At 48.8% G+C, this 921815-nt stretch carries 801 protein-coding genes, 8 tRNA genes, 2 rRNA genes, 2 other RNA genes and 17 pseudogenes (2 of these 830 only partly in view); 451 read left to right on the forward strand and 379 right to left on the reverse strand.

The window, feature by feature from the left end; translation table 11 throughout:
- The 10 genes from ispE to QT397_21580 all read left to right on the forward strand — a co-directional run.
- On the forward strand, nucleotides 1–297 hold the 3' end of the coding sequence (gene ispE, locus QT397_21535) for a 4-(cytidine 5'-diphospho)-2-C-methyl-D-erythritol kinase (protein ID WNZ58575.1). Its footprint begins 609 nt before the window's first position; 297 of the gene's 906 nt are visible here — the last part of the coding sequence; its start codon lies off the left edge, out of view; its stop codon occupies nucleotides 295–297.
- A gap of 11 nt (nucleotides 298–308) precedes the next feature.
- Nucleotides 309–383, forward strand: a tRNA-Gln gene (locus QT397_21540).
- 355 nt (nucleotides 384–738) lie between these two features.
- The gene (locus QT397_21545; protein WNZ58576.1) at nucleotides 739–1668 is read left to right on the forward strand and encodes a ribose-phosphate pyrophosphokinase; all 930 of its coding nucleotides are present in this window, start codon (nucleotides 739–741) and stop codon (nucleotides 1666–1668) included.
- 189 nt (nucleotides 1669–1857) lie between these two features.
- Nucleotides 1858–2478 (forward strand): 50S ribosomal protein L25/general stress protein Ctc, encoded by a 621-nt coding sequence (locus tag QT397_21550; protein WNZ55416.1) that lies wholly within the window; start codon nucleotides 1858–1860, stop codon nucleotides 2476–2478.
- 5 nt (nucleotides 2479–2483) lie between these two features.
- Nucleotides 2484–3080, forward strand: coding sequence for an aminoacyl-tRNA hydrolase (pth, locus tag QT397_21555; protein ID WNZ55417.1), 597 nt, complete (start codon nucleotides 2484–2486; stop codon nucleotides 3078–3080).
- A 205-nt stretch (nucleotides 3081–3285) separates the two neighbouring features.
- Entirely contained in the window at nucleotides 3286–4377 is a 1092-nt protein-coding gene (gene ychF, locus QT397_21560; GenBank protein WNZ55418.1) for a redox-regulated ATPase YchF, read from the forward strand.
- A 57-nt stretch (nucleotides 4378–4434) separates the two neighbouring features.
- Nucleotides 4435–4983 carry a DMT family transporter gene (locus QT397_21565; GenBank protein WNZ55419.1) on the forward strand — a complete coding sequence of 183 codons (549 nt, stop codon included), beginning with the start codon at nucleotides 4435–4437 and terminating at the stop codon, nucleotides 4981–4983.
- Nucleotides 4980–5387: a DMT family transporter gene (locus QT397_21570; protein ID WNZ55420.1), complete on the forward strand. Its 408-nt coding sequence runs from the start codon at nucleotides 4980–4982 to the stop codon at nucleotides 5385–5387. The genes QT397_21565 and QT397_21570 overlap by 4 nt, the downstream gene beginning before the upstream one ends.
- A 92-nt stretch (nucleotides 5388–5479) precedes the next feature.
- Nucleotides 5480–5556 (forward strand) — tRNA-Met (locus tag QT397_21575).
- 39 nt (nucleotides 5557–5595) lie between these two features.
- Nucleotides 5596–5670: transfer RNA gene (locus QT397_21580), tRNA-Gln, on the forward strand.
- A 119-nt stretch (nucleotides 5671–5789) separates the two neighbouring features.
- Here the strand turns inward: QT397_21580 and QT397_21585 are convergent.
- Together QT397_21585 and QT397_21590 are read right to left on the reverse strand one after the other, a co-directional pair.
- A complete protein-coding gene (locus QT397_21585) occupies nucleotides 5790–6872 on the reverse strand; it encodes a sulfite exporter TauE/SafE family protein (GenBank protein WNZ55421.1) in 1083 nt (360 codons plus the stop codon).
- Nucleotides 6873–7011: 139 nt separating this feature from the next.
- On the reverse strand, nucleotides 7012–7719 hold the full coding sequence (locus QT397_21590; protein ID WNZ55422.1) for a SapC family protein: 708 nt from the start codon (nucleotides 7717–7719) through the stop codon (nucleotides 7012–7014).
- A 593-nt stretch (nucleotides 7720–8312) separates the two neighbouring features.
- Here QT397_21590 and QT397_21595 point away from each other — a divergent pair.
- The gene (locus QT397_21595) at nucleotides 8313–8873 is read left to right on the forward strand and encodes a disulfide bond formation protein B (protein ID WNZ55423.1); all 561 of its coding nucleotides are present in this window, start codon (nucleotides 8313–8315) and stop codon (nucleotides 8871–8873) included.
- An 81-nt stretch (nucleotides 8874–8954) separates the two neighbouring features.
- On the opposite strand, the gene QT397_21600 is transcribed toward QT397_21595, so the two are convergent.
- Together QT397_21600 and QT397_21605 are read right to left on the reverse strand one after the other, a co-directional pair.
- A tRNA-Cys gene (locus tag QT397_21600) sits at nucleotides 8955–9029 on the reverse strand.
- Nucleotides 9030–9226: 197 nt separating this feature from the next.
- Nucleotides 9227–10408 carry an MFS transporter gene (locus tag QT397_21605; GenBank protein WNZ55424.1) on the reverse strand — a complete coding sequence of 394 codons (1182 nt, stop codon included), beginning with the start codon at nucleotides 10406–10408 and terminating at the stop codon, nucleotides 9227–9229.
- Between the two features lie 408 nt (nucleotides 10409–10816).
- On the opposite strand from QT397_21605, the gene QT397_21610 reads away from it, so the two are divergent.
- From QT397_21610 to QT397_21620, 3 genes are all read left to right on the forward strand, one after another.
- Complete coding sequence (locus tag QT397_21610) at nucleotides 10817–11830, forward strand: lyase (protein WNZ55425.1); 1014 nt, start codon at nucleotides 10817–10819, stop codon at nucleotides 11828–11830.
- Nucleotides 11831–12194: 364 nt separating this feature from the next.
- Complete coding sequence (locus tag QT397_21615) at nucleotides 12195–12794, forward strand: class I SAM-dependent methyltransferase (protein ID WNZ55426.1); 600 nt, start codon at nucleotides 12195–12197, stop codon at nucleotides 12792–12794.
- Between the two features lie 37 nt (nucleotides 12795–12831).
- The gene (locus tag QT397_21620) at nucleotides 12832–13695 is read left to right on the forward strand and encodes a DUF4396 domain-containing protein (GenBank protein WNZ55427.1); all 864 of its coding nucleotides are present in this window, start codon (nucleotides 12832–12834) and stop codon (nucleotides 13693–13695) included.
- A gap of 77 nt (nucleotides 13696–13772) precedes the next feature.
- Here the strand turns inward: QT397_21620 and QT397_21625 are convergent, their stop codons facing one another.
- From QT397_21625 to QT397_21635, 3 genes are all read right to left on the reverse strand, one after another.
- A complete protein-coding gene (locus tag QT397_21625; protein WNZ55428.1) occupies nucleotides 13773–14174 on the reverse strand; it encodes a hypothetical protein in 402 nt (133 codons plus the stop codon).
- A 30-nt stretch (nucleotides 14175–14204) separates the two neighbouring features.
- Nucleotides 14205–15119, reverse strand: coding sequence for a zinc metalloprotease (locus QT397_21630; protein ID WNZ55429.1), 915 nt, complete (start codon nucleotides 15117–15119; stop codon nucleotides 14205–14207).
- Nucleotides 15120–15673: 554 nt separating this feature from the next.
- A complete protein-coding gene (locus QT397_21635; protein ID WNZ55430.1) occupies nucleotides 15674–16225 on the reverse strand; it encodes a hypothetical protein in 552 nt (183 codons plus the stop codon).
- 1545 nt (nucleotides 16226–17770) lie between these two features.
- On the opposite strand from QT397_21635, the gene QT397_21640 reads away from it, so the two are divergent.
- Nucleotides 17771–18343, forward strand: coding sequence for a hypothetical protein (locus tag QT397_21640; protein ID WNZ55431.1), 573 nt, complete (start codon nucleotides 17771–17773; stop codon nucleotides 18341–18343).
- Between the two features lie 315 nt (nucleotides 18344–18658).
- Here QT397_21640 and QT397_21645 read toward each other — a convergent pair whose 3' ends face one another.
- The 7 genes from QT397_21645 to edd form a co-directional block, all read right to left on the reverse strand.
- Nucleotides 18659–23716 carry an RHS repeat-associated core domain-containing protein gene (locus QT397_21645; protein WNZ55432.1) on the reverse strand — a complete coding sequence of 1686 codons (5058 nt, stop codon included), beginning with the start codon at nucleotides 23714–23716 and terminating at the stop codon, nucleotides 18659–18661.
- Between the two features lie 879 nt (nucleotides 23717–24595).
- Nucleotides 24596–26032: a pyruvate kinase gene (gene pyk, locus QT397_21650; GenBank protein ID WNZ55433.1), complete on the reverse strand. Its 1437-nt coding sequence runs from the start codon at nucleotides 26030–26032 to the stop codon at nucleotides 24596–24598.
- Nucleotides 26033–26149: 117 nt separating this feature from the next.
- Nucleotides 26150–27184: a type I glyceraldehyde-3-phosphate dehydrogenase gene (gene gap, locus QT397_21655; protein WNZ55434.1), complete on the reverse strand. Its 1035-nt coding sequence runs from the start codon at nucleotides 27182–27184 to the stop codon at nucleotides 26150–26152.
- Between the two features lie 75 nt (nucleotides 27185–27259).
- A complete protein-coding gene (locus tag QT397_21660; GenBank protein WNZ55435.1) occupies nucleotides 27260–27886 on the reverse strand; it encodes a bifunctional 4-hydroxy-2-oxoglutarate aldolase/2-dehydro-3-deoxy-phosphogluconate aldolase in 627 nt (208 codons plus the stop codon).
- 21 nt (nucleotides 27887–27907) lie between these two features.
- Nucleotides 27908–28618 (reverse strand): 6-phosphogluconolactonase, encoded by a 711-nt coding sequence (gene pgl, locus QT397_21665; protein WNZ55436.1) that lies wholly within the window; start codon nucleotides 28616–28618, stop codon nucleotides 27908–27910.
- 69 nt (nucleotides 28619–28687) lie between these two features.
- Nucleotides 28688–30148, reverse strand: coding sequence for a glucose-6-phosphate dehydrogenase (gene zwf, locus QT397_21670; protein WNZ55437.1), 1461 nt, complete (start codon nucleotides 30146–30148; stop codon nucleotides 28688–28690).
- 53 nt (nucleotides 30149–30201) lie between these two features.
- Nucleotides 30202–32022, reverse strand: coding sequence for a phosphogluconate dehydratase (gene edd, locus QT397_21675; protein WNZ55438.1), 1821 nt, complete (start codon nucleotides 32020–32022; stop codon nucleotides 30202–30204).
- A gap of 828 nt (nucleotides 32023–32850) precedes the next feature.
- Here edd and QT397_21680 point away from each other — a divergent pair.
- A pseudogene (locus QT397_21680) lies at nucleotides 32851–33896 on the forward strand (LacI family DNA-binding transcriptional regulator).
- 29 nt (nucleotides 33897–33925) lie between these two features.
- Here QT397_21680 and nagA read toward each other — a convergent pair.
- Together nagA and QT397_21690 are read right to left on the reverse strand one after the other, a co-directional pair.
- The gene (gene nagA, locus QT397_21685) at nucleotides 33926–35056 is read right to left on the reverse strand and encodes an N-acetylglucosamine-6-phosphate deacetylase (protein ID WNZ55439.1); all 1131 of its coding nucleotides are present in this window, start codon (nucleotides 35054–35056) and stop codon (nucleotides 33926–33928) included.
- 32 nt (nucleotides 35057–35088) lie between these two features.
- Nucleotides 35089–36087 (reverse strand): SIS domain-containing protein, encoded by a 999-nt coding sequence (locus QT397_21690; protein ID WNZ55440.1) that lies wholly within the window; start codon nucleotides 36085–36087, stop codon nucleotides 35089–35091.
- A 262-nt stretch (nucleotides 36088–36349) separates the two neighbouring features.
- On the opposite strand from QT397_21690, the gene QT397_21695 reads away from it, so the two are divergent.
- Both QT397_21695 and QT397_21700 read left to right on the forward strand, forming a co-directional pair.
- The gene (locus QT397_21695) at nucleotides 36350–37216 is read left to right on the forward strand and encodes a DUF6279 family lipoprotein (protein WNZ55441.1); all 867 of its coding nucleotides are present in this window, start codon (nucleotides 36350–36352) and stop codon (nucleotides 37214–37216) included.
- Between the two features lie 191 nt (nucleotides 37217–37407).
- Nucleotides 37408–38682 (forward strand): aminotransferase class I/II-fold pyridoxal phosphate-dependent enzyme, encoded by a 1275-nt coding sequence (locus QT397_21700; protein WNZ55442.1) that lies wholly within the window; start codon nucleotides 37408–37410, stop codon nucleotides 38680–38682.
- Nucleotides 38683–38766: 84 nt separating this feature from the next.
- Here the strand turns inward: QT397_21700 and QT397_21705 are convergent, their stop codons facing one another.
- From QT397_21705 to QT397_21715, 3 genes are all read right to left on the reverse strand, one after another.
- A complete protein-coding gene (locus QT397_21705) occupies nucleotides 38767–40440 on the reverse strand; it encodes a GNAT family N-acyltransferase (GenBank protein WNZ55443.1) in 1674 nt (557 codons plus the stop codon).
- Nucleotides 40437–41228: a UDP-2,3-diacylglucosamine diphosphatase gene (locus QT397_21710; GenBank protein WNZ55444.1), complete on the reverse strand. Its 792-nt coding sequence runs from the start codon at nucleotides 41226–41228 to the stop codon at nucleotides 40437–40439. Before QT397_21710 ends, QT397_21705 begins: the two co-directional genes overlap by 4 nt.
- Nucleotides 41229–41539: 311 nt before the next feature.
- Nucleotides 41540–41872: a DUF1820 family protein gene (locus QT397_21715; protein WNZ55445.1), complete on the reverse strand. Its 333-nt coding sequence runs from the start codon at nucleotides 41870–41872 to the stop codon at nucleotides 41540–41542.
- Between the two features lie 180 nt (nucleotides 41873–42052).
- Here QT397_21715 and miaB point away from each other — a divergent pair, with 180 nt between their 5' ends.
- The 8 genes from miaB to QT397_21755 all read left to right on the forward strand — a co-directional run bounded on the left by miaB (nucleotide 42053) and on the right by QT397_21755 (nucleotide 48780).
- Nucleotides 42053–43420, forward strand: a complete 1368-nt coding sequence (gene miaB, locus QT397_21720) for a tRNA (N6-isopentenyl adenosine(37)-C2)-methylthiotransferase MiaB (GenBank protein WNZ55446.1) — start codon at nucleotides 42053–42055, stop codon at nucleotides 43418–43420.
- Between the two features lie 209 nt (nucleotides 43421–43629).
- On the forward strand, nucleotides 43630–44670 hold the full coding sequence (locus QT397_21725; protein ID WNZ55447.1) for a PhoH family protein: 1041 nt from the start codon (nucleotides 43630–43632) through the stop codon (nucleotides 44668–44670).
- A 16-nt stretch (nucleotides 44671–44686) separates the two neighbouring features.
- The gene (gene ybeY / locus QT397_21730) at nucleotides 44687–45157 is read left to right on the forward strand and encodes an rRNA maturation RNase YbeY (protein WNZ55448.1); all 471 of its coding nucleotides are present in this window, start codon (nucleotides 44687–44689) and stop codon (nucleotides 45155–45157) included.
- Nucleotides 45158–45240: 83 nt separating this feature from the next.
- Entirely contained in the window at nucleotides 45241–46125 is an 885-nt protein-coding gene (locus tag QT397_21735) for a transporter associated domain-containing protein (protein ID WNZ58577.1), read from the forward strand.
- Nucleotides 46126–46185: 60 nt separating this feature from the next.
- Nucleotides 46186–46656 (forward strand): hypothetical protein, encoded by a 471-nt coding sequence (locus QT397_21740; GenBank protein WNZ55449.1) that lies wholly within the window; start codon nucleotides 46186–46188, stop codon nucleotides 46654–46656.
- Complete coding sequence (gene lnt, locus QT397_21745; protein ID WNZ55450.1) at nucleotides 46584–47750, forward strand: apolipoprotein N-acyltransferase; 1167 nt, start codon at nucleotides 46584–46586, stop codon at nucleotides 47748–47750. Before QT397_21740 ends, lnt begins: the two co-directional genes overlap by 73 nt.
- 114 nt (nucleotides 47751–47864) lie before the next feature.
- Entirely contained in the window at nucleotides 47865–48323 is a 459-nt protein-coding gene (locus QT397_21750; protein ID WNZ55451.1) for an NAD-dependent epimerase/dehydratase family protein, read from the forward strand.
- 58 nt (nucleotides 48324–48381) lie between these two features.
- Nucleotides 48382–48780 carry a DUF1731 domain-containing protein gene (locus tag QT397_21755; GenBank protein ID WNZ55452.1) on the forward strand — a complete coding sequence of 133 codons (399 nt, stop codon included), beginning with the start codon at nucleotides 48382–48384 and terminating at the stop codon, nucleotides 48778–48780.
- Nucleotides 48781–48790: 10 nt separating this feature from the next.
- Here QT397_21755 and QT397_21760 read toward each other — a convergent pair whose 3' ends face one another.
- From QT397_21760 to QT397_21770, 3 genes are all read right to left on the reverse strand, one after another.
- A complete protein-coding gene (locus QT397_21760; protein ID WNZ55453.1) occupies nucleotides 48791–49204 on the reverse strand; it encodes a hypothetical protein in 414 nt (137 codons plus the stop codon).
- Between the two features lie 172 nt (nucleotides 49205–49376).
- Nucleotides 49377–49958, reverse strand: a complete 582-nt coding sequence (locus QT397_21765) for a YdcF family protein (protein WNZ55454.1) — start codon at nucleotides 49956–49958, stop codon at nucleotides 49377–49379.
- A 197-nt stretch (nucleotides 49959–50155) separates the two neighbouring features.
- Nucleotides 50156–50605 carry a hypothetical protein gene (locus QT397_21770; GenBank protein ID WNZ55455.1) on the reverse strand — a complete coding sequence of 150 codons (450 nt, stop codon included), beginning with the start codon at nucleotides 50603–50605 and terminating at the stop codon, nucleotides 50156–50158.
- A 161-nt stretch (nucleotides 50606–50766) separates the two neighbouring features.
- Between QT397_21770 and leuS the strand changes: the two genes are divergently transcribed.
- The 3 genes from leuS (at nucleotide 50767) to holA (ending at nucleotide 54991) form a co-directional block, all read left to right on the forward strand.
- Nucleotides 50767–53364 (forward strand): leucine--tRNA ligase, encoded by a 2598-nt coding sequence (gene leuS, locus QT397_21775; protein ID WNZ55456.1) that lies wholly within the window; start codon nucleotides 50767–50769, stop codon nucleotides 53362–53364.
- A gap of 85 nt (nucleotides 53365–53449) precedes the next feature.
- Nucleotides 53450–53974, forward strand: coding sequence for an LPS assembly lipoprotein LptE (gene lptE / locus QT397_21780; protein WNZ55457.1), 525 nt, complete (start codon nucleotides 53450–53452; stop codon nucleotides 53972–53974).
- 252 nt (nucleotides 53975–54226) lie between these two features.
- The gene (gene holA / locus QT397_21785; protein ID WNZ58578.1) at nucleotides 54227–54991 is read left to right on the forward strand and encodes a DNA polymerase III subunit delta; all 765 of its coding nucleotides are present in this window, start codon (nucleotides 54227–54229) and stop codon (nucleotides 54989–54991) included.
- Between the two features lie 92 nt (nucleotides 54992–55083).
- Here holA and QT397_21790 read toward each other — a convergent pair whose 3' ends face one another.
- The 6 genes from QT397_21790 to QT397_21815 form a co-directional block, all read right to left on the reverse strand.
- Nucleotides 55084–56262, reverse strand: coding sequence for a hypothetical protein (locus tag QT397_21790; protein WNZ55458.1), 1179 nt, complete (start codon nucleotides 56260–56262; stop codon nucleotides 55084–55086).
- Nucleotides 56263–56316: 54 nt separating this feature from the next.
- Complete coding sequence (locus QT397_21795) at nucleotides 56317–56802, reverse strand: hypothetical protein (protein WNZ58579.1); 486 nt, start codon at nucleotides 56800–56802, stop codon at nucleotides 56317–56319.
- Nucleotides 56803–57107: 305 nt separating this feature from the next.
- Nucleotides 57108–57953 carry a CsgG/HfaB family protein gene (locus tag QT397_21800; GenBank protein WNZ55459.1) on the reverse strand — a complete coding sequence of 282 codons (846 nt, stop codon included), beginning with the start codon at nucleotides 57951–57953 and terminating at the stop codon, nucleotides 57108–57110.
- 41 nt (nucleotides 57954–57994) lie between these two features.
- Nucleotides 57995–58396, reverse strand: a complete 402-nt coding sequence (locus tag QT397_21805) for a curli assembly protein CsgF (protein WNZ55460.1) — start codon at nucleotides 58394–58396, stop codon at nucleotides 57995–57997.
- Complete coding sequence (locus QT397_21810) at nucleotides 58396–58824, reverse strand: CsgE family curli-type amyloid fiber assembly protein (GenBank protein ID WNZ55461.1); 429 nt, start codon at nucleotides 58822–58824, stop codon at nucleotides 58396–58398. The genes QT397_21805 and QT397_21810 overlap by 1 nt, the downstream gene beginning before the upstream one ends.
- A 4-nt stretch (nucleotides 58825–58828) precedes the next feature.
- Nucleotides 58829–59512, reverse strand: coding sequence for a response regulator transcription factor (locus QT397_21815; protein WNZ55462.1), 684 nt, complete (start codon nucleotides 59510–59512; stop codon nucleotides 58829–58831).
- 691 nt (nucleotides 59513–60203) lie between these two features.
- On the opposite strand from QT397_21815, the gene QT397_21820 reads away from it, so the two are divergent.
- Nucleotides 60204–61862 carry an acyl-CoA dehydrogenase family protein gene (locus QT397_21820; GenBank protein WNZ55463.1) on the forward strand — a complete coding sequence of 553 codons (1659 nt, stop codon included), beginning with the start codon at nucleotides 60204–60206 and terminating at the stop codon, nucleotides 61860–61862.
- 42 nt (nucleotides 61863–61904) lie between these two features.
- Here QT397_21820 and QT397_21825 read toward each other — a convergent pair whose 3' ends face one another.
- The 7 genes from QT397_21825 to QT397_21855 all read right to left on the reverse strand — a co-directional run bounded on the left by QT397_21825 (nucleotide 61905) and on the right by QT397_21855 (nucleotide 67527).
- A complete protein-coding gene (locus QT397_21825; protein ID WNZ55464.1) occupies nucleotides 61905–62645 on the reverse strand; it encodes an SDR family NAD(P)-dependent oxidoreductase in 741 nt (246 codons plus the stop codon).
- A 31-nt stretch (nucleotides 62646–62676) separates the two neighbouring features.
- The gene (locus QT397_21830; GenBank protein ID WNZ55465.1) at nucleotides 62677–64725 is read right to left on the reverse strand and encodes an aminotransferase class V-fold PLP-dependent enzyme; all 2049 of its coding nucleotides are present in this window, start codon (nucleotides 64723–64725) and stop codon (nucleotides 62677–62679) included.
- 247 nt (nucleotides 64726–64972) lie between these two features.
- Nucleotides 64973–65377 (reverse strand): NUDIX domain-containing protein, encoded by a 405-nt coding sequence (locus QT397_21835; GenBank protein WNZ55466.1) that lies wholly within the window; start codon nucleotides 65375–65377, stop codon nucleotides 64973–64975.
- Between the two features lie 80 nt (nucleotides 65378–65457).
- Entirely contained in the window at nucleotides 65458–66174 is a 717-nt protein-coding gene (locus QT397_21840; protein ID WNZ55467.1) for a phospholipase A, read from the reverse strand.
- 20 nt (nucleotides 66175–66194) lie between these two features.
- Complete coding sequence (locus QT397_21845) at nucleotides 66195–66569, reverse strand: hypothetical protein (GenBank protein ID WNZ55468.1); 375 nt, start codon at nucleotides 66567–66569, stop codon at nucleotides 66195–66197.
- A gap of 236 nt (nucleotides 66570–66805) precedes the next feature.
- Nucleotides 66806–67342, reverse strand: a complete 537-nt coding sequence (locus QT397_21850) for a hypothetical protein (protein ID WNZ55469.1) — start codon at nucleotides 67340–67342, stop codon at nucleotides 66806–66808.
- Complete coding sequence (locus QT397_21855) at nucleotides 67342–67527, reverse strand: hypothetical protein (GenBank protein ID WNZ55470.1); 186 nt, start codon at nucleotides 67525–67527, stop codon at nucleotides 67342–67344. The genes QT397_21850 and QT397_21855 overlap by 1 nt, the downstream gene beginning before the upstream one ends.
- Before the next feature lie 945 nt (nucleotides 67528–68472).
- Between QT397_21855 and QT397_21860 the strand changes: the two are divergent.
- Nucleotides 68473–69452: pseudogene (locus tag QT397_21860) on the forward strand (IS5 family transposase).
- A gap of 398 nt (nucleotides 69453–69850) precedes the next feature.
- Here the strand turns inward: QT397_21860 and QT397_21865 are convergent.
- Both QT397_21865 and QT397_21870 read right to left on the reverse strand, forming a co-directional pair.
- Nucleotides 69851–70360 (reverse strand): GNAT family N-acetyltransferase, encoded by a 510-nt coding sequence (locus QT397_21865; protein ID WNZ55471.1) that lies wholly within the window; start codon nucleotides 70358–70360, stop codon nucleotides 69851–69853.
- A gap of 136 nt (nucleotides 70361–70496) precedes the next feature.
- Nucleotides 70497–70700, reverse strand: a complete 204-nt coding sequence (locus QT397_21870; protein ID WNZ55472.1) for a hypothetical protein — start codon at nucleotides 70698–70700, stop codon at nucleotides 70497–70499.
- Nucleotides 70701–70836: 136 nt separating this feature from the next.
- On the opposite strand from QT397_21870, the gene can reads away from it, so the two are divergent.
- The 7 genes and pseudogenes from can to QT397_21905 all read left to right on the forward strand — a co-directional run bounded on the left by can (nucleotide 70837) and on the right by QT397_21905 (nucleotide 74710).
- Nucleotides 70837–71493, forward strand: coding sequence for a carbonate dehydratase (gene can / locus QT397_21875; GenBank protein ID WNZ55473.1), 657 nt, complete (start codon nucleotides 70837–70839; stop codon nucleotides 71491–71493).
- A gap of 94 nt (nucleotides 71494–71587) precedes the next feature.
- A pseudogene (locus QT397_21880) lies at nucleotides 71588–71758 on the forward strand (rubredoxin).
- A gap of 60 nt (nucleotides 71759–71818) precedes the next feature.
- Nucleotides 71819–71962 (forward strand): annotated as a pseudogene (locus QT397_21885) (rubredoxin).
- Entirely contained in the window at nucleotides 71951–72907 is a 957-nt protein-coding gene (locus QT397_21890) for an FAD-dependent oxidoreductase (protein ID WNZ58580.1), read from the forward strand. The pseudogene QT397_21885 and the gene QT397_21890 overlap by 12 nt, the downstream one beginning before the upstream one ends.
- Nucleotides 72908–72978: 71 nt before the next feature.
- Entirely contained in the window at nucleotides 72979–73203 is a 225-nt protein-coding gene (locus QT397_21895) for a hypothetical protein (protein WNZ55474.1), read from the forward strand.
- 103 nt (nucleotides 73204–73306) lie between these two features.
- A complete protein-coding gene (locus QT397_21900; GenBank protein WNZ55475.1) occupies nucleotides 73307–73819 on the forward strand; it encodes a flavin reductase family protein in 513 nt (170 codons plus the stop codon).
- 159 nt (nucleotides 73820–73978) lie between these two features.
- Complete coding sequence (locus tag QT397_21905; protein ID WNZ55476.1) at nucleotides 73979–74710, forward strand: glycerophosphodiester phosphodiesterase; 732 nt, start codon at nucleotides 73979–73981, stop codon at nucleotides 74708–74710.
- 126 nt (nucleotides 74711–74836) lie between these two features.
- Here QT397_21905 and QT397_21910 read toward each other — a convergent pair whose 3' ends face one another.
- The 4 genes from QT397_21910 to QT397_21925 form a co-directional block, all read right to left on the reverse strand.
- Nucleotides 74837–76996, reverse strand: a complete 2160-nt coding sequence (locus QT397_21910; protein ID WNZ55477.1) for a TonB-dependent receptor — start codon at nucleotides 76994–76996, stop codon at nucleotides 74837–74839.
- The gene (locus QT397_21915) at nucleotides 76987–77463 is read right to left on the reverse strand and encodes a TonB-dependent receptor plug domain-containing protein (GenBank protein ID WNZ55478.1); all 477 of its coding nucleotides are present in this window, start codon (nucleotides 77461–77463) and stop codon (nucleotides 76987–76989) included. Before QT397_21915 ends, QT397_21910 begins: the two co-directional genes overlap by 10 nt.
- Before the next feature lie 357 nt (nucleotides 77464–77820).
- Nucleotides 77821–79386, reverse strand: a complete 1566-nt coding sequence (locus tag QT397_21920; GenBank protein WNZ55479.1) for a M28 family peptidase — start codon at nucleotides 79384–79386, stop codon at nucleotides 77821–77823.
- 472 nt (nucleotides 79387–79858) lie between these two features.
- A complete protein-coding gene (locus tag QT397_21925; GenBank protein ID WNZ55480.1) occupies nucleotides 79859–81280 on the reverse strand; it encodes an amidase in 1422 nt (473 codons plus the stop codon).
- Nucleotides 81281–81706: 426 nt separating this feature from the next.
- Between QT397_21925 and QT397_21930 the strand changes: the two are divergent.
- Nucleotides 81707–82087 (forward strand): annotated as a pseudogene (locus QT397_21930) (hypothetical protein).
- 289 nt (nucleotides 82088–82376) lie between these two features.
- Here the strand turns inward: QT397_21930 and arfB are convergent.
- Entirely contained in the window at nucleotides 82377–82796 is a 420-nt protein-coding gene (arfB, locus tag QT397_21935; protein WNZ55481.1) for an alternative ribosome rescue aminoacyl-tRNA hydrolase ArfB, read from the reverse strand.
- 427 nt (nucleotides 82797–83223) lie between these two features.
- On the opposite strand from arfB, the gene QT397_21940 reads away from it, so the two are divergent.
- From QT397_21940 to QT397_21950, 3 genes are all read left to right on the forward strand, one after another.
- Nucleotides 83224–85602 carry an SGNH/GDSL hydrolase family protein gene (locus QT397_21940; GenBank protein WNZ55482.1) on the forward strand — a complete coding sequence of 793 codons (2379 nt, stop codon included), beginning with the start codon at nucleotides 83224–83226 and terminating at the stop codon, nucleotides 85600–85602.
- A 119-nt stretch (nucleotides 85603–85721) separates the two neighbouring features.
- Nucleotides 85722–86252, forward strand: a complete 531-nt coding sequence (locus QT397_21945) for a GNAT family N-acetyltransferase (protein WNZ55483.1) — start codon at nucleotides 85722–85724, stop codon at nucleotides 86250–86252.
- A gap of 147 nt (nucleotides 86253–86399) precedes the next feature.
- Complete coding sequence (locus tag QT397_21950; protein ID WNZ55484.1) at nucleotides 86400–86690, forward strand: DUF1540 domain-containing protein; 291 nt, start codon at nucleotides 86400–86402, stop codon at nucleotides 86688–86690.
- Between the two features lie 71 nt (nucleotides 86691–86761).
- Here the strand turns inward: QT397_21950 and QT397_21955 are convergent, their stop codons facing one another.
- The 14 genes from QT397_21955 to QT397_22020 all read right to left on the reverse strand — a co-directional run bounded on the left by QT397_21955 (nucleotide 86762) and on the right by QT397_22020 (nucleotide 101545).
- The gene (locus tag QT397_21955) at nucleotides 86762–88477 is read right to left on the reverse strand and encodes an AMP-binding protein (GenBank protein WNZ55485.1); all 1716 of its coding nucleotides are present in this window, start codon (nucleotides 88475–88477) and stop codon (nucleotides 86762–86764) included.
- Nucleotides 88478–89260: 783 nt separating this feature from the next.
- Nucleotides 89261–90244 carry a lipoyl synthase gene (lipA, locus tag QT397_21960; protein ID WNZ55486.1) on the reverse strand — a complete coding sequence of 328 codons (984 nt, stop codon included), beginning with the start codon at nucleotides 90242–90244 and terminating at the stop codon, nucleotides 89261–89263.
- Complete coding sequence (gene lipB / locus QT397_21965; GenBank protein ID WNZ55487.1) at nucleotides 90237–90938, reverse strand: lipoyl(octanoyl) transferase LipB; 702 nt, start codon at nucleotides 90936–90938, stop codon at nucleotides 90237–90239. The genes lipA and lipB overlap by 8 nt, the downstream gene beginning before the upstream one ends.
- Nucleotides 90938–91219, reverse strand: a complete 282-nt coding sequence (locus tag QT397_21970) for a DUF493 domain-containing protein (protein ID WNZ55488.1) — start codon at nucleotides 91217–91219, stop codon at nucleotides 90938–90940. The genes lipB and QT397_21970 overlap by 1 nt, the downstream gene beginning before the upstream one ends.
- A 167-nt stretch (nucleotides 91220–91386) precedes the next feature.
- Complete coding sequence (locus tag QT397_21975) at nucleotides 91387–92532, reverse strand: D-alanyl-D-alanine carboxypeptidase family protein (protein WNZ55489.1); 1146 nt, start codon at nucleotides 92530–92532, stop codon at nucleotides 91387–91389.
- A gap of 239 nt (nucleotides 92533–92771) precedes the next feature.
- Entirely contained in the window at nucleotides 92772–93647 is an 876-nt protein-coding gene (locus QT397_21980; protein WNZ55490.1) for a septal ring lytic transglycosylase RlpA family protein, read from the reverse strand.
- Between the two features lie 147 nt (nucleotides 93648–93794).
- Nucleotides 93795–94805 carry a lytic murein transglycosylase B gene (mltB, locus tag QT397_21985; protein WNZ55491.1) on the reverse strand — a complete coding sequence of 337 codons (1011 nt, stop codon included), beginning with the start codon at nucleotides 94803–94805 and terminating at the stop codon, nucleotides 93795–93797.
- 42 nt (nucleotides 94806–94847) lie between these two features.
- Nucleotides 94848–95993 carry a rod shape-determining protein RodA gene (rodA, locus tag QT397_21990; GenBank protein WNZ55492.1) on the reverse strand — a complete coding sequence of 382 codons (1146 nt, stop codon included), beginning with the start codon at nucleotides 95991–95993 and terminating at the stop codon, nucleotides 94848–94850.
- Nucleotides 95986–97881: a penicillin-binding protein 2 gene (gene mrdA, locus QT397_21995; protein ID WNZ55493.1), complete on the reverse strand. Its 1896-nt coding sequence runs from the start codon at nucleotides 97879–97881 to the stop codon at nucleotides 95986–95988. The genes rodA and mrdA overlap by 8 nt, the downstream gene beginning before the upstream one ends.
- 120 nt (nucleotides 97882–98001) lie before the next feature.
- Nucleotides 98002–98478: a 23S rRNA (pseudouridine(1915)-N(3))-methyltransferase RlmH gene (gene rlmH, locus QT397_22000; protein WNZ55494.1), complete on the reverse strand. Its 477-nt coding sequence runs from the start codon at nucleotides 98476–98478 to the stop codon at nucleotides 98002–98004.
- 5 nt (nucleotides 98479–98483) lie between these two features.
- Nucleotides 98484–98861 (reverse strand): ribosome silencing factor, encoded by a 378-nt coding sequence (gene rsfS / locus QT397_22005; GenBank protein WNZ55495.1) that lies wholly within the window; start codon nucleotides 98859–98861, stop codon nucleotides 98484–98486.
- Nucleotides 98858–99541: a nicotinate-nucleotide adenylyltransferase gene (nadD, locus tag QT397_22010; GenBank protein WNZ55496.1), complete on the reverse strand. Its 684-nt coding sequence runs from the start codon at nucleotides 99539–99541 to the stop codon at nucleotides 98858–98860. Before nadD ends, rsfS begins: the two co-directional genes overlap by 4 nt.
- A gap of 48 nt (nucleotides 99542–99589) precedes the next feature.
- Entirely contained in the window at nucleotides 99590–100873 is a 1284-nt protein-coding gene (locus QT397_22015; protein WNZ55497.1) for a glutamate-5-semialdehyde dehydrogenase, read from the reverse strand.
- A gap of 96 nt (nucleotides 100874–100969) precedes the next feature.
- Nucleotides 100970–101545: an LON peptidase substrate-binding domain-containing protein gene (locus tag QT397_22020; protein ID WNZ55498.1), complete on the reverse strand. Its 576-nt coding sequence runs from the start codon at nucleotides 101543–101545 to the stop codon at nucleotides 100970–100972.
- Nucleotides 101546–101739: 194 nt separating this feature from the next.
- Here QT397_22020 and QT397_22025 point away from each other — a divergent pair, with 194 nt between their 5' ends.
- A complete protein-coding gene (locus tag QT397_22025) occupies nucleotides 101740–102021 on the forward strand; it encodes a peptidylprolyl isomerase (protein WNZ55499.1) in 282 nt (93 codons plus the stop codon).
- Between the two features lie 72 nt (nucleotides 102022–102093).
- On the opposite strand, the gene QT397_22030 is transcribed toward QT397_22025, so the two are convergent.
- From QT397_22030 to mpl, 4 genes are all read right to left on the reverse strand, one after another.
- Nucleotides 102094–104676, reverse strand: coding sequence for an MMPL family transporter (locus tag QT397_22030; protein WNZ55500.1), 2583 nt, complete (start codon nucleotides 104674–104676; stop codon nucleotides 102094–102096).
- Between the two features lie 118 nt (nucleotides 104677–104794).
- On the reverse strand, nucleotides 104795–105082 hold the full coding sequence (locus tag QT397_22035) for a SelT/SelW/SelH family protein (GenBank protein ID WNZ55501.1): 288 nt from the start codon (nucleotides 105080–105082) through the stop codon (nucleotides 104795–104797).
- Nucleotides 105072–105704 carry a flavin prenyltransferase UbiX gene (locus QT397_22040; GenBank protein WNZ55502.1) on the reverse strand — a complete coding sequence of 211 codons (633 nt, stop codon included), beginning with the start codon at nucleotides 105702–105704 and terminating at the stop codon, nucleotides 105072–105074. The genes QT397_22035 and QT397_22040 overlap by 11 nt, the downstream gene beginning before the upstream one ends.
- Nucleotides 105705–105765: 61 nt before the next feature.
- Nucleotides 105766–107148, reverse strand: a complete 1383-nt coding sequence (gene mpl, locus QT397_22045; protein ID WNZ55503.1) for a UDP-N-acetylmuramate:L-alanyl-gamma-D-glutamyl-meso-diaminopimelate ligase — start codon at nucleotides 107146–107148, stop codon at nucleotides 105766–105768.
- A gap of 287 nt (nucleotides 107149–107435) precedes the next feature.
- Here mpl and QT397_22050 point away from each other — a divergent pair, with 287 nt between their 5' ends.
- Nucleotides 107436–108698, forward strand: a complete 1263-nt coding sequence (locus QT397_22050) for a 6-phosphofructokinase (protein ID WNZ55504.1) — start codon at nucleotides 107436–107438, stop codon at nucleotides 108696–108698.
- Nucleotides 108699–108763: 65 nt separating this feature from the next.
- On the opposite strand, the gene QT397_22055 is transcribed toward QT397_22050, so the two are convergent.
- The 3 genes from QT397_22055 to QT397_22065 all read right to left on the reverse strand — a co-directional run bounded on the left by QT397_22055 (nucleotide 108764) and on the right by QT397_22065 (nucleotide 112834).
- Entirely contained in the window at nucleotides 108764–109126 is a 363-nt protein-coding gene (locus QT397_22055) for a VOC family protein (protein WNZ55505.1), read from the reverse strand.
- A 30-nt stretch (nucleotides 109127–109156) separates the two neighbouring features.
- Nucleotides 109157–109525, reverse strand: a complete 369-nt coding sequence (locus tag QT397_22060) for a hypothetical protein (GenBank protein WNZ55506.1) — start codon at nucleotides 109523–109525, stop codon at nucleotides 109157–109159.
- A 456-nt stretch (nucleotides 109526–109981) separates the two neighbouring features.
- On the reverse strand, nucleotides 109982–112834 hold the full coding sequence (locus QT397_22065; protein WNZ55507.1) for an ExeM/NucH family extracellular endonuclease: 2853 nt from the start codon (nucleotides 112832–112834) through the stop codon (nucleotides 109982–109984).
- Nucleotides 112835–113098: 264 nt separating this feature from the next.
- Here QT397_22065 and QT397_22070 point away from each other — a divergent pair, with 264 nt between their 5' ends.
- The gene (locus tag QT397_22070) at nucleotides 113099–113569 is read left to right on the forward strand and encodes a MarR family transcriptional regulator (GenBank protein WNZ55508.1); all 471 of its coding nucleotides are present in this window, start codon (nucleotides 113099–113101) and stop codon (nucleotides 113567–113569) included.
- A gap of 2 nt (nucleotides 113570–113571) precedes the next feature.
- Nucleotides 113572–114546 carry a S41 family peptidase gene (locus QT397_22075; GenBank protein ID WNZ55509.1) on the forward strand — a complete coding sequence of 325 codons (975 nt, stop codon included), beginning with the start codon at nucleotides 113572–113574 and terminating at the stop codon, nucleotides 114544–114546.
- Nucleotides 114547–114574: 28 nt separating this feature from the next.
- On the opposite strand, the gene QT397_22080 is transcribed toward QT397_22075, so the two are convergent.
- Nucleotides 114575–115174, reverse strand: coding sequence for a pyridoxamine 5'-phosphate oxidase family protein (locus QT397_22080; protein WNZ55510.1), 600 nt, complete (start codon nucleotides 115172–115174; stop codon nucleotides 114575–114577).
- A 103-nt stretch (nucleotides 115175–115277) separates the two neighbouring features.
- Here QT397_22080 and QT397_22085 point away from each other — a divergent pair, with 103 nt between their 5' ends.
- From QT397_22085 to QT397_22100, 4 genes are all read left to right on the forward strand, one after another.
- Nucleotides 115278–116369 (forward strand): PLP-dependent aminotransferase family protein, encoded by a 1092-nt coding sequence (locus QT397_22085; protein ID WNZ55511.1) that lies wholly within the window; start codon nucleotides 115278–115280, stop codon nucleotides 116367–116369.
- A gap of 14 nt (nucleotides 116370–116383) precedes the next feature.
- Complete coding sequence (locus QT397_22090) at nucleotides 116384–116731, forward strand: hypothetical protein (GenBank protein ID WNZ55512.1); 348 nt, start codon at nucleotides 116384–116386, stop codon at nucleotides 116729–116731.
- Nucleotides 116732–116991: 260 nt separating this feature from the next.
- Nucleotides 116992–117801, forward strand: coding sequence for a right-handed parallel beta-helix repeat-containing protein (locus tag QT397_22095; GenBank protein WNZ55513.1), 810 nt, complete (start codon nucleotides 116992–116994; stop codon nucleotides 117799–117801).
- Nucleotides 117802–118008: 207 nt separating this feature from the next.
- A complete protein-coding gene (locus QT397_22100; protein WNZ55514.1) occupies nucleotides 118009–118935 on the forward strand; it encodes an ADP-ribosylglycohydrolase family protein in 927 nt (308 codons plus the stop codon).
- A 178-nt stretch (nucleotides 118936–119113) separates the two neighbouring features.
- Here the strand turns inward: QT397_22100 and QT397_22105 are convergent, their stop codons facing one another.
- The 6 genes from QT397_22105 to QT397_22130 form a co-directional block, all read right to left on the reverse strand.
- The gene (locus QT397_22105) at nucleotides 119114–120157 is read right to left on the reverse strand and encodes an alpha/beta fold hydrolase (GenBank protein ID WNZ55515.1); all 1044 of its coding nucleotides are present in this window, start codon (nucleotides 120155–120157) and stop codon (nucleotides 119114–119116) included.
- Nucleotides 120158–120182: 25 nt separating this feature from the next.
- On the reverse strand, nucleotides 120183–120776 hold the full coding sequence (msrA, locus tag QT397_22110; GenBank protein ID WNZ55516.1) for a peptide-methionine (S)-S-oxide reductase MsrA: 594 nt from the start codon (nucleotides 120774–120776) through the stop codon (nucleotides 120183–120185).
- Nucleotides 120777–120838: 62 nt separating this feature from the next.
- A complete protein-coding gene (locus QT397_22115) occupies nucleotides 120839–122023 on the reverse strand; it encodes an iron-containing alcohol dehydrogenase (protein WNZ55517.1) in 1185 nt (394 codons plus the stop codon).
- 105 nt (nucleotides 122024–122128) lie between these two features.
- Complete coding sequence (locus tag QT397_22120) at nucleotides 122129–123535, reverse strand: aldehyde dehydrogenase family protein (protein ID WNZ55518.1); 1407 nt, start codon at nucleotides 123533–123535, stop codon at nucleotides 122129–122131.
- An 18-nt stretch (nucleotides 123536–123553) separates the two neighbouring features.
- Nucleotides 123554–123937 carry a hypothetical protein gene (locus QT397_22125; GenBank protein ID WNZ55519.1) on the reverse strand — a complete coding sequence of 128 codons (384 nt, stop codon included), beginning with the start codon at nucleotides 123935–123937 and terminating at the stop codon, nucleotides 123554–123556.
- A complete protein-coding gene (locus QT397_22130; protein ID WNZ55520.1) occupies nucleotides 123838–124926 on the reverse strand; it encodes a glutamine synthetase in 1089 nt (362 codons plus the stop codon). Before QT397_22130 ends, QT397_22125 begins: the two co-directional genes overlap by 100 nt.
- Nucleotides 124927–125088: 162 nt before the next feature.
- Between QT397_22130 and ppa the strand changes: the two genes are divergently transcribed.
- Nucleotides 125089–125625, forward strand: a complete 537-nt coding sequence (gene ppa / locus QT397_22135; GenBank protein WNZ55521.1) for an inorganic diphosphatase — start codon at nucleotides 125089–125091, stop codon at nucleotides 125623–125625.
- Nucleotides 125626–125708: 83 nt separating this feature from the next.
- On the opposite strand, the gene QT397_22140 is transcribed toward ppa, so the two are convergent.
- The 3 genes from QT397_22140 to QT397_22150 all read right to left on the reverse strand — a co-directional run bounded on the left by QT397_22140 (nucleotide 125709) and on the right by QT397_22150 (nucleotide 127885).
- Entirely contained in the window at nucleotides 125709–126185 is a 477-nt protein-coding gene (locus QT397_22140; GenBank protein ID WNZ55522.1) for a hypothetical protein, read from the reverse strand.
- Between the two features lie 18 nt (nucleotides 126186–126203).
- Nucleotides 126204–127010 carry a serine O-acetyltransferase gene (gene cysE / locus QT397_22145; GenBank protein WNZ55523.1) on the reverse strand — a complete coding sequence of 269 codons (807 nt, stop codon included), beginning with the start codon at nucleotides 127008–127010 and terminating at the stop codon, nucleotides 126204–126206.
- A gap of 155 nt (nucleotides 127011–127165) precedes the next feature.
- Complete coding sequence (locus QT397_22150; GenBank protein WNZ55524.1) at nucleotides 127166–127885, reverse strand: M15 family metallopeptidase; 720 nt, start codon at nucleotides 127883–127885, stop codon at nucleotides 127166–127168.
- Nucleotides 127886–128131: 246 nt separating this feature from the next.
- Here QT397_22150 and QT397_22155 point away from each other — a divergent pair, with 246 nt between their 5' ends.
- The 6 genes from QT397_22155 to QT397_22180 all read left to right on the forward strand — a co-directional run bounded on the left by QT397_22155 (nucleotide 128132) and on the right by QT397_22180 (nucleotide 132215).
- Nucleotides 128132–128416, forward strand: coding sequence for a TfoX/Sxy family protein (locus QT397_22155; GenBank protein WNZ58581.1), 285 nt, complete (start codon nucleotides 128132–128134; stop codon nucleotides 128414–128416).
- Nucleotides 128417–128590: 174 nt separating this feature from the next.
- A complete protein-coding gene (gene htpX / locus QT397_22160; protein ID WNZ55525.1) occupies nucleotides 128591–129475 on the forward strand; it encodes a protease HtpX in 885 nt (294 codons plus the stop codon).
- 108 nt (nucleotides 129476–129583) lie between these two features.
- The gene (locus QT397_22165; protein ID WNZ55526.1) at nucleotides 129584–129943 is read left to right on the forward strand and encodes a hypothetical protein; all 360 of its coding nucleotides are present in this window, start codon (nucleotides 129584–129586) and stop codon (nucleotides 129941–129943) included.
- A 7-nt stretch (nucleotides 129944–129950) separates the two neighbouring features.
- Entirely contained in the window at nucleotides 129951–130481 is a 531-nt protein-coding gene (locus QT397_22170; GenBank protein WNZ55527.1) for a hypothetical protein, read from the forward strand.
- A 285-nt stretch (nucleotides 130482–130766) separates the two neighbouring features.
- Entirely contained in the window at nucleotides 130767–131822 is a 1056-nt protein-coding gene (locus QT397_22175; protein WNZ55528.1) for a trypsin-like peptidase domain-containing protein, read from the forward strand.
- Nucleotides 131823–131870: 48 nt separating this feature from the next.
- The gene (locus QT397_22180) at nucleotides 131871–132215 is read left to right on the forward strand and encodes a Rieske (2Fe-2S) protein (protein ID WNZ55529.1); all 345 of its coding nucleotides are present in this window, start codon (nucleotides 131871–131873) and stop codon (nucleotides 132213–132215) included.
- Nucleotides 132216–132233: 18 nt separating this feature from the next.
- On the opposite strand, the pseudogene sfsA reads toward QT397_22180, so the two are convergent.
- A pseudogene (sfsA, locus tag QT397_22185) lies at nucleotides 132234–132934 on the reverse strand (DNA/RNA nuclease SfsA).
- A 258-nt stretch (nucleotides 132935–133192) separates the two neighbouring features.
- Between sfsA and dksA the strand changes: the two are divergent.
- From dksA to QT397_22215, 6 genes are all read left to right on the forward strand, one after another.
- A complete protein-coding gene (dksA, locus tag QT397_22190) occupies nucleotides 133193–133630 on the forward strand; it encodes an RNA polymerase-binding protein DksA (protein ID WNZ55530.1) in 438 nt (145 codons plus the stop codon).
- A gap of 80 nt (nucleotides 133631–133710) precedes the next feature.
- Nucleotides 133711–134367 carry a tRNA glutamyl-Q(34) synthetase GluQRS gene (gene gluQRS / locus QT397_22195; protein ID WNZ55531.1) on the forward strand — a complete coding sequence of 219 codons (657 nt, stop codon included), beginning with the start codon at nucleotides 133711–133713 and terminating at the stop codon, nucleotides 134365–134367.
- Nucleotides 134367–134582, forward strand: a complete 216-nt coding sequence (locus QT397_22200; GenBank protein ID WNZ55532.1) for a hypothetical protein — start codon at nucleotides 134367–134369, stop codon at nucleotides 134580–134582. The genes gluQRS and QT397_22200 overlap by 1 nt, the downstream gene beginning before the upstream one ends.
- Nucleotides 134583–134724: 142 nt before the next feature.
- Nucleotides 134725–134901: a hypothetical protein gene (locus tag QT397_22205; GenBank protein ID WNZ55533.1), complete on the forward strand. Its 177-nt coding sequence runs from the start codon at nucleotides 134725–134727 to the stop codon at nucleotides 134899–134901.
- Complete coding sequence (locus tag QT397_22210) at nucleotides 134891–137854, forward strand: ATP-binding protein (GenBank protein ID WNZ55534.1); 2964 nt, start codon at nucleotides 134891–134893, stop codon at nucleotides 137852–137854. Before QT397_22205 ends, QT397_22210 begins: the two co-directional genes overlap by 11 nt.
- A 129-nt stretch (nucleotides 137855–137983) precedes the next feature.
- A complete protein-coding gene (locus QT397_22215) occupies nucleotides 137984–139375 on the forward strand; it encodes a sigma-54 dependent transcriptional regulator (protein WNZ55535.1) in 1392 nt (463 codons plus the stop codon).
- Between the two features lie 182 nt (nucleotides 139376–139557).
- Here the strand turns inward: QT397_22215 and QT397_22220 are convergent, their stop codons facing one another.
- Nucleotides 139558–140181 (reverse strand): hypothetical protein, encoded by a 624-nt coding sequence (locus QT397_22220; GenBank protein ID WNZ55536.1) that lies wholly within the window; start codon nucleotides 140179–140181, stop codon nucleotides 139558–139560.
- A 33-nt stretch (nucleotides 140182–140214) separates the two neighbouring features.
- Here QT397_22220 and pcnB point away from each other — a divergent pair, with 33 nt between their 5' ends.
- The 7 genes and pseudogenes from pcnB (at nucleotide 140215) to QT397_22255 (ending at nucleotide 147287) form a co-directional block, all read left to right on the forward strand.
- A complete protein-coding gene (pcnB, locus tag QT397_22225; GenBank protein WNZ58582.1) occupies nucleotides 140215–141564 on the forward strand; it encodes a polynucleotide adenylyltransferase PcnB in 1350 nt (449 codons plus the stop codon).
- Nucleotides 141564–142040, forward strand: a complete 477-nt coding sequence (gene folK / locus QT397_22230) for a 2-amino-4-hydroxy-6-hydroxymethyldihydropteridine diphosphokinase (protein WNZ55537.1) — start codon at nucleotides 141564–141566, stop codon at nucleotides 142038–142040. Before pcnB ends, folK begins: the two co-directional genes overlap by 1 nt.
- Before the next feature lie 101 nt (nucleotides 142041–142141).
- Nucleotides 142142–142828, forward strand: a complete 687-nt coding sequence (locus QT397_22235) for a deoxynucleoside kinase (protein ID WNZ55538.1) — start codon at nucleotides 142142–142144, stop codon at nucleotides 142826–142828.
- A gap of 5 nt (nucleotides 142829–142833) precedes the next feature.
- Nucleotides 142834–143645 (forward strand): annotated as a pseudogene (gene panB, locus QT397_22240) (3-methyl-2-oxobutanoate hydroxymethyltransferase).
- Nucleotides 143646–143723: 78 nt separating this feature from the next.
- On the forward strand, nucleotides 143724–144515 hold the full coding sequence (locus QT397_22245) for a thioesterase family protein (GenBank protein ID WNZ55539.1): 792 nt from the start codon (nucleotides 143724–143726) through the stop codon (nucleotides 144513–144515).
- Between the two features lie 397 nt (nucleotides 144516–144912).
- Complete coding sequence (locus QT397_22250) at nucleotides 144913–145950, forward strand: endonuclease/exonuclease/phosphatase family protein (protein ID WNZ55540.1); 1038 nt, start codon at nucleotides 144913–144915, stop codon at nucleotides 145948–145950.
- 164 nt (nucleotides 145951–146114) lie between these two features.
- Entirely contained in the window at nucleotides 146115–147287 is a 1173-nt protein-coding gene (locus QT397_22255; GenBank protein WNZ55541.1) for a hypothetical protein, read from the forward strand.
- A 442-nt stretch (nucleotides 147288–147729) separates the two neighbouring features.
- Here QT397_22255 and QT397_22260 read toward each other — a convergent pair whose 3' ends face one another.
- The 14 genes from QT397_22260 to ubiM all read right to left on the reverse strand — a co-directional run bounded on the left by QT397_22260 (nucleotide 147730) and on the right by ubiM (nucleotide 161016).
- A complete protein-coding gene (locus QT397_22260) occupies nucleotides 147730–148698 on the reverse strand; it encodes a zinc transporter ZntB (GenBank protein WNZ55542.1) in 969 nt (322 codons plus the stop codon).
- A gap of 51 nt (nucleotides 148699–148749) precedes the next feature.
- On the reverse strand, nucleotides 148750–149154 hold the full coding sequence (locus QT397_22265; GenBank protein ID WNZ55543.1) for a GFA family protein: 405 nt from the start codon (nucleotides 149152–149154) through the stop codon (nucleotides 148750–148752).
- Nucleotides 149147–149797, reverse strand: a complete 651-nt coding sequence (locus QT397_22270) for a hypothetical protein (GenBank protein WNZ55544.1) — start codon at nucleotides 149795–149797, stop codon at nucleotides 149147–149149. The genes QT397_22265 and QT397_22270 overlap by 8 nt, the downstream gene beginning before the upstream one ends.
- A gap of 114 nt (nucleotides 149798–149911) precedes the next feature.
- On the reverse strand, nucleotides 149912–152035 hold the full coding sequence (gene pnp / locus QT397_22275; protein ID WNZ55545.1) for a polyribonucleotide nucleotidyltransferase: 2124 nt from the start codon (nucleotides 152033–152035) through the stop codon (nucleotides 149912–149914).
- Nucleotides 152036–152298: 263 nt separating this feature from the next.
- A complete protein-coding gene (gene rpsO / locus QT397_22280) occupies nucleotides 152299–152568 on the reverse strand; it encodes a 30S ribosomal protein S15 (protein WNZ55546.1) in 270 nt (89 codons plus the stop codon).
- 146 nt (nucleotides 152569–152714) lie between these two features.
- Complete coding sequence (truB, locus tag QT397_22285; protein WNZ55547.1) at nucleotides 152715–153656, reverse strand: tRNA pseudouridine(55) synthase TruB; 942 nt, start codon at nucleotides 153654–153656, stop codon at nucleotides 152715–152717.
- Between the two features lie 3 nt (nucleotides 153657–153659).
- Nucleotides 153660–154058 (reverse strand): 30S ribosome-binding factor RbfA, encoded by a 399-nt coding sequence (gene rbfA, locus QT397_22290; GenBank protein WNZ55548.1) that lies wholly within the window; start codon nucleotides 154056–154058, stop codon nucleotides 153660–153662.
- A gap of 89 nt (nucleotides 154059–154147) precedes the next feature.
- Nucleotides 154148–157042 carry a translation initiation factor IF-2 gene (gene infB / locus QT397_22295; protein WNZ55549.1) on the reverse strand — a complete coding sequence of 965 codons (2895 nt, stop codon included), beginning with the start codon at nucleotides 157040–157042 and terminating at the stop codon, nucleotides 154148–154150.
- 64 nt (nucleotides 157043–157106) lie between these two features.
- Nucleotides 157107–158609 (reverse strand): transcription termination factor NusA, encoded by a 1503-nt coding sequence (gene nusA, locus QT397_22300; GenBank protein WNZ55550.1) that lies wholly within the window; start codon nucleotides 158607–158609, stop codon nucleotides 157107–157109.
- Between the two features lie 42 nt (nucleotides 158610–158651).
- Nucleotides 158652–159116: a ribosome maturation factor RimP gene (rimP, locus tag QT397_22305; protein ID WNZ55551.1), complete on the reverse strand. Its 465-nt coding sequence runs from the start codon at nucleotides 159114–159116 to the stop codon at nucleotides 158652–158654.
- A 136-nt stretch (nucleotides 159117–159252) separates the two neighbouring features.
- Nucleotides 159253–159329 (reverse strand) — tRNA-Met (locus QT397_22310).
- Between the two features lie 37 nt (nucleotides 159330–159366).
- Nucleotides 159367–159443 (reverse strand) — tRNA-Met (locus QT397_22315).
- A gap of 41 nt (nucleotides 159444–159484) precedes the next feature.
- Nucleotides 159485–159561: transfer RNA gene (locus QT397_22320), tRNA-Met, on the reverse strand.
- A gap of 288 nt (nucleotides 159562–159849) precedes the next feature.
- Nucleotides 159850–161016 carry a 5-demethoxyubiquinol-8 5-hydroxylase UbiM gene (ubiM, locus tag QT397_22325; protein WNZ55552.1) on the reverse strand — a complete coding sequence of 389 codons (1167 nt, stop codon included), beginning with the start codon at nucleotides 161014–161016 and terminating at the stop codon, nucleotides 159850–159852.
- Between the two features lie 194 nt (nucleotides 161017–161210).
- On the opposite strand from ubiM, the gene QT397_22330 reads away from it, so the two are divergent.
- Together QT397_22330 and QT397_22335 are read left to right on the forward strand one after the other, a co-directional pair.
- Nucleotides 161211–162002, forward strand: a complete 792-nt coding sequence (locus QT397_22330; GenBank protein ID WNZ55553.1) for a PhzF family phenazine biosynthesis protein — start codon at nucleotides 161211–161213, stop codon at nucleotides 162000–162002.
- Nucleotides 162003–162084: 82 nt separating this feature from the next.
- Complete coding sequence (locus QT397_22335; GenBank protein ID WNZ55554.1) at nucleotides 162085–162507, forward strand: GFA family protein; 423 nt, start codon at nucleotides 162085–162087, stop codon at nucleotides 162505–162507.
- An 82-nt stretch (nucleotides 162508–162589) separates the two neighbouring features.
- Here QT397_22335 and QT397_22340 read toward each other — a convergent pair whose 3' ends face one another.
- Nucleotides 162590–163750, reverse strand: a complete 1161-nt coding sequence (locus QT397_22340) for an NnrS family protein (GenBank protein ID WNZ55555.1) — start codon at nucleotides 163748–163750, stop codon at nucleotides 162590–162592.
- Nucleotides 163751–164559: 809 nt separating this feature from the next.
- Between QT397_22340 and QT397_22345 the strand changes: the two genes are divergently transcribed.
- Nucleotides 164560–165771: a hypothetical protein gene (locus QT397_22345; protein ID WNZ55556.1), complete on the forward strand. Its 1212-nt coding sequence runs from the start codon at nucleotides 164560–164562 to the stop codon at nucleotides 165769–165771.
- A gap of 35 nt (nucleotides 165772–165806) precedes the next feature.
- Here the strand turns inward: QT397_22345 and QT397_22350 are convergent, their stop codons facing one another.
- Nucleotides 165807–166646 (reverse strand): MFS transporter, encoded by an 840-nt coding sequence (locus QT397_22350; GenBank protein WNZ55557.1) that lies wholly within the window; start codon nucleotides 166644–166646, stop codon nucleotides 165807–165809.
- A complete protein-coding gene (locus QT397_22355; protein ID WNZ55558.1) occupies nucleotides 166631–167194 on the reverse strand; it encodes an MFS transporter in 564 nt (187 codons plus the stop codon). The genes QT397_22350 and QT397_22355 overlap by 16 nt, the downstream gene beginning before the upstream one ends.
- A gap of 1307 nt (nucleotides 167195–168501) precedes the next feature.
- Between QT397_22355 and QT397_22360 the strand changes: the two genes are divergently transcribed.
- From QT397_22360 to QT397_22385, 6 genes are all read left to right on the forward strand, one after another.
- On the forward strand, nucleotides 168502–169797 hold the full coding sequence (locus QT397_22360) for a hypothetical protein (GenBank protein WNZ55559.1): 1296 nt from the start codon (nucleotides 168502–168504) through the stop codon (nucleotides 169795–169797).
- Between the two features lie 554 nt (nucleotides 169798–170351).
- Nucleotides 170352–171776, forward strand: a complete 1425-nt coding sequence (locus tag QT397_22365) for a hypothetical protein (GenBank protein WNZ55560.1) — start codon at nucleotides 170352–170354, stop codon at nucleotides 171774–171776.
- A gap of 71 nt (nucleotides 171777–171847) precedes the next feature.
- Nucleotides 171848–173146 carry a hypothetical protein gene (locus QT397_22370; protein WNZ55561.1) on the forward strand — a complete coding sequence of 433 codons (1299 nt, stop codon included), beginning with the start codon at nucleotides 171848–171850 and terminating at the stop codon, nucleotides 173144–173146.
- Nucleotides 173147–173774: 628 nt separating this feature from the next.
- The gene (locus QT397_22375; GenBank protein ID WNZ55562.1) at nucleotides 173775–175079 is read left to right on the forward strand and encodes a hypothetical protein; all 1305 of its coding nucleotides are present in this window, start codon (nucleotides 173775–173777) and stop codon (nucleotides 175077–175079) included.
- An 869-nt stretch (nucleotides 175080–175948) separates the two neighbouring features.
- Nucleotides 175949–176755, forward strand: coding sequence for a hypothetical protein (locus QT397_22380; GenBank protein WNZ55563.1), 807 nt, complete (start codon nucleotides 175949–175951; stop codon nucleotides 176753–176755).
- 23 nt (nucleotides 176756–176778) lie between these two features.
- Nucleotides 176779–177264 (forward strand): hypothetical protein, encoded by a 486-nt coding sequence (locus QT397_22385; GenBank protein ID WNZ55564.1) that lies wholly within the window; start codon nucleotides 176779–176781, stop codon nucleotides 177262–177264.
- A gap of 840 nt (nucleotides 177265–178104) precedes the next feature.
- On the opposite strand, the gene QT397_22390 is transcribed toward QT397_22385, so the two are convergent.
- Nucleotides 178105–178944, reverse strand: a complete 840-nt coding sequence (locus QT397_22390; protein WNZ55565.1) for a right-handed parallel beta-helix repeat-containing protein — start codon at nucleotides 178942–178944, stop codon at nucleotides 178105–178107.
- A gap of 410 nt (nucleotides 178945–179354) precedes the next feature.
- Here QT397_22390 and QT397_22395 point away from each other — a divergent pair, with 410 nt between their 5' ends.
- The 3 genes from QT397_22395 to QT397_22405 all read left to right on the forward strand — a co-directional run bounded on the left by QT397_22395 (nucleotide 179355) and on the right by QT397_22405 (nucleotide 183375).
- Entirely contained in the window at nucleotides 179355–179597 is a 243-nt protein-coding gene (locus tag QT397_22395; protein WNZ55566.1) for a hypothetical protein, read from the forward strand.
- A gap of 1070 nt (nucleotides 179598–180667) precedes the next feature.
- Nucleotides 180668–182026, forward strand: a complete 1359-nt coding sequence (locus tag QT397_22400) for a hypothetical protein (GenBank protein ID WNZ55567.1) — start codon at nucleotides 180668–180670, stop codon at nucleotides 182024–182026.
- A gap of 125 nt (nucleotides 182027–182151) precedes the next feature.
- A complete protein-coding gene (locus tag QT397_22405) occupies nucleotides 182152–183375 on the forward strand; it encodes a hypothetical protein (protein WNZ55568.1) in 1224 nt (407 codons plus the stop codon).
- A gap of 127 nt (nucleotides 183376–183502) precedes the next feature.
- On the opposite strand, the gene QT397_22410 is transcribed toward QT397_22405, so the two are convergent.
- On the reverse strand, nucleotides 183503–185710 hold the full coding sequence (locus QT397_22410; GenBank protein ID WNZ55569.1) for a glycoside hydrolase family 19 protein: 2208 nt from the start codon (nucleotides 185708–185710) through the stop codon (nucleotides 183503–183505).
- A 1073-nt stretch (nucleotides 185711–186783) separates the two neighbouring features.
- Between QT397_22410 and QT397_22415 the strand changes: the two genes are divergently transcribed.
- Complete coding sequence (locus QT397_22415) at nucleotides 186784–187737, forward strand: hypothetical protein (GenBank protein ID WNZ55570.1); 954 nt, start codon at nucleotides 186784–186786, stop codon at nucleotides 187735–187737.
- 376 nt (nucleotides 187738–188113) lie between these two features.
- Here QT397_22415 and QT397_22420 read toward each other — a convergent pair whose 3' ends face one another.
- Both QT397_22420 and QT397_22425 read right to left on the reverse strand, forming a co-directional pair.
- Nucleotides 188114–188620 (reverse strand): hypothetical protein, encoded by a 507-nt coding sequence (locus QT397_22420; protein WNZ55571.1) that lies wholly within the window; start codon nucleotides 188618–188620, stop codon nucleotides 188114–188116.
- Nucleotides 188621–188902: 282 nt separating this feature from the next.
- Nucleotides 188903–190360 (reverse strand): MFS transporter, encoded by a 1458-nt coding sequence (locus QT397_22425; protein ID WNZ55572.1) that lies wholly within the window; start codon nucleotides 190358–190360, stop codon nucleotides 188903–188905.
- Nucleotides 190361–190436: 76 nt separating this feature from the next.
- On the opposite strand from QT397_22425, the gene QT397_22430 reads away from it, so the two are divergent.
- Complete coding sequence (locus QT397_22430; GenBank protein ID WNZ55573.1) at nucleotides 190437–190871, forward strand: helix-turn-helix domain-containing protein; 435 nt, start codon at nucleotides 190437–190439, stop codon at nucleotides 190869–190871.
- 20 nt (nucleotides 190872–190891) lie between these two features.
- On the opposite strand, the gene cueO is transcribed toward QT397_22430, so the two are convergent.
- Nucleotides 190892–192463 (reverse strand): multicopper oxidase CueO, encoded by a 1572-nt coding sequence (gene cueO, locus QT397_22435; protein WNZ55574.1) that lies wholly within the window; start codon nucleotides 192461–192463, stop codon nucleotides 190892–190894.
- 236 nt (nucleotides 192464–192699) lie between these two features.
- On the opposite strand from cueO, the gene QT397_22440 reads away from it, so the two are divergent.
- The 3 genes from QT397_22440 (at nucleotide 192700) to QT397_22450 (ending at nucleotide 195683) form a co-directional block, all read left to right on the forward strand.
- A complete protein-coding gene (locus QT397_22440) occupies nucleotides 192700–193434 on the forward strand; it encodes a tetratricopeptide repeat protein (GenBank protein ID WNZ55575.1) in 735 nt (244 codons plus the stop codon).
- Between the two features lie 22 nt (nucleotides 193435–193456).
- Nucleotides 193457–193981 carry an endonuclease V gene (locus tag QT397_22445; GenBank protein WNZ55576.1) on the forward strand — a complete coding sequence of 175 codons (525 nt, stop codon included), beginning with the start codon at nucleotides 193457–193459 and terminating at the stop codon, nucleotides 193979–193981.
- 343 nt (nucleotides 193982–194324) lie between these two features.
- On the forward strand, nucleotides 194325–195683 hold the full coding sequence (locus tag QT397_22450) for a hypothetical protein (protein WNZ55577.1): 1359 nt from the start codon (nucleotides 194325–194327) through the stop codon (nucleotides 195681–195683).
- Nucleotides 195684–196401: 718 nt separating this feature from the next.
- Here QT397_22450 and cas6e read toward each other — a convergent pair.
- The 22 genes from cas6e to rlmE all read right to left on the reverse strand — a co-directional run bounded on the left by cas6e (nucleotide 196402) and on the right by rlmE (nucleotide 225060).
- The gene (gene cas6e, locus QT397_22455) at nucleotides 196402–197172 is read right to left on the reverse strand and encodes a type I-E CRISPR-associated protein Cas6/Cse3/CasE (GenBank protein WNZ55578.1); all 771 of its coding nucleotides are present in this window, start codon (nucleotides 197170–197172) and stop codon (nucleotides 196402–196404) included.
- Nucleotides 197173–197182: 10 nt separating this feature from the next.
- Nucleotides 197183–197884 carry a type I-E CRISPR-associated protein Cas5/CasD gene (cas5e, locus tag QT397_22460; protein ID WNZ55579.1) on the reverse strand — a complete coding sequence of 234 codons (702 nt, stop codon included), beginning with the start codon at nucleotides 197882–197884 and terminating at the stop codon, nucleotides 197183–197185.
- Between the two features lie 64 nt (nucleotides 197885–197948).
- Nucleotides 197949–199025 carry a type I-E CRISPR-associated protein Cas7/Cse4/CasC gene (gene cas7e / locus QT397_22465; GenBank protein ID WNZ55580.1) on the reverse strand — a complete coding sequence of 359 codons (1077 nt, stop codon included), beginning with the start codon at nucleotides 199023–199025 and terminating at the stop codon, nucleotides 197949–197951.
- Between the two features lie 183 nt (nucleotides 199026–199208).
- The gene (casB, locus tag QT397_22470) at nucleotides 199209–199787 is read right to left on the reverse strand and encodes a type I-E CRISPR-associated protein Cse2/CasB (GenBank protein WNZ55581.1); all 579 of its coding nucleotides are present in this window, start codon (nucleotides 199785–199787) and stop codon (nucleotides 199209–199211) included.
- Nucleotides 199787–201388: a type I-E CRISPR-associated protein Cse1/CasA gene (casA, locus tag QT397_22475; protein WNZ55582.1), complete on the reverse strand. Its 1602-nt coding sequence runs from the start codon at nucleotides 201386–201388 to the stop codon at nucleotides 199787–199789. Before casA ends, casB begins: the two co-directional genes overlap by 1 nt.
- A gap of 765 nt (nucleotides 201389–202153) precedes the next feature.
- Complete coding sequence (gene brxL / locus QT397_22480; GenBank protein ID WNZ55583.1) at nucleotides 202154–204217, reverse strand: BREX system Lon protease-like protein BrxL; 2064 nt, start codon at nucleotides 204215–204217, stop codon at nucleotides 202154–202156.
- A gap of 66 nt (nucleotides 204218–204283) precedes the next feature.
- Nucleotides 204284–206851, reverse strand: a complete 2568-nt coding sequence (gene pglZ / locus QT397_22485; protein WNZ55584.1) for a BREX-1 system phosphatase PglZ type A — start codon at nucleotides 206849–206851, stop codon at nucleotides 204284–204286.
- Nucleotides 206848–207483, reverse strand: a complete 636-nt coding sequence (locus tag QT397_22490) for a retron system putative HNH endonuclease (GenBank protein ID WNZ55585.1) — start codon at nucleotides 207481–207483, stop codon at nucleotides 206848–206850. The genes pglZ and QT397_22490 overlap by 4 nt, the downstream gene beginning before the upstream one ends.
- The gene (locus tag QT397_22495; GenBank protein WNZ55586.1) at nucleotides 207480–208724 is read right to left on the reverse strand and encodes an AAA family ATPase; all 1245 of its coding nucleotides are present in this window, start codon (nucleotides 208722–208724) and stop codon (nucleotides 207480–207482) included. Before QT397_22495 ends, QT397_22490 begins: the two co-directional genes overlap by 4 nt.
- 8 nt (nucleotides 208725–208732) lie before the next feature.
- Complete coding sequence (locus tag QT397_22500) at nucleotides 208733–209767, reverse strand: hypothetical protein (protein ID WNZ55587.1); 1035 nt, start codon at nucleotides 209765–209767, stop codon at nucleotides 208733–208735.
- Nucleotides 209764–212232, reverse strand: a complete 2469-nt coding sequence (gene pglX / locus QT397_22505) for a BREX-1 system adenine-specific DNA-methyltransferase PglX (protein ID WNZ55588.1) — start codon at nucleotides 212230–212232, stop codon at nucleotides 209764–209766. The genes QT397_22500 and pglX overlap by 4 nt, the downstream gene beginning before the upstream one ends.
- 86 nt (nucleotides 212233–212318) lie before the next feature.
- Complete coding sequence (gene brxC, locus QT397_22510; protein WNZ55589.1) at nucleotides 212319–215903, reverse strand: BREX system P-loop protein BrxC; 3585 nt, start codon at nucleotides 215901–215903, stop codon at nucleotides 212319–212321.
- A 21-nt stretch (nucleotides 215904–215924) separates the two neighbouring features.
- Complete coding sequence (locus tag QT397_22515; protein WNZ55590.1) at nucleotides 215925–216545, reverse strand: DUF1788 domain-containing protein; 621 nt, start codon at nucleotides 216543–216545, stop codon at nucleotides 215925–215927.
- A complete protein-coding gene (locus QT397_22520) occupies nucleotides 216546–217154 on the reverse strand; it encodes a DUF1819 family protein (GenBank protein ID WNZ55591.1) in 609 nt (202 codons plus the stop codon).
- Nucleotides 217155–217346 (reverse strand): helix-turn-helix domain-containing protein, encoded by a 192-nt coding sequence (locus tag QT397_22525; protein WNZ55592.1) that lies wholly within the window; start codon nucleotides 217344–217346, stop codon nucleotides 217155–217157. It abuts the gene before it with no gap.
- A gap of 1148 nt (nucleotides 217347–218494) precedes the next feature.
- Nucleotides 218495–218580 (reverse strand) — tRNA-Leu (locus tag QT397_22530).
- 9 nt (nucleotides 218581–218589) lie between these two features.
- Nucleotides 218590–219024 carry a preprotein translocase subunit SecG gene (gene secG, locus QT397_22535; GenBank protein WNZ55593.1) on the reverse strand — a complete coding sequence of 145 codons (435 nt, stop codon included), beginning with the start codon at nucleotides 219022–219024 and terminating at the stop codon, nucleotides 218590–218592.
- Between the two features lie 70 nt (nucleotides 219025–219094).
- Nucleotides 219095–219829 carry a triose-phosphate isomerase gene (tpiA, locus tag QT397_22540; protein WNZ55594.1) on the reverse strand — a complete coding sequence of 245 codons (735 nt, stop codon included), beginning with the start codon at nucleotides 219827–219829 and terminating at the stop codon, nucleotides 219095–219097.
- A gap of 119 nt (nucleotides 219830–219948) precedes the next feature.
- On the reverse strand, nucleotides 219949–221301 hold the full coding sequence (glmM, locus tag QT397_22545; GenBank protein ID WNZ55595.1) for a phosphoglucosamine mutase: 1353 nt from the start codon (nucleotides 221299–221301) through the stop codon (nucleotides 219949–219951).
- 94 nt (nucleotides 221302–221395) lie between these two features.
- Nucleotides 221396–222190: a dihydropteroate synthase gene (gene folP / locus QT397_22550; GenBank protein ID WNZ55596.1), complete on the reverse strand. Its 795-nt coding sequence runs from the start codon at nucleotides 222188–222190 to the stop codon at nucleotides 221396–221398.
- Between the two features lie 142 nt (nucleotides 222191–222332).
- Entirely contained in the window at nucleotides 222333–224252 is a 1920-nt protein-coding gene (gene ftsH / locus QT397_22555; GenBank protein ID WNZ55597.1) for an ATP-dependent zinc metalloprotease FtsH, read from the reverse strand.
- 187 nt (nucleotides 224253–224439) lie between these two features.
- On the reverse strand, nucleotides 224440–225060 hold the full coding sequence (gene rlmE / locus QT397_22560) for a 23S rRNA (uridine(2552)-2'-O)-methyltransferase RlmE (protein ID WNZ55598.1): 621 nt from the start codon (nucleotides 225058–225060) through the stop codon (nucleotides 224440–224442).
- A 139-nt stretch (nucleotides 225061–225199) separates the two neighbouring features.
- Here rlmE and QT397_22565 point away from each other — a divergent pair, with 139 nt between their 5' ends.
- Nucleotides 225200–225505, forward strand: coding sequence for a YhbY family RNA-binding protein (locus QT397_22565; GenBank protein WNZ55599.1), 306 nt, complete (start codon nucleotides 225200–225202; stop codon nucleotides 225503–225505).
- A 34-nt stretch (nucleotides 225506–225539) separates the two neighbouring features.
- Here the strand turns inward: QT397_22565 and QT397_22570 are convergent, their stop codons facing one another.
- The 4 genes from QT397_22570 to QT397_22585 all read right to left on the reverse strand — a co-directional run bounded on the left by QT397_22570 (nucleotide 225540) and on the right by QT397_22585 (nucleotide 230691).
- Entirely contained in the window at nucleotides 225540–225914 is a 375-nt protein-coding gene (locus QT397_22570; GenBank protein ID WNZ55600.1) for a hypothetical protein, read from the reverse strand.
- Between the two features lies 1 nt (nucleotide 225915).
- Complete coding sequence (locus tag QT397_22575) at nucleotides 225916–227523, reverse strand: S41 family peptidase (protein ID WNZ55601.1); 1608 nt, start codon at nucleotides 227521–227523, stop codon at nucleotides 225916–225918.
- Between the two features lie 213 nt (nucleotides 227524–227736).
- Entirely contained in the window at nucleotides 227737–229128 is a 1392-nt protein-coding gene (gene pntB / locus QT397_22580; protein WNZ55602.1) for a Re/Si-specific NAD(P)(+) transhydrogenase subunit beta, read from the reverse strand.
- A gap of 15 nt (nucleotides 229129–229143) precedes the next feature.
- Nucleotides 229144–230691, reverse strand: a complete 1548-nt coding sequence (locus QT397_22585) for a Re/Si-specific NAD(P)(+) transhydrogenase subunit alpha (protein WNZ55603.1) — start codon at nucleotides 230689–230691, stop codon at nucleotides 229144–229146.
- Nucleotides 230692–231466: 775 nt separating this feature from the next.
- On the opposite strand from QT397_22585, the gene QT397_22590 reads away from it, so the two are divergent.
- From QT397_22590 to QT397_22620, 7 genes are all read left to right on the forward strand, one after another.
- On the forward strand, nucleotides 231467–232054 hold the full coding sequence (locus tag QT397_22590) for an ANTAR domain-containing protein (protein WNZ55604.1): 588 nt from the start codon (nucleotides 231467–231469) through the stop codon (nucleotides 232052–232054).
- A 7-nt stretch (nucleotides 232055–232061) separates the two neighbouring features.
- Nucleotides 232062–233126, forward strand: a complete 1065-nt coding sequence (locus tag QT397_22595; protein WNZ55605.1) for a CmpA/NrtA family ABC transporter substrate-binding protein — start codon at nucleotides 232062–232064, stop codon at nucleotides 233124–233126.
- 179 nt (nucleotides 233127–233305) lie between these two features.
- The gene (locus tag QT397_22600; protein ID WNZ55606.1) at nucleotides 233306–234769 is read left to right on the forward strand and encodes a NarK family nitrate/nitrite MFS transporter; all 1464 of its coding nucleotides are present in this window, start codon (nucleotides 233306–233308) and stop codon (nucleotides 234767–234769) included.
- Entirely contained in the window at nucleotides 234759–236540 is a 1782-nt protein-coding gene (locus QT397_22605; protein ID WNZ55607.1) for a bifunctional protein-serine/threonine kinase/phosphatase, read from the forward strand. The genes QT397_22600 and QT397_22605 overlap by 11 nt, the downstream gene beginning before the upstream one ends.
- A 270-nt stretch (nucleotides 236541–236810) precedes the next feature.
- The gene (nirB, locus tag QT397_22610; GenBank protein WNZ55608.1) at nucleotides 236811–239348 is read left to right on the forward strand and encodes a nitrite reductase large subunit NirB; all 2538 of its coding nucleotides are present in this window, start codon (nucleotides 236811–236813) and stop codon (nucleotides 239346–239348) included.
- Nucleotides 239349–239435: 87 nt separating this feature from the next.
- The gene (gene nirD, locus QT397_22615) at nucleotides 239436–239882 is read left to right on the forward strand and encodes a nitrite reductase small subunit NirD (protein ID WNZ55609.1); all 447 of its coding nucleotides are present in this window, start codon (nucleotides 239436–239438) and stop codon (nucleotides 239880–239882) included.
- Nucleotides 239882–242644 carry a nitrate reductase gene (locus tag QT397_22620; protein ID WNZ55610.1) on the forward strand — a complete coding sequence of 921 codons (2763 nt, stop codon included), beginning with the start codon at nucleotides 239882–239884 and terminating at the stop codon, nucleotides 242642–242644. Before nirD ends, QT397_22620 begins: the two co-directional genes overlap by 1 nt.
- A gap of 68 nt (nucleotides 242645–242712) precedes the next feature.
- Here QT397_22620 and QT397_22625 read toward each other — a convergent pair whose 3' ends face one another.
- Nucleotides 242713–243672: a LysR family transcriptional regulator gene (locus QT397_22625; GenBank protein ID WNZ55611.1), complete on the reverse strand. Its 960-nt coding sequence runs from the start codon at nucleotides 243670–243672 to the stop codon at nucleotides 242713–242715.
- Between the two features lie 375 nt (nucleotides 243673–244047).
- Between QT397_22625 and QT397_22630 the strand changes: the two genes are divergently transcribed.
- The 3 genes from QT397_22630 to QT397_22640 all read left to right on the forward strand — a co-directional run bounded on the left by QT397_22630 (nucleotide 244048) and on the right by QT397_22640 (nucleotide 245953).
- Nucleotides 244048–244650 (forward strand): LysE family translocator, encoded by a 603-nt coding sequence (locus QT397_22630; GenBank protein WNZ55612.1) that lies wholly within the window; start codon nucleotides 244048–244050, stop codon nucleotides 244648–244650.
- Between the two features lie 83 nt (nucleotides 244651–244733).
- Complete coding sequence (locus QT397_22635; protein WNZ55613.1) at nucleotides 244734–245147, forward strand: VOC family protein; 414 nt, start codon at nucleotides 244734–244736, stop codon at nucleotides 245145–245147.
- Between the two features lie 80 nt (nucleotides 245148–245227).
- Nucleotides 245228–245953: a dienelactone hydrolase family protein gene (locus QT397_22640; protein ID WNZ55614.1), complete on the forward strand. Its 726-nt coding sequence runs from the start codon at nucleotides 245228–245230 to the stop codon at nucleotides 245951–245953.
- 92 nt (nucleotides 245954–246045) lie between these two features.
- On the opposite strand, the gene soxR is transcribed toward QT397_22640, so the two are convergent.
- Nucleotides 246046–246534 carry a redox-sensitive transcriptional activator SoxR gene (gene soxR, locus QT397_22645; protein ID WNZ55615.1) on the reverse strand — a complete coding sequence of 163 codons (489 nt, stop codon included), beginning with the start codon at nucleotides 246532–246534 and terminating at the stop codon, nucleotides 246046–246048.
- 84 nt (nucleotides 246535–246618) lie between these two features.
- Between soxR and QT397_22650 the strand changes: the two genes are divergently transcribed.
- The 5 genes from QT397_22650 to QT397_22670 all read left to right on the forward strand — a co-directional run bounded on the left by QT397_22650 (nucleotide 246619) and on the right by QT397_22670 (nucleotide 250343).
- Entirely contained in the window at nucleotides 246619–246774 is a 156-nt protein-coding gene (locus QT397_22650) for a hypothetical protein (GenBank protein ID WNZ55616.1), read from the forward strand.
- 18 nt (nucleotides 246775–246792) lie between these two features.
- Nucleotides 246793–248052, forward strand: coding sequence for an MFS transporter (locus QT397_22655; protein ID WNZ55617.1), 1260 nt, complete (start codon nucleotides 246793–246795; stop codon nucleotides 248050–248052).
- 55 nt (nucleotides 248053–248107) lie between these two features.
- Nucleotides 248108–249073: an ABC transporter ATP-binding protein gene (locus QT397_22660; protein WNZ55618.1), complete on the forward strand. Its 966-nt coding sequence runs from the start codon at nucleotides 248108–248110 to the stop codon at nucleotides 249071–249073.
- On the forward strand, nucleotides 249070–249831 hold the full coding sequence (locus tag QT397_22665; protein WNZ55619.1) for an ABC transporter permease: 762 nt from the start codon (nucleotides 249070–249072) through the stop codon (nucleotides 249829–249831). Before QT397_22660 ends, QT397_22665 begins: the two co-directional genes overlap by 4 nt.
- 224 nt (nucleotides 249832–250055) lie before the next feature.
- The gene (locus tag QT397_22670; GenBank protein ID WNZ55620.1) at nucleotides 250056–250343 is read left to right on the forward strand and encodes a hypothetical protein; all 288 of its coding nucleotides are present in this window, start codon (nucleotides 250056–250058) and stop codon (nucleotides 250341–250343) included.
- On the opposite strand, the gene QT397_22675 is transcribed toward QT397_22670, so the two are convergent.
- A complete protein-coding gene (locus QT397_22675) occupies nucleotides 250324–250956 on the reverse strand; it encodes a TetR/AcrR family transcriptional regulator (GenBank protein ID WNZ55621.1) in 633 nt (210 codons plus the stop codon). The genes QT397_22670 and QT397_22675 overlap by 20 nt on opposite strands.
- A gap of 134 nt (nucleotides 250957–251090) precedes the next feature.
- Between QT397_22675 and QT397_22680 the strand changes: the two genes are divergently transcribed.
- The gene (locus tag QT397_22680; protein WNZ55622.1) at nucleotides 251091–252209 is read left to right on the forward strand and encodes an efflux RND transporter periplasmic adaptor subunit; all 1119 of its coding nucleotides are present in this window, start codon (nucleotides 251091–251093) and stop codon (nucleotides 252207–252209) included.
- 120 nt (nucleotides 252210–252329) lie between these two features.
- Nucleotides 252330–255449 carry an efflux RND transporter permease subunit gene (locus tag QT397_22685; GenBank protein ID WNZ55623.1) on the forward strand — a complete coding sequence of 1040 codons (3120 nt, stop codon included), beginning with the start codon at nucleotides 252330–252332 and terminating at the stop codon, nucleotides 255447–255449.
- 63 nt (nucleotides 255450–255512) lie between these two features.
- Here QT397_22685 and QT397_22690 read toward each other — a convergent pair whose 3' ends face one another.
- The 3 genes from QT397_22690 to QT397_22700 all read right to left on the reverse strand — a co-directional run bounded on the left by QT397_22690 (nucleotide 255513) and on the right by QT397_22700 (nucleotide 258863).
- Nucleotides 255513–256415: an MBL fold metallo-hydrolase gene (locus tag QT397_22690; GenBank protein ID WNZ55624.1), complete on the reverse strand. Its 903-nt coding sequence runs from the start codon at nucleotides 256413–256415 to the stop codon at nucleotides 255513–255515.
- 57 nt (nucleotides 256416–256472) lie between these two features.
- On the reverse strand, nucleotides 256473–257264 hold the full coding sequence (locus QT397_22695) for a glycerophosphodiester phosphodiesterase (protein WNZ55625.1): 792 nt from the start codon (nucleotides 257262–257264) through the stop codon (nucleotides 256473–256475).
- Between the two features lie 162 nt (nucleotides 257265–257426).
- On the reverse strand, nucleotides 257427–258863 hold the full coding sequence (locus QT397_22700) for a hypothetical protein (protein ID WNZ55626.1): 1437 nt from the start codon (nucleotides 258861–258863) through the stop codon (nucleotides 257427–257429).
- 868 nt (nucleotides 258864–259731) lie between these two features.
- Between QT397_22700 and QT397_22705 the strand changes: the two genes are divergently transcribed.
- The 11 genes from QT397_22705 to QT397_22755 all read left to right on the forward strand — a co-directional run bounded on the left by QT397_22705 (nucleotide 259732) and on the right by QT397_22755 (nucleotide 270680).
- Nucleotides 259732–260163 (forward strand): helix-turn-helix transcriptional regulator, encoded by a 432-nt coding sequence (locus tag QT397_22705; protein WNZ55627.1) that lies wholly within the window; start codon nucleotides 259732–259734, stop codon nucleotides 260161–260163.
- Nucleotides 260160–260588: a CsgE family curli-type amyloid fiber assembly protein gene (locus QT397_22710; protein ID WNZ55628.1), complete on the forward strand. Its 429-nt coding sequence runs from the start codon at nucleotides 260160–260162 to the stop codon at nucleotides 260586–260588. The genes QT397_22705 and QT397_22710 overlap by 4 nt, the downstream gene beginning before the upstream one ends.
- Nucleotides 260578–261006, forward strand: coding sequence for a curli assembly protein CsgF (locus QT397_22715; GenBank protein WNZ55629.1), 429 nt, complete (start codon nucleotides 260578–260580; stop codon nucleotides 261004–261006). Before QT397_22710 ends, QT397_22715 begins: the two co-directional genes overlap by 11 nt.
- A 32-nt stretch (nucleotides 261007–261038) precedes the next feature.
- The gene (locus QT397_22720; GenBank protein ID WNZ55630.1) at nucleotides 261039–261911 is read left to right on the forward strand and encodes a CsgG/HfaB family protein; all 873 of its coding nucleotides are present in this window, start codon (nucleotides 261039–261041) and stop codon (nucleotides 261909–261911) included.
- Nucleotides 261912–261970: 59 nt separating this feature from the next.
- Nucleotides 261971–262513 carry a hypothetical protein gene (locus tag QT397_22725; GenBank protein WNZ55631.1) on the forward strand — a complete coding sequence of 181 codons (543 nt, stop codon included), beginning with the start codon at nucleotides 261971–261973 and terminating at the stop codon, nucleotides 262511–262513.
- Between the two features lie 467 nt (nucleotides 262514–262980).
- Nucleotides 262981–264003: a hypothetical protein gene (locus tag QT397_22730; protein ID WNZ55632.1), complete on the forward strand. Its 1023-nt coding sequence runs from the start codon at nucleotides 262981–262983 to the stop codon at nucleotides 264001–264003.
- A 448-nt stretch (nucleotides 264004–264451) separates the two neighbouring features.
- Entirely contained in the window at nucleotides 264452–265471 is a 1020-nt protein-coding gene (locus QT397_22735) for a hypothetical protein (GenBank protein WNZ55633.1), read from the forward strand.
- Between the two features lie 652 nt (nucleotides 265472–266123).
- Nucleotides 266124–267008, forward strand: coding sequence for a hypothetical protein (locus QT397_22740; protein WNZ55634.1), 885 nt, complete (start codon nucleotides 266124–266126; stop codon nucleotides 267006–267008).
- A 306-nt stretch (nucleotides 267009–267314) separates the two neighbouring features.
- Nucleotides 267315–268205, forward strand: a complete 891-nt coding sequence (locus tag QT397_22745) for a hypothetical protein (protein WNZ55635.1) — start codon at nucleotides 267315–267317, stop codon at nucleotides 268203–268205.
- A 295-nt stretch (nucleotides 268206–268500) separates the two neighbouring features.
- Nucleotides 268501–269382, forward strand: a complete 882-nt coding sequence (locus QT397_22750) for a hypothetical protein (GenBank protein WNZ55636.1) — start codon at nucleotides 268501–268503, stop codon at nucleotides 269380–269382.
- Between the two features lie 422 nt (nucleotides 269383–269804).
- Nucleotides 269805–270680: a hypothetical protein gene (locus QT397_22755; GenBank protein ID WNZ55637.1), complete on the forward strand. Its 876-nt coding sequence runs from the start codon at nucleotides 269805–269807 to the stop codon at nucleotides 270678–270680.
- A 56-nt stretch (nucleotides 270681–270736) separates the two neighbouring features.
- Here QT397_22755 and greA read toward each other — a convergent pair whose 3' ends face one another.
- The 7 genes and pseudogenes from greA to dapB all read right to left on the reverse strand — a co-directional run bounded on the left by greA (nucleotide 270737) and on the right by dapB (nucleotide 279226).
- Nucleotides 270737–271213 (reverse strand): transcription elongation factor GreA, encoded by a 477-nt coding sequence (greA, locus tag QT397_22760; protein WNZ55638.1) that lies wholly within the window; start codon nucleotides 271211–271213, stop codon nucleotides 270737–270739.
- An 87-nt stretch (nucleotides 271214–271300) separates the two neighbouring features.
- On the reverse strand, nucleotides 271301–274528 hold the full coding sequence (carB, locus tag QT397_22765) for a carbamoyl-phosphate synthase large subunit (protein WNZ55639.1): 3228 nt from the start codon (nucleotides 274526–274528) through the stop codon (nucleotides 271301–271303).
- Nucleotides 274529–274640: 112 nt separating this feature from the next.
- Nucleotides 274641–275789: a glutamine-hydrolyzing carbamoyl-phosphate synthase small subunit gene (gene carA, locus QT397_22770; GenBank protein WNZ55640.1), complete on the reverse strand. Its 1149-nt coding sequence runs from the start codon at nucleotides 275787–275789 to the stop codon at nucleotides 274641–274643.
- Between the two features lie 330 nt (nucleotides 275790–276119).
- Complete coding sequence (locus QT397_22775; GenBank protein ID WNZ55641.1) at nucleotides 276120–276695, reverse strand: YfiR family protein; 576 nt, start codon at nucleotides 276693–276695, stop codon at nucleotides 276120–276122.
- Between the two features lie 168 nt (nucleotides 276696–276863).
- The gene (gene rimK, locus QT397_22780; protein ID WNZ58583.1) at nucleotides 276864–277772 is read right to left on the reverse strand and encodes a 30S ribosomal protein S6--L-glutamate ligase; all 909 of its coding nucleotides are present in this window, start codon (nucleotides 277770–277772) and stop codon (nucleotides 276864–276866) included.
- Nucleotides 277773–277853: 81 nt separating this feature from the next.
- A pseudogene (locus QT397_22785) lies at nucleotides 277854–278258 on the reverse strand (ATP-dependent zinc protease).
- Between the two features lie 152 nt (nucleotides 278259–278410).
- The gene (dapB, locus tag QT397_22790; GenBank protein ID WNZ55642.1) at nucleotides 278411–279226 is read right to left on the reverse strand and encodes a 4-hydroxy-tetrahydrodipicolinate reductase; all 816 of its coding nucleotides are present in this window, start codon (nucleotides 279224–279226) and stop codon (nucleotides 278411–278413) included.
- 232 nt (nucleotides 279227–279458) lie between these two features.
- Between dapB and QT397_22795 the strand changes: the two genes are divergently transcribed.
- Nucleotides 279459–279908: a hypothetical protein gene (locus QT397_22795; GenBank protein WNZ55643.1), complete on the forward strand. Its 450-nt coding sequence runs from the start codon at nucleotides 279459–279461 to the stop codon at nucleotides 279906–279908.
- 125 nt (nucleotides 279909–280033) lie between these two features.
- Here the strand turns inward: QT397_22795 and dnaJ are convergent, their stop codons facing one another.
- The 3 genes from dnaJ to grpE form a co-directional block, all read right to left on the reverse strand.
- Entirely contained in the window at nucleotides 280034–281158 is a 1125-nt protein-coding gene (dnaJ, locus tag QT397_22800; GenBank protein WNZ55644.1) for a molecular chaperone DnaJ, read from the reverse strand.
- Nucleotides 281159–281386: 228 nt separating this feature from the next.
- The gene (gene dnaK, locus QT397_22805) at nucleotides 281387–283333 is read right to left on the reverse strand and encodes a molecular chaperone DnaK (GenBank protein WNZ55645.1); all 1947 of its coding nucleotides are present in this window, start codon (nucleotides 283331–283333) and stop codon (nucleotides 281387–281389) included.
- A gap of 123 nt (nucleotides 283334–283456) precedes the next feature.
- On the reverse strand, nucleotides 283457–284077 hold the full coding sequence (grpE, locus tag QT397_22810; protein ID WNZ55646.1) for a nucleotide exchange factor GrpE: 621 nt from the start codon (nucleotides 284075–284077) through the stop codon (nucleotides 283457–283459).
- A gap of 228 nt (nucleotides 284078–284305) precedes the next feature.
- On the opposite strand from grpE, the gene recN reads away from it, so the two are divergent.
- Together recN and QT397_22820 are read left to right on the forward strand one after the other, a co-directional pair.
- Entirely contained in the window at nucleotides 284306–285973 is a 1668-nt protein-coding gene (gene recN / locus QT397_22815) for a DNA repair protein RecN (protein WNZ55647.1), read from the forward strand.
- Nucleotides 285974–286253: 280 nt separating this feature from the next.
- Nucleotides 286254–286853 carry a 1-acyl-sn-glycerol-3-phosphate acyltransferase gene (locus QT397_22820; GenBank protein ID WNZ55648.1) on the forward strand — a complete coding sequence of 200 codons (600 nt, stop codon included), beginning with the start codon at nucleotides 286254–286256 and terminating at the stop codon, nucleotides 286851–286853.
- Between the two features lie 50 nt (nucleotides 286854–286903).
- Here QT397_22820 and fur read toward each other — a convergent pair whose 3' ends face one another.
- Nucleotides 286904–287314: a ferric iron uptake transcriptional regulator gene (gene fur / locus QT397_22825; protein ID WNZ55649.1), complete on the reverse strand. Its 411-nt coding sequence runs from the start codon at nucleotides 287312–287314 to the stop codon at nucleotides 286904–286906.
- Between the two features lie 277 nt (nucleotides 287315–287591).
- Here fur and QT397_22830 point away from each other — a divergent pair, with 277 nt between their 5' ends.
- Nucleotides 287592–287936 carry an outer membrane protein assembly factor BamE gene (locus QT397_22830; GenBank protein ID WNZ55650.1) on the forward strand — a complete coding sequence of 115 codons (345 nt, stop codon included), beginning with the start codon at nucleotides 287592–287594 and terminating at the stop codon, nucleotides 287934–287936.
- On the opposite strand, the gene QT397_22835 is transcribed toward QT397_22830, so the two are convergent.
- Together QT397_22835 and QT397_22840 are read right to left on the reverse strand one after the other, a co-directional pair.
- Nucleotides 287933–288286: an RnfH family protein gene (locus QT397_22835; GenBank protein WNZ55651.1), complete on the reverse strand. Its 354-nt coding sequence runs from the start codon at nucleotides 288284–288286 to the stop codon at nucleotides 287933–287935. The genes QT397_22830 and QT397_22835 overlap by 4 nt on opposite strands.
- Nucleotides 288283–288723: a type II toxin-antitoxin system RatA family toxin gene (locus QT397_22840; protein ID WNZ55652.1), complete on the reverse strand. Its 441-nt coding sequence runs from the start codon at nucleotides 288721–288723 to the stop codon at nucleotides 288283–288285. Before QT397_22840 ends, QT397_22835 begins: the two co-directional genes overlap by 4 nt.
- A 193-nt stretch (nucleotides 288724–288916) precedes the next feature.
- Between QT397_22840 and QT397_22845 the strand changes: the two genes are divergently transcribed.
- The 9 genes from QT397_22845 (at nucleotide 288917) to QT397_22885 (ending at nucleotide 304798) form a co-directional block, all read left to right on the forward strand.
- Nucleotides 288917–290335: a sodium-dependent transporter gene (locus QT397_22845; GenBank protein WNZ55653.1), complete on the forward strand. Its 1419-nt coding sequence runs from the start codon at nucleotides 288917–288919 to the stop codon at nucleotides 290333–290335.
- Between the two features lie 15 nt (nucleotides 290336–290350).
- Nucleotides 290351–290830, forward strand: coding sequence for an SsrA-binding protein SmpB (gene smpB / locus QT397_22850; protein WNZ55654.1), 480 nt, complete (start codon nucleotides 290351–290353; stop codon nucleotides 290828–290830).
- A gap of 40 nt (nucleotides 290831–290870) precedes the next feature.
- Entirely contained in the window at nucleotides 290871–292217 is a 1347-nt protein-coding gene (locus QT397_22855; protein ID WNZ55655.1) for a sodium-dependent transporter, read from the forward strand.
- 173 nt (nucleotides 292218–292390) lie between these two features.
- Nucleotides 292391–292780: a transfer-messenger RNA gene (gene ssrA / locus QT397_22860) on the forward strand.
- A gap of 518 nt (nucleotides 292781–293298) precedes the next feature.
- Nucleotides 293299–293892, forward strand: a complete 594-nt coding sequence (locus tag QT397_22865) for a hypothetical protein (GenBank protein WNZ55656.1) — start codon at nucleotides 293299–293301, stop codon at nucleotides 293890–293892.
- 2417 nt (nucleotides 293893–296309) lie between these two features.
- Nucleotides 296310–299990: a S8 family serine peptidase gene (locus QT397_22870; GenBank protein WNZ55657.1), complete on the forward strand. Its 3681-nt coding sequence runs from the start codon at nucleotides 296310–296312 to the stop codon at nucleotides 299988–299990.
- Between the two features lie 14 nt (nucleotides 299991–300004).
- The gene (locus QT397_22875; GenBank protein WNZ55658.1) at nucleotides 300005–300271 is read left to right on the forward strand and encodes a hypothetical protein; all 267 of its coding nucleotides are present in this window, start codon (nucleotides 300005–300007) and stop codon (nucleotides 300269–300271) included.
- Between the two features lie 764 nt (nucleotides 300272–301035).
- Nucleotides 301036–301488 carry a nucleoside deaminase gene (locus QT397_22880; protein ID WNZ55659.1) on the forward strand — a complete coding sequence of 151 codons (453 nt, stop codon included), beginning with the start codon at nucleotides 301036–301038 and terminating at the stop codon, nucleotides 301486–301488.
- Between the two features lie 748 nt (nucleotides 301489–302236).
- Nucleotides 302237–304798 carry a hypothetical protein gene (locus QT397_22885; GenBank protein ID WNZ55660.1) on the forward strand — a complete coding sequence of 854 codons (2562 nt, stop codon included), beginning with the start codon at nucleotides 302237–302239 and terminating at the stop codon, nucleotides 304796–304798.
- 896 nt (nucleotides 304799–305694) lie between these two features.
- On the opposite strand, the gene QT397_22890 is transcribed toward QT397_22885, so the two are convergent.
- Nucleotides 305695–306162: a LysR family transcriptional regulator gene (locus tag QT397_22890; protein ID WNZ55661.1), complete on the reverse strand. Its 468-nt coding sequence runs from the start codon at nucleotides 306160–306162 to the stop codon at nucleotides 305695–305697.
- A 110-nt stretch (nucleotides 306163–306272) separates the two neighbouring features.
- Here QT397_22890 and QT397_22895 point away from each other — a divergent pair, with 110 nt between their 5' ends.
- The 7 genes from QT397_22895 (at nucleotide 306273) to QT397_22925 (ending at nucleotide 314663) form a co-directional block, all read left to right on the forward strand.
- Nucleotides 306273–307247 carry an MBL fold metallo-hydrolase gene (locus QT397_22895; GenBank protein ID WNZ55662.1) on the forward strand — a complete coding sequence of 325 codons (975 nt, stop codon included), beginning with the start codon at nucleotides 306273–306275 and terminating at the stop codon, nucleotides 307245–307247.
- Nucleotides 307248–307329: 82 nt separating this feature from the next.
- Nucleotides 307330–309162 carry an amidohydrolase gene (locus QT397_22900; protein ID WNZ55663.1) on the forward strand — a complete coding sequence of 611 codons (1833 nt, stop codon included), beginning with the start codon at nucleotides 307330–307332 and terminating at the stop codon, nucleotides 309160–309162.
- A 56-nt stretch (nucleotides 309163–309218) separates the two neighbouring features.
- Nucleotides 309219–310442, forward strand: coding sequence for an MFS transporter (locus tag QT397_22905; GenBank protein WNZ55664.1), 1224 nt, complete (start codon nucleotides 309219–309221; stop codon nucleotides 310440–310442).
- A 711-nt stretch (nucleotides 310443–311153) separates the two neighbouring features.
- Nucleotides 311154–311999, forward strand: a complete 846-nt coding sequence (locus QT397_22910) for a pirin family protein (protein WNZ55665.1) — start codon at nucleotides 311154–311156, stop codon at nucleotides 311997–311999.
- 860 nt (nucleotides 312000–312859) lie between these two features.
- Nucleotides 312860–313849: a restriction endonuclease gene (locus tag QT397_22915; GenBank protein ID WNZ55666.1), complete on the forward strand. Its 990-nt coding sequence runs from the start codon at nucleotides 312860–312862 to the stop codon at nucleotides 313847–313849.
- 18 nt (nucleotides 313850–313867) lie between these two features.
- Nucleotides 313868–314161 carry a hypothetical protein gene (locus tag QT397_22920; GenBank protein WNZ55667.1) on the forward strand — a complete coding sequence of 98 codons (294 nt, stop codon included), beginning with the start codon at nucleotides 313868–313870 and terminating at the stop codon, nucleotides 314159–314161.
- Nucleotides 314162–314342: 181 nt separating this feature from the next.
- Nucleotides 314343–314663, forward strand: coding sequence for a hypothetical protein (locus QT397_22925; GenBank protein ID WNZ55668.1), 321 nt, complete (start codon nucleotides 314343–314345; stop codon nucleotides 314661–314663).
- A gap of 69 nt (nucleotides 314664–314732) precedes the next feature.
- Here QT397_22925 and QT397_22930 read toward each other — a convergent pair whose 3' ends face one another.
- Nucleotides 314733–315197 (reverse strand): hypothetical protein, encoded by a 465-nt coding sequence (locus QT397_22930; GenBank protein ID WNZ55669.1) that lies wholly within the window; start codon nucleotides 315195–315197, stop codon nucleotides 314733–314735.
- A gap of 651 nt (nucleotides 315198–315848) precedes the next feature.
- Here QT397_22930 and csrA (QT397_22935) point away from each other — a divergent pair.
- Complete coding sequence (gene csrA / locus QT397_22935; protein ID WNZ55670.1) at nucleotides 315849–316037, forward strand: carbon storage regulator CsrA; 189 nt, start codon at nucleotides 315849–315851, stop codon at nucleotides 316035–316037.
- Between the two features lie 23 nt (nucleotides 316038–316060).
- Here csrA (QT397_22935) and QT397_22940 read toward each other — a convergent pair whose 3' ends face one another.
- From QT397_22940 to QT397_22950, 3 genes are all read right to left on the reverse strand, one after another.
- Nucleotides 316061–316816: a hypothetical protein gene (locus QT397_22940; GenBank protein ID WNZ55671.1), complete on the reverse strand. Its 756-nt coding sequence runs from the start codon at nucleotides 316814–316816 to the stop codon at nucleotides 316061–316063.
- A gap of 272 nt (nucleotides 316817–317088) precedes the next feature.
- Complete coding sequence (locus QT397_22945) at nucleotides 317089–318183, reverse strand: serine hydrolase (GenBank protein ID WNZ55672.1); 1095 nt, start codon at nucleotides 318181–318183, stop codon at nucleotides 317089–317091.
- Between the two features lie 148 nt (nucleotides 318184–318331).
- Nucleotides 318332–319183, reverse strand: a complete 852-nt coding sequence (locus QT397_22950) for an alpha/beta hydrolase-fold protein (protein ID WNZ55673.1) — start codon at nucleotides 319181–319183, stop codon at nucleotides 318332–318334.
- Nucleotides 319184–319403: 220 nt separating this feature from the next.
- On the opposite strand from QT397_22950, the gene QT397_22955 reads away from it, so the two are divergent.
- Together QT397_22955 and QT397_22960 are read left to right on the forward strand one after the other, a co-directional pair.
- Nucleotides 319404–321569: a winged helix-turn-helix domain-containing protein gene (locus tag QT397_22955; protein WNZ55674.1), complete on the forward strand. Its 2166-nt coding sequence runs from the start codon at nucleotides 319404–319406 to the stop codon at nucleotides 321567–321569.
- Nucleotides 321570–321862: 293 nt separating this feature from the next.
- Nucleotides 321863–322681: a hypothetical protein gene (locus QT397_22960; protein ID WNZ55675.1), complete on the forward strand. Its 819-nt coding sequence runs from the start codon at nucleotides 321863–321865 to the stop codon at nucleotides 322679–322681.
- A gap of 167 nt (nucleotides 322682–322848) precedes the next feature.
- Here QT397_22960 and QT397_22965 read toward each other — a convergent pair whose 3' ends face one another.
- A complete protein-coding gene (locus QT397_22965) occupies nucleotides 322849–323751 on the reverse strand; it encodes a LysR family transcriptional regulator (protein ID WNZ55676.1) in 903 nt (300 codons plus the stop codon).
- 179 nt (nucleotides 323752–323930) lie between these two features.
- Here QT397_22965 and QT397_22970 point away from each other — a divergent pair, with 179 nt between their 5' ends.
- Complete coding sequence (locus tag QT397_22970; protein WNZ55677.1) at nucleotides 323931–325055, forward strand: alkene reductase; 1125 nt, start codon at nucleotides 323931–323933, stop codon at nucleotides 325053–325055.
- 373 nt (nucleotides 325056–325428) lie between these two features.
- On the opposite strand, the gene QT397_22975 is transcribed toward QT397_22970, so the two are convergent.
- The gene (locus QT397_22975) at nucleotides 325429–326421 is read right to left on the reverse strand and encodes a hypothetical protein (GenBank protein ID WNZ55678.1); all 993 of its coding nucleotides are present in this window, start codon (nucleotides 326419–326421) and stop codon (nucleotides 325429–325431) included.
- 447 nt (nucleotides 326422–326868) lie between these two features.
- Here QT397_22975 and QT397_22980 point away from each other — a divergent pair, with 447 nt between their 5' ends.
- From QT397_22980 to QT397_23010, 7 genes are all read left to right on the forward strand, one after another.
- Complete coding sequence (locus QT397_22980) at nucleotides 326869–327177, forward strand: hypothetical protein (GenBank protein ID WNZ55679.1); 309 nt, start codon at nucleotides 326869–326871, stop codon at nucleotides 327175–327177.
- Nucleotides 327178–327293: 116 nt separating this feature from the next.
- Nucleotides 327294–327674 (forward strand): DUF5329 domain-containing protein, encoded by a 381-nt coding sequence (locus QT397_22985; protein WNZ55680.1) that lies wholly within the window; start codon nucleotides 327294–327296, stop codon nucleotides 327672–327674.
- A gap of 26 nt (nucleotides 327675–327700) precedes the next feature.
- Nucleotides 327701–328261, forward strand: a complete 561-nt coding sequence (locus QT397_22990; protein ID WNZ55681.1) for a DUF4166 domain-containing protein — start codon at nucleotides 327701–327703, stop codon at nucleotides 328259–328261.
- A gap of 107 nt (nucleotides 328262–328368) precedes the next feature.
- Complete coding sequence (locus QT397_22995; GenBank protein ID WNZ55682.1) at nucleotides 328369–331386, forward strand: DUF2339 domain-containing protein; 3018 nt, start codon at nucleotides 328369–328371, stop codon at nucleotides 331384–331386.
- A 1346-nt stretch (nucleotides 331387–332732) separates the two neighbouring features.
- A complete protein-coding gene (locus tag QT397_23000; protein WNZ55683.1) occupies nucleotides 332733–333038 on the forward strand; it encodes a hypothetical protein in 306 nt (101 codons plus the stop codon).
- 38 nt (nucleotides 333039–333076) lie between these two features.
- Nucleotides 333077–333616 carry a hypothetical protein gene (locus QT397_23005; GenBank protein ID WNZ55684.1) on the forward strand — a complete coding sequence of 180 codons (540 nt, stop codon included), beginning with the start codon at nucleotides 333077–333079 and terminating at the stop codon, nucleotides 333614–333616.
- Between the two features lie 36 nt (nucleotides 333617–333652).
- The gene (locus QT397_23010; protein ID WNZ55685.1) at nucleotides 333653–334915 is read left to right on the forward strand and encodes a hypothetical protein; all 1263 of its coding nucleotides are present in this window, start codon (nucleotides 333653–333655) and stop codon (nucleotides 334913–334915) included.
- Nucleotides 334916–335304: 389 nt separating this feature from the next.
- Here the strand turns inward: QT397_23010 and QT397_23015 are convergent, their stop codons facing one another.
- A complete protein-coding gene (locus QT397_23015; protein ID WNZ55686.1) occupies nucleotides 335305–336171 on the reverse strand; it encodes an alpha/beta fold hydrolase in 867 nt (288 codons plus the stop codon).
- Between the two features lie 396 nt (nucleotides 336172–336567).
- On the opposite strand from QT397_23015, the gene QT397_23020 reads away from it, so the two are divergent.
- From QT397_23020 to QT397_23040, 5 genes are all read left to right on the forward strand, one after another.
- Nucleotides 336568–337305, forward strand: coding sequence for an OmpW family outer membrane protein (locus QT397_23020; GenBank protein WNZ55687.1), 738 nt, complete (start codon nucleotides 336568–336570; stop codon nucleotides 337303–337305).
- Nucleotides 337306–337477: 172 nt separating this feature from the next.
- The gene (locus QT397_23025) at nucleotides 337478–337912 is read left to right on the forward strand and encodes a DoxX family protein (GenBank protein WNZ55688.1); all 435 of its coding nucleotides are present in this window, start codon (nucleotides 337478–337480) and stop codon (nucleotides 337910–337912) included.
- Between the two features lie 39 nt (nucleotides 337913–337951).
- Entirely contained in the window at nucleotides 337952–338923 is a 972-nt protein-coding gene (locus QT397_23030) for a glutathione S-transferase family protein (protein WNZ55689.1), read from the forward strand.
- 101 nt (nucleotides 338924–339024) lie between these two features.
- The gene (locus tag QT397_23035) at nucleotides 339025–339927 is read left to right on the forward strand and encodes a LysR family transcriptional regulator (GenBank protein ID WNZ55690.1); all 903 of its coding nucleotides are present in this window, start codon (nucleotides 339025–339027) and stop codon (nucleotides 339925–339927) included.
- Between the two features lie 109 nt (nucleotides 339928–340036).
- Nucleotides 340037–340732 carry a pirin family protein gene (locus tag QT397_23040; GenBank protein ID WNZ55691.1) on the forward strand — a complete coding sequence of 232 codons (696 nt, stop codon included), beginning with the start codon at nucleotides 340037–340039 and terminating at the stop codon, nucleotides 340730–340732.
- Nucleotides 340733–340787: 55 nt separating this feature from the next.
- Here QT397_23040 and QT397_23045 read toward each other — a convergent pair whose 3' ends face one another.
- The 4 genes from QT397_23045 to QT397_23060 form a co-directional block, all read right to left on the reverse strand.
- Complete coding sequence (locus QT397_23045) at nucleotides 340788–341267, reverse strand: right-handed parallel beta-helix repeat-containing protein (GenBank protein WNZ55692.1); 480 nt, start codon at nucleotides 341265–341267, stop codon at nucleotides 340788–340790.
- Nucleotides 341255–341611 (reverse strand): hypothetical protein, encoded by a 357-nt coding sequence (locus QT397_23050; protein ID WNZ55693.1) that lies wholly within the window; start codon nucleotides 341609–341611, stop codon nucleotides 341255–341257. Before QT397_23050 ends, QT397_23045 begins: the two co-directional genes overlap by 13 nt.
- Before the next feature lie 572 nt (nucleotides 341612–342183).
- On the reverse strand, nucleotides 342184–342702 hold the full coding sequence (locus QT397_23055; protein WNZ58584.1) for a right-handed parallel beta-helix repeat-containing protein: 519 nt from the start codon (nucleotides 342700–342702) through the stop codon (nucleotides 342184–342186).
- A complete protein-coding gene (locus tag QT397_23060) occupies nucleotides 342699–342971 on the reverse strand; it encodes a hypothetical protein (GenBank protein WNZ55694.1) in 273 nt (90 codons plus the stop codon). The genes QT397_23055 and QT397_23060 overlap by 4 nt, the downstream gene beginning before the upstream one ends.
- A 366-nt stretch (nucleotides 342972–343337) precedes the next feature.
- Here QT397_23060 and QT397_23065 point away from each other — a divergent pair.
- From QT397_23065 to mnhG, 9 genes and pseudogenes are all read left to right on the forward strand, one after another.
- Nucleotides 343338–344440: pseudogene (locus tag QT397_23065) on the forward strand (proton-conducting transporter membrane subunit).
- 582 nt (nucleotides 344441–345022) lie between these two features.
- Nucleotides 345023–345604 carry a DUF4040 domain-containing protein gene (locus QT397_23070; GenBank protein WNZ58585.1) on the forward strand — a complete coding sequence of 194 codons (582 nt, stop codon included), beginning with the start codon at nucleotides 345023–345025 and terminating at the stop codon, nucleotides 345602–345604.
- The gene (locus QT397_23075) at nucleotides 345601–346020 is read left to right on the forward strand and encodes a Na+/H+ antiporter subunit B (protein WNZ55695.1); all 420 of its coding nucleotides are present in this window, start codon (nucleotides 345601–345603) and stop codon (nucleotides 346018–346020) included. Before QT397_23070 ends, QT397_23075 begins: the two co-directional genes overlap by 4 nt.
- 1 nt (nucleotide 346021) lies before the next feature.
- On the forward strand, nucleotides 346022–346396 hold the full coding sequence (locus tag QT397_23080; protein ID WNZ55696.1) for a Na+/H+ antiporter subunit C: 375 nt from the start codon (nucleotides 346022–346024) through the stop codon (nucleotides 346394–346396).
- Nucleotides 346393–346953: a hypothetical protein gene (locus QT397_23085; protein WNZ55697.1), complete on the forward strand. Its 561-nt coding sequence runs from the start codon at nucleotides 346393–346395 to the stop codon at nucleotides 346951–346953. Before QT397_23080 ends, QT397_23085 begins: the two co-directional genes overlap by 4 nt.
- Complete coding sequence (locus tag QT397_23090; protein ID WNZ58586.1) at nucleotides 346868–347896, forward strand: proton-conducting transporter membrane subunit; 1029 nt, start codon at nucleotides 346868–346870, stop codon at nucleotides 347894–347896. The genes QT397_23085 and QT397_23090 overlap by 86 nt, the downstream gene beginning before the upstream one ends.
- 21 nt (nucleotides 347897–347917) lie before the next feature.
- Nucleotides 347918–348391: a Na+/H+ antiporter subunit E gene (locus tag QT397_23095; GenBank protein WNZ55698.1), complete on the forward strand. Its 474-nt coding sequence runs from the start codon at nucleotides 347918–347920 to the stop codon at nucleotides 348389–348391.
- Nucleotides 348391–348726 (forward strand): cation:proton antiporter, encoded by a 336-nt coding sequence (locus tag QT397_23100; GenBank protein WNZ55699.1) that lies wholly within the window; start codon nucleotides 348391–348393, stop codon nucleotides 348724–348726. The genes QT397_23095 and QT397_23100 overlap by 1 nt, the downstream gene beginning before the upstream one ends.
- Nucleotides 348713–349060: a monovalent cation/H(+) antiporter subunit G gene (gene mnhG, locus QT397_23105; GenBank protein ID WNZ55700.1), complete on the forward strand. Its 348-nt coding sequence runs from the start codon at nucleotides 348713–348715 to the stop codon at nucleotides 349058–349060. The genes QT397_23100 and mnhG overlap by 14 nt, the downstream gene beginning before the upstream one ends.
- 3 nt (nucleotides 349061–349063) lie before the next feature.
- Here the strand turns inward: mnhG and QT397_23110 are convergent, their stop codons facing one another.
- Genes QT397_23110 through QT397_23125 form a run of 4 tightly spaced genes read right to left on the reverse strand, consistent with a single transcriptional unit; the run spans nucleotide 349064 to nucleotide 351825 of the window.
- Nucleotides 349064–350164, reverse strand: a complete 1101-nt coding sequence (locus QT397_23110) for a 5-(carboxyamino)imidazole ribonucleotide synthase (protein WNZ55701.1) — start codon at nucleotides 350162–350164, stop codon at nucleotides 349064–349066.
- Nucleotides 350165–350176: 12 nt separating this feature from the next.
- The gene (purE, locus tag QT397_23115; protein WNZ55702.1) at nucleotides 350177–350668 is read right to left on the reverse strand and encodes a 5-(carboxyamino)imidazole ribonucleotide mutase; all 492 of its coding nucleotides are present in this window, start codon (nucleotides 350666–350668) and stop codon (nucleotides 350177–350179) included.
- Nucleotides 350669–350674: 6 nt separating this feature from the next.
- The gene (locus tag QT397_23120; GenBank protein ID WNZ55703.1) at nucleotides 350675–351604 is read right to left on the reverse strand and encodes a sodium-dependent bicarbonate transport family permease; all 930 of its coding nucleotides are present in this window, start codon (nucleotides 351602–351604) and stop codon (nucleotides 350675–350677) included.
- Between the two features lie 2 nt (nucleotides 351605–351606).
- The gene (locus QT397_23125) at nucleotides 351607–351825 is read right to left on the reverse strand and encodes a hypothetical protein (protein ID WNZ55704.1); all 219 of its coding nucleotides are present in this window, start codon (nucleotides 351823–351825) and stop codon (nucleotides 351607–351609) included.
- A 113-nt stretch (nucleotides 351826–351938) separates the two neighbouring features.
- Here QT397_23125 and QT397_23130 point away from each other — a divergent pair, with 113 nt between their 5' ends.
- The 3 genes from QT397_23130 to QT397_23140 all read left to right on the forward strand — a co-directional run bounded on the left by QT397_23130 (nucleotide 351939) and on the right by QT397_23140 (nucleotide 356468).
- Nucleotides 351939–352868, forward strand: a complete 930-nt coding sequence (locus QT397_23130) for a LysR family transcriptional regulator (GenBank protein WNZ55705.1) — start codon at nucleotides 351939–351941, stop codon at nucleotides 352866–352868.
- Nucleotides 352869–353179: 311 nt separating this feature from the next.
- A complete protein-coding gene (locus tag QT397_23135; protein ID WNZ55706.1) occupies nucleotides 353180–353956 on the forward strand; it encodes an OmpW family outer membrane protein in 777 nt (258 codons plus the stop codon).
- Between the two features lie 151 nt (nucleotides 353957–354107).
- A complete protein-coding gene (locus QT397_23140; GenBank protein WNZ55707.1) occupies nucleotides 354108–356468 on the forward strand; it encodes an autotransporter outer membrane beta-barrel domain-containing protein in 2361 nt (786 codons plus the stop codon).
- A gap of 80 nt (nucleotides 356469–356548) precedes the next feature.
- Here QT397_23140 and QT397_23145 read toward each other — a convergent pair whose 3' ends face one another.
- The gene (locus QT397_23145; protein WNZ55708.1) at nucleotides 356549–357466 is read right to left on the reverse strand and encodes a glycosyltransferase family 2 protein; all 918 of its coding nucleotides are present in this window, start codon (nucleotides 357464–357466) and stop codon (nucleotides 356549–356551) included.
- Between the two features lie 211 nt (nucleotides 357467–357677).
- Nucleotides 357678–358580 (reverse strand): bile acid:sodium symporter family protein, encoded by a 903-nt coding sequence (locus QT397_23150; protein ID WNZ55709.1) that lies wholly within the window; start codon nucleotides 358578–358580, stop codon nucleotides 357678–357680.
- A gap of 263 nt (nucleotides 358581–358843) precedes the next feature.
- Here QT397_23150 and QT397_23155 point away from each other — a divergent pair, with 263 nt between their 5' ends.
- The 12 genes from QT397_23155 (at nucleotide 358844) to katG (ending at nucleotide 372952) form a co-directional block, all read left to right on the forward strand.
- Nucleotides 358844–359797, forward strand: a complete 954-nt coding sequence (locus QT397_23155; protein WNZ55710.1) for a DUF1853 family protein — start codon at nucleotides 358844–358846, stop codon at nucleotides 359795–359797.
- A gap of 125 nt (nucleotides 359798–359922) precedes the next feature.
- Nucleotides 359923–360480, forward strand: coding sequence for a MarR family transcriptional regulator (locus QT397_23160; GenBank protein WNZ55711.1), 558 nt, complete (start codon nucleotides 359923–359925; stop codon nucleotides 360478–360480).
- Nucleotides 360481–360797: 317 nt separating this feature from the next.
- On the forward strand, nucleotides 360798–362186 hold the full coding sequence (locus tag QT397_23165; GenBank protein WNZ55712.1) for a cytochrome ubiquinol oxidase subunit I: 1389 nt from the start codon (nucleotides 360798–360800) through the stop codon (nucleotides 362184–362186).
- Entirely contained in the window at nucleotides 362183–363202 is a 1020-nt protein-coding gene (cydB, locus tag QT397_23170) for a cytochrome d ubiquinol oxidase subunit II (protein ID WNZ55713.1), read from the forward strand. Before QT397_23165 ends, cydB begins: the two co-directional genes overlap by 4 nt.
- A gap of 205 nt (nucleotides 363203–363407) precedes the next feature.
- Nucleotides 363408–364100 (forward strand): TetR/AcrR family transcriptional regulator, encoded by a 693-nt coding sequence (locus QT397_23175; GenBank protein WNZ55714.1) that lies wholly within the window; start codon nucleotides 363408–363410, stop codon nucleotides 364098–364100.
- Nucleotides 364101–364414: 314 nt separating this feature from the next.
- Nucleotides 364415–364666, forward strand: a complete 252-nt coding sequence (locus tag QT397_23180) for a DUF465 domain-containing protein (protein WNZ55715.1) — start codon at nucleotides 364415–364417, stop codon at nucleotides 364664–364666.
- A gap of 83 nt (nucleotides 364667–364749) precedes the next feature.
- Nucleotides 364750–365352, forward strand: a complete 603-nt coding sequence (locus QT397_23185; GenBank protein WNZ55716.1) for a glutathione S-transferase N-terminal domain-containing protein — start codon at nucleotides 364750–364752, stop codon at nucleotides 365350–365352.
- Nucleotides 365353–365643: 291 nt separating this feature from the next.
- A complete protein-coding gene (locus tag QT397_23190; protein WNZ55717.1) occupies nucleotides 365644–367227 on the forward strand; it encodes an ethylbenzene dehydrogenase-related protein in 1584 nt (527 codons plus the stop codon).
- Nucleotides 367227–367868, forward strand: coding sequence for a DUF1566 domain-containing protein (locus QT397_23195; GenBank protein ID WNZ55718.1), 642 nt, complete (start codon nucleotides 367227–367229; stop codon nucleotides 367866–367868). The genes QT397_23190 and QT397_23195 overlap by 1 nt, the downstream gene beginning before the upstream one ends.
- Before the next feature lie 87 nt (nucleotides 367869–367955).
- Nucleotides 367956–368684, forward strand: coding sequence for a fibronectin type III domain-containing protein (locus QT397_23200; protein WNZ55719.1), 729 nt, complete (start codon nucleotides 367956–367958; stop codon nucleotides 368682–368684).
- A 44-nt stretch (nucleotides 368685–368728) separates the two neighbouring features.
- Nucleotides 368729–370303 (forward strand): DNRLRE domain-containing protein, encoded by a 1575-nt coding sequence (locus tag QT397_23205; protein WNZ55720.1) that lies wholly within the window; start codon nucleotides 368729–368731, stop codon nucleotides 370301–370303.
- Between the two features lie 381 nt (nucleotides 370304–370684).
- Complete coding sequence (gene katG / locus QT397_23210) at nucleotides 370685–372952, forward strand: catalase/peroxidase HPI (protein ID WNZ55721.1); 2268 nt, start codon at nucleotides 370685–370687, stop codon at nucleotides 372950–372952.
- A gap of 71 nt (nucleotides 372953–373023) precedes the next feature.
- On the opposite strand, the gene QT397_23215 is transcribed toward katG, so the two are convergent.
- On the reverse strand, nucleotides 373024–375231 hold the full coding sequence (locus QT397_23215) for a DPP IV N-terminal domain-containing protein (GenBank protein WNZ55722.1): 2208 nt from the start codon (nucleotides 375229–375231) through the stop codon (nucleotides 373024–373026).
- A 411-nt stretch (nucleotides 375232–375642) separates the two neighbouring features.
- On the opposite strand from QT397_23215, the gene QT397_23220 reads away from it, so the two are divergent.
- Entirely contained in the window at nucleotides 375643–376065 is a 423-nt protein-coding gene (locus QT397_23220) for a hypothetical protein (GenBank protein ID WNZ55723.1), read from the forward strand.
- Between the two features lie 128 nt (nucleotides 376066–376193).
- Here QT397_23220 and fghA read toward each other — a convergent pair whose 3' ends face one another.
- The 7 genes and pseudogenes from fghA to QT397_23255 form a co-directional block, all read right to left on the reverse strand.
- The gene (fghA, locus tag QT397_23225) at nucleotides 376194–377051 is read right to left on the reverse strand and encodes an S-formylglutathione hydrolase (GenBank protein ID WNZ55724.1); all 858 of its coding nucleotides are present in this window, start codon (nucleotides 377049–377051) and stop codon (nucleotides 376194–376196) included.
- A gap of 14 nt (nucleotides 377052–377065) precedes the next feature.
- Nucleotides 377066–378198 (reverse strand): annotated as a pseudogene (locus QT397_23230) (S-(hydroxymethyl)glutathione dehydrogenase/class III alcohol dehydrogenase).
- A 174-nt stretch (nucleotides 378199–378372) separates the two neighbouring features.
- On the reverse strand, nucleotides 378373–379386 hold the full coding sequence (locus tag QT397_23235; protein ID WNZ55725.1) for an AraC family transcriptional regulator ligand-binding domain-containing protein: 1014 nt from the start codon (nucleotides 379384–379386) through the stop codon (nucleotides 378373–378375).
- Between the two features lie 621 nt (nucleotides 379387–380007).
- Nucleotides 380008–380583: a PhnA domain-containing protein gene (locus QT397_23240; GenBank protein WNZ55726.1), complete on the reverse strand. Its 576-nt coding sequence runs from the start codon at nucleotides 380581–380583 to the stop codon at nucleotides 380008–380010.
- 272 nt (nucleotides 380584–380855) lie between these two features.
- Nucleotides 380856–381059, reverse strand: a complete 204-nt coding sequence (locus tag QT397_23245) for a CBS domain-containing protein (protein WNZ55727.1) — start codon at nucleotides 381057–381059, stop codon at nucleotides 380856–380858.
- A complete protein-coding gene (locus tag QT397_23250; GenBank protein WNZ55728.1) occupies nucleotides 381056–381271 on the reverse strand; it encodes a CBS domain-containing protein in 216 nt (71 codons plus the stop codon). Before QT397_23250 ends, QT397_23245 begins: the two co-directional genes overlap by 4 nt.
- Before the next feature lie 74 nt (nucleotides 381272–381345).
- Complete coding sequence (locus tag QT397_23255; GenBank protein ID WNZ55729.1) at nucleotides 381346–381657, reverse strand: Hsp20 family protein; 312 nt, start codon at nucleotides 381655–381657, stop codon at nucleotides 381346–381348.
- Between the two features lie 431 nt (nucleotides 381658–382088).
- Between QT397_23255 and QT397_23260 the strand changes: the two genes are divergently transcribed.
- Nucleotides 382089–382526, forward strand: a complete 438-nt coding sequence (locus QT397_23260) for a host attachment protein (protein WNZ55730.1) — start codon at nucleotides 382089–382091, stop codon at nucleotides 382524–382526.
- A 52-nt stretch (nucleotides 382527–382578) separates the two neighbouring features.
- On the opposite strand, the gene QT397_23265 is transcribed toward QT397_23260, so the two are convergent.
- A complete protein-coding gene (locus tag QT397_23265; GenBank protein WNZ55731.1) occupies nucleotides 382579–383481 on the reverse strand; it encodes an acyltransferase in 903 nt (300 codons plus the stop codon).
- A gap of 574 nt (nucleotides 383482–384055) precedes the next feature.
- Here QT397_23265 and QT397_23270 point away from each other — a divergent pair.
- The 3 genes from QT397_23270 (at nucleotide 384056) to QT397_23280 (ending at nucleotide 386040) form a co-directional block, all read left to right on the forward strand.
- Nucleotides 384056–384724, forward strand: a complete 669-nt coding sequence (locus tag QT397_23270; GenBank protein ID WNZ55732.1) for a hypothetical protein — start codon at nucleotides 384056–384058, stop codon at nucleotides 384722–384724.
- Between the two features lie 134 nt (nucleotides 384725–384858).
- A complete protein-coding gene (locus tag QT397_23275; GenBank protein WNZ55733.1) occupies nucleotides 384859–385464 on the forward strand; it encodes a cytochrome b in 606 nt (201 codons plus the stop codon).
- 12 nt (nucleotides 385465–385476) lie between these two features.
- Nucleotides 385477–386040 (forward strand): YceI family protein, encoded by a 564-nt coding sequence (locus tag QT397_23280; protein ID WNZ55734.1) that lies wholly within the window; start codon nucleotides 385477–385479, stop codon nucleotides 386038–386040.
- 48 nt (nucleotides 386041–386088) lie between these two features.
- Here the strand turns inward: QT397_23280 and QT397_23285 are convergent, their stop codons facing one another.
- The gene (locus tag QT397_23285) at nucleotides 386089–387483 is read right to left on the reverse strand and encodes a cytosine permease (GenBank protein ID WNZ55735.1); all 1395 of its coding nucleotides are present in this window, start codon (nucleotides 387481–387483) and stop codon (nucleotides 386089–386091) included.
- 716 nt (nucleotides 387484–388199) lie between these two features.
- Here QT397_23285 and QT397_23290 point away from each other — a divergent pair.
- The 3 genes from QT397_23290 (at nucleotide 388200) to QT397_23300 (ending at nucleotide 394549) form a co-directional block, all read left to right on the forward strand.
- Complete coding sequence (locus tag QT397_23290; GenBank protein ID WNZ55736.1) at nucleotides 388200–389174, forward strand: FHA domain-containing protein; 975 nt, start codon at nucleotides 388200–388202, stop codon at nucleotides 389172–389174.
- 107 nt (nucleotides 389175–389281) lie between these two features.
- On the forward strand, nucleotides 389282–391897 hold the full coding sequence (locus QT397_23295; GenBank protein ID WNZ55737.1) for a protein kinase: 2616 nt from the start codon (nucleotides 389282–389284) through the stop codon (nucleotides 391895–391897).
- A 93-nt stretch (nucleotides 391898–391990) separates the two neighbouring features.
- Nucleotides 391991–394549, forward strand: a complete 2559-nt coding sequence (locus QT397_23300) for a protein kinase (protein WNZ55738.1) — start codon at nucleotides 391991–391993, stop codon at nucleotides 394547–394549.
- Here QT397_23300 and QT397_23305 read toward each other — a convergent pair.
- Nucleotides 394546–395043 carry a hypothetical protein gene (locus QT397_23305; protein ID WNZ55739.1) on the reverse strand — a complete coding sequence of 166 codons (498 nt, stop codon included), beginning with the start codon at nucleotides 395041–395043 and terminating at the stop codon, nucleotides 394546–394548. The genes QT397_23300 and QT397_23305 overlap by 4 nt on opposite strands.
- A gap of 1213 nt (nucleotides 395044–396256) precedes the next feature.
- Here QT397_23305 and QT397_23310 point away from each other — a divergent pair.
- The 6 genes from QT397_23310 (at nucleotide 396257) to QT397_23335 (ending at nucleotide 403581) form a co-directional block, all read left to right on the forward strand.
- On the forward strand, nucleotides 396257–398038 hold the full coding sequence (locus QT397_23310; GenBank protein WNZ55740.1) for an aminotransferase class I/II-fold pyridoxal phosphate-dependent enzyme: 1782 nt from the start codon (nucleotides 396257–396259) through the stop codon (nucleotides 398036–398038).
- A gap of 110 nt (nucleotides 398039–398148) precedes the next feature.
- Nucleotides 398149–399447, forward strand: coding sequence for a serine protease (locus tag QT397_23315; protein ID WNZ55741.1), 1299 nt, complete (start codon nucleotides 398149–398151; stop codon nucleotides 399445–399447).
- Complete coding sequence (locus QT397_23320) at nucleotides 399438–400478, forward strand: FHA domain-containing protein (protein ID WNZ55742.1); 1041 nt, start codon at nucleotides 399438–399440, stop codon at nucleotides 400476–400478. The genes QT397_23315 and QT397_23320 overlap by 10 nt, the downstream gene beginning before the upstream one ends.
- Nucleotides 400475–401548, forward strand: a complete 1074-nt coding sequence (gene hisC, locus QT397_23325) for a histidinol-phosphate transaminase (GenBank protein ID WNZ55743.1) — start codon at nucleotides 400475–400477, stop codon at nucleotides 401546–401548. Before QT397_23320 ends, hisC begins: the two co-directional genes overlap by 4 nt.
- 76 nt (nucleotides 401549–401624) lie before the next feature.
- Nucleotides 401625–402566: a penicillin-insensitive murein endopeptidase gene (mepA, locus tag QT397_23330; GenBank protein WNZ55744.1), complete on the forward strand. Its 942-nt coding sequence runs from the start codon at nucleotides 401625–401627 to the stop codon at nucleotides 402564–402566.
- Nucleotides 402567–402570: 4 nt separating this feature from the next.
- The gene (locus tag QT397_23335; protein WNZ55745.1) at nucleotides 402571–403581 is read left to right on the forward strand and encodes a D-alanine--D-alanine ligase; all 1011 of its coding nucleotides are present in this window, start codon (nucleotides 402571–402573) and stop codon (nucleotides 403579–403581) included.
- Nucleotides 403582–403634: 53 nt separating this feature from the next.
- Here QT397_23335 and QT397_23340 read toward each other — a convergent pair whose 3' ends face one another.
- Nucleotides 403635–404204, reverse strand: coding sequence for an HNH endonuclease (locus tag QT397_23340; GenBank protein ID WNZ55746.1), 570 nt, complete (start codon nucleotides 404202–404204; stop codon nucleotides 403635–403637).
- Between the two features lie 807 nt (nucleotides 404205–405011).
- Here QT397_23340 and QT397_23345 point away from each other — a divergent pair.
- The 7 genes from QT397_23345 to tcuB all read left to right on the forward strand — a co-directional run bounded on the left by QT397_23345 (nucleotide 405012) and on the right by tcuB (nucleotide 414314).
- Complete coding sequence (locus QT397_23345) at nucleotides 405012–406487, forward strand: PQQ-dependent sugar dehydrogenase (protein WNZ55747.1); 1476 nt, start codon at nucleotides 405012–405014, stop codon at nucleotides 406485–406487.
- Between the two features lie 110 nt (nucleotides 406488–406597).
- Complete coding sequence (locus QT397_23350) at nucleotides 406598–406852, forward strand: exodeoxyribonuclease VII small subunit (GenBank protein WNZ58587.1); 255 nt, start codon at nucleotides 406598–406600, stop codon at nucleotides 406850–406852.
- Nucleotides 406853–406867: 15 nt separating this feature from the next.
- Entirely contained in the window at nucleotides 406868–407761 is an 894-nt protein-coding gene (locus QT397_23355; GenBank protein WNZ58588.1) for a polyprenyl synthetase family protein, read from the forward strand.
- A gap of 95 nt (nucleotides 407762–407856) precedes the next feature.
- A complete protein-coding gene (gene dxs / locus QT397_23360; protein WNZ55748.1) occupies nucleotides 407857–409773 on the forward strand; it encodes a 1-deoxy-D-xylulose-5-phosphate synthase in 1917 nt (638 codons plus the stop codon).
- Nucleotides 409774–409913: 140 nt separating this feature from the next.
- A complete protein-coding gene (locus tag QT397_23365) occupies nucleotides 409914–411764 on the forward strand; it encodes a DUF885 domain-containing protein (GenBank protein ID WNZ55749.1) in 1851 nt (616 codons plus the stop codon).
- Nucleotides 411765–411844: 80 nt separating this feature from the next.
- The gene (tcuA, locus tag QT397_23370; protein ID WNZ55750.1) at nucleotides 411845–413254 is read left to right on the forward strand and encodes an FAD-dependent tricarballylate dehydrogenase TcuA; all 1410 of its coding nucleotides are present in this window, start codon (nucleotides 411845–411847) and stop codon (nucleotides 413252–413254) included.
- Entirely contained in the window at nucleotides 413241–414314 is a 1074-nt protein-coding gene (gene tcuB / locus QT397_23375) for a tricarballylate utilization 4Fe-4S protein TcuB (GenBank protein ID WNZ55751.1), read from the forward strand. Before tcuA ends, tcuB begins: the two co-directional genes overlap by 14 nt.
- 12 nt (nucleotides 414315–414326) lie before the next feature.
- Here the strand turns inward: tcuB and QT397_23380 are convergent, their stop codons facing one another.
- From QT397_23380 to QT397_23395, 4 genes are all read right to left on the reverse strand, one after another.
- Nucleotides 414327–416405, reverse strand: coding sequence for a TonB-dependent receptor (locus tag QT397_23380; GenBank protein WNZ55752.1), 2079 nt, complete (start codon nucleotides 416403–416405; stop codon nucleotides 414327–414329).
- Nucleotides 416406–416989: 584 nt separating this feature from the next.
- Nucleotides 416990–418924 carry a biosynthetic arginine decarboxylase gene (gene speA, locus QT397_23385; protein ID WNZ55753.1) on the reverse strand — a complete coding sequence of 645 codons (1935 nt, stop codon included), beginning with the start codon at nucleotides 418922–418924 and terminating at the stop codon, nucleotides 416990–416992.
- Nucleotides 418925–418934: 10 nt separating this feature from the next.
- Complete coding sequence (locus QT397_23390; protein ID WNZ55754.1) at nucleotides 418935–419264, reverse strand: DUF2218 domain-containing protein; 330 nt, start codon at nucleotides 419262–419264, stop codon at nucleotides 418935–418937.
- Nucleotides 419265–419595: 331 nt separating this feature from the next.
- Nucleotides 419596–420279, reverse strand: a complete 684-nt coding sequence (locus tag QT397_23395; GenBank protein ID WNZ55755.1) for a response regulator transcription factor — start codon at nucleotides 420277–420279, stop codon at nucleotides 419596–419598.
- Between the two features lie 367 nt (nucleotides 420280–420646).
- Here QT397_23395 and QT397_23400 point away from each other — a divergent pair, with 367 nt between their 5' ends.
- From QT397_23400 to QT397_23425, 6 genes are all read left to right on the forward strand, one after another.
- Entirely contained in the window at nucleotides 420647–422137 is a 1491-nt protein-coding gene (locus QT397_23400; protein WNZ55756.1) for an MATE family efflux transporter, read from the forward strand.
- A gap of 125 nt (nucleotides 422138–422262) precedes the next feature.
- Nucleotides 422263–424104, forward strand: coding sequence for an IucA/IucC family protein (locus QT397_23405; protein WNZ55757.1), 1842 nt, complete (start codon nucleotides 422263–422265; stop codon nucleotides 424102–424104).
- Complete coding sequence (locus tag QT397_23410; protein WNZ55758.1) at nucleotides 424091–426010, forward strand: IucA/IucC family protein; 1920 nt, start codon at nucleotides 424091–424093, stop codon at nucleotides 426008–426010. Before QT397_23405 ends, QT397_23410 begins: the two co-directional genes overlap by 14 nt.
- A complete protein-coding gene (locus QT397_23415; protein WNZ55759.1) occupies nucleotides 425994–427301 on the forward strand; it encodes an AMP-binding protein in 1308 nt (435 codons plus the stop codon). The genes QT397_23410 and QT397_23415 overlap by 17 nt, the downstream gene beginning before the upstream one ends.
- A 43-nt stretch (nucleotides 427302–427344) precedes the next feature.
- Nucleotides 427345–428721 (forward strand): DUF6005 family protein, encoded by a 1377-nt coding sequence (locus QT397_23420; protein WNZ55760.1) that lies wholly within the window; start codon nucleotides 427345–427347, stop codon nucleotides 428719–428721.
- On the forward strand, nucleotides 428718–429566 hold the full coding sequence (locus QT397_23425) for a sugar phosphate isomerase/epimerase (protein WNZ55761.1): 849 nt from the start codon (nucleotides 428718–428720) through the stop codon (nucleotides 429564–429566). Before QT397_23420 ends, QT397_23425 begins: the two co-directional genes overlap by 4 nt.
- Before the next feature lie 53 nt (nucleotides 429567–429619).
- Here the strand turns inward: QT397_23425 and QT397_23430 are convergent, their stop codons facing one another.
- Together QT397_23430 and QT397_23435 are read right to left on the reverse strand one after the other, a co-directional pair.
- On the reverse strand, nucleotides 429620–430507 hold the full coding sequence (locus QT397_23430; protein ID WNZ55762.1) for a carbon-nitrogen hydrolase: 888 nt from the start codon (nucleotides 430505–430507) through the stop codon (nucleotides 429620–429622).
- 57 nt (nucleotides 430508–430564) lie between these two features.
- On the reverse strand, nucleotides 430565–431599 hold the full coding sequence (locus tag QT397_23435) for an agmatine deiminase family protein (protein ID WNZ55763.1): 1035 nt from the start codon (nucleotides 431597–431599) through the stop codon (nucleotides 430565–430567).
- Nucleotides 431600–432074: 475 nt separating this feature from the next.
- Between QT397_23435 and QT397_23440 the strand changes: the two genes are divergently transcribed.
- Nucleotides 432075–432392, forward strand: a complete 318-nt coding sequence (locus QT397_23440; protein ID WNZ55764.1) for a multidrug efflux SMR transporter — start codon at nucleotides 432075–432077, stop codon at nucleotides 432390–432392.
- A 39-nt stretch (nucleotides 432393–432431) separates the two neighbouring features.
- Here the strand turns inward: QT397_23440 and rsgA are convergent, their stop codons facing one another.
- Entirely contained in the window at nucleotides 432432–433550 is a 1119-nt protein-coding gene (gene rsgA / locus QT397_23445) for a ribosome small subunit-dependent GTPase A (protein WNZ55765.1), read from the reverse strand.
- A 590-nt stretch (nucleotides 433551–434140) separates the two neighbouring features.
- Between rsgA and pulA the strand changes: the two genes are divergently transcribed.
- Both pulA and QT397_23455 read left to right on the forward strand, forming a co-directional pair.
- Nucleotides 434141–437467: a pullulanase-type alpha-1,6-glucosidase gene (gene pulA / locus QT397_23450; protein WNZ55766.1), complete on the forward strand. Its 3327-nt coding sequence runs from the start codon at nucleotides 434141–434143 to the stop codon at nucleotides 437465–437467.
- Between the two features lie 151 nt (nucleotides 437468–437618).
- Nucleotides 437619–438893 (forward strand): amidohydrolase family protein, encoded by a 1275-nt coding sequence (locus tag QT397_23455; protein ID WNZ55767.1) that lies wholly within the window; start codon nucleotides 437619–437621, stop codon nucleotides 438891–438893.
- Nucleotides 438894–439018: 125 nt separating this feature from the next.
- On the opposite strand, the gene ribA is transcribed toward QT397_23455, so the two are convergent.
- From ribA to QT397_23525, 14 genes are all read right to left on the reverse strand, one after another.
- On the reverse strand, nucleotides 439019–439636 hold the full coding sequence (gene ribA / locus QT397_23460; protein ID WNZ55768.1) for a GTP cyclohydrolase II: 618 nt from the start codon (nucleotides 439634–439636) through the stop codon (nucleotides 439019–439021).
- Nucleotides 439637–439653: 17 nt separating this feature from the next.
- Nucleotides 439654–440304 carry a TIGR02281 family clan AA aspartic protease gene (locus QT397_23465; GenBank protein ID WNZ55769.1) on the reverse strand — a complete coding sequence of 217 codons (651 nt, stop codon included), beginning with the start codon at nucleotides 440302–440304 and terminating at the stop codon, nucleotides 439654–439656.
- A gap of 1 nt (nucleotide 440305) precedes the next feature.
- Nucleotides 440306–440794, reverse strand: a complete 489-nt coding sequence (locus QT397_23470; protein ID WNZ55770.1) for a phosphatidylglycerophosphatase A — start codon at nucleotides 440792–440794, stop codon at nucleotides 440306–440308.
- Between the two features lie 42 nt (nucleotides 440795–440836).
- A complete protein-coding gene (locus tag QT397_23475) occupies nucleotides 440837–441043 on the reverse strand; it encodes a hypothetical protein (protein WNZ55771.1) in 207 nt (68 codons plus the stop codon).
- A gap of 8 nt (nucleotides 441044–441051) precedes the next feature.
- Nucleotides 441052–441777 (reverse strand): thiamine-phosphate kinase, encoded by a 726-nt coding sequence (gene thiL, locus QT397_23480; protein WNZ55772.1) that lies wholly within the window; start codon nucleotides 441775–441777, stop codon nucleotides 441052–441054.
- Between the two features lie 10 nt (nucleotides 441778–441787).
- A complete protein-coding gene (nusB, locus tag QT397_23485) occupies nucleotides 441788–442231 on the reverse strand; it encodes a transcription antitermination factor NusB (protein ID WNZ55773.1) in 444 nt (147 codons plus the stop codon).
- A 69-nt stretch (nucleotides 442232–442300) separates the two neighbouring features.
- Nucleotides 442301–442771, reverse strand: a complete 471-nt coding sequence (ribE, locus tag QT397_23490; protein WNZ55774.1) for a 6,7-dimethyl-8-ribityllumazine synthase — start codon at nucleotides 442769–442771, stop codon at nucleotides 442301–442303.
- A 77-nt stretch (nucleotides 442772–442848) separates the two neighbouring features.
- A complete protein-coding gene (ribBA, locus tag QT397_23495; protein WNZ55775.1) occupies nucleotides 442849–443970 on the reverse strand; it encodes a bifunctional 3,4-dihydroxy-2-butanone-4-phosphate synthase/GTP cyclohydrolase II in 1122 nt (373 codons plus the stop codon).
- Nucleotides 443971–444048: 78 nt separating this feature from the next.
- The gene (locus QT397_23500) at nucleotides 444049–444711 is read right to left on the reverse strand and encodes a riboflavin synthase (protein WNZ55776.1); all 663 of its coding nucleotides are present in this window, start codon (nucleotides 444709–444711) and stop codon (nucleotides 444049–444051) included.
- A complete protein-coding gene (ribD, locus tag QT397_23505) occupies nucleotides 444711–445856 on the reverse strand; it encodes a bifunctional diaminohydroxyphosphoribosylaminopyrimidine deaminase/5-amino-6-(5-phosphoribosylamino)uracil reductase RibD (GenBank protein ID WNZ55777.1) in 1146 nt (381 codons plus the stop codon). Before ribD ends, QT397_23500 begins: the two co-directional genes overlap by 1 nt.
- Entirely contained in the window at nucleotides 445853–446320 is a 468-nt protein-coding gene (nrdR, locus tag QT397_23510; GenBank protein WNZ55778.1) for a transcriptional regulator NrdR, read from the reverse strand. Before nrdR ends, ribD begins: the two co-directional genes overlap by 4 nt.
- Nucleotides 446321–446473: 153 nt before the next feature.
- Nucleotides 446474–447742: a serine hydroxymethyltransferase gene (gene glyA, locus QT397_23515; GenBank protein ID WNZ55779.1), complete on the reverse strand. Its 1269-nt coding sequence runs from the start codon at nucleotides 447740–447742 to the stop codon at nucleotides 446474–446476.
- 219 nt (nucleotides 447743–447961) lie between these two features.
- Complete coding sequence (locus QT397_23520) at nucleotides 447962–448459, reverse strand: porin family protein (GenBank protein WNZ55780.1); 498 nt, start codon at nucleotides 448457–448459, stop codon at nucleotides 447962–447964.
- A gap of 149 nt (nucleotides 448460–448608) precedes the next feature.
- On the reverse strand, nucleotides 448609–449097 hold the full coding sequence (locus tag QT397_23525) for an outer membrane beta-barrel protein (GenBank protein ID WNZ55781.1): 489 nt from the start codon (nucleotides 449095–449097) through the stop codon (nucleotides 448609–448611).
- 480 nt (nucleotides 449098–449577) lie between these two features.
- Between QT397_23525 and QT397_23530 the strand changes: the two genes are divergently transcribed.
- On the forward strand, nucleotides 449578–450153 hold the full coding sequence (locus QT397_23530) for a hemerythrin domain-containing protein (protein WNZ55782.1): 576 nt from the start codon (nucleotides 449578–449580) through the stop codon (nucleotides 450151–450153).
- Between the two features lie 29 nt (nucleotides 450154–450182).
- Nucleotides 450183–450350: an STAS/SEC14 domain-containing protein gene (locus QT397_23535; GenBank protein ID WNZ55783.1), complete on the forward strand. Its 168-nt coding sequence runs from the start codon at nucleotides 450183–450185 to the stop codon at nucleotides 450348–450350.
- Between the two features lie 343 nt (nucleotides 450351–450693).
- On the opposite strand, the gene QT397_23540 is transcribed toward QT397_23535, so the two are convergent.
- From QT397_23540 to QT397_23560, 5 genes are all read right to left on the reverse strand, one after another.
- A complete protein-coding gene (locus QT397_23540; protein WNZ55784.1) occupies nucleotides 450694–451395 on the reverse strand; it encodes a hypothetical protein in 702 nt (233 codons plus the stop codon).
- A 362-nt stretch (nucleotides 451396–451757) separates the two neighbouring features.
- On the reverse strand, nucleotides 451758–452420 hold the full coding sequence (locus tag QT397_23545) for a hypothetical protein (protein WNZ55785.1): 663 nt from the start codon (nucleotides 452418–452420) through the stop codon (nucleotides 451758–451760).
- Between the two features lie 397 nt (nucleotides 452421–452817).
- Nucleotides 452818–452979, reverse strand: a complete 162-nt coding sequence (locus QT397_23550) for a helix-turn-helix domain-containing protein (GenBank protein ID WNZ58589.1) — start codon at nucleotides 452977–452979, stop codon at nucleotides 452818–452820.
- Nucleotides 452952–453539 (reverse strand): cyclic nucleotide-binding domain-containing protein, encoded by a 588-nt coding sequence (locus QT397_23555; GenBank protein ID WNZ55786.1) that lies wholly within the window; start codon nucleotides 453537–453539, stop codon nucleotides 452952–452954. Before QT397_23555 ends, QT397_23550 begins: the two co-directional genes overlap by 28 nt.
- Before the next feature lie 169 nt (nucleotides 453540–453708).
- A complete protein-coding gene (locus QT397_23560; GenBank protein WNZ55787.1) occupies nucleotides 453709–454575 on the reverse strand; it encodes an SDR family oxidoreductase in 867 nt (288 codons plus the stop codon).
- A 302-nt stretch (nucleotides 454576–454877) separates the two neighbouring features.
- On the opposite strand from QT397_23560, the gene QT397_23565 reads away from it, so the two are divergent.
- A complete protein-coding gene (locus QT397_23565; GenBank protein WNZ55788.1) occupies nucleotides 454878–455900 on the forward strand; it encodes an adenosine deaminase in 1023 nt (340 codons plus the stop codon).
- A 52-nt stretch (nucleotides 455901–455952) separates the two neighbouring features.
- Here the strand turns inward: QT397_23565 and QT397_23570 are convergent, their stop codons facing one another.
- The 5 genes from QT397_23570 to QT397_23590 all read right to left on the reverse strand — a co-directional run bounded on the left by QT397_23570 (nucleotide 455953) and on the right by QT397_23590 (nucleotide 461437).
- Nucleotides 455953–456501 (reverse strand): helix-turn-helix domain-containing protein, encoded by a 549-nt coding sequence (locus QT397_23570; GenBank protein ID WNZ58590.1) that lies wholly within the window; start codon nucleotides 456499–456501, stop codon nucleotides 455953–455955.
- Nucleotides 456502–456750: 249 nt separating this feature from the next.
- Entirely contained in the window at nucleotides 456751–458133 is a 1383-nt protein-coding gene (hemN, locus tag QT397_23575) for an oxygen-independent coproporphyrinogen III oxidase (GenBank protein ID WNZ55789.1), read from the reverse strand.
- Nucleotides 458134–458256: 123 nt separating this feature from the next.
- Nucleotides 458257–458955 (reverse strand): OmpW family outer membrane protein, encoded by a 699-nt coding sequence (locus QT397_23580; GenBank protein ID WNZ55790.1) that lies wholly within the window; start codon nucleotides 458953–458955, stop codon nucleotides 458257–458259.
- Between the two features lie 397 nt (nucleotides 458956–459352).
- The gene (gene mmsB / locus QT397_23585; protein ID WNZ55791.1) at nucleotides 459353–460258 is read right to left on the reverse strand and encodes a 3-hydroxyisobutyrate dehydrogenase; all 906 of its coding nucleotides are present in this window, start codon (nucleotides 460256–460258) and stop codon (nucleotides 459353–459355) included.
- A 72-nt stretch (nucleotides 460259–460330) separates the two neighbouring features.
- Entirely contained in the window at nucleotides 460331–461437 is a 1107-nt protein-coding gene (locus tag QT397_23590; GenBank protein WNZ55792.1) for an enoyl-CoA hydratase/isomerase family protein, read from the reverse strand.
- Nucleotides 461438–461617: 180 nt separating this feature from the next.
- Between QT397_23590 and ettA the strand changes: the two genes are divergently transcribed.
- On the forward strand, nucleotides 461618–463282 hold the full coding sequence (ettA, locus tag QT397_23595) for an energy-dependent translational throttle protein EttA (GenBank protein WNZ55793.1): 1665 nt from the start codon (nucleotides 461618–461620) through the stop codon (nucleotides 463280–463282).
- A 112-nt stretch (nucleotides 463283–463394) separates the two neighbouring features.
- Here ettA and QT397_23600 read toward each other — a convergent pair whose 3' ends face one another.
- The 3 genes from QT397_23600 to QT397_23610 are packed head-to-tail and all read right to left on the reverse strand — an operon-like array spanning nucleotide 463395 to nucleotide 469421.
- Nucleotides 463395–465512, reverse strand: coding sequence for an ABC transporter ATP-binding protein (locus QT397_23600; GenBank protein ID WNZ55794.1), 2118 nt, complete (start codon nucleotides 465510–465512; stop codon nucleotides 463395–463397).
- On the reverse strand, nucleotides 465502–468234 hold the full coding sequence (locus QT397_23605) for a cysteine peptidase family C39 domain-containing protein (protein ID WNZ55795.1): 2733 nt from the start codon (nucleotides 468232–468234) through the stop codon (nucleotides 465502–465504). Before QT397_23605 ends, QT397_23600 begins: the two co-directional genes overlap by 11 nt.
- 2 nt (nucleotides 468235–468236) lie before the next feature.
- Nucleotides 468237–469421: an HlyD family efflux transporter periplasmic adaptor subunit gene (locus tag QT397_23610; GenBank protein ID WNZ55796.1), complete on the reverse strand. Its 1185-nt coding sequence runs from the start codon at nucleotides 469419–469421 to the stop codon at nucleotides 468237–468239.
- A gap of 3525 nt (nucleotides 469422–472946) precedes the next feature.
- Between QT397_23610 and QT397_23615 the strand changes: the two genes are divergently transcribed.
- Nucleotides 472947–473264, forward strand: a complete 318-nt coding sequence (locus QT397_23615) for a hypothetical protein (GenBank protein ID WNZ55797.1) — start codon at nucleotides 472947–472949, stop codon at nucleotides 473262–473264.
- A 143-nt stretch (nucleotides 473265–473407) separates the two neighbouring features.
- Here QT397_23615 and QT397_23620 read toward each other — a convergent pair whose 3' ends face one another.
- Both QT397_23620 and QT397_23625 read right to left on the reverse strand, forming a co-directional pair.
- The gene (locus tag QT397_23620) at nucleotides 473408–476422 is read right to left on the reverse strand and encodes a TonB-dependent receptor plug domain-containing protein (GenBank protein WNZ55798.1); all 3015 of its coding nucleotides are present in this window, start codon (nucleotides 476420–476422) and stop codon (nucleotides 473408–473410) included.
- A gap of 631 nt (nucleotides 476423–477053) precedes the next feature.
- Nucleotides 477054–477755 (reverse strand): GMP synthase, encoded by a 702-nt coding sequence (locus tag QT397_23625; protein ID WNZ55799.1) that lies wholly within the window; start codon nucleotides 477753–477755, stop codon nucleotides 477054–477056.
- A gap of 315 nt (nucleotides 477756–478070) precedes the next feature.
- On the opposite strand from QT397_23625, the gene QT397_23630 reads away from it, so the two are divergent.
- The 4 genes from QT397_23630 (at nucleotide 478071) to QT397_23645 (ending at nucleotide 483275) form a co-directional block, all read left to right on the forward strand.
- Nucleotides 478071–479672: an AbgT family transporter gene (locus QT397_23630; GenBank protein ID WNZ55800.1), complete on the forward strand. Its 1602-nt coding sequence runs from the start codon at nucleotides 478071–478073 to the stop codon at nucleotides 479670–479672.
- A 734-nt stretch (nucleotides 479673–480406) separates the two neighbouring features.
- Complete coding sequence (locus QT397_23635; protein ID WNZ55801.1) at nucleotides 480407–481465, forward strand: AraC family transcriptional regulator ligand-binding domain-containing protein; 1059 nt, start codon at nucleotides 480407–480409, stop codon at nucleotides 481463–481465.
- 396 nt (nucleotides 481466–481861) lie between these two features.
- The gene (locus tag QT397_23640; GenBank protein ID WNZ55802.1) at nucleotides 481862–482116 is read left to right on the forward strand and encodes a hypothetical protein; all 255 of its coding nucleotides are present in this window, start codon (nucleotides 481862–481864) and stop codon (nucleotides 482114–482116) included.
- A 52-nt stretch (nucleotides 482117–482168) separates the two neighbouring features.
- Nucleotides 482169–483275 (forward strand): YHYH protein, encoded by a 1107-nt coding sequence (locus QT397_23645; protein ID WNZ55803.1) that lies wholly within the window; start codon nucleotides 482169–482171, stop codon nucleotides 483273–483275.
- An 83-nt stretch (nucleotides 483276–483358) separates the two neighbouring features.
- Here the strand turns inward: QT397_23645 and radA are convergent, their stop codons facing one another.
- The gene (gene radA / locus QT397_23650; GenBank protein ID WNZ55804.1) at nucleotides 483359–484753 is read right to left on the reverse strand and encodes a DNA repair protein RadA; all 1395 of its coding nucleotides are present in this window, start codon (nucleotides 484751–484753) and stop codon (nucleotides 483359–483361) included.
- 261 nt (nucleotides 484754–485014) lie between these two features.
- Here radA and QT397_23655 point away from each other — a divergent pair, with 261 nt between their 5' ends.
- The 11 genes from QT397_23655 (at nucleotide 485015) to QT397_23705 (ending at nucleotide 493275) form a co-directional block, all read left to right on the forward strand.
- Nucleotides 485015–485458: a pseudoazurin gene (locus tag QT397_23655; protein ID WNZ55805.1), complete on the forward strand. Its 444-nt coding sequence runs from the start codon at nucleotides 485015–485017 to the stop codon at nucleotides 485456–485458.
- Nucleotides 485459–485471: 13 nt separating this feature from the next.
- Nucleotides 485472–486269 carry an MBL fold metallo-hydrolase gene (locus QT397_23660; protein ID WNZ55806.1) on the forward strand — a complete coding sequence of 266 codons (798 nt, stop codon included), beginning with the start codon at nucleotides 485472–485474 and terminating at the stop codon, nucleotides 486267–486269.
- An 81-nt stretch (nucleotides 486270–486350) separates the two neighbouring features.
- A complete protein-coding gene (locus QT397_23665) occupies nucleotides 486351–486698 on the forward strand; it encodes a hypothetical protein (protein WNZ55807.1) in 348 nt (115 codons plus the stop codon).
- Between the two features lie 108 nt (nucleotides 486699–486806).
- Entirely contained in the window at nucleotides 486807–487295 is a 489-nt protein-coding gene (locus QT397_23670) for a DUF411 domain-containing protein (GenBank protein WNZ55808.1), read from the forward strand.
- Nucleotides 487296–487306: 11 nt separating this feature from the next.
- Nucleotides 487307–489097 carry a copper resistance system multicopper oxidase gene (locus tag QT397_23675; protein WNZ55809.1) on the forward strand — a complete coding sequence of 597 codons (1791 nt, stop codon included), beginning with the start codon at nucleotides 487307–487309 and terminating at the stop codon, nucleotides 489095–489097.
- Entirely contained in the window at nucleotides 489090–489836 is a 747-nt protein-coding gene (locus tag QT397_23680) for a copper resistance protein B (GenBank protein WNZ55810.1), read from the forward strand. The genes QT397_23675 and QT397_23680 overlap by 8 nt, the downstream gene beginning before the upstream one ends.
- A 190-nt stretch (nucleotides 489837–490026) precedes the next feature.
- Complete coding sequence (locus QT397_23685) at nucleotides 490027–490734, forward strand: alpha/beta hydrolase-fold protein (protein ID WNZ55811.1); 708 nt, start codon at nucleotides 490027–490029, stop codon at nucleotides 490732–490734.
- Complete coding sequence (locus QT397_23690) at nucleotides 490709–491254, forward strand: tetratricopeptide repeat protein (protein ID WNZ55812.1); 546 nt, start codon at nucleotides 490709–490711, stop codon at nucleotides 491252–491254. Before QT397_23685 ends, QT397_23690 begins: the two co-directional genes overlap by 26 nt.
- A 51-nt stretch (nucleotides 491255–491305) precedes the next feature.
- Nucleotides 491306–491836: a DinB family protein gene (locus QT397_23695; protein ID WNZ55813.1), complete on the forward strand. Its 531-nt coding sequence runs from the start codon at nucleotides 491306–491308 to the stop codon at nucleotides 491834–491836.
- Between the two features lie 429 nt (nucleotides 491837–492265).
- Nucleotides 492266–493012: a hypothetical protein gene (locus QT397_23700; protein ID WNZ55814.1), complete on the forward strand. Its 747-nt coding sequence runs from the start codon at nucleotides 492266–492268 to the stop codon at nucleotides 493010–493012.
- 53 nt (nucleotides 493013–493065) lie between these two features.
- Nucleotides 493066–493275 carry a hypothetical protein gene (locus tag QT397_23705; protein ID WNZ55815.1) on the forward strand — a complete coding sequence of 70 codons (210 nt, stop codon included), beginning with the start codon at nucleotides 493066–493068 and terminating at the stop codon, nucleotides 493273–493275.
- Nucleotides 493276–493437: 162 nt separating this feature from the next.
- Here the strand turns inward: QT397_23705 and QT397_23710 are convergent, their stop codons facing one another.
- Nucleotides 493438–494514: an MBL fold metallo-hydrolase gene (locus tag QT397_23710; GenBank protein WNZ55816.1), complete on the reverse strand. Its 1077-nt coding sequence runs from the start codon at nucleotides 494512–494514 to the stop codon at nucleotides 493438–493440.
- A gap of 134 nt (nucleotides 494515–494648) precedes the next feature.
- On the opposite strand from QT397_23710, the gene QT397_23715 reads away from it, so the two are divergent.
- On the forward strand, nucleotides 494649–495260 hold the full coding sequence (locus QT397_23715; GenBank protein WNZ55817.1) for a TetR/AcrR family transcriptional regulator: 612 nt from the start codon (nucleotides 494649–494651) through the stop codon (nucleotides 495258–495260).
- 306 nt (nucleotides 495261–495566) lie between these two features.
- Nucleotides 495567–496292 carry a murein L,D-transpeptidase family protein gene (locus QT397_23720; GenBank protein WNZ55818.1) on the forward strand — a complete coding sequence of 242 codons (726 nt, stop codon included), beginning with the start codon at nucleotides 495567–495569 and terminating at the stop codon, nucleotides 496290–496292.
- Between the two features lie 297 nt (nucleotides 496293–496589).
- On the opposite strand, the gene gbpA is transcribed toward QT397_23720, so the two are convergent.
- The 5 genes from gbpA to QT397_23745 all read right to left on the reverse strand — a co-directional run bounded on the left by gbpA (nucleotide 496590) and on the right by QT397_23745 (nucleotide 502635).
- Nucleotides 496590–498260 (reverse strand): N-acetylglucosamine-binding protein GbpA, encoded by a 1671-nt coding sequence (gbpA, locus tag QT397_23725; GenBank protein ID WNZ55819.1) that lies wholly within the window; start codon nucleotides 498258–498260, stop codon nucleotides 496590–496592.
- A gap of 780 nt (nucleotides 498261–499040) precedes the next feature.
- Entirely contained in the window at nucleotides 499041–499868 is an 828-nt protein-coding gene (locus tag QT397_23730; GenBank protein WNZ55820.1) for a DUF417 family protein, read from the reverse strand.
- 155 nt (nucleotides 499869–500023) lie between these two features.
- Complete coding sequence (locus QT397_23735; protein WNZ55821.1) at nucleotides 500024–500392, reverse strand: cupredoxin domain-containing protein; 369 nt, start codon at nucleotides 500390–500392, stop codon at nucleotides 500024–500026.
- A complete protein-coding gene (locus QT397_23740) occupies nucleotides 500393–500755 on the reverse strand; it encodes an HAD-IC family P-type ATPase (GenBank protein ID WNZ55822.1) in 363 nt (120 codons plus the stop codon).
- Nucleotides 500692–502635: a heavy metal translocating P-type ATPase gene (locus tag QT397_23745; protein ID WNZ55823.1), complete on the reverse strand. Its 1944-nt coding sequence runs from the start codon at nucleotides 502633–502635 to the stop codon at nucleotides 500692–500694. Before QT397_23745 ends, QT397_23740 begins: the two co-directional genes overlap by 64 nt.
- A 200-nt stretch (nucleotides 502636–502835) precedes the next feature.
- Between QT397_23745 and QT397_23750 the strand changes: the two genes are divergently transcribed.
- The 6 genes from QT397_23750 to QT397_23775 all read left to right on the forward strand — a co-directional run bounded on the left by QT397_23750 (nucleotide 502836) and on the right by QT397_23775 (nucleotide 507531).
- Nucleotides 502836–504143, forward strand: coding sequence for a DnaT-like ssDNA-binding domain-containing protein (locus QT397_23750; GenBank protein ID WNZ55824.1), 1308 nt, complete (start codon nucleotides 502836–502838; stop codon nucleotides 504141–504143).
- On the forward strand, nucleotides 504055–504615 hold the full coding sequence (locus QT397_23755; protein WNZ55825.1) for a replication protein P: 561 nt from the start codon (nucleotides 504055–504057) through the stop codon (nucleotides 504613–504615). The genes QT397_23750 and QT397_23755 overlap by 89 nt, the downstream gene beginning before the upstream one ends.
- Before the next feature lie 246 nt (nucleotides 504616–504861).
- The gene (locus QT397_23760) at nucleotides 504862–505572 is read left to right on the forward strand and encodes an outer membrane beta-barrel protein (protein ID WNZ55826.1); all 711 of its coding nucleotides are present in this window, start codon (nucleotides 504862–504864) and stop codon (nucleotides 505570–505572) included.
- Nucleotides 505573–505790: 218 nt separating this feature from the next.
- On the forward strand, nucleotides 505791–506501 hold the full coding sequence (locus tag QT397_23765; protein WNZ55827.1) for an outer membrane beta-barrel protein: 711 nt from the start codon (nucleotides 505791–505793) through the stop codon (nucleotides 506499–506501).
- A 74-nt stretch (nucleotides 506502–506575) separates the two neighbouring features.
- Nucleotides 506576–506704: a hypothetical protein gene (locus tag QT397_23770; GenBank protein WNZ55828.1), complete on the forward strand. Its 129-nt coding sequence runs from the start codon at nucleotides 506576–506578 to the stop codon at nucleotides 506702–506704.
- Nucleotides 506705–507093: 389 nt separating this feature from the next.
- Entirely contained in the window at nucleotides 507094–507531 is a 438-nt protein-coding gene (locus QT397_23775) for a VanZ family protein (GenBank protein WNZ55829.1), read from the forward strand.
- Here the strand turns inward: QT397_23775 and QT397_23780 are convergent.
- Together QT397_23780 and QT397_23785 are read right to left on the reverse strand one after the other, a co-directional pair.
- Nucleotides 507509–509389 carry a phytase gene (locus tag QT397_23780; GenBank protein WNZ55830.1) on the reverse strand — a complete coding sequence of 627 codons (1881 nt, stop codon included), beginning with the start codon at nucleotides 509387–509389 and terminating at the stop codon, nucleotides 507509–507511. The two genes, QT397_23775 and QT397_23780, sit on opposite strands and share 23 nt — an antisense overlap.
- A 131-nt stretch (nucleotides 509390–509520) precedes the next feature.
- Nucleotides 509521–512124 (reverse strand): TonB-dependent receptor, encoded by a 2604-nt coding sequence (locus QT397_23785; protein WNZ55831.1) that lies wholly within the window; start codon nucleotides 512122–512124, stop codon nucleotides 509521–509523.
- A 229-nt stretch (nucleotides 512125–512353) separates the two neighbouring features.
- Here QT397_23785 and QT397_23790 point away from each other — a divergent pair, with 229 nt between their 5' ends.
- Together QT397_23790 and pstS are read left to right on the forward strand one after the other, a co-directional pair.
- The gene (locus tag QT397_23790; GenBank protein ID WNZ55832.1) at nucleotides 512354–514276 is read left to right on the forward strand and encodes a PhoX family phosphatase; all 1923 of its coding nucleotides are present in this window, start codon (nucleotides 512354–512356) and stop codon (nucleotides 514274–514276) included.
- Between the two features lie 111 nt (nucleotides 514277–514387).
- Complete coding sequence (gene pstS / locus QT397_23795; protein WNZ55833.1) at nucleotides 514388–515470, forward strand: phosphate ABC transporter substrate-binding protein PstS; 1083 nt, start codon at nucleotides 514388–514390, stop codon at nucleotides 515468–515470.
- A 1-nt stretch (nucleotide 515471) separates the two neighbouring features.
- On the opposite strand, the gene QT397_23800 is transcribed toward pstS, so the two are convergent.
- Both QT397_23800 and QT397_23805 read right to left on the reverse strand, forming a co-directional pair.
- A complete protein-coding gene (locus tag QT397_23800) occupies nucleotides 515472–516806 on the reverse strand; it encodes a diguanylate cyclase (GenBank protein WNZ55834.1) in 1335 nt (444 codons plus the stop codon).
- On the reverse strand, nucleotides 516803–517333 hold the full coding sequence (locus QT397_23805; GenBank protein ID WNZ55835.1) for a 7TM-DISM domain-containing protein: 531 nt from the start codon (nucleotides 517331–517333) through the stop codon (nucleotides 516803–516805). The genes QT397_23800 and QT397_23805 overlap by 4 nt, the downstream gene beginning before the upstream one ends.
- A gap of 911 nt (nucleotides 517334–518244) precedes the next feature.
- On the opposite strand from QT397_23805, the gene QT397_23810 reads away from it, so the two are divergent.
- A complete protein-coding gene (locus tag QT397_23810) occupies nucleotides 518245–518610 on the forward strand; it encodes an antibiotic biosynthesis monooxygenase (protein WNZ55836.1) in 366 nt (121 codons plus the stop codon).
- Between the two features lie 120 nt (nucleotides 518611–518730).
- Here QT397_23810 and QT397_23815 read toward each other — a convergent pair whose 3' ends face one another.
- Nucleotides 518731–519465, reverse strand: coding sequence for a sulfite exporter TauE/SafE family protein (locus QT397_23815; protein ID WNZ55837.1), 735 nt, complete (start codon nucleotides 519463–519465; stop codon nucleotides 518731–518733).
- A 150-nt stretch (nucleotides 519466–519615) separates the two neighbouring features.
- Nucleotides 519616–520224, reverse strand: a complete 609-nt coding sequence (locus tag QT397_23820; GenBank protein WNZ55838.1) for a MarC family protein — start codon at nucleotides 520222–520224, stop codon at nucleotides 519616–519618.
- A 156-nt stretch (nucleotides 520225–520380) separates the two neighbouring features.
- On the opposite strand from QT397_23820, the gene aceK reads away from it, so the two are divergent.
- Both aceK and QT397_23830 read left to right on the forward strand, forming a co-directional pair.
- On the forward strand, nucleotides 520381–522135 hold the full coding sequence (gene aceK, locus QT397_23825; GenBank protein WNZ55839.1) for a bifunctional isocitrate dehydrogenase kinase/phosphatase: 1755 nt from the start codon (nucleotides 520381–520383) through the stop codon (nucleotides 522133–522135).
- 56 nt (nucleotides 522136–522191) lie between these two features.
- Nucleotides 522192–522701 (forward strand): hypothetical protein, encoded by a 510-nt coding sequence (locus tag QT397_23830; GenBank protein ID WNZ55840.1) that lies wholly within the window; start codon nucleotides 522192–522194, stop codon nucleotides 522699–522701.
- Nucleotides 522702–522825: 124 nt separating this feature from the next.
- On the opposite strand, the gene ppk1 (QT397_23835) is transcribed toward QT397_23830, so the two are convergent.
- Both ppk1 (QT397_23835) and ppk1 (QT397_23840) read right to left on the reverse strand, forming a co-directional pair.
- A complete protein-coding gene (gene ppk1, locus QT397_23835; GenBank protein ID WNZ55841.1) occupies nucleotides 522826–524877 on the reverse strand; it encodes a polyphosphate kinase 1 in 2052 nt (683 codons plus the stop codon).
- A gap of 359 nt (nucleotides 524878–525236) precedes the next feature.
- The gene (gene ppk1 / locus QT397_23840; GenBank protein WNZ55842.1) at nucleotides 525237–527285 is read right to left on the reverse strand and encodes a polyphosphate kinase 1; all 2049 of its coding nucleotides are present in this window, start codon (nucleotides 527283–527285) and stop codon (nucleotides 525237–525239) included.
- A 385-nt stretch (nucleotides 527286–527670) separates the two neighbouring features.
- On the opposite strand from ppk1 (QT397_23840), the gene QT397_23845 reads away from it, so the two are divergent.
- The 4 genes from QT397_23845 (at nucleotide 527671) to QT397_23860 (ending at nucleotide 531284) form a co-directional block, all read left to right on the forward strand.
- Nucleotides 527671–528159, forward strand: a complete 489-nt coding sequence (locus tag QT397_23845) for a hypothetical protein (protein ID WNZ55843.1) — start codon at nucleotides 527671–527673, stop codon at nucleotides 528157–528159.
- Entirely contained in the window at nucleotides 528072–529142 is a 1071-nt protein-coding gene (locus tag QT397_23850) for a Ppx/GppA family phosphatase (GenBank protein ID WNZ55844.1), read from the forward strand. Before QT397_23845 ends, QT397_23850 begins: the two co-directional genes overlap by 88 nt.
- A gap of 15 nt (nucleotides 529143–529157) precedes the next feature.
- A complete protein-coding gene (locus tag QT397_23855; GenBank protein WNZ55845.1) occupies nucleotides 529158–530681 on the forward strand; it encodes a YdiU family protein in 1524 nt (507 codons plus the stop codon).
- Nucleotides 530682–530864: 183 nt separating this feature from the next.
- Complete coding sequence (locus QT397_23860) at nucleotides 530865–531284, forward strand: DUF2147 domain-containing protein (protein ID WNZ55846.1); 420 nt, start codon at nucleotides 530865–530867, stop codon at nucleotides 531282–531284.
- Between the two features lie 64 nt (nucleotides 531285–531348).
- On the opposite strand, the gene QT397_23865 is transcribed toward QT397_23860, so the two are convergent.
- The 4 genes and pseudogenes from QT397_23865 to QT397_23880 all read right to left on the reverse strand — a co-directional run bounded on the left by QT397_23865 (nucleotide 531349) and on the right by QT397_23880 (nucleotide 535953).
- Nucleotides 531349–532428, reverse strand: coding sequence for an HlyD family secretion protein (locus tag QT397_23865; protein WNZ55847.1), 1080 nt, complete (start codon nucleotides 532426–532428; stop codon nucleotides 531349–531351).
- Nucleotides 532421–532870: a MarR family transcriptional regulator gene (locus QT397_23870; GenBank protein WNZ55848.1), complete on the reverse strand. Its 450-nt coding sequence runs from the start codon at nucleotides 532868–532870 to the stop codon at nucleotides 532421–532423. Before QT397_23870 ends, QT397_23865 begins: the two co-directional genes overlap by 8 nt.
- Before the next feature lie 137 nt (nucleotides 532871–533007).
- A pseudogene (parC, locus tag QT397_23875) lies at nucleotides 533008–535255 on the reverse strand (DNA topoisomerase IV subunit A).
- Between the two features lie 236 nt (nucleotides 535256–535491).
- On the reverse strand, nucleotides 535492–535953 hold the full coding sequence (locus QT397_23880; GenBank protein WNZ55849.1) for a DUF2846 domain-containing protein: 462 nt from the start codon (nucleotides 535951–535953) through the stop codon (nucleotides 535492–535494).
- Between the two features lie 359 nt (nucleotides 535954–536312).
- Here QT397_23880 and QT397_23885 point away from each other — a divergent pair, with 359 nt between their 5' ends.
- The 3 genes from QT397_23885 to fetB all read left to right on the forward strand — a co-directional run bounded on the left by QT397_23885 (nucleotide 536313) and on the right by fetB (nucleotide 539089).
- On the forward strand, nucleotides 536313–536633 hold the full coding sequence (locus QT397_23885) for a hypothetical protein (protein WNZ55850.1): 321 nt from the start codon (nucleotides 536313–536315) through the stop codon (nucleotides 536631–536633).
- Nucleotides 536634–537686: 1053 nt separating this feature from the next.
- Nucleotides 537687–538292 carry an ATP-binding cassette domain-containing protein gene (locus QT397_23890; GenBank protein ID WNZ55851.1) on the forward strand — a complete coding sequence of 202 codons (606 nt, stop codon included), beginning with the start codon at nucleotides 537687–537689 and terminating at the stop codon, nucleotides 538290–538292.
- Nucleotides 538289–539089 (forward strand): iron export ABC transporter permease subunit FetB, encoded by an 801-nt coding sequence (gene fetB / locus QT397_23895; protein WNZ55852.1) that lies wholly within the window; start codon nucleotides 538289–538291, stop codon nucleotides 539087–539089. The genes QT397_23890 and fetB overlap by 4 nt, the downstream gene beginning before the upstream one ends.
- 72 nt (nucleotides 539090–539161) lie before the next feature.
- On the opposite strand, the gene QT397_23900 is transcribed toward fetB, so the two are convergent.
- The 5 genes from QT397_23900 to QT397_23920 all read right to left on the reverse strand — a co-directional run bounded on the left by QT397_23900 (nucleotide 539162) and on the right by QT397_23920 (nucleotide 546162).
- Nucleotides 539162–539467, reverse strand: a complete 306-nt coding sequence (locus tag QT397_23900) for a hypothetical protein (GenBank protein WNZ55853.1) — start codon at nucleotides 539465–539467, stop codon at nucleotides 539162–539164.
- A 292-nt stretch (nucleotides 539468–539759) separates the two neighbouring features.
- Complete coding sequence (locus tag QT397_23905) at nucleotides 539760–540167, reverse strand: GFA family protein (GenBank protein ID WNZ55854.1); 408 nt, start codon at nucleotides 540165–540167, stop codon at nucleotides 539760–539762.
- Nucleotides 540168–540965: 798 nt separating this feature from the next.
- Nucleotides 540966–541874, reverse strand: coding sequence for a hypothetical protein (locus QT397_23910; GenBank protein WNZ55855.1), 909 nt, complete (start codon nucleotides 541872–541874; stop codon nucleotides 540966–540968).
- On the reverse strand, nucleotides 541871–542794 hold the full coding sequence (locus tag QT397_23915; GenBank protein WNZ55856.1) for a hypothetical protein: 924 nt from the start codon (nucleotides 542792–542794) through the stop codon (nucleotides 541871–541873). Before QT397_23915 ends, QT397_23910 begins: the two co-directional genes overlap by 4 nt.
- Complete coding sequence (locus QT397_23920) at nucleotides 542773–546162, reverse strand: hypothetical protein (GenBank protein ID WNZ55857.1); 3390 nt, start codon at nucleotides 546160–546162, stop codon at nucleotides 542773–542775. The genes QT397_23915 and QT397_23920 overlap by 22 nt, the downstream gene beginning before the upstream one ends.
- 258 nt (nucleotides 546163–546420) lie before the next feature.
- Between QT397_23920 and QT397_23925 the strand changes: the two genes are divergently transcribed.
- The 6 genes and pseudogenes from QT397_23925 (at nucleotide 546421) to cobB (ending at nucleotide 551121) form a co-directional block, all read left to right on the forward strand.
- A complete protein-coding gene (locus tag QT397_23925; GenBank protein WNZ55858.1) occupies nucleotides 546421–547377 on the forward strand; it encodes an FAD-dependent oxidoreductase in 957 nt (318 codons plus the stop codon).
- Between the two features lie 245 nt (nucleotides 547378–547622).
- On the forward strand, nucleotides 547623–548561 hold the full coding sequence (selD, locus tag QT397_23930; protein WNZ58591.1) for a selenide, water dikinase SelD: 939 nt from the start codon (nucleotides 547623–547625) through the stop codon (nucleotides 548559–548561).
- The gene (locus QT397_23935) at nucleotides 548546–548701 is read left to right on the forward strand and encodes a hypothetical protein (protein ID WNZ55859.1); all 156 of its coding nucleotides are present in this window, start codon (nucleotides 548546–548548) and stop codon (nucleotides 548699–548701) included. Before selD ends, QT397_23935 begins: the two co-directional genes overlap by 16 nt.
- A gap of 207 nt (nucleotides 548702–548908) precedes the next feature.
- Nucleotides 548909–549864, forward strand: a pseudogene (locus tag QT397_23940) (NAD(P)/FAD-dependent oxidoreductase).
- A 177-nt stretch (nucleotides 549865–550041) separates the two neighbouring features.
- Nucleotides 550042–550215, forward strand: a complete 174-nt coding sequence (locus tag QT397_23945) for a hypothetical protein (GenBank protein WNZ58616.1) — start codon at nucleotides 550042–550044, stop codon at nucleotides 550213–550215.
- Between the two features lie 195 nt (nucleotides 550216–550410).
- Nucleotides 550411–551121 carry an NAD-dependent protein deacylase gene (gene cobB, locus QT397_23950; protein WNZ55860.1) on the forward strand — a complete coding sequence of 237 codons (711 nt, stop codon included), beginning with the start codon at nucleotides 550411–550413 and terminating at the stop codon, nucleotides 551119–551121.
- On the opposite strand, the gene QT397_23955 is transcribed toward cobB, so the two are convergent.
- Nucleotides 551118–551681: a phosphoglycerate mutase family protein gene (locus QT397_23955; GenBank protein ID WNZ55861.1), complete on the reverse strand. Its 564-nt coding sequence runs from the start codon at nucleotides 551679–551681 to the stop codon at nucleotides 551118–551120. The genes cobB and QT397_23955 overlap by 4 nt on opposite strands.
- Nucleotides 551682–551850: 169 nt before the next feature.
- Nucleotides 551851–552327: a DNA binding protein gene (locus QT397_23960; GenBank protein WNZ55862.1), complete on the reverse strand. Its 477-nt coding sequence runs from the start codon at nucleotides 552325–552327 to the stop codon at nucleotides 551851–551853.
- Nucleotides 552328–552877: 550 nt separating this feature from the next.
- Between QT397_23960 and QT397_23965 the strand changes: the two genes are divergently transcribed.
- Nucleotides 552878–553324: a CBS domain-containing protein gene (locus QT397_23965; protein ID WNZ55863.1), complete on the forward strand. Its 447-nt coding sequence runs from the start codon at nucleotides 552878–552880 to the stop codon at nucleotides 553322–553324.
- Between the two features lie 11 nt (nucleotides 553325–553335).
- Here QT397_23965 and QT397_23970 read toward each other — a convergent pair whose 3' ends face one another.
- Complete coding sequence (locus tag QT397_23970) at nucleotides 553336–555177, reverse strand: SLC13 family permease (protein ID WNZ55864.1); 1842 nt, start codon at nucleotides 555175–555177, stop codon at nucleotides 553336–553338.
- Nucleotides 555178–555305: 128 nt separating this feature from the next.
- A complete protein-coding gene (locus QT397_23975) occupies nucleotides 555306–555896 on the reverse strand; it encodes a hypothetical protein (GenBank protein WNZ55865.1) in 591 nt (196 codons plus the stop codon).
- 351 nt (nucleotides 555897–556247) lie between these two features.
- Between QT397_23975 and mnmH the strand changes: the two genes are divergently transcribed.
- A complete protein-coding gene (gene mnmH, locus QT397_23980; GenBank protein ID WNZ55866.1) occupies nucleotides 556248–557351 on the forward strand; it encodes a tRNA 2-selenouridine(34) synthase MnmH in 1104 nt (367 codons plus the stop codon).
- A 6-nt stretch (nucleotides 557352–557357) separates the two neighbouring features.
- Here mnmH and QT397_23985 read toward each other — a convergent pair whose 3' ends face one another.
- The 9 genes from QT397_23985 to QT397_24025 form a co-directional block, all read right to left on the reverse strand.
- A complete protein-coding gene (locus tag QT397_23985) occupies nucleotides 557358–558287 on the reverse strand; it encodes an SDR family oxidoreductase (protein ID WNZ55867.1) in 930 nt (309 codons plus the stop codon).
- Nucleotides 558288–558310: 23 nt separating this feature from the next.
- On the reverse strand, nucleotides 558311–558685 hold the full coding sequence (locus QT397_23990; GenBank protein WNZ55868.1) for a VOC family protein: 375 nt from the start codon (nucleotides 558683–558685) through the stop codon (nucleotides 558311–558313).
- Between the two features lie 55 nt (nucleotides 558686–558740).
- Nucleotides 558741–559109, reverse strand: a complete 369-nt coding sequence (locus tag QT397_23995; GenBank protein ID WNZ55869.1) for a DUF2750 domain-containing protein — start codon at nucleotides 559107–559109, stop codon at nucleotides 558741–558743.
- A 61-nt stretch (nucleotides 559110–559170) separates the two neighbouring features.
- Nucleotides 559171–560481: a 23S rRNA (uracil(1939)-C(5))-methyltransferase RlmD gene (rlmD, locus tag QT397_24000; protein WNZ55870.1), complete on the reverse strand. Its 1311-nt coding sequence runs from the start codon at nucleotides 560479–560481 to the stop codon at nucleotides 559171–559173.
- Nucleotides 560482–560574: 93 nt separating this feature from the next.
- On the reverse strand, nucleotides 560575–561282 hold the full coding sequence (locus QT397_24005; protein ID WNZ55871.1) for a SprT family zinc-dependent metalloprotease: 708 nt from the start codon (nucleotides 561280–561282) through the stop codon (nucleotides 560575–560577).
- Between the two features lie 33 nt (nucleotides 561283–561315).
- Nucleotides 561316–561744 (reverse strand): hotdog fold thioesterase, encoded by a 429-nt coding sequence (locus tag QT397_24010; protein WNZ55872.1) that lies wholly within the window; start codon nucleotides 561742–561744, stop codon nucleotides 561316–561318.
- A gap of 82 nt (nucleotides 561745–561826) precedes the next feature.
- Nucleotides 561827–562441, reverse strand: coding sequence for a DUF2799 domain-containing protein (locus tag QT397_24015; protein ID WNZ55873.1), 615 nt, complete (start codon nucleotides 562439–562441; stop codon nucleotides 561827–561829).
- A gap of 55 nt (nucleotides 562442–562496) precedes the next feature.
- Nucleotides 562497–563147: an MBL fold metallo-hydrolase gene (locus QT397_24020; GenBank protein ID WNZ55874.1), complete on the reverse strand. Its 651-nt coding sequence runs from the start codon at nucleotides 563145–563147 to the stop codon at nucleotides 562497–562499.
- Between the two features lie 50 nt (nucleotides 563148–563197).
- Nucleotides 563198–564091, reverse strand: coding sequence for a hypothetical protein (locus tag QT397_24025; GenBank protein WNZ55875.1), 894 nt, complete (start codon nucleotides 564089–564091; stop codon nucleotides 563198–563200).
- Nucleotides 564092–564525: 434 nt separating this feature from the next.
- On the opposite strand from QT397_24025, the pseudogene QT397_24030 reads away from it, so the two are divergent.
- The 24 genes and pseudogenes from QT397_24030 (at nucleotide 564526) to QT397_24145 (ending at nucleotide 583529) form a co-directional block, all read left to right on the forward strand.
- A pseudogene (locus QT397_24030) lies at nucleotides 564526–564888 on the forward strand (AAA family ATPase).
- Nucleotides 564889–565229: 341 nt separating this feature from the next.
- Nucleotides 565230–567239, forward strand: a complete 2010-nt coding sequence (gene malT, locus QT397_24035; protein ID WNZ55876.1) for an HTH-type transcriptional regulator MalT — start codon at nucleotides 565230–565232, stop codon at nucleotides 567237–567239.
- Between the two features lie 209 nt (nucleotides 567240–567448).
- Nucleotides 567449–569092, forward strand: a complete 1644-nt coding sequence (locus QT397_24040) for an alpha-amylase family glycosyl hydrolase (protein WNZ55877.1) — start codon at nucleotides 567449–567451, stop codon at nucleotides 569090–569092.
- A gap of 989 nt (nucleotides 569093–570081) precedes the next feature.
- On the forward strand, nucleotides 570082–570288 hold the full coding sequence (locus QT397_24045) for a hypothetical protein (protein ID WNZ55878.1): 207 nt from the start codon (nucleotides 570082–570084) through the stop codon (nucleotides 570286–570288).
- A 127-nt stretch (nucleotides 570289–570415) separates the two neighbouring features.
- On the forward strand, nucleotides 570416–570772 hold the full coding sequence (locus tag QT397_24050) for a hypothetical protein (GenBank protein WNZ55879.1): 357 nt from the start codon (nucleotides 570416–570418) through the stop codon (nucleotides 570770–570772).
- 2664 nt (nucleotides 570773–573436) lie between these two features.
- A complete protein-coding gene (locus tag QT397_24055) occupies nucleotides 573437–573826 on the forward strand; it encodes a hypothetical protein (protein WNZ55880.1) in 390 nt (129 codons plus the stop codon).
- A gap of 78 nt (nucleotides 573827–573904) precedes the next feature.
- Nucleotides 573905–574225 (forward strand): hypothetical protein, encoded by a 321-nt coding sequence (locus tag QT397_24060; protein WNZ55881.1) that lies wholly within the window; start codon nucleotides 573905–573907, stop codon nucleotides 574223–574225.
- Nucleotides 574226–574305: 80 nt separating this feature from the next.
- Nucleotides 574306–574605 carry a hypothetical protein gene (locus QT397_24065; protein ID WNZ55882.1) on the forward strand — a complete coding sequence of 100 codons (300 nt, stop codon included), beginning with the start codon at nucleotides 574306–574308 and terminating at the stop codon, nucleotides 574603–574605.
- A 118-nt stretch (nucleotides 574606–574723) separates the two neighbouring features.
- Nucleotides 574724–575206 carry a DUF1311 domain-containing protein gene (locus QT397_24070; protein ID WNZ55883.1) on the forward strand — a complete coding sequence of 161 codons (483 nt, stop codon included), beginning with the start codon at nucleotides 574724–574726 and terminating at the stop codon, nucleotides 575204–575206.
- Nucleotides 575207–575326: 120 nt separating this feature from the next.
- Nucleotides 575327–576010 (forward strand): tetratricopeptide repeat protein, encoded by a 684-nt coding sequence (locus tag QT397_24075; protein WNZ55884.1) that lies wholly within the window; start codon nucleotides 575327–575329, stop codon nucleotides 576008–576010.
- A gap of 46 nt (nucleotides 576011–576056) precedes the next feature.
- A complete protein-coding gene (locus QT397_24080) occupies nucleotides 576057–576470 on the forward strand; it encodes a hypothetical protein (GenBank protein ID WNZ55885.1) in 414 nt (137 codons plus the stop codon).
- A 109-nt stretch (nucleotides 576471–576579) separates the two neighbouring features.
- A complete protein-coding gene (locus tag QT397_24085) occupies nucleotides 576580–577035 on the forward strand; it encodes a hypothetical protein (protein ID WNZ55886.1) in 456 nt (151 codons plus the stop codon).
- A gap of 88 nt (nucleotides 577036–577123) precedes the next feature.
- The gene (locus QT397_24090; GenBank protein ID WNZ55887.1) at nucleotides 577124–577801 is read left to right on the forward strand and encodes a hypothetical protein; all 678 of its coding nucleotides are present in this window, start codon (nucleotides 577124–577126) and stop codon (nucleotides 577799–577801) included.
- 497 nt (nucleotides 577802–578298) lie between these two features.
- Nucleotides 578299–578724 carry a hypothetical protein gene (locus QT397_24095; protein WNZ55888.1) on the forward strand — a complete coding sequence of 142 codons (426 nt, stop codon included), beginning with the start codon at nucleotides 578299–578301 and terminating at the stop codon, nucleotides 578722–578724.
- A gap of 217 nt (nucleotides 578725–578941) precedes the next feature.
- Entirely contained in the window at nucleotides 578942–579397 is a 456-nt protein-coding gene (locus QT397_24100) for a hypothetical protein (GenBank protein WNZ55889.1), read from the forward strand.
- 36 nt (nucleotides 579398–579433) lie between these two features.
- Nucleotides 579434–579856 carry a hypothetical protein gene (locus QT397_24105; protein ID WNZ55890.1) on the forward strand — a complete coding sequence of 141 codons (423 nt, stop codon included), beginning with the start codon at nucleotides 579434–579436 and terminating at the stop codon, nucleotides 579854–579856.
- Between the two features lie 170 nt (nucleotides 579857–580026).
- On the forward strand, nucleotides 580027–580299 hold the full coding sequence (locus tag QT397_24110; GenBank protein ID WNZ55891.1) for a hypothetical protein: 273 nt from the start codon (nucleotides 580027–580029) through the stop codon (nucleotides 580297–580299).
- A gap of 57 nt (nucleotides 580300–580356) precedes the next feature.
- The gene (locus QT397_24115; protein WNZ55892.1) at nucleotides 580357–580716 is read left to right on the forward strand and encodes a hypothetical protein; all 360 of its coding nucleotides are present in this window, start codon (nucleotides 580357–580359) and stop codon (nucleotides 580714–580716) included.
- A gap of 90 nt (nucleotides 580717–580806) precedes the next feature.
- Nucleotides 580807–581208, forward strand: a complete 402-nt coding sequence (locus QT397_24120) for a hypothetical protein (GenBank protein WNZ55893.1) — start codon at nucleotides 580807–580809, stop codon at nucleotides 581206–581208.
- 84 nt (nucleotides 581209–581292) lie between these two features.
- A complete protein-coding gene (locus QT397_24125; protein ID WNZ55894.1) occupies nucleotides 581293–581676 on the forward strand; it encodes a hypothetical protein in 384 nt (127 codons plus the stop codon).
- A gap of 155 nt (nucleotides 581677–581831) precedes the next feature.
- Nucleotides 581832–582254, forward strand: a complete 423-nt coding sequence (locus tag QT397_24130; protein ID WNZ55895.1) for a hypothetical protein — start codon at nucleotides 581832–581834, stop codon at nucleotides 582252–582254.
- Between the two features lie 75 nt (nucleotides 582255–582329).
- Nucleotides 582330–582608: a hypothetical protein gene (locus QT397_24135; GenBank protein ID WNZ55896.1), complete on the forward strand. Its 279-nt coding sequence runs from the start codon at nucleotides 582330–582332 to the stop codon at nucleotides 582606–582608.
- Between the two features lie 81 nt (nucleotides 582609–582689).
- The gene (locus tag QT397_24140; protein WNZ55897.1) at nucleotides 582690–582908 is read left to right on the forward strand and encodes a hypothetical protein; all 219 of its coding nucleotides are present in this window, start codon (nucleotides 582690–582692) and stop codon (nucleotides 582906–582908) included.
- A gap of 144 nt (nucleotides 582909–583052) precedes the next feature.
- On the forward strand, nucleotides 583053–583529 hold the full coding sequence (locus tag QT397_24145; protein ID WNZ55898.1) for a hypothetical protein: 477 nt from the start codon (nucleotides 583053–583055) through the stop codon (nucleotides 583527–583529).
- A 251-nt stretch (nucleotides 583530–583780) separates the two neighbouring features.
- Here the strand turns inward: QT397_24145 and QT397_24150 are convergent, their stop codons facing one another.
- Entirely contained in the window at nucleotides 583781–583903 is a 123-nt protein-coding gene (locus QT397_24150; GenBank protein ID WNZ55899.1) for a hypothetical protein, read from the reverse strand.
- 105 nt (nucleotides 583904–584008) lie between these two features.
- Here QT397_24150 and QT397_24155 point away from each other — a divergent pair, with 105 nt between their 5' ends.
- The 3 genes from QT397_24155 to QT397_24165 all read left to right on the forward strand — a co-directional run bounded on the left by QT397_24155 (nucleotide 584009) and on the right by QT397_24165 (nucleotide 588881).
- A complete protein-coding gene (locus tag QT397_24155; protein WNZ55900.1) occupies nucleotides 584009–584773 on the forward strand; it encodes an outer membrane beta-barrel protein in 765 nt (254 codons plus the stop codon).
- A 712-nt stretch (nucleotides 584774–585485) separates the two neighbouring features.
- On the forward strand, nucleotides 585486–588011 hold the full coding sequence (locus tag QT397_24160) for a plasma-membrane proton-efflux P-type ATPase (GenBank protein WNZ55901.1): 2526 nt from the start codon (nucleotides 585486–585488) through the stop codon (nucleotides 588009–588011).
- A gap of 39 nt (nucleotides 588012–588050) precedes the next feature.
- Complete coding sequence (locus QT397_24165; protein ID WNZ55902.1) at nucleotides 588051–588881, forward strand: polyphosphate kinase 2 family protein; 831 nt, start codon at nucleotides 588051–588053, stop codon at nucleotides 588879–588881.
- Between the two features lie 764 nt (nucleotides 588882–589645).
- Here the strand turns inward: QT397_24165 and QT397_24170 are convergent.
- Nucleotides 589646–589960 carry a cupin domain-containing protein gene (locus QT397_24170; protein WNZ55903.1) on the reverse strand — a complete coding sequence of 105 codons (315 nt, stop codon included), beginning with the start codon at nucleotides 589958–589960 and terminating at the stop codon, nucleotides 589646–589648.
- Between the two features lie 298 nt (nucleotides 589961–590258).
- On the opposite strand from QT397_24170, the gene QT397_24175 reads away from it, so the two are divergent.
- Entirely contained in the window at nucleotides 590259–591317 is a 1059-nt protein-coding gene (locus QT397_24175; GenBank protein ID WNZ55904.1) for a hypothetical protein, read from the forward strand.
- A gap of 80 nt (nucleotides 591318–591397) precedes the next feature.
- On the opposite strand, the gene QT397_24180 is transcribed toward QT397_24175, so the two are convergent.
- On the reverse strand, nucleotides 591398–592798 hold the full coding sequence (locus QT397_24180) for an aryl-sulfate sulfotransferase (GenBank protein WNZ55905.1): 1401 nt from the start codon (nucleotides 592796–592798) through the stop codon (nucleotides 591398–591400).
- Between the two features lie 43 nt (nucleotides 592799–592841).
- Here QT397_24180 and QT397_24185 point away from each other — a divergent pair, with 43 nt between their 5' ends.
- The 3 genes from QT397_24185 to QT397_24195 all read left to right on the forward strand — a co-directional run bounded on the left by QT397_24185 (nucleotide 592842) and on the right by QT397_24195 (nucleotide 594406).
- Nucleotides 592842–593093: a hypothetical protein gene (locus QT397_24185; protein WNZ55906.1), complete on the forward strand. Its 252-nt coding sequence runs from the start codon at nucleotides 592842–592844 to the stop codon at nucleotides 593091–593093.
- 585 nt (nucleotides 593094–593678) lie between these two features.
- Complete coding sequence (locus QT397_24190; protein WNZ55907.1) at nucleotides 593679–594002, forward strand: hypothetical protein; 324 nt, start codon at nucleotides 593679–593681, stop codon at nucleotides 594000–594002.
- The gene (locus QT397_24195) at nucleotides 593960–594406 is read left to right on the forward strand and encodes a L,D-transpeptidase family protein (GenBank protein WNZ55908.1); all 447 of its coding nucleotides are present in this window, start codon (nucleotides 593960–593962) and stop codon (nucleotides 594404–594406) included. The genes QT397_24190 and QT397_24195 overlap by 43 nt, the downstream gene beginning before the upstream one ends.
- Nucleotides 594407–594473: 67 nt before the next feature.
- Here the strand turns inward: QT397_24195 and QT397_24200 are convergent, their stop codons facing one another.
- Together QT397_24200 and QT397_24205 are read right to left on the reverse strand one after the other, a co-directional pair.
- Entirely contained in the window at nucleotides 594474–595877 is a 1404-nt protein-coding gene (locus QT397_24200; protein ID WNZ55909.1) for an alanine/glycine:cation symporter family protein, read from the reverse strand.
- A gap of 177 nt (nucleotides 595878–596054) precedes the next feature.
- On the reverse strand, nucleotides 596055–597572 hold the full coding sequence (locus tag QT397_24205; GenBank protein WNZ55910.1) for an MFS transporter: 1518 nt from the start codon (nucleotides 597570–597572) through the stop codon (nucleotides 596055–596057).
- Nucleotides 597573–597758: 186 nt separating this feature from the next.
- On the opposite strand from QT397_24205, the gene QT397_24210 reads away from it, so the two are divergent.
- The 3 genes from QT397_24210 (at nucleotide 597759) to QT397_24220 (ending at nucleotide 603013) form a co-directional block, all read left to right on the forward strand.
- On the forward strand, nucleotides 597759–600200 hold the full coding sequence (locus QT397_24210; GenBank protein WNZ55911.1) for a glycoside hydrolase family 31 protein: 2442 nt from the start codon (nucleotides 597759–597761) through the stop codon (nucleotides 600198–600200).
- Between the two features lie 51 nt (nucleotides 600201–600251).
- The gene (locus tag QT397_24215; GenBank protein ID WNZ55912.1) at nucleotides 600252–602165 is read left to right on the forward strand and encodes an alpha-amylase family glycosyl hydrolase; all 1914 of its coding nucleotides are present in this window, start codon (nucleotides 600252–600254) and stop codon (nucleotides 602163–602165) included.
- Between the two features lie 215 nt (nucleotides 602166–602380).
- Nucleotides 602381–603013: a hypothetical protein gene (locus QT397_24220; GenBank protein WNZ55913.1), complete on the forward strand. Its 633-nt coding sequence runs from the start codon at nucleotides 602381–602383 to the stop codon at nucleotides 603011–603013.
- A 47-nt stretch (nucleotides 603014–603060) separates the two neighbouring features.
- On the opposite strand, the gene QT397_24225 is transcribed toward QT397_24220, so the two are convergent.
- Nucleotides 603061–605613, reverse strand: a complete 2553-nt coding sequence (locus QT397_24225) for an alpha-amylase family glycosyl hydrolase (protein WNZ55914.1) — start codon at nucleotides 605611–605613, stop codon at nucleotides 603061–603063.
- A gap of 898 nt (nucleotides 605614–606511) precedes the next feature.
- Nucleotides 606512–606670, reverse strand: a complete 159-nt coding sequence (locus QT397_24230) for an ADP-ribosylglycohydrolase family protein (protein ID WNZ55915.1) — start codon at nucleotides 606668–606670, stop codon at nucleotides 606512–606514.
- A 249-nt stretch (nucleotides 606671–606919) separates the two neighbouring features.
- On the opposite strand from QT397_24230, the gene QT397_24235 reads away from it, so the two are divergent.
- The 3 genes from QT397_24235 to QT397_24245 all read left to right on the forward strand — a co-directional run bounded on the left by QT397_24235 (nucleotide 606920) and on the right by QT397_24245 (nucleotide 609873).
- On the forward strand, nucleotides 606920–607249 hold the full coding sequence (locus QT397_24235; GenBank protein ID WNZ55916.1) for a hypothetical protein: 330 nt from the start codon (nucleotides 606920–606922) through the stop codon (nucleotides 607247–607249).
- A 761-nt stretch (nucleotides 607250–608010) separates the two neighbouring features.
- A complete protein-coding gene (locus QT397_24240; GenBank protein ID WNZ55917.1) occupies nucleotides 608011–608550 on the forward strand; it encodes a hypothetical protein in 540 nt (179 codons plus the stop codon).
- Between the two features lie 471 nt (nucleotides 608551–609021).
- The gene (locus QT397_24245; protein ID WNZ55918.1) at nucleotides 609022–609873 is read left to right on the forward strand and encodes a universal stress protein; all 852 of its coding nucleotides are present in this window, start codon (nucleotides 609022–609024) and stop codon (nucleotides 609871–609873) included.
- A 67-nt stretch (nucleotides 609874–609940) separates the two neighbouring features.
- On the opposite strand, the gene QT397_24250 is transcribed toward QT397_24245, so the two are convergent.
- Nucleotides 609941–611587, reverse strand: a complete 1647-nt coding sequence (locus QT397_24250) for an alpha-amylase family glycosyl hydrolase (protein WNZ55919.1) — start codon at nucleotides 611585–611587, stop codon at nucleotides 609941–609943.
- 270 nt (nucleotides 611588–611857) lie between these two features.
- On the opposite strand from QT397_24250, the gene QT397_24255 reads away from it, so the two are divergent.
- The 6 genes from QT397_24255 (at nucleotide 611858) to QT397_24280 (ending at nucleotide 619813) form a co-directional block, all read left to right on the forward strand.
- Nucleotides 611858–612133, forward strand: coding sequence for a hypothetical protein (locus tag QT397_24255; GenBank protein ID WNZ55920.1), 276 nt, complete (start codon nucleotides 611858–611860; stop codon nucleotides 612131–612133).
- On the forward strand, nucleotides 612072–612704 hold the full coding sequence (locus tag QT397_24260) for a DUF3014 domain-containing protein (protein ID WNZ55921.1): 633 nt from the start codon (nucleotides 612072–612074) through the stop codon (nucleotides 612702–612704). Before QT397_24255 ends, QT397_24260 begins: the two co-directional genes overlap by 62 nt.
- 398 nt (nucleotides 612705–613102) lie before the next feature.
- Nucleotides 613103–615100 carry a DUF3857 domain-containing protein gene (locus QT397_24265; GenBank protein ID WNZ55922.1) on the forward strand — a complete coding sequence of 666 codons (1998 nt, stop codon included), beginning with the start codon at nucleotides 613103–613105 and terminating at the stop codon, nucleotides 615098–615100.
- 3 nt (nucleotides 615101–615103) lie between these two features.
- Nucleotides 615104–617275: a hypothetical protein gene (locus QT397_24270; protein WNZ55923.1), complete on the forward strand. Its 2172-nt coding sequence runs from the start codon at nucleotides 615104–615106 to the stop codon at nucleotides 617273–617275.
- A 287-nt stretch (nucleotides 617276–617562) separates the two neighbouring features.
- Entirely contained in the window at nucleotides 617563–619482 is a 1920-nt protein-coding gene (locus QT397_24275; protein WNZ55924.1) for a VCBS domain-containing protein, read from the forward strand.
- A 31-nt stretch (nucleotides 619483–619513) separates the two neighbouring features.
- Nucleotides 619514–619813 carry a hypothetical protein gene (locus QT397_24280; GenBank protein WNZ55925.1) on the forward strand — a complete coding sequence of 100 codons (300 nt, stop codon included), beginning with the start codon at nucleotides 619514–619516 and terminating at the stop codon, nucleotides 619811–619813.
- A gap of 90 nt (nucleotides 619814–619903) precedes the next feature.
- Here QT397_24280 and QT397_24285 read toward each other — a convergent pair whose 3' ends face one another.
- From QT397_24285 to QT397_24300, 4 genes are all read right to left on the reverse strand, one after another.
- Complete coding sequence (locus tag QT397_24285) at nucleotides 619904–621415, reverse strand: tryptophan 7-halogenase (protein WNZ55926.1); 1512 nt, start codon at nucleotides 621413–621415, stop codon at nucleotides 619904–619906.
- A 132-nt stretch (nucleotides 621416–621547) separates the two neighbouring features.
- Entirely contained in the window at nucleotides 621548–624415 is a 2868-nt protein-coding gene (locus QT397_24290) for a TonB-dependent receptor (GenBank protein ID WNZ55927.1), read from the reverse strand.
- 166 nt (nucleotides 624416–624581) lie between these two features.
- Nucleotides 624582–625544: a glucokinase gene (gene glk, locus QT397_24295; protein WNZ55928.1), complete on the reverse strand. Its 963-nt coding sequence runs from the start codon at nucleotides 625542–625544 to the stop codon at nucleotides 624582–624584.
- Nucleotides 625545–625732: 188 nt separating this feature from the next.
- Nucleotides 625733–626041 (reverse strand): DUF1272 domain-containing protein, encoded by a 309-nt coding sequence (locus QT397_24300; protein ID WNZ55929.1) that lies wholly within the window; start codon nucleotides 626039–626041, stop codon nucleotides 625733–625735.
- Between the two features lie 240 nt (nucleotides 626042–626281).
- Between QT397_24300 and QT397_24305 the strand changes: the two genes are divergently transcribed.
- Together QT397_24305 and QT397_24310 are read left to right on the forward strand one after the other, a co-directional pair.
- Nucleotides 626282–628144 (forward strand): MFS transporter, encoded by a 1863-nt coding sequence (locus tag QT397_24305; protein WNZ55930.1) that lies wholly within the window; start codon nucleotides 626282–626284, stop codon nucleotides 628142–628144.
- A gap of 1098 nt (nucleotides 628145–629242) precedes the next feature.
- Nucleotides 629243–630526, forward strand: a complete 1284-nt coding sequence (locus QT397_24310) for an NAD(P)/FAD-dependent oxidoreductase (protein ID WNZ55931.1) — start codon at nucleotides 629243–629245, stop codon at nucleotides 630524–630526.
- Nucleotides 630527–632244: 1718 nt separating this feature from the next.
- Here QT397_24310 and QT397_24315 read toward each other — a convergent pair.
- From QT397_24315 to QT397_24330, 4 genes are all read right to left on the reverse strand, one after another.
- Nucleotides 632245–632958: an isochorismatase family cysteine hydrolase gene (locus QT397_24315; GenBank protein ID WNZ55932.1), complete on the reverse strand. Its 714-nt coding sequence runs from the start codon at nucleotides 632956–632958 to the stop codon at nucleotides 632245–632247.
- 858 nt (nucleotides 632959–633816) lie between these two features.
- The gene (locus tag QT397_24320; protein WNZ55933.1) at nucleotides 633817–634035 is read right to left on the reverse strand and encodes a hypothetical protein; all 219 of its coding nucleotides are present in this window, start codon (nucleotides 634033–634035) and stop codon (nucleotides 633817–633819) included.
- Between the two features lie 659 nt (nucleotides 634036–634694).
- On the reverse strand, nucleotides 634695–635006 hold the full coding sequence (locus QT397_24325; GenBank protein WNZ55934.1) for a cupin: 312 nt from the start codon (nucleotides 635004–635006) through the stop codon (nucleotides 634695–634697).
- 48 nt (nucleotides 635007–635054) lie between these two features.
- Nucleotides 635055–635354 carry a hypothetical protein gene (locus tag QT397_24330; protein ID WNZ55935.1) on the reverse strand — a complete coding sequence of 100 codons (300 nt, stop codon included), beginning with the start codon at nucleotides 635352–635354 and terminating at the stop codon, nucleotides 635055–635057.
- Between the two features lie 317 nt (nucleotides 635355–635671).
- Here QT397_24330 and QT397_24335 point away from each other — a divergent pair, with 317 nt between their 5' ends.
- Nucleotides 635672–636265, forward strand: a complete 594-nt coding sequence (locus tag QT397_24335; GenBank protein WNZ55936.1) for a TetR/AcrR family transcriptional regulator — start codon at nucleotides 635672–635674, stop codon at nucleotides 636263–636265.
- Nucleotides 636266–636333: 68 nt separating this feature from the next.
- On the opposite strand, the gene QT397_24340 is transcribed toward QT397_24335, so the two are convergent.
- Genes QT397_24340 through QT397_24350 form a run of 3 tightly spaced genes read right to left on the reverse strand, consistent with a single transcriptional unit; the run spans nucleotide 636334 to nucleotide 640683 of the window.
- A complete protein-coding gene (locus QT397_24340) occupies nucleotides 636334–637518 on the reverse strand; it encodes a hypothetical protein (protein ID WNZ55937.1) in 1185 nt (394 codons plus the stop codon).
- 11 nt (nucleotides 637519–637529) lie between these two features.
- Nucleotides 637530–638345, reverse strand: coding sequence for an outer membrane lipoprotein-sorting protein (locus QT397_24345; protein WNZ55938.1), 816 nt, complete (start codon nucleotides 638343–638345; stop codon nucleotides 637530–637532).
- On the reverse strand, nucleotides 638326–640683 hold the full coding sequence (locus tag QT397_24350) for an MMPL family transporter (protein WNZ55939.1): 2358 nt from the start codon (nucleotides 640681–640683) through the stop codon (nucleotides 638326–638328). The genes QT397_24345 and QT397_24350 overlap by 20 nt, the downstream gene beginning before the upstream one ends.
- 726 nt (nucleotides 640684–641409) lie before the next feature.
- Here QT397_24350 and QT397_24355 point away from each other — a divergent pair.
- Nucleotides 641410–642711, forward strand: a complete 1302-nt coding sequence (locus QT397_24355; protein ID WNZ55940.1) for a M20 family metallopeptidase — start codon at nucleotides 641410–641412, stop codon at nucleotides 642709–642711.
- A gap of 126 nt (nucleotides 642712–642837) precedes the next feature.
- Here the strand turns inward: QT397_24355 and QT397_24360 are convergent.
- A pseudogene (locus tag QT397_24360) lies at nucleotides 642838–644312 on the reverse strand (DEAD/DEAH box helicase).
- Nucleotides 644313–644773: 461 nt separating this feature from the next.
- On the opposite strand from QT397_24360, the gene QT397_24365 reads away from it, so the two are divergent.
- Nucleotides 644774–645376: a GNAT family N-acetyltransferase gene (locus QT397_24365; GenBank protein ID WNZ55941.1), complete on the forward strand. Its 603-nt coding sequence runs from the start codon at nucleotides 644774–644776 to the stop codon at nucleotides 645374–645376.
- Nucleotides 645377–645587: 211 nt separating this feature from the next.
- Here the strand turns inward: QT397_24365 and QT397_24370 are convergent, their stop codons facing one another.
- From QT397_24370 to QT397_24380, 3 genes are all read right to left on the reverse strand, one after another.
- Nucleotides 645588–645812: a hypothetical protein gene (locus tag QT397_24370; GenBank protein ID WNZ55942.1), complete on the reverse strand. Its 225-nt coding sequence runs from the start codon at nucleotides 645810–645812 to the stop codon at nucleotides 645588–645590.
- A gap of 54 nt (nucleotides 645813–645866) precedes the next feature.
- Nucleotides 645867–646382, reverse strand: a complete 516-nt coding sequence (locus QT397_24375; GenBank protein ID WNZ55943.1) for a hypothetical protein — start codon at nucleotides 646380–646382, stop codon at nucleotides 645867–645869.
- 346 nt (nucleotides 646383–646728) lie between these two features.
- A complete protein-coding gene (locus tag QT397_24380) occupies nucleotides 646729–647781 on the reverse strand; it encodes a hypothetical protein (GenBank protein ID WNZ55944.1) in 1053 nt (350 codons plus the stop codon).
- A 316-nt stretch (nucleotides 647782–648097) separates the two neighbouring features.
- Here QT397_24380 and QT397_24385 point away from each other — a divergent pair, with 316 nt between their 5' ends.
- Together QT397_24385 and mmsB (QT397_24390) are read left to right on the forward strand one after the other, a co-directional pair.
- Nucleotides 648098–649609, forward strand: coding sequence for a CoA-acylating methylmalonate-semialdehyde dehydrogenase (locus tag QT397_24385; GenBank protein ID WNZ55945.1), 1512 nt, complete (start codon nucleotides 648098–648100; stop codon nucleotides 649607–649609).
- 18 nt (nucleotides 649610–649627) lie between these two features.
- The gene (gene mmsB / locus QT397_24390; GenBank protein ID WNZ55946.1) at nucleotides 649628–650521 is read left to right on the forward strand and encodes a 3-hydroxyisobutyrate dehydrogenase; all 894 of its coding nucleotides are present in this window, start codon (nucleotides 649628–649630) and stop codon (nucleotides 650519–650521) included.
- Nucleotides 650522–650588: 67 nt separating this feature from the next.
- Here mmsB (QT397_24390) and QT397_24395 read toward each other — a convergent pair whose 3' ends face one another.
- Both QT397_24395 and QT397_24400 read right to left on the reverse strand, forming a co-directional pair.
- The gene (locus QT397_24395; GenBank protein ID WNZ55947.1) at nucleotides 650589–651119 is read right to left on the reverse strand and encodes a hypothetical protein; all 531 of its coding nucleotides are present in this window, start codon (nucleotides 651117–651119) and stop codon (nucleotides 650589–650591) included.
- Nucleotides 651120–651250: 131 nt separating this feature from the next.
- Nucleotides 651251–651973, reverse strand: coding sequence for an SDR family oxidoreductase (locus QT397_24400; protein WNZ55948.1), 723 nt, complete (start codon nucleotides 651971–651973; stop codon nucleotides 651251–651253).
- Between the two features lie 117 nt (nucleotides 651974–652090).
- Here QT397_24400 and QT397_24405 point away from each other — a divergent pair, with 117 nt between their 5' ends.
- On the forward strand, nucleotides 652091–653005 hold the full coding sequence (locus tag QT397_24405) for a LysR substrate-binding domain-containing protein (protein WNZ58592.1): 915 nt from the start codon (nucleotides 652091–652093) through the stop codon (nucleotides 653003–653005).
- Between the two features lie 57 nt (nucleotides 653006–653062).
- Here QT397_24405 and QT397_24410 read toward each other — a convergent pair whose 3' ends face one another.
- A complete protein-coding gene (locus QT397_24410; protein WNZ55949.1) occupies nucleotides 653063–653458 on the reverse strand; it encodes an FAD-binding oxidoreductase in 396 nt (131 codons plus the stop codon).
- Between the two features lie 169 nt (nucleotides 653459–653627).
- Here QT397_24410 and QT397_24415 point away from each other — a divergent pair, with 169 nt between their 5' ends.
- From QT397_24415 to QT397_24430, 4 genes are all read left to right on the forward strand, one after another.
- Nucleotides 653628–654710 (forward strand): bifunctional nicotinamide-nucleotide adenylyltransferase/Nudix hydroxylase, encoded by a 1083-nt coding sequence (locus tag QT397_24415; GenBank protein ID WNZ58593.1) that lies wholly within the window; start codon nucleotides 653628–653630, stop codon nucleotides 654708–654710.
- A 203-nt stretch (nucleotides 654711–654913) separates the two neighbouring features.
- Entirely contained in the window at nucleotides 654914–656329 is a 1416-nt protein-coding gene (locus QT397_24420; protein ID WNZ55950.1) for a nicotinate phosphoribosyltransferase, read from the forward strand.
- 34 nt (nucleotides 656330–656363) lie between these two features.
- The gene (locus tag QT397_24425) at nucleotides 656364–656822 is read left to right on the forward strand and encodes an ADP-ribosylglycohydrolase family protein (protein ID WNZ55951.1); all 459 of its coding nucleotides are present in this window, start codon (nucleotides 656364–656366) and stop codon (nucleotides 656820–656822) included.
- Between the two features lie 12 nt (nucleotides 656823–656834).
- Nucleotides 656835–657203 (forward strand): ADP-ribosylglycohydrolase family protein, encoded by a 369-nt coding sequence (locus QT397_24430; GenBank protein WNZ55952.1) that lies wholly within the window; start codon nucleotides 656835–656837, stop codon nucleotides 657201–657203.
- Between the two features lie 20 nt (nucleotides 657204–657223).
- Here the strand turns inward: QT397_24430 and QT397_24435 are convergent, their stop codons facing one another.
- Nucleotides 657224–657937 (reverse strand): NUDIX domain-containing protein, encoded by a 714-nt coding sequence (locus tag QT397_24435; protein ID WNZ55953.1) that lies wholly within the window; start codon nucleotides 657935–657937, stop codon nucleotides 657224–657226.
- A 60-nt stretch (nucleotides 657938–657997) separates the two neighbouring features.
- A complete protein-coding gene (locus tag QT397_24440; protein WNZ55954.1) occupies nucleotides 657998–658354 on the reverse strand; it encodes a helix-turn-helix domain-containing protein in 357 nt (118 codons plus the stop codon).
- 111 nt (nucleotides 658355–658465) lie between these two features.
- On the opposite strand from QT397_24440, the gene QT397_24445 reads away from it, so the two are divergent.
- A complete protein-coding gene (locus QT397_24445) occupies nucleotides 658466–659257 on the forward strand; it encodes an SDR family oxidoreductase (protein ID WNZ55955.1) in 792 nt (263 codons plus the stop codon).
- Between the two features lie 150 nt (nucleotides 659258–659407).
- On the opposite strand, the gene asnB is transcribed toward QT397_24445, so the two are convergent.
- The gene (asnB, locus tag QT397_24450; GenBank protein WNZ55956.1) at nucleotides 659408–661342 is read right to left on the reverse strand and encodes an asparagine synthase (glutamine-hydrolyzing); all 1935 of its coding nucleotides are present in this window, start codon (nucleotides 661340–661342) and stop codon (nucleotides 659408–659410) included.
- A gap of 436 nt (nucleotides 661343–661778) precedes the next feature.
- The gene (locus QT397_24455) at nucleotides 661779–663464 is read right to left on the reverse strand and encodes a histidine kinase (GenBank protein WNZ55957.1); all 1686 of its coding nucleotides are present in this window, start codon (nucleotides 663462–663464) and stop codon (nucleotides 661779–661781) included.
- A 1431-nt stretch (nucleotides 663465–664895) separates the two neighbouring features.
- Here QT397_24455 and QT397_24460 point away from each other — a divergent pair.
- Nucleotides 664896–665875, forward strand: a pseudogene (locus tag QT397_24460) (IS5 family transposase).
- 159 nt (nucleotides 665876–666034) lie between these two features.
- Here the strand turns inward: QT397_24460 and QT397_24465 are convergent.
- From QT397_24465 to QT397_24500, 8 genes are all read right to left on the reverse strand, one after another.
- Nucleotides 666035–666538, reverse strand: a complete 504-nt coding sequence (locus QT397_24465; GenBank protein ID WNZ55958.1) for a hypothetical protein — start codon at nucleotides 666536–666538, stop codon at nucleotides 666035–666037.
- A gap of 528 nt (nucleotides 666539–667066) precedes the next feature.
- A complete protein-coding gene (locus tag QT397_24470; protein WNZ55959.1) occupies nucleotides 667067–667837 on the reverse strand; it encodes a hypothetical protein in 771 nt (256 codons plus the stop codon).
- Between the two features lie 83 nt (nucleotides 667838–667920).
- Nucleotides 667921–669807 carry a DNA topoisomerase IV subunit B gene (gene parE / locus QT397_24475; GenBank protein ID WNZ55960.1) on the reverse strand — a complete coding sequence of 629 codons (1887 nt, stop codon included), beginning with the start codon at nucleotides 669805–669807 and terminating at the stop codon, nucleotides 667921–667923.
- 12 nt (nucleotides 669808–669819) lie between these two features.
- Entirely contained in the window at nucleotides 669820–670443 is a 624-nt protein-coding gene (locus QT397_24480; GenBank protein WNZ55961.1) for a YqiA/YcfP family alpha/beta fold hydrolase, read from the reverse strand.
- Between the two features lie 72 nt (nucleotides 670444–670515).
- A complete protein-coding gene (locus QT397_24485; GenBank protein ID WNZ55962.1) occupies nucleotides 670516–671190 on the reverse strand; it encodes a hypothetical protein in 675 nt (224 codons plus the stop codon).
- A 344-nt stretch (nucleotides 671191–671534) separates the two neighbouring features.
- A complete protein-coding gene (gene cpdA, locus QT397_24490) occupies nucleotides 671535–672359 on the reverse strand; it encodes a 3',5'-cyclic-AMP phosphodiesterase (protein ID WNZ55963.1) in 825 nt (274 codons plus the stop codon).
- Between the two features lie 41 nt (nucleotides 672360–672400).
- Complete coding sequence (locus tag QT397_24495) at nucleotides 672401–672922, reverse strand: DUF1249 domain-containing protein (GenBank protein WNZ55964.1); 522 nt, start codon at nucleotides 672920–672922, stop codon at nucleotides 672401–672403.
- 87 nt (nucleotides 672923–673009) lie between these two features.
- On the reverse strand, nucleotides 673010–673672 hold the full coding sequence (locus tag QT397_24500; GenBank protein ID WNZ55965.1) for an NUDIX domain-containing protein: 663 nt from the start codon (nucleotides 673670–673672) through the stop codon (nucleotides 673010–673012).
- A gap of 146 nt (nucleotides 673673–673818) precedes the next feature.
- Here QT397_24500 and QT397_24505 point away from each other — a divergent pair, with 146 nt between their 5' ends.
- Together QT397_24505 and QT397_24510 are read left to right on the forward strand one after the other, a co-directional pair.
- Nucleotides 673819–674859 carry a glycosyltransferase gene (locus QT397_24505; protein ID WNZ55966.1) on the forward strand — a complete coding sequence of 347 codons (1041 nt, stop codon included), beginning with the start codon at nucleotides 673819–673821 and terminating at the stop codon, nucleotides 674857–674859.
- A gap of 37 nt (nucleotides 674860–674896) precedes the next feature.
- Entirely contained in the window at nucleotides 674897–675949 is a 1053-nt protein-coding gene (locus QT397_24510) for a glycosyltransferase (GenBank protein ID WNZ55967.1), read from the forward strand.
- A 145-nt stretch (nucleotides 675950–676094) separates the two neighbouring features.
- Here the strand turns inward: QT397_24510 and QT397_24515 are convergent, their stop codons facing one another.
- The 6 genes from QT397_24515 to QT397_24540 all read right to left on the reverse strand — a co-directional run bounded on the left by QT397_24515 (nucleotide 676095) and on the right by QT397_24540 (nucleotide 680291).
- Nucleotides 676095–676568: a DUF4136 domain-containing protein gene (locus QT397_24515; protein WNZ55968.1), complete on the reverse strand. Its 474-nt coding sequence runs from the start codon at nucleotides 676566–676568 to the stop codon at nucleotides 676095–676097.
- Between the two features lie 54 nt (nucleotides 676569–676622).
- Nucleotides 676623–677306: an MlaD family protein gene (locus QT397_24520; protein ID WNZ58594.1), complete on the reverse strand. Its 684-nt coding sequence runs from the start codon at nucleotides 677304–677306 to the stop codon at nucleotides 676623–676625.
- Nucleotides 677307–677320: 14 nt separating this feature from the next.
- Entirely contained in the window at nucleotides 677321–677815 is a 495-nt protein-coding gene (locus tag QT397_24525; GenBank protein ID WNZ55969.1) for an MlaD family protein, read from the reverse strand.
- 35 nt (nucleotides 677816–677850) lie between these two features.
- Nucleotides 677851–678972, reverse strand: a complete 1122-nt coding sequence (locus QT397_24530) for an MlaD family protein (protein WNZ55970.1) — start codon at nucleotides 678970–678972, stop codon at nucleotides 677851–677853.
- A complete protein-coding gene (locus QT397_24535; protein ID WNZ55971.1) occupies nucleotides 678965–679501 on the reverse strand; it encodes a paraquat-inducible protein A in 537 nt (178 codons plus the stop codon). Before QT397_24535 ends, QT397_24530 begins: the two co-directional genes overlap by 8 nt.
- 136 nt (nucleotides 679502–679637) lie before the next feature.
- Nucleotides 679638–680291 (reverse strand): paraquat-inducible protein A, encoded by a 654-nt coding sequence (locus QT397_24540; GenBank protein ID WNZ55972.1) that lies wholly within the window; start codon nucleotides 680289–680291, stop codon nucleotides 679638–679640.
- 350 nt (nucleotides 680292–680641) lie between these two features.
- Between QT397_24540 and QT397_24545 the strand changes: the two genes are divergently transcribed.
- The gene (locus tag QT397_24545; GenBank protein WNZ55973.1) at nucleotides 680642–682165 is read left to right on the forward strand and encodes a TolC family outer membrane protein; all 1524 of its coding nucleotides are present in this window, start codon (nucleotides 680642–680644) and stop codon (nucleotides 682163–682165) included.
- Nucleotides 682166–682179: 14 nt separating this feature from the next.
- On the opposite strand, the gene waaA is transcribed toward QT397_24545, so the two are convergent.
- Both waaA and QT397_24555 read right to left on the reverse strand, forming a co-directional pair.
- Nucleotides 682180–683505 carry a lipid IV(A) 3-deoxy-D-manno-octulosonic acid transferase gene (waaA, locus tag QT397_24550; GenBank protein WNZ55974.1) on the reverse strand — a complete coding sequence of 442 codons (1326 nt, stop codon included), beginning with the start codon at nucleotides 683503–683505 and terminating at the stop codon, nucleotides 682180–682182.
- A gap of 103 nt (nucleotides 683506–683608) precedes the next feature.
- Nucleotides 683609–684529: a glycosyltransferase family 2 protein gene (locus tag QT397_24555; GenBank protein WNZ55975.1), complete on the reverse strand. Its 921-nt coding sequence runs from the start codon at nucleotides 684527–684529 to the stop codon at nucleotides 683609–683611.
- A 237-nt stretch (nucleotides 684530–684766) separates the two neighbouring features.
- Here QT397_24555 and QT397_24560 point away from each other — a divergent pair, with 237 nt between their 5' ends.
- Together QT397_24560 and QT397_24565 are read left to right on the forward strand one after the other, a co-directional pair.
- Entirely contained in the window at nucleotides 684767–685897 is a 1131-nt protein-coding gene (locus QT397_24560) for a glycosyltransferase family 4 protein (protein ID WNZ55976.1), read from the forward strand.
- Nucleotides 685890–686555 carry a YrbL family protein gene (locus QT397_24565; protein WNZ55977.1) on the forward strand — a complete coding sequence of 222 codons (666 nt, stop codon included), beginning with the start codon at nucleotides 685890–685892 and terminating at the stop codon, nucleotides 686553–686555. Before QT397_24560 ends, QT397_24565 begins: the two co-directional genes overlap by 8 nt.
- On the opposite strand, the gene QT397_24570 is transcribed toward QT397_24565, so the two are convergent.
- Nucleotides 686552–687439 carry an ELM1/GtrOC1 family putative glycosyltransferase gene (locus QT397_24570; protein WNZ55978.1) on the reverse strand — a complete coding sequence of 296 codons (888 nt, stop codon included), beginning with the start codon at nucleotides 687437–687439 and terminating at the stop codon, nucleotides 686552–686554. The genes QT397_24565 and QT397_24570 overlap by 4 nt on opposite strands.
- Nucleotides 687440–687791: 352 nt before the next feature.
- On the opposite strand from QT397_24570, the gene QT397_24575 reads away from it, so the two are divergent.
- Nucleotides 687792–689069 carry an O-antigen ligase family protein gene (locus QT397_24575; protein WNZ55979.1) on the forward strand — a complete coding sequence of 426 codons (1278 nt, stop codon included), beginning with the start codon at nucleotides 687792–687794 and terminating at the stop codon, nucleotides 689067–689069.
- A gap of 24 nt (nucleotides 689070–689093) precedes the next feature.
- Nucleotides 689094–690437: a UDP-glucose/GDP-mannose dehydrogenase family protein gene (locus tag QT397_24580; protein WNZ55980.1), complete on the forward strand. Its 1344-nt coding sequence runs from the start codon at nucleotides 689094–689096 to the stop codon at nucleotides 690435–690437.
- Between the two features lie 52 nt (nucleotides 690438–690489).
- On the opposite strand, the gene QT397_24585 is transcribed toward QT397_24580, so the two are convergent.
- From QT397_24585 to QT397_24595, 3 genes are all read right to left on the reverse strand, one after another.
- On the reverse strand, nucleotides 690490–691443 hold the full coding sequence (locus QT397_24585) for a branched-chain amino acid transaminase (protein ID WNZ55981.1): 954 nt from the start codon (nucleotides 691441–691443) through the stop codon (nucleotides 690490–690492).
- A 59-nt stretch (nucleotides 691444–691502) separates the two neighbouring features.
- The gene (gene glnE, locus QT397_24590; GenBank protein ID WNZ55982.1) at nucleotides 691503–694136 is read right to left on the reverse strand and encodes a bifunctional [glutamate--ammonia ligase]-adenylyl-L-tyrosine phosphorylase/[glutamate--ammonia-ligase] adenylyltransferase; all 2634 of its coding nucleotides are present in this window, start codon (nucleotides 694134–694136) and stop codon (nucleotides 691503–691505) included.
- Between the two features lie 378 nt (nucleotides 694137–694514).
- Nucleotides 694515–696290: a GspE/PulE family protein gene (locus QT397_24595; GenBank protein WNZ55983.1), complete on the reverse strand. Its 1776-nt coding sequence runs from the start codon at nucleotides 696288–696290 to the stop codon at nucleotides 694515–694517.
- A 146-nt stretch (nucleotides 696291–696436) separates the two neighbouring features.
- Here QT397_24595 and QT397_24600 point away from each other — a divergent pair, with 146 nt between their 5' ends.
- The 8 genes from QT397_24600 to ilvD all read left to right on the forward strand — a co-directional run bounded on the left by QT397_24600 (nucleotide 696437) and on the right by ilvD (nucleotide 705757).
- Complete coding sequence (locus QT397_24600; GenBank protein WNZ55984.1) at nucleotides 696437–697114, forward strand: TIGR00153 family protein; 678 nt, start codon at nucleotides 696437–696439, stop codon at nucleotides 697112–697114.
- 10 nt (nucleotides 697115–697124) lie between these two features.
- Nucleotides 697125–698399: an inorganic phosphate transporter gene (locus tag QT397_24605; protein WNZ55985.1), complete on the forward strand. Its 1275-nt coding sequence runs from the start codon at nucleotides 697125–697127 to the stop codon at nucleotides 698397–698399.
- Nucleotides 698400–698552: 153 nt separating this feature from the next.
- Nucleotides 698553–700244 (forward strand): thiamine pyrophosphate-binding protein, encoded by a 1692-nt coding sequence (locus QT397_24610; protein ID WNZ55986.1) that lies wholly within the window; start codon nucleotides 698553–698555, stop codon nucleotides 700242–700244.
- Between the two features lie 107 nt (nucleotides 700245–700351).
- On the forward strand, nucleotides 700352–700942 hold the full coding sequence (locus QT397_24615; GenBank protein WNZ55987.1) for an EamA family transporter: 591 nt from the start codon (nucleotides 700352–700354) through the stop codon (nucleotides 700940–700942).
- Entirely contained in the window at nucleotides 700939–701274 is a 336-nt protein-coding gene (locus QT397_24620; protein WNZ55988.1) for a hypothetical protein, read from the forward strand. Before QT397_24615 ends, QT397_24620 begins: the two co-directional genes overlap by 4 nt.
- A complete protein-coding gene (argE, locus tag QT397_24625) occupies nucleotides 701252–702415 on the forward strand; it encodes an acetylornithine deacetylase (GenBank protein ID WNZ55989.1) in 1164 nt (387 codons plus the stop codon). Before QT397_24620 ends, argE begins: the two co-directional genes overlap by 23 nt.
- 59 nt (nucleotides 702416–702474) lie before the next feature.
- On the forward strand, nucleotides 702475–703797 hold the full coding sequence (argA, locus tag QT397_24630) for an amino-acid N-acetyltransferase (protein ID WNZ55990.1): 1323 nt from the start codon (nucleotides 702475–702477) through the stop codon (nucleotides 703795–703797).
- Between the two features lie 127 nt (nucleotides 703798–703924).
- Complete coding sequence (ilvD, locus tag QT397_24635; GenBank protein ID WNZ55991.1) at nucleotides 703925–705757, forward strand: dihydroxy-acid dehydratase; 1833 nt, start codon at nucleotides 703925–703927, stop codon at nucleotides 705755–705757.
- Nucleotides 705758–705798: 41 nt separating this feature from the next.
- Here the strand turns inward: ilvD and QT397_24640 are convergent, their stop codons facing one another.
- The 10 genes from QT397_24640 to lgt form a co-directional block, all read right to left on the reverse strand.
- Nucleotides 705799–706443: a TonB family protein gene (locus tag QT397_24640; protein ID WNZ55992.1), complete on the reverse strand. Its 645-nt coding sequence runs from the start codon at nucleotides 706441–706443 to the stop codon at nucleotides 705799–705801.
- 224 nt (nucleotides 706444–706667) lie between these two features.
- Nucleotides 706668–708020, reverse strand: coding sequence for a tetratricopeptide repeat protein (locus tag QT397_24645; GenBank protein WNZ55993.1), 1353 nt, complete (start codon nucleotides 708018–708020; stop codon nucleotides 706668–706670).
- Between the two features lie 12 nt (nucleotides 708021–708032).
- Nucleotides 708033–708650: an energy transducer TonB gene (locus QT397_24650; GenBank protein ID WNZ55994.1), complete on the reverse strand. Its 618-nt coding sequence runs from the start codon at nucleotides 708648–708650 to the stop codon at nucleotides 708033–708035.
- A 5-nt stretch (nucleotides 708651–708655) separates the two neighbouring features.
- On the reverse strand, nucleotides 708656–709057 hold the full coding sequence (locus QT397_24655; GenBank protein WNZ55995.1) for a biopolymer transporter ExbD: 402 nt from the start codon (nucleotides 709055–709057) through the stop codon (nucleotides 708656–708658).
- A 112-nt stretch (nucleotides 709058–709169) separates the two neighbouring features.
- Nucleotides 709170–709697: a MotA/TolQ/ExbB proton channel family protein gene (locus tag QT397_24660; GenBank protein ID WNZ55996.1), complete on the reverse strand. Its 528-nt coding sequence runs from the start codon at nucleotides 709695–709697 to the stop codon at nucleotides 709170–709172.
- 14 nt (nucleotides 709698–709711) lie between these two features.
- Nucleotides 709712–711082 (reverse strand): MotA/TolQ/ExbB proton channel family protein, encoded by a 1371-nt coding sequence (locus QT397_24665; GenBank protein WNZ55997.1) that lies wholly within the window; start codon nucleotides 711080–711082, stop codon nucleotides 709712–709714.
- Nucleotides 711079–711861 (reverse strand): DUF3450 domain-containing protein, encoded by a 783-nt coding sequence (locus tag QT397_24670; protein WNZ55998.1) that lies wholly within the window; start codon nucleotides 711859–711861, stop codon nucleotides 711079–711081. The genes QT397_24665 and QT397_24670 overlap by 4 nt, the downstream gene beginning before the upstream one ends.
- Before the next feature lie 287 nt (nucleotides 711862–712148).
- Nucleotides 712149–712658 (reverse strand): dihydrofolate reductase, encoded by a 510-nt coding sequence (locus QT397_24675; GenBank protein WNZ55999.1) that lies wholly within the window; start codon nucleotides 712656–712658, stop codon nucleotides 712149–712151.
- Between the two features lie 9 nt (nucleotides 712659–712667).
- Nucleotides 712668–713501 carry a thymidylate synthase gene (locus tag QT397_24680; protein WNZ56000.1) on the reverse strand — a complete coding sequence of 278 codons (834 nt, stop codon included), beginning with the start codon at nucleotides 713499–713501 and terminating at the stop codon, nucleotides 712668–712670.
- Nucleotides 713502–713507: 6 nt separating this feature from the next.
- A complete protein-coding gene (gene lgt / locus QT397_24685; GenBank protein ID WNZ58595.1) occupies nucleotides 713508–714359 on the reverse strand; it encodes a prolipoprotein diacylglyceryl transferase in 852 nt (283 codons plus the stop codon).
- Nucleotides 714360–714447: 88 nt separating this feature from the next.
- Between lgt and QT397_24690 the strand changes: the two genes are divergently transcribed.
- From QT397_24690 to QT397_24710, 5 genes are all read left to right on the forward strand, one after another.
- The gene (locus QT397_24690) at nucleotides 714448–715269 is read left to right on the forward strand and encodes an NRDE family protein (protein WNZ56001.1); all 822 of its coding nucleotides are present in this window, start codon (nucleotides 714448–714450) and stop codon (nucleotides 715267–715269) included.
- Between the two features lie 414 nt (nucleotides 715270–715683).
- Nucleotides 715684–717636, forward strand: a complete 1953-nt coding sequence (locus QT397_24695; GenBank protein WNZ56002.1) for a L,D-transpeptidase family protein — start codon at nucleotides 715684–715686, stop codon at nucleotides 717634–717636.
- A 187-nt stretch (nucleotides 717637–717823) separates the two neighbouring features.
- Nucleotides 717824–719047 carry a L,D-transpeptidase family protein gene (locus tag QT397_24700; protein ID WNZ56003.1) on the forward strand — a complete coding sequence of 408 codons (1224 nt, stop codon included), beginning with the start codon at nucleotides 717824–717826 and terminating at the stop codon, nucleotides 719045–719047.
- Between the two features lie 56 nt (nucleotides 719048–719103).
- Entirely contained in the window at nucleotides 719104–720282 is a 1179-nt protein-coding gene (locus tag QT397_24705) for a L,D-transpeptidase family protein (protein WNZ56004.1), read from the forward strand.
- Nucleotides 720283–721143: 861 nt separating this feature from the next.
- A complete protein-coding gene (locus QT397_24710; GenBank protein WNZ56005.1) occupies nucleotides 721144–721677 on the forward strand; it encodes a DUF882 domain-containing protein in 534 nt (177 codons plus the stop codon).
- A gap of 68 nt (nucleotides 721678–721745) precedes the next feature.
- Here the strand turns inward: QT397_24710 and QT397_24715 are convergent, their stop codons facing one another.
- Both QT397_24715 and QT397_24720 read right to left on the reverse strand, forming a co-directional pair.
- A complete protein-coding gene (locus tag QT397_24715) occupies nucleotides 721746–722930 on the reverse strand; it encodes an imelysin family protein (GenBank protein ID WNZ56006.1) in 1185 nt (394 codons plus the stop codon).
- 42 nt (nucleotides 722931–722972) lie between these two features.
- Nucleotides 722973–723656, reverse strand: coding sequence for an HAD family hydrolase (locus tag QT397_24720; protein ID WNZ56007.1), 684 nt, complete (start codon nucleotides 723654–723656; stop codon nucleotides 722973–722975).
- Between the two features lie 323 nt (nucleotides 723657–723979).
- On the opposite strand from QT397_24720, the gene QT397_24725 reads away from it, so the two are divergent.
- The 19 genes from QT397_24725 (at nucleotide 723980) to QT397_24815 (ending at nucleotide 738900) form a co-directional block, all read left to right on the forward strand.
- Nucleotides 723980–724486 carry an RNA pyrophosphohydrolase gene (locus QT397_24725; GenBank protein ID WNZ58596.1) on the forward strand — a complete coding sequence of 169 codons (507 nt, stop codon included), beginning with the start codon at nucleotides 723980–723982 and terminating at the stop codon, nucleotides 724484–724486.
- Between the two features lie 108 nt (nucleotides 724487–724594).
- Nucleotides 724595–726847, forward strand: coding sequence for a phosphoenolpyruvate--protein phosphotransferase (ptsP, locus tag QT397_24730; GenBank protein ID WNZ56008.1), 2253 nt, complete (start codon nucleotides 724595–724597; stop codon nucleotides 726845–726847).
- Nucleotides 726848–727530: 683 nt separating this feature from the next.
- Complete coding sequence (locus QT397_24735; GenBank protein WNZ56009.1) at nucleotides 727531–727986, forward strand: hypothetical protein; 456 nt, start codon at nucleotides 727531–727533, stop codon at nucleotides 727984–727986.
- A 175-nt stretch (nucleotides 727987–728161) separates the two neighbouring features.
- Nucleotides 728162–728470, forward strand: a complete 309-nt coding sequence (locus QT397_24740) for a transposase (GenBank protein WNZ56010.1) — start codon at nucleotides 728162–728164, stop codon at nucleotides 728468–728470.
- A gap of 8 nt (nucleotides 728471–728478) precedes the next feature.
- Nucleotides 728479–729324 carry an IS3 family transposase gene (locus QT397_24745; GenBank protein WNZ56011.1) on the forward strand — a complete coding sequence of 282 codons (846 nt, stop codon included), beginning with the start codon at nucleotides 728479–728481 and terminating at the stop codon, nucleotides 729322–729324.
- 18 nt (nucleotides 729325–729342) lie between these two features.
- Nucleotides 729343–729672 (forward strand): hypothetical protein, encoded by a 330-nt coding sequence (locus QT397_24750; protein ID WNZ56012.1) that lies wholly within the window; start codon nucleotides 729343–729345, stop codon nucleotides 729670–729672.
- A 106-nt stretch (nucleotides 729673–729778) separates the two neighbouring features.
- Nucleotides 729779–730012 carry a hypothetical protein gene (locus tag QT397_24755; protein WNZ56013.1) on the forward strand — a complete coding sequence of 78 codons (234 nt, stop codon included), beginning with the start codon at nucleotides 729779–729781 and terminating at the stop codon, nucleotides 730010–730012.
- 520 nt (nucleotides 730013–730532) lie between these two features.
- Nucleotides 730533–731063: a hypothetical protein gene (locus tag QT397_24760; protein ID WNZ56014.1), complete on the forward strand. Its 531-nt coding sequence runs from the start codon at nucleotides 730533–730535 to the stop codon at nucleotides 731061–731063.
- A 109-nt stretch (nucleotides 731064–731172) separates the two neighbouring features.
- The gene (locus QT397_24765; GenBank protein WNZ56015.1) at nucleotides 731173–731775 is read left to right on the forward strand and encodes a hypothetical protein; all 603 of its coding nucleotides are present in this window, start codon (nucleotides 731173–731175) and stop codon (nucleotides 731773–731775) included.
- Between the two features lie 81 nt (nucleotides 731776–731856).
- Nucleotides 731857–732318, forward strand: coding sequence for a hypothetical protein (locus tag QT397_24770; GenBank protein ID WNZ56016.1), 462 nt, complete (start codon nucleotides 731857–731859; stop codon nucleotides 732316–732318).
- Nucleotides 732319–732374: 56 nt separating this feature from the next.
- Nucleotides 732375–732779: an SMI1/KNR4 family protein gene (locus tag QT397_24775; protein ID WNZ56017.1), complete on the forward strand. Its 405-nt coding sequence runs from the start codon at nucleotides 732375–732377 to the stop codon at nucleotides 732777–732779.
- Nucleotides 732780–733579: 800 nt separating this feature from the next.
- Entirely contained in the window at nucleotides 733580–734221 is a 642-nt protein-coding gene (locus QT397_24780) for a hypothetical protein (GenBank protein WNZ56018.1), read from the forward strand.
- A 98-nt stretch (nucleotides 734222–734319) separates the two neighbouring features.
- A complete protein-coding gene (locus QT397_24785) occupies nucleotides 734320–734634 on the forward strand; it encodes a hypothetical protein (GenBank protein ID WNZ56019.1) in 315 nt (104 codons plus the stop codon).
- Nucleotides 734635–734712: 78 nt separating this feature from the next.
- Complete coding sequence (locus tag QT397_24790; protein WNZ56020.1) at nucleotides 734713–735087, forward strand: hypothetical protein; 375 nt, start codon at nucleotides 734713–734715, stop codon at nucleotides 735085–735087.
- 114 nt (nucleotides 735088–735201) lie between these two features.
- Complete coding sequence (locus tag QT397_24795) at nucleotides 735202–735555, forward strand: hypothetical protein (protein ID WNZ56021.1); 354 nt, start codon at nucleotides 735202–735204, stop codon at nucleotides 735553–735555.
- Nucleotides 735556–736048: 493 nt separating this feature from the next.
- Entirely contained in the window at nucleotides 736049–736438 is a 390-nt protein-coding gene (locus QT397_24800; GenBank protein ID WNZ56022.1) for a hypothetical protein, read from the forward strand.
- Between the two features lie 502 nt (nucleotides 736439–736940).
- Nucleotides 736941–737384, forward strand: a complete 444-nt coding sequence (locus tag QT397_24805; GenBank protein WNZ56023.1) for a hypothetical protein — start codon at nucleotides 736941–736943, stop codon at nucleotides 737382–737384.
- Nucleotides 737385–737715: 331 nt separating this feature from the next.
- Nucleotides 737716–738441 (forward strand): MBL fold metallo-hydrolase, encoded by a 726-nt coding sequence (locus tag QT397_24810; protein WNZ56024.1) that lies wholly within the window; start codon nucleotides 737716–737718, stop codon nucleotides 738439–738441.
- Between the two features lie 93 nt (nucleotides 738442–738534).
- A complete protein-coding gene (locus QT397_24815) occupies nucleotides 738535–738900 on the forward strand; it encodes a hypothetical protein (GenBank protein WNZ56025.1) in 366 nt (121 codons plus the stop codon).
- A 93-nt stretch (nucleotides 738901–738993) separates the two neighbouring features.
- Here QT397_24815 and csrA (QT397_24820) read toward each other — a convergent pair whose 3' ends face one another.
- Nucleotides 738994–739182, reverse strand: a complete 189-nt coding sequence (gene csrA / locus QT397_24820; protein WNZ56026.1) for a carbon storage regulator CsrA — start codon at nucleotides 739180–739182, stop codon at nucleotides 738994–738996.
- 1543 nt (nucleotides 739183–740725) lie between these two features.
- Here csrA (QT397_24820) and QT397_24825 point away from each other — a divergent pair.
- The 7 genes from QT397_24825 (at nucleotide 740726) to QT397_24855 (ending at nucleotide 745298) form a co-directional block, all read left to right on the forward strand.
- Nucleotides 740726–740998 (forward strand): hypothetical protein, encoded by a 273-nt coding sequence (locus QT397_24825; GenBank protein WNZ56027.1) that lies wholly within the window; start codon nucleotides 740726–740728, stop codon nucleotides 740996–740998.
- Nucleotides 740999–741432: 434 nt separating this feature from the next.
- Nucleotides 741433–742395: an alpha/beta fold hydrolase gene (locus QT397_24830; GenBank protein WNZ56028.1), complete on the forward strand. Its 963-nt coding sequence runs from the start codon at nucleotides 741433–741435 to the stop codon at nucleotides 742393–742395.
- 60 nt (nucleotides 742396–742455) lie between these two features.
- The gene (locus QT397_24835) at nucleotides 742456–743193 is read left to right on the forward strand and encodes a DUF1963 domain-containing protein (GenBank protein ID WNZ56029.1); all 738 of its coding nucleotides are present in this window, start codon (nucleotides 742456–742458) and stop codon (nucleotides 743191–743193) included.
- Complete coding sequence (locus QT397_24840) at nucleotides 743178–743633, forward strand: hypothetical protein (protein ID WNZ56030.1); 456 nt, start codon at nucleotides 743178–743180, stop codon at nucleotides 743631–743633. The genes QT397_24835 and QT397_24840 overlap by 16 nt, the downstream gene beginning before the upstream one ends.
- Before the next feature lie 121 nt (nucleotides 743634–743754).
- Nucleotides 743755–743952 (forward strand): hypothetical protein, encoded by a 198-nt coding sequence (locus tag QT397_24845; GenBank protein ID WNZ56031.1) that lies wholly within the window; start codon nucleotides 743755–743757, stop codon nucleotides 743950–743952.
- Nucleotides 743953–744081: 129 nt separating this feature from the next.
- Nucleotides 744082–744465: a hypothetical protein gene (locus tag QT397_24850; protein ID WNZ56032.1), complete on the forward strand. Its 384-nt coding sequence runs from the start codon at nucleotides 744082–744084 to the stop codon at nucleotides 744463–744465.
- 173 nt (nucleotides 744466–744638) lie between these two features.
- Complete coding sequence (locus QT397_24855; GenBank protein ID WNZ56033.1) at nucleotides 744639–745298, forward strand: hypothetical protein; 660 nt, start codon at nucleotides 744639–744641, stop codon at nucleotides 745296–745298.
- Between the two features lie 92 nt (nucleotides 745299–745390).
- Here the strand turns inward: QT397_24855 and gcvH are convergent, their stop codons facing one another.
- The 11 genes from gcvH to QT397_24910 all read right to left on the reverse strand — a co-directional run bounded on the left by gcvH (nucleotide 745391) and on the right by QT397_24910 (nucleotide 753907).
- Nucleotides 745391–745777, reverse strand: coding sequence for a glycine cleavage system protein GcvH (gene gcvH / locus QT397_24860; GenBank protein WNZ56034.1), 387 nt, complete (start codon nucleotides 745775–745777; stop codon nucleotides 745391–745393).
- Between the two features lie 66 nt (nucleotides 745778–745843).
- On the reverse strand, nucleotides 745844–746932 hold the full coding sequence (gene gcvT / locus QT397_24865; protein ID WNZ56035.1) for a glycine cleavage system aminomethyltransferase GcvT: 1089 nt from the start codon (nucleotides 746930–746932) through the stop codon (nucleotides 745844–745846).
- 269 nt (nucleotides 746933–747201) lie between these two features.
- Nucleotides 747202–747978, reverse strand: a complete 777-nt coding sequence (locus tag QT397_24870) for a CBS domain-containing protein (protein ID WNZ56036.1) — start codon at nucleotides 747976–747978, stop codon at nucleotides 747202–747204.
- Nucleotides 747903–748316 (reverse strand): DUF21 domain-containing protein, encoded by a 414-nt coding sequence (locus QT397_24875; GenBank protein ID WNZ56037.1) that lies wholly within the window; start codon nucleotides 748314–748316, stop codon nucleotides 747903–747905. Before QT397_24875 ends, QT397_24870 begins: the two co-directional genes overlap by 76 nt.
- 5 nt (nucleotides 748317–748321) lie before the next feature.
- The gene (locus QT397_24880; protein ID WNZ56038.1) at nucleotides 748322–749263 is read right to left on the reverse strand and encodes a rhomboid family intramembrane serine protease; all 942 of its coding nucleotides are present in this window, start codon (nucleotides 749261–749263) and stop codon (nucleotides 748322–748324) included.
- 148 nt (nucleotides 749264–749411) lie between these two features.
- Nucleotides 749412–749732: an FAD-dependent monooxygenase gene (locus tag QT397_24885; protein WNZ56039.1), complete on the reverse strand. Its 321-nt coding sequence runs from the start codon at nucleotides 749730–749732 to the stop codon at nucleotides 749412–749414.
- On the reverse strand, nucleotides 749684–750649 hold the full coding sequence (locus QT397_24890) for an FAD-dependent monooxygenase (protein WNZ56040.1): 966 nt from the start codon (nucleotides 750647–750649) through the stop codon (nucleotides 749684–749686). The genes QT397_24885 and QT397_24890 overlap by 49 nt, the downstream gene beginning before the upstream one ends.
- 49 nt (nucleotides 750650–750698) lie before the next feature.
- On the reverse strand, nucleotides 750699–751256 hold the full coding sequence (locus tag QT397_24895) for an FAD-dependent monooxygenase (protein WNZ56041.1): 558 nt from the start codon (nucleotides 751254–751256) through the stop codon (nucleotides 750699–750701).
- A gap of 104 nt (nucleotides 751257–751360) precedes the next feature.
- Complete coding sequence (locus tag QT397_24900; protein WNZ56042.1) at nucleotides 751361–751936, reverse strand: FAD-dependent monooxygenase; 576 nt, start codon at nucleotides 751934–751936, stop codon at nucleotides 751361–751363.
- 64 nt (nucleotides 751937–752000) lie between these two features.
- Nucleotides 752001–753353, reverse strand: coding sequence for an aminopeptidase P N-terminal domain-containing protein (locus tag QT397_24905; GenBank protein WNZ56043.1), 1353 nt, complete (start codon nucleotides 753351–753353; stop codon nucleotides 752001–752003).
- Nucleotides 753353–753907 (reverse strand): UPF0149 family protein, encoded by a 555-nt coding sequence (locus QT397_24910; GenBank protein ID WNZ56044.1) that lies wholly within the window; start codon nucleotides 753905–753907, stop codon nucleotides 753353–753355. Before QT397_24910 ends, QT397_24905 begins: the two co-directional genes overlap by 1 nt.
- Nucleotides 753908–754115: 208 nt before the next feature.
- Here QT397_24910 and QT397_24915 point away from each other — a divergent pair, with 208 nt between their 5' ends.
- The 4 genes from QT397_24915 (at nucleotide 754116) to QT397_24930 (ending at nucleotide 755521) form a co-directional block, all read left to right on the forward strand.
- Nucleotides 754116–754319 carry a TIGR02449 family protein gene (locus QT397_24915; protein ID WNZ58597.1) on the forward strand — a complete coding sequence of 68 codons (204 nt, stop codon included), beginning with the start codon at nucleotides 754116–754118 and terminating at the stop codon, nucleotides 754317–754319.
- Nucleotides 754319–754642 carry a cell division protein ZapA gene (locus QT397_24920; GenBank protein ID WNZ56045.1) on the forward strand — a complete coding sequence of 108 codons (324 nt, stop codon included), beginning with the start codon at nucleotides 754319–754321 and terminating at the stop codon, nucleotides 754640–754642. Before QT397_24915 ends, QT397_24920 begins: the two co-directional genes overlap by 1 nt.
- A 91-nt stretch (nucleotides 754643–754733) precedes the next feature.
- A non-coding RNA gene (gene ssrS / locus QT397_24925) (6S RNA) lies at nucleotides 754734–754914 on the forward strand.
- Nucleotides 754915–754942: 28 nt separating this feature from the next.
- Nucleotides 754943–755521, forward strand: a complete 579-nt coding sequence (locus QT397_24930; GenBank protein WNZ56046.1) for a 5-formyltetrahydrofolate cyclo-ligase — start codon at nucleotides 754943–754945, stop codon at nucleotides 755519–755521.
- 92 nt (nucleotides 755522–755613) lie between these two features.
- Here QT397_24930 and QT397_24935 read toward each other — a convergent pair whose 3' ends face one another.
- The gene (locus QT397_24935) at nucleotides 755614–755751 is read right to left on the reverse strand and encodes a hypothetical protein (GenBank protein WNZ56047.1); all 138 of its coding nucleotides are present in this window, start codon (nucleotides 755749–755751) and stop codon (nucleotides 755614–755616) included.
- Nucleotides 755752–755995: 244 nt separating this feature from the next.
- A pseudogene (gene ilvA, locus QT397_24940) lies at nucleotides 755996–757513 on the reverse strand (threonine ammonia-lyase, biosynthetic).
- 206 nt (nucleotides 757514–757719) lie between these two features.
- On the opposite strand from ilvA, the gene rpiA reads away from it, so the two are divergent.
- From rpiA to QT397_24955, 3 genes are all read left to right on the forward strand, one after another.
- Nucleotides 757720–758391: a ribose-5-phosphate isomerase RpiA gene (rpiA, locus tag QT397_24945; GenBank protein ID WNZ56048.1), complete on the forward strand. Its 672-nt coding sequence runs from the start codon at nucleotides 757720–757722 to the stop codon at nucleotides 758389–758391.
- A 52-nt stretch (nucleotides 758392–758443) separates the two neighbouring features.
- Nucleotides 758444–759034 carry a hypothetical protein gene (locus QT397_24950; protein ID WNZ56049.1) on the forward strand — a complete coding sequence of 197 codons (591 nt, stop codon included), beginning with the start codon at nucleotides 758444–758446 and terminating at the stop codon, nucleotides 759032–759034.
- A gap of 313 nt (nucleotides 759035–759347) precedes the next feature.
- Nucleotides 759348–759725 (forward strand): DUF4168 domain-containing protein, encoded by a 378-nt coding sequence (locus QT397_24955; GenBank protein ID WNZ56050.1) that lies wholly within the window; start codon nucleotides 759348–759350, stop codon nucleotides 759723–759725.
- Nucleotides 759726–759750: 25 nt separating this feature from the next.
- Here QT397_24955 and QT397_24960 read toward each other — a convergent pair whose 3' ends face one another.
- Nucleotides 759751–760083 (reverse strand): helix-turn-helix domain-containing protein, encoded by a 333-nt coding sequence (locus tag QT397_24960; GenBank protein ID WNZ56051.1) that lies wholly within the window; start codon nucleotides 760081–760083, stop codon nucleotides 759751–759753.
- 364 nt (nucleotides 760084–760447) lie between these two features.
- On the opposite strand from QT397_24960, the gene QT397_24965 reads away from it, so the two are divergent.
- A complete protein-coding gene (locus QT397_24965) occupies nucleotides 760448–760906 on the forward strand; it encodes an AraC family transcriptional regulator ligand-binding domain-containing protein (protein ID WNZ56052.1) in 459 nt (152 codons plus the stop codon).
- On the forward strand, nucleotides 760870–761481 hold the full coding sequence (locus tag QT397_24970) for a helix-turn-helix domain-containing protein (GenBank protein ID WNZ56053.1): 612 nt from the start codon (nucleotides 760870–760872) through the stop codon (nucleotides 761479–761481). The genes QT397_24965 and QT397_24970 overlap by 37 nt, the downstream gene beginning before the upstream one ends.
- Before the next feature lie 93 nt (nucleotides 761482–761574).
- Here the strand turns inward: QT397_24970 and QT397_24975 are convergent, their stop codons facing one another.
- Both QT397_24975 and QT397_24980 read right to left on the reverse strand, forming a co-directional pair.
- On the reverse strand, nucleotides 761575–761919 hold the full coding sequence (locus tag QT397_24975) for an OmpA family protein (protein WNZ56054.1): 345 nt from the start codon (nucleotides 761917–761919) through the stop codon (nucleotides 761575–761577).
- Nucleotides 761910–762818, reverse strand: a complete 909-nt coding sequence (locus tag QT397_24980) for a DUF937 domain-containing protein (protein ID WNZ56055.1) — start codon at nucleotides 762816–762818, stop codon at nucleotides 761910–761912. Before QT397_24980 ends, QT397_24975 begins: the two co-directional genes overlap by 10 nt.
- A gap of 385 nt (nucleotides 762819–763203) precedes the next feature.
- Between QT397_24980 and QT397_24985 the strand changes: the two genes are divergently transcribed.
- The 4 genes from QT397_24985 to QT397_25000 all read left to right on the forward strand — a co-directional run bounded on the left by QT397_24985 (nucleotide 763204) and on the right by QT397_25000 (nucleotide 769083).
- Nucleotides 763204–764412, forward strand: a complete 1209-nt coding sequence (locus QT397_24985; protein ID WNZ56056.1) for an acetyl-CoA C-acetyltransferase — start codon at nucleotides 763204–763206, stop codon at nucleotides 764410–764412.
- A gap of 10 nt (nucleotides 764413–764422) precedes the next feature.
- Complete coding sequence (locus tag QT397_24990; GenBank protein ID WNZ56057.1) at nucleotides 764423–766579, forward strand: 3-hydroxyacyl-CoA dehydrogenase NAD-binding domain-containing protein; 2157 nt, start codon at nucleotides 764423–764425, stop codon at nucleotides 766577–766579.
- A 105-nt stretch (nucleotides 766580–766684) separates the two neighbouring features.
- A complete protein-coding gene (locus tag QT397_24995) occupies nucleotides 766685–767833 on the forward strand; it encodes an acyl-CoA dehydrogenase family protein (protein ID WNZ56058.1) in 1149 nt (382 codons plus the stop codon).
- A 53-nt stretch (nucleotides 767834–767886) separates the two neighbouring features.
- Entirely contained in the window at nucleotides 767887–769083 is a 1197-nt protein-coding gene (locus tag QT397_25000) for a CaiB/BaiF CoA-transferase family protein (protein ID WNZ56059.1), read from the forward strand.
- Nucleotides 769084–769122: 39 nt separating this feature from the next.
- Here the strand turns inward: QT397_25000 and QT397_25005 are convergent, their stop codons facing one another.
- A complete protein-coding gene (locus QT397_25005) occupies nucleotides 769123–769806 on the reverse strand; it encodes a hypothetical protein (protein WNZ56060.1) in 684 nt (227 codons plus the stop codon).
- Nucleotides 769807–770155: 349 nt separating this feature from the next.
- Here QT397_25005 and QT397_25010 point away from each other — a divergent pair, with 349 nt between their 5' ends.
- The 4 genes from QT397_25010 (at nucleotide 770156) to QT397_25025 (ending at nucleotide 774869) form a co-directional block, all read left to right on the forward strand.
- A complete protein-coding gene (locus QT397_25010; GenBank protein WNZ56061.1) occupies nucleotides 770156–771715 on the forward strand; it encodes an ATP-binding cassette domain-containing protein in 1560 nt (519 codons plus the stop codon).
- Nucleotides 771716–771747: 32 nt separating this feature from the next.
- Nucleotides 771748–773274, forward strand: a complete 1527-nt coding sequence (locus tag QT397_25015) for a cryptochrome/photolyase family protein (protein WNZ56062.1) — start codon at nucleotides 771748–771750, stop codon at nucleotides 773272–773274.
- An 87-nt stretch (nucleotides 773275–773361) separates the two neighbouring features.
- A complete protein-coding gene (locus QT397_25020) occupies nucleotides 773362–773949 on the forward strand; it encodes an isochorismatase family cysteine hydrolase (protein WNZ56063.1) in 588 nt (195 codons plus the stop codon).
- A complete protein-coding gene (locus QT397_25025; GenBank protein WNZ56064.1) occupies nucleotides 773949–774869 on the forward strand; it encodes a DMT family transporter in 921 nt (306 codons plus the stop codon). Before QT397_25020 ends, QT397_25025 begins: the two co-directional genes overlap by 1 nt.
- Before the next feature lie 75 nt (nucleotides 774870–774944).
- Here QT397_25025 and QT397_25030 read toward each other — a convergent pair whose 3' ends face one another.
- Nucleotides 774945–775361, reverse strand: a complete 417-nt coding sequence (locus tag QT397_25030; protein WNZ56065.1) for a VOC family protein — start codon at nucleotides 775359–775361, stop codon at nucleotides 774945–774947.
- Between the two features lie 501 nt (nucleotides 775362–775862).
- Between QT397_25030 and QT397_25035 the strand changes: the two genes are divergently transcribed.
- From QT397_25035 to QT397_25070, 8 genes are all read left to right on the forward strand, one after another.
- On the forward strand, nucleotides 775863–777470 hold the full coding sequence (locus QT397_25035; GenBank protein WNZ56066.1) for an ABC-F family ATPase: 1608 nt from the start codon (nucleotides 775863–775865) through the stop codon (nucleotides 777468–777470).
- Nucleotides 777471–778228: 758 nt separating this feature from the next.
- A complete protein-coding gene (locus tag QT397_25040; GenBank protein ID WNZ56067.1) occupies nucleotides 778229–779014 on the forward strand; it encodes an outer membrane protein OmpK in 786 nt (261 codons plus the stop codon).
- A 1-nt stretch (nucleotide 779015) separates the two neighbouring features.
- Nucleotides 779016–780377, forward strand: coding sequence for an NCS2 family permease (locus QT397_25045; GenBank protein ID WNZ56068.1), 1362 nt, complete (start codon nucleotides 779016–779018; stop codon nucleotides 780375–780377).
- A gap of 11 nt (nucleotides 780378–780388) precedes the next feature.
- The gene (locus QT397_25050; protein WNZ56069.1) at nucleotides 780389–780952 is read left to right on the forward strand and encodes a phosphoribosyltransferase family protein; all 564 of its coding nucleotides are present in this window, start codon (nucleotides 780389–780391) and stop codon (nucleotides 780950–780952) included.
- 233 nt (nucleotides 780953–781185) lie between these two features.
- Nucleotides 781186–782526, forward strand: coding sequence for an aspartate aminotransferase family protein (locus tag QT397_25055; protein WNZ56070.1), 1341 nt, complete (start codon nucleotides 781186–781188; stop codon nucleotides 782524–782526).
- A gap of 139 nt (nucleotides 782527–782665) precedes the next feature.
- Nucleotides 782666–785359 carry an aminopeptidase N gene (pepN, locus tag QT397_25060; protein ID WNZ56071.1) on the forward strand — a complete coding sequence of 898 codons (2694 nt, stop codon included), beginning with the start codon at nucleotides 782666–782668 and terminating at the stop codon, nucleotides 785357–785359.
- 266 nt (nucleotides 785360–785625) lie between these two features.
- Nucleotides 785626–786087, forward strand: a complete 462-nt coding sequence (locus tag QT397_25065) for a GNAT family N-acetyltransferase (GenBank protein WNZ56072.1) — start codon at nucleotides 785626–785628, stop codon at nucleotides 786085–786087.
- Between the two features lie 26 nt (nucleotides 786088–786113).
- Nucleotides 786114–787175 (forward strand): kelch repeat-containing protein, encoded by a 1062-nt coding sequence (locus QT397_25070; protein WNZ56073.1) that lies wholly within the window; start codon nucleotides 786114–786116, stop codon nucleotides 787173–787175.
- 76 nt (nucleotides 787176–787251) lie between these two features.
- Here QT397_25070 and QT397_25075 read toward each other — a convergent pair whose 3' ends face one another.
- Nucleotides 787252–789459 (reverse strand): transporter substrate-binding domain-containing protein, encoded by a 2208-nt coding sequence (locus QT397_25075; protein WNZ56074.1) that lies wholly within the window; start codon nucleotides 789457–789459, stop codon nucleotides 787252–787254.
- 226 nt (nucleotides 789460–789685) lie between these two features.
- Complete coding sequence (locus QT397_25080) at nucleotides 789686–791188, reverse strand: hypothetical protein (GenBank protein WNZ56075.1); 1503 nt, start codon at nucleotides 791186–791188, stop codon at nucleotides 789686–789688.
- 326 nt (nucleotides 791189–791514) lie between these two features.
- On the opposite strand from QT397_25080, the gene QT397_25085 reads away from it, so the two are divergent.
- Complete coding sequence (locus QT397_25085) at nucleotides 791515–793065, forward strand: CocE/NonD family hydrolase (GenBank protein WNZ56076.1); 1551 nt, start codon at nucleotides 791515–791517, stop codon at nucleotides 793063–793065.
- 129 nt (nucleotides 793066–793194) lie between these two features.
- Nucleotides 793195–795933, forward strand: coding sequence for a M1 family aminopeptidase (locus tag QT397_25090; protein ID WNZ56077.1), 2739 nt, complete (start codon nucleotides 793195–793197; stop codon nucleotides 795931–795933).
- A gap of 96 nt (nucleotides 795934–796029) precedes the next feature.
- Here QT397_25090 and QT397_25095 read toward each other — a convergent pair whose 3' ends face one another.
- The 3 genes from QT397_25095 to QT397_25105 form a co-directional block, all read right to left on the reverse strand.
- Complete coding sequence (locus QT397_25095) at nucleotides 796030–796614, reverse strand: HdeD family acid-resistance protein (GenBank protein WNZ56078.1); 585 nt, start codon at nucleotides 796612–796614, stop codon at nucleotides 796030–796032.
- A gap of 412 nt (nucleotides 796615–797026) precedes the next feature.
- Nucleotides 797027–798340: an aspartate aminotransferase family protein gene (locus QT397_25100; GenBank protein ID WNZ56079.1), complete on the reverse strand. Its 1314-nt coding sequence runs from the start codon at nucleotides 798338–798340 to the stop codon at nucleotides 797027–797029.
- Between the two features lie 126 nt (nucleotides 798341–798466).
- Nucleotides 798467–799912 carry an NAD-dependent succinate-semialdehyde dehydrogenase gene (locus tag QT397_25105; protein ID WNZ56080.1) on the reverse strand — a complete coding sequence of 482 codons (1446 nt, stop codon included), beginning with the start codon at nucleotides 799910–799912 and terminating at the stop codon, nucleotides 798467–798469.
- 161 nt (nucleotides 799913–800073) lie between these two features.
- Between QT397_25105 and QT397_25110 the strand changes: the two genes are divergently transcribed.
- The 9 genes from QT397_25110 to QT397_25150 all read left to right on the forward strand — a co-directional run bounded on the left by QT397_25110 (nucleotide 800074) and on the right by QT397_25150 (nucleotide 807116).
- On the forward strand, nucleotides 800074–801000 hold the full coding sequence (locus QT397_25110; protein WNZ56081.1) for a LysR family transcriptional regulator: 927 nt from the start codon (nucleotides 800074–800076) through the stop codon (nucleotides 800998–801000).
- 231 nt (nucleotides 801001–801231) lie between these two features.
- A complete protein-coding gene (locus QT397_25115) occupies nucleotides 801232–801609 on the forward strand; it encodes a PH domain-containing protein (GenBank protein WNZ56082.1) in 378 nt (125 codons plus the stop codon).
- Nucleotides 801610–801697: 88 nt separating this feature from the next.
- Nucleotides 801698–801928, forward strand: coding sequence for a hexameric tyrosine-coordinated heme protein (locus tag QT397_25120; GenBank protein WNZ56083.1), 231 nt, complete (start codon nucleotides 801698–801700; stop codon nucleotides 801926–801928).
- Nucleotides 801929–802487: 559 nt separating this feature from the next.
- Complete coding sequence (locus QT397_25125) at nucleotides 802488–803012, forward strand: nuclear transport factor 2 family protein (protein ID WNZ56084.1); 525 nt, start codon at nucleotides 802488–802490, stop codon at nucleotides 803010–803012.
- Nucleotides 803013–803226: 214 nt separating this feature from the next.
- Nucleotides 803227–803688, forward strand: a complete 462-nt coding sequence (locus tag QT397_25130; protein WNZ56085.1) for a YccF domain-containing protein — start codon at nucleotides 803227–803229, stop codon at nucleotides 803686–803688.
- Between the two features lie 261 nt (nucleotides 803689–803949).
- A complete protein-coding gene (locus QT397_25135) occupies nucleotides 803950–804768 on the forward strand; it encodes a DUF5694 domain-containing protein (protein WNZ56086.1) in 819 nt (272 codons plus the stop codon).
- Nucleotides 804769–804868: 100 nt separating this feature from the next.
- Nucleotides 804869–805798: an alpha/beta hydrolase-fold protein gene (locus QT397_25140; GenBank protein ID WNZ56087.1), complete on the forward strand. Its 930-nt coding sequence runs from the start codon at nucleotides 804869–804871 to the stop codon at nucleotides 805796–805798.
- A gap of 213 nt (nucleotides 805799–806011) precedes the next feature.
- Entirely contained in the window at nucleotides 806012–806608 is a 597-nt protein-coding gene (locus QT397_25145; protein WNZ56088.1) for a lipase, read from the forward strand.
- Nucleotides 806609–806663: 55 nt separating this feature from the next.
- Nucleotides 806664–807116, forward strand: a complete 453-nt coding sequence (locus QT397_25150; protein WNZ56089.1) for a phosphate-starvation-inducible PsiE family protein — start codon at nucleotides 806664–806666, stop codon at nucleotides 807114–807116.
- Between the two features lie 62 nt (nucleotides 807117–807178).
- Here the strand turns inward: QT397_25150 and QT397_25155 are convergent, their stop codons facing one another.
- The 7 genes from QT397_25155 to QT397_25185 all read right to left on the reverse strand — a co-directional run bounded on the left by QT397_25155 (nucleotide 807179) and on the right by QT397_25185 (nucleotide 812321).
- On the reverse strand, nucleotides 807179–807937 hold the full coding sequence (locus QT397_25155) for a TerC family protein (GenBank protein ID WNZ56090.1): 759 nt from the start codon (nucleotides 807935–807937) through the stop codon (nucleotides 807179–807181).
- An 89-nt stretch (nucleotides 807938–808026) separates the two neighbouring features.
- The gene (locus QT397_25160; GenBank protein ID WNZ56091.1) at nucleotides 808027–808413 is read right to left on the reverse strand and encodes an STAS/SEC14 domain-containing protein; all 387 of its coding nucleotides are present in this window, start codon (nucleotides 808411–808413) and stop codon (nucleotides 808027–808029) included.
- A gap of 141 nt (nucleotides 808414–808554) precedes the next feature.
- Nucleotides 808555–809046, reverse strand: a complete 492-nt coding sequence (locus tag QT397_25165; GenBank protein WNZ56092.1) for a VOC family protein — start codon at nucleotides 809044–809046, stop codon at nucleotides 808555–808557.
- Nucleotides 808988–809299 (reverse strand): DUF2007 domain-containing protein, encoded by a 312-nt coding sequence (locus QT397_25170; protein ID WNZ56093.1) that lies wholly within the window; start codon nucleotides 809297–809299, stop codon nucleotides 808988–808990. Before QT397_25170 ends, QT397_25165 begins: the two co-directional genes overlap by 59 nt.
- Nucleotides 809300–809395: 96 nt before the next feature.
- A complete protein-coding gene (locus QT397_25175) occupies nucleotides 809396–809794 on the reverse strand; it encodes a hypothetical protein (GenBank protein WNZ56094.1) in 399 nt (132 codons plus the stop codon).
- Nucleotides 809795–810063: 269 nt separating this feature from the next.
- A complete protein-coding gene (locus QT397_25180; GenBank protein ID WNZ56095.1) occupies nucleotides 810064–811572 on the reverse strand; it encodes an aldehyde dehydrogenase in 1509 nt (502 codons plus the stop codon).
- Between the two features lie 86 nt (nucleotides 811573–811658).
- Nucleotides 811659–812321, reverse strand: a complete 663-nt coding sequence (locus QT397_25185) for a fumarylacetoacetate hydrolase family protein (GenBank protein WNZ56096.1) — start codon at nucleotides 812319–812321, stop codon at nucleotides 811659–811661.
- Nucleotides 812322–812471: 150 nt separating this feature from the next.
- Between QT397_25185 and serA the strand changes: the two genes are divergently transcribed.
- The 8 genes from serA (at nucleotide 812472) to QT397_25225 (ending at nucleotide 820250) form a co-directional block, all read left to right on the forward strand.
- On the forward strand, nucleotides 812472–813719 hold the full coding sequence (gene serA, locus QT397_25190; GenBank protein WNZ56097.1) for a phosphoglycerate dehydrogenase: 1248 nt from the start codon (nucleotides 812472–812474) through the stop codon (nucleotides 813717–813719).
- Between the two features lie 199 nt (nucleotides 813720–813918).
- Complete coding sequence (rarD, locus tag QT397_25195) at nucleotides 813919–814827, forward strand: EamA family transporter RarD (GenBank protein ID WNZ56098.1); 909 nt, start codon at nucleotides 813919–813921, stop codon at nucleotides 814825–814827.
- Between the two features lie 51 nt (nucleotides 814828–814878).
- On the forward strand, nucleotides 814879–815955 hold the full coding sequence (locus QT397_25200) for a histidine kinase (protein ID WNZ56099.1): 1077 nt from the start codon (nucleotides 814879–814881) through the stop codon (nucleotides 815953–815955).
- Nucleotides 815952–816734 (forward strand): LytTR family DNA-binding domain-containing protein, encoded by a 783-nt coding sequence (locus tag QT397_25205; protein ID WNZ56100.1) that lies wholly within the window; start codon nucleotides 815952–815954, stop codon nucleotides 816732–816734. The genes QT397_25200 and QT397_25205 overlap by 4 nt, the downstream gene beginning before the upstream one ends.
- A 138-nt stretch (nucleotides 816735–816872) precedes the next feature.
- On the forward strand, nucleotides 816873–817322 hold the full coding sequence (locus QT397_25210; GenBank protein ID WNZ56101.1) for a cupin domain-containing protein: 450 nt from the start codon (nucleotides 816873–816875) through the stop codon (nucleotides 817320–817322).
- Between the two features lie 147 nt (nucleotides 817323–817469).
- Nucleotides 817470–818456: an MBL fold metallo-hydrolase gene (locus QT397_25215; protein ID WNZ56102.1), complete on the forward strand. Its 987-nt coding sequence runs from the start codon at nucleotides 817470–817472 to the stop codon at nucleotides 818454–818456.
- A gap of 625 nt (nucleotides 818457–819081) precedes the next feature.
- Nucleotides 819082–819813: a DUF4386 domain-containing protein gene (locus QT397_25220; GenBank protein WNZ56103.1), complete on the forward strand. Its 732-nt coding sequence runs from the start codon at nucleotides 819082–819084 to the stop codon at nucleotides 819811–819813.
- Nucleotides 819810–820250, forward strand: a complete 441-nt coding sequence (locus QT397_25225) for a DUF6326 family protein (GenBank protein WNZ56104.1) — start codon at nucleotides 819810–819812, stop codon at nucleotides 820248–820250. Before QT397_25220 ends, QT397_25225 begins: the two co-directional genes overlap by 4 nt.
- A 468-nt stretch (nucleotides 820251–820718) precedes the next feature.
- On the opposite strand, the gene QT397_25230 is transcribed toward QT397_25225, so the two are convergent.
- The 3 genes from QT397_25230 to QT397_25240 form a co-directional block, all read right to left on the reverse strand.
- A complete protein-coding gene (locus QT397_25230; protein WNZ56105.1) occupies nucleotides 820719–821702 on the reverse strand; it encodes an alpha/beta hydrolase in 984 nt (327 codons plus the stop codon).
- A gap of 114 nt (nucleotides 821703–821816) precedes the next feature.
- Nucleotides 821817–822881, reverse strand: a complete 1065-nt coding sequence (fba, locus tag QT397_25235; GenBank protein ID WNZ56106.1) for a fructose-bisphosphate aldolase class II — start codon at nucleotides 822879–822881, stop codon at nucleotides 821817–821819.
- Nucleotides 822882–822970: 89 nt separating this feature from the next.
- Entirely contained in the window at nucleotides 822971–824134 is a 1164-nt protein-coding gene (locus QT397_25240) for a phosphoglycerate kinase (protein ID WNZ56107.1), read from the reverse strand.
- A 580-nt stretch (nucleotides 824135–824714) separates the two neighbouring features.
- Here QT397_25240 and QT397_25245 point away from each other — a divergent pair.
- Both QT397_25245 and QT397_25250 read left to right on the forward strand, forming a co-directional pair.
- Nucleotides 824715–825113, forward strand: a complete 399-nt coding sequence (locus QT397_25245; GenBank protein ID WNZ56108.1) for a globin — start codon at nucleotides 824715–824717, stop codon at nucleotides 825111–825113.
- 244 nt (nucleotides 825114–825357) lie between these two features.
- Entirely contained in the window at nucleotides 825358–828186 is a 2829-nt protein-coding gene (locus tag QT397_25250; GenBank protein WNZ56109.1) for a pitrilysin family protein, read from the forward strand.
- A gap of 322 nt (nucleotides 828187–828508) precedes the next feature.
- Here the strand turns inward: QT397_25250 and QT397_25255 are convergent.
- Nucleotides 828509–829488: pseudogene (locus tag QT397_25255) on the reverse strand (IS5 family transposase).
- Nucleotides 829489–829871: 383 nt separating this feature from the next.
- Here QT397_25255 and QT397_25260 point away from each other — a divergent pair.
- Nucleotides 829872–831374: a S8 family serine peptidase gene (locus tag QT397_25260; protein ID WNZ56110.1), complete on the forward strand. Its 1503-nt coding sequence runs from the start codon at nucleotides 829872–829874 to the stop codon at nucleotides 831372–831374.
- A gap of 127 nt (nucleotides 831375–831501) precedes the next feature.
- Here the strand turns inward: QT397_25260 and QT397_25265 are convergent, their stop codons facing one another.
- Entirely contained in the window at nucleotides 831502–832455 is a 954-nt protein-coding gene (locus tag QT397_25265) for a LysR family transcriptional regulator (GenBank protein ID WNZ56111.1), read from the reverse strand.
- A gap of 201 nt (nucleotides 832456–832656) precedes the next feature.
- Here QT397_25265 and QT397_25270 point away from each other — a divergent pair, with 201 nt between their 5' ends.
- The 3 genes from QT397_25270 to QT397_25280 all read left to right on the forward strand — a co-directional run bounded on the left by QT397_25270 (nucleotide 832657) and on the right by QT397_25280 (nucleotide 834339).
- Nucleotides 832657–832950, forward strand: coding sequence for a putative quinol monooxygenase (locus QT397_25270; GenBank protein ID WNZ56112.1), 294 nt, complete (start codon nucleotides 832657–832659; stop codon nucleotides 832948–832950).
- 317 nt (nucleotides 832951–833267) lie between these two features.
- Nucleotides 833268–833498 carry a DUF350 domain-containing protein gene (locus QT397_25275; GenBank protein WNZ56113.1) on the forward strand — a complete coding sequence of 77 codons (231 nt, stop codon included), beginning with the start codon at nucleotides 833268–833270 and terminating at the stop codon, nucleotides 833496–833498.
- A gap of 4 nt (nucleotides 833499–833502) precedes the next feature.
- Nucleotides 833503–834339, forward strand: coding sequence for a transglutaminase domain-containing protein (locus tag QT397_25280; GenBank protein ID WNZ56114.1), 837 nt, complete (start codon nucleotides 833503–833505; stop codon nucleotides 834337–834339).
- A 50-nt stretch (nucleotides 834340–834389) separates the two neighbouring features.
- Here the strand turns inward: QT397_25280 and QT397_25285 are convergent, their stop codons facing one another.
- Nucleotides 834390–836783 carry a zinc-dependent metalloprotease gene (locus tag QT397_25285; protein WNZ56115.1) on the reverse strand — a complete coding sequence of 798 codons (2394 nt, stop codon included), beginning with the start codon at nucleotides 836781–836783 and terminating at the stop codon, nucleotides 834390–834392.
- Nucleotides 836784–836967: 184 nt separating this feature from the next.
- On the opposite strand from QT397_25285, the gene QT397_25290 reads away from it, so the two are divergent.
- Nucleotides 836968–837753: a DUF2884 family protein gene (locus QT397_25290; protein WNZ56116.1), complete on the forward strand. Its 786-nt coding sequence runs from the start codon at nucleotides 836968–836970 to the stop codon at nucleotides 837751–837753.
- A 69-nt stretch (nucleotides 837754–837822) separates the two neighbouring features.
- Here QT397_25290 and QT397_25295 read toward each other — a convergent pair whose 3' ends face one another.
- Both QT397_25295 and QT397_25300 read right to left on the reverse strand, forming a co-directional pair.
- On the reverse strand, nucleotides 837823–838611 hold the full coding sequence (locus tag QT397_25295) for an alpha/beta hydrolase (GenBank protein ID WNZ58598.1): 789 nt from the start codon (nucleotides 838609–838611) through the stop codon (nucleotides 837823–837825).
- A 431-nt stretch (nucleotides 838612–839042) separates the two neighbouring features.
- Nucleotides 839043–840431, reverse strand: coding sequence for a pyridoxal-dependent decarboxylase (locus QT397_25300; GenBank protein WNZ56117.1), 1389 nt, complete (start codon nucleotides 840429–840431; stop codon nucleotides 839043–839045).
- Between the two features lie 464 nt (nucleotides 840432–840895).
- Here QT397_25300 and QT397_25305 point away from each other — a divergent pair, with 464 nt between their 5' ends.
- Nucleotides 840896–841279 (forward strand): DUF998 domain-containing protein, encoded by a 384-nt coding sequence (locus tag QT397_25305; protein ID WNZ58599.1) that lies wholly within the window; start codon nucleotides 840896–840898, stop codon nucleotides 841277–841279.
- Nucleotides 841280–841287: 8 nt separating this feature from the next.
- On the opposite strand, the gene QT397_25310 is transcribed toward QT397_25305, so the two are convergent.
- Nucleotides 841288–841980, reverse strand: coding sequence for a helix-turn-helix domain-containing protein (locus QT397_25310; protein ID WNZ56118.1), 693 nt, complete (start codon nucleotides 841978–841980; stop codon nucleotides 841288–841290).
- Between the two features lie 89 nt (nucleotides 841981–842069).
- On the opposite strand from QT397_25310, the gene QT397_25315 reads away from it, so the two are divergent.
- Together QT397_25315 and QT397_25320 are read left to right on the forward strand one after the other, a co-directional pair.
- Complete coding sequence (locus QT397_25315; protein ID WNZ56119.1) at nucleotides 842070–842408, forward strand: NIPSNAP family protein; 339 nt, start codon at nucleotides 842070–842072, stop codon at nucleotides 842406–842408.
- Complete coding sequence (locus tag QT397_25320; protein ID WNZ56120.1) at nucleotides 842408–842710, forward strand: antibiotic biosynthesis monooxygenase; 303 nt, start codon at nucleotides 842408–842410, stop codon at nucleotides 842708–842710. Before QT397_25315 ends, QT397_25320 begins: the two co-directional genes overlap by 1 nt.
- An 83-nt stretch (nucleotides 842711–842793) precedes the next feature.
- Here the strand turns inward: QT397_25320 and QT397_25325 are convergent, their stop codons facing one another.
- The 6 genes from QT397_25325 to QT397_25350 all read right to left on the reverse strand — a co-directional run bounded on the left by QT397_25325 (nucleotide 842794) and on the right by QT397_25350 (nucleotide 848773).
- Nucleotides 842794–844005, reverse strand: coding sequence for a DUF3570 domain-containing protein (locus QT397_25325; protein ID WNZ56121.1), 1212 nt, complete (start codon nucleotides 844003–844005; stop codon nucleotides 842794–842796).
- Nucleotides 843941–844156 carry a DUF4266 domain-containing protein gene (locus tag QT397_25330; protein WNZ56122.1) on the reverse strand — a complete coding sequence of 72 codons (216 nt, stop codon included), beginning with the start codon at nucleotides 844154–844156 and terminating at the stop codon, nucleotides 843941–843943. The genes QT397_25325 and QT397_25330 overlap by 65 nt, the downstream gene beginning before the upstream one ends.
- A gap of 4 nt (nucleotides 844157–844160) precedes the next feature.
- The gene (locus QT397_25335; GenBank protein ID WNZ58600.1) at nucleotides 844161–844598 is read right to left on the reverse strand and encodes a TlpA disulfide reductase family protein; all 438 of its coding nucleotides are present in this window, start codon (nucleotides 844596–844598) and stop codon (nucleotides 844161–844163) included.
- A gap of 70 nt (nucleotides 844599–844668) precedes the next feature.
- Nucleotides 844669–845322, reverse strand: a complete 654-nt coding sequence (locus QT397_25340; protein WNZ56123.1) for an outer membrane beta-barrel domain-containing protein — start codon at nucleotides 845320–845322, stop codon at nucleotides 844669–844671.
- A complete protein-coding gene (locus tag QT397_25345) occupies nucleotides 845292–846155 on the reverse strand; it encodes a hypothetical protein (protein WNZ56124.1) in 864 nt (287 codons plus the stop codon). Before QT397_25345 ends, QT397_25340 begins: the two co-directional genes overlap by 31 nt.
- Before the next feature lie 89 nt (nucleotides 846156–846244).
- Nucleotides 846245–848773 (reverse strand): hypothetical protein, encoded by a 2529-nt coding sequence (locus QT397_25350; protein ID WNZ56125.1) that lies wholly within the window; start codon nucleotides 848771–848773, stop codon nucleotides 846245–846247.
- A gap of 225 nt (nucleotides 848774–848998) precedes the next feature.
- Between QT397_25350 and QT397_25355 the strand changes: the two genes are divergently transcribed.
- From QT397_25355 to QT397_25415, 13 genes are all read left to right on the forward strand, one after another.
- Complete coding sequence (locus QT397_25355; GenBank protein ID WNZ56126.1) at nucleotides 848999–850225, forward strand: hypothetical protein; 1227 nt, start codon at nucleotides 848999–849001, stop codon at nucleotides 850223–850225.
- 1022 nt (nucleotides 850226–851247) lie between these two features.
- Nucleotides 851248–852747, forward strand: coding sequence for a LamG domain-containing protein (locus QT397_25360; protein ID WNZ56127.1), 1500 nt, complete (start codon nucleotides 851248–851250; stop codon nucleotides 852745–852747).
- Between the two features lie 100 nt (nucleotides 852748–852847).
- Nucleotides 852848–854419 carry a general secretion pathway protein GspF gene (locus tag QT397_25365; protein ID WNZ56128.1) on the forward strand — a complete coding sequence of 524 codons (1572 nt, stop codon included), beginning with the start codon at nucleotides 852848–852850 and terminating at the stop codon, nucleotides 854417–854419.
- 12 nt (nucleotides 854420–854431) lie between these two features.
- A complete protein-coding gene (locus QT397_25370) occupies nucleotides 854432–855430 on the forward strand; it encodes an FAD:protein FMN transferase (protein WNZ56129.1) in 999 nt (332 codons plus the stop codon).
- A gap of 116 nt (nucleotides 855431–855546) precedes the next feature.
- Nucleotides 855547–856071 (forward strand): AraC family transcriptional regulator, encoded by a 525-nt coding sequence (locus QT397_25375; protein WNZ56130.1) that lies wholly within the window; start codon nucleotides 855547–855549, stop codon nucleotides 856069–856071.
- Between the two features lie 6 nt (nucleotides 856072–856077).
- Nucleotides 856078–858048 (forward strand): hypothetical protein, encoded by a 1971-nt coding sequence (locus tag QT397_25380; GenBank protein WNZ56131.1) that lies wholly within the window; start codon nucleotides 856078–856080, stop codon nucleotides 858046–858048.
- Nucleotides 858041–860905 (forward strand): tetratricopeptide repeat protein, encoded by a 2865-nt coding sequence (locus tag QT397_25385; GenBank protein WNZ56132.1) that lies wholly within the window; start codon nucleotides 858041–858043, stop codon nucleotides 860903–860905. The genes QT397_25380 and QT397_25385 overlap by 8 nt, the downstream gene beginning before the upstream one ends.
- A 143-nt stretch (nucleotides 860906–861048) precedes the next feature.
- Nucleotides 861049–861537 carry a tetratricopeptide repeat protein gene (locus tag QT397_25390; GenBank protein ID WNZ56133.1) on the forward strand — a complete coding sequence of 163 codons (489 nt, stop codon included), beginning with the start codon at nucleotides 861049–861051 and terminating at the stop codon, nucleotides 861535–861537.
- A gap of 2 nt (nucleotides 861538–861539) precedes the next feature.
- Entirely contained in the window at nucleotides 861540–861809 is a 270-nt protein-coding gene (locus tag QT397_25395; protein WNZ56134.1) for a hypothetical protein, read from the forward strand.
- 192 nt (nucleotides 861810–862001) lie between these two features.
- Nucleotides 862002–862667: a MotA/TolQ/ExbB proton channel family protein gene (locus tag QT397_25400; protein ID WNZ56135.1), complete on the forward strand. Its 666-nt coding sequence runs from the start codon at nucleotides 862002–862004 to the stop codon at nucleotides 862665–862667.
- A gap of 11 nt (nucleotides 862668–862678) precedes the next feature.
- Nucleotides 862679–863191: a biopolymer transporter ExbD gene (locus QT397_25405; GenBank protein ID WNZ56136.1), complete on the forward strand. Its 513-nt coding sequence runs from the start codon at nucleotides 862679–862681 to the stop codon at nucleotides 863189–863191.
- A 12-nt stretch (nucleotides 863192–863203) separates the two neighbouring features.
- Nucleotides 863204–863725, forward strand: a complete 522-nt coding sequence (locus tag QT397_25410; GenBank protein WNZ56137.1) for a biopolymer transporter ExbD — start codon at nucleotides 863204–863206, stop codon at nucleotides 863723–863725.
- Between the two features lies 1 nt (nucleotide 863726).
- The gene (locus tag QT397_25415; GenBank protein WNZ56138.1) at nucleotides 863727–864719 is read left to right on the forward strand and encodes an AgmX/PglI C-terminal domain-containing protein; all 993 of its coding nucleotides are present in this window, start codon (nucleotides 863727–863729) and stop codon (nucleotides 864717–864719) included.
- A 98-nt stretch (nucleotides 864720–864817) separates the two neighbouring features.
- Here the strand turns inward: QT397_25415 and QT397_25420 are convergent, their stop codons facing one another.
- Both QT397_25420 and QT397_25425 read right to left on the reverse strand, forming a co-directional pair.
- Entirely contained in the window at nucleotides 864818–865195 is a 378-nt protein-coding gene (locus QT397_25420) for a DUF2237 domain-containing protein (protein WNZ56139.1), read from the reverse strand.
- Nucleotides 865186–865809, reverse strand: coding sequence for a DUF2939 domain-containing protein (locus QT397_25425; GenBank protein ID WNZ56140.1), 624 nt, complete (start codon nucleotides 865807–865809; stop codon nucleotides 865186–865188). The genes QT397_25420 and QT397_25425 overlap by 10 nt, the downstream gene beginning before the upstream one ends.
- 171 nt (nucleotides 865810–865980) lie before the next feature.
- Here QT397_25425 and QT397_25430 point away from each other — a divergent pair, with 171 nt between their 5' ends.
- The 9 genes from QT397_25430 (at nucleotide 865981) to QT397_25470 (ending at nucleotide 876846) form a co-directional block, all read left to right on the forward strand.
- Nucleotides 865981–866727 carry a hypothetical protein gene (locus tag QT397_25430; GenBank protein WNZ56141.1) on the forward strand — a complete coding sequence of 249 codons (747 nt, stop codon included), beginning with the start codon at nucleotides 865981–865983 and terminating at the stop codon, nucleotides 866725–866727.
- 27 nt (nucleotides 866728–866754) lie between these two features.
- The gene (locus QT397_25435; GenBank protein WNZ56142.1) at nucleotides 866755–867438 is read left to right on the forward strand and encodes an RDD family protein; all 684 of its coding nucleotides are present in this window, start codon (nucleotides 866755–866757) and stop codon (nucleotides 867436–867438) included.
- Nucleotides 867439–867450: 12 nt separating this feature from the next.
- The gene (locus QT397_25440) at nucleotides 867451–868425 is read left to right on the forward strand and encodes a stage II sporulation protein M (protein ID WNZ56143.1); all 975 of its coding nucleotides are present in this window, start codon (nucleotides 867451–867453) and stop codon (nucleotides 868423–868425) included.
- The gene (locus QT397_25445; GenBank protein ID WNZ56144.1) at nucleotides 868415–869995 is read left to right on the forward strand and encodes a DUF4129 domain-containing protein; all 1581 of its coding nucleotides are present in this window, start codon (nucleotides 868415–868417) and stop codon (nucleotides 869993–869995) included. The genes QT397_25440 and QT397_25445 overlap by 11 nt, the downstream gene beginning before the upstream one ends.
- Nucleotides 869985–871295, forward strand: coding sequence for a DUF4350 domain-containing protein (locus tag QT397_25450; GenBank protein ID WNZ56145.1), 1311 nt, complete (start codon nucleotides 869985–869987; stop codon nucleotides 871293–871295). Before QT397_25445 ends, QT397_25450 begins: the two co-directional genes overlap by 11 nt.
- A complete protein-coding gene (locus QT397_25455) occupies nucleotides 871292–872296 on the forward strand; it encodes a MoxR family ATPase (GenBank protein ID WNZ56146.1) in 1005 nt (334 codons plus the stop codon). Before QT397_25450 ends, QT397_25455 begins: the two co-directional genes overlap by 4 nt.
- Complete coding sequence (locus QT397_25460; GenBank protein WNZ56147.1) at nucleotides 872293–873690, forward strand: DUF58 domain-containing protein; 1398 nt, start codon at nucleotides 872293–872295, stop codon at nucleotides 873688–873690. The genes QT397_25455 and QT397_25460 overlap by 4 nt, the downstream gene beginning before the upstream one ends.
- Nucleotides 873691–874022: 332 nt before the next feature.
- Nucleotides 874023–874490: a hypothetical protein gene (locus tag QT397_25465; protein ID WNZ56148.1), complete on the forward strand. Its 468-nt coding sequence runs from the start codon at nucleotides 874023–874025 to the stop codon at nucleotides 874488–874490.
- A 553-nt stretch (nucleotides 874491–875043) separates the two neighbouring features.
- On the forward strand, nucleotides 875044–876846 hold the full coding sequence (locus QT397_25470; protein ID WNZ56149.1) for a TonB-dependent copper receptor: 1803 nt from the start codon (nucleotides 875044–875046) through the stop codon (nucleotides 876844–876846).
- 112 nt (nucleotides 876847–876958) lie between these two features.
- Here QT397_25470 and QT397_25475 read toward each other — a convergent pair whose 3' ends face one another.
- The 5 genes from QT397_25475 to cysK form a co-directional block, all read right to left on the reverse strand.
- On the reverse strand, nucleotides 876959–877564 hold the full coding sequence (locus QT397_25475) for an outer membrane beta-barrel protein (protein WNZ56150.1): 606 nt from the start codon (nucleotides 877562–877564) through the stop codon (nucleotides 876959–876961).
- Between the two features lie 51 nt (nucleotides 877565–877615).
- Nucleotides 877616–877873, reverse strand: a complete 258-nt coding sequence (locus QT397_25480) for a type II toxin-antitoxin system HicB family antitoxin (GenBank protein WNZ56151.1) — start codon at nucleotides 877871–877873, stop codon at nucleotides 877616–877618.
- Between the two features lie 219 nt (nucleotides 877874–878092).
- Nucleotides 878093–878296: a hypothetical protein gene (locus QT397_25485; GenBank protein ID WNZ56152.1), complete on the reverse strand. Its 204-nt coding sequence runs from the start codon at nucleotides 878294–878296 to the stop codon at nucleotides 878093–878095.
- A 104-nt stretch (nucleotides 878297–878400) separates the two neighbouring features.
- Nucleotides 878401–879237 carry a 3'(2'),5'-bisphosphate nucleotidase CysQ gene (gene cysQ / locus QT397_25490; protein WNZ56153.1) on the reverse strand — a complete coding sequence of 279 codons (837 nt, stop codon included), beginning with the start codon at nucleotides 879235–879237 and terminating at the stop codon, nucleotides 878401–878403.
- Between the two features lie 38 nt (nucleotides 879238–879275).
- Nucleotides 879276–880193 (reverse strand): cysteine synthase A, encoded by a 918-nt coding sequence (gene cysK, locus QT397_25495; protein ID WNZ56154.1) that lies wholly within the window; start codon nucleotides 880191–880193, stop codon nucleotides 879276–879278.
- A gap of 202 nt (nucleotides 880194–880395) precedes the next feature.
- On the opposite strand from cysK, the gene QT397_25500 reads away from it, so the two are divergent.
- From QT397_25500 to QT397_25550, 11 genes are all read left to right on the forward strand, one after another.
- On the forward strand, nucleotides 880396–881061 hold the full coding sequence (locus tag QT397_25500) for a lysoplasmalogenase (protein WNZ56155.1): 666 nt from the start codon (nucleotides 880396–880398) through the stop codon (nucleotides 881059–881061).
- 78 nt (nucleotides 881062–881139) lie between these two features.
- Nucleotides 881140–881823: a GMP/IMP nucleotidase gene (yrfG, locus tag QT397_25505; GenBank protein ID WNZ56156.1), complete on the forward strand. Its 684-nt coding sequence runs from the start codon at nucleotides 881140–881142 to the stop codon at nucleotides 881821–881823.
- Nucleotides 881824–881838: 15 nt separating this feature from the next.
- Complete coding sequence (locus QT397_25510; GenBank protein ID WNZ56157.1) at nucleotides 881839–882216, forward strand: S4 domain-containing protein; 378 nt, start codon at nucleotides 881839–881841, stop codon at nucleotides 882214–882216.
- Nucleotides 882217–882301: 85 nt separating this feature from the next.
- Entirely contained in the window at nucleotides 882302–883795 is a 1494-nt protein-coding gene (locus QT397_25515; GenBank protein WNZ56158.1) for a serine protease, read from the forward strand.
- A gap of 19 nt (nucleotides 883796–883814) precedes the next feature.
- Nucleotides 883815–883979 (forward strand): DUF4124 domain-containing protein, encoded by a 165-nt coding sequence (locus tag QT397_25520; GenBank protein WNZ56159.1) that lies wholly within the window; start codon nucleotides 883815–883817, stop codon nucleotides 883977–883979.
- A 390-nt stretch (nucleotides 883980–884369) separates the two neighbouring features.
- Complete coding sequence (gene hslO, locus QT397_25525) at nucleotides 884370–885308, forward strand: Hsp33 family molecular chaperone HslO (protein WNZ56160.1); 939 nt, start codon at nucleotides 884370–884372, stop codon at nucleotides 885306–885308.
- Nucleotides 885309–885526: 218 nt separating this feature from the next.
- Nucleotides 885527–887074: a phosphoenolpyruvate carboxykinase gene (locus tag QT397_25530; protein ID WNZ56161.1), complete on the forward strand. Its 1548-nt coding sequence runs from the start codon at nucleotides 885527–885529 to the stop codon at nucleotides 887072–887074.
- Nucleotides 887075–887260: 186 nt separating this feature from the next.
- Nucleotides 887261–887725, forward strand: coding sequence for a hypothetical protein (locus QT397_25535; protein ID WNZ56162.1), 465 nt, complete (start codon nucleotides 887261–887263; stop codon nucleotides 887723–887725).
- Nucleotides 887703–887939 carry a hypothetical protein gene (locus QT397_25540; protein WNZ56163.1) on the forward strand — a complete coding sequence of 79 codons (237 nt, stop codon included), beginning with the start codon at nucleotides 887703–887705 and terminating at the stop codon, nucleotides 887937–887939. Before QT397_25535 ends, QT397_25540 begins: the two co-directional genes overlap by 23 nt.
- A 16-nt stretch (nucleotides 887940–887955) precedes the next feature.
- Nucleotides 887956–888666: a D-Ala-D-Ala carboxypeptidase family metallohydrolase gene (locus QT397_25545; GenBank protein ID WNZ56164.1), complete on the forward strand. Its 711-nt coding sequence runs from the start codon at nucleotides 887956–887958 to the stop codon at nucleotides 888664–888666.
- An 82-nt stretch (nucleotides 888667–888748) separates the two neighbouring features.
- Nucleotides 888749–889828 (forward strand): AI-2E family transporter, encoded by a 1080-nt coding sequence (locus QT397_25550; protein ID WNZ56165.1) that lies wholly within the window; start codon nucleotides 888749–888751, stop codon nucleotides 889826–889828.
- Nucleotides 889829–889901: 73 nt separating this feature from the next.
- Here QT397_25550 and QT397_25555 read toward each other — a convergent pair whose 3' ends face one another.
- Nucleotides 889902–890492: a hypothetical protein gene (locus QT397_25555; protein ID WNZ56166.1), complete on the reverse strand. Its 591-nt coding sequence runs from the start codon at nucleotides 890490–890492 to the stop codon at nucleotides 889902–889904.
- Nucleotides 890493–890985: 493 nt separating this feature from the next.
- Between QT397_25555 and QT397_25560 the strand changes: the two genes are divergently transcribed.
- Nucleotides 890986–891507: a redoxin domain-containing protein gene (locus tag QT397_25560; protein ID WNZ56167.1), complete on the forward strand. Its 522-nt coding sequence runs from the start codon at nucleotides 890986–890988 to the stop codon at nucleotides 891505–891507.
- Between the two features lie 57 nt (nucleotides 891508–891564).
- Here the strand turns inward: QT397_25560 and QT397_25565 are convergent, their stop codons facing one another.
- The 5 genes from QT397_25565 to glnA form a co-directional block, all read right to left on the reverse strand.
- The gene (locus QT397_25565; GenBank protein WNZ56168.1) at nucleotides 891565–891903 is read right to left on the reverse strand and encodes a PAS domain-containing protein; all 339 of its coding nucleotides are present in this window, start codon (nucleotides 891901–891903) and stop codon (nucleotides 891565–891567) included.
- A gap of 249 nt (nucleotides 891904–892152) precedes the next feature.
- Nucleotides 892153–893559 carry a nitrogen regulation protein NR(I) gene (ntrC, locus tag QT397_25570; protein ID WNZ56169.1) on the reverse strand — a complete coding sequence of 469 codons (1407 nt, stop codon included), beginning with the start codon at nucleotides 893557–893559 and terminating at the stop codon, nucleotides 892153–892155.
- A gap of 3 nt (nucleotides 893560–893562) precedes the next feature.
- The gene (gene glnL / locus QT397_25575) at nucleotides 893563–894645 is read right to left on the reverse strand and encodes a nitrogen regulation protein NR(II) (GenBank protein ID WNZ56170.1); all 1083 of its coding nucleotides are present in this window, start codon (nucleotides 894643–894645) and stop codon (nucleotides 893563–893565) included.
- A gap of 316 nt (nucleotides 894646–894961) precedes the next feature.
- A complete protein-coding gene (locus tag QT397_25580; protein ID WNZ56171.1) occupies nucleotides 894962–895516 on the reverse strand; it encodes a DUF4124 domain-containing protein in 555 nt (184 codons plus the stop codon).
- Nucleotides 895517–895704: 188 nt separating this feature from the next.
- Entirely contained in the window at nucleotides 895705–897111 is a 1407-nt protein-coding gene (glnA, locus tag QT397_25585) for a glutamate--ammonia ligase (protein ID WNZ56172.1), read from the reverse strand.
- 325 nt (nucleotides 897112–897436) lie between these two features.
- Between glnA and thiI the strand changes: the two genes are divergently transcribed.
- From thiI to QT397_25600, 3 genes are all read left to right on the forward strand, one after another.
- On the forward strand, nucleotides 897437–898918 hold the full coding sequence (gene thiI / locus QT397_25590; GenBank protein ID WNZ58601.1) for a tRNA uracil 4-sulfurtransferase ThiI: 1482 nt from the start codon (nucleotides 897437–897439) through the stop codon (nucleotides 898916–898918).
- A 200-nt stretch (nucleotides 898919–899118) separates the two neighbouring features.
- Nucleotides 899119–900927: a translational GTPase TypA gene (gene typA / locus QT397_25595; protein ID WNZ56173.1), complete on the forward strand. Its 1809-nt coding sequence runs from the start codon at nucleotides 899119–899121 to the stop codon at nucleotides 900925–900927.
- A gap of 533 nt (nucleotides 900928–901460) precedes the next feature.
- Nucleotides 901461–903548 (forward strand): glycosyl hydrolase family 18 protein, encoded by a 2088-nt coding sequence (locus QT397_25600; GenBank protein WNZ56174.1) that lies wholly within the window; start codon nucleotides 901461–901463, stop codon nucleotides 903546–903548.
- A 1389-nt stretch (nucleotides 903549–904937) separates the two neighbouring features.
- On the opposite strand, the gene QT397_25605 is transcribed toward QT397_25600, so the two are convergent.
- Nucleotides 904938–905459, reverse strand: a complete 522-nt coding sequence (locus QT397_25605; protein ID WNZ56175.1) for a macro domain-containing protein — start codon at nucleotides 905457–905459, stop codon at nucleotides 904938–904940.
- A 178-nt stretch (nucleotides 905460–905637) separates the two neighbouring features.
- Between QT397_25605 and QT397_25610 the strand changes: the two genes are divergently transcribed.
- Entirely contained in the window at nucleotides 905638–906720 is a 1083-nt protein-coding gene (locus QT397_25610) for a GGDEF domain-containing protein (GenBank protein ID WNZ56176.1), read from the forward strand.
- A 3-nt stretch (nucleotides 906721–906723) separates the two neighbouring features.
- On the opposite strand, the gene QT397_25615 is transcribed toward QT397_25610, so the two are convergent.
- From QT397_25615 to QT397_25655, 9 genes are all read right to left on the reverse strand, one after another.
- The gene (locus tag QT397_25615) at nucleotides 906724–907494 is read right to left on the reverse strand and encodes a VIT1/CCC1 transporter family protein (GenBank protein ID WNZ56177.1); all 771 of its coding nucleotides are present in this window, start codon (nucleotides 907492–907494) and stop codon (nucleotides 906724–906726) included.
- Between the two features lie 11 nt (nucleotides 907495–907505).
- Complete coding sequence (locus QT397_25620) at nucleotides 907506–907988, reverse strand: N-acetyltransferase (GenBank protein WNZ56178.1); 483 nt, start codon at nucleotides 907986–907988, stop codon at nucleotides 907506–907508.
- A 35-nt stretch (nucleotides 907989–908023) separates the two neighbouring features.
- The gene (locus QT397_25625) at nucleotides 908024–908791 is read right to left on the reverse strand and encodes a hypothetical protein (GenBank protein ID WNZ56179.1); all 768 of its coding nucleotides are present in this window, start codon (nucleotides 908789–908791) and stop codon (nucleotides 908024–908026) included.
- Between the two features lie 13 nt (nucleotides 908792–908804).
- Nucleotides 908805–909386, reverse strand: a complete 582-nt coding sequence (locus tag QT397_25630; GenBank protein ID WNZ56180.1) for a hypothetical protein — start codon at nucleotides 909384–909386, stop codon at nucleotides 908805–908807.
- A gap of 130 nt (nucleotides 909387–909516) precedes the next feature.
- Nucleotides 909517–911409, reverse strand: coding sequence for a DUF885 domain-containing protein (locus QT397_25635; GenBank protein WNZ56181.1), 1893 nt, complete (start codon nucleotides 911407–911409; stop codon nucleotides 909517–909519).
- Nucleotides 911410–911597: 188 nt separating this feature from the next.
- A complete protein-coding gene (locus tag QT397_25640; protein WNZ56182.1) occupies nucleotides 911598–912419 on the reverse strand; it encodes a mechanosensitive ion channel family protein in 822 nt (273 codons plus the stop codon).
- A 31-nt stretch (nucleotides 912420–912450) separates the two neighbouring features.
- A complete protein-coding gene (locus QT397_25645) occupies nucleotides 912451–913044 on the reverse strand; it encodes a DNA-3-methyladenine glycosylase I (GenBank protein WNZ58602.1) in 594 nt (197 codons plus the stop codon).
- A gap of 105 nt (nucleotides 913045–913149) precedes the next feature.
- Nucleotides 913150–914139: an SDR family oxidoreductase gene (locus QT397_25650; protein WNZ56183.1), complete on the reverse strand. Its 990-nt coding sequence runs from the start codon at nucleotides 914137–914139 to the stop codon at nucleotides 913150–913152.
- Between the two features lie 230 nt (nucleotides 914140–914369).
- Nucleotides 914370–916478, reverse strand: coding sequence for a prolyl oligopeptidase family serine peptidase (locus QT397_25655; GenBank protein WNZ56184.1), 2109 nt, complete (start codon nucleotides 916476–916478; stop codon nucleotides 914370–914372).
- An 87-nt stretch (nucleotides 916479–916565) separates the two neighbouring features.
- On the opposite strand from QT397_25655, the gene dtd reads away from it, so the two are divergent.
- Together dtd and QT397_25665 are read left to right on the forward strand one after the other, a co-directional pair.
- Nucleotides 916566–917003, forward strand: coding sequence for a D-aminoacyl-tRNA deacylase (gene dtd, locus QT397_25660; protein WNZ56185.1), 438 nt, complete (start codon nucleotides 916566–916568; stop codon nucleotides 917001–917003).
- Between the two features lie 109 nt (nucleotides 917004–917112).
- Nucleotides 917113–917643: a GNAT family protein gene (locus QT397_25665; protein WNZ56186.1), complete on the forward strand. Its 531-nt coding sequence runs from the start codon at nucleotides 917113–917115 to the stop codon at nucleotides 917641–917643.
- 32 nt (nucleotides 917644–917675) lie between these two features.
- Here the strand turns inward: QT397_25665 and QT397_25670 are convergent, their stop codons facing one another.
- The 3 genes from QT397_25670 to QT397_25680 form a co-directional block, all read right to left on the reverse strand.
- Nucleotides 917676–918668 carry a YncE family protein gene (locus QT397_25670; protein WNZ56187.1) on the reverse strand — a complete coding sequence of 331 codons (993 nt, stop codon included), beginning with the start codon at nucleotides 918666–918668 and terminating at the stop codon, nucleotides 917676–917678.
- Between the two features lie 815 nt (nucleotides 918669–919483).
- A 5S ribosomal RNA gene (gene rrf, locus QT397_25675) occupies nucleotides 919484–919599 on the reverse strand.
- A gap of 203 nt (nucleotides 919600–919802) precedes the next feature.
- A 23S ribosomal RNA gene (locus QT397_25680) occupies nucleotides 919803–921815 on the reverse strand (it continues 869 nt past the right edge of the window).

A 921815-nucleotide genomic window follows, 5' to 3' on the forward strand; every position in this document is an offset into this window, starting at 1 on the left:
CAGGCCAACGAGATACGACTCGGCAGCGAAAAACTGGAAACATTTTCCGGCAATGACTGCCAGCCATTAGTTGAAAAGCTCTACCCTGAAATACGCGATGCCAGAGAATGGCTCGAGCAATTTGCTCCAGCACAACTCACCGGCACCGGGGGCTGCATTTTTGCGGCATTCCCTACGGCAGAGGCAGCCATTGAGGCACACGCCAAACTGCCTGAAGCGTGGCAGGGTTTTACAGCAGCGGGTGTATTGGTTTCACCGACACATCAAGCGCTAGCGAAAATCTCCTCAGATTTTTGAGGAAACATTACTGGGGCGTAGCCAAGCGGTAAGGCAGCGGGTTTTGATCCCGTCATGCGAAGGTTCGAATCCTTCCGCCCCAGCCACTTTCTTTATATGCAATGGCACAGTCAAAAACCGGTTCCGACATGATTCAGTCTACGCTGATCCAGCCGGCCCAGGCCATTCGCACAGGGCTTTACAGAGCCACTCCCCAATTTTTAAAGAATCCTGAAGGCAGGCTTGAATGCAAGCGCCCGATGGTTGTGCGAGCACGCACCCAGAGCAACCCGTTGAGCAAGGAAAAAAACTGTGGCCAAAACCCTGTTTTTATCCGCGCAACAGTGCGCCGCTCAACACAAAAGTGTTGCAGCAAAAACCCTGACTGCTAGCAAATATGCAGGCATCTACACTTCAATTCACTTCAAGACAGAATTAAAGGAACTCGCAGTGGCTGACTTAATGGTCTTTACCGGCAACGCAAACCCGGAACTGGCACAGAAGGTTGTCGACCATATGGCGATCCCCCTGGGTGAAGCCACGGTCAAGCGCTTCTCCGACGGCGAGATTGCAGTAGAAATTACCGATAACGTACGCGGCCGCGACGTTTTCGTGGTGCAATCCACCTGCCAACCTACCAACCGCAACCTGATGGAATTGATCCTGCTGGTAGACGCCCTGCGCCGCGCCTCCGCCGGCCGCGTTACCGCTGTAGTCCCCTACTTTGGCTACGCCCGCCAGGATCGCCGCGTAAGATCCCAGCGCGTGCCGATTTCCGCAAAAGTGGTTGCCGATATGATGGTAAGCGTAGGTATCGACCGCGTATTAACCGTCGACCTGCACGCGGAACAGATCCAGGGCTTCTTCGACGTTCCTGTGGATAACGTTTACGGCTCCTCTGTCCTGCTCGACGATATCGAGCGCCAAAAGTACCAGAACCTGGTGGTGGTATCCCCGGATATCGGCGGTGTTGTGCGCGCCCGCGCCGTGGCCAAGAGCCTCGACTGCGACCTGGCCATTATCGACAAGCGCCGTCCGGCCGCCAATGTTGCCGAAGTCATGAATATTATCGGTGAAGTCAGCGGCCGCACCTGCCTGCTGGTAGACGACATGGTCGACACCGCCGGCACCCTGTGTAACGCCGCCAACGCCCTGAAAGAGCACGGCGCCGAGAAAGTTGTCGCCTACTGTACCCACCCGGTACTGTCCGGCAACGCCATCACCAACCTGAACAACTCCGTTCTGGATGAGCTGGTGGTTACCGACTCCATCCCCCTGGGTGACAAAATGGAGAAGGCACCAAAAATTCGCCAGCTGACCCTGTCTGCAATGCTGGCCGAGTCCATGCGCCGTATCAGCAATGAGGAATCCCTGTCCGCAATGTTCCGCTAGGAGCTTGCCGGTCAAGGTATCCCAGCGCCCCGTATACCGGGGCACTTTGCCTTTAGCGCTGATTCCCGTAGAATACGCGCCCGCCCGGCACTGCCGGGCAATTACTTTTGGGCCCAGTGCCCATTTAACATCCATGCCAGAGCGGTCCGGTCGCAGGTCACTCTGGACAGACAACCCGAGGTTTATCCCATGTCTGATATTAAATTGAACGCCATTGCCCGCAGCGATGAAGGGAAAGGTGCGAGCCGCCGCCTGCGTCGCCTGGAAGGCCGTGTACCCGGCATCATCTACGGCGGTGAAGCAGAGCCTGCTTCTATCTCCGTGCTGCACAAAGACCTGACCAAAGCTCTGGAAAACGAAGCTTTCTTCTCCTCCATGCTGACTGTTGACGTAGACGGCAAGGAAGAGAAAGTTATCCTGCGCGACCTGCAGCGTCACCCGGCTAAAGCCCTGTTGCTGCACATCGACTTCCAGCGTGTATCTGCCAACACCAAAGTACACGTTAAAGTACCTCTGCACTTCCTGAACGAAGAGAGCAGCAAAGGTGTTAAGGCTGGCGGTATCGTTTCCCACACCCTGACCGAGCTGGAAGTTAACGCTCCTGCCGGCAAGCTGCCTGAGTTCATCGAAGTGGACCTGGCCGACCTGGAAATGGACGGCGTACTGCACATCTCCGACCTGAAACTGCCGGAAGGTGTTGAGTCTGTGGCACTGAGCCACGGTGCAGACCACGACCTGGTTGTAGCTTCTATCCACAAGCCTCGCGGCGCTGTAGAAGCTGAAGCCGAAGCTGGCGAAGGCGAAGAGTAATCGCCTTGGCTGCGGCACCGGATACTCCGATCCAGTTGATTGTCGGCCTGGGAAACCCCGGACCGGAATACGATCGGACGCGACACAACGCCGGTGCCGACTTTGTTGTCGAGCTGGCCCGCCAACAAGGCACCCAGCTCAGCCTCGACAGCAAATATCACGGCCTCACTGGCCGTGTGCGGGTCGGCAGCCAGGATATCCGGCTGCTGATTCCCACCACCTACATGAATCGCAGTGGCCAATCTGTCGGCCCACTGGCGAACTTCTTCAAGATTCCCCCGGAAGCCATTCTGGTCGCTCACGATGAGCTGGACCTGGCCCCCGGTATCGCGCGCCTGAAAGCCGGCGGCGGTCACGGCGGACACAACGGCCTGCGGGATATCATTGCCGCACTGGGCAACAACCGAAACTTTATGCGCCTGCGACTCGGCATTGGCCACCCCGGCAGCTCGAGCGAAGTGGCCCGGTTTGTACTCCAGCGAGCCCCCAGGGCGGAACAGGAAACACTGGCTGATGCGATCGATCGCTCGATCGACGTTCTGCCCACCGCCGCTTCCGGCGACTGGGGCGCAGCCATGAAAACGCTGCACACCAACAAATAGATCCCACCCGCCGGCTTGCCTTTTGCCGCGGAAATCTCGATAGTGTGCTGCGCTAAATTGCCGGTATTTTCCCGGCTGGCCCGGACCCTGTGGTGGCCGAGACACCCCGCCCATCCAAAATCCCGCCAGCGCAATCACTACCGGACCTCAAACGCAATTAGCAGAGCGCGCTGTATGCGCCTCGGGCAAACGGAAAAATATCACCATGGGTTTTACTTGCGGTATTGTCGGCCTACCTAATGTGGGCAAATCCACCCTATTCAACGCATTAACCAAAGCGGGTATCGATGCGGAAAACTTCCCCTTCTGTACCATCGAGCCCAATGCCGGTGTCGTGCCGGTACCAGATCCCCGCATCGACAAGCTGGCTGAGATCGTCAAACCGGAAAAGGTAATTCCCACCACCATGGAATTTACCGATATCGCCGGCCTGGTTGCAGGCGCCTCCAAGGGGGAAGGGCTGGGTAACAAGTTCCTCGCCAATATCCGCGAGACCGACGCTATCGCCCACGTTGTTCGCTGCTTCGAAGACGATAACGTTATCCACGTCGCCAACCAGGTACACCCGGTAGCGGATATCGAGGTGATCAACACCGAGTTAGCCCTGGCCGACCTGGACACTGTGGAAAAGGCCCTACAGCGCTTTACCCGTGCCGCCAAGGGGCAGGACAAGCACGCGATCAAGATGAAAGCGTTGCTGGAAAAAATCCAGCCACACCTGGATGAAGCCAAGCCGCTGCGCTCTTTCGAGCTTTCAGAAGACGAACTGGCAGACCTGCGCGAACTGAGCCTGCTCACTATCAAGCCCACCATGTATATCGCCAACGTGGACGAAGATGGCTTCGAGAACAATCCGCATCTGGATGCTGTAGCCGCCATCGCCGCTGAAGAAAACGCGGTACTGGTACCTATCTGCAACAAGCTCGAAGCGGAAATTGCCGAGCTGGACGACGAAGAAAAGCAGGAGTTCCTGGAAGAACTGGGTATGGAAGAGCCCGGGCTGAACCGCGTGATTCGCGCCGGCTACCAACTGCTGGGCCTGCACACCTACTTCACCGCTGGCGTGAAGGAAGTTCGTGCCTGGACCATCCCACTGGGCGCCACCGCTCCCAACGCCGCCGGTAAAATCCACACCGATTTTGAAAAGGGTTTTATTCGCGCAGAAGTGATCAGCTACAGCGATTACATTGACAACAATGGTGAAGCCGGCGCTAAAGACGCTGGTAAATGGCGCCTGGAAGGCAAGGACTACATTGTCGCCGACGGCGACGTAATCCACTTCCGTTTTAACGTCTAACCGCCTCTCCTTTTTTGCCTCCCCACCCCGGGGAGGCGCGCCACCCGTGTAAATTCCATGGCTCAATCAAACTGGAAAGTCGGCCTGCCCCTGTCGCTGATCACCGTATTTATGTGGGCAACCCTGCCCATCGCTCTCAAAGGGCTTCTCGAATACATCAGTCCCGGTACCGCCACCTGGTATCGCTTTGCCGGTGCAGCACTGTTAGCGGGCGTCTACTACGGACAGGCGCGCAAATTACAGCTCAAGCCACTATTCAGTCGCGGCTTACTGCTTTTCACCTTCCTAGCCGTTGCCGGCCTCCTGGTGAACTACCTCGCCTACGCCAGTGGACTCAATTACATCACCCCTGGTGCCGCTCAGGTTGTAATCCAGCTGGCCCCCCTGCTTCTACTGATATCCAGCGTGCTTTGGCTGGGAGAGCGCTTCTCTCTGCGTCAGTGGAGCGGCGTGGTACTGGTGGTAATCGGGCTACTGCTATTTTTTAACCAGCGCCTGGGAGAGCTGACCAGTGGCGCCGGCGGCGAATACCTGCTGGGGCTCGGCTATATCCTGATCGCCGCTGTCACCTGGGCGATTTACGGCTTTTTTCAGAAAAAATATTGAGCCGCGCAACGCCCCAGGATCTACTGGTAGTAATTTATATCGCAGGGACCCTGCTCTTCCTGCCCATGGCGGAGCCAATGAAGGTTTCTCACCTGGGCTGGCTCGAGTGGGTGCTATTGGCATTTCTCACCGCCAACACGCTGATCGCCTATGGGGCTTTTAGCAAGGCACTAGCGCACTGGGAGGCATCCAGTGTCAGCGCAACCCTGTCATTAGTGCCAGTCATCACCCTATTGTTCAGTACGCTGATCAGCTCTATCTGGCCCGACTATATTGCAGTTGAGCCGCTCAACTGGATCAGCTGGGCCGGCGCCGGCGCCGTGGTACTCGGTTCCGCCCTCGCCGCAATCAGTTCCAGGCGCGGTTCTGAGCAGTCCCGGGCATCAGATGAAAAAAATCGCTAACTATCTGAAAAGAATACAAAAAAAGTGTTGACACCCCCGGCCCATCGTTTAATAATGCGCGCCCTCGGGACAGCCGAGACAACAAAAGAAATGGCAAGGTAGCTCAGCCGGTTAGAGCGCAGCACTCATAATGCTGAGGTCGGGAGTTCGAGTCTCCCCCTTGCTACCATTTCAAATCACAGAGACTATTCTTTGTGAATCTTGAAACTGGGGCGTAGCCAAGCGGTAAGGCAGCGGGTTTTGATCCCGTCATGCGAAGGTTCGAATCCTTCCGCCCCAGCCATATTCCTAAATTATCTAGCAGGCCCAAATCTGGGCAGCAACCAAAAACGCAACCGTTTTTTTATCTGATTCTGCGAATAGCTCGCCAGAACTCGTCCTCGAACGCTATCCAAAAATCAACTACTCCGGCAGCACCACACCATTAGCTTCCATAACGGTCACTCCGGCGCTATCGGGCTCCAGGTCAGCAGTTCCTGAAGTTGCGGTAGGCGTTCGCACTTGTTCCCTGCGCAAACCCAGGGCTCGCAGCCACTCGAACCCCGCCAGGCAGCACAGCAATGCCAGCAGCACTAGCGGACCGCCATATCCCTTCATAGCCTCACTCTCGGACATACAAGTCCACACAAGCTGCACAACGCACAGGAAGGCCACAATCAACAGGGTCGGCTTGCGTCCCAGCAAGCTAACGACAAAAACGCCCAGAGGCGCCCCCAGGGCTACTACCGGTGCTGCCGCCAGCCAATTCCCAAACACCCCAGGCTGCCAATCTCCCGCCAGCGACTTCACTATTACTCCGAGTACCGAACAAAATGCCATGATCACCACTGATGTAGGGATCGCCACCTTGAGGTCCACCCTGCTCAATAGCACAAGAGCCGCATACACCAGCATGTCCACACCCACACCGGTAACTGCCACCACGCAAAAGCCGGCAAAAGCGCCCAATAGCAAGCCGACACGAAAATCTGTTGGGCACTGAGGGTCCCCCGCGTGCTCACAATCAGTAATTTCGCTGAGGCGATACAAATGAAAAATGCCAAAACTGCCCCAGAGGACGGCAAAGGAAAGCTTCACCCAGAGTTCGGGTATCAGAGGGGCAAACAATAGGATACCGGCGGGAGTCGCCAGAAGAGAGCCCAGCAGCGCCCCCCGCAACATCGACCAGGCCAACTGCTGGCGCCGGCAGAGAATAAACAAGCTGGCACTGACCATACCTATCGACTGAACCGCAAAACTAAAGTCGCGACCCAGACTTGCCGGCATATCAAAAAACAGCACCAACACGGGAAACCCAACTGTCCCGCCGCCCATCGGCGTAGAACCTGCGGCATAGCTACCCAGCGCCATCGCCATCGCCATAGACCAATGCTCGAGCGCCAGGGCCAGGTTCTCGCCCTGTAAAATCAGGAATAACCAAACACCGTAAAACAGAACCAACCAAGCGAACCAATAGCGAAGAGAGAATCGCGCCACGTTTTTCATCTTATTATTTGTGAGCTAAAGCGTCAGAGGGAGACAATAGTGGTACGAGTGTGAGATGGGATCAAGACAAGATTTGGCGAGTTCGCCTATTCCGGTCAGGAGGGTCGCCCGACAGCCACAGCTGCCGGGCAAAGCGCGATTAGTTCAAGCGCTTCTTGCGAATCAGGTTTTGAACCTGCATAGAGGACATCATAGAGGCGTAGATTGCCGGCAGGGCGCCACGTTTACGCAGCTCCAGGAAGTCTTCATCAGACAGCTTGTTAAGCTTCTCTTCATCGATAACAAAGAAACCTGTCAGATCGTAAGGCTTGTCATCTTCGCTAACACGCAAAGTCAGCTTCTTCTGGGTCAGCAAGTCCTTGGAGACCAGGAACTCGATAAAAGACTCAGTCACTGCAACACGCTGTGCAGTTTCAACCACTGCCTGAGCACGATTCTTCAGGAAGTCAGTTTGCTCGCCTTCCCCATCGAACAGCGCTTCACCTTCAGAGTCGCTCAGCATCTTGGAGTCTTCGTCGATGCACAGAACAGCCTGATCAGCGTTGTCTGGATTCTTCACCAAAACAAACGGGTAAGTGCGCACTTGTACAGGAATGTAGCTGCCATTCCAGCCATCAGCGCCAGAGAACAGGTTTTCACCGGGGCGCAGACCGGTAAGCGCCACAACTTTAAACTGGTCAGTATTCTGGTCTTTAACGAACAGGATCGGGTAGCTCTGGGCTGCCTGTACGATTTCCTGAACCACCAGCGGCAGGACATGATTACTGCTTACATGGTCAAAAGTAATGTCTTGGGTGAGTTTCAGGTTGGCATGCGCCTTTTTGTCCAAAGCTTTGATCTGTGCCATAAGTACAACTCCTAGCTACTTTTATAGTTACTAAATTTTCAGAGATACCCTAACGTACCACTCTTCTACGCATCTACGATGACAAGTGCTTCCCGACAGTCGCCGGAAACCAAAGCCAGCATTAAACAGGGAAGAAGCCCAACTGGCAAACAAAGTCCGCCAACATTAACCTAAAGACAAATTTATTTGGTTAAGTTCACACTATTCAAGACTATCAAACCAATTAAATTCACTGCTCCCCCTTCAAACGACTCGGCAACCTTCAAAATCAACGAATCGAGTATTAGTTAGCCAACCCTGACAGGTAGCGCATTACCTGTATCACCCCTCCCCCACCTCTACAGCTATCGTAACAAGTGGTGCTTTTTTATACGATTGAAGAAGTGGTTGGAGTGAGTTCGATGCAAAAACCGAGGGGCGCCTCATTATGATGAGCCTACTATTTCTCTTCTATCTCCTTGCAATGGCTCTAGCCGTGAAGAATTACCACACCCTAGCAACCGCAACATTCATTTTTGCCTTGATATCAAGCATCGCCTGGCTGGGCTATCACACCGGTGACAATCTCAACTTAGCCTTATAGAGGAGGGTGAATGGGGCAAACATTTCGCGAGCTTAATGCACTGGGCATACTCGCCGTATGTGCCGTACTCGTCGCCGCAGAGTACTTTCAATTAGTGAATGGAGAAATGCCCTGCCCTCTCTGTTTACTTCAACGAATTGGGCTCACAGGAGTCTTATTTGGCCTGATGCTAAATGTACTCTATGGCAACCGCCCTCTACACTACAGCTTGGCAACATTCTCAGCGCTATTTGGTGCCGCTACCGCACTGCGCCAAGTCAGCCTACATGTTATTCCCGGAACACCAGGTTATGGCGATCCATTAATGGGATATCACTATTACACCTGGGCACTAATTATCTTCTATATGACAATTATTGGCATCGCGATTATCGGTGCATTTGATAAGCAATATGGAAAACCCATATTTATCAGTTTCCGCGATCAGGGAGCTCTCGGAAAAATGGCCATAGTAACTGCATTTTCAATTACCGCACTTAATATATTTATAACTTTCGCAGAGTGTGGACCTACTGTCTGCCCGGATAATCCAGACAACTATTGGCTCTTTGGCGCTATCGACGGAATTTAAAAGCAAGCTGAGAAAAGAAAAGGGGTATGGCTATACAAAAGACAGCTTGCCAAGCATATATCCATAGATCAACAGAATAGATGGAGGCCAGGACCGGATTCGAACCGGTGAAAAACGGTTTTGCAGACCGTCGCATTTCCTCTCTGCCACCTGGCCATAAAAAAACCCGGCGCTTCCGCTCCGGGTTCTTTGACTCTACGGAAGCAAAAAACGCTTCCGAATAAATTTACAGAAGCACGCAGGTTGCCTGGCAGCAACATATAGAAAGAAGTTCTTGCGCGTATTTCATAGTAAATTGTCTTGTTCAAGTTGCCGCCAAGGATAATGGAACAAAAACTCCATTTCAACTCTTTCTAGGTAGCCCCAGAATACTGCCCAACCCTAATCTCATTACCGGGCAACGGCTGCTCTGGAACCAGCTGTGCCAACCCAAGAGAAATTAAGGCCATTAAAGACCCGGCAAAGAATACCATTGGCGGAGAGACAAGCCACAGCAAGCCAAATACTACAGGGATAACCACAGCGGCAATATGATTGATTGTAAAGCTGACTCCAGCCGAAGCCGCGATATCCCGCTCGTCGACTATCTTCTGGAAGTAGGTTTTAATCGCAATTGCCATAGAAAAGAATAAATGGTCAACAATATATAATGCCGCTGCCAGCGCAGCACTTTCTACCAGCGCATAACCCGCAAATACCAGTATCAGGCCAATATATTCCAAAGTGAGGATACGGCGCTCGCCAAACCGAACGATAAACAGTCCGATCTTCGGTGCGATATACAAATTAAGTAAATGGTTTACCGTATAGAGAGCAGCAACCTCCCCCACGCTGTATCCAAATTTCTCCACCATCAAAAAACCAGCGAATACTATAAAGATTTGCCTGCGAGCCCCACTCATCATCGTGAGCGCATAATAGAGCCAATAGCGTTTTCGCAGAATAAGCTTCTTATGCTGACTGTGGGGCTGAGCAAACTGAGGGAAAAGGACCCAGGCACCTAAAGCAATGACAATGGTCGCGCCACCACCAATTAGATAAACCCAGGAATAATCCAAACCTGCGAAGTTCATTAAACCCCACACCAAACTATAAGCCAGAAGCGCAGCAAAGGAACCAGCGGCAGCCATGCGTCCCATCCAAACTGCTGCTGTTTGTTTAGGAAACCACTGGAGTGCCAGGGAAGTCTGCAAGGTCTCATAAAAATGAAATCCCGTAGACATTAAAAGTGTAGTGAGTAACAACCCGGTCAATGATGGATACAGTCCCGTTAGCATCACTCCAAGGCCAGTTGCTACCAGTGAGATTATCGCCAGCCGCTGCTCCCTGACAAAAAGCAAAACAAAGACCACTAGGAAGGCTAAAAAGCCAGGTATCTCGCGCACACTTTGCAACAAACCAATATCTGCACCGGTAAATGCTGCCTTTTCAATAACAAAGTTATTAAGTAGCGTATTCCAAACAGCAAATGAGAGCGGCATCGAAGCTGCCAGAATAAGCAAAAGAATTTCAGGCCGGCGAAGACGTTGTAGCATAAATGACCTCCTATAGCTAAGGTCCGCAATATACGCCCTCAATATCCAACTGTAAAATTATAAAAATAGTACTGAGGAATGAGTTTTCATTGAGAATATTGCAGTTCATAAAATTAAATACTAATTAAGCCATTAAATAGAGGTAACACCGACCAACAACTTGCTCAAATGCCCGAAAAAACGGTGAATAAGATGTACCAATTGGAAAAGTAGCAAGCCATCTAATTATGTATAAATTCCCGCTAATCATGTATTTTTAATGAGATGAGTAAACTTAGTTCACTACATATAATGACTAGAATCAGACAACTCCAACCTAAATTCACCTATGCTTTAACTGCTATATGTCTAGGCGCCTTACACCACAGCATGACTGATTACCAACATAGATAACTCTTGGAGAGAAAAATGCGCATTCATTCCTGGCGAATTCATCATCTCACCTTAGTCATGCTACTTACCACACTCCCTTTTCTACTGACGAACGCCGCTGCTCAAGAAGATAACTTACCTGACAAACTTAAATTAAACGAATGGAAGGTGCCCTGGGAGGGACTCCCCAGAGACCCGCATGTAGACAGTAAAGGTAATGTCTGGTTCTGTGGACAAGCGGGTAACTACATCGGAAAGTTTACACCGACCTCTGAAGAGTTTAAGCAGTATGAAATACCTGAAGGCACTCACCCTCATAACCTGATTGTGGATTCAAACGATATTGTTTGGTATGCAGGTAATCGCAATGCGCATATTGGGCAATTAGACACCAAGAATGGGCAAATTAAACAGTATCCAATGCCTGAAGGTATCAAAGACCCACATACGTTAATCTTCAATCGAGAGGGAAATATCTGGTTCACGGCCCAGCAAAGTAACCGCATAGGCCTGCTAAATATACAAAGTGGCAAAGTTCTAAGTGCCACCCCAACAACCGCTAATGCTCGCCCCTATGGTATTAAGATTGATGCTCAGGGAAACCCCTGGGTCGCTCTATTCGGTACCAACAAGTTAGCGCGAGTAGACGCAAAAACCATGGCCATAAGTGAGGTTAACCTGCCGCGCCCAAATGCTCGCCCTCGCAGACTGGAAATCGACCCTACCGGCAATATTTGGTACGTAGATTATCCAGAAGGCTATTTGGGGCGCTATACCCCGACGACCAAGGAGTTTAAAGAGTGGAAGCTACCCAGTAAGAATCCACGCCCCTACGGAACAGCACTGGACAACAATAACCAACTTTGGCTCGCTGATACTGGAGAGGTTCCAAATATCATTTTTGCCTTTAACACAGAAAAAGAGAAATTTACAAGCAAGACCCCAGTTCCAAGTGGTGGAAATATAAGATATATGTATTTTAACAATATGGATGGAAGCTTTTGGTTTGGTGTTGATTCTGGATTTATCGACCAGGGTATACCAAAATAGAAGCATATATAGCTCTATTGACATCAATCGATGTATGGCGTCACTGCAATAGTTCTATATATCCTGATACAGGACAAACTGTTCAAATACAGACTTCCATTTAGAATTCTAATTTTTTCAGCTCTATTAACAGCCATTCACGGCGCCCTTATGAGGCAACCATTGATGGATTACCTTATTGGCAACCCACTACAAGTTACACTAGCTTAAAATGGCATGAAGTGGCTCGCGTGGATACTCATGGCGACCGTTATAATTATAGGTGTTGAAGTATTCGCCTCAAATAAATCAAACTCTAACGAATCTAAAAAACAAAAAACGTGCAGCAATCATTATATAAAACTCATAAACAGAATTTACAATTATGGAACCGAAACAAACCGGGATAGCATACGATACCATCACACATCTATGGGAACGTAAAGAGTTCAACAGGAACAACGGTATTAGCCAGTATAAGCGGGCACTTGGCTTTGTAAAAAATAGAGGCTCCGCACTAGATGTAGGGTGTGGTTGTACAGGAAGGCATATCGAGCTTCTGCTAACTGAAGGATTTTCTCCCGAGGGAATTGATGTTTCTGATAAAATGATAGAGATCGCCAGGGATAAGCACCCTACTGTCAACTTCTATCTAGAGGATATATGTAAGTGGAAAGCCACAAGAAAATATGACTTTATAAGTGCGTGGGATAGCATCTGGCATATACCAATTGAAAAACAAGAGGAAACAATAAGGAATCTAGCGTCTTACTTAAACAAGGAAGGCGTTCTAATATTCTCCTTTGGTGGAACAGATAAAGAGGACTATCATACGAATAATGCGATGGGACCGGAATTATACTACTCTACGTTAGGCACAAATAAATTTATACAACTTCTTATTTCATCTGGTTGTATTTGTAGATATCTGGAGTACGATCAACCACCAGAATTACACGCCTACTTGATTGCTCAGAAGATATAATTGTTTTATATCGCCCCCTCAATCATGGGTAGCCTATATGTTAACCGGAGCAATGCTTGTTTGGTTTATTCTTACGAGTCTCAGCCTAGTTTTTATTATTTGGGACTCAATCACTAATGCGCCAACCAGCTGGGTTCAGCGCCTGGCTTGGGTATTAGTAATTCTTTATACCGGTGTTATCGGCTTAATCTTCTACCTACTCACCTGTCGCCGTCCTTTTCCTGGCGGCCACGATCAATTCACTCGGGCGACATGGAAGCAAAGTGTAAATAGCGAAATGCATTGTCTTGCAGGTGATGCAACAGGGATCCTTATCGCAGCATCTATTGTACCCACACTGGGCCTCGCCAATGGATGGGACTCCATAATTGAGTACTTGGCTGGCTTTGTTTGTGGTTTGTTTATTTTTCAGGCATTGATGATGCGAAATATGTATCAGGGAAACTACTTAAAAGCAGTGGGTAAAACTTTCTTTGCTGAAACTGTATCGATGAATATGGTTATGGCTGGAATGATACCCGCTATGGTGATACTGACTTCCATATGGCCACACTCTGAAGACCCAACAAATGCTACCTTTTGGTTTCGTATGAGCTTGGCAACCATTGTTGGGGGTATCATTGCTTACCCTATTAACTATTGGCTGGTAAAAAATCACTTAAAACATGGATGTATGACTCTTCCGGGAAAAGATGGAGCCGCGCCCAATTTTGGTCATTGCTCACATGAATGCGCCTCAAATTCAGCACCGCACATCCATGCTACCTCACAAGCAGAAACGCCTAAAATGGAAATGCATTCTTTATCTTTAATGGAATCGAGTATATGGATAATGGGCACTTTTATAGCTCTTTTTCTTGCAATTTATGTCACAGATAAAATCACACCAATATACTTTTGATCTCAGAACTTTATGCACTCAAAATAATCGCTTAAGCATAAGATTCAAAAATTTCTTTCTCCGCCTATAGTAAGATTTCACTCTGAGGCTGGTTGCCAATTGATTACCGGGTTTACTCCTTCAGTATTACATAACCAAACAATCGCTTTTATGCCAACCTTAAGCTTCCCCTTAGTATCAATGAGTTTCTCCCAATCGCTGGAATGAAAAGAACGGCCATGGATGCGGAACTGCCCGAGAACCTCCTTCCAATTTGGCATAGTCAGGTTTAGAAACTCATTTGTTCCATGGTCAGTAGCAACCCAAAGCTTAATTCCATCTTTCACCCGCACAAGTTTTGTAATCTCCCCCTGCCATGAAGTTAATTGGTTTCGATCACAAGTCACGTACTCTGGAACAGCTAGCCTTTGAGCCAAAAGATTCGGGCTAGCAAAAACAAATAAGCTCAGCACTAAAAATAAATAATGTTCTTTATTCATAATTAAAGAAGGGGCAAGCCCCCTTAACCATTAAAGACCACGATAAGTCGCGCTTTGTTCATCCGCGCGAGTGGCTTGACCTTCAGTGAACTCGTACATACAGCTATCGTCAGTATAATCCATAAAGTTAGTTACCGGATCTTCCCCTTCAGCATTTCTTCCCCTGGTACAGGTATCCCGACCAACAGGGCAGCCATAAGCAGCCGATCTCTCCGCAGGAGTATCTGAGACGTAGTCCCCCCGGCCAAAACATCCACCTTGGAACGTATGATAAAGACCCAACCAGTGGCCAACCTCGTGAGTTAAGGTGTCCCCCTCATTGTAGGGCGCAGCATCACCTCCAGGCACAGAACCAGTTAAAATTACTACACCATCATCAAGTGGATCAGAGGAGTAACTACTTGGGAATGTAGCCCACCCAAGTAGGCCGTCACTAATTTCAGCTACATAGATATTCAAATCCCCGGCATCGCCAACTCGTAAGGAAGATTTCATTGACTGCTCAGCCGATGAATTGTAACCAACGTTATACCAAGAATTATTTGCTGTAACAGTGGTTGAAACTAAATTAAAAGTAAATGGAGTATTTGCGTAAGCATCATTCAACACATCCATTTGCGCATTAATCTCACTATTAGAAAGCGCTCCATTATTAGCTGAGTCAGTAATTACATGAAAGTAAACATCAACTTCTACAGAACCTGCGGGCCGCAATGTGTGTGCCACACTTCTATCACTTGATATACCACGCAGAGTAGAAAAATGCTGCTCTTTTAATGCAGCTTCCTGAATTGATGGGTGGTCTGTACCGCAGCGCTTTAGCCCAACGCTATTGTTGGCAGCCTCAACCGAAGAAACACTCTGAGCAAAACCTATAGTTGATGAAGCAAGCATGCACAATGATAGAGCAGTTTTTATCGAGATATTAGAAACAGTCTTTCTCATAACCTAAGCCTTAATTTTATTATTTATTTACACTCCCATAAGAGCCCGCCAACTTTCCACGCTTCCATAAACTTTTGTCAATAGCACCAATTCTTAAATTGATGATAATGACATCAAACTCTTTAATAAGGCGTAACGTTCAACAAGAAAAATGTAAATATAAAAAAATAAAAACCCAAAAAAACAAAATTCAGATACATTTTTCTCTGAAATTAGTTACATATGAAATTTATTCACGGAAAACATAAGGTGCGACTCACTTAAAAATACGAACAAAAAATTGAGGAATCTGAAATTACTGACAGGTAAAATTCCAATAAAAAATACCGAATTTTGTTTCAACAAAGCGGACAGCTACATTTTTATGATACATCATCACAAAAACAGCTCGCGCTAACTGAGGTTAACAATAAAAAGATATTCCAACCACTAGAGCACCTAATTCAAAAGGCCAATCACAAATAACAAAGGCCACTTACCTTCTGTGGCCATGGAGGTAAGCGGCCTTTATAAATTCTACAGTTTTTAAACTAAAGTGAACACTCTACTCTAAATTAACCCCACTGTTTTTGAGAGCTAAGATCATTTCCACTGCTCGGCGAGCGACAGGCGGTAAAGTGAAGCTTGTTATAACCTAGCTTATTTTCAGTAATGACTTTTAGAACATCATCTAAATGAATATGGGCCCCCTCTTCAACCAAAATCAAATCATGATCATGAAGACCACTCTGCCAAGCCTTCTTAATATTATCCACATGACCAGGGCTTTTTTCATTATATGAGAGATTATAATTATAAACACTCGCACCACCACCAGCTATAGAGTGGACTTTTCCTGACCCCATATTTAGGAACTCTAAAGTTCCAAATTTTTCTTTACTATTTTCCTCATTGGCAGGCTTACCTGTTTTTGTCAAACTCTTGACTGCATGATCAGAAGACGCCGAACCATGAAATGAGTAGAAGTATAGAGCCAAATTCTCTGGCAATTCAGCCTTACCAAAAGAGCCGTTATCAAATGAACCATGTGCGTAAAGGATCGCCTCATTACCACTGGCTTGTTCTTTTTTATGAATTATTACTTTTCCAAACTGAACAGTTTTCATCACATTCCTTATCGATCAAAGGTTGGAGAATCTTTTTTTGACCACACCATCAAGATGCGGTCACAAATTTAAGATTATTCTTTTCAAACAAAACCCAACTGTTTTTAATGGTTACAGATAAATAAAACTAGATCAACGAAAATAAAATCTATGTAAGCGACTGAAATCCAATCTTTATTACCACCCTCTCATTCGAGCAAAACCGTAATCAAGACAAGCAAAAAAACTATGGACTGCGAAACAAGCGTCATACAAAACCCAAAAAAAACCACAAAATCTCAATTGAGGAATTTTTCATACACATTTCAAGCCAGGAGCAAATGGATTTAAAACCTGATGAACAATCTCACAAAAAATGATTATGTAACCTTCGAGAAACTGAGGCTCAATTTCGCGTGAAAAAAAGTTCTATTACAGATAAAAGACAACATTATTGGCTATTGCAACCATCATACAGTCAAGCACACCTAGCAAACTCTTTATTTAAATTTTTTTGGTTAAAATTTGAGATGAAAGGTATACCATCTCTCATCATTGCTCTAGGAAGAGAGACCAATAAGCTACAAAAGCCTAGATTGCTAACATAAGTAACACCATATGAAATACAGAGTTATTTTTTACAAATATACTAGAGAGAAATCTCTCACAGACGACTAAGACTTAAACAGCTTGACAACCCACCCTCTCAGTTGGATTACTATTTTAAGCTGAAAAGAATGAATTGATGAGCTGTGGACGAATGTCTACTCTGAAAAGAGTGGCATATGGCATGGATAAAAATTCCTCACCAAATTAACCTCCAAATATGAGAGATATAAATCGTATGCTGGTAGAAATTGGAGACTTTCTGGGGCTAAGAAGCGGTGGTGAGCCTGGTATCAAAACTGTTTGGCAGGGACACTTTAAACTGCTTTATTATTTGGAGGCAGCGGAGACTTTAAATCGAATTAAAGGGTGTGTATAAAATGTAGTAGTTCAGACTTGTTATCACAGTTATCAGCTTTAAAAAGGTGCCCCATCAGGTCAAATTCAGGTTACAATTTTTTCCTTCCTGATACTTTTCTACCTTTAAGTGTTGCCATCTGTGTGCTGCGTGCATTTCTTTGTATCAGAGATGCTGTATCCGGAAAAGATTACGAGCATCGGCACGAATGGATTGAAAGCCATATGCATAAGTTGGTCGAGGTGTTTGCGCTAGATATTGCTGCCTATGTGGTAATAAGTAATCATCACCATATAGCCCTATACATCGACACAGAATCTGCTGATAAGTGGTCGCAGAGATAATTACTCGCTGACAAAAGCTCTTCAAAGCCTCTAACTTGGCCCAGCGCTATCTTCGAGGCGATACCCTCGATCACGCTGAAGTAAACAGACTAAAAGAATTCTTCTCCCAATAGCGGGAACGCTTCACGGATATCAACTGGTTTATGCGCTGTTTAAACAAATCTATCGCCTGTCAGGCCAACGCTGAAGATAATTGTACAGGCGACTTTTGGTAGTAAGTCTCAGGCATTGCTGGATTAAAGAGCCCTCACCGCCTGTATGGCCTATGTAGACCTCAATCCGGTCCGTGCCAACATCGCCAAGACACCTGAAGAATCTAATTACACTTCGATTCAACAGCGTATTCGTGTCGCAGTCTTAGGCAAGCAGCCCAAAAAGCTACCTCCATTTATCGGCGATGAGCGTTTGAATACACCAAAAGGACTACCGTTTCACCTGGACCACTATTTGGAGCTAGTAGACCCGAGTGGCCGAGATTTAGACACCAGAAAACGAGGTTATATTGCTGAAAAAACGCCTCCCGTCCTGGAGCGGCTTGACATTTCACCCAAGCACTGGCTCTATCTCAACCGGAATTTTGAAAGTTACTTTAAAGGATTGGTAGGGTTTGTAGAGGCGGTACAACAAACTTGTGCGCAATTCAATAAACGCTGGGTACACGGCTCCTCTCAGCTACGCCCTGCTAACCTGCTCCTGCCTCAAGTACTCGATAGCGCGATTATCGCCCTTGTACCCAAAAGCAGCGCCCCCCAAAATCTAACTAGCCATTCCCAGCATTTAATCTCCTTTACCTGTAAACCATTGAGAAAGTGCCGCCAGAAAGGAGGTTAGCTCTATTGCTGGCGCCTCCCTCTAGTCTTTGGCTGTCCTAGATCTTGGCACACGGTAGTGTCCAGAATAATTCATTCCTGCCATTCATCTTTTTCGCCCAGGCACGACTGACGGGATAATCCTTCTGCCTTTATACAACTCTTTATTTTGCTGAAATTCCTGCGCTAATTTAGCAGTTTCTTCCTGGCTAACTGAGACTCTAGTAATTTCTCCTTCCGTTAGTTTCACACAAATATCAACTTCAAATGGCCCTCCAGAAAAAAAGTTAGGTACCAATCAGCGTCATCCTGAACCAATAAGTATGAATAAGGCTCTTTAAAAACTATTTTCATCTTTTTTCTTCGCGCTATCAGTTGCATCAGAGATACTCATTTCTTTATAAGATCCTATTGGTATCGCATCTGTTACGGCCTCATCATGCCCAGTCGGCAATTTTCCTCCTGGCAACCAAAGTTCATTGGCTCCACCCTCTCGACCTGTAGGTATTCTAAGATTATGGTTTGCAGGATTACTTATCTCAATAACTACCATTTCTTGACCTTGCCAAGCACCTGCAGGAATCCCCAACTCTTTTTCTACTAACGCCATATCTCCATTAGTTCTAATTAATAGATCATCTACTTGCGCTTTGGTCATAACAAACTGGCCATCTGCACGCCCAACTGGATCTCTCCCAAATTCATCTAACGCCCACTTAGGCGCAAAGTAAGCTGCACCGCCTGCAAACTTGCCTTCATGGGCATCAATATAGGACTGCGGCAAGTAAGTTGATGGATCTGGTCGTACGCCATTATCCATTGCTTGAACAGCTTTCATCTTTTGGTAAGAAGCAGCCGCTTCCGAGCTATTCGCAAAATGCCCTTTGGTATTTTTCTGAAATTCATTCCAAGAATTTACAGGCGGACAATCTTTACTCGTTAATCCATAAGGATCAACCCAAGTTACAGGGTTGGGTACATATTGGTAATTATTAACCCCACCCAACAACCCAATCGGGTCCTGCTGAGTAAACTCCCCTACTTGCGGATCATAGTACCTAAACCGGTTGTAATGCAGCCCAGTCTCTTCATCAAAATACTGTCCCTGAAAACGAATCGACTGCTCTATCTGATTCTCATGAGCTAACGCAATACTGCCATAACTCTTATAGGCAACACTCCATACGACTTCACCTTCCTGATTGGTAAGGGCATCTGGGGTTCCCAGATGATCCAGATGGTAGTGGTATACCTGCTCATCTTCTTTCAGTGCAACCGGTTTGAAAGTCCCCGGTTCAAAATAGTAAATCCGAGTATTCAGATCTTGTTGGGTGTGGATATCAGCTTTGTTTTCGCGAAGCAGAACATCCCCATCCCAGAGGAAGCTGGTTTGTTCACTGTTAGTTACCTTACCAATACGACGGCCCAGCGGGTCGTACTGGTAGTGAATCTCTTGTTGAAGCTGTTCGCTCCCCTCTTCCACCTTGAGCTTTTCAACCCGCACCAACTGCTGGCGACTGTTGTACTGATAGCGGGTTTGAAGCTTCTGCCCTTTACCGCGCAGCTCGGCGATACGGTTGCCGTGGATATCGTAGCGATAGTGAGTATCGCCACGGAAGGCTAAACGGTTACCTTTGACCTGGGTGGCGCTGGCCTGTTGCTTGGCTTCATCCTTTGAATTAGCGGCGGCCAGAATATTGTGTGCGGGATCGTGCACAAAATGCTCTGGGTTAGGGCCATCAACCTGGGTGAGGCGATCCAGGGCGTCGTAGTGGTAGCTGCGGGTGCCACGTAGACTGTCCTCGACTTTGGCAATCTGGCCAGCTTTATTGTACTGATAGCTTCGCTCTAGGATTGAGTGAGAGTTTTGAGTTGGGTCGGAGACTGGGCCACTAGCTTTGTTTAGACATAGCCTTTGCAGCCGCCCTTGAGGGTCATAATCTCGCTGGCTCTCCAGCCCATTGCCGTGCTGGCGCTGACTCTCCCTGCCCTGCTCATCGTGATTAATACTAGTAATCAGCTGATCGGTGTTACTGCCTACCGGGCGACGGTGCAGGCTCTGGAATTGGCCGGCGGGATTGAAGGCGAAGTTGAGCACTTCACCATCAGGCAAGGTGGTGGCAATGCGGTTGCCTGCGGCATCGTAGTTATGGGTGAGTTTATCTTTGCCCTGCCAATCCGCAGTTACACGGCCATTAGCATCGTATTCCCAGCGCAGTTTACGGTGGGTGTTTTCCGCTTCAATTAACTGCCCACTGCGGTTGTAGCGGAAGTTAGTAATGCCGTCTGGAGTGACTTCTTCTAACAGGCGGCCGAAGGGGTCGCGCTCAAAGATGGTATCCACACCTTTGCCGGTATCAGCATCAGTGACTGCCCTGGAACTGATCAGATGCCCGGCACGGTTATAGGCGTAGCGAGTCACGCGTCCATCGAAGCCCACTTCTTCAATCAGGCGTTCGTTCAGGTCGTATTTGAGCTGGTACCGCTCACCATTCTCGTTGGTGAGGCCCACAAGGTTGCGCTCGCCGTCGTAGTGGTACTCCAGGCGGCTGCCGTCCGGGTTAGTGCGCATCTTAACCTGGCTGAGGCCGTCGTAAGCGTAGCAGGTGCTGCGGCCTTCGGAGTCCATAACTTCCGCAAGCAGCCCCTGGGGGTTGTAACTGTACTGAGTCCTGGCTCCATCCGGGGTAATAACTGCATGGATTCGATCCTGGGCGTCGTATTCATAGCGAGTAATTTGGCCTGGGGCATGCTGCACTTCTTCCAGACGGCGGGCACCATCGTAGCGGTAGTGCTGAGTGCGGCCCATGGGGTCTTTGACCGCTGCCAACTTGCCTTCGGGGTTCCATAGATAGCGGGTGGCGTTGCCCAAGGGATCGGTAACACTGCCGATCAATCCTACCGGGTTATAGCTATATCGGGTGCTACTGCCAAGAGGGTCTTTGGTCGTGACGATCTGGCCTTTCTTGTTGTATTCACGTTGCCAGGTGTTACCACTGGGGTCAGTAACTTTGGCTGGCAGGCCTTCACTATTGTATTCGATGCGGTGGCTATTGCCGGCGGCATCGGTCTTTTGTATCAGGCGACCCTGGTCATCATATTTATAGAACTCCTCACGCCGACTGCCATCATCGCTGGGCAATTGTACTTTGGTAACTTGGCCCAGCTCGTTGTAGCTGTAGAGGGTCTCTGCACCTTCAGGGTCGCGGTGGTAAATCGGTAGGGCGCGATCATTAAAGCGGTAGCGTTCCTGTCCGCCACGGGTATCCGTAACGGTAACGCCGTGGCCATCCTCATCCCAGGCAAATTTGTAGTTGTAGGTAGCCTGCCCGTCGATAGCATCACCCCATTGGCGTACACAGCGGGCAGAAGGGCCCTCTCTATCCCATTCAAAGTAGAAGCGGTAACCGGTTTTTAAAGTACGCTTCGAAATAATATGCTGATGATATTCATATTGCTCACTGTAGCCATCCGCATCGGTGGCTTTTATCAGATCGCCTTCATCACTGTATTCGTACTTAGCCAGTATTTTAATGCGACCATCGCGAGTTTCTTTTTTCAGTTCGCCAATGCGCAGACTATTCGACTGCCCTTCGGGCGGGCTGATATGCAGAGCTTCACCAAGGCTGCTCTCGATACAAATCAGACGCTCATCGATATAGTGGAAGAGGTAATAGTTACCATAACCATCGCGAATCTCGGACAACTTTAAGGCACCATTATTACCCATAGCCTTAAAGTGTTTCTGAATACCATTTAAAGCACCGTAAGGAGTTACAACCCAGTGCTCATCATTGATGCGAGTCAGCGATAACTTTTCCACCACATTGTGGCTTCGACCACTATTACCTGGTGCCGGCAAACTAATTACCCGGCCTTCTGCATCGTAAAACTGTACCGCTTTGCCTGGACGCCAGACCAAGTGTTCATTTAATGTATGAGTCCAGCCATGGCCCAAGCCAAAGTCTTTACTGTTACTACTGCGATACGTGCGGGTTAAGGTCAACGGCAATGGGCCATCCAGTACCGCATCTACCAAGGAGAGGTTCTCTTCCCCGGTTTTTAAGTTGACTGGCTCACCGCCGAAACAGGTATTCGCTTCACATTGTGCCTCATCACCTTCCGGGGTCTGCCCTGTTGCTTCAGTAGTATTATCGGGTTCGTCAGTATTGTTCGCTTGGTTATTCTCTGCTCCATTTGAATCACTATTGGAGTTACTGTTGCTTTGGCTGGAGTTTGAAGCTGAACTATTGCCCGAGTTGCTTGTGCTAGAGCTGCTTGAAGATGTACCACTAGAACTGGTGGGTGCCGCCGCTTCTGAGGAACTCAAATCGGAGAAGTTAGCGCCTTCCCCTCCTTTAGCGTTGCCACCCTTTTTCTTGGAAACTAGCTGTTGCTGCTTCTTCAGTTTGGCCAAGTCCAACATCAGCTCGCCGACATTTTTAAAGGACTTCAGCAGGCGCGCATTTTTGGCCATAGCTACAGCGGCGCCGACGCCTCCAGTAATCGCCGCTAGGACGATAGTGAGGATAATTTCAAAGGCACCACCGCCGGCTATTTCAGTAATTTCCAGACTGTGTTGTGCTTTTACATAATCCTCGGCAAAACGGAAGATAACCCCGCGCAGGGCCGGATCATCGTAAATAATTTGAGCAACGTCGAATGCCAAATCCAATTGCTGCCGAGTAACCTTTGAAGGGTCAAAACCGAGTACATCCACCACTTCTTTTTGCAGATCCGAAACGTACTCCTGGCCAGATTCTGCGAAGCTCTTGTCATTCCAGAAGTAATTTGCTGTGGCAACACCCAACCTATGCGACTGACGGAGAGGATTCAGCATTTGCGCCACTTCAAGCACATCTTTTGTCCATACCGCCAAGCCCCAGGCGGCATTGCCAAAACCGGTCGCGCCACTTTCAATATAGGCACCTACTTTTTCCAGCGTTGAGCGCTTCTCATGCTGCTGCTGGATTTGGGCCGCCTCTGCTCTCTCCTGGGCAATAATTTGCTGTAGGCCGATACGAATCTTGGCAATCAACTCAGCCTGTTTCTCAGCAATTACGGTAGCTGCCGTTGGCGCTTCTTCAATAATCAGTCGATTCTGGATTAAAGCGCGATAAATCTCTCGTTCAGAAAAGGACAAGTGGCCGGGCGGCTCAGATAGGGGCCCCAGGAAGATTGTGCCCGAAGTACCCGCTTGAATACTGGTACTGAGCAAATTGCAGGAGCTACCTCCCAGGCTGAAAAAGTGTTGGTAAATTTTCTCAATAACCGCATCGTCGAACATCGAAAGCAAGTGGCCGACATCGACCTGCATAGGAATTCCCAGCGGGTACGTCCACCCTACTCTCACTTCGTACTGGATGCCTTGCTTATTTTCAACACGTAGCTGCATGATAATCCTTTAAACACTTACGCCTATCTGGACCTAGTGGGGACCTAATTCAGTTAACTCTCACCCGCGAACATTAGGGAACCCCCAAAGAACTCCGGTAAGCTTTCGATTCCGTCTATTTTTCGGACAAAATGCCCTTAAGCTGAAACCAGCGTGACTTCAACTGATAATTTCACCGGGCTTTGTCGGCGTCGATTAAAATCGAAATTGAAAGACCAGCCAATACCACGCCATTACACAACGAAGCCGCTGAGAAGAACATTCTCTATCCAAAAAAGGGAGCTTAGGGGCTACCGTGCTAGAAGAATACTAACGATTAGATTCTTATCTTCCTTGTCAATCTAAAGAGGTTAAGAATCCAGGTGGCGCCGAATAAAATATAGGGCTGAGATCTACTTCGCGAGGTTACCGCAAATTAGGTAAATACGGTAGATAGCAAGTGTTAAGCTGAGTCGCGAAGCTTTCGGGAACAGTGATCAAAACTTCAGTAATGAAGAATTAGACTAAAACTATCATCGATTAATTTTTAATAATCAAATAAATATAGTACCTGCGTATTAGAAAAATATCCCGCAATACAATTTCTATGAACAATTATTGTCCAGTTGATTACAGTAATTGGATAATTTCTCAACAGCGATTATCAATATTCCGTTATTGATAAAAGTATCTAATTAGATAGCGTTTGGCGGACCGCGAAATTGAATTTTTAGATTTGTGACATTCATCACAAAATAATTCAATTACAGACTGAGGGAAAGGGGAAAATCAGCAAACATGAATGGCTGGAAAATAGCGTTAACTGCAAATAAAGCGCTTATGGGTTGAAGTAGGCCCAGTAACCTCATGATCAGGTGCCTGAGCCTTTTTTCAGAGAGCCTATTCGATCTCTTTGATCCGCATGGAGTTGGTATGCCCACCCATATTGAGGCGTTCCCCCTGGGTAATCAGTACCCGCTGCCCTTTCTGCAAATCGATTCTAGAGCTTAATACCTCGATAACCGCCTCGGTCAAATGTCCAAGGGGAACTGAAGCCGGATCAAAGCTCACTGTCTCTACTCCCCGTAACAGCATCAGCTGGCGAGCGATCTTAGGGTGCCGGGTTAGTGCATAGATCGGCAAGCGAGTATTTGCACGGGACATCATTCTCGGTGTGCGGCCAGACTCGGTCAATGCGGCTACAGCACAGAGGTTCTCTACTCGCGTTGCAACATCAATCGCCGCCTGGGCAATCACAGTATCGATTAAAGCTGAAGAACCGTGGTCCTCTGCAGTATAGGGAACACTGCCCAAATACTGTTCAGCGCCGATAATCACTTCACTCATAGATTCCACGGCGGCAACCGGGTAATCACCCGCTGCTGTTTCCGCCGACAACATAACTGCATCAGTACCGTCCAGCACCGCATTGGCAACATCCATCACCTCGGCACGGGTGGGAGTCGGGCTGGTAATCATCGACTCCATCATTTGCGTTGCAGTGATTACGGCGCGATTGAGAGCATTTGCGCGGTTGATCAGTTTTTTCTGCACCCCGACCAGAGCGGGATCACCGATCTCTACCCCTAGGTCACCTCGAGCTACCATAATCGCATCGGAAGCCAGGATTAGGCTGTCCATTTGCTCATCATCGGCAACAGCTTCGGCCCTTTCAACTTTGGCGACGATCGCTGCTTGGCTACCAGCCTCTGCCATGGCTTTGCGAGCAGTATCCAGGTCTTCCGCACAACGCGGGAAACTGACTGCGAGGAAATCCACTTCGAGATCTGCTGCCAGCTTGATATCCCGGTAGTCTTTTTCTGTCAGTGCCGGTGCAGACAGGCCCCCGCCCAACAAGTTGATGCCCTTGTTATTCGACAGCTTACCGCCTTGTAATACCCGGCAATAGAGCTTGCTTGGGGTAGTGCCGGTTACTTCAAGGCGAATCTTGCCATCATCCAACAGCAGGATATTGCCGGACTGGCAGTCGCTGATCAGGCTTGGATAATCCACTCCAACGCGGTGCTCATCTCCCCCTTCAACCGGGCAATCCAGGTCGAGGGTAAATTCGTCATTGTTTTCCAGTTGTACACTGCCCTTGGCAAAACGGGCAATACGAATTTTGGGACCCTGCAAGTCCCCCAAAACCGCAACAATTTTTCCCTGCGCTTCGGCGGCGTTGCGCACCTCTGTAACGCGGCGTCGGTGATCCTCCGCCGATCCGTGAGAAAAGTTCAGACGTACAACGTTCACCCCTGCGCGAATCATTTCATCGATTACGCGAGGCTTGTCCGTACCCGGGCCTAAGGTTGCTACGATTTTTGTATGGCGAATCATAAGATCCCGTCATCTAATAATTTGAGAAGGAGGTTCAGAGGGCTAACAAACAGGAATTCTATGTCCATTTAATGGCCCTCAGTAATTGAATTACCAAAATATGCCAAATGAAGGGGATCAGGCGGATTCAGCAACAGGCTGGTTCAACTGAAGCGTTTCAGCCATCGCCAGACTGGTATCCAACATGCGGTGGGAGAAGCCCCACTCATTATCGTACCAGGCCATGACCTTCACCAAGTTACCATTCACACGGGTATGGTTGGCATCAAAGTGACTGGAGGCACTGGTGTGATTGAAGTCCACAGATACCAAAGGCTGATCGCAGTAGGTCAGTACACCGCCACTGGCCTTAGCAGCTTCCTGCATGATGCGGTTAACTTCTTCGGCGGTGGTGTCACGGCCGGCAATAAACTGGCAGTCCACCAGAGACACATTGCTTACCGGCACACGGACGGCCATACCATCGAGGCGACCTTTTAACTCAGGCAATACCAAACCTACCGCTGCAGCCGCACCTGTTTTGGTAGGGATCATATTATCCGCCGCCGCACGGGCACGATAAATATCTGCGTGCACCGCATCTTGGGTATTCTGGTCATTGGTATAAGCGTGCACGGTGGTCATAAAGCCGCGCTCAATACCCAATTCACGATGCAGTGCTTGAGCTACAGGTGCCAGACAGTTGGTGGTGCAGGATGCATTGGACACCACACGGTGATCCGCAGTGAGATTGCTGTCGTTTACACCGTAAACAACTGTGAGATCCGCATCTTTTGAGGGTGCAGAAATCAGCACTGCAGCGGCACCGGCTTCAATATGGGCAGAAGCGGAAGCGCGATCGGTAAAGCGGCCAGTACACTCCAGGACTAAATCCACACCCAATTGCTTCCAAGGCAATTTGGAAGGATCGCGCTCCTGGCAAACCTGAACTCGATCACCACCAATAACCAGAGCATCACCATCGACTTTGACGTCTGTACCAAAGCGACCGTGAATAGTATCGAAGCGAGTCAGGTGAGCATTAGAAGCTACCGGAGCGAGATCATTAATCGCGACCAATTGAACACGATCGCTGTAGCCTGATTCGTAGATAGCTCGGGTGACATTTCTACCGATACGACCGTAACCATTAATGGCAATTTTAATTTTCATCTCGCTTTACCCTCTTTATATGCTTCTGGTTTTTCAAGTGGCACCCGCTTGCGAGTGCACCATACCGAGTGTGTGTTATTTCAATTCCGCAGCTTGTTTTGCCAGACGAGTAATCTCTGCCCAGTTCTTTTCACGAACCAGAGTGCTGCTCGCCATCCAGGAACCACCGACACAAACCACATTGTTCAGAGCCAGAAAGTCCGGGGCATTTTGAGGCCCTATACCACCGGTGGGACAAAAGCGAACGTCCTGTAGCGGACCGCCAATGGATTTCAGCATTGGCACTCCCCCTGCCGCCTGGGCTGGGAAAAATTTCTGGTAGCGATAACCACGCTCGTAGAGGCGCATCACTTCTGAAACACTGGCAGCACCGGGCAGCAGCGGTACTTCACTGCCTTCAGCAGCATCCAGTAAGCGGTCGGTTGCGCCGGGGCTCACCATAAAGCTGGCGCCGGCTTCGATAGAGCGACGCAGATCATCACCATTGAGCACCGTGCCAGTTCCCACATGGGCTTCCGGCAGGTGTTTTGCAATTTGTTCAACAACTTCCAGGGCTGCCTCAGTGCGCAGGGTTACCTCAAGTACTTTCAGGCCACCTTCAATCAAAGCGCCGGCAAGAGGGAGGGCATCTTCAACTTTATCTACAACCAGTACTGGGACAACGCCAGCTACCTGCAAAATCTCGGCGATATTTTTCTGCATCAGATAATTCCAAATCTTTCGTTAAGGCGCCCAGTAAACAGTGACTGGTTTCAGCCCCTGCTTAAGAATACTGCGCACCGGCATTTCTAACTCATCACTGCCGAGCAACGCCTCGCGATAAACTTTTAGCTTCTCTTCGCCAGTGATCAATAACTTAATATTGCGCGCTTGCAAAATTGCACTCAGAGTCAAAGTCATACGCTCGGTATTGGAGCCGGTAACTTCACTTTGATTAGCAGTAATTGCCTTGCACAACTTTTGTGATTCAGGATTTAGTGCATCCTGTAAGCCCTGTGCATGGGGGAATAGTGATGCGGTGTGGCCGTCACTGCCCATACCCAGCAAACAAACATCAAACGGTTTCTGCAACTCGCTATATGCGCGCTCACAGGCCTCTTCACCTTCAGCGGCTGATGCATGTGAATTTTTCATACCCAGAAAATTGGCTTCATCGCCAAAATTCTGTAAAAGCGACTTCTCAATAAAAGCTGCGTTACTACCGCTTTCGGTTTTTTCTACCCAGCGTTCATCAACGAGAGCCGCTGTAATTTGCGACCACGGAAGTGGGCGTTTGGATAGCTCGCGATATACTGGTTCCGGCGTACTGCCGCCAGATACCAGGAAACTTGCGTGATTATTTTCTTTAATGCCTTTTTGCAGTTCGCAAGCACAATCGTGGGCTAGAGCCTGCACCAGGCGCTCGCGATCTTGGAAAAATTTTTCTTCAGCCATGGATTCTTCCATTTCTCTTAGTGGAAACCGGCGCGGTAAAATTAATAGCTGCGCCGGCTTTCCAGATTATTACTGCGCGTTAAACCAATGACGATCACTGCGTGACAGCAGTTTTTCTGCCTCTTCTGGCCCCCAGCTACCTGCAGGATAGGGCTGCGGCTGATTAGCCGTTTCGCGCCAATGCTCAATAATTGGATCCACCCACGCCCAGGCAGCGGCAACTTCGTCACGGTGGATAAAGAGCGCGGAATTATTTGCTGCAGCATCCAACATCAGGCGCTTATAAGCGTCGCTGCGGAAGCTGTCGTAAGTATCAGAAAGGGTTAAATTCAATTCGGCCGGTTGCAACTCGGTGGTGAGGCTGTCCATTTTCTTCGCCATCAAAACCAGTTTGATACTTTCTTCTGGCTGTAAGCGAATAACCAAACGGTTGGGAACAATCTTTCCGGCTGACTCATCGTATACATGATGAGAAACATTTTTGTATTGCACTACAATTTCGGCACAACGCTTTTCCATGCGTTTGCCAGTACGCAAGTAAAACGGCACCCCTGCCCAACGCCAACTATCGATATGCGCTCGAATGGCAACGAAGGTTTCGGTTGAACTGGTTCCTCCGTCGAGTTCATCGAGATAACCAGGAACATCACTGCCATTGATTTGCCCAGCTATATACTGGCCACGCACAACGTTTTTATCGACCAAATTACCGGTAAGCGGGCGCAAAGCCTCAAGCACCTTAATTTTTTCTGCACGGATATTCTTCGCCGACATACTGTTGGGAGATTCCATGGCGATAAGGCACAGCAGTTGCAGCAGATGGTTTTGCACCATATCCCGCATAGCACCAGTTTCATCATAAAAACCCGCACGCCCTTCCAGCCCTACGGTTTCTGAAATACTGATCTGGATATGATCAATGGTTTTTGCATCCCAAAGATGCTCAAACAATACATTGCTAAAACGCAGTGCAAGAAGGTTTTGGACAGTTTCTTTACCGAGATAGTGATCGATACGGAAGATGCTATCTTCCGGGAAGTAACTGGCAATTTTACTGTTAATTTCATCAGAGGTTTGGGCGTTATAGCCCAACGGTTTTTCCACCACAACTCTGGAATTTTCAGTAATCAGGCCTTTTAAGGAGAGGTTTTCACAGCAGGGACCAAATACTGCCGGCGGAATTGCCAGGTAGAAGATGCGAACCCGCTCCGGGTCGGAGCCGAGAGTTTCTGCCAAGTGGTCCCACTGGGCATCCGGTACGGCAATATCCAATGTGACGGGGCAAAGCAATTGGCTAAATTGGTCCCAGCTCGAAGCGCAGTACTCGCCTTCACGAAGATACTTTTGCAGTGCCTGGTGGGCTGTTTCGATATATTGATCAATATCTGACTGGCGGCGACACACCGGAAGGATGCGACAGCCCTCAATCAAGCTGCCCTCTCTAAATGCTCGGTAAAGCGCCGGTAGCAACTTGCGCAGTGCAAGGTCTCCGCCTCCACCAAATAACACCATATCAAAAGGGTTAATCATAAATTTTGCTCTGAGATCGTTCTTGTCTCGGAGCCTTACTGGCTCCGCAATAATCAATAAAGAATACTTGCACCGGTCTCTGCACCGCTGGCAAGCCCGCGCATATTAGCGAATAGTTCACGGCCGGTTCCACGGGCACTTGCCGACAGATCACACTGAGCCGGTTGGCGGGCATTAAATTCAGCTTCGTCTACCAGTACGCGCAGGACGCCAGCCTCTGAATCCAGCTCAATCATGTCACCCTCTTGCACCTTGGCAATCGCGCCGCCCTCTACGGCTTCCGGTGACATATGAATAGCAGCCGGTACTTTCCCGGATGCACCGGACATGCGCCCGTCTGTGACTAGCGCCACTTTAAAACCACGATCCTGCAGTACGCCCAGAGTCGGAGTCAGCTTGTGCAATTCCGGCATACCATTGGCTCGAGGACCTTGGAATCTCACTACAGCTACAAAGTCGCGCTCTAACTCACCAGCTTTGAATCGCTTGAGCAGGTCGTCCTGGTTATCCAGGACAATGGCCGGAGCCTTCACTTTGAGATGCTCAGATTTAACCGCAGAGACTTTGATTACACTGCGCCCAAGGTTTCCTTCGAGCAACTGCAAACCACCATGCTGGGAGAAAGGGTCTGTGGCTGGACGAATGACCGTCGTATCACCGCTCTCTTCTGGAGTAGGTTTCCAAACCACACCGCCACCAGCATCACTGTTGAGGAAGGGGTCTTCACAGTAGGGTTCAAGACCAGAATTACCGAGTACTGTGTGAACATCATCGTGTAAAAGGCCAGCGGAGCGGAGTTCGCGAATCAGGAACTGCATACCGCCGGCTGCGGCAAAGTGGTTAATATCCGCAGTGCCGTTTGGGTAGACATGACAAAGCAGCGGCACCACTTCAGAGAGGTCTGCCATATCCTGCCAAGTCAACTGAATACCTGCTGCACGCGCCATCGCAATAAGGTGCAATGTGTGGTTTGTGGATCCGCCGGTAGCGAGCAGCCCCACCACTCCGTTGACGAATGCTTTTTCGGTGAGAATTTTAGCTACCGAAGTGTGCTGGCTCGGTTCAGTAATTTTTACCAATTGCGCCACAGCAGCTTCATTTAATGCCGAGCGCAAATCAGTACCGGGGTTTACGAAAGAACTGCCGGGCAATTGCAGCCCCATAATTTCTACCAACATCTGGTTACTGTTGGCAGTGCCGTAAAAGGTGCAGGTGCCGGCACTGTGGTAGGAAGCACTCTCGGCTTCCAATAGTTCAGAGCGCCCTACTTTACCTTCAGCATACAGCTGGCGAACCCGGACTTTTTCCGCATTGGACAGGCCTGTGGGCATTGGACCCGCAGGTACAAAAATTGAAGGCAAGTGGCCAAAAGAAAGAGCACCAATAACCAGGCCGGGGACAATTTTGTCGCAGATACCCAGAAATATGGCTCCTTCGAAAACATCATGCGAAAGCGCGATTGCTGTGGACATGGCGATCACATCCCGCGAAAACAGGCTGAGTTCCATCCCTGCACGCCCTTGAGTCACCCCATCGCACATTGCCGGTACACCACCGGCAACCTGGGCCGTTGCGCCATTGCGCGCAGCTGCCTCTTTCAATTGAGCAGGGTAGGCACCATAGGGCTGGTGAGCGGACAACATATCGTTATAGGCGTTGACGATACCCAGGTTCGGCCCCCGCCCAGAGGCGATCAACTGCTTATCACCTTCTGGAGATGCGGCTATTGCGTGGGCCAAGTTTCCGCAAGACACATGTGCCGCTGCCCGCCCTTCAATATGCGCTTTCTCAACCTGCGCCAGATACTCTGCACGAGTTTCTTCGCTGCGCTTAATGATGCGTTCGGTAACGGTCTGAAGCTTGCTGTGAACCATGACTATTCCGTAATAACTCTGTTGAGGTGGTCTCTAGTTACAAAAACCACCAGGGTCACATTTCAGTGGCATCAGCCACCTGTGATTATCTTTCCGTGGAGCGCCTTTCGGCGGAATGGCTCCCACTGCAACCCTTTGGTTGTAGTGCCATCGATGTCCTATTACCCAATCGTAAACCTGAAGCAGAAGGAACAAAGTTGCTTTTATCAGATCGCTGGAAACCCAATCATTCCAGCGGACAACCTTTCAGCCCACGGCAAGACTGCTTATGGAGACTCATAGGAAATCCTGTTATCGGGTAGAAATCTCACTTCCGAGCCTCTTCCCGCTCTTAGAGCTGAATGTTAGTGATCCAACAATGCCGGAACCTCCTCCCCACTGAGGTGGTAGAGACTTTGGACGCCCGGCTTGAGTAATTCACCCAATCTGTAGCCACTCAATCTTATTGATGCGCATTATGTAGTAAAACTACAAAAATTTTCAAGAGGCTTCAAATAGTGATTGAAGATGTTGACCAGGGGAGACAGGCATATAGGAAGTATTTGGCGTAAAAGCCATCATTTTCTTTAATAATAGAAAACTAACTGCTTTTACTTGGTCACAAAGAGAAAGATTGGCCTTACTTAGGTGTAGGATTTTTACAGACAAATGATAAGGTCTGGGAATCTCAAAGAATTGGGATAAAAAACTACAAATTACCCACAAATTAAGAAAGGAGGCGCACCCCATAAGCTAATTGCAGACTCATAACTGTTAAAATCCCACCTTCCAGCAATACTTACTTGTCGATGCCAGCAAGGCCAAGGCTCAGATAGAACTAGTTGATGCATGAAAGTCACAATTAACGATGTTGCCGAGCGCGCCGGCGTATCTATCAAAACAGTGTCCAGGGTGATCAATAATGAGCCCTCTGTACGCGCAGCCACTCGGCAAAAAGTACTCGACGCAGTCAAAAGCCTGAACTACACACCCAGTCTGGCAGCGCGGAATCTGGCGGGGACACACTCCTATTCCATCGCATTTATTTATGACAACCCTAATGCCCACTACGTTATCGATATGCAAAACGGCATATTGGAAGCCTGCAGAGCAAAAGGGTATGAGCTACTTATCCATCCTTGCAATTCGAAATCTCCAGTTATCCACAGCGACCTAAATAAACTTGTCGAGCACGGCAAAGTAGCCGGATTGGTCCTGACCCCCCTTTTTCAGAGTCACCTTCTTTTATCGATACGCTCCAATCCATGAATGTGGAATTTGTGCGAATTATTTCCTCCACCAATACAGAGAAAGCAAAGGGAAAGTCTATACAGATTGACGACCGCCAGGCCGCCTACAATATTACCCAGCACCTACTTTCACTCGGGCACAAGCGTATCGCTTATTTAAGCGGAGGCGAGGAGCATCTTTCCACCTTGGGGCGCCAAAATGGATACCGCCAGGCACTCGAAGATGCAGGAATAGCAGTAGACCAACATTTGATTGTTGAAGGGAAATATTCATTTGAATCGGGCGAGATCAATGCGAGAAAGATCCTCGACAGCGACAAACCTCCCTCAGCAATATTTGCCGCTAATGACGAAATCGCAGCGGGCGCTATATTTGCCGCCCGTATGTTAAAGATTGATGTTCCCGGGCAAGTCTCTATCGCAGGATTTGAAGACAGCCCATTTTCTCGACAAACCTGGCCCAAACTTACAACCGCACACCAACCCAACCAGGAAATCGCCCGCTCGGCAGCCGAATTACTGCTTGAGAAAATTCAGTGTAAAAGTTCAAAAGAACTCAATGGTTCCGGGCAAGAGGGAGAAACGTACCGCAGCTTCACCCCCGAGTTAATTATTCGACAATCCACTGGCCCCGTGCCCAAATAACCCCTTCAGCTTAAGAGAGATCTGGAAGGTTAATTTCGTCGATAAATTTCACGCCCCAGGCTCCAGGTCCTATTCACTTGCAGATCCTCACCTAATAAAACCATATCCGCTCGGGCCCCTTCAGTGATTACACCTGCTCCCAGACCAAGGAACTGCGCCGGATACAAACTTGCCATGCGCAGCGCTTCCGGCAATTCAATCCCACACCAGTCGCGGATATTTTTAACCGCGCCGATCATATCCAAGTGAGAACCCGCTAACTCTCCGGTACTGGAGGTCAGTTTATCCCCTTCTCGTGTAACCACTCGATCAAATAGGGGAAAACTGGTGGCATCACTGCCCACTAGCGACATTGCATCGGTTACCAGTAACAACTTACCGCGAGGTTTTGCTTTCAAAGCTAACGCCATAGCGCCGGTACTGACATGGTGGCCATCGGCAATTAATCCACACCAGGCGTCATCCCGGATCAAGGCTGCCCCCACCATACCCGGCTCACGCGAATGAAGCGGGGACATTGCATTGTATAAGTGGGTAAATCCTGTCGCTCCAGCATCCAACGCAGCTTCAACAATTTCAGCACTCGCATTCGAATGGCCGAGACAAACATGAACCCCCAGGGAAACCAACTTTCGGATAGCGGATACCGATACACAATCTGGCGCCAGAGTGACCAAGCGGATTCCCAGGTCTTCCCGGGCGTAGAGGGAGAGCTCCTCATGACTCAAAGAGCGGATAAACCCTCCTTCATGGGTACCCTTTTTGGCCTCACTTAAATGCGGCCCCTCAAAATGTACTCCAATCACACCCGGAACACCGCTGGACAAGGCCCCACTTACCGCATCGGCTGCCCGCTGCATCACTGCAAAGCTATCCGTAATCAAGGTGGGCAGGAAAGCACTGGTACCAAACTGACTATGGGCTTCGCTTATTTGCTGAAGCGCATTAACTGAGGGCTCCTGATTAAACAGTACACCACCACCACCATTGACCTGGATATCAATAAAGCCCGGCACCAACAAACCCGGTAAGCGCTCAGCATCGGAACTCACTCCCCCACCCACTGCGGAAATCAGTCCGCTATCTCCAATGGTGATAGCAACATCTGCAAGTATGCGCTCGCCATCAAATAGCTTTTCAGCAATCAGGATAACCCCCACTTCCCCCTCCCAAATATTATTTTCTGTTTTATTCAGACTGTCTGAGTAACTTTCTTTAAACCCGCCGGCTCATCGGGATTAATCCCCCGACTTACCGCCACGTGGGCCACATCGATATAAAAACGCTGCAACAGCGCCAGTGGAGCCACTCTCGGGTGAACCCCCTTACTCGGCACATGCAAATTAATCAGAGCCGCCCCACGCCGTCGAATTTCATCAATCTGCTGGCTGTGTGTGGGGAATGACTCATCCTCGATTGGAACATTCACCACTGTCAATTTCCCTTCCACCAGCGTAACGGGGCCATGCAAGAATTCCGCACTGGAATAGGACTCCGCATGGATATTGCAGACTTCTTTTAACTTCAGCGCCAGTTCCCGAGTGATCCCATAACCGGGACCCCGCCCCAAAACTACCAGATTTTGTACCGAGGCCAGGTTTTCCGGACGCAATTGAATTTCTGCCCGCACCGCAGATCTCAAAGTTTCCGGCAACTTTTCCAGAGCACTGCAAAGAGCGGGATCCTGCGTCCAATTGGCGACCATCTGCAGTATCGCAGATAGGGTCGCCAGATAACTTTTCGTAGCTGCAACCGCTTTTTCCGGGCCAGCCTTTAAGGGAATTACCAGGTCAACCACATCTTTAATCGGCGCATCTTCATCGTTAAGCAAAGCGACGGTATAAGCCCCCTGCTCTCTCGCCATGCGGGCCTGGGTCAGAATATCTGGGCTTCTCCCAGACTGGGAAATGACGATAACCAGGGCCTCATCGAGCTTTAATTTGCGACCATAAACACTGGAGACCGACGGTGCGGCAGCAAAAGTAGGGGTACCAGTTTCAATCTCTATCAGATACTTGGCAAAGACGCCCGCATGATCAGAAGAACCCCTCCCCACAATCATCACAAAACGAGGAGGCTTCTGGCGCAGCCGCTCTCCCAGATGAGACATTATATTGGCATTGGAATGCAGCTGTTCAGCAATCCTATCCGGCGCCTCACGAGCCTCAGCCTCCATGACCGTGGTAACCATAATACTTCCTACCTGACTCACTCAAAATATGAACCCAGCTCTCACATTAATACCGAGTTCCATCAATCAGTCTATGCCCAGCTGTACTTCACCTCGGTTAATTGACGCCATTAATCGTCCTGCTTTGTTTTCAAACACCCACTAGCTCGCCAACCCGATACCCCATTACTGTCACAATAAAACTGGAATTGGGTATACCTTTTTAATCTATGCTTAAGGCACCCCTATCAGTCGCTGCCGATCATATCTACAGGAAGGATCAATGCCCCAAACCCCGGGCAGTTGCACCACACAAAAATGGCGTTTAATCATTCTCCTTGTTGTTGCGAGCTTACTGAGCAGCTGCTCCAGCATTCAATTCGCCTATAACAACATTGATTATTGGATACGCTGGAAGCTTCGTGACTATGTCGACTTAAATTCCCAGCAAGAGCTGGAGTTTCAAGGGGCTCTTAACAGCTTTTTTCACTGGCACCGCCAAACACAACTACCAAAATATGCCGATTTCCTGAGCCAACTGGCAGATAAAGTAGATCAAGGCCAACTTGAGAATCCTCAGCTGGCCCCAGTTGAAAACGAGGTGTACCACTTCATCGAAAGCGCCAGTAACAACGCCTTCAACTTAATGCTTCCTATTGTGGCGCAGTTAACACCACAACAGATTGATCACCTGCAACACAACCTGGCCAAAAAGCAGCAGAAAACACTGGAAAAATGGCAGCGCTCGCCGTGGAAAATACAACGACACCGCGATCGGCAAATTCGCCGGGAGAGCAGGCGATGGCTGGGAAGTTTAACCGAGCAGCAAAAGCAGCTGATCGCAGCCTGGGTAAAGCAGGTAGAGTACAACCCTGTATTACGTAACGAACAACATATGATTTGGCAGCAACATGCCATTGAGCTTCTCCGACAGAAGCCTGATGGATACCAACAACAGTTGCGCGGTCTGTTGGAAAACCCAGACCAACTTTGGTCCGACGAATATCGCAAGGCGCAAGAGCAGCGCAAAACCCAAGCTCGCGAACTGGGAGAACAAATTCTATCCAGTACCAGCCCCACACAACGTCGTCACCTAAGCAAAACTCTGCGCGACTATGCCCAAGACTTCCGCTCTCTAGCCAGCCAATAATCAGCCGCCCAGATCCCAACACCACCGCCAAGCTAATGAACGACATGAGAGCTCAAAAAGCTAGCGTATCCAGGATAAATTCCACCCAATAGATTCAAGAGAAACTAATAATCATGTGTGATTTCCTGCTGACGAAAGCGACCTAAGGCTGATAAGCTCGCCAACTCACATTACCAGCCAGGGGAATTCAAGTGCATATCGAATCCGCCACACAGGAACAATTGATTGAGTGGGAAAAAGAATTAAGCGCTCACTACAACAAGATCTGTCAACACGAGTTAAGCCTGGATATCACACGTGGAAAGCCCTCGGCGGAGCAATTAAAACTTTCCGATAAACTTGATGGAATTCTCTCCGGTGACTATCGAGCGGCAGACGGTACCGACACTCGCAACTACGGTGGCCTAATCGGTCTGACCTGCGCAAGGGAGCTGGGAGCCGAAATGCTTCAAGTGCCTGTCAGCGAAGTGATTGCCGGAGGCAACAGCTCTCTCACACTGATGTATCACGCCCTAGTCACCGGTTACCTGTTCGGCTTTGCGGGCACTACCCCCTGGCGCGAATTAAAAGCTCCCAAATTTCTCTGCCCTGTTCCCGGCTATGACCGCCATTTTACGATCTGTGAGCAGCTGGGTATCCAAATGATTAACGTGCCCATGGGAGAACAGGGGCCCGACATGGAGCTTGTGGAAAAGCTCGTGCGCGACGACGCAGAGATTGTTGGTATCTGGTGTGTGCCCAAGTTTTCAAATCCAACAGGAGCCACTTACAGCAAGGAAACTGTAGAAAGATTGGCGCAGCTGGGACAACTTGCCGGCGCCGGCTTCCGGATATTTTGGGACAATGCCTATTCGGTGCACGACATTGGCAACTATGTAAGTCTGCCAAATATTCGCACAGCAACCCTGGAAAATGATACTGCAGACTCCGTAATACAGTTTGCCTCAACTTCAAAAGTCACCCACGCTGGCGCAGGCGTTGCGTTTGTGAGCGCCAGCCAGGCAAATCTCGATTCCCTCAAAGGCCAAATGCAGGCAATGACCATTGGTCCTGACAAAGTCAACCAATTGCGTCACTCGAGATTTTTTACCGAATACACCAGCCTGACAGAACACATGCATAAACATGCAGATATTCTTCGCCCGAAGTTCGAGTGTGTTCTGGAGCATTTACATAATGCCCTCACCGATGCAGATATGGGTACTTGGGAAAAACCCGAAGGGGGTTATTTTGTTTCCTTTAATACCCTTCCCGGTTGCGCAAAAGCAGTGGTTAAAATGGCTGCGGATGCCGGAGTAAAATTAACACCTGCCGGCGCTACCTTCCCTTATGGTAAGGACCCTGAGGACAGCAATATTCGTATTGCACCCAGTTTCCCACCGCTGGAAGAACTGGATACCGCAATGTCTGTTTTCGTCCTCTGTGTCAAACTGGTGAGTCTACGTAAAAAGCTTGGCAAAATTTAACCATCCAAAATGCCAGGTGAGATTTCCTGAATCATCAAAAAAGGCAGCTTTACGCTGCCTTTTTCATAAAGAGTCGCTTCTAAGTCAGCTGGATAAATAACGTTTAGCAAACTTCTCGTCCACTTTTGATAAATCAACAACGACCAGCCCATCCACAGCATCGCAAAAATCCGGGTCAATATTAAAGGCGTGGAAACTGGTCCCTCCCGTTTTAGTAACAGAGGCATACTTTTTAAATAGGGGAGGTAGCATAACGCCCTCCTCACGCAAAATATGCTTCAATTGACGCATATCTGACACCGAATCCCCGAGTAATTCAGGCAGTTCAGATTGTGCTTCCGGAAATGGCAGTCGAGCATCCCCCAAGGAGTTTTCAGGAGCAAAATAATGGGAAAAATAGCGCACAATGACGGACTTCGCTCTCACGGAAAATGTACCGGGCATAGACACTGGGCCAAATAGGTAGCGTACCTTATTGCGCAATACCCACTGTCCAATAGCACACCAGAGCAGGTCTAACCCGCGTCCTCTCCAATATTCCGGCAGTAGGAAGCTACGCCCTAGCTCAGCAGAATCTGGCAGGCACTGCCGAGGAGGCTGCGGGTAATTAAATAGCGTACTGCTGTATATCTGATCATCCGAGAGCGCCTCGGTCGCTGCTATGCGGTAAGCTCCTGCAATCTGTCGATTTTCTGCATCCCACAACAATAGATGGTCGTAATGAGCATCAAACGCATCCCAATCCCGGCTCTGCCCGGTCCCTTCCCCCACTGAGCGAAAAGCAATCTCCCTCACTCTGGCCAATTCCCTCATGACGGGGCAATCTGCTTTCTGCCGATATAAACGCACAGAAAAATTACCCAGTTCAGAGAGTGATACACAGGACTCAACCACTCGCGCTACATCGGCTTTTGGCTCAGCTTCAACAATTAATTCCGGTCCCAGAGGGGCCGGTGAACGATGTAATTGGTAGACATGTTTACGCCACAGGGCAGCCTTGGCGCGGGGTGTTAGCGGCCAGCTACGAAAGTGTTCAGCTTCCAATGGACGACCTATACGAATATCGATACTGCGGCTGGCCTGTTTAAACATCTCCCTGATCAACCATAAAGTCGAGAGAGGCTTGTTCAACATTGAGAGGCCATAGAACCACCAAGAATTCCTCCCTAAAACCTGCACCGGCAATATCGGCGCATTGGTTTTTTCCGCAAAACGGGCAAAGCCTGAATTCCAGCGTCCATCCCGAACCCCATGGGGGGTGAGCCTGGATACTTCGCCCGCCGGGAAAATGATGATCGCTCCCCCGTCACCTAAATGGCTATAAATACCTTCAATATCGGCTCGACGGGTACGCCCATTAAAGTTATCTACGGGCAATAAACAGGGGCGCAGGGATTTTATGTTCCATAATAGTTGGCTCGCGACAGCTCGAACATCTTTCCGTACCCGCGCCACCATATCAATCAGAGCGAGACCATCCAGGCTTCCTAAGGGGTGATTAGACACAATCACCAGCGGCCCACTAGTGGGAACCCGAGCCAACTCTGATGGATTTAATTCGTAGCGAAAATTCAAGTCATCGAATACTTGGCGAATAAAATCCAGGCCGCCAAGATGGGGGTAACTGCTGGTAAATTCCTGTAGCTGCTCCTCACAACAGATTTTCTTTACTGTGGCAGAAACCAATTTTCGCGTGGTTTTTTGTGGTGCCGCGCTGTACCAGGCGTTTTTCTGCAAAAGAGTCTCAAGATGAATCATGCCGCAACCACCTCTGTCATTATGCTGGCAATTTTTGGAGTCCGATACCAATGTAAAAGATCTAAATTGCCATCCTGTTGTTCTACAACCGCACTCATAGAGTCGACCCAATCACCACAATTCGCATAGGTCACAGCATCCCCACACACTGTTTTATTTCTAAGGGCAGGCCTATGGATATGGCCACAAATAACACCATCGAACCCCCGCGATATCGCTTCACGGGTGGCGACATCCTCAAAATCACTCATCATTTGTCGAGCGGCACCCACACGATTTTTTATTTGGCTGGCCAGCGACCACCAAGGCTTGTTAAACCGATTGCGCCAATAATTGATCCAGCGATTAAAGCGCAGCATCAGGTAATAACTGCGATCGCCGATATGGTAACTGATTGGATTTATTTTAATTCGGTGTTCAAACTGATCGCCGTGGGTTACCCAAAAGCGGCGCCCATTAGAAGCAGTGTGGATATAGTCTTTTTCAATTCGGATATTGCCGAGCCGCTTTCCGGCCCAGCTGCGCATTGGCGCGTCGTGATTTCCAGGAATATAAATGACTTCAGGCGTCAGGCTACTTAATTCGGAAAGCATTTCCAGTAGCAGCGAAGAGGCCTGACACCATGTACCTCGTCCTTGAGCGAGTGCCTGCATATCAAAAATATCCCCAACCAGATAGACCGTATCGGCGCGATTCTGAGCCAGAAAATCTGCAAGTCGATGGGGCTCACTGTCTCTGCTGCCCAAATGGACATCGGAAATCCACAGTGCGCGATAGCGATTGCTCATAGCAAAGTTCCAGTCTGTACCAGTTATCAGCCCATAAAAATCAGGACAGATACGCGGCAAAAATATAGGTCGTCGCTTGAGCTAACTTGAGAAAAATCGATAAATCCGTATTTGCTCTCTTGCTAGCAAATTGAGATCAACTAAATACAGAACGGCGTTGATCGTCAGCGCAACCACTTTGCAGCGATTTGATGACAGTCAGGAGGATTTTTATTGAAGCTTATATTGCAGAGGAAAAAAAGGTGCAGCGGATGATTTTGGCGCTAAAAACCGGGCATAGAGCCCGGCCTGATTCAGAGTAAAAATAAAGCTCACTCTGTGTCCTGGGGATGACGGATAGGCGGGGCAAAAGGAAACTTGGCAACTTTGTCACCCTTTACTTCAACAATCTTGCCGGTGCCCTCTTTTTCCACTTCATCAATACGCACGATGCTGTGCATCGGAATATAGGAACGGGTTACCGAAGCAAATTCGGTTTTCAGCTTTTCCTCACTGGGATCGACCACAAGCTGAGCCTTTTCCCCAAATACAAACTCCTCCACCTCGATAAAGCCGTACATATCACTTTGATAGATGGCCCGAGCGTAGAGTTCGTACACTTGGTTTTGATTGTGGAAAATAACTTTATAAATCGGGTTGGCCATAAGTCTCTCAGGATGGGGATGACCCCGAAGCTCAAATTGATCAAAGAACGGGCAAAGCCCGAAAAAGCGCGCAAGAATAGCACAGGTTCGCAACAGCTAATATAGCCATCTATGCAGTGCCGGGTCGTATCGCTATAATGCCCCACCCTAATTGTTGACCAGTTTTTAACCAGGCGCGATATGTCCGAAACATCGGTGAAAAAGCTATATATTAAGACCCACGGCTGCCAAATGAATGAGTACGATTCCGCGAGGATGCGCGATCTGCTCGGCGAGTCCCACGACATGGTACCTACCGACGATCCCGACGAGGCGGATGTACTATTGGTCAACACCTGTTCTATCCGCGAGAAAGCCCAGGAAAAGCTGTTCCACCAGCTGGGCCGTTGGAAGCACCTGAAGGAAAAAAATCCCGACCTGGTGATTGGTGTTGGCGGCTGTGTAGCAAGTCAGGAAGGCGAGGCGATTGCCAAGCGCGCGCCCCATGTAGACTTGATCTTTGGCCCCCAGACCCTGCATCGCCTGCCGGAGATGATGGAGACCAAGGAGCAAAAAAGCGGCGCAGTTATCGTCGATGTGAGCTTCCCGGAGATCGAGAAGTTTGATCGCCTGCCCCAGCCAGAGGCCGACGGCGCCACCGCATTTGTCTCTATTATGGAAGGCTGCTCCAAGTACTGCACTTTCTGCGTGGTTCCCTACACCCGTGGCGAAGAAGTCAGCCGCCCTGTGGCCGATGTACTCGAAGAGATCGCCCACCTTGCAGACCAGGGTGTCCGCGAAGTGAACCTGCTTGGGCAAAACGTAAACGCCTACCGCGCTACGGGAGAAGATGGCCACGAAGTGGATTTCGCCGAGCTGATCACTTATGTGGCAGCGATTGATGGCATCGACCGTATCCGCTATACCACCTCTCACCCGGTAGAGTTCTCCGATGCGCTGATCGATGTCTACGGACAGGTACCAGAACTGGTTAGTCATCTTCATCTGCCCGTACAGAGTGGCTCCGACCGCATTCTGATGGCAATGAAACGCGGCCACACCGCCCTGGAGTACAAATCCAAGATCCGCCGCCTGAAGAAAATTCGCCCGGATATCTGCCTGTCTTCAGACTTTATTATCGGCTTCCCCGGCGAAACTGACAGGGACTTTGAAGCGACCATGAACCTGATCCAGGACGTGGGCTTCGATATCTCCTTCAGCTTTATATATTCCCCTCGCCCAGGCACCCCAGCTGCCGACCTGGCCGATGACACGCCGGAAGAAGTGAAAAAGCAGCGCCTACAGCTGCTTCAAGCGCGGATTAACCAGCAGGCGGCAGCTATTGCACGCCGCATGGTTGGCAACACCGAGCGTGTACTGGTAACCGGTGTTTCCAAAAAGGACCCCGGACAGCTGCAAGGCCGCACCGAGAACAACCGGGTAGTCAACTTCCGTGCGGACGATCTCGCCCTGATCGGCAAATTTGCCGATGTTGTGATTGAAGAGGCCCTGCCAAACTCCCTGCGCGGTACTTTAGTCACATCTGAGCTGGAAGAAGACCTGTTCTAAGACTTTGTGATTACCTCAAATAGCGGCAAGATGTACTTCGAAAGCACATCCTGCCGCCAAATTAGGCTCAACTTACCCCCCAAATTACGCCCCGTAATTAAAATCAGGTAAAGTTAGAACCTATTTGTAGGAATCACCTCTTTCCCCTTTAGGGAAAATGGGTATACCCTAGCAATATAACCCCTGGATTAAAGGTGCCGGAAACCAATTTGGAAACACAAACCCTCGCTCACAGCATCACTCTCGAGCCCAACGACGCACGCCGTCTCGCCAATCTCTGCGGTCAGTTCGACCAACACCTACGCCAAATAGAACAGCGCCTGGATATCGAAATTCGAAATCGCGGCAACCAGTTTTCATTTTTCGGCGATGCCAAATCGGCGCGTGCCGCTGGCGAACTACTCAGTAGGCTCTACAAGGAAACCGGTACCAAGGACTATCTCACTCCAGATGAGATTCACCTGGCTCTGCAGCAAGCGGGGGTCGAAGAACTCACCGGCCAAGATGGTAGCGGTGACTCCAGCGAAGCTGACCAAGTAGTACTGATTCGCACTAAGAAGTGCTCGGTACGCCCCAGAGGGCTCAATCAGCGTAAATACGTTCGCGCTGTGCAGACCAATGATATCAATTTCGGTATCGGACCCGCCGGTACCGGTAAAACCTACCTGGCGGTAGCCTGTGCTGTGGAGTCTCTGCTCAAGGATGAAGTTGAGCGAATCCTCCTGGTCCGCCCCGCCGTTGAAGCCGGCGAGAAATTGGGCTTCCTGCCCGGTGACTTAAGCCAAAAGGTAGATCCTTACCTCCGCCCACTCTACGACGCCCTCTACGAAATGCTCGGTTTTGAAACTGTTGGCAAGCTGATCGAGCGCAACGTTATCGAAGTGGCTCCCCTTGCCTATATGCGCGGGCGCACCCTGAATAACGCCTTTGTTATTCTCGATGAGAGTCAAAATACCACCCGCGAGCAGATGAAAATGTTCCTCACGCGGATTGGCTTTGGCTCAACCGCCGTAATTACCGGTGACCCCAGCCAGGTCGACCTGCCCCGTGGCCAAGCTTCCGGTTTGCGCCATGCTGTTGGAGTACTGGGACGGGTTAATGGAATCAGCTTTACCCACTTTGGAGCCAAGGATGTGGTTCGCCACCCCCTCGTGCAGCGCATTGTGGAGGCCTACGATATTCATGAAGCTGAGCTGGAAATGGCCTCGGCAGATCGAATTTCCAATAAAGCCGATGAGAATGCCGCTTAGAGTCCGCACCTGAGTTATGACTGATTTAACACTCGATGTGCAGCGGGTCAGCCGCTGCCACGACATCCCTTCCGATGAGGCTATCAGCAACTGGGTATCCAAGGCTTTGACCGGCCACCGCAACGAAGCGGAACTGTCGGTGCGAATCGTGGACGAAAGTGAGAGCCAGGAACTTAATCACCAGTATCGGGGTAAGGATAAACCCACTAACGTTTTATCCTTCCCTACCGATTTCCCTGCGGAGCTGGATCTCCCGATGCTTGGAGATCTTGTGATCTGTGCCCCAGTAGTTGAACTGGAAGCGGAGCAACAGAGCAAATCACTATCGGCGCACTGGGCACATATGGTGGTCCATGGCACACTGCACCTTCTAGGTTATGACCATATCGAAGATGCAGACGCTCAGGTTATGGAAAGCCTGGAAACGAAGTTGCTCGCCAACCTCGGCATTGCAGACCCCTACGCCCCACAGGATGAAGTGGGATGATAGCCGCTGTACCACCGAAGTGATGGCAAACTGCTACTGAATTTTATCTACAAACGAGAGAACCCCGGAGCATGGCCACTTCCATGACCACAGACGAGCCCCCAAGTAGTCACTCAGCGAGCAAATCCCGCGCGAGTGAAAAAAGTTGGCTGGAAAAGCTGTTCAGCGCCTTTTCAGCTGAACCCAAGTCTCGCGACGAATTATTGGACATCATTAAGGACGCCGCTGAAAATCAGCTGGTAGATGCTGAAGCGCTCTCTATTATCGAAGGCGCACTGGACGTTTCCAGCCAGCAAGTCCGCGAGATTATGATTCCACGCTCGCAAATGGTTGTGGTAGGCCTTCACGATAAGCCGGAAGAGTTCCTCCCCAAAATTATTGATTCGGGGCACTCCCGATTCCCTGTCGTCGGCGAAAGTGTCGATGATATACGCGGGATATTGCTCGCCAAAGACCTGCTCCCTCTCCTGTTGAAAGGTTTCGACGGATTTCAGCTCGAAGACCTGATCCGCCCAGCCAATATTATTCCCGAGAGCAAGCGCCTCAATATCCTGCTGCGCGAGTTCCGTGAGAACCGCTACCATATGGCGGTCGTGATAGACGAATACGGCGGTGTATCCGGTGTTGTGACTATTGAAGATATCCTCGAGGAAATTGTCGGTGAAATCGAAGACGAGACCGACGAGGAAGAAGCGGATAGTTATATCCGTAAAGTTGGGGAAAACGATTTTATCGTTAAAGCTCTGACTCCCATTGAAGAGTTCAATGAATTTTTCGAGAGCGCCTTTAGTGATGAAGAATTCGACACTGTCGGCGGTCTTATTATGCAATCATTCGGCCATTTGCCGGGCCGTGACGAAGTCACCCGACTGGGTGACTTTATGTTCCGGGTACTCTATGCAGACAGCCGCCAGATACACCTTTTGCGGGTTGCCCATATGCGCAAACCGCCAGAAGAAGACAGCTGAGCACTGCAAGCTTTAACACACTGATACCCTTAGAGAACGGGGTATCCTGACAACAACTTTATGCGCAGATTATTTTCTCCTCTCGCCAGCGTTGTAGCTGGCGGGTTGATGACACTTTCATTTGCCCCATTTAACTATTGGGTATGTGGCCTGCTGTCCCTGACACTATTCGCCTGGATTCTGCTCTCTGCAGCCAAAGGGCAGGTGCTACCGGGTCGCAAAAGCTTCTGGCTCGCCCTCTGCTATGGATTGGGCCTCTTCGCCAGCGGGGCTTCCTGGGTCTACGTTTCGATTACAAATTTTGGCAACTCATCGGTGCCATTAGGACTGGCCCTCACCGGAAGCTTCGTCGCTATTATGGCGCTGCTGTTAGCCGCGCCCTTCTACATTCTGGGCCGCTTCACAGATAATAAATTCAGCTTCGCTCTGGCTTTTGCCGCATTGTGGTTTATCAGTGAATGGCTGCGCAGCTGGGCCTTTACCGGTTTCCCTGGCTCTTCGCCGGCTATGGCCATACAGAAACCTGGCTAGCGGGCTGGGCGCCGATTTTGAGTGTCTACGGCATAGGCCTGCTATTGGCATTTACCGGCGCAGTGCTGGCCCTGGTTGTCAGTGGCCGCCTATCCCCGCTCAAGCGGCACAGCCATATCATTCTACTCACTGCGGCACTGGCCCCCTGGCCAATAGGAGCTGCCCTCTCCCAAGTAGAGTGGACCTCCGCAAAAGGTCCTCTTATCAGCGTTGGGCTGGTGCAGGCTAATATTCCTCAGGAAAAGAAGTGGTTGCCAGAATTTCGCGGGGAAACTATCAGTCGCTACCAGGAGGGTACTCGCGCCCTTAGCGATCAGGATGTAGATGTTATTATCTGGCCCGAAGCCGCTCTGCCCATGCTCTACGGGCAAGCCCCCAACCTTATGCAGGCGCTGCAACGCAATGCTGAGACTACCAACATCGATTTGATCACCGGTATTCTCTATGACACCCGGGGTTCGACACAGAAGGGGCTGAGTATTCACAACTCCGCCGCAGTTTTTGGCCAGAGCCCCAGCGTGTATCACAAGCGCCACCTGGTTCCCTTTGGTGAGTATGTACCTCTGGAGGATTTTATTCGGGGCACTATCGAGTTTTTTAATCTCCCCACTTCCTTTATCCGCTCAGGCCCGGACGAACAATCACCACTCAATGCTGCTGGTGCAAGCTGGGCGCCGCTTATCTGCTATGAGATTGTCTATCCCAGGCTGGTTGCCGACTCAGCACTGTCTTCCCAGGTTTTGCTGACCATTAGCAATGATGCATGGTTCGGGACCTCTATTGGCCCCCTACAACATATGCAAATGGCGCAGATGCGCGCTTTGGAAACTGGTCGCTACCTGGTGAGAGGGACAAATACTGGTGTGACGGCAATTGCGGACCCCAAGGGGAGGGTTATTAAAAAACTCCCCCAATTCGAACGCGCGAATATGACCGGAGATATCAGAGCGATGAGTGGCGCCACTCCGTTTATGCTAGCCGGCATCTCATTGGTATTTGCCTTGGCGCTCCCAATGCTGGCCCTGGCCCTGTTTTTACGCCGTAGGGTGGAACCCCAATCCAACTCCCCTCTCAGTGGCGAGCTACCCGATTAAAACAAGCCCTGTGGCCACTCCCTGCCGGGGTGGCCATCGGTAAGCTACCGCCACTGAATATCACTGCTATGCTCCATTCAATTTTCTAGCGAATATAAGGCAAGGTGATTCCCCATGCATTGCTTGATTAGCGGTGGCACCGGGCTTATAGGCAGACTCTTTTGTCGGCGCTGGCTGGAGCGAGGCAATACTATTACGGTATTAAGCCGACATCCGGACAGGGTTCGAAACTTATGTGGCGAATCAGCCAACGCCTGCCGCGATCCCGCAGAGGTAAACCAGCCCGTAGATGTTATTGTGAACCTTGCCGGGGCCCCCATCTCCCGTCGCTGGACAGAAAAATATCGCACTGAAATTCGCGGTTCACGCCTGGACACAACAGAGAAGCTGGTTCGCTGGACCCTGGGCCAAAGAGACAAGCCATCCTACTTCTTGTCCGGCTCCGCAATCGGCTATTACGGCAATCGCGGAGGGGAGTTACTGAAAGAAGACAGCGCTCCAGGGGGGCTTTGCCGCACAGCTGTGTCGGGACTGGGAGGCCGCCACGCTCCCGCTGCAGCACTCTGGCGTTAAGGTAGGCATTATCCGCACAGCTATCGTTCTCTCCATGCGCGGTGGCGCCCTTCCCCAAATGCTGCCACCATTTCGGCTCGGGCTTGGCGGCCCCATGGGCTCGGGCGAGCACTGGATGAGCTGGATTCACGAAGAAGACGAAGTCGGGCTGATATTACACGCCATCGACAATCAACTTTGCCGTCCATTTAACGGAAGTGCACCAGAACCTGTCACCAACAACAGCTTTGCCCGGATCCTGGCCAAAGAGCTGCATCGCCCGGCGTTTTTACGCTCACCGGCCTGGGCTTTAAAGATAGCTTTTGGAGAGATGGCTGATGAATTACTGCTAGCCAGTGATAGGGTCGAGCCCTGTACAGCATTGGAAACCGGCTATACCTTCCAATTTCCAACTCTGGAGCAGGCCCTCTCAGACCTGCTCAAGGGTGACGGCGCTGCCACTAAAGCCAGCGCCTGAACAAATGAATTTAAGCGGCGGCCATATCGCTTTCGAGTGCCTGGGCTAAGTAGCGTCGGCTAGATTCACTGGTCACCAGGTCGCCATGGCACTCCATTGGCGCAGAACCCACCCATTGGGCATGCCAGCGATACCAATGGGACTCCTCGGCTTTTGAACGCAGCTCGATAAACTCCACTTCGGCGGGAGCAAAACCGAACTCCCGAACAATCTGCCCAGCAAAGGTCTCAAAATTTTTACTGAGTTGGGCGCCGCTATCGCCACCAGCACACAGAAAAACCAGTGTGCGGCCATCTTGCTCAACCCGCTTGAAGCCAATCCAAACAGCCCGGTTTAACCGGTTATGTAACTGTATCGGAGAGAAAGAAAGTGGGATGCCCTTCATCATAAGGTTATCTCGATTATTGTTATGTTTCTTATCCACAGCCGCTACTCCATATAAAAAGATAATCAATGGGTATGTCCTGTGGCGCCAGTCATCCTAAGCCCGGTACAACTAGCAATCAAGAGCTCTCAAACATTTGGGCTCGACGCCTGATCCCTCAAACCCTGTAGGCCTCTGAGATTACATTTATCAAAAAGTTCCTTATCCATCCTCAACATTTTCTGATGGACGGTAGCGAACTCCACCGATACCAGATCCGTGCCAGTATTTCCCGCCAGTAGACCTGGGTCCTTAGCAGGGAGACAGCATTGGGCAGCCAGCGCCCCACACCTGTTTGAGCGCGGGGCATCAACTCTCCGGCACTCCCAACCGGCAGGGGCTGTACCTCTAAGCCAGCGCGGGAAAAAATTTCCGCTGCGCGAGGCATATGCCACCAGTGAGTGGCCAAAAAAACCGACCTCACGTTAGCACTGTGCAAAATATCAGCACTATTTACTGCATTCTCTGCAGTAGTACGACTGCAATCTTCACGCCAAGTGACCGGAGTGGAAAACTCCTCCTCCAACAACGCAGCCATTAAATCAGACTCTGCCAGCCGCTCTCCGCTGTGAACCCGACCGCCAGATACCAGAATCGGTAAGTCTTCTGGTGCTTGCTCGACAGCACCGGCAACTCTTTCGAGACTCGCCGCAGAGAGTCTCTCCCTATTCGAATACCTGTCGCGATAACGCCCTGCACCAAGGATCACAACGGCCTCAGGCCTTATATGGGGTTGATAAGGTACCTTGCCCAATCGATCCCCAAGCCAGGATGAGAATGCCGGGGTCGCCCCTAACCAAAGCACACAAAAGGAAATCACAGCCAAGGGTAGAGAGCATCTCTCAAGCAGGGACCCGGATGAAGAGAATCGCAAAAGGAATGCAACCAGCAGCCCCAACAATGGGGCTGCTGGAGGCATCAGAAGCGTGGCCGCCGCCGTATAGAGCCCATTCAATACTCGAGACCACCCTCAATCTGTCGAAAGCATCCATAACCACACCGGTGGCAGGGGGTAATCTGGGTATTTGCCGGCGGCATAGCTCGGTATCCACAGCCCAAACACTGCAACTCCTCATCCGGCCCTACAAACTCGCCGGCCAAAGCCCAGGGCTTGCCCTCTTTGATGCATCGCATTAAGTTTGGCCAGGCGGTTTCTGTGGGGTCCGCCGCATCCAGCAGCCAATCACCGCTGCGCTCCTCCAGGGTCTTCAATTCCCCACCTAGTCCCCGGATATAGTCAGCAGCCCGATGCAGGTCATCTTTCAGCCAAGCCCGCAAAAATGCCATCTTATTGGCGGTGAGATTCTCAACAGCCAGCTCACCTTCGACCAAATCTTCAAAGTCTTCGCGAAACTCATTAATCAGATCGTCCTTCGGCGGCAACTTTGGTTCCTTCGTCACGGTATCCCTCCTATAATCCCGCGTTTACGCATCGTAAAAGATGCACTGGGAGCGAAACTTGATCGCGATCAATCTTTACCGATTGACAAGCGTTCACATCCCCCAATAAACACTGAACAGTTTCCCGCAAATTTTGATCACAGAGTATAGGTCCCGAATCGATGGAAGAGCAGTACAACCCCTCCGCAGTCGAAGCTTCCGCCCAGGAATTCTGGGAGGCCGAGAAGAGCTTTGAAGTAAAGGAAGACGCCGGCAGGGAAAAGTTCTACTGCCTATCCATGTTCCCCTACCCCAGCGGCAAGCTACACATGGGGCATGTGCGCAATTACACCATTACCGATGTAATTACTCGCTATCAGCGCATGCAGGGCAGAAACGTGTTGCACCCGATGGGCTGGGATGCTTTCGGTCTGCCGGCAGAGAATGCGGCCATCCAGAACAAGACCGCTCCAGCCAAATGGACCTATGCCAATATCGAGTACATGAAAGGCCAGCTCAAGGCTCTGGGTTTTGGCTTTGACTGGTCCCGCGAACTGGCCACCTGCCAACCCTCCTACTATCGCTGGGAGCAGTGGTTCTTCACCCGCCTCTACGAAAAAGGCCTGGTCTACAAGAAAAACTCTGCAGTGAACTGGTGCCCCCACGACCAGACAGTACTGGCCAATGAGCAGGTAGAAGATGGCGCCTGCTGGCGCTGTGGCACTACCGTTGAGCGCCGCGAGCTGGCCCAGTGGTTTATCAAGATCACCGATTATGCCGAAGAGCTGCTCGAAGACCTGGACAAACTGCCCGAGTGGCCCGAGCAGGTGCGCACCATGCAGCGCAACTGGATCGGCAAGAGCCGGGGAGTAGAGCTGAGCTTTGCCCTGCCCAAGCCTATTGCGGGCATGGACCACTTCGATGTGTATACCACCCGTCCGGATACACTGATGGGCGTTACCTATGTTTCCCTCGCCGCCGAGCACCCCATCGCTCTGGAACTTGCCGAGTCCAACCCCGAACTCAAAACTTTTATCGCCGAGTGCAAAAAGCAGTCCCTATCCGAAGCCGATATGGCCACGATGGACAAGAAAGGCATGGATACCGGGCTCAAGGCGATTCACCCCATCAGTGGTGAAGAAGTCTCCGTATGGGTGGCTAACTATGTTCTGATGGATTACGGCTCAGGCGCGGTGATGGCAGTACCGGCACACGACCAGCGCGATTGGGAATTTGCGCAAAAATACCAGCTGCCCGTTATCCAGGTTATCGAGGCTGCCGACGGCGAGTCCATCAACTTGGAGAAAGAGGCCTATACGGAGAAAGGCAAACTGGTGAATTCCGGCAGTTTTGACGGCCTGGATTTTGATGGCGCCTTTACTGCGATCTCCGAAGCGCTGATTGCTGCAGGTAAGGGTCGGGTTAAGATCAACTATCGCCTGCGCGACTGGGGTGTCTCCCGCCAGCGCTACTGGGGTGCGCCCATCCCCATGTTCAACCTGGCCGACGGCGGAGAAATACCAGTACCCGCAGACAAGCTGCCGATCCTGTTGCCGGAAGATGTCGAGCTCGACGGCGTTCAATCACCTATTAAAGCCGACCCCGAATGGCGTAAAGACGAACTCAACGGCACTCCCGTAGAACGTGAAACCGATACCTTCGACACCTTTATGGAGTCCAGCTGGTACTACGCCCGTTATACCTGTCCCGATTTTGAAGAGGGCATGCTGGACCCGGACCGCGCCAACTACTGGCTGCCAGTGGACCAGTATGTCGGCGGTATTGAACATGCCATCTTGCACCTTCTCTACGCGCGCTTCTTCCACAAGCTGATGCGGGATGAGGGCCTGGTCAATAGCGATGAACCCTTCAAGAAGCTGCTGTGTCAGGGCATGGTGTTAGCCGAATCCTTCTACAAGGAAGAACACGGCCACAAGACCTGGATCAACCCCGCCGATGTGGACGTCGAGCGCGATGACAAGGGCAAGCCGACCAAAGCGATTGAGCGAGCCACCGGCGAAGAGATTATTGCCGGCGGCGTGGTAAAGATGTCCAAGTCCAAGAACAATGGCATAGACCCTCACGCTGCGGTTGAGGAGTACGGTGCCGATACCGTTCGCCTGTTCACCATGTTTGCCGCCCCTCCGGAGCAGACTCTGGAGTGGCACGATGCCGGTGTGGAAGGTGCCAGCCGCTTCCTGCGCAAACTCTGGAAGACCGTTCACGCCCATATTGCAGCGGGCTCCAGTGAAGCACAGATCGACCAGCAGTCCCTCAATGACAAGCAACAGCAGCTGCGCCGCAAAACCCACGAGACCATCCAAAAAGTGGGGGATGACTATGGCCGCCGCCAGACCTTTAATACCGCTATCGCAGCAGTAATGGAATTGCTCAATGAAGTCGGCAAGCTGGCAGATCGCAACAGTGATCAAGGACTGGCTGTAGAGAGAGAAGCCCTACAGACCGCCGTCTTGCTGTTGGCTCCGGTTACTCCTCATATCTGTCACCAACTGTGGCAGGTGCTAGGGAATACCAGTGCCCTAATCGATTCTCCTTGGCCAATGGCAGATGAAAAAGCACTGGTGCGCACCTCGATTACTTTGGTCGTCCAGGTCAATGGCAAGGTACGCGCAAAACTGGATGCGCCTGCTGATGCAGACAAAGAGAGCCTGGAAAAACTCGCCCTCGCCGATGAGAACGTTCAGAAATTTATCGGTGAAGCTACGGTGCGCAAAGTAATCGTCGTTCCTGGCAAGCTGGTTAATATTGTCGCCAAGTAGAGACCCGCAATATGATGCCGGGAGTTTCACTCCCGGCTCACTTAAGTCAGCTCGCTGTAGCCGACAAGACCAAGGCAAGTAGTTTATGAAAACAATCGCAATTCGAGCCTTTATTTTTCTTCTCGCTATCACTATTGCCGGTTGCGGCTGGCATCTAAGAGGCGCCCCTAAGAATTTTCCTCCCGGTAGTACACTCTATATATCCACAGTAGACCCTCGCAGTGATATCGCAGATCAATTAACTCGACTGCTCAATAATGCGGGGGTGCCTATGGCGGAATCACCTGCAGAAGCTGACTATACACTCATCATTCACCAGGAAACCGAGAGAAAACTAACCGTAGCTGTAGACTCTGAAGGGCGAGCATCTGAATACGAATTAATTACCAGTGCAATCTATAGCGTACGCACAGCTTCAGGCCAAGTCCTCCTAAATAAAGCACAGGCAGACGTTTACCGCACCTTGGAGTGGGATGTCGATGAAATTGTCAGTAAAAGTGAAGAGGAAAATACCTTACGCGCGGAGATGCAGCGGGAGCTTATTGGGCGCATTATCGACCGCTTACGGCGTATCGATGTGAATGCTTCATTAGAAGAAAAGAGCTACTAGGTTAGTTTTATTAATGCGCGTTAACCCCCATCAATTATCGCAAAATCTAAAAAAGGGCCTATCGCCAATTTTTATTATCACTGGTGATGAGCCCTTAATAGTACAAGAGTGCTGCGATTTAGTCCGCTCAACAGCGAAAAAGCACGGTTTCACCGAGAGAGAACTTATCCACGCAGAACATAATTTTGACTGGAGCACGCTGGTTGCTTCAGCCGGAAATATGTCTCTTTTCGCAGAAAAAAACTCGTCGAGCTGCGTTTACCCGGAGGTAAACCGGGGGATAAGGGCAGTAAAGCCCTGCAAGAGTTTGCTTCATTGGCGAGTGAAGATCTTTTGCTTTTACTGGTATTACCGAAACTTGATAAATCGCAACTCAACAGCAAATGGGTCAAAGTCCTAGAACAATCAGGAGTACTGGTTCAGGTATGGCCTGTGACGATTCAGGAAATGCCCCGCTGGATCAACCAGCGCCTTGCATCTGCAGGCCTCTCAGCCGAACCAGAAGCAATACAAATCCTGGCAGAAAGAGTAGAGGGCAACTTACTTGCCGCAAGCCAGGAGATAGAAAAACTTAAGCTTTCCAGCCCCGGGCAAGAAATCACCCGGGAAATGATGGAGTATAGTGTTACCAGCTCCGCCCGTTACAGTGTTTTTGACCTAATTGACACAGCACTCTCTGGCAACTCAGCCAAAGCAGTCAAAACACTCGACGGATTGAGGGTCGAAGGTATTGAACCACCCATTGTACTTTGGGCAATAGCAAGAGAAATTCGCACTCTTCTCGACATCATGGAAAAACTGGATCAAGGCCAACCTCTAGCGAGATTGGTTCGGCTGCAAAAGCGACAGCCATTGGTCCAAGGAGCCCTACACAGACTTAATAGGAAGCAACTGGAAAGCTTATTAATTCGCGCTCGGGCTATAGATGTCTCTATCAAAGGTGGTAGTGGGCAGCAATCTCCATGGACAGGGCTATTAGAGCTGACTCTCAATTTTTGCGGGCAGAGAACCATTTAATCAATCTAATCTTAGAGAAGTCTCTGCAGCTATTTTATACACAAAAAAACCGCCCAATAGGGCGGTTTCTTCATGCCTGAGTCTTTTCAGAATCAGTTCTGAGTGATGGTGGCAACGTTGCTCGCACCAACCTGCTCAATGCTCGCCATATTGTATGCACTGCTCTGGCTAACAGTAGCAACATTCTCATAGCCTCCCTGTCCAACATGAGCGGAATGCTCATAACCAGTTTGAGCCACAGTAATCAGGTTATCGCCACCAAAGTCTTGGTGAACATCTGCCAGGTTCAAATCTCCCGCCTGATCAATATCTACAGTATTTGCAACACCAGCACTGTAACCATAGGCATAGTTGCTGTTGCCTGTCTGATCAATATTTGCCAGGTTTGCATCGCCATACTGACCGAAGTCAGCACTATTCATGTCACCGGTTTGAACAAGATTAGCAGTGTTATCAAAGCCGGATTGAGCCATATAACCCAAGTTATTGGTCTCATTCTGGGTGATATTGGCAACGTTGTTAGCACCTGATTGGTAACCAAAAGCAGCGTTAGCATCACCTTGCTGCAGGATAGTAGCGGTGTTGCTAATGCCGGATTGAGACAGGTCGAGCAGGTTAATATCACCGCTCTGCATCAGATTCGCAGTGTTCTCGGCACCTGACTGATAAACAGTACCTACGTTGAAGTCACCTACCTGACCACCTACAAAACCGTCAAATGAGGAGTACCAGGTGCTGTTCCAAACACCATTGTTGTCTCCTACCTGGGTACTAACGAAGTAGTTGCCATCACCTTCCTGTTGCAGAACACCCATGTTGTCATTGCCGTCTTGATACATATCGGCATAGTTAAAGTTAGAATTAGTATATTGATCCAAGTGGATCATATTCTCACTACCAAACTGAGCGGCATAGGCGCTATTGTAGGAACCGGTCCACTGGTGGATAGTTCCATTGTTGCCTTCCCCATCCTGGTAGGTCAAAGCTTCACTGCCCATTTGATCTGTTTGACTAGTGTATGCTGCGTTGCGATCGCCAAGCTGGGTCTGGTCAATGTAGTTATCATCAGCAGATGCTTGATATGCACTAGCTACGTTATCGTTACCCTCTTGCCACTGATAAGCAGCATTATTATTAGCGGCAGATACCTGGGTAACATCAGCATAGTTATTGTCACCGACCTGTACCTGATCACCGTAGTTATTGTCGGCTACAGCCTGGCCTGCGCTAGCAATCAAAGCAATAGCAGCAGCAAGTGTAATCTTTTTCATTTATCAATCTCCCTCGGAATAAAATTATAAATACAAGTAAAATAGTGCAATGCCTTAATCGTACTGCACCAGTTGCACCGCATGGTCGTCACCGAACTGCGCGACATAACCAAACAATCCATCACCATTTTGAATAATGTTTGCAGAATTTCCGTAACCAACCTGGCTAATTAAAGCCACATTATCTACGCCATTCTGTATCGCTGTAGCTTGGTTGTAGGCTCCTGACTGCGATATCGCAGCATAATTAGAATCGCCTGTTTGTTGCACCAACGCTGCATTGGAGCCACCCTCCTGGATCAGGACAGCCTGGTTGTAAAGACCAGACTGGGTAACTTCAGCAAGGTTGTAATCACCTACTTGTGAAACCTGGGCCAAGTTACCCGTAATTGAATCTTTTCTTAACAAAAGAAGATCCAGAGCACCCTGCCCAGCAGACAATTCATTGTGGTCATCTAAATCAGAAGCCCAGCACACCGAAAGCGGTAAAACCAGAAACAGAAATAAAATTGCCGTTACTCGTTTAGCTGTAGCAATCACCAACCACCTCTCCAATAAGAACGGTTAACAACTATAAGAAACAACATGGACACTATAGGTAAAAAAAATATATCTTAAATCAGAAGAAAGATTACATTTAACCGGAAAGAGTAAGAAGAATGTAAAACTTTTGTATTAAGGTGGTGATTTAAATCAAAACACACAAAAAATAAAACAGTTCAATCCCACCAAATTACACACACAAACATGAAAACACATAGATATAATTTAATAAAATTCCATTTCACTAAATTACATATACCCCTAAATGAACATACCAATAAATTTAAATATCCGCTAAAGATTTATAATATTTTTACTGGTGTCGCAGAATATTCACTGAGGACAGACATAGGGTATTGGCTATTATCTTCCAATGCCCACAAATTAGCATTAACCCCCTGGGATATAAGATGAATTACCGCCGACTCTATCGCAGAAAGAACACATAATTGAGCTGGATCGTTAGTGGTCATCCCAGCCTCTATTTCAAGTAAGCGCTTATATTCCACAAAAGTGTAAACATCGCCTTGAACTTGCCTCGACAAGATTTTCTTGCTCGTTAAAACACTACTTAGAACTCGTCCACTTCGGACATCTACCGCACGCAGGTTTACAGTAACCTCATCTACACGATATTGTTCAGAAATACCGATACCGAAGTAACGTGCCCCCGCACCCCCTGTTTTGATGTTTGTATCGTAACCGACTATTCCACCCTCTAACATAATATTGGCTGACATAAGAGAAGGCAGATCGAATACAGGACTGGCAGGATTGTCCTGTTCTTTCAGTGCAGCTCTAATTATTTTCCTTTCGGTTAAGAGGTTTTGTAAACCCTCCCGCTCAAGAGTCACAAACCACCCAGATTCATTCAGAACCTGAACCAGCATAGCTGCAGCCCCTTGAGTCACTGCGGTCGAGAATGAGCTGGAGGGCGCGGGCCGATATTGTCCAGTTTGATCACTAAAACCGTACACTGCTGCAACTATTTTCCCTCTAGGGGCAGGCAAACTGACTAAGTCAGAATAAGTGCTCATTCTATCCGTTAAAGTTGCCTTTTGTTGTCCAGGGCCGAACAACGCCTCCTTAACAGAACTACACCCACTAATACTAAAAACAATAATTAGAATAAATATTCTCGATAACATCGCACCACCCCACAAAACCTAAGCTTGCAAATATAATTTTATTAGTTGCTTGGATTGAGACCTACAACTACAATTTCAGATATTTCACCCGTAACAGCGTCGGTGATGGTTATCGTCAATTCACCATCAATATCAACAATATTTACGATATAGTCATCAGTTACCAAAGTACCATCATTACCATTTCCCACATCTGTCAGCAGCTGTGAGAGCAGACGAGATTCTAGTGTGTCAGTAAATCTATCCAAGGAAGATGAATCAGAGTACGGCGAATCCTTAGCATCAGGATCTTTTTTACTGTTCTGTGCACTAGCATTATTCAGCAAATAATTACCATTAAGAGGATTACCTCCAAACGATGGATTCACAGGTGTGTACACCAGCTCTGTTGCAAACACCGAGCCAGAAAATAATAAAAAAGCCGTTGTAAATAAAAATCTCATTATATTTCATCCCCCGCCAAATCAACATTTTGAGACAAAAGATCCTGCAACCTCTGCTGCCTCACATTATTATTTATTTGCGAAGCAGCCTGCTCGACAATTGCACCAAACTTTCTCCGCCCAGGATAAATGACAGTCTTAAAGACTTGCTTGCTCTCAAAGGTTACCCAAACAACACTGCCCCACCTTGCCGAAGGCCTTTCATGCACGGTCAGGTTGTAGTCGAATCCTGTCAAATTAGTTGTTATATAAATTGATAGCGATCTAGCAAACTCATGACCTATACCGCTTACCGTATTATCAATTACCAATCCAGTAAGCAGGGATTCCTCAGAGCTTTGATCACTTGTTTCTTGAGCGTAACTTTTGTGAACGATACACGAAAGCGCAACTGTTAACACAGTTGCGCACAAAAATAGTGATTTCATAATATTACAAGTTTTGACTGGCCCAACTGCTTGCTTCTAACCGATTCTTACAGCCTATTTTTCTATAGATCTTATATAAATGACTTTTAACGGTGTGCTCACTAACACATAAGGTTTCGGCTATATTTGCATTGGTATTACAGTCACAGATCAACTGTAAAATTTGCCGTTCTCGCTGCGTGAGGTTTGAAGCCTTATCGCACCACTTTTTAGGCTTTCTGTGTTGCCTGAGAAAATTATGGAGAACATCTCTTGGAAACCAGTATTCTCCCGAGAATATCCTACCCAACCTCTCCATAATGACTTTTGCTTCGCACTCGGAGGGTATTAACCCCAGAACTTTTTCCCAATGCAGAACAAAATCAATATCGGCCTTCTGATCGACATTGATTAATACTAAGTTGGGAGGTGTGGGCAGGGAGTGTATCTCCCTCAAAAGATTCTCGAGATCTGAAGAGGATACATCGGCACAATCAAGAAGAAGGTATTCGGCCTTAATACCACTTAGGGATGAAAGTGTCGAGCGCTGAAGGATAGCGCAGGTAGTCTTAAACTCATCTTCAATTCGCCCTGCAAATATTGAGGATTGAAGATTGATGCATGCGGTTAAAAAGGCAACTGTAACCCCTGTTTTTTCTAACTTAGGGCTAACAACCTTTAGCGGTGCATAATCCTTATGCAAATTCATCTGGGTTCCCCCAATGTGCAGTCCTTTTATGTTTCAGCCTGTTACCAGCCTAACTATTTTTTATCAATTTTCCGCGCTCATCTTACGCTGTGAGCTAAATCTATTCGATCAACTCATTAACTGCAACCGGTAGTGATCTAGATATCAAAAATTCAATCTTAAGTGTGCCAACTTGGTTCTCTAATACCATTTTGTAATACAAAGGTATCATGGATCAGTAAACTAAAAAGAAAAATCAACATGCTTTGGTATAGATTTTCTATCGACAATAGAACTCTATAAATATCAATTTTTTTGTACTGGTCCACATTATTAATAAATTTATTTTGAATAATTTAAGGTAAAAAAAATTGCTACCAACAATAAGACGACAAACACAAGATGATTCGAGCCTCATCGGAGACAGACTGACAAAATGGTATTCGATAGCAATAAAATATAAATTTCACCTCATTACTTTTAAGCCATATTTGATCGAGTAAAATCACCTGAGAATTCATAGGATCAGGCCCTGCAAATAAAAACGGCAAAATCACGACTTAAAATTAAACAGCTTAAATAGTAATCAGGAAAAGCTTGTTTTATGCTCATATTCGGCTATGCCTGAATTATTCCCCCTAGGGGAATTGGCAAAACCGTACAAGTTAAATTACAGCATCAAATAGAAATCTACATCCTCCAGGGTGAAGTTATGAACAGTGAGATCCACACATCAGATTGCAAAACCAATTATCAGGTTGCCAACCAGCCCTGCCCGCTTTCTGGTCATAACCTCTATATTGCTGATCAGGCGTTAAAGGAAGCCGTACATATTAATGGGGCCCATTGGGCTGAAGATGACCTGGAGCGGTATGGGGAGGTGTGTGGTAGGCCAGAAATGATTGAGCGGGGCTATGCTGCCAATGAATTTAAACCTATCTTCGAAAGTCACGATCGTTCCGGCCACCGCATTGATTTGGTTCGATACCATCCCTCTTATCACCAGCTAATGCAGCTGGCACTTTCAGAAGGTTTACACAGCTCTCCCTGGACCGACCCACGGGCTGCTGCCCATGTGGCCAGAGCTGCAAAAAATTACTTGCACACTCAGCTTGAAGCCGGTCATGGGTGTCCTATCACTATGACCTTCGCCTCAGTACCCACTATCGAGCTAAACCCTGAAATCGCCACTGAATGGATACCCAAAATAACCAGCCGCACTTACGATGGAAGTAATCGCCCATATTTTGAGAAAAACTCATTGACGATCGGTATGGGCATGACCGAAAAACAAGGGGGCTCAGATGTCAGGGCAAATACCACCGCTGCAATTCCCCTCGTCGATGGAACCTATGAATTATTAGGGCACAAATGGTTTATGTCCGCCCCTATGTGCGATGCCTTTTTAATTCTTGCCCAGGCGCCCGGCGGCTTATCCTGCTTCTTGGTTCCAAGATGGAGGCCGGATGGATCGAAGAACCAGCTGGAGATTCAACGCCTGAAGACAAAGTGTGGCAATGTTTCCAATGCTTCTTCAGAAGTTGAAATACGCGGCGCATTGGGCTGGCTAATCGGTGCAGAAGGGCGTGGGGTCAGCGCCATCATCAAGATGGTAGCGATTACACGGTTTGATTGCATGATGGGCTCATCTGCAGGGCAGCGGCAAGCTGTTATCCAGGCAATATACAATGCTAGTGAGCGTAAAGCATTTGGCAAAAAGCTGATTGATCAACCACTGATGCAAAATGTGCTTGCCGACCTGCAATTGGAGGTGGAAGGCTCAATTGCCTTTACCATGCGCATAGCCAGAGCAATGGATCAAGAGGGCAACGAACACGAAAAGATGCTACTCAGACTCGGGGCCGCGGTGGGAAAATACTGGATATGCAAACGCAGTCCTCATCACGCCTATGAGGCTATGGAGTGCCTGGGAGGTAATGGAGCTATTGAAAATTTTATTACGGCACGGCTGTACCGAGATGCTCCGATAAATGCAATCTGGGAGGGCTCAGGGAATATTCAAGCGATGGACGTGTTACGTGCCATCACTAAAACCCCTGCAGTAATTAGCCACTGGTTTGATGAATTAAACATTAGTCGAGGCATAAACACACAATTTGATACGGCAGTCGACAAGTTAAGAAACGACCTTTCCGACCTAAATCAATTTGAATACCGTGCACGTCATATTATTGATCAAATGGCCCTGACCATGCAGGCGCACCTTCTGCTACAGGGGAGTAGCCCTTGTGTAACTGATGCCTTTATCAAATCAAGAATAGGGATTAACGGCACACACAATACTGGAAGCCTACCCACCGGGATTGACATCGCCACTATTCTGGAGCGGGGAAACCCTCTTATAACTTAAGATACGATAACAGCTACTATCGCGCCTATTTCACGCTGATCGCTACCAGGGTATAAGACTTCCATCCCATGATAGTAATTTTCCGGTATCTGACGATGCCAGTTGACTCAAGACATCTACAATACGATTCGCACTTAATTCAGGGGTGTAGAGTTTATCTGGGGGCAAATTAGACTGGAAAGGCTTGGATAGTGAAGTATCTGTCGTACCTGGATGAATCGCCACCACACAACTTTCCTCCAGTTTCCGCGCCCACTCAATAGACAGGTTCTTAACCAGCATATTTAATGCGGCCTTACTACACCGGTAGCTGTACCAGCCACCGAGCTGGTTATCCGTGATACTTCCCACCTTTGCCGAAAGCGACGCCCACAACAAAGGGCGTCTGCGCTTCAAGAATCCATCCAGTGCGCGCGCTAAATGTAAATGGGAAAGTACGTTGACCTGAATCGACTGCAACAACCAGTGATCATCACATTGCGATAGAGACTTCTCCGGTCCATGGAACTCATCATGTAAAATGCCACAGCAGTTGATTATCCAACCTGGAGGCTCAGAGTGTTCGGCCAAAAAATTTTCAACAATATCGATGGACTCGGCTTGCTCTAAACAAACGGATAAATGGTGTCGCTCACCGACATGGCCAGGAATCATATCAACTGTGATTCGACTCAAGGTCAATAATGTAACTTGAGGATAGCGCCGAATAATTTCGGCGCCAATGGCCTGCGCTATGCCACCGGAAGCACCGGCTATCAACACAGATTGTGGACTTTTGAGCATACCGGCCTCCATGCCGGATTATGGAGTTTTACTATTTTCCTTTCTTTTTCTCTCCAGAAGACTGCACTTTCTCAGCTTTGCCCTTGGAGGCTTCCTTAACGACCCTTAGCATCGGCTCATCAGAGCGGAAAATAAGACCGTGAATTTCTGTCGTATTCTGCCCCTGAAGTAGCTGCTGTAAAAACTGTACTATTTGGGCTGAAATTTCCTGTCCCGGCACAAGGACCGGAATACCTGGCGGATAAGGAACAATTTCATCTGCACTGGTCCGGCCAACCAGGTTCTCAATAGCTTCTGTGCCGTTGTCCATCAGCGGCAATTCTTCTGCTTCCGAAAAATAAGCATCTGCCGGTAAACATGTAAAACGGGTAAATTCTGGCAAACGCCTCGGCGACCCGATATGAATACGCTTGTGAGTATTTCCTGCCAATTGCTTAAGAGCATGAATCAAGCGAAGTAATTTGCTCTCTGTACTACCGAGGGTTACAAGCACAGTAATGGTATTGTAGGTGGTCTTTTCCACCTGGATGCCATACTGATCAAACAATTTAATCTGCATTTCATTGCCAGAGTAACCACTCTTGGAAATATCAATAGTCACCTTGGTGGGATCAAGGCGAATGTTATCACTGGCAAGTGGGTCAGCAATCAAGTCATCACGTGTTAGCGCGCGGAACACACCTGTCTCATTAACGGCATTACGTAAAATTTCCACCATCTTTAGACATTGCTTCAAACGACCATACCCCTCCATCGCCATTTGTTTCCGCGCCACATCTAGGCTCGCAATCATTGCGTACTGAGGACTGGTAGAGGCGTGCATATTCAGGTTTTCGCGAAAACGGAATTCATCAAAGTCCGGGTCTTGCACGTGGATCATACTGGCCTGGGAAAAGGCCGACAGCATTTTGTGGGTGCTTTGGGTCACATAATCTGCCCCACACTCCAGTGCTGTAGGCCGCAACTCGGGATGGAAGAAACCATGGGCAAACCAGGCTTCATCCACCAGCACTTTCACTCCACGCTCATGGGCGTAGTCGATAATTGGCTTAAGGTCGTAACGTAATCCATCATAGGTGCAGGAGGTAATTACCAATAGGCGCGCATCACTGTGCTCATCCAGGGCAGCTTCAATATCCGAACGCTTTACCGGCCCGTAAATTCCAAATTCTGGATGCAGTACAGACTTCAGGTAAACCGGCTCACAGCGATTCATCACAATCGCATGGTGAACTGATTTGTGACACGCTTGGTCAACGATAATTTTTCCGCCACCACCAAGAATTTGCTGAATAACCACTTTATTCGCGGTAGAGGTGCCGTTGGTCAGGAAAAAGGTATGGCGAGCTCCAAAAGCCTGAGCCGCTAGATCCTGCGCCTCCTGAATAACCGAGTGGGGCTCGAGTAAACTATCTAAAACTTGAACAGATACAGACAAGTCTGTATTGAAGATATGTTCACCCATAAAGCGATAAAAATCCCCCACCCAGGGACTATTGCGCAGACTGTCACCACCAGAATGGCCGGGTGTATGCCACGCATCCCGAGCTGAGAATACGTATTCTTTCAGAGTGTCGGCAAAAGGAGTCGAAGCTCTTCGAGCAATAAACGCCTGCACCAAGCGGAACATATGGTTGAAATTGCCCTCACGGCGGTCGAACAACTCATCGAAGCGGCGACGCAAATTTGACAGGGATTTTGAACCGGATTTGCCCGGCTTGGAAGTTGTTCCAGCAAAACCACTGTGGGCTACGAGGAAGATGTTAAGCTGGGAACGCAAAGCGTGAACTCGGTCAGCGAGTTCATCTGCAGCATCCAGCCTCTGCCCATCACTGCCACCATCGACAATGACCGCTTGCAGGGAATCCTCTTCTTTTGCCAACCTCTCAGCATCTGCGGGCATTACGGCTTCAAAATGAAGACCAAAAGGATTGTCGTGTACTGCTGCCGTATTATTGAGAGCGGTAATCCACTCATTGGCCAATTTGCTATCAGAACTGACCAGAGCGACCCGACACTCTAATTCAAGGCTATTTTCGTTTAGGTTGCCCAACTCAGGCATCTTCAATTCCAAACCCATAATTCTTATCCATCAGCATAGCTTGTAGGTGAGTACAACTTGCTGTATCAATTATTCAACTATTTGATTTTATTAACTTTTATAAGGCCCCCGCGAGTTGCGGTGGCTCTGGAATTCCAGGGCAATAAACACCAGGGGGCAAATACTAATGTAGGAGGGAGGGGAATTCTGCGACTACATTGCATTTGGCGATTTTCGCCAAATGTACCCAGGCATACCAGATCTATTGCCAAGGAAGATAATAAAGTTAGAACTTTGCGCTACGCACAATACCATTAAACGTGAGGCAATCCTCGACCCTGTGACGCTGTACCTGGGATAATTGGTGAAGCGGAAAGTAAGCCCATTGGGAATGTTCATCAGAGAGAATATAGTCACCCTCTTTAATGAAATGGGCTCGAAAAATAAAAACATGTGAATTGAATGCGTTGTGGTAGTAGATGCCACTGAGATACTCTATTCGAACTTCTCGTCCAAGTTCCTCATGGCACTCCCGCACCAATGCCTCATGGGCAGTTTCACCCGGGTCTAATGCTCCGCCAGGCAAGCCCCAGCTACGCTCAGCATAAGTCGCTTTCAGCTGCAGTACTTCTCCACCAGTATTCGTGATTACCGCATGGGCACTCAAGCGGTAACTATCATCAAAGGCCATGAACAAACCCTGATAACAAGTCAGGTTAAGAAGGGAAAAACGAGAGCCTATTCATTGCGAGTACGCCCTCGTCGTTAAGGTTAAAACCCCTGGGCTAATACAAATCCAAATCCTAAAGTTTGCACTGATTCATCATAATCAAGGAGGCTCTCTCCGTAACCATTGAAATAGCGGATATATCCATCAACGCGTTTCCCGAGAGGGAAGCCCCAGGTCAGCTCCACTGCACCACGATTATCTGAGCGCAAATTGTTACGTAACATCAGTGAAACCGTGTGATCTCCATCGCGGTATCGCCCACCTAGTTCAAAATGCCCCAGGTAGTGCTCAATATCCGGATTATCATCATCATCCTTATCTTCAGGAACCCTGTACCAGGGCTTTAGGCTGATTGAATAATTATCCCGCTCAAAAATGAAATTCGCATATATTCTATTCCAGCTACGGGAATAGGGTTCACTACGCCCATTTGACTGGTGGTTAATCGCTACCTGGTTAGCTACATTATTCCAACCAAATAGACTCCAGTCATTGAGCCAACTCAGAATCAATTCCGGCTCGTGGTTTGTTTCACGGAAGGGAGCGGAGTCATCGGAGTTGTACGCCTGCCAAAAGCTGCGATTTGTATAGGCGACACTCAGTACAGAAGCCTGCCCCAAAAAACCCCGCCAAATAGGCACCTGCACAGAAAGCTGGAATTGAACTTCGACGTTATCCAACTCTTCTGCCTCAGCAAGGCCTTCAATGTCTGCCAGCCCTCCCTCTTCCGGGGCTGGATTGTAGACCATTGGCAGCACGTAGTTAGTTTTATGGGAAGCTAAAGTAAAAGGGTTATTGGCAGCATCCCTGATAGCCTGAGCCCTCCCCCTAACAATACTTCATCTGTCGGAAGGTCTTCCTCATACTCGTCGACAATAAAGTCCGCTATCACCGGATCCTCTTCAAGAGTCAGTTCAGCTCTGACTCTTTCAGCGCAGATACGTCGAATTTCCCTTATCGTGACATCGGCATCCGAAACAAGAATTTGCTCGTTCAAGCAGCGCTTATGGTGGGTCTGCAGGTTTTCTCCCGCATCCATAGAAAAAGTTGATTCTGGCGCCTCTTCAGCTAAAGCTGTTGGCAACTGTGCAACTAACCCAACAGAAGAAAGTAATGTGAGCCCGGCAAAAACCCTTCTTCGATAGTAGGACAAAACGCTTTCCCCCAGTCATTTATTGCAATCGTGATGCAAGCTTACACTGGAGAGGATTACAAGTCCCACTACATAATTTTGCGATTATCGTGACAAGACAGCCAATCAGGCTAGATAAGCTCTAATTTCAGCTTAGATAGAACAGAAAACTAAATAGTGACAGGTATAGAAACAGGAATCTCCATTTGAGCCTATTTGTGTGACCAATAGTGGTTATAAAGTTTCCTCAAGCTGGGCTAAAGTAGTCCTTTTAAGCTCGACGACCACTCCAAGTCCCTCAGCCGAACCTGCCACAGGCGACCAGTACTAGATGGCCAATCGTACCCTACTAACAGGCTCCGACTATCAACATAGCAATGGGCATCTCTTTCAGCTTCATCACCCTGGTAAATGTAAGCAATAATATCGGAACCCAGTTCCTGAGCCTTCTGGCTCGAAACATCCCCCGCCATTGATCTTGCCGTGCGATGGCTCACCCTAGGAGAGAGCAACTTACCCCGCTGAGATGGATCGACGATATCAGGGGATACAACTTCCAGGCCATTTTCATGTTGTACCAACCTCGACAAGACAGGCCCCATAAAAACCCGCATCAGTGGAAACAATAGCCGCTCTTCCCCTTCGATGTTGAGTTGCTGAGGGCCATTGGGGCCTGTCCAGCTGGCTTGAATATCATCACCTATCGCAGGACTCTTTCCCTCTTCTGGAATTAACTTGTAGTGGGCGCTCACCTCATCAACTTCATCTCGCCAATGCACAACACACTCACTCACTAGCCCCCTTCCAAAAGAGCAAATACTTCGATACCAAACCCCTGGTCCCCGACTAAGCGCCGACTGACAAGCGAGCGTCGCCCCTGCTCATCATTCCCTAACTGCCAACTATCTTGCACAGGCATTTCCCTGCCATCACAACTATAGTGATAGCGACCCTGAGCCAAAGTTGAATTTAAACGCATCGCAGGTTCCCTCCTTGCTCGCTGTACATCAGACCGGCGGTCCAGTACCCAAAAAGTATTGCACATGGAGGGAGGCTAACCTCGTTTTTTACGCCTCCTTTAGCCAAACACTATGGAGACAGTGACCAACACAAGGATTTAAAAATAGGGGAAAACTATGAAACAGCTGAAATACCTCCAAAGTGAATGACTTAACCTGAAGTAGTTGAAGAATTTTCCAGCCGGATGCACCAATAGAGTGAACGTTTTATATAAAGCACTACTGAGGTTCATTTAAGGTATCCAGAAATTAGGCTCGCCAAAATTCCAGGTAACTCCTGACCTAGAACCAACTAGCAATCATTGGAAAACCTATATCTACAAAAGTACTTACAGCCTCTTCTTTTATTCTCATTCACCCAAAAGAAACTTAAGCTATTTAAGCGGAATAACGTCAAGCTGGCGCAATAAACATCAAATAACTTTTCCCACATCACATAAGCACAAAATTCCAGCTAGCAGCACAGGATTTCCGGGGGAATGATCCAAATATATTTGGTAGCCTTTAATTCTTGAGCATGACCAAAGAGAAAACTCTCGAATTTTATCATTATCCATATCACTCATCGAAACCAGTAACTTGCTGGTACAGCAAAGTGAATGGCTTTCATGGCGAGTAAAATTAGACGCAACAGCATGTCAGAAATTTGTTTGAATAGAGGATCGCTAATTCAACTACTAATTCTCTTAGAAGAGCTACGGAGACAATATCTTTAGGTATCCATGATGTTGCTGGAATACAACCATTAGATCCCTATAAATATCGCTTTCTCCTACCAGCTTTCACGTACTAGCGTCACCGAAGTCAAGAAATATGATATTGGTATTTAGGACTCTTAAGGAACCTCTGAATAATTCTGAGTCAATTTGGTAATATTCACCTACCCATCAAGACTACGATGAATCATGCACCAAGTCACCTTTGCCGAAGCAGAATATAAGCTAAAGCGTCGTATAACTCGCCGAGAGAAGTTTCTTTCTCAAATGGAAACCCTCGTCCCATGGCAGCGACTAGAAGCTCAGATCACTCCTTGTTACCCACAAGGTAAACGTGGCCGACAGCCATATCCATTGAGTGTCATGCTTCGTATTCATTGCATGCAGCTATTTTACAATCTCAGTGATCCCGCTATGGAAGATGCACTGTATGAAATTGAATCCATGCGTAGTTTTGCTGGATTGACTTTGAGTAGCCCAATTCCCGATGAAACAACGATTCTTAACTTTCGCCACTTACTGGAGCTCAATCAGCTAGGTGCAGCTCTTTTTGATGAAATCAACAAACACCTTGCTGAGAATGGGATGGTACTGCGTGAAGGCACGATTGTAGATGCCACTATTATCTCTGCGCCAACTTCAACTAAGAATGAAAAGAAAGAACGTGACCCGGAAATGCATCAAACAAAGAAAGGCAATCAGTGGCATTTTGGGATGAAAATGCATATCGGGGTTGATGATGTGCTCGGAGTAATACATAGCATAGATACAACAGCAGCGAATTCGCATGATGTCACAACCACAGAGCGAGTTCTCCACGGGGAGGAGAAAAGAATCTGGGGAGACTCTGGGTACATTGGTGCGGAGAAACGTGAAGAGTTGAAAGAGCGGGAGGCGGATTGGTATATAGCAATGAAGCCGAGCAAGCTAAAAACTCTTCCAGGGCGTGATGCACTCCGTAAAGCGGAAAAGATCAAGGCGCAGATAAGAGCGAAGGTCGAGCACCCCTTCCGCTACATCAAACGGGTATTTGGTTATGACAAGGTCCGCTATCGGGGACTGGTAAAAAATACTGAGAGGCTGTGCTTACTGGCAGGCTTTACCAACTTATTAATAGGGAGAAAATACTTGGCTGCCTAGGGGTGGTTCGCCTGAAACCCACCTATTGAGGGTTTCAGATGAAAAATTAGGGGACTATTACGCGAAAATTACGCGTTTGTGCGTAATAAAGTGAATTTTTCAAGCAGCTCAGCTTAATTCTGGAAAAATGCTTCGTTGATCAGAGGATCCTTAAAACACCCAAAACCCCAAGAAACATCCCCTTACAAAAAGCTTCTGCGTATCTACTGCTACCACCGTTTGTATGGACATTATTTTTAATATTATCAATCAGTAAAGTCTCAGGGCTACAGACCTAATCTATGGAACTAATAATTGGGGTACATCGCACTTCAGCAGCTACCAATAAAATATCTAACAGTATTGGTCAGCCGTAGCTTTCAGATCACAGCCACGGCTTATCGGAAGATAGCCCCATACAATGACTACAAATTTGAAAAGGTGAATATTAAAGATATCGCTGCCAAAATTCGGCCTGACCGAACTCCTCATCCATGGCGTACGGTTTAAACCCAGTCTTACGGTAAGCAGCCTGCGCAGTGTAATTTTTTTGTAGAACTTCCAAGGTTAACTTACAACAACCTCTGTCTTTTGCTTCTTTCTCAAGAAAACCCAGCATAGCCGTACAAACGCCCAAACCTCGTGCAGATTCACTAACAACAACATCGTGAATATTAATAAGAGGTTTACATAAAAAAGTGGAAAAACCAGTAAAGCAATTAATAAGACCAACAGCTCTACCATCTCGATATGCTAAAATACTAAAAGCTCCAGGAAATTCATTTAGTGCCGACACCAACCCTGTTCGACAATGATCAGAAAGAGCTTCACCACCACCAAATGGATGAAGTGCATACTCTTCCATTAAAGCAATTATGCTTTTTGCATCATGCAAGTCATCATAATTCGCCAAACTAATTTTTAAATCAATATCTACATTACAACCTGACAACACCATATGATTCTCTTTTTACTTTTCCATTAGCTCAACTGCTTTATTGAATGTAATTTATTAACCACTTATACAGCCAACTTATCCACCTCACTTATAGATCTCTGATGCAGCGTGGACAACAGAGGGTACAATATCGGATTTACTCCGTAACTTCAGCACCCTTCTTTTCCAGTACCGCCTCGATATTGGCTTTTTCATCCACTGGGAAATGCTGTAAATAGCTACGCAAACGCGTCCGTCTTGCAAGCAATTGACGCACTCTCAAGCGATGCCGCCCCACTGAATTCGAGTGCCTGGAAACCCTCTGCCGCCTTCTGGGAATGGCGCTTTTCTTTCTTCCCATGATCTTAGATTCCTTTTTAGACCAGGTTTTAGGCAATAGTCATCTTTTTAGATTAGACCAGATACACTTGGCGCGCACGAACAAAGTCGCTATCCTGCTGACTAATTGTCCAAACGGTCACATCAGGATAGATTCATTGCACCCGCTTAATCATTTAATAGAGAACAACCAACATTGGTCAGAGGCAACTCGCGAAGATAAGCCTGACTTTTTCCTTAAACTGTCTGAGCAGCAGAGCCCTGAATACCTCTGGATTGGCTGCGCTGATAGTCGCGTTCCCGCGAATGAAATTGTCGGCCTATTACCCGGGGAGCTTTTTGTCCACAGAAATGTTGCCAATGTAGTAGTCCACTCAGACCTGAACTGCCTTTCAGTACTGCAGTACGCTGTAGAAATCCTAAAAGTAAAACATATTATTGTCTGTGGTCATTACGGCTGCGGCGGTGTCCAGGCCGCACTTAATAACGAGCAACTTGGCCTGATCGATAACTGGCTGAGACACATTCAGGATGTCAGGGATAAGCATCACACCTTGATAGATCTTTTCCAGCAACAGCAACGCACAGACTTACTGTGCGAACTCAATGTTCTGGAACAGGTAATACACGTTTGCCAGACCACCATTGTCCGCGATGCCTGGCGTAGGGGCCAGGAACTGACCGTCAATGGGTGGGTATATGGACTCAAGGATGGCCTGGTGCACGATTTGGGTATTTCAATCAAGCACCCGGGGGAAATTGCTGATATTTATCAAAGTGCTCTCAGTAAAATCGCCCAGCGCAGCACGGAATAATACCGCCCAACCACAACTCCTTTCGTTTTTACCGCTATAAATGGGAAAGCCCCGGTATTTATTTATCGGGCTCGACCCTGCTTGGTGGAGAAACATGTCGGCATACAGAAAGTGGCAGTGCCAGAACTGCGGCTGGATATACGATGAGTCCAAAGGTTGGCCCGAGGATGGAATTCTTCCCGGTACTCGCTGGGAAGATATACCTGGAGACTGGTACTGCCCGGAGTGTGGTGCAGCCAAACAAGATTTCTCCATGCTGGAGATTGGCGCCGATACCACTCAAGCCAGCTTAGCTAGCAATGATGGCTTCCGGATCTGGGAGTGTATGGTATGTGGCTGGACATACAATGAGGCCGAGGGATGTCCACAAGATGGCATTGCTCCTGGTACTCGGTGGGAGGATATTCCCGACGAATGGAATTGCCCTCAATGCGGCGTTAGTAAACAAGAATTTGATATGGTTCTTGTAGGCCAAGCCCCCATCGCCCCGTCCCCTTCAGCCAACCAAAAAACAACCACTACAACCTCAGCACTTTTAGTTATTATTGGCACAGGGCTGGCCGGGTATAATCTGGCGCGAGAGTTTCGCAAGCTTACCCCCCAGTCTCCTCTCCTGTTAATCACTGCCGATGATGGAGCTTTTTACTCCAAGCCTTTGCTGTCAGCCTCTTTCTCTCACGGCAAGACTGCACAGCAACTCAGCACTTCCAGTGCCGAAGATATGGCTAGCGAACTCAATGCACAAATTCTGGTTCACACGCGGGTAATACATATAGATCGCCAAAACAAAACTCTGACGATTCAGCAGGATGGTGCAGAGCATGTATCCAAGATTCCCTATGGAAAGCTAGTTCTGGCAACCGGGGCCAAGTGCCGCAAACTTCCCCACTATGAGGGGGATGCCCAATCACATATCTTTCGCATAAATAATCTCAGAGACTACCACCGTTTTCGCACTGCCGTGGTGGGGCGCAAGCGCATACTACTCCTGGGCGCTGGTTTGATTGGCTGTGAATTTGCCAACGATCTGGTACAGACCGGCTTCGCAGTGGATCTGGTTGACATGGAGCAATGGCCACTGGCGACACTGCTGCCGGAAGTCGCCGGGCGCGATCTGCAGACGGCCCTGGAAGACTATGGCGTTCGCTTCCATGGGGGCTCATCATTAAAGGGTATCGAGAAATTGAGCACCGGTTTCCGGGCCCAGCTGAGTAGTGGAGAGCAAATAGAAGCGGATGTTGTTCTCGCCGCACTCGGACTTGAGGCTAACACCGGCTTAGCCTCCATGGCCGGTATAGCCGTGCAAAGAGGTATTGCTGTAGATCGATATCTGCAAACAAGCGATCCCGATATCTACGCCCTGGGGGATTGCGCAGAAATAGACGGCCATCAGCTACTCTTTGTCGCCCCCTAATCAGCTGTGCGAAGAGTCTGGCACAAACTTTGTCAGGAAATCTGACTCCCGTTTGCTTTGGCGTTATTCCTGTGGCCGTAAAGACAACCCTGCACCCAACTACCGTTTGCCCGCCAAGCCCTGACTCCAAGGGGACTTGGCAAATCAACATAGAAGATTCAGGGGTTTGCGCCGAATTTCGCGACGAAAAGGGCAATCTACTCGGTTTTGCCCTTACCGGTGGTGCGATCGCCCTCCGGGAACGGCTCAGCCAAGAGTGCCAGCCAATTATGAACGAACAGTCAAAAAATAACTGATAATCGTACTTATTTTAATAGCTATTCGAGGTAAAGCGCGCAAACCGTTAACTTTTGCCTTAAAATGGCGGCCCTTCAAAGTTTTGGTACAAGTAGCCTTAGTATGACGACAGAGAAAAGCCGTACGATTTCCCCGTCACCCGAGCAAAGCCGGCTACTGCGGGACACCCTCGGCCACTTTGCTACCGGTGTAACTGTCATTACCACTCAGGATACCAATGACCAACCTGCCGGCATGACGGCTAACAGCTTTAATTCCGTTTCCCTGGACCCCGCCCTGGTTCTATGGAGTATCGATAAGCAGTCCATGGGCTATAAAGCATTTACCACCCGGGAGCACTTTGCCGTGCATATCCTGCGAGCAGACCAACAACATGTCTCAAACCTATTTGCTGGTCGAGGGGCAGACAAGTTTGGACAGGTCAACTGGTATGAAGGCCCCAATGGTATACCCCGCCTAGAGGAGTGTGCAGCCTATTTCCATTGCCGCCGCGCGCAGTGCATTGATGGTGGAGATCACACAATATTGCTTGGAGAGGTGCTGGAATTTGCCGCTTTTGGTGGTGAACCCCTGGTCTTTCATCAAGGCTGTTATCGTGCATTGGCTGGAGAGTAGCAGCTCACTTTTTGGAGCCTAATCACTACCCAAAGGCTATAAAAATAATTTTTTAATGCCAATTAACCAGTATTTGGCAGAAACTTTGGTGTTGCATTAGTGACCTCGTAATAATTTAAGGGCAGTCTGAAGCAAACCATGAAAATGGACTGATAAGCCATGACTTCAACTACGCTCTTCTGTTTCGCCCACCGGGGCTATCAACAGCGAGCCAGTGAAAACACTCTCCAAGCAATCGGGCATGCGTTGGAACTCAACGTCGGGGGTATCGAAATTGATGTGTGGAATATTGGTGGGCAGCTTCTCGTCAAGCATGACCGGCGACTCGGACGCCTAATCGCGGGCTCTGAACTCATCACTGAAATGCATCCCGATGCCCTGAAAGAGAGACCTCTCCCTTGCGGGAATAAGGTCCCTACATTAAGGGAAGTCCTGGAACTTGTGGGAAATAGTGCCCAACTCAATATCGAGCTGAAAGGGCCTAACTGTGCAGCCCTTTTCGCGGATGAAATCCACACCTTTACGCAGGATACTGGTGCAAGCTACGAGCAATACATCGTCTCCTCTTTTGATCACCGCCAGTTGTACCAGTGCCTGCAATTAGCTCCTGAGGTTCGGCGGGGAGTTCTGGTTTCCGGTGTTCCCCTCGATCTTGCAGCCTGCTCTGCTCCATTAAAGGCCTATTCATTACATACGAACGTAGATTTTATAAATGCAGATTTAATAGCCGATGCAAAACAGCGCGGGCTTAAGAACTACGTATTTACCGTCAACGACCCCAACGATTTGATACTGTTGGCAGCTCAAGGTATTGATGGGGTTTTCACTGATGAACCTCAAATCGTATCCGATTTTAATGCCCGTGTTGAATTCACAAAAACTGGCACTTAGACGTTGGAGAAGATCCCCTTCACCAATTAAGAGAACAGACAGTAACCCGGGACAATTACCGGGCTACTGCTGTGAGTTAAAGCAGGAAAAGACTCGAGGCTAAATAGTCTCCCCTATTTATACAGCTTAAAACTCTGCGCTAGCACGTAAATACCAATAACCACCATTAAAGCCAAATGGTGATGTGAGGGCATGACGTACCCCGAGATATCGCAACGTGGGCTCCTGCTCATCATCAGGCATTACGTCAAAGATATTCTCGCCCCCCAACGACAATTTATAATTTTCATACAGCGTAAACGTCGCTTCGATATCAACGAGAATTTCACTGCCATAACTATAGGTATCACTGGCATCCCCAGCACCAAACAACCCGCCTGTTGATTCCCAACTGCCATAGCGATTAAAACGCAGGTACCCTGCAAATAAATCACCCGTATCGAGGTCAAAAGTTAAAGTCGTTCGATCACTGGGAACTTGGTTTTCCAGGTCAAATACCCGTGAGGCATTGATGGTATTTGGCGTAACACTGGTAACTTCCTGGCGATTGTGATTGTGGCGTAAATCCACCACCAATAAACTTTCAAAAATCTCGAAATCACTGGTAACTGCCAGATCTATACCAGACACTTCCGAGTCATAAGCATTGACGAAATAGTTTGCATTGCTGCCGTTGAGTAGTGCTGCATTTTCTATACCGGCATTTTGCAACAGAATCACTTCGTCATCTCCGATGGCATTGTTGCGCAGAGCCAGGCGATCCTCGATGTCGATGTTGTAGTAATCTATTGTCACACTGGTATTGTCCAGTGGGGCAAAAACCGCACCCAAGGTGAAACTGGTGGATTCCTCCGGCTCCAGCTCAACGGCTCCGAGCGCTGACGCTACCGGATGAGCCACAGGATAGGTTCCATTGGGTATCAGGTTGCCACTGGAGTCTGTCGTAGTAGTAACATTTAAGGTATTCACCTGTCCGGGTGTTGGCGCCCTGAAACCAGTATTTACCGTCGCTCGAAATGCCAGTTGTTCATTCACATCATACCGTGCTGACAATTTCCAATCCGATGTCGAGCCAAACTCATCATATTCCTCTAACCGTAAAGCCGCTCCCAAAGTCAGAGCCTCAGTCACATCGGCTTCAAGGTCAATATAAGCCGCAATACTCTCGCTACTGAAACTGCCCAGCGCTTCAATCGGGAAACCCTGAAAACCATCTGAACCCACACCAAAGTACGCAGCAGTTGGGCCTACCGCAGTGGACGCTGCATCCCCCCTACCAATTGAGTAAGTCTCTTCACGCCACTCAGCGCCGAATGCAAGGTTCAATGGCGAAGCAAAAGCCATGACATCAATGGGGTAGACAAAATCCGCATTGAGGCTGGACTCTTCCTGCGTGAGGGTTCCCGGCTTGAAGGAAGTAGGAGACAAAATACCCAAACTTGGATTGATTGAATTTTTCAGGACATAGTCCACTTCATTTTCAGCCAAACGTCCGCGTAGATCCCAGGAGAGACCATTGGCAAGCTCTCCACGCGCCCCGAATACAGCAGCGATATCATAAATATCTGCACCAAATTCAGGGTTGTAGCCGCCGGGGAACTGAGTATAAATTGGGTTTCGCAACACGTACCCACTGTCGCTGGAAGTATCTGCTACCAGGTAATCCGAGGGGTTTAGGCCCTGCGCCAAAATAGAATCCACTAAAGACTGGGGAGCTGGGTCGGGCATGTAATCGATACTATTCGGATCAAGGGGGTCATTGGGGCTGTCTACTTGCAGGGTACCTCTCGCAGTAAACTGGTGTTCTGGGTCGAGCACCGGTCCACGATAGAAAAAGTCAGAAATTGTTTCATTTTGTGAATAACCGAAGTTTCCATAGAGCTCTACCGAATCAGAGATATCCAGGCCGCTGTTAATAAAAAACTTCAGGGACTCAACATCGGGATCACCCCATCTCTGACCCAAGCCATCCAGTGGTACTAAATTATTTCCCACAACTGATCCTACCTGTTGCGCATCTGGCCGCGCTTCGCTGCGCCAGGTTTTATCTGCGCGGGAGAATTCAACGGTGCCATTAATAAATCCTGCATTACCCAGCGCAAATCCCGTATTTGCGGCAATACTCATCCGGGTTCCATCCCCTTCAAAATACTCCCCTGTCTGAGCTGATAAGCTAAATCCCTCTGCATCATCCTTCAGGATAATGTTAACGACACCGGCAATCGCATCGGAGCCATATTGTGCTGAAGCGCCATCACGTAAAACCTCAACTCGCTCTATAGCCATAGAGGGTAGCGCCGAAAAGTCGACGGCTTGGGCACCCTGGTTAACTGTACCCAGGGGGCAAGCTGCAAATTAACCAGCGCAGAGCGATGGCGGCGAGTTCCATTGACCAGTACCAAAGTTTGATCTGGGGATAAATTACGTAAAGTTACCGGGCGGATAAAAGCGGTACCATCAGCAATTGGAAATCTCTGCGTATTAAATGAAGGGGCAATTTTTGCCAGGGACTCAGTAAGATCAAAGCTCGCTTGATCCGCAATATCCTCTCCGCCAAGCACATCTACCGGAGAAAGAGTCTCGGTGGGAGATACACCCTCTTTGCGTGTACCTGTGGTTATCACTTCCTCCATTGCCCGATCAGCAGTATTAGAGGCACCCTCTTCCTTTTCCTCAGCAATCGCATACCCACCAGAGTTAAAAATCGCAACTGCCACCGCCAATGACAAAGGTCTCAACAAGTAACGCTTCATATTCACCACCCTCTCTTCTCATTATTAACATCAAACAGAACATCACCGGATAATTCATCAAAGCAATGCACATCAAATTAGATCCGTGCAGGGGTTAAACAAAAAAAGCGGCATACTGACGTTCCGTCTAATTGCATCCATGCCAGAAATTAGTGCACGCCTAGGGTAGATCTTTTACGCGATTAAATGTCAACTTCCAACAAATCAAAAAATTAATGTCGCGATATTTATTTTAAAAGGAGGGGGTACACGTTTAGCAAATGCCAAAAACTGCCAAACGTGACTTTTAGAAAGGCTGAAGCAAAAGTGACAGCAATGAGTTCACTTAAAAAAATAAATAGGTGAAATCAACACCGTCTATTGAGGTGTATAAGTAACATCAACCTCATAATCCGATCCCAGGCGACTGTAGCCCCGCACCATAAAATAGGCTTCACTCTCACCACTTGGCACGGTTAAGGAACAGTTCTCAGAGCTATCTCCCTCATAGGGACGGCAATCGTAATAGCGCCAAGTAGGTGCCGCACCAAAACGGACATATAGATCGGCATCATTAGTACCGGTCATATCCGCGATAAAATCTGTACCGGGCGTTACACTGAGAGGTCCATAGTGATCCTCCGAACCTCGCCCCACATCATCACTAAAGGTTTCTGTTTGTTCCTCACCGGGGTCTGGATCGGGATCGGGGTCCGGATCGGGGTCTGGGCCCGGATCATCCCCTATATAACCCTTGGCCAATTCAGCGACATAGGCAGCAGCAAGCTTTCCAAACTTCACCGCATGACTGGCATCTCCACCACTATTAGCGAGGGTATCACTTGAAGTGTGGATATAAGGGTTTGAGCCATTAAAAGTCGCCTCAAAAGGAAAGGAAACCGGATAACCCTGGTTATACCAAGATGCGTGATCAGAACACGCATAACCACAATAAGTTGTTCCAACAGTGAGGCCGCTCAGGTAGGTCTGGGCCAGATCCTCAAGAAAGCTATTCTGGGCACTATTGGTGTAATCTCCAATAATATAGATATCACTATTTGAGCCATAGTAATTAGTCATATCCAACTGCAAGGCACCTATCACATTTTTATTCTGTGATTTGTAATCGCTAGCAATATCATCTGACCCCCGCAGCCCCACTTCCTCAGCAGCGTACCCCATAAAAGCCAGCGTTTTATCCGGCTTATAGTCTGTAGCGACAATTGCATTAATGACATCAGTCAATGTTGCTATGCCAGACGCATCATCGTCAGCCCCCGGCGCTCTCGTACCTTCACCAGTGCCAAAACCGACCGTAGAATCCAGGTGCGCCCCCAGCACGATAATTTCATCCGGGTCAGTTTGCCCCTGAATCGTCAAAATTACAGAGGGTTGCGCCCAACTATGGCTATAAAGTTCGACAGAGGCATCACTTCGTGAATTCGTTAATGCCTGCCACTCATCCCTTATCCACTCAGCACCATCCACGCCGGTTGAAGTGGTGTAATAGCGATTAGTAAAATTCGACAAACTTTGAATAGTTGACCGTATATTAGACTCTGAGATCTCTGCTTGCAGGGCGTTAACCACATCTGCATTATCAATAGAGTAAGCGATCACGTTATTCACTGTTGTCGTCAGCGATGAAATCTGGGCAGCTTCTGCTTCCTCCAATGAGTCATGTACCATAAAGCCGCCACAACGGTTATGGTTGATATGCATCAGAGTCGATATTTCGGAAAGATTCTTTTCATTAACTTTTAGAATAGTAACTCCGTTACGTTCCTCACCTTGAATCGCGAGTGGTTGCTTGGCAACCAGGCTACTGTTTTGCTTTAAGGTTTTATAACCATCACTACCTATAGTTATCCACAGCTCTTCTGCCATAACAGCGCCGGGGAGTGCAAGAACCCCAACTAAAGACCTACTAATAATTTTTTTCATTATCTTCTCCACATTAAGTTAGCCCCCTGCGAATCCCTGATATTTCAAAAACACAGGCAGGCAATAAACACACATGCAAGAAGCCTGCACAAACAGCAGTTTTGAATCTCAATAATATTCAAATAATACAAAAATCAATGAGGATGGAACTACAGGCCATACCTATAAACAATCGCAGACAATCCAGAAATATTTTTATTATTCGAATTTCGAAAAGCGCAGAGAGAACAAACAAAACCGGATTGACCAATCCGGCAAGGAAAAGCTAGCACATTCAAATAAATACTAAAACAATTTGGCATCTTTCAGCGTAAGAGCCGCAATAAACTTTAAGTGGATCACAAATACACAAAAAACATAGAATATAAAAACACTATTAATAGCAAATAGAACTAGGAATAATTTCTGAACTAAAGGGTTTTTCAGCCCTTTATTTTAATTAGATCTACAAGAAGAATTTTAAGATTGCAACTCACACAGAATCTACCCAACCAGGAAGCCTCCTTTTTAATCCCTGCTGGTTTTGTAAAGCAGCGGCTGCACATAAAACTGTCTCATCAGCATATTTTCTGCCTACTATTTGCAGACCTACTGGCAGACCATTCCCTGAAAAACCGCAATTAATTGATATTGCCGGATGGCCTGATAAATTGAAGGGGTAGGTATAAGGTGTCCAGGAATACCATAGAGAGCCTGGATTATTATCCGGCACATTGGCCCCAGCACTAAATGCGGTAATGGGTAAAGTTGGGGTCACTAACAGATCATATTTCAGAAAAAATTCCTGTAATCGCTCGACAAAGTTATCTCGCCACTTCAGCGCGTCGAGATAATCAGGTAAGGATAACTTGTCCGCTTGTTCTGCGACCTCTAACAATTGGGGCTCCACCAGTTGGCGCCTGGTACTATCCATCGCCCTAAAGATACTCGCTATTCCCGCGCAAAATAGACAGCCAAAAGCTGCACTAGCATCATCAATACCTGGGTCAACCTCTACAACTTCAGCACCCAATTCCTGGAAGTGCATTACACTAGCAGAAACGTTGCTCACCACCATGGGATCAGGTTCTACGTAACCAAGACTGGGGCTGTAAGCAATACGCAACTTTCCTGTTCTTTCAATCAACCTTCCCTCTGTAGCTGCAAGGAAATCAATGTTCCGACGTGGTATTGCGCGGATATCCCGATGATCCGGTTCACTGATTACATTCATCATCAGTGCACAGTCTTCCACCGTCGATGCTAAGGGCCCCACATGCACCAGGGAGGAGAAGGTACCTAATGGCCAATGGGGAACCTGCCCAAAACTCGGTTTGAACCCAACCGTGCCACAAAAGCTGGCAGGAATCCGGATAGATCCACCGCCATCAGCCCCCACAGCCAGAGGGCTCAACCCCAGTGATACTGCAACCGCGGCCCCGCCACTCGAACCACCCGATGTCTTATCCCTATCCCAGGGGTTTCTCGTAATACCGTCTATGGCATTATCCGTCACCGCCTTCCAACCAAACTCCGGTGTCGTAGTTTTCCCTATTGGCGTGTACCCGTTGCGCTGTAATGCCGCAATGCAAGGGGCCGCACATCCCAGCGTCGTCTCTGGATCAATTATTTGGGAGCCGAAAACCGTTGGCCACATCGGTGTATAGAAGACATCCTTTATTGCCACTGGCACCCCATCAAGTAATCCCCGCGCATTACCAGACATATAGCGGTGTTCAGCTTCCCGCGCATAGGCGAGGCTCGTATCTCTGTCAATCAAACAAAAAGCCTTAACATGCCTATTAAGTCGCTCAATTTTGTTGAGTAACTCTGCAGCAACCTCAACCGGTGAGAAAGACTTCTTCCTGTATCCATGCAACAGCTCAAGAGCTGTCATCCCAACGAAATCGCCCATCGAGTAAGCCTTCCAATTACTGATCCGCTAACTTCATCAGACTAGTCGTCGGTAGCTAACTACTTGCTCCACCTTCTCTTAAAAAGATCCGATGGAATAATTTCACGCAATACAGAAAGTTCAGCTTCCAGTCAGGAAATTCACAGTAAGCTTTGGTGAAATCACCGACACGGATAACCGCTGTGAAATTTCCCTCTCAAATTGCACTCCTCTTTCTTTTAGTTTCATTGATCTCGGGATGTGCCACCATGAGCGAAGATGAATGCTATGTCGCAGACTGGCAGGCAATCGGGTATGAAGACGGTGCAGCAGGTCGAGACATTTCTTATTTAGGGGGCGTCGTGAGGCTTGTGCAAAGTACGGTGTGTCAGTCAATACAACGGCTTATCGCAATGGGCGAACTGAAGGGCTGGAGCTTTTTGCACCGAGCTGCGCGGCTTTGATCAGGGTCGCTCTGGCAACAGCTATAACGGGGTCTGCCCCGCAGACCTCGAAGGGTTATTCTTGCGGGGATACAATTCAGGCCAGGATATTTTTCTTGCCAAATCTGCTGTCGAGGAACTGGTATCGACAATTCATGACCTGGAACTGGCAAGAGAGCATATTCTCGATGATATGACAGAGATCGGTGCTTTATTGGTAGATGAGACAGTCGACAACTCTGAGCGGGTGACATTGCTCGCTGATATTGCTCGCCTAAAGGTCAGGCATTCAGAACTGGGGATGGAAATTACTGGCTTGCAGTTCGAACTAATGCAGCGAGAAGCCGAGTATCAGGAAGTATTGGCCCGTTCTCCCTACTTGTAACCCTGCTCTAAAATCCCATAAGAGCCAAGATTACCTCTGTGGGCCCTAATCTGCAGAGGTTAATTCCTGTCTCTATCTATGGTCGTGAATCAACCATTTCTAATCCCGGTCTCCATCACTACCAAACTGACACCATATGATAAATAGAAAAGTAGGCCTCCTACAAAAGGCAGGCTTGCAGCGGTTGCCCCCCCTTTGCAACTTATAGACCACTAGAAAATTTGCACCAAAGAACCAAGTAAAAAGACAGCTTCAAGAAAAATTATTCTCTATATTTCGGACAACCGGATCAGTGCTGGTCTTTTATCCTACCCCGCATTGATTTCACTTGAGAGCGACGACTTTTTGCTTGCAGGCGACGCTCCTTAGCACCACGACTGGGTTTTGTGGCCACGCGGAATTTTGGCTTAAATGCAGCTTTATCCACCAGTTCTTGCAGTCGCTCCAGGGCATCCAGGCGGTTTTTCTCCTGGGTTCGGAACCTCTGAGCCTTGATAACCACCACGCCATCAGAGGAGATTCGACGATCTTTTAACTTTAAAAGACCACCCTTAATCAACTGTGGAAGTGAAGAAGCCCGAATATCAAACCGCAGATGAATTGCACTGGAAACTTTATTTACATTTTGGCCACCGGCGCCTTGTGCGCGTATCGCACTCATTTCGATTTCTTCTTGAGGGACAGACACCTTCCCTTTTCCATAAACCATAAACACCCAATGCCCGAGTTACATCATTTTACTAAAAATACAAAATCTAATGACCATTCTGCCCAAATAGTGCAGCTATTAACCAGCCCCACCACACAGATACAATTCGCCATTGACAGAAATCAAATTATAAAAAAATGCTTCCTATAAAATGAGCGTATCTAGGGGTAAACCTCATTTACCGGGAAACCCTCATTAAGTAATATTGCGCCAGCCGAATAAAAGCTATTAAAGGGGCCTTAAAGGCCAACCAAGATTTGCGGAATGATTTGTGACTTATTTTCAAGTCATAGTCAAATCCGCTAAGATTGCCCGGCTTCCTAGAAGTACTGGAGCAAAGAACAATAAAGACTCGCGCCCTGTAGTTTCCTCTGGACTGCTCCCGATGTCTCCGCGGGTGTGAGATTACCGCGACAAGGAGAAAACCATGCATAACGCCAAGCGTAGCCTCGCAGCGGCCATAGCACTCGCAACAATGACAAGCTCTGCGGCTTTTGCCAAAGAGGCAGCCTTTTCCCAGGTTATCGCCTTTGGTGACAGCCTAACCGATGTCGGCAACTACGATGTATTCACTAATGGGGGCGACGATCGAGAAGTAGCCATTAGTCTTTTATCCCAGAATCTGGGCCTGGGTGCCGTAACTCCGTCTTGTGCAGGTATGGAATCTTCCTTTTGCCTACCCACCGTAGACCCCTCACTGAGTGCAGAGGAACTTGAAGCTTCCGTTACTGCTCAGATTGCTGCTGGCTTGAGCAATGCCGGTACAGGCTGGGCCGTAGGCGGGCATAAAGCAGCTGATGTTCTGATGAATATCATCGGTCCCGACAACTATGCGGCCTACCTGCAGGCATATGGCCTGGAGGCTGATCCGAGCCGTCATAACCTGTTAAGCGCCCTGATGCCAACCACTGGTGACGAAGGCTTAACTCCCAGCTACCCGGACTCCGAACTCCTGACCCAATTGCTGGTACAACAGGCCACTGCGGCCCAATTAGTAGCCCAAGCCGAAGCTGCTCTGGCAGAAGGTGATACCGCAACTTATGCTGACCTGATGACCCAAGCCTCTGCTATGGGCGACGCCATTGAGGGCACCTTTGCTGATCTTATAGCCACTACTGGAACTTCCGGTAACCCACACCCACTGGGAATGGGCTACCTGGAAAGTACTCTGGGAAGTGCTGATCACAACGCTCTCTATTGGGTAAACGGCGGTGGTAACGACTTGCTCAGCGGTTTCGAAGATGTCGTCGCTGGCACCTCAACCATCGAAGAAGTCACTGCGGACCTGGACGTTGCATCAACGATGCTGGCAAGCGCAGCTGGCGCCCTATCCGATGCAGGTGCCAATTACATCCTCGTATCCAATGTACCGGATGTCAGCAAAACTCCTGGCGTTTACGCTGCAGCATATGAAGCCGTTTATTCCAGCGATGATGCAGACGCACTGCAAGCCGCAGTTGAGGCTGGACTGATGAGCCAGGAGGATGCGGATGCTCAATTGGCCGCCGCCTTCGAAGAAGTACTTCTGGAAGCAAGTGCCACGTCTGAAACCTTCAACTCAGCACTGTTAGCTAAGGCCAAGGATATCGATGGCGTTCTGATGGTTGACCAGGCAGGTATCCTGAAAGTCGCCCTTAATAACCCGACCATCTTTGGTTTATCCTCCTCAGAGAACCAACTGTTCTGTTACGACGGCAGTGGCAACGACTGTATTGAGCACTCCGTTTACGGCATTAACGGCACCGACCCCGATGCAGACAAACTGATCTTCAACGACAGTGTTCACCCCACTCAAATTGGTCAGGAAATCCTCGGTGACTACTACACAGCAATCGTGAATGCTGCTCAGGTTGCCGGTCAGCTGCCGGATATCGCAATCCAGGCTACTCGCACCCACACCAACAGCCTTGACGAGAGCCTGGCCAGTGTTCGTTACCGTTCCGCTCAGACTGGCGTTTTCGCCGGCAGCTCCCTGGGTAACGTCGACTACGATACCGATTACACCGCCAATGTCAGGGGAGACGGCTACTCCAATATTCTCGGCATGACTTTCGCCGTGCGCGACAATGCGGAAATCGGTTTTGCAGTAAGCCGTTCCAATATTGATGTGGATAATTCACAGCTTGCTATTGATTCCACCTCGACCAACTACAGCGTTTTTGGCCGCATGCACTACGACATTTTCTTTGTCGAAAGTAACGCGACCCTGACCGATGTAGATTACGATGACGTCAGCCGCTCTATCTCTCTGGGCGACACTTATAACGGCAACCTGACCGGGAATACCTCTGGCGAGAACTTGTCCCTGGGTATTACTGCTGGTGCCAACCTGCTCAACAGCGAAACCTTCCAGTTCGGTCCATTTGTAAGCTTTACCAAGGTAACTACGGATGTAGATGGCTACACCGAAGATGCCATCGAAGGCTTTACCTACACCGACCTGAGTGGCAATGAGCTCGACCCGCTGGGTATGCACTACGGTGATCAAGAGCGCCGCCTGAGAAATATGCGTTTTGGTGCCTTCGCCAATAAGAGCTGGGACACCATTAATGCCTATGCAGAAATTTGGTACGAAGACACTAACGGTACCGAAGAAGACACTATTGAAGTGGGTATAAAATCCATGGAAGGAAATATGAATGCCATGCCTAGCTATGCCAGTGTCGACGAAGGTATCTTCAACGGTGGTATGGGTATGATTGCCGGTATCCGCTGGCAAGCAGCTGACGCTATCGCTGTTAGCGCAACTGTCGCTTCCCGCCCAACGACTGAATCTGCCTCTGTCAATTTGACTTACCGCTTCTAAGTGGTAACTGTGCCCCCTGCCAGGGGGCACAGCCTCCCCTTCTATTTAATTTAACTACGATTCTTCTCACCTCAGAGCCTTCCCTCATCAGTGAAACTGAAAAAATAGGGTCCGTCCAAATGCTCCGATTAGAAACTGACAATCTGGTTATTCAAGAGCTTAATGAAGACCGGGATAACGGTTTAATGCTGGCACTACTCAATGATGCCGATTTTCTAAAGAATATTGGCGATCGCGGAGTTCGCACAAAAAGTGAGGCTCGCAACTATATCCTAAATGGTCCCATTGCCATGTATCGTGAGCACGGCTTTGGTATGTACAAAGTGTCCTTGAACAATGGCACTGCAATAGGCATCTGCGGACTGGTTAAGCGAGAGGGGCTCAATGGAGCCGATATTGGTTTTGCCTTTTTACCTGATTATCGTGGCCAGGGTTTTGCTTTAGAAGCTGCCAAAGCTGTAATGATGTACGCCAGGGATATACTGGGATTAACGCGAATCCTTGCGATTGCACAACCAGAAAATAAACCCTCTATCCGATTACTGGAAAAACTCGGCCTAGCCCACGAGAAGCAAATTGTATTGCCAGGCGAGACTGAGAAACTGGCTTTAATGGCCTGGGACAAAGACGCAGCTGAAATAACAAACTAGAATAAAAACTATTTCTTAAGAAAGTAATTCTGATATACAGCGTCACTGCACCTTGATAATAAAAATACCACACAGACCCTGTGGTTTTTCATTGACATGCAACCATGCTGGTCTAGTCTCCAACTTACTATTAAGGAGAGGACTGCCATGATTATCGCAACCGATATGCCAGAAGTCAGTCGATGTGCCGCCAGCCAATGTGCTTATAACGCCAATGATGCTTGCCACGCCAGAGCAATTACCATTGGTGACGGTGCCGATCCCGACTGTGATACTTTCTTCACCAACTCCCGTCATACAAGCAGCTCCCGTACCGCCGGCGTTGGTGCCTGCAAAATGGAAGACTGTAAATTTAATGATGACTTCGAGTGCTCAGCAGAAAGTATTCAAATTGGGCTGACAGGAAAATCCCAGCACTGTCAGAGCTACACTCACTGACTAGGCAACCAACAACCCAATAAAAAAGCCCGGATCAATACTCACCGGGCTTTTCTATTAATCGGGGGCGATTAACTCACAGGTTCAAGTGAAGCCTCTTTTGAGCCCTCACTCACCGCAGTGCGAGGCTCCCATACAATCCCCTTGGTATCCACGTGTTGTTTAAATAAAGGCTGATAATGAGCTTCAAGTACCTTTCGCTTAATCTTTAGTGTCGGCGTTAGGAATTCATTGAGGGGAGTCCACTCTTCTTTGGTAATAAAGATGGTCTTAATCCGCTCATGTTGCGGTAACTTATCATTCACTGAAGTCAGTAGCTTCTGCAAATGCTCATTAACTTCTCCCCGTGGTAATTTCTCAGCGGACTCGGAGATAGTCACCAGCATTACCGGCTGATCCATACCGTGCCCCAGAACACAGAGCTGGGCCAGCATTGTCTCATTACCAAAAAATCCTTCGAGTCGGCTGGGCTGAATAAACTTGCCTTTACTGGTTTTGAAGGTTTCTGAAATACGCCCAGTGATATGTACCAGACCGTCCTTATCAATAAATCCAGAATCACCCGTGTGGTAATAACCGTCCCGTATTACCTCCGCAGTTTTTTCCGGTTCAAGATAGTATCCCTTCATCAAGGAACCGCTCTTAAAGAGTATCTCCCCTTCCTCAGAAATCTTAACTTCACAGCCGTGATAAGGCTTACCAACCGTCCCCGGCACAGGATCTTCCCCCGGCGGAGCAAAGCAACCATAAATAAAATTCTCGGTCATACCGTAGCCATCGGCCACCTTCATTCCCATACGGTGGTACCAGCGCAGTAGTTCAATGGAAATAGGGGACGCACCGCTAACCAATATTTCTGCATCATCCAACCCCAGACCATTGCGAACTTTCTTTCTTAACCAGGTATTGATTCCAGGAATACGTAGCAGTACTTCTTGCAGCGACGGCGGGATTTTTTCATCAATTCCCTCTTTAAACTTGGTCCAAAGGCGAGGAACCGAGAAGAACATCGTCGGACGCGTTCGCTTTAAATCTTCCAGGAAAGTATCCAGAGATTCGGGGAAATGAATTGGGGTACCAGAATACAAACAATGGAATTCAACCAATATCCGCTCTGCGGCATGAGCTAAGGGCAAATAAGAAAGAACACGGTCATTCTCATCCATTCCATAACCGCGAATCATATTTGGGGAGACAAAAACCACCGAAGACCAGCTATGCATAACCCCTTTTGGATTACCTGTAGTTCCAGAGGTGTACATGATCGTAAAGATATCATCCAGATCAAAGGTCGGCTTTTCCTCAAAACGCTCACTCTCTTTGATTAGGGTTTCCAGATCCTGGTCACAACGGATCTCACAGCGTTGGATAGCAACCGAGGGCAGCATATCAGCAACTTCCTGTAGAGCCGCATTATTGTCGGTGGCCCCACAGAAAAGCATCTTCGATTCAGAGTGCTGTAAAACATAAGTCATCGAGGAGACAGATTGACCTGGGTAAAGCGGCACGCTGATCATTCCCGCCAGCATGATACCCACATCCGCAATAATCCAGTCCGCACAATTTTTGCCGTGAATAGCGATGCGATCACCGGGCTCGTACTGAGCGCGCAAGTAGCCAGCAATCCTGCGAGCCCGATCCATTACCTCACCCCAGGTATAGTCTCTCCATTGCCGCTGCTGCATTTGGCGAAGAAAGACCGTATCAGCCTGCTGCGCCTCCCTCTGATAAAGAAGCTCTAAAGGTTGCAGGCCCTTCACCTTCTCGTACTTTTCTTCCGGGGTCATCGCTAGTCCTCTCTGATTATTGTGTTTTTTTTAATTATGAGCAGTATCATTTGTCCGGGCAGATTGCACCAATATGCAGCACACCCTGAGCGGAGTTACCAAGATAACTAAGCAGTAAAGCCATTAAATAACGACTTTTACCCGGCTTGGCTAGATCCGCCGAATGAATATGGCAGATGAAACACCTAAAAAGGCAGAATCTCTGACAGTTATTGTTTTACCTTAAGTTACTGAAGATCAGCTATTAGTGCAATTATTGTTATCAACCATAAAATGCGAATGGCTGGTCACAAAGGAGCAGGCTCTTTGCTGCTTAATTGGGACATCAGGTCTAACAAAAGTATCCCATTTATCAGGACGCTACTTACTAATAGAACTAAAAACTAGTGCATTGTGGTACACAGTGTCACATGAATGTAATTCGAAATGACTTTTGATTTCTTAAAAATTTAATCCGCACTAATTTCTAATTTGATATCAGGCTTACAGAAAAACGACAAAAATCCACGGAGACTTAAAATCTATTTAAGGCAATTAATACATTAACCTTAATTTAATTAAGAGCATTAACAGCTCTTAAACATTGAAAATAGCCGCCTCAATACTTCAGAGAAAATAACTTTAATTTCTCAATCAAGAATATACTTTCAGAGCTCGCAACAGCGAAAGCACTGTCAGTTTTGTTTAAAAATAGATGTGTTTAACTGGGCGTTAAAAGCGAGATTGAGGAGGGAGAAATGGGGAGAGGGATGTGAAAAACACCCCCCTCTCCTACAAATTGTATTAACCTACCTTTTCTCCGTGAGCCTGCTTATCAGCATGGTAAGAAGAACGTACCAAGGGACCACAGGCCGCGTGCTTAAAGCCGATTTGCTCGGCGTAGCGGCGATACTCTTCAAACTCATCCGGATGGACGTAGCGTTGTACCGGTAAATGTTCTTTACTCGGTTGCAGATACTGGCCGATCGTAAGCATATCGATATCATGCTCGCGCATATCGTCCATTACCTGGAAAATTTCCTCTTTCTCCTCACCCAGGCCAACCATCAACCCGGACTTGGTCAGTACGTCAGGGCGACGCTTTTTGTATTCCTGCAGCAGCTTTAAAGACCACTTGTAATTGGCACCGGGACGAGACTCTTTATACAGGCGTGGCACAGTTTCCAAATTGTGGTTAAACACATCCGGAGCTTCTTTCTCCAGAATGTCCAGCGCTACATCCATACGGCCGCGGAAATCCGGAGTGAGAATTTCCACTTGCAGGTTCGGGGATTGCGCTCTCGATTCACGAATACAATTGGCAAAATGCTCGGCGCCACCATCGCGCAAGTCATCCCGGTCAACAGAGGTGATTACCACATAGCGCAAACTCATTGCAGCAATGGCATCCGCCAGGTTCTTGGGCTCTTCCGGGTCCAGTGGATTGGGCTTACCGTGGCCTACGTCGCAGAAAGGACAGCGACGGGTACAGATTTCACCCATGATCATAAATGTCGCGGTACCGCCACTAAAGCACTCTCCCAAATTAGGGCAGCTCGCCTCTTCACAAACCGTTGACAGTTTTTGTGAGCGGAGAATATTTTTGATGCGATCCACTTCTTTTGAAGCGGGAACCTTTACGCGAATCCAGTCAGGCTTACGCAGCAGGTTATCGCTGGCAATTACCTTCACCGGGATACGCTCTACCTTATCGCCATCGCGAAGTTTCTCCCCCTGCTGGAGGCGGCGAGTGCGCTTAACGGGCACCAGGTTGGGTTTATCAGCCATTACTTAATTCCTGCTGTTCTGCGCTCAGCTGCGCAAATACTTTTTCATCAATGGGTTGCCACTGGGCGTCGGGCAACTGAAGAGTGTGGAGCAGCTCGCGTACAAAAATCTCGGCGACCTGGCTCCAACTCGGGGTTGGTTCCAATATTTCTGCCATCTGCACCATCTGCATCCCCGCATAGCCACAGGGGTTGATCCGCAGGAATGGAGCCAGATCCATATCGATATTGATGGCGATACCGTGGAAACTGCACCCCCGCCGAACTCGCAATCCGATAGAGGCAATTTTACTCCCCGCACCTGGGCCTTTAGTGAGGTAGACCCCAGGCGCATCGGCCCTGGGTGCCGCTGCAACACCAAAGGTTTCCAGCATTGCCACCGTGGCAGTTTCCAGGGCAGTGACCAGATCACGCACGCCGATTTTTGCTCTGCGCAGGTCCAGCAATGGGTACACCACCAACTGGCCGGGGCCGTGATAAGTCACCTGTCCCCCACGATCCACCTGAACCACGGGTATATCACCGGTATTCAGCAGGTGCTCGGCTTTGCCTGCCTGCCCCTGGGTGAAAACCGGCTCGTGCTCTACACACCAGATCTCGTCGACACTTTCGCCATCGCGACTATCGGTATAGCGCGACATCGCCTGCCAGACACTCTTGTAATCTCGCCGCGCAAGATCGCGAACAATGGTCATCAGAGCACCATATGCACAGCGGGGTGCTGTTTCAGTTCTTCAAATAATGCTTTGAGCTGCTCCTCACCAGTGGCGAGGATAAAGAAAGTCATTGAGGTGAATTTACCAGTACTACTGTCACGTAAGGTAACGCGCTCTTCGTCCAGGCCGGGGGCATGGCGACGCATCACATCCAGTACAAATTCGTGCGCCTCATCATTGGCATCACGCACGACCTTGACCATGTAGTCTTCGCAGGGAAATTCAATTTTCGGGGCTTTTTGATTGGGATCTTGACTCATACCACTCTCCGGGGCCGGGCTGTTAGATATTGAGAAAAGCTTAGGCACAGCCGGGCGGCGATTATACAGCGGCTAAACAGTAGTGGACAGTGAGCAAAAGGGGAAGTGGACAGAGACTGAGGAGGGATGGACAGGGATGGGAATCATTCCCATCCCTAAATCAGCAATTAGCTAAAAAAGCCCATTACAAAGCGCTTGATGGAGTCCCACATGCGCTTGAAGAAACCGGCACGCTCCACATCTTCGGCAGCAACTGCTTTAACATCGGCGACAGTCTCACCATCCAGGGTCACAACAACTTTACCCACTGGCTGGCCCTTCTGCACAGGCGCTTCCAGCTCACCATCCACAATCAGGTCGGCCTTAATGCCTTCCTCACCGCCACGGGGGATAGTAACGAATACATCTTTAGCTACGGCAATACCCACGCTGGGCTCTTTACCACCCCAGACACGCTCCGTCTGCAACTCTTCACCCTGACCATAGACCTTGTGGGTTTGGTAGTAGCGGAAGCCGTAGGCGAGCAGTTTTTGGGTCTCAGAGGCGCGCTTCTCATCACTGTCGGTGCCGACAACAATAGCAACCAGGCGCATGCCGCGCTTCATTGCAGAAGCTACCAGGCAGTACCCTGCTTCTTCCGTATGACCGGTCTTAATTCCATCTACAGAGGAATCGCGCCATAGCAAACGGTTGCGGTTAGGCTGGTTAATTCCGGAATAGCTGAAATACTTCTCGGAATAAATATCGTAATGCTCTGGGTGGTCCATTATCAGCGCGCGCGCCAGTACACCCAGGTCATGGGCAGTCGTTACATGCCCCTCTGCAGGCCAGCCAGTGGCGTTGACGAAGTTAGTATCTTCCATTCCCAGCAGCTCTGCCTGCTGGTTCATAACTTCGGCAAAGACCTCTTCGCTACCGGAGACGTGTTCTGCCAGAGCGATACTCGCATCGTTACCGGACTGAATAATCACACCGCGCATCAAGTCGATAACCGGCACCTGGTCACCCACTTTGACAAACATCTTGGAGCCACCCTTACGCCAGGCCTTTTCAGAGATACGAACCATATCGTTTTCTTTGATGCTCCCCTTAAGGATCTCCTCAGAAACGATATAGGCCGTCATCATCTTGGTAAGGCTTGCCGGCGGTACCGGAGTATCCGCCTCGTGCTCAACCAGGACCTGACCGGTATTGGCATCTAAGAGCAGGTAAGACTTCGCCGCCAATTGGGGCGGTGCAGGGATAAGAGATTGCGCCTGGGCCAGGCCCGCACATAACAACAGGAAAGAACAGGCGATAATCCGTGTGATCATAGGTATATGTCTCGTCATTCCTCGTTTTCGTTGGCTTAACCTGCAACGAAATCTACAAGGTTAATCAGCGGCACTAGAGCTTGTCACCAAACGCCGCCTATCATTACAAAATTACAAAATACAAGAAAAAACGCGTCAATGCGCACTATTTTGTGAACGGGTATTCAAATGACTGCCACCGATATCATCAGTCACAATCATTTAAGGCGGTTATCACCCATCCCTATTAGCCCACAACACTATTCGTAAACTACTTGTGGCTGTCCAAATTGCTTCTGCTCAACAGTTTCCCGCGCTGTTGCCAAAGCTCTCTGCTGGGTGAGTGGACCAATTCGAACTCGATAATAAGTCTTGCCGCCACTCTGAACAGAACTAACAGCAACAGGATAGTCAATGGCCGCTGCCAATTGGGTGCGAATTTCCTGGGCCTGCGCGGAACTGCTATAAGCACCAACTTGCAGATAGGTATTGTCGGGCAACTTGATAGTCGTATCTTCCGCCAAACCAGCGGTGCCATCACTATTGGCCAGCACTTCATTGGCCGCCGGCAACGCGGCCGGGTCCAGAGCCTCTACCTCAACCCGAGCAATGCCTTTATCAATGTATCCAAGCTTTTGCGCAGCAGTATAACTGAGGTCGATGATGCGCCCGTGCACAAAGGGCCCCCGATCGTTTACCCGCACGATAATACTGCGGCCATTGTCGAGATTGGTGACCTTGGCATAGCTGGGCAGTGGTAGCGTTTTATGGGCAGCAGACATGGCATACATATTGTAGACCTCGCCATTTGCAGTGCGTCGGCCGTGGAATTTTGTTCCATACCAGGAAGCCTGCCCCACCTCTTTATAGCCCTTGACGTCATTGCGTACACGATACGTGACACCGTTGACCTTATAAGGGGATTTATTGCCGGCGTCGCCGATCGGCTCGCGGACAGGGATCGGCTCAGGGGCTGCTTGCATATTTACCGGAGCAGCAGGGCCACTATCCTTGATGCTATTAAAGTCCGGTTGCTTGGTGTTTTCGGTTTTCTGTGGTTTTGGCTGCGGGCCACTACAGGCCGCTAATATCAGGACCGCCAGGGCCACTCCCCAACGCGCTTTGCACTGAAACATAATCCCCCCGGCGCGCGACAACTTATTGCTGCCGTCTCCAAGCCGCTATTATCTGGAACTGCTAAATAAAATAGAAAAATATGAACACTAAAAACCCAAATGGTTCCCTCCATTTGGGTTAAATTTAGCTGCGGGACTGAAGCCGCCTTAAGACTTGCCGCCTCTCGCTTTAACAATCTCTTGGGCCAGGTCATTGACGGCCATAGCGTAAAGGCGACTGCGGTTATAGCGGGTGATAGTCGCGAAATTATTCAAACCGAGCCAATACTGTTTTCCCTGCTCAGTTTGCAGGGAGAATACGTTGGCCGGCATTTCCGGAGCCACCTGGCTAGTAGCGTTAAAGCCTTTGTCCGCCAATTCTCCAACGGTCCACTGCGGCTGCAGAGTATCGTTGACGATTGTCATGTCCGCATTCGGGCGGGGGCTGGCCAGTACCGCGACCGGTTCACCGGGCTTCCATCCATGTTTAACGAAATAGTTAGCCACACTGCCGATCGCATCGGTAGGGTTGTTCCATATATCCGCCTTGCCATCGTCGCTGAAGTCCACCGCATAAGAGCGGTAGCTTGAAGGCATGAATTGACCGTAGCCCATAGCCCCAGCATAAGAGCCCTTGAGAGCCAAGGGGTCCATATCCTGCTCACGAGTCAGCAGAAGGTAGTTTTCTAACTCTTTGGTAAAAAACGCAGAGCGACGGGGGTAGTTAAATGCCAGCGTGGAAAGTGCATCCAAAACCCGGTAGCCGCCCATATTACCGCCGTATCGGGTTTCAATTCCGATGATGGCAACAATCATCTCTGCCGGTACACCGTATTTCTTTTCAGCCTCAGCCAGGGCCTCGGCATTTTGATCCCAAAAGTCTACCCCACCGGCAATGCTCTGCGGGGTAAGAAACATTTTGCGATATTCGTGCCAGGGCTTGGCTTTCTCAGCTGGCCGTTTGATCGCCTTTAGGATGGAATCTTTGCGCTTGGCCTCACGCATCAGAGTCTGCATTTCTTCGCGATTAAAATCGTGCTCTTCCACCATATAATCTACGAATTCTTGCGCTTGTTTATTATTTCCGTGACCCGGTTCCTGCGCACAGGCGGCGAGGGCCAGTCCCATCCCGATTAATAATCCCGAGGTCCACTTCAAAACGACCGCTCCTGTCTTCATCTCGCGTCTCTAAATCCGGTTATTGTCCCTATGCAGTGTTCCTCAAAAGTGAACTCTGCGCCGCTCAGTGCCAACAGCCATCAACAAGCCAAATCCGGCCATCAATGTAATCAAGGATGTCCCGCCGTAACTAATCACAGGCAAAGGCACCCCAACTACCGGCAACAATCCTGTAACCATACCAATGTTTACAAATACATAGACAAAAAAAGTGAGGGTAATACTCCCCGCCAACAATCGGCCAAATACGTGCTGGGCCATAAAGCTGATGTAAATGCCACGGGCGATAATCAATACATATAGCAAAAGCAGCAACAGGGCGCCGCGCATGCCCCACTCCTCCGACAGTACCGCGATAATAAAATCGGTATGGCTCTCCGGCAGGAAATCGAGCTGTGACTGGGTTCCCTGCAGGTAGCCTTTGCCGTAAACACCACCGGAGCCGATAGCCGCTTTGGAGTTAAATATATTCCAACCAGCACCAAAACGGTCATCATCTGGGTTGAGCAGGGTCAAAATTCGCTGCCGTTGGTAATCGTGGAGCCCCCAGTGCCAAATTGGATAGGCAGCAACCAACAGCGCCATTGCCGCCGCACTGATCATCTTCCAACTCAACCCAGCTAGATACAGGGCAAAAAGACCGGACGCCGCAATCAGGATCGAGGTCCCCAAATCCGGTTGCCGTACGATAAGAGCTGCGGGAATCGCCACAATTGCCAAAGCTCCAATCACCGTGGTCAGTGATGGCGGCAAGCGGCGTTGATGCAGGTAAGCTGCCACTGCCATGGGAACACCGAGCTTCATCACTTCCGACGGCTGGAAGCGAAATCCGCCTATCTCCAACCAGCGCTGCGCCCCCATCGCCTTGGTGCCAAAAAACAATACCCCAACCAATAGCGCACAACCGGCCAAATAGGCCCAGGGAGACCAGCGCCGATAAAAATCCAGGGGAATTTGCGCAACGATAAACATGCCCACGAAGGCCACGCACATAAAAATCGACTGGCGCCGCACATAGTTCATATCACCGCCAGAAGCGCTGTACAGCACTCCAAGTCCTACGGCTGCCAACACCAACAACAGCACCAGTAGCGGTATATCAATATGCAGGCGGCGGGAAAGACTGACCGGCTTGCGCAGACTGCCGTGGGCATCTGACAAACGGTGGGAGAAATCGCGACTAGCCATTGCCAGCCCCCTCGCTCAAATAAGTGGTATCCGCCGTCTTCTGCGGTTCCAACTGCGGGCGTGACATCCACTCCGCAAATAGCTCTCTTGCCACCGGGGCAGCGACCTTGCCGCCGCCCTCACCATTTTCGACTAATACCGAAACAGCGATACGGGGGTTATCCACAGGCGCGAAGGCCACAAACAGGGCGTGGTCTCGGTGGCGCTCTTGCAGGGCCTCTGAGTCATAGCGCTCCCCCTGGGCAATACCGACCACCTGAGCGGTACCGGACTTACCCGCCACGCGGAAGTCCAGATCTTTACCTGCCCGTTTCCCGGTACCGGTACGGTGGTTGACTACAGCCTCCATTCCCTCGAATACCAAATCCCAGTGATCAGGGCGGGCCTCGAGGTTGTGCAGTATCTCGGGAGGTTGTTCCACCCCGTTGATCGACTTGACCATCTGCGGGCGGTAGTGGGTACCGCGATTGGCAATCGTGGCAGTCATTACTGCAAGCTGCAGTGGCGTCGCCAACACAAAACCCTGCCCCAGCACCGCATTCAAACTGTCACCGGGAAACCAGGGCATACCGCGGGCACCGCGCTTCCAATCTCTAGAGGGAAACAACCCGGAGCGCTCCATGGGCAAGTCGACTCCGGTCTTTGTCCCCAGGCCAAAATGGGAGGCGATGCTGTGCATATCATCGATATCCCAGCGGTGCGCCATATCCCAAAAGTAGACGTCACAGCTCTGCGCCATGGCCTGTATCAGATCCACTTTCTCACCGTGCCCCCAGCGCACGTGGTCGCGGTAGATGCGCGGATCGTTGGGCAGCTTGTAAAAGCCGGGGTCCTTGACTGTACTCTCTCGAGTAATAATGCCCGCCTGGAGTCCACCCAGCCCCATCAACGGCTTTAAAGTGGAACCCGGTGGATACTGACCCTGCACCGCCCGATTAAACAGGGGCACATCGAGGGAATCGCTGAGGGCGCGATAGTCGGCAAAGCTGATGCCGGTCACAAACAAATTGGGGTCGAAGGACGGCTTGCTGACAAACGCCAACACGCCACCGCTATTTACATCGATCGCAACTACTGCACCGCGACGATCTCCCAGGGCATCAGAGGCGACTTGTTGCAGTTGAGCATCCAGGTTGAGCACCAGATCCGAGCCCGGTTTGGGGTCCTGGCGCTCCAGTACTCGTAAAACCCGGCCACGAGCATTAATTTCAACATTTTCATAACCGACCTCACCAAGCAGGAGGTCCTCGTAGGAGCGTTCCAACCCAACCTTACCGATGCTACGGGTACCGCGATAGCGGCGCACATCATCCTCGGTAAAGTTACTCAGGTCCCGGTCACTGATTCGCCCCACATAGCCCACACTGTGGGCAAATAAATCCCCGAGGGAGTAGTAACGCACCAACTCCGCCTCCACTGACACCCCAGGCATACGGAATTGATTAACACTGATCCGTGCGATTTCATCTTCGTTCAAACGAAACCGGAGAGGCACTGGCTCATAGGGGCGCCGGCGCTTGAGGCGTTTCTGGAATTTGGTGACATCGTTTTCATCGAGTCGCACCAGGTTACCGATCAGCTCTAGCGTGACATCCATATCGCGAACGCGCTCGCGAACAATCGACAAGTTATAACTGGCGCGGTTATCGGCTAGCAAAATGCCGTTGCGGTCGTAGATCAATCCGCGGGTCGGCGCGACCGGGCGCACCTGGATACGGTTCTCATCAGATTGAGTGCGGTAGTCTTCGTAATTAACCACCTGGAGGTTGTAGAAACGCGCTACGAGAACACCCAGTAAAAAGATAACCCCCACAAGCGCCACCAACATACGATTGCGAAACAATCGCTGCTCGGTATGGGGGTCCTTGAGATGGTAATCGTGCGGCATCAGAATTTATTCGATGGTTTTTGACTGGCGTGCAAAAAATCTAATTCCCTACATTAACACAGGGCGAGTCAGGAGAGAGAACCGAGTCGGCAAATCTCTTCGCGACTTATCGCAAATATTTTATTTGTGATAGGGATGGCCGGCCAATAATGTCCAGGCGCGATAAATTTGTTCAGCCAGAACCACCCTCACCAGCGGGTGCGGCAAGGTCAGTGGGGACAGAGACCAGCGCTGGCGAGCACGGGCGAGGCAGTCTTCGGATAAACCGTCGGGCCCGCCAATTAACAGGCTGATATTTTCCCCAAGCATTTGCCAATCACTTAATTGCGCCGACAACTGCTCGGTACTCCAGGGCTTGCCTTTCACATCGAGCGCTACCACGTGGTCCCGCGGTCCCAAAGCGGCGAGCATCGCCTCGCCCTCTTTTTTTCGCGCTTTTTCAATCAGGGCTGCAGAGCTCTTTTGGCCTCGTTGGCCGAGTGGAATTTCCACCATTTCCAGAGCAATTTCCCGGGGCAGGCGCTTAGCGTACTCGGCGTAGCCCTCCTGCACCCAAGCCGGCATTTTTCCACCGGCGGCAAGAATGCGGATTTTCACAGCAATTAACCCTGGTGCGGATCACTGCCATCGGCATCGTCACGGGTATTCGGAGTCATAGACCAGAGTTTTTCCAGATCGTAGAAACCGCGAACATCTGCGAGCATCACGTGAACAACCAAGTCACCGTAGTCGACTAATACCCACTCGCCCTGGTCAACACCTTCAACACCAATGGGGCGAATACCTTCTTTTTTCAGCTCGTCTACAACGTTCTCTGCCAGGGACTTAACCTGGCGGCTGGAAGTACCAGTACAGATCAGCAGATTGTCCATTACATCTGAAAGCCCGGAAACATCCAGGGAAACAATATCCTTACCTTTCAAATCTTCCAGCGCATTGAGAGCGATATCTTTAATATTTGTCATAACACCTTGATTCATTGCGGGTCGCCTGAAGCAACCTCTGTATAAAGTCGATGATCTTCTATGTACTGCAACACAGTTGCGGGCAGTAAATAGCGTGGCGACTGGCCACTTTTAATTAATTCGCGAATTTGCGTCGCGGAAATTGGCAACATGGTCTGCTCCCGCAACAGCAGGCAACCACATGCTCGTGTATGCAAGCCTGCAACCGTGCCCCGATGATTCTCCAGCAGTTCTGCCAGAGGGCCATGCTCTTCGCTATCGCGATCTGGCAGGTGCCAGCCCGGCCTTGTTACCACCACCAGATGTGCCAGCTCCAAGAGGCGCTCCCAGCGGTGCCAGCGGTGCAGACTCAATAGGGAGTCCAATCCCATGCAGAAACTGATGGAGGTTTCACCTCCCAGTTCACTGCGCAGCTCCTCCAGGGTATCTACCGTATAAGTAGCTCCGCCACGATGGAGTTCTCGCTCATCCAGGGTGAGCTCATCACACCCCTCAAGCGCCAGAGCCAGCATTTCGCTACGCTGGCGGGACGATACACCTGGCGTCTGCCGGTGGGCAGGCTGGTGGCTGGGTAGCAGGCGCATTTCATCAAATTCGAGCACCTGGCGCAGCTCCAGCGCCATGCGCAAATGACCGAGATGAATCGGATCAAAGGTTCCGCCAAACAGGGCCAACTTATGCCTTTTGCTCGCCACAATTATTTCTCGTACCCCCCGCACTCGCTGCCCCAAAGGGAAAAGTGCTTATTGCCGGATATGGCCATCTCCGAACACAATCCATTTTTGCGAAGTGAGCCCTTCCAGGCCAACCGGGCCGCGGGCGTGGATTTTATCAGTACTGATACCAATTTCCGCCCCCAAGCCGTACTCGAAACCGTCAGCAAAGCGGGTTGAGGCATTAATCATCACTGAGCTGGCATCCACAGCACTCATAAAACGGCGGCTGCGACTGTAATCCTGGGTGACAATTGCCTCGGTGTGGCCGGATCCGTAACAGGCAATATGGTCCATAGCCGCTTCCATATCCGCAACAACACGCACAGCCAGAACCGGGGCAAGGTATTCCTCACTCCAGTCATCTTCTGTCGCCGCTACACAGTGAGCAATGATTTCACGGGTCCGGTCACAACCGCGCAATTCAACCCCTTTGTCTTCGTAGGCACCAGCCAAGCGCGGCAGTATATCCGCCGCAACCATCTCGGCAACTAAAAGTGTTTCCATGGCGTTACAAACACCATAGCGATGGGTCTTGGCATTGAGGGCGATATCGAAAGCTTTGTCCAGGTCAGCCCGATCATCGATATACACATGACAAACACCGTGCAGGTGTTTGATTACCGGCACCCGGGCTTCGCGACTGACCCTTTCAATCAAGCCGGTTCCGCCCCTGGGTACAATCACATCCACATATTCCGGCATAGTGATCAGGGCACCCACCGCCGCTCGATCGGTGGTATCGACAACCTGCACCGCCGTTTCCGGCAAACCCGCTTCGCGCAAGCCGGCGGTAATACAGGTGGCAATTGCCTTGTTCGAGTGCAGCGCTTCACTGCCTCCACGCAAAATTGTGGCATTGCCGGATTTTAAGCACAGGCTCGCTGCATCAATGGTCACATTGGGCCTGGACTCATAAATAATGCCCACCACCCCTAGGGGCACACGCATTTTGCCCACTTGAATACCGCTGGGGCGATAGCGTAAATCTTCAACTTCTCCCACCGGGTCGGGCAGCTCTGCCACCTGCACCAAGCCCTCGATCATGCCATCGATGCGGGCATCGTTAAGCTCCAGACGATCCAGAAGAGCCGCATCCAGGCCGCGCTCGCGACCGGCCTGCATATCCAATGCATTGGCCTTCAGTAAAGATACTCGCTGTGTCTCCAGTTGGGCAGCGATGGCTTTAAGAGCATTATTTTTGGTGGAGGTATCCGCAGCAGCTATCTGTTTGGCGGCGGTACGGGCTGCGCGCCCCATTTGTTCGAGCTTGGCGCGAGTGGATTGCTGATCAGCGGTGTCTGTGGCGGTCACTTGGCTCTCCGTGCAAAATCCGGTCGGCCGCGCAGTATAACCCAGCGAGACCCGGTTGAAAGTGCCGATTACCGGGCCCCACAGCTTTATATCTAGCTATTCCCGCGCCCAACGGTCCAGGTTCTCGGCAATGGTTGCAAGCCGAATAAGAGGATCTTCTACCGCTAGCAAGTCGGTGCGAACCTTATCTTCCAATGGCAGAAGCTGAGCCAATTGCCAGGATAGTGAGTCCGCAGACTCCACCGGCTCAAATTTAAGTGATAGCGTCTGTGCCCGCTCCTTCAACTCCTCCAACACCGACAGAAGACCATCGCAATCCGCTGGAATCGGCTTTTCATCTTCATCTGGTATCCATTCCACGTCCCCCAGAAGCAAGTCATCTTCTGCGCGACGGGTGTGGACAATGCGAAAGCGACGCCGACCTTTCACCTCCACATTTAGCAGCCCTCCCTCGCCCTGCCCCCAATCCACGATGTCGACATAAACACCGAGAGGCCATACTGAAGCGCGCCCCACTTCGCCCCCGGAGCGAATCAAAACAATGCCGAAGCCACTATTGGTTTTCATGGACTCACTGACAAGGTGAATATAGCGCTGCTCAAAAATCCGCAGGGGCAAAGTCACGCCGGGGTATAGAGGGACACTCAGGGGAAAAAGGGGTATCTGTTGCAAAGTCATCACTCATTATTTTTTGTGTGCCCTAAAGATAACATCGCCCTAGGGAACTCTGCGGCAGGTTAAGAGACTTTTTACCGCCAACCGGTTGGATTGCAAGCAAGTTTTTCCACTTTGCGGTAATTGTCGCTGGCAAGCCCAACACCCAGCCTTTAAGCTGCTGCGGTAAATTGACCAAACGGAGATTTTTCATGCCTACAGCAACCGCTCGCCATATCCTGGTTGAAAATGAACAGCAGTGCCAGGACCTGAAACAGCAAATCGAGAACGGCGCTGACTTCGGTAAAATTGCCGAGCAGTACTCCCAGTGCCCCTCTAGCCGTTCCGGCGGTGACCTGGGCTCTTTCAGCAAGGGAATGATGGTTCCCGAATTTGACAAGGTCGTATTTTCCGAAGAGCTGCATAAGGTACATGGCCCAGTCAAAACCCAGTTTGGCTACCACTTGCTGGAAATTACCAGCCGCCAAGACTGAGTCCCGACTGTTAAGCAGACATAAAAAAGCCGGGGTTATCCCGGCTTTTTTTATATTTCAAATTCCTTCGCTTCAGGCGCTGGGCGCCTCCTGCATCGGTGCCTCGGGCTCAACTTTATCAGCTTGCCTCTGACGACCGAGGGGCTTGAACATCACCAGCAACAGGGGCAGAAGTGTCAGGGAACCCAACAGTGCGGCGGACATCGCCAGCGCGGTGAGGAGGCCGAAATAGATCGACGGAACAAACTTCGACAGCGCCAAAATTGAGAAACCGACAATAATCGTGATCGCTGTGTAGAACATGGCACGGCCAATCGTCGCATGGCTGCGATGCATGGTCGCCAGGTAATTGCCATCTTTGGCAAACTCCGCGCGGAAGCGATACAGGTAGTGAATCGCGTGGTCCACCCCGATACCCACGGTAATCGCGGCGATAGTGATGGTCATCATATCCAGCGGGATACCCGCCAGCCCCATACCACCAAGTACCACACAGGCCGCCAGCATATTTGGCACCAGTGCAATCAGAGCAATCCACAGAGAGCGGAATAGCACCAGGAACATCAGCAGGATTCCGACAAAAACAGCACCCAGGGTCAGGATCTGGGATTTAAACAGGCTCTGTAACATATTGTTGTACAGAACCAACAGGCCGGTCTGATGAACATTCTCTGGAGCTATGCCCATCTCATTGTGAGCGTAGTTGTAGATACGCTGGATCAGCTCATCGCGACGCAGGGTGGGGTCTGTCTCCATCACTCGCAGGGTGATACGAGCCTGGTTGTTCTCCACAGATAAATAGGGGTCTACCAGAACGGAGCGAATTTCGGCCGGCAGGCTGGTATTGGCCACCGCCAGCTCAAAGTCATTGAGGGGACCGCCATTCAGATCCACGGCAACTTTATACAGGGTCGCCAGAGATTGAACCTTACCTATCTCCGGCTGCTCCTCCAGGTAATCATGCAGCTGCTCCAGCTTTGCCAAACCGGCAACCGTAAACCAGTAGCTCTGCTCCACTGACTCATCTTCACCGCCAAATGGATCATCGGAGGCAAAGGGGTCCTCTTCTACAGCGAAGGGATCTTCCTCTGCTTCCATCGCAAAGGGATCTTCTTCTCCCTCGAAAGCTGCCTCCTGCTCCTCGGGCTGATCCAGAATAATATCCAAGGTCACAGTGCCACCCAGGCGGCGGTCAATCACCAGCATGCCCTGATAAATTTCCGTGGAATCATCGAAGTAATCGATAAAGCGGTTTTCCACTTTCAGCTGGGATATACCCACCACACTCACGACGGCTGCCAGCAGTGAAATACCTAGCACCACAAACTTGTGGCGCTCAGCAAAGCGGGAAAACTGCAGGGTAAATGCGTGGGAGTTATCTGCACTTACACTGCCCACACGCTTCGGCAGCACCATCAGGAAACTGGGAATAATCAGGAACGACAGCAGCAGAGCCACAGTCACACCCATCGTCATCATCCAGCCAAAATCGATAACCGGGCGAATGCCGCTCACCACCAGGGACACAAAAGCCACGATGGTGGTCAGTGCGGTATACAGGCAGGGCTTGGCCATAAAGCGCACTGTCTGCAATACCAGCTTTTCAAGATCCCAATCCGGGTTCTGGGCAATATATTCCCGGTAGCGCACCGCCAGGTGGATGGTAATTGCCAAGGTAATAATTAACAGCAGTGCGACAAAGTTGGCCGAGATCACTGTCAGTCGCCAGTCCAGCCAGCCGAGTAGCCCCAGCATCACCACCGCAGTGGTAACACAAGTCATCAGCGGCAACAGCACCCAGCGCGGCTGGCGGAAAATCAGCAACAGAGTAATCACGATAAAAGCGAGGATCCCCACACCGAATACCAGTAGGTCGCTTTTAATAAACGAAATCATATCGGCGGTGATCATAGTGACACCACCGAGGAACAGCTCCGCTTCGCCGTTGTAGCCAGCCAGAATTGCGCGCACGGTATCGACGCGCTGGTGGGCAATTTTCTCTTGCTCAGTACGGTGGGCCAGATAGACCGCGCTGATCTCCTCCAGGCGAACGGCCTCTTCCGGAGTCAGTCCCTCTGTATTGCGCTTGCTGCGCAAAGCATCCCGCTCGCGCACCATCTCGATGCCACGGCTATCCAGTTTCAGGTTCGCCAGTATGGCCGTCGTCTGCCCGTCCGGACTCAGGATCAACTCCCGATAAATCGGACTGGAAAGGAACTCTTGCCGGGCCATATCCCGGTCGACATCGGGCCTGGAGAGCGTGCGCACCTCATCGCTGATATCGGTGAGAACCAGCTTGGGGCTGTATAGCAGTGGGACATCGAGAATGCTCTGCACACTGGACACACCATCTACCTTGGCCAATTCATCCCGCAACTTGCCCAGGGTTTCCAGGGACTCATCACTGAACAGGTCCCCAGTCTTGGAGCGGTAAGTGACGACCAGGAAGTCGCCACTGGCATAGCGCTCGGAAATCTCGCGGAAATAATCCAGGGATTTATCAGCTTCCAGAGTGAGGGAATCGGCAGAGGCGTCGATCTTCAGGCGGGACAATCCGAGGGCTGCCAGCAGGGTTAACAGGCCGATAACCACCAACACCGCAGCGGGCCGCTTGGTCACCAAGTATTCATAAGACTTCTGTAAAGCTGACAGCATAAATTTCCGCTTCTTTCCAAACTAAAAACTGGCCGCATTGCGGCGCGCATATTGTTCGCCTATGCGATGAATTAGCAAACCTAAAATTTGCCACCGCACCGTTTTATTGGAACTTTTTTCAGGGATTGTCGATATGCCCCAGGTCGCGTTCGGGAAACAGGGTATCCCTGACGCGACGTTTGAGCTCCTTAGCACCGGGAAAGCCGCCGTCACGCTTGCGCTCCCAGATCAAAATTTCGCCAATCCGAATCTCGAATACTCCCCCAGTACCCGGTTGCAATGCAACCTGATTAAGGTCATCGGCGAAAGTGTGCAGCAATTCCTGGGCCATCCAGGTGGCTCGCAACATCCAGTTGCACTGCACACAGTAGTGAATCGTAATACTCGGTTTTATCTCATTGCCCATCCTGCTCTCCCCAGCTGGGCAACAGCTTCTGCTCGATGCCCAACTGGTCGAGCAACCGCGCCACCACGAAGTCCACAATATCTTCTACCGAACTGGGCCTCTGGTAAAAGCCAGGGCTGGCCGGCAGGATCATGGCCCCCATGCGGGTGAGTTTCAGCATATTTTCCAGGTGAATCTCTGAGTAAGGCGCCTCGCGGGGAACCAGAATGAGCTGGCGGCGCTCTTTCAGGGCTACATCCGCAGCCCGCTCAATCAGGTTGTTCGATGCTCCGCAGGCCACCGCGGACAGGGTGCCACCACTTGCCGGGCAGATCACCATACTGGCTGGCGCCCCGGTTCCAGAAGCCACCGGGGAAAACCAATCGCGCTTGCTGAACAGAGTTAGCTGACCTTCCTGCGCGGCAAAACGATCAGCGAGGAAATTCTGCAACTCGCGTTCATCGCCCTCCGGCAACTGCATATTAGTTTCGGTGTTGATGACCACCTGAGCCGCCTCGGACAGCAGCAGCCATACGCGCACATTCGAAGCCAGCAGGCACTGAAGCAGGCGCAAACCATACTGGGCACCGGAAGCCCCGGTCATAGCCAGGGTCACGGTCTTCTCGAAAGGGGATTGATGCAAAGTCGATACCTTATTCAGCCCTGCGAGCATAGGGCTGCGCAGGAAACATTAGTCTTCTGACTTAGAGATCGTATTTCTGTTCCAGGGCACCGATAAGGCGCTGGTGGATACCGCCAAAGCCGCCGTTGCTCATCACTACGATATGGCTACCGGAATCGGCTAGCTGCAACACAGATTCCACACCATCTTCAATCGAATCAAAAGTTTTGGCCGGCACCGATGAGTGGTGGGCGACGTCTTCCAGGGACCAGTTAACTCCCTCAGGCTGATACCAGAGCACCATATCGGCCCCGGAGCAGGAGTCGGCCAGCTTGCCCTGGTGCACTCCCATACGCATGGTATTGGAACGCGGTTCAATCAGGGCAATGATTTTATCCTCCCCAACCTTCGCCCGCAGGCCATTGAGGGTGGATTCAATCGCGGTGGGGTGATGGGCAAAATCATCGTAAACACGGATGCCGGCCACTTCTCCCAAGCACTCCATACGGCGTTTAACCCCCTGGAAGCGTGCCAGAGCTGCCGCACTCAAATCTGGGGTGACACCCACATGCCGCGCCGCAGCCATAGCCGCGAGGCCATTTTGCACATTGTGCTGCCCGGTCAGGTCCCACTCGACCCGCGCCACAGCTTCGCCTTTAAACTGAACCGTAAAGCTGCTGCCATCAGCGGCAATATCCACTGCGCACCAATCACCCACTCGCACACCATCGGCAGACTCGCTGCCAACCCGCTGTACTTCACTCCAGCAGCCTTTATCAAGCACCTGCTCTACATTCTCTTCGGCAGAGGCCACTATCAAGCCGCTAGCAGGCACAGTTCGTACCAGGTGATGGAATTGTTTCTGGATTGCCGCCAGGTCCTCAAAGATATCTGCGTGGTCAAATTCGAGATTGTTGATAATCACCGTGCGCGGGCGGTAGTGCACAAACTTGGAACGCTTGTCGAAAAAGGCAGTGTCATACTCATCCGCCTCAACAATAAAGAAGGGAGACTCTCCCAAACGAGCAGAGACACCAAAATTAGCCGGGACCCCACCAATCAGGAAGCCGGGCTGCATATCTGCCGCTTCCAAAATCCAGGCCAGCATACTGGCGGTGGTGGTTTTACCGTGAGTTCCGGAAACCGCCAATACCCAGCGGCCACCCAGGAAGTGATCGCACAACCACTGGGCGCCAGAGGTGTAAGCCAACCCTTTTTCCAACACCGCCTCTACTGCCGGATTTCCCCGGGACATAGCATTGCCAATAATCACCAGGTCCGGGGCGGGCTCCAGCTGTGCGGGATCATAGCCCTCGGTAATTTGGATACCCGCTTGTTGCAACTGGGTGCTCATAGGTGGATAAACATTGGCGTCACTGCCGGTTACGCGGTGCCCTTCCGCCACCGCCAGTTGGGCCAAACTGCCCATAAATGTGCCGCAAATACCTAGAATATGAATATGCATAGCGGAAAAATGTACTCCTACGGGTTGCGGCGCAAGCTTAACACGGCAAATCGGGCCAGTAATTGCCAAATACCCCAATTACCATGCAATTTACTCGCTATTCCATTAGACTCCGCCCCCGCATTGGTCGGCCTCATCCCCGGTACGGTGGTAGGAATTTTCCCGAAAGGGTCGACACCCGATACGAGCTCCCGGTTATCCCCACTGGCACAAATGTTTAAAACTAGATGCGAGGCGGATTACCGGATCGGGATACTTCTCTATATCTCTATAAGCACAGGATAACCATGTCGAAAAAGAACGCCTTTTATGCGCAGTCCGGTGGCGTTACCGCCGTGATCAACGCATCCGCCTGCGGCGTAATTGAAGCTGCGCGTGAAAACCCGGACCAGATTGGCAATGTCTACGCAGGGCTAAACGGTATTCTCGGCGCGCTGCGCGAGGAGCTGATCGACGTGAGCCAAGAGAGCGCAGAGGATATTGCTGCACTGCGCCACACCCCCTCCGGTGCCTTTGGTTCCTGCCGCTATAAACTGAAGAGCCTGGAAGAGAACCGCGCAGAATACGAGCGCCTGATCGAAGTCTTCAAAGCGCACAATATTGGCTACTTCTTTTACAACGGTGGTGGCGACTCCGCAGACACCTGCCTGAAAGTATCCCAACTGTCCGAGACCATGGGTTATCCAATCCAGGCCATCCATATTCCCAAAACTGTGGATAACGACCTGCCCCTGACCGACAACTGCCCGGGCTTTGGCTCCGTTGCCAAATATGTTGCCGTTTCCACCAAGGAAGCGGCCATGGACGTGGCCTCCATGTGCGCTACTTCCACCAAGGTATTTATTCTCGAGGTGATGGGCCGTCACGCGGGCTGGATTGCCGCTGCCGGCGCTCTGGCCCAAGAACAGGAAGGCGATGCACCCCACATTATCCTGTTCCCGGAAATCGCTTTCGATAAAGAGAAGTTTCTCGCCAAGGTACAAAAGACCGTAGACGAGAAAGGCTACTGCGTTATCGTCGCCTCCGAAGGCGCCCAGTACGGCGACGGCACCTTCCTTGCCGATGCCGGCACCACCGACGCCTTTGGTCACAAGCAGTTGGGCGGTGTTGCACCGACCCTGGCCAACATGGTCAAAAGCGAACTCGGCCTGAAGTACCACTGGGCCCTGGCAGATTACCTCCAGCGCGCCGCCCGCCATATCGCTTCTGCTACCGACGTTGAGCAAGCCTACGCCGTAGGTCGCGCCGCAGTGGAAATGGCTGTAGCAGGCAAAAATGCCATTATGCCAGCCATTATTCGCGCAGAAGGTGAAGAGTACAGCTGGTCCATCGCAGAGGCGCCGCTGTCTGAAGTCGCCAACGTAGAAAAATTTATGCCGCGCGAATATATCAGCGAAGATGGCTTTGGAATTACTGAAGAGGGACGCAAGTACCTGCTGCCATTAATTCAAGGCGAGGATTACCCTCCCTACAAAAATGGCATTCCCCAGTACGCCACCCTGAAAAAGCAGCTGGTGGAAAAGAAGCTGGGTACTGATTTCGAAGCTTAATAGAAACGGTTGCCAGTCTCCCAAAAGCCTCCGAGTAAAATCAGGGGCTTTTTCTGTAAACGCCTCTACGCAGACTCCACATCAGACCAAACCGCAAATTCATTGCCGCAAGGTTCCCTAAAATGGAAGCGCCTGCCACCGGGAAACGGGAAAATTGGCTTGGCTATTTCGGCTCCGCATTGCGTGACTTTTTCCAGGGTACCCTCCAGGTCGCGGCTGTATAACACCACTAATGCAGATCCATTTTCAGTAGTGCTCTGCAACTCTGCCTTGAAAAAGCCACCGTCCAATCCAGCATTTGAAAAAGCGGTGTACTCCGGACCGTAATCGGTAAAAGTCCAATTAAAAGCCTCGGTAAAGAATGCTTTTGTCTTACCCAAATCCCTGGAGGGCAACTCAATATAATTAATTTTCTCGCACTCTCTCATAAGCTCACCATTTTCCTTATTTTTCAATTTTCAGGCTGTAGGTCGCACAGGGGTATTCACCACCTGAAAACTGCCATTTGCCAGCGCTAGTGGCCGATCCTGATAGAGAATAATGGCGCGATCCATCATCTGTACAAAATCGAGCATCGCATAAAGGATCACACCTTTTCGCCCCTGATATATATCAGGCCGATAAATCAACGCCGCCATCCTATCGTCCATGGCTTCATAGGTATATGAAGCCTCCCCAACTAACTCTCCCGACGCCGTAACATAACAATGTGTCGCGGTTTCATAGGTTACCGTGTGGGTAGAAAGGTCGGGGAAATCACCTTGTTTTGAATAGTGTGTGCCGGTCCATTCCAGGCTTAAACCTTCCAATGTCTTAAATGCCTGCAAACTATGTCTCCCCCAGTGGTTTAATAGCTTCGCCGATCACTAGTAACTGATTTACCTGAAGCAATAAAACACACGCTGACTGAAAACGACACTCCTTGCATTAAATATTTATCTATTTTGATACGTCTCCGATAGTCCCCAATGATACCTCAATACTCCAGAAAGACATCTTAGGCACTTTGCTCAAGTCTTTTTCCAATTCAGGGATCGGGCACGCACAAACACTTTCCCCTCCAATGGTCCATATAAAAAAGATTTTAATGACTCGCAATGGAGCCTTGCCGGGCTACCAATATGAAAACGAGGAAGTGAAACACTCGGGCATATACCCACGAAGGTAAAGAAGAAAAATACGCAATTAACGCGGGGAGGAAAGAAAACGGCCGAATATCTCTTGCCTTAATATCCGACCGTTCAATATGTGGAGTTAATTATTTATTGTTGTTGATATCCATCTCAGTGCCAAAACGGCTTGCGAATCTCAATTTCACGGTAGGCTTTATCTTCATTACCGAAATCGTCTTTCACAGTCAGGGTAATTTCATAACTACCACCGGTGGCATAGCGATGCAGTGCCATGGGGCCGGAGCGGCTGGTGCCATCACCAAAGTCCCACTCATAGCTCAGGTTACCGTCACCATCGTAACTACTGCGCTCTTCAACCCACACCCAGCGCAGGAAACTGTGCACTTTAAAGTCAGCCTGAAGCTCAACAACTTCATCAACCTGTACAAGCTGCTCAACGGTGGAGATCGCTCCCCGGTCGTCCTCAACCTGGAGAATTACAGAATAAGTGCCTGCTGCATCGTAGCTATGACTGGGGTTTTGCTCAGTACTGGTAGTGCCATCACCAAAATCCCAGGCCCAGCTAACGATAGTGCCATCGGTATCGACGCTGCTGTCGAAGTAGTTCACTTCGAAGCCTTCAACACCCCACTCAAACCCGGCAACCGGCTCCTGGTTATCTGCCCCCAGGTCCAACTCAACCACAAGCGGATCGTGATCTGAAGCGCGGAATGCATCAGTCGAGTAGAAACTCTCCACCTGCTCATCGGTTTTATTCTCGATGTTGTAATCCAGCACCCGAGGCTCGTCGGCATTGATATGCCAATCGGCCGCACCTGTTACCAAAGGAGCCAGTGATTCACTGGCGAGGGCGTGATCCAAGTAGCCGGACTCACCGCTGTAGACATAGGAGTAAGCTTCTCCTTCACCGAAAACCTCCAACAAATCAGCGTAACCAGCGTCCTTTAGAGTGCTAATTGGGTTTTCACGGGCGTAGCTATTGAGGTCACCGAGCACCAGAACACGATCGGTGCCGCTACCTGTCGGGTCAGAATCAATCCATGAAACCAGGGCATCTGCGGCTTCGGTGCGCAGCGAGTTCCAGCAGCCCTGTCCATCACCCAGATCATCGTTCAAACTGCCATCGTCAGGACAACTTCCCTTTGATTTAAAGTGATTGACCACCACGGCCAGCTCTTCACCACTTGATAGTTCGGCAAAAGCCTGCAGCAGTGGTTGGCGGTTACCGTCATCAAAGGGATAGCTATCAGTTGTCGCAGCAGCGCCTATAGGCATTACCCGATCGCTGCGATAAATCAGCCCCACAGTAATTTCATCGGTGCCCAGTTGAGCCAGGTCTGGATTAATAAATTGATAGTTTTCACTGCCAGTAGCCGCGTTAAGACCATTAATTAAATCCTGAATAGCACTTTCCGAACCGTAGCCATCGTTCTCAATTTCCATTAAGCCAACTACATCGGCATCCAGGCCTAAAATAGCGGAGATAATTTTATTTCTCTGGCGCAGGAATTCTTCTTCAGTATCAGCCCCACGGGAGGTAGGGAAACCGCCGCCATAACCATCGCCATTAAAATAATTCAGAACATTAAAGCTGGCGATCTTTAAACTGCCCTTACCCGGTAATTGTGGAGCGCTATCACGCAGGTTGGCAGCAACAAATTCTGGCGCCTCCACGGGATGTACTCGGTAGGCGCTGTAGCTATACCCCATTACTCCGCGCAACCCCTCTACCGTATCGCCATTGCGTAAGGTATTGCTGGCACTGAGGCCGGAGACGGGATAAGGCACAGCTTCCGGGTTCTGCACACTGGAACCATCGTCCAGCACAATCCTATTCAGATCGTTTGCACTTTCCTGTGCTACGGCTGCAACCCCAGGCTCATTGTTGTGGGTGGGAATATAGAGACGGCCATTGGCCAGGGTGACTTCACCATAGCGCCCCAGGTTATAGTGGTCATTCACCATCAGGGCTTGCGGGAACTCAACCAACATCCCCTCGTATTGCTCCTGCTCTTCGGCAGAACTAAACGGCAGGGAGACTTCCTCGGCAGTCACACTGTAGCCGCTACCGCAAACCGTAACGCCATCTACCTCATCTAACTCGGTAAAGTCATAGTATTCAGTAACCACACCACCGACGCGAACCAAATCCCCGACTTGCACATCTACACCGAAGCCTTTGTCGTGTACAAACAACCCCTCAGAGGTATTTATCTGGCCATCCTGATCACTGTCTTCCTCTTGCAGGAAGAAGCCGGAAAGGCCGGTGCTGGTATCTTGGAAATCACCAACAACAACCGCTTCAATTTCGTGGCGCTCATTCTCCAGAGCGCTTTCAAACTCATCACCCTGAACCTGGCTGATTAACGTAGAAATATCTCCGCAATCGCCGAGAACAACATCGTCATCACCGCCGTCATCTCCACCACCAGTGCCGTCTTCGCTGTGCCAGCCGAGGTTGGAAAAGTCGTCCTGGCCCAAGCTGGACCACTCTGAAGCTGGGTTAAAATCCATGCTGCCATCAACACGGCCTTCGCTCACACTCCAGTTGCGAATTAAGGTTTGATTTTGGGTCCCCAGACTGTTATCGCCCCATTGGCTACCGGGATCAACACCGATCTGGCCGATAACATCCACATATCCATTGGGGCCACTCAGGGCAACCGCATCATCCCCGTTAAACAGGCCGCTGGTATAAATCTGATCGGCTACTGACAGGATTGAGGAATCAGCACTGGCGTGGGCGAATACGTAAACATCGCCGTCTGCCAAGCTGCCACTTAGGGCGATGGTTGAAGCCGCCGCAGAGGAGCCATTGAAGTAAAGTTCAATGCTGTAGCTACTGAGGTCAACCGCTGCACCCGTGCCATTGTAAATTTCAAGGGCCTTATTATTGCTACTGCCCTCGATATATTCAGAAATAATGAGGTCGCTGGCTTGGACCTCTTCAGCCAAAAATGGTAACCCCAGGGCTGCAAGGGCAGCCAAGCCAATCTCTTTCATAATGTTCTCTTCACTCGTACCTGACACAGATCACGCGGCGCAAAGATTGGCGGTTAATTCCTAAAGTTCGATGAATGAAATATGAAATTTAAATTTCAGCTCTTTGTTCAAAAATCCATTTCACACAAAACCCGCCAAACTCGCCACACAATGCAAAAAAAGCGCCAAAGAATTTGTGCGGGGTGATGAATAGCGGCAAAGAAGCTTGAAAAGTTCGCCAAAAATTATATAGTCACTTATATAAGTGCTTATGGAACAGCTTTTATGAAATACAGCCAACTGGGGACTCAGCTTCGTCACATTCTGGAATTACTGGATGGCGATGTAGCAGAGAGCTATAGGGCCTGTGGCCTGGAGAATTACAAACCCCGCTACACCCCGATAATGCGTGCACTTATCCACAAGAGAGATATAACCATTAGTGAGGTGGTAGCGAGCACCCATATTTCCCAGCCCGCAGTGAGTCAAACTGTAAAAGACATGATTAAACAAGGGCTGGTACAGACCTCTTTTGGAGAAGATGCTCGCCAGCGCAAAATACGCTTGACCCGCAAAGGCAGTGCGTTGATACCCAAGCTAAAACAGCAGTGGATAGCAACTCGGGAAGCTGAGCAGTCCCTCAATAGCGAATTACCGACAGAACTATCAGAGCTGCTCAATCAAACAATTCAAGCTTTAGAGAAACGTCCTTATTTAGAGCGGATACAAGAAAATCTATCAATAGAGGCTACATAAATATGAAACGCCAACTCAAGATGAGTTTAGCGGTATTAATCAGTTTTTTTTCCATGTCTCTCGCGGCAAGTTCCGGCGCAATGAGTTCCTGCCAGTTTGAGACAGGCCCGGTTATTAAAGCTGCTGCAGTAGCTATTCAGAAGCACTATATATTGGAGGAAAAAGGACAGGCGCTATCCGCTCAACTCAATAGACTGGCAGAATCCAAACACTTTAATCATCTTTGTAGTGACTACCAACAATTCGCCAGCGCACTTACCAAAGAAATTCGCACCCTTTCCGGTGATAAGCATTTCTATATAGAGCATATAGATAACCAAAAAGAAGCCCACAATTGGATTGAACAGTGGCAGGCTGAAGCGCCCATCAATAACTACGGCGTTAAGAAAATTGAGATTCTTCCCGGTAACATTGGCTACCTTTCCCTCTCTTCTTTCCACACCTATAAAAATGCCCGCCAAACCCTCGCTGCGGCTTTCACCCTGCTTCGCCACAGCGAGGGCCTAATACTCGATTTACGCAGTAATGGCGGCGGAGACGAAGAAACCGCCAATGCTGTTCTGCAGTCATTTATTGATCCCCATTCTCCCTTTCCCTTTGTTATTGAAAGCCGCAAGGGGAGAGAAATACCGAAACGTATTTCACCTCAACCCTGGCCCAGCTATGGGAGTGACAGACCAATGGTCATTCTGATTGATGGGAGATCCTTCTCTGCATCTGAGAGTACCGCCTTCGCACTACAACAGCTGGGCCGAGCCACGATTGTCGGTAATGCCAGCGCCGGTGGGGCACATATGATGGAGTCACCCCAAACCCTCCCCTATGGCTTTGAAATCGGTATCCCAGATAAACGCCCGGTTTCTACGATTGCCGGCAGCCGCCCCAACTGGGAAGGACAGGGTGTGATCCCCGATATCGAAGCCAGTGAACAGGAGGTCATTCAAATCGCATTAAAAGTGATGACAGAGGCCCTATAAGTGTTCCTTTACGCTGCTACATCAAGCATTAACGAAACGGACACACAGGCTTGACCCCACTCCATACAGGCAGAGCCAAGTCCTCTTTATTATCTGATGGTGCGCCAGTTCGGCTTTTGAAAGCCCCTTCCTCGATGGTCAGGCGCATCAAAGCTGTTCCCTTCCGCTCCTGTAGGCTGGGGAGACGCACCTGATCCCAGCGCCCCGGCTCTATATCGTCAATAATCGCTTTAAAAACTGCATCAAATTCCCGCTGCTCTTTGACTCTCTCACCTCGGCAAAACAATACCGCAGAGCGATAATTAGCACTGTGATGATAAGCTGACTTGGCCAGTACCCACTCATCGCAGCGGGCAAATGAAATACAGACCTGTTCTCCAGCCTCCAACAGTTTTTGTAGCCGGCTCTTGTTAGCCAGGTGAAAATACAAAAACTCCCCCAGGCGCCAAATGGTTAAGGGAATAATGATGACTTCACCGTCTTCAATAAAACCGACATGGCCCAGTTTTAGCTCGTCGACAAGCTTATAAACATCCTCTCGCCGATAACTGGCACGTTTCGGGGCACGACGTACACGACTCTTCGCTGAGGTTGGCAATTCATCAGAGATTGGCGAATGCAAATTCATAAAACCTCCTTTAATTCACTCTGGTATGAAATATATATCGCCAATGTAGGATCTTGCTGGTACGCTGATAAGCGCCAGTATTAACTATTTTATGGTGCCAGTTTTGAGTAGCGCCGAGCTTACAGACCTAACTCTCAAATCAGGCCAGCCGCTACAGGAACAATTGTATCGGCAATTAGTAGATTGGATCTGCAACGGCCGGCTGGTTGCTGGTACCAAGCTCCCCTCCTCGCGCCGGTTGGCAGAATCCCTCTCTATCAGCCGCAATACAGTGACATTAGTTCTGGACCAGCTGAAAGCGGAGGGCTTCCTTACCAGCCATCCAGGGAAAGGCGTATTTGTATCTCCCGAATTACCGGCCTACACAAAGAAAACACACAGGCAAGGTTGGCAAGCACAGAGGAATAGGTACCTGCCATCACTTTCTCACTATGGTGATTTTGCACAGACATTATCTTGGGGTGAGAAAAGTGAAGATCAATCTCTCCCCTTCACCCCCGGCCTACCGGATCTAAGCGCATTTCCATTCACTATTTGGAACAAATTATACCGCCGCCACCAATCCAGGTTAGCTCTCACAGGTTACGGGCAAAGCCAAGGTTATTTACCTTTGCGTATGGCACTTACTGAATACTTGCGCAACTCCCGGGGAGTTCGCTGTAACGCTGAACAAATTATTATTACCAATGGAGCTCAGGAGGCCCTGAATCTATGTGCACTAGTCGCGATTAACCAGGGAGACAAGGTTTATATAGAAAATCCGGGATATCGCCGTGCTCGAGCAGCTTTCCAATCTGTTGGAGCAAAGCTCGTACCAGCGAACCTGAAAGATAAGCACTTGGATGTTGATAAGCTGGTCAATAGTGCAACCCAAGCCAAGTTACTTTTTACCACTCCAACACATCAGTACCCGATGGGTGGTGTTATGCCTGCTGGTGAACGAATCAAATTATTGGATTGGGCGACAGAGGCAAGCTGCTGGATAATTGAAGATGATTACGACAGTGAATTTTCATTCCAACATAAACCCGTCGCGGCGCTCCAGGGGATGGGAGAAAATACACCTGTACTCTACATGAGGAGCTTTAGTAAGACCTTACTACCCAGCCTACGATTGGGCTATTTAGTGGTGCCTAGTTCCACAGTAGAGGCATTTACCCAAGCCAAAGAAATGTTATCTGGCCACTCCCCTTAGCCATACAAGCTGTCGTGGCAGACTTTCTCGATGAGGGGCATTTTGTGCGACATCTTCGCAAAATGCGTGCTAACTACATGAAGAAATGGGAACATTTCTGTCAGCTTATTCGAGAAGAAATACCACCTCCAGCCGGACTAATTGCCAGTAGCGCCGGTATGCACTTGGTAATATCTACACCGGGACACGACGACATCACCCTTTCAAAAAAAATACGCGAATACGGATTTGGCAGCACACCACTATCGCTCTTCTATTCCAATAAAACTGAAGATCCAGGATTGGTACTCGGGTTTGCCAACACAACTTTCGAACAGAGAGCAGGTTGCGCAAAGATTCTCGCAAAAATCCTGAAAAAGTAGCCACAACACACCCAAACAAAACTTATTTTTATAATGCAGGTTTCTTCATTTTTCGCATCAGCATTAAGCACCTCCACCTAAAATAAAAAAGTAAATATTTTAATAGAATAAAAACAATCTATTATCACCAAAATATCAAATAAAACCCAATAAATTAGGAAAAATTTCCTATGGCTCTTTCTCAAACCTAGGTCACAATCTCCATGGCTTTGGGTGTTCACTCTCTTTTTTAATTACTCAGATAATTAGGGAAATTTGATATGAAAAATAGAAATATGAATTCTATAAAAGCATCTTTGCTCGCTGTATCCGGTATTGCCGCACTATCGCTCTCCGCCGTCGCTTCAGCGGTCAGCTGTGGAGATACCATTACAACCGCAGAATCACTTACCGGCGATATTCTTGGCTGCGCAAGCCATCCTGCACTCGTGATAGATGCTGGCGGATCACTCGATATGGCGGGTTACCACCTCAGTTGCGATGGCAGCGGAATCGGCATTCAATTGAAAGACAGTGATAGAGTCCTTGAGGATACTGTTGGTGGAAGCACTATCACAAACTGTAACAATGGCGTATCTGCCGAAGGCGATGGCAGCCATCAAATCTTTGATATCACTGCTTCATCAAACTCTATTGCAGGAATCGCACTTTGGAGTTCAGGTAATACCGTGGAAGCCTCCGATGCTAGCGGCAATGGGGGTATGGGCATACGCGTTATGGGTGACGGTAATCGTGTGAGATACTCTTATGCATCAAGTAACGGTCTCCAAGGAATAAAAATCGTTGGTGACAATACTCTCATCAGATTCAATGAAACGATTCTCAATATGTCGAGTGGGATTGTAATTGATAGTGGAGATGGCGGCATTGTTGCCAATAATCTATCAGATAATAACGGCGTTAACGGCATTATGATGTTGGGACTGGGTCAAGTTGGATATCTAATTATAGGCAATAAAGCAGAAAATAATACCGGTGCAGATCTTGCTGACCACAACCACCCTGCTTGCACTGGCAATGTATGGATTAGAAACACTTTTGGCAGTGCTAACGATGCCTGTATTAATTAAATGATATAGCGACTTTAGTGGCGAGCCGATTAGTTTTAAATATCGGCTCGCTCTCACCTAAAACAAAACCCTTCCACTCGCGAGCCATTAACTACCAACAGATGTTTTTCTAGAATAAAATTATTACTTATAACAGCAATTAATAGTGGTCCTTATAGCTAGTAGCGACTTCCCCTGAGAATAAGGTATAGAAATTAAAAAATGATAATGCTCAGTAAATACAGAGGTTGCTTTAAAGGAATAGCCATCGGCGATTCATTTGGCGCCCCATACGAGGGTGGTGTTCTAGAAAGACAACTCTGGAAAATTATTGGGAAAACCGAACAGGGCAAAAAGCGCTACACCGATGACACGCAAATGTCTATTGATATTGCGACCTCCTTTCTTGAACATAATTACCTTGATCAAGACCACATAGCCAAAAAATTTTCCCAAAGTTATCGCTGGAGCAGAGGGTATGGTCCCAGTGCAGCGAAACTACTCAAAGGCGTCAGGGATGGTAAACGCTGGCAAGATTTAAACCGAAAAAAATTTAAGCACGGTTCTATCGGCAATGGGGCCGCCATGAGGGCACCTATTATTGCCCTCTGCCATCCCCAAAATGACTACCGCCTCAAGCAATATGTACAATCAGTGTCTGAAATCACCCACGCCCATCCAGTTGCTGTCGAGGGAGCATACTTGATCGCTATCGCCATCTGTGAATCCCTGCAAGATCGCTCAAACAGAGAGATTTTGAACAAACTGGAAGTAAGCTGTAAGTCCGAAATATATCGCTGCAAACTGGAAAAGTGTGCGACTCTACTGTTTAACCAGAAGATCCCACATCCGCAGCAAATCAAGCAATGGCTGGGTAATGGCATTACCGCGCCAGAGTCCTGTATCACCGCCATTTACTTTGGACTTAAGTATCGAAACTCTCCTTTAACGTCTGTATTAGCTAATATTTTTTCTCTAGGTGGTGACACAGATACCTTGGGTGCCATGGCTGCTAGCATCTGGGGGGCATTAAATGGAGAAGACCGAATGGAAAGTATGGCCGACAAGGTCGAAAACATCGATTTTATTACCGAGCTTTCTGAGAAACTCTATTTCACCCAATATCAGCATGAACAAGCCTTACAACCCGCATAGCCTACTAAAAAGGGAGAAGGGAAGAATACACCGTGCTTGGACCCTATGGTGATTCTTTTCTTCCACCCCAGTAGTAAGCCTTAAACAAGTAGAGCGGATCGTAAAATAACCAAAATGTTAATTTAAAAATCTCTGACAACTTAACCAGAGCACCATGAGGCTATTAAGAAGTGCTTTATTAGGACTGGATACTTCTCACCCTGGCCAAAAGCTTTTCGATACTTTTAACAGTAGTGCGCGCCCCAATAGCGCCAACAAAGAAGAAATGGTTACCTGTAACGGTCTGTGAAAAATAAGCGGAAGACGAGCGGATAATAAGCTGTACTAGCTCCCACCTTTCCCTTGGAATCTGCTCTGGAGATGCACCTCCTAAAAGTTTACTGGCAAGAACTCGATTGCGAATAAATGCCCAATCATCAATATTGCACAGCACGTTTTCCAAATCCCCCATTGAATCACTCTGAATAACAACGGGAATTGGATAGTCCAAGAAATCAAAGGTGTTTGCCGTTTTCAATGCCCTGGAAAGATCTTCCTTAAACCCTTGTCCATCATACATTAATCCAGTGCCAATAAGCGCGATGGGAATTGCTCCAAGGAACGCCTCCCGATAGATATCTTTGGGGATAATTGTGTGTTGGTTTAAGGCATTCTGCTCATCAAGCGCGGCCAAAAAGGCAGGATATATGCCCTTTCGACTGGCCATTCCATCAACTGTCATTTCGATGGCCTTGGCATTAGCCTCAGGAAGAAAACCCGGCAACGCGGGTTCTGCGGCCATAGCCACAAAGCATTCAATCGAAAAATTCAAGGTTTTCGCCGCCCTCGCTAGAGCCCCAGCGATTTTCCCTCCCATACTCCAGCCGCACACCACTACCGAATTTGGAAGGTTATATTCAGACAAAATCTTGGCAATAATTTCTGCAGCCTGATCTCCCCAATCTTGAATTGTAAACTCCGGGTGAGTACTGCAAAAAACCGCATTTTCCATAGGGTAAGAAATAGCAAGGAAGGGAAAACCCGCTCGATTGACCCAGTGACTTATAAAATCATCTGAGCGGCCACCGGGATAGCCGTAGAAAATACGCGCTAGATGTGCTGTGCCTGGAATAAATACCATTAGCGGATTGGTACTAACCGCCGAAATATAACGGTAAAGCACTGGAAAATCATTGATTGTTTCCAGGACTTCCCCGTCAAACAAAGTGGGACTCGGTGCCATATTCACCCTGCGGAGAGGCAATCCGTTAACTTGGCGCTTTCCCCCAGACCTCCTCTAAGCGCTTATCACGCCCACAGCGGTAGCGATAGTACTTGTAACGCAGGGGATTACGTTGGTAATAGTCCTGATGGTAGGCCTCTGCGGGATAAATGGTTGCAGCGGGTTTTATTTGTGTCACCACCTTTTTACCCAACTCCGCTTCTACCTTTTTCTTGCTCTCCTCTGCTAACACCTTTTCTTCTTGATTGCCGTAAAAAATCTCGGCTCGGTACTGGTCACCGCGATCGCAAAATTGACCACCGGAATCAAAAGGGTCAACGTTGTGCCAAAAAATATTCAGTAAGTCGGAATAGCTGACTTTATTCGCATCGTACTTTACCTGAACAACTTCCGCATGCCCCGTACCACCGGAAGATACCTGTTCATAGGTGGGGTTTTTGACATGGCCACCGCTGTATCCTGAGGTGGTTTCCAGGACGCCATCGACCTTGTCGAATGGCGGCTCCATGCACCAGAAACACCCTCCTGCAAAAATAGCCGTGCGAATATTCGATGAATCCTGAGCCAGGGAAATACTGGCCAATGAGAGGAACAAGAGAGCAATAATACTGCGCATCATTCAGTCCTTTACCGATTGTCGATGGAACACATTCTCTTCTGTCGTCTATTCGCAGGAATTTATTACAGGGAGACGGTACCTTCACAGGCGCGCAAGAAAATATCCCGATACTCTATCCCGTTAAAACGCATCGGGTTAGTACTAGCGGAAGGTTCCACCGATGCCATTTTCCCAACTCTGTCGGCATCAGTGTCATCAATTCCAATCTCCGACAGGCTGTGGGGAATCCCCAGCTGCTTGCGCAATCCGAGCAACCAGTTGAGTACCGCATCAAACCCACTGTCAAACATTTCATTACCGGCCAGTTGTAGATAAAGTGCCAGATGCCCCATGGGCACCTGGATGGCTGGACGGTTGGCGATCAGAACGTAGGGCATCAATATCGCATTTAACAAACCGTGGTGCTTGTCGTACAGGGCTCCCAGTGGATGTGCCAGGGCGTGGATAGCGCCTAAGCCCCGCTGGAAAGCTGTAGCCCCCATACAGGACGCTACCAACATTTGCTGGCGCGCCTCGAGTTCTGCGCCTATAGCATAAGCTCGAGGCAAATACTCCTTGATCAGGCGCATCCCCTCCAGGGCAATTCCCTCGGCCATAGGATGGTATTGAGGGGAGTAAAAAGATTCCAGATTGTGTGACAGCGCATCCATTCCCGTCGCTGCGGTGAGGTCTGGCGGCAACCCCATAGTCAATTGAGCATCGAGAATAACGATATCCGGCATCATGCGCGGATGGAAAATCAGCCTCTTAACCTGTGCTTTCTCATCGGTAATTACCGCAACCCGGCCAACTTCAGAACCTGTGCCAGCCGTCGTGGGAATGGCAATCAACGGTAAAATACCCTCTGGGTCCACACGCCTGTAGTTATCGCCTATATCCTCAAAATCCCAAATACTGTGCTGCTGTCCCGCCATAAGGGCAATGGCTTTGCCCGCATCCAGGGCCGAGCCCCCGCCCAAGGCAATGACCCCATCGCACTTCTGCTCACGCAGCCTGGCCACCCCATCGGCGATATTTATCTCATTGGGATTACCTTTGATTTTGGAAAAAACGCTAACTTCCAGACCCACCTGTTGGCATGGGTTAATCGCACTATCGACCAGTGGCAATGCGGCGACTGTAGGATCAGTAACTAATAGAGGCTTGTGAATATTCAGCTCCAGGCAAGCTTCAGCCAATTCAGTAATGCGACCGGGGCCAACCCAAACGGTCGTGGGATAATTCCAATTGACATGGTATTTATCCACAATTTCCTCTCTGACGTTCTGTCACTTTTGCATATTCAAAATAGGCTGTGACCTTTCGGAAAACAGACAGACAATTTCACTTTCTGCATCCGGCAACCGTTCCCGCTAACCATCATGTTTAAAATGAAATGACTTGGGGCGGGTTAAATTCTCAAATCCAATTTTAGAAAGCGTACATCCACGACCAGATTGCTTAACACCCGTCCAGGCCAATTCCGGATCCAGGTAATCACAACGATTTAAAAAAACAGTGCCGGCCTCTAAATACCCTCCCATCTCCATTGCTACATCTTCATCGCGGGTAAAAATAGCCGCAGTAAGACCAAATGGGCTGTTATTCATAAATTCTAGAGCTTCGCCATCATCGTGCACTTTCTGCACCCCCAGCACCGGCCCAAAAGTCTCCTCGCGCATCACTCGCATATGGTGTCGCACCCGGGTTAACAGTTGCGGTGCCATATATTGGGTGCCCCGCTTGTCCATTGGGAATTCACTCACATCCAAGTGGACCTTCGCGCCCTCCGCTATCGCTTCATCCACCTGCGCGCGAACCCGATCGGCAGCTTCCGCACGCACCAAAGGCCCCAAAGTGGTCTCCACTTGATCCGGGCGCCCCAGTCGATAGTCACGCAGTAAGTCGACCGTTTGGGAAATAAACTCAGAAAAAATATCTTCATGCACATAGGCCCGCTCAATACCGCAACAGGACTGCCCGGAATTAAAATAGGCGCCGTCGACTACCGCTGCCACAGCTTGGCTAATATCGGCGTCGGCGCGAACATAGGCTGGATCTTTTTCCCCCAGTTCAAGTCCCACTTGAATAAATCGACCGGCAACTGTGCGTTCTAGATTCGCGCCAGCGCCAACCGAGCCGGTGAAGGCAACATGCTGGATTTCCCCTGCACAGGCTAATCGCTGGGTATAAGCATGATTTAAATGAAGAAACTGAAAAACACCGTAGGGCAGTCCCGCCTCGCGAAAAATCTCCACCATTCGCTCAGCACAAAGCGGTGTCTGTGCCGAGTGTTTTAAAATAACTGCATTGCCCGATAGCAGTGCCGGTACCACTGCATTAACCGCCGTCAGGTAAGGGTAATTCCACGGGGCAATTACCAGGGAGACCCCTAAGGGCTCGCGGCGGATAAACCGGGTAAAACCCGGCTTCTCAGGTAACTGAATGTCAGCAAGGGCTTCAGTAGCAAGCTGTGCCATGGTCTGCGCACGATCCATAAACCCGCTAATTTCCCCTCCTGCATAACGGATTGGACGCCCCATCATCCAACACAGCTCCCGCCCCAAACGCTCTTTTTTAACGGCAAATATTTCCACAGCCCGCTCGACAATGGCGATGCGCTCATTGAGGGGAGTTCTCCTCCATGCTTTTTGTGCTTTACTGGCCCGATCCAGCACTACACGGATTTCCACCTCTCCCGCCAGAGCGCGCTCTACATAAACACTGTTATCAATAGGGGAAATACACTGAAGATGGTGCATGATTTTTGTAGTCTTCATCGGCGTCGATACTCCCAATTAAATAATTTCGAAGTACCGCTCCAACTCCCAGTCACTCACATGGCGGCGATATTCCCGCTCCTCCCACTCGCGACTGGCAGAAAAGTGTTCAACAAAGTCGCTGCCAAATAATTCCTGTGCCGCTTCTGACGCCTTAAATTGCTGCGTGGATTCCCACAGTGTGCCCGGCAGCACTTGTTCGTTTTCCAACTCCAGCGAGTAAGCATTACCGGCGACAGGCTCACTGGGCTGCCATTGCTGCATAACACCGTAAAGACCCGAGCCCAAAGCTGCTGCCAATGCTAAATAGGGGTTGGCATCGGCGGCCCCCAAGCGGTATTCGACGCGCTGGGAAGTATCGCCGCCGGGGATAGCACGCAGTGCCGTTGTGCGGTTTTCCACCCCCAATTGGCTCCCGTCGGCGCCCAAAAACCTGGTACCAGGCGGCGATAACTGTTAACGGTCGGTGCCATCAGGGCAAGGAATTGCGGCATCAGCCTTTGCTGCCCAGCTATGAACTGACGCATTATCTGGCTGATACCATCTGGCTGGCTCGAATCGAGAAAGGCGGAATCACCGCTGCCACTATTGCGCAGTGACAAATGAATATGCCCGCTTTGCCCCGGGTACTCACTGGACCAGCGGGACATAAAAGTAGCCATCAAACCCATCCGCTGTGCCAGCACTTTTATAAAGGTTTTAAACAGGGCAGCTTTGTCTCCAGCAGCCTCAGCACCATCCACTGCAATAGCCGCCTCTAAAACTCCCGGGCCTGTTTCCGTGTGTAAGCCCTCCAAGGGGAAATCCATGCGCTCGCTCAGCTCCAGGATTTCCCGATACAGCTCTCCGTGTACGGAATTTCGCAGTATGGAATAGCCAAACACATCGGGGGTAAAAGGCTTTAAATTACGGAAACCCTTGTTCCGCACTGAATCGGGCGTTTCGTCAAACAGGAAAAATTCGTATTCCAGGGCGGCACAGGGATCAAATCCCAATGAGCGACAGCGTTCAATCACCCTGCGCAGAACTGCGCGGGGGCACAGCGCCTGGGCTCGACCATCAAACTCCGCGAGAAACAACAACATATCGCCTTCAAAAGGCACATCACGGCAGCTATCGGGGAGTATACGTACCGGGGCGTCTGGATATCCGGTATGCCAACCGGTATAACGAGTGTTGTCGTAGAGCTGATCCTTAACATCCCAGCCCAGGACCACATCACAAAACGAGAAGCCCTTTTCCAGGGATGAGAGGAATTTGGCGCGGCTCATATATTTACCACGCATTACACCATCGGTATCGAATAAACCCACTTTGACATGACTGAGGCCTCGTTCTTCGACAATTGCGCGGGCCTCCTGAGCGGTTTTTACCTCCCGTGCCTTTACCATGACTGGTCCTGCCCCGTTGTTGTTATCTCCGAGTTACAGGATAGACCCGCCAGACGAGCTTCGACGCCATAAACCCGGCGCAGGCGTGACTTTCAGCCGAGCCCCTCAGCATATATAATCCGCGCTCCAGATTTTCAGTTATCTATTCATTCAGGACCAGCAATGAGCTTCGAAAAGATCCCGGCAGGTAAAGAACTGCCCAACGATATCAACGTAATCATCGAGATCCCTGCCAACCACGACCCGATCAAATACGAAGTGGACAAGGACTCTGACGCAGTATTTGTGGATCGTTTCGTTGCCACCCCGATGTTCTACCCAGCAAACTACGGCTACGTGCCCCAGACTCTGTCTGAAGACGGTGACCCCCTGGACGTGCTGGTTGTAGCGCCTTACCCGGTAATGGTTGGTTCTGTAATCCGCTCTCGTGTTGTTGGCGTTCTGAACATGACCGACGAATCCGGTGTTGATGCCAAACTGCTGGCCGTACCGCACACCAAGCTGACCAAGTTGTACGATCACGTTGAAGAAATCAGCGACCTGCCCGAGCTGCTGATCAAGCAGATCGAGCACTACTTCGAAAACTACAAAGCCCTGGAAGCGGGCAAGTGGGTTAAAGTAGAAGGCTGGGCTGACGCCGAAGCTGCACGCAAAGAAGTTATGGCTTCCCGCGAGCGCTACCTGAAAGAAGAAGGCTAAGCCTCACTTCTTTCAGAAGACTCTGAGCAATAAAAAAACCGGCCTAGTGCCGGTTTTTTTATTGCCTGTTAGGAGAGACCCTGTCAGTTAACTTCCCAATTGGGAACAGGGACAGGAGACGGCTCCTCCCCCTTGCGCTCACTCTCATCCAGAAGCTGGCCTTCCGCTGCACGCAAACTGAGGTGCTCTACCTCAACGCTGACCGGTTCCACCGACTTGCGTTCGTGCTCCTTTACGAGGTTTCCCTCCATGGGTGCCAAGGTCCATTGTGGGCTAGCCGCAGTTTCCGCCTTGGGCTTGGTTTGCTCGGCAACAGCTGCTCCGCTGCTCTCATCCTTAATACTGACCTGTGCGCCTATTTTGGCCAGGTTTGCACGAAACTGCTGTGCCTGGGGCAGAGATAACCCTTTCTTCAGTACCAGCGGGCGCCCACTGAACAATTTCTCTATCGCCTGGGGATTACTTTTAAACAGGCGCACCATACTGGCTTTTACATCACCAGCGGTAAAACCCGCCACCAAATCACCGCGAAAAACCAAGCTGTAGGTGGATTGCGACATCAATAATATTTCCCTGAGTTACTCTTCCGAATCCAGAGTCTGGTCCATGGTATAAGCCGGGGCCCCTTCAACACGCCCTCCTACCTGGCGGGCGGGAACACCTGCGACGGTTGTATGAGCGGGCACATCGTGCAAGACCAAGCTACCGGCGGCAATTTTGACGTCCTCTCCCACCTTAACCGGACCCAGTACTTTGGCCCCGGCGCCAATCATCACTCCGGGGCCAATTTTCGGATGGCGATCGCCACTGCCGCAGCCACTGCCACCCAATGTCACCGAGTGGAGAATCGATACATTGTCCTCTACCACACAGGTCTCCCCCACCACCAATCCAGTAGCGTGGTCAATCATAATGCCGCAGCCAAATCGCGCTGCTGGGTGAATATCCACCGAAAACTGCTCTGATACCTGGCTCTGGAAATAGAGCGCCAGGGTATGGCGACCTTGATTCCACAACCAGTGCGCTATCCGGTGGGATTGCAGGGCGTGAAAACCCTTAAAGTACAGGAAAGGCGTCAGGTACTGGTCACATGCCGGGTCACGGTCATACCAAGCGCAAATATCCTCGCCCATACAGCGGGAAATACTCGGGTCATTGGCCAGAGCCAGGGCAATCACTTCCTGAAGCGCGGTTGCCGTGAGGGCATTGTGCTCAAGCACCGAAGCCAGGTGATCAGCTATAGCATCATCCAAGGACTTGTGGCGCAAAATGGTATTGTGGAAATAACTTGCCAGGATAGGCTCACCGGCAGCTGCCTCTGAGGCTTCAGCCCGCATCGCCTGCCAGATATCCCGCTGGCCTTGAACGGCCGCTTCCTCACCCATAATTCATCTCCCTTATATTCCCCAGGGCACTCACTGCGGCGCAGCTTGGCAGGATCACTAGCCCCTTTCAAGAGGAAGCCTCCATCGCAAAGTAGCTTTCTTGCCACCCCCAATGAGGTGGTAATGAACTGTAACCAACCTATCTCAACAGGCCGCTATAGTTGCCCATTAAATGGGGGATAGCAGTGATCCGGAACCCAGATATAGCGCGTATAAATGTCCTGAAGGTGCTCGCAAACCGCAGTGCCCAGGGATAGTTCTGACTCTTGCAGCAGCTCGGACAGGCGTTCCACGCTGAGAAGTTCCTGAAGCTCTCGGGCCCTGGGGGCATAGCTCAGGTGCCAGCGTTCCGGTGCGACTCCGCCGCGATCCTCTGCATAGGGTCGGAACAGCCCATAACTATTACCCGTGCTGATTTGGTTATCCAGCCAACGGTGGAAGGCGCCAAAAGCTCCGTCGTCCGCCACCTCCTGGGGGGTAAGCTGGACTGCATAGTCAGCGGGGACCGCCGCCGCATCAATAATATCGAAATCGGTACCCCAGTGGTGACGGGATGCTCCCGGCAATGCGGACCAGCGCAGAATGGCGAAGATCAGCTCCCGCTCGCTTAACTGTTCAATATCCAGGGGAGTACCGTGACTATCGAGAACCGGGCGGTGACCCTGCGCTTTGGCATTCCAAATCAACAGTTGTCGATCAAAGGCGCGAAAACCGGAAACGATTTTAGGGGCAAACCCCTCTTCACGGGCATCCCGACTCAAGCGCTGGAAGGCGATCAGTGCTTCGGGATGTAAAAGCTGGTCAGAAGCTGGGTCGACAATGACATGCTCATCGCCGAGTCCAAATAACATACGCTTCAGCGGTGTCGATAACATTTGCATCTCATTATTAGGCGAACTCCAAAGGGCAGGCTAAATTATTCAACAGGCTATGCCTACTTTAACAGAGCGCAGACAGTCGCCCTTAACTATGGCACCAAAGCAGGGGCACCAAAAGCAGGCGCGCCGCACAATAATCTGGCGGTAATGTTTGTTAGCCACCTGTTAATTTATGTTAAGTTCAAAGCCGCAGTCGAGGGGTTGGCTGCGACAACGGACGCTCAAACTGGTAGGGAAAACCGAATGCACCCGAGTCAATCAGAACTATTAAAACTAAAAAACCTGGGCCTGGCCTCGGTCAATATTCTCCACTCTATTGGCATTCGTTCCCACGATGATCTGCGCAGGGTTGGGCCTGTCGAGGCCTTTATCAGCATTCGCAATCGGGGGATTAACGCCTCCAAAGTAATGCTCTACGCTCTTCAGGGCGCGCTGATGGACGTGCACTGGAACGACCTGGAGCCGGAGCTGAAACAACACCTTACCAGCGAGGTCGACCGCCTCCTTGCCACCCAAAACTCTGACTAGCAATTCCCCTCAAACACCCCGGAAAGAGTCGCAGACACACGCACTCGACGGACTCGGCACAGCAAGCCAAGCTGTGCCGATCTACAGTAAGGCAAGTTGCGCCAACCCTATCTAAACTTACCGGTGGAGCCGCGGAATAATTCCGTAAAGACACTCACTCAAAGGAGAGATCCGATGTTGCGCATTGGGCTATTCCTGCTGACCAACCTTGCTGTCCTTGTATTGGTTGGCATTATTTTCAATATTTTTGGAATTGGGGGAATTCTTCAGGCAAACGGTGTCGATCTCAACCTCGGCGCCTTGTTGCTGATGTGCGCAATTTTTGGTTTTGGCGGGTCTTTTATTTCCCTGCTCTTATCGAAAACCATCGCACGGGTCAGTACCCGCACACAAATTATCGAGCAGCCCCGCAGTGCCGATGAACAGTGGTTGGTAGAAACCGTACGGGAACTCTCCCGCAAAGCGGGCATCGGTATGCCAGATGTGGGGATATTCCCAATGCCCCAGGCGAATGCCTTCGCCACCGGTTGGAATCGCAACAGCGCCCTGATCTCTGTCAGTGCCGGTCTGCTGCAGCGCTTTAGCCGAGAGGAAGCCCGCGCCGTAATTGGCCATGAAATTGGTCACGTGGCCAATGGCGATATGGTGACGCTGGCACTGATCCAGGGCGTGGTAAATACCTTTGTGATGTTCCTCGCCCGCTTGGTTGGATTCTTCGTAGACCGGGTTATCTTGCGCAACGAAGAGGGATTGGGCATCGGCTATTTTGTCACATCCATTGTTATGGATATCATATTCGGCTTCTTCGCCATGATGATTGTCGCCTGGTTCAGTCGCCGCCGTGAATATCGGGCCGACCATGCCGGCGCCACACTGGCCAGCCCCCAATCCATGATTGCCGCGCTGCAACGGCTCAAGGTGGAGTCCGATCGCGGCCACGAGGAACCCCTACCCGGCAATATGAAAGCCTTCGGTATATTCGGTAGCATGGGAGCGCTTATGGCCACGCACCCACCACTGGATGATCGTATTCTCGCCCTGCAAAACTTCCGTAATTAGTGCCTAACTGGATAGATAAGTGATCAGAGCTGTAGTTTCAATTTCTCACAGAGCTGCCACTAAAACGTAATTATTTTCTATGTGGACAGATGCAAAGTAAAAGCATTTATGCAAAGAAGTGTCCTGAAGTACATCCCACTACTCGTCGCAATATTTTTAATTGGGTGTTCTCCTTCATGGAGTGACGGCCCTTACGAGATTTATTGGATAGATGGCGAAAAAGCCCTTGGTTTTAATTTGGGTGACGATGCCTACATCCGCCGTATCGATAAGCCACATCATATCAGTGCAAACGAGATGTTCGTCTCAGTCTACGCTTGCCCTGAGGGTGCCTGCGTTTACTATTACATAGATCGACTTAAAGACCACAAATTTGCAGATTCTTCCAAGTTTGTTTTTGGCCCCTACACAGAAAAAACCTTTGTTCAACTGGAACAAAAGCTAAAACTACCAACATTGGAGCAATAATAAAAACATGAGAAAAGCATCAAGATTTATGCCTAAATACAAGCCTAAAAGGGCAAGTAAATTTACACTATTTGCTTTTCTAACAGCAGTGTTAGCTCTCCTTATTTACCATCCAATATACCTTTTAGCTTTAGTTGGCTTAGTATTATTGGCCATAATTTGGGGCTATCTCGAACAACCCAAAATTGATAGGCATTTCCAACATCTACGTGACAACCGCAAAGGTTTATCCATTTGTGAATTTGCCCGGGAGTTTGATTGCAAAATTGTAGATACATGGATTATTAGAGCGGTGTATGAGCAACTACAAGCGACACTTCCCACCAAACAACTGGTCCCAATTCAAACATCAGATGATTTCTTTAATACCCTAAAACTGGATGAAGATGATCTCTATCTGGACTTATTTGAAGAGATCGCACAAAGAACCGGGCGAACCCTTGAGGACTATCAAAGCAATCCCTATTTTGGCAAGGTAACAACGGTCCGGAACCTGGTACTGTTTTTTAATCACCAGGCCCGTTGCGAGTCAACCTGACAGGCCGTAACAGGTTTTGTACTGTTCGACAAAACTAGCGCAGATGTCACCATTAATCCCACCGCAGAAATTTCATTGCTCCAGCAGCAGTCGGCGACGCTCAGCTAAAGTGAGTTCCGATCCATAGCCCCCAACTTTAAATCTCGCCAGCAGCCCCCAATAAACAGCCAACACCGCATAACGATTGCAAACAAGATACACTTTCAAAACAGCAACAAACAAAAAGGAAGACGACAGTTACAGACGTCTCTTCCAATCCGGTAGTTCAAAGGGAGGATTGTATTAATGACTCTACTTAAAACTCTACGCGCCAGCTTAATCTCAGTCTTTTTACTGCTTACCCCGGCAATATCTGCGCAGGCGGAAACCTTTGCCACCGACGACGAGCGCAACACCATGCAGGTGTTCAATTTTGCCAGTCCGTCAGTGGTCTATGTCACCAATGAAACCCTGGTGCGGGATCGCAGGACCCTGCGCCTCCACTCAGTGCCCAAAGGCGCCGGCAGCGGATTTATCTGGGACACTCAGGGCCATATTGTCACCAATTTTCACGTTATTGAGGGTGCGCGGCAAATCACTATTACTTTGCAGGATCGCAGCGAGTGGCCGGCCGAACTGGTGGGATCTGCGCCGGAAAAAGATCTGGCAGTTCTGAAAATTAACGCTCCCAGGGAGTTGCTAAAACCGCTGGTTGTGGGCACCTCCAGCAATCTCGCGGTAGGCCGTAAAGTACTGGCTATCGGCAACCCGTTCGGCCTGGATACCACTCTCACCACCGGGGTGGTCAGCGCCCTAGGGCGGGAAATTGAAGCCGCCAACAACCGCACCATTCGCAATGTTATCCAAACAGATGCGGCTATTAATCCAGGTAACTCCGGCGGCCCGTTGCTGGATTCCCAGGCGCGTTTAATCGGAGTCAATACCGCAATTTACAGCCCTAGTGGCGCCAGTGTCGGTATTGGCTTTGCAATTCCAGTGGATACGGTCAAAAAAATTGTGCCGGAACTGATCAATCATGGCCGCCTGGTGCGCCCGATTATTGGTATCGAATCCGCCCCGGACCAGTGGAGTAGCCGCTACGGCTTTGAGGGGGTGGCTGTATTGCGTACCGCTCCCGGGCTTCCCGCAGAGAAAGCCGGCTTGCGCGGTATCCACCGCACCCGGGGTGGAGGCTGGGAATTGGGCGATGTGATTGTAGAAATAGAACAGCAGCCGATTCGCAGCTACGACGATCTGCTCAATGCCCTGGAAAAGCACAGTGCCGGTGACGAAATCACTATCGGCATACTGCGTGACGGGACAATTCGCTACACGTCCATTAGACTCGCGGCACCCGAATAAGCAGGCGCTTGCGCCCTGAACAAGAATTAGGCCGGGAGCCGATAATCTATGCAGAAGTACTTCCTGTGTCGCTATGACGAAATAAGCGAAGGTCAATCCAAAGGGTTCTCCCTCGGAGACACTGCCGCCGGCACTGACAATGTGTTTGCTGTGATGAAAGATGGCGAGGTCTACGCCTACAAAAACACCTGCCCTCACCGGGGTATCAACCTGGACTGGCAGGAAGACCAGTTCCTCGATCCCGATGGCGCACTTATTCAGTGCGCCTCCCACGGCGCGCTATTCCTGATTGAATCTGGGGAGTGTATCGCCGGGCCCTGTACTGGTGATGCCCTGACCCCAGTACCGGTGGAATATGCACAGGACGGTCTCTACGCATTACTAGCCGACTGACAGCCCCCTGCCTTTCCCTTACGGGAGAAAAGGCAGGGCCTCCACCAGCTCGACGCCTTCAGCACCGAGCTTCGCGCGGTATGCAAGCACTTGCACACCAGCATCGACAGCGGAATCCAGGGCCTTAGCATAAGCGGGATCAATTTCCCGCGCCGCCTGCACAGTCTCGATACCGCTGTGTTGGACGCAGTAAAAAAGTACCGCCCGCACACCGCTCTCAGCCAGTTTTTGCAGCTCGCGCAGGTGCTTGGCGCCCCGGGCACTTACCGCATCGGGAAAGTAACCCTGCGCCCCATCTGCCAGGGTCACATTTTTCACTTCTACGTAGCAGTCCCCATCGGCACCGGACAACAACAGATCGATACGGCTATTTTCCTCGCCATAGCGCACTTCCCTGCGTAGGGATTCATAGCCCTGCAACTCGCTGACTACCCCGGACAGAATGGCCTCTTCAACCAGAGCATTGGCGCGGCCTGTATTAACCCCCGCCAGGGCTCCATCCGGGGTCGTACAGATTTCCAGAGTGTGGCGATACTTGCGCTTGGGGTTGCCAGAATCGGAGTACCAGCAGTCTCCCCCTCCACCCAACAATTCTTCATAGACCCCGTATTTGGGCAGTGGATGGTAAACACGTCGCCACTGGCAGATTCCACATCGGCGAGAAAGCGCTTGTATCGGCGCAAAAGTGTTGCCTTTTGCAACTGAGGGGTAAATTTCACGGGCTGGACCACTTGGCTGTAATTTCAGGCGCCACAAAATAGCAGACAACTATTTGTGGCGCGAATCGCGCAGATTTGATAGCTTCCTCGCTCTCGGTCGCCAGGGGTATCGGTACCGAGAACAGGATTAGCCTGACACCGCAGCGAATTTGATAGGTGAAAAAAGCATCACTTAGAAAGATTCCGGTCTAGGCTAGATTGAATTTGGTGGTATCGCCCCCATAAAGGGGGGCCCGTATAGAAAGAGAGGCAACGACTATGCCCAAAACTGCTGCGAGCACCGAATCTCTGCACGGCTTTGAGCCCTACAAGGAGACGCAGGGCGAAGAGTACATGAATGAGAAGCAGCAGGAGCATTTCCGCAACTTGCTGTTGGCCTGGAAGGCCGAGCTGATGGCGGAAGTGGACCGCACCGTTTCCCACATGAAAGACGAGGCCGCAAACTTCCCCGATCCCGCAGACCGCGCCAGCCAGGAAGAAGAATTTAGCCTGGAATTACGCACCCGCGATCGCGAGCGCAAGCTGATCAAGAAGATCGATGCCACCCTGGAGCTTATCGACCAGGATGACTACGGTTTCTGCGAAGCCTGTGGTGTTGATATCGGCATTCGCCGCCTGGAGGCCCGTCCAACCGCCACTCTGTGCGTGGACTGCAAAACCCTCGCGGAAATCAAGGAACGGCAGATCTCCGGCTGATCCACAACCGATAGCGGCACGGCGTTCGCTTGCGATCGCCCTGCTCGGAGGGGGCGATCAATGTATCGCCCCTATTCATTTTGAACAGCACAACTCCCTATATTGGTCGCTTCGCACCCTCCCCGAGTGGACCGCTCCACTTCGGCTCACTGGTGTGCGCCGTCGGCAGCTACCTTGACGCCCTCGCCCATGGCGGACACTGGCTCCTGCGCATGGAAGACCTCGACCCTCCCCGGGAAGAGCCCGGCGCGGCAACCCGCATTCTGAAATCCCTGGAAGCCCACGGACTGCACTGGCACGGCCCCGTCGAATGGCAGAGCAAGCGCTACGCACTCTACGAGGAAACCCTGTCCACACTGCGCCAACGGCAACTGATTTACCCCTGCGACTGCTCACGCAGCCAGATTAAGAAAAATGGTGGACATGCGAACGACTTCTGTCGCCTTAAATACGATGTGAGCGAACCCTCAGCGCTGCGATTGCAATGCGCAGGCGGCGAGGAAAGCTTTGTGGATATTTGGCACGGAGAGCAACGGCAGCTCATCCGCGAAGACACCATTCTCAAGCGCCGCGACGGCCTCTATGCCTACCAACTGGCAGTCGTTGTCGACGATATCGACCAACAAATCAACCAGGTGGTGCGCGGCTCAGATCTATTGGATACCACCGGTGCACAACAGCGCCTGTTTAAAATCCTCGGCGCTACTCCCCCCAGTTCGGCCATCTGCCGCTGGTGATGGGCCCTGACGACAGGCAAAAACTCAGCAAACAAAATCACGCGCCGGCTATCGACGACAACATGGCTTCCGATAACCTGTGTAAGGCCTTACAGTTCCTCGGCTTCAAACTGCCAAACACTGCCCTAACAGAATCCCCCGAGCATATTCTCAAGTGGGCTACCGCGCGCTGGCGCCGCCATCAGATAGATATGCGCAACCGCCAATTGCACTGATTCCAAGCTGCACTTACCATTTCCGCGCCAGCCGCCCTTAGGGCTCCGGCTGATAACCCGCGTTGACGATTACACAGGGATGACTTCTCACCGGTACAGTGCGCGGGCAACAAATTTCTCTAGCGGGTTTTCAAGGCGATCTATGAGTAACCGCACACTATTAATTCTGCTGGTGCTGGTGGGTTATGTATTCTCCCCCACCATCTTTACCTGGATGATCAATCCCGTCGGCGCCTGGTACCGGCCTTTTATCCTCTGGTTCGTGCTGATCCTACTGGCGATTTTTATCCAGTGGAGGCGCAAATCGAATGAGCTTTGATATTGCCCACATTGCCCTGGTGGGAGTGGCCTACATCGCCACCCTGTTTTTTGTCGCCTTCGCCACCTCCAAGGGCTGGCTGCCTTCCCGCTGGGTGCGCCACCCGCTGGTTTATGTGCTCTCCCTGGGCGTATCGTTATCGGCCTGGACTTTCTACGGTATCGTCGACCTGGCCTGGCAATATGGTTACGGGGTGCTCGCCTACTATCTGGGCACCGGCGCCATGTTCCTGTTTGCGCCAGTAGCCCTTGAGCCACTGGCGCGCCTGGCACAGCGCTACCAGCTGTACTCCCCGGCAGATCTTCTGGTGTTCCGCTATCACAGCCGCCAGGCGGGGACTCTCGCCACCCTGTTTATGCTGTTGGCGCTGCTCCCCCTGATCGCCCTGCAAATCCAGGCGGTATCTGAGACCCTGGCGCTGCTGTCGCGGGATAGTGTGGCAGCCCTGGCGCTGCCGGACAGCGGTGTATCGAGCAAAAATTTAATCGCATTTTTCTACTGCGTGCTGCTGGCGGTATTCACCAGTATGTACGGAGCTACCCGCGAGCGTGGCGAGGGCCTGGCCAGTGCCATGGCCCTGGAGTCCCTGGTAAAACTGGTGGCTCTCACCGCTGTGGGCGGCTATGCCATTTACGGCGTCTTCGGTGGGTTTTCCGGCCTGGATGAGTGGCTGCTGGAGAACCCCGATATGCACCAGCTGCTCTACACCCCCATCAAGCAGGGCTCATCCCACACCCTGCTGCTGGTGTTTATCGCCACTGCCGTGGCTATGCCACATATTTTTTACCTGAGTATTGCCGAGCGCCCCACCGGACAGGCAATGCGCACCGCCAGCTGGGGCTTCCCCCTGTTCCTGCTGCTGATGGCCCTGCCCATCTTCCCCATCATGTGGGCGGGCTTTGCCCTGGATGTGGCCGGCCCGGTGCAGTACTTCTCCCTGGCGGTTCCCCGCGCCAGTGGCTCGGCGCTGCTCACCACCCTTGCCTTTATCGGCGGCCTATCGGCAGCCACTGGCGCACTGATTATGATCACCCTGGCCCTCGCCACCATGGTGATGAACCACTGGCTGCTACCCGGCACCCGCTGGCACTCTGAGGACAATATGTACCGGCAGCTGGTGTGGCTGCGCCGCGCGCTGATCGCCGCTCTATTTATTGCCGGCTTTGCCTTTTACCTGTTGCTCAACAACCGACTCTCCCTGTCGGACCTGGCCCTGCTGGCATTTATCGGATCACTTCAGTTCTTGCCGGGGATTTTTGCTGTAATCCACTGGCCGCGAGGCAATCGACGCGGATTTGTCGGTGGTCTGCTGGCAGGCATGTTACTTTGGGGGGGCGGCCTGTTAATTCCGTCAATTTTTGGGATTACCGGCATCACCCTGCCCGGCACTTCCCTCCAAATTCCCCTGGGAATGTCTATCTGGACACAGATCACCACCCTGTCACTGGGGGTCAATGTCCTGTTATTTGTCGGCCTGTCTCTGTTCACCCGCACCAGCAGCCTGGAGCAGTACGCCGCTGACCTGTGTAGCGACGACACCATCGCCCAGGCTCTGCGCTTGGGACTGGATGTGGAATCCGCCGCAGATTTTCGCCTGCGCTTGGCTGAAAGCCTCGGAGCCGCTACTGCGAATAAAGAAGTTAAACGCGCTCTCGCCGCTCTCAATCTGCCGGACAACGAGCGCCGCCCCTACGCCCTGCGTCAACTGCGCAACAAGCTGGAGTCCAATCTCTCCGGCCTGCTGGGGCGTGTTCTGGCGGTGCAAATTATTGATCGACACTTCCCGTTCCAGAACAGCGATCAGCCGGCAAACAAGGACATTCACCTGATCGAGACCCGGTTGGGCCGTTACAAGCACCAGCTCACTGGCCTGGCCGCAGAACTCAATAACCTGCGTCTGTATCACCGCCAAATGCTGGAAGAGCTGCCGATGGCCGCTTGCTCCCTGGGGCGCGACGGAGAAGTCCTGCTGTGGAACTACGCCATGCAGGACCTCACCGGTATCAGTGCCAGCGAGGTAATCGGCTCGAAACTGGAATACTTGGCGGAACCCTGGCGCAGCCTGCTGGGCGAATTCGCCCTATCCACTGATGCCAGCCGCTTTAAGCAACAGGTGAGCCTCGACGGCAATAGCCACTGGCTCAACCTGCACAAGGCACGGCAAAAACGCAGCCGCAGCGACCGCTCCCGCGACGAGCGCGGCGATGCACAAATGTTGTTGCTGGAGGACATTACCGAAACACAGGTCTTGGAACAGGAACTTATCCACAGCGAGCGCCTGGCCTCTGTGGGTCGCCTGGCCGCCGGCGTAGCCCATGAAGTGGGTAACCCGGTAACGGGAATCGCCTGCCTGGCACAAAACCTCCAGTACGACTGTGACAACCCGGAGGTCCTGGAAACCGCCGACCAGATCTTGAGCCAGACCCAGCGCATCAGCCGTATCGTCCACTCCCTGGTCAACTTCTCTCACAGCGGCAACCAAGAAGACAGCGAGCGGGCCCCGGTAGATCTCTATGCCTGTGTGCAGGAGGCGGTCAACCTGCTGTCCCTGCAACGGGATAAGACCGAGGTCCAGTTTGAGAATCGGGTACCCGAAGACCTGATCGCCCCGGGAGACAACCAGCGCCTGATCCAGGTGTTTATCAACCTGCTCAGCAATGCCCGCGATGCCAGCCCCGATGGCGGCCAGATTCTAATTGAGGGCTATCGCAAGAGCGGCAGCGCCTGTGTCTCTGTCACCGACAGCGGACCGGGAATTTCAGCTCAGCATCGTGAACGGATTCTGGAGCCCTTCTTCACAACGAAAGAGCCCGGCGAGGGTACAGGACTGGGCCTGGCAATGGTTTACAGCATTGTCGAGGAGCACGGCGGCCAGCTGGAATTGGTCAGTCCCGCCAACCCGGAAACCGGGACTGGCGCCCGCTTTATTGTGCAACTCCCCCTGGGCGACTGAGATGGCTGGACACCCATATCGATCATTATTTGTGCAAAAATAACCCGATTAACCGTTTTTGAGTTGCATCGAAACGGCGCCCGGGTAAAACTAGGCGCTTACTGAGCATTTTGTAACCAGGCGTAACATATGAGCCACATCCTCATCGTCGAAGATGAAGCCATTATCCGAACGGCGCTGCGCAAGCTTTTAGAGCGGCACCGCTACAAAATCAGTGAAGCGGGTTCGGTAAAGGAGGCGCTCACCAAGTACCGCCTCAATGAAGTTGACCTGGTTATTTCCGATTTGCGCCTGCCCGGCGCACCGGGCACCGACCTGCTCAAGCACGCCGGTGATATTCCGGTACTGATTATGACCAGTTACGCCAGCCTCCGCTCTGCGGTGGACTCCATGCGTATGGGGGCCGCCGACTATATCGCCAAGCCCTTTGATCACGACGAAATGCTCGCAACCGTCCGCCGGGTCATAGGCAAAGCGGAGCAGAATCGCGCCCAGCCCATCAACGAGAAAGAGAATACCGGCACTATCGCCGGCATGATTGGCAGCAGCCCAGTGATGAGGGAGCTCTACGGTCGCATCCATAAAGTTGCCCCCACAGACGCCACCGTCCTGGTGCACGGTGAAACCGGCACCGGTAAGGAACTGGTCGCCCGGGCTATTCACGAGGAGAGCCGCCGGGCCAACAAACCGCTGATCTCCGTCAACTGTGCCGCGATTCCCGACACACTGATTGAATCTGAGCTGTTCGGCTACGAGAAAGGTGCATTTACCGGTGCCCAGAGTTCCCGCGAGGGACTGGTAGCGGCAGCCGATGGAGGAACCCTGTTCCTCGACGAAATCGGTGAGCTGCCCCTGGAGGCTCAGGCCCGCCTGCTGCGTGTATTGCAAGAGGGCGAAGTGCGGCCAATCGGCTCGATCGAATCCCGCAAAGTGGATGTGCGCCTGGTAACAGCCACCCACCGCAACCTGCGCCAGCTGTCAGCGGAGCGTAAATTCCGGGAAGACCTCTACTACCGCATCAATGTGGTGCAAATGACGCTTGCCCCCTTGCGCGAGCGAGGCAGAGACGTCCTAGCACTGGCAGAGCACCTGTTGGAAAAGTTCTGCACCAAGATCGAGCGCCCCTTATTGCGCCTGTCACCGGAGGCCATCCAGGCTGTTACCACCTACACCTGGCCCGGTAACGTGCGCGAATTGGAGAACGCCATCCAGCGCGCTGTAATCCTGACGGATAAGAACAGCCGCGAGATCGACCACAAAACCCTGGATATCGATCTGGACCTGGTGCCGATCGAAGAGGCCGACGGCATCCCGCGCCCCCGCAGCCTGCACACCGACCCCCGTGAGGACCTGTCCCTGGAAGACTACTTCGCCCGCTTCGTTATTGAGCACCAGGACACCATGAGTGAGACAGACCTGGCCAAGAAGCTCGGCGTCAGCCGCAAATGCCTGTGGGAACGACGCCAAAAGCTGGGCATCCCCCGCAAGAAGAGCCGCCGCAGCGCCGCCGCAGAAGCTTAAAACTAACGTTATCCCCAGGGGGCTTCGCCCCCTGCTCCCAATCCGTCCTCACCTGTCAAACTCCTTCGACCACTTTGTTACCCCACCCCCACAGGGGTTACCAACCAGAGTGTTACCCACACCCACCCAGAAGTAACAACTCTCGCACCTTCCGTAACGCAATGGCTCTCAGAAAAGTTCCGTCAAATTTCGTAAAGATCGTAAATTATTGATTTATAAGGATTTTTAAAAGTTGGCATACTAAGTGCTTTACTCTTAGTACAAAAATTGAAAACAGCCAACAATAAAAATAAATGACTGTTAAATGCCCTATAACAACTAACAATAAGCGGGGCGAAACATAATAAAAATAATGGGGCGGCCGACAATAAAAGCAATGAGTGGCCAAAACCGCAAGAACAACAATAAACAATAACAATAAAACTCAAGAAGAATAAGAATAACAACAAGCGCGTTGCAAACTGACTGAACTGTACCTGGGAGAGGGTGTTTGCTTGAAAGCAAATTGAGAGCGCAAGGAAGCCGCTGCCTTCATACTGGTAATAATAATTCCCATATTTCTTTTCCCCCGAACTTACAGGCACCCGCATATTGCGGGCGCATTCCTTTGCGTGTGTTAGAATCGCGCCCGCGAGTCCCGATCTCTGAGGATAAACAGCCACTGAGGCTCCTTTCCGGACTCGCTCCTGGGGTAGCCCAGGTATAGAGGCTCCAGCAGTGCCATCGTGAATCTCCCCAGAGGGACCACCACTTATACAGGCCGCCAACCAATGCGTGGCCAAGCACAGCGGGGCTTTCCCGGCCATCCCTAAATGGCAGCAGTCAACATAGACAGCCGTATGCTCAACAACCTGATTAGTAGTATCAAACGCTGGCGCAAGCCGGCCAGTAAAGGCCCCAGGGTTATCGCCCGCAACGACCACAGCATCTCGCGCCGAGAAATCAGCCGCGCGGCCTTAACAGTTATGAAGCGCCTTCAGGATGCCGGATACCAGGCGTATATCGTAGGTGGAGGTGTGCGCGACCTGATGCTCGGCGGCCACCCCAAGGATTTCGATGTGGCCACCGACGCCACTCCAGAGCAGGCCAAGGTGCTGTTTCGCGGCGCCCGCATTGTCGGCCGCCGCTTTCGCATCCTGCACGCCCGTATAGGCCGTGAAGTTATCGAAGTGACTACCTTCCGCGGTCACCACAGCGATGGCGAGACTCACGAAGCCAAGCAGTCCGAACACGGTATGCTGCTGCGTGACAATGTCTATGGCGACCTGGAAAGTGATGCCATGCGTCGGGATTTCACGGTCAATGCGCTCTACTACACCACCAAAGGGTTCGAAATCCACGACTACACCGGCGGTGTCGAGGATATTGAAAAGCGCCTGATTCGAATGATCGGCTCCCCGGAGGTCCGCTACAAGGAAGACCCGGTGCGCATGCTGCGCGCAGTGCGCTTCGCCGCCAAGTTGGATTTCACTATTGAAGGCAAGACGGAAGCTCCCCTGCACGAGCTGGCGCCACTGTTACGTAATATTGCCCCGGCTCGCCTGTTCGATGAGATTCTCAAGCTGCTGATGAGTGGCCACGGAGAGCGCACCTTTGAGCTGCTGCGCCAGTACCAGCTCTGGCAACACCTGTTCCCGGACAACGCCGCACAAATTGAGGCCAACAACGCGGCCCTGAAACTATCCCAGCAAGCCCTGCGCAACACGGACCAACGTATCCGCGCCGATATGCGTGTTACCCCAGCGTTCCTCTACGCCGCCCTACTCTGGCCTGCGGTGAGCACCGAGCAACAAAAGCTGATTGCCAAGGGCACCCCACCAGCGCCAGCGCTGGCCCAAGCAGCACAAAAAGTTACCAGTTCACAGCTAGCCCACACCGCTATTCCCAAGCGCTTCTCAATCCCCATGCGGGAAATCTGGGACCTGCAACAGCGCCTGCCCCAGCGCGGTGGCAGTCGGGCCCAGCGCTTACAGGAACACCCTCGTTTCCGCGCCGCCTACGACTTCCTGTTGCTGCGGGAAGAAAGTGGCGAGATTGAAGCGGGCCTGGGCAAATGGTGGACCGACTTCCAACAGGCTGACGATGAGCAGCGCCAGCAAATGGTGCGCAAGCTACAGCGCACAGGCAGCGGTGGGCGCCGCAACCGCAACTCTCGCGGCCGCCGTCGCAAGCCGAGAGCAGAACAGTAATGGAAACGGTATACATCGGCCTGGGCAGTAACCTGGCAGAGCCCGGCAAACAACTGCGCAGCGCCCTATCGGCCATGGAACGAATCCCCAGTACAGAATTATTGGAGTGTTCGAGCTTTTACCGAAGCGCCCCGGTCGGCCCCGGCGATCAACCCGATTACATCAATGCCGTCGCAGCATTGAAAACAGCACTGTCCCCGCTAGCACTACTGGACCAGCTCCAATCTATCGAGCTGTCCCACGGGCGCGAGCGCTCCATCCGCTGGGGCGCCCGCACCCTGGACCTGGATATCCTGTTGTTTGGGGAATCTCAAATCGATGAGCCCCGCCTACAGGTCCCACACCCGCGCATGGCCGAGCGCAACTTCGTACTGCTACCCCTTTCTGAACTGGCTCCCGCGATGGAACTGCCCGGATTGGGAGCCCTTCCAGCACTCTTACAGGGCTGCCCGGAAAACCGCCTGGAAAAGGTTTGATCGACTGAGGCTCCCCAACTACTCGACGGGCGGCCCTCTCAATAGTACTTTTGCGTTTGCAACTCATCAGGGAAGACCCCAGACAAAGAGGAGTCGCTCAAGTGGTTATCGAAAAACCCGAGACCAGCACAGCTGAACTCAACCTGTCCAATAAAACACCGCCTAAATTTATCGCGGTGGAAGGCAATATTGGTGTGGGAAAAACCACACTGGCAAAGAAGCTGGCCTCCACATTCAATTACGACACGCTGTTGGAATTACCCGAGGAGAACCCCTTTTTGGAGCGTTTCTACCGGGACCCCCAAAACGCCGCACTGCCCACCCAGCTGCACTTTCTCCTCCAGCGATCACAGCAAATCCAGGCACTGCGGCAGGACGATATCTTTGAGCCGGTGCGGGTGTCGGACTTTTTGATCGAAAAGGACCAGCTGTTTGCTGAAGTCACCCTGGATAAGGATGAGCTGCACCTATACCAACAGGTGTACAAACACCTCACCCTGGAAGCACCCAAGCCGGACCTGGTGATCTATTTGCAAGCCCCCCTCGATGTGCTGCAAGCCCGAATCCGCAATCGGGGAATCCCGGCTGAGCAGGCGATAAGCAATGAGTACCTCGCCACCCTCAACAACGCCTACACCCGCTTTTTCCATTTTTACGATGAGGCGCCTCTACTCATCGTCAATACCGAGGAGATCGACATTGTCGATAGCCCAGAGGACTACCAACAGCTGGTCGAATATCTGTTCACGATCACCAGTGGCCGGCACTATTACAACCCAGGAAGTTAATCGTTATGTATGCACCCTCTGAATTAGAAAAGCTCGTAACCGTTCAAACCCTGCGAAAAATGAAAGCGAATGGTGAGAAGTTTATTACCGTTGCTCTCTACGATGCCCCTATGGCTGCGATGGCACAAAAGTCCGGGGTTGAGACACTGCTCGTCGGAGATTCCCTGGGCATGACCGTGCTGGGTTACGACAGCACCGTGCCAGTGACGATGGAGCAAATGATTTACCACGTCGAGGCGGTCGCGCGCGGCAATAAGAAGTCCCTGATTATGGGGGATATGCCGTTTATGACCTACGCCACCCCAGAGCAGGCACTCCAGAATGCAACCCGGATCATGCAGGCCGGTGCACATATGGTGAAGATCGAGGGAGGCGCCTGGCTCGCCGACACCGTGAAGATTCTTACTGATCGCGGTATTCCCGTTTGCGCCCACCTGGGCCTCACCCTCAATCAGTACACAAACTGGGAGGCTATCGCGTTCAGGGGCGCGACGAAGAACACGCCAAGCAAATCCTCGAAGACGCCCTACAACTCGACGAAGCCGGAGCTGATCTGCTGGTGTTGGAATGTGTACCCGCCGACCTGGCAAAGCGTATTACCGAAGCCGTATCCATGCCCACCATCGGCATAGGCGCGGGCCGCGACTGCGATGCCCAGGTACTGGTAATCAATGACATCCTGGGCCTCACCCAACAGCCCCCCAAGTTTTCCAAAAACTTCCTGGTAGAGGCTGAGGATATTCCCGGGGCCCTGCGCAAATACGCCGAGGACGTCAAGCAAGGCGTTTTCCCCGGCGAGGAACACATATTTAAATAATACTCCCCTCATCCGGGTGCTTCTCACCCGGTATTTTTCTGCGGCAGGTCCCACCTGCCGCTCTCAAGCGGTAACACTATGACTTTCGACCAACTAATCCAGGATTGGCTCTCGACCAATGGCGCCACTTCTGTGCCCGAAGGCTGGACCCAGGGGCGGGCTACATTTGGCGGCCTTGTAGCCGCAATGTTGTATGAGCAGATGGCTTCAGAGCTGCCTTCTGACAGCAGCTTGCGCTCTTTTACCACCTCATTCGTAGGCCCGGTTGCCCCAGGGGCGATTAACACCCGCGCGGATGTCCTTCGCGCAGGCCGCTCTGTCACTCAGGTACAGGGGCACCTCGATCAGGATGATGCCGTTATGCTGGCGGGCCTCGCCAGTTTTGGCCGCGGCAGGGAGTCATCCGTTCTCGCCAAAGGTCCCTCAGCACCGGAGTACCCCACCCCGGATAAATGCCTGCCCCTGCCCTATATCGAAGGTGTAGTGCCGGAATTTACACAGAAGTTCGATTACCGTATCGCATGTGGGGGCCTGCCTTTCAGCGGCGCGAAAGAGAGAGTTTTAGGTGGCTGGGTACGATTTAAGGATGGCAGTGAGAGCCGTACTGGTATCAGCCACTTACTCGCACTGATCGATGCCTGGCCACCGGCGACACTCCCGATGATGAAAGAGCCGGCTCCCGCCAGCTCATTAACATGGACAGTGGAGTTTATGGAGCCACTCCCAGAGCGCACCGCTTCTGACTGGTGGCAATACGAGGCCGAAGTGGAACAGGCCGAGGATGGCTACGCAGTAATACAGGCCCGCTTGTGGGATGCCGATGGACGTTTAACCGCCCTCTCCCACCAAATGGTCACTATCTTTGGTTAACCAGCACTCGTCGATCAACTATCCCTTTACCGCCACTCATTGAGTGCCTTGGCTCCACGGATGGAACCATTTAAGTGGTCCTAAAGAATTTTGTAACTTTTCTACGGCCTTCAGACCACTCTAAATAATACTTCCCGATCCTGCTTAACCCGCCTAACGAATCAATTATTACCTGCATAAAAATATACAACTTTCGTGATTTTTATTATTTTCTTATGAAAAAAATAAATCGCGCCGCCCTTACAGAAAAATAAAATAAAAAAACCTCCTTTACTCCAATTTGTAATCTACGCTATCCATCATCCCCCCCATCGAAAACAAAGGGGCCGCCAGAGAAACGCCCCAATTTTCGACCCCACTACAAAACCGTCGGTAACAACAAAGTTGGAGAGCAATAATGATAAAAAGAATATTTTTTTCACTCACACTTCTATTCAGCCATTCCGCCGCAGCAGTAGATTTTGAAGACGTTTGGGATGCAATTACTTCTTGTAACTGGTTTGAATTTATTGATGATGTCGACGATACCGGCTCAAAAGACCTGGACGGCTATGAATACGGTGACACTGAATTTGCCGATGCCAATTCAGGCAGCTTTGACATGATCGTCTACAACATGGATGGATTTTTGGAGTGTATAGGCGGCAACAGCAAGTCTGACTTCAAACAAATTATTAACACTTTTGATAATAACCCCAAAGACCTCTGGTTGATGCAGGAGGCTTGGAGCAAAACCAAAGCCAATTATCTGGACGACGACGACAAGCTCGATAACGACACAGTCCCCTATCGCTCCAAACACTGGAAAGGCACTGGTACCAGCTTTGGCAATGGCCTGCTGACCTTTTCCAAGTTTCCGTTTGACCGAGATAATCGCGATGACGACGACTACACCTTCGCCACTTATGAGGAGGAAACTTTTGATAAGTGCGCAGGTAATGACTGTGATACCGAAAAAGGCTTTACCGTAGCAAAAGTTGAAGTGACCAAAAACTTCCATGTTCATGTGTACAACACCCATATGGATGCAGGACACCAAGACGATGATCTAAATGCCAAAGCCAAGCAACTCGACCAGATTGCCGATATGATCGTCGCCCACTCAAGTAATGCCACAGTCATTTTGGCTGGTGATTTCAATATGGCGTTTGATGAAAATGACGACGGCTGGCGCGGTACAAACTACCAAACTTGGAAAGCATTTTTTGCCAAAACCGGCGGCAAGCATGCCTGCCAATATATGCTATCTGGCAGCGACACCAGCTTGGAAGCCTGTGCTGATGAACTTCAGGACGATACCGATCATGTCGTCGTTATTAATAACAACCCCAATTACACGCTGGACGTAACCAATTACTACATTGGCTCCGCGGAGTACACCGGGCTGAGCGACCACGACCCAGTATTTGTAGACTTCTCATGGGTTAAACACTAAACGAGCGGCACACAGCCTCTTCCGCAGGGGATCGGTAGGGGCTTAACCAATTTACCGACAAAGTGAACGACACCGGACTGAAAACCCAATCCAGCTACAATTTTGCTTATTGAGGAGAACTTTAACCCACGCATAAACCGCATGCTTGGCGGGAAGGGCTTTCAGTGGACAGGATTAAGAACCTAGTTGTCGGGAGTGGTCCTGCGAGTATCGCTACAGTCAAGGCATTGCAAGATATTGGGCAAGAAGTTGAAGTCGTTGATGTTTCATATGACCTTGAAGACGATATCAAATACCAAGTTAATATCTTATCCAAAAAAAACATTGATGCATGGACTCAGGAGGACAAAGATAAACTGTTTCCAGCTCCAGTAGCCTCCCGAAAAGGCCTGGAAAGAAGATATCTATTTGGGTCTGACTTTCCATACAGAGTACCAAAACCTCTCAGCATTACGACAAAAAACTGTAATACAGAATTTTCCCATGGCTTTGGTGGGCTTGGGAACGTATGGGGTGCAGCTATCATGCCCTACAGTGAAAGTCAGCTAGCAAATTGGCCTATCTCCTTAAATGAACTAACGCCATCCTACAAAAATGTACTCCGCTATATGCCTATAAGTGCGGAGATAGACAATCTCAATAACAAGTATCCACTATTCCCTAACAACTTTACTGCCATCAAAAGAAATGCGCCGACAGATTTCTTATTGAAAAAATTGAAGGCTATTGAAAGTAATCTCCAGAGGAATGGCATTGAATTTGGTCGAGCCCGCTTAGCGGTAGATGCAAGCAAGGGGGAGCATGGATGTAGATATTGCGGCCACTGCTTTGACGGATGCCCATACCAATCTATTTTCAACCCTAAATACTTGTTTGAAAAACTACAAAAAGACAAACTCACCATACATAAAGGTCTTCTTGTCCTGGAGATTCATGAAACAAGTCAAGGCGTAAACGTGATTGCAGTTGATATAACCAATAGCAAAATAAAAAAAATTACCGCACAGAAAGTTTTTCTCGCAACCGGCCAGTTTGCCACCACTACAATACTGGCAAGATCCCTCAATCTATTAAATACTCCAATCAAAATCAAAAACAGCCAGTATTTTTTCTTCCCCCTCTTTCTCTACAAAGGGTATCGTTATGAGATTGAGTTTACCCTCGCAGAAATCTTTTTAGAGATTGACAATCCAAACATAAGCCCTGAACAAATACACCTTCAACTTTACGGTCGAAGCCAAATTATTGAAGAGCAATTAATATCTCTACTCCCCCCTTTTCCCAAAGCAAGTCGCCTTGGATCGCTTATACGTAATTCAGGGTTTTATGTCCTCTGAGGATTCTGACTCATTGGAACTAACTTTAACCGACAAACAAGCAGATAGCTCTTCAATAGAAATAAGAGGAATTGAAAATACGAGAGCCCGAGAAATCGCCCAAAGAACACAGTCTTTAATAAGGCGTTCACTGATAAGGCTTGGTATGGTCCCCCCTTCTTTCTCACCGTACTACCACCAGGCAAAAGCTTCCACCTTGGTGGCAGTTTCCCGATGGGAGGAAAACATGAGATATTCCGCTCAGACCTCTTAGGAAGGCCGGCACACTTTAAAAATGTCCATATTGTGGATTCTGCCAACTTTCCCAATATTGCAGGCTCAACCATCACCTTTACCATTATGGCGAATGCTGATCGAATCGTAAGGTCTATAGGGTTTCGTGGCTGATTGGCAGCCCAGATAACTGAAATAACCTATTTAGCTAGGATACTTCAAAAGATAACTACAACCACTTTTTCCAGTAAAACAAAGCGATCTGCCCAGCCAATGCCACCACCAGCAAGATGCAAAAAGCAATAAAGCCCAATGACGACTGCCCCCAGGGAATACCGCCGACATTAATCCCAAACAATCCAGTGAGAAAGCTCAGCGGCAGAAAAACTGCTGCCACCACTGATAGTACATACATACGACTATTCAACTGATCCGAAGTGCGACTCAACAATTCCTCCTGAGCGATTGCCGCGCGCTCCCTTACCGCATCGATATCGTCAACATGGCGCTGTAACCGATCATTTACCTCTCCCAAGAGGGCGTGGCTGTGCTCATCAAACCAGGATAGGGATTCCTGCTGCAAACGCCCGAGCACCTCCCGCTGCAGGCATAAGTAGCGTCGCAATACGATAGTTCTCTTGCGCAGCCGAACCAGTAGGGAAGAGAGCTCCGAACCTCCCTTATCTAATAACAGGTTTTCCAGGTCATCGATTTTTTCTTCGAAGTCTTCGGCCCGATCACACATACGCAAGACCAACAGATCTGCCAGGGACATCAAAAGAGCCGCAGTTCCACGGGGACCAAAGCCACTGCGCAAGCGAGAAAGCAAGTCATCCTCTGAAAGCAACTTCCGTCGGCCGGTACTGATAATACGGTTTTCCTCGGCCCAAATGCGAATGGCGATCATATCCTTTGCACGCGGTTTGGATTTTCGCTCAATGCCGTACATAGCCAACATCAGCCCCTGATCCACAGTCATTACACAGGGGCGCGTTGTCTTCGCAGACAGGGTCTCTATCGCCGTAGCTGTGAGTCCACTATCCTGTTGCAGCCACTCGACGGTGTTGGTGCTGTCGTAGTCAAAATGCAACCAGAGAATTCCCTGATCAGGTTGCCAGGATTTCACCTCTGCCCAGGAAAGCTCTCGGCCCGAGCCTTTGCGATCGAGTAAGACAGCGTAGACCAGACCAGTTTCCATAAGCTCTCATATCACCTGATATTGATTGGAGCATCACTTTCTTTGCGCGACTTATTTACTGAGATGGGCCAGCTCTGCGGCGTTCTGCTCCCAGTTTTGACCATCGAAAGGTTCGACCTCCAAGTCTCCGGGCCTCTCATCAAAACAGCGCGCATTAAGACTATAGCCATCCGGGTTGGAGCGCGGCACATAAAAAGACTTAACGCCGCAATGGCGACAAAACAGGTGCTTGGCCACTCCCGTATTAAACGTATAACAATCCAGGTCTTTTTCCCCAGACTCCAGCTTAAAGTTTTCAGCGGGAATAATGACGTGCAGAAAACCCACTTTTTCACACATCGAGCAATTGCACGCATGGGCTACCAGTTTCTCCTCTGAGTCGCGCTCGTGCCGCGCCCGATAGCGAATAGCGCCACAGTGGCAACCTCCGCGAAGTTCAGTAGTAACTTTACTCATTTGAATTATTGTCCTTTTCAAATAACGGGCGGGCAGCCAACAGTGAAAACAGCGAAAGGCCCAGCAGCAGGTGGAACCAGTTTGTACGCGCCAAACCCAGCACCCGAGGAGCGCCGGTACCCACAAACAATCCATCCATTGCAATGACTACTGCCCCTGCCCCCAGTAACAAAGGGCCTGGTGGCGATAATCGTCGCGGTGACATCAATTCCATCATTGCAACCCACAACCACAATAGAAGCCCCAGGGCGGAAAATACCTCTGTCACTTCCTGCGGCGATAACCTGCCACTTTCCGAGACGCCAATAGACGAGGCCAATACCAGCACCAGCACTACATAAGCGGGTCCCCGGGCACTCTGTCCAATACCTATCTCGAAACGTGCCCAAACCAACCCTATTCCAATTAGCAACAGCGAACTAAACCCGGATAGCTGCAGTAAAGCCCGGTGTAATTGGGTTGCCCCGGGATCAATACCGTAGCGATAGGCACCGACAATCGCGGAGACAGCGATAAATAGAAGACCCGCCATCACCAAGAGTGCAGCTGATTGGAAGCGAGCATTGGTAAGACGCCAGTACTGATTGGCAATCAGCAGTGCGGCGAGGGTGAGGAGAATGTCGATCAGCCAGAAGTTGTCCAATGTTTTGCCCTTTTTTTCCAGAATTCTAATAGAAAACCGGTAATAAGCGACAATTCCGCTTCGGCAGATACAAAAAAACCCGGCTTAAAAGCCGGGTTTTTTCAGTCCGTAGACTTAAGCTTCGTCGGAAGCTTGCTTGGCTTCTTCAGCGGCAGCTGCATCGGCCTTGGCTTCCTTGATAGAAAGCTTGATACGTCCACGCTGGTCAACGTCGAGTACCTTAACCTTAATCTTCTCACCTTCACTCAGGTAATCAGTTACGGCATTTACGCGCTCTTCAGCGATCTGGGAGATATGCACCAGACCGTCTTTGCCCGGCAGGAAGTTAACGAACGCACCGAAGTCTACGATACGTACCACGGTACCTTCGTAGATAGCGCCAATCTCAGCTTCCGCAGTGATCTCCTCGATGCGGGTTACCGCCGCTTCCAGGCTCTCACCGTCTTCACCGAAGACTTTGATAGTGCCGTCATCTTCGATATCGATGGAGGCGCCGGTCTCTTCAGTGATGGAGCGGATAGTCGCACCGCCTTTACCAATCACGTCGCGGATCTTGTCCGGATGGATCTTCAGGGTCGCGTAGCGCGGTGCGTTCTCATTCACGGTGGTACGGGAAGAGTCGATCACCTTGTTCATTTCCGCGAGGATGTGCAGACGCGCGTGCAGAGCCTGCTCCAGAGCGGTTTCCATGATCTCTTCGGTAATACCTTCGATCTTGATGTCCATCTGCAGCGCGGTTACACCAGAGGCGGTACCCGCTACTTTGAAGTCCATATCGCCGAGGTGGTCCTCGTCACCGAGGATATCGGTCAGAACCGCGTAGCCTTCGTCTTCCTTCACCAGACCCATAGCGATACCGGCTACCGGTGCCTTCAGCGGAACACCCGCATCCATCAGCGCCAGGCTGGAACCACATACGGAAGCCATGGAGCTGGAACCGTTGGATTCAGTGATCTCGGAAACTACACGCACGGTGTAGGGGAAGCTGTCCGGGCTCGGCAGAACTGCAGCGATACCGCGACGAGCGAGGCGGCCGTGGCCGATTTCGCGACGACCGGTAGCACCTACACGACCCGCTTCACCTACAGAGTAGGGAGGGAAGTTGTAGTGCAGCATAAAGTAGTCTTTGCGCTCACCTTCCAGGGCGTCGATGATCTGTGCATCGCCAGTGGAACCGAGGGTAGCCACTACCAGAGCCTGGGTCTCACCACGGGTGAACAGCGCAGAGCCGTGGGACTTGGGCAGAGCGCCAACTTCCACAGCGATCGAACGTACAGTTTTGCTGTCGCGACCGTCGATACGGGGCTCGCCGCGCACTACAGCGCCGCGCACCAGCTTCTTCTCCAGCTTGCCGAAGTAGCTTTTTACCAGATCGGCGCTAATTTCTTCAGTAGCCAGGGCTTCAGCGGCTTCGCTGCGCAGTTCCGCCAGGCGGGTGCTGCGCTCTTGCTTGTTGGTGATGCGGTAGGCTTCGGCAACCTTTTCGCCAAACTGAGCGTCCAGGGCAGCTTTCAGCTCGGTGTTTTCCGCCGGAGCCTGCCAGTCCCACTGGGGCTTGCCCGCTTCCGCTTTCAACTCTTCACAAACCTTGATAATGGCCTGCATTTCCTGGTGTGCGTAGAGTACCGCACCCAGCATGATGTCTTCCGGCAGCTCCTGGGCTTCGGACTCCACCATCAGTACGGCGTCTTTGGTACCGGCAACGACCATGTCCAGCTCGGAGGTCTTCAGAGCTTCGTAGCCCGGGTTCAGCAGGTAGCCGTCTTGCTGGGTGTAACCCACACGCGCAGCACCGATTGGGCCTGCGAAAGGAATACCGGAAACAGACAGCGCTGCGGAAGTGCCGATCATGGCAGCGATATCCGGGTCCATGTCCTTCTCAGCAGAGAGAACAGTACACATCACCTGAACTTCGTTCATAAAGCCGTTCGGGAACAGCGGGCGGATCGGGCGATCGATCAGACGGGAAGTCAGGGTTTCTTTTTCAGACGGGCGGCCTTCACGCTTGAAGAAACCACCGGGAATTTTGCCAGCCGCGTAGGCTTTTTCTTGATAGTGCACGGACAACGGGAAGAAGCCCTGATCTGGCTTGGCTTCTTTAGCGCCGACAACAGTACACAGGACAACAGTCTCTCCCATGCTAACCAGGGCAGCACCGGTAGCCTGGCGCGCGATACGGCCGGTCTCGATGGTGACTTGGTGTTGTCCGTATTGGAAAGTTTTGCTTACTGGATTCACTAGTTTTTTTCCTATTTCCTTACGGTTACTGGCCCATTCCAGTAACCCCTACAGTGGTTGCCTGGATAGAAGTTCCAAACCTTCAATCCAGAGCGATACGGGGATGTACCGCTACCGACCCGGGTGGCCGGTGCAAACGCAGCACATCCGCCGGGATATTTGTCCCTGGGGTTGTGTTGCGAAACTGCCGAAAAGTGACAACAGCGCCACTTTTCAGCAAGCATTAAAGAAGAAAGCCCGCCAGAGGCGGGCATTCCAGGGTCTTAGCGACGCAGGCCGAGCTTAGCGATCAGCTGTGCGTAACGGTTCAGATCCTTGCGCTTCAGGTAGTCCAGCAGCTTGCGACGCTGGTTTACCATGCGGATCAGACCACGGCGAGAGTGGTGATCCTGCTTGTGCGCAGAGAAGTGACCCTGCAGTTTGTTGATGTTGGCAGTCAGCAGGGCTACCTGGACTTCCGGAGAACCGGTGTCGCCTTCAGATTGGCCGTGCTCTTTCAGGATTGCTGCTTTTTCTACTGCAGACAGTGCCATAACGATTAACCTCGTCGTAATATGCTTTAAAAGATTCGGCTGGCCCGTGCATATTTACAGACCAGCTACTCACTGTTGTGGACTTAGTCCACTGCAATACTCTCACATCAACCGCTATCGGCTCTCACCAATATAGCGTTTTCTGCTTAAGTACTACTTACCAGACGCCGAGGCGCTACACACCCGTCGTCAGTAATTTCTCCTACGCCCAGAAAATCGCCATTTTCCAGGAAGAGGCGCACCATATCACCTTCTTCACCGATACGGTAGACCTGCAAATCCATTACCGGCTGCCCCTGACGCACATAGTAACCAGACTCGTCCGGAAGGGTGAGTTTGGGCAGCGAGGAGGCAGGAGAATCCACCGATAACAGGTGGTGATCCAACTCCTCCGCCATTCCCTCACCGCGCTCTGCGGTGAGCTCATCCAGAGTCACTGAATCGGCTTCGACGTAGGGACCGGCTGCGCTGCGGTGCAACTCTTCCACATAGGCACCGACACCCAGAGCCTGGCCCAGGTCTTCGGCAATACTGCGAATATAAGTGCCCTTGGAGCAGTGAACCTCAACTTCTGCACGGGGCTGGGCGCCCGGTGTAAAGCTCAGCAGTTCAAATTCAAAAATCTCTACTTCCCGCGCCTCGCGCTCCACTTCCAAGCCCTGGCGCGCCAACTTATACAGCGGCTGCCCCTTGTGCTTGAGGGCCGAGTACATGGACGGCACTTGCTTGATGGGACCGCGAAAGGCTTCCATCGCTTTCAGCACAGCTTCTTCGGTCAAACCGGAAGCATCTTTAGTTTCCAGTACATCGCCATCGGCATCGCCACTAGCAGTGGTCATGCCGAAAACAAAAGTACTGCGATAGCGCTTGTCCGCATCGAGCAGGTACTGGGAAAACTTGGTCGCTTCGCCGAAACAGATCGGCAATACGCCGGTTGCCAGGGGGTCCAGCGCTCCGGTGTGACCGGCGCGATTGGCGAAAAAGAGTCGTTTGGCTTTTTGCAGGGCGTCGTTGGCGGTAATCCCGGCGGGCTTATTCAATAACAGCACGCCGTGAACCGGCCGGCCCCATTTTGGTCTGCGGCCCATGGATTAATCTTCGTTGGAGTCGCTATCGTCGTCTTGGTGTTTGCGATCTTCTTTAACCGCCTTGTCGATCAGGGCAGACAGCGCCTGGCCGCGCACCGAGGTCTCGTCGTAGCGGAAGTGCAAACGGGGAATAGTGCGAATCTGGATCGCGCGCGCGAGCTGCGTGCGCAAAAAGCCGGCGGCTTTATTCAGCACTTCGATAGAGGTATTAATTTTGCTGCGATCATCCTCACCCACCAGGGTGACAAAAACTTTAGCAACGGTTAAGTCGCGGCTGACTTCAACATCATTGACGTTGATCATACCCAGGCGAGGATCGCGAATCTCGTGTTGGATCAGCTGGGCCAGCTCGCGGCGCATGGCGTCGGCGACGCGGTCTGCGCGATGAAATTCTCTTGCCATTGTTTACCTATTGAGAATGGCGGTTTAAAGACAGGAAAACCCGCACGGCTAGGCCGCGCGGGTTTATCCTCGATCCGCTGCGGAACTCCTTAGAGTTCGCGAGCAACCTTAACGATATCGTAAACTTCGATCTGGTCACCGGACTTAACGTCGTTGTAGTCCTTAACCCCGATACCACACTCCATGCCGTTGCGCACATCTTGCACATCGTCTTTGAAGCGACGCAGGGATTCCAGTTCGCCCTGGTAGATCACAACGTTGTCGCGCAGTACGCGGATCGGCTTGTTGCGGTAGACGGTACCTTCAGTAACCATACAACCGGCAATGGCGCCAAACTTCGGTGAGCGGAATACATCGCGAACCTGGGCAATACCCACGATTTCTTCGCGTATTTCCGGATCAAGCATACCGGACAGCGCCTGCTTCACTTCGTCCAGCAGGTTGTAGATCACGCTGTAGTAACGAATCTCTACGCCTTCTGTCTCAGCAACCTTTCGGGCAGCCACATCAGCACGGGTGTTGAAGCCCAGTACGATAGCGCCGGAGGTCAGGGCCAGGTTGATATCGTTCTCGGCGATACCACCTACACCGCTGGACACGACGTTGACAGAAACTTCTTCGTTGCCGATATCCGCCAGTGCGCCCAGGATAGCTTCCAGGGAGCCGCGAACGTCCGCTTTGATAACAACCGGCAGAACTTTGCGCTCGCCGGCTTCCATGTTCGCAAACATATTTTCCAGCTTGGCCGCCTGCTGGCGCTGCATGCGCTCACGACGCTCTTTATCACCGCGCTGTTCGGCTACTTCACGAGCTCTGCGCTCATCCGCAACCACCATGAACTCGTCACCGGCGTTGGGTGTGGTGTCCAGACCCAGCAGCTCAACCGGAGTTGAAGGGCCAGCTTCTTTAACCTGCTTGCCCAGCTCGTTGGTCATGGCGCGAACACGGCCGTAGCTCTGGCCTGCCAGTACGATATCGCCGCGCTTCAGCTCGCCGTTCTGTACCAGCAGGGTGGCCACAACACCGCGACCTTTTTCCAGGCGGGATTCGATCACAACACCTGTTGCCGGTACCTTGACCTTGGCCTTCAGCTCCAGCATCTCTGCTTGCAGGGAAATCGCTTCCAGCAGGTCGTCGATGCCTTCACCAGTGTGTGCAGACACATTGATAAACTGGGTATCACCGCCCCAGTCTTCAGGAATTACATCTTTCGCAGCCAGCTCGTTTTTAACACGATCGGGATCGGCAGCTTCTTTGTCGCACTTGTTGATTGCAACAACCAGCGGTACACCGGCAGCGCGGGCGTGGTTCACAGCTTCTTCAGTCTGCGGCATCACACCGTCGTCAGCAGCCACCACCAGGATAACCACGTCAGTCGCCTGGGCGCCACGGGCGCGCATCGCAGTAAAGGCGGCGTGTCCGGGGGTATCCAGGAAAGCGATCTCGCCCTGGCTGGTTTTCACACGGTAGGCACCGATGTGCTGGGTAATACCACCGGCCTCACCGGAAGCCACCTTGGTCTTACGGATGTAGTCCAGCAGGGAGGTTTTACCGTGGTCAACGTGACCCATAACGGTAACTACTGGTGCGCGGGACACCTCAGTGCCTTCACTGGCCTGGGTCTCGGCAACCAGCGCTTCCTCCAGCTCGCTCTCAGAGCGGAATACCACCTTGTGGCCCATCTCCTCGATGATCAGCTGTGCAGTTTCACGGTCCAGGCTCTGGTTGATAGTAACCATCTCGCCCATTTTCATCAGGCGCTTGATCAGGTCACCGGCTTTCACATTCATCTGTTTGGCCAGCTCGCCAACAGTGATGGTTTCGCCCAACTGTACTTCGTACACCTGTTTCTCCGTGGGCCTTTTAAAGCCGTGCGTAGGTTTAACCTTCAAGGTCGGACGAGACAGGGAGCGCGTGCTGCGCTTGGATGCTTCGTCTTCCTCAAATACTTCCAGCGCCTGTTCGTACAGAGCGGTTTTGCTGGATTTTTTCGGGCCGGACTTGGAGCGGCGACCGCGACGCTTACGCGGCTCGTCCTCAGAGCGATCAGCTTCAGCGGGGGCAGTGGATGCTGCCTCCAGCTTGCGACGCAGAGCTGGCTTGACCTCAGTGGTCTTCTCAGCACTTTTTGCCGGTGCTGGCTTAGCCTTGGCTGTCTGTGCAGCTTGTGCAGCTTTCTCTTTCTTTTCCTGGGCTGCGCGTCGGTCAGCTTCTACTTTAGCTTTCTTCTCTTCAAGTTCACGCTTTTCCTGCTCAGCCTGCTGCTTGCGACGCTCCATCGCGGCAATTCGCATTGCCTCGATATCGTCTGAGTAGCTTGAGCGGATTGGTGCGGCGGGCTCTGCCTTTTTCACTACGTTTTCCGCGGTCTTATCCTCTGATTTAGCCGCATCTTGATCGGCTTTTACTTCATTGCTTGCTTTCGCTTCGGCTTCAGCCTTGGCTTTTGCTTCTGCTTCGGCCTTGGCTTTCGCTTCGGCTTCAGCCTTGGCTTTCGCCTCGGCTTCGGCTTTGGCTAGCGCCTCTTCTTCCGCCGCTAGGCGTGCAGCTTCTGCCTCGGCTTCTACGCGAGCGCGTTCGGCTTCGGCCTCCAGTCTTTCCTGCTCATTTTGCAGGGCATCGACTGCCGCTTCCTGCTCGGGGCTGCTCGATTCTTCGCCTGCCGCTACGGTTTCAAGCTCAGCTTGAGGGCGCTTCACATAAGTGCGCTTCTTGCGCACTTCCACATTCACAGTCTTGCGGCCGGTGCCAGAGCCAGTCTTCAGCGTGCTTGTGGTTTTGCGCTTCAAGGTGATCTTGCGCGGCGCGGCGCCCTGCTCCCCGTGACTGCTTTTCAGGAAACTGAGCAAGACCTGCTTTTCCTCGTCTGACACCACTGCATCCACAGAGGTGTGAGGCAAACCCGCTTCTTTCATCTGCTTGAGCAGACGGTCTTCGGTGGCACCAACCGATTTGGCGAGTTCACTAACTGTTACTTCGGCCATTCTCTCTCCTAAAAGTCACTTGGTCGGAGGGGGTTACTTATACGTAAGTTATTTTTCGCTGCATTTAAGCTTCTTCGCCGCTGTCATCGGCAAACCAGGGCTCACGCGCCTTCATAATCAGCGCTGCAGCGCGCTCCTGGTCGAGACCTTCGATATCCAGCAGGTCATCGACAGCCTGCTCTGCCAGGTCTTCCATCGTGGAAATACCACAGCTGGCCAGTTGGAATGCCAGCTGGCGCTCCATACCGTCCATATTCAAAAGGTCTTCCTGGGGCTCAGATGCATCCAGCTTCTCTTCAGATGCCAGCGCTTGGGTCAACAGGGTGTCCTTGGCGCGGGCGCGCAGCTCCTCAGCGATATCCTCATCGAAGCCCTCAATTGCGAGCATCTCTTCGATGGGTACATAAGCTACTTCTTCAAGAGAGGCAAAGCCCTCTTCAACCAGCACACCAGCAACGTCTTCATCGATATCCAGGCGATCCATAAACACCTGCATGATGGAGCTGGACTCGGCTTCCTGCTTGCTCTGCCACTCGTCACTGCTCATGACATTGATCTGCCACTGGGTCAGCTCGGAGGCCAAGCGCACATTCTGGCCGCTGCGGCCGATAGCCATTGCGAGGTTTTCCTCTGCCACGGCTACGTCCATAGAACCGGTGTCTTCGTCGACCACGATGGATTCAATTTCTGCTGGCGCCATCGCATTGATAACGAACTGAGCGGGGTTTTCGTCCCACAGAACGATATCTACACGCTCACCAGACAGCTCGTTGGATACCGCCTGAACACGCGCGCCGCGCATGCCCACACAAGCACCCACCGGGTCGATGCGACCGTCGTTGGTATTTACAGCGATTTTTGCACGCAGCCCGGGATCGCGGGCCGCGCCTTTAATTTCGATTACCTGCTCGGAAATTTCCGGCACTTCAATGCGGAACAATTCGACAATCATTTCCGGGCAGGAGCGGCTCAGCATCAGCTGGGGGCCGCGGGCTTCCGGTTGGATTTCCAACAGGATTGCGCGCACGCGATCACCGAGTCGGAAAATTTCGCGACCAACCAGCTGATCGCGGGGCAAGCGCGCTTCGGCATTATTACCCAGGTCTACAGCGATAAAGTCGCGGGTCACCTTCTTCACAGTGCCGCTAACCATTTCGCCAACGCGATCGCGGTACTCGTCTACAACTTTGGCGCGCTCGGCTTCACGTACCTTTTGTACGATGACCTGCTTTGCGGTCTGTGCGGCGATGCGTCCAAATTCTACATTTTCCACCTGCTCGCGGAAAACGTCACCTGCTTTCAGGTCAGCATCTTTTTCGTGGGCTTCTTCCAGGGTGAACTGGGTACCCAACTCAGCCAAGACTTCATCACCGACCACTTCCCAGCTGCGGAAAGTCTCGTAATCGCCTGAACGACGATCAATGATAACCTCAATGGTTGAATCTTCGTCGTAGCGCTTCTTCGTGGCCGTTGCCAATGCCGCTTCGATGGCCTGGAAAATAATCTCCTGGTCAACGCCCTTCTCGTTGGATACCGCCTCGGCTACCAGCAAGATCTCTTTGTTCATGCAACTGTGCCTCAAAATCGCCTGAGCTCAGGCTCCTACAGGTTATTTGGTAAATTGGGGAATGATATTTGCTTTTTCGATACTGTCGATCGGCAAAAGGTATTCGTTTTCACTATCTACACGCAGAACCACTTCATCACCCTCTACACCGGCCAGCAGTCCGCGCCACTTACGCTGCCCATCCAGAGGCATACGCAGGCGAACTTCAATTTGGGCGCCGATAAAGCGCTCGTACTGGGCCAGCTTATAAAGAGGGCGGTCGAGCCCTGGGGAAGAGACTTCAAGTGTGTACTTACTACTGATGGGATCTTCCACATCCAGTACAGCACTGGATTGGCGGCTCACTTTCTCGCAATCCTCAACGGAAATACCGTTTTCGGAGTCGATATAAATGCGCAGCAGCGCGTTGCGACCGTGGGTTTGATACTCAATACCCCACAACTCACACCCCAGCGATGCCACCACCGGCGCCAGAAGCTCTTCCAGCAATTCGCGTTTGCTCGCCATTCTCGTCACCACATACAAAAAATGGGCCTACGGCCCACTTCGAAAAATATCTGCAACTTTTCTTGCAGATACGAAAAAGCCCCTGACGGGGCTTTGACCGCACATTCGTGCAGTCAGTGTGCACGAATGCAAAATTTGGTAGCGGGGGCAGGATTTGAACCTACGACCTTCGGGTTATGAGCCCGACGAGCTACCAGGCTGCTCCACCCCGCAACAACGAAAGCGCAATCAAAGTTTCCCTAAGGAAAGTTGGTAGCGGGGGCAGGATTTGAACCTACGACCTTCGGGTTATGAGCCCGACGAGCTACCAGGCTGCTCCACCCCGCAACAACAAATGCGCAATCAAATATTTTACCCGAAGGTAAAATTGGTAGCGGGGGCAGGATTTGAACCTACGACCTTCGGGTTATGAGCCCGACGAGCTACCAGGCTGCTCCACCCCGCAACAACTCCAAGAAACAAAGCCTGGTTGATCTTTGTTTCCCTGCGGTGGGACCTGCCCAACCACTCAAGAGGCTGCGCATTCTATTGGTGCTGACCCGGTGAGTCAAGCCGTAATTGGCATTTGTTTTCACCGGGGGGTTAAAGCCGTCTCTACCATCTCGCAAATCAGTATAGAAAAGGAAGAAAATCCCGCAAGCAGGCCACTTCCATATACCGTCTTCTTTCTTGCACATGTACTTTTTATAAAAAGAACGAAGAGTAAAACTCTCTTAACAAGTCTCTGAATAAGCTAGCGAGTTAACTGGTGCACTATTGCTTTTCGAATTGGGGGAAAGCGATCACTGACCCGCAACACCATTTTGCGCAGCAACTTGGCCGGCAGGCGATCGTCGGTAAACAAATCCACCACCCTATTAGTTCCAGAGTAAATCGGCTTGGATTCAACCCGGTGCAGCATCTGGTAACGGGCCAGGGCCCGAGTCAGCTTGGCCGGGTTATATAGACGGCTAACACTATCCAGTTGACGGGCCAAAGTATCCGCACCGGCCAAGCCCAAATTAAATCCATGTGCGGTCACTGGATGCATCCCCACAGCGGCATCTCCCACCAAGGCAAAGCGCTCAGTGAAAAAGTGATGTGCGTATACCGCAACCAATGGATAACAGTGGCGCTCACCAAAAGCTTCGACACCGCCGAGCTGGGACGCGCTTTCGCGGGATACGTGCCCGGCAAACTCTTCATTACCCATCGCCATAATCTGGGCAGAGAGACTGGCGGGAACAGTAACCACGGCCGATGAAATATTTGCCTTGGGCAAAGGCAACAGCGCCAGTGTCGAGCCGTAGCGGAAACACTCCCGGGCAATACCATCGTGGGGTAATTCGGTGCGTACAGGGCCGACAATTGCCACTCGGCCAAAGTCGCGCATATCGGCGCCAATTCCCGCCATGCGTCGCACTTCAGAAAAACGGCTGTCGGCTGCAACCACCAGGGAAGCGCGCACGCCCTCCCCCTCTGCCAACTCAAGATGACGCATGGCGCCACTCAATGTCATCCCGGTAACGGTCGAGTTATCGAGCAGCGTTATATTCTCAGTCTCCAAAACTGTCTCATATAAGATTCGCCGGATTGCAGAGTTGGAGACAATAAAACCCAGAGGCCCCCTCTCTCCCGGGCTAAAGTGGAGTGTCGAAGGGGAATTGCCGTCGACTACTTCGGCAGCATTTAGCGGGCTAATCTCTTCCGGGGATAATCTCTGCCAAGCCCCCAGTTCTTGCAGCAGCTTGTAGGATTTATGTGTCAGAGCAATCTCGCGGCCATCATCAACGGGAGCGGACAGCGCCGACTTATCCTGGCGCTCAATAATTGCCACCTGACACCCTTTGCGGGCGAGCATCACCGCCAAGGAAAGTCCCGCCGGTCCAGCACCTACGATAGCTACATCGGACTCCGTCATTTTCACACCCCTGATTTGCACGCAACAAATACAAGTCACTCTAGTGACTCACATCCGGGATAAACTGATCCAGATCAGGTTAAAGCCAATCCCAAGCCGCTCTACAGAGGTATAAATTGGTGAACTTTAGGGGTATAAAATATCACGCCCGCCACCAGCGCTTCTGAAAAACTGGAGCACCATGGAGTTCAAATATGGAACTTGAAATTCATTTCATTAACGCCTTTACCGACAAAGTCTTTCACGGAAATTCAGCCGGAGTTGTTGTTACTGAGGATTGGCTGGATGAAAATTTAATGCAGTCCATCGCTGCAGAAAATAATCTTTCCGAAACCGCGTTTCTGGTAAAACGCCCGGATACCAGTTATGGAATTCGCTGGTTTTCACCGTTAACGGAAATTGATTTTTGTGGTCATGCCACCCTGGCGTCAGCCCATGTTCTTTTTTCTCAAAACCCTCAATGTGAGCAACTCCAGCTCCATGCTGCCGCTGTGGGCAAAATGACAATAAGCCGAGGGGAAAATGGAATTATTTCCATGGACTTCCCACGAAGGGAGCCACAACCCGTAGATCGCATACCGCCAGAATTACTGGAGGGGCTTTCAATAACACCAAGTCAGGTGTTACTTAACAACCAAGCTTACTTTGCCATCTACAATAGTGAGCGAGAAGTATTGGATGTACAGCAGGATGCGAGCAGCCTGCGAAAGCTCGCCCCCTACGATGTGGTCGTCACGGCAAAATCCGATAAGTACGATTTTATCTCCCGATATTTCTGGCCATCCAATGGTGGTGCCGAAGATCCGGTGACCGGTTCTATTCACACAGGGCTCACCCCTTACTGGTCACAAATTCTGGATAAGAAAGAGCTGATCGCCTATCAAGCCTCCAAGCGCGGCGGCCTGCTGAATTGCACCATCGCCGGGGACAGGGTCATTATCTCAGGCAAAGCAGTACCCTATTTGAGCGGGACCATACGGGTTTGATACCCCAACGCCGGGATTTCCAAAATAAATCACAGTTTCCCCTAATTACGATAAGTACAGCTAAACAGAGGAGCATTAAGCAATGGAACAAAAAGGATCGTGCCTATGTGGCACTATTAACTTCGAAATTGAAGGTGACTTTGGCGGCTTCTTTCTCTGCCACTGTAGTTACTGCCGCAAAGATACCGGTTCAGCCCATGCAGCAAACCTATTCTTCGCATCAGCGAAACTTGAATGGCTATCCGGTGCAGAACAAGTCAAAACCTTTAAGCTGGCAGGGACGAGGCACAGCAAAAGCTTTTGCAATCAATGCGGTTCCGCAGTGCCACGAGAAGATCCTGAAATTGGCCTCTTAGCGGTTCCCGCTGGCAGTCTGGATCGCCCAATAGATGTAAGGCCTAATGCCCATATCTTTATGGCCAGTAAAGCCGAGTGGGACCGGGAACTGGAAACAGTACCTAAAGTAGACAAACTACCCCAGGTAGCTAGTGCGGACTCTGAATAGACCAGTTAATGATGGCTTTACTCGACCACAGTTGCTGCGATGATAAGGTTTCTCGCAGCAACTGAAGATCACATAGAGAGAATTAGCCGGGATGACCGTCAACGCGCGGCTGGAAAAGCACCGGGGTGTAATACAGTAAGAAAAGCGTGTAACCGACTACCCAGGCAATAATTGCTGCGAGCAAACCACTCGGGGCGGGTGCCCAAAACACACGTGCGAGAGCAGATAACGCCAGGGCCATAAAAGCCAGGGGCATCAAGCGCGGCGCCTTCAATATCCGACCTGTGTGGCCGAGACTGACGCGACTGGTCATAGACAAGATCAATCCGCCGATACCGCCAACGGCAAATGCGTGCAAGGCGGGACTCTGCCAGGAAGGGGCAATTTGGCTCCAGGCCAGAGCCGCGAGAAAACACCCCAAAATAACCAACCAGTAGCTCACATGCAGAGACCAAACCATCGGTTCTGCCCATATTTTTGTAGGGTGCCAGCGCACCACCCGGATCACCTGCAAAATACCCAGAGAGACCGCAAAAAAGGCCCAAACCATTTGCGGCAAACCAACAGCCACCGATAGCAACAAGCCCACCGCAGCAATATGGGTACCCCACTCTACAGCCGGTATCTTATCTCTTGGGCTCAAGTGAAAGCGGCGCGCCGTAAAGAAGGGTATAACCCGCCCGCCGATTATCAGAATAATCGCCGTCACCAACAGCAAAGCCAGCAAGGCGATTCGGCTCTGTGCCCCTGGCAGCAACCAGTGGCTAGCGGACAATGCAGCAAACATCAGCATCGCAGGCAATACAAACATATTTCGCCACTGCTTGGTTCGCAACACCCTGGCTCCGAGCAAAAACGCTGAGAACAGGAAAAAGGAGACTTCAGCAATCACCGGCATCCAAATAGGGACCGCCGCCAACAGGTAACCCAAACGGGCCAAGAGCCACAGGCCGACCAAAGCAATAAGTTGGGTTCCCTTTGGCGAGGGGATACCAGTCCAGGTTTGCATGGCCGTGCCGAGAAAACCCACAACAACGGTAGCCGCGAACCCAAACAGCATCTCATGGGAGTGCCAGACTACCCCCATTCGAAAAGCCGGCATCTGCCAACCGAATAACTGCCCCTGCCAGATAACCAGGGCAACCATACTCCACAGAGCAGCTCCCCAGAAAAAAGGGCGAAACGGCATACGCCAAATAGGTGCAATAGACTCCGCGCGCGCGCGGTCAACGATAGGTATCAAAATCCATTCTCCTTACCAACTACGGGAACACCAGGCTCCCTACACAAATAATTCGCAGTACAAGACCACCCCGACAGGCCTGCTTTGCTTGGAGAATCAAAGGCGTCCTAAAAAAGCAGGACACAGGGGTTTATCTGTCCGGCGGCGCCGCAACCTAGGCAAAAGCGCCGACTTTTCAGTCATCCGCATCAGTGCGGGATATCGCCCGAGATTCCATTTCCAGGGATTGGGAAAGAGCCCTATTCTCACTCAATTAACAAAAATAGTTAACAAAAAAATGAGTAGTCTGTGAATTATTCTAACTGGGGTGAAGAATCTTTTTCTGTGTAGATAACCTGAAAAAACCACACGTTTTATAGGGTTATTTCTATTTTCAGGAAAAACTGGGCAAAGGTGAAGTGGACTTGAAGTATCTCACAAGTTTACTCAAATTGGGAAGCACTTCCATTTACAGAAACATACACGGAGCCACCAATAAACAAACACTCAACCAGGAATAAAGCTTGAACCTATTTCCCTAGTAATTCAGTACTTATCTCTCATATACAAACCATTATATTTTCACCATAATTTTATATGGCAATCATTACACGGTGCCCAGTGCCGGCAAGATACAGCCTAAGTTAAAGATTTACGCCAGCCTGTGCAGTGGAGGAATTATGCTCATACCAGGCTATCTTATCGCGGCATCAACCTTACTATTCTGCTGCCAGGCCCTCGCAACCAACACTTATATCCTGTCACAACAGGGTATTGGCAATCGGGCTATAGGGGACCAAAGCGACCCAACCATCATTAACAATCTCATCATGCAAACACAAGATGGTGAATTTAATAATGTGGTGGCTCAGCAATCCAACGGCAATACTGAAGGATCTATTATCCAGTTGCAGAGAGGCGTATCAAACGAGCTAATGTCAGTCCAATCCAGCAGCCTGGGTAGCACGACATCAGTCTCCCAGCTTAATGTTCTCAACAAGGCCGAAACCTCACAGACAAGTACACTGTTTAGCACTATAAGCATCAGTCAGGAACAATCCCTAAATCAAATTACGAGCATACAAAACCTTTCCACTGGTACAACTGCTAACATCTCGCAGATAGGAACCCTAAATTTTTCGGAATCTATCCAAGATGATGTTGCTCTTAGTGATGTCTCTATTAGCCAGTTAGGTAATTTTAATAGAGCTGAGATTATCGATAAAGAAAGTGGCATAGCAAACTCTGCCAGTATTATCCAAAGTGGAAGCCAGAATATTGATACTAGAATTATCCTGATACAGTCTCTGGGAACCAATAATCAAATTCAACAATTTGGCAATAACAACACTGCCCGGATAACAAATACTAACGGCGCCTTTAATACCAACTCAATAGTACAACTTACAGATTCCAGTGCTACTAGCATCCAAACAAGCAACTCTATTCAGGGATTTAACAGTTCCATCCAGCAAGGACAGAGTAATCGCGCTTCTATAATTGTTAATCTTGCTCAAAACAACCAGGCCTTTACATCTCAAAGTGGAACAAACAACGGGTCCACAATCAACCAGATAAACATCAATAATTTTTCCGAGATAACACAAACAGGAACAAGTAATAGCGCCACGTCAATACAACTCGCTATTGAAGGGGCCAGTAGTGTTGTCACACAAAGTGGATCGGATAATAGTGCTGATATTAGTCAAAGTGGATCAGCCTCTGAGGCAGCTATAGACCAGGAATTTGATCAAAATACATTAATAGCCATTCAAGATGGCTTTAGTGCAAGACTACAGTTGCTGCAACAAGGCCTACAGAATCAAGTAAGTTCAACGCAGTCTGGTTATATTGATGATGCGGACATCATTCAACTGGGTGAGCTAAACACTATCAATCTCACTCAAACCGGCAGATTTAATAGTGCAGAGCTACTACAACTAGGTACAGACAACTTTCTCCAGGTAATTCAATTGAGTTTTGGTGCTACTATCTCCATTTCACAGATTGGCAGTAACAATTCTGCGATATACATACAGTAGAGAAAGAGGCTAAGAAAAACCATATTATTTATTGCTCAGATTTTTTCTTTCTGGGAAACATCCCCTTTCACAAACAGCAAACTTACAATCAGTGCTGCAGCAGCCAAACACGCATTAACAGTAAATGCCCGATCAATACCTTCAGATAATTCCGGAGCCATCGCAACAACCGTTGTATTCATCGCCAGACCAATAGCACCGCCGATAATTTGGAACATATAAATTAAGGCCGCCGCCAAGCTTGCCCTGGCAGGCCCCAATACCGTAACCGCAGTAGTCGTTATCGTAGGAAAATATAAGCCTAATCCTATACCGAGAGTGAGCATTCCCGGTACCAAGTGCAGATAGTGATCGCGAACCACTAGGCCAGAAAGTAAAAACATTCCCAAACCTAAAAAGAGTGCCGCTCCCGCTAAAATTAGGCGAGCCCCCAAAAATTCATATAACCACCCTGCTATATATGAGACTACCGCATAGGTAATCATCACCGGCAATAAACCCGCACCAGACCAAACTGCAGAATAGCTCAACTCCTTAATTAAAAATTGAGGAATATAAAGCAACATAGATACAAAAGTGACCGATAGAAGCAAAGTCACCAGACAGATAGAAAAAAAGCGCCAATTAGTAGCTACATCCGGGGGAATAAGTGGGTCAGAGCGAGTATGAGGCTCAACCCAGGCAAATACCAAAAAGAAAATCACCGATGTTACTAAAAGTCCAATCACTAAAGGACTTCTAAATCCTACATCGATAGCAAAATCCAGAGATAACATTAAAGCCAAAAGGCTAATTGATAATGAGGCCATCCCCCAATAGTCAACCTTTTCATTGCTCTCATCGGGCTTATCATCCTCAATTACTTTCCAGCCCACCAACATTGCCGCCAAAGCGATGGGTAAGTTAATAAAAAAATCCAGCGCCAGCTAAGAAAATCTGTAAAGAAACCACCCAACAGTGGCCCTACAGAGTTCGCAAAGCCACACACCGTCATTATCAAACCGCCTGCCTGACCGGCGCGGTCATCAGGCATGATCTGATAGGTCATGCCGAGCACAGCGGGCCACATCAGAGCACCACCAACACCCATTAATGCCCGGCTTCCCAGCAGCATCCATTCATTGACGGCCAGACCACCCAAAACTGAGAAAAAGACGAAGATTGAGGTTCCAACAAAAAATAGCCGGCGCCGACCAAACATATCCGCCAAGCGCCCGCCAGTAACTATAAAAATCCCGAACACCAATGCATAACCGTTAATCACCCACTGAAGGGTGGAGATATCTGCGTTAAAGTGTTTTTCCATTGCAGGGATAGCGACGGAGAAGGCCGTAAAATCATTGGCCACCAAAAAGACTGCCAACGACAATGCTGTTAAGCCAATAATCTGTGATCGCGATAGCGGGGTCTTTGAGGCTGCCATAAATGCCAAACTTCACACTTTGCAAGTTATGCAATGGATATATAAGCTTGGACCAATGAAGGACCAACTGCAGCGCAAATTATCAGGCAACACCAAGTAACAGCCTAGAACCAATGGGGTTCTCATAAACTTTATTACTAGAATCTCGGTGCTTTTCTCCTATATCCAGAATTACTTTCTTCCGCAATACTCTGATTAGGTCCCAGCTCAGGCATAGACAAGCATTAATGCCAACAACAATGGCTTGATGTCAGTGTAAGTCCGCAGTCTCACTAATCCTCATTCCATGTTAAGCAGATCGATCAACCCAAAAAGCAGTATCCGGTAGCAGAAGTATTTAAAGCTATCAGCCGATGATCAATCAGGATTGATCGACAGGCTTGAGCGGGGCCCCTTCTCCAATTCTTATAAATCAAAAATCAAAGACTGACAGGATTTTCCCATCAAGGTGCTATCTTTAGCCATTACCATTCTCTCGATCAATCATGGCCATCAGGCCCTGGCGAACAGTACTTACTCATCAACCAAGTAAGAACTGGCAACACTGCTACTGAATATCAAATTGAACAAACAACCACTAACAACTTAATAAATCAAGCTCAGATTGGTGATAATAATAACGTTGAAGCAACACAATTTAACGGCAACAACAATTAAATAATGCCCACGCAGGCAGGAATGAACGATAGCATCACCACTACTTAAATTGGTAATAATACCGCGATTTCTCTGCAGTAAAGCCATGTGCCTATCTCTAGAAATTTGTATGTTCAGACAGCTATCTCCCAGAATCTATCATCCAACCCTCCTCCCAGCAGCCACATCCTAACACACTGAAAATATCAGATATTTTCCGACTTTAGTCCCAGTATCTCAGTGTTTTTATCTCATTCCCCTGAGGAGTCTCATGGTCAATACTTTTTCCAAGGCTCCAATATCTGAAACGAGCTGGATTTCGACTTTTGGAGAGCCCAATCAAACGGATTACAGAGGAGAAATATCTATGACAAACGGTGAGCACTTATGCCCACCAGAATTTGGAATCATTGAGCCTTTTAGATAAAGCCGCCAATGATCACCGCCCCGGCATAGCCAGGTATTAATGCCGATGGCTTGGAGCCAGTGCAAGTCAGCAGTCTCACTACTTCTCTCACCATTTAGGGCCGATCAAATAACCTCCAATGCCCGACGGATGGTAGGTCGACGTTCGATTACACGGGATTGGATATGGATTTCACCTGTGTTGTACAGGAAGTACTGTGGACGCCATCAAAGCGCCATAGCGAGTTGAAGTAAAGGAGTTACTTGTGAAGATCTTACCTATAGCCGTTACCGCTCTATCCCTTGCCATAAGTGGCCTGGTTCATGCAGATGACAATGAATATATTCTCTATCAAGAAGGTACGGGAAATACAGCCTCAGGGGATCAAAGTGATCCCTCTATATTTAACAACCTCATCGAACAGACTCAAATTGGGGATAATAATGATGTTGAGGCCATCCAGTCTAATGGCAATACCAACGGCACTATTATTCAATTTCAAGAAGGGGATAATAACACTTCAGATGCCACTCAAGATGCCACCACTGACTCCATCATTGAGGTCATTATCTTTGGTGACGGCAATGATATGGATCCCACGCAAACATCAACCAGCAATTCCTTCATGCAATTGGATGTAACAGGGAATAATAATTCTGGAGGCGGCTCACAGGATGCCACTTCTGATACCTCATTAATATACATCATGGAAGGCAATGACAATCTTGGCTTTTCAGTTCAGAATAATGTTTCCAACAGTTCAATGAGCTTTACCTTTGTAGGTGACGATAATCTTGGCTCCTCTGTACAACAAGACTCCGATTCCGCAACTTTAGTAGCTGAAAGTTATGGTGACGATAATCTTGTTAGCACCACCCAGAATGTCAGCTCAAGCACTACGATAATGATCTTTCAAACCGGGGATAGTAATCTTGCGGCCGCTGGAGAGCAGATTGGCAGTGCGAATAATACAGCCACAATTACTCAAATTGGGAGCTCAAATATAGGTGGACTTGGTCGTTTTAATAGCTTTAGTCAAAGCACTACGTATGAGCAGTTTGGAGACGGTAACCTATTTGATAATGCAACCATTGACTCAAGCAATAGTATTGGAACGGTCCTACAGCAAGGAAATGGCAATACTAGTCTTGCCCTATTACAGACGGTATCTGATAACGCCTATTACATATCACAGATCGGTGATGGAAATATGGTATTTCTTACCCAGTCTGGATCAAGTCACACTGCTGAGATCATTCAGATGAGTGATTTAAATGAGATAAATGCAGATCAACAAAGCTTTGATAACGATCTGTACGCTCTACAAAACGGTGAGGACAACCTGATCAATTCACTGCAGGATGGGGACAGTGAAATGGCAACACTAAGTCAGGCAGGCACCCTGAATGAAATAGATCTCACCCAAAGTGGACAACAGGACACTGCCACTCTATCTCAGGACGGTAACAACAACTTTCTAAGTGTTACCCAAACCGGATTTAGCGATAGCATCAATGTTACCCAGTTGGGTGACAACAATAGTGCCACTTTTACACAATAACTAGTTAATGGAAGCCCATATACTCATATATGGGCTTCTTCTTACCATCCATATTCTATCCACTACCAAACATAAATATAAATCTGTAATGAAATTACTATATAAATCAGACTTTTTTACTAGTATCTCAGTGCTTTTATCTCATACCAATTATCTTATTTATTAACAATACTAAAAGCGATACCGTAAGTAGGGATCATTCATCACTTCACCATAGGTTGATCAACCGACAAACCAAACAGGAGCAAATTAAATGAATAGTAAAATCACCCAATACAGGTAAAAAAACAGGAATAAATATTTTACTTTAACCGAAGCAAAAATGAACATGGCCTCGGCATCTCCAAGCATTAATGCCAAAAAATGGCTTGGGATCAGTGCAAGCAAGCATTCTCACTACTTCCCTCACTATTTTGAGCCTTTAAACTTCTTACCTAGCGCTCATTAAAATTTAACTGGGCTACAGAAGTTTCATGCGTTAATTACCTTTATAGAAGCAAGAGATCTACCGCTCTTAACGCCATCCATAACTCATTAAATGAAAGGAATCATTTATGAAAACATCAGCCTTTGCAATCACTGCCTTAGCGTTAGCCATTTCCGGTATTGCATACGGTGACAATACTTATATTGTCAATCAAGAGGGAACCGGAAATATGGCCATGGGGGACCAAACTGGTGCCACTGACAGTCTAATCTCGCAGACACAGATTGGAGACAATAACGATGCCGAGGCAATACAATTCAATGCCACCAGCAATGGAACCATTATCCAAACCCAGCAGGGCAACAACAATTCCGCAGATAGTGAGCAAGATGGAAGCAGCAGTTCTTCAGCCGTCATTACTTTGATAGGTGACAATAACAACGCAGGGACGGACCAAATATCAACCAGCAACAGTGTAATGCAGAAAACCTTTATTGGTACTGATAATTTTGGCGGATCAAGACAAGAAGCTACTTCCAATACCACCATGATATATACCATGACGGGAACCAATAATGGTAGTGGCTCTATTCAGGAAAATACAACGAGTACCTTAATGAGTTTTACCATTACGGGAACAGACAATATAGGTAGTTCCTTACAGGAAAATACTTCTAATACTTCAATGATTTACACTATTAGCGGCACAAGTAGTGTTGGCAGTTCACTGCAAAGAGACTCTACCAATAGCTCGATGCAATTTACCATGATTGGCACCGATAATATTGGTTCATCGGGACAGACTAATATGGATTCGGCATTTCTGAATGTAGTTTCTATTGGCGATAGAAACGTCGGCACATCGGGTCAAACGGATAGCTTCAATAGCAGTATCAGTGTTTTTCAAATGGGTGACGATAATAGCGGTGGAGGAGGAGATGATGACGGCAGCTCAAACACTACAGTTCAAGTAACACAAGTGGGAAATTTTAATGTAGGATTTACCGTACGAAGCCAAAGTTCTGATCAATTTACTACAGTTGAGCAATATGGAAATGACAATTCCTTTAGCTCCTCAGATGACAATGCCAATAACAGTGTCGGCTCCAACCTACAGCAAGGTGATAACAATGACATTTTTGTTAACCTGCAATCTGTATCTGATAATAACTACTCCATCAGCCAAATTGGTAATGGCAATGATGCGGAATTGACACAGACCGGTTCCAACCACTCGGCTGAGATAATTCAAATGAGTGAATTAAACACTATAAATGCGGAGCAAACCAACTTAAACGCCGATCTTTACGCCTCACAAGATGGTGAGGACAACCTGATTAATTCCCTCCAAGATGGTGACAGTATTTCAGCCACGCTTAACCAGAGCGGCAATCTCAACGAAATAGATCTGACTCAAAGTGGATCGTCAGATATTGCTACATTATCCCAAGATGGCAATAGCAATTTCCTAATGGTAACGCAGACCGGCTTTAGCGATACCATTAGTGTCACCCAGCTGGGAGATAACAACAGTGCGACATATCTGCAGTAGTTATTCAAGTAGGCATACTTTTTACACGGCTACTTGATAGCAACCTAAATCGATCTAAATATGGAATTATCATGAAGAATATACTATTAATCCCAACCCTCTTCAGCATTTGTATTAGCGCCTATGCCAACAATACATATATCGTTAATCAGGTTGGTGCAGGCAATACCGCCATTGGCGACCAGAGCGATCCAACAATCAGCAACAATTTAATTTCCCAGACTCAAATTGGAGACAATAATACCGCTGAAGCAGAACAAATCAACAGCAATGCTAATGGGGTCATTATTCATAGTCAGCAAGGTAACTTAAACAATACACTCAGTACTCAAGATAATAGTACCAATGGTACTGTTAACGCCACGCAGGTAGGGGACAACAACGAAGTTGTCACAAGCCAAATTAATGACAACTTTAATGGCAATATTATCTCACAGTTTGGGATATTAAATTCCACTAATATAATCAATAACACTTCAAGCTTTAATACCAGCATTGTATTTCAGCAAGGAACCGATAATTTCAGCTCGGTCGTCCAAAATTCAGGAGGAGCAAATAATAGCATTACAGTGACCCAAAACGGCATTCAAAATTCGGCCAGCGTAGCCAGTTTTAATAGTGCAGCAAATACATCTATAGCTATTCAGCAAACAGGTAACTTCAATTCAGTCGGCGCCTCACAGACAGACTCATCACAATTTATGAGTAGCACAATCATTCAAACTGGTGACGATAATCTTGGAAATATCTTTAGTGGAGGAAGTACTTCTGGTAGCGTGACAATGATTCAGTCTGGCAACGCCAATTTATCCTCCCCAGTGCATACCGATAGCACACTTAGCCAAGGTATTAGTAATCAAATAGGCAATGATAATATTGTTGGTGCACTTATTCAGGACGCAACCACCAATGGCTTTATTAATATAACTCAGATGGGCAATCAAAACACTGGAAGTTTTGTGCAAGTTAATAGCGTCAATGATTCCGCCATGCTAGTTCAGCTTGGCGCTAGCAATGAGGCAACCGGTTTTCATTTTTTTAGTAACGACAGTGATGTAAATCTCCACCAGATTGGAGACCAAAATTTTATCTCTAGTTTCCAGACAGGATCAACCAATACTGTGGATGCAGAGCAAACTGGCAATCAAAATACAATAGATTTAGATCAGGACGGCGATTTATTGATAGCCGATATAAATCAAGATGGTATGTTAAACACGATTAACTCAATACAAATGGGACAGGATAACGACGCTTTTTTCTCCCAGAATGGCAATAGTAACTTGCTGGATTCGATGCAACTGAACACTTCATCAATTGCTACAGTTTCACAAACCGGTGACAATAATAGCAGCACTATTTTGCAGTAAAATTAGATTTTGGGCTGATCCAGCGATTAGCCCACTCTCTCGAAATATCTATACTTCTGCAAGCTAGAAATTCATCAAGGGCATTAACAGGAGCAGATCATTAACACAACAACTCATACTTCTACTCTATAAATTCTCTTGACAGCCTTTACATCTAGAAGATAAATACAACCTTCTTCATTGATACATATTGCTTGCAAAACTTATCACGGCCCAGAATCAAGATATCCAAAATTTATACGGATACACCTTTCACTATTAACATCTGCATTTTCAATATTTTCTTCCCAGAATTTCAGTGCTTTACTCCCATATTCGATAGCAGTGACATTGACAATACTATAATAGGCCCTCAACGAAGGCAGCTTCATAGGGCTTATTAATTTCCGTTCAAATCAGAAATTCTACATAGGGAGAGCTTCAATTAAGCATGGGAAATGATTACATCACTACAATTGTTAGTAACCGGACTCAACTGTAATGGCTGCACTCTGGCACTTCAAACTTTCATTGCCAATGAAAACGTACTGAAATCTGTAAAGTAAGCAGCCTCAACGATGATACTCACACCTAAGTCACTTACTAAACCAAATCTCAACCAGAACCTGACTTGAAAAGGAATTCAACAATGAAATTCAAAGCCACAATTGCCGGATTATCCACCCTTGCTGTGATACAGCTAGCACAAGCGAGCAACACCTACATAGTCAATCAAAATGGTAACAATAACACCGCCATGGGGGATCAAAGTGACCCCACCGTTACCAACAACCTAATTATGCAAACCCAAAATGGTGATAACAATACTGCTGAGGCGGAACAAATCATAAATAGCAATAATTCAGTGATCAGTCATACCCAGATTGGAGATGGAAACTTAGCCATAGCGAGCCAGGAAAATAGCACCAACACAACCTACTCAGTCATACAGATAGGTAACAATAACGAAGTTGATTCCTCTATGTTAAATGACACCGCGAGCACCAATTTCATTTTTCAAAGTGGTGAATTGAATTTCACCTCTACCAATAATTTTAATTCCATGTCTAATATTACCAATGTTATACAGATAGGAACAGACAATGAAACTTTTACTGCTCATGCCTTCAATTCAAGTAACAATTCCATATTGGTAAACCAAAGCGGATCTCAAAATACGAGTTCTCCAGGCGCAAGTTTCGATGCGGAGAACAACAGTATTGTCATCTTACAGGATGGATCGCTGAACAATGGGGGAGTTGGGCAAGTTAGTGGCTCTCAATTTATGACGAGCACGGTCATTCAAAGTGGCGATGATAATCTAGGGGGAGCCAGTAATTTAAATAGTAGCTTCGGCAGTACCTTTTCTAATCAAGTGGGAAGTTTAAATTTAGGAAGTTCAAGCCAAATTGATAGCACACAGAGCCATACATTTATCCAGCAAACCGGTACTGACAATTTAGGTAGCATATCGATAAACTCCAGCGATAATGTTAGCGCCTCCTTCACACAAATAGGCGACCAAAATATAGTTGGTGGCGCAGGCCATTCCTCTAGTAGTAATGGTACTGTAGAGGTCACTCAAATAGGTATTGCGAATGAAGCAATTGCCTTCCAAATTATGAGCGACTTGGGAGTATTAACTCTTTTTCAAAATGGTGAACAAAATATGGCCCTGGCGGGGCAAACAGGGATATCTAACATCCTTCTTGGCGTGCAAACAGGAATACAGAACGTACTTTCTATTATTCAGGATGGTGATTCAATTTCTGCCGATACCAATCAGAGTGGCACACTTAATGAAATTGACCTTGATCAGACCGGCATGAGTAGTGTTGCCACACTTACACAAAATGGTAACAATAATTTTCTACAGGCTATGCAGGCAAATCCATCTGCCTCATCCACTGTGACGCAGTTTGGCGAAAACAATAGTGGTAATATCATGCAGTAACTCACCCACTATTAGCTCAAAGTACACAAAGTAGCGGAATACATGACCATTCATAAAGGACATGCATTAGGAGAAATGCTCATATCATTTACTCCACTTAAGACGTGAATTTCTTTATATGTAGTCGATGATACCAAATGCTTCTGTTTGGTGTCATTTTTTCTGTTAAAAAAGGGTGTAAGTTTATCCCCGGATAATCTTCCTGGATAAATCAAGGCAACAGGGTTAGCCTAAAGCTTTCATAAGCTAGGACTGCAACCTCTATCTAGATTTAAAATTATTCACAACCAGATAAATTTTGATCCATTCTAGAAGAGAAAAATTATAGTGCAAAAAATATCAGTTGGCCTAACTCACTGGAAGTAAACTTTATTACTAGCAGTTACACACTTATCTCTCATTGAAAAGACTCATGCTTCATCAATACTTTTACCAAACTTTCAACATACTCAGGGAAACCAAAGGCAGTAATCATATATAGGTAGGGTAGAAGATTAAATAGCTCTACCCGGCATTAATAGATTTCAGGAGGTTTAAAGGAGAATTAGACAGTAAGCATGCATTTATTAATCGCAAAATTTTTAGTCCATACTTGATGAAATCTTAAGCATTTTCAGCTTTGATCAATAACAGGCATAGCTAAGTATTAATGCCGATTAGTCAGTTTCGGAAAATTTCTTTTGGCAGCTCTGAAACTTCCCCAAGCAAATATTGATCTCTATAGCGCCAACCTGCTATCAGCTCCAGATAGAAATGGACATTAATGATATTCATTTAAGCTTGTACCTACTCAATTTAAATATGTAACAAGCCTTTTTAAAATTTTGTTTTAGGAAAATGACTACACTAGAGAAGTCGAGGTTTTATCAATGAGAATGTCTTCGTATATTCCAGCAATCCCATGCATTTTAGCAATTAGTATCAGCGCTGCGGCACAGGCTAGTAATATATATATTGTAAACCAAACCGGCAATAACAATATGGCTATGGGAGACCAAAGCGATCCCACCGTTACCAATAATTTGATTGTACAAACCCAGAATGGGGATAATAATACAGCAGAGGCGGAACAGATCATTAATAGCAGTGATGGCGTGATTATTCAGACCCAGATTGGAGATGGAAACTTAGCCAACGCGAGCCAGGAGGATAGTACAGGCACAACGCTGACAACCTTACAGGTAGGTAATACTAACGAAGTTACATCCAGTATGCTTGGTGACTCCAATAACACCAACTTTGTCTCCCAAACCGGTGAAATCAATTTTGCTGAAACCGTAAACTTTAACTCCAGCTTAAACAGTACAAATATTGTTCAGGTTGGTACTGACAACCAAGCAGCAGCTTCTCATTTCAATAATTCAAATAACAACTCCATATTTATTAGCCAGGATGGATCTGAAAATATTGGTTCTGCATCTGCAAGCCTTAATACAGACAACACCACCTCCGTAGTTTTACAAACTGGATCACTTAACAACGGTGGAATTTCACAGTTCGACAATTCTGACTTTATGACAAGCACTGTTATTCAAAATGGCACTGATAACTTGGGGGGAGCAGTAATTCAAACAGTAGTTTTGGTAGTACTTTTACTAATCAGGTCGGGAACTCAAACCTTGGGGGCTCAAGCCAACTTGACAGTACACAAAGCCACTCGTTTTCCCAGCAAATAGGGAATGATAATTTAGTAGGTGGTGTGCAGGCACTTTCAAGTTCCAATGTAATCGCCTCTGCAACCCAAATCGGCGATCAAAATATCATTGGAGGTATGGGCCATTTTTCCAGTAGCAACGGTATTGTAGAAGTCACTCAGATAGGCATTGCCAATGATGCAATTGCTTTCCAAATTATGAGTGATTCATCAATATTAACCCTTTCACAAAATGGCGAACAAAATATGGCCTTGGCTAGCCAAACTGGATCATCAAATAGCCTTCTAAGTACGCAAACAGGTACACAAAATGTCCTCTCTATTTTTCAGGATGGTGATTTGATTTCTGCTGATACAGACCAAAATGGTACGCTCAACGAAATCGATCTTAACCAGACAGGTATGAGTAGCTGGGCCACACTCTCACAAAGTGGAAATAATAATTTTCTACAGGCCATGCAGGCGAACCCATCTGCCTCAACTACCGTGACACAGTTTGGAGACAACAATAGCGGAAACATAATGCAATAATATGCCTGGCTTCAAGCTCACTTTAATTTCATAGAAAAATATTTAGTGATCATAAATTGGGGATTCACTGAACTGATACAATTATTGAATATATATTATTCTGTTTTGTTATCATATCTATCGTCTCAGTGCATCCCCAAAACTACTATTTCTTATAGAACCAACCATCAGCACATTGAATATCGTGGTAATACCACAAAAAGAGGCAATTTAAAATTACACCCACACTTACTCACACTCTTCGGTTTGTTTGCGCCCCCCAAATTACCGAAACACTACAGCATCGCTGCACTCACATAGTACTCTCCAAAAAAAGTCCCCTCTTGAAAATTTCAAATACCTGGCTACATACACGCCATCAGACATCCATCGTATTTTAAGTGGTGAACTTAGGAATATATATTTAACATTTAGATCATGCTTACTAACCGCATACCTGCTGTCCAACTCAACATCCTATTAATGCCTAATATTTAAAATACTCAACTAATCTTCCACATCACAATCTTATACATGGAAACATATCAACATTTAGATGCAAATATTATTGAATTCATACAATAACATTTAATGTGAAAAATGCACGCCTGAGAGCCCTTTACAAGATACTCACCTTGGAGATATTTTTATTTTAATTAAACCCCTACCACATTCCACTATAATAGATATATTTATATTATGCTATATAAAGGAAGCTCATATATTTCACATACGAGCCCCTAATAGATTACTGATTGATAAATTTTATAAAAAATTAATTAAATCGGGCTATAAAATTCCACAAAACGTTACCACCAAATTTAACAGGCCATGGAAAAGAAATTGTCTAATAAAAACTTGTTAATCCAAACAATCTGGATCTTTAGTGAGATATTCATTGTTTACCCAAATATTAGTACCACTGCAATCAGGGTCAACTGTATCCCTCAGATCAAAAGGATCATTATCAAAAGAAGAGTTCGCAGAAATAATATTGAAGTTGGAATTAGTAAAAATAAGAACTATACCACCATCTTGGCTATCACCGTTGCCATTATCAGTAGTTGTGTTCTGTGATATCACATTATTTGACGATCCTTCTATTAGAATACCAGCCCCTCCATTTCTGCTTGAAGTGTTGTTAAAAACTCGTGAAAAACTATCATCCACCTGGATTCCATCGGCAACACTACCTGTTACGGTACAGCCAGAAAAAGTATTGTAGTCATCATCCATATCGACTCCGACTCTACCACTATCAGTAATAACACAGTCATTTATAGTATTGTAAATACTATCTATATCTATTCCATCATTAACGCTATTAACAACTTCGGTACCAAGTACTTTGTGATACCCCTCTCCCTCTAAGAAAATTCCATCAAAACAGCCATCAATAACGCCTCCAGTGAGGGTGGCGCCATTACCTTCCATTCGAATTCCTGCACCACCTAGGTCTCCTCCTGTAGTACAGGTCAGGGAATAGTCGCCCATATTTAAGCTGCCACTTGGGCCGACAATAGTAAGTGCATCAGGTTCATCGGTTGTTAGATCACAAGATAAGTCCTCAGTGAGCACTTCTGCAGTTGTAATCACATCGCCACAAGCCACTTCAGCCAAGGCAATTGATGAATATGAAGACGCCGATAAAGCCATTATCGCTAATAGTGCCACCTTATCTACAGACTGCTTAATTTTCACATCCAACTCCTATCAGTTCAGAATAAAGAATACATCTCAGCACAGAGATACTGAGTCCCCTAAGTTTGGATGCAATAATAGCTTCCACCATAAGAAAAATTGCCCAAAATAATTGACGTCCGAATGTATAAAAAACTACGTCATTCTTTTGAAGAAACTAGTGCAGCTATATCGATAGCAATGATTAAATACAGAAAATTAAGCTGGCGCAATTACTTTCTGATGATTACTAGCATTTAACCCTAAACACCATACTCTGATCCAACTTTGGAAAGTACGATTTTATTCGCCAGCTAATGTATGCAGCTTAATTATGAAAAACTTAGGTTGTTTATATAAAATTTACTCATGATAGAAGTACTAACTCCGGGAAACTGTTACTTAATGTTCGGTCATAAAAAGGAGTTATCATGTACACCAAGGCTGGTATTTACGTCGCTCTATCTTTATTTGTTGCCACAAATTCTTTGGCTGAAGCAAATAGTACATCACTGTATCAGCAGGGTAGCGCTAACAGTGCCACTACTGACCAAAGCGATATTACTAGTATTCACTACCAGATTGACGATAGCAACCAGGGAAGTTCACTACAAGACTCCATTACGAACAGCGATCTTAACTATATCCAGTTAGGCCATCAAAATAACGCCTAAAGTGTTCAAACCGACTCTGAAAATGCTTCTATTTCTGTCTATTAAAAAAGGACAGAAAATTCAGACACCAGTTCACAAGATAATATTATCAATGGAGAAATGCAAGTTCATCAGATAGAACTTAATAACAAACCAACAATAATAGATTTAAACAGTGGCTCTAATAATAATACAATTTCTGTCCAAAGCGGTGATATCAATCAAAATTATGTATTTATTAGCGCGACAAACTCTACAATAGACTATATCAAGTAAGTTGGTGCGGACAACCAGTTTTTCTAACTCACAATGATAATGACAAAGTAGAGATTATACAAGCTGGGGCCAGGCACACTATCGATATTAGTTTTTTCTCTACAGCTAATAATGAGGTCATTATTAATTAACTCGGCAGTAGTAATATTGGAACAGTGAATTTAGGCGGCACAAGTAGCGAACTGCAACTACTCAAGGAGGGATATATTAATAGTGTAAACGTCACTCAGAGTGGAGAAGAGACTCATCTCTACACTCACCAAATAGGTAACCTTAATGGGCTCAGTCCAACCCAGAGTAGAAGACAAAATACTGTCAAATTCTCTCCAGTTGTTAACAATAAATTTATACACATGATCCAAACTGGGGTTAGTAGCAGTGCCGACATACTACAAATAGGTGGTGACAATAGCACGAACTAGCAGCAATAATTTAGCCCTTTCAAGGTTGTCTCGATAGATGTGTTGACCGGTGAGCTGACGTGATCATCAGGGCGCAAACTCGACTTTATTCCTAACTTTGCCAAACTAAATTCTCATAGCCACATACCAATTCATCGACAAAAATTAAAGTAGCCTTTGATTGAGCTGACGCTATAAATCAAATGGCTAACAACCCAACCTATGGCTTTAAACCATATCATCGTGTAGTAGAGTGATATTTTTTATGTATTAGCCTCCACTTAAGATTTCCAATCATTATTGACCGCACATATTTTTTCGTAGAAACACGGAAAGTACTATGCCTTTATATGGATGTTAAAGGCAGAGTATATGCTTACCACCCAAAGTCCAAATTGGTAAAGGAGTTATCCAATGAAGACCTATTCGCTTATAGCCACGGCCTTATCCCTTATGATCAGCGGGATTTCCTATGCGGAAAATACTGTCATCCAGAACCAGATGGGTACAGATAATAACGCGACAGCAGATCAAAGTGATCCGACCGTATTTGATAACCTTATTGTGCAAACACAAATTGGTGATAACAACGACGCTGATGCCAGTCAAACTAATGGCAATGTCAGCGGCGCCATTTATCAAACACAGCAGGGGGATAATAATAGTGTCACCTCGACACAAGATGCCACAACCAGCACTACGGCATCAGCACTCCAGGTCGGGGATAACAATATCGTTTTAACCAGTCAGGAAACCGCTTCAAACGGTAACAGTGAAATCCTCCAGAATGGTGACACTAACTTTGCCAGCTCTGAACAAACCTCCTCAGATTCTGATTCTATTTCAATCAGCCAGTATGGCGATCAAAACCTGGCTACTAGTACTCAGGACACGAGTTCCAGCAATGTTGTAGTCATTACCCAATCCGGTGACTTAAATATTTCAACTACATTGCAAAACACAGCAAGCTCTGGTAACAGCGCTACCACAATTCAATTCGGGCAACAAAATGCTGCTGGGATATCTCACCTTAACTCCTTTACCAATTCGGACTTGATAAGTCAGGTTGGTGATTTCAACAATGCCTCAATTAACAGAAACACCTCAAGTTCCGATAGTGCTATCGTAGTACAGTCCGGAGACTCCAATTTTGCCAGTGCTACTAGTTTTGATACTGCAGACAATACATTATCCATCTACCAATATGGGGATAATCAATCAGCGGTTGCCACACAAAGTAGTGCTTTTGAAAGTAACATTTATATTAGCCAAAGTGATGACAATAATATGGCTTTGGCAACACAATCAGGAGCCAGTGACAACATTGAAATTTATCAGTCAGGCTCATCCAATATGGCTACAGCCTTACAGGCGTCGACTGACAATAGCTCCAATATTATTTCCCAGGACGGTACACAAAACGATGCTACTGTCACACAAAGTGGTTCATCGGATACATCCTCTGTTGAACAAATTGGAAATATGAATATGGTTTCAGCCAGCCAAACAGCCTTTAGTGGCTCCCTAGATATCATTCAAGATGGTGACGAGAACGATATTATTTCCACTCAAGATGGCGATATGGAAACTGCGTCAGTCCTACAGGCAGGCGATTTAAATACTGTTGAGCTAGCCCAGAGTGGTATGCAAAATAACGCCACCCTATCACAGGATGGCAGCAGTAATTTTCTTTCTGTTACTCAAACCGGCTTTAATGACACAATTAGTGTTACCCAACTAGGTGACGGGAATAGTGCGACCTTTATCCAATAGTTTCCTCCCAATGGATAAAGGCTACACCAAGCCTTTTCAAGTACCCTTATGTTTTTATGTAAGGAGCTACTTCAAATAACTTCCAGAAGTGCCTTCATTAGAGATTTTGCAGTTAAGGAGTATTTATGAAAATCTCAAGTTTAGCGCTAACTCACCTTGCATTAGCTATTAGCTGTACTGCAGTTGCTGACAATAATTTTGTAATCCAGGATCAGATTGGAATTGGCAATACTGCCACAGCCAATAATGCTCAAACAGATGTTAACAACAGCACAATTATTCAAACCCAAATCGGTTTCAATAATAGTGCAGACGCCTTACAAATTGACGGTACATTCCTTAGTACTATTATTCAACTCCAAATTGGGGATGCCAATGATAGTGAAACGGCCCAGGAGAATACGACCAGCAGCGAGATAAATTCTCGACAGCTAGGGGCCAGTAACAGCGTTAATGCCGGTCAAGGGACTGTTACCGACAGCATACTCGCCGTTAACCAGTTTGGCACATCGAACACTGCCAATTCACAGCAGGTGGTAGCTGACGCAATTTTTTCACTGGCTACACAGGTAGGTATGCAGAACTCTGCTGAGATCTACCAGGAAAACCTAAATTCAGGATCTGGTACTTTACAGCAATTCGGAAGCTTAAATACTGGGAATATACTCCAGCTTGCTAGTGGTAACCCCAACGCAGCCCTACTGCAAATAGGTCTTCAAAATACGGCCAGGGTTGACCAACTGAGTGTCACCGATTCTTTTACCTTCATTAGCCAGATTGGAGAAAATAATGATGCTCAAATCAATCAAATAGATGCCGCAGCAGATAACGCCCTGATAGTTCAGGCTGGCGCAGAAAACTCAGCAGAAGCGACACAAGATATCAGCAATTTTAATACTGTTTTTATCGCTCAGGTCGGCACACTGAATACAGCCACAACCAACCAGAATATTTCAGAGAATGGTACTTTAATTGTAACCCAGGCGGGTTCGGCAAATAGTGTCGAAGCAGATCAGAATACCGATCTTAGCAGCGCAATTATTATTCAAGCCGGAGACCAAAACTCAACAGCTACAGATCAGGTGGGGGCTGATGTAAATCTGACAGTTACCCAGTTCGGCTCTAGCAATTCAGTCACTCTCCAGCAGGACGGCGCTCTCCTTGATGCGACAACAGCACAATTTGGCACAACCAATGAAGCCGTAATTGCTCAGAGTGGTTTAGGTAACACACTAACATTGTTACAAATCGGCGATGGGCACTATAAGGAAATATCACAAACCGGAGTAGACCAGTCATCCTTTACTGTTCAAATAGGCAGCTCAAACTTTGTCAGTGTTATGCAATAGTTTTAACACTGAGAGGCTTCAAACAGGGGCAGTATTAACTCTGGTACTAATAAAAAAGTGACCTGGCTGCGGGGGAGAACCAGGTCACTGAAACGGTTTGGGTGGGGGCTATTCAGCCCCCTGGTTTTTAATCTTGGTAATCGATGGTCATATCAAAGTTGCCCTCAACACACTTGGCATAGTCGCCCTCATTCAGTGCTGAGTAGGCAGTCTGGTAATTCACCAACTGACATGCGTAGCTCTCATTATTTGGGGTATCCGCAGACCACCCCCAATCTTTATCCCAGTAAATATCCAGGGATGCTGCACCACCAGTCTGGAACTGCCCCATATTGGCACAACCGAGTTCTTCATCTGCCGGAATTTCTACACCGAAGTATTCCGCCGTACTCTGGTAGTACTCGATACGATACTGTGAGCGGTAGTCTTCAGTACCAGAACTGCATTCTATCGCCCCATTAATAATATTGGTGGTAACGCCGAATCCAGAAGTCAGGTTATTGGCCAGATCCACACTGTTCGGTTCCCAGGTGCCATCGATTACATGCAATATGCTTGGCTTGGGTGGCTGTGGATAGACGAAGAAGAAGATGGAGCTTGCCAGGTTCAACCAGGTATCCGCTACCAACTCCGGTGCTTCCAGCAGGGTGTAAATATCACCGTACATCGCCTGGGAGAAGGGTCCGTAGTTATAGTTCCAGCTCAGCTGTTTAGCGCCGCGGCCGAAGTAACTCTTGTAACCACCATCACTATTGATCGCACAGGGCCATGCTTCAGCTGCCCAGCTGCTGCTGGCATCACAGGCGCCGTAGCCACCGGAAGTATCTTCTGTCCAGCCAATTTCCCGCAACCAATACAGGCCCTGGCGCCATTCCGGCACTTCCCAGCCTGTTGCGTGGGCACCGGTTTCCTGGGCGTAGTGTGCAAACATGACAGCCATCGACTTGCGACAGATCGCCTCGGCATCACGGCCATCGGTATAGTCACCACAGAAAGCTGGGAACTTGGCTACGGCTCGGAGGAAATTGGTGTAGGTGTACTCTTCCGCTCTGAGGGCGAAAAGGTAATCCCAGTCTTCTTCAGACAGGATACTCTCAACGCGGAGGACATTTTCAGGGTTTGCACTGCGGCCAGGTTGTACTGCCTCAACCACGGCGTTGTCCCGGGTTTCGACTGTATCCTTTACTTCCTGAAGCAGGGAATCGCTACTGGTAATAGACTCTTCCGCAGCTTCCAGTTCGCTGATGCCCATCACATAGCCATCGGCTGCGGCACAGCCATCCTGGCTAATGGAGACCTCGTCCACATCACTGGCTTGAGTGGAGTCAGAGGCCGTCAGCTGGAAGGTGTAGGTTACATCGCTATATACCTCAGACAGGGTCACTGAGGTAGCGCTGCCGGTATAGTTGGTCATCTTTACAACAGGGCCACTGGTTTGGCTCCAAATGTAAGAGATATCGCTGCCGCCGGTACTGCCTGAGCCATCCAGATTAACCGTTCCACTACAGCCTACATTGATACTTGAGGCCGAGATATTTGCGGTTACTGAGCTTTCAGAACCATCGGTATTATCATCATCGTCGTCTTCATCGGTATCGTCCACCGCGAGGTTTTGCACGGTTATCTGTGCTTCTTCAGTAGTGTCACCATCACTGACGATTAGGCTAAAGACATAGCTCACATCAAAAGTGCTTGATGGTAGGGTAACAGTGGTGGATGCGCTGGTCGCAGAAGCAATATCTGCTTCAGGAGAGGCCGGGGATAATTGGGCCCAGCTGTAAGATAAGTTGCCGTCGCCACCGGAGGAACTGGCATCAAGTGTTACAGTGCCACCACCGGTAATTTGTGTCTGCGACACTGAGGCACTGATCGTAATGGGAGTGCTGTCAGAATTATCGTTGCCATCGTCACTGTTGTCGTTATTGTCGTTATCACTGCCGCCATCATTGCCACCGGTGCCGGTGTCATCATCGGAGCCGCCATCACTGGAGCAACCATCCGCTTCCTTAAGAAGCCAAGGGGAACCCCAGGTATTTTCAGCCGTTAATGCATCGGTGGGGTGGTCGTCACCATTAGCCCACCACTGGGCAACAAATAAGTCGCCGTCGTAACAAACTTCTTCGCCTTTGCGATAGTTTTGACCGGAAATATAAGTATCGGAATCATCGGAACCACCAGTGCCACCACCGCTGCCGGAATCTGTATCATCATTGTTACCAGAATCCGTATCTCCGTTATTTCCGGTATCAGTATCATCATCAGAATCGGTGTTATCACCATCACCAGAATTGGAGTCATCGCCACCACTGGTATCGCACGCACCTGACTCCTCCAAAATCCAGGGGAGTCCCAGCGGTTTTCTGCTGTCAGGGCATCCGAGGGGATTTGAGAAGCTGTTGCCCACCATTGAGCTTTATATAAGTTTCCCCCGTAGCAAACCTGGCTGCCACCGGAATAACTCTGCCCCGCAACGTAGTCGTCGGCGGGTTGTGCCGCACTCAAACCTTGAGTGCCCAGCATCAGCGCCGATGCTATGGCTGTGCGAATAAAAATATGGCTCATAGAATCTCCAATTGTCGTTTTTAGGGTTCTATTTAAAGTTTTACGCGATGAGGCAAATACCAAACTGCCAGGTATTATTTGCAAAAATAGAGATCGAGAGCTTGTGTGAATAACGTATAACGGAAGGCATTAATAAATAGAGCAGACATTCTTGGCATAAATATTTATACACTGCCAGGATGCTCTAAATTGAAAGGAGCCCACTTCCCTTCCCCGTCTTTATTTACTCAACTGGGTGCAACTGCCCCTGCACCTTTAATAATTATCACAAACACTTACTTTATTTCTGTACGCTGTTCAAAGAGCCCCATACGTACTCAGCAGTTTCGATAAATAGCAAACGGAATGGTTCCAGATTTAAACAGAATATTTCGTGACCACATCGACACAGGTCACGTGCGCCAGTGAGCAAATGTCTAATTTCAAGATCAAAGTCACGTAAAAAGCGGAAATTATAGGTTTTTAAATCTACATAAAACCATAAAAGAGAAAAATTTTACCAATAACAATACAGGATCAAAATGTAAGGATAATTACCTAGCCAACAGACACCGATAGACAAGTTCATGGCGCTTTACATCGTCTAAGTGAGAAAAAGTTCCCAATCTAACCAGGAACTACCACTGATGAATGCAGTTTTTCACAATTCCTATATCTTTCGTCAGTGACTTTTCTCTCAAAATAAAAGTACTTCTGGCCCATAGTATTTCCCTCACTCCATGGCGACACTTTAGATCGGCAATATCAGCAGTAATAAGCCGTAACTGACAGTCACTTATCCTTTGGCTAGCACCCCGTGCCCCAAGCAGGAAAGAACTCAAATTAGTTCAACAAAGGGAGATCTTTGTGAAGCCTTACGCTATCCTTTTTTCATCCACAATTCTGTTGTTAGGTACTCTTAGCCACGCGGACACAAGTACTGCCACTGTAGAGCAATACGGCGATAGCAATCTGGCAACAGCCGAGCAAGCCGACTCAACCATTGAAAATAACTTAATAGAACAAAGGCAAACGGGTAGCTCCAACTCTGCCGAAGCGATGCAATCTGTGAATTCATCCTTGGGCTACATACTTCAAATGCAAACTGGAGACAGTAACAGCGCCATCGCCAGCCAAGAAGAAAGCACTTCAACCACGGTGCAAATTGTGCAATTGGGTGATAATCAGACCGCACTCAGTACCCAGATACTTACCACTACGACTAATGGGGAAATCTATCAGGAGGGGCTATTGAATAACGGTAGACTCTTCCAAAGTGACTCCATTGGCAATACAGGCTACTTGTTCCAATCTGGACAAAGTAATATGGGGTTTGTTCGCGCCACAAGTGGTGACTTCCACTCAGGCTCACTTCTCCAAACAGGAACCTTGAATGATGGTGCCCTAATTCAACTACGCGGTACCTTCTATACCTCTACCGTGACACAAAACGGAATAGGAAATGAGGCGACCAGCTTGCAGAACTTTGGCGAGTCCCTTATTAGTGAGCTCACCCAATTAGGTGATGGTAACAACGCCATTCTCTGGCAAATATTCAATGAAAACAGCTACGCCCAAACAAGTCAGATCGGATCAGACAATATCTCTTCCTCTCGACAAGAAGGTGAACTCATGAGCATCACCACCACACAGGAAGGTATGTTTAATGAGGCTGTTGCATTTCAGGAGGGTACTTCGAGTTTCGCCTTATCTCAACAAAATGGGCTGGATAATTTTATTGATATTTCACAGAGTGAAGTCAATGGAAATATCTCAGCCAGTCAAGTGGGCAATGGTAATATCGGGATGATATCCCAATAATAGAGATTAAGATTTTTAATCGAGAGTTTTGATTGTACTGGGCTTAGGGAGCCTCTGAATAACTCCGTGTTACCTCTGGCTTGCAGAGCGGTTCACAATCAAGGCGCGGCTTTGCAAGAATGTCTAGACCTTTCAAGAAGTCGCAACGCGGAGTGTGAATCGCTCTGCAAGCCCCGAAGGGCGGGCCTTGAAGGCCACAGCTGCTGCGTTGCAGCTCTTACAAAGGACTAGAGCCATTCGCGGCGAGCTGCGCCTAACATCTGCAGCCTTCAAGACTCGCAGAGGCATTACGGAGTTATTCAGAGGCTCCTTAGGAACCGTCCAATCGATAATTGCCCGTTAGCAACTGGCCAGCGGGCAATTGTTAAACTCTTGCTTAAGATGAAAACACCCTAAGACGTCCCTCACGCTTCTCCTCGCTAAAGTCACAGCTGGTCAATCTAAACATCAACACATACTCGGAAAGGCAGCGAGTATCGTGAATATCCCCTGGTAAGAACGCACTACAGTCACCGGGCTTCATTTGATAACAGCCCCGGCTCACCAGTTGTTCACCATCGTCTTGATTGAGCAAACCATAGGTAGACATCTCCACTTCACCATGTTGCACTGCGTAAAATACCCAGCCATTGCCATGATTATGTGGTGGGCGATAGAGCCCACGCGGCTCCACATGAGCCAGTAAGATAAAACCCTTATCTTCATCCCGGTATAACTCTACACTGGGTTCTTGGCGACTATGTAGATCAGCCAACCATGCTTCATCAGAATTTGATACCGCCAATTTTCCCAGGGCTTCTCGACATCTCACAATTGATGAAGTATCAAGTCCCTGCCAATTCGCTTTAAGTGCTTCAACACACTGTCTCAAAGAATTCGTCACTGATTGGTCCTCCTAAAGCTCTCTCGATATCTTGTTGAAAATTACTGCGAATCCACAAATTCAAGATACAACTTGAAGCCAGCTTTAAGTCAACTAGATCTGTGCCTGAATTTTTAGCTATTGAGGTAGTGGCTGAAGTGTAAAAGCGTTGAACTGGAAAATAGGAATAAATCAGGAAATAACGATGGGTAATAACAGCTCCAGCAGTTATTAATACCCGCGAGTGCTCACTAAAACGAAGCACTCGCTAATGGGTTTACTTTATAGCTCTGGAGGTAATCTTTAATTTTGCGCTTTGGAAGCAAGCTTGCTGGCAAGAATAGACACCACCTGTATTGTTAATGCGGTTAACAAGAACACTGATGCCAGGCGATAAACGGCATTGAGACCATCCGCTATCTGTGACGGGCTCATGTCTTGCAGGGGCTGGCTGGGTACAAGCCCTACAAAAATCACACTCATCACTGAAGCTCCGGTCAATAAACCCAAACCTCGTGAAAGGCTGAGAAACCCGGAAATACGCCCACGAACTTCGGCCCGGGCGCTATTCATGGTCATAGTATTAACTGTCGAAAGGTAGGTTCCGTAACCCATTGCCATAGTGACGGAAAAAACCAGATAGCCTACCAAGCCCTGCTCCACCCTGAGCAGCCCCATTCCCAAGGCTCCACAAAGCAAAATTAATAGACCCAGTAATACGATACCTCGACTATTGAATCGATCCACGGCTCGACCGGCAAGATTTGAACAAGCAGCCACCATAAATGATCCGGTTGTCATCACCAGCCCTGCGATAAAAAGGTCCAGATCCAGTGCCAGAGTCAAATAAAAAGGCCCTACAATCAGGCTGCTCATTACCGATGAAGCCACCAAAAAGTTTCCAGCCACATTCGCCAGGAATGTCTGCTTTCCAGAAGATTCCGTAAATCCTTCACGCAGGGGTTGTACTTTCTGCCTGACATAAAATAACCCCACACCAAATATCACCGATAGAGCGATAGCAATTCCATTAACTGCGGAATATCCCTCTCCCAATGGCTTAATCGCCAGGGTATAAAAAACAATGCTAAAGAACAGGAATGCTGCGGCCAGGTAGCGTTTGAGTCGACTTCTGCCATCAACAACTTCGCCGACTATGTTTTCCGGTAGAGTTCGATATGCCAGAAAAAACACCCCCAATCCCACCGGCACTACCAACCAAAAGATAGCCTGCCAATTCAGGTTTTCGACAATCAAGCCGCCCACAATAGGACCCATACCAGTCCCAACCGCAGACAGGCTGCCCAGTAATCCAATTATCTTTCCCGTTTCACTTTTATCGAAAACGTCGCTGGCAATAGCCATAGACACAGCCACGAACATCGCCGCACCGACCCCTTGTATTGCGCGGAAAAAAACCAGAGTCCAAACATTAAAAGACAGCGCGCAAAGTAATGTCGATAAGGTGAATATCAATCCACCGCTTAGGAACAATTTTCTGCGACCCAGCTTGTCACTGAGGCTTCCTGCAATAGGCAGGGTCGCAGTCATACACATCATGTAAGCCACGGTAATCCATTGAGTATTACTGAAGGAAGCCCCTAAGCTTTCGATTAATACAGGCAGCGCCATATTAATTGCGCTGACTCCCAAGGCTGCGAGTAAGGTCGCCAAACACAAGGTGACCAGGACTCCCCTTTTGGAAACCTGAGCAGCCTCTTGGGAAATTGGGTTTTCGGAATAACTTTTCGCGGTGTGCATAAGCTGAACTTTGACTTGCCAGTAATGACGCGTGAAACTAGCATACAACTTCAAGTGAGCTTGAGGTCAATAAGCGATGAATAACAGGGAAGAACTGGATATACGCGAAGTCTCCAAACTGTCGGGACTCCCCTCTTCCACACTTCGGTATTATGAGGAAAAAGGCCTGATAAAGTCATGTGGTCGTCGGGGGATTACCCGGATTTTTAAAGCCACAGTGATAGAACAGTTGTCCCTTATCTCCCTTGGCCGCTACGCCGGTTTTTCCCTGGATGAAATTGGCGAGATGTTTTCCTCTAATGGCAACCCCGCTATCGACAGGGAGCAGCTTCTCGCCAGGGCCGACGATCTGGAAAAGAATATCCGCCGACTCGAAGCTATGCGCGATGGGCTACGCCATGTGGCCAACTGTCCCGAGGTCAATCAGCTGGAGTGCCCCAACTTCCAAAACCTGATTAGGAAAGCTACCAAGTTACAGCATAAGGAAGACAGGAAACAGAAGCGACGCTGACAGAATAGCAGCGAATAAAGTCAGGAGACACTAAACTCTGTCATCATTCCCGAGTCCTCATGTTCCAAAACATGGCAGTGCACCATATAGGGCATATCCGGCATCGCCGGCAGCGGGAAACGAACAAATATTTCCGCTTTGCCGCCATCGGATATGGGCATCGTATCTTTCCAGCCGCGCATATAGAGTGGCGGTTCTGCATTATTGTATTTCGTGACTCGAAACTGGCAGCCGTGGATATGTACCGGGTGTAGCATTCGGTCCTGTCCCTCTGAGATCTCCCAGCGCAGATCCTTATTCCTCGCAACCTTAAACCCGGGCTCGGTAAATGCAAAGGAAACCCCATTAATCGCATTCGCAGTTAGCTGCTCTTTTAACGGCAATGCCGGCCCCTCAGTAATTAGCTTCAATACCTTGGCCACCACATCGGGGTTGGTCGTACCGGCGGCAACCATCTGCGGTAGCCCCGTTGCAGCAATCACTGCTTGCGCCTGCTTCTGTCGGTTCATTTGCATCACCAGCTTCTGACTGATTGGTGGCAGGTTTTGGGGGATCTGCGGCAGGGATACCAGGCTCTCCGGCAACTGTCCTTTTCCCTCAGATGTTCCAGGCACCACACTGAGAAAACTGTGAGCCTGATCAAATGGCGGCAGGCGCATTATTGGCTGGGGCACTGGCAGTGCTTGGAAGTCGAAAGGCTTGCCATCGCGGGTGTCGATCATTACTTCGTAGCGCTCTCCCGCAGCAATAGGCAGTACATCCACTTTCACTGGTTCCGAGAGAAAACCGCCATCGCTGGCGATCACGTAGAGTGGTCGCTTGTCACTGGTGGCAAGCCGATAGTTGCGCCCGTTGGAGCCATCCAAAATACGAAAGCGCACCCAGCCTTTAGGTGGCCTGACCACCGGATTAATAACGCCATTAACCAGAAGTCGATCCCCACAATAGCCCGCCGCAACCGTCACTTCGTTAAAGCGATGGAAGAACTGACCATCATCGGTAAAGCGGCGATCCTGAATCACTAACGGAATGTCATCCACACCCCACCGCGAAGGTATCGGCAGTGCATCGCCTTCTTCATCGTCGATAATAATCAATCCCGCCAAGCCTTTGAGTACCAACTCGGCGGTTGTCGGGTAGAGGTGGGGATGAAACCACAGGGTGGCGGCGGGCTGGATTATGTTCCAATCTACGGTCCAGGTTTCTCCAGGCTTCAATGGCATATAGGGGCCACCATCGGCATTGCCGGGTACGATTAGTCCATGCCAATGCGCAGTTACATTTTGCGGCAGATGATTGACCACGCTGACGGTTACTTTCTCGCCCTTGCGCACCCGTATCGCCGGACCTAAAAACGGACCATTGAACCCATATGTACGTGTAGTCACCCCCGGTAGGAAAGACTGCTTGCCCGGGCGCGCTGCCAATTTAATCCGGCCTTGCCCATCTGCACGCAACTCCGGGGGAATCGGTAAAGCCTGACGGCGCCCCTTCTGTGCCTGGGCAGCTTTGGAAGTCGACACCCCTGTTAGCAAGGCTGCCCCCAATGCGCCAGTGGCAAAACAAAATTCCCGTCGCGACAATTGAGCCATGGGTCCACCTCCCTATGCGCCATAGCTCCAAGTGTCTAAGGCACTGGTCATTTTTATCCCCAGAAATCTTAGACGGCTTATTCCCATAGCCCAGTAGTATATTGCGACAACTGTGCACTCAATACAGAGTGGTACCCTGGTGCACAACTCCGTGATCCACAGCTCTTGTGTTCTAAGCGAACTCGGTTAACCTTGCCCACGAAAAGTTAGTAGCGAAAATAAGAAGAGTAATCCCTATGCCGTTTCTTATTCTATCCATCCTTATTCAGGCAGCTTTTGTAATTCACGTGCTCAAAACCGGGCGCAACACCACTTGGATTTGGGTTCTGGTGATGCTGCCCATGGCCGGAGTTATTGCTTACCTGGTCCTGGAAATCCTGCCGGAATTAAACCAGTCACGCAGTGCCAAAAATGCGCGCAGGACGGTGCGGGAAGCTCTAAATCCCAATCGGGATATCCATCAGGCTACACAAGAATTGTCCCGTTCCAATAATGTGGAAAACTCTATGCGCATGGCTGATGAATGCGTGAAACGCGGCCTTTATCACGAGGCAAAAACTCTCTATGAAAAGTGCCTCCAGGGGGTTCATCAAGATGACCCTGAGCTGATGTTTGGGTTGGCACGCTGTCAGTTTGCTCTCAATCTGTTTGAACCGACTAAAGAGACACTGGACCAATTAATCGAAAAGAACCCCGATTTTAAAAATCAGGATGCTCACTTACTTTACGCTCGTACACTAGCGGCATTGCAGCAAGTAAAAGAGGCCTACCACGAGTATGAAACGCTGTACCAATACTACAGCGGACCAGAAGCGACTTTTTACTTTGCCTTATTCTTGAAAGATCAATCCCAGGTGGAAAAGGCCAATGTCTTGTTTAATGAAATCCTTGATAAATCCAAAACACTGGGCAAGCACTACAAAGCGACCCATAAGCAGCTGTTAAAGCAGGCAAAACTGGAAGTATCCTGAACCAATCACAACATTCGGCTCAATGGAAAAAAAGGCTCCCAATATGATTTTGGCGGTAGATGTAGATTACCGGGACCCCGGAGCAATGGTAGCCGGGGTCGGCTTTGAGAATTGGTCAGCTCCTGAGCCCGAGCAACTCTATCTCAGTAAAATAGAGAGTACCTTGGCCTATGAGCCCGGTGCTTTCTACAAGCGAGAACTCCCCTGTATCCTCACCCTAATCGAAGAGCACGGGATAGAGACGGAACTGATTGTTATCGATGGTTATGTATTTCTCGGAGGGGAACAAAAACCGGGTCTGGGTGCCCACCTCTACTCTGCTCTCCAGCAGGAAGTTCCCATCATCGGTGTCGCCAAGAAACCGTTTAAGGACACGCCTTCAGAGGCGGAGCTGCTGCGGGGAAAAAGTGTAAAACCGCTGTATATCAGCAGCCTCGGTCTCCCTTTGCCAGAAGCCAAAAACTTGGTGAAAAAGATGCATGGAGACCACCGTATCCCCACTTTATTGAAACGCGTGGACCGCGAGTGTCGAAAGTCCCCACGATAATTCCCGAGAGAATGAAAGGCAGTTATCGCCGCCATTTCCCAGTCACATCCCTGGGACTTTCTTCCTACATTTTCAATACTTATTTCTCATATCCTACCCCTTCGATGCCAGCAATAATTTTTCTATTCGGCGGGAAATAGCTACTGAAAGTAAAAACTACCTGGCATCCGTTTATCCCATAGGGATAATTTGGCGCTTAGATAGACGGCTAGAAGTAGCTAAGATCCCATACTGATGTATTCGGCTCGTAGTTTTTGATGTCCACTTGTGAAGCGCGAGTGGACGATATTCATTAGCAGCCCCGAATGGGCTCCTTGGAAGTTTTGTAGTAAAGGAGTTACTCATGAAGTTATGCGCCAGTATTGCGACACTCGCACTGGTTGCCTTTAGCGGCAATGCGCTGGGCACCAACTCTACTGACTTGGAACAAATCGGTTCAGGTAACTCAGCAAATTCCGATCAAACTGAAGCAGGTTTCGGCAATACTATTATCAAACGCCAAATAGGTGATACTAATACCGCTACCGCCACTCAAAGTAGCGGTGTTATTAACAGTAGTATTCAGAGTTCCCAAATCGGCAGTCAAAATGAGACCACGATATCTCAATCCGGTGGAACTTCTCTAAGTGCAACCAATACACAAATCGGATCGCAAAATACTTCCGAGATCACCCAAGATCTCTCTCTCGACAGCCAGGTATCTATTCTGCAACTCGGTACCTCCAACGCTTCCACTATCGAACAGCGCTTTGGCAGCGGTAATACCATTACCAATATCCAGGATGGAGACAGTCACTTTTTTATTGGTCGCCAGGAAGCCAGTGCTAACGGCAGCATTTTTGTATTCCAGGACGGCGAAAGGCAAAGTGCCGTGGTAGAGGAAACCGCAGGCAATATAGGCAGTTCCGTTTTAATCTTCCAGTTTGATCGGGACGACTTCGCCACCGCCAGCCTGGTTGCCACAATCGATGGCACCTTGGACATATTGCAGGATGGCAGCGATATCTATGGCGGGCTCGCACAATTTGCCAGTGTCAGCAGCAGTATGACCTTACGGCAAACAAACAATCGCCACTTCGCGTTTGCAACCCAAGTAGACAGTCTGTTCAATGACCTTCTGATTATCCAAAGGCTCGGCGATGCCAATATCACCTCGATTACCCAAACCGGTGCCTTTAATACCCTTGAGTTGCGCCAAAATGGTGGGGGCAACAACGCGGCTTTAGAACAATCCGCACTGAGTAGCAGTATCGACATACGCCAGACCGGTACCACCAACCAGATTACGGGTTCCCAGCTGGGTGCCGAATTCAACTCCATGAACAGTGAACAGTTCCTGATTGATAATGTGGTTGTTATTAATCAAGGCGGCTTCCTGATCAGCGCGACCAATGAACAAACCGGGTTGCAGAATGTTGCCAATATCGAGCAGGCTGGAACAGAAGTAGATATATTCACCCGTCAATTGGGTTTTGATAATCGAGCAACGTTTGAACAGGCTGGTGAGTCTCTTTCAATAAGCTCCCGCCAGTTTGGCGATAGTAATAACATCACCATCACCCAGAGCGGTGACTCCAACTCAGCCTTTAGCCTGCAAATTGGTAACAATCACACCAAGGAAATTACTCAGACAGGTTCTAATGGCCGCGCTTTTAACTTCCAGATCGGCGGCGAGAGTAATACTGGCGTAATCTTCCAATAATTCCAGCCAAAATTCAGAAGCCCCCGGTAATACACTGCGGGGCTTTCGATTGCGATCGCTACAGGAAAAAGAAGAAGGGAAAAGTCGTTGTGCAGCCCCGCGAAAGCGGGGAACAACTAGGATGCACTCCGACAACTTCTCCATCGTCGGTTTATCCCCGAGTATTCAGGGAACACCTTGCGCAGAGCACAAAGGCCATGCCTTATCCGGTTTACCCCTGTACAAACAGGGAACAGTCGCGCAAAAGGAGCGCGATCATAGCACACCCTCATTACATCCCCGAGCCTTCGGGGAAACATTTTCAGAACTAATGTCCGTGCGCTATCGGCTACGGTCCAGCCCCGCCCAGCGGGGGAACAAACTCAGGTGTCGGCACAACCCAACCCCACACTCGGTTTACCCCCGCAGCAGCGGGGAACAGCCTCAGTTAAGATCGCCTTATTGCGCAATTACCGGTGCAACTCCGCTTATGCGGAGAACCTATTCGGAAAGGAGTGTATAACAGGATACCCTCCGGTTTAGCCCCGTATATACGGGGAACAGTATGAAGCTGGTTTGACCATCATCTCACCGGTCGATTTATCTCCGCTGATGCGGGGAACTCACTAAATCTGCCTATTTGCTATCCGCTAAAGTCTTAGTATCGTTGCAGATACTTTTGAATCCCAGCCCTCGCTCTCAAACACTTCCAGCTGTATAAAAACTCTATTTATCCCAATCAGATTCGGCGGATTAACATCAATCCACAACCAAATGCTTTGGCCGGCCCCATACCCGCAAAAATATTTTTTATAAATAATTCAGGTTCAGTAACCAAAAGCTCTCCCCGGTAATCCACAGAACTGAAACCAGCACCGCGCTGCTTTTTATGTAACAAATTCCAACGATACCCATTGCAGTGAAGCTTTGGTGGGTAAATATCAAATCCGAGGCGCGTTCCCCGGTGAATTAACCAGCTGCGGGCGGCAGTCTGGCTGACATCCTGTAACCGGGTTTCAATCTGCCCCTGGTCAAACTGCTCCGGCTTTTCCTGCACCAAGCTCTGCTTCAGCTGCCCTTTGCCACCTTCAACAGGTAAACCATGCAATTCGCACTGCTCCCGCAACCAATGGTATTGAGCATCCATCAGCACATCGTGCCGCTTGCCGCGCTTTTGCCCTTCAGTTTTACGAGCAATTGTAGGGTTCGCCCGCAGGCGGAAGGCCAGCCGATCGCCGGGGTTTAAGCGGGGCTCGAAGATTTTAGTCTCTACCAAAAATATCGGATTGTCCTGCGCAGGCCGGACTTTAGACAGCAGGTAATACACCGGTAGATTGCGTTTGCTAAGCAGCTGTTCCCGCGAAGATTCCTCACGAAATAAAAAGCGCTCATCACCCTCAAAAAGATCCCACAAGATTTGATGGATACCGTAGCTGTTCTCGCTGAGCAATCGGGCCAGCTGCTTCTGCACCGCTAGCGAGGGAGATAGTTGAACTCTGGATAAATACATAGCCGCTCCCTTATGACTGCCAGAGATTTTCAATACGCGGCTGGAACTGCCAGCGCTTGCGAGATAGGGGCTGATCGAGACGGCTGAGCCGCTGTACAGATCCTGCTGAAAACACTCCATCTTCCGCAGAGAAATCATCCAAGCTACCCTCCCAGTAGTAACGACAACTCTCTTCAGTGGGCAACCAGCGCTCCTGCCGGGCCCATTCCGGTTGGTAATCCAGCAACTCCGGGGATTCATAATGATCCAGGGCGCTGCGGAAATTATCCGCACCGATCACCCGTGCGGCAGTGGGGGCTGAAAGTGGAAATGCTTTTCGCCCTAGGTAGAGGTGATACTTTGGCCGGGCCAGGGCTTCACACAATTCCGCCAGAGTCCAGTTAGCCTCTTCACAGGATCTCAGGGCCACTATCGCCTGCGCATCCACCAGATACTCCCTGCGGGATAACAGGGTTCCCAGACGCGCTTTCCCTACAATCAGCTCATCCCGGCGCGTATGATAGCGGCGCTTGCCAGCGGAATCTGGGACCTGCACCGTGTGGAAATCCTTTAGCAAAGTGCCGACATTCAGCACCTTCACCGCCTGGCGATATTGCCGGGCCAGGCTCTGGTGTAAGTCCTCTCGCTCCCGGGGTATCCCCAGTGCCGCACCAAATAGTCCCGCGATAGCAGATTTACCCGGGTAGTGTGCGCTGTGGCGGGACTCTCCCACAGCTACTTCCCCCAGGAAGCCATGGCACCGTAAAGACGAAATACTAGGTATTCCATAGCGCCACCTATTCGCTGACAAAGGCTAAAAGTTCCTCGATATTACCTTCGCCAGTTACAGCATTGAGAACATAGCGGCTATCAGCACAATCCCCGTACACCTTATCGAAACTCTGCAATTGCTTTTGCAGTGCATCAATAGCGTCATGGGCGTAATCCTCGCTATAGCGATCAACCGGCTTCAGGTAGGCCGCAGAGAGAGAGCGCGGTTGCTGGTCACCGGCTTCGGCCACGACATAAGAGGCATAGGCACGGCTGGCATAGCTGTTTTGTTTACCGCTGGGAGAAACTTTAAGGATTGTCTCAGTCAGCGCAGCTACAGCTCGATCGGCCAGGGGTTTATCCCCGCCCAGGTTTTCAATGAGCAGCTCTTTGTTAATGCAGATATAGGAATAAAATAATCCCGCAGCAAAACCCGCCTCCCCCAAGTGAGCGGCACCGGCATCCTCGCTGCGATCATTCAGGTCATCTACCGCAGTAAAGTAATCATCTTCAATCACTACAGAGTGAGCCGAGAGCGCATGGGCTACCTGGCACGCAGCTTCAACGTTATAGGTAGGCTTGGAAGCGAGCATGCGGCCAAACAAGGCGATATCCACCGCCATATTTTCCTTGCGCAATAAATCCAACTCCGCCTTCTCCGGCTCACGCCCCTCTTCTGCCAAGGTTTTCAGTAGTGCAATGATCCCGTTTTGCTCGGCACTACTGAGGTGAACTAACTGCTCGATTTCCAAGTCAGCCAGAGGGTTATCTTTTTCCGGCTTTTTTAACTTACCGAATTGCTCGGCAATTTTCTGGGCCCACAATTTGGCCTTTTTTTCAGAGACGCCCAGCTCCAATAAAGTCTCATAGGCCAGTACCCCCTGACGCTTGGTTCTGGTACCAATGAGGCTATCCTTCTGCTCCGTTGCCAATACCTGCTGGAACAACTCTGACGTTCGCCAGTGACGCTTAAGGCTCTGGGAGGAAATTCGCAGGCGATCACAACCTCCCATCTTCGCTGTTTTTGGCCGCCCCAAATCATCCCGGTTCAGGTTCGCAGGGGGATAGGCGGTCAATACATGCAATTGAATAAAGCGGCTCATAAATCTCTCCTTGTTGCGACCGTCAGGCCATCACATTACTTCGATTCATTTCTCAGGTATCTGATCAACAGTCACTGTCAATCGGTCTGGCTTTGCTCTGTGCTTAGTGTTGTTATGGGAATAGCATTTAAAAATTCTTTAGGCCCCTAAGACCCCTTTAATTTGGAAACTTTTGAATTTTTCTCAATCTGGTAATACAGCGTAGTAATCAGTTGCCCAACGCACAGCCAGGCGTTCCTGTGGATGCCGTGCTGGAATCGTGCGCATCTCTCTTTGCCAGTGCAGCAAATCATTGGCAAGAGAAGCTATATTGGCCCTGCCATCCAGCAGGGCCAGGGCCCGTACTATGCGGCGATAAAACTCGGCCGTATCGCGACTTTTTTGTAACTGAAAAAAGCGCAGCTCACTTAAAGGGGGGCGCCCGCCCCTCTCCCGGGGCATAGCCAGGGATCGGGCAAAACTGACATCCATAGCCTCGCTGCTATCAATATCAATTGTTTTGCTCGTGTTATCAGCTTTTACGTGTGCAATTACTGTGGCTACCAGAGCCGCATCTTCGATACGAATTTGCTCATCTTTCTGCCAGCGCTCTGGCATATCCTTTAAAAAACGGATAAAGGCGGGAGTAGGCATTACATCCATGGGCTCTACCGCACGGCGCAAACGCGCTCGATCGGCCCTGCCAGCTTTGTCATTGAGCCAGCGGTGCCACTCGCGCAGTCGGCTCACATCTGTATCGCTAAGATATTGATATCCGGCCATCACAATTCCTCCTGTTGTTGCTCAACTTTGGCTGTATTATCCAGAGCATTTAAACTTGCCAGACTAGCGAGCTTATTTCTTAAAAAACGTCGCGCCCGAGTCACTCGCTGCAATTTCAGGTCTTCCGCAGAGCCCTCCATTGACCAATGATCAAACTGCGCCAAGGCCATTTTTTTCAATATGTGTGCCCAGGCAATAGCCACCGGTGCAGGTGTAAATTGGGATTTATTGCATTCGAGGGATAATTGCTTGAGCGAGTGATAAAACTGGCTTTCCGTCGCCTGCCAAAACGCCTGATCGACAAATGAAAAATCCCCTTTAGCCTCATTAGGGTTATTAAACCAGGCAGCCTTGACCCTAAAGCGCAGCTCTTTCAAAGTATCTTTTGCAGCCGTTAAAAGCTGCCCTGCCAGCTGAATAAATAGCGACTGATGCTCAGGGGAAATAGGCAGTACTGGCATTTCCTGTTCATACCAGCAACGCGCTTTCATATTGTCCATGTCATAGCCAAAACCCCATAGACGCACATCGACATTCGAATCCAGTTCTTCGAGAACTTCCGCATAATCCTCATGGAATAAGCGCACCGCCCGGCTCGCTTCATCGCCATTTGAATGGTCATTCCACATAAGCCCCAACCAATGCCGATAACCGAGACCACTCTGTTGACCTTTCAAACTCAAGGGTGGGGCTTTTTTCTTGGAATCACGTCGATAGGGCGTCAGGGGATGAATCCAGGGACCCTCGTAATTAATGCCATAATTCTTAGTGGTATATTCCCGAATTAATTGACTCGTCTGCTCTCCACAAAGATCGCAGTAACCCTTGCCTTCTCTTGGGCTATAGAGACGTATCCTGCGCGGCATACCCCAGTACATTTGCAGGGGATGGGTATCATTGGGAGACGTAGAGGAACCTTGTTTGTCAGAGAGGCGGGTGGGAGCGAGCCAGGGGAAGATACAACTATCAGAGCTTTCAGACCTCGCCCCAAACTCCTCTCGTGGCAAGATATTGAGCCACAATTTCTGCCAAAGGTTGGCATCTTCTGCCTCTGGCATTATCAATGTGGTCAAAGGGCCACCACCACGCAAACTGGTTCTATGCCCCACGCCTCCGGAGGGGGCGTTAATTTGCAACGTAAATAACGCACTAGCGGCACAGCTGGGACATACACCCTGCACCCTACCGCCCTTAATAAATAGATCCTGATTATCTCTACAGGTTTTACTGCCCGGCGCCTCAATCAGTAGGGCGGCAATCGACTTTGATTCCCCCACACTCAATTCCAAGTCCTGCATAAATGCAGGCCCGGACTCTTGAAATAATTCAAAATTGGGAGCGTAGCTTTGCAGCCGTGATTTTAGTGTTTCCTCAGTAGGCGCCTTTTTCCAGTAGACTCCCCAATCATCGACACTTTCAGGTGCAAAAGCTGTTTGCAACAGGCCAATTAAAAACTGGAACAGCGCCCCGCGAAAATCCGGTCGTACCGTGCAAATGTCTACGACAGGATTATCCACCTCGGCAATTTGCCAAGGAGCAATTCTTTCCTGCATACCGCATCGCCGGATAATTGGCAGCCAGGAATCTTCAACCAAATTCACCACGATCCTCCCTGATCTGGTCTCCACCCGTCTTTTGTTGTAGTAACGCCAACTGTCACCCCAGAGAGGAAACAACTCTAACCAATGCAGTGCAGGATTGTCATTTCAAATTCGTTTAACTTAACTATGCCACTACACGGGTACTAACCCCTTTACCATATTCCACTCTGAAGCTAGAAAACTGATCTGGCTCAAGTGCTGGGCATCTTTTCTATCATACAAACAGGAAACCATGGGTACAGACCCGGGCTGGGCGTTACACACCTGTTTGCGTATTGCCCCAGTCTGGGCAGGGGTATTTTGATGGATTTGGCCAATATGCGGCGCTAAGATTTTTATTCGTATTCAATAAAAGGAATAAGAATTAAAAGATTTACTTTGAACCCTAGCAAGCTCTCAAATGCTATTACGCATAAAAATTCCCAATGGTGGCTTTTTATTTTTGATGGTTCAGAGTGCCGTTTCCCCTTATACAAGGCTTTGATAGCAGTATTAATCCTGAGATTAGGCTTGACTATGGATCACATTTTCTGAAGATAAAGAAATAAAACTAAGATATAAACACTATCTTCTACACTAATTTTAAATCAGCATAATTATAACATATTAACATTAACTATAACTATTAACAAAGAGGCGCGTACCACTTATATTAACAATCTTTATCTAGCAAAAAATATCAGGAGATAATACCTAAGCACCTGCATCTAGCCAAATCAGATTAATATATACATCAATTCAGAGCACCCAGCATTGAACATCACCTTAACTTCTCTTGTAGCTTATTTTAAAAGCCCTACAAGCTCGATGCTGCTGTAGACGATTTGACAACTCGAAAGTATTGTTCATATCATATTTTTGGAAAATATCTAAACCGCGATCTAGCAAAACTTTCCAACCTGTATCTACAACGATACTCCTCTCAGACTGTAACCCAACACCTTCAAAAGAATAGTAAAACTTAACGCCTGCCGTACTTACCGTTTTTTGTATCTGGTTGAAATAATCACGTTGTTGATCTCCTTGAAATTCATCTTCCATGGTAACCAATCTGACCTCAACTTCATCCTCGTCGAGCTTATTCTTAACAATGGTTTCCATCAGTTCCATCAGATTCCTAGCTTGGGAAAGTAAGCGAATACATGGGTCAATAATGGTAATATATTTTGCCCTACTGATATAAGGACCTATCAGTTGATCGTAACTTACACCACGCTGATTCTCCATAAAGAGCAACTCCTGCTCTTTCAACTCTGACCGTAACGCAACCCCTACCGAACCAGTCGGCGTCACTTTTGAATCATTATCAGAGGTCGGTATATCTATATCTGGAGAGCGAATATCATCACCCTCAGCCACGCTTTTGTGAAAATAATTAGGGTATTCAATTTCTTCCAAAGTCACTACTTGATTTTCATTTCCCACCTTGTCGGCATAGGAAAAATTAACTGCTGCATAAGTGTTGTCAATTCTTAACAGCTGATCCTTAACTCTTTTTCGACCTTCCATCGCAAACGCCAGTACTTCTTCAATCTCTTTATCTGTGGCGCCGCCCTGCGGAAAAAGGATCTTCATCAAGCCTGAAAACGTTTTATTAATCGCATCTCTATCACGGGTAGAGATATCTGAGGATAAGGTAAAATGCTCTTTGTATTGATCTGAAAAATCCTGATTGCGAAGATGGCGAAGAATTTCAGCCAAGTAGTCCACCACAAAGCCATAACCGGCCGAGAACATCTCACCTCGAATAATATCTACTTCCCAACCAGGAATGTAACAGTGCAACCTATCCAAAAATGCAGAATCGTAGAACTTCTCAGGCAGCGCATCAAACAGATCACTGTGTTTGAGCATATAGGGCAGGCTGTGCTCGGTATTGCCAACAAACACCATCGAAGCATCAGCACCCAAGGTCTCAACACCACGGGAGAATGACTTGTTCGCCATGTAGTTCTTCATGATGTCGACTAGCGCTTTATCCACACGCTTTTGCTTACCGGCAAACTCATCAAAGGCGACAGTATCCCAATAACCCACCAGACCGATCTTTCCGGATGAGTTATTCACAAAAAGCTTAGGCACCGTGACCTCACCACCAGAGATTAAAATACCGTGAGGCGAGAATTCAGAATAGATATGGGACTTACCGGTGCCCTTAGGACCAAGCTCAATCAGGTTGTAGTTGCGCTCACAGAAAGGAATCAATCGCACCAGCTGGGTTAACTTACTCCTGTGGCCAAAATACTCAGGATTGAAGCCGATACTCTGCACCAAGACATCAATCCACTCCTCCAGAGTAAATTGCTTGCGCGCTTCTATGTAGCCCTCATAGTCGAAGTGTGACATTTGAATAGGCTTAATGCTATTCAATATCCAGGGGCTGGCATCCTTGTCTTCGATATGATCATACTCAAGACCTGCAATCACCCAGACACCACCAATCAATAACTTAGGGTGTTTTTTTACCGTACTAGCATCAATCAATACCTTTTTGATGCCAAGATTGGAGAACGCCATCTCATAGCAATCTTTCTTGTCATTCAGTTCAACGCTGACTTTATCAATGACCTTATGCCGGCCCTTCTCACGAATAGTAGAACGAATCAGCCCAGCTTCGTTACGATGAACATAATGCTTGGCCAGGATCTCCTTAACTGTTTGAATGCCACTTTCAATACTGTCTTCATCGCTGGTGGCACAATACTGGCCCAACAGGTACTCAAGTACATAAGAGGGAACGATGGCATTGCCCTTCACGGTTTTAACCAGGTCTTTACGCACTACAAGCCCAGCAAACACATCACAAATTTTGTTATTCAAATCAGTCATCACACCTCCTCGGAAACTCTATTTCCTTGATTGCGTAACATCCTGTTTTCGCCATGTTCAGTAGCCTTAAAAGTCGAAGTCACTGGTGAATGAGCGACGAATCTTATAAGGAAGTTGCTTATAGTCCTTATACTGATTGGTGCCTGAAACTGGCTCTTCCAGTTTCAGCAACACCTCCTGATTATTTGCCTCATCAGCATCCTGCGTTAAGACAAAGCGCAACTTCATTTCACGCTCACGGGGGTTCTCAGAGCTAAGATCCAACAACACCTCATGGCTATCAGAAATGAGCTTGCCGCCGTCAGTATAAAGGCCCACACGTAGCTTTCTGGGCTGAATCTTATCGGTCACCGCCTCGGTCTGATAAAGAGTGACGGACAGCTGCCCCGAGGTAATCACATTGGTTCCACCGCGTAGTACATCCACCTCAACAGCAGCAGTATCGCTCTGGCGCTTTTTGTTAATACTAATAACAGGGATCACCGTCTCTTGCAGTGTGGCTCCACCGTGCACAAAACGACTACCTGAACCACTCAGACGCAGGCGTTGAATGCCTTTAGGTATTACGGCTCCCACATCACCACTTAAATTCAGCTGTTCTGCACTAAAGCCCTTCAAGGCTTCACCGCCATTCAGTCCCTTGCCCAGTACAAAACGCCTGTCATTGTAGAGCACTTTACCTTTCACATCGTTAGCGAGGAAGTCGCTCTCTTCCAGGGGTTTGTTTTGATAGATAAAGCCGTGGTCAGCGGTAACCAAAATATTGCTAGCATTGGCATTGGCCAGCTTTTTGATCAACTTCATCAAGTCGTCAAAGGTTTTTTCGGCGGCCTCAAAAGCTTCACCCTCTGACTGCATTTTGTCGCCGGTATGGTCAATGCGGTTGTGGTAGATATACAGAACATCGTGGCCTTTCAGCAGCTCACGGTTCTCGGCAATGGTCCGCTCCAGCAGGTCTTTGGCCAGAACGGCGCCGGCCCGCTCACCCAGCAAGGCTTTGAGAACTTTATCTCGACCTTCACGCCCCTGCGTAGACTGAGCGCCCATGGAGACGGTCGCCGTCTTGTTCTCGGCAATCTGTAATGGCATTTCCGAAGACTGGGGAAGCAGGGAGGCCATACCCAATTGGGTGTAACTGGGCAGCGATGACAGTGCGTGCTCCAGCTTGGCCTGGTAGCGATCTTCCTGGCGAATACGGCTCACCATCTCGTGCCCAGCCTCATAGCGGAAGGCATCAGAGATGATCACGTAGATCTTCTTATCTTTATCCTGATAGGGCTTAACCCACTTGCGGTAGAACTGGGCCTGCGGGGCTACATCGGGCACTTGCCACGCAGCCATAGCGTCCACATGCTGTTGCCAAGCATTATTCAACGGCAGCAGGTAGCGGTTGGTGTATTGGTTTTCAATCTGCTCTGTCAGTGAGTTCAATAGGGTATTCTGGGCGGATACCTTCAGGGCATAAATATACTGCCGGTAAAGCTGATCCAGCTTGTACCAATGACTGGTATAGCCCTGCACAGCCTCGCTGCTATTAGCCATCGACAACTGAGCGGTATCCAGCAACGCCAAAAACTGACTAGCGACATCCACCGCACTGTAGAGGTGCTGGTACTTGCTATACCAGTGGCCCTGCCTGCGTTGACGGCAGTACAAGGCAATCTCACCTTGTGGGATAGTGCGCTTCTCTACCGCTGTCACCAGCTCATGGATTAATCGCTTATCAATCAGTTCAAAGTAATCCAGCTCGATCAGTTCTTTTAGATCTCGATGAGTCAGATCAGCCTCAAGGTTCAACAGCTCGGCACAATCTTCCGACAAGGCCTCAAAACTGGCCTCGTGGGTACGGCTATCCTTCCAGCGTTTGAAGAAGACCAGAGCATCGCTGCTGAGCTTGATCGGATCATTATTGAGTGGTGACTCAAGCCCCATTGAATAACAGGACTTAAACAATTCAATAGCAAAGTCCTTAATACTGGGGCTGTCAGTATGGTAGCCATAGTGACGCTCGACCTGCTGCCACAAGAAGCCATCCAAGCCACTCCGTTCTATCAGCTGATAGAGTGGAGTTTTTCCCTTATCGAAAAGCGACTTCTGCAATTCAGCGAGTAGCAACTCCAGTACATTGTCTATTCTGTCTTCGCCTTTCTTATTGGCTCCGGCGCAAACAGACAGCATCTTCATCCGCACCATCGGCAGAGAATCTTCTGGGGTGAGGAGCTTCTTCAACGCTTCTTTGCGTTTGGCGGCCTGAGTCGGTGCTCTGCCCGGTTCAAAGAAGGCACTGTGATTTTCAACCACCTCGGCGAACTCATTGGGTAATTCAAGCTCACTTAACCAAATAGCCACCTGATCGGTACGGAAAGTAGTAAAAGCCAGCTCTACATCCAGTAGCCAGTTTTGTAGCGGCTCCGGTTGCTTACCTTCTTTGTAAATCAGAAACTGCTGCTTAGGTGATTCCCGCAATACCCTGTGTTTTATGCCAAACTCATTATCGGCTATTTCCAACTTCTCAACATCAGTTAGCTCCAGTGCCTCAAATTCACTGCGCAGCTCTTGCTTACCGTCATACCAAAAGACAATGCGATGCTTGGCAAATAGCCGCGCTAATGCAGCATCAATACGTGAACTCATGCTGCCACCCATTCGCTAAATACACTTTCTACCGCAGAGACAAACTCCGACAAGGTTCCATCCTCTCCCCTAGCAAGATAACCAGACACAAAACCAGCCAAATCATCAGGTGAGAGATCTTCGTCTAAAAAGGGCTCTAAAGCCTTTTCTCTCAGAGCATTAAATTTAGGGATGCCCAGCCCTAACCGGGTAATCGTTTCGTTTGCTGCCCTATCTGACGGATTCGTAGGGTCTATCGAACCATTCGCCCCAAAAGAAAAGCGGCCTTCACAGTCAGGATTTAATGGCGATACAAACAGCTGATCATCATACCAATTGCCTTTCAAATCCCCACAATGACTCGGTGCGCCTTTCTTAATATTATTCAGGCAGGAACAAATCATATTCGAGAAATCAAGAGGATCTACATCATCAGACTCTTGTGGTTTGCAATGTTCAATATGGCTATCCGTTTCAACCAGGCGGCGCTCACAATAGCAACAGATACCACCTTGTTCCTTGATAAGCGCATCCTTTACCGCCTTCTTTTCGTTCCCGCTTAAATCCGAATAGGTGGGAATCCAATCATCATTCGCCAGCGCTTTCCAGTTGGTGAACAGCTTAGGTTCAACGCCTTTTTTGATAGCCCTCATTTGCCAATCAGCTCCTTGCGCTTGATTAACACACGAGCTTTTACTAATTCAGGGTCTTCACCAATTTCCTTAGCCAGCGCTTCAATTTTTTTACCGGCCTTCTCTAAATCACCTTGTGAAATCGCAGAAAAAACCGACAACAACTCCTCGTCAATTTTATCAGGGCGTGTCGTATTCAGCCCCATTAAATCTTCCAGTATACGATCGACATTTCTACCGTAAGATTCAGTGGGTTTAACAACGCTAATACCCTCAGGCGAGGACGACATCAGATAAATATTATCAGCAGACACATGGTTCAAGACATGCGGGGAATGGGTAGACAATAAGAATTGAATACCAGGGAATGTCTCACGCAAACGCGCAACCATCATGCGCTGCCACTTGGGGTGCAAGTGCAGATCCACCTCATCGATCATCACAATGCCATCCCCCAGCAGCGGGTCATCGCGATCCGGATTGGCTATTGCCAAGCGGCGAGCTAAATCACCCACCATAGCCATCAAACACTTTTCGCCATCAGAAAGCTGATCTACCGTCAGTACTTCACCGGACTTTTTTACCTCCATACGCAATGGATTACGCCGAACCCTTAAATCAGTAAAGTCTGGCATAAATTGGTTCAACGCCTCACGAACCGCATTCAATTGCGTATCGTCAGGCTGAAGGTTATCCGAGCGCTGCTCATTCTCCAGATCTTCACGTTCGCGAAACCACTCAAAAAAAGTGCGGAAGCTTGCGCCACTGGTTAGTGAATCATCAAAGGCCGATAACAAATCAAAGCTGTGGCGCTGGCGAATGCGTAGAGGGATATCCAATACGGCGCGATTAACTGGATAATACGCCAATAAAGACAAATTCCCTTGCTGCTCTTCCATATCCTGCTGCATTCGCTTAGCAAGCTCATTCAGCTGTTTAAAATCTGATTTTTCTGTATGACTTCGAGCACGCCTAGTTTTCACCTGGCTCCACATCACGTCATCACTATCCAGCTTTAGAGCTAAATCGACTTTAGAAAAATTTTCACCGTTACGAATATCCGCTTCAGTAATCGGCCTTCCAGACGAACCACTGTGTTTAATGCGATTAATTAACCAAGATAACATCACTGCCGAGGCATCCAGCAAGGTAGACTTACCACTGCCATTCATCCCCACAAACACATTGATATGTTCGTCCAACTCTATGGGCAGCTTTTTGATACCACGAAAGTTTTCTAAATCCAGCGTTGATATATACATGGTATCTCCTAACTTAAGCTGGTGACTTTTTTCAGCGCTTTACCAAATAGCGGATAGTTGTATTTAACGCCATCATCCAAATCGATTTCTGGCGGCTTACCAGCCAGCGGATACAGGGTTTCATGTTCGTAGTCGTTTATCTCATCCAGCACTTTATTGATCTTCTGGATGGCCTTAAGAGCCTGGGTCTTCTCTTTCTGACTGGCAGACGCACTGACCTGTATTTGTTCATGGCTTTCTTTGCGGGCCAGTAGCTTGGTACGGAATTCACGCAGGTAGTCATTCAACACCACACTCACCGTATCGGGGCGGTAGCGATGCATATAGATCAAGGCGTTGAAAGAGCCTTTCGGGCTGGAGAACATCCAATAGATGGGGCGTTTTTTATAACGCTTAACATGATCGGTGTAGAAGTCCTTCAGAAAGAACTTCTTGATATCTTTGCCGATAGCCTCTTCGATAAAAGCTAGGTTTTCGGCAAAGTGTTCCTCACCAAATGCAACTTTCAGGAATTGTTTAAAGCGCTCGGTGATATCATCTTCGAACCAGTCGCCATCAAAGTCGATTAAAGGAATGACATTGTCGTCATCTGGCATAAAAGAGGGGCTAGGGACGTGTTTCAGATAATTTTCTAGGGTGTCGCCTTGATTAGCAAGAACTAAACCTTCTTTATCGAGAGAGTATCGTCCCAATAAACAGCCAACAGAATATGAAAGGAACTCTATGATTGTATCAAAAAGAATCCTTCCATTTCTTTCTTCAGGGTTGATAGAGGAGTACCTATAATCAACATTACAGCTCAACGTAATGTCTTGTATAGGTACATCTGAAGTTAGCTCGTCCATCAAGCCATATGCATTGATGAATGCTTGGTTACTCTGCTCCTCAATGGACTTTAGTTCGGCTATTCTATCGGCATATATATTCCTTAGGCTCGAATAGACATCCTGCAAGCTACCATTACTATCCCGGCGAACCACTAACGGCGAAGCCTTAAAGTCCCAGGAAACCTCATATTCATCCCAGTCATCTTTGGCTATCACAACAGCTCGATCTGAAAGCCCCCCACAGAATACAATTTTTTATAATCGTTTATAACAGGAAGAACTTTCATGCTGCCAGGACCAAATCCCTTAGGAGCAACAACTCTCAATAATGGAACTACCACTTTTGAATGCAGGAAAGCCATTGTAAATGGGATGCTCTTATCATCCTCAGAGAAAAACATTGAATTTTTCTGATCAAAGACGAAGCCGCTATCTACATATCTAGTACTAAGTCTATTGGATATGTTGTTATATGCTATGCCCTTTCTAAAGTAGTACGACTGGTTGCGTACAGTAGAGCTCTTATGCTCTTTTATTTCAGCACCATCAAATTGCCAGTTAAGGATATACTCGTTATTGCCATACCACTTTCTATAGTCACTTCCCTTTACATAGGGAAACCACTTTATATCACCAGGAAAGTCCTCGCCGAGACAGTCGCGCTTAAAAAATATATCCTCACTAGAGACCTCAAACCATCTACGCATAAAGCGGTCGTTGTCACCAGTTTGAAGCCCAGTAAATGCCTCTGATATTTCCTTAAGCTGGAGACCATCACGAAATGCCGACAGAGAATGATCAGAGATAAAATATGCAAACACACTCCTGGGAAGCTCTGAGAAAAGCTTTGCAGAAACCCTGAACAAGCCGCGCCTAGCTAAAAATGCAGCCTCCTTTTCCTTCGAGTTGCCCTCCTTGGTTAAGTCAAAAAAATCACTTTTCTGATCAATTCTTCGCCCCTTACCCAAAGTGAAAGCGGCGACCTGAACAACCTCACCCTTAATTTCATCAAATGCATGCGCCCCCAAGTGCATCAAGCTTAGAATTTGAGATTCTTCTAATAATGATTCTCTAAACTCGGTATATTCATCACCAGACATCCAACTGTCCATTGTAACCATGGAAACAATGCCGCATTCGACAACAAGCTTAAAGCTGCGCTCAATAAACATGGCAAAGAAGTCAGCACATGTATCTGGATAGCAGCTAGCAACCCAGGCCTGAAGCTCCTTATTCATATTTTTCTTGCCCATATATGGAGGATTAGCAAGAACGACATTGTATTTTTTCTGCAGAAACTCGGCCTGATATAAAACCTTCAACACCGACTTATGGGTATCAGAGAGAAAAAGCTCCCCTGAAACATTTTTCCCCTCCAACGCCGCTAATGTACTAGATGGGGACTTAAAAGTTGGTCGAATCAAAGAGCCAAAATTATCTGCCCCCTCGAATTCCTTCAGTGTTTCTCTTAGATCTTGTGTAAACAGATCTTTACCGGCAAAATCGATGTAGCTATCTAACTCCTGCTCAGTAAAAGACACTTTCTCCAATCGACAAATGTTAGGTTCAACCGGACTTCTGAAGAAACGACGACGATTGTTACCCTCATCATTCGGACTACCTTTAACCGCCTTCATGGTTAGCGCAAAAGCTGCCAACTCAGCCGCACGCTCATCAATCTCGATGCCGTAAAGGTTGTTGGCTAGAATATTTCTGGGTATTTCTATGGCGTCATAGCCCGAATCCAGATAAATTGCATAAAGTAGGTCATAAGCATAGGTCAGCATATGACCGGAGCCGCACGCGGGGTCACAAACCTTAATCTCTTCCGGACTACTGATTTTGAGAAAGTCTTTCTCTTCTTCAACAGGCTTGATGTAGTAATCCATTTGCTCAATCACTTTCGAATTTGGATTATTCAACATCCACAAACGACCAATCGAATTCTCAACCAGATAACGCACAATCCAATGCGGCGTAAACAGCTGCGTCGCTGCGGGAATATTTTCGGGGGTGATTTTTTTGTTCTTCTTTAAGCCATCGAAGACTTCGTCTTTTTTCTCGGAAATATAAAACTGATACAACCAGCCAATCGACTCAACCGACTCACATGCCTCGGGCGTCATCGCCTCACGGGTATAGGCCAGGATGGAGTTCCCAGATAAGAGATCATCCGGCATTAGCAGCTCGGTGTAATCTTCAATACGCTCAAATAAATAAGGCATGATGCGGTGCAGATCGTTACAGACAGCCACAATCAATAAGCGAAATGCCTCTGACTGGCCATCACGACTGGCGATAGAACCACTGAGTAGGCCAAATACCTTCTCGCGGGTGGCTGCGTTGACGATACCATCATCAATATGCCCCGCTTTGGCTTCAGCTAGTATCTCTGGTTGAAACTGACCCGCCAATGGCGAGATCACCATAATGCGGTTGTATTGGTTCACATCCATAAAGCGCAGGGCGCAGAAGCGGTTAAACCAGATATAGGCCACCTGTTCAATCAACTGCTCTTCCGTTTGCTCTGCCAGCTTCTTTTCAAGTTCCGCTATAGCCTTGGGGTGTTCACGGCGGGCTTCGCTCTCTCTATCCATTACCAGCTTGAGCTTGCTTTCGACCTGCTCAATTAAGCTACGGCGAGCGTATTGGGCGAATTTTTTAAGTCTGGTTGTATCCATTATTTGCTCTCTTCAACTATACCGCTTAGACACGCCTAACTTCGACATTCTGGAAGAGCGTAAAATTTTTAATGCGATTTTATCGATCATAGCTGTATCTGCTTCCCATCGTTAATCGCTGCCAATAGCGCTTTTTTGTATTCTTCCAAGTACAGCTCAACATCCTGCTCACTGGCCAGCCAGGGCTTGTGGAAATCCACTTTGACGTTTCTGGCCGCTATGGCCTGTGGTGGCCAAGGAGTAACGGAGGGTTCTTCTACACCAAACGGATCAACTGTAGGCTCTTCGCCGTCATCACCAGCAGGTACTGGCTGCTTTGCCGTAGAGGGAGTTGCTTTGGCCAGTTCCGTTTTGGGCTGGAGTGTAGGCTGACTCCAGGTCATTAACTGCTGTACCAGTTTCGAGTAGTCCTGCTCTTCAAAATCGCTCACTTGAACTCTAAGCTTGTCGATCCGGTCCCGGTCATTGAGCTTGGCAATGGCACTGTCGAATCTGGATACCAGTTGGTTTTGCTTGTCTTGCTCCAACGCTTTGTATTCATTAAAGCCGGTGAGTTTGTCTTTTAACGATTCAATGCTGCCAATAGCGACTTCGCGCTCTTTGATCAACAAAACATTTAGAGCTCTATCTAGATTCTCGACATGGCCTTTAAGCTTTTGGATAGCAGCGCCTTTATAGATATCAGGACTGACTAAGGCATCGGCTATCTGCTGATGATCATCACCCTCTACATATTCCAGATTGTCCTTTTGCGCTGCCAATAGTTGCTTGGCCTCATCAAAGCTGACCTTTTGTGGGCCTCGCATAAACTTGAGAATGGGGTCTATGGTTTTCTCTTTGAAATCGAACCACTTGTCTTCATCGCTGGTCAGCTCTGACATAAACCAGGTATAGGGCTTGTCTTTAAGTCCTTCTAACTCAGCTAATATAGGAGACAGTGCGCGAACAAATGGATATTGCTCAGACTGAGCTAGGCACTTACCCAGAGTATTGGCCTGCGCGACAAAGCCTTCCTGTACCTCTTTGGCTAGGGCTTTCACTTCAGTAGCGTGGGCCACTTTGTCGAAGTAGTCATTGTAGAATTCTTTAACTTTACGGATCTGCGACTGGCTAAACTCCACTTGTGGGTCGAGTATCAAGCTGCCATGTGAGGCGGTATTCTTTAAGGCTCTGGCTAACTCGGCGTCATCCAACAGGTTGGTAGATTCACGTATCTCGACCTTGGCGCGACCACAGAGATGAGCTAATGTGCAAAGTACAGCTGCAAATGACCAGCCATAGGGCTTGCTCTCAAATTTCTCTAACAGTGATTTAACGGTAGTTCTGATACCGCCACGGTTATTGCTTTGAATAAAAGACAGCATTTCTTGCTGAGCTTCTGGTAGTTGGGTCTCATCACCAAACAGACCCTGCTCAGCTTGGGTGAGAATATCAGCGATGTTGTTTTCGCTATAGCTGTGATCCCGCAACATTTTTAGATTCGGGTAGGTGTGCTTGATCAGTTCACCAAAGGCTCTGATCATTTTGCCTTGGCCATCTTCACCACCTAGCTCAAGGTCGTGGCCTGCCACGTAATATTTTGCGGTGCCTATTAATTTACATATAAGGGTTCTTAAATTATCTAGCCGAACTGCATTGTAGCTACGCTTCTCGGCAATGATCCGTTTAATAGAGTCCTGCTGTGTGGTACGGGTAGCGTGTTCGGCATATTTTTCTGTTTGCTTGTAGAGAATCAGGTCCTTGACCAGGCGCTCGTTATCAGCCATGACGATTCTGACTTCGTGGGCATAAACGGTATCAGTTTTGTGTTTCTCTAGCTGATCAGACAGGTCGTGAAACGGCGAGATAACATTGATGGCTAACTCATGTTCGCGACCAGAGAGGTTGTCATCCAGTTTGCGACTGAAGTTATAGTCCTGATTGTTTTCATCCCAGCGAATTTTTCGGGTTTTGAGTACGCCATCGTAGATCAGCTTTTCCAGCTCGCTAGTGACAACACTGTTATCGACTTCGGTGTTTTTGATCTCTTGCTCGATGTCTTGCTCTTCGTCGGTGAGGTATTCGTAGAGCTCGCCGTTACGCTGAATGTAGGTTTCTTTCTCCAGCAGGTTTAAAGCTTCTTCGATCTCAAGCTTCAGCGAAGGAATATCCCGCTCAAAGCTGTCGTGCATCAACACACAGAGGTTGCGCACACTGGGTTTAAATTCCTTGACGTATTTCACCAAGAACAAGGCTTTCAGCAAGCGTACAGCGAACTGATTATCAAGGTGTTTCTCGGCCTTGATAATGGATTGCTGTATGGCTGTTTTCAGTGCGGTGCGGATGCCTTCAAACATCAGGTCGAAGGTGGCCAGCTCGCCAAGCTGATGGCCTTTAATCGCTATGGCGACCTGCTGGAATACGCCTAGCATGGAGCGCTCACCGACAGAACTGTGTTTACCTTCAAAGGCGCTATGAACGGACAGGTTCTGAATGGCCGACTGGAACAGAGTGAACTGGTAGGGAATAAATGGGTAACTCTGGATAAAGTGTTCCCTGTCCCGATAGTTTCTGTAAGTCTGGGAACCATCGGCAAAATCAAACAGGGTTTTAAAGTTATTCTCTTGGCTATGGAACAGCTCAGATAGATTGGGAACGAATTCTTCTTTTTTCTCCAGCAGGCGACGCTGAATCACTTCAGCGACATCCTGACTGGTGAGCTTCATGCGGTTTTTGAAACGGGCCTGAATTTTGGTGAAATCATTCTCGTTCTTCTGGCTGACTTCGCCCAGTACCGATGACATATCTTCCTGAGCCGTAACAATCACCCAGGCCTGACCTTTACATTTGGTAGCCAGGCTTTCAGCGACGGTTTGCAGGTTAGTCATCAACTTGGTGTTACCGGCGATGTATTGACCCACCTCATCAATAAAGAAGTTTAAGCGGAAACCTTCTTCCTGCTTTGAAATATAGGCTTGAACCTGCTCGGCAAAGTCTTCAATCGACAGGCGATAATCAGAACGGTATTTGTCCAGAATACCGCTTACCGCTTGCCCCGATACTTCGGTATAGGCTTTATCGACCGCATCGGCCATGCGCTTGGCACGGGCTCGGCCCTTCTCCCAAGTCATACCGCTAGTAGCTTCAAAAGCTTTTGAGAAAGCATCCAGCTGATCATCACCGGCTAACTCACGCTCGAACTGGGCGATGTAAGCCTGTTTGCCATAGTAGCCACAGTGCTCATCGAAGACTTTAACAAATACGGCAATCAAAGCATCCATTTCTGTTTTGCTGATGACATCGGCCTTTTGATCGATATTAAACAGGATGCTTTCAGAAGGGATGGCAACAGCACGCTTAAGATCACTGGCAAACATACCGCCTTCGTTGAGTGGGCGTTTCTCCAGGAATATTTCCAGCGGGGTAATGTCCTCGATGGGGCTGTTTTCTAATAACAGGGCGAGCATCTTCAGCAGGTGGGATTTGCCCGAGCCAAAAAAGCCTGAGACCCAGACACCGTTGGCCCCTTGGTAATTCAGGTAGGCATCCAGAAAGATATCGAGACGCTTGGCAACTTCATCGGTAACGACGTATTCATCTAACTCTAAATACAAGGCCACATCATCATCGGCCTTGATAACACCTTCTATCGGGCGATCTACTGGCTTGGTAAATAACTTTTCTAATTTCATACTCATCTCTTTCTACTTCCTTTAGATGGCCCGATCCAGAATATTAAATGCACGGTAGTATTTATCGTCTTGTAGCCTGCCGAATAGCACCAGCGATGCACCGCTCTCCAGCGAGTGCTGGTAGGACCCCGGGAAGAACATCAGAGTCGGTTTCTCCTTGGCTCGCTTTTGCAGGTTGTTCAAAATGTTGTGTGAACGGATGTAGGGGAAGACTTCGCCGACACCAGTGATTAACAGTACTTTGAAATCAGTCGCCTGCATTTTTTCGGCAATGGCCGGGGTGATGACGGTCTCAATATCCAAGACACCCTGTAGCTCTTCTTTTAATTCATCGCGACTCATGGTGGCTTCGTTTTCTAACAGCCACTCCCAATCGCCTTCCTGCTTTAATATTTCGACAACCAAGTCGTAGAGATTTATCTCTAGCACAGGCACAGACCGATCCAGCAGATCATTCTTAAGCTGCCTGAGCATCTGATTGATATCGACCTGAATAGCTGGGTCGTAGGGGCAGATATGAAAAGGCACCTCATTATTCAGGCCTTGATTGGCCAGGAAGCCACCATCAGAGACGACAGCAAGTAGCTTCTCGTAGGCTTGCTGCAAGTTCTTTTTATCGATGCTGTTAAAACTACTGGTCACTTAGCGTTCCACCCCAGGGAAGAGGCTTAGATCTTCCCTATTCTGATTTTGTGAAGAAGAGCTTTGAATCTGTCCCAGCAGCGCCGGACTTATCTGCTGGCGCACTATTTCATCGTGCTCGTTGATCAAGCCGCACTCTCTTAACATTTTAAACAGGACTTGCCTTGCCTTAGCCTTGGTCTGCCTCGATGCTGCATCCAGATTGTCATGCCACTCGGCTTTGGCATTGAAGAAAGCATCGTAATCCTCGTGACTGAGTGCATATCTTGCCGCATCGTACTGATGGCACAGCACTTCAACTGAAAAATCCTTAATCAACTGGTAGCGTCGACAGAGCGCCAACCACAGGACCTGCTTTTGTTCTGTATCAGTTCCATGGGCCAATAGTTCCAACTCTTTGTCACCGAGCTGCTGCAGGCGACGGGAGACTTCGCCATAGAGTTTTTTCAGGGTGCTAGCAGTGCGGGACTGGAATGTATTGTTTTCGAGCACATGCGCTTTTACGAAAGCCCAATCATCCAGCTCACACTTGAGTGCAGCTACATCAATAGCCTCTCTGATCAAAGCAGCTCCAGTGGTAAAACTGAGTGAGTAGTGGTCGTCCGCCATTTAGTGTGGGGTCTCATCCTGTTGATTGTGCTGTTCTTTAATCCAGAGCTCTATCTCAGTTTGCTTAAAACGCCAGGAAGCACCGACCTTAAAGGCCGGGATTTTACTTCCGCTGGCCATCCTATATACCGTACGCTCGTTTACCTTTAGGTAATCAGCTACCTGCTTCACTGTTAAAATTTGTTCTGTCATGTTCTATTCCCATCGAACCGCCTGACTGGTATTAATTACACTGGCGATACTCGGGCTATAGCCAGATAGTTATCACCGACAGAGGATTGTTTCTCAAAGGGGTGTATTTGATCGCCAAAGTACGACACGCTAACTAGGAAGAAGCCTAATTTGGATGAGCTATTTTATACGATACATTGGCTGGCCCCTCGCAGAGCTCTGCATTCTAATTGACGAACAGAGCAAGAAACTAGAAAGCCGTTGCCACTCCCAGGAATGGGTGCCACCAAGTAACAACTTAACGAGTATCACTTGCTATCGACCTTCAAGAGTGTCGAAATAGTACATTGAGGTACAGTTATCTACAAGAAAGTACTGTTAAGGCTGAGCACTCTCAACATGGCCAACTCCCTATCATACATACCTAATTTAACCCCAAATTTGCAGGGAATCTGCAATTCAATGGAATCAAAAGTCGGACTTCAGTAAGGTGCCAACAGAATTCATCGAGTGAAAATAGAAAGTAACTATGTGCTGCATAGCTTCCACGCTGGAATTTCGTGGGAGATCGAGTTACGCCGAAATGTAATCAATTTTAGATTACTTTTAATCACCCCTCACACTCGAAAGATAGAAATTATCGAGCAACAACCTCAATGGTCTAGCTACTATTTTTCTAAAAAGGACAAAGGACAAAGGACAAAGGACAAAGGACAAAGGACAAAGGACAAAGGACAAAGGACAAAGGACAAAGGACAAAGGACAGGCTTGATGATATATAGCTGAAGAGAAAAGATTTAAAGAGAGGTTAGAACCAGCCAATACCCTGCCAAACTCCAGCAACAGACTTTTGCAACTTTCTGCTTCACCCTACAAACACTTTGCAAGTGTGCCAACAAAGCAGTTACGAATTTAATACGCCCCTGCTTACAAGATTGCTTCCACTCCGAAATCAGGAAGCACAACCAACGACCACAAAAGGCTCAAATATTTGCTGCTCAACATTGTAAACTTATTAACTACTTCCGCAAGAAACACTAGTTAGCAAAGTCTATATAGAAGCAAAGAAGGCCAAACAACAAGAGAGAAAATCTTTGATACCCCAGATAGCAAAAAGCCCGGATTTACCGGGCTTTTTGGATGATTCCGAACTTCTTCGGATCTTGATGTGGTGCCCAGGGCGGGACTTGAACCCGCACGAGCATAGCTCACTACCCCCTCAAGATAGCGTGTCTACCAATTCCACCACCTGGGCAAAAATCTTTTACTGCTGTTCCTCACTTTCCTGGTTAGCAGCTGGCTCTTCTGAACCGGTGCTGTCTGCAGGAATCTGCGGGATATCGCCAGTTTCCAAATCTGTTTCGAGCTGCGGGATATCGCTATCGATAGCAGGCAGATCTTCGGCTGGGCCAATTTGCTGCTCCATTGCTGGAATTTGCGGAAGGTCCGCATCAACGTTGGCGCCTGCACCTTGCTTAGCCAGGATGGCCAGGCCGAAACTGGTGACGAAGAATACCGTCGCAAAAATTGCTGTCAAGCGGGAAAAGAAATTTCCGCTACCTTGACTGCCAAAAACTGTCTGGGACGCGCCCGCACCAAAGGATGCACCGGCTTCGGCACCTTTACCTTGCTGCAACAAAATCAGGCCAATAATGCCTAATGCGGTCAAAACGTGTACAACTAATACCAATTTTTCCATTTTCTGGAAACTCTCTACCGGGGTCTAAACAACCCGTTATTCAGTATTCGCCAACCCGCGTGCTGTGAATTTAAACAGCAGCGCGACAAATCTCAGCAAACTCGCCGGCATCCAGCGAGGCTCCACCCACCAGGGCGCCATCAATATCTGCCTGGGCAAAAAGCTCCCTGGCATTTGCGGATTTTACACTACCGCCATATAAAATCTGTACTTCAGCGCCCAAATCTCCCAACTGCGAGCGAATAAACGCATGTACAGCTTGGGCTTCATCAGGGGTCGCAGTTTTCCCCGTGCCAATGGCCCATACCGGCTCATAGGCAATCACGGACTGCTTCCAGCCAGCCGAATCAATGATATCGGCAACCGCTTGAAGTTGTTCTGCAACCACTTCGAGAGTGCTCTCCTGCTCGCGTTCTTCAAGGGTTTCCCCGACGCAAAGTATTGGAGTCAATCCCGCCTCTTGGGCCGCAACAAATTTTTTCGCCACTAACTCACTGGTTTCTCCGTAGAGACTACGGCGCTCAGAATGCCCGACAATAACGTAACGGGTATTCCAATCCAGTAACATGCTAGCGGAAACCTCACCAGTAAACGCCCCTTTGGGCTCCTGGCTAAGGTCCTGGGCACCCAAGCTGAAACCTCCGCTCTTTTCCGCCGCATCAGCCACCAAGCCGAGGTATGGAAAAGATGGGCAAACAACAACACCGGACTTCACACCTTCGAGGTTGAGTTCGGTGAAAAAACGTTCGGCAAACTCGCGGCTGCCGTTCATTTTCCAGTTTGCTGCTACTAGCGGTGTTCGCATGTGTGCTCCTTCAAGGGGCGCAAATCTTAGCGACATTGACGCCAACATACAACCAAAATTATACGAGTTTCTTCTACGCCCCAAGAGGACCGATTTACTACGGGTTAAATCGCAGCAGATCAGTTATTTCCAATTCGCTCCACCACGGAGGAAATATCTTTGGCCAGCTGTTCCACCAGGGCGCTGTCGCGACCTTCAACCATTACCCGAATCAGAGGCTCTGTGCCAGATGGCCGCAGCAGCACACGTCCGCTGTCTGCGAGCTGACGTTCTGCATCGACAACAATGGCCTTAACGTCTGTGTGATCGAGAACACCATCGCGATGAGCCAGTTGCACATTAATCATGTGCTGGGGGAACATTGTCATACGGGATTTAAGCTGATGCAAGGGCTCATCAAATTCACACAGGCCACGCAGTACCTGCAGTGCGGCAATGATACCGTCGCCGGTGGTAGAAGCATCGGCACAGATAATGTGGCCTGATGACTCGCCTCCCAGTTTCCACTGATTAGCTGACATTTTTTCAAGCACATGGCGGTCGCCCACTTTGGCTCTCTCAAACGGGATTTTGTTTTCGCGCAATGCAAGCTCAAAACCGTAATTGCTCATCAAGGTGCCGACAACACCACTGCAACCGCCCAAGAATTTATGCTGGTGCATGGCAATGATATACAACAGCTGATCGCCATCGACCAATTCCCCATTGGCATCGACGAACAACACCCTGTCCCCGTCACCATCAAAGGCTATGCCCAGGTCCGCACCGCGCTTAACCACGGCCCGTTGCAACTGCTGTGGTTTAGTGGAGCCGCAATCTAGATTGATATTGAGTCCATCAGGGCCCGCTCCAATTACGCTGACTTCTGCTCCCTGCTCACGAAACACCATCGGCGCTACGTGATAAGTGGCTCCATTGGCGCAGTCGAGAACAATCTTCAAACCCTCAAGGGAGAAACCCCAGGGCGTGGAAGCCTTGCAGAACTCGATGTAACGCGCGGCTGCATCATCAACTCGATAGGCGCGACCGAGATCGTCAGAAGTTTCCATCGGCAGCTCGAGAGCGGCTTCAATCTCCAATTCAACCTCATCCGGTAACTTGGAGCCTTCAGCGCTGAAAAACTTAATGCCATTGTCGTGGTAAGGATTATGGGAGGCGCTGATAACAATGCCTGCACCGGCATGGAAAGTCCGGGTCAGGTAGGCGATCGCCGGAGTCGGCATTGGCCCCAACAGGGCGACATCCACGCCAGCATTAATCAGGCCCGCCTGCAGCGCTGCCTCAAACATGTAGCCGGAGACCCGAGTGTCCTTACCGATAAGGATGCGGGGACGTCGGTGGTGTTTAGCTTTGGAAATTCTTCCCAGTACCTTGCCCGCTGCATATCCCAGGCGCAGCATAAAATCGGGAGTAATTGCTCCCTCGCCAACGCGACCACGAATACCATCAGTGCCAAAATACTTTCTTTCCATAACGCTTCTCAATTGTGTACTTCGCCGCTTTTCTGTTCTGTCGGAAAACCACAACAGGACCCTGCGGCTTAAGGTCTCTGTAAGACATCACTCATCAAATTTCGCTGCAAACCAATTGCTGCATGCGCAACACATCCACGGTTTCCGCAACATCGTGGACACGTAAAATTCTTGCGCCTTTTTGCGCAGCCAACATGGCCAGGGCCAAGCTACCGGGGAGTCGGCCATCTACATCTCGATCGAGCAGGCGGCCGATCATCGACTTACGCGACAAGCCTGCCAGTATGGGCATATCCGCCGGCGCCAGCTGCGACAAATTACGCAACAACGCTAAATTGTGCTCATCGGTTTTGCCAAAGCCAAAACCCGGGTCGAGAATGAGCCGGTCCCGTGTCACCCCCAGATCGATACAGAGATCGACCCGTTTCTGCAGATACCTGGCGACATCCTCTACAACATCAGTGTAAGACGGATCATCCTGCATAGTGCCGGGCTGACCCTGCATATGCATCAGGCAGATCGCCAAGCCACTCTCGACGGCTGCTTCCAGTGCACCCGGGCGCTCCAAGGCACGAACATCATTGATCAGTCCCGCCCCTACCGCAGCTGACTCACGCATCACTGCCGGAGTACTGGTATCGACAGAGATAATCGCGTCAAAGTTCGCTTTGATTGCCTCCACCACCGGCACTACCCGATCCAGCTCCTGCTGCTCGGTGACCGCCGATGCGCCGGGGCGTGTCGATTCTCCGCCAATATCCAGGATTGTCGCTCCCTCAGAGAGCATCTGTTCCGCTCTCTGCAGAGCCAGGGTCAAGTCCAGGCTACCGGAGGCATAGTAATTGCCACCGTCGGAAAAGGAGTCTGGCGTTGTATTCAGAACCCCCATAACCACCGGTTGGGAGAGGTCTAAGGTGTGGTTACCACAGATAATTTTCATTGGCTGAAATAAAAAAATGCCAGATCGGAACAGGCTATCGCCCTATCCCCAACCCGGCATTTGGTTTTGTCCAGTTAGTCGCTTCGGAGAATCAGTGGCCGTTTAATGGGCCGCCGACGGTATTGCTCTTATCCGCCTCAGTTGAGGCCTCTGTGGTTTCAGTATCCTGGGTCGGGCTGTTTCCACCAGAACCGAAGTTATTATCTTCCCAATCCCTAGGTGCGCGAACTTTGCGGCGAGCCATAAGATCGTCCACCTGCTCCGCATCCAGGGTTTCATATTCCATCAGCGCATCTTTCATAGCTTCAAGAATATCTCGATTGTCTTCCAGCAGTTTCTGCGCGCGGTCGTAACAGCCGTCAATAATACGGCGTACTTCGGCTTCGATTTCATAAGTGGTCTTGCCGGAAACCGGATTACCCTGGCCGGGCTGACCGCTTTCATCTTCGCCGTAATGCAATGGGCCGAGCTTTTCAGACAAGCCCCACTTGGTCACCATACTGCGCGCCAAGTCGGTGGCCCGCTCGATGTCATTGGAAGCGCCGGTAGTAACGCCGTCGATACCCAGGGTCATTTCCTCAGCAATACGGCCGCCAAACAGGGAGCACAATTGCGATTCAATCGCGCGCTTTGACAGGCTGTACTTGTCTTCCTCTGGCAGGAACTGGGTCACACCCAGAGCGCGGCCACGGGGGATAATAGTTACTTTGTGTACCGGGTCATGCTCCGGTACCAGTCGACCAATAATGGCGTGACCGGCCTCGTGATAGGCGGTATTCACCTTCTCCTTTTCATTCATCACCATGGACTTGCGCTCGGCGCCCATCATGATCTTGTCACGGGCGCGCTCAAACTCTTCCATGGTCACGGTGCGTCTATTGGCCCGCGCAGCAAACAGGGCGGCTTCGTTGACCAGGTTGGCCAGATCGGCACCGGAGAAACCAGGGGTTCCACGGGCAATCGTCTGTGGGTTCACCTTGTCGTCCATAGGCACCTTGCGCATATGAACTTTGAGGATCTGTTCGCGGCCACGAATATCCGGGAGTCCAACAAATACCTGGCGGTCAAAGCGACCTGGGCGCAGCAAGGCATGGTCCAGTACATCCGGGCGGTTAGTCGCGGCAATAACGATCACGCCCTCATTACCTTCGAACCCATCCATCTCAACCAGCAGCTGGTTCAGGGTCTGCTCGCGCTCATCGTGACCACCGCCAACACCGGCTCCACGGTGACGGCCAACAGCGTCAATCTCGTCGATAAAGATGATGCAGGGAGCCTGCTTCTTGGCCTGGTCAAACATATCCCGCACCCGGGAAGCGCCCACACCAACAAACATCTCAACAAAGTCAGAACCGGAGATGGAGAAGAAAGGTACTTTTGCTTCGCCGGCAATTGCTTTGGCAAGCAGGGTCTTACCGGTACCGGGAGGGCCACACATCAATACGCCACGGGGGATATTGCCACCCAGGCGCTGGAACTTGGTGGGATCGCGCAGGAACTCGACCAGCTCCTGTACCTCTTCCTTAGCTTCATCTACTCCGGCAACATCGGAAAAAGTTGTCTTGATCTGGTCTTCGCCCAGCAGGCGCGCCTTGCTCTTACCAAATGCCATAGGACCTGAGCGACCGCCGGCTCCGCCCTGCATTTGGCGCATAAAGAACATAAATACAGCGATAATAATCAGGATCGGGAAGCTGGCTACCAGAAGCTGCTGCCAGATACTCGGAGACTCAGGCTCGCGACCAACGAATTGCACATTGCTGCGAACCAGCTCATTGGTGAGTTCATCGTCAATAATCTGTGGCTGGATAGTCTTGAAGCGGCTGCCATCGGCTTTTTCGCCGGTGATTACCAGACCGTCTACGATCACGTTCTTAACTTGGCCCGACTGCACATCCTGAACAAAGTCGGAGTAACTGAGAGCCTCATCCCGTGACTGCGGTTTAAAGTTTTGAAAAACCATCAGCAGTACCGCTGCGATGATCAACCACAGTACTAGGTTCTTTGCCATATCATTCAAAGGGATAGCCCTCTCGCTTTCGCAATCAAAATCCGTTCATTCCGGCAATGCCGGCCACATCAATACCGGATAAAACCAGTATAGGTGCGGGGGGTCAACAGCCTTCGCCCCCGATACAGGTATCGCTTATACCATATGGGGAGTCAGACTAGAAATACGCCGATGTTCTCAGTCGCTCTCAGCCCTTAAATCCTCGCGCCACCACGTATACTTCACGTGAACGGGGGCGGGAAGCGCCAGGTTTGCGAGTTACGACACTGTTGTAGCTACCGCGCAAGTCGCGGATCAACTCGTCGAAACCCTCTCCCTGGAATACCTTTGCAACAAATGCACCACCGGGCTTAAGTACCTGCCGGGCCATATCGACCGCCAGTTCCACCAAATACATGGAGGCGGGCTGATCAACATCGCGTATCCCACTCATATTGGGGGCCATATCGGAAATCACAAGGTCTGCCAGTTCATCGCCCATGCGCTGTAGCAGTTCACTGAGCACAGACTCCTCGGTAAAGTCCCCCTGGACAAAGTCCACACCGGCCAGCGGGTCCATCGGCAATATATCTGACGCCAAAACCTTGCCTTTGTGCCCTACCAACTCCATCGCTACCTGGGACCAGCCCCCTGGAGCCGCACCCAGGTCGACAACAGTCATGCCCGGCTTGAATAAGCGGTCCTTATTTTGTAGCTCCTGCAGCTTATAGCTGGCACGGGAGCGGTAGCCCTCTTTTTGGGACTGTTTGACGTAATGGTCATTAAAATGTTCACGCAGCCAACGGTGGCTGCTCTTAGATCGGCCCATCGGGTACAATGCCTACAATCACTACAGCTTAATTGTAAGAGCGGCCACTGGCCGCGATCGGGTCCGCCGAACAAACGCTGGCGACGATCGCGGTCTGTGGCCGCTCCCACATCGAATTCCACAAAGTGGTAATGGAGTATTGTATGCCTTTAACCGCCGACCGCAAAAAGCTCTTCGCTCTCTGGGTCACAACCTGAAACCTGTCGTGACCGTAGCCGGCAATGGGCTGAGCGAGGGGGTGATGGAAGAACTGAACCGGGCACTCGAAGACCACGAGCTGATCAAGGTCAAACTGATGATCGCCGACCGGGAAGTACGCCACCAAATCGTTGGCGAGCTTTGTGAGAAATCCTCTTCAGAGCTAGTACAGGAAATTGGCAAGATTGCCCTGATTTTCCGTGCTGCGCAGAAGCCGGATATTCGCAAGTCCAACCTGCTGCGATAAACAAAAAGGGGAGCTAATGCTCCCCTTTCTTTTCTCAACCAGTGGAAACTGGCTTACACATCACAGGCAACTCCCAGGATTCCCCAGTGGACAGCCGTGTCAACCAACATTTCTCACCATTGCCGACTAATTGAAACTTGATCGGCCGCCCCATATCCCGGCCAATCAGAGCCATCTTTTTGGGATCATTCTCAATCACCAAAATAGTATCGTCCACAAACACCCTCGGGCCCAGGGTCACATTAACCCCACCCAGCGCTCGCGAAACTGCCGCCTGCAACTTGCCCTGAATCTCCGGGCTTGTCTCCTGTAACAGTGCCGGTTGTGCAGTCTCATTATTTTGCTGGGAGGAGCAGCCAAGACACATCAATGCAAAACTACAAAGTTTAGCCAAAGCTGCCATTTTCATTTTATTTCACCATTATGCGGTTACTGCGAGAGACTTCCTTGGTCACTCGTGCATTGAAAACGGGGGCACCCTCGCTTTCACCGGAAATGGAGAATGCGCTAACGGCAATATCTCCACATTCTCCAGTCTCAATGTAATTCAATGCAGTGGCAAACCGTGCTTCATCAGCATCACCCAGGAGATTGTCAAAGTCATCCCCGATCACACATCCGGGCAAATCAGCATCAGTTCCATAATTACCATTGGGTACAAAGCCATCGGAGTAATCGCCAAAGCCTTTTGCATTTACACCGGAGAACTGAATAGTGAAATAAGTGGTGCCGCAGTTATCCAGAGGATAAAAACCGTAAGGCTTACCGCAAGTAGTCTCACCGATCTGGATAACTTCTACATCAATTCCGCGCAAGCCATTGATTATGGCCTCACTGGCTGAGCAGGTATTTTCACTGGTTAAGACAAACAGCCGCGACAGGTTTAAAGTCGGCAATTCTTCCCCGTATAAAGACTCATCAACAAAGCCCAGGCCGGTCGAGTAGAATGGAGTCCCATCCAATGGCGCTCCGGTAATTGGGTTAGTTTCCGGATGCTGGTCGTTAAACTGGGCAATTTCAAATACCTGTCCCGCAGTATTATCACCTGCGATCATATAGGCTAACTCTGCAGCGATATCGAGATAACCACCACCGTTGTAGCGAAGATCTAGTACTAAGTCATCAACAGACTCAGACTCAAGCGCGCTAACAGCATCAATCAGTTCCGCTTCCGCTGTCGCAATATGATCATTGAACAGCATATATCCAACTTTGCGGCCCGAATTTGTGTCCACCGTTTTAACATATTGAACAGGGTCCGATTGCACTGGCGATGCAACCAAAGTGACAGTCTCAATCGTTGAAGAACCCAAAGGCCTTATTTCAAATACGTGGGACTCACCATCGTTTTCCGGCCACATACCGTAATTTAAGGTATCGACATCATTACCGTAAGCCAGGTCAACGCCATCCACACTGATAACTTCTGCACCGCGGGTGATAATATCCGGCAGATTACCACCGTTTTCCTCATCCAGATATGCGACTACCGCTTTACGTGGCGGCTCATCGGAAAGTAAAGCCCACTGAATACCATAGCCAACATAAACCCCAGATTCGGTTTGTGAATACCACTCATTTGATGGAACCGTATAATGGAAGCGATCCTTTTCCTGACCCGAGGGGGTTAAGGCGAAAGTTTTCAGCTCATCGAAATAAGCCAAGGAATCATCGAAGCTCGCTGGATCCTGGTCTTCAATCTCGTCGTACCATAGGTAGAGCTCATTACTCATTGAGCGCAACCAGTTATTTTCATCCTCGCGGGTGCCCGCTACATCAGCATAAGCTGAACCCGTTGCTGGGTCTGTGCCACTGCGGGGAGCAACACACCGGCTCGCATAAGTTGAGACAGGCAGGAAGTTACCCTTTTCCCAAGTGCCGCCAACGGCGGTTGGCGTCTCAGAACCATCTCCACTATCAGAGTCAGAGCCACCTCCGCCTCCCCCGCAGGCTGCCAAGCCTAAAGCTCCCAGAGTAACAACCCCTGCTAAAGCTAGCTTACGTAGACGGATTTCCATCCCCAAACTCCTATTAACCTTTTTATTAGTAAAGATATGTAAAGCGGTGGAGCCTACCACTATTTGAAAAAGGGTTCGATAACCAAGTTTTTCATCAAAAGAAATTGCTAAACCAAAATACAGAAAGGCCTGAAGAGGCACATCACAATTTGTACCCCACCAGGCCCTTCAGTACAAAATAGGTTAATTACTATTATTAACCCGAGTCAGCAACTAATTGCCGACTTTACCCAAAACCCCCTGCAAACTATCTTTTGCATCACCGAACAGCATACGTGAGTTTTCTTTGTAAAACAGCGGGTTAGCAACTCCCGCATACCCGGAAGCCATAGAGCGTTTGAGGATAACAACCTTACCGGCCTTCCAAACTTCCAACACCGGCATACCGGCGATAGGCGAGCCCGGTTTTTCCACTGCATCCGGGTTTACCGTGTCGTTCGCACCGATCACCAAAACCAAATCTGTAGCGGGAAAGTCTGGATTAATCTCATCCATTTCCAGAACGATATCGTAAGGCACGTTAGCCTCAGCCAAGAGCACATTCATATGTCCGGGAAGACGTCCAGCTACCGGGTGAATACCAAAGCGCACTGTTTTGCCTGCTTTTCTCAAACGATCAGTCAAGTCACTAACCGCCTGCTGGGCATGGGCTACCGCCATTCCGAATCCGGGAACAATAATGATACTGTCCGCCGCATCCAGTTCATCCGCAAGCTCCTGTTGATCAATGGCAATTACTTCACCATTGACTTCCTCATCGGACACTTCACCACCATCAGAGCCAAATCCACCGAGAATAACGCTGATAAAAGAGCGGTTCATTCCCCGGCACATGATGTAACTCAGGATGGCACCGGAAGAACCCACCAGGGCGCCCACTACAATTAACAGATCATTGCCCAGCATAAATCCGGTAGCGGCAGCGGCCCAACCGGAGTAGCTGTTCAGCATGGATATAACCACCGGCATATCAGCGCCGCCAATAGCCGCCACAAGGTGAATACCTAACAGCAATGCAATTGAGGTCATTAACAGCAAGTTAATAACCGTACCCGCATGCACATCTGCCGGTACAAACAACACACCCAGAACAATACAGGCCAAAATGGCAATCAAGTTAAGCCAGTGCCGGGCCGGTAGCATTAATGGTTTCCCGGAAACCAATCCCTGCAACTTACAAAAAGCAACCAAAGAACCGGTCAGGGTAATTGCCCCAATAAATACACCCAGGTATATCTCAGTGCTGTGGACAACATGAGCAGCCCCGTGTAACTCCACAACCGGATCGAGGAAACCGCCCCAACCAATTAATACCGCAGCCAAGCCGACGAAGCTGTGTAGCAAAGCCACCATTTGTGGCATTTGAGTCATAGCCACACGCTTGGCCAGTGCCAAACCAATCACCGCGCCGACGATCATGGCGATGGCGACCATCCAGTAAGCCCCGGCGGCCACTCCAGCAATAGTGGCGATAATGGCAACTGCCATTCCCACCATGCCGTAAATATTTCCCCTGCGCGCAGTTTCGTGACTGGATAAACCTCCCAGACTCAAGATAAACATCACTGCCGAGAAGAGATAAGCCATTGCAATCATACCGTTCATCACTCTCTCCTCCCCTTACCGGCGAAACATTTTCAACATACGGTAGGTCACAAAGAAACCACCGAATATATTAATACTGGCCACCAACACGCCGATGAAAGCAAGCAGGCTCACCAAACCCGAATTGGCAATCCCAAGCTGCACTAACGCACCAACAACCACTATGCCGGAAATTGCATTAGTAACACTCATTAGCGGAGTGTGTAGCGCATGAGTAACATTCCAAATCACTTGCCAGCCAACAAATATTGCCAGGACAAATACGGTAAAGTGCGAGACGAAATCAGGAGGTGCCACGCGCCCCAACCACAGCAATAAGATTGCCGCGATCGCCCAAAATGCAAAAATAGATACGGGAGATTTTCGTTTCTCAGCTTTCTCCTCAACAATTTTCACTTCCTCAGTAGCTTTCACCGATGGCTTGGGCTGAGCAGAAATTTTTGGTGCGGGTGGAGGCCAGGTAATCTCACCGGATTTAACCACTGTGGCACCACGAATCACTTCATCTTCAAAATTGAGATTAATCTCACCATCTTTCTCTGGAGTTAGCTCCCCAAGCAGGTGAGCGAGATTGGTTGAATACAGGCGCGAGGATTGTGCCGCTGCTCGACTGGGCAGATTGGTATAACCAAGAATAGTGACGCCGTTCTGCTCCACTTTTTCATGAGCCACCGTATAGTCACAGTTACCGCCCATTTCTGCTGCTAAATCCACGACGACAGAACCTTTAGGCATACTGTCGACCATATCTGCAAGCCATAATTTCGGAGCGGGTTTCCCCGGAATTAAGGCAGTGGTAATCACAATATCCACTTCTTTGGCCTGCTCGCGGAACAGTGCCATTTCAGCATCAATAAATTCCTTCGACATCACCTTGGCGTAACCACCGGAGCCCGAGCCTTCCTCCTCAATTTCTACGGTGAGGAATTCAGCCCCCATGGACTCCACTTGCTCACGTACTTCAGCGCGGGTATCGAAGGCCCGCACTATAGCTCCCATGCTTTTTGCCGTACCTATTGCAGAGAGCCCCGCTACACCAGCACCAATAACAAGTACTTTTGCCGGGGGAATTTTTCCTGCTGCCGTGATCTGCCCTGTAAAGAAGCGACCGAAATTGTGGGCAGCCTCCACAACCGCACGATAGCCGGCAATATTTGCCATGGAGCTGAGCGCATCCATTTTTTGCGCGCGGGAAATTCTTGGAATCGACTCGACCGCTAGCGCATTGATATCGCGCTCGGCAAGTTTCTGTAGGAACTCGGCATTTTGTGCCGGCTTCAGAAAGGCGATCAGCGTAGCCCCTTTGGGAATCAGGGCCAACTCTCGATCAGTTGGTGCTTGTACTTTTAATACTATGCCCGCATCAGCCAGGCACTGTTGCATATCCTCTCGGATTTCTGCACCGGCTTCAGCATAAGCTTCATCAGTAAAACTGGCCCTGTTACCAGCCCCCTTCTCCACCGCTACGGAAAAACCCAAATCGCGTAATCGTCTTACGCTATCGGGAGTCGCTGCAACACGTGCTTCTCCCTCTGCGGTCTCTCTAGGTATGGCTATAATCACCGCCGTGCCCCTCTTAGTTGGTTTTATGAACTTACAGCTACATCTACCTCAAAAAGTATTGGATTGCCCAATTTATAAACAGATCGAGTGTAAACGTCGTCACATAGGATGAAAAGGGGGATAACCTGATAGCCGTAATTGGTGAAATTAATAAGACTATATATCCTGAATTGGCTATATAGACCTGAGAGAAATAAGCAAAAATTAGTCTCGCTCGAAACCTTTTCCCTGAAGTTAGATTGCTATTTTTTTGTCCAAAATATAAGGAGTTTTACTTTTTAAATGGCCTTACCGTTCAATTCACTATGAATTTTCAATCCAAAAAAATCCCCACAGTGGAGCAAGCACCTACAAACAAACAAAAAACAACAAAAATTTAGGGGTAACTGACTATTTTTAACAGCTACAAATAGATCACCAAACACACCATGTTAGTTAAATATTATCGACAAAGACAACAATCACATTACATTTATAATAAAAAAATAACGCGCCATGTGACAGTCTGTTCACACAAACCACAAATGTGCAGATAATTTTGCCTCCATAGTACCAAGTCACACTTTTCTGCCTGAAAAATATGTACTAGCCCCCTACTTGTGCAAAAAAAACAATATCCGCAGAATGTCGCACCAGGAAAAAGCAGTAACACCAGATTTATCTCATGGAATTAGAGACACACATCCACTCCCCCACCCCTGCGTATTTGGCACAACTATTGATTAAAAGTTGGTAAAGCCCAATAAAAAATATTAGATGAGTGCCGCAGTAAATTGTGACTAATCCAAGCCCTGGAATCATGCTGGTTGATGACAATCCCGAGCGAGCCCACTTGGTTTGTGAGCGATTACGTGCTGCTGGATACAGTATTCTCGCCCAGATCAACAGTGCCGAGGGGCTCCTCTTCCAGGTGGAAAAATACCGTCCAGATATTGTGCTGATAGACATCGAATCCCCAGACAGGGATATCCTGGAAAGCCTTGCCATAGTCAATCGTGAGGCGCCAACCCCAGTGGCTATGTTTTCAGGTAGCGGAAACGCAGACTTTATTAGTCGCGCGGTCGACTCCGGGGTAAGCGCTTATATGGCCGAGGGAATGACTCCTGAGCGCGTGGCACCGGCGATAGAAATCGCTATGGCACAATTTAAACATTTCCAGCAATTGCGCCAGTCTCTCGAGCGCACCCAGCAGCAACTCACAGAGCGAAAAGCAATCGAGCGGGCCAAAGGGCTATTAATGGCCAAGAAGAACCTCAGTGAAGAGGATGCCCATAAGACCTTGCGCAATCTCGCGATGAACAGCAACTCGACCATCCATACAGTTGCCGAGCAAGTAATCCAATATTTTCAGAAAGAGCATTAGAGTACCGATGTCAGCCCTTCTGTGCCCGGAAAAAAAGACCATCAAACTTCTTTACCTGCGCCTGACCGACAGCGCACCGCTGATTGTCGCCAATGAACTAGGCTACTTCCAAGAATATGGATTAAAGGTACAGCTGCAAAAAGAAACAAGCTGGGCCACCCTGCGAGACAAGTTAATTGCGCGCAAAGCAGATGCTGCAGCAATGCTCGCTCCTATGCCCCTGACACTGGAACAAGCGTTACCCAATTGCCACGAACGCTTGTTAAGTGGATTAATTCTCAGCTGCAATGGTAATGCTATTACCCTTTCCGCAGAATTATTCGAACGCCTGCAAAATTACTGTGAAGGTGACTCACAAAGCGATATCGCCTTGGCGCTAAAGCGCTACCTGCACGACAATAAATACCCTCCTACTGTCAGGCTCGCCACGGTTTATCCATTCTCCAGTCATAGCTTGCAATTAAGATACTGGTTGCGCTCCGTCGATATCGACCCGGACCGGGATATAAAACTGGTGGTATTACCGCCTGAACAAATGCTGGAAAACCTCCACAGTGGCGTTATCGATGGCTATTGTGTAGGCGAACCCTGGAACTCCCTGGCCGCCCACAAAGGGTCCGGCGTAGTCATTGCAGCCTGTAATACACTGCTGCCAGCTATGCCGGAAAAAGTGCTGACAGTCACTGAAAGCTGGCACCAAGCCAACCCTGCGACCCACCTAGCCCTAAGGGCCGCTCTTCTCAAAGCCTGTACCTGGCTTGCCGCACGCGCAAACAGAGCCGAAGCTGCCAAGCTCTTATCCCTGGGGCAATACCTCAACTTGCCTGAGGAGCTGATTCAGCGCTCCCTCAATGACCAGATTCTCTACCACCGGGACCGGGAGATTCTCGCCAATCCCGGCTGGCACCTCTTTGCCCATATTGATAACGACTGCGGGCGCCCAACTCAGGAAAAAGCACGGCAACTGCTGGAGATGTATTCAGATCTGGGGAGCTCGACACTTCGTGCAGCAGAAGCCTATCGTCCAGACCTCTACCGGCAAACGGTGGATTTCCTGCTCGCAAAAAAATAGTGGCACATTAATTGAATGGAAATAATTCGATGATGCAATTGCCTTCCCTCAGGCGCATCAGCGCGGTGAAGCGGTTGTTCGCCGAATATAACGGGCAACGAAGTCCATCGTCTGCAGTCAAGCGGCTGCAGCTGTGGGCTTTTTTGTGCCTGCGGAATTAGCAAACAAAGGAAATGCGCATGTCCAGTGACTCACTTAATCTATTCTCGTTCCGCGGGAAGATAAAAGTGCTCCACCTAACTTGGGTGGCCTTCTTTATCACTTTCTTTGCCTGGTTTAACCACGCACCATTGCTAATGGCAATTGCGAAAAGCCTTTCATTAACTCCGGACCAGGTCAAAACCCTACTTATTTTAAACGTGGCCCTGACAATACCCGCACGCATTGTAATCGGGATGCTCACTGATAAATATGGCCCCAGACTCACCTATTCGCTATTACTGGCAATCGGCAGTGTGCCTTGCTTTATTTTTGCCCTGGCAGACAATTTTGTGCAGGCAGCCATTGGCCGATTCCTTTTGGGCTTTATTGGTGCAGGTTTTGTTGTAGGTATCCGCATGGTATCCGAATGGTTCCCGGCTCGACAGCTGGGTACCGCAGAGGGTATTTACGGGGGATGGGGAAATTTTGGCTCAGCCGCAGCGGCCATGTCCCTACCCACCATCGCCCTGTTTTTTGGCGGTGACGACGGCTGGCGCTATGCCATTGGCCTCACTGGCGCAATCGCACTGGTTTACAGCGTAGTTTATTACTTCTCTGTGACTGATACGCCCAAGGGGTCAACCTATTTCAAGCCCAAAAAAATTGGTGCTATGGAAGTCACCAGTCCCGGGGATTTTTTCCTGCTTCTGGTGATGAAAGTGCCCATGTATGCGGCACTGGCTCTGCTAACCTGGAAATTATCCAGCGGCGTTGCATTAATATCCAACCTTACCGCCAACCTGATCTATGCAGGCCTGGTATTACTGTATCTTCTGGACGCGTATAAAACCTACAGTATTAACCGTGAAGTACTCAGCAACCCACCAGCACCGGTACACCGCTATAAGTTTAAGCAAGTAGCAGTTTTGAATCTGCTCTACTTCGCGACTTTCGGTTCCGAATTGGCTGTGGTTTCCATGCTGCCCCTGTTCTTCTCCGAGACCTTTACACTGGACCCGGTAAAAGCTGGCTTGCTGGCCTCCGCCTATGCCTTTATGAACCTCATGTCACGCCCTGCCGGCGGATTGATTAGTGACCGCTGGGGGCGCAAACCTACCCTGCTGATCCTCACCGCTGGCCTGGCTCTGGGTTACTTCACTATGAGCATGATCGATGCCGAGTGGCCCCTGTACCTGGCGGTCGCCGCTGCCATGGCCTGTTCCTTCTTTGTGCAAGCTGGCGAGGGCGCTGTATTCGCAGTGGTGCCCTTGATCAAACGCCGCCTAACCGGGCAGATTGCCGGCATGACTGGCGCCTACGGCAATGTCGGAGCCGTTTTCTATCTCACCGTTCTCAGCATGGTGTCTTACCAGGCCTTTTTCCTGGTAATCTGCGCTACCGCATTGCTCGGCTTTGCCGCCCTGCTTCTACTGGAAGAACCGGAGGGACAAATGGCAGAAGTACACCCCGATGGCAGCGTATCCATGATCGATGTTGCCTAATAACGATCTACCCACTGCAGCGAGCACAGAAGAATCCGGGCTCGCTGCCAGTGACAGTTCGCAGGGCGATAAAGAAGATGCCCTGCAACTGTTCACTGCCTCCTGCGCCGGACTTCGCCAACACAATGACGACGCCTGCGCAGTGAGGCTTCCCGAAGGCGCTGAATTACAGCGCCACGGCAGCCTTGCCGCAGTAGCCGACGGTGTTGCCAATGCAGAAGCCGGCGGTGAAGCAGCCCGCGCTGCCATCAATGGATTCTTTTCCGATTATTACAGCACCCCGCAAACCTGGTCGACAAAGCACGCTGTTGCGCGGGTTTTGCACTCGCTCAATAGCTGGCTATTTCGACAGAGTGGCGGCAGTGCAGAAATTAAACGGGGTTGGTTGACCACTTTTTCTGCCGTTATTTTCAAAGGCACCAGCGCACATCTGGTTCACATCGGCGATTCCCGGATATACCGGCTCCGCGACAGGAAATTAGAGTGCCTGAGTAGCGATCACAGCCACAGCCTTGGACCTGGACGCACGTTTTTGAGTCGCGCCCTGGGAATGGATGCCCATATTGAGGTGGACTACCGCTGTGAGGAATTACAGTCCGGGGATATTTTCCTGGTGAGTAGCGATGGTATTCACGATTTTCTGCCTGAGACGGAGATGATTGAGCGATTGCTTAACTTTTCCAGCTCAACACCACAAGGGCTTATTGATGCTGCTCTGGAAGCGGGCTCTACCGATAACCTGACTGCTGTCACTTGCCGGATAAATTATGTAGGGCTGCCCCAGTGCGATGAATTGGCTATGCGCAATCGCGAACTCCCGTTCGCACCTGACCTGCGCCCAGGCCAAAAGCTCGACAACTTTCTTGTTTTACAGGAATTACATGCCAGCAGCCGCAGCCATCTCTATCTGGCCCGAGACCTCAATACCGAAGTATTGCGGGTGATAAAAACTCCCTCGGTTAATTTCTGCGATGACCCCCACTACATCGAACGATTTATTGCTGAGGAATGGACCGGGCGACGAATCTCCCACCCAGGAATTATTAAAGTTTTTGCTCCGACTTCTGAAAGGCACTGTCTCTATCATATTCTCGAATATATCGAAGGACAGACTTTGCGTCAGTGGATGCAATTACATCCACAACCTCAAATTCCCCAAGTGCGGGAGCTAATGGCACAACTGGTTAGTGCGTTGCGAAGTTTACAGCGGTTGGAGATCGTTCACGGCGATCTCAAGCCAGAGAATATTATGATGCGCAACGACGGGCGCCTGGTAATCATTGATCTCGGTGGTGCCGATGGCCCAGGGCTCAGAGAGCAATTACATCTATCTGGTGAAACAGCACCCGGCAGTAAGAATTATGCAGCTCCGGAATTCTTTTTTGGGGATAGCGCCAGCCATCGATCAGACATCTTTTCCCTGGGAATCATTGCTTATGAATTGCTCACGGGCAAATATCCCTATCCCGAGCGCTTTGGTAGCTACCACTACCGTTTAAAGAGCTATAACCAAATGCGCTTTACTCGCGCATCCGCACACCGCAAAGATATTCCCTACTGGATTGATAGCGCTCTACAAAAGGCTTGTGCTCCTGATCCTAAAAAGCGCTACAACGCATTGTCAGAATTTATCCAGGATCTGCAATCTCCCAGCCCGGAATTTAAAGCCCCCCAAAGCCGCCCCCTGCTAGAAAGAAATCCGGTTCTTGTCTGGCAGCTACTAACTTTAATTCTACTGCTCTCTCATCTGCTCTACTTCTTTTGGCGCTAATACATAAGATTTGAATAAGCACATATACAGCGCAGAAAATTAATTAAATGCACCACTTTGTCGCAAAAATTGTGGACAATCAGGCCAAAACCCCTTTATTACTAAAAATAAAATTGGCATAGAGATTGAATGTATTTAATTACCAACAAATTATTCCCCCATTACGAGGCAACGGCGCCTGTACTCTTCGGCAGAAGAGGAGACGCCCTTGCCATTTCAGACGGGCCCTCTTCCTGCCGGATAAAACGAATTGAGACGGCAGGATTGTAAATGAAGGCAAATGTTAAACCTCAAAAGCTGATTGTGATTGGCAACGGTATGGTCGGGCACCATTTCCTGGAACAGCTCGCCAACCATCAATACGCCAACCAGTTTGATATCACCATATTCTGTGCAGAGCCCCGTCCCGCTTATGACCGGGTCCACCTTTCCGAATACTTTGCCGGGCGCACAGCTGAAGACCTGTCCATGGGAGACCTGGAGCAGTATCAGCAGTGGGGTTTTAATATCCTGCTCAATGACAAGGTGGTGCAAATTGATCGGGACAATAAAACAATTACTGCGGCAAGTGGAGCCTGCCACTCTTACGATCAATTAATACTCGCCACTGGCTCCTACCCATTTGTCCCACCAATACCCGGACACCAACACCAGCACTGCTTTGTATATCGAACCCTGGAAGATCTCGATTCCATTCGCTCGATTGCCGCCAGTGCAAAAAGTGGTGTAGTTGTCGGCGGTGGCCTACTGGGCCTGGAAGCTGCCAATGCCCTTAAAGCCCTGGGACTTGAAGCCCACGTTGTCGAGTTCGCCCCAGGCCTTATGGCCACTCAGTTGGATGAAGGTGGTTCAGCCCTATTAAGATCAAAAATTGAAGCACTCGGGGTTCAGGTACACACCAGTACTGCCACTGAATTGATTGAAGAAGTAGACGGCCGCCTGCGTATGCAGTTCAAGGGAGATAAAGAACTGCTTACCGATATGATTGTTTTCTCCGCAGGCATTCGCCCCCAGGATGAACTGGCAAAATCCAGCGGGCTGGAAATTGGCGAACGCGGCGGGATCGTAATTGACAGCAACTGCCGTACTTCAGACCCGAATATTTTCGCTATCGGCGAATGCGCGCTTTACGATCAGAAAATTTTTGGCCTGGTCGCTCCCGGTTACAGCATGGCGCGTACTGCTGTCGCTCAACTGACCGGTGGAGAGGAAAGTTTTAACGGTGCTGACATGAGCACCAAGCTGAAACTCCTGGGCGTACAGGTCGGTTCTATTGGCGATGCCCATGGTCGCACCAACGGCGCTGCCGCTATTACTTTTGTAGACGAGCAGAGCGGTGTTTACAAACGTATGATCACCGATAGCGAGGGAAAAAAGCTCCTGGGCGCGGTAATGGTAGGAGATACGGATGACTACGATACCCTGCTGCAATATCACCTCAACGATATTGATCTGCCCGAACACCCGGAACAATTAATTTTACCGGCAACCGATGGCGCCACTCCCGGGCTGGGTGCTGCTACACTTCCCGCGTCGGCTACCGTGTGTTCCTGCCACAATGTAAGTAAAGGCCAGATTATCGACGCCGTTGCCGGTGGCTGCCACTCACTGGCTGATGTCAAGGATGCAACAAAAGCATCTACAGGCTGCGGTGGTTGTGCTGGGCTACTGAAAAATATTGTCGATGAAGAGCTAGCGGCGCTCGGCATGGAAGTGAACAATCACTTATGCGTGCACTTCCCCTTCTCCCGCCAGGAGTTATTCCACATTATCCAGGTGGAAGAAATAAAAACCTTTAGTGAATTATTAAGCAAACACGGTTCAGGGCGCGGCTGTGAAATTTGTAAACCTGCAGCCGCATCCATATTTGCCTCCCTGTGGAATGAACATATTCTGGAGCAGACTCATGTCGGCTTACAGGACACCAACGATACTTTTATGGCGAATATGCAGAAAAACGGCAGCTATTCTGTAGTTCCGCGTATTCCCGGCGGCGAGATCACACCGGAAAAATTAATAGTGATCGGCGAAGTGGCCAAACGCTACGACCTTTATACAAAAATTACTGGCGGCCAGCGTATCGACTTGTTTGGCGCGCGCCTGGAGCAGCTACCGGAAATTTGGCGAGAGCTGATTGATGCCGGATTTGAAACCGGCCATGCCTACGGCAAATCCCTGCGCACGGTTAAGTCCTGTGTTGGTAGCACCTGGTGTCGCTTTGGGGTTCAGGACAGCGTTTCAATGGCCCTTCAAGTAGAGAACCGCTACAAGGGATTGCGCTCTCCACACAAAATAAAAATGGCTGTCTCCGGCTGTACCCGTGAATGCGCTGAGGCTCAAAGCAAAGATGTCGGGGTTATCGCCACTGAAAAAGGTTGGAATCTATTTGTTTGTGGCAACGGCGGCATGCGCCCCCGCCATGCAGATTTGTTCGCCACTGACCTGGATGACGAAACCCTTATCCGCTATATCGACCGTTTCCTGATGTTCTATGTGCGCACCGCCGATAAATTACAGCGCACATCTGTGTGGCTGGAAAATCTTGACGGCGGCCTGGATTACCTGCGCGAAGTCATTATCGATGACAAGCTGGGGATTTGTGCCGAGCTGGAAGCCCAGATGGCCCGGGTAGTAGACACCTACCAATGCGAATGGAAAACAGCCATTAACGATCCGGAAAAACTCAAGCGCTTCCGTCAATTCGTTAATAGCAACGAAACCGACGAAAAGATTGTTTTCGTTAAAGAGCGCGGGCAACCGCGTCCGGCGACCACTGACGAGCTAGTGGAAACAGCCGAATCCGCCTAAAGCTTCTCCCGGCGGCGCAAGCCGCCAGTTATACCTTTATTAATAAATTGCTTTTGAATCCTTTCCATCCATTGTGAGGAAATTATTATGAGCCTGGCTGCCCTGCAAGAAACTCCCTCAAATTCAGTTGCCATAACCCACCCCCAATGGTCTCCAATCTGTCAGCGATCAGATTTGGTCACCAACTCTGGGGTATGTGCGCTTTGGGGCGATACCTCCGTATACCCAACGAAGGCTTTGAATACAGTGACTAAAACTGTCTATCAAAGAAGCATCGCCCTGTTTTTTTTACCCGACCAGGAACAACAGCTTTATGCCGTTGACAACTGGGACCCAATCGCACAAGCTGGTGTGATTGCAAGAGGAATTATTGCGGAATTGGAAGGGGAATTAACCATTGCTTCCCCAATGTATAAAAACCATTTCCGCCTTAGCGATGGAGTCTGCATGGAAGACAGCGATATCAAGCTTGCCACCTACCCGCTGGCATTTAGTGGGAACACGGTTTACATCGGCAACAATAAGCTACAGTAATGGCAGTACAGGAATTTCTGAGCGCGCACCGCTCCTGCACTACCTGCCCCTATTGTGGTGTCGGTTGTGGGGTTTCGGTTAACAGGGAAGAGCGCGCAAATACTACAGCGATTACTGTTAGTGGCGATTCCCAGCACCCTTCAAATTTCGGCAAATTGTGCGTTAAAGGTTCTGCGCTCGGCGAAACGCTGGGCGAACACGGCCGTCTCCTGCACCCTCGCCTGCGCGGAAAAGATTGTGACTGGGATACTGCGCTCTCTTATATGGCCGATGCCTTTAAGCAGACAATTCGCGACCATGGCCCTGACTCTGTAGCTTTTTATCTGTCCGGTCAGCTTCTCACCGAAGACTACTATGTGGCCAACAAGTTAATGAAGGGATTTATTGGCTCTGCCAATATTGATACCAATTCCCGACTTTGTATGGCCTCTGCGGTGGTGGGATATAAACGCGCATTTGGTGCCGATGCGGTACCCTGTTCCTATGAGGATCTGGAACAGGCTGAACTTATCGTGCTTATCGGTTCCAATGCAGCCTGGACACATCCGATCTTATTCCAGCGAATGCAGGCAGGTGCTGCAAAGCTTGTCGTTATCGACCCCCGTGGCAGCGCTACCAGTGAAATGGCAGATCTTCACCTGGCAATTAAACCCGGCACTGATGCGGCACTATTCAATGGACTACTGCGTTTTCTCAGCCGGCACTATTATCTAGATACCGGCTACATAAAAAATCATACACAGGGATTTGCCGATACCTTAGCTGCGGCTCAAGACTGGTCACCAGAATTAACTGCGGCCACCTGTGGCATATCTATCGAAAAACTATTGGAATTTTTTCAGGCATTTGCAGCAACAGAAAAGACCATTAGTTTTTATTCCATGGGAATCAATCAGTCCAGCAGCGGCACTGATAAAAACAACGCAATCATAAACTGCCATTTAGCCACCGGACGCGTGGGCAAAATTGGTGCAGGACCATTTTCTATTACCGGCCAACCCAACGCGATGGGTGGACGCGAGGTGGGCGGACTTGCCAATACCCTCGCCGCGCATATGGAGTTTAACGAGCAGGATATTGACCGGGTATCACGATTCTGGAATTCCGATCAAATTGCTACCAAGCCGGGAATGAAGGCTGTGGATATGTTCCGCGCGGTAGAAAGCGGAAAAATTAAAGCCATTTGGATTATGGCTACCAACCCCGCCGTCAGTATGCCCGAAGCCGATAGAGTCAAAGCCGCACTACAGAAATGCCCGTTGGTTATTGTCTCCGACTGCATTGCCAATACCGATACCGCTCGCTGTGCCGATTTGCTACTTCCCGCAACGGGCTGGGGAGAAAAAAACGGCACTGTCACCAATGCAGAACGACGTATCTCTCGGCAACGTGGATTTTTATCCCCAGCGGGAGAAGCTCGCCACGACTGGCAAGCCCTGTGCGGACTGGCCCAACATCTGGGTTATGGAGATCAGTTTAATTATTCACACCCCGCCGATATTTTTCGTGAGCACGCCCAGCTTTCCGGCTTCGAAAACCACGGCTCCAGGGCTTTTGATATCTCCGCACTCGCCAATATCAATCGCAGTGAATACGATGCACTGGCCCCGGTACAGTGGCCGGTCAACCAGGAGCATCCAGCCGGGTGCAAACGCTTATTCACCAGTGGACAGTTTTTTACCCCGGACAAACGTGCTCGCTTTATCCCCATAGCGCCGCAGCCTCCGGAACAGCAGATCAGTGGCGAGTATCCTATATGGCTCAATACCGGCCGTATGCGCGACCAGTGGCATACCATGACCCGAACCGGGCGGGTAAGAAAATTACTCGATCACAGCGAACTGCCGGAAATACAAATAAACCCCAAGGATGCCGCTCGCTTCCAGGTTAAAGATGGGGAATTAGTTCGGTTAAACAGCGCCTCATCTAAAATGGTCGGCCGCGCCGCTCTCAACGGCGGGCAAAAAAGAGGGGAGATCTTTGCCCCCATTCACTGGAGTGAAACCTTCTCACAGGATTCCAAGCCCAGTGCCCTGGCGGACTCCAGTATTGATCCCTATTCCGGTCAACCTGAATTCAAACAGGTTCCCGTCAATGTCAGTCCCCTGGCAGCTGAATACTTTGCCACAATGATCTGTGCCGAAGAGACTGCCGATAGAGTATGGGATTGGTTACAGCAGTCCAACGACAGCAGTATCCTGCACTGGTATCGAGTCCCCTTGGAAAATGGCTTTCGCTATGAAATTGCCGCGAACCAACTTATCCACGGGCGGGATCTGGCATCCAAGATAATGAACGACCAGCCCCAATTGTTCTGGCAGGAATTGGTTACCTCTAAAAGTCAGCGCTGGATCGCCTACGATAATAGCTTAAAGCTGCTGATTTTCTCTGGTAGAAACTGGCACCAATTACCCAGCCGACAGCACCTGGAAAACTACCTGGCCACTCCCCTGCCTGAATCACCAGGGCAACTGCTTCATCCCATAAAGCCCGGTGTGAAGATGATTTGTACCTGCCTCCAGGTTTCCCGGCCACAGATAGAGGAGGCCATCGCCCAAGGCATTAACACCGTCGAAGCACTGGGAGAAACCCTTGGCTGCGGTACCAGCTGCGGTTCCTGCAAACCAGAAATTTCCAGCATTATTCGCACAGTTAACGCCTCTGAAGACACATCCATGGAGTCAACTCCGGTAAAGCAAGATCCGGTAGAAATAAGCAGTAATGCCCGAATAAATATGGTTCAGGAATTTATTCCGCAGTAAGGTTTTAAATTCCCCCATGAATAAAAGAACCTCTGCCCGCAAGTGACCAACCTTGACGGCAGAGGCCTCTACCGAGCTATTGAGAACCTTCCGGGACAATCAACCGCTTCTGCAGCTAGCTTTTGCGTTAAATCGCGAGGATGGCAAGCAGCAAGCTGGGTATCACTATCGGCCAAATAATCAATCAGTTTCTGTATAGGACCTTCGGAGACTCCGTTTGAAGGCCTAACTGCATAGGCGGGTAAATTCGGAAGCGGCCAGTCTGGCAATAACTCTTGTACATCATCCTGTGCGCTTATTAAAAATCGAGGTGGTGCCGATAGTCCCAGGCCGCAGCTCGTCAGTCGATAAGCCGCTTCAACGCTGTCGACAGTCGCTACCGGGGTGTAGCTAACTTCATATTCGCCCTGCTGCCGATGTAGAAATTGCCTGTGATTGGGCCGCATTGTCAGCCCAATCCAGGGCCAGACTGCAAGGTCGCGAGGATGACCCGGAAAACCATAGCGATCCAGCATATCGCCACTGGCAATTAACACCCGCTCTAATTCAAATATCTTACGCGCTTTCAAATTGCTGTCAGGCATATTACCCAGGCGAATTGCCAAGTCAAAACCACCGCCAATTACATCCTCGTGCTGGTCGCTGCATTGAAGTTGTAAATGAATACCCAGATCCCGCCGGACAAAGCCCACTATTTTGCTCAGCAAGCGGCTGTGGATCAAAACGGCGGGGATTGCAATTTTAAGCCGACTGATACTGCATTCCTCTCGCGCTTTGTATTCTCCGAGACCATCGGCGTACAAATCCAATATATTCTGTGCCGTTTTATAAATCTTTTCCCCATCTTCGGTCAGGGACAACTTGCGGGTATTGCGATACAAGAGCGCAACGCCAAGACTTTCCTCCAACCTCGCCACATAGGAACTAACGCTGGCGACAGAAATATCCAGTTCCGAAGAAGCGCCTCTAAAAGAGCCGCTTTCCACAACCTTGGCAAACACCAGTAAATAGCGAATATCCTTTAGCACAATAGCAACTCCCTATGAATTCTCTAAAGATACTTCTGGGTCAGCAGGAAAGAATACACCGCTCTTGCGAAGATCTGTGAATATATTGCTGTTAGCACGTAATCGGCACCCAGTCTCATGCAGCACACTCTTCCATACTTACTACTGGGGTGGAAGGAAAGAATACACTGCACTCGAGACACGCAGTGAATACATCCCTGTAAGCTCCTAATCGGCATCCATGCCTCATAGGGTCCCAAGTGCAGTGTATTCTTTCCTTCTCCATTTTTAGTAAGTAAATTTTTATAAACAATATATTTCAGTTTTAAGTATCTAATCATTTTCCTACCAGGCCATTAAAGTCTCCAAACAATTGATAACTGCTAGGAGCAGCGAATGTCACTACTTCTTGCTATGTTTGGGTTTTCCCTGGCTATGTCCATTACACCGGGGCCGGTGAATATGGTTATCATTTCCTCTGGGGTGAATTATGGATTTATCCGCACCTTGCCCTTTGTATCAGGAGCCACAATAGGCTTTACACTGTTACTTGCAGCTATAGGCCTTGGGCTCTATCAGGCAATAGAAATTTATCCCCAGTTACTACGATATGTTGCGATATCAGGATCAATTTATGTGGCCTTTATCGGCTACCAAACAGCGGCTGCACCTACTAATCATGCGGATATTGAGCAGTTACAGAAACCACGCTTTTACCAGGGGTTTTTATTGCAATGGCTCAATCCGAAGGCCTGGATCGCCTGCCTTTCTGGAGTGGCTATTTTCTCCAGCAGCGATAACCACAGCAATTTACTCTCATTCACCCTGATTTACTTTCTGGTTTGCTACATCTCATTAAGTATTTGGGCTATTGCCGGAGATCGGGCTCGCCTATTATTAGAGAGTCAATACCGGCGCAAAATATTTAACAGATCCATGGGGAGCCTTCTGATTATTTGCGCTACCTACCTTCTCTATAGCCAGGCTTTTACAGATTAACTAAAAAATCTCTAACATTTAATTCACTCGACAACTACCTTGGGGTCCACCTAGTCTTAGTAAAAACTAAGCTTGGGCAGCCTATGATTAAGCTCCACCATATTGACCATATTGTATTGCGTGTCCAATCCCTAAAACCCATGCTCGACTTTTACCAAAATATTCTTGGATGCAGCATTGTGCGCCAACGGGACGATATTGGCCTCTACCAACTCCGCGCAGGCACTTGCATGATAGATTTAGTGCCAGTTGATAAAACTATAGGCCAGAGAGGGGGAGCAGCACCAGGAAAGGAAGGGCGGAACCTGGATCATTTTTGCTTCCGGGTTGAACCCTTTAATCCGGAGAGCATCCAGGCCTTTTTAGCGCAGGAACAGGTAAAGTTTTCGCCAGCAGAAGAGCGCTTTGGCGCCGATGGAATTGGCCTGTCAATTTACATCTCAGATCCCGAAGACAATGTGATTGAGCTGAAAGGGCCACCCACTGACAACAACTGAAGTTTGTGCCACGCTTGCGGAGTAGCCGGGCCCTTACCGGTTTCCCAACGACTCTTTCTCGATCAGCCAGGCGACTCACTATGGAAGCGGAAGTAATTGACTACACCGTAAACGGGGATACTTTTTGCGGATATCTCGCATGGGATGAAAATATCAGTGACAAACGGCCGGGGGTTTTACTGGTACACGAATGGTGGGGGCACAATGCCTTTGTTCGCGAGCAGGCGGAGAAACTGGCCAACTGCGGCTACCTCGCTTTTGCAGTGGATATGTTTGGCGCAGGCAAACAGACCGATGATCCACAAGAGGCACAACAGTTCAGGGATGAAGCCCTGAAGGACCCGGTGGTCCTTGAAGCGCGCTTCCGCACAGCATTATCACTGCTCCAGCAGCGGCCCCAGGCAGACTCGGACCAGGTCGCAGCACAGGGCTATTGTTTTGGCGGCGGAGTCGTACTCGCTATGGCTCGAGTCGGCGTGGACTTGCGCGGCGTAGTCAGTTACCACGGGGCACTGGCAAGAAGTACGCCCGCACAAAACAAACCTATTAATGCTGAAATACAGGTCTACACCGGCGGCGCCGATGTGATGGTTCCACCGGACCAGGTCGGCCAGTTTGTTACTGAGATGCAGGAATCCAAAGCCAAATTAACTCTGGTCAGTTACCCGGGGGTTCTACATGGATTTACCAACCCCTGTGCAACAGACCGGGGAGAAAAGTTCGGCCTGCCGCTGGCCTATAACCGTGAAGCCGCTGAGGACGCTTGGCGGGGAACACTGGCATTTTACGAGAAGATTTTCTCCTGAAGTGAACGCCGGAAAACTGCTAGCAACCTTTTAGCTCGATAAAAGTACGCCTTGGGAGTTGGTAGCAGTACTCGTGTATTGCTACTACTTTCCTACTCGGTCAAATCCAAATAGCGAGCTCCCCCTCCCTGCTCCGCAGCTTCATCCCCGGGATTCCGTAAAGGGCATTTCTGCATAGACAAACAACCACAGCCAATACATCCCTCAAGATCATCGCGCAACTTGGTTAACTGCTGGATACGCTGATCCAACTCTTCACGCCAGTGAGAAGAGAGTGATGACCAATCCCCCGCATTGGGCGTGCGTTTATTGGGAAGCTCCCCGAAAGCCTCGCGTATTTCCGACAGTGGAATCCCGGTGCTCTGGGCCACCTTGATAATGGCCACTCGGCGCAACACATCCCGCGAGTAACGCCTTTGATTTCCCGAGGTCCGCCAGCTGGCAATCAGGCCTTTGCTTTCATAGAAATGCAGGGCGCTGACTGCCACGCCGCTGCGCTCGGCCACCTCGCCAACAGTCAGCTCCCGCTTGATTTGCTTTGACTTTACCGCTCCTTTTTCGGCCGATTCTTCAGCTGCCATAAAAATGCCCACCAACCATTGACCTAAACATTAGTTGAGGTTTTACACTGCTGCGCAACCTAATGCAAGCGAGGGAGAAAAGTGATGGAAAAGCACCAAGCAAACGGCGTTGCGCAACCAGTCGGTCAAGCCAACCCAAACCTGTTCTTACTACTAGTGGCAGCTGCAAGCCTGAACCCCAAATTTGCTACTGAAATACGCGAGTCTGGAGATACCGCGAAGAGAAACCCAGGGACCTAGAAGCAGCGACTAATAATCATGAAGCACACGACCAGCGGGATACCGTCTCAGAGCCGTATCACATTACTGTGCTTGGCAGCACTCACTATCATGTCGGGGGCCACTGTAGCCCCGTCACTACCTGCACTGCAGCAGTATTTCTCAGGGACACCCAATAGTGATTTGTGGAGCCGACTGGTAGTGACCCTGCCCGCTTTGAGCATCGCCCTCTGCGCTCCATTAGCAGGCTGGATTGCTGATCGCCATGGCCGCCTGCAATTATTGAAAGCAGCCCTGGTACTCTATGGACTATCCGGTCTACTAGCCCTATTTCAGGATAGTCTCGCAGGTATCCTGACTAGCCGCTTACTATTGGGAGTTGCCGTGGCCGGAACAATGACCTCGGTAACAGCCCTGGTGGGGGATTATTTCAGCCGGGAGCAACGCCTAACTTATTTGAGCCAGCAGAGTACTTTTATCAGTATCGGTGGGGTCGTATTTCTAACCCTGGGCGGACTACTGGCCAGCTTACATTGGCGCGCCCCCTTCGCAATTTACTTGTTGGCCTTACTACTAGTTCCAGCAGTTAAAATTTTCCTTTGGGAGCCCATGCGAGTAAGGCCTTTCAAGCACAGAGACCCCAAAAAAGAAAAGCAGGATAACCCGCTTGCATTTTATGCACTACTGGCGGCGGCAACTTTAAATAGCCTGGCTTTTACCCTGATTCCAACTCAGATCCCTTTTTACTTGCGCGAGATAGAAATCTCCTCACCCAGCCTTATTGCTATGGCTATCGCCTCCAGTAATGTTATGGGAGCCATCGCCTCATTATTGATTTACCGGCGAGCCCGGAATCGACTGGGAGTGCTCGGCGTTTTTGTCGCAAGCTTTACTATTATGGCCGCCAGCTTTGGGCTGCTCGCCGGCGCTGAAAACCTGACGGAAATAGTTGCTTTTATTGCCCTCTACGGACTTGGAATGGGTACCCTGATACCACATATCTTTTCTACGGCTCTCGAATCTGCTCCGGAGTCAAAAAGAGGGAAAACTGCGGGATTTCTGACGACTGGAATTTTTCTTGGGCAATTTATTTCGCCTTTCATCAGCCAGCCCTGGATTGATAAAATGGGATATTCCAGTGCATTCTCATCCATGGCTTTAATTTTGATGTTCGCCGCCTCCAGCGCAGCTTTGATATACATCATTAAAATTAAAAAGAATTCTCATTGGCATATACTTCCGGGCTGGGATCGGGAAACTGATCCGACAGGAAAGGTATTCCTCCTTTCTGCCCGATAAATCCACCTGACAACACACAGCCAAAGCCGTACGGTAATTTTGGCAAGGAGAAAAAGTGGAATCGATTATTTCCATCAAAGGCTTGGGAAAAACCTATGCCGAGGGGTTTACCGCCCTGAAGAATATCGACCTGGAAATTCAGCGGGGAGAACTCTTTGCCTTGCTCGGCCCCAATGGCGCGGGCAAGACAACCATGATCAGTATTATCTGCGGCATCGTAAATCCAAGCTGCGGTGAGGTCACTGTCAATGGTTACAATATTCAGCGGGACTATCGCAATGCCCGCAATGAGATTGGTCTGGTGCCCCAGGAGATATCCACCGATGCCTTTGAAACCGTTTGGGCGGCAGTGAAATTCAGCCGCGGTCTATTCGGCAAGGCTCCCAATCCCGCCTATCTGGAGAAAATTCTACGGCAGCTATCCCTATGGGAGAAAAAAGATAACAAAATTATTACACTTTCAGGAGGAATGAAGCGCCGACTGATGATCGCCAAAGCGCTATCCCACGAGCCCAATGTGCTCTTCCTCGACGAACCCACCGCCGGGGTCGATGTGGAGCTACGCCAGGATATGTGGCAAATGGTGCGCGAACTGAAAGAGTCGGGAGTAACCGTTATCCTCACCACCCACTATATCGAAGAGGCCGAGGAAATGGCCGATCGTGTCGGTGTTATCAATCACGGCCAACTGGTTCTGGTTGAGGAGAAAAATGCACTGATGAAGAAAATGGGGGAGAAAGAACTCAGCCTGCAACTGCCCACACCACTGCAACAAATTCCAGAGAGTCTCGCTGACCTGCCACTCAGTCTCAGCAGCGATGGCAGCCAGCTGGTTTATCGCTTTGATATCAAAAGCGAAGACACTGGTCTTGCGGAATTTCTGCGCCGTTTAAATGCCGCCAATATTGAATTCCGCGATTTACACACCCGGGAAAGCTCCCTGGAGGAAATTTTCGTCAACTTGGTTCACGGTGCCCGCCTTGAACGGGAAGAGCAGCTCAGCAAGGAGGCACAGGCATGAATTGGTATGGAATTGGCGCCATCTATAAGTTTGAGATGGCCCGCACCTGGCGTACCCTGATGCAGAGCATCGCCTCACCGGTGCTCTCCACATCTCTCTATTTTATTGTGTTTGGTGCGGCGATTGGATCGCGTATGGGGGATATCGACGGAGTCAGTTATGGGGCCTTTATTATTCCAGGATTGGTAATGCTGGCGCTGCTCAGCGAGAGTATTTCCAACGCCTCTTTCGGAATATTTTTCCCTAAGTTTTCCGGCACCATTTATGAAGTACTGTCCGCTCCCATATCCTCCTTCGAAATCGTCACCGGATATGTGGGTGCCGCAGCGACAAAGTCCATTTTATTGGGGCTGTTGATATTGCTGACCGCTCGCTTTTTTGTGGATTACGAAATTGTCCACCCCTGGTGGATGCTGACATTCCTGGCGCTGACTGCCGTCACTTTTAGCCTGTTCGGATTTATTATCGGAGTTTGGGCCGATGACTTTCAGAAGCTGCAAGTTATTCCGCTGATGATTATTACGCCGCTCACTTTTCTCGGCGGTGCATTTTATTCGATCAGTATGCTGCCGGAAATGTGGCAAAAAATTACCTTGTTCAACCCAGTAGTTTATTTGATCAGCGGCTTCCGCTGGGCTTTTTACGGCGTAGCCGATGTTAACCTGGGGCTGAGTATCGGCATGACTTTGCTCTTTCTGGTGCTGTGCCTCACCACCGTCTGGTGGATTTTCCGCACCGGATACCGCATCAAAACCTGATTCCTCCCCCACGCCGCTGTGCCAACCTTAGTAAAGGCGGTACAGCGGTGGACTTGGCATGATGGAGGAATATCACGAAGGGGGCTGCGTTTGCGGGCAACTGCGCTTTCGCGCCCACGGCTCCCCTCGCCGGGTCAGCCTGTGCTCTTGTCAGTGGTGCAGAAAGCGCAGCGGTAGCCCCATCGGCTTATCGGTCTACTTCAATAGCCTTTCTTCAGGGCCATTTGCAAACCCACATTCTTTACTCCGATGCCTGTCGCTGGATAAAGAGCCAGTTCTGCCCCGATTGCGGCAGCACGCTCACCTGGACACTGGAATTCCTACCCGAATATCGGGGCTTCGGCGGCGGCGCCTTTGATGCACCGGAGTTTATTTATCCCGAGCGCTATGTTTACAGCCGCAACAAACCTGAGTGGCTCCAGGTAGCCACTGATATTGTCCTGTGCCCCGCGATGGCGGAGCAGCCCAAGAATACAGGCAATAATCCCGGCGCTAGTGGTGGGCACACATAAAGGTTCTCACCGCCTTTTGTACGCGTTCACGGCGCTCTTCCTGTGTCGACATTTGTCGGCAACCGATCAAGACCTGCATATGGTGGCAACCCAGCAACAAGCCGATAAAATCTTCCGCCGCTACGGCGGGATTATCCACCTTCAACATCTGTAACTGATTGGCTCTGCGCAGTAGCTGCTCTATCTCCCCCAAAATCCGCTGGGGACCTGCGTCAAAAAATAGCTGGGCCATTTCCGACTCCTGGGATGCCAGGGCACACAAAAGGCGTAACAGACGTACGCTATCCTCGCTCTCCACCATCCCCATAAAAGCGTCGCCAATACGCTCCAGGACCTGCTCTACCGATTCCCCCTCTTCTAAAGCAAAGATGGGCAGGGGCATCATCATTTCGCAGCGAGAGGCAATCGCGGCGCTAAAGAGCGTCTCCTTATCGGAGAAGTGGCTGTAGACCGTAAGTTTGGATACTCCCGCAGCCGAGGCCACCGCATCCACGCTGGTAGCGGCAAAACCGTGGGATAAAAACAGGTCCCGGGCGGCATCCAGAATGGCTTGGCGTTTCACCGGATCCTTGGGGCGACCGCGCTGGGCGGCCGTCTGGGTCTGCTCAGACATAGCTCTCCATATACTAGACTCGTTAGTTCATTAAATATACTATACTCGCCAGTATAACATTGATGGCCGCCCGGCCATGCTTGACCCAGTCACGGATCTGCCTCGACGCGCCAGCGCCGGGGAAGGAAGCCAATATGTACCGAATGCTAATCCTCGCTGCGCTCTCACTCAGCCTTTTGCTGAGCGCTTGTGCCCCCTCTGAATCTCAGGAACAAGAAACCAAACCGCGGCCCGCTGTTATGGTGCGCCCCACCCTGGCCAGCGCCCAAACCGATGTCTATCCCGGTGAGGTAAGAGCCCGCTTCGAGCCGGCACTGGCCTTCCGTATCGGCGGGAAAATCCAGCGGCGCCTGGTAAATGTCGGCGACCGTGTGGAGCAGGGCCAGCCCCTGGCAGAACTGGATACTGAAGACCTGCTGCTACAACTGGATTCAGCCCGCGCCAGCCATACTTCCGCCGAGGCAGACCAGCGCCTGGCTAGCAGTGAACTCTCGCGCCACCGCAAGCTATTGGAAAAGCAGCTGGTGAGCCTATCCCAGTTCGATACCGTAGAAACCCAATTCGAAGCCAGCGAAGCGCGACTACAGCAGGCCAAGGCACAGCTGGATGTTGCCCGCAACCAGGCTGCCTACGCCGTACTCAAGGCGCCGGAAAGTGGCGTGATCGCCCGCCGCATGGCCGAGGCCGGCCAGGTCGTTGCCGCAGGACAAGGCATTTTTGAGCTGGCAGCCGATGGTGAACGGGAAGTGCGTATCGACCTGCCGGAACAATCCATCAGCCGCTTTAAAGTGGGCCAACCGCTAACTGTCGAACTCTGGTCCCAACCGGGCCAATCTTTCCCCGCACGCATCCGCGAACTATCGCCGGCAGCCGATCCCATATCCCGCACCTTTGAAGCCAGGGTCGCTTTCGAAAATAAAGTGAGCGGTGTAGAAATCGGCCAGAGTGCACGGGCATTTGTCCCCAGGGCGGAAAAAACTGATGTACTGCAAGTTCCGATGTCAGCAGTCAGTGCTGACGATGGCGCCGCATTTGTATGGGTATTAAATCCAGAGACAAAAACGCTGCATAAAACCCCGGTCAGCCTGGGCCCCTACGGTGAGGAATTTGTCTCGGTATTTTCCGGGTTGGAACGCAATGACTGGGTCGTGGCCGCAGGTACCCATTTGTTGCAGGAAGGTATGGTGGTGCGCCCTGTGGACCGTATGAACCGCCCCATCGAACAGGGGCCGTCTCTCGCCCATCAGGAATAAATTAAAGACGCGGGAACAATAACGCCTGCCCGCGAAAATTAATTCCCAATAAAGCCTCGATAACAATTTCCAAAGTGCGGCCGCGAAAAGCAGAGCCGCCCTTGAAACAGAGAAACTGCCATGGGTTTTAACCTCTCCGAGTGGGCCTTAAAAAACCGCCCGCTGGTGCTTTACGCAATGATCGTCCTGGGACTGCTGGGAACCTTTTCCTATACCCAATTGGGGCAAAGTGAAGATCCACCCTTTACCTTTAAGGTGATGGTGATCAACACCGTCTGGCCCGGCGCCAGTGCCGAAGATGTGTCCCGCCAGATTACCGAACGGGTAGAAAAGAAATTACTGGAGACCGGCGATTACCAGCGTATCTCCTCTTTTTCGCGTCCGGGGCAATCCCAGGTATTGTTTGTTGCCCGGGACGATATGCACTCCCGTGACATTCCCGATCTCTGGTATGAAGTGCGCAAAAAGGTGGGGGATATTCGCCACACCCTGCCGCCGGATATCCAGGGCCCATTTTTTAACGACGAGTTTGGCACCACCTTCGGCAATATTTATGCCCTCACCGGCAGTGGCTTCGATTACGCACTGATGAAGGACTACGCTGAGCGACTGCAACTGGCCCTTCAGCGAGTTAAGGATGTAGGCAAGGTCGAGTTACTGGGATTGCAGGACGAAAAAATTTGGGTGGAGATATCCAATACCAAATTAGCTTCCATGGGCATTCCACTGTCTGCGGTTCAAAACGCCCTGCAAGCGCAAAACCAGGTCACCGATGGCGGCTTTGTGGATACCGTCAGCGACCGGGTGCGCATCCGTGTGAGCGGACAATTCACCTCCGTCAATGAAATACGCCAGTTTCCTATTACCGCAGATGGCCGCACCCAGCGCCTGGGAGATATCGCCCAGGTCCACCGCGGCTTTAGCGATCCGGCCCAGCCCCGCATGCGCTTTATGGGAGAGGATGCCATCGGCCTCGCCGTGTCCATGAAGGAAGGGGGAGATATTTTAAAGTTGGGTAAAGCCCTCGACGAAACCTTTGCCCGACTACAGGAAGATCTGCCCATAGGTATGGAACTGCGCAAGGTCTCCGACCAACCGGCGGCAGTAAAACGCGGCGTCGGCGAATTCCTGCAAGTGCTGGCCGAAGCCCTGGGTATCGTACTGCTGGTGAGTTTTTTCTCCCTCGGCAGCCGCCCGGGATTAATTGTGGCGCTGTCGATCCCATTGGTATTGGCGATGACCTTCGCGCTGATGCACTACTTCAATATCGGACTGCACAAGATCTCGCTGGGGGCACTGGTACTCGCCCTGGGCTTGATGGTGGACGATGCCATTATCGCGGTGGAGATGATGGCGATAAAAATGGAGCAGGGGCTCAGCCGGCTAAAAGCCGCCGGCTTCGCCTGGACCAGTACCGCTTTTCCCATGCTCACCGGTACACTGATTACCGCCGCCGGTTTTTTACCGATTGCCACCGCCCAATCCGGCACCGGTGAATACACCCGATCTATTTTCCAGGTGGTCACCCTGTCGCTAATCGTTTCCTGGATTGCCGCCGTGGTCTTTGTACCCTATCTGGGCCACTACCTGCTGCCAAACCTGGCGCGACACGGCCACGGCGGTGAAGTGGCAGACCCCTACCAGAAACCCTTTTACCAGCGCTTCCGCCGCTTTATTACCTGGTGCCTGCGCAATCGCAAAACAGTGATCGCAGCCACCCTGGCAATTTTTGTCGGCTCGCTCGCTCTGTTCAAACTGGTTCCGCAACAGTTCTTCCCCTCTTCCGGACGCCTCGAATTGATGGTGGACCTGAAGCTGGCCGAAGGTGCCTCGCTGAAATCCACCGAGCACCAGGCCAAAAGGTTGGAAACCCTGCTGGCGCAAAACGATCAGGTAGAAAATTACGTGGCCTATGTGGGCACCGGCTCCCCGCGCTTCTACCTGCCTTTGGACCAGCAGCTGCCCGCTGCCAGTTTCGCCCAGTTTGTTGTGATGACCCGCAGTGTCGAAGAACGCGAGCAAGTGCGCAGCTGGTTGATCAATACGATGAATGAGGAGTTCCCCACCCTGCGCAGCCGTGTGTCCCGCCTCGAGAACGGCCCGCCCGTGGGTTACCCGGTGCAATTCCGCTTGTCCGGCGAACATATTCGCGAAGTGCGCGGATTGGCCCGGGAAGTGGCCGAGCGCCTGCGGGACAATCCACAAGTGACCAACGTGCACCTGGATTGGGAAGAACCCAGTAAATCTATCAACCTCAATATCGACCAGGACCGCGCTCGCGCCATGGGCGTCAACAGTGCAACCTTGTCCCAGGCTCTGCAAAGCTCCTTAACGGGTATCACTGTGAGCCAATACCGGGAGGATAACGAGCTGATCGACGTGCGTGTGCGCGGTAATGAAGACGATCGCTATGCCCTGCGCCAGTTGGGTAACCTCGCGGTACAAACCGACAGCGGCCGCAGTGTACCGTTGAACCAGATTGCCACCCTGGAATACGGTTTTGAGGAAGGTATTATCTGGCACCGGGACCGCCTGCCCACCGTTACCGTGCGCGCTGATATTTATGGGGAAGAGTTACCGGCGACCGTCGTCAATGCCGTGTGGCCTCAGCTTCAATCCATTCGCGATAAATTACCGCCGGGCTACTTGCTGGAAGTGGGTGGTACCGTGGAAGAATCTGCACGGGGGCAAAAATCGGTCAATGCCGGTATGCCGCTATTTGTGCTGGTGGTCTTTACCCTACTAATGCTGCAATTGCGCAGTATGTCCCTATCCACCATGGTATTCCTCACGGCTCCCCTGGGCCTGATCGGCGTTACCCTGTTCCTGCTGTTGTTTGGCAAGCCCTTTGGTTTTGTCGCCATGCTGGGCACCATCGCCCTGGCGGGAATGATTATGCGTAACTCGGTGATTTTGGTGGACCAGATACAGCAGGATATCAGCCAGGGCCTCAGCCCCTGGGATGCAATTGTCGAGTCGACGGTAAGACGCTTCAGGCCGATTGTTTTGACAGCGCTGACTGCGGTATTGGCGATGATTCCACTGTCCCGCAGTGACTTCTTTGGCCCTATGGCGGTCGCCATTATGGGCGGATTGATTGTCGCAACCGGACTCACCCTACTGTTCCTGCCAGCACTCTATGCCGCTTGGTTCCGAGTGCGGGAAGAACACAATGAAGAGGCGGTGGAAAATAGCCCTGAATTTGGCGGGCCCATGACCCCAAATGCCACTACAGATTAAAATCACCGGGTAATCCAACAAAAAAGGCGGCGCAGGCTTTCACTGCGCCGCCTTTTTTATTTCCTAAGATTGTGTCAGGGAGTCGTAAACAATCCCGGTCCAAATATCCGGTGTCATAAAACCCTGGCCATACTGCGCATCAAATTCCGCTGTGGGCTTTGCAGAAATCACTTCCTGCCGGGTTTTACCCTCATCCACCATCGCTTTCACTTTGTCCCTAAGCCCTGCCAGTATATTGCGCTGCTGTTGCAGTTCTGCCCGATTACTGAGAGGACCGTGACCGGGAATAATTTTTGTATCTTCCCCCGCCATTGCCAGAGCGGTGTCCATAGCTGCGATCATGCCATCCACCGAGCCGCCGGAAGAGAGGTCTATAAAGGGATAGTTGCCGTTAAAATAAATATCCCCCATATGAATCACATCGGCTTCGGCAAAATGCACGATGGAGTCACCATCCGTGTGCGCCGGCCCCACATGTTGGACCTTTACCCTATCGCCATTCCAGTAAAAGGTAGTGGCATCGGTAAAGGTTATCACCGGTAATGCTTCTGGGGGAGACGGCTCAACCTTCCGCTTGAACGCCTCAATAAACTGCTCGGTACTTACCCGTTTGCGCACATTCTCGTGAGCCACAATCAGGGCGCCGCTTTTACCCAGGTTTTCATTGCCGCCGGTATGATCTCCATGCCAGTGGGTATTAATGACAAAACGCAAAGGTTGCTTGGCTAACTCAGCTACTGCCTGTTGAATTTTTGCGGTCAAAGGCGCGTATTGGTCATCCACCATAAAGGTGCCGTCCTCTCCCACCAGTACTGCAATATTGCCCCCAGCCCCTTTGAGCATATAAACATTGCCAGACACGGCTTCACTACTAATTTCCACATTGGCAAACCGATCCTGCGCAGAGGTAAAAGATGCAGCCAATACAGAAACCGCCAGGGCGACGAAACCTACTACGTTCTTCATAAGAACTCCCAGTTGTTATTATTTCTTTCCAATATCTTTGGCAACTGATTATTTAGCTCAGGCTGCCTGCTTCAATAAAGTTTCTCGCTGCTGCGCCAACATCTCCAACAGCAGATCCGGTCGGTCAGTCACAATGCCGTGTACGCCCAGATCAATATAGCGCCGGTAATTCTCCATACCATTCACTGTCCATACCGCCAAGTGGACGCTCTTCTTATCAGCGGCTCGCACCATACTTTCAGTAACTACGGGAATACCTTTTTGCTCCATCGGTAGCTGCATCGCGCTATAGCTTGGGCGCAGCAGTTTTTCTGCTCGGAGTAACTGTGCAATATAAAATACCACTGCCTCTACGGTAGGCGTGCCTGTTGCCACTTGCGGACAGAGTCGACGAAACTCATTAATCACCCCTTGGTGAAATGAGGAAACAACGACCTGCTCGCCTTTTCCACACTTTGCCAGCACATCCTTCAACACTTTTGCCGTGCGATACTGGCGGCTTTTAATCTCCAGTATCATTGGCATATCCCCCACCATTGCCAGCGCCTCTTGCAGAGTCTGCACTCGCAGGGGATTTTCTCTATAGGGGTAATGCTCTCCATCTCGGGTCCAGAGATAGGCAACATTTAACTGTCGCAACTGCTCTAGAGTCTTATCTTCTACAAACCCCGCACCATCAGAAAACATTTCCAGCTCCCTGTCGTGAACCAACACTAAATGACCGTCGGCAGTGAGCCACAGATCCACTTCAATAGCATCCACGCCCAGTTGCACCATTTTTTCAAGGTAAATCGCCGTGTTTCCTGGGTAGAGGCCGTTGCCGCAGTCATTACCATGTGCGATCACCATCGGCCCCTCCCCCTGAGGAAACCACAGGGGGCAAGGTTTGCCCGGTGCAGACAGGGCATAAAGAAAAAGGACGACTAGGGCAATTAAAAAGAACGACAACCAAAACATGCTCACCACACTTATTATTTTGTCAGTTTTCAAGCTGGATAGTGTTAGCTTCGATTACGCCTCTTCCACTAATTTGGCAACAGAATCAGTGTCAGCAAACACGGTATTCTTTTTGGACTCTTCTTTCTCCGCCGGTTCTTTAGCCTCACTGCCAGTTCCCTGTTTCTGACGGACATATAAAGCCTGTAACCAGAGGGGAACAAAAATAACGATGTCGTAAAAACGATTAACCAAAACACCTAAGTGCAGTGAAGCCATCGCCAAAAACCGCAGTATTATGGTCATTCCCCGCAGGGATAAGCCCACACCAATACCAATTACCGTTCGCGCTGAACGGATAAACTGCTCCAAAGGAATTGCCAGAAAAGCCAGAATCAAGGGAAGCACAAACCCAAGTCCCATCTGTGCCAGAGGAATTGGCCAAAGCTGCTCAGAACCTAATAACTGCTGTTGCAGAATCAACTCACGTGAGAAAGCCAGGTTTCCACCGACTACAGCCAAAACCAATAAGAGTGCCAAAGCCACTCCCAGCAATAACCTGCGCGTACTCTCACCGAGGGAACCTACCGCAGGAAACATTCGAGTAACCTGCAAGCATTCCATAATCAACAATCCGACAGTGATCTGCAAAAAGATAACCACTGCGGCTGAAATACTGGCGAGACTATAACTGCCAAGTGAAGCTTCAGCGCCCAGTACTGCCGCCATAGGCTGTGCCAGTAACTGAAAATTCACCATAGCGCCAGCTAAAGCAACCACTAATACCAGAGAAGCTGTCAGAAAGCGGCTGAAAGAGGATGAAGACAGCAAGTGAAGGCTTTTATCCGTTTCCTGTAAAATCTCTTCGTAGCGCTCCATATGGCCATCCAGCGCTTTGGCCCGCCGAATAACCGATTCTACATTTTTGTTAATACGTCCCAATGTCGAAAGCATTGCACGCCAACTGGGCAGCATACGTTTTAGTAATTGATGCCTCTCTCGGGTGGACTCACGATAGGACTCCAGAGCTTTGGACTCGGCCTTGCGCATAGACTGATTAATAGTATCGAGAACATCTGCTACCACAGGGTCCTCTTTGCCAGGAATTTCCGAAACAGCTCGAATAGCCCTGGCCCAGTTTGACGGTTCCGGTGCTATTTCAGCACTGCGTACATAGTCTTCATCCAAGCTGCTGAGTTGTTCACAGAGCTTTCTATGTAAGGTTGGATACAGTGCCAAATCCCGATGTACGGTTTGCTCAATACGTTCAAATTCTCTTTCAATCTGGCGCTCTGCCGTGTCCCTGCCTTCGGCAAAAAGTACTTCTCGATTGCGCTCTACCAGTCTTTGTTCTGCGGAATCAATATTACCCGCGATAAAGCGCAACGCCCGATGGCCCAGACGCGCTATTGCATATACGGCGCGATGCACAGGCTCACGGGCCAGGAACAAAACAATCAATCCCAGGATGCCCCAAAGCCAAAGTGGTAAACTTTGCATTAGTTGACTCATCTCTCCCCCCTTCATTATCAGCCCAATTGGCCTCTATCCTAACAGCTGCGGACAGCACATTCGCCCAAAAGTTCACAATTTGTACAGGAGTATGACGACAGCTTTGCCACTAGGATCAGGCCCTAATATTGGAAACACTGGGAAAGCTGATATAGACGCAGGGCCGTTAAGGCGACCCAACAATACGGAACCATACAGGTGACATCATTAAGTTACCTGAAAACAGTTGTTCTTTTACATCAATTTAAGTTTATCCCGTTAGAAATTAAAAAAATAAACGTCTACATCTAGTAGAGAAAATCAACAATAAAGCACAATAGTTGCCAAAGAAAAAAACAGCACCATATGCGAGACACAAAATGCCAAAAAAATAAATTGCACGCATACCTTTCAAAACTTTGACTGAGAAAAACAATACATTTCCAAACTTAAAAACCACATCCAAACCAAACCAAAAATATTCAACCTCCATAAATAAGGCACATTTTTTCCTAAGCCTTACCCCTCCTACGTCTACACTCCAAACTAAATTCTCATTGAGTGAGTGTTTTTCCCTAACACGGCAGAAACAATTTTACGCTGACTCCCACGTCGTCATGGCAGATAACGTGGGGTAATTTTGGGAACCTAAACGACAGGAGTCGATGGAAGGTCAAACTCTTATTTTAAGAGAGATCTATCTGTATCAAGGAGAGGTACGAGGTATATGCCGGTTCTTTTTTTTAGCAACTCCGGCCTTCAAGGCGATCTATTATTTTCACTGTTTTCGCAAGCTATTCCCATACCCTGGGAAAAATCTAGCATTGGAAAACAAAAAAACTGCCTGCAGCATTATCAGGCTATCGTGATAGATTGTTGGCAAATTGGTGTGAGTTCTGACTCAAAGCAGTTTCTTTCAGACCTAAAGAAGATTAGTCATGCAAAAGCTTTACTGATTAATCTCCCAGCCAACCTACCCATTCATATATCGGAAAAGTTACGCCAGAAAGGTTTTCACCTACTTTGTGATAGCAATACCAGTCAGGAAAACCTTATTCACAAATTGGATACCGCGATTCACAGTGCCGAGGGGCGACAACATATCAGCCCACAAAACTCCCTCCCTCTTACCCGCAGGGAACAGGAAATACTCGGACAACTCACTACCGGTGAACCCAACAGTGTGATCGCAACAAAATTGCACCTTAGCGAACACACTGTGAAAAATCACATGTATAACATTTTCCGAAAAATTGGAGTTAAAAACCGGCTGCAGGCCAGTAATTGGGCCAAGCTCAATCTCCAGGAAGAGAGGATATGAGACTAACCCTGTTGATGTTGACACTGTGTGCATCCTTGGCCTTTGGCCAGGATGACACAGAGGTCCCTCCAGCAGATACCGATTCTGGAAAACTCGAAGACGAAATCAGTGGATTCAATATTGATCGAACAATAACCCGTACCGGGCACGATTTTGCCCGCTATATGAGCGAATACAGAAACCTTAATTATCCAGATGCCACTTACAACTTAACTATTTACGAAAGACCCTCAGCACGTTGGGGAAATCTCATCTGGGTTACCTATAACGACAAAATTGTTTTCAGGCGTTTTATCAGTCCAAGCACCAATAATATTCATCGCTTGGCCGATGAGGCCGCGCAATATATTCACCAGGAAGTACTGCAAGCGCGTGTTCGCAGCTCACTCACAGACACCTTTGATTTGGGTAAGGATGAATTCTAATGAAGATCAAATCATTACTGGGTACCGCTTTTTTTCTCTGGCGGCGTTCTCATATCATCACGTCTCGGCCACCGAATTAATCTATGAACCGGTAAACCCCAATTTTGGTGGCAACCCACTCAATGGTACTTACCTTCTGCAAAATGCGCAGTCACAAGATACTCACGAAGATCCGGATAAACCAGACAGCCTCTATGAACAACCCAGTGCTCTGGATAGGTTCAGCGACTCGCTGGAAACCCGCCTGCTAAACCAACTTCTAACCGATGTTGGTGATGGTAATAGTGGAGAACTGATTACAGACGACTTTATCGTACAAATCGTTGATAACGATGGTGTCCTGACAGTACTTATCACCGACCGCAGTACCGGAGATAAAAGCGAAATCGTTGTAAGCGGGCTAAACCCGACAAACTAACGAACGTTTAAATTTCAAAGGATTCTTTGGCAATGCGTAATGCAATAAAAAAAGTGATAGCTTTGCCCATCGTAGCGACATTAATGACGCTAAGTAGTTGTTCCGCGGTCAAAGATGTGGGCGATGCACTTTTTGGTCCGGGCATCACAGATGCAATGCTCACCCCGAGGAAAAACACCTATCGGGACCTGATCAACCTTCCGCAACCGAAGGGTAAAATATTGGTGGCGGTATACGGTTTCCGCGATCAGACTGGCCAGTACAAACCCGCACCAAACAGCAGTTTCTCTACCGCAGTCACCCAAGGTGGCGCGGCCATGCTGATGGACGTACTCAATGAGTCCGGCTGGTTTATCCCGTTGGAACGTGAAGGGCTGCAAAATCTGCTGACAGAGCGGAAGATTATCCGTGCAGGATTAACCAAGCCGGATATTCCCGTCAATAACAGTGTGCCACTTCCCACACTTGTGGCTGCAAATGTCTTATTAGAAGGCGGTATCGTTGCCTACGATCAAAATATTCAAACCGGTGGCGCAGGTGCTCGCTATTTTGGTATTGGCGCAGACGAGCAGTATCGCGTGGATCAGGTAACAGTAAACTTGCGGGCCATAGATATTCGCTCTGGGCGGGTATTGCACTCCGTTTTAACTTCAAAAACGGTCTACTCCAAGGCAATCAGTGCCGATGTTTTTCGCTATGTAAAATATCGGCGCCTGTTGGAATTAGAAGCTGGTACTACTTATAACGAACCCGCACAGCTTGCTATGCTTTCAGCGATGGAATCTGCTGTGATTCATTTGATCAGTGAAGGCATCGTGCACAACTCTTGGGCACTTGCCAATCCGGATGAGATTGAAAATCCGATATTGCAGTACTACCTCAATGACAGCACTGTCATTATGTAGAATCAATGACTGACAAATTAGATTTTTAAGCCCGGCTTAAAATTGGGATACTTGGAAAGATGTACCATAAATTCAGAATTATTTTTTCTGCCACCCTAGCAATGGCTGTTGTTAACCTTCCGGGTTTAGGCCATTGCTCAGACTTGGATTCCAGTAGTGAATTGGCTGTTGCGAGCGAATTAAGCGCAGCCAACCTTTACTCCGTCACAAATTTAACCGTTATCAACCAGGAAGGTGGAAACAACAACATACATACCCGCCAATCAGGTAGTAACAACTACACTTCTGCTCACCAGGACGGCAATAGAAATAGTTTATCGGTCACCCAATCTGGTGAGGATAATATTGTCACATCGAGTCAGGTCGGGAATTACAACTATTCAATGTTGATACAAATAGGTTTTGAGAATTTTATAGATATCGACCAGTATGGAGTTGGCAATACTGCGGGCATATCCCAATTTGGAATACAAAATAGTGCCCATGTGGAAGAGATTGGCAGCTTTCATAACGTCAATATTTACCAAAGTGGGAATGGCCTTCACACCTCGGTCACTGTTACCGGAACCGCTACAACAACGTATATTAGCCAATATGACTAATAACTAATAATACTTCTCTGGTTTCCCTTCATCTGATTGGACTTCTTTACTTCAATTCATGTAAGCTTATTAAGTGACAATAATGATTACAGCAACTTAGAAAATTTATCAGAAATGTGATTATTTGAACCTCGCGCCGTATAAAAGAATTTTCTGACAAGCTTTATCACCCCACCTTAAAAAAAGAACTTTCTTCCTAAAGTTTCAAGACTTCTGCCCTATAGCCACAACCTCCAAAGACGACAAAACTCTATTCAGCATCAAGCTGCTGTTAAAAATGATATTGCTAGATGTTTCACAAGGAATGTGAAGGTTAGAAGCAGTCGGTTTCACTCCAGATAACTCACATACGCCTGACACAGCCGTATCGTGTCCTGAGACAAAACACTCCCAATATCTAATGGTGCTGAATTCTTTTATTTGTAAAAAGCTGTACAGCTATATTTGACATCCCTATGGAGTTACTGATGACTAAGTACACACCTATTGCCGCCAGTGTTCTTCTGGCGATCGCCAGTACCGGAGCCTTAGCTACCAACAATACCGCCATTCTCAACCAAAATGGCACTGGCAATATGGCCACGGCTGATCAGAGTGATGCCACTGTATCCAACAACCTGATCACACAAAACCAAACTGGTGACAACAACGTAGTTTATGCAGAGCAAACCAGCTTTAATGATTCCGGTGTAATTACCCAAACTCAAGTCGGAGATATGAATGACGCAGAGTCCTTCCAGAATGATTCCAGCACTGCGATTGTTACTATCACCCAAATCAACGACGGTCACTTTGCAACAACTACACAAAATTTTGTAGATACCAGCGTTGCTACTGTCACCCAAAGTGGTAGTCCGCAAGTAGCAGCAGTAACTCAAGTTTCCAGTACAAATGATAATGCTGTAGTGACTCAGTCTGGCGACGGCAATGTAGGTAATGTTATCCAAACTAACGGTTCATTTAACACCGCACTCTTAACCCAAACAGGAACCACCAATACTGCAACTTCTACTCAAACTTCCAGTACCTCGAGCACTGTTAACGCTACCCAGGCAGGTACCACAAACTCTGTAATACACATTCAAACTTTGGCCACCAACAGTACCTCTGTTTCCTTCCAGGATGGCACTTCCAACACATTCACTACATCACAGACAGCAGGTGATGGGAACTACAGCGAGGGCTTCCAAAATGGTACTACTCAGGGCTTGACTCACATTCAAGTTGGAGATGATCACTGGGCTTATACTGAGCAAGTGGGCACCACCAATATTGGCGTGATCTCCCAGACAGGCTTTGATAACTATTCTGAAGGCTACCAGGATGGAACGTTCAATAGCTTGACCGTTACCCAGCCAGGAGATTTCAATACCACTGTCGCCTCGCAGACCGGTAATAACAACGTTATTGCCGTAACTCAGGCAACCGATACCAACATGGCTACACCTACACAGGTAGGTGATTTCAACATGGCAATTATCATTCAATAGTAAAGGGGGTAGGCCGGCTTAATTGGCCGGCCTATTTTCAACTTGGTGGGCTAAGTGCAAGCTTCAATTATTATTACTAGCCCTAAATTCCCATGAAACAACCATTTCATGCATTTAATGCCACCCCCCAAATCAGCTGGCATTATTTGCCATAGCTAGTTCAAAAAAGAACTTTATTCCTAAGGTTTCGGCACTTCCGTCCTATGGCTGTAACTCCAGAAGACGACAAAACTCTAATCAGCATCAAGCTGCTGTTTAAATGGTATTGCTAGGTTTCACAAGGAATGTGAAGGTTATTAAGCAGTCGGGTTCATCCCAGTTTCCTCACATACTTCTGGCACGGTTGTAATATGCCTGAGGATGAGACTCTTCCAATATCAAATGATGCTGTTTTCTTTTTGTTTGTAAAAGCTGTACAGCGATATTTGACATCTATATGGAGTTACAGATGACCAAGTACACACCTATTGCCGCCAGTGTTCTTCTGGCGATCGCCAGCACCGGAGCCTTCGCATCGAACAATACCGCCATTCTCAATCAGAACGGTACTGGTAACATGGCAACCGCTGATCAGAGTGATCCGACGGTAACTAATAACCTGATCACCCAGACTCAAACTGGTGACAACAATGAGGTTTACGCAGAGCAAACCAGTAGTAATAACTTAGGAGTAATTACTCAAACTCAAGTAGGAGACTTGAACTTTGCGGAGTCTTTTCAAAATGATTCTAATGTTCCTGTCGCTACTATCACGCAAATAGATGATGGACAGATTGCTACAACGGTCCAGAGTTTTGTAGACACCAGTGTTGCAACTATTACCCAAAGTGGTGGATCACAACTTGCAACTACCGCTCAGACCACTAGTGCAAATGATACTCTAGTCATTAATCAGTCCGGTGATGGTAATGTTGCTGCAGGCATACAAACCGCTACATCATTAAACTCAGCGGTTATTAGTCAAACAGGTACTAATGGCACTGCTTCAGCGACACAAAGTGGCACCACATCAAGTAGCATGACGATGATTCAAGCGGGAGACACCAATGTAGTCGCCCATCAGCAAGTCTTGGCCAGTAACAGTACAACACTCTCCTTCCAGGATGGCTCTTTCAACACCATCTTCTTCAGCCAATCTGACGACGGCAATTATAGTGAAGGTTTCCAGAGCGGTACTGGCCAGACTTTGGTACACAATCAAAGTGGTGGTGATCACTGGGCTGTCACCGCACAGGTAGGGACGTCTAACGTAGCTGTTGTTACGCAGGTAGGTTTCGATAACTTTTCATCAGCAGCCCAGGACGGCACGTTCAATAACTTAACTGTGACGCAGCCTGGTGACTTTAACACCACTACGGCATCACAACTTGGCAACTTCAATACAATTACCGTTACTCAGTCTACGGATCTTAATGCAGCAGCGCCTGCTCAAGTAGGTGATTTCAACATGGCAATTATTATTCAGTAGCCAAAATTAAGGCCGACTTTTAAAGCCGGCCTTTTTATCTGAAAAAATTTATCGGTTTATATTGTGCTAAACAAGTATTAACCCCTATATACACGTAGAATCAGCCCCACAAAATCCAAACCTCTCCCGACTCAGCTTACCAAAAATGGCACGCTACAGTAGACCAGGGCGATCTCATTGCTGCGAAAAATCCAGCTGCCAAAATTAAAATTGGAGACCCCTACACATTTAATACTACCCAAAACAGTAATAATATGGGATTTATTTTTAAGCAACCCTGATTAGGGCTTTAAACAAGGGTCGCCCTATCGAGCCCCTAACTGAATTTCATTTAAGTCCACTTATCCAGCAACCTTAGTGCTCTAGCGTAAAAAACAACAACAAAGAAAATATTCCTATTTTTTAGGCACTAACTTCCCATAGCAATATTTGAGGCTTACGATAAAACTCATACCAGCATCAGGGTATTGTCAGGTACTCCAGAGATAATACCTATTAGGGATAGCAATAAAACAAGGTGTGCCAAACTCCTTGCGCAATAAATGCCATACCCTATCTATGGAGTCTTTTGTCCTTCCTAGGCTTGATGCTTCACCGCAACTGAAATCATGGGGATAAGAAAAATCCACCTTACCTTCAATCGGAGATATCGATGCGAATCCATACACCAATTTCCGTGGGCATCAGTCTATGCCTTGTCGGGTCAATTACTTATGCGGATGGAAATACAACTACCGTGGAACAAACGGGTAACAATCACCAGGTGACTGCAAACCAAGTAGACCCAACAACAACTAACAACCTTATTGAGGTTATTCAGGCAGATGAAGCACAGGTTAGCAAAAGCCGGCAAGACACTTCAACCAACTTGAGTATCATCAGGCATGAACAGGTAACGCTGGGGAATGAAGCTGACTCGACTCAAACTAATTTTTCAGATGATGCAGAGGTAAATATCTATCAGGAGGGCGCTGGAAATTTCGCCTCTACTTTACAGGACAGTACATCTTCTAGCTTTGTTGACATTTCTCAGTTCAATTCTGCAAATGACATCATTTTCTCCCAAACAGATAGTAGTTTCGATACAGTCAACCTCTATCAGTCTGGCTTTGATAACCAGATGTTAGTGACTCAAACTACCACCACGTTTAACAGCCTAAATGTGTCTCAAACGGGTGATCAAAATAGCGCAGATGCCGAACAAACAGGGTTTGATAATCTGTTGACCTCCTCGCAAACGGGCAATCTGAATACTTACTTTTCTATACAAACGGGTGACATCCTGGTAGCAACAAGTACCCAGATAGGAGATGGTAACATTAGTACCCAGACCCAGACGGGAGATATTTTGTTGGTTTCTACGCTACAAGATGGTACTGGCAATATGTCCATCGTGGATCAAGCTGGAGCAATGCAAACTGCAAGCAGTACCCAGATAGGAACAACTAACCTTCATACTATTACCCAAAGCGTCGACAATCAAACGGCTATTGGCATTCAGAATGGTATGTTAAACCAAGGATTTATCATGCAGTAGCGGCATATTCGTTCCGGCTGAAAGTTATTATATTTTCAATATACATAGAGGAAAGAATGCATTTTTTAATGCCAGCTTTAATTTATGAGTCACTTACAAAGCTACCCAAAGAATGGCATTCTTTCCTTACCTGATAAAAATACTGCATCAATATTTTCTTACGTAGCAGTGGTTTCAAAATTCTTCGTCTACAGTTTTCCATGTAAACGATTTCTCACATTTTGACGTTACTCACTTCACAGGTAACACAGGCAAAAGTTTTAACGACCGGATTTACCACTAGACGGTAATACACAGGAGTTAGCCGTGCAGAAGATTACCGTAATTCCACTGGTACTGGCGATATCTGCCACCAGCTTGGGTTATGCTGCAGAAAATACTACATTAATCACCCAAAGTGGCTCCAGTAACTCAGCTGTAGCGGATCAAACTGACCCAAGCGCTATCGATAATCACCTGGAGATCAGTCAGGACGGCTCTGCTCATATTGCAGAGGCCGTACAGCAAAACGAAATTGAAAGCTCAATTATCCAAATACAAGAAGGCAGTCTTAACGACGCCTATAGCCTGCAAATGGATGGGATCGCAAATAGCGTAGAAATATTCCAGTCGGGCTCTAATAATCGTGCCAGTAGCTATCAATTAGCCACACAGCATGGGCAATCGACAATACGCCAGGTGGGGTCCGGTAATGAGGCAGAGATCCAACAACACCTCGGTAGCGATAATGTCTCTGTTATTGAGCAAATGGGCGAACTCCACGGCGCATTAATTGGACAATATGCAAGCTTTAATTCCGATGCGATGATTTTCCAGCAAGGCTCAAGTCATGAAGCCATAATCAGCCAGGAAGGCACCGGGCACTACGCCAGTATCCAACAGATCGGCGCCGCCAACAGCGCAGATGTCGCCCAGTCCGATATGTACAACGAACTGGACCTCTATCAGGACGGCGAGGGCAACATGGCCACCATCGTGCAAGTGTCCTGGTATAACAGTGCCTATGTCACTCAGGACGGCTTCTTGAATTCCGCCAATATTATGCAGGCCGGCAATGGTGGATTAGGCGGTGGCCATATGGTGATCGTCAATCAGTCTGGCAGTATGAATGATGCAACTGTGATTCAAAATGGTTTCTCCCAATCTGCCAATATTACCCAAACCGGTACCGGTAATACGGCAGTGGTTTTACAGTAACGAAGTTATTACCAGTCGGAGTAAGGTCAACTTATTCCGACTGGATTCCTGAGGTAAAAGCATTCATTTCTTGATACTTATTTCTCATTAAATTGAGACTAAAGCCCTATAGAGACTTACTATACCGCCATCAACAATGAAAATAGCGGTAGTTGGTTCAGTTCGCTTTTGGCGCTCTTAATAATTACTGTCCGGAATTTAATATCCGGCAGTAATTTTCCTATGTTTACTTACCGACACCGCACTTCAAAGCCGTAATTTTCATGCTCCTTGTTATGTAGTCGTGGAGGTATTCGTGAAAAAATTTATTTACTCACCGGTAGTCACATTTATCGCTTTTCTGTCCGTCAATTCCGCCTTTGGAAATGACCAAACCATAGAGCAGATACAAATTGGTATTGGCAATAATGCCGTTGCCAACCAAAGGTTTCCGCTTAATGAGAGCAACTTGATCCTGCAAGAGCAAATTGGCTTTTTCAATGACGCCACTGGCATTCAATCCATAGAAATTAACAGCACGATTTCCCAATTCCAAACTGGCCGCAATCATTTTTCCAGAGTCTCTCAATCTACTGGGAGCGACAATGCGGGACAGAGCGTACAAATTGGCTCTAATAGCAGATCGCTCACCCGACAGGTTAACCAAATAAACGGTTTCTCCCTGCACACTCAGGATGGCCAGGGACAGGTTGCCACCACGGTACAAATTTCTGGGGCCAATAACAGCGTCAATATTGAGCAGACAGATAGAGCCAATGTCGCCGCCGTGGCACAAGTATTCAGTTTTACGGGTAATGCTTCAATCTCACAGGCGGGCTTGCTTAATTTAGGTGTCAGCGAGCAAACTGGCATCGCTCACGAATCTTCAATTACCCAGACAGGTGCACTTAACTTTTCCGAAATGGAGCAATTGGGCGCAGGAAATTTATCGTCAGCTTCACAGGAGGGTTTATTAAATTCAGCAAATTCTCTGCAAGCTGGTGTTGGCAATAGCAACCAATCAAACCAAATTGGGCTGGAAAATACCGTTTCATTTTCTCAACTAGGCCTGAATCAAATGGCCAGCAGTACCCAGATTGGCCTCTCTAACCAGGTCCAAGCCAGCCAGATGAGAGCGGGAGTATCGAGTAGTACCCTACAGATCGGCACTTCCAACAGCAGTCATGTTTCCCAATAGAATAAGTCCACCTAAATTCCTACGCTGTTCATAGCAACAGGCAAAAGCTATAGAGGGGGAAAAAGTAAATTCGGTACTGTGCAATAGCACTTTCTTCTCAAGGATTTACAACTTCTCTCCTATAGCGACTGCCTCAATTCCCAGCAAGAATATTGGGGACGGAACGAAATTTTGGACTCCTAAGCAGTATCAGGGAAGCCATCAAAATGTATCAGTCCTACCCTTCCGCTAACCTGTTTGACTGGCGGCAATGCCTTTGCGGCAACGCTGCTCCCCCTCTTTACAGTGATACCTGCCCCTCCGGCTAGGTGCACCTGCTGTAAAACCCTTGGCGCAGGATGACGTGCCACCCCCTTTTCAGCCATTTAGGCTGGTAATTCACCGTGTGATATTCATTGAAGTTTGTAGTAATGGAGACACTCATGAAGACTTTAACCCCTATCGCTGTAGCCCTAACCCTGGCCATCAGTGGAACCGCTTATGCGGGCGGTAACACAGCCACTCAGGACCAGAATGGCGGCCACAACAATGCCACCATCACTCAGACCGGGCCGCTGACCTGGGATAACAACGCTATGCAGGAGCAACACGGCCACAGCAATGATGCGGAGATCACTCACAGCATTGAACTCGGCAGCTATGGCTACCAGTATCAGGAAGGTGATCATCATTCGGCGGAGTTGCTGCAAAGCGGCGGTGCCGGCAATGAGTCGTTCAGCTTCCAGTCCGGCAACACCAACGTATCTGAGACCTACCAGATTGGACAGCTGGGCAGTTACTCCGCCCATCAGCAATCTGGTGACAACCACTACGCCCTCACCTATCAGTTTGCTGGTGCTGGCAACATGGTGATGATTAGCCAAATGGACAGCCACAACACGGCAACCGCCACCCAGGTTGTGAGCGTTGGTTCTGAGACCGTTATCCGTCAGAGAGGGGAATTGCACAACGCAGATACCTTCCAGAGCGGATTCGGTCACGATGCAGGCATGCGCCAGTCCGGTGAATCCAACGATGGTGATATCCGCCAGGTGGGTGGTGATCACTACGCCCGTATGCGTCAGCGCGGCCACAATCATGAAGCCGATATTTCCCAGGCTGGATATGACCACAGTGCGAGCGCCCGCCAGAGAGGCCACCACAATGACGTGTACCTGGGACAAATCGGTTCCGGACACACCGCTACAGCACGCCAATCAGGGCACAACAACAATAGCCTGGTGGGACAGTTTGGCCTCTACGAAACTGCGACGGTAATGCAGTCTGGCCACGCTAACCAAAGCCTCGTATTCCAGTAGAACTGGCAACAACAAAAAAGGGCGGCCCATGGCCGCCCTTTTTTATCACCTGTAATTTACAGGTGCTCAACCGCATCGATTTCGTACTCCACCGCACCGGAAGGTGTTTGGACTACCACCACATCACCCACTTCCTTGCCAATCAGCGCACGGGCAATCGGAGAGTTCACCGAAATCTTGTGCTTTTTAACATCGGCCTCGTCGTCACCCACAATTTTGTATGTGACTTCCTTATCGTCATCCAGGTGAATAATCGTTACCGTAGTACCGAAAATTACCTTGTCACTGGGCTCGATGCTTTTCACATCAATGACCAGCGAGTGGGATAGCTTGCTCTCGATTTCCTGGATACGGCCTTCGATAAAGCCCTGCTTTTCCCGCGCTGCGTGGTATTCGGCATTTTCCTTCAAATCACCGTGTTCGCGCGCTTCAGCAATCGCCTGTACAACAGTAGGGCGTTCAACTTTCTTCAGATTGTCCAGCTCTGAGCGCAGCGCCTCTGCGCCTTCAACGGTCATTGGTACCCGGTTCAATGTGGGACCTCCATTATTGTTACGACGAAACCGGGCCCAGTGAGATCACAGGGCCCGGTTGGATTTCACAAGTTGGTTTTAAAGCTATTAGGACAGCTTTACGACACGCTGGTGAAGGTCTTGCAGGCGGCGAACCTGCAGCGGCTGCTCCTGACGCATGGCCATCGCCATGGCCTGGGCCGCTGCCAGGGTGGTGGTGTAACACACCTGGTGGTTCTCGGCACTGCGACGGATATCCGCAGAGTCGCGAATCGCCTGGCGCCCTTCGGTAGTGTTCACTACCAATGCAATCTCGTCGTTCTTAATCATATCGACGATATGCGGGCGACCTTCACTCATCTTGTTGACGGTTGTAACGGGAATATTGTTTTCTTGCAAGACCTTGGCGGTGCCACGGCTGGCAATTACTTCGAAGCCAAGCTCCACCAGATCGCGAGCTACGCCCACTGCGTCGGCCTTGTCGAAGTCACGCACAGAGATAAATGCGCGTCCGGACTCCGGCAGGCGGTCGCCAGCGGCAACCAGGCCCTTGTCGAAGGCCTCTGCGAAGGTAGCGCCTACGCCCATTACTTCGCCGGTGGATTTCATCTCGGGGCCGAGAATCGGGTCCACTTTCGGGAACTTGTTGAACGGGAATACAGACTCTTTAACGGAGTAGTAGTCCGGCACGATTTCTTCGGTAAAGCCCTGCTCCTGCAGGCTGATACCCGCCTGACAGCGCGCAGCCACTTTCGCCAGTGAAGTGCCGATGCACTTGGAGACGAAAGGTACAGTACGGGAAGCGCGCGGGTTCACCTCGATCACGTAGATCTCGCCGTCCTGGTAGGCCAGCTGGGTATTCATCAAGCCAACTACGCCCAGCTCGCGAGCCATGGCTTTCACTTCTTCGCGCATACGGTCCTGCACATCCGCCGGCAGGCTATAAGGCGGCAGGGAGCAAGCGGAGTCACCGGAGTGAACACCACACTGTTCGATATGCTGCATGATGGCGCCGATCACAACGTCCTTGCCATCGGATACCGCATCGATATCCACCTCAATAGCGGCGTTGAGGAAGTGGTCCAGCAGTACCGGCGCTTCGTCGGAAACCTGTACCGCTTCTTTCATATAAGTGAGCAGCTCGTCTTCTTTGTAGACGATCTCCATGGCGCGGCCGCCCAGTACGTAAGATGGGCGCACAACCAGCGGGTAGCCCACGTCTTTCGCCGCCTGAATGGCTTCGGAGACAGAGCGCACGATAGCGTTCTTCGGCTGCTTGAGGCCGAGACGCATGATCATCTGCTGGAAGCGCTCGCGGTCTTCGGCGCGGTCGATCTGCTCTGGTGTGGTACCGATAATCGGCACACCTTCGTTGGCCAGGTAGCGCGCCAGGTTCAGCGGAGTCTGGCCGCCGAACTGTACGATCACGCCTTCCGGCTTCTCTTTGGCAACAATTTCCAGCACGTCTTCCAGGGTTACCGGCTCGAAGTAGAGGCGGTCAGAAGTGTCGTAGTCGGTGGAAACAGTCTCCGGGTTACAGTTGACCATGATGGTCTCGTAACCGTCTTCGCGCATCGCCAGAGCGGCGTGTACACAGCAGTAGTCGAACTCGATGCCCTGGCCGATACGGTTGGGGCCACCGCCGAGTACCATGATTTTCTTCTTGTCGGACGGCTGCGCTTCGCACTCCTCATCGTAGGTGGAGTACATGTACGCAGTAGAGGTGCTGAACTCAGCAGCACAGGTGTCCACGCGCTTGTAAGAAGGGAATACACCCAGCTTGTGGCGGAACTCGCGCACAGTCTTCTGGCTCACCCCCAGCAGGTCCGCCAAGCGGCGATCGGAGAAGCCTTTGCGCTTGAGGAAGCGCATTTGCTCAGTAGTCAGCGCCGAGGTAGGCAGTGACTTGAGCGGCTCTTCGATTTTGATCAGCTCTTCGATCTGAACCAGGAACCAGGGATCGATACCCGACAAGTCGTAAACTTCGCCGACGCTCATGCCCATACGGAAGGCGTCGCCCACGTACCAGATGCGCTCGGCACCCGGAACGGAGAGTTCGCTGCGCAGGCGGTTCTCGGCGCCGTCTTTGCTCGGGTCAATCTTGCTTTCCAGGCCGAAGCTGCCCACTTCCAGGCCGCGCAGAGCTTTCTGCATGGACTCCTGGAAGGTACGGCCGATTGCCATCACTTCACCCACAGACTTCATCTGGGTGGTCAGGCGTGCATCAGCTTCACCGAATTTCTCAAAGGTGAAGCGCGGGATCTTGGTGACAACATAATCGATAGACGGCTCGAAGGACGCCGGAGTAGCACCACCGGTGATATCGTTCTGCAACTCGTCCAGGGTGTAACCCACTGCCAGCTTGGCCGCGACCTTGGCGATCGGGAAGCCGGTGGCCTTGGAGGCCAGTGCGGAGGAGCGGGATACGCGGGGGTTCATCTCGATCACAACCACGCGACCAGTCTTCGGGCAGACGCCGAACTGTACGTTGGAGCCGCCAGTCTCAACGCCGATCTCGCGCAGTACCGCGATAGAGGCGTTGCGCATCAGCTGGTATTCCTTGTCGGTCAGCGTCTGCGCCGGGGCAACGGTGATGGAGTCACCGGTGTGTACGCCCATCGGGTCGAAGTTCTCGATGGAACATACGATGATGCAGTTGTCGTTCTTATCGCGAACCACTTCCATCTCGTACTCTTTCCAGCCGAGCAGGGATTCGTCGATCAACAGTTCGTTGGTGGGGGAGAGGTCGAGACCACGCTTACAGATCTCTTCAAACTCCGGCCAGTTGTAGGCCACACCGCCACCGGAACCACCCATGGTGAAGGACGGACGGATAATTACCGGGAAACCGAACTCTTCCGGTACTTTCTTCGCCTCTTCCATGGAGTGGACGATCTTGGCGCGCGGAGTTTCCAGGCCGATGGCCTTCATCGCCTTGTCGAACAGGTCGCGGTCTTCCGCTTTCTCGATAGCGTCTTTGTCCGCACCGATCAGCTCGACATTGAACTCCTTCAGGACACCGTGCTTGTCCAGGTCAAGGGCGCAGTTCAGTGCCGTCTGGCCGCCCATGGTGGGCAGGATGGCGTCGGGGCGCTCCTGCTCAATAATCTTGGCAACGGTGCGCCACTCCACCGGCTCGATGTAGGTGGCATCGGCCATGGCCGGGTCGGTCATGATGGTGGCCGGGTTGGAGTTCACCAGGATCACCCGGTAACCCTCTTCGCGCAGCGCCTTACAGGCCTGGGCGCCGGAGTAGTCAAATTCGCACGCCTGGCCGATCACGATGGGGCCTGCGCCGATAATCAGAATGCTTTGGATATCTGTGCGTTTTGGCATCTTTCTTCCGTTCTACTACCGGCAAAGGCCGGCTGCGCTAAATTTCATTCGTTTCTTGTTAAAACCGCCGCAAAAGCGGCGGTTAATTGCCCTACCCTGGGCGGCTACGCCCTTAGGCGCGCTCTTTCATCAAATTGATAAAGTGGTCGAACAACGGCGCCACATCGTGTGGGCCCGGGCTCGCTTCCGGGTGTCCCTGAAAGCTGAAGGCCGGCTTGTCCTTCAGGTGAATACCCTGCAAGGTACCGTCGAACAGGGACTTGTGGGTAACTTCCACATTGTCCGGCAGGCTATCGGCGTCCACTTCGAAACCGTGGTTCTGCGCGGTGATCATCACCTTGGTGCTGTTCAGGTCTTGTACCGGGTGGTTACCACCGTGGTGACCGAACTTCATCTTGGCAGTTTTACCGCCCACCGCCAGGCCCAACAACTGGTGGCCCAGGCAGATGCCGTAGGTGGGGATGCCAGCGTCCAGGATTTCGCGAATAGCGGTGATCGCGTATTCACAGGGCTCGGGGTCGCCGGGGCCATTGGACAGGAATACACCGTTGGGATTCATCGCCAGTACTTCGGAAGCCGGAGTCTCCGCCGGTACTACGGTGATGTCACAGCCGCGATCCACCAGCATACGCAGGATATTGCGCTTCACACCGAAGTCGTAAGCCACCACTTTGAAGGGCTGTTCCGGCGCGGCCTTGTGGCCTTCGCCCAGTTCCCAGGTACCTTCGCTAAAGGGGTAGGCTTCCTTGGTGCTCACTACCTTGGCCAGGTCCATCCCTTTCAGACCGGCAAATTCCTTGGCCTTGGCCAGGGCTTCTTCGCGGTCGATATTATCACCGGCAACGATGCAACCGCTCTGCGCACCTTTGTCGCGCAGCAGGCGCGTCAGGCGACGGGTGTCGATATCGGCGATACCAACGATATTGCGCTCGCGCAGGTAGTCCTCCAGGGACTGCTCGTTGCGGAAGCTGCTGGCCAGCAGCGGCAGGTCGCGGATTACCAGGCCGGCGGCCCAGATATCAGCGCACTCTTCGTCTTCCTGGTTGGTGCCAGTATTGCCGATGTGCGGGTAGGTCAGAGTCACAATCTGGCGGGCGTAGGAGGGATCGGTGAGGATCTCCTGGTAGCCGGTCATGGATGTGTTGAACACGACCTCGCCAACAGAACTGCCATGGGCACCGATTGCGCGTCCTTCAAAGACACTACCATCTGCGAGCACCAGCAGCGCGGGAGTTGTACTCTGCATAAAGTTGTGGGGCATGAAAGCCTCCGACGTAGGGACAGCTTTAGTCAAATTGAACTCCAATCTTCAGAACTGCTTCCGGGCGGGGTTTGCGGGCTTCGGAGCACGCGGGCTCCTGACTGGTGCGCGCATAAAAAAGCGAGATGAAACATCGCAGCTTCATCTCGCTTTAAAAATCTGTTCACGCGTGATTCTCACAAAGTGGCCGACGGTTGCCGCCAGCTTTTTAGTAGGCTCACGCTGCGCGATTCAGCTTCGCGGCACCGGCCCAAATCGGGCGCAGATTCTACGCGAATTCACCTCTGGACGCTAGTGCAAAAATACGCCAGGCTACTTTCCCTGAAAATCTCACTCCGGCTTGCGTCCCAACCGGAAAAGACTGCTGCCCATTTTCAGCTCCGCCTTCTCCAGCATGGTCTTATTCATACGCAGGGCCACCTCCCGGCCGCTGTCGGCAAACTCGATCATACCGCCAGTGGCGGCAAAGCGCTCGGCATCGCTAACCGTCAGTACCGGGAAAAACTCCAGTGCCACCAACGCCTTGAGCAGTGTGGGGCGATCCAGGGTACTCAGCACCACAATCTGGCACTTGCGCGCCCGCAGCATCTCCTTGACCTCAATTTTCTCAAGCTCCACATCCCGCCCATCAATACGCTGATTCTTGAATCGGGCCGCCAGTGGCTCACCGAGAGAATCCCCACCCATTAGGCACACCTTGAACGGGGCACTACTGTTGGCAAAGGCATTGACCGGCCACTGTAGGTGGTAGGCGAAGTGCACTATGTAATCCACCATTACCCGCCGCCCCAAAGGCGTATCGGAGAGCTGCACCGCAGCCTGGGCACCCACACCGGTGAAAAGTACTGTCAGGAAAAGTATCAGGGCGGGAATAGTGCGGAGTGAACCTGGGCTGGATATCGTCATAGAAGCTCAAACCCTGTGGTTTGCATCTCCCGAAAGGAAGCTGCGGTGGGCTGTTACCCGCAGCGGCCAAAGCTCGCTGCGGCTCTATTTGCGCGCCAGCGAAAAGCCCGGCCACCTACTCAGGTTAGCCCAACGCAAAGGCCCCCGCCGGGACCAGAGTTACAGCGCCTAAAGATCCTCCCCCGGCAAAATCGGGCGCCACTTCAACGCCTTTTCGATAGATATGATCATGGCCCCAGCAACATCCTTGCGCGTAGCGCTCTCGATGCCCTCAAGTCCCGGTGAGGAATTGACCTCCAATAGCAGCGGCCCCTTGCGGGAGCGAATAATATCCACACCCGCCACCTTCAGCCCCAACACCTTGGCAGCCTTGACCGCCAGGCGCTTCTCCTCTGCGGTGACCTTAACTACCGAAGCCGTACCGCCCTGGTGAATATTGGCACGAAACTCCCCCGGTGCCGCCTCGCGCTGAATCGAGGCCACCACACGACCATCGATAACAAACAAACGAAGATCCTTTCCCTCCGCTTCGCGAATAAACTCCTGCACCAGGAGATTGGCCTTGAGGGACTTAAACGCATTAATCACCGATTCCCCGGCCTTGCGGGTTTCTGCCAGGACCACACCGCGCCCCTGGGTTCCCTCTAGCAACTTCACCACCAGTGGCGCACCGCCCACCATTTCGATCAGCTCGTTGGTATCCACTGGGGAATTGGCAAACCCGGAGGTGGGGATATTTAATCCACTTTGTTGCAGCAACTGCAGGGAAAATAATTTATCCCGGGACTGACTGATAGCGGCAGAGCCATTCAGGGCAAAAATATCCAGGCTCTCAAAGTGCCGCGTCAGCGCACAACCGTAAAAGGTCTGGCTGGGGCGAATGCGGGGAATAACTGCATCCAGGCTATTGAGTATGCGGCCATCCCGGTAGTGCACTTCCGGCTCATCAGGGTCGAGCTTCATGTAGCACTGGCGGATATCGAGAAAACTCATGCGATGTCCGCGTTCGGCTCCCGCTTCCATAATGCGCCGGTTACTGTAGAGATCCGGGTTCGATGCCAGCAGCCCGATGCGCAGGCCGGTACCGGCAATATGGTGCTCATCCCGATAATATTCATCCAGCTGGCTTTTCGGGATATCGCCAATACAGAAGCTCTCAGCCGGATCTACCAGCATTCGCCCAATCATGGCTTCGCGCCCCAACAACATGCGATAGCCCATGCTGTCCCGATTGGTCAGGGTCAGTTCGATATCCCAGACACTGCCACCAATGGAAATAGAGGTACGAATTACCGGGCGCTTTTCACTTTCACCGGAGGAGCTGCGCACCAGCCTTTTATCCAAAAGCCTCGCCTCACAGCGCACTGAAGGGCGGCGCTGGTGCTGCAGTGGATGCGCCTCAAAACTCACCCAGGGTTCGCCATCGCGCTTGAAGGTATGGATGTTGTAAGCGTGCAAACAGGAAGTTTTAGCCCCGGAGTCCACACGCACCTTAATCGCCGGGACGCCGAGTGCGGGAAGCCCGCACCACTCTTCGCTGCCGACAATCAGCTTTCTTTCCAATCGAGGTTCCTCAAAGGAAGGTTACAGGGTGACCGGTCGAACGAATGTCGCCGGCCTTTTAGTTTTACCCGCAAAAATGGCGGGCAAATGAAAATCGAAAATTTCTTTCACAGCGCCCCTGCAGGCGCTGAATTTATTTACTCTTTGTAAGATTAGTTAAGGCCGAGCACATCGCGCATATCGTAATGCCCAGGCGCCCGCGCACTCCCTTCCTCTCCCATCATCCACAGTGCCGCGCGCACAGCACCGCGAGCAAAAGAGAGCCTGCTGCTGGCGCGGTGGCTAATTTCGACCCGCTCACCTTCCGCCAGAAACATCACCGAATGCTCACCTACCACATCACCACCGCGCACTGTGGCAAAACCGATAGTGTCCCTATCGCGGGCTCCGGTTTGACCTTCGCGGCCGTAAACTGCCACTTTATCCAGGTCGCGCCCCAGAGTTTCCGCAATCACTTCTCCCATACTCAGTGCCGTGCCGGAAGGTGCATCCACTTTATGGCGATGATGGGCTTCGACAATCTCGATATCGGCCTCTTCCGCCATTACCCGCGCAGCAGTTTCCAACAATTTAAAGCACAGGTTTACCCCGGTGGAAAAATTACTGGCAAGGCACAGCGGCACCTGATCCGCATAAGCCAATACTTTATTTTTTTGCTCGCTATCAAAGCCCGTGGTGCCGATTACAATGGGGAGATTCTTCTCCGCACAATAGGCAGTATTTTCCACGGTCGCTTTAGGGGCAGTGAAATCAATAAGTACGTCAAAGTCTGCCTTATCAAGGCTGTCCACAATAGCGAGGCCGCTGCGGCCCAGACCGGCAACTTCACCGGCATCAGCGCCGACCAAGCTGGAGCCAGGCCGCACTATAGCCGCTGACAGTTCGGCCTTATCAGACAGGGACAAAGCCTCCGCCAACGCTCGCCCCATTCGACCACCAAATCCCGTCACCGCCACTTTTACCGCCATCACAGTACTCCAGTCCAAATCTATAAGGTTCTGGATTCTACAACGCACCCGGTAGAGCGCATAGATACCAGTAAGCCAGTATTAGCGAGTCTAAAAATGGCTAGTCACTCCGCAAAAGTAAAACAAAAAGAAATATCCACATATTTTAAAATTGCCAAGAGGATACTTGCGCAAAACGCGATATCAGCGGCCACTGCTACGCTTTACTGTGAGGGGTAAATGGAGCGCCAATATGCGACTGATGATCCTGTCCAACCATCTACCACACATCATGGTGGTAGTGATCTCTCTGAGCCTGGCTTTTGGCAGCACGCCGGCATCTGCCCAGCAGCAAAATGCCAATCCAGACTTTTGGGAGAAGTATGATGATATTACCGATTGGGTGACGCTGCGTTTGCAGCTCACCCCGGGACAGGAAAAAACCGTATTACCCATTATGCAAAAGAGCTTCGCAGAGAAAAAAGCGGTGCTGGAAAAATACGGTTTACTCAGTGGTAAAAAGGTCGCCCTAACCCCCAAGCAACGCGGCGAAATTGGCGCTCAATTCGCAGCTATCAGCCTGGAAACACACAAAGAATTGGAAGGTATTTTAAATAAGGAGCAACTGCGCAAAGCGCAAAAAATCCAACAGGAATTCCTGAGTGAATTCGCAGCCCGTTTGAGAACCAAAACTTCCCAATAGAAGGCATTCCATTGGGGGGATAAAACTCACCCGGAAATAAAAAAGGCCCGAAAGCTAATGCTCTCGAGCCTTTTTAAATAGGCAACCCGAAAAACAATTTAAGGTTTTGCCGGTGCTAACAGCGATTAAAGCTTCATATCACCAAAGAAGTTTTTCACCCCTTCAAACCAACCGGTCTGACGCGGTGAATTTTTCTTTTCGCTGAGGGTATTAGAGAACTCTTGCAGCAAGTCTTTTTGCTTGCCGGACAGGTTCACTGGAGTTTCTACCACAACGCGACACAGCAGGTCGCCGGTTGCACCACCGCGAACCGGGGAAACACCTTTACCGCGCAGGCGGAACAGTTTGCCGGTCTGGCTTTCCGCAGGAATCTTCAGCTTCACTTTACCGTCGAGAGTCGGCACTTCCAGCTCGCCACCGAGGGCAGCGGAAACAAAGCTAATCGGCACTTCGCAGTAGAGGTTCTTGCCATCGCGCTGGAACAGATCGTGCTCTTTCACCACTACCTGTACATAGAGATCACCAGCGGGGCCGCCATCGGGCCCGGCTTCACCTTCACCGGACAGGCGAATGCGATCGCCAGTATCCACACCGGGCGGTACCTTAACAGACAGGGTTTTGGTTTCCTCTACGCGACCGCGACCGTGACAGCTGCCACAGGGATCGGAGATAGTGGTACCGCGACCGCGACAGTTGGGGCAGGTTTGCTGAACAGAGAAGAAACCCTGCTGCATACGCACCTGGCCAGCACCACCACAGGTACCACAGGTTTGCGGAGAGGAACCGGGCTTGGCCCCGGAACCGCTACAGGTACCACAGGCTGCCAGAGTTGGAACGCGAATCTTGACCGTGGTGCCACGCACCGCGTCTTCCAGGTCCAATTCCAGGTCATAGCGCAGATCGGAACCGCGAGCAGGGCCGCCGCGACGGCCACCGCCGCCACCACCGAAGATATCGCCGAACACATCGCCAAAAATATCGGAGAAGCCACCGAATCCACCAGCGCCGCCACCGCCCATCTGGCCTTCCACACCGGCGTGGCCAAACTGGTCATAAGCTGCGCGCTTCTCGGAATCCGACAAAACCTCGTAGGCCTCATTGGCCTCCTTGAATTTGTTCTCAGATTCCTTGTCATCGGGGTTACGGTCCGGGTGAAACTTCATTGCCACCCGGCGGTAGGCTTTTTTCAGCTCTGCATCCGAAGCGCCGCGCTCGACGCCGAGGACTTCGTAATAATCGCGTTTCGACATAAAACTATGTTCTCTGGTCCGGCATCAAGAACGGCCAAACTCTCTTTCTACTTCTCGGTTTCTAACTAAGCTCCGCGAACGGAGCACCACCAAAACTGCGAAAACTCGGCAAATATTGGCAGATACCTGAAACAACACAGGGCGCGGGCCTCTGAAAGTAAGGCGCCGCGCCCCTGAAGTTCTCCGGCGGCCACTTTAAAAGCTGCCACCGGAATTGCAAGCGAACGCTTACTTACCTTCTTTTTTGTCGTCCTTAACTTCTTCGAACTCTGCGTCTACCGCGTCGTCGCCAGCGGAGGACTGCTGCTCGCCCTGGGCACCAGCGCCAGCGGCACCTTCAGCACCAGCGGCTTGAGCCTGCTCGGCGTACATCTTCTGGGCAACCGGACCGGAAGCTTCAGTCAGCTTGGTAGTTGCAGCTTCCATAGCGGCCTTGTCATTGCCTTTAACGGCTTCTTCCGCTTCGGTAACAGCCGCTTCAATAGCTGCTTTCTCTTCAGCGGTGGCTTTGTCGCCAGCTTCTTCCAGAGTCTTCTTGGTCGCAGAAATCAGGCCATCGAGAGTGTTGCGAGTCTGCACCAGCTCTTCGAACTGCTTGTCCGCTTCGGCATTGGCCTCAGCGTCCTGAACCATCTTATCGATCTCGTCCTCGGACAGACCGGAGGAAGCCTGGATCACGATGGACTGCTCTTTACCAGTGGCCTTGTCCTTCGCGTGTACGTGCAGGATACCGTTGGCATCGATGTCGAAGGTTACTTCGATCTGCGGCATGCCGCGCGGTGCCGGTGGGATATCGGCCAGGTCGAAACGCCCCAGGGATTTGTTCTGTGCAGCCTGCTTGCGCTCACCCTGAACCACGTGAATGGTTACCGCAGTCTGGTTGTCATCCGCAGTGGAGAAAACCTGGGACTTCTTGGTGGGGATAGTGGTGTTCTTGTCGATCAGCGGAGTCGCAACGCCACCCATGGTTTCGATACCCAGGGTCAGCGGGGTTACGTCCAGCAGCAGTACGTCTTTAACGTCACCGGACAGTACGGCACCCTGGATAGCAGCACCCATGGCAACGGCTTCGTCGGGGTTAACGTCTTTGCGCGGCTCTTTGCCGAAGAACTCGGTTACTTTCTGCTGAACCATTGGCATACGGGTCTGACCGCCTACCAGGATCACTTCGTCTACACCGGAAGCGGACAGGTCGGCGTCTTGCAGAGCGATTTTTACCGGCTCCAGGGAACGGGTAACCAGCTCTTCTACCAGGCTTTCCAGCTTGGCGCGGGTCAGTTTAACCACCAAGTGCTTGGGACCAGTAGCGTCTGCAGTGATGTACGGCAGGTTGACTTCGGTCTGCTGGCTGGAGGACAGCTCGATCTTGGCTTTTTCTGCAGCTTCTTTCAGGCGCTGCATTGCCAGGGGGTCACCTTTCAGGTCGATGCCCTGGTCTTTCTTGAACTCGTCTGCGAGGTATTCGATCAGGCGCAGGTCGAAGTCTTCACCACCGAGGAAAGTGTCACCGTTGGTGGACAGTACTTCGAACTGCTTCTCGCCGTCTACGTCGGCAATTTCGATGATGGAGATATCGAAGGTACCACCACCCAGGTCGTATACCGCTACAGTGCGGTCACCGCCCTGCTTGTCCAGGCCGTATGCCAGTGCAGCGGCAGTCGGCTCGTTGATAATACGCTTAACGTCCAGGCCCGCAATGCGGCCGGCGTCTTTAGTAGCCTGACGCTGGGAGTCGTTGAAGTAAGCCGGTACGGTAATTACTGCAGCTTCTACTTTCTCGCCGAGGAAGTCTTCCGCAGTCTTTTTCATTTTCTTCAGGACTTCGGCAGAGATCTGCGGCGGAGCTTTTTTATCGCCTTTCACTTCTACCCAAGCGTCGCCGTTGTCAGCTTCAGTGATGGTGTAAGGAACCATCTTGATATCTTTCTGGACAACGTCGTCTTTGAATTTACGGCCGATCAAACGCTTAACCGCAAACAGAGTATTTTGGGGATTGGTCACCGCCTGACGCTTGGCAGACTGACCTACCAGAATTTCGTTGTCGTCAGTGAAGGCAACAATAGAAGGTGTAGTGCGATCGCCTTCGGCGTTTTCGATTACACGCGCTTTGTCACCATCCAGTACCGCTACACAGCTGTTAGTGGTACCCAGGTCGATGCCGATAATTTTTCCCATCTGTAAAATCCTCTTTTGATGCGCGCTGCCAGCTATGTTCTGTTTACACCGCGCGAATAATTCTTGATGTCAGCTATATTGGTGCCGGCCGCTAAATTTCAAGGCCGCTTTACACTTCTGCCGTTACGGCGCTTTGCTGACCACCACCATGGCCGGGCGAACCAGGCGGCCATTGAGGCGATAACCTTTTTGAAACACATCCAGAACCGTGTTCGGCTCCACCTCGCCGTTGGGCACCTGGGTCATAGCCTGGTGCAGTTCTGGGTCGAAGGGCTCACCGGCCGGATCGACAACTTCCACAGCATTTTTCGTCAGGGTTTCAACGAAAGATTTGTGGGTCAGCTCGATACCTTCTACCAAGGCCTTGTTGGCTTCGTCGGCCGTATCGATCGTCGCCAGTGCACGCTCGAGGTTGTCCACTACAGGTAGCAAATCCTGCAGCAACTTCTCTACCGCAAATTTGCGCGCGCGCTCGATATCCTGTTGCGCGCGGCGGCGGGCGTTCTGCTCTTCCGCCTGGGCGCGCAGGGCCATATCCTTGTGCGCTGCCAGCTGCTCCTGCAACTTGATAATTTCCTCGTGCAGGGCATCGGCACCTTCGGCCTCTTCCCGCAGGGCTTCCTCGGCAAGTTCGCTTTCTATAGAGGAAGGGTCTTCAATCTCTGCTGAAACGCCCTCGTCTGTAGCTGGTGCGTGCTCCGCCCCCTCTTTAATCTGATCTTCTTCGCTGCGCTCTCTGGCCACTGCTTTCTCCGTCGCGTCGACTCTGTCAGTAATGTGAGTTGAGCCCGTCTCTCGGGCACTGGAGCCTATATGGGGACATCCCCGCACAGTTCAAGTGGTTTTTCGCGCTAGCGCACATCCTCAGAGTAATGTGGCCCCGCCCCTATAGCTAACCGGGAACGAATACTGTATAAATAACCACTAATTGGGCCGGGCGCCCGCCGATTAGCAAGGACACAAGCGATCTCTATGCTGCTGCATCTGTCTATCAGCCAATTCACCCTGGTGGACCAACTGGAGTTGGAGTTTGGTCCTGGTACCAGCACCCTGACCGGCGAGACCGGCGCGGGTAAGTCAATCACCCTGGATGCCCTCGGCCTGGCGCTGGGCGGTCGCGGCAGCGCTGAACTTGTGCGCACCGGCGCCAATCGCGCCGATATCAGCGCCACCTTTGATATCGCCGAGCACTCCAGCGCCGCCAGCTGGCTCGAGTCCCAGGAGCTGGACGCCGGGCAGGAGGTCATTCTGCGCCGCACTATTGGCGCCGATGGCCGCTCACGCGCCTATATCAACGGCCAACCAGTCACGCTGTTGCAGCTACGCGCCCTAGGCGAGCAGCTAATCGATATCCACAGCCAGCACGAACACCAATCCCTGCTGAAGAAAGAAACGCACCTGCGCCTGCTGGATGAATACGCCCAGGCCCAGGATCTCGCCGCAGAGACCCGCAGCCGCTTCAAAACCTGGCGGGATCACTATCGCCGTTATCGCACCCTGGCCGACAGCGCCGAGGAAGCCGAAGCCCGCCGCCACTTGCTGGAATACCAGCTTAAGGAACTGGATCAACTTGGCTTGAGCGAAGGGGAAATAGAGTCCCTCGAGAGCGAACAGCAACAGCTGGCCAATGCCGGGGAAATCCTCAGTGGCAGCTACCAGTTGGCCGCTTTCCTTTCCGGCGGTGAAGGCGATATCGCCGAACAGCTGCACCGCGCCCTGCAACTGCTGTCCTCCATGCCCGGACAGGCTCCGGCCTTAGTAGAGGTGGCGCAGATGCTCGACAGCGCGCGCATCCAGGTGGATGAGGCCGCAGCCACCCTCTCCCGACACATCGATCGCTTCGAGATGGACCCTGAACGGCTCTCCGAAGTTGAAGACAGGCTCAGCGCCATCTACCAGGCGGCGCGCAAACACCGAGTCCAACCGCAGGAGCTGCCGGCACTACAGCAACAGTTACAGGCAGAGCTGGACGATATCGGCAGCCCAGATGCCCTGGAGCGCCTTGCCGCAGATTGTGAACAACTGGAAAAACAGTACAGAAAAGTGGCCGGCAAGCTCAGCAAACTGCGCAGTAAAGCGGCAGCTTCGCTGGCGGAGGCCGTGAACGGCCAGCTGGCCGATCTGGCCATGCCTCACGCTCGAGTAGAGCTATCACTACAAGAGCTGGATACGCCCAATAGCCAGGGACTGGAAGAAGCAGAAATTTTAATTTCCACCAACCCGGGCCAACCGCCTCGCCCCCTGGGCAAGATTGCCTCCGGCGGTGAACTCTCCAGGGTCAGCCTCGCAATCCAGGTGGTAACTGCGCAAACCTCCCGCACCCCCACCCTGGTATTCGACGAGGTGGATGTGGGTATCGGCGGTGCCACCGGTGATGTGGTGGGCCGCCTGCTGCGCCAACTGGGGGAAACCCGCAATGGCCGCAGCGGCCAGGTGATCTGTGTGACCCACCTGGCCCAGGTAGCGGCGCGAGCCCACCGCCAATACCTGGTGGAGAAGCACAGCGATGGCGAAAGTGTTTTTGTGGCACTGCGCGAACTCACCAACGGCGAGCGCCGCGAAGAAGTGGCGCGCATGCTCGGCGGCGCCCCCACCGCCCAATCCCTGGCTCATGCCGAGGAAATGCTGGAGAGAATTTAACTTTCCAACCCTTCTATCAGGCTGGCTATGGAGTCAGCCCTACCTCCTCCATACGATTCCGGCGCCAAATGTCACCAAAGGGCAAAAATGATGCATTTTGGTAAGCAATCTTATACCGTAGATCAATAAATGACCGCCACACAATCCGGTATACCACCCCTTTCGTCGGATATATATGCCGATTTAGGACAAACGCACAAATATGACTGGGAGCGGCGGCTAAAGTCACCATATACTTGGCGGCTTATTTTTCGATGTATGAGTAGTCCCGGCCGAGGTTATGCAGAGAACGATTTTCAACACCCCTATTGTCACCCCAATCCTCCGCTTGGTTGCACGGGTGCTACTGAAGTTGCACGGCTGGCGTGTCAAAGCTGACGAGCAGTCTCTCAAACTAAAGCAGTACGTATTGATCGGCGCCCCCCATACCACTAACTGGGACGGCTATTACTTTATTCTCGCCGCACTCAAACTGAAGATGACCCCGCAGTGGATGGGCAAAGACAAGCTGTTTACCTTCCCCCTGGGTGGCCCCATGCGCTGGTTCGGCGGTATCGCCGTAGACCGCAGCAAAGCCAACAACCTGGTGGATGCCACCGCCAGGCAGTTCAAACTGCGCAAAGAACTGGTTATCGCTATTCCCCCCGAGGGCACTCGCGGTTTGGCGGAACGCTGGAAGACCGGCTTTTACCATATCGCCCGCAACGCCAGGGTTCCGGTAGTACTCGGCTATATCAGCTTCCCCAAAAAAGAAGTGGGCATAGGCCCGATAGCGCAATTCAGTGAAAACCTGGAAGCCGAGCTGTTGAAGCTCAAGGAATTTTACGCGGATAAAATTGGCAAGTTCCCAGAGCTTTACACCCCACCCTGCCAGTCGTAACACTCAGCGTAAGCATTTGAAGGGTGCGGTGAATACCGCACCCGGAAGAATCACTTCTCTTTTTCTGTCACATACAGAACCAGGCTGTGGCCAGTCAGCTCATAGCCGTGCTCTTCAGCGATCTGGCGCTGTAGCTCCTCAATCTCTTCATTGTGGAACTCGATAACCTTACCGGTATCAGTGCACACCATGTGATCGTGGTGATCGCCACGGTCCAGCTCGAATACGGAGTGGCCGCCATCGAAGTTGTGGCGCACTACCAGGCCCGCGCTCTCAAACTGGGTCAATACCCGGTACACAGTAGCTAGGCCGACATCCTCTCCCGCCTCCAGCAACAGCTTATAGACATCCTCAGCACTCAAATGCTGCTCACTAGTGCTTTCGAGCAATTGCAGAATCTTCACCCGCGGCAGAGTGACCTTGAGGCCAGCCTTGCGCAATTCCTGGTTTTCGTTCGACATGTATCAATATTTCCCGGCAGGATTTTAAAAGTTATCCGAAGTTGCCCAAACCCACAGCGGCCATTTATAAAGGATTCCGACCCTGGAGTCCCGTCTGTCAGCGAGCCAACTCTTCAGGTATTATCCCATGCCCTACGGAGTCAGAGAAACCCCGTACTGCTCACTTAGGGCAGAACTGGTAAGTGGAGGAACTTTTTTCTCCACTTGAGACTAAACTGACTGTTTGTAAGAAATCAGCGTGAGCGCTGCCGTTTGAAACCGAATAATGGAGCAATGAATGCCGCCTAGTCTGAGATTTCTCACTATCGCCTTCCTGTGCAGCTTGCTGGGAGCTTGCACACTCGTAAAATTCCCCGGTGTACACCGTATTGAGGTGCAGCAGGGCAATATCATTACCCAGGAGATGGTGGATCAGCTAAAGCCAGGGATGACGCGACGCCAGGTACAGTTTGTTCTGGGCACTCCGCTGCTGGAAGATACGTACAACCCCAACCGCTGGGATTACGTCAATCGCCTTCGCGACAAGAAAGGCAATATCACCCAAAAGACCTTTAGCGTTTACTTTGATGAAGACTCCCTGGTAGCCACCAGCGGCGACTGGCAGCCCACAGGCTGGCCCTAAGCGGAAGTCCCCTCGGCGCCTTTCTTCTTCTCAGCCATACGCTTGGCTTTCTCGGCGCGCTGCTTGCGCGCCTCTTTGGGATCGGCGATCAAGGGACGATATACCTCAACCCGGTCCCCGGGTTGCAGGACATAACTCTCCGCCGGCGGTAGCCCCTTACTCCCCAGCACCTGGGCAAAAATACCCATCTTTGCCGTATCCGGATCAACTTCGGGATACTCCTTGGGAATTCCCGAGCGAATTAGCGCCTCCCGCGCAGTGGTACCCTCAGACACCAACAAACGCATTAATCGCTGTTCGTGGGGCAGTGCGTACACCACCTCCACCGAGATTGTTTTCTCTTCTGTCATTGGGGTTTCCCGTAAACTTCTTCCGCGCGCTCACACATAACCGCGACCATCTGGTTGGCCAGGTCACTGAAAATTTTTCCTGCAGCCGCCGCGATCAATCGATTTTTCATCGAAAACGAAAGGGTAAAACTCACTTTACAGGCATTTTCAGCCAGTGGAGTAAATTCCCACAGTCCCTCGAACTGCTCGAAAGGACCATCCACCAGCTTGAGCGTCATCGACTTGGGACGCACCAGCTGATTGCGGGTCACAAAGCTCTGCTTTATACCCGCGCGCGACAAATCCAGGCGCGCCTCTAAAGTGGTGTCATCGCTGTGGATAATCTCCGCAGCGCGACAGCCGGGTAAAAACTGTGGGTAACTGGCCACATCATTGACCAGATCAAACATTTGTTCCGCGCTGTACATGACCAGCGCACTGCGTTCTATTTCAGTCATTCCTACTGTCTAATCCAGTCCATCAGGCAAAATCACCTGGGATTACCGTTGAACGGCTAATTTTGCCAGCCGACGCTACTCAAGCAAGACAATTCCTGTAACAATCGCATTTTTTACCGGTGGGCCACATTTAGCCCCAACCGCAGTAACAAAAAACAACAAGCATTCATAAAAAATAATAGCGAGAGTACTTATGACCGCAGAGAGAGAGCATTTTGGGTCAAGGCTGGGCTTTATCCTGGCCGCCGCAGGTTCCGCCGTCGGTATTGGCAACCTGGTTGCATTCCCTGTAGCAGCCACCAAGAGCGGAGGCGGTGCCTTCTTACTGGTCTATGCTCTCTTCGTATTCGTGATCTGCCTGCCGGTGATGATGGCGGAACTCGCTATGGGACGCCGCTCGGATAAAGACCCTGTCGGCGCTTACCGAGAAATTTCCAAAGGTTCCAAGCTGTGGAGTATTCCCGGCTGGCTGGCCCTGATCACCCCATTTATGATCGCGGTTTTTTATCTGGTAGTCACCGTTTGGGTAATGGGATACCTGGTAGAAATCTTCTCCGGCAACCTGGATAAGCTCGCCACCCCAGATTTCTTTATCCACTTTATCAATACACCCACGGTATTTATTTACCTGGTAGTGCTGATGTTAATCATCAATGCCATTCTCGCTATGGGCGTTAAAGACGGTATCGAACGGGCCGCAAAAACCCTGATGCCCATGCTGTTTGTAATGTTATTAGGGCTGGTGTTCTTTGTACTGACCCTGGATAACGCCGCCCTGGGCTTGCAGTACTACCTGGTACCCGACTTCAGCAAAATTGACGGCAACGTAATCAGCAAAGCCATGGCCCAGGCCTTCTTCTCCCTGTCTCTGGGAATGGGCATCATGATTACCTACGGCTCCTATATGAAGAAGAAGGACTCCATCCCCGGTTCTTCCCGTGCCGTAGCGATTACTGACACCTTGGTAGCCTTTACAGCCGGTCTGCTGATTTTGCCGAGTATTTTCCACTTCAATCCACAAATCGATCCGGCAGAACTGAGCGACTCCTCCGCCGGTATGATCTTCCTGTTCCTGCCGAAGATATTCCTCGCTTTACAGGACGGAATCGGCTACATAGGCGCTAGCGCAGTAGCGGCCACCTTCTTCTTCCTGGTACTGGTTGCCGCAATCACCTCGCTGGTTTCCATTATCGAGGTGCCCATTGCCACCCTCCGCGACGAGCGCAACATGGAACGTAAGAAGGCCATCTACATCGTTGCGGCAGTTCAATTTGTGCTGGCCATCGCTTGCGCCGTATCATTCGGTATGGCCACTTGGTTTACAGAGTTTGTACAACTGGCCGGCGCAAACAAGTCGTTCTTCGATTTGGTGGAGATCATCTTCTACGACACCATCCTGCCTTTAAACGGCCTGCTGGTATGTCTGTTCGTGATCTACAAATGGAAGAAATCCAATTTTGATAAAGAGCTGCAAGAAGGTGACAGCGACTTTGCAGGCTCGTTTTCGCAAAAATACGTTAACTTCTCCCTGGGCACTTTTATCCCATTGATACTGCTGCTTATCTTTATCAATACCGTGGCCCTGAAGTTTTTTGGACACAGTTTTATATAGTCACTCGTAGTTTTCATGGCCAAGAAAAAGAAAGCACAAACATCCAATACCATCGCCCTCAACAAGAAGGCCCGCCACGACTATTTCATTGAAGAAAAGTTTGAAGCGGGCGTTGAGATGAAAGGCTGGGAAGTCAAAAGCTGTCGGGAGGGCAAAGCCCAACTGACCGACAGCTATGTCATTTTTAAAAACGGGGAAGCCTGGTTGCTGGGTGCCAACATCCAGCCCCTGCCCAGCGCCTCCACCCACTTTGTCACCGAGCCCGACCGCACCCGTCGCCTACTGCTCACCAAGCGCGAATTAGCCAAGCTGATCGTCGCCGTTGAGCAGAAAGGTCACACAGTGGTTGCCACCGCTATGTACTGGAAAGGGCATTTGGTGAAGTGCGAAGTCTGCCTGGCCAAGGGTAAGGCGAGCCATGACAAGCGCGAAACTGAGAAGAAACGCGATTGGAACCGCGAAAAGCAGCGCCTAATGCGCTCGACGCACAAATAGTGCACAGTGAACCATTAGAAGAATAATTACGGGATTTACCATGAGTGCACCGCGAGGACAGTTCAGCTCGAATATTGGCTTTTTGATGGCCGCGGCGGGTTCCGCCGTTGGTCTCGGCAATATTTGGGGCTTTCCAACCAAGGCCGCCAGTAACGGCGGCGCCGCCTTTGTAGTCGCCTACTTATTTCTAGCCTTTGCGCTCGCCTACCCAGCCCTGATGGCGGAACTCACCATCGGCCGCCACGCGCGCCGCAATATGGTGCAAGCGCTGCGCTCCATTTCCAACGGGCCCATCAGCCGCTTTTTCGGAGGCCTGACCGGCTTCGGCGGTATCCTGGTGGCCTCACTTATCCTGAGCTTCTACGCCATTGTGGCGGGCTGGATGGTCGCGCACCTGGCCGAACCTTTCGCCGGCCTGTTCGGCGCCCAAGAGGCAGCCCAGTGGTTGGCCGGCAACAGCACCGATCGCAATATGATCATGACCGCTATCTTCAGTGGTCTCACCATGCTGATTATCGCCAGTGGTGTTGAGAAGGGGATCGAGCGCTGGTCCACCCTGTTGATGCCATCGCTGATCATCCTGTTATTGCTATTGATCTGCTACGTACTCACCCAGCCCGGCGCCCTGACCGGCCTGGAAGTGTACCTGATGCCCAACTTCGACCACTTCACCCCGGATCTGCTGATCTCCGCCATGGGTCAGGCCTTTTTCTCCCTATCCCTGGGTGTAGGCACCATGCTGATCTACGGCTCCTACCTGAGCCAGCAGGAGAGCCTGCCGCGCCTTGGTGCCCTGGTAACCCTGATTGATGTGGGCATCGCATTTACTGCAGGCCTGTTGATCCTGCCCGCCATGTACGTAGCCCAGGAAGCCGGTACCCAGATCTTCTCTGCCGACGGTTCCCTGATCGCCGGCCCGAGCCTGATCCTGCAAGTGCTGCCCGCGCTATTCGACACCATGGGTGAAGCCGGGATATTCGTCGCCATCGCCTTTTTTGCACTGATGGTTATCGCCTCCCTCACCTCCTCCATTTCCATGCTGGAAGTGCCAGTGGCATTCTCTATCGAGAACCTGAATATCCCCCGCCGCATCGCCACCCCGATCGTTGGCCTGATCATCTTCGGCGTGAGCTGCGGCATCATCTACAACTTCGACGCCCTCTTCGGACTGGCAGTCAGCATCAGCACTGAATACGGCCAGCCCCTGCTCGGCATTGCCTTGTGTATCTTTGCCGGCTGGATTTGGCGCCGCGACCAGCTGCTGAGCGAACTCAAGAAAGGCCATGAAGATATCGAAAACACCCTGTTCTGGAAGATCTGGCCCTGGTATGTGCGCATCGTCTGCCCACTGCTAATCCTGACCGCTTTCGTACAGTCCATTCGCTAAACTGATCTCTCTCCCGGCGGTACCCCACCGCCGGGAACTCCCCGCCTTCCCAAGCACTCCCTCAAAGCGCCTGACTAAAGCGACTCTGATCGCACAAATGGCGAATACATAAAATTTATTGCTAACGTGAATTTTGAGGTATACTTAGATGACACACGAAAGTGTTTCTTATCGGGGATGACTTGGATTCGACGCCGGTGACGAAACCTTGGGTGCATGCCGAGATGGCAGCGAATCTCGTTAATCCAAAGCTGTATTTTATTAGTTGCCAACGACGACAACTACGGTGCCCAACTCGCTGCGTAAGCAGCTTGTGAAGCGCTAACTAAGGGTTCGTCCCTTAGCAGTCTTCAGCAAGGTTCCAGTATCGCGCTGTAGACTGTTATACAGAACTGGATCGCCGCAAGCCATACTCGTGGGTAAGCGGTTAAACAACTTACGGGATCGCCCTATACGTCCTGACCGCCGGGCTGTAATGGGTTAAATCAATAGACGGAGCTAAGCATGTAGAGCCTCTGGCAGAGTGCTGACGGACGCGGGTTCGACTCCCGCCATCTCCACCAAATTGCTGTCTCAGACAGCCCACGAAAGCCCCGCAAACCTAGTGTTTCCGGGGTTTTTGCTTATCTGGGCCATCCCAATTAATCTAACCCAAATCCAGCCATTGCAGACCCTACTGAAATCGGGCGCCTACTAACTGCCATAGACGACCCCAATAGTAAGAGCAGCCCTAAAACTACCCCCTCTCTTACTCTGCCCGCTAGAGAATTGCGAAACTTGAGTGGACGGAAATCAATTGGGATGCCAAGCACATAAAACTGCCCAGCGAAAAATGAAAATGGGCCAGCCACACATTAACCCTCTTGCTGAACAGGCTCTAGCCCTGGTCACTGGGCTATGACAATGAAACCATGACCGTCCCGGCTCCCGTGCAATGGCCCGTACTCTATTAGACCGCGATACCCGGCAGATTTAATTTAGAATTCGCGTTTTCATCAAGCAAAAACCTGAATGTGGCACATTCATCTCAAGTCAGAGAGGTGGAACACATTCTTCAATGGATTTACGAGGATAAAAGGATATGTCCATCAACGAACATGCAACCAAGATACAGGTGAGTCGACTGGTTAACACCGCTCTGACAGCGATTAAGGATAAAGATCCAAGGTTTGATCAGACTCTGGTTCGCACTCTGGATCAACTCAACTTAATCAGCCGGAACCTGAATACCGCCAAACATAACGTACAGCACTTTGGTGGAGTGATGACGGCCGGCGCTCATGGACAAAACGCCTACCGAGTCAATCAATCCATGAACTCGAAGCTTGGAACCCTTTCATCACTTGAAGACTTCCTCGCAGAAGAGTGGAAAAAGCTTGGTAAAGCAGTTGACGCATATAGGACACAGCTACCATGGGAAGGCAAGACCGAATTGGAACTCCTGGATATGCTTGCGGGAGAAATCGAGTCGTTCGATAAATTACTTAAGAAAAACGTCATTCAGGTTCCAAAGCACCAGACCAATCCACACCAAACGATGACCCTTCAAAGAGAAATCACGCAATTAAAGGCAATACCCGCTCATACAGCGCCAAGTATGCTTGTCTTAATTTCCATCGGCCTTCGTTTATTTGCAATGTACGTCGGCTCTATAAGAGTGAATAGCAATAGATAATCTCGATTTCTCTTTTCGCAGTTCGCTAGGCGCTGGACATTTTTAATCCGACAGGCTCAATGCTTGTCGGAGCCTTCTAAATAAGCGGGGCAAATCAAGATTGTGTTAGGAATACCCATATTTCTACCCATTAACCTGGTTAAAACAATACCTTAAAAAAACCACTTAGCCACTCACCTCATAAAGAACAAAGCCTCACCCATCGATCATGTGATGCACTCCTTACAATACTCACGAGCTGCACCTATACACGAGAGAAAGGTTTATCAACAATCAAGCAGGCCGCTCGCCTGTTGACATCGATAAAGGTTTTTTCCACATCAGTAAGAGCCCCCGGAATGCCTACTGAGTCATGACGCATAGAGAGAGCCTAGGACACAGTTGAGCTGGATAAATCATGCGCCAAATTGGAGCTACTTTGCTCTAGTGATTAGGTTATCTGAGCTACTTTGATTAATCCAAATAAAAACCGAGCAAATACGTTAGCTACAACCAACTATTCAACTCCCGTCATCTCCACCAAATTGTTGTCTCAGACAGCCCTATTCATTCAGAGGGACTAGAAAAATAAGAAAATCAGTATGGAACTCCAGCATTTATGAGTTACCCAGAGCCGTTAAACATGACTTCTTGATCAAATTTGCCCTAAACATCGGTGATGATCAGCTTATCGAGAACATCAAACAGTTTCTTACCGGTTATAGAAAGGAGCACCCCATCAAGCAACCTCTAGTAGGGAATAGGAGAGAAAAAATACTGAGAGGCGTTCGAGCGCAAAAGGAAATGCTCCATCAGACCTTAATATACTTTTCAACACAGAGGAAAACGTCGTGGCAATCTTGACTAAGAACGCCCCTAATTTCTATAGGGGCTCCAAATGATTAGAAAAGGGACTCGTGAATGCAAAAAGTTCCTTTCCTGACTTGCCATTACAACAAAGCTAACTAATCGCTCTCAAAAATGCCGCCAGGTATCATGGCACCAAGACTAGATAAAAATAGGATATAGCCATTTCGACTAATTTTTGCTATTTCTGGTCAAAGCACTCAGGAATAATCATGCTCACGGAAATTAACCGGTACTGGAAAACTAACTTTTTGGTGCTGAGCCTCTTGATCAACTTGTCCCATCAGACCCACTACTACGCTCAAAAGCGGCCCCGGATAGGCCTTAATCTCACTTTCTGAGACTATTATTCTGACAAAAAATGATACGTCAGCACCCCAATCGCCTTCTTATCAGTTTACTTATTCATAAACAAGTGGAAAGTGTGAGTTACGAGCATTTTATGCTTCAATGGAAACGCCCCACTACCAAGCCTTCTGTGATTTATAGTTTTTCCAGAGTAAAGCCCCCTACCACTCCATAGAATTGGTACATTTTCGCAGCCGCACTGGTAGTTTCAGTATTGAAAAAAACTTTCAAGATACCGGTGTAAACCCAAACCAACCCTATTGAAATTGAAATCGCAAATAGCGATACCACAGTACTAGATAATTTTATTTAAGACTTACCCATCTGATGATAAACTCGCGATCAATATTATTAAATACCTTTTATAAAAAGTTAAAAATAATGATTTTCAACAGCGCCGAACCTATGCATAGGAAAAATAACTTAAACTAAATTTATCTCCTCACATCAAGAAGCGCTGAAACCAGAAAAATTATAAAATGCCAGCATACTATAGTAGGCATTCTTTTGCGGATATTGAGAAGAAAATTTCTGGAGTCTTTTATATACCTGTCAGGGTGGTTTTCACCATCTAAACGTGTCTTGAAAAAGCAGAAAAATTATAAAAAAACCTATAGTTTACACACATCACAGGTGTACTGTATCACCTAGGGCAAGGGTCTTAAAGCATATAAATATGACAGCAAGCTTCTACTTTCTCTACCTTGAAAAATAGCATTACTCTAATTACTGTGAATCACCACGAAAACATTCAAGGCAGCAAGAACTTAAATTAAGTGATTAGCAACGTCAGAGAGTCCTAGGTTGAATAGGCCATATGTGATCAGGACTATCGAAAAAGGCGATGGCCCAGGTGCGGCAATAGTTTTGGCCAGACTTTTACTGAAAAAATAATCACTACCAGTGAGAAAAGAGGCGAAAAATGTTGGTATTGAGAAGCAACTGATCCGTTAATTGGGCTCTTAAAATCTGACTTTCTGCGACCAAGAAACTTCCTTAAAGGCGCCCTCGGTGATGTGTTCAATCTTTTCATGGCCTCATGCACCTGACATTTAAGAAAATGAATGATTAAGGTACTTTCACAGTTTTTTAAGCCTTAAACTCACGCTCGCTGACAATATGGCTCTTTTGCATACGCCTTGAAAGCTGAAAATCCATGCTCCCCCGTAATAGAGATGAGTGTTTGTTTCTTTAGGGTCGACTACTTAAAAAGGAGGTTAACTATGCATGTAAAACCGATTCTGCAGTATCTTACAGTGACCACTTTGGTTGCATTACTGCAGCCCGCGGCAGCCGACCCGGGGGAAAAAGCTTCAGAGCCTCACTCTCTGCAATTGAGCGTTTCCCCCGAAGGCCTGCCTAGGGCAGAGAGCAACAGGCAAACCAGGCCGGAGGTTATCAGATATCGTTCAGATGAAGAGGTGCGCATTATCATCGAACTGCACGGACCTTCCGCTGCGGAGCAAGCTGGCTTGCAAGCATCGGACGCTGTCGGCACACAGCGGGATATGCACGCTTTCGCCGCCCGGCAACAGGAGCTAGGTCTGCACCAGCAACAAATGGTCGCCAAACTTCAACAACACAAACTGATTTCAAGCCACCGCCACCGCTTCACTCGTGCAGTCAACGCTATCAGCGCAACCGCCAGGGTGGATCTGCTGCCCGCTATTGCCGCCATGCCTGAGGTGCGCGCCGTAACGCGAGACCGGCAGGTACGCGCTTTTCAGACCGAAAGTCCACAGCAGGTACGCGCCCCCGAGGTATGGGCTATGCGCGACGCGCAGGACAGGGCCATCAAAGGACATGGAACCAGCATTGCTATTATCGATACCGGTATCGATTACACCCACGAAGATCTGGGAGGCTGTTTCGGCAGCGGTTGCCGCGTGGCTGGTGGCTACGATTTCGTGAACGGTGATAGTGATCCGATGGATGACGACTTCCATGGCACCATGGTGGCCGGCGTGGCTGCGGCGGTGGCACCCGAAGCCAAGCTCTACGCCTACAAAGCGCTGAATAGCAATGGCTTTGGTAGCGAGAGCGACATTATCGCCGCCATTGAGGCTGCGCTGGACCCAGACGGAGATCCGCAAACGGACGACGCAGTGGACGTGATAAATCTGAGCCTGGGCGGCGCCGGTGGAAACAACTCGGCTGCGTCCGTCGCTGCCAACAATGCCATGCGCGCCGGTGTTGTAGTGGTCGCCGCCGCCGGCAACGACGGGCCTCGTCTCAACTCCATTGGCAGTCCCGGTTCCGCAGAGGAAATAATTACCGTGGGCGCGGTGGATGGGGCGGGCAACTTGGCGGACTTCAGTTCTCGAGGCATGTTCGGTACCAGCCTGGACCTGAGCAGCAATAGCATCAAGCCGGAGATGCTCGCACCGGGTGTAGACATCACCAGTGCCAACCTGGGCGGTGGCCTCCGCACCGAATCAGGTACTTCTTTTGCCGCGCCCCATGTGGCAGGAGCCGCAGCACTACTGCGCCAGCTGCATCCTGAACTAACCAGCGCCGAGATCAAGGCGCTACTGGTCAACCGCGCCTCGCAAGTGGCCGGCAAAATGGCCGAGGTGGGCAACGGGCAGCTAGATGCCTTCGCGGCTGCAAGCGCTCGTTTTCTAGTCAGCCCGCCAACTCTCTATGCAGGGCACTTTGGACAGGGCGCTCACAGCCAGAGATCCCTGCAGGTGACAATTAAAAACCTAAGCGCTCCTGTAGAATTCACAGTTGCCGACGGGGATACTTTTCCCGAGGGCGCCGACTTGGATCTTTCCACCGACCAGTTCGATTTGGAAGTGGGTTCGAGCAGAGCCGAGCTCGTCGACCTAATTGTCGATCACGGTCAGGTGCCCTACCATGAACCGCTGGAAGCCGCCTACGATTCAACGCTTGAATATTTATCTGGCGATGAGCAAGTGCGTCTGCCTGTGGCCTTTCATCGCGCAGGGGTGCTAGCCATGCGTGAATCTGAAGCGCCAGGGGACCTCTGGTACTATTCTGCACATTTGTTCAATGAGAGCTGGTCTGCTTGGGGACAGCTCTCCGATTTCGAAAGTGCTGAACCAGTCCTATATATGGCGGTGCGTGACGAGCCTATCAATATTCTATTCCGTACGTACGTTTTTGCTGATGAAGAGCAGTATGACGTCTGGCACGCATTTGAGAATCGACCCCCTTCGGATGGTGAATTGGTAGTGCCTGCAAGAGTTAAAGGGGCAGGTATTCCCCCTCTGCAAACAGAAAACGGTGAGACGCTCCTGTTTATGGATCAGGCACTTGAACTCACCTACCCCGAAATTCCCGAATTCGCTTTACACCTGAATTACAGTGGGGATGTGCCGATGGCAACCCTACGCAACCTATCCGACAACTTCCATGTTAACTATATGGGCCTGGCGGAAGAAGGGAGCGCCCCCCAGGACCGCAAGCTGTATACGGTTAAGCACGGACAACAGGGCATGTCCGAAGATCTGCACTTCGATCTCAGTAATCCCGGTAGTGTGCAGTTGCTAATTGGCAACCCACTCTGGAATCAGGAGGGCTATGCCATAGGTTACGGGCTCCCTATGTACAAAGCATTTATAAACTGGTGGACGACACCGAGCGAGCTGACCCATAAATCATCACTGCTTACTTTGCATGGACGCGAGGAGGATATTACCGCTTGGCCCACATTTTTGAATTTGCATGTACCTTTAGGGGAAAATTGGACTACGGAGACCCACAGCTACGATATTTCCATTGGCCGCACGGTCTACCGCAAGCTGCGGCGTAGCGATGAAGACTTCACTATCCCCGAAGTAATACTGGAGCGGTCCAGTGGAATCATGCTTATGGGCCAGGGGCCCATGTATTTTTCCGGCGGTCTGCGCAATAACGGCGGCAATCACCGCTTGCTCCCCAGCAACAATGGCAACCTTTTTTCAAGCTGGATAATGGACAGCTGGGGAAACGGCTATAGACCAGAGTCCAAATACCGCGCCCTTTGCCTGCCCGGTGAAAGTGAATTGAGTAGCGACGACTTTATTCCAGAGTACCTTTTCTTCGCCGACAGCCAATGCACCTCGGTGCAGATGGATGTCGAATACACCACGTCTCTCGGTGAAGATGAATACACTTCCAGCGCCCGGATACAACTCAACAACCTAGACAATGCCACCGCGCCGCGCATCGCCATGCTGGAACTGCTGGACGACGGCGTAATTTCGCACTATGCGCGCCATAACGCCAAGCTGTATTTGTCCTTCGAAAGCCAATTGCCGCTCGACTCTGTGACCACCGAGATGGCGCTGAACGGGGGTGATTGGTTACCGCTGGAAACCGCACCAGAAGACGGTCGCTACCTTACCCTGCTGCCCGAAGTGTCGGAATCCTCCGTCGTCGACCTGCGCATTGCCGCCACAGACAATGCCGGCAACAGTGTTCAGAACACGATTCGCGGCGCCTTTGTACTGGGCTTAGATGCGGCAACGGTAGTGGATACCGATAATGACGGCGCTGTAGACAGCGAAGATGCCCAACCCTTTAACCCCCGCTTCCAGCAGGGATCGAGTTCCGGTGTGAAGTTTAATTCGGGAACTGCGAGCGATCTCGAGGCAAGTCCCGGCGAGAAGGATGTGGTGGTACAGGCATTTAGCCTGGAGACGGACGTGCAATCGGAACTCAACAGCCTGACCTTACAAGCATCCGGCAGCGGAGATGACGGACTGGAGATCGCCCAAGCAAAACTCTACCTGGATAAAAACAGCGACGGAGTCCTGAATGAGAGTGACACCATGCTTGCCAGCAGCAAGTTTGAAGCAGATGACAGCGAGCTGACTTTCCAAGTCGACCTGCCGGGACCGCTGGCGCTGGAGTCTGGCGTGAGCCATTTCATCGTCACTTATGATTTTGTGCAATGAAGGAGCGCAAACTAATGAACGGGAAAAGCTTCATACTCAAATCTGCGGTCTCCGCTCTGCTGCTATTAGCCCTGAGTGCTTGTGGCGGCGGGGGCGGGGGCAGTTCCAGTAGTTCCAACAGCAGCGGCAGTTCCGGTGGTTCCGGTGGTTCCGGTGGTTCCGAATCCAAAACCTTCTCTAGCAGCATTACCGCCGTGAATATTAGCCGAAAAGATAGCGGTGATTCGCTGCCAGTATCTGAATTACCTGGTGAAGGTGCAGAAATTACGCTAAGCGAATGAATTGCTTTTGGGTATAGGGGGCTGAAAACCCTTTTTGACACCTATGAGCAAACGCCAGCTGTAGCATTCCACTTTGGATTCTGTCGCAAACTTTGCGACAGAATCCAACAATAGTCACTCTATAAGCCACCCTTATACTTTGCTCAAAGATATCTTTAGCTGTTTAGAGTTTCTTAGCCTTCTCACCACAGGTAGTTAGTACACCACAATCAAAGGCTTATTATTTCGTTAACCTGAGTAGAAACCTTATCAAAGAAGGGGCTTGGATACCCCAACTACTGGGCCAGGCCAGCTCTCAGGAGCATCAGCCAATCAGCACCCTATACAACTCGCACCTGCACAAAAATAGTCCCCAACTCCCGTAGTTTGCTCTATTGGGTAGACTCATTAACGGGCTATCAAATGCACGAAATTTTTAATTAATATTTACCAAAAAATAAAAAAATATTTTCAACCGTTAACATCTCCTCTAAAGCGAAAAAGGCCAGCCGCTAGGTTAGCCTTTTCTATCACTTGCCAGTGCTCGACTCCAAGCCCCCCACGTCCTCACGCAAAATCTTTTCGGGTAATTCTTTCACGTTTTAGGTACTACTTAGCGATAAATTCCAGAATTAAATTTACTACCTAGGGTAAGAGCCGCACTAGTGAAAAACCCAAATCTATTAATAATAGACTTTGCCATCACCTTGGCTGTCAGTGATATATCAATAAAGCTCTACACTCTATACTTCAAGCACCCTTAAAAACTTAAATAAAGGACTGCCATGAGCAAGTCTGAGCACGAAGCGTTTATGCAAGCAGCCATTGAGGAAGCGCGCAAGGGCTTGGCCGCAGGAGGTGTTCCCACCGGCTGTGTAGTAGTGCGTGATGGAGAAATTATCGGCAGAGGCCACAATCAGCGTATCCAACAGGATAGTGTTATCAAGCATGCTGAAATGGACGCATTGGAAAAGACTGGAAGGTTACGAGCGGTCGAGTATCAAAAGTGCACGCTTTATACGACCCTTTCGCCCTGCCCTATGTGCAGCGGAGCCATACGTCTATACGGCATTAGGAATATTGTTATCGGTGAAAACAAAACCTTTCAGGGAGATGAACTATTACTCAGATCTGAAGGCATAAGCCTAACCATCCTAAATAATTCTGACTGTATTAATCTTATGAATGAATTTATCCAGCAGCACCCTGATATCTGGCATGAAGATATTGGCGAGTAAAAAATATTAAAATATTGAATGAAAGTGGAATTAAATCAAAAACAATAAAAGAATTATTTCTGTACATAGAGAGTGAGCATTCAACCCCTCGATTTTATGAGTACCCCACTATCCAAAGCCTCGCTACAGAGCGAGCTAGAAATACGTGATTAAAAGATAACCCAGCTAACACAGAGCCGGCATGCATTAGCTCAGTTTATTGGCGAACTTCTACCAGATAGGGGTTAGCTTTTTTCTTTTATCATTTAGACCAGAGTCGTGCGGGTTTCCCGTCATGAATATCGTGCCACATCGCATTTTCATCCCCACCAAAAAGCCCAGTCTTATCCGGCTCTTCAAAATCTGATAACAGCTTTTGGCACGTTATTTAGCCCTCTCCTTCCTCCGCTTTTCATATCCAAGGGAACGTTTTTGATCTGTCACACAATACTCATCCAGTAGCAATAACCTCAAGAGCAATGGATAAAACCTTTGCTGCTGCAATAGTCCCGTAACTTTTCACCGAAAGGCTCCATTTAGAACATCCCAATAACGGCGCAAAAAATGTTATCAAAAAAAGACTTCAACATTTTCCCTGATAATGCCTTCGACTTTGTTGGCTGGTGCCTTTTTAAAGAGTAACTTAGGGCGGGTGGCAATTTTCTAGTAGGCCTGATGTTCGATTGCCGCATCAAAGAGGGCTCGTGGTGTTACCCGGCCACTCGCCTTTTCAAAAAAATCAAACTAATGAAGATTACGGAGCATCATCATGGAAGAGACTCTCACACTCTCTCCCGACAGCCTGCAGCGCCGCCTCAAAAAGCAAACCGCGTCCCTCACACTCTCTCCTGACGACCTGCAGCGCCTGCTAGGCAAGCAAGCCTCACAATTAGATAGTTCGACCTCTCTCTCTTTCGAATTCACGCCAACATCTCAAACAGACCCACTGCGACGTGACCCCGTCCTGAGCAACCTATTGCAACATGAAGCTCGCATGCTCAAGTGGCTCGGTGAATCTGAAGGCAATGCACGCCAATTTGCGCTCGACCCAATTTCGACCTTTCAGCGGGTATGCGACCCGAACCCCGAGCTGGTCGAGGAGCTGCGCGGCCTGTTTGACCGAGAAGAGCCAAGCGACTTAATTGAAGAAGAAATTGAACAGCAGCAAGGTCTGCAAGAAGTTGAATCCTCGCCAGACCCAGACCTTTCGCAAGGCTGGGACTTGATCAGTGCCTCGACCCAAGGAGCGGTCAACAATTGGATTGGCGAGCTCTTCGAAGGCGACTCAGGCCAATGGTCCTTCAGCGGAAGTGTCGGCAAGGGCCCCGCCAAGGTTCGCTACGAATTCGCATTTGATTTTCCCGCCTTCATTGATCCCGAAGACCAAAAGGCGACGCTCGACCTGCCCATCACAGGGTTCATCAAGTTCCCAGGTATCACAAGCAACATCGAAGATGCGCAGGGCCAAAGCCCCGGTCACGCCCGGCTCATTCTTGACCTCAACAAAATGCAAGCCAGCGCCAGCATCAACCACTATGGGCAAGTCACTGCGACCATCCAAAAGCCCAACTGGGACATGATGGAACTTGACCTCAGCGATATTCAACTCTCAAAGTCGATCAAGGGCCTCGACATTACCGACGCGGTGAAAGGAGCAGTCGACCAACTCATCTCAAGTTTTGATTGGCCCATCACATACACGGTTGCTCAACACACTCCCCTACCCGCCGGGAACCTGGACATCGGAGTGATGTATACAGCCTTTGATGGCGGCTCCGACCCAAACTTGTTCGGACTTGGGATATGCCGTGGGAATCGCCAGCCAATAGACGCGCTTCTACCACAGACTATCCCTAGCAACTGTACATCGGCACTCATCGTATCCAACGACATCATTTTGACTTCGGTGGCCGCGGCGATTGCTGAAGCAACGCCACTGACCTCTTCGCAGCTGACGGTGACCGATACCTACCCCGAAAAAATGTACCTCAACACCGACGTCGAGGATGTGATTGAGGGTGCGCATATCAAAATCAAGGAAAATAACCTCCAAACGGCGTTCAACAACGACGGCGATCTTGTTATCAGTGCCGACATCAGAGTGAAGCGTGGGGCCATGACCCTGTGGGTCTACCAGACCCTAAAGCTCTCTGCGACGATAAGCTTCAACGCCTACGACGATGTGCTCAACATTCAGGTGAAAACAAAAGCGAAGCTCCCCTTCTGGTGGGCGTTCGTACCGCTTGGCTGGGTCCTTCAATTGATCATCTCGATTCTGAGTTCGAAGAAAGGGAGTGTCGACATCGCGATTCCCGGCTTCCAGGTCAAGAAGACGAATTCGCCCGCTTATCTCCAGGTTGGTGGTGATTGGGCCTATATGCCAATCAAGCTTCATTCCACCCCAATCGCGCCTCCGAATATTCAGATGATGCAGATCAATCAGCAGCTGGATGAAAACGGCGGAAGGTTCCGGTTTGACTTCAGTAGATACGGCTCAGAAGTGACGAGCTTTATCGTTGCCGCCACCTACTGGTTCTTCAAGTACGAAGGAAGCACGGACCACCAGACGCAAACGCTGGGCCTGTCACTCACCCAGGTTCACAACAAGAATGCCGTCCTCACCGTCACTCCTGACGCCACTTTGTACGGCCAGAAGAAAGGTTTAAGCCCCTCAGCCTCCCAATTGACATTGTCCTGCATCGCAGTGGTCGACGGCCCCAAAGACGGTGTGATCTTACCGAGAACCATCACCGGTATCCCCGATGAATCAACCAGCCCATACATCCCCCTCGATGAGCCAGAGGCTTATGCTGCCCTTGGAGGCTGGGCGTGCGAGTACCACAAGGACAACGACCCGAGCGACCCCCCAAAGTCACACCATGTTCGCACCATTGAGCTCGATGCAACCACCGCGGTTCCTAATAACTACGAAGTGGGTATCCAATCGACTGCACAGATGCACGATGACTCGGGCAACAATGCCATCGCATCGATTGATGGCAATCTCATTGAGCTGAGCAAGAGCCCCCCTCTGATCGCAAAGTACGTGACAAACCTCCAAAAAACGAGTGATGACGCGTATGTTGAGATGGGCCAGCCTATAAGCGACGCAGCAGTGTTCCTGTCTGGCTATCGCGTCCACTACGACAGCAGTGACCACGACATCCGGCAAGTCGGCGGAGGTTCGGAAACCTACTCCACGTCAGGCTCGCAGGTCATACTGCACAATCCACACGCACTGATCGGCGACGGCGACTCGGGGAACAGCAAGCACACTCAAGAAAACAGCGAATCACACGTGTCGTTTCTAATTATCGCAGTACCGGAGTAAATCGCGCGGTTGCTCGGGTGGCCATTGCACGCCCGGGCAACCCATGCGATACCTGGCGACCGCTAGGCTGGTATTTGGTAGCACTCGACTGCTAGGGAGCCTCTGAATAACTCCGTAATGCCTCTGCGAGTCTTCAAGGCCAGCCCTTCGGAGCTTGCAGAGTTATTCAGAGGCTCCCTAGACATTCTCAAGAGGAAGGTTTACTCGTATCAGTAGCAGCTATCTATTCAGGTTGGAGTATCAGCCTAAATTTACACAATAATTTACCACTTTCTACCGGATAACTGATTAGGCTCCCCCGCATAATAAAGTTTTTGATCATCGCTATCCTCAGTGACATTGCGGAAGCAATCCACATTTATCTATAGCTTCTTTATTAATCATTCTAAATTTAAGGATGGTAAATAATTGATAATGCTTTTACATTTAAATGCGAACAACTAAAGGTCTTCTGGTCGACTATAAGATCGAATTAAAATCAGCAACTTTTAATTTGATACTTTTTTACGATGTCGAACAAAATTTTTGAAAATAGCTTGACTGAATTATTCTGTGCTTTATTACCTACAGTTAAATAAAGAGACACTGTATAGGAAAATCCATGAATCATATCAATTTTACATAGCTTATTTGACTGAACATCCTCGGCAACCATGTGCACCGGCAACCTGCCATAACCAAGCCCCCCTTTACAAGGCGATAGGCCTCGTTCAAGTTGGAAACGGAGCATTTCACATTTGGTGAAAGCCAACCGAAAGAAACATCCATCGACCCGGAGTCTGCTACTAGAACTTGAGTCTCTCTCTTCAGTTCATAATAAGAAACATTTTTTTGGTTAGATAAGCTATGTTCTGGGCTACACACTAAGATAAATTCAACATCTAGCAATTTATCGCTTAAGAAACCGGGGGTGGGGTCATACCGATACATAAATCCACCGCATTATTAAGAAGTAACGCATTAGTTCCAGACATCGCTTGCTCCTTTATAGACAAGCGGACATTTTTTTGCTGGCTGTGAAATAATTTTAAAGTAGCATCGAGAATACTCTTTGGAAATGAAGTATCTACTGCAATACTCAACGTAGCTGCCGCCCCCTGTTTTAGCTGGCCAGCTAGATTCTCAATGTCATAATGTTGTCTCAGTAACACCTCAACTTGCTCACTCAAAAGCAAACCGGCATGATTTAATTTGGTTTTCCTTCCATCTTTTTCAACCAGAGTTAAACCTAGGGTATCTTGAAGTTCTTGTAGCGTATAACTAATTGTGGATTGACTCTTGCCAAGTTGATCAGCAGCTTTTGATACTGAGCCTTCCTTCCTTAAAGCATCCAAAGCTTCTAACTGTTCGAGCGTGGTTTTCACGGAAGTACACCATATATCGATAGATTCGATCCATATTATCTTTGCCGTAACTACTAAGCAAACATGATGTAGGATTTCTCGCGTTTTAATAATTACCGGAAATGTCTACAATGCTTAAATCCATTACTACACTGCTGGCTGGTGTAGCTTTTACTGTGAATGCGATTGCCCAAGAGCCCGTGTGGGATGGCAATACAATCATCCTTGAATCTCAAAAGGTTTCAGATGGCATATATGCTGTAATACCTTCAGATGCCTCTGAAAAAGCTGGCAGTGGCTATCCTATTGCAACAAGTGGCGGATTTGTTATCGGCGAAAACTCTGTTCTGGTGATAGAGTCAATGATAAATGAGCGCCTTGCCGAACAAATGATATCGTTGGTCAAGGCTGAAACAGATAAACCCATCAAGTATTTAGTTAATACAAGTTATCACGGTGATCACTCATATGGAAACTATGTTTTTCCAAGCAGTGTATCTATTATCCAGCATGAAAGTGCAAAGGATTATGTAGATAACTACTTCGAGCAAGATACTGCGTTCATGATTAGTAACTTCGGTGAAGGCAGGGGAATTGAGGATGTAATACCCAAAACCGGCGATATCTTAGTCCCCAAAAACGGAAGTATTTCTATTGATTTAGGAGGCAAAACTGTAGACATAGATGATTTTGGTTTTGCTCAAACTGGCGGCGATCTATTCGTCTCCGTTAAAGGAGAGAACATACTTTGGACAGGTAATCCCGTAGTCTCTACCAAACCTGCCTTACCTTGGCTGCTTGATGGCCATCTATTAGAAACATTAGCGACCATGAAATATGTATATGGCGCAATAAATGAATCTACACTAGTTATCCCTGGTCATGGCCCAATTACAAACCGTTCAGCAATAAAATGGCATATTGATTACTTGACTGCACTTAAAAATAAAGTGGAAAAGGCAATTGCAAGAGGACTATCCCTTGAGGAGACAGTTGAGAAAGTTCAACTGCCAAAATACCAAGGGTATGCCCTTCACGGGTGGGTTCACTCTGGATTGAATGTCCCCGCAGCATATAAAGAGCTTTCCTCTTCTAAAGTTAAATAACCCTCTGATCTCATTCCTCCATAAGCGCTTACTATACCTCCTGAGTAGGTAGGTGAGCGCTTTCAAATCTAAGAAATCTAGTATGTCATATTCAAAATATGTATGGCGAAAACGCCTAATCTTAATGGGTGCCGCCACGGTTTTGGCTGCATGTAAAAACGCAACCATCGCAAATGAGGGGATGATAGAAAATTTCGACAGCGCCGTTTATGCGGATATGATCATTATTAATGCAAAGGTAACGACCCAAGATAAGAATAAGCCAGTTGCCCAGGCCATAGCGGTTAGAGATGGAAAAATTCTGGATGTAGACACCGATGAAATAATACATCAGTACAGAGGTGAAACGACTGAAGTTATTGATGCGAAGAATAGACGAGTTATACCGGGCTTGATCGACTCTCATTCACACTTCTTGCGTAGCGGATTAGCATATACAAGGGAGTTACGTTGGGACGGTGTGCCCGATCTAAAGACAGCTTTAAACATGTTGTCTGAGCAAGCAAGTAGAACACCAAAAGGTGAATGGGTAAGAATTATAGGTGGCTGGTCTCCATGGCAATTCAAGGAAAAACGGTTGCCAACTATTGTTGAAATTAATAAGGCAGCTCCCGACACCCCAGTATATATTCAATATTTCTATAGTGTTGGAATGCTTAACCAAGTGGGCATGGATAAACTTGGAATCAACAGAAATACGGAAGATCCAAAGGGCGGAAAATTCGTACGTGACTCACATGGAACACCCACAGGGTTAATGCTAGCACAGCCACATCCTGGAATTTTTTACGGCAAGATCGCAGCTCTGCCAGACACTTCAGAAGAAGTAAAAGTAAATTCAACAATTCACTTATTTCACGAACTGGCAAAATTTGGTTTAACGTCTGTTATTGACGCTGGAGGTGGCGGGTTCGGTTATCCCGATGGATATAGTGTCGCAGAAAAACTGGCCACAGAAGGAAAACTACCACTGAGAACATCCTTCTATTTATTTACACAGAATCCAGGGAAAGAGCTGGAAGACTACCACAATTGGACAAGGGGAAATAAAGCGGGGACAAACACCGACAGTACTAAAGAGCACGGCTTTGAAATTGATGGAGGAGGTGAGTATCTACTATGGAAAGCTGGAGACTTTGAAAATTTTAGATCCGACAGACCAGTGTTGGATGCCGATATGGAAAAAGATCTAACACCAATTATTGAGTTACTGGTAGAGCGTAGATGGCCATTTAGGATTCATGCAACCTATGATGAATCAATTACCAGGATTTTAGACGTTATTGAAGACGTAAATAGCTATAAACCGCTTCGCGGACTTCGATGGTCGATTGAACATGCCGAAACGATAGGCCTGAATAATATAGAGCGTATAAAGTCACTTGGTGGCGGCGTTGCCATTCAAAGTCGTATGGTATTCCTTGGTGATGACTTTTCTGAACGGTATGGAGCTGAAAAGGCAAAAGCTACACCTCCATTGAGAATGCTTGTCGATAAAGGTATCCCTATTGGTATGGGTACTGATGCCACACGGGGCTCAACCTTTAACCCTTGGCTAGGCCTACATTATTTAGTCACCGGTGAAACCGTCAGTGGCCGCAAGCTCTATGAGTCATCAAATCTTTTAACGCGAGAAGAAGCGCTCAGACTTTATACAGTTGGCAGTGCCTGGTTCTCAGGAGAAGAGCATATCAAAGGAAGGTTGTCTAAAGGTCAATTAGCAGATTTTGCAATTTTGTCGAAAGATTACATGGAAGTCCCCCTGGAAGAAATCAAGTCAATCAGATCTGTACTAACTGTTGTAGATGGAGAGGTTGTATATGGAGATGGGGATTATCAGTCTTTATCACCAAAACTAGAGCCCCTTCTGCCTAGTTGGTCACCTGTAAAATTCTATGGCAGCTACTGGCCATAAATAGCTTCCACAGAAAGGCCACCTTAAGTAGTGGCCTTTATAAAGAGAGTTAAGCCTTGACTTCCCTTGCCCCATTCAAAAATAAACTGTTTTTGATCATTTGGACTGCAACATTAATCTCAAATACAGGAACATGGATTCATGAGATTGGTGCAAATTGGCTAATGATTTCACTAACCTCATCACCATTTTGGATCGCTATGGTTCAATCTGCAGCATCCTTACCCACACTATTTCTTGCGATTCCAGCTGGTGCCTTCGCAGATATTGTCGACAAGAAAAGATATTTAATAATATTACAAATATGGATGTTCCTGCTTACCTCCATATTATGCCTTCTTACAGCAACCGGATCGACATCTATTTTATCGTTACTGACGTTAACCTTTTTAATTGGTATCGGAACTGCATTAATGGTCCCAGTCTGGTCTTCTATAACACCACTAATAGTAATCAAAGCAGACTTACCCCAATCCATAGCCCTAAATAGCATGGGAATTAATCTGGCAAGAGTGATTGGTCCAATACTCGGCGGAGTACTTTTGATCTATTTTAACCTGGAGGTACTTTTCGCTTTAAACGCTATTTCTTTCTTATTTGTAATAATGGCTCTTAGCTATTGGACACCGAATAGAAACGGCGCAACAAATCAACATAGTGAGAATTTCGTATCAGCAATAAAAAATAGCCTGAAATACATAAAGCGAGAATCAAAACTTCAACACGCACTGGTTCGAGCGTTGTCGTTTTTTATTTTTGCTAGTACTCTATGGGCGTTACTCCCCACTTTTTCATCTCAATTATATACAGACGATCCAAAAGCATACAGTTTATTAATGTCATTTTTAGGGCTCGGTGCGGTAAGTGCTGTGTTTTTCACCAATAAGCTCCGCACAATCTTTAAAGTAGATAATTTACTATGTATCGCATCTATTGGCTATGCTACATCCATGTTATTACTGTCATTTCTAACCAGCTATATCCATGTATTAGTAGCAATGTTCACTGCGGGATTTTGCTGGTTACTCTTTTTATCTCCGCTTATTCTGGCTACTCAGGAAATGCTACCAAATTGGATAAGGGCAAGAGGAATGTCATTTTTTATGGCAACATATATGGGCGCTATGGCTATAGGAGGTATGCTCTGGGGAAAAATAGCTTCCTACGCAGGAATATCAAATACGCTGCTAATTGCTTCATGTTTTTTGCTCGTCGCAACAGTATTTGTAAGAAATCAGCTTGTAGGCCCTGCAGACCAGGAGGCCTTGAATATCCCCTAGCAGAGTAGACCTAAAACTCTTATTTTAATAACTTATGATACCAATAAGGAGCTCCCACTATAGCCTTGAAAAATCAACTGTCATTAAGCTTGAAAAAAGTAAACCCATAATAGCTATTCTCAAAGGTACAGAAAGCACCCATGGAAGGGGTATAAGCTTTTAATCCCGATCGAGACAAAACACTTATAAACACCATTAAACTCTAATACACAACTGCAAAAAAACCTAAAGACAAGCAACTCGCTATAGTATTTTTCACAAGAATAGTTGAGTCCAATACATATTAGTTTCCTAACTGTTATCTAATTTAGCCCTCCCAGAAAGACAACTAAAAACTAATATAAGCCCACTTATTGGAACAATAAAACAGATACGACACTGTAACCCGGCACCTCATTTTAACACCACCTGAAAATATAATATTCCACTCTATTATTTTTGTATCAACATATCTAACAATGACTGGAATCCACTTAACCCAGCCAGCTTCCTCTGACAATTCTAACAAATCGAACGAATACATCTATATATTCATATTTTACTACTGCCGATATGGCTTTAAACTTCCCCACATGGGTCTTTATCTGAACTATGTTCGTCAATAGTCTCCCTTTGAAATTTAAAAGTGGAGCATGAATAGACACAATCAATCTGATGAAGCCTTTGATCCTACCCATCAACAACGAAACCGATTAATTCAAGGAATTTACTATGTTAAAAGGTATTAGAGAATTAAAGTTCTCAACATCTGGTGAACAGGGTTCTGATGGAGCCGGAGTAAAGTTAACTCGCTTGATTGGGACACAAAACCTGGAAATGCTGGACCCCTTTCTTCTATTGGATTCATTCGAAAGCGACAACCCCAATGAATATATTGGAGGCTTTCCCAACCATCCGCATAGAGGTTTTGAAACTGTAACTTACATGATAAATGGAAAAATTAGACATAAAGACAATATGGGAAATGAGGGCATTATAGAGCCAAATGGCGTGCAATGGATGACTGCAGGTAAAGGTGTCATACATTCGGAAATGCCTGAGCAAAAAGATGGATTGTTAAGGGGCCTTCAACTATGGGTTAATTTGCCTAAAGATAAGAAAATGATTGATCCTGACTACCAGGAGTTTGAAGAAAGTCAAATTTCGTCTGAAGCAACTACAAAAGGCCAAAACATCAAAGTCATTGCAGGGACAACTAATTTTGGCACAAAAGGTGTTGTGGAAAATAGATACGTTTACCCCACCTATATTGATGTAACCTTGGCGCAAGACCATAAATTTGTACAGAATCTAGAAGAAACACATAATGCATTTATTTATGTAATTGAAGGTTCTCTAAATACGGGATCAAAGAAGTCAAAGCTGGTTGAGCGTCAACTAGGCATTTTAACAAAAGGAAGTAAAGTTTTAATCGAAGCCGGTGGTAAAGGTAGCCGCTTCATACTGGTTGCGGGGAAACCTCTAAATGAGCCGGTAGTTAGGGGCGGCCCTTTCGTAATGAATACAAAGGAAGAGCTTTTTCAAGCATTTTATGATTTTAATAATAACACGTTTTAGAATTATCATGTGATTCTACTGACCAAGGGCACTATAACTTGGAAATATTGAAACCGATGGTACTTTTTCAAAGGTACTATAAAATCTAGAAATGGATTCCTAAAGGTAATCAGGATGTACTGAAATAGTTCGATCAGATTTGAGTATGGCATAAATGAGTATGGATAGAATTCGTAACCCAGTATTCGAGCCTTTCATACAATATTTCTTAAGACCACAAATTAGTCTGTCCCGTAGCGATTATGCGTGCCACTATTTTCTGAGTTCACAAAATAAAAACCGCAAGACCCACGTAGAAAATAATCACCTTTATTATAAGGGGCTCTAATGCCACAACATCAATATAACCTACAAGCCCCCCTGCCGGTATAGTAGGCCAAGAGCAAACCAGGGGGAGGTTATCAAATGTGTTATTGATGGAGCAGCAAGATGATCCACTTATCGTATACGGGAGTTTCAACCACTACTTAAAGCCAATTGTTATAAAATAGTTAGAGTTACAAGCTTTCTGTCTAGCGCCAAGTTTTCAAACCTTTAGCTTTCCTATAGGCTAGTGTCACTCATTAGAATGAAAGTAACTAAAAGAGAATATTGAATAAAGTTTAATTCAGGTAGCAGATTGCATTGACCTTCAAGTTACCTGGAGTTGGTTCTGGTAATAAGCCATTTAAAGGTCGGTAACTCATTAACTTAAGAGTTGCCTGGTTTGTGGCGACTTATTTTTGATCTCCGGTCTTGACACACCTACACCAAGTTTCATTGAATGCTACTCAGGACCACCACTCCTTGCGCAAACCATGTAAGGGTTACAATGTATCGACTAATTGATTAAATGAACTGGAAAATAGGGAAATCGAAGTATGACCAACGCATGGATGATCCGCGCCGGGCGCGGTGGTATTTACAGTGAAGACTTCGAGAAAGGCTTTGCCGCAGTGGGTTGGTCACAGCTGGGAGACCTAAGCCAGTATTCAAGCACCGAGCGCTTGCGGGATGAATACATCAAGATTTACGGTAATGATAAACCCTCGGCTACCGCCAACGCCCTAGCCATGATCCTGAAGTTTCGCGATCAGATTGCCGCTGGCGATTATATTGTGAGCTACAACCCGGAGACACGGAACTACCTGTTGGGCGTCGATAAAGGGGAGTATCTCTACCAACCGGATATTATCGGCGACTACGCCAACCTGCGTAAGGTGGAATGGCTCGGTAAAGTCAGCCGCGACCAGCTGCCACAAAAAGCCAAGAACTCCCTCGGCTCAACCCTCACCCTCTTCTCCCTAAGCCAGGAAACCATTGATGCCTTCCTAACCATATTCGAAGGCCGTACGCTAGCGCCGCAGGAAGACGAGGCCGCAGAAACTGATAGCGCACAGCTCAAAGACGAAACCGTGGCCCAGAGCCATGAGTTAATCAAAGACAAGATCGCCGCACTACTGCCCGAAGAAATGGAAGAGCTGGTTGCGGCGATACTGCGCGCGATGGGCTTTAAGGCCAAGGTATCCCCCAAGGGCCCTGATCGCGGTGTGGATGTGATCGCCTCACCGGACGGCCTGGGCCTTACCCAGCCTCGCATTAAAGCCGAAGTGAAACATCGCGATGGCTCCATGGGCGCCCCCGCCATACGCGGCTTTATCGGCGCCCTGCGGGAAGGGGATTCTGGCCTGTTCGTCAGCACCGGCGGCTTCACCCGCGAAGCCCGCTACGAAGCCGACCGCTCCACCTTCCCCCTCACCCTAGTGGATCTCGATGACCTGGCCGATCTTATCGTCAGCCATTATGAAAGCTTCGATTTGGAAGGCAGGGCACTAATGCCTCTGGTGCGTATTTACTGGCCGGTGGATTAAGACAGGCGGGCTAGTACCGTGATCGAATATCGCTATCCAGAAGAGAAAACCGTTGCCCTGTTTTTTGCTGAATTACTGCAAGATTCAGTGGCAATGGATATTTTAGAACGTGGATATGTAACCACTTCAGAAGAAGCCACTCATCTCAGTAAGTTCTTCTGGGCCATGGTTGAGAAATCCGCACAAGAGCCAGAGCTACCTTGCGAGGCCAGCTCTGAATCTTGGCTAGAAAAGCTGTACAACAGCTTTGGCGGATACCTTTTCGAAAAGGGTTATGAGCAGCAGTGGGATGATGAAATTGATAATGCCTAAACTTCAACATTAGAACCATATAATAATGAAAAGCTGCTTTTAAAACTTTTATGGTCTCTGAAAATACTAACATCACCCTACCTAAGCCTTCTGACATAATGCCTAGCGAAAATTCTCAACTTCCTCTACACCTCGAAAACTCTTTAAAAAGTAGAATATATATCGAGGCTTACACATAGTGATGAAATTTAACGAACATGAACTTGCCATCAAAGATATAGCAATTCACTACTCCCACAAGCTAAAAAACCAACTGGCCGAAGACATTCTACTTGGCAAGAGAGATATCACTTCAGCTGAAGAAACTAAACTACTGACTCAGTTTTTCTGGCAAATGGCAGATCAGGCAGCTAAAGATTATCAAAACGATGGACAACCAGATATTGATGTCGACCTTGAGGATTGCATGGAAAAGCTAATGAATATTTTCATCGGCTATACCAAAAGAGCAGGCTTTAACCAACAATGGGTTGAAGAATCCAATAAGACTAACAGCACTTAAAGTTGTTTTCACCATCGAGTCCAATGCCAGCTATTACCGGCCTTTCATCTATCCGTTTCTCTAGCGCTATTATTCTCGGCGGCTCAATAAAACTGGCCAACAGTTTCCCGCCATCAGTGAACTAAAATCATCAATAATTCTTCTATCTATTTTTTCTTCATAGACATAATAGACAATAAATCTCGGCTGCTTACCAGTGCCTAACTTTGACTCTTCATAAAAACAGAAGGAAAAGTGTTGAATAACCTCATCACCGTCTACATCTTCATAAGCCACAGTAAGAGAGTCCCATGAAGGCGAAGATATACCCTTAAGTAATTCTTTTTGGGCACGCACATTATGGTCCTTGTAAGCAACAGTCAAACCTGCAAGCTGGTTGCTGGACACATGGAAAGACAGTTTCGTATCACCAAATGTTTCCGGTAGAGAATACATAAAATCTGCTTTATCCGCTTTTAATACGTCAGGAACTCCTGCCTGCGCAATCATAGAAAAAGAGGCTAGCAGCAATATTAAAATTCCACTCTTCATCATCCACCTTTCAGCTCTTTTGATAAAACCGCCCCACCTCATCAAAGAGGCAAGAAATTCTAGCAAGTTAAAAATACAAATCACATCAACTAGAAAAAATCTACAGACCAATATACCAATCACCTGTGAGATATAGAACCAGACAACCAATAAAATATAGGCGCACAAATAATCTTATTGGATTTTATTAAGTTTTCTTCAGCGTCAAAGCTGCGTAGAATCGAAAGATATTTATCAATATTTTGGGCCGTGATCAAACCGGCTTCGACAAGCCAGCAGCCCAAGATAAAACAAGAACATCAAGAGTTATATAAAAGACCCATTCTCAAAGGAGAACGGTAGCGTGACGTAAGAGTAAGTAAAAGGCGCTGACCCAGGGTGCGGCAACACCCGGGGCCAGCTAACCAAATTGATACCATAGTTATCAAAGTGGCTCCATGAATGGTACGCTAGAAACCCGCTCGTCTTCAATAAAAGGTTGCAAATTCAGTAACCTGAGGCGATTCCCCAAGCACTGGGAGTCTAGCGCCCGCCTTTTCTTCTTTTACGCCTACCGTTCTCGCGCCCCTCCTAATACCTGCAACCGTTCTTACTTTCCTGGCCTTCCCGTTGCGGGAGGTTTGCCAATGCTTTGCGTCTCATTAGGAAACCAATATGTTGATTTTAAACCGCCGTACTGGCGAGAACCTCAGGATTGGGGAAAACGTCTCAATCACGATATTAGAAGTTAAAGGTAATCAGGTGCGGGTAGGTATAATCGCTCCCAAATCCTTACCGGTTCACCGTGAGGAAGTTTATAGGCGTATCCGAAAGGAACAGAAAGTGGACGATGGAAATGATTGAGCAACGGATACTTCTCATCATTTCTAAATAAGATAGCGGGCTTGGTACTCTTCAAACCAAGTATCAGCAACGCTGCTCCCGAGACGCATGGATGCTATTGCATATAATTCATACTCAGAGTCGGTGGGATGCTCCAAGGCGAGCGAAAGTAATACGGGCACCTGTACAACTTTGTGAAACCAAGTTTTCAAAGTCTTGGTGCCCTCTTCGCTCCAAAAGGGTGAGGGTGACTCACCCTGGGTCAGTACATCTACCTGGCTTGCTAAAAATTCGATGATGCATTGCCGGGAATCAGGAGAATCATCTTCCCACCACTCCCTAAGCTCCTTGGAAATATCGCATCCTGCACAGGCAAGTGTGGCCAAGCAGGTTTCTACATTACCGGCATCCCAGCGTTCCGACTGCCACCATGCGTTTAAAAATAGAGTCACGGCCCTTCGCTCAGGCTCTAGCCACATATTCCAGTCTGCATATACAAGTTTGCCGGCGATGATCTCGCTATAGCTCGTTAATGGCGTATCAGTGGCAATAAGCTCAAGAATCCTGGGTAGGAAATGCTTGAAATCTTCGACCCCACCCCAGGTGGTCATAGCTTTATTGGTATATCTCTCAAGATCACTGCTGGTAAGTTCGCCCAGAGGTGCACTATTTAGCGCTTTATGGTCTTCCTCTGAGATACAGCATGGACAACCACTGACATGTGCGGAACGCGGGTACCGAGCGAAGGTATCGTAGGCATTCTCAATAGCGGCCTGTAACGCTGGAGACAGTGACTTCATAAGTTAACCCAGTAAAACTAGAATGTGGCTTTAAAGGCAGTGGTTAGCAATATTACAAGGCCGTAGTTGAGGATTCTAGAAACTTATCTTGGCAATCTAAGAAGTACCTATATACCAACAAGCAGTCGCTTAGTGGTGTGTCCGTTGTCGCTGGGCAGGATCATCGATCTGAAATAAAGCCACCTCAAGGAAGTGGCTATAAAAACCAGGCAATGAGCCCACAACTGCTTTTCGACTATCCTCGGTAAATCATTTTCTTAAGCCGCTTGAGGTTAAATTGATAAAGCAAAAGCCGGCAAAATACGTTGCTCTATCAAGCCCAGGGTTTTGTCATCATCTCTGTGGCCGGTGACGGCAATTACCAAATCAAGGTCTTCAATAGCCATGACATACTGGCCACCACCGCCCCAGCCAAACTTTGCGATATATTTCTTGTTGCCAACCTTCAGAGGCGTTCGCCAGAAGAAGTAGCCGAACGAAAAATTGGTATAGTCAAACTCATCATCTGTGGGAACAGCCACTTTTCCAGTGGCCTTAGCAATAAACGCTTCAGGGATTAACTGATCGCCATTCCATCTGCCTTTATTGAGTACCAAGGTGCCCCACTTAACCATACTGCGAGATGTCATCATGGCCCTTGACCCTGCCTGGGGCACGCCACTGACGGCTTCCTTCCAGTGATAGTTGTCGATCCCCATCTTCTCTAGCAGCTCTTCTTTAATAAAGTCGCTCGCGGAACCGGGAACCACAGCATCCAGCACCAACATTACAATCATTGGGTCTGAGCCTTGGTATAAGTAGGTTTGCGATTCTGAGGTTATCGGTTTGCTATGGCTTAAATAGATTTGGGCCAGCTTTTTTCCTGTCAAATGCTCTGGATTTTCCAGTAAGGCATCCCGTTTTTTTTCATCAATACGAATTCCAGATTGCATACTCATGGCATGGCTCAATGTCACAAGATCTGCGCCTTTAACAAGCTTCGTCCTATCCAGCCCTTTCAGGAGGGAAGTGACGGGCTTGTCTAAGTCTTCCATGGTTAAATAGCCCAACTGTATCGCCCGCCCAATCGCCAGGGCTGTATAGGCCTTGCTGGCAGAGGCTTGTGGGTGCGGAAAATTAACACGACCAAGGGAGTAGTAGGATTCAAATACCAGTTTGTTATTTTGAGCAATTAGTAGGCTATCGTAGGGTGTATGTTGGTTGTCTGCTATTTCCTGTGCCAGTTTTTCCAAGCTCTCTTTGATGGTATCGATTTCACCAACAGGAATACCGTCTTTTCTATCCGCTGGGGCTGTATCAATAAATGCTTTTTTAAGCTTGGGAATTGATCTCTCCAGGCCTGTGAGGTCGCTACTATAGTCGGCCATATTGACTTCTGGTGCTTGTAGGTCTCCTGCGCTTACAGTAGTACATATCCCGTACGTTAACCCGATTGTGATTAGCTTCTTGATTAGCATTTTATATCCTGTATTTAATTTTTAACGATATTATTAATATGGATCGATATAATATTGATTAGTGTTTCACTTTATCCGCAAGCCAATAAATACTGCGTACTGAAGTCTTTGGAAACGCCGTTGTGTGATTAGCCGATTCAATAACCACTGGTTCTATGGATAAGTTAGCCAGCTTTTGGCTCTTTAACTCACTAACAAACCTTTCTACCGTCGCACCCAGCTCCTCTTCTAAAGCGCCGTAGGCAATAAATACATTGGTTTGTTTTGGTAGTTCTATCAATGGTTTGTTAGGCTCTAATTCAAGACGAGAATCCATATAAGTGCCTATCAATCTTGATGGACTGCCGATAATGTAGTTCTGAAAAGTATCCGGTTGACTTATTAAGGCATAGACTCCAAAGAGACCACCAAATGAGTAACCGAAATATGTCCGATTATCTGGATTCGCGCGGTAATTGCTTTCGATATACTTTATAACGTCATTTCTGATAAAGGCGAGATGCTGATGGGCCTCTCCTTTAAAGGATTCTTTATCGTTAGCTTTATCATCTAAGGGTAGTGCTGGTTTAAAGTCCCGATATCGACTCGACCATTCATTTTCATCAGCTGGCATACCTTTCCGCCAGCCAATGCCCACCAAAATTGCATCTTCCAGTGCATACTCTGTGGTGGCCGATAGTATTTCAACCGCCCACAAAGCATCTGTATAATAAATGACCGGATGCTTTTTGGTGTCACTCTCCTCATATTTCTCAGGCAGCTTGATATACAGCTCGTATTCCCTGTTATTGCCGGAGTCCTGAATGGGTATCACTTGGATTGTGGATAACTCCAGGGCTTTATGCTCACCTGCTTCAAGGGCAGCGATAGGTAGCAACAGGAGAAAGGCGACTAGTAAACGCTTTTTCATATCAGTATTTATACCGTTACATGTGATCGAAGAAGCGTTCAATCTAAACAAGGAGCCTATGAAACACCTGAAGTGCTCCTGACTTTTGAATGACTTTGTTCTGTTACTATAAAGTGCTTATTTATCAAAAGCTTACAAAGTCTGCTTTAGCTGTAATCAGGGTTTATGCTAGTATCCATTGCCAAAATTTAGCTCATATTTTGTTCAGGTAGATACATCAATGGCTTCACAATATTGGGTGGGTGACTTCTTTGTTGATTTATCCAGAAACCAGATCACCCGACATGAGCACTCGCAAACTGTCCCCCCTAAAGCCCTTGCTGTCTTAACCCACTTAGCAAGACATCAGCGAAAAGTCGTGAGCCAGGATGAGCTACTGTCTGAGGTCTGGCCGGATACAATAGTCACACCCAATACGCTGCAAAGAAGTATTGCGCAACTTAGAAAAGCCTTTGGGGAAGATCGGAAGCAGCAGTCTTATATTAGGACCCATGCGAAACAGGGTTATAGCCTGGAATGCGATATTGTTTGGCAAGATGGTGATTCTATTCCACAGGGTAAGACAGCACCGGAAGAGGAAGCTCCCTCCCCTACTCCCCCTGAGCATGAAAAAGATATAACACCGGTTAATCCAAACCACCAAACCCAGACGATCAAACCAAATCGATTTCCAATCTTTGCACTTGTCGGGTTGGTATTATTAGTATTTGTTATATTTAAACACTCTCCGCCCGAGCAAAGCTCTCAGCTTGTATTTGATCGATTACAGGCGGTAACTGCAACTGACCGTAAAGAGTTTAGCCCCTCTTATTCGCCTGACGGTGAATATATTATATTTAATCGTTACTTAGATAAGCTCTGCGTTAATAAAATCTGGGCCAGGAATATACATACCCAGAAGGAGACGGAATTAACTCCAGAATGGGGTACTTATGGCCGCCATACACTATCACCGGATGGCAAGAAACTGGTATTTATTTCTGAAGAAGACTGCACCATACCGCTAACCCAAAATACTTGTTACAACCTGGTAAGCCTGGATTTTCAAAAGGCATTAGCCAGCCCACAGCAGCCAAATGTATTAATGCGCTGTAGAAATTCCGCGATTAAGAACCCGGTATGGCTAAATAATAATGATCTCGCTATTTTGCACAAAGAGACTGACCGTTGGCGGTTGATCAACTATTCAGTCAGGGATAATGCCAGTCGGGTTCTTTATGACCTGGAGAATGGAAACCTGGCCTATTTTGATTACTCAATAAGTGAAGGGTTAATAGCCGTAACCAGCCATCATCAAGATGGCCAGCTTTATATAGATATACTGGATTCCAAGGGGGCGCTTTTATCCAGCCACCCGATAGACTATCCGGATGAAATCCCCCAGCGCAGGACCATATCCCCTAACTTTTCACCGCTTACAGATGAGTTAATCTTTAGCACAGGGCGGCGACTCTTCTCTCTCACTTATGATGGAAAGGTCAGTAAGCTTGATTTACCCCTGGATCAGTCTGCCAGCTCGCCGGAATTCCACCCAAATGGGCAGAGGGCACTTCTGATTAAGGGCCGATACGATAGTGACATTGCATCAATACCGCTTAACCAACCTGAGTCAATCGATACACCTTCGGACGAAGATGTCAGCGAACTCTACCCAAGCACAACACGGTCGATTTTGGGAGAAGATGATGGCATTTTCCAACCCAATGGCAACTTGATTGCATTTACATCCAGGCGCTCTGGTGAAGATCAGGTGTGGATAACTGATGGCAGCGATTTACGGCAAGTCAGCCAGTTTCCAATGGATACCAATATCTACGGCATTAGCTGGTCTACCGACGGCCAAAGCATACTAGCGAGTGCCAATCAGATACTTACTAAAATCTCCCTGGGCGGTAGCAGAGGAGACTTCTCACTAGCGCATCCAGTTGACCGACTATTCCAGTGGGATAGTGTGAGTAACCTCGCGCTGTTAACTTTAACGGTTAAAGGCGTTACAAAGTTTGCGGAAGTAAACTTGGATAATCTTGAAGTAAGCATTATCAACGATACCCAAGTTAACTGGGCCCAACGAAGCGAAGATGGCCAGCTGATCTATATGGATCATATGAACCGCTTCTGGCAGCCCGGCCCTGCAGAAGATCAGCTAATCGAAGAGCTGGTTCATCAAGGCAGTGAGAAAAGGTTTGTAATCAAAGGGAATGTGATTTACTCAATCAATCGAGATGATCAGTTATGGTCCTACGACCTCGACACCGGTAACTTTTCTATTTTGAGAGCAGTGCATAGAGATATCGATTATATAACTGATATTAATCAGGAAAACCTAATGATTACCTATGTTGTTGCCGCTAAAAAAGAAGTTGCTGAGCTTTTTTTAAGAGAATAGCTCTATTACTTATACGCTCTTGATATATAGATAAAAGCAGCCTCTTTTAGCATACTCAAGTGATTTATTACCGATTGAATCGTTTCAATTCAGTAAATTTAATGGGCCTTCTTAACCTTAACTTTTATTAATTTTGAGCACACTGAAATACAGATATAAAGCTTCTAACATTACTACATAGATAAATTAGGGCACTGACAGTACAATTACAACCCAACACAAAACCTTAAAGTCATTGCTTTTATTTACAAAATAATATGCACTAGATACTAGAAAATAGACTGGATTTAGATTTGAAACTACTTTTCAACTTATTAGCTTTCACAGCTCTAATTTTTACCACCGCAGCTAACGCTGACATTTCAGAAAATAGCCTGGCGCCTCAAAAAGAGGCAAATTTTGCCCAGAATTATCTGGACCGGTTTATGCAGAGAGATTTTGACTATGTAATGAGCCTTATAGATACTGAAGTTGCTGGTACTATTTCCCCAGAAAAACTTGAGGAGATGCACGGTTATCTTCCCTCTGGCAAGCTACTCTCCACTGAACTTATCGGTTCACAGGTGAAGGTTATCAATGATAATTGGGAGGGGAGCTTCACCTTCGAATATCACTTTGAAGATGGTTGGGCTCTGGCCAGTGCATACATGATACGCACCGAAGGAAAAATTTCTATTGCCGGATTCAGTGTTTACAACACACCTGACTCACAAAAAGAACTAAATCGTTTCTCGTTATCGAATAAACCGCTTGGTCATTATTTAGTACTAACGATGGCTATCATTTTCCCAGTTTTTATCCTTGTAACCCTGGTTACCTGCATTAGAACACCGGTTCAGAAGCGAAAATGGTTATGGATACTATTCATTCTATTTAGTGTCGGAGCTATCAAGCTTAACTGGACTACTGGGGCTTACCATATAAAGCTCTTCAGCTTTCAGCTTTTTGGTGGCGGAGCGGTATCTGCAAGTGAGCATGCTCCACTAACTCTTACCGCAGGATTCCCATTAGGTGCAATAATTTTCTGGTTCAAACGCCGCAGCTTGATTGGCCAAAAAAAGAAGACCCAAAAGAGTCAGACAGAGCTTAAGGAATCAGATAATTCTGTTTGAGAGTAGCTAGTCCTACGCATAGCTGTAGAAGACCTGCTGGAGCCAACTGAGAGTCAGGGCTTTGTCTACTATCACAGTGAGCAGCTCTCCACCCCGTAGGGCTGCTCACTGGGCCGAGAAATCGACACCTTTTTCTGGAGTCGAAGATTCCAGAATATCACCACTTATTAAAAGGTTTCACTCTTAAATAATCTCATCAGCTGTTCAACCATCCACATATGAAGCTGGCTATGGTTAGATCGGCTATGCCATGCTGCAATAACTTCAAATTTTGGTGTTTGCGTGTCCAACTTAAGGGGGACAACTTTTTTGTTGGGCAGTAATCTTGAAGGGTAGAATGCAATGGTGTCTGTCGCGGCAATAATATCTGGGGCGGCGGAAAAGCTGGGTATCGACATAACAATATTGCGTTTTAGCCCCTGCATCGCAAACCACTCATCGTGTGATCCTTTGAGGTTTGCCCGTGACGGTGAAATAATCAATTGCGGAATCTCGGCCACGTCTGCCAACGTTAATGACCTACCCTTCAGCGGAGACTTTTTTCCCGCTATACAGACATGCTGCTCCTCAAATAACAGTTTGTATGGCAGATCATCCGGAATAAAATCAGGAAAGGTGAGCGCTAAGTCGATCTCACCGGCCACCATTAATTGATTGAGATTATCTGTTTCAAAGTCCCTGACGATAACTTTAAGTTCCGGAGCAGATTTACGGACAACCTCTAATAGCTGGGGTAGTACCGATTGAATCGCGTAATCCGTGGCACTAATACTAAAAATCCCTTTATAAGTTGCCGGATCAAACGCTATTGGAGTTAGCAGTGACTCTACATCCTTCAAAATAATACTGATCCTGCCTCCCAGCTGCTCAGCAACAGGGGTGGGCACCATACCGTTGCCTTGCCGGATAAACAGCCGGTCATCAAACACTTCTCTCAGCTTACGCAACTGTTCGCTTATCGCTTGCTGGGTTAACCCCACCTTTTCAGCTACCCGGGATAGGTTTCTCTCTTGAAGCAGTGCTTCCAGTATACGTAGCTGTTTTAGGTCCAAGCGGCTTATACCATTCATATTTGTAACCAAGACAAAGAGTAGTTGTTTCAAATTGTATCCTTGCACCTCTAGTATTCCCACCATCACAAGGCACAGCCAAAACTGGCTGGGGCTATTCAGTTGCCCTTATCACCGCTGCTTTTTACCTGTGTCTTTTCAAACACTCACTGCAGTCAGTTTTTAACAGGAAGGTCATTATGAAAAACGAGTCACTATTCAGTGAGATCAACCTGGGCCCTTACACCCTGAAAAACCGTATTGTTCTGCCACCCCTGACCCGATCACGCAGTAGCCAGCCTGGAAATATTGCCAATGACTTGATGGCTAACTATTACTCACAGCGTGCTGGTGCTGGGTTTATGGTTACAGAGGGCACGCAAATCGAACCCAGGGGCCAGGGCTACGCTTGGACACCTGGAATCTATTCCAAGGAACAGATCGAAGGCTGGAAAAAAGTGACCAAAGCCGTGCACGATCAAGGCGGTATCATCTTTGCCCAGCTCTGGCATGTTGGGCGTGTATCCCACACTTCACTACAGCCTGGCAATGCAGCACCCATCGCGCCATCTGCTATCCGCGCAGACGCTGTTAAGGTCTTTATCGAGACAGGCCCAGGACAAGGCGCCCTGGCTGAACCCAGTGAGCCTCGTGCGCTGACAACAGAGGAAGTTAAAGAACTGGTTCAACTTTATGCCCAGGCCGCGCGCAACGCCATGGAAGCCGGCTTCGACGGTGTTGAGCTACACTGTGCAAACGGATACCTTGTGAACCAGTTTATTTCAGAACATACCAATCATCGCGATGATGAGTATGGTGGTAGTTTAAAAAATCGTCTGCGTTTCCTTAAAGAAATTGTTGCAGCGGTATCAGAAGAAGTCGGCAGCGAACGGCTCGGTGTTCGGTTTGCACCGCTTTTCGAAAGTACCGATGAGGACAGAGTCTACCTTGGGTTGGTAGAGAGTGATCCCCACAAGACTTATATCGAGGCTATCAAGCTGCTAAACGAAGCTGGTATTGCCTATCTGTCACTGGCCGAGGCGGATTGGGATAACGCACCGGATTTGCCTGAGAATTTCTATCGAGAAGTACGTGAAATCTTTGGCGGACGCATCATGTATGCAGGAAAGTATTCCCCCGAAAAAGCTTTGCGAGTACTTGACGCAGGTAATGGAGATATCTTTGGCTTTGGCCGACCTTTTATTGCCAACCCGGATCTTCCCACGCGTATTCGCAATGAATGGCCACTCAATCAGGTTGATCCAAGCACTATGTATGGCGGTACCGAAGTAGGATATACGGACTACCCTCTCTACCAGCCGTGATCTGGTGTAGGTTGGGCTCGTTCATTATGAATTGCTAGCTGTAAGTAGTATTTCTAAAGCCCTATGGGCGCTAGTCACAAGGCTAATGAACTTATTGATTAGGAATAGGTAACCTCAGAGAGCTCTATTCTCTGGGGTTCTTTTTCCTGGCTACTTATAAGGGGTAATATTTTTAAGCTTTAAAGCTATACCTTTATCTTATGCAAACACTCATCACCCTAAAAAAATAGATTTATATCATCAGGACGATGAGTAGACCGAACTACCCTTAGGTAAAAGGTAAAACCCGAGAATTTAATAAGCCTCAAGTTTACAAGTATCTTGAGGCACCGTGAAACCATCAATATTACTACTTATTTATATTAGTATAAGATCAAGCAGCCTTCTTTGATAAAGCTACCGCAATATTACTTATCGCAACCTCCATAGAAACTTTTCCATCCAAGTAAGGCTTCCAATACTTATCAAGAAGTACTTTGTAGTCCCAGTGCCCGCTATACAGGCCACGTATTTCGGCATAAGGTACATACTCAGAGTCATCCTCGAATATCACTTTCTTAACTATTTCTCCAACGGTATAGAACTGTATCGGATGCCAAATTCCTTTATGATTGTCCAGCCCCAACCGACTAAATTCTTTATTAATGACTCGCTGCAACTTACTATTTCGACCTACTCCATTAGCATGAGAAATTTCATGGAAAAACATCTCAAACGCATACCAGTCAGTATATTCTGAATAGGTACTATTAATAATCGTTTGAAAGCTTCTCCCAGAAGTGGTAGCGCCCTGGCGCATTCCAGGTTTGTAAACAATATTTACCGTATGCTCATCAAGAACCAGCTTTTCATCAAATAGCTTTTCCAAGCTACTAGAAACCCTATCTCCATAAACATCAAGTTTACTTTTCAAATTCTGGTACCAATTAAGATTTCTCGCTTCATGAACCGGCCACAACTTGGCTTTATAAATAGTTGTGAGGTTATTTATATATGTATATAGAATATTTTCCACAGAACCTTGCTTAACGGCGTGATGTGATAACAAGAGCGCAGTTAAATCTGAAATCTCAGAATTAGACCTGATGATATGTATGTTTTTGCCAGCGCCATATTTCCTATACTCGCCAATTACAAGGTCAAAAATCTCTTGCTCCTCAACAGAAAGAGTTCCCCCCTCTTTTAAATCATTATGTAAATCTTTATCTCTCGCTAATTCATATAAATAGAGGTGTAAATTTAGTAACAGCTCATTTTTAAATTTAACCGAATGCCAATTTTTCACTCCATTGACAACTGGCATCTCAGCAAGAACAGAACAAGACAGAGCGGAAATTACTAAAGCTAAGAATAAAAGTCGAAACATAACAATGGTGCCATTTATTTTTAGTATATTTATATTTCAGAGATCATCAGATACTAATAAAAACACATAGTTCAAAATATTAGCCCATATATCAACACGATATAACTTAACCTGTATTATTATTCAAAATCCAGCGTATGGAAAAAGTAGCTGATATCCTGCAGTTAACACTTTTGAAAACTATCAACCTCAATCAGAGAGGTATTTTCAGCGGCAATAATTCAATTGATAGACTGTTTTTCAACCAAAAAGACCATTAAACAGGCAGGCAACCACTTACTCTTATTGTTATAAAGGCCACTTGTAGGACTCGTTGTTATTCCTCATGTAAAATACCTTAACCAAGTACACTGTACTGTTTTAAAGAAAACTACAATTTCCAGAGCCCAAAAAGAAATGAAGAATCTCTTGAGCATTATTACACTAGCCCTTGCTACCACTTCTTGTATGAAACTCGAGGTTCAGCCCGGCAACGTTATCGGGGACACTGTAGATGCGGGTAAAGAGGCGTTCCAAAGCATCAAGAGAAGCCGTAATGGTGAAGAAGAGAGAGACTTTTCTCACAAAATCAGCTACGATCCGACTGCCTCTAATGCAATCAACATCACCAACTGCAAGAAGGAAATGATGGAGGTGATTTCTGCCTCTGAACTTACCGTCTCACAAATTTTGACTGAATCTTCTGAAATTACTGGAGAGGAAGCTAGCAAGAGCGTACAGTGCGCTGCAAAAGTGGTAGTCACTAAGAACGCTTAAAGCACCAGACTGCTGACTTTGATATATAGTTCTGGTATAGAGCCCCTCTTGACCCTATGCCAGTTCTTGGCCCGCAGATAAACTCCCCTGATACTCCATAGCCAAGGAGTGGAAAAGTGGTTAAAAGTCTCTCAACTTTACTTACTATTATCTCGCTAAGTATATCCTCCATCCTGGCTCAGGCAGATACCCCTATCAACGAAATAAACCACTTAATGGAGTTTGTCTCTGCTTCAGAGTGTACCTTTATCCGCAACGATAGTGAGCACACCAGCCAGGAAGCAGTGGAGCATATGGAGAAGAAATATAAGTATTTCTCCAACAAAATTGATAGCGCGGAGGATTTTATTAGGCTAAGTGCAACCAAAAGCACCTTTAGTGGCAAGCTCTACCATATTCAGTGTGCCGATAAGCCTAAAGAAGAATCCCAGAGGTGGCTTCTGAACGAATTAGCACGCTACCGTGAAACGACACAACTAAGACCCAATACTAATTGAGAAATTTGCAATGCAATCAAAATAGTATGGTAAATGCCGTCACCAACTGGTTTGGCCCCGACTTCAACAAGCTAAACCCGCTACTACAACGCCTACATACAAAAGGGGCAAAGCTCTCCGGGGAAGTTAAAGTTCAGTTCGGCTCTGGATTAGCTGGAATTATAGGCAAACGAATTGCTGGAAAGCTGGGTGTCCCACAAAATACAAGGGAATCTCCTTTTTCAGTAAATATTCAGCACACACAGCATAAATTAATCTGGTCTCGTACTTTCTCAAATAGCCATTCGATGACCTCAGAATTTGTACCTATAGGGACAAGAGAAAAAGCTGGTTATTGGATTGAAAAAACAGGGATAATTAATATCCGACTTGGCGTTTCCATAGAGGAAGGAAACTGGTTTTGGGCCCCACAGTCAGTTTCTATTCTTCATATCCCAATTCCCTCAGTCTTAAGGCCCAGGATCGTCGCAGGCAAATCAATCATTAACAATCAATATCACTTTGAGGTATCGATTTCGTTACCCATTATAGGGTTCTCATTTGGCTATTCGGGCATATTGCGTGAACAACTCCCTGAAACTAGATAGCTGTGCGATTAACCTCTGGCAAAAGGTCTTTCAAAAACCTTGATTACATATACTTGTAGCCGAGCGTAACGAGAGATAATCTCACTAAAAACAATAGTGAAAGATATATGGAAAGTGAACTGCAATCACTTCGCGCGGAACTAGCCCTGCTGGAGCGAGACAATCGCCGTCGCATTGAGATATTCGAACAGCGGTTATCGGCTCTAGAAGCGCAGATACAGCAAGATACTAGGGATCAGTTAGCAAGTCAGCTCCCGGCAGTGGATGAGCCTGAAGATGAGCTATCCCAATTAATGGGTACTCATCCCTCCAGATCCCCGTCGACAAAGCAACCTAATCCCTCTCTTCCTGAAACCCCAACCCAGCCAGCAAGTACTATTACCAATGCTCCTAACAGAACCGAGAAGCCTGGTAGACAGGCTAAATGGCTATCTGAGGAGCTACCGAGCCTATTGGAACCTGCTCTCGAACCCATGAGCCGAGTATGGGGCTCCCTAATGAGTTTCTACCGGCACTACCAAAGCCAAGGGAAGGCTCCTGTCTTCTTTATGACCGCTGCCGGCATCCTGGCGCTGGTGTTTGGCTTTGCTTACCTGTTGCAGTTTTCTTTCAATGCCTATTTGGGGCCTGTAGGTAAAGTGACTTTAGGCTTCCTGGTAGCAGCGGCGACTACTACTGGTGGAGTAATGTTCAGGCGGCGCATGCCCAACATGGCGGATTACGGCTCAGGACTGATCGCTCTCGGGGTCATACTGCTTTACTTATGTGGTTACTTTACTGGGCCTTACTATCAGCTGGTTCCGATTCCTATCGCTGTGGGGCTGCTTGTAGTAACTACCGGAGTTGCTTATTTACTCGCCCTACTATTCGAGACCCGGGTTGTTTCCATGGTGACTCTGCTGGGTGGAGCCACGATGCCCTTGGTGGCCAATCATTTTGATCCATCCGCAGTTATTTATCTCAGCTACTTGTTGGTGCTCGCGCTCGCAATGCTGCGTTTGTCCAAGTTGATTCAATGGCCTCAGCTGGCAGTGGTCACCATGGTGCTCAGCGCAGGGATGTTCGAGTTTTCAGTCGCAAACTTGGGCGAGTCTAGCTCAAACTGGGGTCTGTTACTGATACTGCATGGTTTCTTCTACGGGTTTGCCCATTACATACTGGGTGGGCTTAGTGGCAAGGAAATCGATAGGAGGCGCCTCGGTTTGCTGGTAGCAAACCTGGTGCTATTTATTCATATTAGCTGGTCTCTAGCACCCACTGCTAATGCACTAGGTGTGGTTTGGTTACTCAATCTAATACCCTGGGCCGCGCTCGCCATCTACTCACGCCACCTGTTCGGATACAGTGTTAATAGTTCCTCGGCCCGTAGTATCCTCGCAATAGCTTTACTCCATGGGGGCTTGTTAACAGGCCTGGCAATTCTGGCACTTTGCAGCCCTGACTTTTTGGGCATTGTGTGGTGCCTGGAAGGCCTCCTGCTGATTTACCTTGGAATACATTTTGGTTTTGTCAGCGTGCGAAGTGAGGGCTATATCGCTCTAGCCCTCGCCGGCGCAACCTTATTCTTGCAAGCTCTCGTATGGGTGGCTGAGAGCTTGGTTCCTGCTCCACTACTATTATCCTTAGAGGTGAGTGCAGGCTGGACTAACTGGCTAACCCTCACTGCTGGGGCCTTTGCTCTCACCCAGTTATTACGCCGTAATGTCGGTAAAATCACTCCCGCAGAACAACGTTTCACTTATATCGCAGAGAATGCCTTCGGACTGCTTTTATCTGCGAGCTTCCTGCTATCGGTGGGTATTATCTGGCCGCAAGGGATGTGGTTGCTGGCACCACTGCCAATGACTTTCCTGATCTGGCGTAGCCAGCGCATGAATTCAGCATTTAGCGAGTGGCTCGGTCTCTGGCATTACCTTCTGTTGTTTGTCCCACTGTTAGCCAGTGCATCGGTTGTAGGCAACCTTCATTTCTACGATCAAATCCCCTACGGAAAAATCGCCAGTATTGAAGCTTTCCTGGGACTTTGGTTGCTTGCGGAGCTTTATCACCAGCTGAAAATACAATCACCAGGGCAGAAGCTGGCATTGGCACTGCGTAAACTCTTTTACGCTTTACTACCCATTATTGCCTTACCCACCATACTGTATAAAGCCAGTGACTACTTCACTGTTGCTATATGGTTCTCGTGTGGTATTGCCTTATTCCTCTACACATGGCTGCGGATGGAACATCTAAAACAAGAAGTTCGCATTTTGATTTCTGCTGCAAGCCTTATCACTATCGGCGGTTGTCTCCTACAAGAGTTTGTCGGCTGGCAGGGCAAGGCGATGGAGGGGTTATTACTGGGAGTCGCCAGCTTCATAGGGCTCATATGGCTTGGCCAGGGCTTAAAGCGATACCCCGCAGGTAGGGAGTGGCAGCATGCTATTCACTGGGCGCTGAAGCCTGTATTCCCGATGGCCTTCTACTATTTTGCGGCAGTACTGATAGCTGTCAGTTACACTTTAACTCATGACTTTGTCCTGTCATTACTACTCACCCAGCTCTATTTTGGAAGCCTCTTTTTCAGCCAACCCAAGCTGGGACCAGTACGCAACCAGCTTACGCCCTTCTACATACTGACACTGGGTATTTTTGAATTAATAACACTGATTCAAGTCGGAGCTGTCATTGTGAAATCGCACAATGCAGAGTGGATTGGAGCCTATAACCTGGTCTCTCTTGGCATCGCTGTCCTGCTGGCTTACCACAAAACCCTGCCTACGAGAGCCGTTTGGTCTGGTCATCGAATGGCAAATATGTGGCTGGTGCATGTTACCGCGATTATTGTTTACGTAGCTCTATTAGCACAGCTATTTGATGCCATGTGGCTACCGGCAGTTTCTTTCGCTCTCGTTGTCCATGCAACCCTACTATTATTCCAGACATTAAAGCCCGAAACTCAGAAGTTACTTAAGTTGTCACTAATTATCTACGGCATAGCTGCACTGAAGATTGTGCTCTGGGATATGCAGGACTTCTCACTAATACAGAAGATAGTCGTTTGTATGTTAGTGGGATTATGTATGCTGGGGGCGGCATATCAATATCAGAGGTTTTTATCTAGACACAAGTTGCTCGAATAGCAGCTAGTTCATCAAAGCCACATCGGGAGTTTGGTATCGACAGACTCCCGATTATTTGTCTGTCCATTTATAAGCGGGGGCCATTTACACAAAGACATTCGTAGAGGCCCAGTGGCTAACCGGTTAGCACTAGGAATTTCCAAAATAGATGAATGTCCCCGTAATGTGAAAAGCATTTCTCAGATACTCCCTAATAATAGTCTTGTTACAGAAGAAGATTAGTTTCAAAGTGGCAAGGTTCTGATCTTTTTAGGCCAAACTCCTGCTCAGCGGCTCCAACAGCCGCAAATGTTTCTTCCCGGCCCAGCCCAACTCCCCCAGGGCTAACCTGGGCTATCTGGTCGTCGACAAAATTGAAGGCGGCGTCCCCCTAAAAGAACTGCGCCTGTTCCACACAGTCGACGCTCTTGGCTTAATTCTCCTGGATACAAAAAACTCGACGGAAATCCAAGCCCCGATCCCCACCCGCGAACGCGCAGCCATCGATTGGGATATCTCCAACCGCCTGACGGAAAAGAACGAAGACTTCCTCACCTATATCAAAAGTATCCGCCGCTTCTACCGAACCGGTGGCCTTCGCCCCTCGGATTGGCAAGCCACTGGCAGTGAGTAATCCGTCGTTAAGGCCATTATTACTGGATTTTAAAAAATTAATGTATCAATCTATCAATAAGCTGATGAGATCAATGCAGTAGAAATTTGTAAAACTATAATAAGCCAATTTTTCACCTCAAAGCCAGAGAGAGAAAACCTAGAAAATATTACTTAAACATTAGCTATATAACTATATTTTATGTATCTACCAACGGTATAACAAAGATGACATCCCAACTTATATATTATGAACGCCAACATCAACTTCGAAACCAGTTTCTTGTAATTCTTATTCAGTGTTTATTTTTTATCATGCAGGATGTCTACTGGCTAGCAAACCTTTCATATCAAAGTTGAAAAAAACATCTTGTCAAAATTAACTCAAAAATTAGGTATGCTAATTTATGTTGTTTTTCTATCAATTATAGATACCTATTTTATTAGTGACCAAAAGGGTCTAATATTTGGCTTGTTAACTCTTCTAACACATTTGTTACACTATAGAAACAATCAGTCAATAATGATTTTAAACAAGTATAAATGGCTCCCATCTACTTAACTCCATAGAAAAGATTCCCCAACAATAATACTTGGCTGATAACATACCCGCTTACTGCACGAGCGTACCTCAAATAAGACGCCCCTCACAATAAAAACGTGAAATAGTTTGCATTTCATTATGTGGCCAGCACTATAATGCGGCATCCAAAATCCTGTAAGCGCTAGCGTTGTGGATAGGAACCACCAAGTCTATGTTTGAACGCCTCTTTGCCTCCAGAAAAAAGCCATTTGTACCAAATCGGGACAAACTTGAAACACTGACTGCCAACTTGTCCGGTAGCCGCTTTAGCATCTCAATACCGCCCAACAGCGTGCCCGATATTGACGAGGAATATTATGGTCCCCGTCTTGATATCTATAACCGGGAGGCCTATGACGATCTAAGTCGTGGAAAATGGTACCAAGAGGGGAGAATGCCTGGGCAGTCCATTTTAAAACGTCATTGGGGCTTTTATGGCCCCCCTGGATTTCCATGGAATATGGATTCCTTTCACTGATAGTTAGGGTCTTCCGTGTAGATGATTTACCGGAGAGTATGAGCTGCTTTAATCCAAGTCATTTAGAGCAAATCATTTTAAGAGATTTGTATTTTCGCTACGGCCCTCCCAAACTGGATATGAATCCTAGAGCAGCCCCAGTGAAATGGCAGAAAAAGGATATTAACGGTACAGACTGGCTGTACTGTGAGGCGCACCCAAAATGTAGCGAACAGGAATTACGGAAAAATCCATTTAGTGAAGCCGTTTATCACTCTCAGCTCTATGCCCCGTTGGATGACCAATACTATATTAATGTTTATTTTAATGCTATGGGCTACGCACCTGCCATTTATAGTATTACCGCCATGGATAAATTAATGTCTGAAACTTACTCAACTCTTCAATTAGAGTTGAGCCCAGCCATGCAACAGCGAAAAGAGAAAGTTATCCAACGATTTCCAAATTCACACTTTAGCGAAACCCGTACCCCAGAACCCTGGATTTACCATAAAGTGCGTGAAGGTAATTGCGGAATTGGGGAAGACTTACTTGAAGTGGTTGAAAAGGGCTCGCCGCCGCCTAGCTTTACACCTTAATAGATTTTTTACCTGTATTTATTATAAGGAAATAATATGCCAGCATTTAGAGCCGGTTGGACCAAGATTATTGAAATGGCCCCAATGGGTACAAAACAGGGCCGCGATGTCTATGTTAACAATACTCACTACCCTATGTATGAAAAAGTGAAGCAAGAGGCACAGACTAATTACTACTCTGCCACTTTACTGCGCGCACTCATAAGCCTGAATGCCGATACTGGCAGCAGTCAGAGTGCCAATGGCGCCGGGACTATTCGCTATCTGGTACGCAATGGTATGGCCATTGAGTACTATATCGACAATGGCGATGTGTTGATCCATAAACTCCATTTCGACAACTCACTGCAAACAGATTCCGGAAGTCAAGGAACAGGAGTTTACAAAGTTCAATATGATGGAAGCACTTGGGGAACAGGTGACTCTCCCGGCAAGCAAATGAATCTGAAGCATAAATGGAATGGTGCTCATTATGCAGCAGTAAGCGGTAAGTTTCGCTCAAAGGACTCTGCTGGAAAACTGTTAGTTAGGCATATTGAGAAATCCTATGGAGGGACTGAAATACTGCCCAGAGACATTCCCCAGATGGACAACTTCTACTCACTTTATTGGATTAACAATAAAGAACATAGTGCACTTCCATCTGTAGATGGCCTGACCTCCTTGATTCAGCAGGCAGCAAGCGCCAAAGAATCCGTCAACTGGTTGGTACACGGTGAGGGTGCCAAGACTTTCCAACGCGCGCTGGAAATTTTGCAGAACACCCCTTCTTTGAGCCGTTTTGAAGCAAAAGATGAGGAAATAGTTCGCAATTTGCGCAATAAAATGTCCGGACAAAAAGTTTTCTTCTCTAATCCAGTAGGAGCAAGTCCCGACAAGTTGGAAAAGCTCTGCAATGTCGTTGGCCTCACCTATGTAGATAGCAATACTAACCCCCGCAATCTTAAAACCGCCGCAGGAAGAGAAAACTCCTGGGGTGAGATTAAAAGAATCGGCGCGGCAGCGTTCACTACCGGCGGAACAGCAGTTGCCTTAAAAGAGACAGGTGTCATTAGTATTCAAAAACAAGGTAGCATGTTATCGAACGTGTTTGAAGCTGCCATGAGCAACCCTACTGCAGCCGGAGTTGGGACTGCCATATTCGCTACTGGTGTCGCTTTTGTGGTTGGTAAAACTCAGGCAACTAAGTGGGCAAGCCAAGTCCGAGCGGTACAAGCAACCGCTAGCAGTACTTTTGGACGAGGTAACGAATATTGGTATGAAAGCGATGAAGATCTTATAGAGCAGCTATCCGCTTGAGTAAGATAAGAATATTAGATTTATAAAATCAAAAGGGGGTTATAAATTAATGACTACAGGATACTCCAAAATAATTTTATAACCACTGACCTTCTCAACAGTTTTTAATTAATGTGCGACTTAGTAGAAACACCTAGTGCTTTTACAAAGTCGCAATTAAGCATTATGTACCCATCTAAAAATTAGCAGGCCACCCCTAAAGGTCACCTCCAAATTTAATCACAAAATATACATTTAAAGCTAGAAACCCTTATATATTTACAGACATCTAAAAATCGAAAGCCTCCCCGAATTAATTTACTAATGTATCCCCTAAAATCACAAAGATTAAAAAGTTAACATTTAATATATTTACCAGACAAATAAAGATTGAGAGCTTATTACAGCAATCAAGCAATTTTATTTATATCAATGCCGTCTATTTTTTCATTACTAGCATTTGATAACAGAAACTCCACCACAAATTCTATCACTTCAGTATCCCAAACCATTTTCCGATGACCAACATCGTTGATTTTAATCATCTCCGCTGCGGACCAGGTTTTATGAATCCTCTCTCCATGAAAAATTGGCACTTCATCGTCTTCGGTATCGTAAATCATCAGAAGCGGGGTCTCTTCCGGTGTATACATTTTGCACTGCAACAACTCCTGCCAAGAGTACCCTATTTGATTGGCTATCTTGTCTTGGCATAGCTCTGCTGTTCCAGGGCTCACATTCAGCATATTTTTCATAATTTCTATAATGGGCAGGGGAGCACTCGGTGAGCCAAGTATTGCGTAGCACTGGGCTTTAAGCCCAAACTCTCGAGCACGCATTGTCATCATTCCGCCCATCGAGTGACCGACGATGGCAAATATTTCCGAAAACTGTCTGGCTAGAGAGCAGATATCTTTCGCCATAATATCGAAATTACAAACCTTGCCCTCAGAGTGGCCATGAGCGGTAGCATCGATGGCTACCGCTTGGAAACCCTGATCGGCAATTGCCATTGCTAGGGTTGCCATTTTTGCAGCTTTGGCCTCCCAGCCGTGGCATAGAATCACCACAGGGCCCTCACCCCAGGACCAGGCGGTGTTTTCTGTACCTAAAGCACCCCGGTAGGTAATCTTCTTGGCTTGGGCCAGCTGCGATCTCTCACGCTCGGAGTCAGCATAGCGTCTGGGTCGTGAAGACAGATACATTGCAATATTTGCCGATAACTTTGGGGATAGTCGCCCTGTGAGCTGCATTGCTCCCTGTATTATCTTAAGCATGTTATTAAATCTCTAGCCTGGTGTCTTATATGATCATTGATAGTGAGTTTTACTGCACATCAAGCAAAATACACTGATCAGGAATCGCTAAATACATATCAACGTAAAAACACAAAATAATACAGGGCAATTTCACTCAATAAATTAACCGATTCTACAATTATCCTCGCAATAGGAAACCAAACCCTTTTCTGGGCAATCTTTCTCAGAAAATAGGAATTTATTCCCAGCAGAAGCTTACAAAGTTATACCAATAAATTACTGCGCCTCAGCTCTTGCTATCTATAAACCCAGACCTCGAAGACATCTACACTAATAATCTAGCGATAGATTACAGTATTCCTGTAGCTATCAACCCTCCTACATATTTTCAGTCGTACTTCTGGAAAGTTGGGCATGAAAGGAATCAATCTGACAATAGTTTTTTGCATGGCACTATTGCTCACCGGCCATTCCGTGGCGGACTATAAAAAGGGAGATTTTATCGTTCGCGTTGGCGCTGCTGCGGTCGATCCAAACGACGACTCTGGCAGACTCCGCCTAAATGGCACCCCCTTGGACTACACCCGGGTCTACGTGGATACAGGATACTCCGCTAGCATCACTGGTACCTGGTTATTTGCAGACCATTGGGGACTGGAATTACTGGCAGCTGTACCTTTCCGGCACGATCTTGATGTTCGCGGTTTACCGGACCCGGATACCGGTGATCCACTGGGGCGGGTATCCTTGGGTGACATCAAGCACCTTCCACCAACCCTCAGCTTACAGTGGTATCCGGTATGCACCGAGTCCTGGGTACAGCCTTATATTGGTGTGGGAATTAACTACACCCATTTCTTCGATGAAGATATCAGCCGCACGGCACAAAACTACTTCGATACAGCCCTGGGTGCAGACTCAAGAGCATCCCTGAACCTGAGCAATTCCTGGGGCCTGGCAGGGGAAGTGGGCATAGATATTGCCTTTGGACGAGAGAGCAACTGGCTGTTTAATGCGGCCATCTGGTACTTGAGCATCGATACCAAGGCCAAAATTCGCTTCCGCACAGAAGATAACGACTACGACCGCATCAATGTCGATGTGGATATCGACCCTTGGGTTTACTCGGTGGGCATCGGTTACCATTTCTGAACTAAGGCCCTATTGCACCTAATGATAAGATAGGCTCAACAATCATTCTATTTTTTAGAATGGTTTGGTCGAATTTAACCAATTTTCATTCTATCGATCCTCTGTAAACTGCCTCTTACTCACAGCAGCGACTACTGAGTAGCGCAAAATTCACAGTTTTAGGAGCGATACCATGAGCACATCCACTTTATCCACAAGCGCCAATATCGACGGCAGCTCCCTGTTTTCCGCAAGTGCTGACTTGGCTGGCCGTATCAGCTTGGCGGCGATCTTCCTGTTGGCGGGAATGAACAAGATCCAAAATTATGAGGGCAGTGCTCAGTACCTAGCCTATGGCGGTCTGCCAGAATTTCTGCTGCCGCTTGTTATTCTATTTGAAATAGGTGGTGCGCTCGCACTAGTCGCCGGCTTCCAGGTTCGCCTGACCGCCTTGGCGTTTGCTGGCTTTAGCTTAGTTACTGCTGCCTTGTTCCATAACAATCTGGGCGATCAGATGCAGTTTTTGATGTTCTTCAAAAACCTGGCGATTGCCGGCGGCTTTTTGGTAGTGGCAGCCCATGGCGCCGGGCGTTTCAGCTTGGATCACCGCAAAAGCACCAAGCAATAAATTCCTCTGGACCAGAAAATACCGATTGTGGAGTAAAAAATGGGACTGTTAGTCAATGGCCAGTGGCACGACCAGTGGTACGACACCGAGAATTCCGGTGGGAGCTTTAAGCGCGAAGCGGCGCAACTGCGCAATTGGGTGACTGCTGATGGCAGTGCAGGTCCCAGTGGTGACAGCGGCTTTAAGGCGGAGTCTGGCCGCTATCACCTATATGTTTCACTGGCCTGCCCTTGGGCCCATCGCACCCTTATTTTCCGCAAGCTGAAGAAACTGGAAGAGCATATCGATGTTTCGGTAGTAAGCCCCGATATGCTCGATCAGGGATGGAGCTTTAACGTCGACGAAGGTAGCAGCGGGGACACTCTGTTTAGCTATCAGTTTATGCACCAAGTATACACTCGTAACAAGTCTGACTACTCGGGCCGGGTGACGGTACCAGTACTCTGGGATAAACAAAAAAACTGTATCGTTAGCAATGAGTCCTCTGAAATTATCCGCATGTTCAACAGCGCGTTTAATACCATTACCGGCGATACACAGGACTTTTTCCCCGAAGAGAAGCAGCAGGATATAGATACCATTAATCAACTGGTCTATGAGAATATAAACAACGGAGTTTATCGCTGCGGCTTTGCCACAACCCAGGAAGCCTACGAGAATGCTTACTATAATTTATTCTCTGCTTTAGACCAGGTTGAGAAAATTTTAGGGGAACAGCGCTATCTGGTCGGAACAGAAATTACCGAGGCAGATTGGCGACTGTTCACTACCCTTATTCGCTTTGATGCTGTCTATCATGGACACTTCAAGTGCAACCGCCAGAGACTGGAGGACTTTCCTAATCTGCGTAACTATGTACGCGAGCTATACCAGTGGCCGAAAGTTGCTGAAACAGTAAATTTCCACCATATTAAACGTCATTACTACTTTAGCCATACATCGATCAACCCAACCCAGGTTGTACCTGTAGGGCCGGAAATCGATTACAACAGCTCTCACAACCGCAGCTAAAAACCCTTGCCTATCCAGCCTGGGCCAGTCAGGATATTCAGGGCTGCCCCAGGCTCCTTAAACCTTGGAACAGCCCTTCGCAGCCTTCAAAGAGTACCCAGATGCAAAAAACCACTCTGGAACAGTGGCGAATGTTTAAAGCTGTCGCAGATGCCGGCGGCTTTAATCAGGCCTCTTCCCACGTTCACAAAAGCCAGTCCAGTATTCACAATGCAGTTAGCAATCTGGAAGCTGCTCTCGGTGTGAAATTGTTTGAAGTCTCGGGTAGAAAAGTAGTAATTACTGAAGCCGGTAATTTAATGCTACGCCGGGGCCAATACCTGCTGGATGAAGTCTCACGTATTGAGGATATTGCCGGCTCCCTTAACCGGGGAGTGGAATCCGAGCTGCGCATTGCCGTAGATGGCGCCTTTCCCCAAAGTGTCGTTTTTCAGGCTCTGGAGAGAGTTTCCGCAATTTATCCACAAGTGAATATTGATATCGTTGATACCGTACTATCCGGCACTAATGAGTTGATCCAGGAGGGGCTGGTAGATCTGGGACTTTCCGCCTTCCGCATGAAGAATGCCCTCAACGATGAGATTTGTCGCATCGAATTTGTGGCTGTAGCCCATAAGAACCATCCACTGCATCAGCTGGGATACGAGCTGAGCTATGAAGACTTGAAGTCCTATCGCCAGATTATTGTGCGGGACTCCGCACTACAGACCAATAGGGATTCCGGCTGGCTGGGGGCAGAGCAACGCTGGAAAGTGGGCAGTTTACGGGCATCCGTGGATTTAATTGTACAGGGGCTGGGGTTCGCCTGGCTGCCACTGCCAATGGTCTCAAAGCTACTCGAGAATGGCACTCTAAATCGACTCCCCTTGAAAAATGGCGGAGTGCGCTCCAGCAGTTTTTACCTGAACTTTAAAGACCAGGATAAATTAGGCCCCGTGGCGAGGGAGTTTATTGGCGAGCTTCGATTACTCACTTTAGATATGCCCACTTCTGAGGAAGGCTGAGTATTCTATTGATACGAATGGTAAGATTCTTTTTACCCAATATTCCCTTATACCGCAAAAGACTATCATAGCCCTAACATTCTATTTACTGCACTAATAGGAGCTGGCTATGTATTACTTCAGACCGTCACATGAACGCGGTCAAGCCCGATTTGGCTGGCTGGACAGCAAGCACACCTTTTCATTTGGGCACTATTACGACCCAAAACACATGGGTTTTTCTGCACTGCGCGTTATCAACGATGATACAGTAAAAGCAGGGGCCGGATTTGACACCCATGGACATCGGGATATGGAAATTATTTCCTATATTCTTGAAGGTGCTATCGAACATCGGGATAGTGAAGGCAATCACTTTGTCGTTCCCGCTGGCGAAGTTCAGATAATGAGCGCCGGAACCGGAATTACCCATTCCGAGTTCAATCACTCGAAAACAAAAAAATTGAAGTTTCTTCAAATCTGGATTCAGCCAAATCAGAGGGGTATTCAACCTGTCTATGAGCAAAGGACAATAAACCAAACGAGCATGCTGACTCCATTGGTAACACCCAGTGGTCGAGATAATTCGTTAAAAATCCATCAGGATACCAGCCTATATCGTCTTCAAATAGAGCCTGGAGAGATTCTACAATTGGATACATTGCAGCGCCCTGGCTACCTACATATCATAGATGGAGACATCATTATTAAAAATAATCGCCAGTTAAGTGCCGGGGATGGTCTAGGCATATTTAAAGAAATAATAAGGCTAAAAGCAGCAACAGATGGAGCAACGGCATTATGGTTTGATTTGCCTATAGTCTAATATTCATAACCTCACTAGGCTACTGGCCCACAGAGTAGCCCCCTGACAACACTAACTAATCAATACAAGAATTATTTGCTGTACCAAAATCATTATTTATCCACTGAAATCGCCCACAAGGAATAGTATTTTGATCACTCAAATCATCTCCAGAATTATCTCGCGCAGTACTATTAAAAATCAATCCACCTGACATAGAACTGGCTTCAGCTAGTATTCCATCAACACCATTATCATTGGCCGTAACACTATCTAAGGTAATATTATTAGCGGTTGTAATTACGAAACCCGATCCGGAGTTTGATAGAGCGCTACTTTGTTTAATATAATTATTATTTCCAGAAATCTCCACACCTGACTGTGTATTCTTTTCAAATGCAGAAAGTATAATCTGATTATTCGCGCCAGCCAGCCTAACCCCAACACCACCATTACCAATAGTAGAGGAACCAGAAATAACATTGTAAATAAAATTAGTATCAGAAATAACGGAAATACCAGAAAAATTATTAAGAACTACTGTTATAAATTCCAAATAGTGCCCCCCACTCCCTCTACAGAAATGCCAACATCACAAGATTCAACACTTCCCGCGCCGAGAGAACTATCTGAAAGCGTCCTTCCTGACCCTAGTATTTGCACCCCTATCCCAGCCCCATTGCAGCTAATAGTATAACCATTTAAATCCAAGGATCCTGCATCAGTGATAGTAACAGCGGGACTTGTAGCACATGCAACAATAGATGCATCCAGAGTCTCTGGAGTAGTAACCGTGTCACCGCAGCTTACCGCGAAGGCGGCACCCGCCAGTGAAAAAGCTGAAACACCAGATATCGTTAAAAGCGTAAATCTTGTGAGGTTAGCACATTCAGTTTTCATATCATTTCATCCAATCATAATTAATTACTACAAAGCCTGGAATTTTCGAGGCTATTGATAGTGTGACAGAGAGCTAGGATTTATCTATGGGATCTCCTTCCCAATTAAACGTGAATTAAATGTCTCGTAAAGTGAATGAAAAATATGCCCCGCACAAGATGGTCATTCCTAGTGGTAGTATTCAGAATTCTGAATACTACCACTAGGAGACCCGCCAATATTTGAAGAGTTGGTCTATTATGATGTGCCATTTCCAAGTCTCGGAATCGATTACTTTAAAAATGGCCAACTCATTATCCAATACCTAGATCCCCCCTAACTGCAACCTTTAACACCTACCCTTAAAAAGGCGGAGTTCGGACCTACAGCTTTTACCCGAACTTTAAAGATCTCGATAAACAGGAGTCTTTGAAATATAGATTTTGGCGAGTTAAGCTTGCCAACAAGTTATATAGATACTGCTGTCCCAATGTGACATAGAAATTAGCTTATTTTTATGTCTTGCAATAACACCTAAACTTGCGTCAACCAAACCAAATACATCTGCAAAGAATATCAACCCCATAACCCTCCTATTGGATGCACGAATCATTAGAGCTGCCAAAGGTATTTGAAATCCATACATTATTCACACAGGCAGGATTATTTTGGTCCCTAAGGTCCGTATTACCACTATCATTCACCTCATTCCCTGTAATAACATTACCATGCTGATCATCTGCCTCCAATAGAATTCCATTTGTTCCATTTTCATCCAATGAATTCCCAACAATTAGATTATTATCTGCATCTGAAATCACAATTCCGTTATCATCATTTAGTTGATATTCACTTGAACTTATTACATTGCTACTTCCAGAAACTTCCATACCGGAAGAATTATTAGCGCTTATTTCTGCATTTATTACTTGGTTAAAGTCACCCAAAACCCGGACACCCACACCGGAATTAAAACTTGAAAATAAATCCAAAACAACATTATTGTTACTTGTAATTGCAACACCAGAATTAGAATTACTCATGACACTTACATTTTGAATAAAATGCGCTCCAACCCCTTCAACGGAGACACCTGTTGCACAATTCTCTATAAACCCTCCCCCTCTGAGTTACTCAGAATCCTTCCAGCACCTTGCAGATTTACGCCCACCCCAGAACCATTACAGCTAATTGAGTAACCATTTAAATCCAATGTTCCAGCATCAGTAATAGTGACCGCAGGGCTTACGGCGCATGACTCTATCGCCCCTTCCAAAATTTCCGGTACAGTTACAACATCCCCACAGCTCACAGCAGAAACACCACTGGACAGAAAAACAGCAGAAGCTCCCACTGCAGCTAAGCATGCCAATTTCAACATATCTATTCTCCTATGTTATATTCCACACTTCTTCATTGTGCATAAATACTTGCGACTCAATAACAGGAACAGTGTGAGGGGAATGGGGTATTTATCTATAGGATATTTTTCTTAATTATTAATCCAAGTAATTGGATAAAATTATAAGAATACAAATCCGCTGCCGCCTTTAGCATTAATCATCATACTCTTTCGAGATCCCGGTTTGACCTCTCAGATTATTCACCTGATACGGACAATCAAGAGTAATTTGATCCTAAGCACTCTAGCTCAGGAATAACACCTAAACTATTACCCTGGCAGTGAATCACTACTGTATATAGGCATCGAGTCACCAGGGATAAAATAATGGAATCAGAAGGCGACATGGAAAGTCGCAATGGCGATAAAAAAACGCCGGGAAGATGGATCTCCCTACTTTCTTCGATCCCTCCGGCCATTATTGCCTTGTCATTGCTTTTTCATCTGCCCGATATTTCCGCTGGTAGAGAGTTTTCTTTTGGCATTAGCTGGGTTCCAGAACTTGGCGTATCCCTACGCTTCTATATTGATGGCCTCAGCTTTTTATTTGCCTTATTAATCAGCGGTATCGGCTTTTTCATCACCATTTACGCCGCTGAGTATTTACGCGGCAATCCACTATTGCGGCGCTTCTTTCTCTATCTCTATCTCTTTATGGTCGGAATGCTGGGGTTGGTATTGGCATCCGATCTCATTACTTTATTTGTGTTTTGGGAAGTGACGACGGTCGCAAGTTACCTCCTGATTGGCTTTAACCACTCCAGTGCTGTTGCACGACGCTCAGCTTTACAGGCTTTACTAGTGACCGCCTTAGGGGGCTTTGCTTACTAACTGCTTTCCTATTAATGGGAGAGATTGTCGATAGCTATGATCTTGAAGAATTGTTAATTAAAGGGGAACAGATTAAATCCAGTTCACTGTATCTTCCTATCTTGATACTGGTACTTATCGGAGCATTCTCAAAGTCGGCACAGCTGCCCTTCCATTTTTGGTTGCCCAATGCCATGGCGGCGCCAACACCGGTGAGCGCATATCTACATTCCGCCACTATGGTCAAAGCCGGTATTTACCTTCTTGCGCGCCTACATCCGGTACTGGCTCACACTGAATACTGGGAGTGGATTTTAACCTGCACCGGTATTGCCACTGCCGCAGTAGCGGCATTGGCCGCCCTGCGTCAAACAGACCTGAAACTGGCCCTCGCTTATACCACCGTGATCGCTCTGGGCACTATCACCATGTTTCTGGGTTCTGATGCTTCAGCTGCCGTCGCCGCTGCAATTACTTTCTTGCTGGTTCACTCTTTTTATAAAGCCGCACTGTTTATGGTGGTGGGCATTATCGATCGGCAGACAGGTACTCGAGATTTAACCAAGCTTCATGGCCTGGCGAAGTTATTGCCCTTTGCTTTTATAGCTGCACTGGCTTCAGCCCTATCCATGGCCGGATTCCCGCCGTTCCTTGGATTTATTGGTAAAGAACTTAAATATGAAGGTGCACTGGCGGTAGCTTCAGAGCCCGCACTGGTGGGCACAGCAGCAATTTTTGCCAATGCGGTAACGGTGACAGTAGCCGGCATGGTGGCCATCAAACCTTTCTTTGGCCCTCCCCCAAAAGATTCCAGCCGTATTCGCCGGGCAGCTCCCGGTTTGTGGATAAGCCCAATAGTTTTAAGCGCCTTCGGCCTCACATTTGGCTTAGCCCCGGACTTAGTAGGAGGCGGACTGGTGGAACCGGCACTAACGGCGATACTCGGACTTCCAGAAACCATCGACCTAAAACTCTGGCACGGTATTAACATTCCGCTCCTGATGAGCATTCTTACTTTTGTGCTCGGGGTGCTCATGTATGTCAATCTAAAACGTATGCGCGCCTGGCTAAACTGGGATTTTACCCATGCGCCAACTAGCGCCGATTTACTATGGGATAAATCCTTAGAACTATTAAAAGCTTTTGCCGCACTGCAAACACGCATATTGCAAAATGGAATTATGCGTCGTTATCTCACAGTCATTTTTGTTACGCTCTCGATGGCCCTTTTTTATGCCTTTGTTCATACAGGCCACTTCTCACTGGAATACACCGCACCACGACTCAATTTAAAAGAGTGGGCAGCCATACTGCTGACGGTAGGAGGTACGTTTACTGCGGGTTTTGCGCGTAAACCTCTCACCGCCATTTGCGCTCTCGGCGCTCTCGGTGTGGGTATCGCTCTAATTTATCTCTTCTTTGGTGCACCGGATGTGGCCATTACACAGATTCTGGTGGAAACACTCTACCTGGTATTAATTGCTGCGATTCTTCCACGTCTGCCCGTATTTACTCCCGGCAAGAAGGAAGGCTTTCGTCCCAGGGATGCACTGCTCGGTGCCACAGTTGGCCTTTTATTTACCATTAGTATTCTGGTGGTTCTGCAAACCCCATTCGAGAGCCCTGTGAGTGAATTCTACAAGGAAGCCGCAGTACCCGAGGCTCATGGGCGCAATATCGTTAATGTCATTCTGGTGGACTTCCGGGCCCTGGATACTTTCGGGGAGATTATTGTGGTGTTTACCGCAGCTGTCGCTGCGGTGACTTTACTCGGTCATCATTTAAGACGGGGCAAGCAGTGAATTCTATTATCCTACAGACAGCGACCCGTGTGTTGGTAGCCCTGATCTTGGTCTTCTCCATTTATATGCTGTTGCGTGGACACAATTATCCCGGAGGCGGATTTATTGCTGGATTAATTGCCGCTTCTGCTTTTGCCTTATTTGCCATGGCTTGGGGTATGGAGGCGGCACAAAGTGCTCTGCGCATACCTCCAGGGACCCTCGCCGCCTGGGGAGTTGTCATCGCCGGATTATCTGGATTGATGGCTCTATTTTGGGGAGACGGTCCCTTTTCCGGACAGTGGTTTGCCATAGTAGGCAGCAAGGAAGATGGCGGAATCATTATCAGCAATCTTTTGTTTTTTGATATTGGGGTTTACCTGACAGTACTTGGAGCCGTTCTCACACTCATTTTTTCTTTGGAAGAGGCCAGTTGATATGGAGTCTCCCCTCGCCGTTGTCGTCGGTATTCTGATTGCTACCGGCGTATATTTGATGCTTGCCCGCCATCTCTTGCACTATCTATTTGGCTTGGTACTAATTAGCAATGCCGCCAACCTGGCAATTTTTATCGCCGGGCGGTTGACTCGCGCCTCACCACCCCTGGTACCCGAGGGCCAGGAAGCCCCACAAATTATCGTTGCCAACCCCCTACCCCAGGCCCTGATCCTAACTGCGATCGTAATTGGCTTCGGCCTGCTGGCCTTTGCCCTGGCCCTGATCGCCCAGGCTTACCGTGAGCTGGGTACATTGGATGTGGATAGCATGCGTATTGCCGAGCCTGTCAAACCCAAGAGGAAGAAGACTACTTGAGTTGGTTATTGGCCCTGCCATTCCTGATCCCTATCGCCACGGCGTTAATCACATTTCCCGCTCGAGGCCGTAGATACCTTTGCTCTGGTATTTCGATATTGGGGTGCCTTACCGCCCTTTGCATTAACCTTTATATTCTTGTCCTGGTAGAAAGCCAGGGCCCTCAAGCTGGGCAAATGGGAGACTGGCAGGCTCCCTTCGGAATCACATTGGTCGCCGATCGGCTCAGTGCGGTAATGCTGTTGATCAGTGCCATCGTGGGTTTGTGTGTCTCTCTATTTGCCATTTCAGATATCAGTGAGAAACGGGTGAAACTTGGCTTTCACAGTTTCTTTCAACTGTTATTGGCCGGTGTTAGCGGTAGCTTTATCACCGGCGACCTATTTAATTTGTATGTGTGGTTTGAGGTGATGCTGATTGCCTCTTTCGCACTGCTGGTACTGGGGGGAAAAAATACAGCTGGACGGTGGCATCAAGTATGTAGCATTAAACCTTGTATCCACGCTGTTGATGCTGACCTCTATCGGGTTGCTTTATGGACTCACCGGCACCCTTAATATGGCGCAGCTGCATATTTCTTTGGCCGAGGTACAAAACCCCGTCGCGATTTCGACATTGGCAGTTATTTTTATCTGCGCTTTTGGAATTAAGGCGGCAATATTTCCACTATTTTTCTGGTTGCCCGCTTCATACCATGTTCCACCGGTCGCTGTAACCGCTGTATTTGCCGGTCTTCTGACTAAAGTCGGCGTCTATGCGCTAATTCGCACCTTTACTTTAATATTTCCCAATGATTTGGAGTTCACCCGGGATATTTTATTGGGAGCTGCATTACTCACCATGCTGACGGGTGTTTTGGGCGCAGCAGCACAGTACGAATTCCGCAAGATACTCGCATTCCATATCATCAGCCAGATTGGATTCCTGGTATTGGGATTAGCACTGAACAGCCCTTTAGCATTGGCCGGATCTGTGTTCTACATGGTCCACAATATTGTGGCAAAGACAAATTTATTCCTGATCAGCGGTACTGCCCAGCGCCTTACTGGCAGTTATGAGCTCAATGAAATTGGTGGTTTATATCGCGCCAGCCCACTTCTCTCTACTTTCTTTTTTATCGCCGCATTTAGCTTAGCGGGGTTCCCACCATTATCTGGATTCTGGGCGAAACTGCTATTAGTCAAAGCGAGCCTCGACCAGGCCGCCTATATCGTCGCTGCCGTCGCACTGATTACCGGGGCGCTTACCCTGTTTTCAATGAGTAAAATATGGGCAGAGGCATTCTGGAAGCCACACCCCCAGGAGCACTGCAAAAATTTATATAGCCTCAGCGGCGCAGAGCGCTTCCAGCGGCTGTTGCCAGTCGCGTTATTGGCATTAATCACTTTGGCTTTGGGATTGGTTCCCGAGCCTTTTATCGAATACTCCCTGGGGGCTGCCGGAGAGTTATTGGAGCCTGATGATTACCTGAACGCCGTGTTACCAGGTACCACTCATTAACTTTGGGATGGATAAATAGAAATGCGTATTTTTCTATTAAATTTATTGCTCGCGATCAGTTGGTCGGCCCTGACCGGTAATGCTTCCATGGCAAATTTTTTCTTTGGTTTTCTGATCGGATTTCTGGCACTGCGAGTCTCACCTATATTACCCGGGGCACAGACTTACTTTACCCGCTTGCCCCGTTTGGCTCATTTATTCTTTTTCTTTATCGAGGAGCTTGTTTTATCCAGCCTGCGTGCCGCCTACGAAGTCTTTTCGCCTCGCTTGCAAAGCCGGCCCCTGGTAGTACGACTACCCATGGAGAGGCTCGATAGAAACCAGATTTTTATTCTCACTAATTTAATTTCGCTGACACCGGGCACTATGGTATTGGATGTCACACCCAATAATGATGCCTTAATCGTACATACTATGTTTGTCAGTGATCCAGAAACCTTTCGCGAGGAGATTAGGGAGGGATTTGAGAAACGGGTTAAGGAGGCTGTTTCCTGATGTTTCTCACAATTATCGATATTCATTCGCCACTGGTCACAGTAGCAATCAATATTGCTTCCTTTCTATTGTTACTCGCCCTGGTGATGTGCTTCCTGCGTATCGCTTTGGGCCCCACCTTAGCAGACAGGGTTGTCGCCCTGGATGTTCTCAATATTTTGGCGGTAGCCTACTGTGCACTACTGGCAATCGCCTCGGGACACCCCGTGTATCTGGACGCTGCCATCGCCCTGGCCCTGGTCGCATTTTTAGTGAGTGTGGCCTTTGCCCGTTTTATTGAAAAAAGCGGCTCGCGCACAGTCACCCACAGCCATAGGGATCATGATGACATTTGATGAAATTTTTATCGCTTTGATAATTCTGGTGGGCAGTTTTTTTGGGTTCAGCGCCGCTTTGGGCTTGCTGCGAATGCCGGACTTTTACACTCGAATGAGTACATCGGGAAAAGGGGCTACGGTGTGTTGCGGATTATTGCTGGCGGGCGTAGCAATTCTTTTTAGTGACGCTCAGGTAACAGCCAGGGCCATAGCCGCTATTTTATTCTTATTACTTACAGTGCCAATTGGTGTCCATATGATTGCCCGGGCGGCTTATCGAGCCGGCACTCCCATGTGGCGGGGTACCGGCTACAAACTCAAGTTCAAGAACCCGATGCGCAATATTCAGTAAGCACTAAATCTTTTCGCCGTAAAGTTCTTCAATCATACTTTCGCTGCGCTGGCGCAGGTGCTCCATATCTGGGTCCTGTAAAATGACATGACCCATTTTGCGCCCAGGGCGAAGTGCTTTGCCGTACAGCCAAACACCATCGTTATCCTGCTTCGGAGCTACATCAACCCCCAACATATTGACCATCGCAACTGGCACCGGGCAGGCAGTATCGCCCAGGGGCATATCCAGTATCGCGCGGATATGATTGGCAAATTGGCTGGCCTCAGGGCCGACAAAGGTCCAGTGACCGCTGTTGTGAACTCGCGGTGCCACTTCGTTGACAATCAGGCCGCTCTCACTGACAAAACATTCAACGGCCAATACACCCACATAGTCCCAGTCCTTCAGCAGGGTCGCCAGGTAACCCTCTGCGGCCTTGAGCAGCTCCGGGTTGTCGTAGGGAGCGGTGGACAGCAGTAAGGTGCCGTTGCGGTGGCGGTTTTCCGTCAGCGGATAAGCTTTGATTTCACCGGATGCCGAGCGAGCACCGATAATGGAGACTTCACAGGCGAAATTCACCCCAGCCTCAACCACACACTCCTGATCACCAGCTTGGGGAATGGCAGCATCCAAGTCTGCAGCACTCTTCACACACCATTGGTTCTTGCCGTCGTAGCCATTTTCACAGCTCTTAATAAACGCCGGATATCCCAGTTGGTCGACCGCTTCCCGCAGCTCTTTTTCACCCTGTGCTGCTGCGAAAGGTGCAACAGGCAGTCCAGCGTCTGTGAGTGCTCGCTTCTCACGCAAGCGGTGCTGGGCCTTCTCTGTAATATGTGGGTCCGGATATACCGGACAGAAGGGCTGAAATGAGCGCAGCAAGTCCACACTCACTTGCTCTCTCTCACTGGTGATCACTTCCGGGCGTCCCAATGCCTGATACAAGGCCTCAGGGTCCTGTCCCGGTTCCATCTCCACGATAGTCCCCAGTCCCTTCACACAGTCGGTGTTTTCACCGGTCTCAGCCAGGAAACTGAACTCCACTCCGAGGGGCTGCCCCTCTTGAGCCATCATCTGTGCCAACTGCCCACAGCCAATAATGGCAACTCGTCTCTTACTCACAACGATCTCCTATCACTCAACCGTGATCGGGACTTGCTCGGTCTGGCGCTCACGCCAGGCGATCAGGCGCTTCTGCAATTCCGCATCAGCCAAAGACAACATCTGCGCAGCCATTAAACCTGCATTGTAGGCACCGGAAGCACCGACCGCCTGGGTTGCTACCGCCACACCGCGAGGCATCTGCACAATGGATAATAAGCTGTCCATACCCGTCATAAAGCGGCTCTCAACCGGCACTGCGATCACAGGCAGGGGAGTCAAAGCAGCGATCATACCCGGCAGGTGGGCGGAGCCGCCGGCGCCAGCAATAATCACTTCGGTACCGGATTCGTGGGCACGGCTGGCAAATTCAACCATGCGCTGGGGAGTTCTGTGGGCCGAAACCACAGCAGTAGCAAAGGGAACTTCGAGCTCTTCCAGAGGCTTAGTCGCGTTGCTCATGGTGGCCCAATCCGAGCGGGAACCCATTACGATAGTGACTTTTTCAAAAGGAATCGGCTTCACTTGCGATTAACTCCAATATTGAACGAGCGCCAGATAGACGGGAATCGCCACCAGCACATTGAAAGGAAAGGTAACTGCCAGGGACAAAGTGATGGACACACTAGCATTGGCCTGCGGCAGGGCAACGGACATAGCCGCAGGCACAGCGATATAAGAGGCACTGCTACCGAGCACCGCGAGCAGAAAGATACCACCAGGCGACAAACCCAACAAACTCCCCAAGATACCGCCAGCGGCACCGCCAATCAGCGGCATAAAAATGCCGAAGCTGAGCAGGAAAGCACCCTGCCCTCTAACATCGGCCAACCGCGCCGCAGCGACACGCCCCATTTCCAGCAGAAAGAGCGCCAATATGCCATGAAACAGGGTCCCAAACAAAGGCATTACTGAAGCGGTGCGCTCTCCAGCCCAGGCTCCGATAACGATTCCCCCCAGGAGCAACAGTACTCCCTGGTTGCAGGTGACCTCGTGAAACACCCGGCGCTTGCTCGAACTGCCCATCGATTGCCGTGCCAACAACATGCCGACAATGATTGCCGGGACTTCAAGAAGCGCTACAAACAGAGGGAAATACGCTTCGTATTCAATATTCTGTGACTGTAGCAGGGCTACAGCCACCGCGTAGGTGGCAACACTGACAGACCCATAGTGCGCCGCCGTTGCCGCCGCATCCACACGTGACCACTTGCCAATCCAGCGCAAGATAGGGAAAGCCACCAGGGGTAACAGGGCACCAAAAGCCACCACCGCCAGGGACTGGGGAACCAGGGTGGCAGCGGAATACGCACTTAAAGCAGCACCACCTTTCAGGCCGATGGCGATTAGCAGGAAGATAACGCAGCTCTGGTAAAGACCTTTGGGTAAACGCAGGTCACTGCGAACCAGCTGGGCAAAGGCGCCCAGCAGAAAGAAACCAACAACAATATCCAACTGCATCTCTATCGCTGTCCCCGGCGCTGTCTGGAGCGATTATTGGAGATACGTATACGTTTCGGGGTTTGCTGCGCCATCAGCCAGTAAGCAGCATTGGCCAGAACCACCACTAGGCCTACAGCCATCAAGGGAACCCCGTTCATACCGGCAAGATTTACTGATAAGCCTGTGCTTAAAACTAACAAGCCGACAACCACGCCAAAGAAGAGTTGTGATCTCTGCATTGATAATGCCCCCACTGGTTATTGAAATTGACGCATTATCGGAATTGCTATTGATAGATAAAAATAGATATTTATTATATAAACTATAAACCAAAACCTATATAGGTGATTTTGTGCCCTTAACTCGTGCCCATGCCCGCATTGGAACCGTTCGACAACTGGAGATCCTGCTTTGTGTCTATGAGTTGGGCAATATCAGCGCCGCAGCCAGAAAACTGCACCTAACCCAGCCGAGCGTATCGATGCAGCTGGCCAAACTCTCCGATGCGGTGGGTTTACCTCTGTATTACTCGGTGGGCAGGCAACTGCAATTTACGGAGGCCGGGCAAACCCTGGTAGAAAGTGCCCGGGAAATCCTGAAGAGTTACGAGTACCTGGACCTGAAACTGGCCCAATTGCGAGGGTTGGATACCGGCAGCTTACAACTGGCAGTAGTGACCACCGCCAAATACTTTATCCCCCACCTGATCGGGGAGTTTTATCAGCAGCATCCGCGACTGGATATCCACTTCAGGGTGGGCAACCGCCAACAGATCATTGATTACACCGGTGAGGATGAAGATGACTTCTACGTATTCAGCCATCCTCCAAAGAGCCAGGACCTGGAGCTGGTGGAGTTTCTACCCAACCGCTTACTGGCGATAGCGCCTGAGAAGCACCCACTGGCCTCCCGCAAGAAAATCTCCCTGCAAGAATTTGCAGGCTGTCAGTTCCTGCATCGGGAAGAGGGCTCCGGTACACGCCATGCCATTGAACAGTTCCTGCGCAAACGCAATGTAGACCTCAAGCTCCGTATGACCATAGAGAGCAATGAAGCCATTAAGCATGCAGTTATGTCCGGTCTGGGGGTCTCTATATTGTCGGAGCATACCCTGGCGTTTGGCGGACGCGCAGGCTTGTCAATTCTCGATGTCGAAGAGCTTCCTATTGTCACCCACTGGTATTTGGCTCGACGCAAATCACGTCCGCTATCACCAGCAGCACAGAAGTTCCTGGAGTACGCCCGCAATCTGGAAAAAGTGCCCCTGGGTAATCTCCCGTAGCCCAGCCTTATCATTGGAAAAGAGGGAAAGAATACACTCCACCCAAGACTCACAGTGGAAATTTCCCTGTAAACCCGAATAGACACCTATACCCCCAAAGGCACCAAGCGCATTATTCTTTCTCTCCTTATAAATTCCCTTCTCCCTGTAAACCGGGCTAGATAATTTAGGCCTCAAATTTTGAAAAATTCCCTGCGGCCTTTTTCAGTCCTGCTACTTTTTGGGGTACTTGGCCCATGCACTGCCAATAATTATCAACCAAAGCCACCTATGGCAGATAAGCTGTTTTGCCTGTGTCCGGATTTTCAGAGATGGATATCGAGATGACCGCAAAAGGAATTAATAAAGGAATTATTACTCTACTTTTCACTCTCTCAGCACTATCGACCCATGCCCAGGATGATTGGCGTGATATCGAATGGGGTGAATTTATTGTTCGTTTTGGCCTGACTTATGTCCAGCCAAACGATGAGGGCACAGCGCTTAAATACAGAGTTTTACAGCAATGGGATTTATACAACAGCAGTTGGCAAATCGACTCGACCCATGCATGGCAAATATCGGGAGTGTGGCGGCCCAGCGATCGCTGGGGCATAGAATTAATGCATATTAATGGCGCCAGCTATGGTACAAAACTGGATAATTTCACCGGCAACCCTGGGCGAAACCAAATCCAGCTCGGCGACTTTAGCACTACAACGACAATGGTCTTCGGCAACTGGTATTTCTTAGACCCATCCTATCGCGCTCGCCCCTATATCGGTGCAGGAATCAATTACACCAATTTCCACACCGTTGAAATCAGCCGCCAGTTTAACGAATACCTGATAGATTCAGAGCTCTCGGTCGCACCGGGATCATTTAATATGGGGCACTCGTGGGATTGGGGGCTGCAGGCCGGCCTGGATTATATCTTTGATTTCCGCGACTGGAGATATCCTCTACTACTTAACGCATCCGCGATTTATTACCTGGCAGACACCGATGCCACTATCGACTTCCCCACTGAATTGGGCAGGGATCGCCTCTATGCACATTTTGACTACAACCCCTGGATCTTAAATTTCGGGGTGGGTATTAAATTTTAGTTACCGGAGCAATTTCATACAGTTGGGCGACAGCGAATACTCTTAAAATTTGAAGTTATTTCATACACGAGCTGCGTTGTCCCCAACTATAACTTTACCGCTAAAAACCTAATCGGTATTACAACTATCTGGCACAATAAAAGGAATAACTGTGTCCCCCCAAAAAACTGGTTTCCAGCTTTCTTCTGTAGGATTCGTAAAAATATTCCTACTCATTATGACGCTTTCTGCACTGCTTGTTTTTAGCAGCAACTCTCTAGCACAATGTAACCCCGGCAATAGTGGCACCTCTGCCGCAGATGAAATCACCTGTGACGAAGACAATGACCCCGATGGTGCGGACATAGAAACTTATGCCGGCAACGATACCATCATTCTTAACGGTGGAACGGCGGAAAATGTACTTGCGGGAGAGGGAGATGACGAAATTACTATCACGGGAGGAATTGTTACCTTATTTGCCGACGGTGGCGCTGGCAACGATACGATAACTCTCGACGAGCGATCCAGTGATGTAGGGAATTATCTCGGGGGAGGAGGCATTCATGGAGGCGATGGAGATGACACCCTGATTCTACTCGATGGGCTGTCCTTTCACGTCTGGGGAGGAGAAGGAAACGATACCATCACCTTGGATGGAGGGTTCATTTTTAACTACCTGGATGGCGGAAACGGCGATGACTATATCTATTGGGATGAGGGCATCAGTAACGAAATTCGAGGCGGCTCCGGATCAGACACCCTACTGATAGATTCACACTCTTTCGATGGAGATGTCATACTGGATGGTGGTGATGATCTCAGTGCAAATGATGGTGAAGTCGACAATTTAATATTTAAATTGGATTACTCCGTTGATGGGACTCTTCTAAACAACTGGGAAAGAGTCGTTATCTGGGGTAGCTCCAAAATGACATTCACTGGGAGTTTAGCTGTCGGAGGAGGTCTCGATTCGGAAGGAAATTCCCTCGGCCTGGATATTCGCTGGGGTGGGCAGGCATTTTTTGATAGCGACAGTTATGTAATTTCAGGAGATGTATCCAATAGTGGAACCATTGATCTATCCAACAATAGGTTCAACACTCTCACCATAGCCAAAGACGATAATGGAAATTATGGGCAATACCGCTCTAATAATGGGCGCCTATGGGTAGACGCCGTCCTTGAAGATGATTTTTCACAGAGCGATCAACTAATTGTGGAAGGAGACAGCTCTGGCACCACCATTATCTCTGTCTTTAACCGCTCAGGTAAAGGAAAGCGGACTGAGGGCAATGGTATTAAGGTGGTTTCCGTCAAAGGCGAATCAAATGCACAATTCACTCTGGCAGGGGACTTTGTCAGTAAAGATGATCAGCAGGCAGTGATAGGTGGAGCCTATGCTTACACATTGCACCAGAACGGCGCAGGAGGAAGTGATGATGGCAGCTGGTATTTGCGTTCAACTGTGGATAACTCTTCAATATTTCCTGAAGGCGGAATGATCCGCTGGCAACCTACTGCAGTACTCTACGAAGCCCTCCCGCAAATTCTCAGAACACTCAATATTCCCTCTTCACTACGCAGCCGCCTGGGAAATCGCTATTGGGTAGGTACAAGCTATTTGGACTTGGCCAGTAGCGAGTATAGCGATGCCCAAGAGCAGGCAATTGATAATCGTGGACTTTGGATCAGGAACTCTGCCCGACATATTACCCTTGATCCCAATGAGTCCAGTACCCGTGCAAACTGGAAACAGACTTACTATCAAGTACAAGTGGGCTTTGATTTACCAATACAAGTCTCCGTGTTTGGAAGCCAACTTATTGGCAGCGCCGCTTTGCACTACGGCGATTCAAATAACGATGTGAGTTCATTTTTTGGTGATGGCTCAATCGATGCGAGTAACTACGGCGTCAGCGCATTTGTCACCTGGTATGGATTGGATGGCATTTTTATTGATAGTCAACTTAAGCTAAATTGGTTTGACTTTGAAATGGATGCCAAATCACTGCGCGAACTCAATAATAGCGATGAAGCATTTGGTTACGCCTTGTCTATCGAGGGCGGCAAGAGTTTTAAACTGCATGATTACTATTCCTGGACACCCCATGCGCAATTGATTTACACCTCGGAGGAAGCCAATAACTTGCAGGATATCTATGCAGTACAAGCTACAGATATCAATAACAATGGCTTCCTCTTACGCTTGGGAACCATCTTTGAAAAGCGCAAGAGCCAGCGTAAGAGCAGTCGCAATATGTATGGCTCAATTCCCCTGGAAAGGTTCTCTCTGTTCGCAACTCCGAGCCTTATTTACAATATCGACCAGAGGACTAATTTACTCGTATCGGAAACCCGACTCAGTCAAAAACCTGATACCTGGTACGGTGAATTGCGCCTGGGCGCGAGCTACGATGAGTGCGGTGATCACTGTTCTATCTATTCAGAAATTTATTACAGCAGCAGTTTGGAAAACCTGGGGAATAGTTTTTCCGGAGGCTTGGAATTAGGATTTCGTTATAAGTGGTAGCAGTTTGAGATTAAACTGAAAGCCAAATATCAACCTTAGAGTGCGACAACTACATTACCTCTAGATAAAGCAGTGCCTATTCACTCTAACAGTAACTGAGATAAATTATATTCGGAGAATACTCTGTGTATTTTCTTATCGTTACCACACTTTCCCTTTAAATTTTGTTTCTTCAAGCCGCTAGCCTGACACCCAGGGATTGTTAAAAACCTATCCCTCCAGAAACGAACATCTGGCACTCTTGCACAACGGACTCCTTGCCTCATACTCATGGCTTTAAGCCAGATATCATCCGCACTAGGACATAACTCCAAAAACTTATCTTTATTCAGAACATCGGGATGTAAAGAGCCGGGATAATATAAAACACCACCAACTCCAGTAGGAAAAACGCGATAAGAAGGTTTGATATTCATATTGCACTTCCAAGTTTCCCGCGTTGTCCTCCATTTATTGTAAGGCAATATATTGCCTTTTTTATCAACACCTATCCTGTGAGCTCGATGACAGAAAATATGTGACGGGAACTTTAAATATGACTGATACAGCATATCGATGGTATCCATCGGGTAGAGGATATCGTCATCCACCGTGACTATCAGGCTATCAGGAAATTTTTGAAGCGCGTAATAATACTTTGTGTAAGGTCCTAAATCTTCATCAACAAATTCAACTCTCAACCCACGATCCACCTGCCTCATTAAAATATTGGGCAACATATAATCTGGAAATTCTTTGGTCGACAGCCAAAGTACAATTAAATCCGCTTTTAGCGACTGCTGAAATAAACTCTCGATACACAAATGGATATCATGGATTCGCTTTCCATAGCTAGTCAGAGAAACAACAATACTGTGTTTAGCCGCATTACCTACCCCAGAATCATTACCACTGAGGGCCGACTGCTCCAATATTCTCTTCCAGACCAGAGCATCTAATTTTAGGTTGTTGTTGATTGTATTTTTCTTGCTGCGCTTCGCCGTAAAACCCTTGAACATATTGACTTTACAATCTGGGGTTGAGACAACTCAATGCCTGGTTTTAGACATATACCTAAAAAGGACATTCAGTAATCCGTGGCCGCACATTAGAATTATTGAAATTCATAGTGCAGTAACAGAAATTGGTATAGGCGAGCTCAATTTTCCAAGATCGACCACACCCTCAATAGTAAAGGTATGGTCTAGTTTTCGGTAAATGCAACATTTACTACCCTACTTCACCTGCTCCTTCCGTCTCAGAGGCCAGTTTTTTCGTTGCACCACGGCGACCATATAACGCCAAAAGAACGCCAGATGGGAACATCAATACACCGTAAACTGCTGAGGGCACGGACATCTCGCTCGAGTGTAAGAGCGTGAGGGTTACCATCATTCCGATGGTACTGTTCTTAATACCGAGTTCCGTTGCAACCGCAACCCCTTCCCGCTTTGGCAGGCCAGCAACCCGGCTGATAAGAAGTCCCAATAGCACACCACAGAGATTCAATAGAATGACCGAGGGTCCAGCTTGAACCATCAAGTCTGCAAGGCGATCGCGAATTCCCCAGATAAGGCCTGCTACCAGTGCAAGCAATACAACCCCGCCAAAAATACTGACTATTCCCTCTGCGCGGCGAGCCAGGTGCGGTCTCCAGGCACGAAATAGCATCCCTATCACAACAGGCAAGAGGACAATACTGGATAACATCACCACTGTACTGGCGAATGGCAGAGTTATAGTCTGGTCAGCGCCGAAATAAGTTCGAAGCGCATAATTTGCGAAAAGCGGTAAACTGGCAATAGTAATCAGGCTGGCAGAAACTGTTAATACAATAGAAAGCGCCACGTTGCCGCGAGCCATCAAGGTAAACAGGTTCGATGTTGTGCCTCCCGGACAGGCGGCAATAATGACTAGGCCAACAGCAATGGCCGGTGGTAGATTTAATCCCCAGCAGAGGCCAATTGCTATAGCTGGCATCAGGAGAATTTGGGTAAAAGTTCCGATAATAAGGCCAATGGGCTTTACCGTTACCTGATGGAAATCCCTGGCAGTTAGGGTCATCCCTATTCCCACCATGATGATAAACAGCGAGATAGGCAAGCCGATCGAAATAAGGGGACCTGATTCCATGATTTTCTCCAGTATCAGTCACTGTAAGAAAAATACCCGACCAAAATCAACTCCCAGAATAAAGCTGGCACTGGAGATGGATAACGAAATCAAGGCAGAAACTCCACTGCCAGGCGACTTATTTCGACATCGGTAATTCGCTGATTTTTTTGGTGCTCGGATCGATTCTTATAAGTGTAATTATTATTTTTAGTTCAGATGGTAAAGCAATCATAGATGACTTCACCAATCTGTCTTGTATTTTAGCAATATACAGAAGTTTAATGACTCAGGAAACGATACAGAAGGCCATGATTTCCTCCCTGAAAAGCGGACAGGTAGATAATTGGGACAACTTAATGTGGTCCGTGGGAAGTTCGGATATTCCCACTAGCGAGGACTCCGTTACAGCTTTTAGTGCAGCTAACCAACTCCCCTGGCTTCTACCCACGCGACGAAAGTCCCTATTGGAATACTTCTCCTGCCCGAAAGTAAAAAATGCACTTTCCCCTGAACTGGATAATTACCTGCACGAACTCAACCTCAACAAACCCAACAACCGCTTGGGCACTTACTTTGAAAGGCTCTGGTCATTTGCCTTTGACAAACATCCCGACTACCAGCTGCTCTACCAAAACCTCCCTCTAAGGTCCGGGGGCAAGACACTGGGGGAACTCGACTTCGTCGTGCAACACCTGCCCAGCAACCAGTGTGAACACTGGGAAATTGCCGTAAAAATTTATCTCCAGGTTACCGATATCCATTGGGTGGGGCCTGGAATCAAGGACCGACTGGATATCAAACTGGCAAGAATGGCAGATCATCAACTGCCACTGATTGAAATGCCGGCAGTTCAATCAATGCTGAAAGAGCACGGCCTAGAGATAGATCGCCAGTGGGCGCTAATGCCCGGGAGACTATTCAAACCGCTGGATACACTTCACCGGCCCTCCAGTCATGATCTTTGGTGGGTATCGTTATCTGAGTTTCGGTCATTCTCCTTGAGCCAGGCAAACCGCAGTGCTCTCGAGTGGCTGGCACTCCCCAAGCAAGCCTGGCTGGCGCCTCAGAGCAGCACCACCGGCATGACTGCCGATCAATTGCTAGAGGCACTGCTGCCCGAAAGTTTTACCCACCCCCTGTGCATCGCCGCCGTCGATAAAAATGGCGAAGCCTGCAGAGGCTTTATCGTGCCCGACAACTGGTACCAAAGAGCCAAAAGTAGCTTAAGCATATAACCAGCCTCTCTCCAGATCAGAATCAGGGAGCCTTTCGCTGGCCTCACATTATTTTCTAAATTGGTGATTGACATAGATCAATTTACATTTACAATTTTCAGAAATTTCTGAAACTTAAGAAGTAAATGAAACTATCGAGTCAAGCCCAGGCATTCGTACTGCACTTTGGTGAAATGGGTAGCCGCTGGGGATTCAATCGCACGGTCGGGCAAATGTTTGCCCTACTCACCATTCATCCCACGCCACTCAATGCCGAGCAATTGGCCCAGGCCCTGAAGATCAGTCGTGGCAATGTCAGTATGGGGCTCAAAGAGCTACAGGCCTGGCGCTTGGTTGAGCTGCATCATCAACCGGGCGATCGCAAAGATTATTTCACTGCAGCTGGGTCAATCTGGGACCTCGCTCGCACTGTCTTCGAGGAGCGCCGCAAGCGAGAGCTCGACCCTACATTAAGTCTGCTTCGCCAGCTGCTGCTCAATGAACCCCAAGATGAGCTGGATGCCCAGGCACAGGAAAAAATCCAGGAAGTTTACAGCTTGCTGGAGCTGCTCGAAGAATTTGCCAACACACTCAGCAAGCTAGAACACCAGGACCTGCTTAAATTGATGAAGCTAGGCTCCGGTATCGTCAAGCTACTGGAACTCAAAAGTAAGATGACAGGTGGACAGAACACCTCAAACTAGCGAAAAAAACGCTAGTACGAGGAATATACCGCTGCACTCAAAGCGAAATAACACCTTCATCTGAAGCACTTATTCCGGGGAGAAACCCATAGGGCCAAATCCATGGCTAAAAGCCCCGGCATATTTTTAATCCGGCAGCCCATAGTGTTGGATTAAAAACGGCACAAGGCCGTGCCGCTGCCGATCCAAAGTCGGCTCCTGCAGGATTGTATACGCGGGAACACACACCTGCCTCTATATTTTCTTGCAGTGCCGATTAGCACAGGAGGTGCTAATCGGCTCACTGGTTCAAAGATCTCAGACCAGCAGAGGCTCTCATGCTAGATACCCTGATCCTTTCCAGGATACAGTTTGCCGCAAATATCAGCTTTCATATTCTATTTCCAACAATCACCATCGCACTCGCGTGGATCGTTTTCTTTTTTAAATTACGCTACGACCAAACTAATAATCCGGTCTGGATGCGCGCATATCGTTTTTGGGTAAAAGTCTTTGCCCTGACATTTGCTCTCGGCGTAGTGAGTGGCATCACCATGTCATTCCAGTTCGGAACAAACTGGCCCGGCTTTATGGCCCAGGTCGGCAATATCGCCGGCCCGCTTCTCGGATACGAAGTACTTACTGCATTCTTTCTCGAAGCAACCTTTCTCGGCATTATGTTGTTTGGCATTAATAAGGTGCCAAGCAAAATACATACTTTATCTGCCTTTATTGTGGCAACAGGAACCACTCTATCCGCTTTTTGGATTATTGCTCTCAACTCCTGGATGCAAACACCTGCCGGATTCGATCTACGGGATGGGGTCGCCTACCCGGCAAGCTGGATGGAAATTATCTTTAACGCCTCTTTCCCCTACCGACTTACACATATGCTGCTGGCTTCGGGTTTGACGGCATCTTTCTTTGTTGCGGGGATTTCCGCTTATCGGATTCTTAAAGGAGACCCCAAACGCGCGCCCCGACTCGCCCTTAAAACAGGACTGATTCTCGCTGCCATCTTTATTCCGATTCAAATCTATGTGGGTGACTTACACGGACTCAACACTTTTGAGCACCAACCGCAAAAAGTCGCCGCAATGGAGGGAGTCTGGGAAACAGAGCGCGGTGCGCCCCTGCTGTTATTTGCGATACCCGACGGAGAAGAAAAAACCAACCATTTGGCGATCGGCATTCCCAAGATGGCCAGCCTTATCCTTACCCATGAGTGGGATGGTGAGATCAAGGGAATAAATGAATTCCCCGATAATCACCCACCGGTAGCCCCCGTATTTTTCGCCTTCCGCATTATGGTCGGCATAGGAATATTGATGCTGCTAACCGCTTGGGGAGGGGTCTACCTATTGCGCAAAGGTGAGCTGCCTCGCTGGATGCTTAAAACCCTGGTCGCGATGACATTCTCCGGCTGGATAGCCACCTTGGCCGGTTGGTATGTCACAGAAATTGGACGCCAACCCTGGCTCGTTACAGGAGTACTGAAAACCGCCGATGCTGTTACTCCAGTACCACCTTCCCATGTCGGTTTTTCCCTAACCCTTTATCTGGTTGTCTATGTGATATTGCTCTATGCGTACACAAGAACCCTGAAAGTGATGGCCCTGAAGTCTGTAAAAGTCGAGGAGTTTGAAACTCAGGAACTATTCGCCGGAACTAGCTTAACCAACCGCCCAAAAGATACTGAGAAAAATGACAAGGGGGAAGGCAAATGACCGGTAGCGCTTCTGCAGCGGCCTATTGGCTGCCTGTCGCCTTTGTCGCCCTTATGGGCCTGGCGGTAATAGTCTACGCAATTCTGGATGGCTACGATCTTGGCGTGGGCATTTTGCTCCCCATGGGAGAAGAGGAGGAATCCCAGCGGGATACCATGATCGCATCCATTGGCCCCTTTTGGGATGCCAACGAAACTTGGCTGGTGCTGGCAATCGGTTTGCTCCTGATTGCATTCCCAATCGCACACAACCTGGTGTTAATGCATCTATATATACCAGCTGCGATTATGCTGGTCGGGCTAATCATGCGAGGAGTGGCATTCGACTTTCGTGCCAAGGCTGCCATCGACAAAAAGCTAACCTGGGATCGAACCTTTAAAGCGGGGTCTATTATTACCAGCCTAGCGCAGGGGTACATGCTGGGGCAGTACGTGATTGGCTTTAAGCCCGACTGGTCTGCACAGCTTTTTTCAGCGCTCAGCGCTCTGGGAGTTACCGCCGCATACGCCTATATTGGCGGCGCCTGGCTGGTTCTTAAAACCGAGTCGGAGCTGCAAAAACGAGCGACCACATGGACCCGTTACGCAGGGCGGGCCACCCTGCTTGGGGTGGTTGCAGTATCGGCCATCAATCCACTGGTAAACCCAACCGTATTTGACCGATGGTTTACCTACCCTCTGGTTATGTTTGTACTACTCGTCCCCACCCTGTGCTTTATCGCCTTTGTCTCCAATGATGTTCTGCTGGCGAGAATGCCTAAGCCTGCGGACAGACATAAAGCGGTTCCTTTTTTTACCGTCGTTGTTATTTTTCTGATGTGCTTTGTCGGCCTGGCCTTCAGCTTTTTCCCTGATATTGTTCCCGGCCAACTAAATATTTGGCAGGCAGCCAGTGCCACCGCCTCATTAAAATTTATTCTTGTGGGTGCGGTAATAGTAGTTCCCGTCATCCTCGCCTATACCGTTTTCTCTTATTACGTCTTCCGAGGAAAGGCGACAGAGCTACATTATCACTAGCTGCATTTCCATTCGGCTGGCAGAAATACCCGCTAGCCGAATTTAATTAATTAATGTGGAACTACCCCACAAATCAAACAAGTTCTTCTTGCTCGCCTGAATTTGGTACGATTATAATAATCAATTCCAAAAGACAATTTTTTACATGGAAGTAAAGCGTATGCTAGCCCATGGCCAGTACCGCTTGTCTATAGGGGGAGGTAATTTGAACCAAATCGATCGACGAGCTATCAGCCGGCGCGACACTGCCAGTCCGCGCAAACCACAACGCAAAAATGGTCGGGAGAAGTATGAAAAGCTTCTTGACGCCCTTGAAGTATTAATTACTGAACAAGACTCTACGGATATTAGCCTCGCAAACCTTAGTCAGGTTGCAGGTGTTCCAGCAGCGTCTGTTTATCATTTCTTCCCAAGTGTAGATGCCAGCTTAACCGCCCTGGCCGAGCGTCACTATAAGTCTTTCGGTGACGTAGTATTGGGCCATTCGGATTTTTCTCCGTCAGAAAGCTGGCAGGATATGCTGAATCAGCTGTGCGACCTTGTGCGCGGCTACTATGAAGAGAATCTCGCAGCACTAAAAGTACATTTTGGACCTCAGTCCAGTTGGGCATTACGCCAACTACAAATGGAAAACAATTGGCGCCTGGCAGATACTCTGATCAAAAACCTGTCTCGGGAGTTTGAGTTGCCACCCTCTCAGGATTGGCGAGACCGGTTTATGTGTGCCATCAACATTAACGACTCTTTCTGCTCCCAGTCTTATTCCCGCTTTGGGAAAATAACAGAAGACTCTGCAGCAGAGGGGAAACGGGCCGCTGCAGCCTACTTAAAGCTCTATCTCGGTGAGCTTTTGCAGAGGCGCCAATTGCGCTTTGCACCACTGGAGGCTTCGGCCTAAGCCCAGTAGCAGAACCGCAACAAAAAAGCCCGACAAGTAATTGTCGGGCTTTTTTGTGCCCGTCACTTCCACCCAGCCCTCTGTTTAAGCCTCACCTGACTAACAATTACCGATAATCAAAAAAAAGAGGGTAAAAAATATTTGCTAATAAAATAGCTTCAACTTTTATATATATCAAATGGCTATATAAAGGCTTATATTAACTTCACTTTATAACTATGTTGATTAAGGGAAGCAGCGCTAGAATTGCATTTTTGTGACTGGCAAGACTGAACCTACACTTCATTAACTAATATCGATTGTGGAGGTCCCTTATGCCCATTGCTTCACACGAGCTCTCGGTGGATTTCCCAGAATATGCAGACACAATCAAGCAGCTCATCGAAGACGATATTCAATTCAAACTTGAAAACGACATCTACAGCAAACTGGATAAACAAATAAGAGGCCTTCAGGATAGTGGTATTGGCACCGACGACGATCACTATTCCAGCCTCAAAAAACAGAGAGCCTACTTAAAACAGCACCTCTATAACCGCATTACTTCAGTGATTACCCATCACTAAAGTACGCGTTAACAGTTGCTCGTAGCAGCACTGGCGGTCACTGCAGTTGCTGAAAGGGCACGCAGCCTAAAAGAGCTTGGCCTATGCAACTGTACTTGACCTTTTCCTCCCCCTTTGCGCGCAAGGCGCGCATTGTTGTGCAAGAACAGCGTCTGCACTCTGTGGTAACAGAGCATTTCTCTCACCCCTTTCACAATGACGACGAACTTATTTCCAGCAACCCCTTGGGAAAAGTCCCCTGCCTAACCCTGGATAATGGCTCCTCGATCATTGATAGCGAAGTCATCTGTGCGTTTCTGGATAAAAGCTTGGGGGATGGTCACTTATCTGCGCCACTGGATAACAATTGGGATCTGTATACTTTTCACAGTATCAGCTCTGGATTAATGGACGCAGCAGTGCATCTGCAAATGGAAAAGCTGCGCGCACGGGAAGAACTTAGGTCTGATTTTTGGTGGCAGCGCTATTTCAGTGCTATTGAGAGATCTCTAGATTACCTGGAAAAGCACCTGGATCGATTACCCGCCAGTCTTAGCTTGCCACATATTAACTTGTGCTCAGCACTATCCTATCTTGATTTTCGCCATGAAGATTTTGACTGGAGAAGTGACCACCCGAAACTTATGGCCATATCGGAAGATTTGGAGAAAAGTGAAAGCCTGAGTAAGTGTCAGCTGCATGAATAGTTACAAAATGCGGAATACCAACAAGAATAAGTTATCCCGCTATTTGTTCTGAACAGGTCAAAATACTGAGTAGTAAACTATTGTGTCAGGTGGAAAGGACACTCTACAACTGAGACTCGCTGTGATTACATCTCGGTAAGCTCGGAATCGGCATTCATTCTTAATGCGTTACTACAGCGCAGCGCATTCCTCATTTTAAGGCACCGTGACTCCATCAGCAGAATGTAGTCTATTTTAATTAATATAAATGCCACATTTTTTTACTAGCCTAATCCCTTTTGGAATACTCCCATGGCCAAACAACCGAAGAGTACTCTTTGGATAATTCTGCACAGTGTGGCCATTGTTGCAGTTTTATGTAACCTGCTAACGGGGCTCCGTATCTCCACCTTAACTAAGCCAAGTATTGGAAATATCGAAGAACTTTTACCTCAGGGACAGATTCATGATATTCACTTCTTTGTAGCAATTGTTACTTCAGCCATCCTTATCTGCTACTTATCCTATAAAGTAACAATTAAATTAAAAAATACAAACTCATACAGCGAACCTAATAAAACATCAATTAGCTACCATAGAGTAGTAACACGCATTGGTTCATTTTTTTTAATACTCATGATCTTAAGTGGATGGATTTTATTTATTGGTTCCGACAATGCTTCTATCTTTCGCCAGGCACACTTTTATAGTGCTTTTGCGATCCTACTCTATATATTCCTTCACGCTGGCGTTTACCTAACAACCTATGGCCTGAAGACTTTGAGTTATTTACTTCCCAATACTCGATCGGGCTATCGAACTTCAATTTTTACCTACTTATCTTTCGGCTGTGTCACTTTATTACTTTGGATTATTGTTACAAATAACAGTTACCACGATCTTACAGTTGAGAAAATAAGTCCGGAAACCTTTATAAACATAGATGGAATTTCCAAAGAATCCGCATGGTCATTAGCTACACCACTTAAAATCCATACTGACGGAGGTGCTAACTTTATTGATGGTAGCTCAACCGTCAACTTGAGAGCCTTGCATAACCAACAGGAAATATTTCTTCATATCACCTGGGAAGACCCTACTGAAAGCTTGAAACACCTACCACTGAAAAAAGTAGATTCTGGCTGGGAAGTACAACAGCAAGGTTTTCAAAATTTTAATGAAACCCGTCACTATGAAGATAAGTTTGCCATCCTGCTCTCCAATTCCTGTGATTTCGGTGCTTCGGGAACCTCTCACCTGGGCCGCAAACCATCAGCACAGTTGCCCGCAAATTGGCATGGCAAGGGCTACCACTACAGCTCATCCGATGAAATACACGATCTCTGGCACTGGAAAGCAGTAAGAACCAATAAAATGCACCTGGCAGATGACAATTATATTGGCAGGCCTGATATTGTAAGGCCAGGAGCACGCCGCTATACCGCAGGATATCTCCAGGATGGCAAAGAGTCCGGGGCATACTTAATGAACTGGAAGTGGTACTCCTCAAAAAACGTTACACCAAAAAGACTACCCAAAAGTCCCTCCAGCCTGACTCCATATCAAAACGAGGATACAAAGAGCGATTGGACTATTTCCTGGTTTGATTACCAACCATACGCGGCTGAAGATGACAATTATCCTATCAATACGATTATGCCTTCAGTCCTCTATACCTCAAATCGCTTTGAGGGAGATCGTGCCGATGTAAGGGCCTATGCTGTTTGGCAGGACGGCCAATGGTCTATGGAGATGGTGCGAAAATTAGATACTGGGTCAGCGTTAGATGTAGTAATAAAAGACGGCATTTGCCTCTGGGTTTCTGCCTTTGATCAGTCGCAAATTGCCCACACTCGCCACGCCCTCCCCGTCAAAATCAAGTTGGCAGATCAATAATGTTTGTGCGCATATTTTGGGTATTCATTTTTCCTGCAATCACGGTCTGTGCAGTCATACTGCACCAACCATCACAACCTCTGCCAAGTGAATACCACTTAGTTAAAATTGATAAAAATGGGGAGACTATCGAGGCTTGGGCAGGCCCCTGGTCCTGTATCTGCGACACCGATACAGGGCTTCTTTGGGAAGTAAAAACCGACGACGAAGGAATTCACGATGGAAGGTGGACCTATTCATGGTATCAATATGAAGAGGGTATAGAAAATAATGGAGATTGTTATTTTGAAGAAGAGCGGTGTGATACCGAGGACCTGATTCGCAATACCAATCAACAGAAATTGTGTGCAACGCAAAACTGGAGGCTCCCCGATATTACAGAGTTACGATCCATTATCCTGCAGGAGAGTAAATCTGGCAGACCTCTAATTGCGACTGAATATTTCCCGAAAACTCAAAGGGGAGATTACTGGACCCGTAATTTTGACAGGCCTTTATATGGCATCTACCAATATCTGGGAACAGGTGCTGGCGCAATCAATTTTATGAATGCAAAAACCATCACAATTCCCTATCGAAACGCCGCTTTCGTTCGTTTAGTCTCCAATCATTCAACGGCCTGTAATAAAGATCCACAATAATTCCGGCGCGCCGCACAAGTCTTTTGCAACTAATCTCTAAAGCTGCTGCGCCTGAAAAGAATAACCACTACTTACAGGAAACCCCCAATGAGACGGTTCTTAAGCACTGCTTTTGCTATCTCGGCTCTATGTTTGGCAATTGATGCCAGTTCAGCAACTAAACACCACAGATTGGCCTGGGATGGTGATGCATCCACCAGTGCCGTTATCGGTTTTTCGCCAGATGGCCACAGTAGTAACCCTTACATTAATTTTGGCTATTCAACCAATGAAAATAGCTGGAGCAGTCAAGGGGTTGATTCTACATCTACCTTCGATGGCAGCTTAGATAGCTACTTTGTCAGATTGGAAAACCTAACACCGGATTCAGCAGTTTACTATCGTGTGTGTGATCAGGACGGCTGTGGCGACCGGTTCTGGTTTAAAACGGCTCCTGCGGAGGAATCTCCCTTCGTCATAGTCGCTGGGGGAGATACCCGCACGGGGCATACAACACGGCGCGAGGGCAATGCTTTACTAGCCAAAATTCGCCCACTGGCCGTTATGCATGGCGGTGATTTTACCAACGCCAACAGTGCGTCGGAAATGGATGACTTTTTACAAGACTGGACGCTGACCTACTCCAACGACGAAATTGATGGCTATAGCTATCAACGTATTTACCCTCTAATACCTACCCATGGAAATCATGAGGATGACAACTATTCAACCACCTGCCAGGTCTTTGGTGTGGACTTCAATGCGGATGGTAGTTGTAGCCCCAGTGATACCTACGGCGCAGTACAAATTTCCCCCTATTGCGTGTCTACACACTAAACAGCCAGTTTCAAGAAAGCGGCTGGTCATCTTATGCTACCGCCATGAACAATTGGCTTGAGAGTGATTTAGCAGGGACTGGCGCCTACAGTCACTGGCGCTTTGCCCAGTACCACAAACCCATGTTCCCCCACTACAGCGGTAAATCTGACAACCCCACATTATTTAATTGGTGGGCACAACCCTTTTATGACTACGCCATGAATATGGTGGTCGAATCAGATACCCATCTCACCAAAGTCACCGAAGTCGTTGCCCCCAGTAATAGCGATTTTTCAACCAACGAAACCGGCGGCACCGTTTACGTTGGTGAGGGAAGCTGGGGAGCACCAGCTCGCTCAGCAAATGATGCCAAGTTTTGGACCATAGATATGGCCAGCATCCAGCAGTTCAAAGTTATCCAGGTCAGCTTTGACCAACTCACTGTACGCACAGCACAGTTCGATAACAGCGCAAGTACTCTAACACGAGAAGATCGAGCCAATAATCCTCTTGTATTACCGGAAAATATCAATTGGTGGAGCGCCAACCGAATTGGTGAAGCTATGGTTCTCGCACAAAATAACGTTGGCAGGAGCGTTATGCTTGAGGACGACACTGGTAATGGCGAACTGTCACTACCAGTGACTGATGACACATTTATTTCATCGCGCTACTCTTCCAGCAATTTTGACAATGACTCAGATGGACTTCTCGCAGATGGCAGTGATAGCACCTATGGAACGCTTTACTCACTGATTAAATTTGATCTCTCCAATTTATCTCACTGCTCGACGATAAATTCAGTTGAAATCGAATTTAATATCACCAACCGGTCCAGTAATAGTTACGGTATTTACTTGGCTGAATCCAACTGGAGTGAGGAATCAGCCACCTGGGATTCTGTCGGTGGATCAACGGTGCTTTCACAGTTGTTCGCCAGCTTTACCCCGTCGTCTACTGGTACCCAAGTGGTGAACTTGAGTTCATCAGGTCTTCTGGATAGTTGGCTGAACAATGAAAATACTGGCTTGGTCATTGCCTCACTGAGTGGCAGTGATGGGGTAGATATCTCTTCACAAGAAACCGGTATTGCCCCAGCCCTCAGGGTAACCGCCGATTGCAGCGATTCTATTAGTGAAGAGGTATCTCAAGTTGCTTCAGACGATGTGTTTATTTCATCCAGAAAAGAGGATGATAATTTCGATGGTGATAGCGATGGACTCCTCGCCGACGGCAGCGATCTAACCTATGGAACTCTCTATAGCCTCATTCGCTTTGACTTATCAGATTTAAGCTGTCGCCAGTATATTGATGCGACACTCGAATTGAATGTAACCAATACTTCCAGCAATAGCTACGGCATTTACATGGCAACACAAAGTTGGCGGGAAGAGTCGGCCACTTGGGATTCTGTCGGAGGTAGTTCTATTCTCGGACTTCAAGTGGGCAGCTTTATCCCCTCCTCTACCGGCCGACATCTCATTGACCTGGGAGCCTCAGGAATCGTCGACAGCTGGTTAAACGATAATAATAACGGCCTGGTCATCGCATCGGAACGGGGCATTAACGGTCTGGATTTAAGCTCCAAAGAGAGCGGGCAGAGCCCTCTTCTTACCTTACAGACACTCTGCAATTAATTGCCTTCAGGGCTCTCTGTCCGGAGAGCCTTATTTATCCCGTTCTGTGTATCTTATTTCTCCAACAGTGGTTTAGATTTACAATCCAAATTTTTTGGCACGAACTTCTTCAAAATATAAAAATATCAACGTCGCCCTACCCCAAAACCATAATTCCTTTAAATAAAAGAACCAGTAATTAAGTTTACCAATCTACCTTATTAATTCCTTTTAAACCTGACGCTATAAAATTTATATACTATTAACCCCATATCCAAGACTACGCTTCAGCCAAAGGGCAAAAGAAATCAGCGGTAAGGAATAGAGTCAGGTATTTCATCATCAAATAAATAATGAGCCAAAGGATGTACCAACGATCGTACGGAGATACTGTAAATGTTAATGAAATATAATCGTAGTTATGTCGCTTTATTAATCTCAATATTTATAGTCGCGCCATTTAGTGTCGCAGATACCCATGAGGAAGTCGTCACTGATCCAGTAATTCTTGAGGGTGCAGTAGAAGGACAGCCAAAGTCCAATCGGTTTTGGTGGCCTGATCAGCTGGATCTGCGTCCCCTCAGGCAGCACTCTCCAAGATCCAATCCAATGGGTGACAGCTTTGATTACGCTGCCGAATTCCAAACCCTGGATCTTAAAGCGGTAAAACAGGACATCGAAACTCAGCTCAAAACTTCACAGGACTGGTGGCCCGCAGACTACGGTCATTACGGCCCATTTATGATCCGAATGGCCTGGCACAGCGCTGGCACCTACCGGATCGGTGATGGTCGTGGTGGTGCCCGTGGCGGCCAACAGCGTTTCGATCCCCTCAACAGCTGGCCTGATAATGCCAACCTGGATAAAGCCCGCCGTCTACTCTGGCCCATCAAACAAAAATATGGGCGCAAATTGTCCTGGGCTGATCTTATGGTGCTAACCGGCAATGTAGCCCTGGAGTCCATGGGATTCCCCACTTACGGATTTGCCGGGGGGCGACAGGATGACTGGGAGCCCGACCTGGTTTATTGGGGGCCCGAAACCAAGATGCTCGCAGATGAGCGTTACACCGGCAACCGAGAGTTGGACAAGCCCCTGGGCGCTGTGCAAATGGGGCTTATTTATGTCAACCCGGAGGGCCCCAATGGCAATCCCGATCCGGTGGCTGCCGCCACAGATATCCGCGAAACCTTTGCCCGCATGGCGATGAATGACGAAGAGACAGTAGCCTTGATTGCTGGAGGGCATACTTTTGGTAAGGCTCACGGTGCAGTGAAAGCTGATTGCCTCGGCCCAGAGCCCGCCGCCGCCCCAATTGAGCAACAGGGGCTTGGCTGGAAAAATAAGTGTGGGAAAGGTAATGCCGACGACACAATGACATCCGGCCTGGAAGGGGCCTGGTCTGCCGCCCCGATCAATTGGAGCCAGCAGTATCTGGACAACCTTTTTAAATTCAATTGGGTCAAAACAAAAAGTCCAGCTGGTGCCGTTCAGTGGATACCCGATGATCAGAGCGCGGCAAATCTGGTGCCCGATGCATTCGACAAGAACAAGCGCCATGCCCCCATCATGTTTACCACGGATTTATCCCTTAAGTTCGATCCCAGCTACAAAGAAATTGCCAAGCGGTTTCAGGAAAATCCGGAAGAATTTCAACGCGCCTTTGCCAAAGCCTGGTTCAAGCTGACTCATCGGGATATGGGCCCTCGCGCGCGCTATTTGGGAGCGGAGGTGCCCGAAGAAGATTTAATTTGGCAAGACCCTATCCCCAAAGTTGATCACTCTCTGATTGACAGCCGGGATATAAATTCTCTCAAAGCAAAAATACTGGCGGCAGGCATTAGCGTTCCCGATCTGGTGAGGACTGCCTGGGCCTCTGCTTCTACCTTCCGTGGTTCAGATTTTCGCGGTGGCGCCAATGGTGGCCGTCTTCGCCTGGAACCCCAAAAGGACTGGTCGGTAAACGATCCCACTGAACTATCACAAGTCCTGGCATCGCTGGAAAAAGTCCAGCAGGAATTTAACAGCTCCCAATCCGGGGGCAAAAAAATCTCAATGGCAGATATCATTGTACTTGGGGGCGCAGCAGCCATTGAAAAAGCTGCAGAGCAGGGCGGGCATAAAATTCAGGTCCCCTTCAAGCCTGGACGCACCGATGCTTCCCAGGAACAAACAGATGTTAATTCTTTTGCGGTACTACAACCTCTGGCCGATGGCTTCCGCAACTACTTTGGCGATGGTTATGGGAGAACCCCTACAGAGTTATTAGTTGATAAAGCCAGCCTGTTAACCCTGAGTGTGCCTGAAATGACTGTTCTGGTTGGTGGAATGCGCGCACTTAATGCAAATACCGACTCCTCACAGAATGGTGTACTTACTCAGCGCCCCGGCACACTGACGAATGATTTCTTTGTGAACCTGCTCGATATGTCTACTGTCTGGTCCAAGTCGGCAAAATCAGAGGGTATCTATGAAGGAAAAGATCGCAAAAGTGGCCAGGCAAAGTGGACAGCCACACCTGTAGATCTGATTTTTGGTTCAAACTCTGAATTAAGGGCAGTCGCAGAGGTTTATGCTTCCAGTGATGGCGCTGACAAGTTTGTAAATGATTTTGTGCAGGCCTGGACCAAGGTAATGAATTTGGATCGGGTTGATCAGCCTCAGTCTTAAGAATCATATACCTCAATAAAGAAAAAACCGAGGCTAGCCTCGGTTTTTTCTTCTGGGAGATTATTTAAGTTTTAATCCTGCCCCTTTAAATGCCGATCAAAAAATCGCTTGATCATGCTGTATTGGTGGATGCGAGTCTGCTTACCGCGCAAGCTATGCTTCTTGCCTGGATAAGTCATCAGCTCAAATTGTTGGCCGTTGTCCTGCATCTGTTTTATGAGTTTAGTGGTATTGGTAAACAACACATTGTCATCCGCCATGCCATGATAAATCAGCAGATCACCTTGTAAGCCCTTCGCATAGGGAAACACAGAAGATGCCTCATAGGCATCCATATCCTTGGTTGGATTGCCCATATAACGCTCAGTGTAATGGGTATCATACAGCGTCCAGTCCGTAACCGGCGCACCCGATACCCCCGCCTTAAAGTAGTCTCCGGCTTTGAACATACTCATCAGTGCCATGTAACCACCGTAGCTGTGACCGAAGATACCTACTTTATTTTTATCAACGTAAGGCAAGGTACGCAGGAATTCAACGCCGGTAATTTGATCTTCCACTTCAGGAGATCCCATATTCTTAAAGATAGGATTCTCAAAAGTGGTACCGCGGTTTGCTGAACCACGATTATCTAGGGAAAAAACAATATAACCCTGTTGGGCCATATACTGGTTGAATAGCTTATCCCAGCTATTGGTAACCACCTGAGCGTGTGGACCACCATAGACAAACACCATTACCGGGTAACTTTTCTTCGCATCAAAATTAGCAGGTTTGTACAAGCGGTAGAAAAGCTCCTGGCCATGGGGCGCCTCAATACTGCCAAATTCCGGAGTGATCCATTGATCTTTATAAGGATAGAGAGGGTGAACACGATTTACAGCGTTCTGCTCAAGCCAGGTGATTCTGGCCCCTGAGCTGCTGTGCAGGCTCACTTGAGGCGGCGTGGTAACGCTGGAAAATTTATCAATATATCCAGAGGCATCCTCAGAAAATTCGATAGAGTGCATACCACTACGCTGTGAAATTCTCTTAATGTCGCTCTCCCCTTGCAGGGAGACTGCATAGAGATGCCTCTCGATTGGAGTATCTTTTCGTGCGGTAAAATACAGACGGTTAGCCTGCTCATCAACAGCCTCTAACTCGTCAACCACCCAATCTCCCTTAGTCAATTGTGCCTGTAATCTGCCGCCAAAATCATATTTATACAGGTGTTTGAAGCCATCCCTCTCCGATGACCAAATAAAAGCATCGCTATCTTCCAAAAAGTGGAGATCATGGCTCAGGTTAACCCAGGTATTGCTGGACTCGGTAAGGAGCGTTCGGGTTTTTCCCGTATTGAGATTGTAAGCACGAAGCTCTAACTTTTGCTGGTCTCGAGATTGCCACTGGAAAGTTAGCAGGTGATCACGGGCCCATTTTACTCGGGGAATATAAATATCCTGATTATCTCCCAGGTTGACCCAACGGATATCCCCCGAATCAATATCTATAAGGCCAAGTCGGATTTTTGCGTTCGCACGCCCAGCAGCGGGGTAACGTTGCTGTATCATTTCGATACGATCCGCATAGATTTCGCTACGGGTTACCTGATCAACTGGCGACTCATCAACTTGCAGGAAAGCAATATGCCGATCATCAGGAGACCACCAATAACCGGTCATCCGGTCCATTTCCTCCTGGGCAACAAACTCAGCCATTCCATTTTTAATATGATCTTTGCCGTCGCTGGTTAGCTGCTTTTCCCTACCGGTTTTCAGATCGACAATATAGATATTTTGGTCGCGAATAAACGAAACAAAGTGCCCCTCGGGAGAAACCTTTACATCGGTTTCAAAGGTTTCCGTTTCAGTCAGTCGACGCGAAGAACGGTCCTTGAGATCGTAATAGTAAATATCGCCGGCCAAAGGGAACAACAGAGACCGACCATCCTCTGACCAGCTGTACTCCATTATTCCACTACCATAAATTCGCTGGCGCTCCCGTCTTGCCTTTTCCTCATCCGAAAGAGTTTCACTACCGCTGTGCAGACTATCGGAATTGACCAAAATTCGGGACTGACCGTCTTTCAGGTTGTACTCCCAAAGATCGTAACGGTTGTAATCTTCAACTCTACCTTTGAGGAAAGTTACGCGCTGCCCATCAGGTGAATATTCCAGCGCTCGGGGAGCGGTACCACTCAGAGCCGGGTCGGAGAATAACCGTTCAATGCTGAGTGACTCTGCAGAACATATTCCTGCAAAAGTACATCCAAGTAATGCAAGCAGTGCTTGTTTCATAGGAAAACTCTTTATATTAAGTATTGTTGGCAATTCACGTACCACCTTGCTAGCAGGGGTATTATTTAGAAAATTCTGATTAATTCCATGTTATCTCCGGCATCCTTAGGAGCCGGCCTAAATGGCATCCAGGTAAGCCATAGCTTCTCTTTGGGACTTGTTCTGATCACCAGAAGTATCTCAAATTTATCGGAAACCCTCTAAAAAATGCAGCTATATTGTGGATAGAGCAAACCGGTGAAGGATTCTACAACGGAACCTTCCGGGACATGCAGTACCTTACAGTTTTGGGTTTGCGCACAAACAATCCTGCTGCAATAGCCCCCTTTACAAATGTTTACTCTGCTTAACCAACATTTGTGGTTAGCTAATGTCGGACTAAAGCTTTTATCAAAATACGGGGTAACAATAATGAAGGTTCATCTCTTTGCATCTGCAGCTGTGATTTTGATCGCTGCTGGCTGTAGCTCTACACCAGAGATCCCCACCACTGAATCGTTTGTCACTGACATCACCGAACTGGGCCATCGTCGCTTTACCTACAAGGCAACCATTGGGGCCGGCCCCAAGGGCCAAGGCGGTAAGCGTGGTGGTCCGGGTGGTGGAGGTCCAGGTGGTGGTGGTCCCGGCGGCGGTGGTAAGGGTAGTGGTGGCCCAGGAGGTGGCGGTCCCGGCGGCGCCAATTCTGGAGATGTGAAGAAAGTTGCCCGGCAGAGAATGGAACTCTTGCTAGCCGAAAGTGGCTTCTGTCCCAATGGCTGGTTCCTGATCGAACAAACTTTTGACCAGAACAGAGCTGAAATTATTGGCGAGTGTCGGGCGGTTGCACGATAAGCTTACGCCTCTCACTTTGGCTCTATGTATTCTGCTCGTATTGCTTTATACATAGCAAGCGCGAAACCCTTTACCCAAACAGCCCCTCAACTGAGGGGCTAACTTCACTAGTCCGTAATTTATCCAGCCTAATATATATGTCTGCTCAACAATGAGTCTGCATGGAACCTTAAGTGCTCCTCAATAAATGAAGCGATGAAATAGTAACTGTGATCGTAACCTGCATGGTGCTCTATCCGAAGAGGATAATCACTGGCTTCAGCAGCTGTTTGCAGGGAATGTGGTCTCAACTGTTCCTCAAGAAACTCATCCTGTTCCCCCTGAGAAACCAAAATCGGAGTTTTCTCTACAGCGCGCCCCATTAGCACTGTTGCGTCATATGGTTCCCAGCTCTTGGGATCAGCTCCCAAGTAAGTTCCCAGCGCCTTTTCTCCCCAAGGACAAGCAATAGGATTGCAAATTGGACTAAAAGCAGAAATTGATTGATATCGCTTGGGGTTTCGCAGGCCGATTACCAGGGCACCATGGCCGCCCATGGAGTGCCCGCAAATCCCGCGTCGACCATTGGTGGGGAAATGAAGTTCTACAAGGCTTGGAAGTTCATCCACGACATAGTCATACATTTGATAATGCTGTTTCCAGGGTTCTTGGGTCGCGTTCACATAAAAACCAGCCCCCTGCCCCAGATCATAACCCGGGTCATCCGCCACATCGTCTCCTCTGGGGCTGGTATCGGGTATCACTAAGATAATCCCTAACTCTGCAGCGACTCTCTGAGCACCAGCCTTTTGACTGAAGTTTTCATCCGTGCACGTCAAGCCCGAAAGCCAATAAACAACAGGATATTTCCTCTGTGTATTCCCCTCTGCATCCTGTGGTAAAAAAATGGAGAAGACCATAGAACAGTTGAGCGTGCTGGATTTATGTCGGTAACGCTGCTGAAAACCGTCAAAAGATTTAGTACTGCTAACCAATTCAATCGACATTTTAAGTGGTCCTATCAAGCCTGCTGGAAATGAATAACACTGCGAATACTTTTACCTTCATGCATTAAATCGAAGGCATCATTTATTTGCTCAAGGGGCATTGAGTGAGTAATAAAGTCATTCAATTTAAATTCTCCAGCCAGGTAACGCTCTACGAAAGAAGGCAATTCAGAGCGCCCCTTTACACCGCCGAATGCTGATCCCTTCCAAACCCGCCCTGTAACCAACTGGAATGGGCGGGTACTGATTTCCTGTCCGGCACCTGCCACTCCAATAATAATGGATTCCCCCATCCTTTGTGGCAAGACTCCAAGGCAGCTCTCATCAGGTTAACATTGCCCACACACTCAAAAGAATAATCCACTCCGCCATCGGTAAGCTCTACGATAACCTCTTGAATAGGCTTATCGTAAGCCTTGGGGTTAATACACTCAGTGGCTCCCAACTTCTTCGCCAGCGCAAATTTGTCCTCATTAATATCGACACCAATAATTCGTGAGGCGCCAGCCATCTTGGCTCCGATCACTGCGGATAAACCAATTCCGCCCAAACCAAAAATTGCCACACAGGAGCCCGGCTCAACCTTGGCGGTATTGGTAACGGCTCCCATTCCCGTAGTAACACCACAACCCAGCAGACAAACCTCATTTGAGGGGGCTTCGGGATTAATTTTGGCCACAGATATCTCAGGAAGGACTGTGTACTCAGAAAAAGTAGAGCATCCCATATAATGGAAAATGGGTTTCCCATTCACCGAAAAACGTGTCGATCCGTCAGGCATTAATCCTTTGCCCTGGGTGCTCCTGATTTTTTGGCACAAATTAGTCTTTCCAGAGAGACAAAACTTACATTCGCCACATTCAGGGGTATACAAAGGAATTACATGATCCCCGACAGAGACACTGGTCACCCCCTCACCAACGGATTCAACAACACCCGCACCTTCGTGACCGAGGATTGCCGGGAATACCCCTTCAGGATCATCTCCTGACAAAGTGAACGCATCTGTGTGACAAACGCCGGTGGCGTGTAATTTCACGCGAACTTCACCCCGTTGGGGAGGCATAACATCGACATCCTCAATAACCAAACGCTCCCCAGGCCCCCAAGCTACAGCTGCTTTACAACGGATTGTCTCTGCACTCATTTTCAATTCTGCCTTTCATCATTCGTTCCAGTGGCGCCCAGCATAGTCCCCTAAGATTATTGGTGCAAAGCCAAGCGCCGCTGCTGAAGTAAAATCAGGAAAAATCTAAAAGCTCACCCTTATAGTAATAATTGGTAGCGCCGAACAATTATTCAAAATAATTCCTTTAATTGATTAACAATTAATAGCTTGTCGCTTCCTCCACTGCAGTGGGGAGCTTCCATGAATGGCTCGAAATGCTTTTGAGAAAGCACTGATATCGGTGTAGCCCAAACTTGCTGATAGTAATCCCACATCAATACTTGAGGCCCGTAGATGCCAGCGAGCAGTCTTCATTCGCGCCCCCTGTACCAACTGCTTAAAGGAGGTTCCCGCTTCATTTAAACGGCGCTGAAGCGTTCTCATTGGCATACCGAGTAAGCGAGAAATTTGCTCCAGGGAGTGCTGCTGGGCCCCGAGAGTTTGAAGGATTAAGACTTGAACCTGTCGGCTGATATCACCCTTGTGCTCTGCCAATAAGCACTTGGAAAACTCCTCAAAATATCTCATAAGACCGCTGCTGGGTTTAGCGAGGGGATAGTTCATCAATGATCCATCAAAAACCAAGCGATCTCGATCTTGCTCAAAACTAGCCTCAATGCCAAAAAAATTTTGGTAACTACTCAGCGGAGATTGGGGCTTATGCCGAAATGAAACAGAGCGGGGAGATACTTTAGAGCCAACCATCTCCTGTATCAGGCGATAGGCAGCGCCTACTGAAAGTTCAGTATACTGTTGCGCGGGAATTGCGTCGGGGAAGTGATTAACTCTCTCTGCAATCAAGCAGTCATCGGTTTGGTAAATTTTCCAGTGGTCCGCCTGGTTGTGTAACACCATATACCGGTGAGTTACTGTCAAAGCACTGGATAGATTCTCACTTTCCAGTATCAGCTTACCAAGGACGCCCAGCATACGTAGCCCTTGCTTCCCCGCCAATCGCAAGCCAAAGTCACTACAGGACAAGTCCCGTGAACACAAATTAAGGAGGTCCACCAGCGTTGCAATGGGGATCAAGATATTTGGACGACGTGTACAATCCGCAGGAAGCCCCACTTGCGCTAAAAAATCTGATGACTGACCACCGAGCTGTGGCACCAATAGATTAAACCCAGCCAGCGCACCACTGCGAATTTCATAGATAGGCTTCATGTTTTATAGCTACCATATTGCCAACCTCTCATTTGCACTATCACACAGTGTCTAGGAATAATGAGCATCGGACAATAGCTATATCATATAACATAGCTCTTCAACTAACTGGGACTACCCCTATCCACAAACGCAACTTATTTGAAGGCTAGTGCCTGACTATTGTGGCACTTTCCACTATCTACTCATAAAACTATCGGTTTATACGAGAAAGAACTGCAAGGAAATTTCACATGGAAACTGAAAATCTAACACTATTTTTAGGCTGGGCTTCGATTATAAACATATTGATACTACTGCTATCAACTATTGGACTTGTCTGCCTGAGGAAGTCGATCACCAGGATTCACGCACGAATATTTGAGCTTAATGAACAAGATTTAGGCCGTGCATATTTTCAATATCTAGCACAATACAAAATTGCTATTATCGTCTTCAATATTACACCGTATTTTGCTCTAAAAATTATCAGTTAATTGATAAAAGCGGAAATATTTTGCAAAAAAATAAGAAAGGTAAACTATACCTTTCTTATTTTCATAATTAAGACGGACAGGGGAGTATTTCGGGTCCGCCGGCAGATACCCTTTTCAGAAAATGAAGTTATTTCTGAAATATTTATCAGCCACTCTTTTTCACAAACTTTGTCAGAATAACAATTCTCTGACCCTCGACCCGTCCTTCGATATGCTCAGGATTATCGCTTAAGCTGATACCGCGAACTGCCGTTCCCCGTTTTGCAACCAAACTGCTTCCTTTTACATCCAAGTCTTTGATAATAACTACATTATCTCCAGCTTGTAACTGGGCACCATTACTATCCCGATGAATCACCAACTCACCAGCCTCTGGTATTGCCCCGGCCTCTGCCCAGGCCAGCAAATCGCCATCCAAATACAACATGTCAAACAAGTCTTGGGCCCAGGTCTCGCCAGATAAGCGCTTTAGAATACGCCATGCCAACACTTGAATTGCCGGCTCGGTACTCCACATAGACTCCGACAGACACTGCCAGTGCGCACTTTCCAGCTGTGCAGGATTTTCCAGCTGGTCCCTACAGGTTTGACACAATAATACTGCCGCATCTGGATAGCCCTCTGACTGGGGTACGTCATAAACCGCCAAGCCATTTTCTGCTTTACAGAGCTCGCACTGATTTCCACTGCGTTGTGCCAACTGCTCCTGAGTCACAGCCATAAGTAACCTCAAAAAAAGTAGGGATTATACGACTGATTCTTCCTTCACGCCTCCCAAATAATCACATTTAACGGACATCGGGGTCGACCGTGAACATGATCAAGCTCAGACAGGAAGTAAATAAGACTATCAACAGCCCAGTAGTAGATGGAGCCATTAGGTTGCCGAGGGATTCACAGGCTTCGGACAAGACACTCTAGAGCACTCAAACTTCCAACAGCCGCCAATATAGATTGACGACTGTAAAGAGCATTATGCGTTAAGTCCCACACTCAGTGGTGCGAGGAGACCGCTGCTGCGAACTGCCCACCCTGCTTGCTGGCGATGGCACTGGTAATATCCCCTAAACTGAGAATACCGACCATACGCTTTTCACTATTGAGTACCGGCATTCGCCGTAACAACTGTTGCTCCATTTTGTGGACAGCAGACAGCAGATCATCCTCTTCCCAGCACCATTCAATCCCCTCTGTCATAACATCTCGGGCGGACAAAGAGCTGAGATTACCCCCTGAACCACACCGCGACATACAATATCTCTATCAGTCACTATTCCTACAAGCCTGTCATTTTCTCCGATCGGCACTGCACCAATATCTTCATCTCGTAAAATTTTTGCCAACTCCTGTAATGGAGTATCCGGGGTGCACCAGGTAGCCCCCTCATGCATTGCGTGTTTAACTTTCATAGGTACCTCAAAGCTCTTTAGACAAATGCCAAAGAGAGTGACGGGTAAAACCCATCACCCTTACCCCCTATAGATCAGTGCACTTCAATCCGCTTTCTTTGCGGGGGATGCCCCTCATGTTTTGGTACCGTGAGCGTGAGAATCCCATCTTTGAAATTTGCATCAATCTCACTTTCGCGAACATCTTCACCAAGATTGAAACTGCGCAAGAACTTGCCGTAACGCCGCTCCTGACGAAGCACGCGGCCATCCTTCTTCTCCTTAACCTCGCGGTGCACCTCAGCTTCAAGAGTCAAAACCCCATTTTCTAGGGTTACACTGATATCGTCCTTACCCACTCCCGGCAGCTCAGCGCTGATTTCATACATATTCTTGCGCTCACTCACATCAATACGCGGAGAAAAAATCCCTCGCGTTCAGAGCCGATTGCACGGGTCGGTGAGAGCATTTGTTCAAACATATTATCAAGGTCCAATAGGGACCCTCTGGGGATCAGACTCATATTTACAACCTCTTTTTACGCTAAGCCGCAAAAGGCGCCAGAAAACTCAAGAGTCCGTCTTGCGCCTGTTACATCTTGAGTACAGTCTAGGAAATACTGCGACAAACGAAGGGATTAAGTGCCGATAAAAGCCATTACAAATTGAATATGAGAGCTGTCGTATATTTCTTTTGTACATATAAATATTAAAAACTTCCTTTCCAAGTGCACCTAAAGAGAATTTCCACCTCCATATCCATCAATAAGAAACCAGGGCTCGTGGCCAATATGGCTATTTACTAGGATTAAATAAGGCAGTTAAACGAGGATATGTTCATGGCCTTAGCATGGGTCCTTGTGGCTAACCAGTCCCAAGCGCGAATTTTTGAAGCCAACAAACGCGCGGGAAATCTCAATGAAATCCAGGCACTACTCCATCCAGAATCACGGCTCTCTGGCAGAGATCAAGAGAGTGATGCACCCGGACGCACTTTCGACAGCTATGGTCAAGGAAGGCACTCAGTAGGTAATTCTGCAGGATTACATCGCCGTGAAGGTGAGAATTTTGCCAGAGAAATTGCACATACCCTGGAGAGGGGAAGACAGGAGGGCCAGTACGAAAAACTGTATATTGTTGCAGAACCCTACATGGTTGGCAGCTTGAGGGATGCCTTGAAAACTCCAACCCGCGCAACAATAGCGGGAGAAACAGGAAAAAATCTGGTGGCTTGTGAACCCGAGGAGATCCGGGCTCAACTTCCTATTTGGCTATAGTGACGTTCGGCCAGTAGAGAGGGTCACGAGTGAACCTCTCTACGGACCCCGCTCAAGCCCTGCTTTCCATTAAAAGCTTATCAATCAGGGCATCCTTTTCAGTCCATAACTCATTTACCCACTGATTAAACTCCACCCGAAACTCCTGATCGGTTGCGTAGTCTCTCTCAAAAAACCGGCTCGGCAACTGGACTTTCTCAATGCGAACAATCACTTTCTTTAACTTACCGGAAAGGAAATCTTTAAAGGTAGGTATACCATCCGGGTAAACAATAGTGACATTCAGTAGCTGGTTCAGCTGCTCACCCATACAGTGCATTGCAAAGGCAATCCCTCCGGACTTGGGCTTTAGAAGGTGTTTGAAGGGCGATTGCTGTCTTTGATGCTTCTCTTTACTAAACCTTGTTCCTTCAAGAAAGTTCATAATACTGGTGGGTATTAGCTTAAATTTTTCGCAAGATTTTTTCGTCGCTTCAAGATCCTTACCGCGCATCTCCGGATGTTTTTTCAAAAACTCTTTGCTGTAACGCTTCATAAATGGAAAGTCGAGTGCCCACCAGCACATTCCAATCACAGGAACTTTGATCAACTCTTGCTTCACAAAAAATTTCAGGAATGGAATTCTTCGATTAAAAATCGACTGCATCATAAAGATATCAACCCAGCTTTGATGGTTCGCTGTGACCAGATACCATCCATGTTTATCGAGATGCTCTATCCCCTGTACATCCACCTGGGTTCTTTGGGTCAGCTTCATCCATCCTTTATTTAGGGTTATCCACATTTCTGCCCAAGAAATAAAAAAACCCATGAAAATTTTTTGCAGAAAGGCAAAAGGGAGAATAAATCTAAAAACTGAAAACAAGAGTATGGGGGCTGCACAAACCAATGTGCTAACGGCCAGCAACACCGAAGATATGACCAACAGCAAAAACGAAGGGAGAAAGTTAAACATCTAAAGGCTCTTTTAATTTTCCGGGCTTACAGGTCAGGCTGTTACGCCATATTCACAGGTTACCCGTTTCTTTTTTAATATCTTGAAATCCACTTATCACAAACTAAGCGGACTCTGCTCTCATCAGTGTATTTACATAATCCGGGCTACAGGCTGCCTATCGCAATCAACATGGCTGTGTATATTTATGGCTCATGGGAAACTGCTCCACTGCAATAAATTCATGCGCCGAGCGCCTAGGCTTTAGCCGCCCGCGCCAGAGGCAATATCAAACCGCAGCAACTCTGGGAGAGTAACACGCATTTCAACCCCATATTTATTGACTGAATAGTCTGAATCTATCGGCGATACATCAGCGCAAACTGCACGGATAAAACCAGTGACAGCAGCCCAGTGAGCGGCCTCATTTTTTCAGCATGCCCTGGATATGAAAAGGCGCCATTGTACCCTTTCTATAATCATGGATTAGCAACTTTTATCTTCCCACGCCGCAAAGGCACGATAGTGACTGGAGCAGCGTTGCACCCTGCTAAACTTGAGGCTCCAGGTCGTAGAATTGCGCCGGGAGAATAGAATGGGAATTACAGGTAATAAGCAACACTTCCACCGCAAGCAATGGCTCAGCGTACAGCAGGCCGTTGACCACCTGAGTGCATTGTCTGAAGAGCCACTAACCAGTGCACATCTTGCAGACCTGGCCGATGAGCAGCTTCTTAACCTGTACTGGTACCGTCCAGGCCAAAAACTGTCCTTGGAAGATCACAAGGGGACCCGTGAACTAGTAGAGCCTGTCAGGCTCTGTTACGAAAATCCCAGTGACTGGCACGCCATCGTGGATATTTTGCGGAATAATCCAGCGCTGCCCGCCTACGAACATGACACTCCGCTTCTGGAAGATGCCGACGGAAACCGGCTGCGAATCACCTTCGACTACCACCAGCGACCAGAACCGTTTAGCAGCCGCTGGTACCCTACCTATGCGGAGTTAGTGCTCAAGCGCAACGACTTGGAACAACTGGAACCCCACCTGTTTACTAGCCAGGCGGTTGAGACCGGGTTTGAGCGTGAGACCCTACTGAATGTTATCTGGCAGCTGGAACAACTAGCCCTTGGGGATGAAGAGCACTCCACCAGCTGGCTGGCAGACCAACTGGCACAGCGCTCTTCCGCGCTGGATCGGCTATCTTGTGAGCGCATCCTTCAGGCGGCCGAGCGCGAAAGCTCTCCGGGGCGCTCGATATAGCACGGCATTTCCTACTAATACCTTTGACTCCTTCCCCATACTCAGGAACTCCCCATTGGTGGTAGAGCCCAAAGGCTGTACCCTAGTGGCACTTAGCAAATCTAAGTGTGACGTACTACCAATAGGAGAGAGAAGTGCAGGCCAAAAACAGCTCCTCCAGCTACGGCTGGGTAGCCATCGCCCTCCACTGGATAATGGCCCCTGCGATCATAGGGACTTTTATTCTCGGTTGGTGGATGCGCCAGCTATCCTACTACGATCCCTGGTATCAACGAGCCCCTGAAATTCACAAAGGGGTGGGCATCATCCTGCTTGGGTTTCTACTCTTCAGGCTGGCTTGGCGCTTTGCCAACCCATCTCCGGCGAGCAACCCCCAAACACCCAACTGGCAGAAATTTGCCGCCACCGCCACTCATGGACTGATTTACCTGTTACTACTGGCAATCATGGTTTCCGGCTATCTGATTTCTACCGCCGATGGCCGCCCTATCGATGTCTTCAGCATAGTGAGCATCCCTGCAACCTTACAAGGAATTCCCAATCAGGAAGACATTGCGGGATCTATCCACGAAATCCTTGCCTGGGGCCTGATTGGACTCGTAACAGCACATATCTTGGCAGCCCTCAAGCGTCACTTTATTGACCGTGACGGCACACTGCGCAGAATCCTTGGCATCCGTGTAAAGGGCTCTACAGACGATCACTCACACGTACAAACAACACTCTCAACCACCAAATAAGGAAAAAATGACATGAAGAAGCTCTCTGTATTTCTTATTGCAGCTCTGATGGGGACTGTAGCCCAAGCAGCGGAATACAAAATCGACACCAAAGGGGCTCACGCTTTTGTGCAGTTTCGTATCAAGCACCTTGGATACAGCTGGCTGTACGGCCGTTTCGATGACTTCAACGGCTCCTTCTTTTACGATGAAAAGCAGCCAGAAAAATCTTCTATCAATGTCGACATCGATGTAACCAGCCTCAACAGCAATCACGCTGAGCGAGACAAGCACCTGCGCAGTGATGACTTCCTCGATACCGCAAAATTCCCCACTGCTACTTTCAAGAGCACTAGCTTTGAACCTCTGGAAGACGGCAAAGCCCGTCTAAATGGCGAACTGACCCTGCGCGGTATCACTAAGCCAATCACAATTGACGTTACCAATATCGGTGGCGGTAAAGACCCTTGGGGCGGCTACCGCCAGGGCTTCAGTGGAACCACTGAGTTCGAGCTGAAAGAATTCGGTATCAAATCCCTAGGCCCAGCCTCACAGAAAGTTGAGATGATCCTGGATATTGAAGGTATCCGTATCTAACAACAAAAAAGTACACCCCCTGAGCCCGGAAATTCCTCCGGGCTCCCCCTAACTGCGCTTCGCAACACTCCAATAAACAACGCAAGCAGCAGCTGCAGCCAATAGCCAGTCGACGCCTGCCATCAACCCTCTCGGTAAGAAAAAAGCTAGCATTGTGATGACAATACATGTCCCCAATAAAGTCAGCAGTGCTCGCGGGTTCCAGCCACAGAAATAGTAATAACGCCCATCACTTTCGCTGTAATACAACTGCCCTACATCCATCTGGCGCTTCTCTACTAAGTAGTAGTGAGACAATATGACACCATAGGCAGGCGCCAGAAAAACCCCCATCCAGTTTACGAACGCCACTAAACCGATTTGTTTGATAACAGCGGGCCACAAAGCACTAATCAGAAAGGCCAGAAACAGCGTTATCAATGCCGCCCTGCGAAACCCCAGGTACTTTGGCAGAAGATTTGAAATATCGTTAACTGGAGCCACAAAGTTCGCCACCACATTGATGCCGGCCGTTGCTGTAAAAAAAACAACCGCGGCGATCAATGACAGTTCCAGATTCCCAAGCTTCTGCACAATATCAGTGGGATTTGCCAAGTTCTGGTGGAAAACTGACTGGGCGGCGATAGTGGTGAACAGAACAATTATCGCAAAGCCAGTCATATTTATAGTGATTCCCAGCCAATTTCCCCTTCGCATAACAGACACGTTCTTACAGAAGCGAGCAAAATCTCCATAACTTAGGATTATCGGCGCATAGAGAGCCAACATAGTACCTGTGACTTTGATGAGCTGGACCAAGCCATCGCCCCAGGATGCTATAGACCGATCAAAGAAAGTAGCAACAGCAAATGAAAACTGTCTGTCACTGCGAACCACTAGCATCCACAACAGCGCTAGCATCACTCCATAGACACAGGGTGCAGCCAGGTTGATAAACCAACGGATCGTATTGATACCTTTGAAAAATAGAAGAGCTTGAAATAATGAGACAAGTACGAGGGAAGCCCAATCGATCCGGTCCATTGCCAGCCACTGCCCTCCGACAGCTTGAGGCCACCACTCTCTCAGTAATAAAGACATGGCATGGGCAGCAAACCAGGTCTGCGCACCGTACCAAAATATTGCCACGCTCCCCCGAAGCAGCGCAGGGACGTTAGCACCTCGGATCCCCATACTCGCCCTGGCCAATACGGGAAACGGTATACCGCATTTAACACTCGGTTCACCGATTAAATTTAACAAGATGATAATTAAAATTGCTGCAATAGCGATCCCAGCGAGAACCAGCCAAGCATTCGTATTGGGACCGAGGAATAGGGTTGCCGCCAGGGTATAGCCAGCGAGACTTTGTGCAGCGTTGGCCCAAAGGTTAAATATCGTCAGAGTGCCCCAGCGTTTAGCTTCGGGCTTCACCACCGCTAAATTTTCATTCTTTAGCTGCAAAGTGTCACCTAAGTGCATCTGATAAATAGCGCGCCAAAGCAGCTACTTCAAATTAGCCTTTTCAACAATGACATACAAGCCGTCAAAAGTGCCAAATTTAACAGTTAATAATATATATTCTCTTTTACAATTGAGACTTGTTTTCATTAACAGCAAAAGTGGTATCCATTTACCAAATTAGCAGTAATGCCGCTAGCACTGGCGCACAACTGTGAAATATATTGTGTAGCCATCGATTAAAGAAGATCCGGTCGACAAAGATACAGGCAAGTATCCATTAAACTAGTGTGCAGCCGTGTATTTGGAGAACATTAACCAATGTCACAAGTAAAAGTATGAAAAGGTCTTTAAGATTTTTGACGGCGGCACAACTTTTCAGCGAAAATGGAAGCAATTACTGACAATTATTGCACTCCCTCTAGAGACAGTTATCAAGGGAGCGCAAAAATAGAACAATTTCCAAAAATCGTAGTGACTAAATCATTCAGAACTGGGGCAATCCTCTCCGAGACTATCAGTGAGGCAGCGGCGCAGAGCAGCGCCAATCACAACAAGTAGTGTCTCAGCTCAAGGGAAATAATCGCCGCAGATGGTAAGCCAAGACTCCGTACTGCTAAGGTATTCGCAGGACAAGCACAGCGGGCATCCACCAGTATGAATGAACTTTGTCGCAATCAGGCCACAACATGAGTTGGCCACGGCAGAAGGGTAGGAATATGGCTTGCTTACAGCATCCAGATAGGGAACAACCAGTTTACTTAATGGCACACCACACCATTGGGCGCCGGCAGGGTGCAGTAGACACAAGAATCACAAGTGCTGAAATATCAGGCATCCATGCAGCAGTGCAGTGGACCGGTACACATTGGAATATTCGCGACCTGAGTCGCAATGGCACCTGGCTAAATGGCCAGCAGTTGGTACCCGCTAAAAGCTACCCACTCCAGACCGGTGATAAGATCGCTTTTGGGCGGGCGAATAACCCAGCTTGGATCGTCGAAAACCTCGATGCTCCCGAGAATTTGCTGATCGATATTCACTCTGGCGAGGCACAACCGCTGGAACAATACCACCTGCTGCCCGATGAGAACGAGCCCCTCGCCAGCCTTCAGTACAGCCCCTTAACAGGGCAGTGGCTGTACGAGTTCACAGGTCCATCAGCTGAAGACGGCGATAAGACCCTGATAAATCATGGCGATCGTATCGATTGCGGCCTGCATAGCTGGCAGCTCTTTCTTGCGGACAACCAAGGGGCAACGAAAGAGTTATCTCTGCAGCAACTGTCTATTGTCGACTTTGAGCTGAAGTTCTCTGTGAGCTCCCACGAAGAGCATGTGCAGTTACAACTTCAGCGGGAAGGTATGAAGCAATCCTTACCAGCAAGAATCCACAACTATCTCTTGTTGTACCTTGCTCGTGCCCGCCACAAAGATATGCAGAGCGGCATGGACACTGACTCCCAGGGCTGGGTTTCTATTCAGGTAGCCACTCACGAGCTGGGTATCACTGTTAACCACTTAAACACCCAAATCTTCCGCGCCCGCAAACAAATCTCTGAATCACTACCTGATGCAGTGGATACTTCGAGTCTGGTAGAGCGTCGATCCTGGGAAATCCGTATTGGCTGTCCACAATTCGAAATTTATAAAGGCAACCAACTCGAGGCAAAAACAGAGCCGGAAGCGGTATAGCTTCATCTCTAGAAAGGGGGCTTAAGGCTAAGCCCCTTCATTACCTATTCAGTAATTATTTGCCAGGGTGGCGGAGCTGAATCTCTTATCCCTCGGCAAGAATTACAATGTCAGCGCAACCACCCTCTTATATCGGCCGGTACAAGATCATCAGGCAGCTTGGAGCCGGGGGAATGGGAGTTGTGTACCTCGCCAAAGATGAGCGACTTAACAGAGAGGTCGCTATAAAGCGATTGCTCAACAACCCTGAAGACGAATCTGCCTCACAACGAATTCGCCAGGAAGCATTACTGCTCGCACAACTAAACCACAACCACATCGTACAAATTTATGATGTTGTGGAGGAACAGAACGATGTAGCCCTGGTTATGGAGTATGTTGATGGCCGCCCACTCACCTATTGGGCACGGGAGTTTAACCCCAGCCTCTGCCAGAAAATCCAGCTACTCAAGCAAATCACTAGCGGTCTTGCGCGTGCCCATGCGGCTGGAATTATTCACCGCGACTTGAAAGCTGACAACATCCTTATTGACAGCAATAACATCGCAAAAATCGCTGATTTTGGAATTGCGCGGAGCTGGCAGGATACGAAAGAAATTACCCGCGAGCAGCATATCGCTGGCAGCTGGTACGCAATGTCTCCCGAGCAGGCCCTCGGCGAGAAACTGGATAACCGCTGTGACTTATTTGCCCTGGGGATGCTCGCCTATCACCTACTGTGTGATCAGCCTCCCTTCGGCAAGCATGGAAGCCCATACGTTATTATCGATCGGATCATCAACAACCCGCACCCACCCGCAGGAGCCATAAACCCCGGACTTCCTACGGCGCTTTGCAAGTTACTGGATAAGCTGCTGGCCAAAAACCCGGACAAACGCCCCGTCAGTGCTGCCGTTGTAGCCACCGATTTGGATGTGATACTGAGCCAATTAACATCGGATCATGAAACCGCCGATGACCATGACATCACGATCACCACGGAAGACTTTCATGTACAACATCGACGTACAAACAAAGGACACAAACTTCTAGCCGGCATACTCCTGGCATCCGGTGCGATGTTACTAGGCTTAACCGCCGCTGTTTTTCCTGAACTTTCTCTATGGGGAAGTAAAGAACCCTCGGCAAAGTACATTGCGATTATTGAGCCAGACTTATCAAACCTGCGCAGCCGAGAGGAAAAGCTACTGGCCAATAACCTTCTCAGCTCCATCAAACAGGGGCTTTCCGATCAACCAGCGCTACTACTGGTGCCCTATTCGGAATCCCAGCAACTAAAAGGCAAGCCTTTGCGGGAGCAGGCGCAAGCGCTCAACGCACAGCTGCTGCTCCAATTTGCCCTAAACTGTGAAGCCACCGCCTGTGAAGCTTCATTTGCCCTTATAGAAACCGAGGGGTTTGCTGAAGTCGCCAACCGTAGTGCCATGCTGAACCTGGATGCACCGCTGGAGAGCCGCGCACGTGTTTTGCAGCAACTGCACTATCTACTTCCCAACTACCCAACAGGAAGCCTAAGAGTTCAGTTCAGCCTTAGCCCTGAAGATTACCAGCAATACCTCGAGATATTCGAACAGCGCAATAATGAAGCTAATGTTACCGGGGCAATTACCAAAGTTGAGGCTCTGCTAAAAAGGAACCCCTACTTCCCCTCCTACTATGAACTGTTAGCGGATCTATTAGCCACCCACCTATATCACTCGCGGGATACCAAAATACGCAGCCGACTCACAGGGCTTCTCAACAACATACCAACAAAGATTTCTAACCACCCAACGGTGTTGATCACTAAGTTGCGTATTGCCATCTTCCTGGCAGATACAGAGCTTACAGAGTCCTTACTTGCAAAACTAAAGCTGCAACTACCTGATCAGGCTCTCTACTACTTCCTGCGCGCGAAAGCCCACCAGCGAAGGGGGAATTTCAACCGTGCGCTGGAAGTCATTAACCAAGCGCTCAACATTCGTACCAGCCCTCTTTATCTTCGCCAAAAGGCTCTGACCCTGACCCTGATGGGGCAAATGGAAAAAGCGAGACCTTACCTTTTACATGCGATCCGTCTCAACAATCAATATATTGATGCTATCTCCTTGCTTGCAGCCAATGAATTGGATTCAGGCCGCCCCAAAGAGTCTATCCGGCTCCTTAGTGAGGTGGGCTTAAAGCATTTAGGGGACCGGGATACCTTCAACCTTTGCTTGTCCTATTACATCGAACAGCAGCTGCAGGATACAAAAAACTGCCTGAGCCATGTTGCTGAACGAGCCCCTAACGATCCCCATGTATATCTGCTACTGGCAGAGATTGCCCGCCTGGAAAATAGACAGCTGCAATCACAAGAGTTTGCCCAGCGCGCTCTGACCTTGGCACAAGAGCAGGAGGACTGGCTTGGATTGTTACTGCGAGCAAGAGCCTATTCTGAACTGGGCCAGGGTGAGCAAGCCATTGAGACACTATTAAAGATGGATAACACCGCTCCAGACGGCCTATTTGTCAATTACAGCCGCGCCCAGGTTTACATGGCCAGCGGCGATATGCTTTCCGCCAAAGCCTATATACGAAAAACTTTGGAGTTAGGCATGGCTCCAGTGTGGTTCACAACAATTGGCTTTCAGCCTATTTGCACTTTGGCAAGCTTTGATGATATACGCGCCAATTACCCAACATTATGCTCTGGCATAACTGTCACTTTAACAGCCAAAAACAAATCAAACAGAATGGAATAACGTGAACCATTTCCCTTTAAGAGGGGACAGATGCCTTCACGAAATTGTACTATCAGGTAAAATCCCCTATCCATCCGAGAAGAATACAATACAATGGACGTAGTTGCGTTGGAGAAAACTGAGGAGTATCAAGGCCGTTACAGGGTTGAGCGCACCCTGGGTGCTGGTGGTATGGGGGTTGTTTACTTAGCCGAAGATATCAAACTTCGGCGAAAGGTAGCTATTAAGCGCCTCCGCTCTGACTTAAGTGGAAATTCTGCAGAGGCCCGTTTTCGCAGCGAAGCTGAACTTTTAGCCAGGCTGAACCATCCAAATATTGTGCGGCTTTATGACGTACTGGAAGAGAATAATGGCATAGCCCTTGTCATGGAGCTAGTTGAAGGCGTCACTCTTAAAGAATGGCTTCGCGAGAACAGCCCCACCCTGGCAATTAGGCTCGACTTATTGATGCAATTATGTCAGGGGCTCAGTAAAGCTCATTCCCTAGGTATTATTCATCGCGATCTAAAGCTGGAAAATATCCTTGTCACTAATGATGGTGTAGCAAAGATTACTGACTTTGGCATCGCCAAAGCGCTGGACTGTGACCAACAACTAACCAGAGAGGATCATATTGCTGGCAGCATACAGGCAATGTCCCCAGAGCAGGTTCAAGGCGCCCCTCTCGATGCTCGAAGCGACTTGTTTAGCCTGGGTAGTATTGCCTACGAACTACTTTGCAACAACAAGCCCTTTGAACGTGGAGACTTAAATGCGCTGGCATTTGCCCAACAAATCTGTAGCGCACCCCACATTCCTCCACAAACCCACTGGCCAGAAATACCTAAGCCACTTATAGCACTGCTCGATAGACTCTTAAGTAAGCGTCCCGAGCAACGTCCAGACTCTGCCCAGCAAGTTTTCGAGGCTCTCTCTTTAGTCCGCCATCATGGCATTGATGCTGACACCCAACAATATTCTGAAACAGTAACACAGTTGCTTATCAAACCGCGCAAGAAATATAGCCGTCTGAATAAGTGGCTAGCCGGCTTTGCCGTTCTAGCTACAGCCGTAACATGGGGCTGGAAAACTTACTCCAAGCTGCCCCCCAAGTATATCGCGGTACTTCCTGTCGAATTTAGCGGAGAAACAACCGACCAGAGCACTAACACTCTAATCACAGCTATGGTACGCCAAGCTCTTATGAATACACCAAGCCACCTAAAGTCAAGTGCTTTAGTAAGCTACACCCCGAGAAAGCAAACCAGCTTAGATGATCGATTACAGCAATTAAAGGATCAGGGGATTACGGATGCCTTAGTAGCACGCCTTGAGTGTATGCAATTACGTTGCAATATTGAAATACAGGTTATCAGTCCGTTAGATAAACAAGTCCAAAAACAAACTTCTTTTATTTTTCTTCCGGGCCAACAGAGACAAGAATCACAATATTCAATACGGAATAGTGCAATAGACCTATTTCCAAGTAAGTACCATAAAGAGTCAGTCATCGATGTCAAAATGACATCAGAAGACTACAATAAATATCTTTCTACAATTTCGAAACTTGCGAATACCGCTACTGAGCCTAAAGACTTAGAGATAACAAAAGAACTGATTGGAAAATATCCCAAAAACTCAAACCTTTACTCTCTATACGCAAATATAGCCACTAAATTGTATATGGCTAGCAACGATGCCAGCTTGCTTACCTCGGCCCTTGGAATATTAGCCAGCGCAGAATCTACTGGGGCCGACAAAACCGCTCTTCTTGAAGCCCAGCTTTACATAAAGTCCACAGGTATAGATAGAGAGGGTTTTGAATCGATATTGGATAAACTTCAAGCTAAAGGATACCCTTCTGCGCACCTGCTTGCACAGTATGCCCGATACCGTTACTCCCAAGGAGATTATAAGCAAGGTCTATATTATGCAAAGCAAGCTTCAGCCCTAAATCCTTCTGCACACAATCTATACATAGTCGCAATAAATCAGCTTCAGGCTGCCAACTACAATGAAGCACGAAAAACTTTATCCAATCTTTTAGAGGGATATCCAGATTTCTGGTCAGCTTATTCCGTTATCGGAGTTATTGAGTTGGAGCAAGGTAACTTAGAACTCGCTCAGAAGGCTATTACTACTATTCCAGAGCAGTTCCGAAGCTTAAGCGCTGAAGCCAACTTGGGAGTAATTTACTTCCTCCAACGGAAGTATCAGCAAGCTCTTAAGAAATATAGAAAAGTTATATCTATATCTCCCAACAATTTAACTGCGATCTACCAAATTGCAGAAACCCACCAAATGCTGGGGAACAATCAACTCGCAATTAATGAATATGAGAAAATTTTAAGATTAACCTCAGATATTGAAAACGAAGAGCTGAATACACAAAAGTATCGATTTAGAGCCATCGCTCTGGCAAACCTCAACCAACATGCCGACTCAATAGTTATACTAAATAAGCTACTAAAGATGAGCCAAAATGACACTGATATTAAGTATAGCGCAGCCCTTATCTACGCTCTTTCTGAGGAGTGGCGATCAGCAAACTACTATATTCTAGAGTTAATCGAGCAAGGCATGGGCGCAGAATGGTTTACCTTACCTGCGTTTCAAAAGCTCTGCACCCAGCCTCAGACTTCACAAAAAGTTATTGAGACTATTTGCTACTAGAGTGGATCGTTAACTGGAAATGGATCAACCTGCGCATCTGGATCTCCAGAGACAAAGTGCGCTCCAGTTTCCGCATCCACGCACATCCATAGGAAAGAGAAGTTATCGGGGATATCTTCTCTATCCTTGATTTTGATAATCAGTTTAGTGAATTCGCCATCCACCTCTTTAGCGCGAGCACGGAACTGGTGACGAAAATCCGGGCTCAGGGCAATAAGACCATCTAACTTATGGCTCTGGCGATAGCGAACAAATTCCAACTCGCGACCCGGCACTTGCGATAAATCCAAGGTCACCTCCAGAGTCAATACTGCACGCCTATGGATTTTGAAGTGCATATTGCCGAAGTGCTCTTCAGGGTTAGCCGCATTAAACAGCGGCCAGTACTGAGGCTTACCATCTTCTTGCTCTTTAGGCTGAAGAACCAAATCCAGTTTTAACCCTTCTTTAGGCACCTTTACGTCAAGCACAGGTAGGTCAGCACAATTGACCATATTTCCATCCCTCTCTAAAAATTTGTTATATGGTGTCACCAAAGGACGTTTTATCTTTTGTAAACTACGTCCGTGACCGCGTTATCATAACCGGTCTCAACTTTTAAAAAAGCCAGCAGAACTGAAGTTACTGACCCGAAGCATCGACAGTTACAACAACACTATCAAGAGCAAAATTCAGCATCCGTGCCCGGACAAGTATACTAAGTTGAATCGACCAAGACTCTGGATCTGTCAATTCCAACTTGACCACTCAGCTTGCGCTGAATCCCTTTTCTCCCTAACACGCAAAGGGGCGATAGGGGAATTAAATCCATCCAAAATTTTATTGTGGAAGCTGCCTTTCCATGGCTTGGTAACTGTTTCCACAATCACCGGTACTCTCTCACGTGGACCTCAATGTACAGACTTAAGGACTACAGGTCGATCACACCTCATTACAGGGAAGCACACACCAAATATTTAAAAGGGGCGCATAGAGTCATCATACGCCAAAAAAAATGTTTGGTAAGCGCTTAACTCAAGCAGAAGCTAGAGCGGAAGGATTATTCCTTTTCCACTATGGCGACACCGAGACCCCAAAAAATAAGGCCATATTTTTTAAAATAAATATAAAACTATTCTTGGAGCTTGTTGAAATTAATCGATGATCCCATTCGCCAATTTAATCTAATTTGAATTGCGTTACAGAACTTTATTGGGGTCTACACGGCAGGCTTGAAGACTGGAAAATACTGTATGGGTAATAGCTCTCAAAATGGAGTCCAAATTAAAAAAAAGCCGGCAGTAATAAAACTGCCGGCCCGAAATGATGGTCCCAACCATCGACGGTTACAACAACACTATCAAGAGCAAAATTTGGCATCCATGCCCGGACAAGCTCATCCAAGAGAATCGACTAAGACTCTACACCTGTCGATTCCAGCTTGACCGTTCAGCTTGCGCTGAATCCCTTTATTTCATCGCACCACCTAAGGCTACGAGGAAATTAAATCCTGTTTAAATGTTGTGGGGGCTGCCTTTCCATGGCCGGCAACCATTAACACAGCCACCTACCCCCTCAACTGGAAGCTACTGTACAGATTTCCAAATTACAGATCGATCACGCCAAAACACAGCAAATTACATACTAATTGCCCGCCAAGTGTTTTATGCGCCGCACAGGACTGTTAGAGTCGCCATATAACAAAAAGCATCACGTAGTGAGGACACAATGGAAGCGAACCTAGAAGATGTAAAAATTCTCTCTCCCCGCCGCAACAGCACCGAGGCAAAAAATATTGATGAGCTGGCAAAAGAGCAATTGCAGCACTTTTGCATTGATAGTGAATCAGAACATGGAAAACTGTTAGAACAGACCGCAACCCTGCTCTACCAGGCACAGGGAAATCTGAGCCAGCTGTGGAGCCAGGTAACGGACACACTCCAGCGCTTGGACAAGTCTGACAAGATTGCCTATTTCAATGCCAAACGCTTTATGAGTTTCCAGCTGGCGAAATTATTGGACACCTTACAAAACCCATTGCGAGCCAGCTTTCAAAGCCTACAGGGGGACGACTTTAATATCACCACACGGGGTGGTTACCCCCTGTTCGATAATATTCCTGCTATTTTTTCTGCAACCCCGGTAATTGCCCGCACGGCAACTTACATTTATGCCTGCACCGAGTGGGTGGACGATGCTTTCCGTGGGCGCGAACCGAGCCACGATATTTATTCACGTTTACTCAACCCCACTTCCATTTCCCTGGCCAATGCTATTGTGGATTTGGAATGCGGGCCTGAAGCCAGTGAGTATATGGCCTGGAATTTTAATTCCGGTATGGCTGCAATCGATGCACTCCTGTCAAATCAATTGCGCCACGGGGATATTTTAATTGTTTCCAGGAATATCTATGGCGGCACTCACCAGCTGTTACAGGATTTCTACGCCCGCAAAGATAAACTGTCTATCAATCTGGCCTGGTTTGATGGCACTACCGGTGAAGAGTTCGAAAAGCTACTGGCTGATACCCAGCATGCATACGCAGACGAAATCAGTGCCGGAGCAAAAATACACGTCTATATTGAGTCTCCATGCAATCCCCACGGGATCATGCTGGATGTACCGGCTATTTGTAAAACCGCTCACCGGGAAAATATCCTGGTAAGCCTGGATGCCACCCTGGCAACCCCTTTCCTATATCAGCCACTGCGCCGCAAAGATAGGGAAGAGAGACCGGATTTTGTTGTTCACTCCTACACCAAGGATATCGGTGGCACCGGTGCCGCCACTGCCGGTGTGGTTATCGGCGAAAACCACCGCATGTTTATCCCTAAAGGCGACAGCGCAAAAGGCCTTAATTGGGATCAGTGCATGTTCTGGGATGTTTATTACATCAAGGGGGCTTTCCTGGATGCAGACAAGGCCTGGGAAGTGCATTGCGGTATGCGCACCCTGGAAATGCGTATGCTCACCAAGTGTATTAATACTTTGAGCCTCAGCCATTTTTTCGCCAGTCACAGCAAGATTCGTGTCAACAGCCATGCAGTGGAAACCCACCCCAATTCCGGGCTGCGAGAATCGCTGATGCGCTACCAGTTCCCCACACCATTATTCAGCATCGACATGGAAGCTGCGCAAATTCCCACCGAAGCCTTTAAAAGTTTCTTTGACGCGCTGGAGCCCGCTTTCGGGCAGATGGTGAGCTTGGGCCAGACAAATACCATGGTGCTCTGCCCTGCCCTGACATCTCACTCAGAGCTATCACCTGAAGCGATGGAAGCGGCGGGTATATTCCCAACCACCATCCGAATTTCTGTTGGGGATGAAAATATGGCGCAGATGGCCGCTCATGTGATCAACTGCGCGCGCCTGCATCTCGATCCAGCTAGCCCAGGATTTAGCGAGGGCTTTATCGCTCCGGAAGAAGCCGACAAACTCTTCAGCCGCTTTTATCTCGAGTCGCACCAAAAAGTGATAGAGACACAGCCAAAAATTGTGGACTATCTCTAACCATCCAAAACAAACCCATCACTGGTAGATAGCGCCGGTGATGGGCGCTTGTTGCACTATCCTATATCCCGTAGTATCACGCTTCCTGTCCACAATTTAATCAATTCAAAATGCCGAAACTTTCCACGTGGCTCTTCGCCTGGATTCTGTGCTGCTTATCCACTGTTGCAATGGCGCAAGGCTATGAAAAGCTCTACAGTGATTATCGCGGCAGCCTCTATCAAATTCGACTTATCGAAAAATCCTCCAATTCAAAAGCCGGCCTGGGGTCAGGCTTTCAAATCTCCCCCGATGGATTGATCGCCACCAATTACCACGTAGTGGCTCAAGCGGTTAGCGAGCCGGACGAGTACTCCCTGGAATATCTTGCAGTTAATGGCACCCGGGGAAAATTAACTCTACTGGATATTGATGTGGTCAATGACCTGGCGCTGCTGCGCCAGGAGAAGCCGGGAGACGAATACCTGGAGTTGGCGACAGACACCCCCAAAAAAGGGGAAACCATTGTCTCCTTGGGTAACCCATTGGACCTCGGCATGACCTTGATTCCCGGGACCTATAACGGTATTGCCGGCGGTAGCTTCTACGATCGTATTCACTTTGCCGGATCTATTAATCCGGGAATGAGCGGCGGGCCAGCGATCAATACCCAGGGGCAGGTAGTGGGCATTAATGTGGCGACTGCAGGCAACCAGGTTAGCTTCCTGGTACCAGTGGATAAGCTGTCGTCACTTTTAAAACACTACCGCGCTGAAGGCGGCACTCTCAACCTGAAGCAAGTAACTTATCAACAGCTTTTGGATAACCAGCAAAAAATTATCGACTCAATACTTAGGGCCGACTGGCAGCGTCGCGCCCTCGGTGAGGCCCAGGTTGTCGGTGAAATAATTCCAGCCATTAAATGCTGGGGAAACACCCAAGAGAGCGAAACCAATCCGATCAAGCGAATTGATAAAGGCTGCACCGGACAAGATGTTATTTTCCTGTCCGACGACTTCAACACCGGGCGGGTAGAGTACGAATTTTTCTGGCTGCAAGCCGAGGATCTTCTGCCCGCGCGCTTTTATGCCGAGTACGAAGGGCAGATGGACTCCTTTTACCCAGGCAATAGCGCTGGAGAAGAAGATGTAACCAATTTCCGCTGCCAGCAAGGATTTACCTCTCAGGAGCGCGGCAATGAAACCTCGGTATCGAAGCCGGATCGCAATCGCGAGCCCCTGATCGCGCGCACCAGCTACTGTGTCAGGCGCTACAAGGACTTTCCTGACCTCTACGATATTTTCTTCCTGAGCCTAAGTGTGGATCAGAAAAATCGCGCACTGGTCAGCCACTTTACCTTGTCCGGCTTTACCCAGGAGTCCGCCGACGCCTTTACTCAGAAGTTTACGAGCGAGATCCAATGGCCCTGATTATTGAAGAACTCAATCGCGCCCATCGGGTGCAGCTGCGCTACCGAATGGACGGGGATAAATTTACCCTGGGCCGCGCTTACGACAACGATGCAATTCTGGAGGACATCCATTCCGATGCCCACCATGCCGAAATCAAGCGGGGAGAGGACGGCCAGTACGTCTTACACGACCTCAATTCGACCAACGGCTGCCAGCTTTTGGGAAACCTGAAAGATAAGTCCGTTAAACCCGATACCATCGCTCAACACAGGATTTCCTCCGGTGACTTGCTGCAGTGTGGGAAGTCACGCTTCCGGGTTTTCCATACGGATGACCCGGTACCTGAAGCTACCCCTCTCCATTCACTGGAAAACCTGTTTTCCAGCTTGTCCCACCCCCTGGGAGCAATACTGCTGCTGTTGTGTTTTGGCTTCGCCAGCGTACTGATGAGCTACCTCGGTTACGCCCGAAACTATCAATGGACTATTGCCGTCAACATTCTTGCCACGGCCATAATTGGCATGGTGATTTACGCCGGAGTCTGGGCGTTTATCGGCAGGGTTGTCAGGCATGAAACGCACTTTTTCACCCATCTATCCATCGCCGCCATAGGTGCACTTACTTACACTTTTTGGGAATGGCTGAGGGGGCTAATCAATTTCAATTTTGCCATCGGCACTACTATTCAGGTCTTGGACTTCCTGGTACTCGCCATCATATTACCGGCAATGCTCTGGTCCGCCTGCTATTTGGCCACCAACCTCGCCAGAGGCTGGCGCTGGACAGTGGCACTGACACTGCCACTGGCATTCCTCGGCCTAGGTTTAGCTGAAAGCGTTAACAACATGGACGAATTCAGCGAGGTTCCGCCGATATCCACAGAGCTGAAATACGATAATATGCTGTTCCGCAACCCTGTTCCCATGCAGGAATTTATTGGAAATTCGGCCGACCTGTTTGATATCTCCATTAAGAAAAAAGAAACTAAAGAAGGCGCTGAAGGCTCTTCCAGCGACAATCAAAGTAGTACCGCAGAGGTAGAATCATGAGCAAGATTTATTGGAGCCCAGGGCTCGACCAGCTGGAACCCTATACACCCGGGGAGCAGCCCAAGAGTGAAACCCTGATAAAGCTCAATACCAATGAGAACCCCTACCCTGCCTCTCCCGAAGCTTTAAAGCTCTTGGAGCAACACGACTTTGCCGATGCATTGCGCCGCTATCCCGACCCGGAGTCCTGTGAATTGCGCCGCGCTATTGCCGATAAGCACAATCTCTCTGCTGAGCAAGTATTTGTGGGCAATGGCTCCGATGAAGTGCTGGCTCTGAGTTTTTACAGTTTTTTCCGCCGCAGCGAGCCCCTGCTATTTCCGGATATCACCTACAGTTTCTACCCAGTTTATTGCCAGCTCTTCAATATCAAAAGCCGCACTGTTCCCCTGCACGGTGATTTCTCTATCCAGCTTGAGGACTATGCAGCCCCTGCAGCCGGTGTAATTATTCCCAACCCCAATGCACCCACGGGACGGTACCTGCCGCTAGAGCAAATTGAACAGCTCTTGCGCTCACAGCCTGAAAGAGTGGTGGTTATTGATGAGGCCTATATCGATTTTGGCGGACAGAGTGCAGCAACACTCATCGATCGCTACCCCAACCTGTTGGTGATACACACACTGTCAAAGTCCTATGCCCTCGCAGGGCTTCGCCTCGGCTTTGCCATGGGGCAGAAGCACCTGATTGAAGGATTGCTAAGAGCCAAGAACTCCTTTAACTCCTACCCCATTGATGCCATTGCCCAGCGTGTGGCCGCTGCAGCGATCCGCGATACCGCCTGGCACAGCGACAATTGCGGCAAGGTCATCGCCACCCGGGAGCGCTGTGAGCGGGCGCTTACAGACCTGGGGTTCGAAGTGATTCCCTCCCAAGCCAATTTCCTTCTGACCAAACCACCGGAGCCCGGCGCAGAAGCCCTATATCTGGCACTGCGGGAGCGTAATATTCTCGTGCGTTACTTCAACAAGCCCCGGATCAGTGAGTACTTGCGTATCTCTATTGGCACCGATGAGGAAATGGAGCAGCTGATAAGGAACTGCAAAGAGATACTTGCGTCACAGAGCTAGCACTCTGTCTGTCTATACTCGTCGGGCGCCACTTGAGGTGGCCCGACAACTGTGACTTATTGGTATCCAGGGACCTATGCACCCGAAAGCTCAAAATTCAGTATCCACTACCGAGGCCGTCAGCCCCTTTAAAGCGGGATTTTTACGGCAATTAACCCACACCCTGATTCTCACCTCGGCCCTAGCGAGCGGCGCCGCAAGTGCCAACGACTGGGATAAGGTCGAAGGGCCCAGTGCACAGACACCATCGAGTATTGGCACCTACACCAATGGCTGCCTGAGTGGCGGGGAGACCCTGCCATTGAGGGGAGAGGGCTATCAGTTGGTGAGGACTGGCCGCGATCGACATTTTGCCCACCCCCAGACCATTAACTTCCTAAAGGAGTTTTCCCAGAGCGTGGCGCAGAAAGATCTGGGCAGAATCCAGATCGGTGACATGTCTATGGCTCGAGGGGGCCCTTTCGGCAGTGGTGGGCACAACAGCCACCAAACCGGCCTGGACGTAGACATCTGGTATTCCCAGGATCGGCGAGCCGCAGAGCGTCCCCTCACCCCGTGGGAGCGTGATAATATTTCTGCTGTTGCCTTGGCTGATGAGCGCAAACACCGCCTAATCCCTGAAAACTGGGACGACCGGGTTCCCAAAATCCTGCGCTTGGCCTCAGAGGACCAGCGGGTCGAACGAATTTTTGTACACCCGACCATCAAGCGCCACCTGTGCGAAATATCCGGCGAAGATAACGAGTGGCTGCGCAAAGTGCGCCCCTGGTGGGGGCACAATTACCATTTTCATGTACGCCTGGCGTGCCCAGAGGGAAGCACCAACTGTAAGCCCCAGGCTCCGGTGACCACTGCAGCCTGTGGCAGTGACTTGGATTGGTGGTTTAGCGATGACTTCTATGCAATTCTCAATGGCACTAAACCCCAGCCGAAACAGAAAAAGCCGAAACCAAAGACCTTGCCCCAACAGTGCGAACAGGTATTAACCGCACCTTCGGCAGGCACTACGACGGAATAATTTTATGATTAACACCTTGCTTATCTGCGGCGGTGGCGGCAGCGAGCACGACGTATCCCTCAGAACTGCTGATTTTATCGAGGACAAGTTGTCAGCGGCAGAGGACATCGCCCTATTGCGGGTGGAAATGGATAGCAGTGGCTGCCTTACCGACAGCCAGGGCCGGGTTTACCATATCTTTTACGATCGCAAAATTCGCGATGAAGAAGGTAACTCCTGGGATGTGGACTACGTAATTCCTGCAATTCACGGCTACCCGGGAGAGACTGGCGATTTGCAGTCGCAACTGGATATGTTCGGCATCCCCTATTTCGGCTCTGCACCTGAGCCCAGCAAAATCTGCTTTAACAAAATTAAAACCAAGATGTGGCTCAGCGCTCTGGGTATTGAAAACACACCTTACGAGTTTTTGCACAGCACTGAAGTCGAGGAACTACAAAAAGCTCACGATGCCCTGGAGAACTGGGGCGAGGTATTTGTAAAAGCCTCCAATCAGGGATCTTCCGTAGGTTGCTTTAAGGTCCGTGACAAAGAGGGCTTAGAGGCCGCGATCGAAGACGCCTTTAAACTCTCCCCTTATGTGCTGATAGAAAAAGCATTGAAAGCCAGAGAGCTGGAAGTTGCGGTTTACCACTACAACGATGATGTCATCGCAACCCGCCCGGGAGAAGTACGCGCCCCAACAGATACTTTTTACACTTATAAGGAAAAGTATGCCGAGGGCAGCCGCGCGGTCACCTTTATCGAAGCTGCTGATCTTCACGAAGAACAGCTTCAATGGATAGCCGAAGTATCCCTGCGCACTTTCAAGGCCCTAAAGCTTAAGGATTTGTCCCGCATAGACTTTTTCCTGACAGAGACCGGCGAACTCTACCTCAATGAGGTCAATACTTTTCCCGGTATGACCCCAAACTCCATGTTCCCCAAAATGATGGAAAACCACGGGCACAATTTCACCGAATACCTGGCCGGTCTGATCCGCTCTGCGGTATCTTCACCTAACGACAAGACATAATTAAAAGGGGCCTGTTGGCCCCTTTTCTTTTTTGCTCATTTCGATCCGACGGGCTAGTGCAACAACCACCCCTGTTGACGTCGCCGTGAAAACTGGCCGCGCAGAAACTCCATCTGATCGCCGCGAATCCGCTCACTGTTAATCAGGGCAAGGTATTCAGCTGCATTGGGACAGAAGGGCAAGGCCAACAGCTCCATGTCGATATTTTCCAATAGTTGATTGCCCTTATGCTGGTTACAGCGCCTGCAGGCCGCGACCACATTTTCCCAGGAATCAACTCCGCCTTTGGAAACAGGAATAACATGGTCCCGTGTCAAATCCACACTTTTAAAGAAATTACCGCAATAAAGACAAGTATGGGAATCGCGAAAAAACAGTGCTCGATTTGTTAGGGGTGGGCGCCGGCGCGGACGGGCCATACGTGCACCGCCACAGGCGATAATAGCGGCCAGATCGAGGCTGGAACGATCGCCATTGCGATTAAAGCCTCCTCTCACCCGCTGGACAACACCTCCCAGCGACCATGTAACCAGCTCCCGCACGTACAAACAGGATGCCTCTTGCCAACTCAGCCACTCCAGCGGTTGACCCGCCAGATTTAAACGCAATATTCTCGCGTGCATAACCTCGCCTCCCCACAGTCGAATAGAACAAGGCAGCCCCGGAACTGTTTCCGTGTAATCACAACGGTTTTTATAAAGAAGAAAAAAGAAGTTTTGGAGTGACAGATCGAAGGGACTGGATGACGATGACAGAAGCTGGCGCGATTCGCAGCATTAGAAAAAACTGCCACCTTCGAAAGTAAAAGCTTGCTCCCAGACAAGATGGAGGAGTCTGAAAGCTTTTTTACCAACGAAAATACAGATGCCCACAGGCGTAGTTTTGCCTTGGGTAATACGGGCACTTCTGCTGGTAGATTACTGAATGCGCCACCCTCCGCCGGCCCATGGGTAATTTGGCCGGCCTATCAACATTAAAGCGGATAACTATTACAAATTCCAGGCAGCGACATGCCGCTGATGGAATAACAGCAAATTACAAAAGAAAGGTGTAAATTGTAGAAAGCGTTGCAGGCAGCAACAGGCAGGTTAAAGCAGAATGTAAAACACCGCCCAGGCAATCCGGCCCGGGCGGTGCGTCTCACAGGATGGTGCCCATATCCCTAGGGCGAGCGGCGCAATCCATTTATCCATTGCCGCAGTAGTGCAGTCCCTTTCGCGTCCTTGCAAGTTAATTATGGACATCAAGGGAGAAAAAGTAGGGGAAATCTGCTGAATTTTGTGTAAGAGATATCTCACAAACTGAGTTACCTGTTACAAAAGGGAGGGAAGACAGGAAATTAATCCCGTGTTAACTATAGGGGTAAATAGATAAGCGCGGCAACTATAAACATCTTTATTTCAAGTTCAATCGATACCATGAAGAAAACGTTGAAATATACGCTAATATTTTTTATCGCCCTCGGCGCGGTGCTTTCTACCGCCTTAGCCACCTTTAAATCCAGCGTCAGCGTGCCTTGGCGCCAGCTGGTCGGTGGTGTCAAAACAACAGAAAAAGAAGTGACAGGCCGGCTGACCGCAGCAAATGGATACTCGGTCCAGTTATTTGCAGGGGATGTTCCCGGCGCACGCTGGCTCACAGTGACCCGCAATGGAGACATCATCGTCTCTCAGCCTAAACATGGCAAAGTTTCACTTTTATTACAAGATAAAGACGGCGACGGCCGCAGTGACGGGCAAAAGACCCTTATTGATAATCTTCAACGGCCCCACGGATTATTGCTACACGACGGCTGGTTATATATTGCCGAAAGTGACGCAGTTGGACGGGTTCCCTTTGATCATTCTGATGGGCGACTCGCTGGGCGCTACCAGAGAATTATTGAAAATCTTGAGGACGATGGACACTGGACAAAAACTATTGATATGAGTCCCGATGGATGGCTTTTTCTCAGCAGTGGTTCCAGCTGCAACGTTTGTATTGAAAAAGATCCTCGCCGCGCAACCATCATGAGAATGAAACCAAACGGAGATAATTTTGAAATATACGCCACCGGCCTGCGTAATAGTGTGGGGTTCGATTGGTCTCCAAAAGATGGCGGACTTTACGCAACAGATAATGGCCGCGATTGGCTCGGCGACAACTTGCCGCCAGATGAGCTCAACCTGATTCGCAAAGACCAATTCTACGGATGGCCCTACGCTTACGGTGACCGGGTTCCCGATCCGGATCTTGGGGTGGATGCAAGCCCTGAAATCCAGCAAAAGATTGCTGACTCAATTCCTGCTGTGTACGAATTTCGCGCTCACAACGCGCCACTCGGGATTAAATTTTTGCGCAGTGTGGAACAGCCTAAGGATTATCGCCATGCAGCGCTGGTCGCCCTGCACGGCTCGTGGAACCGCAGCGTGAAAGATGGTTATAAAGTTGTCTCCCTGCACTGGAGTAACGACGGGGAAATTCAACAGAGGGATTTCCTGTGGGGATTTCTCAGTAATGACCGCCAAACGGTTTACGGCCGCCCTGTCGCCATCGCCGAGGATAAACTGGGCAACATCTATATTTCCGATGACTACGCCGGTGCAGTTTATCGTGTGAGCCAAGGGACCCCTCGCCAAGCTGTATTGACAACACAGCAGCCACAACTGCAAAAAACATCCACGGCCAACGCGCTTTCAATAGATGCCGAGGTGGTGCAACTGGGCGCGCAGCTCTATCGGTCTAACGATTGTGCCCACTGCCATCAGGCCCAGTTTCCCCTGCGCAACCTGTCCGCTAAATACACAGCGCAGACCCTGGCTGACTACTTCGATGCCCCAACACCACCAATGCCTAACTACAACTTTACGGCGGTGCAGAAAAAAGCCCTGGCGCACTATCTATTATCCCAAGAGTCGAGCCTCTAGGAATTGCACGCCTAAACGACACTGAGAAGAGGCTCCCGGATGAGGGGGCCATGGAATTGACCCCCGCAGCGCCAGCCGCTAAGGTTGCCCCGCAATTAAGAGGCGATGCTATGGCGGCAAAGAAAAAAACAGCAACTTTTGAAGAGAGTCTCGAGGCGTTAGAACAGCTGGTTGAGCGACTCGAAGGCGGAGATCTCCCATTGGAGGAGGCTCTCGCTGATTTCGAAAAGGGAGTGAAACTCACCCGGGAGTGCCAACAGAAGCTCGCCAAAGCCGAGCAGAAAGTGAAGCTGTTAATTGAAGAGAGCGGCAATATCCGCGAGCTCCCCTTTGATGCCGACGACAACTCCGGGGACCCAGTTTAAGTGAGTTCCGCAAACCTGCCAGAGGAGCTGAAAGCCTTTCTACAGGCCTCCTCCACACGCGTCGAAAGCCGAATCCAGCAGGCGCTCAACACCCCGATCGACGGCTCAGAAAAGCTGTTCGAAGCAATGCGCTATGCCGCACTGGGCCCCGGCAAACGCCTGCGCCCCGCTCTCGTCTACGCCTGTGCCCAGGTTTTTCGGGGTGTCGATTTTGACCTGGCCTATTGCGATAGCACAGCGGCGGCCCTGGAGTGCATTCACGCCTACTCCCTGGTCCACGACGACCTGCCGGCAATGGATGACGACGACCTTCGTCGAGGTCGCCCCACCTGTCATATCGCCTATGACGAAGCCACAGCCATTCTCGCCGGCGACGCACTGCAAACCCAGGCTTTCGAGTTGCTTCTCGCAGAACCGCTCGCGCCTCAATTGCAGTTACAACTTATGCGTGAGCTCGCCACTGCGGCGGGGGCCCGAGGTATGGTCGCCGGCCAGGCTATCGACCTGGACTCCGTTGACCAAACCCTGACCCTGGATCAGCTGGAGCCCATGCACCGCCTGAAGACCGGGGCTCTGATTTGTGCCAGCGCACGTATGGGCGCACTGCTGGGGGGTGCCAGCGAGAGGGAGCTGGAGATTATTACCGGCTACGCCCAAGCTATTGGACTGGCATTCCAAGTTCAGGACGATATTCTCGATATCACTGCTGAAACTGCGGTTCTGGGCAAAACCCAGGGCGCCGATGCCCTGCGCAACAAACCCACTTATGTCTCTCTGCTCGGCGTCGACGGCGCCCGGGACAAGCTGGCAAAACTGCACGCCCAGGCCTCCCAGGCACTGCAAAGTCTCGATGGCGATACCCTGCTACTGCAGCAGCTCGCAGACTATATCGTGCAGCGCGGACACTAAGTCACAGCCTTGCCTGTGGGGTTTGGGATGCAATATGCCCGCCACGGGCATACAATCCCCCTCAATATCACCATCTGTTGCAACTGATACATTTGATGCTCGAAGAAATTCCACGCACACGCCCGCAGACACCGCTACTCGACTCGATCGACGACCCGGCGCAGCTGCGCGCCCTCGATGAACGCCAATTGCCGGAACTCGCCAGCCAATTGCGCGAGTACCTGCTGTATTGTGTCGGCCAGACCGGCGGGCACTTTGGTGCCGGTCTCGGTGTGGTGGAACTGACCATCGCCCTGCATTACATATTCAATACCCCGGAGGACCGGCTGGTTTGGGATGTGGGCCACCAGACCTACCCCCATAAAATCCTCACCGGTCGCCGCGAACAGATGCTGTCCATGCGCCAGCAAGGGGGCCTGTCCGGCTTCCCCAAGCGCAGTGAGAGCCCCTACGATACCTTTGGAGTCGGCCACTCCAGCACTTCGATCAGCGCCGCCCTGGGTATGGCCCTGGGCTCCCCTGACGATCGCAAGGTAGTGGCGGTGATTGGTGATGGCGCCATGACGGCGGGAATGGCTTTCGAAGCCCTGAACCACGCCTCCCATACCGGCAAGGACATGTTGGTTGTTCTCAATGACAACAGTATGTCTATCTCAAAAAATGTCGGCGGCCTGGCTACCTATTTCGCCAAAATCCTGGCCAGTAAAACCTACCTGAATATGCGCGAGGGCAGCCGTAAGATACTGTCTGCCATCCCCAAAGCCTGGCAATTGGCGCGACGCACCGAAGAGCATGTCAAAGGTATGATCACGCCGGGTACCCTGTTCGAAGAACTGGGTTTTAACTACGTGGGCCCCCTGGATGGCCACAACATGCACGACCTGGTCCACACCCTGCGCAACTTGCGCAGCCAGCCGGGCCCGCAACTCCTGCATATTGCCACCATCAAGGGCAAAGGCTTCGGCCCCGCTGAAGAAGATCCGGTGGGCTACCACGCGCTGAACAAGCTGGAGCCGGAAGCCAAGGTGCAAGTAGCCATACCCGGCAAGAAGAAACTGCCCAAGTACCAGGATATTTTTGGCCAGTGGCTGTGCGATGCCGCAGAGCAGGACGAGCGCCTGGTCGCTATTACCCCGGCCATGTGTGAGGGCTCCGGTATGGTGGAGTTCTCCAAGCGCTTCCCGGACCGCTTCCACGACGTAGCCATTGCCGAACAGCACGCCGTCACTCTCGCTGCGGGCCTCGCCTGTGAAGACCAGAAGCCGGTAGTTGCTATTTATTCGACATTTTTACAGCGCGGCTACGACCAAATGGTGCACGATGTGGCAATCCAAAACCTGGATGTCACTTTCGCCATCGACCGCGCCGGCCTGGTTGGGGAAGACGGCCCCACGCACGCGGGTAGTTTTGACCTCACATTTATGCGCTGCCTGCCCTACCTGGCTATCGCCGCGCCCAGTGACGAAAACGAATGCCGCCAGCTGCTCTATACCGCCTACAAACACAGCGGCCCCACTGCTGTGCGCTATCCGCGCGGAACTGGTATGGGTACCGCCATCAACAAGGAAATGACAGAGCTACCGATCGGCAAGGGGCGCCTGTTGCGCCAGGGCAGTGGTGTAGCCATCCTCAGCTTCGGAACCTTACTCGGCCCCGCTATGGCCGCTGCAGAGCAGCTGGGGGCCTCCGTAGCCGATATGCGCTGGGTAAAACCCCTGGACGAGACACTGATCGATGAACTTGCCGAGAGTCACCAACTCTTAGTTACCATCGAAGAGAACACCATTGCTGGTGGTGCTGGCAGTGCCGTACTCGAATACCTTAATAGCACTGCGCGGTCGGTACCGGTGCTGCAACTGGGGCTTCCAGATCAAATTATTGAGCACGGCAAGCACAAAGACCTGCTGGCGGCCATCGGCCTCAATGCCTCCGGTATTGAGGAACAGATTCGCAGGCGCTTGCAACTGATCAATCACCAGGAGTTTGGCAGTCGCACAGCGGCAGCCAATTGACCCAGCCCGCCTTTGGCAGCCAGCTAATGCGGCTGGCTGCTCTTCGAATGCCCGGCAATAAATTGCCGGCAGTGGTAACAAACCACCCATTGACTAAATCCGGCCACTATTGGGGCCACACGTTTTCACTTGAGGGGATTATGTCGTTTATCAGAAAAGCCCTATTTACATCCCTGGGACTTGTTGTGAGCCTCAATGCCTCAGCGATGGACCAGGACACCTTCCGAAAAGCTTACAAATCCCTTCCTGAGCGCAGCGCCTCCGAGCGACTCACCGCCCTGCAGGATTTGCGCTATCGCTGGATCATGGAGAGTTATCCCAGCCAGGCAACCTACGAGGGCTATCCCGGGCAAAATCATCGCTGGGTGGATAACTCTCTTAAGTCTGTGGAACTGCGTCAAAAGCAGACCAGAATCCTTTTAGGGGCTGCACGTAATATCGATCAAAGCGATCTGCCAGCCGAACAACAATTGGATTACCAGCTGCTCTACCAGGACTTGTTGGGAGAAGTGAAAGGCTTCCAGTTCCCGGACCACCTGCAACCGCTTACCCATATGAGCGGCATCCAACGCAGTATACCGGAAGTAATCAACAGCATGCCCAAGCGCACTGCAACCGATTATGAGACGATAATCAGCCGTCTGGAAAGGTTGCCAATCCTGATTGAACAAACCCAGGGGCTGATGCGCCGGGGTCTGCGCAAAGGAGTCACGCCACCACAAATCACCCTGCGCGACCTACCGCGTCAAATACGCGCACTGGTACCTGCCGCGCCGGAGCACAGCCCATTGCTGACAGCATTTAATCAAATGCCTGAGGCCATTCCAGCAACTAAGCGGAAAAGCCTGCAGCAACGCGCCTATGCCATTTACAGCAAACAACTGGTACCGGCCTGGCAGGGTATGGCTGAATTTGTTGAGCGCAAATATATTCCCGAGGCCCAGATAGATACCGCTTTAACCAGCCGCCCTGATGGTCTGCGCTGGTACGCCCATAAAGTGGAAGAGAATACCACCACCGACCTCAGCCCCGAGGAGATCCACCGCATTGGGCTTGCGGAAGTGAAGCGAATTCGCGGGGAGATGGATAGAGTTATCCAGAAGACAGGCTTCCAGGGAGACTTCAAAGCATTCACCGAGTTTCTGCGTACCGACCCGCGCTTTTACCACACCAGCCGGGAGGGGTTACTGCGGGATTACCGCGATATTGCCAAGCGCATTGATGCAGAGCTGCCCGCTCTGTTCGGCACCTTGCCACGCCTGCCCTATGGCGTGAAACCTATACCCAGTTATTCAGAACAATCCCAAACCACAGCTTATTATCTGCCCGGCTCCAACGAAGCTGGCCGTGCAGGTATCTTCTTTGCCAATACCTACAACCTGCCCAGCCGCCCAAAATGGGAAATGGAGGCGCTCACAGTGCACGAGGCGATGCCGGGTCACCACCTGCAAATTGCCTTGGCACAAGAGCAAACTGATATTCACCCACTGCGCCGTATGGCTCTCTATACCGCATTTGTAGAGGGTTGGGGCCTTTACTCCGAAAGTCTCGGTTACGACCTGGGCCTGTATAAAAACCCCTACAGCGAATTCGGTGCACTCTCTTACGATATGTGGCGTGCAGTGCGTTTGGTTGTGGACACCGGTATGCATCAGCTGGGCTGGAGCCGCGAGGAAGCGATCGAATACTTTATGGAAAACAGCGCCAAACCGCTCCACGATGTGACCGTCGAGATAGACCGCTACTTAATTTGGCCCGGCCAGGCCCTGGCCTACAAGCTAGGGCAGCTCAAAATTAAAGAGCTGCGCAAAGAGGCGGAGGAAACCCTGGATAGCAATTTCGACATTCGCAGTTTCCATGACGCTCTGTTGGGATCTGGAGCACTGCCACTGAATATTCTTGAAGAGCGCATGGACAACTGGCTGGAAAGCCAGGCCTCTGTATCTGTTCACATCGACATGCAGCAAGCTGAACAACCCGCCACCAGCTAACGATTTTTTGCGGCAGGGATTGCCTGCCCGCCTATTTATTCTCAATTTTCACCTACCTTTTGCAATGGAACACTGATCCATTGCAAAAGGGTTTTCTATCGGTGAACACTCACTACGACCTCGCCGTAATTGGGGGTGGCAATGCCGCTCTGTGCGCAGCGATAACTGCTGCCGAACTTGGGGCCAAGGTGATTATCCTGGAAACTGCCCCCAAGCCCTATCGAGGCGGCAATTCCCGCCACACCAGGGATATACGCTGTATGCACCGAGGCCCCCTGGGTCCACTGGAAGGTGATTACAGTGAAGACGAGTACTATGAAGACCTGCTAAAAGTTACCGGGGGTAAAACCAATGAGCAGTTAGCTCGGCTGGTTATACGCTCATCAGAAAAAGCGCTTCCCTGGATGCAAAAGCACGGCGTTCATTTCCAGCCGCCTCTGTCCGGCACACTATCCCTCACGCGCACAAATGCTTTTTTCCTTGGCGGCGGTAAGTCCCTGGTTAACGCCTATTACCGAACTGCAGGCAAATTAGGTGTTGATGTGCTGTATCGGGCACACGTTAAGCACCTGCAGCTAGAGGGCAATCATATTACTCGTGTCGACTATGTTTACGAGGGACAGCAATACCAAATTGAACCCAGGTCAGTTGTAGCAGCCTCCGGCGGATTCGAAGCCAATCTTAAGTGGTTGGAAAAAGCCTGGGGCCCAGCTGCTGAAAATTTCCTGATACGCGGAACACCTTATAACCGGGGTGTGGTCTTGGAAGATTTACTGGAGCAAGGCGTGCAGTCCGTCGGAGATCCCACCCAGTGCCATGCAGTGGCAATTGATGGGCGAGCGCCGAAGTTTGATGGGGGCATAGTAACCCGCCTGGATTGTGTCCCCTTTTCCATCGTCGTTAACAAGGAGGCCCAGCGCTTTTATGACGAGGGAGAAGATATTTGGCCCAAACGCTATGCCATCTGGGGCCGCCTTGTCGCACAACAGCCAGACCAGGTGGCTTTTGCAATTATCGACTCCAAGTCTTTAAAAATGTTTATGCCATCAGCATTTCCTCCGACCGAAGCGAACACCTTGGAGGAACTCGCGGAAAAAACCAGTTTACCCTCTGAAAAACTGATCGATACCATAGCAACCTTTAATGCTGCTTGTGGCAGTAGTGACGCTTTTCACCCCACCGAGCTGGATAGTGTCGCCACTACCGGCCTGACACCAGAAAAAACTAATTGGGCCCGCCCCATCAGCGAGCCACCATTTTACTGCTATAGCTTACGCACCGGGGTTACCTTCACTTATCTGGCGCTCAAGATTGATGAGAATGCCCAGTGCAGCACTGCCACAGGGCCGGTAAAAAACTTGTGGGCTGCAGGAGAAACCATGGCCGGGTCAATCCTAAGTCAGGGATATCTGGCTGGGTTGGGTATGATGATCGGCACCGTTTTTGGGCGTATTGCTGGCAGGGAAGCCGCTAACTATGCAAATGGATAATTTGGAAGAGGCACGGCGGCAAGCAGAAATCTGTAATGCCTGTCGCTATTGCGAGGGCTACTGCGCCGTTTTTCCAGCACTTCAACTACACCGCTCTTTCTCAGAGGGAACCATCACCCAGTTGGCCAATCTCTGCCACAACTGCCGAGGTTGTTACTATGCCTGCCAGTATACCGATCCCCACGAATTCAATATTAATATTCCTCAAGTCATGGCCGAAGCGCGACAGAAAAGCTGGGAAACTTTTGCCTGGCCGGGAGGTATTGCTAGAATGTTCCAAAAACGCGGCAGTCTGATCGCCCTGGCTACTATCATCGGATTTGCCGTTATCTTTTATGTAATAAGAGTATTGAAACCCAGTGGTGGTGAGGGCTTCTACGCAATTGTTTCTCACGCCACTATGACCAGTATTTTTTTACCGGCCTTTCTTTATCCGCTGTTTAGCCTGGGGATAAGTTTACGTCGCTACTGGAGGAAAGTCGACGGGGAAAAAATTACCTGGGGTCAATTTAGAAGTGCATTAATTTCAGCAGGAAAACTTAAGAATCTATCCGGGGGCCACGGGGATGGATGTAACTTCGAAGAGGAAGACCGATTCAGCAACCAGCGACGATACGCACACCAAGCTGTTCTATACGGCTTCTTATTGTGCTTTGCAGCTACCTGTTCGGGCACAGTAATGTATTACTTTCTGAACATGCCAGGGCCATACTCGATTTTTTCTATACCCAAATTACTTGGTATACCCGGTGGATTACTCATATTAGTGGGGTGTAGCAAGCTTATTCAGCTAAAGCTCAAGGCTGATCCAGAACTTGGCTCAGCAAGGGTTTGGAGCGGGGAGATGGGGTTTGTTGGCCTACTGTTATTCATCGCACTCAGCGGTCTATTACTTTTTTCCCTCGGGGGGACAGCCGCACTCCCCCTACTATTGGATTTACACTTGGGTGCAGTTCTCGCATTTTTTTTACTCACGCCCTACACTAAAATGTCTCATGGTTTTTATCGCATGGCAGCGTTGATTCGGGACGCTCAAATGAAATCCGAAAGCAAAAAGTAAGGCCTTATTACACTACCAATCAAAATTGATTCCAAAGTAAATTGAACGAGGCTCTCCAGGGAAATAACGGCTACCACTAAAACTACTGTAATCCGCACGCTCAGCGTAGGCTTTATCGGTAATATTCAGTATTCGTGTAGAAATTTCATATTGTTTCCACTGCCAGGCCAAATGGAGGTTCAGTAAGTCATGTCCTGGATACCGATGAGCATTTTGAGGATCTGTAAAATAGCTACCCTGATGTAACCATTCAAGCTCCGCCGATACCAAAGAATTCGGGGACCAGTGAAGTCGATAACTACCAAAGGTCTTTGGTGCAGTATCTACAAGATTTCCATCCAGATCTACACCTTGCAACTCCCTTTGATCTGCATAACGATGTTCTGCATAGCTGGTACTCACCTCTAGCCGTAAGCTTTCAGTGAATTCATAATCTACAGCCAACTCAACTCCCCAGTGCCGGGTTTTGCCATTGGACTGGTTAAAATAGTCGACATCACGAAATATTACACTCTCCTTTTTCATCGTATAAGCCACCCACTCATATGACAATGAGTTGCCGATTTTCCTCAGCCCTATTTCAAAGCTATTAATTTCCTCTGGATCCAGCTCTGCTACCGTCTGCTCTCGCTGTAATCGATATAACTCTGTCGCTTGGGGTACACGATAACCCTGGGCCAATTGAGTAAAGAGTTGTAGTTCATTACTTAACCATAATAGCGCTCCCAACTTGGGGGATATATTGTTAAAGCTATCTTTTCGGTCATTTGGCCGGCTAAACCGACAGCCTCCAAAGTCACAGGGTAATCCATTTTCATCTGTGCGCCCGGGAAGCATTTGATTATCGTAGTCATAGTGTGCAGATTCAATCCTGACTCCACCAGTGATTTCCAATTGATCATTAACCTTCCAGGTTGCCGATGCATAGGGGGCGACATTCCAAGCTACGACTTCATAATCGTAGTGCTTTCCCATTGGTATGGTTGCTTGCAGAAATTCAGAGCCCTCGGTAACACTCTCTTGGGCTTCCAGGAGATATCCTTTACTTAATTCAGTATCAATACCAGTTAGCAGATTTAGCTGCTCATCCAGCTCCAGATAGTAACTGCTTCTTACCCCAACACTCTCCTGGCCATTTTCCTCCATTGGTTGCCCCGGTAAATAATGCTGCAGAAAACGCATGTCAGTTTTACGGAGGTAAGGAGCCAAATGTAATTGACTAGTTTGATTCACAGGTATATCAATCAGAGAGTAAAATCTGAGAGAATTGGCATCTCGAAACGCCTCTGGATTAGGGTTGGTACGACTCAATCGACGATTGCGGTAAACTCCGCCACCCTCGAGGTAACCAGCCGTCTCCTGATTTAAGCTTGTCGCTACTAGACGAGTTCGAACTCTGCTATCACCGACCTGGTGGGTATACTGGATGCTAGCCTTTTGCTGGTCCAATCCTGACTGATCCCTATATCCTCCATCAGTCATCAAATACAAATCTGCACTGATCACATCACCTTCAATACTGAGGCGACGATCTGCTGATACACCCAGTCGATAGTAATCGTGGGGCCCCGCTTCAGTGTTGAGAGATCCATTCTCTCCTTCTACAGGATCGCGGCTGATAACATTGATCAATCCATGCATTGCATTAGAGCCATAGAGGGTACCAGCAGGCCCTCTAACCACTTCGACATGCCGAGCTGTCTCGCTGAAGGATTCAAATAACTCATTGATATTACAAAATCCATTTGCTCTCAATGGAATCCCATCTTCTGCTGTCAACAAACCACCACAGGCTCCTGCACCAGTCAGTACTGGAGAACGTAGGGCTGGCAGGTATTCCTGTCCATTCCCTCTTGCTAGGTTTGCTCCAGGTACACTCACCAGGCTTTGTTGAATATGGGTATTACCACTTTTTCTGAGTACATCATTATCTACAACAGAAATACTCTCCATCCGCTGTGAAATATCCTGTTCATATCTACCCGCAGTCACAACGATAGTTTCAATCTGAGTTTCACTGCTATGTGAAAAACTGATCGGAAGCAGAGCCAGTGCAATATAACCCAAAGTGATCTTATTTATGATCCTCAAGTCCACATCCCTATTCTTTAAAAGATAGAATATCTTATGTTGTGTCCAGATAATATCAGAAAATCATATTCATAATCCTTATAAATATTAGCTAGCTCTAGCTTCCTTACTAAATGGCGTAGAATTTAATATTTTACTTCTCGTTACTCTTTACGCAATAAAAAATGCAAGTAACAATTAGACAAAGAAACAAAAAAGATCAAAACTCTTAACAATTTTTACAGAGAGATTATCTTTCGAGTACAAGCACACTAAAGTATAAAAGTAAGTATATTCAGAGTTCTGCACTAGTCATAAAGAAGAATAGATTCTGCATAATTGTATATACTATCACTATAGAAAATTATCTGGCGCTAAAGTAACCAATATAAACCTAAAACACTAAATCAGGATAGGTGCTAACAGCATAACTATATAAAAACAAAGAATTTATTAACGTGGTCAGGAGCTAGCTTCACAGAGTAGGGCTTAAATATTTTAGCCAGATCGAAGATCTGGCATCGTCGACATACTTAGATTTAAGCCTTCATATATACAGATAAAGATTTAAACAGGTCATGTCTCTCACTGTTTTCTACTCTATTCTAATCTCTTTCATAATAGGTATAACCTTGCATACTTGCATTGAAGGTCTTAATTATTTGCTGACGTTCACGAGCACTAATACGCCCACTGCGAACAGCCGCTTCAACCTTATTACGAAAACGCGTCTTTACTTCATGCGGCTGATACTCGACATAACTTAAAACATCCTCAATAGTATCCCCATGAACCTCTTTCACAAACTCAAAGCTGGCATCTGAATTCAGTCTCACACTGACAACATTCGTATCACCAAATAAATTATGCAGATCACCTAGAGTTTCCTGATAAGCGCCCACTAGGAAAACACCGAGATAATACTCCTCGCCGTGCTTTATTGAATGCAGAGGTAAGGTTTTTTCGACTTCCTGGTTGACTACGAATCGCTCAATTTTCCCATCACAATCACAGGTAATGTCGGCCAAGATAGCACGCCGACTTGGAGTCTCATTTAGTCGATGAATAGGCATAACAGGAAATAACTGATCAATAGCCCAGCTATCAGGTAAGGACTGAAATAAACTAAAATTACCATAATAGATATCAGCTAGTGAATCTGCCAAGCCTTCCAGATCTTCAGGTATTCGCTTCATTTCTGAAAGAGTCTCTTTTATACGATGCAAAACATTGTAATAAATTATCTCTGATACAGAACGAACACGAAGATCTATTTGGCCACGCTTGAATAATTCGCGAACTTCGTCCCGATAAAACTGCGCATCATTGAAGCACTCTTGTAATCTTTGAGGCTTCAAATAAGTCAGAATTTCACGCATATTTTGAAGCAATTGATGCTCATCTTCCTCAGCTTCTTTTAACTCTTCTGAGTCGAAACTTACAACATCAAGGATATTAAAGAGCAAAATTGATGTGTAGGCTACAGTAGCACGACCAGACTCCGTAACAATTATCGGGTGGGGTAAGTTATTACTATCTAATGTACTCTTAATTGTATCAATGATATCTTCGCAGTATTCCTCAAGTGAGTAATTTCGGCTTTGTCCAGTACTTGACTGTCTACCAGTGTAGTCAACTGCTAAACCACCACCTAAATCAATATACTTTAATGCCGCGCCCTCTTTACATAAATCGGAGTAATAGCGACAGGCTTCTAGTACACCACCGCGGATATCGCGGATGTTAGGAATCTGAGAGCCCAAATGGCAATGTAGTAACTCAAGGCAATTGAGCATTTGATGCTCGTTTAAGTAATCAACCACATGTATAAGTTGACTTGATGACAGTCCGAATACACTTCTCTCACCACTAGTAGCACTCCAATGCCCACTCACTTGAGTCGTCATTTTAACGCGCACGCCAATATGAGGGAAAATATCTAACGCTTGACTTCGCTCTACAATAATCGGCAGTTCGGTTAAGGTTTCAATAACAAAGATACATTTCAATCCAAGTTTTGTTGCCTCTAACCCCAATTCTATAAATTCTTGGTCCTTATAGCCATTACAAATAATTAGGCTATCTAGTTCTTCGATAGTGGATAAAGCTGCAATCATTTCGGCTTTACTACCAACTTCAAATCCATGTTGATAGCGAGAACCAAACTGAGCTACTTCATCGACAATTTGGGCCTGCTGGTTTACTTTAATTGGATAAACACCTTGGTATTTATTCTGGTAATCCAGTTTTTCGATTATCTGACGGAATGTTTCATTAAGTGAGCTAATACTTTTATCAAGAATATTCTCGACACGCAGTAAAATAGGCATGTGTAAACCGCGGTCCTGCATACCCTCTATGATTTTCATCAAGGGAACAGCGTCTGCCTCATCATCACTAGGATTTTTTACGACAACATTACCCTGTGAATCTATATCGAAATAACCATTGCCCCACTGGTTAACCCCATAAATATTCCCTGCCTCAGCCATATTCCACTGAGTATTAACTTCACTCTTGAGTTTATCTTTCTCTAACATCTTTTTACCATTAAGAATTCATTAGATTCCACTGAAGTGAACATTCCACACCTTGCGCAAATCGTAAGAAGTGGGAATCAATGCAATCTATGATCTCTTTTAACTCCGCGTCAGAGTTAGCACCACAACGCAAATCCAATTGATCACCACTTCCGTTCATATCACAGAAACCCATATCAAACTCAATATGGCCGCAATCGCTGCTCCAGTGGGCATTAACTTTGTGAGCGAAGTGCTTACATAAACGCCTAATCATCCTCTCGCTGTCAATATGAATTACCGTTGAAAAAGCTAAAAATTGGCTATCATGCTCAGCCTCAACTTTATTAATAGTGCTCATATCCCCACTTCTTAATTAAATCACTTTATGCCGAGCCAACTTTTAAACGAAAAGATGTATTCAGCAATTAACATCTCTGGTAATGATAATCATTATCAAAGATGTTAATTGCTTTCATGGCCGAAAAAAACCACTTTTACAATTGTTACGGCAGTATAATAGCTAATAAAAACCGTCGATAATTAAAACATTTTGAACTCAAAGACAGCTTTAAGCTTGCTAATGTTAAACAAGCCTGATTAGAATTTTAGAAAGGAGAAAATACTTGAATAATGCCTAAACCGATACTTAGTACACCTAAATTTACCGTTTAACTTAAGCTAGTCTTTTATTATGAAAATCTATAACCTTTGCCATGAATCGTAGCAAAGCGGTCAGCCGATATACCAACTTCAATAAACTTTTTCCTGATACGACTAAGATGCATCTCAAGGCTTCGATCATAACGGGAAAATTGCCTGTTGAGTACCGCACGATATAAAAATTGCTTACTAACTACCTTGAATCGGTTCTCAGCGAGTATCCAAAGTAATCGAAATTGAATAGGTGTAAACGCTAAATTATCTCCCCTATAAAAAACCTGCTGCCTTGATTTTAATAACCTTAAATGATCGATATCAATCTCACCCTCAATGTTACTTTCCCCCTTGTGAGTCCTACGCAGTATTGCGTTTACACGCAGCACTATCTCAGTGGAATCAATCGGTTTGGATATAAAGTCATCAGCCCCCTGCTGAAAGCTCTCTATCCTTTTTGCCGTTGTATTAATTGAAGAGAGAACAATTACAGGCGTTTGCCCCCAGCTACGTATAGCCTGTAAAGGTGATAAATCATCATTGGTGGGCAAAAACGCATTAACTAAAATAAGATCAAAATAGTCTGCGGGCATTACCATCAACCCTTCACTAACATCTTGACATTGAGTGACATTAAATCCTTGCTTTTGCAAAGTGCCGCTCAATTGTCTGCTTATTTTAGTATCACTTTCCAATATTAAAATATGCGCAGTTGCCACAACAGCCTCTTATCCACAACCAAATTAAAACTTGAATTTTTTGAATCCAAAATTATTCATAGCGCAAAAATACTCTCGCCCACCGACGACCTTAATATGGAGGAACCCGACTGGAACCTACACATAGCTCTTACTTTTGACGTCTGACAGTAATTTTAATAGTACATTTTCTAAACTATTTTCAATGGATACACATATGACTTACCAGGACATTTAGCACTGCAAAACATTAATACTGCTGCGCACTTCCTGTACAACCATTGCACGGGACACGCCACCAACACGCTTAGTGCCCAACACAATATTGCATTGGCTCAAACACAAATCTATTCACATTTAGAACACCAAAACTTCACAATGCAGCTTTATGTATCAACCTAAATTCACCGATATTAATGATAATCACTATCATTTGCAACAAGTGAAATATATAATACTCCCTCAGAACCTATTTTCTCATGATTTGAGACACTTTAATGTCAGCCCAAAATCCAGCGCTTTCCGGTCGTATCGTCAAGACTTTTTTTACTATGTGCTACCTTCAATAGTCGGCTTAGTTGCAATAACAAGCGCCAACCTGATTGATGGCTTTTTTGTCGGCAACACCATAGGTACAGACGCTCTCGCTGCAATCACTCTAATGATCCCGTACTTCACTTTGTTGATAGCTATTGCCATCATGCTGGCAATAGGCGGGGCTGTGAGCGTAGGTAAAGCCATAGGTGAGAAAGATCCGAAAACAGCAAACGCGATCTTCAGCCAATCCCTTATTGCCGCTGTGGTTATTAACACTCTGTTAGCGCTGGGCAGCTTAGCCTTCAATGATTTACTTTTTGAAATACTCAATATTTCAGCCCAGGTTGCTGTATTAGCAAGGGAATATTTCGACGTCATTCGCTGGGTGTTCATTTTACAGCTAACCACAATGGTGCTGTATTATTTTGTACGTGCTGATGGCCATCCGATATTAGCCACATGTGCATTAGTAATCGGCGCTGCTCTCAATATTATTCTCGATGCTTGGTTTATCGTGTACTTGGAATTCGGATTAGCTGGGGCTGCTTATGCAACTGCAATAGCACAAGTTATACAGTTTTTAGTATTGAGCCGTTATTTTTTTAGCAAGAAAAGAACACTTAAGTTCGAATTACAACAAAGAAACTGGAAACTACTTCTTAACTCAGCTTATAACGGTATATCAGAGTTTATAAACGAGATATCTGTTGGTATTATTTTTTTCATTCTAAATACTTTAATGATAATGCGGCTAGGCGTAGATGGTGTAGCGGCATTTACTCTGGTCAATTACTTCATTTTCTTAAGTGTCATGCTTAGTTATGGTTTAGCTGATGCACTTCATATCGTTGTCAGTCAAAATTTTGGCGCTCGGCACTTAAATAGAGTGAAATCTTTTTTGTCAATTGCAATATTAAGTACCATCTGCCTGGGTATCATAATCGTTGCGCTGCTCGTTTTTTGGCCAGAAACTGTTCTGAGTTGGTTTACCAATGAACAAGATCAGGAAATATCCCGAGTCAGCATGCAATTATTGCCATTGTTGCTTCCACTATTTTTAATTAATGGGACTAACATCGTCTTAACCTGTTACTTAACAGCAATACACAAACCAAAACCTTCAGCTTTAATTGCTATTAACCGCAGCTTATTATTCCCCGCCGTATTTTTAATTGCCTTTTATTATATGTTGCCCAGCTGGCACTTATTACCAGCAGCAATAAGTGATTTATCATTTATTGTTGCACTGCCATTAGCAGAATGGTGCACCTTTTTGTTGGCCGCCTATTTTTGCTACCAATACAGGCCTACGAAGCTGAAAGTGAATCAAACTTCAGTCTAAGTAACACCAAGTGAGATACAGCTCTAAAACAATAGTAACAATTGTAAACTTACTTGCTGGTGAGAATGTGTATCATTATCATCTGAGTAAGTTCTTTTACTTAGTATCTCCAGGAGAATATCGTCATGCCATTCACCGCAAAAGAGCTGGCGGAAAAGGCTTCTTTTCAAGCATTTGCTAATGCATATATAAGAGAAGTTGACCCCGGTGTTTGGCATACAAGCTCTGATTGGCAATTACAAACTGGTGTGGCCCTTGAAGAAGAAAATGGTTATGCACTAGAACTTTATTTGAACGGAACTGGAGTTACACTTGCTTTAGAGGCTTCTTATCGTTCAATTGTCGGCCGACATGTATTTACTAAAAGCTATCGCAAATTAGCGAATCAATGGAATTGGCAACCCATAGATTTTACTTCTGCGATTATGATGTTAATAGATAACATTTATGCAAAAGATAATAACCAAAACAATAAGCCAAATACTCCAGCCAACAAAATAGAACTATTAAATCGCACTTTAGAAAGTCTTCAAATCATGCAGGATTATCTTACTAAGCGACTAGATGATCCTACACTTAATAGCTCCGATTATATTTGTTCTGAACAGTCTCTGTTATTTGGACATTGGCTTCATCCAACACCTAAGTCACGCCAAGGCATTCACTCTTGGCAACATGAAAAGTATACGCCGGAATTGAAATCTAAATTTCAATTACACTTTTTTGCCGTGTCAAAAGATCTTCTGGAGCAAGATTCTTTACTCGATGAGAGCGTTGAGGAAATTATCAATAATATATTAGGGGCCGATATCGATATTGATATCGATAAACAACTAATACCTGCACACCCCCTACAAGCACAGTGGCTGTTACACCAGGACTATGTTCAGCATTTACAACGTGACGGATTAATTGTCGACTTAGGTCTTATGGGTAAGATGTTTACGCCCACTTCTTCTGTCCGCACTTTGTACTGCAGTGAGCTGAATTATATGATTAAGCTCTCGATCCCTGTAAAAATAACTAATTCGCTAAGAAAAAATATGGCTCACGAATTAGATCCGGGATTAAATGTTGGAAAGTTGTTCTCATTAAGCAACTTCAAGCAAAAATTTCCACAGTTTGTTTTAATTGAAGATCCTGCCTTTATTACTGTTAAATTACCTAATATGCAGGAAACAGGCTTTGAAACTATTATACGGCAAAATCCATTCAGTAAAGATTCAAACAGTCTAGAACTACCCACAGTTTCAATCGCTGCATTGGTACAAGACCCTATCTTATCCGGAACTCAGTCTAAATTAGCGCAGCAAGTTTTAAGCTTGGCTTCCAAGCAGGGCATTAGCGTAGAAGAAGCAGCGTTAAAATGGTTTAATTGTTATTGGCAATGTGCAATTGAACCAACAATTAGACTTTACGATAGTCAGGGTATTGGTTTAGAGGCTCACCAACAAAATTCTCTATTAACTATTTATGATGACTGTCCAATTAGATACTACTATCGAGACAATCAAGGTTTCTACTTGTCAGAAAAAATGCAGGATGAGTTGCTCGAAGCTGTACCTGAGTTGAGGAATAATCCTGACTTATTTTATCCTGACAATATGATTGCAGACCGGTTTGGATACTATCTTTTTGTCAATCAGTTATTCTCAATTATTGGCCGTATGGGACAAGATGGCCTTATTGATGAGAATAAACTATTACAATTAAGTTACAGCAAGCTTAATCTTCTAAATTCTAGGGTACTGACAAGCGTCGGCAAAAACTTTACAGATAGATTATTTAATAATTCTAGTATTCCCTGCAAGGGAAATCTTCTAACTCGCGTTGAAGATGTTGATGAGCTGGAAGCGGAAAAAGAATTAGCCGTTTACACTAATATACGAAATCCTTTCTTCGACCTGCATCAAGAAAGCTTGACTACCCATAAGCAAGTTAACGAGGTGACTCTTGCTCACAGTTAACCCACGGCAGTATTTATCTCAACAAGCCCCAGAAATCTCTCCTTATAAAAATTCTGACAGCTACTTAGCTGAAGAAAAAAGAGTGATTCGCCAGCTCCTGGAAGCATTATTGTTCGAGCATCTTTGTGATTACTCTTATCATGATGGTTTTTTCTATTTTACATTAGGAAGATCTTTTTATCGTGCCTCAGGAAGAATTTCTGGTTTTAGTCGAATTAGAATCAATGCAGAAGAAATGTTTTTTTCTCAAAGAGATGAAATGCATGTAGATACAAAATTTCAGGCACAATGGATAAAAGATAAATCTCAAAGTATTGATTGGCAACCAATAACACTAAATGCCCTCATTGAGGACTTGCCTGCTTCTGTAGCAGTAAAGAAAAAGCTAGCGATTGAGCTCGAACAAACTGTTAAACTTTGCCAGTGGAACAATAAGCATTTAAACCGCCATATAAGCCGTCGTGAATTAACATATACCCAGTTAGAGTCTGCAATTGATGAAGGGCACCCTTATCATCCATGCTTCAAGGCACGAACTGGGTTTAGTGAGCTTGATCATAAACTTTATGGTCCAGAGTTTGGCAATAATTTTCAACTACATTGGTTGGCGATTAGACGATGCTATTTGAAGCGTCGATTTAACTCTGTAACTGAAAAAATATTTTGGGAAACTGAGCTTGGTGAACAATGTTACCAGCAGTTAAATACACAAATTAAAAATCTAACTTCCGATAGTACTGCATTTTCATTGATGCCTATCCATCCATGGCAGTGGAAGTTTTTAAAAGATAAACTTGAGCCCGCTATTGCTGATGGACAAGTATTTTACCTTGGAGAGGCTGGCGATCAATATCAAGCCAGCATTTCTATTCGTACATTATTAAATATTAGCCATCCTGAAAAAGCTAATATAAAACTACCTCTGAATATAATTAATACTTCTTCACTACGCACTATAGAAAGTCACACCATTTGTACTGCACCTGCTATATCAAACTGGTTAATACAAATTCTGGAGTCGGATAACTACCTGAAGCAAAATATGATTTTGCTGGCGGAGTACGCCGGAATAAGGCCTACAAATGATGGCACTGAACATCAGGAATGGATTGAGAATCTCGATGGTCAATTGGGTGTAATTTTTCGACAGAGCCTGCACTCATACTGTGATGAGAAAACTGTAATACCTTTTGTAGCCCTAAGTATAATAGAACAAGATGGCAGCCCTTTTATCGAGCCCTGGATTGCCGAATATGGTTGTCATAGTTGGCTGGAGAACCTGCTCGAAAAGGTGATTATTCCCATATGGCACTTACTAGTTCATCACGGTATTGCAATTGAGGCGCACGGGCAAAATATCTTATTGCAACATAAAGATGGTTGGCCTGAAAAAGTTATAGTGCGCGATTTTCATGAAAGCATGGAGTACGTTCACAATTACTTAGCACAACCGGAATTAGCGCCTACTTTTACTGACTTCGAGGAAGAATATAGTTTTGGCGGGCCAAACCAATATTATTGGATGGAAAGTGTCGAAGCTTTGCGCGAACTTTTAGTAGATACCTTATTGGTTTTTAATTTATCTGACTTGGCCGTATTACTTGAAGATTACTACCAATTTCCAGAAAGTGAATTCTGGAAATCAGTTTATCACAGCTTTAGAAAATATCAGCAATCAAACTTAACTGATCAAAAGCGCATAGCCCAAATCGATTTATTCCAACCGGAAATTAAAACCGAATCACTATTGGATAAGAAATTTCGCGGGAATCGTGAAACAGAATTTCATCATCACATAAGAAATCCGTTAGCAGACGCTGCTTTACATGATACCCAAAAGGAAACCTCCAAGACATCAATATCAGTGCCAGCAGTACCAGGAAAATCCTATGCTTACAATAAATGATAAGTTTTATAGTAAAGAAGACTTTAACGAGCAACAGCAGTCCTATGTCTCAATAAATACTATTAATGAGAGTAACGCTGTTGCGGTATGTGTTGAAGATAATTTTATTTGGTTGACTCTATGTTATTACTTAAAGTCAAAGAAAATATCTGCCATGCCTATCCACCCCAGTGTTCCAAAGGATACTGCAAAGCGTATGGCAGAAAAAGCTGGCTGCGAATTGCTGATTTATGGTGACTTAGCAGGATTAATTGAGCTACCGGCAACTAATTTGAATAAATCTGAAGCAGGTATTATTCAAATGAGCTCCGGCACCACAGGTGAGCCAAAATGCATATTGCGAAGCTGGGCGGATATTGATATTGAGGTAAAGAGTTATTGCCAGGCTTTCAGCGACCCGGACAGCATGACTCCAGTTGTCGCTTGTCCCGTTACCCATTCATATGGATTAATTTGTGGCGTAATGGTTGCTCTGAATCGGGGTCAGTCACCACTGATAATTAGCAATATCAATCCTAAATACCTTATCAAGAAGCTGCAGAGTTGTCAGCGTCCGCTTTTGTATTCTTCTCCGGTAATGTTGCAGGGATTATTACGTTTATGGCCGGCCAATAGCAAACTATTTGCTGCTATGACTTCAGGTTCCACTATGCCACAACAGGTATTTGAGCAGATTCAGGCACGTGTAGAAAACTTATATCAACAGTATGGATGCTCTGAAGCGGGCTGTATTAGTATAGGACAGGATTTATCTGCTGCTAACGATCAAGGAAAGCCATTACCTCATGTCGAAATTACCTGTGGTAATCTCGACAATAAACAGCAAGAGATAGTTGCTTATGTAAAAACTGCATCAGGAATTAAAACTGTTAAAACACAGGATGTCGGCTATTTGAGTGAAAATGGTCGGCTGCATTTTCTTGCACGAATGGATGACACAATCATCGTATCAGGGCTAAATGTATATCCTGCAGAAGTAGAAGATATCATACTTGAACACCCGCAAGTTAATGATGTAGTGGTATTTAAGATAGATGATCAATTTGCGGGCCAACGAGTTTGCCTACAGTATGTCGCTTCCCCAGCAATAGACCCCTCCGAACTACGCCAATGGTGCAGTCAACACTTAGCACTATTTCAAGTACCGCAAATATTACAGCCGGTCGATGAGATAATGCGAATGGCTAACAGTAAAGTGAACCGTAAGCAGATTGCGCTGAACTATCAACAGAACATACTAACCAGAACAAATAAAAGTAGTGAAGGAAAACAAGCTGAAAGAGCCAACTAGTAAGTAGGGGCTATCTATTGAGCAAACAAACAATATATTAATTATGCAAAAGACTGAAATAGTAGATTCGATTCAGAGCATACTTACTAATGAGTTGAATCTAACACATATAGAAGATGTTCAGCTTCACTCCAAGCTAAATGAAGATTTATACCTTGATTCCGTACTGATCCTGCAAGTACTTATTAGCTTGGAATTAAAGCTGGGAATTGATATACCCGATGAAGCCTTGAACTTGAAGGATTTTGATACAGTCGATAGCTTTAGTGAGTTTATATTAGGCCGGGTTAACTATAAGAGCGAGAATGGCGCTTCTCCCAAACATACCGATCCTCAAGAGAAATCAGGAGTCGAAATAGCTCCAGCAGAACAAGCTGAAGAGCAGACAGAAGAGTTTGAGGATATTAAAGTACATTGTTTTGTGAGTTGTCTATGCGAGTGTATCAAAGCAAATGATCATGTTGACCATAGACCATTTTATTTTGGTGTATGGGACGCCGATGTTGTAGTTGATAATGATTATTGTATCAACTATCACGCTGAGAATTTGAACCATGACTTCTTTCGAAACTGGTTCGAGAAAATTTATGGTGTCGAGGTAAAGTCCTGGTACAACCAAGGCTTATCCAAAAGCGACAATATTAACACCTTACTAACATTACTAGACAATAAATCTGCCAGTCAGAACATAATGGTAATGCTAGATATGTATAGGTTGCCAGAACGCGAAAATAAGTTTAACCAGAATCCATTCCCTCACTACGTAATGCTGGAAAATAGCCAAAATCCAGAAATGTTATTTATGTGGGATCCTGATTTTCGCTGGGAAGGAGAGCAAAATAAAAAACAAGTATTACACGCAATTGAGTCGGATGCTGTTGCTGGCGGTTATATCTTTGATAGCAGCCAAATTAAACCAAGCTCCAATCAGGCAATCCATGACTATTTTACTACCTGTTTGAACTTAAACAATAATCCGATGACGGATGCTGTGCGAAAAATTGTCAAGGCACATTTGGCTCCTGAAAGTCAGCTAAGCCCCTCTAATTTAAGCCGTGCTCTCACTCAGCTTCCCGTATTGGCTATTCGAAAGTATGCCTACGAACATGGCTTAGCATATTTTATGTTGCAGCTAAATTTGGATTTTGATGAATTTGAAACATGGTGCGACATTATTGAAGAGTTAGTTTCCACTTATAAGCAGATTCAATTTCGTTCTATGAAAATCGCGAATTACGCTACTGAAGGAAACTATCCATCCGAATCATCGACAGATATTAAAACAGAAATCATGCAGCTACTGGATCAACAAGATCAGCGAGAATTTAAAATCAAAGGTCAGCTACATACATTATTTCAACAATGGCAAAACCATGTAGCTATTACTAACAAAGAACGTTCCAATGAGGTGTGCATATGATTTTATCTATCTGTACAATCTCTTTTCGCCATCAACTGGTTTCAATTGATCATTTGGCAAAGTGGGCGAAGCATAATCATTTTCAGGGTATTGAATTGTGGGGAACTCACGCAAAAAACCTCGCCTCTCAACCAGAATATAATAAAGATTGGTTGGCGGACTACGGCCTAAAAATCACGATGTTAAGTGATTATTTAGCACTATATGCCACTGAAGCTGAGTTACATAAACAAGTAGAACATTTATGTTACTTAGCAAAACATTGGGGTGCTAAGAAAATTAGGACTTTTGCCGGCTCCGAGGCAAGCGCAAACACATCTGAGCATGGCTTTGCACGATTAACAAAGACGTTGCGCAAGGTCTGTCAATGGATGTCCCGACATGATCTCAACTTGATTATTGAAACACATCCCAATACATATGCGGATTCCGTCCCAGCAACAAAGCATTTATTACAGAGCGTTGCTTGTGACAACCTTCAAATCAATTTTGACGTACTCCATGTCTGGGAATCAAAAACTGAAGTGATCCCAGCTTTTGAGGCTTTAAAAGATAATATTAATCATATCCACTTAAAAAATGTAAGTTCTGCAGAATTCCTGAATGTGTTCTCGCCTGCTAATGTATATTCTGCTTCTGGCTCGCGGGAAGGTATTGTCCCGCTGTTTGATGGCGCTGTTAACTATCAGGAATTCGTAAGTCATATTAGTCAACATCCAGACAAGAGAGTCCGCAACATTGAAGCTTCACTGGAATGGTTTGGTGATGACTGTAAAGAAACACTAGCTAGAGATAGATACCTAATTCAACAACTTCAGCAGTGTCGCGAACCACTAGCCATTTAGTAAATTGGGTCTGCTAATTTCTAGGAAATCTGGCAGACCCAAACTATCAACTCTTAATCACGGTAAATTTTCGTTAAGTCTTGGTAATGATCGACACGTCTATCTCGCAAGTATGGCCAAATACGACGTACTTGTTCACTTTTCTCCATATCTATATTCGCAATTAGTATCTCACCATCACTTTCACTTGCACAGGCAAGTAGCTCGCCCTGTGGACCACAGATAAAGCTATTACCCCAGAAATCAATGCCGGCAGAACTTCCACTGGAATCACTTTCATGGCCCACACGATTACAACTAATAACTGGTACGCCATTCGCTACCGCGTGGGACCTTTGTACAATTTTCCAGGCTTCAAGTTGCCGTTGCTGCTCAGCCGCATCATCGCGCGGGTCCCATCCAATTGCGGTTGGGTAAATCAGTAATTCTGCTCCAGCCATTGCCATCAGTCGGGCAGCTTCAGGAAACCATTGATCCCAACAAACCAATATGCCCAACTTGCCAATACTCGTATCTATAACTTCAAAGCCCAAATCACCAGGCGTGAAATAAAATTTTTCGTAAAATCCCGGATCGTCCGGAATATGCATTTTTCGATACTTTCCGGCAATAGAGCCATTTTTATCCAATACCACTGCAGTATTGTGATAAATACCTGCAGCACGCTTTTCAAATAAAGAGGTCACTATGACCACGCCGAGTTCTTTTGCAAGCCTTCCAAAATAATCCGTACTGGGTCCAGGGATCGTCTCAGCTAAATCGAATAAACTCACATCTTCTGACTGACAAAAATACAGACTACGATGCAACTCCTGCAGCACTACCAAATCAGCACCTTCACTCGCTGCGGCACGTATTCCCTGAGTTGACCTATCAATATTTTGTTGGCAATCAACAGTGTTATCTTGCTGAACAAGTGCCACTTTAACTATGTTACTCATTAATAAATTCGCTAGATTGTTTAATTTTAGATTAGATGCAAAAAATTTTTTTAACGCCTAATTAGCCAAGAGGTTTTTCGGCAGCTGCATAGTTAAACAATGCAAACTACCGAACTGTTCGATAATGGGCCGGCAATTAACCGCAACTATCTGATGCTCCGGAAATGCCATCTGGAGAGTTTGTAACGCCTCAGTATCTTCTTCAACATCATATACAGGAGCTAGTACCGCATCATTGATAATTAGAAAGTTGGCATAAGTGGCAGGTAAACGCTCGCCACTTGCATTTGCTTGTCCGCTAGGCCATGGTAATTCCAGCAAATTAAATGGTTTCCCATCAAGCGAGCGCATTTGTACTAAACTCTGCTTCATTTTCTCAAGTTCATCAAAAAAACGATAACCACTTTCATTACAGCCCTGATAGACAATAGTTTGGCCAGGTGCGAACCGTGCAAGAGTGTCGATATGACTATCTGTATCATCGCCCTCTAATGCGCCATGATCCAGCCATAGAATATTCTTTGCACCTAACTCAGTTTTTAGCAGTCCCTCGATATCCGCTCTTGTCATGCGGTGGTTACGATTTTTATTTAGCAGACAGCGCTCAGTCGTTAAAAGGTTGCCCTTTTCATCAATATCTATTGCTCCACCTTCAAGAACGACGTCAATTTTCCGCCAATTACAGATACCCAATTGCTTAAACATTTCCTGGTTAATCTGATTGTCTAAATCAGCCGGGTATTTGCTTCCCCATCCATTAAACGTAAAATCGAGAGCAACAACTTCTCCTTGGCTGTTCACTACTGAAATTGGGCCATGATCTCTCGCCCAACTATCATTTGTGGCAACAACAACAAACTGAATATTTTGAATTATTACATTAGCCACATGTAATAGCTGGCTAATATGTTTTTTTAAAACCTCATCATGACAAACGACTACCAGTTTTTGTCGAGCAGTTATAGCTTCGCAAATAGAAACATAAACCGCTTCTACTTCGCTTAGTATCGGTCTCCAATCAGTATCCGCATGAGGCCAAGTGAGCATTATTGCATCTTGCTTTGCCCATTCAGGTGGCAATCTATTTGACATAAGTTTTAATTACTTTATCTGATAGTTATTTTAAATTTACAGGGGTATTGAACCAGCACCAAATGATAATAATTATCATTACAATAATATAGAAAAATTCATTTCGCGCAAGTTTGGGCTCGGATTTAAATAGACTTTCGCACAGTTTTATCGTTTTCCTGATTTCATCTGGAAAACAATGCAAAGCCCTCTCAGTAAAGATTTTATTTATTTAGCATGGTCCAACTTCCTCCGAAACAATGCACTTGGCAATGTAACTAATAGATTGCGTTTTAAGAGCTCAAACAGGTCCGACTGCACTTTGAGATTAATTACTGGATGGGAGCGAGGCACAGCTATCCACCTGACTTTCAATAAAGCTATCTCAGCTATTCTCAACTATATCTGTTCTAATACGGGAAAGACTTGTTTACTGACATGTCAACATTGATTTCTCCGCTAGAAGCAAATCGCCGAGTCTCTTTAAAGGAATATCATGGCCTGGTTCTACTTAATACTCGCCGGACTATGCGAAATTGGTTGGGTGCTGGGACTGAAAATTTCACAGGGCAGTAACACCCGCCTTCTGGGTGTGGTTATGGCTGTGGTATTTATTGGGGTCAGTGGATTTCTTCTGTGGCTGGCGCAGCGAGAGATACCTATTGGTACTTCCTATGCGGTCTGGACAGGAATTGGTGCCGCCGGAGCCTTTGCGGTAGGAGTGCTGTTCTTTGGAGACTCCACCAGCCTTGGACGCTACCTGGGAGTTTTGCTCATTATCTTAGGCGTTGTCACGTTAAAACTCTCTCATTAATTGAGAAGCACCCGGGAAAATTCCCGGGCGCCAGTTCTATTAATCCTCTGAATATTTGTGTTTACGTGCCTGGTTTTGCACAGATCGATACATCTGGGATAGCGCTCTCTCCCCTGCCCGTTTCTGCGCGAGAGTTTGACCGTTACGGCTTAGTTCCTGTTGCAGTTTTTGCCAATTGCGCAAGCGCCGATCATCCAACGAACCGCCCGTTATTGCCTCTTGTACCGCACAGCCTGGCTCTGACTGGTGCTGGCAGTCAGAGAAGCGACACTCTCTGGACAAGGCCTCAATATCAGAAAAAGTCTCCGCCACGCCATCTTCAACATGCACCAACCCCAGCTCCCGCATTCCAGGGCTATCGAGTAACAGCGCTCCCCAACTCAGGGAGTGAAGAGAGCGTTTCCGTGTAGTGTGACGCCCTTTACTATCGGCTTCGCGAATGGTCCCAGTCTCAGCCAGGGGTTCGCCAGACAGCGCATTTAGCAAAGTGGATTTACCCACTCCAGAAGAACCTAACAGCGCGATAGTTTCCCCAGGTAAGCACCACTGGCGCAGCTGTGCCACGCTTTCTCGATCCAGGCTATTTACCATTGCAGCGGGTAATTCGCCGAATGGACGCAATGCCTGAAGAAAAGGGGCTGTATCTTCACACAGATCGGTCTTAGTCAGTATCAGGTGTGGGCTGCAACCAGACTCCCGAGCCAGAGCCAAATAGCGCTCAATACGTGAGAGGTTAAAGTCATCATTCAGGGAGGAAACAATAAAAACACTATCGACATTGGCGGCGATCATCTGCACCTGATGCCCCCCAGGTGCCATGCGCTCAAACTGGCTGCTGCGGCTCAACAAACGCACGAAATATCCACTTCTCTTCTCTAACAACAGCCAATCCCCCACCGCAGGCAAATTAGCCACAAGACTCCCGGTTAGCGGAAGGGACACAGCCCCCTGCTCGCCGGCCAACTCCAGGCGACTGCGGTGTACAGCCATAACCCGCAGCGGCAAACACTGCTCGAGTTCTTCGAGCGTCAGCTGCTGTTGGAAAAAAGGCTTCCAACCGAGTTTTTGCAGCGGAGAAGCTTCCCGCTCAATTTTGATAGATGGGGATTTAGTGCCGAATCTATTAACAGACCGGCGGGTAAAGCGAGATTTACTCAAGATTGAAACCCTCTGGGCGCAATAAAGCACCAAGCGACCGCACATGCGCGGCCAACAGAGCTTTCTCAGGGAAAGCCCGACGTCTAGGAATCTATCGCCGGGCGTGGGCAGCTGGAGGCTGCTACTGGACCCGACGGAGGGTTGCAACAATCATCAATCATCCTCCGCAGTCATTGAGTTCTGGATTCCGCCAAAGTACCTGGCGGGCTATGGGCAAATTAGCACTACCCGGGGATAGGAGCAAGGATAATCCCGGGAAGCCTCTTAGTAATTGCCCCGCCATAAAAAGCAAAGCCGGCAAAAGCCGGCCTTCGAATCCGATTACAGCGAGTGCATCACCTTTCTCGACTCACCATAACCCGATCAGCTGAGTATAGATCCGGCTTTTTCTTTCGCCATCGCGTTTACTCGAGAAGCATCTTCTCCTGCGGGTATTTCCACCAAGTGACGAATCTATAAAGGTTTTATGACACCCCCAACCACCTCCCCCAGACCTCCACCTCCTCGGGGTGGGAGGCCGTCAATGCGTGACTGCGATTCAATACCAACTGAGAGAACCGCAACAAGTACAACAAAAAATGGGAAGCGCTATGCCAACAACAAAATTTACAGGGCCCGGCACAAAGGCCGGGCTGATTCTGGGGGCAGTCTTCTGCTCCATCCAAATACCGGTGTGGGCATCTGACACACCAGACCCCACAGAGGTCAATATTCCCGGCAACCTACAAAGCCAACTGGGCTGCGATGGCGACTGGCAACCAGGTTGTGTCGCCACCCTGCTCAGCTATGACAGCGAAGACGACAAATGGCAAGGCAACTTTTGGATACCCGCCGGCAACTGGGAGTACAAAGCCGCTCTCAACAACAGCTGGGATGAAAATTATGGCTGGGGCGGCCAGCGGGACGGCGGTAATATTTCCCTTAGCCTGGATGAGGCCCGCGAAGTTAAATTTATCTACGACCACGAGAGTCACTGGATCGCCGACAACCACAATAGCGTGGTCGCTACTGTAGCCGGCAACTTCCAATCCCTGCTGGGGTGCCCGGGAGACTGGCAACCCGGTTGCCTGCGCAGCTGGATGCAGGATGCCGATGGAGATGGCACCTACACCTTTATCACCTCAGCACTGCCTGCCGGTTCCTATGAATTCAAGGTAGCCTTGCACGAAGGCTGGGAGGAGAGCTACGGAAACAATGGAGCTAACGTCAGCTTTACCGTGGCTGCCGATTACGACGAAATCTACTTTGCTTTTGACTCGAATAGTAAAGAAGTCACCGTCAGTAGTGATGGCTTCGCCAAGGGTGACCTGAGCAGCGATAAAGCTCACTGGGTGGATACCAGCAGCTTTGCCTGGGATATCCAGGTGCAGGAAGGTATCGAGGTTAAATTGCACTACAGCAACAGCGCCGAGCTAAAACTGGAGGACGGTGATATCCGTTCCGATGGCACCATCGATCTCACCCCTCTCGCCACCCTGCCCGACAGCGCCCAACAAAAATTCCCGCACCTGGCCAGTTTCAGTGCCTGGCAATTGCCGGGGCAGGCTTCCACTAGTGATCTGGTAACCCAGCAACTCGCCCTCGCCGCTTACGATGCGGAGGGCACGTTACTGGATGCGACTGGTGTGCAGATGGCAGGCGCGCTCGATGATCGCTTTTACTACGACGGTGAACTCGGTGCCCGTGTCGGCGAGGAGAATATCCAGCTCGATCTTTGGGCTCCCACCGCACGGGCAGTAAAACTGCACCTGTTTACAGACTCCAGCAGCGACAGCGCCGATCAGGTGGTATCCATGCTGCGCGATGAATCTACCGGGGTTTGGAGTGCCGATATCGACAAGCAGTGGGACCGCAGTTTTTATCTCTATGAGGTCGAGGTGTACTCCTACTTCAGCCGCCAGATTGAAACCAACCTGGTCACCGACCCCTATTCCCTGAGTCTCTCCATCAATAGTGGCAAAAGCCAGATCATTAACCTGAATGACCGGGACCTGAAGCCGCGCGGTTGGGATCGTCTGCGCAAGCCCAAGTTAACCCAGCCGGAAGACATCAGTATCTACGAGCTGCATGTGCGCGATTTCAGTATTGCGGATCAAACTGTCCCCGAAGCAGAGCGCGGCACCTTCAAGGCTTTCACCCGCAAGCACAGCGACGGCATGCGCCACCTCAATAAACTGGCCCACGCCGGCCTCACCCATATCCACTTGCTGCCGGCCTTTGACTTTGCCACAGTCAATGAGGATCGCACCCAGCAGCAGCAAACCCCGGACCTCTCAGACTACGCGCCGGACAGCAGCGAGCAGCAGGCCCAGGTAGATGCTATTCGCGATACCGATGGCTTTAACTGGGGCTACGATCCATTGCACTACACGGTCCCCGAAGGCAGCTATAGCAGCGCTCCCGATGGACCTGCGCGCATTCGCGAATTCCGTCAAATGGTGCAAGGGTTATCCCACTCCGGCCTGCGACTGGTGATGGACGTGGTTTACAACCACACCAGCTCCTATGGCCAATACGACAACTCCGTACTCGATAAAATCGTCCCCGGCTATTACCACCGCCGCAATCTGGAGGGCGGAGTGGAGATGAGCAGCTGCTGCGCAAATACCGCCAGTGAGCACGCCATGATGGAAAAGCTGATGATCGATTCCCTGGTCACCTGGGCCCGGGCCTATAAGGTGGACAGCTTCCGTTTCGATCTGATGGGACATCACAGCCTCGACAATATCCTCAAGGCGCAAGCGGCACTGCAATCACTGACCCCGGCAGCCGATGGTGTCGATGGCAACGCTATCTATTTGTACGGTGAAGGCTGGAATTTTGGCGAGGTGGCTGACGATGCTCGCTTTGTACAGGCCCGCCAGGGCAATATGGCCGGCAGCGGTGTCGGCACCTTTAACGATCGCCTGCGCGATTCCGTGCGTGGCGGCAACCCCTTCGGAGGCTTTGAGGAGCAGGGCTTTGGTACCGGTCTGTTCACCGACAGCAACGGTAAGTTTGAGGGAGAAGATGAGCGTGCCACACTGCTAACCCTGGCAGATAAAGTCCGCGTTTCCCTCGCCGGCAACCTGGCGGATTATCCTTTTGAAGATGCCAACGGCAATATCATTACCGGCAGCGAGCTGGTCTATAACGGCCAGCCCACCGGCTATACCGCCGACCCGCAGGAATCCATTAATTATATTGCCGCCCACGACAACGAGACGCTGTTCGACGGAGTACAGATCAAAGCCAGCGACAGCGCCGACTTGGCTGAACGAGTGCGTATCCAGGCATTCAGTAATTCCCTGGTTCTGTTCGCCCAGGGAGTGCCGTTTATCCACGCAGGCCAGGATTTCCTGCGCTCAAAGTCGATGGATCGGGACAGTTACAACTCCGGTGACTGGTTTAATGCACTGGACTTCAGCCTCGCCACCGATAATTGGGGTGCGGGTTTACCTATCGCAGATAAAAACGAAGATAACTGGTCCCTGATGCAACCTTTACTGGCAAACCCGGAACTGGCTCCCGAGCGCCGACACCGCTTGTGGAGTTCTGCTCTATTCCGCGAGCAACTGGCGATTCGCAACAGCTCTCCCCTGTTCCGCTTGTCTGATGCAGAGTCCGTAGAGGCACACCTTAATTTCCTCAACACCGGACCCGACCAGATTCCTGGGCTGATTGTGATGGAGTTATCCGAATCCAGTGGCAGCATCGATCGCCGCTTTGAACGTATTGTGGTGCTGTTTAATGGCGATGACGAATCATTGGAATTTACCAGCGAAAACTTTATTGGTGAGTACCTGTTCAAGCACCCACGTCAGCGCCGATCAGTAGACTCACGCCTGCACAAAGTAAAATTTGATAGGAGCAGCGGCACCTTTACTCTGCCTGGCCGAACTACCGCAGTATTTGTGCAGCCACGCCGTAGATATTAATTCTTCATAAATTTTAAAAGGCCGGATTTTCCGGCCTTTTTTTCATTTTTTAGAAACTATTTCCCGGCTCTAACCAAGTAATCAACTCGCAATTGTCATATTCCGCAGATTGATTTAGCGTGTACCTAAATAATAAATAGGTGTACAAATCATGAAGCGTCTCCTTCTCTGCGGCATCGCAACTCTTCTCTCATCCGCGACACTGGCAAAAACTACTGTTATCCATGCAGGCACACTCCTCGCCGTTCCCGGTGAGAAACCTTTGCAAGAGCAAAGTGTAATTATCGAGGACGGCAAGATCAGTGCTGTCAGATCCGGTTATGTAAGCCCGGATAACGCTGAAGTCATTGATCTTAAGAATAGTTTCGTAATGCCGGGCTTAATGGATATGCACGTGCATTTACAAGGTGAGCTGGGCCCTAAAAATGATACCGAGGCTCTCAAGATGTCCATGCCGCTGACCCAGATGCGCTCGCAAATGTTTGCCATGCGAACCCTGGAGTCTGGTTTTACCACTGTGCGCGATGCTGGTAACAGTGGTGAAGAAATGTATGCGATGCGCGATGCGATCAATAAAGGTTGGGTAGATGGCCCGCGAATTGTTGCAGCCGGCAGGGTGGGAATAACTGGTGGCCACGCAGATATCAGCGGAGTCAGTCCAGAGCTAATGGAGCTGCATGATGACAAGACCAAAACTGTATGCGACGGCCCCTACGAGTGCCGACGCGCGACCCGCCATGCGATCAAATATGGTGCTGACTTTATCAAGATTACCTCTACCGGTGGTGTGCTCACCGATCGCGCTACCGGAACTGGTCAGCAGATGGAAATGGATGAGTTAAAAGAGGTGGTCTTTGCAGCCAAACGTATGGGCCGCAAGGTGGCCAGTCATGCGCATCAGGAAGAAGGCATTATCGCCGCACTGGAGGCTGGTGTAGACAGTATTGAGCACGGCACCTACGCAGGTCCCCGCGCCCATAAGTTATTTAAAGAAACCGGCGCTTATCTGGTTCCGACACTTCTCGCCGGCGATACTGTGGTACAGCTGGCAAAAAATACCGATGTCTTATCTGAGGCTCAGAAGGAAAAAGCCATTCGTGTTGGCACAGACATGCGCGGCAATTTCCGTAAAGCGGTCAATGCCGGAGTAAAAATTGCTTTCGGTACCGACTCAGGTGTATCCAAGCACGGCATCAATGCCCGCGAGGCGGTACTGATGAGTGAAGCCGGTATGGACAATATGGCCATCCTGCAATCCGCTACCGTTAACGCCGCCGACCTGATCGATATGAGCGATTCACTGGGCACCATTGAGTCCGGTAAGTACGCCGATATTATCGCCACCGATGGCTCGCCACTGGATAATATCGATGAACTTTTAGATGTAGATTTTGTGATGAAAGGGGGCAAGGTCTTTAAGAATTAAAAGCCTCTGAATAGTTTAATAGCGAAATTAAAATATTCGAACCCAGTTTTAATTAATTTCTACAAAATAAAAAAGGCCGGATAACTCCGGCCTTTTTTATTGGGGTGCTTAAAGAAAAGTGAAAGTTAGTTTTCCTCTTTTCCTTCTTCATCCTCATTTTCGATCAGGTGACCAAGTTTGCCTTTTTTAGTGGACAAATACTTGGCATTGTGGGGATTGCGCCCAGACTGGTGCGGCAGGCGCTCAGTCACATTGATGCCCAAGTCCTCCAGCGCTTTTACCTTACGCGGGTTATTGGTCATCAAGCGAATGGCATGAATACCCAGGTGTTCGATCATTGCTTTCAGAATTGAGTAATCCCGCATATCGGCGCCAAAGCCCAACTGCTCATTGGCTTCCACCGTATCCGCACCACAATCCTGCAAGTGGTAAGCGCGAATCTTATTTAACAGACCGATACCGCGGCCCTCCTGGCGGAGATAGAAAATAGCTCCACGCCCCTCCATCGCTATGCGATGCATCGCATGTTGTAGCTGGGCACCACAATCACAGCGCAGGGAGAAAAGTGCATCCCCGGTCAGGCACTCAGAATGAATACGGGCCAACAGAGGCTCTTCGGTATCGAAGTCACCCATGGTGAGCACTACGTGCTCTTTTCCGGTTTCCACTTCCTCGAAACCGTGCATCTCAAACATACCCCAAGAGGTGGGCAGTTTTGAGGATTCCACAAAACGAATGGTCAACTTAATACCTCTTTAAATCAGTGTCGGGCGCGCAGTACCAGCACACCGCCCTGCTGTTCCATATCAACCTGGCTGAGAAAGCTGTTGCCAAGAAGTACCACCTGGGGGAAGTCATCTGCATGAACTGTCGCATCAACATTGTGAACTTTGATTCCACCTATGGTGACACTGCTAAGATTCACTCGATAAACACTAGTAATACCATTAGCAGTAGAGACTAGTACTTCCTCGGCATTATCCAGATTCAGCCTTAGGCGACGAGCGGTAGGATAATTAATAGCAATATTGGTAGCGCCGGTATCCACCATCATCGGCACTCTCAGGCCATTGACCCAGGCATTTGTTAAATAATGTCCACGGCTATCGGCGGGAAGCCGTACTTCTGCTTTCGCCGCCTTGGCAAAACTGGTTGCTATAGGTGCATCCAAGGTCAGCTTTTGCTCCCGTCCAGACACACTAATCCGTGCATAACGAGTAGTCGCTTCCAACAGGGTGACACCCTCTGGGGATTTTTGTCCCGCCTTAAGAATTTTCTGGCGGCCATCAATTTCCAGCATGGCGCTATCGCCAAATAATCCCTTTAATTGAACCTGCTGTGCATTAGCACTCAGAGCAATCAAGAGACTTAAAAAAATACAAAATAGCTGCGCATTGATCTTCCCTATCAATCTAAGCGCCCAGTACCCACGCCGTTAATTGCAGTACCAGGGACGCATAAACGGCGGCCAGTATATCGTCGAGCATAATCCCAACGCCACCTTGCACCTTGCGATCAGCCCAGCCAATGGGCGGGGGCTTGGCAATATCAAATATCCGGAAGAGGACAAAGCCGTATAGCGCCCAAGCCCAACCTGCAGGAGCCATAAACATGGTGAGCCAGTAGCCCACCATTTCATCCCAAACAATACCGCCGTGATCGTGAACTCCCATTTTCTTGGCAGCTGCACCACATAGATAGCAACCTACCACACCGGTAACAAACACAATGGCCAGATACCAGAATGGAGGCAAATCCTTCATCAACCACCAAAAAGGAATCGCTGCCAGGGTACCAAACGTACCCGGCGCTTTGGGTGCCAGCCCGGAGCCGAACCCAAATGCCAACAGTAAGGTGGGATCGCGCAACAGCTGGGAAAATGTCGGGTTGTTAATGCTCATATTATTGAATTCTCACAAAGGCACTATGGTCTACACAATGACTTAAAAGTGCCTATAGCCTGGCGATTGAGCAACCCAGGGATTGCCGTGATAGGAGCAACGTACCTGCGGCTCCCCCTCAACGAGTTTCCCTATGGGTGTAAAACCCAGTTGACGAACTTGCTCAACTGCGGCTGCCGGTGCGGTAAAACAAAGCTGGTAGTCATCCCCTCCACAGGCCGCCAGCTCTACGGCAGTATCAGCTGCCAATCGATTGGCTAGGGGGCTATGGGCAGAGACTCCAGGTTTATTTCTGCTGCCACACCGCTCGCTTTGCAGATATGGCCCAGATCCCCCAGTAATCCGTCGGAAATATCCAACGCACTGGTAGCAATGCCTGCAATCGCGTTGGCAGTTTCTAATTGCGGCTCGGGAAAATAGAAAGCCTGCTCCGCTTCCCGCCGCACTGACTCAGTCACATTCCGCTCTGCCAAAACAACGGGCAGGGCTGCTGCGGCAGCGCCCAGTGGGCCGCTCACATAAATATTGTCGCCGACAGAAGCGCCATCCCGCCGGAGGGGCTTTTCGGTATGGCCGATCACCTGAATCGTAATGGACAAGGGGCCAGCGGTAGTGTCACCACCCACAAGGGAAACCCCAAACTTGCCAGCAGTTTCCAGCAGGCCACTGGCGAATTTCTCCAGCCAAACGGAGTCGCTATCGGGTAAGGTCAGGGCAAGGGTAAACCAGAGGGGGCGGGCATTCATTGCCGCCAGGTCACTGATATTCACACGCAGTGCACGGCTCGCAACCATGAATGGGTCAGCACCTGCGGGGAAGTGACGGCCTGCTACCAGGGTGTCCATAGAAGTGGCCAACTGCCCGCTGACAGGTGCTTGCAAGAGCGCGCAGTCATCGCCAATCCCCAGGGCTACACCTTCGCCCTGGGGAGCGCGGGCGAAGTAATCGCGGATGATCTCAAACTCCCCCGGCGCTTTAGACATAATTGCTGGCTCAGCCCTTCTTGTCTGCGGCTACCTCTGCCGAGCGCAGGTCCGCAGCGGTCTTATCCAAAATGCCATTGATAAACTTGAAGGCATCGGTGGGACCAAATTTTTTCGCCAGGGCCACCGCCTCATTAATGACAACCTTGTAAGGCACATCGATACGGTTTTTCAGCTCGTAAGTGGCCATGCGCAACAGCGCGCGGGATACAGGGTCCAGGTCTTCCACTTTGCGATCCAGGTGCGACGTGTAAGCGCCCTCTACCTCATCGAGGTTTTTCGCTACGCCGTGGAAAATATCACGAAAATATTCCACGTCGGTTTTGCTCATATCATTATCGGCGTGAAACTCGGCCTCAATGGAATTAAGGCTGGCGCCGGCCATCTGCCACTGATAGAGCGCCTGCATGGCGTAGTGACGTGCCTTACGGCGGGCGGATGCAGTTACGGTCATTGTCTTTTCCGGTAGATACTTCACAGAATGGGCTGCACCGACACACCTTTTGTGCCGGCGCGCCGGCAATTAAATCTTGCCGAGTAGGGAAACCATTTCCAGGGCGGTTTCGGCAGCTTCACAACCTTTGTTGCCAGCCTTGGTGCCGGAGCGCTCGATAGCCTGCTCAATGGAGTCCACTGTCAGCACGCCAAAGGTGACGGGAATGCCAGTATTCATGGATACCTGAGCCAGGCCTTTGGTGCACTCGCCAGCCACATACTCAAAGTGCGGGGTGCCACCACGGATAACCGCACCCAGGGCAATAATGGCATCAAACTTTTTAGTCTCAGCCAGCTTCTGTGCCGCCAGGGGAAATTCGAATGCGCCCGGGGCGTAGTAGATAGTGATATCTTCATCCTTGATACCCTTGCGGCGCAGGGTGTCCAGTGCACCATCCTTTAGGCTTTCAACCACAAAGCTGTTCCAGCGGCTCACCAACAGTGCGTATTTGCCCGTACTGCCGACAAAGTCCCCTTCGATCACTTGAATATTGCTCATAATTTTCAATCCGTATTTCTTGTCCATCGCCGCCGCTATCAGGACAGTAGCGGCGCTTCAGTATTGTTACTCTTTTATTAGGGTTGCGGCGCCTCTACGTTCAGGTATTCCTCTACTTCGAGATCAAACCCGGAAATAGCACTGAACTTGAACGGTGCGCTCATCAGACGCATTTTGCGCACCTTGAGATCCCGCAGAATTTGCGAACCGGTACCTACCTGCTTGTACACCAGGTCCTGGCTAGGGCGCTGTTGCTTGCCGCTGATCAGCCAATCAATACTCTCTTCGATTTCTTCGGTGGTTTCGTTGTGGCAGATCAGTACCACAACACCCTTGCCCTCTTCTTCAATACGCTGCATCGCGCGACGGAAGGTCCACGGGGTGAATTTTTCATCGCCGCGCTGAATCGTAAGCACATCGCGCAGAGTATTTCCCACATGCACACGAACCAGGGTCGGCTCTTCTGGGGTGGGGTCGCCTTTAACAAAGGCAAAGTGGCGCTCGCGGCGGGCCTTATCGAGATAAGTGCGCAGCTTGAACTCACCGAACTCGGTGCGCACCTTGCGCTCATTAACGCACTCAACGGTTTTCTCATTCAGGGCGCGATAGGTAATCAGGTCGGCGATAGTGCCGATCTTCAGGTTGTGCTCTTTCGCGAACTTTTCCAGGTCCGGGCGGCGGGACATGGTGCCGTCTTCATTCATGATCTCAACAATCACCGCAGCCGCCTCAAAACCCGCCAGGCGGGCCAGGTCGCAACCAGCTTCGGTGTGGCCTGCGCGGCTTAATACACCGCCGGGCTGGGCCATAATGGGGAAAATATGGCCGGGCTGTACAATATCGCTGGGCTTGGCATTTCTGGCCACAGCGGCGCGAACCGTGCGCGCGCGATCGGCGGCGGAAATACCGGTGGTGACACCCTCTGCCGCCTCAATGGATACGGTGAAGTTGGTGCTGAACTGGGCTCCGTTGTCCCGCGACATCAGCGGCAGGTCCAACTGCTCACAGCGCTCTTTGGACATGGGCATACAAATCAGGCCACGGGCATGAGTGGCCATAAAGTTGATGTCTTCAGCGCGAATCTGCTCCGCAGCCATCACCAGGTCGCCCTCGTTCTCGCGATCTTCATCATCCATCAGGATTACCATTTTGCCCTGGCGGATATCGTCGATCAGTTCTTCAACCGTATTTAGTTCCATGGTTAACTCTGGATAAATTTATCAATTGCAAATAGAGCGGCTATCGCTGCTGTTTTCGCCGTGGTGCACGGCCCATCTTTAGCGCTTGTAAAACCCGTTCTGGGCCAAAAATTCGAGGGTCATGCCCCCACCACTAGGCTTGGCTGCCTCATCACCGAGGAGTAGCCGCTCCAAGTAGCGCGCAATCAGGTCCACTTCCAGGTTGACCCGAGTACCGGCGGTATAGCCGGCCATAATCGTTTCCTGCAACGTGTGTGGCACTATGGTGAGTTCAAACTCAGCCCCATCCACGGCATTGACCGTGAGGCTGGTGCCGTCGACGGTGATAGACCCTTTATGGGCAATATAGCGAGCCAGGTTTTCCGGTGCGCGCAGGCGGAACCGCTCGGCGCGAGCCTCGGACTTGCGCCATACCACCTCGCCAATACCATCCACATGGCCGCTGACAATGTGTCCACCCAGGCGGGTCTGGGGTGTCAGTGCTTTTTCCAGATTGACCCGGTCGCCTTTTTTCCAGCGGCCCACCGTTGTCACATCCAGGGTTTCCGCAGAGACATCCGCCCAGTAACCATCACCGGGCAGGTCCACAACCGTGAGACAAACACCATTGGTGGCAATGCTGTCCCCCAGTTGCACATCACCCAGATCCAGCTTACCGCTGCGCACACGCACACGCAGGTCGCCGCCCTGGGGTTTTAACTCTGCAATCTCGCCTAAGGCTTCAATAATTCCGGTAAACATCAGCGCTCGATATCGGTTGTTGCAGTAATGCGCCAGTCGTGACCAACTGCGCGCATATCGGTAATCGTAATCGGCAGCATCGAGCCCATACGCTCGATAGGCAGTTCAAACAGCGGCCGCCCGGTGCTACCCAGCAGTTTTGGCGCCATATAAACAATTATTTCGTCGACATGGCCACGATAGAGGAATTCACCAGAGAGGGTCGCACCGCTCTCTACCAAAACTTCATTGCACTGGCGTCGCGCCAACTCCTTGAGCAGGGCGAGCAGGTCTACGCGACCTTCTTTGTCATGGGGTAAAACCACGACTTCCGCACCCGTTTTCTCAATACGCTCGCGGCGCTCGGCCTCCGCGCGCTCTGTCGTGCACACCAATGTGGGGGCATCCCCCTGTAAAATAAAGGCTCTCGCTGGGGTGCGCAGCTGGCTGTCAACAATTACTCGCAGCGGCTGCACTTCGGCGGCTCGCTCTGCGGCCAGCATTTCCAGTGCCATTTCATCGGCGCGCACATTGAGATTGGGATTGTCGAAGCGCACCGTCTCAACCCCGGTGATCACTGCACAACTGCGAGCACGCAGGCGCTGTACATCGGCGCGAGCCGCAGGGCCCGATACCCACTTTGACTCCCCACTGGCCATAGCGGTGCGCCCATCCAGGCTCATGGCGGATTTGCTTCGCACCAGGGGCAGTCCCAGGGTCATACGCTTGATAAAGCCAGGGTTTAGAGCGCGACACCTCTCTTCCAGGATGGGGCCTTCCACTTCGATCCCAGCATCGCGCAATATTTGCAATCCGGCACCGCTGACATTCGGATTCGGGTCCTGCATTCCGTAAATAACCCGGGCCACGCCGGCCTTTACCAGCGCCTCGGCACAGGGACCTGTGCGGCCGGTATGGCTGCAGGGCTCAAGAGTGACATAAACCGTAGCCCCCTGAGCCAGGTCGCCGGCATCACTCAGGGCTTCGATCTCAGCGTGGGGTTCGCCGGCCCGCTTGTGCCAGCCTTCGCCGACAATATTGCCATCCCCGTCAGTAATCACACAGCCCACTCGCGGATTCGGCATAGTGGTGTAGAGACCGCGCTCTGCCAACTGAATAGCGCGGGCTATCAGTGCTTCCGCACTGTGTACAACCGTTTGACTCATTCTGTCTTCGATCCCTTACTGGTCAGGCGTTCAATCTCTTCTCTAAACTCGCTGACATCCTCAAAACGGCGATAGACAGAAGCAAAGCGCACATAGGCCACCTGGTCCAGCTCACGCAGTTGCTCCATCACCAATTCACCAATAGCACGCGCCGGCAACTCCCGTTCTCCGGTCGCCTGCAGGGCGTGTTTTATTTGAGATACCGCCGACTCCACCCGCTCAATACTCACCGGGCGCTTTTCCACAGCGCGCTGAATACCCGCGCGCAACTTGTCTTCATTAAACGGCTCGCGCTGGCCGTTTTGCTTGATCACTCGCGGCAGCAGCAGCTCCGCAGTTTCAAATGTGGTAAACCTCTCGTGGCACTCCAGGCACTCGCGCCGGCGGCGTACTTGGTCGCCCTCAGCCACCAATCGGGAATCGACTACTTTTGTTTCTTCTGCGCTGCAGAACGGACAGTGCATGTGGGATTATCCCCGGAATGGAAAATGGGCCGCAGTTTACCACAGCCGTTGCACTGTGTGACCGCAGCACGCACAGCCACAGTGCATCGCAAATTCAACAGGGACACATAAAAAAAGCGGCTCTATGAGCCGCTTTTTTGTCAGTAGTGCTGATCAGCCTTTTTTATACACAGGAAACTCTGCGCAAATACCCAGAACCTTCTGCTTCACATCGGCGATAGTTGCTTCAACATCACCTTTCTCCAGTGCATCCAGCACGTCGCAGATCCAGTGAGTGAGCTGTTGGGTTTCCTTTACACCAAAGCCGCGAGTAGTGATTGCCGGAGTGCCAACACGCAGGCCGCTGGTAATGAAAGGAGAGCGCGGATCGTTGGGTACCGCGTTCTTATTAACGGTGATGTTGGCGTTACCCAGGGCTTCATCCGCATCCTTACCGGTGTACTCTTTGCCAATCAGGTCAACCAGCATCAGGTGATCATCGGTCCCACCGGATACAATGTTGATACCGCGATCGAGGAAGGTCTCCGCCATTGCGCGGGCATTTTCCACAACCTTCTTCTGGTAGGCCTTGTATTCAGGGGTCATGGCCTCTTTGAAAGAAACCGCTTTCGCCGCGATCACATGCATCAGCGGGCCACCCTGACCACCGGGGAATACAGCGGAGTTGAGCTTCTTCTCAATTTCTTCGTTGGCGCGCGCCAGGATGATACCGCCGCGGGGGCCACGCAGGGTTTTGTGAGTAGTAGAAGTCACAACATCGGCGTGGGAGATTGGGGAGGGATACTCACCAGCGGCAACCAGGCCTGCAATGTGAGCCATATCCACAAACAGGTAAGCACCCACTTTGTCAGCGATCTCGCGGAAACGCGCCCAATCCATCACTCGGCTATAAGCAGAGAAACCAGCCACGATCATCTTCGGCTTGTGCTCAAGCGCCAGGCGTTCAACTTCCTCGTAATCCACTTCGCCAGTTTCCGGGTTCAGACCGTACTGCACTGCATTGTAGATCTTGCCGGAAAAGTTAACGCGGGCACCGTGGGTAAGGTGGCCACCGTGGGCCAGACTCATGCCCAGTACAGTGTCACCTGGGGCGCAGAGCGCCTGGTAAACAGCCGCATTAGCCTGTGACCCTGAGTGCGGTTGCACATTGGCGTAATCAGCACCAAACAGCTCCTTGGCCCGCTCAATGGCCAGGGCTTCCACTTTGTCCACGTACTCACAACCGCCGTAATAACGCTTGCCTGGATAGCCCTCGGCATACTTGTTAGTCAGGCTGCTGCCCTGAGCTTCCATTACCATTGGGCTGGTGTAGTTCTCAGAGGCGATTAACTCGATATGGTCTTCCTGACGAGAGTCTTCCTCCTGGATGGCTTCCCAAATTTCCGGGTCGTAAGAAGCTAAAGTGACAGATGAATCAAACATGGTGTTCCCTCGGTAAAGCGGGCTTGAGTAGAGGCTTGTAAAACTCGATACCACAGCGCCCAGACTTATGAGTAGGGCCAAAGGCTCCCAGCGTGGGATGGCCCTACTGCTCAATGCATTCTGGGCATTTTAGAAAGGCGCGCATTGTACACCAAGGGCAGCATGAATGCGCAAATGCAGAGACGTGGCGGGACCAACCCGTCCACCTTAAAAAGACGGTCAGAATTTGTACACCACAGAGCCAGACCAGTAATTCACGTCGGACTCAATGATGGTGTAATCCAGTTCCAGGGTCGCCTCGTCGGTCAGTTTGAAACCAGCCCCGAGCCCGGCAGATGCCCCGTTATCCGAGTACTCTTTCTCCCAATTATCTATCTCCAACTCCTCATGGAGGTAGCCGATACGACCTTTCAGATAAATGTTGCCCGGGCTGCGATAGGTGGCATAAACAGCTTGCGTTGCCAGGGAGTAGTTGTAATCGTACCAGTAGTAGTCGAACTCACCATCAATGACAGAGTCGGTGACTTCTGCCTCGAATCCCCAGCCAGAACCCCAGGTATAACCGGCTCGAATCCCCCCATTTAAAGGACTCTCCCCCCTGGCATCAACATCCAAAGCACCGAAAACGCCACCGATATACGCACCCTGCCCATAAGCGGTAGCGGAACACAACAGAGCGGTAACTGCAGCCATTGCCTTGAGATTAAAGCCCACCATCTTCCCCTTAAATCTCGAAGTCTGATCAAAGGGCAGGGATTATAGGGGCACAATCAACTGGCACAAGTGTTCACTTAGACAGGTCAGTATGTAACCTGGGAGCTTTTAAAAAGAGGTGTCACCATTAGTCAAACTTAGGAAAGGGGCAATTAAAATCTCAAGCTAAACCCGCCTGACCAATAACTGACATCCTTCTCTAATACGGTGTACTCAAGCTCCAGGTGATAAATTTCATTCAGGCTATAACCAATTCCAGCCCCTAAGCTGACACCCAGGTCATCACTACTTTCGCTGCCAACAGAAACGTCTTCATAGAGAAGGCCCAGGCGTCCTTTCAGGTACCAGTCCCCCTCTGTTCTGTAAGTCGCATAAGTAGCAAGAGTGCGTATGTCTACATCCACATTCCGACCATAAGCCTCAGTCTCACCACTTAATAGTGAACTGGTATATTCACCTTCCACCCCAAAACCCGAGGCCCGCACATAACCTGCTCGCAGTCCCAAATTCAGAGGATTATCGACCCCTTTGAAATCAAAATCTGTTATTCCGGCCACGCCCCCCCAGTAGGCGCCCTCGGCAATTGCGCCCGTTGAAACAACGAGTGCCAGCACACCTATACCAGCCTTAACTATTTTCATTAACACTCCCATCCTGTTGCATTAACTTTGTCGTGACACATAAATAGAGCGCTGCGGAATAATTCGATGACAACCTACGACTTCAGCACCAATAAATTTATTGAACAACGGGAAACATCGCAGCATGCTTAAATGTGCAACAACACGTCATTAGAAATTATTAAAATATGAAGGATCAGACACACCCTTATCTAGGTCCGACAGAAGAGCGTACTTGTGGAAAAAACTGAAGAAAGGGCTACTCGAAAATAGGTTTAATTTATCTTGTGGTCAAATACAACGAGGTACAGATAAGAGTTGACCCAAGGAATTCAGCGGCATGGTCAGCCTCATACCTATTGATAACCCCAGCCCTCCCCTGAGTAGGTAGCGGTAAATTCCACCTTGAGTCCCACTAAGTCCCCCTCACTTGATCCAAATCAACTTTGGATTGGTACATCTGGCAACAATAGACCCATCGACAAATCGCGGAGGTCTGGGATGAATGCCATCTACCGACAACTGTGCTGTGACCATAAACATATGCAAGAGTTGCTCAACGCCTTTGAGCAATTACTCCTGGATCTTTTTGGCTGCAGCAATCGCGATCCAAACACCTTGTCACTGATCCTTGATGCTTTGGATTATTTATCGGCATACCCGGATAGGTATCACCACCCAGTTGAGGACTTAATATTTTCCCGGCTGTTGACTAAGCCAGTACATGACAGGGAATCAATTTACGAAGCGCAAATGCAGCATGAAAATATAGCCGCAGCGACAAAACACATGTGCGCTTTATTTTACGCTATTGCCAATGATGCGACCGTTGAACGGAGAGTGCTGCAAGGAGCTTGCAACAGCTACCTGAAGCTGCAACGCAAGCATATGGACTTGGAAAATAAATCTATTTTCCCACAGATCGAACAGTACCTGGGGACTACCGACTGGATTTATATTCAGAAACAGGTCAGTGAATTAAGCTGCAGATATTTCGACAGGGCAACCAGAAAAATTTACGAGTCCCTGCACGAAGATCTGACACAACATCAAATGCCCGCGCAGGCATTAGCTTAGGTCACCAAAGCAGCAGGGAGGAAATGTTAATGCAGTTTAAACGCCACGGCATATCCATTGGCATGGAACGCATAAATGATGAATTTTTCCTTTACATAAAGGCAATTGGTGAATTAACCCATGAGGATTATGAGCATATAACACCACTATTAGAATATGCTCTGGAAGGGGTAAAAAAACTCAGGTTCAATTACTGATTGATCTCCGGGATTTCGAGGGCTGGGGGATTCACGCGATCTGGGATGAGTTCAAGCTGGCCTTAAAGCACGGCAATGAATTCTCGCATGTCGCTGTACTTGGGGATGAGGAGTGGCAGCAAATAGCCACAAAAGTCGGGAGCTGGTTTGTTAGCGGTGAAGTCCGCTATTTCAAACAGCAACAAGAGGCCATGGATTGGCTACAGGAAACAAGGAAGACGGGTATTGGTCACAAGGAATCTGAAAAGGAATTAGCTTTCTCCACACACTCCTGATAAGTAGTGGATTAAGGGGGCGTTTACGCCCCCCTTTTTTTGCCCGTAAATTACTCAGTTACTTATTTCTAAGTATTCACCTTCCTCTTTTTACTGTCCCAGGAAGGCGTTCCCAATATAAGATTACCTACGCTCAACTCGTTACGGCAAAAAGAACAGTAAATATTCTCATAGTGTAAGTTGTTCCGATGCAGAATATTGAGCACATCAGCCAGGGTTGGACTCTTTTGATTGTGCCTATTTCGAATCGTCAAGAAGTTAGCTTCCATCTTTGTGGTGTACAAAGAAGCACCAACTTTTGCGTCATACAGAGACTTTTGAAAGGGATCATTTAAGTCATATTGCTGCAGTCTTGCCTGATTCCGAATAGCTTTCACATTGTGTTTATGGGCTTCATCCACAACATTCTGAATCTGAGCGTAACTCTCACCATCATTAATAAATCGGCGCGATAGGCGACCAAAAATCTGTCCGGCTGTACTGCCGTGGTACCCCTGGAATTTTTTTAACATATAGTTACGGCATATCTTACCCTTGCCAATATGCTCATGAACTTTTGCTTTCCCATCTACAACATCTTGTAGGCCAGGATCTTCCAACGTGTAACCGTGAGGTGCAAAGAAAAGCAGGTTATCGCCACCGTGACCTTTATTATAAAAAACCTGCTTGGTTGCGGCGCCGTGGGCAGAAATCACCAGGGACGGCGCATCCCCAACATTGGTACCTTCCGGTGCAAAAATTTTGACCAAATCCAATTCACGAACAGGCATATGACACCTATCTAACGTCGAGTACAGAAATAAGAGGGTCACCCCTCCAAACAAAACAACCGTACTAACAACCTACTATGACCAACCATCCATACTCAAGTTTTATTGCATGATTTTTGACATTAGTCACGAAGAGGAAAATTTTTTGGACTAAGTATTAGTCAAATAAGTGAGGTATGAAATAAATATGACAGAAATAAGGAGGAATTGAGGAAAGCAGTACAGGCCTGGAAAGCTCAAAGAAGTGAGCCGTAACAAATTGGTAGATGGTGACCCATAATAAAAATGCATTCACATTTCTAGCTTAACGGACACCATCTTCTCTCTACTTAAGAATTGAATACGAAGTTAAAAAACACCGATTAGGTGGTTGGTCGCTGCATTTTGCAGTCCCAGGATGGGGTTCCAATAAGGATATTGCTAAAACTCACTTCGCTTCGACAAAAAGAACAGTAGATATTTTCATAGTGCAGATTATTTCTATGCAGAATATTTAGAACATCCACTAAGGTGGGGTTATCCATTTTTACTCTATTGCGAATAGTCAATAAATCCGCCGACATTACCGGCTTAACCCCTTTCTTAATATAAGGTTGATGCATGGGATTATTGGGATCCAGATTTCGCACCATCTCATTGTGCTCATGGGCATTATCCACAGCCTTTTGCACATCAGCATAGCTCTCACCTTTTATAAAAGGCCGGGTAATACGCCCTAAGATCTGGCCAGTAGTTGACCCGTGATACCCCTGATATTTACTCAGGGTATAGTTATGGCAAACCTTTCCCTTACCAATCCATTCATGATATTTCGCGTTGCCACTCAAGACACTACCAATACCTGGATCATTTAGAGAGTAACCATGGGGAGAAAAGAAAAAGAGGTTATCCCCTCCGTGTCCTTTGGGATAAAAAATTTGCTTAGTTGTTGCACCGTGAGCGGAAATTACCAGGTTGGGAGCATCTCCCACCTGCGTTCCTTCCGCTGCAAAAATCTTAACTAGATCAAATTCTCTGACAGGCATACTTCCCTTCCTCTCACTTCTTATTTTGTTGAGGCTTACTGACTAGCGCTCTGTGACAAAGGCTACTATGGCTTATTGGATATTTGCTAGAGGTGTGAAATACAAAAAATACCAGGCAAGGGAGCTACAAATATCCAAGCTATACAGCTAAACCCTCTTAAACAAAGGAGAAAAGAAAACGTTCCCAAAATAGCGGCATTTAATTAGAACCATCGTACCCTTTTTGAGCGGCAGTATTCGCAGTTATTTTGGCTGAAATGGCCCAAGTGCTGCCAAAATAGGCAGGTAAGAGAAACTAACCTCAGGAAGAATTATGCGCCAATACCCGCAAACCAGTCTGACTAAAAAGAACTAGCTTCAAGAAAATCAATTGGAAAAATGAAAGCCTTTACTACTGTCAATCGTAGCCGCAATGGGTTCCAGCCAATTCACTCAACGCCAACAAGTCAAGGATTTCAACCATTCGACCACTAACATTCACCAGGCCATCTCGCTGAAAACGCGAAAATAAACGGCTCACCGTCTCCGCTGTTAACCCCAAGTAATTGGCGATGTCCATCCTCGGCATAGAAAGTACAAATTCACGGGGGAGTAACCACGACATGCATAGCGACTGGAAATATTAATCAACAATGCCGCTAAGCGGGCATCAGCAGCACGCTTTCCCAGCAACATTAAGATTTCATTTTCCTGCCGCAACTCTTCGGAAAAAATGCTATAGATTTGCTGCTGCAGTGCTGGAACTTCCTGAGCTAAGGTTTCCAGTTGGTCAAATGGCAACAAGCACACACTGCTGTCTTCCAGCGCCTCCGCATAACTGGGGTGAACCCGACTACTATAAGCATCGAGCCCCAACAGCTCACCAGGAAGGGCGAAATGTGTTACCTGGATATTCCCATCTGCACCAATGACTACCGTTTTGACACTTCCAGAGCGAATCGCATAGAGATTTTGGAAAGGGTCACCTGCTCGATACAAGGTTTCACCCGCTTTAATTACCTTTTTCTTGCGGGTAACACGTTCAAGCCGATCAATATCCGCCTGCACCAGCCCTGCAGGCAAGCACAAACGCCTGACTGAACAGTTACTACAACTTACGGCCTGCGCTGACTTGGTCATAGCTAGGCAACCAAATTCTTTTACTGACAGTAATACTATTGCCGGCCATGAATCAGCTTTTTGACTCTTTCATAAACGGCTTGTCCTGGTAAATACACTCCATAATACTAAGCAACACACATGGTAGTTAGTAACTTGCCCTATGTGCTAAATTCGTAAAGTTAAAAGATTAAAATTCAGGTAAAAAGCTTTCGATTACCATTCGTTGCTGTTTTTTACCATCCTGATCCAAGCCGCTCTTAAAATTGCAAAGTTCATTGGCCCACTTGGATGTTCTGACCCGAATAGGTGGCTCCTCAGCCTGTACCACTTGTAAAACCACGTCGGCTACTTGGTCAGATGTCTGGTATATCTCAGCTGTCTGCTCTGGGCTTCGCGACCTCATACCACCAATATACTGATTGAAGACCCCCTGGTATTCATCTTCGGGATACCCCTGGCTCCGCTCCAACTGCGAAAGCACATTATTGGCAAACTCTGAGTGGATTCCACCGGGCTCGACAGCGGTAAAATTAATATTAAAGGCAGGGGTTATATAACTTGCCAGAGCCTCTGTATAACCCTCAACAGCAAACTTTGCCGCACAATACAGCTCATTGAACGGCTGCCCAACTAGCCCCCCCACTGACGAAATATTGATAACGTGTCCACTACGAGCTTCGCGCATATGGGGTAAAACTGCTTTAGTGCAGCGAACTACACCGAGGTAGTTCACATCCGTCACCCAACGTATCTCTTCTTCGCTGGCGTGTTCAGTGGTCTTTACAAAACCAGCGCCAGCATTGTTGATCAATAAATCGATACGCCCAGCATCCCGGATAATGGTATCGACGCAGTTCTGAATACTATCAGAATCTGTTACATCCAATTCCATCACTTCGAGAGCCGCCCCCTGAGGAGCGGCATTTATCAGCTGGTCGGCCTTGGAGAGATCTCTCATGGTGGCAAAGACCCTAAACCCCTGCTTGGCCATTTGCAGCGCCAGACTCTGCCCCAGCCCTGTAGAAGTCCCGGTAATCAAGGCAACCTTACTCATTGCTCTCTCCTCAGTATCTGTTAGTCAATCTCAAAATGTAAACTACTCAGTGCAGCATACACATGAATAGCAGAAAGTAAACCGATCAGTGTATTTTCTGGCAATATATCTGGCTGCAGCTAAACAATAGGGCTGGCGAGTCAGAATAAGCCGTAAAATAAGCTCCGCCAGCTTTATTCTCAGAGGGCGTAACCTGATACCATTAGCGCCCTTCTATAGCCCAGACAGTTTCTGTGAATCGGAATGTTGGATAGCCTCCGGCGCATTCACGTTCACAGGTAGTCCCGCAACAAGGTATTTCTATGTCCATTGCCGATTTGAACTTTTTGAAAGCACTGCCAAAAGCCGAGCTTCATCTCCATATCGAGGGTTCACTGGAACCGGAGCTAATGTTCGAGTTGAGCAAGCGCAACAATATTGAAATTCCCTTTTCCAGTATTGAGGAAATTAAAGCTGCTTATAAATTTCATAATTTACAGTCGTTCCTCGATATTTATTATCAAGGCGCTTCGGTCCTGATCCATGAGCAGGATTTTTATGATCTGACCATGGCTTATCTCAAGCGCTGTCGTGAAGACAATGTTGTCCACACAGAGATCTTCTTTGACCCCCAAACCCATACAGAGAGGGGCATTGATATCGGTGTGGTTATCAAGGGCATTAACAGCGCTCTTGATGATGCAAGAAATGAGTGGGGAATAAGTAGTCACCTTATTTTGTGCTTCTTACGCCACCTGAGTGAAGAGGAAGCAATTGCCACCTTGGAAGCGGCAAAACCATACCTCAACTTAATAAAAGGTGTAGGACTGGACTCTTCTGAGCTGGGTCATCCACCCAGCAAATTTGAAAACGTTTTTGCTATGGCCAAAGAGCTAGAGCTTGAGAGAGTTGCCCACGCTGGTGAAGAGGGGCCTGCCGATTATATCGTAGAGGCTCTCGATCTTCTGGACGTGAGCCGTATCGACCATGGGGTTCGCTGCGTTGAGGACGAAGCACTAATTGAGCGCCTGAAAGCGGAAAATATCCCCCTGACCGTTTGCCCGCTCTCCAATACCGCACTCTGTGTCTACGACAATATGGACCAACACCCGATTTTGTCACTCCTCGAGCGCGGCCTGTGTGTCACTGTTAATGCAGATGATCCCGCTTACTTTGGCGGTTACGTTAATAAAAATTATCTGGCCCTTAGCGAAAGTCTGGGCATGACTAAAGAGCAGGCGAAAAAACTGGCCCTGAATAGTTTTAAAGCGAGCTACATTTCAGAGGCAGATAAAGAAAAGTGGGCGGAGGCAATATCAGCAGTCGAAACGGTTGCTGAAGTTTAGTGGATTGGGTAGTGTCCTGACTGACTATAAAGCCAGGACACTATTTAAAAATTCAGTCTTCATCATAACCACAGTGAGTACCCGCTAGCTCACTGAGTTCAATTAAATTAATAATCTCAACTGATCGACCACTCACCTTAATTAATTTTTCTCGCTGAAAACGCGAGAAAAGCCGGCTGACAGTTTCCGCTGTCAAACCCAAATAATTGGCGATATCAGTGCGCGGCATCGATAAAACAAACGCACTGTGAGAGTATCCACGACGAGCGTAACGGCTGGAAATATTAATCAGAAGAGCCGCCAAACGAGTATCGGCAGAGCGCTTGCCCAACAACATTAAAATATCGTTTTCCTGGCGCAACTCTTCAGAAAAAATGCTGTAAATCTGCTGCTGCAGGGCTGTCACCTGCTGGGCCAAAATTTCCAGTTGAGTAAAAGGCAGCAGGCAAACACTGCTGTCTTCCAATGCTTCCGCATAACTCGGATGTACCCGAGTACTGTAGGCATCCAGACCGAGCAGTTCCCCAGGTAAAGCGAAGTGGGTGACCTGAGTGTCACCATCTGCAGCAATCACCACAGTTTTAAAACTGCCAGAGCGAATTGCATAGAGATTGGCAAATGGATCGCCAGCTCGGTAAAGGGTCTCCCCGCTTTAATTATTTTCTTTCGACGCGTGATCTGCTCTAGCCGATCAATATCAGACTGACACAAACCAGCTGGCAAGCACAAACGCCTGACTGAACAGTTGCCGCAACTAACAGCTGTAGAGGAATCCATCATACTAAACCGGTCGGTAAACTAATTTGCCGCAATTGTAACGGCTGTCGAGCCGTTAGTCTCCTGCCGGTAGCTATAGAACACGTGAATATTTCGCATCTGTTTCTTGACTGTGCAAATACATATCAAATGCAGCGGCAACATTTCTCACGAACCAGCGGCCTTCCTCGGTAACAATAATATTTTCGTTATCCTGATAAATTAGACCATCGTCAAACATAGGCTGTAAGCGCGCTAATTCCTCAGAGAAATACTCCTCAAAGGAAGCACCTATACGCTGTTCAACAAGGTTTTTATCCAGGCGCAAACGACACATTAATTCACTAATAATCCACTGGCGCAAACGATCTTCATCATCCATTAACCAGCCGCGGCAGGCTGCAGATTTCCCTTCTCCAATCGCCTGAGTATATTCTTTTAGGCGATGTAAATTTTGCCAGTAGCCATCGCGACTGTAGCTGATCGCCGATGCCCCCAGACCGACCAAAGCATCTGCCGGCATTAGGGTGTAACCCTGGAAATTGCGCTGCAGCATACCGGCATGGGCTGCCTTAGCCAGTTCATCCCCAGGACGGGCAAAGTGATCCATCCCCAAAAATTCATACCCCGCCTTACCCAGGTGCTCTACAGCCGCCAGCTGCATCACCACTTTTTCTGCGGCAGAAGGGATTAAATCCGTATCAATTAGGCGCTGGGCCTTAAATCGGTGTGGCAGGTGTGCATAGTGATAGAGAGCGATGCGATCCGGTTGCAGCTCCAGCACTTTATCCAAAGTACTGTGCAGGCTGCTCAGCCCCTGCTTGGGTAGTCCGTAAATCAGGTCGTAGGAAATGGACTCAAACCCGCGCTCACGCGCCGCTACGGTCAACTCCGTAACTTGGTCGGCACTGCAGATACGATTGATTGAACGCTGAACTTCGATATCGAAATCCTGCACCCCCAGGCTCAAGCGGTTAAAACCCAGTTCTCGCAGGGTATCCAGGGTCTCTAACTCAAGGGTACGTGGATCGGCCTCAATACTGTATTCAACCCCGTCGCCAGGGCGCAAATCAAAAACTTCAGCCAGCCCTCCCATTAAGCGACGCATATCACTATCACTCAAGAATGTCGGTGTACCACCGCCCAAGTGCAATTGGGTAACGGGGACATCAGCCACCTTATCCCGGTACCACTGGGCTTCCTGTAGCAAGTGATCCAGATAACTGGAAGCCAGTCCATACTGGTGAGTAATTACTTTATTACAAGCGCAGAAGTAACAGAGAGAACGGCAAAAAGGAATATGAACATAAAGGGACAAACTGCGAATATCCTGCAGCGCTGCCCAGGGCTCAATTCCATTTAATGTGTGAAAACGATCGGCGGTAGGATATGAGGTGTAGCGCGGGCAGGGTCCGCTATAACGGGATAAGAGTTCTTCAGACAACCCTCCCACGGGGCTTTTAATCTCTTGCTTCATATTAATTCACACCTCGTTCGGTAGTTTGCTTGGAAATCCGACACAAACAAAAAAGCAGCCACCGGGTCTTCGACCAGAAAACCACAGTGACTGCTCTACCCCAGACCTATTTATTGCTACCTTTTAGAAGCGGTAGCCCAGACCAGCCATGTAAACCAGCGGATCAATATCCACATTGGCAGTCACTTCACCCAGGCCAGGTACTTTGACTTTGGCGTCGGTCTCGATGTCCATCCAGAACACAGACATATTGAACAGCCAGCGTTGATCGGCACCGAAGGTAAAATCGATACCGGCTTCTGCTGCCAGGCCAAATGAATTGTCCAGGGACAGTTCTGCATCACCGGTGGCGCCAAGGCCTTCGAAAGCGCTATCGGCGGTGCTGCTGATTTCTTCATCAAAGAAAGCGGTGTAGTTCACACCCAGGCCAACATACGGCTGAATGTTGGACTGTGGCTCCATCGGATACCATTGAACCAACAGAGTCGGCGGCAAGTGCTTGGTTTCCCCCAGGTTGAAACTGCCCAGGCCCTCGCCAACAACTTCGATATCGTGGCTGAACGGCGTTGCGGCAACCAGTTCCAAACCCCAATGATCGCGGAACATGTAGACGCCGGTCAGGCCCAGTGCGGAACCGTTATCCACATCAACACCAGTTTGGTCGATGCCGGTTCCATTCAAGGAAAGTACGCTGGAATTAGCATCGGGTGCTACAGTGGCCATGCCACCGCGCAGAATTAAACTGCCTTGTTCATAGGCCAGTGCGGGTGCAGAAAGTACGGCGGTCAAAGCGGCTGTCGCACAAGCAGTTATACGATTCATTAACTTCTCCATAAAGCGATTAGGCATTTTTCCCGACTCAGGAAGGGCCCCCCTCCAGGCACAATCACAAGTCGCGGACAGGTTACTCGCTGACTGCTTGAGACTGCTTGATCCAAATCAAGCTGCCGAATTACCTGGAAAAAAATCCATTGGAATGTGCAGCAGCAAGATAGTTGCGCTGTTTAAGGGAGACCCGTTTCCGGGAAGGGGCGGGGAAGATAGCGGCTCAGAAAGTCCGAGGGAACCGAGCACTCAATGGTATTTGATACGATCTTGCCAAATTGAGAACTACCGCAAATTTTTTCTTTAGATGACAGAGTTGAGGACAAGCAAACCAGGCCAAAACTGCACCACTGCCGACATTGCCAGACTGTGGTGCAAGGCCTTTAAACAGACGCTAAGTAAGGCTGCCCGCCGGGCGCCGGAACATATTCTGAATACTGGAGAAATCCAGTTGCTGGTTTTCCTCACTGGCGCCATGCAGCTGGAAAAGATTTTTCGCCAGGGCTCCCATCGGAGTAGAGGATGCACTGGTTGAGGCGGCATCCATAGCCAGTCCCAGGTCCTTGAGCATCAATGCCACACTGAAACCGCCGGCATAGCCCTTTGCCGAAGGCACGCTCTCCATAGTGCCCGGGTAGGGATTGTAGTTAGCCAGGGACCAATTATTACCCGAACTTTCCTGCATAATATCGCTCAGTACCTTGGCATCCAGCCCCTTATCCACTCCCAGCTGTAAAGCTTCTGCGGTACCGGTCATATGGATCGCGAGCAACAGATTGTTGCAGATCTTTGCCACCTGCCCGGCACCGGCAGCACCGGCGAGGAATATCTTGCTGCCCATCACCTGCAGCGGGGCCCGCGCTGCATCAAATGCCGCTTCATCCCCGCCGCACATAAAGCAAAGCGTCCCCGCCTGTGCCGCAGCTGTACCACCGGATACCGGAGCATCTATCGCTCTCAACCCACGCTCCCCGGCAGCCAGGCTGACCAGGCAGGCGTCCTCTGCAGAGATAGTCGAACAGTCGATAACCAGGGTATCGGCCGGGAGTTGTTGCAACAGCCCAGCCTCTCCCAGGTAGAGCCCTTTCACCGCGTCGCCACTGGGCAACATGGAAATTACGATATCCGCGCCCTCAACAGCCTGTTGGGCACTGTCACAGGGCAGGCAGCCATCTCGCTGTGCCTGTTCCAGAGCAACAGGGCTCAAATCAAATGCCGCTACGGTATAGCCGGCCTTCGCCAAGTTGGCAGCCATGGGGCCACCCATATTACCCAAACCAAAAAAGGCTATCTTTTCCATAAAAGCCACTCCCTATTTTGTTGTTGGTATCCCTGGCGATTAACAGCCCGGGACGCTCGGTAAATACGATATCTACAGGTCGGCCAGTGGGTGCTCACCAGCCCAGGGTCCCTCAAAGCAGCTTTCCACCTGCGCAGGTGTAATCTGTTCCAAGCTGTCAGGTTGCCACTGGGGTTCGCGGTCTTTATCAATCAACAGCGCGCGCACCCCTTCCTTAAAGTGGCCACTGGCACAGAGGTTTACCGCGAGTGCCAACTCCATGCGGTAGATATCCGCCAGGGACAGGTGTCGAGCCCGCTGTAATTGCTCCCACACAATCCAGGGTGTCAGCGGAGAGCCACCTGCCAAAGTGGCAGCTGCCCGCTGCAACCACTTATCCACACCCTGGTATGCACTGATGGCAGCACAAACCTCTGGCAAGGTGGCAAAATCGGTAAGCTGCTGGATTTGGTCATAATGCTCTCGCAGAGCAGACTCAGGCCGCTCCAGAAGGGGCAGCTCCTGGGATTTAAGGCAATTGCTAATTAACTGGTGATTGGCTTCCAGGTTTTCACCGAAACTGAGCTCCGCTAACGCAGACAAGACTGATTCCCGCTGATCCTGGCCTATCATACGGTCCGCCATACCGGTAAACAGGGCATCGGCACCATTAAACTGCGCACCGGTCAGCCCCAGGAAAAGCCCGAGGCGCCCGGGCATACGATTCAGGAACCAGCTGCCCCCCACATCGGGAAACAAACCAATCGTAATCTCCGGCATTGCCATGCGAGTGGTTTCGGTCACAATCCGGTGGCTGGCTCCCGCCATAATGCCGATACCGCCCCCCATCACGAAGCCACCGCCCCACACCACGACGGGCTTGGCGTAAGAGTGAATCTGGTAGTCCAGGCGATATTCGCGGGAGAAGAAGTCGGTGGTGAATCCGTAGTCCGGTGTCTCACCATAGGCGGCGGACTCCCGATACAGCGCCACCACATCGCCGCCAGCGCACAGCGCCTTGTCGCCACTGCCATCGATCCAGACTGCTGCGACTTCAGAGTCTTCAGCCCAGCGGTCCAACTGGGCCGACAACAAGTCGATCATGGGTGAATTTAAGGCATTCAGAGCCTTGGGGAGGTTTAACGTCGCGATCGCCAGGGCGCCGCGTCGGGAAAACAACACCGGGGAATCCTGATCCATTTTTATTCGTCTTATAGCTCTTGTACTAGATAGTGTCGCAGTTAAACACAGATCACATTTGACGTCAGCCACACGCGAGTACAGCGGGCTACCTAAGAGATGCCCGGTTGCACTTTTTACGCAAACTGATAAGTTGCGCGCAAAATCTGACCGATTCCAACACCCATTACGGAACCCCAAATGGCCGAATACGTATACACCATGAACCGGGTGGGCAAAGTAGTGCCCCCCAAGCGCGAGATCCTCAAGGACATCTCCCTCTCCTTCTTCCCCGGCGCCAAGATCGGCGTACTCGGTCTAAACGGCGCAGGTAAATCCACCCTGCTGCGCATCATGGCCGGGGTCGACCAGGACTTTAACGGCGAAGCCCGCGCAATGCCCGGCATCAAGGTCGGCTACCTGCCCCAGGAACCGCAACTCGATGCCAGCAAGACCGTGCGCGGCAACGTAGAGGACGGTGTACGCGAAGCCATCGACGCCCTTGCCGGCCTGGAACAGGTCTACGCCGATTACGCCGAGCCCGACGCAGACTTCGATGCCCTGGCCAAGAAACAGCAACAATTCGAAGACATTATCCAGGCCTGGGACGCCCACAACCTGGAGCACCGCCTGGAAGTTGCCGCAGACGCCCTGCGCCTGCCGCCCTGGGATGCGGACGTAAACAATCTGTCCGGCGGTGAAAAACGCCGTGTGGCCCTTTGCCGCCTGCTGCTGTCCCGCCCGGATATGCTGCTTCTCGACGAACCCACCAACCACCTGGATGCGGAATCCGTATTCTGGCTGGAGCGCTTCCTGCACGATTTCACCGGCACTGTGGTTGCCATCACCCACGATCGCTACTTCCTCGACAATGTTGCCGGCTGGATTCTGGAACTGGACCGCGGCCACGGCATCCCCTGGGAAGGCAACTACACCACTTGGCTGGAACAGAAAGAAAAACGCCTGGAGCAAGAGCAGCGCGGCGAACAGGCCCGCGCCAAAGCCATGCAAAAGGAACTCGAGTGGGCCCGCCAAAACCCCAAGGGCCGTCAGTCCAAAAACAAGGCCCGTTTGTCCCGCCTGGAAGAAATGCAGTCCCAGGACTTCCAGGCCCGCAATGAGACCAACGAAATCTACATTCCGCCCGGCGAGCGTCTCGGCGACAATGTGATTGAGTTTAAAGGTGTGAGCAAAGGCTTCGGCGAGCGCCTGCTGATCGACAACCTGTCTTTCCGCGTGCCCAAGGGCGCAATTGTAGGTATCGTCGGCGGCAACGGTGCCGGTAAGTCCACCCTGTTCCGTATGATCAGCGGCACCGAACAGCCGGACTCCGGCGAGATCAAGATGGGTGAAACCGTTAAGGTCGCCTACGTTGAACAGGGCCGTGAAAATCTGGATGACAGCAAGACCGTATGGGAAGCCATCTCAGACGGCCACGATATGCTCAAGATCAACAACTACGAAGTGGGCTCGCGCAACTATGTTGGCCGCTTTAACTTCAAGGGCAGTGACCAGCAGAAGCGCGTAGGCGAACTCTCCGGCGGTGAACGCGGACGCCTGCACCTGGCCTATACCCTCAAGCAGGGCGCCAACGTACTGCTGCTGGATGAACCCTCCAACGATCTGGATATCGAAACCCTGCGCGCCCTGGAAGAAGCCCTGCTCAACTTCCCAGGCTGTGCCCTGGTAATCTCGCACGATCGCTGGTTCCTGGATCGCGTTGCCACCCATATCCTCGCCTATGAGGGTGAGAGTGAAGCGGTATTCTTCGAGGGTAACTACACCGAGTACCACGAGGACTTTGTGCAGCGCAAAGGTGAGGATGCAACGCCGCATCGGATGCATTATAAGAAGCTTAAGACTTGATCCTGATAATAAAAAAGCCCGCATAGGCGGGCTTTTTTATTAGATTCGAAGTACATAATACCTCTCCTTCCATAGGTTACTTAAGTAAAATCCCAAAAATAAACTTTGCGCTCTAGGGGTGGGCAATCACCATCAGGGTTTTTGCATTTTTTTGCACACAGGCTACCGCCATCTGCAGGTTCTCCGGATCGAGTGCCGCAAAACTCTCGTCCAGCACCACTAACTCGGCATTTTGCAAAAGCGCACGGGCGATAAATAAACGGCTCATCTCACCATGGGACAACCTCCAGCCCATCTCGCCAACCGTTTGTAAAATCCCTGCCGGCATTTTTTCCAATAGCGGGGTCAACCCCAACTCATCACAAATTGCATAAGCCTTGCGCAGGCTCTCCTGGCGAGGTGGCCACTGGTCTCCCATTAATAAATTAAAAAGAAATGAATCTCCCAACACATGATTTTCATGAAACTGGGGAGCTGATGCGACCATCCTGCGCCAAGGTTCAGCACCGATACTTGCGCGGTCGTAGCCATTGAGCAGCAACAGGCCATCATCCGGTTTCTGGATGCCGGTGAGAACATTCGCCAATGTGGATTTCCCTGAACCAGAAGTGCCCTGCAGTAAAAGCCGGTCGCCGGGATAAATGCTGAGGTTACACCCCGCCAACACTGCTTGATCTTTTCCCTCGTAGGTGAAACGGATATCGCGTAAATAACACAGCGGCTGCAAGGAATCCTGCTGGCCGGCCGACGCGGCCATTGCCAAACCTGCACTGCCCCTTAAGTGGCGATCTTCAAGGGAAAACAGTTCACGTACTTTTTCCCAGGAAATTGCCGCACTTAAGGCGCTGGTAAAACCATTCATACACTTTAAAACTGCGCGATACCCCAACAACATGCCTCCAAAGGCAATCGCGAGCTGGGTACTACTGACACTGTTAGCGATAAATATTGGAGCCAACCCCACTACCCCAAGAAGTAACCAGAGGCGCGGCAAAAAAGCCTGCAAACGCGCCATGGTGCTATCCATGTGAGAGGAAATTTCCAGGTAGTTATTTAACTCACTGTCTTCGCCCCGGTGCCAGTCGCCAGGTGCCTGCTGCGCGAGGCGGGTGCGGTGGCCGATCATTTTCTCAATCAAACGGTGGGTCATTGAAAGGCGCTGTAACGTCCACTCTTTGCGGCCGTAGTACTGTGCCCGCCCCAGGAAAAACGCAACCGCTAAAAATAGGGGCAAAATTGCTGCGTAGATAAGGCCACCAGCTCCCATCAGTAAAATTGAGGCTGCAATTAACAGTTCTACAGCGCCAAGCAACAATAAAAAGGCACCCTGCAATGCACTGGCTTCTATATTCTCCGCATCATAAACCCTGCCCAATACCTGACCCGACCCCATATGGCGAATACGACTGGGAATAACGCGCAGCGCGCTGGCAAGCAATCGCTGCTTCAGGAGTGCACCGGTCTCAACGGAGAGCACGCCTCGCAGCCGGGCTGTGAGCAGGGATAGGGGAACCTGAGTCACCAATAACAATACCCAGGCAGATAGCCAGCCCGTATCAATATGGCTCTCGAGCACAGCCCTACCTATCACCCACCAGCTACACAGAAAAATGGCCATCTGGGCACTGTGACAGGCAAGCATGGCGGCAAAGCGCCAATACAACCCGCGCTGGCGAAGCTGTAGGCGGAAAGACCGGTGAGAGGATTGACGCAACAACCAGAAATCATCCAGGCGTACGCCGGCAAGATTTTCCCGCAGCAGGGCAGTCATGGCTTTCTTGCGGCGGCGCCCTTGAATGTGTGCACTATCCAGCAACTGTTCAATACGCTCGCGCTGGGGCCCTTCAAGCTCGCGAGCCAGCTGCTGAATAACCAGCTCTAGGCAAACTTTCTCCAGGTGCAGTGCCGGTGTGAGCAGCTGTAACTTATGCCCCCTGCCACCACACAGTGCGATAAAATATTCCCCCTCGGGAAAGCGAACCCGCAACAGCGCCGGGGCGGCTCCCAACAGCATGGTTTCCAGCTCTGGGTAGCTACAACTCACCTGCTCCACTTGCAAGTCCAAAGCTTCAGCACCTGCCTGCAACCTGGCATTCAACTCCAGGGTGCTTCCAAGGGATTTGTGCTCCGCTACTTCAGGCTCCAAGCCGCTGTATTTTGCCAACGCTTGTAAGGCGGCCTCCAGCTGCGACACTGGCCAGCAATAGGACATTAATTCTTTACTGCTCACTGGCAACCTCCGTAAACCGGGAGGCCGGTGTCGCCCCAGGAACTCCTTGTACTTCTGTCAATTGACCGCTGGCCATGCGCAAGTGACGCCAACTGCTACTCTGCCAACACTCTTGCCAGAGACTGCTTTCAGCTGCCAGTAGCTGCGCATAGCGCGTGTCGCCCTCGGCTTGAAGCTCACTGGGCTTACCATCTTCAATAATGCAACCCTCGTCCACGACCAAAACACGAGGAAAGTCTCGGGTTTCACTGATATCGTGGGTAATACAGATCAGGGTGACCCCCTGCCAAACCTCCCGCACCCGGTTCATCAGGCGCTGCCGCTGTTGGCGATCAAGCCCCCGGAACGGTTCATCCAGAATCACACAAGCAGTTTCCTCGCGGCCAAGTGCGCGTCCCAGACGTACGCGCTGCCCTTCACCACCACTGACCAGGGCACCACTTTCGCCTAGCGGGCTTTGCAGCCCCTCCGGTAACGCTGCTACCAGCTTGAGCAAATCCGCTTGCTGTAAAATGGGGTAAAGGGGAGCTCCGGGCTTATTGCCGTAACTCAAGTTTTCCAGAAGGCTGCTATTCCACAGCTGAATTGCGGGATCAACCCAGGCACAGTGAAGGCGAAAACGATGCAGTAATTCTCCCTTCAACTCTCCACCATTGAGCATCACACGGCCACTGGCGGGTTTGTGCCACCCCAGCAATAATCCAGCAAGGCTCGACTTGCCAGCGCCGGATGCTCCGACCACAGCAATTTGCTCACCGGGGCTGATTTCCAGATTTACCCTGTCGAGAATAGTGCGACCGCTGGCATTAACGGTGACATTCTCAAACTTGATAGCCACCGGTTTTGCCGGGGAAAATTCCACACTATCAGCGGAGCTTTTATCTGTGTCTGTTTCAGTGACTGCTTGCAGTGGTTCGAGGGCTCTCAGTAAAAAATTCCGTTGCCGTGGATAACTTCGCATCAGTCCCGCAATTTCTTCACCCAGCGGCGGCAGTGCCAATACCCAATAAATCAATAAAAGCAGATCGGGACTTGCCCCTCGTGCATTAACACAATAAATCACCAATACACTACTGAGGGTACAATTAATCAACAACTGTACCGCCTGGCTATTGAGCTGAAAACTCAGTGATGAGTATCCAGCCCTTATCCATTCAGTGAGCAGGTTTTCATGCTCACGCCGTACAGACTCACCGGCGCCGTGCGTACGGATTGGAATAACTCCCAGCAGCGCATCCATATAGAAGCGAGCCAGGGCTCCCGCATGAGTTTGTACTCTCATACTGTAATCAGTGAGTACTGGATGGAACATCAAGGGTACAGCAACTTGCAATACCGACATGACTAGCACCAAAGGAGCGGCAGCTGGAGCAAGCCAGATTATTCCGAGTGCAGTAGCGAACAGGGAGAAAATTTTAAAAATGAGACTCGTTCCGAGAACAGGCAAACCTCTCAAGGCGGCAATGCGGTGTGAGCGTTCGGCTGTATCAGAGGTGGGACGGCTCTGAAAGAAATGATCAGGTATTTTGGGCAGCGCCGCTAAAAAACGCATGCGAAATCGATTTTCTAAACGCCGCCCTACCACCATTTGGATTTTTGCTGCAGGAAACTGCAATAGCAGTAATGTGATCATGAAGACCAGCAGTAGTGCAATCGTGCCTGCTCGCTGTATCTCTGTCGCTAACTCACTGTGAATATCAATCAGGCCACGGAAAAGCAAGGCCTCGAACATCAGCCCCAATACCGCTCCGAGCATAGCAATAAATATAGAGAGTGGCGCAATCATTCCATCTTCACGCATCAACCCCCATAGTTGCTTGAGAGGTTGAACCTGTGGCTCTCGCAAAGCCCTCGATAGCGCTTCCGATTTCGGTTTAACTTCACTGACATCGCGAACCCCTTTAACACTCACGATGACCGCACCACTAAATGCCAGCTGCTCTGGCGACAGTTCAATTGTCTCTGCCGGCTCACTTCCACTGGGACGGGACGGCCTAGCGCACCAGTAACTCTCTGGCACTAGAGAAAATGCTTGACTGGTATCTGTAGAAAACTCAACAAACAGCCGCTGCAACATACCACTGACTTCAGCTCCTCGCTTTATCGCCCCGGACGTAACTAATGAGGTGAGCATTCGAACGGATGCATCGAGAAATGCCAGCGACAGCCAACTCTTATCTTTTAGCCCTTTGTCACAGAGCGTGGTGGCCACAGTATCGCCAACCTTTAAGTATGCAATACGCTCTTTAAGCGGGGCAATAAAGTCATCACCACCTGCCCAGCTTCTCCAGCCCTGAGGAGGCACCCGTAGGATGTGGACATGCAACTCATCCAAAAAACGACGTGCGCTAGGCCAACGCCTGCCACTGGCAGGGTCCATCACTTGCACGATACCGCGATGATTTCTCCAAGCCACAACAAAATGAGTGTTGCCATTAGGTAGGCGCACCACAACCAATCCTGGTAAGTAATCAGTGGAACTCAGTAAAAGGTGATCCACAGGAACTACCATCTGGGCGGCATCCAGCCCTAACTCTATCGCAATCTTTTCCAGAGTATTTATTGAGGTGCCATCTACATCAGTCTGGCAAGCATCGCGTAAATGGCCGTAATGTGTGTTTACACCAAAGCCTTCAAGCAAGCACTTCAGGGAAGCCGGGCCACAGTCCATATTAGAGGTCTGAACAACCTCTGGAACTAACCAGCGTGTTTTGCATTTCACTATCACGCTCCCTCTTCTACTATTTCTGCGGAAGCTTTACCTGAAAGTATTTCGCCCGTCCTTTGTAGCAGCAGCTGATAAGGTGTTTTCTTACCTGTGGCAATTTCTACTCTGGCCGGTAAATCGTGTAATAAAGGGAGGTGGGGCGGTGTCTCACCTTGCAAGGATAGCTGTACAAGAACTTTACCTTGCTGGACGGCACTCGCCACCCGCTCTACACGAGCCTCCAATTGCCCGTAACGAGCCCAGGAAAATCCATCCAATTTTACTTGGGCTTGCTGCCCAGGCTGAATATGTCCCAGTGCTAATGCGGGCGGAAAAAATGCCTGTATAGAAATAACGCCTTCTGCCTGAATCGTTGCAACTTGTTGCCCGGCAACCAGTACTTCACCTTCCCGAATTTTCGCCAGCGAAGCCAATACCCCGGTAATTGGGGCACGTAAGTTCTGTTCACGTACTGCAAGATGGCTTTGCTGGATACGGGTATCAACTTCCGCAAGCCTTCCATCGATATCCTGATGTCGCTGTTTTAATGCGCTCACCTCAAGTTGATATTCACTAATCAGTTGCGCTCGACGATCCTCCAAAGCACGAATATCCGCTTGTACTTTCAAGGTTGCCATCGCCATTTGTTGGTACGTTCGCTTTGCGGCGAGGTAATCCAATTCTGAACTTTGTTGTTTTTGTAACAGTCGCTCATAACGATCAGTAACATCCGCTTGAATTTTCTGATTACTCACTTGAAGCTGGTACTGTTGTTCCAGTAATTTTAATTGATCGCTAAGAGCCTTCTCGTCTTCACCAAATTTTTTATCGAGTAGCTCTTGTTCTCTTTGAACTGATTCAAACTGATCTCGCAAGCTTCCGGATATCTTGTTATCTCCCTGCAAGCTCAAATCAAGTACGGACGTATCAAGACGAATTAATATATCGCCTTGCTCTAAGGCATCTCCCAGCTCTGCTTCAATATGCACAACACGCCCAACTCTCTGGGTACTTACATGGACGGTATTGTGATCTTGCTCCAACCTCGCATCTTCACTCACGCTATATGTTGTGATTTCCATTGTAAAAAACCATATAACCCAAGCCGATAAAAGCAGGACACCGAGAGCAGTAGCTAAAATCAGACCACGAATAGAATCTGAAACAATGGAACGTGAAGTGTGAAAAAAAGGAGTTGACAATATAAGAAACCTATCAATAGTTATCGCATTGAACAGGAGTAAAATTTGACTCTATTCATTCGATCTTTTGTATTTTTCTACTGAAAATACAGGAAATACAAATTTAGATTTCTCAGGTTATGGAGTCAATTGGAATCTGTATATTCCTCGCTCTAGCATAGTGATTTATAACTATCCCCGCCTAAGCTAAAGTGACGGTCCATGCAATGCTATTTGCTCCACAGCCAAAGTAGTCAAGGCGAAGCTTTTCAACCAAAAATAATTGAGGATAAAATGCAATATAGACCTGGAGTGCACCTAAACACCCTCAATTCATATTCATCTAACATGGAAAGTAAGTACAAACTAACAGCGGGCATAGTGGCCTGTTCACTTATAGTTATGCTCCATCACTAAAACCTTGATACTGATCAAAGTAGCTGTCGAAAAACAAGAATTTCACATTTTTCAGCTAAGTAGCCATAGTACTATATAGGCAAGAACCCATTTTCTGATAAAGTAAATCTAAAAGCAAAGCACAAGAGTTAAAATCAAAAGCATAAATTCGGCTTACCATCAATATAGATTCGAGACTTGCTTAATACTTTGCAGTATTTCCGAAATTGCAAAGCCAATACACATGCTAGAGCCCAATCACAAAAGGTGGCTCAAAGATTTTTATTAGAGATCTCTGTAGAAAAGTGGCAAATCGGGCCAATATAAAATCTACGAGACGGCGCTATCAAGAATCTGAAATAAACACCATTCAGAATTTTTATTGAACAAAAAACTTATTGACCCCACCTAAAAACACACAATTAAAATGAATTCAGGGTGTTATCTGATTGGATAAAGCTCTAACAAAGCCGCCACTTGTGAACCAAGCATTGTATCTGCACCGTCAAGATTCCACTAGCAACAGACCATCTTTTTCGGCCCTGCTTTTCGCAAGGATAGTTGTCGAGACAAATTCTCGCTAAATTATTGACAAAGTCAAAGCTGACAAAGATAGGCTTAAATTATGAGCTAAATAGCAATAATCATATTAGGATATAGGTTTTATAGTTAAAAAAATCATAGCTCACTTTCACCGTCAACTGAAGGCAAAAAGTAGAGGGGGAGCAAACTCATTTAGATTGATTCTAGTATTTAAAAATAAACAGCTAGAGCTATTCCTGTAGCAGAAATAAAGTGGCACCAATCGACATCATTTGACGATTGGCGCCTGCGAACCCATATTATCCCATCGAAAGTAGACCAAGTGATAAGAGTCATGTAAAAAAATTGCAAATTTACGAATGAACTCTTACAAAATAGGTGTGTCGAACGATCAGTGCGAGTTACAACCATTTACGTACATTGGAATAAACTCGACAGGTAAGTCAGGGCCGGCAATCCCCCCTCAGGAAAGCAAAGCCTGCAGTGCAAGCAGATATAACTACAAGGTTATTTGAAGTTTTCAATAAAGCAATACTGAAAATAGCCTCAAAACCTATCGAGATCAATCTGTAAAAAGCACTCCAAACAGCCTAACTTTGGGGGTCAAGGGAAAGATTACTTAATCTTCATCCCAAGGCAGTTCTACTTGTGCATCAGGCCCAGCTTTAATATCAGTTTCAGTGTACATAGCGCACCTTCCTTTCCGTTAGTTCATATAGTTTGCCGGATAGGAACCTCTACCCAGCAAGCTAAAGCTTAACTCGATTATGCCCCAATATGCCAATGTTGACTGGTAATTATGGGTGAATGATCACAACAAAAATTTTTGTCTACCGCTAGAAATACCCACTACATGCATTAAAGCTCTGAATTGAGCGAAAATTTTCTTAGCCCAACAGGCTCAACACTTCAGGACTATCTATCCTATCTACAACCTACTAATCCTCTTATAATGTAATATCCATCCTACATCAATCGACTTTTGTAAAATACTTATCAATATTTTTAACTGGATTGATGAAAGCCTCAACTAATTTAACGCCACCCATAATCTCCTAGTGAGAATTTCATTAAACCGGTCCTTAATACAATCAAATTAGTCTAAATTTTCACATTATTAATGAAGCTATCGTACCAATTCATGCAGGTAACCCGGACCTAAATACCCCCAAGAATATTCAGAGCTCCTACTAAACTGACTTAAATTCTATAGCTCTCCTTGAAAAGACTAAATATTAGGCTAAAAAATTAACGAATTTGGCAAAAAATAGTAAAAAATTTAAAAATTGGCCATTTTGCAACAATAAATATTGACACACCCTTGATCTAACCAAGCTCACTCTTAACACTGGAGTAATGAGATATTGCCAATCTCAATGCAGGAAATTCAATCCATTCAAATTATGGCTATTTATAAATTTCTGCGCCTCCAGCCTCAACTATATGCACTAACCACCCCCTCAGTTGATACCAATGTTTTGTTACATAAAATCAGCAGCCACCCGCAGTGCGGGCGAAATGGTGAAAATCCCCAAAGGGGGCTAGTTACAATCCAGTCAGCTGCCTCTGCTCTTGACGGTGCTATTCAGTCTCTTGATTCTTGATGTACTCTCGAATTATCTGCTCATCAAGCCCCACTTTACTAACAATCCCCGAGCCGAAAAGTGTCTTCCTATAAAATTTCTCTCTACATGCTTGTACTTCCGAAATATCTGGTTAGAAACACTGAATTTCGGAGGAACCACTAACAACATATGGATGTAATACCTCATTGCGTATCCCTCGACCGACTCAATACCCTTTTGACGGAATAAGTCTCGAAATATCGTTCCTATCTCCCGCTTCAATCTTCCAAATAATGCTTCACGTGAGCTTGGCACCGCCAATCTCGCATATGGCCTCCTTTATATAACTTGCTGGTTCATGGAGGCCATATTTTTCATTCTTCGCGCCTGAACGGCAGAGCCCTCTCATGTCTCACCGTCAGAGACGGTGGTTTACCTATGTATTTATTAACCCATGAGCGATTTGTCAGCCCTAAAACTACCTCTAAAGTAACATTATTTAAATTTTATTGACTTATGTCTCGAGACTAAACTCCTATAAAAACAATCGTTCTGCTATAATAAAGGTGAATTTATGGGTAAATAAATTGGTTCCCCCGGGAAAGAGCATTAGTACCTTCACATCGTATTTGACAATATTATTCCCACTATCAAGTCAATTTACCCGATAAAAATTCATGCATCCTGTTATCACCAAATAATCATTAAAACCCAAAAAATTACCCGCCAAGTTTATTTTGACCTAATTACCTATCCAACATAAAAATCCATCTACTCGAACAACTCCTATCTAACACATAAAACAGTTAATCAGTTTGACCCAAACCTTCAAACTCAAAAATTAGATACTATTAATTACAAAAAGTTATAACTAAGCAGGACAACCCTAAGAAAAAAACACAATCTTTTGCTATTATCTTTGGACGGTTCAGCATATGAAAACCTAAGGGATATTTAAAACCCACTCTCACACACTAGCCCCTTTAAAAGTAATCTAAAGACTATTGATATAGCTATTAACGTTTCCAATAGGAATTTCCCTATGGTAAGTTGCAAGATTTTTTTGAGTTCATTAAAGCTAGCTCCGGATGCAGCCTCTAAGCTATTCCAAGATCTAATCATTAAGGAGTTAGATACAGAAGAAGACCCTAATGTAGAAATCATTAACACCCTCCAAATAACACCAGGCGAGTGCCATATCGAAATAATCTGCTCGAAGAAACCCAGCCTAACACATCAAAAACTACAAACACTATCCATCCAACTTGATGAGCGGGCGCGAAGTTATTTTCAAATTGAAGACCCGATTCAAGTAAGAGTTCTAATATTTGCAGAAGACTTCATTACTGGAATAAACTAAATTGCAAATTAAATATAGAAAAAGGGTTATTATGCAATTGTTAATAGCCATCTTAAAATTAAGGAAAAACAGTAAAGTGGGCTAAAATACAAACCCCTGTAATAATCATATAAAGTGATTATTACAGGGAAAGTACTATAAATCTAGAATGTTGCTACCAAGCCAATTCGTGCAGATCTTGGAGCTGTCCAATCATATGCAGCGCCATACCAATCGTTAACTTCAGCTGAATTTAGCTCATAGTGCTCATTAACATTCGTAGCCTCTTGATTGTCGAAGACATTGTAGATGTCAAGTGATGCAGTCATGTCAACTCCATTCAATGAGAATCTATACCTCATAGAGGCATCTACATTGAATGTCCATGGGGTTCTGCCAACCTCTCCTCTTGGAATGTAAACATACTCGCCTGTTTCAGGATCCAAATGGTAGAAAGTATCACCATAGCTACCATAAATGTTTGGATCATCACTTGGGTAACTATGACCAAATGCAGATATTGGTCGCCCACTCGCCAAAGTAGCGTTTAAGCCGAATGTAAGGTCTTCAGTAAAGTCATAACTTCCAAACAGCTTGAAGACATGCCTGCGATCATTAGGCTGGTAACCTTCTGCGCCGTCCATAAGAGCGGGGAAATCGAAATCTTGAGTGACACCAGCATCAGCCTGGTCAATATCAGACTTTACTGCCCCCTCAAAATTACCAGTGCTACGAGACCAAGTATAAATAAACTTCCAGGTCATTTGATCTGTACTATAAGTCAGATCTGCTTGAAGAGCGCGATAGATATTTTTTGCTTCAGGTAGACCTATTGTTTCTGCAGAAAATTTCCTTAAGGAATCAGGATCTGGTGAGCCATCAAATAAATCCCCCTTCACTACAAGTTCGGAACCATCCCAATAATACCCATCGGCATACCAAGACATCGACTCACCCGGATTTACCATTACGCAATACGGCCATGCATAGCGCCCGCAGTAATCATCAAGGGCAGAAACAACTTCACGATAGACCCCGCGAACTCCCACACTTAGATCATCGTTAATCGCTGTTTCAAAGCCCAAAATATACTCGTCGCGAGCAAATGGTTCAGCTTCTTGAGCTTGGAATATATCCTTTTCTGGAATTACAGGAACGGAACTTACATAGGAAGAAGAAACAACATCACCATTTATAGGCGTAATTCCCGTAGGAGCATTAGTTACTGAGTCAATGCCAGTGTAAGTGTAGTAGGTTGTTACATCACTTACGCCTGATGCAGCTCTATAGATCGTATTATTTGCAATTGGTAAATAGTAGCGCCCCCAAGTACCATAAACCTTTGTCTCACCATCACCAAAGGGGTCCCAGGAAAATCCTAAGCGAGGGGCAATGTCTGTATCAAACTCGAACAGCTGTTTTCCTGTAGTACCATCTCCCTCATAGATATCTTTGCGGAGACCGATGCTTATCATCAAGTCATCCATTATTTGCCACTGATCTTCGATATAAAAAGCAGTTAAATCTGAACTAAAACCGCCCCCTCCTTCGAAGATACGATCACTTACGACTTGTAGCGGTTCTCCAGTTTCGTTTGTAAATAAAACTCCCTGATCACCTTGTACACTTCCACCAATGCCAATAGTTTCATAAGTCCAACTATGACCAGCAACTGGAGCCGTAGTACGAGTTGAAGAGCGTTCCTGAATATCAACTCCCGCTTTAAGGCTATGATCTCCCAGTGAGTAATTGATATCTAAACGATATTGAGTGTTTTCATCAAAATTAGAACCAATAGTTCCACCACCACAGGTACTTACTCCCAACCCAGCTTCATCTGCAATTGCTGGACACTCTAAGGCTAGTGGCTCGGTGGTGTACTCAGTTTCAATTTGGCCCGCCATAGCAGATATACTTAAATCATCTGTTATATATCCGGTATAATTAAAGGAGTGGGCATCAGATCCCCTTATTCTGGTGTTACCTGTAACAACCCCAGCTGAAGCACCGATATTTGGCCCAATTGACCCGGTATTTGCATCAAACTCATAGATAAGTTCCTCAGTTTCATTCCGATCAGAAAAACCGAAATAACTCAACCGATGATTATCAGTAATATCCCAATCTATTTTTGCCCCCCAAAACAGATTGTCAGTACCAGATGATTCCCGGGTACGAAACTGAGTATCTGGATTTCCTTGGTCAAATCCAGATCGATAAGCAAACTTATCAGTTTTATCCCTAGGGTTTATCAAGCCATAGAAAAAGAGCTTGTCCTGAACAATTGGACCCGAGGCAGAAAATGTGTAGGAAAATTCATCATATTCATTTTGGGATTCATTGCGGAATACATCTCCTGTTCCGCCATTGCCCCTAGAAACAGACCCTTCTGAGCGAAGGAAGTCTGGATCCCAGTAAACAGTGCTACCGAACTCCCAGGTATTTCCACCACTTTTAGTAACGGCGTTGACAACGCCGCCCGTTGTGCGACCAAATTCTGCTGAATAGCCGCCAGTTTTCACCTGAAACTCTTGATAAAACTCAAATGGAACAGAGCTACATCCTATCCCCTGCCTAGTATTTGTTACTTCCAATCCATTGATATAACAAGAGTTTTCTGCGATCGATGCTCCGCCAAAGGAAGCGGCGCCAAAACCATTACCAGTGCCAAAACCGGTATCCCCGGCAATAACACCTGGCGCCAACAATGAAACCGCTGTCAGGTTCCTTGCGATTGGCATTGCATCAAGCTCAGCCTCTCCCATAACCAAACCAGAATCCATTGTATAGGTGTCGACAGAGGTTAAAAGTCTCCCTTCGACAACAACCTCTTCATAAGTAATATTATCAATATCAAAATTGGCATTCGCATTAGTGCCAAGGGTGACCCTTACTGTACGCTCAGCCACCTGTTCTCCATCTTGGGTAACCACAACTTGATACATGCCAATAGGCAGCTTGGTAAACCTGAAATTCTCCCCCGATACTGTTTCAATTGAGCGCGTTAGCCCCGTACTCAAATTATTAACAGTTACTACGTACTCTTCTCCCACCTTTTGCTCAGAAGATTCGATAACACCAACAATATTAGAACTTGAGTTACCTGTCGCATACACTTGATTGCCAACAAACGACAACCCAATAGATGTCGCTAAAAGCGTCTTTTTAAACAAATTCATAAACCCGTCCTTTTGATTATTAAATATGTTTATTAATTATGCTAATCAAACCACCCTACTACTGCTTACTCACCCCATTAAATTATCCCCTCCACCAAACAACCATAAAAATGAAAAAACACCCAGAACAACGGCCCTCCCTTTTATTCTGATAGACTCATAAAAATTAAAAGTGGGACAATCATTTCAAATACTTAAAACTACCCCTCTTGGCACCCCACATATTAAGCAATCATACTTTTTTAAAACAACCAATAAAAATATTTTCTATCGATCTCAAATATACATCAAAGAGAAAAGGCAGAAATACCGCCAAAACCGGACATAATTAACAAATAGAAAATCTTTAAAGTCTATTTAATAGATTTATACCACACACAGCTGCCATCAAAAAAATGCGGGAGCAACTTCAACAAAAGATAATCAGAACCAAATAAAATAAATGGCACTCTATATTCAAGAATATCTAATTTATAGGTACTTCAAGTCACACTAATTTACTACGCATCCATACTGGATTAACGATAAACAAGGTAAATCTCAATATAAATAAATAGAGTGCGGCAGGTTAAACAAAGTCAGGAATGACTGATTAGCAAGGAAGCGAAGCCGTTCACTTCCTTGCAGGAATTTACTTACGTAAAAACTCCAGCATCCATCTGGCAACTGCATTTTCATGGATATCGTTCTTGAGCGACTCCTGCCCTTTATCAACCACAGCTTCACCAAAAGCCTGCCGTCGAAGCTCCATTAAGCTATTCGAGTAGGGCTTAGTAAATTCTGGATGCGCCTGGAAGCTAAGCATATGATCATCCACCTGCACCATTGCCATGGGGCAGAACTCACTGGAAGCCAGTACTCGCCCACCAAGCGGCAGCTGATCCACCTGATCCTGATGCGTTACTAAGAGACTAAAGTTGGGGGCGGGTTCAGACATCCAGCTAGGCGTCTCCTGCATTTCGTAGGTGTGCACTCCCAGCCCCCAGCCCTTATCTGACTTACGAGCCCGGCCTCCCAGTGCCTGGGCAATTAACTGGTGACCAAAGCAAATACCAATGGTCGGCTTTTTCTCACCATGTAACTTGCGTACAAAATCCATTAAGGGCGCAATCCAGGGTTTGTCGTCATAAACGCCTGTCTTGCTACCGGTAATCAGGTAAGCATCTACTTCATCTATATGGTCGGGATACTGGCCGTGCTGGACTTCGTAGGTGTTAAACTCCAAATTGGAGTCCTGGTCGCGCAACAAGTCGGCAAACATCTCCGGGTACTCCCCAAATTCGCCGACAAGCTCTTTGCGCACATCATCGGTTTTTAAAATTCCAATCTTCATTATTTTCACCGCTGAATTGACTACGTAGTATTGGGATTATGGCATATCCAGTCATCAGAGACCGCAATCAGAAAGATTTGCCCCACTGTAACAAGCGCCATAACAGCACATCTTTCATCATAGATCTTTTACCTATCCGGGTCGCCTGATAGCTCTTTGGCCCGCCGCCTAGGAGCAACATTTCTCTCTGGGCATTCTTAGCTGAAGTAGTTTTGTGTATGATCTCGGCTTTAGCACATTTTTCAGCCAACCCTTCGGCTACAAGGCGGCCCAGAGGCAATTAGGGTCGCTTGCAGTAACGACTGAGGACCAACAATGACCACAACAACCTCCCCGAGTGATCGGCAGGATAGTCCCCCAGGGCGCAAGACAGCCTTTATCCGCTTCTTAGATGCAGTGGAATGGCTCGGCAACCTTCTCCCCCACCCAATCACACTGTTCGCGCTATTCGCCGTTAGCGTGATAGTCATTAGTGGTATCGCTTCTTACTTTGGCCTGTCTGTCCCCGACCCCCGCCCGGTTGGCGCTGCTGGCCGAGCTCCAGATGGCGTCATTGAGGTCTTCAACCTTATGAGTGGCGATGGACTCAGGATGATCGTTACCAGTCTGGTTAAGAATTTCACCGGATTTGCTCCGCTGGGGACAGTTTTGGTGGCCCTATTGGGGGTTGCGATTGCCGAGCACTCCGGCCTGTTAAGTGCCGCTGTTCGCGGTCTGGTACTCCAGGCCTCCAAACGCACAGTCACTGTCATAGTGGTTTTTGCCGGCATCATCTCTAATACCGCCTCTGAATTGGGCTACGTGGTACTGATCCCATTAGCCGCAATGATTTTCCACTCTCTCGGTCGACACCCTATCGCTGGCCTGGCCGCCGCGTTTGCCGGTGTCTCTGGCGGCTACAGTGCTAACTTGCTGCTGGGAACGGTGGACCCGCTGCTATCGGGGATCACAGAATCAGCAGCCCATATGATCGACCCGACCTACTCCGTGGGCCCGGAAGTAAACTGGTTCTTTATGATTGTCAGTACCTTCCTGATTACCGGAGTTGGTAGCTGGGTGACCATGAAGATCGTAGAACCCAAGCTGGGTAAATATGATCCCAGTGAAGCATCTGTCGACCTGACTCAAGACAAAGTTGGCACCCTGACCGACGCCGAGAAGCGCGGCCTTAAGTACGCAGGTTTGGCTGTTTTGGGCGTATCTGCAGTACTAGCTTTGACGGTGGTGCCTGAGTGGGGTGTTTTACGTAATCCCGAGACAGGCTTGGTCGCGGGCTCTCCGTTCCTTAAAGGTATCGTCTCACTGATCCTGGTGTTCTTCGCTATCCCGGGATTTGTTTACGGTAAGGTTGTCGGCACCATGAAGAATGACCGAGATGTCATTGATGCCATGGCCAAGAGCATGAACAGTATGGGGATGTACATTGTCCTTGTGTTCTTTGCTGCACAATTTGTCGCCTTCTTTAAGATCACCAACCTGGGCACCATTTTTGCCGTTTTAGGTGCTGATGCGCTACAAAGCATCGGCCTCACTGGGCCACTACTGTTCCTGTTCTTCATCATGATGTGTGGCTTTGTGAACTTAATGCTGGGCAGTGCCTCTGCTCAGTGGGCAGTGACAGCTCCCATCTTTGTACCCATGCTGATGCTGCTGGGCTACGCCCCCGAAGTAATCCAGGCGGCCTACCGTATCGGTGACTCTGTGACCAACGTTATCACGCCGATGATGAGTTACTTTGGCCTGATCATTACTTTTGCTGCGCGCTATAAGAAAGACTTGGGCATGGGTACATTGATCGCCACCATGATTCCCTATTCCATCTTCTTCTTTATTGGATGGACAGCCCTGTTCTTCATCTGGGTTTTTGCCCTGGGACTGCCCGTCGGCCCCGGTGCAGCTACCTACTATGGTGGCTAATCCACTGATTAATCAGTAATCCTAGAGCCCGCTTATGCGGGCTTTTTTGTCTCCCAAAAATGACCGTACATTTGAACTGGTCATTTATATCCGCTGGTAACTACCCAAAAAGTGTTAAAGCGTTCCTGAAATCACCAGTCATTCAAGATAGCTTTAGGCAGGGGTAAAAAAGTGGATAAATTAAGAAAAAATTATTATTCCCAGATATGGAGTCACCATAAAACAAAAAAATTTTTTTACTGTCATAAGGGAATAAAGTTTCAATGTATTAACTTTAATTGGTATTTTTTTCATTAGGTGACATTTTGATTATGAGCAAAAGCCAAAAGCCCTTCGAATCCACAAAAAAAACAAGTAATATAGGCCTTGAAATAATACTTAGCGGAGACTGATTGGCGGATTACGCCAGTTTCGGCTGCCTTGTTTTAATCTCATATATTATTTTCTCAGGATGAGTCGTGTGCACTTTGTGGTAGTTAGTGCAGTAACAGTTATCCATAGCGCACAATACATATCAGGAATTCGAAATAAAACAGGCATTCGCCAATATGACGGTTTTGCAAATCCGTCAGACAATGCCCAGGAATGTGTAATCCTGGAATTTGCATTTATTTGTAGATTCCTAAAATTATCGGGCGCGCCTATCAGTTGAATATTTCCGCTCAAATAGAAGTTGCGACCCGGCACGCCTAATAATTAAATCAGGCTGGGTTCTTGGAAGGATTTGGAAGAAATTGACCCAACAAATAAGAGCTAAGCTGTTAACCGGCTTTTATGACCAAGTATCCCAGCTAAATGGCTGCCCGGAAACACTGCTTAATAGCGCCGGTATTAACCCCGAGCAAGTTGAAAAACTCGAGGGGTATCTCCCGTTGAGTAAAGTGACTGACCTTGTTGAAAAGGCCGCACGACAACTCAATTGCGCGGATTTCGGACTGAGACTGGCAAAAAGCCAGGGGGCTGCCGCCCTCAGTTCTCTTGGAGCAGCAGTATTGCAGTCGTTGACCCTCGGGGAATTCCTCAATGCTGCCGTAAAGCAATTTGCCGCCCCTCCTTATAACCTGCGAGTTGAATTGGAAGTTAAAGGGCTCCAAACGTTTATAACTTTTCATTGTTTAAATGATTTAGAAAGTTATATACCTTCGGACTCTCCATTGCCTCTCGAGCTATTCCGGGAATTTCTCCTTGGGGTTTCTGTTGTCGCACTACAAATATTATGTGGTGAAAAGTTCAATCTGGAGGCGGTTCATTTAAAGTCCAAACAGCCGCTCCACGACCAATATGAAAACTTTTTTGGTACAAATGTACAGTTTTCACAAAATAGCGACACCTTGATTCTAAGTAGCGGCCAGTTGGCCCAACCGACCGAGAAGTGCAACCCGGTTTTAAGGCCTCTATTAAAGTCTTATATCGACAAAGTACTGGAACAAGGTGAATCAAACCTGATTCACCAGGTAGAACAGCTGATCTATTGCCTGATGCCGCTAAAGCGCTGCAGTCTGCAGGAAGTCGCCAATCAGCTGGGCATGCACAAGCGCACACTGCAGCGCAGGTTGCGAGATCGGGAATTGGTGTTTGAGGATATTCTCGACCGTATTCGCCGCGAACGCGCAGAGCATTATCTCAGTAGAAAGTTGCCACCTATGGCCCAGATTTCCAATATGCTGGGGTATCGGGAGCAGAGCTCATTTAACCGGGCCTGCGACCGCTGGTTTGGTACCACTCCAATGAAAGTTCGCCGCAGGTTGTTGAGTGAAGCTGCGGCGAAAGCTGCACTGGAAACTGAAAGTTAAAGCCCCTTCAGAAAAATACAGAATCAGTCGTGACACAAGCCAGATTTTAGCTTGTGTCACGACTGATTAAATACCCAGCCTTTCCTACTTACTCATCCCCTAATTCCCACCTACACCACTGATCAATTAGAGCCTGTCAGATCTCTGGATCATTAGTCGTAAAGTGAGCTCTCCAGCCCCACACTTCTTTACAAGTTATCCACATTACTTACTCATTCCTCGACTATTTTCGATGGCAGTCCCAGGCCAATTCGAGAAGCCAGCCCTTCGCTGAGCGGTAATCGCCATTTCCCGAGTCTATAGTTTCGGGCGACAGCAATAACCTCTGTCAAAACCCAATGAGCAAAGTTGAGGCTCCAGGGACTCCCCTCAAAGTGCCTACGACAGGAGAACACGATGAAAAAAATATTTATCCCAGTAGCAGCCCTCTTACTGGCCACAAATGTATCTGCACAGCCGCGCCAGCCTCCGCAGGAAGCGATTGATGCCTGCAGCAGCTTGGCAGAAGGAGACGCCTGCACTGTCGAGACACCCAGAGGCACATTGGAGGGCACCTGCCGTATGCCCCCGCAGATTGAGCAGCTGGTCTGTGTACCTGCCGGCGGCAAGGGCAAAGGCGGCCCTCGCCCCATGGAAGATGAAGAACAGTAACTCCCAATTAATCGCAACCGGCCAGCGGTACTGTAAATCTTGAGATGTCATTATGAAGAAGTGGTTATTTGTGGGGCTTTGCAGTATTGCGCCTCTCTCGCTGGCTCACGTACCCGATAGCGCCCTGGAGGCTTGTCGAAACCTGTCCAGTGGCGCCAGCTGCTCAATGGAACTGCCCAATGGCCGAGTCAGTGGTCGCTGCCGCAACCACCCCCAATCACATGGCCTAGCTTGTGTTCCCGAGCGCAAACTGACTGCGCGCTCTACAGGAGGGGGCGCCACTGGTGGACGCCACACCGCTCGCAAACACACAGTGGTGCAATCCGATGGTCTGCAGCACACTGTTCCCGCTACCGAAGCACCGATTACCTTTAGTGAAGTGAGTATCAGTATCCAGGGACCCTGGCGCGTTATTGAGGCCAATGGTATTTCCGAGCATAAGACTGGTACCTTCCCCAATCGCGGCAATCCCCATGAAATCGAGGTGCAGCGCTACCGTTTCCGAGTTCCGGCTATTCCCCAAATTGCCGCTCAATCTACACCGGTTCCGTTGCAGAATTTTGGTATCGGACTGAACGGAGTGCCTTTCGACCCCAGTGCTGCGGAATGGTACCTGGGCAATCGGGGACGCTGGCGCTACGAAGCCCTATCCGGTGCGATTCAGCTGGGTGTAGACGATAACTACGCCCATGTTCAGCCCAATGGTGCCTATCACTATCACGGAATTCCCACCGGTTTATTACAGCGCCTGGGGGTATCTAAGGAAAGGCATTCGCCACTGATTGGCTGGGCTGCCGATGGATTCCCCATTTATGCCCTGTACGCCTATGCCGATGGTTGGGAACCGAAATCCGGAATTGCGGCAGTGACTTCAAGCTATCAGGTGAAACCCGGGAAACGCCCCAAGGGCAGTAAAGAACCCGGTGGCTACTACGATGGTACCTTTGTGGATGATTACCACTATGTAGCTGGCTCCGGCACATTGGATGAGTGCAACGGCAGAATGGTTCGCACCCCGGAATTCCCCAAAGGCACCTATGCCTATTTTCTAACAGAGGACTGGCCCATTATCCCGCGCTGTTACAAGGGCACCCCGTCAGAGGATTTTCGTCGGGGCCCCGGTAACAACCAGCGCAAGGGTGCAACTAGGCGCCCCTAGCGCAGGAGGCTCTGAAAGCTCACTTCCCCAGAGGAATACCGCAAGGTATTCCTCTGCCAAAACAGCCGTCCCCGGCTGGGCTGTCAGCTCATATCAATTACCGCCAGCGCTTCCGCCAAGGTCTTGACCGAGTGCATTTCCATTCCCTCGATATCGTTCTTCAAGCGGTTGGCTGCAGGCACAATGGCTTTGCGGAAACCGTGTTTGGCCGCCTCGCGCAAACGCTCCTGGCCCGAGGGCACCGGGCGAATCTCGCCTGACAGCCCCACTTCCCCGAATACCACCAGATCCCGAGGCAGGACACGGTTGCGGAAACTGGAGACTACCGCCAATAAGAGTGTCAGGTCGGCGCTGGTTTCCATCACCTTTACCCCGCCAACCACATTGATAAAGACATCCTGGTCCCCCACCAAGACCCCACCGTGGCGATGCAACACAGCGAGCAGCATGTTCAAGCGGTTCTGGTCGAGGCCCACCGCTACCCGGCGGGGGTTGCCAAGACTGCTATCGTCCACCAGGGCCTGCAACTCTACTAACAGCGGCCGGGTGCCCTCCCACACCGAAGTCACCACAGAACCGGCCGCGATCTCCTCGGCCCTTTGCAGGAAAATGGCTGAGGGATTGGATACCTCTTTCAGGCCCTGCTCTGTCATGGCAAACACGCCGAGTTCATTAACGGCCCCAAAGCGATTTTTATGGGCCCGCAATGTGCGGAAGCGGGAGTCGTGGGTGCCTTCGAGGAGAATGGAGCAGTCGATAATATGTTCCAGCACCTTGGGGCCCGCGAGACTGCCATCTTTGGTGACATGCCCCACCAGAATCAGCGCCGTGCCAGTCTGTTTGGCAAAGCGGGTCAGGTAGGCCGCACTCTCGCGCACCTGTGCCACAGAGCCGGGTGCCGATTGCACATCGCTCATGTGCATCACCTGGATCGAGTCCACTACCATTACCCGAGGATTCACTTCCTTGGCCGCCAGGCAAATACGCTCCACATCGGTTTCGCTGAGCAATTGCAGGGAATCCGTGGGCAGACCCAAGCGCTTAGCGCGCATAGCAACCTGCTGGAGAGATTCCTCGCCGGTGATATAAAGCGCCGGCATTGAAGTCGCGAGATGGCACAGGGTCTGGAGTAAAACAGTGGATTTACCCGCACCAGGATGGCCGCCGATCAATACGACGGAGCCAGGCACCAGCCCGCCGCCCAGCACTCGATCCAGTTCCGAGGCCGTAGTGGGAATACGCGGCAATTCACTGAGGTCGATTTCCGATAGTTTTTGTACTTTGCCAGCACCAGCGGAACCGGCGTAACCACTTTGTGTATCGGTAAAATTCGCGGCGCGACTGTCTTTGTGATCCGGTCCCAGGCGTACTTCCGATAGGCTATTCCAAGTGCCACAAGCACTACACTGCCCTGCCCATTTGGTGTAGTCAGCGCCGCATTCATTACACACGTAGGCAGTTTTACGTTTTGTGGCCAAAGCACTCTCCCGAAAAGTCACAGAATTGATCGGCGCACAGTTTACCCCTTATCCGGCCGAGGCGGGTGGTGCTCAGCAGTCTAAAATGACTCTCCTACACGGATCCCTTCTATTGGCATCTTCTCCTTCCAATTGGTCTATCTACGCGATTGATCTAGATCAATTCACCCAGCCCCCTCCGAGATAACATCCGCCGCTGCCTCTACCCACTAATGGGGAGGCGCAGAACAACACTGACTAACCATCGAACAGGAAGTAAGTATGTCGTCTATTACTCTTCGCGGCGCGATTCTGGCGCTCGCCATGGCCTCGACCTCCGCCCTGGCTGCGGATCACGAAGTTAAGATGCTGAACCAGGGCAAGGACGGCATGATGACTTTTGAACCGGCATTTCTCGCAGTAGCACCGGGCGATTCTGTCACCTTCCTGCCCACTGATGCGGCCCACAACACTCACTCAGTTTTGTCCCCTGCCGAGGGCGCTACCTGGAATGGCAGCATGGGAGAAAAGGTGACTGTCACTTTGAACCAGGAAGGTGTCTACGTATACCAGTGCGACCCACATCTGCCGCTGGGTATGGTTGGGGTAATTCAGGTAGGTAAGGCAACCAACTTGGAAGAAGCCAAGAAGCATGCCGAAGGCATGAATGCCACCATCGCCATGAACAAGGAGAGGCTCACTCAATACCTCGGCCAAGTCCAATAAGAGGAGTCGCGGCGTGGACATCCTATTTGAAAAAGGTCACCACCTGGTTGCGCGGTTCGGCGATTTGGTTAAAGAGCAGAATGGCAGCGATGGGGTACAGGCCAATCAATTTGTTATTCGCCGCGGCACCAAAGGGGCGCTTATCGATCCCGGCGGCGATCTGACTTACACACACCTCACCATTGAGCTCAGCCGCCATTTGAACCTGAGCGAACTGGACCTGATCTTGGCCTCTCACCAGGATCCGGATATTATCGCCTCGCTGCCGCGCTGGATGCTGCATTCGCGCTGTAAGGTGGCGGTGTCGAAGCTGTGGTCGCGGTTTTTGCCACACCTGGTTTCCGGCTTTGTCGCCTCGCGTGCCGGTGCTGAACGCTGGCAGGAACGTATCATGCCTCTGGATGATAAGGGAGAAATTATCCCCTTCAGCGACAGTGAGATCTGGGCGCTGCCGGCGCACTTTATGCACTCCTGTGGCAACTTCAGTTTTTATGATCCGGTCAGCCGCATATTGTTTTCCGGCGATATCGGTGCCTCACTCGGTGGTGAGGAGGGCGAAGTCAAAGATTTCGACGAGCACCTGCCGTCGATGGAAGGGTTCCACCGCCGCTATATGGGCGGGAACTGGACCTGTCGCCTCTGGGCCAAGATGATTCGGGAACTCAACCCCGCAATGATTGTGCCCCAGCACGGCGGTTACTTTGCCTCAGGCGATGTCAAAGAGCGCTTCCTGGGCTGGCTAGAGCGCCTCGAATGTGGGCCGGACCTATTGCGACACCAGGACTTCCGCCTGCCCCTGGGCCGCTCTTAATCCGCCATCCCGCAAGCGGGAAGTTGCACCGGCAGAGGCCAGCCCATACACTGCGGGCTGGCTTGTTTTCTGAATACCGCCATGCACACCGGGATCTTCCGCCTATTTTTGCTCATACTGCTACTGGCCTTCGGCGGCCAGGCAGTTGCGTCATCCTGTGCGGAAACACACGAACCCCCAGCGGCATCCATCGCTGCAGAAGAAAAAGGCCATTGCGACGAGGCAACCCTTGAGAACTGCAGCGACAGCCATCCCTCCAGTTGCACTGCTGAATGCAGCTGCTGTGCAGGGCCAGGCACCAGCTCTGCGGTAAACGCTCAATATAAAATCCTTGTATACAACCGCAATCTACTTGTAACTGCCTACCGGGAATTTAATTCCTCTCCAGATCCGGAAATGGCACTACGCCCACCCATATTCCGCATTTAACGGGCCCCGTATGCCTAGGCATACGCGTACTCCCCAGTTTTACTCCAAATATTTTTTATAAATACTCGCGCGCCTGTGTGCGCCCTTAATCTCATCATCGGAGTTCATATGAATCGTTCAATTTTGGTCGCTATTGCGGCGCTACTCACAACCCTAGCATTAAGTGCCTGTGCCGAATCTTCAGACCCCAAAAAGGAAACTGTGAGCCTGACCACTTACAAATCCGCCACCTGCGGCTGCTGCAAAATTTGGGTTGAGCATGCCCAACAAAGTGGCTTTGACGTCGTAGCAAAGGATGTCGAAGACCTTAACGGCGTGAAAAAGCAGCACCATATCTCTCCGCGCTACCAATCCTGCCACACCACAGTGTCAGAACAGGGCTATGTTTTTGAAGGGCATGTACCGGCAAAGCTGATACAACGTTTCTTGCAAAATCCACCGCAGAATGCCATTGGCCTCGCAGTACCAGGTATGCCCCTGGGCAGCCCCGGTATGGAAGTGGGCGACCGTTTTACGCCCTATCAGGTAATGCTGCTTAACAAAGATGGCAGCAGCGAAATTTACGCCGAAATCAATACGGCACAGGAGCAGTTTTAAAAGGGACATCGATGAAAGATAGCTTCCGCACCGACGCCGTATCAAGGCGTACTTTCGTCACAGGTCTCGGAGCGGGAGCCCTGCTGCTGGGGTTACCCCACAGTTCGCACCCAAACTCGCCAACAGCTTCGGCAACAACCCTGCGCGGTAACCACTTTGATTTATCCATCGGGTACCGCCAGGTAAATCTTACCGGTCGCGAACGACAAGCCCTTACCATTAATGGCAGTCTACCCGGCCCCATTTTGCGCTGGCGGGAAGGGGAAACTGTCACCCTGAATGTCCATAACCAATTACCCGACAAATCCTCCCTGCACTGGCACGGTGTTAGGGTACCCAGCGATATGGACGGCGAACCGGGATTGAGCTTTAGCGGCATTCAACCCGGGCAAACATTTCGCTACCGATTCCCTTTGCGCCAAAGTGGTACTTATTGGTATCACAGCCAATCCGGGTTTCAACAACAACTGGGGCTAATTGGGGCAATAGTCATTGATCCGATATCTCCAGAACCATTTTCTTACGAGCGGGATTATGTTGTTGTCCTATCCGATTGGAGCGATGAATCTCCCCAAACTATTTATACCCATCTAAAAAAAGACCCGGACTACTACAACCGGCAACAGCGCACGGCTACAGATTTATGGCGTGAAGTGCGTACAAAAGGTGTCGCACGAACCTGGCGGGACCGGCATCAATGGAACTGGAAACAGCTTTCCGACCGCAATATCTCCCAGGTCACAGGCGAGACTTACACCTACCTGATTAACGGGCATACACCCGATACCAATTGGACTGCATTATTTAAACCTGGTGAGAGGGTTCGCCTGCGATTAATTAACGCAGCTTCGATGACCTTATTCGACCTGCGTATCCCCGGCCTGAAAATGAAGGTGGTGGCGGCCGATGGACAAAATGTCGAGCCCGTTAGCGTCGATGAAATTCGCATTGGCAGCGGCGAAACCTATGACATAATTGTCGAGCCAGAGAGTGAACAAGCCTACAGTATATTTGCGCAGTCCATGGACCGCAGTGGCTATGCGCGAGGCACACTGACAGGTGATATACGTCTGAGCGCAGAGATTCCCGCGATGGATCACCGCCCAGTGCTCACTCGGCAAGATCTGGGACTAGGGAGAAAAACCGAAGAGACAGACACACACTTTAAAACAACCCAGACTGCTCACACCGAAAAACATTCCTATTTGCCCGATGCAACTGAGGGGGGATGGTTTTACGGAAACCTCGCTGCAGCGGGGCTCGGTAGTAATAGCCCTATCATTCACCAGCCAAGTGAATCCGGATTCAGGGTGGATCACCGCGCGCTGACGCCAGCAAACGGCATCTCTGACCCCGGTGTAGGACTCAGAAACCATAAACATCGCTATAACCGCCGTGTACTGACTTACAGCGACTTGCGCAGCAATAAGCCTACTCAGGATCAGCGAGAGCCACAGCGGGAATTACAGTTACACCTGACCGGCAATTATGAGCGCTATCTCTGGTCAATAAATGGTGAAAAGTTTCGCGATGCCAGCCCATTATTATTTCGGCACCAGGAGCGCCTGCGCATTACCCTGGTCAATGACACTACGCTTCCCCAGCCCATGCACTTACACGGTTTTTGGAGTGAGTTGGAAACCGGCGACGGAGAGTATTTACCTCGCAAGCACACGGTAATCGCACAACCCGGATCAAGCATCAGTTACTTGGTCAGCGCCGACACCTATGGCCGCTGGGCTCTACACAGCCAAATGCTTTACCAGAGGCCCGGTATGTATCGGGAGGTGCGCATTGTTTAAGAATATTTCAGGGATAGCAGCAACACTATGGCTACTTGCTGCCCAGGCCAGCTATGGGCAGTCAGAACCTCAGCATCAACACCACAGCTACCAGTCCTCTGGCGAGGATAACGAAGAAGAACCCATGGCTGAAGTCAGCCTCGACTATGTGGAACTGCGAGGTGATAACGGCGGGGAAATCGAGGGAGACTTCAGCTATGGAGGAGAGCAAAATAAGTTTGTTGCCGAAGTTGACTATGAACGAAGTAGTGGGGAAATTGAAAAAAATGAACTCTGGGCGCTCTATAGCCGGGCAATTTCAGCAAACTGGAATTTCCTAATTGGAATTCGCCACGATTTTAATCTGGAGACTACCAGCCGGAATTGGGCTGCTGTGGGTATTACTGGAGAGTCTCCCTACAAATTCGAAATGGATGCAGTATTTTTCTATGGAGAACATGGCAGTACTGCATTTCGCCTGGAAGGCGAGTATGAAATAAAGTTGGCACAGGACTGGAATCTGGTCCCACGTATCGAGCTGAACTTTTTTGGGCAGAACGATGAGGCCCGAGGTAGCGGTTCCGGCTTATCGGAAGCGGAAGTCGGCTTTCGGCTCATGTATGAAGTCACCAGGAAATTCTCACCCTATATTGGCGTCCACTATGAACGGGAAGTGGGCAATGCCGCTGATTTCGCCCGTGAAGAAGGTGAGGATGTGGACTCAACCGTATGGGTACTGGGGTTTAGAGCTTGGTTTTGACAAAATCCAACTTCTTATATCTATACAAGTTGTACCACTTCGCATCAGCTGTAACTAACTTTACCGCCTCTTCAATCTGTCATAGCATCTAATAGATCTTAATCGCCTTTTTAAAAATATTTAAATTCAGCAAGGATGCCGGTGATATGATTTCCCCCGAATACTGTTAATCGCAGTTTCCCTACTGTGTGTGGGCCTATCAGCAAAAGCTGAAAGCCCACAGAGCCACTCTTCTGTTAGCACGACCAATCACCTGAGTTATGGTGATGAAATTCTTTTCTCATCCAGAATCTTGAGTCGTGAAATACCAATCAACATATATTTACCGCAAACGTTCCATCAAGCATCAAAGCAGCATAGATACCCGGTTATCTTTATTAATGGCACTCACGGCAAAGAATTTTTCCACGCCTTAACCGGGGTAGTAAAGCATCTAAGTAGCGTAGAACGTATGCCGGAAAGTATTGTAATCAGCCTTAATGATGGCGGTGATGAACCGGAAACCTACCTACATGGAATGTGGAAGCATACCACTGAGGAGAAGTTTAGCGCCCTGGGAAACCCTGAGACCTATAGTAAATTTCTAACTGAAGAACTATTCCCATATTTAGAAAGCAATTACCGCGCACTCAACAATAGAATGATTATTGGTGTCTCAACTAGCAGTATCTTTCCTCTCTACGCCCTAACTAACAAACCTGGATTGTTTCAGTCTTACTTCTTTTTATCTGCAGCTGACATATTTGGTATGGGGCCCACTTCAGAGAGTACTTTTATTAATGAAATAACCACAAGTATGCAGACCTCATCAAACAAGATCAATGCTTTTTATTTCGCGATGGCTGACAGTGATATGCGTAAAGATAAGCGCTATGAAAAAAATCTTAAGTCAAATTAACACCAAACTTTCTCCTTACGCAAAAGAGAACCTCAAACTAAAAATAGAAATTATTAACAATGAAAACCATTACGGTGCCTTTATAAAAGCCGCGTTATCGGCTATCGAGCTTAATTATCCCCACGAAGAATGGTCCGCAAATTATCGAGAATTGATATCCCAGCCTGGTGACGCCTTACAAAATATCGATCATTTCTACCAATCACTCTCACAGAAATATGGCTTTCCTATTTTACCCTGGGCTACACGCTGGAGAAATGTTAACAAATTAAGCTATATCACCAGTTTGTTACTAAAGGATCGTCGCATCCAAGAAGCTATCAGTGTTGCAAGGCGATGGGTGGAATATCGGCCAAACTCTATTGATGCCCACCAAAGTTTGGCCCAGGCGTTACAACAGAATGATGAAATTTCAGAGGCTTCTGATGTTTTGAAAAAAGCACTAGAAATTTCTCGCAATCAGGATAAAAGTAAAACGGCGGTGATAAATCGACAAATAGCTAAACTCAAGCTCAATTAGCATACGATTAAAAATTGTATTTACTTAAAATAAAAGGAGATAAATATATATATGGATTTCACCAGTGCTTTTCAATATAAAAAATGGGCCAACTTAGAGCTATTATCAGCTGGCGAAAAGCAACTTCATCTTCTACCCAAGGAAGATGCGATCTTCTTTATCCGTATACTCAATCATACTGCGGTGGTCGACAGCCTGTTTATCAGCCGCATTACCGAAACACAGGAGCTGTTTTCTTCAGATAACACAATTGAGACACCTACGATTCCAGAACTAAGAGAGAGAATGAATAACAATGATTCCTGGCTAATCAATTTCTCTCAAACAGCAACTTTATCCGATCTTGAGAGAGTAATTAATTTTCAATTTACGGACGGGGATTCTGGGCAACTGTCACTTTACGAAATTTTTGTGCATTTATTGACCCATGGTAGCAATCATCGAGGAATGGCATCGCGAACGTTATCTTCGAAAGGCCTGGAAAGGCCAAAAGACACTTTCACCCGCTTTCTACATGAAGTTGAGCCTCAAAGAGGAAAAATAGTAAGCACTTACAATATCAAATCTAAGGGCAAATTATAGAAAGTTATTTTTAGGGATAAAAGCAACAAAACAATGAGGGTTGTGTTGAAATTTTTTTTGCAATCTTATGATTTCCTCAAAAAACTAATTTATAGATTTCCATTCAACAAACAAGAACAAATAAACTTAACATGTTAACATTAGCAATCTGCAATAAGACATAAAAGATAAATAGCTAGGTAAGCGGATTAAGCTACTTGCCATCTAGTTCAGTCGTACCAATATTGAAAATAGTATTAATAAGGAAAACCTAAAAAGATCAATAAGATAGAATTGATACAGCAAAGACTATAAACTGACAAGACACTATAATTTTACATGCCGCAATGCAGCGGTTAAGCACCAATTTCCAGGGGTAACAACTATTAAACGAAGCCCTAAATAAGACTTAGATAGAGCATCATATTGAGCAATAAAAGGAGTTTATCTTTGAAGCACCTTCAAATTTTATCTATTTGCACTGGCCTTTTGACTACAGCTTCCATTCCTCTGGTAGCAGAAGAAGTAGAACCCACCCCGGCAATGGATTTAAAAGAACCGCCAATGGTGATAATCCATGGGCCTGTATCTATCCCCCTCTATGCTGACCCAGGAAATGTTGTTCCTGATCATCTAGAAGCATTTGGTTTCTACCAGTCAGGATGGGAAAAGGACGACATTCCTGATGCTGCGACATTGTCAACTTTTGTCAATATTGACTATGGAAAAGTTGACACATATATGGATGTTGCAAAAAGCAGTGGCACCAAGGTCTGGATATCGCTTCAATCAATTTTCTTTAGTGGTTATGATGACGGCAATAAAAAGAACGATGATTATTATGAAAGTTGGTTAGAAGCCAAGGAAAAGCTAAAACCTTACGAAGACATGATCTATGCATTTGACCCTCTTGACGAACCATACCATCGCTCAGATATGAACAATGATGACTTAAAGGAGTACCTGGAGGAAATAGGACTTCTACTCAAGGCTGATTTCCCCAACGCACGTAGAGCGATAAACTTTACAAAAGAAACCGTTGGGAAGATGAAGGATGCATACAATACTCCCCCTGTTCGGGCTGCAGACTACCACCTAACAATTATGATATGTTTGGCGCAGATTACTACAAGCATAAGAATTTTCAGTCTGATGTTGTTAACGACCTTATGTATGCAACGCAAGACATGGATGTAAAATACCACATAGTACCCCGCGCATTTAAAACCGACAGCCCAAGCTATAGTGTCATGACAGAAGAGGAGTTAATTATCCGCGCTTGGGATGCTTATGATTTTGCTGCAAGCAATGAAAAAATTGTAACAATCTTTCCCTTTGTCTGGCGCATAGCTGGGAATAATGAACATGATAAGTACACTTATTATGGTGTAAAAACTCTGCCACTTGTAAGATCACAGTATGAGATTCTTGGAAAAGCAGTTGCAATGTTTAGAGACTAAAAGGAAATAATATTTTCCAGGACGTCCACTTCTGAATAAAAAGTTGGGGTTACCGGAGCTTCACTCTGGTAACCCTATGCTTAGCAATTTAAATTACACCCAACCTGAGCCACAAATCACAATACATTTGCCCCCCCTTCGAGTATAAACTTCAAATCCGAGCTATTTAGTCACTAGGTTTAAATTATCAGCTGCCCTCACCTCATCTTTCCACCAGGCCTTTGTTGTGGTGGGAGATCGCAGGCGAACAGCCTCTCCAATGATAGGCGTTACCAAAGTGACACCCTGGTCTTTGGCTGCCGCCTGTGCGCGCTCCAGGGGTTCATACCAATCGTGTAGGGCAAGATCAAAAGTACTGTTGTGGATAGGTAACATTGCTCGCCCTCTGAGATCGATATGTGCCTGTACACTCTCTTCGGGCATCATATGAACCGAACTCCAAAGCTTGTTGTAAGCACCCGTTTCCATCAGTGTCAGGTCGAACGGACCAAATCGCTCACCAATTTCACGAAAGCCACTAAAATAGCCACTGTCACCGCTAAAGAATATACGGCCCTCGCGCCCTTCAATTACCCAGCTGGCCCACAATGTTGAGTCTTTATCCGTTAGTCCACGCCCGGAAAAATGTTGAGCCGGGGTCGCGGTAAAGTGCAAACTGCCCAAGGCAAACGATTCCCACCAGGCCAACTCCTCAATTTTTTCGGCCGGAATTCCCCAGTTACGCAAACGACTTCCCACCCCGGCAGGAACGATAAATTGCTCTACTTTATCCTTGAGTGCGCGAATACTATTTTTGTCCAAATGATCGTAGTGGTCATGGCTGATAACGACCGCTTTAATCGAAGGCAAGTCTCGAATCTCTATGGGCAACGGATGAAAGCGCTTCGGGCCCATCCACTGAACCGGGGATGCCCGCTTGCTAAATACCGGATCTGTCAAAACATACTGATCATCCATTCGAATCAGTACTGTGGAGTGCCCGAGGCGATATACGGCACTCTCAGCGACTGGGGCAGCCAGCTCCGCAGCGGGAATCTGTCGCAATGGAATAGGCTTCACCGGTGCGGGGGCTGCACGATCCGCCTTAATGTAGGCGCCGATCATCTCAACTATACCGCCACTACTGACTTTGTAGTCCGTATCACTGTTGCGGAACTTCTCGGGTTGATTTGTACAGCTACCAAAGAGACCTACCGACATAACAATCACTCCTGCCAGAATCCACCAGCGCTTCTTCATTTCACTTACCATGTAAACTATACAGTGCAGTGTATAAACTAACTATATAAAAGTAAACTATATAGTGTAAAATTTGCGTAATAAGTAACTCGCCGGCAATGGAATCCCCCGGCCCAGATTTCACAGAGATACCCATGACTGAAAAGAAACCAACCAGAAGTGAGCTGAAACGCCAAGCTATTATTGATGCCGCCAAGCAGGCTTTTCAGGAGCTGGGAGTGCAGGGCACGAGTATGGACGAGCTGGCAGCCCGAGCACAGGTATCAAAACGCACCGTGTACAACCACTTCTCCAGTAAAGAAGCCCTGGTGATGTATTTGATCGGTGAACTCTGGCAGCAGGCCACCCAGCCCTCCGGTTGTGACTACAACCCGGATAGTGATATGCAATCACAACTCCGCACACTGTTAGAGCAGGAAATAAAAACGATCTGCAACCCGCAGTATATTGAGCTTAACCGCATGGCCTTCGACTACTTCTTCCACCAGCCGGAAGCACTACAGAAGGAAATGGAAAAATATAAGGCCCATGAGACCGGGGTGCAGCGCTGGATTAAATCTGCCGTAGCTGACGGCCGACTAAAGTCTCTCGACATAGAGGTCGCCAGTGGGCAGATTCATAACTTAATTAAAGGCGGTTGCTACTGGCCTCAGTTACTTCAACTCTCTGGCCCACCGAGCTCCGCCGAGCAAGAGGCACTGGCCGAGCGCACCGCTGCGATGTTTTTAAGTTATTACCAAGCCTAGACCTACTATAGTGGCCGAATCCTTCTTGGCCACTCTATCTACATTCATGGCTTCCGACAGATGACCTACTAAATCCCAACGAGAAAAACACCTCTCAGAAATTGAAGCCATAGTCCCATCTGGCTACTGGCTTTTATCACCACTAAATTAACATCCAGAAAACAAACGCAACCAGCTTTTCAAAATTTAATTATTAATATAAATTAATACCCATAACAATTGTTAACAAGAGAAAACCGCCAACATCCTATATGCCTAAATACCCTCGACTGCTTTAAGAGAAGGCCAACCCAAAAAAATACCAGCATGAGAAATCCTAAAGTAGCCTCTACATTTATATTCTTACTCTGTGTAGTAAGCTCTTGTTTACAAGCGGAAGTCATCCCCACAAGTGTTAGAGCAAAAACATCTATATCTAGTGTTGAAGAGGAGCTTAAACAGGAGCTTTCTGAAAAAGGGCTTAAGTATGGCGCCCCTATTTTTATTCGCATATTTAAAAACCCCGGTATCTTAGAGGTCTGGATAGAGTCGGATAATAATTTATATTCTAAGTTTAAAAGCTACGATATTTGCACTTTCTCAGGAGATCTGGGGCCAAAATTGAGAGAAGGTGATCTACAAAGCCCGGAAGGTTTTTACTTTGTAAATGCTAGCCGGTTAAACCCTTGGAGCCAATATCATCTTTCATTTAATCTAGGGTATCCCAATCAATATGATCGGCACCATGGCAGAACAGGTAGTGCTCTTATGATACATGGAGACTGTGTATCTATTGGCTGCTTTGCAATGACAAATCCATTTATCAATGAAATATATGCACTTACTGCTTCAGCAATAGAATCAGGACAAAGAATTGTCAGGGTTCACTCCTTCCCATTTCCACTTGAGAATGAGATCTTATCTCAATACAAAGATAATCAATGGCATTCTTTTTGGCTGAACCTAAAAGAAGGATACGATTACTTCAACAAATATAGGCGCCCTCCCAATGTAGAAGTTGTCGAAGGCCTGTATACCTTTAATGAAAGTTAACATTTAGAGTATCAAAGTTGCCATTTATGGCAATAAACCAACGAGCAGGCAGAAAGCTACTAGCAGCTAAAAAATCACTGCCTGATACTCATCAAATGATTTGATACATAGCGCCCCAAAAACCCCGCAATATAACTATGGGTCATAAAAGTGCATAGTTCTATTCCTATATAGTTAATCGATGTTTTTAAGTTATTACCAGGCTTGAATCGCTGCCCTAAGAGGCCATTTTTCACCTACTAATTTACTCATAAAAAAGGCCCCCAAAGGGGCCTCTTTTATTTTATCGGGAACAAATTACAGTCTTTCCCAGAGTATTTCCCAGTTCCCGCCAACACCCGGCTCGAACTGTTTTGCACCTCTTCTCACTTCCTTACAGTAGTGGGAGTAAGCAGAGTCCTTACACTCGTAGACATTACCATCACGGCCCAGGACTTTAGTGCCCGCAGCATAGTTTCTATGGCCTCTAGGGAAGACATAATCATAATCCTGATCACTCGAGGATTGGTCATCGTCATTGGAGCTATCATCGTCTCCGTTTGAAGTATCGTCGTCATCATTAGAGGTGTCGTCATCGCCGTTGGAGCTATCGTCGTCACCATTAGAAGCGTCGTCATCGCCGTTCGAGCTATCGTCGTCGCCGTTCGAGGAGTCATCATCCCCATTAGAGGAGTCATCATCTGAGGTATCTTCAACCAGATAGAAGTTCAGGGTATTTTGATCAACCATGTTGCCATCGCGATCTTTTACCACCACTACAACCATATGGTGCCCTGCTACAGTCTCTGAGAGAGTCAAGCTAGTACTGGCAGTATCACCATCATCAATGTTATTGCTATAGCTTGATAGAGTATCACCGCCATGATTTACCACTGTAACCTCAACGCTGACATCTCCCGTAGCACTGAGAGCCAAGTCTAGAGAAATAGCACCGCCTGTAATTGTGTATTCACTTTCAAGGCCACTTACCGTTACTTCATAGTTGGGCTCTTCTTCGCTCAACTCGTAACCGATCTCGACATTTTCCAGGCCACTGCCATCTTTTAGATAAATGCGGTTGATACCGTACAGAGGCTCAAAGCTGTTATCACCATCGAAATCACCGGCGCGGATATCGGTCTGCTCTGCATTAATCAACTCAGCCAAATCGTGTGACCAGTTTTCAGCGATGCCCTGCTCTTCGGAGGCAATTTCCAAAACAGTGCTGTAAGACGAGTTTTCACCTGAGCCATCAAATACGCGGGTATATACTTTATCGCCAACGTTCAAGTCCTGCGCCGGATTGATGGTACCCGCAGCGCTCCATTCGGTATTAGTGACATTATCGCCATCGAATTCTACATCGATAACATTGTAGAAAGCGTTAACCGTATCACCCACATCCCAAACAGCCAGAATTACATGATAGCCCTCGCGATCCGGCACCTGACACTCGTGAGTTGTATTTACATCTGGCTGTTCATAATTGCCATCTATCTCACAGAATGGGTCGAGATCAAATTGATCGCGAGTCAAGACTGAATTCGGATTCCAATCTTCTTTAGTAATATAGTATTTCCAATCACGAGTTACATGGTTGGCGGTGAAGTACCATTTGAAGGTTTGCCAACCGGAGCTAATATAATTTTTTACCCAGCGATCAGATGTCTGTTCATTAAGCTCAGACCAGGCACTGCTTCCTCCACTGGCAATTTGCCCATCGGCAGGGCCGCTATCGGGAAAGCCTTCAGGACCTTCAATACTCTGTGGCTCCCACTGAACTGCGCCACAATTCAAATTCATTTCACCGGTATCTAATGCGTATTTACACAGGGTACCACGCGCAGAAGCTACACCACCGTCAGCGGCCTCAACATAACCATGACTGAAAGCATTAGAACTGGCACCGGCTAATACCACTGCCATTAATGTGCGATTGACTATCGGTTGTTTAAATACGGATGCTAATTTTTTCTTACGTAGAATCATATCTCTGCCCATTTATTACTTTGCGCTCAACTTCCTTCCCCAGCTGAACACAAATTTTTACTTTTAGAGGATGTAAATCCTGCAACGCTAGCGACAGAGTTATGGACCGCCACTAATTGGCACGGTTCCTATTATTTTTATAATTTAAATAAACAACTTTCAGCATGTCACCGAAAGATAAGTCTAATTTTTAATAAATACCATCCCATTAAAAGCTCCATACAAACACAAAAATAAAAACATAAACAATGACAAAATAATCTCTTACAAAATAGAAAAATTACGATCTAAAAAAAAATAAGACCACAATTTCAGTTAATTAATGCAACATAACATCAATAAAATCGACATTTAGTGGTATTTTATTCCAGCAAGGGCAGTCAGGTATAAATCCGAATATACCGCTTATAAAAATATAAAAACAAAATATGGAAGAACTATGAATTTCACACTTAAATTCTCCCGGAACTCAATATGAAACCCTAACTAACTCCACCTATCGCTTATCGGCAAAAAAATGGTGCACCCACGACAAAATTGAAACAGAAAAAACCTAGAAAACAACGGCCAATACTTCTTCTATAACTAATCGGGCAGAGGGTTTTCCAATGGAAATTAAAAATATTAGTTTTTTAAAGCTTTCACTTCACTGAATTCATACCGGCCAGATATCCCTGAGCCCACAGAAAATGCCACCTTTCGATAGCTTACAAATAGTATCCCCAATGAATCAAAACCGATATTTTGGGGCCTCAGAACAACTCTTTGACCCCATCAGTTTTAAGATTTAATCATGGAGTTTCTAAAGCCCAAGATTAATATCAGATTTGCGATAAACCACAGGTCTTTAATAATAAAAATACCGCTGGAGCTAAGTTGCCAGGGAGCTACCCAACTGCCTGGGTAGGAGTAGAGGAAGGTCTGGGTTGTTATAAATACTGCGGCACAAAGCAATAGTCCCGGCCAAAACAGCTGCCGGATATAAATACCCAAGGCGAGGATAGCCAGCGCAATCAAGTCATATATACCGATAAGATTTGAGGCCACCTGCACGCTAAATACACTGTATAACCACGACATCAGTGGCGAAGTGCTTACCAGGCCTTCAATCCCCTCAGCCTCAAGCGCTGTGAATTTCATCCCACCAATCCAGAGTAATACCAAGCCGACAGGGAAATAATTGAGCCATATCAGCTTTAGTGGACTCAACGAATCCCGATACAACCAGGTAATACCCAAGGTTAACAGGGCAAAGTACTTAATTATCCCCTGTCCTGAGCCAATTGCCGGAAAGCCGCCCAGGGAGTCGATCCAATGGCCGCTGCCAAGAAGACTCAGTAGGGGCACTAGCGATATTAAAATCAGAAGGATTGCCAGGGGCTTAACAACCCGCTCAAAGCGAAGGGCGAGTGCCCCCAAAATAGCGGCGACTGAAAAAATAATAGCGGTCAGTAAACGTATAGAGGAAAGCACCTCCTCATTAGTGACACCGTAGAATTCAAATACGCGCTTGATACCACCCCATTGGCCGGAAAAAAGCGCCACCGTAATAAGCGCAAAGGCGATGGCCACCAGGGCGAAGGGAAGTTTTCGAAGAAGGAATGACATTTGTTGACGACCTCTTAACAAATTAGAGCTTAGTCACCAGCCTGACCAGAGCCCCTCTCTCCATACAGGTGAAAGGCGGCTCTGGGGTATTGGTTAAATCTATGTCGTCTTGGCCCGGGGAATTATTACACCCCCATAGAGAATCACATTTACTGTTACTCCAGTATCAATGTGCCCCGATACATTTGCATCTGGCAGTTGAACGGGTATTCACCCGGCTCGGCTTTTGGTATTTCCACCAAGGTGTCCTGGTTCAGGGCAAGCTGAGCGCTGACTTCCAAGTCTGGAAACAATACCCACTCGGAGCAGGGACTTGGGTCCTCCCGGTGAAAATGCAAAGTCGCTGTGCGACCGGCGGGCAGGCGGATAAGATCCGGTTCGTAAACTCCATCCTTAACCAGAATCTGTAAATTATCCGTGCTCGGCGTCGCCTTACTGGCACTTCTTTTTGGCCCCAACCAAAACCACCAGATAACAGCCAGAATCATCAGCACACCGACGATATTTACGAGAACTTCAGCCATTTAGCGAGCCTCCGATGGTTTAAAGAAGCGCAGGCGGTTGGCATTACTGACCACCGTCAGGGAGGAAAGCGCCATAGCACCACCGGCAACAATGGGGCTCAGTAACATACCCGTAATCGGGTAGAGGACACCGGCGGCGATGGGAATACCCAGAGTGTTATAAATAAAAGCTCCAAACAAGTTTTGCTTGATGTTGTGCAAAGTGGCCCGGGACAACTCCACGGCATTGGCGACCCCGTGCAGGGAGGAACGCATTAGGGTGACATCGGCGCTCTCAATAGCAACATCGGTACCGGCACCTATCGCAAAGCCCACATCGGCCCGCGCCAGGGCCGGGGCATCGTTAATCCCGTCACCCACCATACCCACTCGCTCGCCTTTTTTTGCAATTCAGCGACGATCCCCTCTTTATCTTCCGGCAATAGTTCTGCGTGAACTCGATCGATGCCCAGTTGCCGGGCAACCGCTTCGGCACTGCCGTGATTGTCCCCGGTAAGCATTTCAATGCGTAAACCCAGTTTGCTCAGTCGCTCGATTGCAGCTTGCGCATCAGCGCGAATCGGATCGGCTACGGCAATAATCCCCCGCAACTTGCCGTCCACGGCGGCGTACATCACCGTGCGCCCCGCCGCAGCCAACGTGGCTGCCCGCTCATTCCAGACATCCAGGGAAATGGCTTCCTTTTGCATTAACTTGGTATTCCCCAACAGCACGCGACTGCCACCGATGTCACCACTCACACCGTGAGCTGTGATGGCCTCAAAGTTAGCTGGAGACTGCAATTCAAGGTTTTTTTCGTGAGCAGCCGTCACTATGGCTTCGGCCAAGGGGTGCTCTGAGCCCTGCTCCAGGCTCGCCACCAAGCGCAGCAGTTCATCGCTGTCGCCATCACTATCGATATCTGTCAGACGCGGAGAACCCTCGGTGAGAGTCCCGGTTTTATCCACAACCAGGACATCCAGAGTGCAGGATTGTTGCAGGGCCTTGCCGTTGCGCACCAGTACACCATACTCGGCACCTTTGCCCACCCCCACCATAACCGACATGGGAGTCGCCAACCCCAAGGCACAGGGACAGGCGATAATCAGCACCGAAGTCAGTACTACTAACATATGGGCAACCCGAGGATCGGGGCCCAAGTTGAACCAAACCAGTGCGGCCACCAGGGCAATAATCATCACCACTGGCACAAAGATACCGGATATCTTGTCCGCCAAGCGCGCGATAGGTACCCGGGAGCTCTGGGCATTCTTTACCATCTCGATAATCTGCGCGAGGCGGGTGTCGGAACCCACTTTATCTGCGCGAAACAACAGGCTGCCATTTTTATTTAGGGTGCCGGCGGCGAGGCTGTCACCCTCCGCCTTTTTCACCGGCACTGGTTCCCCGGTGAGCATGGACTCATCCACCAGGCTGCGCCCTTCAAGCACAGTGCCATCCACCGGAATTTTCTCGCCGGGGCGGACGCGCAGCTGGTCTCCCTGCTGCACCTGCTCGATAGGCAGGTCCACCTCTCGGCCATCTCTCAATACCCGCGCGGATGTATCCTGGAGCTCTAACAGCTTCTCCACTGCGGCACTAGTGCGCCCGCGCGCCCGAATCTCCAGTGCCTGGCCGAGGCTGATCAGGCCAATAATCATGGCACTGGCCTCGAAGTACACATGTCGTGCCGCTTCCGGTAAGAGATGGGGAACCAATACCACGATCATAGAAAAGAGCCAGGCCGTTCCCGTGCCCAGGGCCACCAGCGTATCCATAGTGGCATTGTGGTGACGCAGTGCCTTCCAGGCACCACTGAAGAAGTTGCCGCCACAGAAGACCAGCACCGCCAGGGTAATCAGTCCCATAACACCCCAGGCCAGCTGCTCCACCGGGGTATTCACCGATACCTTGTCGGTGATCAGCCCCCAGGCCATCATTGGCACGCCCACGCCCAAAGCAAATGCCGAGCGCCACAACTGCTGTCGGTAGTGCCGCTGTGTCTGCTCCCGCTGTTCCGCGCGCTGCTCTCGTTCACTACTTCGCAGGAGTTCAGCGCCGTAGCCCGCGCCTCGGACGGCTTCGATACAGGATTCAGCCTCTGCCGGGCCGTATACCGACAGGATTTTATCGGACAGGTTTACCCGGGCATCAGTCACCCCGGCTACGGCCTTAACCGCAGTCTCAATTTTGTTGATACAACCGGCACAATTGACTCCACTCAAACGGAACACCGTTGGCGCAGATTGTTGCTCCTTCGTCATCTTGCTCTCCCGCAACACCAATTACAGCGACAAAGTTACAACCTTACCGCTAGGGGAAGGCAACAGTTGGCAGCGCACCGCCCGCCGAAATTTCGCAGTCAATTCATCCTTCAGCTTAGTGGCTGACACTAGGGGCGGGAAAAGGCTGAGGATTCGCCAATGATCGCGCATGCGATGCGCCGGAATGTTATTATCGCGCCATGACACATCCCCTGCTTCCCGAAAGACCCCTGAGTATCTCTCCTTCTCTGGCTGCCACTGTCGGCCTGGAGGAAGCTGTGCTGCTCACTGCACTTGGCGACCTGGCTCCATTCCTTCCCCTGGAGCCCTACGGAGGCCGGGATTGGTATACCGCCGAGGGGGAGCAGCTATATCTGCTGCTGCCCTTCTGGCAGGCAGCGGATATCCAGCGGGTAGCCACCAGCTTGCGCAACCAGGGTGCCCTTCTGCTGGGGGCGGCACCATTCGGCAGTAGTGAGATTCTGAAGTTCGCCCTGCCCGGTGAGTACAAGCGCCCGGTGGCAACACCCCCTACCCCGTCCAACCGCAATGCCAACACTATTGCCCCCAGTTGGCAGCCGGATAGTGAAACCATGGCACGTATCGCCCAACTGGGTATTCCCGAGCACTTTGTAAGGGAGCAATTGCCGGAGTTTGTCACTTACTGGCGCGAGCGCGCCGAGCCCCGTCACTCCTTTGGCTCCCTGTTCCTGCGCCAGGTTAAAAGCAAGTGGGAGGCTTTTCGCGCAACGGCTCAGCGCAAACAGCCACTGCCCAACGGCTGGCAACCCAGCGATGAGACCCTGCGCAAGCTGGCAGACGAGGGAGTCCCCAGCACTTTTGTCGGTCGCGGCCTACAGCGCTTTCTCGATTACCACCGCTCCAGTGGCAAGCAGTCCATTTCCTGGGATTTGGAATTCAATGACTGGATTATGGAAGACTGGGAAAAGCAGGACACGCCATTTATCGAAAAACGCAAGCCCACTGCTATGTCCCGCGACTGGCAGCCCAGCGAGCACACCTGGGAGCAGTTGCAGCGCCTGGCCATCAATCCGCGCTTTGCCGCCGAATTGCTACCGGAATTCATTTATAAATGGACCGAGCGTGGTGGCCACAGTGCCCGCTGGGGTGAACTGTTTATCGAGTATGCGCGGGAAGAGTGGGCCTATTACTGCCAGGGTATTGAGAAAAACCCGGTGGCCAAACCCATCTCCCGCAACTGGCAGCCCAGTGGTGACTGCCTGAGTCATTTGATGAACCAATGCGAGATAGATCGCGACTTCGCTCTATCCCTGGTTCCAGAATTTATTATTTACTGGCGCGGTCAAAATGCCGCACGTAAAAGCTGGGACGCCGTATTTGTGCGTCACGCGCGCCACCAGTGGGCGGAGCGCAACAAACTGGCAATAGGAAACTCTTATGGCAATCCACAAGACTCCCACAACAACACCAACCAGCGCACCCGCGACCGGTCAATCGGCGACATACTCACAGACACAAACTGGTAGTGAACAGGGCCAGGAACTGCTGAACGAAAAGAAGCGCGCAATCAATGAAGTATTTGCGCTGTTTAAACTGAATTATCACAATCAGTTCAGCGCAGCGTTTCCAGACACTGAAACCCTTCACCACGCTAAGCGCCTCTGGCTGGAGGCCCTGCTTGCTTTCGCTCCCCAGGATATTATGCAGGGTGCCAAGCGAGCGATCCTGCAAAGTGAGTACCTGCCCACCGTACATAAAATGCTGCAGCTGTGCGCCGCTGGGGAGAATGGTTTACCGGAAGCTCGCGCCGCCTATCGTGAGGCCTGCAATGCCCCAAGCCCCAAAACCAATTACAACTGGAGCCACTTAGCGATCTATCACGCGGGGCGGGAATCCAACTGGTTTTTTCTTGCCAATAACCCCGAGTCTATCGCCTACCCGGTCTTTGCCGAGCACTATCGAAAAATATGTGAACGAGTCCTGGGGGAGAAAAACTAACCGCTCCAGAGCAATTAAAGCTGGAGGAAAACCCCGGCTCACCACTTTCCAAGGAAGAAAATTCGAAAAGACTCTCGGAGATGCGAGCAAAGCTTGGCATTTAGAAATTAACAGCCAACTGCTTACTCTGACTTTGAATACAGGGCCTGATACCTAAAGGCCCTCACGCCAATGACTTGTGAAGTAAAAGCCCTGATCTAGCTTTACTGTGCTTGAAATAAAAATAAACAAAGCACAGGACAGATCATGAATAATTTTAAGACCACCGTAAAAACAAGTTTGTTTTCCAGCCTTATATTCACTTTCGCTACAAGTACCAGCGCTGACTTTGCCAACAGGAAATATATTGGGGCTACCCTCGGTGAAACCTCTTATCCTCAATTTTGCTCATCTGCAAACCCCCGGATAAAATCACAGATTCCTCAAGGATCTACAGACGGACGTTTTCATTGCAATAGTAGCGGCAGTACGATTAAGTTTTATGGCGGCTTGCGTTGGAACAGATACCTCGCCCTTGAAATCAGCTATCTAAAACCTTCAGCTGCGCAAAGCAGCTTTTATACCAATAATGAAAATGGAGAGTATGCAAAGGCTGCATACCAGGTTGAGACACATTTATTGACCGCCTTTTTATTGGGTTTTTATCCTGTTAACTCCAATATAAATATGTTTGCCAGAGTCGGGGGCGGAGCTTGGAGAGGAAAATTATCAGAGCAACAATCCGCTCAATTTTATATCCCCCAGCAATTATCCAATGGACAATTCACGGCACAACTTCAGACGTTCGATAAAGACAAGTCCCAAAACCACAAAGGCCCTCACTGGGGAGTTGGGGTCGGGATGAATTATATCTATAGGAATCACTGGATTTGGAGACTGGAGTGGGAGAAACTGGAGCCCACTGGAGTAGACTTCAATGCAGAAACACTATCACTGGGTTTAGGGCGGCTTTTTTGAATTTTGTTAATTGACACCTATAACTTTATACAAATTAAATAGAGTTCCCGCGAACTATTACTGGGAACTCTACCTTTAGGCGCCGAATCCAGTTAATAGAGTAGGTCCTACCTTCGATCAATCTAAAAGACGTTATTATTTTGGTGGTTGCCTTAATCAAATTTCACTCTAAAATCAGCTTCAGCGGTCCCCCCATATAAGCTAAACAAGGTCAAACCATGAACCGCTTTAGCCCCCTATTCATTATTTTTCTACTTTCCTTACCTGCCCTTGCTTGCGCCGATTTCTACTCACACAAATATGCTGGTATTTCTTTCGGTAACCAGCATGCCAATAACTTGTGTAGCGAAGCAGAAAAGCGAGTTCAACAAATTAGCGCCAGCTTAGATCAAGTGGATCTCAGTCGGTGTAATGATAAAAATAACGCCTGGAAACTATTTGCAGGAATTCGATGGACACCTTACCTGGCAATTGAAGCCAGCTATCAAAATTTCAATAAGTACCAGCTGGATACCCATATCTCATATGGGGATGGTGAATATTTAAACTATTTCTCTGATTTTGATAGCCAGCTTTTCAATATATTTTCCCTGGCATATCTTCCCCTGGGAGAGTCATTTAGCTTATTCGGGAAACTTGGCACCGGGATCTGGTACGCGGAAACCAATGAGATTCAGAAGGGTGAAGTTTTTATCCTATACCAGCTTGAAGATGGCAGTTTAATAGAACAATTAACTCCAGTCAGAGGTGAATTAACCGATAGCAGCAATGGATTCCACTGGGCATATGGTGCTGGTGTTAACTATAGCTATAGGGGCAAATGGAGCCTACGGATAGAGTGGGAACAGTTTTCAAAAATTGGGGGCGATACGTTTCTGGATGAAATAGATAGTGAAGCTATCACCATGGGGTGGAGTATTAACTTTTGATAAAGTAAGGAAGGTTCAACATTAATTATTCCTAGAAAAACAGCTATCAGATCACCGATTCAAACAATAAAAAAATGAAAAATAAGAAAAAAAACCTACAAGTAAAAGATCTAAAGGAATACAGTGAAGACTATGGAGCAAAAATAAAATTTGAAAACCGATTAAAAGATGAACATAAATTAATTAAAACATTTTCACTATAATTTTTCACTATAATACTTATTATTTCATTTTTTCTTTCGGGTTACGCTCAACGATATGACGAACTTTTAATGGCCATTACCTTTGGGACTATACTTACTTTATACGGTCTTAACTGGCAATTGGAACAGAAGAAAATTAACACCCCCTATCTGCAGTAATTGCAATAAAAAGATGCGGCGCTGTGAATATACCAGCGGATGCAGGTGGCAAGATCTGAGGGGAATCGTCTATCTATGTGAAGACTGCAAGTCAAAAATAATTGATACTGAGCCATCACAATCTGGTTAACTCACAGTTTTTTAAGGCCTCTCTTTCCCCTCTCATAAGATATAGATAAAATCAACATCTAGATTTCACAAGATTAAACAAAACTGTATCAATAAGTATTATGCCAAGATTTCTCAAGGCTTCAGCCCTACTGTTTTTTCTTTTTATTCTTTGGATTATCTATCTAGCCAATACCGGATCGAGTAGTATATTTTTTGACCTTGTCCGTGCTATGCCCTATGGCGATAAACTAGGCCATATCGCCTTGTTTGGTACTTTTGGTCTTATCCTGATAACTGCCACCCGCGCCACTTATTTTAAGCTCGGCTTTATTAGAATTTACTATGGTGCTATCGCAGTGCTTGGCTTTGCCCTGATTGAAGAGATAAGCCAGGCATTTGTTCGCTCAAGGACTTTTGACTTACTTGGTCTGGCCGCCGATATCGTTGGAGTGATACTTGCGAGTTCTCTGGTTTACCTGGTTCAAAGAGCCCGCAATATTAACAATTTAAGCCAGCCTGAAAACCCCGATACCGCTAGTGAGACAACAGACGATTGATATCCCTCCAATCAACCAATTTAAAATTCTGGGCTGCGCTGGGCATTCGGTTGCGCCCATCCTGAACAACTAACAAACCTTGCGGATATTCCGCACCCAAAGCTGAACTGGTAACGGCCAAACCATCGGTTTCCGAACTGCCATCCACACCTAGCTGGGGATTCATACCAACCCGAAAATGGGTAATAAATTCATTCCCACTACGGCTGAATAGTGAATAGCTATCATTACCTTGACTGGATATCACTAGATAGCCCTTGTCGCCATCCTGATAAAGTGCCAATCCCTCTATATCTGCCACCAGCTTTTCACCATCCACTTCTGCCACCAACTCTGGAGAGGCCTCTGATAAGGACTTTAGGTCCAGCCGCCAAATCCCCAGGTCCTCCTCAGCAAAAAACAGGGTTCCGAACTGGTCATCCACAACACAGCCTTCTACCTGTCCATAGTCATCAAACTGGATACCCTGCTCAATCTCAAACTCATTGGAGGACTCAGAGACATTGATTTTGAGCTGATGCAAGCTGGCCTCCTTGTCAGAAACCCAGGCATAAAGCCCACTATCGTCCTGTTGCAGGCACAAGCCATAGGGATCATGAAGCCCTATACCCCGGTATCCAAGATACCCCACCTCGCCCGTTGTACTGATAGAAAATAGATCCAAACCGGGGTTAGTACGATTAGAGGCAACGGCAATCGCATCAATATTAGGGTGGGAAATTTTACGGATATCAACATTATTAACCCTGCCTACCGGAAAGTGCTGTTTTAAGCTGCCTGAAAGATGATAGATATTGAGCCCCTTTTTTTTATCTGTAGCAAAAATCAGGCTGTTTGCCGGCGAATGAGAGTTCACCCAAATAGCGGGATCATCAGCAGCATCCCCATAAGAGTGAACGGGGTCAGTTTGTCCCCTGGCGGCAACAGTGGGAATAATCTCAAGCGGATTATCTGTAACGCTGGTCAGCTTGGTATTTATCGGGAAATAGGTTATTTCACTCTGCTTATCATTTAACACGGCCAACCTATCACCAAAAACTGCAATAGAGGCAGGACTTTCTGCAGGCAATGTCCAAGACTGGTCGGGCCTACCACTTCCTGACAAGTCGAAAGCCTGTACTCCCTGTTCCACAGCAATCCAGATTTGGTCCTGCTGATAACCCAATCGCAAGCTGCCGAAATCATCACCGAGCTGTTTCGCCGAAATTAAAAGCTCACGCTCCTCATCACGCTCTGCATCGGCATTCAATGCCAATATCCCTACAGGCGGCTGTGATACCAGTAATCGCCCCCGACGGTTATCCACGCTACAACTATTAACCTCCTCCCCCAAATATATTGGGCGGATCTCGGTAAAATCCCAGTGCTCATCACTGGGAGAAAGCAGGTACTCAACTCCCAACCCATCCTCTCCAATGACAAACAGGTGGTCTCTTCCTGCTTGCAATGAAAAACAGAGTGCGCTCACAGGCTTGGCACTCTCAAGCTTTCCTAAAAGTTGAAGCTGCAAATCATCGTTTAGATCAGTAAATAATTGATATAGCTGTAATTGCGCTTCCAGCTCTTCGTAAGCCGCCACCAGGTAGCTACCATCTTCCCTTGGCTGAATGGCAAGTGCCTCTACTCTGCCATCCTTTTGAACTTGTATTTCTGCGGACTCATCTACAAGCACTAGTCCCTTATCTTTACTGGATAGCAACAAGTATTGCTGCTTAGGGAAACTGACCAGCTGAATCTGTTCAGCTATCAGCCCCTTTAAAGAGATGATCTTTTGTGAAGATAATCTTTGACTATCCTTTTCAAGATCACATCCGAGTAATATAAGGCAGGACAAAACACCCACTATTGAAAAACGCATAATAAAACCTGCTTAGAACTTACCGGTAACTGACAGAAAATATTATTTTTACAAAAACAAAGCCCCCACAATATTGCAGGGGCTTTATCAGGGTAAAAAATTGCACTAATCCAAAAATTCCAGTGTAAATTCTAGAAAGTGCTATAGCTCAGCCCAATCGCATAGGTCGGACCGTATTCTTCGTACTGACCATTAAACCCAGACATGTGAACATAGTAAGGTTCATCCGTGAGGTTAACCCCAGTAAAAGTAAGTTGAAGGCCATTATCAAAGCGGTAGCGGGCCGACAAATCCAATTGCAAATGGTCTTCTTCGTAGCGATCATTAGCCTCATTTTCAAGGTCTACTTCCAGCAGGCGTTCACTGCGAAAAGCTGCTGACAGGCGCATACTAAAGGCATCGCGCTCATAGCCTACAATAAAGTTGCCGACAAAATCCGCCTGGGAAGGCATAGATATTTTGTCACTGCGATCACTGCTATTGAGACCCAGATCAGCTTCTGAATCGGTAAATGTTGCATTGGCCCTGAGTAAGAACCCATTTTCAAAACCTTGAGTCCAGGCCAGTTCGGCACCGCTGATACGGGCGTTGTCTCCGTTAATCGGTTGCCATACTTCAGCATCATCAACCGCTAAATTCCCTACAAAACGGGTAAAATCGGTATTACTGGAAACCTCAGACATAACAATAAAGTTATCGATACTCTTATGGAATAGTCCCACAGAGAACATACCCAAATCGTCCGCATAGTATTCGGCAGACAGGTCGATATTGCGGGATTCATAGGGGTCTAATTCTGGATTTCCAGCTTCAACCTCCAGTTCCCCATCATCGTATTCAATTTTGGCCGGAGAGGGGTTCAAATAGCCAAATGATGGACGCGATAAGGACTCCGAATAAGCTGCACGGAGAACAACATTATCGTTGTAATCAAACTTGTAATTAATACTGGGGAAGAAATTGTCGTAGTCCCTCTCGTAGTTAACCTCAGTGGCATAAACCCCTTCTGAAATTAAATCGGCACCCGGCAGGGGCTCTTCCGACTCTGCCACATTCACTCCTTCAGCAGTAAATTCGGTGCGCTCATAGCGAACCCCAAAAACCAGCTGGGAGCGATCCAACTCAATAGAATTCATCACATACAAGGCCGTGATGTCTTCATTCATTGCGTAGTCACGGGCGGATGCCAAAGCGGTCTCCGTCTCATCTATGTCAAAATCACTGAGGTTAGCATTGATAAAACTATTCAGGCTTCCAACATTGACGCCAGGTCCAAATGCATCCAAACCATAATCGATACTATTGCGAGAAAAGTCCGCCAGAGTGTAATCCCCACCAAACCCTTTATATACAGTCGCATTTAAGTCACCAGCCTTTTCTCGCTGACGCTCATGTAATCCGAATTTAACTACTGAAGGATTGCTAGCCCAATCCATTTCTCTACTGATATCAATACGGAAGCTGATTTCTTCATCTTCAGTAAAGTTATCTTCAATGACCAATTCATCGAGTTGATAGCTGGCCGGGTCCAATACTGCTTCAACATCCTCACTTCCCACCGCCATACGGGGAGTATCACCAGCTTCAACATACCCCACACGCAGGGAGTCCAAGACAAAATCGGTATCGCGGCGATTGGGTTCAGATTCCTCTGCATGGGAATATCCCAAGGCATAGGACAATCCCCATTGCTCAAAATTATGCTCTCCGCCAAATACCGCAGAAATAATTTCCTGTTCTTCCAGGCGGTCCTTCAGGGACTTCTCCAGTGCTGCCTCTTCCCACTCTGCCGAGTTGGCCGAAATAGTCTCCGGCTCATCGCGTTCATCATCGAGCTTCCAGGAATTGCGCTGGCGGATTTCCTGATCAGAAAAATCGGAGTACAAGCTGTGGAGATAGATACTGGAGTCACTGCCCAGGTCCAGGTCGAAGTTGGCAGCAAGACCTGTGCGCTCCCGGGTAATACTGTAATCGCGATGTTCTATTTCGGTCGCGCCCTTAGCTACAGAGCCATCTTCAGCGGTCAGTTCTTCCCAGCTACCGTCAGTCTCAATATTATCTGAGCCAAACTCCCGCTCCTGGTGACTTAGCGCCAATGCCACCCCGAGACGGCGCTCTCCATCAAGTTCAAAAATGTTGGTCATGGTCGCAGCCACTTTGGGGCTGTACTCTTCCTGAAGCTCGCTGTAGCTATTCTCTACGCTGAACTTGTAGCGATTGCTGTCATAATCCAGGGCATTCAGACTTTTGATCTCAATGGCACCACCAATAGAGTCTGCGCTCATATCAGGCGTAAGAGTTTTAAATACCTCCAAACTCGCCAATAAGTCCGATGGAATAACATCCAGGGCTACCGCCCGGGTGTTTGTTTCCGGTGCGGGCAGGCTCACACCATTAATTGTCGCCGCATTCAAATTTGGGTCTATACCCCGCACACCAACGAATCGCCCCTCACCCTGATCTCTCGCAATAAACACACCGGGCATCCGCTGTAACGCTTCTGTGACATTGGCATCGGGGAGTTCACCAATCGCATCAGAAGTTTGCACCGCTACGACCTTATTGGCGTCCCGCTGTCGATCCAAGTCACTGCGCGCATTACTTGCCTGGGCGGTAACCGTCACCGTTTCCATTAGCTGCTCATTTTCTGCGACAGCATTTGCACTAATGATGGCAGTCGCCAGAGCCGCCAATGGCATTCCCAGTAACCGCAAGCCTGAAGTTCTGTATTTCATTGCGTCCCACTCCCACATTACCGGTGGTTAATTGAATTGGACGCAGACTAGAAGGCCGCTATGAACTTTACGTGACATTTTTTTTAAGCTTGTCATCACATAGTCAATTAGTACTGCGACGATAGATGTAAGCCCTGCTATTTACACAGATATCAATCGCCTTAAAAAGAACCATCAAGGCAATTAACAGTAAAAAGCGTCATATACTGAAGCCAAATATGGAGCAGTCATGAACGAAAGCCCCAAAAACCCAGCACGCCGCTCTCTATTTAAAGTCCTGGGTGGTGTAACCGCCACCGGTACTGTAAGCAGCTTACTACCCGGCTGTAGTGAAAGTGAAAATCCCACACGCAACTCCCTCACCTTTAAAGAAATCCCCCATAGACTGGATTACCAACACCATCTACCAGAGGGTTATAAATCCACGGTTCTATTGAGGTGGGGAGATCCCTTACATAGAGAGGAAACATCTTTTCAGCCTGAAGAACTTAGCGCCAGTAGCCAGGAACAGCGATTCGGTTACAACAACGATTTTATTGCTTTTATGCCCTTGGCAGCGGGGATCAGTTCAACCCATGGATACCTGCATATACAAAGTAAAAATAGTGATCGCGGGCTTTTATGTGTCAATCACGAATACACCCAGCCCCATCTAATGTTTCCCGGTTATAACGACGAATACAGTGCCACCAGAGGAGTGAGTGCCGAGCATGTGGCCATTGAACAGGCCGCCTGCGGACACTCCATCGTGGAAATTCGAAGAAGTAAACAGGGCTGGAAAGTAGTGGCTGACAGTCCCTATAACCGGCGGATAACTTCTACGACGCCAATGGAAATCACTGGCCCCGCCGCAGGCGACGAACGTTTGAAGACCCGCCAAGATCCCAGCGGAACCCAGGTCCTCGGCACCATAGGTAACTGTGCAGGAGGGAAAACCCCATGGGGAACCGTATTAATTGCCGAAGAGGGGTTTGGCGGCGCTTTTCAGGGAGCCCCAAAAAAGCTCGAAGATTCCCGGGAGATCGAAAACCATCAACTTTTTGGTATAAAACCGGAAAATCGCAACTGGGGTGACCACGACCGCCGATTTGATATTCAGGTAGAACCCCATGAGCCCAATCGCTTCGGTTGGATGGTGGAGTTTGACCCCTATAACCCCCAATCAAAACCGCGCAAGCTGACCAGTTTGGGGCGCTTTGAGCACGAAGGCTTTACCCTGGTCTGTAAACCGGGACAACCGATCGTTGCTTACGGCGGCGATGATGATGAACATCAATTTGTCTATCGCTATGTATCCCAAGATAACTATCAGCCCGAAGATCCCGATACAAACCGAAAGCTACTCGTTAATGGCACGCTCTATGCCGCGCGATTTGCCGACGATGGCAGTGGCGAATGGCTGCCGCTGATATATGGCCAGGGCCCACTGACCGCAGAGAATGGTTTTCGCAATCAAGCAGATGTAATGATTGATGCGCGCCGCGCAGCCGCGCTATTGGGAGCCACGCCAATGGATCGGCCAGAGGACGTGGAGACTAACCCCCACAATGATTGCACCTATGTAATGCTGACCAAAAACAAGAAGCGCAGTGATACCGATGCCGCCAACCCCCGCGCACGCAATACTGCCGGCCATGTATTGGAAATAGCGCCCCCCGGGAAGAAGGGAAACCGCGACCACACAAGCGCACAATTTCAGTGGCAGCAATTTCTACTTGGCGGAAATCCCAATGCTGAAAACCCGGCTGAAAGGGGCGCCTATGGACAGCAGTCCCCTTACGATATCTCTGAGCACGGCTGGTTTGCCAATCCCGATAACGTCGCTTTCGATCCCAGGGGCAATATGTGGATTGCTACCGATGGCTGTGAGCGCTTTGGGTTCCACGATGGACTTTGGGCAATGGCTACTGAGGGGCCTTTGCGAGCGGCACCCAAGCATTTTTTTGGCTGCCCGCAAGGGGCTGAAGTGTGCGGGCCGGAATTTACTCCCGACGGAAAAACCCTGTTTATTGCCGTGCAACATCCGGCCGATTCACGCAACTCCACTTATGACCAACCCCTGCACCGCTGGCCAGATAATAATCCCCTGTTACCGCCTCGGCCATCGGTACTGGCCATTTACCGTGAGGACGACCAAATAGTCGGTAGCTAGGCAATTGATATGACAAACCAGGGACCCTGCTAAAATTTTAATCTAAAGCAGTTTTCGGCCTCTCACCCCGCCTATAGGCAGGTTGTCGGAGGCCTATAAGCCGAGGTCCCTATGATATCGAGGTGTGCAACCCTTTTACGCCGCCTTACCGCTGTGCTGGCAACCGCCAGTTTTATCCTTGCCGCCACACCGGGAACTGCCCAGGTACCAGAAAATCCTGTAAATCTCCGGGGCAGTGGCGCCAGTTTCCCCTATCCAATCTATGTGGAGTGGTTTCGGCAGTTCACCCACCGGGAAAACAATATATTTATTTTCTACGAGATGAGCAGTAGCGGTGACGGCATCAGGGACTTTCTCGGTCATACAGTTGATTTTGCCGCCTCAGATGCCGCTATTGAGATCGATGAGTTACGCAAGCTGAAAGGCGGTGGCGTGGTACTACCGGTTACTGCTGGGGAAGTCGTACTGGTATTTAACCTCCCTGGAATCGACAAGCTCAAACTGTCCAGGGAAGCTTATGTGGGGATTTTCCTGGGAGAGATCACCCACTGGGATGACCCCAAGATCGCAGCTGCAAATCCCGATATCAAGTTGCCCAGAGATGAGATTACCGTTGTCACCCGCTCTGAAAGCTCGGGTACCTCATATATCTTTTCTGGACATATGAGTAGCGTGAGCCAAGATTTTCGCGAAAAAATTGGTTTGGACAGAACACCCAGTTGGCCAAAGTTGCCCAGATTTAAAAGAGCACCGGGCAATCAAGGCGTAGCCGCTAAGGTTCGCAAGAAAGTTGGGGCCATTGGCTATGTCGAGCACGGGTTTGCCCAACTGGTAAACCTGCCTGTGGCTTTACTGGAAAACCGAGCGGGCAATTATATTGCTGCCGGGCCCAAGAGCGGAGCAGAGGCACTATTAGAGGTTGAATTTCCAAAAGCATCACTGCCAATTAGTGGTGCTCCCAACCTTATCGCCTGGATCTGGGACCCCAAGGGAGAAACCGCCTATCCCATTACCAGCTTTTCCTGGCTGTTGCTCTACGCAGACCAGGATGATCAAAAAGCACAAGCATTGCGGCAAATGCTGGTCTTTATGTTGAGCAACGCATCCCAAAGCCAGGCCGGAAGCTTGGGCCTGGTGCCCCTTCCGGAGAATATACGTCAAAAAGTACTCAATGCCGTTACCTACGTACGCTAATTTACGTAGCTTCAGCGCACTCCACAATACGATTACGTCCAGCGCGTTTGGCCTGATACAACGCAGAGTCTGCCCGTCGCATTAGCTCCAGGATATCTTCTCGCCCCTGAAGACGGGCGATACCAATACTTGCGGTAAACTGGGCTTGCCCAACTGCACTTTTAATCACGATTTTAGCGATATCCCGGTGTATACGATTGGCAACCTTCATAGCTCCTTCGACATTGGAGCTGAGTACTAGCGCGAATTCCTCCCCACCAATACGCCCGAAGATATCCACATCCCGCACGTGTTGAAAAATTACTCGGGCAGTCGCACAGAGTGCCTGATCGCCGATTAAGTGGCCATGAATATCATTAACAGATTTAAAATTGTCGATATCCAGCATTAATACACACAATGGCATTTGGTTATTAATTGCCACAGCCACCAGGTTACTGGCCTCTTCGAAAAAGCAGCGGCGATTAAAAATACCTGTTAGCGGGTCTGTGCGCGCCTCCTCTTCAGCCTTGGCTTTAGCGTACTCCAATTCCTGTGTGCGAAGTTTTACCTGTTGCTCCAGCTCGGTTCTCGAGGCTTCCAGGTGTAGTAGATACCTTTTTTCTGCAGTCTCTTTTTGTTGCCTTAAACGTTTTACCAGTAATCCGATAGCTATCATTATTGCCAACATCTCAACAAAAGAGGCAACCGGGGGCCAATAGTAATTAATTGGATTGTGCACCACATAACCGAGATCCCTCATCGCCTGCACCAAAAGCCCCAACACCAAAACGCTCCAGGCTAAAGCAAAAACGGCCGCAGAAGTATCCCCCTGTCGCCAACGCACCAATGCGACAACAACAACACCAGGATAGAAAAACAGAGCGAGCATCATAGAGATGTGCCCCAGAGCCTCCCACTGCAGTACAACGCAAATAACCAGGAATAAACCGTTGAGTAAAATTAATTTTAAAAAGTAATCCAGTCTTGGCGTGTACTTTGCCGTTTCAAGAAAGTATCGGGCAAAAAGAATTCCGGTCAGGATCGCCACAGCACTACTAATCGATTGATAGCGCCAATCAAATTGCTCTTGGAGCAAATATTGATGGGTATATCCCAGTAAAGACCCCCACACCCAAATTTTCGTTACAGAATATAAAGAGTATAAATACAGGATATTCTTACGCGCAGCAATAGCACCAATCAGCGCAAGAATGGCCATCAAAAAATAACCACCAAAAAGAAATGACGTTAAAATGGCCTCAGCCTTACTCCTCTCTTCAAGTTGTTCAGGTCTCCAAATACGCATACTGGGAAAGGCAACACCCAAAACTCCAACATCAAATTTAACCATCATTTCCTTTGATGCGAAGGGGGGATTTTAAGTGGGAACGCAAAACGATGATGCTTGATTTTTCGACTGGAAAAAGGCTGGTTCGCAGACAGACTTGCCAGTTCAGTGTAAGGCTGACTGCCGCCCTGAATCCTAGAAAAGGCCGTCAGCCCATCGAGCTGGTTATCCACATATTCAATTGAGACATAAACTGTTTCACTACTGGAGTTTTTTAATATGAAGTGAGACCAGAAGGCTCCGGATTTAAGTCCGGTAGATCCGGCAGTCCCCAGGGGAAGAAAAAGTTTATTTTTGTAAGCTTTTTCAGCTTCAATAATGTTTCCAAACCCCGATGGTTCATGCCAAATTGCATTTAGGCCACTCGGTTTACTTCCTCCCTCCAACGAGGTGACATCCACGACCGTATGGGGGTAGCTGGGCATAGAAAGAAGTATGACAAACATCAGCACTGCACAACAAACCAAACGGTAGTGCCATTTAGGGCCACCCTTTTGAGTCCACAGTTCAAATTCACCAATTGTTTTTTTCATTCTTACTATGTAGATGCGCAACAATTTCCGTCTTCATAAAGACCAAATCAGTCATAATGGATACTGACTTCCAAAGTAAATTGATGATGCTTTTTGTATTTCAGAGAAATAGCTTCCATACAAGAAAGTCATCAATTCATACTTACATAAAATAGCTATGTATGAATTCTACAAGTCCGCACCTGTACAAAAAACACACTAGCAAGGACTTTAAATTATCAGGTACAACTTTTTTCTGCTCCCCCTATTTGGCAGTTTCACTTTTCATTTATCAAGCGCTTAAGTAATGTGTTTTATGCCTTTTAGCTTGAAATAAGGGTACACAGGCTGTTACGCCGTCTTACACCTTGGGGCTAAGCCTTAAAGTCAGGTATTAATTAGGATACAAAATCTTAAATACGCCAAAGAGAAAATTCCTGTTAACGATTACATTTGACTACCCACATCAAATTTAAATATTGTCTCTAGAACGCTAAATTTAGAAATTGTTGCTGATCCGGGGATCTCATCATTGTTTACCAATCAGTACATATAGAAAATATGCCACTCTTAGATATTAAGGAGCCTCTAAAGAACAGCTCAATAGAATTGGGCTTATCTCACAACCCAAGCATTGACCCCCCCTTAGACCAAACAATGAACCAATAGTCATTCCTGAAGCAGGTTTCTTATACAAGTAGCCCGGTGAGGTTCAGTGCAACTGGAGAGCTATCAAATAGCTAGCCTTACCAAACTAGACGCCACGATGTCGTCTACAATATCTAGGACCATCACTTGATCTTCTTCCTGAGTAGAGCAGTTACTCCCCCTCTGGTATTTAGCGACAGGTTGCTTATCAGTCAGCATGCTTCCAGGACAGTTGTTGCTCTACCACTTATGTCAAAGCCTCTTAAACCGTATTGGAGATACTTATGTTTAATAATGTTGGCTGGCTTGTGGAGGCGAAAATAAAGAACGGACAGGAGCAGGCCTTTAGGTCAATTGTTGATGAAATGGTAGAGGTAGTCTCGCAGAAAGAAGCGGGGACATTGAATTACCAGTACTATATTTCTGATAGTGGAGAAATTATTGTATACGAGCATTTCAAAGATGTAAGTGCCGCACATAAACATGTGGATACCTGGGAGAATTATTCAGAGCGCTGGCTCAAGACGGCAGAACCCACTCGCGTCATCTATTTAGGCGATCTTCCCAAAGATCTTCAGGCACGCCATGCAGGCCTACCCCCAGCAGTATCACACCTATGCAGGATTCGAACGCAGCCATTAATAAACTGAATATAAAAAATTATACTAATTCTTATGATGATAGTATTGTAATTAGGAGAGCGAATTTTAATTCTTTGCTTTCCAAACGGTTAGTTCTGGCAATAAATTATAAACACTATCCCTATAAATCTAAACCATGTCATAAAGCGCTTTTATCACTAATACCAAGCCACACAAAAACATTACCAATAGAGTGTATTTCCTAAATTTTTTAAAGCTGACCTGATTCAATCTCCTTTTAGCGAGGGTTACACCAATAATCCCCCCAAGCCCAGCCGCCACACCATAGAATGCCAACTCTAGGGATACCGCCGAGAATGTAATATAAGTTCCCAGCTTTACAAGCTGCATTAACAGCCCATTAAAGGCCTTAGTGGCTATCAGGGATTCTTTCTCGAGACCATAATTCAGCAAGAAAGGGTTCTTAAGTGGACCCATTGCCCCAATAAGACCGGAAGCAAAAGCAGTCACCAATCCCAGAGGTAAAAAATAGGGAAGTGACATGGGAAAAGATCTTTCCCTATGGCCAAAGCGATACTGAAGTATCGTGGACATTAAAAAAAGCCCAACCACTATTTGTATCCACTCTGGGGACATCTGTGTATAGGAATATGCACCTAGCAATGCCCCGACTAAGCTTCCTGGAGTAAGCCAGCGTACTACCCGCCAATCAATATAGGACCAGAAAACCAGTGCCCGGTAGGGCGAAGCCAGGCACTTGGCAATGGTTACCGTTGGTGCAACCAGGTGTGGGCCAACGATAAAGCTAATCACTGGAACAAGGAGCAGTGCCCCGCCCCCGGCCGCAAGCGTGCTGATATACCAAATCAAGACGCCAAAAAACAGCAGCAATAGCTCTATCATTTTACCGCTTCAGAAGTCACCAAAATCACAGTGAATAAAGTAGAAATTCAGGCTTGGACGCAATTCCAACACCTAACCGGCAATCCAATACTCTCTTCACTAGAAGAAACGCAGCCTTAGCTCAACCAGTACAAAACCAAATGCCAGGAGCTAAATTGAAAAGAACTGCTGAATCCCGACAAGTACATTGGTTGTTGCCACTGAGGCCAGGATCAGCCCCATAACTCGACTCACGATACTGGCCCCGGCATCACCAATAAATCGATATATCCAGTTGGCAGTTAGCAGCAGCAATATCACTATCGCCAACACAGCTACCATGGCAGATGCTGTACTCAGCTGATGAACCACATCAAATCGATGGTTATCTGTGAGTACCACAGCCGCGAGCATGGCTCCGGGTGAGGCAATGGAGGGCACCGCAAGAGGGAAAATCGCTGTCTCATGCCCCTCACGGATGATTTCTATCTCCTGCTCTGGCTTGCTCTCACCAAATATCATGGTTAAGGCAAACAGGAACAGGACGACGCCTCCAGCTACCTGAAATGCAGAAAGGGGCACGCCAATCGCCTCAAGGAAGAATTGCCCTGCGACCAAAAAGAACAACAAGATCCCGGTTGCGACGAGTACTGCCAGCCAGGCTATCCTGCGCTTTTGCCACTCTGCATGTCGTGAAGTGACTGCGATAAACACTGGCAGAGTACCCACCGGGTCAATCACAGCAAAGAAAAAGACAAAGCTACTGATCCAATCGTTCAATTGGGACTCCGACGTGCCGTGCTACTATCCGCTTAATTAGAGCCCCAGGCAGTATGGGCAGGACCGGAGCGAGGTGTGCTTAGGGGGTCCAACGCCGTTATCTACGGTAACTGCTGGCGCAAGCGTAACTTGTAACTTAGAAAAAAAGTCTAGTGCATGACGAATCACTCACCGACCGCCCGACGCATCGCTAAAACCATCCTCAATGGTTTTGACGCCTATTTCGCAGACTATCAGAACATCACTTTGGGCGCCAAGGCCCGTTTTGAAACCGCCTCCTGGCAAGCGGCACATGAGGCCAATAAAGCCCGGATCGATCTTTACAAAACCAAGGTCACCCAAGTGGTGGACCTGGTCCATTCGGTAACCAGCAAGGACACCAGCCAGCTGGAGCTGTGGCGTGATGCCCGCGCCACTTATGCACAGCTGATTGCCAATCACAGCAATTATGAGATCGCCGAGACCTTTTTTAACTCGGTGTTTTGCAGCCAGTTTCACCACACCAACATTCACGACAGCAATATCTTCGTCAAGCCGTCCCGAGCACCGGAAGACAAACCGCTACGGGATTACAGCATCTATATCAGTTACAGCGGCCGCCACGGCCTCGAGTGTATGGTCGAAGATATTCTCAAGGATTTCAGCTTCTCCACGCCCTGGGAGAATATGGAGCGCGACATTGCCCATATCTGCGAATCCCTGCGCAGCGCCCCCCTGGCCAATGTGGACAACGAGAAACACTTGCGGGTGGACATGCTGGAGTCGGTTTTCTACCGTAACAAAGCGGCCTATCTGGTGGGGCGCATAATCCTGAACGGCGAAGTTATCCCCATGATCCTGCCCTGCCTAAACAACGGGCGCGGCGGTATTTTTGTGGACACCCTTATCTACAATAACGACTCCGCCAGTATTATTTTCAGTTTTACCCGTTCCTACTTTATGGTGGATGCGCCAATCCCCTCCCGCTTTGTGCGCTTCCTGTCCACCATTATGCCGCTCAAGGAGAAGTCTGAGCTTTACAACTCTATCGGCTTCCACAAACACGGTAAGACCGAGTTCTACCGCCATATCCTCGCCCATATGAAGGTCAGTAACGACAAGTTTGTTATTGCACCGGGCATTAAAGGGATGGTGATGAGTGTATTCACATTGCCCTCCTACCCGGTGGTATTTAAAGTCATTAAAGATGAGTTCGACCAGCCGAAAACTGTCACCGAGAAGATCGTAAAAGAAAAGTACAAGTTCGTATCCCGCTCTGACCGGGTCGGCCGTATGGCTGACACCCAGGAGTACTCTTACTTTATTTTCTACCGCAATCGCTTCAGTGAAGAGCTGATCAAAGAACTGCAGGAAGTGGCACCATCAAAACTGATCATTGATGAGAAGCGGGTCATCATCAAACATCTATATGTAGAGCGGCGTATGGAACCGCTTAACCTCTACCTGCAACACGCCAATGAAGAGCAAACTAGAGAAGCCATGGAAGAATATGGCAATGCCATCAAACAGCTGGCAGCCGCAAATATCTTCCCAGGCGACATGTTGCTGAAAAACTTTGGGGTTACCCGTCACGGGCGGGTAGTCTTCTACGATTACGATGAACTCTGCCCATTGACGGAATGTAACTTCCGCAAGATTCCCGAAGCTCATACCTCTGAGCAGGAGCTGGCCGACAAGCCCTGGTATACCGTCGCAGAAGCCGACGTCTTCCCGGAAGAATTCCGCCTGTTCTTCTCTGGCAATCCCACCGCGCGCGCTGCATTCGAAAAGCAGCACGGCGATTTATACAACTATCGCTTCTGGAAACTCTTACAAGATCGTATTCGCGCCGGACATGTGGAGAGTGCTTTCCCCTATCGACGCAAGTGGCGTTTCCCGCGCCGTTCCCATAACCGTGCACAACAAAAGTAGACGACCAATCTATGACTATATTGGTAGGAGGACTTTTCCAAGGGAGCGGATAATCCGTGCATATTTTTCGCTGGGCTCTAGTTGCCGCAACTGTTTCCCTGCTGACGACCAGCGGTTGCGGCTATTTCCCCAGCGAGATGTCCATCCCCGGTAAGCTTCCGCCGGCAAAGCGCCCACCACCTTACGCACGAATCACAGGAAAACCCCACGTAGTTAGCTGCGCAACCCCCGCTCGGGGGTTTCCAACCCTGTCCTTTGATGAAGTGTTTACTTTTACCGAAAATCCGCGACAACCATTCGTAGAGTCATACGGCCTCCCCCAACAGTTCGACGTGATTGCCTATGTCTGGGGCGCGGAAAGGTGTACGCCAGCAGCCTTCTGTAACTACGGAGATTATTACCAGCTGCTGGGACGAGGACCCAGAGGCGACTTTGCGACCTGGATCTCAACACCACAATATCCCCGTATTACGATTCAATCCCCCTGCGGCCAGCGGCTGAAGGTGGGCCAGGGCTATCGTTTTTCATTTAGTGATGGACAACTGGTGGGATTTAGCCCCAACTAAAGAAAAGAGTTGCCTCTAGCGTGATAGACAGTATTTGAGACATGCGGTGAAGACACCCAGTTAGGTCTGTAAAGCATCTATGCCCATACACCCTTGGGCACCGTACAATTCCCTTCTGCCTTTTTTAGTACCTCTGGGAATGCTTCTTCAAGTAGCGGTAAATAGCGTCCTGGGCCCGACAACCTCTACTCCCTTCATTAGCCAATCTGGTATTGGTTTGACCGGCATCAATTAAGCGGGCCTTCTGATTATCATGCCACTGTAATTCCATGATCTTCTTAATGGTTCGGAGGTGTCGAGAATTGGTCACCCGGTAAGTGACTTCGATCCGTTGATCCAGACAGCGGTTTTTCAGGTTTGCAGAGGACATCCACATCAGTTCATCGCCACCATTATGAAACACATAAATCCTTGCATGCTCCAGAAACTTATCCACCAAACTGATCACCTTAATATTGTCGGATAATCCAGGAGTGTCGCATACCAAAGAGCACTCACCGCGAACGAGTAATCGAATCTCTACTCCCGCAGCGCTCGCCCGATAAAGGTGGGCAATCAGCTTGCTGTCTATCAGGCTGTTGCACTTAAAGAATATGCCAGCTTTACGCCCAGCAAGGGCAGCCTCTATTTCCCGGTTTATGGCCTGCTCAAACGAACTTCTCAATGAGAAAGGAGAAACGATAATATGCTTGAAAACCTGTTTTGTATTGGGGAATCGCATAAATTCAAACAAGTTATAGATGTCGCGCCCCACTCCCTGATCATTAGTCAATACACTGAAATCACAGTAGACACGAGCAGTACTCTCGTTAAAATTCCCTGTTCCCAACTGGGTATAAAAGCGATTCTTTCCCTGTTCACGGCGAACTACAGAAATTAACTTCGCATGAACCTCCATTTCTGGAACACCGTAAACAACCAACACTCCTGCTTCTATTAATTTACGGGACCAATAAATATTGGCTTTTTCATCAAAACTCGCCCGCAATTCAACAACCGCAATTACTTTTTTATTATTTCTAGCCGCATTAATTAACGCCGCGATTACCCTTGAGTTTTTCGCCATTCGATACAAAGTAATACGTATCTCTTTTACCTGCGGGTCAATAGAGGCCGAAGCAAGGAAATTTGTTATTGCCCAAAAATCATGATACGGATAACAGAACAATCCATCATCGTCTTGCAATTGGTCAAAAATATTTTCACTGGTGGATAAAGCCAAGAGCGGTGCCGGCCTTCTATACCGACAACTTTTGGAGTCCGGGGCAAAGCCCATAAGATCTTTGGAGTTGTGATAACGCCCACCAGGGGTATAACTATCCCTGGATCCCATCTTCAGCTTTTTCTTAATCAGCTCCAACAGTGTATTAGGCATTTCCATGTCGTAAGCAAGACGTACCGGCTCTGCACGCTTACGCTGTTTGAGCGACCGTTCAACACGTTCGAGAATATCCCGGTTGACATACTCCCCCAGCTCAATATCTGCATCTCGACTTATCTTGAACATATATGCCTTGGCAGAAAGAATAGGCAGGACATTGCGGAAGACTTCTTCCAAGCACACTCGAATAATATTATCCAGAACGATGTAAACTTTCTCTTTCCTGCCTTGTCGCGATGGAATTTCCAGGAACCGGGGAAGAATAGCAGTAGGAATCTCCATAACTGCATATCTGCTTGGCTCCCCTTTTAAATTCAAAGTGATAGCGAAATAGATATTGTTGTCACTCAGCAATGGCATTGCTGATCTGCCATCGATAAAAAAAGGCTCTAACTCCGGCAAAACCAGACTATGAAAATAATTTTTTACAAATCCCAACTGATGGCTATTTAAACTATCTTCTCGAACAAGATAAATACTATGCTTTTTCAATCCCGATAACACTTTGACATAAGCTTCGGCATAGCGCTTTTCAAGCGTCAAAATACGATCATTAATAGTTTTCAATAGCTGGGAAAAGTGCTCCCTCTGCCCCACACCAGAATCAATACTCGCCAACCTCCGTACACCAGCAACCTTAATGCGGAAAAACTCATCCATATTCTGGGAGAAAATTCCGAGAAAGTGTACCCGTTCGATAGCCGGGACTGTTTCATCCTCGGCTTCCTGTAGTACTCGCTCATTAAAAGATAGCCAGCTTAATTCGCTGGGAAATAGAGGAATATCATTTAGCATAGATAGAGCACTTCACCAACGCTTCTACTATTGATCACCAAAATCCAAATACCAGCCTCCCCAAATCCGCCCTACTGGTACAGAGCTTAAAATCTGGCTAACTATAAAATAATAGAACAAGGTGACAGCGTATTTTTGGATTCACTCCTTGTGATATCGGCTATAAAACCAACAGTAGAGTTTCTATCTTGGTAGCGGGGTCCATAAATAAAGGAAAGATGCACACTGTCAATAGTGAAGCCTACACTGGGTAGAATAGTGATGTTAGCTGTGCAAATGGTATTTGTGACCCCACAGACAAACTGAAGGGTCACCATTTAATCTAAGGAAGGTCTGCAGCCCATTACTGGCGATCTATACTACTCCGCCTCGCGCTGCTTTAAAAAGCGATAGATGGCATCCTGGGATCGACAACCTTTTCGTCCCTCATTAGCTAACTTGGAATTTGTTTGCTTGGCATCAATCAGCCGCGCCTTCTGATTATCACTCCACTGCAATTCCATAATTTTGCGAACTGTAGCCTGGTGCTCCGAATTCATAAGCGGGAAAGTGACTTCAACTCGCTGATCCAGGTTTCGTTTCATCAGGTCCGCCGAAGACAACCACATCATCTCATCACCACCATTGTGAAAAATATAGATCCGGGCATGCTCCAGGTACTTATCTACCAAACTGATAATACGAATGTTGTCTGATACGCCCGGAGTTTCACAAACCAATGCACACATCCCACGAACGATAATACGAATTTTTACACCTGCGGCACTGGCACGATACAGCTGCTCAATAATCTGGCTATCCACAAGGTTATTACACTTGAAAAATAGAGCCGCTTCCTTCCCTGCCTGGGCGGCATCAATTTCGCGATCTATCGCTGCAGTTATCGCATCCCGATAGAAAAATGGTGAAGTGATAATACGTTTAAAAGAAGGGCGCTTACGCGGTGCCTGCATAAACTCAAATACATTGTACACGTCCCTACCCAGCTCCTGGTTATTGGTCAATAAACTAAAATCACAATAGACCTTCGCTGTATTCTCATTAAAGTTACCGGTGCCTAGATGGCTATAGAAACGGTCTTTGCCATCCTCGCGACGAAGCACAGAAATTAACTTGCAATGTACTTTGAGATTGGGCATGCCATACACTACATTCACCCCGGCATCGCTCAACTCATGGGACCAATGGATATTGGCCTTTTCATCAAAGCGCGCCCGCAACTCCACCACCGCAGTCACTTTTTTGTTATTGCGAACCGCATTTACCAGAGCCGCAACTACACGGGAGTTCTTTGCTACCCGGTAGAGATTAATCCGAATTTCTTTTACCTGAGGGTCTAGTGCGGCAGATGCCAGGAAATTGACAATCGCATGGAAGTCATAATAGGGATAATAATAAAGCCGATCCCCTGTGCACAGCTGTGAAAATACACTTTCATTTTTCGGTAAGGCTGGCAGTGGTGTGAGGCGCTTATAGCGAAGTCGGGCGGATTCCCCCGGGAATTTCATCAGATCTTTGGAATTGTGATAACGCCCACCGGGGGTATAGGTATCATAACGCCCCATTTTCAGTTTCTTCTTCACCAGCTCCAGTAGAGCCTCAGGCATATCACCATCGTATGCCATACGCACCGGATCTGCGCGCTTTCTCTTTTTTAGTGAGCGCTCCATTCGGTCGAGAATATTCTGGGTTACCTCTTCACTTAACTCCAACTCAGCATCGCGACTGATCTTAAAGGTATAGGCGCTGGCTTTAGCGATAGGCACCACATGGCGAAATATTTCTTTAAGGCATCCCCGGATAATATTATCGAGAACGATGTAGACTTTCTCCCGCTTCCCCTCCCGTGGAGGAATCTCCACAAAGCGGGGAAGTGTATCCGTAGGAATCTCCATTGCCACATAGCGCTCGGTACCATCATCCAACTCAAGTGCTATCGCAAAATAGATACTGGTTTCATTAATCAATGGCATGGGCTTGCGCCCATCGATAAAGAATGGCTCCAGCTCCGGCAGCACTTCCCGGTGAAAGTAACTTTCTACAAACTGGCGCTGGTTATCGCTAAGCGAAGTCTCCCTAACCACATGGATATCATGCTTTGCCAGATCCTTTAAAGCTTTGTTATAGGCCTTCGCATAGCGCAACTGTAACCTCAACACCCGATTATTAATCGATTGCAATAGATTACTGTAATATTCCTTCTTTTCTCCGCCAACGGAAAAGGCTGCTAAACGACGTACCGCTGCAACATGCACACGGAAAAACTCATCCAGGTTATTAGAGAAGATTCCCAAAAAATGTACGCGCTCAATAACAGGCACACTTTCATCTTCCACCTCCTGTAAAACACGCTCGTTAAATGAAAGCCAGCTCAACTCTTTGGGAAATAGAGGCACATCGTTAGACATTGCAAAACCATAAAACGCACCCAGTATCTAACGGCAGTTTAAAAATCCAGATTATTCTGGAAGCAGCCTTAACACGGGGCTGAGGGTCAAGATTAAGTAAAGAAATATGCCACTGAAATGTGGCTGTGAGCAAGCGCCTATAGCAATATAACGATCTAGTATGGCTTCACAGTTTTCTGCCACACTGTTTCAGTCCATAAATTGGCACAAATAAATAAAAAATATCTTTTATTTATAAAAGATATTTAATAATTTTGTAACACTTTTAGAGGTGGCGCCTTTTTGGTGCGCTGTAAATTGACTGCACTCACTATTGGACTGAAAAGTGGCAAAATGAATAATAGAGTGTCCGACTCCATACATTAGCGCTTTCAACGGGATATTGATGCAAGCTCCAAACGAACGCTATGCCGCCCTAGATTTGGGCTCAAACAGTTTTCATCTGCTCCTGGCAGAATTTCGTGATCAGCGCATGGTACGCCTGCACACAGACAGAGCCATGGTGCGCCTGGCCGAGGGGCTGGATATTAACCACCACTTGGACCCGGCGGTAACCGAACGGGCCCTGACCGCTCTGCAACGCTTTCAGCCAGTGATGGATAAACTGCCCCTCGACCATGTGCGTGTTGTGGGTACAAATACACTGCGCATGGCTGCGGCCAATGCCGATGGTTTTTTGGAAGAAGTGGAATCAATACTCGGAGTGCCGGTGGAAATTATCAGCGGTATCGAGGAGGCCCGCCTGATCTTCACCGGGGTTCTCGCCGCCGCCAATGGCCCCCTCGCTTGCGCTGCATTATTGATATTGGCGGTGGCTCCACGGAGCTGGTTCGCGGTGGTGATACTCCACAGCAACTGGAAAGCCTGGATATAGGCTGTGTTTCCTACAGTAAACGTTTCTTTGCTGATGGCCTGATCAGCCGCAATACCGTAAACCACTTCCAACGCGCGCGGCGAGCGGCGCGGGCCGAATTGCAGGAGCTACAGCATATTGCCGAAGGCGCGGAAGTTACCGGTTGCTCCGGGACTATCAAAGCGGTTGCCAGGATTTGCAATGATGGCGAAGTAAAGGCGATCAAGCGCGGGGATATCGATCAGCTTGCGCACCGGGTTTCCTCCGCCAAACATATCGCGGACCTGGATTTACCCTACCTGGATGAAGAGCGTCGCCCGGTATTCGCTGCCGGCCTGGCGATACTGCATGCAATATTCTGCGAACTCGACATTATGCGTATGGAAGTCTCCCCCTATGCAATCCGCGAGGGCATAGTGCACGACTTGGCCGGGCGCTTGCACGGCGGGGATCGACGTGCAGATACGATTGCCGCCATGGTAGAGCGCTGGCAGGTAGATACCAACCAGGCTAAACGTGTCAGTTCCACCTCACTCAACCTCCTGCAGCAGTTGCGCCCCCAGTACCCACCAGAAGGCAAGGTGCGACTGCACTGGGCTATCCAGTTGCACGAAACCGGCCTGGCCCTAACTCACAGCAGCTTCCGCAAGCTGGGGGCCTATATGGTTAAACACGCCGATATGGCCGGATTTGCCAAAAGTGAACAGGAGCACCTGGCCTATCTGGTGCACAACCAAAGGGGAAGAATCAAACCGCCACGGGAGCACTATGGCTTCCACCCCAGCCCAGACCTTCTGTTATGCCTGCGCCTCGGATGTATTATTCACCGGGACCGCACCGAACGCAGCCTGGACGGCTTAAAGCTATATGACCAGGGAGACGCCTATCACCTGGAAGCCGATCAACAGTGGCTGGAGGATAGCCCGGCAATTGCAGAATTGTTGGAGCAGGAAGAGCAACACTGGCGCTCACAGAATCGGCCCCTACAGATAACGGCGGTATAAGAGCCAGGGGCCCTTGTGAGCCACTCTGAACACTGGCGTTTTACGCAAATATTCACCCTACAATCAAAAGCTATGAAACTGAGCGAAGTCACTCTCGAACACCACTATGCGGATATGGGGGAAGCCTTTGGCATCCCCATAGCACCCACTCCTTTCCGCCACCCCAAGGTAATCGATACCAACCCTTCTGTGCTGCAACTGTTGGGAATAGACCCCAACGAGAAATCTGACCCCGCCTGGGCCGAGCTGGGCTGCGGCGCCCGCCTGTTTAAGGGAAGCCGCCCATTTGCGATGAAATACACCGGTCACCAGTTCGGGGTCTACAACCCAGACCTGGGGGATGGGCGAGCACTGCTATTGGGTGAAATCGAGAGTGAAGGCCGGCGCTGGGAACTGCATTTAAAGGGTGCAGGAAAAACGCCCTACTCCCGCTTTGGTGATGGCCGCGCAGTATTGCGCTCCACCATACGGGAGTACCTCGCCAGTGAGGCACTCTACGGCCTCGGTATTCCCAGCACCCGGGCACTGTGCATTGTCGCAAGCGACGAACCTGTCACCCGTGAGAAAATCGAAACCGGGGCCATGCTGATCCGAGTAGCGGAGAGCCACGTGCGTTTCGGTCACTTTGAATACCTGTTTTACACCAAGCAACTGGAGGCCCTACAGGAGTTGATCGGGGTTATTTGCCGACGCTTTATACCGGGTACAGAGGGTATGGCAGTGGGCGACCAAGCTGAAGCACTGCTGCGCTTTACCACCCGGCGCAGTGCAGAGCTAGTTGCAGCCTGGCAGTCCGTAGGCTTTGCCCACGGCGTGCTCAACACCGATAACATGTCGATTATTGGCGACACCTTTGACTACGGGCCCTACGCCTTCCTGGACGACTACGACCCCACTTTTATCTGCAATCACTCCGACCACACCGGCCGTTACGCCTTTGAGCAACAGCCTGGAGTCGTACTGTGGAACCTGAATGCTCTCGCCCATGCACTGTCGGCCTTTGTCGGTGTAGACGCCCTACGCGAATGCCTGGAGCAATTCCAGCCGGTGGTAAGCGAGGCCTATGCGCAACGTATGCGGGCCAAACTGGGCCTGGAAAAAGAAGAGGATGGCGACCAGGCCCTCTGCTCGGAACTGCTGAAGTTGCTTCAACACGGCCAGGCCGACTACAGCCTGTTTTTCCGCGCCCTGGCCCACTACCGGGGGGAGCGTCCGGCCAGCGCTTTGCACGAGTTACTCAAACCCTCTCACCACAGCGCCCTGGATCAATGGCTGGAGCACTACGATCGCCGCCTCACCCGGGAGACAAATAACTCCCGGGAGCGCAATTTGGCCATGCTGTCAGTCAACCCGAAATACATTCTGCGCAACTATTTGGCACAGAAGGTCATCGAGGCTGCTGAAGATGGCGACTATCATCCTTTGCGGACTCTGCGCCAGTTACTGCAATCCCCTTTCGCCGAGCACCCGGAGCGAGAAGTCTGGGCCAGTGCACCGCCAGAATCCGGCAAGCGTATCCCCTTGAGCTGTTCCTCTTAAAGGTGCCTTTGGGTAACACACAAAGGTCCCGAAATTGGGACAAATAGAGAGAAAAGGCAGGGATATGTGGCCAAATGCTACTTTTTGACTGTTAGATTTTACCTGATGACGACTAGCCCACTGCCCTCGCAGGTGACTTGATGTAATATCCGGGTCACCCTACTTTACATAGGAAAATAAGTGATGATTAGAAACCTGCTTCTGGCCACCTTTGGCCTGCTGTTCGCCCTGCAGGCCAGTGCTGCAGATATCCTGGGCAACTGGCGCACTATCGATGACGAGACTGGAGAGACAAAGTCCATCGTCAACATCTATGAAAAGGATGGGAAGTATTACGGCAAGGTAGTGGATCTTCTGATGAAGCCTAACGACACCGTTTGCGACAAGTGCCCAGGCGACCTGAAAGGTAAGCCCATTGTCGGCATGGATGTCATCAGCGGGCTGGAAAAGAAAGGGAAAAAATACGAGGACGGGGAAATTCTCGACCCGGTTAAAGGCAAGGTTTACGACCTGAAAGTCTGGCTGGAGGATGACAACACCCTTAAGCTGCGCGGCTACCTGGGCTTCCTCTACCGCACCCAAACTTGGCACCGAGTTCAATAAGCAACTAGGTGCAGCTCTCGGGCCCGAGTTCTTTCGGGCCCAGAAACCTCTCTCTCAAACCCAGTTAAAGCACCACCCTGCCGCTTTCACCGCTCGTTGCACGGGCCGACACCACTTTATCATCTTCACTGGTATCAATTCGTACCTTGGCGCTCATACCTGCGCGCAGAGGCGGAGAATCCTTGAGGGGGTATAGACGCAATCGCACCGGCACCCGCTGCACGACTTTCTCCCACTTGCCACTGGCATTCTGCGGCGGTGTGGAAGCAAACTCACTGCCACTGGCGGGGCTCATACTGTCCACCTGAGCCTGCCACTCAAAATCCGGGTAGGCATCCAGGGTCACTTCCGCCTGTTGGCCCGTGCGCACGCGACCCAGCTCGGTCTCTTTCAGGTTGGCCTCCACCCAAAGGCCAGTGGAGCCAATCATTTGCAGCAGGTTAATGCCCAGAGTGGCCATCTCCCCCACCTTGGGTACGGTATTGGCGATAGTGCCATCCACGGGAGCAATAATGCGCGTGCGCGATAACTGGTAGCGGGCGGTATCCAGCTGCGCTTGAGCCACTTTTAAATCTGCCTGCTCTTCCAGGGCAATACTGGGATCACCTCCCAGTTCAGCGCGCAAGCTGGAGAGCTTCTCAGCATTAATCGTGATCTGTGCACGGGCCCGCTCCAGCTGCTGGCGGGCGCTGTCCAGCTCCGCCTCGGAAAACGCCACCTTGCTCAGTTTTTCATTGCGCTCCAATTGGCGGCGGTAAAAGTCCGCATCTTTGCGTGCCTGCTGCAACGCTGCGTCTGCTTCAGCATATTCTGAACGGCGAGCGAGCAATTCGTTGCGCACCTGGGCCAGGCGCGCCTCCGCCTCAGTCACCGCCAGTTCGAAGGCCGTGCGGTCGATCTGAATCAATAATTGCCCCTTCTCCACGACCTGGTTGGCACTCACCAGTACCTGGGTGACAACACCACTAACCTCAGGCGCCAGGGAAATCTTGTCCGCTTTCACGTAAGCGTTCTCTGTCTCGACAATATCGCTGCCGCGCAACAGGTTCCATCCCCCTATCAGGACGGCCAATACCAGGAAAAAGGAGAGTGCGAACTCTCGTTGTCCGGCGCGGTCTAGCTTAATGGACAGCTTTTCAGTCACATTCAATCTCTTCACGTGTCAAATTCTTGCGCAACCGCAATAGCAGCGACTGCAATTGATCCACCTCTGCGGCGGAAAAGCCCACAAGTGCCTCACTGCGGGTCTGCTGGGCTACACCGCCCAGTAACTCAAGGGCCGGCATTGCCTGCTCCGTCAGATAAATACGGAAACAGCGCCGGTCCTCGGGATCGGGCCTCCGCTCCACCAGTCCCTCCTGCTGGAGGTTATCCAGCTGGCGCGCCAGACTGATCGGTGCTAGGTCCAGGCGCTCGGCCAACTCTGCCTGCTTGAGGCCCTCCTCGCGCAGTAGATGCCAAAGCACCTGCCAGCGGGATCCACTCAGCCCGTGGTCCTTGGCTCTGCGGTCGAAGTTTCGCCGCAGCAGCCGTGCTGCACTGTGTAGTTCAAAACTGATTTCAGTAACGGCATCTTCCCTGGACATATCTGCTCTCCCTGTCTAAGGCCGCTCATTATAAGCCTGCTTATTATTTCATCAATGTGTGAGTTATCAATATCCCAAAACCCCATTAAAAAAGGCGGTCACTAGGACCGCCCTTTCGACCTGCATCCGGGATGGATCTATTTCTCCAGAACCTCAATCTTATCGACCTTCTGGAAGCCCCGGGGCAGCTTGTTGCCGCGCCGGCCACGCTCGCCGCGATAGTGATCCATCTCCGAGATCTTGATCTTGGTATGGCGCTTACCGGCGTGAACGACCAGTTGATCCCTGCCCTTCAATACAGCAACACCGATGACCACCTCTTCGCGGGCCGCAGCTCGGGCCGAAGTGATATTGATAATCTTGTTACCCTTGCCTTTGGACAATTCCGGCAATTCAGTCACCGGGAACACCAACATGCGCCCCTCGGTAGTCACCGCTGCCAGCAGAACATCATCGAGGCTCTCCAGCAATTGAGGGGAAAGCACCTGGGCTCCCTTGGGCAGGGTCAGCATGGCTTTACCTGCCTTATTGCGCGACTGCAAATCAGAGAGCTTGGCGATAAAGCCATAGCCCGCATCGGAAGCCAGTAACACTCGCTGCTCATCAGGGCCCATCAACAAGCCCTCAAAGGTGGCACCGGAGGGGGTTGATACGCCCGCTGAGGGGTTCGCCCTGCCCCCGTGCCGAAGGCAAAGTATGGGAGGCAATGGAGTAACTGCGACCAGTGCTATCGAGTAATAACGCGGGCTGGTTACTCTTGCCCCGCGCGGCAAAACCGAGACTGTCCCCTGCCTTATAACTGAGCGCTGCCGCATCAATTTCATGGCCCTTGGCCGCGCGAATCCAACCTTTCTCAGAAACGATAACGGTGATGGGATCTGAAGACAGCAGCTCAGATTCACTAAACGCCTTGGCCTCTTCACGAGCCACAATCGGGGAACGGCGGTCGTCGCCAAACTCTTTGGCTGCGGCCAGAAGCTCTTTCTTGATCAAGGTCTTGAGGCGACGCTCGCTATTCAGGGTCTTGGTGAGGGTATCTCGCTCTTTTTCCAGCTCCGCCTGCTCGCCGCGAATCTTCATCTCTTCGAGGCGTGCCAACTGGCGCAGCTTGGTATCGAGAATGTAGTCCGCTTGGATATCCGTGAGCTCAAAGCGATCCATCAGCTCCTGCTTGGGCTCGTCACAGGTACGGATAATTTCGATCACTTCATCAATATTGAGGAAGGCAACCAGCAAACCTGCCAACAGGTGCAGGCGCTTCTCAACTTTATCCAGACGGAACTGCAGACGACGGCGGGTGGTAGTGGCGCGGAAAGTCAGCCACTCCCGCAGGATTTTATCGAGGGACTTCACCTGCGGGCGCCCGTCGATACCGATCATATTCATATTGACGCGGTAGTTGCGCTCAAGATCGGTAGTGGCAAACAGGTGATTCATCACCGATTCCATATCCACCCGATTGGATTTCGGCACAATTACCAGGCGAGTGGGGTTTTCGTGATCCGACTCATCGCGCAGGTCGCTCACCATGGGCAGCTTCTTCGCCTGCATCTGCTGGGCAATCTGCTCCAACACCTTGGCACCGCTCACCTGATGAGGCAGCGCAGTAATGACAATATCGCCGTCTTCCTTACTCCACAGGGCGCGCATCTTGATAGAACCGCGACCGGAGGTGTAAATCTTACGGATATCATCCCGTGGCGTAATAATCTCTGCCTCAGTGGGCATATCCGGGCCGAGAATATGCTCACACAGCTCTTCTACTGTGGCCTTAGGATTCTCCAGCAGCTCTACAGTCGCGTTGACCACTTCGCGCAAGTTATGCGGGGGAATATCCGTAGCCATACCCACGGCAATACCGGTGGTACCGTTCAATAGAATATTGGGCACCCGCGCAGGCAGTACGCAGGGCTCATCCATGGTGCCGTCAAAGTTGGGCTGCCAGTCCACAGTGCCCTGCCCCAACTCCGACAGCAGCACTTCCGAATATTTCCCCATGCGCGACTCGGTGTAACGCATCGCGGCAAAGGACTTGGGATCATCCGGCGAGCCCCAGTTGCCCTGGCCATCAATCAGGGGGTAGCGATAACTAAACGGTTGCGCCATCAGTACCATCGCCTCGTACACCGCGCTATCGCCGTGCGGGTGGTACTTACCGATCACATCACCAACGGTGCGCGCGGACTTCTTATACTTGGCAGTATTCTTCAGGCCCAGCTCACTCATGGCGTACACTATACGCCGCTGTACAGGCTTAAGGCCGTCACCGATATTCGGCAGGGCGCGGTCCAGGATCACATACATGGAGTAATCCAGGTACGCCTTTTCGGTGTACTCCTTTAACGGCAGGCGCTCTGTGGCCTCATAAACAGAGGTGTCGGTCATACAGCTCTCGTTATTCGATTCGGAAGGAGCGGATTATGGCGGACTGGAGCGGGAGGTTCAAAGGGAAGCTGAAAAAGGAAGGGGAGAAGCTCATTGTAAGTTCAATACAATCTCTAAAGCTTACCCAAAAAGTCCGGTGGGTATCGAACCAGCCTAATGCATTCTTAAGGGAATAAGACTCCCAGGTAAAATTTGGAGAAGCACACATACTAAGTGTGCCTCTCGCAGAGCCAACTTTATTTCTGGCTGCACTCGCCAGCTTTTGCAAGCTTTAATTTTGTAATATCAGCTTTACCTTCTTCAGACTCAACAAGTTTCAAGTCTGCACCACCAACGAACACTCCCATTTTAATGTATTGTTCGATAAAGTAATTTTCACCTGCTTTTACATCAACCAACAGGTCATTCGGGGAGAACTCCGACTCGGTTGAGACCTTATATTCTTTATCCCCAATAACCTCCTGGTAGAAAAAGACGTTGGGTGCAGATTGACCAACACATTCATCATTAACCCAGATATCTTTCTTCAGAGTAGTACCGGGACCAGAAGCTCTATAGATGTAGAGACCAGCATTCCCCTCAGTAGGTGAATTGAACTCTTTAGCTTTATTCGATAACTCATCACTCTCCATAGGAACCGACGCACAACCCGCAAAAAGAGATGTAGCTATAGAAAGCACCGCTAATTTTTTGTACATGTTTTATCCCCAATATAATTTAACACCTGCTAACGGCTGTTTTTTGTACAGCTTCTGCGTTAACAGACGCGCATCATATCAGCTTGACTACCAACTAGAACCTTTAATCAAATTGATCAGGGAGATAAAACTCGACTCTTCAGCCATATCCACAAAGCTTGAGTATTCCACCGACTTTAAGGTGAAGGAAATTGAAATAGATAGACACGATTATACCTGAGCTAAAGCTGGAATCACTGAGCATTGGCCCACATAAAAGAGTACAACTAAAAGTACTGGCAGGAAAAATCAATTGCCCTCAGGTCCCTATAGTTCGGGTAAAAGCCGTCTACTCAGAGCCATTACAGACATTGAACCCCATGACATTGATAACATTTGATGACGAAAGCCAGAAGGAAATGGCAAATCACAAGTGGCGGCAGCAAGTTATATTGGTACCACTGCAAAATGCCTGGTGGGACGAAACAATAGGCGAAAACTTTAATCAACCAATGGGGCATACATTAAACACTTTAAGATTTCCCGAGAATACGACAGACCGGCAGATAAGCCGGCTATCCTTCATAGAGAAACAACGCTTGACACTTATTCTCGAGCTTTCCTACACCGCACAAGCTTTTTTACAGGATGGGCTCAGTGTCAATGTGGAGACAGATACTACTAGTAAAATAGAAGCATGACTTATGGATGAAATCAGCAATCACCAATACCCCGCCACCTGGACGACCCATAAGAAAAGGCAGATCCAACGAGTGTAGAGCAGGCATTTTGAAATTAATGGGAGTAGCTTATTAAGTAACAATTAGTGTGATCATCTTTGATGGTGGCAATTATCGTTGGCTGCGACGTTGGTAGTCGTCCTGGCAATTTGCTCCAATATCACACGATCACAGCGCAGCAAGCCACTGATTGTCGCGGCAGTACGCACAGCGGTTCAATTGCCTCTTGTCGAGGTCATACTGGAAGTCCTTATCGCTATTGGTACCTTGTATAAGGCTCCACCATTTGGGCTGAAAATAAATTAGTGAATAGATCATCTCATACTGCAACGATACAACCGTATGCCTCTTTATGTAACTTGCCCTCTACTGGGAACCTATTTCTTTCCGAGTTGTGATGTCTATTTGTTGCTACTCACCAGCAGTCACTTTCTGTGCCTATCCTTGTCAGCATCCGCGCAAACCAGTACTACATCTCATTTCTTACCTGATCGACAAGGGGTGTCTTTCCAACAGCTTTTCTACTACTTTCTGTAAGTGCCAATTTTCTTAGGTTGTAAATTTGATACCGTTCTCACTCAACTATAATTATCTCATTAGTGCCTTCCTCATGATCAGGATAAGAACCAACTCTATCAGCTGACCCACCCTTTACCGACTGCACTTATTAAAAATCAAGCCCTTTAAAATAATAGCTTCCGGCATACAGATTAAAATATCGATACGACTAAAGTTTTCTCTTCCACTGATTCTTAGATAAAATTACAAACAATAACCACAACAATACCTACAAAATTTATATCACCAGATTTTCATTGTCACCTTCCTTAACAGAGTCTACAATTTTTACAGGTTATAGATTTAATCCATAACCCCAGAGTATCAAGACATTCCCCAACCCAAGAAAGATCAAAAATTCATATACAAAGAATAAGAAATTAAAAGATAAAACTTACTTTACACAAATGATCATTTGCTGATAATTTCTATTAAACACTAATCTCCACGAAGCTCATGTCGACTCTGGTGCTAAAAAATATTTTTGTAGGTTGTCTTCAAAATATAAATTTAACCATGGCATCTGGCCAAATTATTTGCTTATCTGGTCCATCTGGCTCAGGGAAAAGCCGCTTACTCAGAGCCATAGCTGACCTTGAACCCTACACAGGCGACATATGCTTTAAGAATAAATCCCAGAGTACGTATCCAGCACACCAGTGGAGAAAGCATGTGATGTTGGTTCCCGCGCAGACTGCCTGGTGGGAAGAAACTGTCGGCGATCACTTCGCAACACCCATGAATGATGCACTTAAACTTCTCGGCTTTCCTGAGGACGCGGTAAAGTGGCAAGTAAATCGACTCTCTTCGGGAGAAAAGCAGCGCCTGGCTCTGATTCGCGCAATATCCTACAAACCCAAAGCGCTCCTTCTAGATGAGCCTACGGCCAACCTAGACGCCAGATCTGCGCAGGAGGTAGAGCAATGGCTAACAGGGCTCATTGAGGAGCACAAGCTGCCTACGATTTGGGTAGCTCATAGCCAGGAGCAGATTCGAAGGGTAGCTCATCGCCACTTGGCCATTGTTGATAATCAACTGAAAGAACAGGAGATTCATCGATGAGTGTAATCGACCTGTCCTGGTGGCAGTTGTCTTTGGCTGCGGGGTTGGTATTGGCTCTAGCCGTATGCACTCATGTAGCGCGACTAAAACTAAGTAGATCGTTAATTGTTGCCGCTCTACGCACGGCTATTCAGCTCACCCTGGTAGGACTGGTACTGGAAACCCTTTTTGCAGTTGGCACCCTACTTTGGGTGGGACTTCTGGCCTTGGCAATGCTGCTATTTGCCGGACAGCAAGTGGCAGCCCGACAAAAGTATCGCCTACTCGGTGGCTGGAGCTTTGCCGTAGGCACTTTATCGATGATGGTGTCCGCTTTCAGTATCACCATATTAAGTTTGGCCGTACTGATTGGCCCTACTCCCTGGTACCAACCACAGTATTCCATTCCACTTTTAGGTATGCTGCTGGGTAATACAATGACTGGTGTTGCCCTAAGCCTGGACCGTCTAACAGAAAGTATGCACCGCTCTAGGGATATTATTGAGAACCGCTTGATGCTGGGGCATACCTGGCAACAAGCCAGCTTGGAGTTTCGGCAAGATGCGATGCGGGCAGGATTGATGCCGACAATTAATTCCATGGCTGCCGCTGGGATAGTATTTTTGCCGGGAATGATGACAGGGCAGATTCTCTCAGGCACCTCCCCTACAATTGCCGTCAAATATCAAATCCTGATTCTTTTTGCGATTGCATCAGGCACCGGTTTCGGCACTTTTCTCGCCGTTGCCCTGGCCTCAAGGCAGCTCTTTGATAAGCGGGAGCGCCTGCGCACTGATCGCCTGATTAAAAATGCCTAAAGTCTGTGGAGAGATGATTCGATCGAAGGAAGGAGAGCGCCGGACACCTGAGAACCAGCGCTCTATTAACCTTTAACGGCCAAAGAATAATATAGCCCCGGCGATAATCAGACCTACCAGCAAGGCCCATACACCCCGCAGCATCAGCGATCGGGCATATTCCGCCTCTTTGTAACGCAATGCATAGGGAATGCCGGTAATCGGCCCGAGGACGATCGTTACAATCCCCCAAACCCAGCGCTTGTTACCCAAAGCCGTCAACGCAGCCATCAGGCCACCAAACCAGCATAAAGTTACGCCAATTACAATTACCACCAACGCCAGGATGGACCACCATTGGTTGGCCAGGAAAATTTCTACAATTTGGGTTTCAGTCATGGAATTTAGCCAGTCCGTATTACCTTCCGATTACATCTTAATGCTCTCGGCACCTTAAAAGATTAGGTGCTTCCAGAACGAGACATCCGGATACCAACGCAAAGATGCTAAAAGAGCCGCCGCAGTGAGCAAAACCCATGCAGATGACCCTTTTGGTACCCATCTAAGCTGAAATCACCATTGAGGGAAGCGGCGATACAGCCCTAGGACGCTATAGTAACCCTAAAGTGAATCCCGGGCGCATATTCCGTCTTGACTAAAAGATACCCATAGAGATAGCGAGCACTCACTATCATGAGTACTCAGTAACTATCTCCAGCCCCGTGATCTTCTGGGTATCGTTGGCAAATTCGTAGTAATCCGGCTTTTCATCGATAAAGATTTGATGGGTCATTGTTGTCTCGGCCGGAAGATCAAAGATCCCCGCAGGTACTGAGTACTGGGAAGTTTCCTTTAAGCGATAAAAGAGGTGTGAACCGCACTTTGAACAAAAACCCCGTTCAGCCCAAATTGATGAATCAAATACACTGACATGTTCCTCACCGGTAATCTCAACACTGGTTTGACAATCCACTGCCAACAGAGGACCACCGCCCCATTTTTTGCACATACCGCAGTGGCAAACCCCCAGATTTGAAGAGGGCAAAGATGCGCTAATTGTCACTGAACCACAGAGGCAACTTCCGTGCACTTGAGTCATATTGTTTTACCTTGCTATTACTTATATCAGGAAACGAATAGAATCAAATATTTGTGAAACCTTTCACAAATAAAACTACAAACTAACTTTTATCAATATTCCTTGCAGCGTCGCTGAAACCAGCTGACCCGCTTCTCATAATTAACCGGGCAATTTTCCTGGCAAGCTTCACCTAGCTCATTTAGAGATTTAGCCTCGGGATAATAAGCCACAGTTTTTCCGTTGATAACATGAGAATACCCAGCATCCACAGAAGAAATTAAAAAGTGATTTTCTTTACTCCCTATAAGGACCTTATCTCGGGCAAGCGCATAAACATCATACTGCCATATACCCCAAGCACTCCAACCATTCATAATCAAACAAGTGGACATGGTTTTTAGGGGTTGCCGCTCTACCTTCGCCTGCTCTGCGGAGAGAAGGGGGCGAATAAAAAAACAAGCATAATTAGTATTTTTTTCATATGCAGCCCTAATGAGTATTCAGAACTTAAAAATACACACAATGTTAGGAGAAAATTTTCTGATATATTGAATGTCAGACTCACTATGCCGGAATTCTACGACCGCATCAAGGAAGCAACTTGCAAGCCATAATTCAAATTAATTTGAAAATTACGTTAATCTAAAGGCAGACCTGGAGACTACTTAACCCCACAACAACCTGTAAAAAGGTCCCAACTTTCACCCTACAAATAACAAACCTATAGCGATACGAAGCTACCACAAGCTGTAAGGCAGGAAGGGACGACGGAAATTTGTACCATTATTTATATAGATATTAATGTTACATGCTTACTTAATTCGAAAATTCCACCCTTGGATCACCAAAATCCTTACCAATATAGTCAGGTGCGCAAGGGATTAATTCTGAAGCCTCTATTCCCGCATCAATCAAATACTTTTCGACATTTCGGCTTCGCTCCATTGCCAAATTTTCAAGTTCTTCACGAAGTTCCAGAGATGGGTTTTGGTAAAAAGCAACCTGGGATCTTCCGCTTCTGCTCATACCTGCCATGGAATAGGGGTACAGGGCTTGCCAGTCCCGGGCATTAGAGATGCCGCATACTCCTGGCCGTGCGTCAGGGTTCTTAAGTAAAACAAAGACCATACGCTGTAGTTGTGTCAGTGCTAAATTAGTTAATTTTGCACTTCCAGGCTCAAAGTCAATAGACGCAAATGATTTCGCCCTGAAACGCCCCCAGGCATAACGTGCCAACAAATAAACGCCATAGGGAGTCAAATAGCTTATCAAGGCATCTATAATTGCCTTTTGTAGCAACTCACTAAATACAAAACTGAAGGAGAACTTGGGATCGCGAATATTGCCGCTAACAGGCATGCCAAACTTGATATCCCCCCGCCCGTCTTTTAGCAACCATAGAGCAATATTCAAGGGAATCAGCGTGGACTTCACCGGTAGCTGATCATCTTTCCGCACCCGGCGAACTTTTAGTTTTTCCAGTCGTATATCGGCAAAGCCATCGAGTTCATTTTCAAATACCCGAATATTAACTACCGCATCTCCCTGCCCTTGAAGGATTTTGTAACCTAACAACTTGGCCATATAAGGCGTAGCAGGTATCAAATTTACGCTGGTGAGATATCCGGTAAGATCAGCATTCCACTTTTTATCTCCCAAGTAATCTACAGTTCCCCCTATCTGAACCTCACCAAATCCGCCAGGCCTTCCATTAACAACAATCACCGCAGGGGGTGTTCGGCCAAGTTACTTAAATCACTGAGATTAAAGTTGATATCCCGGACCGGTAAGCGGGCCCTGAATTCATCTTGATAGTCTACCCAACTAAAAGTGCCGTGTTTTAGATATAGATCACCTAGATGATATAGTAGCGGTGGGCTGCCCTTCTCCCTGAAAACAAATGTGTCAATACCACCAAATCCTCGCAGTTCATTAATTTTTCGGGCTACCGGAAACTTCCCTGATAAATCCCTTAAGAGAATAAATCGAGGGCGCAGAAAGTCGATAAAACCTATAGTGAGTGTTTTCTTAGGACGGTAATAGCTCAAACCTTCAACCCACAGGGACTTAAAATCAGCCATCCATCTATGGCGATCAAAATCCAAACTGTCCGGGTTTCTCTCAAAAAAATGAAAGTGAGTTGCCTCACCACTGGCAAAGCGCCATTCGGTATCGGTAAAGAGCAAATGCGACAAGGTTATGCTCTCACCGTGCACTAACTCTTCCCCAGAAGGTGAAAGCAAAGTGATGCCATTGACCCTCACAACAGCAAGTTCTGCCCCCTGACCACGGCGGTAGTTTCCCTCCAACATTAAACTCGAGAAGCTGAAGCAATGATCTCCCTGATCCAGATAACCACTGGGAAAACATCCTGCAATTTCCTTAAACTGTAAATCCTTGAAGTCAACTCCCTGCCGACTGATATTTAAGTGCCCGGCCCCCATACCGGATACCGATAAAAGTTTAAGTGGCAATTCCTGTGGGAAATTTTGCTCATGCAACTGTACATTACTTATTTTTATCCCAGAAAGGATAAGCTGCCTACCGCCAGTGCCAGTAATACCTTCTGCCTTGCCAATACTAAAGGCCCCAAATTCATAACAGGGCGCAATCTTTTCATCTTTTAATAGCCCCCTGGCATACATCCCCTCGCACCAGAGGCTTTCGCCAAAGATTCCCCTTGCAAGGAGATATTATCAATTTCAAATTTTGGTATTTTCAGCGGGCCCAAATTTTTCCTGGGTATTGATAACCCAACCAATTCTACAGAACCTTGAACTGACCAGGGGTGTGACAATTTGATTTTCTGTAATCCCGACATGGATAATTTATCAACCCCAAAACAATGGTGGGAGTCACCTGCCCTGGCCCGACTCAGCTTATCCACAGTTACTGCAAGCCCCGTATCCCGCGTACACACCCGGATATTCTGCAAGCTTAGATTCGACACTGAGAACTCTGCACCGCTATCCCAGATAAATCGACTCCAACTCAAGCTCTGCACACCGGCTTCTAAATAGCCGCTACCCTTTTGCCAAAACGCGATAGGCTTACTCTTTAACGGTCCTAAATCCAAGCGGGGGGCGCCGGAATCTATACCCAATTTTGCCCAAGAATCACTAAAGCTTATTTGTGGGGTCTCAATGCAATCGGCAAGACCCATATCTTCATTATTTTCAGAAGAATAAGACCTCAACCCACAAAGCAGAACATCATCGATATTGAGTCCATAAAAATCGAGAGTATTGGGGGAAAATGACGTTCTCTTCGTGAATACTCGCCCCAGTTGCAACATGGGTACAGTTTCGAAGTCCTCCTTAAATTCCACTTCTTCGATCGACCAACCGCTTTGCCCTACCGAATGGATGTCTTGCCCAAATACACAGGTCGGTATCGATTTATTAGTCTTCGCTAGCCAGGGAATACACAAGGTTACTCTGTCAGCAACAACATCCTGCAATGCAATTTTTGACTGGGTAGGTTTTTCCCGGGACCATAGCAACTCTAGCTTTGGTATAAGTACACGCCCAAGGTCGAAGACATTCTCGCCAGACAGGTTTTTCAGCTGCACGGATTGAATTGCTGAGTCATCCATATTGGCAATTAGATTGCGTTGGCTGAAATAAACGAAGGAGTAATCTCCCAGTGAAAGGCGCTCAACATCTACACAGTGAATATTTAGTGAACTCACTTGCCTACCGCCGGGAAAGCAGCCACTCAACTGCTCAGCATTTGCACCGGGCAAAGCGATATAAGATTCAGAGTCTGGTGTACGTCTATGCCTTAGCCTGGCAAGGGGTAGATCTATCTTTTTTAAGTCAAATAATTTTCTGCCCCCTTTTGTCTTCGCTTCAGCACTAACCACGGAGATTTTTTTTACAAAGAGATCTATCCCCTGCTGCCAAGATATAAAGAGTGGCTCCCTTTGCTCTAATGAGCGGATATCAAAGCAAACTGGCAGATTTTCGTGGTTTTTATTGGCGCGATAAAATAACCTTTTCCAACCTTCAGTGAGACAGCCAGCCAGTTTCTTCAAAACAAGTTTTTTAATTTCCAGGTTTGGGTTTTCTATGGTGGCCAGCCCTAAGTCGTCAGGATTTTTATCCGCATCAATATTTTGTTGATCCAGTCTTCCTTTTTCGGTGCCGTAATTATCATCACCAACTTCTTGAGGAATACCCGGTAACTGACTGGTCGCCACCCAAGGATTATTTGTAACCTTTCTTTTAAATAAGCTATCGCCACTTTCAAACTGCTGTATCACTAAGCCATTTCCTGCACCAGCGGAATCATTTAGAAGTAATCGGTGAAGGCGCAGTTTTCCCAAAATGGCATAGCCATCTTCACCTCCCTGCCAGGCAAAATGTCCCTGCCCTGAAAAGCTGTTCAAACGTGCGCATAAAGGCTGCCAATCCGAGGGGAGAAAGTCCTGCGGCAAACACCCTGATAGTGACTGGATAAAAAAGTCCTGAGCAGATAGCGGGCCGTTACGACCTATTGTATCAATAACCCGCCAGCGTAGGTCCTGTAGTTTAGCTCTGGGACGACCTCTGGCACCTATTGAAAATTGAGCCAATTGCAGAGGACCGCTGGAAAGCCCCCAATCAATATTGTGTTCAGCAGAGCCGAACTGAAAGGCAAATTCCTCTGTACTTTTGAGACCAACCATAGAGACACAGTGATCGGGCTTCTTCCACAGACCGCCCGGTACACACCCATTGGCTGTTTCTATCGCAAGATGGGCAAAAGATAATATTCGCGTTTTGGCATGAAACTGAAGAGGACCAAATACACCATTATTAGCCCTGATGGGATGGCTGGTAGATCGAGCCATATCCAAGAGGTAGCCCCGATTAATTGAACTGGCCCCTGTATTTATTTTTAAGCGATCGTTCCAGTCGAAAACCGTTTTTTCCGGCAGGTCTAAATTAGCCGCTCGCAGACACAGGTGGGAATTGGCGTTACGCAGATGTCGTGGACACCAATCAAATGCCTGGGCAAAGCCTCGCCTCCATCCCAAACGCTTTTTCGGGCGCTCAAAATTAAACTCACTGATGCTAATAACCCCGGCCCGCCAATCCTGCCAAAGGCGATCACTGTGCCTCAGTACAACACTCTCACCATTGAGCTGCCGCCACTGGGCACGAGCCTTGCGGCCAAACCCGAATTTCATATCACCTGCTGCGGCAAGCCGGCGGGCGGAGGCGCAATGTCCAATCAGGCTTTGCAGCCCTGCTATTGCATCGGCCCAACGCTGTGGCGGGCATCCTATAAAGTATTTCGCAGTAAACTTGTTAAGATCTGTATTGAGGCTCGGCCAGGAAAAATTGACCTGAGTTCCTTCCAAACTGCCTATCACCGTGTTGTATCGTGATTTACCTCTCTCCCAGGCCAATAAATCACCGACCTGTAAATCCCCAATAGCAATATCTACGTTCAGGGGAACATCACCTTTACGCCATAATGCCAGCGTGAATTTATCGGTTTGGAGTTTGCCGATGGCTGCGCAGGTGGCTTGGCTCCAAATAGGCTTGTGCAGGTAGCAAAGTTCGCTGTCTCGTATCTGGGCGCGACCGATAAGCAGCCTGAAATCGCGATCCTGTCGCGCTCCGCCTCCAAGATTCCAGCCACCCACCTCCCACTCCCGGTACAGTTCACCCGGGTAAGACTGCAGGTCCATATAGGCACCGCTCACCGATGCCTTGGGTAAATGAGCTCGCCCCCATAACAATTGCCACCAGCTGTAATCGAGCATTACCTCATGAGCAGAGAATCCCCGCCCTTCGCGATTCTCAGCTTTTACATCAATCGCTATAACACTTAGATCCAGCAGCGATACGCGCAAATGATCCACATGGAATTCAAGGCCTCGCTCCTCCATCCAGTCGCCAGCTTTTACCCGCACCCAGTTTGCTGCCCACCAGTGAAGAACTTCCACCAGCAATAGCCCAGCTAGCAGCCACCAGATTAAGCGGCGGAAAAAGGCATTCTGAGAAGCGGGCTCTGGGGGCATTAGAATTAAGCGCCAGAAAATGAATTTTATGCAGATTACAACTGCAATTAGGCCCATACAGTAAAGACCAGCACCTGGGGATTTTTTTGCCTTGGCGCTGCTATTCGCGATAATAAGCAGCTGCGTCGTCCATTCGCTCGCAGTCAAATGCGAACTGTCTACTATTTATCCAGGGGTGTATTTGCGCGGCGCGGAAGTTTGGGAAGCCAGTATCCTTACCGCCTCTCATTTTTTCTGTTACCCAGCCAGTGAGTAGACATGCAGGAGCATCCAAACTACCAGGACATCCTTTTGGTCGGCGGCGGCCATAGCCATGCTATTGTGCTGCAAATGTGGGCCATGAACCCTCTGCCAGGCGCGCGTCTGACCCTGGTCTCTCCCCAAGTGCAAACCGCCTACTCCGGTATGTTGCCCGGAATGGTTGCAGGCCATTACTCCCTGGAAGACACTCATATAGATCTTGCCAGACTCTGCCGGGCCGCTGGTGCCCGCTTTATACAGGCCTGTGCACACGAAATTGACATCGATAATCGCACCGTATCCCTATTGGGTAGACCTCCCGTAGAGTACGACCTGCTCTCTTTGGATGTCGGTGCGACTCCCGCCCGCGAGTTACCGGGCTCCGAATTGGCAATCCCGGTAAAGCCTATCGGGCATTTCTACCGTTTCTGGCAAAAGCTGCAAAAACAGGTTGGTGAAAACACCTCGCCCTTCCGCTTGGGAGTTGTCGGCGGCGGTGCCGGAGGTTGCGAGCTGTCGATGGCAATGGCGCACGCTCTACAAGATGCCGTTAAGAAAAAGCAGGTAGAGGTTCACCTGATTCATGGTGCCGCCGCAATTCCCCAGGGCTATCCAATCAGAGCGCGCAAATTAATCTCAAAGGAGATGCAAGAGCTAGGGGTTCAGTTACACCATAACTGGACCGTTAATGAAATTACCGAACAGGGTGTCGTTAATGGGAGTGGTGACTGCCTGCCCCTCGATCAGGTAATACTCACCACCAATGCCTGTGCTCCCCCTGGCTGGCCAACTCGGGCCTGTCCCTCGATGACAAAGGCTTTGTGGTGGTGGATCAAACACTCCGCGCCCAGGGGCGGGAAGACGTTTTTGCAGCTGGTGATGTGGCCAGTTTCGCTCCAGAACCTCTACCCAAGGCTGGGGTTTACGCCGTTCGCCAGGGGCCTGTTCTATTTCACAATCTGCGCGCCTCCCTGACCGGACGCCGCTTAAAACAATACCGGCCACAAAAAGATTTTCTCAGCCTGCTCTCCTGTGGTGGCAAGCGGGCTGTGGCAGTTCGAAATGGCTTCGCCGCTGCAAGCGGTCTGATGTGGCGATGGAAAGACTCTATCGACCACACATTTATGCGACGCTTCAGTGAGCTGCCAATGGACATGGCTGATCACACTGCCAAAACCAAAGACATCGTCGACCAGCGCTCAGGCTCTTCACTATCTCCTATGCGCTGTAATGGCTGTGGCGCAAAAGTTGGAGCCGACATCCTGCGCCGCACGCTGGCGACCCTTCCGGATCAGCATTCGGAATACCTGTTAAAGGGCGTCGGTGATGATGCCGCAGTTATGGACCTGCCGGCTAATCATTTATTAGTGCAGAGCTCCGACCAACTGCGTGCACCTGTAGATGATCCGTGGATATTTGGTCGCCTGGCGGCTCTGCACGCCCTATCCGACCTATTTGCTATGAATGCTCGACCCGCCACCGCACAAATCCTTGCAACCCTACCTACGGCTGCAGAGGAAATTACCCGGCGAGACCTACAGCAGTTGCTTGCGGGAGCCATCCACGAGCTGAACCGGCACCACTGTGTCCTATCTGGCGGGCATACCGCCGAAGGTTCTGAAATGCTAATGGGCCTAACCGTCAATGGATTTTCCGAGCGGGAGCAACTTCTGGAAAAAACGGGGGCCCGCGGGGGAGACTGCTTGATCCTGAGCAAGCCATTGGGAGTAGGCACTATCCTGGCAGCAGAGGGCGCGGGAGAGGCTAAAGGCCTATGGTTGCAGCAGGCACTGGAAACCATGTTGCATAGCAATGCCGACGCCGCAGAGATATTTGCCCGCCATAACGCCAATGCGCTGACAGATGTCACGGGCTTTGGCCTGTTGGGCCACCTATTGGAAATGCTCGGCCCTGAAGGGTTAAGCGCGACACTGATCGCTGAGAATCTACCGCTAATCTCCGGCGCCGCCACTTGTATCGAGCGCGGATGGCTATCCAGCCTGCAACCGCAAAATGCCAATGCCTACGCCTTTGTAGAAAACCCCCAGGAGTGGCAGCCATTGCCACAGTGGTCATTGATTACCGATCCACAGACTTGCGGGGGCTCCTCGCTGCTGTTCCTATTGACCAAGCCGAAGCCTGCGTGGGCGCACTGCTAGAGCGCGGTTACACCCAGGCGTCAATTATCGGTGTAGTGACGGACTCACAGAATCCAGAAGTGAGCGTACACTTGCGCAGGTCAGCAGACTGGCGAGCGCTAATTTCACAGGACAACGAGACTGTACCAGGCCAGGTTTAAGGATTTTGCGAAACCGGAACAACAACCGGTTATGAGCTTTGTATGATTTCTATTGAGAGAGGCCTTCACCGACTCTGTTAACTTGTCATCTGTCTTTCAGCGCGACATACTGGCGCTAGAAAAAACCTCGGTGACATATTTCCCGATACCAAAAAAGGTCTTCACAGATTGGGGAGTCAGCTTTTAGCAATCGACAGGAAGACCCCTATGAAAAAGATCGTCATTATTGGCGGCGGTGCCAGCGGCCTGCATTTGGCTACACGGCTCGGTCAATATTTTTCTTTTACCCCTTTCTTTAAGCGCCGCCGCAAGTCCCCCGCTGCACAAGTTACTCTGGTTGATCGAAATCGCACCCACCTGTGGAAACCACTGCTACACCAGGTTGCCTCCGGCGCATTGGATGCCAATATGGATGCACTGAATTATCAGGTGCATGCCCGCATTCACGGCTATGAATTTCAGTTGGGTAGCCTGCAGTCTCTGGATCGTGAACGACAGGTAGTTGAGCTCGGACCCGTTAATGATGAGGACGGTAGCGAGTTAGTACCCGCGAGGGAATTGGAATACGATTATTTGGTGCTGTGTATCGGCGGGCATAGTAACGACTTTCATATTCCCGGCGTCAGGGAAAATTGTATTTTCCTGGATAGCAGTTATGAAGCACAAAAATTTCACCAAAACCTTCTCAACCGTTTCCTCCGTTTAGAAACCCGTGTTGACGATAAATTGCAAGTAGCGATCGTTGGTGGCGGGGCAACGGGTGTAGAACTCTCGGCAGAACTAGTAGATGCCGTAAAGTTGGTTGGCAACTATGGACGCATTCGTCCCAATGCGATGGAAATCACCTTGATAGAAGGGGTGAGCACCTACTCCCAGCACTACCAAAACGAATTGGAAATAATGCTGAACGCGAGCTGGCCAAGATGGGGGTTAATATTCTTACCGGCCATCATATTTCAGCTGCAACAGAGAGCGGACTCACCACGTCTTGTGGCAAGGAAATTCCAGCCGCAATCCGAGTGTGGGCTGCCGGCGTCAAGGCTCCGAAATTTCTCACTCAACTGGATGGCCTCAGTACCAACCGACTCAATCAAATCGAAGTGGAAACTACCTTGCAGACCCAAACTGACGCAAAGATTTTTGCCATGGGGGACTGCGCCAGTTGCATTGACGGCAATCACCAGCGAGTGCCTCCGCGCGCCCAGGCAGCACAGCAAATGGCTACCCTGGTTGGCGACAATATTATTGCCCTATTTGAAGATAGACCTTTGCACCATTTTTATTATCGCGATCGAGGCTCTCTGGTATCCCTCAGTCAATACACTGCCGTTGGCAACCTGATGGGGGCGTTGGTTAAAGGCAGTCTTACCGTAGAAGGACGCCTTGCTGGCCTTGCCTATCGCTCACTCTACCGTATGCACTTGGCGGCAATCCACGGCTGGCCGAGAGCTATGCTGCTCTACCTAATCGGGCAGGCGAACCGGTTTGTGAAGCCGAAGCTCAAGATGCACTAAAGTATCGATCCCATGGAGCTAAGGGGATATTAGACAGTTAGTGTAAAATTAACTAATAGTGCTACCAATAAACCCTGCACATGGAAGTGCCAGGGCGGTAACATTATGAGTCACACCAGCCCATTAATTAAGACCTCTGAACTGAATGCGAGTTCCTCTGTAGATCCAGGCAAAGCCCTTGTTTGAAAATATAAAATGAAAAAACAGTATCAAAAAATCGTTGTACTTACCGGCGCAGGAATTTCAGCTGAATCTGGCATAGGTACTTTTCGCGGTGCCGATGGCCTGTGGGAAAACCATCGCCTGGAAGATGTCGCAACGCCAGAGGCATTTGATCGCAATCCGGCACTGGTACATAGATTTTACAATGAACGCCGCCAGCAGCTGCTATCTGCAGACATCCATCCCAACCCTGCCGATCTCGCCCTGGCCGAACTGGAACAGAAATTCCAAGGGGATTACTTACTGGTTACACAAAATATTGACAACTTACATGAGCGCGCGGGCAGTGACCAGCTAATTCATATGCATGGAGAGCTACTAAAAGCACGATGCAGCCGGAGCGGGAAACTATATCCCCTCAATTCGGATCTTTCGATAGCTGATACCTGTAGTTGCTGTCAGCAGGCGGGAAACCTTCGCCCCCATGTGGTCTGGTTTGGAGAAATGCCTCTGGAAATGGAAACTATCTATCAGGCGTTGTCCGATTGCGACCTATTTATCAGCATTGGCACATCTGGAAACGTCTACCCAGCAGCGGGATTTGTCGAATGTGCCAATCAGGCTGGAGCTCACACCATAGAGTTGAACCTGGAGCGCAGTAGTGTCGGCGATGCCTTCAAGGAACACCGCCACCGACTGGCGTCACAGGTAGTCGATACTTTTATAAAAGAAATTATTAATTAAGATGACTCTGAAACTGCATTTTCTGTCTGCGAGGATTTCATCGGGCCATAGCGCTGTATCAAAGTGGTTACCCCCTCATTATCACGCACCAGGATATAGAGTCGGTCAAACTCACTGGCCTCTCGAATGGGTCGCCCTTTTTCACCGCCGAGCAATTCCGCCAGTTTTGGAGTGGTATTGCTGTGCCCAACCACTAAAATCCGATTTCCTGCCTGCTGCAAAGAGTTAGCAAATTCTTTTAAATCTCTGGGGTTATAAATTTCCACTTCAAGCCCCAGCTCTTTTGACAGAGGCTCAACCGTTTCCCGGGTGCGGTTGTAGTCAGTGCTATAGATAGCATCTATACCCACTCCCCCAAGAATATAGGCGAGTTGCCGAGCACGCTGCTGGCCCACCTCAGTCAAATGAGGGTCGCGACCCACCCCGGGCCCTTTCTCTTTTTCTGCATGGCGTATTAAGTAAATAACCTGAGACTCAGAAGAGTCGGCTAAAACCCAATTTGAAGCCCCAACCAGAACAAAAAGTGTACAGAAAATAAACGACTTAAGTCTTGAAAGCACAGTATAAACTCCCAGGTAAATAACGGGGCAGACATATGCTGAATATAATAAGGTAAGTAAAGAGAGGATGCGGCGAAAATGCCAAATAATGCGATGAATTAAAATCGAACGATTTTTGAAAAAATATTTGATGCCGGATATCCGGCATCAAATTAGTGGTCATCCAGAATTAGATTTTCCACTCTTTTACGGTATCCAGGCCGTACTCATCAATCCACTGGCTCAGGGCCTTAGGATTACGCTTTTTCTTTTCAACAGTAGCGCCGGTATACGGGTTGCGATAGTGACCAGTTTCCAGCTTGGGCTCTGCTGCCTTTGCTGCCGGTGCTGCACGACGGCCGCGACGGGGGCTGTCACCTTCCTTCTTGAGGTGACGGGCAACGCGAGCCTTCAGGGTTTGTACGTAGTCTGCAGGATCTTCATCACCCAGCTGTGCTACCAACCACTCAACGATTTGCTGGCCACGGGCAACGAAGAACTCCTCTTCATCCATGTGGTATTCAGCAGCAAGGTTTACCAGTGCTTTATCATAGGCAATTACGCCATCTTTCTTGCGTTCAGCCTGAGCCATTTGCTCTTGTAACTCTTCGATTCTTGCCTGATGTTCGGCGATTTGTTGTTCAAGTTGTTCGTATTCCTGAAACATTCAATAAACCTCAACGACGGTTATTAAAAAACACAGAGATATATCTGTGGCGCAGGGCGACACAGATTGTTATTTCGGATATACCGTGTAAAAAATCAACAAACACCATGGCTGGCCAATGGCAAGCAATTTAGTGATGTTTAGTCCGGCATATTATGAATTGCCCGATATACATGAGTAGATACCACTACACATCGTGTAGTTCTGGTGTTAGGTATATTCGGCAAATACATTATTAAAAACTAGCCGATTTCAGCTCGGTTCGGCAAACACTCCGAATCACTGATTATATTTTTCGACTGAGGTCGCGAATAATAATCTTTCACCGGCAAATATCAACCATTTGTGTCCCTACCTTTGAATATAATAGGAATAATTCAAAATAAGGGCTAAAAAGTGTAACAAAGGCGGCCATATCTGCAATCTTAAAAGGATATCCCTAGGGAGCGCAATTAGCTATATTGTAGCTGCAGTCGTCAATTGCAAATTAGTCGCTGTGTAACGGTAATCGAGCATATTGCCAAATACAATTGGATACCCAGATCATACTATGTCCACTCACAATAATATCCACCATATACCGACTTTGGCCGCTCTGATGACGCCATTTCCCTACCATATCGATATCAATGCCACGGTAGAGGATGCTCTGGCAATGATGGAGGAGCACAAAGTACGCCACCTGCCGGTAACACGTGCAGGCGACTTGGAGACGGTCATTTCCCGAGGGGATATCGAAAGAGCCAATGCACCGGGACACCGTTTAGAAGAGCAGCAACTTTATGTACATGACCTATGTGCCAGACGTCCCTTTATTGCAGATATCCACGACCCGTTAGATAAAATTCTCTTAGCTATGGCGGATACAGGCATTGGCTCGGTACTGGTTATGCGGGAAGGCGAGCTGGTTGGAATTGTAACTGTGACTGATATTTTGCGCTTTTGTAGCAGGTTTATGGCGGAGTTGGCCCAGCCGGTAGACGATTCTATTGCTTGAGCTCACTGCGATTACAGGGGCCAAACCCAAAGCAACATGGGGATACTCACAACCAGTACCAACAATTCTAGTGGCAGCCCCATTTTCCAGTAATCACCAAATTCAAACCCTCCCGGCCCCAAAATTAAGGTGTTATTTTGGTGCCCAACCGGTGTTAGAAATGCGCAAGAGGCTCCAATTGCGACAGCCATCAGGAAGCTATCTGGATTCACCGCCAGTTGTTCTGCAGTACTCATGGCAATTGAACACATCACTGCCGCAGTGGCGACATTATTCATAAAATCAGACAGCGTCATAGTAACCACCAGGATCAGCCCCAGGGCCAAAACAGCACTGCCCTGAGCCAGAACATCCAACAAAACCTGAGCGACCAAGTCTGCAGCTCCCGTTGACTCCATCACATCAGCAACAGCAATCAAAGTCCCCAATAGCACGACGACGGACCCGTCGATAGAGTCATAAACATTTCGCAACGGCACTATCTTCAACGCCATAAAAGCCAATACACAAGTGGCGAACGAGATTGCTGCCGGTAATAAGCCGAACGCTGCACCAGCGACACCAAGCACCATAGCCAATAGGGCAATGGCCGCCTTCTCCTTGTTGGGAATGCTAATATCCCTTGAGGCCAAAGGCACACAGCCCTTTTCCCTAGCAAAGCTGTTTAGGTTTTCATCGGCCCCCATCATTAACAGAGCATCACCGGCCAGTAATGGTGTCGAACGCAACCGGCGCACCGAGCGGCGCCCCTGGCGCGAGAGTGCTAGCAAGTGAATCTGGTATCTCGCTGCGAGGCGTGAAAACCTCATAGGGCGTCCCACTAAAGGGGAATCTGGCATGACAACCAACTCCCGCAGCTGCATTTCGGTACGATCCGCCAGTGCTTTTATTGGGGTCTTATTCTGAGAATCACTCTCGGTGTTATTGCTACCCGATTGTCGAGCCTTACCCGATGAATCTGCCCCAAGGGCTCCCACTGTTTTCAAACTGAGATTGGACAAGCAGGTGGCAAGGCTCTCCGGCTCCGCCTCAATGACCAAAATGTCACCGCTATTTACTTTATGCCAGGGAGTCGCGGGAGAGACCCTGGCATCATTGTGTACGACACCCACAACTTGGGCATCTTCTGTTCCCAGCATTTTGGAAATTTCACGTAGATTCTTACCGGCAGCTACACTTTTTTCCTCAACAAGTGCTTCTGTTAAATATGTGCCAGTTTCAAAGGAGGAGGCCCCCGTTCGATTGCGCGTAGGCACCAAGCGCCACCCAACAAATGCAATAAACAAAACTCCGGCTATCGCAACTGCCAGACCCACCGGGGTGAAATCAAACATACCGTAGCTACCGGCGCCAGAATCCGCCCGAAAACCGGAAACGACCAAGTTTGGCGGTGTACCTATCAGTGTGGTCATTCCCCCCAGAATCGTTGCAAAAGACAGGGGCATTAAAACCCTCCCCAGTGCCACTTTCTGTTTCTCGGCCATATCCACAGCCACGGGCATTAATAAAGCCAACGCGCCGACATTATTCATAAAGCTAGATAAAAACGCGCCGAGCCCAATGAGTAACAATATGGATACTGAGATACTCCCGCTTTTGCGGACAACTCGTTGTGCAAGTGCATCCATTGCGCCGGTATTTTGTAAGCCGCGACTCAGGATTAACACACAAGCTACAGTCACGACCGCTGGATGGCCAAAACCAATAAAAGCATTTTCCGGGGGAATCAGACCGGTAAAGACACAAGTCAATAAGGCTGCTATAGCAACCATATCGTGGCGCCACCGCCCCCATATAAACAGGGTTATAGTGACACTTAAAATAATCAGGATTAGTAACTGGTCAACAGTCATGGAGAAAGATATCCCTGAATATAAAAGCTGCTCAGATTTCTGTTCAGCTATCTATTCAGGGTATACCCGGGAAATTACATGGAGCGCACTTCTACGCCATAACCCCAGCTACATTAGGGGTACAAAATTCAGGAGAAAGTAACTGCCCGCTCTTCCAATGGATAAAACTGAGTACCTACTTTAATACAAACCCTGGCAGTACTGCAGGAGAACCAACCTCTATATCCAGTGACCTGAATATTTCTATAGGTGCCAACCATCGCCTGGCGCAAGCGTTGAGCCCAAGGTCTTAACTTTTCTCCATCGTAGCCGGAACCACAGGCACAAACATGTAAATTAACGAAATTAGCAGGAAGCCCCTCTTTAACCAAGGTATCTGCTAGCTGTCGAGGCGTGTAGGTTTTCCACTCTCCTCCTTGCCAGTTAGGCATGCCGTTTACATATACTTTTTTCTGCTTGTTGTTACTCGTGGAGCGCTCAGCACCAATAAATTGTCCATCCCCGGCACCCGTGCCATGGGTTACGATGTAAAGGGTATCGGCAGGGTTCAGCTTACTCAAACACTGGTTCACCCACCGATACATGGCTTTTCCAAAACCGGAGGTTACTTTATTGGCCAGGATTTGATTCACCGGTATGCCCCAGGCTTTCGCCAACCCCTCCGCATATTCCTGCATTTCATCACTATTTATCGGGATATAGATATATTTTTTAGCCACGTTTTTATCCTCTATACATGCAGGAGCAACCCGCCCCTAATGTAATCCAAATGCTTCCAGGATTTTTAAATCCGCTGCAATAATTCAGGGAAGCTAAGATTTACCTTCTGTGACCTGGAATCGCATTAGGTTCAAAAAGTAAATGTAAACACTGAGCTATCGAGCAATAAATTAAAAAAGTATTCTCTCATACTGAGCATTAATTTCCGGTGTAAATATCAAACTGTCATCTAACGCTAAGCACATCATATATTGCATATACAAGTAGCTTCTTCAGTTGCCATAGGCCTGGAAAGAAAATGGAGATACAATCAAATACCACCTATTTTCTAAATAAGCAGGAGTGCTACCTTGCGGACCGATACTGCGAATTACACGGACATCTTCCTGAATGATATTCCGCTGATGGACGTACGCGCCCCAGTTGAGTTTGTTCGCGGCGCTTTCCCTTCCGCAAGAAACCACCCCCTGCTTGACAATCACCAACGTGAACTGATCGGGACTGAGTACAAGAACAAAGGCCAGCAAGCAGCAATTGACCTTGGCTGGCGCTTAGCAACAGATGAAGTGCGAAGCTTATGTCTTTCACAATGGAGCGCATTTATACGTAAACAACCCCAAGGTTACCTCTATTGTTTCCGAGGCGGTTTACGCTCCCGAATGACACAAAAACTGCTACGCTCGAATAATATTGAATACCCGATAGTAGAGGGTGGCTATAAAGCCATGCGGCAGTTCCTGTTAAACAAGCTGGAAAAGCATTGTACCCAGCTGCCCTTTATCGTTGTTGCTGGTCACACCGGCAGTGGCAAAACAGAATTAATCCAGGCTGCGCGGCGGTATATCGACCTTGAGGGGATCGCAAAACATCGAGGTTCTAGCTTTGGACGCACCAGTAGTAGCCAACCTTCACAAATCGATTTTGAAAATCAGATCAGTATCGACCTGCTGAAGCTTTCCCTGCAGACAGGTGCTATTGCGATTGAAGATGAAAGCCGTCTAATTGGACGCTGCGCACTTCCTCCAGTATTGCAAACCGCCATGAAGGCCGCTCCCCGGGTTCTTGTCGAGGAGCCATTGGAAACACGGGCACAGCGCATTGTGCAAGATTATGTTCACGAGGGCTTAGAGCGCTTTAAAAGCAGTGAAAAATCAGCAGCTGAATCTTTGGGGGAAGAATTACATCTCAATCTCAATAAAATCAGTAAACGCCTGGGAGGGCTGCGCTACAAGCAGCTCAACGAAGCCTTAGCTTCAGCTAACCAAGAATTACTGAGAACGAATAATAGTGATGTGTACATCCCTATCGTGGTGTCACTGTTGCGGGAATACTATGACGGCAGCTACGACCATCTTATGAAGAAATCGGAACAGAAAATTCTGTATCGAGGCAACTACAACGAAGTACAACAGTGGTTGAAGGAGTCCAACCACTCACTGCAAAAACCAGAATAACAATCCTCAGCTTTTGTGAGCTAGGCGATTTAATTTAAATCTCCGCATTAAAAACCAGTCCCTAAAACTGCGCGGCAGCCAGCGGGCCATCCAGGGCAACAGGCTGCTGCGGTTGCCAATACGCACCAAAGGACGAGCGCGTTTTCGCAGCAGCTCACGCACCAATTTTTTAGCCAGTGTGCTTGCCAATGTAGCATTCTGTTGGGACTCCTGGGCTCGGGCCCTAACCGCCTCTTCCTGCCGTTTATACAGGGAGTCCGGCGGCAAAAGACCGCGCAGGGATGTCTCAGCGTGGCGACCAAATTCCGATGCGATCGCACCGGGTTGCACCGTCATTACCCGAATGCCAAAGGGTTTTAGTTCGAGTCGCAAAACATCAGAAATGGAGTGTAGGGCCGCTTTAGAAGCACAATAGGCACCGGAGAAAGGTGTAGGCATTACACCGGAAACCGAACCGATATTACACACAATTCCGCCCTGCTCCGAACGCATTAAAGGTACACAGGCCCTAATCAAAGCGAGAGGGGCAAATACATTGGTGCGGAACTGCTTTTCCAGTGCTCGCGTGTCCAGTTCCAGCAACGGCCCCATCTGACCGTAACCAGCGTTATTGATCAAAATATCGAGCCGCCCGTATGCCGCTTTTACTGCGTGAACCACTCGATTGATATCCGCCTGGGAATTCACATCCAAGGCCTCTGTAGCAATTCCCAGGTCCGCCAGCTCTTGTAAACTTTCCGGGCGGCGCGCCGTGGCAATCACTATGGTTCCCCGGCGATGTAGCGCCAAAGCCAGTTCCCGCCCAATACCGCTTGAGCAGCCGGTAATTAAAGCCACTCGATCCGGAACCACATAACCCCGCCCAATTTGCGCAAGGCTTTCCGCAGCAAAACTTCGATTGGGGGAACGAAATCTGGAAATGGGCGGCTTATCCACAGGAACTGCTCCGTTTAATGGTCCTATCTCTCAATGGGCGTTTGCAGGTACTCAATCAATCCGAAAACATTGCCATAGGGGTCGAGAAAGCTCGCCATCAGCACACGTCCAGAAACTTCCTCTACATCCGTGTGCTGCCGCACCCCCATAGTACCGAGTCGCTCAATCTGCGCGGCCAAATCCAAAACCTGCCAGTAAGCAACTACACCATCGGCCCGACTGATCGCGCTGCGCGCATCGGCATTTAATCCGAGCTCGCAATCACCAATACTAAATGCCGCATAGCTATCGCTTTCATAGCTGGGTTTCTGTTCGAGTACCTGCGTATACCAGGCCACAGCCTCGGTAATGTTGGCAACTCCGTAGACTGTTTTGCGCAAGCCAAGAATCTGCCCCATTTGAGACACCCCGTTGAGTAATTTTTATCCACTGGGTGGGGCACTCTGGCGCAGTTTATTGCAGCTCTTGCTCCAATTGCTCCAGTAGGTCCAGGGGCTCCACCTCAACCCCTTCCAGTTCGGCGTTCCAGTTTATCCCCACCAATAAGACATCTTCATGCATGCCGGTGAGCCAGTCATCCATAAATTCTTCCAGGTCAATTGCCACTGCCTCATAGTCAGCCCAGTCTCCTTCGCAGTGGTCTTGTGCAAATTCTCTTTGCGACCAAAAGGGCATAACCTCGGTATCGGCCCGCTTTTCAGACTCACAAAGTGCAAAGCCCTCCTCCCCCTGCAGGGCCCAGACGCAGCCCTGGCCTACAGCTTCAGGCAAAAAGCGCGCGCAATTATCTTCAAAATTATCGGTTAGGGTTTCGCTTTGCATAACAACTTCGCTTAAACGGTTTTACCGCAGTTTACGTTAGTTTTCCCGGCCTCAATAGGCCCTAAATTCTGTCGAATACTGCCATCGACTCAACATGATCGGTATGGGGAAACATATCCATGACACCCGCCTTACTCAACCGGTACCCCAACTTCACCAATTCACCGGCATCCCGAGCCAGGGTGGCCGGGTTACAGGAGACGTAGACGATCCTACTGGCAGAAAATCGCGCCAACCCGCGCACAGCCTCCAGAGCGCCGTCTCTCGGAGGGTCCAACAAGATTTTATCGAAACCTGCTTCTGCCCAAGGCGCACCTGCCATTTTTTCGTTTAGGTCGGCAGAATAAAATTGCACATTTTGTAATTGGTTCAAAGCGGCATTGTCCACACCCCGTTGAGTTAAAGCGCCGACACCTTCGACCCCGATCACTTCCGCTGCACGACGCGCCAATGGCAGGGTAAAATTCCCTAACCCGCAAAATAAATCCAATACGCGCTCGGAGGGTTGCGGATCGAGTAACTCAACGGCTCGACTCACCATCTGCCGATTTATCGCAAAATTTACCTGCACAAAATCCTGCGGTTTAAATCTCAGCGTCAGGTCAAATTCCGGCAACTGATAACTTAGATAAGCAGCTCCTTCTGTCGGCCAGATTCTCTCCAGTGAAGCATCACTTCCACCTTGTATATACAGGTGTATACCAGTGCTTTTAGCAAATGCTAACCAGAGCGCCAAGTCCTTATCTGACAGGGGCTTTAAATGGCGGAGCACCAGAGCTGTCACATCATCTCCAACCGCCACTTCCAGATGAGAAAAGTTTGCCCGGCCTTCACTTTCGCCAACAAGTTTTTTTAGCGACCCTAAATGTTCGGCAATTTTTGTATGTAGTACCGGGCACTCATCAATATCTACCAAATCATTGCTGTGCTTTTTTCGAAAGCCAAAAAGCAGCTCGCCACCCTGGGACTTTTTTAATTTGCGAATGCCGATACGGGCCTTGCGCCGATAACCATAGGGATCAGCAGTTAACGGCGGCAGTATTTCTTCGGGTTCAATTCCACCGAAGCGCGACAACTGATCCAAAAGAATTTTTTGCTTTTCAATAATTTGTGCCGATGGCTCCAGGTGCTGAACCGAACAGCCTCCACATGAATCCACATAGGCGCACTGCGGCGCGCACCGATCCGCTGAAGCCGATAGGATTCCCTCAACAATTCCCTCATCAAAACGGCCGCGCCGTGCGGTATAGCGGAATTTAACCTGCTCTCCCGGTAAGGCACTATCAATAAACACCGTTTTGCCACCCACCCGGGCAATACCGCGCATATCGTGACTAAATTTTTCTATTGTCGCTTCAGCGCGGCTCGGCAAGTTTTTTTAACCGGCTTGCGGCCAGTAATAAAACGGGGCTTCTTACTCATAATTAATTGGGAGAATTCAGTACAACTAAAGAATAGAAAAAAGTTACAGGGTCAAACGGTGACCGTTATCGCGCAACCAGCGGCGCAACTCTTTAAACCTGGGGCACACACTTTGGACTAAATCCCAGAAAGCGCGGCTGTGGTTATGGTGTTGCAAATGGCAGACTTCGTGAGCCACCAGGTAATCCACCACCGGCTCAGGAGCGAGACAAACAAGCCAGTTAAACTGCAGCTCACCGCGGATACTACAGTGACCCCACTTGCTTTTGGTGCGACGAACTTTTACTGATGAAATACTTAACCCCAGCTGCTCGGCCAACACATGGGATTTTTGCGTTAACAATGCCAATGCTTCCCGCTGGTAAAGGCGTTGTAAAGCGGTTTGCAGCTGTGTGTTATCGGGCTGGCGATAGCGGGTATAAAGCCTGATAGCACCATCGCCAATACCGGCACTTTTACTGCTCATTGCACGCTGTAAGGGAAGCTGCTGTCCCAGCCAGGGAAAACTCTCACCAAAAGCGTACTGATATTGCGGCACCTGCGCGGCGCGCCGGTCGGCTGCGAGTAACTGCGCTCTCACCCACTGGATATTTTCCTGCAGGAATTCATGCCCATAACGGGCTGCACAGCGCTGTGGAATTCGCACTTCCACACCACCGGAAGACAGTACCAGTCCCAGTCGCTTGCGCCGGCTCGAGCGCACCAAGCGATAGGGAATATCTTCAAAAATAAAATCCTGGGCCTGTTTCAAGCGGGATCTCCACTCGCAACCCAGGAGCTAATACTAGGCACCATGAGCTACAACAGCCATGGTAATGCGAGAAATACAACTGAGTTTACCATTGGGCGCATAGATCAGAATTTCCCACACCTGGCTGCTGCGCCCAATATGCACGGGTTTTGCACGACCTCGAACCTCTCCCTCGGGGACAGGGCGCAGATGATTGGCGTTAACTTCCTGACCGACACAATAAAATTTATCGGTATCCACTAATAAGTTGGCACCTATGGAACCCAGTGTCTCCGACAATACGACATTGGCACCACCATGCAAAATACCGAAGGGCTGGCGAGTGCGATGGTCTACGGGCAAGGTCCCTTCCAGGTAATCATCGCCAATTTCCGTAATTTCCATTCCCAGGTAGCCGGGCATGCATTGGGATATTCCCTGGTTCAGTTCTTCCAGTGAAGGATCTAAATGCCAAATTGCCATTACAATAAATCTCTTGTGCGTGTGATACCGGGGCATTAACCCGGACTTCTTTACTTCAATTTAGGACCAATAAATTTTTTACTTACCAATAAAATAATCTGGCAGAAAAAAATCCAGGGGGATAATAGCCGGGCGTTAAATGAGTGGGGCCAAACAAGCCATAACGAAACAACTCCATATCCAACATCCGCAGCTCCCAGCGAAGGCGGCTGCGCTGCAAGTACAATGCCTGGGCCTGGGCTTCACTATCGGTGTTCCGATAGGCGTAATGCAGGGAGAGCAACTCGCGCTCTAAATTATCCCGACGCCACAAAAGGCGCTGGTAATGCTGCTCTATACGGTATTCGGCGAGACCGCGCTCGTAATTCTGTAAAAACAAATCAGCAGTAGGGCCAGTGCAAACCCCTTGGTAATTCCGTCCCCTACGCCCCTGGTGATAGCCATTTTCTGCAGTGCAGTAAGTCTCTACACCCTCTTCATGGCCCTGCAGCCATGCATCGCTATCCACATGCATATCGTAGCTGTCACACTCTTGGGCAATATCGTACACCAGCGACTGTGAGCGACCGCGAGCGCCGTCTTGCAGGCCCCGCTCATACCAGAGCCCCGCGCGGCACTCCTCTTCGGAAATTACTGCGCAGCCGCTTAACCCCAGCACCAGCAAGGCGAGAAAAAGACGTATTTTTCCTGCAAACATAAAATGGGACTCCCGGCGCTGTACTTCCCGCCTGTTATTGGAATCCAGGTATCACTTAACCAAAGCGCTTGTCGGCGACAAAAGGATTGGTTTGGCGCTCCTGGCCAAAAGTGGACATGGGGCCATGCCCCGGTACAAATTGAACCTCATCACCCAGCGGCCATAGGCGCTCTTTGATAGAGCGAACCAGGGTATCGTGGTCTCCCTGGGGAAAATCTGTGCGCCCGATCGAACCGGCAAACAAAACATCTCCCACCAGAGCCAACTGGCTCGGGCGGTGGAAGAAAATCACATGGCCGGGGGTATGGCCCGGGCAGTGGTGCACCTCCAGTTCCTGATCCCCTACAGTAACCGTATCTCCCTGCTCCAACCAGCGGTCTGGAGTAAATACTTCGACAGCGGGGAAACCAAACATCTGCGCCTGCATGGGCAACTGCTGAATCCAGAAATCATCGCCTTTATGCGGCCCTTCTATCGGCAGCAGGAGCTGCTTGGACAACGCCGCAGTGCCGCCTACATGGTCCAGGTGGCCGTGGGTCAGCAAGATTTTCTCCAGCTTGAGACCGCGCTCCTCCACCGCCGCCAGAATCTTATCGAGATCGCCACCGGGGTCGACAACAGCCGCGCGCTTACTGTCTTCACACCACAGCAGCGAGCAGTTTTGCTGGAAAGGAGTAACCGGAACCAGGTGATATTGCAGCGACATAAGAAAGCGGCCCTTCATCTTTTACAGGAGACTGTTGAGGTAATTGGGGATTATACCGCGAGAGCCTGCTGAGAGGGTTGTGGATGCCGATGAGCGGGCTTATTCACCGTCTTGAGCAGGGAGCGCACATCCTCTATCAGCTGCTCAACAACTATCGGGTTCCGCCAGTAATCCTCAGGGGGCGAGGGAAAAGCCACTGAACCCAAAGCGCCGTGATCGCTCAGCGAACAAGTCTCATAGTCACGGCACACCGCCTGGTTATAGGAGGGGCTCAGGGGTTTAAGGGGCCAGCCAAACAGGTCATTGGGGTGATAAAAATTCTTCCAGCGAAAATTGTATCCTCGGGTATTGGAGGTGACCGCCTGAATTTGCTCCCTGGGTCGATCGGAACACCACAGGGGCATGGTCGACCCCAGGGTGTACCAATGGCTCAGGGTCTTGAGGCGCAAAAACCTCTCACGCGCCGACCCTTTGTGTACTCCTGCGGGACCGCCATCACGCCAAACACCGCAACTGACATTGGGGCGCTGGGCATCCCAGAGGTAATTAGATAGGTTGATACAACCCACCGAATGGCTGATCAATATCACTGGGGCCCGCTCATCAACCTGATCAGCGGCCTTGGCCAGCGCCGTATAAATCTCGCGCTGGGTCTTTTCGTAGTTGCTATCCCGGCGATCCACATTGCCGGACTGCGCCGCTGTCTGCGACATCCCCAAGAGTAAATATTTTCGTGCACGCAGGAAGTCCAGTTCGCGTTTCTGCATACTCTCAAAGGTGCGTTCGATATTGCTCTGGAAGTGCTCCAGACCGGGTAATTCAGCGCAGTAGAGACGCGACCACTCCTCCCCAAGCTCGGTTTCCAATGCCGAGAACAGTGGCTTTGCAAACGTGTTATCCACAGCCCCCATACCCGCAGCAGCAAGGATTACGATATCCGCCATGGCTTCCTCTTCTTATTATTCTATCGGCGCCTTCGCAGCGCTCGGCTTTTTTAATTGAATGAACATTGATGAAAACCCTCACAAGGGGCATTCTCACTGCCAAAGAAAAATCGAAAAAATACTGAAAATGGCGCGAGGGGAAGCTGCACAGTAATGCATCCCTTTACGAGCCAGTGTGGATACATCACAGTAAATATGAACTAACGTACCCACTAGTGAGCCGCAGAAACTGCATTGCGACGGGTTGAGATGACCGATTTAACCCGAATAGTAATATACTGCCCAAAGCTAAACCGGCGCCACTCCAATTTGCCACCCAGTAGGCGGAATCACCAGAAAGCTGGCCTATTACAGTGCTGTAACAATACCCGGGTCCTGGTGCATAATAGTGGCTGTACAAAAATCAAACATTTATAACAATCCCTCCCGCAGCGATGCTTTTAACTTCCAAATACAGCCTGCCGGATTGCCCCGAGCACGCCCTATCGCGCCCGCGCCTGCTGTCGGTTTTGAACCAATGCCACAGCGATCAACTACTGTTGGTGACGGCTCCTGCGGGATACGGCAAGACCACGCTGGTTACCTCCTGGGCCTCACAGCAGGACAACCCGGTCGCCTGGTATACGCTGGATGCCAGCGATAATGAACCGAGCCAATTCTGCCGCTACCTAGTGGAAAGTGTGCACAGGGCGACCGGCAATGGTGTCCCCCAGACTCACCAGTTGTTGTCCGCGCCCCAGCGCCCGGACCCCTCAACCCTGGTGAGCCACCTTCTGTCGGAACTGCGGGGCCTACCCAGCGAACTGCGCATCGTGCTGGATGACTACCACCAGATCGACAACCAGCAGGTGCACGACACTACCCGCTTTTTGTTACGCCACGCCCCCGCCGGTGTCGGTATTGTTCTCACCAGTCGCAGCCAACCGCCCCTGGGCCTAGCCACCTTGCGAGTTCAAGGGCGATTACTGGAATTGGGCAGTAATGAGCTGGCCCTCAACATTGAAGAAATTGCCACCCTGCTCAAGCAGCGCCTGCCGTTTAATCTCGACGGCGACCGCGCAGCCCAGCTGCATCATCTCAGTGAGGGCTGGCCCCCGCTGTACAGCTATTCACTTTATCGGTGCGCGACAGCAACGAAGTGGATCGCTATCTGGCAGAGCTGGAGCAGGGCCACAGCCATATTCTCGATTACCTGGCTGAGGAAGTGCTGGAGCGGCTGGAACCCCAACTGCGCCAGCTCCTCTCCTGCACATCTATCCTCACCCGGGTGAATGCCCAACTGGCGGAGCGCCTTACCGGTCGGCAAGATGGTCAGCAGTTGCTGGAAGAAGCCGCGCGCCGCGGGTTATTCCTGCAGGCGCAGGATTCAAGTCGCCAGTGGTTCCGCTTTCACCCGGTCTTCGCCCGCTTCCTGCAGCGGCAAATTAATGACCGCGAACACTTGCTGCAATTGCACAGCACTGCCTGTGATACCTGGCAAGAATTAGACCAGCCAGTGGAGGCCCTGCGCCACGCCCTGGCCGGCGGCGATCGCGAGCGGTTAAAACAACTGCTCAACGATCGAGGGGAGCAACTTCTGCGCGCGGGGCAGTCGCGCCTGCTGCGGGACTGCCTCGACTGGCTCGGTGACGAAGCCCTGCAACACAGCGCCCGCTTTACCCTCCTGTCCGCAAAAATGGCGCGGGAGAATTTTGAATACGACCTGTGCGAGAAAAACCTGGCGGCCTCGGAAAGCTGGCTGCAGCGGGAAGACCCGGCACAGTGGCGCGACTTTGAAGGCGCCTTTGCCACCATGCGCGCCCAGGTGGCCATTGCCCGAGGGCAGACACTGCAAGCCAAGGAGTATGCCGAAGAAGCTTTGGCCCTACTCCGCGCAGACCAGCTGGGCGAGAGAATCTCTGCTCTGCTGGTCACCGGTGAGACCAGCTTCTGCCTGGGTGCCCTGCAAGAGGCCAACCGCTATATGCAGGAAGTTGAAGCCCTGGCGATCGCCGAGCGGGATATTCCCAGTGCCGCCTGGGCCATTTGCCAACAGACAGAGATCGCCTTTGCTCAGGGCCTGCTGAAGAAAGCGTCCACGCTGCAGGAAAAGGTGCAGACCCTGGTGCAGAAAAATCACCTGTCCACACTGCCCATCTCGGAATTTGTGTGCCGGCTGCGCGGCCAGCTTCAATGGGAGTCCGGCGATCTGGAAGGTGCCGAGCAATCCGCTCGCCGAGGTATGCAAATCAACCGCCGGGTCGGCGAGCACTGGCTGCTACCTGAGTACACCCTGCTGTTAAAAATCGCCCAGGCCCGGGGGGAGAAAGAGGATGCCCTGGAGTGGTTGGAGCGTATCGAGCGGCTGCTCACTGACGGGCGCTACCACCGGGACTGGATCGCCAACGCCGATGCCACCCGCATCCGCACTTGGCGCGCCCTGGGCAATCAGCAGGCCATCGCAAGCTGGTTGGAACAAGCAACGCCTGTCGCCGACAGGCCCAGCAATCACTTTGAGCAGTGCCACGGGCGCAACCATGTGCGTGCGATGATTGAGCTGCACCACTGGTCCGATGCCAACCGCCTATTGAGCCGCCTAAAACAAGTCGCCAACGAGTGCGGCCTGGAAACAGATCGCCTGCGTAACCGGGTGCTGGAATCTCACCTGTTGTGGCTGCGCGAGCAATACCCCCAATCTGTGGAGGCTATTAGTGAAGCCCTGCTTCTCTCCCACGAACGGGATTTTCGCGCCAGCTTCCTGCAGATCGGCAAACCTTTAATCGTTATCCTGAAAGCCGCCCTGGAAAATGGCCTGGGAGAGGCGGAGTCCAGCAAAGCCCAACAACTGATCAAAGCGGCACAACAGCAGCCAGAGCTGGACGGTGGTATTCGCATCGAGCTGGATGACACCATTATCCGCGAGATACTGGCCAGCGATGCCGTGCCAGACTTCCTGCGCCACTCCCCACTCACCCCAAGGGAATGGCAGGTACTGAATGCGATTCACTCGGGGCTGTCGAACGAGAAAATCGCCCGTCACTTTAAGGTGGCACCGAGCACCATCAAGACCCATATTCGCAGCCTCTACCAAAAGCTGGACGTCAAGGATCGCCAGGAGGCCATCGCCCTGGCCGAGCAAATGCTTCGCTCGGTCCAGGACAAGCCCTAAACCGTCCTGCTCCAGCGGCACAGGGACGTGCCCACTATGCTCCTCATCCCCCGCCCGCCGATACCAAGCCACCCCAGGCCGGTCACCCTTTACCCCGCTCTCCCCCTCGCCGGGGAGGAGGAAGCCCGCCAATGACTACTCCATACTCACCCTATCCTTTAAAGGTGGACTATCTCCACATTTCAAATAATGAAACAAGGCAGTAATCCATGAGCGGCAACAGCTATGAGTGGTGGCGCAATAGCGTTATTTATCAGATTTACCCACGCAGCTTCTGCGACGCCAACGGAGATGGCATCGGTGATATTCCCGGAATTACGCAAAAACTGGATTATGTAAAATCCCTCGGCGTAGACGCCATCTGGATCTCACCCTTTTTTAAATCGCCGATGGTGGATTTTGGCTATGACGTTGCCGACTACCGCGATGTAGACCCTATTTTTGGCAACCTGGAAGATTTCGACCGGATGATCGAAGCGTCCCACGAGCGCGGCCTGAAAGTGATTATCGACCAAATCCTCAGCCACACTTCAGACCAGCACCCCTGGTTCCAGGAGAGCCGCGCCAACCGCGAGAACCCCAAAGCGGACTGGTATGTCTGGGTTGACCCCCAAGAAGATGGCACCCCTCCCAACAACTGGGTCTCCGTATTCGGAGGAGGCTCCTGGCGCTGGTGTACCCGCCGCCGCCAGTACTATTTGGCCAACTTCCTCAAAGAGCAGCCGGACCTGAATGTGCACAACCCGGAAGTCCAGGAGCAGCTGCTCGCCGATATGAAGTTCTGGCTCGATCGGGGTGTAGATGGTTTCCGACTGGATGCGGTCAACTTTATTTTCCATCAGCAGGCCCTGGGCAATAACCCGGCGCGCCCGCTCAAGCTCGATGAGAAAGGCCTGCCACCGGTCAATCACTACGATTACCAGTGGCACCAGAATGATAAATCCCAGCCAGAAAACCTGGTGTTTCTCCAGCGGGTACGACAGTTAATGGATCAATATCCCGGCACTGTGACCGTGGGCGAAGTTGGCGACGACAACACCCACAAGATCATGGCTGAGTACACCACGGAAAAACGCCTGCACATGGCTTATTCCTTCGATCTATTGACCGAGGATTGCAGTGCGGGCTTCCTGCGCGAAACCCTGGAAAAAAACCGCGACGTAATCGAGAAGGGCTGGCCCTGCTGGTCGATCAGCAATCACGATGTACCCCGCTCAATAACCCGCTGGAACAAAGGCTTTAGCGATGACCAAGCCGATGCCAGGGCCCCATTATTCCTGTTAATGCAATTGGCACTACGCGGCAGTGTCTGCCTCTACCAAGGGGAAGAACTGGGCCTGCCGGAAGCGGAAATTGCCTATGAAGACCTGGTAGACCCCTACGGCATTAATCTGTGGCCGGAATTCAAAGGCCGCGACGGCTGCCGCACACCGATGCCCTGGACCAATACCAGCGACGACAACGCGGGCTTTTCCACAGCAAAACCCTGGCTACCTGTCTCTGGGGAGCACCAGCAACGGGCGGTAGAGCTTCAGCAGGACGCCCAGCGCTCCATGCTCAACCGCTTCCGCGCACTGATCGAATGGCACCGGGAGCTACCCCAATCGTTGGCAACAGCAGAGCAGGAAGTGATCGACACCGGCAGTGATTTGTTTGCTTTTGTAAGGCGCAGCGACAGCGAAGAAATGCTGGTTGTTCTCAACCTTGGGCAAACCAGTAGCACCTTGGAATTACCTGCAGCATTCTCCGGTGCGCACAATATTACCCCGGCACTGTTTGCTGGCAATGCGGAAGGAAATAGCTTAGAGCTAGCTGCCACAGATGCCTGTGTGCTACTGCGTAAAAAAGCCTGATTGATTAGCAAGATTTAAAAGATGCCCAGCTCATATTCGAGCCTGGGCATCGAGTAAGAATTACAGTCTCTCTGCAACGTCTCTTCCTTTCGACGTCTGCTTTCCCGCCGGCACAATGCCGGCTTTTTTCTGTTTAACTCCAGCACTTCATCATCTATAGCCTGCAATATAAAAAAACCAGATAAAGATATCCGGTGTGGCTCCCCTCTCAAGGTCAGTCTTCGCTATTGGAAATAACCAAATGCAAGGCCAAAATCATCAACTAGTGAAAAATACCAGCCCATTGAGTTAAGAATCCTTCAATCTCAATTTTAAGCACTACCACTGGAGAGTCACGTCATATGATTTTTCAAATTAAAAATTGAAAAATTCAAGACGTTTATATAAAACCGATAATAGGACTTATGTTTTAGCTACTTCGAAATGGGACAGTCCTTCCTTGAAGTACAAGGTGAGAGAGGTTTCTCGCAACCTTCCCACCCTATCAGTGAGACTAGTTTCCTTAACAAAATATATGAATTCTTTCTCCCAGTGAGTATAAGTTTACCTCTTCTTTCTAAAACAACCGTACTTAATTTCAAATATGCTACCAGGAGACTCCCGTGAAGCATTCAGTCTTACTTGGTACTTTACCGCGAATATCTTCCATAACATTGCTATTCAAACTGTCTTATATACAGCATTTCATATCTTGTTCTACTTTCAATATAAGAATTCAAGAGAAGCTTCTCCTATTTCTGGAGAGAGCGGGCTAAGTCATTGACTTTAAAGGGGGTGGCACTATTGTCACGAGCAAGAAAAGCAGGTAGATATATATCCGCTGTTATATATCTACCTGTTGAGAATTGCGCCAAAGCCTCTAACCTACTGATATTGCTGTGTTTTTTGGGTAATCTTGGATGACTGCAGCAGAATTATATAGAAGGGTGATATAAAGACGCTTCTTTTGAATTAACTGTTAGAGCTACCAATAAAACCGAGTGTAATTAATGTTCACACAAATATGGAAAGGTTGGACTACGGGTGTTTCCGTTATCTTTACGCCGCTGTTCTTAATTGCTGCTTTGGTACAACCTGACGCCCCTGGTAATATGCTTTTAGCCGTACCATTAGTTCCGATCATAGCTGCTGGGCAAGGCGTGTTAATTGGAGCGCTGGTTTGTCTTGGTCTCAAAATATTGTCATTTAAAAATTAACATGAGTGCCACAAACTCTAACAAGCAGCAGCACGAACGCCCGGCAAAAAGCGCCAGGCTGGACGGCCTACACGCCGCTTCGCTCTGTTTCGGCCGCCCGTGTGCTGGGCGTTATGGGTCATAAAGTATGAGCAAAGTATGGAGAGAGATCGCAGACCCCAAAAAGCACATTGACTACATGAGCACTCGAAACGAAGGTGGTGTACCAGTTGAAGCTTCAAGAGATAATCTAATTGAAAAATGGGTTTACTTTGCAGACGTATGCAATTTCATTTTCCAGTTTGCGAGCATTGACCAAGTACTAGAGTGTAAGGATTACTTTTCAAAGTCTGTACACCCTTCTACTCGGGAAAAGGGTCACGAGTTAGAACATTATTGGCATCCCTGGTATTCAAAACTGCCTAAGAGTATAAATAAAGGCGCCAAGCGTGAGGAAGTTATCAAAGCGCTAGACAGTATTTTAAATATATGGGCCAACCCATAACAAGCCAAGGCTGTCGGACGCTTCGCGCCGCAGCTTGGGGCGTTATGCGTCATCCGGTTGGGACAGCTATGAGAAAAATTAGAATTTTATTCCTATTGCTTTTACTTCTATCATCTATTTCTGTGCAAGCTCTAGACGGGCAGGAGTGTAAGTCGAGCGTAGAAGCGTTCAGAGGTTTTAATGTAGCAGTTTCAAATGATGAGAATTGTACATCTATAAACTGCTCTGGGGTCAAAGCCCGAAACATAGAGTCCGCACTTGCTCTGTGTCATCAAACAGAAAAGGACCACAAGTTTTGCGGTTGGCATGGCAGTCAAATCGTAAATCATGCAAATATCCTGTTGGTTAATCCAGGTAATTACAATGTATCTATCAGCAAGTGCAGCACATAACAAGGCGCTGTTGTCGCAGCCTGTGGCTGCTGGGACGTCCCACTGCGTGGTCCGCCCCAAAGCTTGGCGTTAGGTGCCCAATTAAATGAATAGAGTGCTAACCGGCATAACATCACTTTTACTGGTTTTTAGTGGCTTAGTGCACCAGTATTTAGGCGGTCTTCGGATAATACTCAATGGGAAGCCTGGGTTTAGTAGTTCGCTAGTAAGCTCGGGAAGTGGAGACAGTTTCCTGGTTCAGCTCAGTATGTATGCCTTTGCGGTAAGTCTTTTGGCCGCAATGGTAAATAAAGCCATCAACAAATGTTTCATTATTAATGTATTCATTTTTTATGGTGTATTGATTCTCGTAAACCTTGATGTACCAATTACAGAATCTATAAAACTAGGTGACTACACGTTGGCTGCGGCAATGCTAATAGCTTCAGTTCCAGTGGTTTTTCACCTAACAATGCGGTCAACCTGATGCAGCATACTCCGCTTCTTTTTTGGGTGGCTACGCCACTTTACCCCAAAAAACAGCTCCATATGCTGCACAGGTTACCTTGGCGTTATGCGTAAAAATGAATCATAAACTTCGATATATTCTAGCATTCACTTTGGGCTCAGCTTTAGCTGTAATCCTTTGGTTTTCTATTGCTACTTCACATCCAATATTTATGCAGCTAAAAGTTTCTGGGTTAATTCCTCCGGTAATCGCTAGCCTGGTTGCTGGTGCTGTAACATCTGCAATACTTCCTAGCAAAAAAGTATCATTAACTTTCTTATTAGGTTGTTTGGTGGCTCTTCCAATGCTTCTATTTCTCTTATGGCATGGGTTTAGTCATCTTGGGCGCAACCCTCTGTTGTGGTATTGGCCAATTTATGTTCCTCCCGCGTTTCTTCTTGGGGGCCTTTTAACTAGAGGGGTATGGCGTGCCGCATAACCAAGCAATCTTGCGGAACTCCGTGAGCTGTCACCTTGTTTGCAAAAACACGCAAACAAGTCGCCATCCCACTCCGTCGCGCAAATTGCGGCGTTATTGTGGCGGTCAATTTTTAGATGGTTTGTAGTTGCTGCAAGTAACAATCTCTACCTGAACACGCTTCGCCAGAGAGTTTTCCTGCAAACTGGCACCGTAGTTTCGTTCAAATGCCTTCGTTTTAAGCCAACAAGTTCTGCAAGTTAGCTGCCGCATTGTGGAGTGCCAGGCGGATAGTTAATTGGTGGGGAAAGTATGGTACTTTTCCCTGTAAATTTATCGGGCAGTGGCCAGCCAAAGTTGGCTGGCAGAGAGCAAGTAGGTCGTTCAGTGTGCGCCAGCTATAACCAGGCCAGGCAAGATCGCCCAGCCGGAGGCTGGGCTGGACAGCCTACGCTCCGCTTCGGCTGCCCTTGCTGGCAACGTTATAACCAAATCAGACATAAGAGATAAATTTGAGAGCAGTCCATCTATTTTTTATCATTGCCTTTCCAGCTAATTCCTATGCGTGTTTTATTCAACCTGAAGGATTGGCCGAACAGCACGTGTCAGAATTTTTCCTTCTCTTAGGGATTTCTGCAACGATTCTAGTTCTTGCGCTTTTCATACGCTACTTAACAAGCAAGAAGCGTCTATGGGCACCAATAATTAGCGCGCTAGTTGTAGGCTACATTCCTGCGTGTATGTACTTTCTTTTTATGGAAGGTATCGCAGGTCCTGGAGGTGCTTGCGGTAGACCTGAACTCTTACAGGCAGGGCAAACCCTCTTAGTAGGTTTCGTAGCTATCCTAGTGTATGAAATTTTTAAGTATTGGAGAGCTAAGCGAACCAATGGGCTATAACAAGTTGCTGAAATACGTTTCGGTCGCAAAAATTGCGCCCTTCACCGGACAGCCTACACTCCGTTTCGGCTTCCGTTTAGCAAAGCGTTATTGTGGCGGTTAGTTTTTAGGTAGTTTGAAGTTGCTGCAAGCACCAATCTCTTCCTGAGCACATTTCTCCAGAGAGTTTTCCTGCAAGTTGGCACTGCAGTTTCGTTCAAGTGCCTTCGTTCTAAGCCAACAAGTTCTGCAAGCTAGCAGCAGCATTGTGGAGTGCCAGTCAGTTAGTTAACAGGTGGGGAAAGTATGGTATTTTTCCCAGTAAATTTATCGGGCAGTGGCCAGCCAAAGGTGGCTGGCAAAGAGCAAGTAGGTTGTTCAGAGCGCGCCAGCTATAACCAGGCAAGGCAAGCTCGCCCAGCCGGTGGCTGGGCTGGACAGCCAGCGCTTCGCTTCGGCTGCCCTTGCTGGCAACGTTATACGTAGGCAATGAACGAAGAAACACTAAAATTTATTGAAGAGCGGCGCCTTGTTTCGTATATGAACAAAACAAAGTGGCGAGAACTCGCTAATGCCATTACAAGTAACAGTGATTTCGAGCCTCAAGTAAGGCTTAAATATCTACGAGACTTAGAGGCAATGCCTGGGTTTTCGCTGCTTGATTGGGAATGGGTTCGCTATGGTCAATCTAACTGTATCGAGTGGATGGATATTGACCCATTCAAAAGAGAGCGAAGGGGCAATCTTTTGAGTGATAGAATTACTGACTTCAGTGGCTTTATAGCAACTGTTCTGAAAAATTACAATATCCCATACTCCGTAGAAAATGGGTGTTACAGGGTATGGGGATATGCAAACCAGCAACCAGTTTTCGTATAACAAACGCAAGCACGCGGTCCCGTTTTCCGCTGCGCTCCAAACGGCCCGGTGTTGCGGGCGTTATGCAATTGAGGCCTTATGAAAGACGAATACATATTTTTGGCCCTCGCTATAGGGGTTACAGCACCTTGGCTGCTGAGGCTTTTTCTTAAGCATTGGGCTTTCAACGCGGTGTTGTTCTTAAGCGCCTTTGTTTTGGCTATGAACTACGGGCTATGGGGTTACAGAGAATCGATGTTTAGAGAAATGGTTTCATCGGGCATGCTCACTGAAGATGATATCTGGCGGGTTTATCTATCGTGGTTTTTAAAAGGTTTTCTTACTGCTTCGGGCATTATCTTTGGTATGTCCATATTTGGTAATTATCGAAAAGAGAAAGATGAAAATTCAAATGCATAACAAAGCTAGGCAAGTTCGCGCTTCGCGCTGGACCTCGTCGCTTAGGCTCCTCGGCCCTTGCTAGCGACGTTAAGTGAAAAATGAATATCTGGGAACTATACAAAGAAGACCAAAAGTTGGCCGACTTAACACAAATAGACCTTGATCAGCCTTGGTTCATAGGTGTGTTGGTTCCAACTCCGCCTTTTGATGAATACCGTAATCTCTTTGAAAAAGCTCAGAAATTTATAGAAACCGAAGAATTCGATTCTGAAGAATCAGAAGATACCTTTGTTGCAATTGATAATTTAAAACTGCAATTGGTGCGTATGTCGGATAAACGTGTATTTAAAGACGTAATGCTATGTATATCTGGTGATGAGGTATGGTGGCGTATTTAGTAACTGTATGTGAGTCACTTAACAAACGCAGGCACAATCGCACACTTCGTGTGCTGGACCTCCGGTGCTTCGCACCTCCGGCCTGTGCTGCGGGGCGTTAAGGCATAGGGAGAGAGAATTGAGATTTATAATAGCCATACTACTATCTTTACCAACAATTGCGTATTGCCAACAAATAGGTGATGAATGTGAGCGGCACCAGATTGAAGGAAATTTAGTATGTATCGATGGTGTTCTTAAAAATCCGTGTGACTATGCAACAAGACATGAAACTTCGATGTGTCTGAAGATAAAAAGAGGTGAAGCTGAGAAACAGCTTCAAGAAGCATATGAAGCGGCTTTATCTTTGATTGAAGATGATAATGGAAAACATAAGCCAAAGAGCAGCTTTGTCGAAGCCCAAATAAAGTGGGAAGAGTTTAGAGAAGCCATGTGTAACTATGAAGGTAATTCACAGCATCTAAGGTTTGGCCAGGGTATAGGGATGAACTGCATCATATCAATGGCTAATTTTCGTACTGATGCGCTTAAAAAACATGCAATATATCTAAAATCATTACAGTGTGGCTCACCAGAATGTCACAAATTTCATAACTGGTAAGTAGCCTTAACAAGCAGCAGCACGGTCGCCCGCGAAAAACGCGGGCTGGACGGCCTACACTGCGCTTCGGCCGCCCGTGTACTGGGCGTTAGCTACTCCCACACCTAAAAGTACGAGTAAATGAAGAAGATAATTTCAGTAGTAGGATTAATCATTTCAATGAACACATATGCGGGTATTGATGAAGGAATTGAGCTTTATCATGCAGGAAAATACAAAGAAGCATTTGTAATGTTTAATGCTGAATCTGAAAAAGGTGACCCTGCTGGTCAGCATTTAACTGCAAGCTTGTATTACCAAGGGTTAGGAGTCGAAAAAGACCTAGAGATTGCAGTAAAGCTCTTCAAGCAAGCTGCTGAAGGAGGGTATCTACCTTCTATTGCTAATTTGGGTCTTATGTATATGCAGGGTGACGGTGTAGAGCAAGATCCAAATTCATCATTTAAGTACACTGAAAAAGCAGCAGAACTTGGTGATTTGCAAAGTATTTTCAACCTTGGCCAATTTTATCGTAAAGGCTTTGGTGTAGAACCGAACCAAGAAAAAGCGGCTCAATGGTATGGGAGTGCAGCTGAAAGTGGTGTTATTCAAGCACAGAATGAGTACGGGCTAATGTTTGCTCAAGGACATGGCGTTGAACTTGATTATGTTAAAGCTTATGCATGGATCAAAATGCCTGCCGAAGCTGGAGATGGTCAAGCGTTAAAAAACCTTGCCCAACTCAAAGAAATTTTAGGCTCTGATATCAGCAAAGCCGAAAAACTTGCTGAAGAGTACAAATTAAAATATGCAGCTAACAAGTAAATCCAGGCGACGCCTACGGCGCACCTGATTTAGGCGTTAAATTTCTATGAGTAAGAATCAATATCGAACACTAATTGTATTATCGCTAGCCATAGGCTTACTTTCTGGCGTATATGACTATATCTGGCCTGACCCAATAACTGATCAGGTTTTTGATTATGTTGTTGAGATTGAGCCAGAGATTGAAGGCACAAAACTTGTCGCGGCTGGCGTATTGGCTGTTGTTTCCATCATTATGGTGCTGGTTTCACTGGTCGGCCTGCTTTTATTCAAGTCATGGGCAAGGCATGTTTATGCTGCTGGATTTGTTGCTGCATTTGCACTGTATCCATTCATGGGTATCATGGTTTACAGCGGTTTTAGCCAAGTGCTCTATGACATATCTATGGTGCTGTCTGGCGTGCTGCTGGCATTAATGTATTACTCACCTGTAGCGCTGTACTATGAGCAAAAAATTTAACAAGTACAAGCAGGTTGCTGCGGGCCTTTGGCCCTTCGCGGGACAGCCTACGCTACGCTCCGGCCGCCCCTGTTGTAGTCGTTAAATTCAAAAGCTAGGGAGAACGTAAATGAATCTAAACGATGAAATCAACTATATCTTATATCAAATGGAAGATGGGCAAGTTGAAAGCTTTGATAATCCTGATTATCAAGCCAAGATCATACATATTGCAGAGGAAGCAATTAAGCAAGATCATTCCGATGGAGAGTATCTACTTTCAGTTGTCTATGCAGTCCAAGGAGATAAAGACAAAGCCCAACAAAAAAGATGGGAGTCTGCGATAAAGAGGGGAAAAGCAGTGGCTGTTGTAAACTATGCATATGCCCAAAATGACGGCATGGAGAATGCTAAAACCATCGCATTACTTAAAGCTTGCTATGAGGATTGTGGTGATGTCGCTAGTGCAGAAGATGACTTAATAAGCTATCTAGAAAGGCCTCCTAGTGAAGAATTTCAAAATGAAATGGAAGAGCACTATAAAAATATTAGAAATCAAATGACTGATGTTAAGTTTAGTTGGTAGAAAAATTTAACAAGTCAATGCATGGGACAGTCCCGCTGTACGGGTCTGCCCGTGATTGAAGCGTTATGCATCTTAGGTACTGATCACCATGAAGAAATCATCCGGTTATCTTAGACGCTTATCAGTTTCTGTATACCTTTTTGCTTTTGCTGGTTTCTTTGATCGAAGGTACATACCTTCAGAATTAGCCGTCAGTGTTGGGATGGGATTTTTGGCGGCGTTTGTTGTGCTTTCAGCCGTGCTTTTTATGCGTGAGAGCACCCTTGAAAATACTAATAAATTGAGCAAGAAAAAGAGAAAGGAATATCGTATAAAAGATACTATCGGAATGCTATACATATTCTTGACGCCATTTTTGGCATATGTCGCGATATTGAAAGTTGGTTCTCTTTACACATATCTTTCAGCAGAATCCAAGCTGTCTAAATATAGCGTTAGCCTCCATCTAGAAGAAAAATTACCTGGCAGGGGAGGTGCTCTGGGATTCTTGAAGTGTGAAAAGTATTTGAAAGCTGAGTCTAAGCATAGTGATGTAGTTTATGCTTACTATTGCCTTGATCAAGAAGAGGATATGGTGTGGGGAGAAGAGATGGAAGTTTGCCCTTATGTAAAAAAATCAATTTTTGGAACTTGGATATCAGATTGGAACTTAGATTCGGCTAAGGGCAAGCATAACAAGGCGTTTCAAAGCGACCCTCAAATTTTTTCAATTTTTTTGGACGCTACACTTATACCCAAAAAATTGAAAAAAATTGAGTGCACCTGAACGCGGCGTTAGCCATACATGAGAACGAATAAACTTATTGTCGCGTTTCTATTTATAAATACATCAGGGTGTGTTTATTATCCAAGCTTGGATTATGTTGAGTATTATGGAGTGGACTATGGGTATGCACATGGATCTCAAGAAAAGATCTACTACCGAGATCATAGCCGGGTCACTAAGAAAACCGATACTATCTTCCACTTTGCAATCGGGGCAAAAAAGCTAGATGAATATGGTGGGAATAGGGGGTGGCTTCAAGCACAATAACGCGCGAAGTCACACGGAAAGAAGGTTATTGCCCTAATGGCTATAAAATTGATTTTCACCCAACAATAACAACTGGGGACCATGGTTTTGCTTGGAAAGTATTCTGCCAATGAATGGCTAACAAGGCGCTCAACCGGACAGCAAAAGCTGCGCTTTTGTTCCCTCCGTTTCGCTCCGGCTGTCCAGTTAGCTTGGCGTTATATTTTTCGCAGTAATGTACTGTCAATATTATGAGAAAGAAAGTTAGGCCTCCAACCTACGATGCACTAAAAAAAGGTAGAACACATGGATTTGGTTTGCTGCTCGACGCAGTATTGAATGAGCCTCAGAAGGTAAGGGATATAATTTCAGAGAATCCCGAAGTGCTATACGAGACATGCTGGGTGGGTGAAAATGTACTGCACTGGTTGGCTGTAGAAAATAAGCATGAGGAAATTCGTCTACTGAGAAGCTTGGGGTCGCCCATACCAGTCTATGCTCTTGTTGAAGCTGTCGAGCATGGCCATGCAGAAACCATTATTGCACTATTGGAACTAGGAGCAGAGGTTATTCCTAGTGACATAACACGAGCATTGGAAAATACGTATTTTTCGCATAGCAAAAAGAAAAAGTCGTTAATTAGACGCTACTTTAGGCAGTTTGGGCATGAAATATAACAAGTTTATGAAACACCGTTCCGGTCAAAAGACGGCCTCTACTGGACACGCGAAAAACGCGCGCCGTTTATAAAATCGTTATGCTTCTGGAGGATTAATAGTTGCGCAAATTGAATGACATCGATTCGATTAGATGTTTTAAATGCGGTGAAGAATATTTTTTCCTCATGGCCCTGGGCGTGTTTACTACTATTCGTTGGTTGAGATTGAATCATCGATGGATAGGTTGGAATATAAAGATTTAATACCTGCAATAATTAAACCTGTCTGGTGTTTTGATTGTGAGGCTGCTTCCGTTGCGGAAGATATACCAACAATCAGAGAGTTTGAGCATACCTATAAGGCTGTTTCAGATGGCGTTGAAATAGAAGTTCCGTTCTGTAGTAGTAATATACCAGTAAAAGAATCACAAGAAATTCTAAAGAGTTATATTTCTTGGAAAATGAATCGGGTAGCAGGAGAAAAGTGCTTACATTGTGGGGGAGCAAACTTTCTAACAATTACTGAGGAAATGAATTTAATCCATGACAGTTGTGAGGATGGAGTTTTTTGTCATCGTCTTGCGGCGAGAGGGCCTTTCAATGGGCCAATATATGCAAGAGTATATAGTGCTGATGGTGAGCTTAAACTAGAGGGTAATGCAAATTATTCTCATGTCTCAGTTAACAAGTAAAGCATAATACACTGTTAGTTGCATGAGGGAATTCGAGTGAGGTTAATATTTGATGAGCAAGAAGACGATTGGTGGACTTGTACAGAGCATTTCATCAAGGAAAGGAATGAGACAATCAGGTTAACTTTTACATCTGAAGAGCAACCTTCTGAGTCGTACATCAATAAAGTCTTAGACAAATTAAAAGATATTGATCAATTAGCGTTACAAGCAGCCACAGAAATTCTAGGCAATTATTCTTATGAGCATTACAAAGGTCTCGGCGTACCAGAAGAGAAATTAGAAAAAGAAGAGACACCAGAGGCAATATTTAAGCGTGCAGAATTAATCTCTATTTGGTTTATGTCAGAAGAATGCGATGAATTTGAGCTTTCGTTCGAGTTGCCCTGGGATGAATATCACAGCTACGATGTTGAGTTTGAGAACAACAAACCACTATGTTGTGCGGTTAATGGTTAAGAAAAAGCAGCTAACAAGCAGCAGCAACCGACCGTCAAAAATGTCACTTAAATTGCTGTCGCAATTACGCGCCACGTTTGCCGGCGGCTGGGCTAGGCGTTAGGTGTCATATGAAATACAGGCTTATTACTACGATTCTATGCTCGGGCCTATCTTTTCTGGCTATAGGAGTGTCGATAAAAATAGCTTTCCCGTTTTTCATTCCCGCATGGATTTTATATTTTTTAATTTTGTTTTACTGGGTAAGAGATAATCGCGCACCTAAAGCACTTGTTGTTATAGGTACTGTCATTGGTGTTTTGTCCGTAGTATTTTCAGCATTCATAGCAATTTTTTGGGCATTTCCAGCAATAGCGTTAATGCTGCATGTAGCGAAGTGCTCCTTTTGGCCAAAAACACCTAACAAGTCAATTAACTACGCGCCTTTGGCGCCGGACAGCTAAAAGCGTGTCTTCGCCACAACGCTGCCGGTTATTGAGGCGTTATGAGCCTCTCAAAGTATGAATATTTTTAGAGTAATTTTTATAGCTTTATTAGTGGCGTCTTGTTCAAGTACCGAGAATTACCAAGAGGGTTTTGACTGGATTTTACACGCAAATCCAGAGAGCGAGGCTATCTCTGCGGCTGATAATGGTGATTTACGGCTGATTGGCCTTACAGGCATGCTTCTTAACGAAGTTCCTCTCATTGATAAGAATTGCGAATATGGCAGCAATGTCAAGTATTTAAAGATTGACGACGCAATAGATAGCTTCGCAGAAAGGAAGTACCAAGTAATTGCGCCAGTATATGCGGAAACATATAACTATCATCTCATCACCTATCTTAGGAAAAAGGGTATTGATATATGCAGCCCATAACAAGGTACTCAAACACCGTTCCGACCGAAAAACGGCCTCCACTGGACGCGCGAAAGGCGCGCGCCGTTTAGCACGGCTTATGCTCTATAAGTGATGGATAAAATTTCAATTAATGGCGATTGGCCAGAAATAGAAAACAAAGAACTTGAGAAGCTGATCGCTCAAGAATTTTGGTGTGAGAATAAAAGAGAAGATCAAGCCAACATCCTTTATATAAAAGTTTCAGGTGATTGGTTCAGAGTTTACTTCGATTATGAAATTTTATTTTGGCGCTCAGGTAACAATGGCCTAGAAGACCCTAAAGCCAGTAGAGAAACAGATTTTGGCTACCCGTTAATAGATTGGGGCAAAAAGTTAGGTATTGAAGGTACAGTTATAAAATCAGTTTCAGCAAACCGCATAACTGGTGGTGCGCAAATAGAGTTTAAGTTCTCAAATAACAAAGTTTTTAAAGTCCAAAGCATAGATGACTATACTACAATCAAAACATAACCAGTTGCCGCACAGTCACCCTCCGGGCTGGACCGCCCTGACGGTCAGCCTGTAGGCAAGACGTTTTATTTTTGGGTGCATCCGATGGACTTAGGAAGGTGGGATTCAGCAATTTTAAAGAGCGTGTTTTTCCCCGCGCTTCTTGTTCTCTTCTATACATTGTATGAAATTGGACTTCCTCAAGATTTATATAGTTGGGCGGGCTTTGGGTTGTTCTCATTAATTTTTCTGGGGGTTTACTTACTATTCTCAATCGTTGGCTGGCTATTATTTGGTTTTCCTGTTCATTGGTTAATTTGCAGGTATGGCAATGGAAGTTATTTTCTATATTTCGGTGCGGCAGTGGTTTTTACTGTCGTTATATATATTTTCTCAGGTGTAGCAGAGACGGCAATAATTTATGGTTCTTTTGCGTTAATTCAAGCAATGCTGTTCAAGTATTATGCATATAAACAAGTACAAACATAACTAAGCCCGCCAGAGGCGGCCAAAAAACCGCCGCTTCGCTCTGGTTTTTTGGCCCCAGCTGGTAACGTTAGCTCTCTATGAAGATTCGAGTATTTACATTTCTGATACCGATGATCTTGTCTTCTTGTACGTCACAAGAGAATAAAGAGGATGTATTGCAGTCCGCATACGGGGATGACCTTGATTACTTTGGCGGCATCACCTTCCTAACAGGGCCTTGGTATGCACCTGGATCTGAGTACGGTTACCACATAAATGATGATGTTCTCTATATTGCTTATACTCCGGAAGTTGGCCTCGACAAGCGCATTATCAAAGTTTCAGACTGCCCTCAAATAGAAATTGGCATCAAAGAAATTAAACGTGCCATATTTGAAACAACAGAGATATTTGTTGGCATTAAAAAGCCGGCTGAGTCAGAGATCATTATAATGGATGGCCCTAGCTACCGACTGGAGTATTACTCCGATAGCATAGGTGGTTCAATCATCCTTGAGGGTGGAGCAAATAACAGTTACGTCACCCCTTGGATTAACGCGGCACTAAAAATTGGAGATATAGCCGATGCTTGCGAATGAGCTTACAATCCATGCAAGCGGGACACAGAGCTACGCTCTCCCTCCTTCACTTAGCGTTATGTGTAAAGGGACTTTATGACACTTTTCATATTAGGCATTCTTTCGGTGACAGTATTTTTCCCATTAGTATTACCTTGGGGTGAAAAACTACTGATTTATTGTACTGCCGTATGGTTTTTGTTGTGGCTTATCTTTTTCTTGCAAACTGAGCGTGAAAGTAACCCAATTTATGATGTAGGTATAGTTGGCGATAGTGCTACTTTAGGTATTTCAATTTTGGCCTTTGCTATCGTAGTATTTGCACGTAGCTTTATTCATTTTGTCATGAATAAAGCTAATCATAATCAAGTATGATAAGCGTAGGTAGAATTGCAAATACCACATATTTGCTGGACCTCCGCCATTTGGTGAATGTTAACTATCTAAGGGCTTTCGATGCAAATTAAATCGGTACATCCAGTAGTAAAAGCCTTCCTGATTTATCTTTTAAGTGTTATAACAATTGCGATGCTCTTTGCCCTATTTGATGATTGGATAAAGGAAAAAACCAACTACTCGCTCATTTTGAAAGGATACATTGTTGGCCCCCTCGTTTGGCCGGTAGCTTATTTGGGGCTGATTTATGGTAAATCGAGAAGTTCAGACAGTAGTTAGTGATGACAACTCCAAATCTTACCAAGGTTACAAGCTGATAGAGAGGCAGCCACATAACAATCACAGGCACATCGACGGCTTTTCCATTTCGGCCTCGCCTTGATTTTAAAGCCCTGCATATTGCGGGGAGTATGAGGCATAAGAGTGTATACCTACGAACTTGAAAAGAACATTTGGTCTGAGAAAGACTTCTCCCTAATGGGGTGGCACGACTCCAAAATATGGGGTTTCCTGGCTGATACGGAGAATTTCGAGTTTATGATAGATCTCGATTACATTTTTCAATGGATTCATCCAAGGGAAGGGGAAACGTATTTTAAGTTCTGGGTTGCTCCAGTTACGATGGTATTTGAAAATGCTTGCAATATTTTACTTGACATTGAATCAAGGCAAGGTGAGCTAGAAATCGCCGATCTGCATATGGTGAATGAGAGAAAAACAAAGAATGGTCGCTTCGATGAGTACGATTTTCGTTTTGACTGCCAGGAAGGGGAATTTAAAATAAGCGCCACAGGTTTCAAAATGTACGTTCGTAAAGCACCAATTTTACAGAGTGGGAAAGCTTTGAATTACAAATTACGCGGAGGTATAGATTTTAGCCGAGAGTACAGTAGCTCATAATAAGTGACTATGGTCGCTCATCAAGTTTTTAAGCCATACTTTCATTCCAATAGGTGTTATTTTTTACCATCGTATTCAGGGTCGTAATCTGCTTTCTCATGCAGAAAATCAGAGCCACCTTTTTAGGTTTGCCAGAGTCCACTAATCGCTTATACATCGGCTTTGGCATGGGATCGTATTGTATGGCGAAGAGTTTGTAGTTGTTTAATGGTATCCTTAATACCATTTTTATCACTGGTAAAACTAAAGAATTAATCAGTAGGTCTCACATAAATATCCAGTTGTTTGCTACCGGTATCGATACTGACATTGATCTCTTGAGGTTCCATAAGATAAGCTATCTCCGCCTTGCTATCCAGGCTAGAGGCCCACATGACTATTCAAGTTATGCCTAGTGAGTGTCTGTCACGTTCCTACTTGTTTTATAAACCGGCGCAGCAACGAACTGTGACAAACAAGGCCTTCGGTGGCCGCAGAAGGTGGATCTCAATTTACCCGTTAGCGAAAAGGATTTTCAACATCAGAATCGATTAAGAACAACCATACAAGTCGCAGCAATCGCTCTCTTTGTGCGAAGCGTTACTTACGGAGAAACTCTTGAAAAAAACAACCTTTTTTTATTCGCTCTATTTGCCACAAGTAATACCATCGCTCAGGAAGACAATTACTACTTAAGAATATCTTATGGCAGCGTTGACACAGATATTGAAGCCCAAGAAGTTATAGATAGTTATGATTATTCACTGTCAGATTCAGAAGGCTGGAGCTTTTCAGCCGGTTACCGGATCAATAGGTTTCTCGCTTTAGAAGGTGGATTTAGCGATTTAGGAAAATCTAGTGGAATGTACCACTACTCAAGTACAGATACTAACTTTAGCATTACAGAAAACCTCAGCTCAGAGATTAAGTTAAAGACACTAGGCTTATCTATTTCTACTGATACGAAAAAAGCATTATATACAGGTCTTCGATTTGGATATCAACGCTGGGATGTTAAATATAAATTCAAAGGGGAGTATTTGGAGTACCTTACAGCTCCAACTGTTATTGGAGCTCCAGGTACTGGGGGACCTGTTGAATACTCAGAATCAAGCAAATGGCGCAACGATGGTTACGATTGGTACTATGGGATAGCAGCAGGTTGGAATTATCAGAATTGGGCCATAAGCCTGGAACACACAATCTATAGCGTCGATAATGAAACCCCATCTTTCTCTGCGTTAGCGCTTAGCTATAATTTCTGAATAATCAGTTTACAGATTCGAAGGCGGCCTCATCGAGGGCCGCGCTATTTTCAAAATAGTATCAGATCCTTGATGCATCTCGATCTAGAGCCAATACTCATGGATAGATCGAGTGGTATGATAACAGAGCAACCTAAATGTCCATCGTCATCGCTGTGAGTCCTCACTTAACGGCCAGTGGTTCAAGCAACCGAGATGGGTACGTGGCATCCTTGATTTAATGTCGCTCTTGAAAGGTAGATCCTTAACAAATTAGTGCTGTTCGCCTAAACACTATGGTTAGGACTTACCTACTAATAGTAGATACCCTATATAGTTGGGTTTTGGCCTATCATGAAATGCACTATAAGCTAAATAGAACTTAGGCATATACTGAAAGCACCTGCATATGGCCTATACCTTAGGCTTGTTGGCCAAGTACTACAGCACGGATTGCTATTCGAAACCCCGTAGAAAAACCGCGACGTTATCAAGATAGGCTGCCCCTGCGGCTTAATCAGTTGTCACGGATATATCCCTTTCAATAGCCCGCAGGAATAATGGTTTTTCACGCCAGCTTAATGCCGGCTATTTTATCTTTAACTCTACACCTTCAAATTTCTCTTACCACCGTCACCAATGTCCACATAGCGAGTGGCGCAAACTGCTAGATTGAGTTATCTAGTGCTGGAACAGACTCCACAGGTAAACCTTTGTCATTGGGAAACCCAAAGTGCAAGGTCAAGAATCATCGCCAAATAATCAAAACAACAGCGATCAGCAATCGCTGGATTTGCAGAACGCTGATATTGATGCAGTTTACACTGAACTAAACACATCACCCGCCGGCCTCACCAAAAATGAAGCCAGCACCCGCCTGCAAAAATATGGTCCCAATGCCATTCAGGAGAAGGAGCAAAGCGCACTCGCTAAGTTTTTGCGATTTTTCTGGGGCCCCATTCCCTGGATGATTGAAGCGGCCGCATTGCTCTCTGCATTAATTGGCCACTGGCCCGATTTCGCCATCATTATGGCCCTGCTGTTGTACAACGCGATTGCCGGGTTTTGGCAGGAACACAAAGCTGCCAATGCGCTGGCAGCACTGAAGGCCAGCATGGCCCCCAAAGCCAATGTATTAAGAGATGGGGAGTATCAATCTATCGATGCGGCGATGGTGGTCCCAGGCGATATAGTGCGAATCAAGCTAGGGCAAGTCGTGCCTGCTGATGTGCGCTTTACCGAAGGGAAATCCATCAGTATTGATCAGGCTGCCCTTACCGGGGAATCTCTACCCGTCAGTAAGAGCATCGGTGATATTGGCTATTCCAGCAGTATCGCCAAACGCGGGGAGATGACCGCTGTGGTCATTGGTACCGGGCACAATACATTCTTTGGGCGCACCGCCCAACTTGTTGCCGGCGCAGGGCAAAGTGCCTCACATTCGCAGAAAGCCGTCACCCATATCGGTGACTTCCTCATCGTGCTGTGTTTGGTGCTGGCCGTTATTCTGGTGGGCACAGAGTTATACCGCGATATCGTGGTCGCCGAAACATGGCACTGGTCAGATATCATCAATATTCTTCGCACTGTACTGGTGTTGCTGATCGCATCGATTCCCGTTGCCATGCCTTCGGTCATCACTGTGACCAATGCTCTCGGTGCCCTGGCGCTATCCCGTAAAAAAGCGATCGTCTCGCGGCTGGAGTCCATCGAAGAGTTGGCTGGTGTTGATATCCTCTGCTCAGATAAAACTGGCACCCTCACTAAGAACCAATTGTGCCTCGAAGAACCTACCTTATTCAGCGCGGAAAACAACGACCAGTTAATTCTTGCCGCCGCTATCGCATCTGAAGCAGGCGCCAGTGATCCAATTGATCAAGCAATTTTTGCCGGCCTGAAAAATAAGGGAGAACTGAAGAAATATAAGGTTGAGGAATTCACTCCCTTTGATCCGGTGAGCAAACGCACTGAAGTCAAAGTACAAGATCAGGATGGGCAAACCCTATATTTCAGCAAAGGGGCCCCCCAGGCTATTGTCGACTTATGCAACTTGAGTGGTGCGAAGGCCGACAAAGCCACTGCATGTGTGCAACAACAGGCCTCCAGGGGGTTGCGCTCCCTCGGCGTTGCGCAGAAGGCAAACGCCTCTTCGTGGCAATTCCTGGGTATTCTGTCTCTTGAAGACCCACCTCGGGATGACTCCAAAGACACTATTCAGCGCGCACGGGAACACGGGCTTCAAGTAAAAATGATTACTGGCGACGATGTGGCTATCGGCAAGGAAATCGCCACCCAAGTCGGTATTGGAACAAATATTTTCGCTGCCAGTAGTGTGTTTACAAAGTCCCAGGATATGGACCACCTGCCATCTACTATCGTCGATACCGTTGAGCGTGCAGATGGATTTGGGCGAGTGTTTCCCGAACATAAATATGCCATTGTGAAAGCATTGCAAGGTAGGGGTCACCAGGTTGCCATGACTGGCGATGGTGTGAACGATGCGCCGGCCCTTAAGCAAGCTGATTGCGGTATCGCCGTTAGCGGTGCAACCGACGCCGCACGCGCGGCAGCAGCCATTATCCTGACCTCTCCCGGGCTATCTACCATCGTCGATGCGATTGACGAAGCCCGAAAAATATTTGAACGCATTATTAATTACGTACTTTTCCGGGTATCCATGACTCTAGATATTATGGTGGTGGTTGTCTTTGCTACCATAATGTTCGGCTTCTCGCCCCTAACCCCGGTTATGATCGTACTAGTGGCTCTTCTTGATGACATCCCCATTATGACCATTGCCTACGATAATACTCTGCTTCCCAAGGAACCTGTGCATTGGCAAATGCGAGACCTATTACTGGGCTCCAGCATTATCGGCCTTTTTTCTATTGCTCAAACAATGGGTATTCTCTTTATTGGAATGGAATGGCTCAATAACACCAACTGGCAATCCTGGATCGCATTAAATAAAGAGCAAATTCAAACTATCGTATTTTTACAGATCGTAGCGGGTGGACATCTACTGTTATTCGTTGTTCGCTCTCGTACAGCTTTCTTTTCCAAACCACTACCCGCTTTCCCTCTGTTTATCGCAATTGTTGGCACCCAAGCATTTACCGTGCTGATGTGTGGATTCGGCTGGCTGGTGCCGGCAATACCCTGGACTATAATCGGTCTGGTATGGCTATACATGATTATCTGGATGTTTTTCCTGGACCTGGTCAAGAAACTTCTTTATCGAAGATTAAGTGATATCTGAGCCATCTACAAAAGCCTAACAAAGGTAGGCAGTCGAACTATGAATTGTTTCGAAGATTTCAGGGTAAAGCCTGGCAGCAAGATAAAGCTCTCCGAAATAGACCCGGGCTTCAAACATTGTTACGAAAATCGTGAAGAGGCACTCCCAGATACCCAGCGTATAGATGAGCAGATACGTTCATTCACTTACAAGCTTTACGCTGAGCGTAAAACATCTCTACTTATCTGCTTGCAGGGAATAGATGCCTCGGGGAAAGATGGCACCATCAAGCACGTATTAGGCGCAACAAATCCACAAATGTGTAGAGCGATTTCCTTTAAGGAACCTTCAAAAGAAGAGAGCGAGCATGATTTCTTATGGCGATATCACAAAGTAACCCCTGCCCGGGGGCATATATCAATCTTTAACCGCTCTCAGTATGAGGGCGTACTGATTGAACGAGTGCATAGCCTGGTTCCAATGGACATTTGGAGTGAACGCTATGAACAAATTAATAACTTTGAGAAATTACTCTCTGAAAGTAACACAATAATACTGAAATTTTTCCTATATATCAGTCAGGATGAGCAGTTGGAGAGATTCAAGCAACGTATTGATGATCCCGCCAAACAGTGGAAAATCAGCGAAAGTGATTATACTGAGGCAAAATATTGGGATGAGTATATATGTGCTTTTGAAGATATGCTAAATCAATGCAGCACCGAATACGCGCCCTGGTTTGTTATCCCCGCAAACCACAAATGGTTCCGGGACTTGGCCGTAGCTTCAATTATTTCTGAAGCATTAAAGAAATTAAACCCCCAGTTTCCTGCCCCCACCGTCAACCTGGAAGAGATAAAAACCAAGTATCATCAACTTAAGAATTCTTAACAAATTAAAAGCTAAAAAATTAAGGTTCTATTATTCCCTAAACCTATAATAAACAAGTTATCTTTTAATTATAGATTTCTATCAGAAGACTTAAAGTGGATGCGCTGGGCAGCTCGCCGTCATTCCCAATAGACTTTACAAAATCACTCTGCCTCAATACGAAATCAGCTGCAGTATCATTTTCCTCTGGCCACTGATCCCAAATAAGTATTCAATTGTTATCAGGGATAATGAAATTATCTTCTATCGCAGAATCTATCCACCCATAACTATTGAAGTCTTTCACCCTAGTACTAAATATACTGAAACATAGTTTTCTATAAAAAATCCACCCCAAGGCCTAGCCCATAAAAAAGACCTCTAGAATAGACATACATAGGGTATAACCGCTAGATACTCCAGCCGTCGATCTGATTATAGATAACCAAAAATAAAATTTTATAAAATCTATGCAGATATCACTGCTTGACGTAAGACTAAAATAAAAAACCAGGTAGCATAAACTACCTGGCAGAAAAGGATTTGACTTGGTATCAAACGATCAGACCAAATTAAAGCTATCCAATTTAAGCAAAGCCCCGAAAATTTTAACAGGCCTCTTCGGTATATGGAGATATGCACAGGCTGACCTGCTAGTCAGTAGACACACCTGTCTTAAAGCTAACAATACTAACTCGTCAGAGGACTTTAGATCCGATTTACATTGGTAGGTATAGAACTCTTGATAGGAGCTCATAAGATTTATATCTTAAAAGATAACTGCTTCACTGAAAGAAAACTGCCAACCATATAGTGGCCTCATCTGCAGCTGTCTCCACCACCCGGTGCCTTTGATTTGCCCCAATCAAGAAGTTATCCCCCTTCCCCAGGTGGTGCCTCTCACCATTTTCCATTTCAATAACACCATAACCGGAAAGTACTAACACCCACTCATGCTCATCTTGATCATACCACCCTGTTTCAGGCGAGGACTGCCCGTAAGATACAATCCGCTCAACCCTGCAGCTTTTCCCCTCTAGCAAACTCTCAAAATGCTCCCTAGAGTGATCACCTGGTAGCTGAGTGAAAAAATTACCCATAAGTCTCCCCTAACATTAAATCGGCATGAAAAAACAATTTACAAAAATACAACTATACTAAAACCAATAGACTCTACAATTGGGATTAATATAGAAAAACATACGCCAACCGAAATCAAAATGAGCCCGAGACCAGAAAATAGAATATCTTTTACTAAACCTTCAATATTGGCTCTTTGACGCCCCCAAAACACAACACTCACATAAAATATAAAATAGATCATTCGAAATAGATATGAGCACCTATTAAACAGCAGTAGATACCAGATCACGATCTATAAAACACAAAGAACATATAATGACTATTTATTTACATTCAGGGCTACATAAAACCGGCACCACAGCAATACAATGTTACGCCTATAAATATAGAAGGCTGTTAAGAAGTAAAGGTATTTTATATCCCATTATTCATCGAAATTTAATTAGCATAGATAAGGGTCACCATCTTTTTGCACACTCATTTTCCGATCACCCTGAAAGTCCACCTATCTCCAGAGGAAAGTTGCTAGCATATGACTGGAAGTCAAAGTCGCAGAAAAACAACCTTGATCTATTAATTAGTGCAGAGCCTATTTGTCGACATACTTATAAAACAAAAGATTGCTCCTGGATTGAGGCTCGGCACCATTATTTAGAACAACTCTCCAACACATTACCCCCAGAGCAAACTAAAATCATCTTAACCTTGCGCAGACAAGATAATTTTGCCCAGTCTCTATACAAAGAACATATTATGAAAGGAGTATCTCCACTAGCGAAACTGCCATTCAAGGAGTTCCTATCAAAGATAGAAGGTAGAAACCTGAACTTTTATAAAAATATAGCAGCATTCAAAAAGTTCTTTCCCAATATACAAATACTCATTTACGAGCAGCTATGTAATGGCGACCTACCAGTTAATTTCTTTCGTGCTCTAGGGATTTCCGGCCTACCAAACTCTAACAAAATCATAAGAGAGAGTCTATCAAATGAAGAGGCCGCTTTAAAGCAGATATTAAACCAGCAAATACACTCAAAATCTGAAAATACAAAACTATTGAAATGGATAAAATCTGGCAATACACAAAATATAATCAAGCGAACACTACCGAGATCACCACACCTATGGAACTCTGATGAAGATAGGGCTAATTTTTTAGATCGATATTCACAGGAAAATAAAAAAATAAATGATGAGTTCCTCGAAGGAGGTGAAGAACTGTTTCCATCAAATCATAAACTTCCCAAAAAAAAGCCTAACATTATCACGCTAAAGCCATATTTAATTAAAACACTTCAAGCCCTATCTAGTGATATTCAACAGTTACTGGGGGAATACCGCTTTAGAAACATAATCAATGCTATAGAGCACTGATTGCCAAATCTGGTTAGAAGTCCTTTAATAAGGATCGCCAGCAACAAAGTATGTTACTGGCGCCTAACTATTTAGAGGATCTAAAGCGATAAATCACTTACCACTGATATATCATTCCAAGTAAAACGCTCAGCACGATATACACTCGTATCATTGACTATCATCTCCCAAACCGTCTCTGCAGTCTGATCGCCGGCGATTTCAACAATATATGCATCTCTATTGTTGCCGGTACTAGCACTGGATGGGCCGCCCGCGCAAAGTAGAATATTCCCACCGGGAAGTTCATCTACATCCCCTAAAGAATTGGTGTACTTTGGTGCAACGTACTCCCAAGTTTGCACTGCCACCATTTCCTCTGTGTTTAAAGAGAATTTCACTGCGCGGCTATTATAGACCTCACCACTGTATTCGGACTCATTCCTATTATCGTAAATCAGAATGTCTCCGTCTGACGCAAGCATAGCTGCATGCTGAGAAGCCATCCAGGTGCCATCTTGCAATGAAAATAATTTCTCAAGAAATCCCTCGGAAGCATCCAAATCCCTACCCATAATCCAGTTTACTTCGCCACTATTATGATCAATATTGACCACCCAGCTTTGAGAGCGACTTGACAGTAAAATCGAATTATCGGCAGAAATATAGTGTAACGAGTTAGAGTGAGTCCAATCCAGCGCACCATTGCTCGCTTCTCGATTGGCTAACTCACCGGGGAAACGCTGAGTATCGAGATGATCGAATGCAGACCATTCCCATACAGTATTGCCCTGCCCATCCACTTCAAGAATCGCATCTCCTTTTATCAATTGACCATCAATTGTTTCATAGGCGTTTGTTAATACCAGTAGATTTCCATTTTCAAGAAGAATTGCATCGTGGTGATAGGCTGGCAGCTCAAATGATTGCAGCGTTTCACCAGCAAAGGAGATAATCCTTGCTTCCTGATCCAACAGCAACATTAAATTGCCATCCTGTAAATTGCGCACTACCGGAGCTCCGGTTAGAGGAACATCTCCGTGAAGGTACCAGACAACCTCACCCTCCTCATCGAATCCCCAAAAGGTATTATCCCTGTCACCTGAAGGTGCAAAAATAGTTACACCTCCTTCGCTTTGCTCTGTAAATGTAGTTACCTCAACTGGGGGAGCGCCTTCAGGTAACGAACCAGTCTTGAAAGAAATAGTCGAACTCTGCACAACGTCTCCACTTTCCAGCATTGCCAGTGCAGTAAAACGGTAAGTGGTATCGGCCCTTAAACCTACTAGGGTCATATCATGCTCTGTGCCCCAGTCGGTATAATTTGTTCGCCGACGGTCGGTTACCGCCGAGTTGATCCTGATCGCCACTCGCGACTCACTGCTAGTCGATACTTGCGCATTCACCATTAAACTATTTAGTGGATGCATCGAAAGGGTTAATTCTACTTCGTCATCCAAAGCAAGCAGAGCTTCATTCGCTTGCTCTACCTCAACACTCACGCCCGGATTGCTGTACAGCATTACAATACATACTAGAAAAAATATGGGTAACGTCGATCTTCCAGTCATAGCCAAATCCTATTTAATAAATATTAAAAGTAATCATCCCTACCCTGGTATTTCATTTTCAGGGGAGCTTCCAATTATCAGCTATCACATAACGCAAAAAGGGTGGATTCGTTTACTTGGTTTTCAAACCAGAAAGAAATATTTTAGCGATCCCGAAAAGGAAATTTCTTCATTCAATTTTCTAATGCGCAATGGCCCGCACAACAAGAATGAGAAATGGGGATAATTTTGGATAACGATATAGTCGCGACACTTACTAAGATGAAGTAAATAATAAAAACTTTTTGAACGCTATTTCTATTATTCTGGCGTGGTTCAAGAACGCTGGAAATTGACTCGCAAGTTACGGTAGATTACTCATAAAACCTTAGCAACTAAGACAAAATCCCTAAAAATCACTAACAAATAGAAGAGCATCCTCTAAGAGAACCTCAGTATATTCCTTTTTGTTGTCACCAGCCCTTAAGACCCACCTTACCATCCCTTGGACTTGTAGTGGTTCATGCCGCCGCAGTACCAACCCGCAGCCGAGGCCGAGTATACGGTTATCTGCTTTGGGGAAATCACCAGCTATGGACTTGTCCCTGTAGTAGGGCAGAAATACTTGCCCTAAGACAAACTGTAGCTGGATTCAAAATCCACGGTTGTTTACACGGCCCACTGGTAGTAGAGAGGTGTGTAATGCATAGCCGATCTTCGCTGCAAAATCATCAATCCATTTCCACGAAACAGAAGGGATCTCTACGCAAAAAATCATCATTCGCCGCTGCCGTAGTGATTGTGGGATCTGCAATTCTTGCCCCACTGACCTATGCCGTGGATTATTCCAATTCCCGCTATAATTCGCGATACAGCGCTCAACATGGACATGGAAACTACGGAGCACACTCCAGGTATAGCAGGGACTACCGAGCAAATTCACGGCATAGCAGGAATTACAGATCGCACTCAAGGCACAACCGGGACTACAGAGCACACCCCCGATACAACAGAAATTACAGGGCGCATTCCCGATACAACAGGAATTATCGGGCTCACTCCAGATACGGAACACATTCCAGATACGCGGCGAATCCACGGCATAGCCGCCATATGTGGTTTAAATCCAATATTCAGGGAACACCGCGTATTGTGATCGACCTCAGTGATCAAATGGCATACTTCTATAAGGGCGGGCGTCTGGCCGGTATGTCCCCGGTATCTACTGGCAAACCCGGACACCGCACACCTACCGGTAACTTCCGTATTTCACAGAAGAAATACAGCCATCGATCAAATCTGTACGGTCACTACATCAGCCCACGGGGCTATGTAATGCGCAGCAATGTGGATGTGCGCCGCCACCGCAAACCTGCGGGTTCTCGATTCCGCGGGGCATCTATGGATTACATGATGCGTATCAATGGCCCCGTTACCATGCATGCCGGCCACGTCCCGGGATATCCCGCCTCTCATGGCTGTATTCGTATCCCCTGGCATATGGCTAAGATTTTTTATGCCCACGCCAAGGTTGGTACCAAGGTGTCCGTGGTGCCTTAAGTTGGAAGTAACAGGTAAATTTTTACCAACCATAAAAAAGGCGGACTATTTAGTCCGCCTTTTTTAATTAGGAGGCCTCGGCCTCTTTTCTCTTTGTTAAATCCATACGGGTAAAATAATCGTGCGCCGCTCGATTAACATGCCTTGCCAGCAATAAAGTAGACACCATTGTTGGAATCGCCATTACCGCATACATCCCGATGATGATGCTGTTTACCGCACTTAAAGAAGCCACCGCACCCAATATAATCAGCACCATGTAGAGTCCGGTATAAAGACCCTGCCAGCGGCCACCGAAAAGAAAAACATAGCACTTCATACCGTAATACCAGCAGGTAACGATAGTGCTGAAAGCCAGCGGAAGGACCATTAGCAGTAGCAAAATTGGGCCGAACTGCCCAAACACCTGAGAAAATGCCTGTGCAGTCAAGGTAACGCCGGCAATATCCCCTTCCTGCTGCCAAGCGCCAGTCAGTAGTATCACCAGGGCAGTGCAAGTGCAGATAACCAGTGTGTCTACAATGGGGCCCAGCATGGCAACCACGCCTTCTCGAACGGGCTCACGGGTTTTCGCTGCACCATGGGCCAAAGATTCTGTGCCTATACCCGCCTCATTGGAAAATGCGCCCCGGCTTACCCCTACTGTGATTACCGAACCCAGAGTACCTCCAGCAATAGCTTGACCACTGAAAGCATCCGAGAAGATCAGCGCAAATGCTGCCGGTACCTGCTCCCAGAAGCTGGCAATCACCACAAGAGTCATGCCCAGATAAAACAGTACCATGCCCGGCACTACTCTTGCGGAGAATTTACCGATACGCTGGATACGACCGGCAATAACGTAGGCCGATGCAACAGCAATTAATAAGCCAATAACAAAATCAAAAGTGAGTGAACCTCCGGGTGCTACCCAACCCAAGGGCTCAGCAAAAGACTCTCGCAATAGCTGCGTGGTTTGATTGGACTGAAACACCGGCAACATACCGCAGAGTCCCGCCACGGCAAACAGTACCGCGAGCGGCATCCAGCGTCGGCCCAACCCCTCGCGAATAACATACATGGGGCCACCTTGCAGTTCCCCGGAGGCATCGCGACCGCGAAACATCACCGCCAGCGTCGCTGTATAAAACTTGGTAGCCACCCCCACCAGGGCGGTTACCCACATCCAGAAAATCGCCCCAGGCCCACCAATCGTAATTGCGATGGCAACCCCAGAAATATTGCCAAGTCCCAGGGTTCCCGAAAGCGCTGTGGATAGCGCTTGGCTGTGATTCACTTGTCCAGGGTCATTGGGGTCATCGTATCGGCCACTTAAAAGCCCAATACTGTGCCCAAGATGGCGGTAGGGACGGCCACGAGAATAGATTAATAGCGCGAGGCCTCCACCAACGAGTAGCACCAATAAGGGGGGACCCCAGACAAAACTGGCAAAAGCCTCTAATGCCTGATCAATAGCAGGGAATATCGACATAATTTAATTCATTTCCGGTGAGATTCGCCCAGTCTAGGTACGCTCACACCAGACTGTCAAAATGCCGCCATAAAACTCCGCAGCCTCATAAATGCGAAAAATTTGGGAAAACCTGGAATCCCGGCAATAAAAAAGCCCCAAATAGGGGCTTTTTTAACAATCTTTTACAACTTTTTATCAAGCTGTAGTAGTTGCCTTTAATGCGGGCTCGGGTTCTGAACTCTCCCTCACCAGCGCCACCGATATAGCGCCAAGCAACATACACACCCCCGCCAGAACAATGATGTAAATTGCCTGGTTTTCGAAAACTGTTTTCAATATCAAGCCAGCTACCAGGGCAGAAACAATTTGTGGTGCGGCGATAGTGAAATTAAAAATCCCCATATAAACACCGGTCTTATCCGCCGGCAGTGAGTCGGAGAGGATCGCATAGGGCATCGCCAGAATAGCGGCCCAGGCAATGCCCACACCCACCATCGGTAGCAATAATCCCAGGGCGCCACTGGGTACGGAAACTTCTGTAATCAACAGATTCACCTGTGTGGGATCGCCCCCCTGGAAGAACAGGAAGCTGATGTATCCCAAACCGCCCAGTGCCAGCGATAGGGAATAAGTGAGCTTACGCCCCAGCACCTGAGACAAACGGGCCAGGACAATAGAGAAGATCGCTGCAAACAGGGAGTAAGCAGCAAAAATAATTCCTACCCAGTCACCGGCAGCACCCTTAGCGGCAGCGATATGTGCGGGAATTTCTTTGACACTTTCCAGATAGGCGGGATCAAACCACTTGGCTTCCACTCCCCAAACGTGTTGAGTGATCGCGGGCGTGGTGTAAACCCACATAATAAACAGGGCAAACCAGGAGAAGAATTGCACCAGGGCCAGCTGGCGCATAGTGCGCGGCATTTTAATTAGCAGCTGGAAAAAACCGATCAAGCGCTTTGCAAGTGGGGGTTTTTGCTGTCTCTCCCACTCAAGTTGTGCGGAGTCGAGACCTTTATAGGCATTGTACTGCTCCGGCGGATACTCCTTGGTGCGCAGCACAGTCCACAACACACTGCCCAGCAGCACTGTGGCGCCGATATAGAAAGCCCATATAACGGAGGGCGCCACCTCTCCCGCACGAGCGGTATTTTCCAGACCAATCACATTAGTCAGGATGAATGGCAACATGGAGCCGAAGATGGCGCCAATGTTAATCAGCAAAGACTGTATCGAGTAACCCAGGGTGCGCTGCTCTGATGGCACCATGTCGGATACCAGGGCGCGGAAAGGCTGCATGGTAACGTTAAAGGCCGCGTCCATCAGGGCCAACATAACGCCGCCAAAGATAATTGGGGCCACTATCGCCACCACAATCCCGGCATTGGGCATAAACGCCATCCCCAGGGCTGCGGCGATGGCACCAAAAAGGATAAAGGGGTTGCGGCGACCGAAGCGACTCCAGGTCCGGTCCGAAGCTGAACCCACGATCGGCTGTACGATCAGTCCCATGAGCGGCGCCACTATCCAGAATAGAGACAGGGAGTGAAGGTCCGCCCCCAGATCAGACAAGATTCTACTGGCATTGGCATTTTGCAGAGAAAAGCCAAATTGCACCCCGAGAAAACCTAGACTGACATTCCACACCTGCCAAAAGGGCAAGCGCGGTTGCTGGGCTTGCGGCGCAATGGCGCTGCTTGCTGATTGGGTCATAGAGGTCACCGCATCACTAGTTATGCTTATTCTGCCATTCTCACACGCTCTCCCGGAGCATCCATCCTCCCCCATAGGGGAGGATGCGGGCCAGATCCTTCGCTTTAGGATAAACTCAGGCCCATGCGTATACGCCGGGCCAACACGAAACTGTGAATCCTAATCAAGCAACTGAAGTCCCGCGCGATGATCCTAAAACTCCCACTCCTGCGCCTGGTGTGTCTCGCAGCTACACTCTGCCTGAGCGCTCAATCCCTGGCCGCTGAACAGCGCAACTACCGCGATCACACCATGAGCGAAGACTCACTAACTGTACAGACGAGTGAGGGCGAGGTCACCCTCACCCCGGTTGGTCCGTCAGCGCTATCGGTGCACTATCGCCGCGAAGGCCTGAAGCAGTTGCCCTCATTTGCGTTGGCCAGCGATTCTGCCGGCCGACCCGAGGCTACGCTGAAGCAAAAAGGGGACAAGCTCGTTTACCGCACTGGCTCGCTTACTGCAGTCATCCACAAGTCTCCCTTCCGAATCGAGTACTTGCGCGGTAGCGAACAAATCCTGAGTGAAGAGAGTGGTTTCTTTGCCACCGAGACGATGCGCGGATTCCGTTTCGCACTGTCGCCAGAGGAAAAACTGCTGGGCGGCGGAGAGCGGGTTATGGGGATGGACCGTCGCGGTCAACGCCTCCCTCTGTATAACCGTGCCCATTACGGATACACCACCGAATCCAACCAGATGTATTTTTCCCTGCCAGCAGTACTGTCCAGCAACAAATACATTCTGCTGTTCGACAACTCTGCCACCGGCACCCTGGATCTGGGCGCAAACGAAGAAGATATCCTGCAATTTGAAGCCGTAGCCGGGCGCACCGCTTACATCGTGGTAGCCGGTGATACTTATCCACAGTTGCTGGAGAATTATGTATCCACAACTGGCAAACAGCCCCTGCCACCCCGTTGGGCCTTGGGTAACTTCGCCTCCCGCTTTGGCTATCACAGCGAAGCTGAAGTCCGCGCAACCGTGGATAAGTTTGCCGAAGAAGATTTCCCCCTGGACGCCCTGGTGTTGGACCTCTACTGGTTTGGCCCAGATATAAAGGGTCATATGGGCAATCTTGCCTGGGACAAGGAAGCCTTTCCCGAACCAGAAAAGATGATGGCTGACCTTAAAAAATGCGGCATCAATACCATCCTGGTGACCGAGCCTTTTGTCCTCTCCACCTCCGAACGCTGGCAGGAAGCCGTGGCGAATAATGCCCTGGCCAAAAACCTGACCGGAGAACCCAAGCGTTTTGATTTCTACTTCGGCAATACCGGCCTGATCGATGTCTTCTCTGAAGATGGCGGCGACTGGTTCTGGAATATTTACGACGGATTATTGGAACAGGGCGTAGCCGGCTGGTGGGGCGACCTGGGTGAGCCGGAAGTTCACCCCTCCGATACCGTTCACGCAATCGGTATGGCCGATGAAATCCACAACGCCTTCGGCCACGCCTGGGCGCAATTACTGCACGAACGCCAAACGGCAAAATACCCAGAGCGCCGCCCCTTTATTATGATGCGCGCCGGTTTTGCCGGCTCCCAGCGCTACGGCATGATCCCCTGGACCGGCGACGTCGCTCGGGAATGGGGTGGCTTACAGCCCCAGGTGGAATTGGCTCTGAGCATGGGCTTGCTGGGTTTTGGCTACACCCATTCAGACCTGGGTGGCTTTGCCGGCGGTGAGAAATTTGACCGCGAACTCTATATCCGCTGGTTACAGTACGGCGTATTCCAACCGGTTTACCGCCCGCACGCCCAGGATCATATTGCTTCCGAACCGGTTTTCCACGACCGCCGCACCCGCGATATCCTGCGCGAATATGTAAAACTGCGCTATCGCCTGCTGCCCTACAACTACACCCTCGCCTTCGAAAACAGCCAGACCGGCATGCCACTGATGCGCCCGCTGTTTTTCGAAAACGAAAGTGACCTATCTCTCCTGGACTACAAGGATGCCTACCTGTGGGGTCAAGATTTCCTCGTTGCCCCAGTCGTGGAAGAAGATGTGGATGAGGTCGCGGTAAAGCTGCCCGGCGGCACCTGGTTCGATTACTGGACTGATGAACAATATTCTGGCGATCAGGCCCTGGTAGAAGTGAACCTGAAAACGATTCCTGTACTGGTGCGGGCCGGCGCCATTATTCCCACCATTGACGATGTCCACAGCAGTCGTGATTACTCCAGTAAAAACCTGACCCTGGACTACTACGCGCACTCATCAGCAGCAAAGTCCGAGCGCTATGTTTATGAAGATGATGGCGCTACCGCACAGGCTTTTGAAAAAGGCAAATACGAGAAGCTGCATTTCTCAGCTGAAAACAAACAGCAGGGTTTAACCTTCGCCTTTAATCGAGAAGGAGACGGTTATACCGGTATGCCGGAATCCCGCAAGGTCAATTTAAAGATCCACAACTGGCAACAAGTGCCTGCGCAGCTTGATGTTACCGGCGAATCCCTGCCTATTTTCGACAGTGAAAAAGACTTTGCTCAGGCACCCCGTGGGGCCTGGTACAACAAGCGCAAGCAGCAACTGCTGGTTAAATTTGACTGGCACAAAGAACCGCTGGATTTAATGCTCAAAAATCAATAATTCAGCAAACCGCTGTTCACTGACAAAAAAATTTAAAGTCATCAGGAAACAATGAAGAAGTTACATTCCCTGTTTATTGCCAAACTCCTTTCGGCTTCCCTACTGGGTGCTGCTCTATTCGGCACTGCCGGCTGCAGCCAGGATAGCAGCCCGGAAGAATTACAACCCGCTGAAAAAGTTGCGGAGAAAAAAGCCGTTATCTACCAAGTGCTACCGCGCTTATTTGGCAACACTAACAGTACCAACAAACCCTGGGGCACACTCGAAGAGAATGGTGTGGGCAAGTTCTCCGACTTTACCCCAAAAGCACTGAATGAAATCCACGCGATGGGCGCCACCCATATCTGGTACACCGGCGCCCTGCACCACGCGCTCGTCGGCGACTACACCGAATACGGTATCAGTAACGATGATCCAGATGTGGTCAAAGGCCGCGCCGGCTCTCCCTATGCCATCAAGGATTACTACAGCGTAAACCCAGACCTGGCCAATAACCCAGCAGAGCGATTACAGGAATTCCGCGCACTGGTGGAACGCAGCCACGCGGCCGGCCTGAAAGTAATTATCGATATAGTGCCTAACCATGTAGCCCGCGCCTATCATTCTCTCGATAAGCCCCAAGGCGTGCAGGATTTTGGAGCTGGCGACAACACCCAGGTCACCTATGCCCGCAACAACAATTTCTACTATGTGGTGGGCGAAGACTTCCGCGTGCCCGTTGCAGAAGACAGTTATCAGCCTCTCAATGGCGAGGCAAATGACCTTGTCGATGGGCAATTTATAGAAAGTCCAGCCAAATGGACCGGTAACGGCGCGCGCAGTGCACAACCTGCCATGCACGACTGGTATGAAACCGTCAAAATTAATTTTGGCGTTCGCCCCGATAACAGCAAGAACTTTTCTGAGCTACCCCAGGAGTATGCCGAGCGCGACTACCGGGCCCACGCCCAGTTTTGGGCAGACAAGAAAGTCCCGGATACCTGGAAAAAATTCCGCGATATCGCCCACTACTGGCTGGACTTTGGCGTGGACGGATTCCGCTATGATATGGCCGGTATGGTGCCGGTAGAATTCTGGAGCTACCTGAATTCCTCCATCAAAATGCGCAACCCCAACACACTGCTACTTGCCGAAATCTATACTCCAGAGCGCTATCGGGATTATCTGCAGCTGGGCAAAATGGATTATCTCTACGATAAAGTCGGTACTTACGATGCTATTCGTGCGGTCATGGAGAACAAGGGCAGCGCAGATAAAATCGCAGAGGTACAGGCAAGCCTGGTAGATATTTCCTCTCATATGTTGCGCTTTATGGAGAACCACGACGAGCAGCGTATTGCCAGCGCACAATTTTCTGGCAACCCAGAGGCAGGCAAACCTGCAATGCTGGTGTCTGCCACGCTCTCTCCAGCCCCTACCTTGGTTTACTTTGGCCAGGAGTTAGGAGAACCCGCCAACAAAGATACCGGCTTCGGCAAAGCCAGCCGCACCACCATTTTCGACTACTGGTCAGTACCCAGTGTGCGCCGCTGGAACAATGAGGGCGCTTTTGACACTGCACTGCTGACAAAAGAAGAAAAAGAGCTGCGCAGCTTCTACCAACGCCTGCTTAATTTCTCCAAACAGAGCCCGGCCTTACTTGGCGATTACCTGGACTTGCACAGCTACAACCGCAAGCAAAACTCAGGCTATGGGGAAAAACAATTTTCCTTTGCCCGCTGGAACGAACATGAAAAATTGTTGGTAATCGCCAACTTCGATAACAGGGCAGTGGAGTTTGATTTTCAGTTGCCTACAGCACTTCTAGAGGCCTGGAAACTACAACCGGGCAGCTACCTGGCTGAAAGCCAGATATCCAATAAGGTGGCAAACCTTATCTTGGAAAAAGACCAAGCCTCCACAAAGATCCAGTTGGCCCCCTACGAAAGCCATATCTTTGCAATATCCACTGCCCCCCAGAAATAGCCACTCAGCCCTGGAGGGGATTACTCCCCTCCAAGAGCGCTTAAGCACAGCAATTTATACCCACCCTACCCCCTTTCTCACAACATAATCCCGACAATTCCTAACCATACTCATCAGGTAACTCGCTTGACATAAACACTACTCCATGTATATTGCTCACAATTATATTGTGCACAATTTAAATAAAAGCCGAAATTGATATGCAAGGGGACATTATGAACCGACAACATAGCCGCTATTTTTCACTACTAAACCTAATTTTGGCTGCACTTTTAGCATCAGTAGCACTTCCTGCAATGGCTGAAACTAACAAGGCTGAACAGAGCGAAGCACCTATCCAGGTGACAAACGAGACTTTTAACTGCATCCGAGATATGACCAAGGTGCGGGGGTTTTATGTGGATAATTTACTGGGAGATCTGGATGGGACTCTAGAGGTCGCAAACTCCAGCACTGGAGGTGTTTATCCTCCTGGATCAGTGGTCCAGTTAGTACCCGGGGAAGTGATGGTCAAACACCAAAAAGGCTTTAACCCCGCCACTAAAGATTGGGAGTTTTTTGAACTGGATGTTTCTGAGGAAGGCAGCAAAATCCGTAAGCGAGGTTTTGTTGATGTAGTTAACCGTTTTGGAGGTAACTGCTTTGCCTGTCATGTCCAGGCCAAACCGCAGTGGGATTTAATTTGCGAGACCGGACACGGCTGTGAACCCATACCACTGACAAAAGAAATACTGGCCTTACTGCAAAAAACCGATCCTCGTTGTGAATCGAACCCAGAGTTAAATCAAGAAGAGATTGCAAAATTGCAGGCGTTACAACAAGCACTGCTGGCTAAAGAAAATAAATAACTAAAGAAGCCTGCAGACCAACTTCCTGGCCTGCAGGCTCTTATCAATTACAGTGCAATCACACTATAAATCATGGTTTGATCATTCACCTGCACCTTGTAGCTTCCGCTTACAGAAGTGTAGATATCAGACCCACCCTGCTCCAAGTCGCCATCGGAGTCGCTATCGCCGTAGTTTTCACTCCAGTCAGCATTAACATCGAACTTGAAACGCTGCTGCGATTGACCATCAAAATTTACCTGGATTTCCCAGGTGTTGTCGGCCACTAATTCCATAGCATCAGCACCCCAACTATTTGGTGTGCCACGGAAATAAAGTGAGGAAAAGTTGGATGCGTAACTACCACAGTCTGCACAGGTCAGGCTGTAGCTCAGGGTTTCATCATTAACCTCAACAATATAGGTACCTGATACATCGGTGTAGATATCATCCCCACCCTGCTCCAGAGAGCCGTCCGCATTGTTATCCCCGTAGTTTTCAGCCCAGTCACTGCTGACATCAAACTTAAAGCGCTGGTTACTGCTGCCATCAAACACCACAGTGGCACGCCAGGTATTATCTGCAACGAGGGTCATCGCCTGAGTGCCCCAGCTATTGGGCGTACCGCGGAAATTTAATGCCGTAAAGTTTTGAGCATAACCAGCATTGGGATCAGTCACGGTAATGGTTGCCGTAGCACTATCGGTTAAGCCATCGTTGTCAGTAACAGTGACTGTCTCGGTATAAGTGCCCGCACTGGCGAAGCTCAAAGTTTTCGAGGAAGAACTACCACCACTGCTCCAGCTATAGGAAATCACACTACCGTCGCTATCAGTAGAGCTGCTGGCATCCAGGGTGACACTCTGATTGACTTCTATTGTGCTGGATACTGGAGTCACACTTGCAGTGGGTGCTTGCTGGGAAGAGACCTCGGTGATCGAATAGGCCAGAGTCTCATCATTTACTTCAATTAAGTAGTTACCGGTTACAGAGGTATAGATATCTTCTCCGGTTTGATCCAGCGTGCCATCAGCACCATCGTCACCGTAATTTTCGGCCCAGTCACCATAGATATCCAACTTAAAGCGTTGGTCCGCCTGGCCATCAAAATTAACCACCAATTGCCAGGTATTATCTGCTACCAATTCAAAAGCCGTCGCTTCCCAATTATTTGCTGTGCCACGGAAATAAAGGCTGGGGAAACCTGTACCAGAACATTCATCACCACAGGGACCAGATAGCTGCCCACCGTGAATGGCAGCAGCGGAATAAGCTGCAACATTGAAAGTTGCATAGCCATTGCTGCCTACGGAAATAACGTCGCCGCTGCACTCATCATCTCCCGCCAGGACATTGCAGTAGTCCCCAGCAGGAAGGCCTGTATACAGTGTCTGGCTGAGAGAGTTGCCCTCGTTATTGATAACGACATAGCCTTTATCACCGCGTCCAAAGGCAATCTGGTTATCTCCGTTATCCCACCAATTTTCCATACTGGTGCCGTCGGTGTAGTTACGGAAACCCACCATATTGGCAATATTGCCCCATCGGTGCTGACATACCCATTCGTTGTTTTCACAACTCTCCGGACCAGTATTGGGGGGACCAATATCCGTATCGGTAAAGTCATAACCTGACATTACCTTCGGATAGCCATAGGGGTGTGCCAACATAAAAACATTGGCCAGGTTATACTTGTAGCCATCGTGATAGGTCAGGTTACCGCCACCCCCGTGGCCACGTTCACGATCGTGGTTGTCAATAAAGTGAACTGCATCGCTGGAAGATAAAAGTCCCCAACTCTCGCCAATACTGGCGAGGTTTTTAATTTGTCCGTTAAAATTACTCGCTACATCAGTGCCGTACTTAAATTCAGTCACACGGCCCAGGAATGTATAATTTGATGGCTGGATTTCAGAGGCTTCGCCAGCTGCGCCGATAACTTCAGAAAAGATCCAGGGATTACCAGCTTTACTCATGATGCTGTACATATCGCTGGGAGACATATGCTTAACCGCATCTACACGGAAACCATCAACGCCCATACCCTGTAATTTATTTAGGTAATCGGCCAGGGTCTGCTGAACATAACTGGAACCAGTATCCAAATCTGGAAGTCCACTCAAGCGGCAATTCCAGACATTATTTGCATCGCTATAGTTATCAATAGTGCAATCGGAGTGATAATCCCAAGAGGAAAACTCACCGGGGTGATTCAACAGTGTCCACTCGGTGCCACCCCAACCCGTGCCTCCACCATTCCAGGCCGCCGTATGGTTGATGACTACATCTGCGTAGACTTTTACACCCGCCGCATTACAGCGGCTGATCATGCTCTGTAACTCAGCCTCAGTACCGCTGCGGCTGGTCAGGTTAGTGTAGGAAACCGGCTGGTAGCGCGCCCACCAGGTGGAGTGGCTGATATGTTCATGGGGCGGGGAGATCTGCACCGCATCAAAACCTTTCGGCCCCAGGAACTCCTCACATTCACTGGCGATATCATTCCAGCTCCATTCAAACAGGTGTACAAAGGCTGTACCTGCGCTGGCATGGGTACTGGAAATGGCTCCGAGTACGATACTCGCGCCTCCCAGAAGCCCTTTTAACGGAAATTGTTTTTTCATTTTAGCTTTCCTTTTTCTCTCATCTGTAGTCGTTATCTTTTTTGTATAAAGAGAACCCCGGAGGCAGTTGCCTACCAATGATTAATGGTTCTCCATTTCTACATAAGTAGGGTCAACTTATAAGCACACCTTTTCCCAGGCACTTGCAAATACTTGGATTGCATTCGCCCCACAGTAGGGGCTAGAAATATTCTCCTCAGGCGACACAACCAATAGGCATTCGCTCAAGAAAAGAATCTGTGGGAAGCACCGCAAGCGGCGAAGAAAAGTTCAGGCTTATCATCACAGGTGACCATTTATTATTTTTTGCAATTCAAGCCGGATATTTGGAAACCCCAACTACGCAGTATCTAAACCGCTGGATTTCAATACCCGACCAATTGATCACTCATCCTGAGATATCCACAGACCACCAAAGGCATCAATAAACCGGTAGTGTGTGAACAGATACCGAACAGCAGCGGTAATATGCACCTCCTGTGCTACTGCAAACCCGAAATTACAACTATTCGGGCATTTGGAAGGCTAATAATCAGTGCTTGAGAGCACATCCTCCCTATAGGGGGCGTAGTAGATATTTGTGCTACAGGTCTAAATAGCGAAGAGAATTTGGCTTTTAAGACCAAAATTTAAACAGACGGGAAAACAGAATCACTCACAACTCTAGCTTTAAATGCTTGAAGTAATGACGGTATGTGAGCACTTCTTAGCGATGACTCTAGATAGATAGAAATTAATACCCCAGATATTTCTTAGTTATTCCATGAGCATAATCGCAGTGTTCATCAAACTCACTTACAGGCCAATCTCGAAACTCCAGTAGATCCTGACCTATTTCTGATATCTCATCAGATAGCTCAAGTTGAGCCAACCAGTTTGCAAGAATTGCACCCACACCCTAATTGGCACCAATCAGGATTCCGCTAATAGAGCCTGTAGAATCTAAATCGCCATCGTGATTAACAGCCATCAGCAACGCTTCTTTGAAGCTTGGAGCTTTAAGGGCACAGTAAACTGAAATAACAAGAGCCTCTTCAGCCACCCAACCTTCCCCCACCTGTTCAATCGCCCGACCTCAAGGTCTATCTCCACGAGCAAGCTCTTCAGCCAACTCTATAGCTATAGCGTCTCCATATGATTTGGATGTTTACACAGCTCCGTTATAGCTGTAGTAATGCCTTGTTTACCGTAGTCTAGAGTAATATTGCATCCAGGATATCGAGAAAATCGACATAATCCTGCATTATGTGCGCTGGGCTTACAAGAAATTACTCGACTGTTCGACAAGTGTAAATGGAGGCAGTAATTGAAATTTAGCAAGCGGCAAGTAACTTTTCTTTCACTTGCCTTATTATCTGGATTTGTTGCATGGTACGCTCTCGGTGCTGCATCTTCTTGTGCTCATTTTGATATTAAAGATTTTTGCAAAGGCGTATTTACTGTTGCACAAGATGAAATGGTGCTAAGCGAAAAGTTAAACTGCTTCCGGCTAGCCGAGTTATCTAGTTCGCTATGCGACTACACTTTCAAACTGGGTATAGGTGCGCTAGCCCTGGGTATATCGACGTTAATAATTAGCATTAGAGAATTAATCTACTCAAATGTCGTAGACAACTGGAATATCGAAAATTCATAATAAATTAATGAAAGTCACTCCGACAGGGCTGGAGCTTCACTTCGCAGTTTCTCTGTAACGCTTAAACCTTTTATAGCGCGTTATGAGCCAAGTAGAATGAATAAAGAAATTGCTAATTGATAAATAGCATATAACTAGTCAATGAACTACTCCTCTTCGACATTTCAGGACTTACATTTCGTCTAACTACGTTTTAGGTACACAATGTGGTTACCTCAATACTCAGAGACTAGATTTGTGTCAGTTTAGTCAGTAGCTAAAAATACGTATAACAAGCGACGGTACAAATACACGTTTTGCGTTTTGGACTCTCTACAAGTCGCTAGCAAAAGGAGCGGGCGTTAAACATAGAAACTTTCTAAAAACACTTCAATTTGTCACTTAAACACCCAAATCACTTAGTTTATCTACCTACCTCCTACAGCAGATGTGGCAATCTGCCATACAAAACCTGCTATGCATCTAAGCTATTGCGGTAGATAATTTTGATTAGTTCCTCAGACTGCAGGCTCAAGTTTTGGCATAGTGTATCTGAAGGAAATTACCTTACAACTTGGCACCATAGCTTCATTCAAGTGTGATCTCACCTTATCAGTAGAGAAAGTAATGTATTTTCCTTGTAAACTTACCGGGCAGTGAACATGTAGTTCATTCCATCTGCACTAACTATAAAACCGCTCAGCCGGTAACTGAAATAGACAGCTAGGGCTCGATCCCTACTGTGAAGCTTCAGCTTTTATATTCAAATTAAGGGGAAAAGGATGAAATTTTTCAAAGGGATAAAGGTATTTTGCCTTGCAGTGACACTTTTAGCTTTATACGGATGTGGTGTCGCACACGTAAAAACAGACGTTCAAGCGCAAAGTTTTGAAGACTATAAAAATATATTAATACAAGACGTAAGGGTGTACTCAAATGAAAGTGCAGCCAAAAACAATAGTGCCCTACAGGAAAAAATGAAAAGTTGGGAGCTCCATACCCGCAGTGAACTCGAGGAATTTGCCAGAGAGAGCGATTATCAACTCGTCAATTCCTTAGATGAAGCTGAAGGCAAGACTTTGCTCGTTGATCTTGATGTGAAGGTTCAATACGGAAATCGCGCATTGCGCTGGGCTGTTGGCTTTGGCGCAGGAAAGGGAGGCGTTGACTCTGTCCTGACTGTTAAGGACTCCGAAACCGGTGATGTTAAATACAAGGCTCACGCCGATAGTGATCTGTCCGTGGGCGGTGCAGGTGGAGATATTGGCGCTGTACTTAAGAAAAATATCAAAGCGCTCATTGACCAGTATCGGGAAGTCTAAACCTTACGAATTGAGCACTAGGGACGCGCGTATAGTGCGCGCTCCCTCTTCACCGAGTAAGTTTCTTTGGGAAAGACTAAAAGAACCGATCACGGCTTAACTCAAAGAGCCTGTAGCCGATAGTTACTTATGGTGTTGTAGTTAGCCCCCCACTCTCTAAGTAATTCCAATCCCAACATACTCCAACCAGCTCTCAATAACGCTACCAGGCAAGAATACATTTTGAATTCTGGTCACCCGCATTTTGGTTGTGGTAGGGCTTGCACGCGCTACCTATAAACTTGATCTACCTCAATACCCCCACCCCCAACTTCGCCATTATGCGCAACAAAATTATTCGATGAGATAGGCGCCAAATTCGACAAATGGGACAGTCAGGTACTCGGGCTGACCACCCCATCATGATAGATTAGACCTCTTGGTCAACTGCAGGTCGCACTGGCCAGTAACACGCTTAGTTGAGGAGAAAAAATGGAGCAGCAAAGCACCGTATTCGTTGTAGTGGACCCTAACGATGAGAAGCATGTAGCTCTGGAGCGAGCCCTGATCACTTCACGTGGACGCAATCCTCAGCCGCGACTGGCTGTATTCGTCGCAGTTGATGGTGAAGCGGTGGATACCCGTGCAGTTAACGACCACCTATTTCGCGATGAGTCGTGGTTCCGTGAACAAATTCGTGAACCCATCTCAGAAGCTGGTCTTTCCTGTGAGATCACTGTTTGCTGGTCCAGTGATTGGCAGGCGGCCATCGTGCAGGAATCAAAGCGTTGCAACGCAGAAATGATCTACCTACCAGTACACGCGAAGAGCAGCCGTCGCTTTACCTTCGCCGAATCCAAATGGCGAGTCCTGAAAACAGCGCGCTGCCCAGTGGTATTGATTCGCCCCGGCGCCAAGGATGAGCGCAAAGTTGTATTGGCTACCGTTAACTACCAGGCAAAAACCCTCGAGCAGCGCGAGCTCAATCGCCAGATCAGCGAACGCGCGACCTATATCGCAGGTCATTACGGAGCAGAGCTACACCTCGTAAACGCCTTCCTGGATTCCATGCTCTACCCAGATCGCGGTGCTTTGGCCAAGCTTGCCGATAAAACCGGTGTCCCCACCCATCGCATTCACGTAAAGCGCGGCTATACCAGTGATGTTGTTGAGGATGTGGCCCGTGAGATCGATGCAGACCTGGTCGTGATGGGAACCATGAATCAGTATGGCGAGACCGGTTCATTCCTGCGTGGCAATACTGCCGAGCGTGTAATTGGCCAGTTAGACGTTGATGTGATGGTATGTAACCAGTTCACTACAACAACGATGGATAACGATTAAGTCATCCCATTTTCAAGGATGCTGAAAGCCCCAGCAGTGCTATCTGCAGGGGCTTTCTTTTTTGGATTTACTGCGATTTAGCAGATAGCAGTAGCAGAGTTCCCTCTGTATCGAAATTCACCCTGCCATCCTCAACTTTGGCTCGCTTACCCGAGTAGTAATCGGTCAGTTCGATACCATCGGCAAACACACCTTTAACTGATACGCTCTTCTCACCCCCGGACAGTTCCATCGCCACAACTACCGGCTGCTCACCAGATAAGGTGCGGGAGAATGTATAAGGCTTATCCTCCAGCTTCTGGTGTACACCAGCGCCTACTGCCGGGTGCGATCGCCGAAACTGCCCAAGCTTCTGCCAATGAGCCAGCAATGCACGGGTTTCCGGCTTTTCCAAGTCATCCCAGTTCATATTGGTGCGCATAGAGGCGTCGCCAAATGCGCGATCATCAATCATGGGGCGCGCCAGTTCATCACCGTAATATATCTGCACTGCACCGGGCGCCAACATCAGTTTACTTGCGGCACTCAGTGTGTGCTGACGCTCGCGGTCAAATGAGTGATGGTCATCGTGGGAGCCTAGATAATTCAGGACACCGAGCCCTTTTAGTTCACCACTGTTCAAGGAGGAGGAATAGCTGGAGAAAATATCCTCCGCTGGCTTGCCCGCAACCTGGGCAAAATCGAAGTTAATCAGACTGTCAAAACCGTACTGATAAAAGTCCACTTTCCGGTCGCTATAATCGTAAGAGCGACCAACACTGGGACCAAAGTTGTTAACGCCGAAATGGTAAACCTCACCCACCATAAAGAAATTGCGATCGTCCAATTTCTTCTTTGGATTCTCAGCCTTCCACTCCGCCAGGGCTATATCCGCTTCGTTTTTCAGTATTGCCCAGGCTTGTGGCTCTACGTGTTTGACGGTGTCCACACGAAAACCATCGACACCGTATTCACGCACCCAGTCGGTTAACCACTTGATCAGGTAATATTTGGGGGCGCGGGGATAGCCAGTGCGCTCGAAAAAGGCATCCAGTTCACGATGCTCTTGCTGCAGGCGGCCTTCTTTTTTCCACTTTGCCACCAGTTGTGGCGGCAACTCGACATCTTTCTCGCTCTCCGTGAGGATATCCGTCAGGTTCGCGTGAATTGCACACTCAACATTGCCGGCATAGTCAGACCAATCGCATTGCTGGCTATTACGCAGCCAACTCGAGGGCCATCTGGAATCCTGTTCAGTGACTGGCCCGGTGTGATTGAGAATTACATCCAGCAATACGCGAATCCCCTGGCTGTGAGCTACCTCAATCAATTCCGCCAGGTCTGCTTCAGTACCAAAGTTGGCATCTACGGCAGTCCAGTCCTTAGGCCAGTAGCCATGGAAAGCGTAGGTGCGTTTATCGGACTCATTGTAGCCATGGATGTTCTCAATCACCGGGGCCATCCAGACAGCATCGACTCCAAGATCATTAAAATACCCCGCTTCAATTTTCTCGATAACGCCGCGCAGATCCCCTCCCTCAAAGCCACGCAGGTATGCCGCATCGTCTTTGCGGCCGTAGGGGAAGTCATTGCTGCTATCGCCGTTATTAAAACGGTCCGGCAACATAAAATAGACTGTCGCATTGCGCCAAAAAGGATCTACCGGCTCTGCAGCCACGGCAGCTTGTACACCACCCAGCATCAGGCCAATCAATAAGCTGGTGAATTTTCCCATTGTTCTCTCTTTTATTCGCCGCTCAGAATTATTCAGAAGCTCCCCAGGCCACTCTAATAGGCCCAGTAAATCAAACATCCTCCCGCGCGGGGGCGTAGGTGCTGCGCAGGGTATAAGACCGGCGATAAGGTTGTGCAATTACCCCATAGTAAAACTATTTTGCGAGCGGCGCTTTTGCAGAGTAATGTAAAACCAGCAGATCGCGAGAAACCGCAGCGCTTTGTCGTGGTCCAAGCGTCACATTCTGTTAGCAGTCAAAGGAGGCAGGGAATGTCGGAACAACAATCTAGGCAAGGGTGGATCATCGGCATTATTGTGGTGGTCGTTGTCGCTGCAGCAGCCTATTGGCTCTGGACCGGCGAGGAAAAGAAAAAAGAAATTCCCACCATCGGTGTTGTCGAAGAACCCCAAACTGCTCCCGAGCCGGAAGCCCTGGCACAACCTGAGAGCCAGGAACCAGCCCAACCGCCCGAGGAGCCGGTCATTGAAGAGGAGCCCGGCAGAGAGCCGCCTCCCCCTGAACGAGAGCGACAAGGCCGCATATGACGAGTTAATGTCATTGGCACCCGACGGAGCCCTGTCCCGCTGGCTGGTACCCGACGAAGTAATACGTAAATGGGTGGCCGCTGCCAACGCAGCATCCCGTGGTGAGCTGATTCACAAGCATCGCCCGCTGAAAACCATTCGCGGCCCCATCATCGTTACCGGGTCATCCGCTGAAGGCTACCAGCTATCCCCGGAGAACTATCGCCGTTACGACCAACCAGTACGATTGTTCGCACTGGCTAACACTGATGCAATCATCACCTTGTATCAATACTGGTACCCCCGTTTAGCCCAGGCCTACGGCGAGCTGGGGATTCGCAACAAGTCATTCCACCAGGTGGTGATTGGAGCAATCGACAATGTACTGGCAGCGCCAGATGTTGAAGGCCCTATTCAATTGATACGCCCGTCGGTGTATTACAAATTTGCCGATCCAAAACTGGAAAAACTCCCTGGAATACAAAAGCTGATGATCCGCATGGGCCCCGACAATGCAGCCCGAGTTAAGGAAAAGCTGAAAGAGATAAAGGCTAAGCTCGAAGAAATGCCCGTTCAGGAGCAAACCCAATAAGCAGATCTCAGGTCACTCAGCTTACAAGCTGGGTGGCCTCCCACCTTCAAGATTCGGTTGTTTTTTAACCACTTTATCGCCTGGACACAACAAACCCTGCCTTCATCAATTTGAACCTCCGAAAAACTTATTCAAAACGCCAGCGGTCATACCCATCCGATACTCAGCCCATAGCCATTGGGGTATATTACCGGCTGTTCACTAAACGATCCCAACACCAAGCGGTAACGGAGCGCCGCTGCCAAACGGCAACAGGCACTGCCCTATAGGGAAAGATCCAGGGTTCAACAGGAGCGAATCAATCGTAGGGTGCCCTGCGTGCCCCTTCTGCTTACTCCCCACCCAAGATCTATTCTGTCTCCGCCGGTATAGGCTGTAGATAACAATCGAGGCTCATTTTGAAATATCGTTCCTTCGGCCAAATTCTGGCTGTGACTCTCTTATTTGCTGTGTCGCTGGCCCAGGCTACCCCTGAAATTAACATAGCCCCAACACCCACTTGGGTGGATGCCGTCGATCTCTCGAGTAGTGTCACTGCACCCGAAGGCAGTGTTAGGTATCACCTGAGTAACTCCCAGATATCCCATACGAACGAACAACACCAATACTATTTTCAGCTGGTGATGGAGCCCCTCAATCAGCAGGGGGTTAAACAGGTATCGGAACTGAACATTAGTTTTTACCCCGCGTTCCAGCAGCTGGTCGTTCACGAAATTACCGTAACCCGCAATGATCAAGTGATTGATCGCCTGGACAAACAGGACTTCAAGTTATTCCAGTCTGAGCAGGAGCTGTCCAGCAAACTCTACTCTGAAATGTGGAATGCGCTTTACATTCTTGAGGATATCCGACCCGGTGACAAAATCTCCTACGCTTATACACTCGAGGGAAGCAATCCTATTTTTGAACGCGGGGATTTTGGTACTTTCTACTTGTCATGGCCGGATGCCATCGACAGGCGCTATGTAAAAATTACCAGTGACAACAAGCTCAATTACCGTTTTAACAATGAAAAAGTACCGGTGAACGTTACCCGCAATAACGACACTTACCAGTACACACTGGACCTGAAGCAGGTGTCTCCGATACTTCAGGAAGGGGAATACCCTCACTGGCATGACCCATTCAACTACATCCAATATTCAGGCTATAACAGTTGGGCTGAAGTAAACGACTGGGCAATGACACTCTACGATATTGACCTCTCCCTGCCACAGGAACTCACCCGGCAATTGGATCAATGGCGTGCAGAGGAAGGCCTTGAGGGAGCTGTCAGCAAGGCTATTGCCTACGTTCAGGAGGATATTCGCTACTTTGGGATCGAGTTTGGAATCAACTCACACCAACCGCGAACGCCGAGAGAGACTTTGGATAAGCGCTATGGCGACTGTAAAGACAAGGCCATATTAATAACCGCCATGTTGTCTCACCTGGGGGTTAACTCTTACCCCGCTTTAGTGTCTTCAGGACGCGGTCGTGACCTTGCCAATGATATCCCCTCTCCCAGTTCATTTGATCATGTAATCAGCGTCATTGAGCTCAATGGACAAGATTATTGGGTTGACGGCACCGCTTCCGGACAGGGCTCCAATATCAAGAGCAAAGGCTTCTTTGATTATGAATTGGCACTCCCCATTCGAAAGGGAACCCGAGCATTAAAACAAGTAACCACGATTTATCCCGCCAACGGCACTCTGCAACTGGATGTCACCGAAAATTTTGAAATCAATGCCGGTGCCAATACCGCAGGGCTAACTGTTGAGTCCACCTACAGCGCTCTCAAAGCGGAGCAGATGCGTCAATTTTTCCAGTCAGCAGACTCTGAATACATAAAGAGTAATTACGCAAACTTTATGGCAACTTACTACCCCGGTATTGAAATCACATCCAATATCAAGCACCAGGACAATCGGGGTGAAAATGTACTTCAGGTATCGGAGCTATATGAGATCAGTGATTTTGCCGAGTTGAACTCTGCTCGGAAGATTTTCTCACTGTATGGCTCCAGTATCGCCTCTTATATTACCAGCCCCCAGAAGCGTATTCGCCAGAGCCCATTAGCGCTGGCACATCCTGTGGATATCAACCACAAAGCAGTAGCCAAAATTACTGGAGAGGTTTTATGGAGAGAGGAATCCCAGGATCTACAGATAGACAATCCCTGGTTCACCTTCTCCAGAACCTCCGATCATATTGGCAATAACATCTCGGTGAACTACGCCTTTAAATCCAAAGCGGACCATGTCCGCAATACGGATATTGCCGAGTATATGGAGCAACTCGATAAACTGGATGAAGCACTTCAATATCAGTTCTGGGCCAAGGGCGATAATTCGAATACTCAGGAAACCAGCAAGGCAATGAAAAACCTGGTTAAGTCACTGATCAGGAAGTAAATAATGAAAAAATTCCTTTTTGCCCCCGTTATTTACTTACTGGCCTCTTGTGCGGCCCACACTTCCATCGAACCCGGCGATAGTGAAATAAGGCGGCTAACCGAACAAGTTGCTAGCGCTCCAGATACAGTTGCTTATGAGGATTTCTGGGTTGCCTATCTTGAGTCTCAGCAACCCCTGAATAATATCGCGGCCAGAGAGCGCTACCAGGCGGAGCTATCCGCGATTGAATCTGGGGATAAGTCTTGTGAAGCCGTGGACTGGAAGGCCGTAACAAACAACAACATCCTGTCACTAACGCCCCATCTCAGCGCTGCAGAATGCTATGAGTCTGTGGGACAGTTAGAAGCAGCCAACTACCATAAAAACCTGTTTGAATTTATTGCTACTGGTATCCTCTCCGGACGCAGTGGTGAGTATAGCTACAGTGCCTTTGAGGTCGGGAGCTGGGCAGATGCAGAAGACCTGCTCACCATATCCGGCTATGAAATTATTGATAGCTATTTTGAATTTGCAAATAGTCGCAATGCTATATACCGCGTTTATAACGTAAAGGAAGTAGGCGGCTATCAGGTATCGAAAATCTACTTCGATAATGCCCGCTTTCTACACCGACTGCTCGCGATCCGGTATCCATTTGCCGGCACATCAGATCAGCTCTATACAGATGTGATCCAGGTACTAGCCTCTACAGATTATGCCGCTCGACACGCCGAAGGCATTGTGTTTCATGCGGAGGGGCAGTATCCACAGGCTGAACAGGCTTATCTGGACGCTATTGTTATGGGATCCATTTCCGCCAATATCAGTTTAGGGCGGCTGTGTCTGAGTGGCAAAACTGAAAAATTTGCAGTTAACGAGTGCGCACAATTATTTGTTGCTGCTGCGGATCTGGGGCTCGAAGAGGCGAAGGTTTACCTAGCCTATATAGCCTTTATGGGCCTGGGAATTGATCCGGATAAAGAATTAGCAACTTCACTACTCTCCAGTGCCGAACAACACTTGAAGAAAGGCCAGGCGGAGTATGAACTCTACTCCCTTTTTGCGTCAGAGGAATTTAACTCAGCTAATGAATCCGGTGCTACACAATTCTTGCAAGCCAGCGCTAATAAAGGTTACCCCGTAGCCCACTTTACCCAGGCTATTGGTTACCTTGAACAGAATGATTACTATCAATTTGAACAGCTTATTCAAAAAGCTTCCGGTAACGGCTTTTCCCCAGCCCAGTTTTTTTATGCCAGCTACCTGCTGGAGAAGAAAAAAGAAACTAGTAAAGGCATGGCGCTTCTCAATGAGGCTGCAATTGCAGGAAACCCCGCCGCACTCTTTGAGAGAGGGCGTATCACACAACTAGGCGCCCATGGCCAACCGGTTAATATCAATCAATCTATCAGGGACTATCAAGCTGCGGCATATCGCAATCATCTTCCTGCACAATTAAAAATGGGGATCCTGCATTCCAAGAATATTATTGCAAATGCCAACGCCGATATTGCCTATGCCTGGTATTTATTGTGTGGACGGGCCGGCCACCTGGAGTGTATTACCAATATGGGTTACTCCGCCGAAAATGGTTATGGAGTGGAACAAAACCCGACCCATGCAGCACAACTTTATAGGCTCGCAGCTGCGGAAGGCTCAGCCAACTCCAGTGCCAGGTTGGCCGGACTCTACGAGGCAGGTAACGGAGTAGAAAAGGACCTGGAACAGGCAATCTATTATTACACTCAAGCAGCAGAGAGGGGATTAGCAAGCGCTATGAATAAGCTGGGGCTCATATATTTGGACTCCGGTAGTGATTCTTTCAACAACTATCCCGAGGCTCTTCATTGGTTCGAGCAGGCAGCGAATCAAAATTCAAAGTATGGATACTTTAACCAAGCCCGTATGTATGAACAGGGGCTTGGTGTAGAAGTTGATCTAGATCGAGCAATGTCACTCTACGAGGAAGCCTCAAAGAGAGGGCACGGCATAGCTTCACTGAAAATTGCTGAGGCCTATAGTCAAGACGATAATCCAGGAAAAAACCTTGATCAGGTACGTTACTATTTGAAATTAGCTACTGAACAGAGTGACGACCAACAATTGAAAAAAATCCTGGAAAACTGCGCTGACACCGAAGAGTGCAATGTCTCACACTTAAAACAGTTTCTGAGTGGACTCCCTGCAGAATAAGATTATTTTTGCGGTCGACTATTCACAGCGAATAGTTGACCGCGTTCAACTTTATTTTGCCAACAGGATCCCAAACCACTCTTTTTCCTACCTTAAAATCCTCAACTATTTTCCGACCTATTTTCTTTATTTTTATTGACAAAAATTTCTAGGTGCGACCGATAGCACCATTTTTTGCTCAAGCAAAAGATCAGCCTCAAAAGCAAGCCAGCCATCACAGAATATGACTGACAGCTCTTTATACTCCGCGCCAATTACATTTGGTTTAACGGATCTATCGAGGCGATATGACCTATTCACTGAAGTTACTCACGGCTATCAGTTTATCTGTATTTCTTACTGCTTGCGGTGGGGGCGGAAGCTCCGATGACAACGAACCTGACGGCACTCCAGTAAGCAGCGATAGCGATTCAGGGGCAAACTCTGACGGCGATGATGACGATGGCAATACTGGCTCTGATGATGACAGCTCCAGCTCTGATGATGATGACAGTTCAGATTCGGATGACGACGACGGCGATGATTCCCCTAGCATAAGCGGTGACAACGGCAGCGTCAGTGAAGATGTCGAGACAACGGTTTCAGGGCAACTAGTCGATAACTCAAACAGCAATCAAACCTTTGAATCCGGAAATTTTCAAGGGACTTACGGAGAGCTTAAAATATCCAGCGATGGCAGCTGGACCTATACCTTGGACAGTGAACTATCCGATCCAATTGCTGGCTCAGAATTAGTGACCGACGCATTTAATATTGGTATCGGCTCCAGTGATTCAGAAGCCACTATATCCATTTCCATAACCGGTTACGACGATGCCTACACGTTCAACCCCGCCAGCCCACTGGCCACTTTGATTGTTGAAGGTAAGGAATTTTCTTCAGGAACATTCCTTTTGGAGGATGTCGATGGCAATACTCCGGAGTTTGTCGAGGAAACTCTTAGCGGATCCTACGGCGATTTCAAGTTATACAGCAACGGAGATTGGGAATACAGCCTGAATAATTCTGCAGACAGTTTAAAAAATGGTGAAACGACAGAAGATACCATTTCATTCCAACTTAGCGATGGCACTACTCAATCGATTACCTTCTCTGTCGTCACTTTAGAGCCTGATGAAAGCAGTATCGTATTCATTTTCATGAACTTCTCTGATGCTGTACCTACAGATACCACTGATATCTCTGATATTGCAGATATGGTCTTTAACGATGAAGACTCTCTCGATAATACCTACCTAAAGAATTCATTGGGACAACTAAAATTCCTGCGCCATCGCATCAGCGACAGCTCCCTGGAGCATTACTGCTATGGAGAAGGTAGCAATGAAGACAGCTCCATTGACTGTATCATTTACAACATCCCAGATAACCAAGACGGTGGCACTTTAAGTGTTGACGATGCGGCAGCCCGCTCCAGCCAGGGAGGAGAATATACAGACGGAGGATACACTTGGCGTGACAATGCAACAGAATGGGCGGAAACCAATTTAGTTGATAACAATAACAACCCTATCAACCTAAGCGACTGGCGCCACCGTGTTTACATCTACCCGCCAAAGGCCAAGAGTGCTGGGCTGGTTGGGGCTGGTGTCGCCTCTGTTGGTGGTAAGTGGAGCATCGTTACCGCTTATACAGACCAGATAATAATGGGCCATGAACTTGGCCACAATATTGGACTCAGCCATGCCGGCAATGATGACAACAACGATGGCGATACCTTCGATAGTGGCGAAAGCGAGTATGGAACAGATGGGAGCTTTATGGGGAATGCCTGGACTTCGCGCTTATTTGGCAGTGGTCACCGAGAGTACATGGGCTGGTATGATTTATTCCCCGAATATACCCAAACGGTAACCCAGAACGCCGGCAGCACCGAAGAGGTGGAGGTTGAGGCTATTGAGCTGACTGCGGGAGAGCTCTCAGGAAACCTGCCCCAGCAGCTGAAAGTTGAGAGTGCGGGTAGTCAGAATGGAGAAGACTACTACTACGTGAACTACCATGTAGGCCATGACATACTGAACCCATCGTCTCATATGGAAAATTCAGTATCTGTTCATTATCTCGATAATAGACTCTTTAACCATGTAGCAGAACTCAAGGAGCCAGGAGATAGCTTTACCGACTCAAATATTGGCTTAACCATTGAGTTTCAATCTGTGGCCTCAGACAAACAGTCGGCCACTATCTTAGTCAGTTACAGTGATTAGACTGTAAATCCGTTACCGTAGGATAAATACTATGAAAAAGTTCATTCTAATAGCGTTTGCATTGAGCTTCTCCCTGTTTGTACAAGCAGAGGAGATTGTAACTGGCACCTTGGAAGAAATTATCTCTGAAGATTTTGAAACGGGAAAATCCGAGCGTAAGTTTTCCCTGAAAGATGAGCAGACTGGCCGCTACTTTTTCCTGGATGCCGATGAGGCCAAGCTCAAAGGTATGAAATCTGGAGATCGAGTTAAAATTCGTGGTGAGCGTGGAGAAAAGCACATACTACGTATAAAAGAGTCAGAGAAAATAGAAGTAAAGGATAGCGAATAGTCATTTATTAATTAAAAACGATTTACCTCCCTATCTGATTAAAGTGGAATAGTACTCAGAGATAATCCGAGCACTATTCCAGATTTTCTTCTACCCCACCCTTAATTGATTTAACTGATCCATGTGTGGCATAAAGTTCAGAGCACAGCGGCGGTTAAAATCCTTGATTTCTTCCAGTTTATATTTGTGTGCAAACTCATTACCTGGACGCAACTGTTCCTGTCCCGGGTAAATTCCCTTGCCAGTCAACAGGCAATTCCAGGATACATTCGGGAAATAGACATCCAGTTTTTGATCCAGTAGTTCATCAGTAATATTCTTGCCTGCCATCCAAGACATCAAGATTGAACGCAGGGAGGGAGATATCTTTTCATTAGTGCCATTGGCAATCCAATAATCCGTATCTGTTCTCGAACTAATACGGTAGTGACAGACGATATAGTCCCGCACCGCATCAAAACGAGCGCTGATACGATTATTAAAGTCATCTCTATATTTATCAGTATGATCACCATTGTTATAGGCCTCTATAAAGCGCACAACAGTCTCCTGAACCATATCAAGCGCCGTTGCCTCCAAAGGCTCAATAAAGCCTTGGGAGAGCCCCACCGCCAGGCAGTTCTTGGCCCAGTGTTGGGCAACCCGTCCCACCTTGAAATTTAATCTACGCGCCTCGACATCACTGTCCAACAACCCCAAGTGAGCGCGAAATTCCGTTTCTGCCTTGTCATCGTCGACAAAGCGAGAGCTGTAAACGTAGCCGTTGCCATTGCGATTAGTCAGTGGGATTTTCCAGGCCCAGCCATATTTCATCGCAGTAGAAATAGTATGCGGTGCATACTCTTTCTCCTGATCTGTAGCAAATACAACCGCAGAATCGTTAAACAGACTCTCAGCGCTACTAATAAAAGGAACCTTCAGGGATTGTTGTATAAGACTTCCACGAAAGCCGGAACTATCCACATACAGATCCGCTTTAAGAACCTCACCATCAGTAGTTTTCAGGTGATCAATATTCCCCTGTGCATCGAGCATGGCGCCAGCCACTGTCGCCACCTTATAGCGAACGCCTTTCTGTTCTGCAACACGACGCAGGAACTGGCCCAATAAACCAGAATCAAAATGGTAGCCATAGGCAATTTCAAAAGGGAAGTTTTCCGGCGCGACTGGAGATAATTTTTGCCGAATCATCTCAGTGGCCAGAAAGAAGTGGTCCGGGTGCCCCTCCAAGTCAACGCCTTTCCTGCGCAGGTAACTATTATGAAAAAATGCCGGAATAGTAAATTGGTCCGGCTGGCCGACAAAGGGATGAACATACTCGGTAAAGCCCGGTTTGACCGACCAATCCCTAAAGGTAATACCGACCTTGTAAGTAGCGTTACAAGCAGGCATCCACTCCGATTCGCTAACTCCTATAGTCTCCATAAAACCCTTTAGTGGCGGAGTTGATCCCTCCCCCACACCGATAATCCCAATATCCGGTGATTCCACTAGGGTGATTTCAAACCCTTTATTCTGCCAATGGGTCGCCATCAGATTGGCGGTTATCCAGCCAGCGGTACCCCCGCCAAGAATAATTATTTTTTTGCGTTGATTGCTCATGGCGACCCTCAAAAATTCGGCACCGCACTTATTGTCGGGCCCTTTAATATTTAAAAAAACCGCCCGGCAAGCGTAGCTCAGCGGGCGGTCTTTTATCACATCTTCGGTTTACACCGAAAGAACCAGTGATACTTAGTAGCTATAGTTCAAGCCGAGGTAAAACTGACGCCCAAACTCAGTATATTCACCGAGGACACCATCTACTCCATATGATTTCACATCAGCCTCATCAGTAAGATTGTTCGCTGAGAAAACCACATCGATACCATTATCAAATGCATAGGATATCTGAGCATCAACGGTAGTGTACGCCTCAGCTAAGGCCGGAGTAGAGCCTCCCGGTATCGGCATAATCAGGATAAATTCATCCCGATAGCGAACATTGACGTGGGAGCTGAAATTACCGATGTCCCAGAATACTGTAGTGCTCCAGACATTTTCAGAGAGGCCCGGCAACGGCAGGTTTTCACCATAGAGGTTACCGCCACTCACTTCGGTTTCACTCTCAGTATATGAATAGCTGGCGGTCATACCCAAGCCAGCCCAAATACCCGGCAACTGATCAAAGGTTTTGGTACCCGCAAGCTCAATGCCTCGAATATAACCACCCTTGTCGTTGTTCACGTAAGTTTCGAAAGCGCCGGCTTCCAGACCAACGGGAATTTCAATGCCCAGGGAATCAAACAGCGCCGTTCGATCTGCCTGGCTATCCAGGTAGATATACTGCTTTTCTACCAGGCTTTCGATATCTTTCCAGAAAATGGCTGCAGTTACCGCACCGCCATCTTCAAAATAGTGCTCATAAGCCAGGTCAAACTGGTTTGCACGGAAAGGATCGAGGTAGGGAGAACCTTTGGTCCATACATTGTATTCAGTATCGTTCGTTTCGTTATTAACGCTGTTCCAGGAACCAGCGCCGCCTTTCAGCTGCCCAACCGGTGGACGACCCATCACTTTAGCTGCAGCAAAGCGAATGTAGTCCTGCTCGGTCAGCTCAAAGTTCAAGTTAAGGGAAGGCAAGGTGTCTGTGTATTCGGGGCCGTACTCAACATAGTCGAAGCTATCTGAAGTTACACCCACGTCATCAGTAATTTCGATACCATTGCCAGCTCCCACATTTTGGATACCACTGGACTTCACATCGGTTTCAACAACCCGTACACCGAAATTACCAGTTACTGGAATGCTCCCCAGCTGAGTATCGATATTGGCCATCAGGTAGTAGGCAAAGACTTCCTCTTTCATCGTCCCGGACTCAACGAAAGTCCAGTCCTGGCTAAATACCTTTTTACCTTCGTAGTTACCGGCTCCAAAAATACTGGAAGCCAGGGCATCCATATCGTTGACTACGAACTGTGGTATCCCGCTGGTGGATTCAACACTGACATAGCCGTCCAGTAGTTGCGGCTCACAATCGATGTCGGACAGGTTATCCGCACAGTAGCCATTGAATTGGCCATCGCGGCTACCGTAAAGGAAGGCTCCACGCTCAGAGTCAAAAGTGCGCTCAGAGACACGGAATCCTGCCTCAATAGAGGCAATGGCTCGCCACTCCAAATCGAACTTGTAATCGAACTTGAAGGCTTCAACCTTATCGGTGTACTCGTGAGGGTATTCTTCGTAGCGCGACAAACGCATGGTATCCAGATCGGTAAAATCTACACCGGAGAAAACGCCTGAGGGAATACCATCGCCATTGAGGGAATAGGCAAAGCTCTGCCCAGCAGCTTCCTCCCAGGTATCTAAGTTACCATCGTCATCGTAGGTCAGGTCGTAAGCGTGCATGGACACAATCTGGTCCTTGCGCGTCTTGGTGCCCTTACTGTAGGAGTAGTCAACGGCCAGGGTGTGGCGATCACCTAAATTCCACTCCAGGTTTAGACCAATACTATCGCTGTCCGCCTGGGTGGATTGATCCTCAGAGCGGGATTCAAACCAGGGGCTGGAATCATCAGTTGTCTTAGGGTCGGTAATAATTACCGTACCATCGGTAACCACACCGCCATTCACTTCGGTATCGGAAAGGGTGTAAAAGTTTGTATTGGCCAGGCCACCAACCGTAATACCGTGGCGAGTATCAACACGCTCAAAGTCAGACTTAAAATAATCTAACTGGGCCTTGAAGCTATCGGTAGGCTCGAAAACGACGCTGGCCAGGTAACCATTACGAGTATCGGTACCATCACCGGATTGCCACTGGAACGCTCGCGGTAAAGCATCTTCACTGCCATCACCATCGAAATCGTTCCCTGGCTCATAACCGATTTGGCCGTCTGCACCCGTGCGGGACTTTACAAAGCTGTTCGGCTGCTCAAGGTGAGAATAACCCAGGGCTACGCCCACCTTGTCATCCATAAATTTACCCATGTACGATAGGGTGACGCGCTCACCGAATTCGTCGGCACCGACGTCGTCTGCTGCATCGTTATACGACATACGCACATTGGCATTAAAGTTGTGTTCTTTGTCGGCGTCGAGAGGATTGGCTGTTTTCAGCTCTACAGAGCCCGCTACACCACCTTCAATATGAGAGGCTTTCGGAGTCTTGTAGACCGCTGCCTGATTAATCAGCTCAGCTGGGTACTGGTCAAAAGACATCCAGCGAGTACTTTCGGTATAACCACTGGTAGAGGCCTGCTCGCGACCATTCAGGGTGGTTTGCAGGAAGTCGCCGTTCATACCGCGGATATTTAGCTGTGAGGACTGACCGTTGGATCGCACGGTGGTTACGCCGGGCAGACGACCCAGGGCATCGGCGATTGATTGGTCGGGAAGAGATGACAGAGCGCCCGCATCTACCACATCGGCCACAACATCGGCGGCGCGCTTGGCTTCAACGGAGTCCAAAACGCTGGTGCGAATACCGGTAACTGTTACTTCTTCCAGTGTTTCCTGCTCCTGCGCATAGGCCCCAACCGAGGTGGACACGGAGGCCGCGATGGCAGCAGATAGCAAAGTGGGTCTGAGCGCCCCTTTACCTTTATTGGATAGACTCATCATCTTCTCCCTGGACTTATCGTTATGTTGAGACCCTGCATCCTAGGGCGGCCCCTAATCCATAACATCCTCCCCCGAGGGGGAGGAGACGGGAAAAAGTGTGAGATCAATCACAGGTGTAATTTAATACACGTTTGTCAGGCCATAACCCAACAAAAGTACCGAGTAATTACCCCTCAAGCTGTACTGCAGCGCCAATCAGAGCCTGATAACCCGCATTCAACGCGTATACCGGAACGGCCTCCATCCATTGAGCGACACGCCCTTTCGTCAGGAAACGCTGCTCAAACTCGCTCTCAGGTAGCAGTTCAGCGATCCTGGGCAGTATACCACCCCCCAAAAATACCCCGCCACGAGCGCCCATATACAAGGCCGCATCCCCGGCCGCACTGCCGAGGAAATTGAGGAAATCTATCAGAGCTTCACGGCACAGCGGATCTGAACCTTCAAGGCCTCGGGCGCTGATATCGGGGGGCGTCAGGTCCTCAGCGATCTCTCCGTTCAGCTCGCAAACTGCGCGATAGAGATTAACCAGCCCATTGCCCGACAAAACCCATTCGTTGAAAACGGGTAGCTGGGTTTTCATCAGGATTTGCAGCAACTGCAATTCACGCTCAGTGGAGACTGTCAGGTTGGCATGCCCGCCCTCTCCCGCCAGCACATGGTATCGGCCATCGGCTTCAGCCAGTCCGGCAACACCGAGGCCGGTTCCGGGACCGAGCACCGCCATAGGGGCACCTGCCTGCCGGGGAGTATCGCGCAGTACCTGGTAATCTGATTCGGCCAGACGGGGCAGAGACTGAGCCAAGGCGGCAAAATCATTAATCAGCTCTAGGTGGGGAAAGCTAAACTCTTGCGCCAGCTCGCCGGCGTCAATAGTCCAACCCAGATTGGTCATATAAACCTTTCCACCTGTTGGAGTCATCTCCAGCGGACCGGCTGCTGCAATACACGCCTTCTCCGGGCGCGGCTGGTTTAACCCATCGAGCCAGTGCTGTAGTGCTGCATCAAATCCCTCGAAGCGTTGGCAATCAACGACTTTGAGTTCTTCCAGCTGGTAACCCTCTGCTACAGGCTTGGCGATGGCAAATCGGGCGTTGGTCCCACCGATATCCGCTACGATACTCGTCATAGTTATCCTTCTAACTTCCCCCTAAAAAAGGCGATATAACTTAAGGCGTCAGACAAAATATTGCCAGCCCCAAAGCTTACTACAGAGGACAACTCACCCTATAAAGAAACCGCATGACCCCAGCTTGATACAGATAGACCTGCCGAAATGCATTGCTTGAAACTACCTAAATGCTTTCAGTCACCTTTTTACCTGTCCGCTGGCGGGATACCTTTTACTTGCTGAACGAATACTTGGATCTCTTCCTGGCTGTAAGGCGTATTCACCCGCTTTTTTGAAGCAGGCTGATATTCGATGCCCACCCCACTGCGCCGTGCACTTTGCGGGCGAATCGGTCGTGAACAAAAGTTACCCCCGCAGTTTGGGCACACATTTTTTAGCAGCACCTCAACACAGGAGCGGCAGAAGGTACACTCGTAAGTACAAATCATCGCCTCTTCTGAACTCGGTGGTAGGTCTCTATCACAGCTCTCGCAATTTGGCCTTAATTCCAACATGAATTACCTATCCTAACTTAAAACCTTTATCCAAACCGATAATTTCCATCAGTCCCTGAGCTTTATACCGTAGAATTTAATTACAACACTTCGGGCAGTTTACTGAATTCGCTATATTCAGGTACAGATTCGGATTTCAGCCAAAATGCCATAGCTGCCATAGGCTTCATTGAGCCTTTAACCAGCAATCTATAGCGCCACAGCCACCATGCGGAGCACTGCCCACAAGAGCGATAAATAATGGCTCAAAACCAGTTTAAGCTGCTCGGTACGCGGCGTTTCCTGCCGCTGTTTGTAACCCAGATTGTTGCAGTTTTCAGTCGTAATATGTACAAAAATGGGTTAATAGTCATACTGGCATTTCGTATGGCTGAAGAGGAAGCTAACACGCTGATCAATATTGCCATTAGCCTAATGATTCTTCCCTACTTCCTCTTTTCCTCCTTGGCAGGACAAATCTCCGATAAGTTCGATAAAAGCAAGCTCATCAGAATCTACAAATTGACCGAAATAGGCATAGGTATCGTGGGAATTATTGCGATGTTTACCCAACATTATGCCCTGAGCCTGGTGGTCTTTTTTTGCTATGGCACATCCTCAACACTTTTCAGTGCGGCAAAGTTTTCCCTGATACCCCAGCAATTAAATAGAAGTGAGCTACTTGCTGGCAATGCATTGATCCAAATGGGATCCTTTATTGGTACCCTGACCGGAACAATTGTCGGCACTATATTGGTCGGATTTACCCATCCCGGCCAACACGGATTGACATTTATCGCGGTCACCTTGATATTCATGGCCTTCATTGGTTTTCTGGCAAGCTGCGCAATTCCCAAAGCCCCACCTTCATCCCCAAAACTGCACATCAATTGGAATCCGGTGGCACACGTCATGCGTGTCATGTACTTAGCTTGGCAAACACCTCCAGTGTTTTACTCAATTTTCGCTATTTCCTGGTTCTGGCTGACAATCACCGCATTCCTTGCGCAGATTCCCAACTTTACCCGCGATACTCTTGGTGGAAACGAAGATGTTATCACGTTCTTACTGAGCAGCCTCACTGTAGGCACTGCCTTGGGGTCGTTGCTGTGCAACTGGCTATCCCGAGGTCGTATCGAATCGGGTTTAGTGCCATTGGGTGCTATTGGCATCACTTGCGCTGGATTAGCGCTGGGTCTCCAATCCGATAGTTTTCAAACACTTCCCAACGCAAACCCGACTCAATTTTTTAACCATCATGGTTCCTATTGGATCCTTCTCAATATGGCGCTACTTGGTATTTTTGGCGGTATTTTTACTGTTCCTTTGTACGCAATGATCCAAGACCGATCAAGTGTAAAGATCCGCTCGCAGATTATCGCAATCAGCAATATGGTCAATGCGTTATTTATGGTGACAGCTACTCTCGTGAGTATCACTTTCCTGGATATCCTAAAGATCTCTATCCCCAAATATTTCATCATTATCGCTTTACTAAACCTGATTGTGGTCACCCTGATTTTTGCCAAGCTACCAGAGTTCATCATGCGCGGGCTGCTATTGCTACCTGCGCGAATCCTCTATCGAGTCAACCAGAAAGGACTGGATCAAATCCCCAGGGAAGGACCCGCCCTGATTATTAGTAATCACATCAGTTTTCTAGATCCAATAATATTAGCGGATACCGTCGAGCGTTATGTGCGCTTTATCGCACATCCTAAAATCTATAAATCCCGCTTACTGCGCTGTATCTTGCATATGAGCGATGCCATTCCCATAGGCTTGGATCTCGATGATCCAAATAGCCGTGAACGCACTTACAAAACCATAGTGGAGAGCCTGGAAAATGGGGAATTACTCTGTATTTTTCCCGAGGGAAAAATCAGTGAAGATGGCGAACTGCAGCCATTCCTGAAAGATCTTGAGGAGATTTTATCGCGCAAGTCTGTTCCGGTTATTCCCATTGCCTTACATCGAGCCGGCACCCAGGACGAAAACTCAACGCAGCAGTCTAAAAAGAAAAGAAAACGACGTTTATTTCCTGAAGTTCTTGTTATCGCAGGGCAACCGGTAGAGAGCATCAATACAGATTCGAAAAGCCTGCAAAAAAAATGCGAGACCTAAAGAAAAGCTAACAAGAATAGACGATTAAAAGGAGAATGCGCACCAAGCGCTTAATTATTATTAATCCAGCAAATCAATAGTTCCTTTATATTTCTTGGATCCAAGTTGCATATTTAATTAACTCATACTGTAAATAGAAAGCTACGCGCGGGCCTCCTCTATAGTATTTTCATGTGAGAAAATACTTTATAGAGTTCGACTACTTCCTATGACTCAAGTACTCTCATCAGGGTGAAACCGTTTATAAAACTCTTGGTGTGAAACATCAAATACCTACATAGGAACCTGACATCAAAACCCCACAGACTAAGGACCGTCAACGCGAATCTTTCAGGATTACTTCCCAATTTTTCTAGGCAACCCTTTTCTTTTTGCAGTTTCTTAGTCTGTTTATTTCTTTATCATCACTTTGAGACTGAGATTTCGCTGTCTTTTTCATGCTAATACTGCGGCTGGGCTTCCCAACCAACTTGCCTTCTCTACTTTCAGCTGATTAGTGAGAGCTACCATTCTAGCCTTGAAATCTGCTGTGTATTCAACAATACGTTCTTCACTCAGTATTGCACCATTTTCTCCTACCCTATTCAAAAGGCCGGCGTCTACTCACCGGAGGTAGGTTTCCCATGTCCTAGTGTTGCAAATGTGGACTATTAATCCGTTGCCGGGCGCGCGCCTGTGTCGCAGCTTTTTTGAAGATCCCGTGGGAATAGCAATCCCTGCTACACTAGGTCTTGATCACAGATCCACAGGCCTGTGGTGGCCTGTTCACTGCAATGCCAGCAGACAAAGCGGAGCTGTGTGCGCGGACTACTGTAGAGCACCTCTATCATTGATGTGACCAGCAGTAATGAGAATCCACAACCAAAGGTAAGCCTACGTAGAGATGGCCACTGGCGGCAGTTACTTACCTGCGATAACCAAGCGGAACACAGCCAAGTGTGATAATCCCGTACTAGCCTACATTACTTTATCACCCTTCATTCAGGGAATTCTTGCGCCCAAATTGACGCCGGTAAACACCTATATACAAACACAATGTGAGTTATATACAGATTAGTGAGTTAACTTTTTAAGTAATAAACGGGGTGACCAACCTCCATGAAAAAGATTGTGATCATCGGTGGCGGAGCCAGTGGCCTTTATTTGGCAACTCGGCTTGGGCACCATTTCAACTCTACTCAAACACGAGGGTTTAAACATAAGGCCCCATCTGCTCAGATCACTTTAGTCGATAAGAATCGCACCCATACCTGGAAACCCCTTATCTATCGGGTAGCCGCTGGTACATTAGACACCAGTATGGATGCTCTTGAGTACCAAGTTCACGCCAGCTCTAATGGCTATGAATTCCAACTCGGCTCACTGCAGTCCCTCGACAGGAAGCGTCAAATTTTGACCCTAGGGGCGGTACTGAATGACAAAGGCTGCGAGCTAATACCTCCGCGTGAACTAGAGTACGACTATCTAGTAATCTGCGTTGGCAGCATAAGCGATGACTCCAATATAGAAGGGGTACGCGAGCACTGTATTCCCCTCGACAGCATTGAGCAGGCACACAAATTTCACAAGCACCTGCTCGATTACTTTCTATGCCTAGAAACAAACCCCGATAAAACATTACAAATTGCCATTATCGGCGGCGGCTGTACCGGAGTGGAGCTTTCTGCTGAACTGGTGGCTGCTAGTAGACACGTTAGCCAATATGGGCGTATCCGAACCGGAGCCATTGACATTACCTTAGTCGAGGCTGAGCCCCAGCTGCTACCGGACTTACCGGCAAGATTAGGCAATAGCGCCGCGCGCGAACTATCTAAAATGGGGGTTCGTATACTTACCAACTGCCATATTAAAAATGTTAGTGCCAACAGCCTCACTACCGATGACGGCAGAGAGATTCCCGCAGCAATTCGAGCCTGGGTTACCAGGGTTAAGGCACCGGAGTTCCTCACTCAGCTGGATGGCCTCATAACCAACCAGCGCAACCAGATAGAGGTGGAAACCACCCTGCAAAGCAAAAATGACCCCCATATCTTTGCTATAGGGGATTGCGCCGGCTGCATCGACGGTAACAATCAGCGTGTACCATCACGCGCACTCGCCGCGCAACAGATGGCCAAGCTCTGCTCCACCAACCTGGTCGCCCTGATAGAAAATAAATCCCTGGGGCACTTCCATTACCGGGATCGTGGTACGCTGGTTTCCCTTAGCACGAACACTGCTGTAGGAAACTTAAGGGGTGCTTTACTAAGAAAAACCTTACCCTTGAGGGACGTATTGCCAGTTTGGCCTACCACTCCTTCTACCAAATGCACTTGGCGACAATTCATGGCTGGCCCAAGACCATATTGCTCTATTTACTTGGTCAAGCCAACCGCGCAATGAACCCCCGTCTTAAGTTGCACTGATAGGGATTAACTAAAAGCTATCGCAACGATAAAAGATGACTTTCCACCGAGGCCGCCTTAGTTCAGATTAATCTACACCGCCAGTTCAATAAAGCTAGTACCAATGCAGGGGATACTGACGCACCAGCAGCAAAGTATTATGGCAGTAGGTCTTCAAAGATCGGGGAACCGGCTTATTAGTAAATCGACCGTAAGAGCACCCGCCATAAAAAAGCTATGATCGCCTTCGGCGGCGCCAGCGGACTACACCTGGACATGCAGCTCGGGCACTATTTAAACTTTGCTCCAATCTTGGGGAAAAGGCACCTCGAAGCACAAGTCACTCTGGTTGATAAAAATCGCACCCACATTTGGTATTGTGGTCAACTCCAACCGGAAACTTCTTTAAACACATTTATTAAATTCGATGGGGGCCGTTTTCCCCAGTGTTGTATGTATTCTACGTGAGTTATAATAACCAATATAGGTTCTCACATCAGCTATAGAGCCCTCCCTTGTTGGATAGAGAGTCCCTGTTAACCACCCCTCGCTTCAAGCCGCTAAAAAAACGTTCAGTCGGTGCGTTGTCCCAACAATTTCCCTTACGGCTCATTGAACACACCATTTCATACTGCTTAATTAGCGTCTGTTGGATAGAGCCGGCCCTAGATCAAAATGATACAGAAGCCCCTTTGGTGGCGTATGCTAGTTGACAGCTAGCATCAGCGCACGGCTTACCAAAGCCACTTCCATCTAATGCTCAAGGTGCCACCCAACAATACGACGCGAGTAGAGATAAATTACTACTGACAAGTACAGCCAGCTCTGCAAAGTCCAGACGTACGTTATATCCATAGTCCAAACTTGATTTTGAGTACTCGGAGCCCCCCAACTCAAAAAGTTCTCTCCAACCGGCAGTTGGTGCTTACTGACTGTCGTCAGTGTAAATCGCTTCTTGCGCTGCACTTCCAAACCTATTTTATTTATGATCTTGCGAACTCGACGGCCCTTAACTTCAAAGCTTTGTTTGCACAACAATCTCATTAGTCGACGGATTCCTGGGCTCTGCCTTGATTCTGGAAATAAGACCTTTAACTGCTCCTATTTACTTGAATTATCCGGCAAGCATCCTGATTGGAAGCTGCCCTGCTGACTCTTAATTAAGCTGTACTTAATTTCATTTCTATCGTAAATAAAGCACTGGATTTTTTAGGATTTATTTCTCCATATGCAACTGATTTAACTCAGCTCGTTTCTCCGTTACCAACTCCACTACCGCTTTACTCCAACTCCTTTACCCAGCCTCGTAGGTTATTGGCAGCGGTTCCTACAGTCTCTGCTGCATTAGAAATTGAATATCTCTACTCAGAGACTAGAGTTTCGGCGTCTCTATTGAATTCTGGCTTAAAATGCTGACGTGCCCCTTCTGTTGTCAGATTTCGATTCGCTTAGTAGTTTTACCATCTTAGCGAGTTGCGCGGAAGAAATAGACCACTACAATTTACTTGACCTTGGGCGCGGCTACTACGTAGTTTATCGCTTAAGAGGGTTTCCATCGTTGGCGGGTAGGAGCAAACCTTATTTTCACAGGATCTATCCATGGCATCGACCTGCTTTAGTACCTAAAACTATCCAAAGTGTCTAGGTGATGACAGGCTATTCAAAATGGCTCAGGCAGAAAATCATATTCAGAATAAGCTATCTCTAATTTATTGCTTAAGGCGAGCCATATGGTACACCCACAAAAGACAAAACCTTATGATCAGTGATATAGCCATAACCATCTTTAAATATTGAAAGTGCATGCTTAGCAAGCTTACTATTGGCACTCCAAACAGAATCTTCCAAAAGATATGTCTTGAACCGAAATGAAGCACTTTGTGCAGTAGCCAAAACACATATGTGTGTTTCCACACCAACAATAAAAATTGTATCAACCCCTAAACTTAGCAATTCCTCCTCCAGGGAGGTATCAACAAAACCATTATAAACATGCTTTTCAACTACAACTACACTCTCATCTGCCAATTGCCAAACAGGCTCTATTATCTCCGCGCCCCAAGTATTTGACTTACAAGGGTAGTAACACCTACCTCTATTTTCCTCGCCCCGAAGAAAAGAATTACGATATTTATGATCTGGCTTAATAACTGTCTGCAACAGAAGAACAGGGATCCCTCTCTCTTTGGCAACCCTCATACATAAAATAACATTATTAACTACCTTTTCCAGATCATCACCCTTGCGGATAATTCGCGGACTCCAATCTCTACGTCGCGACGGGATTTTTAGTTCAATATTACTGGAACCCCGTTGCCTGCGATCGTAATAGCCTCCCGCACAACAAAAATCGTTTTGCATATCGACAACAACCAGAGCCGCGTTGGTATTTGCTGACAGATAATTTAGCACATTGTCCTCTTCCATCATCAGCCCTACTCAAATGTTAGATGTTAGGGGTACCAAAGCTGTTATAGCTGTCCCACGAAACCACAGCAGGACTATCCTATAAGTCTTAAATCGTAACACTTCGGACAGCTTTATCCAGCTATTGCCCCACAGTCACTACACCATTCGTAAACACTGAAAACTTTTCCACACATCAGATCCAGACCTAAATCGTTGAAAATTCTGTCCATGAAATGCTAGTTAAATTTATGGCGCTTCCAGCTGGCTATTTAAATAAATATTGCTTCGTCTATTGCTTCTATTTTTTTAAATTGAGGACTATCAACACTTTATTTACTCATAGATTGATAGCCTCTTTTCGTGCTGGCTGGCAGTAGATTAGACCTGTGTACTGTTTGACATCTTTGAATGAAAATTCTATTTAAAACATTGACTTGTAATAGGTAATCCATGTCATCGCATCCAGTTCTGGGCTGTCAAATACGGCAGGTAGTACGTGACTATATTTGTCGCCATTAATAAACTTTAGCATCACAACACGAATAGCTCTTTTCAACAAACTGACATAGACAGTCTTTGTGTAAACCTCAGCAGTATCATTAAGAGCGCCAACATGTTTAAAACGATTGAAATCGGCAACAAAGTCAACCGCTCCATCGTATCTTCTGGGGCGTTCTGTGCCTCTGTAAACACTTTCATACAGCCACCGCAAGTTCGCGTCAGATCGCTACCTGACAACGATATGTAACCTTGCCGGAATGATGGCCGAAACAGATTTCACCTTGGTGTAGGAAATATCTGCAGGAAGATAATTAATATCTAGATCAAGGGATTTAGTGCAAGTTAGAAAGCATGGTGAGTATATAACTCATTTCGGGATCAGCCATCTTCGTCTAGGGTCTGCTGGACATCCATGGTATCAGCAATATTCGACTTCAGATCAGTGACGCTAATCATAGATATTTCAAGGCCACGGTGTGAGGTTCCAAAAATATCATTGTAATACCACCCCAATTCCTCAGTCGTTTTTTCTGATTTACAGTTAAAACCGGCACCTATATCCATCACACATTCAAGGTTGTTTAGGAAAATGTGCATGAAAATCCTGCATTGAGCTTAACGAAGTAAAAGTTACGACAAAGCTGTCAACGATTGAGCTTCTCATTGGCTAAACTGCATCGTTCCATGTTCAGAAACTTCACTTTTCCTGGAAGACCATCAGCACAGGAAACAGCATGAACATGTAATTTATTTTAGTTTTTTGACTTGAAACGCGAACAAAAAATCTTTCACTATATCTTCCATGAACAGGTATTAAACCAAATAGGTCCAGGAACTTTATTTTCTCAATTTCTGCCTATGGTTCCCTCCCATTTTATTTTTTAAAACTGTCCAAAGTATTGTGATTAGCAGCATCTACCAAAACCTGCAAAACGAGGAGTATAGACCTCATATCAGACAAGGTGGGCATTAAAAATAGCTTCAGTGATATTTTTTGAATTTATGGGCTATTTGTAGTCAACCTCTATAAAGTACACAGTCCCGTTTCAATATTATTGATTCTACCGTTTTATATTCAGTGAAATTGGTATTTAAATGACAAGAAGTCGACCTATTCAGTCACATCCTTTAAAAGTAGGCACATTGCGCAAGAGACCACATGAACGCAGATCCCAATTGAGAGCCGACAGGGATCTTTTCACAGTATAACTCTAGTGTGATATCTTCCTTACGGCCCAGCAGGAAATAAAATTTTCCTAAATGCTCCCCTCCGACTCCACTACCAAAATGCGGGCCTCTCCGATAGGGTGTGCAACATGCTCGGTTCCTTCAGAGGCATAAAATATATCACCAGATTTCAACAGGGTGGAATCTGTCCTCCCCCCAGTTTTAAAAAACATCTCCACGCAGCCATCGAGTACAGCAAAAACCTCTTTTCCATCGTTGACATGCCAAACATAAGGCTTATCACTCCAATGCAACCTGATGGTAATTCCATTCATATTGGCGATTAATTTAGATGCCCAGGGCTTTTCACCTGTAAAATCCCTACTTCGAAAAATATCCACAGCTTCAACTCTAATTATATATTTCGATTTATGATTCAAGAATAACTATTATTCTCTGTCAGCCTCCACTGGCACCTGTGAATTTTCACTGACAGCTTCATCACAGGTCTCACCGCTAAATTCATCCACTCGCCTTACGCCAAAAGTTACCGTCGGCGGTATTCCCATTCCCAGGTCAATATCGGCAACCCGGTAATTACAACCCTTGGCTTTCAAAATAGCATTGACCTTTTCCTGCTTTTCAACGGCCTTAATCACAGTATTTGCTAGGACTTCATCGCTGCTGAATGCAGTTACTGACTCGTTGACTTTTTCACCAAGCTCCTTAGCTTTTTCAAAAATTCCCATAATGCTTCCTCTCTCCCCTAATTATTGAACGGAGAAATCATAGGTGAAATATCAAAGAGAGGAAACTGGATAGTATCACTCCATACGGTAACTCACCCCTACCCAAATGCTTAACATACCTTTGTTCCAAATTGGCCCGCCATCATCGACTTCTTGCCCTCTAATTCAGAAGCCTTGGTCACGCTCTCCCGGTTCAAAGACTGCCAAGCTGCCTGACTAACCATCCACATGAGTGAAATATCAGTCAAAAACCTGCCCTGTCTTGCCCCCCCAGATTGATGTGTCACTATCATTTTTTTGAGGTTTGGTAACGATAAATGAGTGGGCGCAAGCAGTTCGATGAGTCACAAGTACTAGACAAGGCCATGCGCATTTTCTGGGAAAAAGGCTACAAAGCAACTTCCTTGTCGGATCTTGAATCGGCCATGGGACTGAATAAATCCAGTATCTACAACACCTTCCAAAGCAAGGAAGGGTTGTATGGCCGCTGTCTGGAACATTTCCACACCCAATACGCCTGCGATGCTATGGATACCTTGAATCACCCGGACTTCCGCACAGCCATGGGCGGCTTCCTGGAAATGCTTCAGTCTGGTATGGAGAGCTCTGAAACTCCTGAAGGCTGTATCGCTACTATGGCAGCAATGGAGGTGGGTGCCAGTGAAGGATTTCTCGCTGATCTGGTAGCAAAGGGTACCAATGATATGCTGAACCGGATCGAAACCCGTATGCAGAAGGCTATTGACGATGGCCAATTGCAAGCCGGTGTCGATTGTGCCGCCCTCGCCGCGATGGTTATGGCGGTAAGCCGAGGCGTAGTGGCCCTGAATAAAGGCACGGGCAGTACCACAGCAGGCAAAAACAGTTACCAACAGCTATCCACAATTCTGGACCAGTATACACTTCCCTAAAAAAGCCCACCCCAAAACTTCTTGCCTCTTTGGGGTGGGAATGGGGGTATTCCTGTGAGAATTAACTTTTAAAAATAGCGACGTAATTCCAACTGAAAATAGTCGTCGTTGCGCAAATTGTAGGTAGGGTCTTCTTCATCGGCATTACCGAAAAAACGCGCCTCAGCTTCCATTAACCAGCGGTCATTTAGTCGGTGGGTCAGTTCCAGATTGGAAAAACGACTACCGTTATCCAAATCGGTACTTACGGCAAATAAAAGCTCCGTATCCTGTGTATTATTTAGGGCGTATCGCGCACCTATTGCAATGTCATTTTGACTGGCCGTAGACCAAGGTCCGGTACGATCATCAAATTGATACTCCATTAATACTCCAAGATCTGAGATCGTTTCGCCAATACCATAAAATGTATATTCGAAACCGCCGACAGCCACTGTCTGGCGATCTTCACCGCGAGGTTTAAATGAAATAGCTTCAAACTTCCACAACCAATCTCCACGGGTAGTTTGGATGTCCACACCCGTCTGATCGATCTGTGCATAGTAAGGCGCAAGCAAGCCATCTTCCGTAAGCAATAATAATGGATCCCGATTAGTGCCGGAAAAATGGCTGAGGCCCAGGTCCCAATCCCCAAGTACATGGCTGTAACGCAAGGCCCAATCTATATGCTTCTCCTCCCGGTCAGATTGATAGACCGCAGCATCCTCATCCACCGGCAGCGGAGCACGCAATCGCCCTTCCCGGCCAGCAAACTGACGCTCGCGAAAGCCCAGTAAACCGTACACCTCCAGTGTTCCCCAATCACGCTCCATCAGGAGGTTAATCATGGGTTGGCCAAGCTTGTCTTCACCATCGATATTTTCCAGCGCATCATCCTGGTTAATCACATCCACCAAATGCACGGTTTCAGTAACTCCCCAAAATACTTTGCGCACCCCGGCATAAAGCTCGAAACTATCGTAAGCTTTCCACCAGTAAAGCTCGCCGAGATCCGCGTGATTGCGATCGCTATCCTCACTGTCCCAGCGCCCAAAGACACTGGCCACAACACGCTGGTTTCCATCGTCAAAATCTCGGTAGTACTCGAGATTTAAAGACGCAGAAAGACCGGCATCACTTTGTGCTGAATCCAAAGGGTCTGCGGTGAATGCCCGGGCCTCCAGGCCCGCATAACCGCTCAACTCATTTGCTCCAGCCATATGACTCAACGCCGCCAATAGTGGCAACAAAGTGAGTATTTTTCGGTTAACCATGGGCGCAATCCCTATTTCGCCCTGGAGAGACTATTTTTGGTGAAGTCGCGATCGGTAAAACCATTGCCAAATATCCAGTCGCCGTACAACAACTCTGTGGATTTACCAGTCTGGTGATTAACCATTTCCATTTTATTGGCTCGCCAGTATTGATCGCCGTACTGGTTGTAGTCGGAAATCGTGAGGGTCTTCATCAGGTCCCCTTTTCGGTCATAATAGTCGGTTCTCCATGCGCGGTACTCCTCTGTATCAACCCAAAGGTGTTGAATGGAATAACCGGATTTAGGATCGACCGGGTCCAACTCCAGAACAAAGTGATCGCGGCCATCGAAAGACTCGTTGCGCAAATATTTATAGGTGTATTTCTCCACCTCCTGTGAGGCGATATCTTCATAGGAGAATTCACTACCCATAAATGGTCCAGACTTGTTACTGGAGGAAATACGCTTTACTCGCTTTAAAGCAGGCAAATAGAGCCACTGGTCATCGGAGCCCACTTTATGAGTAAAGGACAAAAATGCTGTGCCCTTTACATCCCGAGGGTTGTCAAAAATCACCAGGGATTTATCTCCGTCATTTTCCTGCTCCAGAGTTTTGGTGCGCATAGCCCGCACACTCTCCTCACCATATTTATTGCGCAGGGTCATTGTAAGGCTGTTGCTGAGATCGCCGAATCCCAAGTCGCGGCGGTCCGCCTCCTTGGCAATTTCCAGACCTTTTTCTGCGGCCAGATCCAGTTCACTGGCAGAAACAGATAAAGCTGCCAGAGCCAGGGCACCTGCTAGGGCCCGTGTCAAAAACGGTCTATTAGAGCGGCTGGGTTGCATAGTTTTGCTCCTTATTTTCAATAGGGGTAATAGCGGGGTCGTATGCCTTGGCATCAAGCTTCATCAAGAGAATCGGAAGAAGTAGGAAATCCGCCAGCAAGGCCATCAAAATGCAAATTGCGGTCAGAAGTGCCATGGAGGAATTCATACCGAAGGAGGACTGGGCCAACACCATAAATCCGGCAATCAGAATGACTGAGGTCACAACTATCGCTACCCCCACTGAAGAGAAGGCGTAACGCAGTCCGTCCTCCACGTTGTAGCCTGCACGGCGCTGGCGCAGGTATTTACTGAGGAAGTGCACTGTGTCATCTACCACAATACCCAGTGCCATACCGGTCACCATAGTGACAGCCACATTGACTTCAGCTACCAGTGCACCCCAGAGGCCAAATGCCAGGCCGGCCGGCAACAAGTTGGGAATTAAGCTTAAGAAACCGAGTTTGACACTGCGCAGGGCAATACCAATCAGTGCAGAAATTAACACCAGCGCAACCAGAGTGCCCACCAACATGCCCTCCATATTGCGCTCGGCAATATTGGCAAACATGATCGCCGGACCTACACCATAGGCAGTTACACCAATGTTTTTCTCCAGCCAATTACTGCCGGCATCAGCTACCGCTTTGAGTTCTTTCGACTTGAGATTATCGAGAGTTACAATAATCTGCGTTGACGACTTAGCCACATTCAGCTGATTATTTAAATCCAAGCCATAGGGGAGAGACAGCTCGTACAGTAATAAATACTGGGCTGCCAATTCCTGCTCTTCAGGCAACCTGTAGTAGGCCGGATCATCAGCATGCAGATTTTTGTTCAAGCGCTTGAAAGTATCGCCAATGGTATTGACATGGCGCACCCCAGGCTGGGCCTGCATCCACTCAGTGAAACGCTCCAGATTGGCAAGAAACTCCGGATTGCTAACACCATTGTTGTCACCGGATTCGATCGAGTAAATCAGCTGGTAAATACCAGAGAGGTTGTCATTGATATAATCTGAATCGGTTCGAAACTCCACAGATTCATCAAAGTAACCAACAAAGTCATCATTAATCTCATTGTTTGGAATCATTGCCAATAATCCCAACGAGACAATGACTCCCGCCAGTAATATCGGGCGCTGGCGGCGAATCACAAAATCTCCCAGAGTATCCATGGAGCGTCCAATTTTGGATTCACTGGCGCGACTCTTGGCTGGCAGTATCGCCATCAATGCAGGCAGTAAGGTAACCGATAAGAAGAAAGCCACCATCACACCCATCGCGGTAATATTACCCAGATCGTGGAAGGGAGGCGCATCGGAAAAGTTCATCGACAAAAAGCCAATGGCGGTAGTGATCGAAGTTAAGAACACAGGCCCCATGTTGAGCTGCAAGCTCTCTTTAATTGCATCGTGCTTGCTGAGTCCACGGCGCATTGCAGCAAATAGACTCACCAATATATGTATCGAGTCCGCCACTGCGAGAGTCATAATAATGGTGGGCGCAGAAGCGGAGGGCGGTGTCAATTTAACACCTATAAAACCGGCCAAACCCATGCCTGCGGCCATGGAGAAGACGATAACCAACAGCGCTGCAAAAGTCGCACTGAAGCTCCGCACCAATAAAAATACAACTGCAATAATCACAAGGTACATGAGCGGAACTAAGGTGCTCATATCTGACTGAGAGGCTTCAAAAAATGCATTACTCAGTAAAATAATACCGGTCGCATAGACCTCTACATCGTATTTTGCCTCAATCTCTTCCATCAATGCCTGTGCAGCTTCAGCCGCTTCAGGGGTTTCATGCATGGATTTTTGTGGAAGCTGGAAGGTGATATTTATCCCTGTAACGGAACCATCACTATTTACCAGGCGCTCCTTCAAGGTGGGATCTGCCAGCGCTACAGCCTTGATAGAGGCCAGGGTTTCGGCATCTAAATTGCTGGCATTTTCCACCAAGTCCTGTACCAGGAGGTCATCTTCCTCGGCAATGGTGTGCTGGAAGTTGGTGATTGAATCCACCCGCAGCGCATAGGGTAACAACCAGGATTTCTCGGTCATCTCCTCTACGGCTGCTAGGGCATCATTGGAAAAGGCATTGCCATCTTTTGGCACTACCGCAAACAGAATATTGTCATTCTTAGTGTAAGTGCGCTGGATTTGCTCATAAGCTTGTAGTTGAGGATTAGCTTCACTAAAGAATGCCCGGTAATCATTGTTGAAACCCAGGAATCTTGCTCCACTTACCGCAAAGAAGGCTAACAGTAGTGCGCCAATGGCTACTAGCCATCGATATCGAATAAGCCAATCCGCATAACGGCTGACCCAATTCGAAGGTAATTGGGGGGATGACATTAAATCAGCTCCTTCAAACAACTTGATGAAAAAATAATTAATCAACAACCTAAGCAAATGGATATTTACTTACGGCCACAGAATCCCGTAATAGCCAATATAAGATCAGCTACAAATTTAATAAAAAGGTACACTAATGCCATCAGCCAAACCGTAAATGTGGCCGAGACATCAATAAAGAGTTATCGCTTTAGGCGATATAAGAACCACATCTTTGTAATTAATGGTAGCCAATAATCAGGCAAAGCTTAACTTTCCCCAACACAGGGGCGACCACGAGAGAGCCACCGAGTTAAGAGAATACCTAATTTACAGTGTCGTAAATCTAACAATAAATATAATAATTATTTATATATGCCTGAGACATACAGATATATTAGTAACCTGCCTATTATTATCACTATAAATTAACCCGTTAATTATCCTCTAAGAAATAATTAGAGGGCTCGACAAGTTAATCATCTCTAATTATTTCCAACCTATGACCAATCAGTATAACTTTCTGTGCCACTCAGTCTCGTGAAAACCTTGAGAGCCTCCTGCAACCCTCATTGTTCTGTGGTTATAGCTCTTTCCACAACCTATGCAGAACATCTTGAACCGTTCGGTTCATCATGTCAACAGCGGAAACTGAAAATATATAAAGGCAAGCCAGCTCGAGGGAGTCGGTTACGCAAAATCTGGGGTAGAATCGGCCGACGATAATGAGAATGAAGGAATTGTGCTGTGAAAAAACTGCTCCTGCCCATCGCAATCGGTGCATCGCTGCTAGCTACCCATGCTTCTGCAAGCGACCCTAAGCCTCAGCAATTGCTGGAAAACACTGAGTCCAAAGTGATTGAGTGGCGCCGCCACCTGCATCAGAACCCAGAACTGGGCAATCGCGAATTTGAAACAGCCAAATATATTGAAAAACACTTACGTGCACTGGGCCTTGAAGTTGAAACAGGTATCGCCCATACCGGCCTTGTGGGCTTTTTGAGAGGCGGCAAACCGGGACCAACTGTGGCCTTGCGCGCGGACATGGACGCTCTGCCAGTCACCGAGAGAACCGATGTGCCCTTCGCTTCCAAAGCGAGAACCACTTACCAAGGTAAAGATGTTGGCGTTATGCATGCCTGTGGCCACGATACCCATGTGGCCATGCTGATGGGCACTGCCGAGGTCCTGGCAGGCCTTCGCGATGAGCTGGCTGGAAACGTCTTGTTTATATTCCAGCCCGCAGAAGAAGGCGCACCGGACAATGAAGAAGGTGGCGCGGAGTTGATGCTCAAAGAAGGGATCTTCAAGAAGTACAAGCCGGACGTGGCCTTTGGCCAGCATGTCACTTCCTCGCTACCCACCGGCGTCATCGGCTATCGCTCGGGCCCGCTTATGGCCGCTGCCGATGAATTCCGTATTACCATCAATGGCCGCCAAACCCATGGCTCACGCCCCTGGGGTGGAGTGGACCCTATTGTCGCCGCCGCACAAGTCGTAATGGGCACCCAAGCCATTGTCAGCCGCCAGATCGACATCACCAAAGAGCCCGCAGTCGTTTCTTTCGGACGTATTGACGGTGGTGTCCGCAACAATATCATTCCCGATAGTGTCTATCTGAATGGCACCATCCGTAATTTTGATATGGATAACCGTGCAGAAATTTTCAAACGCTTAAAAACCACTGCGGAGTTAATTGCTGAAAGCTCCGGTGCAAGCGCAGATGTGGAGATTCTGGAAGGCTATCCGGTAACGATAAATAATGCAGAGCTGACAGAAATGGCACTGCCTATTCTGAGATCTGCTGTCGGCGACAAGAATGTTGTAGAAGTACCCAAAATCACGGGGGCAGAAGATTTCTCCTACTACGCCAATGAGGTCCCTGGCTTTTTCTACTTCCTAGGGGTAACTCCTAGAGATCAGGATGCCAGCCAAGCTCCAAGCAATCACTCACCCCTTTTCTATGTGGATGAGGATGCTTTGCGCAAGGGCACTGAAGCGCTGACTCTGTTAACTCTGGATTATATGGCGAACTATAAAAAACAGTAATTGTAAAAAGAGCCTCATTTTGAGGCTCTTTTTTAGATGCTTGTCACTCTTATAACTCGATATTAAAGATTACAACACCTTCGCAGGTGAATACCTTATTATCGGCATTAAGAGTCCAGCAAAATACTAGGCACTTTCAGAGCGCCCTCTAGTAGTAGGACGCCGTCTCGGAGCTCGTTGTGGTTTCTGTCCATCACTGCGACCAGCCTCAGCACCGCGCCCTTTACCGTTACCGCCCGCGCGCTTGGCTGGGGCCCCTTTACCCGCAGAGGCGTTACCACTGCGGCTGCTAGAATTTCCACGCCCCTCAGGCTTACCGCGTCCATTGCTGCGGTTGCCCCGACGTTCCTCGCTATTGCCGCGCGCTTCACGCCGCCCTTCACTCTTCTGAGAGTTACCCGCTGGGCGCTTGCTGGAGCCGGGCTTTTGCAACCCACCCCGCTTTGGATTACCGGATGCGGGCACCTGGTGGTCCGGCTCAAACTCTTCAATCTCCTCACGCGGAATTGGCTTGCCGATCAAGCGCTCAATATCCCGAAGCTGCTTAATCTCATCAGCGCTAACAAGGGATACCGCTTGCCCCTGAGCGCCCGCACGCCCTGTGCGGCCAATACGGTGGACATAGTCCTCAGGCACATTGGGCAAATCAAAATTTACTACCTGGGGCAGCTGGTCAATGTCGATGCCTCGGGCTGCGATATCAGTCGCCACAAGAATCTGTACTTTGCCGGCTTTAAAGTCCGCCAGGGCACGAGTTCGTGCATTTTGACTTTTATTACCATGAATGGCTGCTGCCAGGATGCCGTCACCTTCGAGCTGTTTTACCAGCCTGTTGGCACCATGTTTAGTTCGACTAAAGACCAAAGCTTGGTGCCAGTTATTATCCCTAATCAAATGACTAAGCAGTTTCGTTTTTCGAGCCTTATCCACAGGATGGAGCTTCTGTCGCACCGTTTTAGTAGTGGAGTTGCGTGGACTGACATCAATTTCCAGCGGATCTTTTACCAAGCCTTTCGCCAGCTGACGAATATCTGGTGAAAAAGTTGCGGAGAATAGAAGGTTCTGACGCTTAGCCGGTAAAATCCTCAATACTCGTTTGATATCGTGAATGAAGCCCATATCCAGCATGCGGTCTGCTTCATCAAGTACCAGGGCTTCTAAGCGATCGAAGCGAATTGCCCCTTGATTGTGCAGATCCAGCAAGCGCCCAGGGGTAGCTACCAAAATATCCGCTCCGCCTCGCAGACGAGAAATCTGGGGGTTGATCTTCACACCACCAAACACCACCGCATGGCGCATAGGCAGGTACTGGCTGTACCCCTGCACATTATCGAAAACCTGAGCCGCCAATTCACGGGTTGGAGTGAGCACCAGTGCGCGTACTTGCCCTTTTCTAGCGCGCTCCCCTGGCTAAGACGATGCAACAGCGGCAAAGTGAAGCCAGCCGTCTTACCGGTACCAGTTTGGGCTGCGGCCATAATATCGCTGCCCTTCATTACCGCTGGAATAGCTTGTGCCTGGATTGGCGTAGGCGCAGTGTATCCCTGCTCTGCAACGGCACGGGCAATCTCCTGGGCAAGGCCCAGATCTTCAAACAACATAAAAAAACCTCGAACTGCGCCGCAGGCGCAATCAAACACACTCACTCCCCCTGAGGGAATGAAGAGAGAAATCGGAGTCGACATCGGGAGCCTGTATTGCTCCCAGCGTGTACAGCCGTCTAATCGCCAGTCCTCGTAACCGGCGCGCGGCATTCAGTAGAAATTTCCTGGAAGAATTTTTGAAAAGTTCCGGAGGGGCTACCGGCGGATCACCGGCCTACAAATGACGCAGCTGAGAAAAATCAGCGGCGGTACTATACCACACAAAGGCTGACTGTATAGTTTCACCCAGCCAAACTCCTTTCCTTTATAGGTTTATACAGAGCAGTTGTTGGGGAGGTCGTCTTCAGGACCGTAACATAGTTTCACGTTCGCAGCGCGAGCGTCTATCTTTGAGGTACCCCATCCCGTTGCGAACTTGTAAAACAAAGCTGCTCAAAGCAGCCAGGATAGGAACCGTTATGTCACCCAACAACAGTGTGAATACTGAACACCAAGTTGAGCTGATCACCCTCGGCAATGGACGCAAAGTCTCAATACGCCCCATCTGTCGCAGTGATGGCCAGCTTGAGAAAGAACTAATTGAACAGTTGTCTCCAGAAACTCGCCGCGATCGCTTTATTGGCGGAAGCTGTAAAGCCAGCCAAAAGCTATTGGAGTTACTCACAGATAACGACCACCATGTACATGAAGCTTTTATTGCACTCTGCAGTAGTGACAGAGCACAAAGAGCTGTTGCTATAGCACACTACGCACTTGACGTTGACGGACGCGCTTGTGAGTGTGCCGTTGTGGTGAGCGATGACTGGCAGGGGTTAGGTTTGGGACGCTTAATGTTAAAGCGACTCATCAACTGCGCTCAGGATCAGGGGCTTGAACGAATCTATTCGATTGAGTCAGCACAAAATAGACGAGTGGACAGTTTCGCAAAATCCATGGGCTTTACCTGTAAAGCCGATGCCAAAGACTATACCCTGCTCACCTATACACTAGAATTGAAAGCTAATATTGAGACTAATGGCTTTAGTCACAAAGAGGAAGTTTCCCGAATAAATTTGGAGTAAGTGAGTAATTTAAGAATTTCAGTCCATATTTATATTTATTTATCTATATGAAGCAGGTGCCCTTGGTACTTGCTTCATATATTTTCTACTTAACTGTACATCGTTTTCCCAATGCAGTCTTGGCGACCTCAAAATTTCTTACAGTTATTGGTCTTTTATAAAACGACCTCAAGAGAAGTTGGATCACCACCGCCCGCCAAATTTTATATACTTATTTTGTATTTATACGCTCCACAGCAGGGTACCGCTCACTTGCCCATTCATGGCAGATATCTGCCAAGTATTGGGCTAAATCTTTCTCTCTAATTTCCGAAGGTATTGATATCCCGGCACTGCGACGTTTACCTTCATTGCCCTGATAGAATGTGGCCCAGCTATTCGACTGCCTTTCGATAAACATCTCTTTATCAAAAATATTATATTTAAATTTTTTCATAAAAAACCACATAGAATAAAAAAATCCACAGGTTTACAGTTACCCACATGAAAATTATTGTAAATTCTCAGTTATACCATCCCTATTTTGTGTAAGTGCTTGATAGCTACCGATGATTCTTCCAATCAACTCTGGGGTTAAATCTAAAGCCTCACATTTCTCGCCATTTGCTACAATTGGGGCCAATTGATTAAATTCTTTCTTCAACTCCATAACATGTAAAGAATACAGATGTAACAATATTATTAACAACTCAACCTCTTCTTGCTTGATTATTACTCTTTGCTCAGCCAACTCAATAACTTCAAAAGCGTACTGCTTCTGTCCTTTAGCAGTCAAATTTTCCCAGTAATCTGGTGTTTGCGAAATAGCAAGTTTTGCTTGAAGAGCATTGAAATTTTTTTCACGCTTCGAAGCCAGCCTTGCTATTGGCAGCAGCCGGTCTTCCTGAAAAATTTCCCTGAAATCATCCATATAATACCGGGCCTTAGAAGCACATTTTTGAGGAAGGTCCACCCAGGAGCACGACGCAATAAGAAAATTAATAATTATTAATGACAAATATTTCATAGATAAACCCCCTTAAGAGCGAGACCTCTATTCAACGAAAACCATACTGAAACAGAAATGTAACATCGAGACTTGTCAACTTGCCACTATGTATCCATTTAGAAACAACTGCCATCAATAGAACACCATCTGGAAAAAAGGATTAACTTTCCAATAAGTAGTAATTACAATCGGTACTACTACAAATAAAAGCACTATTCCCCAACGTCCTCAGAAATCCATTACCTATAGTGTAAATAGTACGCTTACCACAAGAACGGCCCCTAGTTTCGATGAGATAGGGTATCTGCAGGAGTTAACTTAACTCCTGCAAACCCAATAAGTTCTTCTTTTATATCACTCTTCTTTAGTCAAAAAAATCATCACACGCCAATGGCCCACTAAATTCTAGCAAAGCCTGGGGCATTTGAATTTGCTCCTTCAACTGTCCAAATTGATACAGATAGAAGTTGACATCTGCCTGCATGGATTTCATATAACTCTGCTCACCACCAAAAATAATTACAGAGGGAAACTCCAGCGGATAAAAGCTGGCAATATCTGCTTTTGCTTCGACAACTAACTTGTATGAAATTTTGTTAAGTTCAACTTGTAGATAACCTGAACAAGCATCAGCTTCCCGCTTAACAGAGAAACCATTAAAAGCCGGTAAAAAAATCAGGTCATACTCTTCAGAAACATATCGCCCCGCCCACATTTCAATCTCTGAGTCACCCAGTTTAGCTCCGGTAATCATATAGTAGAGGTCATCTGTTAGCCCCATTGAATAGATCATACCGGCACTGGATTCTTTGTCATACCAGCCCTTATCCAATTGCGCATAGCCAACACCGGCTAGAGACATAGAACCATCAAAGTAACTGTAATTGACTGGGGTACCGACCGTATATAGGAACCACTTTCCTCCTACCCCAGGTATCTCAGGAATAAATCCAAAAGGGGTTTGACCGGGGTTTAACCCATGCCAGTAATGGTGGTGTTCACCAGCCCACTCCATATTAAACAGGAAATCTGGGTGTAAGACCTGTACACCCTGCTCATCGGCCACAACTACTCCCGGTACTTCATAGTAGAACTCATCAATACCTTCAGGGTGCTTCAAGATCACTTCATCAAAAAAGAGATCATACTTCGTGGTAGCTCCGGCCTCTGAAGAAAAAGCTAAATGGATATAGGCTTTAGGCTTGGCAACTGCAAAGTCAGGTGCAATATAGGTTTGTAAGCTAACTTTGAAATATCCCACATCGGGAATTGCAATGTTATAGAACCATTGCTCAGCCCAGGTTTCATCAGAGCTAGGCTCATGTGCACTTAAGTCACTTAGAGTGGTAGCACCAACAAATATGGGAGATATCATTAATCCGATTACAATCAGTATTCTTTTTATCATAAAATACATTGAATAATCCTCTTTTACTCTTCACTAGTTACATTACGACAACAACGTTTAAGCTGGGCATTAATCCAAAGCCGAATTGCCAGCCACAAGATACTAGCCGTACAGTGCAAGATTATTTTTCATTTCTTATGGGTATTAATTATTTGCGATCTATTCTACAAAGATAATCAAATACATTTATTTTAATTTTTTGGTCAATCAACCTTCTACTCAATAAAAGTGGATAGTCATAAAAGCAGCGTGATATTCCTCTTTAATCGCGAATAAACACCTAAACTGTTGGATAAAATTCCCTCCTCTCGGCGCTTTAATTAACATGAATAAGAATATTCCTTCCAAGTTACCAATATTGATTGGTGGTGAGTGGATTCAGTCCAAAAGTACTGAGTGGCTGGATGTAACCAACCCCGCTACCGGCGATGTTATTACACAGGCGCCATTGTCTACCCCGACTGAACTGGAGAATGCAGTAATTTCCGCCAAAGAAACATTTGACCAATGGCGAAATACGCCGGTTACCGCAAGAGCACGGATTATGTTGAGGTACCAGGCGCTTCTGAAAGAAAATCAGGAGCTGCTGGCTGAAATCCTCAGCGAGGAAACAGGTAAAACTTTTGAGGATGCCAAAGGGGACGTCTGGCGCGGTATTGAGGTTGTTGAGCATGCAGCCAATATCGCTTCACTAATGATGGGTGAAACCGTAGAGAATGTTGCCAACACCATCGACTGTTACTCCTATCTACAACCTATTGGAGTTTGTGCGGGGATCACACCATTTAATTTCCCCGCAATGATTCCACTGTGGATGTTTCCAATGGCGATTGCCTGTGGGAATACTTTTATTCTGAAACCCTCTGAACAGGATCCTGTCACGCCTTGCAAACTGGCCGAATTATTTGCTGAAGCGGGGGCTCCAGCAGGTGTTTTACAGGTAGTACATGGCGGCAGGGAACAGGTGGATTTTCTTCTAACGCATCCCGGCATTCAGGCCATTTCATTCGTTGGTTCAGTCCCCGTAGGGCGGCATATTTACCAGATGGGTACCCAGCACCTAAAACGAGTTCAAGCTTTTGCCGGTGCAAAAAACCATATGGTCGTGATGTCCGATGCCAATAAGGCTGCGGCTATTAATAATATTGTTGGATCATCCATCGGAGCTGCCGGGCAACGCTGCATGGCGATTTCCGTCGCTGTACTTGTTGGGGAGACACAACAATGGGTAGACGACATTAAAGACGCTATGTCAGCTATCAAGCCCGGTCATTGGAAGGATACGCAAGCGGGCTTCGGTCCACTAATATCACCCGCTGCTCGTGCGAGGGTGCTTGGGTATATCGCCCAGGGCAAAAAGGAAGGCGCCCGCTGTGTATTAGATGGCTCTGAAATTACTGTCGAAGGGTTTCCCAATGGAAACTGGGTTGGTCCCACCCTATTTGCCGATGTAACTTCGGACATGTCGATCTATACCGACGAGATTTTTGGTCCCGTACTTTGCCTGGTAAATGCCGACTCCCTGGAAGAAGCAATCCAATTAATCAATAACTGCCCCTATGGCAATGGCACCTCAATATTTACGGCTAGTGGCGCTGCCGCACGTAAGTTCCAACACGAAATATTAGTGGGGCAAGTCGGTATTAATGTACCTATTCCAGTGCCATTACCTTTCTTTAGTTTTACCGGCTGGCGAGCGTCTTTTTACGGTGATCAACACGCTTATGGAAAACAAGCTGTACGGTTTTATACCGAAACCAAAACTGTTACGGCACGCTGGTTTGACAGTGATATAGAGCATGCAGAGCACACCAACTTAACCATACAGCTCAAATAATGTTAACTGGAGAGCAGCATGACTAAAACAGTCGCATTTTTAGGGTTGGGCCATATGGGACTGCCTATGGCCACCAACCTGGTCCAGGCGGGCTTTGAAGTTAAAGGGTTTGACCCAGTCACTGAAATACTGGATACCGCTGTAGAAAGCGGTATCAAAAAGTGCTCCTCTCCCCAAGAGTCCGTCGAGGAAGCAGATTTTGTGGTAAGCATGCTGCCTAATAGCGCGGCGGTTGAGTGCCTGTATATTGATACCGACAAACTACTCGACAGTATTTCTCGCGACTGTTTGATTATCGACTGCTCCACTATTTCTTCCAACAGTTCTAAGCGCCTTATTCGTGAAGCCAGAATCAAAGGCCTGCAAGCCATTGAAGCCCCTGTTTCCGGGGGAGTGGCGGGTGCTAGCAAAGGAACTTTGAGTTTTATGTGTGGGGGAGAGGCCGGTGATGTCGACAGGGCCCGGGAAGTTCTAGAGCCAATGGGTAGCAATATTTTCTATGCAGGAGCAGCGGGATCTGGCCAAACAGCAAAGATTTGTAACAATATGCTGCTGGCTATTCATATGATTGGTACCGCTGAAGCCCTACAAATGGGGGTAGATAATGGACTCGACCCCAATGTGCTCTCCGACATTATGTTAAAGAGTTCAGGAGCCAACTGGTCCCTACAAAATTACAATCCCTATCCCGGAGTAATGCCCGAAGTTCCAGCGAGTAAAAACTATAGCGGTGGCTTTATGGTAAAACTTATGTGTAAGGACCTGGGGTTGGCGCAGGAAGCAGCCACTCAGAGTAAGAGCTATACGCCTCTCGGCTCAATGGCGCGCAATCTCTATGGAATTCTCAATTTGCGCGGAGGTAGTGATTTGGACTTCTCATCTATTCAAAAGCTATTTCAAGAAGTGGATTAGCCGCGTAGCAGGCTGGGTATCCACAACCCCTGCCGCAGCTCCACTTCTCTCCAGCACCAGTTACTGGCTATGGTTGCATGACTTTACCGAGAATTCGGATTTCACGCACTTGATCCCACTCTATAGCAAAGTAGAACTTTTGTTTGCGTCCAGCATTACTGGGAATCGTGAGTTCTTCAGGGTTTCCTTTGCCCCTAAACAAGTTGGCTGCATAGCCATCCTGGTCAATAAGGATCACTGCCTCGGAGCTATCCAGGTCGATTAACCGCACGGGGAAGTCATTTTGATTTTTAAAACCAACTTCAACATAGCAACCACTCTCTGCATGGGCGGTCACTGCGATAACGTCGCTTTCCAGATACTTATTGAGATCTTCCAGCGTATTGATAAGTACAGCACCATCAGTACTCTGCCCTGTTTTACGTCCATCAACCACACCTTCACTGGCACCATCCATCAGGTTTTTACCAAAGCTGACGATGTTAGACATCACTGATTTTGCCGTTTCCGCTACGCCACTCTCTTGCTCATCTGTATTTTGCTGTGCAAACGCAGAGGAACATAAAATCAGGCCGGCAATTAAAATCGTTCTTCGCACTGATATCTCCATATCCTTTACTATCCATTCCAACTTAAGCCAGCTCCAGTTAGCTGGCTTAAGTTGGGAATATTAGCAAAAGAAATATTGCTTGGAAAAACGATTAGTGTTTGCGCGGTACAAAATCAGGATTACTGTCCCTGCCCTGTTGCTGCAATTTGAACCTCTCGAATATTTACATGCTGGGGCTGGGAGTACATGAACATAGCTGTGCGAGCAATATCCTCTGCATTAATTGCACCACCAATGGATTCTTTCCATTGTTGATAGGCCTCAATAATTTCTGCTGAGGTAGTGTGGCTTAGCAGCTCTGTTTCCACCGCGCCGGGGCATATGGTCATTACACGTACCCCGGTAGGCGCCACTTCCTCGCGCACGGTTTCACCAATAGCAGAGACAGCATATTTGGTACCACAGTACGCAGCATGATTGATAAATGTTTTTACTCCAGCAATAGAACTGATATTGATAATGGTCCCGGAATGGCGAGTTTTCATATCCTCCAAAACTGCCTGCATACCGTTAAGCAAGGCCAATACATTCACATCGAACATTTTCCGCCACTCATCGGGGTTCTGGGTTTCAATATTGCCCAGTAACATTTTGCCGGCATTGTTAATCAGACAGTCAACCGGACCAAACTGAGTCTCAGCCTCACGAATTGCCTCGCGCAAGGCTGCCATATCAGTCACATCCACTTTCCTGCAAAGAGTATTTGGCAGATTTAAAGCTTCCAGCTTGTCCACACGCCTTGCCAACAATAATAGAGGATGCCCGGCAGCAGACATATGTTGGGCAATGGCAGCACCAATACCTGAACTGGCTCCAGTAATAACAACGAGTGGTTTGGACATGGGCTCTCTCTCCTTCAATGAGTTATCCCGGCGGATAGTTTTGTTTAAGTAGACCCAGTATAGGAATTCCGACTAATATGATTAGCCCAACCAATAGGAAAACATTGTTTGGTTTTTATGAACAATATCTCATGGCGCGCTATTCGTGCATTTATTCAGGTGGCCGATGCCGGAAGCTTCACCGCTGCAGCGCGGGACAGCGGCTTTTCCAAGGCCAATTTGAGCCAACTGGTCACAGAGCTGGAAACAACCCTGGATATACAGCTTCTCTACCGCACGACAAGACAACTGCGTCTTACCGAGATTGGTGAGGGTTACTATTTGCGTTGCAAGCAAGCGATGCAGCAGTTGGATTCAGCCGCCGAGTGGGCCAGTGAATCAAAGGGAGGACTGGAGGGAAACATCCGCATCAACGCTGTTGGTGGCATTATCGGAGAGAGCTTAATTGCTCGGCTGGTGATCAAGTTTCAGCAGGCCAATCCAGGAGTTAGAGTTCATCTGGACTTTTCCAGCACCCGAGTAGATTTGATTCAAGACCAGTACGATTTGGTTATTCGTATGGGCAGTTTGCCGGACTCCTCTCTAATCGTGCGTAAACTTCACACTATCAAAACCCGATACGTAGCCAGCCCAAAGTTCCTTCAAGAATATGGACCTATAGAAAAACCTGCTGATTTAGCATCTGTACCGCTAATTTCCGGCAGTGTAGATCAATGGCTGCTGACACGAGGTAAGAATCAACAGGTTGTGCAAGTTGAAAACAGCACTAAATTGATTAGCGGAAGGGTAATGCACCGCGCTGCAATTGAGGGACTTGGAATTACCCGGCTGGCAGATATCTATGTCCAGGCAGATATTGCCAGTGGGCGTCTGGTTGAAATTCTGCCCGGCTGGTCTGAGTCTACCGAGCTCTCCATGGTATGCCCGCCCCTACGCCACCAATTATTACGGGTGCGCAATTTGATGCAGTGGCTAAAGGAAGGTTTTGCGGATATTTATTTACAGGCTTTAGCTGTTAGTCCTATTGAATAAAGTACCTCAAATAAACGCGAACAATTTGTCTCTGTGACTAGCTTTTCCTAATTACCGTCAAAGTTCACCTTCTGATTGTTTTATTGCCTGTAATTCCACCGGTGACAAAGCCTTGTAGCCACGCAAATAGGGCCAGCCATACCCCCAGCGAAATGGGGTGGGTAAAAAAGGCGTACCGCCAACCCGAACTCCAAGTAACATCATTAGTGCAACTTCTTCTTCCCCGGTTCCAGCTACACAGACTTCCAGATCTTTATCCGCCTGCTCGCGTTCATCGTATGTGCCCCCTTTCCAGTAGGCATAATCATGGGCAATACAGCAGTCGAGCCACAACTCCTGTTGATCAAAAGTTCCATCGGGAAATGCGCTACAACCATCAGTAGTAAATGGCTCTATTTCCTGCGCAAAGGCTTCCAAACTCAATAAGGAAATGAACAACAACCAGCGGCACATCAGTCCTACTCATACACTCAAAAAAAGTAAATCGGCTCGGACACTGAAATATAACCCCACCTCTTCGATAAACCACTAAAAATTGAATTTAAGCCCACTTGCCATTAGTGTCTATTAGACACATAATGTTTCAAGACCCATTATTCAAACCCTGGAGAGACCGGGGTTTATTCACAGCAAGGAGCTTGCTGCTATGGCCCAGCACTACGATTTTGCCGTTTTTATCGGTCGATTCCAGCCATTCCATTCCGGACATCTAAAAGTAGTCCAGTGCGGATTAGCTCAGGCCCAGCACCTGATTATCCTGATTGGCTCCGCCAACCAACCCCGCAATCCTCGCAACCCCTGGACTCATCGCGAGCGGGAACAATTTATCAGGAAAAGCTTAAGCGAGAGTGACAACAAGCGCCTGACCTGCCTTCCTTTAATGGATGTGCCTTACAATGATGAACTGTGGGTGCGCAATGTACAAAACTCAGTTAACGGCATAGTGACCGCTCATCACAGCATTCCTCACAAGCCACCTCAAATTGCATTAATCGGGCACCAGAAAGACCAGAGCGGTTTTTACCTCAACCTCTTCCCCCAGTGGGAATCCCTTGGGGTGGAGAATCACAACGAAATCAGTGCAACCCCCTTTAGGGAGGCACTATTTACCGACAGCGCCGATAGCTTGTTGAATTCACTCAACCAAGAAAAGCAATTGCCAGAGGGCACTATTGGCGCTTTAAGAGAGTTTGTGGAGACCAATCCAGCCTACGGCGAAATGCGCGAAGAAATGGCATTCATCCAGCGCTACAGATCCTCCTGGGCCACCGCTCCCTATCCGCCAACTCACGTTACTGTCGATGCTGTAGTGGTCCAATCTGGCCATATCCTGCTGATAGAGCGACGAGCTTTTCCCGGGCGGGGTTTATGGGCGCTGCCCGGTGGTTTTGTCGACCCCGGTGAGCGACTGATCGATGCCTGCCTGCGAGAATTGCGAGAGGAAACACGCCTTAAAGTCCCGACACCAGTGTTGAAAGGATCTATACGCCGGCAGGATGTATTCGATGAACCCTATCGCTCGGCCCGTGGAAGGACTATCACACACGCCTATTACATAGAACTGGCTCCCAGCCAACAGCTACCCAAGGTAAAGGGCGGTGACGACGCTCGCCATGCCCGCTGGGTTCCCCTCGCTGATCTGGACCCTCAGCAGCTATTTGAAGACCACTATTACATCATTCAATCCCTGATTGGCGGTGCCTAAAGCTGGTAGGAGGTGGCCAATTGCCGCCTCTTGCACATTCAACAACTCGCATTACCTTCACCAATACCCAAAAAACACGCCAATACTTGACAGCTTAGTATCGAAAAGACACTATTAACTTAGTTGGTGTCCTTTAGACAATAATTGGCAAGGCCCGCACTGGAGAGACCGGTGCTAACAACTACTCACGGAGGATTTCCGCGATGAACCAGTACAACCCAATCCTGAATGTCGACAGCTATAAAACCAGCCACTACCTTCAGTACCCAGAGGGAACCCAGTATGTCAGCAGCTATATCGAGAGCCGGGGCGGCCAGTTCAAAGAGGCTGTTTTCTTTGGCCTACAGGCATTTATCAAGCAGTACCTGACTACCCCGATCAACGCAGAGCACATCGAAGAGGCAGAGGAGCTCTGTCTGGCCCATGGCCTGCCATTTAATCGCGAGGGATGGGAATACATTCTCCAGGAGCATCAGGGTTACCTGCCCATTGAGATTCAAGCAGTTCCCGAGGGCAGCGTTATCCCGACTAGGAATGTCTTAGTCCAAGTAGTCAATACAGACCCCAAGTGCTTCTGGCTAACCAGCTATATCGAAACCGCCCTGCTGCGCGCAATTTGGTACCCCACCACAGTTGCCACCCAAAGCCGGGAAGCCAAAAAGGTCATTCAACGATATTTACTGGAAACTGCTGAGGGCCTCGACTCACTGCCCTTCAAGCTACATGACTTTGGCGCACGCGGTGCTAGCAGCGAAGAGACAGCTGCGATTGGGGGCCTGGCCCACCTGGTAAATTTCCAAGGCACAGACACCATTGCCGCCGTACTCGCCGGCCGCCGCTACTACGCAGCCCCAATGGCCGGATTTTCAATACCCGCTGCAGAGCACAGCACCATGACCAGTTGGGGACGCGAGCAGGAAGCCAAAGCCTATGAAAATATGCTGACGCAATTCAGCGGTGACAATCGTCTGGTCGCCGTAGTGAGTGACAGCTACGATCTTTGGAGTGCTATCGAGAATATCTGGGGCGGTGAATTAAAAGAGAGGGTAGAAAATAATGGCGGCACCCTGGTAATTCGCCCGGATAGCGGCGATCCCGTTGATATAGTCACTCAGACTATTGAGCGCTTGATGAGAATATTCGGAGCGACCATTAATAGTAAAGGTTTCCGAGTACTTCCTGACTTTATTCGGGTGATCCAGGGTGACGGGATTTCTCTACACACCATTGAGGGCATCCTCAGCGCAATGAAAGCCAGAAAACAGAGCGCTGAAAATATTAGCTTCGGTATGGGAGGTGAGCTTTTACAAAAAGTTAACCGAGATACCATGAGATTCGCCATGAAAGCCAGTGCGGTTCGAGTCGATGGCCTATGGCGGGATGTTTACAAAGACCCCGCCACCGATAGCGGTAAGCGCTCCAAGAGAGGGCGCTTGGCATTAATAAATCATCCCGGCGGAACGCCCTACACTATTCATGAGCAAGATATTGGTAGCCGTAATAATCTGCTGGAAACCGTCTACCGCAACGGGAAATTACTTATAGAACAAGACCTGGAAACTATTCGGAAACGGGCAGTTATTGTTGAGGGTAGAGATATATTGGCTGTTGCCAGTTAATATTAACTAATCAGTAATCTTTTAGGGAGCGTTGATGTTATTGGAAATTGCAGTTGGAGATGCCTACGGAGCCGGATTTGAGTTTTGTAGCCGTGAGATTATTAACAATAACAATCATGCTAACGGGTATATCTCTCATCCCCTTGGCATCAAACCCGGTTGTTATACCGACGATACTCAGATGAGCTTGGCTATTGCTGAGCTCCTTCTTGAGAATTCGAATCCCCAAGAGTCGGACTTTGCACAAGCTTTTATCCACGCTTATAAGCGTGATCCTCGCCTTGGATATGCATCAGGCTTTCAAAGCCTTCTCGATAGCTGTGAAACTGGAAAGGATCTAACTCGCAAGATAAGGCCTCACAGCAAACGTAACGGTGCAGCAATGCGCTCAGTACCCCTTGGGCTTATTCCCGATATTGATCAACTACTAACAGTGGCTAAATGCCAAGCTAGCGTTACGCACAATACCGAAGAGGGGATCTTATCTGCTTAAGCAGTTGCCCTAATGGCACATCTATTAATCTACCAAAAATCAACTCTAATTGAGTTGCCCAAGCTTATTGAGAAAAAGCTCAACCTAAAATTAATAGGAAGCTGGTCTGGCAAGGTCAACTGTGATGCCTTAGAAACCTTGGCTGCGGTAAATATAGCACTACAAAGTAATCGAGACTTCCTTGGACTATTGAAGACCTGTATAGATTTTGGTGGTGATACTGATAGTGTCGCCGCAATTGCCTGCGGGCTTGCAGCACTTACCAGAGAGTACGATTTGGAACTTCCTTTCAGTTTACTCTCTGGCCTGGAAAATAGTACTTATGGATACCAATACTTGATTGAGCTAGATAAAAAATTAGTTAACAATTTTTTATCTTAAGAAGCGAAACTATTTTTCAGTTAAAGCTCTAAATTTCTTATAAATTTATGATCAGCGGAGCTTTCACTCAAACGATAGAGCGCTGCAGGCCGACCTTTTTCAGAACGTTTTTCACCAGTATCTACTAACAAATTTGCCTGCTCAATTCGCCTGCGAAATGATTTTTTCTGTATTGGTTTACCAATTATTGCCTCATGTACATGCTGCAACTCTGGCAAGGTAAAAGTTTCCGGTAATGCAAATGCAGGCACAATAGTATAGAGCGCTTTTTGAACCAAACGCTCATGGGCACGACTAATAATTTCCTGATGATCAAAAGCCAGAGATAATTGAGATATCTGAGAGTAAGGCAACCAGTCCACACTCGATACGGTATCGATTGCACTTGCACAGCGCTGGTGGGCAATCAAGGCAGTATAGGCAACCGATATCGACCATCCGCGCTTGTCTCGGCTAGATCCACCAAAGGTATAAAGCTGCTCTAAATAGGGAGGTATAACTGATGTCTTTTCTTTTAGCTTTCGGTTAACCGCCGCCTCCAGACTATTATCTTCGGTTTCAGAGACAAATCCTCCAGGCAAAGCCCACTTTCCTTTCTCTGGGTGAGCCGAGCGCTTAACCAATAACACCTTGAGAAAGCCTTCGTGATAGGTAAATAGAACTGCATCCACAGTAACTAAAGGAGCGTCAAAGTTACGCTTCTCATAGCGAGCTATATAGTCTTTTTCATTCATAGGGAGAGACAAGTATCATTTAGACACTTAGTGTAACTCGAAGGTATTGGTGGGATAAAGTTATTTACTTTCAGATAATTCTGAGCCGTCAATTTCCTCTTGTAGCTTTTCCAAGTCGTCCAGAATTCTCAGGAATTTCTGTCCAAATTCTGTAACGTTATATTCCACACGGGGAGGAATCTCTGCATAGCTGATCCGCTCCAGTATCCCGAACTCCATATTTCTTCGTAAACATTCATTCAGGACCTTGGTAGTCAAACCCTCAACGCTGCGAACCATCTCCCCCGGTCGATTTACCCCTCCAGCCAGAAGCTGATAGACAGTAAGGGACCATTTACAGCCATAGATAGTCTCAACCATTCTGGCACTTCTCTTGGGCGGGCGCTTTCGCGTGAGCATGTTTTTCTCTGATTTCATCAATACTTACCAAAAAGTAACTAGTGCACCATTTTGTGCTTACTTTTCAACCTATCCGATTCTTTTCTAAACTCCACTCACGTAATGAGCATATCTCAGTGAGGAAATAATATGAGTGACTCCACTAAAAGACCAGATTCTACTGAACAAAAAGAAGTTGCCTTAATCGTTGGTGGTTCCAGTGGTATGGGACTCGCCATTGCAAACCTACTGGTGAAACAGGGAATCCACACAGTTATTATTGGCAATAATCTCAACAAACTTGAAAGAGCCCACAACGAATTAACTCAGATGGGCTCTGCAGAAGCACTTCAGGCAGACCTCTATCAACAGGCTGATATCAGCGATATTATCGAATATATAAAATCCAGCAATCATCATTTTAAATACCTGGTAAACGCCGCTGGATATTTTAATCCTACTGCATTTCTTGAACATACTCGGGAAGACTACGACACTTATCTCGACCTCAACCGTGCCACCTTCTTTATTAGCCAGGCCGTAACAAGAAACATGGTAGACAACGGCGGAGGGAGTGTAGTGAATATTGGCTCCATGTGGGCCAAGCAATCCGTAAAGGCGACACCCTCCTCAGCCTATTCAATGGCCAAAGCCGGTTTACATTCGCTCACCCAACATATGGCGATGGAACTGGCCGATCACAAAATTCGTGTTAATGCAGTATCCCCTGCGGTGGTTAAGACGCCTATCTATGAGCCCTTTATCGATTCGGGGGAAATAGACCAAGCACTTGCTTCCTTCGATAACTTTCACCCTATTGGCAGAATTGGTACCCCCCAGGACATCGCTGGTGTCGTAGATTTTCTTTTAAGCGACAAAGCAAGTTGGGTAACTGGAGCCATTTGGGACGTTGATGGCGGGGTAATTGCTGGGAGAAACTAGAATACCAAAACGCCCGGATAGAAGTATTTTATTCGGGCTCAATTTAGAGAAATTCCTGCACTGCAGCTCCTGCTAAAGAATTGTTATTTTACCTTTTATTTAAATATCCAGAGTAAACCATCAAAACCATCTAAAGTAGAAAATTAAATCCTAAGACATGACCAATCGCTTGTGCAACAAAATACCACTCACTATAAGGTATTTTACAGCATCAACAACATTCTGATCGGCTTGCAATAAGCTATCACTCTTCTCAAAAAATCTAATTGCCTTCTTATGGTCCAAAAACGGCATATCCAAAGTTGCACGGCTATGAACAATATCCTTCATATATTCATAAAGTTTCCTGTTTTTCTTATCCGTAAGTGGTGGAGTCCAAAGAGGCTGTTTTTGCTTCTTGTATACTTGCTCTGTTAACACAGGTTTCATGGCTTCTCTGAGTATATATTTCTCCGTTAACCCGCGAATCTTGTATTTATCCGGCAATACTGAGACATACTCAACCAGGTGATGATCCAGAAAAGGTAGGCGCCCTTCGATAGAGTGAGCCATTTCTGTTCTATCCCCCATCATTGTAAGAACATAGTGGGGCAGCATAGACTTGGTAAAGGTATATAGACTTTTTGATAAAATGGACCTGTTCTTAACCGAAAAGGCACCTCCCAAGTGTTCCAACAGAGTTTCTGCAGGCTGTAAGTTCTGTATATACTCGGCATAACCCTCACAAAACAATGGGAATATCTTTGTGCCCATATCCATAAAGCTCTGCATCCAGTTTGGAAAGAAGCCAAGGGCTGACTTCACCACCTGTGACTGATGCATTCTTGTAGAGGCCATAAAAACGCCTTCGGAAACAGGATCACCAGACTGCAATTTCTGCAAGATAGCTTGCTTTTCTTTTTTTGGAATTGCATCTAAATAATTTTCGATAAAATCTTGCCTGAACCAACCGTAACCAGCAAATACTTCATCTGCTCCATCCCCAGTAAGAACCACTTTATAACCGTGCTCTCGAACAACTCGGCTTAGAACATATTTAGTGATAGCGTTACCGTTAAAGAACATTTTTTCGCCGGTATAAGCAGTATCCTCAAAGCAAGAGATCAGTGTGTCACTATCAATTTCAACAGGGTGATAATTACTTCCCAAGTAATCAGTCATGGATTTTGCGTTAGAGGACTCATCATAGGCCGGATGATCAAAAGATAAGGTGAATGCATCGATCGGCTTATCCACCATACCTTGCGCTATACCAAGCACGGAAGAGGCATCTATGCCACCACTCAAATAGCAGGCAACAGGTACATCAGCTTTGAGCCTTAACTTAATCGATTCAGAGAAGCGCTCGCGCACCTCACTAATAACCTCTTTCTCATCGAAAACATTACTTCTTTGTTCCGCAATAGTGGGGAAGTGTAAATTCCAATAAAGATGAGTCGAAAATTGTAGATTATCCAAATAGGCCAAACCATAATGACCAGGAGGAAGCTCATGAATATTGTTAAATAAGCTAGAGGCTGGAGCATGCAAGAAGCTAATTTCTTGCCAAAAAGTATGTGGATTCCAATCTATCGGCAAGCCAAGCGCTTTGAAGGCCTTAACTTCTGATGCAAAACACAAGCATCCATCTGCCCAGTAATAAAAAAGAGGTTTTATTCCAAATCTATCTCGAGCAGATAATATTAAGTTTTTTCTTTTATCGTAAAGTACGAAAGAAAATTCTCCTCGAAGATAGTCCAAGCAATAAACGCCAAACTCTTGATATAGGCCGATAAGTATTTCACTATCCGATTGTGTAAGAAAACGATAGTTCCGCCTTATCAAATCATCTTTTATCTCTAAATAATTATAAAATTCACCATTAACAATGCAGACTACCTCTCCATCATCACTCAATAGTGGCTGCTGACCACCTTCCAAGTCAATAATACTTAGGCGCTTATGAGCCAGCCAGGCCCGTCCATCTCCTGATGACCAGAACCCTTCACCATCAGGCCCTCGATGGGAAAGGGTCTGTAATGCTCGATAAATCTGTTCCCGGTTGTATACAACGGTATTTGAAAATACAGCTAGCAGCCCACACATTTTGCTGCCTCCCCAATATCGATAGAAGGACTGCCTCAGATTAGCAAAAAAGTACTTCGCGCCATCTACTCAAAAAAAAGCGAACAAATACTTATACATTAAAGAATTGAACTAGAGATAAGTATGAGATTAAAATTTATAACCAAACTCACATTTCACTAGCTGAGCTTGATTACAAGCTCAGACTTAAAGAGAGTTATAAATTTTAAAGATATCATTTTCTTTCACTATCCAGCTAAGCTTTAGCTAAAACTCTAGATATATTGCTGCTCTAGGAAAATCTTTTGATTTACCTGAGCAACCTAAAATCTTTACTTAGAATAAAGATCTCTAAAATTTACATTGTACGTATTCCATTCGGTCTAGATTAATGATAACAATACCATTTAAACTCAAACAACTAACTTTATACGTAAATACAAATTATACAGCCCAATCAATAAATATAAACCGCTCCTGAAGAATAAGCTTCATTGTTCTCAGGGCTTGCGAGTAAACCACTATCGGCACTTCCTTCACCGTTCGCCCCTACTGCTAAACTAGCTCCATCTCCACTTAGCGCAACAGAGCCACCAAATTTGTCTCCCGAGTCTGTGTTGCTCGCCTTAATATAAGCCTCACTAGACCAGTCTACGCCATTAAATATATAGGTATAAACTGCTCCTGCTTTCTTTGAAGATTCGTCTGTACTATCTCCGAACAATCCTTGGCTATAGCTTTTCTCTCCCCATGCTCCCACGGCGATAAAACTGCCATCATCACTCAGGTTTACCGCCTCTCCAAAGTAAGCCGATACATGAGGATTGGAAGCTTTCAAATAGGCAGTTTGCTCCCAAGCGTTTTCTTTTCGAGAAAAAATATAGACAGCGCCACTAGAAGCTACACTTCGATCATCCTGATTTTCATTAGACCCATCTTGATATGGGGCTCCAACAGCTAGAGTTTTCCCATTACCACTTAAATTGAGTGCAAATCCAAACCAATCACCAACATATGCATTACTAGCCGATATCTTGCTATCTTCTACCCAAGATTCACCATCCAACTGGTATAGATAAACGGAACCTGCCTCTGCATTGTCAGCATAAGCCCCAACTGCGAATGAAGCCCCGGCATCATCAAGGCTTATCGAAGAACCAAAACCTAACCCCTCAGAACTATCAGTAGCCTTAATGTAGGCATACTGTGACCAACTTCCCTCCTCATTACGGAACACATATACCGCTCCAGAATCTTCAATAGAATCGCCATCAAGACCACCATCTTCACTGGGTGCGGTTACTGCTAAAGTAGAACCATTCCCACTAAGGCTAAGGGCATAGCCAAATAGGTCATTATTTCCTCGATTGTCTGCTTGAAGTCGGGCGCTATGGACCCAACCTTCATTACTTCGGGAAAAAATATGAACAGCGCCCGCAGAAAAATTATCATTTTCCCCGTTCTCCTTAAATGCCCCTACTGCAAGCGTATAACCATCATCGCTAAGGCTCAATGCAGTTCCAAACTCTGCAGCTTCTTGAGGATCTGGAGACTTAAGATAGGCTTGCTGTGTCCATTCGCCATCTTCCCGACTAAAAATATAAACTGCACCTGAATCAGGTGTCAGGTTATCCTCTTGGTCACCACCGCTATCTTCGCGAGGAGCACCTACTGCAAGCAGGTTGCCATCATCGCTAATTGCTAGATTCCAACCAAACTGATCGTCAGCATCCGTATTACTGGGTTTAAAATAACCGATACTACCTATCACATCCTGATCAATCGCTACTGCATCAGAATCGATACATCTCTGATCATCGCAGGTTTGCAATAAGTATTGGGCATTAAGCTTTTTGAATAAAGGCACCACTAATTCAATGCGCTCTTCTTTTGGCGCAATGGGATTTCCAATAGGTTCAAACCCAGAGTGCCCATCAGCATTTTCAAATAACTGATAATAAGTTGCCCCAGAAACATCGCTCCAGCGAAAGATTAGCGTTTTAGGTTTCTCATAATGGACCGCCATCGTAGCAGCTGTAAGCTCGCCACTTGTGTCTGGATCATCTCCCCCGCTCGAAGATCCATTACAACCTGAAAGATATACACTGAACATCAAGATTGCTAGATTAATATTAAATTTCACTATATGCTTTCCTTATAGGTCATCGTATCATTTTTCAAAACTCTCATATCCTTAGCCCTTAATTAGATATGACTTTTATTGTCAACACGAAAATACAGACTATTCTCGTATCGCCTTAGCACTAAAATATTTCCAACAAGAACCACTGCAAGAAGTAAAATTAGAATGAACTTCGAATATATTCGTAAATAAACATCCCCTTTTATAGACTTAGGTTTGATTCTCTTTTAGAGCCTTGACAGGATTAAGGGCTCAGACTGCTTTATTAATTTGCCAATTAAGACTTAGAAATTCATTCTTGAATTCACAATAACTAATTAACCAGCATGAAAAAACATAAAACATAAAAATCAAACACTCAGACGAGCAGACATTATTATGTATATTTTATTTATTCAGCAGCCGGCAGTAATAACTACTAAACAAAGTGTAAAACACTTATCAACGTCTATACTATTTACCTTTTATTATTGGGTTTGCGCCAATCATCCTGCACATCAAATAGAGCAAACGACCAATACGAAACCAATACGAAACCAATACGAAACCAATACGAAACCAATAGTAATATCTATAAATATAATTTGTTAATTTAATCTATAAACTATCATTCTTCACATTACAACCGAGACTTTATAAGGCACTCATAATGAAACAGCCATCTAAATACACTGATACTTTTAAGCAGCCTACAAGATTCAACTGACAGAGTGAACTTTTTTAAAAAATATATTTTTACCCTCCGAATTAGAACAACAGGTCCAACTAAAAGTCTTTAATGGCTAGACATCTGTCCGAACTTGAGGGTACGTTCTTATAAAGAAATGTGACTCAAAATTTCTTAGCCAACAAAAATACGGATAATTTTTTAGCAGCTTGAAACCAGATATCTCACATGTTTACACAAAATAAATCGATGAATAGATGGCAGCTTAAAAATTTTCGTGCGTCAAAAATAAGAAATGTGGACTTCTAGTCATTCAGATAATAGAGTATTATTTTATCGTATCTCATACCTTTTATGCATGAAAACAGCTTAAAAAGATGTAGTGATAATTTCTTGCAACAAAAATTTGTAAGTATTCCAATATTTATTTGGAGCTCAAGATATTAGATACTCAACAACTCTTCCAGCTCGCCCTGCATATAATTTTCGAGTCCACGGCCTCACCTTGGATTTACTAACTCCCATGACCTCACAATATTCATTCATTATATATTTTGATTGACTATCGGTTACACAACCTTCTACTGGTACTCAGAAAGAGAAAATACCTCTTTCACAATTGGATTATTATTGATCTTGTTGAGAGTGATGCTACCAGTAGCCAAATTTAATATGACGATTCCTTTTACAACATCTAGGGAACCTCTGAATAATTCTGAGTCAATTTGGTAATATTCACCTACCCATCAAGACTACGATGAATCATGCACCAAGTCACCTTTGCCGAAGCAGAATATAAGCTAAAGCGCCGTATAACTCGCCGAGAGAAGTTTCTTTCTCAAATGGAAACCCTCATCCCATGGCAGCGACTAGAAGCTCAGATCACTCCTTGTTACCCACAAGGCAAACGTGGCCGACAGCCATATCCATTGAGTGTCATGCTTCGTATTCATTGCATGCAGCTATTTTACAATCTCAGTGATCCCGCTATGGAAGATGCACTGTATGAAATTGAATCCATGCGTAGTTTTGCTGGATTGACTTTGAGTAACCCAATTCCCGATGAAACAACGATTCTTAACTTTCGCCACTTACTGGAGCTCAATCAGCTAGGTGCAGCTCTTTTTGATGAAATCAACAAACATCTTGCTGAGAATGGCATGGTACTGCGTGAAGGCACGATTGTAGATGCCACTATTATCTCTGCGCCAACTTCAACTAAGAATGAAAAGAAAGAACGTGATCCGGAAATGCATCAAACAAAGAAAGGCAATCAGTGGAATTTTGGGATGAAAATGCATATCGGGGTTGATGATGTGCTTGGAGTAATACATAGCATAGACACAACAGCAGCGAATTCGCATGATGTCACAACAACAGAGCGAGTTCTCCACGGGGAGGAGAAAAGAATCTGGGGAGACTCTGGGTACATTGGTGCGGAGAAACGTGAAGAGTTGAAAGAGCGGGAGGCGGATTGGTATATAGCAATGAAGCCGAGCAAGCTAAAAACTCTTCCAGGGCGTGATGCACTTCGTAAAGCGGAAAAGATCAAGGCGCAGATAAGAGCGAAGGTTGAGCACCCCTTCCGCTACATCAAACGGGTATTTGGTTATGACAAGGTCCGCTATCGGGGACTGCTAAAGAATACTGAGAGGCTGTGCTTACTGGCAGGCTTTACCAACTTATTAATAGGGAGAAAATACTTGGCTGCCTAGGGGTGGTTCGCCTGAAACCCGCCTATTGAGGGTTTCAGATGAAAAATTAGGGGACTATTACGCGAAAATTACACATTTGTGCGTAATAAAGTGAATTTTTCAAGCAGCTCAGCTTAATTCTAGAAAAATGCTTCGTTGATCAGAGGGTCCCTAGATAAATCACAGTCCTATTAAGGTATGATTTAAGATTAACCTTTGGAGTCACCCCTATTACTAATTGAATTTGGTAAAACCAAATCCACTGGTTTTCTTGAGTTGACATAATCACGGAATTCGGGGGCTACATATTCAGAGCGCAACTCCCATATCCTTTTAAAAGGTTCCATTGATAAGTATGCTGTATATTGACGAGTCATTGAGTCCCAAATAGTAAAATCGAGTCTGTTTGCCTTGTATTGGAAATAAGCTTCTTCCCAGATCTTAAAAAAACGATATACAAAACCAATGATCCTTAAAGTATCGGCACTCGACAAAGAATCAAAATCCTTCATCGCCTTCGCAAATATGTCTGCCATTGGTCCGTCACATATTGCTGCCACAGCTTCTCGATGAGCAATGGATATTTCATGCATAGAAGCGATCTTCGATTCTTTATTCTGAACTCTTATTAAAGCGGCAAGATAGACTAAAGATGCGACAACCGCAAAGGCACCAACAAGCTCACCAACGGCACTTAATGTATCCCATACCATAATCCGGCTCTACTCCTTCGAACAAGACGGTAATTTACATAGCTTTTAGTGCCAACTCTTATATTTTACAGATTTACCAACAGATAACGTTCTATTACCAAAATTATATAATCACCTACCCTGTAACGTTCATTTCCTATTTCTAGGCATCTGGAAGACTGACGACCTAAGAAAACAAGAAGAAGGTTAACGTATCCACAACTCTAATATTATTGTCATCTAATAGATATCACCAAGCAGAAACAAATACTTGCACGCCTGAATACCCTATATACAATCAGCCAACGACATAACCTTTAGATAAAAGCAAAAACAATTCCTCTGCCATTAAATTTCAGAAATTTTAAATTAGTAAGTAAATGCACCCGCCAAGATTAAACCGAGAAGGAAGAGATGACGTATATCAACCTAAAGAAAATCGCGGCCACATGTGTTAAACATATTTCTATGCCAACAGAAAACAGGAGAGGAGGGTGAAAGATGAGTTATGAGCGAAATGAAAAAGGCATTTCGCTCAGTTATAGCTACCTAACCGAGAATTTTCTTAACGTGTCTTCTGATTTTTCTGTGTACATTTCTATCATTAGCGATAGAGTTCAGAAATTCCTTGTACTCACTTTTATTAACCGTACCTAGTGCTTTGCAGTACCAAGCGAGTGTATCGATATGCAGTTTATCTACAGGCTGTCGAACATCCTTCTCTACCGCCTGGTAAAACCACTCCTGAATTGCAACTTCAGCAGTTCCGTCACGGACAACTTCCTCAGCGGCAAATCTTTGCATAATCATATCGTTACTATTGAGCAAATTTAATAACCGTGTAGTATGCAAGCTATTAGTGGCTACATGGCCTTCCATATTCTGCATCAATGCATTGCGCTTTTGATAAAAACTAAACTTGGTCAGCACATGCTTCGCTCGATTTCTAATCGCACGATTACCACTTTCACGCATTATCTTATTGATAGTGGGGGAATATTTTGTATTCCCAGATGACGAAAGTGTACGTAACAAATTAACGATTTCACTAATCACTTGTTCATCACGTTGAGCAACTGTCATATTCGCCTGGTGTTTTTCCAGGAGAAGCTGTTCAGCCACATCAAATAAACGTTCATCACTTAATCCAGATCCTGTAATACGATTAGCAGCTTTGGTTAAAGCTAAGTTATCTTCACCTTTTAATTCAGCTATAAAGTTATCTACTTCCTGATTTAGCAAAGACTGAATGTCTTTGGCCAATCCGGTTAAAGGAGAAACTAAAAAAACAAATAAGATAAATAAATGGCTTAATTTCACAAAACACCTTCCATAGAGCTTTAAATTGTTGCCCTAGTAAACTAAGGCAACCTAAGAAAAATAGATCTGAGATTAATTAGAATTTAACCTACTTCAGCCAGATTCCCTTTACTTTCCAGCCACTGCTTGCGGTCTCCAGCACGCTTTTTAGCCAGGAGCATATCTAGTAGTTGATTACTGTCATCTCCTGAATCTATGTAAAGCTGTACGAGACGTCGGGTATTGGGGTCCATCGTAGTCTCACGCAATTGCATAGGATTCATTTCTCCCAATCCCTTAAATCGGGTTACCTGAATCTTGCCCTTTTTCTTTTCTGCACTGATACGATCGAGGATGCCCTGTTTCTCAGATTCATCCAACGCATAATAAACGTCTTTACCGATATCAATTCGGAACAGTGGGGGCATGGCCACATAGACATGGCCGTTAGTGACCAACGGTCGGAAATGACGTAAGAAAAGCGCGCATAACAACGTGGCAATGTGCAGACCGTCCGAGTCGGCATCGGCGAGGATACAGATCTTGTTGTAACGCAAACCTTCCAGGTTATCGCTGCCCGGGTCCACACCGAGGGCTACAGCGATATCATGCACCTCCTGGCTAGCGAGAATTTCCCCTGAGTCAACTTCCCAGGTATTCAGGATTTTACCGCGCAGAGGCATGATAGCTTGGAACTCCCGGTCTCGCGCCTGCTTGGCAGAGCCACCGGCTGAATCTCCCTCTACCAGGAAGAGTTCAGAGCGCGTGGTATCGCCACTGGAGCAGTCTGCCAGTTTGCCAGGTAAGGCCGGTCCCTGAGTAACTTTTTTACGTGCAACTTTTTTCGCGGAGCGCATGCGCTTCTGTGCATTGCCAATACACAGTTCCGCCAGTTTATCGCCCTCTTCCGTATGCTGGTTCAGCCACAAGCTGAATGCATCTTTGGCGACACCGGAAATAAATGCGGTCGCTTCACGAGAGGAAAGTCTTTCTTTTGTCTGGCCAGAGAATTGAGGGTCAGCCAGCTTGGCAGAGAGAACGTAAGAACACTGGCTCCAAATATCTTCTGGTCCCAATTTAATTCCGCGCGGTAGCAGATTGCGAATTTCACAGTATTCGCGCATTGCTTCCAGCAGGCCAGCCCGCAAACCGTTGACATGGGTACCGCCCTGAGCGGTGGGAATCAAGTTTACGTAGGACTCAGCGGTGACCTCTCCGCCCTCTGGCAACCATTGAACCGCCCAGTCTGCCGCCTCAGTAGTAGCTGCAAAACTGCCTACAAATGGCTCTGCTGGCAGTACTTCCCAACCCTGATTTGCAGCGGCCAAATAGTCCTTGAGGCCATCTTCGTAATACCACTCATCGGACTCGCCATCCTGCTCATTGATAAACGTAACCGTGAGACCCGGGCAGAGCACCGCCTTGGCACGCAGAAGGTGTCTTAGGCGCACCACTGAAAATTTGGCGGAATCAAAATATTGGGGATCTGGTAAGAAGCGAACACTGGTGCCTGTTGTGCGCTTGCCGCACTCACCTACTACTTCCAGATCTGAGGCCTTTTCACCATCCTTAAAGCCAATGCGATGAACCTTGCCATCTCGCTGGATAGTAACCTCCAGAACTTTTGAGAGGGCGTTAACCACCGAAACACCGACGCCGTGAAGGCCACCGGAGAATTGGTAATTATCATTGGAAAACTTACCGCCGGCGTGCAAAGTGGAGAGGATAACCTCTACACCAGGCCGTCCCTGCTCAGGGTGAATATCGACAGGCATACCGCGGCCGTTGTCGCTGACAGAAAGCGAGTGGTCCTTGTGTAACACCACTTCAATTTTCTTGGCATGTCCGGCCAGGGCTTCGTCGACACTGTTGTCGATTACCTCCTGAGCCAGGTGATTTGGGCGTGCGGTATCGGTATACATCCCGGGGCGCTTACGCACCGGATCTAGTCCCGTGAGTACCTCAATATCTTCGGCGGAATAATTAGCCATAATTCTTATTGATTACTGCTCGTTAAATAGAAATTCGGTGATAGGGTCGCAATAGCGTGCGAACTCCTGAAAACTATGATCGCCACCGTCTTCAATGGTCTGGCGTTGCCCTTGGTAGAAATCCTGCGCATCGCGATAATCCAGAACTTCATCCCCGCGCTGGGCGAGTAACCAGTAGCGACTCTGTAACGGCTTCTCCAATTCAGCCTGTACCCGCTGCATGGCATCTACATCAACCTGGGTAAGACGGAATTCCTCTTCTTCACCGCTATAGGGTTTTAAAACCTTCCCCACATAGGCTGGAATAAAGCGCGCGGGGCGCACTGCGGGATTTATCAGTACAGCGGGCAATCGGAAGCGCTCACCAAGGTAAGTGCACCAAAATCCCCCCATAGAACTCCCTACCAGTCCAATGGGCCCCCTATCGGACTGCCGAAGGAGATCCTCCACAAGAGCCACCAAAGATTTCTGCGCCTCCTCTGTATAGGGAGGAATCTGCGGTGCACAGAAGGTAACATGCGGGTATTGGGCCTGGAGCCGTTCTCGCATCAACTGGCATTTGAAGGACTGTGGTGATGAAAGGAAGCCGTGCAGATATATCAGCACCGGCCTTCCCTGAAGATCATTAGTTTGCATAGGCGGTGATTATAGCGCCCATATCGTCAATCGGGGGCGCTATGTAACCAGAAGCCTCAAACCGTGTGGGAATCACAGCAATGTGCGATTCAAACTGGCAAAGGCCCGCCCCATATCTACACGCATATCAGACCAGAAAGTAACACTGGTAAAGCGCTCCATGCGCCCACCCGGGCCATAGGCACCAAAGTTCTCACCGATATCGCGGCGATCCCGGAAGCGCATCACTGCATTGCCCTCTCGATCATAAAGAGTTCCAACCAGTACCCCATAGGCACTCTGCTCGGTGTAGACGCGCCAGGTCCAGGGAGAGGGGTCCAGTGGCGCAGCTACCGAAAATTTCTCCAGGGATAAGGACAATGTGTAATCTGCCTCTTCCTGCTCCTTTGCTACCACGCTGTTACGCGGTTCGAGAAACTTCTCGGCAAACGTTTTGACCAACAGTGCATTCATCTGCTGTAGGTCCCTATCATCCAGCTCGTAATCTTTCTCTCTGTAGCGGGTGCGCGGCACCGAAGAAAAGCGCTTGGTGTAATCAATTTGTACAGGGGCAATAAACACTTTGGAGCCGCTCATATCAAAAGCAAAGGCCGCGGCAACTTCATCCAACGAGCTAGATCTGGGAACCAAACCTTGGCTATCTTCCTGTTCAGCCAACTTTAAGTCCCCCACCTTACTGGGATCATGAGCACAGGCACCGACTAATAACGCCAAGCCAATGAGCGGTAAAACAAATATTCTGTTCATTATTATTCCTCACTTCCCGATGTTATCCACTTAGCAGACGGAGTAGCTGCAAAATACGCATGAAATGAGGGGCAGTAGCACAAATAAAACCCCAGTGCCTATTAGCGTATTTTATCAACTGTCAAATACTACTATTGATTCTGGTATGCCCCATTAAACAAATATCATCAATGATCATAAGTCTGGGGAAATTTCATTGTACGGTGAGAAAACAAAAAAGATAATGGTAAGTTCGTAAAGGGAGGCTTTACAAATAAAGGCGAGCTAGAAACTCTTAAATAACACGATAGAAATCCCACAAAGTGGGACTTCAAAAAAGCAGGCACATCTCAAGGAGAGGTGACTCAGTAACCGGAAGACGCAAAGTCAACAGAGTATTTTGAAACCTCAACCCGTTCGACACCGGTTTTATAGCTACCGTCATCATATAAATCGAACCAACGATATCCCGGCATCTCGTCGTCTACGGCAAAAGGCCCACTACCCGGAGTAAATTGTACAGAAGTGGAAGGTGTCGCATGTAAGCCGATCCGGCCCTCATGGTTATCAAACTGCTGATGAACATGGCCCCACACGAGCGCTTTGACTTGGGGCGCTTTGGATACCATTTGCAAGAGTTGCTCGCGTCCATCGCGCAGCATATGGCCATCAATCCACTTACTACCCACCTGTACCGGCTGGTGGTGCATCATGATCATTACCGGGTGTTCCCGGGTTTCCCAAAGCAGCAGCTGCAAACGCTCAAGCTGAGCTTCGCTGAGACCGCCACATATCTGGTTTTCAACACTGGTATCCAGAAGCAAGAGGCGCCAACTTCCTAGGGCAACCACTTCTGTACAGCGTTGTGGGGCCAGCTGTTTCATACGAGAGCTTAAGTCGTGATTCCCCGGTAGCCAGTACCAAGGTTTCTGCACCCTGCGCATTTTCTGAAGAAACCGGCGGTAAGAGGCCTCGGCCCCATTCGCGCTAATATCTCCTGTCGCCACCAGCAATTGCGCTGCCTGCTGCCTGGAAACGATTGCGGACAGTACCTCATCCAAAGTATGACCGGTGTCCAAACCCAGTAATTGATAATCCGGCCGGCTGCCGATGTGTGGGTCTGTTATTTGGATCAGACGATATGAATTGGTCTTATCGGACCTGCTAGGCTCATTGTGCTCGCGAATCACTTGCTCACCTTGTAATCACATCCATGTGTTCTACCGCAGAATTAAATTTTTCGGCCATCCAGCACTAATTGAAATTCTGCGCGACCATTTGCAAGACAGTACTCAAGCCACTCACCGAGAAAACGGTTGGCCTGAGGCCTCTCATCTGCGCGCTGCATACGGGGATTTGGGTAAGCGATATCCACTCCTTTACCACCTACCGGCCCACAGCCATTAACTGTTATCACCTCTGCCATCCGCGCATCGTGATAGAGACGAGCGGTCAGGTTAGGAGATGCCAGCCAGTGGCTTTCACTGAGATTTACCTCTGCGTCCAGTGACACTTCTGTCGTGTACCTGGATCTCGCTACCACTCTCAGCTTTAAGCTGCCACCAGGGATTTGATAGCACCATTGCTCTCTCTCTGAAAGCTCAGGTAGCAGCCTCAGTAGACGTAGGTAGTTAGCGTCGCAGTCGGCATGATAAGACGGTAAATCGACGCGATATACTGCTTTACCGTTGCCATTTGGCGACATTTTCATCTGCCTGCGCTGACGCGCACCTACCTCACGCACTAGAGCCATTATCAACACTCCAATTCAATTGCCGCCGTGACTTACATCTCAGTTTACCTTTTGTGCAGGTAAAGTAGCGCAAAGAGCTGTGACCGCTCAGGCTAGTGGCGTCATATGAGTAAACCGCTTCCGATTTAACTCTAGCCACTGCACCGAAATCAGTGTGGTGGCATTGTCTATCGGGTTTTCTCCCGGGGCGTAATCCCCCCGCATCGCATCTACGACGTTCTGCCTCGGGAATACCCGCAAACGGATATCCTCATTTTCCTCAGCCAAGCCGAATACGCCCTCGGCCTGCTCCAAATCTACCAGGGCACAATACAGATGTATCCGCTCCGAGCTGCCCCCTGGGCTGGGGATATAACTGTGGATAAAATGCAGATCGTCCACAGTACATCCAGACTCTTCCAATACCTCTCTGTGCGCTACATCCTCCAGACTCTCCCCTTTCTCCACCATACCGGCTACCACTTCAAGACACCAAGGCCCTGCTGGGCGCCCCAGGGCACCAGTGCGGAATTGCTCGGTAAGTGCCAACAGGTCCCTGACAGGATCGTAAAGTAAGACTCCAACGGCCTCTCCGCGCTGAAACAGTTCCCGCTCTATTTCATTGCTCCAACCCCCGCGAAACAAGCGGTGGCGCAATCGCAGGCGCACCATAGTGAAAAATCCCTTAAACACGGTTTCCCTGGAAATTATGTCTACCGAATCAGCGGTGAACTCCGGGTTTAAATCAGTTCGACTGTTATCTTGTGGCATGGTTCGTCTTTCCCTAGGTTTCGGTTTTGCTGCGCTGCTTCCGCGACAAGACCGGGGTACCAGCTGTTATACTCTGCGCCCACCGTACCAGCCGCTGACTGCAGAGGCTATCCGGGTTTCCGTGTTGAATTTCGAGAGTACACAACATGAGAGTGCTGAATATCGCCTATCAGCAGCTACGGCGCTATGGCAAGACAAGGGTTAGCTGGGCACAAAAGCTCACCTTCGGCCTGATTAAAAATGACCACTACACCCAAGTGTTCAGCGACCGCGATATCGCCGCATTTGAGGCACCCTTTGGTATTCGCGACCTGGGTGTAAAAAAGGCGAACCGACGCTTGATGGAAACTGTCGAGGCCTTTGAGCCAGACCTGATCATCGCAGGCCACTGCGATATGATCACTAACGACACTCTGAAGGCCATTAAGCAACGCCTGCCCAATTGCTTTATCGCTCACTGCAATAATGATCCCCTCTTTGTTCCCAGCAATGTCGAGCGAATCAAATACCGCGCGGAAGTCGCCGATGCAGTTTTTGTATCCACCGGGCGAAGAGAACTGAAAATATTTGAGGGCTTTGGTGCTCGTGTTTATCACATGCCGAACCCGGTTGAACCCTCGATTGAAAACCTCAATAACGCTGAACGCACGGATTTAGCCATCGACCTGCTTTTCTGCAGTAACAGCAATAATTTCACCAAGCGTCTGCAAATGGTTAAAAACCTGAAAGATGCCTTGGGGGATTCGCTGAACTTTAAAACCTATGGCAGCTTCGGCGAGGCTCCCGTTTGGGGCCGCGACTACGACCACGCTCTATCTCAAACCAAAATGGGACTGAATTTCAATCGCCAAGATACCCATTACTGGTACTCCTCAGCACGCATGGCGCAGTTGGCGGGCAACGGTATTTTGCAGTTCACCAGTGATAAATTACATTTTGACGACTTGTTGCCTGCTGAGAGCGTCGTTTATTTCTCCGATGAGCAGGACCTATTAGAAAAAATCCGCGAATTTAACGGTGACGATGCCAAGCGACGCGCCTGGGCCGCACGGGCCAGGGAGTTTTTCCACAATGAAATGAACTCGAAGCTCTACGCTCAGTACATTGTCGAAGCCACAAGCTTACAGCCTTTTAGCCACGACTATGCTTGGGCTCAAGATATCAATCTGGATGGCACACTCAGGTAGTGTTACGCCCACTCTATTCGATCAGATGCAATAGATTATGAGTAATAACCCAATTCGAGTCGCACAGATACTCGCCGGTGCTGAGCACGGTGGTGCTGAGAATTTCTTTGTGCGTCTCGTCAGTGGATTAAATCCCCGCAGCGAAATTACAGAAAAAGCGTTTATTCGCAACCACGATCACCGGGTACAGGCACTGCGTAGCAACAGTGTTGAAACCGAAGGTTTTAAATTTGGTGGCAAGCTGGATTTTCTCGGCCGAAAAAAATACCGAGATGCCCTGAACCAATGGCAACCGGATATCGTGATGACTTGGATGGGACGTGCCACTTCAATCACCCCCAACTCTGAAAAATACCGATTGGTAAGCCGCCTAGGGCACTATTACAACCTGAAGTATTACCGTCACGCAGATTATTGGATCGGCATCAGCAAAGGTATCTGCCAGCATTTAAAGGACGGAGGCATCCCCAAGGATAAGATTTTCCATATCCCCAATTTTGCCGATGAGACACCAGTTAATCCGCTGCCTAGAAATAGCTTCAATACTTCGGAAGACCGGCCCCTGATACTGGCTGCAGGCCGCCTACATATCAATAAAGGGTTCGACACCCTCCTGCATTCACTCACCCAGGTACCCAACGCCACTCTGTGGCTTGCAGGTAGTGGCCCTGAGGAGAGCAAGTTGAAATCCCTGTGCCACCGACTCGGCCTGGAAGAGCGGGTTCGCTTCCTCGGTTGGCGCAATGATGTCACCACCCTGATGCGCACTGCGGATATGTTCGTGTGCCCTTCTCGACATGAGGGCCTGGGCTCTATTGTGATGGAGTCCTGGGCCCATCGCTGCCCTATAGTAGCGACAGACTCTCAGGGCCCTGGAGAAGTGATTACCAATGGCAAAACCGGTCTGATTACCCCTATCGATAATGCCGATGAACTGGCCAAAGCCATGAAGTCCGTTATCGAGTCGCCGGAATTGCGCCAAAGCCTGATCGAAAATGCGGCCGAGGAGTACGCAACGACTTATGCGAAACAGGTTATCGTCGACTCCTATATCGATCTATACGAAAACCTGATGAAGAAAGGGCGCTAGCGGTGAATGGCAGCCACCGAATACCCGGTGGCTGCTAAATCGTATTTTTCGTTTCGTGCCAAATCGTACTTATTGATAGGCCGGGGGCAAATCCCGCAAAAGAGCGCTAACCCCATTGGCGATCAGTCGTTGACGCTGCTCAATACTATCGGGGCGTGTTAACAATTCGCTGGCTCTCCCCCCAAATCACAGCCCCGCCCGGGCGCCCAATACCCACACTCATAATCACCAAGGGGGCATCTGTCAGGGGCGGTAGTTCCACCACATCCTGTGGCGCATTGCTATCAAACTGTTTGTCCCAGCTGGGATCCCGGGTATCACCGGAGAAAAACTCATCGACTACCGCAACCTGGTAATCCACCACCATATCCGCATCCTGGTCCTGGGAGACTTGGCGATATCCTCGTTGCTGTAACTCTGCGGCAACGGTATCCCGCATTTCTTCATCCAACTCCACCAGCTGGGCAGAGGCATCTTCTGAGCCACTCAACGGCGCTACCCCCCATTTATACGTGGCAAAGGCAACCGGTGGCTCCCCGGTAGCGGCTTTTTCAACCTGTATCTCCTGGCAACCCGCCAATACCAAGATACTCAGCAAGCCTGTTAATAAATAGCGCATAAAAACTCCTACATTCCCGTACTTATTTTACTGGTTCGACCGTGCCGTAAAGTTCTATCTTAGGACTCCAGGTATACCACTTGGGTTCAGCTTTCGGGTAGAGAGGGAAATGGCTGCCCGACTCCACTTCAAATCCCATAAAAGGGGCTTCTGGCGTGGCAAATGCGATCCCCCCTGCAACAGGGCCTGAGCCGATTCTGTGTTGATATTAAGCCCACTTTTCAGACCGAAATTCACATCGACGCCACTGGCATTCCAAAACACCGTGTACTCTCGCACCAGGGGCTGGTATTGGGGTTCGATATGAACATAGATATACACTCGATCAGCATACTCCCCCAAGGAAAAACCTGTAACCTCTCCCACTTTTACCTGGCGATAATAAACCGGACTCCCTGCTACCAGAGATCCTCGCCTCGCAGCATCCAGGATAATTCCCAGTCCAGGGCGAGTAAAAGTTTCTGCAAGATCCTCTTCCGGTGCCTGTTCCAAAGCGTAAAACTTTGTCTGTGGATCTCCTAAGCCAGGCTCAAGCGCCAGGTAGCGCCCTGTAATCAGGGTATCCAAATGGGCAATCTTATCGATGCTAATTTGCGGGGAAACCACCCATATACGTGTGCCCTCCCGAGCAAACTGCTCTCCGCGATGATAAAGCTTGGCCCTGGCCCACACCTCGCCCAAAGAGCGATCGAGTCTCAGGCGAGTAATCTCTCCAACTTGTACCCCGCGGTAGCGCAGCGGTGCTCCAACTCTCAGCCCCTCGGCACTGACAAGGCTGACTTGAATTTGTATTCCCCCTCCATAGCCGCTTCCCGACTGCTGAAAAGAGGGAACTGGTCTCCATTTTTTGCCTGCCCGCCTTTTCCAAGGTCTTCCCGGCGTATGCCAAAGGCGATACCGCCACGCAGAAGTGACATCAGCGAATCTGCCTCCACTTCCACCCCCTCGGTCAAGCTTGCTGTAGCCCGCAATCCGCTCACATTCCAGAACCGAACGCCTTCCTGCACAAAGTGGGCATAGCGGGGCTCTATCACCACATAAACCTCTACCCCCTCGCCATCCCTACGCAATTCCATTCCCTGCACTTTTCCTACCTCTATACGGCGAAAATAAACCGGCGCGCCCCGCTGCAAAGACCCGGGATTGCGTGAAGTGAGGCGTAAATGCAGCCCCGGCACACGGGGGTCCATCGGTGGCGCAGAGGTTCGCGCAGTGAAATTGCGCTGGGAGCGCTGTCCTTTGCGCAAATCTACTTCTATGCGATTACCTTGGATTAAATCGTTTAGTCCGCCAGTAAAATCGAAGCTCGGGGGGCTAGCCAAAAACGGGTATTTTCGGTGAGCAATTCATCCGTTGTCGGATCCATCAGAACTTTGACTTCCATACCATTCAAACGGCGGTTTGCCTTGGTCCCACTGACTTCCCCTACCTGGATGCCCTGATAGTAAACCTTCGTAGAATCCGGAGTAACATTCACCCCCTGATCGAAATTTAATGTCACAGGAATTCCCGCATCTGCTGCGGCAAAATTTTTATATAACTCAAACTCACTACCATTTACAGCGAGTGGAGACTGACGTTGATTTTCCGGGGTATAAAAACTTACGCCTCCGGCAAAAAGTGCTGCCAGGGATTCTAAATTGACACTGATACCGCTAATACCGCCTTCGATAGAGATCCCTGAACTATTCCAAAAGCGGCTGCCCCGATGAACCAGGTAGGCATATTCCCGGCGAATGAATAATTCGATACTGACTTCAGTTCCGTTTCGATCCAAACGGTAATCCGCTACCTGACCGACTCGCAACTGACGATAATATACTGGCGATCCTCGACTTAAAGAGCCCAAGCGACGGGACTGCAAAACAACACGCAAACCATCCCCACGGATAAATGCAGGAGGCTGATCCAGGGCAACAAAGTTGCGCTTGCGCTTTCCACTACCTGATTCAACGGCAATGTAATTGCCTGAAAGTAGAGTTTCCAAGCCGCTAATACCGGTAATAGATAACTCGGGTTTTACTACCCAAAACTCAGTGCCCTCTACCAATAAATATTCTGCACTGCGATTTAAACTAACTTCGGCCAGAACGCCATCGGCTCCATTCAGCTCTTTCGCATTAGGTACAAGGCGCACATCCTGGACCATACCAATATCGACCCCGGAATATTTGACCACCGTTTTTCCTTTTACCAGGCCGTCGCCAGAATGAAATAAAATAGTGGCTTTAACGTCTCCCTCTGACAAATCCTGATAGAGCAACCAGAGAGCAATCAGCCCCGCGATCAAAGGTAAAATCCACACTAGGGGTAACCCCCTGCTTGCGCGCACTACTCCCCGCTGAGCTCCTCCATCCAAGCGAGACGCATCACTCGTATCCTGCGGGGGCAGCTCATCAGCCATTTTCTGCGGCGCTCCTATGAGCCGTTTCTGGCTCTACTGCAGACTCATATAAATCTCCGTCATAGGCATCCCAAATTAAACGGGAATCGAAAGTTCGTGCCGCCAACATGGTTACCACTACCACAGAGGCAAAAGCAGTCGCACCAGCTCCAGCGGTTACCTGAGAAATAAATCCCATATCCACTAGCGACACCAAAATTGAAATCATAAATAAGTCTAAGAGTGACCAACGCCCGATGCCGGAAACTACTCGATATATTTTCATGGACTGAATGGGGTCGAAGGACAGACGCAACTGAATTTGAATCAGGAGCACTCCCAATCCCAGTAGCTTCATCACAGGAACTGCAATACTGGCAACAAAGACAATTAAAGCTATTCCCCACATTCCCGAGTTATAGAGTTGCATGACCCCGCTAATGATAGTGCTGGGATCACCGGCACCTAAATAAACAACCGTCATTATCGGTAACACATTGGCAGGTAAAAGCAATAAAGTGCCAGTAATCGTCAGAGCCCAAGTTAACATCAAGCTTCCTTCGATTCTGCTGTGTACTCTCGCTCCACAGCGCGGACATCGGCAACGACCATTTTGGGGAAGAATAATTAATTGATGACAGCACAGGCAGCTGGTTAAGCCTTTTTTTAAACCTTTATTTGGTACGCTATTCACAAGCTTGTCCCTTAAGCGCACGACGCTGTGCCAAGCGGTGCCAAATTTCTGTTTGGTCAAAACTCAAGGAAGAGAGATTTGCCAGTAGCATCATGGCACCAAAACAGTACAGCCCCGGTTCTACCTCCATCTTGCCCAAATCCCTTAATTTAATCAGGGCCACCAAAATTCCGAGCATATAGACATCGAGCATGCCCCACTCTTTCAAGTGCTGGTAAAAACGAACAGCATTGGATACCGGCCGGTCAAGCCAGGCCCAAGCACTGCCCCAACAAATAAATAACAACAGGGCAAATTTACCTACCGGAGCCAGAACGCTACAGAAAAGCACCAGCGCCGAGAGCCAAATAAACCCCGCCTTGAAAAGAGAGTAAACGCCATTTAGCAATGTACTTTCTGCACCAAATGAGAACAGGGAGAAGTCGAGCAATGGCAAGCTGACAGAGGGAATAAACAGTAATAGGCCGGTTAGACTGAGAGCCAGTGTGTAGTAAATACTATGATTGCCATTGCGATGCAAAGTACAGCGACATCGTGGGCAAATTAGCTTTTGTCCCGGAGGCGCCAAGCCGCCGGTTAAAAGTAGATCGCATTCGTGACAGACCCTCTGCCAATTGGTCAGCACTGCGTTGCGCCCCTCATTCATGGACAGTCAGTCCTTGCCTTATTCTGCACAATTTTTGCCGCATCCAAATGCTTATGAGGCGCGTCTATTGAAATATAGGCCCTCAACCTTATTCAATGGGCCCTAGTTATTGCCAAGAAATTACCGATAAACGCACATAGGTGTCGGTTTAACGAAGATATAGCAAAAAGCCGATTGCCGTCTCGACGGTCGGTTTGACCCCGGGTAAACTCTCGCGACTGCTATTGGGGAGACTGGCAATATTAGTAATAACCGCAAGCTGGAGCCCTCTATATCCCCACTACATGACACCAGCTCCAAATAACTTGCAAAAGCTTGAAGACCGTACCCTCCACAGGAAGTCGAAACAGATGAAAAGAAGTAACCGCACAGAGCCGCAAGGCCGCAAGTTGCGTCCGCTGAAAAAACTAATCGCCGCTACGCTGCTGGGCCTGGGCGCCATGCAGGCGCAAGCCGACACCCTGTGGGATATCTATACACAGGCCCTGGAGAATGATCCTCAATTAGCAGCTGATCGCGCCGCTTACCACGCGGGTATCGAGGCCAAATATCAGTTCCGCGCATTCCTGCTTCCTCAGGTTAATGCTACTTTCGAAGCCGCTAGAACTCACTCTGATAGCAGCCGGAATTCTGCTCAGTTACTGGATTTGACTGATAATGACGACGACAATGATGTCGAACTAGTGGATTTTAGAAGCCAAACTAGCAATTCCTTACAGGAAAGAACCTATAGTGCCAACCTGACCCAGGCTATTTTTGACGCTCCAGCCTGGTTCGATTATCAACAGGGCAAGAGATTAACAGAGCAGGCGACAGCAGAATTCAGTGCTAATCAGCAAGAAATGATGATTCGTGTCGCCACCGCCTACTTTGATGTATTGCGTGCTTATGACGTCCTCGAGGCAGCTGCTGCCGAAGAACAAGCCCTGGCTAAACAGCTGGAACAGACGCAACAGCGCTTTGAAGTCGGTCTAACAGCAATTACTGATGTCTACGACTCCCAGGCTGCCTATGACAGTTCCGTTGCCCGGCGCTTAACAGCTCAAGACAACCTCCTCAGTAACTTTGATGCCCTATCAGTATTGACTGGAGGCTACCATGATCAAGTAGCTCCTTTGGTAGATGACTTCCAGGTAGCTCCGCCGGTGCCTTCAGATCGCGCCGATTGGGTTGAGTTTGCCCTCGCCAACAACTTTGTCCTTAAAGCTGCACGACTTGGCGCCGATGCCGCCCGCTATAACGCTCGGGCAGAAGCCAGTGAACACCTACCCACTGTCACTGGCTCGCTTTCTTATAATAAACTCACTCAAGATGGTAACGAGAAAAATCGATTCAGCGACATAACGGGCAGCCAATTTGTACGTTACCCGCAAGATATTGACCAATGGGGAACAAGTGCAGGGGTAACTGTAAATGTGCCCATCTTTACTGGTGGCCTTCTCAGTGCCAACCGTCGCCAGGCTAGAAACCAAGCCTTCCAGGCCCAGGACCTTAGCGTCCTTGCAGAGAGAGATACCATACAAACCACGCGCACCCTGCACCGCGCTGTTGTCACCGATGTATCGAGAGTAGCGGCCCGAGAGCAAGCCGTCGTTTCTGCCAAGAGTGCATTGGATGCCACTCAGGCAGGATACGAAGTAGGCACCCGAAATATTGTAGATGTGCTCCTGGCTCAGCGGACCCTGTTTGACTCACAAACTGACTACGCCAACTCGCTGTACGACTACATTCTAAACTCACTGAGCTTGAAGCAAGCTGCAGGACTCTTATCCCCTAAAGACCTTCAGGATCTGGATATGATGCTGAACCCTGCAAGTAACGTCTCTCGCGTGGAGGAAACTGGCGGTACCAGCCTTCCAGCACCTTCGAAGTAACTGCGTATACGCATCTACCAGAGAGCAGGATTTTTATTCTCTCTCTGGTCTTCATTCTGTGTAGCCAGCCGCTCCACCTCGCCCAGTAAGCGCTGCAAAGCACCACTATTTTCTGAAGCTACTTTTTTCCCTCTCTGACCGGCGGCTTTTCTTTGCCCCACATCTTCCAGCCAAGCCTGAACTTGTGAAGCCATCGATTCACTGTCTTCGACTACAACCATGGCTCCAGCCTCCTGCAACAAACTGGATACAGTGGCGAAGTTATGCAGGTGGGGACCGGAAATAACTGGCACACCCCAGGCAGCGGGTTCAATCATGTTGTGGCCACCAACAGAAACCAAGCTACCTCCCACAAAAGCAATATCACTGGCTCCATAGAAACGCAGTAACTCCCCCATGGTGTCTCCCAGAATAACCTCATCACTAGCTTTAATGGCTGTGCCTTCACTCCTTCGAACCAGGGCAAAGCCACGCTCCCGACACAGGCGGGCAACACCATCAAAACGCTGTGGATGCCTGGGCACCAACACGAGTAAAAGATCTTTAATCTCTCTCTTCAAAATAGAGAAGGCATCCAAGATCACCTCATCCTCACCCACATGGGTACTAGCCGCCAGCCATATAGGCCTGGAAGACTCCCCCCGCCACTGGTGCGCCAGCGCCTGGGCTTCACTGGCCAGTCCCATATCAATACTGAGGTCAAACTTGATATTGCCGTTGGCTACTGCTCTCTCCGCTGGTAATCCCAGATCGATAAACCGCTGCATATCCGCAGGGTATTGCGCAACAACACGATCCAGGTTGCTCAACATCGTTCGACTCAAAGAGGGAAAACGCCCGTAACCTCGTGCAGATTTTTCACTGAGCCGTGCATTGGCCAATAAAATTGGGATCTTCCTGCTCGAGCAGAGCTTGAGTAGGTTGGGCCAAAGCTCAGTCTCTATAATCACCAATGCACTCGGGCTAAGCGCATTGAGAAATGGCACCAGGCATTCAGGGAGGTCATAGGGAAGGTAGTAGTGAAGTAAGCGGCCACCAAGAATTGGCTGCAAGGCTTCTTTTACGCGCTCGGATCCGGTTGGAGTTGTAGTCGTTACCAACCACTGCCAGTCTGTATGTCGCGCAGCCAATTTAGAGATCACTGGTACGGCGGCTAGGGTCTCTCCTACAGATACAGAATGGACCCAGATTAACGGTGCCCGGCTGTGCCTTTTTGGAACCTGACCCAGACGCTCTCTTAAACGCAACCGATAGGCCGGCTGGCTACGCCCTCTCCACCAGAGACGTAGAAGGACAACAGGTAAAAACAGGCGGAAGAGCCAGGAATAAAATATTTGCATGAAGCAGGGATCACCTAAAGATCAATATTGCCACCAAAGAAAGTGCAATGATGACGGTTATCTCTTCCAGGTAAAACACCCCCGTAAGGAAGGCCTCAGGCCATTAGTGATCGACCACCCGGTAAAACTCAGAGCGCACCCCAAAAACACCACAAGCCATGCCGGCTGAACGGCAAGCGCGGAGCCAAGGCCCAGAACCCAAGCGCTTTCCACCGAAAATCAATCCTAAAATACAGCCTATGCTGGAGATCAAAAGTTGCCCCAGAGCCGATACAAAGATGCTGGTATGACCGCGACCTTTGGCAAGTTTATGCTTTGCCAGAGTGATACCAGCGGAGAATTTTCTACGCGACAACCAACGCATATTGGCGCGACTCTCCGGTACAGCCTCGTAAACCCTCGCCTCCAGGCAGTAAACAATCTTTCCTCCCTTGGCCTTAAACTCTGTGAAAAAAATCACATCTGTACCGGCACCTAGAGGGTCCTGCTCATTAAACCTCAGGCCTAGCGAGCGGATACTGCTCATCGGTATTAATACATTGCTGGTCGCACAGTAGTTGAGCTGTTCTCCAGTCTTTCGTTTCTGCCGATAAAAAATACGTGAATAATAGGCAGGTACAGAATCCGGCCAACGCCGAACAACACTGCCACAAACCACGCTACTGCCCCCCAGCTTCTGCGCGTAATCATATAGCTGGATTAACCAATCGGGCTCGACCCACTCATCATCATCGATGAAAACCAGATAGTCAGCCCCCATGTTATCCAGTTCATTGATACAGCGATTGCGTGCACAAGGGATTCCCCGCCGCTCTTCTACGGCACAGTTGAGGGAGAAGGGAAAGCTTCCCGACAACTCCTCCACAACTTCTCTACCAGCCTGAGTGTCCGAATCATTATCGACAACCAATGCAGCCACATTTAAACCTGAAGGTAGCTGCAGGTTGGCCAAGCTTTGCAGAGAACTGCGAAGCCGCTCTGGTCGCTGATAAGTACAAATACAGATCACTAACAAGGGGTGCAATGTAAACTCCAGATTACGGCCAAGGACAAATCAGATATAAGCTTTTGAGCTGGGTTAAAAAAGAATCAGCCTATACCCTTAAGAATGACCTGTCTATAATACCACTTTTGCCAAATGCTTTATCAGGGCATCTATGCTTCATTTTATATGCTTGTGCCCGACCTTCCCTGCTAAAACGCAACCCATTAGTCAAATTGATTTAAAGAACAAATTTTATAAGTCTTGGTATATCTCCCCATGAAAATTATGCAACTTTTACCCGCCCTGAACTCTGGGGGGGTTGAGAGGGGGACCGTTGACCTTGCCCGCTACCTGGTAGCAGGCGGTCATCAGTCAATCGTCGTTTCCAGTGGGGGGAGCATGGTCGGGCAACTGAAGGCTGAAGGCTCAGTCCATATCGAACTTCCTATCCACAAAAAGTCTCTCTTCAGCCTGTTACAGGTCAGACCACTTCGAGAGGTTATAGCTCGTGAGAGGCCCGATATCATCCATGTGCGTTCCAGGGTTCCAGCTTGGCTAGCCTATCTTGCCTGGCGAAATCTTGACCCCGCTGAGCGCCCCCGCCTTGTCAGCACGGCCCATGGCCTTTACTCGATAAATCGATACAGTGCGATTATGGCGAAAACCGAACAGGTAATCGCAATATCAGAGTGTGTGAATAGCTACTTACTGGAGAACTATGCAAACGATCTAAAGCGTCCTCCACAGATCGTTTATCGGGGTGTAGATACGGATGAGTTCAATCCCGATGTCCAGCCAACGGAGTCCTGGTACCAAAAAGTACACCAGGATTTCCCCCAGCTTGCCGGCAAACGCTGGCTCCTCTTACCCGGAAGACTGACCCGCTGGAAGGGACAAGAAGACTTTATCAATCTAATCCATCAGCTAGTCCAAAACCGTTCTGATATCCACGGCATCATTCTCGGCGGAGCAGAGAAGAATAAACAGCACTACGCCGATGAATTGGAACAAAAAATTCACTCCATGAAGCTTCAGAACCACCTTACCCTGGTTGGTCACCGTAGTGATATACGCCACTGGTATAGTGCGTCCAGTTTGGTGTATAACCTATCACGTCGACCCGAGCCATTTGGCAGAACCGTTATAGAGTCCGCTGCGATTGGCACACCTATTATCGGTTATAACATTGGGGGCCCGGCAGAGTCACTTAATGCCTGTTTCCCTCAAGGGCTAGTTGATATCAATGATTCAAAAGCTTTATTCGCGCGTACTCAAGAGCTGCTCGACAGCCCTGAACAGAGGCCTCACCTATCTACCGATTTCACTTTGGGAAGACAGGCCGAACACACCATTGAAATCTACAAAAGCTTACTCACAGAGCGTACCGGAGCGAACCCGAGTGATTAATTTGAGCCAAAGCGAGCCGTTTGCCAGTGGAGGCAATCGCTTTTGCTACCGACACCCGGAGCGGCCTGAAATCTGTGTCAAGGTGATGCGACCAGGGCGAACGGCTGAACTACTGGGACGGGCGCCCTGGTATAAAACTTGGCGTGGAGAGTCATATTTCGACGACAATCTTCGCGAGCTGGAAGGCTACAGCCAACGGGCGCTTGCCGATAATCGAGATGAGCTTTGGCAGCATTTACCAAGGTGGTATGGGATACAGGAGACCAACCTGGGGCCCGCAGCAGTTACCGACATGATTCTTGATCGAGATGGCAACCCAGCATCCACTCTGCGCCAATACCTGAATAAATATGGCCTTAATGCCGAGGTGCGCGCATCTTTGCAGCGTTTTTCCGAGTGGCTGCTTGAATATGAAGTACTCACCAAAAACCTGATCGCCCACAATCTGGTCTTGCGAAAGGAAAATGGTGAACTGCAGACCTATCTAATTGATGGGTTGGGCTGCGCCTCTTTTCTACCCTTGCCTAAAGTTTCCAGCTACTTCGCGAAACGCTATATCCACCGTCGTATCGAGCGTATGTGGCTTAGAGTCGAGTGGGAGATTTCCAATAAAGAAACCCCCTGGCGAAAGTTTGAAGCCGAAGGGCTCAAACGCTAACGACTTGGCAACCCAGATCGGCGTAATAATGCTCGGGCACACAACAGAAACTGGTTAAGGGGATCACGCCTGCCCCCTCCTTTCACTTCAAACTGCTCGCTGACCAAACCCTGATCCAAAAGCCTCAAAACTGCTGAACGCACCTTGTTTGACTTACTGCGACTCGGAACCCGAATCACACCGACCTGGGCCTGACTTTGCAGCGATTCGAACAACATAGAGATACTATCCTCTGTTACCCAAATTCTCTCTGCTTGGGACAGTTGCTCCTGAAGCCAACCCGGCGGACACGAGAGCCAATCAACCAACTCTGCGCCCCCTTTCCCCAGCCCCTCCATTGTGCCTTTCGGAGTTCTCCGACTATCCGAAATACACCAGTCCAAGGGTTGCACCAATAACTTCTCAACCTGCTCCCTGATTGAAGCTGAGTTCCAACTGTAATGCTTGCTGGGTCCACCCAATAAAATAAGCCCCTTTCCAGATTGCGGCACACTTTCTTGGAGTGGTTCGGTCAAGGCGCCCTGGCTTACGATGACATTGGGTAGGGGCGGGGGACGGTCGTGCTCCGGAACGATGGCGAAGTCAAACCAGCGATACGGCCATAAGGGGCGATTGATTGCCACTGCGCGACCACCAAACCTGTGACGGGCGGACAACATGGGAAGGCGACTGCGGCGGCCTGTGCCAATCAGAAAATCAGGGGTAGGGAGGCTTTCCAGCCACTCGCCTGGCTTAAGGGCAATTCGACTGGCGCTGTACTCTGGCGGTATGTCAAAAGCCTGTACCTCCCCGACAAAACTCCTGCGCAACCCCTCAATCAGAGCAGCGCTCTGCTTTTCATGAGCCCGGTTGCCATCCAGAAAACGCCAAACAGTAAGTTGCAATATTGAACCCTAAACTACTAAAACACCGAGGATATCGCGCAGTGTACCTAGCGCATGCCAGTGGGGCTACAGTAACAAGGCTATGGGAGCCCCAAAACATCCAGTATACTGCCAACCATACCCCCCAGGGAGCACCAACGGGTGTCCCTGGTAAATCTATACCTCAGGAGACCCCCTTAAAGCGCTCAGCCAAATAGACATCCGCTATTAGTTTGTGTAAAGCCCCACAATTATCACCAAAAAGCAAAATTTGAGCGCTCATGGACAACAGACTTTTATATAGTACCCACTCAAACAGCCTGATTCCGCACACCTAAATACAATCTTTTCTGAACGGCCGACAGTTGCACCTATGCCTGAACTTGGAAGTACTCTAAACAATCTTTCCCAGCCCATTTATCGCCAGCAAAGCTCGTTGTGGATTTCAGGCCTGCTTAAGTGGGCCTTTCTAGGGTTATTTATACTGGTATGTGGCTACTATGTTTCCCCCAAGGTATCGGGAGTACAAACCAGCTTCTATCTAACTTTAGTGCCCACAGCCCTTCTACTGCTGGCGTGGCGAAAGAGCTATCACTTCCTGATTTCCTGGCAGTTCCTAACCTTTTGCAGCCTGCCTATCATTCTAGCGCTTTCAACACTGTGGGCCTCTCCGGATGCCGCAGATGTTTATAGGCAATCTGATTACTACTGGAAATTGGTATTATACCTAGCTCTATTTTACTGCGCTGTTTTCTTCCTATTGGAGCAATACGGCGACAACATCCTCCATAAGCTATTACTCTCGCTTATTGTGATTGGACTGCTATCCGGTATTGCCTCGCTAATTGCTTATTCCCTTGATGGCGGGCTACAGGATCTCCGCCGGATTGGCGGTATATCCCTAGAGGGCAATATTGATAAAACAGGAATGCTGTTCGGCTTCCACGCTCTTTTTTGCTGCTACGGCCTCTACCAAAAACCCCGTATTTGGCGCTGGCTATCAGGAGCGGGCCTACTCACTTCCTGTATCTACATAGTTTTGTCACAAACCAAAGTCCCAATTGTTATGGCGGGCTTTTCAATTTTCTTGGTTGTATTCGGCAACCTTTCGCGCCTGCTGAAAATTTTGGTTGTTGTGGCTATCGTCTGTGTTTTGCCATTGACCTATTTTGCCTTGTATGGTGACTTGCCCCTCCTACACCGGGGTAGCGCTTACTCTATACGTCTGACACTCTGGCAAAAAGCCTTTGAGGAGTTCCTGCAAGCCCCACTATTTGGCCAGGGGTTAGTGCATAAGAAATTTATTGCACTAAACAGGATGGTGCCCCATCCACACAATTTTCTTCTGGATATCGCGCGTTTTAGCGGGCTATTAGGGCTGGCAGCCTGTATCTGGCAGGGGCTTGCAACTCTGTGGACCGTGAGATCCAAAGAAAGACTTTTGAGTTGGATTCCTGGTTTGTATTTCACTTGGTTCCTGTTCGGTGTACTGGCAATGCTGACATACGCCCAGCAACCTTTGGCTAAGCCCAATTATATTTGGTTCTTTTACTGGATCCCCCTGGCTATCCTGCTGGCGCGAAGCAGCATTGAAGACCGGGGTTTGAGCCAATGTAAAACTATCCAAGAAAGTAACCCTCAAAAACAGTAACCGCTGAGAGATAGAGTCACACTGATGAATGTAACCGTATTTGGCACCGGCTATGTGGGCCTGGTGCAAGCAGCAGTCTTAGCTGAAGCTGGGAATAAAGTAGTTTGTATCGATATAGACGCGGACAAGATCAACCGCCTCAAGCAGGGAATTATCCCTATTTATGAGCCCGGCCTGGAGCCTATGGTGAAAAACAGTATCACCACAGGCAATCTATCTTTTTCAACCGATGCCGCCTTTGGTGTAGAACACGGTGAGCTAATTTTTATCGCTGTGGGCACTCCTCCAGATGAGGACGGCTCAGCAGATCTTCGCCATGTGTTAACTGTTGCAAGAACCATCGCCAAATACATGGAGTGCAAGAAATATATTATCAATAAGTCCACAGTACCTGTGGGGACTGCCGATAAGGTGCGGGCTGCCGTTGAGGAAGAACTCACCAAGCGGGACCGGTCTGATCTGCCATTCGATATTATTTCGAATCCTGAATTCCTCAAGGAGGGGTCGGCGCTCAATGACTGTATGCGCCCGGATCGAATTATTATCGGCACCTCCGAAGAGGAATCAGAGCAGAAGCTTCGCCACCTGTACGCACCATTTAACCGAAATCACGAAAAAATCCTGGTGATGGACGTAAAAAGTGCGGAGCTGACCAAGTATGCCGCCAACTGCATGCTGGCAACCAAGATCAGCTTTATGAATGAAATGGCAAATATTGCCGATAAAGTGGGCGCTGATATTGAAGCAGTTCGGGCCGGAATCGGCTCAGACCCACGAGTTGGCTACCAGTTTATCTACGCAGGTATCGGCTACGGTGGCTCCTGTTTCCCGAAAGATGTGAAAGCCCTGATTTCCTCGGCTCAACAGCTGGGCATTGCTGCAGATATTCTCGCCGCCGTGGAATCCCGCAACGAGCGCCAGAAACACTATCTCGTTGAAAAAATACAACGTCATTTTAACGGAGATATTCAGGGCAAAACTTTTGCGCTCTGGGGCTTGTCATTCAAACCCAATACAGATGATATGCGCGAAGCCCCAAGCCGTGTGCTGTTAGCTCGATTGTGGGAGCAGGGTGCGAAGGTGCGGGCATTTGACCCTGAGGCCATGGAGGAGTGTCAGCGAATTTTTGGCGATCGCGAAGACCTGACCCTTTGCGACTCCAAGACAGAGGCTTTACAGGGTGCCGACGCCCTGATTGTCGCGACCGAATGGCAACAGTTCAAATCTCTTGATATCGATGAAGTGAGCAGCGCTCTCAGTGCCCCGGTTGTGTTTGACGGACGCAACCAGTACGAACCAGAGGAAATGCGCGAGGCAGGCTTTGATTATTACTGCGTAGGGCGCCCGGACACCACCAGCTCTTACTAAGTAAACCTTACTTAAAATAAAAACCCGGCATCTGCCGGGTTTTTATTTTCCGTCATGCTATTCGCATTTTTACTTCCGCCTGGCCCGCCACATCACTGAGCCAGCCCCGATGCGCGGCACTACGCCCATGTACCACATCAAAATAAAGGTTTTGCAAACGCCCTGTGATAGGGCCGCGACGACCACTGCCGATAGAACGCCCATCCAATTCACTAATGGGCAATACTTCCGCCGCTGTGCCAGTAAAAAACGCTTCGTCAGCGATATAGACTTCATCCCGAGTGATACGCTTCTCTAGCACCCTATAGCCGCACTCCCGTGCCAGCTCAATAACTGTATCGCGGGTAATTCCATCCAGGCATGAAGTCAACTCCGGGGTATATATAGTCCCATCGCGAACAATGAAGACATTTTCTCCACTACCCTCAGCAACATAACCCTCGGGGTCCAGTAATAACGCCTCCTCGCACCCATTGCGCACCGCCTCCTGTAACGCCAACATCGAGTTTATATAGTTACCATTGGCTTTCGCCTTACACATGCTGATATTCACATGGTGTCGGGTGTATGAGGAGGTATTCACCTTAATCCCCTGCTCCAGCGCCTCGGGGCTCATATAGCTGGGCCACTCCCAGGAAGCGACAATCACATGGGTTGAAAGATTTTCCGCGCGCAACCCCATTCCCTCTGACCCGTAAAATACCATTGGCCTTAGATACGCTTGGCGCAGGTTATTTTCGCGCACCACAAGCCGCTGAGCTTCATTCAGCTCATCAGTGCTATAGGGCATTGGGATATTCATTATTTTTGCAGAGCGAAACAACCGACGGGTGTGCTCTTGCAAACGAAAGATACTGGTGCCGTTACCGGTTTCATAAGCCCGTACGCCTTCAAACACCCCCATTCCATAGTGCAGGGTATGAGTGAGGACATGCACCCGGGCATCGCGCCAGGGAACCAATTCACCATCAAACCAGATAACGCCGTCGCGGTCGGCAAAAGACATGGGTAACTCCTACAAATCCTGAAAAACAGTTTAATCGGGCAGCAGGTAGAAACCCGGTGTTAACCGAGTAATTGCTGCCAGTTTGTTTGAACGGTCTTTCTTTCCGCTGTGAATTGGTCATCGCTCACAATCCCTGGCAGTTGTTGTAGTGCCAGGCGATGACCTTCAGATCGGTAGGCTTTGTAGGCGTCGATCAGATGTCCGGCTTGTTGGGCCGGCATCAGGCCTGCGTCAATTAGACTTTCGAGAATGCGAATATTATCGGTATACCGCACGATCGAGGGCGAAGTTTTTGCCCAGGCCAGAGCAGCATATTGAACCATAAATTCAATATCGACAATACCGCCCTCACCGTGCTTTAGATCAAACTTTTTATCGTTGCTCTTATCGAGGTGCGCACGCATTTTATTGCGCATTTCCACCACCTCATCACGCAATTTATCGCTCTTTCGCGACTGGCAAAGCAATTTCGTACGCAACTGTTGAAACGACTCACTCAGGCGGAGGCTACCGGCGACAGATCGAGCTCTCACCAGCGCCTGATGCTCCCAGGTCCAGGCACTCTCCCTCTGGTATTTTTCAAAGGCAGCCAATGAAGTCACCAAGAGTCCTGAATTACCCGAGGGGCGCAGTCTTGTGTCTACCTCATAAAGAGGCCCGCTGAGTGTACGGGTTTGCAATATGTGGATAAGTCGCTGTGCTAGTCGGGTAAAAAAACTCAGGTTATCAATACTGGTTTTACCGTCGGTAACCTGCATCGCATCCGCATCGTGCACAAAAACAATATCCAAGTCAGAACCGTGGCCAAGCTCCAATCCCCCCAGCTTTCCATAGGCGATAATGGCAAAGTGCATATCCTCTGCCGAGGCCCCCGCAGGCATGCCGTATTTATCCACCATCTGTGCCCAGGCGAGTTGCAATGACTGCTGTAATATCGCCTCTGCCAACCAGGTAAGAGAATCACTGACTTTCATCAAAGGCAGGGCACCATTCACCTCCTGTGCCGCAATGCGCAGGCTTTGACTCTGTTTAAAATATCGAAGCGCCTCCATTTGCAATTCCAGATCTTCAGGATCAATCCGCAACAACTCGAGACGCAGCTCATTAGCAATATCTGCCGCAGTAGAGGGTGCCAGTAACCTGCGGGAATCCAGCAACTCATCCAGCAGAATTGGGTGGCGCGCAAGTTGCTCAGCAATCCATGGACTGGCACTACAGAGGCGCACCAGCTGGTTGAGCACGGGGGGATTTTCATTAATCAGGACGAGATAGGCACTGCGACGCAGTACTGAGCGCACTAAAGGTAAAACACGGGTTAGCACTAACAAGGGATCAGCCTGTAACCCTGCTGCGGCCAGTAGCGTAGGCATAAATTGGTCCAGGCGCGCACGGGAAGAAGCAGGTAGTGCCGCAACCATTGTTGACTGGCACAGCTCCTTTAAGTGCTCGAGTGCCTGCGGTGGAGGAAGAAACCCTGCACTTTCCAAAATCTGCAAATTCTCTTCATTCGCAGTTTCATCGGCGCAACTTGCCCAGAGTCCCTGCCACTCTTCAGCCACACTGGGGGCGGCCATCTCCTCTGGTGGAGCGATTACAGTATCGAACTCCCGCTCAACTAAGGAACGAACATCGATCAGCTCAATCTCCAATTGCACCCAATTGTCGCGGCCCAGGGCAAATGCCAATTTTTCCCTTTCACCCTCCTCAGCTGGGAGCGCCTGTGTCTGCTGATCCCGGTAAGCTTGAAGTGCGTGTTCAACTCTCCGCAATAGCAAATAACAACTGGTCAGTTCACTGGCCACTCCCGGTTCAACATGGCCATCACTTTCCAAGAGGGGCAGTAGCTTGAGCAAGCTGCGCTCGCGCAGCGCGGGTTCGCGCCCTCCGCGAATTAACTGGAATGCCTGGGCAATAAATTCCAACTCGCGTATGCCGCCCCGCCCAAGTTTGATATTGTCCGTTAAACCGCGAGCGCGCACTTGCCGCTGTATCAGGGCTTTCATTTCACGCAAAGCATCAATAGCACTGAAATCGATATAGCGGCGATAAGTAAATGGGCGCAACAGCTCCATCAACTCTTCAGCAAACTCCTCCCTGCCGGCAACAGGGCGAGCTTTGACCATGGCGTAGCGCTCCCACTCACGCCCTTGAGTCTGGTAATAGTCCTCCAGAGCGGCGAAATGGCTTACCAAGGGGCCACTGTCACCGTAGGGGCGCAAACGCATATCTACACGGAAGACAAAACCATCCGCATTGATTCCATCCAATGATTTAATCAAGCGCTGGCCAAGCTTTTGGAAAAACTGCTGATTCTCTATGCTCTTTCCACCATCGGTATAACCGGGCTCTGGGTAAGCAAAAATCAGATCGATATCCGATGAAAGATTGAGTTCCCGGGCTCCCAATTTGCCCATTCCCAACACCACCATCGACTGACTATCGCCAGCTATACTACGAGGCTCGCCATAGCGCTCAACTAATTTCTCATGGTGCCATTGCATCGCCGTACGAATGGATAGCTCAGCCAATTCACTGAGCCGCAGACATGCCTGGGGAATATCCCACTGGCCGGCAAAATCGCGAAATATGACTTCAGCCGTTACCCGGTTACGCAATAAACGCAATTGAAGATCCAGTTCCTCATCACTTCCTATGATCGGCAGGGAGAGCCCAAGATCTTGTTTAAGTAACAAATCCCGGAAAAACTCTGGGCGGCGACAGCACTGTTGATAAAAAATTCTGAACCGATAAAACTCCGGGCCACTCCTTGAGCAAGCCGTGAATCTGACAGCAAACTTTCCACCTCAACAACAAGCGCGGCCTCCGTCAGTTCACACCAGTCATGCCAAAGCGACTGAAGTTGAGCGCGGATGGGTTTTGGGCACGGAATGTTGTCAAACATGAGGGTCAATCCTTGGTGCGAATATCAGCGGGCAATTCTGCCTAGCTATCGGCATTCCGATAGCTAGCGGTGGTATCGGATAATGATGAGTGGCCGAGCAAGCCCTCCTATAAGGTCACTTCACTGGCCTCTACATCTTCAAACAGTTATCTCAGAGAGGCCACCCAAGCTAGAAAGCGATATCCGGCGGTGGGGCCACCCTCAATACCTCTGCCACAGTGGTCAAACCCGCCGCTACTTTTTTCGCACCGGAAAGCCTCAGACTATTCATACCTTCGCGCATCGCCTGGCGCCGCAGTTGCTGTAGATCACAATCGGAGGTGACAATAGCTTGTACCGACTCGCTAAATGGCAGGATTTCATAAATTCCCTGACGCCCACGATAGCCCGTATTACGACATTCCAGGCAACCTTCCGGCCGGTAGACTTTCTCCGGCAACGGCGCTCTCCAGGGTTTCACCAGAGACTGCCAATCGGCCTCTTCAATTTTGTCCTCCTGCTTGCAACTGGGACATAGTGTCCGTACCAAGCGCTGGGCCATCACCCCGAGAATGGTGGACTTCAATAAATAATGCGGCAAGCCCAGATCCAATAAGCGGGTAACCGCTGTTGGAGCGTCATTAGTATGCAGGGTTGAGATAACCAGGTGGCCTGTCAGTGCCGCTTGAACCGCCATCTGAGCGGTTTCCAGGTCACGAATTTCACCAACCATGATGATATCGGGGTCCTGACGCATCAGGGTTCTGATACCTGCAGCAAAATCAAAGCCAATCGAGTGGTGAACCTGGGTTTGGTTAAAGCTCTCTTCCACCATTTCGATAGGATCTTCAACCGTGGAAACATTCACTGCACTGGTGGCCAACTGCTTAAGACCAGTATACAAAGTGGTGGTTTTACCCGAACCGGTAGGGCCGGTGACCAGTACGATACCATTGGGTCGTGACAGCATCGCCTGCCAGCGAGCCAAGTCATCACCAGCCAGTCCCAGATCGGAATAAGATCGCGCGAGAACCTCTGGATCGAAGATCCGCATTACCAGCTTCTCGCCAAAGGCTGTGGGAAGAGTGGAGAGGCGCAACTCCACTTCGCTGCCGTCGGGCCTTTTTGTCTTGATGCGGCCATCCTGGGGTTTGCGCTTCTCCGCCACATTCATGCGCCCTAGAATTTTCAGGCGACTGGTAACCGCAGCATTCACTTGATCTGGTAACTCATGGATTGGATGCAGTACACCATCAATACGAAAGCGAATACGTCCCACTTCCCGGCGCGGTTCAATATGGATATCACTGGCACGCTGATCAAAGGCGTGCTGCAACAACCAATCGACGATATTGACGATGTGTTGATCGTTAGCTTCAGGGTCCTTTAAGGCGCCCAACTCCAGCAACTGTTCAAAATTATTTGCCGCTGAGGTTCCCTGAAGGCCGCTTGCACCAGAGATTGAATTGGAAAGGGAGTAAAACTCGACGCAGTGTCGTTTGATATCGGCCGGATCAGCCACCACACGGCGTACTCTGCGGCCAGTGGTATGTTCCAGCTGCTCCTCCCAACCATGGTTAAACGGTTGAGCTGTCGCCACCAGAAGTTCTTCGGTACTCGCCTCAACACAGAGAATTTGGTGTCGCTTGGCAAATTGGAAGCTCATCACCTCGGTGACAGCGCTCACATTAACCTTCAGAGGATCAATATGATACAAGGGGTGGGAGGAGCTCTCCGCTAACCAGGCGCTAAGGATTTCACTATTGAGCAGACTACCCGGTTGCTTGCGGTTGGCCAGGTCACAACTGGCGATATAGCTGAGCGGGTGCATCTGGGCCTGCTCTGCTGTCCGCGGGGTCCCGACAATACGGTTGGCATCCTCTCGGCTAACAAAGCCCTGCCCCACCAAATCTTCCAGTAATCCGCGCAGTTCCAGTATGCGGTCTGCAACTCTACTCTCTGCCATTGGCAACCCCTTTATTCTCATATGGCGACGTTGCATTGTAGCCCTATCATCAAGCTGTGAAAGTGCGCTGTTAACGCACTGTTACGAAGTTGCCCCGATTGGGGTACCATGCCGCCGTTTTCGCATTCTGAGCAATGGAGCTAACCATGGCCCTGTCGAATATTGCCAACTTATTTGGCCGCTCTCCGATTAAGCCAATCGAGAAGCATATGGCTACGGCCCACGAGGCATCGGCTGACCTGATCCCCTTCTTTGAAGCACTGATTAAAGGTGACCTCAAAGAGGCAGAACAGATCCAACTGCGCATCTCCGCTTCGGAGAACCGCGCTGACGATATCAAGAGAGACCTGCGCCTGCATCTGCCAGACAGCCTGTTTATGCCTGTGTCGAGGACCGACTTGCTGGAATTGCTGCATGCCCAGGATGAGGTAGCCAACACTGCCCAGGATATCGCTGGGCTGGCTGTAGGCAGGAAGATGCAGATTCCCGCACCTCTCCAATCCTTGATGGCCACCTTTGTAGAGAGTGCTGTAGCCACCTCTGCACAGGCACTGCGCGCTATCAACGAGCTGGACGAGTTGCTCGAAAGCGGCTTTGCCGGGCGCGAGGTGGATATCGCCAAACGCATGACCGAGGAGCTGGATGAACTGGAGCGCAAGTCAGACAAGCTTGAAGTCGAAATTCGCGCGTCGCTGTTTGCTATTGAGAAAGACTTACCTCCGGTGGACGTTATGTTCCTCTACCGGGTTATTGAATGGATCGGTGAACTCGCCGATCGCGCCCACAGCGTGGGCAACCGATTGCAGTTGTTGTTAGCACGTTAGGGGGTTTGGCGTGGAAATTATTAGTCAATACGGCCATATATTATTGATTTTGGCCTGTGTGGCAGGCTTCTTTATGGCCTGGGGCGTCGGTGCCAACGACGTAGCCAACGCCATGGGTACCTCCGTAGGTTCCCGTGCACTGACTATCAAGCAGGCGATTGTTATCGCCATGATCTTTGAATTTGCCGGCGCCTACTTGGCAGGCGGGGAGGTTACCGCAACCATCCGCAAAGGCATTATCGATTCTGAAGTTTTCGCTGCCCAACCGCAGCTGCTGGTATACGGCATGCTTTCGGCACTGCTGGCGGCCGGCACCTGGCTGCTGGTAGCCAGTATTCTCGGCTGGCCGGTATCCACCACCCACTCTATTGTCGGCGCAATTGTCGGCTTCTCTGCGGTAGGTATATCCCCAGATGCAGTGGCCTGGGGTAAAGTGGGCAGTATCGTGGCTAGCTGGGTGGTCTCCCCGGTTCTCGCGGGCACCCTATCTTTCCTGTTATTCCGCAGTGTCCAGCGCCTGATCCTAGACACGGAAGACCCCTTCAACAATGCCAAGCGCTACATCCCCTTCTACATGTTTGCAGTGGGCTGGATGATTGCCATGGTGACCCTCACCAAGGGCCTCAAGCACGTTCTTAAAGATGCCAATATCCAGCTCAGCTTTATCCAGGATGCCGGTATCGCCGCCCTGGTGGGCCTTGCTGTCGCCGGTATCGGTGTCACCATGCTCAAGCGCGTCCAGCGCGACCCGGCAGCTGAAGCTGAAAACCGTTTCGCCAACGTCGAGCGCGTATTTGCGATCCTGATGGTCTTCACCGCCTGTGCCATGGCCTTCGCTCACGGCTCCAACGATGTCGCCAACGCCGTTGGTCCTCTGGCTGCCGTAGTTAATACCATCCAGAGCGGCGCTATCACCGTTAAATCCACTATGCCTTCCTGGATATTGCTGCTCGGCGGTATCGGTATCGTGGTGGGCCTGGCGACATACGGCTTTAAGGTAATGGCCACTATCGGTAAGAAGATCACCGAGCTGACACCGAGCCGTGGCTTCGCAGCCGAACTGGGTGCAGCCTCCACCGTCGTACTGGCTTCTGGTACCGGCCTGCCAATCTCCACGACTCACACTCTGGTGGGCGCGGTATTGGGTGTTGGCCTGGCGCGGGGTATTGGCGCACTGAACCTGCGTATGATCACCACTATCGCCGCCTCCTGGGTAGTCACCTTGCCGGCGGGTGCTGGTATTGCGATCTTGTTCTTCTACTTCTTTAAGGGCTTGTTCGGCTAGAGCTGTAGAATCATTGATAAATCAAAAAGGGGCCCAGGCCCCTTTTTTTATGTCTCTCACTCACCCCATTCTCAACTAAGCTGTGCCAGTAGCAAAACAGATATCTGGCACTTAAGGATTGCGCCTCAACTTCAATTCACTCGTGTAAATTACATGACTGTTAGCAACTGGACAGTGGGAACCTACCTGGCACAAAGATTAAAAGACGCAGGCATAGAGCACTACTTCGCCTTGCCTGGCGATTACAATCTGGTGTTACTGGATCAATTACTACTCCACCCAGATCTCAAAATGATCAGCTGCTGTAACGAGCTAAATGCAGGCTATGCCGCCGACGGCTATGCCCGCGCAACCGGTGGCCCCTCAGCGGCAGTAGTCACCTTCTCCGTCGGCGGCCTCAGCATGATTAATGCAGTAGCCGGTGCTTTTGCCGAAGACCTCCCTTTAATTGCAATCTCTGGCGGACCAAATACGAACTCTGAGGCTGAGTGGGAGTATTTGCATCACACTTTAGGTAAGGTCGATTACAGCTACCAGAGCGAAATCTATTCGCGGGTAACAGCCGAAACCGTGGTTATCCACCATCCATCCCTCGCTCCTGCAGCGATAGACAGAGCAATTGATACCGCCATGCTGCGGCGTAAACCGGTCTACATCGAAATTGCAGCCAATATTGCTAATGCACCTACATCGGCCCCTATCCCCCGTGGATTTGCACGTAGCGCCACTAGTGACCCGGATTCCCTCTCTGCTGCGGTAGAGCATATTGCCGCATTCCTCAATGCTGCCGAACGGCCAGTGTTGATTGCCGGGGGAAAAGTACGTGCAGCCTCTGCTGAGGAATCCCTGCGGGAACTAGCTGCGAGCAGCAGCTACGGTGTAGCCTGTATGGCCGATGCCAAGGGACTGCTTTCAGAGACTCACGACAATTTTATGGGTATGTACTGGGGACCAGTCAGTACACCGGGGTGCAGTGAAATTGTTGATACCGCCGATGCACTGCTCTTTGCCGGCCCAATATTTACCGATTACACCACTACCGGGCACCAACTATGCTTCGACAAAAGCAAGACCGTTATTGCATTACCAGCATCTGTACAACTGGGAGATACCTGTTACAGCAATGTCCATATGAATGACTTATTGGAAGCCCTGGTCAATAAGCTCAACCCCAATAACGGTGCAGTAAAAGCCTACCGCCGGGTCAGTAGTCCAAAACATATCCCACAACCAGGCAAGCGAGGCGATGCTTTAACGATTCGACAACTGTTTGCCCGAATCCAAAAAGTGCTTGAAAGCGATACCGCCCTGCTAGTGGAAACCGGGGACTCCTGGTTTAACGGTATGGAACTATCGCTACCAGATGGAGCCCGCTTCGAAATACAAATGCAATATGGGAGTATCGGCTGGTCTGTAGGAGCAACTCTCGGTTATAGCTTGGGTATGGGAAAAGGGCGCATGATCGCCTGTATTGGGGATGGGTCTTTCCAACTGACCGCCCAGGAAATCTCCACAATGATCCGCTACAACGTTAATCCAATTATTTTTTTGATAAATAACGGTGGCTACACCATTGAAGTAGAAATTCACGATGGGCCCTACAACAATATTAAAAACTGGGAGTACGCGCAGTTAGTCGAGGTTTTCAGTGCAGGAGAGGGTCGCGCCTGGGGTTGTAAAGTCACCACTGAGGGGGAGCTGGATAAAGCAATAAAAGATGCCCTAAAGCACGATGGACTTTGCCTGATAGAAGTAATTATCGATCGCAATGATTGCAACGTAAATTTGCTTAGATGGGGAAACCAGGTAGCTAGGAACAATAGCCGCCCAAGCCGCAGTGTTTAATTATTCCCTCACCTTGCTTGAAAAACCAAGCTAACTCTAAAAATAGATTTGGAACTCCAAATCCATATCTATTTATTACAAGCAACAGTAGTATTCGGAGTCATAACTTGGGCCTGCCCCACCAATTTACTGCTGCCTGCGAATTTATCCAGATGCCATTACTGTTGTTTGTCACTCTTCTGTGGGCCTTTTCCTTCAGTTTGATAGGCGTCTACCTGGCCGGACAGGTGGATAGTTATTTTTCAGCAATGACACGGGTTCTCCTTGCCACAGCGGTATTTCTACCCATGCTGAAATGGAAGGCTTGCCCTCTCCGCACCGCGATCCGTTTAATTGTGATCGGCGCTGTACAACTGGGGCTGATGTATTTGTTTTACTACCAGTCATTCTTACTGCTCAGTGTCCCCGAGGTACTGCTATTTACTATTTTCACCCCTCTTTATATCACCGCCCTTGAGGACTTCCTTAATAGGCACTTTTCTGTCTGGAACCTCACTATCGCAGCCGTAGCTGTATTGGGAGCCGCCACTATTCGCTGGGACTCCCCCAGTAGCGACTTCTGGATTGGATTTGCAGTCGTCCAGGGTGCCAACCTATGTTTTGCTGTGGGACAGGTAACCTACAAGCGTCTGATGTCCGTCGAGCAAGGCCTCCCCCGAGGCAAACCTTCGCTTGGTTTTTTATCGGCGCCAGCTTGATCACTGTTATTGCCTGGCTCCTGCTTGGGAAACCGCAGTACCCACAGGGCTCACAGCAATGGGGTGTTCTACTCTGGTTGGGATTGGTGGCATCAGGTCTGGGATACTTTTTGTGGAACAAGGGTGCTACGCAGGTCTCTACTGGTACCCTGGCCGCAATGAATAATGCACTGATTCCCGTTGGCTTGTTGGTAAATCTGTTAATCTGGAATCGGGATGCCGATCTAACCCGTCTCGCCCTTGGGGGAGGACTGATCGGAGCCGCTGTTATCTTGAATGAATGGCGCAACAAGAGTAGGGAAAGTCACCATGGCGAGTATCGCAGTACCTGACCTGAAGACCCAATTACATCAACTGATTGCCTGCCCCAGTGTCAGTGCAACCGATCCTTCCCTGGATATGGGTAACCGCCCGGTGGTTGAACTACTGGGTGAATGGTTGGAAGGACTTGGTTTCAATGTAGAGATAATGCCTTTAAAGGGCTCTCCCAACAAAGCCAATATGATTGCTACTCTCGGCGGTAAAAGTGGTGATAAAGGCGGGCTCGTTCTATCCGGACATACTGATACAGTCCCCTTTGATGCGGGGCGCTGGCAATCGGACCCCTTTAAGGTTTTAGAGCGCGACAACCGCTTATACGGTCTCGGCACCAGTGATATGAAGGGTTTTTTCCCTCTGGTTATTGAGGCTGTGCAGACTTTTCTCGACAAGCCTCTACAAAAACCACTGATTGTTTTGGCAACAGCCGATGAAGAAACAAGTATGAGTGGTGCCCGCGCCCTGGTGCAGGCTGGCAAACCCCAAGCGCGCTATGCGGTAATTGGTGAGCCCACCGGGCTTCGCCCGATACGTATGCACAAAGGCGTTATGATGGAAGCTGTGCGTATTACCGGGCAATCCGGCCACTCATCAGATCCCAGATTGGGGGCCAACGCGCTCGAGGCCATGCATAAAGTTATCGGTGAGCTATTAACACTGCGAAAAAAGTGGCAGCAAAAATACAACAACCCCGGATTCGCCGTTCCAGTACCCACGATGAACTTAGGCTGTATCCATGGGGGTGACAATCCCAATCGGATCTGCGGCCACACAGAACTCCAGTTTGATATTCGCCCGTTGCCAGGAATGCAGCTTACGGACCTGCGGGAAGAACTAAACAAACGTATCCTTACCATTCCACAAGACAATAAAATTCAGGTGGAAGTGGCCTCTTTATTCCCTGGCACTGCGCCCTTTGAACAGGATGCCCATTCAGAGTTAGTAAAAGTTGCAGAACAACTTTGTGGCCATCCCGCTGAAAGTGTTGCCTTTGGTACTGAAGCACCCTACTTGAAGAGTTTGAATATTGACACTATCGTGCTCGGCCCCGGCGATATTGACCAAGCTCATCAGCCGGATGAATTTCTCGCCCTGGATCGTATCAACCCTATGGTCAACATTCTGCGCGACTTGATTGGCCGCTTTTGCCTTTAATCTGCCTGCGACAGCCTCCGGGGCTTTAACACCACAAGACTTGCACACGGTAAGAATTAGTGAGCGACGATAACGCCTCCCTGAACTGGTTTCGCCACGCGGCACCTTACATCAACGACCTCCGCGGTCGCACTTTAGTAATTGGTATCCCCGGCGACGCTTTAGAGCACGCCAATTTCCGCAATCTAGTACACGATATGGCGCTGCTCGCCAGCCTTGGGGTTCGCTTGGTTGTTGTGCACGGCGCGCGGGAACAAATTAATCGAGCCCTGGATGAGCGCGGCATAGAAAATCGGTTTCACGAGAACCAGCGTATTACCAATCGAGAGACATTGGAAATTGTTAAGTCCGTCGTGGGCAAACTGCGCTTCGATATTGAAGCTGCTTTTTCCCAGGGACTGCCAGACTCACCGATGGCGCGTTCGGCCCTCAAGGTGGTCTCAGGCAATTTTGTTACCGCCCGCCCCAGTGGCGTGCTCGATGGCGTGGACCTGGGCTGGACCGGCACCGTACGGCGCATGGACACCAGCACTCTGGAGCAAAACCTGGATCAGGGTTCCCTGGTGCTCCTTTCTCCCCTGGGCACATCCCTGACCGGGGAGCTTTTCAATATCAATTACCTGGATCTGGCCGCTGAGGCTTCCAGAGTTTTGCGCGCCGAGAAACTAGTGCTATTCCGCGAACCTGAGCAACTTCAAGTGGACGGAAATCCGGTACACGAGTTAAGTATTTTGCAGGCAGAGCAGGTTTCACCCAAAGTGCAAAGCGCAACCCTGCGCTGCGCCATTCGAGCCTGTAATGCAGGGATCGCCCGTACACACCTACTTAGCTTTTGTAAAAACGGCGCCTTAATTCAGGAGCTGTTCCGCCGTGAAGGGGCCGGTACCATGATTTACCGGGACAGCTACGAAGTTGTGCGCAGAGCGCGAATTACCGATGTGGGCGGCATTCTTGGACTGATCCGCCCGTTAGAGAAAGATGGCGTTTTGGTACGGCGCTCCCGCGAGAAGCTCGAGGCAGAAATTGAACACTTCACGCTTGTGGAAGTGGATGGTACTCCAGTTGCCTGTGCAGCTCTGTATCCCATTAAGGATGATAAGGGTACTACCACAGCAGCCGAAGTTGCCTGCCTTGCAAGCCACCCGGAATTTCGCGGTGGAGGGCGTGGTGCCAAGCTGATGCGCCACCTTGAGAGACAGGCGCAAACAGTCCAGGTTGATGAGCTCTACGTCCTCACCACCCAGACAGAGCACTGGTTTATCGAGCAGGGCTTTGAGCAAGTCGGTATCAGTGAGCTGCCTACCGCGCGAAAGTCCCTGTACAACATTCAGCGCAATTCGAGAATCCTGCGTAAACGCCTGGGGAAAAGTCAGTCCACTTAGTCATAGAAATTTGAAATATCCATCCTTAATACTCCTTTAATGGGTAGTTTGAGCGCAAAAACATCCCAGGAAAGTCCGTTTTTTGCTAAGCTGGCGCATTCATTGTTGCCAGCTGGAATCTGTGACTATGCCCCAATACCGCTCCCGCACCTCTACCGCCGGTCGCAATATGGCCGGAGCCCGCGCCTTGTGGCGTGCCACCGGTATGACGGACGAGGACTTCCATAAGCCAATCATTGCCATCGCAAACTCTTTTACCCAGTTTGTCCCTGGACACGTACACCTAAAAGATATGGGTCAGCTTGTCGCAAGGGAGATTGAACGCGCCGGCGGCGTGGCCAAGGAGTTCAATACGATCGCTGTGGATGACGGTATCGCAATGGGTCACGACGGCATGCTCTATAGCCTGCCCAGCCGCGAAATTATCGCTGACTCAGTGGAGTACATGGTCAATGCCCACTGTGCCGACGCCCTGGTTTGTATCTCCAACTGTGACAAGATCACACCGGGAATGATGATGGCAGCCATGCGCGTGAACATTCCAGTTATCTTTGTCTCCGGTGGCCCGATGGAGGCCGGCAAAACCAAACTGGCTGACCACAAGCTCGACTTAGTAGATGCTATGGTGATCGCCGCTACAGATACGGCCTCCGACGAGGAAGTTGCTGAGTATGAGCGCTCTGCATGCCCGACCTGTGGCTCCTGCTCAGGTATGTTTACAGCGAACTCCATGAACTGCCTGACCGAGGCCCTGGGGCTTTCACTCCCTGGTAACGGCACCATGCTAGCGACCCACGCCGACCGCAAGGAGCTATTCCTCCGCGCTGGCCGCGAGATCGTAACCCTGACCAAACGCTACTATGAGCAGGATGACGAAACTGCCCTGCCGCGCAACATCGCCAACCGCACAGCCTTCCGCAATGCCATGGCACTCGATATCGCCATGGGAGGCTCCACTAATACCATCCTGCACCTGCTGGCAACCGCTCAGGAAGGTGAGATTGACTTCACCCTGGAAGATATCGACAGCCTCTCCCGTGAGGTTCCACAGCTGTGCAAAGTTGCCCCCAATACCGAGAAATACCATATAGAAGATGTACACCGCGCCGGCGGTGTAATGGCTATCCTCGGGGAGTTGGAGGCCGCAGGTCTTATCGACTCTTCACTACCAACCGCCTACGGTGGTTCGCTCGCCGATGCCCTGGCACGCTGGGATATTTGCCGCACGGACGACCAATCTGTACTGGAATTCTATCGCGCGGGCCCCGCAGGCATTCCCACCCAAACAGCTTTCAGCCAGGAATGCCGCTGGTCCACTTTAGATGCAGACCGCCAGCGTGGCTGTATCCGTTCTGCTGAGCACGCCTACTCCTCTGAGGGAGGGCTCGCCGTTCTCTTTGGTAACCTGGCCCCCAATGGCTGTGTAGTGAAGACTTCCGGCGTCGATGAGTCGCTGTGGAAATTCGAAGGCCCCGCCCACGTAGTAGAAAGCCAGGAAGAGGCGGTTTCCAATATCCTCGAAGGGAAGGTCAGTAAAGGTGAGGCTGTTATCGTCCGCTATGAGGGTCCTAAAGGTGGACCTGGTATGCAAGAGATGCTTTACCCCACTAGTTATTTAAAATCCAAAGGACTCGGTGAGCACTGCGCATTGATTACCGATGGCCGCTTCTCAGGCGGTACTTCGGGCCTCTCTATCGGACATGTTTCACCTGAGGCAGCTTCTGGAGGTAACATCGCTCTGGTTCGCAATGGAGACCTTATACGTATTGACATTCCAGGGAGGAAAATTGAAATCGCTATTGAGGAAAGTGAACTCGATAAGCGATGCAGGGAAATGGAAAAAAATCCCAATGGCTGGAAGCCAATCGAAAAGCGCCCTCGCAAAGTCAGCAAGGCACTGAAAGCCTATGCCATGCTTGCCACCAGTGCAGACCGCGGGGCGGTAAGGGAAATTGACTGATTAAAACTGCTCTAAAAAGAACGGCCCCTAAGGGCCGTTTTTTATTCCGCTATTTTGTAACTGATTCGATTGCGTACCCCGTAGCGCTCCACTGGCTGGCCAGCTTCCATTTGAGGCCGATACTTAAACCTTTCTGCCGCAGCTATCGCAGAACGATCGAATACACGGGTTGGGTTACCATTAGAGTCATAACCACCAACAACACGGGCATCTCGCACTGCCCCTGTTTTTGTCACTGTAAACTCTACAACAACATATCCTTCAATTCCCCTGCGCAAAGCGGCACTAGGATATCGCGGTGCAGCTTTGTACACAGGCAAAGGATCTTGCGATACCTTCATCCCAGTTTCAGAGACTGGTGTTGGAGAGCCTATTTGAATATTCAGCTTAACCGGCAAGACTTCAGTCTGCTCAACTCGCATATTCGGCTGTTCAATGACTGTTTGTGGTGGTGTAGGTGCCTCATAATTTTCGGTAACAATCACCTTTTTCGGCATATGTACCGATTTAATCTGTGGCAACAACTCAACTGCTGGCTCTTCAATATCAGTTGCCACCAGCTGACTCATCAAAAAGAGCAGCCCCACTGTTGTCACGGCAGCATATCCCAGGCCCTTCACGTAGCCTGCAAGTAAATGCTGGGGGAAAAACACGGAGTTGGGAATTGACTGACAAGCTCTATCCATAACACCTCTCCTATTATTGTTAGGGTGCAATAAGCGGCATCCTTGTGCCGAAAATGGAAAAGCTGATCAGCTACCTTTTATCATTAGCTAATTTACAAAAAAATGCAAATAGTCTGTTAATACAGGTTATCTCAAAATTTTGTGCCGGAACTCACAAACAAACACGTATAAAAAAAGCCACGCATTTCTGCGTGGCTTTTAAGGGGTTAAAGAGTTAACTGGTTTTAAATTGCCAGCTGCTCTTCACGCTCCTTTTCACCTTCAACAAAGGAAATCCACTGATTGGCGAACTTCTCTGAGCGCTCATCTTTACGTGCAAGCTTGAGGCTCTTTAAAGCTGCGTCATAACGCTTAAGGTTGGCATTCGCCATACCCATTACGATATGCAGCTGATCAACACGCTTGATACCACCTTTGGCCAGAGCTTTCTTACCCATAGAAAGGGCTTTCTCGTTCTGATCCAGGTCCAGGTAAATACCAGCCAGGCGCGAATAGATCTCACCTTTATCAGAAAGCTGTGCTGCCGCTTCCAACTGGGGAATAGCTTTCTGCAGCTCTTGTGACATCTGGTAGGCCTGAGCTAGAGTTTCCAGGTTTTTAGCTGTGCGTGGGATCTTCTTATCTTGGATACCCCTGGCAATCACTTTAGCTCCTTTATAAGGCATTTCATGCCCCATAAAGAGATACCCCATATTTAGCAGGTCTTTATCCTTTTCCAAAGCTCCGGCAAGGTAAGCTGCTTCCATCATGTGCAGCTGATCCTTATCGCGCTTCAGTTCACCGTATACTGCACCAAGGGTTTTGTAATACGCTGGCTTCGGGTAGTACTGCACCAGTTTTTCTAGAACGGCAGCTACTTTCGGGTAGTCTCCGCGCTCGAAGTAAACATACTGCTGTAAGCCGAACCAACCTTCCTTCGGTATCTTGCCCTCTTTTTCAAACATGGATACCGCTATATTGATATCCGCGAGAGCCTTATCCTGATTGCCAATCTGGTTGTAAGCCTGAGCACGCAGTGCATAGGAGTCAGCAGTGATACGATCAGAAACTTTAAACCACTGGTTCAAGTAGTTAATCGCCTGCTTGTAATCCTCAGTTACGAAGTACAGCTGGGCAAGTGTAAACAGGGTGCCCACTTCCAATGCTACCGGCAGGTTTTTCTCACCCTGGGCCAGTACCTTTTTAAAGTAAGGGATCGCCTCTTTATAGTTTTCAGTGCTGTAATAAACAACACCGAAGAAGTTGTACATTTGGGCAACTTCGTAGCCGTTGTACCGCTTCTTGCTTGCATCCATCTCTTTCAGCGCTGCAAGAGCACCCGCCCAATCCTCTGCATCTGCAGCCTCTTGAGCTTTTTCCAGCTTCTTGTACGCAGCTTCACGCATAGCCGGAACTTTACGGGTTTTTTGCTTGCTCGGTTTTTTTTCTTCCTGCGCTTGTGCTGAAGCGAACGGCGCTGACATGCCGACAGCTTCTAACACTGTGACGCTGACCGTCGGTGCAAGAACCAAGGGTAGCGCCACTGAGGTGCGCAGAGCGAACTTGGACAAACCTTTAGTTATGGTCGTCAACTTCATAGTGCTTCCCCTTTAGTCCTTAGCCATGTTAAAGCTGATCTTGGTCCTAACATTAGGAACTTCGGTCGGCTTGCCATCGACTACCCGCGGCTTGTACTTGTACTTCAATGCGGACTTCAGGGCAGACCGATTGAAAACCGTTGTAGGCTTACCTTGCAGCGTAAAAGCCTCAATTACGATCGGATCGCGTACTGAACCGTTTGTTGTAACGGTGTACTCAACGATTACATAACCTTCCATACCGCGCTGTAGAGCGCGACGGGGATACTGCGGCTGTACTTTTACGATTGGAAGATAGTCACCTTCACCAAAGCTGAAACCAGACAGCTTAACGTTGCCACCCGCAGAGGGAGCAGCGATATTGATGCTGCCATCAAGATCCGGCTCCTCAAAATCAGGCTCCGGCATCTCCGGTGGCGGAGCCTCAGGCTCATCTGGTTTTACCGGCTTGGCGGTGTCGTACTGTGTTTCAATCTTCGTATCAGGCATCACCACATCGGCAACTTTGTACTCCGGAGTATCCTCTGGAGCACCCATGTTTGCCGCGATCAGCTGATGCATGGTGAAGATGAGGCCAAAGGTAGTGGCCAATGCCAATGTACCTGCCCCAAGAAGTCTTACCGGGTTCATAGCTGTTAACTCTTCTCTGTAGCGACGGAAACTTTCTTGATACCAATCTTCCTGGCTGCTTCCGCAATCAGGGCAATCTTCTCAATGCTTGCTCCCTTATCGGGCTGAATTACCAACCACCCTTTCGGGTTTTCCGAGTAGAGGCGCTCCAGGACAATTCGTACCTGGCGCTCATCAACCTTCTCTTTAGCAATCCAAACCTCGTCACTGTCGTTGATCGCTACCAGGATAGAGGCGGCCTTGAGTTCAGCGGTCGTCGATTCCGGCTTCTCAATATCAGCACCCGGCTCCTTGATAAAGGTCGCGGTGACGATAAAGAAGATCAGCATGATAAACACCACGTCCAGCATGGGCGTGAGGTCAATTGCGCCGGCTTCCTCTTCTGCCGTATTTTGTCTTTTGCTCATAGCAACTCTCTTAGCGAACTTTTCCAGCGGGGGCTCAGGGAGCCCCCGGCGAAAGTATCTGGCTTGGCTAAACCTTCACAGTAAATAAGCAGGCTTATTAACTGGTGTATGCTTAGTGATCCATCGTCAGATGATCTTCCAGCAGCTGGGTTTCACGCTCAGCTTTACGGGCAAGGTAAGTGTTGGCAAATACGCCTGACAGCGCCGCAACCATACCCGCCATTGTCGGGATAGTTGCCATGGATACACCACTGGCCATCTGCTTGGCGTCACCACCACCTGTAATCGCGAGAACATCAAACACATTGATCATGCCCCAAACCGTACCCAACAGCCCAAACAGAGGAGCCAGGGCGACACAGGCTTGGATCATGTCCATATTGTCCTGAATTTTCTCGGATACCCGGGAAATCATCGCATAACGGATCTGGTGCGAAGCCCAGGATTTGCGCTCACCGCGCCCCTCCCATTGGTCTACCGCACCTTGAACGTCACTTTTCAACCCTTTGTTAAAGTAGAAAACACGTTCAAAAATCAGCGTCCACATAAAGAAGGTCAGGCCGGCGATCAGGAACAGTACTGGCCCGCCCGACGCCATAAAGGCGTTGACGGCGGCCCATGCGTCATTTAATGCGTGCATGTTGCCGCCTCCTCTTATTTGCGCTCGGCGTTTTCTGCCACGATACCAGCACTCTGCTCTTCCAGAATGTGCAGGACACGCTTGGCACGACCATTAACTACGGTGTGCATCAGAACGGTTGGGATAGCCACAACCAGACCGAGAACAGTGGTAATCAGGGCTGAGGAAATACCGCCGGCCATTGCCTTGGGATCGCCCGCACCAAAGATAGTGATCGCCTGGAAGGTGATGATCATGCCGGTAACGGTACCCAGCAGACCCAGCAGCGGAGCAACCATCGCGATGATCTTCAGCAGGTTGAGGCCGGATTCGATTGCCGGACGCTCTTTCAGTACTGCTTCTTCCATCTTCAGTTCGAGAGTTTCACCGTCTACACCTTTGTTCTCTTCTGCAACAGCCAGTACACGACCCAGTGGGTTATTAGTGTTCGGAGTAGAGGAGCGCAGCTGTGCATTCACTTTGGCGCCAACGCCAGTCAGAATGATCAGGCGGAAGATAGCCAGCAGCATCGCGAAGGCACCAACAGCGGAGATGATGTAGCCCACGATGCCACCTTGGTGCCAACGCTCTACGATATCCGGGCTATTGATCATGGCTTTCAGGTAGGAGCCGCCGGTAGGACCAGTTGGGTCTACACCGAAGGCACTGAAACCACTGGTAGAAGCCTGCAGAGCTTCAGCCATGCCTTGGAACTTGGCGTCCGGCTGACGAATCAGCTCAGCCATTTTGTAGGCATTGTTCATTTCCAGGTATTTACCATTGGAAACCAGATTGAAGTTACCTACACGAACCACTTCCTGGTCAGCCTGCTCACCGTTGGGCTTGATCACGGTCGCGTTAAACTTAACGATCTTGCCGGATTCAACCGTTTCGCGCTGAATTTCAAACCACAGACGCTCGATCTCTTCGATAGTCGGCAGCTGAGTAGCGCTGTTCATTTTGCCCAGAAGGCCATCAATGAACTCAGTACGGTTAGGGTATTGAGCGGAAACCAGAGAGGAACCGATATTGGCACGCAGGTCGGCAGCAGTAGAGGACATATGGCCGAACAGTTCCTTCAAGGAACCCAGGCGCTGGTCCAGTTGCTGACGCTTCTGATCAACAGCGACTTCCTGCTCCTGGTATTTCTTTTCCAGGTCAGCAGAACGCTTCTCTTCAGCGGTGCGAGTATTCTTCGCTTGGTTCAGCAGGGCATTCTGGTTTGCCTTTTGACGGCGGAACTCAGCTTCACGCTGCTTGTGTTCTTTGGACTCGGCAACTTTGGACTGCTGAACCATTTTCAGCAGGTCGTCCAGGGAAGCAGCCTTCTCTTGAGCAACTGCGGAGAAGCTGATCAGACCAGCTGCTGCCGCTATTAAAACGCGTTTGGCGAAAGAGGTTTTCATTGCGCTGCCTCCGGAGCCGGAATCGGCATGGTCATGATGTCGATAGTGGCCTGCTTCTTGGCAATTTTCAGACCGTTCATGAGAGCGCGGCGGTATTCACCAGCGTCGATCTCAACCCACGCTTTTTGCGCTTTGTCATATGCGAGGGCAATTTCTGCATCAGTAGTCTGAGCCAGCAGGGCGATACGGCCGATTTGCAGAACGCTCACCTCGCGCTCCTGACCAGCAACGGTCAGAGTATCGCGGTAAGAGTCGATCTTACGGGCGTATTCCGCTTCGAAGTTGTACAGCTCCAGTACCTGGCGGAATTTTTCCGCAACACTTACATCGGAACGGTCCATGGTGCTCTTAACACCATTGAGGTTCGCCATACGCTCTTCGAGCTTGAACGGTGCGTCCAGCTCAATGAACTGCTCCAGACCTTCCAGCATACGCAGAATCAGCGGCTGAATCTGACGTTCAATGACAGTAACGTTGGCAATGGACTCGTCCAGCTCATTGATAACTTCGAGCTGGTTGGCCAGCTGCTTTTCCAGCTGACGGTTGTATACGCGCAGACCATCGATTTCTTTATTAACCACCTTGAAGTCCTGCAGCAGGCTGCTGGTTTCGTCGGCAATCTTGTCGATGCGCTTTTGCGATGCCTGGGCCGCAGTGGTTTTCTGCTGGCCGACGGCGAGTACGTTATCAAGAGTATCCGCAGTGGCTACGCTGCCGTAGAGCGCGCCAGCAGACAGCGCAGTGGTCAGCGCCACAGCCATGAATCGCTTGGTTTTCATTAGACCCCCCAGTGGGTTCAATATTTCACAACATGGTCGCGATGAGATAGCTGCCACAACGCGGTGTCCTTTTGTTTTAAAAACATTGGTTAGAAGACAGCTAAGAGCCGCACATTGTAAACAGCCGATTTGATTATTCAAATGCCGATTGCCAGCATCGGCCCGCTTGGGTAGCAAGGTAACACTTAGGTAACATTCCCGGGTCACATGCACACATTCGCGGCGACGTTCCCTGTGCGAGCTGTTGGAGAATTTAACAGATCGATCAACTTTTGATCAAATTGTTTTTATTTAAATCTGTCATATTGGACTAATGAGTAGTTGTACTCATTCCTGTCTGAGGCCGGGTAACACTCTCGTGCCGATTCGACCCATGAGTCATCCATGTCGGGAAAGTATGCATCCCCGTCGATATTTGCGTCAACTTCGGTGACATATAAGCGGGCAGCCAGTGGCAGTGCCTGGCGGTAAATTTGTGCTCCACCAATGACCATCACCTCGCTTGCCCCACTGTCTTTAGCGCTTTCTTGAGCCAGACTCAGGGCTTTATCCAGAGACTGGACCACCTCAACGCCATCCGCAACCCAATCGGTATTACGCGTAATGACAATATTTACGCGCCCCGGAAGTGGGCGACCAATAGACTCAAAGGTCTTTCGTCCCATTACTACAGGCTTTCCCATAGTGGTCCGCTTAAAAAACTGCAGATCGCCAGAGATGCGCCAGGGGAGCTCATTGTCCTTACCGATAGCACCATTGCGGGCAACCGCCGCAATCAAAGCAATAGAAACCGTCATTACTGCCCCTTAAACCGCTACAGGTGCTGGAATATGTGGAAAGGCTTCGTAACCCTTGAGCTCAAAGTCCTCGAAACGGAAAGAAAACAGGTCTTTGACCTCTGGGTTCAGGTGCATTTGCGGCAGAGGCAGTGGATCGCGCTGCAATTGCAGCTCGACCTGCTCCACATGGTTCGAGTAGAGGTGAGCATCACCAAAGGTATGAATAAAGTCGCCAGGCTGCAAACCACATACCTGTGCCAGCATAAGGGTCAGCAGGCTGTATGAGGCGATATTGAAAGGCACCCCCAGGAAAATATCTGCGCTTCGCTGGTACAGCTGGCAGGACAACTTGCCATCAGCGACATAGAACTGGAACAGGGCGTGGCAGGGAGCCAGGGCCATGCGCCCTTCGCGGGCATTATCAGCAGGTGAAACACCTTCATCTGGCAGATCCGCGGGGTTCCAGGCGCTAACCATCAGGCGCCGGGAGTCCGGGCGGGTTTTCAACTGGTGTACCAACTGCTCAATTTGGTCGATCTGGCGACCATCAGAAGTGGGCCAGGAGCGCCATTGATGGCCATATACAGGGCCCAGATCACCGTCCTCTGTCGCCCACTCATCCCAAATCCGCACCTTATTGTCCTGCAGATAACGGATATTGGTATCCCCCTGCAAAAACCACAGAAGTTCGTGAATAATCGAGCGCAAATGGCACTTTTTAGTGGTGATCAGCGGAAAACCCTCCGCCAAATTAAAGCGCATTTGATAGCCAAACACACTGAGAGTACCAGTGCCGGTGCGGTCACCTTTAGCGGTGCCGTTATCGCGCACATGGCGCATTAGATCGAGATACTGCTTCATCTACTGCTATGCTCCGCCTTTAACTCGGGAAGACCCTGCTTTCTTACCTTTCTGCTCAGTTCGCCCCTCGGGAAGCGGCTGAGTTTTATAACTCCACACCAGCAATGCAATGCCGGCAATAATCATCGGCAGGCTCAAAAGCTGCCCACGAGTCATCCATCCAAATAAATCAAAACCAATATGCCCATCGGGCTCCCTGACAAACTCCACCAGGAAGCGGAATACACCGTAGAGCATCACGAACATACCACCCACCGCGAGTCGAGGGCGCGGCTTACTGGAGAACCACCAGAGCAGCGCAAAGAGAACCAGTCCCTCAAGGAAGGCTTGATACAGCTGGGATGGGTGCCGGACCAGAAGGTCCGGGTCCTTTGGAAAGACCATGCCCCAAGGGCCTTCAGTTTCACGCCCCCAAAGCTCCTGGCCAATAAAATTACCGATCCGCCCAAGCCCAAGACCGATGGGCACCAGAGGAGCAACGAAATCAATTAGAGCCGGGAAGGTTGTACCAATTTTACGCGCGTAGAGTGCCGTGGCCAACATTACCCCAATCAGCCCGCCGTGGAAGCTCATCCCCCCTTCCCACAGCCGAATCAGTGATATCGGGTCTTCGAGCAACTGGGGGAAGTTATAAAAGAACATGTACCCCAAGCGGCCACCGATAACGACACCAATGGCACAGTAGAGAATCAAGTCCTCAACTTCGGATTTAATAACCGGCGACCAGGGTTTGGCACTTCGGCGCAATGCCAACCACCAGGCCGCGACAAAGCCAGCCAAGTACATCAGCCCATACCAGTGCACTTTTAAGGGGCCTATTGCAAAGGCTACCGGGTCAATTTCGGGATAGGTCAGCATGGGGGAATCGCGATTGCCAATAAAGGGCGTATTATGGTCGTAAAGCCCCCCGCTGTGGAAGGGCAGCTTGCCCCTAGGGAACATCCCAATGTGTCTACTGCTATTCGCCTATCAATGCCACCCTAAATACCCGCTGCTGTTGATCGCCAATCGGGATGAGTTCTATCAAAGGCCAGCCGCCTCAGCTGCGCGCTGGCCCGGGACCGGGCTAATTGCGGGTAGAGACCTTGAAGCCCAGGGAACCTGGGCCGGCGTCTCCCCCGGTCGGGTCGCCGCTGTAACCAATATCCGGGAGCCTGGGACACCGGAACCTGTAGGAGCGCTATCCCGCGGGGAAATACCGCAGAAATTCCTCAGCCAACAAATTAGCCCTGAGCTTTTCATCCACTACCTGGAATCCCAGCAGTACCGGGGCTTTAACGCCCTGCTGTTTGATGTTGAGAATCAAAACACTCTCTTCTGTGCCGGAAACCGGCACAAGCCATTTACGTTTGAACCGGGTATTCACGGTATCTCCAACGGCGCACCGGACGAACCCTGGCCAAAGGTGGAGAGGGGCAAAGCGGGGCTGGCAGAAATAATACCTGCGGCCGACCAACTGGTAACAATCGAGAGCTTTGTGGAGCCAGCACTGGCACTGCTCAAAGATCGCACCCCCGCGCCGGACCAACAACTCCCCCATACCGGGCTACCACTGGAGATTGAGCGGGCGCTCTCTCCTATATTCATTCAAATTGATGCCGATAGCTCGGCGACAGAACCAATGCTTCGCAATGGAGGTTACGGCACCCGCGCGAGTACCGTGATCACCATCGACCAGAGGGGGTGTGGCCAACTTTGGGAGCAGACTTTTATACAGGGCAATGAAAATGGACCCCTGCGCTACTTCACTACCCAGTCGCCCAATTAAGCGGGCTCAATGCTAATGGCAGAGAAATTGTGCATAACTTTTTGTGCAAGCCTCTGCACCATATTCAAATAAGCCCCAGTAAACACGCCCCTTTTTCACCCATGAGCGAAAAATTTGGCGCAAAACTCATCATTCACAAATCCTTACTCTAAAAAGAATGAAGCGCCAAGCAAATTTTGCATTTATTGCCATACTTACTTTCACAGACTGAAGTTGGTTGAGTTTCGCGCAAGCAGGACACCGACATCAGTCTTAATAAAAGGAAGTCGCGCGGGACGCATGACACGTGCGAGTCACCGATAATATCCCTGAGTATCTGGATGGGCTCGCCACAGGTTGGGAAGGTATGAACGATCTGGCGCCCGGCATTTTCCAAAATATCGCACCGGGCCCCCGCAGAATCGCTGAGGTACCATGTCGTATTTCAACCCCGAGCATCGTAGACGCAAATCTGTACTTCCACTGCTGACACTGGGTAGCCTCTGTGTCTTCATTCTTTATTATGCTTTCGCAGCAAACCAGAAGACCGTACCCGTTTTACCGGAGAACGCTGTTCGCCCTCATTTAGTGCACTGGCTGGAGGAAAACCCCGATGCCTGGCCAGCCCAGGACCCCATTTTTAACCCCGCCGCTGTGCGCAAGATCTACCAGCGCACGGATTACCGCTTGCTTTGGTTCGATAACTACAGCCTAAGTGATAGTGCCAATGACCTGCTGAAACAACTCACAGCTGCCAGCTCCGGCAATCCGAGCAGCATGGTCGACTACCGCTACCACCTGGGGTACTTCGATCGCACCTTGCGCGATACACCTCAACGTCTGCAGATGGCAGCCGTATTGGATATCTTACTAACCGATGCCTTTGTGTCCTACGCGCAAGATACCCAGCTGGACAGGCTCAAGCCCAAAACCCGCCCGCGTCGGGGTGTCACACCGGTTCTGCGGGATAGCGAAGGTTTCCGCCTGGTTGCGACCAGCACCGCTCAACAGCAGGCTTCCAGTGAACCCAGCGGGCGCAAGTACTTCCGCGGATATGATCGCGCGGCCAATCTAGGCAGCAATGTTCGCAGCCGCTATTACTCGCGGGAATACAATGCGGATACTTCCGGCAATTACTCAGGACGCAATTATTCCGGTAGCACTCGCACCTATGAACGCAGTCGATACCGTTCCTATCGGGACAACAATAGTGGTTCGGGTTCTGGCAGTCGCGTTTATTACAATCAGGGGCGGTCAAATACTGCCGCCCCACCGGTGAGATCTGAAAATAGTGAGGGGCCTTACTACGAGGAAAACCGGCCCTATGGCAACGATGTAAGAGCGCTGCGCGGTGAGCTGCAACGACTGCGCAAGATTTCTTCCAGCGGTCGCTGGCGTCCAATCCCGGCGGGTCCCGCCATGACCATGGGTGCACGCCACCCACATGTGGGCCTCCTGCGCAACCTGCTCTCCCTATACGGTGATTACCAGTCTTACTACAGCTACGGTGGCACTGATCGCAATCGCTTCGATCGGGGCCTTCACCAAGCGGTGGTGCGCTTCCAGAAACGTCACGGCCTGAGAGCAGATGGTATTGTCGGTCGCTCAACTCGCAAACGCCTGAACTTATCCCCAGCTGCGCGCGCCCGCATTGTGGAAATGAATATCAAGCGCCGCGAAGAGTTGCCGGAACAATTGGGTAGCCGCTTTATCCAGGTCAATATTCCTGCGTACCGTCTCAAGTACGTGGAAAACGACCAGGTCAAACTGGCGATGAATGTCGTCGTCGGTAAGAAAAAACACGCAACGCCTGAAATAACCACCCGTGTCAGCAAGGTAGTCTTTAACCCCACTTGGACAGTACCGCGCAGTATCCTGGTGAATGAGATCCTCCCCAAAGCTCGTAAAAACCCTGCGGGTATGGAAAAAATGGGATACCGGGTGATTAGCGGCAGAGGTGAAAAACTGCCCCTGACTCCGCAAAATCTATCTGCTGCAGGTGCGGGTTCCTACCTTATGCGCCAAATGGGCGGTGAGGAAAATATATTGGGACGTGTCAAATTTGAAATCCCCAATATTCACGACGTGTACCTCCACGATACGCGCGCGCGCAAACTTTTTTCCCTGACCACTCGGGGCTATAGCCATGGCTGTATCCGCCTGGAAAAACCCCGCCATTTGGCCGAAGCACTGCTTCGTCCCCAAGGAGATTGGGATCAGTGGCGTATCGATCAATTGACCACTGGAGAGGAAACCACGGAAGTGGATATGTCCCAACTGGTGAAGGTTTACATCACCTACTGGACTGCCTGGGTCGATGGTCAGGGCAACCTGAACTTCCGCCCGGATATTTATGGCAAAGATGGACTGACCGATAATCAATTTTAAAAGAAACCGGGGCGGCTATTCGTCGCCCCGGTTATAACCAAGGAATTATTGAGCGTGTTATTCCATTAATTAGCCTTTCTTAAGCAGCACCATTCCTGAAAATTATTTAAAGACTATCAGTCACAAGTTATCAATGTGAGCACAGTGATAAATCTCACTGATTTCTCAGTGCTTGCAGGGGTGACTTATGGGTGCTGCCAACAATTCACTTTGCGCTTTTTTGCCACGCAACCAACTAACCTCCCTCAGGGCGAGTGCCGCTGCGATTGCCATAGCAATATCGCTGGGTATCCACTCACCACAAATAATCGCCGAAGCTCAAGATATCGTCGAGCCTGACCTGATCGGCAGTCGCGATCCTTTTTTACCTCAGGGCAGGCAATTTTCCCTACTCAGCGAAGCGTTAGCACGCTACCAAACCCTGGCACAAGGTAATTACTGGAAACCGCTCAGTGCTGGACAACCTATCGCACCGGGCAGTCGCAGTCCCCGGGTTGAGCAATTGAGAAGCCTGTTAATGCTCTATGGTGATCACCATCCCGAAGAGTATGGAGCAAATACTTCTAAAGCAGATGTCTACGACAAAAAACTGCAGCAAGCCGTTAAACGGTTTCAGAAACGTCACGGATTAAAGCAAACGGCACTGGTTGATGAGGGAACCCGAAGTCGACTCAATACCCCGCCAGATAAAGTTGCCAAAATTCTGGCAGCGAATATTGAACGCTGGAAACAACTTCCCAAGGATTTAGGGCCTCGCTATATCATCGTGAATGTCCCGGAATTTAATTTGCGCCTAATTGAAGGCGATAAAGAGCAGTTCCGTATGCGTGTGGTTGTGGGAAAACCAAAACACAAAACACCGCAAATCGCTACCCGTATGACGCGACTGGAATTTAATCCTGTATGGCGTGTCCCGCCCAGTATTGCGCTGCGTGAACTTTTACCCAAGGGCAGCTCCGCACTGAGAGCTAAGGGTTATCGCCTAATGAATCATCGGGGCAGATCGGTGCCTTTTACTCGTGGAAATGTGGCTGCAGTGCGTCGAGGACAAGTTTCACTGCAACAAAAAGGCGGGCCGGGAAATGCTTTGGGAAGAGTGAAATTTGTTATCCCCAATCGGCAGGCCATTTTTCTCCACGACACAAATAGCAAGCATTTATTCAAAAAATCCCAAAGAGCCTTTAGCCACGGTTGTATTCGCCTGGAAAAACCATTGCAGTTTGCTCGCATGATGTTAGCCCAGCAAAACAAGTGGAGTGATGCCCGTATCAATCGCGCGCTGGGAAGTGGTCGCACCCATGGTGTTGCCCTTAAAAATCCCCTACCGGTTTATATCGCTTACTGGACTGCCTGGATCGATGAAAATGGGCAGCTTCAGTTTCGGCCGGATATCTATAACCGGGATCAGTAATAGGAGGTAACAGAGTGAAGCGGATTGAGAGCTACAGGGACTACTGAGTTATCAGTATGGCAAATGGCCCATTCCAGCTCGGCATCGCCGCACTGATAAGCCTCGTAATTGCCTCGGCCAGCCCTTTGAATGCTTCATTCACTGGGCGGACCGATATCATTATTGAGCCAATCAGTTCGACCCAGCAATTACGCGATACCGCTCAGGCCTACCGACTGTTAGCGAAAAACTGGCGACCGATTACCCAGGGAAAAACTTTACAGCCCGGAGACAAAGGCCCTCGTGTCCTACAACTACGTAATTTACTGGCAATGTATAAGGATTATCACGGTCAGCCCGGGCCGCTTTCCGCTCCGCAAAAAGACCCCCGAAGATTTGACAGTGCGCTCCAAGCTGCAGTGGAGCGCTTTCAGGAACGCCACGGATTGAACGTTACCGGTATCGCCGATGAAGACACACTTGCAGCCTTGGCTATATCGCCAATGGAACGCGCTAAGCAAATGGAATTAAATGCATCCCGATGGGAGCAGCTAAAGCTCCCAGAGGATGATCGCTACGTAATCGTCAACGTGCCCGACTATCGATTGCAGCTTATTGAAGATGGTTCGGTCGCTCTCAATATGAAAACCGTCGTGGGAAAAAGCAGTACGCGCACACCAAATTTACGCACGCGGATAACCAATATTGTTTTCAGCCCAACCTGGACTGTCCCCCGAAGTATTCTTGTCACCGAGCTTTTGCCCAAGGCACGACACAACCCAACAGCCATGCACAAGCGGGGTTATCGAGTAGTGCAATATCGCAGCGGTAAATCATCCCCTATTACAGAGGAGACTATTGCCAAGGCAGCCGGTGGGCACGCTACTTTGAGGCAATTGAGTGGCCCTGAGAATACCCTGGGAAAAGTGAAATTTGTTATCCCCAATAAGCAGGCTATTTTTCTCCATGACACCCAGGCTCAAAGCCTGTTTAAACTTCGCCAGCGGGCATTAAGTCACGGATGCGTAAGGCTACAAGCACCAGAAGAATTAGCTTATTTTCTTCTTCGTGACCAGGGGTGGGACAGAACCCGGGTAGCGCAGGCAGCCAATGGGCACGATGCTCTGAATGTAAAGGTGAAGGGATCACCCCGTATTTACATCGTTTATATGACCGCCTGGATAGATAGGGATGGGCGCCCCCAATTCCGCTCTGATATTTATCATCGTGACAAAGAACAGCCTTATCCAAATTAGGGAGCCTATCGGCAAGTGAAAAATATTAAGTATCGCTAAAGGATTTTGCCTGTTCTCATTTTCGCTGGCAGCGCGCTATAACGCTAAAGTTCTCCAAACAATAGAATTTGAAAGACACCGGTCAAAATAACCACCTAAGCAAGTTTGATTTAATTTTTCAAAGCACTACTCACACTTCTATTTAAACCCTGGCTTTGGTTTGGAAACTACATCCTTGTTATCACAAAATTAGAGTTTTGCCATATTCACAACCGTGGTAGCAATACTGGCCGGATCTAATTTTTCCAGGTTTCTTTTTATCGCCCGCTACTACTGGCGGGCTCCAAGAAGTCGAGATCAATACGCCCCCCATATATAGGGCGGTCCTGGATGCCGGATAACCTAAACAGCTGTATGTCCGGAGAAATACTACGCTGGCAGAGCCCAATCTGCATGTATATACATGTACATACAAATTCTTATCTTCTATATATCTAGGTTGTCCTCTGTATATAAATGGGTAAACCAGCCACTAATAAAGAAGGCTATCGAGCTCATGACCGAAGAGGTGATCGGATAGCTCCCAAGTACACTGACGAAACCGCCCGATAAAACTTATAAGTCGCAGAAAAATAATTTTTTAGCGATTAGCGTGCAATGACAACGCTGTCTCCACCCTATTCAGCACTATCGACTGATCAGCAATAAAAATTCCGGTTTCAGGTAGCAGAAAAGAAAAAATATACCACGGGGGCCATCTAATTATTTCCGAATTAGCAGCTTCAGGTTTGTAACAACTGGTTATTTTTTGTACATTTTCCGCCGTACCCGGTTGCGCCAACTAAGGCAAACCGACGAGAGATTTAACGACGAGGCGGAATTATGAAGAATCCATCCAGACGTCGATTCCTGGCAGTGACCTGCGCAACTGCGGCGGCCGTCAGCGCCGGACCGACTTTCGCAAAAGTAGGTAGCTCCCGCACCCTGAAAATGCGCAACCTGCACACCGGGGAGAAGCTGGAGGCCGCCTACTGGACTAACGGAGATTACAGCAGCGGAGGCCTGAAGCAGTTCAACAAATTGCTTCGTGACCACCGCGCCAACGAAGTGACCCGAATGGACCCCAAGCTTCTAGATATCGTCTACAAGCTGAAGGAGAAGTTCAATTACAACGGCACCATTGAGATTATCTCTGGGTACCGTTCACCTAAAACCAATGCCAAACTGCGCGCAGCTGGCCGAGGCGTAGCGAAACGCAGTTACCACACACGTGGTATGGCCTTGGATATCCGTATGCCGGGAGTGTCCCTGTCGAAGTTGCGCCAGGCAGCACTCAACCTGAAAGCGGGCGGTGTCGGATACTACCCGAAGAGTAACTTCGTACACGTGGATACTGGCCCTGTACGTCGCTGGTAATCCCCACCCAACAGATACAAAAAACCCGGCAGTCGCCGGGTTTTTTGTTATGCCTGTGAGAGCAAGATTTATTCACCATCAACCGGTAAGCTAACCGGCATCACATCCTGATCGGATACTGGCACTTGGGTAGTACCTGCCATCAACCCGGCGATACGTTCCAGAAGTTTGCGTGCCTGGGCCAATTGGGTCAGCTCCGCCAGCTCAATCGGGTCTTCCATTTGCAACAACAAGCTCTCGAAATCCACAAAAGCCTGCTCTAAAGCCGTCACCTGATGTCGATCCAGCAACAGCTCCGCTAAGCCGCCCCCACCAGTGGGAATCCAGTTTGACTGGAGAGTTGCCATAATTGCCAATATCGCCTGCTTTGAATCGGCAGCACGGCTACTTTCCACATCGCTCTCGGAACTCTCCGGCAACCTGCGCAACAGCTGCTCATCAATCACCCGGGTGTGCGATGCACGGATTTGCTGCAATCGGGCAACCGGTCCAAGGGATAAATAGGGTCGCGACAGGCTGTTGGCTGCCGTCGGCCAACGGCGGGCCAAGCCTGCCATATCCTCTTCCACACCTTTAACGATCAAGCGGGTTAGTTCACGGCGCCGATTGACGGCCAGGGCCTCGGGTTTTTCCCCATCGGACTTAGCCAAAAACTGCTCCGCAACCCGCTCGCTGGTGGGCCCCCAGAGCATAATTTCCAGGGCGTGAAAACCGGTGCTGGCCTCTTCATGGGCCGTCAGGCGGTGCTGCTTGCGGAGATTCGTTAAGGTCAGATCAATGGCCGTATCGTTAACGATACCGCTCTCAGAATAACCCGGCACTGTATCCAGGTAGCCCGCCTGAGCCGGCCAACTATCTACTGATAACAGTAATTTTCTACCCTGGCTGCGCAACTCTCCCGAAGAAAAAGCCAACTGGATATAAGGCAGTGCAGCAGCAAATTCCCTGTGGGCATCCAGCCAGGCGAGCCTGGCATTTTCCAACTTGTTTTCATTCGGCTGAGCCAGGAGACCATCCACTTCACGCTGCAACGTTTCAACAGCGGCATGGGCGTGGATAACCTGGGCCTCACCCGCCTGCCAAATTGCCAGGGATAACTCGGTCGCAGCCTTTTCATTCACAGGTTGCGGCGCAATACTTTGTTGCGATACCTGCTGCGGTTTTTCTACCGCTTTTTGCTCACAGGCAGAAAGTCCGGCCAGGGCCCCGATTAAAACAGCCAGGGCCCGGTACTGGATAATAGATCCGTTCACTCAATTCCCCATCTTGTGCATTTCACAAATACTGGCAAGCACCTACTCACTCTCTTCCCGCAAACTGATCACCGGCCAGCCGCGAGCCTTAGCTTCTGCGCGCAGACGATCATCCGGGTCCACCGCAATTGGGTGCTCAACTTCGCCCAGTAAGGGCAGATCATTGATGGAGTCACTGTAGAACCACTTTTCACTGTTGGCGTATTCCGGGTTGTGGGCCAGCCATTGGCGCAACCGGACAACTTTTCCCCCCTGGTAACAGGGTTCACCAACGACCTTTCCGGTGAACCGCCCCTCATCCTCCTCTGGCTCAGTGGCCAGCAGGGTATCGACACCGAGGCGCGAGGCAATAGGCTCAACCACAAAGCGATTGGTCGCAGTGATAATCATGATGTGGTGGCCTTTGCGGCGGTGCTCGCCGATCAGCTCCTGGGCCCGAGGCAGCCACAATTCACTGATAACTTCCTGCATAAACTCGCTTTGCAAGTTATCCAATTGACCACGGGAAAGCTGAGCCAGGGGCTCCAAGGCAAATTCCAGGTAGGCAAAAATATCCAATTCACCGCGCTGGTAATCTTGATAAAAGCGATCGTTAGCCGAGCGGTAACGGGTCCCGTCGACATGTTCACGCTCCACCAGAAATTCGCCCCAGGCATGATCGCTATCACCACCTATCAGCGTGTTATCCAGATCAAAGATTGCCAAGTGCACCGTCGACTCTCCCATAACTATAGGTTCCCCATAAGCATTTGACCGCCAGGAAGCCGGAAACGTCCCCTGCGCGGCCGCTAATTTTACCTTGCGCCGCACGACAGCACACGGACTGCGTCACTGAATTGCTGTAAACCCCCCGCTGTGGAACAATGCAGAACAAGTAAGTGCAGCGCACGGCCGCACACAACAGTATTGAGGATGGTATTTTGGGCGACGGCAAGCCGGCACAGGCCGGACGAAAGAACCGCCGTAAGCCCGCCAAGCATTCGAATCGCAATGATAAAGCCCCGGCCGGTAACAAGAACCGGGGCACGAGTGGCGAGAGCAGCAGCAATATCGATGCCGAGGGGTTCCGCCCCAATGTCGGTATTATCGTGCTCAACGCCCGCGGTCAGGCACTGTGGGCGCGGCGGGTAGGTGGCAAGGACGCCTGGCAATTTCCCCAGGGTGGTATTAATCCGGGCGAAACCCCTGAACAGGCGCTATATAGGGAACTGTACGAGGAAGTAGGCCTTACTCGCGATCAAGTCAGTATGATTGCCTGTACCCGAGGCTGGCTGCGCTATCGCCTGCCTCAAAGGCTGATTCGACGTCGCTCCGAACCACTGTGCATCGGGCAAAAGCAAAAGTGGTACCTGCTGAGGCTCGAGGCAGAAGAGGCCTCTATCAGCTTCGACAATGGTTACAAACCCGAATTCGACCACTGGCGCTGGGTAAGCTACTGGCACCCACTGAGTAAAGTGGTGACCTTTAAGCGTGAAGTATACCGGCGTGCACTGACCGAGCTGGCCCCACAACAAATACAGCTGGAGAGACGCTGGCTGCGCGGACAGGACAGCTGACCGCACAGGGTAGTTAGCAGCGTATCTTCACAAAATGGCCCCGATCAGCATCGAAATTCTACTTTCCGGGGCCATCGAATTTCTCCGTTGATTGGCGAGGACAGGCCATTGCTCGGATCTCTGCGCAGTATCGTTCAGGAAGTAAATGCCGCCCGGAACCTCACCGCGGTGCTGGAAATCATTGTGCATCGCGTGCGGGAAATCATGCACACCCGCGTCTGCTCCGTATATCTGCGCGACAAGCAACACGGCAACTATGTCCTGATGGCCACCGATGGCCTCAACCCCAAAGCGGTTGGCCAGGTCCACCTGGCCCCCGGCGAGGGACTGGTGGGCAATGTAGTTACCCGTGAAGAACCGATTAACCTGGAAAGAGCCGAAGCCCACCCCGCCTTCCAATATTTCCCCTCTACTGGAGAAGAGCGCTTCAGCGCCTTTCTCGGCACACCGATTATTCACCACCGCGCCGTACTGGGTGTCCTGGTTGTGCAGCAAGAGGAGAAACGCCGATTCGACGAATGGGAAGAAGCTTTCCTGGTTACACTCTCGGCGCAGCTCGCCGGCGTTATCGCCCACGCCGAGGCTACCGGTCTTCTGGCCTGTATTGGCAAGCAACAACGGGAAACTCACTTCTCTGGCATTGCCGCGTCCCCCGGTGTGGCTATCGGGCGGGTACATATTGTCACCCCGCATGCGAATCTCGGCACAGTGCCCTACTCCGAATGCGAGGATGTGGACACTGAACTGGCCCTGTTTCAACAGGCCCTGACTGCCGCCCAAGAGGAAATTCGCGAAGTCGGTGAGCGCCTGAAGAGCGACCTCAGCCCCGAGGAACGGGCGCTATTCGATGCCTACATCAGCATGTTGGATGACAGCTCCCTCGCTGTCGAGGTATGCGATCGCATCCAACAGCAGCTCAGTGCCCAGCGGGCCTGGGCCGAAGTTATGTTGGAACATGTGCGGCGCTTTGAAGCCATGTCCGACTCCTACTTTCGCGATAGGGCCGCCGATGTTCGCGACCTGGGCGCCCGAGTGCTGATGCACCTGCGGCAACAGCAGCAGAGCGACCGGGACTTCCCCGATAACACCATCCTGATCGGCGAAGAGCTAACCGCAGCGGTATTGGCAGAAGTACCCAGGGAAAAGCTGATCGGAGCCGTATCCGTTAAAGGCTCCTCCAACAGCCATGTGGCTATTATTGCCCGAGCCATGGGACTGCCCGCTGTAATGGGAGTTCAGGACCTGCCCTACGAAACCATCGACGGTGTCGATATGGTGGTGGATGGCTACCGGGGCGATTTGCATATTCACCCCGGCGCAGAACTCAAGCGCCGGTACGACGATATTGTTGCAGAAGAGCAGCAACTGGCCCGCAACCTGGACCACCTGGCTCAACTCCCGGCAATCACCTCCGATGGCCATCGCATTCGCCTGATGGTAAATACCGGGCTGATGGCCGATGTTGTTCGCTCCCTGGAGCGCGGCGCTGAAGGAGTAGGACTTTTCCGTACCGAAGTACCTTTTCTATTGCGAGACCGTTTCCCCTCCGAGGAAGAGCAGCGGGAAATTTACCGGGAGCAACTGGAAGCCTTTGCCCCCCTGCCCGTCACCATGCGCACCTTGGATATCGGCGGCGATAAAGCACTGGCCTATTTCCCTATCGAGGAAACCAATCCCTTTCTGGGATGGCGCGGTATTCGCGTAACTCTCGACCACCCGGAAATATTCCTGGCGCAAGTGCGCGCCATGATGAAAGCCAGCCTGGGGCTAAATAACCTGCGAATTATGCTCCCCATGATCAGCGGCCTGAACGAGCTCGAAGCCGCGCGCAAACTGGTGGAAAGAGCCTACCGGGAGCTGCTTGAAGAAGGTTACGAAATTGTTATGCCCCCACTCGGGGTAATGGTAGAGGTACCCTCCGCCGTCTACCAAGTGCGGGAACTCGCCGTACATGCAGATTTTATATCGGTGGGTAGTAATGACCTCACTCAATATCTCCTGGCGGTGGATCGCAATAACAGCCGCGTAGCCAATATTTACCACGCCCTGCACCCGGCAGTCCTGCGCGCTTTGCAGGAAATCGTAACAGCGGCCCATGCCGTTGGTACCGAAGTAGGGATTTGCGGAGAACTAGCAGGAGAACCTAGCGGTGCATTGTTATTAGTAGCCATGGGCTACGATATGCTATCGATGAACGCAACTAACTTACCGCGAATAAAAGCTACGCTGCGTGCCGTTAGCCGAGCTGATATTGAGCAACTCCTGCAACAGGTTTTGCAGATGAATAGCCCCGAGCAAATTGAAAGTACCGTGAAAGGGTTTCTTAATGAGGCAGGGCTGAAGGTGTCTTTGCAGCCGTAAATGATGAGGTATTTAAATCTAAATTTACCCAATTTTATAAAGCCTGAGTTCAATATCTAACAACCAAACCGTTAGCCCCTCGCAACAGCAAGATATTTGCCCAAGCGATTAATGAAGAGCTATATCGCTCAACATTATTCTGACCTTCTAAATAACTTCTCAATGTTTCCTAATCCTTAAGCTACTTTTCAGAAATGGCAAGCTCACTTTATTTTTAAGCGTGTCAATGGCATAGCAGAATATCCCCCACCCAAAGAAAAAACAAATAACTACTAAATACGCGTGATACTCAATTAGTACACTCAAACTAAAAAAATATCTAATCCTTCACAACACTCAATCCTGAAGCCTTGGCCTCATCACACTTCTAAATTCCCGATAATTCTGACAAGTTAGTGAGTGCCAGCTCAGGTAATTATGATCATTTTGACCGTTATTTTTGAGCTTTACATAGAATGTATAAAAATACTATACAAATCAGTCAGTTATAAGTTGAGTTAAAAACCGGGATAGTAGTCAAAGTGATTATTTTTGTAGTTTGCACTTTAGCACCAAATACATCTAACCCTATGATTTTTATTTAAAATTTCCGTTATATCGGGAAAATTGATTCCGAAATAGTAATCATGATAAAAGTGGTCAGAATGATTACTATATAAATGTTATAAATACCAAGGCGAAAGATGAAAATATTACTGACTATACTAGTACCCTTTTTTGCAGCAGTTTCTTGGGCCGGGTCCGCTAAAGTGCCCAATGGAGTTTGGCAGCCTTCGTACGCTTTTTTAGGGAAAATGCCGTGGAACAAAAATTACCTAATTGTTAACGATGGTCAAATAATAGTCGAGAGTCTGGGTTTACCTTCGGAAAAATATGAGTACGAGGCCTTGAGCGATGATGCCGATATAGTTATCAAGCTGTCTAACTCTAAGTTATGGAAGTTTAAACTGAACCCAAAATATGGCTGTGTAAAAAAGAATAAATATTCATACGACTCCAACTGTACCCAACAGGATCAACGGAAAGTATTCACGCTGCTTGAGTGTGAATCTACTGGAGAATGTAAAATACTAGATTCATATTTTAGTTTTGAGGATAAAGAGCTTGTTAAGTTGAGGCTGGAAAGTGAAAATTTATAACAAGGCGCTTAAATTTGCTCCGCCCCTGCGGGGCTCCGCCGGACACAAATGGCCGTGGTTCGTTTCACTCTACCACAGCCATTTGTGCCGTTTAGCTTGGCGTTATATTTAAGACTTACCCACGTTTAGTAGACACCCTGTATAGTTAGGTTTAGGCCTAACACGGAGGTGTATCATGGGTAAGAAAAGAACTCAGGCGTATACGGAGGAGTTCCGTAGAGAAGCAGTTAAGAGAGCGGAAAAGCCTGGAGCAACAACGGCTTCTGTAGCACGAGAGCTAGGTGTCAGTGCACAGCAGATCTACAACTGGCGTCGTCAATTTAATCGACTGTCTGATAAGCAGTTCAATAGTTTAGACGGTGTCGACTATTCCAAACAGGAAAACGCTGAAGTTCGCAAGCTCAAGAAGGAGCTCCATGAAGCTCGTCAGGAGGTTGAGTTTCTAAAAAAGGCAGCTGCGTACTTTGTGAACCACCAAGAGTAAAGTACGCATTGATACAAGAGCATGTAGAGTTATTCCCGGTTAGCTTGATGTGTCGGTGTTTAGAAGTCTCAAGATCGGGTTATTATCGATGGCGGGGGCGACTGCCATCTGCTCGCACGATTAGAAAGATACGAACAATCGAGAAAATCCGAGAGACGTTTGTTGAGTTTAAAGGTCGTTATGGCGCGCCTAGAATTGCTTGCGAGCTTCAAGAGTTAGGTGAGCCATGCTCGCGAAACTACGTCGCTAAGCTTATGCAACAGGAGCATATTAAAGCGAGAAACGGCAAAGGCTTTCGATATAGTCAGCCCGTAGAGGGGAGCATTAACGTCTCCGCCAACTTACTTAAGCGTTGCTTTGATGTGGATCGACCCAATTGCCGCTGGACAAGTGACATTACGTATATCTGGGTTCTGGATAGGTGGCTATACCTCGCGGTAGTTATGGATCTGTACTCTCGACGTATTGTAGGTTGGGCATTCGACTCGCAGATGACCGATGAATTGACACGTCGAGCATTGAAAATGGCCCTAGAGCGACGACCAATAAAGCCTGGACTGCTAGTTCACTCTGACAGGGGTGTGCAATATCGATCGCAGAAATACCAGGATCTCTTGTCCGAAAGCAAGTGCAAGCCGAGTATGAGTCGCCAGGCTAACTGTTGGGATAATGCGGCAATGGAATCATTCTTTAGCAGGCTAAAAGTCGAGCTGGTCTATGCCGGAACATTCGAAAGCGAAGAGCAAGCAAAATCTGAGGTGTTTGAATACATTGAGATTTTCTACAATAGGGTTCGTAGGCACTCTGCATTGGGCTATGTAAGTCCAGCAGAGTATGAGCGAAAATACGCATAGTTAGAGTGTCTACTTTTTGTGGGCAAGACCAATTTCAGCATGAATGAGTTACTAGCGTACTTAGAAAACTGGAAATCATCCAAATCCAAAATATTTGATGCTGAGGGATATGATGTCTCAATCACCGATGAACTAGGCGATTCTGTTAAAGCACGCTACATCGAAATAGCTGGAAATGGATTGTTGGCTAGAGCAACACTATGGGAAAGTGGGAGCTTGGTAGTAGAGGCGCTCGATATCGAAACCGGGAATCATGTGTTTCAAACGGTATTTGAAATACCTGAGCTTTGGCGACTCGAAGATAAATTAAACTGGTGGCTCAGTGAAGTGGCAACTTATGTTCGCTAAAAACATAACAAGGGCCAGCACAATCGCCAAATGCAAAAAAACGCATTTGGCTGGACTCGCGAAAAACGCTCGCCTGTGTGGCCGGCGTTAAGTTCACTAGGGAAATATGGCATTTTATATATTAATCAATAAGATTGAAGAATCAGAGACAGAGGCAACCTACTCTTTCTATGACTCTGCTTATCCTAATGATGTAGGTGAGTTATCAATCGACAAATCAAATGGTGAAACCTCACACACAAAAGGTAGCAATGAACAATACTACATGCGTGCAGCTACTAAGGTTCGTAAAAGTTTTAAGTCTGGCGAACTCCCTAATCAATTAGAGTGGGCGTCGTGAGGTATCATAAACTTAACAAGGTTAGGCATGCTCGCCTTCGGCTGGACCTCCAAACCGCTACGCGGTTTTCCGGCCCATGCCAACGGCGTTAAGAGTCAAAACATAGATATTCAATGAGTACTAATAAAGAGTTATTTTTACATGTAGTAAAGGTCTTAGGTTATCTGAATTTTGGGCTATTTATTCTGGGTTTCTTTAACTCAAAAGGTGGGAGTGACACTGTTGTACTGTTTCTGCCGGCCAGTTTAATCTTAGCAACAGCCGTCACTCTTGTTTATATTTTTGGCTTTAAGTATCTTCATTTGACTGGAAATCGCATGGACTATTGGTTTTGGTTCAGACCATATGTTTGGCTCATAGTAATTTTTGTATTCCTTGTAATTAGTATTGCTTCTATTGGGCACTTCGGAAATGAGAACTCTTAACAAAGTCAAGCACGATCGCCAGCAAAGCTGGCTGGACCTCCATTCCGCAGCTTCGCTGCTCCATTTCGGCCCGTGTTGGCGGCGTTAGTTTAAATATGAACCGAAAGAAATCGTTATCGATTCTAGTTTTAACAACTCTATTAATAGGGGTTGTTTTCTCTATGGTGCCTTTTTTTTCATCGCTTCAGCCTAATTCTAGAGCTGAAGCAGCCCTGTTTAGGCTGGATATATCAAAGATTAATAATGGCGAATTTATAATTTTTGATCACCCAAACTACGGTGATTCAATCAGAGGCTATAAATGGAGCGTAATGATCTACAAAAGCCATAGTGGCTCCATTACTGCTTTTGATATTCCCCGCAAAGGCAAAGCAACAGGGCTTCCCGATATGTACTGGTGGAGGCCTACTTGGCCATGCTTTAATTTTGGGCCAACCTTTTCAGGACGCAAGGTTGATGAAAGCATGCCCATTAAGTGCCACGACAACAGAGAGGAGCTTGACTATTGGCTTCCCCAGGTTGAATGGGACTTAAGCGGAAAAACCATAAAAGGAGGCATGGATAATATGCTCCCAACATTAGGTACAGTTGAGGGAAAGCACTTTGTATTTGGAAAACGAAACTAACAAAGGCCAGCACAATCGCCAAATGCAAAAAACGCATTTGGCTGGACTCGCTACACTTCGTTTCGCTCGCCTGTGTGGCCGGCGTTATGTTTCATAAGGAGTTTATGTCTTGCAATTTAATGTGAAAGAAGTCTCGGCGGCATTATTTACTGTTATTACTGTCACGGCTGCCGCCACTTGGTATTTGCGTGGAGAGCAAATAGATGTTTTAAAGCAACAAATAGCCGCCTACGAAACGTCCGAAAAGCTAAACCTCATAGAGTTGTCAAAAAAGGCTGCTGATGCAGCCGACAAATTGTCTTTGCAACTTAACAAGCAAGAAGAGTTCGATAAACTAAATAGCGAAATATCACGATTGAAATTGAGTGTAATAGAAGAAAAAAATATTTCAGAGAAACGCTCAAAGGAAATCCAAGAGAAAAAGAAAGAAATCGACGTTCTTAAGGGGAGGATCGATGCCCTTTTCTCCAATCATCAGGAGTTTGACTTATACGAAGGCGATGTTAAAAAGCTATTCAGTGCAAAGTACATACTAAGCGTGACAACAGTCTACGATGATGATGCAAATATTGTATTTAACAATCAAAAATCCAACATGACTGTAGGGCAGTACATAAACCTGAAGCAGGGTGATCAAAGCTGCCGCCTATTTTTAGATAAAGTAAATAGCTATAAAAGCGTAAAATACAGTGTCCTATGTGAAAAAACATAACAAACACATCAAAAATCGCTCCACTTCGTTGCGCTGGACCTCCCTCTCGGTCGGCCTTTTATGTGGGTGTTATGTTTACTTATGAACAAAGTTCTTCTCGTGATTTTAAGTTTCCTCTCGGTTAGCTGTTTTGCTGTCGAAGAGCCCAATCCATGCCCTAGCCGAGTAGAAGGTACTGAGCATGGGTATAAAATGGATGTAGACGTTTACTCAATAAAAAGTGAATTTGATGGCGAGCTTTATTATGTGTCTATTTCCTTGCCTCAAAAATACAACTCAAGAGATTTGAGCAGTATTAATCTGTATAAAAAAGAACAAGGAAAGGTTAAGCTAGCGTCAGGGCTAGCCTTAGAAAAAGAAAGAGGTTTTTCCAAAGCATACTTTTACGCAGCTCCCTCTGAAATTGAAACACTAAGCATTAGCGCTGTATATTTTTCTTACTATGAGTGCCAAGGAAAGTTAGTTTGGGACACAATGAGAGGGTATGACCTACCTATAAACATAACAAGGCGGTCAATGTCGCCTTCGGCTGGACAGCCTTAAGCGTGGCTTCGCCACAAGGCTGCCCATTACCTTGTCGTTAAGCATCAGATCAAGTTATGAGCATCGAAAAGGAAGCGAGAGAGTTCAAAGAAAAAACAGGGATAGAACTTCCTGTATCTTTAGTTGAACTCTACAAAGAAAAAGGAAATGGAGGCTTTGGCCCTGATTGTGGAATGCTTGGAATAATTACCGGGCACAAAACAGACTTAGACGACTCGATCTTGAGCTTATATCAGAGTTTTTGCTCCGGTGATCCAGATGATCCGAACTGGGTGTGGCCAAAAGAACTGGTGCCCTTCATCCATGTTGGCTGTGCAATTCACTATTGTATCGATTCAACCAGTAGCGCAAGTAGCGTCATTGAGTTCGACCCCACTGACTATGCCTCAGAGGTTGGACCCAAAGATCATTTCAGAGAGGTTTGTCCTTCTTTTATGGAGTGGGTAGCTAGCAATGTGTAAATGCTTAACAAATCAATCAACTTCGCGCCTACGGCGCCGGACAGCTAAAAGCGTGGCTTCGCCACAACGCTGCCGGTTATTGAGGCGTTAAGCAATAAAGCTATGGCAAATATAAAATTAATTATTTCCAAATTTGAAATTGTGGCAGGATGCACTCTAATTCTTGTATCTGTGTTGGCGCATATCCATAGTTATACTTGCTTTTTATTTACAGAAGGATGCGGGATAGCCGAGGGACTGTACGCTTTATATGGCATTGTCTTCGGGTCGTCATTAACAGCCGCTGGTATCATGCTTCTTCACTTTTCAAAATGGCCTGCATGGCTAGGGCAGTTACTTCTAGTGTATGTTGCAATATTCTCGGTTACGGTGTAATAAATGCTTATTAAATCGTGCTATGATCGCCCTTCGGGCTGGACTGCTAAAAGCGCTGCTTCGCAGCAACACGGCCCATTCACTCAGCGCTAAGCATCAAAAATGAAAATATACGGATATTCTAAGTCCTCAGGTGATGAACTACTGGAATTGGATGAGGTAACAATTTCGGCAAATCCAGAGTGTCTAAGATCTTTGGCTACTTTTTTGGTGCATTGTGCAGAAAGCATCATTAAAAAAGGCTGCTCCTGGGAGCATGAGCATTTCGAAGAGGGCGAATCTCCTCCTGTATTAGTAGTTCACAATCCAGATTCGGAGTAATTTATGCTTAAAAAGCTAATGAACTTCGCGCGCGAAGGGGGCGCGCCGGACAGTCTACGCTACGCTTCGGCTGCCGGTTATTAGAGCGTTAGGCATTTCGAGATATGAAGGTATTCCTAGATAGCAATATTATTCAGCACTCAGCGACAACATATCGCACTATGGATATATATTTTGGTGGAGCTAAGCCAGGTGAGCCATTGGTAAGAAAAGGACCAATTCAAACAATTAACAAGAAACCAGCAAAAAACCAAAAACTGAGGGCGGAAATTGATTGTTTGGAAGAGCTGGCATCTAAATTGAAAGCTCTCCGTGCCACTCTGATCATGGATTTTGATAATATCTATTCAGAGGTGCGTAGGGCGGGAAGATTTAGGAAAGAATTCTTTTATGGTAGCGACATCAAATACGCGGAGCGGCCGCCTGAATTTAATACGGTTCTAGGGGGTCCTAGCTGGTTAAATTCAGGGCCTACCGACAAGCAATTTCACAATTTCCTTCATAATCTGAAACACCCAAGATTCTTAGAGTTAGCGAAATTCTCTGGTGCATTACAAGGAAAGGATGCCAATTACAATCAGCTTGCAGATGCGTATTTCTTGTGGTGTGCAGAGATAAATGAGGCAGATTACTTTTTAACCTTGGATGCCAAATTAGAAAGGTCTATAAATCAGGCTAAAAGTCTAGTTTATAAACCAAATGTAATATCAGCTTCCCAATTATTAACCGAACTACAAAATGCCTAACAAAGCCAAGCACAATTGCCCAATGCAAAAAAACACATTGGGCTGGACCTCGCTGCGCTCGGCCTGTGTTGGCGGCGTTAGAAATCATCTGGTGATCCATGGCTAGGAAAAAGAAGAAAAAGAATGGAAAAAGTGAAGCTAAGGCTAAAATCCGGATAAGAAATCAGAGAGCATTGTTCAAGCTAAAAAATTCCACAGTTTCATGTCCAGCTTGTAACCTCCGTGTACCGTTTATTAGTATAGAAAGCCACTATGGCTTGAATCATCCTGGTGAGGTATTTAATCAGCAGGAATTAAGTTCTATCCCGTTTGCACCTGAAACAAAGGGTAAATCTAATCCAGGCTTCGGGCATCGTAGGCAAGGTGCCTGGCCGCTTTCTGGTGGGCTGCCAAGTTTAGGAAAAAAGAGATAGTGCCAAGTATTTCTAACAATCTCAGGCAGTATGCTACAGCCCTTCGGACCTCCGCGGGCGTTATAGCGCAAGAAAATAATGGATAACCTCGAGAAAATTAAAAAAATAATTCCCCTTTGGTACGCTCAAAAGGCGTGGGCAGAGGAGCTTTTGATTCGTGCATTTGATCTGGAAAAGGCAGAAGATATCCTCAAAAGCGAACACCGAGGGAGAAAATCTATCCCAGGCACAAACTGGATGTACGTGACCCATGGCATCGGTGTTGACGTGTACCGCACCGCTGATGTTGGAGGTATCGACTTCGATTTTGATAAGCCAGACCCAGACGAGTGGCGGTTGCGGTTATTTTTTGAAAAACAATATAACGAGGGCAACCTTCCTCTAGCAGAGTACCGAGAACTCTATGAAGACGAAGGTCTATTAAAGTGTTTTGTCGCCGAGGCACTAAAGTAGTGGGCTATAACAATGCGCTCAAATACGTTCCGGCCGCAAAAAGCGCGGCCTCCACCGGACAGGCTACGCGTTACTTCGCCTGCCTTTTAGCTTAGCGTTATGAGTAAGTGTAAAATGAAGAATGTCCTGATATTTCTATTGGTATTAATACTTCCCAAAATGGGTATGGCATGCTCTTGTTCAAATATTGAAGTCGAGGATTATTTGTCTTCGTGTGATTCTTTGTTTATCGCTCGGTTAGTAAAAGCAGAATATAAAGAATCTGATGAGTCAGGAGGCGAAATAAAGGGAAAATTTGGTGCCCCGATTGAAGTATTTCAAGGCGATCCTGGTAAAGTAAAAGGGCTTAAGATTGAGCATATGATTGGTTCGTCTTGTGACCAATATCCAACGATAGGTAGTAAATACTTAGTTTGTGGGAAAAATGAAAAAAATATACCAGCTATAGCCATTGCTCTTATACAGTAGATCACGCGGAACACTATCGCCGAGATATATTAAAACAGCTAAGAGATAAAAACTTATAACAAGCCATTCAAGGCGGCAGCTGGCTGGGACGTTATGTATAGGAACATGAAGGCACTTATCATCTACTACATTAAGCACGTTCTGCTATTGGGAACGGTTGGCTTTGTAATGTTTCAGTGCATTGCTTGGCTACAGCTGGGGTGGTTTTGGGCTTCTGACAGCATAGAGGCTTGGCTCCTCTCCTTGGCTATCGTAGCGATATATCTATTGCTAGTTGGCTCTCCAATTATTTGGATTTCAAGTAAATTCAATCTAAAGGGATGGGCGGTACTTTTTTGTACCCTATCTGGGCCTTTGGCTGTAATTCTCTATATGCTTGTATTCAGCCATCGGCCGCCAAGCTTATATAATTACTTTGTCTGGCCCAGGAACATGCATCTGATATTTTTGATTATTGGTCTTTTGTTCGGCTTGTCACATATAAAGGCAAAAAATGCATAAGCAGTTTAAGCAGTACGGCTGTTACGCACCCCAGGCGCTTCTTGCCATGAGATTTCTCACTGTAACTCTTCTAGTCTTATGCACGCCGTTAATGGCTAAAACCTCTTGCGACAACGCAATACTAATCCCAGGAAAACAGATCTACCCTAGCAAGACTGCTGCAGGTGTAGACATACTCTCATCTGGCCCCTGTGAAGTTTATGTCTCTTTTGACCTTGAAAACTCAAAGCCTGTAAATATTGACACAAGTACAGCCACTGGCCGCTGTGCACTGTTCTATCGATCAGCGTCTAAACTCGTTGAAACAACGACATACGTTAAAGACTCAAATATTAAAGGCTGCAACACTAAAGTCATATATGTTGAAGGTGGTGGCACCTAAATCGGGTAGCCGGTAGTTTCTAGCTACCAGCCCCCACACCACCCATCGTGCGAGTCCGCAATGGGCGGTTCCCTATCCGTGATGAATCTCTTACCAATGATAGTATCAAGCAGATCTTCATCTGAGTTTAGTGTCACAGCTTTCCCCAGATATGAACGTGAACTTACACAATACACTGCATCATTTACTCTGCCCATTAGGTTACTTGGCTTCGGTATCCTTAGCTACCTCGCCTCCAGGCTAAGCTCTATATTATGTTTTTGTTCATCAGCTCATAGCTTTGCCAGCGGCTTCCTCACCACAAGACCTCACGGTGTTTCAGTTGCCTTTCGCTAGTAGTTAGCATTTAATGGAGCCCATTAAATGGTGATCTTTCTGCAGAGGACTTTCACCCCATTAGTCCGCAACCATGTTGGGCGTACCAAGTTTAGGTTGCGGAACCAGCTGACGCTGTTTCGCAAATAAAAACGTTAGGTCGTAGAATTCAAATGAGAAGTTAATAGTGAATAAAATTATTAAAGCAATAGTATTGTCCTCATCTCTCATCGCTACTGGTGCGGCATATGCCAACCAAGAGGCGCAGCAGCTTAGTATATGCCTCACAGACTCAATGAATGGTAAAGAAAGGAAAAATTTGGCCAAATGGATTTTTTTTGGCATGTCCTCGCATAGCTCGATCAAACCTTTTTCAAAGGTTACCGAGTCAGATATTGGAGATTCAAGTAAGTATGTTGGGGCATTAATTACCCGGCTTATAACTGAAGATTGCCCCAGTCAAGCTAAGGCGGCTTCAAAAGTACTGGGTTCAGCTGCCTTTGATCAAGCATTTAAGGTTGTTGGAGAAGTAGCAATGCAAGAACTAATGGCTGAGCCCTCAGTTGGTCATTCGCTAGGAGCATTTGAGAAACACCTTGATAAAGAGAAATTTAACGCGGTATTTCAGTAGTGTATCCATTTTATCAGGGCAAGATCACACAAAAAGACTAGCGAATTTTCTGTCTGCGACTAAAGGCGTTATATCCAAGACTTACCCACATTTAGTAGACACCCTATATAGTTAGATTTAGCCCTAACACAAAGGTGCATCTAAATTACGTAAGGTAAGGAAAACTTTGAAACCAAAGCTCACGATATATTGATAGTCACGTCTTACGGTGTTTAACATATCGATGAAATTTAACTAAAATGCAAAAGGATTTGCTTTGAATATTTTCAAAATTCTTCTTTTAATAATATTCATACTCATCAGCTCCACTGCTTCATCAAGCATAGTTAAGATGAAAATATCTGAACAACTATATATCTTAAGTGGAAAGGAATATGGCACTAATATCGGTTTAATAGCTGCAGAAAATGGCTTGATATTAATTGATCCGATGCCGGGAAATAATCACCTGACCGAATTAGACCAAGTAATTCAGTCGATCTACAATAAGCCTATCATTTTTATCTTAAATACACATGCACACTCTGATCACACTGGAGGCAATAAGTATTTTGAAAATAAAGGTGGAAAGCTAATAGAGGGTGACATTCCCCTGAAAGGGTTTACTCATATTAAAGTTGAGTCTCATTCATCGATTGACAATATATTTTATCATAAGGAGAGTAACGCAATATTTGTTGGTGATATTTTCGATACTAGCTGGCATCCCACATTTTATGCTGGTGGAGTTAAAGGCTTCAGCAGCGCAGTTGATACTATTTTAAATATGGGTGATGATCAAAGCTTAATCATACCCGGGCATGGTGTTACTGCCAATAAATCATCTCTAATTGAATTTAGAGAAAATACTTTTTCATGGATAAATAGAGTTCGAGAACTTTATCATAAAGAAGCAGATCTAGAGATAATAATAGCGGATACACAATTAAAGAGTATTTTACAGAAATTCAACGCGAGCGATAAAGCCACATTTATACCTAAAAAGGCTTACAAAAGATTCATAGAGAGAACAATCTCCGTGATAGATAATGAAGAGAGTTTGCAACAAGCTCATTGATAGGGTGAGCTTTAGCACCCATCTTTTGTTATTATTCTTCTGAGGAAGAGCCCTTCACTGTAAAACTTGTTAACTACAGGAGCCTACGCTCTATTGAAAGTCTTGGTATTTGATTTGAAGAAACTATTGATTTTTACCATCACACTCCTACTTGCACTTGCTGCATATTATCTTACTTTTACAGCCTTCTATGAGTCATGGTTCCCTTATTATTATGAGGAATATCTTTCGTACTTCTTCTTAGCTGGACTAGCAATAGTTGTATTATTACCATTCGCCATTGCAGCCACTTCAGGCCAAAAAAATGGCCTGAGTTATCTTTCTAAGTACGCCAATTCAGCAACGAAGGTTCATTTAGCTGTAGTTATCTTATCTATGTTAATTTTTGCTTATATGATGTCCAATGGCGTTTTACTAAATGAGGCCGGTGTTTATCAAGTAGTACCATCAGGTGAATAGACGTAACTAGCAACGGCACCTGGCACCAATACCGCAGCTCTGCTAAGGTTTTGATGCCGATGCTTTGAGTGCTCCACAATTAGGGTCATGTTCTCAACAGTTTCTATTCCCCTGCACCCTTCCCTTCTGGACACGTATGTAAATTTCTTCACAGTGAACTGGAAGTGATCTGGGAGCCTGTATTCCTATCTTTACCTGATTTCCCTTAACTTCCAACACTGTGATTGAGACATTGGCTCCGATCCTTAGGTTTTCACCAGTTCTGCGCTTTAAGATCAACATATTTCTATTCTCTGCTTTTCAAACCATGGGTAGACTTTTTATTGATGGACGGCTGAGAAACTAATCTGTTGAAGAATGCAGGGGGAGCGCGTGAACGATAGGCATAGAAGAAGAAAAGGCGGACGCAACGCTGCCAGAGCTTGGAGAGTCTCTCCAAGCCGCTGGATGTACTCCACTTTATTGAAGACGAGCGGGTTTCTAGCGTATGATCCATATAGCCATTTTGATAGTCTAGTTATCAATTTGGTTAGCTGGCCCCTGGTGTTCCCGCACCTTGGGTCAGCGCCTTTTACTTACTCTTACGTCACGCTACCGTTCTCCTTTGAGAGGGTGAATCTTTTATAAAAATCTTATTCTATTGAGTTTCTTTGGTTATAGGCCTTCAAAAAGCGTCCTATTTACGACCAAAATACCAATAAATGTCCATCGATTTTACGCAGATTTGACACTGAAACAAACTTAATAAATTTCAATAAGATCATTTTTGTGCCTATTTTTTGTAAGTTACCGCCTTGGAAAATATCGGCTTATGTAGAAAATGGCCAATCGTATTGGCAATCTTTAATGGCCTTTACGTTAGAACCTCAAGGCACAAGACAATCAAAAATAAATACGTAAACGTACTCCTCATTTCAAAAGAGAAAGGCTAAGTATCTTCTAAGTATTGGATATATTGCCGTGGGTTTTATGCGACTTACCCATTGGCATTCGCACTCTGATTTTCAGCCAGTAATTTAGGAGAGATATCCTGCATGATCGTACCTATTTAAAAGTTCAATGTCCCTGAAAACTCATTAATTACTCTTCTCAAGCCGTATATTTTGGCTGGGTGCTACTTATGATACATTCTGATATTAAAAATATTTCAGCAAGCACCCTAACCTGTTGATTTATAACAATTTTTTTTAAAAGATGGCTCAATGCGAATATACTGTACGCGAGATATGGCCACTGGAATATTCTTCAATCGATACTGGTTAGTATACTAGTGGGTATCTTTCCCTGATTTGAGTCATTTTCCATTCTCTGTGCATGCTGATAAGTGATATGATTTTGTCCATTTTCGAATATACGAATAGACCAGCCAAGGAGAGTAAATGGTCAGTCAGAGAATTAACTATTTGCAGGTAGCAGGGATACTCACAGTGTTGGCTGCTTTAGTTCATATCGGGTGTATAGTATTTGGTGGTGATTGGTATCGGTTTCTCGGTGCCGGTGAGCATATGGCTCAACTAGCTGAAAGTGGCCACCCCTACCCAACTATTGTAACTAGCGTAATTTCAGCCGTTCTACTGCTTTGGGCTAGCTACGCTTTTTCTGGGGCGGGTTTAATTATTAGGTTACCGCTGATTCGGCTTGGCCTGATACTAATCTCAACGATATTTTTGGCTCGTGCGCTGGGTTTTTATTTCATAATGCCAGCCTTCCCAGATAATTCGCTAACTTTCTGGCTAACCAGCTCAGGCATATGTTTAATTCTCGGCTTAACCTATTCGCTTGGCTTAATACAGAGATGGAACCTAATTGGCGGAAAGGCCTAACAATGGGTGTGTTACTAGAAAATTTTATTCGTGAAGAACTCTCCGAGCGCTTGATTGGGCGTATTGAAGCGACTGTTGAAGAAGCTAAGCTTAACCCATCGATAGCTTTTAGAGAGTTTAATGGAAATGTTTATGACCTTGTATTTAATTTTGAAAAATCAGAAGTAAGTGTAAATAGTGTCTTAGATGCTAGTTCAACCGGCACTGAGAACTTGTCAATAGAAGTATTTTTATTAGCAATAGGGTCCAATCTTAATTGTTACGTAAATTTGTAAAACTTAAATTTCTAGTTCTTATAGCATGTACCGCTTTAATTATAAGTTGTGGTGAAAACGCGTGCACAGCACAATCTGATAAAGTGGTCGCAGCAAAGCGTTTGACTAATGAACAGTTAACATCTCTCTATCATTCATCACTAGAGCTTATGGATAGCTCTGAAAATATAATACTTACAGGCGATCAGATTCCGGCTATATTTTCAAATACAATTAGTCCAACTCTTATTCGGGTGAAGTCGAAATCTATCTGGCTGTACCTAGAGGCATGTAGCTTTGACAATAAAGTGGTTATCTTTATTAATGCTCCATCTGTGCTCAGTAGGGGTAATATCACAATAAGGTGGGGAGAAGGCCCAACCACACAATCTATTGAGCTTTGGCATCAAGTGTAACAGGTAAGAGTATTATCTTTCCCTATATCATTAAAGATTATGATTAAGAAATTGATATTAGTATTTGTGAGCAGCATAGCTATTGGCTGTTCCACAGTAGTTACAGAATATATTGAGCGGTCTAATAGCTTTGATTTTAAAGAGATTGTTTCTTTCGATAATATTGAAACTTATGGGCTTAAGAACAACCGGTATTGCTCTACAGAGCATAAAGTATGCACAAACTACCTTCTAGGGGAGCCACTTGAAAACAAGAAGCTTCGCTATACGGTTTCCCTGGAATCATTTAGCGGTGCGGAAAGCACTGTTAGTTTAGACATTTTAAAAAGCTCACTACCTGAATTACATTCAGGAACAGTTGTTCATATACATGGTTTTAGGGCATCTAAAGAGTTTATGCTGAATTCGGCTCTGTACTTCAGAATGTTAGGCTTTAGAGTTATAGTCCCTGACTTATTAGGGCATGGTGAGTCTGATGAGGATAAAGAATACGGTGTTGGTGATAGTAAAATAGTCAACGAAATTATCAACAAATATGAAAATAAAACCCTGTATATTGTTGGTAACTCTATGGGTGGTACAACTGCAATGCACATTTCTACTTTAAGAAATGACATTGATGGAATAATACTACAAGCTCCAATGCTTCGATTTGATAAGGCAGCTTTAAATTATACTAAAGCTAACTTTCCGAGTATGACAATGCTTTTCTCAGAGGAAAGCATCAAGCAAGGAGCGTTAGATAGTTTAGTTAGAGCCGATATCACCCTTGAGCAGACGGACATTAAGCCAATTATTGGATCTTCTAGTGTACCTATAATTATTTTTGCATCATCTTCAGATCCTATTGCTCCACACAGAAGCTATAGCAATCTAGCATCGAATGGTGTTTCAATTGTAAAAGTTGACGACCGAAACCACCCAAGTATGTCAATAATTGGTGACAATGAAAGTCGGGAGTTAATTCACTGGTTTGGTAAGCTAACACACAAATCCAAGTGATGCTTACAATCTGACTGACTTATTAATAATATTCTTATAACTTGCATGAGGTATTAAATTTTGTCTGAAATTGATTGGGAGAAATATTGGGAAGAGTTAAAAAGCAAACTCAGCCCCTATAGAAAAATCGCGTGGGAACCTCAAACACAAGAGCAAGTGACTGAAATATCAGATTCTAAATTTTGTGGAATGCCACTACTTACAGCAGAAGGCTGGCCTGAGTGTGGAAATTGCAATGAACCTATGCAGCTCTTTGTACAATTGAACTCTAAAGATCTCCCAGAGGCTTCAAATACCCCTTTTGGAGATGGAATATTACAAGTTTTCTATTGTGTTAACGAAAATTCAAGCTGCGAGGCTGACTGTGATACGTGGGCTGCAAATTCAAAAGCTACACTATTAAGGATATTGCCACTAAATACTCCGGCTCAAACAAAAGTTACATTAACCCCTTCTTCAGATTATCCAGAATTAAAAATAACTGGTTGGGAAGAGTTAGAAGACTACCCAGATACATTTGAGCTCGAGGAGTTAGGTGTAGAGCTCTCAGAAGACGAAGAAGATTTTCTATGCGAAGACGAAGTTCCATTCTCTGGTGAAAAGTTACTGGGGTGGCCGCATTGGGTCCAGGGAATTGAATATCAATCCTGCAAGATATGTAATAAACAAATGCAGTTTATCTTTCAAATAGACTCCTCAGGAAATATTCCTTATATGTTTGGAGATTCTGGATGCGCACATATTTCACAGTGCACAGAACATAAGGAACAATTAGCAATGGCATGGGCTTGCTGTTAATAATAGAATTAATACAATGCCGCTTATACAACGCTGTTTACAAAAAATATTATAACCTTGCTGGAAAGACCAGAGTGCTTTATACAAAATTGAACAAGAAAGCTATATCCTGGGGTCTGATTAGTTTCAGTATTCTTTGGGTCATGCTGACTCTGATGATAAATTTTCTAGCCGTTCCACTTAGCGCTACAGGGGTACTCCTAGTTTTATCGTCTATTCTCTCAGGCATAGTGGTGGTAAAACGTGGTGCTCAGGCCCCTTTAATCAACGCTGCTATCTCTGGTGGCATTGCTGGATTGCTTCTATATATTTTGACTGTTCCATTTTTCGGTATGGATCTGTGGAGCCTGATTTATTCTTTAGTAGTTACTACGGGGGGATTTGTGGTAGGTGCTACTCTTTGGCTGGGCGCCTCTTTTTTTGTAAAGCTACGCAACTAAGCCTCCTCTTTACTAGGGAATAGCACATAAAACAAGTTTGTCCCAAGACAATTGAAAATTTAGGTAAGTAATAAAAACTGATGTCGCAGAAAAAACTGCTTTGATAGTTCAGCAATCAAGTATGATTATGGGTTCACACTTGTACTATCTCATAGAAGTTTTAGATGAAAAAGAATTCATAAGTATATGTAAAAAATTCGGAAAGGTAATGAGAGAAGCTCATTTGCAAATACTTGATCCAATATGGAAAGCCCACCCTGAGCTATTAGCTGAAGAACTGGGTGGAGAATACAAAATTGATAAAAATATGTATTTATAGCTTCAATCGCTTGTTAAAAAATATGCATACAATGACTCGGAGTCCTAACTTGAAAAACCGTACACACGCCACTCTGAACTCCCAGTAAACTATTTGCCGTTTATCACTACACTATGCCGCATGGAACACATGACTCCACATGAATTTATCAATAGCCTTTTAGAAGCCTGCCCTGATATCGACTCGGAGTGGCAGGAGCACCTTGATTTTTGGGACGGTGATATTCCTGGATTCTATAATGACATAAGCGTAATCGTTCATTACGTACTTTCAAAATATAGAGATAATGACTTTCAGGATCTTGAAAATGTAGCCTTAGTTGTTGACCTTGGTCTTAACTCAGGGAATCCAGAAACATCGGAGCTTGCATTAATTGGGTTTCTTGAAGGTATATTATTCGTCGGATCACATGAAAATCTATCTCCCATAAATCATAAGCACTGGTTGCGTGAACGATCCTATTGTGCACTTGTCAACTTGAGCGAGGCGTTCGAAAGTCTAAATAACAAGTAACGACAGCATTACTTACTACAGATATTAGGTCTAGCGTACCAGCTTCTTGCCAAATAATTTCAAATAATTATTTAGCCCCAGTGATACACTATATAAGGCGCCCATTTATTTAAAACTCACTAGAAGTTTGTGCGCAATGATGAACCAACGCATATAAAACAAGGAATGAAATCGTGCTAAAAAAGATAGCGCTTCTCGCACTAGCTACAATGATCACTGCCTGTGTTTCACCTATTCCGTTACAGGAGCAGTCCGCAAAAGCAGAGTACACAACTAAAGAGCCTGTTTTAATTTCTGTTATTGATCAGCGTAAACGTGTTCAAGAAGGGAAAGATAAGAACTTTATAGGAAAAGCCCACGTTTCATTTGGTATCCCGGTCGATTGGCATGTTAATCAGGTGTTAGCTACAGAGCCGGGAGATAAAGAAAAGAATCTGGCTCAGTTTCTACAAAGCCGATTGACTCACGGCTTGAATGAAACGGGCTGGAATACCACAGCAGTAGATTTAGATGAAGTGCCGAGTGATGAAGCCATCAAAGCCTTGATGGAAGAAAATAACACCGAAAAAATGATTAGTCTTGTGCTTAATGAGTGGTATTTCAGTGTTAACTTGAACTGGGTTTCAGCATTCAACTTCGACACAAATACCGACATCCTCGTATACACCCTGGAAGAAGGGAGGTTACTTGCCAAGAATATTGCTGAAAGGGATGTCGTTGATGAGCAGGCTAATGAATCTCCACAAAACAATATCTTGCGAGCCTATAAAGCCCAGCTAGATCAGATTGTGAATGATGAGGAAGTTCGCAACGCAGTATCGTTTGATCAATAAGCGGAAATTGATTTAGACGCTTATAAAACAAAAAAGGCTGTGGGGATTACCCACAGCCTTTTTTTAATATGCTTTTCAGCACATTCGCTCTATTAGTCTTCAGACTCTGAGCGATATGTGTCTGCATCCAGCATATTGTCCAGCTCGCTCACGTCGGAGGGCTTGATGCGGAAGAACCAGCCATCGTCGTAAGGAGAGGAGTTTACAGTTTCCGGAGCTTCTTCCAGAGCTTCATTGACAGCAACTACTTCACCGGAAACCGGGGAGTAGATATCGCTGGCAGCTTTAACGGATTCAACTACACCTGCCTCGTCACCAGCAGCCAGGTTGGTGCCCACTTCTGGAGTCTCAACGTAAACCACATCACCCAGGGCATCTTGAGCGTGATCGCTGATGCCGATGGTTACGGTGCCGTCCTCTTCCAGGCGTGCCCACTCGTGGCTGGAGAGGTATTTCAATTCATTGCGGATTTCGCTCATGCTGTTATCCCTTGATTAAGCATCTAAGTTTATTGTCTTAGTGACGCGTACACCTCTGGGCGACGCTTAAATAACTGACTTGCCGTTGCGTACGAAGCAGGGCTTAACCACCTTGACTGGCTGCAGTTTCTTGCGGATTTCCACCTGTGCGGTATCACCAACACTCACCGGAACTCGCGCCAAGGCGATAGAGTAACCCAGTGTGGGGGAGAAAGTGCCGCTGGTAATGATACCCCGGTCATCACTATCGTCTACCACTACCGGTTGACCTGCGCGCAATACACCGCGCTCTTCAAGCACCAGGCCTACAAGCTTGTGCTTAACGCCATCGGCTTTTTCCTGCTCCAGAACACCACGGCCGATAAAGTTGCGGCTCTCCGGTGCCCAGGCAACCGTCCAGGCCATGTTGGCAACCAGCGGAGAGGTCTCATCGTCCATCTCATGCCCATACAGGTTCATACCCGCTTCCAGGCGCAGGGTGTCGCGTGCACCCAGTCCACAGGGGGAAACGCCCGCTTCGGCCAGGGCGCGCCAGAAACCACTGGCGTCTTCACCCGGCAACATAATTTCCAGGCCATCTTCACCGGTGTAACCGGTGCGCGCTACAAACCAGCCACCTCGGGCAACGCTTTGGAAAACTTTCAGTGCGTCAATCGCGGCAGTCCAATCAATGCCCAAAACCTCTTTGGTTTTCTCGATGGCATTGGGGCCCTGGATAGCGACCATCGCTACATCCGGGCACTCAGTCAGGGTCACATCGAAGGACTCTGCCTGCTTGCGCATCCACGCCAGGTCTTTTTCGCGAGTTGCACAGTTAACAACCACTCGATAGCCGGGATCGCGCAGGTAGACGATCAGGTCGTCAATCACACCGCCTTTGTCATTGAGCATGCCGGTGTAAAGGGCCTTACCCGGGTTGCCATCCAGCTTGGCCACATCATTGGCCAGCAGGTAGCGCAGGTAGTCGCGGGCCTGGGCGCCATCTACGTCGACCACGGTCATATGGGAGACATCGAACATCCCCGCATCGGTGCGCACCTTGTTGTGCTCATCCAGCTGCGAACCGTAGTGCAGCGGCATGTCCCATCCACCGAAATCCACCATTTTGCCGCCCATAGCGACATGCGTGTCATACAGAGGAGTTCTATTTCCCATTTTTAAAATCTCAGTCCGTCAGGTTCCGAAGCGGCGTATTCTAGCGGCTTGGGTACCGGCCTTGCCAGCGGGGCAGACGCGGCAATATATATGCTCTGCAAGCCTAGCAGGCATTGGTAGTAAAACCTGTCCAGGTTCACAGAGGCCGTCAAAGATTCCGCTGGCGCTCTATCCTGCATTCGCCCGTGTTTGGGAATCGGGCAATACCCAATCCCCACTGTGTTGGGCTAGTGCAGAAATGATCATTTTTTAATCAGGGGAACTCTTAATCAGTCGCTGCCTCGATCGCGCCCTTGACCAGCCTCTTCCGCGTTCTCTTCTGTGTTTGCGGATTCGTCGACTTTGAGGCCGTACTTCTTCGATCTCCAGCGCCACAAACGCTTAGCCAGCTCCTGGCGATCGGGTGTTTTATCTGCTTCGTCGACAATTTCTTCGCCGAGCAGGGTCTCCAGCAGATCCTCCAGGGTCACCAAACCCTCGAGACTGCCATATTCATCCATGACCGCACTAATCTGCACGCGGCGGGACAGCATTTTCTGGAACGCTTGGTAAATAGTGGCTGTTTCCGGCAGGATCAACATTTCACGGCGAAAATCCGCCAGAGTTTTCTGGTGCTCGCTTTTGGCGTAGGCCAGCAGTAGCTCCTGTCGCAATACAAAACCCACCACACAATCCGGGTCGCGATTTTCATAGACCGGGATACGGGAGAAACGCCCTTTCTCTGCATCCTCGTAGGCCTCTTCCACAGTGATGTCCTGCGGCAGGGAGAAGACCACCGTGCGGGGAGTCATCACCTCGCGCACGGAGTGGTCCCGCAGGGTGAAGAACAGGTTGCGCAGGATACTGGACTCCCGCTGCTCTAACTGCCCTTCCGCCTCGCCAATTTCCGCCATAATGGCAAACTCATCGCGGCTGAAGCCCGTCAGGGTTGGGCCATGGGACAGGCCTTTGGTCAACCACTCGGACATTTTTACAAACGGGTGGAGTAACCAGACCAGGCCGCGCAATACATAAGCGGTGCTAGGGGCCAATTGGCGCCAGTACACGGCTCCCAGTGTCTTGGGAATAATTTCAGAAAAACCAGGATCAACAGGGTCAGGATCGCTGAGGCGATACCCAGGTACTCATTGCCAAAAACCGCTGCTGCCTGGGCACCGGCACCTGCAGCACCCGCTGTGTGCGCGACGGTATTCAGGGTGAGGATAGCGGCCAGGGGGGCATTAATATCGGATTTTAATTTGCGCAGCAAAGACCCCGCTTTATGCCCCTCCCGCTCCATCAGACGCACGTATGGCGTTGTTACGCTGAGAATAACTGACTCTGCTATCGAGCACAGGAAAGAAAAGCCAAGGGCAATAAAAACGTAGGTTATCAGTAAAATCATATAATTCAGGTTGAAGCGGGATAAGAGTTAAATTTTCGCGCACCACCAGCAACGCAGTAAACCAGCGCAATCAAAAAACCGGCAAAAAAGCCTCCTAAATGCGCAGCATTGGCGATGCCGATCCCAGTAAAATAGGTAATCACTCCAAGAACGCACAATATCATCCACACAATCGCCAGGGTAATAATACCCGGGGGTATATCTCTCCATGCCGGTTGCCAACGCTGCATCACCACAGCAAATCCGACCAGCGTGTATACAACACCCGACATTCCAGCGAATATCACCTCGGGCTTCCAGGCATATTGGGATAAATTAGCTGCAATCCCGCCGAGCAACACTAGAAGGCTATAAATAAATGGCCCTCCGCGTGCTTCCAATGGACGCCCAAGTATCCAGATAGCCAGAGCATTGAACAGGGCATGCTGAAAAGACAAGTTGATGATTGCAGGGGTCCACAATCGCCAAAACTCCCCTCTCTCCAAGTGCCACATTAAAGACGACTGTGAGAAAAGTGGGCCACCACTGGTATCTGGATATATTAAAAGCGGGGCAGACAGATTATTGGAATGTAAAAACCAACCAAAAAAACACAGGCCGATAAGCAGTAAACTAATCGGTGTTTTATCCATTGGGAAAGTCGGTAAAAATGAGGGGCTTACAGGTGCTTTCTCCTTTGGTGCTTGTCCCTCTTCACCCGGTAAATGGTCGCCGTCCTCTGGTTCCGCCTTTGTTAGCTGAACTCTGTCCAGATCAACTAATCCCCGCTCCCAATCTTGCAAAAGCGGCTTCAGCAATTCAGCTATACCTGAATCTGTCGTCAACAACGCCTGCTGATTTTTTTCCTCAGCAATTCTCAATGGCAATTGGTAACGCTGTATTAAGCGAAAAAGCGCGCTGAGATCCTTTGATATAGGAAATGAGTAAACAGTAATCCAGTGACTCAATTGAAATTAACCTTTTTTACCGACGGCAAGGCTTTTAATTCCCCTCTGCCTCTGGGAAAAGCCACTAAGTAGATAGGCAAACACCAGCAACTTCTCTGACACCCCCACCGAGCACTTTCTCCCGATCCGTTTTGCGGGAATAGCAAATTTAAACAGCCATAGCCCGCATAATAATCCGCTTCTTTAACATGGGGCTGGCATCTACCATGCTCAACCCAGTGTTACGCAGCCAGCGCCAGTGCACATCACCAGCACCGAACAAAGACTTAAAGGCGCTCATCGCTTTCATAGTGGCGGCGTTGTCGCCGCGACGGCGGCGTTCGTAGCGGGCCAACACTGAAGAGTGAGAGGGCTCCAGGCCGCGCGCCATAGCGCGGTCAATTTCATCTGCCAGCACCCGCACATCCTGCAACCCAAGATTTACACCCTGGCCTGCGAGGGGGTGGATACTGTGGGCGGCGTCTCCCACCAATACAGCACCGGGGCCACGATAACGTTCCGCATGGCGCGCGCGCAGGGGAAGGAAAAGCGCTCACTGACGGATTCCACTTTGCCCAAACGGCTCTCAAAGGCTTTTTCCAGGTTCAGGGCAAAGGCCTGGTCATCCAGCATCAATAACTCCTGCGCCAGCGCTTCATCCGCAGACCAAACCACGGCGCAGTGATTGTCATCTCCCAATCCCGCGAGAGGTAAAAATGCCAGTGGGCCCGTTTGTAAAAAACGCTGCCAAGCGGTGTGACGGTGAGATTTCTCACTGCGCGCGACACACACCAACGCAGTTTGATGGTAATCGGTATCCTGGGAGCGGATATGCAGTAAGTCCCGCACTTTAGAGCGGGCGCCATCGGCACCGATTAACAGGCGGGTGCGCACTATCTCTGGTTGCTCACGCAGGCCATCCTCTTCATTTAAGCGATCTTCACCGCGAGGCTGTAAATGCCAGAGTCCGCAGTCGCGCCACCAGCTCTCCAGGCGAAAACCATTGACCAACTCCACGTTGGGCAGGGTTTCCAGCCGTGCTCTTAACGCGGCGACAATGACATTATTCTCGACGATATGACCGAGATTCGGCAGCTGCACATCGCGACTGTTAAAGCTTACTGAGCCGGTTCCATCTGCATCCCAAACCCGCATCTCCACATAGGGGCAGGCGCGGCGGCTGGCAATATCATCCCAGGCTCCCACCTCTTCGAGCAGCTCGCGGGAGGCCTGTGTCAGGGCTACCACGCGGGGTTCATACTGCGGTGACAATTGCGGCGTTGTTTCCGGGGACGCCTCCAGCAAGGCCAGACGCATGCCCGGGTGCCGAACTGCCAGCAGCGCTGCCTGCGCCATGCCCACCATGCCCGCACCCACAATGGCAAAATCCAAACGATGTCTGTTCATAAAAGCCAATTCCGCTGAAGTGGCAGTAGCCGTCCCCGACCCTGCACTTTTAAAGCCCAAATCCCGCCGCTTGACTGACAAATTCCCGGCGCAGCGGCGGGACCATTGTAAGGCCGAGCATTCCCAACTGACGAATTCCCTGTTGCAGCCAACCGGAAGAGGAAAACAGTGTGGGAATACGGTCACTGAATCCAATCGTCAATTGCTGGTCCAGCTGGCGCATTTCTCCGTATTTCTGCAGGAAATCGAGCCGCCCTGGCAATGTATCCGACGTCACTGTCGACAGGGCTTGTGCCAATCCATAACAGTCCCGCAGAGTCAGGTTAAAACCCTGCCCTGCTACTGGGTGCAGAAAGTGGGCGCAATTGCCCATCAACACCACATTCCGGCGCCACTGTTCCTGAGTGATCGATAAACTCAGTGGATACCCCTGAACAGCTCCCACTTTAATAAAACGTCCGGCACGCCAGCCAAATACCTGCTGCAGTTTTTTCAGGCGTTCAGCCTCAGGCATTACACCGACACGCTCAGCTTCTGCTTCCTCGCAAGCCCACACTAGTGCCGCGCGGTGCTGCCCTTCTCTATCTGGCAGCGGTAAAAGTGCCATGGGGCCCATTCGGGTGAAGCGCTCGTAAGCCACACCTTGGTGAGGCTGTTGCAGAGCGACCGTAGCGACCAGTGCTCTCTGAGGGTACTTAACCGAGCTGATCTCTATTCCCAGCTGGCGGCAAAGGGGGAGTTCACCCCATCGGCAACGACCACCAATCCGCAGGACAGTGCCTGATCGGGGGAATTATCCTCGGATCGCCACAACAGGTTTGCGCCCGCAGAGGTCATGGTAATGTCAGTAACCTGCGCCGGCGCTAATAATTGGGTGGAAGTGCTAGTCAGTGCACTGTGGAGAATCGGGCCCAGCGCTGCATTTTCTATTACTGCGCCCAGAATGCCCTCAAAGTTGACTCCCTGTCCCTCACGGGTCGAGAGGGCGGCGCCAAATGCATGCCCCCGGTCACTCACATGAATACGATCAATCGGAGCGCTATAGGTTTGCAGAGCAGGCCAGAGTCCAAGCTCCGCAAACAATTGCAAGCTGCCTGCGGCAATGGCCGTGGCTCGCGTGTCGAAACTCGGCAACTGAATACTGGCAGCGGCATCCGGCAGTGCTCTCTGCTCCAGGAGCGCCACACTGAGTTGAGGACAAAAATGTGACAACATCAATGCCAGGCTGGCTCCCGCCATACCGCCACCGACAATGGCCACATCTACTTTACGCGCCGACTCACCCATCCCAATTCCCCCTTTGATTATTCGGCATTGAAATATTATTGGCCGAACAATCCAACAATCACTTCTAACGGGTCAGTAAGTCCCGCCCGTGAAGCATGGTGTATTCAATATCTTCAATCGCTTTTGGAGCCGCTGCTGAGAGGATCTGAGGCCCTCTATTGGTAAGTGCGACATCATCTTCGATTCGAATTCCAATCCCGCGAAATTCTGCGGGAATACTCTCGTCGTCCTCCGGGACATAAATTCCGGGTTCGACCGTCATTACCATTCCGGCTTCCAGCTGGCGCCAAGCTCCATGAATGCGATAATCACCCACATCGTGCACATCCATGCCCAGCCAATGGCCAACCCGGTGCATATAAAACTGCCGATAAGCGCCAGACTCTATCAACCCCTGGGTGTCGCCTCGCAACAGTCCTAAATCGACCAACCCCTGAGTGATTATCTCAACACTGGCAGCGTGGGGATGATCCCAGTGATTGCCCACTGAAACCTGTCCAATCGCCGCTTGCTGTGCCGCCAAAACGATCTCATAAAGTGCGCGCTGCGGTCCGCTAAATGAACCATTAACCGGGTAGGTGCGAGTAATATCGGCCACATAACCACGGTACTCACACCCCGCATCCACCAGCACCAAGTCCCCATCGCGCAACTGGGCATTGTTACTGCAATAATGCATCACCAACGCATTGCCACCACCCCCAACGATAGTGGGGTAGGCTGTTTCCCGGGCTCCGGAGTCGACAAAGGTATGCAGGAGGGCAGCCTCCAGCTGGTATTCGTAAAGGCCCGGCTGGCATCGGGTCATAGCCCGGCTGTGTGCCTCGGCACTGATTTTGGCCGCCTGCTCCATTAAGCGAATTTCCTGGGCCGACTTAATCAGTCGCATTTCCCGCAACTGGTAATCGAGGTCGACCATTTCCGGTGCCCCCCCGGTATCCGGCGCTGCGGTAATCCGCTCCAGGTAATTGCGGATTCGCTTATCCAAATGGGCGTAGCGGCCCATGGGGAAATAGAGCAGCTCGCGCCCTTCTAGCAGCCCCGGCAAAATATCATCGAGATCACCGATGGGAAATGCATCGTTCAAGCCGCACTGCTGCATCGCGCGCTCCGGCCCCAGGCGCGGGCCATCCCACTTTTCTTTTTCCGCATCGCGCTCGCGACAGAACAACAAGGTTTCTCCCTGTGTTCGTCCCGGCACCAAAACCAGCAGCGCTTCCGGTTCATCAAACCCAGTGAGATACAAAAAATCACTGTCCTGGCGAAACGGAAAATAAGTATCCCGGGAACGCAGTTGCTCCCCAGCAGATGACACGATTGCCAAACTACCTGCGGGCAATTCTGCCATCAGGCGGTTGCGTCGGCGGGCGTACTCAGATCGACTGATTCCCGCTGTGGTTTTCGGGGTCTTAGACATCAGTGAATGGTGGGCTCGCTATTGGAGTCCTTACCCTTTACCTCAGTAAATATATTGAGTACGGCTACGCGCACGTATTCCTGCAGTTCCACCAGTTGCAGCTCGGTCTCCTCACCCTCTTCAACATGTTCGGCATCCAATTGGGCGATGGCACTAATATCTTTTAAAGCTTCGTCACTGGTGGGCATCAATTTTTCCCGGGCCCCGCCGACACCAAAGCCGTGCAGGAATCCATCGCACCAATGGCCCAGCGCCAGAGCGCGGGAGACAACATCTTCGTCATCGCACAGCACCAACTGAAAATCGAAGTTAGAGCCGTCGAGCTGCTTGTGACTTTCCTCAGTCAGCTGGAAAAAATCCCGATTGAGATCTGCCGGCACCGCCTCCACATCGAGCAATCCGGCCAGCTCATTCTGCCAACGCTGTTTGTCCGGTCGCTCGCCCGCCGCCAAAATGCCACAGATAAAACCGTGCAATTCACTGGGATCAGCCTGCCCCCCAGCTGAGAGAATGGCGTTGGCGAGGAGTTCAAATCGGCTAGCTTCAGAAGTCATGGTTACCGTACAGCTTTTTGTAAATTAGGCTTTTCAATCCGGCCGTCACACTGGTGCCAAACCGGGAATTTGAGGCATTAAGAGACAATTTTGTGATTGTCCGCGCAGGTGCAGCGATTGACCCACCAATACGCCGGCAATATAGTAGCGGAATCCCTCGCAGTCTGTCGTGTTGCGAACTCAGACGTCGACCTCAAATGCAGGAAATATGGATAAGCTGCAAGCGCTAGAAAGCACCGTGGATTCACTCATTGCCCGCTGTCAACAATTGGCAGATGACAATCGTGAATTACGCCGGCAGGAAGCCGACTGGCTGCGTGAACGCCAGCGCCTGATAAAAAATAACGAGGCCGCCCGCTCGCGGGTAGAAGCTATGATTAACCGTCTTAAGGGGCTAACGCAAGATACCTGATGTCTGAAACCGCATCACCCTCCGAAACTGTAACTGTTTCTATTCTCGATAAAGAGTACCGTGTCGCCTGCGCGGAAAGCGAGCGTGCCGGACTACAGGCTTCGGCACACCTGCTACACGAACGCATGTCCCGCATCCGCGCAACAGGTACTGTCATCGGCTTAGAGCGTATCGCCGTAATGGCAGCGCTTAATATTGCCCACGAGCTTATCCAGGCGAAAGCTGAGCTCAGCTCCATCCCCCTGCAAGAGGAAATGTTGGAGCGGCTTACTGATAAGGTGCAAAGTGCACTGGGCGAAATAGACTCGGAAGAAAAACTTTAGGAGTAAGGTGACAAGAAGCCACTTTCTGCTACCGGTCACTTCATTTAAATTTCTGGTTAACAGCCCCCCGCTCTACAAGTTATAATTGGTTCATACCCTGGGGTGTTGGCCAGCAGACTATGTCCTTGAGCCGATAATCTTACCCCGGTGGTTTCCAGCGGGTGCTGGTGAGCAAGTCCGCCTTGTAGCGGAAAGCCTTATGTACTCCGGATCCCACCACCTTGAACCTTACGGTTCAAGGCTCCGTCTACAGCCGCACACTCGGGGTACCCTATTTCTTCACGCTCTTCTCTTCCCACAATGACTGAAACCAAAACGCAACTGCGCCGCCGTATGCGCGCGGGGCGACGGGAACTCAGCGCCTATCAACAGCGTTTGCATGGCCGTGCAGCCATCACTCTCCTGAGCCGTATCCCACAAATGAATCGAGCAGTGCATGTCGGTATCTATTGGCCGACTGATGGCGAGCTCGATGTCCGCTATCTGCTGCAACGTTTTCCACAAAAACATTTTTATTTGCCACAGCTGCCGGCAGAACCACACCCCCACCTCCGGTTCAGGCGTTGGCAAGGCGAACCCTTGGCTTTTCGCAATCGCTATCGCATTCCGGAGCCTGTGCGCACAACTTACCGCGCTCCCAAGCTCCTGGATCTTGTTTTGGTTCCTCTGGTCGCCTTCGACCCCAGCGGAGCGCGCTTGGGTATGGGGGCCGGTTTCTACGATCGGACTTTTGAGCGCAAACAGTTATTACCAGGCACTGGACCACAACTTATCGGCGCGGCGCACCATCTACAATGTGTGGATAACCTGCCCACAGACAATTGGGATATTCCACTGGATATGGTGGTTACAGAGCAAAGGATTTACCGCTGCCGCTAAAAAGTGGGTAGTGGAGCACAAAAAAAGCCGGACACCTCAGTGTCCGGCTTTTTTTGTGTTTGCTCGTGGGCAGAGCGCCCCCCGGCATCAGCCTAACGGGTAACCACTCCCTGTTGCAGAGCAGCCGGCGGTTCAGCTTCGGAAGAAAATACCTCAGATAAACCACTGGTACTCAACAGAACGCCCGCGACAAAGACAACCACAGCGATTGTCAGCGCATCGGCTTTCATTGGGACCATCCTGTACGATAATTTTGTTTTTATATGCGTTTCGCCCCGCTTATGACCAGAGCCACAGCAAAAGTTCCACGCGAATAGACAATACTCAAGAAGCGGCGTAATAGTAACCGTTTATTGGATATTTTATGAGTTTTTTGTCTCAAAATTAGACAAGCAAGTTCGACAAAACAGGATTTGCAGTCTATACACGTTTCGATAAATGAGACGTCTTTCTCAGATATCGGGAAGCGATGGTTTAAGCGCCCAAAAATAACCGATAAGCCGGATTCTGTGTTTCATCCCAAAAACGAAATTGAAGCTGGTGTAATAGTGTCTGTAGTTCGTCCCTCGCTGCCGGCTCCACCTGCAATCCCACAAGAACACGCCCATAAGCTGCCCCGTGATTGCGATAGTGAAACAGCGTTATATTCCAACGCCCGGCGAGATGCTCGAGGAACTTGCGCAAGGCCCCCGGGCGCTCGGGAAATTCAAAGCGGTAAATAACTTCGTCGGGCAAGCCCGGCACTCTACCTCCCACTAAATGGCGAATATGCAGTTTCGCCATTTCGTTATCGGTAAGATCGGTAACCTGATAATCTTTGGACTCAAGCTGACTGACCAATTGGCTGCGGTCTTCCTCAGATACCACCTGCAAACCCACAAAGATATGCGCTTCGTTATCACTGGCAAAACGATAGTTAAACTCAGTAATTGAGCGGTCCCCTAAATCCCGGCAGAACTGCAGGTAACTTCCCGGTTGCTCAGCAATTTTTACTGCGAGGACCGCCTCGCGCTTTTCACCGATCTCAGTGCGCTCACTAATGTAGCGCAGGCGATCAAAATTAATATTGGCTCCACTGCACACTGTGGCGAAGGTGCCATTGCGATTGTCGTTTTGCTCCAGATATTTCTTCAGCCCCGCCAAACCGACGGCCCCGGCCGGCTCAGCGATAGAGCGTGTATCCTCGAATATATCCTTAATGGCCGCACAGATTTCATCGGTACTAACAGTGATAACCCCATCCACGGTTTCGCGCAGAACCCGGAAGGTCTCCTCACCGATTTGTGCAACGGCAACACCATCGGCAAACAAGCCCACCTCCGCTAGCCGAGCGCGCTCGCCGGCTTTCAGCGCGGCCTCCAGACAGGCAGCATCCTGCGGCTCTACACCGTAGACTTTGGTTTCCGGACGTACATATTTGATATAGGCGGCCATACCCGCAGCTAAACCACCCCCTCCGACCGGAATAAACACCGCGTCCAGGTTACCCGAGTGCTGTCGCAGCATCTCCATAGCCACGGTGCCCTGGCCGGCGATTACATCGGGGTCATCGTAGGGGTGGATAAATACCAGCCCCCGCTCTTCAACCAGCTCGCGAGCCCTCGCCGCCGCTTCATCAAAAGTATCCCCATGTAGCACGACTTCGGCACCGCGCATGCGCACAGCACTCACCTTAATTTGCGGGGTGGTTTTGGGCATCACTATAGTGGCGCGCACTCCCATTTGGGCAGCGCTCAGGGCAAGCCCCTGGGCATGGTTACCCGCCGATGCAGCAATCACTCCCCGGGCCCGCTCCTCGGCGGGCAACTGCAGGAGCTTGTTGTATGCCCCTCGAATCTTGAAGGAAAACACCGGCTGCAGATCTTCGCGCTTCAACAGAATCCGGTTGTTAAACCGATGGGAGAGTTGGCGCATTTGCTCCAATGGCGTCTCGGTAGCGACATCGTAAATACGTGCGTCTAAAATGCGCTTGATATAGGACTTGGGCATGACGTGTTTGACGGCCGTAGCGGTTAATTACTGTGCGCGACTCAGCGTAGACTAATAGCAGGGTTACAAAGGCCCTGTGTGAAGCGCAGCACCGGCATGACAGTCTAAGCCTTGAGAAGCACATTTGCCACAAAAAACAACCAGACGCGCTTTTTTTATCGTCAGATACAAATTAAGGCGAAATAATTGCAAAGGAAACTATCCAGAGTATGACCCAGGATGAATTGAAACAGGCGACAGCTCGCGCCGCTATCGACTATATCGCCCCGCGCCTGGAGGACAATTCCATTGTCGGCGTAGGTACCGGTTCCACAGCTAACTTCTTTATCGATTACCTGGCGGAGATCAAAGGTACCTTTGACGGTACTGTGGCCAGTTCTGAAGCCTCCGCACAGCGACTCAAATCCCACGGCATTCCCGTTTATGAGCTTAATGCCGTCGACAGCATCCAGTTCTATGTGGATGGTGCCGATGAAGTGAACCCGGCCCTTGAAATGATCAAAGGTGGTGGTGCTGCATTGACTAGAGAAAAAATCGTGGCGGCCTGCTCTGAAGAATTTATCTGCATTGCCGATGAGAGCAAGTGGGTAAAAGTCCTGGGAGAGTTTCCCCTACCGGTTGAAGTTATCCCCATGGCACGCTCGCTGGTTGCCCGGGAGCTGGTTAAACTGGGCGGTGATCCGGTTTATCGTCAAGGTGTGATCACAGATAATGGCAATGCCATTCTCGATGTATACAATCTGCGTATCGAACACCCCACTGTCCTTGAAGAAACCATCAATAACATTACCGGTGTGGTGACCAACGGTATCTTTGCCAAGCGCTCCGCCGATATTTTACTGCTTGGCACCAGTGCCGGAGTGAAGACCATTACCGTTTAAACATGTCGTAAATAGTTATGCACAAAAAAATAAAAAATGCGGACTGCTGGTTTTGCTCAGTGCTGTTGCACTGAGCAGCGGCTGTGCAACCGCACCTCCAAGTAATCTCGACAACGTCTGCTCTATTTTCCAGGAAAAAAAGAAGTGGTACGGCGAAGCAAAAGACGCGGAGGAAAAATGGGGCTCTCCAATTGCAGTGATGATGGCAATCATGCACCAGGAATCCCGTTTTGTGCATGATGCCAAGCCCCCGCGCACCAAGATCCTGGGCTTTATCCCCGGCCCGAGGCCTTCCGATGCCTACGGTTATCCCCAGGCTCTGGGGACCACTTGGCGCCACTACCAAAGGTCTTCCTTTAACTACGGTGCCGATCGGGATGATTTTGGCGACGCCATCGATTTTATCGGCTGGTATAACAACACCAGTGCACGCCAGTGCCAGATACGCGCCAATGACACCTACAGCCTTTACCTCGCCTACCACGAGGGGCACGGTGGTTTTAATCGGCGCACTTTCCAGAATAAAGCCTGGCTAAAGAATGTATCCCACAAGGTATCTGCCAGGGCGCAAAAATATCAGCAACAACTCAATAGCTGCGAACAGTCGCTGAAAAAACGCAAGAAATTTCTCTGGATTTTCTAGCTGATCACAACGACCGTTAGTCGCAAGGCCCACCTCGGTTTAAATCCGGTGCAGTTTTCCTGCATTATGAGCGGCGACAGCCGCTCGCTAAATTTTATGACCTCACAACCACTCCAGGAAAAATTCTCCTTGCTGGCGGAAAAAGGCGCTACAAGGCGCCAGAAACTGACTACGCTGAAGACTAATAGCTACCCGCTTTAGACTTGGTACAGGTCACTAAAGCTCCGCCACAAGCATAAATTTACAGCCCCAACGTGACGCTGGGTGCTCCCTCTGAGAAGCAAAAGCGTCCTTATACTTTTTGGAGTGCCCGATGAAGCTCTTTTTGAAATACCTGGCTGTATTGGCAATATCACTCAGCGTGCCGATGACCTTCGCACAACCTGCTACCAGCCAAACAACCGCCCCCAAAGCTTCGTTTAGCGAACCGCAGCTCAAGCAATTTGCCAACGCCTATCGCTCTATCGTGATGCTGAGTCGAGAATACGCTCCCAAACTGAAAGCGGCTGCCGATATCAAGGAAGCGGAAGCGATCAACAAAGAAGCACAGGGAAAAATGATCGCCGCAATTGAAAAAGCCGGCCTTTCCAAAACCAAATACCAGGAAATTGCCAACAGCATTAAATCGAATCCCGCCCTACTGGAGAAAGTGAACAAAATTCTTCAGCAAAGCCATGCGCCACAGCAGTAATCCAACTTTGTGAGTGGCGCTCTGATCAGCTCATTGCGTCACTCAAATCCAGCTTTACATCTAACACCTGGCAAATAATCGGCAAATTGGTTTTCACCCAATTCTTGTCAAAAGACCCCCAATCACGCAGCAGGTAGTAGCCGTCATTGTGGCGCACGCCCTCCTGAATGAACTCTACAACTGTGCCATGCCCCGGCAATCCTTTCGCAATAATGTCCTGCACCGTACGGCGAGGCCATCCAGTTGCCTCCTCCAAAGTAGGATTATTGGGACGCGGAATATGCTCGATCAGGTAAGCAATCAACATTCGCCGGCAGATGGTCGGGTTTAACAGACTTGCAACAGACGTCGGTGACATTTGACCAGTCCTTCACTAACGGAATTTTTCCTATTGTTGACGAATATAACTTACAGGTCGAGGAAATAGTGATTCACTATCGCTATCAAACTTTAAAAGAACTGTCAGTCCACAGAGGAACAAGCATAGAAAATTGTTGAGAGCAAAACTGGGATTTTCAGTCGTTAACGCAAAAAATACACATTAAAAGACAGAAATAGACAACTTTTATTCCATAAGCCCATCAAGTTCGAAACTGTCACCACTAATAAAAGCACAGGCAGTTGCATATAAATTAAGCAGAAGCCTGACTTTCTCTCTCTGTTTGCGCATAATCCATACCGTAATACAGCAGCAGACAGAAAATAATTGTGAGGCTGAAAGAGTGGACAATGAAAACCCCAAACTCCGCGAAGCGGGGCTAGGTATTCCCGCCGCTGCGGTAAAGGCCCATCTGGTTGGTGCACAAGCGACCGGACTGGATTGCCAACAACTACTCATCGATAGCGGAATCGCCCCCGCCCAGCTAGATGATCCCGATAGCCGCGTTGGCCGGGAGCAGATGGCCAACTTGTTACGCCTTGAGTGGGATTTTCTGAACGATGAGTCAGGAGGATTCCTGGCGCGCCCTTGGCTGCCGGGCACTTTTGCCATGATGGGGCACGCTTGTATCACCTGTCCCAACCTGCGCCGAGCCCTGCTTCGCTCTAGCCGCTTTATCAGCATGGTGAGTGACGACTTGCACATCAAGCTGGTCGAGGATGGTGAAGAAGCTCGACTGATCATTCACCACACCAATGAAAAAAATTGCCCAACCAAATTTTCGTCGAATCTATCGCGGTAATCTGGTTGCGCTTTTTTAGCTGGCTGATCGACCGTACCATTCTATTAGAGCGCGTTCTTCTGGCGTTTCCCCCGCCCGACTACAACGAAGACTACAGCGATATGTTCCCTTGCAGGCACTACTTTAACCAAGGTGAAACCTGCCTGGTATTTAACACTCGCTATTTGCAAATGCCCCTGGTACGCGATGAGCAACAGCTGGCAGACTTCCTGTCCCGCGCCCCCGAGTGCCTGTTGACCCAATACAAATCCGACCACAGTTTCACCGGTCGTATTCGCCGTATGCTGCAACAGCAAAATAGTATCGAAAATCTGTCACTGGACGATGTCGCCGCACGCTTGTACACATCTCCACAGACACTGCGCCGCCGCCTCAAAGAGGAGGGCAACAGCTGGCAGGATATTAAAGACTCTGTTCGACGGGATATGGCGGTTTACCAGTTAAAACAACAGGAAACCGCTGTAGCTGAAATTGCCGAGCGCCTGGGCTTTTCCGAACCCAGCGCTTTTAATCGCGCATTTAAAAAGTGGACAGGGCTAGCTCCCGGAGCTTACAGGGATAAATTCCGTAGTTAAGGCGACACTAAAAATCCCGGTCAAAAGACCGGGATTTTTTATAAATGAAATCTACCTTGGAAAATATCCTTTAAAGGGACTCCCGTATCCCGGCTACTCCTGAGAGTTTGTCACTACCCGGATACTAACTCGCTCAACATTAAGGGCTTTTTGGTCCCTCTTCTCCGCCATATCTTCCGGGACAAGCTTAGCTGAGCCCATTCCTGTTGCAGTGATACGATTTGCCGCTATCCCCTTCTTCAATAAAAGCTCTTTCACTACATCCGCACGTTCTTGGGAAATTTCCTGCTCTGCAATTTCATTACCCTCACCTTTTACATGCCCTTCAATAGCAATGGTTAAGTTGGGGTTGTCCTGCATGATTTTTGCCAGAGCATCGATATCCTCAGCTGCAGGGTTGGTGATTTTTGCGGTTCCCTTTTCAAAGTTCACCCGCATGGGGAATTCCCGGTCGGGATTGTCTGAAAAGCTCTTGAGATAATCACGCAAATTACTGGAAAAGTTATCGGGGCCCAGTTGCGCTTCCTCTTCCGCTTTCTCAAGGGGGAATCCCCTACCGGCTGTGAAGCGGACTCCATAAAGCTCGCTTCCTGGGAAGTCATGGAAGGATTGCTTACTGAATTTTCCTTTTTCCCTTTCAACATACACATATTCAATGCGTAGAGAACCACAAGTACCAACAGCAAAGGAAAAAACCAACTGCTGAAACTAACCGGTTTACGTTTTTCTTCGGGCCCCTGAATTGCTGTAGCCCGAGGTTCCTGGGGTTTGGCGTGGCCATGGGTAACCAGAGCGTCTCCCAGCTTCCCAAAATCTGGAACGTCGATTGCTTGGAGAAGGTTATCCGGTATATACCCCTGTAAATGCTCCCGCTGCCCAATCAGGAATGAAGCCAAGTCGGAAACATCCATTTTTTGAACTTTGGCCTGGCTTTGCATCAACGAAGTAACTATCGGTGCGGATACACTCAATAGATCTCCGCCCTCTTTCCCCAAATTATTCGCTGCAACTTCCAGGACCTCTTTTTTACGACTGCTGAAAATTTTTTCCAGCATTTTCTCACCGATGTCTGTAATTGACTTCAACTTTTCTGGTGAGGAAATAGCGGTGGCAAATTTAGACAAATCCAGCGCTTCACTTTCAGAAATTAAATTAAATAAATAACCCATTCCCGTCTTGCTACTAGCCCTGTTCAACATACCAGCCAGTATGTAAGCAACACCTGAGCAGAGTGCAGCTTCACCTTGCCCTGCCGGCAAATTCAAAGCCTTTGTCAGCGCATCAATACCCCCGGAGCCCAATTGGCCGGTAGCCATATCCAAAACATTATCCGCCATAGCCAAACCTCGCTCACCACCTCAGGGACCGTCAAAGTACATTTATTTGTCCGGGGTCACCTGTGTGTTACCCATTCAAATTTTTCTCAGCTGCCCTGTATCACCCATTACCCTGCCTGACATGGGATTCCTCCAGCCGCAAAGATAATTTAAGTGCCAATTTACCGTGCCAAAATTTCAATAGATTTAGGCGCCTTACTTGAGTGTACGGCAGTACCTCCACATGGTTAGGTTAATTTGGAATAAATAAAAAGATATTTGACTAGGAATTTTTCGGTAGCACCTGGAAGCTGAGTCATCTTCCGTGGCAATTTTTATCATTGAACCCAAGCTGCACCGCACTATGGTAATAAGCGAAACCATAAAATAAAAAGAGGCTAAAACCGTGCCAACCGAAGCCTACATCTACGATGCTATCCGCACCCCGCGGGGCAGAGGCAAATCCAGCGGTGCCCTTCACGAAGTCAAACCTATCACCCTGCTTTCAGATCTCCTGAAAGAATTACAGACCCGCAATAGATTCGACACTGCCAAAGTGGACGATATCGTTATGGGCTGTGTTACACCGATCGGAGATCAGGGTGCCGATATCGCAAAAGTGGCAGCTTTAGCTGCCAATTGGGACTGGGATATCGGTGGCGTAACTCTGAATCGCTTCTGTGCCTCCGGTGCCGAAGCGGTCAATCTCGCCGCTACCAAAGTTCGCTCCGGGTGGGAGCATCTGGTAGTGGCCGGAGGTGTAGAGTCCATGTCGCGGGTGCCCATGGGCAGCGACGGCGGCGCCTGGGCGATGGACCCACGCACAGCAATAGATACTGGATTTGCACCCCAGGGCATTGGCGCGGACTTGATCGCTACACTCGGCGGATTTTCCCGCGAGGATGTGGATAACTTTGCGCTGGACTCTCAGCACAAGGCGGCAGCCGCCTGGAAGCGCGGTGCTTTCGAAAAATCTGTGATTCCCGTACGCGACCAAAATGGCCTGACCATTCTCGATCACGACCAGCTGGTGCGCCCAGATGCGTCCATAGAGGCCCTGGCACAACTCAAGTCGTCCTTTGCCGGGATGGGTGACCTGTGCTTCGACAGCATTGCCATATCCCGTTACCCACAGGTCGAATCAATCAACCATGTTCACACTGCGGGAAATTCCTCAGGAATCGTCGATGGCGCAGCCGCCCTGCTGATCGGCAGTGAACAGGCCGGGCGGGATCTGGGGCTCAGCCCCCGCGCCCGTATTGTCTCCGCTGCGGTAGTGGGCACTGAGCCCACTATCATGCTCACAGGCCCCGCGCCCGCCACTCGCAAAGCCCTAAAGGCCGCAGGCCTGACGGTGCAGGATATTGACCTCTTTGAGGTGAATGAAGCCTTCGCGGCAGTGGTGATGCGTTTCCAACACGAGTTGGACGTGGACCCACAAAAACTCAACGTTAACGGCGGCTCAATCGCTATGGGCCACCCCCTCGGCGCGACCGGTGCAATGCTGATCGGCACAGTATTGGATGAGCTGGAACAACGGCAACTTCGCTACGGCCTGGTCACACTATGTGTGGGCGGCGGTATGGGTGTAGCAACCATTATCGAAAGAGTTTAGGGGGCAGACTATGAAATCCATTCGCCTGGAAAAAGACGATCACAATATTGTCCACCTGATTATGGACAACCCCAATGCCTCAGCCAATGTGATGGATCGGGATTTTACCGAGTCGCTGAGCGCAGCGGTTGAGCAACTTAAGCAGCAAGAATTTTCTGGAATTATTGTTCGCTCCACAAAAAATACCTTTTTTGCCGGCGGCGACCTCAAATCTTTATTTGCAGCAAAAATTGAAGAAGCTAAACCTTTCTTCGAATCCTGCGAATCAATGAAAGCCAACCTGCGCTGGCTGGAAACCCAGGGTAAACCCGTCGTTGCTGCGATTAATGGCACAGCTTTGGGCGGTGGCTGGGAAATTGCCCTCAGCTGCCATCAGCGCATTGTTATCGATAGCACCGCAATAAAACTGGGATTGCCTGAAGTCACATTAGGCTTACTACCTGGTGGTGGCGGCTGTGTACGTATGCCCCGCCTTTTAGGCATCCAGGAGTCTCTACCCTACTTACTGGAAGGAAAACAGGTGAGGCCGCAACAGGCTCTCAAAGCCGGTCTGGTACATCAGCTCGTTACCAGTGAAAGTGAATTACTAGAGAAGGCTGTCTCTTATATTAGAGAGAATAGTGAGCAACCTGTTGCTCAGCCCTGGGATCAACCGGATTATCGGATGCCGGGAGGGGACGCAAAGAACCCTAAAAATGCGCAGTTACTGATGATCGCCCCAGCAATGCTGGAGAAAAAAACCAAGGGATGTCTGCCGGCCCCAGAGTCGATAATGGCAACCGTCGTCGAAGGGTCAAGGGTCGACTTCGAAACTGCTACGCGAATTGAGTCCCGACACTTTGTAGGCCTCGCTTGCGGTCAGGTTGCCAAAAACATGATCGGTACTTTCTGGTTTGCACTCAACGAAGTCAAAGCCGGAGCATCACTGCCCGCCGCCGCCCGCGATCATAAAACGTCGCCCATGCAAAAAATTGGCATACTCGGCGCCGGCATGATGGGCTCAGCCATTGCCTACGCCTGTGCCAGTAAAGGTGTTGATGTCGTATTAAAAGATGTATCCATGGAAGGTGCCTTAGCCGGCAAACAATATGCAGAGAAATCCCTGCAAAAACGCTTACAGCGGGGTCGCATTACCGAGGACAAGGTCAATCAGATCCTCTCCCGTATCACGCCCACAGACAGCAATACCGACCTGGCTGATTGTGAATTGGTGATAGAAGCAGTTTTCGAAGACCGGGAACTCAAGCGTAAAGTTACCCAGGAAGCCGAACCACAGCTGCCGAAAAATGCAGTATTTGCTTCCAATACTTCGACACTGCCGATCACTGGGCTCGCTCAAGCTTCCGACCGTCCCCAGCAATTTATCGGCCTACATTTCTTCTCCCCTGCCGACAAGATGCCACTGGTGGAAATTATCTGTGGGGAGCAAACCAGTGATGAGACTCTCGCCCAAGCCTTCGCCTTTGTATTGCAGATTGGCAAGACTCCTATCGTTGTTAACGACAGCCGTGGCTTCTTCACCTCAAGGGTATTCGGCTGCTTTACCAATGAAGGTATCGGCATGCTTAGCGAAGGGGTTAATCCCGCCACCATTGGAAATGCCGCAGCCCTAGCTGGCTTCCCAGTCGGCCCTCTAGCTGTTAGTGACGAGGTCTCCCTAACGCTGATGAGCCGGATACGCCAGCAGACCATCAACGACCTGCAAAAAGAGGGTAAACCCGCCCCCACGCATCCCGCCGACGGAGTGATCGACCGAATGCTTGAAGTTGGTCGCGCTGGTAAGGCTGCAGGTGGCGGCTTCTATACTTACCCTGAGGGCGGGAAAAAGCACTTATGGAGTGGCCTTGAGAAGGAGTTTCCCGCCAAAGAGGCACTGCCGATAGAAGATGTGAAGGAACGGCTGCTGTTTATTATGGCTCTGGAGACACTTCGCTGTTATCAAGAGGATGTGCTACGCAGCGTACGAGATGCCAATATTGGCTCTATCTTCGGTATCGGCTTCCCACCCTGGACCGGTGGTGCATTGCAATACATCAGCCAGTTTGGCCTGAAAGCGTTTACCCAACGCGCCCAGCAACTGGCTGATGCCTATGGGGATCGATTTGCCCCGCCAGCAATTTTGCTGGATCTGGCAGAGTCAGGAAAAGCTCTGGCGGACAACCCTTAACCCAGGGGTTTGAGCGATGTAAACAGGCTTTTAAAATCTCGCTGTTTACATCGCCAATCAAAACACTGGTTCAATTTTTCAGTAATAAAATGCGGTGGTGTAAGGATGGTACCAAGAACTGTTTACAACGAAGATCACGAACAGTTTCGAGAAACTTTACGTAAATTTTTAGAAAATGAAGCTGTACCCTACCACCATCAGTGGGAAAAAGATGGTCAGGTAGATCGTAAACTGTGGAATAAAGCTGGAGAAATGGGCTTTCTGTGTCCACAAGTTGATGAAAAGTATGGTGGCTTGGGGCTGGACTATGGCTACAACTCCATTATTGATGAGGAGGTAGCCCGAGCGGGACTTTCCGGTATTGGCTGGGGCCTGCACTCTAATATTGCAGTGCCCTACATTATTAATTACGGCACGGAAGAACAGAAGAAAAAGTACCTACCCAAATGCATTAGTGGTGAGATGATCACCGCTATCGCCATGTCCGAACCTGGTGCAGGATCGGATCTCCAAGGCGTGAGAACCACAGCTGTGCGCAAAGGGGATCACTATCTGCTCAATGGTTCCAAGATTTTTATTACCAATGGACAGCAGGCAGACCTGGTTATTGTCGTGGCCAAAACCGACCCTCACGAGGGGGCCTCTGGAGTCAGTTTGCTGCTTGTGGAAGCAGATAGCCCTGGATTCAAGAGAGGCAGTAACCTAGAAAAAATAGGCATGAAGGCCCAGGATACTTCAGAGCTGTTCTTTGATGATGTCAAAGTCCCTGCGGAAAACCTTCTCGGTGGAGAGGGACAGGGATTTATTTATTTAATGCAGGAATTGCCTCAAGAGCGTTTAAGTGTGGCAATTTATGCAATAGCTAATGCAGAAGCAGCACTGCAATGGACGATTGATTACGTACGGGATCGCAAGGCTTTCGGCAAACCCATCTCTGCCTTCCAAAATACACAATTCAAGCTGGCTGAGCTGGATAGTGAGTTAACCGCTCTTCGGGTATTTATCGATCGCTGCTTGGAGCTTCACTATAAAAAGGAACTCGACGTTGCAACTGCAGCGAAAGCCAAGTTATTGAGTACAGATTTCCAATGCAAACTTTTGGATGAATGTGTTCAGTTACATGGCGGCTATGGCTATATGTGGGAATACCCCATCGCCCGGTCTTGGGCCGATGCTCGTGTAGCACGTATTTATGCCGGAACCAATGAAATTATGAAATTAATTATTTCCCGAGACCTCCTGCGCGATGACTAAATTAAAGTGCTAGATTGAAATTTCTGTTCTCAATTAAAATAATGAAATAAAAAGTGAAACAGCAAACGAAGAATCACTGCGCCCCTCTTGAGGGGCTAAAAGTACTCGACTTTTCTACCCTACTTCCCGGTCCCTATGCCACTATGTTATTGGCAGACTTGGGCGCAGAAGTACTAAGAATCGAGTCTCCCACACGGCCAGACTTACTACGGGGCTCTCCCCCTTTAGTCGATGACACGGCTTCCCTATCCGCCGCCCACGCAACCATTAACCGCAACAAACGCTCCCTGGCGATCGATCTAAAAAATCCAAAGGCGCAAGCGGTGATTCACCGACTGCTTCAGCAATACGATATTGTGATCGAGCAATTCCGCCCCGGAGTGATGGATAGGCTGGGCCTTGGCCACCAAAGCTTAAGCCAACAGCGCGCAGACATTATTTACTGCTCGATTACCGGATATGGACAGACTGGACCATTAAAGCAACGTGCTGGGCACGATATCAATTATCTCGCACTATCTGGCCTGGCCAGCTATTCCGGCAACCGTGACCATGGCCCCTGCCTGAGCGGCACACAGATAGCAGACATCGCCGGCGGTTCACACCATGCGGTTATGTCGATACTGGCTGCGGTATATCATCGCCAGAGAACCGGTGAAGGCAGTTATATCGATATCAGTATGACGGACTGTAGTTTCGCGTTAAACGCAATTAGTGGGGCCAATGCACTGGCTTTAAATACCGATCCCAAGCTGGAATCCGAACTGCTAAACGGTGGAAGTTATTATGATTACTATCGCACGGCAGATAACCGCTATCTTTCTGTGGGAAGTTTAGAGCCACAATTTGCTGAGCAATTTTTAACAAAAATAGGCCGAAAGGAGTGGCTGGCTCGCATTATCCAAGACGGACAACAAGAAACACTTAAGAAAGATATTGCAGCAATTATTGCCACAAAAAGCCAGAAAGAATGGATTGATATATTTCAGGATATTGATGCGTGTATTGAACCCGTACTTAATTTTACAGAAGCTGCTGATAGCGATCTTATCCAATCCAGAGAGATGATCTGCTCTGTGAATGGAGACATTAAACAGATCAACACGCCCTTTAGATTTAACGGCCAAAAGCCCCACTTATTTAACCGAGGGGCAGCTCTGGGAGAACACAATCACGTTGTGCTGGGTGAGCTCGGCTTTAGCGCTGAAGAAATTGAAGAGCTTTGCGATGTTCAGGGTGTCACTCATTAATCACCTTGAACAGGGTTGCTAGAGCAGTGATAGCTGCCTTTAGCTGCCACCTCCACCACAGCCCCCGCCGCAGCTGCCTCCAGAGTCTGAAGAGGAGCCGCCACCCCAAATTCCAGAGAAGGCACTGCCGGAAGTTCCGCCTTGACAGCTCGCGGCACAACCAATGTGACTGGCACAGTGATCCGCAGCGGGACTATTTCTCGATCGACAGTTTAGCGAATAATGAAATCCATCTTTAATCCCCAACTTTTTATCAATTGAGAAAACCAGAGGTAACGATTTTGGCTTGGAAGGACTTATACCACTACGAACACAAGCAATTCGCCACACTCTCTTAATCCCCTCACTAGCTGTATCCCTATCTGGCATAACTTCATTGGGTGTGTGGTGCAGAAAGTGTCCAAAAGATTTATTACAAAAATTTCGATACATCTGTGTGCTTAATATAAATTCATGCCAAGCGACATCAATCACTTGAGATGGCATAGCGACCATTTGTCTACCAGCCGTTTGGCAGATAATAAAATATTCCCTTAACCCATCGAGTACCATACCCAGCTGCTTGTTGCTGAGATGAGGGTATTTTTTCTTCACTCTTTGTTTGAGAGACGGATGGAATTGATAGTCTCTTAAAAATCGTTCCCGCTGTGATTTTCGGTAAAAGAAAAAAAGCATAGTACTTACGATCAATAGACAAATTGCTATAAAACCTTCAGATACCATAGTAACCCCCGCTTATAAACACTTATTGCTCTAAATCAAGTCGTAAAAATGCATCATCTCAATGTAATATCAATAATACTCTTATACCACTCTATTTTAAGAGTTGAGAGTACCAAGTGAGCGCTTTTAGGTTGGGGCTTGAAGTATTTTTGAATCTTTATTAAGCTAACACTTAACAACTTTTCTTTTTGGAGCTATCTACGCCAATGAATTAAGCCTTGCACACACTGGAGATAAACCGGTTTCTTAAGAGGCCATCAATTCCCGTGCAAGTGGCGTACTCCATTCTCTACAACTTTCTCTCAAGATCATGGTATTGCGCCACCCATTCCGACTACCGGAGGGTGACATGCAGAGCATTTGTTCTATAAAAAATCTTTACTTAAACGTCCCTGAGAAATCTCTATTTAAGGGGATCCATCTTGACTTCCATTCTGGATTTACTGGCTTAGTGGGAAATAATGGCAGTGGAAAATCGACTTTTTTAGAGGCTTTGATTGGGAAACTAAAGCCTGAACAGGGAAGTATTACTTGGTATACGGACTACCTTAAAGTGGATCAAGTGAGCAGCAATTCCAACAAGAGAATTGTAGATATATTCGACCCTACGGGCCTCTATGACTGTTTTTCACGTATTGAATCTGGCAATCAGAGTGACGAAGATCTGATACGTGTCTCAGATTCATGGGAGCTACCTACAATTTGGCAACAGCATTTATACAGCGCCGGAATAAATCTCACGTTAGACACTCCTATCGGCAATCTTAGCGGCGGTGAAAGAATCCGACTGGCTTTAATCAATGCCTTCTCTTATAAAAACTACTATCTGCTACTGGATGAGCCTAGTAATCACCTAGATTCAGACGGTAGAAAATGGTTACAGCAGAAAATTAGAAACCATTCTGCCGGAATCCTAATGGTCAGTCATGATCGAAGCTTACTCCAACAAGCTGACACGATAGTGGAACTAGATTCAGGAAAAATACGCACATATGGTGGCAACTATTCACACTACAAGAAAGAAAAAGAGATACAGAGACAGTCTGTAGAAAAGAAAATTGAAAGTACCAAAAAGAATATAAAAAGCCTAAACAAACTTAAGCAAAGTTCTGCTGAAAAAACTACAACCAGAAAAAACCAGGGTAAGAAGTTAAAAGGTTCCCAATGTAAATCGCTACTAGATGCGAAAAAAGATCGTGCAGGGCAAAGTTTAGGCAAGCTGACTAGAAACCTGGATCGTCAGCACCATAAGTTAAAGCTAGATTTAGAAAGTTGCCAAAAGGACTATAAGAGTCATAAGCTCCCAAATATGCAACTTAGCAAAACAGGGCTAACGGGTGGTATTCGTCTGCATGTTGAGGATCTCAAACTGCCCTACGGTATTCAGAGTGATCCCATATCACTTACCATGCACAGTGGCGATCGCTGGCATATTTGTGGCGCCAATGGTAGCGGAAAGACAACGCTACTAAAGATCATTGCTGGTCGAGTTAAACCTCGCAGCGGTTTGTGTAAAACTTTTGGCAGCTGTTTTTATCTGGATCAGAACCTAAGACAACTAAATGGAAATCTATCTGCCCTGGAGACTTTATCCCGCCTGCACCCTGATAAAGATACCAACTTCTGGCGCACAGCCCTAGCCACAATGAATATTCGAGGTGATTCTGCACTTCGCTCTACCAATACTTTAAGTGGAGGGGAGCGACTAAAGGTTGCTTTACTTGCCGCTACTCGTGGCACTGAGGCACCAGACCTGCTACTACTGGACGAACCGGACAATCATTTGGATCTGGAGTCGCGTATAGCGCTAGAAACTGCGCTGGTAGAATACCCCGGAACATTTTTATTGATCTCCCATGACTCTACTTTTGTAGAAAATGTGGGAGTGAATAGAAGGATCTATCTATAGGCATATTAAGACCTAAATAAAGGAAGTGAGATGTGAAAACGCTGCGCTTGCTATTAGGAGATCAATTGAACCAAAAACACTCCTGGTTTAGAGGTAACCAGGAGGATAAGATTTACTTTATGGCTGAAATGCGCCAAGAGACCGATTACGTTGTTCACCATATCCAAAAAATCGTTGCCTTTTTTGAAGCTATGCAGATTTTCTCAGAGTGGCTTAAAAATAGGGGCTGTAATGTCATCTACTATCGAATAGACAATAAAAACAACAAACAAAACCTTACAAAAAATATCGAAGATATTATTAGAAAACACAAAATTGAAAAATTTGAGTACCAACTTCCCGATGAGTACCGACTAGATCAGCAACTATTACAACTAGAGAAGAGACTATCAATAGAGTTTCAAGCCTACGACACTGAGCACTTTTTGACCACCCGAAAAGAGCTGGCAGACTTCTTCCAGGGGAAAAAATCTCTACTTATGGAAAGCTTCTACCATTATATGCGGAAGAAGCATGACATTCTGATGAACAATGGAAAACCTGAAGGGGGAAAGTGGAATTTCGACCAAAGCAATAGAAAAAAATGGAATGGAAAGCTGGGCAAACCCAAGCAGGGAAAAATAACAAGTAATGTCACTTCAACTTTATCCCGTATAAAAAAGTCTGGAGTTAAGAGTATTGGAGAGATTGATCCAGAGGATTTTATATGGCCAACCAGCAGGGAGGAATCTATAAAACTACTTCGTCATTTTTGTAAACATCTACTTGCTCATTTTGGCGATTTTCAGGACGCAATGGATCCAGATGAAGCCTTTCTTTATCACAGCCGAATTAGCTTCTCCCTAAATAGTAAACTCATATCTCCAAAAGAGGTTATCGATACAGCGATAAAATCTTGGGAAGATGGAAAAATTTCAATAGGACTTAACCAGATTGAAGGTTTTGTACGCCAAATATTGGGCTGGCGAGAATATATGCGCGGTGTCTACTGGATGTCTATGCCCAGTTATGAGCATCAGAATAAGTTGAAGAATAAAAATAATTTGCCAGATTTTTTCTGGGATGCCAAAACGTCCATGAACTGCCTTCACAACACTATCAGGAATAGCTTGGAAAATGCCTATGCTCACCATATCCAAAGGCTTATGATTACCGGTAATTTTGCGCTACTAACACAAACTGACCCTGACCAGGTGGAAAGTTGGTATCTCGGTATTTACATAGATGCTATTCAGTGGGTTGAAATGCCTAACACCCGGGGAATGAGCCAGTTCGCCGATGGTGGATTGGTTGCAACAAAGCCCTATATTAGTAGTGGCTCCTATATCAACAAAATGAGCAACTATTGCAGCGACTGTATTTATGACGTCAAACAACGAACTGGAGAGAAGGCCTGCCCATTTAACAGCCTCTACTGGAATTTCTTAATTGAAAAAAGAAAAATGCTAGAGGGCAATCATAGAATGACAATGATGTTCAGCCTTTTGGATAAGCTTGATAAGAGTGAAGTGACAGCAATAAAAAAAAGGGCAAAGCAATTTATGACAAAAAAATCGTAATCTCTATATAAATCATAAAATCATTTATCGAAGACTTCCTTAATCATTACTAAACTGAGCCAATACTCGCCTCAATAGACTCTGGTCATGAAGACTGCAATCATTACCCTCGATTTTATCAACGATATTTGTCATCCAAAGGGACAAATATCAGCAGCGGCCCCAAGAGTCCATAAGAATAGAGTTATTGAGAACACCAATAAACTCCTTGCGTGGGGAAGAGCACGACGTCATCTTATTTGCCATATCAGGGTCGCTTTTTCCACCGACTACAGGGAATCTTCCTCTAACTCTCCCCTCTTCAGCTATATCAAAGATATAGGCGCCCTCCGTCAGAAAAGCTGGGGCACTGCTTTTGTTGATGATCTCAATATCACTGATAGCGATATATCTATTTATAAGAGGCGTGTCAGTGGCTTCTATGGGACCGAACTCCCAGTGCTTATTGCTAGCCACAATATAGAAAGGATTATTTTCTGTGGGGTATCAACACAAAATACAGTCGAACTGACAGCCAGGGAAGCTCACGATAGAGACTTTTCAGTACTCATTGCCTCAGATGCCTGTGAGTCTGACACGGAAAACAATAAACAGAATAGCCTGAACTTCCTCACGAAGATAGCCAGTGTAAAAGCAGTCGATGAGATTATTGCTAGTGAGGGTGCTAGTAAATAATGAATACCCGTATTTCCAATAGAGAATTTGCCCTCAGTGTCATTACCGCAATTCTGGCGGCCAGCTGTATGTCGCTAACCGGGCTATTTGGTAAAGAACTAACTACCTTTAGCTCCTTATCGTTGGTGGTCTTTATTCGTTTCTTTGCCCCATTTTTAATCCTAACCTGGATTTGCCTCGTTGTTTTCGATGAAAACCCTGTGACTCATCGAATAGATAGGATTGATGGTGCAAGGGCGTTATTCACTTGTCTCGCTCAGTATTGCTTGTTTTATTATTTGTCCAAAGGCTCTCTACTTGTCGCCGCCCTTCTATTTTCAACGTCAGGTTTATTTCTCCCTTTTATTACCCGGTTTGCCAAAAAGGATCCGATAAAAAAGAAGACACTAGCGGCCTGTTTAATCAGCTTTATCGGCGTTGCTTTTATATTGAAGCCAACTGCTGGCTTTGACAGCTATATGATAGTGGGCCTGCTATCGGGCTTCTTTGGAGCTTGTTCACAGTTTGTAATGCACCACTCTTCAAAGAAGCAAAATACGATATCTTCAACCACCAAGATGTTCGGCCTATCCAGCCTCTATATGCTTGCTATTTTATTGATTGAAGGAAATCTTGGGGAGCTTACAAAAGTCGCGGTATCTCTATCGGACTCGGTAAGTTTTGTGATTGTGATTATTGCTTTTAGCCTGTCGACAATCAGCAATCAATCCTTACGCACTAAAGCCTATCGTCGGGTAAACAGACCTGCCAGCTTATCTCCCTATTTATATACAAGCCTGATTTTCTCCGGCATATTGGATTGGTTGGTCTATAACACACTCCCAACCTGGAATACTTATGCCGGCAGCTTACTGATAGTAATAGGAGGTATTATTCAGGCAATCAGAACTCAACCCCAGATTAAGGCATCGCATTCTTAGCAAGGATAAGGGAGGGCTAGGAATAGCCGGAGAAACCCAGCCCTACAGATTCAACTATCTGCAGGGCCCAGACGATTACTTGAACATCAGTTCAGGATTAACCATCGTTTTCATTTCCAGAACGTTGCCATTTGGATCTTCGATAAAAAAGGTTTCCTGTTCGTATTCATTGCCGACAAAGCGACGGTAAGGCTTGTCCAGGTATTCCAGCCCGGCAGCTTCGATACGGCCTTTTAGTGCCTGAAACTCATCTTCCGGCAGGTGAATGCCAAAATGAGGAACAGCCACTTCTCCCATATCCACCTTGTGGCGAACATTGGGGAGCTTCTCCTCACTCTGGTGCAGGGTGAGTTCGTTACCCCAAAAGTCGATATCTACCCAGCGACCTTCTTCACTGTTGCCGGTCTTGCAGCCTAAGACATCGCAATAGAATTTCTTGGCGGTTTCCAGGTCCCCTGCCGGAATCGCAAGGTGCAAACAATTCGATTTCATATAGCCTCCAGCCTTTGCTAGCTCCTCATAGAGATCAAAAATTGATTGACTGACATCTGCTAGTCATTAGCCCTTCAACCCTCCCCCTAACAGCATTAACATTTACTTTGCCGTCGGAGCCACCCAAAGGATACAAATAAGATCAAGTGATCCCGTTAATTATTTAAATAAAAGTGGCCGCTTTACGCGCTGGCAACTTATACCGGGAATATTCCTAATATTAGGGCCCATAGCTTTAGCTAAAGAGCCCGAACTCAGGGAGTATACAGATGCATATCATCGCACCCCACCCCGAAATGGAATATCCTCCTAGCCTAGGAGTACACTTTAACATATATATTTCAATCTCTAATATCGAACCCGCGGAGAAACTGCTTAGTTATTGAACGTACTCCTCGACACTTCAGCGCCAAATCCTTATAGTGCGGCCCCCACATCACGCCTCCTATTTTGGCGAAACTGGCTTACCAGAGCCCATTTGTAATCCTCAGGAATACGCTCTTGATCTCCACCGCGAATATCACCATGCAGTTTGGTGCCCAACCACTGTTTGAAAACATTTCTGTAAAGTTCGGCAATGGCAACCGATATGGCCTTATCGGGGCCAATGGATGTGGAAAGTCAACCTTTATGAAGATCCTGAGTGGTGCCTTGGCGCCCTCGGCCGGCAACGTATCCATTGAGCCTGGATGCACCTTGGGTACTTTGAGCCAAGACCAGTTTGCATTTGAAGAGTACACCGTCGTCGATGCGGTCATCATGGGAGATGTCCGCCTGTGGGAAATTAAACAGGAACGTGACCGGATATACTCGCTACCGGAAATGAGCGAAGAAGACGGCATGCGCGTAGCCGAGCTTGAAGTCCAATTTGCTGAGCTGGATGGATATAGTGCAGAGAGCCGTGCGGGAGAAATCCTGCTTGAAGCTGGCATCGACGAAGCCCTGCATTTTGGCCTGATGAAACAGGTAGCTCCCGGCTGGAAATTGCGTGTATTACTCGCCCAAGCGCTATTTGCCGACCCGGATATTTTATTGTTGGATGAGCCGACCAATAACCTGGACATCCACACCATCAAGTGGTTGGCAGATGTACTGAATCAACGCAAAAGCACCATGGTCATCATTTCCCACGATCGCCACTTCCTGAACTCTGTCTGCACCCATATGGCCGACATAGATTATGGTGAATTGCGGGTTTTCCCCGGCAATTATGAGGACTTTGTTGCGGCCTCCACGCTAATACAAGAACAACTTCACGCAGAGAATGCCAAGAAAAGTGCCGAACTGGACGAGCTACAGAGCTTTGTGAACCGCTTCTCTGCCAATGCATCCAAAGCCAAGCAGGCCAGCTCCCGCGCGAAGAAGATGGAAAAAATCAAGCTGGACGAAATCAAACCCTCCAGTCGGGTCAGCCCTTATATTACGTTTAACCAGTGTAAAAAATTGCACCGCCAGGCGCTGACTCTTGAGGGGCTTACCCATGGTTTTGACAGTGAAACGCTATTTCAAGGTGGCGAAATGCTGCTGGAAGCCGGTGCGCGCCTGGCAATTATCGGTGAGAACGGCGTTGGTAAAACAACCTTCCTGCGCTGTCTTGTCAATGAGATCCAAGCAAACAGCGGAGTCGTCAAGTGGTCAGAAAATGCCGCTATCGGCTACTGCCCGCAAGACAGCAGTACAGATTTTGATGGTGACTTGACAATATTTGAGTGGATGTCCCAGTGGCGCACTCCCAAGCACGATGATCTGGCCGTGCGAGGTATTCTGGGCCGACTATTATTTACCGCAGATGATGCCAATAAAAAGGCAAAGGTCTGCTCTGGCGGCGAGAAAAATCGCCTGCTGTTTGGCAAGCTAATGATGATGGACACCAATGTGCTCATCATGGATGAGCCAACCAACCACTTGGACATGGAAGCCATCGAAGCCCTGAACAAGGCACTGGAGAAATATGAGGGCACACTTATTTTTGTGAGTCACGATCGTCAGTTTGTCTCATCCCTGGCAACCCGAGTTATTGAAATCAAAGATCAAGCACTGATCGATTTTCAAGGCACTTACGAGGAATACCTGGCGCACCAGTCAGGTACAGAACAGCAAGTAGCCTGATTCCAAACTCGAATCGGAAAAGGCATATTGGGGCGATAACAATACTCGCCCCAGGACTCAAAAGCTGCAAATTGTAACCAATCACCACCAGATAATACGGGGCTCGGTAGGCATCACCTGAGCCCCCTAAAGTCGCCCCCCGCTACTGCAATCCATCCAGATTCCTTCCTCGGCCAATTTCCTACGAATTAGTAAAAAAACCAAACAGCCAAATAATTTTTATACAGGTTAAAAGTCGATTTACTTTTCCCAACTATAACCATCGACCTCAGGCCGATGCCTGCCTATATAAGGAAGGCGCTCAGAAGATACATTTCAACCATCCTTGTTCTACTACCAAGCGGATGACTTCCAGTGTCATCAAAGTTAAACAACATCTATCGCGACCCCTAAAAGCACCAAAAGTATTCATGTTGCCTGTGCAAGCACCACTGGGGAGCAGATGCCGACTTTCTGGACTATTTACCTAATTTGCCCCTGCAATGTAGCGATTCCCTACTATCAAACCAATTAAACAATACTTTTTTGCTACACCGACCCATCGCTAACCAATAAATGAGTATCTCGTTTTCCCCAAGCGTGATTTTTTGGTGCAGAGTTACTTAAAAAGCTAGGAAAAAAGCGTAAATGCCGAGAAAAAACACTGGAAAACAGGGGTTAAGTTCTGGTACATTCCGCGACTATTTTTTAACCAACTGCCGATTTTCTCATCGGCCGCCAGTGCGAAATTCGCCTGTCGCTGTAACAGAGGTAATAGAATGAAACCAACCAAGCCCCTGCTACTGCTGGCCTCTAGCCTGTTGTCCGTAGCTGCCCAAGCTGAGATGACCTGGAGTGACAACAGCCTGAGCCTTCTTTACGGCCACGATTACAAAGTCGACTACAGCAAGAACACGGATGACTCTGAGAGATCCGTAGTAACTTTTGAGCACGCCAGTGGCCACAGCTGGGGTGACCTCTTTATTTTTGCCGACTACCTGGACTCGGAAGATGGCTCCAAAGAACTGTATAGTGAGATTTCTCCCCGCCTGAGCTTAGGCAAGCTCAGCGGCAGTGAACTGGCTTTCGGACCGGTTACCGATGTACTGATCGCCACAGCAGTTGAGCTGGGCAATATGGATGATCCGGACCACTTGGCAGCAACCGGCCCCCACTTTACCAATTACCTGACGGGTGTGGGCTTTGATCTCGCGGTACCCGGTTTCTCCTTTGTACAAGCGAATGTTTACCACCGCGATAACGATGACAAGGCCAGCAACGAGCAGCTGACCCTGGTTTGGGCCATGCCTTTTACCCTGGGTGATGCCAGCTTTGTCTACGACGGATTTATCGATTGGACCAGTGCTTCTGAAGATTCACATCCGAGCACTAACTTTACCTCCCAGCTGAAATGGGATGCCGGCGCCGCCTGGGGTGAACCCAAGACCCTGTACGCGGGTATTGAGTACGTACACTGGAACGACAAGTTCGGAATCAAAGATGGCACTTATGGTGTCGATTCCAACGAGCGCAACGTTAACCTGCTAGTAAAGTACCACTTCTGATATGAAACCCACTGATATCCAAACATCGGCGACCCCTGGGTCCGACATCCCACAGGTGGGAGGCAATGCCTCATTCCTGGAGAAGTTGTTCAAGCTCTCAGAGCGCCAGACGAATGTTCGCCGGGAAGTGATTGCCGGCGTTACCACATTCCTGACGATGGCCTACATCATCTTTGTGAACCCCAATATCCTGGCTGCAGCGGGTATGGATAAGGGCGCTGTGTTTATGGCGACCTGCCTTGCAGCCGCTATTGGCTGCCTGATTATGGGGCTCTACGCCAACTACCCCATCGCATTGGCGCCAGGTATGGGCCTCAATGCCTTCTTCGCCTACGTTGTCGTCGGTGAAATGGGCTACAGCTGGCAAGTAGCCCTGGGTGCGGTGTTTATATCAGGGGTAATCTTCCTGCTGCTCAGTATCTTCAAGCTGCGAGAGTGGATTATCGATAGTATCCCCCTCTCCCTGCGACAATCCCTGGCAGCGGGTATCGGCCTGTTCCTGGCGATCATTGCCCTGAAGAGTGCCGGTATCGTTGTGGCCAGCCCCGCTACTCTGGTAACCCTGGGCGACCTCAAGTCAATTGAGGCGATCCTGGCAGCACTGGGCTTCTTTATTATTGTGGCCCTGTCCTACCGCCGTATGCTGGGCTCAGTGATGATCGGTATCCTTGCGGTAACCGTCATCGCCCTGGCAATTGGTAAGGTAGAGTTCACCGGTCTGGTATCCGCACCTCCCAGCCTGGCACCGACTTACCTGGAGCTGGATATCGCTGGCGCCTTCGAAGTTGGCATGATCAGCGTGATCTTTGCCTTCCTGTTTGTCGACCTGTTCGACACCGCAGGCACCCTGTTAAGCGTTTCTGATCGCGCCAAACTGCTGGATAAAGATGGCAAGTTGCCTGGAATGGGCAAGGCCCTGATGGCCGACAGCTCCGCATCTGTCGTTGGTTCTGTGCTGGGCTCCTCCACTACTACCTGTTATGTAGAGAGTACTGCAGGAATTACCGCCGGTGGTCGCACAGGCCTGACCGCTGTGGTTTGCGCCGGGCTATTCCTGTTGGCGACCTTCTTCTCGCCCCTAATCGGTATGATTCCGGCCTATGCAACCGCAGGTGCTCTGCTGTATGTTGGCGTCCTGATGACTTCCGGTATGTCATCTATTGATTGGGATGACATTACCGAGGCCGCACCGGCAGTAATCGCCGCAGTGATGATGCCTTTGTCGTTCTCGATCGCGCACGGAATCGCCCTGGGCTTTATTTCCTACGCAGTTATTAAAACGCTGAGCGGACGTAGCAAAGACGTCAGCATCAGTGTCTACGTGTTAGCGGCACTCTTTGTTGCCAAGTTTGCCTTTTTCTGAGGGGTACATTGATGAAAAAGCACTTTATTAGCGCACAGCAGCTCCTGATAGACTCTTATGCTCTCGCCGAGCAAATCTATAAGGACGGCTTTCGCCCAAACTATATTGTCGGTGTTTGGCGCGGTGGCGCTCCTGTGGGCATCGCTGTACAAGAGCTGCTGCACGTGATGGGAGTGGATGCAGACCATATCGCTATCCGCACTTCCTCCTATCTCGGTATCGGTGAGCGCGACAAGAAAGTGCGCGTGCATGGCCTGAACTACCTGATCAAGCGCCTGGAGTCCCATGACTCCCTGTTGATCGTGGACGATGTGCACGACTCTGGCCTGAGTATTGAGCAAACTATCGAAGACCTACGCGCTGCCTGTAAGAAGAACACGCCGGAGATTCGTATCGCGACCCCTTACTACAAGCCGAAGAACAACAAGGCCAAGCGCGAGCCGGATTACTTTATCCACAAGACCGAAGAGTGGTTGGTATTCCCCCACGAGATCGACGGTCTGTCCCGGCAGGAGATTCTGGAGAACAAACCAGAACTCGCCCCCTATGTGGACAGAATCGCCACTGCTGTTTAATCAGCAATATTACCGGGGGCTAATGCCCCCGGTTCTCTTCTCCTCTCATCTCCCTCTCTCCCTTAGGCCATTCCGGCAAACCCTCCCCCGGCACTCAACTCCTGCCATAGGCAATACTTCAATACTCTATTAATAAACCCCACTTATGAAACTAAAGTTAGTGAGAATCAATTTATAAAGTAGAAAAGTTGGTCCAAAATTAATGCGATAAGGCCAAATGTCGGAAAATAAAAATGAACGACAAATCAGCGGGACTTAGTAAATCGCAACTCGATGCTTACTGGATGCCTTTTACCGGGAATCGTCAATTCAAAAGAGATCCCCGTATTATTACCTCAGCCGACGGCTGCTATTACCGTAGTGCTGATGGCCGCCCCATATTCGATAGTCTCTCTGGCTTATGGACCTGTGGTGCTGGACACAACCGCCCGGAGATAATTGACTCCATTACCCGACAAGCAGCCCTTCTGGATTATGCCCCCGCTTTCCAATATGGCCACCCGGGAGCCTTCCAACTAGCGGAGCGTGTCAGCCAGATGATGCCCATGGGGCTCAATCGTATTTTCTTTACAAACTCCGGCTCTGAATCCGCAGAAACCTCTCTAAAAATAGCTAGAGCCTACTGGCAGAAGATGGGTGCTCCAGGGAAAACAAAATTCATCGGACGCGTGAAAGGCTATCACGGAGTTAATTTTGGCGGTCTTAGTGTGGGGGGTATTAGCACTAATCGAGCAATCTTTGGCTCATCTTTAGATTCTGACCACCTTCGCCACACCCTTTTACCCCACAACCGCTTTGCTAAAGGACAGCCTGAACAGGGAAGTTTCCTGGCAGACGAGTTGCTGGAACTTATCAAACTGCACGGTTCTGAAAACATTGCCGCTGTTATTGTCGAGCCCGTAGCGGGGTCTGCGGGAGTATTGCCCCCACCAAAAGGCTATCTCCATCGCCTTAGGGAAATATGTACTCAATACGACATATTGTTGATATTTGATGAAGTCATTACCGCTTTCGGGCGCATGGGGAAAGCCACCGGAGCAGAGTTTTTTGGAGTGACCCCGGATATGCTCAATACAGCCAAACAGCTTACAAATGGCGCTGTTCCCATGGGCGCTGTGGCTGTGCGTCAAGATATCTACGAGATATGCATGGAAAATGGAGGACCTCAATACCAACTGGAGCTTCCCCACGGCTATACCTACTCTGGGCACCCACTAGCCTGCGCAGCGGCATTGGCGACACTGGATATTTTAAAGAAAGAAAATTTATTTGAGAGATCTACGGAGCTTGCCCATATCCTGGAAGACCATATCCATCAACTCAATGGATTACCGTTAATAGAAGATATTCGTAATTGTGGACTTGCCGCAGGCCTGACAATCGAATCAGCTCCGGATGAGCCATTACTCAGGCCTTACTTAATTGCTATGAAGATGTGGGAAAAAGGCTTTTATATTCGCTACGGCGGCGACACATTGCAAATCGGCGTCCCATTTATAGCACAGGCAGAGGAGATTGACGGAGTTATCAACGCATTAGCGGAATCAATTACTGAGGTCGCAAACGGCCAGTAGCCAGAACCTATTCCTTCTCACTCTGTATAAAAGATTCCCCCTACTGATACGGAAAATTTATATCGCCGCCTAGCTATCTTTAATGATACAAAGTAAATCGCAAATAGTAATTCAATAACTCTATATTAAAAATAGCGCCATGAACAAATATATTCGCCTTACAAATGTATTACTAAAGTACAAAGTGGTTATAGCGATTCTATGTGGTATTTTATTAAGTTCCTGTGAGCAAAGAACTACTAAGCAAGAAATAAGCTCACCAGCAAAGAAAATTTCATCTCCTATTAGAACCACAGCCCCAGGACTTTCAGAATCTTATGCTGACATTCGTCGTCAGCAAATTGCTGAAGTGGACTATCGGCTGAGCATCAATCTGGATAGTCAAGCTAAGAACTTCTCCGGAATTGTGCACGCAGATATCAATTTTAGAAAAATACTTGAACAGCCGCTCACTATCGATTTTTCCGGTGGTGCGGTTGATTCAATCCAGGTCGATGGAAGATCTGTTCCATTTGAGTACAACAACTACTTTATTTCTATTGATTATCAAAATCTACCAGAAAAATCCCACACGATTACGGTGAATTATCAACACCCGTACTCTAACAATGGCTCAGGATTACATCGCTTTAAAGACCCCAAAGACGAAAAGGTCTATTTATATACGGACTTTGAACCTTATGATACCAATCGCCTATTCCCACATTTTGACCAACCCAATTTGAAAGCACGCTACACCCTGGATGTAAAGGCTCCAAAAGACTGGGTAGTAGTTAGCGCGGAAAGAGAGGAGAGAGTAGAAGAGAAAAGAAAATCAAACCACTGGTTTTTTCCTCAAACCAAGAAATTCTCATCTTACATATTCTCTTTACATGCAGGTCCTTACCACATCTGGGAAGACAAGGCAGGAGATATTCCCCTTCGCTTAATGGCAAGACAGAGCCTGGCAAATTACGTAAAAACAGAAGACTGGTTTACCTTCACCAAACAATCCTTTGAGTTCTTTCAGCCCTACTTTGAAATTGATTATCCATTTAAAAAATATGATCAAATACTAGTACCTGATTTTAACGCCGGCGCTATGGAAAATGTTGGGGCTGTAACATTTAACGATTCTTACATATCCCGAGGAAAAAAGACCCAGGCCCAGCGGATGCGCCTCGCCAATGTTATTGCCCATGAGCTGGCCCATCAATGGTTTGGTAATTTGGTCACCATGAATTGGTGGGATGACCTTTGGCTCAATGAGAGCTTTGCCACTTACATGGCCAATCTGGCTCTAGCCGAAAATAGCGAATTCACTACCGCTTGGGAGAACTATTACTTAGGCGCCAAGCAATGGGCCTACCACACTGATCAACGCCCCACTACCCACGCTATTCAATTACCAGTCAACAATACTGACGAAGCCTTTGCCAATTTTGATGGAATTACTTATGGCAAAGGCGGCTCAGTACTCAAGCAATTGCCCTACTATTTGGGCAAAGAAGAATTTCGCAAAGGCGTCAGTAATTACTTAAAGGCCTTATCTTATGACAATTCAACCCTCAATGACTTTATCAACCACCTGGGCAAAGCTGCGGATAAAGATCTTAATTCCTGGCAGCAACAGTGGCTTTACCAGGCCGGCCTCAACACAATTGAAGCCAGCTTCCAGTGCGATGATGACAAAATCAATCATCTGGTAATTCAGCAAACAGCACCAGAGGAATACCCGATATTAAGGGAACAGCGCACACAGCTGGGGGTTTACCAAAGGAAAGCTGGAAGTATGAAACGGGTTGCAACCCTTCCAGTGCTTTATAGTGGTGCCAGAACCGAAGTAAAAGAAGCCGTGGGGCTACCCTGCCCAGAGGGGCTATACCCCAATGAAGAAGATTGGGCCTATGTGAAGGTAAATCTGGATGAAGTTACCATCAAGAATATGGCTCAGCATATCAATGATATTGAAGAACCGTTTGCACGACTAATGTTCTGGCAAAGCCTATTTGATAGCACCTATGACGCAAAACTGCCCCTGGATGAGTATATTAGTTTTATAGTGAATAATGGCGTCGACGAAAGAGACATCAACATTATTCGTTTGAACGCTAGATATATTGAATTCACTTACGATTTCCTGACTCAAATCCCCCTAAGCACAAAGCGTCGTAACGAACTTACTCAGACTGTTGAGAGCTTTGTCTGGGGTCAACTACTAGAGGCGGCTGAAGGTAGTGATCAACAAAAAGTCTGGTTTGGTGTTTTTACCAATATCGCCCACTCCACACCAGCATTAAGTCATGCTAGAGACCTGTTAATGGGAGAGTTTGCCATTAAAGGACTGGAACTCGATCCTGATATGCGCTGGAAACTTATCAAGTTGCAGAATCGTTATCTATTCTCAGATTATGAGCAGGCAATCACAAGAGAATTGGCAAAAGATAACTCCGACAGATCTAAACTCAACGCACTATCTGCTGAAGTTATTCGCCCCCAATCCGAAAACAAATCAAAGTGGGTAGATAACCTTATATCTAATCGAGACAAATTCAAGTTAAGTGAAATTCGAAAAATTACAGAGTCCCTTTTTGCACCAGAGCAAATAGAGCTATTTAACATCCACGGTCAACCGATTTTTGACTCACTGGCTCAGGTCAATGAAGATGAATCTCAGGAATTGCTTACTGCTTATGCTTACGCCCTACCGCTAATGTGTTCTAGAGAAAATGTAAATGAGATTACTAAGTCACTAAAAGAAAAACCACAACTTAAGCCCATATTGGTAAAAGCACTAAAAAATCATCGCTATTCCGGTGAACGCTGTATCAATATCGGGAAGCGATTACTCTAGATCTTCTTTAAACTAGCTATTAATGTTGAACTAAGGGCAATATCCAGCCCTTAGTTTCCCTTACCAGGCTTTTGGCCGGGTATTACGCGTAATAAAACGGTGCATATTTTATCTAAATGCCCCCTAATAAAGCATATCTATTGCACCAGCTAACTTATACTTATTCTTCTCTAAAAATCTTGTTACAGTGACATTTCAAAGCCCAAAAAATTAACGGGCGTTCCTACTTGAACCATTGTTTTAAAAAGAAAGACAATCAAATAAAGATGTATATATCAGTAAAATTAGACGACCTGTCCGATGGCTCCATTAACAATCTTCTTGAATCTCATCTACGGGAAATGTACCGACATTCCCCACCTGGAAGCGTTCACGCACTAAATCCTGATGAGTTAAATGACCCCATGATTACCTTTTGGGGAGCGAGAATTGATGGAGTTTTGGCCGGCTGTGGTGCCCTAAAAGAGATCAACCCTGATTTGGGCGAAATAAAATCCATGAAAACTCATTCTCTATTCCTGCGCAAAGGCGTTGCCCGCGCCTTGATAGAAAGAATATTGGAGGAGGCAAAGCAGCGTAAATATAAAGAGATAAAGCTGGAGACAGGTCGCGCTGAAGCTTTTGCTCCCGCAATCGCTCTCTATCGCCGTTATGGATTTGACGATTGCGCCCCTTTCAGTCACTATAAAAATGACCCTTTTAGCCTATTTTTAGGTAAAAAATTATAGTCAATAGGTATCCCTTATCAGTCAGTATGAGAGTGTTTGTTACCATGGCGCTATCCAGAAGATCCTTTATTAAATATTCCAGCTTAGCTTCCCTTACTTTCGGTGGAGTCAATCTAACCGCTAAAGAGGCTAATTCCAGCCTATCTGTATCAAGCCTTCCCAGCCTGGAAATGCCTTTACAGGAGATATACTCCGCAGTCTTTTCTGGCGAGATCTATGTGGCAGGGGGATTTATCCCATCGGATACGGCAGTTTTCTTCGGTCTCTCTCCAACTAAACAAACACATATCTTTTCTCCGAAGGAACAAAACTGGAGGCCAGGGCCCAATTTACCTGAGGCAAGACATCACCTCGGCATGGCCAGTAACTCCAACAGCCTATATGGCATCGGTGGATTTTTTGGCGATTCGGATAGCGCCTGGCAAGCCCGAAATACCGTTTATAAACTTTCCAGCGAATATAAGCATTGGATAGAAACCAGCCCTCTCCCCCGGCCCTTGGCTGAATCTATTTACACCAACATTGGGGAGAACATCCATGTCATTGGCGGTAGGGCCCCCGACGAACAGTCTAAAAATAGAGATACCAATTCTCATTATGTGCTTACAAGAGGGGATCATTGGGAGCAAGTGGCGCCAGCCAGTATCAAGCGAACCTCCGCAGGTGGGGCAACTTTAAATAACAGAGTTTATGTTGTTGGTGGCCGCCAGGTTAGCGACAATGGTAGCAAGGCCAGGAATCTAACTTATGCCGAAGTTTATGACCCCAGCCTGGATAAATGGGAAAAGATCCGCCCCCTACCCCAGGCTGCTGCCGGACTCACAGTAACCCCATTAAATAATAAATTAATAGTTACCGGCGGTGAGGCATTTGGCCCCAATGGCAACTGGAAGACTGGTACAGCATTTAACAATATTTGGATTTACGATCCAGTCACAGATGATTGGAACAATCAGGGTCAGTTGCCCCAGGCACGGCACGGTCACGGAGCAGTAGCCCTAGGAGAAAGCCTCTACTTGATTGGTGGAGCCTCTAAAGTTGGGCCGCAAGAAACTCTCGCCTCCGCAATACAGCTGCGCTGGAGCTAAAGGGCAATAATAAAGTACCCTTGAGCAAACCCACAATGCCTCTGGCTTGCAGAGGCCCACTGATGGGATGCATTAATTAATTGGGAGCAATGCTGCCATCAATATCTGTATAGTTCTGATGGCGCTCAACTCCTAAATATCCAATATATCTATCCCGTATCTCACGCACATAATTAACTGGCTCCCTGCCGCGCACGTAACCAAAACGACTATCGCGATAGTATTCAGGCTGGGACAACAGCAACATGGCCTCTTCAACATGGCCAAACCACTGGTTAGGGTCCCACTTCAGTCGTCGGGCTAACGTCCTGGCGTCCCTGACATGGCCGTGACCCGCATTATATGCAGCCAGGGTAAAATAGATCTTCTGCTCTAGGGGTATATTTTCAGGAAAACGTTTATCCAACCACCCCAGATAAGATACACCTGCGCGGATCCCGTTTTCAGGATCATACAAATTTTTAACTCCCATCTGTCGTGCAGTCCGAGGTAATACCTGCATCAAGCCCTGAGCACCTGCAAAGGAGCGCGCTTGGGGGTTAAATTGACTCTCCTGGTACATCTGCGCAACCACCATACGCCAATCCCGATCGGTAGCCTCAGTATATTTCTTTACTAGGGGATCAAAGGGCGATAGTTCATCAGTGCTGCGCAGGCGCTGCCCTTGATGTCGGAGGATACGCTTTTGCTCCTTGAAATATTTATTGTAAGTAACGTTAAAGAACAGGTCCCGATTGTGCTTGTTCAGAAAGTTATTCAGTTGTTCCAGTAATACCGGCTGGCCAGTTCGAACGGCCCAGGCGATATCTCGCTCCCCTGGCAACTCCCCCACTACAGTAAAGTCATCCCGGTAAGTGCTCTCAATGGCGGCCAAGTGTGAGTCAACTACGGTATAGGAAAAAATACCCCTGGCTACTGCATCAATAAGAAACTCACTGGTAGCGCCTTTTAAACGATGGATCTGTAGCGGCACCATATCTTGCCCGTGCTGCTTTTCCATTATTTTGACCAGACTCTCGTGATAGCTCGTGGTGGGATTAACCACTACTGTTTGCCCTGAAAGCAGGATCTCGGGAAGGGGTAGCTCTTTATCAGGCACATTTGATTTTGCGGCTACTACCTGTTCCGTAACTGTCATATAAGGCTTGGAAAATGCCAATCCCTGCTGGCGGCGGGCCTCGGTAACAGTAAGGGATGCAGCAATCATGTCCCCCATTCCATCATTCAATGCTTCGACCAAATCCTGATCTTTATCGGGCACAACCATGCTCAGGCGTAATTTATGGTCACGGGCAAACTTCCTTAGCAGATCGTAATCAAACCCCATCAACTCACCGCGCCAGATAAAGTAGGAAGCGGGGTGATTGCGAGTAAGCACCCTTAAAGTTCCGCTCTCCTTTATTGCCTGCCAATCTCTCAGAGGCTGCTCTCGGTTCTGACTGGCCAATACCAGTTCTGCGGTAAAGAACTCATTCAACTCACGCCTCAAAGCGATAGCATTTTTGCGTACAGCCCAGGCGATAGGCCTGCGGGAATCAAGTTCTGTGGTGGCTGTAAGTTGCGGGTAATCAGTTAGAAGCACATCGGCCAAATTACTATCAATAATTGTTGCGGGGTATTCACCAGCTGCTACAGCCGCGATAAGCTCGCTGGTTGCAACCGGCTTATCGAGGTAAGTGATCCTGTAATTTTCCGTATCGGCTCGCTGCTCCAGGGTTTCAGCAAATGCACTGCCCCGCCGCAGCACGACTTGTAAGGGCACAGCCTCTTCCACCTCGAACTCTTTATGAGTAATTAGCAACTCATCAACATATTGTAATGGGCGGGTAAAACCCAGTAATAACTTGCGTTCTTTTGTGCGGGAAAAATTGGTGGCAATTACATCCCCACGTCCATCAACAACCGCTGGAATTAAATCGGAAAAGTTATCTACGTAAACCCACTGAGGCTTTAATCCCCGGCTGCGAGCAAAATTTTCCGCAAGTTTTCGCCACTCTGTTGCAGGTAGTCCTTCTCGTGGTAAGGCGCTCTCCTGGGGGCCCCTTGGAGCCAACAGGCGCAATACACCTCGCTCTAACAGGGCTGGCAAATCTCCTTGCTCTACATAATTTTCAAACTGCGGCTTTGCGGGCTGTTTATTCTGCGGCGTTGGTATCGGTTGTTGGAGAGATCCCGTTAAAAGCTTTGAGTTTTCTACAACAGGATCTCTATTACTCTCGCATGCGGCAAACAGCAATATTAAGACAAATAGCGGAAATATAACGAAAAACCGTTTTCTGCTCACAGTGCACCCTTTCTTATTCTATGAGAAGCATTACCCTTAACGCGCACGCTATGCTTCGCAATATGGAATTGCCGCTGTTACAGAAATCGTACCAGTTTGCTGGGAAATTATCCCCTAAAAAAAGCCCGGCAAAGTCAATTGCCGGGCAAATATACGTTGGCGAATGTCGGATGTCTCTTACACAGAGTGACAAGCCTTTTTTATTCAGTGAGCGCTCTTATGGTTGCTATGATGACTTGGGTTTGCCCTTCAGCTCTGCCAACCTCATTTTTATTTCTTTGTTCTGCTCCTCGTCTGGGAGCTCGAACATCAGCGGCTTCGCCACTCGGGCAAAATACTCCGCATCTTTCTTTTGGTAGAGCTCTTCTGCCAGCCACTGGGCAATATGCAGCTCACGGGGGGCACGCTTGTAAGCCTGCTCCAGCTTTTCCAGATATTCCTCTCGGGGGTAATCCAGCATCTCCATAGCCATCGCCAGGCCAAACCAGTGAGATGCATTTTTCGGTTCTTCCTTCACCAGGAAGTCGAACTCTTCCCGCGCCATTTTCAAGCTGCGAAGATCCCGCTTACTACCGGGCGCCACCGCCTGCTGATTAACCGTTAACCAGGCATGGGCACTCAAGTACCAGAGCTGGCCCCGGTCCTTAGTGGGGACACTGGCCAAAAGGTGGCTAGCCTGGGGGAAATTACCCAATCGCAGATCGGCACTCGCTTTAATCGCAGCCAACTCAGTACTGTAAATACCCGTGCTGTAGGCATACTCAATCAACTCATCCAAGGCCAGCAGGTTGTAACCGGACTGGGCGATAAATCCAGCCAGGATACTCACCGACTCTCTTTTGCTGAGGCGTTTAATCGTAGGGCTGGCCTCTTTAAAGTCCGCGGGGATAGCGCCACTAAAATGTTCAAAACTGTCCGCCTTATAAGTGGCTACATAGGCCTTTTCGATTTCTTTCACCGACATCCCCAGCGCTTCTTCCAGGGCAAGTACTGGGTCGGCACCATCGTTATAGGCTTTGACGAAATTATCGAAATTATCCTGCTTGCCGCTTTTCATCATCAACCAGTGAGACAGAATCCAACCTCCGGCATAGACATCTGCCTTTTCGTCCGCATCGGTGTTGTACACCGTCGCGCGCAACAGGTCTTCCAGCGGCATAAGCCCGGTATACATCAGGGTCATGGCCCGTTCGCTGGGAATGGAGCCAATTTCGTAGGTGCCTTTTTCCGGGAATGACATGGTTGCCATAAATTCAGCAAACCCCTCGCTATACCAATAGGGGTAGTGGGTGGTGTTGCCGTTATAGCTCAGAAAATGGGTGTATTCATGGAACAGGAATTCGCGCGCTTTGAGCTGCCTCTCAACGCTGCGACCATCCAGGTTTACCAGGGCATAGTTACCCTCCGCAGAGGTATCGAACAAACCGTTGGTCATATCCGCCAGCTCAACACCCACCAGGTTTGCATAGGTGTCCCGGTCTGCGGCCGCATAAATAGTTAATCGCTCGCTTTTTGGATCTGCATCGAGTAACTCCAGGGCCACTGCGCGATAGCGCTCCAGGTCTGCTACCAGACTTTTGACTGCGTTGGGATCACCATCGGTAATCACGCGAAAATTATCACTGTCGACTTCATACCAGGTCACCTCCCCCAAACCACGCGGCGCGGCGTAGGCTGAAGCGATAAATCCGAAACAAAGTACTAATAGAACAACTGAACGAGAAACCATAGTTCGGGCCACCGAGTCATTGTTGCTGAAGCCCTCCCTAGCTGATTAGCGAAGACGACACAGTACCGGTTTTCACTGATCAAAAAAAGATCAATTTGATCACAAAACGGCTTTTCGCCTATTTTTGTGTGACCGGAAAGACACAAAATAGATAGCTGTTCACAAATAGTTTTCTGCAGCAGATTGCGACATGAAGCGAGACAAACGTCTCAAATTTAGCCCTGTTTACGTACAAAACTAGGATGAACTCCTATAGTACGGGGTCGACCAAGGAGGGAATCCTGGTCAAAAAAATAATAATGATTTCATCAGATGAGAGAAAACTAATGAATACCAAGCCACTACTGGCGCTGCTTGGCGGCGCCCTAATGTCTGCTCATGCCTGGTCGGCACCGGAATATATCGCCGACGTGGATATTACTTCTTTTGACGGTACGGTCCTGGATGCGAACTTATTTATCCCGGAGACACCTGCACCTGCAGACGGTTACCCCACCGTTATTTTTACCAACAGCTGGGGGCTGGAGAAGCACCAGTACCACTTCCAGGCCAAAGAGCTGGCAGAAAACGGCTACCTGGTACTCAGCTACTCCACCCGGGGATTTGGGCACTCGGGAGGACTTGTTGACGTCGCAGGGGATAACAGCCTTAACGATGTGGGAGTCCTGATCGACTGGCTGGAAACCAATTACCCGGTGGGCAAGCTGGGTATGGCCGGAATTTCCTACGGCGGTGGAATTTCACTACTGAGTGCCGCTAAGCACCCTCGCGTCGATGCAGTAGCTGCGCTATCCGGTTGGGCAGATGTAGTGGAAGCTTTGTACCCCAATGAAACCGTCAACCTGGTATGGGGCACGCTGCTTGTTACTACGGCCTTCCAGAAAGAGGCCGAACTCGAGCAGGTATGGAGCAACCTGCGCGACGGCGAAAATATGGAACAGGTAATTAATTTCGGTGCTGAGCGCTCCGCAATGAGTTACGTGGACGAAATCAATCAAAACGGCACAGCGGTGTTGCTCTCAAACAATTTCGCCGACTACCTGTTTAAGCCGAATAGCATGACCGATTTCTACTCCCTGCTCGAAGGGCCCAAGAAACTCATGCTAAACCCCGGCACCCACGCGATTACCGAGACTCTTACCGGTAACAATGGCCATATCTGGTCCACCAGTTTCCGCTGGTTCGACCACCACCTTAAAGGCGAGGACAACGGGATCGACACCGAACCCAAGGTGGATATGACTGTGCGTATCAGCAATGAGCTGGAGCAATTCGAGGACTACCCGGTAACGGACGAAAGCACCACCTGGTACCTGCAGCCACGCTTTACCATGTTTAACAATGCAAAAATGGAGAGCGACAAGTACGACGGCTGGAGCTGGAGTAATGAATTCCTCGGCGGCTCAGATACCTTTGCAGGCACCGGTATCCCGCTGGTTTCCGATGCACTGGAAGGCTTCGGTATCCCCGTTTACGCGCCCATGATCGCTATCAACGGCTACTACGCCATCGAGTACAAATCACCGATTCAGTGGGAAACCCTGAAGATTCGCGGCGAACCCAAACTCGAAATGTGGGTGGAACCCAGCAAAAAAGAAGTGCAACTCAACGTGCACCTCTACGATGTGGGTCCGTTGGGATTGGGGCGTCTGATAACTCACGCCCCCATTACCCTGCATTCAGACAAGTCTGGGCAAAAACAAAAGTTCGAAGTGGACTTTTTCACCACCAGCTACGATGTCCCGGTTGGCCACCGTGTAGTATTGGCCATCGATACTCAGGGTTATATCTACCAGAAGCCGGAAAATACCAATTACACCATCACAGTGCCCTACAGCAGCAGCAAGGTCTCTAGCCTGACCGTACCGCACCTGTAGGTCTCCCCACAGAAACCCGGCATCCACTGCCGGGTTTCCTCCCACCTTCCCCTCAGCCCAACTATTTGCATCGCGTAATTTTTCTCCAAAGCGGTACAATCAGCCTTTTGGCTGAGTGCTCCCCCTACCATGAAAAAGAACATCCCGCTCGCCCTGCTAACCGCGGCCCTGCTCTCAGTAGCAGGTTGTAACCCCGCAGAAAAAGCATCGGAACCAGCAAAAACCAGTACCGCCCAGGAAGTCGAGGCTAAAGGCCTCGATTTTGATAAGGCTCCCGAAGGGCGCCTGCCCGAGGGCACTACCCCCTTGGATTACCAACTGGAACTGGTGCTGGACCCTCGCAAAGACACCTTCACCGGCAAGGTGGATATCGATATCCAGCTGGCGGAAGGTGCCCGACATATTTGGCTGCATGGCAAAAACCTGGATGTGCGCGAAGTCTACGCACAGCTCGATGACGGCCGCCAGATTCCGGCCGAATACCGGGAGGTACTGGACAGTGGTGTTGCCGCAGTAGAGTTTGCGGAGAAGATCGATGCGGGCAGTTTCAAACTGCATATCGACTACAGTGCTGCATTTGATCGCAACCTGGCCGGGCTTTTTAAGGTCGAGGAACAGGGCGATGCCTATGCCCTGGCAAAATCCGAATCGATCCAGGCCCGCAAGTATTTACCCGGTTTCGACGAGCCAGGCCTGAAAGCGCCCTTTACCGTCAGCCTGACAATACCCGAAGGCTACGCAGCGATTAGCAATGGGCCCGAGCTGAAGCGCGAAGCGGCAGGTGACGGCATGGAGAAAGTCACTTTCGCCACCACACCACCGATGTCAACCTATTTGCTGTCCCTGTCAGTGGGGCCCTTTGACCAGGTTGAGCGCCCAGCCATACCGCCGAGCAAATACCGCAAAGACCCCATTCCCCTGCGCGGCTTCGCCCGTAAAGGTCGCGGTGAGGATATGAACTACATCCTCGATATCACCCCCAAAATGGTGGAGACCTTCGAGACCCAGCTGCAACGCCCCTACCCATTCAAGAAGCTGGACATTATTGCCGCCCCCCAGTGGCCCAGTGGCGCTACTGAATTGTCCGCGGCAATTACCTATCGCGAACAGCGTATCCTGGTGGGCGACAACCCGGCTCCCGGCACCCGCCTGGCTCTCGTAGAAGTTCATGCGCACGAAATTGCCCATATGTGGTTTGGCAATCAGGTCACCCCTCCCTGGTGGGACGACCTATGGCTGAAGGAAGGTTTTGCTACCTGGGGGGAGGCGCTGGCCCTCACCATTATGGAACCTGAAGAGGGGCACGACCTCAACGCAGCGACTTATGCGATCGGCGCCATGCAGCTAGACTCCCTGGCCAGCACCCGCGCCATTCGTGAGCCCATCGCGGACAACAACAATATTCGCAACGCCTACGATTCGATCACTTACTCGAAGAGCCTGGGCGTTATCCACATGGTGGACACCTATTTCGGAGCGGAAAACTTCCGCCCGGCACTGGGACGTTACCTGGAAACCTTCTCCGACAGCGTGGCCGACTCACCACCCTTCTACAAAGTGATCGGCCAGGAAACCAACACCCCGGAACTGACCGAGACTTTCCGCAGTTTTGTCGAGCAAAAAGGGGTTCCACAACTGGATATCTCCATGGACTGCAATAGCGACGGCAAGGCCTCGCTAGTGGTTCAGCAGAGCCGTTACAAGCCACTCGGCTCCCCTATCGCCGACGCCAGCGATAAATGGAGCATCCCCTTCTGCTTCAGCACCGATAGCGGCGTGCAGCAGTGCCAGATCCTGACTGAGCCAAGGGAAACCCTGGAGATTACCGGCGGTGCCTGCCCAAATTGGGTAATGCCCAATGCTCAGGGCAGCGGCTACTACCGCTGGAACCTTCCCAAGGCTCAGTGGCAGGCACTGATTAAACAATTTGCCCAGTTCTCTGCCACTGAGCAGCTGTCCATTATCGACAGCGCCTTCTCAGCTTTCGAGGCCGGCAATCTCACTGCGGCACCACTGCTGGAAGTAGTGCGCAAATCCGCAGTGGCGGACAAGCGCCAGGTGATCACCATGCCACTGCGCTACCTGCAGAAGTACCGGGATAATTACCTGGGTGAATCCCAGCGCTCTGCATTCCTGAATTTTGCCCAGAACCTGTACCTGCCGATACTAAATCGCAGCGCCAATAGCAGTGATAGCGACCAGCAGATGCTGCACAGCGACCTGCTAACCTTTATGGCGCAAGTTGCAGAAGATCCTGACTCGCGCAAGCAGTTACAAGAAATGGCAACCGCCTTTACCGGCTTTAAACAGGAACGGGATGCGAAGGCATTAAGCTCCGACCTATATCAGGCAGCCCTGAGTGTGGCAGTACAGGATGCAGGGGAGGATTTCCTCGCACACCTGATCAAAGTCCGCGCCGAGCTGGATGATCCCCGCTTTGAAAATGCCAGTGCCAATGCCATCGGTACCAGCAACAATCCCAAGCAAGTGGAAACCATTCAAGCATTAGCGCTCAGCGACGAAATGGGGCCGAGAGAATCATTTGGCCTGATCCATTACGCCCTGGCCCAACCCAGAGTTCAGGAACAGCACTGGGAGTGGCTGCAACAGAACTTTGACAAGGTAGTAGATAAGATTCCGGCCCAGATCCGCCGCCGCACCCCATCACTTGCCGCTGCCTTCTGCGATAAACAGCACCTGGGCGAACTGCAACAACTCTTTGCCCAGAAAGGTGATTTAGCTCCCGGATACCAGCGCAGCCTCGCCCAAGCCGAGGAGCGAATCCAGCTGTGTATGGCACTGGAGAAAAAAGGCAAAGCGCTAATGGGGGCATTGCCGAAGGCAGTCAATCTCGCCGCTAAACAATAAAAAACAAAAGCTGTTATCTAAATAGCAATTCGAAAAGGCCGGTATTACTAAGTAATACCGGCCTTTTTTATTACTGAGCGTATTTGAGTTAAACGGTTATGAAGAAGCAGATTTATTATGCTTGCGCAGTCGGAAAGATAACCAGATCAATGGCAGCCCCAAAATAATCGCATAGGCACCGATTACCCAGAGCAACGCCAGAGCACCAGCCCCGGGGCTGACTAAAATCGCAACTCCGAAAATCACCGAGAGAACACCAATGGCGATCAGCAGCCACTCGTTATCAATTTCCTTGCGCAGGCGAACAGCACCGACAATTTCAAAGATACCCCGCACCAGGGCCCAGGCACCGATAAAAACGACCAACACTAAAGCGGTAATCTGCGGGAAAATAAAAGTCACAATTCCCGCAGCCAAACTGATCAGCCCCGAGACAATCAACCACCACAGTGGAGTGGACTTATGCCGCCCCATCACCGCCGCAACCAGGGAAAAAATACCATCCAGGAAAGCGTAAACCCCAAAAAGTAACACCAGGGTCAACAGGGACAATCCCGGCCAGACAAAAGTCAGCACGCCAAAAATCACCGCGACAATACCGCGCAGCAAGAGTAGCCACCAGTTTGCAGACAACACCTGCAAAATAGGTCCGGTCGCCAGGGGAGGAGTGTCAGCGGACATAGAAAAGTCCCCAGGTTGAGTAACTTTCCATATTGAAGAATCCCTTACCATCAGGGAATTGAATTTTTCCCCGGCGGTTTTTAAAGGCAGCCTACGAGCGCGGCCAGGCAGTCGACTCTGCAAAGACTGTGACCGCGCCGCAGGCCACTATTTTCAGTGTAGCTCTAAACGACAATTGGGAAGTTATGCAAACTGCCCTGCGGGTCATGAAAGGAGAGGAAGGGAAAAAACTAATAAGGCAGGAAGGAAAGAATACACTTCGCTCGGGGGACCATATGAGGCATATGGATGGCGATTATGAGCTTATAGGGGTGTATACACAGCGCATCTCGAGAGAAGTGTATTCTTTCCTTCTGACCCAAGAGTAATTTGGAGAGAACGGCAGCCCGAACGGGCTGCCGCAATAGTATAATCAGGCCAGAGCGCCGATCACACCACGCAGTTTATCCACAACAGCATCGATCTCGTGCTTCTCGATAATCAGCGGTGGGGACATACACAGGGCATCGCCAATACCGCGGGCCATCACTCCAGCTTCCCAGGCCATACCAGAGACTTTAGCTCCGTATTTCCCTTTCAGATCCTGCGGCGCGCGCAACTCAATAGCGCCCACTAAACCGTAATTGCGCACATCGATCACATTGTCCAGGTCAGCCAGGCTGTGCAAAGCATTTTCCCAATGCTGACCAATTTCACCGGCAGCGCGGGTCAACAGGCCTTCGCGCTCGTAAATATCCAAAGTCGCCATACCCGCAGCACAGGCAACCGGATGTGCTGAGTAGGTATAACCGTGGAAGAATTCCACCGCACCATCGGGAGCCGCATTCATCACGGTTTTATAAATTTCATCGCTGACAAATACCGCACTCAGGGGCACTGTGGCATTGGTAATCCCCTTTGCGGAGGTGATCATATCCGGGGTCACACCGAACTCCGTGGAGGCAAATGCAGAGCCGGTACGGCCCCAGCCAGAGATGACTTCATCAAAAATCAGCAGCAGGTCGTGCTTATCACAAATTTCCCGCAGGCGTTGCAGGTAGCCTTTGGGAGGCAGTACCACACCGCCTGCACCGGCAAACGGCTCAACAATCACAGCGGCAATCTGGTCGGCACCGTGGAAAGCTACCAGTCTCTCCAGGTCTTCAGCCAACTCAATACCGTGCTCCGGCAGGCCACGACTAAATGCATTGCGCTCAATGTCCAGGGTATGACGCATATGGTTGGCTTTCACCGGCTGGCCGAAACCCTGGTAGTTGGGAGGAATACCGCCCACAGAAATACCGCCGAAGTTTACGCCGTGATAACCCTTCTCACGGCCGATAAACATAGTGCGAGTGCCCTTGCCGCGTACACGCTGGTATTGCAGGGCAATTTTCAGGGCGCTCTCAACTGCCTCGGAACCGGAATTACCGAAGAACACATGGTCCAGGCCATCGGGAGTGTGCTTTACCAGACGCTCGGAATATTCGAAACCCAATTCGTGGCCGAAATTAAAAATAGAGCTGTAGTCGAGTGTTTTTGCCTGCTGGTAAATTGCCTCTGCAATTTCAGAACGGCAGTGACCCGCATTACTGCACCACAAACCCGCAGTCGCATCAATAACCTGGCGACCGCCTTTCTCCGTGAGATAAATCCCCTCGGCGTGCTCTACAATTCTCGGTGCAGACTTAAAGGTGCGGTTGGGGGTAAACGGCATCCAGAAAGCATCGGTTTGCATCTCAGACATAGTATTAATCTCCGCAAGTTCCCTGAAGTTTCAAACTCTTAAGTAGGGGAGCCACAGGCTCCCGAAAATCGGTTCGGGCGCTTGTCACCTAGGACAAGCGCAGGCCAGTTGTGTTCAGACCGGGACTCAGGCCCCGAAACAGCAATATTTGGTCTCGTAAAATTCGGCCATACCCTCGACACCGCCCTCGCGGCCAATACCGGACTCTTTAACACCACCGAAGGGTGCCACAGTGGTGGAGAAAACCCCGGTGTTACAGGCAATCATGCCGTAATCGAGCGCCTCTACCACACGATTGGCTCGGCGAATGTTTTCACTCATCACGTAAGCCGCCAAGCCGTAGGGCGTTTCATTCGCACGGCGAACCACATCTTCCTCATCGGAAAACTTCTGTACCGCCGCCAGAGGGCCAAAAATTTCCTCCTGGGCGATACGCATGGTATCGGTAACTCCAGTGAGGATGGTTGGCGCAAAAAAGTTATCGCCATTGGCCAGCTGCTCACCGCCAATTTCAATTTTTGCTCCGGCCTCAACCGCATCCTGTACCAGCCCTTGAACCCGGTCCACAGCCCTGCGGAAGATCATCGGGCCCATATTGACCCCTTCCTCGGTAGCGTGGCCGATCTTCAGGGCGGCAACCTGCTCGCGCAGCTTTTCCACAAACTCATCGTGCACGGATTCGTGCACGTAAATACGATTGGTGGCCACGCACACCTGGCCAGCATTGCGGAATTTGGTCGCCATACAGGCGCTGACTGCGGTATCCATATCCGCATCGTCAAATACGATAAACGGCGCGTTGCCGCCGAGCTCCATGGACATTTTTTTCACGGTGCTGGCACACTGGGACATCAACAGCTTGCCCACAGCAGTGGAGCCGGTGAAGGTGAATTTGGCCACACGGGGATCTTGGGTCAGAACCTTGCCAATTCCCGGAGAATCACTGCCGGTAACTACATTGATAGTCCCCTTGGGCAGGCCCGCTTCTTCCGCCAATTGACACAGCGCCAGAGCAGATAGTGGCGTCTCCAGGGCCGGTTTGATCACCACAGTACAGCCCGCCGCCAGTGCCGGACCCGCCTTGCGGGTGATCATGGCGTTGGGGAAGTTCCAGGGAGTAATACAGGACACCACGCCCACCGGCTGGCGGATGGTATTCAGGCGCATGGCCGGGTTGTGGGTCGGGATTGTCTGGCCGTAGGCCCGGCGGCACTCTTCCGCGAACCACTCAATAAAGGAAGCCCCGTAGATAATCTCACCTTTCGCTTCCGCTACCGGCTTGCCCTGCTCCAGGCTAAGGATCATTGCCAGGTCATCGCTGTTATCCACGATCAGCTGGTACCAGCGCTTGAGCACCGCAGCTCTCTCACCAGCTGTACGGCGGCTCCATGCCGGGAAGGCTTCACTGGCAGCCGCCACTGCCGCCTCGGCATCCTCTGTGGTACCGTCGGCCACACGGCCCAGCAACTCACCATTTGCCGGGTCACATACATCTACAGTGGCGGCAGCGTCACGCCATTCGCCCGCTATATAGTTCTGAAATTTCAACAGGTCCGAATTTGCAAGTTTCACAGGAAAATTCCTAGTAAATAGATGTTATTAGTAGTATGCGGCGATTCTGGCCGCAGCTGACTGAGGAGAATAGTAGTATTTTTCCAACTAAAGTTTATATTTATCAAACTTTAATTATATCTACAGCCAGAAACCATCTCAGCGCCCCAGGAAGTGCAGCTATGAGCAAAACCAAAAACGCCCTGGGAGGCCGCCTCAGCGATATGGATTTGCGCCTGTTGCGCGTCTTCCGCGAGGTTGTGCACGCCGGAGGCATCACCCCTGCCGAAGTCACCCTGAATATCAGCCGCTCCACGATCAGTGTGCATATCTCCGACCTGGAGACACGGCTGGGTATGCAGTTGTGCTTGCGCTCTCGAGGCAGGGCCGACTTCAAACTGACCCCGGAGGGGGAGGCCTTGTATCGGGCTATTTTGGAGCTCGATGGGCACCTGGATACCTTCAAAAGCCAGGTCAATGCAATCCAATCCCAACTCACCGGTACCCTGCGCCTGGTAATGCCCGACGATGTATTGGAAATACCGCAACTGAACTTGCCCGGAACTATCACCCAACTGCGTGAGAAGGCCCCGCAACTCCACCTGGAAGTACAACTGGCCGCCCCTCAGGAACTCGAGCTGGAAATCCTCGCAGGCCGCGCCGATATCGGTATCAACCCCCTGCACTCACGCCGACCGGGGCTGGAGTACCAACCCCTGTTTTATCACCAATCGATTCTCTATTGCAGTAACAGCCACCCCTGTGCCCAGGTGTCAGCTATTGATGAGGAGCTACTCACCCTGCAGGAGTTAGCTGCGCCCAGTCATACTGTTCTCTCTGGTGCGGCGCACCTGTATCGATTGTTTCCCAAGCGATCCACAGCCAACCATATGGCGGCCAGGTTGGCGATGATACTTTCTGGATGCTTTGTGGGTTTCCTACCGGAATACCTGGCCCGCAGATATGTCGGGGAAGGAACCCTGCTCCCCCTGCTACCGGAGAAGTTTCACTACCAAATACAAAATGCTGTCACCTTCAAAAAAAGTGCAACAACTCATCCCGCTGTGCAGCTTTTTTTGGAAGCCTTGCAAATCAATAGACAGATATAGCCACTGCTGTTTATCCCTGGTGATACTGAAATAATCGAGTCAAGAATCCAGTAAATAGAGAGATAAGCATTTTAAAAATTACCAACTACTTATGATCGGTCCTTTATTGTGGAAATTGTCATAATAATTAAATAAATTTAAACATAAAAACACAACCAAAAAGTAAATCATCTGTAACTTAATGCGCCACAGTGGTAATCTCCTCCTCCAATAGAATTACAGGGATAACCCGTGATAGATTTTAAAAACTCACCAGTATTTAAACTCAAGCCTATAGATATCTCTGAATCCAGGGATGACTTTAATAAGTTCCTGATCGAGGGGGAATTTATTTTTGCAGGTTTTAAAACTATTCGCGATCAGGTAGTTTTCACCAACAAACGCATTATTGCCGCCAATGTTCAGGGTATCACCGGCTCAAAAGTAGATTACACCTCTTTACCTTTCAGTAAGATCCAAGCATTTTCTGTTGAGACCGCTGGTACTTTTGATCTGGACTGTGAAATAGAAGTTTATTTAAGCGAGATCGGCAAGGTAAGGTTCGAAATAAGAGGTTCTTTCGATCTTATTCAGTTCAACAAATATATCAGCCAATACATATTGGACTGATATCAATCCTTAGTAAATACACAAAATAACTGGGGCTCAGCAGCTCCCACAACTTTATCAATCAACCCGATAATAGAGAGGGATGTCCATGTCGCAAATCTGGTTAGAAAGCCTAATTACTGAAAATGCACAACAAGGCTTTGAACTTGCAATGAAACTATCCAGGATGGGAGTTAAGTATACCCAGCCTTCAGATGAAGTACGGGGTAAGCTGAGGTCCGCCTATGAGGAAAATGCAGACAGCCTGATCGCCTCCTCACAGGTTGTTGCCATTAATTTCCAAACTGTTGCAGCAGCCAATAATTACTGGCGCGGCTAAAGGGTTAAGAATGCATTATCTTTGTAGAACGGGTAACGCATTCGAGGTAGCCTCTGAATAACTCCGTAATGCCTCTGCGGGCCTTGAAGGCTGCAGATGTTAGGCGCAGCTCGCCGCGAATGGCCGTAGCCCTTGGCAAGAGCTGCAACGCAGCAGCTGTAGCCTTCAAGGCCCGCTCTTCGGGGCTCGCAGAGCGATTCACACTCCGCGTTGCGACTTCTTGAAAGGTCTAGACATTCCTGCGAAGCCGCGTCTTGATTGTGAACCGCTTTGCAAGCCAGAGGTATCACGCAGTTATTCAGAGGCTCCCTAAATCTGCAAACATTCAAACAATTTCCCTTCATCTCCTCCTCAATAATTTATGGCCTTTTTGTGCTACAAACACTCTGATTCTGTACTAAAAATTAGCCATAACTATAGGTAGCTGCAAGATCGTCATATTCACTGTTGACGCTCTCGACCTTATTGATATTTATAAACATCGAGATACCGTCTTTGGCACAAGATAGATTAACTCAACGACCAGTAATATTGCGCCTCAAATGGGAAGATGTATGAGATGGAATACAATGACGATGAAAAGTACTTAATTAAACTTTGGGAAACCCATACCGAGGCCGAATTCGATCTAAAAGATGCCGACGCCGCAATTGCTACCATGACAGAAAATCCCGTATTAATTCATGTACCGGTTAATACCGGCGCAACGGGAAAAGAACCCTTACGAAAATTTTATAGGGATATATTTATTCCTCAAATGCCAGCGGATATAAATTTACAGCTTCTTTCCCGCACCGTGGGCAAAGACAGCCTAGTGGATGAGTTTATTCTTCACTTTACCCATTCTATTCGTATGGATTGGTTCGCACCTGGTATCGAAGCAACAGGGAAGAAGCTATCAGTCCCCCATGTGGGAATTATTAGCTTCTCCAATAGAAAAATCTGTTCTGAGCATATTTACTGGGACCAAGCGACTGTCTTGGATCAATTGGGTATATTGCAGTCAGGTCTACCGGTAACAGGAAGTAGTCAATGTCATCGTTTGCTGAATAGTAATGCTCCGGCAAATGAGCTGATACCGTAACCTTCATACCCAACGGGTAAAATCCAAGCCAACGCCCAGACTGACCAGTTGGTCATGTATAGGCCGAGGAAAGTATCCATAACTGAATCTAAAAGGTGAGGACTTGCGTCTAACTACTATAATTTAAATAAATGATATAGCGATTAGGATTTACGGTAACATCAGTAGATTACCGTTTTCACTAATAAATTTTACCGAATTGGTAGGGGTAGTTATGCGAACACTTGGAAATTTCCTCTGGTTTATCTTTGGTGGTGTCTTTATGGGACTCTGCTGGTGGTTTTGCTCGCTGATTGCCTTTATCAGTATTATTGGTATTCCCTGGGGAAGAGCCTGCTTTGTAATCGGCAAATTTTCTTTTTTCCCCTTCGGCAAGGAGGCAATTTCCCGAGAAGAACTCACCCTGCGCGGTGATATTGGGACAAGTGGCTTTGGTTTAGTCGGAAATATTATCTGGTTCCTATTGGCTGGCATCTGGCTCGCTATTGGCCACCTTCTGCATGCTATTGCCTGTTTCATTACCATTATTGGAATACCTTTTGGTTTGCAGCACCTTAAGCTTGCAGCAATTTCACTCTCTCCGATAGGTAAGACTATTGTCAGCAAGGAAGTAGCCCATTCCGCTAAAATGCGTAATGCAGATGTTGAAGTGACCAGATTAAGAAGTGGTACTTAAGTAAACATACATTAACAATGATACCGTACCAACTTGGGGCTATTAATAAAATAGCCCCGAGCTCTCAAGCCTCATCGTATTAACTCGACCATAAAAACTTTCAGATCAGAAAAATCACTCTATTAATTTTGTTATAAGTAGATACGATTAATTTATAGTATTCAATTTTGAATCCATCCATTAATATCAAATTCAGAGCTATTCATTTCGTACGGCAATTAGGCAACCTATAGAAACTAAATAATAAAATAAGGATATTTAATGAAAAACATAGCAAGACAAATCTCTGGCTCAATTATACTTTCTTTGGGGCTTATTGGCCTGGATGCCTATGCGGATCCAGTAAAAAATACAGAGCCCGCACAGGTTATGCTTTTTGGTAGTTTTCATTTTAGCAACCCCGGTAAGGATATGGTGAAAACACAAGTTATTAATGTTTATACCGAAGAAAATCAAAACTATTTGGAAGACTTATCCTCACGGATTGCCACTGACTCACCAACACATGTTCTTCTGGAATGTCACACCAATGACGAAAGCAAAATGAACCTTCGCTTTGCCAAATATATTAAAGGTGAGCATAAGTTAAATATAGGAGAAAGCGAACAACTGGGATTTAGGGTAGCCAAGAAGGCGGGCCTATCAAAAGTAAATTGCTATGATTCGGATCAGGATCTTCCTTACGGCGAGCTTTTATCCTATCTGGAGAAGAGTTCTCCCGAGAGGAAAAAGTTGATAGATGATTACCTTGAAGCCTGGGGAAAACGCTTCAATGACTTGTATGCCTCATCAACCTTGGAGCAAGCTCTTGATAAACACAATGACCCCGCCGAAGACAAAGTAAACCTAGGCTCCTATATAATGCTCAATGACGTTGGCCAAGGTGATAACTTTATCGGTGCCGATCTATCCTCCAAATGGTGGTCCAGAAACTTCCGTATGTATGCCAATATCCAAGCCGTCGCCCAACCGGGTACCAAAGTTTTCGTTCTCGGTGGACAGGGGCATAGCTCTATAATGAGACCGATGCTCGAATTGGATGATCAACGTGAAACCTGGGATGTCCGCAGTTATTTCTAAAAAAGGCTCAACACCAAAGTCAGCCCCTTAGGGGGAGGAGCCCTGCCACTGGTTTTATAGATAGAGTAGAACTTTATCTACACCCCAAAGGCAGGGCGCTATGGATATTTATAAGATCTTATTATTCGGTATTCTTTTCAGTCTAATACCACCGTGTACAGCTGAAGAAGCTCCTAAAGAAATACAAGTATCGGCAGGAAAGCTTGAAACACTGCCCTCCCTGACACTGGAAGGGCTTGCTGAACGCCCTATTCGTGTATGGCTGCCTGATCAATATCCCACACAGAAACCCTATGCCGTCCTTTATATACACGATGGACAGATGCTGTTCGACAGTATAACCACCTGGAATGGTCAGGAGTGGGGCATGGATGAAGTCGCCTCTCGGTTAATAGCAGAAAAGAAGGTACGTCCCTTCATAGTTGTCGCTATCGATAACATTGAGACACTTCGCCACGGTGACTACTTCCCCCAGAAAGCTCGGAGTTTTTTGCCTAAAGAAGCTTCACAGGTCCAACATCCATTTAACCAAGTCGAATTGCGTGGAGATCTTTACTTACAATTTTTGGTGACCAAGGTTAAACCCTATATTGATAGTCATTACGCTGTGAGTGGTGATCCCAGCGACACCTTTATTGCCGGCGCGAGTATGGGGGGATTAATATCACTCTATGCGGTCACAGAGTACCCCGAAGTGTTCTCTACGGCTGCAGCTATATCCACCCATTGGCCAGGGATTAACCCCGACGACAAACTACCGATAGCTGAGGCTATTCGCGACTATCTAGAGGCAAATTTACCTAAGCCTGGAAGTCACCGATTTTATTTTGACCATGGTACAGAAACCCTGGATGCTTATTACCCACCTCTGCAACGGACTGTGGATAAAATCATGCGCCAGAAAGGGTATTCCTCTTCAAATTGGCAAACCCAAGTATTTGAGGGTCATGCCCATGATGAGAAATCATGGAATTCTAGACTCGATGAAATATTAATATTTCTATTTGGAAACCCTCAAACAGACGCTTAAATTACTTTTCTATTTCAGATGCCGGCGTCTATATAAATAAAAGACATAGTTGCCGGCATTCCAACTTATCCCTTAAGACTACTTTGCTACTTTGTGGCATCCAACAATAGTTCTGCAACTACACTTCTCTATCAATCTCCCAATAGTTTTTGGCAGACAAATAACTATTGCGATTGAAGCTTTTTCTAACGCATCACTTCTCCTGCGACAAGAATGAAACGTAAAAGTCGAACTGTTCTTTTAATACCTGGAATTTTTGATCGAGGAACCTCCTTACTTAGAATGCAGCACGAATTAGCTGCCGAAAATTATGACGTACACTATATCCACCTACGCTATAACTCCGGCTGGCATGGTATGGAACACCTTTCGTCCCAGCTTCTCGCAAAATTGGAGCATATCGTAGATAAAGAAACTACCTGTACCCTGGTGGGATTCAGCATGGGAGGGATAATCGCTCGGTATTATTTACAATCCCTTAATGGTTTGGAGCGGGTGCATAAATTTATATCAATTTCCTCTCCCCACCATGGTAGTTACTGGGCAAACTTTCTTCCTTACAAAGGTGGGAAACAATTGCGGATCGGCAGTGATTTTTTACGCGCGTTGAACTTGGGCATTCAAAAATTGGAGGTTACCGAGCCGGCTTCAATCTGGACACCCTATGACATAACCATTATACCCCATAGTAGTGCTATCCTGGGCTTGGGAACATCCTACAAAGTTCCAGTGATACTACATCGAATGATGCCGCTAAGTAGCAAGGTAATTTCATTACTAAAACAGGAAATTAAATCAGGATTGGATTAAGAAGCTCACTGACAGAAACTAGCTTTAATTTTATGAGTTTAACGAGAAGTAAGGCATGGACAGCCCAGAAGAAAAAACTTCGATTACAGATAAGGCAATTCACAACTACTATCGAAAATTTGAAAGCCTGATTGCCTTAATTTTGACTTTTATTATTGTTGTAATCGTAATAGTCGCGATCAGTCGATTGGGATATTCTGTATACAATATGTTACTGGTGGGCATGCAGGACCCTCTGGACCACAAAGTATTTCAAACAATATTTGGCGAGATTATTACTTTACTGATTGCACTGGAATTTAGCCATACACTTCAATATGTAGTTACACGTCAACAGAGTATTATTCAAACCAAAGTTGTCGTACTTATTGCTATTTTGGCTTTATCCAGAAAATTTATTATTTTAGATCTGGATAAGGTCAATGCTGGCGAACTTTTGGGGTTATCTACTGCCACTCTCGCGCTGGGCCTTACTTACTTAATATTGAAGCTTAAAAATAGTAACTAAGGGTACTATTGCAAACCAGACAGTAATCCGAGGTGGAGGAACACCTCCACCCTCTCACTATATTAACTATCTTCACGTAGAGCGTGATGTAACCTTACCGGTGGGGTCTTACGGACTTTCTTGCTGCGCATACGCAAATTGAGGAACTCCACAGCCATTGAAAACGCCATGGCAAAGTAGATATATCCCTTAGGTACATGGACATCAAACCCTTCAACCACCAGAGTTAAGCCCACCATAATTAAGAAGGATAGTGCCAGCATTTTCACGGTAGGATGACGATCAACAAAATCCCCGATTGGTTTAGCCGCTACCAACATAACGATTACCGCCAGAATAATCGCTATTGCCATGATTGAGATCTCGTCGACCAATCCGACAGCGGTAATTACAGAATCCAAGGAAAAGACAATATCCAATAGTGCAATTTGTAGTAGCACCATCCAAAATCCCGCACTACCGAGAGAGGATGCACTCTCCTCCTCGCCCTCGAGACTATTATGAATTTCATGGGTAGCTTTAGCGATTAGGAACAGCCCTCCGCCAACCAAAATAATATCGCGACCTGAAATTTCCATGCCATAGATGCTAAATAGTGGCTCGACCAAGCCCATAATCCATACAATAGAGAAAAGCAGAGCCAACCGGGTCACCATTGCCAGGGTAAGACCAATAAAGCGCGCGGGCTCTCTCTGTTTTGGAGGCAACCGTCCAACCAAAATGGAGATAAAGATAATATTATCGATGCCCAGCACTATCTCCAGCGCCGCCAACGTGGCCAATGCTATCCAGGCCTCAGGGCTGGCTATCCATTCAAACATACGGTCTAATCCTTATATAATTTATTATTTAATAAGCCTTTAATGGACAAATACTTTATTTTTCTATTCTGGCTTTATCACTTCAAAATCTAGGTATCTTCCTCCAGCCAAGCTTTCGCCTCAGTTTCTGATTCAAATGTTCGATATTCACCACCAATAAACCAGCCACCTACTTTTCCGGCGACTTTTAGCCAGCGTTTATCTGAAAGTACGGCAACCCGGTTAAACTCCCGGCCGTATTCAATACCCAATTTAAAATCATCCCAAGCCGCCCGAGGCTCCCACCCCTCCAATTCTCGAGCATCCATAAATACGTTTATCTTTGGGTGCTCAACTTTTTCTATTGCTGCGGTCAACATTGGCACCATGGTTTCGTAATCATCATGGGTCAACTTACCACGGGCCTTCACAGTAAGGAAAATATAATCGGATTTCTGTTCCAAACCGATAGACACACCATGGGACGTAACAGTCATAAGACACCTGTAAATCTTTTACGAATTATCACTACATAATCCATACTTTAGTCATCGAAAAAGCCATAAATCTATGAGTTAAGATAACAAGAACATATTAATTGAAAAGCGATAGATTTAAGTATTTGAATGGCTACTCTCTTACAAGCTGATAGTATCAGAACCGCCGCCATCAAACTGCACCAGACAGAACTCATTTCCAAAGGGGTCAGTTAATGAAGCCTTAACTCCCCATTCTTTTTGCTGAATTCCACCCTGTATCTGTCCACCAGCATCGACCACCTGCTCTATTGCCAGAAGCAAATCCTCTACAACAATATCCATATTTACTGGCGTCCAGTGCCGATCATAGCTACCTATATTTTTTTTACTGTTTATCGGCCAGATCCCCGAATCCCTTTGCTGTAGAAATATAGGCACAGTGCCACCGAGCATCTCAATCATATCCGTTCCCAGGCGGCGACCTTCGTAGAGGCCAAATGCATCTCGATAAAAATTGATCGCCCGGTTTAAGTCATCGACATCAATGTTGAGAAGTACTTGCATTGTGATATGCGACCCACAAAACTCCGCTTTAGTCAGCTCCTGCTGACTTGGGTTCTCCACATTGCCAGCAGTAATCAAAAGCTGCACCGTTATCTTCCCCACATGCCTGGCAGAACCAGCTATTCGAATCCACCTCAGCCTCAGCCAGGACCTGTCGGGCTCGATCCAAATCGCGGTCACGCTCTAACCATAATTCTGGCCAAACCTGGTTAGGGGCTAATTCACCAGTAGCCCCCTGGGCATATTCGTTTTTTAATTGTGTTTTTATTCCCGCAACTTCAAGTCGACTCTTTGCCAACTCAACCAGCAAACGGTTTTCATGGGTATAAATAAGTTTCATAATTGGGCCGCACAAATATCAGGAATCCCCAGATTACACAGCTATAAATCTGCAAACAAACCCTGCTTCTGCCAAGCCGGCAATTCCTGAAAATTCTCAGCGCACACCGATCAAACCACAGTTTTCATATTCACAGTATTTCTCTTCTCCAACCGTAATGATCTCCAGAATAGACTCTACGGAGTCAACTGCTGAACGGCTGTTCAATAGAATTCTGCCTGAGCGATTGGCAATATATTCAAGGACAACTTTTCCTTTTCTATTGCGGTGCTCAGCAATTTTCTGACCTTTTCTGACTTGATCACCACGATTGACAAATAGCCTGATCCACTCTCTTTGCCTCTGCTTGAGATTGTTATTGTGAGACATACCGGTATAAATTTTTTCTGCGCTAACAAGCCCTGCTATTTCGCCAAAAATTGGCGCTTTTTCAGCATGGGCATAGGTCGCACCAATGGCACTTAAAGCCACAAATAGAACGGTAGTTTTGTTCAAATCAGCACCCCTACACGCTATAAAACTCGTGAACTGGAATACTCATATCCTGAAAATGTCGCCCCAAACTTTTCTCAGGGCAATAAGTTAGGTATAGCTGACTAGATAATTCACGCCAGAAAATCCACTGCGCGTCGATCCGGCAGCTGGTATGGAGGTAGAGGGAGATAAACACTGACTACACCGGAGCCCTGTATGTCTAGTGGTAATTCCGGCGTGAGTGGGAAAAATGCATGAGGACCGGGAGTCCGGCCCTCAAATCTGAGAAGCTAACTCAAATCAATCCAGGTGGACTTGAGTTCACAGTACTTATCCAGCGCATGTAGCGACTTATCGCGGCCATTTCCAGACTGCTTAAAACCGCCAAATGGTACAGTGATATCACCGCCAAAATAGTTATTTACCCAAACAGAGCCGGCGTATATATCCCGGGCCATACGGTGGGCACGCCCCAGGTTATTGGTCCAGATACCCGCCGCCAGGCCGTAGATTGAGTCGTTGGCAATGGCGAGTGCTTCTTCCTCTGTCTCGAACTCGATAACAGACAGTACCGGGCCAAAGATTTCTTCACGGGCGATCGTCATGTCACCGGTGACACCGCGAAATACCGTTGGCTCATAGTAGTAACCGCCTGCTACTTCATCTACCGGTTTGCCGCCGCAAACCAATTGGGCACCCTGCTCCAGGCCCTTGGCCACGTAAAATTCAACCGTATCAAACTGGCTGCGATCGATCAGGGCACCCATACGGGTAATTGGGTTTTGCGGATGCCCGGGCTTAAAGCACTCTGCCGCTTTAGCCACCTTTTGAATAAATTCATCGGCAATAGATTTTTCAACCAGCAGACGCGATCCGGCGGTACAGGTCTCCCCCTGGTTGTAGAAAATGGCCAGGGCCGCAGCTTCTGCCGCCTTATCCAGATCTGCATCGGCAAATACAATATTCGGGCTTTTACCGCCGAGCTCAAGGAAAGTACGCTTGAGGTTGGACTGACCTGAGTACTCGGTCAGGGTTTTGCCTACTTCGGTGGAGCCTGTAAAGGTCAGGCAATCGATATCCATATGCAGACCCAAGGCCTTGCCCAAGCTACTTCCCGGTCCCGGTAGCACATTTAACACGCCATCCGGCAGGCCTGCTTCCTTAGCCAGGCCCGCCAGCTTAATCGCTGTCAGCGGTGTGTTAGACGCGGGCTTCAGGATAACGCTGTTGCCGGTGGCCAGGGCCGGCCCCAGTTTCCAGGCGGTGGTGGATAAAGGGAAGTTCCAGGGCACAATGGCAGCCACCACCCCCAGAGGCATACGGGTAACCAAGCCCAGCTCACCGGGGCCGGTCGGGGCCACTTCATCGTAAATCTTGTCGATTGCTTCACCGCTCCAACGAATCGTAGTGGCCGCTCCAGGGACATCCACGGCCATGGTATCGCCAATCGGCTTACCCGCATCGAGGCTCTCGAGCAGGGCAATTTCCACCAGGTTCTCTTCAATCAACTCTGCAAAGCGCACCATAATTTTTTTGCGCTGCATTGGCGGCATTTTCGACCAGACGCCAGACTCAAAGGTTTCCCGAGCCACCTTTACCACCAAGTCCGCATCATTTGGACCGCAACTGGCAATTTGCGCCAGCTCTTCACCATTTGCGGGATTAAAAGTGGCGCGAGTTTCACCGGAGAGGGCATCGGCATAGCTGCCATTGATAAAGGCACGGCCCTCGATCTTCAGTGAGGCCGCCAGAGCCTGCCATTCCTGCAGGTTTTGGGGGATATTATTTTTCGCTGACATGACACACCTCATTTAATTTGGAGATAGTTTTCCCGGTTATATCGAAAATGTGATCACAAATCAAAGAGTCATATCATAGTCGCGAATTAGGCCACCTGCGTTTCCACACGCAGCCAATCATCTTCCAACTGCATTGCCAGATTATCGCCGTGGTGTAATTCGCCCACTCCCGCCGGTGTGCCCGTCAAAACCACATCGCCGGGTTCGAGCGTAAAGTAACTGCTGACATAGGCCACCAGATCGAGAATTGGTGTCAGCATATTTTCGGTTTTACCCCGCTGGCGCAGTTCACCGTTCAGCCATAGGGAATAGCTGAGCTTGTCCCAGTCCGGCAACCAATCGAGTTTCACAAAGGGAGAAAGTGGACATGACTTATCGAACCCCTTGGCCTTTTCCCAAGGATGTCCCGCTTTTTTCAGCTTCGCTTGGAGGTCACGCAAAGTTAAATCCAGGGAGAGGCCCAAGCCTGCTATTGCCCCGGGGACTTCTGCCACGTTGGCATTACTCAAGCGTTTACCAATCAACAGGGCAAGCTCCCCTTCAAAGTGGCAACTGCCGCGCCCCACTGGTAAATGGATGGTTTCTACCATAGGTACCGCGGCTGTTGCCGGCTTGATAAATAGCAGGGGTTCTTCTGGCACCGGATTATTTAACTCCGCCGCGTGGTCTGCGTAATTGCGCCCCACACAGACAACCTTCCCCAAACCAAACGGTACTTCACTGCCACAGGTAAATTGATGTTGGTACATAGATAAACAAGATAGTTAGGATAGAAATTTCGAATAAAGCCTTGGAGGCTGCATGTGCTATGATCGCGCCTTCGCCAAAATTGCGGCACCCCCGAAGAAGTGATCTAAGCACTTTGCACCTGTTATTCGCACTCAGTGAAGAGATAGTTTATGGCTCCGCACAGTTCCGATCAAAAGAAGTCCCTGCAAAAAGATAAAATCCGCATCCTGTTGCTGGAGGGCGTACACCAGTCCGCCGTCGACTTACTCAGCTCCCGAGGCTACACCAATGTGGAGTACCTCAAGACCTCCCTGCCTGAAGATCAATTGATCGAGAAAATTGCCGATGCGCACTTTATCGGTATTCGCTCGCGTACCCAGTTAACCCGCAAAGTGTTGGAACACGCGTCCAAGCTGGTAGCCGTAGGCTGTTTTTGCATCGGCACCAATCAGGTGGATTTACAGGCGGCGACGGAACTGGGTATCGCGGTATTTAATGCGCCCTACTCCAATACTCGCAGCGTTGCCGAGCTGATTATTGCCGAAACTATTTTTATGCTGCGCGGTATTCCAGAGAAAAATGCTGTGTGTCATCGCGGCGGCTGGCAGAAGTCAGCGGTGAGCTCATATGAGGCCCGGGGCAAAACCTTGGGCATTATCGGCTACGGCGCTATCGGCTCCCAGGTTTCTGTTATGGCCGAAGCTATCGGGATGCGAGTCAGATTCTACGATGTGATTACCAAGTTGCCGCTGGGCAATGCCACCCAAGTAAACTCACTTCCGGAATTGTTGGCGGAATCCGATGTGGTCTCCCTGCATGTACCAGAGTTGCCTTCCACCAAAATGATGATGGGCCCCGAGCAGATCGCGCAGATGAAGCCCGGCAGTATTCTCCTCAATGCCTCTCGCGGCACTGTGGTAGATATTGATGCCTTGGCAGAAGCACTGAAGAGCAATCACCTGGCCGGTGCGGCAATCGATGTCTTCCCGGTTGAGCCCCGTGGCAACAGCGACGAATTCGTCTCTCCCCTACGCGGAATCGATAAGGCGCTGCTGACCCCTCACGTAGGTGGCTCCACTGTGGAGGCCCAGGAGAATATCGGTACAGAAGTATCGGAGAAACTCGCTCACTACTCCGACAACGGCACCACCACCAGTTCTGTGAACTTCCCGGAAGTTGCACTGCCCGGTCACCTGGATACCCACCGCCTGCTGCATATTCACAAGAATGTGCCCGGTGTACTGAGCGCCATCAACCAGGTGTTCTCAGAAAATGCCATCAATATCTCCGCACAGTTCCTGCAAACCAATGAGACAGTGGGCTATGTAGTGATCGATGTGGACGCAGAGTATTCTGATCTGGCACTGGAAAAATTGAAGAGTATCCCCGGCACCCTGCGCTGCCGCGTGCTTTTCTAAGCCTTTCGGTCGTTGGCGGGTACCCACAAATACCCGCCAATGACACGCCAATCGGAGCCTTCCTCGCGGTAAAAAAGATTGATCCCCCCGGCCACCGCTTCTACAATGGCCAGACCTATTCTTTTGCTTCAGGCCCAGGTGACCACATCCACGTGCCACCCCTGAACCAAAGCCAGAGTTATCCACAGCAGGTGCTCCCTTGCGTAGTAATGATTCCGCCTCAACCGGCCTTCTCGCCGGGATTTCCGCCTTCCTCATTTGGGGGCTGGCGCCACTGTACTTCAATAAATTACAGGATATTCCCGCTGCGGAAATCCTTGCCCACCGCAGTATCTGGTCGCTGGTACTCGCTATTGGTATTCTGCTGATTGTACGCAAAATGCCGGACTTTCTGGCGACCCTGCGCGATGGCAAGAAGATGCGGATGCTGGCCCTGACCACGGTATTGATCGGCGGTAACTGGCTGGTGTTTATCTGGGCGATCAATAACGGCCATTTGCTCGAGGGCAGCCTGGGTTACTACATCAATCCACTGATCAATATTTTGCTGGGGGTCCTGTTCCTGGGTGAGAAACTGCGGCGACTGCAATGGATCGCTGTAGCGCTGGCCGCTACCGGCATTGCCTATGAGCTTTGGCAGTTTGGTCGCATACCGATGATTGCCCTGTTCCTGGCCTGCTCCTTTGCGCTATACGGTTTGGCCCGCAAGCAGGCCCCTGTGGAAAGCCTTACCGGCCTCGCGGTAGAAACTCTCTTTATATTGCCAGTGGCCGTGATCTACCTGTTTTGGAGCGACAGCCCCACCAGCAACTTGCTGAACAACAGCCTGGAGTTAAACAGCTTACTGCTCTTTGCCGGCCCCATTACCCTGGTTCCCCTGCTGCTGTTTACGATCGCCGCGCGCAGGCTCAACTTATCCACATTGGGTTTCCTGCAATACATCGGCCCCACACTGATGCTGGTGGTCGCCACCCAGGTATTGGGTGAGTCTTTCAGCGAAGAAAAGCTCACCACCTTTATGTTTGTTTGGCTGGGTCTAGCGCTCTACTCAGTCGACGCATTGGCACAGCGGAGAAAGCTGCATCTACAAGGTAAGGCAGCGCTTTAACGGTAAAACCTGTGTAAGAATGGCCGCCTAAATTAACCAAAGGCGGCCATCATGAATTACTCGCCGACAGCCAACCCAGCTCAAGTGCGACTGCTACCCAGCAGGCAGCGGTCGCTGACTGTTTTGCTCGCTACTCTGCTTTGGACCCTGCTACTCAGCTTCGGCTGGAAAGGTACTTATACAGAGCTCCTACTTCAAACCAGCACAGCTGCCATATCAGCACTGATTACTTTTTGCCTATTCGAGCAGTGGCCGCGCAACTTGCCTCAACGATTACTTCGCTGGGTAATACAGGTGGTGGGTGTGGCAATCTCTATTCCACTGACATTGCTGATCCTGTCCCCTGCCTTGACAGAACCGGGGGCACTTCCACTTTGGCAGGACCACAGCCGACACTGGAGTTTTCTCCTGATAGCGGTGACCGGCATGTTATTCGGGCCCTGGCTCGCTATGTCTGCGCTGTTGCGCCAGCGGGATATTGCTGTACGAGAGCAGGCGCAACTTTTTGAACGGCAGCGGGGTGCCCTGGAGCACCAGGCGCTCAATGCGCGGCTGCGTTTATTGCAATCCCAGGTGGCCCCACACTTCTTATTTAATACACTCGCCAATGTACAAGAGCTGGTAGAGTCTTCATCCCCTCAGGCACCCGCACTACTGAACAACCTGATTGCCTACCTGCGCGCCGCAGTACCGAAACTTGAGTCGGAGCAAAGTACCCTCGAGCAAGAGCTAACTCTGGTGCAGGCTTACCTGGGCCTGATGCAAATGCGTATGCCGGATCGCCTGGAATTTTCTATCAACGCTGATGACGAGGTGCGAAGTCAGTCTTGCCTGCCCATGTCTCTGATGTCACTGGTTGAAAATGCCGTCCGCCATGGCATAGACCCCAGTGAGGAAGGGGGACGCATTGATATTGAAATAAAGCTGGAACAGGGCCTCTGTATTGCCACCGTCACCGATAGCGGTATCGGCATCCAGGACAATTCCAACAGTCTCGGGACAGGGTTGGCAACTTTGAGAGAGCGGCTACAACTGACCTATGGCGATAGTGCAGGCTTGCGTTTGATCGACCAACAGCCCACAGGTCTTTGTGCCGAATTGCTATTCCCCGCCGAGGAGCAAATATGAGTGCCACGCCCACCACCGCCTTAGTAGCTGACGATGAACCACTGCTGCGCCAGTCTTTGGTCCGCAAACTCAAAAGTGTCTGGCCGGAGCTGAAGGTTGTTGCGGAGGCCCGCAATGGTCGTGAAGCCGTAAAACTATTTGAAGAAAAGCAGCCCGATATCTGTTTTCTGGATATCCATATGCCGGGTAAGTCCGGTATTGAGGCAGCCCAGAGTATCGGGCGTCGGGCCCATTTAGTTTTCGTTACCGCATACGACAACTACGCCGTGGAAGCTTTTAGCCAGGGTGCACTGGACTACCTGGTAAAACCGGTAGAGATTGAGCGGCTCGCCGATACCGCCGAGCGGCTTAGGGAAAGGCTCAGCAGTTGCAAACCCGTCAATCATCAACAGGAGTTACTCGAGCAATTAGCGAGACAGCTTCAATCCAAGGAAGACAAACCATACCTGCGCTGGATTCGCGCTTCCATAGGCCAGCAATTGCGGATGATACCGGTAGAAGATGTGCACTATTTACGTTCAGATGAGAAGTATACCCTGGTCGCCTGGAGCGAATCCGGCAATAACAATCTCGAAGCCTGTATTCGCACGCCATTAAAGGATCTAACCCACCAACTTGACCCCGAACTCTTTGCCCAGGTTCATCGCTCTGTTGTCGTCAATTTAAAGGCCGTTCGCCATGTAATAAGGGACGGAGATACCGCTCAAATTACCCTGCTAAATAGGGAAGAAATACTCCCCGTAAGCCGGCGTTACTTGCATCTATTCCGCCAAATGTAATCAGTTTTTTAGTAGGGGGCATTTAAAAGCCAATTTTTTCTCCGACGTAGGTCCGTAGAGATTATCCCGAATTTATTGGACAGCATTAATTCTTGAACGAGAATTACATAAATCTCCATAAGATTGCCGGAAAGTTCAATGAGCCGCCACCTGCTTTTCCTTGCTATTCTGACACTTGCATTTATCTCGGAAAATATATTTGGCCAGGACAAAACCAACGACGTAAAGTTTGAAACTCTAGTTTCCTCTACAAAGGACTGGGAAGGACATTCCCTACCAAAAATGAAACCGGGGCAACCGGAATTAACGATTGTTAGCGTTACTATCCCGGTGGGCGAACAGATGCCCGTACACAAGCATCCAGTGCTAAATGGTGTCTATGTAGCAGAGGGCACTTTAACCATTGTACTCCCAGGACAGAAGGAAACGCTTACTCTGGGGGCAGGTAAGGCATTTATCGAAGTTACCGACAAATGGCATTATGGGCGCAATGATGGTGATACTCCGGTAACTATTATTCTCTTTTACTCCGGCCTGGAAGGACAGCCAACCACCATCTATAAAAATCCTGATGACAAACTAAGTTAATAGCAGCCTAAATCCTGATCCTTTACAAGGCATGAGTCCACGTCATCTACATACTTGACCAAAATTGTTAATCATTTTTTTGTACGTTTAAAAATGTCTGCATATCCTTGGTATGTATTTTCCGCACCGACTGGAATCTATAAAACCATGCGACTGATCGTTGATATATTTGCCACTCTTGCCCTCGGGGTGTTTTTCGCGATTTCAAGCCTGGCCGAGCAGCCTGAATCTCTGAAGCGTTACCCACCTTATGTGGAAGATGATGGCAAAATGCACATCTACTTTTGTGGAACTGGCACGCCAGATCCGGGCTATCAATACTTGCGCCATCCCGCCTGCGTTGCTATTCGCAGCAGTGGGAAACTATTCCTCGTCGATGCCGGCGAAGGAGCTACAGCAAGAATTGGCCAGCTCGGCCTTAATCTCGCCCAGCTGGACCCCATTTTTATTACCCACTGGCACTCGGATCACTTTGGTGGTTTGGCCATGGTGATCAACGAGTCCTGGTTTGTTGGTGCCGACTCGCCTATTAATGTCTACGGACCCTACGGCATCCATCGCATTTTGGATGGAATTAACAAGAGTTTTGGGCCGGACATCCTTTTTCGATCGGCAAATAGGCAGGGAATTCTCGATCCAGTCCTAGCGGTCGCCACTCCCCACCTAGTGAATATTGCCGGGGATCAAAGCGAGGTCGTACAAGATGTGTGGCACCACAGGGATACTTATGTCTCTGTGTTTGCCGTACATCACGAACCGGTTTTTCCCGCATTTGGTTACGAGATACGTTTTGGCCCCTGTAAAGTCATCATTACTGGTGATACCCATGTTTTCGATGCGCTAGAGCCAATTGAACGGGATGCCGATCTACTGATTTCTGAGGCTCTCAGCTATGCCCAATACATCAGCAAGCTGAAGCAAACCGGGGATAACCGTCGCGCTCGTTTGCGATATGAGAAGGCAAATCAAATTATCCACTACCATTCCAATACTCTGGACATTGCCAAGATGGCAACCAAAGCGGGAGTAAAATCGGTTGCCTTAACACACCTAATACCACCCCCGTTACTGAAGCTGACAAGATCGGCTTTATTAAGGGAATGCGTAAATTCTATTCGGGCCCAATTCGGGTAATGGATGACCTGGATGAAATTGTGCTATCGGACAATGGACAGGGTACCTGTAAGGTTGAATACCCTACTAACAAAGTTCCCACAAGTGCAAAACAGACTTCGGAGAAAAGTGATAAACCCCGCAAGAAGCCAGCCTCCACACCGAGTCCCTCCGAATCCAAGAAAGCCAGTCAACAACCCGATTAACAGCAGGCTAAACAGTGTGAGCCGCATACGGTTGGCGACTCACAAAGCTTCTGGATGGCCATACCATCCCAAATCACTTATCTCACTATTCCGCACTTCAAACCACGCTTTCCGCAGCCTATGCCTAGCTGGGTAGCGCACAACTCAATATTCCAATAGGTTTCTTTGCATACAGTGACTCTAAAGAGACCACCATGGCGTCAATAGCTAGTACCGCACACCCAATAGTCTCAGTACCGTTAGCGATACAGAATCTTTACCTCTATTCACAACGGAACAACACCATAAGTACGTCTTTGCTGACCATATTCTTCTTATGAAATTCCAGCTGATTACCGTGGTTGGAATTTCATCGCAGTCCCCTTTATATGGGTACCGCGACTAGGACCTAACCGACTATTGGCTCTCTATCTGTCAATTTGATTTTACAAGGATATAAAATGACTCAAAAAGAATATGCCAGACTTTCTGGGCTTATTTATTTACTTACTATATTGTTGGGAATATTTTCTTTAGTATATGTGCCTTCTAAAATTCCCACAGCGTGGGAAAATGCATCATTAACAGCGCAAAACATCCTGGAATATGAATTTCTATATAGATTAGGAATTTTAGGCGGGATACTTCTCTATATACTATTTTCAATACTGCCACTAGCTTTATATCGCACACTTGCACCTGTAAATAGAGGATGTGCGTTGTTAATGGTTATTTTTGCTCTCACCAGTATTCCATTTACTCTACTCAATATAGTTAACAAAGTTGATGCTCTCACACTTCTTAGCGGAGCAGAATATCTCCTAGCTTTTGAAAAAGAACAAATTTATACCCAGGTATTATTGTTATTAAAATCGTATAGTAACGGAATCCAAATAATCCATGCTCTCTGGGGATTATGGTTACTTCCTTTCGGATACCTGGTCTACAAATCAAACTTACTACCAAAAATACTGGGCATACTGTTAATGGCAGGATGCCTTAGCTATTTAGTAAGGTTCTGCGCAAATTTACTTTTCCCTGAATATCAAATCCCCGCTTTTATTAGAGTACCCGCCTCTCTAGGGGAGATCGGAACCTGTCTATGGTTACTAATTATGGGCATTAGAACTCCACCAACTATTACCGAATCAAATCAAAAGTTATCTACCAGTAAGATCGAGGGAATGTCATGAACGATAAAGACAACTTAAAGAGCACATCGACCAAGCTCACTGACAGTCATATAGATGTTAAGATTAAAATAGCCGGGCTATGGGCTTCAGTAGTACTACTTTACATCTATGGGGATTTCTTTGGGCTATTTAGGACAGGAAAAATAGATAGAATAATTGAGGGGTTCGGGCCATTTGGAGCGGTCACACAAGAGTCACTACTTACTGTATCAATCATTGTGTCACTCCCCTGTATTATGGTTGCCCTTACTTTATTACTTAAACCATCTATCTCTCGCTGGATAAATATTATTACATCCTCAGCTTTCATTATTTTCTTATTTGTAACATTTTTAATGTCCACCTGGTATTTCTACTTCTATCTGGGATTTATCGAGATTATTCTCAAATTAGCTATTATTTGGCTGGCTTGGCGCTGGCCTCATGAGGAGTATTAATAGAGTTTTTGACCAAAGGAGAAGGAAAGAACATATTGTACTTGGGCACCGCCGCATAAGGCATGGATGGCGTCTTCGACCTTATCGGGGAAATTTACAGAGTGTTCATTTCTTCTAACTAAGGAGCCTCTAAATAACTCCGTAATGCCTCTGCGGGTCTTGAAGGCTGCAGATGTTAGGCGCAGCTAGCCGCGAATGGCCTAGTCCTTTGCAAGAGCTGCAACGCAGCAGCTGTGGCCTTCAAGGCCCGCCCTTCGGGGCTTACAGAGCGACTCACACTCAGCGTTGCGACTTCTTGAAAGGTCTAGACATTCCTGCGAAGCCGCGCCTTGATTGTGAACCGCTCTGTATGCCAGAGGTATCACGGAGTTATTCAGAGGCTCCCTAAGTAGATTCGCTAAGGCTTTCCGAGTGAAAAGTGCAGGTCAAAACTCTGCGAGTTGAGCGATACAAGTTATCGCTCACAGCCTATTTGGTTAACCACTCATCCATCGCCGCTAATATTTGATGGCGATAAGGTTGGGTTTCGTTAATCATCTGGTGCCGGGCACCGCGTATCAATACCCGGTGGCAATTGGGAAAACGATTCCGAACAGCATGAAGACCATAACGCCAATCAACGGTTTTATCATCCGTTCCCTGAACCAAAAGGATCGGGCGCGGGTTGCGTGCCGTGCGGGGAAATGTCTGCAACCAATCCACCATCGCCCTGAGCCAGCTCATAGAGATTGATTGAGATTGAAGGGGGTCCCTAAGTGCCTGACGTCGAGAAAACTCCACATCGTGGGTATTAATCGTAAAGGCCCGGCCGGGTTCGCGGATAAACAGGCGGCCCACATAATATTTCCAGCGATTTAGCCAGGCCCAGTTTGATGGCCTTACCAAGGGAGCCAACAAAAAGACCTTATCCAGAGGCTGCCAGCGGCTGTATTGCAGATGGGCCAGTAGTGCAGCGCCACCGGTGCTCTGGCCCATTGCATGCCAGGGCCCGGGCAACTTATTTCGCGCAATTTCCAACAGTCCATCAAACGCCTGGCGGTATTGCAGGAAAGTATGGATAGCAACACGCTCACCACTGGATAAACCATGTCCGGGGAAATCAAAAATCACTACATTGAGGTCCCGCTCCAAGCCAAAGCGGATTGCCGGGCCATAAATACCCGTATGATCAAAATAGCCGTGGCAAATAAACAAGGTGCCCTTGGGTTTCTCGACCATCCAATACTGTGAAACCAGTTCAAATCCGGCAACTTTAAAAGTGCCTACCCCGGTCTTATGGGCTCGGGGAAAATGCAAATCGTAAAAATTACGATAATCCCGCAGCTCTTTGCACAGAGGGGTTTCGTCAGCGCCGAAATCCAGTTCAGGCAACTTCTGACGCAATGCAGAGTAGTCCGGGCGCTTTATTACCGGGCTATTATCGTAGGTGCTGAGGTCTTGCAAAGTATCCATTAGTGCAATGGTACTGCATTTTGGCGGTAGGGGTAGTGATATCGTAGCGGGAAAGACAACCTGAAAAGAAAAAGGTGGGCATAGAGCCCACCTCTTCGCAACAGTGGAAGACTGTTACTTGATTTGCGGCTCCAGCTCACCGGCAGCGTAGCGTTCGCTCATAACATCGAGGCTAACAGGGCGAATCTTGCTGGCATTACCAGCAGTGCCAAACGCCTCATAACGAGCGATACAGATTTCCTTCATCGCTTGCATAGCGGCTTTGTAGAACTTACGCGGGTCAAACTCAGATGGGTTCTGAGCCAGGAAGCGACGTGTGGCACCAGTCGAGGCCAAACGCAGGTCGGTATCGATATTGACCTTGCGCACACCGTACTTGATACCTTCACAGATCTGCTCAACAGGAACGCCGTAGGTTTCCGGGATCTCACCACCAAACTCATTGATTACAGCCAGCCACTCCTGGGGTACAGAAGAGGAACCGTGCATTACCAGGTGGGTGCCTGGAATACGAGCGTGAATCTCTTTGATACGGTCGATGGCCAGGATGTCCCCGGTGGGCGGACGAGTAAACTTGTAAGCACCGTGGCTGGTACCGCAGGCAATTGCCAGGGCATCCACCTTGGTTTTCTGTACGAAGTCAGCGGCCTCTTCCGGATCGGTCAGCAGCTGGTCGTGGGACAACTTGCCCTCAGCGCCAACACCATCTTCCTCTCCAGCCATACCGGTTTCCAGGGAACCCAGGCAGCCCAGCTCACCTTCAACAGAAACACCACAGGCGTGGGCCATATCCACCGCGCGCTTGGTGACATCTACGTTGTACTCGTAAGAAGCCGGGGTCTTGCCGTCTTCCTCAAGGGAGCCGTCCATCATCACTGAGCTAAAGCCCAGTTGGATAGAGCGCTGGCAAACGGCGGGGCTGGTGCCGTGATCCTGGTGCATAACTACCGGGATCTCAGGGAACTCCTCAATAGCCGCAAGGATAAGGTGGCGCAGGAAGGGAGCGCCGGCGTACTTGCGGGCGCCCGCAGAAGCTTGAACGATTACTGGAGAATCGGTCTCTTTGGCCGCTTCCATAATCGCACGCATCTGCTCTAGATTGTTTACATTAAATGCAGGTACACCGTAGCCATGCTCTGCGGCATGGTCCAACATTTGGCGCAGGCTGATAAGAGCCATAATTAATTCCTTTCTCGTCTACTCGTAGTATTTGTATTTTTGCTTTTATGACCTGCCTGCAAATTGCGACAGGCCTTATTTTTCGTTATTTAGTCTTGTGCGCGGCTTTCCAGTATAGCGACCGCTGGAAGCTTCTTACCTTCAACATATTCAAGGAAGGCACCGCCACCCGTGGAGATATAGGAAACCTTGTCGGCAATGCCATACTTATCCACAGCTGCCAGGGTGTCGCCGCCACCAGCTATAGAAAACGCTGCGCTCTCGGCAATGGCTTTAGAGAGGTGCTCGGTACCGTTGCCAAACTGGTCAAATTCAAACACACCTACAGGACCATTCCAGATAATGGTTTTCGCACTGCTGAGAATATCTTCCAGTTGCTCGGAGGATTTCGGGCCGATATCAAAGATCATATCGTCTTCAACCACAGCATCGGCACTTTTGGTTTCCGCTGCGGCGGATTCACTGAATTCTTTGCCTGTGACGACATCGGTAGGTACAGGGATATCACACTTCTGCATCAGGGCCTTGGCGGTATCTACCAGATCGTGCTCGCAAAGGGACTTGCCCACTGGCTTGCCGCTGGCTGCCAGGAAGGTATTGGCAATACCACCACCAACAATCAGCTGATCGACTTTGTCAGCCAGGCTTTCGAGTACCGTCAATTTTGTAGAAACTTTGGAACCACCAACAATAGCAACCAGCGGGCGCGCCGGTTCAGCCAGGGCTTTCTCCAATGCGTCCAGCTCAGCAGCCAATAGAGGGCCGGCGCAAGCAACCGGTGCAAATTTAGCCACACCATGGGTGGAAGCCTGGGCCCGGTGGGCAGTACCAAAGGCATCCATCACGAAGATATCGCACAACTGGGCATAGGCCTTTGCCAGAGACTCATCGTCCTTCTTTTCACCACTGTTGAAACGTACATTTTCCAGCAGGGCAACTTCCCCATCGGCCAGCTCAACGCCATCGCGCCACTCTTTGACCAGCGCCACATCACGGCCCAACAGCTCACCCAGGTGTGCGGCGACCGGGGCCAGGGAGAATTCTTCCGCGTACTCACCCTCTGTGGGGCGCCCCAGATGGGACATCAACAGCACTTTAGCCCCGGCTTCGATGGCGGCTTTTATCGTCGGTAGTGCCGCGCGAATACGTGCATCGGAAGTTACACGACCGTCCTTAACCGGTACATTCAGGTCCTCACGGATAAGTAAGCGCTTACCAGCGAGATCGAGATCTGCCATCAGTTTGACCGCCATTAGCCAATCCTCTTCTACTTCGATTAACTGAAAAATGTGGGCGGCGATTATATCAACTGGAACCTATTGATGCCGATATTAAAAACAGGGGAATACGTTGTTATATCAGCCAATCTACGCATTATTAGCGCAGCTGATACTGTCTTAGGGGTCATCAAGTCAAAAGCGACCTTAGTTGATAGCTGTTCGCCCAGGAGGTAAGCAAGTAGTTACTTCAAACAGAATTGCCACCTAACGCCAACTAATGGCAGTACTTTCAGGATCAATCCTCCAACCTCCAAAGGACTACCTAAGCCAGTTAAATAAATAAAAGGCCATGTAATTGCGATTCAAGTAGCAATCGACACCAGACAATGTAAATAAAGCCTTATAGAACTCAGAGTATCAGCCCTGAATCAGCCATTCACACACAGAGAGTTACTAATTAATTACGCCAGATAACAAGCAGGCACAGCCAAATTGTACTTCCCGCTTCTAAATTCGATCGCTAGAATCGCCGCCCCCTTCCAAATGCATATTAGTCACAGAGGCCACTTAAAAGTAAAACTGAGGGTGGCCAACATAAGAGGTAACCAAAACGATGCAACCAACGGATAGTGATATCGTTTTTCAAAGCTATGGACGCTGTTGCAATAAAGAACAGTTTTTTGTGGATTTTTATGATCGTTTTATGGGAAGTTCTACAGACATCCGTCAGCTCTTTGCCAATACAGATATGAAAGCCCAGCGCCATCTTTTGCGTAACGGCATTATGCAGCTGGTGCTTTATTCACGCGGCATGCCAGACACCAAGCTGCGCGCTTTGGGTAAAAGTCACGATCGCAACGGCTATAATATCCGCCCAGAATGGTATCGCCTCTGGCTCGACGCCCTACTCGCCACCATTAGGCAGCACGACGAGGAATACTCGCCAGAAGTTGACGCTGCCTGGAATCGAGCAATCCTTCCGGGTATAGAAATCATACGCCAAGCCTACTGAGTTGTACTCTCCAAAAAGTACAACTTAAATTTGCTAAGCCTCAAGCCGGCCATTTATTATCAGGCTTTCTGGCAGCTTTTCTCTGCTTATATCAATGCAGGGTTTACTAATGCTGGTTTGGGGTTCCAAATCAAATTTAATAGAAGTACAAAGAAAATCATCTAATGCCAGTTTAGAACTATAAAAACTAATGCCATGGAACGATAACTCTCTCCTGAAGGAAAAAGGGGACAAGGAAACTATTATGAAAACGGTACGGAAGTACGGCATTCCATTAGTGCTCTCTATTACGCTCTCAGCTTGCAGTGACGCTCCCCAAAATAATAAAAACCCCGAGGCCAAGAAAGATCTGTTTGCCTCCGAGAATTTAGAAAATAAGTTTGAGTCCCTAAAAATAGGTTATGAGAAATTTACTCTGCCCAATGGCCTGCGTGTAATCGTCCATGAGGATCGCAAGGCTCCTATTGTTTCCGTGGGCGTTTGGTACCACGTTGGCTCAAAAGATGAAAAACCTGGAAGAACAGGGTTTGCGCATTTGTTTGAGCACCTGATGTTCAATGGTTCAGAAAACTATAATGACGAGTTTTTTAAACCGTTTGAACTAGCTGGTGCAACTGGTATGAATGGTACCACCTGGCTGGATCGTACAAATTACTTCGAAACAGTACCCACCAACGCCTTAGACATGGCTCTATGGATGGAGTCTGACCGAATGGGTCATCTATTGGGCGCAATTACTCAGGAAAAACTCGATGAGCAACGTGGCGTTGTGCAGAATGAGAAGCGCCAAGGCCAGAACCAGCCCTATGGGAAAGTATGGGAGCGGATGCAGAAAGCAATTTATCCAGCAGGGCATCCCTACTCCTGGACCACCATCGGCTCAATGGAAGACCTGAATGCAGCTTCTCTTGAAGATGTTCACGAGTGGTTTAAACAGTATTACGGCGCAGCTAATACCGTACTAGTACTTGCCGGTGATATTGATGTAGAAACAGCAAAAGAAAAAGCAGCCCATTTTTTTGGCGACATTCCCTCCGGCCCTCCTCTTATCAAGAAAAAAGCGTGGATTGCCAAGCGAGATCAGTCCAGCCGTGAGCAGATGTTTGATCAAGTTGCTCAATCGCGTCTTTATAAAGTCTGGAATACCCCTAATCTAGCTCACGACGATGCTGGAGCTATTGCTTTGGCAGCAGCAGTTTTGGGGGATGGAAAAAACTCCCGGCTCTACCAGCGCCTCGTATACGAAGATCAAATCGCTACCAAAGTTAATATTGGGCTGCATGAATTTGAATTGTCTTCCATCTTCCCTATTGTTGCCGATGTAAAGCCCGGGGTTGAACTCGCAACAGTAGAGGCCGCCATTGAGGAAGAACTACAACGTTTTCTCAAGGAAGGGCCAAGCAAAGAGGAACTTGCAAGGGTTAATATGAGCCACTATGCATCCCAAGCACGCAACCTCGAGCAGGTAGGTGGCTGGGGCGGTAAGGGCGTAATTTTGGCTCGGGGTGAACTCTACCTCGACAATCCCAACGCTTACCTGGAAGCGTTAACCAAAATGCAAAACACCAGCCCTCAAAAGGTAAAAGAAGCCGCAGTAAAATGGCTTTCCAGTGGTGATTATAATCTGGAAGTACACCCTTTCCCCAAATACACTACTTCCGAGACTGGTGCAGATAGGTCTAAATTACCCGATACCGGTGAATTCCCCAGCATCCCATTTCCAGAATTACAGACCACGAAACTCTCTAACGGTCTAAAAGTGATACTTGCCCAACGCGACTCTGCGCCAGTAGTCGATATTCGCCTTATATTTGATGCCGGTTACGCTGCAGACCAGGGTGCTAAATTGGGAACCTCTAGCTATGCCATGTCTATGCTAAAGGAAGGGACTACAAAATTAAGCGCCTTAGAGATTGATGCCAAAGCAGAAATGTTAGGGGCCAGAATCTCGGCTGGTTCGAACATTGATACTTCTTCTGTACGGCTCAACGCATTAAAAAACAATCTCGATAGCTCCATATCCTTGTTTGCCGATATCGTAATGCATCCAGCCTATTCCGATGAAGAGATTGAGCGGAAACGTGCTCGATGGATAGCTGGAATCCAGCAGGAAAAAACCCAGCCGGTAAACATGGCTTTGCGGAATCTGCCACCTCTTTTATATGGTGAAGGACATGCTTATGCAGTTCCTCTCACCGGTTCGGGAACAGAAAGCTCTATCAGCTCCCTGAACCGTGAAGATCTGGTAAATTACCACAAAACCTGGATGCGCCCCGATAATGCCACTCTGGTTGCAGTCGGAGATATCAGCATGGGTGATCTGACAAAAAAATTAGAGCAGCACTTTGCGGATTGGAAAGCACCCGAAGAGCCGTTACCTACAAAGAATCTACAACAGGTTGCGCACCCAGAAAAAACCAGAATTTATCTAATTGATAAACCGGGAGCTGAACAGAGCATAATTATTGGCGGTCTCCTGGCTCCGTCGGAAACGATGCCACAGCGAGAAGCCTTACATATGATGAATGATATATTTGGAGGCACTTTTACCGCGCGAATTAATATGAATTTGCGGGAGGATAAGCACTGGGCTTATGGAGCCTATTCATTTATGACTGGGGCCAAAGGACAGCAACCGCTCTTAGTCTATGCACCTGTTCAAACGGACAAGACCAGTGAATCTTTAAAAGAGCTTTACAAAGAGCTCCAAGCCTATGTCGGCAATTCTCCAGCAAAAGAAGACGAGCTGCAGAAAATTAAAGACAAGCGAATCAATGAATTGCCCGGCCGTTTTGAAACAGTTCGAGCTGTATCAGGGGCTATTTCAGGCATGGTCACCTATGATCGACCTTTGAATTATATGGAAGATTATGCAAATGAAGTTCGCAATGTCGATCTATCTTCGATCCATTCGCTCGCTCGAGACACTCTAAAAGTTGATCAATTTACCTGGATTATCGTTGGAGACAAAACCAAGATAAAAGATAAAATTGGTGAACTTGGTATGGGATCTATTACCGAGCTCAAAGTAGATAAGGATTTACCTAGCGCATCTTCAACCGAAGAGGGATAAAAGCTAGCAATAGCGGCCAGCCTGTACCCTCATGTATGACTGGCCGCCTTCTATCGTTCCAAACGGATGAATACCAATGAAGAATAGAAACACTCCCTAATGCTACTCACCTAGTCAAAAATAATTGACATGCTACATTCAAACTAAAACTCCTTTCTCCAGCTCACAATACCCTCTATTAAATACCAGCATGACAATTAGGGATCCTCTGATCAACGAAGCATTTTTCCAGAATTAAGCTGAGCTGCTTGAAAAATTCACTTTATTACGCACAAACGCGTAATTTTCGCGTAATAGTCCCCTAATTTTTCATCTGAAACCCTCAATAGGTGGGTTTCAGGCGAACCACCCCTAGGCAGCCAAGTATTTTCTCCCTATTAATAAGTTGGTAAAGCCTGCCAGTAAGCACAGCCTCTCAGTATTTTTTACCAGTCCCCGATAGCGGACCTTGTCATAACCAAATACCCGTTTGATGTAGCGGAAGGGGTGCTCGACCTTCGCTCTTATCTGCGCCTTGATCTTTTCCGCTTTACGGAGTGCATCACGCCCTGGAAGAGTTTTTAGCTTGCTCGGCTTCATTGCTATATACCAATCCGCCTCCCGCTCTTTCAACTCTTCACGTTTCTCCGCACCAATGTACCCAGAGTCTCCCCAGATTCTTTTCTCCTCCCCGTGGAGAACTCGCTCTGTGGTTGTGACATCATGCGAATTCGCTGCTGTTGTATCTATGCTATGTATTACTCCGAGCACATCATCAACCCCGATATGCATTTTCATCCCAAAATGCCACTGATTGCCTTTCTTTGTTTGATGCATTTCCGGGTCACGTTCTTTCTTTTCATTCTTAGTTGAAGTTGGCGCAGAGATAATAGTGGCATCTACAATCGTGCCTTCACGCAGTACCATCCCATTCTCAGCAAGGTGTTTGTTGATTTCATCAAAAAGAGCTGCACCTAGCTGATTGAGCTCCAGTAAGTGGCGAAAGTTAAGAATCGTTGTTTCATCGGGAATTGGGCTACTCAAAGTCAATCCAGCAAAACTACGCATGGATTCAATTTCATACAGTGCATCTTCCATAGCGGGATCACTGAGATTGTAAAATAGCTGCATGCAATGAATACGAAGCATGACACTCAATGGATATGGCTGTCGGCCACGTTTACCTTGTGGGTAACAAGGAGTGATCTGAGCTTCTAGTCGCTGCCATGGGACGAGGGTTTCCATTTGAGAAAGAAACTTCTCTCGGCGAGTTATACGACGCTTTAGCTTATATTCTGCTTCGGCAAAGGTGACTTGGTGCATGATTCATCGTAGTCTTGATGGGTAGGTGAATATTACCAAATTGACTCAGAATTATTCAGAGGTTCCTTAGAGCTTCAACATCAAAAGCCTAACGCCTCACCCAGAAATAGAAACAACCTAAAAACCCAGCAGAAAAAAAAACAAAAGCTTCAATCAAACTTTAAAACAATTAAAAACATCCTTAAAAAGACAAAAACAAAACAAAATATAATCCCGACAAAAAAACAAAAATAACAACAACCTAAAAATAATTATTCATACGACAAGAGAAGCCTGATAGATTCCCCACTTCGACGCTCAAGCGAATATCAACAACCAAAAAAACTTGAAATTAGAACGTCGACAAAAGCAACAATAAACATAGAAATCTTCAGGAGCATCTAATGAATAAATCCTTGTCTGTATTTGCAGCCAGCATTTTAGCGCTCGCCGTGACCGGCAACGCCACTGCTGAGGACAAGCGTTATATCGTGACTTTCAAGCAGGGAAAAGGCGAATCCGTTAAGTCCTTTATGAAGAAGAGAGGCGGAAGACAGGCTGTTGAAATACGCCGCCAGAATGCGATGGCAGCACATATGTCTGCAACAACCCTAAAAGAAATGCGCTCGAACCCGGATGTTGCTTTTATTGAAGAAGACGTTAAGCGGTATCCGATGTCCCAGGAAACCCCCTACGGAATCACCATGGTGCAGGCAGATCAACTAGGTGATACTCAGGCCGGCAACCGCACAGTCTGTATTATTGATTCCGGCTACGACCTGGTTCACGAAGATTTGTCCGGAAACGCCGTCACTGGTACCAGTGACCCAAGCGGCGCAGGTAACTGGTATGAAGATCAAAGCGGTCACGGTACCCATGTGGCCGGCACTATCGCTGCGATGAATAATGGTACCGGTGTCGTTGGCGTGATGCCCAGCAGTAATATTAACCTGCATATTGTAAAAGTGTTTGATGGCGACGGCTGGGCCTACTCCTCCTCCCTAATGGCAGCCGCAGAGGTTTGTGCCGACAATGGTGCTAACGTCATCAATATGAGTCTGGGCGGTGAAAGTGCCAACTTCCTCGAAAGACGAACCTTTAACAACCTAAATCGCCAGGGAATCCTGTCCATCGCGGCAGCCGGAAACGACGGTAACACTGCGCACTCCTACCCAGCCTCATACTCCTCTGTTGTATCCGTCGGTGCTATCGATAGCGATAAAGCTATCTGGTCCTCCTCTCAGCAGACCAACCAAGTAGAACTCTCCGCGCCCGGTGTGCAGGTTCTATCTTCTGTTCCCACTGATACTGGCAGAATCTCTAGCTTAACCGTCGGCAGTGTTGACATCGAATCAGCCCCAATATCAGGCACCCCAGCTGGTGCAATCACCGGTTCAATGGAAGACTGTGGTACGGCTGAATCCGCTTGCACCAGTGCGGCAGGTAAGATTTGCCTGATTGCGCGAGGCAATATCAGCTTTGCGGAGAAAGTTTTAAATTGTGAGTCCGGTGGTGGTATCGGAGCGATTATTTACAACAATGAAGAGGGATTACTCTCCAGCGCAACCCTGAGCGATACTGTAACCACTATTCCTTCGGTTGGTATTTCTGACACTGACGGTGCAACTCTACTCACGCAGCTGAGTGCCAGCGTAGATTTGGAAAATGAGGCTACAAGCTACGAATATTTCAATGGCACTTCCATGGCTACCCCACACGTTGCCGGTGTTGCCGCATTGATATGGAGCCACTTCCCCAACTGTAGCAACACAGATATCCGCAACGCTCTAACGGCTACAGCCGAAGACCTCGGTGATGCGGGAAGAGATAATGCTTACGGCTACGGCCTCATCCAGGCAAAAGCAGCCTATGACTACTTGGATACCTACGGCTGTTCCGGCTCCTGATCCTATTCGGATTAAATAGGGCTTGAGTAAGAAAGGGGAGCAAAGCTCCCCTTTCCTTTGTCAGAACCGAGAAAAACCTGTTGAGAGTTTTTATAGATAGCCACAGGGTTAAGAAACTATTTGGGACTCAAGATATATCCACCCCCGTACGGAAATCGCTCTCAGAGAGTAATCCCTCAGCGAGCAGCTGCTTTAAAACCCCCGAACACCGTTCTCTCAAAGTATCACGCACTAATCGTACCGTCGGTGTTATTGACTGCCTCCCCGGAGATACCAACCATAGCTCCGTCGCCTTGGGTTTATAGTCACGCATAGTGGCCACTACCTGACCGGAAAGTAAATCCGCAGACATATCCAAACATGACTTAATGGCAAGTCCATAGCCAGAGGTACACCAACGCCGCACCAGGTCACCGTCATTCGACGACCTATTCCCAGACATACGTATCTTGTATATCTCTTCGCCCCGAAAAAACTCCCAATTATTGTGCACAATCTCGTGAAGTTGATAAAAAAGGCCATTATGTGCGGAGAGCTCCTCCGGTGTTTGCGGGGAACCGTTTTCCTGCAAATAGGCCGGGGTTGCACACAATAAACGGGGCACGTCACAAATCTTAAAACCATACAGGTTGGCATCCGCTGGGGGGCCGTAGCGCAACGCGATATCCACAGGATCCCGGTAAAAGTCCACTTGGCTATCACTGATATTCACTCTTAGACTCAGCCCCGGGTGTTCCTGCAACAATTGATCGAGCCAGGGAGTTACAAGGTTCCTTCCCAGGTCCGAGGATGCACCTATGCGAAGCTCGCCATCTATCTGACCGCTGTCTTCCTTGAGATTTTGCCGGGCGAGGTCCAAAGTCAGGAGGGCCTCCTCACATTTGGGAATAAACCTTTCCCCAGCACTGGATAGCCGCAATTGCCGCGTAGTGCGAATAAACAAGTCCGCTCCCAGCGCGCTCTCCACACGCTTGATCGCTGCGCTGGCAGTTGCAGTGCGTAAGTCGAGACTGGCGGCGGCCGCAGTGATACTGCGAAACTCGGCCACTTTAAGAATGACCCTCAAGTCTTCAAGCTGCATATTTTCAATATATTTTTGATAAAGATTCAAAGATTATAGTGTTTCTAGCGATGTAATCTAGATCTAGAATGACTTCATCAGCTCGACATCCCAGTCCTTACCCAGGAGGCAGCTAAGCTAGTCACTAGGTCTCCTCTGAAAGGATCAAGGAAAAGAGTACAAACCTTAATCCAACACATATTGAAACAAAGAGGTGTTCACATGAGCAGGCTCACTATCGTTGCCAACATTAAAGCCAAGGCCGACAAAATTGACCTGGTGAAATCTGAATTGTTAAAACTCATTAATACAACACGAGCAGAAGCTGGTTGCATTAATTACAACCTTCATCAAGACAATGACAATCCTGCACACTTCCTGTTTTATGAAAATTGGGAAACTCGCGATCTGTGGCAAACCCACATGAACAATAAGCACCTGGAAGACTATATGAAGGCAACCGAGGGCGCCGTTGAAGAGTTTGTATTGAATGAAATGACCGAGATTGATAACTAATCAAACTCGGTGTGTTATCCAGGTTCCCGCCTGGATAACACCGAGCTAATAAATACACTTCTTCAAAAGGCTTTCCCGGTAAATTAAGCGTAAAATCCCTTCGACGGAGCAACTCTTCGTCTAGAGCTATTCCCCAATAGCAACCCAGCCAAATAAAATATTAATCAACAAGTCCGGATTGCCAATTAAGGTTGATAATTACCTGTAAATTAAGCTGTCGGTTTATCTGGGTCGGCCATCCTTTGCACTCAATCAGACCCTATGCTTAAATTATTCCATTAACAGCCACTAATAAACATAATTAGCCTGAAGGATTTATGGAACTGGAATTTTTAACGGCAACCCTGTTTAACCTGGGCATTAACCTGATTTATACGCTGCTAGCGTTATTTATTGGTATCACCGCACTGATTACCATTGATAAGAAACTGCTTCGCTCTGTAGATATCGAAGGCGAGCTAAAAAATGGCAATATCGCCGTATCTATATTTGCATCAACCATATTGATATTTGTTGCCATCATTATTTCGTTTGGCCTCAAGGGATAGCACTATGCGCAAGTGGCTGGCTATCACACTGATACTTTCCCTCGCACTGATCACCCCTGAACTTGTACGGCGAGCGAATACACAGGAGCCGCCAACTAAAAGCACACCGGAAATCCCCCTTTCCGATAATTTACGGAGCTTTGGTAGCAGCGGCAGTCAGTTAGCCAGTATTGTGGACTCACAACAAGGTGTAGTGCGAGTGGTGGGTACCCGCTACCCTCTGGAAGAAAAAACCATCCAGAAAGTAGTCGACAAACGCTCACTGGAAGAGAGCGCTCATGTCTCAGTGTGGAACTGGCAGGGAATTGAGGCGGCGACAGCGTCCGCCCGGGGACTGGACCAGCAACACCACTTTGCCAACAGCTACCTGGTGGGGTTCAAGCCCTTTAAGACTCAACAGCTTTGGGTGCCTCTTTATACACTGGCTATGAATAAAGAGTACCAATACGATCACCTGCAATACGCCGGTTTGTCAGACATTTGGCAAACATCCCGGCAGGCCTATTACCAAAAGCGTGGTGACTGTGAAGACCACGCTATTTTACTGGCAGATTGGCTGATCGAATTGGGAGTTGATGCGCGGGTGGCACTCGGAACCCATAAAGGTCAGGGTCACGCCTGGGTAGTGGCCATCTTAAACGATCAAGAGTACCTGCTGGAGGCAACCAGCAAACGCCGCCAGACCAGCTGGCAAGCCATGCCCCTGGCAGCGCTGGCGGAGGGTTACGATGCGGAATTTCAGTTTAACCGCCACTTTTTCTGGGCGAAGAAAAACCCAACCCCCACTCGACAATACCGAGGAAATCACTGGGTAAAGAAGTCCCAGTTTATTCGCGGTTAATGCCCAAAGGGGGTGAGCGTTTACAGCCCACCCCTTTTATCCGTTTCAGATCAGATCGGAGATCCTGGCGGCAACGCTTTAACCGCACCAGGTTTTACTTCCAGCTTGCCCTGCTTAAAGGCATCGATGCGCTGTGCCTCATAGTAATAGTGCGCACTATAGCCCTCAGGATCATCGCCAAACAGCCGCATAGAACCAATTTCTTGAAGAAGTTTTGCCAGCTCCAAATGCGCTTTGGCCCGCACTGATTCGTCTGCCTTTGCATTACTGGCCAGTAACATCAACTGCTCGATATAGGCGTGATTAACTCGCTGGTGCACACTCGCCTGCAGACCGGTATAACCCTCACCCTGCAGAGCCAGCGCGCTCAAGCGCTGCAATAGGCTAGCAAACCCCGGTACCTCACTGCTGCGGGCACTCTGTTGATTCATTCGCGCCGCGCGCTGCGGGTCCATCAGGATTGATAGCGTATGCCCAGCAGCCGCTTCCGCCAGAGCCACCCCATCAAAAGCTACCCCCGTATATGAGGGGAAGCTCTCGATAGTACGTTCGTAGCCATAGGACTTGGGCGGAATCAGCTGCAAGACCTGCTCCGGCAAGGTGAGAAACTGCGGCGAAAGTGTATCCAACAGTGCATCAATTGCCCGCTGTTGTCGCTCTGCGGGCACCAGGGTATAGCTATTTTGATCGGTACCGTTGTAGACATAGTCATAGTCCAAGCCACCAATCAATTTGCCCACAGCCTCCGCCTGGTAGCGATGACCGTAGTACACAGGCACCAGGGTCTCTTCCAGGTCAGAGCGGGGCGCGGATAACGGCGCTGCCGCCGCAGAGAAGTTATCCAGGGCATGACGCCTCAAGTCGACCATCCGCTGGAATTCCATCAATGGGTCGGTGCCGTTGTCCCAAAGGTGTGAGACTGCGTGAGCATTATTGATGGTGCGGGAGTCCGGGTCTGAAATAAAGCGCAGCTCTTGTTCCCCGGCCTCAGCGATAACACTGTCGAGATAACTTTTTTCATCATCGCTCTCGCCATAGCCGTAGCGAACCGCCAACTTATCCCAACTGCCGATGCCAGTGGCGTAGGCATCTGTCAGGTCCAACTTACCTCCCAGCAGAGAGACCAGCGGAGCCGGGTAATCCATTACTGAAGCGCGCTCTTCGCTACTGGCAGCAAAGTTGTGCGCCAGCCCCAGGGTGTGGCCTACTTCGTGAGCGGATAGCTGACGGATACGGGCCAGGGCCATATTCTTTAGCTGCTCAGTACTGACGGTGTGGCCGCGGTAGGGCTGTACAAGCCCTTGAGCAATCAGAAAGTCCTGGCGAACACGCAGGGACCCCAAGGTAACATTGCCTTTTAGAATTTCGCCGGTGCGGGGATCGTAAACCGAATAACCGTAGGACCAACCGCGAGTGGAGCGGTGTACCCAATTAATCACGTTATAGCGAACATCCAAAGGATCGACGCCTTCCGGCAGAATCTCTACGCGAAACGCATTTTTAAATCCTGCTGCAGCGAATGCCTGGTCCCACCAGCTCGCCCCTTCGATCAGGGCGCTGCGCACCGGCTCAGGAACTCCGGAATCTACGTAGTAAACAATCGGCTCCACAACCTCATCGCTACCCGACTTCTTCTCCAGTCGATGACGGTAGATATAACGCTGGTCCAGAGGCTCTTCAATCGCCGTAGCGTAATCTCGATAAGCGAACGGGAAGTAGCCACTGCGGCTGTGAAAACGGCGGGGCTCATAGTCGTTATCTGGCAATTCAATCAGGGAGATATGCTGGCGCAGGGACACCAATGTAGGGGTCGGAACCACTTCGCGCAGATAGTTTCCCGGAGCTGATCCAGCAAAAGTTAGCTGGGCCTCAAACTCACTATTCTTGGGAAAGTTTTTTGTGCGGGGCAGATAAACTGCCGACTTGCTCTTATCCACACTGTAACTGCCCTGCTCTGCGCCCTTGAGACGTGTAGCAATGCCGTGCTGATCGCTCAACAGGAAGGGCGTAAAGTCCACCAGTACCGCCTTATCGCTCTGGGCAAGCACCTTGAAGCCCCAGAGTACGGACGAAGCGAAAGCTTCCTCAACCGCGCGGCGCTCAGCCGCATTTGCTGATTGGGCACGGTATTTCAGGTTCACCTGATGCAGTAAAACCTTGTTACCCGACTGCTGGAACTTCACCAAGCGGCTCTCACCCACCTGGTTGCGATCCAGGCCCACCGGGTTTGAACCCAGTCCCTGGGCCAGCCCAGTGAGCAAGAGCAACTCGCGCTCAAACTCATCGATCTCCAGCAACACCCGGCCGTTAGCCTCGTCCCAGTAAAAGTCGTGGAAGCCGCTGTGCCTATGCATGCCTGCGGTGTACTCCGCGATGCTCCCGGCCTGTGCCATTGTGCTGACTATCAAGAAGCACAGTGCGGCAATGTGCCTGCTTATGGACATTGAATACCCTCAATTTATTAAGTGTTATAGGCTAAAAATACAGAATACCCGCTGGAACATCCATGCTTGGCCATCACTCCCCGGGCCTGCGTCAGGAAAAAATGAAAAATATTTCAAGCTGCCTGCATCTGTTCGGCTACCCAGGCGCGTCACATTGAAAAGACACACAATAGGAAACCGGCATATGTGGAAGCCAATCGCACTTTCAACCCTGATAGGCCTCGGTATCAGTTCACAGGCATTGGCCCACGATTCTTTCCATGTCGATACCAGCACCTGCACAGTGTCTACAAATTACGCTATTGAAGTAGGCCCGGACTTTTTCACCGTCGAAGGGGAAGGCGGAAAACTGGTGACATTTCAGGTGCCCAACCAGCTATCAGTGGATGGTGAGTTGCTGCCCCTCAATTCTCAGCAGGAGCAACTGCTTCAGGAATACCGTCAGCAGCTTCACATCGCCGGTCGCGACACACTGGTACTCACCCTTGAGGCGGTCGATATCGCAATGGATGGCCTATCCATTGCCATCAGCACCCTCGCCGGGCCGGACCACCCGGATATCCTCGAACTCCAACAGTTTTCCGCCGACCTGATCCAGCGCACTGAGGACCGCCTCAATCAAGAGGGCGAGATCTACCAGCTGGGAAACGAGGAAATGGGTAACTATATAGAGAAAACCATCTCTGAAGAGTTTGAACCCCGTATCGAACGCCTCGCTATGGAGTCCGCGGGAACTATTGCCTGGCATGCCTTCAAAGCTGCCTTTACCGGCGGGGATAGCATTGAGGAACAGGCCACTGAAGAGGCGGAGCGGTTACTGGAACAGCGCGGTAAAAGTATTGAGCAGTCTGCAAACCGCTTGTGTACACAACTGGAATCCATCGATCGACTGGAAACCGACCTACATCAGCAGGTACCAGAACTCAGTCACTACGACATAGTTAAAGCCGGCCTGGTTGTCATCAATTAGGCGCTCTTGATTTTCATCCCCCAAACTCGGCCGCACTGCGGCCTCTTTTTTAAATTTTCCACTGTATTGTCACAGCCCCTGACGCTGCAAAAACTCCTTTGCGTCGGTGACACTTTGTTCAGCATTTTCGACATGGGACATATGCCCCATCTTCTGATATACGATTAACTCTCCATTAGGCAACTTGTCAGAGAAATACTTTCCTACGGACAAGGGAATAATTTGATCTTCTGCCCCCCAGATAAATAAAACTGGAATTTTAATAGTCTCCAAGTCCGGCAATGACTGGAAATTGATTGTGGCATTAGCAACCAAATTGATCGCTGTACCGCGATTCTTCTCATAGCGGGAAAGCAAATAGATTCGTTCCAACATTTCCCCCGACAGAGCCTGCGGATTGTAGAAAAATTTGGAAGCCAGCATTTTTCTCAATAATCCACGACTACCAATGTGCGCAACCATTTTTCGCCCCCAATGGCTGGTGGCAAATCGAGCAATACCAGCAGGCATTTCCAGTCCCTTGCCACATTTATAACCACCGGGAGAGACAAGAATAGCGGCCTTGGGTATATTCGGATGTCCTGTTAAATAGCGTAAAACCCCATTTCCACCAAATGAATGGCCAGCGATCACATAGTCCCTAAGTTTCAGGGTTGCGACAAATTCTGCAATAAAATCGGCAAAATGCTTAGGTGTATAAGTGCCTCCTGGTAACGGGTCGGTCAATCCATGCCCAGGTAAGTCCACCAAAATAACATGATATTTTTCTGCCAATTTTGTCGCCCAGGCATTCCAGGCGCTCAGTGAATCACCACCACCGTGAAGGCAAAGTATATTAACGCCATCAATTGGCCCCATCTCGCGATAATTAACGGATAAACCACCGGCTAGCGAAAGTTGATTAAAAGAGAATTTCAGTAGCTCATTGCGACTTAAACTGGGACTACAAAACGCCATCCACAGAAGCCAGAGTAGAATTAGAAAAAGAATTAAAACCAGCCAAAAAGTCATCGTTCTACCCGAGCCCCTCACCTTTATGCGCTGAAAAAGTGGCTGAGTTGGCGGAAATAGTAATACCGCAAGCAAAAGCTTGAAAATAATGGCCCAGATCCGCGCCCATTCAACAAGGATAGACGGCTCTCGTAACTGAAACTGGCTGCTACCGCCAAAGGGGGAAACAAGAGGGCCTCCAAATAATTCACCAACTACCCCAGCCTGACCTAAAAGACGTAAACATTAAGTGCTATTTACTTTAGAAGGCCCCCTAGTACTTCAAGTCACACAAAGGGTTATCTGGACATCTGAGCCTCCGTCGCCCGGCAAATAGCATCCAGGGTAAGGGCAATATCATTATCGGTAGTCGCCCAGGAACAGACGCTAATACGCAGGGCCGCTTTTCCTCTCCAGGTAGTCGTTCCAAACCAGCAAACGCCCTCCTCCTGTATGGTCCTGACTATCTCTTGAATGTCTTCCGCAGTGCCAATAGTTGCCACCACCTGGTTTAACACTACATCGTTAAGGATCTCATAGCCCATTTCTGCCAAGCCTTCGCACAGATGCTGGGCATGGATACAGCAGCGATCAATCATCGCCGCTACTCCCTTCGGGCCCATCTCCTGAATCGTCGCCCACACTTCCACCCCTCTGGCCCGACGTGAGAATTCTGGCACCATATCCTTGGGGGGCACCAGCGATCCCACTTGCAAGTATGGCGCCTGGGTTGTCATCACATTGTGTACAGCCCCCGGCTTTCGACAAATTGCCAAACCGCAGTCATAAGGCGTATTTAGCCATTTATGAGCATCTACAGCCCAGGAATCTGCTTGTTCTACTCCAGTAGTCAACACTGATTTCACTGGAGATGCCGCTGCCCACAAACCAAAGGCACCGTCGACATGTACCCAGGCACCTTTGGATTTAGCTTCGAGAATTATGTCTGCAAACGGATCAAAACTGCCGGAGTTTACGTTGCCCGCCTGAAGGCAAATAATGGTGGTTTCATCAACCTCGGGAAAAGTATCTGCTCGCACCCTCCCCTGTTCATCACAGAGCGCTTTAATCACCTGATCCATACCAAATCCAAGAATAGAGAGCGCCTTGTGAACTGTGACATGGGACTGTTCAGAAACAACAATACGCAGTGGCGGCGCACCGGCTAGCCCGCTTTTTGCCAGGTCGATATTTAATTTTTGATAAAGCGTATTTCGCGCAGCAGCCAAGCACACCATATTGGCCATAGATGACCCTGTGGTGAAACCCACACTACTTTCCATCGGCAAGGTTAACAATTCCAATATCCAGTTTGCCGCAATACGCTCCAGATAAATTGCAGAAGGCGCCGACGCCTCCAGAACCGCCACTTGGTCCCAAACGGCGTTCATTACCGCCGCGCCCATAGAAGCTGGCGTAGCCCCACCTACCACCAATCCGAAAAATCGCCCACCGGTACTGGCAACTGTTGCCGGAGAACCATAACGATGCAGGCTCTCGACAACAGCCTCTGCCGGTTCCCCAGCCCGGGCCAAGTCGCTGTTAAAAAATTGCATTTGATCAATATCAAAGGCGGACGGACTTACGCGGCGATCGCGAATATCGGAAACATACTCCTCAGCGTACCGCGCTGCCAGGGATAGTACTTCTATGGCATTAGAAAAATTTTTGCTGTCATTATTATCCATCTTCGCCCCCTCAACTCCTTTTCCAGTACCTGATCTAGTATAAAAAATTAATTACTCTATTAGACTTAAACTAATAAAAAATTAATTAAAACGATACGAACAATAAGGACAAAAACACCTATCTTTATGGCAAGAATCGCTTTTAGATAAAGTTGAAATAACAATAAACCTGGCACGTTTGAAGACAAGGATTAACTTGAAAGGACTTTTTATCTAGTGCTATCTTCTGCCCCAACATAACCAGTCGGGGCTCATACAGTGTTTGCTTACTTGGGGTTTATCTCGCTGGTATGGATGGTTGTAGGTGTTACATTGGCAGGAGCAAAATACTCTGGCTATAGCCATTCAAGACAATTCTGTAGCGAACTAGGAGCCGTTGGAAGCCCAACCCAGAAGCTCTCCCCCTCATCAACAACTACCCACTTGGCATATTATTCTTCTTATTTGGCCTGCATATAATTCAAATTGAACAGGCCCCAGTTGTACTTACCATCATTGGAGTTTTAATTATCATCCACGGTATTGGAACCTGGGTTGCGGGTTATTTTCCTATGGATGCAGATCCCTATACAAAAACCCCTAGTCTTGAATGCCAGATACACTCCTGGGCGGGGATGCTTATGTTGTTGTCTTTACTCATTGCGCCATTGCTAAGTACTTTCAGTAGTTACTTCTCAATAGAATTCAGGCTATTTAGTACAGCCTGCTTGCTCGCTTCTATCTATTTTACTGTTACCTTAAAAAAAGCCTACGAAGAAAAAACCAACCCCGGTCTGCACCAACGTCTCAGCTATGGAGCACAGTTGATATGGTTAACGGGGCTTTCCTTTAATCTGATAACGAGCTGACAAATAATTTATAGCAACTTGGAGTGATCAATCTGATAACGCTTCGAGAACAGTAAAAGCCCCTTCTGGGAGAAAGTAATCGCCCTGGAGTCCGCTCTTCTTACCGCCCACTGCTTTGCCAAGGCATCTTCGAGTATCCATTGACCCAAGCTGCCTGCAAGGTGGCTTTTTCGTTCGCTCCAGTCTAAGCATGACTTGCAAACAGGGCGCTTACGCTGCTTAAAACTAGCTACGGCTGCCCCTCGCTCCTGAAAAAATATTTCACCCTCTCTAGTCAAGGAAACTTGCTGTGATTGCTCGGAGAGCAACTCACTAGCCAAGAGGGCCTCGTACAATAGTACACCAGCCATTCCTGCTAAATGGTCATAGCAGATGCGGGACTTCCTTAAATCTGGATCTGCGGGTCCAGTGGTAACTTTTTGAGGTACCAGGGTGCTACTCAGATTGAGCAGTGCCTCTAGCGCTTCGGCAACTTGATGACTCGCCAGCTGAAAGTACTTGTGCCTACCCTGCTTGCGAACTATCAGCAGCTTGCTATCTACCAGCTTGAAAAGATGGTTACTTGCAGTCTGTGCAGTCACATCAGCCTCACAGGCTAACTCTGTTGCTGTCAGTGCTTTTCCACTCATAAGCGCCATCAATATTTTTGAGCGCGCCCGATCCCCAATCAAACTGGATATTACCGAAATGTCAGGTTCCATGGTTATCCTCGCAACAGTTCGCTGAACACCGAAGTATAGAAAATTAAACCATCTAGAATGCCAGCAAATTATGAATAGAGGCAACTTAGATGACTGTTACCTGTTTTATTGAATACAAGATCGATCCGTTTAAGCTTGATGCTTTCCGGCAGTATGCTGAGAACTGGGGCAAGATCATTCCCAATTGTGGCGGACGACTATTAGGATATTTTCTACCTTCTGAGGGCACCAACTTTCAGGCCTTTGGTATTATTAATTTCGATAGCTTGGCTCATTATGAACAATATCGAAAACTGCTTAAGCAGTCTCCTCAGGGCAGTGAAAATTTTCAGTTTGCGACGAGAGAGAAGTTTATTCTTGAAGAGAAGCGAAGCTTTTTAAATGCTGTGCCAGAAACCTACCTGAAGTTCCCACAGGAAAATCACTGATGATCGCCGTCATATTTGAAGTTACACCAAAGCCTTCAGGAAAAGACAAATATCTGGCCGTTGCAGCCGACCTAAAAGAACACCTAACCAGCTTCGATGGATTTATCTCTGTCGAGAGATTTCAAAGCCTCAATCAGCCAGAAAAAATTTTGTCACTCTCTATTTGGCGGGATGAAGAATCTGTAGTGAGCTGGAAAAATCACAAGGCTCACTGTGATGCACAACACCTAGGAAAAAAACAACTATTTGACACCTATCGTATAAGGATTGGAAAAATTCTTCGGGATTACTCTATGCAATAAATCAACAGTCAAATTTGACTCAAACTATAAAGCCTCTGCATCTTGTTCTTTTACTGAAAAACAGAACGCAGAGGCCCCCATTCCTAAAAACGTACCGACCAAAATAATCGAATTACATTGGCAGAGAAACTATAAGCGGGTTCGTCACCGGGACTGATAGATGTAGCTGAACCGTGTACTGTGACATCGAGAAAGTCATCGTAGTCAAATAGAATATGATCCCAGTAAAGATTAATTGTATTCCTGCGATTTAATAGAGACCAGCGCCGTGGCAACTCATAGGACACTCCCAGGCCAAGGGCCAAGGTTGTGAAATTGCTCAACTCCTTATCACGAGCACGAAAGTTGGTAGCGTTGAGATAGGGAAAAAGGTCACTGTAAAAATCTGCACTACTCTGCTGATAGTAACGGATCTTTCCTTCAAAAACCCACTCGTCTTGTTCTTTCCAAGGATGGGTATAGCGAAACTCTACATTGTCTGCAACGATTCCCCAACTATCCGCATAGTGTCGATACTCCCCTTTAATCGCTGCGCGATAGGGCAATCTATATTTGGCCCTTAGGGCAACCGCATCACTGTTTCGAGTTCTGGGGTAAACCTCGGCCTGATAGCTAAATCCTGTTCCAGATGCTTCATCGAGATACCTAACACTGCGATAAGGGTTGTTGAGATACCCTTCATCCGATACAGTTTCGACACTCACCTCTGCAATCAGCTTTTGCGTGAGAATCTGATTCCAACTAAATGCGTAGCGACGGTGTTGCGCTTCCTCGGCAAAATTATCGTCGCCATTGCGGAACACATCATCACTTCCGTAACTAACCCGCAGGTCGATAGTACTTAAATCGCCAAAGAAACCCTGACTGATGCCGAAAGCAACGGTTTGTGCCTCGTAGTCATTCTCAGAACTGTTGGTGTACCCCACGCTGATCGTAGTTTTATCCACCAGGTAGTCAGCGCCCAAAGAGTACTCATCCCGTTGCTCCGAATACTCACTGGCCGTGGCCTCCACATCAATAGAGGCCCCGGAAATCATGTCCACATAGTAATTGGCAGACAGGGAAACATTATTGCCAACATTCTGGCGAATCAATACTGAAGGCCCATCAATGGTCACTCCACCACCGCTATAGGCGTGATACATATTGTCTGCCCGCTCTTCGGGAAGCACTGCGGCCACGGCAGCGAGCGGTGCCAAAAATGCCAACCCGCCCCAGCGAGATAGAAGCTTAGTTACAACCACATCCACCTCCACTGCCTCCTTCAGCTCCACGCGCAGCTTCGCGAGCTTCATACACGTGATTCATATAGCGAGCAGCTACCGGATCCTGCTCAAAGCCCATAATAGGATCCGCAAGAAATTGCCGTTCGTAGGGTGCAATCCACGGGTTAACAGTGCAACCTGTACTCATCAAGAAAGTGCAAACTAGCAATAGTGCACGCATGACACTACTCCCGAATCAATTCCTTAATCATTTTTTTATAGGCAGCTTCATCCCCATCACGATAACCTTTATGGATATAGCGAACGTTGCCATCACGATCAATAAATACGGTGCTGGGCATAGCGGCAACACCATACATTTTGCTCACTTCCCCTTTGCTATCAAAAAGAATCGGAAAATCCACTGGAATTTTCGCTAATAGCGAGTCCGCATCCTTACGCTGTGCATCCACATTGACTCCCCAAACCTGGAAGCCAGCAGCTTCATAGCGAGCATGTAGCTGATCCAACAGCGGCATTTCCTGACGACAAGGGCCACACCAGGAAGCCCAGAAATTCAGCATAATGACATCGCCGCGCTGCTCTGCAAGCCTCAAATTTCCGCCTTGGTTGGAACTCAAGGTAAAATCCTTAGAGGGCTCTGCGGCGGAAGCCTGTGACATCGATAAAAGCAGCGTCAGGAAAGCAGCCAGGTATTTCATGGAAGAGTCCTTGTTATTTTTTGATGATCAATTAAAAAAAGATGGTAAGTCCCAATTGGGCAGACAGATTATTGGTGACTTGGGCCTCGCCAAATAATTCATGCTCAAAAACATGGTCGCGAACATCCAGGCGCACTGCGAGCCAATCGTTGGCAAGCATTCTCACTCCTGCACCAAAGTTGTAAGTGAAGTGCTCCTCGTCAGCAAACGAGGTATTTCCCACACCTCCCGCAACATAAAAATTGGCATTAAAAGCCCAGTCATCAAATACAAAGTACTCACCCTGGAAAATATTCCAGCCCACAGAGGTATTGTAATAACTGAGTTCACGCTGCTCATCAGTCAACAGCGGTGCTGCACCGCTCAATCTTTCAAAGCTGGATTCTCCCAACTCAGTCTGGGCATAGGTGGCCTCAATAAAGAAATCTTCGCTGATATGGTAGGCCGCTGAAGTGCCGTACAGGGAGTTTGAGCCAAAATCCTCGACATTGATAACACCAGCAAACAAACCAATTTCTATATTTTCACTATCTATCAGGGCGTCACGTATCTCTCGCCGCTCCAGTTCAGGTGCGACAATATCCGCAAGTACTTCATCATCCTGCTGAGCACTGCATACCTGGGTCCCCACCAGTGCGGAAAGCGCCGCAGAGCCTACAGATATACGTCGAAACCAAGTTTCCACTCGACTATCTCCTGATTATTTTCCTGCGTAGTAAGCAAGTAGTGATTTGTGTATTCAGCCCTGATGGCAAAACGGCGCGATAAGTAAGTACGCAACCCTACGCCCGCCAACATCGTTGTATCTTGCCGATCTTCGGTGGCAACGATAGTTGCGTTTGGAGAGGTAACATTTATCCCGGCTCCCAAAACAAAATAAGGGGATATTTTCCAACGTGGAAATGGCTGGTGGACCATTGCCACCTGATAGACTTGGCTGTCTGAATAGGAACCTACCGCCTGGGTTGCACGTATTTCAGTAGCCAGATTGACAGTAAATTGGTAGCCCAGGCTAACTCCCAGAGAGTCCGCTCCAGCAAAATCACCGTAATTCATACCTAGGTAAAAGTAACCGTCGTCAACATCGGAAAAATCCGGCAGAGGAACTCGAACAATTTCTCCATTTTCTCCGTAGATTTCACGTAAGTCGTCAACTTTTACCCAGCCACTTTTATTGCGTGAAGTAAGCACTTTTACCCAGTCGGTGCGGCGTTTAAGCAGCCAAATTTGTTCACCATACTCAGCGACATAGAATATCGGGTAACCGCGCCCCGGGCCTCGGTAAATATTAATAAATGCATTACCGACTGTAACCGGCTCTGCATCCTCAAGGCCTCTATATTTTTTCTCAGTCTCAGTCTCAGTCTCAGTCTCAGTCTCAACCAATTCTTCTTGTGGGGTATCATCTGAATAATCAGATTCCATCAAAGTTTGTTCAGAAGAAGCCTGCCCAGAAAAAAGTAGCAGCAATACAAATACCGCGAAACTGCCAATAGAATTTTGGTGTAACTTCAACATGCTTTAATCTGCCGGCGCCGCAAAAGGATCGTTATAGTATTGAGCGCCAATATCAAACCACTCGGCAATCAAGCGCAACTCGGCATCTTCTAAGTACCCTTGATGTGCGCCACCACTTTCAAAGAGAGAAAAAACGAGCTCTCAAGAGCAGAGCTCGTCAAGGGAGAGGAAATATTGACGGTAACCATTACCGGAATCGGATCACCGTTACTGTCGAGAACTAATTCACCATCCTCATCAACCTCGTAAACAGGATTTCCATCATCATCAAATTCCTGTACAAGCCGCGGTGTTAGCACCCCACTGGATAACTCCAATTCAGCGCGATCGGCCACCAGCTCGGAATAGGAAACAAACCAAGCATCATTAACAGAGGAAGCCGAGGTTGTGAGATCTAATTGCCCATCGGGTATTTGAGTTGCTCCAGCAGCATCAACAGGAGAGTGACAGACTGTACAGGTATAATCAGCTATTACTGCTCCTGTACTATCCAATACTTCACGGGGGAAATCCCAGAGCGGCTGAATATGTTGTTCATAGTGAATGACGATTCGACAATTACTTTCCCACTCTGTTAAACAGGTGGATTCCACCGGTGCATCCGTACTCAAATCACCGTATGAAAGCAATAACTCATCATCCTTAGTCCGTACCGCAGGATCAGTCCATAAATCGGTAAAGTGCAGATCTCCTTCAAGTTCAGCCTCACCAATATAACGGGCCAATAATTGAGCCATAGTCTCGCCCATTTCCGCCAGTAGCGCGGGCTCAGTATTGGCAAATGGTGCTGCCGAGGTCGGCGCTCCAACCCAAGCTGATTCCAACTGCATATCCGTGCGGCCATGAGGAGCTTCGCTATCGCTAGTATGACAACCGTTACAACTGCGCACTTCACCCGCTTGTAGTTGTAACCAGTTGTTATGACTATCGAAAATGCGTTTTCCATCCGCATCGACAACGGATATTGCCAGGGGCATATCTGCGGGAACTTTTACCCTTACGGAACCGTCGGGCTGGATTGGGGTATAACCCAATATTTCACGCATGCCCTGATTACCATTGCGGCCAAATGCCGCTCCATCAAAGTCCAGAACATCATCATCGGGAATGCCCACGGCCTTGGAAATTTTCAGGAATCGTGCAGGCCGAAAATCTGCTGTGGTTTGGGCGGGATCCGCCAAGGTTTCGATTCCGGCAATATCTTCACCATCAAAATCATAAACACTGCGAATATCCAGGATTCCGACAGATTCCTCCACCAGATCTGCATCGACATCGACTCCCGGGACGGGGTCTGGAATATAGGTGGGTTCAGTGCGAGGCTCCAGAGTAACCCCTTCGGATATCATTTCTCCCTCTTCCACAACCACAATAGGAAGCTGGGTACCGGCGATATAATCGTAAATCCACAGGCCGTAGAGTGGGTCTGCCAATTGAACTTCTTCGTCTTCGGTAAGAGTATCCGGGCAGGTCTCCAGCAGCTCGGTTTCTTCATTGATAACCCGGCATTCACTCCAGGTTACCAACAAACGACTTGTCCCATCGTAGAATGGCCATGCGGAAGCAAAAGTACCATGGGGAGAAATAGTATCGTCGGTAGTGACTTCTCCAACAGTGATAGAAGCCTGCCCGACCATTTCACCACTTTGCTCCGGCTCACTGTAGGCTTCGCTATAAACAATTCCATCGATAGTCACGAGATCGCCACCATAAGTGAGCCCAGAGGGAGCGCGCAACGTTACCAAAAGGCGGCCATCCGGCATTTCGTGCGGTCGATTGAAGGCGGCCTCAGTCTCTTCTGTACCCGTATTTTGACTGTGATAACCGTAATAAACCGCCAGGTCAGAACCATCTGGATTTACTGTATATAAGCTTAATTTATCGATACCTGCCGCATTGTCCCAGCGGTTAAACAGGACCCGTCCATCGCTCAATACAACTGGATTTAAATCATGGCTCTGATTAAACGATATTTGAGTGATATCGGTTCCGTCCGCTTCCATTACATGGAGTACAAATGCCGGCTCCTCTCGATTTTCAGTCAGGGCCGAGAATTGCGGTTTACCGTCATCCAGTAAAAGAGCTCTGGAGCGCCGCTGGCGGGTAGAAGAAAAAATAATGCGTCCATCGGGTAAAAAAGCGGGAGCGATATCCTGGCCTTCTTCAGCAGTTAAATCTGACTCAATTACCCGATTGAGTTCTTCTGTTTCGGTGTTGTATACCCAAATATTCCAGGTAGGCTGCTCATCGTCATCAGCGTCTTCTATTTCCGGTGCCCGCATAGCAAATATAAGCTGGCTGCCATCTGCTGAAGTATTCAGATCTTTTACATCGTAATCACCGTCAAATATATTTGCAGTAATGACAGTTTCTGCAGCACTGGCGGTTGCACGCTCTTTTAAAATCAGTTGAGCTCCGGCAAAAAATTCCCCGGGCTCATAAATATTATCCTGAAGGAGACTGCCATCATCGTCACTACTTAATTGACGAAGTACAAAAGCAACAGGATAGTCCTCCACCACGGGATCTTCGGCTTGGTCTTCACCACCACTGGAACTGCCACCGCCACTACAGGCCGTCACCAATAGCAAAAGCGGTAGCGCACGCAAACATTTCATTTTTGTTATCCACCCGGGTTTGGCACGAGCAGCACACGCCTTTTTTGTGCTCTTAGCCTAAGAACTTTTTTATACGGCTTTGACCGCTGAGGCTAATTCTCGCAAGTTGCGCACAAAAAGTTTGCCAACTGGGACGCAAATATTGAAAGTCATTCTGACATTGTTGAAATCTGCTTTTAGACTGCTTTGCCACATCCCAGTGATCTCACCGACAAAAATAGTCCAATGAAAAATAATTCGTCTCGAGCGCGTGTACTCCGGCTCACCACGGTAACCGCACTGCTCGGAGTAGGTTTGTGGAGTAATTCTGCCCTATCAGCATCGCAGGACCAGGCTCTCCAAATTCACAGCCGCATCACCGGAACCATTCCCAGCGAGAGTGTATTGCTGGATATGGCAGAGGATATAGAAAACGGTGATCCCACCGCTGCGGCGTATACGGCAATGGAGAATGACGCCTTCTATAATGTCACTCTAAAAAATCTGGCCACTCCCTGGACTAATGAGGAGCAGGACGTATTTGAACCATTAAATGATTACACTGCGACGGTAATCGGCATGGTTCGGGACGATATGGACTTCCGCCAACTGCTCTCGGCAAATATTCTCTACACCGGTGATATTTCTGGCCTGCCCTCCTACAACACGGGAAATAATGACCACTACGAGACACTGGAAGCCGGGGGTTATTCCCTGCAGGATAATCTGGTGCAGGAAGCTCAATCCTCTCTCAATGGTCTCCCCGCAGATGCCACCGCCGGCGTTCTTACCAGCCGCGCCGCCGCCAAGGCTTTTTTTAGTGCGGGAACCAATCGCGCCATGTTTCGCTTTACCATGCTCAATCACCTGTGTAACGACATGGAGCAGGTGCAGGATACTTCCCGCTCACCGGATCGTATTCGCCAGGATGTAAGCCGCAGCCCTGGGGGCGACAGTCGGGTATTCCAAAATAACTGTATCGGTTGCCACAGCGGCATGGACCCCATGGCACAGGCATTCGCTTACTACGACTATGTATACGATGCAGACAATGATCCCGATGGTGAAGAGGGAGCCCTGGATTACAACGCAGCCGGTGATATAGATCCAGAAACCGGCAGCCGTGTTAAGGCCAAAAATCTGATCAACAGCGGCAATTTTCCCCACGGTTTTATTATTCCCGACGACAGCTGGGTTAACTACTGGCGCGAGGGCATAAATATGCATCTGGGCTGGAGCGACACCTTATCCGGCAACGGCAACGGCATCAAATCCCTGGGAGAGGAGTTGTCTAACAGCCGAGCTTTCGCCAAATGCCAAGTAACTAAGGTGTTTCGCCAAGTTTGTCTGCGCGAGCCGGAAGATTCTACCGACCGCAACCGAATCGAAACTATTACCGATGACTTCAGCAATACCGGCTACAAACTTAAGCAGGTATACGCAGACACTGCGGTTTACTGCGCGGGAGATTAAAAAATGAAAACCTATAAAAGTCTCCCAGTGATAGAAAATACACTGATAGTTCGCACGCTTCGTATCGCTTCACTGTTTTGTGCTGCCCTGGCAATCAGTGCCTGTAGTGGTGGCAGTGGAGAGGGCACCGAAAGCCAACCGGATACCAGCGACAACGATGGCACCGCTGCCTATTCCGGACCGGATCCTGAAACCGATGATGTCAATCAATATAAACAGTACATCTGGGATAACCTGGCGGCGACAAATCGATGCGGCAGCTGTCATATTGAAAATAACCAGAGCCCACATTTTGTCCGCGGCGATGATATCAATGCTGCCTACGATGCCGGGCGTGAGTTAATTAACTTATCAGTTCCCGATGAATCCCGTTTGGTAACCAAGGTTGGTGGTGGGCACAATTGTTGGCTTTCCAGCGATGATGCCTGTGCGGAAATTATTACCAACTATATCGAGGAATGGGCTCGGGCTAGCGGCGGCCTAAGCAATACAATCACCCTTGTCGCACCTGTCGAGCGTGAGGTGGGTGCCAGTAAAAGTTTCCCCGAATCCAGCGGCAGCTTTAGCACTACAGTTTACCCTCTGTTGCGCAGCTATTGTGCCAACTGTCACAGTGAAGATGCGACAACGGCACAAACCCCCTACTTTGCCAGCTCTGATGTCGATCTCGCCTACGCATCTGCGGTCAGTAAAATTAACCTGGATTCTCCGGCCGACTCCCGTTTCTCTGTGCGCCTGGGCAGTGAATTTCACAACTGCTGGGATGACTGCTCAGATAACGAAGCGGAAATGACTGATGCGATCCAAGCCTTTGCCGACACTATCAGTGTCACCGAGGTAGACCCCGACTGGGTTATCAGTAAGGCACTGCGCCTCACAGATGGCATTGTTGCGAGTAGTGGCGGCCGTATAGAGAGCAATGCAATTGCTCTCTATGAATTTAAAACTGGCAGCGGCACCACTGCCTACGATACCTCCGGAGTTAACCCTGCAATTGATCTCGCCCTATCTGGCGATGTGGAGTGGATCGACTCCTGGGGGCTGCAATTGAAGGGGGTAAAGCACAGGGGGCTACTGCAACCAGCAGCAAACTTTACGATACCCTCACAGCCACCGGTGAATACTCAATTGAAATCTGGGCGGCACCCGCCAACGTCTCACAGGATGGGCCCGCGCGTATCGTCACCTATTCCGGTGGCGATGATATTCGCAACTTCACTCTCGGCCAGGATCAATACAGTTACACCGTGCAAAACCGCAATGACAACACCGATGCGGACGGTATGCCTGCCCTGGCAACCGATGATGCCGACCAGGTTGTACAAGCCAGTCTCCAGCATGTGGTGGCCACTTACGATCCAATTAACGGACGCAAGCTTTACGTTAACGGTGCAAATACCGGGGAGCCAGACCCAAGTGAATCCGGTTTACTCTCTACCTGGGACGATACCTTTGCTCTCGCAGTAGGCAGCGAAGTCAGTAACGGCAACAGTTGGGAAGGCTCCATTCGCCTTTTGGCAATTCACTCCCGCGCCCTATCGGAAGAGGATATTGCTACCAACTACGAAGTCGGCGTCGGTGAAAAATATCTGCTGTTATTCAAAGTTGAAGAGCACACAGGCATTGCCGAAAGCTATGTCATGTTTACTGTGCAGCAATTTGATAATTATGCCTATCTGTTTAGTGAACCCACCTTTGTCAGCCTCGACGACAGTGTCGATCCATCTGGAATCGCCATTGAGGGAATGCGTATCGGTATTAATGGCCGCGAAGCGGAGGTGGGCCAGGCCTGGTCCAAGTTATCCACTGCAGTCGACAATAGCTACGTAGCAGGTGAGGGCCAGCAGCTTTCCAGGCTCGGGACCATTATCACTCTGGATAAGGGCCCCCTCGATGATGAATTTTTCCTGACCTTCGAAAAAATCGGCAGCGAAACCTATAACCGGGTTGAGGCCACTCCAGCTGAACCTGCGGATGCCGCTGATCTGGAAGCGCAATCGCGCATAGGTCTGCGCCGATTTGAACAAATCCATGCAAGCCTGTCCCAGGCGACCGGAGTCTCCATGTCCCACCCGGATATTTATGAAACCTGGGAAACTGTGAAACGCCAGCTTCCGGTTGAAAGTGACATTGAAGGATTCCTCGCTGCACAGCAAATGGGTATTACCCAGCTGGCAGTGAAGTATTGCAGCACCCTGGTGGACTCCAGTGAGCGCAGCAGCTACTTCAGTGGATTTGACTTCAGCGCTTCCGCAGACACCGCCTTCGACAGCGCCAGCAAACGCGCGCAGATAATTGATCCGCTCATGGAAGGTTTGCTTGGCCACGAGATGAACTGGCATGACGGCAGCGTCTCGCAGCTTGCCAGCGCCCCGGACCTGGCCTCTGTAGAGACAGAACTGGATACGCTTATCGACACCATGACCGCCTGTGGCAGCAGCTGCGATTCAGGTCGCACAGAAACTACGGTGAAAGCCGTATGTGCTGCCGCCATGGGCAGTGCCATGATCCTGATTCACTGATCGCATAAAAAAGACTAGCGGCTTTGTCGGCAAAACTTTCGCCGGTAAAGCCCCTCCACAATAAAGAGCCGGCACACCGAAAACTATATCCGGGAATATTATGAGCAAGAAAAAACACTTTGATCTGGACCAGCCCCTACGGCACCCGGACCACCACCGCCCGGTAACACGCCGCGACTTTCTCGCTCAAGGCTTCCGAGCGGGTATGGGAACAGTGCTGGGCGGTTCTGTCTTCAGCTTGTTTGCCAATCCCCGTAGTGCCCATGCAGCCCTTTCCTCGGACCTGGAAGCACTGCGAAAAACCAATGGCGGCCCCTGCGATGTCAGTGCATTCGGTGCCGGTAAAATTCCTTTTATTTGTTTCGATCTCGCCGGCGGCGCCAATATCGCAGGCTCCAATGTGCTGGTAGGTAAAGAGGGCGGACAAATGGATTTTCTCGGCACAGCCGGCTACAACAAGCAAGGCCTCCCCGGAGATATGGTTCCCTCCCTCGGTGATGAATTTATCAATACTGACCTGGGTCTCGCCTTCCATAGTGACAGCGGTATGTTGCGAGGCATTCTGGAAAAAATCGCTGCTGGCACAGCATCGGCGACCAACGGTGCTGTTATTCCCGCTCGCTCGGAAAATGACACCGGCAACAACCCACACAATCCCATGTACGGTATTAACCAGGCGGGAGCCAACGGTTCCCTGCTGGCCCTGATCGGCTCCAGCTCCAGTGATTCCGGTGGCAACTCCATGGCTCCTTCCGCCATGATCAACCCCGAAGTTCGCCCCACCAAAGTGGATCGCTCTTCCGACGTTACCGGCCTTGTAGATGTAGGAGACCTGGTGGGGCTGCTCAGTCAGGAGGACACTGTCGCAGTGATGGAGTCCATGTACCGTATCTCCGAAGCAAAACTCAGCAACGTAAATACTAAAGTCAGCACCGATGCAGTCATTAAAGACCTGGTGCGTTGCGGCTATATGAAAAGTGCTGACCTGGCTGATCGCTTTGGCAACCCGGCCGATTTAAATCCCGAATCCGATCCTGATATCGTCGGGCCATCCGGTGTTTTTACCAGTTCAGAATTGAGTGGAGACAGAGAGTTCCAAAAGACCGCCTCAGTGATGAAGCTGGTCGTCAATGGATATGCCGGTGCAGGCACTATTACCATGGGTGGCTATGACTACCATACCGGCGACCGGGCCACAGGAGAGATTCGCGATTTGCGCGCTGGGCGCTGTATTGGCGCTTGCCTGGAGTATGCCGCCCGCCGCAACCAGCCCCTGATGATTTACGTTTTTAGTGATGGTTCCGTTTTCTCCAACGGAATGCTGGACGACTCGGTAGAGGGCCGTGGCAAAGGCGTCTGGACTGGCGATGACCAACAGACAGCCGCCTCATTTTTCCTGGTATACAACCCGGCGGGCCGACCACAATTACTCGGTGGCACAGCGGACGAGCAGGCGATTCACCAGCAACTAGGCTATATGCGCAGCTCCGGTGACGTAGAAACAACGTCCACCCCAGCCGCTAACAACGTCAATTTATTAGTGGAAACTGTAGTGCTCAATTATATGGCCCTGCACGGTGAGCAAGGTAATTTCTCAACCTTATTTCCGAATCACGGTCTCGGCGATAGTAACTTACAAGACAGTATGACTGCCTTCGCCCCCATTATTTAAGTTGGATAAGTGATGTTCCGCTTTTTTAAATTGCTATTACTGTGTAGTGCCACACTTTGCGCAATTCCTTCGGTGGCCGAATGGCACTACGCTGAACGTGCAATTATGGGAACCCAGGTTCGCCTGCAACTTTGGCACGAGGACGGCATTGAAGCCGAGCACCTTATTGAGGAGGTCATGACAGAGTTTCATCGACTTGACGATCAGCTCTCGCCCTATAAGGAAAACAGTGAACTATCACTCGTTAACCGCACAGCTGGCCGGGGAAACGTCAATATTTCCAAAGAGCTCACCAACCTGATTGATAAATCCCTTTGGTTTAGTCAGCTCACCGATGGTGCATTCGATATCAGCTACGCCACCCTGGGCAAGCACTATGATTTTCGCCAGCAGAAACAGGCAGACGCCCAGCTGACGGACTCGTTGTTAGAAGCGTTGAATTACCGCCACTTAAAACTGAATAAAAAGGCCAATACACTCCGTTTTGGCCACGAAAACACAAAAATAGATTTAGGGGGCATTGCCAAAGGCTATGCGGTTGATCAGGCAATTGAGATCCTCAAGCAGGCAGACATTTGCTGCGCCAGTGTCAGTGCCGGTGGCGATGCACGCATGCTGGGAGATAAACAGGGGCAACCCTGGTTAGTGGGTATTCGCCACCCCCGTGAAAAAAGTAAAAATGCTGCGGTTATCCCCCTGCGTGATATTGCTATCTCTACCTCAGGTGATTACGAGCGTTATTTTATTGATGAGCAGCAGGATAGAGTGCACCATATTTTTAATCCATCCACAGGAAAACCCTCGGAAACTTCTGCAAAAGACACTGATAAGTTGATTAGTGTCAGCATTATTGGCCCCCGCGGCTTTGATACCGACCCCCTTTCTACCAGTGTGTTTGTTCTGGGAAAAGAGAAAGGCTTGGCACTTATTAATCGATTGCCCCAATTTGAAGCAGTAGTTATCGATAGTAACCGGAAGTTGTTTTTCAGTCGCGGTTTGGAGAATCTTTGAGTAATCCGTTTTATCTTCATAGAAAATTTGCCAACAAGATCACATCAGATCGTTGATCCCCTGACATAATTTGCGCCGACCAAAGAATAATGCCAATTCCTATCAAAAGGTCTGCCATGAGACGCCCCTTTCAGTGCTTTATTTTATTTATCGGCCTTTTAGGCTCTGCGTTTGTGCAGGCTCAGGAAAGCGATTTATCTGCGGAGAAATTGGAAGAATTAAAGCGCGATGTACTTAAATTAAACAGGGATTTATTGATTCTTGAAGAAGATTTGCTCTATCCCGCACAGAGCCAAATCGCCTTTTATGTGTCTATGGATGTAGGCCACTATTTTACTTTGGATGCAGTAAAGCTACACATCGATAACAAGTTAAGTGCAAGTCATCTGTATACGGAACATCAGCGGGAAGCGTTGATTCGCGGTGGTATTCAACCGCTTTACAAAGGCAACCTAAAATCCGGTGATTACACTATTTCTGCTTTTATAACTGGCCTTGGGCCCGAAGGGCGCGAATACAAGCGGGCAGCCAAGTTGGAATTGAATAAAAGTGATGAGCCCGCCGTTATTGAACTGGTTATCTCAGACAACTCCGGAAAACAACAGCCGGAGTTTGAGTTGGTGCAGTGGCCAACGCCCTGATTAGCCATGTACTACCCATCTTTTACCCGCATCCTATCCCTGGCGCTCACCCTTGCCGCAAGTAACCTTTGCGCTCAGGAAGCTGATACTGTGGCCGAAACAAACGGTCCCAGCAATGAGCAGCGAGCCCCACAAAAATACCAAAGGGCTCAAGACCTCGCTTATGGCGCTACGCTTTACGAGTATTTTCAAGGGAATTACTTTGATGCCCTTAGCACACTGCTGGTTGCTCAGCAGCGGGATTCAATTCAAATTCACCGGGATAACGCCGCATTGATAGAGGGCGGGATCAGCCTCGGGTTTGGTTTACATAGACGAGCAGCTGAACTTTTTGAGCAGCAGAGTAATGTCGCGGCTGCACCAAAATATCGCCGCACTGCCTGGTTAAAGCTGGCCGAATTAAATTACCTGAACGGTGATTTTGCCAGCGCAGCAGCACACTTGGAAAAGTCAGGGGTTGCCGAGGAGTCCTCTCTACCTCTCAACTTAGCGCTGCGCAATAAAGACCTCACCACGGCTCAAAAATTACTGGAAACCAGTGATTTATACCCTGCAGAAAAGTTATTGGGACATATCAACTTAGGCGCTGCCTTTGCCAGGTCCGGCCAATTGCCTGCAGCAATTCACGAATATCAAGTCGCTGTTGATTTTGCAGAAACAATTGATATTCCTTCATCTGAAATCCCCATACTCATTGATAAAGCCCATATTGGTATGGGGTACGCCCTGGCACTTGCAGAGCAACACAGCGCAGCTAAAGAAGCCTTTTCCAGGGTTCGCCTCAACACACCCTGGGCAACTCGCGCACTCCTGGGAATGGCTTGGTCCTCTATCAATGGTGAGGACTACCAAGCGGGCATAGACGCACTGCAATTTTTACTGGATAAACACCGCTACAGTCCCGCCGCACGGGAAGCGATGGTAGCCCTGCCTTATGGTTACGAAAAACTGGAAAATCGCTCTGTAGCCCTCAGAGCATATCAAAGCGCTGAAGCTTATTACCTGGAAACGCTTACTGAGTTACACCAGTTACAACAAGACCTGGCGACGGAACCGCTGGCCTATGATCCTGTTCAGCGCGAGGCTTGGCGCTATGGCTGGTTACAACTAGCCCAGGCCTCTCCCCTATTGCGCGATAACCAACACTTTCTGCGGCCAATCCTACAAAGTGACCACTTCCAATTGCGGCTCACCGAGCTGCGCGATCTGCAGCAGCTCACCCAGGTCCTACAGACCTGGCAAGATAAACTACCCCAATTTGCCGACCTTATCGAAGAGCGTCACCTGCGCCGTACAACGATTATTGATAACTACAATAGCGCCCAGTTTGACCAGCAGTTGCAGATGGCAACACAGCAATATGATCATTTGAGGGCAGCTCTCGAGCATATTGAACAGGAGCGCGACGCACTCACTTTATTGGCGACCACCGCCACTCCAAATGAACAAAGTGAAACCCTCGAATTACTGGAAATTCTCACCGGCGCTCAAGAACGTCTTAAAAAAATCCAGCACAGCGGCAAGGCCAGCCAACAACAAGCGGAAACCCTGGCGAAAGCCCGGGGGATTTTGCTTTGGCAAGCCAGCGAACAGTATCACGAGAAGTTGTGGCAGCAGCGAAAATCCCTACAGCTGCTCGAAGAGCAGTTACGCAGGGGACGGGAACAACGCAAGAAAACAGATACCGAAGCACAGCGGGGGCCACAACTGCGCCAACTAGCCTATCGGGTGGTCACCGCCGGTGACGAAATTCCAGCTCAGCAAGCGGCGATTGGTCGAGCCAGCGAATTGATTGAAGCCGACCTACGCCGAGAGGTTATCGCCCAGCTGGGTAGGGAGCAGCAGCAAATTCACAATTATATGGCCCACACACGCCTGGCTATCGCACGTCTGCAAGACGCTGAAATGCAGGCGATCCCCGCAACCTCTCAGGCTGACAGTGACACGGATAATACCGGGGCCTCAGACAATGAATAACGCCCCGCATCCGGCAGCTGTGTTTACCCTGCGCTCCCTGGCTATTGGTATTTGCTGTGCCCTGACAGCTTGTGGCAATCAACCGGTACAAACGCTGGCTGACCTGCCCCGTGCCAACCCGCCCAGCTCCCAGGAAGAGGCACCACAAAGCCCGCCCGTGCAAACCGCTATCGCGTTGGAAAACCTGGTGCAAAGTTACCGCACAGCACTGGACAGCCACGCCGATCCCAAGGTTCGGCAACAAATCCATCTGCGCCTGGCTGACTTGGAAATGGAACGACTGGAGCAAAAACAGTCCGACAATCCGGATACCATTGTCGACTACTCCAGCGCGGTCGATTATTACCAAAGTCTCTCTGCACAGCGCCCAAAAGATGATTACATTCTCTATCGCTTAGCCCGCGCGCGGGCACTGGATGGGGAAATGCCCGCGGCCTTACAGGCATTGGAAAAGATAGCCGGTAGCGCACCGGACTCACCGTTTATCGGCGAAGTCTTATTCCGCCGTGGCGAGGCGGCATTCAACCGCAAAGACTACCCCAGTGCCGCCCGAGATTTCCGTTCATTGCTCAATCAGGGGCCGAGTCCATTTACGGATAATGCTCGCTATATGCTGGCTTGGTCAGAATTTAAATCGAGCAATTACCGCGCATCCACAGAAATTTTTCTCCAGTCGCTGGATATTTTGCACAGTGAGGAACAGGGGGAGGAACTCCCTGTTGGGCGGCAACGCCTGCGTGAAGACAGCCTGCGCGGGCTCGCATTAAACTTCAGCTACCTGGGAGGTGCTGAAGCCATTGAGTCTTTTAACCTCAATGGAGAGCCACGTCCCTATCAGCACCAGCTATACAGTGCACTCGGTACCTGGTATCGGGAAAAAGAGTTGTTCCGCAATAGTGCCGATACCTTTTTACAATTCGTCAATCACTACCCACAAACCCAGCAAGCCCCACAGCTTCATCTTCTCGCCGTTGAAACCTTGCAAGCGGGGAGACTACATAAGGAAGTTCTGCCCACGAAGCGGGACTTTGTGCGTCGCTATGGTGTGAACAGTGATTACTGGCAAGCAGCAGGTGAAACTCAACAACAGGAGTTGGCCAAAACCCTGCAACCATGGCTGTATGAATTGGCCCAGTTTGACCACGCCCGCGCTCAGGAATTGGCTCAGCAGGTCACAAAACTACCCGCGAATAAGGTGAAAGAACGTCGCCTTGTCAGCGCACAATCACTGGGTGCCTATCGCAGCGCCGCCGCGTTATATCAGGAATACGCGCAGACTTTTCCACAAGATCCACGCACGCCATCCATGGTTTTCCTGATGGCGGAGTGTCTTGAGCAGGCTGCAGATCACCCCGCCGCCTGGCGCGCTTACAGCCAGGTCGCCTGGGAATACCAAGATCCCAAGTATGCTGCCGAAGCCGGCTACGGAGCCATCCTCAGTGCAGCCAGAGTGCATGAACAAACTCCGGATCAAGAGTCGGAACAGAAAATCCTGTGGCTCGATCGCAATATCGAAGCGAGCCTGAAATTTGCACAGAGCTGGCCCCAAGACCCGAGAGCTCTGCCAGTACAGCTGGCCGCTGCCGATAAGTTGTTACAACAATCGCGCTTTACCGAAGCCATCGCCGCTGCCGAGCACGCCGATCAATGGCAACCGCCAGCCAATAGGCAACAGCAAATAAGTATTGCAATAATACTGGCCCACAGCCATTTTTCCCTGAAGCAATATCCCCAGGCAGAGGCTGCCTATACCCGCGCGCTCGGCTACCAGCCAGACGATAAGCTGTGCAAAGACGCATTGCGCCAATTGCAGTTATCCATCTATCGCCAGGCAGAAATCATTTTGGCCCAGCGCGAGAGTGAGGATGCCGCTCCCAGTGAGGAAGCCCTCAATCACCTGCTGCGTATCCGCGATAGCGGGCGCACAGAGGTTGCGGCCACCGCCCAATATGATGCGATTAATTTTCTTATTCAATTAGGGCAGTGGCAGCGCGCCAGCACAGAACTCGCTGATTTCCGCCAGTTTTATCCCGCGCACACCTTGACGCCGACACTGGCTGCCAAAGCCATCGTTATCTTTGAAGCTCTGGAAATGCCGGCGGCTGCCGCCACAGAATTACTGCAATTAGCCGCTACAGATCCGGATCGGGAAGTTCGCCGTCAATCCCTGTTTATGGCAGCAGAAAACCTGCAAAAAGCCGGTGAATACAACAGGGCTATTGAAAGCTATCGCAACTACAGCAAATTGTGGCCAGAACCCGCCGAGCAACGTCTGGAAGCGCAATTTCAGCTGGTCGAAATCTACGCTCAGACCAAAAAGCCCACTAAGCGGAATTACTGGCTACAACAACTTGCACAGAACCCGCTGCAGTCACCCCGCGGGCGTTACCTGGCCGCTTATTCTCAAAGTGAACTGGCGGAACAAAGTTATGCGAAATTTGCTGAACTGGCACTGCGCTTGCCGTTAAAGACCAGTCTCGCTAATAAAAAGCGGGCCATGCAAACCACCGTGGCGGATTACCGCAAAGTCCTGGAGTTTGGCATCGCAGAATTCACCCCTCAAGCAAACTATCGCCTCGCGGAAGTTTACCGACAGCTCAGCCGTGACCTGATGGACTCACAGCGCCCTAAAAGCCTGAACGAGCTGGAATTGGAACAATACGAAATTCTGCTGGAGGAACAGGCCTATCCCTTCGAGGAGAAGTCCATAGAACTTCACGAGGCCAATATCCAGCGCACAGTTGAGGGTATTTACGACGACTGGGTTAAACGCAGCTTCCATTCACTGGGAGAGCTGTTACCCGCACGCTACAAAAAAGAAGAAAAAACCCTGGAGTGGAGTGATGCACTGCACTGAATCGAGCACCCAGAAATTAACTTCAATCGCACGGTTATTCACTACTGCGCTATTGGTTTTTACTCTCCGCATGTAGCGGTCTGCAAAAGACAATATCGCCCGCAGATAGTGACACCGCGCAACAACTGACAGAAAACCCCTACTTGCGGGATGGTAAAAGAGTACCGCAACAGGCCCGTGCGGCAATGGAACTGGCTCGCCAGAATTTTCAGGCAAATGATTTACCTGCGTCTGAATCGCAACTGCTCCAAATTACTGAAAAGTGGCCGGAGCTCTCTGGAGCCTGGCTTAACCTGGCAATCGTGCAACAGTCCGGCGAGAAATACGAGGAATCCGAGCGCAGCTTTCGCCAGGCTATTGCTGTAAACGATAACAATGTATTTGCCTGGAATCGTCTTGCCGCCCTGATGCGTGACCGGGGGCGGTTCGAAGATGCAGAGCAATACTACAACGCCGCCATAGAGCGTTGGCCACACTATGCCGATGCACACCGCAACCTGGGAATCCTCTACGACCTTTACCTGCAACAACCCGAGCGTGCCCTTCAGCATTATATGGCAGCGCAAGATTCCGGTACTGAACAGGATAAATTGCTCAGTGCATGGATACTCGAGCTGGAGCGGAGACTTTAACAATGAAATTATTTTCTAGCCTCATACTGAGCCTGTCTATCTTTGCATACGGCGCAACAGCAGAGGAAATAACAACGCTGGAGTCCACCGTAATTGGCAGTCAGGAACAACCTAAGGTTTTATATATCATTCCCTGGAAGCAAGCCGACAGTTTACAAAGGCTCGACAGCGTTCTGCCGCAAACTTTCTCCTCTGTATTTGAACATCAGGAATATTCTGAATTTCGGCGGGAAATAAAGCTGTTACAAGCTGAACAGGAAAAAACCGATTAGGCTGGCCCAGCAAAATTAAAAATAATTTTTTGCAGCGTATGGAAGCGGCACTGCTGAATTTATACAGCGAAGACATGGACCGCCGCAGCAGGCTTCAACGTCCCGCGGCCCTCTTTATACACCAAGGGTGGGAACTCAATCGCTCTCCCTTTGCACTACAAATTTATAACTTTATCTGTGGAGAATTAAATCATGGAATTCACTCAAGCGATGCTGCGTTTTTTCCAAAATGGCGGACCCTTCATGTACCCAATTGCAGTGGTCCTGGTTATCGGACTGGCAATGGTAGTAGAGCGCTGGATATTTTTATCACGCGCGCGGAATGCCAATAAAAAGGCGTATCAACAAGTATTGCCCATGTTGCAAAAACGCAGCTATCAAAGTGTCTTGCAGCTGGCCCGAGACAACGATGCAGCAATGGGCCGTATCGCCGCAGCGGGCATCAACACTTTGCAATTTGCCAAGCGCGAGGAAAATATTGCCCTGGCTATTGAGGAAGGGATTCTCGAAGCTGTTCCCCGTCTGGAAAAACGCACCAGTTACTTGGCCACTCTCGCTAATATTGCCACTCTGCTGGGCCTACTCGGCACTATTATGGGTCTGATTGCTGCATTTACTGCAGTAGCCAGTGCCGACCCATCTGAAAAAGCGACCATGCTCTCCACCAGTATTTCCGTAGCGATGAACACTACAGCATTCGGTTTGATTTCTGCCATTCCCCTGCTGTTGTTTAACTCAATGCTACAAAATAAAACCAATGAGATTGTCGATAGTTTGCAAATGGCCGGGGTTAAATTCCTTAATCTGCTGACCATGGGACGCCCACAGAAAGCGGAACAACGCACCGCTAACAGCTAAGGGATACCGCCATGCTGAACATAAATATTCGCCGGCGTGGATATGAGGAAGCGGAACTCGATATCACCTCGTTTATGAGTTTGATGACCATTTTGGTTCCTGTGCTACTGCTAAATATGGTGTTTTCCCATATCTCCGTGCTCAAGCTGAACCTGCCGGGTATCAGCGATGGAAGTTCCAGCAGTGTGGAGGAAAATCACCAGCTCGAACTCGTTTTGCGCACGCAGTATGTCGATATCAATTATCCCGCTGGGCAGCGGGTTAAACGCATCCCACACGAAGAAAACTCACCGGATTTCGCCACGATATCTATCGTTTTACAGCAGATAAAACGGCAGTTGCGAGAAAAATCTATCGACAAAGATGATCTGGTGATCCTGTCAGAAAAGGGAACGCCTTACAAAACTCTGGTCGCCGCCATGGATACTGCACGCAGCTACCGGGCTGTAGTGGCCGCATCTGTTGTTGATGCAGAACTGTTCCCCCAGATATCTCTCGGCGATGCACCGGAGCAGACAAAATAGCGGGGCCAAACTATGAAGATAAATGCAGCCGCAAAACTGCAAGAGCGCAGGCAAAGGCAAAAAAAGCAGCAGTCAAAACTGAACCTGGTATCACTGATGGATATCTTCACCATCCTGGTATTTTTCCTTCTGGTGAACTCAACCAGTGATGTTCAGGTTCTGCAGACTGATAAAACCATAAAACTGCCCAAGTCCACCTCACAACAGAAACCCGAGGTGACTACTGTAGTGCGGGTCAACAATAAACAGCTGTTTGTCGGGGACCGATTTATCGCCAGCATCGATGACATCGATCCCAGCGCAGAGAATATTGAAGCCCTGGTAACAGAGCTTAAATACCGTGCTGAACGAGCGGGAGAGCTGAGCGAAGCCCAGAAAACTCTGGGCCGAGCAGTGACTATTTTAGGTGATGAACAAGTTCCCTATGAGTTGCTGAAGCAGATCATGCACACCTGCGCAGCCGCAGACTTCCGCGATATGTCTTTCGCCGTAGAACAAACAGCGCCGGAAGATCCCTCGGGGGTGGAATCCTGATATGAGTACAGCAACCATTAGTTACGCCCCCTGGCAACTACAGGAAACAGTGCTTCCCTGGTCCGCCTCAAGAGAGGAGGATCAGCGCTTTATCAAATTGCTGCGCGGTGGCCTGATAGCCCTGGCCATCAGTGGCGTTGCCGTTGCACTGGCGCCAGTACCCGAACTCACCCGGGAACAGGCCGAAAGGGTGCCACCACAGCTGGCCAAAGTGATTCTGGAAAAAAAGGAATTGCCAAAACCCAAGCCAAAGCCGAAACCCAAAGAGCAAAAGAAGCCCGAGGAAAAGAAAAAGCCCGAAGAGAAACCCAAAAAGAAAGCGGAAACACCCGACAAGCCCAAGCCTGTGGAGAAGCCGCGCAAGGTTGAAAATCCCCCGGTTGCCAAGGTACAGCAGGCCCGGGAGAAAGCGGCCAATAGCGGTCTGAATGCACTCGCCGATGATCTGCTGGATATGCGCGAGAGTTTTAATACATCGGATATTAGCCGGGGCCAGCTCAGCTCGGGGAATGCTACTGCCACTAAAATAGAACGCAGTATGATCGCGGATAAGTCAAAAGCCTCCAGTGGCGGCGTTGCCGCCGGTAGAGTAAGTCGGGATACCGGTGGTGTCTCACTGGCCGGACGTGAGAACACCCGAGTACAAAGTACCCAGGCAACGGGTTCAGCCAAAGAAGCGGTGGCCAAGGCCCGAGGGCAAAAATCCATACGTACCGACGATTCCATTCGCAGTGTTATGGAAGCCAATAAAGAGGCCATTATTGGAATCTATAATCGCGCGCTGCGCAGGGACCCAACTCTGCAGGGAAGACTCACCGTACAGTTGGTGATCGCACCGAATGGTGCTATCGCGTCGATCAAACTGGTAGAGAGCGAGCTCAATAACCCGGCACTTGAACGCAAGTTGCTGGCGAGAATCCGCATGATCAATTTTGGTTCTGCCAACGTTGAGAGTACTACCAAGAACTACTCAATCGACTTCCTGCCTTCTTAAGTTCCGATAGCTATCTTGTTTGTAGCGTGGCGACACAGGGACGTGCCGCCATTTGAAGGGCGTTAATAGGTGGGCAAGAAGCTGATCCACCCAATCAACTAAAGCAAATCCAGCGCATAGCGACGCAATGTTTGCATAGGAATAATTTCCAGCGCCTTCACATGTGTACTCTGTAAAAATACCCGGGGTGCCATATCCAATTTCTCCGCTTCAAGCCAGCGCGCGGCACAGAGACACCAACGATCCCCTTCCTTTAAACCGGGAAAATTAAACTCCTCTACCGGTGTGCTCAAATCATTGCCGCGACTGCGGGAAAACTCCAGGAACTTATCAGTCACGGCAACGCAGACGGTGTGAGAACCGAGATCCTCTTTACAGGTGTTACAGCAGCCATCGCGAAAGAAGCCTGTCTTCGGGTCCAGGCTACAAGGCACCAGTGGATCACCAAAGACGCTGACTGAATTTTCTATCTCCATTCCTGACTCTCTCCACTTCTATCACCAATTAGCTGAATGTCCACCAGCTGCCAGCGCAGACCATTGCGTTGCATCAACATGCGCAATTCAGGCCGACCATGCTCACCATATTCAACACTCAGATGATTGAGGTCGGTAAAATGCCAGCCCATGCGCTGCCAGGAATCTTCATTCTCTTCCGCTGCAGAAGTCTCATTCTCGGAAATATCCGGTGTTTCACCACCCTGTCGATAAATTTCCCGCTGAAATGCCTCCAGATCCTCTCCCCCACGAAGAAGGTCGGCAATGCCCTCAGGAGTAATAAACTGTTGTAAAAGTGGATCCATAAAGAAATTTGCACCAGCACTGAGTAATTCATCAAATTCCTGAGGAATAGAGTTACTTAGAGAATTCCTAAGTTGCTGCTGTAAGCGGATCTTTAAATTGTCACGTAAAACAGGAAAATCGACATAGCGCTCTAACGTGTCGATACTCTCAGCTCTAACCTGCGGCTGATCGGATTTAGCCATTTTCGCCGCACGCTGCAATTGCTCGATGGAATAAAACGGCAAGGCGACATACCCAGCGGTAATCAACACCAAAACCAGGCCGCTCATCCACAGTATTTTTTTCATCAATTCTATTCCTTAGTCACTCCCCGGGGATTTTATGCTGAGAAAGATGTATCACCTAATTTGCCAATGTATTGGCGTGGCATTGTTCGCCACTCCTGCCTATGAGATATTTCCCTCCCAAGACTCTGCACCCCATTAATAATCTAAATCTCAATAAGGACAGCTAACAGGATGAGTGACATCTATACGGCACCAAAAGCCGATTTGGCAAGTACGCGGGAAATGGAGGAATTCGGCTCTGTAGAGAAGGGGATTGCAGGGGACTATTCGTTTTCTCTCGGTGAAGCCCTCAGTGAAGGGTGGCAATTATCACTAAGCAATATGGGAACTATATGGCTTAGTTTTATTCTTTACGCACTGGGCGCATCCGCAATAATGCTCATCCTAGCGGCATTAATGTGGGGTTCTATATCATCGGCTGCTGGTTTATCAGGCATGCTATTCCTAGTCATCTTAGCGCCTATCGCCGTAATAGTGATCGTTGCCCCTCTTATGGCAGGTTCTATGATGGTAAGTATAAAGATTGCCAGAGGAGAAAAAACCAGCGCCACCGAGGTATTCTCCTATTTCGATAAAATCGTGCCCCTTGGCCTGGCAATGTTTTTATTATATTTCCTCGTTTCGATTGGCTTTTACCTGTTACTTATTCCCGGTATCTATCTTTCAGTCGCCTATATGATGGCCCTGCCGCTTATCGTAGATCACAACCTGGGTCCCTGGCAGGCTATGGAGGCTTCACGTAAAGCCATCACCAAAAACTGGTTCGCCTTTTTTGGCCTTTTGCTGGTAATGATGGTCATTTACGTTGCAGGCAGCCTTCTATTCCTCATAGGATTAATATTCGCCCTTCCCTGGATTTTTGCGACTTACGGCGTTGCTTACCGTCAGGTCTTCGGCGCCCCCACTCAAAACACATAATCGGTTCTACCAAACAGGAGCGGTGGCTTGCTGGATACCACCTATAACGTCGAAACACCCGAGGGGATTGATTTGCGCGCGCGGGCCGCTGGGCCCGTGCCACGTATCCTTGCGTATGCAGTGGATGTGTTTTATCGATCATTGATATTGGCTGCGATCGGCTTTGCGTTGCTATTTGCCGGCTTTGCCGGTGCGGGTATCTGGCTCGTCTGCGCCTTTCTTCTCGAGTGGTTTTACCCGGTGTTTTTTGAAGTTTTGCGGAACGGCCAGACACCGGGCAAAAAGGCCTTTGGCCTAATGGTGGCCAACGACAACCTTACGCCGGTATCCTGGGGAGCATCCATCGTTCGCAACCTGCTACGCTTTGCGGATTTTATGCCATTTGCCTACGCCACTGGCGTAATAAGCATGACACTGGGGCGTCACTTCCAGCGCCTTGGCGACCTGGCAGCAGCCACCCTGGTGGTCTATCGCGAAGAGGAAAAGGCACCTGTTGCCCTGCCGGATACCACCCCGCTCCCACCACCACAAAACCTTCGCCAGCAAGACCAACAGGCACTGGTTAGCCTTTTGGAGCGCCACCAGGATTTAAGCGAAGCGCGTCAGCAAGAGCTCGCCAATCTGCTCGAACCGATTACTCGGAAAAGGGACAGCGATGCCTTGAGCTACCTGCGCTCCGTGGGCAGTTGGCTACTCGGTGGCAGGGGATAGGCAGAGGTACCTATGAAGCAGAGAGACTTTGAGAATCGCTACCGCGACAGCTGGGAGCAATTAGAAGCCTGGCTGAAAGCGGATCGGAACAAGTCCGAAGTTGCGGCCCTGGACCTACCCGTCGCCTACCGCAACCTTTGCCAGCAGCTGGCAATGGCAAAGGAGCGGCAATATACCAACCGCCTGATAGACCACCTCAACCAGCTGGTTATGGCGGCACATCACCGTGTCTACCGCCAGGAAACCTTGCGCCGCAAGGGATGGTTGCACTATTTGTTGGCAGGTTTTCCCCAAGCCGTGCGCGCTAATAGCCGCGCAGTACTGCTGGCATCCGCTTTGTTTTTAATACCTGGCCTGATCCTGGGAGTCGGCACTTACAACAACGATGCCCTGGTGTACGCAGTAATGTCACCGGAACAGGTTATGGGTTTTGAATCCATGTATGATCCGGGCAACCGGGTACTGGGCCGCGAGCGCGGCTCTGATACCGACCTGTTCATGTTCGGTTTTTATATCAAAAACAATATTGGCATCGCCTTTCGCACCTTTGCCGGCGGTGTACTGTTTGGCCTGGGCTCAATTTTCTTCCTGGTGTTTAACGGCATCTATATTGGCGCAGCGTTTGGGCATATCACCCGGGTGGGCTTTGTCTCCACCTTCTACCCATTTGTGATTGGCCACGGCGCCTTTGAGTTGACCGCCATAGTACTGGCGGGAGCAGCGGGCCTGATATTGGGACGCTCTCTAGTGGATCCGGGCCAACACCGACGCACGGTCGCACTGCGCCTGGCCGCTGTCGAAGCAATGAAGATTATGTACGGCACTTTCCTGATGCTGGTGATTGCCGCTTTCCTTGAAGCCTTCTGGTCCTCCAGTGCCAGCACACCGATTGCGATCAAGCTCGGGGTAGGCGCCCTGTTTTGGGTACTGGTCTTTGCGTACTTTATCCTGGCGGGACGCAGGGAGGGCGCAACTCATGCAAATTAAGAATCTGGCAGTGCGAGCCCGCTTGCGCTCTCCCTGGGAGTCTGTCGATCTCGGTATCGCCCTGGCACGAAAATACTGGTGGCAACTTTTTATAGTCTACCTGTTGCCTGCAGCACCGCTATTTGCTTTGTGTTATTGGCTGTTTCCAGAGTCACCAACGCTCTCCATCTTATTTATTTGGTGGCTGAAACCCGTATTTGATCGGCTGCCCCTGTTTATGATCAGCCGCGCATTATTTGGCTCACCGGTATCCATTGGTGAGGCATTGAAGCATTTCTTTAGCCAGAATCGTCGCGACTGGTTTATGTGGCTTACCCTCCGTCGGCTGAGCCCCACACGCTCTTTCGATATGCCAGTCACCGTGCTGGAGCAATCCACAGGTAAGGCCCGTACCTCGCGCCTTGGGGTACTGCACCGCAAACACTCTGGGGCCGCCACCTGGCTAACACTAACGCTTTACCATATTGAGATATTTCTACTTGCCGCATTAAGTGTGATGGCATTTCTGTTTATCCCTGAACAGTATTCCGATGGGATCGATTGGATCCCTCTGCTCCAAGGGGATACTCAATGGCTGGAATGGATATATAACGGACTCTACCTGTTTGTTATGGCAGCAGTAGCCCCCTTCTATATCGTTAGCGGATTTTGCCTTTATATTGGCCGTCGTATTGAGTTGGAAGGCTGGGATATAGAAATCCAGTTTCGGGACCTGCTGGAACGCCAGCAGCGTGAACAGGAGTCCCACCGCAGAAGAAAACCAAGCACTGCTGCGCTAATCCTGATCTGCGGGCTCACCTTTGGCTCATTAATTCCAGCGCCCCCCGCCAGCGCCGCATCTTTGGAAACCCCGCAGCAGGCCCAAGAGCATATTGACGAAATCCTCGCTGGCGATGAATTTCATCAAATGAAAGAGATCAGTGGTTGGCGCAAAAAAGACAAATCTGAAACAGAAGCCGTCAAAGAAAAGTTCCCCGAGTGGTTAATTAACTTTATCGAATGGCTTTTTGAGAACTCTAAAGATACGCCTGAAGTTGACGATGAAGTTAAATGGGGCCCAACAATTGCGAAAATCCTGGAGCTGCTGCTTTGGATTGGCTTGGTATTCGGCCTGGGCTATCTGCTTTGGAGACATCACGATAAAATTCTTCAGAGCTTGAAATGGCAGCCTAAGCCAAAGCAGCCCGTCCCCGAAACCCTATTCGGCCTGGATGTACGCCAATCGAGTCTGCCCGATGACGTTTGCGCGGAGGTCATGCGCCTGTGGACAGAGGGAGACAAGCGAGCCAGTTTGGGACTATTGTACCGCGCCACCCTCTCTCACCTGATTGAAGACTTCGAGTTTTATTTTGGCGATCACCTTACCGAAAGTGAATGCGCACAGCTGGTACAAGTAAGGCAACAGGAGCCGAATGAAGTACAGCGCCCAGTAAGTCCCGCCCTGAGTCAATTTGTACAAGAGCTTACTGCAAACTGGCAGCAGCTTGCCTATGCCCACCGGCCGCCAAAAGAGGCTCAGGTAAGCTCACTTTGTAGCCAATGGCAGGAGGAATTTGGCAATGACCGCTAAGAGAATTCTGTTGGCAGCCCTGGTCATAAGTGGCGTGGCACTTGTATGGCTATTCCTCACTTTCTACGAGCGCTACTCCAAGGAGATCGACAGCGGCTGGAGCATGGAAGCCAGACGAAATCCCTACCTGGCAGCAGAAAGATACCTCACCGATATCCAACTGGCGCCGCATCAGGCAGATAATATATCTGTACTCCAAGGCCTTTCCTCCGATGCCACCCTGTTTATCAACAGCTCCAGCCAGGTCTATAACCCCACCAAGGCCCAAGAACTTCTAGAGTGGGTCGAGCGCGGTGGCCACGCCATCGTTGTAGCCTATACCGGCAACTTCGACAGCGACTCCGGGCGCAGTGAAAACCGCGATTGGCTACTTGAGTCCATGGACGTCTCTATCCAAGAGGGACACAGTAAGTTCGAACTGCAAGAAACCCTGGAGCAACTGCTCGGGGAGGATGCCGTACTCGAGCCTGAGCAGAGCCCCGCTGATGCCATGCGGGAGCACAATCGCAAACTGGACGAAGGCGAAACGGAAGATGAGCCGAAGGAACAAGAGGAACCTCGCAACCCCGATGTGTCAGAAGAGGATCTGGTAACCCTGCCTGTTGAGGGCGGCAGCGAAATACAGCTATACCTCGATGCCAGCCACCTGCTCTACCACCCTTCGTTTAATGACGAGACTATCACCGATGGACCTGTCTTCTGGGCAAAAGTACGACGCGGCGATGTCGGCGTACCGTTTATGCAGTTCGAGCGCGGCAATGGTGTGATTACCCTGATGACTGACAGCACCCTGTGGCAGTCCCAGCGTATTGGCCACTTCGATCACGCCTATTTCTTACAATTGCTGGCCGGCGAAGGAGAGTTTGTCTTTCTCACCCGCCCCCGCTTTGAAACCCTTTCTAAGGTTGCTCGTCAATACGCTGCAGAGTTTTTTCTCGCCGGCGCACTGGCCTTACTCGCTTGGCTATTACTACACGGGCGCCGCTTCGGCCCCTTGCAGCCGGAGCCAGAAGTGTCCCGCCGTTCTCTACTAGAACATATATCCGCCTGCGGCCATTACTACTGGCAGGACGACCAGGGGGAAACCCTGCTGCGCGGCCATCGGGAAGAACTTCTACGTCGTCTTGGCGCCACCCATATCAACGCCACTAAAAAACGCAAACTGTGCGACAAGCTCTGTGCCTCCACCGGTATGGATGAACGGCTAATAGTTGAAACCTTGTGGGGCAAGCCCCCAACAACCGAAGAAACATTTACTGAACACATGCGTAATCTGCAGCGAATTGAGGCAGTCCTATGAACGAGACCACCCTTCAACCAGAACAACAAACCACGGGCCCGTCACCTGACTGGCAGGCTGCGTCCGCCAAACTTCAGATACTGCGCAACAATATCAACCGGTTGCTGATTGGCCAGGAGCAGGTGGTTGACCAGGTACTCGTAGCTCTGCTGGCTTCTGGCCACGTACTGCTCGAAGGTGTACCCGGACTCGGCAAAACCCTTCTGGTGCGCACCCTGGCCAACTGCTTTGGCGGCAATTTCCGCCGCATCCAGTTTACCCCGGATTTGATGCCCGCCGACGTTACCGGCCACGCCATGTACAACATGGGAGAGAGCCGCTTTGAGGTGCGTCGCGGGCCGGTATTTACCAACCTGCTGCTGGCGGATGAAATCAACCGCGCCCCCGCCAAAACCCAGGCCGCCCTGCTGGAGGTGATGCAGGAGAAGCAGGTCACTATCGACGGCCAGGCACTGAAAGTACCCAGTCCATTTATGGTACTCGCCACTCAAAACCCCATCGAGCAGGAAGGTACCTACCCGCTGCCAGAGGCGGAACTGGACCGATTCCTGCTGAAAGTCCTCATCGATTACCCCAGCCTCGAAGCGGAACTGAAATTGGCCGCCGCCGCCAGCAGTGGCCGAATTGAGCGCAGCCTGCAGGAAAAGCTGGCCGGGGAAATTACTGTCGAGGGATTGCAACAACTTCAGGCCCTGGTGCCCCAGGTGGGATTGGACGAACAGGTATTGAATTACGCCGTGCGGCTGGTGCGCGCCACCCGCCAATCACCGCAGCTGCGCAGCCCCGCCGGCCCGCGCGCCAGTATCGGCCTGCTGCAGGCAGCCCGCGCCAATGCGCTGTTACAGGGACGGGAATTTGTACTGCCGGATGATATCAAGGCCATGGCCATCCCGGTAATGCGCCACCGTATCGGCCTATCTCCAGATATGGAAATTGACGGTGAAACTGCTGACACGGCGCTGGCAATGATTATCGACAGTGTTGAGGCGCCGCGACTGTGACACAGACTGTAGCTGCAACAGAGCAACAGGCAGCACCAGCGCAAAGCGGTCGCACCGGCCCGAGTCCGCGCCTGGTCAAACTGCTCGGCTACTGGTGCCTGGCGGCTCTGGCAATTACAGCAGCGCGAATTTGGTTTCCGCAAGCCAGCTCATTTATCGGCAACCTTTGGTGGGGAGCGAGTGCCCTGTTAATCAGCGCCACCCTGCTGGACTATCTCACCGGTTACCGTGTAACCGGTCTGCAGGGGCTGCGGCGATTGCCCGGCAACCTGGCCCTGGGCGTACGCAATACTGCGCGGCTAAAACTTCACAATACCGGCCCACGCCCACTATTACTCCAGGTTTCCGACTCAATCCCACAGCAACTGGGATCGACAGGGCTGCCGCGCTCCGCACAACTTAACCCGGACCAGGAAATCACCATCGAGTACGACCTGGTACCCCGTCGCCGCGGCAGCGCCTCTTTCGGACGAATCGAGGTACTGGCCAACTCTCCCTGGGGACTCTGGCAGACGAGGGTATGGTTGGGACAGGAGCAGACCGTCAAGGTCTACCCCAATTTTCTCGGTATCTCCTCACTGCAATCTCTCTCCACCGAACAGAGCCTGCGCCTGATGGGGTTGCACCAGCAGCAGCGTCGCGGTGAGGGCATGGACTTCCGCCAACTGCGGGAATACCGCCAGGGAGACAGCCAGCGACAGGTGGACTGGCGCGCGAGCTCGCGGCTGCGCAAACTGATCAGCCGTGAATACCAGGACGAACGCGACCAGGAAATTATTTATATGCTGGATTGCGGCCGCAGGATGCGTGCGAAAGACGGCGAGCTGAGCCACTTTGACCACGCACTCAATGGCTTGCTACTTTCAGCTTATGTCGCCATCAAACAGGGGGACGCGGTCGGCTTGCAGGCATTTGCTGCGGCACAGGAGAGCAGTGGTGGACAGCTGCCTCCAGTAAAAGGCGAAAGTGCAATCAACCTACTGCTGAATAATGTCTACGACCTCCACTCTGGCACTAGTAGCGCAGATTACACTAGCGCCGCACAACAGTTGATGGCCCACCACAAGCGACGTGCCCTGGTAATCCTGATTACCAACTTGCGCGATGAAGATAGTGACGAACTCCTAGCAGCAGTCAAATTGCTGTCGCGCAATCACCTGGTGATGATTGCCAGTCTGCGGGAGACTTCTGTGGACAAATTGCTGCAACAGCCGATTCAGAACTTTGATAGTGCAGTAAACAGCGCAGCAGCGAGGAACTTCCTGCGCCGCAGGGAGCAATTACTTCAGCATTTGCAGGCACACAATGTCATAGTGGTTGACTCGAGGCCGGAGCTTTTGCACCAGTCTCTGGTAGAGGCCTATTGGCGCCTAAAGCGCAGCGGCAGAATCTGAATCGTCAAATTCACCGAGTGAGTGGGGACTCTCCGAGCCCCCACTATTTAAACCTTCTCTATAACCTTCCCACTACCCGCAATAATCCAGGGCTGTCCGGGAACTCTCCCCAATCCCGGGAATCTCTTATTGAGCGCGCTACCTCCTGGAACCTTTAGCTTCCAGCAAAGTTAGATTTATTTTTAGAATGCGCGGAAGAAAAGAAATTAAATTCCAACAAAACCTGATAAAGCTCAATTTACCTCGTATTAGTTCGCAAAAGTTAACTTGGGGCAGTGGCACTTTGCTGTATCACCCGTTAACCTCTTGTTACTCATCTCCGGGTATTTAAAATGGGCCCGGGCAAAGTACAGACCTTCTTATTTATGAGCGGTAAGCGCACCACCCAATACTGTTCCCGTCTGTCCCAGTGGCAGGCGCTATTGCTATTGCTGGTATTTCTCAGCGCGCGAGGCCTGGTTCCTGCAGGTTTTATGCCGGCAGATTTTGCAGCGGGAACGCCCTATGGGCTCTGCCATGGCGATAGCCGCAGCGCTTTATTGCTCAATGCCCTCAAAGCGAATTCCCACAGCGATCATCACGGCGACCACTCTTCAAGCCACAACCACGATACGCTTACCGCTCACTCATTTGCCGATAACCATTGTAATTTTTCCGCCGCTGCCAGTATTGCCAGCGCACCAACTACAGAACTGGAAATAGTCCTACCCGGTTTTACTCAACCGCCCTCTTATCCGGCTTTTTTCCACGTTATCTCTAACGCTTACAGCCGCCCACTAATTCGCGCCCCCCCGGTTTAATTCCTTTTTTATTCCAACATCATCACTCTGCAGTTCGCTGTGGACCGCAAGTCTCATTGCTGTCTTAACATTTTCAGCGCTTTGGGTCTTGCCAAAATACGACCACTTTTTCAGGTGGGGATATGTCGCGTGCGCCAAATATTACTCAGGCCTGCGCGCTCACTGCTGCGTGTTCGAAACGCCAGCGAAAAGGATTGAAAACCATGCATCAGAGCATCAACGCAAAAATTTTTCTGAAAAAACCTCTCAGCCTGGCACTCGCTGCCTGCTGTACCTTTTCAGCACATCTCGCAGCGGAAGAATCCGAAGAGTCAGAACCATTAAAAGATAGTGAAATGGAACAAATGGTGGTTACTGGGGTAAAGACTGAACTCCCCCTCAACCTGGTAACCGACCCGAAAAAACCCCGTCAGCCATTACCTGCCAATGACGGCGCCGACTACCTGAAAACAATTCCGGGATTTTCCGTAGTGCGTAAAGGCGGCACCAGTGGCGATCCGATGCTTCGCGGAATGGGGGCTCTCGCCTGGGAATGGTTGTGGATGGAGAAACAATGGCGGGTGGTTGTCCCAGCCGAATGGACCCACCTACAGCCTATATTTTTCCCGAGGCAATGGACGAAATTGAAGTTATTAAAGGGCCACAGAGCGTCCTCTATGGCCCGGGAAATTCCGCCGGCGTAGTTGTATTTAACCAGCAGCAGGAGCGCCCCACTGAAAGCGACTGGAATATGCATGCGAGCCTGCTCGGCGCCAGTGCCGAGCGTCGCGATGGTCTATTCGATATCTCCTATAGTTCGCCGCAGTTTTCTATCCGCAGCTCCTCGACCTCGGCATCTGCGGACGACTACGAAGACGGGGATGGCAATGAGGTAAATTCCAGTTATGAGCGCTGGAGCAGCCAGGTCAATTTGGCCTGGACACCCAGCGACGATACACGGGTCGAGTTTGATACTGCATTTAGCGATGGTGAAGCTGCCTATGCAGATCGGGGAGTCGACGGTTCCAAGTTTGCCCGTGAGAGCCACAAAGCGAAATATGTCCGCAGCCGTATCAGTAGCTGGCTCGACTCAATTGAGCTCCAGGCCTACTACAACTATATCGACCACATCATGGATAACTACAGCCTGCGCGAGTTATCCAGCACCGCTACCCCCATGGTCATGAATCTCGATAGTGAGACCACAGGTTTCAAGATGGCTCTGGTGTTTACGCCTATGGACGATGTGGAATTGACCAGTGGAATTGATGCCCGGGAAAATCGCCACACCGGCCGCTCGACCATGAACCAGTCCAACATGGACTACCGGAATATGAAGCGAGAGGCCGATGCCGAATTTAGCCAGCTGGGGTTATTTTCTGAGATCAGCTGGCAAGTCGCAGCCAATCAACGCTGGATCGCCGGTGCACGAGTGGATGATTGGGAAGTAAAAGACCTTCGCGATGAAGTTGCTCTATCCATGATGTCCTCAGTGGATAACCCCACTGGGGGAGAAACTCGCTCAGAGCTATTGAGCAGCGGCTTCCTGCGCTATGAATATGGTCTCGAGAGTGGTCCCAATAGTTCTGCCACACTCTTTGCCGGGCTCGGCTACACTGAGCGCTTCCCCGATTATTGGGAAATTTTCTCCTACGAGACAGCTGACTCCTACAGCGCACTGGATATCGAATCAGAAAAGACCACCCAGCTGGATATCGGCTATATCTATCGCGGTGAAAAACACTCTGCCAGTGTCTCCGGATTCGTCAATCAGATTGATGACTACCTGATGATTGAGAAGGATTACGAAAAAGCGGCAGTAATGAGTAGCATGGACTCTATGGGTAGTATGAATATGGATGGTATGGACTCCTCCGATACTCGCACTACCTCCATTGTCAGAAACATCCAGGCGCGCTCCTGGGGTTTGGAGTTTGACTCCTCATATCAGCTCAACGAGCAGTGGCGCACTGAATTCACCGTAACATCTGTTCGCGGTGCCAACGAAACCGATGGCACTACCTTGGCACAACTGCCGCCTCTGGAGGGCCGCCTGGGACTCTACTATGAACAGGCCCAGTGGTCAGCAGGTGTTTTATGGCGCGCTATCGCAAGCCAGGACCGGGTGGATATCGGCAAAGGCAATATTGTTGGTCAGGATATTGGTGCAACCGACTCTGCCAACGTCGTTTCCATCAATGCCGGCTGGAAACCCAGTAAAAGTGTACTGGTGACTACCGGTATCGATAATCTATTCGATGAGACTTACGCTGAACATATCAGTCGCTCTGGAGCCAATATTATTGGTTTCGATCAGTTGACTCGGGTTAACGAACCGGGACGCACTTTCTGGCTGAAAGCCATTTATCGAATTTAAAAGCTATTGGGGCCTCAGGGCCCTTTTCCATTCTCTAAAAAAATCAGTATTTAATTAAGAAATTTCTACGAATAAATTATTGAGAAAAATAGGTTAAAAGGCGGAGGGCATACTAAAAGCGGTAGGAAAAATTCAAACTCAGGGTACGCAGATGCCCGAGGTTAACACGTTCTATTTTGCCAATATTATTGTAGTTATACTCTAATGAAGTATCGAAATCCTGAGTCCACATAATTCGGTAACCCACTCCGGCATTCCAAAAAGTATCACTGCCACTGGCATCAATAATATAGATATATCGATCATCCGGATAAAATGGTGGGTATTCTCGATACCAATAGCCTCTTCTTATAACATTGTTCAAATCCACATCGGCATAATTATATCCCACCATCCAATAGAGACATTGAACGTGACAATTCAGGGTAAAATCAATTTTAAAATTTAAACCTACCTGATCTACTGTGACATGATTATCATCAAAATGTGACGCCCGCAGCTCAACTTGCCAGACTCCTACCGCCGGCGTAATTCCAAGGCTGACATAGCCAAAAGAATCCCGCTGCTTATTTAACTGCTGCTCGCCACTCCCAAAACCAACGGTACCGATAATCCGGTACTCTCCCGTGGCGACACCATCAAAAGGATTATTCGCCTCGAATCCATAACTGGTCGCAGCTATAAAAAAGGAAAGCAGGTAGACGGATAGCTTTATCATCGCCACTCACATCAAAAAGCCAGTCATCAAGTTCAAGCTCAGTGAATTATTTCAAGTTGTTTCTACATCAATAATGGCCCAGACGCCTCCTACAAAAGCCGGGTTTTTCTTCAGGTTGTCTACATCACCTGCTTGCGGCATTGGCTGTCCAGCCTGGCGGAGCTCTTCCAACCGCTGAAAAATCGTTTCAGCCATTTTTTGCAGGGTCCCCTCAAGGGTATCGGCATAGCAGTGGCAATGCGGCAGATCCGGTGCAATGGCACCAAATCCGGCATATTCAATATTGTGCACCACAACCGGGTAGCGCATTGAAAAATACTCTTATGTATTAGCTTTCCAAAGCGTAGACTGCTTTACATTTTACGGGGGAATTTGGCAAGGAAATTAGCTAATTAGCCGGGAAATAATATTTCGCGCGGGCACAGATTCAACACTATAAGTGACAGCACTGAGTAGGAAGAACTGCCGTATTCAAATTAAAACCTGCAGCACTACAGTTTTTCACACAAGAAAATATTTGGAATTTAGTTAACGGGGCATCCTACCTAATAGGGCCCGGCGGGAAAATAGCATGCTGTTATAGGTGCGCCGCAACGCAATATCATTTGCATCGACTGCATTGGAGAGGGCTTCAAAATGCCGCTGCAACCAGTTTATTTCCTCCTCCAGCTCCCGACGCAAACAGCGAATTTCACCTTTATCCTGGTTAAAGCGCAGATCGGGTCCAGACATCAGTGAGCCTCCTGAATTTGGAAATATCCAGATCCCCTTTAAAGCCTCCACCAGTGGTGGTGGAGGCACAAAAATACTCTCTATATGTTTACTGGCATCACACCCTAAGCAGCGGACTTATCCAGCAGTAGGGATTGCCAATCAAAAGAAGAATCGCCAATTACATAGAAAAAGGGATTCAGCAGAGAGTCTTTAGTGTTGTAGCGCAACAAATTAAACTCTTCGTCCACAACAATACCACCTGCTGCTTCAACTACAGCCTGAGCTGCCGCAGTATCCCACTCGCAAGTAGGAGCGAGACGCGGATACAAATCTGCTGCACCCTCAGCAACCAGGCATAATTTCAGCGAGGAGCCCATATTTTTGCACTCGACAGCTCCCAGTTCAGACTCGATACGTTGTACCAACTGGTCGACGGTGCCGGTTCCATGGCTGCGGCTGGCCACAAGTTCAACAACTTCACTATTATCCAGGCGCGGCTTCAGTGGACGTACCCGAATTTCAGTTTCGCCATTGGCATCGCGCTTAAAGGCTCCTTCGCCCTTGCAGCCGGCATAAGTGATATTCAGTACCGGTACGTAAACCACCCCCAAAACGGGCTCGCCATTTTCGATTAACGCGACATTTACGGTAAATTCACCGTTGCGTCGGATAAATTCTTTGGTGCCATCGAGCGGATCGACAATCCAGTAACGCTGCCACTGACTGCGCTCTTCGAACGAGGGCATTTCCTGCTCTTCTGATAAAACCGGTACTCCCTCGATAAGCTGTGCTAACGCCGGTTCCAGTACTTTGTGAGCGGCCAGATCTGCGGCAGTTACTGGGGAATCATCTTTCTTTGTCTCGACTTCCAACTCAGCGCTGTTGTGATAAACCTCGAGAATCGCTTCTCCCGCGCGTTTGCAGATCTCTATCACCTGCTCTAAAAGTGCTTTATCCATTACAACTCCATACTCTGTTAACTCACCATTATAAAGTCTTAGGCGGAGAAAAGGTCCTGAACGGACAGATAGCGCTCACCAGTGTCATAGCTGAATACCAGTACCCGGCTGCCCGCATCCATCTCCCCTTCGCGCTTTTTCAGGGCCGCAAGGCTGGCACCGGAGGAGATACCCACAAAAATTCCCTCTTTTAATGCGCAGCGACGCGCCATTTCAAAACTGTCTTCCTCACTCACCAAAACAGTACCGTCGAGTACTTCCGTATTGAGTACCTGGGGTACAAAGCCGGCGCCGATACCCTGCAAACGATGCAGGCCTTTTTCTCCACCGCTAATCACCGGTGATTTCTCCGGCTCTACCGCATAGACCTGTAATTTGGGAAAGTGCTCTTTTAAGACTTCACCACAACCCGTGATATGCCCGCCAGTACCCACACCGGTAATCATATAATCCAGCCCCTCAGGAAAGTCTGCCAAGATTTCCTTGGAGGTAACATCCCGGTGCACCTGGGCATTGGCGCGGTTATTAAATTGTTGGGGCATCCAGCTATTCGCATGTGAGGCCAATAACTCCTCCGCCTTAGCAATAGCACCGCCCATACCGCGCTCTTTAGGTGTAAGGACCAATTCTGCGCCCATTGCCTTCATGACCTGGCGACGCTCTACCGACATAGACTCCGGCATGGTCAGGATCAGGCGATAACCCTTCACGGCAGCAACCATCGCCAGTCCAATACCCGTATTACCAGAGGTCGGTTCGATTATTACCCCACCGGGCTGCAGGGCTCCACGACGCTCCGCATCCTCAATCATCGCCAAGGCAATTCGGTCCTTAATACTGCTGCCCGGATTAAAGCGCTCTACCTTCATCCAAACTTCTATATCGGGGCGAAAGAGGTGATTGATTCTTACGTGAGGGGTATTGCCGATTGTTTCCAGAATATTGGCCGCTTTCATCGGTGAGGCTCTCCATGACTAGTGCTCAAGGCAAACAACTGCCGGGCATGTATTTTCGATGCTCCATATTACCCCAGAAATGTCCCGCGGCCGGCACTGGAGAAAACTCAATTGGAATTAGAGAGTACAAGCTATCGATGATGCGGAGGAAAACCGTTAAATTGATGGGGAGGTATACAAAATAAAAATAAGGTAAGTACCTATGTCCGTAGAAAATTCCGCACCCCAGCACAACTTTCGCAATTACCTGGTACCGATGTTCCTGGCCAGTGCCACTTTATTCATCTTTCTGGATACCTGGAAGCTGGATAACTTGTGGATGCCCGCGCTAAAAGCGCTGCCGATACTGTGCCTAATGATGATTGCCAGACTGGAGCTGCGGGGCAAAACCCTGCTTTTCACTTTTCTAGCCCTCAGTTCCTCCGCCATCGGGGATGTACTCCTCGAAATGCAATTCCCCCAACACTTTGTGTTTGGACTGGGTGCTTTTCTTATTGCCCAGCTAATCTACGCGCTGGGCTTCCTGCGTTTTGCGGAGCCCCCCAATCGGCGCAACCTTATTCGGACACTGCCTATAGTGATTGCCGCACTGCTTTTGGCTCAAATTATCCTCCCTGCTGCTGGGGATTTAGCCCCGGCAGTATTAGCGTATCTGCTGGCTATCCTCGCCATGGCAGTCGCCGCCGCAATGCACAAGGGTGACGCCACCCTGCTACTTGCCGGGGCTGTCATCTTTATGGCTTCAGATACATTAATTGCTATTAACAAGTTCATCACCCCACTACCGCTAGCCGATGCCGCCATTATGCTCACCTACTACAGTGCGCAACTGTGTATCCTGTACGGAATCCGCCGCGCCCAGGCATAATGCAAACGATCCGGGAAGGCACTGGCAAGCCAACTAAACTTGTCTTCCCGCCCCATTTCAAAGAGGTACATAGCTCCCATGCTCGATTGGCGAAGTATCGATACCGTATTGCTGGACATGGACGGCACCCTGCTGGATTTGCATTACGACAATCATTTTTGGCTTACGCACCTGCCCAAGCGCTACGCAGAAGTCCACGGCTTTGACCCGCAGGAAGCCCAGCAGAAGCTCGAAGCTGAGATCAATGCCCGCCGCGGCACTCTGGAGTGGTACTGCCTGGACTTCTGGGCGGAAAAATTGGAGCTGGATATCCTCAGCATATTGCGCGAGATCGAGACCCGAATCGCCCTGCGCCCTCACACTGAGGCGTTTCTGAGCGGCCTGCAACAACTGCAAAAGCCCACCTACCTTGTGACCAATGCGCACCGTCAAGGGCTGGATCACAAGCTGGAGATCACCGGTATTGACCGCTGGTTTGACGGCATCATCTCCTCCCATGATTATGGACATGCCAAGGAGAGTGCCAATTTCTGGGACTCTCTGCGAGATAACCTGGAATTTGACCCGGAGAACACCCTGTTTGTCGACGATAACCAATCTGTTCTGAGCGCGGCCCAGGACTACGGTATCGCCCACCTATTGTGTATTCGCCAACCGGATAGCCGCGGGCCCAAACGGGAAATCACTAACTTCCCGGCGATCCATCATTTTGATGAGATCATGGCTTTTAACCGCAGCAGACTGGACACCGGGTCCGCCTGATTTCACAAGGAAACCATGGAAAAAGTACGTATCGATAAGTGGCTCTGGGCCGCGCGCTTCTTTAAGACTCGCAGTATTGCCAAGCAGGCGATCGAAGGTGGAAAAGTCCACGCCGATGGCCAGCGGGTCAAAGCCAGCAAGGAAGTCACTACCGGTGTCAAACTGAGCATCCGCCAGGGCTGGGATTTACTGGAAGTTGAAGTAATCGCTCTATCGGATCAGCGGCGCGGCGCCGAGATTGCGCGCACCTTATACCGCGAGACCGAAGACAGTATCGCCCGTCGGGAAAAAGAAAAAACCGAGCGACAGGCAGCCAATGCCGGGATACAACAGGAGCGACCCAATAAAAAGCAACGCCGCCAGATACACCGCTTCCTGCGGGAACAAGAGTAGACTCAGCAGACAAAAGTGGTGAAATTTCCGCCATTTCCCACTTTAGCTGCTAAACTGCCCCCACTTAACCGGATAGAAAACAGCCATGTTGAAACGACTGATCGCCATTTCCCTGCTGATTTTGCTCGGTACCCAAACCGCCCTAGCAGACAGCCGAGAACACGAGCAGCTCAAGCGCTCAATCATCAAGATTTACACCACCGCCGCCGCCCCGGATTATTTCAATCCCTGGGCCCTGCTCAACCCCAAGCAGCTGTCCGGTTCCGGTGCCGTCATCCGCAACCAGCAGATCCTGACCAACGCACACGTAGTGGCCAACGGCAGCTTTATCCAGGTACAGCGCCACGGCGATGCAAAGAAATTCCGCGCCCGAGTGAAATTTGTCTCCCACGATGCCGACCTCGCCCTGCTGACCGTCGATGACGAAAGCTTTTTCAACGATACCCGCCCCCTGGCCCTCGGAAAATTGCCCGACCTGCAGGAAGAGGTCACCGTCTACGGCTACCCAATTGGTGGCAAATCCCTTTCGATTACCCGCGGAGTACTCTCCCGCGTGGAGCACCAATATTATGCCCATGCGGAAAGTTACCTGATGGCGGGCCAGATAGATGCGGCCATCAACCCGGGCAACAGCGGCGGTCCGGTTATCTCCAATGGCCGCATCGTCGGCGTGGCCATGCAAACCAACCAGAGCGCTGAAAACCTGGGTTACTTTGTCCCCCCCAGCGTGATCGCTCATGTCTTAGAAGATGCCAAGGACAATGTGCACCAAGGGTTCCCCGAACTGGGACTGGTAACCCAGAGCCTGGAAAGCCCATCGATGAAAAAAGCGGCCGGTCTCGAGGAAGACCAGGATGGTGCCATGGTCGTTAAAGTGTTCGACAATTCCCCCGCAGCTGAAGTGTTTAAACCCGGCGATGTCCTGCTCGAAGTCGATGGCTTTAAAGTAGCGGCTGACCGGACTGTGGAATGGAGGGAAAACCAGCGCACCAACTACCACTATGCTGTGGACCGCCACCATGTCGGTGAACGTTTACCCGTGCGCTTCTCCCGCGATGGTAAAGAGCAGACCGCTGAGGTCACGCTGGCCGCAACACCTCCCTCACGCGCTATGGTGCTGGGAGAGCAATTTGACCGCCAGCCCCGCTACTATATCTACGGCGGTGTTGTCTTTGTGCCCCTGAATATGAACCTGATCAAACGCTGGGGCAAAAACTGGCACTCCAAGGCGCCTATTGACTACCTCTATGCCCGCAATCAATGGAGTGACGAGGAGCGCCGCGAGCTGGTCGTCGCCCTGAAAGTACTGCCCGCCAATGTGAACCTCGGTTACCACGACTGGAAGAACTGGATTATCGACTCAGTAAATGGCCACAGCATCAAGGACTTCGACGAGTTCGCTCAATTGATGGAAGGCAACAAACGGGACTTTGTAGATTTGCGCGACCGCTCCGGTTATCGGATGGTCTTGGATGCGGCAGAGGCCCAGGAGCAGCAGCCTCTGATACTGCAGACCTACCATATCCCCCAGCGCCATTCACAGGGGTTGTTCAGCCAGCTGGCCAATAAAGAAGAATAAACATCGGGAGAGGCAAAGGATGCCCATAAAGTTACTGTACTTATCCAGCATTTTTGGCGGTCTGCTCCTGACCGCCAATGTTAATGCAGGGGAACTGTATCGCTGGGTCGACGACGATGGCCGGGTGCACTTTGGTGACCGCCCCCGGCCCACGCAGAGGCCAAGGATATTTCTGGCAACCTGACCCCCATTAATTCTGCCGATGCCACCACAGCACCCAGACGCAGCCAATCGGAACAGCCGCGGAATATCGAACAACAATACCAGGAGCGCTTAAATCGTGAAGCGCAGGAAAGACAACAACAAAGAGACAAGGCCTGTAGCAAGGCCCGCAAAAACCTAAAAATATTACAGGGCCGGGTCGTATTTTTTGACGACAATGGCAAGGAAGTACGCCGCACAGAGCGGGAGCGCGAACAGATGGCACTCGACTATCAACGCCAGGTCAACCTCTATTGCGGATAAGTTAGCCGGCCCCCAGGGGCGCGGCTTCCCCCATTACTCAGCGACAGCTACCATTTAGGCATATCCACCTCTAAAATCCTGCGGTTTTAATACCGAGAGCCCCCGACCTATGTCCGATCAGCTGGAACGCTTTATTTTCTCCAAACACGATATTCGCGGACAGGTGGTGACACTTACTGATTCCTACCGCGATGTACTGGAACACAACCCACTGCCTACACCAGTAGCCCGCCTGCTAGGGGAGTTCCTCACTGCAGCCAGCCTGCTTTCAACCACACTGAAGTTCGAAGGTGTCCTGAGCCTCCAGGCCCGTGGCGAAGGCGATGTGCCGATGATTATGGCGGAGTGCACTCACCACAGCGACCTGCGCGGCATCGCCCGAGTTGCCGAGGGTGCACAAATCGACGAAAACGCCACCCTGCGCGATATGATCGGCCCCCGTGGAGCCCTGGCCATTACCCTTGAGCCAAAGCGCGGTGAGCGCTATCAAGGTGTGGTTCCCATGGAGCAGGACAACCTGGCCGGCTGCCTGGAAGACTACTTTAAGCAATCGGAACAGCTGGCTACCCGCGTATGGCTGGAAAGCAGTGACAATACCGTCGCCGGTCTTATGTTACAGATTCTGCCAGGCAATAATGCCGCCACAGAAGAAGAAAATCAGGACGCCTGGGAAACAGCGATTCACTTGGCGGAGACCGTAACTGACGAGGAGTTATTTACCGTTCCCCACCCAGAGCTGATTCACCGCCTATTCCACCAATTGGAGCCGGCAACCCTGGGTACCGACACTATTCGCTTCAAGTGCAGCTGCTCGAGAGAGCGCAGCGCCCGGGCGCTGGTTTCCCTGGGTGCAGAGGATGTCTACCGCCTGCTGGAAGAGCAGCATGGTGAGATTATCGCGGACTGCCAATTCTGTAACACCCAGTACCGCTTTGACCGGGATCAAATTGAGTCGCTCCTCAACGCTCCCCCCACACTCTTCACTAATTCGCGCAGGGCTGCGCAACCGCCGAATCCTCAGCGCAGCCCTGCCACCTGCCCCTGTTAAATTCAGAAAAAGAATAATCAAGAATCAGGCCATAAATTGCATGAATTTAAGCCGACATTATTTTCCATGACAGCGCTGTCATTGACTACAAAATAGCCATAGTTGGTATCCGCATATTTTGAATTTTGCAATAATGCGCCCCCAAAATTTTCTACGGCTGTCTAAACCTCGGGCAGCCCCATTTTATTTACTGTCCAACTTTCACGGGTATTCCACGAATGGCACAGATCGACGACTCCGCGATGGTCTTCAAGAACCTATCACCGGCACAATTGGTAGAGCAGGCTCTGACGCGCGGCGAGGGCAAGCTGTCAGATACAGGCGCTCTGGTGACTGAAACCGGCGCACGCACCGGTCGCTCCCCGGCTGACCGCTTTGTTGTAGAAGAGCCCTCCACTGCCGACAGCATCGCCTGGGGCAACGTCAACCGTCCTTTCCCGCAGGATAAGTTTGACGCCCTGTGGGATCGTGTAGAGGCTTTTGTTGCCGGTCACGATACTTTTGTTCAGCACCTGCATGTGGGCCAGGATGAAGATCACTACTTGCCAGTGGTAGTGACCACCCAAACTGCATGGCACAACCTGTTCGGCCGCAACATGTTTATCCGCGCCGAAAAGTACAACCCCAAGTCCAAGGAAGAGTGGCAAATCCTGCACGCTCCTCACTTTGTCTGTGAGCCCGAGCGCGATGGCACCAACTCCGAAGGCTGCGTAATTATCAACTTCGGTCAGCGCAAAGTACTGCTGGCCGGTATGCGCTACGCCGGCGAAATGAAGAAGGCCATGTTCTCCGTACAGAACTTCCTACTGCCGGAAAAAGACGTGATGCCCATGCACTGCGCGGCTAACGTCGGCGAAGATGGCGATACCTGCCTGTTCTTCGGCCTGTCCGGTACCGGCAAGACCACCCTGTCCGCAGATCCCGAGCGCTACCTGATCGGTGACGATGAGCACGGCTGGACCAAGGGTGCCGTCTTCAATATGGAAGGTGGCTGCTACGCGAAAACCATCGACCTGAGCCAGAAAAATGAGCCGGTAATCTGGGATGCCATCCGTTTCGGTGCCATCGTTGAAAACGTGGTAACCAACGATCACGGCACTGCTGACTACTGCGACACCAGCCTGACTGAAAACGGTCGCTGCTCCTACCCGCTGGAGCACGTCGAAATGCGTCAGCTGGAAAACCGCGCTGGCGAGCCGAAGAACGTTATCTTCCTGACTTGCGATGTATCCGGTGTACTGCCACCGGTATCCATCCTCTCCAAAGAGGCTGCGGCTTACCACTTCCTGTCTGGCTACACCGCCCGCGTAGGCTCCACCGAACTGGGCGCAGAGGCCGGTATCCACCCGACTTTCTCCACCTGCTTTGGCGCGCCGTTTATGCCCCGTGCACCGCGCGAATACGCAGACCTGCTGATGAAGCGCATCGAAGAGTTCGGCTCCAAGGTCTACCTGGTAAACACCGGTTGGACCGGCGGCTCCGGCGACAACGGCAAGCGCTTCCCGATTCCGGTAACCCGCTCTGTCGTTGCCGCTATCCAGAGCGGCGCCCTGGAAGACGTTGCCACTGAGCACCTGGATGCCCTGAACCTGGATATCCCGATGGAAGTGCCCGGCGTGGACAAGTCTTACCTGAACCCTCGTGAAGCCTGGGCTGACAAAGCTGCTTACGACGATCAGGCAGGCAAGCTGGCCAAGCTGTTCGCCGAGAACATTGAGAAGTTCAATGTCAGCGAAGACGTTAAAAATGCAGGCCCTAAAGCCTAAGTAGAGGTTGTCGGGCACAGTGCGCTGTCCGTGACCCAAAAGCCGCTGCTCCCCCAGGAGCGGCGGCTTTTTTTGTGGCTGATCCCAAGCCCGCAGCCCGTCGATTTTTGCGGCTATAGTGAGTAAACAGGCGCCGACGATTTTAGCGTCGGAGGAAAAACTCTCTCAGCAGCAATCGCGAGCACTATGTCCGCAGGTAACTCGTTTACTCGCTTCGAAACTCTGTTCCCACACAAGCCGCCCGGGCAAAGAGTCAATCGGGTGGTCGTCAGTGCCCTCACTTTAATACTCAGTGCCATCCTGTTTACCCTCTGGCTCTATCTATTCCTCTCCTCGCAAGAGAAGTCCTATGTCGAACAGCGTGGCTATCGCCTCGCCAACGAGGAGACCTTTAACAAATTCCTGCGAGAGGGCAGTAACCGCTCCAGCGTACAAGCACTCAATCAATTGCTTCGGGACCGGGGTGTCGCCGAGGTTTTTCCTATTCGTGATCTTCTGCGACAGGGGGGACTGGCTGGAACTGGGGGAACCCCCATTCGCCATACCACCCAGGGACCAGTGGTCCAATATTGTGAAAACCCTCACCCTGGTACGAGACCAGGTAATACCGCTAATTGGCCCTGTCACTGTGGTTTCCGCTTACCGCACTGATGCCTACAACCGAAAACTTGCGACCGAAGACCAGCCCCGCCACCGTGACTTTTGCGGGCTGGACTTAATTCCGAATTCCAATATCGGTAAAAACGAACTCGCTGAAGAGCTAAGCACACTGCACGCACGCCTCGGTCCCGATAGCAATGTCGGGATGGGCCTGATTGACGATGTCCTGTTTCATGTCGATACCTGTGGCTATCGCACCTGGTAATTGAGGGAGCTGCCCGATGGTTATGCAAAGTAACAAAGAATACGTAGAAATCGGCCAGCGTCAACTGCGCCGGCGGATCATCATCATTGGGGCAATCGCACTGGCGATTCTCACCGGTCTATTTGTTTTTACTTACGAACGAGCGCGCGAGGCTGATGACCGGGTGAAATCCCCTATCGATATCCTCCCGCTGCTAATGATCCCGGAGGTTTACGATATCCAGGGCTATCCGGCAGCTTCCGAGAGGGCATTCAGCCGCTTCCTGAGCAAAGGCAATAACCATGCACGCTTTACTCAACTCAAAAAATTCCTGCGCTCCAACCGGGTTGAACAGGTTGTGCAACCCTATGAGCTATTGCGTCAGGGCAGTGACTGGCAGGATTTGGACGAACCCGCATTCGCCATCCCTCCCAAGGAGCTCTGGTGGGGCATCGTAAATACTCTGCGGGTAATCGAGCGGGAAATAGTGCCCCGCGTCGGCCCGGTAACAGTGGTCTCCGGGTGGCGCACAGTGGATTACAACCGTAAGGCCGGGGGTTCCAAGGGAAGTAAACATCTGCATTTCTGCGGGCTGGATATAGTTCCGAAAAAGAAGTTCTCCCGAGAGCAATTGGTGCCCGTACTGAGGGATATCCACAAGCGCAACGGCCGCGAGTGGCAAATGGGCCTCGGAATCTATCGGGGCATTCGATTTCACGTGGATACGTGCGGATATAGGCGCTGGTAAAACCCCACTGCATCTGCTTAGATAGAGCAAAAATTAGGCGCCCTACCACTGGGCTGCCGAAAGAGAAGCAGAGGAAGTCGCAGTGCAAGAAAAACTGGAAAGGCGCTCATTTATATTGACCTTGTTATTGGTCAGCGTAGCTTTTTTACTCCTAATAAAACCCTTCTTTACCCCTATTTTTTGGGCTTGTGCCACCGCACTGATTTTCTACCCCGTGTACCGTCTGCTGATGCAGCGCTTTCCCAATTCGCCTAATTTAATGGCTCTGCTAACCCTGTTTATGTGTATCGTTCTATTGGTGATACCCGTATTGGTAGTGGCCACCTCTTTTATTAATGAAGCGGTAACTCTGTATCACCGGATCCAGGAAGGACAAATTGATGTTTCTAAATCCTTTGAGCAGATTCGCAGTGCTTTCCCCAGGGTTAACAGCACGCTCGAGAGTATTGGCGTGGATGTCGAGGAGGCCAAGCAGCGCCTGATGGGTGGAGTGATGAATGCCGGTAGCTTCGTCGCAAAAAATGCGATTGAGGTCGGACAGAATACTGTTAACTTTTTCGTTATGTTGGGCTTAATGCTCTACCTCACCTTCTTTCTGATTCGCGATGGTGAAAGACTGGTAAACCTGATTATCCACGCCCTGCCACTGGGTGATGAGCGCGAGCACCTTTTGTTGGCAAAGTTCGCTGAAGTCACTCGCGCAACCATCAAAGGAAATCTGGTAGTCGCTATTACCCAGGGCGGCTTGGGCGGAATTATTTTCTGGGTGCTGGGCCTACCGGCACCGGTGCTTTGGGGTGTTTTAATGACCCTGTTGTCATTATTGCCCGCCGTCGGTGCCGCATTGATCTGGTTCCCCGCTTCTATCTACCTCTATGCTATTGGCGAACCCATGAAGGCAACGATTTTACTCGCCTATGGTTTCACCGTGATCAGCTTGGTAGATAACCTGTTGCGCCCAATATTGGTGGGTCGAGACACAAAACTCCCTGACTATTTAGTGCTTTTCTCCACTGTCGGCGGTCTGTTTATGTTTGGAATCAGTGGCTTTGCGATAGGGCCTCTGCTCGCTGCATTATTCCTCGCCTTTTGGGAGATTTTTATGCGTGAGTTTGTGCATCCCGAAGATGTCTTAATGCCACAAAAACCTGAAGATCTTTAACCTGTTCCCCGGGGCGGAAAAGCCTTAATTCCGCCCCACCCAATTAATATGCAAAGTCAGCTCGCACAACAGCTCAGTGGGCAGCCTCCTGTAGCTCTTTCAGCTGCAAATTGAGATCGCTCATCGGCGACTGATCAACCAACAGTGCTCCCTCATTTGCCCGATCCAAATCCGCCACCAGTAAAATCACTGTTGAGAAAGTCAGGGCCAAAGCTATAACTACCTGGGCAGATCCCCCGCGACTTATCCCCAACTGGTATCCAATTGCCAGCATCGCCAAAATGGTCATAAAGTACAGGGAGAGCCAGAGTGGACCCGGTATACGGTATTGCAGCCCAACCACAACCCTGGCACGGTGCAGATCTACCATCCCGTTAACCTGCTCGGCAAACTGGCGTAAATAATCGGCATTGTAATCCTGTGCGATATGCGCCTCGATCAAACGCCAAAGAGCCTGGTGAATTTCCTCACTGCGAGCTACATCTTCCGGAGTGACGGCGATTGATGGGTCAATATCCCTGAGATTTGCATATTCAGCTATTAGGTCTCGCGCCTTATCCTGCTTATCAAATTGCAAAAAGCTCGCATTTAAATATGCGGCCTGGATGGTATTGACCTCCTGCAACAGCAATGCCTTGCGCTCATTAAATCGGTCGGCTGTCATATCAAGGAATCTCTGAATAACTCCGTGATACCTCTGGCATGCAGAGCGGTTCTCAATCAAGGCGCGGCTTCGCAGGAATGTCCAGACCTTTCAAGAAGTCGCAACGCGGAGTGTGAATCGCTCTGCAAGCCCCGAAGGCGGGCCTTGAAGGCCACAGCTGCTGCGTTGCAGCTCTTGCAAAGGACTGAGCCATTCGCGGCGAGCTGCGCCTAACATCTGCAGCCTTCAAGACCCGCAGAGGCATTACGGAGTTATTCAGAGGTTCCTTAGGTAAATGCCAAAACGAATGCGACTAGGCCCAAAGTGGCAGAGTATAGAAAAGGCTGTCAAAGCGCATTTAAGCCCCTGCAAAACGGCAAGTCCATAACGGTGCATTGACGCACCAATATTCTTACTTTGGCGCATAAAGCATAGCAGTTATAGCTGAGCTATTGGCCAGTTAGACCTTAGGGCAGTAGCATAGGCGTATCGGTAAACTACAAGGGAAATATTCGTGAAATATCTGCTGACTTTCTTAATTACGGCGTTTATCAGCCTTCCCACCCTCGCTCTGGAAGTTGGTGAAATGGCGCCAAATTTCACTCTCAAGGGGTCTGATGGCCAAACCCACACATTGGCGGACCTCCAGGGAAAAAGCGCTGTTGTGATCGCCTGGTTTCCCAAGGCATTCACCCGTGGCTGCACCATAGAATGTAAATCGCTCGCCCAAAACGGTCACTTGATCAAAGATTATGAAGTCACTTACTTTATGGCCAGTACAGATGATCTTGACGATAACACTCGATTTGCTGAAGAGAGCGAAGCGGACTTCCCGTTACTCAGCGACCCCACCGGTGAAACGGCTAAAGCGTACGATGTACTTATTCCCGTAATGAATATCGCCCGTCGCGTTACCATTTATATCGGTAAAGATGGACGAATTAAAAAAATTGACAAAGATATTAAACCGGCAACCAGCGCAGAGGATATAGCGCGAACGCTTGGTGAATTGGGTGTTAAAAAGGCGTCAGCCTGAAAATAAATAGTCCGGAGTGACTAAATATATGGTGGAATAGCCCAGTGCTCTATTGGGCTATTGGGAATCAATGACAAAAGATATCCCAAAACAGCAATCCCGCCCTTCAAATTCATCCAACCACTTGCAGACATTCAACGTAACCTCTCCTCGGCTGGATTTATCGACATACTCTTGCAGGTGCTCGGGTTTCCCTGAGGAAAAAACCCGATCATCCGCAGCTTTTAATGCATCAGCATTATTTGACCAAGGAAGTTCCCGGTCTGTCTTACCAGTCACTTCACCACCGGCCAATTGACATATTTGGCGATTACCCCATAGATATACGCCTGTTTGATCTTTAACCCAAAATAAAAATGGAACCTCGGCAACTACTTTCAGTTCATCAGCAGTCATATCGTCTCAATCATCTAAATACCAGCAATTAACTCTAATTTTAGCAGGCAATAACAACATCACTCAGGATTCTATACATAGCTGCATTTTCAAGTTTATTCGCTGAAACCAAAAATAAATAAATATTAATAGATGACTGTTAGCAAAAAACTCAACCATGAACAAAAAAATTAAGAGCGGACTGATAATGAAATATGAGTGGATTTCAAGTAGGTCTTTCCATCGTGTTTGGTAAGACCTCACTGTTATTTACTCTCCACCAATTTCCAATTCTTTTAACTTACGTGTCAGAGTATTTCTACCCCAGCCCAACAGATCAGCAGCATCGCGTTTGCGCCCAGCTGTATGCTTAAGGGCAATTTCTATTAACGCTTTTTCAAATGCGGGGACAGCCTCATTTAAAATCTCGCGCTGCCCAGAGGATAGGGCCTGGTCGGCCCACAGACGCAGAGCTTTTTGCCAGTCTGTCGGTGTTTCTGTCGTCGCGCCCTGCTGATGCAACTCCTGTGGCAAATCTTCAATATGTACCTCGCGTCCGGAGGCCATTACGGTAATCCAGCGGCAGGTATTTTCCAGTTGTCGCACATTACCGGGCCAATCCAGCCCAGAGAGATATTCCTCAGTTTCCTTGGTTAGGATCTTTGACTCCACCCCCAGATCTTTTGCCGCAGCATTAAAGAAATGCCTCACCAATCGCGGAATATCCTCACGGCGATCCGCGAGTCTTGGAATATGGATGCGAATAACATTCAGGCGGTGAAACAGGTCCTCGCGAAATTTATGCTGACATACCAACTCTTCCAGATCCTGGTGAGTCGCCGCAATAATACGCACATCCACTTTGACCGGGGTGTGGCCACCGACACGGTAAAATTCACCATCAGCCAACACGCGCAATAACCGGGTTTGCGTATCTGCGGGCATATCACCAATTTCATCTAGAAACAGGGTGCCACCATTGGCCTGTTCAAAACGTCCGGCACGCTGGGAGCTGGCACCGGTAAAGGCCCCTTTTTCATGGCCAAATAATTCAGACTCCATCAGGTCCTTGGGTATAGCCGCCATGTTCAATGCAATAAATGGCTTATCCCTGCGCGGACTGTGATTGTGCAGAGCCTGCGCCACCAACTCCTTACCGGTACCGGATTCACCGTTGATTAAAACCGTAATGTTGGAATGAGACAAACGGCCAATCGCACGGAAAACCTCCTGCATCGCCGGCGCTTCTCCAATGATTTCTTTACTACCCTGACCATTTTCCGGCTCAACCCGTTCTTCAGCACTCTGTTCGCTAGCGTGCATCAATGCGCGCCGGGTTACCGCTACGGCTTCATCAATATCAAATGGCTTGGGCAGGTATTCAAAGGCTCCCCCTTGGTAAGCAGCTACCGCGCTATCCAGGTCCGAGTGCGCAGTCATAATAATTATCGGCAGGCTCGGTCGTTCAGCCTGGAAACGCTGCAACAATTTAAAGCCATCGGAGCCCGGCATGCGGATATCACTGATTACTACATCCGGTGAATCGCTATAGAAATCATCCAGGGCGCAGTCGCCACTCTCGTAACACTGGGTATCAATTCCCTCACGCGATAGCGCTCTCTCCAGCACCCAGCGGATTGATCTGTCGTCGTCAATAATCCAAACGCGATTACTCATTCTCTAGGTTCCTGTATTAGCTAATTCGGTAGTCAGGGGCAGATAAATTTGGAAAATGCTACGGCCGGGTTGGCTGTCACACTTAATCAGCCCCTTGTGCTGATTAATAATGTTCTGGGAAATTGAAAGTCCAAGACCTGAACCCTCGGCGCGGCCGGAGATCATCGGGAAGAATATCCGCTCGCGAATATCCTCCGGTATGCCCGGGCCGTTATCTTCAATTTCTATACGGCAGACCAATGGGCAATTGCGGCGGCCAATGGTGAATTGGCGCTGGATACGCGTGCGCAATACCATCTCCCCACTACTGAGGCCAATACTTTCATCGATGGCTTGCATGGCGTTGCGGGCAATATTAAGCAGCGCCTGAATCAATTGTTCGCTATCGGCGGGGACATCGGGAATAGACGGATCGTAGTCCCTGCGAATTTGAAGCTCACCGATACACTCAGCATCCAGCAACTGGGCAACCCGCTCCAGAACCTCGTGCACATTAACCGGTTGCAGTACTACCGGCTGGCGTGGTCCCAATAAACGGTCAACCAGATTGCGCAGGCGATCCACTTCCTCGATGATAATCTGTGTATATTCGTCTAATTCCCGGTCCGGCAACTCGCGCTGCAATAGTTGTGCAGCCCCGCGGATACCACCGAGGGGGTTCTTGACCTCATGGGCCATACCGCGAACCAGGTTTCGTGTCGTTTCCTGGGCACTGAGCAGCGCGTCTTCCCTGGCAATTCGCAACAGGCGATCCATCGGCTGCACTTCCACAAGTAGCACAGAAAACTCGGGGACCGGGCTGACTGAGTAATCCACGGTCCGGGTTTCAAGATTGTTCAACCTCCAACTGGCCCGGCGCACTGTATACTTCTCATTTTTGCGCAATGCTTCCCGCATAGCCTCATAGGCAGTGGGAGATTCTCGCACCACCTCCTCCAACTTCGAGCCTTTAACTCGAGTACTGGAGGCGGCCAACAAGTCCTCAGCGGCATTGTTCAGATAGCAAAGCGATAAGTTTTCATCCAGCACCAATACTGCGGATGTCAGGCTATCGAGTAATTGGCGCAATTGGCGATCATTCAGCATTCACAAAATTTCCGATTCATTCCGAGGCTCTGACCAAGCTCCCTTTGGTCACCCCCAGCAAACTAGCGCTGTATCTAGTCAGTGCAAAAAGCAAACCAAAATGGCGCATAAGCTGGCATTTGTAGGCGGAAGCAGCTTCAACCGGACACAATCAGTGCGCGATTAGCAACAACGGCATTGCGAGTATTCAGTCTCAGAAATAGGATGCCGCCGACTACAGAGAGAATGCACCATTAAGGTGCATGGGTCAAAAAACAGGCAGGCGGGCTTTAGACTGAAGTAAGGGGTAGCGGGAGCTTTGCACTCCCTCAAACATTCACCCCCGAGCTATCGGGCGCTTGACATGAATTGTGATCGTTTGCGACTGGGCTAATACTTGCCCTTTGGGCCCTAGCAGAACCGCCTTGAGCGTATGGGTACCGCGGACCAGGGCGGAGATATCCAGGGAGTTACCAGCCGAACTTCCCTGCCAGCGCTGCCCATCAATAACCGCATAAAAGCTAGCGCCCTCTGGATAATTGGGGGCCACATCCACCTGAAGCGCTATCAGTGTCTGCCCTGGCGGAATAGTCGCCTCATTAATTGGACTCACAATTCGAATCGATACCGGCCCCAACTCTCCATCATCACTTTTGGGCGACAGCTTTCTTGTGGGCAGCTGGCGGGGCAGCGCAATTGGCTGAATATTGATTGGGGCTAAATCCACTTTCTCTGAGTTGCCATTTGCCGGTGGTGTATCGCTAAAACTGACCTGGCCATCGGGCCCAACCACTTTGTAGATCGCGCCAGCCTCTTCATTCTCTTGAGAAGCCGCAACTGCCACCAGAGGCATTGCGAGTAACAGGGCCTTTAATTGCCAAAACCTTGCCATAGTGTTTTCGACCGCAGGGCGGACGCTCCTTTCTTCCCAGATCGGGCCAATGGGATATTCCTGAGCCTCCGCATAGCGGCACTCAATTCACTTCCACTGACAGTGTACTCGCAATAAAAAAGCCCGCACCAGGGTGGCGCGGGCTTTTCGAGAACAGCTCGACGGCATCATCGTGATGCCGGTCGCCATTACACGGAGTAGTACATATCGAACTCAACCGGGTGAGTGGTCATGTTCAGGCGCTCTACTTCTTCACGCTTCAGCTCGATGTAGGCATCGATAGCATCGTTAGTGAATACACCACCGGCTGTCAGGAACTCGCGATCCTGATCCAGAGCATCCAGGGCGCCTTCCAGGCTGGAAGCGACAGTCGGGTACTCAGCCAACTCTTCCGGCGGCAGATCGTACAGGTCCTTGTCCGCAGCATCGCCAGGGTGGATCTTGTTCTTGATACCGTCGAGACCCGCCATCAGCAGTGCGGCGAAAGACAGGTATGGGTTGGCGGTCGGGTCCGGGAAGCGAGTCTCGATGCGCTTGCCTTTCGGGGAGGGCACGAAAGGAATACGGATAGACGCAGAGCGGTTACGCGCAGAGTAAGCCAGGATTACCGGCGCTTCGAAGCCAGGTACCAGACGCTTGTAAGAGTTGGTGGAAGCGTTGCACAGCGCGTTCAGGGCGCGAGCATGCTTAACGATACCGCCGATGTAGTACAGAGCAGCTTCGGACAGACCAGCGTAGGCGTCACCGGCAAACTGGTTTACGCCATCCTTGCTAAAGGACTGGTGAACGTGCATACCGGAACCGTTATCGCCAACCAGCGGCTTGGGCATAAAGGTCGCGGTCTTGCCGTAGGCGTGGGCAACGTTGTGTACAGCGTACTTGAGGATCTGTACTTCGTCCGCTTTCTTAGTCAGGGTGTTGGCGGCAACGCCGATCTCACACTGGCCAGCAGTACCCACTTCGTGGTGATGCACTTCTACGCGCAGGCCCATCTGTTCCATCGCAGAACACATTGCGGCGCGAACGTCGTGCAGGGAATCCACCGGAGGAACCGGGAAGTAACCGCCTTTAACGCCGGGACGGTGACCAATATTGCCTTCTGCAAAGTTGTGACCTGAGGACCAGGCTGCTTCTTCGGAGTTGATCTTGTAGAAGGCGCCGCCCATTTCGGCACCCCAGGTGATGTCGTCGAATACGAAGAACTCGGGCTCGGGACCGAACAGAGCGGTGTCACCCAGACCAGTGGACTTCAGGTATTCCTCAGCGCGCAATGCGATGGAGCGAGGATCTCGCTCGTAACCCTGACCGGTAATTGGGTCGACGATGTTACAGCGAATGATAACAGTGCTCTCATCGGTGAAGGGGTCGAGGAAAGCGGTCTCGTCGTCCGGCATCAGGATCATGTCGGATTCGTTGATGCCCTTCCAACCGGCGATGGAAGAACCATCGAACATTTTGCCTTCTTCAAAGAACTCACCGTCAACTTCCGACGCAGGGATGGAAACGTGTTGTTCTTTACCCTTGGTATCGGTAAAGCGCAGGTCTATCCATTTCGCTTCACTTTCATTAATCAAACCGAGCGTTTTCGCTGACATTGCAGTCCTCCAGGTCTTGAAAAGTAATTGGTCGCTATGCCTTGCTGTCGCTGCCGGCATTCACTCTCTACCTGGCGTGAAATAAAGCAAGGAGTGTGCCAAATTAGGGCAATCGCCTCATAGTCCCGGTTGGCGCCGGTGCGAGCCCCAGCAAAGTGCTGACGCAGCCAGGATAGATGTATTGTGGCCGAGCAGCCACATAAATACGCACCAAAATAGAACATATTTGTTCTCGCTTCGCCCGCAAACAGTGCACAACCAACTTGGCTCTGGCTAGTTTATAATGCCGCACCTTCTATCAACATGCGGTACCCCACAGATTCCCATGCACTTTGTCGTCAAGTTTTTTCCAGAGATCACCATCAAGAGCAACCCTGTGCGCAAGCGCATGTCGCGCCAGCTCAAGGACAACCTGCAGCGCCTGCTGCGCCAGCTGGACGACCGTATCCAGGTGCGAAAGGATTGGGAAAAGATCGATGTGATCGCGCCCGATGCTGTGTCCCACCTGGGTGGACGTATCGAAGAGGTGCTCTCTCACACCCCCGGCATCGCCAACTTCTCCCGCGTGCGCCAGTTCCCCCTGGGTGACCTGCACGACATGTACGAGAAAACCCTGTCGGTTTGGGGCGCAGCCCTGAAAGACAAGACTTTCTGTGTACGGGTTAAACGCACCGGCAAACACGACTTCCAGTCTCTGGATGTGGAACAGTATGTGGGTGGCGGCCTCAACAAGAATACCGAGGCATCCGGAGTCAAACTGAAAAACCCCGACATCACCGTTAAGCTGGAGATCCGCCACGACAAGCTCAACGTGATCGAAGAGCAGCATCCCGGCCTGGGCGGCTTCCCCCTGGGCACGCAAGACCCGGTTTTGTCACTGGTCTCCGGTGGCTTCGACTCTACCGTGGCCAGTTACATGACCATGAAGCGCGGTATCCGCACCCACTTCCTGTTCTTCAACCTGGGCGGACGCCAGCACGAGCTGGGCGTGAAAGAAGTCGCCTACTATCTGTGGAACAAATACGGCGCTTCCCACCGGGTGCGCTTTATCACCGTGCCGTTTGACGAAGTAGTGGCAGAGATTCTCGAGCGGGTCGACGACTCCAATATGGGCGTTATTTTGAAGCGCATGATGCTGCGCGCCGCCGATGTGATCGCCAAGGAACTGGAGGTGGACGCCGTAGTCACCGGTGAAGCCATCGCCCAGGTTTCCAGCCAGACCCTGAAAAATCTGTCGGTGATCGACAGTGTTACCAATACCCTGGTATTGCGCCCACTGATCACCACCGACAAGACCGATATTATCCGCACCTCCCGGGCCATCGGCACTGAAGAGTTCGCCGCCAATATGCCGGAATACTGCGGCGTTATCTCGGTAAAACCCACCACCCGCGCCAAGATTGAAAAAGTGGAGTCCGAGGAAAACCGCTTCGATTTCACCGTCCTCGATCGCGCTATCAGCAATCGGGTGATGCAAAATATTGATCAGGTGATCGAAGAAGTCGATGGCGAAGCACCGGATGTGGAGATCCGCGAAGAGCCGGGCAGCGCTGTGGTTATCGATATCCGCCACCCGGATGAGGAGGAGTTGGATCCACTGGAGCTTGGCTGTGAGGTGCAGACTATTCCTTTCTACCGTCTCAACAACAGCTTTGCCCACCTGGACCAAGAGCGTGAGTACCTCCTGTATTGCTCCAAAGGCGTTATGAGCCGCCTGCACGCCTCACACCTGTTGGACGAAGGTTTTCGCAATGTGGGCGTGCTGCGCCCGCTGATTCCCCACAGACCGGAAACCATTAAGAAGTAACTTCTGCTCAAGGCGCGGGCAATTACCGCCCGCGCGGGTTTTAAAGCGATCAGCGCCCCGGGGCGGTGATTTTTTACTCAAAATCACTCCCAATTGTCATGCGGCCCCCCTATAATCGCCGCCTTTGGCCGGAATGCTGCTGTAGAAACCCCGCAGGCCCCCGCCCCGACTTACCAAGATTTAACGCCCAGAGGCCCCCAGTGATAGAGAATCTGCGCAATATTGCGATTATCGCCCACGTAGACCATGGCAAAACCACCCTTGTGGACAAGCTGTTGTCCCAGTCCGGCACTCTCGACCGCCGCGACGAAGGCGCCGAGCGCGTCATGGACTCCAACGATCAAGAGCGTGAGCGTGGCATCACCATCCTGGCGAAGAACACCGCTATCCGCTGGAATGACTACCGCATCAATATTGTCGACACCCCTGGGCACGCCGACTTCGGCGGCGAGGTAGAGCGCGTACTGTCCATGGTGGATTCAGTTCTGCTGCTCGTAGACGCAGTAGATGGCCCCATGCCGCAGACCCGCTTCGTAACCCAGAAGGCATTTGAGCAGGGCCTCAACCCGATCGTGGTGATTAACAAGATCGACCGCCCCGGCGCTCGCCCCGACTGGGTGATGGATCAGGTATTCGACCTGTTCGACAGCCTCGGCGCCACCGACGAACAGTTGGACTTCCCGGTTGTCTACGCCTCCGCCCTGAACGGCATCGCCGGTCTCGACGACACCGACCTGGCCGACGATATGACGCCGCTGTTCCAGATGATTGTGGACAAGGTTGAGCCCCCGAAGGTTGACCCCACCGGCGCCTTCCAGATGCAGGTTTCCGCTCTGGACTACTCCAGCTACGTAGGCGTAATCGGCGTTGGCCGTATCACTCGCGGTACCCTGAAGCCGAACCAGCAAGTGGTAGTTCTCGATCGCGAGGGCAACTCGCGCAAAGCCAAGGTCCTGCAGGTTATGGGTTACCTCGGCCTGGAGCGTGTAGAAGTGGAGCAAGCCAGTGCTGGCGATATCGTGTGTATCACCGGTGTGGGTGAGCTAAATATCTCCGATACCCTGTGCGATCTGGATACTCCAGAAGCCCTGCCCGCCCTGAGCGTGGACGAGCCCACCGTAAGCATGACCTTCCAGGTCAACGACTCCCCCTTTGCTGGCCAGGACGGCAAGTTCGTTACCTCGCGCAACATCAAAGAGCGTCTTGACCAGGAGCTGATTCACAACGTGGCCCTGCGTGTAGAGCAAGGCGACTCTCCTGATAAGTTCAAGGTTTCCGGCCGAGGCGAATTGCACTTGTCTGTCCTGATCGAATCCATGCGCCGAGAAGGTTTCGAGCTGGGCGTTTCCCGCCCCGAAGTGGTGCAGAGAGAGGTCGACGGAGAGATCCACGAGCCTTATGAAGAAGTGGTTATCGATGTTGAGGAACCCCATCAGGGGCCCATTATGGAAGAGCTGGGCCTGCGCAAGGCCGATCTCACCAATATGGAGCCCGATGGCAAAGGTCGCGTGCGCCTAACCTTTATCGTGCCCTCGCGCGGCATGATCGGCTTCCGCTCCCAATTCCTTACCATCACCAGTGGTTCTGGCATTATGACCAGTATCTTCGACCACTACGGTCCGGTGAAGCAGGGTGAGGTGGCCAAGCGCATCAACGGTGTACTGGTTTCCATGGTCAAGGGCAAAACCCTCGCCTATGGTCTGTTCGCACTGCAGGATCGTGGTCGCTTGTTCCTGGGCCACGGCGAAGAGGTCTACGAAGGCCAAATCGTCGGTATTCACTCCCGTGGCAACGACCTGGTAGTAAACCCTACCAAGGCCAAACAGCTCACTAATGTGCGCGCGTCAGGTACTGACGATGCGCTCACTCTGTCACCACCCATTCGTCACACCCTTGAGCAGGCTCTGGAATTCATCGAAGACGATGAATTGGTAGAGGTGACTCCCAACTTTATCCGCCTGCGCAAGAAAATTTTGCAGGAAAATATGCGCAAGCGTGCGAAGAAATAATTAGTATTTTCTTCAACTTTAAAAAGGGCCCTCTGGGCCCTTTTTTGTTTTTGCCATATCATGACATCTTCAATCCCTGAAGAGGGACAATCAAAAACTTCTCCGTAGCAACATTCCATAGTAAAGAGGTGATTGATTAACTCGACAGAAGCCGTGCTGCACTAAACTGCAGGGAGGCTGCCTGCAAGAGGCCGTAAATATCGCTCGCCAGAATCCGGTATTTTTTTCCAATCTCTTACCCCAAAAAGAAAATTTATCTTCTTTTGATATTAAATAATCGACCATTTTTATCGTTTATCTGCTCAAATATTTATTCCTGGAAGGTGCAATTAAATTTATGCCCGCACTTTTTATTGTCCCCATCATAAAATTACAGCGGAAATAAATATAACCACTCAGCCACTACCCTCCGTGGCTTGCACATTTATTCCACATTTCCTCGCGGAACTTTTACCTCTTCATTTATTCAAATTTTTCCACATATAACGACAAATTTCTTTATACATAATTAAGACCTATGGGAGGTCAATCTAATGTTTTCTTTCCTGCAATCTCAGGATCGAACAAGGATGTTGGTGGGCAGCCGCAGTGAACGCGGATCTAAATTTGGGTTTAAATTAAAAGCTGCGGCGGCACTCGCAGCAGCAATCGCCATCAGCGGAAACGTCAGCGCACAAGAAACCTCTAAACGTGTATCTGCCTATTGGGCCGATTGGGAATACTGGGCCGACTCATCCTTCACCCATGACAACGTGGATTTCTCCAAGCTCACTCACGTTCAGTACGCCTTTGCCTGGAATGACGAAGACGGCAACATCTACTTTACAGACCCCTACGTTTTCTACGGCCTGGGCGCCCAATCATTTTCCGGCGGCGCCGGTGATGGTCCCGTAAAATGCTCGCCGCAATTCTGGCACCCCTACAGCCAATACGATTCCAGTATTCAGCCCGCGGTCTGCCAGGGCTGGAATGACCACGAATCAGGTTTTGTAAAATCGGTACATGACGACGGTGCCAAGGCGATCCTGTCTATGGGCGGCTGGACCCTCTCCCACAAAGTCTCTGAGATGATGGAGAGCGACACCGCACGTGCAGCCTTTATCGAAAATGCAGTGACACTGCTTACTGACTGGGATTTCGATGGTCTCGATCTCGATTTCGAATACCCCGGCTATGCACCGAACGGCGGACGCTCGATCGACAAAGAAAACTTCACCACCCTGCTGCAAGAGCTGCGCGCGCGCTTCGATGAGGTTGAAGCGGAGACCGGCAAAAATCTGGAACTGACCGCTGCCGTGGCCTGTGGCCCCTCGATTGCAGAAGAGGGTTATGATTTTGCTGCTGTGGGCGAAGTCCTCGACTATGTCAACCTGATGACTTATGACTTTGGTGGCGACTGGGATACCGTAGCCCAGCATACCTCGCCGCTGTACCCCTATGAAGGCCAGGTCAACGAAGGCTTCGACGCAGACAGCTGCCGCAATATGTGGATGACTGAGGGCAATATTCCTGCTGAGAAAATCACCCTGGGTATGTCCCACTACGGCCGCAGCGTGGCTGGCGCCACCGCAATCGGTGAAGCCGCCTCCGGACAAGACGTCGCTCACTGGGGCTCTGACACCGAGACGCGCTACTACCAGATCGTTGAGAAAATGCAGAGCGACTCTTCATTCCAGACCGCTTACGATCCCGAGGCCGTCACCCACTATGGTTGGTTTGAGGATGGCGGTTTTATCTCTTTCGAAGATACGACTTCTATCGCCGCACGCGCCCAATATGTGCTCGACCAGGGCCTTGGTGGCGTGATGATCTGGCAGCTACGCGGTGGAATGCTATTGGAGAACAATGAATACCAGTATCCACTACTCGATGCCGCACTCGAAGTTTTCGGACAGGGTGGCTCCAGTGATAGCGATACCGGAGATACTGGCGATACCGGAGATACCGGAGATACCGGAGACACCGGAGACACCGGAGACACCGGAGACACCGGAGACACCGGAGATACCGGAGATACCGGAGACACTGGAGACACTGGAGACACTGGAGACACTGGAGACACTGGAGACACTGGAGACACTGGAGACACTGGAGACACTGGAGACACCGGAGATACTGGCGACACCGGAAGTGGCGGTGGCAATAATAATGGCGGAAGCAGCGCCTGCGTCGCGTTTGAGCAGCCCTATGCCGGCGACCCAGGTTATTCAGTCGGTGACGTTGTTGTCTTTGAAGGAGTCGCCTACGAGTCCACCCACGAGCCAAACTGGTGGTCTCCAGGTTCCGCGCCATCGCTGTGGACCGAAACCACCTGTCAAACTGAGGGCGAAGGCTCCGACAATGGTTCCGACAGCGGCTCTGACGATAGCAACAACAATGGCTCCGATAGCGGTTCTGACGACAACGCCAATAACGGTTCCGATGACAACACCGACAGCGATCAAGGTTCAGGTGAGACCGCTTCCTGCCCCGAATTCCAGCAGCCATATGCTGGTGACGAAGGCTATCAAGTTGGCGACCTAGTAACCTTTGAAGGCCAGGTTTATGTGTCTACCTTTGGTCCCAACTGGTGGTCCCCGGCTAGCGCCCCCCAGTACTGGGAAGCGAGTTCCTGCCAGTAACCTGGATACACTTTGACCGTCTTCTCAAGGAAGGCGGCTCAATATTTCAATAAAAGGGCCCTTATCGGGTCCTTTCCATTTATTATTTAGTCCGCCCTTAAAATAATTATTACGGCGTATCTTGTAAGATATGCATCACTTCACCAAAGTTATCCTTTGACAAAATATATCTCAGCCAACGAATACCATTATCTGTCAAACTTTGCTCATACTTAATGTGCTTTTGATCTCGCAGATAAATTCTGAGTCTGGGGTAAGAGGCAATAAATCTCTAAAACTTACAATCAATTAAATTAATTTTTTATTATCCATTCTTAAAATGTATTTTGGAATTCATCGGCTAGGTGCCGGACCAGTGCCATTAGCTGTTTCAACCGCCTGAATTTGGCTCCAATTATACTCTTTAGGAAAAAGGGAAAATAATGAGTTAAATTTCACTCTATTGGAGCTGGCAACAAAATAACTATTTATCCCCAAGACTATCAAAGTTAAAAAAACGATAAGATTCTAAAATTTTTACGAATTGATTGCCTCAACCTATAGTCTCCCAATATCTTAGACTTAACTCTTTATCAAGTTCTATTTTTCCGTAGGGATTAAGTATGCAAGCAGCTTAAAGAAGGTCGCAAACAATATTATAGAAACAAACATTACTGGCCGCATTGATAAAATATATCCCTCAGTAGTAAGGCCTGCCAAGATAGCGTTCTCAGATAAAGACTGTTCTCGCTGAGATACTAAAAATTTTAAATAAGAAGTAACTATAAGAGCCACTAATGAAAGTGGTAAGCAGAATGACAATCCAGTCCTACTTACAGTGAATAATAACGCGCTGGCTATTCATAGGCGGCATGGGAAACTGTAAAAAAGAGGATTTCTTTTTCATTTTAGGGGACACTCACCCCCGACACAAAGCACATCTATGCCCTATGCCTTCATAGATATTTTGTTCTTGTATGCAGACTTTGCAGTGGTCCATAGTTACTAAAAATTTTTAGGCTTAAAAAATACATATAAAAATAATGCATATTTATTAAGTTATTGACAACTATCTTTAGCGAATAGATGACTCATTACAACTAACGATTTCAATATTTAGTACGTTAGAACTAAATAGTTAGGTGGAGACATAGCACTTAATAATCAACGGAAGAGTTAGAAAAGACTGTATAGCACCTGAATAACTCTCAATTCATGAGATCAGAAGACGACTTGGTAAGTTATTGCTTGTTAGACTGACATGCCGTGGTTCGATCTGCCTGCACCGCAGAACTACTTTATATACGCCACATTAGGTTATTGAAGGAACCATTAACTGCATGGAATCAATAGTGCTTAACTAAATAATTAACACAATAGGCTGTATCCCATTCAATTACCCGTGACACATCAATTATGGCCATAAAAGCGCTGCTCAACTTTCTGCCACTGCGCCAATGCAGTTTGTGAGTGCAAACAAACTGTGAGTCTCTCGAACCTTGAGGCATAAGCGCGTAAAACGGCCAATCCCTGGTGTGCCGCAATCTCGTGAGGGAAGCGGTTAGTGCCAGCTCCCAATGCCGGAAACAGTATCGTTTTGCAGCCGCGCTCTATCGCCAACTCTAAAACACTTTCATAGCAGTGTCTCAACAGCACTATGGCCTGGCTCCCCCATTGATCGCCACTGCTCCACTGGGGCGTAACAGTATGCAATAAGTAATCGACCGGTAAATCATAGGCTCGAGTCACGCGAGCTTCACCAACTGGGCATGCTCTTTGATTGGCACATTGGGGGGTTAACCGAGTCCCGCACTGGGCATAAATCTGCGCTGAAAGCCCCCGCCCCCGAATAAGATGCTTGTGTGCCGGACACACCAGAGCATCTCCACGCATCGTCAAGATATCGCCAGAAGTCAGTTGAATTTGTGTCACGATTTCTCAGTTCTAAAGTTTGAGTTACTGATACTGTAGCTTGCTACTTTGGTCGGTGACAGATTCCCCCTATACTCACCATTGCTTCACTCCGGCAGTGGCTACCAGCATAGTTGTATGATGCAGGACGGTCCCGAGCAAGCGGAAGGTTGCAGTCGGTATAGCAACGGGAATGACTATGAGCTCAGGGTATAACAATCAAAACCCCGCGATATCCACCTCTATTGATGAAGTGCAGCGCATAGATCTGCGCAGACGGATATTGGCCTCCTCTTATATGCTGATATTCGCTATGGCTATCACCGGAGCCATGGCGATCATCGCCCTTACTGCAACTAATATCCTGCAGGCATCGACGCTTTTTATCGTCGCGGTGGTTATTTTATTTGCATATATCACTGTCAACATTATCGGTCCTACCGAGAAAACGCCATTATTGGTGGGAATTCTTTTATTGGCGCTGTATTTCTACTTACTAATGACTGGTGGTGTAAACAATACCGGATTGATGTGGGCAGTTATGCTGGTCCCCGGATTTATCAACCTTTACGGCTATAAAACCGGCACCACTGCACTGCTCGGCATAGGTCTCGCTACGGCAGCAATCCTGTTTTATCCGGATTTCCCAGGGCTCACGGCCAAATATGATACGGCCTATCGTGCGCGTTTTATTGCAGTATTTGGTGCACTCACGGCTCTAACTGCATTACTTGACAGTAGCCGTCACCAAACTCAACAGCTCCTCCAGCGATTAACAGGTGAATTGGAGACCTATGCTGCCACGGACACATTGACCGGATTAGCGAATCGCAGAGAAGCATTTCGCGCCATTCATGAATTAGAACGCCGGAATGATGAGCTGAAAGATCAATATGTCATCCTTATCGGAGACTTAGATAACTTCAAGACGATCAACGATACCTACGGGCACTCCTTTGGCGACCGCGTATTACAAGATGTTGCCAAGATATTGAAAAGTAATACCCGGTCTGAGGATATTGTGGCGCGCTGGGGCGGCGAAGAATTTTTATTGCTATTGCCGAATACTGACTTGAAAGGCGGCAGTGTCCTTGCAGAAAAACTTCGTCGCAGAGTATCGACCCTCAGCCGCCGCTATACACGCCCGGTAAAAATCTCAATCAGTCTCGGAGTCGTCGAAGGCAGCACCAATGGCAAGCCACTCAATCAGCTATTGGCCGAAGCAGATAAACGTATGTATCGAGCCAAGAATGGTGGGCGCAACAAAGTGGTAGCCGCATAAATATTAAGTCACCAAGTGGCGCAGTAGATAGCCAACGGCGAGTGCCAGGACCGCTGCGCTACTGCCAAAAAACAGAGTTTTTAAGCCCGCCACCAGCAGGTGGTGGGAAAACACCAATCCTTTGCACAAGCCAATAGCAAAAAAAGCGCAGACCGAAAGAACGGCGCTCGCATAAAATTGTTCGGCGGGATTAAGGCTGTGGAAAAGGTAGGGCAACAGGGGAATAGCACCTACACACAAAAAAGCGACGAAGGTTATCAGTGCCGCCCCCAGAGGCTTATGCTCTAAGCGGCTTATACCGTACTCTTCCGCCAGCATTGTCTCTATCCACAGCTTTTGATTCGCAGTGATAGTGGCAACAATATTATCGAGAACTTCACCTCGAAATCCCTTTCGATAAAAAATCTGCCTGATCTCTTCCCGCTCTCCCTCGGGAATTAAAGCAATATGCTGACGCTCTGTACGCATAGCCGCGGCTCGTTGCTCACGCTCCACACTGGCAGCTTCATAATTGCTTACCGCCATGCTGAAACCATCAGCGATAAGGTTGGCAAAGCCCATCACGAGCACAACCGCTTCGGAGAAGCCTGCACCAAAAGCGCCTGCAACAATGGCAAAGGTAGTTACGCAGCCATCTATCGCTCCCAAAACAAAATCAGAGAGCCACTGTGACTGTGGACGACTTCGCAAGCGCGCCTCAATACGCTCCGGTCGATGCTCCTCAATTAGCGCTTCCCGGCTTTCCTGTTGGTGTTTTGGGTTTTGCCGGTCCATAACCAGGCGAGCTACTGTAAAAACCGCTGCATAACATAAGCATCTTGCAACCTTCCCAAAGGATCTGTAAATGCTCTATCTAGCGTTTTGATAATAGTGAAGCCCAGCTCGGTATAAAGGGTAATTACGGGCTCATTGTCGCTGGGAACGTAGTTGAACTGCATTTCCAAATAGCCGGCGTCCTGGGCTCTGGCGACTGCATGCTGGACCAGTGCACGATCTACACCGCGATCGCGCACATCCGTGTGCACGAGAAAGTTGGCTGTCGCGACATGGCTATGAATACCAGGGAAATTAACCCCTAATTTATACACCCCCAGCAGGTGAGGTAACTCTTCGGTAACATAAGTCTGTAAGTCGTCATTAAGCCATTGAGCAGAAAACACTTCTCGACTGATCTTATGCGAGAAAGGCAGATCCCCTCTGTTTCGCACAACACTAAAGAGGCTCCACATGCCTTCGAGGTCACTCTCTATAGCCTGCCGAATATCCATAGGAATCCATATCTCAGACGCCTTGCCGCACTTGCCTAGCGCACAATGAAGCTCCCCCGATCCACACCGGTATTTCCAGTCTTGGGATCATAGGCATATAGCACAATTTCATAAACACCTGGCAAATCCGTCGCAAAGGGCGCACTAAAGGTATTCATAGTCTCCTGTATCTCTAGCGGCACTCGAGCAAATGATTTGCCATCTCTTTTAACCAATGCCACAACTTCTATCTTACTGCCATCCCAAATCCCACCATCGGTAAGTGAACATCCGCACATCATTACCACATTAGCGCGAATCTCAAAGGGACTCTGGTCCAAGCCTGTATAGAGATGGGTCTGTGGGCTGAGTAAATCTACCAACATTCCCGGAATTTCCACAATCAGCCCATCACCAGAAATAGGCTTTCCCGGAACCAGCCAGGTCTGTGTCTGCGCCACCACTCGGGCCTGCTTTTTGATATACGGTGCAAGAACTTCCACCGTCAGAAACACCGGCTCACTGATATTCAGTGTAGCGGTAAAATGTGCAGCGCCATCGGCGATAGGTTGGAACCTCTCTCGGGGCCTTTTCATAATTCTGGTGGTGTCACCGGTGCTCCCTTGGGTAAGCCCCTTGGCAAGAATTTCCCCAGAATCTGCATCGCGAATAATAACCATGGCACCACCGATGGAGGAGCCAATAAACTTGGCATCCATGGCCTTGGCGCGCACGGTAATTTCAGTGGGTGTTGGCTCCGCCCATAAAGCGGAAGGAAACAGTTGTAATAGCAGAGCGACGATAATAAATCCTGAACGTCTCATAGATACTCCTCTCTTATACATTGCCCAGCAGATAATAAGCCCCAAAAATACCCACTCCCCAAAACACAGCCCCTACAGCCAACCAAACAAAATTCCAGGGAGTAAATCTCGAGTTAGCCTGTCCTGAAATATCTCCATTAACCATATTGGCAGCTTTCTGTCCCTCATAAAGTGGCCACAATGTAAAGGGTAAGAGAAGTATGCTTACTATATCGATCAATGAAATTACATCGGAGTAATAGGAAATCCTGTCGACAATAGCCCCGGCAATCGCAAAAACTACATATAACGTAGCCCAAAGTGCCGGCACCCAGCGGTAATCCACCTTATCAATCTCGATACGGCTTTGAATCCTGGAAAAAAGGGAATGAGTAAAAAAGATAGAGAATATCGCTCGCATAACCGGCCACATATTCTCTCCACTAGCACGCTGATATTCTGCCCAATGACGGTAAAACCAATAAACTGAATAGATGCCCACTGTACCTAGGCTCATTACCCAGAATTTGGTTGGTGAAACTATATAAAACTGCGCTTCATCTTCTGAAACAGTATCTAATTCAGCCTCTGGGGCAGAGTAAATATTTGAATCCATTGGGACTTTTCCATAAACAATTATTTTAGGGAAAACCAGCTTTCCTCTATACACAGACGATATTCACAGAAATAAGCCCAATAAAAAAGCCGGGCTATGCCCGGCTTTTTAAAAGAGTCAGCTAAGAAGCTTATGATTGCTTCACTGATTCCACCCAAGAGGCTACGCGGCTCTCCAATACTGGCACTGGCAAAGCACCGCCACCCAGTACGGTATCGTGGAATCCGCGAATATCGAATTTATCACCCAACTGATCTTCAGCCTGCTTGCGCAGCTCCTGAATTTTCAGCATACCGATCTTGTAAGCAGTCGCCTGGCCCGGCCACGCCAGGTAACGACGCACTTCGGAACGAACTGCAGTCTCGGGGATTGCGGAGTTTTCCAGGAAGTACTCCACCGCTTGCTCTTCACTCCAGCCTTTGGCGTGCAGGCCGGTATCAACAACAAGGCGAATGGCTCGCCACATTTCAGCCGTCAGGTGGCCAAACAGGTTATAGGGATCTTCGAAGGCCCCCATTTCTTTAGCAAGCTTCTCAGAGTACAGCGCCCAGCCCTCTACATAGACAGTAAAGTGAGCTTGAGTGCGGAACTGCGGGATACCTTCCAATTCCTGAGCAATTGAGATCTGCATATGGTGACCGGGGTTGCCTTCGTGGTAGGCCACAGTTTCCATATCAGTCGTGGAATAGGCACTCATATCAGACAGATGCGCATAGTAAATACCCGGGCGGGAACCATCGGGAGTGCCGGGGTAGTAATGCTGGGCACCGCCATCCTGTTCGCGGAAAGACTCAACCCGCTTTACTACCAACTCAGCTTTCGGCAGAAGGCCAAAGTATTCCGGCAATTTCTTGGTAATGTTGTCCAGGAACGCAGTTGAGTCATCCAGGTAGCCCTGGCGACCTTCATCGGTATTCGGGTAGTAGAATTGGCCATCTTCGCGAATAAACTTGAAGAAGTCCTGCAGGCTACCTTCGAAACCAACCTGCTTCTTGATAGTTTCCATCTCACCACGGATACGCGCCACTTCTTCCAGGCCGATATTGTGGATCTCGTCGGCAGTCAGGTCCGTAGTTGTGGTGTTGGCCAGGCGCTGATTGTAGTAGGCCATACCATTGGGCAGGCTACTAGCACCTTGAGGCTCTGCTGAGGCCTTCTGCATATCCGCTTTGAGCCAGGTAACCAGCCCTTGATATGCGGGGAAGAACTCAGTCTCTAATGCCTTGCGTGCTTCCGCAGTCAGCTTGTCTGCCTGCTTCTGATCAATAGTACCGGCTTCGAGCAGCTCAGTGATTTTCCCTTTGGCACCGGCCCACAGAGGCGCATCTTCACCATCGGTAAATGGCGCGCCTTCAATCAGTTTACTGGACTGATCAATCGCCCCCTCATAGGCAAAGCGCGGGGGGCGAATACCTTCTTTGGACGACAGCTTGGCGCGGTCAAGAAGCTGGTTAATCGCGCGGGAGATACCACCGATACGGGTGATATACGCCTGCATATCTTCAACGTTGTCAACCTTGTGGAAGTTCAGCAGGAAGTTGGGCAACTGCGATTGTGCACCTCCCATCTGCTCAAAGATGTAGCCGTGACGGATAAACGGCGCAGCGGCCTTGGCCTGTTCAAACTGATAAATCCAGATATCGTAGGAGGTTTTCCCTTCCTGAGTCAGCTTGCTGTAGTCGAAATTCTTCTTGAGCTCTTCAACACTTTTCTCTTGCCAAACCAAGCGGCGAGCCTCTGCGGCCTCACTCATATCGTCGATTTGGTCGTAGTGGTCTTTGCGACCCAGGTAGGACAGCTGAATCGGGCTGAACTGCAGCTGTTCCTCATAGCGCTCATCCAGCCACTCAGTCAGGCGCTTGGTTTCGGCAACCGCATCTACAGTTACTGAGGCCTCGGCAACCACATTTTGGGGCTTATCTACGTTGGCTCCAGTCTGGGTACTTTTGTCACCCTGACAGCCCGCAAGGATAGCGACAGCCAGCAGGCTGGGGATCAGTGGGTTGTTCAGCTTTATCGGCATCTTCCTATCTCGATCAAAAGTTGTACAAAAAAACGCCGCTAACTTTGACACGAATTCGGTGAGGTGTCGATTCATGCCCCCCAGAACGCCATATGTTTGCGTTGAGTTGAGGCAAATCGGAGATTTTGGACTAGGTGGACCCAATACCTGAAGCAGGATATTGCCACAAGTGACCCTGCGGTAATGGACTAACGCCGGCTTGTGACCCGGTCCAAGATATGTAGCTCTCGCTGGGGAAAGGGTACCGTCAAGCCTTCTGCCTCCAGTGCAGGCTTAAGCTTTTGCATCAGGGACCAATAAACATCCCAGTACTGATCATTGGCAGCCCAGGCCCGCAACTGTAAATTGACCGCGCTGTCAGCAAGCGCCTTAACAGCGAAACATGGCTCTGGCTCAGCAAGAATACGGGGTTCCTGTTCTACTAGGCGACGTAATACTGTTAGGCCGCGATCAATGTCATCGCCATAGGCGATACTCGCCACAATCTCGATACGGCGAGTCTTATTGCGACTGAAGTTGGTGAGCACTTGCCCCCAGATAGCACTGTTGGGTGCGGTAATACGCAGCCCATCCATGGTATCCAGCTCCGTAGTAAACAGCCCTACCTCGCGAACAGTGCCCAATATGGCACCGAACTGAATCACATCCCCAACGCGAAACGGCCGCAATCCCAGCAATAGGAACCCCGAAGCAATATTTTGCAGGGTATCTTTCAACGCTAAGGCTACTGCCACACCAGTAGCGCCGAGTAGAGCAATTAAGCTGGTAGTGTTAATACCAAAGACATCCAATACCAGCAGTGCGCCAACAATATAAACCGCCCAGCTCGAAATACTGCGCAGTACTGGTCGCAAGGTAATATCAAACCGGTCCGGCAGACGGTCAACCGCTCTGCGAGCAAGATGGGCCACAAACAGCGTCACCAAAACTACCAGTAGTGCGGCCGCCAGCTTTAGGGATAATGCTGTTACTTGGGGCCAGTACTCGTTGAGCAAGCTATTAATATTCATCGACCCTCGAAAATAAATCCCTATTTTAAATTCAAGCCAAACCTAAATTCTGTGCATCATCGACACAACGCTGATGAGCCGGACACGTTTCCAAGTGATCATTGACCATTCCAGTTGCCTGCATATGCGCATACATAATGGTTGATCCCACAAAACTAAAACCCGCTTTCTTTAACGCCTTACTCATCGCATCAGATTCTGCTGTTGTGGCCGGCACCTGCTTCATGGAGCGGGGGCGATTAACAATCACTCTTCCACCGGTGAACTGCCAGAGAAAATCCTTTAAGGATATACCGCGATCGCGCAACTCGAGGGTTGCCCGTGCATTCTTGATGGCCGATTCAACCTTGAGCCGGTTGCGAATAATTCCCGGGTTGAGAAGTAGTTTCTCTACCTTTTTAGGGGTATACCGAGCAATTTTTTCAGCATCAAAATTATTAAACAATTTACGGTAATTCTCCCGCTTATTGAGCACTGTAATCCAAGATAAGCCCGCCTGGGCCCCCTCCAACAACAAAAACTCAAACAGGGTTTGATCATCGGTAACCGGCCTACCCCACTCTTCATCGTGGTAACTTTGATAAAGCGGTGTAGACAGGCACCAATCACAACGCTTTTCCGCCATCATTACTTCCTTTTTATAACTAGTTTGCGCCGGAAAAAAAGTAGTGCTGAATAATTTGTAAAACCAAAAGTAAAGCAACCAACCCAAAAATAATATTATTACGGTTCACTTCGACTCCAATAAATTGTTCTGTACTAACCAATCGCGACATTCGCACAACATAATATCCAAAGCCACACCCGATTGATATCCGAGTTCACGTTCAGCTTTCGCACTACTAGCAACGACTCTCCTCGTTACCAACGTGGCCTTTTCAGGAGTAATAACCGGCTCTTGCCCACTCACACGAGACCAGAGGTCGGAACACCAGGCGATAGATTGAATTAGGAATGCCGGTGTGGTGCGTTTTGGTACAGGTTTATGCAATAACTCAGCGATCTTTCCAAAGAATTCTAAAAAACTGGCATCCGTTCCGGCCAAGATATAATTTTCGCCGCACCGCCCCTTTTCAACCGCATCGATATGGGCTCGCGCTACTGCACCGGCATGGCAAAAAGAACCCCAGCCCGGTGGAACACCTGGTAATTGATTTTTCTCAATCAGAAAAAAGGTCTGCGCCCAGCTGGTGGTATCGTATTTACCCACAATTGCGCAAGGGTTAAGAAATACCGCATCCAGGCCCCGCTCAATTTCCTTGCGAACTGCAATTTCCTCTCTTTTTTTCGTGTACAGATAGTGATGATGAGGGTCATCTGCCAGCTTATCACTTTCTTCAGTAATTCTTTCCTTATGGTAGCCATAAGCAGAAATTGAGCTGGTCACCACCATACGCCCTACATTTTTCTCCCTGGCAACTTTGGCAATATTCGCCGCCCCCTCAACATTATCTTTCCATTGCTGGGCATTACCGCCGCGCCACATACTGGTATTAGCCGCCATATGGAAAAGCGCATCGACATTATCTGGGATTGCAGCTTGAAGGGACTGAGGGTCATTCAGAGAGGCCTCAACCAGGTTGACGCCCAGAGAGCGCAACATATCGGTATTGGAGGTGCGCCGATGCATGGCGGTAACTTTCCATCCATCACCAACCAATTGCTCTACCAAATTAGCGCCGAGAAAACCGGTTCCCCCGGTTACAAATGCGTGTTTCATAAATCCACCGGATGAGTTGTTATCGTTATTCATACCCAGTGATTAGCTCTATCGAAGCCACCTCCTTCCGGAAGGGCAGACCGGTTGGTGATACCACCACTCCGACAGAGTGGGCGGCACACTAACTTCACTAGTGACACCGCCCCAAAACTAAACCCTATCTACAATCGTCCTACTGGGAGTTTTTTTGATTGATCCCGCTATTACTTTTGTTGGGTTAGTTGAAAAGGCTACTCGATTTTCATGCCCAGCTGGTAGGCAAGGAAGCTCCACTGATTGGCGAAGTCTTCCACCTGCATCCATACCGGCTTGCCTGCACCGTGCCCAGCCCGAGTTTCCACGGCAAGCCAGACCGGTTTGTCACAGCCCTGATCTCTTTGTAGGGCTGCCGCAAATTTGTAGCTGTGCCAGGGAACCACTCGATCATCGCGATCGGCAGTGGTGATTAGCGTGGCCGGATAGCAGGTGCCCTCACGGGTGTTGTGGACCGGAGAATAGGCATGCAGCGCTTTGAACTCATCGCGATTTTCACTAAGCCCATAATCGCTCGACCACTGCCGGGCATTAGCGGAAGCGGTATGATATCGCAGCATATCCAGGACACCGACTACCGGTAATGCCGCCGCAAATAAATCCGGTCGTTGTACCAGCGTTGCCCCCGCCAATAGTCCACCATTGGAGCGGCCACTAATAGCAAGCTTTTCAGGAGAAGTGACTTTCTCCTCGATCAGCCACTCAGCTGCAGCGATAAAATCATCGAAGACATTTTGCTTTTGCGTCTTGGTACCCGCCTGGTGCCAAGCATTGCCGTACTCGCTACCACCGCGCAAGTTGGCCAGTGCCAGGGTGCCGCCCATATCCAACCAACCGACAAAGCGGTTGTAGAAGCGCGGTAACTGAGCGGAGTTAAAACCACCATATCCATAAAGCAGCGTCGGGTTGGAGCCATCTCGCTTCATTCCCTTCTTATGCACGAGGAATAGAGGCACCCGGGTACCGTCCTTACTCTTATAGAAATGCTGACTCACAGTCAGATCGGAAAAGTCTGCTGCATATTTTGGCTGCTTGAACAGTTTGGTTTCACCAGTCTGTACATTCAGGTGGTAGATACTCGGCGGGGTAATAAAATTAGAGAAAGCGTAGAAGGTCTCAACTTCATTCGGCTCACCATAAAACCCCTTCACTGAGCCCACCCCTGGCAGCTTCAGCTCGTACTGTTTCTTACCGTTAGTATCGGTCACCAGCACTCGCGATTTTGCATCCTCCAGGTAGTGAAGCACAAAGCGATCACCGATATAACTGGCACTCTGCAGGGCACTAGTCGTCTCCGGCACCAGATCGCGCCAGTGTTTGCGTTGCGGCTTATTCAGATCAATAGCGATTACACGGCCCAGCGGCGCCCCCGCACTGGTCTCAAAGTAAAAGGTGCTCCCTTTATTTCCGAGATACTGGTATAGGCCATCCCAGTCATCCAGAAGCTTAACTACCTTGCCGCTTTCATCGCGTAAATCGCGATAGTAAAAGCCGTTCGAGTCATAGCCGTCGAAGATGCCAAACAGGAGATAGTTGCCATCGTCACTCACCGTCGCGCCCGGGTTCCGGGTGGGATGATCGGTAATTTCATAGACCAGTTGATCACTCTCCTGGGCATCTCCCAGTCGGTGAAAATAGACGGCTACCTGTTTACTATCATCCGCCGTGCCATCTCTGTTAAACGGGTACCGGCTATAGTAAAAACCGGACTCATCCGGCGCCCAACTGGCATCACTAAACTTGATACCAGTCAGTTGTTCCTTCAGATCCTTGCCTGTCTTTAGGTCGCGAATACGATAGTCGGTCCAGTCAGTGCCACCATCCGAGATACCGTAAGCCAGATAGCGGCCCTTTGGACTGACTTTGAGGCGCTTGGCAGCAATAGTGCCATCTTCACTTAGGGTACGTGGATCTAAGACCGTATCGCCCTCAGCAGACAGGCTAGAAGCCTTATAGAAAACATTCTGATCCCAATCACCGGTGTTGTAGCTGTAGTAATAGCTATCGCCCTTCTTGTACGGAACACCGTAGCGCTCGTAGCGCCATAGTTCTGCAAGCCGGTCATTGATTTTCTGCCACCCGGGCAGGTCCTTCAAACGCGGTAATGAATGGTCATTCTGTTTGGCCACCCAACTCTTTACCTCATCACTGGACATTTTTTCCATCCAGCGATAGGGGTCAGCCACCTTTTGACCAAAATATTCATCAATTTGAGCACCCGGCTTACTATCCGGATAGCTATCAGCTGCGTGAACACTCACCGCAGCAAGTGCACCGGCAACCAGTGCCACTAGCTGTCTCTTCATACCGTTATTCTCGGTTTCTCTACTGGGAACAGTCCGCTAATCTAGGCGATTTAGACGATCGGTTCCAGAGCAGCAGAGAGAAGTGAGATGAAAGGATTGATCCAAAGGGTAAGCCATGCCCAGGTTAATGTAGCGGGAGAGGCCGTTGGGGCCATAGATAAAGGTATCCTCCTGCTGCTAGGTATCGAAGCCCAGGACACTACTGATAGTGCAGATAAGCTGCTGCACAAAGTCCTGAATTACCGTATTTTTCCCGATGATAAAGGGCGTATGAATCTCAACCTCCAAAAGGCGGGAGGTGGGCTCCTGATTGTCAGTCAGTTCACACTAGTTGCCGAAACTGATAGAGGTTTACGCCCGAGCTTTAGTCGCGGCGCATCACCAGAATACGCGGAGGAGCTCTACAACTATTTCGTTAAAAGTTCCAAAGCCCAATTTACGCCAGTGGCCACTGGAATATTTGCAGCGGATATGCAGGTTTCACTAGTCAATGACGGCCCGGTAACTTTTATGCTGGAAACCTAGAGACATTCCACAGGCTCTTTCTGTTGTTTCACCTAATCAGGAAAACTCTACCAGTTGGTTAGGTTGCTAATGACTAAAAAATATCGCTAAAAAATGGAGAGGCAAAAGGATGACTAAGAAGCCTATAGTAGTAAACAGTGATATCAAACTCGATCCACTTTTGGATAGTGACACACAAATCATCTTTACCTTAATTGAAAATAACAGACCACTGCTAGAGAAATATCTCTATTGGGCAAAGCTTGTTGTCGACCTCCCAACCACAGAAAAATATATTGCCGACAGAGTATTTAGCAATAGTTTCGGAGCATCCTGGTACAAGATCCACTATTCGGACAAGGTAGTCGGGATCTTTGGTATCAAGGAAATTGACCTTAAAAAACAAAATGCAGAAATAGGGTATTGGTTATGTAAAAGCTGCCATGGCAATGGAATCGTAACTCGAATCGTAAATAAAATATCTAGCTACTTGAAAGATCTGCACGATATTCAAGCGTTGAAAATTCACTGCTTATCTGAAAACAGTGCCAGCATAGCCGTAGCAGAACGCGTAGGTGGAGTGCATAGTGAAACTATTCCAAATTATTATTCGATTGATGGAATATTCCAGGACTTGAAAATCTACACAGTTCCTACCTGATTCATTATTTTAACTGTGGAGTACAGGAATATTTATTGCTGAATATTTACTGGACTCCACTCAATACCATCTGACCCTTGTCCCGCATTAAATATACGCTTAACTTTCCAAGTTGCGGTATCTATTTCAACAACTTTTCCGTCTCTCTGAGAACCGGCAAACAAAAACTTTCCGTCCGGAGAGAAAAATAGCGATGCTGGCTGTCTGGCCCCTGCGCTGCCGACATCAATCTCATGTAACCGTTTACGGGTCTTGGCGTCATACACCAGTATACGATTACCATTTAAGTCTGCTACAGCTACCACTTCGCCATCAGGGTGAAACCTGATTCGGATAGGCAGAAAACCAACATCTATCGTTTCTTTTTGCTTTAACGTTTCAGTATCGAAAATAAAGATATTTTCTGACTGATTATTTCCTATCCATAGCTCGCTATTATCGGGGCTTACCCACACCGCCTCCGGCCCATCCCCTGCCGGTATTGTAGATTTCAATTCCATAGTCTCTGTATCAATTACACTGAACGTATCCGACCCCCGGCTAGTAACGTAGGCGGTCTTCAGATCAGGTGATAGTGCAAGCATATGGCTACCTACCTGATCAGTACGGGCAACGCCCAATACTTTTCCTTCAGCCACATCCACCTTTATCACGTCGCTGGTTTCTTCTGTCGTAACAATCACATTATTGCTGTCGCCCAGCCAAGCGATACCGTGAGGGCCTTTGTGTGGACTGATATCAATTCTTTTCAGGCGCTTACCGCTCGCGATATCGAATACATTCAGCTCTTCTCCCACGTAACCATCTTCAAGGTAAGAAACTACCACCACTTTAGATTTATCCGGCGACACTATTAATTCATGGGGCGAACCTCCAGTTTCCGGTTTCTTAACCTCTTGGCCGGAAGCCAGGTCAATAAAACTCACCGTGCCCTCATATTTATTTCCTACTACCAACGTCTGCGCCCTTAGCGATCCAGCAGCTAAAAGTACTAATGACATGGAAATTAAAAGTAGAAATCTCATTAGCAAGCCTCTCGGAGGAATTTGTCGCTAGTAGAATGCTTCCTTAACAGCACATCCCAGCGAGCCTTTTAGAACTGAAAAGTCAGCCCTGGTTATCCACTGAAACACTGGATAATAGATCGTAAAAATAGAATTCTTTAGATGTTTTCTTCATTACAGGGATGTTACTAACAGAATTCTTGGATAGTACTGTGCATAACTTTTGGATAGAGGTCTGGAAGCCTTTAATTTCGTGCAATGAAATAATTCGATTAAAAAACCAACGAAAAAAGTGTCAGGTTATCCACTAAAAGTAAGACCAGAACGTTACTAACAGAAAGTCTGGATAGAGTTGTGCATAACTTTAATAAACGAGCTGCAGGCCCCGTGGTTACAGGGGATTACTGCAGAGACTAAAAAATCACCGATATTTTTACCGGCTAATTTTAATTTTTGGCGGGAGTGGTATGGGTACTTTTCTGAGTTTTACGCGAGTTATTTTTGTTGGATTATTTTTTGTGTGAGTGCAAAGGCGTTTGGAGAGAAGATCAGTAAAGACCTATTTTTATAGGCTTTTTAGGAGAGCGTCTGTTTAAGGTGCTCAGGTAATTTTAGCTTTTTCTTATTTATTTACTGACTGACTTTTAAATAGAAAGTTGAGCATTAAAGTTTTTCAGAATTACTTTTATTTTTTCTATTTAATTTTTACTAAGTATTTTCTGCTTTCCCTCTCTTCCTTCCCTTTCTTAGTTTTTAGCTTTTGTTTTTTGCTTCTTTAAAATATTTTTAGCCATAAAAAAAGGGCCACCCTGTTGGGTGGCCCTTTCGGATTAGAAGCCTGACGATGACCTACTCTCACATGGGGAAGCCCCACACTACCATCGGCGATGTTGCGTTTCACTTCTGAGTTCGGCAAGGGATCAGGTGGTTCCACAACTCTATTGTCGTCAGGCAAACTGGCTTGGGTTGGCGTTGGTCTTATAAGCAATGTGCTTGGCCTGCCGCGTTATCGCTGTTTGCCTCGGTCATGTTATTGACCGGCGATAACCCCAAATAAGTCGGTAAAACAATCTGTAGTAATACACCGCAAGCGATCGTATGTCTCTAACTCACAATCCGCTAGCTTAGCTAGTCGTTAGTAACCATCTCTGTTGTATGGTCAAGCCGCACGGGCAATTAGTACTGGTTAGCTCAACGCCTCACAACGCTTCCACACCCAGCCTATCAACGTGGTAGTCTTCCACGGCCCTTCAGGAGGCTCAAGGCCTCAGGGAGATCTTATCTTGAAGGAGGCTTCCCGCTTAGATGCTTTCAGCGGTTATCCCGTCCGAACATAGCTACCCGGCAATGCCACTGGCGTGACAACCGGAACACCAGAGGTTCGTTCACTCCGGTCCTCTCGTACTAGGAGCAACTCTTCTCAAATCTCCAACGCCCACGGCAGATAGGGACCGAACTGTCTCACGACGTTCTAAACCCAGCTCGCGTACCACTTTAAATGGCGAACAGCCATACCCTTGGGACCGGCTTCAGCCCCAGGATGTGATGAGCCGACATCGAGGTGCCAAACACCGCCGTCGATGTGAACTCTTGGGCGGTATCAGCCTGTTATCCCCGGAGTACCTTTTATCCGTTGAGCGATGGCCCTTCCATACAGAACCACCGGATCACTATGACCTACTTTCGTACCTGCTCGACATGTCTGTCTCGCAGTCAAGCGCACTTATACCATTATGCTCATTGCATGATTTCCGACCATGCTGAGTGCACCTTCGTACTCCTCCGTTACTCTTTGGGAGGAGACCGCCCCAGTCAAACTACCCACCATACACTGTCCTCGATCCGGATAACGGACCAGAGTTAGAACCTCAAACATACCAGGGTGGTATTTCAAGGACGGCTCCACAACAACTAGCGTCGCTGCTTCAAAGCCTCCCACCTATCCTACACAAATAGGCTCAAAGTTCAGTGCAAAGCTGTAGTAAAGGTTCACGGGGTCTTTCCGTCTAGCCGCGGGTACACTGCATCTTAACAGCGATTTCAATTTCACTGAGTCTCTGGTGGAGACAGCGTGGCCATCGTTACGCCATTCGTGCAGGTCGGAACTTACCCGACAAGGAATTTCGCTACCTTAGGACCGTTATAGTTACGGCCGCCGTTTACCGGGGCTTCGATCAAGAGCTTCGCCGAAGCTAACCCCATCAATTAACCTTCCGGCACCGGGCAGGCGTCACACCCTATACGTCCTCTTACGAGTTTGCAGAGTGCTATGTTTTTAATAAACAGTCGCAGCCACCTGGTCACTTCGACCGGCCTCAGCTTAGGGAGCAAGTCCCATCACCAAAACCGGCGTACCTTCTCCCGAAGTTACGGTACCATTTTGCCTAGTTCCTTCACCAGAGTTCTCTCAAGCGCCTTGGTATTCTCTACCTGACCACCTGTGTCGGTTTAGAGTACGATTCACTATTACCTGAAGCTTAGAAGTTTTTCCTGGAAGCAGGGCATCAACCACTTCACCCACTAAGTGGGCTTCGTCATCAGTTCTCAGCCTTAGGGACCCGGATTTGCCTAAGTCCCCAGCCTACAACCTTAAACATGGACAACCAATCGCCATGCCGGCCTAGCCTTCTCCGTCACTCCGTCGCAGTAATAGCGAGTACAGGAATATTAACCTGTTTCCCATCGACTACGGCTTTCGCCCTCGCCTTAGGGGTCGACTAACCCTGTCCCGATTAGCGTTGGACAGGAACCCTTGGTCTTCCGGCGGGGAGGTTTTTCACCTCCCTTATCGTTACTCATGTCAGCATTCGCACTTGTGATACCTCCAGCAGACCTCCCGATCCACCTTCAACGGCTTACACAACGCTCCTCTACCATGCTCCTAAGAGCATCCGCAGCTTCGGTTATCAGTTTGAGCCCCGGTATATCTTCCGCGCAGGCCGACTCGACTAGTGAGCTATTACGCTTTCTTTAAAGGATGGCTGCTTCTAAGCCAACCTCCTAGCTGTCTGGGCCTTCCCACATCGTTTCCCACTTAACTGATATTTGGGACCTTAGCTGGCGGTCTGGGTTGTTTCCCTTTCCACGACGGACGTTAGCACCCGCCGTGTGTCTCCCGCGATTGCACTCCTCGGTATTCGGAGTTTGCATGGGGTTGGTAAGTCGGGA

The organism is Microbulbifer sp. MKSA007, assembly GCA_032615215.1.
GTDB lineage: Bacteria > Pseudomonadota > Gammaproteobacteria > Pseudomonadales > Cellvibrionaceae > Microbulbifer.

Coding starts and splice junctions, on each gene's coding strand:
- QT397_21545 (WNZ58576.1), top strand. CDS start 739: ATGGTCTTTACCGGCAACGCAAACCCGGAACTGGCACAGAAGGTTGTC.
- QT397_21550 (WNZ55416.1), top strand. CDS start 1,858: ATGTCTGATATTAAATTGAACGCCATTGCCCGCAGCGATGAAGGGAAA.
- ychF (WNZ55418.1), top strand. CDS start 3,286: ATGGGTTTTACTTGCGGTATTGTCGGCCTACCTAATGTGGGCAAATCC.
- QT397_21565 (WNZ55419.1), top strand. CDS start 4,435: ATGGCTCAATCAAACTGGAAAGTCGGCCTGCCCCTGTCGCTGATCACC.
- QT397_21585 (WNZ55421.1), bottom strand. CDS start 6,872: ATGAAAAACGTGGCGCGATTCTCTCTTCGCTATTGGTTCGCTTGGTTG.
- QT397_21590 (WNZ55422.1), bottom strand. CDS start 7,719: ATGGCACAGATCAAAGCTTTGGACAAAAAGGCGCATGCCAACCTGAAA.
- QT397_21595 (WNZ55423.1), top strand. CDS start 8,313: ATGGGGCAAACATTTCGCGAGCTTAATGCACTGGGCATACTCGCCGTA.
- QT397_21605 (WNZ55424.1), bottom strand. CDS start 10,408: ATGCTACAACGTCTTCGCCGGCCTGAAATTCTTTTGCTTATTCTGGCA.
- QT397_21610 (WNZ55425.1), top strand. CDS start 10,817: ATGCGCATTCATTCCTGGCGAATTCATCATCTCACCTTAGTCATGCTA.
- QT397_21615 (WNZ55426.1), top strand. CDS start 12,195: ATGGAACCGAAACAAACCGGGATAGCATACGATACCATCACACATCTA.
- QT397_21620 (WNZ55427.1), top strand. CDS start 12,832: ATGTTAACCGGAGCAATGCTTGTTTGGTTTATTCTTACGAGTCTCAGC.
- QT397_21625 (WNZ55428.1), bottom strand. CDS start 14,174: ATGAATAAAGAACATTATTTATTTTTAGTGCTGAGCTTATTTGTTTTT.
- QT397_21630 (WNZ55429.1), bottom strand. CDS start 15,119: ATGAGAAAGACTGTTTCTAATATCTCGATAAAAACTGCTCTATCATTG.
- QT397_21635 (WNZ55430.1), bottom strand. CDS start 16,225: ATGAAAACTGTTCAGTTTGGAAAAGTAATAATTCATAAAAAAGAACAA.
- QT397_21640 (WNZ55431.1), top strand. CDS start 17,771: ATGGCCTATGTAGACCTCAATCCGGTCCGTGCCAACATCGCCAAGACA.
- QT397_21645 (WNZ55432.1), bottom strand. CDS start 23,716: ATGCAGCTACGTGTTGAAAATAAGCAAGGCATCCAGTACGAAGTGAGA.
- pyk (WNZ55433.1), bottom strand. CDS start 26,032: ATGATTCGCCATACAAAAATCGTAGCAACCTTAGGCCCGGGTACGGAC.
- gap (WNZ55434.1), bottom strand. CDS start 27,184: ATGAAAATTAAAATTGCCATTAATGGTTACGGTCGTATCGGTAGAAAT.
- QT397_21660 (WNZ55435.1), bottom strand. CDS start 27,886: ATGCAGAAAAATATCGCCGAGATTTTGCAGGTAGCTGGCGTTGTCCCA.
- pgl (WNZ55436.1), bottom strand. CDS start 28,618: ATGGCTGAAGAAAAATTTTTCCAAGATCGCGAGCGCCTGGTGCAGGCT.
- zwf (WNZ55437.1), bottom strand. CDS start 30,148: ATGATTAACCCTTTTGATATGGTGTTATTTGGTGGAGGCGGAGACCTT.
- edd (WNZ55438.1), bottom strand. CDS start 32,022: ATGGTTCACAGCAAGCTTCAGACCGTTACCGAACGCATCATTAAGCGC.
- QT397_21690 (WNZ55440.1), bottom strand. CDS start 36,087: ATGGTTACCACGGTCATGGAGGCTGAGGCTCGTGAGGCGCCGGATAGG.
- QT397_21695 (WNZ55441.1), top strand. CDS start 36,350: ATGCCCCAAACCCCGGGCAGTTGCACCACACAAAAATGGCGTTTAATC.
- QT397_21705 (WNZ55443.1), bottom strand. CDS start 40,440: ATGATTCATCTTGAGACTCTTTTGCAGAAAAACGCCTGGTACAGCGCG.
- QT397_21710 (WNZ55444.1), bottom strand. CDS start 41,228: ATGAGCAATCGCTATCGCGCACTGTGGATTTCCGATGTCCATTTGGGC.
- QT397_21715 (WNZ55445.1), bottom strand. CDS start 41,872: ATGGCCAACCCGATTTATAAAGTTATTTTCCACAATCAAAACCAAGTG.
- miaB (WNZ55446.1), top strand. CDS start 42,053: ATGTCCGAAACATCGGTGAAAAAGCTATATATTAAGACCCACGGCTGC.
- ybeY (WNZ55448.1), top strand. CDS start 44,687: ATGACTGATTTAACACTCGATGTGCAGCGGGTCAGCCGCTGCCACGAC.
- QT397_21735 (WNZ58577.1), top strand. CDS start 45,241: ATGACCACAGACGAGCCCCCAAGTAGTCACTCAGCGAGCAAATCCCGC.
- QT397_21740 (WNZ55449.1), top strand. CDS start 46,186: ATGCGCAGATTATTTTCTCCTCTCGCCAGCGTTGTAGCTGGCGGGTTG.
- lnt (WNZ55450.1), top strand. CDS start 46,584: ATGGCTGCGCAGCTGGGCCTTTACCGGTTTCCCTGGCTCTTCGCCGGC.
- QT397_21750 (WNZ55451.1), top strand. CDS start 47,865: ATGCATTGCTTGATTAGCGGTGGCACCGGGCTTATAGGCAGACTCTTT.
- QT397_21755 (WNZ55452.1), top strand. CDS start 48,382: ATGCTGCCACCATTTCGGCTCGGGCTTGGCGGCCCCATGGGCTCGGGC.
- leuS (WNZ55456.1), top strand. CDS start 50,767: ATGGAAGAGCAGTACAACCCCTCCGCAGTCGAAGCTTCCGCCCAGGAA.
- lptE (WNZ55457.1), top strand. CDS start 53,450: ATGAAAACAATCGCAATTCGAGCCTTTATTTTTCTTCTCGCTATCACT.
- QT397_21790 (WNZ55458.1), bottom strand. CDS start 56,262: ATGAAAAAGATTACACTTGCTGCTGCTATTGCTTTGATTGCTAGCGCA.
- QT397_21800 (WNZ55459.1), bottom strand. CDS start 57,953: ATGTTATCGAGAATATTTATTCTAATTATTGTTTTTAGTATTAGTGGG.
- QT397_21805 (WNZ55460.1), bottom strand. CDS start 58,396: ATGAGATTTTTATTTACAACGGCTTTTTTATTATTTTCTGGCTCGGTG.
- QT397_21810 (WNZ55461.1), bottom strand. CDS start 58,824: ATGAAATCACTATTTTTGTGCGCAACTGTGTTAACAGTTGCGCTTTCG.
- QT397_21815 (WNZ55462.1), bottom strand. CDS start 59,512: ATGAATTTGCATAAGGATTATGCACCGCTAAAGGTTGTTAGCCCTAAG.
- QT397_21820 (WNZ55463.1), top strand. CDS start 60,204: ATGAACAGTGAGATCCACACATCAGATTGCAAAACCAATTATCAGGTT.
- QT397_21825 (WNZ55464.1), bottom strand. CDS start 62,645: ATGCTCAAAAGTCCACAATCTGTGTTGATAGCCGGTGCTTCCGGTGGC.
- QT397_21830 (WNZ55465.1), bottom strand. CDS start 64,725: ATGGGTTTGGAATTGAAGATGCCTGAGTTGGGCAACCTAAACGAAAAT.
- QT397_21835 (WNZ55466.1), bottom strand. CDS start 65,377: ATGGCCTTTGATGATAGTTACCGCTTGAGTGCCCATGCGGTAATCACG.
- QT397_21855 (WNZ55470.1), bottom strand. CDS start 67,527: ATGCGTTTAAATTCAACTTTGGCTCAGGGTCGCTATCACTATAGTTGT.
- QT397_21865 (WNZ55471.1), bottom strand. CDS start 70,360: ATGGTGTTGTCAGGTTGTAATGTAGATATTGATTTAAAAATTAGTTTG.
- QT397_21870 (WNZ55472.1), bottom strand. CDS start 70,700: ATGGGAAGAAAGAAAAGCGCCATTCCCAGAAGGCGGCAGAGGGTTTCC.
- QT397_21890 (WNZ58580.1), top strand. CDS start 71,951: ATGGTTCTTGTAGGCCAAGCCCCCATCGCCCCGTCCCCTTCAGCCAAC.
- QT397_21900 (WNZ55475.1), top strand. CDS start 73,307: ATGACGACAGAGAAAAGCCGTACGATTTCCCCGTCACCCGAGCAAAGC.
- QT397_21905 (WNZ55476.1), top strand. CDS start 73,979: ATGACTTCAACTACGCTCTTCTGTTTCGCCCACCGGGGCTATCAACAG.
- QT397_21910 (WNZ55477.1), bottom strand. CDS start 76,996: ATGGCTATAGAGCGAGTTGAGGTTTTACGTGATGGCGCTTCAGCACAA.
- QT397_21915 (WNZ55478.1), bottom strand. CDS start 77,463: ATGAAGCGTTACTTGTTGAGACCTTTGTCATTGGCGGTGGCAGTTGCG.
- QT397_21920 (WNZ55479.1), bottom strand. CDS start 79,386: ATGAAAAAAATTATTAGTAGGTCTTTAGTTGGGGTTCTTGCACTCCCC.
- QT397_21925 (WNZ55480.1), bottom strand. CDS start 81,280: ATGGGCGATTTCGTTGGGATGACAGCTCTTGAGCTGTTGCATGGATAC.
- arfB (WNZ55481.1), bottom strand. CDS start 82,796: ATGGTTTATGGAAAAGGGAAGGTGTCTGTCCCTCAAGAAGAAATCGAA.
- QT397_21940 (WNZ55482.1), top strand. CDS start 83,224: ATGCATAACGCCAAGCGTAGCCTCGCAGCGGCCATAGCACTCGCAACA.
- QT397_21945 (WNZ55483.1), top strand. CDS start 85,722: ATGCTCCGATTAGAAACTGACAATCTGGTTATTCAAGAGCTTAATGAA.
- QT397_21950 (WNZ55484.1), top strand. CDS start 86,400: ATGATTATCGCAACCGATATGCCAGAAGTCAGTCGATGTGCCGCCAGC.
- QT397_21955 (WNZ55485.1), bottom strand. CDS start 88,477: ATGACCCCGGAAGAAAAGTACGAGAAGGTGAAGGGCCTGCAACCTTTA.
- lipA (WNZ55486.1), bottom strand. CDS start 90,244: ATGGCTGATAAACCCAACCTGGTGCCCGTTAAGCGCACTCGCCGCCTC.
- lipB (WNZ55487.1), bottom strand. CDS start 90,938: ATGACCATTGTTCGCGATCTTGCGCGGCGAGATTACAAGAGTGTCTGG.
- QT397_21970 (WNZ55488.1), bottom strand. CDS start 91,219: ATGAGTCAAGATCCCAATCAAAAAGCCCCGAAAATTGAATTTCCCTGC.
- QT397_21975 (WNZ55489.1), bottom strand. CDS start 92,532: ATGATCACACGGATTATCGCCTGTTCTTTCCTGTTGTTATGTGCGGGC.
- QT397_21980 (WNZ55490.1), bottom strand. CDS start 93,647: ATGTTTCAGTGCAAAGCGCGTTGGGGAGTGGCCCTGGCGGTCCTGATA.
- mltB (WNZ55491.1), bottom strand. CDS start 94,805: ATGAAGACAGGAGCGGTCGTTTTGAAGTGGACCTCGGGATTATTAATC.
- rodA (WNZ55492.1), bottom strand. CDS start 95,993: ATGGCTAGTCGCGATTTCTCCCACCGTTTGTCAGATGCCCACGGCAGT.
- mrdA (WNZ55493.1), bottom strand. CDS start 97,881: ATGCCGCACGATTACCATCTCAAGGACCCCCATACCGAGCAGCGATTG.
- rsfS (WNZ55495.1), bottom strand. CDS start 98,861: ATGAATCAAGGTGTTATGACAAATATTAAAGATATCGCTCTCAATGCG.
- QT397_22025 (WNZ55499.1), top strand. CDS start 101,740: ATGCCTACAGCAACCGCTCGCCATATCCTGGTTGAAAATGAACAGCAG.
- QT397_22030 (WNZ55500.1), bottom strand. CDS start 104,676: ATGCTGTCAGCTTTACAGAAGTCTTATGAATACTTGGTGACCAAGCGG.
- QT397_22035 (WNZ55501.1), bottom strand. CDS start 105,082: ATGGGCAATGAGATAAAACCGAGTATTACGATTCACTACTGTGTGCAG.
- mpl (WNZ55503.1), bottom strand. CDS start 107,148: ATGCATATTCATATTCTAGGTATTTGCGGCACATTTATGGGCAGTTTG.
- QT397_22050 (WNZ55504.1), top strand. CDS start 107,436: ATGTCGAAAAAGAACGCCTTTTATGCGCAGTCCGGTGGCGTTACCGCC.
- QT397_22055 (WNZ55505.1), bottom strand. CDS start 109,126: ATGAGAGAGTGCGAGAAAATTAATTATATTGAGTTGCCCTCCAGGGAT.
- QT397_22065 (WNZ55507.1), bottom strand. CDS start 112,834: ATGAAAGAGATTGGCTTGGCTGCCCTTGCAGCCCTGGGGTTACCATTT.
- QT397_22070 (WNZ55508.1), top strand. CDS start 113,099: ATGAAATACAGCCAACTGGGGACTCAGCTTCGTCACATTCTGGAATTA.
- QT397_22075 (WNZ55509.1), top strand. CDS start 113,572: ATGAAACGCCAACTCAAGATGAGTTTAGCGGTATTAATCAGTTTTTTT.
- QT397_22080 (WNZ55510.1), bottom strand. CDS start 115,174: ATGAATTTGCATTCGCCAATCTCTGATGAATTGCCAACCTCAGCGAAG.
- QT397_22095 (WNZ55513.1), top strand. CDS start 116,992: ATGAAAAATAGAAATATGAATTCTATAAAAGCATCTTTGCTCGCTGTA.
- QT397_22100 (WNZ55514.1), top strand. CDS start 118,009: ATGCTCAGTAAATACAGAGGTTGCTTTAAAGGAATAGCCATCGGCGAT.
- QT397_22105 (WNZ55515.1), bottom strand. CDS start 120,157: ATGGCACCGAGTCCCACTTTGTTTGACGGGGAAGTCCTGGAAACAATC.
- msrA (WNZ55516.1), bottom strand. CDS start 120,776: ATGATGCGCAGTATTATTGCTCTCTTGTTCCTCTCATTGGCCAGTATT.
- QT397_22120 (WNZ55518.1), bottom strand. CDS start 123,535: ATGAAGACTACAAAAATCATGCACCATCTTCAGTGTATTTCCCCTATT.
- QT397_22130 (WNZ55520.1), bottom strand. CDS start 124,926: ATGGTAAAGGCACGGGAGGTAAAAACCGCTCAGGAGGCCCGCGCAATT.
- ppa (WNZ55521.1), top strand. CDS start 125,089: ATGAGCTTCGAAAAGATCCCGGCAGGTAAAGAACTGCCCAACGATATC.
- QT397_22140 (WNZ55522.1), bottom strand. CDS start 126,185: ATGTCGCAATCCACCTACAGCTTGGTTTTTCGCGGTGATTTGGTGGCG.
- cysE (WNZ55523.1), bottom strand. CDS start 127,010: ATGGGTGAGGAAGCGGCCGTTCAAGGCCAGCGGGATATCTGGCAGGCG.
- QT397_22150 (WNZ55524.1), bottom strand. CDS start 127,885: ATGTTATCGACACCGCTGAAGCGTATGTTATTTGGACTCGGCGATGAG.
- QT397_22155 (WNZ58581.1), top strand. CDS start 128,132: ATGCACCCGAGTCAATCAGAACTATTAAAACTAAAAAACCTGGGCCTG.
- htpX (WNZ55525.1), top strand. CDS start 128,591: ATGTTGCGCATTGGGCTATTCCTGCTGACCAACCTTGCTGTCCTTGTA.
- QT397_22165 (WNZ55526.1), top strand. CDS start 129,584: ATGCAAAGAAGTGTCCTGAAGTACATCCCACTACTCGTCGCAATATTT.
- QT397_22170 (WNZ55527.1), top strand. CDS start 129,951: ATGAGAAAAGCATCAAGATTTATGCCTAAATACAAGCCTAAAAGGGCA.
- QT397_22175 (WNZ55528.1), top strand. CDS start 130,767: ATGACTCTACTTAAAACTCTACGCGCCAGCTTAATCTCAGTCTTTTTA.
- QT397_22180 (WNZ55529.1), top strand. CDS start 131,871: ATGCAGAAGTACTTCCTGTGTCGCTATGACGAAATAAGCGAAGGTCAA.
- dksA (WNZ55530.1), top strand. CDS start 133,193: ATGCCCAAAACTGCTGCGAGCACCGAATCTCTGCACGGCTTTGAGCCC.
- QT397_22200 (WNZ55532.1), top strand. CDS start 134,367: ATGGGCCCTGACGACAGGCAAAAACTCAGCAAACAAAATCACGCGCCG.
- QT397_22205 (WNZ55533.1), top strand. CDS start 134,725: ATGAGTAACCGCACACTATTAATTCTGCTGGTGCTGGTGGGTTATGTA.
- QT397_22210 (WNZ55534.1), top strand. CDS start 134,891: ATGAGCTTTGATATTGCCCACATTGCCCTGGTGGGAGTGGCCTACATC.
- QT397_22215 (WNZ55535.1), top strand. CDS start 137,984: ATGAGCCACATCCTCATCGTCGAAGATGAAGCCATTATCCGAACGGCG.
- QT397_22220 (WNZ55536.1), bottom strand. CDS start 140,181: ATGGCCGGGAAAGCCCCGCTGTGCTTGGCCACGCATTGGTTGGCGGCC.
- pcnB (WNZ58582.1), top strand. CDS start 140,215: ATGCTCAACAACCTGATTAGTAGTATCAAACGCTGGCGCAAGCCGGCC.
- folK (WNZ55537.1), top strand. CDS start 141,564: ATGGAAACGGTATACATCGGCCTGGGCAGTAACCTGGCAGAGCCCGGC.
- QT397_22245 (WNZ55539.1), top strand. CDS start 143,724: ATGACTTTCGACCAACTAATCCAGGATTGGCTCTCGACCAATGGCGCC.
- QT397_22250 (WNZ55540.1), top strand. CDS start 144,913: ATGATAAAAAGAATATTTTTTTCACTCACACTTCTATTCAGCCATTCC.
- QT397_22260 (WNZ55542.1), bottom strand. CDS start 148,698: ATGGAAACTGGTCTGGTCTACGCTGTCTTACTCGATCGCAAAGGCTCG.
- QT397_22265 (WNZ55543.1), bottom strand. CDS start 149,154: ATGAGTAAAGTTACTACTGAACTTCGCGGAGGTTGCCACTGTGGCGCT.
- rpsO (WNZ55546.1), bottom strand. CDS start 152,568: ATGGCACTGTCTGCAGTAGAAAAAGCAGCAATCCTGAAAGAGCACGGC.
- truB (WNZ55547.1), bottom strand. CDS start 153,656: ATGGGCCGCAGACCAAAATGGGGCCGGCCGGTTCACGGCGTGCTGTTA.
- rbfA (WNZ55548.1), bottom strand. CDS start 154,058: ATGGCAAGAGAATTTCATCGCGCAGACCGCGTCGCCGACGCCATGCGC.
- infB (WNZ55549.1), bottom strand. CDS start 157,042: ATGGCCGAAGTAACAGTTAGTGAACTCGCCAAATCGGTTGGTGCCACC.
- nusA (WNZ55550.1), bottom strand. CDS start 158,609: ATGAACAAAGAGATCTTGCTGGTAGCCGAGGCGGTATCCAACGAGAAG.
- rimP (WNZ55551.1), bottom strand. CDS start 159,116: ATGGCGAGCAAACGCGAATTGCTGGAAGAGCTTCTGGCGCCGGTGGTG.
- ubiM (WNZ55552.1), bottom strand. CDS start 161,016: ATGACGGAGTCCGATGTAGCTATCGTAGGTGCTGGACCGGCGGGACTT.
- QT397_22330 (WNZ55553.1), top strand. CDS start 161,211: ATGGAACTTGAAATTCATTTCATTAACGCCTTTACCGACAAAGTCTTT.
- QT397_22335 (WNZ55554.1), top strand. CDS start 162,085: ATGGAACAAAAAGGATCGTGCCTATGTGGCACTATTAACTTCGAAATT.
- QT397_22345 (WNZ55556.1), top strand. CDS start 164,560: ATGCAAACACAAGATGGTGAATTTAATAATGTGGTGGCTCAGCAATCC.
- QT397_22355 (WNZ55558.1), bottom strand. CDS start 167,194: ATGGCAGCCTCAAAGACCCCGCTATCGCGATCACAGATTATTGGCTTA.
- QT397_22365 (WNZ55560.1), top strand. CDS start 170,352: ATGAAAACATCAGCCTTTGCAATCACTGCCTTAGCGTTAGCCATTTCC.
- QT397_22370 (WNZ55561.1), top strand. CDS start 171,848: ATGAAGAATATACTATTAATCCCAACCCTCTTCAGCATTTGTATTAGC.
- QT397_22375 (WNZ55562.1), top strand. CDS start 173,775: ATGAAATTCAAAGCCACAATTGCCGGATTATCCACCCTTGCTGTGATA.
- QT397_22380 (WNZ55563.1), top strand. CDS start 175,949: ATGAGAATGTCTTCGTATATTCCAGCAATCCCATGCATTTTAGCAATT.
- QT397_22395 (WNZ55566.1), top strand. CDS start 179,355: ATGTACACCAAGGCTGGTATTTACGTCGCTCTATCTTTATTTGTTGCC.
- QT397_22400 (WNZ55567.1), top strand. CDS start 180,668: ATGAAGACCTATTCGCTTATAGCCACGGCCTTATCCCTTATGATCAGC.
- QT397_22405 (WNZ55568.1), top strand. CDS start 182,152: ATGAAAATCTCAAGTTTAGCGCTAACTCACCTTGCATTAGCTATTAGC.
- QT397_22425 (WNZ55572.1), bottom strand. CDS start 190,360: ATGCACACCGCGAAAAGTTATTCCGAAAACCCAATTTCCCAAGAGGCT.
- QT397_22430 (WNZ55573.1), top strand. CDS start 190,437: ATGAATAACAGGGAAGAACTGGATATACGCGAAGTCTCCAAACTGTCG.
- cueO (WNZ55574.1), bottom strand. CDS start 192,463: ATGGCTCAATTGTCGCGACGGGAATTTTGTTTTGCCACTGGCGCATTG.
- QT397_22440 (WNZ55575.1), top strand. CDS start 192,700: ATGCCGTTTCTTATTCTATCCATCCTTATTCAGGCAGCTTTTGTAATT.
- QT397_22445 (WNZ55576.1), top strand. CDS start 193,457: ATGGAAAAAAAGGCTCCCAATATGATTTTGGCGGTAGATGTAGATTAC.
- QT397_22450 (WNZ55577.1), top strand. CDS start 194,325: ATGAAGTTATGCGCCAGTATTGCGACACTCGCACTGGTTGCCTTTAGC.
- cas6e (WNZ55578.1), bottom strand. CDS start 197,172: ATGTATTTATCCAGAGTTCAACTATCTCCCTCGCTAGCGGTGCAGAAG.
- cas7e (WNZ55580.1), bottom strand. CDS start 199,025: ATGAGCCGCTTTATTCAATTGCATGTATTGACCGCCTATCCCCCTGCG.
- casB (WNZ55581.1), bottom strand. CDS start 199,787: ATGGCCGGATATCAATATCTTAGCGATACAGATGTGAGCCGACTGCGC.
- brxL (WNZ55583.1), bottom strand. CDS start 204,217: ATGACTGATTTGAATAACAAAATTTGTGATGTGTTTGCTGGGCTTGTA.
- pglZ (WNZ55584.1), bottom strand. CDS start 206,851: ATGAGTTCACGTATTGATGCTGCATTAGCGCGGCTATTTGCCAAGCAT.
- QT397_22490 (WNZ55585.1), bottom strand. CDS start 207,483: ATGAGGGCTATCAAAAAAGGCGTTGAACCTAAGCTGTTCACCAACTGG.
- QT397_22495 (WNZ55586.1), bottom strand. CDS start 208,724: ATGTATATATCAACGCTGGATTTAGAAAACTTTCGTGGTATCAAAAAG.
- pglX (WNZ55588.1), bottom strand. CDS start 212,232: ATGGATACAACCAGACTTAAAAAATTCGCCCAATACGCTCGCCGTAGC.
- brxC (WNZ55589.1), bottom strand. CDS start 215,903: ATGAAATTAGAAAAGTTATTTACCAAGCCAGTAGATCGCCCGATAGAA.
- QT397_22520 (WNZ55591.1), bottom strand. CDS start 217,154: ATGGCGGACGACCACTACTCACTCAGTTTTACCACTGGAGCTGCTTTG.
- QT397_22525 (WNZ55592.1), bottom strand. CDS start 217,346: ATGACAGAACAAATTTTAACAGTGAAGCAGGTAGCTGATTACCTAAAG.
- secG (WNZ55593.1), bottom strand. CDS start 219,024: ATGGAAAAATTGGTATTAGTTGTACACGTTTTGACCGCATTAGGCATT.
- tpiA (WNZ55594.1), bottom strand. CDS start 219,829: ATGCGAACACCGCTAGTAGCAGCAAACTGGAAAATGAACGGCAGCCGC.
- glmM (WNZ55595.1), bottom strand. CDS start 221,301: ATGGAAAGAAAGTATTTTGGCACTGATGGTATTCGTGGTCGCGTTGGC.
- folP (WNZ55596.1), bottom strand. CDS start 222,190: ATGGGGGTTCTGAATACAACGCCAGACTCCTTTTCCGACGGTGGCAAT.
- ftsH (WNZ55597.1), bottom strand. CDS start 224,252: ATGGCAAAGAACCTAGTACTGTGGTTGATCATCGCAGCGGTACTGCTG.
- rlmE (WNZ55598.1), bottom strand. CDS start 225,060: ATGGGCCGATCTAAGAGCAGCCACCGTTGGCTGCGTGAACATTTTAAT.
- QT397_22570 (WNZ55600.1), bottom strand. CDS start 225,914: ATGAAAATGGCAGCTTTGGCTAAACTTTGTAGTTTTGCATTGATGTGT.
- QT397_22575 (WNZ55601.1), bottom strand. CDS start 227,523: ATGGAAATCCGTCTACGTAAGCTAGCTTTAGCAGGGGTTGTTACTCTG.
- pntB (WNZ55602.1), bottom strand. CDS start 229,128: ATGAACGGTATGATTGCAATGGCTTATCTCTTCTCGGCAGTGATGTTT.
- QT397_22595 (WNZ55605.1), top strand. CDS start 232,062: ATGTCAGCCCTTCTGTGCCCGGAAAAAAAGACCATCAAACTTCTTTAC.
- QT397_22600 (WNZ55606.1), top strand. CDS start 233,306: ATGTCCAGTGACTCACTTAATCTATTCTCGTTCCGCGGGAAGATAAAA.
- QT397_22605 (WNZ55607.1), top strand. CDS start 234,759: ATGTTGCCTAATAACGATCTACCCACTGCAGCGAGCACAGAAGAATCC.
- nirB (WNZ55608.1), top strand. CDS start 236,811: ATGAAGGCAAATGTTAAACCTCAAAAGCTGATTGTGATTGGCAACGGT.
- nirD (WNZ55609.1), top strand. CDS start 239,436: ATGAGCCTGGCTGCCCTGCAAGAAACTCCCTCAAATTCAGTTGCCATA.
- QT397_22620 (WNZ55610.1), top strand. CDS start 239,882: ATGGCAGTACAGGAATTTCTGAGCGCGCACCGCTCCTGCACTACCTGC.
- QT397_22630 (WNZ55612.1), top strand. CDS start 244,048: ATGTCACTACTTCTTGCTATGTTTGGGTTTTCCCTGGCTATGTCCATT.
- QT397_22635 (WNZ55613.1), top strand. CDS start 244,734: ATGATTAAGCTCCACCATATTGACCATATTGTATTGCGTGTCCAATCC.
- QT397_22640 (WNZ55614.1), top strand. CDS start 245,228: ATGGAAGCGGAAGTAATTGACTACACCGTAAACGGGGATACTTTTTGC.
- soxR (WNZ55615.1), bottom strand. CDS start 246,534: ATGGCAGCTGAAGAATCGGCCGAAAAAGGAGCGGTAAAGTCAAAGCAA.
- QT397_22650 (WNZ55616.1), top strand. CDS start 246,619: ATGGAAAAGCACCAAGCAAACGGCGTTGCGCAACCAGTCGGTCAAGCC.
- QT397_22655 (WNZ55617.1), top strand. CDS start 246,793: ATGAAGCACACGACCAGCGGGATACCGTCTCAGAGCCGTATCACATTA.
- QT397_22665 (WNZ55619.1), top strand. CDS start 249,070: ATGAATTGGTATGGAATTGGCGCCATCTATAAGTTTGAGATGGCCCGC.
- QT397_22675 (WNZ55621.1), bottom strand. CDS start 250,956: ATGTCTGAGCAGACCCAGACGGCCGCCCAGCGCGGTCGCCCCAAGGAT.
- QT397_22680 (WNZ55622.1), top strand. CDS start 251,091: ATGTACCGAATGCTAATCCTCGCTGCGCTCTCACTCAGCCTTTTGCTG.
- QT397_22685 (WNZ55623.1), top strand. CDS start 252,330: ATGGGTTTTAACCTCTCCGAGTGGGCCTTAAAAAACCGCCCGCTGGTG.
- QT397_22690 (WNZ55624.1), bottom strand. CDS start 256,415: ATGAAGAACGTAGTAGGTTTCGTCGCCCTGGCGGTTTCTGTATTGGCT.
- QT397_22695 (WNZ55625.1), bottom strand. CDS start 257,264: ATGGTGATCGCACATGGTAATGACTGCGGCAACGGCCTCTACCCAGGA.
- QT397_22700 (WNZ55626.1), bottom strand. CDS start 258,863: ATGAGTCAACTAATGCAAAGTTTACCACTTTGGCTTTGGGGCATCCTG.
- QT397_22710 (WNZ55628.1), top strand. CDS start 260,160: ATGAGACTAACCCTGTTGATGTTGACACTGTGTGCATCCTTGGCCTTT.
- QT397_22715 (WNZ55629.1), top strand. CDS start 260,578: ATGAATTCTAATGAAGATCAAATCATTACTGGGTACCGCTTTTTTTCT.
- QT397_22720 (WNZ55630.1), top strand. CDS start 261,039: ATGCGTAATGCAATAAAAAAAGTGATAGCTTTGCCCATCGTAGCGACA.
- QT397_22725 (WNZ55631.1), top strand. CDS start 261,971: ATGTACCATAAATTCAGAATTATTTTTTCTGCCACCCTAGCAATGGCT.
- QT397_22730 (WNZ55632.1), top strand. CDS start 262,981: ATGACTAAGTACACACCTATTGCCGCCAGTGTTCTTCTGGCGATCGCC.
- QT397_22735 (WNZ55633.1), top strand. CDS start 264,452: ATGACCAAGTACACACCTATTGCCGCCAGTGTTCTTCTGGCGATCGCC.
- QT397_22740 (WNZ55634.1), top strand. CDS start 266,124: ATGCGAATCCATACACCAATTTCCGTGGGCATCAGTCTATGCCTTGTC.
- QT397_22755 (WNZ55637.1), top strand. CDS start 269,805: ATGAAGACTTTAACCCCTATCGCTGTAGCCCTAACCCTGGCCATCAGT.
- carB (WNZ55639.1), bottom strand. CDS start 274,528: ATGCCAAAACGCACAGATATCCAAAGCATTCTGATTATCGGCGCAGGC.
- carA (WNZ55640.1), bottom strand. CDS start 275,789: ATGCCCCACAACTTTATGCAGAGTACAACTCCCGCGCTGCTGGTGCTC.
- QT397_22775 (WNZ55641.1), bottom strand. CDS start 276,695: ATGACGATATCCAGCCCAGGTTCACTCCGCACTATTCCCGCCCTGATA.
- dapB (WNZ55642.1), bottom strand. CDS start 279,226: ATGGCGGTAAAAGTGGCGGTGACGGGATTTGGTGGTCGAATGGGGCGA.
- QT397_22795 (WNZ55643.1), top strand. CDS start 279,459: ATGCGACTGATGATCCTGTCCAACCATCTACCACACATCATGGTGGTA.
- dnaJ (WNZ55644.1), bottom strand. CDS start 281,158: ATGTCGAAACGCGATTATTACGAAGTCCTCGGCGTCGAGCGCGGCGCT.
- dnaK (WNZ55645.1), bottom strand. CDS start 283,333: ATGGGAAAAATTATCGGCATCGACCTGGGTACCACTAACAGCTGTGTA.
- recN (WNZ55647.1), top strand. CDS start 284,306: ATGCTGCTGCATCTGTCTATCAGCCAATTCACCCTGGTGGACCAACTG.
- QT397_22820 (WNZ55648.1), top strand. CDS start 286,254: ATGCAGAGAACGATTTTCAACACCCCTATTGTCACCCCAATCCTCCGC.
- fur (WNZ55649.1), bottom strand. CDS start 287,314: ATGTCGAACGAAAACCAGGAATTGCGCAAGGCTGGCCTCAAGGTCACT.
- QT397_22830 (WNZ55650.1), top strand. CDS start 287,592: ATGCCGCCTAGTCTGAGATTTCTCACTATCGCCTTCCTGTGCAGCTTG.
- QT397_22835 (WNZ55651.1), bottom strand. CDS start 288,286: ATGACAGAAGAGAAAACAATCTCGGTGGAGGTGGTGTACGCACTGCCC.
- QT397_22840 (WNZ55652.1), bottom strand. CDS start 288,723: ATGACTGAAATAGAACGCAGTGCGCTGGTCATGTACAGCGCGGAACAA.
- QT397_22845 (WNZ55653.1), top strand. CDS start 288,917: ATGACCGCAGAGAGAGAGCATTTTGGGTCAAGGCTGGGCTTTATCCTG.
- smpB (WNZ55654.1), top strand. CDS start 290,351: ATGGCCAAGAAAAAGAAAGCACAAACATCCAATACCATCGCCCTCAAC.
- QT397_22855 (WNZ55655.1), top strand. CDS start 290,871: ATGAGTGCACCGCGAGGACAGTTCAGCTCGAATATTGGCTTTTTGATG.
- QT397_22865 (WNZ55656.1), top strand. CDS start 293,299: ATGTCCATCAACGAACATGCAACCAAGATACAGGTGAGTCGACTGGTT.
- QT397_22870 (WNZ55657.1), top strand. CDS start 296,310: ATGCATGTAAAACCGATTCTGCAGTATCTTACAGTGACCACTTTGGTT.
- QT397_22875 (WNZ55658.1), top strand. CDS start 300,005: ATGAACGGGAAAAGCTTCATACTCAAATCTGCGGTCTCCGCTCTGCTG.
- QT397_22880 (WNZ55659.1), top strand. CDS start 301,036: ATGAGCAAGTCTGAGCACGAAGCGTTTATGCAAGCAGCCATTGAGGAA.
- QT397_22885 (WNZ55660.1), top strand. CDS start 302,237: ATGGAAGAGACTCTCACACTCTCTCCCGACAGCCTGCAGCGCCGCCTC.
- QT397_22895 (WNZ55662.1), top strand. CDS start 306,273: ATGCTTAAATCCATTACTACACTGCTGGCTGGTGTAGCTTTTACTGTG.
- QT397_22900 (WNZ55663.1), top strand. CDS start 307,330: ATGTCATATTCAAAATATGTATGGCGAAAACGCCTAATCTTAATGGGT.
- QT397_22910 (WNZ55665.1), top strand. CDS start 311,154: ATGTTAAAAGGTATTAGAGAATTAAAGTTCTCAACATCTGGTGAACAG.
- QT397_22915 (WNZ55666.1), top strand. CDS start 312,860: ATGACCAACGCATGGATGATCCGCGCCGGGCGCGGTGGTATTTACAGT.
- QT397_22925 (WNZ55668.1), top strand. CDS start 314,343: ATGAAATTTAACGAACATGAACTTGCCATCAAAGATATAGCAATTCAC.
- QT397_22930 (WNZ55669.1), bottom strand. CDS start 315,197: ATGATGAAGAGTGGAATTTTAATATTGCTGCTAGCCTCTTTTTCTATG.
- csrA (WNZ55670.1), top strand. CDS start 315,849: ATGTTGATTTTAAACCGCCGTACTGGCGAGAACCTCAGGATTGGGGAA.
- QT397_22940 (WNZ55671.1), bottom strand. CDS start 316,816: ATGAAGTCACTGTCTCCAGCGTTACAGGCCGCTATTGAGAATGCCTAC.
- QT397_22945 (WNZ55672.1), bottom strand. CDS start 318,183: ATGGCCGACTATAGTAGCGACCTCACAGGCCTGGAGAGATCAATTCCC.
- QT397_22950 (WNZ55673.1), bottom strand. CDS start 319,183: ATGAAAAAGCGTTTACTAGTCGCCTTTCTCCTGTTGCTACCTATCGCT.
- QT397_22955 (WNZ55674.1), top strand. CDS start 319,404: ATGGCTTCACAATATTGGGTGGGTGACTTCTTTGTTGATTTATCCAGA.
- QT397_22965 (WNZ55676.1), bottom strand. CDS start 323,751: ATGAATGGTATAAGCCGCTTGGACCTAAAACAGCTACGTATACTGGAA.
- QT397_22970 (WNZ55677.1), top strand. CDS start 323,931: ATGAAAAACGAGTCACTATTCAGTGAGATCAACCTGGGCCCTTACACC.
- QT397_22975 (WNZ55678.1), bottom strand. CDS start 326,421: ATGTTTCGACTTTTATTCTTAGCTTTAGTAATTTCCGCTCTGTCTTGT.
- QT397_22980 (WNZ55679.1), top strand. CDS start 326,869: ATGAAACTCGAGGTTCAGCCCGGCAACGTTATCGGGGACACTGTAGAT.
- QT397_22990 (WNZ55681.1), top strand. CDS start 327,701: ATGGTAAATGCCGTCACCAACTGGTTTGGCCCCGACTTCAACAAGCTA.
- QT397_22995 (WNZ55682.1), top strand. CDS start 328,369: ATGGAAAGTGAACTGCAATCACTTCGCGCGGAACTAGCCCTGCTGGAG.
- QT397_23000 (WNZ55683.1), top strand. CDS start 332,733: ATGTTTGAACGCCTCTTTGCCTCCAGAAAAAAGCCATTTGTACCAAAT.
- QT397_23005 (WNZ55684.1), top strand. CDS start 333,077: ATGAGCTGCTTTAATCCAAGTCATTTAGAGCAAATCATTTTAAGAGAT.
- QT397_23010 (WNZ55685.1), top strand. CDS start 333,653: ATGCCAGCATTTAGAGCCGGTTGGACCAAGATTATTGAAATGGCCCCA.
- QT397_23015 (WNZ55686.1), bottom strand. CDS start 336,171: ATGCTTAAGATAATACAGGGAGCAATGCAGCTCACAGGGCGACTATCC.
- QT397_23020 (WNZ55687.1), top strand. CDS start 336,568: ATGAAAGGAATCAATCTGACAATAGTTTTTTGCATGGCACTATTGCTC.
- QT397_23025 (WNZ55688.1), top strand. CDS start 337,478: ATGAGCACATCCACTTTATCCACAAGCGCCAATATCGACGGCAGCTCC.
- QT397_23030 (WNZ55689.1), top strand. CDS start 337,952: ATGGGACTGTTAGTCAATGGCCAGTGGCACGACCAGTGGTACGACACC.
- QT397_23035 (WNZ55690.1), top strand. CDS start 339,025: ATGCAAAAAACCACTCTGGAACAGTGGCGAATGTTTAAAGCTGTCGCA.
- QT397_23040 (WNZ55691.1), top strand. CDS start 340,037: ATGTATTACTTCAGACCGTCACATGAACGCGGTCAAGCCCGATTTGGC.
- QT397_23050 (WNZ55693.1), bottom strand. CDS start 341,611: ATGAAAACTGAATGTGCTAACCTCACAAGATTTACGCTTTTAACGATA.
- QT397_23060 (WNZ55694.1), bottom strand. CDS start 342,971: ATGTTGAAATTGGCATGCTTAGCTGCAGTGGGAGCTTCTGCTGTTTTT.
- QT397_23070 (WNZ58585.1), top strand. CDS start 345,023: ATGGCCCTTTTTTATGCCTTTGTTCATACAGGCCACTTCTCACTGGAA.
- QT397_23080 (WNZ55696.1), top strand. CDS start 346,022: ATGGAGTCTCCCCTCGCCGTTGTCGTCGGTATTCTGATTGCTACCGGC.
- QT397_23095 (WNZ55698.1), top strand. CDS start 347,918: ATGCGTATTTTTCTATTAAATTTATTGCTCGCGATCAGTTGGTCGGCC.
- QT397_23100 (WNZ55699.1), top strand. CDS start 348,391: ATGTTTCTCACAATTATCGATATTCATTCGCCACTGGTCACAGTAGCA.
- mnhG (WNZ55700.1), top strand. CDS start 348,713: ATGATGACATTTGATGAAATTTTTATCGCTTTGATAATTCTGGTGGGC.
- QT397_23120 (WNZ55703.1), bottom strand. CDS start 351,604: ATGCAGTTGGATATTGTTGTTGGTTTCTTTCTGCTGGGCGCCTTTGCC.
- QT397_23125 (WNZ55704.1), bottom strand. CDS start 351,825: ATGCAGAGATCACAACTCTTCTTTGGCGTGGTTGTCGGCTTGTTAGTT.
- QT397_23135 (WNZ55706.1), top strand. CDS start 353,180: ATGGATATCGAGATGACCGCAAAAGGAATTAATAAAGGAATTATTACT.
- QT397_23145 (WNZ55708.1), bottom strand. CDS start 357,466: ATGTTCAAGGGTTTTACGGCGAAGCGCAGCAAGAAAAATACAATCAAC.
- QT397_23150 (WNZ55709.1), bottom strand. CDS start 358,580: ATGGAATCAGGTCCCCTTATTTCGATCGGCTTGCCTATCTCGCTGTTT.
- QT397_23155 (WNZ55710.1), top strand. CDS start 358,844: ATGACTCAGGAAACGATACAGAAGGCCATGATTTCCTCCCTGAAAAGC.
- QT397_23160 (WNZ55711.1), top strand. CDS start 359,923: ATGAAACTATCGAGTCAAGCCCAGGCATTCGTACTGCACTTTGGTGAA.
- QT397_23165 (WNZ55712.1), top strand. CDS start 360,798: ATGCTAGATACCCTGATCCTTTCCAGGATACAGTTTGCCGCAAATATC.
- cydB (WNZ55713.1), top strand. CDS start 362,183: ATGACCGGTAGCGCTTCTGCAGCGGCCTATTGGCTGCCTGTCGCCTTT.
- QT397_23180 (WNZ55715.1), top strand. CDS start 364,415: ATGCCCATTGCTTCACACGAGCTCTCGGTGGATTTCCCAGAATATGCA.
- QT397_23185 (WNZ55716.1), top strand. CDS start 364,750: ATGCAACTGTACTTGACCTTTTCCTCCCCCTTTGCGCGCAAGGCGCGC.
- QT397_23190 (WNZ55717.1), top strand. CDS start 365,644: ATGGCCAAACAACCGAAGAGTACTCTTTGGATAATTCTGCACAGTGTG.
- QT397_23195 (WNZ55718.1), top strand. CDS start 367,227: ATGTTTGTGCGCATATTTTGGGTATTCATTTTTCCTGCAATCACGGTC.
- QT397_23200 (WNZ55719.1), top strand. CDS start 367,956: ATGAGACGGTTCTTAAGCACTGCTTTTGCTATCTCGGCTCTATGTTTG.
- QT397_23205 (WNZ55720.1), top strand. CDS start 368,729: ATGAACAATTGGCTTGAGAGTGATTTAGCAGGGACTGGCGCCTACAGT.
- katG (WNZ55721.1), top strand. CDS start 370,685: ATGAAATATAATCGTAGTTATGTCGCTTTATTAATCTCAATATTTATA.
- QT397_23215 (WNZ55722.1), bottom strand. CDS start 375,231: ATGAAACAAGCACTGCTTGCATTACTTGGATGTACTTTTGCAGGAATA.
- QT397_23220 (WNZ55723.1), top strand. CDS start 375,643: ATGAAGGTTCATCTCTTTGCATCTGCAGCTGTGATTTTGATCGCTGCT.
- fghA (WNZ55724.1), bottom strand. CDS start 377,051: ATGTCGATTGAATTGGTTAGCAGTACTAAATCTTTTGACGGTTTTCAG.
- QT397_23235 (WNZ55725.1), bottom strand. CDS start 379,386: ATGAAGCCTATCTATGAAATTCGCAGTGGTGCGCTGGCTGGGTTTAAT.
- QT397_23240 (WNZ55726.1), bottom strand. CDS start 380,583: ATGGCTGTGACTCAGGAGCAGTTGGCACAACGCAGTGGAAATCAGTGC.
- QT397_23245 (WNZ55727.1), bottom strand. CDS start 381,059: ATGACAGAGGGGATTGAATGGTGCTGGGAAGAGGATGATCTGCTGTCT.
- QT397_23250 (WNZ55728.1), bottom strand. CDS start 381,271: ATGAAAGTTAAACACGCAATGCATGAGGGGGCTACCTGGTGCACCCCG.
- QT397_23260 (WNZ55730.1), top strand. CDS start 382,089: ATGGCCTTAGCATGGGTCCTTGTGGCTAACCAGTCCCAAGCGCGAATT.
- QT397_23265 (WNZ55731.1), bottom strand. CDS start 383,481: ATGTTTAACTTTCTCCCTTCGTTTTTGCTGTTGGTCATATCTTCGGTG.
- QT397_23270 (WNZ55732.1), top strand. CDS start 384,056: ATGGGAATTACAGGTAATAAGCAACACTTCCACCGCAAGCAATGGCTC.
- QT397_23280 (WNZ55734.1), top strand. CDS start 385,477: ATGAAGAAGCTCTCTGTATTTCTTATTGCAGCTCTGATGGGGACTGTA.
- QT397_23290 (WNZ55736.1), top strand. CDS start 388,200: ATGGCTTGCTTACAGCATCCAGATAGGGAACAACCAGTTTACTTAATG.
- QT397_23295 (WNZ55737.1), top strand. CDS start 389,282: ATGTCAGCGCAACCACCCTCTTATATCGGCCGGTACAAGATCATCAGG.
- QT397_23300 (WNZ55738.1), top strand. CDS start 391,991: ATGGACGTAGTTGCGTTGGAGAAAACTGAGGAGTATCAAGGCCGTTAC.
- QT397_23305 (WNZ55739.1), bottom strand. CDS start 395,043: ATGGTCAATTGTGCTGACCTACCTGTGCTTGACGTAAAGGTGCCTAAA.
- QT397_23310 (WNZ55740.1), top strand. CDS start 396,257: ATGGAAGCGAACCTAGAAGATGTAAAAATTCTCTCTCCCCGCCGCAAC.
- QT397_23315 (WNZ55741.1), top strand. CDS start 398,149: ATGCCGAAACTTTCCACGTGGCTCTTCGCCTGGATTCTGTGCTGCTTA.
- QT397_23320 (WNZ55742.1), top strand. CDS start 399,438: ATGGCCCTGATTATTGAAGAACTCAATCGCGCCCATCGGGTGCAGCTG.
- hisC (WNZ55743.1), top strand. CDS start 400,475: ATGAGCAAGATTTATTGGAGCCCAGGGCTCGACCAGCTGGAACCCTAT.
- mepA (WNZ55744.1), top strand. CDS start 401,625: ATGCACCCGAAAGCTCAAAATTCAGTATCCACTACCGAGGCCGTCAGC.
- QT397_23335 (WNZ55745.1), top strand. CDS start 402,571: ATGATTAACACCTTGCTTATCTGCGGCGGTGGCGGCAGCGAGCACGAC.
- QT397_23340 (WNZ55746.1), bottom strand. CDS start 404,204: ATGCACGCGAGAATATTGCGTTTAAATCTGGCGGGTCAACCGCTGGAG.
- QT397_23350 (WNZ58587.1), top strand. CDS start 406,598: ATGGCGGCAAAGAAAAAAACAGCAACTTTTGAAGAGAGTCTCGAGGCG.
- dxs (WNZ55748.1), top strand. CDS start 407,857: ATGCTCGAAGAAATTCCACGCACACGCCCGCAGACACCGCTACTCGAC.
- QT397_23365 (WNZ55749.1), top strand. CDS start 409,914: ATGTCGTTTATCAGAAAAGCCCTATTTACATCCCTGGGACTTGTTGTG.
- tcuB (WNZ55751.1), top strand. CDS start 413,241: ATGCAAATGGATAATTTGGAAGAGGCACGGCGGCAAGCAGAAATCTGT.
- speA (WNZ55753.1), bottom strand. CDS start 418,924: ATGTTAGAGAAAGATAAACTCAAGAGTGAAGTTAATACTCAGTGGAAT.
- QT397_23390 (WNZ55754.1), bottom strand. CDS start 419,264: ATGAGCACTATTAATAAAGTTGAGGCTGAGCATGATAGCCAATTTTTA.
- QT397_23400 (WNZ55756.1), top strand. CDS start 420,647: ATGTATCAACCTAAATTCACCGATATTAATGATAATCACTATCATTTG.
- QT397_23405 (WNZ55757.1), top strand. CDS start 422,263: ATGCCATTCACCGCAAAAGAGCTGGCGGAAAAGGCTTCTTTTCAAGCA.
- QT397_23415 (WNZ55759.1), top strand. CDS start 425,994: ATGCTTACAATAAATGATAAGTTTTATAGTAAAGAAGACTTTAACGAG.
- QT397_23420 (WNZ55760.1), top strand. CDS start 427,345: ATGCAAAAGACTGAAATAGTAGATTCGATTCAGAGCATACTTACTAAT.
- QT397_23425 (WNZ55761.1), top strand. CDS start 428,718: ATGATTTTATCTATCTGTACAATCTCTTTTCGCCATCAACTGGTTTCA.
- QT397_23430 (WNZ55762.1), bottom strand. CDS start 430,507: ATGAGTAACATAGTTAAAGTGGCACTTGTTCAGCAAGATAACACTGTT.
- QT397_23435 (WNZ55763.1), bottom strand. CDS start 431,599: ATGTCAAATAGATTGCCACCTGAATGGGCAAAGCAAGATGCAATAATG.
- QT397_23440 (WNZ55764.1), top strand. CDS start 432,075: ATGGCCTGGTTCTACTTAATACTCGCCGGACTATGCGAAATTGGTTGG.
- pulA (WNZ55766.1), top strand. CDS start 434,141: ATGCCAACAACAAAATTTACAGGGCCCGGCACAAAGGCCGGGCTGATT.
- QT397_23455 (WNZ55767.1), top strand. CDS start 437,619: ATGAAGCGTCTCCTTCTCTGCGGCATCGCAACTCTTCTCTCATCCGCG.
- QT397_23470 (WNZ55770.1), bottom strand. CDS start 440,794: ATGAGCATTAACAACCCGACATTTTCCCAGCTGTTGCGCGATCCCACC.
- thiL (WNZ55772.1), bottom strand. CDS start 441,777: ATGTCTAAAGCGCCGGGGGAGTTTGAGATCATCCGCGATTACTTCGCC.
- nusB (WNZ55773.1), bottom strand. CDS start 442,231: ATGACCGTAACTGCATCCGCCCGCCGTAAGGCACGTCACTACGCCATG.
- ribE (WNZ55774.1), bottom strand. CDS start 442,771: ATGAGCAATATTCAAGTGATCGAAGGGGACTTTGTCGGCAGTACGGGC.
- ribBA (WNZ55775.1), bottom strand. CDS start 443,970: ATGGAACTAAATACGGTTGAAGAACTGATCGACGATATCCGCCAGGGC.
- QT397_23500 (WNZ55776.1), bottom strand. CDS start 444,711: ATGTTTACCGGAATTATTGAAGCCTTAGGCGAGATTGCAGAGTTAAAA.
- ribD (WNZ55777.1), bottom strand. CDS start 445,856: ATGAGTCAAACGGTTGTACACAGTGCGGAAGCACTGATAGCCCGCGCT.
- nrdR (WNZ55778.1), bottom strand. CDS start 446,320: ATGCACTGTCCGTTCTGCAGCGCAGAAGAAACAAAAGTAGTCGATTCC.
- glyA (WNZ55779.1), bottom strand. CDS start 447,742: ATGTTTGATTCATCTGTCACTTTAGCTTCTTACGACCCGGAAATTTGG.
- QT397_23520 (WNZ55780.1), bottom strand. CDS start 448,459: ATGGTGGGCTTTAATCTCAAGGCAATGGCTGCAGTTACCGCTCTGTTG.
- QT397_23525 (WNZ55781.1), bottom strand. CDS start 449,097: ATGAAAATAGTTAAGGCTGGTATAGGTGTGCTGGCACTCGTTGTTTCA.
- QT397_23530 (WNZ55782.1), top strand. CDS start 449,578: ATGAATGCCATCTACCGACAACTGTGCTGTGACCATAAACATATGCAA.
- QT397_23535 (WNZ55783.1), top strand. CDS start 450,183: ATGCAGTTTAAACGCCACGGCATATCCATTGGCATGGAACGCATAAAT.
- QT397_23540 (WNZ55784.1), bottom strand. CDS start 451,395: ATGCCTGTTCGTGAATTGGATTTGGTCAAAATTTTTGCACCGGAAGGT.
- QT397_23545 (WNZ55785.1), bottom strand. CDS start 452,420: ATGCCTGTCAGAGAATTTGATCTAGTTAAGATTTTTGCAGCGGAAGGA.
- QT397_23550 (WNZ58589.1), bottom strand. CDS start 452,979: ATGGACATCGCCAATTACTTGGGGTTAACAGCGGAGACGGTGAGCCGT.
- QT397_23555 (WNZ55786.1), bottom strand. CDS start 453,539: ATGACCAAGTCAGCGCAGGCCGTAAGTTGTAGTAACTGTTCAGTCAGG.
- QT397_23560 (WNZ55787.1), bottom strand. CDS start 454,575: ATGAGTAAGGTTGCCTTGATTACCGGGACTTCTACAGGGCTGGGGCAG.
- QT397_23565 (WNZ55788.1), top strand. CDS start 454,878: ATGTCCATTGCCGATTTGAACTTTTTGAAAGCACTGCCAAAAGCCGAG.
- hemN (WNZ55789.1), bottom strand. CDS start 458,133: ATGAAGCAAGAGATTAAAAGCCCCGTGGGAGGGTTGTCTGAAGAACTC.
- QT397_23580 (WNZ55790.1), bottom strand. CDS start 458,955: ATGAATCGTATAACTGCTTGTGCGACAGCCGCTTTGACCGCCGTACTT.
- mmsB (WNZ55791.1), bottom strand. CDS start 460,258: ATGGAAAAGATAGCCTTTTTTGGTTTGGGTAATATGGGTGGCCCCATG.
- QT397_23590 (WNZ55792.1), bottom strand. CDS start 461,437: ATGGATCAGGATTCCCCGGTGTTGTTTTCCCGACGCGGCGCCCTGGCG.
- ettA (WNZ55793.1), top strand. CDS start 461,618: ATGGCCGAATACGTATACACCATGAACCGGGTGGGCAAAGTAGTGCCC.
- QT397_23615 (WNZ55797.1), top strand. CDS start 472,947: ATGGTAAGTTGCAAGATTTTTTTGAGTTCATTAAAGCTAGCTCCGGAT.
- QT397_23620 (WNZ55798.1), bottom strand. CDS start 476,422: ATGAATTTGTTTAAAAAGACGCTTTTAGCGACATCTATTGGGTTGTCG.
- QT397_23625 (WNZ55799.1), bottom strand. CDS start 477,755: ATGAAGATTGGAATTTTAAAAACCGATGATGTGCGCAAAGAGCTTGTC.
- QT397_23630 (WNZ55800.1), top strand. CDS start 478,071: ATGACCACAACAACCTCCCCGAGTGATCGGCAGGATAGTCCCCCAGGG.
- QT397_23640 (WNZ55802.1), top strand. CDS start 481,862: ATGAAAAAAATATTTATCCCAGTAGCAGCCCTCTTACTGGCCACAAAT.
- QT397_23645 (WNZ55803.1), top strand. CDS start 482,169: ATGAAGAAGTGGTTATTTGTGGGGCTTTGCAGTATTGCGCCTCTCTCG.
- QT397_23655 (WNZ55805.1), top strand. CDS start 485,015: ATGTCGTCTATTACTCTTCGCGGCGCGATTCTGGCGCTCGCCATGGCC.
- QT397_23665 (WNZ55807.1), top strand. CDS start 486,351: ATGCACACCGGGATCTTCCGCCTATTTTTGCTCATACTGCTACTGGCC.
- QT397_23670 (WNZ55808.1), top strand. CDS start 486,807: ATGAATCGTTCAATTTTGGTCGCTATTGCGGCGCTACTCACAACCCTA.
- QT397_23675 (WNZ55809.1), top strand. CDS start 487,307: ATGAAAGATAGCTTCCGCACCGACGCCGTATCAAGGCGTACTTTCGTC.
- QT397_23690 (WNZ55812.1), top strand. CDS start 490,709: ATGAAAAAAATCTTAAGTCAAATTAACACCAAACTTTCTCCTTACGCA.
- QT397_23695 (WNZ55813.1), top strand. CDS start 491,306: ATGGATTTCACCAGTGCTTTTCAATATAAAAAATGGGCCAACTTAGAG.
- QT397_23705 (WNZ55815.1), top strand. CDS start 493,066: ATGACAGAAGAGGAGTTAATTATCCGCGCTTGGGATGCTTATGATTTT.
- QT397_23710 (WNZ55816.1), bottom strand. CDS start 494,514: ATGAAGAAGCGCTGGTGGATTCTGGCAGGAGTGATTGTTATGTCGGTA.
- QT397_23715 (WNZ55817.1), top strand. CDS start 494,649: ATGACTGAAAAGAAACCAACCAGAAGTGAGCTGAAACGCCAAGCTATT.
- QT397_23720 (WNZ55818.1), top strand. CDS start 495,567: ATGAGAAATCCTAAAGTAGCCTCTACATTTATATTCTTACTCTGTGTA.
- gbpA (WNZ55819.1), bottom strand. CDS start 498,260: ATGATTCTACGTAAGAAAAAATTAGCATCCGTATTTAAACAACCGATA.
- QT397_23730 (WNZ55820.1), bottom strand. CDS start 499,868: ATGTCATTCCTTCTTCGAAAACTTCCCTTCGCCCTGGTGGCCATCGCC.
- QT397_23735 (WNZ55821.1), bottom strand. CDS start 500,392: ATGGCTGAAGTTCTCGTAAATATCGTCGGTGTGCTGATGATTCTGGCT.
- QT397_23740 (WNZ55822.1), bottom strand. CDS start 500,755: ATGGTGGGTGACGGGATTAACGATGCCCCGGCCCTGGCGCGGGCCGAT.
- QT397_23745 (WNZ55823.1), bottom strand. CDS start 502,635: ATGACGAAGGAGCAACAATCTGCGCCAACGGTGTTCCGTTTGAGTGGA.
- QT397_23750 (WNZ55824.1), top strand. CDS start 502,836: ATGACACATCCCCTGCTTCCCGAAAGACCCCTGAGTATCTCTCCTTCT.
- QT397_23755 (WNZ55825.1), top strand. CDS start 504,055: ATGGCAATCCACAAGACTCCCACAACAACACCAACCAGCGCACCCGCG.
- QT397_23760 (WNZ55826.1), top strand. CDS start 504,862: ATGAATAATTTTAAGACCACCGTAAAAACAAGTTTGTTTTCCAGCCTT.
- QT397_23765 (WNZ55827.1), top strand. CDS start 505,791: ATGAACCGCTTTAGCCCCCTATTCATTATTTTTCTACTTTCCTTACCT.
- QT397_23770 (WNZ55828.1), top strand. CDS start 506,576: ATGAAAAATAAGAAAAAAAACCTACAAGTAAAAGATCTAAAGGAATAC.
- QT397_23775 (WNZ55829.1), top strand. CDS start 507,094: ATGCCAAGATTTCTCAAGGCTTCAGCCCTACTGTTTTTTCTTTTTATT.
- QT397_23780 (WNZ55830.1), bottom strand. CDS start 509,389: ATGCGTTTTTCAATAGTGGGTGTTTTGTCCTGCCTTATATTACTCGGA.
- QT397_23785 (WNZ55831.1), bottom strand. CDS start 512,124: ATGAAATACAGAACTTCAGGCTTGCGGTTACTGGGAATGCCATTGGCG.
- QT397_23790 (WNZ55832.1), top strand. CDS start 512,354: ATGAACGAAAGCCCCAAAAACCCAGCACGCCGCTCTCTATTTAAAGTC.
- pstS (WNZ55833.1), top strand. CDS start 514,388: ATGATATCGAGGTGTGCAACCCTTTTACGCCGCCTTACCGCTGTGCTG.
- QT397_23800 (WNZ55834.1), bottom strand. CDS start 516,806: ATGATGGTTAAATTTGATGTTGGAGTTTTGGGTGTTGCCTTTCCCAGT.
- QT397_23805 (WNZ55835.1), bottom strand. CDS start 517,333: ATGAAAAAAACAATTGGTGAATTTGAACTGTGGACTCAAAAGGGTGGC.
- QT397_23810 (WNZ55836.1), top strand. CDS start 518,245: ATGTTTAATAATGTTGGCTGGCTTGTGGAGGCGAAAATAAAGAACGGA.
- QT397_23815 (WNZ55837.1), bottom strand. CDS start 519,465: ATGATAGAGCTATTGCTGCTGTTTTTTGGCGTCTTGATTTGGTATATC.
- aceK (WNZ55839.1), top strand. CDS start 520,381: ATGACGAATCACTCACCGACCGCCCGACGCATCGCTAAAACCATCCTC.
- ppk1 (WNZ55841.1), bottom strand. CDS start 524,877: ATGCTAAATGATATTCCTCTATTTCCCAGCGAATTAAGCTGGCTATCT.
- ppk1 (WNZ55842.1), bottom strand. CDS start 527,285: ATGTCTAACGATGTGCCTCTATTTCCCAAAGAGTTGAGCTGGCTTTCA.
- QT397_23845 (WNZ55843.1), top strand. CDS start 527,671: ATGCAAGCTCCAAACGAACGCTATGCCGCCCTAGATTTGGGCTCAAAC.
- QT397_23860 (WNZ55846.1), top strand. CDS start 530,865: ATGATTAGAAACCTGCTTCTGGCCACCTTTGGCCTGCTGTTCGCCCTG.
- QT397_23870 (WNZ55848.1), bottom strand. CDS start 532,870: ATGTCCAGGGAAGATGCCGTTACTGAAATCAGTTTTGAACTACACAGT.
- QT397_23880 (WNZ55849.1), bottom strand. CDS start 535,953: ATGTACAAAAAATTAGCGGTGCTTTCTATAGCTACATCTCTTTTTGCG.
- QT397_23885 (WNZ55850.1), top strand. CDS start 536,313: ATGACATTGATAACATTTGATGACGAAAGCCAGAAGGAAATGGCAAAT.
- QT397_23890 (WNZ55851.1), top strand. CDS start 537,687: ATGTCGACTCTGGTGCTAAAAAATATTTTTGTAGGTTGTCTTCAAAAT.
- fetB (WNZ55852.1), top strand. CDS start 538,289: ATGAGTGTAATCGACCTGTCCTGGTGGCAGTTGTCTTTGGCTGCGGGG.
- QT397_23900 (WNZ55853.1), bottom strand. CDS start 539,467: ATGACTGAAACCCAAATTGTAGAAATTTTCCTGGCCAACCAATGGTGG.
- QT397_23905 (WNZ55854.1), bottom strand. CDS start 540,167: ATGACTCAAGTGCACGGAAGTTGCCTCTGTGGTTCAGTGACAATTAGC.
- QT397_23915 (WNZ55856.1), bottom strand. CDS start 542,794: ATGTATGCCAGGGGGCTATTAAAAGATGAAAAGATTGCGCCCTGTTAT.
- QT397_23920 (WNZ55857.1), bottom strand. CDS start 546,162: ATGCCCCCAGAGCCCGCTTCTCAGAATGCCTTTTTCCGCCGCTTAATC.
- QT397_23925 (WNZ55858.1), top strand. CDS start 546,421: ATGCAGGAGCATCCAAACTACCAGGACATCCTTTTGGTCGGCGGCGGC.
- selD (WNZ58591.1), top strand. CDS start 547,623: ATGCGCTGTAATGGCTGTGGCGCAAAAGTTGGAGCCGACATCCTGCGC.
- QT397_23945 (WNZ58616.1), top strand. CDS start 550,042: ATGGGGGCGTTGGTTAAAGGCAGTCTTACCGTAGAAGGACGCCTTGCT.
- cobB (WNZ55860.1), top strand. CDS start 550,411: ATGAAAAAACAGTATCAAAAAATCGTTGTACTTACCGGCGCAGGAATT.
- QT397_23960 (WNZ55862.1), bottom strand. CDS start 552,327: ATGTTTCAGGAATACGAACAACTTGAACAACAAATCGCCGAACATCAG.
- QT397_23965 (WNZ55863.1), top strand. CDS start 552,878: ATGTCCACTCACAATAATATCCACCATATACCGACTTTGGCCGCTCTG.
- QT397_23970 (WNZ55864.1), bottom strand. CDS start 555,177: ATGACTGTTGACCAGTTACTAATCCTGATTATTTTAAGTGTCACTATA.
- QT397_23990 (WNZ55868.1), bottom strand. CDS start 558,685: ATGGGGCAGATTCTTGGCTTGCGCAAAACAGTCTACGGAGTTGCCAAC.
- QT397_23995 (WNZ55869.1), bottom strand. CDS start 559,109: ATGCAAAGCGAAACCCTAACCGATAATTTTGAAGATAATTGCGCGCGC.
- QT397_24010 (WNZ55872.1), bottom strand. CDS start 561,744: ATGGCAATTTGGCATTTAGATCCTTCACTGGAAGAACTGAACCAGGGA.
- QT397_24015 (WNZ55873.1), bottom strand. CDS start 562,441: ATGTTTGCAGGAAAAATACGTCTTTTTCTCGCCTTGCTGGTGCTGGGG.
- QT397_24020 (WNZ55874.1), bottom strand. CDS start 563,147: ATGTCGCTGCAATATCACCTGGTTCCGGTTACTCCTTTCCAGCAAAAC.
- QT397_24025 (WNZ55875.1), bottom strand. CDS start 564,091: ATGGCGGATATCGTAATCCTTGCTGCTGCGGGTATGGGGGCTGTGGAT.
- QT397_24040 (WNZ55877.1), top strand. CDS start 567,449: ATGAGCGGCAACAGCTATGAGTGGTGGCGCAATAGCGTTATTTATCAG.
- QT397_24045 (WNZ55878.1), top strand. CDS start 570,082: ATGTTCACACAAATATGGAAAGGTTGGACTACGGGTGTTTCCGTTATC.
- QT397_24050 (WNZ55879.1), top strand. CDS start 570,416: ATGAGCAAAGTATGGAGAGAGATCGCAGACCCCAAAAAGCACATTGAC.
- QT397_24055 (WNZ55880.1), top strand. CDS start 573,437: ATGAACGAAGAAACACTAAAATTTATTGAAGAGCGGCGCCTTGTTTCG.
- QT397_24060 (WNZ55881.1), top strand. CDS start 573,905: ATGAAAGACGAATACATATTTTTGGCCCTCGCTATAGGGGTTACAGCA.
- QT397_24065 (WNZ55882.1), top strand. CDS start 574,306: ATGAATATCTGGGAACTATACAAAGAAGACCAAAAGTTGGCCGACTTA.
- QT397_24075 (WNZ55884.1), top strand. CDS start 575,327: ATGAAGAAGATAATTTCAGTAGTAGGATTAATCATTTCAATGAACACA.
- QT397_24080 (WNZ55885.1), top strand. CDS start 576,057: ATGAGTAAGAATCAATATCGAACACTAATTGTATTATCGCTAGCCATA.
- QT397_24085 (WNZ55886.1), top strand. CDS start 576,580: ATGAATCTAAACGATGAAATCAACTATATCTTATATCAAATGGAAGAT.
- QT397_24090 (WNZ55887.1), top strand. CDS start 577,124: ATGAAGAAATCATCCGGTTATCTTAGACGCTTATCAGTTTCTGTATAC.
- QT397_24095 (WNZ55888.1), top strand. CDS start 578,299: ATGAGAAAGAAAGTTAGGCCTCCAACCTACGATGCACTAAAAAAAGGT.
- QT397_24100 (WNZ55889.1), top strand. CDS start 578,942: ATGGATAGGTTGGAATATAAAGATTTAATACCTGCAATAATTAAACCT.
- QT397_24115 (WNZ55892.1), top strand. CDS start 580,357: ATGAATATTTTTAGAGTAATTTTTATAGCTTTATTAGTGGCGTCTTGT.
- QT397_24125 (WNZ55894.1), top strand. CDS start 581,293: ATGGACTTAGGAAGGTGGGATTCAGCAATTTTAAAGAGCGTGTTTTTC.
- QT397_24135 (WNZ55896.1), top strand. CDS start 582,330: ATGACACTTTTCATATTAGGCATTCTTTCGGTGACAGTATTTTTCCCA.
- QT397_24140 (WNZ55897.1), top strand. CDS start 582,690: ATGCAAATTAAATCGGTACATCCAGTAGTAAAAGCCTTCCTGATTTAT.
- QT397_24150 (WNZ55899.1), bottom strand. CDS start 583,903: ATGTGGGCCTCTAGCCTGGATAGCAAGGCGGAGATAGCTTATCTTATG.
- QT397_24165 (WNZ55902.1), top strand. CDS start 588,051: ATGAATTGTTTCGAAGATTTCAGGGTAAAGCCTGGCAGCAAGATAAAG.
- QT397_24170 (WNZ55903.1), bottom strand. CDS start 589,960: ATGGGTAATTTTTTCACTCAGCTACCAGGTGATCACTCTAGGGAGCAT.
- QT397_24175 (WNZ55904.1), top strand. CDS start 590,259: ATGACTATTTATTTACATTCAGGGCTACATAAAACCGGCACCACAGCA.
- QT397_24185 (WNZ55906.1), top strand. CDS start 592,842: ATGGGTAACGTCGATCTTCCAGTCATAGCCAAATCCTATTTAATAAAT.
- QT397_24190 (WNZ55907.1), top strand. CDS start 593,679: ATGCCGTGGATTATTCCAATTCCCGCTATAATTCGCGATACAGCGCTC.
- QT397_24195 (WNZ55908.1), top strand. CDS start 593,960: ATGTGGTTTAAATCCAATATTCAGGGAACACCGCGTATTGTGATCGAC.
- QT397_24200 (WNZ55909.1), bottom strand. CDS start 595,877: ATGTCGATATTCCCTGCTATTGATCAGGCATTAGAGGCTTTTGCCAGT.
- QT397_24205 (WNZ55910.1), bottom strand. CDS start 597,572: ATGACCCAATCAGCAAGCAGCGCCATTGCGCCGCAAGCCCAGCAACCG.
- QT397_24210 (WNZ55911.1), top strand. CDS start 597,759: ATGATCCTAAAACTCCCACTCCTGCGCCTGGTGTGTCTCGCAGCTACA.
- QT397_24215 (WNZ55912.1), top strand. CDS start 600,252: ATGAAGAAGTTACATTCCCTGTTTATTGCCAAACTCCTTTCGGCTTCC.
- QT397_24220 (WNZ55913.1), top strand. CDS start 602,381: ATGAACCGACAACATAGCCGCTATTTTTCACTACTAAACCTAATTTTG.
- QT397_24225 (WNZ55914.1), bottom strand. CDS start 605,613: ATGAAAAAACAATTTCCGTTAAAAGGGCTTCTGGGAGGCGCGAGTATC.
- QT397_24240 (WNZ55917.1), top strand. CDS start 608,011: ATGAAATTTTTCAAAGGGATAAAGGTATTTTGCCTTGCAGTGACACTT.
- QT397_24245 (WNZ55918.1), top strand. CDS start 609,022: ATGGAGCAGCAAAGCACCGTATTCGTTGTAGTGGACCCTAACGATGAG.
- QT397_24250 (WNZ55919.1), bottom strand. CDS start 611,587: ATGGGAAAATTCACCAGCTTATTGATTGGCCTGATGCTGGGTGGTGTA.
- QT397_24255 (WNZ55920.1), top strand. CDS start 611,858: ATGTCGGAACAACAATCTAGGCAAGGGTGGATCATCGGCATTATTGTG.
- QT397_24270 (WNZ55923.1), top strand. CDS start 615,104: ATGAAAAAATTCCTTTTTGCCCCCGTTATTTACTTACTGGCCTCTTGT.
- QT397_24275 (WNZ55924.1), top strand. CDS start 617,563: ATGACCTATTCACTGAAGTTACTCACGGCTATCAGTTTATCTGTATTT.
- QT397_24280 (WNZ55925.1), top strand. CDS start 619,514: ATGAAAAAGTTCATTCTAATAGCGTTTGCATTGAGCTTCTCCCTGTTT.
- QT397_24285 (WNZ55926.1), bottom strand. CDS start 621,415: ATGAGCAATCAACGCAAAAAAATAATTATTCTTGGCGGGGGTACCGCT.
- QT397_24290 (WNZ55927.1), bottom strand. CDS start 624,415: ATGATGAGTCTATCCAATAAAGGTAAAGGGGCGCTCAGACCCACTTTG.
- glk (WNZ55928.1), bottom strand. CDS start 625,544: ATGACGAGTATCGTAGCGGATATCGGTGGGACCAACGCCCGATTTGCC.
- QT397_24300 (WNZ55929.1), bottom strand. CDS start 626,041: ATGTTGGAATTAAGGCCAAATTGCGAGAGCTGTGATAGAGACCTACCA.
- QT397_24305 (WNZ55930.1), top strand. CDS start 626,282: ATGGCTCAAAACCAGTTTAAGCTGCTCGGTACGCGGCGTTTCCTGCCG.
- QT397_24310 (WNZ55931.1), top strand. CDS start 629,243: ATGAAAAAGATTGTGATCATCGGTGGCGGAGCCAGTGGCCTTTATTTG.
- QT397_24315 (WNZ55932.1), bottom strand. CDS start 632,958: ATGATGGAAGAGGACAATGTGCTAAATTATCTGTCAGCAAATACCAAC.
- QT397_24320 (WNZ55933.1), bottom strand. CDS start 634,035: ATGCACATTTTCCTAAACAACCTTGAATGTGTGATGGATATAGGTGCC.
- QT397_24330 (WNZ55935.1), bottom strand. CDS start 635,354: ATGGGAATTTTTGAAAAAGCTAAGGAGCTTGGTGAAAAAGTCAACGAG.
- QT397_24335 (WNZ55936.1), top strand. CDS start 635,672: ATGAGTGGGCGCAAGCAGTTCGATGAGTCACAAGTACTAGACAAGGCC.
- QT397_24340 (WNZ55937.1), bottom strand. CDS start 637,518: ATGGTTAACCGAAAAATACTCACTTTGTTGCCACTATTGGCGGCGTTG.
- QT397_24345 (WNZ55938.1), bottom strand. CDS start 638,345: ATGCAACCCAGCCGCTCTAATAGACCGTTTTTGACACGGGCCCTAGCA.
- QT397_24350 (WNZ55939.1), bottom strand. CDS start 640,683: ATGTCATCCCCCCAATTACCTTCGAATTGGGTCAGCCGTTATGCGGAT.
- QT397_24365 (WNZ55941.1), top strand. CDS start 644,774: ATGTCACCCAACAACAGTGTGAATACTGAACACCAAGTTGAGCTGATC.
- QT397_24370 (WNZ55942.1), bottom strand. CDS start 645,812: ATGAAAAAATTTAAATATAATATTTTTGATAAAGAGATGTTTATCGAA.
- QT397_24375 (WNZ55943.1), bottom strand. CDS start 646,382: ATGAAATATTTGTCATTAATAATTATTAATTTTCTTATTGCGTCGTGC.
- QT397_24380 (WNZ55944.1), bottom strand. CDS start 647,781: ATGTATTTTATGATAAAAAGAATACTGATTGTAATCGGATTAATGATA.
- QT397_24385 (WNZ55945.1), top strand. CDS start 648,098: ATGAATAAGAATATTCCTTCCAAGTTACCAATATTGATTGGTGGTGAG.
- mmsB (WNZ55946.1), top strand. CDS start 649,628: ATGACTAAAACAGTCGCATTTTTAGGGTTGGGCCATATGGGACTGCCT.
- QT397_24400 (WNZ55948.1), bottom strand. CDS start 651,973: ATGTCCAAACCACTCGTTGTTATTACTGGAGCCAGTTCAGGTATTGGT.
- QT397_24405 (WNZ58592.1), top strand. CDS start 652,091: ATGAACAATATCTCATGGCGCGCTATTCGTGCATTTATTCAGGTGGCC.
- QT397_24410 (WNZ55949.1), bottom strand. CDS start 653,458: ATGTGCCGCTGGTTGTTGTTCATTTCCTTATTGAGTTTGGAAGCCTTT.
- QT397_24420 (WNZ55950.1), top strand. CDS start 654,914: ATGAACCAGTACAACCCAATCCTGAATGTCGACAGCTATAAAACCAGC.
- QT397_24425 (WNZ55951.1), top strand. CDS start 656,364: ATGTTATTGGAAATTGCAGTTGGAGATGCCTACGGAGCCGGATTTGAG.
- QT397_24430 (WNZ55952.1), top strand. CDS start 656,835: ATGGCACATCTATTAATCTACCAAAAATCAACTCTAATTGAGTTGCCC.
- QT397_24435 (WNZ55953.1), bottom strand. CDS start 657,937: ATGAATGAAAAAGACTATATAGCTCGCTATGAGAAGCGTAACTTTGAC.
- QT397_24440 (WNZ55954.1), bottom strand. CDS start 658,354: ATGAAATCAGAGAAAAACATGCTCACGCGAAAGCGCCCGCCCAAGAGA.
- QT397_24445 (WNZ55955.1), top strand. CDS start 658,466: ATGAGTGACTCCACTAAAAGACCAGATTCTACTGAACAAAAAGAAGTT.
- asnB (WNZ55956.1), bottom strand. CDS start 661,342: ATGTGTGGGCTGCTAGCTGTATTTTCAAATACCGTTGTATACAACCGG.
- QT397_24465 (WNZ55958.1), bottom strand. CDS start 666,538: ATGGTATGGGATACATTAAGTGCCGTTGGTGAGCTTGTTGGTGCCTTT.
- parE (WNZ55960.1), bottom strand. CDS start 669,807: ATGGCTAATTATTCCGCCGAAGATATTGAGGTACTCACGGGACTAGAT.
- QT397_24480 (WNZ55961.1), bottom strand. CDS start 670,443: ATGCAAACTAATGATCTTCAGGGAAGGCCGGTGCTGATATATCTGCAC.
- QT397_24485 (WNZ55962.1), bottom strand. CDS start 671,190: ATGAACAGAATATTTGTTTTACCGCTCATTGGCTTGGCGTTATTAGTC.
- QT397_24495 (WNZ55964.1), bottom strand. CDS start 672,922: ATGGCTCTAGTGCGTGAGGTAGGTGCGCGTCAGCGCAGGCAGATGAAA.
- QT397_24500 (WNZ55965.1), bottom strand. CDS start 673,672: ATGCCACAAGATAACAGTCGAACTGATTTAAACCCGGAGTTCACCGCT.
- QT397_24505 (WNZ55966.1), top strand. CDS start 673,819: ATGAGAGTGCTGAATATCGCCTATCAGCAGCTACGGCGCTATGGCAAG.
- QT397_24510 (WNZ55967.1), top strand. CDS start 674,897: ATGAGTAATAACCCAATTCGAGTCGCACAGATACTCGCCGGTGCTGAG.
- QT397_24515 (WNZ55968.1), bottom strand. CDS start 676,568: ATGCGCTATTTATTAACAGGCTTGCTGAGTATCTTGGTATTGGCGGGT.
- QT397_24530 (WNZ55970.1), bottom strand. CDS start 678,972: ATGGCTGATGAGCTGCCCCCGCAGGATACGAGTGATGCGTCTCGCTTG.
- QT397_24535 (WNZ55971.1), bottom strand. CDS start 679,501: ATGTTAACTTGGGCTCTGACGATTACTGGCACTTTATTGCTTTTACCT.
- QT397_24540 (WNZ55972.1), bottom strand. CDS start 680,291: ATGAATGAGGGGCGCAACGCAGTGCTGACCAATTGGCAGAGGGTCTGT.
- QT397_24545 (WNZ55973.1), top strand. CDS start 680,642: ATGAAAAGAAGTAACCGCACAGAGCCGCAAGGCCGCAAGTTGCGTCCG.
- waaA (WNZ55974.1), bottom strand. CDS start 683,505: ATGCAAATATTTTATTCCTGGCTCTTCCGCCTGTTTTTACCTGTTGTC.
- QT397_24560 (WNZ55976.1), top strand. CDS start 684,767: ATGAAAATTATGCAACTTTTACCCGCCCTGAACTCTGGGGGGGTTGAG.
- QT397_24575 (WNZ55979.1), top strand. CDS start 687,792: ATGCCTGAACTTGGAAGTACTCTAAACAATCTTTCCCAGCCCATTTAT.
- QT397_24580 (WNZ55980.1), top strand. CDS start 689,094: ATGAATGTAACCGTATTTGGCACCGGCTATGTGGGCCTGGTGCAAGCA.
- QT397_24585 (WNZ55981.1), bottom strand. CDS start 691,443: ATGTCTTTTGCCGACCGCGACGGCGTTATCTGGTTTGATGGTGAATTG.
- QT397_24595 (WNZ55983.1), bottom strand. CDS start 696,290: ATGGCAGAGAGTAGAGTTGCAGACCGCATACTGGAACTGCGCGGATTA.
- QT397_24600 (WNZ55984.1), top strand. CDS start 696,437: ATGGCCCTGTCGAATATTGCCAACTTATTTGGCCGCTCTCCGATTAAG.
- QT397_24610 (WNZ55986.1), top strand. CDS start 698,553: ATGACTGTTAGCAACTGGACAGTGGGAACCTACCTGGCACAAAGATTA.
- argE (WNZ55989.1), top strand. CDS start 701,252: ATGGCGAGTATCGCAGTACCTGACCTGAAGACCCAATTACATCAACTG.
- ilvD (WNZ55991.1), top strand. CDS start 703,925: ATGCCCCAATACCGCTCCCGCACCTCTACCGCCGGTCGCAATATGGCC.
- QT397_24640 (WNZ55992.1), bottom strand. CDS start 706,443: ATGGATAGAGCTTGTCAGTCAATTCCCAACTCCGTGTTTTTCCCCCAG.
- QT397_24645 (WNZ55993.1), bottom strand. CDS start 708,020: ATGAAGTTGACGACCATAACTAAAGGTTTGTCCAAGTTCGCTCTGCGC.
- QT397_24650 (WNZ55994.1), bottom strand. CDS start 708,650: ATGAACCCGGTAAGACTTCTTGGGGCAGGTACATTGGCATTGGCCACT.
- QT397_24655 (WNZ55995.1), bottom strand. CDS start 709,057: ATGAGCAAAAGACAAAATACGGCAGAAGAGGAAGCCGGCGCAATTGAC.
- QT397_24660 (WNZ55996.1), bottom strand. CDS start 709,697: ATGCACGCATTAAATGACGCATGGGCCGCCGTCAACGCCTTTATGGCG.
- QT397_24665 (WNZ55997.1), bottom strand. CDS start 711,082: ATGAAAACCTCTTTCGCCAAACGCGTTTTAATAGCGGCAGCAGCTGGT.
- QT397_24670 (WNZ55998.1), bottom strand. CDS start 711,861: ATGAAAACCAAGCGATTCATGGCTGTGGCGCTGACCACTGCGCTGTCT.
- QT397_24675 (WNZ55999.1), bottom strand. CDS start 712,658: ATGACGGTTTCTATTGCTTTGATTGCGGCGGTTGCCCGCAATGGTGCT.
- QT397_24680 (WNZ56000.1), bottom strand. CDS start 713,501: ATGAAGCAGTATCTCGATCTAATGCGCCATGTGCGCGATAACGGCACC.
- lgt (WNZ58595.1), bottom strand. CDS start 714,359: ATGCTGACCTATCCCGAAATTGACCCGGTAGCCTTTGCAATAGGCCCC.
- QT397_24690 (WNZ56001.1), top strand. CDS start 714,448: ATGTGTCTACTGCTATTCGCCTATCAATGCCACCCTAAATACCCGCTG.
- QT397_24695 (WNZ56002.1), top strand. CDS start 715,684: ATGTCGTATTTCAACCCCGAGCATCGTAGACGCAAATCTGTACTTCCA.
- QT397_24700 (WNZ56003.1), top strand. CDS start 717,824: ATGGGTGCTGCCAACAATTCACTTTGCGCTTTTTTGCCACGCAACCAA.
- QT397_24705 (WNZ56004.1), top strand. CDS start 719,104: ATGGCAAATGGCCCATTCCAGCTCGGCATCGCCGCACTGATAAGCCTC.
- QT397_24710 (WNZ56005.1), top strand. CDS start 721,144: ATGAAGAATCCATCCAGACGTCGATTCCTGGCAGTGACCTGCGCAACT.
- QT397_24720 (WNZ56007.1), bottom strand. CDS start 723,656: ATGGGAGAGTCGACGGTGCACTTGGCAATCTTTGATCTGGATAACACG.
- QT397_24735 (WNZ56009.1), top strand. CDS start 727,531: ATGAAAATATTACTGACTATACTAGTACCCTTTTTTGCAGCAGTTTCT.
- QT397_24740 (WNZ56010.1), top strand. CDS start 728,162: ATGGGTAAGAAAAGAACTCAGGCGTATACGGAGGAGTTCCGTAGAGAA.
- QT397_24755 (WNZ56013.1), top strand. CDS start 729,779: ATGGCATTTTATATATTAATCAATAAGATTGAAGAATCAGAGACAGAG.
- QT397_24760 (WNZ56014.1), top strand. CDS start 730,533: ATGAACCGAAAGAAATCGTTATCGATTCTAGTTTTAACAACTCTATTA.
- QT397_24770 (WNZ56016.1), top strand. CDS start 731,857: ATGAACAAAGTTCTTCTCGTGATTTTAAGTTTCCTCTCGGTTAGCTGT.
- QT397_24775 (WNZ56017.1), top strand. CDS start 732,375: ATGAGCATCGAAAAGGAAGCGAGAGAGTTCAAAGAAAAAACAGGGATA.
- QT397_24780 (WNZ56018.1), top strand. CDS start 733,580: ATGAAGGTATTCCTAGATAGCAATATTATTCAGCACTCAGCGACAACA.
- QT397_24785 (WNZ56019.1), top strand. CDS start 734,320: ATGGCTAGGAAAAAGAAGAAAAAGAATGGAAAAAGTGAAGCTAAGGCT.
- QT397_24790 (WNZ56020.1), top strand. CDS start 734,713: ATGGATAACCTCGAGAAAATTAAAAAAATAATTCCCCTTTGGTACGCT.
- QT397_24795 (WNZ56021.1), top strand. CDS start 735,202: ATGAAGAATGTCCTGATATTTCTATTGGTATTAATACTTCCCAAAATG.
- QT397_24800 (WNZ56022.1), top strand. CDS start 736,049: ATGCATAAGCAGTTTAAGCAGTACGGCTGTTACGCACCCCAGGCGCTT.
- QT397_24810 (WNZ56024.1), top strand. CDS start 737,716: ATGAAAATATCTGAACAACTATATATCTTAAGTGGAAAGGAATATGGC.
- csrA (WNZ56026.1), bottom strand. CDS start 739,182: ATGTTGATCTTAAAGCGCAGAACTGGTGAAAACCTAAGGATCGGAGCC.
- QT397_24825 (WNZ56027.1), top strand. CDS start 740,726: ATGGGTGTGTTACTAGAAAATTTTATTCGTGAAGAACTCTCCGAGCGC.
- QT397_24830 (WNZ56028.1), top strand. CDS start 741,433: ATGATTAAGAAATTGATATTAGTATTTGTGAGCAGCATAGCTATTGGC.
- QT397_24840 (WNZ56030.1), top strand. CDS start 743,178: ATGGGCTTGCTGTTAATAATAGAATTAATACAATGCCGCTTATACAAC.
- QT397_24845 (WNZ56031.1), top strand. CDS start 743,755: ATGATTATGGGTTCACACTTGTACTATCTCATAGAAGTTTTAGATGAA.
- QT397_24850 (WNZ56032.1), top strand. CDS start 744,082: ATGACTCCACATGAATTTATCAATAGCCTTTTAGAAGCCTGCCCTGAT.
- gcvH (WNZ56034.1), bottom strand. CDS start 745,777: ATGAGCGAAATCCGCAATGAATTGAAATACCTCTCCAGCCACGAGTGG.
- gcvT (WNZ56035.1), bottom strand. CDS start 746,932: ATGGGAAATAGAACTCCTCTGTATGACACGCATGTCGCTATGGGCGGC.
- QT397_24875 (WNZ56037.1), bottom strand. CDS start 748,316: ATGATTTTACTGATAACCTACGTTTTTATTGCCCTTGGCTTTTCTTTC.
- QT397_24890 (WNZ56040.1), bottom strand. CDS start 750,649: ATGAACAGACATCGTTTGGATTTTGCCATTGTGGGTGCGGGCATGGTG.
- QT397_24895 (WNZ56041.1), bottom strand. CDS start 751,256: ATGGCACTTTTACCGCTGCCAGATAGAGAAGGGCAGCACCGCGCGGCA.
- QT397_24900 (WNZ56042.1), bottom strand. CDS start 751,936: ATGGGTGAGTCGGCGCGTAAAGTAGATGTGGCCATTGTCGGTGGCGGT.
- QT397_24905 (WNZ56043.1), bottom strand. CDS start 753,353: ATGTCTAAGACCCCGAAAACCACAGCGGGAATCAGTCGATCTGAGTAC.
- QT397_24910 (WNZ56044.1), bottom strand. CDS start 753,907: ATGACTTCTGAAGCTAGCCGATTTGAACTCCTCGCCAACGCCATTCTC.
- QT397_24915 (WNZ58597.1), top strand. CDS start 754,116: ATGGATAAGCTGCAAGCGCTAGAAAGCACCGTGGATTCACTCATTGCC.
- QT397_24920 (WNZ56045.1), top strand. CDS start 754,319: ATGTCTGAAACCGCATCACCCTCCGAAACTGTAACTGTTTCTATTCTC.
- QT397_24930 (WNZ56046.1), top strand. CDS start 754,943: ATGACTGAAACCAAAACGCAACTGCGCCGCCGTATGCGCGCGGGGCGA.
- QT397_24935 (WNZ56047.1), bottom strand. CDS start 755,751: ATGAAAGCCGATGCGCTGACAATCGCTGTGGTTGTCTTTGTCGCGGGC.
- rpiA (WNZ56048.1), top strand. CDS start 757,720: ATGACCCAGGATGAATTGAAACAGGCGACAGCTCGCGCCGCTATCGAC.
- QT397_24955 (WNZ56050.1), top strand. CDS start 759,348: ATGAAGCTCTTTTTGAAATACCTGGCTGTATTGGCAATATCACTCAGC.
- QT397_24960 (WNZ56051.1), bottom strand. CDS start 760,083: ATGTCACCGACGTCTGTTGCAAGTCTGTTAAACCCGACCATCTGCCGG.
- QT397_24975 (WNZ56054.1), bottom strand. CDS start 761,919: ATGCGGGTGAACTTTGAAAAGGGAACCGCAAAAATCACCAACCCTGCA.
- QT397_24980 (WNZ56055.1), bottom strand. CDS start 762,818: ATGGCGGATAATGTTTTGGATATGGCTACCGGCCAATTGGGCTCCGGG.
- QT397_24990 (WNZ56057.1), top strand. CDS start 764,423: ATGAAATCCATTCGCCTGGAAAAAGACGATCACAATATTGTCCACCTG.
- QT397_24995 (WNZ56058.1), top strand. CDS start 766,685: ATGGTACCAAGAACTGTTTACAACGAAGATCACGAACAGTTTCGAGAA.
- QT397_25005 (WNZ56060.1), bottom strand. CDS start 769,806: ATGGTATCTGAAGGTTTTATAGCAATTTGTCTATTGATCGTAAGTACT.
- QT397_25010 (WNZ56061.1), top strand. CDS start 770,156: ATGCAGAGCATTTGTTCTATAAAAAATCTTTACTTAAACGTCCCTGAG.
- QT397_25020 (WNZ56063.1), top strand. CDS start 773,362: ATGAAGACTGCAATCATTACCCTCGATTTTATCAACGATATTTGTCAT.
- QT397_25025 (WNZ56064.1), top strand. CDS start 773,949: ATGAATACCCGTATTTCCAATAGAGAATTTGCCCTCAGTGTCATTACC.
- QT397_25030 (WNZ56065.1), bottom strand. CDS start 775,361: ATGAAATCGAATTGTTTGCACCTTGCGATTCCGGCAGGGGACCTGGAA.
- QT397_25040 (WNZ56067.1), top strand. CDS start 778,229: ATGAAACCAACCAAGCCCCTGCTACTGCTGGCCTCTAGCCTGTTGTCC.
- QT397_25045 (WNZ56068.1), top strand. CDS start 779,016: ATGAAACCCACTGATATCCAAACATCGGCGACCCCTGGGTCCGACATC.
- QT397_25050 (WNZ56069.1), top strand. CDS start 780,389: ATGAAAAAGCACTTTATTAGCGCACAGCAGCTCCTGATAGACTCTTAT.
- QT397_25055 (WNZ56070.1), top strand. CDS start 781,186: ATGAACGACAAATCAGCGGGACTTAGTAAATCGCAACTCGATGCTTAC.
- pepN (WNZ56071.1), top strand. CDS start 782,666: ATGAACAAATATATTCGCCTTACAAATGTATTACTAAAGTACAAAGTG.
- QT397_25065 (WNZ56072.1), top strand. CDS start 785,626: ATGTATATATCAGTAAAATTAGACGACCTGTCCGATGGCTCCATTAAC.
- QT397_25070 (WNZ56073.1), top strand. CDS start 786,114: ATGAGAGTGTTTGTTACCATGGCGCTATCCAGAAGATCCTTTATTAAA.
- QT397_25080 (WNZ56075.1), bottom strand. CDS start 791,188: ATGGTTTCTCGTTCAGTTGTTCTATTAGTACTTTGTTTCGGATTTATC.
- QT397_25085 (WNZ56076.1), top strand. CDS start 791,515: ATGAATACCAAGCCACTACTGGCGCTGCTTGGCGGCGCCCTAATGTCT.
- QT397_25090 (WNZ56077.1), top strand. CDS start 793,195: ATGAAAAAGAACATCCCGCTCGCCCTGCTAACCGCGGCCCTGCTCTCA.
- QT397_25095 (WNZ56078.1), bottom strand. CDS start 796,614: ATGTCCGCTGACACTCCTCCCCTGGCGACCGGACCTATTTTGCAGGTG.
- QT397_25100 (WNZ56079.1), bottom strand. CDS start 798,340: ATGTCTGAGATGCAAACCGATGCTTTCTGGATGCCGTTTACCCCCAAC.
- QT397_25110 (WNZ56081.1), top strand. CDS start 800,074: ATGAGCAAAACCAAAAACGCCCTGGGAGGCCGCCTCAGCGATATGGAT.
- QT397_25120 (WNZ56083.1), top strand. CDS start 801,698: ATGTCGCAAATCTGGTTAGAAAGCCTAATTACTGAAAATGCACAACAA.
- QT397_25125 (WNZ56084.1), top strand. CDS start 802,488: ATGGAATACAATGACGATGAAAAGTACTTAATTAAACTTTGGGAAACC.
- QT397_25130 (WNZ56085.1), top strand. CDS start 803,227: ATGCGAACACTTGGAAATTTCCTCTGGTTTATCTTTGGTGGTGTCTTT.
- QT397_25135 (WNZ56086.1), top strand. CDS start 803,950: ATGAAAAACATAGCAAGACAAATCTCTGGCTCAATTATACTTTCTTTG.
- QT397_25140 (WNZ56087.1), top strand. CDS start 804,869: ATGGATATTTATAAGATCTTATTATTCGGTATTCTTTTCAGTCTAATA.
- QT397_25145 (WNZ56088.1), top strand. CDS start 806,012: ATGAAACGTAAAAGTCGAACTGTTCTTTTAATACCTGGAATTTTTGAT.
- QT397_25150 (WNZ56089.1), top strand. CDS start 806,664: ATGGACAGCCCAGAAGAAAAAACTTCGATTACAGATAAGGCAATTCAC.
- QT397_25155 (WNZ56090.1), bottom strand. CDS start 807,937: ATGTTTGAATGGATAGCCAGCCCTGAGGCCTGGATAGCATTGGCCACG.
- QT397_25160 (WNZ56091.1), bottom strand. CDS start 808,413: ATGACTGTTACGTCCCATGGTGTGTCTATCGGTTTGGAACAGAAATCC.
- QT397_25170 (WNZ56093.1), bottom strand. CDS start 809,299: ATGAAACTTATTTATACCCATGAAAACCGTTTGCTGGTTGAGTTGGCA.
- QT397_25180 (WNZ56095.1), bottom strand. CDS start 811,572: ATGTCAGCGAAAAATAATATCCCCCAAAACCTGCAGGAATGGCAGGCT.
- QT397_25185 (WNZ56096.1), bottom strand. CDS start 812,321: ATGTACCAACATCAATTTACCTGTGGCAGTGAAGTACCGTTTGGTTTG.
- serA (WNZ56097.1), top strand. CDS start 812,472: ATGGCTCCGCACAGTTCCGATCAAAAGAAGTCCCTGCAAAAAGATAAA.
- QT397_25200 (WNZ56099.1), top strand. CDS start 814,879: ATGAATTACTCGCCGACAGCCAACCCAGCTCAAGTGCGACTGCTACCC.
- QT397_25205 (WNZ56100.1), top strand. CDS start 815,952: ATGAGTGCCACGCCCACCACCGCCTTAGTAGCTGACGATGAACCACTG.
- QT397_25210 (WNZ56101.1), top strand. CDS start 816,873: ATGAGCCGCCACCTGCTTTTCCTTGCTATTCTGACACTTGCATTTATC.
- QT397_25215 (WNZ56102.1), top strand. CDS start 817,470: ATGCGACTGATCGTTGATATATTTGCCACTCTTGCCCTCGGGGTGTTT.
- QT397_25220 (WNZ56103.1), top strand. CDS start 819,082: ATGACTCAAAAAGAATATGCCAGACTTTCTGGGCTTATTTATTTACTT.
- QT397_25225 (WNZ56104.1), top strand. CDS start 819,810: ATGAACGATAAAGACAACTTAAAGAGCACATCGACCAAGCTCACTGAC.
- QT397_25230 (WNZ56105.1), bottom strand. CDS start 821,702: ATGGATACTTTGCAAGACCTCAGCACCTACGATAATAGCCCGGTAATA.
- fba (WNZ56106.1), bottom strand. CDS start 822,881: ATGGCTCTTATCAGCCTGCGCCAAATGTTGGACCATGCCGCAGAGCAT.
- QT397_25240 (WNZ56107.1), bottom strand. CDS start 824,134: ATGGCGGTCAAACTGATGGCAGATCTCGATCTCGCTGGTAAGCGCTTA.
- QT397_25245 (WNZ56108.1), top strand. CDS start 824,715: ATGCAACCAACGGATAGTGATATCGTTTTTCAAAGCTATGGACGCTGT.
- QT397_25250 (WNZ56109.1), top strand. CDS start 825,358: ATGAAAACGGTACGGAAGTACGGCATTCCATTAGTGCTCTCTATTACG.
- QT397_25260 (WNZ56110.1), top strand. CDS start 829,872: ATGAATAAATCCTTGTCTGTATTTGCAGCCAGCATTTTAGCGCTCGCC.
- QT397_25265 (WNZ56111.1), bottom strand. CDS start 832,455: ATGCAGCTTGAAGACTTGAGGGTCATTCTTAAAGTGGCCGAGTTTCGC.
- QT397_25270 (WNZ56112.1), top strand. CDS start 832,657: ATGAGCAGGCTCACTATCGTTGCCAACATTAAAGCCAAGGCCGACAAA.
- QT397_25275 (WNZ56113.1), top strand. CDS start 833,268: ATGGAACTGGAATTTTTAACGGCAACCCTGTTTAACCTGGGCATTAAC.
- QT397_25280 (WNZ56114.1), top strand. CDS start 833,503: ATGCGCAAGTGGCTGGCTATCACACTGATACTTTCCCTCGCACTGATC.
- QT397_25285 (WNZ56115.1), bottom strand. CDS start 836,783: ATGTCCATAAGCAGGCACATTGCCGCACTGTGCTTCTTGATAGTCAGC.
- QT397_25290 (WNZ56116.1), top strand. CDS start 836,968: ATGTGGAAGCCAATCGCACTTTCAACCCTGATAGGCCTCGGTATCAGT.
- QT397_25295 (WNZ58598.1), bottom strand. CDS start 838,611: ATGGGGCCAATTGATGGCGTTAATATACTTTGCCTTCACGGTGGTGGT.
- QT397_25300 (WNZ56117.1), bottom strand. CDS start 840,431: ATGGATAATAATGACAGCAAAAATTTTTCTAATGCCATAGAAGTACTA.
- QT397_25310 (WNZ56118.1), bottom strand. CDS start 841,980: ATGGAACCTGACATTTCGGTAATATCCAGTTTGATTGGGGATCGGGCG.
- QT397_25315 (WNZ56119.1), top strand. CDS start 842,070: ATGACTGTTACCTGTTTTATTGAATACAAGATCGATCCGTTTAAGCTT.
- QT397_25320 (WNZ56120.1), top strand. CDS start 842,408: ATGATCGCCGTCATATTTGAAGTTACACCAAAGCCTTCAGGAAAAGAC.
- QT397_25325 (WNZ56121.1), bottom strand. CDS start 844,005: ATGAAGCTCGCGAAGCTGCGCGTGGAGCTGAAGGAGGCAGTGGAGGTG.
- QT397_25330 (WNZ56122.1), bottom strand. CDS start 844,156: ATGCGTGCACTATTGCTAGTTTGCACTTTCTTGATGAGTACAGGTTGC.
- QT397_25335 (WNZ58600.1), bottom strand. CDS start 844,598: ATGTCACAGGCTTCCGCCGCAGAGCCCTCTAAGGATTTTACCTTGAGT.
- QT397_25345 (WNZ56124.1), bottom strand. CDS start 846,155: ATGTTGAAGTTACACCAAAATTCTATTGGCAGTTTCGCGGTATTTGTA.
- QT397_25350 (WNZ56125.1), bottom strand. CDS start 848,773: ATGAAATGTTTGCGTGCGCTACCGCTTTTGCTATTGGTGACGGCCTGT.
- QT397_25355 (WNZ56126.1), top strand. CDS start 848,999: ATGAAAAATAATTCGTCTCGAGCGCGTGTACTCCGGCTCACCACGGTA.
- QT397_25365 (WNZ56128.1), top strand. CDS start 852,848: ATGAGCAAGAAAAAACACTTTGATCTGGACCAGCCCCTACGGCACCCG.
- QT397_25370 (WNZ56129.1), top strand. CDS start 854,432: ATGTTCCGCTTTTTTAAATTGCTATTACTGTGTAGTGCCACACTTTGC.
- QT397_25375 (WNZ56130.1), top strand. CDS start 855,547: ATGAGACGCCCCTTTCAGTGCTTTATTTTATTTATCGGCCTTTTAGGC.
- QT397_25380 (WNZ56131.1), top strand. CDS start 856,078: ATGTACTACCCATCTTTTACCCGCATCCTATCCCTGGCGCTCACCCTT.
- QT397_25385 (WNZ56132.1), top strand. CDS start 858,041: ATGAATAACGCCCCGCATCCGGCAGCTGTGTTTACCCTGCGCTCCCTG.
- QT397_25395 (WNZ56134.1), top strand. CDS start 861,540: ATGAAATTATTTTCTAGCCTCATACTGAGCCTGTCTATCTTTGCATAC.
- QT397_25400 (WNZ56135.1), top strand. CDS start 862,002: ATGGAATTCACTCAAGCGATGCTGCGTTTTTTCCAAAATGGCGGACCC.
- QT397_25405 (WNZ56136.1), top strand. CDS start 862,679: ATGCTGAACATAAATATTCGCCGGCGTGGATATGAGGAAGCGGAACTC.
- QT397_25410 (WNZ56137.1), top strand. CDS start 863,204: ATGAAGATAAATGCAGCCGCAAAACTGCAAGAGCGCAGGCAAAGGCAA.
- QT397_25415 (WNZ56138.1), top strand. CDS start 863,727: ATGAGTACAGCAACCATTAGTTACGCCCCCTGGCAACTACAGGAAACA.
- QT397_25420 (WNZ56139.1), bottom strand. CDS start 865,195: ATGGAGATAGAAAATTCAGTCAGCGTCTTTGGTGATCCACTGGTGCCT.
- QT397_25425 (WNZ56140.1), bottom strand. CDS start 865,809: ATGAAAAAAATACTGTGGATGAGCGGCCTGGTTTTGGTGTTGATTACC.
- QT397_25430 (WNZ56141.1), top strand. CDS start 865,981: ATGAGTGACATCTATACGGCACCAAAAGCCGATTTGGCAAGTACGCGG.
- QT397_25440 (WNZ56143.1), top strand. CDS start 867,451: ATGAAGCAGAGAGACTTTGAGAATCGCTACCGCGACAGCTGGGAGCAA.
- QT397_25445 (WNZ56144.1), top strand. CDS start 868,415: ATGCAAATTAAGAATCTGGCAGTGCGAGCCCGCTTGCGCTCTCCCTGG.
- QT397_25450 (WNZ56145.1), top strand. CDS start 869,985: ATGACCGCTAAGAGAATTCTGTTGGCAGCCCTGGTCATAAGTGGCGTG.
- QT397_25455 (WNZ56146.1), top strand. CDS start 871,292: ATGAACGAGACCACCCTTCAACCAGAACAACAAACCACGGGCCCGTCA.
- QT397_25465 (WNZ56148.1), top strand. CDS start 874,023: ATGGGCCCGGGCAAAGTACAGACCTTCTTATTTATGAGCGGTAAGCGC.
- QT397_25470 (WNZ56149.1), top strand. CDS start 875,044: ATGGCGGGTGGTTGTCCCAGCCGAATGGACCCACCTACAGCCTATATT.
- QT397_25475 (WNZ56150.1), bottom strand. CDS start 877,564: ATGATAAAGCTATCCGTCTACCTGCTTTCCTTTTTTATAGCTGCGACC.
- QT397_25480 (WNZ56151.1), bottom strand. CDS start 877,873: ATGCGCTACCCGGTTGTGGTGCACAATATTGAATATGCCGGATTTGGT.
- QT397_25485 (WNZ56152.1), bottom strand. CDS start 878,296: ATGTCTGGACCCGATCTGCGCTTTAACCAGGATAAAGGTGAAATTCGC.
- cysQ (WNZ56153.1), bottom strand. CDS start 879,237: ATGGATAAAGCACTTTTAGAGCAGGTGATAGAGATCTGCAAACGCGCG.
- cysK (WNZ56154.1), bottom strand. CDS start 880,193: ATGAAAGCGGCCAATATTCTGGAAACAATCGGCAATACCCCTCACGTA.
- QT397_25500 (WNZ56155.1), top strand. CDS start 880,396: ATGTCCGTAGAAAATTCCGCACCCCAGCACAACTTTCGCAATTACCTG.
- yrfG (WNZ56156.1), top strand. CDS start 881,140: ATGCTCGATTGGCGAAGTATCGATACCGTATTGCTGGACATGGACGGC.
- QT397_25510 (WNZ56157.1), top strand. CDS start 881,839: ATGGAAAAAGTACGTATCGATAAGTGGCTCTGGGCCGCGCGCTTCTTT.
- QT397_25515 (WNZ56158.1), top strand. CDS start 882,302: ATGTTGAAACGACTGATCGCCATTTCCCTGCTGATTTTGCTCGGTACC.
- QT397_25520 (WNZ56159.1), top strand. CDS start 883,815: ATGCCCATAAAGTTACTGTACTTATCCAGCATTTTTGGCGGTCTGCTC.
- hslO (WNZ56160.1), top strand. CDS start 884,370: ATGTCCGATCAGCTGGAACGCTTTATTTTCTCCAAACACGATATTCGC.
- QT397_25530 (WNZ56161.1), top strand. CDS start 885,527: ATGGCACAGATCGACGACTCCGCGATGGTCTTCAAGAACCTATCACCG.
- QT397_25535 (WNZ56162.1), top strand. CDS start 887,261: ATGTCCGCAGGTAACTCGTTTACTCGCTTCGAAACTCTGTTCCCACAC.
- QT397_25545 (WNZ56164.1), top strand. CDS start 887,956: ATGGTTATGCAAAGTAACAAAGAATACGTAGAAATCGGCCAGCGTCAA.
- QT397_25555 (WNZ56166.1), bottom strand. CDS start 890,492: ATGACAGCCGACCGATTTAATGAGCGCAAGGCATTGCTGTTGCAGGAG.
- QT397_25565 (WNZ56168.1), bottom strand. CDS start 891,903: ATGACTGCTGATGAACTGAAAGTAGTTGCCGAGGTTCCATTTTTATTT.
- ntrC (WNZ56169.1), bottom strand. CDS start 893,559: ATGAGTAATCGCGTTTGGATTATTGACGACGACAGATCAATCCGCTGG.
- glnL (WNZ56170.1), bottom strand. CDS start 894,645: ATGCTGAATGATCGCCAATTGCGCCAATTACTCGATAGCCTGACATCC.
- QT397_25580 (WNZ56171.1), bottom strand. CDS start 895,516: ATGGCAAGGTTTTGGCAATTAAAGGCCCTGTTACTCGCAATGCCTCTG.
- glnA (WNZ56172.1), bottom strand. CDS start 897,111: ATGTCAGCGAAAACGCTCGGTTTGATTAATGAAAGTGAAGCGAAATGG.
- thiI (WNZ58601.1), top strand. CDS start 897,437: ATGCACTTTGTCGTCAAGTTTTTTCCAGAGATCACCATCAAGAGCAAC.
- QT397_25600 (WNZ56174.1), top strand. CDS start 901,461: ATGTTTTCTTTCCTGCAATCTCAGGATCGAACAAGGATGTTGGTGGGC.
- QT397_25610 (WNZ56176.1), top strand. CDS start 905,638: ATGAGCTCAGGGTATAACAATCAAAACCCCGCGATATCCACCTCTATT.
- QT397_25615 (WNZ56177.1), bottom strand. CDS start 907,494: ATGGACCGGCAAAACCCAAAACACCAACAGGAAAGCCGGGAAGCGCTA.
- QT397_25620 (WNZ56178.1), bottom strand. CDS start 907,988: ATGGATATTCGGCAGGCTATAGAGAGTGACCTCGAAGGCATGTGGAGC.
- QT397_25625 (WNZ56179.1), bottom strand. CDS start 908,791: ATGAGACGTTCAGGATTTATTATCGTCGCTCTGCTATTACAACTGTTT.
- QT397_25630 (WNZ56180.1), bottom strand. CDS start 909,386: ATGGATTCAAATATTTACTCTGCCCCAGAGGCTGAATTAGATACTGTT.
- QT397_25635 (WNZ56181.1), bottom strand. CDS start 911,409: ATGCCGATAAAGCTGAACAACCCACTGATCCCCAGCCTGCTGGCTGTC.
- QT397_25640 (WNZ56182.1), bottom strand. CDS start 912,419: ATGAATATTAATAGCTTGCTCAACGAGTACTGGCCCCAAGTAACAGCA.
- QT397_25645 (WNZ58602.1), bottom strand. CDS start 913,044: ATGGCGGAAAAGCGTTGTGATTGGTGCCTGTCTACACCGCTTTATCAA.
- QT397_25650 (WNZ56183.1), bottom strand. CDS start 914,139: ATGAAACACGCATTTGTAACCGGGGGAACCGGTTTTCTCGGCGCTAAT.
- QT397_25655 (WNZ56184.1), bottom strand. CDS start 916,478: ATGAAGAGACAGCTAGTGGCACTGGTTGCCGGTGCACTTGCTGCGGTG.
- dtd (WNZ56185.1), top strand. CDS start 916,566: ATGAAAGGATTGATCCAAAGGGTAAGCCATGCCCAGGTTAATGTAGCG.
- QT397_25665 (WNZ56186.1), top strand. CDS start 917,113: ATGACTAAGAAGCCTATAGTAGTAAACAGTGATATCAAACTCGATCCA.
- QT397_25670 (WNZ56187.1), bottom strand. CDS start 918,668: ATGAGATTTCTACTTTTAATTTCCATGTCATTAGTACTTTTAGCTGCT.